Here is a 922746-nt window from a genome sequence, read left to right as displayed (position 1 = left end):
TCGAGGTGATACAGTCCCGCTTGATCGGGTGCCTGCAAGGCAGATATCTGGATGTCGCTGGCGTAGCCGGACAGGCTCGCATGCCAGAGTCGTTCTTCATCGCCCACGCGGATACTCTGCATTGCGTCGATAAAGCCGGAGGCCTTGAGGACAGCGCCACCGCCGCCGATTGCGCCGACGACCGCAATATTGAGCAGGACCGATTCCAGCTGCGCGATGGCCTCGGCGTTGTCGCCGTCTTCCCAGGCACTGATGCCCTGGAAAACACTGCCCATGATCTGCGCTGCGCCCAGCGTAAGCATGAGCGGGTTTAGCACCGGGATGAAGAAGGCGGCTACGTTAAGTATCGTCATGCCCATGTCCAACCAGTGGAGCAGTTGTTTCTCGCGCACGTTGGCGTCGATGTCGGCAGTGGGCACGGCAATGCTGCGCGCATCGCTCTTGAGCCTGGCCACGTGCCTCGCTTCGAGGGTTGACCAGGGTTGGCTGGGCAACGGCGTGAAGACGATATCCAGATGAACCGATCGCCGTGGGACCAGCGCCTGCCCGTCGTGGTCCTCGCTGTTCTCGTACAGTGCCCGCATGAGTTTGACCTTTAGCTGCGATTGCTGGCTCTGAGGGACAAAAGCGAGCAAACGCTTGCGCACCTGCGGGTCGAGCAGTGCCTGCTTGAAGGCAGTGAAACTGTCTGCGATCGATGCATATTCCCTGATCTGGTCTGTTGTCCCGGGGATGTACAGTATGGCCGGGCCGCCCTCGGCACTTCCCGCCCGAGAGATGAACATGACTTCGTGGATCGGTACGCCCAGCAGCAGGATCTGCGAGCATTGCAGTGCTTGGTCGGCGCTGGCGTTGTCAGCACTCAGCGCGTGCGCTGCGGCGGCGTTCTGACTGCTCAGCAGGCCTTTGAGCGAGGCAATGCGTGCCTGCAGTCGAAACTCGTCGCGGCGCGCCTTGATCGCGGCATCGCGGATCTGGCTGGCCTGCGTGCCGTCATAGACACTGCTCAAGTGATCTTGAAACTTCTGGCCCAGATCCAGCGCCCGGCAGTGCCCGATGAAGTCGGCAAGGCTCAGTTCCGGCAGGCCAGTGATCTGCTCTGCGCTGCTCTGCAGCCGGCTCAGGCGCGTGGTGTCTTCAGGCCCTTCAAAGTTGTGCAGGGCGGCTTCAAGCAAACTGCGCAGTTGTGGTTGACCTTTGGCAATCACCGGCAACGGCGTGGTTGGCACGCTCGGCCCACCCGGCGGGACGGTCGGTTGCTCGACCTGCGTGGCTTGATAGACATACTGTGCCTGGTCAACCGAAGTGCTGAGCGCAAGCCGCTCTTGCAGTAGCGGGCGGCAGAAGGTACTGATGCCCTTGAGCGGACTCAGCAACGCTTTCAGCATCTGCTGGCTGCGGTCGCGCTCAGCAACTGCCCGGCGAATGGCATCCTGCTCGATGGGCAGGGCCTTGGCGTACCACGGGTAAGGTACGCCCGTGGAATCCAGATAGTCCTTGCGTGCGCGGGTGAGCACCTGTTTGACATGGTCAGGGTGCAGCTCCTTGCTCCAGGCGGGCAGGCTACGGACGATTTGCGCGTGATGAAACGGGTGGTTGCTCATGGTCGCACTCCTGTCGAATTGGAGCGCCATCGAACCCTACGGCAGATCGGCCCTGGCGGTATATAACGCTGTTCAGGCGCGACATCTGTAGCCGGCTGGCGATCCCGGCAAAGGCGATTATGCTTGAACTTACCTTGCTGCGATCCGAGGCGGTCTGCTTCGTCGTGCTTCGCGCAACCGTGATCCAAGAAAAGCCCAAGGGCCAGGGTGCGGTGCTCGACTGTGTAGTACTCCGGCCTACTCATGCACGACGGAGGCAACCCATGTCGGCGATCAACAGCACATCGACGGGCAGCGCGCCCAAGCACAGCATTACCAAGGAGGAGCGCAAGGTCATCTTTGCGTCGTCCCTGGGCACAGTCTTCGAGTGGTACGACTTCTATCTTTACGGTTCGCTGGCGGCGATCATCGCCAAGCACTTCTTCGCCGGTGTCAACGAAACCACGTCGTTCATCTTCGCGCTGCTGGCCTTTGCTGCAGGCTTTGCCGTGCGCCCGTTTGGCGCAATCGTGTTCGGCCGCCTCGGCGACATGATCGGGCGCAAGCACACGTTCCTGATCACCATTGTGATCATGGGGGTGTCTACCGCAGTGGTCGGGCTGTTGCCCAGTTACGCGACCATCGGTGTAGCAGCCCCGGTCATTCTGATTACCTTGCGGCTGTTGCAAGGCCTTGCGCTGGGCGGTGAGTACGGCGGCGCCGCGACATACGTTGCTGAGCACGCACCCAAGGGCAAGCGGGGTTTCTTTACCGCCTGGATCCAGACCACCGCGACCATGGGCCTGTTTCTCTCGCTGCTGGTGATCCTTGCCTGTCGTACGGCGCTGGGTACCGAGGCGTTCGAAGCATGGGGTTGGCGTATACCGTTTCTGCTGTCGATCGTGCTGCTGGCTGTCTCGGTGTACATCCGCCTGCAGCTCAACGAGTCGCCGGTATTCCTCAAGATGAAGGCTGAAGGCAAGCAGTCCAAAGCACCGCTGACCGAATCGTTCGCCCGCTGGGATAATCTGAAGGTGGTGATCATGTCGCTGCTTGGCGGCACTGCGGGGCAGGCGGTGGTGTGGTACACCGGGCAGTTCTACGCGCTGTTCTTCCTGCTGCAGACCCTGAAGATCGACCCGCAGACGGCCAATCTGCTGATTGCTGGCTCGTTGTTGATCGGCACCCCGTTTTTCATCATCTTCGGTAGCCTGTCCGACCGCATCGGCCGCAAGAAAATCATCATGGCCGGTTGCATCATTGCGGCGTTCACCTACTTTCCGATCTTCAAGGCCCTGACTCAATACGGTAATCCGGACGTGTTTGTCGCCCAGGCGCAGAACCCTGTGGTGGTGATTGCCGATCCTGAGCAGTGTTCGTTCCAGTTCGATCCGGTGGGCAAAGCCAAATTCACCAGCTCTTGCGACGTGGCCAAGAGCTTGCTGGCCAAGCGTGCGATTCCCTACCAGAACCAGCACGCCGAACCTGGCAGCCTGACCCAGATCCAGATTGGCGAGCGGCAGGTGCCCAGTTTTGATGGCAGCAGCCTGGCCAGTGCAGAGTTCAAACTCCGCAATGACGCGTTCACCGCCACTCTCGGCGCAGCCTTGAAAGAAGCCGGCTACCCGGAAAAAGCCGACCCGAACAAGATCAACTATCCCATGGTGCTGTTGCTGCTGACGATTCTGGTGATCTACGTGACCATGGTTTACGGGCCGATTGCCGCCTGGCTGGTCGAGCTGTTCCCGGCGCGCATCCGCTACACCTCGATGTCGCTGCCGTATCACATCGGCAACGGCTGGTTCGGTGGTTTTCTGCCGACCGTGGCGTTCGCCATGGTCGCGGCCACGGGCGATATCTACTATGGGCTGTGGTACCCGATCATCATTGCGCTGATGACGGCGGTGTTGGGGATCCTGTTTCTGCCCGAAACCAAGGATCGGGACATTACCTGACGCCCTGGGACTGCCTGCGGGAGCGGCCTCGGCCGGCTCCCGTCGGGCCTCGGTTCAGGCTATGTCAGCGCGTAACGTGAAGGCGTAAGCGGTGTCGACTGGCGCGCGGTCAATGCGCCGCGCAGCAGATTCTAAGATGAACTCGAACGTGGGCTCATACAGGCCATCGCGCAGCACGGCACCGGCCAGTACCTCAACCTGGTACCAGCCGTTTTCCAGCTCGATGATCGGCCGGTTGCGCATTTGATAGCGCGCCAGTAGATCGCCCATGGTCTTGTTGGTGAAATGCTGCAGGATCCGCCAGGTGAACAGCATCACCGCACGATTTTCCACGCGTAACCAATAACCCTCTCGGCGGTGTTTGAGCTGGCTACCTGGCTGGAGCAGGGCGGCGCTGACTTCATCAAGGCTGAAGATAACGGTATAGGGCAGGTTTTCGATGCCGGCCAGAGGCAGCACCACGCCTTCCAGCACTGCCCGATCCCCGCTGTCAGTGTGGGTAAATTCATAGGCAAGGTCGTCGGGCAGGCCGTTTTCTTCCTTGAAACGGGCGAGCAGCTGGATGTCGCCAAGCAGAAAATAATCAATCTGATCGTTGAGCACTTCGTTGAATTCGTAGCGCATGGGCCATTCCTTGCGTTGACGACGCTGGTGCTCAGTGGCGCTGAGCGATCTGGATCAGGTTGCCGCAGGTGTCATCGAACACGGCGACGGTGACCGCGCCGAGGTCGGTAGGTGGTTTGGTGAAGGCGACACCGGCTGCGCAGAGGCGGGTGTACTCAGCCTGGATATCCTTGACCGCAAATGAGGTGGCGGGGATCTGGTCCTGGCGCATGGCGATCTTGTAGGCTTTTGCCGCCGGGTGGTCGTCAGGCTCGAGGAGCAATTCGACGCCGTTGGGAACGTCAGGCGAGGTCAGGGTCAGCCAGCGATGCCGACCCATGGGTACATCTTCTTTGGGGGCAAAACCCAATACGTAGTGATAGAAAGCCAAAGCCTTGGCCTGATCGTCGACAAGAATACTGGTGACCACAATCTTCATGGGGCACATCCCTCTGTGACGCTATTGTTTTTATTCAAGTAAAGACGCTCGGGTGAACTTCACCAGTGCGTCTTTCAAGTAGAGGCAGCGCAGCTTTGCCGAGTTCCCTGGCGGCTGCACAATAGCGTTGCAGTAGCGTCAGCTGGACTGGGCGACGTGCCCGTCCAGCTCGTCGAGGTTGTCTTCTTCGCCAGGCATGGCGGTGATCACACTGAAGTCGCTGATTTCGATCTCGCCTTCGCCGTAGCCCAGCAGGTGGAACGAGAAGGCCTTGCGTACACTCGGGTTATCGAAATCGAACTCCAGAACCATGGGCTCGTCGGCGGTCGCGACCATTTGTTCCGGCAGGCCGACTTGCACGTCCTGTTCGAACTCCTTGGCCTTGAGCTGCAAGTGCGCGACATGGGCCGGGTCCAATGCGCGAACCTCCAGGCGAATGCGCGTGCGCGAACCTTCGGGCATTTCCAGGTACTGCGCGCCGATGAGGTTGTCTGTCCAGTCATTGTCGGCGTGTTTGCCCAAGGCGATGCGGTTGGTACCGCCAAACTGGTAGCGCAGGTTCAGCGGGCTTTGCAGCAGCGAGCGGTCAAGGGTGGTGGCCAGATCGGCCAATTGCTGGCCGACGTCGTCGCTGCTCGGGCCGAGGTATTTGGCCGTGTCGGCAATGAACCCAGTGCTGGCGTAGTTGCGGCAGCGCTGCTGGAAGTCACACTCGGTATAGGTGCCTTGGCCGTTGTGGTAGCGCAGCATGCCGTTGGTGAACGAGATCATCTCGCGACCGCTATCGTACTCGCGGAACAACGAGCGGCCGCCCAGCGCCGCCGGGATCGGCAATTCGAAGTAATCGAGAATCGACGTGGTCAGGTCGACATGCCCATAGGTGCCGTTCTTTATCTGTGGCAGGCTGGCCTGTTCCGGCGCCAGGGTCAGGTTGAAGCCCCAGGAGGAAGCCAGGCGCACACCGTCGATGCCATGGGATTCATCCGAGGTAATCACGACCAGCGTGTCCTTGAGTACGCCCTCGCGCTCCAGCGTATCGAGAAACGCGCCCAGCGCATCGTCCAGATACGCCACTGCCGCCTGCTTCGGGCTGTCGAAGCGCTGCAGGTAGTCCTCAGGTGCTGAGTAGGGCTGATGAGTGCCTACCGTAAGCAGGTTGAGCATCCACGGCTTGTTCTGTTTGCGCAGTTGGTTCAGGTAGGTGTGAGCGCCTTCGAAAAACGCGCGGTCGTCCTTGCCCCAGGGGAACTCCAGATAGTTGGCGTTGCTGAACCACTCCAGCCCATGCACATCTTCGAAGCCAATGTGCGGCATGACCCGGTCCTTGGCCATGAAGCGCAGTCCGGCGCCCTGCAGAAAATGCGTGCTGAAACCCGCTTGACGCAATTGCGCGGGCAGGCAGGCCTGGTTGCGTTGCTCCTGGGTCAGCAGTTCGACACCCTTGGGGGTGCCGTTGGCGAGCTTGTCATAGTCGCCGCAGAGCATCGCGTATAGCCCGCGGATGGTCTGGTGGGTGTGCAGAACGTAATCCGGAGTGTTCATGCCACGCTCGGCCCAGCGGCTGAGGTTGGGCATCAGCTCCTCGTCAAAACGGCTGTGCAAGGCCTTGCGGTTGGCGCGCACGTAAGCGCCGGGAATCCCCTCTAGGGTGATCACCAGGACGTTGCGGGCGCTGCCAGGGCCATCGAGCAGCCGCGGCGCGTTGAGGTCGGACTGGGTCAGACCGGCGCTTTCCAGCACCGGGACCGGCAGATTGTCGCCAAAGTGCTTGTTCGCCTTGCGCTGCAGATCACCCACGCCTGCCGAAAGCAACTGATGGGGCAGGTTGAATTGACGCCACTGGTCAGCGTCGGACGGTAGCAGGTGCTGGCCAGCCCAGTGCGTGCCAAGCAACAGTACTGGCAGCGCCCAGGCTTTGCGCGGCAATGCCTGCGACACGGCGCCGCGCGTCAGCCAGATGCTCGCCAGCCAGGCCACTACGGCTGCCAGCAACACCCAGGGCAGCCAGGCGTGGGCGAGGGCGCCACCGGTGGAGTTTTCCATGAATTGGGGGTCGAACAGATAATTCAGGTCGGCGCTGGCCGGCAGCCTGCCTACCGCGCTGACCAGCTCCGCCGAGGCCACCAGCAGCGCTGCCCAGGCGATCAATACGGGCATCGCCAGCCACCAGGCGCAGCGGTGCAGAGTCAGCACCAGCAGGCTGCCAATGGCCAGATCGGATAAGTAACCAAATGGGTTGGACCAGCCCAACAAAGCGCGCACGCCCAAGGGCATCAGCAAGACCAGTACGGTCAGCGCCCACAACCGTGCGCGGGGGTGGCCGAGTATAATTTTCACCAAAGCGTCCTTCCTGCCATCAAACAGTCACACAAATCTGTTGGATGATAACAGGCGTAGCTCGGCGAGGCCGGATTGGACAAGGCAAGTAACCAAAACGCGGGTCGCCGAAGCGCCCGCGTGTGCTTGCCGGATCAGAAGTAGTAAGGGAATTTCAAGCTGAAGGAAAAGTCTGGCGAGTCGTCGGTCAGGCCGATCGACAGGTTTGGCACGATGGTCAGGTTGTCGGTCGCAGCCAGGGTCATGCCGATGTTGAAGTTGGCAGCGTTGTAGTCGCTGTTGCTGATCGACTGCCAGTCGCCACCGTCAGGCTTGATCTTGCTCTTGCTGGCAAACTGGTCCGACACCGAGAAGGACATACTCATCTTCTCGTTCAGGGCAAAGGCGATACCGGCACCGATCTGCCACGAGTTGCCCAGTTTGACGTCGCCCGGCACCTTGCTGTTGGCCTGGGCACTGATGTCGCTGAACGAGTCTTCCATGTTGTAGGTGTAAGACAAACTACCGAACAGCACCGCCGGGTCGAAGGTCTTGACCAGCGAGATGCCCGGCGTGATCGCCCATACGCCGTTGCCGGTCGGCAGGCTTTCGGGCACCGACAGGTTGTCGTTGGTAGGGTCGTTGACCAGCTTGATGCCGTAGGGATCCTTGCCGGTCGGGGCTTTGACCCGCAGGGTGAATACCGCGTCCGGCCAATCTTCCGATTCATCGAGGAATTTGTAGGCAACGCCGACGTTGACATCACCTATGGTCGGGTCGCGCGTCACGGTGGCATCCGAGGTGACGGGGCCGGCTCCGCCAGCGCCGCCTGAAGAGTAGGTCGACTCGCGGTACACCACAGGCACGTTTATATCGAACTGCCAGCGCTGATCGAGGTTGTAGCGCGCCGTCAGGTCTAGGGTCCAGTTGTCGGCCTTGATCCGGTCCAGGTTGATGTTGCCGAGGAAGATCGAGTCCAGCGCGAGGAAACCATTGAGGGTCAGTGCGCGGGTGTCGTAGTGGGTGTAGGTGATGCCGGTTTCGACGCTGAACTTGCCGCGGCCAAAGAAGCCGCTGGCCTCGTCATACAGGTTGGAAACGCTCTGCGCCGGCTCCGAGTCGTCCTGCAGAGACTGCCCGTACGAGCTACCGGATGCACCTGGCGCGCCGGCGGCCACGCTCTGGCCACCCTTGACCGATTCGGCAGGGGAACGGGTCAGGCGCTTGGGCGGTGGCGCGGCCGGGGGCGCGGCTTCAACCTGACGCACTCGTTGCTCAAGCACCATCAGCGCATTCTGCTGCGCCTCGTAGCGCTGTTTGAGTTCGATCAGTTCTTGTTTGAGCGCTTCGACCTGAGGGTCGGCAGCGGCGTAAAGCAATGTCGCCGGAGTCAGGCTACTCAGACAAACGATAGCTCTGATCGTGGTCAATCGATGCATGGGTTAGCCGTCCCTTCTGACTACATGTGATGAGACAGAGCGTAGATCAGAATCCTAAAGTGCGAATGCCTTTGAGCTGGTCCAGATTACCGTTCATGGCGCCCGCGCCGGCGACGTTGTCACGCAGCACGACATTGAGCGAGGTGATGTTGCGAACCTGGTTGCCAGCGCCGAGCAACGTGGTGTTTTGCATCAGTCCACCTTGGGCCAGGCGTTGCACTGTACTGCCCTGGTTGTTGCCTGCGGCGATGTTCAGCTGAATACCGGAACCGCTTGAAGAAACGCTCAACGAGCCTGCGCCGTTGGCGCCTACCAACTGCGTGCCGGCCGCTAATACCTGGCCTTGGGGTTCGCTGGCAGGAGCCTGGTTGCCGCGGCTGACATTGATATCGACATCGTTGTAGGCGGTGTTGTGATCGCCAGCGGCACGCACTACCTGAGTGACCCCGGTGGTGCTGTTGAGTCCGTTGCCGCCTGTCACGGTGCCAGTGCCAGGGGCTTGCGTCGAAGCTGTGCCGGTGCCTTTTTCGTCAATCAAGGACACATAGAACTGCGGCTTGATGGTGGATTGCTGGATCTGCATCGACGAGCGTGCGCCGATCACCTCGCCTTTGGCGTTCTCCCAGGTGCTGCTCATGACCAGGCCAAAGCTGACAATGCGCCCCGGCAGCACGTAGCGGCCGCGCAGGTTGGCCAGTTCCTGGTCCTTGAGTTCGATCGGTTGCAGTACCTGGGCATGGCTTGGCAGGCTGGCGGCGAGGCAGGTCAGTGCCAGCCACAGTGGAATCTTCATCGCGTGCTCCCGGAGCTTGCTGCCCCTGTTGTTAGTGTTAGAAGAAGTCGCTCTGGATAAAGCCGAAGTCCATCAACTCGGCGTCTTGCAGCGGGGTGAAGCCGTTGACGCGGCTCTTGGCGGTCAAAGGTTGGGGTGGGTCGAGCAGGGCATTGCTCTTGTCGTAGCCCTGGCCAATGATGGCGAAGATGATGCCGTTCCAGCCCTTGATGAAATCTTCGGTCTTGTAGCGTTTGTGGCCCAGGACCGGGTCGCCGATATAGACGAAGCCCTTGTCGACCTTCTGCATCACTACGAAGTGCTTGTAACCGCGGATATCCATCAGCACCACGACCGGGATACGGATGCTGTTGAGGGTGTCGGTGGTGACGCGGTAGCCGCGAGCGCGCATGCCCAGGCTTTCCACATAGCGCTTCATGTCCAGCATCGAGAAGCCTTGCACGCGGACGATGTCCTGATCGGCGTGGGCAAGCATGCCCTCGATGATCTGTTCTTCGTTGACGTCCAGCCAATAGGCCTGGCGCAGAATGGTTGCCAACGCTGCTGCGCCGCAGCTGAAGTCGGTCTTCTGCTGCACCAGGTCAGCGAACTTGCGCTCGCGAACACTTTGAATGGGTTTGTACACCACCGCACCATTGGGCAGCACGGAAAGTGGCATTTGCGCCGCTTCACTCAGGCTGGCCAGGCAAAGCAAACACGCCAGGGCGATAATGCGCATGATCGGGCCTTCTGCTTCGGGTGAGAAAGGCCCCCTTGGCAGGGGGCCTTCGAGGCAACACTCAGAACGAGGTGTTGGAGATTGCCAGCGAGTTGCTTTGCTGGTTGCCGACACCGGATGCGACGTTGACGCCCAGGTTACCGCTGCCGCCGTTGACCGAACCGCTCAGGGTAGCGGTGTTGGTCACAGGGTTGGCCCAGCCGGTAGGAGTCAGGACCTGGAAGGAAACAGTGTTGCTCAGGTCATACGAGTTGGCTTCGCTGTAGCTTTTGGAAATGTCGTTGGAAGACTCGGAAGCCGCCTCGACTGATTTTTCATAGGCAGAAGCAGAAGCGTTCTCGTAGGAAGACTCGCGGGATTTATCGTAGGAAGAATCGCGCGCTTTGTCGTAGGAGTAGTCACGCGACTTGTCATACGAAGAGCCGAAGGATTTTTCGAACGAAGAATCGTAGCTGGTCTGGTGCGAGGTATCGACCGAAGCGTCCAGCGAGGCGTTGAGCGAGCCGCTGGCGGTTTCGCTGCGGGTGCGTTCACGGTCGCCGTTGGTGAAGGTCACCGAACGCGCTGCGTCGGCTGCGGCGGCAAGCGTTGCGCTCAGCGAAGCCGAGCTGCTGCTGTTGGCGTTGCCGCTGGCCGAGCCATTGACATTGGCATTGTTGGAGCCACTGGCGTTGGCGCTGCCCGAGCCGCTGGCTGACCAGCTGTTCGATCCGCTGGCGCTGGAGCTGTGCGAGCCGCTCGACGCGGCGGCGTTGGAGCCGCTCAGGTTGAGGCTCGACGAGGAACTCCGGTCGTCGGTCGAATTGAAGGTGCCTTCGCGTGACGAGGAGCCGCTGGAGGAGGTGGTGAAGCTCAGCGTTTCGACGGTGTAGCTGCGATCTGCACGGTTGTTGACGGTTAGCCCTGGGCCGTTTTGATCGGCGCGGGCAGTGGCGACCGAGTTACCGATAGGCGAGTTGGTATTGGCGATCGCCATGGTGTTTTTCTGTTGGTTGAGGTCGCCGCCGGCAATGTTGATACCGACGTTGCCGCTGGTGCCAGATGCCGAACCGGACATCACCGCGGAGCTCTGGGTCGACCAGTTGTTGACCTTGTTGTTGTTGCTGTATTGCTTGACGTCGGCAGTTGCGGTGGCGGTGCCGAACACGAAGCTGTTGTCCAGGCTGGAATCAGAAGCAGCGTTGGCGATGGCCGCGGCGTTATCCTGTTGGTTGCCGTTACCGGCCGCAACGTTGACGCCGACGTTGCCGCTGGCGCCGGAGCCGGAGCTGCTCATTTCGGCTTCGTTGATGGTGCCTTCATTGTGAATCGTGTTGCCTGTACTGCTTTGGCGGTCGATTGCATTGGCAGTTGCGCTAATAGGGATGATGGTCGTGCGGGGCTGGTTGTTGTTGCCATTGCCATGCCCGTTGCCACGCCGATCATCAGCTTGTACAGCTACAGCCATGATCGCAGCAATTGCGAAAACCAGAGGCTTGATTGCCATCGAAGGTTTCATGGTGATTCTCCGTACTTATTTTAGGTTAAGTGTTGTTCTTACCTGTTTGGGTCAGTCCACGACCCGGACGCTCAGGGTGTTGGCCGTTCGATTTCCTACCCCGGCGCTCTGATTCAACTGAATGACCCCACGGCTGCCGGTGAATGCCTGGTTACCGGTAGTGACCTGGCGACTGCCAAGGTTCGGGTCAGCTGGATCGGAGTTGTTGAGCAGCGCCACGTTCTGTTGCATGAGGACGCTGTCGTCGATGCTTTGCGGCTGGTCACTGATGCTGATGCGCAGCGCATTGGCTTGCTGGTTGCTGGCGCCGCTGCTCTGGTTTACCCCCAGAACACCGTTGCCGTTGGTAAAGGCGTTGCCTTGAATGCTGGCAGTGGCGTCCATGTTGGCGTCTACCGTGGTGTGCAGGCGCTGGCGGATCTGCGTGGTGGCGCTGGCGCCGTGGCCATTGGCAAGGGCGCGGGCGTTGGCTTGCTGGGAAAAATCACCCGCAGCCTGGTTGACCGCCATGTTGCCCTGGTACTGGGCGCCGGAACTGTCGATGCTGGCGTTGTTGACAATGGGTGACTGGGCGAACGCAGGGGCTGTGAGGAGCGTGGCCAGCATCAGCAATGAGCGCTTCATGTCATTGGCCCCCGCCGATGCTTTTCAGTACGCCGAGGCCTTGCTGCACGTTGGAGTTGACCATGTTGGCGATGCCGCTGCCCGAGCCTGTGGAACGTCCGCCGGCCAGATTCGGCAGTTGGTTCTGGGTGCTGATGTTGCCGCCCAGGTTGGTGGTCTGCTGGGTGATCAGCGAACTGATGCCTGCGCCGCTGCTGATCGAGGCGAAGTCGCCATCGCTGAGCTCGTTGGTTTGCCTGAGAATCTGCGCGGAAGGGTTGGTGTTGACGGTGACTGGGCTCGGGTCGGGGATCAGCGGTGCCCGCACTGCATTGCGCGTCTGCACATCGCGGGTGATGACGATCAGCCCATTGTCGGCCTGGGCCGGCAGCGCCAGGCTTGCCCCCAGTGCGCAACCTGCCAGTAACAGGTGAAAGGTGCCTTTATCGAGTGTCGCCACGGTGGCAATTCCTTCTTCGGATCGCTGGCCCTGATCAGCGTTGCGAAGGAGGAGAGCAGGAGCCGTGCCGCTTTTACTAATTGCTTGGGAATCAGACAGCTACGGCCACATGCTGTTTACGCATCGCAGCAGCTGTTTCAGCACTGACACAGTTTCCCGGGCAAACAAGCGACGCATCGGCTCTGGCCATACCTGAACGGCGTTTGGTCGAAGCTGTATCACCAGCGTGACAGCACCGCTGTTTGCGCCGCAGGGCACGTAAACACAGGGACTTGGACCCAGTTCGGTGTGTCAGCGAGTTAACACTCGGTAGCGCAGGCCGGCGATTTGCCATCAAGCAGGCGCTGGACTGCAGCTAAAACCGCAGCGCTGCGTTGCGGCCAGCTGCCGCCGATGATTTGCACCGGTTGCTGGTGGCGTTGCAGCCAGTCCAGGCTGTCTGCAAAAAAGGCCTGACGCTCGTGCAGGTCCGGCTGGCAACGCTGACCATCGGCGACCCAGTCGGCCCCGGCCGGGTCGAGCAGCAGGTGCAGGTCGTAGCGCCGCGCCAACAGCGCCTGTTCGATATCAGGCGGGCAATCGCCGAACAGAGCCTTGCTCCAGAGCATGTTGCTCAGCAGGTGGGTATCGAGGATCAACAGATCAGGCTGGCGGGCCCGCGCGCTGTCTTCCCAGGCGAGCTGCCCACGGGCAATGGCCGGGATGTCGGCGAAGCATGTATCCCGGCCCTGCTCGTCAATGAAGTGGCGGACGTACTCGCCCACCAGTTCGCCGCCGAAGTGTGCCTGGATTTCGCCACTGAGCCAGCTCTTGCCACTGGACTCCGGACCGCACAGCACCAGTACCTTCATGCCTGCACCAGGGCAGGGTCGCGTCGCCACTCGAACCAGCCACGTACGGCGATCAGCGTGAACAGTGCATACAGCGCGGCAGTCAGGTACAGGCCTTTGTACAGGAACAGGCCGACGAAGATCACGTCCAGTACGATCCACAAAGTCCAGCACTGCAGGCGCTTCTGCGCCATCCACAACTGTGCCACCAGGCTGAAGCCGGTCAGCGCTGCGTCGAGCCAGGGCTGCGCTGCATCGGTCCAGTGCGCCATCGCCGCGCCCAGTGCCAGGCTGGCCAGCAGGCCCAGGCCCAGCCCGGTCAGCATCGGGGTGGTCTGCAGGCGCGAGACCTGGCGGGCGTCTTCGCGCTGGCCAGGGCGAGTCCACTGCCACCAGCCATACAGCTGCAACACGGCGTAGATCAGTTGCAGGAGCATGTCCGAGTACAGTTTCACCTCATAGAAGACCCAGCTGTACAGCACCACCATCACCAGCCCGATCGGCCAGCACCAGGGGTTCTGCTTGACCGTGAGCCATACGGCGATGACGCCGAGGGCGGCGGCGAAGAGTTCCAGGCCGGACATCGGCGATCCTTGGGGCAGGGGAAGGGCGCGATTGTAGCCTGTGGGGCGGGGCAGGTGTAGCTGTCTGCGTAAGGCCGCTGGATCAGTCGACAAGAGCTGATCCAGTGGCTCCCGCGGTCAGACCCGGAACTGGCGCAGCAGTTGTTCCAGTTCTTCGCTCAACTGGCCCAGGGCGAGGCCGGCAGCGCTTGACTGGCGGGCCGCCTCGGCGGTTTCCAGCGACAGCCCGGCAGTGTCGGTGACATTGCGGTTGATCTCCTCGACCACGTGCGATTGCTGCAGGGTGGCACTGGCAATCGAGGCGTTGAGCGCAGTCAGGTTGTTCAGCACCTGGCTGATCGCATCCAGGCTGGAACCGGCTTCGCGGGCCTGTGCGACAGTCTGGCGCGAGGCCTCGCTGGAGGTATCGATAGCTTTCACCGCAGCCTCGGACTGGCCTTGCAGGTGCTCGATCATGGTCTGGATTTCAGCGGTCGACTGCGCCGAACGTTGCGCCAGCAAGCGTACTTCGTCCGCCACGACGGCAAAGCCGCGGCCTTGCTCGCCGGCCCGCGCTGCTTCGATGGCAGCGTTGAGGGCCAGCAGGTTGGTCTGCTCGGCAATCGAGCGGATCACCTCCAGTACACCGCCGATTTTGGTGCTGTGCCCGGCCAGTTGGCGAATCACCTGAACGGCCTCGTCGATGGTCAGCGAAAGGCGGTCGATCTGCGCCAGGCTACCGTGGATCGCCTGCTGGCCATGGCTGACCTGCGCTTGCGCGGCGCGCATTTCGCTGGCGGCCTGTTCGGCGTTCTTGGCCACATCCTGCACGGCATAGGTGACTTCGTTGACTGCGGTGGCCACCTGGTCCATCTGCAGCGATTGCTGGGTGCTGCGCAGTTGCGCTTGCCCGGCGTTGTCGCCGACCTGGCCGGCAGACTGGGCAAGGGCATGGGCGGCACCCTGCAATTGGCCAATCACCCCCTGCAACTTGCCGTTGAAGCGGTTGAAGTGCTCGCCCAGGTAGGTGACTTCATCCTTGCCATGGGTATCCAGGCGCTGGGTCAGGTCGCTTTCGCCGCTGGCAATGGTGCCCATCGCCTGTACGGCCTGCTGCAACGGACGGGCAATGCTGCGCGCGATGAGCATCACCAGCAGCGCCATCAGCAAGGCGATGCCCAGGCCGATCAGGCAGGCATCGCGTACCTGGCGGGCGAACTCGGCTTGCACGTCATCGACATAGACGCCGGAGCCGATGATCCAGCCCCACGGCTTGAACAGCTGGATATAGGAGGTTTTCGCCACCGGCTCGCTGGCGCCGGGCTTGGGCCAGCGATAGTCGATCTGCCCGGCGCCCTGACTGCGAGCCACGGTGACCATCTCGTTGAACAGGGCAAACCCGTCCGGGTCGCGAATGGCCGACAGGTCTTGGCCATCGAGCTTGGGGTTGACCGGGTGCATGATCATCCGCGGGCCGAGGTCGTTGATCCAGAAATAGTCCTGCACGTCGTAACGCAGGCCGCGCACCACTTGCAGCGCCTGTTGCTGCGCGGCGTCACGGCTGAGCGTGCCTGCGGCCTCAAGCCCTTGGTAGTAGGCCAGCACCCCGGCTGCGGTCTGTACCACGTGTTCGGTCTTTTCAGCCTTGGCCCGATACAGGTCACCATGGATCTGGCGCAGCATCACCAGGCCCAGCACCACCAGCATTGCCACTGCCACCAGCAGGATCAGCCACAAGCGACGGCTGATCGACATCGACCTCAAGGTCTTCATAACAGGGCACTCCCGGATTGTTCTTGTTATTCAGGGGCATCCAAGCATGCATGGCCTGCGAACCGTACTCGACCAAAGGCCAAGTGCCTGGCGCGGCATTTCATGGTGGATCCAGGCAAGCCTAAAACAGGCTCGTCTGTTAGCATCTCGGCCGCTCAAGATGAAACCTTTAGGCATCTCGAACTTTTCGACTGGCGTAGCGACCAACAGTCGCTGTAAAACTGCCGGGCCGCGACGCGGCCACTATCAGTAAATCAAGAACAACGGCGCTGCAGTCAGCAGTGCCACAGCGGGGGAACAATGGATTTTTGGAGTGCCTTTCAGGCAATCATCTTAGGCATCGTCGAGGGACTGACCGAGTTTCTGCCGATTTCCAGTACCGGCCACCAGATCATTGTCGCCGATCTGATCGACTTTGGCGGCGAGCGGGCGATGGCCTTCAACATCATCATCCAGCTCGGTGCAATCCTGGCGGTGGTGTGGGAGTTTCGCCGCAAGATCATCGAGGTGGTGCTGGGGCTGCGCAGTGAGCCGAGCGCACGGCACTTTACCGTCAACCTGCTGGTAGCGTTCCTGCCGGCAGTGGTGCTTGGGGTGCTGTTCGCCGACTTCATCCACCATCACCTGTTCAACCCGATCACCGTGGCTGCGGCCCTGGTCGTCGGCGGGGTGATCATGCTCTGGGCCGAGCGCCGCGACCACCGCATCGAAGTCGAGCACGTCGACCAGATGAACTGGACCCACGCCTTGAAAATCGGCCTGGTGCAGTGCCTGGCGATGATTCCCGGCACTTCGCGCTCTGGTTCGACCATCATCGGCGGCCTGCTGTTTGGCCTGTCGCGCAAGGCAGCTACCGAGTTCTCGTTCTTCCTGGCCATGCCAACCATGGTCGGCGCTGCGGTGTACTCCGGTTACAAGTACCGCGACCTGTTCCAGCCCGCCGACTTGCCGGTGTTTGCCATTGGCTTTGTGGTGTCGTTCATCTTCGCCATGATTGCCGTGCGTGGGCTGCTCAAGTTCATCGCCAACCACAGTTATGCGGTGTTTGCCTGGTACCGCATCGTGTTCGGCCTGCTGATCCTGGCGACCTGGCAGTTTGGCCTGATCGACTGGGCAACGGCGCAAGGCTGATATGGCCCGCCCGCAACCGGCAACCTCACGCCCGCGCGGCCACGCCCCGGGCGAGGGCGTGCGCAACCTGCGCTTGAAGCTGCTGGCATTGGCTGGGTTGTGTTTGCTGCCGGGACTCGGCGCCGCGCAGATGGCCTGGAACGGGCAGTCATGGCTGCCCTTGGCGCTGTATCCGAGTGTGAGCCTGATCAGCCTGTTGCTGTATTGGCAGGATAAACAACAGGCTCGCAACCAGGCCTGGCGCACGCCAGAAAAGGTCCTGCATGCCAGCGAGCTGCTGGGCGGCTGGCCCGGAGCGTTGCTGGCGCAGCAGCTTTTCCGGCATAAGACGCGCAAGTTGTCGTTTCAGCTGACGTTCTGGGCCATCGTTGCATTGCACCAGCTGTTCTGGCTGGATCAGGTGCTGCTGGGTGGGCGTTGGCTGGCGCTGCTGCCTATATAAGCGGCAGCGTTGCCGCTCAAAGCAACAAACCCGCTTGCAGCCGTTTTGGCAGTTTGCGCACCACCAGCTGGTGCGAGCGCTGCAGCAAGTCAGCCAGCTCCTCGCGCCCCATCGCATAGGGCGCTGCCACGCTGATCCAGCGGGCACGGGCCAGATAGGGCGCAGGCTTCACCCCCGGACGGTCAACGTAGCCGAGAAACAGCTCATCGGCGACCTTGAACGACAGCCCGGCACCGCCCAGATCAAGCACCGCGAACATCTTGTTGCCGGCCACCGAAAACACCCGGATACCGCCCCATTTGTAATCTTCTCGCGCGCCCGGTAAACCCAGGCAGAAGGCTGCTGCTTGTTCGGGGTTCATGCTTGCGTCAGACATACCGCTCTCCACAGGCCTCAAAGGCTGCTGCCAGGTGATCAATCCACACACGCACCGCTGGCAGCATGCCGCGCCGGTGCGGATAAACTGCCTGCAGCCAAGCGCCAGGCAGCGACCATTCCGGGAGCAGCCTGACCAGCTCGCCACGCTCCAGCTCTTCTTCGCAGTACAGGCTTGGCAGGAGTGTGAAGCCCAACCCGGCGAGCACCGCAGCCTTGCGCAGGATGAAGTCATCAATCGCCAGCCGTGGCTCCAGCGCCAGCTCCTGCTCACGGCCATTGGGCCCGAGCAGGCGGATGTGCACCAGCCGGTCCGCTTCGGTCGCGCCGAGGACCGGCAGCGTCGCCAACTGCGCCGGCTCGGTCAGGCCTTCGGCGAACCCTGGGGCGGCCACCAGATGCATCTGTGCCTGACGCAGACGTCGGGTAGCCAGGGCAGGGTCTTCATCGCCCAGATCGCGTACCCGCATGGCGACGTCGATGCCTTCGCCAATCAGGTCCACGCGCCGATTGAGCAGGACCATGTCGAGCTGCACCAGCGGGTATGCCAGCAGAAAGCGATTGATTACCTCCGGCAGGAACGTGTGAGCCAACGCTACCGGGCACGACACCCGTAGCCGCCCGCGCGGTTCGCTGGTCATGCTTGCGACCGCTTCGTCGGCCATCTGCGCCTCGAGCAGCATGGCCTGGCAGTGCTGCAGGTAACGTTCGCCGATCGCCGTCAGCTTCAGCTGGCGGGTGGTGCGTTGCAGCAGGCGCGTGCCGAGGCGCTCTTCCAGCTCGGCGATGCGCCGCGACAGGCGTGACTTGGGTATCCCCAGCTGGCGCCCGGCGGCGGCAAAGCCACCGGCTTCGACCACCCTGGCGAAATAAAACAGGTCGTTAAGATCTTGCATTCACTTAGCCCATTGTTCTACCGATGGGACAATCTAGTGCATTCTTAGCTACTAATCATCTATTCGATAGCTCTGTAGGATTCTCTCCATCGAGATCGCTCCTATCGCGGTCGCCAATCCTGGAGAGTCCCCATGAAACTGTTGCACATCGATTCGAGCATCCTCGGCGACAATTCCGCTTCCCGCCAGCTCAGCCGCGAAGTGGTCCAGGCCTGGCAGGCTGCCGACGCCAGCATCGAAGTGGTGTACCGCGACCTCGCTGCCGACGCCATCAGCCATTTCTCGGCTGCCACCCTGTTGGCTGCAGGCACCGCTGAAGAAGCGCGTGATGCAGCCCAGGCGTTCGAGGCCAGGCTGAGCCAGGAAACCCTGGACGAATTCCTCGCTGCCGACGCGGTAGTGATCGGTGCGCCGATGTACAACTTCAGCGTGCCGACCCAGCTCAAGGCCTGGATCGATCGCGTTGCGGTAGCCGGCAAGACTTTCCGCTACACCGAGGCCGGCCCAGAAGGCCTGTGCGGCAACAAGAAGGTGATCCTGGTGTCGACTGCTGGCGGCCTGCACGCCGGCCAGGCCACTGGCGCTGGTCATGAAGATTTCCTCAAGGTGTTCCTGGGCTTTATCGGTGTCACCGATCTGGAAATCGTCCGCGCCCACGGCTTGGCTTATGGCCCTGAGCAGCGCACTGCAGCCATCGACGCTGCCCAGGCGCAGATCGCCGGCGAGCTGTTCGCAGCCGCCTGATCACGGTTCAACCAGCTGGAAGCGGGCAGGTGGCGGCGAATTTGGCTGTCATCTGCCCGCAATTGTTGTGTGTTTCATCCAGTTTTCATCTGCCCTGAGCCATAGGGCCTTAAGCTGATGTCATCCGCCCATCTGCGGGGGAGACGCCGGTGACCTACCTCTCACGAACGATTGCCGCGCTGGTAGTGCTCACCAGCCTGATTGGCCATGCGAATGCCGCGCCTTGGGTCGCTGGCCTGCACGCTCTGCAACTCACCGATCCGGTGGATGCGCGGCCCATGCACGCCTTGGCTTTCTATCCTGCCAGTGGCGCGACCCACAGTCTGCGTATCGACGGCTATCAGCTGCGCGCTGCCGAGGAAGCGCCGGTGGCGCTTGGGCATTTTCCGCTGTTGGTCATTTCCCACGGCAATACCGGGAGCCCACTGGCGCTGCATGACCTGGCCACAGGCCTTGCCCGCCAGGGCTTTGTGGTCATCGCCTTGACCCACCCTGGTGACAACGCCCGTGATCCGAGCCGGCTGGGTACCCTGAGCAATCTGTACGGGCGCCCGCTGCAGGTCAGCGCGGCGATCACTGCCGCCCGCGCGGATGCGTTGCTGGGCCCCTATCTGGACGACGGCAAGGTCGGCGTGATCGGCTATTCGGCAGGTGGCGAGACCGCGCTGATCCTGTCCGGTGCGAAGCCTGATCTGGAGCGTCTGCAGCGCTATTGCCAGGAGCGGCCGACCGACGCCGATGCCTGTAAAACCCACGGTGTGCTGATTGCCGACCGCAGTGAGCTGGCGCCCCATGCCGACCCGCGCGTCGGCGCTGTGGTGTTGATGGCGCCGCTTAGCCTGATGTTTGGTAGGCATGCTTTGAGCAACGTCCACCTGCCGGTATTGATGTACAGCGGCGACAACGACCAGTTGCTCGCGCTGGAGCACAACGCCGATGCGCTGGCGCGCAAGTTGCCAGTGACACCCGATTACCGCCTGCTGGCCGGCGCCGGGCATTTCGTATTCATGGCGCCTTGCGATGACGAGCAACATGCACGCATGCCGGTGCTCTGCCAGGACGCTGCCGGTATCGACCGGCGCCAGATCCACCGCTCGTTGCAGCGTGAAACGGCTGATTTCTTTACCCAGGCGCTTGGTGCACCAGAACCGGCAGAACGCTCAGCCGCGTTGATTTCGCCGCGCCAGCAGTAGCGTCAGGCCTACTCCTGATAGCGCCAGCAGGGCGGTTACGCAAAAGATCGAGGCGTAACCTAGATGTACGGCGACCGCGCCCATTACCGGGCCGGCAATGGCCAGCGCCAAATCGAAGAACACCGCATAGGCGCCCAGGCCGGCACCACGGCTGCTCGGTGGCACATGCTTGATCGCTTCGACGCCGAGCGCCGGGTACACCAGTGACAGGCCAAAGCCGGTCAGGCCAGCGCCAAGCAGAGCAAATCCCGGTGAGGGGGCCAGCCACAGCAACGTCAAGCCGACCACTTCGGTCGCCATGCAGGTTATCGCCACCGTATAACCGCCAAAGCGGTTGACCGCGTTGACGAACAGCAAGCGCGAAATGATGAAGCACACACCAAAGGCGCTCAGGCACAGCGCAGCGCCGGTCCAGCCGCGTTCGAGGTAGTACAAGGTGACGAAGGTGGTCAGCGTGCCGTAGCCGATCGACGCCAGCATCAGGCTCGTGCCGCACGGCGCCACGCGCACGAACGCTGACCAGAAGCCAAGGCGCTCGCCACGCACTACCACCACATCGGGTCGTTGACGCAGGGCGAACAGGCCAACCACTGCGAGGATCACCAGCAACGGGCCGAGCACGCTGAAGTTAAGCCCATCCACCAGCAGCACGCCGGCGGGTGCACCTATCGCAATGGCACCATACGAAGCAATGCCGTTCCAGGAGATCACCCGTGCGGTGTGCTCGGCACCGACCTGATTGATGCCCCAGCTCAAGGTCGCTACACCGATCAGGCCTTGCGCCAGCCCAAGCAGCACACGGCCGCCGAGCAGCAGCGCCAGGCTTGCTTGCGGCCAAGCCAATGTCCAGGCCGAGAACAGCGTCAGCACTCCGCAACCGATGATCGCCAACAGCCCGTAGCCAATTGCACGCTTGCCGCCCAGGCTATCCGCCACCCGCCCGGCAAACGGGCGGCTGAGCAGCGTGGTCAGGTATTGCAGGCCAATGGTCACCCCGGCGATTACCGCGCCATAGCCGAGTTGGTCATGCACGTGGCCGGGCAGCACCGCGATCGGCAGGCCGATGCAGAGAAAGGTAATGAAGGTGTAGAAAACGATCGCAAGAATCTGGCGGGTGATGGCAAAGCCTTGATCAGGGGAGGGCACTTGTGCAGTCATGGGCTCGTTCGCTGGCGGGCGGTGGGGCGTGCCCCATCATGGCGGTTGCGCGAGGGAAATGAAAGCAGGCTAACGAATTGCCAGTACTACGGCGTGCATTGGCGTGGCCCTGTAAACGACGACGGGGCAAGCCCGCGCCCACATGACCGAATGCTCGGTTCATATGAGCGCAGGCTTGCCCCGCACTGGGTTCAACCTGTCAGCGACAGATCAGACCACGACGCCCTGGCTACGCAGGTAGTCGTCGTAGGTACCGCTGAAGTCGACTACGCCTTCTGGCGTCAGCTCGAGGATGCGAGTGGCCAGCGACGACACGAACTCACGGTCATGGCTGACGAACAACAGCGTGCCCGGGTAGTTTTCCAGCGCCAGGTTGAGCGCTTCGATCGATTCCATGTCCAGGTGGTTGGTCGGTTCGTCCATCACCAGTACGTTAGGCTTTTGCAGGATCAGCTTGCCGAACAGCATGCGGCCTTGCTCACCCCCGGAGATGACCTTGACCGACTTGAGGATCTCGTCGTTGGAGAACAGCATCCGGCCCAGGGTGCCACGGATCATCTGCTCGCCCTGGGTCCACTGACCCATCCAGTCGAACAGGCTGACGTCATCTTCGAAGTCGTGGGCGTGGTCCTGCGCGTAGTAACCCACCTCGGCGCTGTCGGTCCACTTCACCGCACCTGCGTCTGGCTGCAGTTCACCGACCAGGGTACGCAGCAAGGTGGTCTTGCCGATACCGTTGGGGCCGATGATGGCAACACGTTCGCCGGCTTCGACGGTGAAGCTGAAGTCCTTGAACAGCACCTTGTTGTCGAACGCCTTGGCCATCTTTTCGATGGTCACGGCCTGACGGTGCAGCTTCTTGTTCTGCTCAAAGCGGATGAACGGGCTGACCCGGCTCGATGGCTTGACTTCGGCCAGCTGGATCTTGTCGATCTGCTTGGCCCGCGACGTAGCCTGCTTGGCTTTCGAGGCGTTGGCAGAGAAGCGGCTGACGAAGGTCTGCAGCTCGGCGATCTGGGCTTTCTTCTTGGCGTTGTCCGACAGCAGCTGCTCGCGCGATTGCGTCGCAGCAGTCATGTACTCGTCATAGTTGCCAGGGAACAGGCGCAGCTCACCGTAGTCCAGGTCAGCCATGTGGGTGCAGACGCTATTGAGGAAGTGCCGATCGTGGGAAATGATGATCATGGTGCTGTTACGCGCCGTGAGGACCGTTTCAAGCCAGCGAATGGTGTTGATGTCCAGGTGGTTGGTCGGCTCGTCGAGCAGCAGCACGTCCGGGTCCGAGAACAGCGCCTGGGCCAGCAATACGCGCAGCTTCCAGCCCGGTGCGACTTCGCTCATCGGGCCGTTGTGCTGCTCCAGCGGGATACCCAGGCCAAGCAGCAGCTCACCGGCGCGCGAGTCGGCGGTGTAGCCGTCCATCTCGGCGAACTCGGTTTCCAGTTCGGCGACGGCCATGCCGTCTTCTTCGCTCATTTCCGGCAGCGAGTAGATGCGGTCACGCTCGGCCTTGACCTTGAACAGTTGCTCATGGCCCATGATCACCGTGTCGATCACGGTGAAGTCTTCGTAGGCGAACTGATCCTGGCGCAGTTTGCCCAGGCGGGTGTTCGGCTCGAGCATCACCTGGCCACCGGACGGCTCAAGGTCATCGCCGAGGATCTTCATGAAGGTCGACTTGCCGCAACCGTTGGCGCCGATCAGGCCGTAGCGGTTGCCGTTGTTGAATTTGACCGAAACGTTTTCGAACAGCGGCTTGGCGCCGAATTGCATGGTGATGTTAGCGGTGGAGATCAAAGGGCTTACCTATCAGTCACTTACGGGGCTGGCTTTTCAGCTGATACCGATTTGATACCAATCTTGAGTTTTTCCAGCTCGCTCCAATCGGAGCTTGAGTTGAGCCAACGGGCATACGTCGACAGCAGCATTTGAAAGCTGTGACCCAGCTGTTGGGCAATAAATGCGGGATTGAGGCCGGACATTGCGCACATTGTCGCATAGGTGTGGCGGCAGTTGTATGGGGGGCGACGTCTGATCCCCATTTCATTCAGCACCGGCGCCCACTGTTTGTGTGGATCCGACGTCTGCCTGATGATGGTGTTGGCTTCAGCCAGGGTGAACGGGTCGATTTCTTTCCTCGAGCGCTTTGGCAGCTCAATCAGCGCTGCTGGGTTCTTGGTCAGCAGACCCTCACGGGTTGCGGCATCCAGAATCGTCGCGAGTCTGGTGATCGCGTTGCGCTTCACGTCGGCTGACGTCCAGTCTGTTTCAGCGATGACGCGGCGGAGCAGGGTCCATGTGAAAAGGATGCGGAGGGAGTTGCGGAAGATCTCGATTCCTCTGGGTAGGGATCCATTGGCTTTCCAGCCATTCGTCATATCTCCTTTTGCTGTAGATGATCTGACCGCCGTGCTTGATTCAGACGCCTTCAGGCAAGTCGAGCAAGATGAGTTGTTTCTGAGCCTTTCAGCGTGCCAGTCGTCGAGAGTCACGTTCCACAGCCTTCAAATGGCACTGCGAAGTGGCGCACAATAAGAGGGGCTTCTATGGACGACCCTCGAACATGTCTTCATAACCAAGGACGGTGCTCATGAATTTCAGGTGTCTTTTACCCCTTCTGCTATTGGCCGGCTGTGCTTCACAACCAAATCATCAGGGTGTCAACTGGGGTGAAGGCGCTTGCCCCAAGCCCGATCCAAAAGATATCTCTGCTACCAACCACCTGATTATCCAAGATGGCAAAACCCTGAAGTGTCAAATCCGTCCATACGTATGGAATATGGCTTGCCAAGGAATTGTTGAAGGGAACACTGATGGAGTTGTTTGTCAGGACAAGGGCGGCAACCAGATGATTTTCTTGTTTGATGAGAAGGGAGTGCTGACTACCCACCGCAGTTTGAGAGCCGGATAGAGCGGAGTTGAGCAACGGCGATCATGACTTCACCCAATAGATAGCTTCGATCAGATGCTCTCCGTTGCGCACGGCTTCAATCTTGGTCTTGGCTCCGCCGGCTCCGCTTTCGTACGCGGTGAATATTAGTGTCGCTCGTCGGCTTTTTGAGTAAGTAGCGAACCTTCACGCCGCTTGCCAAGGTCGCTTGATCAGTGGCTACTATTAATTACTTGCGGATGAACTCTCATGGACACTGAAAGGCATGAGCGCCAATATCAGGCGTACCAGGCTCTCAAGGGTCTGAGCGACTTGGCTGCTGACACGATGAAGCAAATAGCCTACGAGCAGATGGAACAGATTGATTGGGAGGAAACGTGCCGCCAGCACCGTGATGCCTTCGCGCGCTGGATTGAATATGCCGATGCACAGATAGGCGGCATGCGCCCGACTGTAACCATCCGGCCCTGAGGCGCGCCAGGCTTTGCACCGGTCGACATCACCCTCCTTGAAGTCAGGCAGGTCAGGGTGCTGGAACATTTCGTATTCGTCGCGACGACCGGCGCTGGCTGGATCAGCTTGATATCTTCAGACATGACGATTCCTTGGCCGCACCTCTAAGGTCATTCGGTGTAATCGGGAGGATTAATGACTTAAGTGGTACTGCAAGGGTCTACCGAATAAGCGTGCCATTCGGCTGGCCTTGGACATCGGTGATTACAGTGACAAAGCTAGACAGGGAGAGGCAATTTCAAGCTTATGAGCTGCTACGCAAGCTGGACATGCAAACCGCTGCGACGATGAGCCAGGTGGCCTACGGGTGCACTACTGGTGCTGGATGGGACTATGTCTGCGCCCAGCATCGGAAGGCGTTCGATGAATGGATGAGTTTCGCCGCAACTCTGGATAAGCCCGGTGTCGATTCGTAAGGCGGTTCCGCTCGTCCGGTGAAGCCCTCGGCCTCTTGAGCCGCAGTTGATTACCGCCTCGCTTTCGCTATCTTGCTTACTACAACCTCATAACTATCTGAGTCGTAGGAGTACGGCATGCGAATCCGCGGCGATATTTTCTGGGGTTGGGCTGACCCCACGCTTCACCACCGAATTCATGATGAGACTCTGGACGATGGAACGTTTATTGATGTCCAGGTACGTCTGTCGCGAACTGGTAGCACTCAGATGTTCATCGGGGTATATGCACCACGCGGTATGGCCATTCATGAGGAGGCCTACGATGCACGTCCTGGTGAGTCGATGAGCAGGGCGCTGGCTTGGGGCGTGGGCCGGGCACGGCGCGTGGCCACTGAAGGTTTGCCTGCCTCGGATGTGCTCTGAAGGCGCTGGCGGGCGCTAGGGCTGTTTGAAACTGGTAATAGATGAGGGGTCTTAGTTACTAGATGTAGGCGCTTTCTCTGACGAAGTAAGCAAGCGCGAGTGCATCTGCGAAGTGAGTACCTCGATTCTCTCACTCATTTGCTTTGTTACTTCCGTGAGGTGTGTATTTTGCTCCAGTAACTGCAGTAGCTGCCGGCTGTGAATCTCTGCGTCCCGCTGCCGTCTTTCATTGGCCATGGCAATTGCCTCTCGGTGTCGTGCGTCTGCTTCAGAGGTCGCTTTGTCGCGGTCGGCTTGGCGAGTTTGAGCCAGAAGAATTAAAGGGGCCGCGTAGGCCGCCTGCAGACTAAACGCTAGATTCAGTAGAATGAAGGGGTAGGGATCGAACGCTGACAGTCCCGATAAGCTGATACCAATCCAGATAAGAACCACGAGTGACTGGGAACCTAGGAACAACGGTGTGCCAAAAAAACGGGCGAAAGCTTCGGCTCTGCGGGCAAATGCATCATTACCAAAGGGGTGGTGCATATGCTCATGGGCGCGATGAAACCTGAGATGGTCGACGTCTTCAGGAGCTTCATGAGGTTTAGACTGATCAGAGGTTAACGGGTCCATCTGCTGGCTCCGTGGTGATTTCTCATGTCCAGTCTAGACTAGCCCCCAGAATTCCCAGTGCGCGCCGCCTTTAGCGAGCAGGCGTTATCGTTGAATAGGGGAAGGCGCTGGCGGGCAGCGGGGGGGCGCGAGAAGCTCAGGTGAGTAAGGAATGGTGAAAATCGATGTCAGCAAGGAATCGGTCAACCTGCGACAGGGGTTAGCCGATGTCCTCTATCGACCCAACGCCGCCTTTCGAACATCTCATGGGTCGCTTGGACATGGAAAGTAAGGCTGCAATCGTTCGGTTTCTCTTTTGACCACGGCGTAGCATTCGCAACTCAGCTCCTCCAGACGAGTCCTGTCCAGGATCTTGATATGTCCCCGACTGTATTCGATGACCCCCAGCCGCTGGAGCTTGCCGGCAGCGTCGGTCACGCCTTCGCGGCGTACACCCAGCATGTTGGCGATCAATTCCTGGGTCATGATCAGTTCATTGCCGGGTAGGCGATCAAGCGACAAGAGCAGCCAGCGGCACAGTTGCTGGTCGATGGCGTGGTGGCGATTGCACACCGCCGTCTGGGCCATTTGCGTGATCAGTGCTTGTGTGTAGCGCAGCATCAGCATCAGCATCTCTTCATGGCGGTTGAACTCGTCCTTGAGTTGCTGGCCGGGCAAGCGATAGGCATGCCCGGCACTTTGCACAACGGCACGACTGGGTGTGCTTTCGCCGCCCATGAAGACTGCCACGCCGATCAAGCCTTCGTTTCCGACCACCGAAATCTCGGCCGAGGCGCCGTTCTCCATCACGTACAACAGTGACACGATGCAATCGGTGGGGAAGTACACATGTCGCAGGGCACCGCCGGATTCATAGAGCACTTTGCCCAGTGGCAGCTCGACCGGTTCGAGATGGGGTAGGAGGCGCTCCAGCGCTGGCCCCGGAAGCGCTGCCAGCAGGTAGTTCTGTTGTGGCCTGGGTACAACGAACATATCAGCCGCCCTTCGAGGGAAAATTTCCTGAGGGGGACAGGTTACTCCAAAGCGCACCAAGCGCGGCAACGCACCGAATCCGCCGCAGCGATCTGCGATGCTAAAGAGAACGTCGCTGTATCTCAGCGCTCAAGATCGGCTTCGACAGTTCTGTCGTGCCCTTGTATTTCTGGCTGATGCGCTTTGACCGGGCATGTCACCAATACCTGATGTTCCTTGCCATCATCCAACAGTTGAAGCGTGTCCTGGCCTAGCAACTCGCCGTCCAGCATGATCGCAAGCGTAGTGGTCGTGCCTGGCCGCACTTCGATATGGTAAGTCGTTGCCCCATAACGGTAGTGCAGCGTGTAACCAGGCCATCCCTGCGCCAGTAGCGGTTCGATGTGCAATGAAGTGCCGACACGCCGCAAGCCGAGCAATGACTCGACGATGAAGCGGTACGTCCAGCCGGCCGACCCGGTGTACCAAGTCCACCCCCCACGGCCCGCATGGGGCGGCGTGCCATAGACGTCGGCAGCCATGACATAGGGCTCGACCTTGTAGGTTTCGATCCGCTTGGCGACTTCATGGCCCGCGGGGTTGATCATGTTGAGCAACCGCCACGCCCTGGCATTGTCGCCAAGCTCGGCGAAGGCCATGCCGGCCCAGACGGCGGCATGGGTGTACTGGCCACCATTTTCCCGTACACCCGGCACATAGCCCTTGATATAGCCGGGCTCAAGCGCGCCCTTGTCGAAAGGTGGATCGAGCAGCAGGACCGCGCCTGTGTCGGGCCGTACCAAGTGCTGCTCGACCGAGGCCATGGCCGTGCGGCGTCGGGTCTGCGAGGCGGCGCCCGACAGTACCGACCAACTTTGCGAGATCGAGTCGATGCGGCATTCGTCATTGTTGGCCGAGCCCAGGACCTGGCCATCGTCAAACCAGGCGCGCCGGTACCATTCGCCGTCCCAGGCATGCTCCTCGAGACTGGCCTGCAGCAGGGCGGCCTGCCGGGAACAATGTTGGGCGAAAACAGGGTCGCCATGCAGTTGGGCAGTGATGGCAAACTGCTGCAGAACGTCGAAGGCGAAGAAGCCCAGCCACACGCTTTCACCGCGGCCCAGCTGGCCGACCCGGTTCATCCCGTCGTTCCAGTCGCCCGTGCCGATCAAGGGCAGGCCGTGGCTGCCGCGCTGCAGGCTGTGTTCGATGGCGCGGACACAGTGTTGGTAGAGGCTTCCCACCAGGTGCGATTTGCCTGGCAGGTCGTAATAGGATTCTTCCCCGGCATTGAGCGGACGGCCCTCAAGGTAACCCACGGGTTCTGCCAGCACGCTGAGGTCGGCGGTGACATTGACATAGTGGCTGGTCGCCAATGCCAGCCACAAGTAATCGTCTGAACAGCCACTGCGCACCCCCCGATCGAGCGGCGGATGCCACCAGTGTTGCACGTCGCCTTCGGCATATTGATGGGCTGCGCACAGCAACAGATGACCACGCACGCTGGCGGGGTCGGCATGGATCATCGCTATGCTGTCTTGCAGTTGATCACGAAAGCCGATGGCCCCGCCGGACTGATAGTAGCCACTGCGGGCCTGGAAGCGACAGGCGATCACTTGGTACATCAGCCAGCCATTGACCATGACATCGATACTCGGGTCGGGAGTCTGGATTTGAATCACGCCCAGTTGCGCACGCCAATGCTCGCGTACCGCCGCCAGTTGCGCGCTGGCCGCCGCCAGGCCGCGGTATTGATGAACCAGGCGCAGGGCTGACGCCTTATCCCTGGCTGCACCGAGCCGGAAGACCACGTCCTGCTCTTCACCGTTGTCGAGGTCGAGGGCAACCTGTATTGCCGCGCAGGGATCCAGGCCGCCACCGGTACGGCCCGACAGCCGCGCGTGCTGCAGTCCCGCTGGTGTCTTGAGACTGCCGTTGCGACCGATGAATTCAGTGCGATCGCCGCTGATGCGAATGTCGCTCGAGTCGGTATCGAGGAACGCCACCCGTTCGCCAAACTCGATCGAATAGGCGTTCCTGGCGAGCAATGCGCCGCTGCTAGGGTCGGCTTCCGTCACCACATGCATCGCCGATTTGCTGCGCAAGTCGCCCAGTACCCACTCGACATAGCAGGTCGTCGACAGGCGTCTGGCGCGGCCTGAGCGATTACGAATCTGCAAGTGCGAGAATTTGATCGAAGCGTCCAGCGCCACATACACCCACAACTCGGTGTGGATTCCGTCTTCGTCGTGCTCGAATACGCTATAGCCAAAGCCGTGCCGGGTCCGGTACGCGCCAGTACCGGGACAAGGCTGCGGCGTCACCGACCAGAAATACCCGGTTTCTTCATCGCGCACATATATCGCCTCGCCGCTGGCGTCGGTGATCGGGTCGTTATGCCAGGGGCTCAGGCGAAATTCGTGAGCGTTTTCCATCCAGGTGTAAGCGCCACCGCTTTCGGATATCACCGTGCCGAAGTGTGGGTTGGCCAGTACGTTGGCCCATGGCGCCGGCGTCGGCCTGCCAGGCTGCAAGGTCATGACGTACTCGCTGCCATCGGCACTGAAGCCGCCATAGGCATTGCCCAGCAGCAGACCTTCGATAGCCGGCAGGGTCGCTTGTGTTGCCTTTGCCTGGTGCTTGAACGTGGGGACGAGCGCCGGGTGTACCGGGACGGCGTGGCGCCGATGAACCTGCTCGGCGATGCCGCCGTTGTCTTCGCTCAGCACCAGGCGTGCAACCGACAGGATCAGCGTACGGTCCTCGTTCGACAACTGCTGTGCCGGACGCACGAAAATGCCCCCGGGATGATCGATCAACGAGGCTTCGCTGCCGGATGTCACTACACCTATGATCAAGTCCTGGAGTTGCTGGCGATAGCCGGCCTGATCTTCGTTCCAGATCACCAGGTCGACCATCAGCCCCTTTTGCCGCCAGTAGGCATGGGCCTTGACCATCTGGTGCACGAGTTCGATGTTCTCGACGGTGGAAATCTGCAGCAGGACGACGGGCAGGTCGCCGGAGATCGCCTGGCCCCACAGGCTCGATTGATTACGTCGATTGGCCATCAAGATGCTGTTTTCCGCGCGCAACGAGGCATTGGCGTAGAGGATCGAAGCAGCCATCTGTTCAAACAGGCGCGCATCATCCTGCGAGACATTGAGTTGGCGCAGCAACACCTGGCTGTGGGTCCAGGCCAGGTCGAAGACCCGATCGGCGAGGTGGCGGTCGCGGTATTTATTGATCAGGTACAGACAGCCGTCACGGCTGTCCGCGACGCCGGTCACCAGGTCAATGGTCGCCGTTTGCCCGGGTTCCAGCGTGATACGGCAGCGGATGGCTACGATCGGATCCAGCACCGAACCTGCGCTGCCGGACAGCTGCTGGACATGGCCATCGAGCGCCGCCGGTGCGCAAGCGTTGCGTCCGCGACCTATAAATCGCGCTCGATCGGTCTCGTAGGAAATGGCGTCGATGTCCACGCCGTGGGCGGCCAGCAGGTGGCACATCCAGGGCACGGCTTCCTCAGTGGAGCGCCGCCTGCGGGTGCAGACGATTGCCTGCAGCGCTGGCACCAGTTCGGTCTGCACGAACAGGTTGCTGAAGGCCGGGTGCATGGCATCACTGACCGCCGGCGCCAGTACCACCTCGGCGTAGGAGGTAATCTCCAGGCTACGGCTTACGCGGCCGCGGTTGGTGATGTGCAGCCGGCGCAGTTCGATATCGTCTTCGGGAGACACGACGATCTCCGTGTGCGTATCGAAGTCGAGCTCGCGAACACGAAACTCGGCCCGGGAGTCGCTGAAAATCGCCTCATGGCTCTCTGGCCGGTGCAGGGTCGGCTGGTGGGCCGAGGACCAGAATACGCCGCTGCTGACATCGCGCAGGTAGCAGAACATGCCCCAGTTGTCGCGGGTCGCGTCTTCATGCCAGCGGGTCACGGCGATGTCGTTGCAACGGCTGTAACCGCCCCCGGCACTGCTGAGCATGACGTGGTAACGGCCGTTGGAGAGCAGCTGCACAGCGGGGCGTTTGCGCCCGGGATCGGCGAATATGCGCAGCCTGGTTTCCTGCGTCTCCGGGTTTTCCCCTGTGGCACGTGCCTGGGTTGCATGCAGGTAGGGCGCGGCGGTTTTCGGTACGCGCTCCTGCAGCAACAACACGGTCGCCTGGAAGGCCGGGATCGACTCGAAACGGCGCTGCATGGGAAGGTCCAACAGCACGCTGGTCAAGGCCAGCAGGCTCATGCCCTGATGGTGCGCCATGAACGAGCGCACGACCGCATAGCGCTGGCCGCGCGGCAGGCGTGCCTCGGTGTAGTCGACCGCTTCGTACAGGCCATAGCGCCCTGCCGAACCCTGGGCCGCCAGGCGTTGAAGGTTGCGACAGGCCGCTTGCGGCTCGACCATCAGCGCCAGGGCGCTGGCGTACGGTGCAATCACGGTGTCCTCGGCCAACCCGCGCATGAGCCCAAGGCCTGGAACGCCGAAGGCCCGGTACTGATAATTGAAGTGGGCGTCGAGGGTGTTATAACCCGACTCGGACACGCCCCAGGGGATGCCCAACTGGTTCCCATGCTCGATCTGCAAGGCGACGGCCGCGCGACAGGTCTGCTCCAGCAGCGTCCCTTCATAGCTAGGCATGATCAAGTTGGGCATCAGGTACTCGAACATCGATCCGGACCAGGAAAGCAGCACCGGCCCCCCACGATTGTTGCTGAGCAGGCGTCCGAGGGTGAACCAGGCCTGTTGCGGCAGCTGGCCCTGGGCGATGGCCACGAAATTGGTCAGGCGTACCTCTGAAGCGAGCAGATCATAATAGCCGTGGTCCAGCCTGCGTTCGTCGGCGTTGTAGCCTATCGAGAACAGGTCACGCTGGGCATCGTAGAGGAAGGTGAAGTCCATGCTGGCCAGTGACGCGCAAAATTCGGCCAGGTGCTCAAGATGAATGATTCGTGCGCGGGCCAGGCGTTGTACCTCCTGAACTTGCGCCTGATCTGCGGGCAGCCACAGGGTGCAATCGAGCTCGGCCATTTGCCGCAGGGTGAGTGCGGGTGGCTTGTCCCGGGCGGGTGCCGACGGTAGCTCGAAGAGTAGTCGTTCTGCCCGCAGATCCGTGCACTGCGCCTGTAATGCCTGTAGCCAGTAATGGGCTTCTTCAGCAGCCCTGGGCGGACTGTCGATTGTTAAAGCAGCCGTTAGATCGAGTAATGGCAGGAGGTTGTCCGGGGTGTCCTGGACCAGCGCCGACTCTACCTTTACGCGCAGTTCAAGCACGGCACGGTCATCGAGGTTTACGCCCTCTAACGCCTGTTGAAGCACATCGAGGGTGTCGCCCAGGCCGCTCAGGGTGCTTCGGTCAAACAGAGGCGTGTCGATCAATCCCAGCAGCCCCGGTCGTAAGGTGAGCAGCATGCCCGCCAGGTTGCCGCTGTCCACGGTGGACAAATACCTAGGCGCCAGCGGCTGCAGGGTCTTGGTGTCGTACCAGTTGTAGAAGTGCCCTTGATGACGCTCTAGGCCGGCCATGGATTCAAGCATTGCAGTGATGCGTTCCAGCAAGCGCCCGCCGCTCAGGTAACCGAAATCGTGGGCCGCCAGGTGCGAGAGCAAGGCCATGCCCATGTTGGTCGGGGAGGTCCGGTGCGCAATGGTCAGCTTGGGTACTTCCTGGACGTTATCCGGCGGCAACCAGTTGTCCTCAGGGCTCACGTAACGATCAAAGAACGCCCAGGTCTGGCGTGACAGCATGCGCAGGAAACGCAGGTCTTGCGCTGACGGACTAAACCCCGCGGGTGTGGTCGGCAGGCTGATCCACCAGGCAATCGCCGGGCTTGCCAACCACACCAGCAGCAAAGGCGCCGCCAGTGCGAGTACGGCGAGGGAGGGGAGCAGGGCCGCGAATAGCAGCAGCGCCAGTGCCGGGGCAATCCACATGCTTTTATACATGTCCGACAGGCCGGTGCCATTGGACCGCTCCACCTCACGGGAAGGTTGCCATTGCAGCAGGCGACGTTTGCTGATCAGCATGCGCCACAATGAGCGGCCAATCGCATCGAAGCTCAACAACGCATCGGACGGCAACCAGACAATCGACAAGAGCGCGCGCATGAAATGCTGGCCCGAGGTCCGTAATGCCGCGCTGAGGTGTTGTCCTAGGGGAATATCGGCCGCTTTCTGCACCAGCGCCAGTACTGACTGCAGCGTGGGTTGGACAAAGACCAGGATGACCACCGCCAATGTCCAGGAGATGGCTTCGCTCGAACCCAACCATCCCCAGACCAGCATGGCCAGGAAGGCGCCTGGCTCCAGGCTGCGGCGCAGGTTGTCGAGAATCTTCCAGCGGGCAAGGTTGCTCAGGGGGTTGGGTGCGAATCCTCCCTCGGGCTTCGGTGCCCACGGCAAGGCCCAGTACAGCACTTGCCAGTCTCCGCGAATCCAGCGGTGTCGGCGCTTGGCATCGGCGCTGTAGCGCGACGGATATTCCTCATACAGTTGTACATCGCTGAGCAACCCGCAGCGGGCGTAGCAGCCTTCGATCAAGTCATGGCTGAGGATGCGGTTATCGGGCAGGCAGCCTTCGAGTGCCTGTTCGAAGGCATCGACGGCATAGATGCCCTTGCCGATGAAGGAGCCGTTGTGGAACAGGTCCTGGTAAACATCGGAGACGGCGCGGGTATAGGGGTCGATACCCGCATCGCTGCCAAACAGGCGGGCGTAGGTCGAACGTGCCGTGCTCGGCAAGCTGATCCCTACGCGTGGCTGGAGGATGGCGTAGCCGCTGACGATCTTACCGCTCTGTAGATCGAATACCGGATGGTTAAGCGGGTGCATCATGGTACCGATGCACTGACGCGCGACATCGCGGGGCAGCAAAGTGTCGGTGTCCAGGGTGATGACGAAGCGTACCGTGCTCAGTGGCGCGACATCACCGACGATCAATGCGAAGCGCTCCTTTCCTTTACCAAGCAGCAACGCGTTGAGCTCCGCGAGCTTGCCGCGCTTGCGTTCATACCCCATCCAGACCCGTTCGGTCGAACTCCAGTGCCTGGGCCGGTGTAGCAGGAAGAACCGGTCGACCTGGCCATCGGCATATTTGTGGTTGAGCGCCTCGATCAGTTGCCGCGCCAGAGCGAGCAGTTCGGCATCCTCGGGCATCACCTCGGCAGGAGCGTCCATGAAGTCACTGAGCAGCGCAAAATGCAGATTGGCATCGCGATTGGCCAGGAATCTCACTTCCAGGCCTTCCACTAGCGCCTCGATGTCGTCGGCGTTGGCAAACATCGTCGGCACCGCCACCAGCGTCCGTGCCTCGGCCGGTATGCCTTTGCTGTAATCTAGGCGCGGCAGAAGCGAGGAGACTACCGTGAGGGTCACCAGCCAGTTGACCAGGCCAATCGCCAGACTGCTGGTCATCAATAGCGCTGGCACGGCGAGCAGGACCAAGCCCCAGGTTGGCGTGCCGCGGTGATAAGCGCTGCTGAGAAACGGCCAGGCTAACAGCAGCGTCAGCAGCAGTGCAGGGCACAGGTAGAACTTCAACGGGGCGCTCTGCAGCAGGCGCTTCCAGCGTTGGTGCAGCGGCACGCTGGCGTGCAGCGCCTGCTCAAGGTGGGGCAAACCGCCAGCCACCAGGTAATAGCCCACATGCCCGTTCACATGGCTCACGAGCTGTGGAGTGCTAGCCAGTTCGATGGCCGCTTGTGCCACCTCGGTTTCAGACTGCACGCAATGCCGGGCGAGGCGTTCGATCACATGGCGGTAACGATCGCGGGTGGCAAAGTCCATGTTCGCGTAGACGCCTGCCGGATCCGTGCACAAGACCTGTTCGACATGGCTGAGCAGCTCGACGAACTCGCGCCAGTCGGTCGCCGTCAGCAACCGCAGGCTGGCGAAGCTGTTGCTGATGGACACCTGGTCACCGGCTTGCTGCTGGGCATCCATCTGCACCAGGCGTTCTACGGTCAGGCCCGACTCGCCTAGCGTTTGTTCTATCCAGGCCATCGGCAATATCAATGCTGCGCTTTGCCCGTGCAGCCTGCGCGCCAGTTCTGCTACGAATGATGGCGTCATCGGCGGTGCTGATCGCGCCATGTCGGCAACGGTCAAGACCACGCTCTTGGCGTCGCGCTCGGCCATTTCGATCAAGCGATCGGCCCAGTCATCGGCAAGGTTACGGTCATCGCGGTTTGCCATGACCCGAGACGCCACGCGCCGCAAGTTCTCAATCAGCGCCAGGCGCAGCATGATCGGGATGGCCCATAGCTCGCCCAGGGTCAGCGGGGTGATGGTCTGATAAGAGGCGATGAAACAATCCAGGCTGGGCGCATCAACCCAGCCATCGCCGTGAGCGATGGTTTCCAGCGCTATGTCGTAAACCCGCGGCAGGCCGGCCGAAGGACCTTCGGCCAGGCGTGGCAGCTCGCGACTATAGCCGTCGGGCAGGTGAGTTCTGGCGGTACGGATGTTTTCTTCGATGAGGTAGAAGTTGTCCAGCAGCCATTCTGCCGCAGGGGTGGCGCGTCGGCTGGACAATTGCACGGTCATGAGCGCTGCGCAGCTGCGTTCCAGCAGCAGTTGATTGTCAGTCAGGCGGCCCAGCAAGGCGTCCTTTCTTGAAAGGCGCCCGAGCACATGTTGGCGGGCCAGTACGATGCCGTGATCTGCCATCTGCTGCGCATTGAACAGGTCGGAACGCAGGATGGGCTCGTATTCGAACTTGTGCCGCGCTGCACTCCACCGAAGCCAGATGGCCGGTGAGCGCCATAGGCTGGACAGGGTGCGAGTCAGGATATTTTGCATGAATTCCTTCGCACGACCCGCGCAGGGCAAGTCGCATGTGGAATGAAGGCGGTTCTACGCCAGGCCAGGTGTGCGGGGCGTTGCGCCGCCGGGTGCAGCGTTCCACTGACGAGTGTGGGGTGTTCATGGGGGGGAGTCTGTTCGCTAGCGAACATAGGCAAGATCGCCGCTACGGGCTGTGTTAGAGGTGCACGATCCAAGAGGCCGCTTTTGGCTGGCTGCTGCTTTTGGCGAGAGACAGCAATCGGCCATTGGCTGTCCTCCACGAAAGGCTAACTAGTAATCATCATCTAAAATACAAAATCTGATAAATATCAGTATATTAGAGCACAAGCCTAAGCCAGCATCTAAAGTCGAAAGATCACGACTCAAGCAACTCCGGAGTATTGAAATTCGACAACCTGGGATCCCCCACAGCACAGTCCAGCCCACAGCACCCCCCACCCCCCACCAGAGCCCGCTGCAAACTCCGTTCCCCCTCCAACCAAGCCCGCCGCAACAACGGCAACACCCGCCGAGGCAAAACCGCAAACATCGGCTGCCAATATCCCCCCTGACGCACCATCGCCGGCAAATCCTGCCCAACCGCAAGCTCAAGCAAATCCTCGATCAAGCGACGGTCAATCAACGGCGCATCACACCCCAACACCACCACCCAGTCATGCCGAGCCACCACCAACCCCGCAATCACCCCAGCCAAGGGCCCCGGATAATCCGCCTCGGCATCAGCCACCAACTGATCAGCATACCCACGGTACAGCTCTTGATTTCGGTTACAGGAAATCACCACATCATCGGTCAACGGCCGCACCACCCGCTGCACATGCGCCACCAACGGCTCCCCACGCCACTCCAGCAACCCTTTATCGCGCCCGCCCATACGCGCCCCCCGGCCACCGGCAAGGATCAATACAGAACAGGCAGGCAATCGCGCAGACATAAAAAAGGGCTCCTGGCAGTCAAGCCAGAAACCCTCCCATGTCACACCCAGCTTGTCCAGTCAGCCGCGCTCGCTTGCCTCAACGCCAGCCTTGCGTCGCCCAGCCAAGCGCATCACTACCACGAAGAACACCGGCACAAACACCACCGCCAGCGTCGCGCTGAGCATGCCGCCAATCACCCCGGTACCGATCGCCTGCTGGCTCGCCGAACTCGCACCGCTGGCAATCGCCAACGGCACCACGCCGAGAATGAACGCCAGCGACGTCATCACGATCGGCCGCAGCCGCAGCCTTGCCGCCTGTACCGCGGCATCAACCGGATCATGGCCCTGATCGACCAGGCTCTTGGCGAACTCGATGATCAGAATGGCGTTCTTCGCCGACAAGCCAATCAAGGTGATCAAACCAACCTTGAAGAACACGTCATTGGGCATGCCGCGCAGCGTTACTGCCAGCACTGCACCGAGCACGCCTAGCGGTACCACCAGCAGCACCGCAGTCGGGATCGACCAGCTCTCGTACAGCGCCGCCAGGCACAGAAACACGATCAGCAGCGACAAGGCCAGCAACAGCGGTGCCTGGCTGCCGGACAAGCGCTCCTGCAGCGACAGCCCCGTCCACTCCAGCGCAGTGCCGGCAGGCAATTGATCGACCAGGCGCTGCATTTCGTCCATGGCGTCACCTGAGCTGTAACCAGGCGCTGGCTCGCCGCTGATGGAAACCGCCGGATAACCGTTATAGCGGGTCAATTGCACCGGCCCGGTGACCCACTTGGCCTGTACGAACGCTGCCAGTGGCACCATCTTGCCGCTGTCATTGCGCACGTGGATCTTCAGCAAGTCCTCGACCTGGCTGCGCTGATCGCCCTCGGCCTGGACCACTACCCGTTGCATGCGGCCCTGGTTGGGGAAGTCGTTGACGTAGCTTGAGCCCACCGCGGTATCCAGCACTGAACCGATATCAGCGAACGAGATGCCCAGCGCGTTGGCCTGACGCCGGTCGATTTCAAGCTGAATCTGCGGGCTTTCCGCCAGCGACGACTCACGCACGTTGACCAGCAGCTTGCTCTTGCCTGCCTCGGCCAGGAGTTGGTCGCGGGCGGCCATCAGTTGCGCATGGCCAAGGCCGCCGCGGTCCTGCAGGCGCAGCTCGAAGCCGGTCGACTCGCCGAGGCCGTCGATGGGCGGCGGCAGCACCGAGAACGCCACGGCGTCCTTGATCTGGCTGAACGCCTGATTGGCCCGGTCCGCGATGGCTTGCGCGCTGTCGGCAGCACCGCGCTCGGACCAGTCCTTGAGCGTGGTGAACGCCAACGCGGCATTCTGCCCGCTGCCTGAGAAGCTGAAGCCAAGAATCAACGTGGTATTCCCAACTCCAGCCTCGCCGCTGTTATGCGCCTCGATCTGCGCCGCCACCTGTTCGGTGCGGGCGCGGCTGGCGCCCGGCGGCAGTTGGATGTCGGTGATGGTGTAGCCCTGGTCTTCGGTCGGCAGAAACGCCGTCGGTAACTGGCTGAAGCCATACCCCAGCACCGCCAGCAACACGCCATACAGCAGCAGATAGCGACCGCTGCGCTTGAGCGCGTGCACTACCCAGCGCTGGTAACCGTCGCTCATGCGCTCGAAACGGCGATTGAACCAGCCAAAGAAGCCCTTGCTGGCGTGCTCGCCACCTTTGGCTACCGGCTTGAGCAGGGTGGCGCACAGGGCAGGGGTCAAGCTCAGGGCAAGGAAGGCCGAGAACAGGATCGACACCGCCATCGACACCGAGAACTGCTGGTAGATCACCCCCACCGAGCCTTGCATGAAGGCCATCGGCAGAAACACCGCGACCAGCACTAGGGTGATGCCGACAATGGCGCCGCTGATCTGGCCCATCGCCTTGCGCGTTGCCTGCTTGGGCGGCAGGCCTTCCTCGGCCATGATCCGCTCGACGTTTTCTACCACCACGATGGCGTCGTCGACCAGGATGCCAATGGCCAGAACCATGCCGAACAAAGTCAGCACGTTGATCGAGAACCCCATCGCCATCATCACGGCAAAGGTCCCCATCAGCGCCACCGGCACCACCAGGGTCGGGATCAGCGTGTAGCGGATGTTCTGCAGGAACAGGAACATCACCGCAAACACCAGCAGCATCGCCTCGAACAGGGTCGTGATGACCTGCTGGATCGAGACCTTGACGAATGGCGAGGTGTCATACGGGATGTCGTACTTGACCCCGGCCGGGAACAGCGGCGCCAGTTGCTCCATCTTCTCGCGAACCAGGGTCGCGGTCTGCATGGCGTTGGCGCCGGGCGACAGCTGCACGGCAAAGGCCGTGGACGGTTTGCCGTTAAGGCGCGTGCCGAACTGGTAGTCCTGCGCGCCGATCTCGACCCGGGCGACATCGCCGACGGTCACGCTGGAGCCGTCCGGGTTGGCCCGCAGGACGATGTCGGCGAATTCCTGCGGCGTGCTCAGTTGGCCCTTGACCACCACGTTGGCAGTGATTTCCTGGGTTGGCGTGCTCGGCAGATCGCCAATGCTGCCGGGTGCCACCTGAGCATTCTGCGCGGCGATGGCCACCGAGACGTCGTTGGGCGTGAGGTTGAAGCCGATCAGCTTGGCCGGGTCGATCCAGATCCGCATGGCCCGTTCCGAGCCGTACAGCTGCGCCTTGCCAACACCCTTGAGGCGGCGGATCTCGTTCATCACGTTGCGCGCAAGGATGTCACTGAGGGCAGTTTCATCGAGGCTGCCGTCCTCGGAGGTGAGGGTGGCCAGCAACAGGAAACCGGTCGAGACTTTTTCGACTTGCAAACCTTGCTGGGTGACCGGCCGCGGCAAGCGCGACTCGACCACCTTGAGGCGGTTCTGCACATCGACCTGAGCCAGGTCCGGCTGAGTCCCCGGCTCGAAGGTGGCGGTGATGGTGGCGCTGCCCAGGCTGCTTTGCGAGTTGAAATAGAGCAGGTTGTCGGCGCCGTTGAGCTCCTGCTCGATCAGGCTGACCACGCTCTCGTCCATGGTTGCAGCGGAAGCACCCGGGTAGACGGCATAGATCTCGATCTGTGGCGGCGCCACGTTGGGATACTGCGCCACCGGCAGCTTGGGAATGCTCAGGGCCCCCGCAAGCAGGATGAACAGCGCTACGACCCAGGCGAAAATCGGCCGGTCAATGAAAAACTGCGGCATGAATCAGGCCCTCACTGGCCGTTGTGCTGGACGATGGGGTTGGCGTCAGCTGTTGGGTCAACCTGCACCTGATCGCCGGCCTTGATGTGTTGCAGGCCTTCGATTACCACGCGGTCGCCAGGCTGCAGGCCTTCATTGACGATCCAGCGATCGCCCTGGGCATTGCCCAGGACCACTTCGCGGGCAACGACCTGGTCCTGCTGATCGACCAGCATGACTTTGGCCACGCCTGCGCTGTCACGCAGGATGGCCCGCTGCGGCACGCTGATGCCCTTGGGTTGTACCGCCTGCTCCAGGCGCACGCGCACGTAGCTGCCGGGCAGCAGGTCGAGGTCCGGGTTGGGGAATTCGCTGCGTAGGGTGATCTGGTTGGTGCTCGGGTCGACACTGATGTCCGAGAACAGCAGCTTGCCCGGCAGCGGATAGGCACTGCCGTCATCCTGAATCAGGGTGGCCTTGGCTTGATCCTCGCCGACCTGGCTTAGCTCACCGGCCCGCAGCGCCCGGCGCAGGGCGGTCAGCTCGCGGGTCGACTGGGTGACGTCGGCGTGGATCGGGTTCAATTGCTGGATCGTCGCCAGCGGCGTGCTTTCGTTCTGGCCGACCAGCGCGCCCTCGGTGACCAGCGCGCGGCCAATGCGCCCGGCAATCGGCGCGGTGACGGTAGCATAACCCAGGCTCAGCCGGGCGCGATCGAGCGCGGCTTTGGCCTGGGCAACTTCGGCGTCAGCTTGCAGCAAGGCGGCGTGCGCATTGTCGTATTCCTGGCGGCTGACGGCCTTGTCGGCCACCAGCTCGCCGTAGCGTTGATCCTGCAGGCGCGCTTGATAGCGGGTCGCCTCGGCGCGGGCCAGGGTGGCGCGGGCGCTGTCGAGGTCTGCCTTGAACGGCGCCGGGTCGATCAGGAACAACACATCACCCTGTTTGACGTCGCTGCCCTCGCGATAAACCCGCTTGAGCACCACGCCAGCCACCCGTGCACGCACTTCGGCGGTGCGCGGGGCAAGGATGCGACCGCTCAGTTCGCTGGTGATCGCCAGCGGCTGGACCTGCACGGTCTCAACCCGCACCTGCGCCGGAGGCGCTTGGTCGTCTGGCTTGGCAGCGCTGTCGCAGCCGGCGAGCAGTACACCGAGCAGCGCCAAAGGCGCCAGATGGCGCAGGGGGAGTGTTGGATAGTTAGACATACGCAGCTTTCCGATAATGACCGGCGCTATGCTAAAGCACCTGGCCACTAATAAGCTGTGAAGCACTGTAGGGCGTATGTGAAAAAGTGTAAGGAAAACGGCTGCGGCTGCGTAGGATCTATATCCTCATTACTTACTTCCCTCAGCCAAGCTACTTATGCCGAACATTCTTCTGGTTGAAGACGACAGCGCGTTGTCCGAACTGATTGCCAGCTACCTGCAGCGCAACGATTTCCACGTCACCGTCATTGCTCGCGGCGATCAGGTGCTGGACGAATGCCGGCGGCAGCGGCCTGATCTGGTCATCCTCGACCTGATGCTGCCCGGCCTGGATGGTTTGCAGGTATGCCGTTTGCTGCGCCAGGAATCACAGTGCCTGCCGATTCTCATGCTGACTGCCCGCGACGATAGCCACGACCAGGTGCTGGGCCTGGAAATGGGCGCTGACGATTATGTCAGCAAGCCCTGCGAGCCGCGGGTGCTGCTGGCCCGAGTACGCACCTTGCTGCGTCGCAGCAGCGTCAATGAACCGCACTTTGAAAGCGATGTGATCCAGGTCGGCGGGTTGCTTATCAATCTGGCCGAGCGCACGGTTAATTGGCGCGGCGAGGCAGTCGAGCTATCCAGCGGTGAGTACAACCTGCTGGTGGTGCTGGCGCGCAACGCCGGTGAAGTGCTCAGCCGCGACCGCATCCTGCAACAGTTGCGGGGCATCGAGTTCAACGGCACCGATCGCTCGGTGGACGTGGCGATCTCCAAGCTGCGGCGCAGGTTCGACGACAACGCCGGCGAAGCGCGCAAAATCAAGACCGTGTGGGGCAAGGGTTACCTGTTCAGCCGCGGCGAATGGGAGTACTGAAGGCACCATGCTGAAGATTCTGGTACGCCTTTACCTGCTGATCATCGTTGCCTACGCCGGCGCGTTGTTGTTGATCCCTGATGCCATCGTCGGTGCTTTCCATGAACGTTTCATGGCCTTCAATCAAGACCAGGCCAGGGGCGTGCAAACCCTGATCGTGCGCCAGTTCCAGCAGGCACCGGCTGAGCAATGGCCGGCTGTCGAGCGTGAAGTGGCGGATATTTTCCGCCCTTTGCAGGTGCAACTGCTGCGCTGGGATCAGGCTGCGCTAACGGCGCCCGAACGCGAGCGCCTGCAGGCAGGCTTGCATGTTGTGCGCCTGGGCGACTGGGGTTACTACCGAACGGCAATGGCGGCGCTGAACAGCGAGTGGCTGGTAAGCCTGCACAGCCCGCCCGATCCGGTCGACATCAACCTGCTGTCCTGGGGCGTGACCGTGCTGATCGGTGCCGCCTTGCTCGGCTGCCTGTTGGGCTGGGTGTGGCCACACTGGCGGGATCTGCAGCGGCTCAAGAAAACCGCGCGGCGTCTCGGCGAAGGGCAACTAACCGCGCGCACGCAGATATCTGCGCGCTCCAACATCGGTGAACTGGCCGGTGTGTTCGACACCATGGCCAGCGACCTGGAGCGGCACGTCAACGAACAACGTGAACTGCTCAATGCCGTCTCGCACGAACTGCGCACGCCGCTGACCCGGCTGGATTTTGGTCTGGTGTTGCTGTTTGACGAAGTGCCGCCAGCCAACCGCAAGCGCTTGCTGGAGCTGGTCGGCCACGTTCGCGAGCTGGATGAGCTGGTCCTTGAGTTGTTGTCCTACAGCCGGCTGCAAACCGCCGGGCAGGCCAACGAACGGGTGGAAGTGTCGCTGCTGGAGCTGGTCGACAGCGTCCTTGGCGGTTTTGCCGAGGAGCTTGATAGCCGTGGTGTTCAGTGGGAAGTCAAAGCTGACGCCAACCTGCCGCGCTTTGTCCTCGACCCGCGCCTGACCGCCCGCGCCGTGCAAAACCTAGTACGCAATGCCATGCGTTATTGCGACGAAAAGCTGCTGCTGCGCCTGCGCCTGGAGGACGGCGCTTGTCTGCTTACGGTTGAGGACGACGGCATCGGCATCCCGCAGGAGGAGCGCGAGCGGATCTTCCAGCCGTTCTATCGGCTGGACCGCAGCCGCGATCGCAATAGCGGCGGCTTTGGCCTGGGCCTGGCGATCAGCCGGCGGGCAATCGAAGGGCAGGGCGGCACACTCACGGTTGCCCAGTCGGCGCTCGGCGGGGCGCAGTTCCGCATACGCTTGCCGGCGGCTTGAACATCGCCGGCAAGCGGCGTACCGTTTGCGGGCCGTTTCTCCCAGGAGTCGTACATGCAAGGCAAGGCCCGCAAGATTGTTCAGGCCATCTGCTACGAAGTCATCGCCGTGGCCTGTGTAGCCCCCGCCCTGGCGCTGATGTTCGATGCCGGCATGGCCCACTCGACGGCGCTGTCGGTGCTTATGTCCGGGGTTGCGATGAGCTGGAACATGGCCTTCAACTGGGCGTTCGAGCGCTGGGAGGCGCGCCAGGCCAAACGCAAGCGCACTGTCCTGCGGCGCATCCTCCACGCACTGGGCTTTGAAGGCGGGCTGGTTGTGTTGTTGCTGCCACTGGTGGCGTACTGGCTGGATATCAGCCTGTGGGCGGCATTGCTCACCAACCTGGCGCTGTTCGCGTTTTTCTTCGTCTACGCGTTCGTGTTCCAGTGGGGCTTCGACAAGGTCTTCGATGTGCCGCTCTCGGCGCAGCAAGCCAAGTGTTGACGGCTTGTAGCGCAACAGGATAAGTTCCTTACCCATGAATACCTTCCCGCAGCGTCGCGCCCTGAACATTATTATTACCGCCATTATCGGATTGGCGGGCTAGCGCGTACGTGCACCTAACCCGCCCTGGAGGCGGGTTTGTTTTCTCTGACTCCTGGGCAATACCGCAACCACCAGGAGTCATCGATGACCAATCTCAACGTCAACCCGCGTCTCACGCCCGCGCAACTGCTGACCGAGCAAGTGCGGCGTATTCTTGCTGCGCCGGTGTATGACCTGGCCATTGAAACTCCACTGCAAGGCGCTGCGGCGCTGTCGGCCAGCCTTGGCAACCAGGTCCTGCTCAAGCGCGAAGACCTGCAACCGACGTTCTCCTTCAAGATCCGCGGCGCCTACACCCGCCTGTCGCGCCTGACCGCAGCCCAGCGCGAGCGCGGTGTGATCACCGCTTCTGCCGGCAACCATGCCCAAGGCGTCGCCCTGGCCGCTGCCCATCTGGGTTTGCAGGCAACTATCGTCATGCCCACCACCACGCCAACCCTGAAGATCGAGGGTGTGCGTTCGCGCGGCGGCAATGTGGTGTTGCATGGCGAAAGCTTCCCCCATGCGCTGGCCCACGCGCTGCGCTTGGCCGACGAGCATGGCGCGACCTTCGTGCCGCCGTTCGACGACCCTGATGTAATCGCCGGGCAAGGCACCGTAGCCATGGAAATCCTCCGCCAGCAGCCGGGCGCGCTTGATGCGATCTTCGTGCCGGTGGGTGGCGGTGGCCTGATCGCCGGCATTGCTGCCTACGTCAAATACCTGCGCCCCGAGATCAAGGTGATCGGCGTCGAACCGCACGATTCCAACTGCCTGCAAGCGGCACTGGCGGCGGGCGAACGGGTGATCCTGCCCCAGGTCGGCACCTTTGCCGATGGTGTGGCGGTTGCGCAGATCGGCGCGCACTGCTTTGAGCTATGCCGGCACTTTGTCGATGAAGTGATCACCGTCAGCAGCGACGAGCTGTGTGCGGCAATCAAGGACATCTATGACGACACCCGCTCGATCACCGAGCCATCCGGCGCGCTGGCCGTGGCCGGGATCAAGAAATACGTCGCCCGCGAGGGCGCAAAAGGGCAAACGCTGGTGGCGATCGACTCCGGCGCCAACGTCAACTTCGACCGCCTGCGCCATGTTGCCGAGCGGGCCGAGCTGGGTGAGCAGCGCGAGGCGATCATTGCCGTGACCATTCCCGAGCAGCCCGGCAGCTTCCGCGCCTTCTGCCAAGCGCTGGGCAAGCGCCAGATCACTGAGTTCAACTACCGCTTTTACCCAGGCAAGGAAGCCCGCTTGTTCGTGGGCGTGCAGACCCACCCGCTGACTGACCCTCGCGAGCAGTTGTTGGCCAGCTTGAGCGGGCAGGGCTATCAAGTACTCGACCTGACCGATAACGAACTGGCCAAGCTGCATGTGCGCCATACCGTCGGCGGGCATGCTGCCCCAGGCAGCAATGAGCGGGTGCTGCGCTTCGAGTTCCCGGAGCGGCCAGGGGCGTTGATGGGCTTCCTCGAGCGCCTGGGCAAACGCTGGAACATCAGTCTGTTCCACTACCGCAACCATGGTGCCGCCGAAGCGCGGGTGTTCGCCGCGCTGGAAGTCCCCGACGAGGAGCTGGCAGGCCTGCCGGCTGCGCTGGATGAGATGGGTTACCGCTACTGGGACGAGACCGATAACCCTGCCTATCGGTTATTCCTCGGCTAGACCGATAGTCGGTCTGCCTGGCGGATTGATCGTTGCTGTGGATCAACACTGTGGGCCGCGATTGGGCAGATCCTCAAGGTAGACAGACCTTGAGGATCCGCCCCCATGAGCAGCACCTTTTTCATCCCCGCCGTGAATATCATGGGCATTGATTGCCTGGACGAAGCGATGACTGCCATCGCTGGCTACGGCCTGCGCAAGGCATTGATCGTCACCGACCAGGGCCTGGCCCGGGCTGGCATTGCCGAGCGCATTGCCGGCCTGCTCGCCATGCGTGATATCGATGCCGTGGTGTTTGACGGCGCGCGGCCCAACCCAACCATTGCCAACGTCGAAGCAGGCCTGGCCGTGTTGCAACGTGAACACTGCGACTGCATCGTCTCGCTGGGCGGCGGGTCGCCCCACGACTGCGCCAAGGGTATCGCCCTGTGCGCTACCAATGGTGGGCGGATCAGTGACTACGAAGGGGTTGACCGCTCGACCAAGCCGCAACTGCCGCTGATTGCGATCAACACCACCGCCGGCACCGCCAGCGAAATGACCCGTTTCTGCATCATCACCGACGAAGCCCGCCATGTGAAAATGGCCATTGTCGACCGCAACGTGACGCCGATCCTCTCGGTCAACGACCCGGCGCTGATGGTTGCCATGCCCAAGGGCCTGACTGCAGCCACCGGCATGGATGCCCTGACTCACGCCATCGAAGCCTACGTTTCCACCGCTGCCACGCCGATTACCGACGCCTGCGCGCTAAAAGCCATCAGCCTGATCAGCGACAACCTGCGCCAGGCCGTCGCCGATGGCAGCGACCTGCAGGCGCGGGAGAACATGGCCTACGCGCAGTTCCTGGCAGGCATGGCCTTCAACAATGCGTCGTTGGGGTTCGTGCATGCCATGGCGCACCAACTCGGCGGCTTGTATGACTTGCCCCATGGCGTGTGCAATGCGGTGCTGCTGCCGCACGTGCAGCGCTTCAACGCCAAGGTCAGCTCGCCGCGTTTGCGCGACGTCGCCAAGGCGATGGGGATCAAGGTGTGTGGGCTGGATGCAGAGCAAGGCGCTGGCGCAGCGATTTCGGCGATCGAGCACCTGGCCGTGGCGGTTGGCATTCCTGCAGGCCTGGCAGAACTCGGCGCGCGTATGCAGGACGTGCCGCTGCTGGCTGAAAATGCGTTGAAGGACGCCTGTGGCGTGACCAACCCGCGCACCGCCAGCCAGGCGGAAATCGAAGCAATCTTCCGCGCGGCGTTCTGAGCTGTTCCAGCGCGGCCTGGCCCCACGCGGGGCCAGGCCGTTTCAGCGCTCGCGCATGAAAAACCCGGCGACAAACTTGCGGAAGGTCTCCAGGCTTTTGAAGTCGGCGTAACGCTTGAAGTGCTCGGTGTCGGGCTCCGGCCCGACCGGCTGTTCCAGCAGTGACACTGACAACACCCGGTCCTGATCCGAGGTCAGCACCAGCTCATCCATCACCTGGCCTCCAATCACCGGCCTGCGCATCAGCACCTTGACCCCTTTGCTGGCCATCCAGTCGATCAGCGACACCAACGCCTTGAGCGGTTCACGTTCTTCGTCGCGGTACACCGGGAACAGATGCGCGCGTGACAGCACCGGCACGCTGGCAACGTGGATCAACTCATAGAAGTTGCTCCCGGCAGTGGCCGGCGAGTACAGCGCCAGGGCCAGCAGCGGACCGCTGGTGCGGTTGCCACCCCAGTACAGATGATGGCCCTGGAAGTCGAAGCCATCCTCACTGCGGGCATTGAACAGCTTGCGCCCCTTGACCTGATCGACGCAGTCGAGGAGCAAGCCATGCCGACGGTGATTGCCGAACACCGTCGCCTCACGCAGGCGTGCTTTGAGCATCATCATGTGCTTCATGTCCAGCCGCGTTTCCAAATAGTTGCTGGCCGGCACGCGCTCGAGCAATGGGTAACGGCTGGCCACGCTGCGCAGCTCGGCGAACTGCGCGGTGAGGTCCTTTTTCAGGTGGCTGGCATAGACGTTGAGGCCGCTGATTTCGATCCAGGTCAGCAGCAGCGACAGCAGGTGCTGTTGTGCCCGGCGTTCGGCAGCCTCGTTGACCGGGCCGGCGGGGCCTTGCTCGCTGGCCTTGCGGAAGTCGCCAATCAAGCCCAGCGGCGTGTCCGGCGCAAGCCACGCGGGCGGCGGCGTGCTCTCCTGGCGGCTCTGTTCAGCCTCGCGCTCATCCTTGCTGAACGGGCAGCCAGGGGTATGTTCGGGGGTGTCCGGATTATTGCGCAGGACCAGCCTGCCAGTATCGCCATTGAGGGCAATGTTAAGCACCGGCAAGGCGTCCTTGCGACAGTCGCAGGCCAGCCACTGGTTGGCGCTGCGCACCTTCATCAGCATCTGGTTGGCCTGCAGCACCGCCGGCCCGCTCAGGCTGCCGGCAGCAAAGCCTGCCAGCAGTTCTTCCTCGGCCAGGGTCAGGCTTCGCACCAGGCTGGCGTTTTTTTCGATGATTCGCATGTGGAGCAGCTCCCAGCTACAAGCCCCAAGCTTCAAGCAAAGCGCGGCTGCTTTCAACTTGAAGCTGGAGGCCGACCCCTTGCAGGCGCTAGAAGATGTAATCGGTGGTCAGGAAGCTCGACTGGCGATTACGGATGATCTCGCTGATCAGCTCCTTGTTGGCCTCCTGGAACTTGGTGGCTACCAAGGTACGGATCGAGAATACCCGCAGTGCGTCGTGCACCGACAAGGTGCCTTCAGCGCTGTTCTTGCGCCCGTTGAAAGGGTAGGTGTCCGGCCCGCGCTGGCACTGCGCATTGAGGTTGATCCGGCCAACCTGATTGGCGAAGGTATCGACCAGGCTGCCAATGGTGGCCGGGTCATTGCCGAACAGGCTGAGCTGTTGACCGTAGTCGGAGTCGAGCACGTACTCGATCACCGTCTCCAGGTCGCGGTACGGCACCACCGGTACAACCGGGCCAAACTGCTCTTCTTGATAGACGCGCATGTCGGCGCTGACCGGGTAGAGCAGGGCAGGGAAGAAGAACGAACCGCGGCTCTGGCCACCACCTTCATTGAGCACCCGTGCACCTTTGCCAGTTGCATCGGCAACCAGGCCGTTGAGGTAGTCGACCTTGCCGTGCTCGGGCAGCGGCGTCAGCGCCACACCCGGGGCCCACGGCATGCCAGGCTTGAGGGCAGCCAGTTTACGCTGGAACTTGTCGAGGAACGCGTCGACCACATCCTCGTGCACGAACAGGATCTTCAACGCGGTGCAACGCTGGCCGTTGAACGACAACGCGCCGGTGACGGCTTCGTCGACTGCATTGTCGAGGTCGACCTGGGGCAGCACGATGCCTGGGTTCTTGGCATCCAGGCCCAACGCTGCGCGCAGGCGGTGCGGGCGCGGGTGGAGTTTTTTCAGGTCGCTGGCGGCCTTGTGCGTACCGATAAAGGCGAACACATCGACCTTGCCGCTGGCCATCAACGCGCTGACGGTTTCTCGCCCGCGGCCGTAGATCACGTTGATCACACCCGGCGGGAAGCTGTCGCGGAACGCTTCCAGCAGCGGCCTGATCAGAAGCACGCCGAACTTGGCCGGTTTGAACACCACGGTGTTGCCCATGATCAACGCCGGGATCAGCGTGGTGAAGGTCTCGTTCAACGGGTAGTTGTAGGGCCCCATGCACAACGCTACGCCCAGCGGCGCGCGCCGGATCTGGCCGAGCGTGCCTTGCTCGAGCTCGAAGCGGCTGGAGCGCCGGTCGAGGTCTTTCAGGGCATTGATGGTATCGACGATGTAATCGCAGGTGCGGTCGAACTCCTTCTCGGAATCCTTGAGGTTCTTGCCGATTTCCCACATCAGCAGCTTGACCACCGCCGTGCGTTGCTCGCGCATCCGGTCAAGGAACGCCTGCACATGCTCGATCCGCTCGGCCACACGCATGGTCGGCCAGGCACCGCGGCCTTTGTCGTAAGCGTGGACTGCAGCGTCCAGCGCCGTCAGTGCAGTGTCGGCGTCCAGCAACGGTGCGCTGCCGAGGATGACTTGCTGCTCTTCATCGCCATGCTTGAGCCAGATCGGGCTGCGCACGGTGGCCAGCGGGCCAGGCCACTGGCGCAGTTCGCCATTGACCAGATAATCGCGTTGTTCCAGCGGCGGCCCGAGGCGCCAGGCCTCGGGGATGTCATCGGCGGTTGGAAACAACGAATCGAGCAGACTGTCCATGAATACTGCACCTCACGATTAGTGTATGGGTGAAACGCTTCAGCTATTCGAGCATGCGCCCGCACGAGGAAAAACACCAGTCTGGCTCAACATTGCCCAACCTGCGCCGATACACAATCAATCGACCTGCGACCGCGCATTCATGATCAGTGCTTTCCTCGACCAAGATCCCTCAGTGCCCGCCGCCAACCCGGTGCGGCGCGGTATCAACCGCCTGTTGCCGGTAGGCTTTGCCTTGATCGGTATTGGTCTGTCAGTTTTGCTGGGCCGCATAGACATGCAGCGCCAGCAGCTCGAGCAGGTGGCGCATGTGGCTACACAATTATCGGGGGTGAGGGTCGCTCTTGAGGCGCAGTTGCGCGCTGCGTTTGGCGAGACCGAGGGCATCGCCCAGCTGATCACGGCCGATGGCGTGATCAGCGCCGAGCACTTTCGCGGCATGGCGCGTGAGGCGCTGGCCTCGGTGCCGTACATGCGCCATGTGGCCCTGGCCCCAGGCGATGTGATCAATGACGTGCACCCACGTGGGGGCAATCTGTCCGTCATTGGCCTGGACTACCATACCCTGCCTGACCAATACGCCATGCTCGAGCTCGCCCGGCAACGGCAACAGCCTGTACTGGCCGGCCCGGTCAAGCTCCACCAGGGCGGTGAAGCGCTGATTTACCGGCGCCCGGTGTTCGTCAACGGCAAGCGTGGGGTCAAATTCTACTGGGGCAATGTCTCTACCGTTGCCGATATCGACCGTTTGCTGCAGGCCGCCGGTATCGGCCCGGAACTGCCGATTGACCTGGCCGTGCGCGGCAGCGACGGTAAAGGTGCCGAAGGCGGCATGATCTGGGGCAATGCCGGGCTGTTCAAGGAGCCGCTGCTGACGCAGACCGTCGAGGTGCCGGGTGGCCGTTGGCAATTGGTCGCCGAACCTCGCGAAGGTTGGCCTGCGCTGGCCTTGTTCACTTCGCCGCTGTTCCTGTTCGCCCTGAGTTTTACCGGCTTGTTCAGCTTGTTCGTTGCTCAGCTCAACCGTAGCCGGCGTCTGCTGCAACGGCGTAACCGCGAGCTGCGCGAGTCGCAGGCGCAGCTTGTGCGGCTGGCCCACTACGACACCATTACCGGGCTGCCCAACCGAGTGCTGTTCCAGCAGCAGTTGGCCGCTGCCATCAATCAAGGCCATGGCCTGGCGGTATTGATGCTGGACATCGACGGCTTCAAGCAGGTCAACGACAGCCTCGGCCACGCGATGGGCGACCTGTTGTTGCAACAGGCTACGGCGCGGTTTCTGCAAGAGCTGAACAAAGGCGATCGGGTTTGCCGCATGGGCGGTGATGAGTTCGTGTTCATGCTGCAGGGCAGCCAGAGCCAGGTCAGCCAGCAGGTGCAGGGGATCCTGCGGGCGTTGCAGCGGCCCTTCGATCTCAACGGCAACGCGGCGCTGGTCACCGGTAGCATCGGCCTGGCCTGGTGCCCGCAGCAGGGCAATGATGTCGACAGCCTGCTGCGTCATGCCGACACCGCGATGTACGTCGCCAAGGAAAACGGCCGCAATGCCTGGCGCCCTTACCATCCGGACATGACTGCACGCCTGCAGCAGCGTCTGGAGATGGAGCGCAACCTGCGCCGCGCCTTGCAGGACAATGAATTCGAGTTGTGGTATCAGCCCAAGATCGATCTGTTCAGCGGCCGGGTAGAAGGCGTCGAAGCGCTGCTGCGCTGGCGTGATCCGGTGCATGGTCTGGTGGCGCCGGGCGAGTTCGTGCCTTTGGCCGAGCAGACCGGTTTGATCATCCCGCTGGGCGAGCGCGTGTTGGAACTGGCCTGCGCGCAGTTGGCCAGCTGGCGCAACACAGACTGCTTGCCAGGACCGCTGGCCATCAACGTTGCGGCGCTGCAGATCGAGCGCAGTGATTACGTCAGCAGCCTGGCCGGCGCTTTGGCCAGTCATGGGCTGCCAGCGCAGTTGCTGGAAGTGGAAATTACCGAAAGCCTGTTGATGGAGAGCCAACAACAGGCCTGCGCCGTGCTCGCGCAACTGCAGGCAATGGGCGTGGCGACTGCAGTCGATGACTTCGGTACCGGCTACTCATCCTTGGCCTATCTGCGCTCGCTGCCCATCGATCACCTGAAGATCGATCGTGCGTTCATCAAGGACCTGCCTGACGATGATGACGCGGTAGCCGTTGCCCGGGCAATTATCGACCTGGGCCATGCCTTGGGTTTCCGGATCACCGGTGAGGGGATCGAAACCCAGGCGCAGTACGACTTCCTGCGCAACGCAGGTTGCGATCAGGGGCAAGGGTATCTGATGGCGCGGCCGATGCCCGCAGCCGCCCTGCAGGCGTGGCTGGCAGCGCGTCAACGCAGCCCAGTCAGTACAACCTGAAAGATAAAATTTGACGCCATAAAAGCATGCGCCATGCTGTCAAAATGCCGCTTGCAAAGGGGCTACCTTGCATCTTTAATTGTTACCAATTATGAGTGCGAAGTCATACAGCTATTGCATTAACTTTCAATAAGTTAGGCGCGTTTTCCTGCGCGTTGATGATGACCCTGCGTTTTGCCTGGATGGCTTTTGCCAAGGACATTGAAGAAGACATGAAAGAGAACCTGCAGGCAGTTGCTCGAAAATTCATCTCTCCCTCAATGCGCTACGAGATGCGGCATGTCTCGAATCGGTTACGTGATGTGCTCAGCCGTGCCTGTGTCTGGCGCTGGGAAGTCAGCCGCTTTCGGCTCAAGCAAGAGAGCCCTTATCAGATCCTCTACATCGGCAGAAAGCAGCAGCGCGAAATGGCCAAGCTGTTGATCGCCGGCAAGGGCCAGGCCGCTGTCGCCGAAACCTACGCGGTGGCGCCGTCAGGTGGCGCCGATCAAACCGTGGTGATCAGCGAAATGCCCACCAGCGGCGCGTTGTCGGTGCCGCATTATCTGAGCGCCGTGGTGCCGCTGGGTCGTCCCCTGGAAGACATCACCGCCCGCTATGACAGCGAACTACGCCGCAGCATTCGCAAGCACCGGCCGCTGTACCAGATGCGCCAGACTCTCGACGATGCTGAGATCGCCATGGCTGACCGTGAGCTGTTGCGTCCGTACGCCACTGCTCGCCAGGGTATTCATGCTGCCCAGTTTGCCACTGAAGAGGTGTTTCGCATTGCCAAGGGTGTTGGCCGCCTGGACCTGATCACGCTGGGCGACGACGTGGTCGCCTGCCATCTTGGCTGCGAAATCACTCGCGGCGGCAAGCGCTACTGGAGCACCCTGCGCTTTGGTTACTGCGAAGCGATATTCAGCGATGCCAAGAAGCTGCGTGAGGTCAATTCCATCACCACCTACATGGCCCTCGAATGGGCGTTGGCCAATGGTTATGACTATTACGACATTGGCCTGTGCCTGGCGCGTCCGGATGATGGTCTGCTCAAGTGGAAGCGACGGCGGGGCGGGGATGTCGATTCGCTGGGTAACCATGCCTATATGTTTGTGCGCTTGCCCAAGACGGGAGCCGCACAGTTTCTCTGGGATACGCCCCTGTTCGCGGTCGAGGGCAACAAATTGACGTTGCACCTGGGGCTGCCCGAAGGGCCCAGTGATGACGAGGTCGCCAGCCGCTACCACGAGATGGTGTTCGGCGGGCTGCACAAGATCTACCTGTACGGCGGTCACGGCCATGGCGAAGGGTTTTTGCAGACCCTGCGCAGCCGCTATGCCAGCTTGCAATCGCCCCCCACGATGGAGCGGGTTGTGTCCACCTAGCGGCCGCTAGTCAGGACGAATTGGCGCACCGCCCCTGTGTTGAACCGACCTGTGTCGAACCCGTCCTGTGGGAGGAGGCTTCATGCCAAGCAATATCTCGAATTTCAGTGGCCAGCCAGCCTCGCGCCAGCACACCTGGACGCTTGCCGCATATCGGAACATTGCCCGGCAAAAGTTGGCGCGGTCAGCTGCCAGATCCCTGCAGAGCCTTGCGGTAAAGAGCTGGGATATCGCCCCGGGTGAGCGCACCATCACGCCACCGGCAATTTACCTGCCTGATCAAATGCAGCGGGTAACCGGCTGGGAGGCGCGTTTTTTCCCCTATGTGCATCCCGGCCCGACCATGGCCGGCGGCATCCAGGTCGAACATGGCCCCACCCGGGGCTATTTGCTCAAGGATGTCTGGCTTATCGATGGCGTTCTGTACAAGGACAACGCCAGCCTATGGCTGTCGGCCAAGCCGCGCACCCTTCCCGGGATCGCGGTGGAGCACGAGATCGAGCGCGCAGCGATCTACTGCACGCAGAATGGCAATTCGTGGTTTGGCACCTGGCTGATGGAAGACTGCGTGACCTATGCGCTGGCATGCGATGAGGGAGTGCCGGTAACGACTGCGCCCTCGGCACGCTTGCCGCTGTTCACTCAGGCGCCGCCCTATGAAGCCTGGTTGGGGATGAACCCGCTGCGCCTGCACACGGCCTTCTTCCGCGAGCTGGTCCTGTTCGATGACCAGAGCCACAACCGCAGCCGGCATGCACGCTATCGCGCCATGGGCGACGAGTTGCTATCCCATGTCAGCCATGCGCCGCATCCGGGTGTGTTCTTGCTGCGCGGCGGCGCTGGCGAGCTGCGCCTGCTGCGCAACGAACTGGCGATTGCCGAGCACCTGCGCACGCAGTATGGCTTTCGCGTCATCGACCCGCTGCGCAACGATGTGCCCACCATTGTGGCGGCGTGCGCGGGTGCCAGGATTGTTGCGGGTGTCGAAGGCAGCCAGCTCGTCCACGGCGTCAACGTATTGCGAGAGGGCGGGACCATCCTGACCCTGCAACCGCCCAACCGTTTTGTCAGTTATTACAAATACTTGGCAGATCGCGATGGGCAACATTTCGCGTTTGTCGTCGGTCAGTCAGAAGGTGACGGCTTTATTATCGATAGGGATGAACTCGACCGAACTCTCGATCTGCTGCCAGCAGGCTAATACCCCGTTGCCTGGCAATTGTGCAAGTGGATGTCTATTTGGCACGTCTTAGATGCTATTGATTACATTGCCTTCTCGTTTATGAAACACTTGCAGAAAATATATATCGCCAAGCGGAATAACCGCGCCGCGTTTGCTAACCAGTTAAACTCTGATTTGCGCCTGCGCAATGGTCCATTGACGCGAAATGTTCGCGTTTCAGCGGTCATTACGCCCCGCTTTTACCGCGAAGATTAGCGAGCATAGGCGCTTTTGGCCGTTGTTAGCTGATTAGGCAAAACAGCATATTTCAGTTGTCGTGTTTTTGACGAAAACAGTGCCCCCCGATTGAGTTTTATTATGGTGTCGGATCATTGACGTAATATCATTGTGCCCATAAGCTCATTTCAACACCCCATGCGATCTGCACCCAACTCATCTGTTTGTCCTCTTTCTGGAGGGGGTTATGCGTTCGACCCTGTTTATCAAATCGATTTTCCTGTTGGTGCTGTTAAGCGGTGCTGCTCGTGCCGCTGATTCATATGTAAGCCAGAACAGCGTCATCCCGCTGACGACAGCGGCATGGTTGTTTGCGTTTGCAGTTGTGGGTTTTGTCGCCGTCGCCAATAGAAGAAAAATCTGATCGGCTTCAAGCGTTTGGCTGGTTTTCAATTGTGTGGTGGGCGCCAGGTCTGATCGATCAAGATAGAGCAGCAGGGTTGGCTAGGAGCGGCTTGTCAATTCTCAAAGCCTAGCTATATTCCAGATGCCAGTGGCGCTAACGCCGGGTGATTGACAGGGCATTGCGGCAACGGTCGTAAAGCAGCGCAGAGCCGCTGCAGCGGTGGCAATGCAGCTTTGCAGTAGAGCGAGAGGTTGTGCGTAGTTCTCATTCAGTGCTCTTTTGACGGCCGCCTGGCCGGAGGGACCCCCATGGTGCGTTTGTTAGGTTCACTGGTCTGCGTACTTGCGGTCTGGTCCGGTACGGTCAGTGCCGATGAAAAGAGTTCGCCTTATCTGCTGAGTCCGGGCGACAAGGTCACTGTTTCGGTGTGGGGCGATAACAGCCTGCGCCAGGAAACCAAAGTGCTGCCCGACGGCAGCATCACTTTCCCGCTGGCAGGCCGGGTTGATGTCGCTGGGTTGGACGTCACCACGGCGGCAAGCCGTGTCGCCCGCCAACTCGAAAAGTACATGCCAGACCCCAACGTCAGCGTCGTGGTAACTGAGGTCAACGGCAACCTGGTCTATGTGCAAGGCAAGGTGATGAAGCCCGGCCCGGTACAGATGTCTGGGCCGACAGCGGTGCTGCAGGCCTTGAGCATGTCCGGCGGCCTGGACAAGTTCGCCGATGAAAGCGCGATCAAGGTGATCCGCCGTGTCGGCAATACCGAGCGGGTCTTGCCGGTGCGTTACAAGGATTTGGTTTCGGGGCGTGATCTGTCCACCAATATCCAACTTCAGGCTGGCGATACGCTGGTCGTCCCTTGAGCGGGCTGGTGAGCGCAAAATCGACCGTGCCGCTGCTTCGCGCAACAGGTGTTGTAACGGCAATCTGCATGTTGCCGTACTCGGCCTCGGTCCACGCTGCCGTCTGGCAGTCTTCGGCAACATTGCCCAGCACTGTCGAATACGACAGCAACCCGCTATTGCTCAGCTCCCAGGAGCAAAGCGTGGTGCGCACCATCATTGCGCCCAATTACAGCCTGGTTGGCAAATACGACCGCGATGAGCTGCGCTTCGGCCTGGGCCTGACGGTGCTGCGCTCATCCGACAAGTCGGTGGTCGATGACCGCGAAGACCCTAATCTGAGTATTGGCTGGCAGCGTGAGACCGAAACCGGTGGTTTTGGCTTGCGTGGCCTGTACAGCGAAAGCTCGACACTTTCCGGCACAGTGCTTGAAACCGGTGTGGTCACCACTGACGGCACCCAGAAGCTGTATTCGCTGATCGGCAACTGGAACCGCGCGCTGACCGAGCGGACCACCCTGGAAAACGAAACCACCTACAACCGGGCCCGCTACGACATCAACACGCTTACCGGCTACGACGAACTGGCCAGCGAACTCACCCTGACCTACGCCTGGAGTGCGCAGACCCAGTTCTTCACCGGCATCACCGCCAGGCGCTACGAGCCTGACGATGACACCACCGCCAGCGCTTCCAACAGCTACGCGCCGGTGGTCGGGGTCAAGTACCAGTTCTCCGAGCGGCTCGAGGGCACCCTGCGCGTAGGCGTCAACCAGGTCTCTGGTGATGGCGGCGGGCGCCGCGGGGAAGGCGGTGCATCGCTGCGCTACAACGGCGAACGGCATGACGCCACGTTGACTGCCGAACGCAGCACGGTGGCCAGTGCCGAGGGCGGCTTTGCCGAAGTCGACGCCGTGCGCGGAAGCTGGAGTTATGCAGTCGATGAGCTGACCCGGGTCGGCGTCGACGCGGCCTGGCAAGACAGCAAGGGCCAGACCCCGAATACCTTGCAGACCTACGGCGTGTGGGCCAGCCGGGAGCTTTCGCAGTTCTGGGACGTGCGCTTGTCCTTGATGCACCGCGAGCGCAAGCAGAACGACCTGGGTGACGCCGTTGGCACCATTGTCGGCCTGACCCTCACTTACCGAATCCCCGACCTCTGACGTTCAGCCTGGTGGCCACTATGAAGTCTGAATACGAGCTGTCCCTCAAGGATTACATCGCCATCATCAAGGACCGTGCGCTGCTGCTCGGGGTCACCATCGTGGTCATTCTGGCCATCAGCGTGGCGATCGCGCTGAGCGTGCCACCGTTGTATCAGTCCACCGGCACCATTCTGGTCGAGTCGCAGCAGATCTCGCCCGAACTGGTTTCGGCCAACAACAGCAGCTTCGCCGATGAGCGCATTGAGGTGATTCGCCAGCGAGTGATGACCCGCGACAATCTGCTGCGGATCATCGACAAGTACCAATTGTTTGCCGACAAGGGCCGCCAGTTCAGCGAGTCGGACAAGATCGATCAGATGCGCAACACGATCGTGGTCAACACCCTCAGCACCTTCGTCAAAGGCCGCGGTGAAACCACTGTAGCCTTCAACGTGTCCTTCGAGCACAAGCGTCCCGAGGTGGCTCAGGAAGTCGCCAACGAGCTGGTCACGCTGTTCCTCAATGAAAACGTCAAGCAGCGCACCGAGCGCGCCACCGAAACCACCGAATTCCTTACCCAGGAGGCAAACAAGCTGGGCGCTGAACTGGCCACCCTGGAAAATCAGCTGGCTGACTTCAAACAGGCGCACGCCAACACCTTGCCCGAGAACCAGGCGTTGCGCATGAGCATGTTGTCCCGCGCCGAGCTTGAATTCCGCGAGATCGATCGTGACTACAAGGCCGCTCAGGAAGAGCTGCGCTACCTTGAAGTCGAGCTGTCTGCCGCCAACGCCGGTGTCACCAGCAAAGCCGATGGCAGCCGCGGCGGTGCAGCTGACTTGCCGCAGGATCTGCCCAGCCTCAAGGCTGAATACGCTCGCCTGCTGACCACGTACACCGAAGCCCACCCCGATGTGATTGCCGTCAGACGCAAGATCGATGCGCTGCAGGCGGCAGGTGGCGGTCCTAAAGCGTCTTCGGGCGTCAGCCTCGAGGTTGCCCGCGCCCGTACCAAAATCGGCGCCGCGCAGCAGCGCATCGCCTCGCTGGTTGAGCAAAAGCGTCAGCTCTCGGCCAAGATCGAAGGCTACGAGGCCGAGATTCTCGAGGCGCCGCAGGTCGAACGCGGCCTGGTCACGTTGATGCGCGACCACGACAACGCCCGCAAGAAGTACGAGGAAATCCGCGCCAAGGAAATGGGCGCAAAAATCACCGAAAGCCTGGAGCAGGAAAACAAGGCCGAGCGCTTCGTTCTGCTCGAGCCGCCGCTGTTGCCGGAAAAACCAGTCAAGCCCAATCGCAAGAAGATCGTCGCCCTCGGCGCGGTACTGGCACCGGCTGGCGGCGCGGCACTGGTGATGCTGATGGAAATGCTCAACCAGCGCGTGCGCGGTGTCGGTGCACTGGAAAGCGTGGTCGGCAAGCGGGTACTGGTTGCGGTGCCGTTCATCGCCACCCAGGCTGAACTGGCCAAACGCAGGCGCTGGCGAGTACTGGCGGTGCTTGCTGCACTGGCACTGGTGGCTATCATGTTACTCATGGTCCACCTGTTCTACATGCCATTGGACCTTCTGCTTTATAAAGCTATGGCTCGGTTTGAATAGGGAAAGCAGCGATGGACAGACGTACGCCGGCTACTGGAAGCAACCTTCATCCTGTAACAGCGAGTGCCGCGCAACCAGCACCGGTGCTGCAGCAGCCCGAGGCTTTGGGCCAGTTCGATTACGTCAACACCACGGTGGTGCCGCTGCGCGCGGAGCATCTGGAGCGGCATCGAATCGTCGCCTACAACAAGAACTCGAACATGAGTTGGGCCTTCGACCTGTTGCGCACGCAAGTGCTGCAAACCATGGAAGAGAACGGCTGGCGGACCTTGGCGATCACTTCGCCAACGCCTGAGGCCGGCAAGACCGTGCTGGCCATAAACCTGGCCATGAGCATCGCCCACCACACCACCAAGACTGCGCTGCTGGTTGATTTCGACCTGCGCCGGCCGCGGGTCGGCAGCAGCCTGGGCTTGCCGATGGGCAAGGCGCTCAACGAATACCTGAACAATCAGGCTGGGCTGGAGGAGGTGCTGGTCAACCCGACCCTGCCGCGCTTTGTCGTGCTGCCGACCCGTGAGCCGGTGCCATTGTCCACCGAGGTGCTGTCCTCGCCCAAGGTGAACAACCTGATCCATGACCTGCGCGAGCGTTACGAGTCACGCATCTGCATCTTCGACCTGCCGCCGTTGCTCAGCTCCGACGATGCAATCACCGTGCTGCCCAAGTTCGACTGCGTGCTGCTGGTGGTCGCCAACGGCAACAACAGCAAAAAGGAAATCGAAGACTGCCTGTACCACCTGGCCACCGCCAACCTGATTGGTGCCGTGCTGAACAAGGCCGAAGCGCAGACTCGCTCTTACTACTGAGTAGTGTTCAACCCTGACCAACCCTTGGTGTTTAGCGCCAGGGGTATTGCTGCTCCCAGTTCCAGGCATGGCCAAGGATGTCATCAAGCAGTGGGTACTGGGTGTGCCAGCCGAGGATCTGTCGAGCTTTACTCGCGTCGGCCACCAGGCTCGGCGGGTCGCCGGCGCGGCGTCCTGCCTCGATGACATTGATTGACCGCCCCGTGACACTGCGAGCGGCAGCTATTACCTGCTCCACGGAAAAGCCCTCGCCATTGCCCAGGTTGAACGCCGTACTGGCGCCACCGGCCTGCAGGTAGTCGATCGCCAAGGCGTGCGCCGAGGCGAGGTCGTTGACATGGATATAGTCGCGGATGCAGGTGCCATCCGAGGTACTGTAGTCGCGGCCAAACACGGTCACTGTCGGGCGCCGACCTGAGGCCGCCTGCAGGATCAACGGGATCAGATGAGTTTCCGGCTCATGACACTCGCCCAGCATGCCATCGGGGTCAGCCCCAGCCGCATTGAAGTAGCGCAGGCACACCGAGCGCAGCCCGTAGGCGCGATCGAAGTCTTCGAGCATCTGCTCGACCATCCATTTGCTGCGTCCATAGGGGTTGATCGGCGCCTTTGGATGGGCCTCGTCGATCGGCACATACTGGGGGTCGCCGTACACTGCGGCGGTCGACGAGAACACCAGCTGCCTGACGTCTGCCTGCATCATCGCCTGGAGCAGGCAGAGCGTCGCGGCGACGTTGTTCTGATAATACTTGCCGGGGTCACTGACCGATTCGCCCACCTGGATGAACGAGGCGAAGTGAAACACCGCATCGAAGCGATGAGAGGCAAACAGCGCATCCAGTGCTGGCCGGTCGGCGATGTCCAGATTGACCCAGACGACCCCACTGTGGGCCGGCATGACGTCGGCGACCACAACTTGATGCCCCGCCAGCAGCAAGTGCTTGACCATATGTGAACCGATGTAGCCTGCGCCGCCGACAACCAGAAACTTCATCCAATTCTCCTGGAATCTGTAGTTGTTCCGTCCACTCCTGGGTGGGTCAAACAGGTGCATCTAAGGCGGGTCGAGCAAACGCGGACTAAAGCTGACTTCTGAGAGGGTAGGTGGCAAAAATGGCTATTTCAAGAACAGCCAATTACTCATGTGCTGGCCATCGAAAGTGATCACATAGCGCCCGTCCTCGTAGCTGACGGGTAACTGCTGCTGTTTGCCGGTATACAGCTTCAAACCAGGCCCAGCCTTGATGCTGACGCGACCTTGCAGCGGCTCGACGTGAAACGGCGTCATGTCATCCGGGCGCGGCACCGCGCGGGTGCCCAGCGAGATCAGCAGCTCGCGTGACTGGCTGAACGGTTTGCCATCCAGGCTTTGCACGGCCACGCTCGCGTATGGCGTTTGCAGGTCGAGACCCAGTTGCGCAAGGCTCATCGAACGCCCGCCCAACCAGCCGGTCGCCGCTTGGGTCAGCGGGGTGTCGATGGTATACACGCCTTGCTGCCAGTTGCGTTTGAGCTCGCCAGTGTCAGAGCTGGACTCGCTGGCATCGGCTGCCAGCAACGATTGGTCCGGGTCCTGCAGCACCTGCGCGTCCGCAGCGATGGGGCTGGGCCGCAGCCAGGGCAGCTCGGGGGAGGCCGGTAGGGCGATCTGCAACTGGCCTTTTTCCATTGCGCTGCGCAGCAGGACCGAGTTGGCCGGGGTGATCAGGCGGTTGAACAGGGTGGCGGGTGAGGGCGCAAAGACGTAGCGGGTCTGCGCGGGCTGCACATCACCGCGCCGGTAGAGCAGGGCGGCGGCGGGCATGGTCGCCATCAGGCCAGGGTCGTTGTAGGCGTTCCAGTTGTCGGCGCGGATCCACTGGGCGATGAAAGCCTGCTGGCTGTAGGCGTACTGCATCATCGCGTCCCAGCCCTGATGGCTGGCGGTGCCGGCAATGTACAACGGCAGCGAGTGACGATCGGGGCTGGGGAACGGCTGGGCGTTCCACTCGGTCACGCTCATCGGCAGGCCGGCAACCTGCGCCGCAGCCAGCCAGTTAACAAGGTTGTCGCTGGTCAGCGGGTTTTTTTCCAGCTGGCCGCTGGCACCGTAGCTGTGGGCATCGATCATATCGCCAGAGGTCAGCGCCGGTAGCGTACTCAGGCCATTGCCGCCCCAACTGCTGGTGGTGACGATTGGCACTTTCACGCCGAGCCCGCGCAGGTGCTCGATCAGGCTGACGTTGAACTGGTGCTCGAGGTCGTTGAGAAACAGCTTCGACGGGCCAGGTTCCCAGGCACGCCAAGTGCGGTCTGCCGGCAAGTCGTAGCGCTGGGCAAAGGTTTTGGCCAGCTCCATGTAGCGCTGACTGTGGCGCGGTACGCCCTTGTCCGGCAGCAGCGCGTTGCCATAGTGCTGGACGATGTCGTTTTCATTGGTCAGCAACAGCGCAGCAATCGCCGGGTCATCCTTGTAGGCCATGCCGGTGTAGGCATTGACATGGGTGACGTACTGCTCGGCAAAGCGCTTCATCGCTTGCTGGATTGAGGCGTTGACGTAGGCATAGCCTTTGAGGTCGATGTAGTTCTTGCCCTTGGCCAGCTCTGCGAAGTCGCTGATCTGGTCGTTGATGGTCAGTACCCGCTCGACGTGCATGTCCAGCCAGATGTAGATGCCTTCGTCCTTCAGGCACTTGATCCACCAGTCGAGCTTGCGCAGCGATTCGGCATTGAGCTGTTGGGTATCGCGCAGTTTGCTGACATCGCCAAAGATATTCGGGCTGACCCAGGGCGAGTCGTGATGGTGCAGGCGGATCAGGTTGAAGCCCAACGCTGACAGGCGCTTGGCCTGTTGCTTGATCTCGTCGTCGGGGGTGTTGTACAGCGCATAGGCAGACAGATTGGTCCCCCAGAAGCGCACAGGGGTGTTGTCGGCAAAGGCCAACTGCTCGCCGTCCGCCTTGACGAAGCCGCGCTTGCCGGCCGGTTTCTCACCGGCATTGAGAAATGACAGGTCGACCGGAGCGGTGCGCCAGTCGAGCTGGTCATCCGGCCAACTGTTCGGGTCGGCCAGGCCAAAACGTTCTTCCGTGGTCTGGCCAATGTCGATATCGCCGCTGACCGTGAGCGTCGCCTTGATCTGCTGGCGACCGGGTACAATCGGGTCCTCATAGAAAAACGCACGTATTTCACTGGGGTCGCCGCGTTCCATGAACACTCTGGCCAAGGCGGGCTGGAAGCGCATCTCGATGCGTCGGCCCTGGGCATCGTTGCCCCATGACCAGCCACTGTTGCCCGGCAGCAACACCGGCTTGCCCATCTCGCCGGCAATCAGCGCCGGGTCGAAGTTGAACACGATGCCGCCGCCCATGATGTCGGTTTTCCTGCTGTGGGCGTCAAGGGTGATGTCCCAGCTCAGGGTCTGTGGCTGCGGCTTGGCGATGCTCGCGGTCAGATCAAAGTCGAGGTCCTTGCTCTTGCCCATCAGGCTGTACGCATAGGGCGCATTGACCTTGAGCGCGGTGTAGAAGCCTGTCCAGCTCCAGTCCGCGCCCCAGAAGTCGAAGCGTGACGCCATGACCGGGCCGCCGCCACGGGTCAGGCTCGGCAGGCCATTACTTTGGTCGACGCTGACTGACCACTCTGCCGTCCACGCCGGCAGCGGCAGCAGCACCAGAGCGAGCAGGGCCGAGGCCCGCATGAGGGTGCGCATACGCAGTAAGGTCATTGTCATTACCTGGATTGAAGGCCGGCGAATGCGCTACCGGCTTCGGCCTGGCGGGCACGGCGCACCATCTGTATGTAAGCCACGCTTACCCCGGCAATCGACCAGTACACGACAGGGATCACGGTAATACTGCTGACGGTGAAGATGATCACCAAAATGCCCAGCAACGTCGCCAACAGGGCGCGGCCGAGCAGGCGACCTTCTTCGTTGCGGTCGGGGAAGGCGCGCAGCGCCTTGCGCAGGCCGAACAGGATGCTGACGAAGAAGCCGACAAACAACGTCAGCCCGACCAGCCCGACCCGCAGGGCCAGGTTGATATAGGTATTGACGATGTCGATGATGCCTTCGCCCTGGATCATCGACTGCATTTCCGGGGTATTGCGGAAGTCGAACGAGCCAAACAGCGGATTGCGCTGGATCACGATCCATGAGTTGTCCAGCAGGCGCTCGCGGTAGGTGATGTTCTCTTTTTCCAGGTTGCCAATGAAAGGCAGCAGGTCGAGCACCTTTTCCCCGCCAGGCATCACGCTCAGCAGCGGCAGTGTCAGCACACCGGCCATGGCCAGCAGGCTCAGGCGCTTGACCGCGTTGCGCCCGGTGGCGATGAATACGCCGACAATGATCACCGCACCGATCCACGGCCCGCGTGACAGCGGCACGATCAGCCCGGCCGCCAGCAGCAATGCGCCGAGCAGGCACTGCAAACGGCTGCGTACATAGCTACTGAGGAACAGGAACAGGCCCATCGCCACGCTGATCACGTAGCCCAGCGCAATCGCCTGGCCGGTGGTAGCACTGGCCCGCAGCGAGCCGCCGCGGCTGAGGTAGCCGGACATGCCCCACTGGGTGCCCATGGCATCGGTCAGCGCATTGTATAGCAGCCAGTGGCGGGAAAACTCGGCCACGGCAATCAACGACAGCAGAAACGCCGCCAGCACGAACGCCAGCAGCGCATCCTTGAAGTCGCTGATCTGCTTCAGGCCGCGGCTGGCAACGTAGTAGGGCAGAAACACATCCGTGTACAGATAGAAGCTCTGGCGCAAGGTATCGGTCAGGGTGGTTTCGCGCAGGTACAGCAGGCCCATCAGAATCAGGCTGGCCGCCAGCAGCTTGTCCGGCAGGGTGCGGCCGAAGGCCAGGGTGTCGCCTTGCCTGCTCAGGGCCAGTGCGGTGGGCAGCAGCAGGCACAGCGACAGCAGGCGGATGTGGTTCATCTCGAACAGGTAATTGACCACGCCGAAGCCGGGTATTTCCACCGACGCCGGCGGGATCAGGAACAGCAGGATGAAAAACAGTGCCAGCACATTGTGTTCACGGCGCCGCACCACATACAGGATCACTGCGGTGGCGGCGGCATATAGCCAGAAGCTGTGGGAAAAAAACGCCAGTAGGGTCAGGCCAAACCAGAGGTTGCGGCGGCGCTTGAAGTCCGCCGGCGGAATGATATCCAGTGCCGGTTTGCGCGCCATCACAAACACCACGCTGGCCACGAACAAAATAACGATCAGTGCACGAAAATGTTCTGGCATTGGCTAGGGCACCTATCCCTGGATTATTGAGACTCGCATCATGGCTAATTGAAACTATAGTGACTTCTAGCCATTCAGTCAGAGATTGAAGTCATGCCGTCGATTGAAGCGTCCGCTGCCGTGAGCCTGCGCTCCAGGGCAATCTGGGCCGGAGCCTGGAACCTGGTGTCGCTGCTGGCTTCACAGGGCATGCGGCTGGGCGGCAACCTGATCATGGCGCGGCTGCTGTTGCCGGAAATGTTCGGTGTGATGGTCATTGCCGGCACGGTTTCGATGCTCCTGCATTTGCTGTCCGACGTCGGTCTGCGGCAAAACATCATCCAGAGCACGCGCGGCGACGATCCGCTGTTTCTCAATACCGCCTGGACCGTGCAGATCGTGCGCGGTTTCGTGCTGTTTGGTCTGACCCTGCTGTTGGCACTGGCCGCCTGGTATGCCCAGCGGGCTGACCTGTGGCCTGCCGAGTCGGCCTACGCTGCCCCCGAGCTGCCGATGGTGCTGGCTGCCACTGGCCTGTCGGCGATCATCTGGGGCTTTCAGTCGACCAAGATAGATGTGGCGGTGCGAACTTTCCAACAGAAACGCGTGGTTTTGATCGAACTGGCGTCGCAGTTCATCGGATTGCTGGCGATGTTGCTGATTGGTTACTTCACCCGTTCGATCTGGTCGTTGGTGCTGGCCGGGTTGATCTCGGCGCTGGCAGGCACCTTGCTTGGCCACCTGGCGATGCATGGCCATGGCAACCGCCTGCAGTGGGACCGCGACGCACTGCAGGAGCTGATCGTGTTCGGCCGCTGGATCCTGTTGTCGTCGATGGTCGGTGTGCTGGCGATGTACGGCGACCGCATGTGGTTCGGCGCGAGCATGACGGTGGCGCAACTGGGGGTGTACTCGATTGCAGTGTTGATTCTGGGCGCGATCCAGACCGGGCTGTTGCGCCTGGGCGGCTCGGTGGCCTTGCCCGCGTTCAGCGAGGCAGTCCGGGAAGGCGACATGGAGCGGCTCAAGCGCCTGTATTACCGGTTCAAGCTGCTGGTCGACCTGGCCATGCTGTTTACCTGCGGCGTACTGCTGACTGCCAGCCCGTTGCTGATCGGCTGGATGTATGACGAGCGCTATGCCGAAGCCGGCCCGATGCTGGCGATTCTGGCGTTGTCGTTCTTCACCCTGCGTTACACCATGTCGCATCAGCTCTGGGTGGCCCTCGGCCTGACCAAGTATCAGGCCATGGACAACATCATCCGGCTGGTTTCGCTGTGGGCCTTGTTACCGCTGTTGCTGGCCCTGGGCGGCGTCGAATACGCGATCTGGGGGGTCGCCCTGCACACCTTGCCGACTTTGATCCTGGTGGTCTGCGTCAACTGCAAGCTGGGCATGTTCAGCCTCAAGCGCGAGCTGGTGGTGCTGCCCATGCTGGCGGTCGGGGCGTTGTTCGGCGTTGCGGTCACGCATTTTTTCGCATGGCTCTGACGCTTGTCGGGCCAGCTACTAAGATGTCAATAATCCACGGGCACAGGTCTTGGAATTATGGGGAAGCTTGAATTTTGCAGTCGGCTGTCCGGTCGTAGAGGCTTTCTTCGGGGTTGTGTGGTGTTGGGGATCGGCGGGGCGATGTTTGGCGTGAGTGCCAGCGCGGTGGCAAAGCCTGCCGAGAAAAAGGCCGGGTTCGTGGTGATAAACGGCTGGGTATTGCCTGCTGACTATTTTCGGGACGGGCCGGCATGATCAAGGACTATCAGGCAGACAAAACGCTGCGCGATGATTACGACGTGTGCATCGTCGGTGCCGGCCCAGCCGGCATCACCCTGGCCCTGCGCCTGGCCGCCGGCGGTTGGCGGGTGGTGCTGCTCGAAGCGGGCGGTCATGAATACACCCCGCAGTCGCAGGCATTCTACAAATGCACCTCGACCGGCCTTGAGCTGTACGCTGAAGAAACCCGTCTGCGCTATCTGGGCGGCACCTCAAACCATTGGGCAGGGCGCTGCCGCCCCTTCACCGCATCGGACTTCTCTGTGGCACCACCCGGCGAAATGCCCGGCTGGCCAATCGCCTATGCGGAAATCGAGCAGTACCTTGCTGCTGCCATGGACATCGTCGATCTGCCCGCAGGCGCCGAATTTCACACCATGAATGCCGGGCTGAAGGGCGGCGAGTTCGAAGCAGACCGGTTTCTGCTCAGCCCGCCCACGCGCTTTGCGCAAAAATACGCAGCAGCGCTCAACGACACCCCTGGCCTGGACGTGTTCATCAACTGCAACTGCGTCGATATCGAATTCGCTCAGGATACTGGCCGCGTCGGGGCTGTACTGGTGTCCGACTACAACGGCCAGCGCGCGCGGTTGCAGGCCAGGCACTTCATCCTCGCCACTGGCGCGATCGAGAACGCCCGGCAGTTGCTCAACAGCGAGTCGCTGCGCGCCGCTGGCGTGGTCAGCAAGGACGGCCCGGTCGGCCGCTGCTTCATGGAGCACCTGAACGTCGATATGGGCACCTTTATCCTCAAGGACGGCGAGGATACTGAGTCGCGCCAGTACTACACCACCGACGCCTTCGTTGCCGAGTACCAGGCAGGCAAGGGCAATGTTTCCACGGCGGTGCTGGCCGATGTACAGACTTACGGCAGAACTGCCGAGGTGAAGCACTTTCTGGAAAACCTCGCCTGTGAAATGGGCGTGGCCAGCAAGGTCGAGTTCATCGCCAAGTTCAGTTGTCCAGGCGACGGCATCATCGGCACCATGATCGAGCAGTTTCCCAACCGGCAAAGCCGTATTTCCTTGCTCGACGAGAAGGATGAGCTGGGCGTGGCCAAGGTCAATGTCAATTGGGTGGTGAGTGCAGACGACCGGCATACCATCAAGTGCATCGGCGCCGAGATGGCCAAGCAGTTCGCCGAAATGGGCCTGGGCTTCGTCAAGCTCAACGATTTTGTCTACGAGAGCAGCGTGCCACTGAAGATGGCCCCGCATGCGCATCACATGGGCACCACGCGCATGGCCGCTTCGCCTGAATTTGGCGTGGTGGATGCTGACTGCAAGGTGTTCGCGACCGACAATCTGTATGTCGCCGGCAGCAGTATTTTTGCCAAGGGCGGCGCCTCCAACCCGACCATGCCGCTGATCCAGTTTGCCCTGCGCCTGGCCGATCACCTCAACGCCAGGCTCCGGGCAGCAAGCGGTGCGGTTGTTTGAACAAGTAGTTGCTTCACTGCGGTTGATAACGGGTTGGGTGCGCAAACGGTCGCAAGGACAAAACGAGACCGCAGACGCCTCAGCAACAGTCCAGGGATTGCTTTATTGGCGAGGCAAGCAGCATGTATGGATGGATACGCAACACAATCACGTCGTTTGTGTACTCGACCGGGCGCGGTGGCGCAGCCTATAAAAAAATCTGCAACCCCAATGCCCGTGACTGGGGCGCGTACATGGCGCGCTGGGGCAAGTTCTATTCGGTCGGTACCAATATCCACATCAACCCAGGCTGCAACATCACCGACCCGGCGCTGTTGCGCCTGGGCAGCAATGTCGGCCTGTCCGACTGCACCCTGATCGGCCACGATGCCGTGGTGGCACTGATCGAGGTGTGCTATGGCAAACAGCTCGATTCGGTGGGCTTCATCGACATCAAGGACAACTGCTTTGTCGGTCACGGTGCCATCGTCATGCCGCGGGTGACCATCGGCCCCGACTCGGTAGTGGCGGCAGGCTCGGTGGTGACCAAAGACGTGCCACCCGGCACGGTGGTGGGTGGTAACCCGGCCAGGTTCATCTGCACCACTGCCGAGATGATCCAGCGCGTCGAGGAACGCTGTAATGCCTACCCCTGGATCGACCTGATCAAGAAGCGCGAGGGCGCCTACGACCCGGCACTGGAACCGATGCTGGCCGAGGTCAGGCGCCAGTACTTCTTTGGAGACAACAACAATGGCTAGCAAGCCGGTCGACGTCATGGTCGTCAACTTCAACACCGGCGCCTTGTTGCAGCCGATGTTCGATGCCCTGCGCCGCGCCGACAGCGAAACCCTGGCCAGCTATCTGGTGGTGGACAACGCCTCGGTCGACAACTCGCTGGAACGCCTGGCCGAGGTCTGTCCCGAGGCGCTGCTGGTCAGCAATCGCGACAACGTCGGTTTTGGCCGCGCCAACAATCAATTGCTCGAGCACCTGCAGGGCCGCTATGCGTTGCTGCTCAATACCGACGCCTTCGTCGCCAGCGACACCCTTGAAAAAACCATCGCCTACATGGACCAGCACCCGGACTGCGGCGTGCTCGGCGTGCGCCTGGAAGGACGCGAGGGCGACCTGCAGCCGTGCTGCCGCTACTTTCCCACGCCCTTGAACGTGTTCATTGCGCGTACCGGCCTCAAACGCCTGTTCCCGGGCGTGAAGATGGTCGATGAAATGAACTGGGACCATGACTCGGTCCGCGAATGTGACTGGCTGCCGGGCTGTTACTACCTGGTACGGCGGGAAGTGCTTGATCAGGTCGGCTTGTTCGATCCGCGTTACTTCCTCTATTACGAGGAAGTCGACCACTGCAAGCGGGTCAAGCAGGCTGGCTGGAAGGTGGTGTTCTATCCGCACACGACGGTGGTGCACATCGGCGGCGAGAGCTCCAAGTCAGTGGCCAAGCTCGAGGCTGCCAGCCGGCAGATCTCGGCTTATCAGATCGAAAGCGAACTGCTCTATTTTCGCAAGCACCACGGCGTCTTGGGGCTGATCCTGCATATGCTGCTGGTGTGCGTGGGCGATCTGGTCCTGGCCCTCAAGGCCTTGCTCAAAGGCCGCGGCTGGCCAGCGATCAAGGCGTGCTGGCAGCACAATGTGGCAACCTGGAAGCTGCTGTTTGCCACCCGCCTGGCCAGCCAACCGACACGCTAGGAGAGCCCATGTTCGACAATATTCGCGCTGACTTGCAGGCCTACGGCGGCGACTGGGGCGCCCAGGGCTTCTGGGTGATGCTGGTCTACCGTTTTGGCCGCTGGCGTTACGGCGTGCGCCCGGCGCTGCTACGCAAGTTGTTTTCGCTGATCTACAAAGTGCTGTTCAAGTTTGTCCAGATCATTACCGGCATCGAGCTGCCTTGCGAAGTCGTGGTCGGGCGCAATTTCGTCATCGATCACTTCGGCGGCATCGTCATCAGTGGCTATGCTCGATTTGGTGACGACTGCCGAATTCGCAACGGCGTGGTGGTTGGCCTGAAGAACGTCAGCGAGCCGATTGCGCCGATCATCGGTAACAACGTCGATATCGGTGCGGGTGCAAAAGTGCTGGGCAACATCCGCATTGGCAACAACGTGGTGATCGGTTGCAACGCTGTGGTGTTGATCGATGTGCCGGATGACGCCCTGGCGGTCGGAGTGCCAGCAACCGTCAAACTGAAAAAACCTGCATTGTTGGCGCAGGATTGATGACAGCAGAGTGAGCAGGTGCGCGCGGTTGCGCTCCGGTTTGGCGAGTGAGGCTCATGGTGACAGGTATCGGCGTAGTGGTGATTGGTCGGAACGAGGGCTTGCGACTGGAGCGTTGCCTGGCCTCGCTTGCAGGGTCAGCGGAGCAGGTGGTGTATGTCGATTCAGGCTCCAGCGACGGTTCGCTGCAACGCGCTGCTGATCATGGTGTGGCAGTGCTGGCGCTGGATCTATCCATACCGTTCACCGCGGCGCGAGCGCGCAACGAAGGTTTCGCCTGCTTGCAGCGGCTGATGCCCGGGATGCGCTACGTGCAGTTCGTTGACGGGGACTGTGAAGTGGCCCGTGGCTGGTTGCCCGCCGCGCAGGCTTTTCTCGATGCCCAGGGCGATGTCGCGGTGGTCTGCGGCCGGCGCCGTGAGCGCTTCCCTGAGCACTCGGTGTACAACCTGCTGTGTGACCTTGAGTGGGACACGCCGATCGGCCAGGCCAAGGCCTGCGGCGGCGATGCGTTGATGCGCGTCGAGGCATTTTTGTCGGTGTCGGGCTTTCGCCCGGAGCTGATTGCCGGCGAAGAGCCGGAGCTGTGCGTACGCCTGCGCAAGCGGGGCTGGAAGATCTGGCGGCTGGACGCGGAAATGACCTTGCATGACGCGGCCATGACCCGTTTCAGCCAGTGGTGGCAGCGCACCTTGCGCGGCGGCTATGCCTTTGCCGAGGGCGCCTGGTTGCATGGCGCGGCGCCCGAGCGGCACTGGCGGCGCGAGTCTCGCCGAGCCTGGCTGTGGGGCCTGCTGATTCCGCTGTTGATCATCCTGCTCAGCCTGGTGCTTGGGCCAGTGTGGTTGCTGCTGCTGTTGATCTATCCACTACAAGCGCTGCGGCTGGCCCGTCGCGGCGCTCGCTCACCGCGCGAGAACTGGCTGCAGGCGGTGTTTCTGGTGCTGGCGAAATTCCCCGAGATGCTCGGCCAGGTCAAGTTTTTGCTGAACAGGTTTGCCGCCGGCAAGTCGGGTTTGATCGAGTACAAGTGAGATGCCGATGATGGTTAGATCGTTAGCGAAAAGCGTGCTCGTGTTGCAACCGGGCTACTCGCTGCGGGCACTGAACAACAAATTCAAGTTGGTACTGGCGATGGCCAGGCAGTGGCCTGAGCTGAGCGCCTTCATGCAGCGCACCTCGTCGGTGCTGGGCAAGCAGCGCATGGCCCGCCTCGGTGTCGACTGTATCGGTGTGGTGCAATGGCCCTACATCAGCAAGTCCTGGAAGGCGCCGCTGCGCTTGAGTGTGCTGGCCTCGCACTATGAGGTGGTCAGCCGCTACCTGCCCACCTTATTGTTGCTGGGGCGCGACGAGTCGCTGCAACTGTGCGACCTGTCGGCCTATTCGCCGGGCTGCAGCCTAGTGCTGGACCGGCCTATCTGGTTCAAACGCGAAGGCGAACTGGTGCTCAACCTGTTCCAGGGGGATCTGCGGGTCGCGTCGCTGGCATTCACCCTGTGCCATATGGACGGCCAGTTGAACCTGGTAATCGGCGCGGTGCAGGGCATCCACAAAGGCATCGACAGCGAACGCTCGCTGGCAATCTATCGCGACCTGACCAAGGACTTCGAAGGCATGCGCCCCAGAAGCTTCCTGATCGAAGCGCTCAAGAGCCTGGCACGCACCATTGGCGTGACGCGGATCTATGCCGTGGCCGACGCCTACCGGCATCACCGGCATGCCTATTTCGGGGCAGACAAACGTGAGGACCTCGCCGCCAACTACGACGTCATCTGGCTTGAGCATGGCGCGGTAGCCTCCGCGCATCAGGACTTCTACAGCCTGCCTGTGGCCGCGGCGCGACGCTCGGCCGACGACATCGCTGCGAAGAAACGGGCCATGTATCGCCGCCGCCACGCGCTGCTGGATCAGGTCTTTGCCAGCATCGAGGCGGCCATTCCCGGCGGGGTTGGCCAGCGTCAGTTGCACAGCCACCGGCAGCGGCTTGGCTCTGCACTGAGGCTGCCTGAAGATGAGCCGGCGATCGGTTCTCGAACCTTCAGCACCAAGGTCGCCAAGTTGATCCGCCTGCTGACCACCGAGCCGCGCGCAGATCAGCGCTTGCGAGCTTACCTGCGCAAGGCGGGTGTCTACCCGACCTTGCGCAAGATCGTTCGCGAGCTGCTCAAGCAAGGGCCGCGGCTGCTCTGGAAGAGCCCGGCGGCGACCCGCACCAAAGTGCCGCTGGCCGCGCCGGCAGTGGCTGCCAGCGAGCTGTTCCCACGGGATGTTCTGCTGCTCAGCGAATTCAGCGCCGACCAGCAGCCGAAACGCCGCCCGGCGCAGTTGCAACGCATGTTTCAAGACCTGGGTCATCACTGCGTTTCGCTTGACTGGCGCGATGCTGGCGCCTGTCAGATTGCTTTGCAAACCTGCTCGGTGGTGATCTTCCACCAGCTACCGGCGGTAGCCGAACTGGCCCCGCTGTTTGCCGAGGCCAAGCGGCTCCAGGTCAACTGTTGGTGGGACAGCGACGAGCTGATCTTCGACCCGTTGGTTTATGGCCAACGCGACGATGTTGTCGGGCATAGCGAAGACACCATCAACCGCCTGCTGGCCGCCGTAAACCAGCATCGCCAGGCCCTGTTGGCCTGCGACCAGGCGCTGGCGGCAAGCCCGCCGCTGGCCACGGCCATGCGCGAGGCAGGGGCGAGACAGGTGTGTCTGGTAGAGACCGCAGAGCAGCTGGGGCAAGTGTTTGCCGCGCCGCCCAGCAAGAGTGGGCGCCGTCTGCTCTCGGCCAACATCTTTTTTGCGCCACGCAGCTTTGGTGGCGCCACGGTCATCGCCGAACAGATGTCGCGGCTGACTGGCGCTACCGGCCGTTGGCAGCAGTTCGTGTTCACGGCCATCCCCGATACCGACGTGCCACGCTATAGCCTGTATCGCTATGAGGCGCAGGGTGCGGCAGTGCTGGGTATGGGCTTGTCGGAACAGATATCCGACCGGGACATGTTCGAGAACCATTCCTCCGTGCCGATCTTCGAGGCCGTACTCAAAAGCGTCGCCCCGGACCTGGTGCACCTGCATTCGATCCAGGGCCTCGGCGCGCAGCTGGCCGATTGCTGCGCACGCGCCGGCATCCCATTCGTGGTGACCTTGCATGACGCCTGGTGGATCTGCGGACGCCAGTTTATGATCAACGATCAGGGCCGTTACTGCGGGCAGACCAGCATTGACCTGGCGGTGTGCGCCACCTGCGTCGACGACGCGGCGCTCAACCAACATCGGCAAAAGCTCCTGGCGGACACGCTCAAGCAAGCCAACCTGTTGCTTGCACCGAGCCGCTTCTGCAAGGACCTGTACGCTGCCAACGGCTTCGATCCGGAGCACATCCAGGTCAACCGCAACGGCATCATGGCGCCGGCGGCCGGCTACCAGAAGCAGCCGGGGCAGACCATTCGCTTTGGCTTTGTCGGCGGTGATTCGACGGTCAAGGGTATCGACGTGATCATCCGCGCCTTCAGCGGCCTGGACCGGTCCGACTACGAGTTGAAGGTGGTCGACAACCTGCTGAACATGGGCTTTCGCTCGTTCAACCGGCACAGCATCAAGATCCCCGGCACGGTGAGCATCATCCCTGGTTACACCCAGGCCACCATGGATGCGTTCTTCTCGGGCATCGATGTGCTGCTGTTCCCCACTCAATGCAAAGAAACCTTCGGCCTGGCAGTACGCGAGGCGCTGGTTCGCGACGTCTGGGTGATCAGTACTCACTCCGGCGGCACGGTCGAGGACATCATCGAGGGGGTCAACGGCACGATCATTCCCTTGAGCGGCGATGAGACCTACCTGCGCCAGGCAATCGTGGCGGTTCTCGATGATCAGCCACGCTTCGCTCGGCACCGCAATCCATTCAAGGACAACATCATTGTCTTCAGCGACCAGGCTAGCGAGTTGCTGGGCTTCTATGACGAGGTGCTCAGCGCGGCCGATGCGGCTGCCCGCGAGCCCTCGGCGTTAGGCAGCTGCCAGTAGCAGGCGCGGTTCATTTAATTACTCAGGGATTGATCGATTGCCTATGCGCATAGCTTATTTCATCAATCAGTACCCGAAGGTCAGCCACAGCTTCATTCGCCGCGAAATCCTCGCGCTGGAGCGCCAGGGCATTGAAGTACAGCGGATCGCCTTACGTGGTTGGGACGGCGAGTTGCAGGACAACGACGATATCACTGAACGGAGCAAGACCCGCTACGTCCTTGAAGACGGCGTCAAAGGGCTGCTCAAGCCATTGCTTGAAGTTCTGCACGCTCAGCCGCGGCGGTTTTTCAGTGCGCTGTGGCTGGCCCTGCGCATGGGCCGACGGGCTGACCGCAGCTGGCCTTATCACCTGATCTACCTGGCCGAGGCGTGCCGCGTGGTGCAGTGGTTGCAGGCTTTCGGCGCCGAGCATGTGCACGCTCACTTCGGCACCAATTCGACCGAGGTGGTGATGCTCGCGAATGCCTTGGGCGGGCCGCACTACAGCTTCACCGTGCACGGCCCGGAGGAATTCGACAAACCGCAGTTTCTGCATATCGGTGAGAAGGTCCGCCGTGCGGCGTTTGTCGCCGCCGTCAGCTCTTACGGCCGCAGCCAGCTGTATCGCTGGGTGGCGCACGCCCATTGGGACAAGGTCAAGGTCGTGCACTGCGGGCTGGAAGCGGCCTTCCATGCAGGCCCGCCGGTGCCGGTTCCGGCAGTGCCGCGGCTGGTGTGTGTCGGCCGCTTGTGCGAGCAGAAGGGCCAGTTGCTATTGCTTGAGGCGGCGCAGAAGTTGGCCGCGCAAGGCACGACGTTCGAGCTGGTGCTGGCCGGCGATGGCGAGATGCGCGCAGAGCTCGAGACCCTGATTGCCCGCTATGGGCTGCAGGGGCAGGTGCGTATTACTGGCTGGATCAGCAGCGGCCAGGTTCGCGAGGAGCTACTCGCCGCTCGCGCCCTGGTCTTGCCCAGCTTTGCCGAAGGCCTGCCAGTGGTGATCATGGAAGCCATGGCCTTGCGCCGCCCGGTGCTGACCACCTATGTGGCGGGCATCCCTGAACTGGTGCGCCCTGGCGAGAATGGCTGGCTGTTCCCAGCAGGGGCGGTACAGGAGCTGGCAGCGGCGATGGCCGACTGCCTTGGGCAACCGGACGAGGTGCTGCAACGTATGGGCGATGCGGCCCATCAGCGGGTGCTGGAGCGCCACGACATCGATACCGAAGCGGCCAAATTGGCCAGCTATTTCAGGGCGGGCGCATGATCACACTGACAAGTTGGTTGCTGGCGCTGTTGGCGGTGTTGATTCTGCTGCCGGTCCTGGTGCTGTTTGCCCAGGTCGTGCTGGCGTGCCTGCCGGCGCGGCCGGTGCCTTCGGCTGCCGGCCCCAGGCCGCGGGTGGCAGTGCTGGTGCCGGCGCACAATGAGTCAGGGGGTATCAGCGCCACCTTGGCCAGCATCCGTCAGCAATTGCTCGACAGTGATCGCCTGCTGGTAGTCGCCGACAATTGTACTGACAGCACCGCAGCACTCGCCCGCGCGGCCGGCGCCGAGGTGGTCGAGCGCGAGCATCAGCACCTGCGGGGCAAGGGCTATGCCCTGGACTATGGCGTGCGCCAGCTGGCCGCGGCGCCGCCGGAGGTGGTGATCATCATCGACGCCGACTGCCTGTTGAGTGCTGGCTCGATTGAAACTCTGGCGCGTTGCAGCCTCGCCACCGGCCGCCCGGTGCAGGCCCTTGACCTGATGTGCGCGCCTGCCGGGGCCGGGCTCAAGGTGCAAGTCGCCGAGTTCGCCTGGCGAGTAAAGAATCTGGTGCGGCCACGCGGCTGGGCCCGGATCGGGCTGCCATGCCAGTTGATGGGCACCGGCATGGCCTTCGCCTGGGCTGATCTGGCGAAGGCCAATCTGGCCACCGGTCACCTGGTCGAAGACCTGAAGCTGGGCCTTGATTTTTGCCGTGACGGCAAGCCGCCGTTGTTTTGCCCGCAGGCCCAGGTCACCAGCCTGTTCCCCACCAGCGACGACGGCCTCAGCAACCAGCGCACCCGCTGGGAACACGGCCATCTAGGCGTGTTGCTGGCAGAAGGGCCGAAGCTGCTGGGCGCCGCTTTGCTGCAACGCAACGGGCCGTTGTTGGCCATGGCGCTGGACCTGCTGGTGCCACCATTGGCCTTGTTGGTATTGGCCCTGATGGCCATCTTCGTCGTCAGTTGGCTGGCCTTCGCACTGCTCGGCGTGGCGTTTGCCGCAGCCATCGCCAGCCTTGCGCTGGTGCTGATGGGAGTAGCAGTGGTGCTGGCCTGGGCGCGCTTCTCACGCGAGCTGATACCGTTCTCGGTGTTGCTCTATGCGCCATTCTACGCAGCGAAAAAAATCCCCCTGTACGTGGGTTTTTTGCTCAAGCGTCAGGTGGAATGGGTGCGTTCGAAGCGGGATGACAGTCAATGAATGAGCGGCCATGGCAACAACGCTGGGACGCTATCCTCGGCAAGCTGCTGGTGGTTGTCGATGGGGCTGCCGAGCAACAGCTGATTGCGACCCTTGCGGCGCCCGACCAGGCAACGGTGCTGGGCTTCGTCAATGCTCATGCGCTGAATCTGGTGGCTGCCAGCGAGGGCTATTGTGCGTCGCTGAGCGCGGCTGACCTGTTGCTGCGCGATGGCGCCGGCATGGGCCTGCTGTATCGCCAATTGGCACTCGAGCCAGGCCTGAACATGAACGGGACCGACCTGATTCCCAAACTGATCGCGGCGTACCGGGGCAAACGGGTTGCGCTGTGGGGCACCGAGGAGCCATTCGTGAGCCAGGCCGGTGCTCGCTGTCAGGCGCAGTTTGCAATCGAGCTGGTCTCGGTCGAGCACGGGTTTGCCAACGCTGAACATTACCTTGAGCTCGCCAGCCAGTATCAGCCGCAGTTGATTGTGCTGGGCATGGGCATGCCCAAACAGGAGGCTATCGCCGCGCAACTGGCTACGGTCACTGGACCATGTCTGATCATCTGCGGCGGCGCCATCCTGGATTTTCTCGGAGGCAAAGTCACCCGCGCGCCGCACTGGGTGCGCCGCTTGAAAGGGGAGTGGGCCTACCGCTTGCTGCGTGAGCCCAGGCGTCTGTTCAAGCGGTATGTGATCGGCAATCCGCTGTTCATGCTGCGTGCTTTGCGCTACCGAAAAGCTGCCGCGAGCGCGGTGCGCACCGCGCCGAAGCGCATCTGAAACGACCTGCTGAGGGTGGTGCCGGACACTGCGAATCTGCCAAAAACCGTCGCCACGATGATTCGCCCCGTCGCCTCTCCGTGGTACTGCTACAGTGATATCAAATGCCCCATAACCCCCCCCCGAAACTACGCCGAATTCAATCGTCGGCGTGCGTGCAGCATTGGCTTGGCAGTGTGTTCAGTCAGTTGGTTGTAATACCAAAGTTGTAAGCAGTGATGTATCGCTGCGCTCACATCTGATGAGGTCTGATGATGGTTTTCGAGCCCCGAAGCAGTCGTTCCTTGCTCCAGCGCAGAAGTGGCGTGAGTAACGCCATTCAGGCTGGGCTTGACGGTATCGCGGTGACTGGCATCGCCTGGTACCTGATCGTTGATCAGTTCGGCTACATCACTTCCGACTACGTGATCATGCTGCTGTTGCTGATCGGTGCGCTGGCAGTGATCTATGACCACTACGGTATCTACCGCAGCAACGTCGGCCTGTCGATCAAGGCGTTTCGCTTGTTCAAGGCGTGGTCGGCGACGTTCTGTTTCTTGATGGTGATGGCGTTTCTGACCAAGCAGAGCGAAACCTACTCACGCTTGCTGGTGGGCAAACTGTTCGTCAGCGGCTATTTCCTGCAGCTGTTCCTGCACTACACAGTGCGCGAAGTGCAGAAGCGCTTCATGGCCAATGCGCTGCGTACCGACAATGCGCTGATCATCGGCACGGGCGATCTTGCCAACTTTCTTTACCTGAAGATCAGCAACAACCCCTGGTTTGGCGAGCGTGTGGTGGGCTGCGTGTGGATCGACAAGCCCGACGAGCAAAGCCGCGTCGCCGGTGACGGCAAACCGCCCGTGTTGGGGCATATCTCCGAGCTCGATGGGCTGGTAGCCAAGCATGCGATCCGCACGGTGTATCTGGTGACGCCGCTTGGCGGCTCGGAGGTCATCAACGACGTCTATCTGAAGCTGCTCGACAAGTGCATTGCGGTCAACTGGGTGCCCGATATCTTCTCGCTGCGGCTGATCAACCACAGCGTGCGGGAAATCGCCGGGATCCCGGTGCTGACTCTGTCGGAAACCCCACTGACCGGCATGAGCCTGTTCCTCAAGAACCTGGAAGACCGCGTGCTGGCCGCGTTGATCTTGCTCTGTGCTTCGCCGGTGCTGCTGCTGATCGCCCTGGCGATCAAGATCGACAGCCCGGGACCGGTGTTCTTCCGCCAGGAACGCATGGGCTGGACCGGCGAATCGTTCCGCATCTGGAAGTTTCGCAGCATGCACATTCACCCGCTGGAAAACGGCGTGGTCAAGCAGGCGCAGAAAAACGACCCGCGGATTACCAAGGTCGGCGCCTTTATCCGGCGTACCAGCCTGGATGAGTTGCCACAGCTGTTCAATGTGCTGACTGGTGAAATGTCGCTGGTTGGCCCACGGCCGCATGCGCTGCATCACGACACGCTGTATTCGCAAGACATCGTCGATTACTTCGCCCGCCACAACATCAAGCCGGGGATGACCGGGCTGGCCCAGGTCCGTGGCTTCAGGGGCGAAACCAAGGACATCGGCCAGATGATCCAGCGGGTCGACTCGGACATCGAATACATCAACAACTGGTCGTTGTGGCTGGACTTCGTGATCCTGGTGCGCACGCTCAATGCGTTCACCGGCAAACAGGCGTACTGAGCCGGCTCACACATCCAATGCCAGCGGGTGGAGCGCGCGAAACGCCTGCGCTTCTTCAACCAGCCAGTCATGCACGGCACGCGCGCCCGGCTGGTTCAAGCCGCCGGGCGGGTAATGCAGCACGTAGCGCTTGTGGTTGGCCAGCGCTACGCCGAACGGCACGATCAGCGCGCCGCGCTCGAGCTCATCATTGAGCAGGGTGCGCCGCGCTATCGCCACGCCAACCCCGGCAATGGCGGCTTCGATGGTCAGGTGATTGCGGTTGAAGGTGTGCCCGCGGCGCACATTCAACTCACCGGCACCAATGCCCTGCAGATAGAACTCCCACTCAGCGTACTCCGAGCTGCCGCGCCAGGCGGTCATGTCGTGCAGCAATGGGTAATGCACCAGGTCAGCCGGCCCGTGCAGCGGCGGCCGGCCACGGAGCAGGGCAGGTGAGCACACCGGGAATATCTGCTCGTCGAGCAGCGGCGTCGACAGCATGCCCGGATAGCTGCCGTCATTGAGGTCGATCGCCAGGTCGAAATCATCCGGGTGCAGGGCCTGGTTGCTGTCTTCGGCCACCAGCCGCAGCTCAAGGTCCGGGTAGCGCTGTTGAAAGCGCGGCAGGCGCGGGGTCAGCCACTTGGCCAGAAATGACGGGATAGAGCGCAGGCGCAAGGTGCCACGAATATCGCCGGCGTCCAGCCGCAGCAACTCCGCTTCGATGCTGCCGTAGGCTTCGGCGACTGTCAGCGCCAGGCGCTGGCCTTCGGCGCAAAGCTCGACACCACGGGCCTTGCGCAGGAACAAACGGTAGCCCAGATGCTCTTCGAGCTGGCGCATCTGTTGGCTGACCGCGCCGGGCGTGATGTGCAGTTCCTCGGCGCAGCGGGTGAACGACAAGTGCCGCGCCGCACAGGAAAACACATGTAGCCAGACATAGAACTGGCCAGTAATTTGCCTTCTCATCGTTTAGTCCTGCTAAAGGCTAGCTTAGAAACTTTCGTTGGTCATCGCCGTGGCGGCGCGGCAGTATCGCCCAACTTGGCAACACCGTTCAATTTTTCCAGAGAGCCGTGCGCAGGTGTTCAAGGCCGCCACGGTCAGGCATTAGCATGGCTATCAGTGTTTTCGACCTTTTCAAGATTGGCATCGGCCCCTCCAGCTCCCACACCGTAGGGCCGATGCGCGCCGCCGCAACCTTCGCCCAGGCGCTGCGCGAGCGCGGGCTACTGGCTCAGGTACAGCGGGTCGAGGTGCGCCTGTATGGTTCGCTGTCCGCCACCGGCGTCGGCCATGCCACTGATCGCGCCTGCCTGCTGGGGTTGATGGGGCAGTGGCCTGACCAGATCGATCCGCACAGTATCGAGCCGCGTATCGCCCAGCTGCTGCAGGAGCGCTGCCTGATGCTCGACGGCCGCCAGCCGGTCGACTTCGATTATGGCCGCGACATGCTCCTGCTGGACGAAAGCCTGGCGTACCACCCCAATGCCATGACGCTCAATGCCGAGGGCGAGCAGGGTTGCCTGTTCAGCCAGACCTATTACTCGGTCGGTGGCGGCTTCATCGTCGAGCAAGCCGAGATCGATGCGCCACAGAGCAGCGCCGAGCAGGTCAAGCTGCCTTACGAGTTTTCCAGCGCTGCCGAACTGCTCAGCCTGTGCAAACAGCACGGCCTCAGCGTCAGCCAACTGATGATGGCCAACGAGCGCGCCTGGCGCAGTGAAGATGACATCCGCGCTGGGCTGCTGAAAATCTGGGCCGCGATGCGCGAGTGCGTGGCCAACGGCATGCGCAATGACGGCATCCTGCCCGGTGGGCTCAACGTCAAGCGCCGTGCCGCGCGGCTGCACCGCAGCCTGCAGGAGGTGGGCAAGCCCAACGTGATCGGCTCGACCTTGAGCGCGATGGAGTGGGTCAATCTGTTTGCCCTGGCGGTCAATGAAGAAAACGCCGCTGGCGGGCGCATGGTCACCGCGCCTACCAACGGCGCCGCCGGCATCATCCCCGCCGTGTTGCATTACTACATGAAGTTCAACCCCAGCGCCTGCGACGATGATGTCGTGGCGTTTCTGCTGGCGGCGGCGGCAGTGGGCATTCTGTGCAAGAAAAACGCGTCTATTTCCGGCGCCGAAGTGGGCTGCCAGGGGGAGGTCGGTTCGGCCTGTTCAATGGCCGCCGCGGGCCTGGCCGAGGTGCTCGGCGCGACCGCACCGCAGCTGGAAAACGCCGCCGAAATTGCCCTTGAGCACAACCTCGGGCTGACCTGCGACCCGGTCGGCGGGCTGGTGCAGATCCCCTGCATCGAGCGCAACGCGATTGCCGCCGTCAAGGCCATCAACGCTGTGCAGATGGCCCTGCGCGGCGACGGCGAGCACTTTATCTCCCTCGACCGGGTGATTCGCACGATGCGCGACACCGGCGCCGACATGCACGCCAACTACAAGGAAACCTCACGCGGCGGCCTCGCCGTTGCGTACGTCGAGTGCTGACCCGTACTCGACGGGGCTGAATGCGCATCTGCCAAGGCAGCGTGCATTCAGCTCCAAGGCACTACCCGCTGTATCAGCGACAAAAATAACTACAAGGCGATATCTGATGACTGATGTACATAGCACCACGACTGTTCGTGCGGATGCGGCCGTTGCGGCTGCGGCGGTGGATGCAACCCGCTGGAACCGCCATGACACCACCTGGGCTCTGGGCCTGTATGGCACGGCGATTGGCGCCGGAACGTTGTTCCTGCCAATCAACGCTGGGGTCGGCGGCTTCTGGCCGTTGATGATCCTCGCGCTGCTGGCGTTGCCGATGACCTTCTATGCACATCGGGCCTTGACCCGCTTTGTCCTGTCCGGTCGCAAGAGCGGCAACGAGGACATCACCGAGGTGGTCGAGGAGCACTTCGGCACCGGCGCCGGCAAGCTGATCACCTTGCTGTACTTTCTGGCGATTTTCCCGATCCTGCTGGTGTACAGCGTTGCCCTGACCAATACCCTGAGCAGTTTTCTCGAGCATCAGTTGCACGTGACGGCGCCGCCGCGTGTACTGCTGTCGTTGCTGCTGATCTGCGGTCTGATGGTGATCGTGCGCTGTGGCCAACAGATGATCGTCAAGGCCATGAGCATCCTGGTCTATCCCTTCGTCGCCTCACTGTTGCTGCTGGCCCTGAGCCTGATCCCGAACTGGAACGGCGCCTTCCTCGCCCAGGCCAGTGAAGGCATCAGCGTCAACAAATTGCTGCTGACGTTGTGGCTGGCGATCCCGGTCATGGTCTTCTCGTTCAACCACTCGCCGATCATCTCGGCCTTTGCCGTCGACCAAAAGCACCGTTATGGCGCCGACGCTGACCGCAAGAGCGGCCGCACGCTGGCAACCGCGCACGTGATGATGGTGCTGACGGTGATGTTCTTCTGCTTCAGTTGCGTGCTGGCGTTGAGCCCGGCCGACCTGGCGGCCGCCAAGGAGCAGAACATCTCGGTGTTGTCGTACCTGGCCAACCACTTCCAGACCCCGGTGATCGCGTTCGTGGCACCGCTGATTGCCCTGGTGGCAATCACCAAGTCGTTCCTCGGCCACTACATCGGCGCTAGCGAGGGCTTCCAGGGCATGATCGTCAAGAGCCTGCGCGGGCGCGGCAAAGCCTGGCCGGCCAAGCGTCTGGAGCGGGTTACCGCGCTGTTCATGGTGCTGACGTGCTGGGCGGTCGCCACCCTCAACCCGAGCATCCTGCGCCTGATCGAAAGCATGGGCGGCCCGGTGATTGCCTGCCTGCTGTTTCTGATGCCGATGTACGCCGTACGCAAGGTGCCGGCGCTGCGCAAGTACTCGGGCAAGCTGTCCAATGTGTTCGTTACCTTGATCGGTTTGATCACCTTGTCGGCGATCTTCTACAGCTTCTTCGCCTGACCCAGCTCAACCCCGCGCCGATTCGGCGCGGGCCTGCATCCGTGGGCTCAGCCCAGTACTTCGCGCAGCCGATGCCAGAGCATGCCCGCTGCCAGCAGCGGCGAGCGCAGGGCCTTGCCGCCCGGGAAGGTCAGGTGCGGCACCGCACTGAAAACATCCAGGCCCTGGCTGTGGCCGACGGCGATGCCTTCGGCCAGCAGCTTGGCAGTCCAGTGCGTCACGTTCAGGCCATGCCCGGAATAGCCCTGGGCATAGTAGACGTTGGGGTATTGGCTCAAGCGGCCCACCTGCGGGAAGCGGTTGGCGGTGATGCCGATCATGCCGCCCCATTGATAGTCGATGCGTACATCGGCCAGTTGCGGGAACACCTTGCGCACCTTGGGCAGCATGTAGGCGGCGATGTCTTTCGGATCGCGGCCCGAATAATGGCAGGCACCGCCAAACAGCAGGCGGTTGTCGGCGGTCAGGCGGTAGTAGTCAAGGCCGACCTTCTGGTCACACAAAGCCATGTTCTGCGGAATCAACGCCTGTGCCACCTGTTCAGGCAGTCGCTCGGTCGCCACCACGTAGCTGCCAGCGGGCAGCACCTTGCCGCTCAGACGCGGCTCGAGTTCGTCCAGGTGCGCGTTGCAGCCAAGCACCAGGCTCTGCGCGCGCACCTTGCCGTGGGCGCAGTGCAGGGTCACGCTCGGGCCATGCTCGATGCGCAGCACCGGGCTTTGTTCAAAGATACGCACGCCCAACTTTGCCGCAGCGCGCGCTTCACCCTGGACCAGGTCGAGCGGGTGCAGATGGCCTGAACCCATGTCGATCAGCCCGCCTGCGTACTGCTCGCTGGCGACCACTTCACCGATGTGTGCCGCATCAAGCAGGCGCGTGGCATGGCGGTAACCGAGCTCGGCCAGTTGTGCTTGCTCGTCCTTGAACGCGGCAAACTGGGCGGGCGTGTTGGCCAGCTCGCAGAAGCCCCAGCGCAGGTCACAGTCGATGGCGTACTGGGTAATGCGCTGGCGCACCAGCTCGACCGAGTCGATCCCGGCCTGTTGCAGATATCGCACGCCGTCCTGGCCGACATAGCGGGCAAAACCGCTGACATCATGGCCGATGCCGCGAATCAGCTGGCCACCGTTGCGCCCGCTCGCGCCCCAGCCGATGCGCCGGGCTTCGAGGAGGATCACCGACAAACCGCGCTCGGCCAGTTCCAGCGCAGTATTGACCCCGGTCAGGCCGCCACCGACCACGCAGACGTCGGCGCTCAGTTGTTCTTGCAGCGCAGGGTAGGGCGCGCTGCTGCGCGCCGTGGCGGCGTAGTACGAGGCAGCGTGTTGGCTCTCTAATGACATGGCACATGCTCGGCTCAGCGGTTGGATTTGATCTTGCTCCAGGAACGGGTCATGACCCGCATGATTTTCGGGCTCGGTGTGCTCGATACATAGAGCTTGTCGAGCACCTCTTGCGGCGGGTAGATCTCGGGATTGTTGACCAGCGCCGGATCCATGTGCGCCTTGGCCGCGAGGTTGGCGTTGGCATAACCGACGGTGGTGCTGACTTTGGCGATTACCTCAGGGTCGAGCAGGTAATTGATGAAGGCCAGGGCCTGTTCAGGGTTGCTGGCGTCCTTGGGAATGGCCAGCAGGTCGAACCACAGATTGCTGCCTTCCTTGGGAATGCTGTAGGCGATTTTTACGTCGTTTTTCGCTTCAACCGCGCGATTGGCCGCCTGAAATACGTCGCCCGAGTAACCGAAAGCGATGCAGACATCGCCATTGGCCAGGTCGGAAACGTACTTGGAGGAGTGGAAGTAGGTAATGTACGGCCGTATTTCCACCAGCTTGGCTTCGGCCTTCTTGTAATCGGCTTCGTTCTCGCTGCGCGGGTTCATGCCCAGGTAGTTGAGCATGGCCGGGAACAGTTCATCCGGCGAGTCCATGAAGGCTACGCCGCATTTTTGCAGTTTCTTCAGGTTTTCTGGCTCGAACAGCACTGCCCACGAATCGATCTTGTCGATGCCCAGCGCCTCCTTGACCTTGTCGACGTTGTAGCCGATGCCATTGGTGCCCCACAGGTACGGCACTGCGTATTTATTGCCGGGGTCGTTCTGCTCCAGCTGCTTGAGCAGCTTGGGGTCGAGGTTGCTGAAGTTCGGCAGCTTGCTGCGGTCCAGCGGCAGGAAGGCGCCGGCCTTGGCCTGGCGGGCCAGGAAGTGGTTGGACGGCACCACCACGTCGTAGCCAGTGCGCCCGGCGAGCAACTTGCCCTCCAGGGTTTCGTTGGAGTCGAACACGTCATAGATCACTTTGATGCCGCTGCTGGCCTGGAAGTCGGCCAGGGTGGTTTCACCTATATAGTCGGTCCAGTTGTACACGCTGACGCTCGGCTGGGCCTGAGCGGCGGCGCCGAACATCAGGGCGAATGCTGCGGGGATCACGGACTGCAAATGACGCATGTCGACACCTCTCTGGTTTTATTCTGGGTCGTGATGTTGCATAAGGCGGGGCGCTCGGCGCCCCGCAGATGATCAGACACTCATCATCAGGAACTCGCGCTCCCACGAACTGATCACCCGTTTGAAGTTCTCGTGCTCGGCGCGCTTCACCGCGACATAACCCTGGACGAACTGCTTGCCCAGGTAGTCCTGGATGATTTCGCATTCCTCCATGTGCTGCAGCGCGTCTTCGATGGTAATCGGCAGGCGCAGGCTGCGTCGCTCATAGGCGCGGCCTTGCACTGCAGCGCTCGGCTCGATCTTGCCAACCATGCCCAGGTAGCCGCAGAGCAAACTCGCAGCAATGGCTAGGTAAGGGTTGGCATCGGCGCCCGGCAGGCGGTTCTCGACGCGCATGGCCTCGGGGCTTGAGGTCGGTACGCGCAGTCCGGCGGTGCGGTTTTCTTCACCCCACTCGACGTTGACCGGGGCCGAGGTGTCCGGCAGGAAGCGGCGGAACGAGTTGACGTTCGGCGCGAACATCGGCAACACCTTGGGGATGTACTTCTGCAGGCCACCGATGTGGTGCAGGAACAGCTCGCTCATGCTGCCGTCGTCATTGGCGAAGATCGGCTTGCCGGTGGCGATATCGACCACGCTCTGGTGCAGGTGCATGGCGCTGCCGGGTTCATCGGTGATCGGCTTGGCCATGAACGTTGCGGCGACGTTGTGCTTGAGCGCGGCCTCACGCATGGTCCGTTTGAACACGGTGATCTGGTCAGCCAGGTCCAGCGCGTCGCCGTGGCGGAAGTTGATCTCCATCTGCGCCGGGCCGTCTTCGTGGATCAGCGTGTCGAGGTCCAGGCACTGGATCTCGCACCAGTCGTAGACGTCCTCGAACAGCGGGTCGAATTCGTTGGCGGCGTCGATCGAGAACGACTGACGGCCGCTTTCAGCGCGCCCGGAGCGGCCCATCGGCACTTGCAGGGGCAAGTCCGGGTCTTCGCAGCGCTTGGTCAGGTAGAACTCCATCTCCGGCGCGACGATTGGCTGCCAGCCCTTGTCGGCGTAGAGCTTGAGGACTTTCTTGAGAACGTTGCGCGGCGACAGCTCGATCGGGTTGCCTTGCTTGTCGAAGGTGTCGTGGATGACGATGGCGGTGGGTTCGATGGCCCACGGGATCTGGTACACCGCCGACGGGTCGGGGCGGCAGATCATGTCGATGTCGGCCGGGTCGAGCAGGTCATAGTAGATGTCGTCGTCGACATAGTCGCCGGTGACGGTCTGCAGCAGCACGCTTTCAGGCAGGCGCATGCCGCGCTCATGGAGGAACTTGGCCGTGGGTGCAATCTTGCCGCGGGCGATGCCGGTCAGGTCACTGATCACGCATTCGACTTCGGTGATGCGGTGTTCTTTCAGCCAGGTGGAAAGCTGATCGAAGGGGGCGTTCATACAGACCTCTTGGTTGGGTTTTGATCGCGCCACGCGAAGGGATCTTCCCAGTCGCTGCGCTGAAGGCTATCTTGGGCGCAGCCCGCAGGGTTGATCTATCCACTTCTTTCGCCAGCAAATGCACCAAAAGAGTGCATATAGGATGCCGCGTGACCAGCGCCAACGGCTTGCAAGTTCAGGCTTTCCAGACCAGTGATGTCAGTGAACAGGTGCGCACAACGCCCGGCTGGCAGCAGCAATACCGGCAAATGTCGCCGGGGTTGTTCAATGGCCAACTGCGCAGCCTGGAGCTTGAGGGCGTCGAGGTCTACGAAGAACGCCTGAACACCCGCGTTGAGCAGTTTTTCAGCGCGCCCAGTGGGTCGTTGACGTTCTGCTTTGATCGCAGCGAGAACAGCCTGTACCTGCTCAATGAAGACAGCCGCAATATCTGGATCACGCCCGAGAACTATCAGGAAGTGGCGGTGGTGTTCAGCCGCGACTTTCTCCAGCGCCATGGGCTGGATGTCGCCCGCCTGGAAGGCTTGTTCATGACCCCGCTGGACTCGGTGCAGAACAACCTGTTCGGCAGCTGGCTGAGCGCGACCCTGACACGGCTGGGCGAGGCTGATAGCCCATTGCAGGGCAGGGCGTTGGGCGAACAGCTGCTCGAGGATTGCCTGTTCATTCTCGACAATGCCAGCCAACGCCTGCAGGGCGATGCTCATGGCCGGCGTAGCGAGGCGCGCGCGGTCATGCGCCGGGTCAGCGACTGGGCCGCCGATTGCCCCGACGAAACGCTCAACCTCGTCGAGCTGGCCGAAGTTGCCGGGGTGTCTGTGCGCCAGTTGCAGCAGATATTCAAGGCCTTCACCGCCATGCCGCCTGCGCACTGGCTGCGCCTGCGCCGCTTGAACGGCGCCCGCCGTGACTTGTTGCGTGGCGCTGGGGCGACCGTGGCCGAGGTGGCCATGCAGTGGTCGTTCTGGCACCTGGGGCGCTTCTCGGAAAGTTACCGGCAACTGTTTGGCGAGCTGCCCAGCGAGACGCTGAAGCGGGCCAGGTAGCCCGGTACAGTTCTGCAGATCAGAGCCATTGCTGGTATCGTGCGCGGCAGTAATGTACCGAGGTCCTGATGTTTTATCTGCCCCTGACCAGCGAACAGGCCGACGGCCTGGCCAGTCAACACGCCAGCGAGTTCTTTGTGCAGGCCAGCCTGCTGGAAAGCGCTGCGGTGCTGTTTATCCAGAATGTGCCGCGCCAGCAGGGTGCGCCTTCGGTCGAAGCGCAGCAGCGGCGCTTTGCCGAGATCGTGCGGATTGCCGATGAGGTCGAAGCGGCGGCGCCTTCGCGCTTCCAGCAGCAGGTCGCCAGCCGTTTTGACGCAGAAGTGTTCGCCATGGGCCTGGGCATGCTCGGCGAGAACGGCATCGGCCTGCTGGCGGCCGAGCAGCCGGTCGATGTTGCCGACCTGCGCGACAGCGAAGGTGGCTGGAGCTTTACCTTTGCCGATGCCTATCGCGAGCAGGTAACGCCGTTGCGACCGGTCAGCTTGCCGTCGTTGCCGAGCAATCTGCGCCTGAGTGACCAGCAGAACCGCTTGCTGCGCGAGTTTCTCTCGGGGGTTGACGAGTCGGTGGCGGTGCAGGGGTTTGCCGGCACCGGCAAGACTTTCCTGATCAACCAGTTCGCCCGTTTGCTCGACCCGCAGCGGACCTTGCTGCTGGCCATGACCGAAGGCCAGCTACGCGCCCTGCAGGCGCGGATCAAGGACGCCTCGGCGTTTACCGCGCGCACTTTTGGCCAGTTGGCCGATGAAATTCTTGACCGCGACCTGACCAGCAACGGCTGGCGCCTGCGCGACGTCTACCGCAGCAAACTGTCGTGGCGCCCGCAGGAGGCGCAAGTCGTACAGTGGCTGGCAGTGCCGGACATCGGCCCGTTGGCGGCGCGCGAAGTGGTCGCCCTGTGCATCAAGGCCGTACGCAGCTTCTGCCGCAGCGCAGACACCGCCATCGAACTGCATCATTTGCCGTGGATGGGCCACGGCTTTTCGCCGTTGGATCAGGAGGTGCTGCTGGAAAAGGCGCGCCTGTACTGGCAACAGCTGATCCGCCCCTCGGCGCGCGAGATTCAGCTGCCGGTGCGCGATTATCACCGGGTCAAGCTGCTGTCGCTGACGCTGGAAGTGATCGACAGCCAGTTCAGCCATGTCATCGTCGATGAAGCCCACGAGCTGTCGGCGCCCATGCTCGCCGTGCTCGACCGCAGCCCGCAGGCAATCATTACCCTGGGCGACGACCTGCAGAACCTCAACGGCCTCAGCCCGCACCACGGCAAGTTCATCCGCCAGCGCTGCATCGATCACTCGCTGCGTGCCGGGCCAGCCATGGAGGGCGTGCTGAACCCGCTGATCCTGGCCCACCCGGCCGCAGTGCAGGCGGCCTTTACCGGCAGCGCCGAGCACTATACCCGGGTCAGTTTCTTCGACACGGTGACGGTGCCCGAGCAACCTACGGCGCTGCTGGTGGATGACGAATGGGGTCTGTTCGGCTGGTTCCAGCGCCTGACCCATCAGGGCGTACCGTTTGTTTTGCTCAAAGGTGCGCGCAAGGAGTTCGAGCTGTTTGTCGAAGACTGCATCGAGTTGTACCGCTACGGCACGCGCCCGCGGCACAACATGCTGTTCCGCTATGCCAGCTGGCAGGCGCTGGAACAGGACAAGGGCGACGACAAGGCCTTTGCTGCTGTGGCCAACCTGCTGCGCAGGGGCTACACGCCGGAAGATTTCGCCAAGGCCAAGAGCCGTTATCGCTGGGACAAGGCGCCCAAGCTGTTCCTGGCCAGGGTGCGCGACGTGAAGAACATGGAGTTCGCCCGGGTCATGGTCTCGCCAGAGCTGATGGTCGCGCCTGCCGCCGCCGGTAACCGCAATGAGCGAGCGCGCATGCTCGCGGGGCTGTACACCGCCTGTTCGCGGGCCAGGCATGAGCTGATTGTGCCGGGTGGCATGCTCGACTGGGTGCAGGACCAGGTGCGCGATAACTAACTGGCAAAAAAAGGGGCAAGCCGCACAAGCGACTTGCCCCTTTTGCTTACGCTGCTGTCAGTTACGATCCAGCCACACCGTCTGCACGTTGCAGAACTCGCGCACACCGAAGTGCGACAGCTCACGGCCAAAGCCGCTCTTCTTCACGCCGCCGAACGCTACCCGCGGGTCAGAAGCGCAGTAGCCGTTGATGAACACCGCACCGGTATCCAGCGCCGAGGTCATCCGCTCAGCCAGCTCGAGGTTGGCGGTGTAGATGGTCGAGGCCAGACCAAACTCGCTGTCGTTGGCCAGTTCCACGGCGTGGTCGGCGTCACGGGCGCTGATGATCGCTGCCACCGGGCCAAACAACTCCTGCTTGAACGCGGTCATTTGCGGGGTAACGCCGGCAAATACGGTCGGCTCGTAGAAGTTGCCGACGCCCTCAGCCTTCTTGCCACCCAGCAGCAGCACCGCGCCTTCAGCCAAGGTTGCCTGCACCTGGCCGTCAAGCTCGTCGCGCAGGTCATAGCGGGCCATCGGGCCGATGTAGGTGTCAGCCTCAAGCGGGTTGCCGACCTTGAGCTGACGCGTGGCTTCGACGAACTTCGCGGTAAACGCCTCGGCGATGCTTTCTTCGACGATCAGGCGCTTGGCTGCTGCACAGACCTGGCCGGTGTTCTGATAGCGGCCGATCACCGCTGCCTTGACTGCTGCATCGAGGTCGGCGTCCGCCAGTACGATGAACGGATCGGAACCGCCCAGTTCCAGTACGCATTTCTTCAGCGCAGCACCGGCTTGAGCACCAATCGCCATGCCGGCGCGGACACTGCCGGTCAGGGTCACGGCGGCAATACGCGGGTCATTGATCGCCCGGGTCACGCCGTCCGGGGTGACGTTGAGCACTTCGAAGATGCCGGCTGGCAGGCCAGCCTGGTTGATCACGTCGAGCAGCAGATAGGCGCTGCCCATGACGTTCGGGGCATGCTTGAGCACATAGGTATTGCCCGCCAGCAGTGCCGGGACCGCGCCGCGCAGCACTTGCCAGAGCGGGAAGTTCCACGGCATCACGGCCAGAATCGGCCCCAACGGGCGGTATTCGATGCGCGCGGTGGCGATTTGCGTAGGCTCGGCAGCCAGCATCGCCGGGCCGTGCTCGGCGTACCATTGGCACAGGCCAACGCACTTGGTCACTTCGCCACGTGCCTGGCTGATCGGCTTGCCGATTTCGCGGCTGATCATCACCGCCAATGCTTCGTGATTGGCCTGCAGAGCATCGGCCAGGGCGTTCAGATACTCGCTGCGCTGCCCCAGTGACACCTGGCGCCATTGGTTGAAGCCAACCTTGGCACGTTGCAGCGCCGCTTCCTGTGCGGCGTCGGTGTCGAACGGATAGTGGCCGATCTGCTCACCGCTGAACGGGTCGACAGAAATGGCGTGGGTCAGGCTGCTGATCTCGCTCATGGCGGAGGTCCTCGTTGTTATAAGTTGACGAAGCTCAGACTAGTGGCGTGCAACCGTATTGAAAACTGAATAATAATGAGCGCAACGTTCACGTTTGGAGAATGACTGTGGATCTGGTGCAACTGGAAATTTTCAAGGCAGTGGCAGAGCACGGCAGCATTAGCGCCGCTGCCCAGCAGATTCACCGCGTGCCGTCGAACCTCACCACGCGGATCAAGCAGCTTGAGGAAGACCTCGGTGTCGAGCTGTTCATCCGCGAGAAAAGCCGCCTGCGCCTGTCACCGGCGGGCTGGAATTTTCTCGAGTACACCCGGCGCATTCTCGACCTGGTCCACGAAGCGCGGCTCACCGTGGCCGGCGAAGATCCGCAGGGCACGTTCGCCCTGGGTTCGCTGGAAAGCACCGCCGCCGTGCGCATCCCGGCCTTGCTGGCCAGTTATAACCAGCGCTTTCCCAAGGTCGATCTGGACCTGTCGACCGGGCCCTCGGGGACCATGCTCGAAGGTGTGCTGTCCGGCCGCCTGGTCGCAGCCTTCGTCGATGGCCCGGTACTGCACCCGACGCTGGAAGGCATGGCCGTGTTCGATGAAGAGATGGTAGTGATTGCGCCACTCAACCATGCCGCAATCAGCCGCGCCCGCGACGTCAACGGCGAGAGCATCTACGCCTTTCGCGCCAACTGCTCGTACCGCCATCATTTCGAGAACTGGTTTGTCCAGGATCAGGCCGTGCCCGGCAAAATCCATGAGATGGAGTCCTATCACGGCATGCTTGCGTGCGTCAGTGCTGGTGCCGGCCTGGCGTTGATGCCGCGCAGCATGCTCGACAGCATGCCGGGCTTGAGCACGGTCAGCGTTTGGCCGTTGTCGGAAGACTTTCGGTACTTGCAGACCTGGCTGGTGTGGCGGCGCGGTACTGTGTCGCGCAGCTTGAGTATGTTTATCAAGCTGCTGGAGGAGCGGCGGGCTGCCTAGGGTCGCTTTCAGCCTTGAGATAGCCGGGGCCGCTGCGCGGCCCTTTCGCGACACAAGGCCGCTCCTACACCGACCGTGCCACGTAAGGACGACGCAGTGCCTGTAGGAGCGGCCTAGTGTCGCGAAAGGGCTGCAAAGCAGCCCCGACGTACTCGAACCACCCGCAGTCGCTCGGCAGCCTACTATTCATCCAGATCCGGCACATCACCCGGCCGGTCGATATCCAGCAACACCCCAGGATCACCCAATTCAATATTGCGCACCGCCTGCGGATTGCCCAGCAGCACGCTGCGGGCGCCTTCATCGCCGGTCAGGGTGCACAACTGCGGCCACCAGGCGCGACCGAACAGCACCGGGTGGCCGGGCTTGCTTTGATACGTCGGGCGGATGATCAGGCGACGGTCCGCCTTGGCCAGCAGCGCGGCGAGGGTGGCGGGCTGGATGAACGGCATGTCACCCAGCATCACCAGCAAGCCCTGAGCATTGGACGCGGTACTGATCTGCGCGACGCTGGTAGCGATGCTGTGGCCAAGTCCAAGCCGGCTGCTGCTCGATTGCAGGATGCGCACGTTATCAGCCAGGCCGACCGGGGCAGGGTCGTCGTCACGCAGCGCCAGCCAGACTTCGCCCAACTGCGCGCACGGCAGTTGCAGGCTGGTCTGCAGCAGGGTCTGGCCGCTGCTCAGCAGGTGCTGGCGTTTGTCACTGCCAAACCGGCGGCTATGGCCGGCGGCGAGTACCAGAGCGGTTACGGTACATGGCATCCTGAGGGTGTCCCGTGGCAAATGAGGAATCGGTCTGGCCGCTAGACTACCTTAACCCCAGCATCACTGGCGCACGCAAGGCGGTACGCCATCACCCGGCAGGCTCGGGTATGATGCCAACCCCTATCGTTGCCAGAGGCCCGCCACCATGACCTTGAACGCTGAACAGATCGGCGAATACCGTGCATTTGCCGAGCAGTTGGCGCAGGCCGCTGCGGCTGCGATCCAGCCGTATTTTCGCGCCAACCTGGCCGTCGAGGACAAGGGCGGGCGCCTGTACGACCCGGTGACCGTGGCCGACAAGGCCGCCGAAGACGCCATGCGCTCGCTGATTCAGGAACGCTATCCAAGCCACGGCATCCTTGGTGAAGAGCAGGGCGTGGCGGTTGGCAGCAGCCCGCTGACCTGGGTGCTTGATCCGATCGATGGCACCCGCGCCTTCATCACCGGGCTGCCGCTGTGGGGCACGTTGATCGCGCTCAACGACGGCACCAAGCCGGTGGTCGGGGTGATGAACCAGCCGTTTACCGGCGAGCGCTTCATCGGTACCCCAGAGGGAGCCTGGCTCGGCAGCACGCCGCTGAAGACCCGTGCCTGCAGCGATTTGGCCTCAGCCACCCTGATGTGCACCACGCCGGACATGTTCGATAGCGAGGCGCGCAAGGCCGCCTTTGAAGCGGTTGCCGGCCAGGCGCGGCTGATGCGCTACGGCGGCGACTGCTACGCCTATTGCATGCTCGCCAGTGGCTTTGTCGATGTGATCGTCGAGGCCAGCCTGCAGCCGTATGACGTGCAGGCGTTGATGCCGATCATCGAAGGGGCGGGCGGGGTGATCACCGCCTGGGATGGCAGCTCGGCGCAGAACGGCGGCTGTGTCGTGGCCTGCGGTGACCCTGCGTTGCATGCGCAAATGATCGAGTTGCTGCGTCACGCCATGTGACCGGCTGAGCCCCTGCAATACCGTTGCGCAGGCCTGGCTGGCCTGCGCAACTGCACTTTTTCGCCATTTCGCGCTCTATGTCTGGTCAGGCAGAGCCGATCCCCGGCCCCGTCGTTGATCAAGACCCCGGTGCCGATGCTTGTCCCCGTACTGCGAACCTGCCCCCGCCTGCTGCTGGCCGGCGCCCTGACCCTGCTGTGCGCGTGCACCGAGCAACAGGGCCGCGATATCGTCAGCCAGTTCAGTGATGGCAAACCCAGCGAGCTGTTCCAGACCAGTGTCGACCGCATGGCCACCCTGGCGATGCGCGACAACCTGCAAAGCCTGTACCTGCTGATGAACAAGCTGTACGCACGCAATCCCAACCAGTGGAAGCAGTCCGGCTACCTTGACGCCGCTACCGCCGAGCGGCAGATCCGCCTGGCCATCGAGCAACGCCAGCCGCTGCCGCAGCTCGGTCAGCGGCGCGATCTGGCAGCCCTCAGCTACGCCCTGAGCCCGGAATTTCGCGGCGATCGGGTCGGCGCCTTCATCTATGCCATCGGCAGTATGCTGATCACCGCCCACGGCGGACGCAGCGAGTTCTACATGACCGATGCGATCGACCCGCTGTTCGTCAACAACGCCGCGCGCAACATCGAAAAAGCCACCTGGATGCTCAGCCAGCGTCAGGACGCCAATGGCGTGCTGTTGCTGTTCTCCAACGAGATTTCCGAAGAGGGCAGCAACCTCAGCTTCGCGGTCGAGTTCGGCAAGATCGTCGCCCGGCTCGACCTGTTGGCGCAGATGCTCGATGAACGCTACCGGCGGATTGGCTTGAACTACGCGCAGAGCTTGTTGCTGATGAACTTCCTGCCGGTGCAATAGGCCGCGCTAGAGCAGTGCCTTGATCGCCTGGCGATAGCGCGGACCGGCCAGACTCATGCTGTTGTTATGGCTGGCACCAGGCACCAGCAGCAGGGTCTTGGGCTGCTGCGCGGCCTCGTATAATTGCTGGCTGAAGCGTGGCGGCACGTAGCGGTCGTTCTGGCCGTGCACCAGCAGTACTGGCATGCCGACCTGGTCGATCTTGTCGATCGAATCGAATTTTTGCGACAGCAGCCAGCGCACTGGCAGGGCGGTATCGGCTACCACTGCCGCAACATCGCCGAGCGAAGTGAAGGTCGATTCCAGGATCAAGCCGCGCGCAGCGCTCGGGCTGCCGTCTTTTTGCGCCTGGCGGCTCAGCTCGGCCGCAAGCTCCACAGCCACCGCGCCGCCGAGCGAGTGGCCGAAGATCAGCCGCTTGTTGCGGTCCGGTTGCAGCTGGGCAAAGCGCTCCCAGGCCACCTGCGCATCTTCATAGACGGTCGCCTCGGACGGCAGGTCGCCGCGGCTCTGGCCGAAACCGCGGTAGTCCACGGCCAGCACCGAGTAACCCATGGCATGCAGTTGCTCGATGCGAAATAGCTGGCCGGTGAGGTTCCAGCGCACGCCGTGCAGGTAGAGGATGGCCGGTGCGTCGGCGCGCTGGGCTGGCCACCACCAGGCATGCAGGCTCTGGTTGGCGGTGAAGCTGCGCGGGCGCAGGTCGAGTTCCTGCACACCTGCGGGCAAGCCACGGAACCAGCTGGCCTGGCCGGGCTCGATGCGAAACACCAGCTCGCGCTCCTTGTGTTGCAGTACGCTGCAGCCGGCCGGCAGGCCGATCAGGAGCACCGCCATGCACAGCCAGCTGAGCCAGCGACGTTTGAGGTGAAGCAAAAGAGAAGAGGGCATGCAGGCGTTTTTAGCAGAAGCGCCGATTGCGGTGTAAGGAAAGTAACCGAGCGGTGTAGTCGGATGATTGCAAGCTGTGTCAGTAAAAAGGGCTATCAACCCTAGGCGAAGACTGATCTAGAGCCTGCGCCTATCCCCTGCGTTCGATAATCGGACAAATGCTGGCCGCAAGAGCGCGCTGTTCGCCCGGCCGTTACTGAGGTCGCATTGCCTGGCAGCCCTTGCATTGCGTAGTGTGTAGCCAAGCCACCGGTTGTCACTTGCCTGCTGTACCCGGCGACCGGCCCGATAGACTGAGCGTGTACGACCGCGACCACTCGCCGTTGAGGCAGTAGGAAGCGGCGACGATAACAAGAATGAGCCGAGTGCCTTGCCTATGGAAAACCGCCTGTTGAGCGAGCGTAGCAGTGTGTTTCACCACGCTGATCCGTATGCCGTCTCCGATTACGTCAACCGGCATGTAGGCCAGCACTGCATCGGCCTGTCGCGCACCACCCATCCGCAAGCCAGCCTCAGCCACCGCAAACTGGCCGAGCTGGACCTGTGCCGCATCAGTTATGGCGGCAGCGTGCGGGTTACTTCGCCAGCGCTTGAAACGATCTACCACCTGCAGGTGTTGCTGCACGGCAATTGCCTGTGGCGCGGGCCACAGCGCGAGCACCACCTGGTGCCGGGCGAATTGCTGTTGATCAACCCGGATGATCCGGTCGACCTGACCTACTCGGAAGACTGCGAAAAATTCATCCTCAAGGTGCCGACCCGGCTGCTCGAATCGATCTGCGACGAGCAGCGTTGGCAGCGGCCCAGCGGTGGCGTGCGGTTTTTGCGCAATCATTACCGGCTGGATGAGCTGGACGGCTTCGTCAACCTGCTGGGTATGGTCTGCCATGAGGCGGAGGTCAGTGACTCGTTGCCGCGGGTGCAGGGCCACTACAGCCAGATCGTCGCCAGCAAGCTGCTGACCTTGATGAGCACCAATGTCCAGCGGGAGAACCTCGGCGCGCCGGGCGCCAGCCTGGAGCGCATCCTCGATTACATCGAACGCAACCTCAAGCTTGAGCTGCCGGCGGAGGCGTTGGCCGAGCAGGCCTGCATGAGCCTGCGCTCGTTGTATGCGCTGTTCGATCGGCATCTGGGCACCACGCCCAAGCAGTATGTACGCCAGCGCAAGCTGCAGCGCCTGCACGAGTGTCTGGCTGACCCGAGCTGCTCGGTGCGCAGTGTAACCGAGCTGGCGATGGATTACGGCTTCATGCACCTGGGCCGCTTTGCCGAGAGCTACCGCCAGCAATTCGCCGAATTGCCTTCGGAAACCTTCAAGCGCCGCATCTGAACCTCCGCTGGCGCCGCCCTGGCGCCACATCCTCAGCCCCCTCCAGCAAGCCTGCAGAAAACGGATAGCACTCTGCACAATCCGGATATTGCCCCCGCCGCGCTCGTCCTAACCTGACCTGGCCTGAACAATAACAATGGAGACCCTGGCCATGTTCCTGGGATTCGACTACCTCAATGCCATGCTCGAGGACGACCGGGAATCGGGCGTCTACCGCTGTAAGCGGGAGATGTTCACCGACCCGCGCCTGTTTGACCTGGAGATGAAACACATCTTCGAAGGTAACTGGATCTACCTGGCCCACGAAAGCCAGATCCCTGAAAAGAACGACTTCCTGTCGCTGACCATGGGCCGCCAGCCGGTGTTCATCGCGCGCAACAAGGACGGCCAGCTGAACGCCTTCCTCAATGCCTGCAGCCACCGCGGGGCGATGCTCTGCCGGCACAAACGCGGTAACCGTGCCAGCTACACCTGCCCGTTCCACGGCTGGACCTTCAATAACAGCGGCAAGCTGCTCAAAGTCAAGGACCCGAGTAATGCCGGTTACCCAGCCAGCTTCAACTGCGACGGCTCGCACGACCTGACCAAGGTGGCGCGCTTCGAGTCGTACCGCGGCTTCCTCTTCGGCAGCCTCAATGCCGATGTGAAACCGCTGCTCGAGCACTTGGGCGAATCGGCCAAGATCATCGACATGATCGTCGACCAGTCGCCCGAGGGCCTGGAAGTGCTGCGTGGCTCCAGCTCCTACATCTACGAAGGCAACTGGAAGCTCACTGCCGAAAACGGCGCCGACGGCTACCACGTGAGCTCGGTGCACTGGAACTACGCCGCTACCCAGAACCAGCGCAAGCAACGCGAAAGCGCTGCCGAGATCAAGACCATGAGCGCCGGTGCCTGGGCCAAACAGGGCGGCGGCTTCTACTCGTTCGACCATGGCCACCTGCTGCTGTGGACGCGCTGGGCCAACCCGGAAGACCGCCCGGCCTACGAGCGCCGCGAGCAACTGGCGGCAGATTTCGGCCAGGCCCGTGCCGACTGGATGATCGAGAACTCGCGCAACCTGTGCCTGTACCCGAACGTGTACCTGATGGACCAGTTCAGCTCGCAGATCCGCATCGCCCGGCCAATTTCGGTGAACAAGACCGAAATCACCATCTACTGCATCGCCCCCAAGGGCGAGAGCAGCGAGGCCCGCGCCAAGCGCATCCGCCAGTACGAAGACTTCTTCAACGTCAGTGGCATGGCCACCCCGGATGACCTCGAAGAGTTCCGCTCGTGCCAGACCGGCTACGGCGGCGGCACTGGCTGGAACGATATGTCGCGCGGCGCCGAGCATTGGGTCGAAGGGGCCGACGAGGCCGCCCGCGAGATCGAGCTCAAGCCATTGCTGTCAGGCGTGCGCACCGAAGATGAAGGCCTGTTCGTGCTGCAGCACAAGTATTGGCAGGAGACCATGCTCAAGGCACTCGAGCAGGAGCCGCAGCTGATCCCAGTGGAGGCCGTGCGATGAGCGCTTTGTACGACACCGTGCGCGACTTCCTCTACCGCGAAGCGCGCTACCTCGACGATGGCCAGTGGGAGCAGTGGCTGGAGCTGTATGCCAGCGATGCGACCTTCTGGATGCCATCCTGGGATGACAACGACCAGCTCACCGAAGACCCGCAAAGCGAGATTTCCCTGATCTGGTACGGCAACCGAGGAGGGCTGGAGGACCGCGTGTTCCGCATCCAGACCGAGCGCTCAAGTGCCACAGTTCCGGATACCCGCACCTCGCACAACCTGAGCAATATCGAGATTGTCGAGCACAGTGGCGAGCAGTGTCAGGTGCGCTTCAACTGGCACACCCTGAGCTTTCGCTACAAGACCACCGACAGTTACTTCGGCAGCAGCTTCTACACCCTGGATCTGCGCGGCGAGCAGCCGCTGATCAAGGCCAAGAAAGTGGTGCTGAAGAACGACTACGTTCGCCAGGTCATCGACATCTACCACATCTGACTTCTGGTCAAGACGAGTACTGACCAGCGTGCCGCAGGGCGCGCTGCGGGCAGGCTCGTCCGCGAGGTGCAACATGAGCTTCCAGATCGCACTCAATTTCGAAGACGGAATCACCCGCTTCATCAATGCCGAAGGCCACGAAACCGTTGCCGATGCGGCCTATCGGCAAGGCATCAACATCCCCCTGGACTGCCGTGACGGCGCCTGCGGCACCTGCAAGTGCAAGGCCGAGGCGGGCAGCTATGCGCTGGGTGAGGACTTCATCGAAGACGCCCTCAGCGCAGAAGAAATCAGCCAGGGTTACGTGCTGACCTGCCAGATGCGCGCGGAATCCGACTGCGTGCTGCGCATCCCGGCATCGTCGCAGCTGTGCAAAGCCGAGCAGGGCAATTTCCAGGCCGAGATCAGCGATGTGCGCCAGCTGTCGGCCAGCACCATTGCCCTGTCGATCAAGGGTGAAGCGCTGAGCAGCCTGGCCTTCTTGCCAGGCCAGTACGTCAACCTGCAGGTGCCGGGCAGCGGTCAGAGCCGCGCGTATTCGTTCAGTTCGTTGCCCAAGGATGGCGAGGTCAGCTTCCTCATCCGCAACGTTCCCGGCGGCCTGATGAGCAGCTTCCTTACCAGTCTGGCCAAGGCCGGCGACAGCATGAGCCTGGCCGGCCCGCTGGGTAGCTTCTACCTGCGCCCGATCCAGCGGCCGTTGTTGCTGCTGGCCGGCGGCACCGGCCTGGCACCGTTCACGGCGATGCTGGAAAAGATCGCCGAAGTCGGCAGCGCGCATCCACTGCACCTGATCTACGGCGTGACCAACGATTTCGACCTGGTCGAGCTCGACCGCCTGCAGGCGCTGGCTGCGCGCATCAACAACTTCACCTACAGCGCCTGCGTGGCCAACCCTGACAGTGAGTACCCGCAAAAGGGCTACGTCACCCAGCACATCGAACCGGCGCACCTGAACAACGGCGATGTCGACGTGTACCTGTGCGGCCCGCCGCCGATGGTCGAGGCGGTCAGCCAGTACATCCGCGAACAAGGCATCACCCCGGCCAACTTCTATTACGAGAAGTTCGCCGCCGCGGCCTGAGTTTCCTTGGGGGCTGGCCGCATCGTGCGGGTGCGGCTGGCCTCTTTTTTATTGCCAATGGCAGCAGCGTCGCCGCGTGCAGACGAAGGCGCCGCTGGGGAGAGCAGAGATGAGCAACAGATTCCAAGGCAAGGTCGCGCTGGTCACCGGCGCGGCCCAAGGCATTGGCCGCGGCGTGTGCTGGCGGCTCAAGGCCGAAGGCGCTCAAGTGGTAGCCGTAGACCGTTCCGAGCTGGTTCATGAACTGGCCGGCGAGGGCACGCTGACGCTGATTGCCGACCTCGAGCAGCACGCCGAGTGCGCCCGGGTCATGGCCAGCGCGGTCGAGCGCTTTGGCCGGATCGACATCCTCGTCAACAACGTCGGCGGGACCATCTGGGCCAAGCCGTTCGAGCACTATGAGCCGGAACAGATCGAGGCCGAAGTACGCCGTTCGCTGTTCCCGACCCTGTGGTGCTGCCATGCAGCGCTGCCGTACATGCTCGAGCGTGGCGCCGGCGCCATCGTCAACGTGTCATCGATTGCCACCCGCAGCATCAACCGCGTGCCCTATGGCGCAGCCAAGGGCGGCGTCAACGCACTCACCGCCTGCCTGGCCTTCGAGACCGCCGAGCGCGGTATTCGGGTCAACGCCACTGCGCCCGGCGGCACCGAAGCGCCACCCCGGCGGGTGCCGCGCAACAGCGATGCGCAGAGCGAGCAGGACAAGGCCTGGTACCAGCAGATCGTTGCCCAGACCTTGGACAGCAGCCTGATGAAGCGCTACGCGAGCATTGACGAACAGGTCAACGCGATCCTCTTTCTCGCCTCCGACGAGGCCTCTTACATCACCGGCGTGACCCTGCCGGTCGGCGGCGGCGACCTCGGCTGACAGTCGCCCAGCCTGCGTTTACCTCTCACAACAAAAACAACAGAGACCGATGCCATGCGAACCCTGGATGTTCACCCGATCATTGATAACGCGCGCTTTTCACCGTTCCACTGGATGGTCATGGCCTGGTGCGGCCTGCTGCTGGTATTCGACGGCTACGACCTGTTCATCTATGGCGTAGTGCTGCCGGTGATCATGAAGGAGTGGGGGCTGACCCCACTGCAAGCCGGCGCGCTGGGCAGCTACGCGCTGTTCGGCATGATGTTCGGTGCGCTGCTGTTCGGTAGCCTGGCGGACCGGATCGGGCGCAAGAAGGGCATCGCCATCTGTTTCGCGTTGTTCTCCGGCGCGACCATCCTCAATGGCTTTGCCAGCAGCCCCAGCGAGTTCGGCATCTACCGTTTCATCGCCGGGCTCGGCTGCGGCGGCTTGATGCCCAATGCCGTGGCGTTGATGAACGAGTACGCACCCAAACGCCTGCGCAGCACGCTGGTGGCGATCATGTTCAGCGGTTACTCGCTGGGCGGCATGCTTTCGGCAGGTGTCGGCATCTTCTTGCTGCCGCGCTTTGGTTGGGAGTCGATGTTCTTTGCCGCAGCGCTGCCGTTGCTGCTGTTGCCGGTGATCCTCTACTACCTGCCCGAGTCGATTGGTTTTCTGGTGCGCCAGGGCCGTAGCGACGAAGCCCGTGCCCTGCTCAAACGGCTTGATCCGGACTGCGACGTGCAGGCCGACGATGTGTTGCAGGCGAGCGAGCGCAAAGGCAAGGGCGCTTCAGTGCTGGAGCTGTTTCGTGACGGCCTGGCAGTGCGCACCCTGGCCCTGTGGCTGGCATTTTTCTGCTGCCTGCTGATGGTCTACGCGCTCAGCTCGTGGCTGCCGAAACTGATGGCCAACGCCGGCTATAGCCTGGGTTCAAGCCTGTCGTTCCTGCTGGCACTGAACTTCGGCGGCATGGCCGGGGCAATTCTCGGCGGCTGGCTGGGTGATCGCTACAACCTGGTCAAGGTCAAGATCGCTTTCTTTGTCGCCGCGGCGCTGTCGATCAGCCTGCTTGGGGTGAACAGCCCGATGCCCGTGCTGTACCTGCTGATCTTCATTGCCGGCGCCACCACCATCGGCACACAAATCCTGCTGTATGCCGGCGCGGCCCAGCTCTATGGCCTGTCGATGCGCTCGACCGGCCTTGGTTGGGCCTCCGGTATCGGCCGCAACGGCGCCATCGTCGGCCCGCTGCTGGGCGGCGCGCTGATGGGCATCAACCTGCCGCTGCAACTCAACTTCATCGCCTTTGCCATCCCCGGCGCGGTTGCCGCGCTGGCCATGGCCGTGCACCTGGCCAGCAGCCGGCGCCACGGCCTGGCCGCGCTGGCGCAGGCGTAACCCTTTGACTGACGCAACTGGAGGCCTTGCATGACAAGCCCGACTATCGACCGGCTGGAGGCGATCATCGTCGACCTGCCGACCATTCGCCCGCACAAGCTGGCGATGCACACCATGCAGCAGCAGACCTTGGTGGTGCTGCGCCTGCGCTGCAGCGACGGCGTCGAAGGCATTGGCGAAGCGACCACCATCGGTGGCCTGGCCTACGGCTACGAGAGCCCGGAAGGGATCAAGGCCAACATCGACGCGCACCTGGCCCCGGCGCTGGTCGGCCTGCCAGCCGACAACATCAATGCCGCCATGCTCAAGCTGGACAAGCTGGCCAAGGGCAACACCTTCGCCAAGTCGGGCATCGAAAGTGCCCTGCTCGACGCGCAGGGCAAACGCCTGGGCCTGGCGGTCAGCGAGCTGCTCGGTGGCCGGGTGCGCGACAGCCTCGAAGTGGCCTGGACCCTCGCCAGTGGCGACACCGCCCGCGACATCGCTGAAGCCGAGCACATGCTGGAGATCCGCCGCCATCGGCTGTTCAAGCTGAAGATCGGCGCCAACCCGCTGGAGCAGGACCTGCGCCATGTGGTGGCAATCAAGCGTGAGCTGGGCGAGCGCGCCAGCGTGCGCGTCGACGTCAATCAGTACTGGGATGAGTCGCAAGCCTTGCGTGCCTGCCAGGTGCTTGGCGACAACGGCATCGACCTGATCGAGCAGCCAATAGCGCGGATCAACCGCAGCGGGCAAGTCCGTCTTAACCAGCGCAGCCCGGCGCCGATCATGGCCGACGAGTCGATCGAAAGCGTGGAAGACGCCTTCAGCCTCGCCGCCGACGGTGCTGCCAGCGTGTTCGCTTTGAAGATCGCCAAAAACGGCGGCCCCCGCGCCGTGCTGCGTACCGCGCAGATCGCCGAAGCCGCCGGCATCGCCCTGTACGGCGGCACCATGCTCGAAGGCGCGGTCGGCACCCTGGCCTCGGCCCACGCCTTTTTGACCCTGCGCCAGCTGACCTGGGGCACCGAGTTGTTCGGGCCGCTGCTGCTGACCGAAGACATCGTCGAGCAGCCGCTGCGCTACAGCGACTTCCAACTGCATGTACCACGCACGCCCGGATTGGGCCTGAACCTGGATGAAACCCGCCTGGCGCGTTTCGCCCGGCGCTGATTGCGACCTTACCCAAGGAGAAACCCATGCTGTTCCACGTGAAGATGACCGTGAACCTGCCCGTTGACATGGACCCGGCCCGGGCCGCCCAGCTCAAGACTGACGAAAAGCAGCTGGCCCAACGCCTGCAACGCGACGGCACCTGGCGTCACCTGTGGCGCATTGCCGGGCACTACGCCAACTACAGCGTGTTCGACGTGCCCAGTGTCGAGGCGCTGCACGACACCCTGATGCAGTTGCCGCTGTTCCCGTATATGGCCATCGAAGTGACCGGCCTGTGCCGGCATCCCTCGTCAGTCCACAGCGACGACCGTTGATCGAGCCTGACTCACCCAAGAACAATTATTAGAGGTAAGCAAACATGACCGTGAAAATTTCCCACACTGACGAACTGACCAAGTTCTTCGAACAAGCCGCAGGGTTTGGTAACGATGAAGGCAGCCCTCGGCTCAAGCGGATCATCCTGCGCGTCCTGCAGGACAGCGCGCGCCTGATCGAGGACCTTGAGATCAGCGAAAACGAGTTCTGGCACGCCGTTGACTACCTCAATCGCCTGGGCGGTCGTGGTGAGGCCGGGTTGCTGGTCGCGGGCCTGGGTATCGAGCACTTCCTCGACCTGTTGCAGGACGCCAAGGACACCGCCGTCGGCCTTGCCGGTGGCACTCCGCGCACCATCGAAGGGCCGTTGTATGTCGCCGGCGCGCCGATTGCCGCGGGCCAGGTGCGCATGGACGATGGCAGCGAGGAGGGCGTAGCCACGGTGATGTTCCTCGAAGGCCAGGTCCTCGATCCGGCTGGCCAGCCTGTACCCGGCGCCACGGTTGACCTGTGGCATGCCAACACCCGTGGCACTTACTCGTTCTTCGACCAAAGCCAGTCCGAATACAACCTGCGTCGGCGCATCGTCACCGATGCCGAGGGCTATTACCGCGCGCGCTCGATCGTGCCATCGGGTTACGGCTGTGACCCGCAAGGCCCAACCCAGGAGTGCCTGGACCTGCTCGGCCGGCATGGCCAACGCCCGGCGCATATCCACTTCTTCATCTCGGCGCCGGGCTATCGGCACCTGACCACGCAGATCAACCTGGCTGGCGACAAGTACCTGTGGGACGACTTCGCCTACGCCACCCGTGACGGCCTGGTCGGCGAAGTGCAGATGCGCGAAGACGGCACGCGGGGCGTGAGCGGGCGCTATGCCGAGCTGCGCTTCGACTTCCAGCTGCAGCGCGCGCCGGACAGCGAGGCCGAGCAACGCAGCGGTCGGCCGCGGGCATTGCAGCAGGCGTAATCGCCCTCACTTGACGTTGCTTGAACAACCCATGCCGGACATCCCGTCCGGCCCCGGTCTGGCCAGAGGTTCCATGAAAGACCTGATCAAGGATTGTTCGTTGTCTGCCATCGTCGCCGGCCTGCTGGCGACGATGATTTCCTACGCCGGCCCGCTGGTGATCATCTTCCATGCTGCCGAGGCTGCGGGCCTGTCCCACGGCCAGTTGTCGTCGTGGGTGTGGGCCGTGTCGATGGGCAGCGCCGTGCTTGGCGCGGTATTGACCCTGCGTTATCGGGTGCCGGTAGTTATCGCTTGGTCGATTCCAGGCTCGGCACTGCTGGTGACTGCGCTGCCGCAGATTGGTCTCGAGCAAGCGGTCGGCGCCTATCTGGTGGCCAATCTAATCTTGCTGTTGATTGGCCTGAGTGGTGCGTTCGACGGCTTGATCGCACGCCTGCCGGGCTCGATTGCGGCAGGCATGCAGGCCGGCATTCTGTTCAGCTTTGGCGTTGAAGTGTTTCGCGCCTTGCCGGTGCAACCGACGCTGGTCGTGGCGATGTTCATCACTTATGTGCTGATGCGGCGCTTGCAGCCCCGCTATGCGGTGGCGGCGGTGTTGGCCGTTGGCGCGTTGATCACAGTGCTCAGCGGCCAGCTGCGCAGTGAGGCGTTGGTCCTGGAGTTTGCTACCGCGCAGTTGATCACCCCGCAATTCAGCCTGTCGGCAGTGTTCAGCCTGGCCTTGCCGCTGGTGCTGGTGGCCCTGACCGGGCAGTTCATGCCGGGTATGGCCGTGCTGCGCAATGCGGGTTACCAGACGCCGGCAAGCCCGTTGATCAGTGCCAGTGCCCTGGGCGGCATGCTGTTGGCGCCGTTCGGCTGCCACGGACTCAACCTCGCCGCCGTCACCGCCAGCCTGTGCACCGGCCGCGAAGCTCACGAAGACCCGCGTCGACGCTACATCGCGGCATTGGCCGGCAGTGGCTTGTATCTGCTGCTGGGCATCGCCGGCGCGACCCTGATGTCGTTGTTTGCCGCTTTTCCTGCTGCATTGATTGCCGCCCTGGCGGGACTCGCCTTGTATGGCGCGATCAGCGAGGCACTGGCCCGCAGCCTGGCCGAACCGAGCGAGCGTGATGCCGGGTTGTTCACCTTTCTGGTGACGGCCTCCGGTGTTGCCTTTCTGGGCTTGTCGGCAGCGTTCTGGGGCTTGCTGTTCGGCCTCTGTGCGCATGCCTTGCTGCGTTTGCGGCGGCCGCAGGCGGGGGATGCCCTGCGCCGTAACCCCTGAAAATCCGTAGTGCAAAACCGTAGTAGCGATCCATTCATAAAAACAAGATCAAGAGAGCTTCGCGATGAAACCTAACGCCTGTGTCGCCCTGGGCATAACCTTGCTCAGCCAACCCCTGCTGGCTGCTGAAAGCAGCTTTTTCGAAGACGCCAAAGCCAGCCTCAGTGCTCGCAACTACTATTTCAGCCGGGATTTCTCTGACATCGTCGGCGCCAACCAGCAGTCCAAGGCCGAGGAGTGGGCCCAGGGCTTCATCCTCGATTTCAAGTCCGGCTACACCCCTGGCCCGATCGGTTTCGGCGTCGATGCACTGGGCTTGCTCGGGATTCGCCTCGATAGCAGTCCGGACCGGGTCAACAGCGGACTGTTGCCAGTGCATGGCGACGGGCGTGCGGCAAGCGATTACAGTCGCCTGGCTGGCACCTTCAAAGCACGCGTATCGCAAACCGAGCTGCGCGTGGGCGAGCTGCAGCCGAATCTGCCGGTGCTGACCTTCAGCGACATTCGCCTGCTGCCACCCACCTATCAGGGCGTCAGCCTCAACTCCGCCGAGATCAACGGGCTGACCGTGCAGGCTGGGCATTTGTCTTCGACGCACCTGCGCAACGAAGGCGGGGATGACAAACTCAACGCCATGCTTGGCCATGTGCCGATGCGCCAGGTCGCGAGTGACGCGTTCAATTACCTGGGCGGTGACTATGTCTTCAACGACAAGCAGACCAGCGCCAGCCTGTGGTATGGCCAGCTCGAAGACATCTACCAGCAGGGCTTTGTCGGCCTCAAGCACAGCAAGCCGTTCGGCGACTGGGTGCTCAGCGCCAACCTGGGTTATTTCACTGCCCGCGAGGACGGCGATGCCTTGCTTGGCCAGATCGACAACCAGGCGTTCTTCTCGTTGCTGACAGCCCGGCATGGCGGACATAGCTTTCACGTCGGCTATCAGGGCATCTATGGCGAAAGCCCGTTTCCACGGGTATTCGCCAATATCACTCCGCTGGGCAATGAGGTGCCCACCTATGAGTTTGCCTACACCGATGAGCGCTCCTATCAAGCGCGCTATGACTACAACTTTGCCGCCATGGGCATCCCTGGCCTGACCGCGACGGTGCGCTACATAACCGGCAACAATGTCGATACCGGCCGCGGCTTCGAGGGCAAGGACCGCGAGCGCGATCTGGATATTGGTTATGCGGTGCAGAGCGGGGTGTTCAAGGGTTTGGGTATTCGTGTCAGAAACGCGGTGGCGCGCTCGAATTATCGCAGCGATATCGACGAAAACCGGCTGATTCTGGCCTACACATGGCAGTTGCTGTGAGACCCGCGCCACTCACAGATGGCTGAGTTGCCAGCCCGCTGCAAACGCTGCGCTACGGCGATAGCGTTTGCACAGTGACCGGCGATGCAGGTAGGTTGCCAACAGACTTTTTGTGGAAACCTGACCTTTGGACTCACTCACTCAAGCGGTGCTCGGCGCAGCGCTGCAAGGCTCGGTGCTAGGCCGTATTCAAGGCCGCCGGGCATTGCTCTACGGCGCCGCCCTGGGCACCTTGCCAGACCTCGATGTGATCATCCGCTATGCCGATCCGGTGTCGCAGATGACTTTCCACCGTGGTTTCTCGCATTCACTGTTCGTGCTCACCGGCCTGGCCCTGTTGTTGGCCTGGTTGGTGACCTGGCTTGGCCATAAGTACTGGCCGGAGCGCTGCTATCGCTGGCCAAGGCTGTTCGCCGCGTTCTGGCTGGTGCTCATCACGCATCCGGTACTCGATGCCTTCACCGTGTATGGCACCCAGTTGTTCTGGCCGTTGCAACTGATCCCGGAAAGTTGGGCGGCGGTGTTCATTATTGATCCGGTCTACACCTTGCCGCTGTTGTTTACTGTGCTGTTCGCGGCGATTCGCGGCATGCAGGGCAGGGCGATTGCGTTGATGACCTGCGCATTGCTGTTCAGTACCGCCTACCTCGGCTTTGGCCTGGGCGCGCGTATGCATGCCGAGCAGCGCTTTGCAGCTGCTCTGGATCAGCAAGGCGTAGCAGTGACCGAAGTGCGTGCCGTGCCTATCGCCTTTAACAGTCTGGTCTGGCGGGTGATGGCGAAAACCGCGGACGGCCATTACTTCGAGGGCGTCAGCAGCGTGTTCGATCGCGAGCCGCCGGAAATGCTGCGTCATTCGCGCAACCTCGAGGCAGCCAAGCGCCTTGGTGATGACCCACTGCACGCGCGTCTGCGCTGGTTCACGGGAGACTGGCTGCGTTACGACGAGGTCGGTGATGCCTTGGTGGTGACCGACCTGCGCATGGGCATTCCCGGCAACTACACGTTCCGCTTCCAGATGGCCAGCCGCGACAGCACTGGCCAGTGGAGCGTCGGCACGCCAACAGCCTGGTCGGGCACATCGGCCAACTCGATGTTCAACCTGGAAGACCTTGGTCTGATCTGGCGCCGCATCATTCATCAACAACCGCCGCTGCCGTTAGCGGCATGGACCGCCAAGTACCTGCAGCCAATGGTGAGCAGCGAGTCCGGGCAATAACCGTGCGCTCGGCCGGGCTGGATTTGGTCAAGTGGACGGCGATGGTGACCATGGTCGCTGACCACCTGCGTTACCTATGGCCAGCTGCCGACGGTTTGTTTGTCATCGGCCGGCTGGCATTTCCGTTGTTCTGCCTGGCGTTGGCAATCAACGTCGGGCGCAGCGACCCGGCTATGTGGCCCAGCCGCAGCGCGGCGCGCTATCTCGGTTGGCTGCTGGTATTTGGCGTGCTGTCCGAAGGCCCGTACCGCTGGCTGGACACCGGTTCGCAGACGCTAAACGTGATCCCGACCCTGACGCTCGGGTTGTTGCTGGCTTGGGCAATACACCATCGACAGGCGCTGGCCTGCCTGCTCGGCTTGAGCGCTGCGCTGACTGCAGCGCTGTTCAGTGATCACCTGATGTACGGCTTGCCTGGCGTCCTGCTCCCCGCCGCGATTCTGATCGCCAGGCGCTACGGCGGCGCCGGCTGGCTGCTGCCATGTGGGTTGGCGGTGGCGGGCAACGTGACCAACAGTTGGTTACGTGCGCATCCGTTGCAACCCATCGCTCTGGTCATCCTGAGCACCGCAGCAATGTCGTTGCCTATAGGCCTGTGGCTGGCGCGTCAGGAACGCTGGCAGGTACCGCGGGTCGGGCGCTGGGGTTATGCGTTCTATCCGCTGCATCTGGCGCTTATCGCCGGCCTGCAACGTCTGGCCGCAGCCCTTGGTATTTAGCGCGAGGGCCGCGTACAACCAATGCCACCCCGACCCCCTACCCAAGTAGCATTCGGCTGAGCCGCAGGCTTGCCTATCCTGCGGCCATGGCTGTATCTCTCTCGGAATTCGACTTATGAGCGAAGGCGTCTTCAGCGCACTGTCGCGGGCTACCTGTGCTACTCAGGCAGCCGGTGAGCTGGCTGATCAACTGCGGCATGCCGAGCTAGGCTTTGTGCTGTTTTTCTGCTCTGCCGAATACGATCTGCCGGTATTGGCGGCTGCGCTACAGGGGCAATTTCCGGCGGTGGGGCTGGCCGGCTGCACCAGCGCCGGCGAACTGACCCCGGAGGGCTATGCGCGCGGTTGTATCACCGCGGTCGGTTTCGACCGGCGCTACTTCTCCATCGCCGCTGGCCTGGTGGAAGCGGTACCCGGTTTCAGCCTGCTCGACGCGCAGGCGCTGGTTGCCCAGCTGGTCGAAGACTGCCGACGCAACAGCCTGGCACCGATCAAGGCGCACAGCTTTGCCTTGACCCTGTTCGACGGCCTGTCCAGCCGGGAAGAGGTGGTGCTGGCTGCCCTGGCAGCGGCGCTGGGCGATATCCCGCAGTTCGGCGGCTCGGCAGGTGATGACAATCACCTCAGCCGCACACATGTGTATTACAACGGTGCCTTCCACAGCGGTGCGGCGGTTTTGTTGCTGGTCAATACCTGGCTGGAGTTCGAGGTGTTCAGCGCCGATCACATTCAGCCGCGCAGCGAGAAACTGGTGGTGACTCGCGCCGACCGTCAGCTGCGCCGGGTCTATGAGCTGAACGCCGAGCCGGCAGCCGCTGAATACGCCCAGTTGATCGGTGTACCCGTGGGTGCGCTCGATCATCGGCTGTTTGCGGCGCACCCACTGGCGCTGCGGATCAACCAGAACCACTACGTGCGGGCCATTCAGCAGGTACATGAGGATGGCAGCCTAAGCTTCTACTGCGCGGTGGAGAACGGCATCGTCCTCACCGCAATGCGCCCCGGTCCGCTGCTGGCCAACCTGCAATCGTTGTTCGAGGGCCTGCGCCAGCGCCTCGGGCCGTTGCTGCTGACCATCGGCTGCGACTGCGTACTGCGCCGCCTCGAGCTGGAGAGCGAGGGCGCTGCTGTGGCCGAGGTCAGCGCGTTGTTGCGCAGCCAGCAGGTGCTGGGCTTCAACACCTATGGGGAGCAGTTCAATGGCATGCATATCAACCAAACCTTCACCGGCGTTGCCATCGGACAGCCGCGCGAGCGCATCGCCGGCTGAGCAGATCAGCCAGCTGCAACGCGACAACCACAAGCTCAAGCGCATCAATGCAGCGTTGATCGAGCGGCTGGAGTCCGGTGCGGCGCGACCGGACGATGCCTTTGCCGCGTTCCAGCATTCGGTGGTGTTGGCCGAGCAGGTGCGCGAGCGCACTGATGCCTTGAACCAGGTATTGGTCGAACTCAAGGCCAGCCACCTGTTGCTCAGCGACGCGCATCAGCGCGCCGAAACTGCCCACCAGCGGCTGGTGGATGCCATCGAGAGTATTTCCGATGCGTTCGTGCTGTTCGATGCCGACCTGCGCGTGGTGCTGTTCAACCGGCGCTTCAAGGCGCTCTGGGCCAACAGCCGATTGCGCGTGGCCAGCGGTATGCAGCTGGTCGAGGTGAAACGGCTGATGCACAACCTGCTGCGCGAAGAACCCCGTGCCAGCAGCGACGAGCAACCGTTGTATCGGCTGCGCAACGAGCGCTGGTTACAGGTCAGCGAACGGCCGACCCGCGATGGTGGCCGGGTGATGCTTTTCACCGACGTCACCCGGGTCAAGCTGCGTGAGAACCACCGCCGCGAGCAGGCCCTGGCGCATAAGTCGTTCCTGCTGCAGCGGGCGGTCGACAACCTGTCGCAGGGCCTGGCCATGGTCAACGCCGAGGGCGTGCTGGAGCTGTGGAACCGACGCTTTCTCGAGGTCAGTGGCCTGGCACCGATTGCCAGCCATCGGCAGTTTGCCGACGTGATTGCCGACAGCGAGCTGGCCTTGCTGACGCCCGCCAGCCGCGACGACCACGACCAGCCGCTGCCGGAGTTGGAGCAGCGTCTGTTCGACGGGCGCATGCTGGAAATTCGTACGCATCCATTGCCCACAGGCGGTTTCGTCAACACCTTCACCGATATCACCGAGCGCTACGCCCATGCCGAAGCGCTGCATCAGGCCTATCAGCACCTGGAACTGCGCGTGCACGAGCGCACCGCCGAACTGACCAGCCTCAATCGCCAACTGCTGGGCGAGATTGACCAGCGCCGCCGTATGGAAGCCAGCCTGCGCGATGCCAAGGCCGATGCCGAGCAGGCCACGCTGTCGAAAACCAAATTTCTCGCCGCAGTCAGCCATGACCTGTTGCAGCCGCTGAATGCCGCCCGGCTGTTTACCAGTGCCTTGCTCGAACAGCCTGGCGCAGGCCCGTTGATCCACAACGTCAGCAACGCCCTGGATGGCGTCGAGAGCCTGCTCGGCACGCTGGTGGATATCTCCAAGCTCGACGCCGGGGTGATCCGCGCCGATGTCGCCAGTTTTGCCCTGAGCGACCTGCTCGACAACCTCGCGGCCGAGCACGCTACCGTAGCCGCCAGCGAAGGCCTGCGTCTTGACTACGTGCCGAGCCGCTTGCGCGTGCGCAGTGACATGCAGCTATTGGCGCGGATCCTGCGCAACCTGCTCAGCAACGCCGTGCGCTACACCCCCAGCGGGCGGATCGTGCTCGGTTGCAGGCGGCGCGGCGACAAGGTGTTGATCGAGGTGTGGGATACCGGCATCGGCATCGCAGCGGACAAGTGCCGCGAAGTGTTCCAGGAGTTCAAGCGCGGCGAGGCGCAGCGGCCGGACCAGGATCGCGGCCTGGGGCTGGGCCTGGCGATTGTCGACAAGATCGCCGGCATCCTCGGGCATCCCATCCAGCTGCGCTCGGTGCCCGGCAAAGGTTCGGTATTCTCGGTCGAAGTCCCATGCTGCCAGCGCCCTGTGAGCAAAGGCTCAGCGTTGCAGCAGGACAGGCCGCAGCTGCAATCGCTGCAGGATGCGCGGATCTGGGTGCTGGATAACGACGGAGCGATCTGCGCCGGCATGCGCAGCTTGCTCGAACAGTGGGGCTGCAAGGTCACCACGGCGGCCAGTGAAGCGGACCTGCAGCGTCAGGTCGCCCTGCCAAGGGCGCGGGTCGACCTGTTGATCGCCGATTATCACCTGGACCATGACCGCACCGGCATCGAGGCGGTAGCGGCGATCAACGCCTGCCGCGACCGGGCCATACCGGTGCTGATGATCACCGCCAATTACAGCAATGAGCTCAAGCAGCAGGTGCGCCTGCTTGGCCACACCCTGATGCACAAACCGGTGCGGCCGATGAAGCTCAAGACCGCGATCAGCCACCTGCTTGGGTCGTCAAGCGGCATGTAGGAGCGGCCTTGTGTCGCGAAAGGCGCGCGCAGCGGGCCCGGCTATTTGCGGTGCTGCATAATCATGGGGCCGCTACGCAGCCCTTTCGCGACACAAGGCCGCTCCTACGGGGGACAGCGGCCAGTTAGCGGCTTTGTTAGCGTGCCAGCCGGCCGCTGACAAAGTGGGCAACATCGTTGAAGCCTGGAGTCGAGGCGTGGCCTGGGGTCACCAGCGCATCGATGAAGGCTTCATCTTCGGCGGTGATCTTCACCTGCAGTGCCCCGGCATAGGTGTCCCACTGCGCTTCGGTGCGCGGCCCGACGATGGCCGAGCTGACCAGCCGATTGTTCAGCACCCAGGCAATCGCGAACTCGACGATACCGACGCCTTTGCCCTCGCAGTAGGCCTGGATCTTGCGCGCGATGGTCAGTGACTCCTGACGCCATTCCACCTCCATGATGCGCTTGTCCTGGCGCCCGGCACGGCTACCGGCGTCAGGCTCGGAACCCGGTGCGTACTTGCCGCTGAGCACGCCCCGCGCCAATGGGCTGAACGGCACCACGCCGAGCCCGTGATAACCCGCAGCGGTCAACTGCTCGGGTTCGGCCTGGCGGTTGACGATGTTGTACAGCGGTTGGCTCACCACCGGCTTGGCCACACCCAGGCGCTCGGCCACGTTGCAGATCTCGGCGATGCGCCAGCCGCGGAAATTGGACACGCCCCAGTAACGGATCTTGCCCTGCTGCAGCAGATCCCCGATGGCCCGCACGGTTTCTTCCAGCGGCACACTATGGTCTTCGCGGTGCAGGTAGTAGATGTCCAGGTAATCGGTGCCCATGCGCGTCAGGCTGGCTTCGATGGCATTGAACAGATGCTTGCGCGACAGCCCGCTGCGGTTGGGCAAGCCGTCCACTGCACCGAATCCCGCTTTGGAGGCAACCACCCAGTCCTGCCGGTTGCGCGCCACCGCCTCGCCAACGATCTGCTCCGAGCGCCCGCCGTTGTAGACGTCGGCGGTATCGACAAAGTTGACGCCCTGATCCCAGGCCTTGTCGATGATCCGCAGCGAATCCTCGGCGCTGGTCTGCTCGCCGAACATCATGCTGCCCAGGGTCAGGGCTGAAACCTGCAGGCCGCTTTGGCCAAGAGGGCGATAGAGCATGGGGAAGGTCCTTGAGTGGGGAGGGGGATGACCTTTTTTACAGGCAAGCGGCGGGGTTTGAAAGGGCAAAACAGCGGGGTTGTTGCCTGATCCTGCCTGTAAATGTGCGCGGCATTGTGTCGCGCAGCGCCAACAGCATTTTCAAATACTCAACATGATGTTTATACGCAGCTGATAGTTAGCGAAATCCCTCACAACGCTATGGGATTTTTTTCCTGCCTGTGCTTATTGCCACGCGCATAACGAGACAGCGATCCTTGATGCAGCCTGGAGACGCAATATCCGCCGGTAACCATGCCGCTGATTCGTAGTGCTGAGGTGCGTAGTGCTTAAAGATCAATCATCTGAAAATCGGCTGTTAGTTACTGTACTGGTACTGATGAGCTTACTTGGGATATTCCCCCTTGATGTGATACTTCCATCATTCCCAGCGTTGTCTTCACAATTTTCGGTGCTAACCCGAGATATCGCCTGGTCCATCAGCCTGTTCGCCGTTGCGGTCGCGCTGTCGCAGTGCTGGATCGGACCGCTATCCGATCGCCTTGGCCGTAAACGCCTGTTGTTAGTCGGACTGATAACGGCGGCCTCAGGTGCCGTGGGCTGTATTTATGCCTGGGACTTTTCGTCTTTCATGGTGTTCCGCTTGGTGCAGGCCGCGGGATGCGGTTGTTTTGTACTCAGCCATGCACTGGTTCAGGACCTTTATAGCGAACATCGGCGCAATTCGATGCGAATTTTGCTGACTACCACCAGTGGTTTGTTTATCTCCCTATCACCGCTGGCAGGCAGTTTTTTGCAACAGTGGCTTGGTTGGCAGGGCAGCTTTCAGGCGTTCGTCGTGCTCGCGGCGTTAGCTGTGTTGCTGTGTAGTCTTTCGCTCACAGACGCTACGCGTCCTGTCGCCCCACGGAGCGGCTATCGCACCTTGTTCAAGGATCGACGCTTCATAAGCTATTCGCTGCTGTCCGCAATGGCATTTGCCTGCCACTTCTCTTTCATTGTCACGTCACCCTTGCTGTTCATGGATCTGCTGGGGATGACCGACTACGCCTTTTCACTGATATTCATTGCTTACGGTGCGGCTTATATCATTGGCGGCGTGGTCGCCAGTGCCTTGAACAAACGCATGGAGGTAAGTGCACAGATCAGACTGGGGCTGCTTTTGATCGGCCTCGCCGGGTTGTCGCTGTTTCTCTGGCTGTACGTGCTGAATCCGACCGTCACCGCAATCATGCTGTCGATGGTGGTCTGCAGTGCCGGTACAACGATTGTGCGCCCGGCCGCGACTACCTGGGCGTTGAGCCTGCACCCTGAGATTGCAGGGACGGCAGCCGCTCTGAATAACACGCTGGTATTTACCGTTGGCGGCTTGTGCAGCGCAGGGGTCGCGTTGGCAGAAGGGGACTTGCTGCGGGCATTAGCGATGGCATTCGTCCTTGCAGCGCTGATCGGGAGTCTGTTGCTGAGACGTCTTCGCAGCCTACCATCGAAGCCTCTCTCGGACTGACACACCTGTTCCATTCCTGCGTCACGTGTGCCGAAACTGCGGCGACTCTTAAGCTCGCCGGCTTACGATCGAGAGTGGATAAAGCCCTCTACGACGGGGATTTCAGTGGTATGTCTGGCGCTGGCACAGCCGTTGCTCCTGTTCTTTACGACACGTTCCCTGGGTGTCGCCAATAACAAGAACGGAGATTCCCCGATGACCCAATCAGGTCCGCACCGCCGGCCCATGCCGGGTGCCTTGATGAGAACCGCAGGTTGCGCCGTCCTGGCGTTGGCTTGCCTGGCCCCGGCGTTTGCCGCCGAGGTCGATGGCAAGCGCATCATCGACGCCGACAAAGAGCCCGGCAACTGGATGAGCCATGGCCGTACCTACGATGAACAGCGCTACAGCCCGCTGAACACCATCAATGACAGCAACGTCAATCAACTGGGCCTGGCCTGGAGCTACAAGCTCGATCTGGACCGCGGCGTCGAGGCCACGCCTATCGTGGTCGACGGCGTGATGTACACCACCGGGCCATTTTCGGTTGTGTATGCCCTGGACGCACGCAACGGCAAGCTGCTGTGGAAGTACGATCCGCAGTCCGATCGCCATCGGGCCGGTGAAGCCTGCTGCGATGCGGTCAACCGTGGCGTAGCCGTGTGGCAGGGCAAGGTCTATGTCGGCGTGCTCGATGGCCGCCTGGAGGCCATCGATGCCAAGACCGGCAAGCGCGTATGGTCGGTCGACACCCGCAGCGACGACAAACGCAGCTACACCATTACCGGCGCGCCGCGTGTGGTCAATGGCAAGGTGGTGATCGGCAACGGCGGCGCCGAGTTTGGCGTGCGTGGCTACGTCACCGCCTATGATGCCGAAACCGGCAAGCAGGCCTGGCGCTTCTTCACCGTGCCTGGCGACCCCAAGCTGCCACCTGAAGACAAGGCGATGGAAATCGCCAGCAAGACCTGGCACGGCGATGCCTTTGTCGAGCAGGGCGGCGGTGGCACGGCGTGGGATTCGTTCGCCTATGACCCAGAACTGAACCTGCTCTATATCGGCGTCGGCAACGGCTCGCTGTGGGATCCGAAATGGCGCAGCCAGGCCAAGGGCGACAACCTGTTCCTGTCGTCGATCGTGGCGGTCAATGCAGATACCGGCGAATACGCCTGGCACTACCAGACCACGCCGGGCGATGCCTGGGACTTCACGGCCACCCAGCACATGATCCTCGCCGAACTGCCGATCAACGGCAAACAGCGCAAGGTATTGATGCAGGCGCCGAAAAATGGCTTCTTCTATGTGCTCGACCGCGCCACCGGCGAGTTGCTCTCGGCGAAGAACCTCGTGCCGGTCAACTGGGCCAAGGGCATCGATATGAAGACTGGCCGGCCAATCGTCGATGATGAGGCAGCTGCGTACTGGAAGGACGGCAAGCGCAAGCTGGTGACCCCGGCATTTTGGGGCGCACATGACTGGCACCCGATGTCCTACAACCCCAACACCGGGCTGGTGTACATCCCGGCGCACATCATGTCGGCCTACTACGAGCACATCCCGGAAGCGCCCAAGCGTCACCCGTTCAAGAGCGTGTACCAGCTCGGCCTGCGCACCGGGATGATGCCCGAAGGCCCGGAAGGCCTGCTGGAAATGGCCAAAACCTGGTCAGGCAAGTTGATCGCCTGGGACCCGGTCAAGCAGGCACCTGCCTGGGAAGTGCCGTATATCACCATCTTCAACGGCGGCACCCTGAGCACGGCGGGCAACCTGGTGTTCGAGGGCAGTGCCGATGGCCGGGTGATCGCCTACGCCGCCGACGATGGCAAAAAGCTCTGGGAATCACCGGCTGCCAGCGGCGTGATGGCTGCGCCGATCACGTATTCGGTAGATGGCGAGCAATACGTGACCTTCATGGCCGGCTGGGGCGGGGCGTTCTCGACCTTTGCCGGGGCCTTGTCGCTGCGCGCCGGCGTTCAGCCGTTCGCCCAGGTGCTGACTTACAAGATCGGCGGCAACGCCACCCTACGTGAGCCACCACCGCCGGCCGACACGCCGAAACCGCCAGCGCTCACTGCTGACGAAAAAACCGTAGCCGCCGGTGCTGCGCTTTACGACGGCAACTGCTCGCAGTGCCATGGCATCCATGCCGTCAGCGGCGGCGTGCTGCCGGACCTGCGCAAGCTCACCGCGGAAAAACACCAGATGTTCCTCGGCATTCTCTATGGCGGGCGCATCCCGGACGGTATGCCTTCGTTCGCCGAAGCGCTCAAGCCTGAGCAGGTCGAACAGGTGCACCAATACCTGATCAAGCGCGCCCACGACCTGCAAAGCGAAGGCAGTGTCTGGCAGCGTTTCAGCGCCAAGCCCGCAGCCGCCACGCCGCTTGCCGACAATACCTCCAAGGAGTGAGATGACGATGCCCGATAATCTGTACCAGAACTATATCGACAACGCTTTTGTAGCCAGCGAACAACTGATCGAGGTGTTCAACCCGGCCAACGGCGAGCTGTTGGGGGCGGTGCCGGAGTCACCCATTGAGCAGGTCGAACGCGCGATTGACGCAGCGCGCCGTGCGCAGAAAGGCTGGGCGGCAAAACCTGCCATCGAGCGCGCCGGTTACTTGCGCCAGATTGCCAGCAAGGTGCGGGCCAATGCCGAGCGCCTGGCGCGCATCATCACCCAGGAGCAGGGCAAGGTGCCGGCGTTGGCCCTGGTGGAGGTCAACTTCACTGCCGACTACCTCGACTACATGGCCGAATGGGCGCGCCGCCTGGAGGGCGAGGTGCTGAGCAGTGATCGCGCCAACGAGCACATCTTCCTGCTGCGCAAACCCCTGGGTGTGGTGGCGGGGGTGCTGCCGTGGAATTTCCCGTTCTTCCTGATTGCGCGCAAGATGGCGCCGGCGCTGCTGACCGGCAACACCATCGTGATCAAACCCAGCGAAGAGACACCGATCAACTGCTACGAGTTTGCCCGGCTGGTGGCCGAAACCGATCTACCGCCAGGGGTGTTCAACGTGGTCGGCGGCAAAGGTGCGAGTGTCGGCCACAGCCTCACCAGCCATGCCGGCATTGACCTGGTCAGCTTCACTGGCAGTGTCGCCACCGGGGCGCGGATCATGGCTGCGGCAGCGCCAAACATCACCAAGCTCAACCTCGAACTGGGCGGCAAGGCGCCCGCTATCGTGCTGGCCGACGCCGACCTGGACCTGGCCGTGCGCGCGATCGTTGCCTCGCGGGTGATCAACACCGGGCAGGTGTGCAACTGCGCCGAGCGAGTGTATGTGCAGCGTGCGGTGGCGGATGCCTTCATCGACAAGGTCGCGCAGACGATGGCCGCCACGCGCTATGGCGACCCGTCGCTGCAGGCTGACCTGGACATGGGCCCATTGATCAATCAGGCCGGGCTGGACAAGGTCGCGCAGATGGTGCGCACGGCAGTCGGGCAAGGCGCTCAGGTGATTACCGGCGGGCAGGTGGCTGATCTTGGTGCGGGCTTCCACTATCAACCGACGGTACTGGCCGGCTGTTCGGCGGAGATGGAGATCATGCGCAAGGAGATCTTCGGCCCGGTCCTGCCGATCCAGATCATTGACGACCTGGATGAAGCGATTGTCTTGGCCAACGACAGCGATTACGGCCTGACCTCGTCGCTATATACCCGCGACCTGAACGCCGCACTCAAAGCCAGCCGCGAAATCGATTTTGGCGAAACCTACATCAACCGCGAGAACTTCGAGGCCATGCAGGGTTTCCACGCCGGAGCGCGCAAGTCTGGGGTGGGCGGGGCGGATGGCAAGCATGGGCTGTATGAGTACACGCGCACGCAAGTGGTGTATATCCAGGGCTGAGTAACATGGGGGGCAGCACTGGCCGGCACGCTCGTGCAGCGGCCAGTGCTGCGCTCAGTCAGCCTGATTCGGCGGCACGATTGCGTGTCGTTTCATCTTGCGGTACAGAGTCGATCGGGAGATTCCCGCCGCGTCTGCTGCCGCGCTGATATTCCAACGCTCGCGCCGCAGTACATCGAGCAAATGCCGGGCTTCGGCATCCTCGACCTGCGCCTCCAGGCGCAGTGGCTGTGCAAGGACCGGCGTCCGCGGCGCACTCGCCAGCAGCTCCTCCGGCAGACAATTCAGGCTTATCACCCCATTCTCCGCCAGCGCGGCTGCGTAGCGCAGCGCGTTCAGCAATTGGCGCACGTTGCCAGGCCAAGGGTGGCCCAGCAGGCAGCGGTGAGCCTCGGCGTCCAGCTGCAGCCCTTGCGCTTCGGGCAGCCGTCGCAGCAGGTGCTCGATCAACTCGGCGCGATCGCTGCGCTGGCGTAGCGCCGGCAGGCTCATGCGCATGCCGCACAAACGGTAAAAGAGGTCTTCACGGAAGCGTTTGTCAGCAATCATGCTGGCCAGATCCTGGTGGGTCGCCGACACCACCTGAATATCCAACGCCACTGGCGCTTCGGCCCCCAGGGGTTGCAGCTCACGCTCGGCCAGCACCCGCAGCAAGCGGGTTTGCAGGTGTGCAGGCATGTCGCCGATCTCATCGAGGAACAGCGTGCCGCCATTGGCCAGTTCCAGCTTGCCCTTCATGCCTTTGCGATTGGCGCCGGTGAAGCTGCCGCTGCGGTAGCCAAACAGCTCGCTTTCAATCAACGACTCGGGGATCGCCGCGCAATTGAGTGCAACGAACGGCCCGGCCTGACGGCGACTGGCCTGGTGCACGGCGCGGGCAAAGGCCTCTTTGCCGGTGCCGGTTTCACCGGTGATGAGGATACAGATGTCCTTGTCCAGCACCTTGCGCAGACGCTGCACGCTTTGCTGCAACTGGCTGTCGCCGCCGGCAAGTTGCTCAAGTGTCGGGTGGCGGGCTGTAGTTGGGGCCGGCGCCACAGGCTTGGCGCGCAGCCCGTAACCGGCCGGCACACGCAAACCGACTTCGATGATCAGCTCGCTGCCAGGCTCGCGCAGTTGGGTGCCGCAAGCGCCGCCACGGGTGAGCATCAGCAGCTCATCGATAGTGGCGGGCAGCAACTGCTCGATGCGCAAGCCCAGCAGGGCGCCAGGCTGGGCCAAGAATGCAGCCCGGTTGGCGCCGATCACCCGGCCGCCTTCATCCAGCGCCAATAGCTGCTCATTGGCCAGATCGGTGATGTCGTCGCGGGGCTTGAGGGCCAGGGTCAGACGGTCGCGGTAACGTTGGCGGAAATGGGTGTTTTCGATCAGCCGCGCGTACAGCGTAACCAGGTGCAGGGTCAGGTGCTGCGCCTGTTTTGGCCCATCGTTGAACAGGCAGGTTGCGTTGAGGCAGCCAAGCAACTGATTCTGCGCATCGAAGATCGGTGACACCGAGCAGCTCAGGCGGGCGTTGGCCGCAAGAAAATGCTCCTGGCGGTGGATGGTCAGCGCCTGTCCCGACGCCAGCGCGGTGCCGATGCCATTGGTGCCAGCAATCGATTCGTCCCAGCGCGCGCCGACAATCAGCCCAGCGCGTGAATAACGGTCGTGATCGGCTGGCAGGCGCGCATCCAGAGTAATGCCGTCGGCATCGCTGAGCAGCACGGCGAAGCCGGCATCGACCACCCTTCGGGCCAGGCCGTTGACGCCTTGCCCGGCGATGCTCAGGTAGGCCTCGTGCTGAGCCTGATGCTGGCGAATCTCGGCGGCGCTGAGGATATTGTCGACATGGCGCAGGCCTGGGTCGAGGTGGTGCTGGTTGATGCTGCGAAACCACGATTCGGCGATCACCGCTTCCGGCGCGAGGCCGCGCTCGGCGAAGTGGCAGTCGATAAACGCAGCCAGTTCCCTGGCGCGGGTGTCGGTGGCAGGCGCGGTCATGGGCGCTCCCCGTGCTGTTATTGTCGTGGGCCGGTTCGAAGTGCCGGTCAGACTGCAACCATAGCGCAAAAGCCTGAGGCAGTGAGCGCCTGCTTGAAATGGAACGCCTGACGGCATTCAAGCTTCTCAACAGAATACAAGCCTGTGAGGGGCAGATCATGGACCAGCAGCAATCTATCGCGCCGCGGCCGGTTGAGCCGCGCCAGCTACGTTTCGCCGGCGACGGCTCGACGCCGAACAGCGTGTTGCCGGTGTTGCTTTATGCGATGCAGTGGCCGCACGGCACGGACCGAGCGGCGGCCTTTGAGGCGCTGTTCGAGGTGCACGGGTGGCCTGCGTTATGGCGAGATGGGGTGTTTCCCTATCACCACTTCCATCCCAACGCCCACGAGGTGCTTGGCGTAGCGCAGGGTGAAGCGCGGCTGACCCTGGGTGGGACCGCCGGGCAGACCTTGAGCGTCAAGGCGGGCGACGTGCTGGTGCTGCCCGCCGGCACTGGCCACCGCTGCGTCACCTGCAGCGATGACTTCCTGGTAGTTGGCGGTTACCCGCGGGGGCAGGAAGATTACGAGGTCGAACGGCCCAGTTCCCGTGGCCACGCGCAGGCGGGGGCGCGGATTGCCAAGGTGGCGTTGCCGGAACTGGACCCGGTGCTGGGCAAGGAGGGCGGGGTTGTCGCGTTGTGGCGGTGAGGTGTTGCCGGGCGCCAGGCCCGGCAACGGTCAGCCGTTTCAATCGGCGCGGGCGCTGCTCAAGGCGCCTGCACGGGTGACGCGCAGGGCCACCAGGCTGCCGATCACGATCAGCCCGGCCAGCGAGTACAGTGCAGCATCGGTGGAACCAGTCTGATCCTTGATGAAGCCCACCAGATACGGGCTGAGGAAGCCCGCCATCTGCCCGACCGAGTTGATGATCGCCAGGCCAGCCACCGCAGTGGCAGCACTGAGCAAGGCAGTCGGCATCGGCCAGAACATCGGCAAACCGGTGAGGGCGCCCATAGTCGCGATCGACAGACCAAGAATGGCAATCGGCGGATGGCCGGCAAAGTTGACCGCGATCAGCAGGCCGATCGCGCCCATCAGCATCGGCACCACAAGGTGCCAGCGGCGCTCGTTGCGCAGGTCAGCCGAACGGCCTACCAGAATCATGAACACGCCGGCCAACAGGTACGGGATCGCGCTCAACCAGCCAATCAGCAGTGGGTTGTCAAAGCCCATGCTCTTGATGATCGACGGCAGCCAGAAGTTGATCGCGTACACGCCGCTCTGGATGCAGAAGTAGATGAAGCCAAAGGTCCAGATCAGCGGATTGGTCAGCACCGACAGCACGCTGTCACCGCTGGTGACCGGCTTGCGTGCTGCATCGGCGGTAAGGTCCGTTTCGATGATCTGCCGCTCGGCCGGGCTGAGCCACGGCGCTTTCTGGTAACCGTCGCTGAGCAGTTTGATCGCCAGTATGCCCAGCACCACCGTCGGCAGGCCCTGGATCAGGAACATCCACTGCCAGCCGGCCAAACCGTGCTGGCCAGCGGCAAAGTGCTGCAGAATCCAGCCCGAGAATGGTCCGCCAAGCAGCCCCGAGACCGGAATCGCCGACATGAACAGGGCCATGATCCGCCCACGTCGATCCGCGGGGAACCAGCGCGAGAGGTACAGCACCACGCCCGGGAAGAAGCCGGCTTCGGCGGCGCCGGTGAGCAGGCGCAGAGCGTAGAACTCGGTCGGCGTGGTGACGAACATCAAGCAGGTCGACAGGCTGCCCCAGGCGATCATCATCAAGGCGATCCAGCGCCGTGGCCCGAAGCGGTTCAGCGCCAGGTTGCTGGGCAGGCCGCAGAGCACGTAGCCGATGAAGAAAATACCGGCTCCGAGGCCATAGACGGTTTCGCTGAACTTCAGTGCATCGAGCATCTGCAGCTTGGCAAAACCAACGTTGACGCGGTCGAGGTAGTTGAACAGGTAGCAGATGAAAATGAATGGAATCAGCCGCAGTGTGATGCGCCGGTACAGCGCATTGCGGGTGCTATCGTGGCTTTGGTCAGGGGCAGAGCTGTGTGCCATGATCGGGATCTCTGTTGTTATGATTGTTACCGCGTCGCCTGTTTCGGCGCTCGCCTGACGAGTCTCGGCGAGCGCAGCGCGGCTGTCTTTGTGCTTATGCACAGGTGTCAGCGCTGGCCGCTGTGCTGCGGCCCAAATCCTATCACTGCAAGGACCGTTGAATGTTCGAACTGGACCATGACCTGGCGCAGGATATCGTCGACCGGGCGATGGCCATCCTGCCGTGCAACGTCAACGTCATGGACAGCCAGGGCCTGATCCTCGGCAGCGGTGAAGCAGAGCGCATCAACACCCGCCATGAAGGTGCCCAGTTGGTATTGGCCAATGGCCGGATCGTCGAGCTCGATAATGACGCGGCCAAGTGCCTCAAGGGCGTGCAGCCCGGCGTCAACCTGCCGCTGATGCTCGATGGCCGCTTGATCGGCGTGCTCGGCCTGACCGGTGATCCGCAGCAATTGCGCACCTACGGCGAGCTGGTGCGGATGACCGCCGAAATGCTCCTGGCCCAGCGTCACCTGCAAGTCGAGCAACAATGGCGACGCCAGCGCTGTGATGACTTGCTGGCATTGTTGCTGGGCAGTAGTGGTGATTCGACGCGTTTGCTCGACGAGGCCCAGCAACTTGGCCTCAAGCCTCAATTGGCACGGGTGCCGTGCCTGTTCGAGCTGGAGTCCGGACCGCCCGCAGAAGCCTTGGCCACCTGGCTGATGAGCCGTTACCCGGATGGCTGGTGCGTCAGCCCGGCCCGTCAGTCGCTGTTGTGGTGTCGGCCGGCAGCGGTCGCGCTGGATGAACAGCGTCTGCTCGAACGGTTGCAGCGCCATGGCTGGCACGTCCAGCGCCTGGCCGTGGGCCCGGCAGCGCAAAGCCTTGAGCAATTGCGACGCGGCTACCGGCGGGTGCGTGATTTGCTTGCCTACGGGCGCGAAGTGCTGCCTGCCGAGCGCTTGCTGAACCTGACCCGCTACCGCTTGCCAGCACTGCTGTGGCGTCACCGCAACGACGACGCGCTGGATGAATTGCTCGAGCCCTTGCTGCGCATTCGTAGCAAGGACGCCAGCGGCCAGTTGCTCAATACCTTGCGCGCCTGGTGCGCCCATGATGGCCAGAGCCAGGCCTGTGCCGATGCCTTGGGCATCCACCGCAACAGCCTGCGCTATCGCCTGGAACGTATCGCCGAGCTGGGCGAAGTCGACCCACAGCGGCTGGACGGCATGTTGACCCTGTATCTGGGCTTGCAGCTGTTGCCCGCCGACTGAGCTGAGTGGCAAAGGCGTTTGCCCAAACAACGGCGCCGGGCTTTTGTGCATCTGACCGAGGCCTGCGGATGACGCAACTGTCAGCATCGCTGCAACAGGATCAGGAGAATCCCCATGAAAATTGTCATCGCCCCCGATTCGTTCAAGGACAGCCTCGACGCTGCTGCCGTCGCCCAGGCCATTGCGCGCGGGGTGGCCGAGGTGTGGACGGAGGCCGAACTGGTTGAGTGTCCGATGGCCGATGGCGGCGAAGGCACGCTGCAGGCGATTGTCGCGGCCAGCCACGGTGAGCTGCGCCGGCAAGCGGTGCGCGGGCCGCTGGGGCAGACGGTCGAGGCCCGTTGGGGCTGGCTCGCCGAGAGCCACACGGCAATCATCGAAATGGCCGAAGCCAGCGGCTTGCAGTTGGTCGCCGGCGAGCAGCGCGACGCCTCTCGCAGCAGCACCTGGGGCACCGGCGAATTGATCGGCGCGGCATTGACCGCGGGGGCCCAACGCATCGTCCTGGCGATTGGCGGCAGTGCCACCAACGACGGCGGCAGCGGCATGCTCCGCGCCCTTGGCTTGCGTTTGCTCGACGCCGATGGCCAGGCGCTGGCCGAAGGCGGCCTGGCCTTGGCGCAACTGGCCCGGATCGACGCCAGTGAGCTTGATCCGCGCCTGGCTGAGGTGCAGGTCGAAGTCGCTGCAGACGTCGACAACCCACTGTGTGGTCCGAATGGCGCCTCGGCGATTTTTGGTCCGCAAAAAGGCGCCAGCCCTGAGCAGGTGACAGCGCTGGATCTCGCCCTTGGCCATTTTGCCGACCATTGCGCGCAACTGCTGGGTAATGACCTCAGGGAGTCGCCCGGTAGCGGCGCTGCCGGCGGCATGGGCTTTGCGGCCAAGGCATTCATGGACGCGCGTTTCCGCGCTGGAGTGGAGGTGGTTGCCGAGCTGGCAGGGCTGGATGCACTGGTGCAGGGCGCCGATCTGGTCATCACTGGCGAAGGCCGCTTTGACGCGCAGACCTTGCGCGGCAAAACGCCCATGGGCGTGGCCAGGGTTGCCAAACGTCATGGTGTGCCGGTGGTGGTGCTGGCCGGCACCCTGGGCGAGGGTTACCAGCAACTGTACGCCCATGGCATCGATGCCGCGTTTGCGCTGGCCAGTGGGCCGATGACCTTGGCTCAGGCGTGCAGCGAAGCGCCGGCACTGCTGCAGGCGCGCGCCAGCGATGTTGCCCGGCTGTGGCAGTGCGCCAAGGCTCAGCGCTGAGTTTCAGCTTCATAGGGCACATCGGCAGGCGTCTGGCTGAGTAGCACAGCAATTGCCAACAGCCCGGCGCCAACGCCTGCCAGCGGCAACCACGCCAGGCCGAGCTGACCGATCAAAAGGCCACCAAGCCCGCCGCCGAGCGCTGTGCCGAGGTTGAACGCAGCAATGTTCAACCCCGAGGCCACGCCGCTGGCGTGCGGCGCCACGCTTTTGGCCAGGTTGAGCAGGCGCAACGTGGACAGTGTGACGATGGCGAAGAACACTGCGCCCAGCACCCCGACCAGGCCGAGCACGGCCCATGGCGACTGCCTGAACACATACAGCAGCATCAGTGTGACCACCAGCATGAGCAGGGCCAGCAACAGGCAGCGGTTTATCGCAAAGCGGTCGCCGGCATATCCGCCAACCAGATTGCCAGCAATCGTGCAGGCGCCAAACAGCAGCATGCCCGCACTCAACAAACGTGGCCCGGCCTGGCTCACCTCCAGCAGGTACGGCGACACGTAACTGAAAAAGCTGAACACCGCGACGCTGACCAGCATGGACACCGCGGCAACGGACAACAACGGCCGCAGTAGCACGGCGCGCAGGCCGCTCAGCCCCGCGCCAGGCTGAGCATCCGCCGCACCGGCCTGAACCGGCATCCAACGCAGCAAGCCGATCAAGCTCAAACAAGCGAGCAGCGCCAGCGCGACAAATATCACCCGCCACGACCAGAAGCTGCCCAGCAGCGTGCCCAGCGGTACCCCGAGTGCCAACGACACCGTCAAACCCATCCATACCACCGACAATGCCCGCCCAGCCTGTGCGGGTGCTACCAGCTTGACTGCGACACTGGCCGCTAGCGCCATGAACACGCCGTGGGCCAGGCCAATCCCAAAGCGCACCAGGTGCAAGGTCAACACCTGCTCGACGCTTGCCAGCAGCAGGCTGCCCACCCCCAGCACTGCTACCGTCAGCAGCATCAGCGAGCGGTCACGCCAGCTCGCCAGCGCCGCAGTCAGCAACGGTGCGCCGATGGCGGCACCCAACGCGTACGCCGCAATCGCCGCGCCCACCGCAGCGACTGAACTGCTCAGATCGCCCGCCATTGCCGAAACCAGACCGGCGACCACGAACTCAGACAAGCCGAAGGCAAAGGTGCACAGCGAAAACACGTATATGGCTAACGGCATGGCGGCATCCGGCTCAAGTGCTGGGCCAAGGCCAACGCCTGTTCGCCATTCAGGCGTGGATCCACCTTGCTCAGATAGCAGCGGTGCAGATCCTCCGGCTGCAGCTGGCCTGGGCCGCCGAGGCACTCGGTCACGGGTTCAGCGGTCAGTTCCAGGTGCAGCCCGCCGAGGACCGAGCCATGCCAGGCATGCACGGCGAAGGCCGACTCTATTTCCGCCAGGATGTCATCGAAGGCGCGGGTCTTGGTGCCGCAGGGCAGGGTGCGGGTATTGCCGTGCATGGGGTCGCACAGCCACAACACCCGCGCGCCAGCGTGCTCTACTGCGTCGATCAGCGGCCCGAGGTGCTGGTCCAGCAGCGCCGCACCCATGCGGTGGATCAGCGTCAGCCGGCCCGGCTGGTTGTGCGGGTTAAGCTGTTCGATCAGCTGCAGCAGTGCGCTGGCCGAGGTTTCGGCGCCGACCTTGACCGCCACCGGGTTGCTCACCCCACGCAGGTATTCGACATGGGCGCCGTCGGGCTGGGCGGTGCGCAGGCCAATCCACGGCAGGTGGGTGGACTGGTTGAACCAGCAGCCATCGTCCTGTTGCCGTGTCAACGCCTGCTCGTATTCCAGCAGCAAGGCTTCGTGGGAGATGAACAGCGCCTGATCGCACGGGCCATCGCTGTCCATGAAACCCTGCAGGGTGCGGATGTCGCGCAAGGTCGCGGCCGAGTGAGCATAGGCTGCAAGCAGGCGCTGCGGATCTGCCCGCCGCGCTGCTGCGCGGAACTCGGCCTGGTTGACGATATCGCCGCGATACACCGGCAGACTCAAGCCATCGCGGGTTTCGATATCACTGGAACGTGGCTTGGCGTATTGCCCGGCCAGGCGGCCGATCTTGATCACTGGCCGCTGTACACCCCGCGTCAGCAGCTGGCTTATCTGCTGCATCAGCTGCAGAAAGCGATTCAGCGCGGCCTGATCGGTCTGGGTGAAGTCTTCGGCGCAATCACCGCCTTGCAAGACAAACGCACGGCCCTGCTGGGCCTGGGCCAGCAAGCCCGTAAGCAGGCTGATCGACTGCCGACTGACCAGCGCGGGGGCCTGGCGCAAGCTCGCCAGCGCCTGCTCGAGGGCAGGTTGGTCGTGATACAGCGGTTGCTGCGCAGCGCTGCGGTCGCGCCAGGAATTGAGGCTCCAGGCCAGTGGGCCGTCGAGCACGTTGGCGGCTTGGGTCAGCATGATCGGTGTCGCTCCCTGAGTGTCGTCGTTCGCCCTGCACCTGCTGCAAGGAGCGGCGATAGTGCGCAGCGACGACAGCTCGAGGGAAATACAATAAAGGTCTCAATCTGATATGCGCAGTTGCCCCAGAGCGTACGGGGACGGGGAGCAGGCGGCAGCCCTTGATATGGGCTAAATCGTTGTATTTCCAAGGCTATTAATACTTGCGACCTATCACCGCCGGTTCGCCAAAAGTATTTTACTCAAGGTCTGCACTCGCCAATTCTCGGCGCAACTTATTCGAGAGGGGCGGGGCGATGTTGGTTCACAAGGAAAACGACCATTCAGTCGTAGCGGCAGCCGAGGGCGAGCTTCGCCAGTTCGGCAGGAATATGCCTTGTCAGAATTTTTACACCGGCAAGTTGCAGGCCGCCTGGGAACGAGCTCGCAACAGCCGCTATTACGCGGACATCGGCCCGTTCAGCAGCGCAGCCTTCGCCCAGTTGCCGGTCACGCCCAAGGCCAGCCTCAAGGCCACTCCGCTGGATTTTTGCACGGTCGGCCTGGGTGATGCAGCGCGCTATTACGCTACTACCGGCACCACCGGCGAACCGACGCCAACTCCACGCCTGAAGCAAGACATCATCTGGAATGCCATCAGCGTCGCCAGCCAATGGCGCGCGGTACTCAGACCAGGCTCCAGGGTCGCCAACCTTATGCCGTCGGATATCGTCCCGGTTGGCGATCTGATTGCCAACGTCTGCGACTACCTGGACGTCTCCCACGTGCGCCTGTATCCGTTTACCACCGGAATCACCGACTGGGAGCGGGTATGCAAGACCTTCGCCACCTACCAGCCAAGCGTGCTGTTCATTGCCCCTGGCGTGCTGGTCCAGCTGACTCGCTACCTTAAACAGCGGGAGATGCTCGACGGCTTCGCCCTGTCGGTGCAGACGATCATGCTGCTGGGCGAGGTCAACACCCAGCCATTCCGCCAGCGCCTGGCGCGCTGGTGGCAGTGCGAGGTATTCGATGCCAGTTACGGCAGTACCGAGACCGGCACCCTGGCGACAGTTGGCGAAGATCAACAGATGCGTCTGGCCTGCACCACCAACTACTTCGAACTGCTGCTGGAGGACGGCCAACTGGTGCCGCTGGCGCAAGGTCTCAGCGGGCGTCTGGTGGTAACGCCGCTGAACCTGTATGCGCGGCCCTTGCTGCGCCTGGATACCGGTGACAGCGTGACCATCAGCGGCGCCTGCGAGGCCGGCCAGCTCAGCCCGAGCCTGCTGATCAATGGCCGCGACAACGATGCCGTGGTAGTCGGCGGCGTGGCGTTGGATATTCGCGCCGTCGAGGAAGTCGTTTACGGCAACTGCGACGCCACGGGCTACATGATCGAAGTCGACCGCGACAAGGACAGCGCCGCGCTGATCCTGGAGCGCGATGTGCTCTGGGACAATGGTCAGGAGGCGGCGATCGAGGCGCGCCTGCAGGCCCATTCGCAAGCTCACATGCGCCTGCGCTGGAGCCGCATCCTGTTCATCAACAACCTGTCGGTGTTGAGCAAGAGCGGCGCTTCGCAAAAGAGCTGGAAAAAGACCAATCTGCGCTTTGTTGGCGGTGCGCAATGAGCGCGGTGTTGCCGAAATTTCCGCAAGGGCAGGGCCTGGCCAATCATCAGGCTGACCTCTGGTGCACCTACGCTGCGATCCGCAGCCTGGCCTGGGTCGAGCGCCTGGGCAGTGCCGATGTGCCGCAGCTGCAGGCGTATATCCAGTCACGGCGCAACCGTGATGGCGGCTATGCCTGGAGCAAGGGTATGCCGTCCGATGCCTGGGCCACGTTCTATTGCACCGAAACCCTCAAGGATCTGGCGGCGCCAGTCAGCGACACAGACGCCACTGCCGCATGGCTGCACACCTTGTTCGATGGCGACGCCTACGCCATGTGCCCGGGCCAGACGGCAGATGCCTGGGCCACGCATTACACATTGCGCACCTTGCTCGAAGTCTGCCACGGCGAGGTCCAGCAGCGTGAACCGCTGTACCGCTGGCTTGAGGGTTTGCAATGCGCCAATGGTGGCCTGAGCTGGTCGGCTGAGTTTGCCGAGCGCGATGTCGCCGATACCCGCGCCTGCTTTTATGGCGTGATGGCCGCCCGCGCACTGCAACGAGCCGGGCTGCCGGCGCCTGCGTGGGACCGCACGCGTTTGATCGCCTGGTTGCAGGCGCAGCAGCTGGCTGACGGCGGCTTTCGCTTCAGCGAGTCGGCCGAGTCGGCGTGCCTGTGGGCAACCTACCGCGCCACTGCAAGCCTGGCAGAGTTGCACGCACTACCACTGGACGCACAGCGTTGCAGCGACTGGATCGTTGCCCGCCGCAGCAGCGCAGGCGGTTTTGTCCGCTGGCAGGGATATGACGGCGAGGACGTCTGGGCGGTGTTCTGCGCGGTGGGCTCACTCAAGGCACTCGGGCAGCCAGTCGCCTGGCTGGCCGATGATGTCGCTGACTATATCGCCAGCCTGGCCACACCGGGTGGCGGTTACACCTACCGCGAAGCGAGCACCGCGGCGGATGTTCTGACCAGCGCCGCCGGGATCCTCGGCGGCAGCCTCGACGGCGGCCAGCGTGCTGCGGCGTTGCGCTGGATCGAAGGCTGCCAGATGCCCAACGAGGCCGGGATCATGTACATGCCCGGGCGCGGTGCCGAGGTGCGCTGCACGGCCTGGGGGCTCGCTGCCGGGGCGTTTGCCGAGCAGCCGCAGGCCCGTCAGGCAATCGGCCAATGGCTGGCCTCGTTGCAAAATCCGGACGGCGGCTTTGGCTTCTGGGAAGGCCGCGGCTCGGACATGGTCTCGACCGCAGCTGCGGTGGCCATCCTGCAGTCGCTGGGAGACAACAGCGGTGTGGCGCTGGATGGCCTGCAGCGGTTTGTCGGCACCTGTCAGCATGAAGACAGCGGGCGGCTGACCTACAGCGCCTATCCGCGGGGCGCGTCATCGCTGCGCGCCGGTTTGCAGGCGCTCAGTTGCCTTGCCTATCTCGGCCACCCCGTGCAGCAGGCTGCGGCAGTGCTGCTGGCGGCGCACAAGGTTCGTCAGGGTGGCTTCGCCAATCACGGTCAACGTATCCCCGACCTGCTCAGCACCTATCAGGCGGTGGCCATGGCGCTGGCATTCGAGCTGCCGGTGGACATCGCTCACCTGCGCTTCTTCCTCGACAAGGTGAGCACCGCGCAAGGCTTTGCCTGGTCGCCGCTGTATCTGGAGGGCAGTGATGCGCTGTCGACCTGCCTGGGCCGTCTGCTGCAGGCATTCGTCGACGGCAGCCGCCGCCATTTGCCCAACCTGCAACTGTCATAAGGACACCAAGCATGCCGACCATTACCGTCGCCTGCGCGCCGCTGCCGCTGATCGAGCGCAAGCGCATTGCACTGGGTTTTACCCGCGTTCTCAAGAGCCTGGGCGCCGACCCCGCGCACTGCATGGTGTTCTTCGCGCCGCTGCCGCTGGACTGCGTGTTCAGCGCCGGTATGCCGTTGCCCAGCCAGGACCGTGACGGCCAGCCGGCGCAGTTTCATGTGCGCATCACACTCTCCAGCGAGCGCGACATGCTCGCGCAGCAGACCCTGGCCGACGGCCTGTATGCGGGGCTGCGCAGCCGCTACAGCACAGCTTTCATCTATCTGCAATTCGACCCGATCGCGCCTGAACAGGTGTTCTACAGCGCGGGCGCGGCATTGATCAACGCAAGCACTCAACAAGGAAGCACCGGCTCGTGAATACCCCCTCCATCGAACTCCAGATCCGCCAGACTCTTGCCCAACTGCTCGGCCCCGAGGTCCTCGGCATCGACAGCCAGGCCAGCTTTCGCGACTTTCTCGGTGAGCGCTTCGACAGCCTGATGGCAGTTGAGGTGATTACTGCCGTCGAGGACCGCTTCAGCATCGAGGTGGACTACCTCAGCGACGATGTGCGCTTCTGGTTCGAGACTCTGGACAAGATGCAGCGCTTCGTTGCGCAGAAGGTCGAAGACCAGCTCACCCTGCAGGCCGCCGAGTGAGTGCTGAGCAGGTGTTCCACACTTCTGGTTCCAGCGGCGCGCCGCGCCAATGGCTGCGCAGCCGCGCGCAAATGGAGCAAGAGGCGCGGCTGATCTATCAGCGCTGGGCGCCGCAGGTCAGCGAGATCATCAGCTTTGCGCCGGTCAGCCACAGCTACGGGCAGATCCTCGGCGAAACCGGTGCGCGCGTACATAGGGCGGCGCTACAGCTGTGCTCGTTCGAACAACAGCAACTGCCAACGCTGGCTGGCCACGGCCAATGCGTGATTCTGGCCATCGCCAGTACCTGGAAGCTGCTGCCAGCACTGCTCAAGCGCCTGGCTGGCCAGCGCCCGCTGTTGATCGTGCACAGTGCATCGATGTTGCCACCCGGTGCACTGGCTGTGATCCAGCAATTCGCCGGTGCGCAGGTGCGTTTCATCGAGGTGCTCGGCTCGACCGAAACCGGCGCGATTGCCGTCCGCGAACTGGATGCCAGTAGCACGCCGGAGCAGCCGTGGAGCTTGCTTGACGACGTTCAGCTACTGACGCCCGCAGGCCAGCCCGCGCCCCTGGAAATTGCCAGCCCACGCATTGCCCGTGAGCAGGGCCAGGCCTGCGCAGCGCCAAGCCACCGTTGTGACGACCTGGTGCAGGTCCTCGACCCGCGCCGGGTGCAGTGGCTGGGACGGGTCAGCAGCCTGATCAAGGTCAATGGCGTTCGCCTCGACCTGGCCCGGCTAGGCGCCGAACTGGGCACGCTGCTGGGCTGCGCAAGCCTGGCCTGTGTGCCGCTACGCGACGGTTTGCGTGGCGAGGCCTACACCATAGTGCTGGGCGATTCGTCAGTCAGCAGCGGGGCTGTGCTGGCTGCGTTTTCTCAGCTCACGCCCGGCACGCCGCGGCCGCTGCATATCCATCACGTCGATCACTTACCGCTGTCTGCCACAGGCAAGCCACAAGCTTGGGCGGCGGCATCAACTGTCAAGGAATACACCGATGTCATACGTTAAAACCGACAATGCTATCGACGCCTACCTGGCCAACTGCGGTCCCGCAGCAGTTGGCCAACAGGTGCCGAATTACCTGGCCCTGACCCTGCGTGAGCGCTATGCGCAACTGCAGGCCAATCCAGCACTGGCCGCCGATTGGGCAGCGCAGTATGAGCAATGGGCGGTGCATGCCGACGGCCACTACCGTTGCCTGGTCAGCACCCGCCCGGCCGAGTCGCCGTGGTTCCGCCTGGGCGTCAAGGACACCGTTGACGTTGCGGGTTTGCCGACCCGACTGGGCCTGCGCAGCTACCGTCACTATCCAGCGCGCAGCGCCGAAGCACTGACCTGGCTGGACCCACGGGTGGCCTTGACCTGCAAGGTGACCACCACCGAACTGAACATCGCCTTTGGTGGCGGTTGCCGCAACCCGCTTTACCCGAGTATCGACCCTTCGGGCTCGAGCACCGGTTCCGCGGTGTCGGTGGCGGCGGGGCTGTGTGATATCTCGCTGGGCACCGATGTGCTCGGCTCGGTCCGCTGGCCTGCGTCGCACTGCGGCATGGTCGGCTTGCGCATGACGCACAAGGCCGGGAATCTGGCCGGCGTATTCCCCCTGTCTCCGCGCATGGACGCCCTTGGCTGGGTCGCCCGCAGCGCCGATGACCTCGACCTGCTGCTACCGATGCTTGGCATCGATGGTCTGCTCGGCGAGCAACTGCCGCTCAAGCAGCAGTACCGGGTCGGTTTCCTCAGCCATGTGCATGAGCCGGGCCTGACCAGCGCGCAGATGCTCGCCATGCTGGCTCAGGCGCGCAGCGCCGTGGTGCAGCTTGAAATGGCCGACAGTGATGTCGACATGCCTGAACTGTGGGCGTGCCGCGGCGACGCCTGGCAACTCTGTGCCCGTGATGCGTGGCTGGCCTCTGCGGCGTGGCAGCAGGTGTTCGACTGCGAGCTGCACTGGTCGACGCAGAGCGCACTGGCCGTCGGAGCCGGGGTCAGCGACGAAGAATACAACGCCATCCAGCAACGTATGGACAGCGTTCGCGCAGGCATCGACAGCTGGTTCGACAACGCCCAGGTGGACGTCGTGGTATTCCCGATGGACCCCAATCGGCCGTTCGACCGGCGTGATCCGCAGCCCGGCGACTCGACCATCCCATCGCCTGCCGACGCCGACTACTCACAGAAAATCAGCTTCACCCCGCTGGCCAGCTTTAGCGGCCTGCCGGCTATCACCGTGCCGATCTGCCTGAGCCCGGATGGCAAAGCAGCGCTGTCGGTGCAGATCATGGGCCGACGCGACAGCGAGCGGCAGTTGCTGGACATTGCCAAGCGCCTGCAAGCGCTGGTCGGGCGGGTGCCGGCCGCTGAGGCTGGTCAATAAGGAGCGGCAACCATGTGTGGAATTACAGGCTGGGTCGACTTCAGTCGCGACCTGGAGCAACACGCGCCGCTGCTGGCGGCAATGACCGACACCCTGGCCCTGCGCGGCCCGGACGCCAGCGGCAGCTGGCGCCACCGGCATGCCTTGCTCGGCCACCGGCGGTTGGCGATCATCGACCTTGCTGGCGGCGTACAACCGATGACTTACCGCTTCGGCAATGGCCAGCAAGTGGCGCTGGTGTATACCGGCGAGGTCTACAACCACAACGAATTGCGCGAGCGGCTGCGTCTGGCCGGGCATCAGTTCCAGACCCGCAGCGACACCGAAGTGGTGCTGCATGCGTACCTGGAGTGGGGCGAGCATTGCAGCGAGCAGCTGTCGGGAATGTTCGCCTTTGCCGTGTTCGACGAGCGGGACGGGCACTTCCTGCTGGTACGCGATCGCCTCGGGGTCAAGCCGCTGTACTACGCCGAACATGGCCAGGGCCTGCTGTTCGGCTCGGAGATCAAGGCGATTCTGGCCCATCCGGATTTCAGCAAACAGCTCGACGTGGTGGGGCTGGTCGATGCCCTGAGCTTGTCGCGGGGCACCTCGCGCACGGCGCTGCGCGGCATTCGCGAGCTGCCACCGGGGCATCGGCTATCGTGGCGGCCGAACGGCCAGATCAAGCTCAAGCGCTATTGGCAGTTACAACGACGTGAGCATCAGGACGACCTGCAAAGCACCATTGAGCGCACCCGCGAACTGTTGGGTAAAGCGCTGGGCGAGCAGCTGTATGCCGACGTACCGGTATGCTCGTTGCTGTCCGGCGGGCTTGACTCGACCATTCTCACAGCGATGGCCCAGCGCACGTTGCAGGCCGAACAGGGCGGTACGGTCAATTCGTTCTCGGTGGATTTTGTCGGCCAGGCCGAGCAGTTCCAGGCCGATGCCTTCCGCCCGGAGCGCGACGAGCCGTATGCCTTGGCCGCCGCCGCGCATATCGGCAGCCAGCACCAGACCATCCTGATCGATAACCGCGAGCTGGTTGCCGATCAGGCCAGGCAGGCGGTGTGCCTGGCCAATGATTCAGCGGCGACCTTTGGCGATGTCGATACCTCTCTGTATCTGCTGTTCAAAGCCATCCGTGGCCACTCGACGGTGGCGATCTCAGGCGAGGCCGCGGACGAGGTATTTGGCGGTTATGCCTGGTGTCGCGATCCGCAGGCCATCGCTGCGGCGCGGATGCCGTGGCTGTCACGGATGCAACTGCTGCAGGCAGAACTGATCAACCCGGACTTCAACCGCCACTGCGATTTTGCCGGCTATCAGGACAGCGCCTATCACCAGGCACTGGATCAAGTGCAGCATCTGCCGGGCGACGACGCTGTCGAGCGGCGCATGCGCGAGATCAGCCACCTGCACCTGCACCACTGGCTGCCGATCCTGCTCGACCGCAAGGACCGCCTGAGCATGGCCGCCAGCCTTGAGGTGCGTGTGCCGTATACCGATCATGAGCTGGTCGAGTACGTGCACAACGTGCCGTGGTCGATAAAAGGTAGAGGAGGCGAGGAAAAGTGGCTGCTCAAACAGGCGACGGCTGATCTACTGCCACCGGCCGTGCTGGCGCGCAAGAAAAGCCCTTATCCGACTTCGGCAAACCTGGCCTACGAGCGCTTTTTGCGCGAGCGCACCCGGCAGCTGCTGGCAACGGCCGACAGCCCGGCGTTCGCGGTCATCGACCGAGCTCAGCTAATCACGCAACTGGATCACGCCGAGGGCTATTTCAACTCGCAGCTGCGCCGTAACAACCTGGAAACAGCACTGGCACTGGATGCCTGGCTGCGCCATAACCAGCTATCGGTGTAGATCGCGCTTGAGGATGCTCTCCTGGGCCGCGAGGTCGAGGAGGGTGTCGCTGAAACACTTCGGTGCGCCAAGGTCCAGCATCGAGATGAAACTGCCCAGCGCCGGCGAAGCGTTCTGGTTGTTCCAGTTCATGTACAGGCCCATGCTGGCGTTGGGCTGATCACCAACGGGCTTGATCGGGCGGAACAGGACCCGATCGCGCAGCGTCGAGTTGGCGATCGATTCCGGCACCAGGGCTACACCGAAGCCACAGGCGACCAAACCGATCAAGGTGTGAATCTGCGACGCTTCCTGCACCACCTTGGGATAGAAGCCTGCCGACTCGCACAGCGCCATCAGCTGGCTGTAGTAGCCATTACCCAATGCCTGCGGGGTGAACACGAAGTCTTCTTCGGCGAATTCGCGCAGGTCGACGTTGGCGTGGCGGGCCTTTTCGTGATGGGCCGGCAAGGCCATCACGATCTGTTCATTGAGAATCAGGCGTGATTCGATGGTATCCGGCGGCAGTGGCAGCTTGCGCATGAAGGCGATGTCGGCTTCGCCGGCCAACAAGGCGGCGGCCTGGGCCGCCGACGGCATTTCACGGATGGTCAGGCGCACGTTCGGGTAGCTTTCGCGAAAGCGTCGAAGCGAGTTCAGCAGCGACTCGTAGTAGGCAATCGAAATGGCCGTGATGGTCAGCTTGCCGCACACGCCCTCGGAGACATTGCGGGCGTACTCGATGCCTTGCTCGAGTTCCTTGAGGGTGCGATAAGCGGTTTCCAGAAATGCCATGCCAGCGGCAGTCAGCTTGACCCCGCGCTTGTTGCGCAGAAACAGGCTGAAGCCGAGTTTGTCCTCGAGGCGGTTGATCGCTTGGCTCAAAGGCGGCTGCGCCATGTGCAGACGAATAGCTGCCTTGTGAAAGTGCAACTCCTCGGCCACGGCGATGAACTGCCTGAGCAAACGGGTCTCGATCATTCTACTTTCCTTCATCGAGGCGAACTGGTGCAGGGGCGTGTGCTCACAGGACTTCTGCAGGCGCGCCATCATAATGTGTGCTTGGGCGGCGCAGAAGCCTGCTCGCCCGGGCTGTTGCTATCTGTATGAGTAACCCGGTGGGGCTCGGTCATCCGCTTGCGGGGTTTCGGTGATATCTATTAGATATCAAGTTTGCATGCTTTTAGTATTAAGTCATTGATTTTTTTATTGTTATTGTCTGTGAATGAGAATCGGGGGGATTCGTCGATGCCATTCACAAATAAAGTCGCGATTATTACCGGTGCAGGCCAGGGGCTTGGCCTGGATTATGCCAAGGCACTGCTGGCTCAGGGCGCACGGGTAGTGATCAGTGACCTGGGCACCGATCGCGCCGGCGAAGGCGAAGATCAGGCACTGGTAACTGAAGCGTTGCAGGCTCTCAAGGCCCAGGGTGGCGAGGTGGTTGCCCACATTGGTCGGCTGGACGATGAGGCGGGTTGCCAGCAATTGATCGAGCTTGCCATCGAGCAGTTCGGCCAGCTCGACATCCTCATTCACAATGCCGGCTGGGTCGGCTATCAGGACATCGAAGACCAGCAGGAGGCATTTCTCGAACGCGCTCTGGGCATCAGCGTGCATGCGCCGGTGTGGTTGGCCAAGCATGCCTGGAAGCACCTCAAGCGCTCGGCGGCGCCGCGAGTCGTACTGACCACCTCTGACCGCGCCATGTACCAGCGCTATGCCCAGCCAGGGCTGGTAGCTTATGCCGCAGGCAAGATGGCCCAGGTCGGGATCATGAATGCGCTGAGCATGGAAGGCCTGGCCCACGGCATCCTGGTCAATGCGATTTCGCCTGTGGCCAAGACCCGCATGTGGGGGGTGAGCCAGCCCAGTGAGGACCTCAAGCCTGAATGGGTGACCCCAGGCCTGCTCTACCTGGCCAGTGAACTGTGCCGCGACACCGGCTACATCCTGCGCGCCAGCAACGGCCAGTTCACCGCTACACGCTTCTGCGAGAACAGCGGCGTCAGCTATCCTCGCGATCTGGCCCGGGTAGAAGCCGCCAGCCTCAGCGAAGTCGCCGAGCGCTGGAGTAGCATCAAGGAATGCCATTACGCGCCAGTCAAAGTCGCCCGTACCCGTGCCGATCTTGGTGAAAGCCCGGTCTGGGATGCGCACAGCGGCGTCCTCTATTTCGTCGATATTTCCGGCGGACGCATCAACCGCCTGACGCCGCAGGGCGATGTCGAACGGGTTTACGAATCCGCTGCGAAAATTGGCGCTCTGGCCCTGACCGACCAAGGCAATCTGATCTTCACCGAGGATGCCAGTGCTGCGCTGCTGGACCTTGGCGAAGGCAAGGTGCGTCAGTATTCGGCGCCCGTGCATCACCGCTCCAGTTACCGCTTCAACGACGGCGCCTGTGATCCACAGGGCCACTTTGTCACCGGCCTGATGGATGAAGGCCCCAGCGGCAAGACCGGCGCACTGTACCGCTTCGATCACGAAATGCATGCCGAAGTGATCCATCGCGAGATGTCCTTGCCCAACGGTTTGGCGTGGTCGCAAGACGGCCAGACACTATTCTTCGTCGATTCGGTGGCACGCTCGATCTACCGTGCTGATTATCTCGCCGGTGGCATGCTGGGCGAGATCAGCCTGTTTGCCGAAACCCCGGCCGAGCTGGGTCGCCCGGATGGCATTGCGCTAGATAAGGAAGGCGGCATCTGGGTGTGCCAGTTCAACGGCAGTTGCCTGCTGCGCTACGACCGCCACGGTCACCTCAGCGACCAGGTGGTAATGCCGGTGCCGCGGCCGACCAGCTGCTGCTTTGGCGGCCCGGAGCTGGACACGCTGTACATCACCACCGCCCGCTTTGGCATGACCCCGGCGCAGCTGCTCGACTATCCGGATGCAGGTGACCTGTACATGATCCGCCCGGAAGTGGCGGGGATTGCCCGCCATCCGTTCAAGGAATGAGCAAGCGCTCCTGCGCCGCGGGCAACACCGCCAGATCGCCAAAGCGCTGCGCTGCATCGATGTAGCGCAGCGCGGATTTGGCGTCCTTCCAGCCGATATAGCTCATCAACGACTTCAACTCCCAGCCATTGGCTGTGGCCCAGGTGGCGAAACCGCGTCGCAGTGAGTGGCCGCTATATAGTGAGGCGGGCACCCCGGCGCGTTCGAGCATGCCACGCAGCACGGCAATCAGGCTGTTGCTGTTGAGTGGCGCCTGGCCCAGGTTGCCCCAGCGATCGAGCTTGCGAAACACCGGGCCATGGGCAATGCCCGCCACTTCCAGCCATTGCAGGTAAGCCGTCACCGGGCACAACGCTTTCAGCGCCGGGGTGCGGTGCTGTACGCCAAGTGCCTCGCGGTCGCCTTTGCTGCGCGGCAGGTACAGGGTAAGGCCGACACCGGCCTGGGCCTGAATATGCTCGACGCGCAGGCGTGCCAGCTCATCGCCGCGCAAGCCACGCCAAAAACCGAGCAGTAGCAAGGCCGCATCCCGGCGCGCACGTAACAAGCCGGGCATGTCATTTCGCTCACGCGCCAGCTGCGCTTCTTGTTCAAAGCGTGCGACGGCGGTCTGCAGATGTTGCAGCAACAGCGGCGCGGCCTGTTTGGCCGGCGCCGGGTGCAAGGTGCGTATGCCGCGCAGGACCTGCCGCACCAAGGGTGCCTTGGTCGGATCGGGAAAGCCCTGGCTGATATGCCATTGGCTCAGGGCCGCCAGGCGTTGGCGCAGCGTACTGACCGCGTGCTGTTCAGCGTGCTCGACCAGGTAGCGGGCGATACTGTCGGCGGTGGCCGGCAGAAAACCGCCCCAGCGCACCTCGAAATGCTCGACGGCGGCCTGGTAACTGCGCCGGGTATTGTCACGCGTGGCGGCGCGGACGTAGCGCTCGATGTCGGTCATGGGGGCAGGATTGTGGTGAACTGAAGCCCACACAATAAACCAGCCGCAGGCTGCTGACCAACGTGGGCGCTGGTCAAGCGGCAGTACAGCCTTAGTGCTCCAGGCAGAGCTGCTCTTCGATGGCCTTGAAGGGCGCATAGTCGTGAAGTTGCGTAGGCGATAACGGCCGACTGAAGTGGTAGCCCTGGGCGATGTCGCAGCCGGCGAGCTTCAGGCAGACCACCTGTTCGCGGGTTTCGACACCCTCGGCAACCACCTCCAGGCCCAGGCGTTTGGCCAGGATGATGGTCGAGGATACGATCGGACTGTCATCGTAGCTGTTGCACAGCGGCGCGATCAGTGCCCGGTCAATCTTCAACTTGCTCAGGGGCAGCGCGTGCAGATGGGCGAAGCCGGCGTAACCACTGCCAAAGTCGTCCAGGCTGATGCCGATACCCGCAGCGCGCAGGCGCTGCAAGTGATCAACCGCAGTGCCTTCCGGATCGAGCACGGTGGTCTCGGTAATCTCCAGTTCCAGGCGCTGCGCGGCGATGCCGAGCTGGTCCAGCTCATTCAACAATCGCTCGCTGAAATCGGCCTGGCGCAGTTGCAGCGCCGAGACGTTGACGGCGATCCGTGTGTGCGGATCGCGTGCGGTCCAGCTGGCCAGTTCCTCACAGGCCATGCGCAGCACCTCCCAACCCAGCGCGACGATGAAGCCACTGCGCTCGGCGAGGCCGATGAAGCGGTCAGGGTAGAGCAGGCCGAATTCTGGGTGATCCCAGCGCACCAGGGCCTCGTAACCCACCACCTGCAGGTTGTCGAGCCGGATCTGCGGCTGGAAATGCAAAACGAACTGACGCTCGGCCAGGGCACTGCCAAACGCCTGCTCAAGGTTGAACGCATGAAGGTCGCTGACATTCAGCGACGGGTCGAAAAAGCGATATTGCGCCCGCCCGGCCTGCTTGGCCGAGTACATGGCGGCGTCGGCGTTGCGGATCAGCGCGTCGATGTCCTGGCCGTCGCGCGGGCAGATGCTGACGCCGACGCTGGGGCTGGTATTGACCTCCTGGCCATCCAGCGCGTAGGTGGCCGAGAGCTTTTCCACCAGAGCGCGCACCCAGTTGTCGAGCTGGTCTTCACTGCGCTCGCCAGCGAGCAGCACAACGAACTCGTCACCGCCGAAGCGCGAAGCCTCATCGCCGTCTTCCAGCATGCGCTGAATGCGCCCGGCGACGGCCTGCAACAGCAGGTCGCCGATGCGGTGGCCGAGCGAGTCGTTGATCGACTTGAAGCGGTCCATGTCAATGAACAGGATCGCCATCAAGCGGCGCTTGCCGCGCTGGCGGGTCAGCGTCTTGCTGGCGACTTCGACGAACTGGCGACGGTTATGCAGGCCGCTGAGGTGATCGGTTGCTGCTGCGTGGCTGCTGCGCCGATGGGCCTCTTCGAGGCGCTCGATCAGTTCCTGGTTGACCTGCTGCGCCTGCTCCAGGGCGCTGAACGCCTCCTGGCGCTTGCTCAGTAAACGCAGGCTCCAGGCCAGGCTGGCGAGGATCATGATGGTCATGCACAGGTTCAGCCAGAACTGGCGGGCGAAGTTCGCTGTGCTCGGTTTGAGGATTTCTTCGTGGCGTTGACTGACGACAACGCTGAAACCACGATCTGCGGCTCGCCGATACAAGCTCTGATAGGTGCCATCCGCGGCGAATTGAGTGAGGCTGCCGGCGTCTGCGCCACTGGCTGGCGGCACCGGTAGCAGCGCCTCACTGGTCACCACCACGCCGCTGCCATCGATACGCAGGCGCTCCTGGCCGTCTTCCTGAAGCAAGCGCATGAAGCCACTGGCGCCCAGATCGATGTGCTGGAACAGCAGGGCGAGGTAGCCGATGTCCAGTTGCACCAACAGTACGCTGTCGATCTGGCGGCCAGGCAGGTTGGACAGGGGCACTAGAAACGGCACGCGTCGCTCCGACGTGTCGCTGGCATTGGGCAGCGCATGCGCCAGAAAGGGTTTGAAGCCGTAGCGCGCGACATGGGTTTTCAGTTGGTCGAGCCACTCACTGGGCAGGCGTTGCGGTTCGTCAGCATCACTGGAAAAGACCCGTGCGCCGTTGCTGTCGTAAAGGCTCATGCGTTTGAGCAGCGGGTCTGCGGCCAGGATCTTCACCAGGCTGAGGCGATCCTGAGCCGGCTTCGTCACGTCTTGCAGCGTGCTGCGACCTACAGCCTGAGCACGATCAACCACCTGGCGCAGGCTCTGTGCGACGACGCTGGCCAGGTTCAGATGTTCGGCGGCCTTGGCCGCAAGCGCCTGTTGGCGCGCAGCATTCTTCTGGGTTGCATGCAGCCCCCAGAGAAAGGCGAGAGTGACTGCGCACAGCATCAGTAGAAGCAGCGGCAGGAGCTTTGCGGAGGAGGGGGTTAGGCGGATCACTGCTGTTCGTTTCCCGGCCTTGAGTAGTCCCCTGAAAATACGACAGTTGAATGACAGCCTTATGACTGGTGGCGTTTTGCTATTCACGGCTGTACGCCCTGCGAAACTGCGATTTCGACTGTTTGTACAGCTCGGCTGCGTCCACTCACTGACCAGCGCAGGTTAAAGGTCCTCACATGCGATAAGCCGTGATTATTGAATGTTAGCAACGGCTTGTTAAAGCCCGTCGCTAGGTAGATAATCGGTACGTAATTACATAGTACGTACCACATTACGAAATCGTAGGAGCAGACATGGCCCGGGGCGGAATAAACAAGGCGGTAGTCCAGCAGGCGCGGCAGGCCTTGATTGCCCGAGGCGAGCGCCCGAGCATTGATGCGGTACGTATCGAAATGGGTAATACCGGCTCCAAGACCACCATTCACCGTTATTTGAAGGAACTTGAGCGCCAGCATCCTGCGGCCACCCAATTGGCGGCCGGTAACCTGAGTGAGCCTTTGGCGCGGCTGGTCGAACAACTGGCGGATCAGTTGCGAGAGGAGGGCGATGCGCGCATCGAAGCAGCTGAAAGCGAGTTCACCGAGCAGCGTGATCAGCTTCAGGCTCAGCTGAGCATCGCCCAGCAGGCACTCGCTGCGGCGCAGCAGCAAATCCAGATTCAGGCCAATGCCCTGCAGGCCGAGTCGGAAAAGCTCGCGTCCACCCAGAGCACGTTGCAAACCGAACAGTTGCGCAGCGCCAGCCTCAATCAGGCGCTCGGCGAGCAGCAGTTACGCCTGGCCGACAAGGATGAACAGATCACTTCGCTCGAGGACAAGCATCGTCACGCCCGCGACGCACTTGAGCACTACCGCACCGCCAGCCGCGAGCAGCGTGAGCAGGAGCAGCGCCGGCACGAGGGGCAGGTACAGCAGTTGCAGGTAGAGCTGCGCCAGTTGCAGCAGAGCTTGATCGTCAGGCAGGAAGAGGCCACTCGCCTGCATCGCGACAACGAGCGGCTGCAGGCCGAGGCTCGCCAGGCCGCCGCTGAACTCAAGGTCATCAATGATCAGTTGGAGCAGCGCGACGCCCAGGTGCAGGGTTTGCGCACGATTCTGGCCCAGGCGCAGGGGGCCAGTGACGAAGTGCGTCGCCAGCTGGAAGGGCAGACGCAGCAACTGGAGCAGAAGCGCGAACTTTGCGCCGAGCAGGCCCGCCAGCTCGATTTCCTAAAGGCAGAGCTGGTCAGCCGCAGCGATGCTCTGGCCAGTTTGCAGCGCGGTGATGTGGGCGCGGATTAAAGTAATAAATCAAACTTTACCGCTGTGCAGGGTTCTTCCATAGACATTCATGGGAGATCTGCGCATGTCCAACGAGAAAAGCCACGAGCACGAGCAACCGAATAAGGGCCCGCACTCTTCAGATGAGGCCACTGAAAATAATGACCTGGGTTTTGATCCGGACTCGCCGGACCTGGACGATCCGCAGGTAGACCCACAGGGCCCAGCAGTTCCGCCGCGCGATATCGAGAAGAAGCACTAAGGCAGGAATTCGAGAAGGGAAGCTCGCGCCTTGGCGGCGCGAGCTGCTCCTGCACCAAGTGCAGGAGCAGACGAGTCGATTAGGCTTTGACCCGTTTGGCGGCTTCGACGCCGGCGCTGGACAGTTTGATCGGATACTGCAGGCTGATCTGATGCTCGGCATCAACCTCAACGCTACCATCATGGATCAAGCCGTCGTCCTGCAGCGTCTTGAGCATGCCGGCCACGACTTTCTCGCCGCGATAGTTATCCAGCACTTCCTTGCCCAGGCCTTGCGGGTGCGCGTGCAAAAGGCGGGTCAGAACTTCGTCACGAAGTGGGTCGTTACTCATAAATACTTAGCCTCGCCAATTCGGGTTACTTGTCGTATTTAGCCTGCAGCTGCTTGGCATGCTCCAGGTGCTTCTCCAGTGCCGGCAGGGTCTCGCCAGCGAAGGCTTTCAGGTCTGGCTTGTCGCCTGAAGCAGCCTCTTTCTTGAACAGTTCGACGGCTTTTTCGTGCGCAGCGACCTGGTTGTTCACATACGACTTGTCGAACGACTCGTCACGCCATTCAAGGATGACTTTCTTGACCTTGTCGGTCATCGCGGCCTCGTCAGGCACGCTGATGTCATGCTTTTTGGCGATGTCGCCGAGCTTCTGATTAGCCTTGGTATGGTCTGCGACCATCTGCTGGGCAAAGGTCTTGATGTCGGCGCTCTGGGTTTTTTCCAGGGCCAGATTGCTGGTCACGACTTCAGCGATGCCAGACTCGGCCGCTGCGTCAACGAAGTCGTCGGAGCTTGCCGCCATTGCATGCAAAGAGGCCATGCCCAGGGCGACGGACAGTCCGATTCGTTTCAGGAACAGATTGTTCATTTCTCACACCTTTGCGTTGGCGCGACGTCAATGTCGCCTAAGGTTGAGCATTGGCATGCAGCAAAGGTTTAATTTTTTTGTTGTCGTTGTGCCGCTGGCGCACTAATGGGAACGATGCGCGGCGAGCAGGGTTCAGACATTCAAAGGTTCAGGCAGGAGTAAACGCATGAGCATTGAACGCAGCATTCCCGAACTGGCGGCCTGGTACGCGCAATATGATGACGTCAGCTACCGGCGCGAGTCGCCCGACGCCTATCACCACGAGTTGATCCGCACGGCTGAAGCCTTGCGCGATGACGGCGGGCTGGACTGGGACGACTGGTTGGCGCTGAAACAACTGGCCGACGAAGCCCATGTCAACGCCCTGCAGGAAGCTGTGCAGGCCCACGTCAACGACCCTGACACATGAAAGCGCTGAAGATCGCCACCTTCAATATCAACGGCATCCGCAGCCGTTTGCCGGCATTGCTCGCCTGGCTTGAGCAGGAGCAGCCGGACATTGCCTGCTTGCAAGAGCTGAAGGCGCCAGATCAGACGTTTCCGTTGCAGGCCATTGAAGCTGCAGGTTACAGCTGCCTGTTTCAGGGCCAGCCGTCGTGGAACGGCGTGGCGATTCTGGCCCGCGGCGCCGAGCCGCTGGAGGTGCGCCGCGGCTTGCCAGGCATGGAGCATGATCCGCAGAGCCGATACCTTGAGGCCGCTGTTCACGGCGTGCTGGTGGCGTGCCTGTATTTGCCCAATGGCAATCCGCAGCCGGGGCCGAAGTTCGATTACAAACTGGAGTGGTTCGAGCGTCTGATCGAACATGCCCAGGGGCTGTTCGACAGCGGCCACCCGACTGTGCTCGCCGGCGACTTCAACGTGGTGCCCACCGACCAGGACATTTATGACCCGCGCTCATGGCGCAAGGATGCCTTGCTCCAGCCCGAATCGCGGGCCTGCTACCAACGCCTGCTGAACCAAGGCTGGACAGATGCGCTGCGGCATCTATACCCCGATGAGCAGGTGTTTACCTTCTGGGATTACTTTCGCAAGCATTGGGAACGCAATGCCGGGCTGCGCATCGACCACCTGTTGCTCAATGCCGAGCTGGCGCCGTACCTGAAAAACGCGGGCGTCGATGCCTGGGTCCGTAATGAGCCCAAGGCCAGTGACCATGCGCCGACCTGGATCGAACTGAGTACGCGCAAACACCGCTGATCTATAGTCAAAGGCCAAGCGAGCGAAAGGGATTTGCATGCCTTTTACCCATAAGCCTGATGAGCACGGCATTTTCGCGGCCAACGGTGAAGGCCGCGCCGCGGCGATGTTTCGCCTGGTACTGGCGTTCATGGCCGTGGCCATGCTGGTATTCGTCGCGACCGAGGCCTGGCGGATCTGGCGGGACTATCGCGCAGCCTTCACCGTTGCTGAAAACTCGGTGGTCAACCTCGCCAGAGCCAGTGCCCAGCACGCCGAGGACTCGATCCGGCAGGTCGATGCGATTACCGCGGCATTGGCTGAACGCCTCGAGGGCGATGGCTTCGCCAACCTCGATCGGCCGCGGCTGCACGCGCTCTTGCGCCAACAAGTACAGATAATGCCGCAGTTGCATGGCCTGTTCGTGTACGGCGCGGATGGCACCTGGCTGGCAACCGATCACACCGTCACAGCGCCGAAGGCCAACAATGCCGACCGCGACTACTTCATCTATCACCGTGAGCATACGGGCCGGCAGATCAGGATCGGCTCGGTGGTCAAGAGCCGCTCTACCGAAGAGTTGATCATCCCCATTTCGCGCCGACTGAACTTTCCCGATGGCAGCTTTGCCGGCGTGCTGTTGGGCACGATCAGGGTCGACTGGTTCGTACGTTACTACGGCGACTTCCAAATCGACCAGAGCGGCGCGCTGGTGCTGGCCAAGCGCGACGGTACGATCCTCGTGCGCAGGCCGTTTGTCGAGCAGGTGCTGGGCAGCAGCCTGGCGGACAGCGAAGTGTTTCGCGACTACCTGCCGTATGCCAACGAGGGCGTGGTCGAGACTGTAGCGGTGGTTGACGGCACACCTAGGCTATATGCCTACCGTGCGCTGACCAGTTACCCGTTGGTGGTGCAGGCCGGCCTGTCGCGCGATGCGATCCTGGCGGCATGGCGCCAGGATGTGATCAAGTCGATCGGCGTCTTGTTGGTGTTGCTGCTCGGGCTTTCGCTGTTCGGTTGGGTGGTGCTGCGTCAGCTACGTGAGCGTATTGTCATCGAGCGCGCCTTGCACCAGGCGCACCAGACGCTCAAGGACCTGGCGCTGACCGACAGTCTGACCGGGCTGGGCAACCGGCGCCGGCTCGATGCCGTATTGGATGTCGAGATCGCCAGGGCGCGGCGGCAAGGCTATCCGGTGGCGCTGGTGATGATGGATCTGGACTTCTTCAAGGCTTATAACGACCGATATGGCCACCTGGCAGGTGACCAATGTTTGCGGCGGGTCGCGGAGGTACTGGGGCAGGCGTTGAAGCGTCCGGCTGATCTCGCTGTGCGTTATGGCGGTGAAGAGTTCACCCTGCTGCTGCCTGACACCGATGGCCACGGGGCCGGCCTGATCGTACAGGAGACGTTGCAGCAGTTGCGCCGGTTGGCTATCGAGCACGCCGGCAGCCCGTTTGGCGTAGTGTCGGCCAGCGCCGGTATCGCGGTGGCTCATCCGGCGCAGCAATCGATCAGTTCACAAGCGCTTGTAGCTGAAGCCGATGCCGCGCTTTACGAAGCCAAGCGCCAGGGCCGGGACCGCTATTGCATGGCCCAGGCGCAGGGCTGATCAGCGTTCAGTCAGCTGCCGACTCGCGAACTTGCCAGCGCACCGCGCTCACGCCTTTTTCCAGACTCACCCGGCTGACCAGACGCTCCAGCTGGGCAGCGGCCTGAGCGTTGCCCAGTAACTGCGCGCGTACTTCCAGGCGTACCGAGTCGGGCAGGTCTTCACTGTGCAGCGACTGCAGGCGCAGCCCTGGGTCGCTCAGGCTGTGCAGCATCAGGCTGCGCACCTGTATCTCATCTTCTCCGCGGCAGACGATGCGCACCTCGAAGCGTTGCTCTACCTCACTGGCCGGCAGTACTTCCTGATGGTCCAGGCGCTGGGCGATATCGCGCAGAAGGATGTTGGCGCACAGCACCACCAGGCTGCCCAGCGTCGCCTCGAGCAACAGACCAACGCTGCACAGCACGCCGATTGCTGCCGTGCACCATAGCGTTGCTGCGGTATTGAGCCCGCGCACGTTGAAGCCGTCGCGCATGATCACACCGCCGCCGAGAAAGCCGATCCCGGACACCACATAGGCCGCAATCCGCGAGGCATCGGTGGCGGCCATACCGGGTACTGCCTGGGTCATAAGGACAAACAGACAGGCGCCAGTACTGACCAGCGCGTTGGTGCGCAGGCCGGTTAGACGTTGGCGCAGTTGGCGTTCTGCACCGATCAGTGCACCGAGTACCAGTGCCACGCTGACGCGCAGCAAGAATATTTTCCAATCCATAGCAAACCTCTTTCTACGGGCAGCATGCCCGTATCAGCGTCGTACCTTGACGACGCGAACGAAAAACAGAATGCGCAGGGCCACCGGACCTTCGCCGTGGGCGAGGGCGGAAAAAGCAAAAGGGAGAACATCGTCCCGAGCGGGACCGATGAACCACCGTCTGGCGTTAACGGCGAGACAGTGGCAAAAGCACTGCCGGACTAGCTCGCCGTGTGGACCTGTCGCAATCGACTGGGGCTACTGTCCAATGCAGGACTCCTGTAAGGGTGCGAAATTGCGCTGCGGACCTTACGCCACACCTCGGCGAGGGTCAATGGCAGAAACATGACAATGGCTTCATAACGACGTTTCTCTGCGTCTGGCGGGCTGAAGCCTACAGCGGGCAATGGTAACCTTGCTGCTTTGCCCACTCACTGCGGATTCTCCCATGCTGTTCAATCTGGCCGTCCTGCTCGGCACCCTGGTGACCATGGAGGGCGTCGGCACGCTCGCGCATAAATACATCATGCATGGCTGGGGCTGGTGGTTGCACCGCTCGCACCATCAGCCGCAGTTGGGCGTGCTGGAAACCAATGATGTCTACCTTGCGGCCCTTGCGTTGATTGCCGCAGCACTGGTAGCGCTGGGCAAGGCCGGGCATGCGCCGCTGCAGTGGGTTGGCGCGGGTGTGGCAGGTTACGGCCTGCTGTATGTAGTGGCCCATGACGGGCTGTTTCACCGGCACTGGCCGCGCCGGCTGCGGCCGGTCAACCGCTACCTGAAACGGCTGCACCGCGCGCATCGGTTGCATCACGCAGTCAAGGGGCGCGAGGGCTGCGTGTCGTTTGGCTTCTTTTATGCGCCGCCCCTGCGCGTGCTCAGGCGTCAATTGCGTGAGCGCAGCAAAACTGCGCTCAAATAACCGTCTCAATCACCGACCGTTTCGCGCCGTCCTTCGCTAATCCCTTCAGCCTGGTGACCACGGCTGACCCACCAGCCAAAGCCCGCGGCGGTAAAGAACATGATCAGGCTGTAGATTGCCGCCGGCACCGCCATGGTGGGGTTGTTCAGCAGTGACGGGCTCAGCGCCAAGGCAATCGCCAGGGTGCCGTTGTGGATGCCGATTTCCATGCCGATCGCTATCGCCTGGCGCTTGGGGATGTTCAGCAAGCGCGGCAGGTAGTAGCCGACACCCAGGCTCAGCAGGTTGAACAGCAACGCCGCCGCACCCACTACCGGCGCCTACTCGAGCACCGTCTGCCAATCCTTGGTCAGCGCGAGAACGATGGTGAAGGCCAGGAACAACGCCGCCACCAATTTCATCGGCTTCTCCATGCGCCCGGCAAAGGTTGGCGCCCAGCGCCGGATCATCATCCCCAGCGCCACCGGCAGCAGGACGATGGCAAACACCTGCATGACCTTGGCAAATTGCAGCGGAATGACCTGATCGGAGGCCATGAACCAGCTCAGCGACAAGTTGACCAGCAGCGGCATGGTCAGGATTGCGATGAGTGAGTTGACCGCGGTGAGGGTGATATTCAGCGCGACATCACCGTGTGCCAGGTGGCTGAACAGGTTGGCGGTAGTACCGCCCGGCGAGGCTGCCAGCAGCATCAAGCCCACCGCCAGTGCCGACTCCAGGCCAAAGCCATTGGCAATCATGAAGCACACTAAAGGCAGCAGCAGGATCTGGCACGCCAGGCCGATGACCACCGGTTTGGGGTACTTGGCTACCCGAGCAAAGTCAGCGAGGGTCAGCGACAGGCCAAGGCCGAGCATGATGATCCCCAAGGCGATCGGCAGCATGGCGGTGAGCAAGGGTGAGGCGGTCATGGCGGCAGTCTCGAACAATGGATTGCGAGCAGTGTAGGTGGGCTTTTGATGAGAGGTAATCGCAATACGCCATGCCTTGGTAAAGTTTTGTTAACGGATCCATGGCAATCAGCCTGCGCTGTGCGATCTGGCCGCGTTGCGGTCGAGCCATCAGCGCAGTAGGATTCGCGCTTTTGCCGAGGATTCGCCCGTCATGCCGTTCCAGCAAGGTCTGCTTGCCACCCCGGTGCCGGTTCATGCCCGTCACCTTTTTTTTACCCTGCACAGCGCACAAGCCCTGCCTGGCGTACTCGATGCGCTGCTCGCCGAAGTCGACGGGCGCAGCCTGATTGCTGGCGTTGGCCTGCCAATGGCGACCGCGCTGGGCCGGGCAATTCCGGGTTTGCAGGCGTTCCCTGAGCTCGATGCAGTGGTACACAACCCAAGCACCCAGCATGCGCTGTGGCTGTGGCTGCGTGGCGAAGAACGTGGTGACCTGTATCTACGCAGCCAGGCACTGATCGCGCAGCTGGCGCCGGCGCTGCAACTGGTCGACAGCATCGACGGCTTCCTGCACCAGGGCGGTCGAGACCTTACCGGTTACGAAGACGGCACTGAAAATCCAAGTGACGACGCTGCGGTCGAAGCTGCCATCGTCGCCGACGCTGAGCCCGGCCTGGCGGGCTCGAGCTACGCAGCGTTCCAGTTGTGGAAGCATGACCTGAGCTACTTCAAATCGCTGCCTCAGACCGAACAGGACGACATAATTGGCCGCCGTCTAGAAGACAACGAAGAGCTCGACGATGCGCCGGAATCGGCTCACGTCAAACGTACCGCCCAGGAAAGCTACGCGCCGGAAGCGTTCATGGTGCGTCGTTCGGTGTCGTGGGCCGACGACCTCGGCGCAGGCCTGGCGTTTGTAGCGCTTGGCCGTTCGTTCGACGCTTTCGATGTCCAGCTGCGGCGCATGAGCGGCCTGGAAGACGGCGTGGTGGATGCCCTCTATCGCTTCAGCCGGCCGTTGACTGGTGGTTATTACTGGTGCCCGCCGATGACTGAACAGGGGCTGGACGTGCGTCTGCTGCTCGGCTGACCCTGGCCAAGCGGCCAAACATCCAGATACAGAATGCACCGACAGCTCGCGCCATCACGGCTAGCCTTGAAAGTTTCCGGCTTATGACAGGGGCTTTTCCATGTATGCGCGTCGTGATGTCCTACGCACTGGTGCAGCATTGGGCTTGCTGGCCAGCAGCCCCTGGTTGCTGGCTGCTCCCGCCGACAGCTTGCTGACCCGCAAGGTGCCCGGCACTGGCGAGGCGCTGCCGGTGATTGGCGCCGGCACCTCTGGCAGCTTCGAAGTGGAAACAGGGAGTGCCGAGTATCAGCGGCTCCAGCAGGTTCTGCAGGCGTTCTTTGCTGGCGGCGGGCGCATCATCGATACCTCGCCCAATTACGGCGGTGCCGATGCCATTCTTGGCCAGTTACTGGAGGAGGGCGGCTGGCATCGCCAGTGCTTCCTTGCCACCAAAATTGCCGCTGACAGCAAGGCCGCTGCCGAGGCGCAGTGGGCGGGCACCTTGCGCAGCCTGCGCACCGATCGGGTCGACCTGCTGCAGATCCACAACCTGCGCGACTGGCAGCGGCAGCTGCCTTATGCCCGTGAACTGAAGGCGCAGGGCAAGACCCGCTATGTCGGCATCACCCATTACCTGTCCAGCAGCCATGAACAGGTCGCGCAGATCGTGCGCAAGGAGCCGCTGGATTTTGTCCAGATCAATTACTCGGTAAATGCGCCCGAGGCCGCTCGCGCATTGTTGCCGTTGTGCCAGGACAAGGGCGTTGCGGTGCTGATCAATCGTGCCTTTGACGATGGCCGCCTGTTTGCCCGGGTCAAGGACATGGCCTTGCCAGACTGGGCGGCACAGGTAGGCGCAAGCAGTTGGGCGCAGCTGTTTCTGAAGTTCGCCATCAGCCACCCGGCCGTGACGGCGGTGATCCCCGCCACCGGCCGCCCCGATCGCCAGATCGACCAGCTCAAAGCCGGCCATGGTCAGTTGCTGAGCGAGGCGCACCAGCGCGCGTTGATCAAACTGTTTGGCTAGGCTCATGAGCCGTTGGCGTGAGCGGCTGGGCAACAGCCTGAACCTGCAACCTGGCGAAGGGCCGGCAGTGGCCGCCGGCCTGGTGATGTTCTTTCTGCTGTTTACCGGCTATTTCATGCTGCGCCCGGTGCGCGAAACCATGGGCATCGCCGGCGGCATCGACAATCTGCAGTGGCTGTTCACCGGCACCTTCATCGCCACGCTGGTCTGCCTGCCGCTGTTCGGCTGGCTGGCATCGCGAGTCAAACGCAAGCGCATTCTGCCGTGGACCTATGCCTTCTTTGTCAGCAACCTGGTGCTGTTTGCGGGGCTGTTTGCCGTTGACCAACAGGCGCTGTGGACGGCCCGTGCGTTCTACATCTGGTTGTCTGTGTTCAATCTGCTGGCGATTTCCCTGGCCTGGAGCGTGCTGGCGGACCTGTTTTCCACAGAGCAGGGCAAGCGCCTGTTCGGTTTGCTTGCTGCCGGAGCCAGCGCTGGGGGGTTGGCTGGGCCAGTGCTGGGAACCTTGCTGGTCGCACCCTTGGGCCACAGCGGATTGCTGTTATTGGCCAGCCTGCTGCTGCTTGGCAGCATCGCCGCGAGCGCTTACCTGCAGCACTGGCGTTCGCAGCATCCTCTAGAGCTGACTGCTGAACTGCCGCCGAACAAGCCGCTGGGTGGCAATCCGTTTGCCGGGGCGACGGCAGTCTTGCGTTCGCCTTATCTGCTGGGCATTGCCCTGTTCGTGGTGCTGCTTGCCAGTGTCAGCACCTTTTTGTACTTCGAACAAGCCCGCATTGTTAGTGAAACCTTCACTGATCGGACTCAGCAGACGCAGGTGTTCGGTCTGATCGACAGCGTGGTGCAGGCGCTGGCGATCCTCACCCAGCTGTTTATCACTGGCAGGCTCGCGCGGCGGTTGGGTGTCGGCGTGCTGCTGGTTGGCGTACCGCTGCTGATGGCCCTGGGCTTTGTCTGGCTGGCCCTGGCGCCGACCTTTGCCGTGTTTGTAGGGGTGATGGTGGTACGCCGTGCTGGCGAGTACGCACTGGTGCGGCCCGGTCGCGAGATGCTTTTTACGGTGCTACCGGCCGAAGCCAAGTACAAGGCCAAGAGCTTTATCGACACGGTGGTCTATCGCGGTGGCGACGCCTTGAGTGGTTGGCTCAAGCGCGGCCTGGACCTCCTCGGCGAGCATCCGCAGCTGGCGATGCTGATCGGCGCAGCTCTTGCTTTGAGCTGGGCCGGGGTGGGCGGCTGGCTAGGGCGTCGGCAACGCCAGCTCGAGCAACCTGCCCAAGCGTTGCGCGCTAAATAACGCCTCATCGGGCTTTTAATGCCATTGGTCCGAACCTTTCGGAAATAAAGCGAATCCGCTGTTATCGCTGCACTCCCAGCTATGTGCGGCTCATCACCGTGCATCCCAGTAGCTACGAGAGGTTACGCACCATGGACAAGAAAGACACCAACAAGACCGGCAGCCAGGGTGGAACGAAAAATCCGGGCAACTTCGCTAATGATCGCGAAAAGGCTTCTGAAGCCGGCCGTAAGGGCGGACAGAAGTCAGGTGGTGGTGAGTCCAGTGATTCCGGCCGCAAGGGCGGACGTTCGTAAGTGAAATGACGCAGCGCCGGTCCCGCCGGCGCTGCGTTGCTGAAGGAGACAGATCATGCGCCCACGGTCTATAGCACCTACCGTTTGCCTGCTCGGCAGCCTGGCAGTACTGACCGGCTGTTTCGACCGCGACGACAGCCACCCAGCCAAAGATGCCGATGAAAGCAAGCCCTCACTGCAGATGCAGCAGCACCAGACACCCGCTCCACAACCCGCGCCGGGGCCAGAGCCCATGCCGCAGGACAACAAAAACCAATAAGTGCACGAGGAATGAGTCATGACGGTGATGACCCGCAAGGCCGCCCCCATGGTTCCGGCCTTGACCACAGAAGACAGCTTCGAACAGCGCTATCAAGCACTCCTGCACGGCCACAGCGTCGACAGCGCGCAATGGCTTGCCCGGCAGCTCAAGCGCGCCGAGCAACTGACGGATGATCTGCCAGCTTCGCCTGCTCAGCTCAGCGACTGGGCGGTGCGCCACAGTGCTCAGGTGGCTGCGGAGTTCGCGACTTACCTGACTCAGCGCCGCGAGGGCGGGCCACGCCGTTATTTTGCCAACCGCGCCCAGGCACTGTGGTACATCCAGCAAGTGGCTCCGACCAAAGCGGTCGATGGTGCCTGGCTGCATGGCTTTTTGCAGCACTGGCAGGACCCACGCTATCACGGCCTTATCCGTACCTTTTTAGAAGAGTTGGGTGATGGTGATCCGCGTTGCAACCACGTCCTGATCTATCAGCGCCTGCTCAGCCGCCTTGGCTGCCTGGAGCTGCTGCCACTTGTCGATGAGCGTTATCTGCAGGGTACCGTTCAACTGGCCCTGGGCGCGCACGGCGATGCCTTCGAGGCGGAGGCTATTGGCTACAACTTGGGCTATGAGCAACCACCGCTGCACCTGTTGATCACTACCTATGAACTGGCAGAACTGGGCATCGACGGCCACTACTTCCAGCTGCACGTCACCATCGACAATGCTGCAACCGGCCATGCGCACAAATCGATTCAGGCACTACTGCAATTGCTGCCGGAAAGCGACGCCGGGGCCTACTACCAACGGGTTCGTCAGGGTTATCGGCTGAACGAGCTCGGTGAATCTGCCACCGCGCTTATCGCCAGTTTCGATCTTGAACAGGAACTGATCAGCTCGCTGGAACGCAAGCGCCTGTTCGGCCAGTTCATGCATTCCGACCATTGCCGCCTGCAGGGCCGCACCATCAATCAGTGGCTGGCTGAACCAGACGGCATGGCCGGCTTCCTCGATGCGCTGCAAGCGCAAAAATGGGTTGTGCGCGGACAGGACCCGGCCGAGAGCCGCTTCTGGCGAGTCATGGACGGCCCCACTGCACCTATGTTTGGCGTGTTCAGTGCCTATGAAAAGCAGCTGTGGTACGACTGGATCAGCGCTGATTGGCAAGGCCCGAGAATCCGCCGCGTTGCCCCCGGAAGCTGGGAGACTGGGCTGCAGCTCGACGCGCCAAGCAGTATGCAGAAGCCTTCGACCGCACCGTTGGAAACGCTCATCGCCCGTATGGCAGGTAACCGGCATGCCTTGCCGGCGGGGTTGGAAGCTACCCGCGCGTACATTCGCGCTACCGGTCTTACCCAGGAGAACGCTCATTGATTGCAGCCAGCGAAGAACAGACTCAGGCTGACGAGGCCTTGTTGCAATTAGGCAAGCACCTGCGTGCTGACGGCTATCGGTTTACCTGCGTCAGCCCAGCGACTCATGCGCGTAACAATGCGCGACCTGAGGCCCAGCGCGCTTGCACACTGCGCGACATCTTTGGCTGGAGCAGGCCATTTGCTGCGGGGCTTTTGTCGGCGGACCAACTGCAGCAGCTGGCCGAAGCCCAGGTATTGGACGAGCACGGCGAGTCGCTGCGCAGCAAGGTGCGCTGGTCGACTCTGGAAGATCTGCTCCTGGTGCATTCTGCCTATCCGACTGAGGCCAGCGATGCAGTATTCTTTGGCCCGGACAGTTACCGATTTGCCCAGGTCATCCACGAGCATCTGCAGCGCTGTGCAACGCCCGTGCAGCATGCTGTAGACATCGGCTGCGGCAGCGGAGTTGGCGCGCTACTGATCGCCAGGGCGGCCCAGCATGCTCAGGTCAGTGCGGTGGACATCAACCCGCTGGCGCTGCGTTACACCACGGTTAATGCCGCCCTGGCAGGGTTAACCAATGTTTCAGTGCAGCGCAGCAATATTCTCGACGGTGTCACTGGCACGTTCGACCTGATCGTCGCCAATCCCCCTTACATGCTCGACACCCAGCAGCGCCAGTATCGCCACGGCGGCGGCTCACTCGGCGCGCAGTTGTCGTTACAGATCATCGAACAAGGCTGTGAGCGCCTCAGCCCCGGGGGCACGCTGCTGCTGTATACCGGAGTGGCCATGATCGAGGGCCGTGACCCATTGCTTGAAGCGGCACGCGCACTTTTGGCCGGGCCACGCTGGAGTTGGGTCTACCGCGAGCTTGATCCGGATGTGTTCGGCGAACAGTTGAGTGAGCCAGGTTATGAGCAGGTCGAGCGGATTGCAGCAGTTGCGTTAAGCGTTACCCGAATCGGATGAGCGTATGTTCAAGCCTTGTACCTTCGGCATCGAAGAAGAGTACCTGCTGGTAGAAACAGCCACCGGCAAGGTGCTGGCTACACCTTCCCCAGTGGTGGGTAATCTCTGCCGCGAAGTCATGGGGCAGTATTTCGCAGAAGAAATGTTCCGCTGCCAGATCGAAGTCGCCTCGCCGGTATTCGATCACGTGCGCCAGGCCCAGCAGTTTTTCGGTGATAGCCGCCAGCGCCTGAACGAGGCGTTGGCCGAGGAGGGCGCTGCCCTCTATTGTGCCGGCAGTCACCCCAGCGCGCAGTGGCAACGCCAGCGTCCGAGGACCACCCCGCGATACTGGCAACTATTCGAAGATTACCAGCACGTGGCGCGGCGTAGTGTGCTCTCGGGACTGCATGTGCATGTCGGGGTGGCACCTGGCTGCGATCGCATTCAGCTGATCAACCAAGTGGTGTACTGGTTGCCGCTGTTCCTGCTGCTGAGCAGTTCTTCACCGCTATGGAGCGGGGAGAACACCGGCTACATGAGCTACCGCAGGGCGATTTGCGGCGAGTGGCCACATATGGGCCTGCCAGAGCCGCTGGCAGACTGGACTGCGTATCAACGCTATCGCGGCTTGCTGCAGCGGACCGGCTCGCTGGCTATCGATGGCGCATTCTGGTGGGCGCTGCGGCCATCCCAGCGCTTTGCCACCGTGGAACTGCGTATCAGTGATGGTTGCCCGCGGCTGGAAGATGCGCTGTGCATTGCGGGGTTGTTTCGCCATCTGGTGGAGTGTTGCGTCATGCCTCATTACGCTCCGGCGCCGGCCAGTCGCGAAACTCACTGGATTGCCCAAGAGAACTACTGGCGGGCCATGCGTTATGGTCGCCATGGGCAGTTCATCGGGCTTGAACAGCAACAGCCGGTATCCGCCTTGGTTTGGCTGGCGCAGCTACGCGGGCAGCACCCGCCTGACTCGGTCGATGCCGAACGGGCATTCATGCAGGCGCAGCGCATTTTGACTGAAGGCACCAGTGCTGATCGGCAGCTGGAATGCCTCGAACATGCGAGATTGGCCGGGCGAGATAAACGCCAGGGGCTGCGCGAGGTGGTTGAAATGGTCGTTGCAGAAGGTCAAGGCGCCTGGCCGGTCAGCAAGCTCAACCTCACTCAGCCCTGAGCCGATCTGGATCAAGCCCGTTCGCCGCGCAACCAGCGTTGGTGGTAATGGCTCAAGCGTGTCAATCCATACAGCGCACCCTGTTGCAGTACCTCCGTGCGAATTCCGAAAAAGCGCTGGGTTCGGGTGAAAACCGCCAGCGGCTCGCCGGCGAAGGCCCAGGCAAAACACAATGTTCCCGGCGCTATACCGTCGGCACTTTCTGGCCCGGCAACTCCGGTGGTGGCGATTGCAACGGTAGCGGTGCTGTCGCGCAGGGCGCCCATCGCCATTTCCCAAGCTACCGCCTCACTGGTCAATCCATAGCGCTCGATGGTGATATCGCTCACCCCCAGCAGGCGCTTTTTCGCTTCGGGCGAATACACCACATAGCCGCTCTCGAGCACCTCGCCGGTGCCCGGGCTTTCGGCCAGTAGTGCAACCATGCGCCCTGCGGTGCACGACTCGGCAGTGGTCAGCAGCAGGTGTTGCTGCTTCAGATAATCGAGTACAGCCTGGACTTGAGCTTGCGGCATGACGGGGCACCTTGAGTGTCTTTTGCGATTGACGCTTGGTCCTGATGATTGGTTCAGAGCGCTCGGGCCAGGCCGTGCGGCATCTCGATCAAACCTTCATCTCGCCATGCAGTCATTCATATTAAGGGCCTGAAGTGGTTCAGGCCGTGGAGGTGGCTGATGAAGTTTTACTGCCTGCTGCGGGGCTGCCAATGGCGGACCCTGATCAATCACCGACAAGCCGGGCTGGAATGTCAATGTTGCGAGCGCTGCGGTGCGCTGCGCTCATTCCAGCCTGGGCAACCCTAGCAATTTCAGGAGCTGACCATGGCCCGGGCAATCTGGAAAGGCGCGATCAGTTTTGGCCTCGTGCACATCCCCGTTTCACTCAATACCGCCGTGCGTACCGAGCGGGTCGATTTTGACTGGCTCGATAAACGCAGCATGGAGCCGGTGGGCTACAAGCGCATCAACAAGGTCACCGGCAAGGAAATCGACAAGGACAACATCGTCAAAGGCGTGGAGTACCAGAAAGGCCAATATGTAGTGATCAGTGAAGACGAGATCCGCAAGGCGCGCCCTGAGGCCACCCAAACGATCGATATCTTCTCGTTTGTCGAGGCCGGCGATATTCCCCTGCAGCACTTTGATACGCCGTACTACCTGAGCCCGGACAAGCGCGGTGGCAAGGTTTATGCGCTGCTGCGCGAAACCCTGGAAAGCACCGGCAAGGTGGCGTTGGCCACGGTGGTCTTGCATACCCGCCAGCACCTGGCGCTGTTGCGCCCGCTGGATGATGCACTGGTGATGATCACTCTGCGCTGGCCAGAGGAAGTGCGTGGCCTCGATACGCTGGAGCTGGACAAGAGCGTAACCGATATCAAGGTCGACAAGCGTGAACTGGACATGGCCAAGCGCCTGGTCGAAGACATGAGCGGGCCGTGGACGCCGGACCAATATCATGATGCGTTCCGGCAGACGATCATGGATCTGGTCGAAGAGAAGGCGAGCAAGGGCAAGATCGCCGTGGTGGAGAAGGCCGAGGGCGGCAAGGGCGAGAAAAGCGCAGATATCATCGACCTTACCGAGTTGCTCAAACGCAGCCTCGGGGGCAAGCCCGGTGCAGCCAAGAAGAAAGCGCCCGAACCTGCCAAGACTACGGAAAAGAAACCCACCAAGCGCACACGCAAAGCCTCCTGAGGGGCATGGGCGAGGGGTACGGTCAGTGACTCATTTCGGCCTGCAGGTTTTTCTTCCAGCCGCGCAGGTTCATCGCGCCCAGGCAGAACTGCAGTGCAATCAACGCCCAGGCCTCGATCGACCAGCCCCAGATCACCCACAACAGATTACTGCTGATAAAGCAGCAGAAACCCATCCGCCGCCGATGGGGTCGGCGTGAACCGATGCACCAGGCGGCAACTACGGTAAGCAGCATGGCCGGCCACTGCAGAAGGTCGATCCAGTCCACCATCACTTGAGCCCCATCTTTTTGCGCATGCCAGCGGTAATTGACTGGCGCGTCTTGGCCATATCGGCCCATGGATCTTCAACCTCAGCCAAACGCTCGTGCAGGTTATTGATCGTCCATTGGTTGGCACCTTTGAGCTCGGTCAGCTCCTCACGCCAGATCGGTACCGACACCGGCAGGCCTTCGCGTGCGCGCAGGCTGTAGGCGCAGGCAGTGGTGGCGCCTTTGCCATTGCGCAGGTAGTCGATAAAGATCCGCCCGACGCGGTTCTTTGGCCCGGACACGGCGCTCAGGCGCTCGGGGAACAGCTTGGCCAGGTAGTTGACCAGGGCATGGCTGAAGTCTTTGACCTCGTCCCATCCGGCGCGGCGGGTCAGCGGCACCACCAAGTGGATGCCCTTGCCGCCGCTGGTCTTGAGAAATACTTTGAGACCCAGCTCATCAAGCAGGGTCAAGGTCAGCTGGGTGGCTTCCAACATGGCTTTCCAAGGCAGCGCAGGATCAGGATCGAGGTCGAGCACGAAGCGGTCAGGCTTGTCGAAATCCTTGTCGGTGGCGTTCCAGGTGTGCAGCTCGAGCGTGTTCATCTGTACCGCGCCAAGCAAGGTCTCAGGCCTGTTGATGACCATGGCCGCCTGGCCAGCCTCGGCCTTGTCGTATCCGAGCACGCCGGGTAGGTGCAGCTGGCCGGCGTTTTTCTGGAAGAACAGTTCGCCTTCCAGCCCATCCGGTGCGCGTACCAGTGCCACTGGGCGGTCCTTGAGTTGCGGCATGAGCCAGTCGGCGACCGCGGCATAGTACTCGGCGACCTGCCGCTTGGTGGCGCCGCTGCTGGCGTCGATCATCCGGTCGGGGTGAGTCAAGCGCAGTTCACCGAGGCTTTCATCATCGCTGGGTTTTTTAGAGGATTTTTTAGCAACGGCGGCTTTTGGCATTGCATGCTCCAGGTCGATGGCCTTGGCCGGTTTGTCGTCACGCAGACCGTGGAAAACCGCATGGCGCACACTGCCGTCGCGGGTGATCTGTGCGTAGGCGATTTCGGCCAGCAGTTTCGGTTTGAGCCAATGCACGCCACGCGCATCTGCGCCCGTTGGAGGTTTGGCGAGCGCCGGCTTGGCGACTTCGAGAGGTTTCAGGCGTGCATGGATGCTGGCCAACGTCGTTGCAGTAAAGCCGGTGCCCACCTTGCCGGCATAGCGCAGCTCACCGCTGGGCTTGTCGTGCAGGGCCAGCAGCAAGGCGCCAAACCCGCTGCGGCTGCCTTTGGGATCGGTATAGCCGACGATCACGAACTCCTGGCGCAGCTGGCACTTGAGCTTGATCCAGTCATTGCTGCGTCGGCCTGAGTAGACGCTGTCGGCTCGCTTGCCGATCAGCCCTTCAAGTTCCAGCTTGCAGGCACTCTGCAGCAGCGATTCGACCGGCTCGTCGAAGTCGGCCGAGTACCTGAGACAGTCCCGCTCATTGTGCTCAAGCAGCTGGCGCAATGCCTCACGGCGATCTTGCAGCGGCACCTGACGCAGGTCTTCGCCACCCAGGAACAGCAGGTCGAACAGGTAATAGGTAATCTGCTCGTCGTTCTGCGTATCGAAGGCATTCTGCAATGCCTGAAAGTCTGCAGCGCCCTGTTCGTTGGTCACCACCATTTCACCATCGAGCCAGGCTTGCTTCAGCTTGAGCGTGCGCAGCGCCTCGACCTGGTGGGGCATCTTCGCGCTCCAGTCGTGGCCATTGCGAGTAAACAGGCGGACATCATCGCCGTCGATCCGGGCGAGGATGCGATAGCCGTCGAACTTGACCTCGTAGCGCCAGTCGCCGGCAGGCGCGGCATCGACAAGAGTGGCCAGCTGAGGCTGCAGTTTTTCAGGTAGCTCGGCTTTGGTTTTGCTGGCGCTGCGCTTGGCAGCAGACGTTGCTTTTTTGGCCGTTTTGGCGGGAGCCTTTGCTGCTTTGCGCGGCACCAGTGTGCGGTCACTGATCACGCTGTCAGGCAGAGCCTCGACGATGCTGTATTCGTCTTCACTACGGGCATCGCCGTCATGCGATTTGACCAGCATCCATTGTTCTTTCTTGCCTACCAGACGAGTACGAAACAGATTCCACACGCCTGAGAGTTTTTCGCCCTGCAGGCGGAAGCGCAGCTTGCCCTTGGCGTAGGCAGCTTGTGCGTCACCTTCGGGCTCCCACACACCACGGTCCCAGACAATCACGTCGCCGGCGCCATAGTGGCCGTCGGGGATATTGCCTTCGAACTCGGCGTAATCCAGCGGATGGTCTTCGACATGCACAGCGAGCCGGCGCACTTTTGGGTCCAGTGAAGGGCCTTTGGGAATTGCCCAGCTCTTCAGGGTGCCGTCCAGTTCCAGGCGGAAATCGTAGTGCAGGTGGCTGGCATCGTGTTTCTGGATGCAGTACTGCAATGCCTGTGGCTTTTTGCTGCGGCGTGACTTTCCGGCGGGTTCGGGGGTGGCGTTGAAATCACGTTTGCGTTGATATTCCTGCAGGGGTTGGCTCATCTCGGGCTCCTGTTCAAATCCCAGGCTCTCTGAAATTGGGAGGCGCCGGCGGCGCAGGGAGTTCCATCTGTGACGGGCGGGGGGATATCAACGGCTGCGAGGGTTTGGTCTGCACCTGATAAACAAATTTGAGTCATCTGCCAGCCGGGGTGGTCGACTTTATGAACCCACCTGATGGAGAGCGCACATGGCTCAGCCTAACGACCCGAAAACCCGCACGCCTGCCGAGATCGACGATATTCAGGATCGGATGGGCAGTGTGCACGAGCTGGACTTCAGCGACCGCGACGATGAGCGCCAGGGCAGGGCCGGCGACGAGCGCTCACTGGCTGAAGTCGAACATGACTTCCCGCCAGAGCGTGTGGCCGAAAGCGGCATGACCGGTGGCGAGGCTCTGACCGAGAGCCTGCACGAAGACAACGTGACCTTGGACGACCTGAGCCCAGACACCTTGTTCGATCAGACCGGCGCTCGCGACCCGCACGAGCCAGGTGATGGTGGAGACCCGGCCGACCAAGTCTTGCGTGAAGTAGACGCCGAGGAAATCGGCGGCGGCTTTGGCCTCGACGAAGCAGAGCTGGCGCGCTCAGCGCCGCTGGATGGCGAGCCATGGACCGACGAGGTCTCACCTGTAGACGATGAAGCATCCAACCGGAGCCGCGAATCATGACCGAACTACGCTGTGCATGCCTTGACTGCGCTTGCACGATCAACGCCAATACCCTCCTGCAAGACGGCAAGGGCTACTGCTGCGAAGCCTGCGCCAGCGGTCACCGCAATGGCGAGCCTTGCCGCATGGGCGACTGCAAATGCGGCGAGACTGCGCAACCGAGTGAGAGCAATGTCGACAACGCCCTTGATGAGACTTTCCCGGCCAGCGATCCCATCTCGCCTTGAGCCGCCCTGAAATCGGCCCCGGTGTGGCTCGAGGCTGCTGCAGGTTGAGCAGCTTCGAGCCAGGCCGGGGCCGACCTGTGTCCGGCAGCCTCTAGTGGGTCTGCCAGATGCCGTTGCTGCGTTCGCAATCCGTGCGCGCCTGGCCCAGGCTTGGCGTGTCGTAGTAGTAAGTGATCACCCGGGCCTCCTTGCCGATCGCTGGCCGCGTGGCGGGTTCATCGCGGCCCATCGACTTGGGATTGGCCAGGGTTTCCTGGGTCAACTGGGCAATACAGCTACCGACACTGCCTTCGGCGCATTTGGCGACTTTGCGCTTGTCGGTGCTGAGCATCTCCTTGCTCTCGTTGCTGCACGACCAGTCGATGGCCTCGGCGGGCATATTGCTATAGCTGTAGCAGGTGTGGCCTTCGACAGGCTTGACTGCCTCGCTGGAGGAGCGGGTCACGACGTCGCAGGCCTCAGCTAGCACGTGACTGCTGGCCAGACATGCACCGAGTAAAAGCAAGGCACGGATACACATGGTTTGTCTCCCGGGCCTTGGCCTTTACGGTCGGCCGCTTTTGTTGACGCTCAGGTTTTGTGCAATTGCGCCTTGTCCTGCTGGCGCAGGGCCTTGGCGCGTTTCTCCAGAATCAGATAAGCGATCACCGCCAGCACCAGCGGTATCAGGTAATACAGGGTGCGATAGCCGAGTAGTCCGGCGACCAGGCTGCCCTGGCTGATCTGGCCTTGCAGCAGGGCCAGGAACACCGTTTCCAGCACTCCGAGCCCGGCCGGGATGTGCGCCACCACGCCCGCGACACAGCTGATCAGCAATACACCGAGAATGGACGGATAGAACAGATCCCCCGGCAGCAGCCAGTAGATCAGCACCGCCATCAGCGCCCAGTTGCTGGCGCCCAAGGCAACCTGACACAGCGCCAGGCGCAGCGAGGGCAGGGTGATCTCGTGCTTGCGGATATGCCAGGTGCGGCGTTTGGCGTAACCGCAGGCCAGCACGTAGCCGACCGATACGGCGATCATCAGCACACCGATGAGCTGCAGCCCGGTGGCGCCCACCGACCAGCTCTCAGGCAGCTTGACCAGGCGCATGGCAAACACGCTGCCGGCCAGCAGCAGGTAGCCCATCCAGTTGGTCAGCAAACCCAAGGTGAGGATGCGCGTGATGGTGGCGTTATCCAGCCCCAGCCGCCCGTACAGGCGGTAGCGCAGAGCAACGCCGCCGACCCAGGTGGTGAAGTTGAGGTTGAACGCATAGCAGACGAAGGCCACCGGCAGCACCTGCCGAGCAGGCAGCTTGTGGCCGGTGTAGGCGCGCCCGAGCAGATCGTAGCTGGCGAACACCAGATAACTGCACAGGGCCAGGCCCAAGCCGACGATCAACGTGCCAGGCTTGTAGGCCAGCAGCGACTGGCGGACTTCATTCCAGTCGAGGTTGCGTGCCAGGTAGTACAGCAATACCGGGATCATCAGCATGAACAGCAGGGTGAACAGGCGCTTGCCCCAAGTGAGCCAGGTTTTCCGTTCCATCAGGTATTGCCCTCACGCAGTTCACCTTGGGTACTGACTTCAGGTTGCAGCGATTTCAGGCGTTGCCGATGGGCTGGCAGCACCCCGGCAATCCGCGGAAAGTATCGGGTCAGGTGGAAGCCAGCAAAAATCAATGGCGCTCGCCACCAGTAGCCACGAATCATCCGCTCAAGGGTGACGGCCTTGCAGTGATTGCCGGCCAGTTGGCTGAGGTGCTCGTACAGTTGCTGGTTAAACGCACGATCCTTGATCAGCAGGTTGGCTTCCAGATTGAACGCAAGGCTCAGCGGGTCGAGGTTGCTCGAGCCGACTGTCGACCATTCGTCATCGACCAGGGCAACCTTGCCGTGCAATGGGCGCTGGCAGTATTCGTGAATCCGCACGTTGTCGCGCAGCAGGTAGTTGTAGAGCAACCGCGACAGCGCGCGCACCCAACGCATGTCTGGTTGCCCTTGCAGAATGAGCGTTACCTCGATGCCACGGCGAGACGCATTGCGTAGCTCGCGCAACAGCCTGTAGCCGGGGAAGAAATACGCATTGGCGATGAGGATGCGCTTGCGCGCACCGCGTATGGCCTGCAGATACTGCTCTTCGATATCGTTGCGGTGCTTGCGGTTGTCACGCTCGACCAGCACCGCGCGCACCGACCCCGCCGGCTCGGTCACCGGCTTGACCCGCTTGGGTTCGGCCAGCACCGGCTTCATCAGCCTGATACTCGAGGCGTGCACCTGGGCGACCACGGGACCGGTGACTTCCACCGCGTAATCCTGCTTGGCCATCGGCCCGAAGTCGCCCAGGTGATCGGCGCTGTAATTGATCCCGCCAATGAACGCCCGCTCAGCGTCGATGACCACGATCTTGCGGTGCAGGCGATGGAACAGGTTGGTGCGCATGCCAGCCACTTTCGGCTGCGGATCGAAGGCGTGGAAGCGCACACCCGCTTCGGTCATCGCTGCGATGAACGCATCGGGCAGCTCGCCGGTGCCGTAGCCGTCAGCCACCAGCTCGACACGCACGCCGCGCTGGGCAGCTTCGATCAGCACCCGCTGCAGCTGCTGGCCAACCTTGTCATCGAAGATGATGAACGTCTCGAGCAGGATTTCCTCCTGCGCTTCGCCCATTGCCTCGAAGACACGGGGGTAAAACTCCTCGCCATTGATCAGCAACTGCACAGTGTTGCCTTCAGTCCAGGATAACGTCATAGGCTGATCTCCGCGGCCAGGGGGGCATGGTCGGACAGATGCGACCATGGGTATTTGGATAGCACCTGCGCCGAGCGTGGCAGGGCATTGCGTAGGTAGATGCGGTCCAGCCGCAGCAGCGGCAGGCGTGCCGGGAAGCTGCGTGCCGGTATGCCGAAGCGGTCGCCAAAGGCCTCGACCAGGTGCTCGCTGAGCACGCTGTCGGCCTTGAGGCGCCAGTCGTTGAAGTCGCCGGCGACGATCACCGGCGCTTTGGCCGGCAAGCTGTCGAGCAATTCCAGCAACAGCTGCACCTGGCGTTGGCGGTGAGCCTCACGCAGGCCCAGATGAACACACACCGCATGCACCTGATCATGGCCAGGCACCTGCAGGCGGCAGTGGAGCAGGCCGCGCTCTTCATTACCGTCAATCGAGACGTCCAGATTTCGGTGCTCGACGATGGGGAATTTGGACAGCAACGCGTTGCCGTGGTCGCCATGGGGATACACCGCATTGCGCCCGTAGGCGAACTGCGACCACATGCTGTCGGCAAGAAACTCGTATTGTGGCGTGGTTGGCCAGGTCGGATGGCGCTCGGCATGTTGCAGATGAGTGCCATGTACTTCTTGCAGAAACACCAGATCGGCGCCGGTGCTGCGTACCGCTTCGCGCAGCTCGGGCAAGATGAAGCGCCGATTGAAGAAGGTAAAACCTTTGTGCACGTTGATCGTCAGGACGTTAAGGCCATGCACGGCAGTAACGCTGCCGACGCTGCAGCGCGCTTCGTGTAGCGGTTGGTTCATAGATCCACCTGCGGTTCGACGCCAGGCTCGGTGACCAGTTCGCCATCGAGCTTGAGCTTGGATAACAGACGCCGTGCGTCATAAGGGGCATGGACTTTCTGGTCGTTGTCGAAGTAGCAGTAGACGTCGCGCTGGGCGCGCTTGCGCGGTGCGCCGGGCACCACCAGACGAGCGTCTTGCGCCTGGCCACCTTGGCTCCAGGCTTCGATGCGCTGGCGCCAACGGCGCAGGGCGCGTGCGGTATAGCCGCTGCTGTACAGCTCGACATCGCCATGCAGGCGCATATAGACAAAATCTGCGGTCACGTCTTCGACATAGGGCCATTTGCCGGCGCTGTCGGCGACAACCAGGGCAATGTTGTGTTTGCGCAGCAGTTTGATGAAGGCGGCGCAGAGGAAGCTCTCGTGACGGATCTCGATGGCGTAACGCAAAGGGACATTACCGCTGATGGCGGTCGCGCCATTGCCGCGCAGGCGTTCGGCGCACTGCTCGGCACAGCGGCAGGCGGCCCGGCGATCGCGCGGGAGCTGCTCGAAGAAAGCCTTGAAGCGTGCTTCATCGAACTTCATCGTGGCCGGGAACTGCCACAGCATCGGACCGAGCTTGGCACCCAGCATCAGTGGACCGGAGGCGAAGAAATTCGCCAGCGGCTCTTCGATATCCTTGAGCCGGCGGGTATGGGTGATATAGCGCGGGGCCTTGACCGAGAAGATGAAGTCGTCTGGTGTTTCATCGCGCCATTGCGCATATCGTGCTGGGGTTTGCAGCGCGTAGAAAGAGCCGTTGATTTCAATGCTGTTGACTGCTCGTGACGCAAACGCGAGTTCATCCTTCTGGCGCAGGCCTTCCGGGTAGAAGTCCTTGCGCCAGGGGCCATAACGCCATCCGGATATGCCGATGCGAATGTCGCTCACGGTGGAGTCCTTGTGCAAAATCGGTCTTTTACTGCGACCTCTGCGTGAGCGTCAGGGTTCAGCGTGGGTTGACCAGTGGGCGCCTTGGTACGCAGCGCCACCAGCAATTTTGAACTTTGCCGCGCTTGACGATTCCACCTTGATATATGCACCGGCATCCAATGCCCGCCACCTCCGGAGGCACGCATGGCCCGTCACATCATTCACTTCACCGGCCCGATCACATCTTCGACCTGCGGTAACCTGATCAATACCTGTTCGCGAGCCCTCAACCAAGGCGCGCAAACACTTCAGTTGAACATCGCCACCATGGGCGGTGACTGCAGTTACGGTTTCACGCTGTACAACTTTCTGCGCTCGTTGCCGGTACTGGTGCATACGCACAACCTCGGCACGGTCGAATCGATGGGCAATATTCTGTTTCTGGCGGGTGAACAGCGCACGGCCTGTCGCATGAGCAAGTTTCTGTTTCACCCGTTCCACTGGACGCTGCACGGCTCAGTCGACCACGCACGTATGTCCGAGTACGCCATGAGCCTTGATTACGACTTGCAGTTCTACGCGCAAATAGTTGCGGAGCGCACGGCTGGCGCTGAGCAACCATTGGATATAGAGCACTATTTGCTGGCCAAACCACGCATCTTGAGTGCTGAGGAGGCAATAGCGGGCGGCCTGATCCACACTATCGATGAGCTGCCGATCAGTATCGACTCGGTTCAATGGAGCGTTCACGCCTGAAATCTTGCAGGGCGGTATTTGGCGCCGCTGGTCAGTCGCAGCGAATGTTGATGGAGCCGATCCCATTTGGGCCGGCTCGTAACTACTAAGCAGCTGCACTTGGAGGCGACAAATATGCGCGCATTGACCTTTCACGGCGCTGGAGATGTCCGGGTTGATACTGTGGCTGACCCTGGCATTCAAGAGAAGGACGACATTCTGCTGCGAGTAACCGCCACTGCCATCTGTGGCTCCGATCTGCACCTGTATCACGGCAGGATACCTGCGCTCGAAGAGGGCGATATTCTCGGCCATGAGTTCATGGGGATTGTTGAAGACGTTGGCAGCGAAGTCACCGCGGTTCAGCGTGGAGATCGTGTTGTCATCCCGTTCGTGATTGCCTGCGGCAGCTGCTTCTTTTGCCAAAATGACCTGTTTGCCGCTTGTGAGACGACCAATACCGGACGCGGGGCGATCCTCAACAAGAAGTTGATCCCTTCCGGTGCGGCGTTGTTTGGCTATAGCCACCTGTATGGCGGCATTCCCGGCGGCCAGGCCGAGTATGTACGGGTGCCGAAGGCCAATGTCGGTCCGTTCAAGGTGCCAGGAACGCTGAGCGATGACAAAGTACTGTTCCTGTCAGACATTCTGCCCACCGCCTGGCAGGCAGTGACCAATGCGGGAGTCGGCCAGGGTTCTTCCCTGGCTATTTATGGGGCAGGTCCGGTAGGACTGCTGAGTGCTGCGTGCGCACGCATGCTTGGGGTCGAGCAGATTTTCATGGTCGACAAGCATGCCTATCGACTTGACTACGCCAAGCGCGCCTACGGCGTGATTCCGATCGATTTTGATCATGACGACGATCCTGCTGACACCATCATTCGCCAGACCGCAGGCATGCGCGGCGTTGACGCGGCCATTGATGCAGTGGGTTTTGAGGCCAAGGGCAGTACTGCTGAATCGGTACTGACGGCGCTGAAGCTTGAAGGGAGCAACGGCAAGGCGCTGCGCCAGTGCATGGCAGCAGTGCGCCGTGGTGGCGTAGTCAGTGTGCCTGGCGTATATGCCGGCTTCATCCATGGCTTCTTGTTCGGTGATGCATTCGACAAAGGCCTGACCTTCAAGATGGGCCAAACCCACGTACAACGTTTCCTGCCTGAACTGCTCGAACATATCGAAGCAGGACGGCTCAATCCCGAAGCAATCATCACCCATCGCCTCAGCCTGGAAGATGCAGTGCGCGGCTATGAGATGTTCGACGAACAGCAAGAACGCTGCCGCAAGGTCGTATTGACCCCAGGTGTTGCCACAGACCCGGTAACCAATGGGCGGCTTGGACCCGCTGCGAGCAGCTGAGAGGAGTAGTAATGACGGAACGCATCATCACATCGGTCACCAGCGAGGATCTTGTTCCGCCGCCGCAGGGGGTAACATTCGAAACCCCCCGCGAGCGGTTGGAGTTCTACCGCCGAGAAATCCAGTTCGAGACCACGATTCTTGCCAACCGCACAGATGCTTATCTGTCGGCACAGTCTTTTCTGGTAATTGCCTATGCGTCCTGCATGGCCAACGGCAATCCCAGCTGGGGCAGGCTTTTTACTCTGGTTGTGCCTGCGTTTTTGGCATTGCTGGGCATCATCAGCTCACTCAACGCCTGGCCTGGAATTCGCGCCTCGTACGGCATCATCGACCACTGGCATTTCAAGCAAAGTCACCTGTTGCACAACGAGCCAAGCATGGGCTTTGCATACGATGATTGGCCGTTGTTCAGCGAGTCTGAGTCAACCCATCGTGGTTACCGCAAATCGCTGATGTTTTCGATCCGGACGCCGTGGTTGTTCCTGATTTTCTGGGTCTTGCTGGGTGGATTCGGCCTGCTGCTGCAGCTCGACCCTGCCGGTGCCTGAACGCATGCGGGGTCGCCGCAAACCGTTTATGTGCTTTGTTCGACAAAATTTTGAATCTTCGTGATCCCGCCGGTTCCACTAGTTGTCATCCATGGAGAAGAGGAGGCCCCCTGCGATGCCTACCCCAGAGCTTTATATCGTCGATTACAAGCTGCACGGTAAAACGCGCAGCTTCATCATCCGGCTGGATCGGATGGATAACGCCGAGGCTTGGCACTGGGCTAGTTGTGACGCCGGTATTGGCATTATTCCCAAGTTTGGTCGTGAAAAGATTCGCAAGGTCAGCAGGCCCATGGCCGAACGATACGGGATCAGTGAAGTGAGCTGGAGGCCATCGGGTGGCAAACCTGCCTCCAGTGCCGGTGCCAACCAGTCGATGCTGCCTACTGCCTGAACAAGCGGTAGCCAGCAGTTACTGTCGGGCTGTCTGAGCAAAGCCGCTCCTGATTGGGAGCGGCTTTGTTTTGTCTGCTGGAAGTCTACGGCCAGGTCAGGCGCCTGATTCAGGATCACTGGCGGGGACGCCAGGGCGCTCGTCCGGGTCAGTCAAGTTAGGGTCAGCATCTGGGTCGTCTGCTTGCCCATCGGGGCGGTCCGGGACCAATTCTGGCCAATCGTCTTCAACGCTGCCGCCACCCATTATCATTTGCTCGCGCATGATCATTCCCTCGGCTGAATAAAAAAGGCCTGCCAGCAGGCAGGCCAAGCACAGGAGTGAGGGGTGATGCCGTTGCACCACCCTCAGTAGTTATGAGCGCTGTGGGCGGGTAGCAGTCGTTTGCAAAGGGCGGTTCCCCGACCAATGGCGGTTACTGCTCCTGACCCTGGCGCAGGCGCATGCTGAGCAGCGCAGCCAGAACCAGCATCGAAGCAATGATCCACAAGCCATTGCGGGTGCTGCCGGTTGCTTGCTCGATCAAGCCCATCACCGAGGGGCCGACAAAGCCCCCGAGCAAACCGCAGGTCGTGACAAATGCCAGGCCGGCAGCCAGCGCATTGCCGCTCAAGCGACTGGAGGGGAAGACGAAGATGATCGACTGCACCACGAACAGCATCAATGCCGTCAGCGAGAACCCGATCAGGCCAATGAACGAGTTGGCTACCGAAGCCAGCAGCAGCCCGGCGGCCATGGTCAGCAGGCCGAAGAACAGCAGCGTGCGGCAACGGTTTGGTGAAGTGGCAAGGCGTGGCAGGGTTGCCGCGCCAATTGCAGCAGCGATCCAAGGCACTGACGTGAGCAGGCCAATCTGCAAGGGCGACAGTGCGCCGTAAGTGCCGATGATCCCGGGCAGGAAGAAGATCACGGTGTAGATAGTGATCTGATGCACAAAGTACACGGCGATCGCCAGCCAGATCTGCTTGTCGCGAAACATCTGCGACAGCTTGCTCTGCTGCGGTGCAGCGGCACGTTCAGCCGCCAGCCGGCGCTCGATGTCCTGCGCATCAGCGGCCGATAACCACGGCGCCGAACTCGGCCCATCGGGCAGCTTTTTCCAGACGACATACGCCAGCGCCACGGCGGGCAAGCCTTCAAGCACGAACAACCACTGCCAACCATGCCAGCCGAGCACGCCGTCCATTTCCAGCAAGGCACCGCCCAGCGGCCCGCTGAGGATGTTTGCCAGGCACACGCCGAGCAGGAAATAGCCCGTGGCGCGGGCGCGTTGCTCGCGGTCGAACCAGTAGGTCAGGTAGAGCATGACGCCGGGAAACAGCCCCGCCTCGGCGACGCCCAGCAGCAGGCGCATGACGTAGAACGAAGTCTCACCCTCGACGAAAGCCATGCCGGCAGACAACAGGCCCCAGGTGATCATGATGCGTGTAATCCAGAAGCGCGCGCCAACCCGTTGCATGATCAGGTTGCTCGGCACCTCGGCCAAGGCGTAGGTCAGGAAGAACAGACCCGCGCCCAGCCCATACGCAGCAGCCGACAAGCCGAGGTCAACGCCCATGCTGGCCTTGGCCAAGGCGATGTTGGTACGGTCGAGAAAACTCATTACATAGACGATGACCAGCAGTGGCATCAGTTTGCGCAAAAGCAGGCTGTTCAGGCGCTGATCAGCCGCAACAGCAGGCGCGGCAGCCGCTGTCGGTTGTGTGAGGATTGTCATTGTTTTTTCCCCGAAAGCTATAAGTAACAGCGCGCCGCGGTGGTGCGTCGCGCTGCGGTAGGTCAATCAACCACGCTGGATGTCCAGCCAGACTGCGCCGTCGGGATATTGGTAACGTTCCAGGGTCTCGGCGTGCATTTCAATGCTGTAGCCCGGGCGCTGCGGCGGCATGTAGCGGCCGCGGCGGATCACCACGGGGTCGATGAAGTGTTCATGCAGATGGTCGACGTACTCCAGCACCCGGTTGTGCAGCGAGGCGGAAACGGCGATGTAGTCGAACAGCGCGATGTTCTGCACATACTCGCACAGGCCGACACCGCCGCCGTGCGGGCACACCGGCACGTCGTACTTGGCAGCCATCAGCAGCACGATCAGCACCTCGTTGAGGCCGCCCAGGCGTGCTGCATCGAGCTGACAGAAGTCCAGCGCGCCGGCCTGGAACATCTGCTTGAACATCACCCGGTTGTGGCAATGCTCGCCGGTGGCGACACCAATCGGCGCGATGCGCTGGCGGATCGTGGCATGGCCAAGAATGTCATCGGGGCTGGTTGGTTCTTCGATCCACAGCGGGGCAAAGGCTGCCAGCCGGCGCATGTTGCTGACAGACTCCTCGACGCCCCAGACCTGGTTCGCGTCCATCATCAAGGTCCGCTCCCAGCCGATCTCGTCACGCAGGATGCTGGCGCGGCGAATGTCTTCTTCTAGGTCGGCGCCGATCTTCTGCTTGATATGGGTCCAGCCGTCCTCGACCGCTTCACGTGCCAGGCGGCGCATCTTCTCTTCGCTGTAGCCGAGCCAGCCGGGCGCGGTGGTGTAGCCGGGGTAACCTTCGCGAAGCATCTGCGCCTCGCGCTGGGCCTTGCCCGGCACCTGGCGGCGGAGCAGGGCGATAGCTTCTTCCGGGGTGAGCACGTCGGTGACGTAGCTAAAGTCCAGGCACGCGACCAGTTGCTCGGGGCTCATGTCGGCCAGCAGCTTCCACACTGGCTTGCCTTCATGTTTGGCCCACAAGTCCCACACGGCGTTGACGATGGCGGCAGTGGCCAGGTGGATGACGCCTTTTTCCGGCCCCAGCCAGCGCAGTTGGCTGTCACCCACGGTGAAGCGGTGCCAGAAACCACCCATGTCTGCGGTGATCTCTTCCAGGGTCTGGCCGACGATCAGCGGCGCCAACGACTGCACGGCAGCGGCGCAGATCTCGTTGCCGCGGCCAATGGTGAAGGTCAAGCCGTGGCCTTCGAGCTCGCCGGCATCGGTGTGCAGCACGACGTAGGCGGCCGAGTAGTCAGGCGCGCTATTCATGGCATCGGAGCCGTCCAGTGACAGCGAAGTCGGGAAGCGAATGTCGCGAACGCTCAGGTGGGTAATGCGTATGCTCATGGCGGTCTCTTGTTCTGGGTTACCTCTGGAGACCTGACTGTAGGTTGCCGAGCGATATAGGCATAATCGCCAATTCCTAACTATGGATATCAGAATTGATATGCCTCAGACCCCAGCAGACACCTCGCAGGCGCCGCGCAGTCTTGGCCCGCTGAAGATCTCCAGCCGTCAGATAACCCTGCTCAACGCCTTGGGCGAGTTCGGCAACCTGCGCCGCGCTGCTGCGGCCATGCACACCACCCAGCCTGCTGCGAGCCTGCTGCTGCAACAGCTCGAGGAGCGCCTTGAAGTGCGCCTGTTCGAGCGCCTGCCGCGTGGCATGCAGCCAACCCTGTACGGCGAGGTGATGATTCGCTACGCGCAAAGTGCGCTGCACGAGTTCGAGCACGCCCAAGCGCAGATCGCCGAGCTTGCGCGTGGCGCCGCCGGGCTGGTGCGGGTCGGCAGCGTAATGGGGCCGGTGCCGGGCTTGCTGACCAAGGCTGTGCTGGCCTACAAGCGCGACCACCCCAAGGTGCGCATTTCGCTTGAAGTGGGTACCAGCGATACCTTGCTGCCGGCGTTGCTGCGTGGTGACTTCGACCTGGTGGTGGGGCGCTTGCCGGATCAGAGCGACAGCCAGGACCTCAATATCGAGTTGTTCGAGGGCGGTGAGCAGATGCGCGTGATCGCCCGCGCTGGCCACCCGATGGCGGCAGCGAGCACATTGCAGCTGGCTGATCTGGTCGCGTTGACGTGGATCCTGCACCCGATCGGCAGCCCGATGCGGCGGCGGGTCGAAAGTGCGCTGCAGGCCGGGGGGATGGTGCAATCGCTGGACATCGTCGAGACTGCGTCGATTCTGGCGACCACCGCCATGCTGGAGGCTTCCGACATGATCGCCGTGGTGCCGAACGATGTCGCCGCGCATTACGCCCAGTACGGGATGGTCGCGATCCTGCCGGTGGAGCTGCCGATCAGCCTGGCCAATCTGGGCCTGCTGACGCTGCGTTCACGGCCGCGCTCGGTGGCACTGGAAACGTTGCTGCAGTACCTGCGAGCCCCACAATAGCCATGTTTGTCTACCTGCCTGAGGCCGTTTTCTGATGCCGTCCGACATCATCCACTCCAGCTTTTGCAACTGGCTGCGCTTCAAGCACTTGGTGCTGATCGACAGCCTGGCCCGTACCCGCAACATGCACGCCACCGCCAACCTGATGAACCTGAGCCAGCCGGCGTTGAGCAAGATGCTGCGCGATCTCGAGGAGCAGTTTGGCTTTGCTCTGTTCGAGCGCCTGCCGCGCAGCATGCCGCCGACCGAGCTTGGCGAATACGTGGTCAAGTACGCCCAGGGCGCATTGGCCGAGTCGCAGCAGTTTGTCGACCAGCTCAACCGCCTGCGCAAGGGCGGCCATGGGTTTATCCGGGTGGGCGGGATTTTTGCCTCGACGCCGCGGGTGCTGCCGCAGGCCATTGCTGCGATCAAAGCACGTAGCCCGTTGCTGTCGATCGAGGTGGTGGAGCATTCCAGTGACCACCTGCTGACGATGCTCGAGCAGAACAAGCTCGACATCATGATCGGCCGTTTCACCGAGGAGCGCTTCAGCCAGGTGTTCGACTTTCAGCCGTTGGAACCTGAACCGTTTGCCTTGGTGGTCAACAGCAGTCACCCGCTCAATCAGCTGGCCAGCACGCCGCTCGAGGCGCTCGCGGACTGGCCGTGGGTGCTGTACCCGCTGGGTACGCCGCTGCGCGGGCGGCTTGAGCAGGCCTTCAAGGTGGCCGGCATTGCCACACCCGCCGATAGCGTTGAGACCATTTCAATGCCGATGTTCCTGCAATTGCTGCAGTCGGCACCGATGATCGCCATGCTGCCGCGCTCGATGGTTGCCGCGCAGCTGAGCAGCGGCCTGTTCAAGGAACTGCAGAGCCCACTACATCTATCGCCGCTGGAGTACGGCGTGATCACCCGTAAGGATCAGCCGCCAACCGGCTCTGCGAGGGAATTCATCGATATCCTGCTGGAGTTTGCCCAGCAGCGGCGCATGGAGGAGGGCAGCAGTAGCGATTTCTAAACGAGGTTCGATTTGACGCATTGATAACCCCCGGTTATCGGCTGATCGGTTCATCTCATTGGGAATTATCGGTAAGGCTTCATACAGTGGTGGCAGATTCGCCCGGCAGCAAACGGGCGACGCCATAACAAGAAGTCAGCCGTACCCTGAGAGGTCCCATGGAACTGATTGCCCGCTGCGCCGACCCTGCGGTCATCCGCCTCAACCCGCTGGACAACGTCCTGATTGCACGCCAGGCGCTGCCTGAAGGCCTTGAGCTGGACGGCGAAGCGATCACCGTGCGCCAACCCATCCCGTCGGGGCACAAAGTCGCTACCGAGCGTTTGGAGCAGGGCCAGCCACTGCGCCGTTACGGCCAGATCATCGGTTTCGCCTCGCAAACCATCGAACCTGGCGATCACGTCCATGTGCACAACGTGCAGATGGGCAACTTCTCCCGCGACTATGCCTTTGGCGTCGATGCACGCAGCCTGGCTGCTACTGAAGCAGTGTTTCAGGGGATTGTGCGCGGCGACGGCCGCGTCGCCACACGCAACTACATTGGCATCCTTACCTCGGTGAATTGCTCGGCAACCGTCGCCCGGGCAGTGGCTGATCATTTCCGCCGCGATATCCACCCCGAGGCGCTGGCCGACTACCCGAATATCGACGGTGTGGTCGCCCTGACCCACGGTGCCGGTTGCGCAGTGGACCCCAGTGGCGAAGCGCTGGGTCTGTTGCGCCGTACCTTGGCAGGCTATGCGATACACCCCAATTTCGCCGCTGTGCTGATCATTGGTCTGGGCTGTGAAACCAACCAGATCGAGAGTCTGCTGGAAACCCAGGGCCTGCAAGCCAGCGAGCAACTGCGCACCTTCACCATCCAGGGCATCGGCGGCACCTCAAAGACCATCGCCGCCGGCATCGAGCAGGTCAAGACGCTGCTGGCCGACGCCAATCGGGTCAAACGTGAGCCAGTCAGTGCGCGGCACCTGGTCGTTGGCCTGCAATGCGGCGGTTCCGATGGTTACTCCGGGATCACCGCCAACCCGGCACTGGGTAATGCCGTTGACCGCCTGGTCGCGGCCGGCGGCACCGCGATCCTGTCGGAAACACCGGAGATCTATGGCGCCGAGCACCTGCTGACGCGCCGAGCGGTGAGCCGTGAGGTCGGCGAGAAGCTGATCGCACGCATTCATTGGTGGGAAGACTACTGCCAGCGCATGAACGCCGAGCTCAACAACAACCCTTCGGCGGGTAACAAAGCAGGAGGGCTGACCACCATTCTGGAGAAATCCCTCGGCGCGGTGGCCAAGGCCGGCTCGAGCAATCTGGTCGACGTCTATCAATACGCCGAGGCGGTGCGCGCTCAAGGCCTGGTGTTCATGGACACCCCAGGTTATGACCCGGTCTCCGCCACCGGCCAGGTCGCCGGCGGCGCCAACCTGATTGCCTTCACCACCGGCCGGGGCTCGGCCTACGGCTGCGCGCCTGCGCCGTCGATCAAGCTGGCCACCAACAACCGGGTGTTCGAGCACCAGGAAGAGGACATGGACGTCAACTGCGGCGGCATCGCCGACGGCTCCACCAGCATCGAAGAACGCGGTGCCTACATCTTTCAACAGATGCTGCGCATCGCCTCGGGTGAGCGCAGCAAGAGCGAACAGCACGGCTACGGTCAGAACGAGTTCGTGCCCTGGCAGATCGGTGCCGTGACCTGACTGCCAGCCCCCTTCATCTTTCGAGGCGACTTTTTATGCACGTTAACGGATTCAACTTCATCGGCGGCCAGCGCAGCGCACTTGGCGACACCCTGGTCTACAGCATCGACGCCCATACCGGCGCGCAGCTAGCGGGCGGCTTTCATCAAGCGACCTTGACCGAGGTCGACAACGCCGTGGCAGCGGCCAGTGCCGCGTTCCCACCGTTTCGCAATTTGCCGGCAGTACGCCGCGCAGAGTTTCTTGAGGCGATCGCCGACGAGCTCGATGCCCTCGGTGAAGACTTCGTCAACCTGACCTGCCAGGAAACCGCGCTGCCCAGCGCGCGAATCCAAGGCGAACGGGGTCGCACCAGCGGCCAGATGCGTCTGTTTGCCAAGGTCCTGCGCCGTGGCGATTTCTATGGCGCTCGTATTGATCAAGCGCTGCCAGCGCGCACGCCGTTGCCACGCCCCGACCTGCGTCAATACCGCATCGGCGTTGGCCCGGTGGCGGTGTTCGGTGCCAGCAACTTCCCGCTGGCGTTCTCCACTGCGGGAGGCGATACCGCTGCGGCATTGGCCGCCGGCTGCCCGGTCGTGTTCAAAGCCCACAGCGGCCATATGGCAACCGCCGAGCGCGTTGCCGAAGCGTTGATCCGCGCTGCCGAGCGCACTGGCATGCCGGCGGGCGTGTTCAACATGATCTTCGGCAGCGGCGTGGGTGAGGCACTGGTCAAACACCCGGGTATCCAGGCGGTGGGCTTTACCGGTTCGCTCAAAGGCGGCCGGGCGTTGTGCGATATGGCGGCAGCGCGACCGCAGCCGATCCCGGTATTTGCCGAGATGTCGAGCATAAACCCGGTGCTGGCACTGCCGAAGGCACTGGCAAATCGCGGTGCCCAGCTAGCCAAGGACCTGACCGCATCGGTGGTACAGGGCTGTGGGCAATTCTGCACCAATCCGGGCTTGGTACTAGGCATTCGCTCGCCGGCCTTCACCGCTTTTATCGAGCAGTTGCGCGGGCACATGGCTGATCAGCCGGCGCAGACCATGCTCAACCCCGGCACCCTGCGCAGCTACGACAAAGGCCTGCAGAGGTTGCTCGCGCACCCTGGTATCGAGCACCTGAGCGGTGCCCGGCAACAGGGCAATCAGGCCCAGCCGCAGCTGTTCGAGGCAGATGTCAGCCTGCTGCTGGAGCAGGACGAGCTGCTGCAGGAAGAGGTGTTTGGTCCGTGCACTGTGGTGGTTCGGGTCGATGATGCCGAGCAACTGCTGCAAGCCGTGAACGCTCTGCACGGTCAGCTGACAGCAACCTTGCTGGCGGATGAGCAAGACCTGGCTGACCACGGCTCGCTGCTTGGCGCGCTGGAAGTGAAAGTGGGCCGAGTGTTGCTCAACGGCTACCCGACCGGCGTCGAAGTCTGCGATGCGATGGTGCATGGCGGCCCGTATCCGGCGACCTCCGATGCCCGTGGCACCTCGGTTGGCACCCTGGCCATCGACCGCTTCCTGCGCCCGGTGTGCTACCAGAACATCCCTGACGCCATGCTGCCGCCGGCCTTGCAGAACGCCAACCCGCTGGGCATTCAGCGCCTGGTGGATGGTCAGCCGAGCTCGGCAGCGCTCAACCAAACCGGGAGCTGAGCGTATGAGCGAAGCCATCCGCTATGAAGTGAACGCGCTCAGCACGTTTGTCGAGCGCCTGTTTGCAAGCGCCGGCGCCGACGCGGAGGTCGCCCAAGTGGTAACCCGAGTGCTGCTCGAAGGCGAGTTGCTCGGCCATCGCACCCATGGCCTGAATCTGGTCAGTCGCTACATTGGCGGCATGTTGAGTGGCCAGGTCAAGGCTCAGGCGGCAGCGCTGGAGCAGATCTCCGACAGCGGTGTTGCCAGCCTGTTCGACGGCAACTATGTACTCGGCCCGTACTGCGTCAGCCGTGCGTTGGACTGTGCGGCCAGCGGGGCCAGCGCGCAGGGCATCGGCATCGCCGTGGTCCTCCGCGCTGCGCATATTGGCTGCCTGGCGGCCTACTTGAAGCCATACACCGACCGTGGCTTGGTCGCGATGGTGTATTCCTCCGATCCGTCGGTAGGGTTGGTCTGTGCCCATGGCGGAGTTGATCCGATCTACACACCGAACCCAATTGCGGCCGGTATCCCCACCGGCGGCGAACCGATCCTGCTGGATGTGAGCATGTCCACCGTGACCATGGCCATGGTCAGCCAATGCCGGGATAACGGCAGCAAGCTGGCGCACCCGGTGCTGATGAGCAACGAAGGCAAGGCGAGTGATGACCCTGCGGACTTCTTCACCCGCCCGCAGGGCAGCATCTTGCCGCTGGGTGGCCAGGCCTTCGGCCACAAGGGCTTCGCTCTGGCGATTCTGGTCGAAGCACTGACCTCGGGCCTGGCCGGCCATGGGCGCAAGGACTGCCCTGATCAATGGGGCGCGTCGGCCACTGCGGTAGTTATTGATCCGCGCTTCTTTGGCGGCCTACAGGCGTTTACTGACGAAACCAGCTTCCTCGGCCAACTGATCCTCGCCAGCCGCCCAGTAGATCCGGAGCGCCCGGTGCGCCTGCCTGGGCAAGCCGGCCTGGCCCTGCGCAGCAAGGCTCTGGCCCAGGGCGTAAGCCTGGCGCCGACTCTGGTCGCAGACCTCAACCAGCTCGCCGCGCAATTGCAAGTGGCCGCGCTTGGTCACTGATAGACAACTACAAGAAAGGTAGAGACATGACAGATCAATCGAACAGCAAGCCTTCGTTGCCGTTGAGCCACAATGCCGCCGTCTGTAACAGTGGCAGCTGGATAGGGCGGGTATGGCTGCCCGAGCAAGGCCCGGCAGTAGTACTGGTGAAGGAGGGCGCAGTGCATGATATCAGCGCCCACGTCGCCACGGTTTCGGCGCTGCTCGAAGTGGCTGACCCGGTGGCTTATCTGCGTTCGCTGCCGTTGGCCGATGCGCTGACCGAGCTGCCGGCGCTGCTTGCCAACAGCGATCCACGCCAACGTGACATCAGCAAACCCTGGCTGCTGGCACCGATCGATCTGCAGGCCGTCAAGGCTGCCGGCGTGACCTTTGCCGCCAGCCTGCTGGAACGCGTGGTCGAGGAGCAAGCCAAGGGCGACCCGGCCAAGGCTGATGCGATCCGCGACACGCTGGCCAGCCGCATCGGTGCCGACCTGTCACAGATCGTCCCAGGTTCAGCCCAGGCCGAGGCGTTGCGCGCCGTGCTGGTGGAGCAGGGCTTGTGGTCGCAGTATCTGGAGGTCGGCATCGGCCCGGATGCCGAAGTCTTCACCAAGGCCCAGCCGTTGTCGGCAGTGGGCCACGGCGCCGACATCGGCATCCATCCCAAATCAAGCTGGAACAACCCGGAACCGGAAGTGGTACTGGCAGTGTCCAGCGACGGCAGCATCAAAGGCGCCATGCTTGGTAACGACGTCAACCTGCGTGACTTCGAAGGGCGCAGTGCCTTGCTGCTGTCCAAAGCCAAGGACAACAACGCCTCGACCTCGCTGGGCCCGCTGCTGCGTCTGTTCGACGAAGGTTTCAGCCTCGACGACGTGCGTAACGCCGAAGTCGACCTGCGGGTTGAAGGGGAGGAGGGCTTCATCCTCTCGGGCCGCAGCTCGATGCAGCAAATCAGCCGCGACCCGCTCGACCTGGTGCAGCAGACCCTCAACGAAAATCACCAGTACCCGGACGGCCTGGTGCTATTTCTCGGTACCCTGTTCGCCCCCAAGCAAGACCGCGACCAACCGGGCAATGGCTTCACTCACAAGCCTGGCGACGTAGTCACCATCAGCAGCGCGCAGCTGGGCGCCTTGAGCAACCGGGTGACCACCAGCGACCAGGCGCCGCAGTGGAGCTTCGGCCTGCGCTCGCTGATTGACAGCCTCAGCCGCCGCGGCCTGCTCGACGCGGCAGTGACCGCGCGGCAACCCTGATCCAACCGTAACCGACCATGGATGAACGCGACAGCAATGACGGATCGCCTAGGCGCTGAACGCGCTGCAACAATAATAATAAAGGCCATGCAATGAACAAACTGAAGAAGTACCAGAGCATCACGGTGGTGTTCCTGCTGTTGATCGGTATCGTCAATTACCTGGACCGCAGTGCGCTGTCGATCGCCAACACCTCGATCCAGAAAGACATGATGATCAGCCCCTCGCAGATGGGCATCCTGCTGTCGGCGTTCTCCATTGCCTACGCATTTGCCCAGCTGCCGATGGGCATGATCATCGACCGCCTGGGCAGCAAGATCGCCCTCGGCGCATCGTTGCTGGCCTGGTCGGTCGCCCAGACCACCTTCGGCCTGGTCAACAGCTTCGCCGGCTTCATGGGCCTGCGCGTGCTGCTGGGGATCGGCGAGGCGCCGATGTTCCCATCGGCAGCCAAGGCGCTGTCGGAATGGTTCGATGCCAACGAACGCGGCACACCTACCGGCATCGTCTGGTCGTCGACCTGCCTCGGGCCTTGCCTGGCACCTCCACTGTTGACGCTGTTGATGGTCAACTACGGCTGGCGCGGCATGTTCATCATCACTGGGTTGCTGGGCGTAGTGCTGGCGGTGTGCTGGCTGACCTTCTACAAAAGCAAGGCGCAGTACCTGGCCGAGCTGGCGGCCGAAGGCAAACCGCTGCCTACCGAGCACGTGGCACCTGCCGCCGCCCCGCAAGCACCCAAGGTGTCGTACTTTGCCGGCTGGCTCGACCTGTTCAAGCATCGCAGCACCTGGGGCGCCGTGCTGGGTTTCATGGGGGTGATCTACATGCTCTGGCTGCACCTGACCTGGCTACCCGGTTACTTTGAGCGCGAGCATGGCCTGGACTTGTACAAGACTGCCTGGGTGGTGTCGTTGGCCTATGGCTTTGGTGCGGTAGGTACCATCGTCGCCGGCCGCTTCTGTGATCGGCTGGTGAAGCGGGGCATGAGCATTCTCGGCAGCCGCAAGTTCAGCGTGATCACCGGCCTGGTGCTGGCAGCGCTGTTTACCTTGCCGCTGTCGTACGTCACCGGGCTTACCGGGTGTGTGATTCTGCTGTGCCTGGCGTTGTTCAGCATCAACATGGCCAGTGCCACGGCGTGGATGATCGTCAACACCATCGTCGACAGCCCGCGGGTGGCCTCGTTTGGTTCGATCCAGAACTTTGGTGGGTATATTGCCGGGTCGGTCGCGCCGATCGTTACGGGCTTTAGCATTCAGTACTCGGGGTCGTTCAATACGGCGTTCATGATCAGCGCGGTGGTGGCGTTGTGTTCGGCGGTGGCGTACTTCCTACTGCTGAAGGCGCCGATTGGTGGGGCGGTGGTCAAGGACGAGGTGTTGCGGGAGGTGACGCAGTGAAAGGCGTGCAGGCCTGGTGAAAGCAACGGACTATTTGGCGCTCATCTGCGAAGGACTTGCCGACAAGGAGTTAGCAGTTACCTTGGTGTCAGAGGTTGAAAACTGTACCTCGAATGCTGAGCGCCTAATGGCGGGATGTGCCGGCCATGGCTATGTCAAATCGTTCGGAGCGTTCCGACTGATGTATCAGATCAAAAATGCAAGCCATACCGTGCCAAGAATGATGAACTGAGCCGGAATGAGGTGGCGAGCGAACAAAGAACCGCCGCTGCTCCAAGCCAGTACGCATTTGGTTATGGTATTCCCTGTGAGCGCCATCATTGCCGGTAGCGTCAGGTCGGCACTGTTCAGCTGGCCTGCAGCAACGAGTGAAGCGATCGAAGCAGTTGCTGCATGCGCATCGCCCAAGCCACTGATAAAGGCAGCAATGCTGAGCCCCTTGTGACCAAGGTGCTCGAGCAGAAATGCCGAGAACAATGCAATGCAGGTAATCGCTAGCGTGATGAGCAGTGCTGTGAACAGGCTGAAAGCACCGCTGCCAGGCTTGGTCGTGGGGCAGACTGGCACAGGGCGCCAAGGCGCCAGCAACAGCACGCCGTAAATGAGCGTGACCAGCATACCTAGACCTATAGATGGCCAGAAAGGGCGCAGCAAGCGCACGTCGACAACGCCAATCACCAAACCAAACTGGACAAGGGTGGCGAGGTTGGACAGCACCGCTGCAGCGGCGAACGCGCGCATGAACGTGTCCTGCCTTCGTGCTTGATGGCCAAGCACGGCAATGGTCGCTGAGCCAGAGGCAAACCCGGATGCGATCGCACTCAGGGCCAGGCCATAGCGTGGCCCCAGCAGGCGCATGGCGATATGCCCTAGCGCACCGACGGCCATCAGTAACACGACCAGCGTGCAGATCACCCGCGGGTTCAGTACCCCGTAGGGGCCAATGAAGCGGTCCGGCGTCAACGGCAGCACAACCAGCGCTACTGTAAGGAGCAACAAGCCATCGCGCAGTTCGCCCTCGCTCAGTTGCTGCAGCACGAAACGATGAAGCTCACGCCGCAGGGCCAGCAGTATGGTGAGTACGATACCGATGGCGGTTGCCAGCTCGGGGTGTTCGACTGTCAGGCCTCCCAACACCAACACCAGCAGCAAGGCGATTGCGCTGGTAATGTCCGAATCTTCGTCGGGTTTTGTGCGGTGGTAAATGGCCAACAGCAGCGCTATGCCCACCAATGCAACGCCGACCAGAACCGGGCCAGCCAGTACATGGCAGACATACCCCATCAGGGCGGTGATTGCGAAGGTTCTCAAACCCGCTGCGGCGGGAGCCTCACTGTTGACCTTCTTGCGCTCCCGTTCAAGGCCAACCAGCATGCCGATGCCCAATGCCACGGCCCCGTGAGCCAAGTTCACCAGGTCGAGCATCAGGCCTTTACCGGGGCGATGGCAAAGCTGGCCGGGGAGCCCAGTTCGAGCGCGATCAGCGCTGGCATGTCGAGGATCTCCACCTGCCGGCCGTGCAGGTTAACGATACCCAGACCGCGTAAGTGAGCGACTGAGCGGCATATGGTTTCCAGGCGCAGCCCGAGGTAGGAGCCGATGTCTTCGCGAGACATGCGCAACATGAAACCGTGGGGTGAATAGCCGCGGCTGACGAAGCGGCGGGAAAGGCTCAGTAAAAAACTGGCAAGCCGCTGCTCGGCAGAGAGGTTGCAGAGCATCAGCACGCGCTCATGCTCGCGGATAATCTCCCTGCTCATCAGGCGGTTCAAGCTCTGTTGCAGCATGGGGAAATTACGCGCCAGGGCTTGCAGGCGATGATAGGGCAACGGGCACACTTCGCTGTCTTCCAGGGCGATGGCATCACAGACATGAAGCTCGGTCGCTACGGCATCCAGCCCCAGTACGTCCCCTGTCATCCAGAAGTTGATGATCACACCCTGGCCTTCGGCGTTGTTCAGGTTCGTCTTGAAGCTGCCTGAGTGCACCGCATACAGGCTACTCAAGGGCACATTAGCGCTGAACAGCGCAGCCCCCTTGCTGACCCGGATACGAGGGCCGATCAGTGTGCCGAAATAACTGTTGCAGTGCATGGGCAAACCCGCGGGCAAACACAAGCCGTTGACCCGGCACTCACTGCACCGGCATGTCAGTGGTTTGAAATGAATGGCCGGTGGTTTGCACTTTGGCGCAGGCTGCCCGAGCAGCTGAAAGTCGGTCAGCCCCGACATTTCATGCCTCCTTCGCAGGTCTGAGAGCGACGGTGGCGATCTTGTTCAGTGAATGAGGCGCGTTGAGGCGGGCGGTCAGCACGCCTACGAACTGCTCGGCTTCTAAGGGTGTGCTGAAACTCACCCGCCACTCGTCCATGTGTACCCAACAGCGATTGCCGTTGGCGCTTTTCTCGACGTAGACGTTCATCGGAACCTCCAGCGCATGCATGAGCAAGGGACTGCCTATCGATAGGGGGCAATGGCGTCCTTGCCGACGGCGTGGCGAGGTTCAGGGCGTGATCGCCACCTTCATTACGCCGTCGCGCTGGTTGGCGAACAATTCGTAGGCGGCTTCGATATCATCGAGCCGGAAACGGTGGGTGACCAAGGGGGAAACGTCTACGCGGCCACTGGCAACCACCGCCATCAACCGGCGCATCCGCTCTTTGCCGCCGGGACACAGTGTGGTCACGATGCGGTAATCGCCAAGGCCGGCAGCGTATGCATCCACAGGGATGCGCAGGTCGGCGCTGTACACGCCCAGGCTGGACAGTGTGCCGCCGGGGCGCAGCACCCGCAGTGCCCATTCGAAGGTGGCCTGGGTGCCCAGCGCTTCGATGGCTACATCTACGCCACGGCCATCGGTCAGCGCCATGATCTGCGCCACCACGTTGCCTTGCTTGAAGTCGACCACGTGTGAAGCACCCATTTCGCGTGCCACGCTGATGCGCGCCGCCACGGTGTCCACGCCGATGATGGTGGTGGCGCCCAGCATTTTGGCGCCGGCGACGGCGCACAGGCCGATCGGGCCCAGGGCGAACACGGCGACGGTATCGCCGATTGTCACGCCCCCGCGTTCTGCACCAGAAAAACCGGTGGACATGATATCGGGGCACATCAGCACGTGTTCGTCGCAGAGACTGTCGGGAATGGGCGAAAGGTTGGCCATTGCGTCCGGCACTCGAACGTATTCAGCTTGGCAACCGTCGATGACATTGCCGAACTTCCAGCCCCCCATGGCCTTGAAACCATGCGCCGTACCGGCGCCGTCTTGGGCGCCACAACCACACAGACAGGCATTGCTGTGGCCGCTTGGGGTGATGGCGCCAGCGATGACGCGTTGCCCTTCGTGGAAGCCGCGAACCTCTGAGCCCAGTTTTTCGATGACACCCACTGGCTCGTGGCCGACGGTCAGCCCTTTGGCCACTGGATACTCGCCACGCAGGATATGCACATCGGTGCCACAGATCGTCGTTGTGCTGATGCGCATCAGCGCATCTAGCGGGCCGATCTCAGGGATGGGCTTGTCTTCCAGCACGATGCGGTTCTTTTCGACATAAATGGCCGCTTTCATGAGTGCCATGGCATGCCTCCGGGGCATCGCTGATTTTTGTTGGCAACTACAGCGTGCGCTAAAAAAGCCGGTAAGTCTTGATCCGAGTCAATTTTGCGTCGAGCGGTGAGGGGTTGGTGAGTGGCGCCTGACTTTTGATAAACATCAAACCGCACAGGTGCTGCTGGCAGATCATCGAGGTACTTATCGAGCCCGTAGAGGTGTGCCATGACCAATCTGCAAAGACTTCTTCTGATCGCATCGCCCTTGATGCGCCGCACGCCGGTCTATGACCGTGCGGCGGCGCTGGCCAAAGCCAAGGGCATGCCATTGCACATCGTCGCCTTTGACTACCTTGAGGGCCTGGTCACTGCCGGCCTGGTCAACGACCAGGCGTTGGCGGTCATGCGGGAGGGCTATGTGCAGCAACACCGTGAATGGCTGGAAACCCAGGCATTGTCGATGCGCCGCAGCGGCGTGACGGTGACCACCGAGGTGGTGTGGGTGCAGCATCCGCTGGACGAGATCCAGGCGCATCTGCGTGAGCAGCCGTTCGCCATGCTGATCAAGGGGCTCGAGCATGAACCGTGGTGGATGCGCGCCATGTTCACCTCGCTCGACGTCCAGTTGTTACGCGACACTCGTATCCCGTTGCACCTGGTTCACAACGCCAGCAATGCTTTGCCGCGCCGGATACTTGCAGCAGTTGATCTGTCGCGCCCAGAGGATCAGTTCGAAGGGTTCAACGACCAGATCATCAGCGAAGCGCTCAAGCTGGCCTTGCAATGCAACGCCCAGATCGAACTGCTGTACGCCTACGATATGGGTTCCATGTACCTGGACGCCGACGACGCCCGGGCACATTCGTTCCTGTTCGATTCGAACCTGTCACGAACACTTCACGAGGCCCAGGCCGATGCCTTCCAGGCATTGGCCGAACGCAACGGGATCCCCGCCGAGCACCGCCACCTGCGGGTGGGGGACCCGACCAAGGTGCTGACGCTGTTCATGGACAACAATGACATCGATGTGCTGGTGATGGGGAGCTACCACCATCATGGAATCGGCTGGTTTATCGGCAGTACGGCCGAGCGGATTCTGCATCGGCTCAGCTGCAGTGTTCTGGTGATCTCGCCCGAGCATTCGCAAGGTTGAAGTGCAAGGCCCGCGAGGGCCTTTTTTTTCAGGCGTGGAGGTCAAGCTCATGGAGAATTTCGCTGACATCGCCGCCCAGGTAGCGTACCGAGAGGCGTCGGTACGGTTCTGACATTGATCAAGTTGGTGCGCAGGTGATGACTTTCTGATCCGCATCAAGCGCTGATGGGTAGGGCGCTCGAAGATCGATGCTACTTGCCATCGCCGCGTGCGGCCGGAGGTTTCCCATGGGTCGGTATCGACAACTGCTGGTGCTGCTCACAGACATAGACCCGCACTCGGCAGTGCACGTGATCCGGGAGCAGGTGGCGGCCCTAGATATCGACGTGGTGGTCCTGGGGGTAGTGCAGACCAAGGGTTTGAGCAAGCTTCTGGGCGACACCACAGAACGTATGGTGAGCGATCCACCGTGCAGCGTACTGTCCGTTCATCCCTGCGTGATCGACACCTGGGAGCCAACGCCATGCAACTGACCTTTTTCGGCGGTACGGGCACGGTGACGGGCAGCAAGTTCCTGCTGACGCGTGATTCGACACGGGTGCTGATCGACTGCGGGCTTTTCCAGGGCTACAAGCAACTGCGCTTGCGTAACTGGGAGCCACTGCCGGCAGTACTGCGGGGGGTGGATGCGGTGGTGCTCACGCATGCGCACCTGGACCACAGCGGGTACCTGCCGGTGCTGGCGCGCGAGGGCTTCAGCGGCCCCGTATATGCCACCCCGGCGACCTGTGCCTTGGCTGAAATTCTGTTGCTCGACAGCGCCCGATTGCAGGAGGAACAAGCCGAGCATGCGAACCGTCATGGCTATTCCAGGCATTCGCCGGCTCGCCCTTTGTACACCGAACTGGATGCCAAACGGGCACTGCGCCTGTTCAGGCCTGTCGCGCTGCACCACCGCACCCAGGTCGCGCCCGGTATCGAACTGTTGCTGCGCAGTGCCGGGCACATTCTCGGCGCGGCGACCGTACAACTGACGGTGGATGGCCAGACGCTGGTGTCATCAGGCGATCTGGGGCGGCCCCACGACCCCCTGATGCGTGCGCCCGAGCTGATCGGTGCGGCCGATGCGCTGCTGGTGGAATCGACCTATGGTGACCGATCGCACCCTGCCCAGCCCCCGGAGCGTTACCTCGCGGATGTGATCAACCAGACCCTGCTGCGCCATGGCATCACGCTGGTACCGTCATTTGCCATTGGCCGTGCGCAACTGTTGATGTACTACCTGTACACGCTCAAGCGCGACGGACTGATACCGGACATACCCGTATACCTCAACAGCCCGATGGCGATGGATGCCACGGCCCTGTACCAGCAGTTCAAAGGTGAGCACCGCTTGACGGCGCTTGAATGTGCGCAGATGTGCAAAGGCACGCACATCATCCGCACGGTCGATGAATCCAGGCGCCTGGATCAGTTGCACGAACCTGCAGTCATCATCGCCGCCAGCGGTATGGCGACGGGGGGGCGGGTGTTGCACCACCTCAAGGCGCTGGCGCCCAATCCGCACAACAGCATCCTGTTCTCTGGCTTTCAGGCGGGCGGTACCCGGGGTGCCGATATTGTGGCCGGGGCGCGCAGCGTGCGCCTGCATGGCGAAGACGTGCCGATTCGGGCGCAGGTGTTTGCCATGGACAACCTCTCGGCGCATGCCGATGCGGACGAAATCATGGAGTGGTTACGCGGTTTCACCCGGCCACCGCAGCAAACCTACGTTATTCATGGCGAACCGCATGCTGCGGACACCTTGCGCCGACGGATAAGCCTTGAGCTCGGCTGGCCGGTGTGCGTGCCCGAGTACCTGGAAACGGTTGCCATAGGCCCTGTGCGCTAGCACGGTACTGGAGGTTTTCATGAACATGCAAGCGAGGGCAAGGCTCAGGGGCTGGGCAGAAAGGCCCGGGGGAGGGGTGACCGCAGCCGATCGGCGGCAGTGCCAGAGGCACCTCGACCTGGTGCCGGAGGCCACCGCCGCGGTATTGCCTCAGGCCAGCGAAAGCCGGTGAATCAGCTGGCTTGGGTCATCCGGATCTCTGGCGCTGGTAAACCCTGCTGCCTGAGCCAGGTCGCGCATCGCTGCATTGGCCGCAGCGTCCATGGAATACATGTGCCGCAGGCCCTGGGCACGTGCGTGGTCGATCAGGTGTTGGAGCAGCAATGTGCCTAAACCGTGACGCTGCCAGCTATCGAGGACGGTGACGGCGCACTCGCATTCTTCACTACCCGATTGGGTCGCGTAACGGGAAATACCGACCTCCTGCAGTTCACCGTCGACATGGGCGAGGGCCAAATAGGCCATGTGCTGGTCGTGGTCAACGACCATCAGTTGATCCAGCATGGCTTCGCCAGGCTCCTTGAGCTGGCACAGGAAGCGGAAGTGGCGCGACTGTGGCGACAGGCGTTCGATAAAGCTCTTCTCGCGCTGGCGGTCTTTGGGCTGCAAAGGCCTGATCAGCACATGGGTGCCGTTGTCGAGCGCTTCGATCCAGTGTTCGCCGGCGGTGGCAGGAAATGACGCTGCGGCGTGAGTGCGGGGTGTTTCGGCGGATTCCATGGCAAGCCTCCTTACTTTGTGGGGTGTACAAAGGAGGTTTAGTTTCAACGCGTCATCTTGTGCGCGCTTGACAGTTGTCAATTACCGGGCTGGTAGGGTCACGCTTCGCTACTTGGTCTTCCAGTACTTCTGCATTTCCAGAAACAGAAAGGAGGCCGTCCAGGTGATCATCACCAGGCCCGTCAGCGCCTGCAGGCCTGTCAGGTATTTGAGGTCGCCACTTGGCACGATATCGCCAAAGCCGATAGTGGTGTAAGTGGTGAATGAGAAGTACACGCAGTCCATGAACGTGCCGTCGAAGTTGCCGCTCAGCGTGCCCCAGCCTTTGGCATTGGCCATCAGGTAATAGGCTAGGGCAAAGCACCAGACTTCCAGTGCGTGGGCCGCCAACGCGCCGAACACCCCGATGACGATGCGAAACCGGCTCCAGAGCTTGAGCCGCGGTAGCCAGTCGTTCAGGCGTAGCAGGCATTCGTAATGAATCACCACCACCAACATCACGACCAGCGCGTTGATCAGCGTGACAGTAAACATTGACGGTTCCCCTGTGGCCCTGGCATCAGTCTGGCCGGTAATGGCCATCGTGTCGGTTCTACGCTTGAACAGCACTGGGTGATTGATAAAGGTCAGTCAGCGGCCGCCGTTATCGCGTTGGCTTCGACCTCCACCGGTCAGTACCCGGACTGCGACCAAGGTCGAATCCGTGACTTCAGATTCCCTTCAGATTGAGCACTGATACTCACCCCATCAAGCCCAAACCGGGGGAGTTTCATGACTCAGTCTCAGTGGAGCAGCCTGCTCCCATTGCCTATCGGCAGCCACGTCGATCATAACGCCCACTTGTCGCTTCATTTGCACAAGGGCCCTGGCCGCGATGAGCTTGAGCACTTCATTCATCAGTGTTTTGCCAACGTGCATCATGCTGATGTGCACCATTACCTGCCAGAACTCCTGGCGCTGCACGACAGCCATGGCCGGCTGATTGCTGCCGCAGGCTTGCGCCTTGCCGACAGCGGGCCGCTGTTTCTCGAACACTATCTGGATGAGCCGCTGGAAGCTGCAGTTTCACGCGTGGCGGGCTCCCCCCTTGGGCGTGAGTGCATGGTCGAAGTGGGCAACCTGGCCTCGCTCAGTGCCGGTAGCGCGCGAATCATGATCATAGCGGTGACCTGGTTTCTGGGCACACGCGGCCTGAAGTGGGTGGCGTTCACCGGCGCGACGACACTGATCAACAGTTTCCAGCGCCTGGGGTTGGTACCGTCGGTACTGGCGTCGGCTGACCCGGCTCGGCTGAATGGGCAGTTGGACCAATGGGGTACCTACTACGCTCAGCATCCGCAAGTCTTTGCCGGCAGCATCGGTCATGGCTTCGATGCCTTGGGCAAGGCCGGGGTGTTCCAGCGCCTGGGGTTGCCTACGGCCTTTCGGGAGACTGGCCATGCCGCATGAACTGGAGCGTTTGCATCAACTGCTGGTGACGTTTGCGCGCGATCACGCTGACGCAATTGCCGTGCAAGGGGCGACCGAGTGCTTCACCTTCAGGCAATTGCTGGCCGAAGTGGGGTTGCGCACCCATAGCTTGCGCGGGCGCTCGTCCGGCCCGCTGGTACTGGCCCTGGATAATGGCCCGCAGCTACTGCTCTGGGACCTGGCGGCGCTGTTTGCCGAGCGTCCTTGTGTAATCGTGCCGTCGTTCTTCAGTGTTGCTCAATTCAGCCATTGCATCGAGCAGAGTGGTGCCTGCCATGTGCTGTGCGACCCGCAATGGCACGGTACGCTCGCCGAGCTGGGGTTCGCTCAGCAGGACGTGTTCTGGGTTCGCGAGGCACAGCTCGCTGCAGCGCTGCCTGCCGGTACCGCCAAGATCACTTACACCTCCGGCAGCACGGGCAAGCCCAAAGGCGTGTGCCTGCCTGTAGAGACCCTGTTGCGTGTCGCCCGGGAATTGGAGGTGGCCAGCCGACCCAGTGAACCCCAGCGTTACCTGGCGGTGCTGCCGCTGGGTGTGCTGCTGGAAAACCTGGGTGTCTACGCCGCCTTGATGGCCGGAGCGAGTGTGCTGCTATACCCCCAGGCGCAACTGGGCATGGGCGGTGCAAGCCAGGTCGATTTCAAGCGTTTGTTGGGGGCCATCGCCCTGAGCGGCGCGCAGAGCCTGATTCTGGTGCCGCAGCTGTTGATGGGGCTGATCGCCGCCATCGAGCGCGGGCTGATGCGGGTGGGGGCGCTACGGTTCGTTGCGGTCGGCGGTGCCCGGGTGGCGCCCAGCTTGCTGGCCCGCGCCGAAGTGATTGGTCTACCGGTGTTCGAGGGCTATGGCTTGTCCGAGTGCGCTTCGGTGGTGGCGTTGAACCGCCCGGGCGCAACCCGCCGCGGCAGTGTCGGCAAACCGCTGCCCCATGTGCAGGTGCGTATCGCCGAGGACGGGGAGGTACTGGTGGCGGGCTCGGTGCTGCTCGGCTATCTGGAGGAACCACCCGTCTGCGATAGCTGGTGGGCCACCGGCGACCTTGGCCATTTCGACGAGGAGGGCTACCTGTACCTCGATGGCCGCAAGAAACACCAGTTCATCACTAGCTTCGGGCGCAACGTCAACCCGGAGTGGGTGGAGGCCGAACTGACCCAGAGCGGCGTGATTGCCCAGGCGTTCGTGCATGGCGAGGCCCTGCCAAAGAACCTGGCATTGCTCTGGCCGCTGGACCCCGCTACCCCTGACACACACATCGACCAGGCCGTGCAGCAGTGCAATACCTTGCTGCCGGACTACGCCAGGGTCCATGCCTGGCGTCGCCTGCCGTGCCCCTTGTCCAGTACCGACGACACACTGACCGCCAATGGCCGCCCGCGCCGCGAGGCCATCCTGCGGCGTTACCACTCCCTGTTATCCGACATCCCGTTGTGAGGTCTGCCATGTCCTTTTTCGATACCCTGCAAATGCAAACCGCCCAGGAGCGTCAGGCCCTGTTTGCCGTACCGGTCATACGCGATGCGCTGGCGGGGCACGTCAGCCTCGACAGCTACGTGGCCTTCCTGACCCAGGCTTATCACCATGTACGCCACACCGTGCCACTGATGATGGCGTGCGGGGCGCGGCTGCCTTCACGTTTGGAATGGCTGCGCGGCGCCGTGTGCGAATACATCGACGAGGAGTATGGCCACGAGCAGTGGGTCCTCAATGACATTAATGCCTGCGGTGGCGACTGGGAGGCGGTGCGTGACGGTCGCCCGGCGCTGCCGATCGAGCTGATGGTCGCCTACCTTTACGACTTGATTGCCCGTGGCAACCCGGTCGGGCTGTTTGGCATGGTCAATGTGCTCGAAGGCACCAGCATTGCCCTGGCCACCCAGGCGGCCGGCACGATCCAGAGCACGCTGGCGTTGCCTGACAGGGCCTTCAGCTACCTCAGCTCCCATGGTGCGCTGGACCAGGACCACATGGTCACCTACCGGCAGTTGATGGACCGCCTTGATGATGCTGACGACCAGCGTGCTGTAATTCATGCGGCCAAAGTGGTTTACCGCCTGTACACCGACATGTTCCACGCGCTGCCGCGTGCGGGCCGGCAAGAGGTGCGTCATGCGCTTGCCTGAGTGTGTAGTGATACTCACCGGCGCCAGCGGAGGCATCGGCCTGGAGCTGGCCGAGCAGCTGTGTGCAGCCGGTGCCCGGGTACTGGCGGTGAGCCGGCAGATGGGCAAGCTCGCCAGTTTGATGAACCGTTATCACGACAGGCTGCTCTGGCAATCAGCCGACCTGCGCAGCCATGGCGGGCGTGAGCAGGTGCTCGCCCGTGCCCGGGAGATGGGCGGGGTCAATGTCCTGATCAATGCCGCAGGCGTGAACCGTTTCGCCCTGTTCGACCAGATCGACGAACAGGCGCTGGACGAGTTGCTGGACATCAACCTCAAAGCCGCCTTGCAACTGACGCGTGTGTGCCTGCCGCTGCTGCGCGCACAACCCAGGGCACTGGTGGTCAACGTCGGATCCACCTACGGCTCGATCGGCTACCCCGGTTATGCCACCTACTGCGCCAGCAAGTTTGCCCTACGCGGCTTCTCAGAGGCGCTGCGCCGCGAGCTGGCGGATACCCAGGTGAATGTCATGTACGCCGCCCCCCGGGCAACCCGTACTGCGATGAACAGCACCGCCGCCACGGCGCTCAACCAGGCGCTGAAGGTCGGCATGGACGACCCGGCAGATGTGGCCCGTGCTGTGCTCAAGGCCGTGCAGTCAGAACGCAGCGAGCTTTACCTGGGTTGGCCAGAAAAGCTCTTTGTACGCATCAACGGCATGTTGCCTGGGGTGGTCGACCGCGCACTGCGCAAGCAATTGCCGGTGATCCGCCGTTACCTTGCTAGCCATTCCAAGGAGTCGATCAAATGAAACGTCTGTTCATCGCTGGCCTGTTGGCGTTTGCACCGCTCACCTGGGCGCTGGACCAGGCTGGCAGCCAACAATTGGCTAACTTGCAGCAGCGCTGGGCGCAGATCCAGTACCAGACGCCTAAAGACAAACGCGCCGAGGCATTCGAGAAACTGGCAGCCGACGCTTCTACGCTGGTCCACCAGCACCAGGGCTCGGCCGAACCCTTGATCTGGGAGGGCATCATCAACAGCAGTTGGGCGGGTGCCACCGGCGGCCTGGGGGCGCTGGGCAAGGTCAAGTCGGCCAAGGCCAGCCTCGAAGAGGCGATGAAACTCGACCCCAATGCTCTACAGGGCTCGGCGTATACCAGCCTGGGCACCTTGTACGACCAGGTGCCGGGCTGGCCCATCGGCTTCGGTGACAGCGACAAGGCAGATACCTTGTTGCGCAAGGCGCTGCAAGTAAACCCCAACGGTATCGACAGCAACTACTTCTGGGCCGATCATCTGTTCCGGCAAAAACGCTACGCTGAAGCCACCGCTGCCCTGGAAAAAGCACGCCAGGCGCCGCCACGGCCAGGCCGCGAACTGGCCGATCAGGGCCGGCGTGGCGATATCGATGCTTTACTCAAGGCCATCAAGGACAAACAGGACTGAACATGCGGCTGCTGCTGGTTGAGGATGATACCGCCCTGGGCGAGGGGATCTGCGACGGGTTACGCCAAGAGGGCTACACCCTCGACTGGCTGCGCGATGGCCTGAGCGGGCTGCATGCCCTGCAACATGAAGTGTTCGACCTGGTGATCCTCGACCTCGGGCTGCCGCGGTTGGGCGGCATCGAGCTGCTGCGACGGGTGAGGGCAGGGGGCAACAGCCTGCCGGTACTGATCCTCACCGCGCGCGATGCGACCGAGGACCGTATCTCTGGCCTGGATGCCGGTGCCGACGACTACCTGGTCAAACCTTTCGACCTCAATGAGCTCAAGGCCCGCCTGCGCGCCTTGCTCAGGCGCAGCGCCGGGCGGGCAAAGGTGCTGATCGAGCACGCTGGTGTAAGCCTGGACCCTGCCACCCAGCAGGTGCACTACAACGGCGTGCCTGTGATACTGACGCCCAAGGAGTATCGCCTGCTGCACGAGTTGCTGGCACAACCGGGCAAGGTGTTCACCCGTGAGCGGTTGACCCAGCTGCTGTATGGCTGGGACGAGGAGCCTGAGAGCAACACGCTGGAGGTGAACATCTATCAGCTGCGCAAGAAACTGTTCAACGGCCTGATCCGCACGGTGCGCGGTATCGGTTATCTGGTCAAGGCCAAGCTGTGAGCTCGTTGCGCCAGCGCACATTGTGGCGGGTGATGGCGCTGATGCTGCTCGGCACCAGCTTGTTGGCGTTGTACAACTATCACGACAGCCGACGCGAGATCAATGAAGTCTACGATGCTCACATGGCTCAGAATGCCCGGCTGTTGCAGGGGGTAATGAACCTGCCGGTGCAGGATGGCAACCGCGAAAAACTGTATCAGGCATTTAACGAGGCGCTGGGCAAGGCCGGGCGCCACCGTGTGGGCCACCCCTATGAGAGCAAGCTGGCTTTTCAGGTGTGGGGGGAGGGAGCACGGTTGCTGGTGCACACCCCCAGTGCGCCGACGCTCGATGCACCGCCTGCGGCGGCGGGCTTCTACGACTTTGCCAGTGGGGGCGAACAGTGGCGCGGCTTTGTATTACCGGTGCCCGAAAAACAGTGGGTAATCTGGGTGGGCGAGCGCGACGATGTGCGTTACGACCTGATCGACCGCATCGTACGCCATACCCTGTTCCCGTTCCTGCTTGGCAGCCTGGGCCTGGCACTGTTGGTCTGGGCGGCCATCGGCTGGGGCTTGCGCCCTTTGCAGAACATGGCCGATGTGATTCGTGGGCGCCATGCCGACTCCCTCGAACCCCTGCAACTGGTGCCGTTGCCGACCGAGCTTGAGCCTATGCAAGCCGCCATCAACCGCCTGCTGGCGCAGATCGATGACCTGCTGCGGCGTGAGCATCGCTTCATTGCCGACGCCGCCCATGAGATGCGCACGCCGCTGGCGATCCTGCGCCTGCATGCGCAGAACGCACAGGCCGCCAGTACCAATGCCGAGCGCCAGAAAGCCCTGGGTTTTCTGATTGGCGGCGTGGACCGGCTGACCCGGGTGGTCAACCAGTTGCTGACCCTCGCCCGGGTCGAGCCGCGCCTTGGTCAGCGCGCCACCACCCGTGTCGACCTGGGCGACGTGGTCACCGATGTGCTGGCGGATCTCACCCCCTGGATACTGGATCGCGGCCTGGAGCCCTCGCTGGATCTCAGCGAAGGTGACCATGGCCTGATGATCGATGCCGGAGCGTTGGGCATCGCCTTGCAGAACCTGGTTTCCAATGCGGTGGAGCATTCACCGCCTGGCGGGCGTATCACGGTATTACTGAAGCGCCTGGCCAATCGCATCGAACTGGTTGTCGAAGATGAAGGCCCAGGTATAGACGAGGCGAATCTTGTGCGGGTATTCGAGCGCTTCTATAGCCGTAATAGTCCCAATGGGGCAGGGCTGGGGTTATCCATCGTGGCCACTATTGTCGAGCGGCTGGGTGGGGAGGTGCGCCTGGAGAACAGGGCCACTGGTGGGCTGGCTGCCATCGTGTCGCTTCCCTTGCAGTGAGCTGGCCGATACTGTCTCAAGGGTCTCTAGAAGGTGCTGCTCAGCAGCCAACCGAACACGCCGCAGCCCAAGACAACCAACCATGCAGGCCACTTCCAGAACATCAGGGCCATCAAGGCGATCAGCGCCCACGCCAAGTCTGCTGGCTTGGCTATGGCGCTCGTCCACACCGGTTGGTACAAGGCAGCCAGCAGAAGCCCGACCACGCCGGCGTTTACCCCGGCAAGCGCTGACTGGCTGCGGGCGCTGCGCCGCAGTGCTTCCCAGAAGGGAACTACCCCGATCACCAACAGGAAGGAGGGGGTGAAAATGGCGAGAATGCCAACGGTCGCGCCCACCCAGCCGGACGGCTGCACGCTCATGGATGCACCCAGGAAGGCTGCAAACGTGAAGAGTGGGCCCGGTATGGCCTGCGCCAGGCCATAACCTGCGAGAAAAGTGTCATTTGCGACCCAGCCATTGGCCACTGTGGCCGACTCAAGCAAGGGTAGAACCACATGCCCGCCGCCGAATACCAGCGAGCCTGCGCTATAAAAGGCGTTGACCATTGCCAATGCTTGCGAGGGCCAGATGCGGGTCAGTAGCGGCAAGCCCACCAACAAGGCAAAGAACAGTGCCAGCGCAGCCAGCCCGGCCTTTCGGCTGACTGAAAACGGCAGCTCTTCTCCTGCCGGGGAACCTGGAGGCTTTAGCAGGATCAAGCCTGTGATGGCCGACCCTGTGATCACGGCTATCTGCCCGATCGCGTTGGGCCACAGTAGCGCGGTACAGGCAGCGAACAGGGCGATGGTTACCCGCGTAACATCGGTGCAAAGGCTACGTGCCATGCCCCACACCGCCTGGGCCACCACGGCGACTGCGACGATTTTCAGGCCGTGCAACAGGCCACTTGGGGCGCCACCTCCCCATGCCCCCAGGCCCTGAGCACACAGCGTCAGCAGGAGGGCCGATGGCAATGTGAACCCTGCCCACGCGGCGACAGCGCCCGTGAACCCTGCCCGTGACAGGCCCAGAGCGATGCCGACCTGGCTGCTGGCGGGGCCGGGAAGCAGTTGGCACACGGCGACCAGCTCGGCATAACTGCGTTCACTGAGCCATTGGCGGCGCGCTACAAATGCTTCACGAAAGTAACCCAGGTGCGCAATGGGGCCACCGAAAGACGTCAGCCCCAGGCGCAAGAACACCAGAAACACCGACCAGGCAGAGTCGCTGGGCTTCACGCCGCAGTGAGTGCGTTCTGACAAGGCAGGCTCCTAGGGTGAGTGATGCTGCAGTTTTTGGTGGGCAACAGCCGGCCTCGAGGCTAGTAGTGGCGAGTAGGCCCAGCGCCGCGCGCGCGCCGCTCGGTTTCGAAGGCACTGAAAATCCTCCGAAAAGCCCTCAGAACCCATACTCATCGTGCAAAGTTTGCTGTTCGCCGCCTACGCTGTCCAGAGTCTTGGTCAGTAGGAGGCACCATGAGCAATTTCCCTATCGTTGCTACCGTCCTATCCATGGTTTTGGGCCTTTCTGTGACACGCCTGCTTCTAGGGGCGCTGACCGTCTTCCGAATCCGTCGCAACGCTGCTCCAGACTGGGTGGCTCTGGTCTGGGCGGTCATGCTCTTCACCACCCAGATGGATTTCTGGTGGGCGGTCAATTCGCTGCCGCAAGTCAGGGCGACCTTCTCGTTCCAGGAGTTTTTGCTGTTGGTGCTGCTGGCACTTGCGCTGTTCGTTTCCTCGGCGCTGATCTTGCCCAGCCGCAGCGAGGACGAGCGCGAAGGGCTTCGCGTGTACTTCGAGCAGGATGGCCGCTACGCGCTGTTATTCTTGTCGGGCTATTACCTGCTTGGGTTCATCGTCAACATTCTGTTGTTCGGCGTTTCGCCCATGGCGCTTTGGGGCGCGTTTGACGTGGTCATGATCGTGTTTCCGCTGTGTGTGTTTGCCGCCAGATCGCGCAAGGCCTATGCGCTGCTGACCGTGGCATTCGCGCCTCTCAATATTGCAGACCTGGTGATATCGCTAGTGACGTGACCGAGGTCTGGCGCTGCGCGGGATTGAAGAGGCATTGGTTAATTCAGCCGCGAAATCGCCGACCCGGTCTTTGCCAGGATGATTGATGGGCCGGCACTGGAGGGGATCCGTCAGTTGCTCACACTCTGCGGCACTGGTGATAAAAGATCGCGTGCCCGCTGGCCTTGGTAGGCGAGGGGAAGGCCGACGGGATCAGTTGGGCGCTTTGAACGTGGGACTCATGGAGCGCTTACGGTCGTTCAATTTGGATGCAGAGCTGAACGCCATGAGCAGGCGGGTAGGGGATGTGTAATCTCCAACCCACACGTGTTCACAACTGACCGGCATCAGGCGAAGATTATCAAAGGCTTCCAGGTTCAGTATCAGCAATATTATTCGAAGGCAATGAACGGAGTGCCGCCGATCAATACCACGTCGCTTACGTCTCGCGTGCTTTCGGGGTTCGGCAGGAATGTTGCTTTGGGAGGTGTATATTCGGACACCGATAGCACTGTGGTTCGCAACGTGCCGTTTTTGGACAGATTCCGGGGCTGAAATGGTTGTTCAACAGCACGTCGACTGTGAAGTCTGAAACCGAGCTAGTTTTGTTGCTTACGCCGCGATTGGTAGATACCCCAATATAACTACACTAAATGACTATTTAGCATAGTTATATGATTTAGCTATTAGAGTGGAGTAGGGCAGACCTAAACTTAAGAGGATTTTCCGGCCTTTATGAGAGCCTGGAAAGCTTCTGCAGTGGCTTGTTCCGCCTCTTTGATTTGGTTGAGAACCGCCATAAGGTGCTGGGAAATTTCTTCTTCTAACGCCGAGTCTGGTAGATCAGCTAGCAGGCTGGACATCTTTTTTAGGCGGTTCACTTGTGAGAATGCATTCGCAAGCCTGTTGTTGACTGTCTCGCTGAAGATGTCAGCTTTATCTAAGAATTGAGATGGTAGATCGATGGTGATTTTCGACGCTTGAGCAGCCAAATATTTTCGGGCGCTTTCATCATTTCGCACGTCCAGTAAGTATGTTTGGTCGCTATCAGAAGGCACCTCATAGCATCTGAATTTTGCGATTTCTATCTGGGTAGCTCCAACCGGTGTTGTCATGATCTGAGCTAGGAGCTTCGCGCTTGCGGCCCGTTCACGTTTTCTTTGAGCCTTGTCAAAGCTCCAGATAATAAGTGCGATGATTGCAGCAGCAGCCGTTGCGACAGCAGCCACAGCGTCCCAGTCGATTTTCCATTCTGTGCAAAGCCACATGCAATTTCTCCGTCAATTGGTGAGGCAACGTTTGTCGGGCGGCATTCAAGCACGCAGTGATCTCAGCATCGCCAAGCTGAAAGCAGGAGGCGCCGTCAGGCTTCAAATCTGACCACCAGAGCCCCCCAACTCCGTATAGGAATGTTCGCATAATGTATATTATGTTAAATCAGGTGCTATGTCAGATATGTTCATAAGTGTCGTTTCCTCTACTATTTGGACACTCGTTGTAACCGTTGCGAATCACGGACACTCCTGCCCCTTAAACCCCCGCAACCCCCAGCCCATAGGGCCTCCAGCCTCTCGGGGTTGCTTCCGAACGCCAGCAAACCTCAGAAATGCGGACACTTCTACCTCTGAGCACCTTCCGCAAACCCTTGAATCCATTGGGCCTCGTCAAAAAACGCTCGTTTGAACCGTTGCTCCGGTTTTCTGCGCTATCAGGACACTCGAGTAATCAACGGGATTTACAGAACCACCCCTGTAAGCGAGTCAATCCAACGCCTCCAGGGTTTTTTGCACCTAATGCGGACACCTTCCTGCGAACACGGCGAACCCCATAATCAGGACACTTTCCGTATTTTCAACGCTCAACGAGCCACAGTTCTCATCTGAAATACACGCACCCTGTGGCCCCTAAAGCCCCGCAGCACCAAGCAGACAAACGCTCAAAGCCACGCGCTCCGGGCCTCACAGGAGTGCCCTCGATGTCGATCCTGGAATTCAGCTCCCTGGAAACCCCCTAGTAGCAAAGCTTTCGCACAGCTGATCCACGAACGACGCTCCGAGCCGTTTTCCTGCGAACGCGACGATAATGCGGACACTTTCCAAAGCCCGCCCTGAGCAACCACCAGGCGGAATCCCCACTTCTGCTGCCTTCGGTGTTATGTGCAGTCAATGCGGACACTTTCCGAAATCGACCTGCACGACAATAATGCGGACACTTTCGTATGAGTAAGCTTTAAATGTGGACACTTTCGGGAGCCAAATGGATATTGGGGTGAGTAAGCGTATTTATACTTATATTGCCACTTCACGCCAGTGACTAAAGAGCCTTAAAGAGGCTTCCTCATCCTACAAACAATATAAAGGAAATTCGCCTAGCTCCTTAGGTCTCGCACCCGAAGGTGGCGCCTGAAGCGAAAATAACAATATTCTTATAAACCGAAATTTATCTGAGCGACAAGGCATTACCAATGCCTAACGCTGCCAGATGCAAATTGCTCATATATGACGCGGCCAGGCAGATCCACAACTCCGAATATCGCTTAATGCGTTTCATGTCATATGTCAAGCAAGCATGATGGTCACTGACGGATGGAGTGGATGGGCGAAAAATTTGCCGAGGTTGCGGCCGGCCAAACTTGGCGCTACTATCCGGCAATTCCCATTAACTATGGCCAGTCGATTGAAGTGAGTGATTGAAGCGGGCGGTGCAGGAGGTGAAAACTTCCTAAAACAGCCAGATTAGGAAGTTTCAATTGCTGACGTCGACCGGCCTTTTACGGTATGTAAGATGACCTGCAATCCCCGGCCCATATTTGAATCTCATAGTGATTTCGTTGATCAAGATTTCACTGTAGGCCGGCCATCGATCGCCAGCGTAGCGCGATTCTTGGAAGGCTTTGCTCCCGAACTCAAAGCCATCCCAGGGTTCCTGGCCATAAGGGGCTATCTGAGGTGTTATGCCGACAACGCGCTCACATACAGCACGTACCGAGGCCACGTTGAGCGGCTATTTCTCTGGGCGCTGATCGTCCGCCAGAAGCCTGTGCACGAGTTGAAACGGCTTGATGCTGAAGCGTATCTTGAGTTTTGCAAGCAACCGCCAGCCGCTTGGGTTGGGCCAATCATTCGTAATAGATTCATTTCAGAAAATGCTTTAAGTAGTGCTGGTCAGCCACCGGGCCTGGAATTAGCGGCCAACCCAAAATGGAAGCCTTTCACACTGCGCGCCCCGAAACAAAATCGCAGCCTAAGTGAAAGTGTTCGAGATAATTCGTCGGCCGACTATCACTCATCAATCGGTAGCATGAGCAATGTATTTAAGATTGCAAACGGCTTTTATGAATATCTAGTGGAAGAAGAAATCGCTAGTTCGAATCCGTTTCGGAAGGTTACTAAGAAGGGGCAGTACAGTTCATCTCAGCTAGAATCCAGCACTTCTCGGGCGTTAACCCCTTTGCAATGGGATTATGTGATCGATACTGCAGAATCCATGGCCGCTGCTGACCCAAGGAAACATGAGCGCACCCTATTTGTGCTCGTTACAATGTTCAGCATGTACTTGCGCATATCGGACATCGTAGGGCGTACCAACTGGCAGCCCACCATGGGGGACTTTCGTCTAGACGCTGATGGAAACTGGTGGTTCCATGTTGTGGGTAAGGGCAACAAGTCCGCAAAAATTGCAGTGCGGGATGAGTATGTAACGAAGTATCTCACAAGGTACCGTACTTTCTTTGGACTGAGTCCATTGCCTACTTATCAGGAGAAAACTCCACTCCTGAAAACGCTGAGCGGTCGCCCAGGCCTCTCGGATCGACAGGTGCGCGCCCTCCTCCAAACCGTTTTTGATCAAGCGCTCGTCAGAATGCGTGAAGAAGGACGTGAGCCTTATGAAATGGACAGCCTGCGCGTAGCATCATCGCACTGGCTACGTCATACCTCGGCGACCTTTGATGCGCCGTTCAGAAACGCGAAGGATCTCCAGTACGACCTGAGGCATTCCAACCTGGCGACTACCCAGAACACTTACTACCACTCACATGATCAAGAGCGAGCGCGGTCGGTCAAGCACTTAGGAACGCGAGACAGAGGCTAAGGGACAAAGTGCTCATGTGAAAGCGCCATGTTGGGTTTCGATGCGGAGGTCGCAGCGTTGGGGTTTGAACCCTTCGACCCGGTGCACATACTGTCTGCGCCGATTTGGAAAGACCGCATGCGTGCAGCTTGGTGCGTAATCGGTGCGGCCGAGAGAACCAAAGCCCTGCAGCTTGATTACAAGAAGCTACATAATTACTGGCCCAATACAGATTTCTGTAGCTCGGACTGGGATGCCGAGGTCGAGCGATGGGTAGCTCAACTGGCTGCGTTCGATGTTAGCTGTGAATTTAATATTTGCTCGGCGGTGGGGAACCCTCCTCGGCCTCAATTGGAGCTCAGGATCTAATAGCTGTCCCCACGGCCCTGGGGCTGACAGGCCTGTAAGCAAGGAACCGGCCGGGAGCAGAATACTTGATTTTCAGACCGGCATCGCAACCGCTGCCTGAACCTACACAGTCACTTTGGTGATCAAAATTGCTGCTCCGTCCTGGACATAATCAAACGTCCAGTCAGCAAGGCCCTCGCATCCATGAGCGAGATAGTCTGGTGGTGTTGCTATTCTTGGATCAGTACCTACTGACAGTGCGGCAAGCCCTGCGCCCTGGGCCGATGGGAGTAAGCCGTTCCACCAGGAGATTCGAATAGCATGATTCTCACAGGCCAGCGAAAGCCGCATCAGCATATCCTCAAGCTTCGCCCCCCTGTTAAAGCCTTCCTGCATGGACTCGCGCACCCACTGACAGGATTGGTCGCTCGACTCATGCCAGGCGAGCACATACGCCCAACCGTTCTGCGTGGGAGCGGTAAAGAAAGTCAGTAAGTCGAGCGCCTCGGCCTCTGGCCCGAGATCCTGAAACTTGCGACCAAGAAAGTCATAATCAGGGAAAAGCAGCCCCGAGGCCTGCACCGAGCAAGGGGAGCTCGACCGAAAAACGATGAATCGAAACTCAGCGAAATTGCCTTGTGAGATCGCCGCATCGTAGATGAGCTTGTGTCGGTGAAGGTGTTGAAAACCAAATGCCTGCCCTTGAGCTGAGTTCACCAGCAATTGGCGGTTTGCCTGGGGTACGTCAGGGTGGTCGATCATCGCTGCTAGAGAGCGTGCGGCGTTTTCTTTGACGAAGTACTCACGACAAATGCTGCGGTACGCATAGAGAGCTATCTGTTCGTGATCGAATGCCAGTGGTCTGTCATCGATTGGTGCGAACAATCTATTGTCGTGGTGCTTGCACATACACGGAAGGTGGACACCTTGTTGATGCCCACTTTCTTCAGTTGAGGCTTACCCCCGGTGGATTTTAACGTGGTGAGATCGGCGGACAGCTGGTAGACATGACCTTGCTCTACGATCAGGTTGAGCTGGCCACCCTTCTGAATTGAGTGCGCGGAGATGATGGCGTCGCAGCGGGCCCCATTTTCGTAGTGAAGGCACCGCCCCCTGTTGCGCTGCTGCGCCATTGCTGTCTGATGCGCCTGAGTGAAGGACATGTCGTTCTCTATTGTGGTATGAACTGGAGTGGCGCTTGTTTCAGAATTGCGATCGCTGCTGAGGCTGTAGCCCTCATTCAAAGGCTTGGCGTGATCGTTCTGCGAATTATGAACCCAACGCATACGACCGCTATCACCTTCTGAAGGCATTGATTGAACAGCTCGACAGCCCAGGCGACGCTCCTCGTCTTCGCCTTTATGACTCATTGATCGAGGCTGCAGGATAAACTTCCTGTTGTGAGCCGTGGCCCACCGCTCGCAGTGCATGGCGGTGGCGTGGCACGATCAAAGGATATCTATTCCTAAACGATCCTTGAGCACCTGCTTTCCATAGGCTTTCCCGAGTTCAAGCATGATGGCCAGGCTTGCTCCTCCGGCTTTCTCAGCCCCAGCCTTGGTGAGGCGCCAGACCTCGTCGTCTCTTATGGTGTCTAGGTACTCATGGCCGCTGATAGTTAGACGCTTGGGTCTCCAGTCGAACCTGCTCATGGAGCTTAGATCTTGGGCTACAAGGAGCCCGGCCTCATCAAGCAGCATCACATGGTATGCGACCACTTCCGCTTTGTGACCTTCGCTAGAAACGTCAATCCAGGAGTGCGGTGATTTGTCACTCGCTTCGACTGCTAGCAAAACTTCTCGAACCAGTTCTTTGTTCAGTCTCATCGTGTTCCCTCTGTACGATCATCCTCATGAGCCGGTCTCGTCGAGCTCAAATGTCCGATAGGTTCGTGATTTCGGCGATATTCAGCCGTGACCAACTACAGCGGTAAGCGGCGGTTGGTCTAGCCTCCAGAGTGATCTCTTTCTGTATTCGCGAAGGGTTAAATTTCACGTCGACGGATTACGTAACAGCTTCCTTAGCGGCCGCTCGAGCAGTCTGAGGGAGTGCTCGGATCCTTCAGGAGGCTGTTTAGGACGGACTGCTCATGTGACCCGGAGTGCGAGTCAAGATAAACCAGATCCTGGCAGACTCCGTGGGCATTAGAAACGCCAAATACGAATTCGCAGCCTGTAGTGACGGCAAGCTCCTGCACAAAGGGGATCAGCCGGTTAGCCTGCGGGATACCATAGCCTTCCAAAGGGAGATTCAACCCTATGTCCCAATCGGGTAGCTCACTCTCCGAATGTCCCTCACCACCTTCGTGTTTCTGGTTCACAAGGAACGCGCCCTGTTTAGCCCACTCGCTAATGAGAGCACGGAAGGCAGCGACGAGCTCGGTCACAACAGCATCGTTCTCATTTCCATCTACGTACAGGTAAAACATCTGTTCGAGTATCCGTGTACTGTCAATGCTCTGATGATAGCGCCAGCAAACGTAAAAGATCAGGAAATGCCCCTTCCATTAACTCTGGTTTCCGTCCGAGAGCTACAGTGCATCACTCGTTGCGGCTTAGGTTTCCCGGGTGTGCGGGAAACTAAGGCTGGGGGATTAAACGCTCATGGAGTACGTGGGTTGGAGCGACATGAAATCTGGTTGCATAGCGCCAGCGCCGTTATCAACCCATCAAGTGATGATCGAGCCATCGATGGCCATGATGGATCTAAATGCTACCCCGTGTGCCTCAAACCCCAGCTTCGGCCACGCCCGTCGATAATCAAGCGAGTCATGATGGTGACCGTGCACGACCATCCTTGCCCCGATTGCCAGAGCTATTTCATCAATCTCTCTGTACCCATATGGGTGGCAGCTGGGAGCTTCGTGACAGACCAGAATATCCGCCTTCTCCATTGCGAGTGCGAAGTAGTCATCCGGGTAGATTGCTGACAGCGCGTGCTGCCTTTTCGTCACGAGTATGTCTGCGTGCTGTGGCCTTAGCGCCAGGTGCTCGAGGAAGTCCCCGTAATTCTGGATGCCGGTATCAGTGCTGCCTGGTAGCCAGACTTGCGACTCAAACGTGCCACCCAGCCCCGCTATACGATGGCCAGCAATCTCCACTACCCTGCCATGTAGGCTGCGATCAGCGAGGCCGCACCCATGGAGGTTATGCCAGTAGGCTGGACGATCGCTATCATGGTTGCCGTGAATGAACCAGATCTCTGTCTGCTCTAGGATCGGGCGCAGGATCATGTCCAGGGGCAAACTGCATTCTAGGTCACCCAGGAAGACCACTGCTTCGGGACGGTGAAGCTTCACCAGTCTGATCACATGATCAAAGCGCCCATGAACATCCCCCAGAAACCAAATCACTCGTTTCCCTCATGCAATCGTAGCCATTAATGATGCCGCACTGGCACAGTGAAGCCGCGCTAATGGAGCGACTCGCCCAAGGCACCGGCTTTATGAAGCTGGTAGTCGATCACAGTCTGATAGAGATGGTCTGCCTCAAGGCGCAGCCGTTCAGTTTCAGCTGGAGGTCGATTGTGAGCCACCGCATCGTTATAGGCTCGAATCGCTTCAAGCGCTTGCCTCAGCAGTGGCTCACCTGCTTCGGCCATACCCAAAAGTGTTCGCTTCAATTCAGACATCTCAGGTATTCCTCCATTGCTACCCGTGCAAGCGCCATCGCTAAAACCTGAAACTGAGGGAGCCACTGAGAGCGACTGATGGTTCAGCCTGAGAGTCACCACGGTGAAATCGACTGGATGATTTCGGTGATTTGCTTCCAGAAGCGAAGCAGCAAATACCCGCTGATGACAACGGCCACTGGGAATGCGATGTAAGCCACAACAGGGCTCACAAATCTGTCGTCGATGCCTAGCACGAGCATCGCTCCGAGACTCAGGATCATGCACGGTAAAAAAATGAACGCGAGTACTGTGAAAGCCACGCTCACCACATACATCAACTCCATGAACGTCCTGAACACCAGGTGTTGCTCCTCAAAATGCGTCATGTGCCGGCGACAAACCCGACCAGCACATCGGTTAACAGGATTTTATATCGACACCTGGCCCTGCGGGGATTCACGAGTTCGATTGAGCATCAGGTAGGATCTCGCAAAAAAACGTACCAGCCCTCCTAGGGGTATGCCCTCTGGCAGTCAGTCTGAGATACCTTCATTCCACCAGGTAGCCCCCACCAGCCAAGTCAGGGAGAGCGACCAGGGGCCACATGACACACCAAGGCGCCAGCTATACCGCGGGAAATCGTGATACAAGGTTTGCTGCCAACCTTACCAGGACACGCTAATCATGAAAGAGCTACGGACAGCCGCTGAAGTCCTTGAGCGCCTCAGCCATAACCAGGATGCGTTGCGCGCCGCCGTCGAAGAGCTCGCCAAGTGGGTTGGTGACCGAGGAGCAAGCAGTGTGGTCGAAAATGTGAATGGTGCACTGACGACCCTCGACGACAACATCGATGCCGTGCGGCAAGGCATCGCGGAACTAGTGGCGGCGAGCGTCAAGCAATAGGTGGGCTCAAAATCTGTGTCTCTGCGCATATGATCGCTACGGCTCGGGCAGTGAGCGGTACCACTCAGCGTAGGGCGTGTTAATAGCTTTGTAGCGGTTGTAGTCCGGACTCCCGTCGCTCCACCACACCGTGCCCCTCTCCCCTAGTGCCCTTTTCGCCTGGTCTACAGCCGCTCGAGCGTTACGCATTTGATCTGCATCATCCGATGCCTTCGCTTCTTTTACTGCTCGTCGCGCCTCCATCAGTACCTGCACCAGGTGCTGACGCTCCTCATCAGATAGCGCGGGATTGCTGCAGCGCCATAGCTGCCCTTTGACTACAAAGTAGCGACCGTCTGGTGTCTTATGGTGCATCAAGCAGATCTCGTGAGCTGATACTTCAAAGACACTACAGGCTACTCGCAAGCTGCACAGGAGTGATTCACGGATCGCTATATGGTGTTAATCGTCAATCAATAAGCGCTTAAAACCACGCCGACTCAATGAGCGAGATGGAGGTGATGAGTCGTCATGAGTCCTTTTGAGTACATTTGTACTCTTTCGCGATTCCGATCTCCAAGCACATGAAAACCTCGATTCATGACTAGGGCAAGCATGCAGGTGAGGCGCTTAGTTCGCGATCACGTATCGCGGTGAAACCAGACGCAGAAACTCCTGAGGGCTGGGCACGGCCTGCGGCACGGCTGTCGTGAACCAAGCCCGACTGCGTCTGGGTCTTGGCCCTCCGGGCTTCCATCCTCGTGCTTGCGCGCTCCGCTTGCCTCATGGCTTCGATTCAGGAATACCCGGGCAGACACCATGCGACGTGTTGCGGCGACGCTTGCTCCATGGGCATCATGAAATTAAACAACAATAAATAATAAAGGCAGCAACCATGAACTCCGCGATCACTACCGTTTTCGCCTTCATCCCGCAGCAGACTGGCGCCTCATACGCTCCGCAATCTAGTGAGAAACTGGACAGCCAAGTGGTATCGATTTTCCAGGCAATTGGCATTTCCTATTCGATCCTGGACAGAATGATTGCCCATGACGCCGGCTGTGCGAATGCAGCTGCAGAGTTCTTCGTTACAACGCTTATGAAGGACGGTTGGTCATGGAACACATCGAACCGGTTAGTGACAGAGACCGACTGGCAGCACCGGATGTATCGAGCATGGAGCGTTTTGAACGCCGAGAACCGCGGGATCGCAGCGGCGCTCGACTATGAGGTGTACCAAAACTATTGGCCAAATCTGGAGTTTTGCGCGGATGGGTTTCAAGGGAAGATGGAGCGTTGGATCGCCGGGGCTTGAAGGAGCCGCACGCTAGATCACTTGCTCAGTTACCTGCGACAAGGCGCTTTGGAGGATACGTGTCCCCTACTCTCTTGAGCGTTCAAGCCTCGGTCGAACAAGCTGATGACCGGGAATTTGCTCGATCCAGGTGATCACCCTTTCGATCACTGCTCGAGCCTGCGTAATGCTAGGAAAAAACTAAGTAATAGCTTAGATATTTAAGCCGACCGCCCAAAAATGCCCAAAAACTAAGGAAAACCTTAGTTTTTGGGGGAGTGTTCCCGTCACTGGCGGTCATACGGATAGGTGTAAACCAAGTTTTTGCACTGTAAACCACGACGGTTAACAGTATTGAAAATCGGTTTACACCCTCTTAGCTACCTTGCAGAGGCAGGGAACAGCGCCCGTTGGGTGAGCAGGAGCAACCCTAGGAGGCTGGAGGCCTTGTCCTTACGATTGTCGATAGCCTCCTCGAGCAGTGCCCGAGTGTCTTCCTGCGTAAGCTTCAGCGTACCGGTGGCCAGGGCGGCGGCAAACTCCAGGGCGGCATCGCCGTAAGTCCGCTCCCACCGGGCAAATACCTTGGCGATGAACTCTTTCATCAGCTTGCTCAGTTCAGGGCTTGCTGAGTAATCAAGCTCCGAAGGGAGGCACGCCCGGAGGAATGACGCTTGAAGGACGTTGTCGTTAAACCGGAGGAAGCACTCCGGTGATAACACCACGGACTCATACCCCGTCGGTTGCAGGCGCAGCTCATGATCTTCGTGCTCCCGAGCGAACTGCAGGACGGCAGCAATCGTAAAGAACACCGTGCTTTGCGGTACGTTTTCACAGTCCTTGCCCACATCGCTTGTGGCATCGAAGAACAGAAAACCGTCGGATAAGGCGAGCGCGTTGCCATCATGTTTTGGCAGGAAGCTGTGCTTGTGCTCCTCAATCAGCTCAGTGGCCTCATCAAGAGCCTGATGACGAACCTTGTCCGCGACTGCAGGCGTGAAGCCGACGTCATCGACCTGCCCGGCAGAGACAACCTTGGTCAACCGATTCCATGCGTTCTCTTTCCCATCATCTCCGATGGGTAAGCACAGCCAGTTAGAGAAGCCATACTCCCGGGGCGTGGGGTTCTTCATCAGGAAAGTCTTGAGGAGCGTCCAGGCTCTCGCGCTCTGTGGAATTCCGATCGGTGCAAGGAACCTGCGTGGCACGGTCGCGTCCATGTAGGCTCGCAGATCACGACTAATCTCCCTCAGAATACCGCCATCACGCGCAACCACTGTCGCGACCAGCACCCCGGAGACAGTTTCAAAGTCGACTTGATCAAGCTCGCTGTAAGGCACGCATCGGATTGACTTGGAAGCTCCCCATTTCTCGCTGAGCATCTCATGGGCCACTTCGCCGAGTTTCTTCGACCCGTCATCGTCGGCGTAGACGATCAGGTTGGTCGCCATAGAGACCGACCAGTCGATCTCAGCGGCCAGCCATTTCCTGAAGGCAGGGTCTGCCAGCAGCAGATCCGGATTGAGCGTCAACAGCTTGCTCGACCTGTTGAATCCATCAATTCCACCCATACCGAAGTACTTGTGGAATTTGGCCAGCCGCTTCGGGTCATGCTTCAAGGATATGGTGATCGACTTGGGTGGCTTGGATTTAGCCGAGAAGTTCTCCCCTATTATCTCAATCAGCGTGCAGCCTTCCTCCGCCTTGACCGGCAGCGGGTAGTCAACGTCGTCCAGGGCGACCAGCACGCCACCGAATCGTCCATCCGCCGTGCGATCGATCAGTGTGGCCACGCATTCACCTGTGAAACCCTGCTCACCCATCTGCTTGGCCATGCCGCCAGATGTGGAGGCTGATACCACACAGAAATACTCACCTGCCGGCGGGTAGATGGTCTTCAGCCGCTCGTAGGAGTGAAAGCTCATGACTTCGGCCTTGCTGTCCAAGCGAGCGAGCGCATTTTTCACGAATGGATAGATGCCCATGGTGTCGATGTAGACCTTGCCAGCCTGGCGCAGCCTGGCACCGTACTCGAGTGCAATTGCATAACCGACCACACACACCTCGGCCTCATCGCTCGCCAGTTCCCTGGTCTGGATGAACACGTTGTTTAGTGTGCCGGAGGGGTGCTTGAAGGAATGCGCGGACGGCGCTGCATGGATGACGTTGTTCTTCTCGATCAGCGTTCTCAAACCATCCCTCAGGAGAGCGCTCGGATCATGACGGTAGACAAGCTCTTTGCCGCCCAGCACATGAGGGTTGAAGCTTGCGCCATTCCATTCCAGGAACACGTATTCATGGACACATACGCGCGCGTTTTTCTCGCCACGCTTCAGGAGGTTGGCCAGGCGGTCTTGCTCATCAGCCCAACCGCTCTTGAACACGGATAACTGGTCAGACGTCCCCAGGATGTAGACGCAGTCTGGTAGATGCCGTTGGGCCTTCAGCGCTTCCTCGATATCAGTGAAAGCATGCTGAACCGAGAGCTCGGAATCGTTGTAGCAGACGACCAACGCTTCATGACTGCCACTGGAGTCGCTGACAGCAGACATCCATTGATAGAAACGCTCCATTACAAGCCCCTCAATGGAATCATGATGGTGACAACAGCCCCTGCAACAGGCGCCAAATCGGTGGTGTCCCAATCCCTGAAATCGTCATCAAGACGGTGCAAATCGTTTTCTTCGAACTGGTTGTAGATGCATAGCCGACCGGAGCGGATACGGATCAATCCGCCCACTTTGCGAAGCTCGTTCAGGATGGCAGGCAGGCCGACGCCCGCAGCGTCCAAAGTCTTGCTGGATTGGCGTGGCTGCAGACATCTGAGCAGGTAGTCTCGCTCTTCCTCGAGCGACATCTCTTGTACTGGCCTACCGCTAAATCTGGGGGCAAATCCCGGGCCTGAGTCAAAGAAGCTGATGTGCAATGCGCGTAGGCTGGTCTTGTCGTTGTCGGTGGTGGATGACTCTCGCTGCCAGTAACGGCGCAAGTCCTCACTGCCGTCGAAGTCTTCAGCGAAAACCTCATCCTCAAGTCGCTTCCAGCCGACCATGACCCCCTCAACATGGGCGAGATACGCTTGGCCCAAATGGTCTGAGGTCGCGTGTTCCTGGGTGTTGGATACAAGCTCAGTACAGAGCAGGCCCAAGCTTTCGAGGAGAGAGTCTGGAACACCGGTGCGCCCGCTCTGCTTGTTGACGAAGTCAATGAGTCTGCGCATTTCAGTTGTCATCTCGGACGCAGGCTTTACTTTTCCTTCAGCGCTAAAAAGCGGTCGCAGGTGGTGAACCTTCGATCCTGCTACACAGATTAGATCGACGACTCGGCCGCTGACGACGTCCTTGTATCTACCGGCGTCCATGGCCTGCATTCTTTCCACCGACTCCTGAAAGACCTCTCGGCGATTGAATGTCTGCTCACCGAGCCGGATACCCTTGGAAAGGCGCAAGGCTGCAATACCTGGCGAACAGTTAGCGAGGTTGCGCTGCAGCGCTTGAGCATCGGCCTGCGGGTTGAAATCCAGGTAGTCGCTCTGCAACTGCTGTCTAGCTAGGGTAACGATCAGTTGCAGGCGTGCGGCATCATGCATAGCACCATGACGCGCGCTGAGCATGTCTGCCGGAATGAGAAACCTCTCACCCGGGCTGTCGCAGATCTTGCGAATGGCCGCTTCGATGTCTTTGAGCGTACGCGTTTTACCGAGTTTGATAGGTTTCAAGCCTGTTTCTCCGATCAAGCGTCCGCTTTGTCCTCAGTGCCAAGAAGCAAGGTTTTGATCTTGGGCTCTGGCTTCCAGTAATTCGGGCCTTTGAGGAACTTCCCGTTCTCGTCGTAGATCGGTTTTCCGTCCGCTCCCAGTTTGCTTTCGTTGCTGTCCATGATGACGTCCAGGACGTCCTCCAGCGGCAACCCGTATTTCAGGGCCTCAGATCGGCAGTAAACAATCACGTCGCCCAGGAGATCGGCAATGGCAACCTTGACATCGATTTCGGCTTCCCCGTTCTCGATCTTCTCGACAATTTCATCGATCTCATGAACTTCAGCCATCAGTGTGGCTTTGAACTTCCTGAGCTTGTCCGCTGGATCGGCCAGAAGCGTGGGAGCGCTATTGATCGGCAGCTTATACATCTGATTCATGGCATGAATGCGGTCTTTGAAAGGCTTACTCATGAGTACTTCCTTCTCGATAAGTCAAAAAATGGCGAGTCCGCCTTGCCTAATGCAAAACCAAAACTACGGGGCTGAGCGTCTCGATGATGGGCCACAGTGAGTTGGGCTAGCCCCTTGTTGAGCACGGACACCGAGCAGGTACTGAGGGTGCGAGGTAAGGCGAGACTGGGTTTCGTGGCGAAACACTTAGTGTGCGGTAACAAGCGCATCGTATCCTCTACTCCATTAGCTCAACGGCCGATCAAGAACCCAAACTGCCAGCAGCACATTTCGCTTAGGGAGTCAGCCCTAATGATCAGGGTACACGGGATAGTCTCCAATCGCCTCTTCCCGAAGGGGCCAATCAGGCAATGATCGGCTACCAGTCACTGGAAGCCAGCACAGATGGTCACATTCACCACTTAGCAGGCCATCGAAGCGGTGGATGCTTGTTTCGCGTGAGCAGCTTCCTTCAATGATCAGGCTACAGCCATCCGTCCTCAGTCATTGACGATGGCCTGGTGGTTGCGATGATTACCTCGTCCTCTGGGGTCACCGTTGCCAGGTACCCCTCAGCTTTCATCGCGCCGACCAACCTCCGATTTGACTCAGTGTTTCTTACCTTGATCTTCTTGACCTTCGCGCTCACGGTTTTGAACTCTTCATCGTCGAGCAAAGCCAGAGCGGCTGCAACGTCCGGCCACTTCATCCCTGGGAGACATTGTGTCAGCATTTCAGAGCGATGCTCCGGGGTGAGGCTTGCGTTGCGAACCAGATGTCGCAGCACAGGCATCAGCGAGTCAGCAAACCTTTCGCCAACCTGGTTGGCCAGTGTAGATACACGGCCGAGCTCAGGAAGCGCTTCGGGTTTGCTTTCAATCCTCTCTAGGCTAAGCCCTGACCACATTTGAATCTTCTGTGTGAGTGGCAACGCTTTGCTTCTGCTCAGCGTGAGCATCGAGTCGAGCTGGAGTGAGCCGATATCGATATCTGCCTTTGCTAGATCCCACCGTTCAGCCAGGTACTGGCCTTCGAGGTGTGGGCAAGTCTTCAGTACGATATCCCTGACATCCGAGCTGTATGGCAGAAATGGTGAGGCGACCAGCATGATCCAGCGACCCGCAGGTAACGCTGCTTTGATCATCGATAGGTCTTGGAGCACGACGCCATCGAGCAATTTCTTGAGCACGTCATTACTGACATCGGTGGAGTTCAGAAGATACTCTTGCAGCGTCCAATCTGCGCTCGATGACTTCCACAGCTTGCCCTTGAGAGACGATGCGTTCCGAGCGATGAAGCCGGTGAATAGCGTTGCAGACTCCGCTCCCTTTTCATCGCCCGAAACGTGGCCGTCTGGTGCGATGATTTTGTCGTAATAAATCCATACGGCCTCTGCTTTGTCCGCCAAACGATCAATCTGAAGTGCTTTTGCCCAAAGGTGCTTCGGGGCGTCAGTGAGTGCCTGTAGGTCACATGTCGTGTGGTCGAAGAGCCTGTCTGCCAGGTCATCATTTGCGTCCAATTCTGCCAGTAGACTCGCCAATGATTCGCTTGACTCATCCAGGACAGCAGACTGATCCAGCAGCGCTGTAGCGAGCTCATCGGCGTGAGATAGCAGATAATAACCGAGTCCGTTGATGCCCAAAGCCTGCAGTCTACGCAGGGACACGATGCCCACATCTGCAGGTTCGGCTTTGGCGTCTTTAGAATCCTGTCCAGCTTCCGACTTTGCGCATATCAAAGATAGCATTGGCAGGTTCACCTTGATGCAGCCCCAGTCGATCAGCATTTCGAGCTCCGCAAGACTCATCACATGGCCAAGTGAGGCAAGCTGGATCGGGTAGTTTCTGAGCCATGCCCAGGCTCCGACATTGCTTTCTAGCCCTGGCATCAGTCGAGAAGCATCTTCCAGGCACTCGATCGTAGGAACCAGATTCGTCGAATCGTCATCGGTCAAGGTTTTGAAGTCGGACTCCGAAAGGTTATCCACGATTGCTTTGACTAGCGTTTGCCGGGCCTCGCTTCCTTCAAGCACACCGCCAGCATCCCCCGTGTCCCTAGCTTCGAAAAGTTTACGGAACAGTTTGGGTTCGAGCCGGTACACAGCATGAATAAATCCAGCCGCTTCTGTTCGGCTCAAAAGTTCGCCGACTGCGATGGCCATTCGTTCGGTGTGTTCGTTTAGGCCGCTCCTCAGTACATGCCTTAGCTGGACGTCTGCTGAGGCAGTTGCGGGCGAGGTTGGTCGGGCACTGAGACAGGCGATCAAATCGACGATGATCCCCCTACCCTCGTCAAGCTCGTCGCTCTTGAGCTTTTCAAGCACGGTATTTGGGCTATCGACATGCGTGGATACCTCGGGCAGCACGCCACGTCTCAGCGACAGGATCAGATCTTTATCACCAGGGGTCAGCGATCCCTGATAGAAGTAGCCTAGGTAGTCGGCGTAGTCGGCATCGAGAAAGCTATGCTGCATTAGATAGCTCACGACGTCCAAGCCGGGAAGATTGTTTCTTACGACGTCTCCATAACCTTTCTTGACCGCGGTCTTGAACGACATCCTGATGACCTGATCCGATTGCCTCTGCACCGCTGCGATTTCGTCCGCGATTGTGCTAAGTCGCCGCTCAAGCAAAGCATGGCGCCGCTCATAGGATGTAGCGGTGAGCAGCTCAGTCATTGAGACATTCCGAGAGGCGTAACTAGTCACCTGCCCATATTGCTGCTCGGCATCCGTTGTTAGGATCGTGGCGTTACTCTTCAGTAAGTCGAATACCTCGTCGGTTACGAATTGCTGCGGCGTGTAACGGGTACCACCGCCTCGGACATGAGTCGCGATTCTGGATTCGGTCAATCGAAGGAGCGTGAACCAAACGTAGGCCCTCAGCTCAGTGACATTGTTGGCCAGTTCGGAGACTCGCTCATCCCGCTCACCTCGCAAGTCATCAAGCCGCTTGGCGAAGGCGCTGTTCTGCTGGGTTTTCCAGGCATCGAGTCCCTTGATGACCCCATAGATCGACCCCCGCCGTTTGACCAGGTCTGCATACGCGCCGGGATGCAGATTTCGAATGGCGACAATCGCAAACAGCTTGTCTGGCTCTAGGCGTAAGCCGCTGGCAAGGATATTTGAGAACATATCGAATTCATTGACGATATTTTTCACCAGCCGGAGGTCATCGATTTAGTAACAGACCGTCTCCACCAGTCGACGGTCGAGGTGTTCGCCCAAGGGTTTCGATTTGAAGGTTCGAAGGTTCAGAAGCTCCATCATCTTTTCTTGGGAGTTTTCCGAGTTGATGACGGGGATCACTGGGACGATGAGGTCAAAAAACTTGGTTTTCTCGCCAACGACGAACATTTCATCGCGCAGCGCGTAAACGAAATAGACAGGTCGTTTCACCTGAGGTGATTGCTTGATGATGAAATTGATTTCCCGCAATCGGGTGAACACGTCATGAATCCCGAATCGGTCGAGATCCTCAATGATCACCACGTCAATGCTGCTTCGCTCAAAGCAGTAAATGATCTCATCGATATTTTTGTGCAGAACGGAGCCATGGTGAGTGGTCTCCAATTTGCCGCCTTTGAGTGTCAAACCATCAATGCTGAACAGCGAAAAGAGCCTCAGGCACGTGTGCAGCAGGTGTATGCAGCCTAACGCTGCGATCCCGACTGCGAGCGAACTCGGGATCCACAGCAACCATTCCAGGAGCCAGGCCGGTTCAATCTTCGGCAGCTTTTCTGCCACAGGAACGTAGAGCCTCAGCGCCGCTAAGATGAGGAGGCCATAGCAGAGTGTTTTCCACCAGATCTTCAGGCCTGAGGCCTGGTCGATCCTTTTAAGTCGGGTTTTGGGCAGTGTCTTTGCAGGGACGGCGTACAGCAGCTGCTGGACGATCGTCTCCTCGATCCGGGCAACGAGATCGGACTCAGCTTTATTTTCCTCGGGTGTAGATACCTGTCCTGCCTTGGCAGAGGACTCGGATGAGCGCGGAGACCCCGAGGCCACGTCGGTATCAGTGACAAGCTCGTACGCCCCAGAGATTTCGGTGTCCTTACCGAATGTGGCCAGCGAAACAAACGCATAGACAAATTCTGGGTGACGGTGGACAAAGGTACGAAGCACGCTGCTCTTCCCTGCCCCGTACTCACCAGTGATCGCAATGTTCCTGACCTGATCGTTCCTCAGGCCGTTTAGTAACTCGCGCTCATATCGCTGGATCTTTCTAGGCTCAATGAGTACAGGGGTAAGCGGCTCGAACAGATTTTCATGAGTAGGCGCGGCCAAGAACGCGTGTGCAGCGTTATAGGCGCTGACGGCCGCGCGTGGGTATCGCTTCAAGGCGGCTAGCTTGCGGCGAGTCTCAATGCTCCAGGCATTATAGGCATCTGATCCCCGGCGAAAGATGGCGGGCAAGCGAATGAACATCCGTGTCTCCAAGCAGGCTGGCGGCTACCAGGCATTCATCTGCCGAAGACTGAATGATCGATCTTGGGTCTGAGCGGGAAGGTGAACTTCCGGGAGCCTAATACGAGGGTTCGAATGATAGCTCACGGCCATCTTTGCCCGCGAACGCTTTATTCACCCGCTAGTAGCTTCGCCCTGCTGTTGACCTGACGTTCAGCAACCTAGATCAGCCGTCGGACGTTTAGCGTTCGAGAGCTTCTCATCCCGAATTCGCGCTATCCGTCCCCGGGAGCTCATTTCACAGGCTTACGACCGCTACTAGGCACTGACGCCTTGAACGGCATTTTCTTCGGCGGCTTGTATTTACACCTGGGATAGGTTGAGCAGGATTGGAACTCTCCGTAAGGCCCTCGTCGCCATATCAGCTCACCAACCTTGCAGCCTGGACAGACAGGCCCCTTGGCCTTGGCGGGAGCTTGCGCAGCGGCTGACCCGGCAGCGGCGCTATCGGGCTTGCGTTCAGCTGCCGCCGGCTGTGTTATGGCCCGTCCGTTATCATCAAAGGGAGCTACGACACCTTCGTCGATCAACTCTTGCAGGAAAGACGAGCGGCGCCCTGCGACTGTGAACATCGCAACGCTGCGCCTTGCCCTTGTGAGTGCGACGTAGAACAGCCGGCGCTCCTCACTGGATGGAAAGGTATCGCCCTGCGGCATAACCAGGGAGAACAGTGGATCATCAACTTTAACGTTTGGAAACCCACGCATCACCATGCCGGGAAGAATCACATAGTCGGCCTCATCACCCTTTGAGGTATGCACCGTCTTGAACCTGAACGCCATACGATCGCCAAAACGTTGCTGCCAATCGTGACTCAGAAATTTGGCATCAAGCTTGTAGCGCCCCAGCACGAAGACGTTCACTTTGCCGCCCCGCCCCAAAGGCACTTTCCCCTCGCAGATCTGCTGGTAGAGACGCTCGACATACTTATCAACCGCTTGGGCTACCTTGTTTCGGTGCCCGACCTCTATAGCCTGGAAGGCCGGCCCGATGGGCGCCGTCACAGAGTTCACGTTCTTCTTGAATTGGGCTGGGTTCTTCGACACAAATCGGCTGGAGACGTCACAAATGGCCTGAGGGCATCTAAATGTCGTTTCTAGCCGAAGAACCTGGCCATGGCCGTACCAGGGTTTGAAACCTGTCATTACGGAAACGTCAGCGCCCGCGAATCGGTTGATCGATTGCCAGTCGTCCCCGACGGCGAATAGAAACAGATTGGGCTGCCGAACGAGGGCCTTGCAAAGCCGCGCCCGGGCACGCGATGCGTCCTGGTACTCATCAGCCATAACCAGGTCATATGGCGACCGGTGTCCGGCCTCCAAATACTCTGCAGCCTTATTGATCATGTCTTCGAAGTCGATTCCGTTCTCTGCGGCCAAGGCTTTGTTCCATTCCTTGACTACCGGGATCAGCAGGTCTACGAACATGTTGAACCGGTACTTGAAAGCGCCGCTGTCCATCTCGGCCAAGCGAGCTTTCAATTCCTGTTCCGTATAGCAATTGCTTTTGAAATGGTTGATGAACGTACGGATCAGTCCAAGCAGGTCGGCATGCTTGATGGGTTCCAGACCATTAAATGGGATCGGCCGATCAGGGTTAGGATCGAGCTCGATGCCCCTGTCGGTGAGCTCTTTCGCCAGATGGGTGAACGCTTCCCCAGTGCGGACTTGGTGAGAAAGCGTTTCGATCAGGCGCGTTCCCTTCTGTTTGTGGAGCTGACGTTTCCAAGCCACCCCATCCAGGTATTTCTTGAACTGCTCGGGGGGCTGGCCCTCTGCGTCCAGAGCAAAATGCTCATGGTAGAGATTTAGACCCGGGTAGAAAAAATCCGGGAAGTACTGACGATGTTCCGCCGTCGCAGTCGGGTGTTCGTACTCACGTTCATACTGGTACTCGACCCCGTTGTAAAAAAGCCAGTTGGCAATGATGCACTCCTCCTGGCTGGCCACCTCCTCGCCTTTTAGGGTGACCAGTTTCCCCTCGCCTGCCGAGTTTGTCGTATCGAACAGCTTGTCATTGCGTGAGAGAGGTAGGTGTCGACCAAACACCAAACGGAAAATATCCCAGCGCGTACGGAATGCTGGAGACTTGTCTTTGAGGTCATCAACAATCAGGGAGAGCTTGGCCAGAGCGAGATGCTCTTTACGAGCCCAGGCGGGTACATGCGGTGTGCTTCCGGTAGCCGAACCGATGATCTTCAGCCCTAGCGAATGGAACGTCATGGCTGCGATCTCGACGCTAGGCTTGCCAAGGCGTTCAAGGGAGGCATTGGCCCGTGCTTGAAGCTCTGCAGCCGCATCCGTGTTGTAAGCTAGCATGACGATAGATTGGGGGCTGACAATCCCCCGCTGCATGGCATAGATGGCCTTGGCCACCATCGTGGAGGTCTTGCCGGAGCCAGCCGATGCGACAACTTGCACGCGGTTGTCAAAGCACACAACTGCCTCCGCCTGCTCGTCAGTTAAAGGCTTGCTTTCTACCTTGTCGAAAAGCTCCCGGCATTCACGAAGCTCTCGCTCTGTGTGCAGCTTGTTGCGCTGCTCCCATGCGCCCGCCCAATCAGACGTCCAGCGTTCAATATCAAGCTCTGCTTGGGCATACCCATTCTTTAGATGAGCCCTCACCTCCGGGGTTTCGAGCAGCTCTCTCAGGGCCGCCACACTCAACTCTAGGGTTGGTTTGCTACCCAGTAATGCTTGCTGATTTTCATGGGTAAACCAGCGGTGCTTTTGATCAGCTGTTGCCAAAGCGTGGTCAACATCTGCGAGCCACCGGGAAAGCTTGGCATAGTAGGAATCGAAGCGTTGGCAGCGGGATCGTTTGACTAGATCATCCACCGCCCGGTGCAGAGCCGGAGCTCGTAGGTTCGAGAGACCACCAAAGCGCACACCCTCGTTTGCAGGCCACACGAGTTCCGACCATAGCAAGCGGCGTTTGATTTCAAAGCTTGCGAGCGTTTCAAGGGCTATGTGGTATTGCCGCTCACCGACAGCCACAACAAGACGATCGCTCTCGACAAGCAGACGCCAGTTGGCTGATCTAGTCAGCAAGCGCCCTAGCCTGGATGGCGTCCATTCCAGAAACATACACGATCCCTACACCCAAATAGACGCCATTCTAGCCCAATACTCAGGGCGTTCGGGGCGACAGCATCTATTCTTCGAGGGGCGCCAGATGCTAAGGGATCCGTTCTAGGTACGCACCGCCGCCTATGATTTGAAGGAGCAAATCGAAATTCCGAAGCCTTACACGCGGTACGGTGCTGTCTGGCTTGATACAAACGCCTAAAGCCGCACTCCTTGTCTGCGTTCAGCAAACTTCCTCTCATAACCCTGGTATCGGGCGCTAGGTACCCAGATTTGATAGAGGCGCCCTCACTCAAGATGCTCAGATGTGAGGGTGAGTTTGCCGGACGCTAACGCTGTTGAGTACAAGAATGGAGCGATGCTGAATGCCGAGTAGTCGGCCATCGCCTTGGGGCCAACCCATCGACGGTAGAACAGCCCGCTTGAGCCTCGGAACGTACCGCTCGGAGGTGGCTGCCGCGCCCCCATCGCCACATTGCGGGATGTAGGGCGCTGCCAAGCCTCACTCACGCAACAAACCCATGCTCTAAGCGCCTGACAAACTCGATAACCGTGTCAGTTTCCTGCCGGGTCGTGATCATGCGGGCAGGAGCTTTGCCGCAAAACGCTTTCACCGGCCGTGACATCCAGTGCAGGGCTGCATCGGCATCGCCGCCATACAAGCGCTTTGCTGCCTCGAGCACTTCCAAATAGCGAACGTGTTGATCAGGAGGCAAAGTGCTCATGGGTAAACTCCGTCTGCGTTCGTTGTGCTGCCAAGCCAGGCTAGCATTTTCTAGCCCGCGGCCAGCTTAGGCAAGCATAGGCCCTATGGCACCGCGGAAAAACGCCTATCAGGTGGCCTCCCGGCTACTAGGTAGACCCTGCAGGTAGGCGATCAGGCACTTCTCTAGCACGACTGAGCAGAAACGGACTGCCCCCGGATGCGTTTCGAGAACCGAACCTTAGCGATTGTTGTTGGGCTCTCCGGGCGCATTGGCAAAACGCCACTGTGGCTATTGGAGTCCTGCAGACGCTGGGCTAGAGTCTCGGAATCCACCACCGCGGCAACCCGCCGTGAGTCGTCACAAGGAAGAGGCTATGCAGATCCAGTACTTGGAGATTGCGAATTTCCGCAAGCTCCTGTCCGTTCGAATCGACCTGGCAAGCACCACCACCCTATTGGTCGGCGCCAACAACAGCGGTAAGTCTTCCGCGATGTTGGCCCTGCGCAAGTTCCTGCTGTCGAAAGCGACCGCGTTCCGACTGCAAGACTTGACCCTGTCCCACCTTGCAACGATTGATGCCACTGGTGCCGACTGGGAGGCTGCTGACGAAACCCTTGAGCCCCCTAAGGCTAACGAGTGGGCGCATTGGTTGCCCACGCTGGATCTGTGGGTGGAAGCTTCGCAAGGGGAGCTGCACCACATTAGAGATCTAATCCCCAATTTCGCCTGGAAAGGCGGCCATGTAGGGATGCGCTTCAGGCTTGAGCCCAAAGACATGGCCAAGCTCTTTACCGATTACCGGAAAGAGCGAGCACGCGTGACAAAGCTGCAGCAAGAGATCGTGAACCAGACCGAGGAAGGGAAAACGGCACCCACCCTGCCCCTCTGGCCGCAAAGTCTTCACGACTACCTGAATCGGCGCCTAGGTACCATGTTCGTCGTTCGCTGGTATCGCCTCGACCCTACTCAGCTTCAGGCGCCAGATCCCAAAACGCGCCATGCCAATCTGCAACCGCTATCTTCGACCGCTACGGCGCTGGATGCCAATCCACTCACTGACCTGATACGCGTTCATGAAATCAACGCCCAGCGTGGCTTCGGAGACAGTGCAGAGGAATCTGTCACTGAGGGCAGAGGGGGCTCGGGGAAAAAACTGACAGAGCAATTACGCGCCTACTACAACCGGCATCTGGATCCAGGTGACAGCCCAGACATATCAGATCTAGAAGCGTTGACAGCTATCCAGGCTGCTCAGACTGCGTTCGATTCTCGGCTCACCTCGAGCTTTGCGCCAGCTCTTTTAGAAGTCGCTGGCTTGGGCTATCCCAACCATTCTGATCCCGCTATTAAAGTGGAGACCCGGTTGTCTCCTACGGATGGTATGAACCACGAAGCAGCGGTGCTGTTCGAGCTGGATTCAGTCGCCGGTGCGCCTGGCGCACCCCCCATGCGGTTGCCCGAAACCTCTAACGGGTTGGGTTACCAGAACCTGATCTCCATGATTTTCCAACTGATGGCGTTCCGGGACGACTGGCTAAAAAAGTACAAGGATTCGGAGGAGCGAACCGACGCAGGGGTCGAGCCAATCCACCTCGTGCTCATTGAGGAGCCTGAAGCCCACCTGCATGTCCAGGTGCAGCAAGCTTTCATCAAGCATGCGTATCACGTCCTGAGTAATGACCCGCTGCTGAAGAAGTATCCGAAGCTCAATACCCAGATGGTCGTCAGCTCTCACTCGAGCCACGTTGCTCATGAGACGGAGTACGCGAATCTACGATACTTCCGGCGGCTGCCGGCAGGAATGGCCGGTGTGCCGGTGCCGGTATCGACCGTCTCCAATCTGAGCACGGTGTTTGGCGACAAGAACCGTCACAAGCAAACGAAAGAGTTCGTAACCCGCTACCTCAGGGCGCAGCATGCTGATCTCTTCTTTGCCGACGCAGTCATCTTGGTCGAAGGTGCGGCGGAAAGAATTATGCTGCCGCATTTCCTGCGCAGCCACTTCCCTTTCCTTGATCGGTGCTACATCACCATTCTGGATATCGGGGGCAGCCATGCGCATCGCCTCAGGCCCCTGGTTGATGCGCTTGGTATTGTGACGCTGGTGATCACGGATCTCGACGCAGGGCACAAGAAATCAGCTGTACCCGTGAAGCGCAAAGCATCACAGGCGACCAATAACCCTACCCTGCGTAACTGGATGACGGCGCAGCAGGTTGGACACGATGTCGACACGCTCCTGGATCTGGATGATGAGCACAAGGCTCAACAGATAGACGACCTGTTTGCGATCCGAATCGCATATCAGACGCCCATCAAGATCCAATTGCCCAGCACTGAGAATGAAGCCGAAGCGCTCCCCAATACCTTCGAGGACAGCCTGGTGTTGAGCAATGTGCAGCACTTTAAACAGAAAAAAGGCAAAGGTCTGACCAAACCCTTTGCGGCGGCGCTGCGTGAGTCGAAGACCGCAGATGATCTTGGCAGAGCATTGTTCGACGCGCTTAGGGAGGGTGACAAAGCGAAGTTCGCCCTCCAGGTTTTGGGTGACCCGGATTTTGCGAAGTTGACGGTTCCAGAATACATCCGAGAAGGGCTCGTCTGGTTAGAGGAAAAGCTCAAGAAGAAGAGCAAGGAGCTGCTGATTGTTCCAACGGCCAGTATCGAGGTGACAGAGCAATGAGCATCGTGACTGAGGTACCTACTGACCCGAAGCGGAACGCGGACGATGTTATTCAGGAGTGCCTTAACCTTGAACATCCACGCAGCTTTTTCCTGTACGCAGGTGCCGGCTCTGGCAAGACTCATTCGCTTGTGATGGCTGTGAAATCGCTCAAGGATCGTGAACGCGAACGCCTGACCTTTGAGGGGCGCCAAATCGCGATCATTACCTACACCAATGCAGCCTGTGAGGAAATCGCTCGCCGCCTCGAGCACGACCCCTTGGTTGAGGTCTCTACAATTCATGCGTTTTCTTGGCGAATGATCAAGGGCTTCAACGACGACATACGTGATTGGCTGCGCATCAAGCTTGCCGAAGATATCGAGGAGCTTGATGACAAACTCAGTCGCGCCCGGGGGGTTAACAAAACCTTTCTGGCGAACCAGGCCAGTCGGGACAGCAAAGCGCGCCGCTTGGCCAACCTGGACGACATAACTGCCTTCACATATAGCCCTACCGGTGATAACCGAAGCAGGCAGTCGTTGAACCATAGTGAGGTCATCCAGATGGCCGCGGCGTTCATTCCCAAGCCGCCGTTGCTTGACGTCATGGCGGATCGGCATCCGGTGCTGCTGATCGATGAAAGCCAAGATACGAATGGCCCTCTGATGGATGCATTTTTACAAGCTCAAGCCGCAGCTCCCAAACGTTTCTGTCTGGGATTGCTGGGCGACACGATGCAGCGGATCTACAACGATGGAAAGGTTGGGCTGGATGATGCGATTCCGCCGGATTGGGCCAAGCCTGAGAAGCGCATGAACCGCCGTTGCCCGACGCGAGTTGTTGAACTGATCAACGTGATCCGCGCCAGCGTAGATGATCATGAGCAGATACCTAAGCCAGGCGCCGCGCAAGGCACTGTGCGTATGTTCTGCACGCGACAGGTTGCAAGTCTGGACTTTAGCTTGGAAGACCAAATCGCAAAGCAGATGGCAAAAGTCACTGGAGATGCGCAGTGGGCAGCTGGCACGAAAGGCCGCAAGACGCTCATCTTGGAGCACAAAATGGCTGGGCGGCGCATGGGATTTGAGGGGGTATTCTCGCCGCTGTATGAGGTTGAGCACCTTGGTACCGGACTGCTGGACGGAACGTTACCCATACTTAAGCTTTTCTTCGAGCAAGTCGGCCCTATCCTTGAAGCTGCGCAAGCAGATGACTTCGCGTTGATGGAGGCGGTGCGTCTACGCTCTCCTCTTCTTGATCCCAAGCACCTGCAGTCGGTATCTGATCAGCTCGACTTGTTGGAGTCGGTTGGTAAAGCTACAGCTACCCTGTGTGAGCTACTCAGGGACAACGATCCGTCGATAGAGGAAGTATCCCAGATTCTTCTACAGACTGGCCTGCTTGAGCTGCCGGAACGTTTCGCGGAAGCCTTGGCTCAGGGCGCAACGACGGACGACGCGCCGGATACTACAGATCATGATGCGCTTGAGGTTCATGCGTATCGGGTTGTGCTAGGTCGCCCCTATTCGGAGATGGCAGCATTTGCGGGTTATGCAAATGGGCTGTCGCCGCTTGACACCCACCAGGGCGTCAAGGGGCTGGAGTTCCCGCGGGTAATGGTCGTGCTGAACGATGATGAAGCACGCGGATTTCTGTTCAGCTATGAAAAGCTGCTAGGCGTAGTACCTGCGTCTGCAAACGACGTGAAAAACCAGCTCGCTGGTAAGGACGATTCTCTCTCTCGAACACGACGACTTCTGTATGTCACCTGCAGCCGCGCTGAGGAAAGCCTGGCAATCGTGGTCTACACCGCTGAGCCAGAGGTTGCCAAGGCGAGCGTCATCAAGGCCGGCTGGTTGAAGGCGGACGAGATCGTGGTGCTTTGAGACGGACTGTAGCGCTGTGAGACTGCTCCGTCAGGCACGACGGAGCATCAGGAGGAAGTAGCTAGTGACACCCTCGTTACGTTTGGTACCACAGTATTACGGCATACCGAATACCAAAGGTAACGGGCTACTATCACCCTCTCTCGTAAGCTGCAGGCCAGACGGTGCGTAGGTGTTGGCTTGATTTTTGCTTTGCTAAGGCATCCCCTCGTAGAGCATTTTTCAATGTTCAACCTCAAAGCTGTTCAGATCAATGCAAGAGTCCGCAGCGCTAGCTGTGGCAATGCATTGCCGTCTGGAGCTATGAGGGCCTACCTTCGTCGAACCTTTTCGCCATCCCAGGTGGAGCTAAGACGAATGCCTGCCTGTGTGGCAGCAAAGCAAAACGGTTTCTGGCAGATAGTCAGGTAAATCCCATCCGCGAGCATCCAGCTCGCGGTGAGGAGTGATCCCGCATCACTCAACCCATTCCTGATAATCCTCCGGTATGCCCCCCAAGGCGCTTACTGCGGAGTTCTGCACTCGGAAGAAACGTGATGAGCAACGATACAGCCTTATTGGTTATCGATTTACAAAAAGAAGACGGCTTTTCTCTTGAGCGCTTTGACCAGGTGGTCGAGAACGCAGCCGCGTTGATAGACACCGCCCGAAATCTCGGAATCCCTCTGTTCTATACCCGCCATGTTAATGAAGCCCTAGGTGATGACCTGATGCTTGGTGAGCCCGTGGACGGTCATGGCCAACCAACTACCTACCTCGACGGCACTTATGCAATTGAGATTCTCAATGCGCTTGCTCCTATCGAGGGCGATGTAGTAATCGATAAGCACCGTTACAGTGCATTTCACGGAACTAGGTTGGCTCAAATGCTTCACCGCAGGGGGATCAAAAATCTCGTTGCAATAGGCGTCTTGACTGATGTCTGTGTAATGACCACTGTTTTCGACGCGTACCAGCACGATTTCAACATAACCATTGTCAACGACGCTTGTACCGCCACCACATTAGCCGCTCATTATTCGGCTTTGTTCATTCTTTCCAACTGGGTCTACGGGCTTGAGATCTTTTCTACGGAGCAGTTGATACGGCGTTTACGTAGTGAGCCAGCGACCTCATTGCTGACTGCTGAGCCTGATCACCTTGCGTTCCAGCCTGAGGCGTTTGTAGAGGCTATACAGCGTCTTGAAAAGAGCCTTGTCAAAGAGATTTGATTGGAGAGTCAAAATGAAAGTAGAAAATAGAAGTATTGATTTCGTTCCCGAAAATGAGCGCTACGGCAAGCCTCGCTCGTTGTTTTTTGTGTGGTTTGGTGCGAATGCCAATATCACGACCGTTGCGGCCGGCGTATTGCCAATCAGTCTAGGGCTTAACCTGTTTTGGAGCGTCGTCTCTATTCTGGTGGGGTCAATGATTGGCGCAATCTTCATGGCTTCGCACTCCGCGCAGGGGCCAAGATTGGGCATTCCTCAAATGATCCAGAGCCGGGCACAATTCGGCGTCTTTGGTGCAATCGTACCACTGCTATTCGTCATGATGATTTATCTCGGTTTCTTTGTCAGTAATACGCTGCTCGCCGCTCAGGCCATCGTAAACGCGAGCCCGTTGAGCAATGAGACCAATATCGCGCTGCTAGGTGCGGTTTGCTTCCTCGTAGCTTTGTTTGGCTACCAACTGATCCATCGCTTCCAAAAGATCCTGTCATTGGTATCGATAGTAGTTTTTGGCATCGCCAGTTACTACGCTCTCACCATGGCAATTGAACCTGGACAGTGGACACTGCAAGGTTTTAGCTGGGTAAGTTTCCTAGCGTCGGTGAGCATTTCAGTGACTTGGCAACTGTCGTACGCCCCCTATGTGGCCGATTACTCTCGCTACTTGCCCACGCAGACATCTAGCCAGCAAGTTTTCTGGTACAGCTACCTCGGAACGGTGATTGGCGGGAGCTGGATGATGATTTTGGGAGCGGTGCTTGCAAAGAGCATGGCTGGCTTTTCGGATAACGTGGGCTTGAATCTGGTTGGCGTACTGGGGGGCGGCACTATTCTCACCTTCGCGTTCGTACTGTACGGTCAAATCGCGATTAACGTTTTCAACCTGTACGGGGCCTTCATGTCGACCGTGACGGTAGTAGAGCCCTACTCAAGATTGAAGGTGACGCCTGGGGTACGCGCCGGCTTCATGCTAGTCATTTGTGCGGCAGCGACAGGACTATGCACTCTCGCCCAAGATGACTTCCTTCAGTTCTTCCTCAACTTCATCTTCTTCATGAGCTATTTCCTCATCCCTTGGACAGCAATCAATCTTGTGGACTACTACGCCCTACGCAACGGCGTCTACCAGATCGCAGATATCTTTGAGCCGAATGGCGTCTATGGGAAGGTGAATTGGATAGCCATCACGGTGTTCCTCACAACCATCATCCTCGAAATACCCTTCATGAGTACCTCGCTTTACGTAGGGCCGGTAGCTCAACAGCTGGAGGGCATTGATCTGGCTTGGGCTGTAGGTCTTATCTTCCCCGCAGTCGCTTATTACTGGCTCATGAAACGCCGTAAGACTCCGATGTCTACACTCGCCAAAATCTAAGAAGCGCTTTAGCGCCCTGAGCATACGACTGGATTGATTGCTCAGGGCGCATTGCCTACCGGGAAAATGAAATCTGCGTCGCCTACCCTCATCGCTTCGCTTTGCTCCTGCAGGTCATTAGTGCCTGGCTCCAGTGAAGCCGCGGAGCAATCCCGCCAAGCTATCCCGCAGGCGTTGCCGCAGGCTTTGCTTTGCTGCTCTGCCAATCCTCTCAAGTCTTTCAATCCTGGCAATCATCCGTGCGATGCCAAGTCGCGCACGTTGTCGACGTCCATTCCTTCTCATAAGCCGGTCTCCAAATGTCCCAATCTGGTTAATCGAAACACTAGTGGTAGATTGGTCACCGTACCATTTGGCGCGCCCGTGGAACCAGCCACGAGTAGAAAGGGTGTTACCCCCCACCCTCAATGACTGTATGTGCATACAGTATTGTTGAAATCTCACGGAAAATGAGAGCCAGCCTGCTCGAGCAGCACCATGGTCAGCTCTCAATCATTCTCATCCGGCCCAATGCCAGGCGTCGCAGGGCCTGTAGCCATTCTTCAGGGATGGGCGTTCAGCTAGAAATTCTCGTCGAAAAGGCCGGTCAGGTGGTCAGTGTGGGGATGAAATAAAAAACTGTATGGATAAACAGTTATCGACAGGTGATTGCCCCAGTCGGCCGCTCAAGCGTTAACAACGTCAGCCTCGCGCTGCGCACCAAATCGCTCAAGCGTCTCCACGGTAGGAGCCGGAAACTGAGCTGCCCTACTCTGCTTTATGCCACCCCTGCTCGAGCGTTCTGCCCACGCCCCTTCCTTCGCTCTCCGAATTGATCAAGCCAGCGTCACAGCGCCGGGGCGTGAGCGTCTAATACCCTACGCAACTGAGATTTCGCCAATCCTAGCGAGCGGCGCCACAGCTGAAGAACTCAACAAACCTACGAGTATCAGCGCAGCCCGAATCCCATCCGCGCGAGCTCACCAAGTAGCTCTTCACGCCCATGCAGGCTCGAAACACTCCGCAGCCTACTAACCACTTGCTCTGACCATCCTGAAGCCTTCATGCCTTCGCGTTGATAGAACACGCCCAGGTGGTCATCGTAGTCCGCGAGAGCGCCCTCCTCACCGGCTGTCGTGTAGGTTTCGTGATGCAGCACGGCTACTTGCGGCAGCCGCGGCTTCACCTTGGCAGGTCGGTCAAGGGATGGGTATCCGACGCACATGCCGAAAACTGGATAAACCTGAGGAGGCAGCGCCAGCTCTTTGGCTACGCCTTCGATGTCGTTACGGATGCCACCGATGTATACGCTTCCAAGCCCCAGCGATTCCAGTGCAACGACGGCGTTTTGCGCCGCCAGTGCTGCATCGATGGTGCCGAGCAGCAAGCTTTCCAGGAAAGGCAGCGCTTCCAGCTCAACCCCCTGTTGCTCCGCGATGCGAGACACTCGGGACAGGTCTGCCAGCCAGACAAGAAAGAGCGGCGCTTGATGGATGTAGGCCTGATTACCGGCCAGGGCGGACAGGCGCTTTTTACGATCGACATTTTGAACGGCGACGACACTCCAGACCTGCAGGTTTGAGGATGTAGACGCAGACTGAGCGGCTGCGATTAAAGTCTCGATGGTACCCTTAGGCAGAGGTCGGTCAGTGAAGGCCCGGACGCTCCGGTGATCAAGGAGCTGCTCGATGATCTCATTGCATTGGGTGAGCGGCGAAATGTCAGGCGTGCCGTAGCGTGCGGTGAGTTTTGAGTGGGCTGTCATGGGCGTCCTCCAAAAAGGCCGAAGGCTATCAAATAGATGTCGGGGTAACACGCCCAGGACGCCAAGTTTCATTTACCATGCGATCTAGTCCGGGCACGGCCAGCCCAAACATCCCAGCCAGGTACCTTTCGTTTGGCAGCAAAACCACTAACCGCCCGCGAGGCTTATCAAGTCCTGCGCGACATCTCCCTTGGGGTTCGTACTATGCGCCGCTTGGGCGCACAGTCTTGGTCTGAGATCTACTGTGGCCAGATGACCATTGAGAGCGATGGCTGGGTGCTCACGTTCTACAACGATTGCGACGCCCTCGATTACTGCGACAGCTGCTACAGCCCTGATGGCCGCGCGTACGTTTTCAATTCGTTGCAGTCATACAGTACAGACCCCGTAGAGCTGTTGAGCACCTAGGAGCATGCGCAGCTAGAAAAGCTGTTGAGTACCTCGTAGCCGGCCCTGAGAGAGATACGCGGGTTTGACTGAGTAGACGGTCGGCTAAGGCCGCTAAGATAATTAGCTCCTCATCGCGGTGATTGCCCATGGACGATTTCGCCAGCCATTTTTCTCAGCAGAGTCATGAGCCCCACGCCGACGACCGCTCACCTTGTGAGCCGTCCTTCGCCTGCGCGGGCTGAGCAACGTATACACGCTAAAGCTGTAGTTCAGATGCTATGAACAACAGCACATCCCTTTACACACCCATTTCCGGACGCGTACGAGCAACGCTTCGCCCCGTACGCTATTGACGTGCCATGTCCCGCACTAGCTGAAAAACTGGTATCGACCCAGCATGATCCAACAGCTCCGGACTGGTGACATCCTGGTACATGCAGGCTCCTTGCGCGACTTGAGCTCGATCGGCGGCGAGGCCAACTGGTGCATGAGTACATTTGTACTCCTGCATGCTTCCAGGGTCAAAATGACCCTTGGTTTCTTAAGCTCGCTTCAATTGCCATCCAGGGGATGACGTTCGACGTAAATGACTCAGCGCTTGACGTCGTTGCTCTATCGGCCTCAAGCGCCACCTTGAATCTGCACATTGAAGGCATTTAACCCAGCACCTATACTCGGCGCACTACATACAGGAGTGTCAAATGTCCAGACTCGCAGAATTCCGTGCCCTCGAGCAGCAATTAGCTGCTCAGCTCGCCGAACTTGAGTCCCTCAAAAACGACGATGGCCTGAAACGCGAAATCGAGTTCGAGAAGAAGCTTCGTAATCTGCTCAACGAGTACGGTTACAGCCTGCGCAATATCGTGGCCATTCTTGACCCACAGGCTGCTAATCGACGTGCACCAGCCGTGGCAGTTGAAAAGAGTAGCCGCAAGCCGCGCCTGCTCAAGGTTTACAAAAACCCTCATTCAGGCGAACGCGTCGAGACCAAGGGTGGTAACCACAAGACCCTAAAAGAGTGGAAAAGCCAGTATGGCTCCGAGGAAGTCGAGAGCTGGTTGGCTCATTAAATCCTCCTGAATCAAAGAAAGGGGCCCTTGCGAGGGCCCCTTTTTTATGGATTTTAGAAAGATAGATGGATGCCCCCCCAAGCGCTGCAGCCATCGTCAATAACCGTACCAAGGCCCTCCCCGCTCTAAGGCCAGCGCACCAACTCCAGCTCCTTAATCCGGATGGCCATGGCCGAGTCCGAGACACCGAATTGCTGGGCCAGTGAAACCAGGTTCTGGTTGTTGAACCGGGAGCACCGCGCCAGCACCAGCTCGCGCTCACCGGAGTCTTTCGACGCGTAAAGCAGCCGATCAGGATTGATGGGATCGAGGTGATACGCGATCACGTCGTTGAAGCGCAATGGCCCCTTGCAGCAGAACATGAACTCGAACCGTTCCCTCACCAGCTTCTGAGGCATGAGGAAGCAGGCCGCAAAGCGATATGCTTGCCGCTCTGCTGGTGCACGTGGCGTTTGCAGTGGGCTGCCATCAAACGCGCGGTCGCGGTGCATGACAGTGTCTTCGTGGAGCACAAGATGGCCGATCTCATGCGCGCCGGTGAAGAACTGGACTTTGTCACCAAACTCGCTAGCCACGGCAATCTTGTGGGGCGGGAGAGATTTCGCGCGCTGCTCACAGTAGCGGTCACGCTATTTCGGATACGTCAGTACGCGGCAGTACATTTGTACCCTGGGCGACAAACAGGTGCCTCCAACTGAAGGCACCTGACGTTGACTAGCTAAGCTACAGCAGCACGGCGCTTGATTAGTTGGTCGCGCCATGTCACCAGCGCCTCTAGATCTTGGCGCAGTTCGGGTTCTTCTGGTATTACGACTGGCATCTCACTGGACTGGCTGTGCTCATAACAGCTGTACTTAGTCATGAAGTCATCGAGCAGCTTGCAGTCTTCGAGCAGAATGCCCTGAATATCTCGGAGGCGGCCATCGGTTTGAATGCCCCGCCGATGCCTCAGCACAACCTTATTGAGTAAATCTTCTTCGATGGTGCGCTCTAGAAGCTTACGGAACTCACTGCAGATGGTCTGTGCCAGCCGCTGATACGCCTCCGCACCATCGGCCTCTCCTGCTTTCTTGGCGACGGCCAGACGATTGAGCAACAGGTTATTGGCTTTCTTGGTGGTTGCATTCCACACCTCCTGATCAGCTGGATGACCCGCAGCACCTCCATACGATTCGATCCGCATTGGTCGGTAATTCTGCTTTTTCCAATCATCGCCGACCTTCTTGGCCAGTTCGTCCAGAACGCCGTACAGAGATAATCTGTGGGTCAAGATGATCACCTGGCGCGTTTTAGCCAGAGCAATCAAGCGGCAGGCGACTGCCCATTCAAAATCGTGATCCAAAGATGAAATAGGGTCATCAAAGATAAACGGCGCTGAACCTGGTCTCTCACAGACGTCAGCGATGAACGCCGCCAGCGAGATGATTCGTCGCTCCCCCTCACTCAAAATACCGTGCGGCTGGGTTTTTGCGTCATGAGCGCCCTTCAGTCGTATTTGGTGAAGGACAACTGCGTTGCGGGTACGGGCCTTTACGAGTTCGACCTGGATACGATGAGCCCCAAGCGCTTTGAGTTCTTGATTGAAACGAGCTACGTAAGCATCGGTGACCACTGCCAGCGTCACCTCCGCTGCTTTCGTGGAGATGGGGCGAGAGTTAGTCAGCGCCTTCCAGCCCTCATACTCGTTGATCCTCCTGAGCCGCTCCACCTCAGCACGAACCGCGGCGGCCTGTTGAGTGATCCACTTGCGTGCTTCCAGCGCAAGTTTCTCCTTCGCGGCATGCGCACGATCAAACTGCACCGCGTCGGCCTCATACTGGGAGGCAATCTCCGACAGCCCTTCACCATATTCAGTCAGCGCCTTGATGTTCGGAGCCTGAGGTGCAACAGGTAGCGCGGGGGCGACAACCTCATGATTGAGGAGAGTTGCACGGGTCTGCGCGGCGCTCTTCCAGAAGCCTTTCAGGAACTCAGGCCACTCCTGTGCGCCCAGCCCAGCCGCTTCGCATTGGGTCGCGATTTCCTGATCGCTAGGTATTCTGGGAAGCGCCTCCAGCGCTTGGGTGTACAGCCCTTCTGCTTGCCTGGCGTCAGCTTCGAGTTTGCCCTGAACGTACTTTTCGAAATCCTCAAGCCTGCGCTGGGCCTGCCCATCCAGGGTCTGCTGGCATAGAGGACAGCGAGCCTGGTCGTGAGTTGCTGGGAAAGGATTCTGAGGATATGGGGTGGACGAGAATGCCCGGGCGGCCTCCCACATAGCTCGCCAAGTGGGAATTCCGACCCCATCCAGTTCCGCCATGTCGACTTTTGCACTCTCAATGGCAGCCTGTCGCTTTTGCGCTGCGATTTGCCTGAGCTCGCGCAGAGACTTAAAACAGGCACCTGCATAGGCCCGCTCAGCATCTGTCAGCGCTGTGATGACCTTTTGCAGCTCAGCTTTAGTCCGTCGCTTCTGCACAGCCAATGCAGCCGGATCCTCAGCCTTCAGCCGTTCTGTGATCGCGAGGAGCTGCTTTTCGTCATCCGCCTTCCACACCAGGGCTTCGTCCAACACAGCCGTGGTCGCCGTCCCAAGACTCTGGTATAGGCGTTTACCTGGCGTACCGTCGTAAATGGCGGGCAATTGCGGTAGCGCGGTGACTAACCTTGACTGCTCTGCGGTCAAGGCATCGCGAACCTGTTCGACAGCGCCAGCTAGCTTTTCAAACAGGCTTACTATGGGCGGGATGTAGGTCGCCGCACTCTCTGCGGTTAGGTAATGGCTAGCCTCATCGCTGTCGAAAATATCTATGTCGCGAAGCGCATCAATCGTAGGGTGACCCACATGCCATTCATGTGACGTTTCCTGACCGTTAAGCTGGGACGTAATGTGGCATTTGCTAGCAGCAGGAGCGGCTTTGAACACGTTGGTTTTCAGCTCACCGGCTCGCGGCTTTCCGGAGAGCTTTTTCAGGATCCTGGTATAGCTGGATTTGCCTGAGCCGTTGTGACCATAGATGACAGAAAGATTCTCAGATCCGAACTCCAAAGGCATGCGAGGAGCCAAATTCTCGATCCCAGATATCTCGCTGATCTTTACCAGTCTAAGGTCACGGTGCTCAGCATTGCCTTGAGTGAGTTCCGTAAAAGCCCTGTGTTTCGAGGCCTTGCACCCATCCGGCGTCTTAATCAGGGCAACCAAAGCTGCGATATCAGCGCCATCCAGCTGCCCTTTTTTTAACAGCCGATCCACGGCTTCTTGCAGCCAATCGTTTTGCTTATGAAGCCACGAGCGAATATCCACCTGCGCCTGCATGCTTGCCCACTCCTAGACAGTTGGTCGTGGCAAAACGCTAGCAAAGGGCCAAGATCCTCGCCAGTTTCTTCCGAACAGGATTTGTGAATACTTGTGTGAGCGTGTAACGGTTTTTGTGCGCCATCAGGGTCTAATTCTGAGCCTCTTGAGATCCCCCGACTGCGTAGAAATGTCCTCCATACGATTGACCCACTACCTTGAGCGACCGACCGTGACGCGCTTCGCACTGCTCGCTCCTGTAAACGGCGAAGCCTTGCGAGTAAATTTTTGTAAAATTTGGCGTGTTGCTTTGTATTCAAAGAATAAGCGCAGCCCAAGGCTGCGAAGAAGGCGATTCCCCCTTAGCCCCTGCGGGGCGATGAAGATGCGAGCCTGGCAACGAGGCCTAATCTGGAAACCGTCAGAGCAAAAACCGAACCGGCAAAACGGTGTGTGAACCTTGCAGATCATCTGCGGCTGAACACCACTCGCTTTTTTCTTGTCCTCAAATATAGAACTCCGTCTCGCGAAAAAAATTTCAAGGGCGCATGCAGGAAAATAGTTGAAATACAGTGAGTATCACTACTTGTCTCGAAGAAATCAGTGGAATCAACTGGCATTGTTGGCCGCTGGACACGAGCGCATCTCCGGCAAAGGGGGGTATCGGGATGTCAGGAATGAGCATCTGCTGTACCCAGAATGATCCCTCAGGTTAGTAGGCGAGTTGAGTGCCTGTGGTAATCTCTGCTGCTCTACGTCGGGTCTTTCCGCTGCAACAGGTGTGCGTGGGCCCTTCCACCTCTCCTTGGCCAGGAGCATCAATGTCGCTCAAAACAGGATTCGCCACTGTGCTGAAAGCCATCCGAACTAGCCGCGGGCTCACGCATAAGAACATTTCGGGTGCTAGCAGCCGAGGCTACATGCTGAAGCTGGAGCATGGGCTTTCAAGCCCAACCGTCGACAAGCTGATAGCCATCAGCGAGGCGATGGGGGTGAGTCCTCTGACACTGTTCACATTGACGCTTAGCGTGGAGAGCGGCCAACCTGTTGATACGCTCGTACAGCAATTCAAAGCGGACGTATCAGACTTGGAAGCCAATGGGGCGCTTAAAGGCTTAGGAATGTCATCACTCTCAGATATCCGTGCGATACGGGCCACCTCTCCCCGCCGGCGGACGGTTGCTTCCCCTTCCTCTCAAGCCGAGCTGTGCTTCGCAGAGTAGGAAATTTTGGACTGCTCTATTGTCAAAGTCCGAGATCAATCGAAAGCAGAGCGTCCCGAAACTCAGCTGGCGCGAGCTCCTCATCCACAAGGCGCTTGAGTACGTGATAGCTAACATGAGACCGAAGTTGCTGCCGGATATGGATGTAACTGCTATCCGTGCGCGGCACATTGGTATTCGGAAGGACGCTCTCAAGTATAGCAAATACCTCTGCTCCGACATCCTGTCTGTACACGCGAGTCAAGCTATCCAGGCCGGGCTTTCGGCGGTAGTTTGATACTGCATCACTCACTATCGACGTTAGACAAGCGCGATAATGCCCAATAGCGCATAGCCAAACCTGCGCCTCCTGTTCAACCTTCAATACCCTGTCCTCGCGGCTTGTCAACAATGCGCAATATTCGATTAAAGCGCACTTGAGCGCCAGCTAAGTCGCCAGGTGCGGCTCAACCACCTCGGAATTCTCGACCATGCATATTCAACTGGATCTGAACCACAATGATCGCGACGCGCTGCTGCCCCACTGCTGGGAGTTTACTCCCAGCAGTGGGGACGCGCGTGAGGACTCCCGCTTGGCTGACGCCTTGGAGGTGCTTGCAGCGGCGCTGGAGGAAGCCGCGGTAGTCGATGACTAACTTAATTGTGTATTCGGCCTCAAGACGGAGGCGCTCCACCTTAGCTTGATCGTAGCGCTTTATGGCCTGCTAATACAAAGAGTCGTCGGGCAAGATCAGTTGCTGTTTATTCGCTGCATGCCCTCTGCCTCACATCGCTCATTCTCTGCAGCTTAGTGCTGCGCCCTTCCCCCATACAAGCTCAGAAACCTAATAGCTGGGCCGGCGGAACCGGCCAAGCTAGCAATCAGATCAGAACAGCACTCCAAACCCAAAATTTGCCACGTTTCAGAACTTGGGGGGGGGCGCTCCGGGCCTATTTTTTGGAGTTTTCATCCAGCCATTTGAGCGCCTCCTCGGTTCTGGCTTTGCTGGCTATGGCTATGGCTATGGCTGCGGTCTCGGACGCGATCTTTGCGAAGCTGGCCGAGTTGCTCAACCATAGGCCAGATGTTGGCGACCCGAGCGCTTGTTTAATAAGTGTCGAGTCACTTTTCTCAAGAATATTCCTAGCAAGCCTACAAAGCTCAGCATTTCTAACCATTGCTAACCTGACGTTCAGATTGGCATCGCTTGCGAGAGCAACCTGTAGTTGATCGGCAAGCCCTGGTCGGCTAGCTAGTTCCTTCTTGAAGTCGACCGATTTTTCAGCCAACTCCTTCAGTATCGAGTTGACATCAACCACACGAGCCATGTCCAAAAACGTGCCGACTTGTCCGTGATTTGACTCAAGCACGAGCGACCGAGCGGTCTCAGTGAGCCGCGGATTATTTGCAAGTGCATCAAGCACTCCATCGTCCCCGTCCTCGGCGAGTGTCATCTGGATACTCTCCGGTAGGTCGGAGTTTCCTGCAACAGACTGTCTCACCAGTTGGTTCTCATCCTCCGCTAGGGCCATCATGGTGTCGTGGCTTAATCCAGCACATTTAGCGAGGTTTATTTTTTGCTTATCCCGGAGTCGGGGAAAAATATTCTCCATTGCGGCATTGCAAAGGCCTGGGTTGGCGACTAGAGCCTCTCCGACTTGGTTGGCGTACTCATAGCTAAGCTTGAGTTGATGCGCCTCGGGCAAACCAATGCACCCCGCGAGAGCCGCACGCACTTTTACATCATCATCAGCGATGAGATATTCAGCCAGCCCAAGGGCATGCGCACTTTTTGCAATTGCGAAACGGATCTCAGCTCCAAAGCTCTTGTCCTTGAGATGGTGCGAGAGAAGATCCAATGGTGCGTTCTGATTTTCACAGGCTAGCTGGAGTAGCTCCGAGTTGAAGTCTGGCGACCCAGCCCGAATGTTGATTCGTATAGACAGAAGGCGCTCAGGGCACCGTGGATTGGCGTAAACCGCCTTCTGAACAGCAATCTGTGGGTCTGTGACCAACTTTTCGAGGAGGTCGGTTGGGCAATCTCTTGATTTGGCCACATCCTCACGTTTGAGCTGGTTAGGGTCGTCCGCCATACGAATCATCTGGGCGACGCTCATGCCTCCCTGATCGGACGCAGGGCGAAGTTTCAGCTTCTCGAATAGCTCCTCATAGCGACCTACCTGCTCCCGGAGCGTCTCACGCAATGACACGGTGGATTGAATTGCGTTGAGCAGAAGCTGCTGATCCAGAGCCTTGTTGTCAATGAATGCGGTCGTGACTGCCTCCCCAACCGCATTCTCAATATCCGCACCGCAGTAATCGCGGCAGGCATCCACTATCACATCCAGATCCAGACCTTCGCTGGTCTGCTTCGCTTTGGCCAAGTGAATTTCAAGGATCGATTTCCGCTCTTCTCCGCTAGGAAAGCCCACATAGAAAATTTCATCGAACCGCCCTTTCCGAAGCAGTTCTGGAGGAAGCGCTGTGATGTCGTTCGCTGTAGCGATGACGAAGACTGCTCCTGACTTTTCTTGCATCCAGGTCAGAAAATAACCCAAGAGCCGCGATGACACCTCAGAGCCTGAATTTCCCATGCCGACGAAGGCTTTCTCTAGCTCATCAACCCAAAGGATGCAGGGGCTGACTGTCTCCGCCATCGACAATGCACGACGCATATTGTGCTCTGACTCGCCCACGTACTTACCGAGAAGCGAGCCTATGTCCAGGCGCAGCAGGGGCATCTGGAACAGGTCAGCTGCAACCTTGGCAGTTAACGACTTGCCGCATCCAGGCATACCGGCGATGAGCACTCCTTTTGGTGGAGTCACTCCGTTCGCGAGTGCTTGATCTAATCGCTGAAGTACCTGGCCACGTTGCTGCAGCCACTCCTTGAGTCGGTGCAGACCTCCAATATCAGAGGCACGCACGTTGGCGTCGACCATCTCCAGGACACCGCTCTTGGCGATGATCTGCTTTTTCTCGGAGAGAATAATGGTGAAGTCGGATTGAGTGATCGACTCACCTGGTCTCACGGCCATTCTGAGCACCTGCCGCACTTCCCGCGCAGTCAGTCCGCTTAGGCCTGACACGATGGCTGCGCTCAAATGATCGGGGACAGAGGCTTCGTTCTCTATGAGGATCTCACTGAGTAATTGGCGGATCGTGCTCCGGTCTGGTAAAGGCAAATTCAGCAATGTGACTTGTGACTCAAGGGAGCTAGGAATCGTGAACGATGCTCCTACCAAGAGCACGGCACATTGTCCGCTATGATGCCGTTCGATGCGATTCAACAGCTGTTTCAGGCGAGCAGCGGCGAGAGTGTTTTGCTCAAGGGCCTGATTCGCGTCCTTAACAACGATTAGGCAGCCATCGAGTTCATCATCATCGAGCAACTCGAGCAGGCACGTCTCGAGGTCTGTTCGCGCTGACCGCAAGTCAGATGCGAGTGGCCGTTTGGTATCAAATTTTACCCAGCCATGTCCCATGTTCCACTCTTGAACACGCGTCATGGATAGTGCCGGAGCTAGCTCTCTGATGAAGGCATCTACCCGCTCTTCCTCGGTGCTGACGAGATAGATTGCCGGGGATCCTGCATGGACATGCTGGCAGAACTGCTGATTCAGAAGGCTCATAATTGTCACCAGAACTTCAATTTGTCTAAGACTTTGTTTGCGACTCGGCTCACGCCTTCGCAGACCGCAGCAGCGGTATCAGCGACTGCCTTGGCCCCCGCTCTGACGATCCGCTTCCCGGCCTCATAGATCGCCTCTCCAGCAGCATTACCTGCAAGGCCGCCAACAATTCCGCCAATCAGCCCCCCTGCGGCGATACCGACAGGGCCGAAGCAAGCACCAAATGCAGCTCCCTCAGCTGCCCCTTTTGTTGCAGTCAGGAGTGAAACTACCCCGCTGGTAGTGACCTGCCCCATTGCGTCTACGGCCTCAGGGCCGCTGAGCTCGCCCTTTGCAAAGCGGTAGAGACACTTGGCATTTTCCAGGCCGAGGTGTGCCATGTTCGCGATTACACCGGCTGGGGTGTTCTTACCAACCTTAAGCCAGCCATTTTTCACTGCGACGACTAGCGCGCCGCTTACAGCAACTTGAACCCCGGCCTGCGTTGCTCCTTTAGCACTGCTGCTCAGGAACTCCTGCAAGTCTTCAGTCAGCGCAGGGTTTTCTTGCCCACTCAGGCCATTCCAGATTCTGCGTCCAAAGATTCGAATCCCTTGTAAGCCAGAAACGAGTCCAGCACTGATCAATGCCTGTTTGCCGATCTGCTTTGCAACAGTCAGCCGGTTAGCATCACTCCATTCGTATTGACTGGCTTCTTGCTCACGCTGAGCGCGCTCTTGCAACTGCTTAGCTTCTTCCTTCGTCAGTGGCCGTGAGCTGACGCCATCGATATTGATGGTTTCGCTGGAGTTATGTACTTCATCTCCATGCCCCTTGGGTACGAGCTTGCGCTGCCCTCGGTAGTCGCCCTTCTCGAACAGAGCTCCAGTGGACTCGGCGTCCTGACCGTACTTGGACTGATAACGGCGAACCAGCTTTCCGTTCTTATCGTAGATCCCAATATCCATCGAGTTCTTGCCCAACCCACCATTCCCGGCTTCAGGCGTTAACACCTTTGCTCGGTATGAGCTTCCTTGGGCAGCAGCGTCGATATTGAAGGTTGAAGCATGGTGTTGCTCAGCAATGAAGCCATCAAGGTTATAGGCCTGGCTGACGCCTCCATCCTTACGAAGGATGGTGCTCAACGCATCATTGGTTGCGTCCGCTAGGGCACGATCAATACAAGCCGCATAGGCTGTCAGCTCTACGTTGCCTTGAGTTGCGGCGCTCTCCTCAAGGCGTCGAGCTAACCAGCTGGATTCGCTGTTACCCTTCTCGAGATGGGTTTGGAGCGAGCCATGGAGCCGATTTGCGACCTCAGTGCTTTCAATGATCTCAAGTGCAATTTCCCGAGCTTCCCCAGGATGATTCCAGCTCAAGACATGTCGCTGAAGCTCTTGAGTCAGCCAATGATTTAAGGGAACGACGTCTTTATGCTTTTCGTAGGACTTGAGAAACGAGGTGACCATGGCCCCCGTTTGCAGAGCGGCTGCGTCATTGGAAAACCCTTCAGCTCCAAGACGGTCTGCTTGAAGCTCTTGTTGCCCCTGATCCTGCAAGGCTTCTAGATCGACGAAATGCTGATTGTGATGGAGGATAGAAAGATCGGTCATTTGTGAGTCCGTTCCCATGATGGCAAATGGCACTATTTTAACATCACATAGACACTATCGACGCACCGGTGTTAATCCGTCATGCGGGCGTCGGAAGCTCTAAGCCTCTTACTCATTTCACGGATTCTTTCATCCGTCGGACGCGTTTGTCACGATGCGGTCGATCGGCTTGGAGGGATTTGGGTAAGGGCGGCTCCCTAAGCTCGGGTGCTCAAACCGCCAGCTCAGTACCCAAGTGGTAGTGCCCTTTTGCTATCATGTGCGTCATTGCTAATGGCGGACAGATGATGGATGGAGCTGTAGCGGAATTTCTGCGGAAGAAGAAAGATGATCTCCCGTCTCTTTACGATTGGACGTTCGATGACCACTTCGCGAGCTCAGAGTTTGGTATCGATTTTTCAGGAAAAAACTCTTTCGAACGCACCCTTGAGCTGAAAGCAGGTCTTCGAGATCTTGTGCTCTCAACCTGCTGCGAAGCTGAGCACGGCCGAGTAGCGACCTATTTCATCAAGGTGTGGGGTGGCATTACGCGCTTTTCGAAGGTCAACGAGACGCTGGAGCTCTTCTCCTCTCACCGGGGCTCGACAACGATGCCGGCTGGGTTTAAGCCGTCCTTCAAGCTCATCAGCAGTTGGTCAAAGTGGGCGTCTATCGTCTGCCCAGATTGGGCATGTATCTATGATGCTCGCGTTGCGTACTCTCTGAACGCCATCAATTACCTCACAGGTGCGAAGCATCCTATTTTCCCGATGCCTGAAGGTCGCAACACGCGGCTGAAGATGCTGGACATCACCACACTGCTGCTGGCAGAGCGGTTGATCCCTGGGGAGAGCAGTGATCCAAAAAGCATGAGAAAAAAGCATTTTGTATCAGAGCAAGATGCATACCTTCTGTACCTTTCCATCGTGCGCAAGGTGAGCAAGGATCTCTGGGGAGATGACAGGCGCATCCATGAGGTAGAGATGCTGCTCTTTGCTTTGGCTGATGGTGAAATCTACCGAGAGGTATTCAACCGCCTCGCAATGAATTGAAATAGATTCTCCAAACGTACCAGAGCAAGGGCAATTGTTAGCAGAATCCCGGATGCTTGCGTGCCCCTTCGAAATCGCAAACGCCCCGTTTTTCTTAAGCAACAAGCAATTGGTCGAATTAACGATGATCACGCGGGTGACTTGAGCGGGTTCGACTCAAGTCAGGGCGAGCTTTGAGGGGGCACGTACTAGCCGACCGCCGTCGATTCAACGTGCCGCTTTCTCCCCTAACGGCGCGCCGCTATTGAATTTTCGGGAGCGGCCCTCCTAGCGCACCTAGCTGATAGTCTGTCACCGCTTGGAACTGTAGCTCGGCAGTCATCCGTAAGCGCTCCAACTCCGCACCCGTGACGCCGCCGGATTGAGCCTCGTGGTACCGCTTCAAGGCCTCGACGGCCTCGGTGTACATCGGATCATCCGGCATCAAGACCTTGCTGAGATCCTTCGGCTTCATTTTCATTTCACTCACGTTGGGATAGGCAGACTGGAGTCGATGACGACAACCTCATGATTTTCGGAGCCAGGATCATCGGCCTCCTCCGGGAACCAGCTCAGAGACTCGAAACCCATGATTTGCCCTTCGCGCACAACGTCTTGGTAACACGCAACAACGTCTTCCAGGGCTGAGCAATCAGACCGTGGGATCAGAACTGGAAGGTCAGGGTCGTACTTACGAAGCTCTGCGATCAAGTCGCCTACGTTCACATTTCGTCCTCGAGTAGCGGCTTTATAGAGGCCGTTGGTTGGGTCTTTCAAAGGTATACGCAAGGAAGTCCTTGTTTTCCAGCCGTGATAGGCTGAATGCGTAGCCTCCTATCGAGATAGCCATCCGACAAGACTGAAGCATGACACTCAAAGCCTCCTTCGCCAGCGTGATTCGTGCACTGCGTAGCAAGCGCAACATCACCCAGAGAGATTTCGCTGACACTACCAGCCGTACCTACCTTTCCAAGCTGGAGCTGGGTAAGTCGAGCATCCCATTGGTCAAGCTCGATCACGTAAGTCGACGCCTGGAGCTCAGTCCTATTCCCCTCCTCACCCTTACGCTCAGTGAGGAAACCGGCAAGCCTTCTTCTGAGCTGATTTCCAAGCTGCAGTTAGAGGTCGCAGATCTGCAGCGGGAAGATGGCTTGCCCGGCCTTCGAGCGATCCCAGAGATGGGCCTCCAAATGCGTCGCTTGCCTTGTAGAGCCAGGAGCGGTCATGAGTCGAACTGTATGCAGGCGGAGCTCGCCTTCATGGATTGACCGTCCGTATCAAGTGTACATAGCGGTAGCCCAAGCATCGCCTTACCGTCATCACAAGATCGGAGTGAGAGCTGATGAACAGTAAAACGGCCATTTTCGATGCGTTCGGCACGGTTGTGCGGATAGGCCACAGAACGAACCCATACCGCCAACTGCTGCGTGAAGGAATCAAGCAGGGCCGGCGCCCTCACCCTGGCGATGCGCATCTCATCATGACGCTGAACCTGGATCTGCGCAGTGTCGCCGAGCATCTGGGCATCCATCCCTCACAGTCACGCACGGACGAGATCGAGACCGCTCTGCACGCAGAGCTCGACTGCATCGAGGCATACCCTGACGCGATCAAAGCAATCGTTACGCTCCAGGAGCGTGATGTTGCAGGTGGGATTTGCAGCAACCTCGCCAAACCCTATGGCGCGGCGGTGAAGCGCCTTTTCCCCAGCATGGATGCCTATGCATTCAGCTTTGAAGTCGGTGCCGCCAAACCCGATCCTCGAATCTACGTAAGCGTCCGGCGAACTCATCTTCCAAACTCCAGCTTTAAGGGCGATGGTGCCGGCGCATTTTTAGACGGACGCGATCCCTATAGCCCTGATTTTCATGCTCGAACGATCCTCTTATCTCAACCCTTCACAGCCTAGGTCGTTCAGGAATGCCTCGAACCTGTCGCACCGTGTTCAGTGTTGCCATCAGCCATGGCATCAATGCCAGCGTCATCTGCAAATGGATCTCGTTCTTTCGAGACCAGCCCGTAGCCGCTTCACTACCAGCATTCCCTTGGCTAAAGCCGCCCTACCAGGCCCCCAGCCCAAACATCGTGTCTCGATAGCAGATACTAGATTCTTAAGCTAGGTTTGTAACCATTGTCGGAATATGTGTACCTTCGAACAGGATTCAGCCTATTGGACAGTTTACGAACGGACGCCTCAACCAATGCGCATGGTGCAAAATTCAGCTTTGGCTTATGCGGTAGTGCTGTGGGTAGTGACGACACTGGTGTGCTTCTCGACTCCTGCCAATGCTGATACGCCACCCGGCAATGCCATATTGCCGAACATACCCTCGACGAAAGCCTCACCGATTGCGCTGACCGACATCCTTGATCGTGCCGACGAAGACCAGCAGCGTGTGGATAGGATAAAGAGGCTGCTTGCTTCGCCGGATCCAGTCGATCACCTGAGTAGCTCGCTCGACAATATCGCTCGTCCTGCTTACGCCAAACAGCACACCGCTCACAGCGTCGTTTTTGGTGAGCTGCCTGTTATGCGAATTGAAAGCTTGGCTCGACATTGGGAGTTCGATGCGCGCCGTCTGGAGCGGTGGGATATGCAAGCGCGCAGAGCCTTTAGCCCTTACTCGGATAACGCTCTGCAATTGGCACAGCGACGCGCTATTTGGTCATCCACCCAAGCTGCGGGACTGTTGGATGGGCTACCGTCAGTGCTTTCCGCTCGCATCAGCAGCATGCTCACACAGATTGATGCCACAGAGGCCGCCCTCGGAGTAGAGCTTTCACGCCAATTTGCACTCATGCAGCAAGCAAGCGAGCTCAAAGCCACTATCGAAGCCGGTAGTAACGAGGTGGCAGTCGCGCTCGATGACCTTGATCGCAGGTTGCTCCGTCTCGATGTGGCACCTCTTTGGCAGGGCATTGGCTCGAGTATGGATCAGGCCTCGACATGGGACGCCATGTGGCGAGGCCTGGAGATAGAAGAGCAGTTTGCTCGCAACTACAACTCGGCAAGCACCCCCAATCAGCTTGCTCTTAAGCTGGTACAGATACTGCTGCTGCCCCTGATCTTGTGGTTGGTCATTCGCAGCCGACGCTCGCAACGTTTCAAAGAAGAGCCGGCAAAGCTGACACGCGCGTTACGGCGCCCTTTTTCAACTTGGCTACTGCTATGCATGCTCGCCGTGCTTGTGCTTGAGCCAGATGCCCCGTTACTGGCTCAGGAAGTTGCGCTATTAGTCGCCCTGGTGCCAGTGCTGCGGTTGCTGCCCAGTGGGGCGCTCCGTGCTCTTGGCGTGTGGCCATATATAGCAATTGCCCTGTACGGCCTGGATCGCTTGGGCATCCTGGCGGCCGACAACGGAGGGATCTACCGGCTTTACCTTCTTGCAGTCAACGGCATCGCACTGGTGCTTACCCTCTGGCTTCTTTGTCGGGCAATACCTGCCCTACACACTCCTGACAGTCGACTACAGGAAGTCATGCGCCCCATCGGTTGGGTGGCTGCGGCCTTACTCACCGTGGCGCTTGTGGCCAACATCGTCGGTAACACCTCATTGGCCGAAACGCTTACAAGTGGCGTGATCGATAGTGGCTATATGGCGTTATTGCTCTATGCAGGCATCGCCGCATGCGCTGGGCTATTCCAAGCGCTGCTAGGCCAGCCGGAACTCGCCAATCGCCATTTCGTTCGTCACCAAGAGACCTCTCTGCAGTCAGGGTTTACTCGCCTGCTAATAGTGGGTGCTGCAATCGGTTGGCTCGTTTACAGCATGGATCGGTTCCGCGTGCTGCGGCCGCTGTATAGCGTAGGTAGCACCGTTATGGAGTTTGGTATCGATGTAGGGGAGGTTTCCCTAAATATCGGTCATTTACTGGTATTCCTGTTATCTGCCTGGCTGGCATTTTGGGCAGCCCGCACCGTAAGACGACTGCTTCGTGCAGAGCTACCAAACCATGCAGGGTTGCCGAGAGGGGTGGGCAATAGCATCGCATCGCTCAGTTACTACGGTGTTCTGCTGCTGGGCTTGTTAGTGGCACTGTCTGCGGCAGGGTTCAAGGTCAGCCAACTGACGCTGATCTTTGGTGCGCTGGGTGTGGGGATTGGGTTCGGGCTCCAGAACGTAGTGAACAATTTTGTGTCTGGATTAGTGCTTATGTTTGAACGCCCAATTCAGCCTGGCGATCTGGTGGATGCAGCAGGAACCTCAGGCACCGTACGCGAGATCGGCTTACGCGCGACCACAATTCGCACATCAGATGGCGCCGATGTGGTTGTGCCTAACGGCCTGCTGCTCAACGGCAACCTTACCAACTGGACTATGTTTGATAAAAGCAGACGTATTGAAATCCCCATAGGCGTCGCCTACGGTTCTGATCCTTCTACGGTAATAGCCGTATTAAGTGCCGTCCTGAGTGACACACCGGAGTTGGCTGAGCGGCCAGCCCCTTCAGTCATGTTGACTGGCTACGGGGATGGCGCCTTGAATTTCACGATAAGCGCATGGACGCACGATATCAGCAGTTGGGTGAAGCTGCGTGGCGAGATAATTGCCCGTGTGCTGGCCGCGCTCCACCGGGCAGGCGTCTCGGTTCCCTCAAAGCAGCTTGATGTGAATTTGCACACTTCGCAGGATGCAGAAACGCTGCTGCCTTAATCTGCATAGGCTGCCGGTGCATCATCGGCAGCTTACTCGATCACTTTGAGAGTCGATCTACGTCCTACCCGCCTGCTTGAGCAAAGCCTCTGACTCACCAGCCAGATAAGACACGAACGATTCAGCGCTCATTGCTTTGGCGAAGAACCAACCTTGAGCGTAGCGGACGTTGTGGGCACGTAAATACGCTGCTTGCTCTGCGGTCTCCACACCCTCCGCGACTATCGCCAAGTCCAGCGTACGCGCAATGTCGATTAAATGGTCGATGAGCGTCGCTGCCGCCTGCGGTTGAGAAATACCGTCGACAAAAGATTTATCGATTTTCAGAATATCCAGCGGTAAGTTTTGGAGGTTCTGCAGGCTTGAATATCCAGTTCCGAAATCGTCCAGTGCCGTCATATAACCCAACGCGCGGGCTTTGCTCATGGTCTCCTTCGCCGGTCTCAAATCCATGAACCCCGTCTCGGTTGCCTCTAGCCAAATCTGGGAAGGGAGGATTCCGGCTTTCGCCCTTATCTCATCTAGGACATTCATGAAGTGTCCGCTGCTCACGTCGGATGCTGCGAGGTTGATGGCGACATGCAGCGAGCGATCTGTCACAAGAACATTTCTCAGGTCGCGTATCACCTGGATCATGACGTGCTCAGTAATGGCCTGGATTAGGCCGCTCTTCTCCGCTAGGGGGATGAATACGTCAGGGGGCACTGTCCCATGACCGGGCTTTACCCACCGTATCAACGCCTCCGCCCCCACGCATCGCCCCTGCTCAAGCTCAATAATAGGCTGATAATGCACCACGAACTCATGCCGCTTCACCGCGCGCTCAAGGGCCGCCACGGGCGATAGACGCCGCTTCGATATTCGCACGATACCGAGCACCGCGAAGCCTGCAAGCAAAGCGCCGAGCGGGAGCATGTAGGCCGAATGCCACAGAAGAATACGCAACAGTTCAGCGCGGGGTATCGCTGCAATCGCTACCCAGGAACCTTGGCGGATGGATGTATAGAGGTAGCCCTCCCTAAGACCTCGGGTCTGGCCCATGTGCGCCAGCGTGACGATGGTTTCGCTTCCTTGGCTGTTGGCACGTATGAGATCGCCGTTAGTCGTAGCTATCGCAAGCCTGACACGATGATCGAACAGCACATCCAACAATTGCTCCGAATCGACAAGCACGTTGAAGGCTGCATATTCCAAAGCCATCAGTGGCTTGGCAGACTCCAACAGGGGTGACACCCCTATCGATATTTTCACACCATCGTCAGTCGTAAAATCCGCAGGCAGTGCGTCGATTTTTTTTCCGATCATCCCCCAAGAGCCACATACGAAAATGTCCTCTTGAACGTAGCCGACTGATTTCACTGAAAGGGTATTGACCGCTACCAGACGCATCTGGTCGATGCTCTCCGGACTGCAAGGCAGCAGGTCGCTGGACGCAACTGACTTCAGAGCAGTTGAAGCTTGAAGGAGTGTCGCCTGGGCACGCTGGGACAATAAACCAGCAATGTCTTCTAGCTGGCGCTCGGTGCTATGGAGCGTCAGCAGCCATCCGACCCCACCCATGACGCCCAATGCCAAGCAAGTGACGAGAACACTCGCAATAATGCCCTGCCAGATCACAGACGACCGCATTGGCCCCGCCTAGGTTATGAAAAAAAGGAAATAGTGCTCAAAATTTAGAACGATATCTTAACGCGACAAAATGAGACTGGCTGCCGCTGGTTTGGCGATCAACCCTCGTTAGGCATAGACGTCAAGAATTGAACCCAGAGGAGGATAATCCTGTTTTCCAATCACTCCCCAAGGGATCAGTCAATGCTGAAGCTGACCTTGTATGGCACAGCCTCACCCCGCCTGGCGGATGCGCGCATCTGAAACACCTGCACCTTGTACTTGCCCGATGCCGGTAGTGCTCCAGTCCAATCTAAGCCAACACCACCGCTACCCAATGCGCTGGACTGTCCCGGTTGATCTCCTGGCGCGAACACATTGAAGTTAGCGTTGCTGTTGCCGGTGATCTGCACAGTCATGCGCTGTCCCGACTTCGCTGCCAACGTGTATTCGACAGTGTCGTAGCCTTTGATGGTGCCATTAACCTGGGCGCTATTGGCTCCTTTCACGAAGCTCACCGGTACGGTGGAGACCCTGTCGGCTGCCCAGCAAACCGATGATGTGAGTGTGAGCGCCATACCGTAAATCATCGCTTTGTTCATGAGCATTCCTTTTAGGTCTATGAGGTTTCGCAGGGGGATGCGTAGCAAAGGCATCAAGGATGGATCAAATAGTCAGCGACCGTGCGGAAAAACCAATACTCTGACGTTAGCGAATTATCATCTTAGCCTATGCGCTATAGGTGACCACGCCACCAACGCATTGTTCGATGACAGACCATTGTTTTGCCCAAAATGGGAGACCAGATTGCTTACGGCGAATCGGCCCCATTGGTACGAGTGCTTTTAAATCGACACGCCCCAAGAATAAAAGGTGGCACGCGACAGTTGGCTATCAGGCCTCTTCAGTAAAATTAGGGAACACAGCTTCGAGCAAAATTCCGCCTGGAGTGCGTAGAAAAATACGCCGCTCGTTAAGGCTTGGGATCTCAGTCGTTCTGTAGGCAACCCCAAGGTGCTCAAGTTTTGCTTTGAACATGTCGTAGTCCCCCATGCGAAAACCGACATGATCAATAAACTCTGCTGCTCGAAGCAGTCCATGGCCACGAGCCTCAATGATGTGAACTAGAGGCAGGCCATCGCTGTACAACCAATGGCCTGCGATGCCGCTGATTTCGGTGGGACGACGGCCATCCTCCAGATCAAAAACTCGCATCATGAAATCGCGAGTCCCTCTGAGGTCATGGGTACGCAGAGTGACGTGATCGATAACCATGATAGGTTCCTCATTGAGTCAATGAAGTAACGATATCGATGATTTACCTCGCGTAGAATCCAGCTAAAAGCGCAATCATATTCAGGGGAATCCGGATAATGCTCCTCGAAAATCTTGAATTGTTTTTGTTGATCGTCGAGAAAGGTGGCTTGTCGGCGGCAGGCCGAGAGGTAGGGCTATCGCCCACCTCTGTTTCGGAACGGCTTGGTGCGTTGGAGAAGCATTACGGGGCGACATTGCTGACCCGCACCACCCGCTCGATCAGCCTGACTGACGAGGGGAGAATGTTGGTGGACGGCGCACGTCGAATGCTTGCAGACGCTGAAGACATCGAGAGCAATATCAAACTGGGGACAGAGCGTATTTCCGGTCTCATAAGGCTGAGCGCACCGGTTGACCTAGGGCGAAATCGTATCGTGCCCATCCTGGATCAGTTTCTCGAAGATAATCCTAACGTCAGCCTGGATCTAAATTTGACTGACGGTTTTCTGGATCTTGCTGGACAAGGCATCGACTTTGCCATTCGCTATGGTGCGCTGTCGGACAGCACGCTGCGTGTTCGAAAACTCAGCGAGGGGCGGCGTGTTGTGTGTGCATCACCAGCCTATCTGAGTGTTCATGGAACGCCGAAACATCCATCTGAACTGGCCCAGCAGCAATGCATCCTGATGCGCTTCGGCGCCAACATCCATCGTGAGTGGCAGTTCCGCGCTGATGGGCGTTCCTTCAAGGTTTTGGTTTCAGGTAGGCGTGTCGCCAACGACGGCGATCAAGTACGCCAGTGGTGTCTGGCAGGTCATGGTATTTGCATCAAGTCGTATATCGATGTGCGCGATGACTTGAAAGCGGGTCGTCTGATTGAGGTGTTGGAGGCCTATTCGTTGCAGGGCGTGGACTTGCAAATTGTCTATCCCTCCGGGCATGCATTGACTCGTCGAGTAAAATTGCTGATGGACGAAATCTCCTTGAAGCTGGCGACTTGAGCTGGCTTCAAGAAGATTTCTGTGTTGATTCACTCAGCGTATGCCTCAGCGCTGCTGAGACCAGGCAGGAAAGTCGGAGTAACCGCGTTCAGTGCCGCCAAACAACTCAGCACCTTCCAGCCCGGCTAATGGATAGCCCTTCTCCAGCCTCAATGGCAGATCCGGATTGGCGACGAATTTGCGACCGAAAGCGACAAAGTCGGCATAGCCCTTACTCAGCACCCAGTCTGCCAACTCCTGGTCGTATTTGCCGGCCACCACAATGGCGTTACGAAAGCGCTCACGCACAGCCTGACGAAACTCCTCAGGAAACTTTGGGGCATCATCCCAGTCCGCCTCGACCAGATGCAGGTAGGCGATGCCTTTCTCCTGCAAATACGTAGCCGCTTCCAGAATTGTCGGCAAAATGTCCGTGCAAGCCATGCCGCGTGCGGTCAGAAATGGAGCAACACGAATCGCAGTGCGGTCGGCACCCACTTCATCGATCACGGCATCCATGACCTCTTTAAGAAAACGCAGGCGGTTTTCCCGCGAGCCGCCGTATTCATCCGTGCGCACGTTAGAGGTGGTGCGCATGAATTGGTCAATCAGGTAACCGTTGGCACCATGCACCTCCACGCCATCGAAACCTGCCGCCATGGCGTTACGCGCAGCTTTGCGAAAGTCGTTGATGACGTCGTGTATTTCGTCACGGCTCAGTGCACGCGGCGTCGGGCATTTGACCATGCTCCCCACACCCGTTGATGGATCTACTTTCCAGATGCTGCCTTCAAACGGGATTGCAGACGGCGCAACGGGTAACTCCCCATTGTGGAAGTCCGGATGCGACATCCGCCCCACGTGCCACAGTTGCAGAAAGATACGACCACCAGCGGCGTGTACCGCATCGGTCACCAAGCGCCAGCCGGCGACCTGTTCGTCGCTGTAAATGCCAGGCGTATAGGAATAGCCCTTGCCCTGCGGGGAGATCTGCGTGGCTTCGGTAACGATAAACGCAGCCGATGCACGCTGTGCGTAGTACACCGCGTTCATGGCGTTAGGGACATCGCCAGGTTGTGTGCTGCGCGAACGCGTCATTGGCGCCATGACCACTCGGTTAGGGGTGTGCAATTTGCCAACGGAACCTGGGGTAAACAATGTGGACATCAGCGTCTCCTCGTAGAGCGTCAGTGAATCTTCTCGGCAAGAATAGCCTGACGAGGATTTCTGATAATCAGCCAGAAACGGGAAACATATTACGGTCGATCCGGACAATCCAAGAGTTAGGTGGCCAACTTTGGCTTCAGATTAAGCAGGCCGCCATACGTGAGGCAACAGTTCATGAACTTTACCCGCGCGTTGTGTCGGTAGACGAGTCAGCACATCCTTTAGGTAAGCATAAGGATCATGCCCGTTGAGCCGCGCCGACTGGATCAAACTCATGATCGCCGCCGCGCGTTTACCGCTGCGCAGTGATCCAGCAAACAACCAGTTTGAGCGTCCAAGTGCCCACGGCCGGATCTGGTTCTCGACCTGGTTGTTGTCAATGGGCACAGCCCCGTCGTCCAGGTAACGCGTCAGCGCTACCCAGCGTTTAAGGCTGTAATCCAGGGCTCGGGCTGTTGCCGATCCGTTGGGCACCAGATCACGCTGGGCCAACATCCAGTCATGCAGCGTTTTGATGATCGGGGCTGCCTTTTCCTGGCGTATTCGCCAACGATCCTCATCGCTCATTTCCCAAGCTTGACGTTCAACTTCGTACAAGCCGCCAATCGAGTACAGCGCTTGTTCAGCCAGCTGGCTTTTGTTCGCCACGTGCAGATCGAAAAACTTGCGACGGGCGTGGGCCATGCAGCCAATTTCGGTGATGCCTTTCTCGAAACCGGCTTTGTAGCCAGCGAAATCGTCGCATACCAGCTTGCCGTTCCACTTCCCAAGGAAGTTGCGCGCATGCTCGCCTGCACGACTGGGACTGAAGTCATAAACCACAGCCTTGAGCGCTGAAAACGGCGTGGTGCTGTAGGCCCAGACGTAAGCGCGGTGAGTTTTCTTCTCGCCGGGCGCGAGCATCTGAACCGGAGTCTCATCGGCGTGGATCACGCCCTGGGCCAACACTTGTTCACGCAGCGCATCGACCAGAGGCTGGAGCTGTACGCCGGTCTGTCCGACCCACTGCGCCAGTGTCGAGCGAGCAATCGCAAACCCGGCCCGAGCAAAAATCTTCTCCTGCCGGTACAGCGGTAAATGGTCGGCGAACTTCGCCACCATCACATGAGCCAACAGGCCTGCGGTCGGGATGCCCTTGTCGATCACTTGGGCCGGTACAGGCGCCTGGATCAGTGTTTCGCACTGGCGGCAGGCCCATTTTCCACGCACATGCTGCTCGACGGTGAACACGCCGGGTGTGTAATCGAGCTTCTCGCTGACGTCTTCGCCAATGCGCTGAAGTTGGCAGCCGCAGACACACTGGGTGTTTTCTGGCTCGTGACGGATCACTGTACGTGGGAACTGCGGTGGCAGCGGCGCACGTTTGGGTTTCTGACGTAGCTCGTCCGGTGCAGGTGGCGGATTGACCGCCTTCAGCTCGGCCTCGATGGCCGCGATATCAGTGTCGAGCAGGTCGTCGAGCAAGCTACCTTGGTCAGGGCTTAGCTGTTCGCTGCGCTTGGCGAACTTGTGTCGTTTGAGGATGGCGATCTCATGAGCGAGTTGCTCGTTGACCGTTTCAAGGCGGTGGATTTTCTGGCCCATCGAGTCGACCTGGGACAGCAACTGCAAGGCCTGTTCGGCCAAGGCACGGAGCTGTTCCTGTGTCATTTGATCGAGATTGAGCGAGGAAGTCATGCCGCTGATTGTGCCAGAGCCAAAAGTCAGCAGCGATAAACCGATGGGCTAATGGCAGGCGTTACAGCACTGTGATCAAGCCGCCTGCACCGACCCGTTGCCATGGCAAGCCCAGTACCAAAGCCTGAAGTTGCTCGTTATCGAGTTCGACCTCCGATCCGTGCCGAATGCCGGGCCAGTGAAACTTGCCTTCATTCAATCGTCGCGCCGCCAGCCAGATACCCACGCCGTCATGCACCAGAACTTTCATCCGATTGGCGCGGCGATTGGCGAACAGATAAGCGCAGTGCGGCTTCGCCGCACCGAACACGGCAATGACCCGGGCTAACGCCGTTTCGGTGCCGGCGCGCATATCCATCGGTTCGGTGGCGAGCCAGATCGCATCGATTCGAATCACCGCAACAGGTCTCGCAGAAAGGAGGCACAGACGGCAGCGCTTTCGGTCGGCCAGTTCACTTTGACGGTGCCACGCGAGTGCTGGATTTCAAAGGAGATGCTCGATGACGGAGCCTGGGAATGCCCTCCGGCCAGCTGCAAAGGTAGCGGAATGAAAGCAGGTTGCCGCTCCATGGCTTTGTTCGTTTGTATCCGAATCCATTTATGGACGAGGTTCGCGTTAAGACTGTGGTGCTGCGCGACGCTGGCAATCGACGCGCCGGGCTGAGCGCACTCTTGGACTACCTGGGCCTTGAAGGATTTGGAATAGGATCGGCGTTGTAGCTGCATGGAAAGACCCTCTTAAAGGCTAGAAATGATGTCCACTTAAATTAGGTGGACACCATCGCCTTTGGCGTCTGGGTCAGGAAGGTGGGTTGGCCGGACGCTTACGAATCTACCAGGCCCTGCTGGAGATGATTAGTACCAGGCCGGGGCAATCTGCCGGAGCATCTGCATCTGGGGTGTGGATGGTAGGCGACTCAATCCGATGTGATCGAGACGGTGCCCGAACAGTTGGGATTGAGGGGCACTACTTAGATCGCTCGCGCACTTCGGCCATCCCGAATCTGGAGCAGTTTGCATAGCTCATACTTGAGCGACTGTTGCCATGATCGCTTCAGTGCTGGGTTTCACCCAACGTACCAGCTGAATGAAGCTGATAGTCAATGACGGTTTGGTAAAGGTGATCAGCTTCTAGCCTCAGTCGCTCGACTTCAGCAGTGGGCCTACCTTCAGCCTGTGCTGCGTGATAGGCACGGATTGCTTGCAGTGTAGCTGCAAAAGCGGCTCCCCCGCCTCTGCCATACCCAAAATTGTACGCTTCATTTGGTCTATCTCAGCGCCTCTCTGGGCCAGATAAGCACACAATTTCGAGTTCATGAGGTTGTCCCCCGCAATATCTAGCGTCCCTGTGCTGATGCGGTAGATTCATCAGACTACTGGATAAGACACAAATTGGCTGATGAGCTCAGCAGTTGATTCTGGAGAGGCAACGAAATCTGAGAGTTCCACATCCCACCATGTCCCCTCGAGTGTCTCTGTGAGTACCGATCGGGAAAGAGCATCACCACTAGGATACTCAGCCTCCCTCCATTGCTCTAGGACATCAGATTGCCCTCCATCAGTTATCCAGTAAGCATAAATTCTGACGTTTGGAGCTATCTCTCCAAGCGTTAGTGGGTCGGGCTGTCCATTTCCCGAGCGATTCGGTTTCAGCACTGTAGGTTCGGTATGAAGATGAAACTCCAATAGAGCAGGCTGTTCACCGTCAGACCTTATGTACAGGAATTTGGCATTCATCAGTGGCAGGTAGTCCCAAGCCCATTTTCGAGATGGACGTGTACCTGAACGTGAAGGGCGCTCGAAATCGATAGGATCCCATAACCAAAACGTGCTGCCGAATTTCGCTGCAATTTCGTCGAAGGACGGTAGAATCCTCTTGTAGAAACCTGCGAGTAGGCGGTGCGATCGCTGCACCTGGTTAACGAGCATATTCACTTGTTCACGATTCATTTCCATCTTCTTTCATCCTCTTCAAGAGCACGTACTAACGGCATCAAGAATTGCCAATCGATTGCTTGCTGTGTCATTTTTCGTGGCCTCACCGCACGCCAGTCCTGAAGTACATCAAAACATGTGCTGAACTGGTCTGCCGGCGAGAGGAGATTAAATAGGTCGCTGAACGGAGCGCAATCGTTGTTCATTCCAAAGAGGCTAAAAGCTTCAAGCCAATCCTGGATGATGCGCGAGTCTCTCACATCTGCCTTTGCTAGAATCAAGGCCAGACCTCTCATCACCTCTCCCCATTCTCTGCAGACAACCTGCAAACCTGCCCCGGCGAACTCATCCTGCAGAGCAGCCGCCAAATCGCTCGAATGGTTTGGATTTCGCCCCAGCGCGAGTAGCACAATTGGCTTCGATTCCTCCTCTTCAAGCAGAAGGGCCTTTACCTCAGCTCGCCACTGAGCTAGCCGTTGGGTACCGGCATGGGGAGGTTTTACCTCCACCAATACCTGAAGTTTGAGGTAGTCGATGAGCACGTCAGGCTCTACAAATCCTCGACGTTTCCCTACTCCTAACTTTGGCCAAAACTCGATAGCTTGAAGAGCCCCCAGGGCGGAGGAAATGTCTGCGCCGAGCAGTAGACTCAAAACCTGGCTGTGTGCGTCATCACTCAAATAGGACAGACGACCGAACAGTACCCCAGTCAGCAGATCTTCTCGCTTTCGGAAAAGCTCACGCCAACTTATTACTCGACCATCAATCTCGACTCGACCTGCCTTACCGTGAAGAACTGCCGTAAGCATCGACGCATCCTTGAACTTCGTGTTGGTTACAGAACTGCAGTCACTGGCCGCAACCGATCATCTGCCCCGCCGGAGTGATGGTGCACACGTTGCCTTCACGGTCTTCTGTGTGAGAACCGCTGCTATCAGTCCAAGACTTGATCGAATAGCTATTGCCCTCGCTATCTGTAGACTCGACAACGTGGCCATTAAGATACGGACGGGTTTCGGTATCCAGGTGATAGGTATTGCCTTGGGTGTCCCAAGATCTTGCATGGACATTGCCATCTGAGTCAGTGTCAACGTCCGAGCAAACCATGTACTCCCCTTCTCCATAGCACTCAGCCTGTGCGGTTGAAACCATGAGCAATGCCATACATGCGATCAGCGCGGAGACTATTTTTCCCATGCCACACCTATACAGCAACAGCGAATCGTTGAGCGTTTAAGGCAACCACCGCAACAAAGCCGGCACTTTTTTTGAAATTCATGTTGTGAACAAAGTTCTTCATCGCGTCTGATGGATCTATCGCCTCGAGGTTTAGGCCATCGACTGTGGCCCGAGAGAACGCAACGCTGAGAATCGGTTGATCCTCCATGTGTCCTGTCGAGCTGTTCAACACGTTATCCGTTGCAGTGACGATTACCAGCTCGTCCGGAAGAATGGCCAGCAGCTCTCGCCCAATACGCAGAGCACAACTGCAGACGTAGTCCTGGTGCAGTTCATTGAAGCGCCCAGCTGGCACGGCTTTGGTTGAGAGCTTGCCGCTCTTGAGCAGAGACTTGATTTCGGAAGGGATGACGTGTGAACCGTGGATGGCCAGCTTCGCTTCCAGAACTCCGCCCTCATGGACGATCATCTGGATAGATGAGCCTAGGTGGGAGATTTCCTCAAAAGACTCGAAAGCCTCAATAGCATCAAGCTTCGCTTGGCGGTCACCATCCAGGATACGCAGACCAATATCGCGCTCCTCAGCCCAATCGTCGTGTGCAATTTTCCACTCGTTAATCTCGGCCTGGAACAGTTTTTCATCTTCCGCAGCGGCGACGCCGATTCTCCCCAAAAGCGCTTCGCGCTGGCGACGCTCAAGCTTGAAAAGCCGTGCCCAGAAGTTAGGGCGATAGGTAGCAGATGCATGAAGTGCGGCTTCCTCGAGAGCTCCGCTCTTCAAGGGTTGCTTGGGTTCTGGCGTTGAGAGGATCTTCTTCCATTGCACCGGCTCAGCGCATTCCTTGTGCATAGAAAGGAGGAGATCAATGTGATTTTCATAGACCTCTACCTCATACGCGGCTTGCTCTAGAGCCTCCATCTTGTCGAACTCTTTTTGCCGCTTCTCGAGTTCACGCTGCCGACGATGAGCGTTGCGCTCAGCCCTTCTGGCTGATGCCTGCAGCGATCTTACAGTCCCTTTCCAACCCATCACGATGCTCCATACCTAATGCATGATGGCACATTAGCATATGCCATCGAGCCGTCGGCACGTTGGGCAGGCGTAAAATTTAGACAATCAAAGGGATCCAAAACACTTGCGAACACCCGATGGGCGCACTATGTTGTGTCTTGCGGAAATGACAAACACCATATGATGTGTATAGTCCTTTCTGCGCGACTCACGATTTACTGAAAACCTCTTGTATCTCACATTGCTGGATGAAGGAGATTCCGTATGACAGATCGTCGCCCTCTCAACCCCAACGTGAACGTTCCAAAGCCTAGCGGTGGTGAACAACCACGGTCTCGCAACAAGGACGGTCAAGTCCGCGATAAACGGAGCGATGCTGGCAAACCGCGCGGCAAATGACGGCCTGCAGGTCAGCAGCGTACGATCTCGCTGCTGACCTGTTCTGGTCGGCAAATTAGCCTTAGTGTGTGCACATAAGCAGCGCAATTCGAAGCACCAGTGCTACACCCTGAATCGAAAAGGGGCGCTGGTGATGCGCCCTATTGAGTATCAGTCTGCGATCCGCTTCATCGCCTTTTCGATACGCTGACGGCCCGCATGGGCAAGCTTACCGATCCCGGCTTCCTTGGCCACCGCGTAAACCAGCCCCTCTCCTACGTGACCATGCTTGGTCATTTCATTTACTAAGGCACCTAGTTCGGGCAAGCAGATTTCAGCGAGTGGGCGAATGGCATCGTCATCACCCGGCCTACGAAAGACAACGTTCATATCCGAGTCGAGATGAGTCGGCCAGAAGAATGTTCCTGCCTGCTCCTCTTCATGAGATCGGAATCGTGCCCGCGCTATTTGATCGACGCGATCACGAATGCGCGAGCCCGTTCTGACCCAACCATGAGCACGCGCGATACGCCGTGCAAGCGCCATATCGAGCACAGGCCCTTCCTCTGCCACCACATGGGCAATCATCTGTTCCAAGGTAGCCGTGTAGCTCGCGTCGAAGAATCTGTCTGGATCAACCGCTTCCACAGCCTCGGATGGGTCTGCTTCCTTGTAAACCAGGTGCTCTACAGGCACATAAGGAATCACGGTATCTTCTGCTGCTTGAGCCGCGGCAGCTCTGGCGTATTTCAACTCTGGCATTGCGCCAGACGGATCATTGGCTCCGGCAGCTGAAGTCGAAGCTACAACAGCAACCTGATCCACAACCTCAATGACTTCAGCCATAGCAGCATCGACTTTTAGGCGCTCAGCCTCATGGGCAGCATCGATGACCGCCTGCTTGGCCCTCGATTCGGCAAGCAGTTCTGTGAGACGTTGATGCACCTTTTCTGCGGTTCCCAGGGCATCAACCCACCAGTCGGTCGACCAGATCCTGACGATCTCCCAGCCAAGTCCACGCAGCACAAACTCACGCAGCTTGTCGCGATCACGCGCAGTCGCACTGCGGTGATAGGTAGCCCCATCGCACTCGACACCGGCTAGGAAGCGCCCTGGAGCATCAGGGTGCACAACCCCCAAGTCTACTCGGAAGGAAGAGACACCAATCTGGGTATGGATCTGCCAACCCTTCTTGGCCAAGGCAGCAGCGACTGCCTCTTCGAATGGGCTATCGAATCCACCCACACTACCGAAATTGGCTTCAGCCAAGGCCTGCGGCCCACGTTCAGCAAACTCGAGGAAATGCTTCAGGTCACGCACCCCGATGGCTTGCGTCCGAGCAAGGTCAATGTGCTCTGGGCGGAGGGTCGAGAACAGCACCAGTTCTTGGCGAGCACGCGTAATTGCAACGTTCAGTCGGCGCTCGCCACCCGGACGGTTCATCGGGCCGAAGTTCATAGACATCACGCCGGCAGCGTCTTTCCCGTAGGTGGTCGAGAAATAGATGATGTCCCGCTCGTCGCCCTGGACACTTTCCAGGTTCTTCACGAACACAGGCTCGAGCTCAGACTCAGCGAAATACGAGTCGAGCGACGGATCCCTCCGGCATGCCTCATCGAGCATGTCCATGATGAGCTTCTGCTGCTCACCGTTGAACGTGACCACTCCCACTGTACGACGGCTCTCACGGAAGGCCGGCGACTGAAGGCGAGCAACAAGGTCAGCAACTAGGGCTCTTGCTTCAATCAGGTTGGTACGTGAGCCGCCCTTGTCGTAGACACCAGCAACTGGACACAGCCTCACAGCCTTATCAGCCGTGAATGGCGAAGGGAACGTCACCAGCTTCGAGCCGTAGTAACGCTGGTTGGAGAACGCGATCAGGCTCTCGTGGCGACTACGGTAGTGCCAGTTCAGATTGCGCATCGGCAGGTTCGCGCTGATGCATTCATCCAGGATGCTTTCGAGATCCGCCTCAACATCTTCGTCATCGGCCGTGGACTCAGCCCGATCGAAAAACGAGGTCGGCGGGAGCTGTTTCGGGTCGCCCACCATAACAACCTGCTTCCCTCGCGCCATCGCACCAATCGCATCCCAGACTGGGATCTGAGAGGCCTCGTCGAAAATGACGAGGTCAAACGGGGTCGAAGCCGGCGGCAGATACTGAGCGATCGAAAGCGGGCTCATCAGCAAGCAAGGTGTTAGCTTCGTCAGCGCTTCGGGTGCTCGAGTCATCAGCTCCCGTAATGGAATGTGCTTAGTCTTCTTGCCCATTTCATGGCGCAGCAGGCCCCACTCAGAAGAGCGACTCACGCTGTCTTGGCTTGGCAGGTCGGCGCACAGCCGCGCCCGGAGCCAGTCCTTAGTCAGCTCGGTAAACTTGTCATCCAGCGCGCGGAAGTCGCGAATGCGTTGTTCGTGCTCGACGCTAACGAACGTCCGAATGACCTCCTCGTTGTCGACAGTGGTATTCAGCCACCAGCGAGCGTAATTCACCTCAAGGACGCGACGGACTTTCCCGGAGGTGATCGCTCCGCTTTCGATGCCTTGAACAATCGGAGCGAGGCCAATGGCGAAGGCCTCATCGCGCACCTTTCTCCAAGAGCACCAAGCCTTGAGTCTCGCCTCAGAAGAAACCACGGTCTCGCAGTTTTTCTTAAGGTCATTCAAAGACAGGTGAGCGGTCTCATCAATACCTGATTCGGTGAAGTGGCCTATCGACGAGAAGTGCGATGAACGTTCCTCCAGCAGCCCAAGCTTTTCACGGAGGGCAGCGCCAGCAAGTGCGATCGCGCCTTCCGGTTCCAGCAGCGCGTTACCATCGCCCAACAGTGTTTGCAGAGGCGCCTTGTAAGCAGCAATCTGCTCCGGGTTCAGCGCGAGATTCGCAACAGCAGTCGCTATCTGCCCTTGGAAGACCACTGCCTGGCGGGCCATCTCAAGCCTGGTCTTCAGGTCACTCCAGACAGGTACTAGGTCTCGCAGGTCAGCCAGGTCGGATAGATCACGCTCAACCGCTGCCCGCTGCTTTAACAGATCAAAGTCGGCTTTCAGCATCGCTCCACAACGGCCCTCTCCCACTTCGGGGTGATCATCAACGAGGCGACCGCGCTCTTCGATATCTCGACGTTCAGACTGGAAACGCAGTGCTGCTGTTAGGTGATCAATATTAGTACCCTGATCGCACCACAGCTGTTGAGTGCTAGAGCCAAGGTCGGACAACGCGGCCATATCGCTATCAAGCCGAGTCAGCGTGCGAAGCCGCCGGAGCTCTTCCTTCAATGCGTCTCCGAGATGGCCCTGCTCGACCAACTGGAAGTCCTCATCGATCCAGGCCGAGTCAGCTTGCTGGCGCCGAATGGCCTCTTGAAGCTTGATCGACGTTGAGAGCTGCTCAGCGTCAGACTTTGAACCTTGCCATACGGCGACGCACTCATGCCCGGGCTCGAGATCATTAATAGCGCGGCGCACGGTGCGGATCTCTGCCCAGGTGGCCAGATCTTTACCGTGATCGGCTTCGCCCGCAGTGGTTTGAGACGGAGCCAACAAACCTGCGATACGACGCTTTCCGAACCAGGATTTTGGCCAGAACGCTTCCTCCGCTTCTTTCCACTCACCCAGCAAAAGATCGATGTCGAGCGACTCAATCGTATCGCCATAGGTCACACTGAGCTGCTGCTTGAGCTCTACTATTTGGCCAAGCAGTGCCACCGCCTGAGCAAGAACATCAGTGACACTCACCGGCCAGGCCGGACTGAGCTCACCGAATATGGTGCGACGTTGCTGCAGCAGTTCAATACCCTGCTTCGTATCCGCCACAACGCGAGAAGGCCAGAGCGGCGAAAGCTTAGCGTTGAGCTCTCGGTGTTGTTCAACCCACGCACAGCCGTTGCTCAGCCGTTGAGAAATGGAGCGGGCATCAGGGCGTAGCGCGAAACGCCAATCCTGTCCTGCTGCCGCGGGCAGTGCCTGGGAAAGCACTGACAGACCCTCTAGTGCACTCGGGGTGTATTCCGAAGCTGGGAGCCCAGCCAGCTCAACGAACCGATCAGCCGCACGCTGCACATCCAGCACAGCAGGCAATACATCACGAGCCGCCTGCACGAACTGTTGCTGCCAATGAGGTGACCATTCCGCTTGGCCAACCGCAGACAACGCATTGCCAGCAAGCTGGCCGTAGCCAACAGCCTGCGCATTCACTTCGAGGCGATCGGCCAACTCCCGTAGCTCGAGCATGGCCTTCTGGTCATGCGTGTCAGGTGACGCCCAACCAACAGGAGCAACAGCTTCATTGCCACCCGAAGTGACGGTGCCAATCGCATCGTAGATGGTGTAACCGTTGCGATGGCGCCGGTGCAGTCGCTCCACGTAAATGTTCAGGCTGTCGCGCAGCGTTGCGAGACGTTGAGCCTCAACTTCCCATGCAGCGGAATCGACCTGCCCTTTCGCCTCCCAAGCGGACTGCAGCTGAGCCAGCACATCGGTTTTCCGAGCCTTGCTTGAGTGCAACTCGAGGCAGAACTCACCCAAGCCAATCTCACGCAGGCGACGGTACACGACATCCAGCGCGGCGATCTTCTCCGAGACGAACAGCACGCGGCGCCCTTGGGCAATCGACTGGGCGATCATGTTGGAAATCGTCTGGCTCTTGCCGGTACCGGGTGGCCCGATGAGCACGAAGTCTTTGCCTTTGGCTGCGGCCATCACTGCAGCCAACTGGGATGAGTCAGACGGCAGTGGGCAGAAAACGTCTGTCGGGCCGTAATCGCGATCCAGCGATTGCGCCTCTGGGAACGGTGTATCCGAAACGAACGAATCGCGTGGGGTATCCAGGAGGTGCTGAACCACTGGGCTCTGCCGCAGGTGCTCGGCGTTCTCGGCCAGATCCTTCCACATGAGGTACTTGGCAAACGAGAACATCGACAGCACGACGTCTTCGCTCAACTCCCAACCTGGGATGTCCTTGATGGCATGGCCAACCTTGTTCCAAATACCGGCGATATCAAGGCCAGAATCGTCCCGAGGCAATTCGTGCTCTAGCGACCCCAAGCCCAATTCGAAATCCTGTCGAAGCATCTCAATCAGGGTGGGGTTGAAGCGCGGCTCATCATCGTGAAGCACCATTGTGAATCCGGAGCGAGCGCTCTTGCGCTCCAGCGTAACCGGTATCAAAACCAATGGCGCCTTGTACTTCTGCCCTGCTCTGTCCTCGCGTGTCCAACTTAGGAAGCCAATGGCCAAGAAGAGCGTATTGGAGCCGCCTTCCTGCAGCGCTGTGCGAGCACCCCGGTACAGTTCGGTGAGTCGAACATCCATCTCGTTGGATGTCAGCGCAACAAAAACCTCTCTGCGCTTGAGGGCATCCTCGGCATGCCGGCGACGAACATCCTCACGCTCACGTTGCTCATACAGAGCGCGCTCCCGCGGATCAGCACCATCCATGAGGTCTGGGCGGGTGAGCAGCTTCAGCGACTGACCACTGGCCAATACGTCCTCGAGGGCTCCTGGATCTGGGGACTCCAGCTTCAGCGCCCGCTTGCCCGTCTTGAAGTTCAAGAGGTTGTTTCGAAGCGAGAGATCCAGGAGTTTGCGCTGCCACCGGCCAAGCCGGTCTGCTGGGTCGAGCTTGGAAAGGTCTTCGACCACTACCTCGTGGATCTCATCAGGGATTCCAGCCCCGTCCTCGACCAGGAGCGTCGGAGAATCCACCGGAACCTCATCAGCAATCCGTGCGATCTGAGCCTCAGCACTTGCGAGCGGCTTGATCCGTTGCAGTCGAGCCCGGCGAATGTCGAGCAGCATTTCAAATTCGCTGTCCGCGTCTTCGGCAATCTGCTTCTCACCTCTCTCGACTGCGTAAGAGAAGGTTGGGACAGGACTCTGCGTACTGAGCGTCGTTTCAAATAGAACCAGTTCCCGCAGCTTCACCCGCTTGCGTACCGCCGTCACATCATCGACAAGGGCAGTAGTGAACTCCTCGGGCTTCATCCACAACCCCGCGAAAGCGTGACCGCGGGTGAACACGATGACTGGGTTCAGCCCGATTTGCTCCAGGGCAGCGCAGAACAGCAGGGTAAGATCCATGCAGGTTGCCAAACCAGTATCGGCAATCTGGCTTGGGCTTCGCACCTTTTGACCTGACTGTTCAAAACTTGCCGGCGGCAATGCATAGTCCAGCTTCATCCGTGCGACGGCGCTCCAGACCGCAGACGCCAGCTGCCAAGCTCGCTTCGCGCCACCCTCGTAACCATCCAGCGATGAGGACAGTTCACTTTGGCGAAGCAACTCAGCCGTCTGCTTCAAGAGTCGTTCAACTGCCGGATCATTCGGCTGCACGAAGGCAGCCGTCATGTCAGGAATATGCCGCAAACCACCCCACTGATTTCGGGGCAGAAGGTCTACGACTTGCTCAAAACGGGACACCTCCTTTCTGCCGCTCTCGGCCTCCTTGTCGTCCGCCTCAAGCACGAAGGTGAAAGTCGACAGCTCAGCTTCGATCAGACGACTAAGCAACGGGCCATCTAGAACCAAATCGAGTCCAGGAATGATCCGGAAGCTGTCCGCAGCGACTTCATCGATCCGCCATACCTTCGGTTTGAAAACCTCGGGTTCGGAGGTCAGAGTCAGCGTCGCATTAACGAAGCGATCTTCGATCTCGTTTGAGATACGAAGCTCTCGAATTACAGGAATGGCGTTTTGGAAGTCCGCAAGGTTCAGCTTCGCCACCAAGGTGGCTAGGATCTTGACTTCTTTAGGCGGGATTTCTTCTTGAGCAGCGAGGGGCTGAACGATATCGTCCATGCGCAACCTTCCTTGTTGTGATGCCCAAGGGAGTGCCGGGATTGACCGGCCGAGAGGGGATCCTCTTGAGCTGATGGCGGGATGATAGCGCTTCCAGTTACAGTCGTAATGAGCCTTTGGTCGCGCCTACACGATCGCTAACCCTTGAAAGGATTCAGCACTCAGCAAAATGGCCATCAGTGTGCCGTATCGCCTACCTGAAGCTGATATCTCGCCTTGCTCAACTCTGCTTCAGCCTGCTGAAGCTCGTTCTTCATACTTGTCCACATCAACACCAGCGTGGCGATCTTCTCGCGTGACGCCGTTAGCTCTTCCCCCATCAGCGCCAGCTCGCTCTCGAGCAACAGGCACTGCTGCTCGAGCAGCTCCTCTCGGGGAAAAAAGGCAAAGCGGTCGTCGGCGGCTTGTTCTGGATTAGTCATAACGGTCGTCGCTGCTAAGAGTACAAATGTTCTCCTGGCCAGCTTAGCGAGGTATACTGTATGTATCAACAGTGCTCACGCAGTCGAAAGCTCCTCTGCCACCCTCCTATCGTTGGCGACTCCATCGGTAACGGGCCAAGGGGGATCGATGCGCTAAGCTCAGGCGGAGTAACCATTCATGTCACTCAAGTCGTCATTTGCCATCGTTCTTCGCGTGCTTCGCAGCAAGCGAAACATCTCACAGCGGGATTTCGGTGATACTAGCCGGACGTTCCTTTCCAGGCTGGAGGGTGCTCGAGCAAGCATCACGTTGGATAAGCTCGAGCAGGTAAGCCGGCGACTGCAATTGAGTCCATTGACCATACTGACCCTTACCTTGAGCGAGCAGAGCGGTAGACCTGCAGCCGATCTCATTGATAGCTTGCGATGCGAAATCGAACACCTGCAAGGTGATAGCGGTGTACCTGGGCTGGAGGTTGCTTTCGATGGTCGCTCACGTTCCAGGCTTCAGCCATCCCTCGTTACGAGGGCGAAGCAAGCCGAGCCCCCTGCCCTGTAGCAGCGCGACAGTTCGTCAGTTCGGTAGATTATTCTGCTGGTTCAGACTAGACGATCAGAGGAATCAGCTCCGAAACCACCCCATGTGCATCCTGTTCGTACCCTTCACACCACCGGTGCGACCAATCTTGAGGAGATCCATCCTCCTCCCATTCAGCCAATGCGAGGGCATTGACGATCTCCATCTCAAATCAGATGGTCTGCCACCCTTCAGCGTCTGACACTAGGTTTGGGATTTGCCAGGCGAATTCAGTCTGAGCCACGAAACGCGACCAGCTCATCAGATCTTGGGGTGCTTCTTGGGCCAGTACCCTAAGCGCCGGAACTGTCAGCACAGGTTTCCTCCAGAGACAACGAAAAGGCTGCTCGGCATTCTGCCAGAGAGCGCTCAGCATGCACGTCGACTTACGAGGGTCGATGCGCTAGCTGAACCGACCTCACCTAGCGAAGTCCAAAACGTCATGCTCGAAATGGACGGAGCCTCGACATTGCTGATCCGATTGACCACCCTCTCATTGGCGATACTGCTGACTGCCTGCACTCAGTACCGCTACATCAACCCTGAGACCTCTGAAGGCCTCGACTGCCTGAAGAAGCTCGATGCAAAGGTGAATGCGTGCGAAACCGATGTCAAAAATCAGCAGGATAATTTCGACTCGCTGCACGAGACACAGTTACGCTCCACGCAGCAGTGCGAGCACTTCAACACTCTCAACATGCCCAATGCATGTCCTCCGCCCCCTAGTCCCACCAAGGTAGCCAATTACTGCCGCTCTGGTTATCGCGAGAAGTTTGTGGAGTGCGGCGGTAGGGTCGAAGAGGTAAAGTAGAAGCGACTATTGATCGCCACCCTGCGCGTGCCCCGTTCTGGGGGCGGCTGTCGTAAACCGCACCCTGCCGTTGGCAGGTTACGGCCCTGCCGGGCTTCCATCCTCACGCCTTTGCCCATCCATGAGCTGCGCGCTCCGCTTGCGGTGACACATCGCAACGATCTTCATTGCGCGATGCCACCCGCTGGATGATGCAGGCTAGCAACGCCTTTTACCCTAGTGTGGCGGCGAATTCTTCGGGCGTTGGGCTCTCTTCCCATTGTGCGACAGTACCCGGCAGCACCAACCATGGCTGCTTCCGGCGTGTCCAAATATGCGCAACCGGTTCGAAACGCTCCGAGCCTTCCAAAACGCCGGCTCGCACCACGCGGATACCGGGCGCTGCCGTGGTCTCGTTGAACAGCCGGGTATGACATACGCCGCAAGCATGCTGGGTGGACGATTGCCCTTGGTGTTCATGCTCAAAGGTCGCCGTTTCGCCCACCACCTGAACAGCTGAAGCCGCGCACAGCACGTGTAGACCAAACGCGCTGCCGCTCCAGCGCTGGCAGTTCAAACAGTGGCAGGCATAAAGTGGCGGCAGTTGCTGCGCTGCGACTTCAATGCTGACTTGCCCACAGCGGCACTGGCCGGTGATTCTCATGCGTTGACTCCTTAGAATGGCGCCTGGAAATGTTCGGGGTGCATGATCCCTGTTCACAGGCTCGGCTAGAAGAGCAAATAAGGAGCAACTGTTGGCTAGGAATGTATGAGCAGTCTTGAATGGGAAAGCCAACGAGTGTTTCTCGCAGTGCTGCGCTCTGGCAGCCTGAGTGGCGCGGCGAAACTGCTTGGCATTGCCCAAGCCACGGCGCGCCGGCGACTCGACCATCTTGAACAATCTCTCGGTGTGAGTCTGTTCACTCGCACACCACTTGGTCTCACGCCGACTGGCGGAGCGCAGCGCCTGATCGAACATGTTGAGGCCATGGATCTTGCCCGTAATGTTCCCATTTGGGGTCATTACGGGAGGCGCTGCTGAAGAGGCCGCTTTCCTCGACGTATGCGCTCGATAAGCAGAAAATAGGCGGGTTATCGACATGCCGGCAACGGCACCGGAGACGTACCCTACCCCATGAATTCCAAGGTTCTTCAGCTCCCGAAAAATCTCCACGGTCGTGACTTTGTAGTCGGAGACATCCACTTCAAAACCACAGATGTTCACCGTGGTCTGCACGCGTTGGGCTTCGACAAAAAGAAGGATCGGCTGATCGCTGTAGGGGATGTCATCGACCGCGGGCCTGGTGTAATGGATGGGCTAAAGCTGCTCGGCGAATCCTGGTTCTTCAGTGTCCAGGGCAACCACGAGCGAATGCTCATTGACGCTTATGAGGCTAATCCCGAGGCTCGCTATTCTGCGCATGGCGCAGGCTGGTGGATGACGATCGCTGATGAGTCAAAGGCGATGATTATCGAGAAGCTTCGGAGTCTTCCGGTCGCGATCGAGGTTGCGTCGAATCGGGGCGTCGTCGGCGTTGTGCACGCAAATGTGCCGGCGGGCATGGCCTGGCCGACCTTCCTGGAGCAACTCGACAATCCCGCGATGGAGGAGATCGCCCTATGGGGGCGAGATCGGATCGTTAAGCACCATCGTGAAGGCGTCCCGGGAGTGTGGCGAGTCTGTACCGGGCATACGTGGATTCCGCGGCCTCTGAGGTTAGGCAACGTGCTGGCGCTAGATGTCACGGGTGGGGCCGACGGTTCGCTGGCCATCTACAGCATCCAGGAAGACAAAATCTTCATTGATGGTGTTGCCACGTCGATCGACCAGGCGGAGACCTTGAGCGAGCAGCTTCAGGAGCTTGAGCGGCGTGCCGGGGCTCTCAAGACTACGGTGAACAGTAACAAGCTGATCGAGACACAGGTAATGGCTGCGGAGCTGGAGTCCGTGGTGAAGCTGGTCAATTCGATGTGGCAAGACGTTCGCGAAGGCGTTGAGGAGCAGCAACGGCTGTTTAACGCACTGCATGGGCTGAGCCTTGCGACTGGTGAGCGTCGGGGCGCCAAGCTCGACGAGCTATGTACCAGGCATGAAAACACTCAGGTCGAAGGGCTTCTTCGACGATTGTTAGGTTAAGCGGGTTTTATGGAATACGTGATGAGCATCAGCCAGGCGCGTCGACGTTTTCGTCGCGTGCTAAAGCTAGCAGAGAAAGGTCATACGTTCATTTTGACCCGGTGTGGTAAGCCGGTATGTCGGTTGGAGCTCGACGAGTAGGCATATAGGGCTTTCCAGGGCGTGCCCGTTGGGTCGGCTTTCGTGAACCAACTCGCCTGCTTCGCATTCGTCTTGGCCCGCTGGGCTTCGATCCTCACGCCTCGCGCGCTCCGCTTGCAGGAGGACGGCCTGGCTAGGACTCAGCCGATCGATTTGGGCAGTAGTTCTCGGACGACGCTCTCCATTATGGACTTGGCTTCTGCCTGCGAAATCCAATGAGCTTTGGAGCCTATAGTCGCCTGCAGATGCGTTAACTGATCACTGCGGGCAATGAAATACCTCATTGAGCAGGCTACAACCTGCTCCGCGAGGTCGTAGGTAAGCTCTTCTTGAGCGTCATCCGAGGCACCTAAAAGGTACTGATGGGATGACAGCGGAAGCACGACATGGATTACCTCATCATCCTTGTCCAAGAATGGTTTGAAAGCTCTTTCCCCTTTGACATGGAACAGCACGATCGCATCTCCAAGCGGAAGGTCGCCTGAATCATAATCTTTGACTGTGTATTTCAAGGATGTCAGGCGTTCCGCCCGAGCAGCCGGGGACACTGATTGGGTCAGAATCCGCAGATGCGTTTGCTTCACCATGTTGGTGATCTGAGAACGAAACGTCGGTAATGCGTTTCCAATTCTGGCAGCATAGGCACTGATCCACGGGCGCAGAACGTCTTGGAGTGTTATGCCTTGGGTGCTGAAAATACACTGCATTTGATCGTACGAGATGTTGAGCTTTTCCAATTCTCCATCGAAGATCTCTGATCCGGGCTTTAAGTGGCCTTCTATCAGTAAGGCTAGCGTTTGAGGGTCTGACAGATACCCTACGAGCTGAGTCGTGCAGTCATCGAAAAGGCTGTCCATGTTCTGTCTAACATGCCTACTACGTACCTCGAAATGCACAAGCATCTCCGCTATCAGGCCGACATCCCCTGCATCTACAGATCCTTCGCGCAGCCGATCAACTAGAGGCGCGTAGAAATGCTGTTCAGCCTCTGTGATTTTGTCATCTAGCTCGGTCTCCGCGTCGATGGCATAGAAATAGCGCTCTAACCCTACATCAGCGATGTTCGCCGGTCGTCGTGGACGACCATGCTCATATACCCAAGAGCGGACAGTCTTGCCGTTCGAGGGTATGCGAAATCCTTTCTGCAAAAAACGCGGTATGAAATGTTGTCGGACGCCGGACACTGCTCACCCCTGCTAGACGTTGTGCCAGCCAACCATAGCGGGCTGTCGCTGTGGTCGCAAACCTTGCCATTGAGCTAACGCTAGGCCTTTGCCTTGCGTTACTGTCCGCCCTGCAGCGCGGATCGCCGAAAACGCGTTTGCATAGCCACTCAACTCCAACCAAGGGCGCTCCATGCTTCACAAGATCAAGGCTGCAAGGCACCAGGCAAAGTTCTCTCGCAACGCATGCGCATGGTTGCTTATAGACGACATTGGTATTGAGGAGTGGCTCGCTGAGCACTTGGCGGATGAACAGGTGTCCTTTCTAGGCCTTTCGCTCATCTGGTTAATCAATGACGCGGAAGAGGCGCTGGCAAAACGCCGATTCACGCCGGGAGAAGACGGCTCATCAACTATTGTGCCGCTTCTTGTCTGCAGTGATGACATGGATTTCGGCTGTACGGTGCTCGTAGCCGAGCAGGTCGTCCAAGGAGGCAGCCTCACTTGGATTCGCTTCGGGTGGAGCCTTTCAGAGGGAATTGAAGTAGGCGCACAAACGCGGTGGATCAGCGGCAGCCAGCCCGTGGAGTTTGCTCTTGAAGACTTCCATTGTGCGCTCGAAGATTTTGCCACAATCCTGACAGACCATCCCTGAGCAGCTAGGGGCGTGCTGCTAGAAACCTAGACCGGAACGCCCTTCATAACGGTAAGAGCTTGCTATATTTGCCAGTATCCAGGGCCAGGTGCAGTGTGAGCTGCATTTCACCTACCTTGATGCGTACGGATTATTGGCCGAGTGATACTCAAAGCTTTGAGTAACCAGCCTAACCTGGATCGGATTCGTTTAGAGACACTGGTTTGCTCAGAGCGACGCATGGCCTCTAGTCGGTCAATTTTCGAGATCATTCTCGCGATGCTTTCCCTTGCGCGCTGCCGACTTCCTGTCCTTTTCATTGGTGCCTCGGGTGGGGGGGGTGGCGTCTCGCGAGCTTCACACTAGCATTTTGGAAAACGGCGCGCCTACACCATCAGACACAGCGATTTGTCCTAGCGCGGATAAACTGTATATAAATACAGTATTCTTTCTCCCTGCCGGTAGATTTCATACTCAGAGCTCGCTGCCGTCTCATAACTGTCCAGAAAAAGCAGCTCAGTTAGCCTGGAAGGCCCATGTTCTGGGGCTTACGAGAAATTATGGGCCTTTGAAGTCATGTCCGGTTCCGTGCCGTTCTACCAGCGCCAGCGATGCAAAAACTGCTCAATCGGTATGCGTTTCTCCGTAGCTGATAGATAGGCTGTATATGCATACAGTTATCTTTGACGTGAACCACCCCTACACGGTCTTCCCTGCGCCTCAGCGCCAGCTTGGTTTTCTGGACACTTATGCGACTTACACAAGCGCTGCTGCTCGATCACTCAGCATCGCGCAATGACCAAACAGGTAGGCTCGGGTAACCTCAAGGTAACGAATTTCCAGGACATCTTAATGCCTCTCACTACCATCGCTAAGCTGTTACAGGAGGCAAGGCACGTTCTCGTTTTCACCGGCGCCGGCGTATCCGCCGAGAGTGGGATCCCAACATTCAGAGATGCATTGACCGGTCTCTGGTCTCGATTCGACCCTGCTCAATTAGCGACGGCCGAAGCGTTCCGTGCGGATCCGCAGCTGTGCTGGGGTTGGTATGAGTGGCGTAGGTTGAAAGTGCTCCAAGCGCAGCCGAATGCAGCTCATCTCGCGATAGCAGAACTCGCTAAGCACGTTCCTAGGCTGACAGTCGTGACCCAGAACGTGGATGACCTGCATGAACGGGCTGGTAGTCAGGACGTAATTCATCTCCACGGTAGCCTTCATTCACCTAGGTGCATTGACTGTGGCAATGCACATCTGACGGCCCTTCCCTCTGATGACTTGCCTGTGGACGGATGCAGACTTGAGCCTCCGCGGTGCACTGGATGTAACGGTTACATCAGACCTGGCGTTGTCTGGTTCGGAGAAATGCTTCCGGAGGCAGCCTGGAGCGCTGGCCTTTCAGCTGCAAGCGACTGTGATCTGTTCTTCTCGGTCGGTACGTCCGGTGTCGTGTATCCAGCCGCGGAGCTGCCCCTACGTGCGTTAGGAGCAGGCGCGAAAGTCATACACGTCAATCCTGCCCGTGTAGAGGTCTGCAGTCAGGAGCTTTGGCTCCAAGGTTCTGCCGCAGACATGATGAAAGCACTCCTAGAGCAAGCTTTTGGGTGATACGTGGTCGAGCCCGCGGCACAGGGTAAGTCTACAGAGACTCTAAGGCTTCAGATGCCCAGGTCATCATCAATTCGCCTCCCCACCAGTTCACGAGGGAGGACGTCAGCGGGCACTAGCTGCAAGAGGCGGTCTGCGAGGTAATCGCTGTAGCACGACAGGATCGTAACTCTATTGGGCAGACCGCTTGGGCCTGGCGCCTCGATGCCCGCCTCCACCTGAGCGCTCTTAACTATCCTGAGAATGTCCTCGCTTAGCCATTGCCGTTCGAGATACTCCTTTTGGCTGCGGGCGGGTCTCGGCCCGAAGGAACGCAGCAGATCAACCACGGTTTCGAGAAGTCCTAGGGGCCCAGGTGTTCCAACGCAGCTTTCCAGAGCACTCCTTATTGGGCCATCGTGAATCGATTACGAAGCATTAGTGGTACAGGATCCTTCTGATGAGGATTTTTCTAGATTGCGAATTCACGCAGCTCAATGCCACAGCAAAACTGATTTCACTGGCGTTGGTAGCAGAAGACGCGCGGAAGTTTTACGTCGAATTGCTCGACACCTGGCACCCCGACGACTGCAGCGCCTTCGTAAAGGAGATCGTTCTCCCTCAGCTGTAGGGTGGTGACCATAGCTGTTCCATTCTCGATGCCTGCGACAGGCTACTAGCGTTTCTGCGCTCATTCGACTGCATGATCACGGTAGTGACTGATGCCCCAGAGTACGACTGGGAGCTGTTCTGCGAGCTCGCGTACAACGAAGGTAAGTGGCCGCAAAACGTGTATCCAGTGCCCACCAACGCGCTCACCCTCGAGCCGCTGAACGACGGATCAGACCTCCCTCATCATGCTTTGCTAGATGCTCGGATCATCGCAGGCATGTTTGCATCGCCCGATCATAGGAGAGTGGCTGAGCGCTCCACTTCGGGTTTGAGGTAGTCAGGCATGTTGTTCGCCACGTACATATCAACCGGTACCCCCAGCATTTCCTCCAGCTTCGATTCAAGATCCAAGATGTCGAAGAGAGAGATCTTCCCTGCCCGCTCAGCCGGTATGGTTACAAGGAGGTCGAGGTCGCTGCCCTCTCTGTCTTCACCGCGGCAAAGGGAGCCGAATATCCGGACGTCCACGAAACCGTAGGACTCGACAGTTTGCTTGATCTCCTTGGTTTTCCCTTGGATGGCGTCGGATGGTTTCATGCAGGGTCACCTTTCGTAGTCTAGGTGCTCAAACGGGGTGTGATCGTCGACGGGTTACCGCAATCTTACTACGGCGTCGCGTGTCTAGTGACGGAGATACCGATAGGGCACCTGTCCAGCGACGCACATCCACCGCTGACTACCCACATACACGAGCCGCTTCTGCTATGTCCGGGCAGACATTGCATCCGCCCGAGCCATGAATGGTGGCGGACGATGTTGACGGCTCTAAGAGCGCGGCTTGCAGGCGCGCCCATTCCGTCCATATTTCGACCTGGCCTGCTTCTGGCTGGCGGTCTCTGACCACCGCGTCGACAAAAGACCGCAACCTGTTTACTGAGATAGCCGCTGCTTACCTGCTGGACAGTTCTCGTTGAGTGAACACAGATTAGATTGAGCGTCTGCCCAAGCGGAAGCTTCACTGCGGATGCGCCTTGCTAAGCATGCTCGCGCTTTGGTAATTTCATCTGCAGGGTTGCCGTGAACCTCCCTGCTGCGTGGGAAATCTCGGTTCTTCGCTTACCACATAACTCCCTGTGGCCGGCTCAGCAAGCAGCATGTTCAGCGAAGTGCGTATGCGCTATCAAGGCCATGACAGTGGAGTCATGCGACTATGTTTACCACCGAATCCATCCTGAGCGCCTTCAAATCAATGGAGGTTGCCGATGTGCCGCAGAATCTTACTCACGCTCAAACCCTAGATTTTAAAGCGAAGCTATTCGGGTTCGCCCATTACTATCATCTCAAAACTGATCTCGAAAAAGCGCCAGCAGACAGGGCCGCTCACATCCATGACGCGCTCATGCGAAAGATTTGTGCTGCTCGGCTTCCACATCCGCAGGCTAGCCATGTCCGAATGGTCGCGCATGATGATGAGGATGTAGGTTTCGATTCTTACTGGATCGGATGGGATAAGCGAGGCGATGAAGTCCGTGAGGCGAGGACTGGGTTTGGTAGGTCTCGGATAGAAGCGTTTCGTGCGCGCAACCCTGAACCGCTCTACCTTCTCGGCGATGCCCAGGAACTGATCGCATGGCTTAAGGGTTGGCACTCAAACGCAGCAGTGCCAGTTGAATTGGCCAAAGAATTTTTTCCGGACATTTTTGATCAGAAGCACCTCGTGGCAGAAAACCCTCCCCTCGAGCTGATCGACGAAAAGGTCAAAGCTGACTTGCTGCGTCGCGGACTGAAACGCTGAGCTCGAGATTGAGTGCGGCAAGGAAGGGGGTGATCCCCTTCCTCTCGCAGATCATCAGCGTCAGATCTGTGTCTGCCCCCGTCTACGAACAGTTCAGCTCCATTTACGAAGCTTGAGTCATCGCTTGCGAGGAACACTGCGGCGTTGGCAATCTCGATGGGCTCTCCGATTCGCCCCAATGGTACCTGCGAAGCCAAGTAGTCGAGCAGGCCTTGCTGTTGTTCTGCATCTGGGCCAGCCAGGTCGACCAGGCCGGGAGTGCGAGTCGCGCCCGGACTGAGGGTGTTGACCCTTACTGCGCGACCCTTGAGATCCAGAATCCAACTACGAGTAAAGGCGCGGACAGCGGCCTTGGATGCTGAGTACACGCTGAACGCTGCAGTACCCGAGCTGCCGGCACTGGAACCGGTGAGGATGATCGAGGCATTCTGCGCCAGCAATGGCAGCGCTTTCTGCACGGTGAACAGCACGCCTTTCACATTACGATGGTATCGTCGTAATGGGACTCGGTGATCTCACCCAAAGGCAGCATGGAACCACCGCCGGCGTTGGCGAACAGCACGTCGAGCCGGCCATGGTTTTGGTTGATGCGGGCGTACAACGCATCGAGCTGTTCAAGCTTCGTGGAGTCGACGGCAATACCGGTGGCGTTTCCGACCAGTTCTACAGCCTTGTCCAATTCAGCTTGGCGGCGGCCGGTGATGTAGACGTGGGCGCCCTCTTCAGCAAAGCGTTTAGCAGTGGCCAGACCGATGCCGGTAGTGCCGCCAGTGACCAGTGCGATTTTGCCTTCAAGTTTTTTGCTCATGATGTTTCTCCCGTTGAGGTTGTGATCTGGTGTGGGAGAAGCGTATCGACCGCAGGCTATTTTCAAAATAGAATCATTTGAAAGTCATCATTGCAGATTTGAAATGGCAAGGATTCCGGATTTTGAAGGACTGGCTATGTTCGCCAAAGTGGCTGAAGAGGGCTCTTACGCGGCGGCCGCCAGGGCCATGGGTGTGTCGGTACCTACGGTGTCCCGGGCCGTTGCACGCTTAGAGGAGCGCCTTGGCGGTCGTCTGTTTAACCGGACATCACGCCAACTCTCTATAACCGATTTTGGCCAGCGCATGGTTGATCAAGCGAGTGCGTTGTATCGCCAGGCTGAGGAAATGGAAAGCGAAGCTCAGGAGCTATCTGTGCAGCCGCGGGGATTGGTGCGTTTAGCCGTACCAATGTCGTTCGGCTTGCGTTGGGTCGCGCCGTTGCTTCCCGAGTTACTGGAGCGTTACCCAGGACTTGAGCTGGATCTACACCTATCGGATTCAACAGTCGACCTGGTAGCTGATGGTTTCGATGCCGCATTGCGGATCGCTGCCCTCCCCGATTCCTCACTGGTTGCCCGGCGGATTTGCTCAGTAACCCAGTACCTGGTAGCAGCACCGTCGTACCTGGATCGGCATGGCCATCCAAGTCATCCGCGTGATCTCGTAGATCATGCGTGCATGAGCTACGCCTATCGAGCGCGAAGTCAGGTATGGCGCTTCACCCATGAGGATGGCAGCGAGCATGATGTATCACCTCGTGGCCCGCTACGCGTTACCAGCGCGGATGCATTGGTCGCGCCCTTGCTGACAGGGGTGGCGATAGCTGAACTTCCGGAATTCATCGCCGCCGAATTCCTAGCCGATGGACGTCTACAGCACATTCTGCCCCAGTGGCACATGACGAAGGGTGGTCTGTATTTCGTAACCCCGTCTGCGCGAACGCGGCCCAGAAAGATTCAGGCTCTTTCCGATTTCTTCGCTGAGCATCTTTCGAAGCCTGCCTGGCAGCAGTAACTGCCGACCTGGCGATCGGTTTTTTGATAGAGTATTCGGTAGGAGTACGTTTGTTCTCCTACGCCAGAAGCTCAACCGCTGCAGTTTTCTGCCCTATTCCGTCGGGCTATCCGGATCGCTTGAAGCCCGCAGTTCCTCGATCTCAGCTTCTGCGCTTGCGAGCTTCTGAACCAATTCCCTTTCCCTCTGCTGTCCCTCGATGGTTTCAGAGCGTGCTTCGCTTGCCTCTCTGGTCTTGATTTCGAGCTGGTGAGCCAGCAGCTCTTTAGCTCCTTCCGCGCGAGCAGTCGCTGCATTGGCGATGCCCAGGTCGCCCCTCAGATGTTCGATTGCATCGCGATGCTGGTTCGCTTCCTTGGCGTGCTGGCGGTTCTCAGCGATCAAGCGTTCGTTGTCACGGATCATGCGGGTGGCTTCCTCCTGCTTAACCATAAGCGTCTGCTGGAGAAGGGTTACCTCTTGTTGTATCTGATAGATCTGAGATTCGTGACGGCTCAGATCCTGATCACGCTGCTCCTTCACCGCTACACGGTAGTGCTCAAGCGCTTCCCTGGCATGCGTGTGCTTCTCCTCCAGAGATTGGATTTGAGCGTCCTTCTCTTGGAGGCGAACCTCAAGGTCGCTGCAGCTCTGGCTGATGCGGGCGTTGCGGGTAATCTCGGTTTGAAGGCTGGATTGAACGGTTTTGAGCTCTTCATCCTGGGTCTGTAGCGCTGACTGGAGCTTGGTGACCTCCAGTTGCCCTTGTTCCAACTGGCTTTGAAGTGTACTGCTCTCAACCTTCATGGCCTTGCGCTCTTGCTCGAATGCAGCTCGCTCATGCGCTAAAGCTTCATTCCCCTCCTCTAGCAAGCGCTCGAGCATCTTGCCCACCAGCGCCGTGAGTTCATCACTTAGGCGCGAAGGGGAAGCAGAAGGCCGAGGGTCATGGGACTCGATTTCCTTCAAATATCGCTGAATTGTTGTCTTTGAGCCGGTATTTCCTAGCTCAATACGAATTGCGTCAATGCTAGGGTTTTGCCCCCTGGACAACAGAGCCTCCCGAGCTTTCCGCACGAGTATCAGGTTAATGCCGCCTCTAGCCATTTCTGCCCCTACGATTTCGTACTGTTTTACGTGTCATGTAATTACATGGCACTTTACCATAAAGTCAGCTAACGAATTTGAGAATTTCTAATAAGACATAATCGAGGTTTATGGCTTGTCAAGCAGATGAGTAGGGGTAAAATGGCCTGGAAGGCGGTACAAATCGCAAAACGAGCCACCGAAGGCTGAAACGGGGAAATGACGTGGTTGACGCGGTCAGCAAGGCAGATAGGTACTTGGAGGCGAGCGTTCGTCAGAACACGTCTAAGAGCTATGCGGCCGCCCTCTCCCACTTCGAAGTCACCTGGGGTGGCTTCCTGCCCACCACCACTGAGTCCGTTGTGCGGTACATCGCTGAGTACGCCGACCAGCTGGCGCTGAGTACCCTGAAGCAACGCCTGGCGGCGCTTGCTAACTGGCATCAAAGCAACGGATTCCCAGACCCCACCAAAGCCCCCAAGGTCAGGCAGTTGCTGAAAGGCATCCGCGCGCTACATCCCGTGCAGCAGAAGCAAGCTGCCCCGCTTGCCTTGTTACATCTCGAAAAGGCGGTAGCCCACCTCGAAGCTGAGGTAGCTCAGGCAAGAGCCGCGGGCAACAAGGCCACTCTGCTGAAGGCGACTCGCGATATCGCTCTGCTCACAATCGGTTTCTGGAGGGGGTTCCGCGGAGACGAACTGGCTAGGCTCACGATCGATAACACTCATGCCGAGCGCTATGTCGGGATCAGGTTTTATCTCGGTTCAAGCAAAGGAGACCGGCAGAACATCGGCCGTGAGTACAAAACACCATCGCTAAGTAAGCTGTGTCCTGTAGAGGCCTACCTGAACTGGATTGAGGTCGCTGGCCTTACCCGCGGTGGTGTATTTCGCGGAATCGATCGCTGGGGAAACATCAGTGACCGGCCGCTTGCTGCTCATAGCCTGATCCCCCTCCTTCGCGACACCTTGGACAGATGCGGCCTTCCGTCACAAATCTACAGTGCCCACTCAATCCGGCGCGGATTTGCCACGTGGGCAGCAAGCTCAGGCTGGGATATCAAGACACTGATGGAGTACGTCGGCTGGAGCGACATGAAGTCGGCGCTCCGTTATGTGGAGCCTGCCCAACAATTCGGCGGTCTTATCAGGAAGTTGGAGGGGTGAGCTTCTGGAAAAAGGCTAGATGCAGGTGGTAGTGAGCGCGTGGCCACCCAAGCAATAGAGGCTTAATGAGCACAGTGTAAACCGACAGACAGGAAGTGAGAAAAGCTCGTGGCGCTTAAGATCTGGTCAGCAGTGTTACCCTCATTTTTGCGGTGGTTCGTGCTTTCCATCGGGGCATTTTTTGTGCAATTCAGAGCCTAGTCGTTCCCATAGTCTGGCTCGTACTCAATCTCTCGCTCATCCTGCTCAAGATACTCTTCATCAAAGTCTGCAGCTTTCATTGCTTCAGTGCCCTCCAAATGCAAGTCACAGGTCGGGCAGTAGAACTCCGCTGGGGTGAAGTGGCGCTCAACGGTCTCATAGCCGTATTCGAGATCCTGCTCAACGACCTCCTCGTGGACACGATCGCCTCCAAGAAAGCCGTTGCATTCACACGCAGGACAGGTGACGTCCCAGTAGTGATCCAACAGGTACCTGAACGATTCTTTGTATGCCCACCACTTGAGGGTCTGTGAAAAGACCCTTAGGGCCTGGATTTCTTTGGCAGTACGTTTTTTCTGCTGCTGTGAAGTCTTTGAGGATTCTTCAGGCTTTTCAAAAGCAGCGCGAGCATTCTCAATGCTGTGTTTGGCCGCCTGTACCTTGATAGTGTGGAATTCCCTGGCCAAGGTCTTAGGGATTTTGGACTCACTGCCCACCCAATCCTCTAGCTCCAGACTCATCGAGGCCAGAATGAGCTGAGCCGTTGACCAGAATTGGCCTTCCCAATCATTGTCCGCCATGCCTGCAAACGCAGCCTGGCCAGAGTGCAACTCAGCATTCCTGCGCGAGGAAATCAGCTCGCATGCTTTCGCATGCGGCGTACCGAATTTCTCCACGGTATGCTTCAGCCGTGCGAACACCACATGAGCACTAATGGTTTTTACCTTGGTATCAGTCTCTACGCCGCAAGCTTCGAGAAGACTGTTCGTGTTGTCCGTCTCAACGACCAAGCAAGGATGAATGCTGGCTAACTGGCCTTTGCCCAGCAGTTCAAGTGCCAACGCAGCCCAAATTTGGTAGACCTCGGAGTCCTTCGCTGCCTTGGCGTGCAATGCTCGCGCAGCATAGAGCCGTGATTTACCCAACAGTGCCTCTGCAGAGATAGCTGGAGGGACATCCTTGAGTGGCTTTTTCACACGGCTTCCAGCATTAGCCATTGTTCATCTTCTCCATGACAGTAACCCTCAGAAGCTTACGCACTGAGCCTTCAACTGAAGCTGTTCGACGATGCAGAAAGCGCCAGTTATCAAGAAGCAAAAAGGCCCCGGCGCGCCAGGTAATCATCTGTTGCCCTTCTGGAATCACACGGTTAACTGAACTCATGATCTGTTGGGCACCAGCATCCATAGGTGTCATGCAACCTGGATCGTATCGATAATAACGATCGAGGCCGGCTCGAGCGGCTGCGTAGAAACACCTCCCACCATTGGTAATCCTGAAGACTGATGATCGAGCTGCTTCTGAATTCAATGGTGCGAAGAAACGGCCATCGCAGATGAGGGTGTCCGCAGCCTGGCTGTCAGCCTCTAGGCAGCCCATAACGATAAATCGTGGCGGCGTACCCCAATGAGCGCCATCGGTGTGCCAAGGGAAAATGTTCAAGCCATAGCATGCGCTGAGGGAGCCGGGCTTGGCAGCTTGCCTACTTTTCGGGACAAGATAGTCAACCAACTGTCCCCGCCTTCTGTTGCCCACGGGATGTCCTAGCCGGTTGCCAATGTCCAGAGCAACTTCTTCCATCACCTTGGCGTCGGGGCCCGGCAGCAGGAACGTGGCCCATCCAGCTGAGGTAAGACTACAGATGGCATCGTCGATAAGCCCCACCACATCATCTCCCTGTGTTGGCACATCTCACCGTACAGCCCTTTTTAGTGTTCGGGAAAGCTCACAAATGCGTCGAGGGGCGCACGGTCGCTGCAGAGAGTATTTTAAATCTCGCTTGCGTCTACGTACCCCAGGCTCATTGCGCAGACGTACTTTCAGCAAAGAAACGCCAGGCTGAGCCCCAACGAGCGGCACAACCCGGCACATTTGGGCATTACTCGATGTCGATGACGATCTTGCCTACTGCCTTACCAGAGCCCTGCAAAATCTGTGCAACTTGGGCTTCCCCTAATCCAAAGCTGTGAGGATGCATCAGTGGTTTAAGCTTACCTTCTTCTGCGAGCCGAGTCGCATGGCGGAGGATCTCACCATGATGCGCTCGCCCTTCCCCGCTCAGCATTGGCAAAAGGACGAATACGCCTGACAGAGTCACGCAGCGTAGTGAGCCTGGGGCCAGATTATGAGAGGCGAAAGCAAAACAACTGGCGACATGGCCGTATGGCTTGGTAGCGACAAGAGAGTCGTCCAGGCTCTGCCCGCCAACGGTGTCGTAAACGATATCGAAACCTTTGCCTTCAGTGAAATCTGCAACGTACTCGTCGACAGATTTGACGCTGTAATCAATCGGCGTAGCGCCAAAACATTCCACGATTTCTTGCTTGACAGACGACGCTGTCGCATACACGTCTGCGCCGTGCGCTACCGCAATTTGGATTGCTACGTGGCCCACACCGCCTGCCCCGCGCTGCACCAAGACTCGCTGGCCAGCGTGGACGCCAGCTCGGTCGACCATGCCTTCCCATGCGGTCAGAAACACCAGTGGAATGGCTGCGGCTTCACGCATGGTGAAATTCTTCGGTTTCAGTGCCAGAAGTGCAGTGTCCACAGCAGCATATTCGGCCAGAGAGCCCTGCAGACCCCGAACCCCTCCAGTTAGACCGTAAACCTCATCGCCCACTTTGAAATCAGTCACATCAGGGCCAGTCTCGACGACGACACCAGCCAAATCTGTGCCCAAGATAGCGGGTAGTTCCGGCATGGCATACGGAGCCAGTCCTTGGCGAATCATGTTGTCGATCGGGTTAACGCCACTGGCTGCAATCCGTACGAGTACCTCGCCGGTCTTTGGAGACGGACGCTCTACGATTTTCTCCACCAATGTCCCGGTGGCGTAGTCCTCTAGCACCATGGCTCGCATCGTGGACTGGCTGTTCATTCTGACCTCCATTTAGGTTGTTTACAGTGTGGAATCTAGGGATTAGGGTGAGCTTGAGCCTTTAGGTCTTTTCTGTCGACTAGGCACTTTTTTGGAACGTAGGCACCAAATGGTAACCATGACAAAACCAACTGTTCGCGATCCAGGGAATCCCCTAGTCGTCTGTGAGCAATGTCCACCACGCAGAATTCACTTTCTGTTGGCCCCCAAATGGTCGTCCATGGTGATTTATGTGCTGAGCTTCGGTTCGTTGCGGACTGGTCAGCTTCAGCGCTCTATGCCTGGGATCTCAAAGAAAATGCTTACCCAGACGCTGCGCGAGCTAGAAAGTGATGGCTTGATCGAGCGGAAGGTGCACCAGGTGGTACCGCCCATGGTCGAGTATTCACTAACTGAAGTAGGGCAAAGATTTGTAGAGCCGCTGATGGCGCTGTATCAGTGGGCGGAAGATCACGCGGAGCTCCTGGATGTCATTGAGAGAAATCGGGCAGCCGCGGGCGGCGACTTGGAGGCCAGTTAAGCGAATATGATTGAGGCGATAGAAATCTACGTCGCCGTAGTCGAGCAAGGTAGCTATACGCGTGCGGCCAAGGCTCTTCAGCTGTACCGTCCAGCGCTTTCAAAGGCGATCCAAAACCTTGAGCAACAACTCAACGTCCAGCTTCTCCATCGCACAACGCGTAGAACTCATGTAACGCCTGAGGGTGAAGAGTTCTACGCTCGCGCCAAATAACTCCTAGCAGACCTATCAGACACAGTTGCCTGGTTCTCCCCTAATCGGCGCCCTCGTGGGAAATTGGGGGTGGACGCTCCGGTAACGCTGACGAAAGCGTTCATCATTCCATCATTACCCAAATTCCGTGATCATTATCCCGAAGAGGGTGTAGATTGCGCTGTTCGCTTAGGCGATCTTGACTCTTCAAGCCTAATCGAGCGTCGTATTGGTACAGTCTGCTGCACCGGCTTACCTTGAGCGGTATGGCGCCCCTACAGACATAGATAACCTTGACGATCATCTCGCGGTGAACTTCTTGATTGATCATCGTCGCCAGATTATGCCTTGGAAATTCCAGATCGATCGCGAGGAAGCCGCGCTTACCCTCAAGAGCAGCATCGTAGTCGGCGACTTGGAGGCATTTTTAAACTGTGGGCTTGCAGGATTGGGAATGCTGGTAGGTCTTCGCCCTACTATCCAGCCCTTCATCGATTCCGGTGAGTTCGTCAAGATTCTGTCCGAGCTGAAAACCATACCGAAGCCCGTATCTGTGCTGATGACCGATCGCCGTTATCTGCCACCAAAGGTACGCGTCTTCATGGGGCGGCTGGGTCGCCTCCTCCCAGCCAGCGTATAACCTACAGTTGCAGACGCATTTGAATTAGCGCCTGCAACCTGAGGCCACTATTATATTTTGGCGGGAAGAACCCCAGTGGCTAGATATTCAAGCATGTCAGGATTGTCCAACACAGCTCTGTAATACAGATGTTGCCAGCTATTGAAGGTGGGATCCTCGTGCAGTGATCGGAATAGCTCTACCGATTCCTCAATGGTCTGATTACCCTTTCTAATCTTGGCCGCATGCTTGAGTATTCGCATACTCTCTCCCTTAAAGAAGCCCGCAAACCTACGTTCAATGGCCAGCTCTCGAATGTGGGCTCGCACTACTGCTCGCTGTTCGTCCGAGAGCCAATCCATTAATTCGATTGAGAACGTCGGTGTATCATAAGGCGGGTGGATGACGATGCGTAAGATTTGTCTTTCTACAAAATCGTCAAAATACGGGTGCAAAAACAGCCTCGACTCCCTGGTCGTGTGAGTTTTCTCAAGCTTCTCTTTTTGACAGCTGTCACACATTGGGAAAAGGTTGACTGGCGTGATGCTGAAATGGGGGTATTTCCCCTTCGGCAGGTAGTGGTCGAGTGTGTTGGGCTTGCCAAATTCCCCACATGCTGGGCAGAGGTTCAGTTCATGGTCATTTAGGTCGTCGAGCACAATGCCCTGAGCGCTTCCAAGTGCTGGATGAGTATAAAGATTCTTAAAGCTCTTCTTCTTTGTAACAGGAATAGCCGCCCACATTGGGACATGTGCCGGAGAGCCATTATTATCAAGGTATACTTGGGTTCGCGCCTTCCACTCCGCTTTAATGCCAGTGAAGTACAGGGCATTTGATCCGCCCTGCCTTTCTCTGACTACATCATCGACAAGCGTGACGCTACAATGCTGCGGCGTTGGCAAGCGCATTACCATTGCTCAGCCTCCATTGAATGAATCTGAATGATTAGTTCTTCATTAATGTGACCCTTCAACGACTTTATTAGCTCATCAGCAGTCATGCTCTCCAATCGCTTGCTGATCCATTGTTCAAATGGCTTGGAAACTGATTTATCCCCGAAGACATACGACGCAATTCGTTGCACGTCGCCACCAAAGGTTTGGAATGGTGGATTCTTAACCACAAGCTTATCTTCAGTGCGTTCCAGGACATGAACGCAGTCGGAGGGCATTTCTCGTACAATCGATACCGAATGGGTTGCGAGAACGGCTCTGGAGTTAAATTTATCCAAGATTTGCTTCAGCATATCAACCAGCTGCACTTCAAGGGAAGGATGCAAGAATAGCTCGGGCTCATCAATTAGAATCAAGCTGTTCCGTTTGATAGCGCCTAGTAAATTAATAACCAAATAGGCAAAGAGACGCTGCCCTGAGCTCAGCGCCAAAACTTTTTCCCCTTTGATGAATGCCAGCCCAAACTCTTTGTCGATGCTTTTAGCTAGGAGATCTGAGTCCCACATTTGGATGGTGCTAGGCGATATTAGTGCAAACTTTGTCTCTCTAGCTCTTGTTGTGATGACCTTGAATGGCTCTTCAACATCGCCATCGCTGACGAGATCATCAGAGTTGATCCGAGGCTTGACCTTGAGAGCTATTTCATCAAAATCGATTGCAGCCTGAAGGACGCGAGTTGCAGTTCTGACCTTCTGGCCCCAGTGCTTAATATGGCGATATCGTTGATCATCTGCCACGCAATCAAGCATCGATCTAACGGTGTCTTTTTTGGGGATTTCTCTGGAAAGAGAAACTGATGAGTTCGAGACTTGTTTTGACTCATTGGCAGGTCGCGATGCAAACCTACCCCTCAGGCCGAAATACTTATAAGCATCTCGATCTCTGACTTTCGACTCCTCCATATCCACGGGAAAAAGTTCGAATGGGCTATATGAAGCGACAATTAGACGACTGATGCTCTCTGGCATGTCGTTGTGACGCCGCCGCTCCTTTCTGCCATCTGCAAGCCAGGCATCAACCATTTGATGCAAAAACTGAGATTTACCTGTGCCGTTCGCTCCAATAAGCACATTGATTTCGCGAGGCAGACCTGTTCTATCTTTGCTAAATTTCAAGCTCAGCAATGACTGATTTTTGAAAACATCCTTAAATTCAAAAGGGATGTCCATTGCAGTGATGGATGACTGGTCTAGCACCTTCCAACCATCGCTGAAAGATTCGATGCTGCCTCGCTCACGCTGCAGTGAATCTTTGAAGCCTACAGATCTTATTAGTTTTTGTATTTCAGTGGAGTCTTTGATATGTACAAGATAGCTCGCATCGCGAAGCAAATCGGCAACCTCAAGTGCTCCGTCTTTAGAGAGCGCCCCTTGCAGCTGTTCATAAAATGCAATCTCACCAGGAATTGATATATAATTTACATGAGGTATCGGGAAGTGTCCATCCCAGTTTTCGCTCAACAGATTATCAAAATAGCGCCTGGTATTTTTGATCCCATCTACGAGAATACGCACAGGTGCTAGTTCAATGCGCTCTCCCCCGATCCTACAGGAAACGATAAATGTGGTTTCATATCCGAAGTCGTTCCAGTCGTTGGAAAGTAGCTCTAGGATATCCTCTGTGCCTGCAGGTAAGGCATTTGTGCGCCGGCTAGGTCGCCCATTGTAAATGACCTTCAAAGCTACTCTCCCTAGTGTTGGTGATTTTTTGCCCTGATGCCCTGCTATAGGCCTTGGCATCCGCTCGCGCGGTACCTTAAGGTAGTGGCTTTTGGATATCAACGCTTGGCCTAGCCTGAACATCTGACAGCCAGGGTTAGCTCAGAAATCGAGGCTTCGGGCCTCTACTCAAGGAGATGCGTTGTGAGGGAGACATTCTCAAGGCGGCACGGCTTCTCGAATACTGAAGAGGCAGAAATCACAGTCAGAGAGGACGCTCCCAGAGAGTTGCGCAGCTTCTTCGTCCAGCTGTGCTATGACTGCGGACTGACACCCTCTACTCTCCGAGGCATGGTGTGCCAGGCGCTAAAACGGCAACCCGATCGCAACAACTGGAGCGACTTCCCCAACGTAGACAACGAGGTTGAAGACCTCCTTCAGGGGTGCAAGTGGTTCAAGGTGTACGACATCATCGAACGTCTGCATGACTACCTTGCAGAGACTCGTTACGACCGGGATGTGTACAACCACTTCGTTACCGAGTTGAACGACTACTTCGTCGAGTTTGGCATCGGATGGAAGCTGGTCGCAGGGCGGCTCGAGACACGGGGCCCTGAATCCTTCGAGGTGATCGTCAAGAATGCAAAGGATGCTGAGCACAATGCCGGTCACTCTACGGCCAGCAAAGAGCTGCATCAGGCTATAGCTGATTTGTCCCGCCGGCCTCAGCCAGATCCTACTGGTGCCATCCAGCATGCGATGGCCTCACTTGAGTGCGTAGCCCGTCAGGTGACTGGTGACGTGAAGGCCAACCTAGGCGATATCCTAAAACGGCACAACACGCTTATCCCTCCGCCGCTCGATCAAGCAGTCGCTCGGGCTTGGGGGTACGCCTCTGAGAATGGTCGTCACCTTAGAGAGGGACGTGAGCCTTCCTACACGGAAGCTGAGCTGATCGTTGGCTTGTGTGCGTCCCTCAGCAACTATCTCATTAAGAAAACACCGAGCGCACCGCAAGGTGAAGATTCGGAATCATTTTTCTAGGTAAACGGACTCAAGGGCGACACATGGCAGTTTCATCAAGTATCCGGAATCAGCTCAGAACGACGCTGCACCATGAGCTTGGGCATTGGCTGGTAGCCCGCCATTTCGGTTTCAAGGCCGGTGAGGTCAGCGTCCGGCTTGAGGATCAGCAGGTTTTGGGGACATCCCTTATCGAACCCTACGCTCCAGTTCCGCTGGCAGACACAAAGCAGGTGCGCAGCCACATTTTCAACCGAATGGTGGTGCTGTGTGCCGGGGTAGTGGCAGACATCCAATCGCGCGGCCCAAGAGTCAGCCAAGCGGTCATAGACAACGTCTTCAACGAAGGTGTGATGGATGAAACAGGATTGAATGACCGGGGAAAGGTGGAAGAGTTGATGTTCATCCTGGTCAGCATTGACCATGAAGCGTCTTCTGATACGGACGTGAATGACAGCCGATCGCAAAAAATTTTCAGCGAGGCTTATGAGCAGGCGGATGAGTTAATTAAAGAATTTTTCCCTAAGCTTGAGTTAATGGCGACGCTCCTCAGGCAAGGCAGAGAAAATGCAATCCGGTTCGAATTCCCTTACGAACGGGTGGTTCGCGCTGAATTAGACGCAATTGCCCAGCTATCTAAATCTCAACAGAATGCCGAGATCTCCCCCTGAATCTTCGCTGGTGTAGTCGACCACCGAACGCCCAGTCGGCAGTTGAGGCCGTCTGGGCGCCGTGAGACGCACCTTGAGCCTAGGCCGCCTGCCGTTTCAGATCCTGGACGTTACCAGAAGCAGCTCGCGGGTAAGCGTGCCTTCCCCGAGAGCTTTACTGAACCGGAGCTCGTCAGGGTTTACACAATTGTTCGCGGGACAGGAAAAGCTGATAGGCCTAGATCTGCCTGTCATGTCTGGGTTGAGACGCACCTAGAAATACTTAAGTACGACCACCCCATCAGCGGCTGCTGTAATTTGATGTCGAAGGCGGTTTAGCGCCCCTACCCTGCCGACTGACCCTACCGAGGATGTAGGCTCTCGTACTCGATCATTTCCAGGAGGAGAGATTCATGGCAATTGACCGCCGAACGCTTCTACAGCTTGGTTCATTGGCAGGCGCTAGCATGATCTTGCCTGCAGTAGCTTCAGAGCCCAAGGCTTCACAAGGAGGTCGGCTTCTTCTGCGGAATGCCACCTTAATTACCATGGATCCTGAGACTGGGGATCTGAACAACGCTGACGTCTTGATTGAACAGGGACGGCCAATCTGCAGGGCATCTGCCGCTCGAGTAAAACTGCCCAGTTCGGCCAATCGGCTGAACACCTGCATGGACTGAAGCAGTTCCATAGCGTCTTCTCACTTCGATTATTTGTTGCCGGTTCGGCTCCGGCTAACAGTCTGATTGTTGCCTATAGAAATAACAATCCTGTGCCGGGCTGAGCATTTATTGAGAGCCCCTGCTTGGGGAGAATGTCGCCATTGGGTAACACTCACTGGAGATAGGCATATGAAAGCATGGCTTCTGAACGATTTCGGACTCGATAATCTGGCGCTCGGCGAAGCAGCCACCCCCCCCCAAGGCAGGCGAATTGCTGGTCAAGGTCGGAGCCGTTTCTCTAAATTATCGCGATAACGCCATCGTCAATGGCTTTTACGAACCTCACTTGGTACCGAAGCCATTGATACCGGTCAGCGATGCCTCGGGCACCGTAGTTGCCGTGGGTGAAGGCGTCAGCCGATTCAAGGTGGGTGACCGTGTCAATTCGCATCTCTACTCGCGCTGGATCGACGGTGAACCTGGGCCTGACGAACCTGCCCACTGCTTCGGCATGCCACTGCCAGGTGGCTTGGCCGAGTTCATGATCATCCATGAACAAAGCGCTGTACGTGCACCGGACAACATGACCGACGAGGAAGCATCAACCCTCCCGATTGCAGCGCTGACCGCATGGTACTCGTTGGTTGACTATGGCCAGATTCAGCCCGGCCAGACGGTGCTGGTGCAAGGCACCGGAGGGGTATCGATTTTTGCCGTGCAGCTGGCAACCGCACTTGGCGCCAAGGTGATCGTAACCTCAAGGAGTGACGCCAATCTGAAGGCGGTGAGAAAGCTCGGCGCCGTGGCTGGGGTGAACTATCGCACCTTCCCGCGCTGGGAAGAGGAAGTTCTGAAACTCACCGACGGCAAAGGCGTCGACTTGCTGCTTGATGTGGCTGGAGGCGAGGGTTTGAACCAGTCCATTCTGGCAACCAAGACCGCCGGCAAGATCGCTCAGATCGGCTTCCTCACCGGTCAGTCCACCTCGCTGAGCCTAATGCCGCTTATCTTCCGCCAGACCACGATTCGTGGCATTGCCGTGGCGCCTCGTTCGTCCTTTGATCGCATGAACGAATTCCTGAGCGTACACGCGATTCGCCCGGTCATCGATCAGACCTACTCGTTCTACGACGCTCACAAAGCCTTCGAACACCTGGCACGAGGCGCCTTTGGCAAAGTAGTTATCAAGGTCTCCTGACTCGTTTGTTCTGACCTCGGATGGCAAGGATCCGAGGCTGGCCGACGGCGCACGGCCAGATCCCTTACTTGCCTGAAATTTTCCTCCGGGAAGGACAGCTTCGGGTTGATAGCGGTCGGTCGTGGATGACCGCTTTCGACCCTACTCGGCTACTCGCAATGGCCAGCTTTGGTTTGTCAGCGATTAATCCCAGGGTAGCGAAATGCTAAAAGTGGTGCCCGCAGCCAGACTGGACTCGAAATCGATAGTCTGGCCATGTCGAGTCACAATCTCTTCCACGATGGAAAGCACCAAACCAAGACTGCCCGAAGCTTGGTGCTTACAGTACATGATGGCATAATGATGCCTCGCTACAAAGATCGCACATGTATTTTCAAAGGATATGAATATGGCTGTATTTAAATATTTCAGGCCCGGCGCCCGTCTGGAGAGCGCCATCCGCTATAATGAATTATACTTCTCCGAAAATCACGAGTTGAACGACCCGAATGATCTTATGGGCGTTTACTATTTCGAAGACGATGTAGAGCTCTGGTCAAAACTTCTGCAACGCCCACAAGCTGACGACGCCTGGAACATGAGCCATCATGTTGATCTTCGGTGCTTAAAGCTAGCTGCCCAACTGGCAGAACTATTCAAGAACGTAAGCTTCAAGTCGACCGAGTCAATATTCGAAATCATAAGAAAAAAAGAGCATGAGCTTGCTAAAATCTTTATCTCCTCCCTTTGGCAAGGAGGTGATAAAGAATCAAATTTTGCATTCAGCCAAGATAGCCCAGCTGAGGCACGCGCAAAAATCTGTATATTAACTTTAACAGCTCTGCTGAGTGGCGGACACAACCACACATTTTATAGCGTTTCATTCTCCAAGCAAGCGCTTGAGCCAAAAATGTGGGCACATTACGCAGACGGATTTAAAGGATGCGCATTGATTTATGACGATCACGAAGAAAAAATTGATCTTCAGGCCCATCCAAACTCAACTCAATGGGCAACGCATAAGCTCCTGCCAGTAACCTACTTGGACTCTGAGAAATCTATCCCTATCCTTAAAAGCGCTACAGATGGCGTTGCAACGAAAATTTTTTCTCTTGTCCAGAAAAACTCTTTCTGGGACTACGAACAAGAATCTAGACTCCTAATTACCAAAACTGATGATCCACGCTATCTGGCCATGAGGGGAAAAGTTCCGGATCTTCCAATGCAAAGGATTTTCCATCACAACTATACAGCAATCAAAGGGGTGATTTTTGGCCCCCGATGCAACGCAGATTATAAAAATAAAATATTATCCGCATTAAGGCACAACAGGTTACATGCCGGGCGTGAAAAATTCTTGGCATTAAATACTGAGCTAACCAGCAGGGGCACAGTTGAGGTTACAGATGGCGCTGACTATCCATGTAATCGTATCACGGATGGGTGGAGCCCGCTAAGCGATATAGAGCTTAAGAATCGTTTAAATGTTCTTAACATCGACCAGTCCTCGAAATGATGCTCACGCTTAGGTAGCAAGCTCGTCATGGCGAATCAGTCAGGCGCGCACTCTTAAGTAAACCGTTAAGCAACCAATGACTGACACGGATGATCGCAACGCTGGGCTAAGTGAGATTTCGTGTAGGCCTAGACAGGTATTTCATGAGGAATAATTTATGGCCATCAATAGACTGCTTCAACTTGAAAACGGAATAGGGCTAAGTAAGGTAGTTGTATGTTCCGGACTAACTGCTCCTGCAATTATCCACCCCATCGTACACGGTGAGCCCGCGCTTACGGCGCAAGCATTTTATTATCTAGACCACCTAGACTCCGTTGCCCAGGTTCGATTTGAGAAAGATCAAGACGTATTATCTGATGATAAAATTGAATTCCTCATTGACAACTACCTCTTCGAATATAGCAAGAGATACCCTGAATCCCGCATGAGCTTTAAGGTTCTAGAGGGTAAGTTCTGGCAGGACGATGCACGCGACCACTATCTACTTGCGGATCGCGGACTGACAAAAGTTCTTGTTGCAGACGTTCTGAATGACGAAGCCGTGCACTCGATTGAAGCCATTGACCCAGGTGACACGGTGGATCTGCAAGATTGGGACATAGGGCGAAACTATATTAAAGATAGTTTGCACCGCCACATAGAAAACGTTACTGGCGTTCTAGAAAAAAAGGTAATGGCAATAATAATGCCGAGCGCCAACCGCGATGGCTACATGGGTAAAATGAGGGTCGTAAAACCTGAATTAAGCCTAATTGACTACGATTCAGCCATGGCGCTTACCGATCTATCTCTTCGTCAAATATCTGAGCAGGCAGAATCGGCTACCTTAGGTTGGCGCGGTGACCACTCTCTTCCAGTGGAACGTATTGTTGCGACAAAATTCCACAACCCCGTCATGTTGTCACACTATTTCTCAGGGCTGCATGAGCTAAATGCACTTAAGAGTTTTGTGGGTTTCTACAATGTACTGGAGTACTATTTCGAGGAAGCCCCTGGCATTCTTGGAAAAGATGCTCGCTCAGAAAAAAACCAGTTAGAATGCGTAGTGGAACTGCTAGTTACAGACCAAGAAGTCAGCGGATTCATTGGAAGCCTTGGCGCTAAAGAAATCGCCCTCATTAAAGCAGACCTACCTACATCTTCAGGCATTAAAATAAATAAGTACGATGATACGACAGGCGCAGGTAAAGACCTAGCTCGTTGGCTTTACGAAATTCGATGCGCAGTAGTACATTCAAAGAAGACTCGTAAACGGCAATTGACCCCCACGTTCGAGCCGTACACCGCTGAATCACAAGCGCTACGATGGGTTGCCCCATTGATACGCTGGCTTGCTGTAAAATGCATCGAAAAGGACAGCGATTTAAATTCTTACTGAGTACCAGCTTAGACTGGATTCATAGCCGCTTAACAGCAACAGCGTAACGCTTTTGAAACCTAAGTGATCGGGTTCACCGCCAGGCCTGTGTAATGGCACTAGTGAACTCGATCAGACTCCGGAAGCGCCCTGCTCCTTTGCGATCCAAGTGATATCCAACGACTCCAAAAGAACGCGGCCCATCCTCGTCACATCGTTTGGAATCACCAATCATCAGCACTTGGGCGGTTTCAGATCCCAAGACCTGGCCGGGAGAGACGCCAAGCATCACGCAAACGCTCCGGTACATTTCCGGATCTGGCTTGAGTACACCTGTTTCAGCGCTGAGCGCATAAGCATCCAGCCCAGGAAGCAGACTCTTGACCGGTGAGCAGTAAGGCCCGGCCAAGTTTGAGCACACCCCGACTTTGATCCCATGCTTTTGGAGACGCTCAATGGCAGGCATAGCGTCCTCAAAGCACTTGATCGACTCAAGCTCACGATCAAGCATGTTCTGAAGCTCGATCAGCTGGGTAGACTTGAGTTTGATTCCAAAAGCAGCCGCGGTGCCCTCGATCCCATGGCCGTGGGTCATGATCCAGCGAATATCGTCAGGTGAAGCGGCGCGGCCCTGCTGGGATCCCAGTCGCAAAAGGCGTCGGTAGGGGTTCTGATGGTTCCGAATCTCAACAAGCGTCCCGAAGGCGTCGAAAATCACCCCATCGACCATTTGGCTCTCGTCAATGATATACATTCGCCCAAGCGATCAGTGGCCCTTTTCGGCTAACGAACCACAATACCATGGCTTGCAAGATCGTTTACTAGGGTTTTGCGGCGAAGCATTCCAGGAATTTTAAAAATACTTCTATATCCGTAAAACAGGCCTACGGGGATAACTAGAAGGCCGAGGCCGTATGTGGCTGTTGCGATGATTAGCCCAGCAGGAACTGCTGCCAAAGTGAACACAATCCCCTTCAGCACACTGGATTTGGCCACGAGCTTCATATGATCGAGATCATACTCAACCTTTCCGTTACTCTTCTCGCATGCTACAAGAACGATTGATTTTTTACCAAGATGCTTGTAGTACCAAACTCTGGGGCTGTCAGTCGACATGGCACCATGTCTTTGCAAGTAGCGCAGCATAACAACTTCTTTGAAATGAAACGTTTTGCCCTCGCCGTCTTCACACCGCACCTGAGTATAAAGGGCATCCAGGTCGCCACTGGCTTGGAGATGATAATTCTTGACAGCGAGTGTCATTTTCTTCAGATCAGACATGCATTTTCCTTAGTGCATTTAATCTTGGGGCCGCCGGCAGCCTGAGGCCGCCTGAACACACGTACACGAACAGCTCACCAGGCGGTGTCAGCGGGACACATAAAATGCGCACCGCCTGATCGGGCAGCTTGAGAACGCGTTCAAAATGGATGGCGAGTCAGCCAAACGCAGATGCTCACCGCGGTTCACTTAGCTCGCTAGCAATCACAAAGTGGTCTTGACCACTTAGGCTACGCATTAGCTTGAAGCCCTCCCTCGACTCGACCAGTACTAATGGAGGGGTGGCAACAGTCATTCCGTTCGAGCTCACGTTTGACTGATCGTTGTAAACGAGCGCCGCGTAGCTCTGCCCTACCCTGGCAGCGTTGATGAGGTAAGCGTCGACCATCACACCCCAGTCGATGCCCTGCGCCTGGATCACCTCTGAAGGAACGTCCTGCTCAAGCGATCCGGGGGCAAAAGCTAGCTCGAGAAAGGACTTCATCACGAATTGGCCATCAGATTTGAATCTCGAAGTAAGGGTCAAACCCGGTATCCTCATTGGGGTAGCCACGAGGGTTAGATATGACCCGGCAGCCGGCCAAGTCCATATCAATGGCTTCATGTGTGTGACCAAATACCCATACGTCCGCCAGCGGCACCAAGCTGTGCCAGTCATTGGTGTAGGCTGCTGTGAGGTGCCCATCATGATTGCTTCTAATCGCAAGCGGAGAGGGAGAATGGTGGGTCACGACAACCGTTTTGCCGCCAAATGGTCTAGCAAGCTCTTGGGTGAGCCAATCCCATGCGATGTGGTTCCGGGTAACCAGGTCGTCCGGTCTCAACCGTCTGTAGTTCAAATCGGCCCTGATGTACTTGAAGTCATTCATGCATTGCCTGGCAGCACTGCTAGCCGCGAGCTGATCCCCTGTGGAGGTGAAGTCAGTCCACGCTGTGGTGCCAAGAACTCTCACGTCACCCAGCATCATGGTTTCGTTTTCCAACACGTGGACATGGCCGGCCGCGGCGTCCTTCATCTTCTCCAGGCTGCGATCGATGTGGCCGTCGTAGTACTCGTGGTTCCCTGCGATGTATGCGACCTCGCAGGCGAAGGTGTCATTGGCCCACTGGACGCCCCTGGCCTTCTTGTTGATATCCCCTGCGAGAATTACCAGATCAACCCCAGCATCGAGGGGCGGCGGGTCGAAACGGTGGATCTCGGCGTGGAGGTCTGAGTAGATTCTGATTCTCAAAACGCTGACCTTGAGGGTTTAGCTATAAATTGACGCAGACTGGTTACAGAGCGCACGCGTGATGGGACTGCCGGCGCAATGGAGCGGAAGCATCCCAGCCCTCTCTTCCTCGATCAGAACAGCGCACCAAGCGCGCCTGACAGTTCATTTCACAGCACTATATTGCATGGAGTCGAACCGCGCAATATGGCTTTATCCTCGGCTTTGGGTATTCCAAATGTCGTTGAGAGAACCGCTGGCCGCCGTCTTGAGGCTGACACGCACCGCCCGGAATCTGTCCCAGGAAGACTTTCATGGCCGGGTCGAGGCGCGTCATATGAACAATATCGAGCGCGCGAAAAGCAGCCCTACCCTGTCCTCGCTCGAAGACATCGCCATTGCATTGGACGTTGATCTTGTAGCGCTCGTGGCCGTGGCCAGCGCTCATGTCCGAAGCCAAACCCCAAAGGAATTTTTGAAAGACTTGGCCGGCGAGATCACCAAGCTTGAGAAGCTAGGCGTCCTGGGCAAGCTCGACGGCGAGTTCACCGACGGCAAGCTTCAATCAGCGCACGGTCGCATTCGATCAGGCGCTGCCAATCGAGCGGCGGTGCTTCAGTGCAAGGCTGAAGGAAGGACGCAGAAAGAGACCGCGCAGCTTCTGGGACTCGCAAAGTCGACAGTGAGCAAGCTGTGGAAGACGCCAGAAGCAGTTTATGTCAATAAGGGCGCTTGACCCCATGCTATGGTGCGGGTCACCTTGTGAACCCCTTATAGGGATTAGCAGGTGAGCACAGCCAAAATACAAGCACGCAAACTGGTGATAGCACATGTCAGAACGCTCGGGCTCAGACGTCAGAGAAGGTGACAACACCGGAGTCGACGGCACTATTGAAGCGACCTACTACACAATCTAACATCCGGACAAGCTGGCTTGAATTAATTACTTGGAAACTATCAAGCTCGCTGAGCATCGAATAATCCCAATCATAAAAAAGATGCGCTATAAGCATACCAGCCTTTGGCCAGTCGAATGTATTAGGTCTAGGATATTTGTATGTTTCAAGAGACAACTGGTATCTATCAATCTCAACTTTCCGCCTCGCCAAAGGTATGTCCCCTGACGCACTCCTGTACAATTTTTTGGCTGCTGTTGGCCGAGCCATTTTTTCCTGAAACGCCAGCTGTGCGAGGTAGTGCAGTTTGCAAGGTGGCAAGCCATAGCTAAAGCTGTACGAAATGATCATACCAGTGGCGCTATCAATCAAGAAACAGACTGGCGTGAGAGCGTAGTTGTTAGCGTGCACCGTACGGATGCGTAAACTAGAAACCCAGTAAAGGGGTACGAGATATTTATACACGCTATTACCCCCACCCTTTCAAAGAAGATACGCCCAACAAATCAGTGCTGTACATCTGTAGTACCGTACGAACGCCCTGCGTCAAGTCAAGTCGTCGCCATAATGAAGATCCCGAGGTGCTCAGATAAAAGTCATGATCTGGCCGAGCATCCGCGGCTTGCTCGTCGGTAATCCACCCCAATAACAGGCCTATCAGGTAAAAAGCCCGAGCGCGGGCGATCGCCGTGACGCGCAATGGCAACTGATGAAACAGGGCAATTCCATTTGTATTATCAAATTCACTACTCGACTGAACCATGAACTTCAGCACTGACGTGTAATTACCCATGATCTCGGCCCTCATTGAAAGGCGAAGAAGCGTCAACAAAAAGTTTTCAGCGTTACGCTGCACTGCCTGATCGTGACAACCTTTCATTAATTTATATGCGCGTTCAACGACCATCCTGCCAAGTAGCTGCACTGCACTATCCTTCTCGAGCCATTTCGTTTCCCGCTCCAGTTCATGACCACGAGCGCTGTCGTACTCGAAAACATCCATCGCAAAATCCACTGAGTCATGCAGATAATTTCCAGCGCTACGCAGTACACAGCCATGCACCTGACAAAACGGCTTCAATAAGTATCGCCAGCTTCTGAGATAAACTGGAAAACCCGTTGCCGTCACCGATTCCTCCATGCAAGTAAGGCAGTAATCTGATCGAAAGCAGATCGGTATGATTTGAGCCTCAGAGGGACGGAACATGGATTCGATCCACTCCATCGAGATTTCGTAGCATTCTGCAAAGGCCCTGACCCCTGGTAGACTGAAGTCAAAATCATAGTCTTTGCCTCTGCCTCCTAGCGCTTCGATGTAGGGTGCGCGTAGCGTTGAGCTTTCCCACGCGTCGGATGGCATTCCCCAAAACGCTCGCACTTCAGGCTCAGGCCGGACTTCACGCACTCTGTACATCCAGGATGAAAGCGTTTCATCAGGATAAGGTTCAGGATAAAGTTTAGAATAAGGGTTAGAAGAAGGCCCCGGGTAGACCTCATGTGTAGAGAAACTGGAGGACATAACTTTCGTACTCATTTAAATCATTCGTCGTGCTGAGCGCCGCCACTGCGCTTTGCTGGTGAAGGAAGCGCTCAACTAGTTTCAGCCTGAGTGACCTATTGACGTCCTGAATGTCTAAGCCAAATTTTGGCTCTGGGACTATAAGGCTTTCTGCAGTAAGGCTGAGCGAGTAATCACAATTCAACCTCCCCCATAGTCGATTCGCGAACTCATGGTATTCTTCATCTGTCAGCCGCTGCCTTAATGTGTAGCGGCGCCAACCAAGCCGCAAGTACCTGTCGAACCTTTTCTGCAGTAGAGCACTGCGCGTTGAAATTACAAACTTGAGATCTCGAATTTCTTCTGAGAGAAGACGAATAACACCGAAAACTGTATCATAGTCATCAATGTCACTCGCCAAGACATCTAGATCATCGACCAAAATCATTTTTTGAGATGAGAGTGACAAAGTCCGTACCAAATTTGGCGCCAGTACCCTTTTTTTGGGATGGTACTTACGCCTGACATGGAATGCATCAGACAAATGATCCAAAAATTCTGATCCGCCAATGTAAACATCACCCTGCAGTAGCTGAGTGCTACTGGGGTGGCGCTGATGCAGCGTTCTGAATAATGTTGTGATGCCGCATCCTGAAACACCATCCAGCAGCATCACGTTTGACTCTGTATTTGTTTCTGTATTTGCCTCTGCATTTGATTGAGGGGGTAGGTTTCTGGGCCAGATGGATTGTTCTAAAGTCTTCATCATGACCAGCTGTTCCGTTGAAAAATACGGGAGGACGAAATCGTCCTCCAATACTTCTCGAGCTAGAGCTTTAGCTTGAGAGGGCGTCATTACGCGCAGTCCTTCTCCATGCTCACGTCGTGCAGGCCCTGCAAACTCGTTCCCAGTTCCATCGCCATGATGGCTTCCACGTCACGGACATGCTTGAGCGTGATGCGTTCGGTACCGTCTGCGATTGCAGCCCAAGCCGATGCCTGCAGAATCTTGACGATGTTGTCGGTGATCCCCAGCGACTTCTCGACAATGGCCAAGCAGAGTTCCTGGTCACGAAAGTCCGTCGGCTTTTTCAGGGGCAGCCGGTGGATATAGCTGAACACGAAATTCCGAACATCTTGGCCATTCGACCAAGTTTCCAAGTCGTGAACTGCATAACGACGAGCGAGTTGCGGATCCTCCCTTAAGAAGCGGGCGGCGTCAGGCACACCAAAGGCGAATACCGAAAGGCCATAAGTGGAACCGGAAAGGTTCTTCAACAGCGACAGGTTGACCTTTCGCTGGAAAGGCGAGAGTGTCAGCGCATCATGCACCTCATCAATGACAATGGCTTTGATGTTCTGGCTTTTGATGAGATGCTGGAGATCCGGACTGATCCTCCGGGACTGGCGGGCTCTACGGCTCGTGTCCAACCCCATTTCGGCAAGTATCAGCTCCTTCAGACCCATGTTGTCCGCGTTTTGGTGCATCGTCACGGTGACAATTCGGTTCACAGAAGTGATATTCCTGCGTCCAAGCTCCTCGATCATGCTCGTCTTTCCGACGCCCCCCTTACCCAAACACAGCAAGCAAGGGGCAACAACCTTCCTTGGCATGGACATGATCATGTCCATCTTTTTGAACAATCGCTCGGCGGAGTGGTGCGGAACGAAAAAATCTTTCAGGCAGGACATAGCCCGATCATGATTGCTCAGTTCAAACAGTTTGTGGCAGCTGTGGTGCACATGAGAAAGATCCATAATTTATCTCCAGATATAATGTATAAGACGTATTGAGGATAAAAAGACACACTGAAGCCTCAGCTGTATCTTTGAGCTGAAGTTTTGGCTGTGTCGATGAGTTAACAGGCTTGTTATTGTAGCGCTTTGTAGCGCCTTGGCAGATGCGTTGCTTAAATACTGATTGATCTTTACTCTGTATCCAACCAACAGCATTTTCTGCGCAAGCAGACCGAATGGTGATAACCACGATCTTAAGCACCCTGCTTGCAGGATGTATAAGTTGGAACAGTAACTATTGTGGTTTCTTTACCTCACTCTTGTTGATTGGATCGGTGATTTGGAGCCTGATGTTGAATTCAGGGACTGGGTTTGGGGTGAGTCTGGGGTGAGTCTTGGCTGGATCTAAGTCTGAGGCGGAGTCTCAGTCATTCATAAGGTCAGGCCAGCTTCAGTAGAGAGTCGGTGGCGCATCAAAGTCGATCTGCTCTGCCGTGCTGCTCCTCGAAAAGCCCTGCCAGGGACGCTCCGCGGCCTTTCGTTCTCCCCCAACAGCTCGAAGTGCCGCACGCCCTTTCCGAACTTTTGAAACTTCGGGTTTAGGAGTTGTGGCGTTTTCGGGCTTTCTGGGGGATGCGATGCTGGCGGGCTTGGCAGTTGCAGCATTGTCAAGGAAGTTATCCAAGTGTTCCGTTTGATCCGTAAACTCCGGTTTGGCTTGCGTATTGACTTGAGACCTGGAATCAAGCGACTCAGTATAATTCCGCTGATCGCGTTTGCCCGCCGCTTTGGCAGCTTGGCGCTTGCTTTGAGCAGTCCGCCGGTACTCTTCTTGGACGATTGCATTGCCCAAAGCAAGAGAAGCGGTCGCATCAGCAGAGTAGGTGCCATCCCGCTCACCCTTCTCCTGCCGCTCAACCCTGTACAGGGCATAGTCGTGGCTACGCCGCATCTGATTTCTGTACTCTGGTACACTTACGTAGGTACCATCTCCTTCAAGATCTACGAATATCTTCGAAAGATCATTTGGGTCGTACTTAACTACCAGTTCTTCTCGCACTTTGTTCTGCAGGCACGGTGCATAGTAGAATCGCCCGTGCATTTCGATCCCACCTGCGCGGATGAGCTTCGGCCTTTCTGGGTAAAGTGCGTACCGAAATCCTTCATGCAAAGACTCGTCGATCTGACGAGGCTGTGAATGCTTCCCAAAATGCTCATCCCATTTTTGGGAGGGAAACATCTTTATGGCCGGATGCTTGCGATCGTTATAAGCATGAATGGCGCAGACGAAGAACTTCCTAAGTGCAGTAATAGAGATGGATGCCCTAGCCACACTGTTCTCATCACCTCGCTGCTGTGTATTGGAATAGGTTGTCCCCCTCAAGAAATGGATATGAGATCGCATCATCGTACCTATCAAGCGCTCGATGTGCCCTCCCTGATGTTTTTTACCGACATCACGGTGTTCAACTCTCACACCGAAACGTTTTAACCTCGCCTTCAGCACCTCTGAGCGAAACTCAGCCGCATTATCCGCGTGTATGACCTCGGGCACGCCGTGCATAGGCCAGACGCTTGCATCCAGCCCAAGACTGGCGAGCATGGCCGTTTTGGGAAGGACGCAGTTCTCGATCAGCATCGCTACCGTTACAGAATTGGGCGGAAGTAAGCTCAGGTAAAACCCGACAATCGCCCTCGTATGTATACAGATAGCAAAGCTAACCCAAGGGCGATCAATCACCGTCCTCTCCTGCTCATCCACGACGATCATGTCGACACGGGTATGGTCGATCTGAACCCATTCAAGCGGGCGGGACGTAACCTTGTATCCGGGGCGAGCCTCGAAGATGTCAGCAGCATCAACCTTCCCTAGCTTCATGTTAGCCAGGAACCGCTTGCCCTTCTTCAAAAGCCGCCGTCGTACAGCATGATAGCTAGGCCGTTTGAGACCACGCTCGTCAGCAAGCATTTGGGCGGTCACCCAAACCCTTTCGATGGTTGCTGCCTTCCCTGCGTAGGTCTTGATGGAGTCAACAATCAACCCCTCAAGTTCTCCCCCAAGCTCGGACGGCGTCGGACGGCGTCCGGGCATGCTGGACGTAACGGCACTTAGATCACCGCCACGTGCCCTCACTCGCCGAATAATCTTATGAAAGCCTGATGGCTTCATACCGATCGCGTTCGCCGCATCAACAGCGCTGATTTGACCGGAAAGATAAAGCTTGATCGTCGGAATCCGGTCGCTAGCAAGATCGAAGCGAGCAATGGTCTTATCCGAACTATCCAGGTTTAGCTTTGAGCTCGATTTTGATTCTGCGTCCAGGGAGGGCGCTTTCGATAGCTCATTCTCTTTTTCAGATGTTTTGTTGCGATTTGTCATTCCGCCTACCATTTGACGAATTGCCGTTGGGTAATGGCATCTGCCCGTTGGTTTTAGGTAGTGGTTATCACTTGCTGGTTTTTAAAGAGCGGCACTGCGAAAGCCGAGCTAGTTTTACTTCCTAGACCGGCAAGGTCAAGTCCCACTCCGGAGAGCATTAAAGTTTAATTAGGCATATATTGACTGACAATTTAGGCTATTTTATTTTACTGTTTTCAACGCCTAAAAAATATTGGAGGCCCGATGGTGTCAGGCTTTGAGGGGTTGAGCTGGCCTCATGAAAAACTTGCCAAATGAGACGAGAGATGGAGTATTATTATATATATTGAGAAAAATCTTATCTGCGGCATCGATATATGCGATTCGCGATCTCGTGAGGTTCGCATCGAAATCACAAATGTTTTTTGTGCAAAATTTTTCCTAGGACTCTATGTTCTTGGCCATCGCGACTAAAAAAGCGTTAGCTAATACGGACACTTTCCGCAGTTTGCGCGGTTAATGCGGACACTTTCAGTTCAAGCGGTCAGTTAAATCGGACACTTTATGTGAAAAATTTGCAAATAATCTGGACACTTCCCGTCAAAAAGTGTCCTGAGTGCAAATTGTAATGCTGGAGGTCTTGAATTTCGGGGCTTGCGGGGAGTGTCCACGATTCGCAAAGGTCACACTCGTGCGTTTTCCAATGCTGATCGCTGCATCACTGCAGCTCAAGAAACTCGGGGCCCCTCAGCCGTATTTGCACGTTATTACGCGTGGCGTCGTCTCATTGGCTTCGCCATACTTCTGCCACGTTCGATGCGCCCTTCAGAAACGCAATCGCTGTGCTTCCATCAGATCTTGCACTAATTGATCATTTTGCTGATGTCTTCCACATGTACCCACTCCGATCTGAATTCAACGGTGAGCATCCTGCCAACCAACCCGGCATACGTCCGCCTGAGTGGACACCGTCCTCGCTAGTTACTTCAGTAAGACCGGGCCTATCCGATAAAAGGCGGCTGAGGGAGCACGCGTCCATGCTGAAGAAATTAGCTTTTCTGCTACGTCGTCGAGATCACTCCAGCCAAGCTAAGGCAAAAATACCCGATCAGCAGGCAAGCAGCAGCAATGCCGGAAACTACGGTGGGTACGAGAAACACCAGCCAAACCCACTGGGTTCGAGAACTGAAGTCTTGGAAAGCTTTCTCGAACTCCACTAGAACGTTGGGATGCGCCCGCTTACCAAGAATGGCCTGGGTCTTTCGCATATGCTTGGCGCCCCAAAACATTTTGACGATCTCCCAGCTGATGAACAGAGTCAGAGAGACTGTGATCGCGAGGCCACAGGCGTTGAACAGCCAGGTTGGGATTTTCCCGGCCAAAGTTGACCAGAATGCAAAATAACCAGCGTATCCAGCCACCATGATCAGATTCGTGTAGGAAGTGGCGTTGCTCATAAGCTTTTCGTTCAGCTGTATGAAAGCGCTGATCTGCTTCTCGACTGCCTGCTCTTGCCTCATCTGCTCCACCTCTTCGACCAAGCCTTCAACCACACGGTGTATATCACGGCTCCATCCATCCAAGTCGCTATTCATCCTCACCTCTCGCTTTCTCCAAAGCTGGAAGGCTAGACCTTCTCTGTACATAGGCGTGCTGCAGTCGATCAACACGGTATATCGCCCCTGTGCTTCTAGACTTCACAGCCTTTGGTCACGAATTAGCCTTGCGCAGCCATGCGCTCTAATTGCTGGATCTCAGGCTCAGACAGCCAGGCGTAATAACCGCTGGGATGGACTTTCAGCGTCAGGCAAAGCCGTCGAATCGAATAGTCGCCCGCGCGCTGCTTGATAAAGGCGTACTTCAGCCGCACTCCTTGGCAAAGTACGCGGCGGCCTTTTTTAATATGTCTCGCTCTTCAGTGACGCGCTTGAGTTCCGCTCGCAGACGACGCAGTTCAGCGTGCTGATCATCATCCTGCTGCCGTTCTTCTTGAGGTTTGCTGTAGCGCTTTATCCAGGCATAGAGGCTATGCGTCGACACGCCAAGACGGGCCGCTACCTCAGCGACAGGCAGCTTCTTTTCGGTCACTTGATTGACTGCTTGGATTTTGAATTCTTCGGGGTAACGCGGGTTGCTCATGGCACCTCCTAATTGGCCTCAGTTTAAGGCAAAGAGGTGTCTACGAAACCCGGGGCGATTCACTCCACGTACACCGAGTTTGCTCACACCGCGTGCTGTGAGCCCTTCCCTACCACCAATTCCCGCGTCAGCCACTCAAGATACCCGGCAATCATCACCTCATCACGCTTGCAGTAAGACCACTTGTGCCTCTTCGCCACCGTTACAAACCCGGCCTGCACAAGAATCTCCAAATGCCGGCTTGCGGTCGGCTGAGCGACACCCAGCGCCTTGGCAATAAGCGTCATGCAAACGCCGAGTTCAGCAGGATCGGCCGACCACTGATCTGCAAAGTGTTCATGAGGCTTCGCAAGCAATCGAAGTATCGTTACCCGAACCTCGCTGCTCATCGCTTTCATCTGTATTGATCTGTCCATGCCGGCATCATATAGTCATTTAGCTAAATAACAATATGAGGTGAACCATGCTGGATCTACCCTACACGTCAATCATCGAAGGCAACGCCGTCAGGTGGGGAAAGATGGGATCAGGCGCGCCCTTGGTAGCCATCCACGGGACCCCTTTTTCCTCCCAGGTCTGGAGGCGCATCGTTCCCCTGCTAGCTGGCCATCGCACCGTGTACTACTTCGATCTGGTCGGGTACGGCCAGTCTGAGATGAGGGCGGATCAAGACGTTTCGCTGGCCGTCCAGAACAATGTGCTCACTGCGCTCTTCAAAGAATGGGGTTTGAACCGGCCAGACGTGCTCGCACATGACTTCGGCGGTGCTACTGCGCTGCGAGCGTACTACCTGAACGGGCTGCGTTACGCGTCTCTTACCCTGTTCGACGCAGTCGCTTTGGCTCCGTGGGGCTCGCCGTTCGTCCAGCATGTCCGCCAACACGAGGCAGCATTTGCTGGAATGCCCGATTACATGCACCGCGCGCTGCTGGCGGCTTACCTGCAAACCTCAGCAGCGACCCCGTTGAGTGAAGAAGCCCTGCGCATCTACAGTGCCCCTTGGGTGGGTGAAGTTGGTCAGCCTGCGTTCTATCGGCAAATCGCACAGATGGATCAATTGTTCACTGACGAGATTCAGCCGCTGTACACAAGACTTGATTGCCCGGTGTCGGTTTTGTGGGGCGCTGAAGACGCCTGGATCCCGTATGCGCAGGGCGAGCGTCTTGCCGAGCTGATCGCCCAGCAGCCCTGTATTCGAGTCGAGAATTGCGGTCATCTCATGCAAGAAGACCGGCCCGAGGCCATTGTGGCGTCGCTGTTGAACCAAATCGGCGCAGGCTGAAAAGTCGCTCCCACTGAATGCCGGCATGCCTGGAAGGCCGCCGAATACGATAAGCATTGTTAGTCCTTTACAGTGTTTCAGTGCGACATTGAGCGTGGTCAGTCATGTGGCAGTAGCTGCCACTGCTCACCCGGTGCGCTTCCTAAAGCGGCATGACACGGCTATCCCGGCGATGCTGAGTACGGTGACAATTCAGGCACCAGACAACACCTGTAACCAGCAGCGCAATTGCTGCAATTTCGTATGGATCAGGAAGCCGATGCGCCCATAGAAAGCCAATAAGCAGCGCCGCCAATGTCTCTATCACGAGCACTTGCCCACTCAGTGCCAAGGGCAGGAGCCGGCTCGCCTGGTTCCAGCACGCGCCGCCCACCACGGAAGACAGAAAAGCTACCCCGCCAGCTACCAGAAGAAAATCAAGCCATTCAGTGTTGCCGTACGTTCCGGCCTGCCACCCCAGCACAGGTAGCGCCAAGAGCAATGATTGAGCGCCCGTCATGACCCCTGTCAGCAGTGCCCAGTCATTGGAGGAAACGCTGGCGACCTGAACCAGACGCCGAGCGTTACTCACCGCGAACCAGCTCCAGGTCACTAACGCGCCCGCCGCGCACAGAATCCCTGCGATGTTGGTGAGGATATCGGTCCGGTCGCCGTTGGTAATTGCATGCCAACTGATGAGCGTTACCCCGCCCACTGCACAGCACAGCGAAGGAACGAGCTTGCGCAGCGGAACGGCATTTTCGTCATGCCGACCTGCCAGTGTGATGAGCACCGGAATCAGCCCGACAATCAGCGATGTTGTAGCTATGCCAACCAACTGCACACCGGTGCCCACCAGCGTGTAGTAGATGAGATTTCCTATCAGGCTGAGCCAGAACAGCGACTTCCAGTCGGCCTTGCTGAGCTTGGCGCACACGCGCTTCCAGCGAGGTGCGAGCAGCGCCCCGGAAATCACGCCATAGCAAAGAAACCTCAGCACGGCGAATTGCAGGCCGCTCAGTCCGGGGGTCAGTTGCGGGCCGAGGAAGATCACCCCCCAGCACACACCCGCACACACCCCGTAGAAGATACCTTTCAGCAATAATCGATCTGCACCCATTTCACCCGCGCTCCAAAACCTGATGAGCGAAGTCTGGAGCAGCTGTTTCGGTGCGTATTGTCGGTAACTACGGAATGCTTTACCCAGGCTGTTGCTGCGCACGACGGTAGGCCGCCGGGGTCGTGGCTTTCAGGCGCTGCATGGTGCGTGTCAGCGATGCCTGGTCGCTGAAGCCCGCACGCAAGGCTATGTCAGCAATGGGCAAGGCAGTTCCACGTAACCATCGCTGCGCTTCCTGCACACGCAACTCGGTCAACCAGGCCTGCGGGCTCATGTTGAACACTTGCCGGAATCGCTGATGCAACTGGCTCACGCTCATGTTGGCAAACCGAGCCATGGCTTCATTGTTCCAATGGGCTCCAGGATTGCTCCGAAGACGACCAATCAACCGCTCCATAGGGTCGGTAAAACAGGTAGCGTCCGGGCTCAGGGAGGACAACAACAAGGGCCCCAGCTGGCACGTGGCGATGGAGAGTTGCGCATGACCTATCAACTCGGCGAACTCGATGAGCCGACGCGTTGCGGGGGGGATTGGCACATAGATGTTTCGAGCCAGGCGCTCGATGTGGAGCGTTTCCAGCGTGGAAGGCGCGCAGTCCAGAACCAAAAAGCGACTATCGATGTCGCAGTGTTGCGAGTGCTCTGAGCCAGGTTCCACAAGTGCCGCCAATGACTGATCAATACATCCGCCGCGACCGTTTACGTCTATGTCCATTCGGCCGCGAATCGGCAGGACCAATTGAGCGTGATCGTGGTGATGGTGAGGGGTGTCCCGCTCATAGCTGCGCACTTCGAGGCTTAAAAACATTACTGCACCTTCCGCTCCGGCAGGTTATCCGACGTGTGTGTTACTGCCCTACTCCACAGCCGTTAACACTGTCAGCGCGAGCGGCCTTGGAACTCACCGGATCATATCCCTTTTGCTCATGGCCTGCTTTCCAGGAGGACAGAAGATTCCTCGCGGTGTGCTAACGGATAGTCCAGGGAGATGCGGAAACAATTGAGCCTCCAGCTAATCAGACGGAGGCCCAACAGTAGTACAGTTTGTGTTTAATGCTGGAGCTCGCAGAAGCTCAAGCAATGCCTCTCGCCTTCAACGGCTAACCGGGACAATTACTAGAGGCTCCTGCCTGCACTCAGCGGCGCAGAACGCGATCCAGCACCAACAGGGCAATCGCGCCAATAGCCATCGCAGTCACTGGCTTTTCTTTGACGAAGGTGGACACGCTGTTCATTGCATCGCCGTAGGCCTGGGTCACTTGACCGCATGCCTGGCGGCCCGCACCTTCTGCCTCGAGGCTGGAATCACCAAACAGTTTCCCGACAGCGCTCTGGGCTTTACCGGCAACTTGTTCTACTACGCCTTCAACCTGTTCACTCTTCATGTTCGTCAAACCTTCGTGTGTCAGTGGGGAGGCTCAGGGTCTGCCTGAGCCGGTAGATAGCTGCACAAGGTTAGGGTGACAGGCGTCATGAATAGTTCAACGTCGATGCGCACCGGTCATATCGCCAAACGACTAGCTACGCCGACACCTGCTCAAGAAAGATCAGCTGCAATGGCTCAGCCAGCAGATCATCAGCGATGCCAGCAAAGTGCTGGAAATACGGCATGGCGAAATGCGCATCGAGCGCGGCCTGATCTGCGAATGCCTCGCGCATGTAGAACGTGCCACGCTCATCACGCAGCTCGAACAATACATAGTCCAGGTTGCCCGGCTCCGCACGGGTCGGTTCGACCAACGACAGCAGTGCATCCTTCAAGGCTTTTCGTTGACCAGGCTTGGCCTTGAGTACGGCAATTGATACCAACGCTTTGGCGGACGCATCCATCATAAGTTCTCCGGAACAATGAGCTTGGGGACCACCGTGGTCCGTGGCGATGATATTCACCTGGCAAGCTCTGCAGAAAAACCCTCGCATTCCGGCAACACTTTCGCTTTAACGGTGAAAATGAAGCCGCAAGGTTTCCGGGTTATCGCGTTCCTCAACGGGAAGGCGTCAAGTTCGGCACGCACGTGCCGATATCCCTCAGAGCGACTGTCCAAGCGCCATCCTGGCCCCTATCAGCGCCCTGCTCTATCTACCAGCTCTGAGGCTGTAGTGAGTATTCACGGCAAGACACGGGCGTTATCCGTTTCGCCAGCTACCAATAACTGCTTGATAAAAGCCTAAGCACCGGGTGATGAATGCGCCGTATATCGTTGGGCCAGTGGCTGCGCGCTGGGGTGGCCGTGGCCGCGTTGACCGTATTCAACACCGTTCCAGCGTTCGCGCTATCAAATGGCTGTACGGCCATCAACAGCTTGTCCGGCTCAGTTTCACTGGCATTTGGTACGAATAAATATCCCGCCTCGGACTTTCTTCCGGGAGATGCGCTGACGCTGACGTTCAGTGACAGCGGGGCGGCGTACCAGGGCAATCCCACCGCTGCTGACAGCCTTAGTCTCGCTCGCTACAGCCTTGCCGGTTTTCAGACCTACAACGCAGCGAACAGCACCACCAATACGCCGCACACGGTCAGCATGACCGTCCCCGCAGGCAGCCTGGAGGCCAATGGTGCAGCCATTCGGGCTACGACCTCCAATGGCCAGATCAGCAACCTGGTGTTCAGCTGCACCAGCCTCAGTGCAGTATCCACGGATGCCACTCTATCCAGCCTAACGCTCTCGACAGGCAGCCTGACGCCAGCTTTCAGCACGGCCACCACCAGCTACACCGCTTCGGTCGCCAACGCTACAAGCACCCTCTCCCTCACACCGACCACCACAGACAACAACAGCACGGTCACAGTGAATGGCACACCGGTAAACTCAGGTAGCGCTTCCCCGCCCATCGGCCTCGCAGTGGGTTCGAACGTCTTCACGCTGCTGATCACGGCTGCAGATGGAGTCACTACCAAGTCTTACACCATCACCGTCGACAGGGCCCAAGCCGCACCGCAGGCCAGTGCGGTTACGGCAGACGTGAGTGCCAACAGCACAAACAACCCGATCAGCCTGGCCATTACCGGCACCGCCAGCTCGGTCGCCGTCGCTACTGCAGCCAGCCATGGCACAGTCACGGCGAGCGGAACCAGCATCAGTTACACGCCTGTCGCGGGCTATTCAGGCAGCGACACCTTCACCTATACCGCGACTAACAGTTCAGGCACCTCTGCGCCGGCGACGGTCACTGTGACCGTCTCGCAACCAACACTGATCATCACTCCGTCTGCCGGTGCATTGCCCGCAGGCCAGGTCGGCAGCAGTTACAGCCAGACCATCAGCAGTGCTGGGGGCACGGCATCCTATGGCTACGCAGCCAGCGGACTGCCAGCGGGGCTGTCGCTGAATACCACTTCCGGCGTGCTTAGCGGGACGCCCACCACTGCCGGCAGCTACACGCCATCGGTCATCGTCACCGATGCCTATGGCGCGACCGCCACCACCAACTACACCCTCTCGATCGTGGCGCAGGGGCCGGTGGCGAGCGCCGTATCGGCAAGCGTTGCCGCCAACAGCACAGGCAACGCGCTCACCCTCAACCTGTCCGGCGGCCCTGCCGACAGCGCGGCGATCGCCAGCCAGCCCCAGCATGGCACCGCCACGGCGTCTGGCCTTGCCCTGCGCTACACGCCTGCAGCGGGCTTCGCCGGGGTCGACAGCTTCAGTTATACCGTCACCAACGCGGCCGGCACTTCTGCGCCGGCGACTGTAACCATTACCGTCACGGCGGTGACGCTTGCACTCAGCCCGGCCAGCGGCCCGCTCCCCGGCGGCACGGTCGCGTCCAGTTACAGCACCTCGCTGCTGGCATCCGGCGGCACTGCGCCTTATCACTATGCCGCGACCGGCTTGCCGAGCGGCTTGACCCTCGACACCAGCAGCGGAGTGATCAGCGGCACACCTACCCTGGCCGGCGCCTATAGCGTTGCAGTCACGGCCACGGATAATGTTGGCAATGCCGGCAGTACCAACTACACGCTGGCCATTGGCACCGCCTTGCCCACGGTCGCGGCGGTATCCGCGGTGGTCGCCGCCAACTCGTCGAACAACCTCATTGCCTTGGGGCTCTCGGGTGGCGCTGCTACCACCGTGACCGTCACATCGTTGCCGTTGCATGGCACGGCGGTCGCCAGTGGCACCAGCATTCGCTACACGCCCCAAGCAGGTTTCTCGGGCAGTGACAGCTTCAGCTACAGTGCCAGCAATTCCAGTGGCACATCGGCTGCTGCCAGCGTTTCCATCACGGTCAGCCCTGCTACCCTGGTGCTGGCTCCGGCAGCCGGCGCGTTGCCCGCTGCCACCTTGGGCAGCGTCTACCGGCAGAATGTGAGTGCCAGCGGCGGCGTCAGCCCCTATCGCTTCAGTGCGGCTGGGCTGCCGGCCGGGCTGACGCTGGACCCGGTATCCGGCAGCCTGTTCGGCACGCCGACTACTACCGGCAGTGGCTCATTTTCGATCAGCGTGACCGATGCCAACGGCACCCAAATGACGGCCAATTACTCGCTGCTCAGCAACGGCGTCACGCCCGAGGCAGCCGATGTCAGTGCGTCGGTTGCGGCCGGCCAGAGTGTCGCCCTGAACCTGACTGCGGGCGCGAGCGGTGGCCCGTTCACCTCTGCAACCCTGCTCGACACACCGTCGCAGGCGTTGGGCAGCGTACGCCTGAAGCAGACCGCCCTTGAATTCACGGCAGCGGCCAGGGCCAGTGGCACCGTCACTTTGCGCTTCACCCTGGCAAACGCCTGGGGTGTCTCGCAGGTTGCAACACTGACCCTGCAGATCAATGCACGGCCTGACCCGGGCAAGGACGCCGAAGTGATCGGCGTGCTCAATGCGCAGACCCAAAGTGCTCAGCAGTTCGCCCGGGCGCAGGTCACCAACTTCACTGACCGTCTTGAGCAACTGCATAGCCCGGACGGGCACCGCAACGCCTTCAATCTGCGCTTCAACCCCACGCAGGCACACCCACGGAACAAGCCAGGCCAGGCGGCCGACAGCGAGCAGACCGATCTCGATATGCTCGCAGCCACACAGATGCTGGCCGACGACCAGCCGCAACTGATGCATGCAGATCCAGCCGACCATGACCCCACTGCGCCTGCCAGCGGCAATGTATCGGTATGGACAGGGGGCTATGTTGATTTCGGCAATACCGAGCGCGGCGGCAGCAAGGTCAGCAGCACCCTGATTGGCGTCAGCAGCGGGATCGACTTTCGCTTGAGCCGTGCGCTGACAGCCGGAGTGGGGGTTGGCTATGGCAGCGACAAGAGTGATATCGGCTCTGCCGGCAGCACTAACCGCGGCAAGTCTTACAGCGTGGCTGCCTATGCCAGTTATCACCCGAGCGCGGTATTTGTCGATGCACTGCTCGGCTACAGCCGCCTGCAATTCGACAGTGAGCGCTTCGTGACTGACTCCGGCGGCTACGCCAAAGGCAGCCGCGACGGCGATCAGCTGTTCGCCTCGCTAAGCTCTGGCTACGAGCTGAAAAGCCAGAACTGGCTGGTATCGCCCTATGGCCGCTTGGATACCTCTACGACCTGGCTGCACGGCTATCAGGAGTCGAATGCAGATGCCAACAACCTCGATTACGCCCAGCAGCGTTTTTCACTGGTGTCGGGCGTGGCTGGCCTGCGTGGGCAGTACGGGATTGCGCTGAGTTGGGCCTACCTGACGTTGCGCTCGCGCCTGGAGTTCAGCCACACCTTCAACTCCGAATCCAGCGCCCGCCTTGGCTATGCCGATGTTGGCAATTCAACCTACACGATCACCACCGAAGGCTTCGGTGACGACACCCTGGCTGCGTCGCTCGGGATGGATCTGCTGTGGGCATCGGGGCTGAGCACCGGGATTGGCTATCAAGGCACGCGGGCACTGGGGCAGCAGTCGCGCTCGGATGCGCTGTCGCTGCGTGCTGCCTATCGCTTTTAACATCCCCCGCGGCCTGGTTGCCCGTCAGCCCTCGGGCAAGCTGACGCCGCAGATGAAATCGCTTGAGCCGATGCGGTGCGAGCCGAACTCCACGACGTAACTGTCGCCGCGGCGTTCGGATTCTATTCTGGCGGTAGTCTGGTCGGCATATACATCGACCAGATGCCACGGATGGCGGTCGCGCAGCACGCCCCAGCCGAGCACCCAGCCTGGTCTGGCAGGGTCCGCCGGCAAGTTTTTCACGAGGCTGCGTATGCTCATCGGCTGCTCCCAGGACGCTTTGTCTCCTTACCCCCGCAGCCGCTCTAGGCGAGCGCGACCGGCTTCGGTAATGGCGTTCTCCCCTTCATCACTGATGCGATAACGACCGGAAGCCATTCTGGCAATCGAAAACCTCACCAGGTCAGTTTTGGCCAACGCTTCGCCAACTTCGTAACTCATGGCGCGCTCCAGGTCGAAAATCCTGATCGCTCCAATCTTATAACGAGCAAAGACGATCAGCGCCTCATCAATCGCCGCTTGGTTTACCGCTTGAACACGTTCCATGCTGACATCCTAGTTCGTGAGTGGCCCGATCCGTGGGCAGACAGACAACGGACCGTGGCAGTTCGTCGAATGCGCAACGCTACTATGTACACGCCAGGTGGGGTACTGGCTTTGCATCCATGCTGGATGATTGGACAGGCCAAGGATTCGCAATCATTGACTCTAATCGGGGCCAGCCCGCGGGTATTACCGCTCCAGCAACTCTTCCCGGAGCCACGCGAGCAGCGCCTGCACTTCAGCCCGATCAGCCGCGCCTTGTGCTGTGTAGACAGAAAGGGCATCAGGCAGAGGAATGGATTCAGCGCACACTTGAATTAAAGCGCCCTCCTCGATCAGTTTTCCCGCACTGTGGCGCCATCCAAGAGCCACGCCGTGCCCCGCTACTGCTGCCTGCAGCATCAGCGGGTAGCTATCAAACATTTTCCCAGGCGTATCTTGCGCTATCGCCCTGCCAAAAGCGCTTAACCAGTCTGACCAGTCAATGAAGTCCTGTGGTGTAGAGCGATAGTGCAAGAGCGTATGCAGGCGGAGCTCTTCAAGGCTCAACAACGTGTCAGCCGCCAGGTAACTGGGGCTGCACACCGGGAACACTTCATCGGCTGCCGTAAAGCACACTGCGTGCGGCCCGCTCGCGCGTCCGGTAGTTTGCAAGGCTACATCGAAGTGGTCAGTGAATTCGCCAAGAGGTCGCGTCGAGGTGATCACCTGAACCTCAAGGTGCGGGTATTGCTCGTGGAACCTGGCAAGACGGGGCATCAACCAGTAAAAGGCTTCGCATAGCTGGCACAGGAAGACCACCCGGTCGTTGCCATGGGTTTGCCGTAGTGCCACGGCCTGATTACTGATGCTTCGCAATGCTGTGCTTACCGCCTCCGCCAGCGCTCGCCCCGCATCCGTCAAGAACACTGCTCGATTGCGGCGGACAAAGAGCTTCACACCCAGATCTTGTTCCAGCGCCCTTATCTGCCGGCTGATGGCGGCCTGAGTGATGTGCAACTCGTCAGCCGCCTTGGAGAAGCTCTCCAACCGTGCGGCCGCCTCGAACGGCAACAAACTGGTCAGCGGAGGTAATGTGTTCCTGAGCATATTCATAATCAGCTGTTATGAATCCAAGCCTGAAAAGTCGTTTTTAACATACTTGCCGCGCGCGCAAAATTGGCTGAACCCTTGATGGATTTCAGTTGATGACAACCTCACCTTCAACGCTTATCGCTGGAGTACTGTTCGCCGTCATGGCGACCCTGGCCTGGGCCCTCAACTTCATAGCGCCTTATGTCACTGGCCCCTACAGCATCTACGACCTGATGGTCATACGCTATTTGATAGCAGGTGCTCTGGGCGTGCTGGGCGTCATGCTGTGCCGCGCCCAAATGCGGTCGTTGCGGTTCTCTCAGCAGGTGCTCGCTGCAGGCCTGGGCGTAATAGGTTATCTAGGCTACGGCAGCTGTATTGCCGCAGGCGTAATTTTCGCCGGCCCGGTACTGGCGGCGGCGTTTGTGGGCCTCGTACCGGTCTTGCTTGCCTTGCTCGGCAATGCCAAAGAAAAGACAGTGCAGTGGCGTCGCCTTGGATTACCACTGCTGTTCATTGTGCTTGGGCTCGTTCTTTCCAATATCAGCAGCGTGGCGCTGCCGCACGCGGATAGCGCCAGTTGGCTGGCGGGCGTTTTCTTCTCCGTCCTGGCAGTAGCACTGTGGTTGACCTTCAGCCTGCTCAATCAACGCGCTATGGGAAAGATCGCCCCTGCCGCCACACGCGCTTGGACGGGTTTGATGATGGCCGGCGCCGGCATAGCTACACTGTGCGTCCTGCCGTTATTACATTCGCTGGGCCTGCTTGAACTGACGAGTGCGAGTTTCGGTTTCACCACTGCGGCACGCTTTTATGCCTGGGGCCTGGTCCTCGCTGTTGTGTCTTCGGTGATTGGCGCCTGGGCCTGGAACGCTGCGACACGGCGGCTACCGATGGTGCTCTCAGGTCAACTGATCTCACTGGAGTCTTTGTTTGCCGCCCTGCTCGGCTTACTCTTCAACGCCAGGCTGCCAACGTTCATAGAGACGTCAGGGCTTATCGCCGTGATCACAGGCGCCGGGTTGGCGGTCCACAGCATTCTCACGCAGGAGCACAGCAATGGATGCACTTACCCGAACGCTCAAAGCGACAATTGAGGCCGCTGATCACGCGATCACCGCCGAAGATTTCGACGAGTTAATGAAGTTTTATGCCGACGACGCAACGCTGGTGGTCAAACCGGGTTTGACGGTCACCGGCAAAGACAGCATCCGCCGCGCATTTGTCGCCATCGCGGAGCATTTCAATCACAGCATTGTTGTCACGCAAGGCGAGATGCAAGTCATTCCGGGGGCGGATGTCGCGCTCGTCGTCATGGAAACCCTGTTGCAGGCTACTGACAAGGCAGGTGACAAAATCGAGATTTCGCGCAAAGCAACTTACGTATTTCGACTCATTGCGGACCAATGGCTATGCGCCGTCGACAACTCCTACGGAACGACACTGCTGGACAACATCGTCGAGCCGTAGGACTCAAGTCAGGGGTGCCGGCAAACTATGTATCAGCCTGCTGCTGGCGCTTCTCCATGCGAATATCGCCTTCAGGCAACTGCTCCACGCAGCGCCAGCCGAGCTTGCGATAAAAACCGCTGGCGCGACTGGCCTTTGCGGTTTCCAGCCATATCGTCTCATGCTGCTGGAAAAGGAAGCACTCTGCGCGTTCCATAAGGCAGCGACCCAGACCCTGCCCCTCGAACTGGGGCAGTACGAATGCTGCGAATACACAAGCATCACCGCTATCAGCCATTGAAAAGCCTGCCGGGACACCGTCGACCTCAGCGATCCAGATACACGGCGTTTCAGCGAGTGCCTGCTCAATGGCTTCGGCGGTGATGCCCATCTCCGTCAGTTGCTCACGCGACAGGTGGTTTTCTCGAACGCTTGTGCGGATATGGAAAATCGCATCGATATCAGCGGTGTTGGCCAGCCTGATTGTTTTCTGCATGACGAGTCTCTTCAGCTACTTTCAAGCGCTGGTACTTCATAGCGCCAGCGGAAGGTCCTTTTACCAGCTGTTGCGCATTAGAGCACTACGTTGACTTCAGTTATGCCAAGCAACGCCGCTTGTTCCAGAACTTCTGCAGGGGTCGCATCGGCGTCAGGCATGACCAGGCTGTTCTCACCATCACCATGGTGCAACATGATCAAGTGCAGCGCGGCCTCATGGGTAGCAAGGTGATCCTGCTTGAGCTCGAACTGGTGAGTGCGGCGCTCGCCGTTGAAGAGGTATTCCAAGGTAAAGGTATGCATGGTCATATTCTCATGTGGTGGACTAGACCCTTATCCTGACCAGGGAGACAGCTTTTTGGTTCGATTGGCTTCTAGCCACGCTCAGGAAAACCAGACCAGCGCGGTCGCTGGCCTGGTTTCACAAAACGAGACCGGGCTTCAGAAATGCCCGCTGCTGTTGACGATCCGCAGCGACAGCGCTTCATAAGGTTCCAGGTTGATCATCAAGCGCCCGTCCTCGCTGAGGTCGCCCTCGACCGTTTCATTGATCATGTCGACCACGGTCCCCGGGGTAAAGCCGGCCAACGTCAGTTCCTCGCTGATGACCTCAGCACTGAAGTTGAGCGCGCTGATCTGGATACCCTTGCCGGCAGGCAGTTCATGCACCATGACCAGCAAGCCAGGGCTGCTGACTTCCGGCACGAGAATCTGCTTGCTGCTTGCGATGCCATAGGCCTGACGCACAGCGAGGATCTTTTTCACCATGCTGGCAAACGAATCGCTGCGTTGCAGCTGGCTGTCCAGGCTGCCGTACAAGTCGCGGGCCTTGGGGATGCCACGTACGGATGCTTGCTCTTCAGGCGCCAGCCCAGCCAGATCATAGCCACCGCGGTGAATCCAGCGCGTGTCGCCATCGAGCATGCGCTCGGCGACAGCCTCGGCCGGCAGTGGCAGTGCGCCAACCATGTCCCAACCCGACAGCGCGAACACGCCGGGTTGCATGGCGTTGTACATCACCAGCAACAGGTGGATCTTCTGGATCTGGGCGATATCGTCCTCGGTGATCAGCTCCAGGTCACGAATCCCCAGCGTGGCAGTGATCAGGCTCGCGGTGGTGCAGGAGATGCCGTTGGTGACGAAACGCAGGTTGTACGGCGCATGCTCGCCAGACAAGCGCTCATGCATCTCTTCACGTATATGCTCGCGCAGGATGCTGCCGGGGATGGTCTGGCCCTTGTACATGAACATGTCATGGGCATGCAGGGTCCAGAAATGCACCAGCTCAGTGGTTAACTCATCATGGTTCTGCAGGGCATGGATCAGCGAGGCAGGGTCAATCTTGAACGCATGCATCTGCTGCAGCATCAGGCGCAGGAACTCGGTATCGCCGGTCAGCAACGCGTGCTGGTAGGCCGGCCGAGTAACGAAGTCGTAGGATAGGTCGGCACCGCCCTTGGACATCTGGGCGATGTCATCCAGGGTCAGGTTCAGTTCCTGGAAGCTGAAACCGCCGGCCTTGCGGATCATCCCACCGAGGATCTGGTTGCCGGTGATCGATAACGGATGGCTCTCGGACCAGGCCGGGCCTTCGGCGCGGGCTTCGACGCCGAGGAAGCCGTTGGCGTCCAGGCGGATACCGCGTGCGCCATGGCAGTCGAGGGCATACAGCGCGTCACCGAGGATCATCTGCTGGGCGGTAAACGATGGGTCGAGCCAGTTCAGCGACGGCTGCCCTTCCTTGAAATAATGCAGATAGACCCAGCGCCGTTCGATACCGTCGACGCCGGTAATCGCTGGTGTTGCACTCCAGTCGGTGTCCTTGACTCCCGGCTCGAAGAAGATCACCCGTTGCAACTGGCCGACAATGTAATGCCGCGCCTTCAACTCGTCGCATACCGCTGGTGACAGGTTGACGGCGTCGCGGCCCGCGGGCACGTCAGGCAGCAGGTGCCAGTCTTCCTGACGAATCTCGACCATGTGATACAAGCCCGGATACAAGCCATAGGCCCGCTCGGCCAGCCTGAAGTCCGCGCCCTTGCCGGTATGTGCGGGGATCAGGTCATCGATGGTCACTGCGTTGTGCGCGGCGGCGATCCTGCTCATGCGCACCAATTCTTCTTCGGTACCGAACAGCGGGTCGACGTCAAAACTGATGCGGTCGAAGTTACCGTCCACGCTTGGCGTGAACTGATCACCGCTGATCCCACCGGCCTGCTTGATCGGACCGGTGTGAATGCCTTGGATGCCAATCTCGGACAACTGCTTCCACAGCGCTTCATGGCCCAGCGCCTGGAGCACCGAAGACCCTTCAGGCGAGACGATCGCGTCGGGGTACACCGTCAACCACACCGAGGATATTTCAATTGCCCGGCGCGGTTGCGACTCGGCATAGGCGTTCATCCACAGCCGCGACTGGCCGCCGTAGAGCTTGGCCCGGTCCTGGGAAATCTTGAGCATGGAACGCGCTTCGAGCCATTTAATGTAGTCGTCCTGATCTGTCATAAGCTCCCCACAAGGCAAAAGTGAATGTACGCAGGCTTTAGGGTATGACGCATGGCAGCAATGAACGTTCGCCTGGAGCGCTTTGCGCGGCGCTGGCGCAATGACACAATGCCGCACCCGTATCCAGAGCTGCGGCCTCACGCCATGAACGCCCCCGACCTTCGCCCCGAGATCACCCAGCACGTCAGGACCGATCGGCTCAAGCAGCTGTTCGTGCAATCGGCGCCGGCGGTGCTGGGCAGCTACCTGGCTGCAGCGATGCTGTGCTGGATGGGCTGGGAGCGCTTTGATCACGAAGCGGTGCTCATCTGGATGAGCGTGCTGACTGCGACCACGCTGCTGCGTACCGAGATGTTCATCACCTACCGCCGCGCCGCGCCCAACCAGCGCTCGCCGCAACAGTGGGAGCGCCGCTACTGGCTGACCTTGGCATTGTCGGCAGGCACCTGGGGCCTCGGCGCGCTTGCGGTGATGCCGGTCGGTGATCTGGTCGGGCAGACGCTGATCATGCTGTTTGCAGTAGGCATGTCGGTCAGCGCGGTGTCGTGTTACTCGTCCTTTCGCAATATGACCCTGGTGTCCGTTGCTCTGGTGCTGCTGCCTTGCACGATCTGGTTGTTACTGCAGCCTTCTGCCTTGCAACAAGGCATAGCCCTGGCGGTGCTGGTGTTCGCCTCGTTTGTCGTCAATGCCACCCGCAGTCTGTCGTCAGCACTGGAGACTGCTTGGCGCCTGAAGCATGAAATGGAACATGCCCACCGGCTGGCCATGATTGCCTCCTGCACAGACGGGCTGACCGGTTTGAACAATCGCCGAGCGTTCTTCGATCATGCCTCGGCCCAGCATGCCTTGTGCGAGCAGCAGAGCGGGCTGGTCGCTGTGCTGATGCTGGACGTCGACTTTTTCAAACAGATCAATGACACCTTCGGCCATGCGGCGGGGGATCGGGTCCTGCAACGCATTGGCACGGTCATCAGTGCCTGCCTGCGCGACGATGACATCGCCGGCAGGCTCGGCGGTGAAGAGTTCGCACTGTTGCTGCCCAACACGCCCCAGGCCGAGGCCGTCGAGATTGCCGAGCGCCTGCGGGCATTGATCGCCCAACTCAACGTGAGCAGCGAGCACGGCGTGACGGCAAGCATCGGCCTGGTCTATGCCACAACTGCCGACAGTGATCTTGATGCGTTACTGGTCTGCGCTGACAAGGCCATGTATCGCGCGAAAGCCAGCGGCCGCAACCGCGTCGAGCTTGTCGAGCACGTTCGCACCACCGCCTGAACGCCCCCGTTTGGGGCAACTTTGGCAAAGCCTGCCAACGCGCACCTGTTTGATGCGCCAAGCCTTCCCGCCGTTGACGTGGATTGAGCGTAAAAGCCGTTGGCGCGTCGTTTTTCTGATGCTAAACAGCGCCCAATCGCAATTTCTGCATCAATTCGAGCCCTAGCCACACTGCCCTGCCCGTTTCGGCACCTTCATTGCAACGCTGATCAGGTATGCGACAACGCTGCTGACGATGCGTAGCAAGGAGTGGGTATGTCCCGGGCTTTTTTCGATGAAATGTATGAGGCAAACGGAAGTTGCCGCTCCCACTACCAGGCTTTTTCGCGCTGGTTGGCCAATACACCGCTGGAATTGCTGGAACAACGTCGACGCGAGGCCGACCTGCTGTTCCACCGCGCTGGCATCACCTTTACCCTCTATGGTGACGCGCAGGACACCGAGCGCCTGATCCCCTTCGACATCATCCCGCGCAGCATCCGCGCCAGCGAATGGCGTATTGTCGAGCGCGGCTGTATTCAGCGGGTGCAGGCGCTGAACCTGTTTCTGCACGACATCTACCACGACCAACGCATTCTCAAGGCCGGCATCATTCCGCCAGAACAGGTATTGGCCAACGAGGGCTATCAGGTCGCAATGCAGGGCTTGAACCTGCACCGTGGGCTCTACGCGCACATCGCCGGGGTCGACCTGGTGCGCGACAGCGATGGCACTTATTACGTGCTCGAAGACAACCTGCGTACCCCAAGCGGCGTCAGCTACATGCTTGAAGACCGCAAGATGATGATGCGCCTGTTCCCCGAGCTGTTCGCCGCGCAGCGCATCGCCCCGATCGACCACTACCCGAACATGCTGCTGGACACACTCAAGAGCGCCAGCCCGCTGGACAACCCGACCGCCGTAGTGCTCACCCCCGGGCGCTTCAACAGTGCCTATTTCGAGCATGCGTTTCTCGCCCGCGAGATGGGCATCGAACTGGTCGAAGGCGCCGACCTGTTCGTGCGTGACGAGCATCTTTATATGCGCACTACCGCCGGGCCGCAGCGGGTCGACGTGATCTACCGACGCCTGGATGACGACTACCTCGACCCGTTGTCTTTCAACCCGGACTCGACCCTTGGCGTGCCCGGCCTGATCTCGGTGTACCGCGCCGGCAATGTGGTGCTGGCCAATGCCGTCGGCACCGGCGTGGCCGACGACAAGTCGATCTACCCCTATGTGGGCGACATGATCCGCTTCTACCTCAGCGAAGAGCCCATCCTCAAGAACGTCCCCACCTGGCAATGCCGCAAGCCTGCCGACTTGTCCCACGTGCTGGCCAACTTGCCCAAACTGGTGGTCAAGGAGACCCAAGGCTCCGGCGGTTACGGCATGTTGGTCGGGCCGGCGGCAACGGCAGCGCAGATCGAGGACTTCCGCGCGCGCATCAAAGCCCGCCCGCATGCCTATATCGCCCAGCCGACCCTGTGCCTGTCGACCTGCCCGACCTTTGTCGAACAAGGCATCGCCCCGCGCCATATCGACCTGCGCCCGTTCGTTTTGTCCGGCAGCGAGACCCGCCTGGTGCCTGGCGGCCTGACCCGCGTGGCGTTGCAGGAAGGCTCGCTGGTGGTGAACTCGTCGCAGGGCGGCGGTACCAAGGACACCTGGGTGGTGGAGGACTGACCGATGCTCTCAAGAACCGCTTCCGATCTGTACTGGATGTCGCGCTACCTGGAGCGCGCCGAAAACCTCGCGCGCATGCTTGAAGTCAGCTACTCGCTGTCGTTGATGCCCCAGGCCGGCCGCTCCGATGGCCACGCTGAACTGGCCATGTCGCTGCTGGCCTCGGGCACCCTTGACGACTACCTGCGCAAGCACACCGAGCTCGACTCCGAGCGCATGCTGCACTTCTTCGCCCTCGATGCGGAAAACCCCAGCAGCATCTATTGCTGCCTGCAGGCAGCGCGGACCAATGCCCACGCCGTGCGCGGGCGTATCACCGCCGACATGTGGGAAAACATCAACGCCACCTGGATCGAGATGCGCAACATCGCCAGCAACGGCCTCGGCCGCTATGGCATCAGCCAGTTCTGCGACTGGGTCAAGGAGCGCTCGCATCTGTTCCGCGGCGCCACCTCCGGCACCATCATGCGCAACGACGCTTACAGCTTCATCCGCCTGGGAACCTTTCTCGAGCGTGCCGACAACACCCTGCGCCTGCTCGATGCGCGCTATGAAATGTTCGGCGAAACCTCCGAAGAAGTCAGCGACGACTCGGCCCGCGGCTATTACCAGTGGAGCGCCCTGCTGCGCGCCCTGACCTCTTATGAGGCGTTCAACGAGATCTACCGTAACGCGCCCAGCGCGCGGCCGGTGTCGGAGCTGTTGTTGTTGCGGGTCGACGTACCGCGCTCGCTGCATTCCTGTATTGACGAGCTGGACCAGATCCTCGCCGGCTTGCCGGGCAACACCGGTCGCGCCGCCCAGCGCATGGCCGCCGAACTCAATGCGCGCCTGCGCTACACCGGCATCGACGAAATCCTCGACGCTGGCCTGCACCTGTGGCTGACCGACTTCATCGGCCGTATCCACCAGTTGGGCCAGAGCGTGCACAATTCCTACCTGGAGGTCGTATGAAACTGTCTATCCGTCACGACACCACCTACAGCTACGCCAGCGATGTCAGCAACAGCATCCAGCTGCTGCGCCTGACCCCGCGCAGCAGCGATCGCCAGCGTATCCTCGACTGGCAGCTGGAGCTGCCGCGCAAGGTCAACAGCCAGATCGATCCCTACGGCAACATCCTGCATGTGCTGACGTTGGACAAACCCCACGGGCACCTGGCCCTGACCGCCAGCGGCCAGGTCGAAATCGACTCCGAATGCGAGCAGGAAGCCGGCGAGCAGTCGCCCCTGCCGTTTCTGCGTTCCAGCCACCTGACCAAGGCCGATGACACGCTCAAGGCCTTTGCCATTCAGCATTGCGGCGCGCACCGTGACCGCGCAGCGCTGACCGCATTGATGCAGGGCCTCGCCGACCAGATGCCGTACAGCCCGGGAACCACCTCGGTAGTCACTACCGCCATCGAAGCCTTCAACGGCGGTGCCGGTGTATGCCAGGACCACACCCACGCCTTTCTCGCCTGCGCCCGCAGTTTGGGCGTTCCGGCGCGCTATGTGTCCGGCTATCTGTGCACCGAGGATGAAACCCACCTGGCCAGCCACGCCTGGGCCGAAGCCTGGATCGATGACGCCTGGTACAGCTTCGATGTGACCAACCGCATCACCCGCCCCGAGCGCCACCTGAAACTGGCAGTCGGCCTCGACTACCTGGATGCCTGCCCGGTCCGCGGTGTACGCCGCGGTGGCGGCACCGAGTCGATGCAGGCCAGCGTTCACGTCCATCGCCAGTAGTAACAAAGCCCCGTCAGGTTCGCCAGGACGGGGCCTCTATTCCCACAGCACAAGGTAACCAGCATGACCTATTGCGTCGCCATGCACGTGGCAGACGGACTGGTGTTCATCTGCGACTCACGCACCAACGCAGGCATCGACCAGATCTCCACTTTTCGCAAGTTGTTCGTCTTCAGCGCGCCAGGTGAACGCCTGATCGTGTTGCAGACCGCAGGCAACCTGGCCACTTCGCAATCGGTGGTCAGCCTGCTCGAACAGCGCAGCCGCGGCAGCGGCACCCACTTGCTGAATGTCACCTCGCTGTACGACGCCACGGTGCTGGTTGCCGATACGCTGCGCGAAGTCATCAGCCGCGACCGCAGCAAGCTGACCGCACAGATCGACCTGAGCTGCACGATCATGGTCGGCGGCCAGATAGCCGGCGCTGAGATGGGCATCTATAACGTCTACGCCCAGGGCAACTTCTTCCAGGCCACCCAGGACACGCCGTTTCTGCAGCTTGGCGAGAGCAAGTACGGCCGGCCGATTCTCGATCGCAACCTGACCTACCACACCCCTTTGGACGAGGCGCTGCGCTGCGGCCTGATTTCGTTCGACTCGACCATCCGCAGCAATCTGTCAGTGGGCATGCCGCTGGATCTGCTGGTGTATGCCAAGGACAGCTTTGCCGCCAAGGCGCCGGTGCGCATCCATCAGGATGACCCGTACTACAGCCATATTCGCCGGCAATGGAGCGACGGTCTGAAGAATCTGCTGGCTGATCTGCAGCCGCCGCCGCGTGAGTTCATGGCCGATTGATCCGGCTCAGGGTTCGACGATGCGCAATAGCCTGGCGTCAGGCCCGTCGGTGAGGACGTAGATTGAACCGTCCGGCGCAACCTTCACATCGCGCATCCGCTCCTTCAGGTCTGCCAGCAGCAGTTGCTGCCCGACCACTTGGCGGCCGTTGCGCAATACTCGACGCACCGCCCGTTCCTTGAGCGCAGGTACCAGCAAATTGCCGCGCCAGTCTGGGAACATCGCGCCGCGATAGACGGCAAGGCCGGCCGGTGCGATCGAGGGTGTCCACTGCACGACTGGATCTTCATAGCCCGCCAGATGACGTAATGGTGTTACCTGCGCAAACGGATAGTCAACTCCGCCGGTAACGATGGGCCAGCCATAGTTGCCGCCCGGCACTATCTGATTGATCTCGTCACCACCGCGGGGGCCGTGTTCGCTGAGCAGCAAATCGCCGGTTGCAGGATCGACCGCGATGCCCTGCGGGTTGCGATGGCCCAGGCTGTAGAGCTCGGCAGCGGTGCCTGCCTGATCGATGAAAGGATTGTCCGCCGGTGGCCGGCCATCGCGGTCGAGCCTGACCACGCTGCCCAGCGAATTGGCCCGGTTTTGCGCCTCTTCGCGGCGCGTGCTGCCATCGCCTAAGGTCAGCACCAGGGTCTCATCGGCGAGAAATGCCAGGCGCCCGCCGTTGTTGCCGGCGCTGGGCTTGAGTGTCGATTTGAATAGCACGCGGACGTCATTCAACGCATTGCCAACCAGTCTGCCCCGCACCAGCTGTGTGCCATTGGCGCCTGCCTTGCCATAACCCATGGTTAGATACAGCAGGCCGTTGTGCTCGAACTGCGGGTCCAGCACGACATCCATCAAACCAGTGACAGCATCTTGCTGGAACAGCGCCGGAAGCCCATCGAGGTTTACCTGTGCAGTTGAGCCGTCGCTGCTGATAGCCAGCAGGCGCCCTGCCATCTCGGTCACCAATGCGCGTCCATCCGGCAGTAGTGCAACCGACCATGGCTGTCTCAAGCCAGTGGCCACTGTCTGGACTTTGTATCTACTCGCATCAATGACGGCAGGCCGCTCGACGCCAGCCGGTGCGCCAATAAAGAACAGGATGGCCGGGATACCAGCCAGCGCAACCGCCAATAGCGCCTTGGCCCGGTCCTGACTGCTTACAACTGCGAGGGTTGGTGAGGTCAGCTGTGCATAGAGCAAACCCGCGACAATCCCCGTCGAAGCCATCAACACCTGGCCGAGCAAGTCTCTGGTGCCGGGGATCGCCGGCATGGGAATGACCGAGCGCATCAGCCAGAACACCGTCCAAAGCCCACACATGCCAGCACCCGCACATAATGCCATGCGTGGCACTGAAACCTTGTTGGCCAGCCAATGCGCCAGCAGCAACGCCGGGGCGAGCGTCGCAACTGCAATAGCCATCATGATCGGCGCGAAGGTCATCAGATCCGTCACGGTCGAGTGCATGCGGATCGATGCCGTGATCGGCGCCCCCAGCCCGATCAACTCACTGAGTATCAGTTGCGTCTGGATGATGCTGGCGAGCAGCGCCGTGACCAAGCTGGCTGCGAGTACACCGAGGATGTGGCGCATGGGTGTCTGCATCGGGTTATTTCCTGCACTAGGGTGGCTGACATCACTTCATATTGGCAAACCAGCAACCAGGCTTTGAACTTCAGCCACAATCTGCTTCGTCGCGTCTTCAACGCTACCCTCATTGCGACACAATACCCAGCCATGCTCGGCAACCGCACGTTCAAACGTTTCGCTCGAAGCGACATGCTCTTGCAGCGTGTGCATCACGGTACTGTTCAGTCCGCGCGAGCGTGCCGCTGCCCTGGCCCATGAAATGTGCGGGGCGGTGACGACGCCAACGTGCAGGTCGGGCACCTGCACGTCACGCTCAAGGTTCAGCTGAAGGATCTGCGCAAACGGCACCAGACGGCGAAAGGCAGCATCGGAGGGATACCAGCGGTCGATCAGGATGATGCTGTCGGCGGGCTGTTTGGGCAGTATCTGCTGTGAGATCCAGGCGCGGCTGTCTGCCAGGCGTTGGCAGATTTGCAACTCCAGGTCTGCACAAGGGGTTCGCGCGACCTGGTTGACCAGGGCCATGGTCTCGCCACGAAACGGATCGCTCTTTTTCTCGCAAAGGCGGACAACCTTGTTGCCCTCCGCGCGCAGAGCCTGAGTCACGGCTTCCAGAAGCGTGGTTTTACCGGTGCCTTTAGGGCCGTCGAAGGCGACGAACAACGGACGATTCACAGGGCCTGCAGTCAGCAAAATCACTACCTTCAATGCGCTCATGGCGAGCCGCATTCTACCCTGCTTAATGGGTGACGGTGGGGGCGCTCTGCGCCCCTTTCGCGACACAAGGCCGCTTCTACAGATGTACGCGCTGGCCTGCCGGATGCGGTCAATCTGTAGGGGCGGCCTTACCGGGGCGCCGGACCGGTCGGAAAGGATTGCGATGCAGCCCCGACGTTCTCGACCCAAACACAAGTTTCAGAAGTGCTGACCGTACACTCAGCCAAGCCGGCTGGCTATCGCCCGCAACGCCAGCAGATACCCTTCAACCCCAAGGCCTGCAATCACACCATTGGCCACTGTCGAGGTAATCGAATGGCGATGCAGTTCATCGCGTCCATGGATGTTGGAAATGTGCACCTCCAGCAACGGCGCCTTGATCAACTTCATGCCATCCAGCACCGGGATGGAGTGGAATGAAAAGCCAGCGGGGTTGATGATCACGGCCACCTCGCGCTCGAAGGCTTCCTGCAACCAGTCAACCATGACCCCTTCATGATTGGTCTGGCGAAACTCACACACTAGGTCCAGTTCGGCCGCCAACTGCTGGCAATCGTGCTTCACCTCGGCCAGTGTCGTCGTGCCATAGATTTCGGGTTCGCGGCGGCCCAGCATGTTCAGGTTGGGGCCGTTGAGGATAAAGACTGAACGATTCATGGTCGGACTCTGCATTTATTTGAGGTACTGGGGTGACGCGTTGGCCTGCACAGTGGCGTCGCCGTCGGCTTGGTCGAGATCGATGCCGCGGGTTTCCGGGCCGATCAGAATCATCGCCAGCGAGACCAGATTGATCGCGGCGCAAATAGCCACCAGCAGCCAGGGTGAATTGCCGGTCTGGCTCATCAGCCACACGGCGAGGATAGGCATCGGCCCGCCGATCAGCAGGTTGGCACCGGTGTAGGCCAGGGCCGAGCCGCTGTAACGCACGTTGGTCGGGAACGCTTCGGCAAAGGCGACGGGCTGGATGCCGCTCTGGAACTGGGTGAAACCGAGGAACAGCCCCATCGCTGCCATGATCACTGCCGGTTGCTGGGTATTGAGCATCGGGAAGTAGACCATCAGGATCGCCAGGGTCATGCAGGAGCCAAACGCCAAGGCCTTCTTGCGCCCCCAACGGTCGCTCAGGTAGCCGCCGGCCAGCGCACCGAAGATGGCGCAGACGTTGGCCACCATCAGTGACATGAAGCCCATGGACTGGCTCATGCCGAGGTTTTTGACCAGATAGCTCAAGCTGAAGATGACGATCAGGTAGAACAGCGCGGCCGGCGAGCAGAAGAACAGCATCAAACGCAGAATGGTCCGCGAGTGCGTCTTCAGCACATCTTTCAACGGGCTGCCTGCATGGGGCGCCTGGGTCTTCTGCAAGGCAACGAAGGCAGGCGTTTCACTGACCTTGAGGCGAATAAAGATCGCCACCACCACCAGCACGAAACTCATCAGGAAGGGTATGCGCCAGCCAAACGACTCGAACTGCTCGGCACTGAGCAACGCGGCCAGGCCAAGCAATGCGCCGTTGGCAAGTATCTGACTGAGTGGCGAGCACAGGCCGAGAAGCCCTGAATAGAACCCGCGCCGATCCGAGCGTGCATGTTCCAGGGCCATCAGCTGCGCGCCAGTCGACTCGCCGCCCAGCGCGAAGCCCTGAATGATCCGCAGGATCACCAACATGATCGGCGCCCAGATCCCCACCTGCGCGTAGGTCGGCAGCAGCCCCATCAGCACCGAGGCCAGGCCCATCAAGCTGACTGTCGCGAGCATCAGGTTGCGCCGGCCGAGTTTGTCACCCAGATAGCCGCAGGTGATCGCGCCCAGTGGCCGCGCCGCCAGTCCTACGCCAAAGGTCGCCAGTGACGCGAGCAGGCCGGAGGTGGGCTCCATGGCCGGGAAGAACAGCTTGGGCAGGACCGTTGCAGCTACCGCGCCATAAAGGGTGAAGTCGAACCACTCCAGCGCGGTACCGATGGTGGCGGCGGTGACCGCCTTTCTGGACATCTGACTGTCTGCAGCAGAGGCATCTGTCGTATTCATGAGTGTCTCAATCATTATTGTTATCGAGCGCCCGTAGCGGACGGTTGTGCATCTGAGTCGACTCTAGGCGCTTTTACCTGCAAGATAATTATCGAAAACCGGATAAATTCATAAGCTAGCCTTATACAGGTCGAATCATGGAGCTACGTCACCTGCGCGCGTTCGTCTGCGCCGCCGAGTTTCAGCACTTCAGCAAGGCTGCCGAGCATTTGCAGGTTGCCCAACCTGCGTTGAGTCAGCTGATCAAGACTCTGGAGAGCGAGCTGGCCGTCACGCTGTTTCGCCGGGCCAATCGCGGCGTCGAACTGACCGCCGCTGGCGCGGCGTTTCTACCGCATGCGCGGGACGCCCTGCATTCCAGTGAGCTGGCCGTGGCCGCCGCCAAGCGCGCTCGGCGCGGAGAGATCGGTGAAATTACCATCGGCTACCACTCGGCATTGCTCGAGGCCAATCTGCCACAGTTGATTCGGCACTATTTCAGCAGCTATCCGGAAGTCAAGGTGACACTGCTCGATGCGCGCATTCAGGCTCAGTTCGACAAACTGCTGGAAGGCACGCTCGACATCGGCTTTGCCCGGATCTTCAAGGACCATTTGCCCGCCCGCCTGCGCACCCACTGCTTCAGTACCTCCAGGCTGGTCCTGCTGATGCCTGACAACCATCCGCTGGCAGATACCTTCAACGGCGATCTGGCGAGCCTGCGCCAGGAGAAGTTCATCTTCCTTGAGGACCCGCTCGGCATCGGCCTGACCTCACACATACTGCAGCTATGCCGGCAGTATCAGTTGCACCCTGCCAACGTCATGCAAGTGCCTTCGTTGATGAGCATTCCTGGCCTGATTGCAGCCGGTATCGGCATCAGCATTCTCCCGCAAACCCTCACTCAACTGAGCATGCCGGGCATCCGTACGCTTGAACTCGAGCAGGCCGACATGCACAGCGAGCTGTCGTTGATCACCCGCGTGGATGAGCGCTCACGGGCAGTCATGCATTTTCTGGAAGAGGCGCAAGGCTGGTTGAGCTGAGCTTTTTCGACGCGGAGTACATCTGTACTCCGCAGGCATTTACAGCATTAGCTGGCCAAGCGATGAACCGCCTCGACGGAGCGTGTTCACATCCATAAACTGCTCAGTTAAACGTTTCAGCGTATTTCAACAAGGATCCCGATGTCAGTTCACCAAGCCCCTCCCCCAACCGCCTCCAAAGCCACCGTGGCGAAAATGGAGGCCGCCATGGCCCTGGGCAGCTTCGCCATCGGCACTGGCGAGTTCGCGATCATGGGCCTGATGCCCGACATTGCCAGCAACCTGCACCTGAGCGAGCCTCAAGTCGGCCACGCGATCAGTGCCTACGCCCTGGGCGTGGTGGTCGGTGCACCAGCGCTGGCGATTCTCGGCGCCAAGCTGCTGCGCAAGCACATGCTGCTGTTGCTGATGGCGCTGTATGCCGCGGGCAACCTGGCGACAGCTTTTGCCCCATCATTCGGCGGCCTGGTGGCGTTCCGCTTTATCAGCGGCCTGCCCCATGGCGCCTATTTTGGTATCGCGGCGGTGGTGGCCTCGAGCATGGTCGCGAGTAACCAGCGGGCCGGGGCGGTGGCGCGAGTGATGCTCGGGCTGACCCTGGCCATGCTGCTGGGCAATCCCGTGGCAACCCTGCTGGGGCAGTACTTTGGCTGGCGGTCGGCATTCTTGCTGGTGGGCGTGATCGCGCTATGCACCATTGCCCTGGTCTGGCGTTACGTGCCGCAGCGTGACGATGAAGCACGCAGCGATCCGCGCAAGGAGTTGCAGGCGTTCCGCTTGCCGCAAGTGTGGATGGCGCTGGGCATTGCCGCCGTGGGCTTTGCCGGGATGTTCTGCGTGTTCAGCTATCTGGCGCCCACCATGCTCGAGGTGACCGGCACTTCGGCACAGATGATCCCCTTTGCCCTGGCGGCATTTGGCGCCGGCGGCATCATCGGCAACATTGCCGGCGGCAAGCTGTTTGATCGGCTGCAGTTCCGTGCGGTAGGCCTGGTGTTGCTCTGGTCGATCGGCGTGCTGCTGTTCTTCACCTACGCCGCCCATGCACTGTGGTCAGTCATGCTCGGCATCGCCTTGGTCGGCAGCATGATCGCCCTGGCAGCGCCGCTGCAGATTCGCTTGATGGACATCGCCCACGAGGCGCCGAGCCTGGCGGCGGCATCCAACCACGCAGCGTTCAACCTGGCCAATGCGCTGGGGCCGTGGCTGGGCGGCATGGCGATTACTGCTGGACTGGGCTGGACCAGCACCGGTTACATCGGCGCGGCGACCGCGTTGGTCGGCCTGGGCCTGTATCTGCTGGCGCGCCGCATGAAGGGCGGCCACTAAGCAGACACGTGGGCGCAACAGTCCTGACTGTTGCGCCCTGCTTCAATCAGGCATACGGCCTTGGCGCAGGCGTGCGGGCATTGAGCAGTGGCCGCGCCAGGCTGATCAGGCCCAGTCCGGCCAGCGCCGCGCCAACCCACAGCGGCGCACGCAGGCCAAAGCCCGCATCGATCGCCTGGCCCCCCGCCCAACTGCCAAAGGCCAAACCAGCGGTGATGACCGAGGTGTGCAGGGTATTGACCAACGCGCCCGGCTCGGCGGCCTTCATCACCCGCGCGACCATCGCTGGGTTGAGCGCCACGCCGGTAAAACCGATCAGGATAAAGCACAGCAAATTCAACCAGCGATGCTCGCCGCCCAGCGCAAAGCCGGCCATGGCCAGCACCAGCAGCGCCAGACCCCAACCCAAGGCGCGGAAGGTGTGCCGCTCGGCGATACGTCCGATGAACAGGTTGCCAAGCACGTTGGCGACGCCGTACAGCGCCAGCAGCGGTGCGACGTAAGCGGGCAATACGCCGACTTCGTTGATCAAGATCGGTGTGATGTAGCTGAATGCGGCAAAGGTCGCACCGATGATCAGCCCGCTGGTGACATAGGCCCCCCACAGGCTGCGGCTTTTCAGGTCGTCCAGTTGCCGACGCAGGCTGGGCTGCTGGCCGGCGACGTCCTGCGGCAGCTGGCGTGCGACCAGCAAAGTGCACAGCAGCGCCAGGGCAACGATCATCCAAGCACTGGCGCGCCAGCCGGCGACCTGCTCGATCACCGTGGTCAGCGGCACGCCGGCCACCGGCGACAGCATCAGCCCCGCCAGCACCACCGCGATCGCCCTGCCCCGCGCGGCCAACGGCACCAGCCCGGCACACAGAGTCATGCACAGGCCGATGCAGGCTGCACTGGCCACACCCATGATCACCCGCGCTGTCAGCAGAATGGTGTAGCTCGGCGCCACGGCGGACACCCCGGCGGCCAATAAATAGACGACCAACAAGGCGATCAACGCCCGTTTGTTACCGATGCCGCGAGAAATCAACAGCACTGTGAGCGGCGGCCCACCGAGGGCCATGCCCAATGCATAGAAGGCAATCAGGTTGCCGACCTGGGCCAGGCTGACGGAGAAGGCATCAGCCAATGCCGGCATCATCCCGGCGACCATGAACTCGGCGGTGACCAGGGTGAAGATGGTCAAACCCAGCAGGTAGACGGTTGCTGGCAGCTTGTACGGGGTAGTCATAACACGCTCAAACAGAAAAACAGAGCGGGCTACCCTAGGCAGATTTGACTCATCGGTCAAACTTTCATGAGCGCAGTCGATAGTCGGCAGGCACCCTCCAGACGCCCTCAAGACGCCCTCAAGACCCTGCGAATGCGCGCAGATAAGGCTCGATATCGACGTCGTCAAGCTGGTCACTGCGCAGAAAACGCTCGCCGTACTCGCGGTACACGCCGCTGCTTAAAAACAGGCGGAACAGCCCTGGGTCGATGTGCTGGTCGCGGGCCATGAAGCCGAGAATCTTGACTGACTCCGACAACGTCTTGGCTGCCTTATAGGGCCGGTCAGCGGCACTCAGAGCCTCGAAGATATCGGCAATCGCCATCACTCGTTCGGCGATGCTCATGTCGTCTTTCTTCAAACCACGCGGGTAGCCGCTGCCGTCCATCTTTTCGTGATGGTTGCCGGCAATCTGCGGTACGCGCTTGAGGTGGCTGGGCAACGGCAAGGTGTTGAGCATGATGATGGTCTGCACGATGTGCTCGTTGATCTTGAAGCGCTCTTCGTCAGTCAGGGTGCCGCGACGGATACTCAGGTTGTGCAGTTCACCATAGTTGTAGGCATGGGTCGGCAGGCGCATGTCGAAGCCCCAGGTATTGCGTGGGTCGTGTTTGTCGACTGGCGGCTTGCGCTCACCCCATGGCACCAGGTGGTCGACACGGTCAGCCAGTAGTTGCTCAGGCGCCGGCAGCAATGCCGAGGCCACTGGTGCAAGGCGTTCTGCCTCGTCACGGGACAAGCCCAGGCGGTTATCGAAGTTGCGCAGCCACGGGCGCGAACCAATGGTACGCAAGCGCTCGATATCGGCATCGGACATGAACTCGCCGCCGATGTTGGCATTGGCGATAAAGGCGAACTCTTCCTGCAACTGCGCCCGGGTATTCTCCAGCGCTACTTGCAGCGCCTGCTGCTCGCCACCCTTAGCCAAGCGCTGCCAATAGAGCAACTCGGCATCGCGCCAGAGCACTTCGAAGCGGGTGCGGATTTCGTGGATGCGGTTGTTCAAGGTCTCCAGCTTGGTCGCCTTGTCGACTACGTACTCTGGGCTGGTAACCTTGCCGCAGTCATGCAGCCACGCCGCGATCCTGAACTCATAGCGCTCCAGCGCGCTCATGTGAAACTGTGCGTAAGGCCCACTGTTTGCGGCGATGACACTGTCCATGAGCATTTGCGCCAGCACCGGCACCCGTTGGCAGTGGCCCCCGGTATAGGGGCTTTTGGCATCGGTGGCATCCGCGAGCAGTTGGATGATGCCATCGAGCAGGCGTTGCTGGGCCTCGATCAACTGGCGTGTCTCTATGGCCACTGCGGCCGCCCCGGACAGCTCCTCGACAAACTGGCGAAATGCCGGTGCAATGCCGCCCGAGTGCAGCTGCGCCGGGCCCAGTTGCAACACCAACAGCCCAAGGCGCTGCCCGCTGCGGTCATTCAGCGCCACGGCCATGGTCGGTGTCTGGCCAGGCATCGCCTGCTCCACTGCGCTATTGAGTTGATGCGGCTCGTGCACGCCAAGCTGCAGGTCAGCGGGATAGCGCTCATCGCGATAGTGTGCAGCCAGGCGTAATACCTCGCTGTCTTCGCCGGCCAGATAGACAGCACCGCTGGTTACGGCAGTCGCCTCCACCAGTTCACCCAGCACCTGGCGAAGCATATCTTCCAGATTGGTTTCCCGGCTCAGGCTGAGCGTGATCGCCTGGAAATTGTGAATGGTGCGCGACATGCCGCCGAGCACCTCGCTCAGTGCGCTGACCTCGCTGATCCGCGACTCGACCCCGACGCGCCGGCTGAAGTCGAAACTGGCCAGAGCCTGTACTTGCTCGGTCAGCGCCTGCAGCGGCTGGCCAATGCGCCGCGCCAGGGCCCAGCCGACCAGCAGCAGGACCCCGATCAGAACAATCGCCCAGCGCGCTTCGGCCATCAGCATCTGCCGCGCGCCGCCCAGTAGCTCAGCCGCGGGTACTGCGATCAGCAGGCGGATGTCGTGCTGGGTGAATGACGAAAGCGGAACCTGCACGCCGTACCAGTCCTGGCCGGCCGCCTGATAGTGGACCGGGTCTGCGCTCTGGTAATTGTTGACGAACAGCCAGCTGAGGCTGTCGACCGCCAGCTCGTCCAGGCGCGACAAACGCAGCGCCGCACCGTCCTGGACCACTACCCGCTGCAGGTCTGGGTAAAACACTACCTCGCCGTCACTGCCCACCACCGCCATCTGCGTGCCGGGGGTCGTGCGCAGGTCAGCAACTTCGCCGCCCAGGTCGTTGACCGAGGCGTCCATGCCCAGCACTGCGTGCCCAGTGATGCTGCGTTGGGCAACCGTCAGGCCGATCTCCTTGGTGGTGAAAAAGACATAGGGCTTGGTCAACTGGGTAGTCGCGCTGGCCAGGCCCTCGACAAACCACGGCCGCGTACGCGGGTCAAAGTGGTAGTCCGGTTTGGCCAGCGTTTGCAGCAGCGTCAGCCCTCTGTCGTAAAAGCGCCACTCACCGAGCATCTGCCCACTGCCGTCCAGGCTGATGCTTTGCAACAGGTACGCGGCACCTGCGGGCGCATGCACGCTCTGGCTGTCGGCCTTGTCGCGCAGTGCCCGTAACAGCACGAACTCGCCATTGGCATAGCCCACATACACCGCGCTGAGCATGCTGTTGGCGTCCAGGCTGGCCGCGAGCAAGGGCAAACGATCAAGCCGTTGCTGCAGCGTGACGGCCTCGGCAAGCGAGTCATGGGCAAGCAGACGGATCGAGCTGAGCACCGGGTTGATCAAGCGCTGCGCCCGCTCGTTGATGGTGCGCGCCAGCTGGCGACTGGTGTCGGCCGACGCAGCCAGCAAGGTGTGCTCAATGCTGCGGTAGCCCTGGTAGGCCAGCACTGCCCCAAGCGTCAGCGTACTGAACATGATTGCCAGGCCAATCAGCACTTGCAGGGAGAAGCCGCGGCGTGAGGTGTTCAAGGGTCTGGACCTTCTTTGGCATTCGTTGTAATCCGCAGCTCGAATGCCCGCCGCGCCTGTTCCAGCTAATCCTAGCCCAACTCTTTACTTACGCATGGCTGGACTATGCTGATTGACGGTTGCCCAGGTGTGCCAAGTAACAGCGCTGTCATGTACTGGACTCGGCTGCGCTCATTACATGAGCAATGCGGGCCACAGGGCAACTCGCACCACCCTGTTTCACACCAATCGCAACGCTGCAGCTGGATAGTGTGAAAGGCCGCGCGACGTGGCGATTCCCCCTCGGCAGTGTGATCTCGTCCGAGATCGGTCCACAAGGAGCAACAACATGAAGTCAAAGTTACTGCTGACCGCGTTGTGCGTGGCAACACTTGCAGTGTCTGGCTGTGCCAGCAAGTACGTCGAGTCCAACCAGTATTCCGGATTCCTCAAGGATTACAGTTTGCTCAAGCAGGAGACTTCACCTTCCGGTGCGCCGGTGATGCGCTGGGTCGATCCGAAGCTCGATGCACGCCGCTACACCAAGGTCTATATCGAACCGAGCCAGCTGTATCCAAAGCCGCAGCCCACGGCCAAGATCCCCGCCAGCACCCTGCAAGGCATCACCCAGTATTACGATCAGGCCCTGCAGCGGGAAATGGCCAAGGTCATGCCGTTGGCCAAGGGACCAGGCCCGGGGGTGTTGATCGTGCGGCCGGCGATTACTGGGGTGAGTGCGAGCACCAAGAGCCTGCAAGCCTATGAAGTGATCCCGATTGCCTTGATCGCAGCCGGCGTGAGCACCGCGACCGGCATCCGTGATCAGGACACCAGCCTCGCCACTGAAGCGGCCTTCATCGACGCGGCCGACAACAAAGTGGTGGCGCAGGTGGTGCGCAAAGGTACAGGCGCCGAACTGGATAACGCCGACCAGGTCATGCAGACCAAGGATGTGAAAGCGGTACTCGATGGCTGGGCCAGAGACATGGCCAAGTCGTTCGAGCAGGTCAAAGACAAATAGTCCAAGGTTACAACCGCAAAAGGGCTGCTCTGGCCGGCAACGTCAGCCAGAGCAGCCCAGCGTGGACTCAAACTACCTGTCGGCGTCCATGCGCTTCAGCCTTGGGGACCTTGCGCTCATGCCCTTGACGCAGGCGCAGGGCAGCCAGCGCGGCGAGCACCAGGATCACCGCGATGATTTTCATCCCGTCCATGGCGTTACCTGTCGTTTGCTCGATCAGGCCCATCACCGACGGGCCGACAAAGCCGCCCAACAGCCCACACGAGTTGACGAAGCCCAGCCCACCGGCCAGTGCAGCGCCTTTGAGGCGTGACGCCGGGTACAGGAAGATGATCGACTGCACCACAAAGAACATCAGCGCCGACAGGCAGAAGCCCAGCAGGCTCAGCACCGGCCCTGCCAGCGAGGCGATACCCAGCCCGGCGGCCATGGTCAGCAACCCGCACACCAGCATCATCCGCGCCCGCTGCGGGGTTGTGGCAAAACGCGGCAGCGCCATGGCACCCACGGCTGCGGCGATCCACGGCAGCGAGGTCAGCAAGCCGATCTGCAGCGTGGTCAACTCGCCGTATTTGCCGATGATCCCCGGCAGGAAGAAGATCACCGTATACACCGTGATCTGATGGCAGAAGTACACCAGGATCGCCAGGAAGATCTGCGGCGTCAGGCACTGCTTGAGCGAATGGCCGCCCTGCCCTGCACCTTCCTCCTGCTCAGCCGCCAGGCCGCGTTCGATCTGCTCGGCTTCAGCCGGGCTCAGCCACGGCGCCTTGCTCGGCCGGTCCGGCAGCTTCGTCCACACGACATAGGCGAAGAACACCGCCGGCAGGCCTTCGAGCATGAACATCCACTGCCAACCACGCCAGCCCCAGACGCCGTCCAGCTGCATCAGCAACGCGCCCAGCGGGCCGCCGATGATATTGGCGAAGCACACACCCAGGAGGAAGTAGCCAATCGCCCGCGCACGTTGCTCGCGGCCGAACCAATAGGTCAGATAGAGCATCACGCCGGGGAACAGCCCCGCCTCGGCCACACCCAGCAGCAGACGCAGGATGTAAAACGAGGTTTCGCCCTGAACAAACGCCATCGCGGCCGAAATCAGGCCCCAGGTCACCATGATGCGGGCGATCCAGAAGCGCGCGCCGACCTTGTGCATGATCAGGTTGCTGGGTACTTCCGACAGCGCATAGGTCAGAAAGAACAAGCCGGCGCCCAGCCCATAGGCCGCCGCCGAAATGCCCAGATCCACATCCAGCTGATGCTTGGCCAAAGCGATGTTGGTGCGGTCGAGAAAGCTCAGGATGTACGCCGCAATCAGCAACGGCATCAGCTTGATGAAGATGACCTTGTTCAGCGTGGCTGAATCACGGGGTGTGGCAGCGCTATCGATGTTTCTTGTAATTGTCATCGCACAAACCTCATGGCTTGAGTAGCCGGTGAATGCTGAAGGTGCCGGCAGCCGGGCCCAACGCCCCGCTGCACAGAATCCGCGAGGTGACGCCGGGGCTAGAAGTCGACCTTGTCCTGGCCTTTGAGGTCGAGCATTTCCCGGGCTTCATCCGGCGTTGCTACGCGCGCGCCGAGCGCTTCGATCACTGTCCGGATGCGTTTGACCTGGTCGGCATTGGATGCGGCCAGTTGGCCCGGGCCGTCCCACAACGAATCCTCCAGGCCAACCCGTACGTGGCTGCCCATTGCCAGGCCCATGGTACCCAGCGGGATCTGATTGCGCCCGGCGCCCAGGATCGACCACTGATAAGCGTCGCCAAACAGCCGATCAGCCGTACGGCGCATGTGCGCAAGGTCTTCCGGGTGGCCACCGATACCGCCGCGCAGGCCAAACACCGACTGGATGAATATCGGTGCCTTGAGCAGGCCGCGCTGGAGGAAATGCGCGGCGGTATACAGGTGGCCGATGTCGTAGCACTCGATTTCGAAGCGGGTGCGGTTCTCGGCACAGGCGTTGAGTATGTGGGCGATGTCGCGGAAGGTATTGCGGAAGATCCGGTCGTCACTTTCTGCCAGGTATGGCCGCTCCCAGTCATGCTTGAACTCGGTGAAGCGCTCGAGCATTTCGTACAGGCCGAAGTTCATCGAGCCCATGTTCAGTGAGGCCAGCTCCGGCTTGAGCTGAGCCACCGGCTGCAGGCGCTCTTCAACGCCCATGGTTGGCGCACCGCCGGTGGTGATGTTGATGACGACGTCGCTCTTGGCCTTGATCTGCGGCAAGAACTGGCGGAACAGGTCGACGTCCTGGCTGGGCCGGCCATCGATCGGGTCACGTGCATGCAGGTGGACGATGGCAGCGCCGGCTTCGGCGGCACCAATGGCGGCATCGGCAATTTGCTGCGGGGTGATCGGCAGATGCGGCGACATCGACGGCGTGTGAATAGCGCCAGTGACCGCGCAGGTAATGATGATCGGGCGTTTTCTGGACATGCGAATTTCTCCATTCTTGTTCTTGGTGAGAAAGTGAATACGTCAGCAGCAGGGCTGCAGCCCCGCCGTTACTGCATGAGGGGTCGAGCCGTTACAGGTACTCGACGTTGCCATCCACGCTGATGGCCTGGCCGGTCACGTTGCGTGCCGCCGGTGAACACAGGAACAGCGCCATGGCAGCGACGTCTTCGGCGGTGACCATGCGCTTGAGCGAGATCTTCTGCAGGTACTCGTCACGCATCGCCGCCTCAGACACGTTCAATTGCTCGGCCCGGGCGCGAATCACGCCGTCCATGCGTGGCCCTTCGACGATGCCCGGGAGCAAGGCGTTGACGCGGATATCGCTCTCGCCCAGCTCGCTGGCCAGAGACTTCATCAGCCCAACGATCGCCCATTTGGTGGCGGCATAAGGCGTACGCCAGGCATAGCCAAGGCGCCCCGCCACCGAGGCGATGTGAATCAGGTGGGCATTCGGCGAGGCTTTGAGCAGCGGCACCGCATGGTGGGCGAAGCGGTATTGCCCGGTCAGGTTGATATCGACGGTGCGCTGCCATTCTTCGTCGGTGACGGCGTCTATGCCCGCCGTCGGCCCGGCGATCCCGGCGTTGTTGATCAGCACATCGAGGCCGCCGAACTGCTCGCGCTGGACCTTGAACACGGCTTCGATCTGCGCTGGGTCGCCGACATCGGCCTTGGTTGCCAGGCTATTCGGGTAGCGATCACGAAACGCCGCGAGGGCCGCTTCGCTGACATCGCAGACATGCACCTTGGCGCCGGCCTCCATGTACGCCGCAGCCAGCACCTCGCCGATGCCGGCGGCGCCGCCAGAGATCAATACGCGCAGGCCGCTATAGGGAATCAGTCGGTTCAGAACGCTCATGCTTTTTTAACTCCTGAAGCAGGCGACCTCGAACGGTCGCTCTTGACGATCAGGCGTGCCAGCGAGTCGGCCGCCTGCATGATGTCGTCGGTGACCGCCGCCCGCGCAGCGGCGCCATCACCGGCCTGCAAGGCTTCGACGATGCGGTTGTGCGCCTCCATCGAGCGTTGCAGGTGAGCCTTGTCCGGCGCGACCAGGGCAAAGCATGGGCCCATGTGCAGCCAGAAGTTCTCCACCGCGGCGACGGTCAACTCGGCGTTGGCCACAGCGTAGATGCGCCGGTGAAAGGCAAAGTTGGTCCACAGATAACGCGCCACATCGACGTTGTCAGCGGCGTGCTGCATCTGTTCGCAGAGTTGGGTGATCTCGGTCAGGTCGCGCTGGGTCAGCAGCACCACGGCTTTCTCGGCCAGCAAGCCTTCCAGCGCTACCCGCGCGTCGCGGATTTCGCGCAGACGCTCCGGCGTCATCATGCGCACCCGCAGGCGGGCTGTTTCAGTGACTTCAAAAGCGTTTTCGGCACTCAGGCGGTTGAGCGCCTCTCGTACGGGCATCGGGCTTGAACCCAAGGCTTCGGCCAGGCCGCGGATGGTCAGCTTCTGGCCGGGCTGAAAGCGGCCGCTCATCAGCGCTTCACGGATCTGGCGGTAGACCTGGTCCTGCAGTGTGTCGCGCGACACCTGGCGCATTACCGGCAGGAGGGTTGGGCGATCAGTCATGGGCAGACTCACATATTGGCGTTGTTATGGCTTCAATATGTGATCACAAATAACATATGTCAATTGGTTTCAGCACGACAGTGAGTTTGGCCCTAGAACGTCGGGGCGCTTTGCGCCCCCAGCAATGCCGGCTAGCGCATTGCCCAAACCTGCGGATTGACCAGATTCTGTGGGCGCTGGTGAGCCAACGCACAGAGCAAGTTGTCTACCGCGCAGCGGGCCATGGCCTGGCGGGTTTCGTGGGTCGCCGAGCCGATGTGCGGCGTCGCCACTACGTTGTCCAGTTGCAGCAAAGGCGAATCCGCCGCCAACGGCTCTTTGACGAACACATCCAGCCCGGCCCCGCGAATGCGCTGCTCACGTAGCGCTTCGATCAGCGCGGTTTCATCCACCACCCGGCCACGGGAAATGTTGATGAGAATGGCCTCGGGTTTCATCAGGCTGAGTTCCCGCGCGCCGATCAAACCCTCGGTCGCGGCACTCAACGGCACCGTCAGGCAGACAAAATCCGATTCCTGCAGCAACCCGTCGAGGCTGCGACAAGCGGCGCCATAAAGGGCCTCGACGGCAGGCTTGGGCTGACGGCTGTGATACACCACGCGCATGCCAAACCCCGCAGCCGCACGCTTGGCCAGTGCTTCACCGATGCGGCCCATACCAACGATGCCCAAGGTCTTGCCGTGCACATCGGTGCCGAAGTGAGCTGGCCCCAGATTGGCATGCCAGTGCCCTGCCCGCACCCAACTGGCAAGTTCGACCACCCTGCGCGCCGTCGCCAGGATCAAGGCAAAGCCAGTATCGGCGGTGGTTTCGGTAAGCACATCGGGGGTATTGGTGAGGACGATGCCGCGTCGGGTCAGGTCAGCGATGTCGTAGTTGTCGACCCCCACCGAGACGCTGGCCACCGCTTCCAGTTGCGGTGCCAGGTCCAGCAGGCTGCTGTCCAGGCGCAGGCTGGCCCCGAGCAGGCCATGGGCGTGGGGCAAGGCATCGCGCAGACGGGCCAGGCCATCCGCCTGCGCGGTGTCGACGAAGATCACTTCGGCCTGCTCGCGCAGGCGGCCGAGCAAATCATCGGACAAGCGCTTGTAGAGGACTATGGTCTTTTTCATGGCAATTCCTTAATGATTCAGTGCCAGGCCGCCAGCGCGACGCTTGGGCTGAGCCTGGGATGTACGCAGTGCGACCGTGAGGGCAACCGCCGTCAGCAGCGCACCGCACATGAACAGGTAAGAGGCGCCTGGCCCGCCGGTGGCGCCATTCAGGTAGCCCACCAGCCACGAGCCACCGAACGAGCCCAGTGCGCCCATGCTGTTGATCAAGGCCATGGCCCCGCCTGCGACGTTGCTCGGCAGAATCTCCGGCACGATCGCGAAAAACGGCCCGTATGGCGCATACATGCAGGCTCCGGCCAGGACCAGCAGGGCGTATGACCACCAGAAGTACTCGCTACCCAGCGCATACGAGCCGTAGAACGCCAGCGCGGCGATCAGCAGCGGTGGCCAGACGAAGCGCTTGCGCTTCTGCAGCCGGTCCGAGGCCCACGACACGCCGACCATGGCCAGCACTGCCGCCAGATACGGCACCGATGACAACCAGCCCGCCGTGACGATATCGACATTGGCGGCCTGCTTGAGGATCGACGGCAGCCACAGTACAAAGCCGTACACGCCGATGCTCCAGCAGAAGTACTGCAACGACAGCACGATGACCTGCGGCGAGCGGAACGCCTCGCGATAATTCTTCACCGGTTTGATGCCCTGCTGCTCAGTCGCCAGCGCCGCTTGCAACTGGTCCTTCTCGTGCTGGCTGAGCCAGCTCACCTGGGCCGGTTTGTCCGCCGCCAGGCGCCACCAGATAAACGCCCAGAGCACCGCCGGCAGGCCTTCGATGATGAACATCCAGCGCCAGTCGTAATGCTTGATCAGATAGCCCGACACCACCGACATCCACAGGATCGTCACCGGGTTGCCGAGCATCAGGAAGGTGTTGGCCCGCGAGCGTTCGGCGCGGGTAAACCAATGGCACAGGTAGATCAGCATCGCCGGCATCACTGCCGCCTCGACCACCCCGAGGAGGAAGCGGATGGCGATCAGAAAGTACACATTGCTGATCATCCCGGTCAGCGTCGCCAGCCCACCCCAGAGGATCAGGCTGACGAAGATCAGCTTCTTGACGCTGCGTTTTTCCGCATAGATCGCCCCGGGCACCTGAAAGAAGAAGTAGCCGAGAAAGAACAACGCACCGAGCAAGGACGACAAGGCCGGGGTGATCTTGAGGTCGTCGGCCATGCCGGAGGCTGCGGCAAAGCCGTAATTGGCGCGATCCAGATAGGCCAGGCTGTAGGTAATGAACACGATCGGGATGATGTACCACCACCGGCGACGCGCGAGGCTGGTCGTTTGCATGAGGTGTGCTCCTGAGCTTGGTTGTTTTTGTTGCACCAGGTGCCGGCTAACCGGCGATCAGCGTTTCAGGCGCAGCTGCGCCGGTTGTACAGTTCCAGTTCACTGCGCAGCGGCAGGCCTTCCATATCCCCGCGCGACTGCACCGCGCGGCTGCCGCACCAATTGCCGCGGGCAACCGCTTCACCCAGTGGGTAGCCTTCCAGCAGGCCACTGAGCACGCCCACTGCAAAGGCATCGCCCGCGCCGACGGTGTCGACTACCTGCGCAACAGCGAATGCCGGCACCCAGCCCTCAGCGTCCGCGCTGCAGAAATAAGCGCCCTCGCCGCCCAGCTTGATCACCACAAGCTCGACGCCTTGCTGCAGATAAAACGCGCCGATGTCAGCTGGGCTTTGTCGACCGGTGAGCAAACGGCCCTCTTCAAGGCCTGGCAGCACCCAGTTGGCTTTGACTGCCAGCGCGTTGACCTCGCGGATCATGCTGGCCTGGTCAGGCCATAACGATGGGCGCAGATTGGGGTCGAACGAGATGCTCCGGCCAGCGCTGCGCATGGCGTCGACCAGGCCATGCGACAACGCCCGGCAGCCGGCCGACAGCGCCAGCGGAATGCCGGTGGCATGCAGATGCTCGGCGCTGGTCAACTGTGCGTTCAGCAACTGCGGCGACATATGACTGGCAGCCGAGTTGCGGCGGAAATATTCGACGGCGGGGTCGCTGCCATCATCGCAGCGGGCCTTGAGCTGAAAGCCGGTGGCATGCTCAGGGTCGACTTGCACCGCCGAGCAATCCAGGCCCTCCTTGAGCAGGCTGTCCAGCACGAAGCGGCCCAACGAGTCATTGCCGACCCGGCTCAGCCAACGCACCTTGAAGCCCAGCCGCGACAAACCGATCGCAACATTGCTGTCGGCACCGGCAATGCGTTTGCCGAACTGGCCGACCTGCGCCAGTTCACCGGTTTGTTCGGCGACGAACATGGCCATGGTCTCGCCAAAGCACAACACGTCATGGTCAGGCATGGCTCACCTCCGCCGTCAGTGCAAGCCGAGCCAGGTTGTTGACCTGGGCGCGGGTTACCGCCAACAGGTCGTCACCGACCAGAGGAAACTCGACCGCGCGCACCACTGCCGGGCTGAACTCGCTGAACATCTGCTCCCAGGCCAGCAGATCGGCTGCGCGTGGCGGCACTGCGACCAGGCGGCCATTGGCCTGGCGCTCGACCGCCTTGCAGTGCACATAGCGCACCCAGCGGCCCAGCTCGTGAGCGGCTTGAACCGCCGACTCACCCTGCCAGCGCCAGTTGCCAATATCGAAAGTCATGCCCAGCGCCAGTGCGATGGATTCACAGCGCAGAAGAAACTGCAGCATCGGTTCGATTCGCCCGCCGTGCGCAGTCTGGTCGTTTTCAACCAGCAGCACTGGGCCATCCGCCGAGAGTTGCGCAGCCAGCGCCGTCAGGTCACAGCGCGGCTGATAGTGACCAAGGGACACCTTGAGTGCCACCGCGCCCACGGCCCTGGCGGTCTGTAGCTTGGCAGGCAACGCCGGGTTCAATTGGCCGTCCTCCAGCCACAGCTCCAGCGGCGAGGAATACAGGCATTCCATACCTGAGGTGCGGATTGCGGCAGACAGCTGCGGGCAGTCCGGCGGGCTGGCGAACAGTTCTTCGCGCAGCTCCACTCGATTGACGCCGGCCGCAGCCAGCATCGGCACGAAACTGGCCTGGCCACGCTGGCGGACCAAGTCGGCGCCGTAGCTGGAAAGGCTGATGGAAACGGGGTTCGAGCGCATTGTTATTGTCCTTATGAAACCGGTTTCATTTCGATGCAACGCAAACGGACGTGACTCCGTTGGTCAAATACGGGGGTTGGTCGATCCGCGAATGATCAGTTCGGCCTTGAGGTCGATGCGCTGCGCAGCAGCGTTACCGCCTCGCAACCGCTCAAGCAGGCAGTTGAAAGCCAACGCGCCGATGCGTTCGGTAGGTTGCGCCAGCGCGGTGATGCCGCTGCCGACCAATGGGTGCCAGTCGAGTTCGTCGAGGGCGATCAGGCCGACATCCTCGAACAATCTGCAGCCGCGCTGGTGCAAGGCGCGAGTGACGGCCAGGGTGGCCACGCCGTTGAAGGTGAAAATCGCTTGCGGGCCATGCCCGCTGGCACCGAGGAAATTGCCCAGACATGCGGGCAAATCAGCCGCACACTCGAGGATCTGCTGGCGCATGCCGGGGCGGCGATTGATCGATGCGGTAAAGGCTTGCACCCGTTCCAGTCGCGAGCTGGTGCCATCCAGCGGCTCGCTGACTGCCAGAATGTCGCGGTAGCCGCGAGCCTGCAGGTGGTCCAGCGCCTGCTCGACTGCGTCGGCGTTATCCAGCCCGACCATGTCGGCATTGAGCTGCGGCACCTGACGGTCGACCAGCACCATGGGGATATCCCGGTGCAACGCCAGCAGCTCGCCCTGGTGGTGGCCGAGGGTGTTCACGATCAGCCCTTCGACGTTGTAGGACTGCAGCACGCGCAGGTGATGGCTCTCTTGCTCGTCATCGCGGTTGGTGTTGCACAGCACCAGGCTGTAGCCGTGCTCGCGACAGGCAGTTTCAACGCCGCGCATCACGGCCACTGAATAGGGGTTGAGAATGTCGGCGACCAGCATGCCGATCAGGCGCGTCTGGCCGCGCTTGAGGCCCCTGGCCATCTGGTTTGGCCGGTAGCCAAGACGCTCGATGACCTCGGCCAGATGCTGCGCAGTAGCATCGGCGAGCAACTGACGGTCGCCACCGATATAACGCGACACGGTCGCCTTGGATACGCCGGCGACCCGTGCAACCTGGCTGATGGTGACCCGCTCACGCGGGCTGGACGGTGTATCGGTCATCTGAGGTCTCTTGTGATTATTGTTTGAGACGGGTTATGAAACCGATTTCAATACATCAAAAGTCGAGATCTAAGTCACCTACCGTTCGTCGGATCTGCTCTGCACATCACGCTACCCTGTCGCCGAACCAGCGCAGGGCAGCGCGCTGCGGTTAGCCCAGATCGTTGATGCACACCACTTTCGGCTGGGTCATATCTTCATAAGCGAAGCGCACCCCTTCCCGACCGAGGCTGCCGTACTTGAAGCCGCCAAAGGGCATGGCATCGAAGCGATAGTCCGACGAATCATTGATCATCACCCCACCCGCTTCGATCTGCCTGGCAAGCTTCAACGCCTTGGCCAGGTCACGGGTGAACACTCCGGCGTGCAGGCTGTATTCCGGAGCGTTGGCCAGCGCCACTGCTTCGTCCAGCTGGTCGAACGGCTCAAGAATCACCACCGGCGCAAACACCTCTTGCTGCCAGATCTGGCTTGCATGACTGACCTGCTCCAGCACCGTTGGCGCGTAACTGGCGCCCTTGCGCTGGTGACCGCAGAGCAGCTGCGCACCCTCGCTGAGCGCCTCGTTGACCAACTGTTCAGTGCGGCGTGCAGCCTGTTCGGTCACCATTGGCCCGACATCGGTTTCACGCAGGGCCGGGTCTCCCAGCAGCAAGGCCTGTGCCTGGGCGACAAAGCGTGCGCGGAACGCTTCATAGATCGGCCGTTGCACCAAGATCCGCTGGGTGCCGATGCAGTTCTGCCCCGCCGCCCAGAACGCCCCGGAGACACACGACTCGACCGTGGGTTCCAGGTCGCAGTCTTCCAACACCAGCACCGGTGCGTTGCCGCCCAGGTCCATCGCCAGCTTTTTCAGGCCAGCACTGCGGGCAATCGACTCGCCGGTAACAAAGCCGCCGGTGAACGACACCATGCGCACCTCGCGCAGTTCGACCAGCGCCTTGCCCAACTCGACACCACCGGTCACGGCAGTGACCACCGAGTCCGGTAAACCCGCCTGCAGCAGGCATTCGACCAGTTTCAGGGCCGACAGCGGCGCCAGTTCGGACGGTTTCAGGATCAACCCATTGCCACCGGCAATCGCTGGCCCGAGCTTGTGTGCGACCAGATTGAGCGGGTCGTTGTACGGTGTGATCGCGACGATTAACCCCAACGGCTCTCGGCTGAACCAGCCCTGGCGCGATTCAGAGCCCTCATAGGCCTCGAACGGCACCACCTCACCGGCATTGCGCCGCGCCTCTTCAGCCGACAGTTTGAGGGTGTTGATGCAGCGTTTGACCTCTTTCTCGGCCTGGCGCAAGGTCTTGCCGGCTTCGGCGACGATCAACTGGGCAAACGCCTGGGCTTGCTCCTGCACCCGCCGCGCCGCCTCCTCCAACACACGTGCGCGCTGATGGCGCGGCATTGCCGCGGCCTGGCGCACACCTTGGCGGGCACGCTCGAGGATGGCCGGCACCGCACTGGCATCCAGGCACGGCACGCTGCCGATCAAGCGGCCGTCATAAGGGCTGAACACATCGATCTGCTGCGCTTCGACCCGTTGCACATTGACCTTGCTGGCTACGCTCATGGCTGCTCTCCGCTTACTGCTGCTGGCTGGTGTGGATGGCGACGATGTCCGAGAGCAAGGCAAAGGCGGTTTCGATCTTGCCTGCACCCGGGCCGGACACCGTGACTGCACCGACCAGCTCAGTGGTGAACGAGACCGCATTGGTTGCCCCGCTGATGCCGGCCAGTGGATGGCTAAGTGGCAACAAACGTGCAGCGACGCTGGCTTGCACCGAGCCATCGGCCTGGCGCTGGGCCGCACCGATCAGCTTCCAGCACTGGCCATTGCGGCTGGCGGTGGCGATGTCTTCAGCGCTGATGTTGCTGATACCCGAGCAGGCCACGTCGCTGATCTGCAGCTTGGCGTTGAGCAGTTCGTTGGCGAGGATCACCACTTTCAAGCGCACGTCATAGCCATCGACGTCGGCGCTTGGGTCAGCTTCGGCGTAGCCCAGTTGCTGCGCCTGGGCGACCGCCGCAGCAAAGCTCAGGCCTTCCTGCATGCGGGTCAGAACATAGTTGGAGGTGCCGTTGAGGATGCCTTCGAAACCTTGCACTTCAGCGCCGGCCAGCGCTTGCCTGGCCAGGCGAATCACCGGCGTACCGCTCATGACCGAGCCTTCGTACTCGAAAGCGACGTTGTTGCGCTGCGCCAGCGCCTTGAGCTCACTGCCGTGCAGGGCAATCGGGCCCTTGTTGGTGGTGACCACATGAATGCCGCTTTCCAGCGCCCAGCGGCAGAAGGTGGTGGCGGGTTCGCCGTCGACAGGGTTGGTGAAAGTCGCCTCCGCGATGATGTCAGCGCCGGATTGCTTGATCACTGTCTCGGTGAAAGCTTCGGAGGTGCCACCGTGCAGCTTGGCAAAGGCGCCTTTCTCGGCTGGCAGGGCCACCAGTTGGGCGGCATCGAGACCGTCGCGGTTGACGATCGAGCCAAGGAAGATATCGCTGACGCCAACGATCTTAAGGCTGAAACCCAAACTTGCCTGCCAGCAGGCATTACGTTCGGCAACCAGTTGCGCCAGGCCACGGTTGACCCCACCAAAACCCACCAATGCAATTTTATATTCAGTCATGTCTGCGTTGCTCTCAGGCGTTGTTTGATGGAGTCAGCCTAAGTGTTCACCGCAGTCAGTTGAATTGGTCAGAATGCTGCATTTGTTGGTCGTTTTGCTCGCCTCAGTGCTCGGCCGAGAGCACGAACGAGGTCACTGTGTTTTCCACCCCGGACATGCCGGCGATCTCTTTCCAGACCATGTGCACACGCTCGGGCGAGGCGGCATTGACCCGCAGCATCAGGTCGAACTCACCGCTGAGCACTTCGCATTGGACCACCTCGGGAATGCCGCGCAAGCCGGCCAGCACATCGGCGCCGCGCATGCGGTCATAGCGGTAGACAAAGATCACCGCGCTGATCAATGACGAGGCCCGCCGCGAGTCGCCGTGGCGGATGGTATAGCCCTGGATCGCGCCATCGCGCTCCAGCCGCTCGATCCGCTGGCGCACCGCGTTACGCGACAGATTGACCTTGGCGCCCAGCTCGGCGTGGCCGATACGCGCATTGGCGGTCAGCTCGGCCAGGATATGTTCGTCCAGTGGATCAAGAATGCGCTTCATGGCCGCGCCTGCGTTGCTTGGCGCAGCGCCTGGATCAAGCTGGCCAGATCGCCCGTTTGCAGGCCTGTGCGCACCTCGTCCGGTTCGGCCAGGGCGGCAACCGGGCCAGGCCACACCCCAAGCTCCGCCAGCAGGCCAGCCGATTTGCTCGGCGCGATTTGCCCGAGGGTGACCATCGGCGCGCCCAGGCTGCGTCGCTGAATCCGCCCAGACAAAGCGCCTACGGCAGTATGTGGATCAACCGCCGCGCCGGTCTCGGCAAACAAGCGCAGGACCTCTTCGCGAATCTGCAGCTCCTCAACAGCATGTGAGTCGAACAGCACCCGCGCCCGTAACCATTGCTGATTGCCGATGCTCAGCTCACCGCACGCCTCGAAGTGCTCCATCAACGCCCTCACCGCATGGCCATCATGGTCGTACAGCTCCCAGATAAACCGCTCGAGGTTTGAGTACAGCGAGAAGTCCATCGCCGGCGACGAGGTGCGGCTGCTTTGCCGGGTCGAGTAGCGGTTGCGCTGGATGAAGTGATGCAGGGCGTCGTTGCTGTTGGTCGAAACGATCACCTGGTTGATCGGCAAGCCCATCTTCTGCGCGATGTAGCCTGCGTAGATTTCGGCAAAGCTCGCCGCGGGTACGCTGAAGGCCACCGGCCGCGTGCCGCCGCCAAGCTGCAGCGCGGCGTGAAAGTAATAGACGATCTGCGCCAGCACCCCGACCCAGTTGGTCGAGTTGAAGCAGATCGGCGTCACCTCAGGCAACGGCCACTGGCGCAGCAGGCGCGACACCAGGGTCTGACAGTCGTCAAAACTGCCCGCTACCGGGATCAGCGCGACCTGTTGCGGGTTTGCCTGGTGCAAGGCCGCCAACTGCGCCGGCGGCACACCCTGCTCGGGGTACAACACGGCCAGTTGAGCGTTGGCGCAGCCAGCAAAGGCCTCGATCGCGGCCAGCCCGGTCTCGCCGTTGGTGGCACCGATCACCAGCGCCCTGCCCTGTTGTTGCGGCAGAAAGTGCGCAACCAGGCGCGCCTGCAACTGCGCAGCAAAGTCCTTGGACGACTGCGTCGGGCCATGGAACAGCTCCAGAATCCATTCGTTATGGCCGATCTGCCTTAACGGCGTGATCGCCCGATGATCGAAGTCGCGGTAGCTGTCACTGAGCAGCGCGCGCAACGCAGCTTCGTCCATTGCTCCGCCCACGTAGGGCGAGACCACCCGCCAGACCAGCTCGTCGAACGGCAGCCACGACCAGCTGCCGATCTGCTCTGGAGTGTATTGCGGCACGGCCTGGGGCACGAACAAGCCGCTATCGTCGGCAAGCCCGGAGAGCACTACCCGGCGAAAATCGGCCAGCCCAGCTGCGCCGCGGGTGCTTACGTAATGCATGGTTACTCCTGATAAGAGCTACGCGATAAGGTCTACAAATGGCGATGGGCCTGTGCCACCAGCCAGGTGGAAAATGCGGCGGCCTCGGCGCTCAGGGTTTCGCCCTGGGCGCGGACCAGATAGAACGATTCGCTGGCTTCGATACGCTGGCTGAACGGCGCGACCAGCGCGCCAGACGCGAGCAGATCCTCGACGATGGATGAGCGCGCCAAGGCCACGCCCTGGCCCAGCTCGGCCATGCGCAAGGTGGAAACCATGGTGTCGAACTGCAAACCGCGCGAGTAATCCACGGCATCGGCACCGACTCGCTTGAGCCAATAGCCCCAGCCCTCTTCATAACCCAGCACATGCAGCAGCGCATGCCGGGCCAGGTCGCGCGGGTGTTGCAGGGGAGCGGCGGCGAGCAGCGCCGGCGAACAGACCGGTTGCAGCACATCCCAGGTCAAGCGCTGCGACACCAGCCCCGGCCAACTGCCGGCACCCCAACGGATCTCCAGGTCATCTTCACCGTCAGGCTCTTTCACCCACAGGTTGCTGATGAAACGGATGTCGATCAGCGGGTGCTCTCGGCAAAAATCCGCCAGCCGCGGTGCCAGCCAGTACTGCAGAAAACTCAAGCTGCCACGCACCTTCACCGGGCGGCGCTGGTTGTGGCCGAAGATCTCGTTGGTGCCCACCGCCAGCCGGCTGATGGCGTCCTGCACCACTGGCAGGTAGGACTGGCCTTCTTCGGTCAGGCCCAGCCCGCGTGGCAGGCGCTTGAACAACGCGACCCCAAGGTGGCTCTCCAGCTGGCGGATCTGCTGGCTGACCGCGCCTTGGGTCAGGCACAGCTCCTCGGCCGCGTGGGTGAAGTTGAGGTAACGCGCCGACACTTCGAACGCCCGCAGCCAATTCAGCGGCGGTAGGGTTTTTTGATTCATCGGCGTAACCTCTTCGGCAATTGACTGCGTGCACTATCGCTTGTGCGGCTCAGGCGGCGCTAGCCGGACGCTGCACGCCAGCCTCGGCGCGCAGGCGCTGCGCACGTTTGTTGCGGGTCACCCAGTAGACGAAGTAGCACCAGGCTATGAACGGCAGGCCGAAGTACAGCGCTACCCGTTGCGCCGGGTCAAAGGCAATGCCGATACAGGCCAGCAGGCAGCAAGCGATCGCGCCCAGGGGTACCCAAGGATAGCCGCGCACGCGAAAGTGCAGGTCTTCGACCCGGCCGCCGTTGGCTACGTAGTGGCGGCGGAAGGCAATCTGGCTGGCGGCAATGCTCATCCATACCACCACCACGGCCAGCCCCGAAATCGACACCAGTGCCAGGTACACGGTATCCGGCGCCAACACACTGCTGAGCAACGAGGCCACGGCCCCGGCCATGCTCAGGATGATCGCGTTGACCGGCGTGCCGCGGCGCGACAGGCGTGCATAGCACTTGGGCATATGGCCCTGATCGCTGAGGGTCCAGAGCATCCGCGAGGCGGCATACAGGCCGGAGTTGGCCGCCGACAGCAGCGCGGTGAGGATCACGAAGTTCATGATATCGGCCGAGTACGGAATGCCGATCAGCTCGAACACCAGCACGAACGGGCTTTCGACCAGGCCGGCCTGTTCGCGCGGCAGCAAGGTGGCGAGCACGAAGATGGTGCCGACGAAGAACAGCGCCAGACGCACGATGGTGGTGCGGATCGCCTTCGGCACACTGGTCTGCGGGTCGGCCGCCTCTCCTGCGGCAATGCCGATCAGCTCGGTCCCGGAGAACGCGAACGACACCGCCAGCAAGGTCATGGCGATCGGCAGGAAGCCGGTGGGGAACAACCCTTCACGGGTAAAGTTGCTCAGCCCCGCGCCCTGCGCATGCTGCACATCGAACAGCCCGCAGATCGCGCCAGCGCCGATGGCGATGAACACCACCACGGTCAGGACCTTGATCAGCGACAGCCAGAATTCGGTTTCGGCAAACAGCCGCACCGACACCACATTGCTGATGAACACCGCCAACGCAAACAGCGCGCTCCAGATCCACACCGGCGTTTCCGGGAACCAGCGCACCATCAGGATGCCGGCTGCGGTGAACTCCGAGCCGATGGCCACCGCCCAGGTCAGCCAGTACAGCCAGGCTACGGTGTAGCCGGTGCCGGGGCCCAGGTAGCGGGTGGCGTAGCTGCTGAACGAGCCGGTTTCCGGCATCTGCACGGCAAGCTCGCCCAGGCAGACCATGACCAGATAGACCATTACCGCGCCAATCATGTAGGCGATCACTGCGCCCAGCGGGCCGGCCTGGTTGACGGTGTAGCCGGAAGTGAGGAACAGGCCGGTGCCGATCACACCGCCCAACGCCAGCATGACGATGTGGCGGGTTTGCATGTCTTTGTTGAACGCAGGGCCGCTGCCGGCCTGTGCGTCATTGTGCTCAGAGTGCATGGTTTTATTCTCATGAAAGTGATGGCGAACCCGTCCCGCCGCGATGACGCCACGGTGAGTTCGGCAGCCAGCAGTTGTTGTTATTGTCGGTTTTCATGAAGCGACCTGGCGACGTTTTTATCGCCAGGCCTTGAGCTCACGCTAGGCGTGCACTGCAGTGCACTGAGGTTGCGTACGCTGTCGCTCGCGCAACACGGTGCAGGCATCACGCAGGTCCGCGAGCAGGTCGGCGGTGTCTTCGATACCGACCGAGATGCGCACCAGGCCTTCGGAAATGCCCAGTGCCTGACGCTCTTCCAGGGTGTTTTCAACATGGCTGGTGGTGCGCGCCGGGCCATAGATGGTTTCGACCGCACCCAGGTTGCCGGCACGGTGGGCGTATTTGAGCAGCGGCAGCAACTGCGCTACATCGCGCATGCCACCTTTGAGCACGAAGCTGACGATCGCGCCAAAGCCACGCATCTGCGCGCGGGCAATGGCATGCCCAGGGTGCTGGGCCAGGCCCGGGTAGTTGACTGCTTCGACCAAAGGCTCGGTGCACAAGTACTCCGCCAGCGCCTGGGCGCTCGCTTGCTGCTGACGCAGGCGCAGGGCCAGCGTCTTGATCCCGCGGATGATCAGGTAGGCCGAGAACGGGTCCAGCGCAGCACCGTTGATTTCGCGGTAGTGGCGCACCTTGCTCATCAGTGCTTCAGCGCCGCAGGCAATACCGCCCAGCACATCGCCGTGGCCGGAGAGGAACTTGGTCGCGCTGTGCACCACCACGTCAACGCCAAGCGCCAGCGGGTTCTGGTTCAACGGCGTGGCGAAGGTATTGTCCGCCACCACCAGCGCCCCTACCCGCTTGGCCGCTGCGACCAGGCGGCGGATGTCCAGCACCTTCAGGGTCGGGTTGGTGGGGGTTTCCAGGTACACCACGTTGCAGCCACGGGCGATCTCTCGCTCGATGGCCTCGGTGTCGTAGGTGTCGCACAGGGTTACCTCAACACCCATTCGCGGCAGGAACTCTTCGAAGATCTTGTTGGTGCCGCCATAGCTGTCGCGGGTCGACACCACCCGTTGGCCACAGGCCAGCAGGCTGTGCAGCACGCCACTGATGGCGGCCATGCCAGAGCTGAAGGCGACTGCGGACTCGGCGGCCTCCAGTGCACACAGCTTGTCTTCAAGCACGGCAACGGTGGGGTTGCTCATGCGGCTGTAGATAAACCCAGGCTGATTGCCCAGCGCCACGTCATACCAGGTATCGATATCGTCGTAGCCATAGGCGGCGCTGGCCACGATCGGTGTCTGGGTAGCGTTGTAAGGGTGGCTGACCTGCTCGCCGCCCCACACTACGCGGGTGCCGGCGCCGACCTTGGCGTCGAGGGTTTTCTTGTTGTTCATAGCCAGTCTCGCATCAAGGGAGCACGTTGGTGCTCCGTTTGGGTATGCGAGGACTATAGGGAAGGCCAGCAGCGCTGAAAAACGATGTAATGCTGGCCTGAGGGCGGTTTATTTTAATGGCTGGAGTGTTTCACAGCTGAAAGCGTTTCATCATCCCGTTCAAACCAATCGACAGGTTGGCCAGTTCCTGGCTGGCTGCGCTGATCTGGTCGGCGCCTTCCGAGGTCTGCAGGGCCAGATCGCGGATGTTCAGCAGGTTGCGATCAACCTCGCGCGCGACTTGCGCCTGCTCTTCGGTGGCGCTGGCCACTACCAGGTTGCGCTCGTGGATGGTCGAGGCGCCGTTGGTGATCTCATCCAGCGCCTCGCCGGCCAACTGCGCCACTTCGAGGGTATGCGCAACCTGCTGACTGTTGCTGAGCATCGAGTCGACCACCCGCGCGGTGCCGGTGCGGATGGCATTGACCATTTCCTCGATCTCCAGCGTCGAGCTTTGGGTACGCGCCGCGAGCGCTCTGACTTCATCGGCTACGACCGCAAAGCCTCGGCCAGCCTCACCGGCCCGTGCGGCTTCGATGGCCGCATTGAGCGCCAGCAGATTGGTTTGCCCGGCAATCGCACCGATCACATCCAGCACCTTGCCCACCTCCTGCGACTGCACCGACAACGCCTCGATCTGCGCCGAGGCCTCCTGCACGTCATGGCGCATCTTGCCAATCGAGCGAATGGCTTCGGCTACCCGCTCGCGCCCGCGCTGGGCCGCTTCTTCGGACTCGCGTGAAATGCTCGAGGTGCTGACGGTGTTGCGCGCCACCTCTTCCACCGCCACGCTCATCTCGGTAACTGCCGTAGCGGCTTGCTGGATCTCGTCGGTTTGCCGGCTGAGGTCAGTGGAGGTCTGCCGAGTGATCGCCGACATCTGTTCACTGGCTGCTGCCAGTTGCTGGGACGAGTCACCGATCAAGCGCAGCGCATCCTTGAGGCTGGCCTGCATGGCCGCCAGTGCACGCATCAACTGGCTGGCTTCATCGTTGCCGCTAGCCACCACCGCCTGCGACAGGTCACCGGCGGCGATGTCCTGGGCCACGGCAATCGCCGCACGTAGCGGGCTGACAATGCTGCGGGTGAGCAGCCAGGCCAGGCTGATTGTCAGGAGCAGTACTAGGCCGACCACGCTCGCAGTCAGCCACAAGGCGCGCTGATAGTCCTCGCGGGCCTCGGCGGTATGTGCGGCGGCCGCCTCGCTGCTGAGCTTGACCAGGCTGTCATACAGCTCTCCGGTGCGGGTGGAGATATCCTGCATGGTGCCGCTGAGCATGCCCTGCATCGGCTCCAGCCGATTCTGATCGGACAAGACCTTGTACTGGTCGAGCAGTACCCGATATTGGCTGATCAATTGCTGCATCTCGGCAAACACCGGCTTGGCCTGCGCCGGCATCACCGCGCTGTAGCCCTGCAGACCCTTGTCCAGCAGGCCTTTGAGCTCCTCCAGGCGCGCCAGGGTGGGCGCCAGTTGTGCAGGCTGACGGGCGATGGCCATGCGCATGGTGATGATACGCAGCCCCAGCATGTGGCTGCGCACTTCGCCAAGGTAGCGCGTGCCGACGTTGGTCACCTGTTCGGTGTACACCACCGCTTCGCGCATGGTGGAGATCTTGTTGATGGAAAACACGCCGAGGATCACCACCAGTGCGGCGATCAGGCTGAAACTCAAGTAAGAGCGAGTGGCAATATTCAAGTGGCGCAAGGACATGGCTAGACTTCCGAATGCGAAGGGTGAGCTGCACTACCCATTACGTTCGGCGCCTTTTAGCCAAAATTGAGCGCTCAAAAGCGGATCATGCTCGATAATCGAACAGTTCCAGCGTGGCGCTCAGCAATCCGCCTGAGTGTCCTCGCCCGGGGCACTGCGCCGCGCTCGGCGGCAGCGCTCAGAGCAATATTTCACCTCATCCCAGCACCGCTCCCAGCGCTTGCGCCAGCTGAACGGCAAGCCGCAGACCGGGCAGACCTTTTGCGGCAGATGGGCTTTTTTCAAAGCGTTTCTCCTGCGTCGAGCCTGGCCAGCAGCGTCTCAGCACGCTGCCAAAGCGCTTCTCGGCGTTGCGGGTCCATCCCGGCCAGGCCGCGATAGACCTGCGCCAGCCGCGGGTTGAGCGCCAGTTGCTGTTCATGGCGCATGAGGAAGTGCCAATACAGCGAGTTGAACGGACAAGCCTGCTCGCCCAGCGACTGCTCGACCTGATAAACGCAGTTGCCACAGTGGTCGGACATCCGCTGGATATAGCGGCCGCTGGCGCAATAGGGTTTGGAGCCCAGGTAGCCGCCGTCGGCATGCATGACCATGCCCAGCGTGTTGGGCAACTCGACCCACTCGAAGGCGTCCAGATATACCGCCAGGTACCACTCGCAGATCTGCGCCGGGGCGATGCCGGCGAGCAAGGCAAAGTTGCCGGTGATCATCAGCCGTTGAATATGGTGTGCGTAGCCCAGCTCGAGGGTCTGCCCGATCGCCTGAGCCATGCAGCGCATGCCGGTGTTACCGGTCCAATAGAACTCGGGCAGCGGACGCTGGTTGCCAAAGGTATTGAGCTCGGCGTACTCCGGCATGCGCAGCCAATAGATGCCATGCACGTACTCGCGCCAGCCGATCAGTTGGCGGATGTAGCCTTCGGCCGCGTTCAGCGGCACGCGGCCCTGGCGGTAAGCGGTTTCGACATCGCTGCACAGCTGGCGCAAATCCAGCAGGCCGATGTTCAGCGCCGCGCTGATGCGTGAATGGAACAGAAACGGCTCACCTTCAGCCATGGCGTCCTGATAATCACCGAAGGCGGCCAGGCCGAAGTCGAGAAAGTGCTGCCAGAGCCCCTGCGCCTGGGCATGATCGACTGGGTAGTCGAAGCCGTCGACCTTGCCGTAGTGGCTGGCAAAGCGCTCGCGCACCAGCGCCACCACCGCTTGGGTGATCGCGTCTTGGCTGAACCGCGCCGGGAACGCCCCGCGCAGAGTGCGTGGCAGGCTCTTGCGGTTGTCGCGGTCAAAGTTCCAGGCGCCGCCCAGCGGGCTGCCATCGTCTTCGAGCAGCAGCCGGCAGCGCTTGCGCATCGACCGATAGAATTGCTCCATCCGCAGCTGCTCGCGGCCTGCCGCCCAGCCGGCGAAGGCCTGGCGCGAGCAGAGAAAGCGCCGGTCAGGGTGCCACACCTGAGCCACCGGGCAACTGCGTAACGCTTGCTCAAGGCGCCACTCGCCGCATTCGGTGAAGTGCACTTCGCTTGCACCAAGCTCGGCCTGCCAGCGTTGGACTTCGCCGGGCAGGCTATGGGTATTGCTGGAAGCATCGAGTTCAACATAAATCACTTGCCAACCATGCTCACGTAAAGCTTTAGCAAAGTGTCGCATCGCACTGAAAATCATGATTATTTTTTGCGGATGATGCGGCACGTAGCTCGCCTCGTCCTGCACTTCAGCCAGCAGCAGGATGTCACGCTGCGGGTCCAGTGCCTGGATCGAACTCAGGTCGAATGACAGCTGGTCACCGAGTATCAGGCCCAGTCGCGGAGTACTTGCGGCTACCACGTCTGCTCCAGTGACAATGGCAGGCGCAATGGCTCGATCTGGCCTTCGCGCTGGCCGCACATCTCATCGTGGACTACATGCTGGACGAGCACACAGCGCATTGCCGGGAAGCCCGCGAGCAAACTGCGCAAGTGCGTCGACGAGCGCAGGTGCATCGGCCTGCCGCCCTCACCGGCCAAAGTCTGCAGGCCTGTTGCGGTACGCACCCTGAGCAGGTAAATGCCGCCCTCCAGGGACAGCAGCTCAAGCTCGTCGACTGAATCCGCATCAGCAAGACTGCGCAACTGCTGCAAGGTGATCGAGGTAGTACGGGTAGCGTCGGTCATGTGGGAGCTCCCTGTGACAAAATGGCGATTCTTGTACAATCCGCAATGCGTGTATAAGTCTATAGCCTAGACGCAAAGATATCAGCAGCCACCGCGCATGGAGCTCTTATGAACAGGTTCAACCCCCGCAAACTGGCGCTGTCGAAATGGACAGCACGCGCGCCGCAAAACCGCGAGAAGCACTTCATCGTCACACAATTGCTGTGTGATGACGAAGGCACGCCGCTGCAAGTCGAGCTGCAGGCGGTGCTGACCGGGCGCAGTGAAGTGTTCGACTGGCAGGAACTGCGCGACTCCACCCGGTGGCTGCTGGGCTGGAAGTGAGCCTGACCGCGAACGGGGCACTTAAGTTCTCATACTTGTACAACAATAAATATTTGTACAAATATTAGCGGTGGTGGCTTAATGGCACCTCCTGTGTGGGCACCGTGCCAACACGCAGATTTTGTCCCCGAGGCCCGCCGCCATGCTCATCCGCGCCAGCACCCACCAGCAGTTGTTGCATGCGGAACACACCCGTCAAGCCGCGCTCGAGGCCGAAGTGGCTGCGCTGCGCAAGACCGTCGCCACGCTTCAGGACGAGCATGGTGTAGCCCAGCAGCACGCCAAGGGACAGGCCAGCTTCATCAACGCCATTGAACGTTCGATGGCCGTCATCGAGTTTGCTCTCGACGGGCGCGTGATCAATGCCAACGCCAACTTCCTCGAGGTCATGGGCTATCGCCTGGATCAGATACGCGGTCAGCATCACCAGATGTTCTGCTCTGCCAGCGAAGCGAAAAGTGACGCCTATCGCGAGTTCTGGGCAGCGCTGAATCGTGGCACGTTCAAGGCAGGCCAATTCCCGCGCCTGGACAGTCGCGGCGCCACGGTCTGGCTGCAGGCTACCTACAACCCGCTGTATGACGAGCACGGCAAGCTCTATGGCGTCGTCAAGTTTGCCAGTGATATCACTTCTGAGATCGAGCAGCGCGAGGCCGAATCGCAAGCTGCACTGGTGGCCTTCGAGACGTCGCAGCACACCGATGAGTGTACCCAGCAGGGTTCTGCAGTGGTGCAACAGACCGTAAACATGGTGCAGAGCATTGCCGACGAGCTCACGCAGATGGGCCAGGCGATCAGTGCGCTGAGTGAGCAGTCCGAGCAGATCGGCACCATTGTCGATGCTATCCGCAGCATCGCCGAGCAGACCAACCTGCTGGCCCTCAACGCGGCAATCGAAGCCGCCCGCGCCGGCGACCAAGGCCGCGGCTTTGCCGTGGTCGCCGATGAGGTGCGCAACCTGGCGCAACGCACCAGCAAGGCCACCGTGGCGATCAGTGAAGTGGTCGGCAAGAACCGCGAACTGGCCCGCCAGGCTGTGGCGAGCATGCAGGCGAGTACGCTGAAGACCGAGCAAGGTGTTGAGCTGGCGCACAAGGCTGGCGCGGTGATCGAGGATATTCAGCACGGTGCGCAGCGGGTGGTTGAAGTGATTGGCCAGTTCGCCCAGCGTCTGGAGCAACGCCAGCAACGCTGATCTTGGGGCCGCCAAGTGATCTCTCATTGCCAAACGAGCGAAACCAGCGGCCTGAATCGTCATGCCTCTTATAGGCAGCGCCTAGCCCTATCTGCTCACTCCAGCGCTCGATCAGGACGCTGTTCATCGTCAGACCATCCCTGTAGTTTGCCCGACAGTTCTCCAGTGAAGTGCCCTCCATGGACCCCAAGACTTTGCGCGATGCGTTCTCCGGCCTGAGTGTGTTCTTTGCCGTCGCGCACGCGCGCAGTTTCACCAAAGCGGCAGCGCGGCTGGGTGTGTCACAGACAGCCGTCAGCCACGCCGTACGCGCCCTGGAAGCCCGCCTGGGCGTCAGCCTGCTGTCACGCAACTCGCGCAACGTGATGGTGACAGAGGCCGGCGAGCAACTGCTGGCTAACGTCGCACCGCAATTCGAGGCCATCGATATGCAGTTGCAGGCGCTGACCGAGTTGAGCAACAGCCCTACCGGCACGATCCGCATCACCGCCTCCGATCACGCCGTGCGGGCGGTGCTGATGACCAAGCTCAAGCTGTTTTTGCCGGCACATCCAGGGATCAAGGTCGAGCTGTCGACCAACAGCGGCTTTGTCGACATTGTTGCCGAACGTTTCGATGCCGGGGTCAGGCTCGGCGAGGCAGTGGCGCAGGATATGATCGCCGTGCGCATCGCTGCGGATGCGCCCTATGCAGTTGTCGCTACCCCGGCTTACCTGCAGCATCACGGTATGGCGCATACGCCAAGCGACCTGTTGCAGCACAACTGCATCAACCTGCGCCTGCCGACGCGGGGCAATTTATGGGCGTGGGAATTTGCAGTCGATGGCCGCGAAGTCAATCTGCGTGTGGACGGGCAACTGATCTTCAACAACACCTCCGACGCCGTGGAAGCCGTCCTGGCCGGGCTTGGCGTCGCCTATCTGCCTGCGGAACTGGTCGAGCAGCATGTGCAGTCCGGGAAGCTGCTGCAGATGCTCGAAGACTTCAGCCCGGTGTGGCCCGGCTTACACCTTTATTACCCCAGCCGACGGCAACCGTCAGGGGCGATGGCCCTGCTGATTGCGGCACTGCGCGTCTAGTCAATTACCCTGCCCGGCTCGCCAAACGTGCTCCAGCCACGCACGCTGCACCGGTATTTATCAACCAAGCTCATAGCTGCATGCAGTTTATGCAGGTTTCTAGTGCCGCCCATCCCGCCTACAGTGTCGTCTCTGCGCCAATTATTAGCGCACACCACTGGATTTCAGGACTGCTGCAATGGCCAGAGAGCACTACAGCCAACTTCAGGCGTTGATCGTTGTTGCCCGCGAGCGCAGCTTCACCCGCGCCGCAGCACAGCTGGCCATGTCGCAATCGATGCTCAGCCACACCATCCGCGACCTGGAAACGCGCCTCGGTGTGCGCCTGCTGACGCGCACAACGCGCAGCGTCTCGGTTACCGAGGCAGGCGAACGCTTGATCGCCGAGGTGGCACCGCGCCTTGAGCTGATCGAAGCACAACTGCACGCGGTCGTCGAACTCGGCGACATGCCCAGCGGCACCGTGCGCATCACCGCCAGCGACCATGCCATCGACAGCTTGCTCTGGCCAAAATTGCAAAGCCTGCTGGCGCGCTACCCGCGCTTGAACCTGGAGCTGCACAGCGATTACGCCTTCTCCGATATCGTCCAGGGCCGGTTTGACTTTGGCGTACGCCTGGGGGACAGCCTGGGCAAGGACATCCGCTCGGTGTGCATCAGCCCGGACATGCGCCTGGCAATCATCGCTGCGCCCGCTTATTTCGCCGAACGGCATATGCCAGAAACCCCGGAGCAACTCAGCCAACACGCCTGCATCAACCTGCGCCTGCCAACCCAGGGCAACCTGTATGCCTGGGAGCTCAAGCACGGTGAGCGCGAAATCAGCGTGCGGGTCGAGGGCCGGCTGGTGTTCAACGGCATCTACCAGGTGCTCAATGCCGCCCTCGACGGCCATGGTCTGGCCTATGTCCCACACGATCTGGCTGCCACCCATCTGGCGGCTGGCCGGGCTGTGCCCGTGCTTGAAACGTGGTGGCGCAGCTTTCCTGGCTACCACTTGTATTACTCGGCGCAGCGCGAGACCTCACGCGCCATGCAGGTCGTGATCGAAACACTGCGCCTGAACTGAATCAAATGAGCAACACCGCCGACCGCTTGAGCAGCCGCCGGCTGCGCCTTGACCACCTTGTGCTAGTTTTTCCGCATGGGGTGCGCAGGGCCTGGGGCATTGGCGGCCTGATAAAAACTAAAGATCCATCCAACCGACTGATTACGGGTGAGCCATGCAGCTTCGAATCAACCAAAAGACCTACGAGGTCGATGCCGACGCGGATACTCCACTGCTGTGGGTAATCCGTGATGACCTGGGCATGACCGGCACCAAATACGGCTGCGGCCTGGCCCAATGCGGCGCCTGTTCAGTGCTGGTCGACGGCAATGTGGTGCGCGCCTGCGTGACGCCGATTGCCGGCGTGGTCGGGCGTGAGATCACCACCATCGAAGCCGTCGAGGCCGACGCTGTCGGCAAGCGCGTGGTCGCTGCCTGGGTCGACAAACAAGTCGCACAGTGCGGCTACTGCCAGTCCGGCCAGGTCATGGCCGCCACTGCCCTGCTCAAGCACACCCCCAAGCCCAGCGATGAGCAGATTTCTGCGGCGATGATCAACCTCTGCCGCTGCGGTACCTACAACGCGATCCATGACGCCGTGCATGCACTGGCCAAGCAGGAGGACGTGGTATGACCAAGCCTGTCGTCTACCCCGCCGATCTGCTCGCGCTCGATCAACCGGTCAACCTGTCGCGCCGGCGCTTTCTCGCCGGCAGCGCCATTGGCGCTCTGGTGCTGGGTTTTGGCCTGCCGCTAGGCACTTCGCGGGTACAAGCCGCTGCTGCGGCAACCCCAGCGCTGGGCACTCAGGTGCCGGCGTTCCTGGAAATCCGCCCGGACAACAGCATCCGCCTGCTCAGCCCGTTCATGGAAGGCGGCCAAGGCACCTTCACGGCGATGGCGCAAATTGTCGGCGAGGAGCTGGATGCCGATCCTGCCACCTTCCTGGTCGAAGCCGCGCCGCCCGGTGAAGCCTACGTAGTGCTGGAAAACGGCATGCGGATTACCGGCGGGAGCATGTCGGTGCGCCTGAGCTACCCGGTCATGCGGCGCCTGGGCGCCCTCGGCCGGGCCATGCTGGTACAGGCCGCCAGCACCAAGCTGGGCGTACCGGTCAGTGAGCTGAGCACCGAGCCGGGTCGGGTCATTCACGCCAGCTCCGGCCGTTCGCTGAGCTACGGTGAGCTGGCCGGCGCGGCCATGGACCTGCCGGTGCCCGATCCGGACAGCATTACCTTGCGCGACCCGAGCCAGTTCCGCTGGATCGGCAAGCCGGTCAAGCGTGTCGACGCCTACGACAAATCCACCGGCAAGGCGGTCTACGCCATCGACCTGAAAGTCGACGGCATGCTCCACGCCGCCGTGCAGCACGCGCCACGCCTGGGCATGACCGTAGCTGGTGTGCGCAACGAGGCGCAGGTCAAGGCCATGAAGGGCGTGCACTCGGTGCATCAGCTGCCGGGCGCAGTGGCAGTGGTTGCCGAGCGCTGGTGGCACGCCAAGCGCGCTGCCGAAGCGCTGCAGGTGCAATGGCAGGAGCCGACTGCGGACTCCAAGGTGCGGCCGATGCCGGCAGACTTCTCCAGCGACGGCTTCCGCGAGCACCTGGCGGCGCAGACCGGGCCGCAGCGCGAAGAAGAGCTTGAAGGCGATTTCAGTAAAGCCCTGGACGGCGCCAAGACCAAGGTCGAGGCCACTTACCACAATCAGTTCGTCAACCACGCGCAGCTGGAGCCACCTTCTGCACTGGCTCGCTACAACGACGATGGCTCGCTCGAAGTCTGGCTGCCGAACCAGGCACCCGACATGTTCCGCGCCGACATCGCCAAGCGCACCGGCCTCGATCTTGCGCAGATCACCCTGCACTCGCCGCTGCTCGGAGGGTTCTTTGGCCGGCATTTCCTTTACGACAGCGCCAACCCCTATCCGCAAGCAATCGCCCTGGCCAAGGCCGTCGGCCGCCCGATCAAATTGATCTGGAGCCGCGAAGAAGAATTTGTCCGCGACGTGCTACGGCCGATGGCGGTGGTCAAGTTCCGTGCCGGGCTGGACGCCAACGGCATGCCGGTGGCAATCGAAGCTGTCAGCGCTACCGAAGGCCCGACCGAAGCAATCGCCGGCAGCCCAGCGGAAAAAGGCGACCCGACGGCACTCGAAGGTTTGTCCGGCAAGTCGTACGCGATCGCCAACCGTCGCGTCGCGCAGATCTACGTCAAGGGCCCGGCAATGCTCGGCTACTGGCGCTCGGTGGGCAACTCGATGAACGACTTCTTCTATGAAGCGTTCCTCGACGAACTGGCCGACAAAGGCGGCCAGGACCCCTATGCGCTGCGCATGCACCTGCTGCAGGGTAACCAGCGCCTGAGCACCCTGCTCAAGGCGGTGGCCGATCTGTCTGGTGGCTGGAAACGGGGCCCGTTCACCGCCGAAGACGGCAGCAAGCGTGCCCGCGGCGTAGCCATGGCCTCACCGTTTGGCTCGCATGCAGCAGTAATCGCTGAAGTCTCGATCGAGAACGGCCAGGTCAAAGTGCATGACATCTGGCAGGCCATCGACCCTGGCAGCATCGTCAACCCAGCCATCGTCGAGGCTCAGGTCAACGGCGCGGTCTCGCTGGGGCTGTCGCAAGCCTTGCTCGAAGAAGCGGTGTATGTCGATGGCAAGCCCCGCGCGCGCAATTACGACCTGTATCCGATTCTGCCAGCGGCGCGCATGGCCAGAGTGCATGTACGCATCGTCGAAAGTGGCGAGAAGATGGGCGGCATCGGCGAACCACCCTTGCCTGCGGTCGCCCCGGCAGTCGCCAATGCGGTAGCGCAGCTGACCGGCCAGCGCATCCGCAGCATGCCACTGTCACGCTATACCTTCAGCTAAGCTGGCCCAGGACGACCTGCACATGACTCGAAAAAGCCTTGCAAGACCCTTGGCCCTGTTGGCCGTGCCGTGCCTGATCGCGGCCGGCCTGCTGGCCTGGTACGTCACCCGCGAACCGGCCTCGCCGTTTACCGCTACAACCCAGAGCAACACCGATCCGGCCTTGGTCCAGCGCGGGGAGTACGTCGCCCGCCTCAGCGACTGCGTGGCCTGCCACAGCCTGCCGGACGCCGCGCCGTTTGCCGGCGGGCTGAAGATGGCGACGCCGCTGGGGGCGATTTACGCCACCAACATCACTCCCGACCCTGATCATGGCATTGGCAAATACAGTCTGGCCGAGTTTGACCAGGCCGTGCGCCACGGCGTTGCGCCCGGCGGGCGCCGGTTGTACCCAGCCATGCCATACCCGTCCTATTCCAAGCTCAGCGACGAAGACGTGCAGGCGCTGTACGCCTTCTTCATGCAGGGCGTGCAAGCAGCCAACCAGCCCAACAAGCCCGGGGAAATCCCCTGGCCGTTGAGCCTGCGCTGGCCAATTGCACTGTGGAACGGCCTGTTCACCGAGGCCGAACCCTACGCCGCCAAGCCTGAGCAGAATGCCCAGTGGAACCGTGGCGCCTACCTGGTGCAGGGCCCCGGCCATTGCGGCAGTTGCCATACCCCACGCGGCATCGCCTTTGATGAAAAAGCCCTGAGCGAGCGCGGCGCTACCTTCGTCTCCGGGGCCTTGCTCGACGGCTGGTACGCGCCGAGCCTGCGCAATGACCACAACACCGGCCTGGGCCGCTGGAGCGAAGCCGACATTGCCCGCTTCCTCAAGACCGGGCGCAACCAGCATGCGGTGGTCTACGGCTCGATGACCGAGGCCTTCAACAACTCGACGCAGTTCATGAGCGATGAAGACCTGGCAGCGATCGCCCACTACCTCAAGTCGTTGCCGGGCGACCCGAAACGCGATGGCCCGCCTTGGCAATATCAAGCCGTATCGGCAGCGCAGCAGCTGGACAAACCTGGTGCGCACACCTACGTCACCGCCTGCGCCAGTTGCCACGGGCTGGATGGCCGCGGCCAGGCTGAATGGATGCCGCCACTGGCCGGAGCGACCTCTGCGCTGGCCGAGCACAACGCCTCGGCCATCAACATCACCCTCAACGGTGCCCAACGGGTGGTTGCCGCCGGCGTACCGGATGCCTACCGCATGCCGTCATTCCGCGAGCAGCTGAGCGATCAGCAAATCGCCGAGGTACTGAGCTTTGTCCGCAGCAGTTGGGGCAACACCGGCACCGCAGTGCCCGCCAAGGACGTGGCCAAGCTGCGCGAGCACACTGACCCGGCCAGCAGCAGCCCGATCATCCTGCAGATGCGTTGAAAGGAACCTCAAGCATGCTGCGATGCTCAGTAAGACAGGAGTGCTCGCTGGGCGATTACCGTCAGCGAGCATGACTGCATAGTGCACAAACAGATCAAGGAACACCGATGGAAAGCATTGACCTGATGGTCCTGCGCACCGCCCGCGACTGGTTGGCGGCTGGCGAGCAGGTGCTGCTGGCGACCGTTGCCCGCACCTGGGGCTCGTCGCCACGCCCGGTCGGCTCGATGATGGCCCTGCGCGAGGACGGCCGGGTGATCGGCAGTGTTTCCGGCGGCTGCATCGAAGATGACCTGGTCCACCGCTACACCCGCGCCTACGGTGGCAGCGGTGTGAGCGACGGTTTGCCGCAGGTGGTGTGCTACGGCGTCAGCGCCGATGAAGCCCACCGCTTTGGCCTGCCCTGCGGCGGCACCCTGGAGTTGGTGCTCGAATTCAACCCGTGCCATCAAGCCCTTGGCCTGCTGCTGGAGCGGCTGGATGCAGGTGGCCTGGCCCGACGCAGCCTGGATCTGGCCAGCGGCACGGCGACGCTGGAACACACGTCGACCCCAGAGCAATTCAGCTTCGACGGCGCGCGCATGGTCAGCACCCTTGGCCCTGGCTACCGGATGTTGCTGATCGGCGCCGGCGCTTTGGCCGAGTATGTGGCTACCATGGCCCAGTTCAATGGTTTCAAGGTCACCGTGTGCGATCCGCGACCGGAACACATGGCGGGCTGGAGTGTTGCCGGTGTCGAGCAGGTGGTGGGCATGCCGGATGACGTGGTGCGGGCGTTCGTGCCGGACCTGCGCACCTGCATTCTGGCCCTGAGCCACGACCCCAAGCTGGATGACCTGGCCCTGCTCGAAGCCCTGCACGGCCCGTCATTCTATATCGGCGCGATCGGCTCGCGGCGCAATAGCCAGCAACGACGTGAGCGGTTGATCGAGCACTTTGGCGAAACCGAGGCGTCACTCAAGCGATTACACGGCCCCATTGGCATCTATATTGGCAGCAAGACCCCAGCCGAGATCGCCGTGAGCGTGATGGCCGAGATTCTCGCGTGCAAAAACAATGTCGAACTGCCGGGCGAGCTGTCGGTCACCGAAGCCAAACGCGCGCAAGAGCTTGAGTTGCTGGCCAGTTGAGCAGCGCTAAAATTGCTGCAGCAGCTTCACCCGCTTGACCGATCTGACGTACAGTTTCGCAAGTAGACCAAGGCCAAGCCCTTCCGATGGACAAGTACGCCCCACGCCAGTGGCTCCCCCACGAAAAGCCGACCATTCCCGGCTCGCCGTCGACCCCGCTGCATCCACCTCTGACTCGCCTCGCCTACGGCGCGGTGGGCCTGCTGGTGGCTATCACCGGCGGCCTGGGCAATGCTCTGGTGACTGCCAACCTGACCTTTTTGCAAGGCGCGCTCGGTGCCACCAGCGCCGAAATGGCCTGGCTGCCGGCGGCGTTCGTGATGACCAACGTGTCGATGAATCTGCTGCTGGTGAAGTTTCGCCAGCAGTTTGGCCTGCGCGCGTTCACCGAAGTGTTCCTGGTGCTGTATGCACTGGTCACCTTCGCCCACTTGTTCGTCAACGACATCAACTCAGCAATCGCCGTGCGCGCAGCCCACGGTATGGTCGGCGCAGCGCTGAGCTCACTGGGCCTGTACTACATGATTCAGGCCTTTCCCGAGCGTTGGCGACTCAAAGCCATGGTGCTCGGCCTGGGTGCCTCGCAGCTGGCGATACCGCTGGCGCGGATCTTCTCCGAAGACCTGCTGCAGATTGCCGAATGGCGCGGTTTGTACATGTTCGAACTGGGCCTGGCGCTGACCGCGCTGGGCTGCGTATTACTGCTGAAGTTGCCGCCCGGCGACCGTTTCAAGACCTTCGAGCCGCTGGATTTTCTCACTTTTGGCCTGATGGCCAGCGGCACCGCGCTGCTCTGCGCCGCGCTGTCGCTGGGGCGCATCGAATGGTGGCTGGACACGCCGTGGATCGGCATGGCGCTGGCGGCCTCGATCGGTTTGATCTGCGCCGGGCTGGCGATCGAGCACAACCGCAGCAACCCGTTGTTGATGACCCGCTGGCTGAGCAGCGCCGCGGTGATCCGCCTGGCACTGTGCGTGATCCTGATCCGCATGGTCACCTCCGAGCAATCGACCGGCGCGGTGGGCTTTCTGCAAACGCTCAACCTGGGCACCGAGCAGCTGCGCAGCCTGTATGGGGTGATGCTGCTGGGCGCCGTGGCCGGGCTGGTCACCAGTGCCCTGACCATCAACCCCAAGCACCTGGTGCTGCCGCTGTTCGGCTCGCTGGCGCTGATGGCTGTCGGCGCCTACATGGACAGCAGCTCGAGCAACCTGACCCGGCCAGCGCAGATGTACCTGAGCCAGTTCATGCTGGCGTTTGGCAGCACCTTCTTCCTCGGCCCATCGATGGCGTTGGGCATCGGCCACGTGCGCGCCAACCCGCGCAACCTGGTCAGCTTTTCGGTGCTGTTCGGGATCTGCAACAACCTCGGCGGCTTGCTTGGCGCGGCCTTGCTCGGCACCTTCCAGACCGTGCGCGAGAAATTCCACTCGAGCAACCTCAGCGAACAGCTGAGCCGCCTCGAACCCCTGGTCAACGCTCGGGTCCAAAGCGGTGGCGGCAGCTATGCTGGAGTCATTGCCGACCCGGCCCTGCGCACTGAAGTCGGCACCCGCTTGTTGGCCAATGCCGCCACCCGCGAAGCCAACGTGCTGGCTTACAACGATGTATTCCTGCTGATCGCCGGGATTGCCATACTGACCATGCTCTGGATTTCGCTGCGCAGCCTGTGGGTCTGGCACACGACCCGCCAGGCGGCCCTTTCCGACTCAACCCGCGGCGCTTCGAATCAATGAATGAAGAAACACCGATCACCTCTACCAACGCCATTGCCGAAACTCCGGAAGGTCAGACCCCGCCCACGCAGCCGAGCAACCCCGGCGGCTCGCGACGAGTGCGGGTATTGTCTGTGCTGACCTTTGCCGGCGTGGCCCTGGCCGGCATCCTGCTGGTGTTGTACGCCTGGCAACTGCCGCCATTTGGCAGCGATATCGAGAGCACCGAAAACGCGCTGGTGCGTGGCCAGGTCACGCTGATCGGCCCGCAGCTGTCCGGCTATGTCGTCGAAGTGCCGGTGCAGGACTTCCAGTACGTCAAGGCCGGCGACCTGCTGGTGCGCCTTGATGACCGCATCTACACCCAGCGCCTGGCCCAGGCCATTGCGCAATTACAGCAACAGCAGGCCGCGCTGGCCAACAACCTGCAGCAGCGCAAGAGCGCCGAGGCGACCATCGTCCAGCGCCAGGCGGCGATCACCGATGCTGCCGCCCAGGCCGACAAGAGCCAGGCTGACCTGCGCCGCAATCAGGCGCTGGTCAGCGACGGTTCGATATCGCGCCGCGAGCTGGATGTCAGCCGCGCCAATCATGCAGCATCAGTGGCAAGCCTGGCCCAGGCCAAGGCCGCGCTGGAGATCGCGCGCCAGGACGTAGAGACGGTGATCGTCAACCGCGCCTCGCTGGAAGCCTCGGTAGAAAACGCCAAGGCCGCGGTCGAGCTGGCCCGCATCGACCTGGACAACACCCGGGTCACCGCACCGCGCGATGGCCAGCTCGGCCAGATCGGCACGCGCCTGGGTGCTTATGTCAATTCAGGTGCGCAGTTGATGCCGCTGGTGCCGGACAACCACTGGATCATCGCCAACATGAAGGAAACCCAGATGGCCAAGGTACGCATTGGCCAGCCGGTGACCTTCAGCGTCGATGCGCTCGATCACTTGAAACTGCGCGGCCACGTGCAGCAGATCTCACCCGCGACCGGCTCGGAGTTCGCCTTGCTGCAAGCCGACAACGCCACCGGCAACTTCGTCAAGATCGCGCAACGGATCCCGGTGCGGATCACCGTCGACCCGGACCAGCCCGACGCCAAGCGTCTGCGCCCGGGGATGTCGGTGGTGGTCGGCATCGATACCCGCGCCGAGCATTCAAGCGACTAGGCTGCGGGTCACAGCCACCAGGCCAGCACCAGCGGCAACCAGACGAACGACAGGATCGTCGAGCACATCACCAGGTTGGCGACCTCTTCAGGTGAGCGCTTGGCGCGCACGGCTAGCAGGTAGTTGAACACTGCCACCGGCATCGACGATTGCAACACCAGGATGGCCTTGGCCATGGTTTCCAGGTCAAGCAGCTCACCCACTGCCCAGCCAACCGCGCCACCCAGAACGATCCGCAGGCCGCCCAGCAGCATGCCCTTGCCGACCTGCTGCAGGCGGATGCTGGCCAGCGACACGCCCAGGGTCAGCAGCATCAACGGGATGGTCATGCCGCCCAGCAGATTGACAGTATTGGCCAGCCACTTGGGCAATTCCCATTGCAGAAAGATGATCGGCATGGCCCCCGCCAGACTGATCACGATCGGGTTGCGCAGCAGCGCCTTGAACGAGCTGGCGCCGCCAGCCACGGCAATGCCCACGGTGAACTGGAAGATCGACAAGGTCAGAAAGAACGCCACCGCCAGCGCCAGGCCATGCTCGCCAAAGGCGTACAGGCTGATTGGCAGGCCCATGTTGCCGGTGTTGGGATACATGAACGCCGGCAACAAGACGCGCCAGTGCAGGCCAGACAAGCGACTGACCAGCAGCCCGACCAAGGCCATGCCAGCCATGCACAGCACGCAGGCCAACGCCATATTGGTAAAGGCCGACTGGTCCAGTTTGGTCCGGCTCAAGGTCGACAGCACCAAGGCTGGGGTGCCGATGTTCATCACCAGCCGGGCGATGAATTCGGTGGGGTAGTCGATACCGCTGCGGGCCCAGCCGTAGCCAATGCCCGCGACGATAAACACCGGTGCCAGAACAGCGAACAACGAAGCCAGCATGCCTTGCCCTCAACGGCGATCAGTGCCGATCGCCTGGAAAATATCCCAGTATGCCCCAGCTGCCCCGCGCCCGGCGTTCTGGCGTTGATAAAAGCGCTAGCAGGCCAGCGTCAATCAGAGCATGCCCATCGCCGCACGCAAGGCCAGCAGATAGGTGTCGACACCAAATCCACAGATCTGCCCGCGCACCACTTCGGCGAATACCGAGTGATGCCGGAACGCCTCGCGGGCATGGATGTTCGACATGTGCACTTCCACTACCGGCACTTCCAGAATCGCCAGCGCATCGCGAATGCCGTAGCTGTAGTGGGTCCAGGCCCCGGCATTGATCAGCACCGCATCGACCCGCTCTTCGTAGGCCTGGTGAATACGCTCGCACATCGCCCCTTCGTAGTTGCTCTGGAAGCTCTCGATGCGCGCGCCGAGTTCCTCACCCAGCGCCTGCAAGGCCTGATCGATGTCTGCCAGCGTGGCCGTGCCGTACTGGCGTGGGTCACGTTTGCCGAACATGTTGTGGTTGATGCCGTGCAGCATCAGGATATTGACGCTCATGGCGCTACTCGAGGGGGATGGTCAGTTGGTTGATCACAGCGCGCGTCTCAGGCCGCACCCCGCGCCACCAGGCAAACGCCTCTGCCGCCTGCTCGACCAGCATACCGACGCCGTCCGCCAGGTTCGGCACGCCCTGCTCGCGGGCCAGCCGCAGGAATGGCGTGAGGCCTTTGCCGTAGGCCAGCTCGTAGGCCAGCTGGGCACCGTTCAATACGTCAGCAGGCACCGGCGGCAGCTCGCCGCTGAGGCTGGCCGAGGTGGCATTGATAACGATATCGAAGGTCTCGCCCTGCAGCTCTTCGTAACGGCTGATGCGCAGCAGCGGGTGGTCGACTTCGTTGCGCAGCGCCACGGCCTTGGACATATCGCGGTTGACGATGACCAGCTCCAACGGGGCTGCCTGCAGAAACGGCAGCAGCGCACCACGCACCGCACCACCGGCGCCGAGCAACAGCACGCGGCGGTTGCGCAGCGGCTGGCCAAGGTTGCTTTCGATGTCGCGCAGCAAGCCGATGCCATCGAAGTTTTCCGCAACGATGCGCCCGTCTTCAAACTTCAGCGCGTTGGCGGCACCGGCCAACTGGGCGCGCTCGCTGCGCCGGTCGGCCAGCTCGAACGCGCGCAGCTTGAACGGCGCGGTGATGTTCATGCCCAACCCGCCCGACTCGCGAAAGCTCAGTACCTGCGCTTCGAAGCCGTCGAGTTGGCCTTCGATGGCGCCGTATTCAAGTACCTGCTCGCTGACCTGGGCAAACAGGCCGTGAATCAGCGGCGACTTGGTGTGATTGATCGGCCGCCCGATCACTGTATAGCGGTCAGTCATGCTGCATCTCCGTGGCTGAACAAGACCCCATCTGCCTGCATCGCAGCGATCTGTTCAGGGCTGAAACCAAGCGCGGCGGCGATTTCGGCGTTGTGCTGGCCGAGGTCCGGGGCGACCTGGTGAATGGTGGTATCGCAGTCCGAAAAGCGGAACGGCAGGTTGGGCAGGCGCAAGGTGCCGTAGCGCGGGTGCTCCTGCTCGATGACCATGTTGCGGGCTTTGATCTGCGGGTCGGCGAGCACCTCGTCGATGCGCTGGACCTTGGCGCTGGGGATGTCGATGCCGTCGAGCAAGGCGAGGATATCCGCCACCTGCCGCGCGCCGACCCACTCGCGCACCACCGCCAGAATGTCCTCGCGATTGGCGTTGCGCCCGTTCAGGCTGTGGAAGCGGCTGTCACTGCCAAAGCCGCTCGGGCCGCCGTTGGCTTCGAGCATGGCGGCGAAGCGCTGCCAGGCGTCGTCCACCTGCGCGGCGATCACCAGGTCACCATCGGCGGCGCGGAACACCCCGTACAGGGTCGACGTCGGCATGTCATGCCCGGTCTGCTCGGGCAGCACAGTGCCGTCGGACAGCGTGTAGCACTGCACGGCGTATTCGTGCATCGACACCAGCGTGTCGTAGAGGGCCATGTCGATATGCTGGCCGCGGCCACTGCTGACCCGGCCCAACAACGCCGCGTTGATTGCAGCTACGGCATGAATGCCGGTGTACATGTCACCCAGCGAAATACGCAGCAACGGCGGCGCCTCGCCGGGTACGCCGACCATCTGCATGATGCCGCTCTTGGCTTCGGCGATCAGGCCGAAGCCTGCGCGGTGCGCATCAGGCCCGGTGTGGCCATAGGCCGAGATCGAGCAATAGACCAGCCGCGGGTTGCGCGCCGACAGCTCGCTGTAGCCCAGACCGAGCTTTTCCAGTGCACCGGGCCGGTAGTTTTCGATGAAGACGTCGGCCGAGTCGGTCAGGCGCTGCATGAAGGCCTTGCCGCGCGGGTCGCGCATATTGACGCTGACGCCCTGCTTGCCCATGTTCAGCTGCAGAAAGTAACCGCTCTGCTGCTCGTCCAGGGTGAAGGCATGCTGGCGGCCCGCGTCACCTGTGCCTGGGCGCTCAACCTTGATCACTTCGGCGCCCAGCGCAGCCAGGCAGCGGCCAACGTAAGGGCCGGCGAGAAAGTGGCTGTAATCAATGACGCGAATGCCCGCGAGTGGTAATGCCTGACTCATGCCTGCGCCCTCCTTGGGACCATCAACCGGTGCTCGCCACGCTGCACCACTTCGCCGTGCTGGTTGATCAGCTCCGACGGCAAGACCACGATGCCCCAGCCTGGGCGGCTCTTGCTTGCGCGCACCGAGCCGACGCGCATGCGCACGTGGAGCACGTCGTTGACCTTGATCGGCAGGAGGAAGTCCCAGGTCCAGCCCAGCGACATGCCGGGCACGAAGCGGTATTCGCATTGGGTCTTGAGGCCGTCGGCAATCGACAGGCCGAACAAGCCATGGGCAACCAGGCAGCCAAAGTGGCTGGCGTTGGCGTAAGCCTCGTCGACATGGACCGGGGTGTGATCACCGGTAAGGTCGGCATAGGCCAGAATGCGCTCACGGGTCACGGTATAGCTTGGGCTGATGCACTCGTCGCCTTCACGGGCATCGTCCCAGAATTTTTCCACTACGTTCATGCTTGCTCCTGTGCACGTGGGTCAATCGCCAATGCCTGGGCTACGCAGCTGACCGGCCGGGCCTGAATCAGCTCGATCGCCAGGCCATCCGGCAGGCGGAACCAGTTGAAGCCTTGCGGCAATGGCGTGACGCCGAAGCGCTGCGCAGCAGCCAGGCTGGCCTCGAGGTCTTCGCACATGATGCCCAGGTGGGCCATGCGCCCTTCCGGGCCGGCAAAATCCGGCTGATGGATGAACTGCAAACCGCCCAGGGTCCAGTACTGCGCAGGCTGCTCGAGGCTGCCCTGGACTTCACGCATGGTCATGCCGCACACCTCGCTGAAAAAGCCGATGTGCCAGTGGATGTCCTTGACGAAGAATGCAACGTGTTCGAGGTAGGCTTTGGCAGTCACTTGAAGTCCCTCTTTTGATAGTCGGCCATGGCGCGTTCGATGCCTTTGATGCAGGCCACCAGGGTCGCGTTGACCGGCGTGGGCACGCCATGGCGCTGGCCCCAGCGCACGACGGAGCCGTTAATGAAGTCGATTTCGGTGATCGAGCCTTTTTCCAGGCTCTGCAGCATCGAGGTGCGAAAACTCGCCGGCAGGCCTTCGGCAGCCAGTTGCCAGGCAGCTTCTGGGCTGGTCAGGCTGAGGCGGATACCGGCCCGCTCGGCGACCGCGATGGCTTCGGCCACCGCTGCCTTGGCCGTGCTCTCGAGCAGCGGTTCGCTGTACAGCTGGCCATAGCTGAGCATGGTGATGCCGCTGAGCGCGCCGGTGGCGACGTTGACCAACAGCTTGTCCCACATGGTGCCGAGGATGTTGTCGCTGACAATGGTGGCCAGCCCGGCGCCGTTGAAGGCGTCGGCAATGGCTTGCACCCGTGGCGTCAACTGGCCGTCGAGCTCGCCGATAAAGGTCTGCTTGCCGGCTACCCCGGCGCGGATCGAGCCGGGCGCCAGCAGCACGCCACCGACGTAGGTCTTGCCGGCCAATACCCGCTCGCGACCGACCGCCTCGGCCAGGATGTCCTCGTGACCCAGGCCGTTCTGCAGTGACAGCACCAGCGTCTGCGGGCCGATCAAGGCAGTGGCGCCGGCAATCGCTTCAGCGGTATGGAACGACTTGACCAGCACCACCACCAGATCGGCCGCGCCGATCTCTTCGGCATCGACGCTGGCGTTGACCCGCACGTGGCGCTCGCCACGCTCATCGTTGACGTGCAGGCCGTGCTGGTTGATCGCAGCGACATGCGCCTGGCCGCGGTTCAACAACCAGGTTTCATGCCCCGCCTCGCTCAAGGCAGCGCCAATGGCGCAACCGAGGGCGCCGGCTCCAAGAATGCAGATTTTCACGTCGCAAGCCTCCTGTGCTTTGCGACTACATTAGGCAGGCGGGCTTATTTGGGCTATACAATGGCCTCAATAGCACTATTGAGAATTACAATAATGACCCCGTTGGATGCCCTGCCAGATCCCAAGCTGCTGCGCCTGCTCGATGTCCTCTACAACTGCCGCAGCGTGACCCGCGCCGCCGAGCAACTGGGCCAGAGCCAGCCGACCATCAGCATCTGGCTGGCACGCCTGCGCGAGCAACTGAACGACCCCTTGTTTGTACGCACCCCCGGCGGCATGGCGCCCACGCCGCGGGCCGACCAGTTGATCGGGCCGTGCCGCGAGGTGCTCGAATCGCTGCGCCGACTGACTGCCTCGGAGCCACAATTCATCGCCGCGACCGCGCAGCGCCGTTTTCGCTTATGCGTCAGCGATGCCAGCCACATCACCTTGCTGCCGCGCATCCTCAATCATCTGCGCTCGCACGCGCCGGGCATCCGCCTGGAAGCGGCACGCATCGACGGCAATACCGAAAGCGCGCTGGAATCAGGCGAGGCCGACCTGGCCATTGGTTTTGTGCCCTGGCTGGGCGGCGGCATGTACCAGCAGGTGTTGTTCGAGCAGGACTGGGTGTGCCTGAGCAACCCCAAGCATGCCACTGACGGGGAGCCCATGAGCATCACCCGCTACCGGACCGAGGGACACGTGCAAGTCAGTGCCGGCACCGGCCAGAAACTGCTCGAGGCGGCTCTGACCCGGGCCGGCATCGAGCGCCGGGTGATGCTTGAGCTGCCCGGTTTTCTCGGGCTGGGCATGGTGGTCGGCTCGACCGACCTGATCGCGACGCTCCCTCGGCATATCGGCCAGACACTGGCCGCCATGCATGGCCTGCAGATGACCGATTGCCCGCTTGCGGTCGACGGCTTCACGGTCAAGCAGCACTGGCACGCACGCTACCACCAGGACAGCGGCAATCGCTGGTTGCGCGAGTTGATTCGGCAGTTGTTTCAGCCGCCACGGCTGGCGGATGGCCACGCCTGACAGCGCGGGCTGCTGCATCAACACGCCGACCGTTGATCCTGCGGCGGATGGTCGCAGGGCCAGCCCCCTTGGCAAATCCAGGATAACGCTTAAAATCGCGCCTCCTTTTCGCCAGTCACCCTGCTACAGGCACCCTCGCTACCGGTCCGCAATGGCCCGGCCCAGCCTGCGCGGCAAAAAGGCACACATCTGCTGATTTCTTCTTGAGGTATGTATGTCTCCGCGTTTGCTGGCCATGGCGCTGGCGCCCCTGCTTGGGCTGTTCATCATGGCCCTGGGCAATGGTTTCATGTCTTCGTTGACCACACTGCAACTGGGTACGGCGGGCGAATCGGCGACGATGATCGGTATCGTCTCTTCGGCCTACTTCATCGGCCTGACCCTGGGCGCCCTGTTCAATGACCGGCTGATCCTGCGCATCGGCCACATCCGTGCCTACAGCAGCTTCGCCGCGCTGATCGCCGCCACCAGCCTGATGCAGGGCCTGTTCTACGACACCACCTGGTGGATGGCCATGCGCCTGATCAACGGCTGGGCTGCCGTCGGCGTGTTTCTGGTGATTGAAAGCTGGTTGCTGATGGCCGGCGACGCGAAGATCCGCGGGCGTCTGCTGGCCCTTTACATGATCGCCTTCTACGGTGCTGGCGTGCTGGCCCAGGCTGCGTTGGGCGAGATCACTGGCCTGGGCGCCAGTGCGCCATACATGGTCGCCGGCATGCTGGCAGCGCTGTCGGTGCTGCCGATCGTGATCCTGCCGCAGGTATCGCCGGTGCTCGATCAGGTCGAGCCGCTCAAACCCCGGCAGCTGCTGGGCGTGGCCCCCACCGGGCTGGTCGGCTGCTTTGGTTCGGGCGTGGCAATCGCTGCGGTGTATACCTTGCTGCCGCTGTACTTGCAGCGCATCGGTCTGGCGGTGGGTGAAGTCGGCACCATGATGGCCTGGGTGATTCTCGGCGCCATGCTGCTGCAGTATCCGGTGGGGCGCTGGTCCGACCGCAAGGACCGCCAGGATGTACTGATCACGCTGGCCGCGCTGTGCACCGTGCTGTCGCTGGTGATCGGCCTGCTGCCGGCCAATTCGGTGCTGTTGCCGGCAATGCTGTTCCTGCTCGGCGGCTGTGTGTTCGCGGTGTACCCGGTGTCGGTCAGCAGCGCTGCCGACCGCGCCCCGGCGGATGCGCTGGTGCCGATGATCCAGGGCCTGCTGCTGATCAACTCGCTGGGCTCGGCAATGGCGCCGCTGGCGATTTCGCCGGTGATGACCTCGTACGGCGAAGTCGGCCTGTTCTGGGCCTTTGCCGTGATCAACCTGGCCATGGTCAGCTTCTTCCTCTGGCGCCGCGGCAAGCGGCCGGCACCGGAGCATCCCGCGCCGTTTGCTGCGAGCACCACGTTCTCGCCGAGTGGCGCCGAACTGCGGGTGACCGAAGAACTGCGCCATGCCGTGCAGGAGCACCCGTCGATGGCTGAAACCCAGGCGCCGGCGCCTGCTGCAGAACACGCCTGACCCGCGCCGGGGGCATGACCGCTCGTCGCCCGACGGGCACCCTGCCCCCGCTGGCGTGGCCGAACACATGACGATCATCCTTACAGGAGATTCACCATGGTTCGCTTCCGCCCGCTTCCGTTAGTTCTTGCCCTGTCGTTGGGCCTTGCTTCTACCGTCAGCATTGCTGCCACAGACATGAACAGCGGCAAGTCCACCACTGAACAGTCCTCTGGCGACCAACCGCGTGGCAGCACCGCCGGTGATGGCAGCAGCGTCAACAGCCCAGGCGGCAGCCCGGATAACGACAGCAGCGATACCGGTACCGACTCCGATGGCGCAGATGGCAAGACCCCTGGGCCAAGCGACTCGAGCAGTGCCGAACAAGACGATCATTGATTGCAGGGGCGCTGTAGGGAAACCTGCAGCGCCGCGCTTCAGTTCAATCAGCGCCAGTGGCGCTGTTCTTCGACTACCTGTTCATGCGCCTGGAACATCAGCGGCAACTGCTCCTTGAGCATGTCCAGCCAGGTCCGCACCTTGGCATCCAGATAGTGCCGGGACGGATAGATCGCATAAATCTCCCGCTGCCGCAGACGATGTGGCGCCAATACCCGGCATAGCCGTCCCTGCTCGATGGCCCTGGTCGCGGAAAAATACGGAATCAAGCCAATCCCCATACCCAGCTCGGTAGCCTGCAACATGGCATCCGCGACGTTGGTCAGGAAGGTCTGCTGCGGTTGAATCACGCAGCTCTCGGCCGCTTGTTCAAACACCCAGTCCTCTTCGAACAATGGGTCGCCCATGCGCATGCACACATGCTGCTGCAGGTCCTCTGGTCGCTCGGGCACGCCGTGACGCGCCAGATAGTCAGGTGAGGCACAAAGGATGCTGTAGATGCCGCCCAGGGGGATGGCAATCAGCTGCGAATCCGGCAAGCCGCGGCCGATGGTGATGACCACGTCGTGGCCCTCATCGAGCGGATCGGGGTTGCGCTGCGACAGGGTCAGCTCCATCACCACTTCCGGGCAGGCCGCCTGATAGGCCGCCACCAGCGGCATCATCAGCAGGCCCAAGCCATGGGTGGAGTGCACCCGCAGCCGCCCGCGCGGGGTAAGGTGCGCGCCGCGCGCTTCGTCCATGGCCTCTTCACTGAGCAACAGGATCTGCCGCGCCCGCTCAAGGAATCGCTCGCCCGCCTCGCTCATGCGCAGGCGCCGGGTGGTGCGATGCAGCAGGCGAGTCTGCAACTGGTTTTCAAGCTCGGCGACGATGCGTGAGACCTGGGCGGCAGAGATGTCGAGGGCATTGGCGGCGCCCGCGAAACTGCCGCAATCGACTACCCGGGTGAAAGTCCGCATGGCATGCAGCATGTCCATGGAAGCGCGCTCCTGAAATTTAATTCGTACATCAAGAGCAGCAATCTATCACGTTGCAGGCCATTTATTGTGAATCGCCAAGCAATGCATCATGGCTCATACGTAAGAGGAGCTCATCATGAAAGCCGTTATCACAATTTTTGCCCTTCTCAGCTCAGTGGCTGCCACCGTTGCCTACGCCGACCAGGGCGATCAACAACCAGTACCCGCAGCGGTTGAGCAATACCACTACGGCATGCCGTTGGACGTTGCCAAGGTGATTTCCATTACCCCGGCAAGCGACATCGAAGACTGCAAGGTGGGCACCGCGCGGATGGCCTATCTGGACCAGCAAGGCCAGCGCCACGACATCAGCTTCCGCGAGATGGGTAACTGCTCGCAGATGTAATCGATCAGGCCCCGGCCAGCAGTTGAGTAATCCACTCGACCTGCTTGCTGAACAGCCGGGCCTTGGCCTGCGGCACCTCTTGCGCATGCTCGAAGTGCGCCAGGGTCTGCTGGCGCTGACGCAGCACGCGGCGCCACTTGCCCAGAAACGCCTCGCTGCGCTGCTCCATCAAGCGCGGGCCAAACAATAGCTGCTGCGGCGTGTAGACCACGTCAGCAGCCGGCACGGCAACGATGATCTCGTAGTCGAAGCGGTTCTCGCGCAGGACCTCTTCATGCTCGATGCGGTAACCGTTGTTCATCAGCCAGGTGCGCAGCTCCTGCTCGCCACCGTTGGGTTGCATGATCAACCGCTCGCTGCCAGCCAGGTGATTCTTGCCGCGCTCGAATATCTCGCACATGGTCTCGCCGCCCATACCGCACAGGCTGACCACATCGATCCGGTCACTCGCCTCGATCGCCGCCAGGCCATCCGCCAGGCGCACGGCGATACGCTGCTCCAGGCCATTTTTACGCACCTTGCGCTGCGCCGAGTGAAACGGCGTCTGCGCCACTTCGCCAGCCACGGCAAACTCAATCGCCCCGCGCAGCATCAACGCCACCGGCAGGTAACCGTGGTCCGAGCCAATATCCGCCAGCCGCGCAGATGCCGGCACGTTCGCCGCGACCCGTTCCAGGCGCTGCGAAAGTGTGTGTTCGTTCAAGCCCTGTTCCTTCTGCATAACCGAGGCTGTGCGCTCGGCCAAATGGCCGCGATTCTGAACGGCAATGCCTACTATTTCAATTTCAATGGCCCAGCGGCGGCTCGACCGGCCCGGCTCGCTCACGTAGGCTTGCGCCTTTCCTCCCGTGCTAGGCATCTATTCCCATGGCAAATGCAGACATTACCTTCATTCCAGACCCAGACCCGGAGTCGATCTCGTCCGACGTGACCGGCTTCGGCAATTTGCTGGTGAGCACGCAGATCCCGACCCGGGCAGACGGCAGCCTGGAGCTGGGCGGGATTGTCGAGCAAAGCGAATGCACTCTGCAGGCGCTGAAAACTGCCCTGGAGCGCGCTGGCAGTTCCATGGACCGTGTGCTGCACTTGACCATCTACCTCACCGACATGGCCGACCGGCCTGCATTCAACGAGGTCTACCAGCGCTTCTTCAGCCAGCCATGGCCGGTCCGGGCCGCCGTTGGCGTGGCCTCACTGGCAGTGGAAGGCATGCGCGTAGAAGTAACCGCAATGGCCGCCAAAGCCTGACGCGATCCCCCTGTAGGAGCGGCCTAGTGTCGCGAAAGGGGCGCGTAGCGGCCCCGGCGATTTTGCGGCGTGGCGCAGATCCTGGGGCCGCTACGCAGCCCTTTCGCGACACTAGGCCGCTCCTACGGAGACCGCGTGAACCGCACATTTATCACCGCTTCAAGCAGCAGGAAGCCCCATGCGTCGCCATTTCACCGTTCTACTGCCAACCCTCGGCCTGTGCAGCCTGGCCCATGCCGAGCCTGCAACCACCTTCAACCTGCTCGAGCCGGTGGTAGTCACGGGCACCTATGCACCCAACCAGAGCTTCGACCTGCCCTACTCCATCGACACCGTGGAGCGCGCGCAGATCGCTGATGGCCAGTTGGGGGTCAATTTGTCCGAGGCGCTCAATCGCGTGCCCGGGCTGGTGGTGCAGAACCGTCAGAACTACGCCCAGGACCTGCAGATATCTTCTCGCGGGTATGGCGCTAGATCGGCATTTGGCATTCGCGGGATCAAGCTGCTCAGCGATGGAATCCCGGCAAGTACGCCCGATGGCCAGGGCCAGGCAGCCTCGCTCAACCTCGATGTGGCCGAGCGCATCGAAGTGCTGCGCGGCCCTGCGTCGGCGATCTACGGCAGCAATGCCGGCGGCGTGATCCAGATGTTCTCCCGCGATGGCGCCGGGGCGCCCAAAGTCGGCGTCGACACCACCTTTGGCAGCGATGGCTTCAACAAGAACCATGTCTACGGCGAGGGTGGCAATGACTATGCCGGGTTCGTCCTCGATGCTTCTCGCTTGGACACCGATGGCTACCGCGACCACAGTGCGGCCCGGCGCGACCAGACCTTTGCCAAGGTGCATGTGCGCCCCGATGAAGACAGCCGCCTGGCATTGATCTTCAGCACTTTGGAGCAGAACGGCACGCAGGACCCGCTGGGGCAGACCTGGCAAGGTTACAAGGCTGATCCGCGCTCAGTGAGCAGCCGCGCCGAAGAATACAACACGCGCAAAAGCATCCATCACCAGCAAATGGGGATGAATTACGAGCGTTACTTCGGTGACGCGACCTTGCAGGTCAATCTGTATGCGGGCAAGCGCAGTGTGATTCAGTATCTGTCGATCCCCCGAGGCACAGCGCCCAACAACCGCGGCGGTGGCGTGGTCGATTTCGACCGGGAGTTCCACGGTGGCACCTTGCGCTGGGTTCAACCGGTCGAAGTCGCCTACGGTGCCCTGACCCTCACCGCCGGCGCCGATTACGACCGCAGCACGGACGACCGCCGCGGCTTCCAGAACTTCAGCGGCGACACGCTGGGCGTCAAAGGTGAACTGCGTCGCGACGAGAAGGACACCGCCACCAGCCTCGACCCTTATCTACAAGCCCACTGGCAACTCGACCGCTGGACCGTGGACGCTGGCCTGCGCCGCAGCAGCATGGAAATGGAGGTCAACGACAAGTACCTGGCCAATGGCGATTCCAGCGGCTCGAAAAAGTATCAACGCACCACGCCGACACTGTCGGTGATGTACGCCTTCACCCCTGAGCTGCACGGCTACGTCAGCGCTGGCAAGGCGTTCGAGACCCCGACGCAGGCCGAGATGGCCTATGCGCCAGGTGCCGTGGAAGGCTTCAACTTCGGCCTCAAACCCGCGACCAGCACCCAGTACGAGATCGGCCTTAAAGCCCGTCCAGACGAGCGCACCCGGATCAACCTGGCGCTGTTCGAGATTCAGACCGAAGACGAAGTGGTGGTATTTGCTTCAAGCAACGGTCGCACCAGTTACCAAAACGCCGGCCAGACACTGCGACGCGGCCTGGAGCTTGGTGTGCAACGGGAGCTGAGCGAACAATGGCAGGCAAACGTCGCCTACACGCTGCTTGATGCAACCTATGACGAATCCGTCAGCCAAGGCAGCAGCACCATCGAGAAAGGCAACAATTTGCCTGGCGTACCGCGCAGCAGTCTATTTGCCGAGCTCGTGTGGAAACCGCATCCAGGGATCAGCATGGGCCTTGAGGGCCAATATCGCAGCAAAGTCTACGTTGAGGACAGCAATCAACAGACCGCTGCGCCGGCCTATACCGTATTCAACTGGCGCACGCGCTTCGAGCAGAACCTTGGCCCATGGACCTTCCATCAACTGCTGCGGTTGGACAACCTGACCGATCGCCAATACGTCGGTTCGGTGATTGTCGGCGATGGAAACCAGCGCTACTACGAAGCAGCCCCCGGCCGTTCCTGGTACGCCGGCGCCGGCATGGAATACCAGTTCTGACCCCTGCCCCGGCTGCAGCAGCCTCGATCCAGGCCGCTGCAGCCGGAGTCAGCCTCAATCAAGCACTCGATCAATAGTCAACGGGAACTCACGCATCCGCTTGCCAGTGGCGTGATACACCGCATTGGCCACCGCCGCCGGCACCCCGACGATACCGATCTCACCGACGCCCTTGGAGCCGAGGGCGTTGACGATCTCGTCCGGTTCGTCCACGAACAGCACGTCGATGTCGGCGAAATCCGCCTGTACCGGAATGTGGTACTCCGCCAGGTTGTGGTTCATGTAGCGGCCTAGTTCATGGTCGATCAAGGTCTCTTCATGCAGCGCCATGCTGACGCCCCAGACCACCCCACCGAGAATCTGGCTGCGGGCCATCTTCGGATTGATCACCCGCCCCGCTGCAATCGCACTGACAACCCGCCCAAGACGCACCGTACCGAGCTCCTCATCGACCCGCACCTCAACGAATACCGCTGAGTGCGTTGCCGTTGCATAGCCGTCACGGCGGGCATCGGGCTCGCACACCACCTTCGCCTCCAGGCCACTGCGCGGCAGTATCTCGCCCAGCGGATAACGGCGGCGACCAACGTGCAGCTCACCCTCACTGATAACCATGTCCTCAGCCGGATGACCGGCCAGCTCCGGATAACAGCTACGCGCCGCCATCAGCAGTTTGCCACGCAGCACTTCACAGGCCTGGCGCACTGCTGAGCCGACCGATGACACCGTAAACGAGCCGCCCTGCAATGGCGCGGTCGGCAGTGCCGAATCGCCCAGCAGGAAGGTCACCTCGCCCGGCGCCATGCCCATGGCGTCAGCCGCAATCTGGGTCATGACGGTATAGGTGCCGGTGCCGATATCGGTGGTCGCGCTGCTCACCACCAACTGGCCGTGGGCATCGAGGCGCGCACGGGCGCTGGCTTTCATCTGCATCGCCTCCCAGACACCACCGGCCATGCCCCAGCCGATCAGTTCGTGGCCTTCGCGCATGCTGCGTGGCTGCGGGTTGCGGGCGGCCCAGCCAAAGCGTTCAGCGCCTTGGCTGTAGCAGTCCAGCAGAGCTTTGCTGGAATACGGTTTGCCTTCGTTGCCGTTGCTCTCGGCAAAGTTCTGCCGGCGCAACTCGACCGGGTCCATGCCCAGTTCCACCGCCAGCTCGTCCATCGCACATTCCAGGCCAATCAAGCCCAGCGCCGCGCCAGGCGCACGCATGTCCAGCGGCGTGTAGACATCCAGCGGCACCAGGCGGTAGTCCATGGCCACGTTGTTACACTGGTAGAGCATGCCGCTCCATTCGACCACGTGCTCGCTGAAGTCTTCGAAGCGCGAGGTCTGGCCGGTAGCGGCGTGATGGATCGCCTGCAGCTTGCCCTGCGCGTCAGCGGCCAGGCGCAACTGCTGCACAGTGCGTGGGCGGTAGCCGAAGGTGAACATTTGCTGGCGCGTCAGGGTGACGCGCACTGAGCGCTGCAGTTGCAGCGCCGCCATCACGGCCAGTGGCAACTGATACTGCGGGCGCAAACCAGAGCCGAACGCGCCGCCGACATAGGCCGCGAATACTCGCAGTTTCTCCTTGGGCAGGCCGAACACGCTGTGCAGATAATCACGGCAATTCTGCGTGCCTTGGGTCTTGTCGTGGACTTCCAGATTGCCGCCTGGGTGGTAGATGACCGTGGACGCGTGCGGCTCCATCGGGTTGTGATGCTCGATCGGGGTGCTGTAAGTAGCATCGACCCGCACCTGTGCAGCGTCATAGGCTTGCTGGAAGTCGCCGCGGGGTTTGGGAAGCTCAGCCGGCGCGGGATGGGCCTGCCCGGCGAGCAGATCGGTCTGATGGGCGTCGGTTTCGTATTCGATGCGCACCAGCGTACCGGCATGCCGGGCCAGTTCGAGGTTGTCGGCGACGACCAGTGCCAGCGGCTGACCGCTGTAGAGCACACGGTCGTTGTATAGCGGGCGAAACGGCGAGCCATCGGCCGAATCAGCGTCTTCGTACTGCTCGTCTTCGCCCGCCAGCTTTGGCCGGTTCTGATGGTGCAGCACCGCCACCACGCCTGGCAGGCGCAATGCTGCCTCGCAGTCGATATGGCGCACACGGCCGCGGGCGATGGTGCTCGAGACCACGCTGCCGTGGAGCAAATCAGGGGTGGGGTATTCGGCAGCGTAACGGGCCTGACCGGTGACCTTGGCCGGGCCGTCGACGCGGTCCATGGGCTGGCCGCTAACGGGTTTCAAGGTATTCATCAGGCAACTCCTGTTGCGGCAGCTTCAGTGAAGGCGCGGACGATGGCCGCGTGGGCCAGCTTGATCTTGAAGGCGTTGTGCGCCAGTGGCTGGGCATCGGCCAGGAGCATGTCCGCCGCAGCGGCGAAGCTCTCGCCGGTGGCAGCGCGGCCCTGCAGCATCTGCTCCACCGCTGGGTTGCGCCAAGGCTTGTGGGCGACGCCGCCAAGCGCCAGCCGGGCGCTGACGATCTTGTCGCCGTCCAGTTCCAGCGCGGCAGCAACCGAGACCAGCGCAAACGCATAGGAGGCCCGATCACGCACCTTGAGGTAGCGGCTGTGCAGGCTGAACTGCGGCGCCGGCAGCTCGATGGCGGTGATCAGTTCATCGTCGGCCAGTTGGTTGTCGCGCTGCGGGCTGTCACCCGGCAGGCGGTGGAAGTCGGCAAAGTCGATCTGGCGCACGCCAGCCTTGCCCTGCACATGTACCCGCGCCTCAAGCGCTGCCAGCGCCACACACATGTCCGAAGGGTGCACCGCAACGCAGCTGTCACTGGCGCCGAGAATCGCATGGATGCGGTTGAGGCCATCACGGGCTGGGCAGCCCGAGCCAGGTTCGCGCTTGTTGCACGGCGTGCCGGCGTCATAGAAGTAGTAGCACCGGGTGCGCTGCAGCAGGTTGCCACCAGTGCTGGCCATGTTACGCAACTGCGGCGAAGCACCAGCCAGGATCGCCTGGCTGAGCAGCGGATAGGCCTGTTCGACGAGGGGATGCCAGGCCAGCTCGGCGTTGCTTACCAGCGCACCGACCAGCAGCCCGCCCGCCTCGGTTTCGCTGACTTGGTCCAGCGGCAGGCCGGTGATGTCGATCAGGTGTTCGGGCTGGTCGAGGTTTTCCTTCATCAGGTCGAGCAGGTTGGTGCCGCCAGCGATAAACCGCGCCTGTGGGCCGGTCAGGGCCAAAGCGGCGTCGATGCTGGTGGGCTTGCTGTACTGGAACGGAGTCATGGCCGCGGCCCTCCATGAATCAACGGCAAGGTCGCTTCCACGGCATCGAGAATATTGCTGTAGGCACCGCAGCGGCACAGGTTGCCACTCATGGCTTCCTTGATTTCGTCACGGCTGCGCACGCGGCCTTCGTTGGCCATGCCCAGCGCCGAGCAGATCTGCCCGGGGGTGCAGTAGCCGCATTGGAAGGCATCATGCTCGATGAAGGCTTGTTGCAGCGGGTGCAGGCTGTCGCCGTCTGCGACCCCTTCGATGGTGGTCAGCTGGTCGCCATCGCACATGATCGCCAGGGTCAGGCAGGCGTTGACCCGGCGGCCATTGCGCAGCACTGTGCAGGCGCCGCACTGGCCGTGGTCGCAGCCTTTCTTGGTACCGGTCAGGTCGAGCTGCTCGCGCAGTAGGTCAAGCAAGGTGGTCCAGGGCTGCACCTGCAGCTGCCGGGGCGTTCCGTTCAAGCTCAGGCTGATGGCCTGGCCGCTAGGGTCGGTCGGGGTGTCGCTCATGGTCGGGGCCTCATCACGGTCGGTCGGGCTATGTTTTCAAGTACGACCGGGTGGCAAGCGCAGGCGTTCAAGCTAATTGACCAGTACCGACTCACCATCGGGCAGCGCGCAGGTGCCGCGTGAGCGTTTCACCGTTACAATGCCCGCCTAAACCGTGACAGCCCGAAAAAATAAAGCCATGTCCTTGCCCAAGAATCACCTGGAACTGCTCAGCCCTGCCCGCGACGTGGCGATTGCCCGCGAAGCCATCCTGCACGGCGCTGACGCCATCTATATCGGCGGCCCGAGCTTCGGCGCGCGGCACAACGCCTGCAACGAAGTCAGCGAGATCGCCGAACTGGTCGAGTTCGCCCGGCGCTACCATGCGCGGGTGTTCACCACCATCAACACCATCCTCCATGACAACGAGCTGGAGCCAGCGCGCAAGCTGATCCATCAGCTGTACGATGCCGGCGTCGATGCGTTGATCGTGCAGGACCTTGGGGTGATGGAGCTGGACATCCCGCCGATCGAGCTGCACGCCAGCACCCAGACCGACATCCGCACCCTGGCTCGGGCGCGTTTCCTCGATCAGGCCGGCTTCTCCCAGCTGGTGCTGGCGCGTGAACTCAACCTGCAAGAGATCCGCGCGATTGCCAGCGAAACCGATGCGGCCATCGAGTTCTTCATCCATGGCGCGCTGTGCGTGGCGTTCTCCGGCCAGTGCAATATCTCCCAGGCGCAGACCGGGCGCAGCGCCAACCGTGGCGACTGCTCGCAGGCCTGCCGCCTGCCGTACACGCTCAAGGATGATCAGGGCCGAGTAGTAGCGTTCGAGAAGCACCTGCTGTCGATGAAAGACAACAACCAGACCGCCAACCTCAGCGATCTGGTCGATGCCGGCGTGCGCTCGTTCAAGATCGAGGGCCGCTACAAGGACATGGGCTATGTGAAGAACATCACTGCCCATTACCGCAAAGAGCTCGATGCGATTCTGGAGAACCGCCCCGAGCTGGCGCGTGCTTCCAGTGGCCGCACCGAACACTTCTTCATGCCCGACCCGGACAAGACCTTCCACCGCGGCAGCACTGACTACTTCGTCAGCGACCGCAAGATCGACATCGGCGCGTTCGACTCGCCCACCTTCACCGGCCTGCCGGTAGGCGTGGTGGAAAAGGTCGGCAAGCGTGACATGCAGGTGGTCACCGAGGTGCCATTGAGCAACGGTGACGGCCTCAACGTGCTGGTCAAGCGCGAAGTGGTGGGTTTCCGCGCCAACATCGCCGAGCTCAAGGGCGAGTTCGAGGAAGACGGTGCACCGCGCTACCGTTACCGGGTCGAGCCCAACGAGATGCCGGATGGCATGTACCGGCTCAAGCCGAACCATCCGCTGTCGCGCAACCTCGATCACAACTGGCAGCAGGCCTTGCAGCGCACCTCCGCGGAGCGCCGGGTCGGCGTGGCCTGGCAGGCGCAACTGAGCGAGCAGCGTCTGCAGCTGACCGCCACCAGTGAAGAAGGCATCAGCGTCAGCGTCGCCCTCGACGGCCCGTTTGGCCCAGCCAACAAGCCGCAACAGGCGCTCGATCAACTGCATGACCTGCTCGGCCAACTGGGCACCACCCAGTACCACGCCAGCGCTATCGAGCTGGATGCACCGCAGGCGTTCTTCATCCCCAACTCGCAGCTCAAGGCCCTGCGCCGTGAGGCCATCGAGGCGCTGACCGCAGCACGGATCGCCGCCCACCCACGCGGTGCACGCAAGGCCGAAAGCAACCCGCCGCCGGTGTATCCGGAATCGCACCTGTCGTTCCTGGCCAACGTCTACAACGAGAAGGCCCGGGCGTTTTATCACCGCCACGGTGTGCAGTTGATCGACGCCGCCTACGAGGCTCACGAAGAGCTGGGCGAAGTGCCGGTGATGATCACCAAGCACTGTTTGCGGTTCTCGTTCAACCTGTGCCCGAAACAGGCCAAAGGCGTGACCGGCGTACGCACCAAGGTTGCACCGATGCAATTGATCCAGGGCGACGAAGTGCTGACTTTGAAGTTCGATTGCAAGCCGTGTGAGATGCATGTTGTCGGCAAGATGCGCTCGCACATCATCGACCTGCCTTCGCCAGGCAGTGGCGGCGTCCAGCAGGTGGTTGGGCATATCAGCCCGGAAGACCTGCTCAAGACGATCATCCGCGCTCCGCACTGATCGGCCTGCCGCAGCGCTTTGTCAGCGCTGCGGCTCGCTGGGCAATCAACCCAACGATTGCAGCCAAAACCTGGTACGTTAGTACGCAAAATATTTCTGTAAACGAGAATTGTTTCCAGATATGATCCCGCGCATCTTCCCCCTGCCAGGATCGTATCGTCCATGCGTCGTGCGTTCGTTTCCCTTTGTCTGCTCAATGTTATCTCCCCTGTGGCTTTGGCTGATGCCGACCCGGCCCAAACGGTCGAGCTGCAAGCCGTCAACATCGATGCCGCCAGCGAGCGCGAACGCGCCGATGGCCCTGTGATCGGCTACCGCGCCACCCGCTCGGCCAGCGCTACCCGCACCGACACCGCCCTGCACGAGACTCCGCAGTCAGTCAGCGTGGTGCCCAAGGACGTGCTCGAAGACACTGGCGCAACCCGCCTGCAGGACGCGCTGGATTACGCCGGCGGCGTGGGCCGGGCCAACAACTTCGGCGGCCAGGGCCTGACCACCGTCACCGTGCGCGGTTTCACCACGGGCGAGTACTATCGCAACGGCTTCCCGATCAACCGCGGCTACCCCAACGCGCCGGACGCCAACACCGTCGAGCGTCTGGAAGTACTGCGCGGCCCGGCCAGCAGCCTGTATGGCCGTGGCGATCCCGGCGGCACCTTCAACGTTGTCAGCAAACAGCCGTTGCCCGAATCCAAGGTGACCTTGGGCAGCCAGTTCGATGACCAGGGCATGCACCGGGCAACGCTCGACGCCACCGGCCCGCTCAGCGAAGACGGCAGCCTGGCCTATCGCCTGAACGTATTGGGCGAAGGCGGCGAGAGCTTCCGCGATGACGTTGACAGCGAACGCTATGACGTCGCCCCGGTACTCAGCTGGCAGGCCAACGACAGCACCAAGATCGTCTTCGAAGGCGATTTCATGCGCAACAACCACCCGCTCGACCGTGGTTTGACCCGCTATGACACCCAGCGCGGCAGCGCCTCGCGTGACACCAACGTCTGGGAGAAAGGCAGCGACAACCTGCTGCACAACGACAACAACATGGCCCAGCTGCGCTTTGAGCATCTGCTCAATGACAATTGGACCCTGGCTGGCGGTATGCAGTGGCTGGATGGGAGTTTGAAAGGGAATGCCGTCGAAGCCAACAGCCTGCAAGCTGATGGCCGTACCCTTGGTCGCAACTTCAACTATCGCAAACTGGAGTGGACCGACCGTGACTACCAGCTCAACCTGACCGGCCACTTCGAAACCGCAGGCTTCGCTCACACGCTGCTGACCGGTGTCGAATACGAAGACTATGATTACAAGTCGATCATCCAGCGCTCCGCCAACGGCTCTGGCGCCTACCCGATCGATATCTACAATCCAGTCCTCGGCCAGCCACGCCCTGCTCTGACCCGCACCACCACGCATGACAAGGAAAATCTCAAGACCTGGTCGGCCTTCGTGCAAGATCAAGTCGCCCTGACCGAGCGTTTCAAGGTGCTGGCTGGTGTGAGGCTCGAGCGATTCGAGCACGAGTACGAAAACTACCTGCCAGGCACCACTGGCTGGGACGCAGCAGACAACGCCGTCACCCCGCGCCTGGGTGCGATCTACGACCTGACCGAAACTGTCGCCGTGTATGCCAACACCGCACGCTCGTTCAAGCCAAACAGCGGCGCGAGCATGCAAGGCAACGGCTTCGACCCTGAAAAGGGCAAATCCTACGAACTGGGCGTCAAGTGGGAGCCACTGGATCGCCAGCTAAGCGTCGACGCGGCGATCTACCACATCGTCAAAGAGAACGTGCTGACCCGCGACCCAGCTGATCCTACCGGCACCTTCAGCGTCGCCGCCGGTGAAGTACGCAGCCGTGGCCTGGATATCAACGTGGCCGGCAACCTGACCCCTGAGTGGCGGGTAATCGGCGGCTACGCTTACGTGGATGCTGAAGTCACCAAGGACAACACCCTGCCTACCGGCACCCGTCTGGCAAACATCCCGCGCAACAGCTTCAGCCTGCTCAACACCTACGAATTCCAGGACGGCCTGGCCAAAGGTTTCGGCATGGGCATGGGCGTCAAATACGTGGATGACCGCCAGGGTCAGACGGCCGCCAGCACCTACACCATGGAGCAATACACCGTGGTCGACCTGCTGAGCTTCTATCAGTTGAACGAGCATGTGCGGCTGAATCTGGATGTGCGCAACGTGTTCAACAAAGGCTATGACGAAGGCGCGTTCAATCGCTACGCCTACCCAGGTGAGCCACGCACTGTGCAGGCCGGGGTTGCCTACACCTTCTGACGTTGATCAACCGCGCCCTGGCAGGCGCGGTGCCAAGCGTGCCTGCCTGCTGGCAATCAGCAGGCAGGCACGCCTTCAAGCAATTACAAACCCTTCTCCCGCGCCTCACGCAGGCGCCGCTCGATTTCTGCGGTCTGCTCATCCAGCTCCTTGATCGAAGTGGGCGTAATCACCTTGTCGATCGTTTCGGTGTCCGGGTCCGGCCGCTCCAGCGGTTTGCCCTCTACGCGCTGGCCTTGCTGGGCCTGCTCGGAGGACAGTGGACGTGGCACCTTGTCGCCGTTGTGTTGCGGGTCGTGGTCGGTCATGACGTGCTCCTTGAGATATCTACCTGTACTTCAGCAGATCGCACGCTGGCGCAAAAGTTTGATTGGGCCAAGGGTGAACGCACATTGGCGAACACTGCACGCAGCAGGCAACCAATCGGTTGCTCGGCAAGAAACACCTGCTCCAGGCACTGCTCGGCAGCCTCAAGGTGGCTGTGCAGGCGATGGCGCGTCTGGGTTTCGCCGCACAAGGCAAACAGTGTCGACTTGCCGGCGTCCTTGCCCAGGTCCTTGCCGGTGTCCGGGTCACAATCGCGCAGATCATCCTGCAGCTGGAACGCCTGGCCCAGCTCGCTGGCAAAGCGCTGCAAAGGCTGCCGCACGCCTTCATGGGCGTGGCCGAGCAGGCAGGCCATGTCCATGATCGCGGCAAACAGCACGCCGGTCTTGAGCTGATTGGTCTCGGTGATCTGCTCGGCACTGCGCACTGTTGCACCGTCACGCAGGTCTTGCAGTTGGCCTTTGACCAGGCCGTGGGCACCGATGGTTTGCGACATGATCGCGATCAGGCGATTGCGCTGCTCCGGCTCGACCGTGTGTAGCGCCGCCACCACGCCAAAGGCGCGCGACAGCAAGGCAATGGCGGCAAGGATGGCCACGTCCTCGCCAAACGCCAGGTGCAGCGTGGGCCGGCCACGGCGCAGCGCGGCGTTGTCCATGCACGGCAAGTCATCGAGCACCAGCGAGGCGGCGTGCACCATCTCGATCGCACAGCCCAGATCCAGCGCTGCCGCTTTACAACCACCTAAGCTCTCGGCAGTCAGCAGCAACAGCAACGGGCGCAGGCGTTTGCCCGGCGCGAGGGCGCTTTCGCGCATGGCGGCGGCGAGCAGATCGCGTTCGTGACCGACCTCTGGCAGCAGCGCACTGAGGCGGCTGTCCAGCTCTGCCCGCAGGCGAGCAAGGTACACAGCGAAGTCGGCGTCAGTGGCCGAGGTTGTACGGGCGATAGTGGTCATCCTGGCCTCTTCGGTGGTGCGGTCTAGGCCGCGAGTTGACGGAACGACTATCAGGGGCCGTTGCCAGAACTGTACTGTTTCCCAGCATAGCTGTACAAAGCTACTAGCGTTGTACAAGGTAAGGCCATGATTTTCACCCAATGATTCACTGGCAGCGGAGCCGGAATGAAAAAAAGCGTGTTGAGCCAGCGCAAGGACGATCATCTTGACATCGTATTGGGCGCAGATAAAACCATCGCGCATGCCGATGCCGGCTGGGCCGCTGTCCGTTTCGAGCACTGCGCCCTGCCTGAACTGTGCCTCGACAGCATCGACCTGAGCAGCTCTTTGCTGGGTATGCCATTACGTGCGCCGCTGCTGATCAGCTCGATGACCGGTGGCGCCGAGCGCGCCACACGCATCAACCGCCATCTGGCCGAGGCTGCGCAGGCGCTGGGGATTGCCATGGGTGTAGGCTCGCAGCGGGTCAGCCTGCGCAGCGCCGACGACCAGGGCCTGACCCGCGAGCTACGCCGGCTGGCCCCTGATATCCCGCTGCTGGCCAACCTTGGCGCGGCGCAACTGCGCGAAGCCGACGGCCTGGATCTGGCCCGGCGCGCCGTCGAAATGCTCGAAGCCAGCGCCTTGATCATCCACCTCAACCCGCTGCAGGAAGCAGTGCAGCCCGAAGGTGACCGCGACTGGCGCGGCGTGCTGGCGCAGATCTCGGCGCTGACTGCAGCGCTGCCTGTGCCGGTGATCATCAAGGAAGTCGGCGCGGGGATCTCGCCAAGCGTGGCCCGCGACCTGCTCGAAGCCGGTGTGCAGGTGATCGACGTGGCCGGCACCGGCGGCACCAGCTGGGCAGCGGTTGAAGCCGAGCGTGCCAGCACCCACGCCGATCGCGCTGTGGCCATGGCTTTCGCGGACTGGGGCATTCCGACTCCGCTGTGTCTGCAGACATTGCGCCGGGCCTTGCCCAGTAGCGTTCTGATTGCCTCCGGCGGTATTCGTGACGGCATCGATGCGGCCAAGGCGATCCGCCTCGGCGCTGATCTGGTCGGTCAGGCAGCCGGCGTGTTGCAGGCTGCCACCGAGTCCACCGAGGCGGTGGTCGAGCACTTCGAGATCATCATTCGTCAGCTGCGGGTCGCGTGCTTCTGCACCGGCTCGCGTGACCTGGCAGCGCTGCGTCGGGCGCGCTTGCTGGCGGCCGGGCTGGACCTGTCATGAGTCACTTTGCGATGGTCGCCCCGCCCTACCCCAGCCATTTCCAGGCCTTGCAGGCGCTGGCCGGGGAGCTGGTCGAGCGCGGCCACCGCGTGAGTTTTTTTCACCAACCTGCCGCGCAGCGCTGGCTCAGCGACCCACGCATCGGCTTTGTCGCGGTAGGCCACGGGCGGCTTGCCAACGACCATCTTGAACAGACCTTGCGCCTGGCCGCCATCCCCAGTGGGCCGATGCATCTGCGCCGTTTGATCGACCAGTTGGCGAGCACCAGCGCGATGCTCTGCGCCTGCCTGCCCGAGGCGCTCGCTGCGCAGCAGGTGGATGCCATGCTGTGTGACCAAATGGAACCGGCCGGGGCGCTGGCGGCGGAATTGGCGGGTATTCCCTGGATATCCATCGCCTGCGCGCTGCCGATCAACCGCGAACCTGGCATACCCTTGCCGGTGATGCCGTTCGACTACGGCCAAAGCCGCTTCAAGCGGCGCCTGTACCGCGGCAGCACCGAGGTCTTCGACTGGTTGATGCAGCCACTGGGGCGCGTGCTGCGCCAGGCCTGCCGCGAACATGGCCTGGTCGAGCGTGAGGGTTTGCATGACTGGCTGTCGCCGCTGGCGCAAATCAGCCAGACCGTGCCCAGCTTTGATTTCCCCCGCCAGGCGTTGCCGGCGCACTTTCATGCAGTCGGGCCGCTGCGGGTGGCGGCGCAGCAGGACGCCGCCGACTGGCCCCTGGACCCGGCGCGGCCACTGGTGTTTGCCAGCCTGGGCACCCTGCAGGGCCATCGCTTCGAGTTGTTCAGCAAGATCAGCCAGGCCTGTCAGGCGCTGGATGTGCAGCTGCTGATCGCCCACTGCGGCGGCCTCGATCACGCTCAGCAAGCGCAGTTGCTGCAACAGGGCGCTACCTTCGTGACCGACTTCGCGCCCCAGCAATGGGCGGTGCGCCGTGCCGACGTGGTCATCAGCCATGGCGGCCTGAACACCGTGCTGGATGCCATTGCCGCAGCCACGCCGCTGTTGGTCATGCCGATTGCATTCGATCAACCGGGCGTGGCGGCGCGGGTTGCCTATCATCGTCTGGGCGTGGCGCTGTCGCGGCGGGCCAGTGTCAGTGCCATCCGCAGCGCCCTCGCCCACCTGCTGCGCGAACCGCTGCCCAGGTTGACAGCGCTGCAACGCGAACTGGCCACGGCCGGTGGCGCGGCCAAGGCAGCGGACATCGTCGAGGCAGCGTTGCGCAGCCACCAACCGGTACTGGCAGAGAACTCACCATGCATTACGACCTGATCCTCGCCGGTGGCGGTCTGGCCAATGGCCTGATCGCCTGGCGCCTGAGCCAACTACGGCCTGAGCTGAAACTGCTGTGCCTGGAGCGTGATGCCAACCTTGGCGGCAACCATACCTGGTCGTTCCATGATGCCGACCTCACGCCCGCCCAGCAGCGTTGGCTGGAGCCGTTGGTGGTCAAGCGCTGGCCGGCCTACCACGTGCACTTTCCGCACTTGTCGCGGCGCCTGGCCAGTGGCTATGCGAGCATCACCAGCGAGCGCTTTGCCGAGGTCATCACCCAGGCCCTGGGGCCGGCCCTGCGTACCGACTGCGAGATCACCTCGCTTGCGCCGGAGCAGGTCACCCTGGCCAGCGGCGAAGTGCTGCAGGCGCGGGTCACCATCGATGGCCGTGGCGCCGAGGCCAGCCCGCACCGGGTGCTTGGCCGCCAGGCGTTTCTCGGCCAGGTGCTGCGGCTTGAGCAGCCCCACGGCTTGCAAGCACCGATCCTGATGGATGCCCGAGTCGCCCAGGGCAACGGTTACCGCTTTGTCTACGTGTTGCCGTTCAGCGCCGATACCCTGCTGATCGAGGACACCCACTACGTTGACCACAGCCCGCCAGTTACAGCGCAGTTGCGCAGCAATATCGACGACTACGTGCTTCAGCACGGCTGGCAGGTCGCCGAGTGCCTGCGCGAAGAGCAAGGCGACTTGCCGATCACCCTGGCAGAAGACTTTCCGGCCTGGTGGGCGCAGCAGCATGGGCAGGTCTCATCAGGGCTGCGCGCCGGGCTGTGCCACTGTACGACCGGCTATTCGCTGCCGGAGGCCGTGCGCCTAGCGGACTGGCTCGCAACGCAGCCGTTCGACAGCAGCGCGCAGCTGCACCGGGCCATGGGCAGCTATCTGGCGCAGCGCTGGCGCGGCCAGGGCTTTTATCGGCTGCTCAATCGCATGCTGTTCCTGGCTGGTAGCGCGCAGCAGCGCTGGCAGGTCATGCAGCGCTTCTACCGCTTGCCGGAAGGCTTGATCGCACGTTTTTATGCAGGCCAAAGCTCTGCGGCTGATCGTCTGCGCATTCTTTCGGGCAAACCGCCAGTCCCCGTCGGCCAGGCGCTACGGGCGGCGTTGCGCCATTCTCCACAGCATTTCAAGGAGCAGTCATGACCCAAGGCAAAACCGCGCTGGTGATTGGTGCCGGCCTCGGCGGCCTGGCATTGGCCATTCGCCTGCAAGCGGCCGGGATTCACACCACGTTGCTGGAGCGTCGCGACTTGCCGGGCGGGCGTGCCTACGTCTACCACGACCAGGGCTTTACCTTTGACGCCGGCCCCACGGTGATCACCGACCCGACCGCGATCGAAGCGCTGTTCGAGCTGGCCGGCAAGCCGATGGCCGACTACGTCGAGCTGCTGCCGGTCGCGCCGTTCTACCGGCTGTGCTGGGAAGACGGCACGCAGTTCGACTACAGCAACGATCAAGCCGAGCTCGAGCAGCAGATCCACGCCATGGAGCCGGCCGATGTCGCCGGCTATCAGAGCTTTTTGAAGTACTCCCGAGCAGTCCTCGAAGAGGGCTATATCAAGCTTGGTGCCGTGCCGTTCCTGACCTTCCGCGACATGCTCCACGCCGGCCCGCAACTGGCCCGCTTGCAGGCCTGGCGCAGTGTCTACAGCATGGTCGGACAGTACATCCGCAACCCGCAGTTGCGCCAGGTGTTCTCCTTCCACGCCCTGCTGGTGGGCGGCAATCCATTCGCCACTTCGGCCATCTACACCTTGATCCACGCCTTGGAGCGTGAGTGGGGCGTGTGGTTTGCCAAAGGCGGCACCGGCGCGCTGGTCGAGGGCATGGCGCGGCTGTTCACCGACCTCGGTGGCACCCTCGAACTGAACGCCGACGTGGTCAGCTTCGATACCCAGGGCGACCGCCTGATCGGTGCGCGCAGCCGCGACGGCCGCCACTGGACGGCTGATGCGATCGCCTCCAACGCCGACGTGGTGCATACCTACGCCGACCTGCTCGGCGCGCACCGGCGCGGCCAGTCCGAAGCACGCCGATTGAAAAGCAAGCGCTTCAGCAACTCGTTGTTCGTTGTGCATTTCGGCCTCAAGCGCCGGCAGCCGCAGCTGCGTCACCATACTGTGTGCTTCGGCCCGCGCTACCGTGAGCTGGTGCAGGAAATCTTCAACGGCCCCAATCTGCCGGAAGACTTCTCGCTGTATCTGCACTCGCCCTGCGCGACCGACCCGGACATGGCGCCGGACGGTTGCTCCAGCCATTACGTGCTTGCGCCAGTGCCGCATTTGGGCAATGCGCCGGTCGACTGGGCGGTCGAAGGCCCACGCTATCAGGAGAAAATCCTCGATTACCTCGAGCGCTATTACATCCCTGGGCTGCGCGAAGACCTGGTCACTTGCCGCAGCTTCACCCCGGTAGATTTTCGTGACGAACTCAACGCCCACCTGGGCTCGGCGTTCTCGCTGGAGCCGGTGTTGACCCAAAGTGCCTGGTTCCGCCCGCATAACCGTGATGCGCAGGTGAGCAACCTCTACCTGGTCGGCGCCGGCACCCACCCAGGCGCTGGCGTGCCGGGCGTGATCGGCTCGGCCAAGGCCACCGCAGGCTTGATGCTCGAGGATCTGCAGCGATGAGTGGCGACGAGCAACTGCTCGCCCACGCCGAACACAGCATCGCCGTCGGCTCGAAAAGCTTCGCTGCAGCCTCGCGCCTGTTCGACCCGGTCACCCGCCGCAGCGCAGTGCTGTTGTACGCCTGGTGCCGCCACTGCGACGACGTGATCGACGGCCAGCAAGCCGGCCATCAGGCTAGCGTGCTGGAGACTGAGGAGGCCCGCCAGCGTTTGGCCGGCCTGTATCAGCAAACCGCAGCTGCCTGCGCCGATCAGCCGGTCACCGACCCCGCCTTTGCTGCACTGCGCGAAGTTGCCCGGCGCCATGGCGTACCGCAGGCAGAGGCGTTCGACCTGCTGGCGGGGTTTGAGCAGGACGTTGCCGGCCAGCGCTACCAGACGCTAGAGCAAACACTGGGTTATTGCTACCACGTGGCCGGCGTGGTCGGCCTGATGATGGCGCGGGTCATGGGCGTACGCGATGACGCCGTGCTCGATCGCGCCTGCGACCTTGGCCTGGCCATGCAACTGACCAATATTGCCCGGGATATCGTTGATGATGCCAAGGTTGGCCGCTGCTATCTGCCGCAAGCCTGGCTGGACGAGTTTTCGGTCACTGCCGAACAGCTTGCCGAACCACGCCACCGCACTGCCGTGGCGCGCATGGGCACACGTCTGGTGCAGCAGGCAGAGCCCTACTATGCCAGCGCCCAGGCCGGTTTGAGTGCCCTGCCCTGGCGTTCAGCCTGGGCTGTGGCAACAGCGGGTTCGGTGTATCGGCGCATCGGCCTGAAGATTCTAGCGGAGGGTGATGCCGCCTGGGACGGGCGCCTGTCGACCAGCAAGGGGGAGAAACTCGCCGCCGTTGCCAGTGGCCTGTGGCAGGCCCTCAGCCGCGGCTGGCGTCGCTATCCGCCACGGGCGCTGCAGCTTTGGCAGCGTCCACTCGCTGCTCGCGCAACGGTCCACCGTGACGCGCACGCAGCTGCGCCTTCAACTGCTCAACCGTAGGCGAGTAGAGAAAACCAAACGACACGCAGCCGTCCTTGCCCTGCACCGCATGGTGCATCAGGTGAGCCTGGTACAGGCGCTTGAGGTAGCCATGGCGCGGCACGATCCGCAGCGGCCAGCGCCGGTGCACCAGGCCGTCATGGGCGATGAAGTAGAGCAGGCCATAGCCGGTCATGCCGGCACCGATCCACTGCAGTGGATACCAGCCGGCAGTGCCCAACGCGATCAGGGTGATGGCCAACCCGGCAAACACTACGGCGTACAGGTCGTTCTTTTCGAACACACCGTGGCGTGGCTCGTGATGCGAGCGGTGCCAGCCCCAGCCAAAGCCATGCATGATGTACTTGTGGGCCAGATAGGCAACGCCTTCCATGGCGGCAAGGGTGATCAGAAACGTCAGCAGACTGGTGAACATGGCGCGGCATCTCCTGGCAATGCCTGTGAGCATACAGCAAATGCCCCAGCGGATTGCAGCGGCATGCCGCCGCGCCAGCCGCCCGCTTACCAGGTCAGCACAGCCCCCAGGGCCAAGGTATCGGTGTCCTCGTTTTGCGCATCGCCGCCATAGCCATCGATCTCGAACTGGTTGTATTCGGCGACCAGTTTCAAGTTGGCATTGATCTCGCGAAACAGGGCAATGCCGCGGGTTTCATAGTCGGCGCCAGTGTTCACTGCACCATTGCCGTCATCCTTGGTCTTGCCATACGACAGCGCCAGGCGGTTTTTGCCGAAGGTGTACGAGCCCTGCACCAGATAACCTTGGCTGTCGACCTCACGCAGGGTCGCCTCGCCAGCATTGTTGGTGAAGAACGGGTTGATGCCCTTGGCGCTGAAGCCCGAGCCTGTCAGCGAGAACGCACCCATCTTGGCTTGTACGCCGTAGCCAAGACCTTTGGAGGTCACCGAGTCGACGTTTCTGTCGGTGTTGTCGGAGGTCTGGTAACTGCCGTTGAGCCAGCTGTAGATCTTCGCGCCGCCCAGATCGAACTGGTAGGTGATCTCGCTCTCGGTGCGCGGATTCTTCTGATAGGCCTTGCCGACCGCGCTGTCGTCGTTGGTGTCGACCGGGTCCATGATCCCCACGGCCACGCGCAGGCCGTCCATTACCGGTGTGCGGTAGGTGATCTGCGAGGTCGGGAAAGGATAGGGATAGCCGCTGCCGATGTTGCCGAACGAGACCCCGCCGCCGTCAACCAGGCCAAGTGTGTCGCTGACCTGGCCGTAGCCAGTGAGCAGTTCATCGAGGAGGATGTTGGAGCGGGCAAACAAACCGAAGTCTTTGCCGATCAACACCTCGCCCCAGTCCGGGTTGGCCACCGTGCCGTAGAACTGGCGGACATCGATGGCGGTGTCGGTGCCGTTGGTTTCACTGTCGTTGATGCTGACCCAGAACGAGGCACGCCCACCCAGCTTGAGATCGTCGATCTGGCGCGTCATGTTGAAACCAAGGGTATTGGGCAGAAAGCCCATTTTCACCCGTGACTGGCGCCGATCATATTGCTCGCCGGCGCGGTCGATATCGCTGTTGACGTAGAAGGCGTTGATGTAGCCGTCGGTGGAAAAGGTGGTCTGGTCCTTGTCGTAGAGCATGATCTCGGCCCCCGCCAACGGGGCCAAGGCCAGGCTGGCAAGGCCGCCAAGCAGCGGCAGGATACGGCGGTGGGAGTTGTTATTGTTGTTGTGCATGACGCGCTCCGCAATCGGTTGGACAGGTGTCCAGGCGATTATCGAAAGCCCACGCACGCGGCCCTACGCTGCCTTGGCGGCGATTGGCCAGTTCCTTGGCCGGTGCCGGGCGGCTTGCGCCTGCAAGCACTACGACCCGCTCCTTGGGGCGCACTCGGCTAAAGTGGCAGTAACTCATTCGCAAGGCGGGGTGCACAAAGCGGGTACATGGCACATTCATGCAGTCAGCTGCTGCAGATATGTCGATTGTGCAGGACATATTTGCATGGCAGGATCTTTTGATCCTCCAGTGCACTCCAGACTTCACTTGGAAAATCAATAACAAAGCAGGGAGATCGCGATGACCGCGCACGCTCGAATTTCATCCACCGATCATGTGCTGGCTGAAGTCCGCAATCAGATTGGCCACCTCACCTTGAATCGCCCGGCCGGGCTCAACGCGCTGACCCTGGACATGGTGCGCAGCCTGCAGCAGGCGCTCGACACCTGGGCAGTCGACCCGCAGGTGCAGGCTGTGGTCCTGCGCGGTGAAGGGCCAAAAGGCTTCTGCGCCGGCGGTGATATCCGCTCGCTGTACGACAGCTTCAAGGCCGGCAGCAGCCTGCATGAAGAGTTCTTCGTCGAGGAGTACGCCCTCGACCTGCGCATCCATCACTACCCCAAACCGACCCTGGTGTTGATGGACGGCTTCACGCTCGGCGGCGGCATGGGCCTGGCACAAGGCGCCGACCTGCGCGTGGTTACCGAGCGCAGCCGGCTGGGCATGCCGGAAACCGCCATCGGTTACTTCCCGGACGTCGGCGGCAGCTACTTCCTGTCCCGCGTGCCGGGCGAACTTGGCACCTACCTGGGCGTCAGCGGCTGCCAGATCCAGGCGGCCGATGCCTTGTATTGCGGCCTGGCCAACTGGTACCTGAGCAGCGACAAGCTTGCTCAGCTCGATCAGGCCCTGGACCAGCTCAGCTTCGGTCAGCATCCGCTCAAGGACCTGCAGGGCGCGCTGGCCCGCCTCGGCACCCAGGTACTGGCCGACGCGCCGCTGGCCAAGCTGCGCCCAGTGATCGACCACTACTTCGCCCAGGCCGACCTTGCCAGCATCATCGAACAACTGCGCACGGTGCGGATCGGCGACAGTCAGGCCTGGGCGCTGGCCACCGCCGATCTGCTGCAAAGCCGCTCGCCGCTGGCCATGGCCGTGACCCTGGAGATGCTCAGGCGCGGGCGCAAACTCGGCCTGGAGGCGTGCTTTGCCATGGAGCTGCACCTGGACCGGCAGTGGTTCGCGCATGGCGACATCATCGAGGGCGTGCGCGCCCTGATCATCGACAAGGACAAGCAGCCACGCTGGAACCCGCCGACCCTGGCAGAACTAGCGCAGGCGCGGGTCGACCAATTCTTCGAAGGGCTGTGAGCCTGGGAGTACGCAGATGCAAGACCTGGAACTGAACGAAGAACAGATCATGATCCGCGACATGGCGCGCGATTTTGCCCGCGGCGAAATCGCCCCGCATGCCCAGGCCTGGGAAAAAGCCGCCTGGATCGACGACGGGGTGGTGCGCAAGATGGGTGAGCTGGGCTTGCTTGGCATGGTCGTGCCGGAGCAGTTTGGCGGCAGTTTCACCGACTACGTGGCCTATGCCCTGGCGGTCGAGGAAATCTCGGCTGGCGACGGCGCGACCGGCGCCTTGATGAGTATTCACAACTCGGTAGGCTGCGGCCCGCTGCTGGCCTACGGTACGCCTGAGCAACAGCAGGCCTGGCTACCTCGGCTGGCCAGTGGCGAGGTCATCGGCTGTTTCTGCCTGACCGAACCTCAGGCCGGCTCAGAGGCGCACAACCTGCGCACCCGCGCCGAGCAAGTGGACGGTGAGTGGGTGCTCAACGGCGCCAAGCAGTTCGTCAGCAACGCCCGTCGCGCCGGGTTGGCGATCGTTTTTGCGGTGACCGATCCGGAGCTCGGCAAAAAAGGCCTGTCGGCGTTTCTGGTGCCGACCGACAATCCTGGTTTCAAGGTTGATCGCAGCGAGCACAAGATGGGTATCCGTGCTTCGGACACCTGCGCCGTGAGCCTGGACAACTGCCGCATCCCGGCCGCCAATATGCTCGGTGAGCGCGGCAAGGGCCTGGCCATTGCCCTGTCCAACCTCGAAGGCGGCCGCATCGGCATCGCCGCCCAGGCGCTGGGGATTGCCCGCGCCGCGTTCGAGGCCGCGCTGGTCTACTCGCGAGATCGCATCCAGTTCGGCAAGCCGATCAACGAGCACCAGAGCATCGCCAACCTGCTGGCCGACATGCAGGTCCAGGTCAACGCCACGCGCTTGTTGATCCTGCACGCCGCGCGTTTGCGCAGTGCGGGCAAGCCATGCCTTTCGGAGGCGTCACAGGCCAAGCTGTTCGCGTCGGAGATGGCCGAACGGGTGTGCTCGATGGCGATTCAGGTGCATGGCGGCTACGGCTACCTGGAAGACTATCCGGTGGAGCGCTATTACCGTGACGCACGCATCACGCAGATCTATGAAGGCTCCAGCGAGATTCAGCGGATGCTGATCGCGCGCGAGCTCAAGCACTATCCGCTGTAGCCCCGGCCCTCCTCCCGGACCTGCCTGAATACAGGCCGCGACAGACCTCCACAGGCGCCGATTGAGGCGCCTGTTTTGTTAATAGCGAAATTTCCTACGCATCTATCAGACCACGTCTGATACAGCGTGCTGTTTCCTTGCCGACATGTCAGGTGTCTGGGCCTGAGCACTTTTTCTCACCCCGGATATCGAGTGGCGCCGCTTATTCAGGGGGCGTTGAAAGCACTAGGAGGAAAGTACATGTATCGGCTAAAGATCGCTGCAGTGATCCTGACAGTAGTAGCGCCCATGGCGAATGCCTGGAGCAACACCGTCGTGAGTGTGACGGTGAAGAATGAGACAACTTCCATTGCCACGTTTACCTACCAATATGCGTTTGGTTCCCTCGACCCTGCTCCGGGACCTATCAGCGAAAAATCTTCAACTCAATTCAAATTGAACAGTGCGTCCTCTTCTGCCTCTGGCCTGCGTTTTACCTATAAATCAGGTCGCAAAGAGTGCAAATTCGAAACATCTCACGTCTCATTACCTCTGGTGAAATGGGACAAAAAGGCAACGTCTGTCGGATCAACCCGGGCCACGTGCGAGGCCAAGACAACCCGCATTAACAGTTCGCCGCCCTATGACTACAGCGTGACTTTCACGATCAAATAGTCGCTCATCAATGCGGGAGGAGTGCACGCCTGTGCAACCCTCCCGGTCAAGGGACTCTACGCATGATAGACACGACATTAAAGGGCGTGCCTCGCCCTGTTTTGGCAACGGCGACATCGCGATCCGCGCCGGTGACTGCCAACGTTGCCAGCAAGCCGGAAGCCGGTAGTGAAGTACAACTGTCTGCTGAAGGCATGGCGCTCAGCGCCAAGGCCACACTCACGCAAAAACAACTGGAAGAAAAATTTCAGCGCGTCTATGGCCCAGACAGTTTCATATTCAAGGTCAACGCCGAGATAAAGCGTTTGGGTAATGCGTCTGTGGCACTAAATGAGATTCCTGCAGAGGCTTCACCCGAACGGCTCAAGCAGAGTCAACAGGCCGCGAAGTACATCGCGGGGGTGGTACGGGGGCAGCGTGACACTGCCAACCCCTTTGCTCATCTCTCGCGCGAAGAGGTTGTCGCCATCCTCGAAGACGAAAGTGGCGCCTATACCAGCGTAGAGCGGTACGCCGCCTGGGAAGCTCGACAGGACATGGACAATGCATGGGTCCAGCAAAACGCACTGTTGCGCGACCACGAGTCTGACGGGCGTCTGGATGTACGTAGAACGCTTGAATTCATAGACAACCTGGGCGAACTCGAACTGATGCGCTACCCGCCAGGGCACCGGGACTCGATCGAAGGACTGCTCAAGCAGTCCCAAACCCCTGGTGGCGACTTCGAACAGCCAAAGATCCCTTCGCTGGTAGACATCCTGAGACAAATGGACGAGTCGCAGAAGGCGCAAGAACCGTCCATTGAGCCACCCGACTGAGCGCTGATGCCCCAGGCCGCCCTGCGGCGCTGGCTCCCTCCCCGCGGCCTGCGCATCACAGCAGTACAGGTCGCGGTTCACTCGGTGACATGCACACTGTCCAGATAAGTACGCACCGCCCACAGCGCCTCCTGGCTGAGAAAGTCGGCCATCTTCGGCATGTACACCCGCCCGTCGCGCACCGCGCCATTGCGCACCCGCTCGACAAACCACTCATCGCCGGCGGCGCCTTCGTCGAGCATGCGCAGGTCCGGTGCGATGCCACCCGACTTCGCCTCCAGGCCATGGCAGGCCGCGCAGTTCTGGTTGTAGGCCGACGCGCCAATGCTCAGTGCCTTGTCGTGATCCTTGCCCTCGCGGTAAGGGTTTTCCGCGCGCCATTCACTGCCCAATGGCGACAGGCCATCGGTATTGACCGCCGATGGCGTTACGTTGCCGTGGGCGAAGCTGCCACCGGCGGCGCACAGGCCAGCCAGCAACAGGGAAAGGTGCCAGGCGCTTTTAGGGGTTGTCATTGTTCTGCCCTCGACTGCTGAAGTTGCACGCTGCGCCTCTCGAACGGAGGCGGCCCGACCATCCTAGAAAGCCAGTGCCAGCGGCCACATGCTGCTTTGGGGGTCGCACCCTTATCCCTTGGTAGTAGCGCTTGCGGCGCAGTGCCAAATCATGTCCGGACTGGGAAGATTTCCCGCAGTGACCGGGACTTTTTCCGTATCTCGATCAGCGGCGGCGTTCCAGGCTAACCAGGCACAACCTCACTGGGAACTCCACCATGACAACAAGAACATCACCCGCCCTGCTTTCGCCTCTTTCTGCCGCCCTGCTCCTGGCCAGCCTGGCCTGCGGCGGCGCTGCCCAGGCCAAGCCGGTTACCTGGGAAGATATCGCCGACGACCACAAGACCACCGGTAACGTGCTGCAATACGGCATGGGCACCAACGCCCAGCGCTGGAGCCCACTGGCGCTGGTCAATGACCAGAACGTATTCAAACTGACCCCGGCCTGGTCGTTTTCTTTCGGTGACGAAAAGCAACGCGGCCAGGAATCCCAGGCGATCATCAACGACGGCGTGATCTACGTCACCGGCTCCTACTCGCGGGTATTTGCCCTTGATGCCAAGACCGGCAAGCGCCTGTGGACCTACAACCACCGCCTGCCGGACGACATTCGCCCCTGCTGTGACGTGGTCAACCGCGGCGCGGCCATCTACGGCGACAAGATCTTCTTCGGCACCCTTGATGCACGGGTGGTGGCGCTGAACAAGGACACCGGCAAGGTGGTCTGGAACAAGAAGTTCGGCGACCACAGCGCCGGCTACACCATGACCGGCGCGCCAACCCTGATCAAAGACCAGAAGAGCGGCAAGGTACTGCTGATTCACGGCAGCTCGGGCGATGAGTTCGGCGTGGTGGGTCAGCTGTATGCACGTGACCCGGACACCGGCGAAGAAGTCTGGATGCGACCGTTTGTCGAAGGCCACATGGGCCGCCTGAACGGCAAGGACAGCACCCCGACCGGCGACGTCAAAGCGCCGTCCTGGCCGGATGATCCAAGCTCGCCAACCGGCAAGGTCGAGGCCTGGAGCCACGGCGGCGGCGCTCCTTGGCAGAGCGCCAGCTTCGATGCCGAAACCAATACCATCATTGTTGGCGCCGGCAACCCTGGCCCGTGGAACACCTGGGCGCGCACCTCCAAGGACGGCAACCCGCACGACTACGACAGCCTGTACACCTCCGGCCAGGTCGGCGTCGACCCCACCACCGGTGAGGTCAAGTGGTTCTACCAGCACACGCCGAACGATGCCTGGGACTTCTCCGGCAACAACGAACTGGTCCTGTTCGATTACAAGGACAAGGACGGCAAGCAGTTCAAAGCCACCGCGCATGCTGACCGCAACGGCTTCTTCTACGTAGTCGACCGCACCAACGGCAAGTTGAAAAACGCCTTCCCGTTCGCCGACAACATCACCTGGGCCAGCCACATCGACCTCAAGACTGGGCGCCCGGTGGAAAACGAAGGGCAGCGTCCGGCCAAGCCTGAACCAGGCCAGACCAAGGGCAAGCCAGTCGAAGTTTCGCCGCCGTTCCTCGGTGGCAAGAACTGGAACCCGATGGCCTACAGCCAGGACACCGGGCTGTTCTACGTGCCGGCCAACCAGTGGAAAGAGGAATACTGGACCGAAGAGGTCAACTACAAGAAGGGCTCGGCGTACCTGGGCATGGGCTTCCGCATCAAACGCATGTATGACGACCACGTCGGCACCCTGCGCGCGATGGACCCAACCACCGGCAAGATGGTCTGGGAGCACAAGGAGCGCCTGCCGCTCTGGGCTGGCGTGCTGGCAACCAAAGGCAACCTGGTGTTCACCGGTACCGGCGACGGTTACTTCAAGGCGTTCAACGCCAAGACCGGCGAGGAGCTGTGGAAATTCCAGACCGGCAGCGGCATCGTCTCGCCGCCGATCACCTGGGACCAGGACGGTGAGCAGTACATCGGCGTAACCGTCGGCTACGGTGGCGCGGTACCGCTGTGGGGTGGCGACATGGCCGAGCTGACCAAACCTGTGGCACAGGGCGGCTCGTTCTGGGTGTTCAAGATCCCGGCCTGGGACAGCAAGACAGCCCAGCGCTGAGTTGCCTGGTTGCGGCCCCAACCAGCGCCTCGTACGCTGGTTGTGGCTGCGGCCAAGCGCCGTGAACGAGGGCCTTGCCCTCCTCTGAGGAGCCACCATGAACTACCTTCCCTTCGCGTTGATTCTGGCGCTCAGCCCGGTTGTTGCAGATGAACTGGGCGATGCCCCACTGACCATCAATGGCTGCGTGATCGCCGCCGAAAGCAAGTGCGCCAACGCCAACCTGCGCGGCGCCGACCTGAGCAATCAGGACCTGCGCAAGATCGACCTGTCTGGCGCCGACCTGCGCGAGGCCAACCTGCGCCATGCCCGGCTGGATCTGGCCAACCTGGAAAAAGCCGACCTGCGCGGCGCCAACCTGACCCGTGCCAGCCTGCAGCAAAGCAACCTGCGCCTGGCGCAACTGCAGAACGCAACACTGGTAGCGGTACAGGCCTGGGGCATGTACGGGCAAGGCGCCAATTTTGAAAATGCCGATTTGTCAGCGGCCTATCTGGAATTCGCACGCCTGTCCGGGGCCAAACTGCACGGCGCCAAGCTGCAGGCGGCTGACCTTGAGATGACCTGGCTGAGCAAAGCCGACTTGAAGGGCGCAAGCCTGGCCGATGCCAATCTGCAGGAAGCCAAGCTTGGCGAAAGCAATCTGGAAAATGCTGATTTGCGCGGCACCCGTCAGCACTATGCGAATTTCCAGGACAGCAACATGGAAGGCTGCCAAGGCTGCCCGCAGACCTGGAAGTAAACCGGCCTGCTCAGGCGACCGCTTTGAGCAACCCTGCCTGCAACGCCAGGTGGACCAGCTCCGCTTGGCTGCTGACGCGCAACTTGCTCTTGAGCAGGGTCAGGTGATTGGACACGGTCTTGCTGCTGATACATAGCTGGCTGGCAATGCTGCGCAACGCCGTGCCCTTGGCCAGCAGCAGGAAAATCTCGGCCTCGCGCGGCGTCAGGCCATGCAGACAGTCGGTCTCAGCCTGCGCGGGCTGACAGGCCAACGCGGTCGCCAAGCCCTGCTCGATATAGGCATGTCCGCTAAGGGCCTTGCGCACCGCCTCGACCAGTACCTCAGGGGTGACCTGCTTGGACAGAAAGCCGCAAGCCCCCGCCGCCAATGCCTGGCGCACCAGGCTCAGTTGCGCATGTTCACTGAGAAACAGCACGCGTAGCTGTGGCAAACGCTGGCGCAGACGGCGGGTGGTTTCCAGGCCACTGATGCCCGGCAGGTCGAAATCCATGATCACCAGCCCCGGCACCTGCGCCTGCACCATGGCCAGCGCCTGCTCGCCATCGCTGGCCTGCAGCAAGGGCATCTGCGGCAACGCCTGGGCCAGGGTCGCGGTAATGCCGGCGCGCAGCAACGGGTGGTCGTCTACCAGCAAAATGGCCATGCCTTGTGCCTCCTGTACAGTGCAGGCCTCCATGCTAGAAGCCCTGCCGCTGCCCAGACCTACTACTTTGGTACTGCTTCGCATGGCGATGGTCGCATTCACAAAGCCTTGCTACCGGCTCTTAATAGCGGCATAACGAGGGCTGCTGCCAAGCGAACTGCCCCTGCGTGCGAGCACACATACAACAATAAGGTGCACAGCCATGTACAAGATTCTTATCGCCGACGATCACCCATTGTTCCGCGAGGCCATGCACAACGTGATTGCCGATGGATTTCCAGGCAGCGAGGTAATGGAAACCGCCGACCTCGACAGCGCTTTGGCGATGACCTGCGAAAACGACGACCTCGACCTGATCCTGCTCGACCTGAACATGCCCGGCATGCACGGTCTGGGCGGTTTGATGAACCTGCGCAACGAGGCGCCGACCATTCCGGTGGTAATCGTCTCGGCCGAGCAGGACAAGCAGGTGGTGCTCCAGGCCATTACCTATGGCGCGGTCGGCTTCATCACCAAGTCCTCGCCGCGGGCGCAGATGACCGACGCCATCGAGCAGATTCTCAACGGCAATGTCTACTTGCCACCGGACATCATCCGCACGCAGAAGCCCGGCACCCGCCGCGCGGTCAGCGAAGCGCAGAGCTTCGCCCCGGAGCTGCTGCAGGCGCTGACCCGCAAGCAACTGCTGGTACTTGAGCGGATGACCAAGGGCGAATCGAACAAGCAGATTGCCTACCACCTGGACATTGCCGAGACCACGGTCAAGGCTCACGTGTCGGCGATCCTGCGCAAGCTGAATGTGCACAACCGGGTGCAGGCGATCCTCAGCGCCGGCGATATCGACTTCACCGCCTACCTGCGGCGCTGAAATAAAAAAGCGCATTCAGCCATTGAATGCGCCGTTGCAGGTGCAGTAAGCTCGGACTCAATCACTGGAGTGCAACATGACCCACAGCCACCACCACACTGCCACCTGCACCGCACGCACTGCGCGCCGGCTGCTGGCTGTCGTGCCTGGTTCGGTCGTCTCCACCGTTTATTTTGGGTATTGGTTTAGCCACTAGGCGCCGCTGATACCCAACGGCGCCCACTCTTCGAGGGGCCGCCGAACATGAGAATACTCAACCCCCGGTCGGCTTCCCGACCGGGGGTTTTGCGTTTCCAGGCCTTTGAAAAACACCAAACATATCGAGGATTTCAACATGAACTACCGCACTTCCTACCGCGCAGCCACCTATACCTGGCGATTTAGCCAATCCCGTTCGGGCCAGCCTGCCGCCTCCGTTCGGTCGATTTCCGGTGGCGATGCCGCACAAGAACCGCATTTGACGATTTGTCGAACACCTCGATAGGGCCGACCACGCGGGCCTGAACCCGCTGTCCGCCCAGGGAAACAGAACTATGCAAGCCGCTACCCTCGCCCTGCCCCTGACCCAACCTGTTGCTGCCAACTCCGCTGTCAGCCAGCGCCTGCCCAGCCCGCACCTGCTCAAGCAGCAAATGCCACTCACGCCTGAACTTGCCCAGCAAGTGGAGCAGCACCGCCAGGCCGTCCGCGCCATTCTCGAAGGCCGCGACTCGCGCCTGCTGGTGATTGTTGGCCCGTGCTCGATTCATGACCCACGCTCAGCGCTGGAATACGCCGACCGCCTCGCTGCACTCAGCCGCAAGGTCGACGACAAGCTGCTGCTGGTGATGCGCGCCTATGTCGAAAAGCCGCGTACTACAGTCGGCTGGAAGGGCCTGGCCTACGACCCGCATCTGGACGGCAGCGACGACATGCACGCCGGTATCGCCCTGTCCCGTGGCTTGATGCTGAGCATGCTCGAACGCGGCTTGCCGATCGCCACCGAATTGCTCCAGCCGATGGCTGCCGGCTACTTCGATGACCTGCTCAGTTGGGCAGCGATTGGTGCACGCACCACCGAGTCGCAGATTCACCGCGAGATGGTAAGCGGTCTGCGGCTGCCGGTGGGGTTCAAGAACGGCACCGACGGCGGTATCACGGTTGCGACCGATGCCATGCGCAGCGCCGCCCATCCGCATCGGCACTTTGGCATGGACGCTCAGGGTCATCCGGCGATCATCGATACGCTGGGCAACGCAGACACCCACCTGGTCCTGCGCGGCGGCCATGATGGGCCTAACTACGATGCGCAGAGCATCGCTCGTGCGCGTCAGAGCCTGGCCAAGGCGGGGCTCGCTGCGCGCATCGTGGTCGACTGCAGCCATGCCAACAGCGGCAAGGACCCAGCTCGGCAGCCAGCCGTGTTCGACGATGTGCTGGCGCAGCGGCTGGCGGGGGATCAATCAGTGGTCGGCATGATGCTTGAAGGGCATCTGTACGATGGCTGCCAGGCCTTGGGCAAAGGCGACCTCGCCTACGGGGTATCGATCACCGACGGATGCCTTGGCTGGGAGGCCAGCGAGCGACTGTTGCAACGCTGCGCCATGCGCCTGCGTCAGTAGTACCCGGCGCGGACACGGCGCGCAGCAGCGGCAGCTGCGGCGCCCTGCAAACTGTGTTGGCTGCCAGCGACAGCAACCATGGCAGACAACCGCGTGTGGTTTGCGCTAGGCTTGCGGACTCATTCAAAAGGAGCATTTCCCATGGCCAAAGCCACCGCCCGCCACATCCTGGTCAGCAGCGAAGACAAGTGCAACGAGCTCAAAGCTCAGATCCAGGGCGGCGCTGATTTCGCTGAAGTCGCCAAGGCCAACTCCAGCTGCCCATCCAGCCGCCAAGGCGGTGATCTGGGTTCGTTTGGCCCAGGCCAGATGGTCAAGGAGTTCGACACCGTGGTCTTCAGCGCGCCGCTGAATGAAGTTCAAGGTCCGGTCAAGACCCAGTTCGGCTACCACCTGCTGGAAGTGACCAGCCGTCAGGACTGATCCAGTCTTGCCTGCCCGTCTCTGCAGTTTCGCTGCGGCGCCGGGCCTGGCTCGCGATGGCGACCGACCTGGCGCATGCCGGGGAGGCGCTATCGCGCGTATTGGGCGCTTTTGTCGTCCGGTGACAATGCTGCTTAGCGGTTGCCTTGTCACCTTCGCCCAGGCGGAGCCCAGGCACGCCCTTACGGTCTATGACGAAGCACCACGCTACCCCGATACCTTCCAGCATTTCGACTACGTCAACCCTGACGCCCCCAAAGGCGGCAGCCTGCGCCGCTCGGCGATGGAGATTGGCCAGTTCGACCATGTCCTGCCCTACATCGACCAAGGCACCGGCGTCAGCGAAGTCGACGGTTGGCTGTATGCGCCACTGGCAGTACGTTCGTTCGACGAGCCCTACACGGTCTACGGCCTGATTGCTCGGCGTATGGAACGCGGGCCGGACGACGCCTGGTTGCGCTTCGAGATCGATCCCCGCGCGACGTTCGCCGACGGCAAACCCGTCCGCGCAGAAGACGTGCGCTTTACCTATGAGCTGTTGTTGAGCAAAGGCAGCCTGAAGTTTCGCACGCAGTTTGCCGAGGTTGCGGCGGTTGTCATAGAGGGCCCGCGCACTGTCCGCTTCGACTTCAAACAACCCCATGGGCGCACCTTGGCGCTGGACTTGGCCACGTTGCCGGTACTGCCGGAGCACGACTGGCAGCAGCGCGACTTCGCCACGGGTGCCGGCTTCGGCAAACCGCTGGGCAGCGGCCCGTACCGCATCGGCAAGATCGACAATGGCCGCAGCATCACCTTCGAGCGCGACCCGAACTGGTGGGCGAAGGACCTGCCGGTCAACCGTGGCCGCTACAATTTCGAACGCATGCGCATCGAGTTCTTTGGCGATACCGAGGTCGCCCGGCAGGTGCTGCGTGGTGGCGGTTTTGACTATAACCGCGAGTTCTCGGCCACCGCCTACACCCTCGGTTACAACGGCGCGCAGCTGGACGACGGTCGTTTGCAGCGCGCCCACCTAGGCCCAGCCAAGCCGCAGGTGGCCCAAGGTTTTGTATTCAACCTCGACCAGCCGATGTTCAAGGATCGCCGCACACGCCAGGCGTTGGCCATGCTCTGGGATTTCGAGTGGAGCAACCGGCAGATGATGCGCGGCATGTACATCCGCCAGCAGAGCATCTTCGCCAACACGCCGCTGGCTGCCCGGGAGTTGCCGGATGCGCAAGAGTTGAAGTTGCTTGAGCCGCTACGCGGTCGCGTGCCGGACGAGGTCTTTACGCGGGTGTTCACCGCGCCGGTGACCGATGCTTCAGGGATCGTCCGCCAGCAACAACTTCAGGCACTGGCACTGCTACAAGCTGCCGGCTGGCGGCCGCTTGGTGACCGCCTGGTCAACGCCGAGGGCCAGCCGTTCGAGTTCACCTTTCTCAACGGCCAGGCAGGGCTTGAGCGCATGCTGCTGCCGTGGAAGCGCAACCTGGCGCAAATCGGCGTCACCTTGAACATTCGCAACGTCGACGCGGCGCAATACGTCAACCGGCTGATGGCGCGCGACTACGACATGATCGTCACCGGCTATCCGGTGACCCTCTCGCCCGGCAGCGAACTGTTCAACTACTTCGGCTCGGCGGCCGCCAACGATCCAGGTTCGAACAACCTGATGGTGCTCAAGGACCCCGCCGTGGATAGCCTGCTGGCTGGGCTGGTGCGGGCCGACAGCCAGGTCAGCATGCGCCGTTACGCGCATGCACTGGACCGGGTGATGCAATGGAATTACTACTGGATCCCCAACTACTACCCGCCCGGCAGCTCCACGGTATGGTGGAACCGCTTTGGCCGGCCCAAGGTCCAGGCCGCCTATGATGAAGGCCTGGATACCTGGTGGGAGATCAGCCCGACCGCACTGACCAATGAGCAGATGGCCGAACGGCTGAAGGCTTCGCCATGACCGCTTATATCCTGCGCCGCTTGCTGCTCATCATCCCAACCCTGCTGGCCATTCTGCTGGTCAACTTCGCCATCGTTCAGGCCGCGCCTGGCGGGCCGGTCGAACAGGCGGTAGCGCGCTTGCAGGGTATCGGCGGTGGCAGTACGCCAGGCGCCGGCAGCGAAGTGGTTCATGCACAGTCCCGGGCCACCCGTGGCCTGGACCCGAAACTGATCGAGGAGATCAAGCGCCAGTACGGCTTCGACAAGACTGCCCCCGAGCGGCTTTGGCTGATGCTGGGTCAGTACGCCCGGCTGGATTTTGGCAACAGTTTCTTTCGCGGGGCAAAGGTTACCGATCTGATCGTGGAGAAGCTGCCGGTGACCTTGTCGCTGGGCTTCTGGGCGACCTTGATCACTTACTTGGTGTCGATCCCCCTGGGCATCCGCAAGGCCGTGCGCCACGGTAGCCGCTTCGATGCCTGGAGCAGCGCGCTGATCGTGATCGGCTACGCCCTGCCCTCATTCTTGTTCGCCTTGCTGTTGATCGTGTTGTTTGCCGGTGGCACCTCGTGGAACTGGTTCCCGGTGCGCGGACTGGTTTCCGAGGACTTCGATCAGTTGAGTGTGCTGGGCAAGGTCGCCGACTACTTCTGGCATCTGGTATTACCTGTAGGCGCCTTGGTGATCGGCGGTTTCGCCACGCTTACCCTGCTGACCAAGAATGCGTTTCTCGAAGAAATCTCTCGTCAATACGTGGTGACTGCTCGCGCCAAAGGCCTGAGCGAGCGGCGGGTGCTCTACGGGCATGTGCTGCGCAATGCCATGCTGCTGGTAGTGGCCGGCATACCCCAGGCGCTGATCACGGTGTTTTTCGCCGGATCCCTGCTGATCGAAGTGATCTTCTCGCTCGATGGCCTGGGCCGCATGAGTTATGAAGCAGCGGTCTCGCGCGATTATCCGGTGGTGTTCGGCACGCTGTTCATCTTCACCCTGGCCGGCCTGCTGATTCGCCTGATCGGTGACCTCTGCTACACCGTACTGGACCCGCGGATCGACTTCGACGGGAGGGCGCACTGATGCTCTCGCCCGTCACCCTGCGCCGCCTGCAACGCTTTCGCCGCAACCGCCGCGGCTGGCTTGCCCTGTGGCTGTTTGCCAGCCTGCTGGTGCTGACCCTGGGCGCCGAGCTGGTCGCCAACGACAAGCCGCTGCTGCTCGGCTACAAGGGCGAGTTGTATGTACCGGCCCTCAAGCGCTACACCGAGCAGCAGTTTGGCGGCCAATTACCGTTCCAGCCCGACTATCGCAGTCAGTATGTGCGTCAGCTGATCGAGGATCAGGGCGGCTGGATGCTGTTTGCGCCGATCCCGTTCAGTGCCGACACCCCCAACTACGATCTGCAGGTACCCACCCCCAGCCCACCCTCCGCGAGCAATTGGCTGGGTACCGATGATCAAGGCCGGGACGTGCTCGCTCGGGTGCTGTACGGCACTCGCGTGTCACTGCTGTTCGCGTTCGCCTTGACCGCCATCAGCGTGCTGATTGGCGTATCTGCCGGCGCTTTGCAGGGCTATTACGGCGGCTGGGTCGATTTGCTTGGCCAGCGCCTGCTGGAAGTCTGGTCCGGCCTGCCGGTGCTGTACCTGTTGATCATTCTCAGCGGTTTCGTCGAGCCGGATTTCTGGTGGTTGCTGGGGATCATGGCGCTGTTTTCCTGGCTGGCGCTGGTCGACGTGGTGCGTGCCGAGTTTCTCCGCGGGCGCAACCTTGAATACGTCAAGGCGGCACGTGCGCTCGGCCTGACCGACATGCAGGTGATGCTGCGCCATGTTCTGCCCAATGCCATGAATGCGACCCTGACCTACGTCCCGTTCATGCTCACCGGGGCGATCACCACCCTGACGGCACTGGACTTCCTCGGTTTCGGCATGCCTGCCGGCAGCGCGTCGCTGGGTGAACTGGTGACCCAGGGCAAGCAACATCTGCAAGCGCCATGGTTGGGCTTTACCGCATTTTTTGCCTTGGCGTTGATCCTGTCGTTGCTGGTGTTCATCGGCGATGCGCTGCGCGAGGCATTCGACCCGCGTGCTTAAGCCCGGCACAACTGTCCGCGCCGCGAATCGATTGAACTCTGGACTGCTCCGCCCTCTCCCACTCTAGAGACTTGTCGATTGTCCTGGAGCCATCATGGAGAAGCCCCTGCAGGCGTGCCTGAGTAAGGAAACTGCTGGCCAGCCGCAACATCAGTTACCGCCACTGCTGCAGGCATTCGCCGAGCGACCGCTACAGGTGAGTGTGGACACTCACCTGCCCGAGCTGATGCACACACTGCAAGCGGCACAGCTCGACCAACTGCCATTGCCCGGCCATGGCCAGACGCTTCAACGTTGGCGGATGCTGGCGCAGATTGGCGGCTGCGATCTGACCCTGGCCAAACTTTACGAAGGCCATACCGATGCCCTGGCGATTTTGGCTGAATGCGGTGCTGCGCGGCTTGCCGGCAATGGCATATGGGCGGTATGGGCTGCAGAGCCACCGGATGCCCGCGCGCTGATCAATTCGCGCAGCGGCGAGCAGGTACGCCTCGCGGGTCGCAAAGCCTGGTGCTCCGGCGCGCTGCAGGTTGACCATGCCCTGATCACTGCCTGGGCCGACGATGACCAGCCGCAACTGGTAGCCATCGATCTGCGCCAGCCTGGCCTGCGGATTGAGCGGGAAAAGTGGCAGGCGGTCGGTATGGCTGCCACAGCCAGCGCCGACATCGTCTTCGACGGAGCTATTGGCGTTGCCGTCGGCAAGCCTGGGCAGTACCTCGCCCGCCCTGGCTTCTGGCAGGGCGGTGGCGGCATTGCCGCTTGTTGGTATGGCGCCGCCGAAGCGCTGGCGGGGTATCTACACCAGCAGCGGCGCAAGCCACGCCCGGACCCCCACGGTGATGCCCATCTCGGCGCCGTTGACGCATCGTTGTGCGCCGCCCGGGCCGCGCTGCACGAGTGCGCCGCCTGGATTGATCAACATCCGCAGGCAGACGCCAGTTTGCCGGTGCGCCGCGTACGCGCCCAGGTCGAGCAGGCAGCAGAGTGCGTCATTCATCATGTGGGCCGCGCCCTTGGTGCGACGCCGTTCTGCCGTGATAGCCACTTCGCCCGGCTCAGCGCCGACTTGCCCGTTTACCTGCGCCAGAGCCACGCCGAGCGGGACCTGGCAACCCTTGGACAACAGCTGGCACAACAGCCAGCAGGAGCCTGGCAGCTATGACCGAAAACTTGATCCAGGCCAGCACCGGCACCGCCTGGGCAGACTGGCAGCACTCTGCGCACCTGGCCCGCAGCAAGTGGATCGACGCTGACACGCTGTGCCCGCCCGGTCGCCGGTTGGTCCTGCTGGCGCCGCACCCAGACGACGAAATCCTCATGGCCGGAGGGCTGCTGGCCGGCTTTCAGGGCCGTGAGGAGGATCTGGTGCTGGTATCGGTAACCGATGGCGAGGGCAGCCATCCGGACTCCGCCCAGTGGAGCGAGCACCGGCTGCGCCAGCAGCGGCCGCTTGAAAGCCGCCACGCCTTGCAGCAGCTGGATCTGGACCTGAACAAGCTGGACTGGCGCCGGTTGAATCTGAAAGACGGTGCCGTGCGCCGCGACGAGGCATTTCTGGTCAACCATCTCAATCAATTGCTCAAGCCGGGTGACCTGCTCATGGCCACCTGGCGCAACGACGGCCACTGCGACCACGAAGCCGTAGGCCGCGCCGCCGCGCAGGCGGCTCAGGCGCGCAGCGCGCAATTGGCTGAGGTGCCGGTATGGGCCTGGCACTGGGCTGAACCGGATGATCCACGCCTACCGTGGTCACGCGCGCACCGCTACCCGCTCGACGACTTGCGCCAAACCCGCAAGCGCAAAGCCATCGGCGCCTATTCAAGCCAACTGGAGGCCGATGACGGCCAGCCGCCGGTGCTGCCGCAACATTTGCTCGACTGCCTGCTGCAACCTTTCGAATTGGTGTTTCTATGAGCGTTGATTCGCAGTATTTCGCCGACCTGTACGCCGGTAATGATGACCCATGGGCATTCCGCAGCCGCTGGTATGAACGGCGCAAGCGCGAGCTTCTGGTCGCCAGCCTGCCGCGCCAGCGCTATGAGCGCGCATTCGAACCTGCCTGCGCCAACGGCGAGCTGAGTGTGCTGCTGGCTGAGCGCTGCGCGGAGCTGGTGTGCCAGGACCTTGATCCGACCGCCGTCGAGTTGGCCCGCCAGCGCACAGCCGATATGGCCCATGTCAGCGTCGAGCGCGGGCGCTTGCCGGGTGACTGGCCAGCTGAGCGTTTCGATCTGATTGTCCTGAGCGAGGTTGGCTACTACCTGGACCCTACCGACTGGTTGCAGGTGCTTGAACAAGCGGTAGCCAGCCTGGACGATGACGGTGGCCTGATCCTTTGCCACTGGCTACACCCGATTGCCGGATGCCCGCAGAACGGCCGCCAAGTGCACGCGATGCTCGCCAGGCATCTACCGTTATACGCCCAGTTTCGCCATGAGGAGGCTGACTTCCTGCTCGAGTACTGGTCATGTCAGCCCCGCGTGGTCGATGTCGACGAGAGGTGCGCATGATTGCCGTGATCATCCCCGCCCATAACGAGGCGCGCCGCCTTGGCCGCTGCCTGAAGTCAGTCAATGCCGCCGCCGCGCTGGCACGCGAGGCCGGGCATCAGGTAGAAGTGCTGGTGGTGCTGGATCGCTGCACCGACAGCAGCGCAGCCATTGCCCGCCGTCATCAGGTGGAGACGCTGAGCGTCAGCGCGGGCAGCGTCGGTGCCGCGCGCCAGGCGGGCGCGGCACTGATGCTGGAGCGCGGCGCGACCTGGCTGGCGTGCACTGACGCCGACAGCCGCGTGCCCGGCCACTGGCTGTTGTCGCAACTGGCCTGCGAAGCGCAGGCAGTCTGCGGCACGGTGCATATCGAGCGCTGGCAGCCGTGGCAGACGGCAGCGCTGCGCAAGTTGTACCTCAGCCGCTATGAAGCTCGTGAGGGCCATCGGCATATTCATGGGGCCAACCTTGGCATCTGTGCCAGAGCCTATACCCTGGCTGGCGGCTTCGCTCCGCTGGCCGCCCATGAAGACGTGCACCTGGTGCGGGCGCTTGAGGCTCAAGGCGCACAGATAGTCTGGACCGCCAGGCACAGCGTAGCCACCAGCAGCCGCCGTGACAGCCGTGCACGCGAGGGTTTTGGCGATTATCTAGCCGGGCTGGAAAGCGTAACTGGCTAGTGCGGGGCAGGCATCTGCAGAGGCGGAAGTGCTACCCTCAAATTCCTCGCCGAGGCGCCCTCCACAAACGCCAGCACTCCAGGAGCTTTGCATGTCTCTACAAGGTAAAACTGCACTGGTCACCGGTTCCACCAGCGGCATCGGCCTGGGTATAGCCAAGGTACTGGCCGGCGCGGGTGCCAATATCGTTCTCAACGGTTTTGGCGATGCAAGCGCTGCCCTTGCCGAAATCAATCAGCACGGCGTGCAAGTCGCCCATCATCCGGCTGACCTCTCTGACATTGCCCAGCTCGAAGAGCTGTTCGCGTTTGCCGAGCGCTTTGGCGGGGTCGATATTCTCGTCAACAATGCCGGTATCCAGCATGTCGCCCAGGTCGAGCAGTTCCCCGCCGAGAGCTGGGACAAGATCATCGCCTTGAACCTCTCCGCAGTGTTCCATGGCACCCGCCTGGTGTTGCCGGGCATGCGTGAGCGCAACTGGGGGCGGATCATCAATATCGCCTCGGTGCATGGCCTGGTGGGCTCGGTCGGCAAATCGGCCTACGTGGCAGCCAAGCACGGGGTGATCGGCCTGACCAAGGTGGTTGGCCTCGAAACCGCCGCCAGCAACGTCACCTGCAATGCCATCTGCCCAGGCTTCGTGCTCACCCCACTGGTGCAAAAGCAGATTGACGATCGCATCGCGGCAGGTGTCGATCCGACGCAGGCAAAGCACGATCTGCTGGCCGAGAAGCAGCCCTCAGGCGCGTTCGTCACCCCTGCGCATCTGGGTGAGCTGGTGGTGTTCCTGTGCAGCGAGGCCGGCAGCCAGGTCCGTGGCGCTGCGTGGAACGTGGATGGCGGCTGGCTCGCCCAGTAACCGTCGAGCGGCCTGCCGTGCGCGCCGCGATCAGGCATAATGGCCGCCTTTTTTTCCCGGTACGCAGGTGTCCCATGAAAGCTCAAGCCCGCCATATTCTGGTCAAGACCGCCGCTGAAGCCGAGCAGCTCAAGCAGCGTATCGCCAAGGGCGAGGCGTTTGACGTGCTGGCCAAGAAGTTTTCAACCTGCCCCTCTGCCAAGCGTGGCGGCGACCTGGGCGAAGTGCGCCCCGGGCAGATGGTTGGCGCGATTGACCAGGTGATCTTCAAGAAAGCCGTGCGCGAAATCCACGGCCCGATCAAATCCAAGTTTGGTTATCACCTGGTCCAGGTGGTCTACCGCGACTGAGATCAGAGGGCGCTGGCGCCGCTAGCGTCGTGCTGCCAACAATCCCAGGCCGGCGCAGCCCAGCAGCGAGGCACTGATCCGGTTGAACAACCGCCGAGGCCGCGGTTGGTTGAACCAGCGCTGCAGATAGGCACCGAGTGCGCCATAGATGGCGATGGCTGCCCATTCCAGCAACAGGAACCACACGCCCAACCAAAGGAACTGCTCGCCTACCGGCGTGGGACTGTCGGTGCTGACGAATTGCGGCAAAAACGCGGTGAACAGCAATATGGCTTTTGGATTGCCCGCCGCCACCCAGAACTCCTGCCGGGCCAGCCGCCAGATCCCGCGAGGCTCGCCGCTTCCTGAAGCAGCCTCACCCACCGGCGCCCGCCACAGCTGCCAGGCGATATAGAACAGGTAGCCCGCCCCGATCAACTTGATGGTCAGAAACAGCCAGGCGCTGGTATGCAGCACCACAGCGAGGCCCATCGCCGCCAGGGCGATCATGCCGCTGAACGCCAGAATTCGGCCGGCCCCGGCCAGGCAAGCAGTATGCAGGCCATAACGGCTGGCATTATGCAGTGACAGCAGGTTGTTCGGTCCAGGCGCCATGTTCAGGGCAAAGCAGGCGGGGACGAATAGCAGCAGGCTCGACATGTCCATTGTTGTTCTCCTCGAATACCTGCGAAGGGTCGCCCCGCTCTGGAACCGGGTCAAGCACAGTCACGCGGCAAATGGCCGACACAGTACCGAGCAGGTAGACTCGCAGGTCTGCACAGCAACTCAGACAGGCCACTGATGCACACCGCAAGCAGCGAAATCTGGCACGACCCGGCGTTGCCCTTCGTCGAGAGCAGACGCGCCTGTCATAGCCGTGCCTGTTACAAGGCACACAGCCATCCGACCTTCTCGATTGGCGCGGTCGATGCTGGTTTCAGCCGCTTCAGCGGTGCCGGTGCAGGCCAGCAACGCTTGAGCCCGGGCGCTCTGGTACTGGTGCCCGCGCAGCGGGTGCATGCGTGCAACCCTGAATCCGGGCAGGCCTGGAGTTATCAGATGGTGCACATCGATGCGCAGTGGCTAAGTCAGTTGCGCGCAGAATCCGGCGTCGTCGCAGGCGACCGTGGCGGACCGGCAAGAATCAGCCGCTGCCCGCAGGCCTATCGACACTTTTGTCAGTTGAACACGCTGCTGTTCTCCGCCGCCGCGCCGCTGCACAAAGAGGCTGCGCTGGTGCAGTTCATGGCCGAGCACGACTTCTCAGCGTATGCGCCCTCTCCGACAGCCCCTGCACCGTCCTTGAGCGGCGCCGCCCTTGTCGACGTTATCGCGGCTATCGACCAGGCCGAGTTGGCCGAGCTCAGTCTGGCCTCTCTCGCAGCCCTAGCCGGGCTTGGGCGTTATCAGCTGATCCGCGCATTCCAGGCGGCCACCGGCCTGACCCCGCACGCCTACCTGCTCAATGCGCGGGTCAATCGGGCACGGCAGTGCCTACGCCAAGGCCTGCCGTTGGCAGAAGTCGCCTATAAACTGGGCTTTGCCGACCAGAGCCATTTTCAGCGGGTATTCAAGGCGCATGCCGGCACAACGCCGGGGCGCTATCGCCTGATGCGCTGACTGCAATATTGTTCAATACGCTGTCCCGGGCGGGCCGCAGAATTGCGCCTCCAATGCCTGAGTAGTGCCGCCCCATGGAGCAATTTCTGATAGTCGCCAGCGCCCACTTCCTCGCGCTGCTGTCACCCGGCCCTGACTTCTTTCTGGTTGCGCGCAGCTCGATCAAAGCCGGCTGGCGGGTAGCCAGCGGCGCCTGCCTGGGTATCGCCCTGGCCAACGGCGTGTTTATCGGTGCAGCGTTTACCGGGGTATCGGTGCTCAAGGACGGCAGTGCACTGTTTATCGCGCTGCAAATCGCAGGCTGCGCCTACTTGCTGTACATCGGCGGACTGTTCCTGCGCCATGCCGGCAAAAGCAGCTTTGGTGAGGTCGAAAGCGAACCCGTGCAGGCCGCGCAAGGCTGGTTGAGGTGCCTGCTGATGGGCTTTGCTTCGGCCATTCTCAACCCGAAAAACGCACTGTTCTACGTAAGCCTGGCAAGCATGCTCGCCAGTACCAGCACCGCGTGGAAACTTGCCTATGCCAGCTGGATGTTCGGTGTGGTGTTGCTGTGGGACCTGCTGGTCGCCTGCGCCATTGGCAACCGCCGCGTGCTTAGCCGCTTCATCCACGCCTTGCCATGGCTGGAACGTGCCTCAGGGGCACTGCTGATTGTGCTCGCCAGCGCCGTGCTCATTCACTTGTGGCGGGGCTGAGCAGGACCAACCGCTGCATATCCAGCAGGCTGAAATGGCCCTTGTTCCAGCCGCCGGTATCCAGGTGCCAGACATTGCCCAGCTGTTTTACCTGCAGCACCGAGGTATGCCCCACCAGTAGCGCTCTCAAGCCCTCTACCGTATGCGTATCGCCCTCGCGCAAACGCCGCCGCGACCATTGGCAGATCTCGCGGACGCGCGGGTCATCCTCGCCCAACAGGCTGGTACGTAACTGTGACCATTCATTGAATGGGCTATCGGCATGCACCAGGCCGATCTGCCCCTCTACGGTGGCCACCTGCAGGGCCAGCGGCAGGGTAACGAAAACACTGGCATAGCGCTGCTGCTCAGCACTGGGCAAATCGAGAAACCAGCCGCCGCCTGCCGCGCGGTACATATCCAGATCCAGCGGGTCGCCGCACAGGTAACTCACCGCCAGCGCTTCGTGGTTGCCCTGCACTGCATGGAACCAAGGCTGCGCCAGCCACTCCAGCGCCTCTTCACTGTGCGGTCCACGATCAACCAGATCGCCGACGCTGAACAGGCGATCAACCTGCGGATCAAACGCCACCTCGTCCAGGCACTGCTGCAAACGCGGAAAATGACCGTGGATATCGCCAACTGCCAAGTCCCTGCCCAGTTCATTGGCGGCTACCTGCTGGAAACGCTGCATTGCAACTACCCCTTTCGCAAACGACGCAAGGCAATCGGTGCTATCAGCCGGTGAAAAGGCGCCACGGGCAACATATACAGACGTCCCAACAGGTTGTGGGTTCGCACCACGGTGCTAACCAGTACCTCACACTGCCCGGGCTGTGCTGACGGTCGACGCAACAAGGCTACATGCACATCCAGATGGCGATCGCTGTCGACCAGCAGCACCTCATCATCAGTATTGGCCAGTAGCGTAAAAATGCCCACCCGCTGCCCTGCTTCATAGCTGCCCGGAGAGCGCTGCGAATTGACTGCGCTGAGCCGGCCCAGATCCTTGAGCCCCACCAGCTGGACCAGCCAATTGCGCAGCACCATCAAATTATCGATCCAGCGCGGCATACCGCGCATCATCTGCAGGTAATGCGCCATCGCCGGCAGCCCATGGTCCACGAGCGTGATCGACTGACAATGACTAAAGCTGGCTTGCTGGGCGCTGGGCCAGATCAGTGAATCAGGTGGAATAGCTGCGTGCTGGCTCATCTCGTCTCCTTCCCTGGATCCCACTGGCGTGGGTAATTGCTCCGATAGTATCCTCGGTGCTTCAGCGGCGTCATCCAGGGATTGGTCATGAAACTGTGTGCAGTACAACTGGCAGCCCTCAAGGGTGACCTGGCTGGCAACCTGCGTCGACACCTGTACTGCATCGAGCAGGCGGCACGTGCCGGCGCGCAATTGGTGGTGTTTCCGGAGTTATCCCTGAGCGGCTACGAGCCCGCCCTCGCCCAAGCGCTGGCGCAAACCGCAGACTCGGTCTGGCTGGAACCGGTGCAAACGCTGTGTGACCAGCTTGGAGTAAGCGTGGCCTTGGGCTTGCCGCTGCAGGCCGCAAGTGGCGTGCAGATCGGTATGCCGATTCTGCGCCCTGCGAAAGCTGCACTGGTGTACGCGAAACAGCGCTTGCATGCCGACGAGATGGAGTTCTTTACTGCAGGGGACAATCCGTTGGTGTTCACTGCAGGTGAGCTGCGGGTCGCTCCGGCGATCTGCTATGAGTCGATGTTTGTTGAGCACGCGATGCAGGCTCGCGAAGACGGCGCAGAGGTATATCTGGTCAGCGTAGCCAAATCAGCCAAAGGCATCCGTGAAGGTTTTGCCCATTATCCCGCCGTTGCCAGCCGGCTGAGCATGCCTGTATTGCTGGCCAACTGCGTGGGCCCGGCGGACAACTTTACTGGCGCCGGCTGCTCGGCAGCCTGGAACAGCCAGGGCCGGCTGCTGGCAGCGCTGGATGAGCACAGCGAAGGCCTGATCATGCTCGACACCACAAGTGCCAGCGCCGCGGTAATTGAGTTGGCCGAGCTGTCTGGCGGCCGTTAAAAATCCAGCACCAGGCTCTGGCGCCCTTCCAGAGCCAGCAAAAACTGCTTGGCCTGCAAGCCGCCGGCAAACCCGGTCAGACTACCCGAGGCGCCAATCACCCGGTGGCACGGCGCGATGATCGACAGGGGATTGCGCCCATTGGCCGCGCCGACTGCGCGCACCGCACTCGGCTTGCCGATCTGTCGGGCAATGTCGCCGTAGCTGCGGGTTTCGCCAAACGGGATGGTCATCAACGCCGCCCACACCTCACGCTGAAACGCGGTGCCGGCAAAGTCCAGCTCAAGCTCGAAGTGGCGCCGCTGACCGGCGAAATATTCACCCAACTGCAGCGCGGTCTGCTGCAGCAGCGGATGCTCGTCATCACGCAGCAGCTCACCCAAACGCACCCGGTTTGCGCGCTCCTGCTCCCACAGTACAGCAGCCAGGCGGTCATCGCGGGCGACCAGGGTGAGCACGCCAACGGGCGACGGCATGAGCGTGAATGAACTGGGCATAAGGCGGACCATGAACAAAGAATCAACAGCTTACTGCAATCGATGCCGAGCTAATCAAATTGAATTGTTGCGCGGGTGTGCCAGTCGATAATCATGAGCAAAGTAATCTGAAGAGGTAACAGCGATGACTATCGAAGCAGAGACACTCACCCAGCTCACCGATGTCCTGGCCCAGCAGGGGCTGACCCGTCTGGTCCAGGTTCGGTTTACACGCACCCCGTACCGGTGCAATCACAAGTGGGTCTGCGAAGTACGCTGACGGCCTTTGCTACCCGCTGGTTTGGAGCGCATAGCTCGCGCTGAGGAGGGTCAGGTCGTGCGAAGGGCGATTGATGAACCCTTGTGGCAACCCTCACGATCTAATCTTCTTCGGCTATTTCGCATATGCCATTCGCCCCGCCTTTGCCGGTATAGGACATACTCGGCGTACCATCAGGGCTGATCGATAACGATACGGTCACACCGCCGCCTTTGGCCTCGAAGTAGTTGTCATTGATCTTCTTCAACTTGGCTTCTTTGCCATTGATGAACAACGGCCCGCCTTCATCGGTGTGAACCTCGAGGTTGCCCGGGCAGGTAGCGTTCACCATCGGGATCTCTGCGTTGGCGACGCCGGCCAGCGATACCAATGCGATGATGCTCAATACTCGTTTCATCGTTTACCTCCAAGCGCGGCCTCACCGCCAGTTCATCAGCAATAGCCCAGTTTGGGCTGAACTGCCAGCGCCGGATCAAGGCGCAGACTTGGCCGGCTTTGACTCCATGTAAGCTTGCACGCACATGGCTTTGGCTTTTTGCACGAAGTCTTCCAGGTCCTTGCGTCGCTCTTGCTCGGTATCGCGCACAGGATAAGCCAACACTTGCCTGGACAGGATGTCGCGCAGGGTATAAGTCGCGGCTGTCGGCGGCCGATACTCATCAGTGCCGTAGTAAGGCGGCTCGTTCGACTGCCGTCCGAGCATGATTGCCCCTGCGTCCATGGCGTAGTCATCGCAATGGCTGATTTCTTCGCGTTGGAAGACGATTTTGTCACCGTCTTTGGTCCAGGCTTGAGCAGACCCGCTCCCCAGCAGACAGGTACAGCTCAACATGGCGGCCAGCAGCTTGTCGTTCATGGTGATCCTTCACACAAAACCAGTAGGTTATCAGTTGCCCAAGCCCGTTTGCAGACGTCTTGGCGTTGTCTGGTAGGAGCTCCGCCGAGCGGACCAGCGCGACATGACGCGCACCCTGCCGTTAGTATGGGTTGCATCGCTAGGTACACCTGAACCCAAACCAACGACGCCAAGCCTTAGCCAGATGATCCAGTCCGACCTCGACCTGTTCGGCCCATCCCCGCAGCGCCTGGCTGCGCAGACGGTCCTGCTTCCAGGTTTTGTACTGCCTCAGGTCGAAACCCTGCTGGACGACCTGCGGCCAATCCTGCGCGCAGCCCCGTTTCGGCACATGCGCACCCCAGGTGGCCAGGCCATGGCCGTCGCGCTCACCAACTGCGGCTCGCTTGGCTGGGTCAGTGACCAGCAAGGCTACCGCTACAGCCCGCACGACCCGCTCACCCAACAGCCCTGGCCAGCCCTGCCTGAGAGCTTCTTGCAGGTCGCCCGTAACGCGGCTGAAACCGCTGGCTTCGATAATTTCACCCCCGATGCCTGCCTGATCAACCACTACCTTGCCGACACCAAGCTGAGCCTGCACCAGGACCACGACGAAAATGACTTCGCCCATCCAATCGTGTCCATCTCGCTAGGGTTGCCGGCGGTGTTTCTGTTCGGCGGGATGCAACGCAAGGACCCGACCCAGCGCATCGCCCTCAATCACGGTGACGTACTGGTATGGGGCGGCGAAGACCGCCTGCGCTTTCACGGGGTAATGCCGGTCAAGCCCGGCACCCACCCACGGATGGGCGCACGCCGGATAAACCTCACCTTGCGCCGGGCGGGTTAACTGGCCCAGTTCAATGTCCAAGGGCAGCAGGAGAGCAATTGCACGTCCCAATCAACGGATCTGGTGTTTGTGCAAGAGTCGATAGAAGGTGGGTCGAGAGATGCCCAGCACCTTGGCGGCGATACTCAGATTGTCCGAATGCCGGTTGAGCACATCGCACAAGGCCTGGCGCTCAGCACGGTGCTTGTAATCCTCCAGCGTCGCCAGCGGCTGCTCCTCGGGGACCAGCACCTGCAAACCCAGATCCTGCGCCTCGATCTGCCGGCCCTCGGCCAACACCAGCCCGCGCCTGACCCGATTGGCCAGCTCGCGCACGTTGCCCGGCCACTCATGCCGGCCCATCGCGGCCAGCGCGCTGTCGCTGAACGAGCGCGGCCTGCGCCCGGTCTCCAGGCTGTAAAACTGGGCAAAATGGCTGGCCAGCATCGACAGATCACCGTGCCGATCGCGCAGCGGCGCAGTGACCACCTGCAGCACGTTGAGCCGGTAATACAGGTCTTCGCGAAACTTGCCGCGCTCGATGGCTTGCTCAAGGTCCACATGGGTAGCAGCCAAAACCCGCACATCAACAGGGATCAGTTGATCGCCGCCAACACGCTCGATGTGCTTTTCCTGCAGAAAACGCAGCAGATTGGCCTGCAGCTCAAGCGGTAGATCGCCAATTTCATCGAGGAACAGGGTCCCACCGTTGGCTGCCTCAATGCGCCCGACTTTACGCTGGTGCGCGCCGGTGAATGCACCCTTCTCGTGGCCAAACAGCTCGGACTGGATCAGATGTTCAGGGATCGCCCCGCAGTTGATCGCGATAAACGGCTTATCGTGCCGCTGCGACTGACGGTGCAGAGTCCGCGCGACAAGCTCCTTGCCGGTACCGCTCTCGCCGCGGATGAGTACTGGCGACTCGGTCGGTGCCAGCTTGCCGAGCAGCTTGCGCAGCTCGCGTATCGGCCGGCTGTCACCCAGCAGTTCATGCTCGGGCTTGTTCACCTGCACTGCGCCCTTGCCACGCAGGCGGGCCATGCCGAAGGCGCGGCCGAGGGTTACCTGCACGCGGGAAACGTCGAACGGCAAGGTATGAAAGTCAAAAAACCACTCGCAGACAAAGTCGCCAACGTTCTGCGCACGCAGTTGCTCGGCATTGAGCACGGCGATCCATTCGGTATTGCTGCGCTTGATCATGTCCTTGACCGCATCAGGCGCCTGCAGGTGCGACGCTTGCAGGCGCAGTACGCCAACATCGCAAGGATGCTCAAGCGCCGCCGCCAGGGTGCAGCTGTGCACGTCCCAACCGGCACCGCGCAGGCCCGGTAACAGACGGTGGCAGTCGTCGCACGGGTCGACGATCAACAGGCGACGTTGCGCTGCAGCTTCGAGCATGACCGTTCCTTGGCGCCAATTGTTGGTTTTTTAAGTAGAAACAATACGTTGCAGCGCCCGAATTAACAGTAGCAACGAACTCCAACTTACCCAGTACCGTTGGTCTGCCGACTGCCCGCCGGCAACTCCGCTACACGCCGACTTTTACAAATTGTTGCCGTCTGAGCCGGGCACCTGCGCGGATTTGAGTATTTGCAAAAAAAAATTCATCAAGGCTGTGACTTCACCCTGCTCAGCGAGCATCAGTATCCATAACCCCGCGCTATTTACCTTGGCACCTTTGATACAGCGCGGACTTACTTTCGCTGTTTGGGACCATAGAGAGACCGAACCATGAATGCCCCGCTCCGTGTCAACGAAGCACTGCTGATTGCCGACCACGCCTTCGAACCCTTCCAGTGCGTTGCCTGGGATGCACCCAACGGTACTGGTGAACTGAGCCTGGCAGTGATCGACCGGACCAACACCCGTATCGGCAGCAAGCAAGTCTCCTCGCGTATTTATTCAGACCCGGCGCAATGGGCCAGCCTGATCGAGGAAGTGCGCGCCGAACTGTGTCAGAAGGGTTATGACTTGCAACCTTGGTCGATGCCCAAGTAAGCATTTGTTGATGCTAAAAGTGCGTGCCTGGCGCGCACTTTTAGCAACTCGCACTGTGCCTTGATGGCAACTCTCTCGTTAGCGCGACATCCTGTCGCAGCCGCCATTCGTGACGTCTGGATATATATCAGCGCAGCTGCTTGAAGTGCTGGATATGCTGATACTCGGCCTGCATTTGCTGCGCTAGCAATCTGCCTTTACCGACCCGCACTGGCGCCAATTCCATGTCGATCAACCAGGTCGTGCAGGGCATCGGCTGCAGCGCGCCCCAGCGTTGCAGGCGACCATCGGTAAACACCAGGCAACGCTGGACCTCCTGCGGATGCCGCTGGTGTCGTGCCTGCAGCCATTGCCGAGCTTGCTCCAAGGCGCTGATCAGCGGCGTGCCGCCACCCGCGCCGAGGGCCTGCAACCAGGGCTGCAGTGCCGCCGAAGCTTTCAGCCCATGCCGCTGCCACTGGGCCGAACGACCACTGGCGGTCAGCAGAGCCAGACGTGCGCGTTGGCGATAGGCTTGATCGAACAGCTCGGCAAGCACGCCCTTGGTCTGGGCAAGCGCCTGATGTCGGCGGGTTGACGCCGAGGCATCGACAATCACCAGCCACAGCTCTGCCGGTTGCCCCTGACGCTGCTGCCAGCACAAATCGCCACGCTGCTTTGGCCGCCCCTTGAGCAGGGTCGCCGGCCAGGCGACACGCCCGGCAGCGGCCTTGCGCGCCTGTCCACGCGCAGCACCGCGCAAGCTGCCTGGCCGGGGCTTGGCATCCGCCGCGGACAAACCTTGCTGACGGATGCTCAGGGCTTTTTTGCCCAGTTTGGTACCTCACGCCGCGGCCCCGCTGCAACCGGTTGGGCTGGCAGTGCAGCACTGTCGCCGCCCTGCCCCGCGCTGGCATTGCTGATGGCTGGCGACTGCGCCGGCGCTGGGCTTGGCGGTTGCTGGGCTGGGGCTTCGCGGCGGCGATGGCGCAAGGCAAACTCGGCTACGGCGGTGACGTCTTCTTCATCGATGTGCTCGCTGCCGCGCCAGGCAGCGTGAGCACGTGCAGCTCGCAGCCAGACCAGATCTGCGCGCAGGCCATCGACCCCGGCAGCAAAACAGCGTTCGGTGATCCAGGCCAGGGCCTGGTCATCCAGCGCAATCTGTTCCAGGCGCACGCGCGCTGCCTGGCAGCGCTCGCGCAGGTCCTGCTGCGCACCGGCCCACTCGGCGCAGAAGCCTTGCGGATCGCTGTCGAAGGCCAAGCGCCGGCGGATGATCTGCTGGCGTGCCTGCGGCTCGGGCAACTCGTCCAGCGACACGTTCAGGCCGAAGCGATCAAGCAGTTGCGGGCGCAGCTCGCCCTCCTCCGGGTTCATCGTGCCGATCAAGACAAACCGCGCCGAATGACGATGGGAGATGCCGTCGCGTTCTATGCGGTTGGTGCCGCTGGCAGCAACGTCCAGCAACAGGTCAACCAGCGGGTCGGGCAGCAGGTTGACTTCGTCGACATACAGCACGCCGCCATCGGCGTGGGCCAGCACTCCAGGGGAAAACTGCGCTTTGCCCTGGCCCAGCGCTGCGTCGAGGTCCAGCGTGCCGACCAGGCGCTCTTCGGTCGCGCCCAGCGGCAAGGTGACAAAGGGTGGCTGCTGCTCGGCGCTGCCGAGCAGGTCTGCCAGGCCACGGGCCAGGGTGCTCTTGGCCATGCCGCGCGGGCCTTCGATCAGCACGCCGCCGATCTTTGGGTCGATTGCGGTCAGGCACAATGCCAGCTTGAGCGCCTCGGCGCCGACCACGGCGGCCAGCGGAAACTGCATCGGTTCAGTCATTTCAGTGGTCTTCCTCACCTTCGAGCAACTGCTCCTCAAGGGCATCACGGTAACTGCCGGGTTCTTCCCAGAGGCCGCGTTGCTGGGCCTCCAGCAAACGCTCGGTCAGGTCGCGCAGGGCCTCGGGGTTGTGCTCGCGCATGAATTCACGGGTCGCCGGGTCAAGCACATAGGCCTCGGCCAGCGCCTGATAATGATGGTCGTCGATCAGGTGCGTGGTGGCGTCGAAGGCGAACAGGTTGTCGACCGTCGCTGCCAGCTCGAACGCGCCTTTGTAGCCGTGGCGCTTGGCGCCGTCGATCCACTTTGGGTTCAGCGCCCGAGCACGGATAACTCGGTTGAGCTCTTCCTTGAGAGTGCGGATGCGTGGTCGGTCGACCTGGCTATGATCGCCGTGGTAACTCGCTACCGCCTCGCCGTGCAAGGTTTCGGCAGCGGCCAGCATGCCGCCCTGGAACTGGTAATAATCGTTGGAGTCGAGCAGGTCGTGCTCGTGGTTGTCCTGATTCTGCAGCACTGCCTGCACCTGGCCCAGCCGCGTGGCAAACTGGGCACGGGCGGGCGTGCCCTCGTCACTGGCACCGTAAGCGTAACTGCCGTAGTTGAGGTAAACCTCCGCCAGGTCCTTGCGGTCCTGCCACAGACGGCCGTCGATGGCGTTCTGCACCCCGGCTCCATAGGCACCGGGCTTGGCGCCGAACACCCGCCAACCAGCTTGGCGCGCAGCCTGCTCGGCTTCGATGCCTGTCTCGATCAGGGCCTGGCGCTCAGCCCGCACGCGGGCCGCCAGCGGGTTGAGGTGATCTGGCTCGTCCAGTGCCGCCACTGCCTGCACGGCGGCGTCGAACAGGCGGATCAGGTTACCGAACGCATCACGGAAGAAGCCTGACACACGCAGGGTGACGTCGACCCGTGGCCGGTCGAGCAAGCTCACCGGCAGGATCTCGAAGTCGTCGACGCGCTGGCTGCCGGTGGCCCACACCGGGCGTACGCCCATCAAGGCCATGGCTTGGGCAATGTCGTCGCCACCGGTACGCATGGTCGCGGTGCCCCAGACCGAAAGGCCGAGTTGGCGTAAATGATCGCCATGGTCCTGCAGGTGCCGCTCAAGAATCAGGTTGGCCGAGGCGAAGCCCAGTCGCCACGCAGTGGTAGTGGGTAAGTTGCGCACATCGACGGTGTAGAAATTGCGCCCAGTCGGCAGCACATCAAGCCGGCCGCGGCTCGGTGCGCCACTGGGGCCTGCCGCGACGAAGCGCCCAGCCAGTGCCGCGAGCAGGCCCTCGAGCTCGGCGCCGCCACAGCTGTCGAGGTTTGGCGCGACAACCGAGAGCAGCTCTTCAAGTACCTGTGCCACGCCCTGCCATTGTTCTTCGGTGGGCAGCTTCAGGTTGCCGGCCAGCGCTTGTTCAATCAACGTCAACGCCAGTTGTTCAAGGCGCTCGCGCGTATCACCGTGGGTGCGCCAGGCCGCGTCGTCCAGTGCCTGCAACATGGCCGGCCGTGGCCCTTGCCAAGGCTGACCGAGGTCGCAGTCGAGCGGATCGAAACCGAGCTCGAAGGCTTTGCCCAGAGCACGAATCAGGCTGGCGTTGCCGCCTTTGCCGTCACCGCGCTCGACCCGCAGCAACGCCAGCAGCGTATCGCTGCGCAGGCGGCCTTGCGGCGATTGGCCGAACACGTGCAAACCATCGCGAATCTGCGACTCTTTCAAGTCGCACAAGTAGGTATCCAGGCGCGGCAGCCACACGGCAGCATCATCCAGCTGACCTTCAAGCTGCAGCTCTCGGTCGATATGGTTGGCCTTGACCAGCGCCAGGATGTCACGCTGCAGCTCCTGCGCACGGCGCGGATCAAGCAGCTGGGCTTCGTAGTATTCGTCGGCGAGCTGTTCGAGGTCGCGCAGCGGGCCGTAACTCTCGGCGCGGGTCAGCGGCGGCATCAGGTGGTCGATGATCACCGCCTGGGTGCGGCGTTTGGCCTGGGCGCCCTCGCCCGGGTCGTTGACGATAAACGGGTAGATGTTCGGCATCGGCCCCAGCAGCGCGTCGGGCCAGCACTGCGCCGACAGACCGACGCCCTTGCCTGGCAACCACTCGAGGTTGCCATGCTTGCCGACATGAATGACGGCGTCCGCTGCATAAGCGTGGCGCAGCCAGAAGTGAAAGGCCAGGTAGCCATGCGGCGGAACCAGATCCGGGTCGTGGTACACCGCACTGTGGTCAACCTGATAACCGCGCGCCGGTTGGATACCGACGAAGGTCTGCCCAAAGCGCAGGCCCGCTACCATCAAGCGGCCGCTGCGGCACATCGGGTCTGTTTCAGGGGCGCCCCAGCGGGCGAGCACGGCCGCCCGGTTTTCTGCCGGCAGCTGAGCGAACGCGGCCTGGTAGTCGGCCAGGCTCAGGCTCTGCGCGCATGGGCGCTGATCGAGGTTGTCGAGGTCGTTGGTCACGCCGCCGAGCAAGTGCTGGATCAGCGCGGTGCCGGTGGCCGGCAGCTCGTCCAGCGGATAACCCGCAGCGCGCATCGCCTCAAGGATGTTCAAGGCCGCCCCCGGCGTGTCCAGGCCGACACCGTTACCAATCCGGCCATCGCGGGTCGGATAGTTGGCGAGGATCAGCGCGACACGCTTTTGCCCATTCGGCAAGCGCGCCAGCGCGACCCAGCGACGGCCCAGCTCGGCGACGAAGTCCATGCGTTCCGGGTGGGCGCGATAGCACACCACATCCGCCTGGCTGCGTTCACTGCGCCAGGCCAGGTCCTTGAAGCTGACCGGCCGGGTGATGATCCGCCCGTCCAGCTCCGGCAACACGATGTGCATGGCCAGATCGCGGCCGCCGAGGCCCTGCTCGCTGGTTTCCCAGCCCAATTGATTGTCCTGCGCGCAGATCGCCTGCAACACCGGTACATCCCGGCGCAGCGGCCGCGCGTTGGGGCGCTCGGGGCTGGACAAGGCAAAGCCAGTGGTGTTGATCACCACCTCGGCCTGGACCTCATCCATCCACGCTTCAACCTGATCGAGACAGGCCCGCTCTTTGAGGCTGGCTACAGCGATCGGCAACGGGTTGAGCCCCGCCATCTGCAGCCGCTGACAGAACACGTCGATGAACGCGGTGTTGGCCGCCTGCAGGTGCGAGCGGTAGAACAGCAGCGGCGCCACCGGCAGCGCAGGATCCCAGTCGGCGTACCAGTCCGGCAACTGCGCACTGGCCTTGGCTGGGTGGTAGACCACGGTACGGGCCAGCGCTTCCGGCTCCTGCCAGGCATAGTCGCGCTGGAACCACAGGTTGCCCACGCAGTTGAACAGATTCAGCGCGTTGGCCTTGCCGCCCTGGCGCAGGTAGTGCCACAGGCGCTCGGCCTGGTCGCTGCTGACCGTGCTCAAACCGGTGAGCTCGGGGTCAGGCCGATCATCGCCCGGGACCATGATCACCTGAACACCGCGCGCCGCCAGCTCGACCAACTGCTCGATGCCGTAGCGCCAGTAGCCAACGCCGCCGTGCAGTGATACCAGGATCAACTTTGCATGGCGCAGCACCTGGTCGACATACAGGTCGACCGAGGCATGGTTTTGCACCTGCATGGGATTGGCCAGGCGCACGCTGGGGTAGTCGCCAGGCAGCTGTTCCGCGGTTTCGGCCAGCAGCGCCAGGTGCGAGTCACCGCTGCACAGAATGACCAGTTCGGCGGCAGTCTGGCCGAGGTCGGCAATACTGTCGTCCGGGACAAAACCACCGGGCTGGGTGCGCAACAGGTGCATGGATCAGGCTTCCAGAGCCTGACGCAGACGGGCTTCGAGCTGAATGGCGTCAAGCTCCTGGCCAATCAGTACCAGGCGCGTGATGCGCGCCTCGTCAGCGCCCCAGGCCCGGTCGAAATGCTTGTCGAAGCGGGTCCCTACGCCCTGGATCAGCAGACGCATCGGCTTGCCCGGGATGGCTGCAAAGCCTTTCACGCGCAGGATGCCAAACTCCACTACCAATTGGTTGAGGGCCGCCAGCAGCAAGCGCTCATCGGCCTCTGGCAAATCCAGCGAGATCGAGTCGAAGGCATCATGGTCGTGATCGTCATGATCATCGTCGTCATGGTGGCTGTCATGATGAGTTCGGCGCCCATCAATGTGCGCTTCCGATTCGGCACCCAGGCCCAGCAGCACATCCAGCGGCAGGCGGCCGCTGCTGGCTTCGATGACCTTGACCGCCGGCGGCAGCTCTTCGGAGACTTCGGCGCGAACCTTGGCCAGGCCTTCGGCGTCGATCAGGTCGGCCTTGTTCAGCACCACCAGGTCAGCGCTGGCCAGCTGGTCGGCAAACAGTTCGTGCAGCGGCGACTCATGATCAAGGTTCGGGTCGAGCTTGCGCTGTGCATCGACCTGGTCTGGGAACGCTGCGAAGGTACCGGCAGCCACTGCCGGGCTGTCGACCACGGTGATCACCGCATCGACCGTGCAGGCGTTGCGGATTTCTGGCCACTGGAAGGCTTGCACCAGCGGTTTGGGCAAGGCCAGGCCGCTGGTTTCGATCAGGATGTGGTCCAGATCGCCGCGACGTGCCACCAGCTCACGCATGACCGGGAAGAACTCTTCCTGCACGGTGCAGCACAGGCAGCCGTTGGCCAGCTCGAAGACACGCCCGTAGGCTTCTTCTTCGGTGCAGCCGATGGTGCATTGTTTGAGGATTTCGCCGTCGATACCGAGCTCGCCGAACTCGTTGACGATCACCGCGATGCGCCTGCCCTGGGCGTTGTCGAGCATGTGCCGCAGCAACGTGGTTTTGCCCGAGCCGAGGAAGCCGGTGACGATGGTGACGGGGAGTTTGGCCAGTGTTTTCATGGATGCGTGTGCCCTTGGCAGAATGGCGCGGGCATGCAGGACGAGCGCCGCAGGCTGTCACAGCCGGGCTTGTTCGCCTCCGGATCACCCCGCCCGGATTAAAGTCGAAATCGTCTCGAGGCAGGTCTCCTGGCTTGCACCGCACCGGCGCCGGGCCGGTTGGATGACGCCTTCCCGCGCAAGGCGCAGTGGCTGTGTCGATCCTGATCAGTGCTTACAGTTGCGGGGGCAGCCGCGGCTTGACCGCGTTCCCGTCTTAGCTCCGGCCACGCCGGAGAACCTCGAAGCAGACAAGGCTACGCACCCCGGCGGCAAGCTGCAAGCGGCTTTAGGGGCTGTCATCTGCCATATATAGGCGGCTGAATGCACGCTGGCGTGCAACTTGTCACTTGCAGCGCGCCGCTGCGGCATGGTTTGCTAGCGCCTTGCGTTCAGGTGCCCCCTATGGGGTGAAACGGGAAACCGGTGCGTCGCTGGCCTCAATGGAGAGCCCGACTACTCCGGTGCTGCCCCCGCAACGGTAAGCGAGCGAAGTGTCTTGACCACTGTGCCAGGATGTAGGGCATGGGAAGGTGACGCTTTTCAAGGAGCCCTGCTCCTCCTCGTGAGCCCGGAGACCGGCCTGCGTAGTCGAATATCAACACCCCGCGGTGGGCGGGCGCTGTCGCATTGCCCTGGGCCATCCATGCCCGGGGCCGGTGCGCTTGCCCCCTGCCTATAACAAGCAGAGGATTGCGTCATGCCCATCACCAGTGCCAAACACAGCATCGCCACCCCCGTCAGCCTCAGTCAACGCCTGGTCATCGCCGTCGGCGCCAGCCTGGTTGGCCTGTGCCTGGTGTACTTCGCCGGTTTCTCGCACATCGAGGCGGTGCACAACGCAGCCCACGATACGCGCCACAGCGCTGCCTTCCCCTGCCACTGAGTAGACTCGCATGATCACGCGCATTGCCCGTACTGCAGGGTTCAGCGGCCTGCTCGCCGCCCTGCTGCTGACCCTGCTGCAAAGCTTCTGGATCAGCCCGTTGATCCTCGAAGCGGAAACCTTCGAGAGCCCAGCGCCGGCTGCCCAGCATGAGCATGGCGACAGCGCCGTTGCTGCCCACGAGCACAGTGCCGAAGCCTGGGCGCCTGAAGACGGCTGGCAGCGCGTGCTGGCCACCACCGGCGGCAACCTGGTGGTTGCAGTCGGCTTTGCCTTGATGCTGGCAGCGCTGTACAGCCTGCGCGAACCCAACCGGGTCGCCACCGGAGCGCTGTGGGGCCTGGCCGGTTTTGCCGTGTTCTGCCTGGCGCCAACGCTGGGCTTGCCGGCCGAGCTGCCGGGCACGGCGGCAGCCGACCTTGGCCAGCGCCAGACCTGGTGGATCGGCACTGCGGCCGCAACTGCGGTCGGCCTGGGCCTGATTGTGTTTGCCCAGCATTGGCTGCTGAAGGTAGTCGGCGTACTGCTGTTGGCGCTGCCACACGTGATCGGCGCGCCGCAGCCGAGCGTGCATGAAAGTCTTGCGCCTGAAGCCCTGGCAACCCAGTTCAAGATCGCCTCGTGGCTGACCAATGCCGCCTTCTGGATTGCCCTGGGCTTGCTCAGTGCGTGGTTGTTCCGCCGCTCGCGGCAGACTTGATGTCTGAGCCGCTACCCGCCGTGTATGTCGGCGTTGGCTGCCGCAAGGGCTGCCCCGCCGACCTGCTTGAAGCGCTGCTGCAACAAAGTCTGGCCAGCCTTGGCTTAACCCTGCATGCAGTGCAGGGCATCGCCAGTATCGAGCTGAAAGTCAGCGAGGCGGGCCTGCATCAACTGGCCGATCGCCTGCAACTGGCGCTGCAGTTTTTTCCCGCAGAGCAGTTGCAGCGTTTTGCCCCACAGCTCAGCCAGCACTCCGCTACAGCCTTCGCCCACAGCGGCTGCTGGGGCGTAGCCGAAAGCACCGCCCTGGCCTTGGCCGCGCGTGCTCACGGCTGCGCGCGGCTGGTGCTCACCCGGCAAACGTTGGCGGGCGCTACCCTCGCCCTCGCCAGTGCTGGATAATCGCCTCCATTTTATTTGCAAGGATTTGCCATGACGGTCTACTTCATCGGCGCCGGCCCGGGCGATCCGGAACTGATCACGGTCAAAGGCCAGCGCCTGATCCGGCAGTGCCCGGTGATCATCTACGCGGGCTCGCTGGTCCCCGCCGCAGTGCTCGAGGGCCACAGCGCCGAAACTGTCATCAACAGCGCCGAACTGCACCTTGAGCAGATCATCGACGCCATGCACAGCGCGCATGCGCTAGGCCACGATGTGGCGCGGGTGCACAGCGGTGACCCGAGCCTGTATGGCGCCATCGGCGAGCAGATCCGTCACTTGCGCGAGTTGGGCATCGACTACCAGATCATCCCTGGGGTAACGGCAACGGCGGCCAGCGCCGCGCTGCTGGGTTGTGAACTGACCCTGCCGGGCATCGCCCAAACGGTGATCCTCACTCGTTACGGCGACAGCTCGCCGATGCCCGCCGGCGAGCAACTCGGCGATCTGGCCCGGCATGGCAGCACCCTGGCGATCCACCTCGGCGTCAAGCACCTGCCACGGATCGTCGCAGAGCTGCTGCCGCATTACGGCGCTGACTGCCCGGTTGCGGTCATCCATCGCGCCACCTGGCCGGATCAGGACTGGGTCAAAGGCACGCTGGCGGACATCGTCGGACTCACCAGTACACGGGATTTTCGGCGAACTGCGCTGATCCTGGTCGGTCACGTACTTGGGGATACACCGTTCGCCGAATCAGCCCTGTATCGCGCCGGCCATGCTCACCTGTATCGCCCCGGCAACGGCTGATTGCCAGCGCCGCCAGCGCGGAGCAGACTCGACCTACCTTGTTGCTATCGGAGCCACGCCCATGCTGGAACTACGCCCCAACTGTGAATGCTGCGCCGTCGAACTGCCCGGCGACAGCCCGGATGCAATGATCTGCTCGTTCGAATGCACGTATTGCCGTAGCTGTGCCGAACAACGTCTGCACGGACGCTGCCCGAACTGCGCTGGTCAGCTGCAAAGCCGGCCGACCCGCGTTGGTAACGCACTGAGCAACAACCCCGCCTCAACTAAGCGCGTCATCAAAGACCACGCGCCCTGCGCCTGATTCCTACCGCCGGCAGGCCGGAAGGCCTTCCGCATCCTGATTGTTACCGTATTTTTTGTAGGAATTTTCCTCAGAATCACCTGGTTTGTTCATCACGCATATACTCGGCATTATCATGGACTGAGAATCGACGTATCTTGCGCGCTGCCTGAGGCTTGCGGATCAACCCTCAGCTACGTTCCTGTGTGATTCAGGCAACGGACCCTCTTCACCACAGGAGCTAGCAATGACAACCGTGATGCTGGTCGATGACCACCCAATCGTTCTGACGGCTGTACGCATGCTGCTTGAGCGCGAACGTTTTCGAGTCATTGGCACCGCCGAAGATGGTAAGGAAGCCGTGGAACTGGCCCGCAAACTCTCACCCCAGGTAGTGATCGTTGACATCGGCCTGCCCGAGCTGGACGGCATGGAGGTGATCAAGCGCCTGCAGCTGCTGGACCCACCACCCAAGATCATGGCCCTGACCGGGCAGCCTGCCGACCTCTACGTCAGGCGTTGCCTGGACGCCGGGATTGGCGCTTTCGTCAACAAGAACGAAGACATCGAGTCGGTGGTATTCGCCCTCAAGGCACTGATCAAGGGCTACTCGACCTTTCCGCAAATGTCGGTCAACAGCAATTCGCTGGAGTCTGAAAACGCCCGACTGGACAGTTTGTCCAACCGTGAAATGGAGGTACTGCGCAGGCTGGCTCGGGGCGAAAACAACAAGGCCATTGGCGAGTCCATGAACCTTAGCGCCAAGACCATCAGCACCTACCGCGGACGCATCATGGAGAAGCTCAAGTCGGAGTCGCTGGTGGAAATGATCGATCTGGCCAAGCGCAACAGCGTCAACTGAAGCTTTACGCCATGACCGGTCTGCGCACACTGCTACTCCTGATCAGCCTTAGCGGCGCATCTGCGGCCGTGCTCGCTGACAGTCAGCCACGGCAGTTGCTGGCACGCTCGAGCAGCGCTGCTGCTCCACTGGACCTTGCCGTCGATGACCGCGAGTGGCTGAACCAGCACAAGGTACTGGTACTCGGCAGCTCGGGGCCGGATTACCTGCCTTTTGAAATCAATATCACCCCAGCCGATCATGAAGGGCTCAATGCTGACTATGCCGGCTTGATCAGCGAGCAGTTGGGCATAGCCGTTCAAGTGCAGCGCTTTGACAGCCGCGAACAGGCCATCAAAGCCTTGCAGGACGGGCAAATCGATCTGCTGGGCAGTTCCAACGCAACCGAAGCCAGCAATGCCGAGCTTACCTTGAGCCAGGCATATGCAGACGACCTGCCGGTGATCGTCGCTCGACAGGACCAGGACAAGGCCGTGCGCCACGGCGATGACCTGGCCGGGCTGCGGCTGGCGATGGTCGACCATTACCTGCCGGCCAGTACGGTCAAGGCCCAGTATCCGCAGGCACAGCTGCAACTTTATCGCTCGACCTTGAGCGGCTTGTCTGCGGTCGCCATGGGCGACGCCGACGTCTACCTGGGCGACGCCATCAGCACCGACTACCTGATCGGCAAGAGCTACCAAGGCCAGGTGCGCATCGACCATTTTTCGGCGCTGCCCGGCGGCTCGTTCGCCTTCGCCACGCGCCGCGACAACTCGCGCCTGCTCAGGTTGCTCAACCAGGCCCTGAGCCGCATCAGCGACAGCGAGCGGCTGAACATTCTGCGGCGCTGGAGCAGCGGCAATACCAGCCTCCTGCTCCAGCGCCTGAACACCCCGCTGACCCCTGCCGAACAACACTGGATCGAACATAACCGCAGCGTCAAGGTGCTGGTCACGCCGTCCCTGGCGCCGCTGACCTTCAACGACGCCGAGCAACGCCCGAGCGGGATCGCCCCCGATCTGCTCAAGCAGATCAGCTTGCGCACCGGGCTGGATTTTCAGATCAGCGAAGTGGATGCCGTCCAGGAAATGGTTGACCAACTGCTGCGGGGCGAGGCGCAAATGATCGGCGCGATCGGTTACGGCAGCGAGCGCGCGGCACGCTTGCGCTTCACTCGCCCCTACCTGGTCAGTCCGCGGGTGCTGGTAACCCGCGCCGGCAACCCCGCCAGCACTCCGGCGGCATTGATCGACAACCGCCGGATCGCAGTAGTACGTGGCTCTCCGCAGGGTGCACTGGTGCAGCGCCAACATCCACAGGCGAAGCTGGTGGAAGTCGATTCACCACTGGGGCTGATGGAAGCGGTGGCCAACGGTGAAGCAGAAGTCGCCTTGAGCAGCCATATCAATGCGCGCTATTACATAGATCATGTGTTCAATCATCGCCTGCGCATTGCCGCCTTGTTTGGCGAGGAACCGGCGATGGCTGCCTTCGCCATGGCTGCCAATCAGCCTGAGCTGCATGCGATTGTAGACAAGGCGCTGCTGAGCATACCGCCCGACGAATTGGATCAACTGGTCAACCGATGGCGCAACACCACCCTGGTCAGTGACAGCCCGTGGCGCAATTATCGCAGCCTGGCCCTGCAGGTGCTGGTTCTCGGCGGCGTGCTGCTGGCCGGTGTCGTGTTCTGGAACACCTATCTGCGCAAGCTGATCCAGCAGCGCACCGAGGCCCAACGGGCGTTGCAGGCGCAACTGCTCCTCAGTCGGGGCCTGCTTGAGCAGCTACGCCAGGCCAAGGACGCTGCCGAGCAGGCCAGTCAGGCTAAAAGCACCTTCCTGGCCACCATGAGCCACGAGATTCGCACGCCAATGAACGCGGTTATCGGCTTGCTGGAGCTGGCCCTGGAAGATGGCGCTCGCAGCGACCCATTGACCTTGCAGACTGCCCACGATTCCGCGATTGGTCTGCTTGAGCTGATTGGCGACATCCTCGACATCTCGCGCATCGAAGCTGGCCACATGACCCTGACACCGGTGCCGACCGATCTGATCGAACTGGTCCGTGCCAGCTTGCGCGTATTTGACGGCAATGCCCGGATCAAACGCCTGCAACTGCGCAGCGAGCTGCCTGAGCAGCCACTCTGGGTGCTGATCGATCCGCTGCGTTTCAAGCAGGTCCTGGCCAATCTTCTGAGCAATGCGATCAAGTTCACCGACCGCGGCGAGATCCTCGTCAGCCTCACCTGCGCGCCGGCCTCGGCAGAGCTGCTGCAACTGACCTTATGCGTGCAAGACAGTGGCGTGGGTATCAACCCCGTCAACCAGGCGCGCCTGTTCAACAGCTTTGCCCAGGTCGACGGCCCACGCGCCCAGCAAGGTGCAGGGCTGGGTCTGGTGATCAGTCGCAGCCTGGCCCAACTGATGGGCGGCACGCTGCAGCTGCAAAGCGTCGAGGGCCTTGGCACGCGCGTCGAGGTCAGACTGGCGCTGCTCAGCGCAACGCCTGCATCGCAGCCGCAGATCAGCGAGGCCACCCAGCAGCAACCCGGCCAACCTCTGCGCATTCTGGTGGTCGACGACTACCCGGCCAACCTGCTGTTGCTCGACAAACAACTGAACAGCCTCGGTCATCAGGTGACGTTGGCTGAAAACGGCCAACTGGCCCTGACCAGCTGGCAAGCGGGCGAGTTCGATCTGGTTATCACCGACTGCAGCATGCCGGTCATGGATGGTCATGAGCTCAGCCGCAGCATTCGTGCGCTGGAACGCGCAAGTGGCCAGCCAGCCTGCACCATCATCGGCGTTACCGCCAACGCGCAGGCCGAGGAGCGCGTCCGCTGCCTGGACAGCGGCATGAACGACTGTCTGTTCAAACCGATCGGGCTGCATACCCTCAAGGCGCACTTGCCGCGCTGCGCATTGAATCTGCCAACTCCGCGCCCAAGCGGATTCGACATCGATCAGTTGCGTAATTTGACCCAAGGTGACGAGCAACTGATCAGACGTCTGCTCGAGCAACTGGCACGCAGTGCCGCCGAAGACCTGGCCGCCCTGCACGCATTGGGAGCAAACCCGCCGAGCGCTGCGCTACGCGACCTTGCGCATCGCATCAAGGGCGGCGCGAAAATGCTCAAGGTGCGCGGGGTCGTACGCGACTGCGAGACACTCGAGCAGGCCTTGGCCTCGGACCAACCCAGCGCAGCCGCCCGGGAGCAATTGCAGGCAAGCCTGCACACCCTGCTAGGTGAACTGCGCGCTGGGCTCAATGCAATTGCAGAGTCGAACTGATCTGACCGATCGCATCGACAACGTGCCGCGAGCCTTGCTGAATCTCCAGAATGACCGTGCCCGCCTCGTTGACCAACTGCACGCCGCGCCCTGTGTGCGACAAGCTCGATTGCATGCTGGCGACCGCAGTCAGTGACAAGTCGTGGTTCTGCCTGACCACATCGACGATCTCCAGGGTGGCCTTGCTGGTGCGTGCAGCCAGATTACGTACTTCATCGGCTACCACAGCAAAACCACGGCCATGCTCACCGGCGCGCGCCGCTTCGATTGCGGCGTTGAGTGCCAGCAGGTTGGTCTGGTCGGCAATGCCGCGAATGGTCAATACAATCTGGCCGATGATCTCCGACTGCTTGCTGACAGCGTCGATGGTCCGCGCAGCGTCGCTCAGCTCCTGAGAGATTTGTTCGATCACCTGCACGGTCTGCTGCACCACCTCGCTGCCTTTACGCGCGCAGGCGTCAGTCTGCACGGAGCTGGCGTGGGCGGCATCGGCGGCGCTTTGCTGAGTGCTGACTTGGGCGGTGATGTCGCTGGCGAACTTGACCACTTTGACCAACCGGCCCTTGTTATCGAAGATCGGGTTGTATGAAGCCTCCAGATAGACAACCTGCCCTTGCTTGTTGATTCGCTCGAAACGGTGCGAATGGTACTCGCCGCGGTTAAGCGACGCCCAGAACTCGCGGTATTCGGCCGACTCACGCTCATGGGCGAGGCAAAACAGCCCATGATGACGGCCCACCACTTCTTCGAGGCGGTAGCCCATGGTTCGCAAGAAGTTGGCATTGGCAGTCAGCACCCGCCCCTGTGGAGTGAATTCGATCACTGCCATGGATCGGCCGATCGCCTGCAGCAGGGCTTCGCTTTCGTGCTCGTCGTGGATTCGCTGAGTGATGTCAGAGGCGACCTTGATCACACTGGTGACGCGCTGTTGCTCATCCAGCACGGGCATGTAACTGGCTTGCAGCCAGACCTCGCGGCCAGCCTTGTCGACGCGCTCGAAGGTACCGCTGATGGCCTCGCCTCTGCCCAGCGCTTGCCACAATTGCTGGTAGGCCGGGCTTTTGGCGTACTCCGGATCGCAGAACAGGCGATGATGCTTGCCCGCGATCTCCTGGGCGCTATAGCCCAATGCCTGGCAGAATTTATCGTTGGCGGCAATGATAGCGCCGTCGGCGGTGAACTCGATCATGGCCATCGAGCGACTGATCGCGGCCAGTCTGGCCTCCATCCCCACCAAGGCCTGATGACAGCGCTGGATTTCGACGATATCGGATTTGCGATGGTAATCGAACATGACGCCGGGCTCCTTGCATGGACGGGGTGCCCTCAGCATAGATCGCCGGCGAAACGGCGCAAGGCCGCTGATATCACCTTGCAATTATCCGCTTCAGGAGCTTTCCCGAACCATCAGCTCAAAGCCCAGATCCTGACGTGTGGCGCTCACCCGCTTGCCATCGAGCATCGCCAGCAGCGCTTGCGCCGCGGCCCGACCAACGGCAGCACGCGGGGTCCGGATCGAGGTCAGCGGCGGCACCATGTGGGCAGAACCTGGCAGGTCGTTGAAGCCGACCATGGCCACTCGTTGCGGCACTGCGATGCCTTGGCGCAGGGCCTGCAGGACTGCGCCCTGCGCAAGGTCATCGTTACAGAAGAACACCCCGTCGACCTCCGGCGCCTGTGCCATCAAGCGGCTGAACAGTTCGCCGCCAAGACCAATTGACGAGGGCTGTGCGGCCAGCAGCTCCAGTTCGGGCGCTTGCAATCCGGCCTCAAGCAGCGCTTGGCGAAAGCCTGCGGCGCGCTGCATTACCCGCGGGTCGAGCTGCGCGGCAATGAACGCCAGCCGCCGTCGACCCCGCTCGATCAAATGGCGGGCGGCAGCGTAGCCTGCCTGCTGCTGAGAGAACCCTACAGACACCGCATCTGCCTGCTCACCCAGCTCCATCATGTGCACACAGGGCACTCGGCTGGCAGCCAGCAAATGGCGCGAACCTTCGGTGCGATCAAAGCCGGTCAACAGCACGCCACAGGGCTGATAGGCGAGGTAGTTGCGGATCAGGTTCTCTTCTTCATCAACGTCGTAGTGATAGTTGCCGATGAGCACTTCGAGACCGCGCGGCCGCATCACTGCGTGGATCGCTTCGAGGGTATCGATGAACAGCTGGTTGGACAGCGATGGGATCAATACCACCACCGAATGGCTGCGCGCCGAGGCCAGCGCGCGGGCTGCCGGGTTGGCGATGTAACCCAGGGTGGCCGCTGCAGCGAGGACCTTTTCGGCCAGTTCAGGGGCAACGGTGGCGACGCCGCGCAACGCCCGCGAGGCCGTGATCGGTGAAACGCCGGAGAGCCTGGCGACTTCTGCCAGGGTGGGACGACCAGTAGTGCGGGAGCCGGTGCGTGACATGGGTGTTGTAATTTTACTACTTGCCAAGGGTGGGGAACGGCCACTAAGGTAGCGCTGTCCCAGGACACAGGCAATGTAATCTTTATCAATTGCCCTGCGTCGAGCGACCATACTGCGTTAGACAAGACCAATAACATCCGGGAGGGTGGCGCCCACACATCGACGTCCATGTCGAGACAGCGCTATCTTACCTGCAGGAGGTACTGATGAACTCTCCCCTGTCCGCGATCGTGGTAATGGGTGTAGCAGGCTGCGGCAAGAGCTGCATCGGCGCTGCCATTGCCGCCCGCAGTGGCGGTCGGCTGATCGAAGGCGATGCTTTCCACCCCGCTGCCAATATCGAAAAAATGAGCGCTGGCGTGCCGCTCGATGATGCCGACCGTGCCGGTTGGCTGGTGCTGCTGGGCCAGGAGCTACAGGCCACGCTCAAGGCCGGCGAACGACCAATCCTGACCTGCTCTGCCTTGAAGCGCCGCTATCGCGATGCATTGCGTGAAGCGGTGCCTGAGCTAGGCTTCGTGTTCCTCGAGCTGACCCCTGCCGAGGCCGAGAAGCGCGTGCTCGCCCGTCCTGGCCACTTCATGCCTGCCAGCCTTATCGAAAGCCAGTTTGCCGCCCTCGAATCCCCTCGCGGCGAGCCACTGACCCTGGCGCTGGACGCTACCCGGCCGGTGGCCGCGCTGGCCGAAAGCGTACATGACTGGTTAAAGCCCTGCGGTGAGCGGGCATTGGCGCGAATCGCCTGAGCGGCGGTTTACCAGCTCACCAAAGACAGCGCTGTCTCGACGTTAAAAAGCACCAGAAGTTCCATAACGCTACGCCTAACAACAAAGACAAAACCGAGGCTCATTAATCATGTTCGGACTGGCTACCGATACGTTCCTGCTACTCGATGCCCTGGTGACCATCATCGGGCTCATCCTGCTGATCACCCACTTCAAGGTGCATCCTTTTGTTGCGCTGACGCTGGCTGCGGGCTTTCTCGGCCTGACCTCGGGCATGCCCGTGGCCAAAGTCATGAAGTCGTTTCAGGACGGCTTTGGCGGCGTGCTTGGCTTTGTCGGCATCGTGCTTGCACTGGGCACCATGCTCGGCAAGCTGATGGCCGACTCCGGCGGCGCTGACCAGATCGCGCAGACTCTGATCCGCGCCTTCGGCAAACAGAAGGTGCACTGGGCCATGATGTTCGCCGCATTTCTGGTGGGCATCCCGCTATTCTTCGAAATCGGCTTTGTGCTGCTGATCCCGCTGGTGTTCATCGTAGCCCGACGCACCGGGGTATCCTTGGTCAAGATCGGTATTCCGCTGCTGGCAGGCCTGTCCGTCGTGCATGGGCTGGTGCCGCCGCATCCAGGCCCGCTGCTGGCGATCGGCATTTTCAATGCCGACATCGGCAAGACCATCTTCTACGGTTTGCTGGTAGCGCTGCCGACGGCAATCATCGCCGGCCCGCTGTACGGCAATTTCATCTCGCGTTACATCCCGGGCAACCCATCACAAGAGCTGATGGACCAGATTGCTCGCGAGTCCGACCAGCGCAACCTGCCAAGCTTCAGCATCACCCTGATCACCGTGCTGTTGCCGGTAGTGCTGATGCTGCTGAAGACGTTTGCTGATGTGGTGCTGCCCGCTGAAAACATCGTGCGCCAGTGGATGGACCTGATCGGCCACCCGATCACCGCCCTGCTCGCGGCGCTGCTGCTGGCGTTCTACACCTTCGGCGCGGCGCGCGGCTTCAACCGTCAGCAGATCATGAAGATGCTTGACCAGAGCCTGGCCCCCACCGCCGCCATCGTGTTGATTGTCGGCGCTGGCGGCGGCTTCAAGCAGATGCTGGTGGACACTGGTGTGGGCAACGTCATCGGCCAGATGGCGGTGCAAGCGCAGATATCGCCAATCATGCTGGCCTGGTTGGTGGCGGCGGTCATCCGGATCGCCACAGGCTCGGCAACGGTAGCGACCATCACCGGCGCTGGTATCGTTGCACCGGTGATCGCGCTGGTGCCCGGGGTCAACCGTGAGCTGCTGGTGCTGGCCACCGGCGCCGGTTCGCTGATTCTGTCCCACGTCAACGACGCCGGTTTCTGGCTGGTCAAGCAGTACTTCAACATGACCGTAGCAGAAACGTTCAAGACCTGGAGCATGATGGAGACCATCCTGTCGGTGGTCGGCATCATCTTCATCATGTTGCTGGCGCAGTTCGTCTGACCGTTGGTCGGGATACTGGCACCTAGCGTGGGGTGTCAGGCTCAAGTGAGATGAGGGCCTTGCCGCGTGATCAACGTCTGTTCCGCGGCAAGGCTGGCACTTTATCCACGCAAAGGAGCTTGCCCATGAAACGCTTCCTGCTGCTTGCCGCCGTGCTCGCAACGCCTTTGGCCATGGCCGCCGGTACTGGCCCGACCTACCCGGACGACCCGCATAACAGCGCGCCCAAGCCTGGCGCGGACAGCACGCTCAACCCTATCGAAACACCCATGCCACGCAACACTGACCCTCGCCTGAACGGCAATGATCCAGACAGCCCTCCTGCGAGCCAGAGCAACGATCACAAGCTACCGGGCATGGGTACTCCCGACGCTCCCGCGGGCACTGGCCAGGGATCTGGCAGCAGTAACCCTCAGCCTTGAAATGACGCTTACCCGACGATGGCTCGCGGCGAATGCTGGCCAGATCGTAGGCAACTGATGACCCTCGCCTGGTAACGCTTGGCCTCAAGCGTTACCCCACCTCCGCCCTCTAGGGCACGTCTGCGCGCTTGAGCTTCCTCACTTAACTCAGCGCTCAACTCCAAGTAGAGCCTTTCCTGCTTATCCGCAGATGGCGCCCGGGGCTTAATCCCGGCACCACCTGAGGACCACCGTCGCGCTTGTTTGCAGCAGTCCGTGACGGGTGTTCAAGGGACTTCGTAGCGAGGTGCCCAATGAAAATCACTTTCCGAATGTGCCACAGGTTGCACTCATCGCTTGCTCAGCCGTGCGTGCTGCTCGCGCTGGGTGCGGTGCTTTACGGCAACGCAGCCCATGCCAGCCTCGAACCCGTGTTGGAGGCACGCATGACTGTCTGCACGGCACACCTGCAAAGCGTGGAAGAGCTGATGATTAGCCGTATTCAGCACATCGAAAACAGTGTCGGCGGTGAGCTCAGGCGCCTGCCTGAGTTGGAGGCCGCACGCGGGCGTCTGCAGCGACAGCTGCAACAGGAACGCCAGCGCTACCAATCCCTACCGTGGCGACCTGAACACGACCAGGCTCTGCGCGGCATCAGTAACGAGATAGCGGCTGTCCAATACTGCATTGCCATCGGCCGCTCGGCCGAGCCCCAGATCGCAGCAGTCAAGTCGCTGTTGGCCTCGTCACGCGAAACCAGGCAGAGCATTACCCACGACGTTGACGATTTCCTGTTTGCCGGCGACGAGTGCGCAGCAAACACGGCCAATCCGCGCAAATGCCAAGCCGATGCCCTTGCCCTGCTTGAGCCGCCTGCTCAAGCCAACCTGATCGCCGGCCGGCGTCTTCTGGAAAAAGCCTGGTCGCCTTTACGCGACCAAGGCGTGCGCTTCCCGACCTCCTGGGAAGTGGACTGCAGCCCCGATAACCCACCAAAAAGGCCATTCCCATGAGCGAAGTCATTCCATTCATCAGCCGCAATGCTCGTATCGATAGCGCTATAAGCAGCCATATCGAAGCGCTGAGCACCGCCACACCGCTGCGCTTACCTGTCGAGCAGACTGCGCTGGTCGCCAACTATGTCGAGAAGATCGAAGGCACCTATGACACCAGTCGGGCCAAGCACGATACCGACCATGCCATCGACCTGCTCTACATCGCCTACAACACCACGCCCCAGGAGCAGGGAGACATCCGCGTCAGGATCGGCTCGATCATGAATGACTTGATCACCGCTCAGCAGGAGAGTGAGCGAAGCATCAAGAGCGCTATTCGCGTCGCCAATAGAATCGGCACTACCTTGCGCAACTGCCTACCCGACTGGCTGGACGTGAAGGAAGGCGGTGACCCGGAGCAAATCAAGGAATTCGTCACCGCTGATTTGCTGGCCATGGCCAACGAAATCACCCAAGCGGCAATTACCGTGCGCGACAGCCTTACCACGATCGCAGACAGATACGATGTCATCATCCGTAACACCGCCGAAGCGACCGCACGCAGCGAAGTCGCGCTAAGCGATACCATTCAGGCAGATAGCAAGCTGCAGAGCGAACTCGTCATCGCTAATGCTCGGCGCGAGATGCTCGAGGGTCTGGTCACCGACTTGCAGCAACAGGTTGCCCGCTATGAAAAGCTGGCGCAAGAATACGGATCACAGGCGAAGACCGCCGAGCAAAAATCGTTCTGGGCGTCGCTTTTGAAGACCGGCGCACAGATGCTGGGGGGGCTGCTGCCCATGATAGCCATGGGAGCTACCGGCGGCGCATCGGCCGTGATTGGCGGCGCCTCGATGGCGGCCGCAGCGGGGCTTGGCCAGCAGAACCAGGCCGATGGCCTGCACAAAGATATCCAGATGAAAAAAGCGCGCTCCGAGCTTCGTGCGGAGCAAACGCTGCTCAACGAGCAGCGTGACAAGTTGAAGTCAAACCTGGATGACTTGAGCAAGCGCAACGCCGACGCCGCTGATCCGGCCAAGGGTACCCTCGATGGCCGTATCAGCGATGTCCAGGCCGACCTTGAAAAGGTAGCCGCACGGCAAGGCGAACTCAGCCAGGAGCTGTCACGACTGGAGGAGGCGCTCAAAGCCATCGGCGAACATGCCGCATCGCTGAGTGATGAGCAACGCAAACAAGCAGGCCATTTGCGCGACATGCAGATGCAGATGCTCGTTAAAGCCGAGGAGTACGAAAATACCCGCCGTGAGCAAGCTTCCGAGCTGGTAAACCTCACTGCCCTGCTTGCCGGCCAGCGGAACGAGAAACAGAACATCGAACTTGCCGTTCGATCGTTGAACCTGAGCGTGAGCGCACTCAAGCGGACCAAAGAGATCGTTGAAGAAATGGCGTTTTTCTTCAAATCATTTTCCGACTTCATGCAGGTCATCCTTGACCAGGCGACGGACCAGGTTTCCAGCTATGAGAGTGCCGGCAATAGCGCACGGCTGCGTGCCAATCGCCTGGCCCAGTTGGTCCGCTCTACCGACGAATTCTTTATCAGCCAGGCAGGACAGTGGCTGGCGGTTGGCGTGGTATCGGACCGATTTGCCCAGACCTTCAAGGATGGCTGGAGCAAACTCAACAAGCTGTCAGGCACGTACATTACTGGCCAGGAGCTGCCAGCGTATCTGGACCAGGCTTCTTTCACCCTGAAAATGATCATCGACGATCGTGAGAAGGCCAGTCATCAGCGCTTGGTCTACCTGGCCAGCTACCGCGACGAATTGAGCGCTTGATCCCGCAGCGCTGATAGCCCGCTGGTAACCAACCCTACTGGTCGGCCCCTCGAGAGCCGACCAGTTGCTGCAGCCATGACTGATGGCGCTTGTGCCTTACGCCCTGACACCAAGCATGCCGCGCTCGACGATAAAGTCGATCACCGCTTGCAGCCCTTCGCCCTTTTTCAGGTTGCTGAACGTCCAGGGCCGCTCTGGACGCATGCGATTGGTATCACGTTCCATGACCTCAAGCGATGCGCCGACATAGGGCGCCAGGTCAGTCTTGTTGATCACCAACAAATCCGACTTGGTAATCCCTGGGCCGCCCTTGCGCGGAATCTTCTCGCCCTCGGCAACATCGATGACGTAAATGGTCAGGTCGGCCAGCTCGGGGCTGAAGGTAGCGCTGAGGTTGTCACCGCCGCTCTCGACGAAGATAACCTCAAGGTTACCGAACTTGCGCGCCAGTGCCTCCACCGCAGCCAGGTTCATAGAGGCGTCTTCGCGGATCGCCGTATGCGGACAGCCGCCGGTCTCCACGCCGACAATCCGCTCGGGCTCCAGGGCGCCGGCTTCGGTAAGAATGCGTTGATCTTCCTTGGTATAGATGTCATTGGTGACCACGGCGATCTGGTAGTGATCACGCATGGCCTTGCACAGGGCCTCGAGCAGCGCAGTCTTGCCGGAGCCGACCGGGCCACCGACACCGATGCGCAGGGGTTGCTGATAGCTTTGCATGTTGGCAGTCCTCAAGAACGGAACAAACGGGTGTATTGGGTTTCGTGACGCGACGAGGCGATGGCCAGCAGCGGCAGGCCGCCGCCCAACTGCTCGTCGTCCAGCTCCAGCGCCATGTCCAGCACCGCCGGCAGTTCGGCGGCCAGGTCGCGCAGTACGGTCTGCGCCGCCTGCTGGCCAAACGGCACCAGCTTGACGCCGGCCATGACCGCGCCTTCCAGCCAGGCAAAGCCGAGCCCCAGCGCCAGCTGGCGTAAAGGAATTGCCCAGTGCACGGCGAGCCATGCCATCGCGCCTAGCTGGGTGAGTTCAAGCTGCGGCCGCCAGGCAAGGTCTTGCCCGAGCTGCCAGCCGTCAAGAATGCGCGCCAGCGCGTAACCCCGCTGGCGCTCTTCAAGGCGCAGCTCGGCGGTCTCGCGATTGGCCAGGAGAAACTGACTCCAGTGCCCGAAAGCCTCGACGTCAGCACGCTCGCACGCGCGGTACAGGCGGGCCAGCAGCGGCCAGTCGAGATAACCGAGGGTGTCGTGCAACTGCTCACGCTGCCAGTTGCAGAAACCTTCGGTGGTGCTTACCCAGCCGGCCTCGACCGCCCACTCCAGCCCTTGCGAGTAGGTGAAGCCACCCACCGGCAAGCCCGGGCTGGCCAGCTGCAGTAAACGCAGCAACGCCAGGTCGCTGCTCATCAGCCGACCAGCATGACAGCGGCCGACGCCAGCAGGCCGCCGCCACAGGCTTTCTGCAGCTTGGCGTGGCGGCGTAGCAGGCAACCGACGGTAAAGCCCGCGGCGAGCAACAAACCGCTGACGGTAACGAACCCGGCACTGAACAGCCAGAAGGCGCTTGGGGTTGCTTCAACGCCATGTGCCCAGCCGTGGAACAGCGCGAACAGCGGCATTGCCAGGGCCAGTAACACTTGCCGGCCAGGTACCAGCAACGCCGCTGCTGCCACCAATAGCGAGCCGACGATCATGCTTTCCATGCCCAGCACCCCACCGAACAGATGGCCAAACACAGCACCGGCAAACATCGCTGCCAGGGTTGCCAGCGGCAACAGCAGGTTGCGCCGGGTCAAGGCCGCCAGCACGCCGGTACCGAGCAACATCAGCAAGTGATCAAGGCCGGTCAACGGATGCAGCAGGCCATCGTGCAGCGGGCTGCTGTCATGACCGGGGTGCGCGAAGGCCGGTACGGCCACCAACAGCAGGGCAAGGGCGAGTGTCTTTTTCATCTGGGTTCCTTATTAATGGGCAGCGGGCATACGCACGAAGGGGTGATCATTGCCGTGGGCATGGCTGTGTGGCGCACTCTGGTAAGCGCCGGCTTCAGGCTCGAACGGTGCCTGCTCGACCGTGACCTGCAAGCCAAGGCCACGGACCATGTCGTCCAGCACATAGTCATGCTGATAACGCAGCAGGCCGGCATCGATCTGCAACGGCACGTGGCGGTTGCCCAGATGATAGGCTGCCCGCGCCAGCAGCAACGGGTCGCTGCAGCGCACGGTCGAGACCGACTCTGCAGCAGCCAGCACGCGCACTAGGTGCACGCCGTCGGCATCGCCGAGTAGCTCGCCGCCACGCAGCAGGTGGCCACGCTCAAGCATCAGGCCGGCATCACGGCCATCGTCCAGAGTCACCCGCAGGCGGCTCTTGATCCGGCTATCGACACTCAGGGTCACCGTGCCGGTAATCGTCTGTTCGGCGCTGTCGGCGGCACTGATGCGCCGGTTGAGAACAATCATGGGTGCTCCTTCAAAACAGAAAATAGCGCTGCGCCAACGGCAGTTCGCTGGCTGGCTCACACACCAGCAGCTCACCGTCGGCACGCACCTGATAGGTTTGTGCATCGACTTCGATCTGCGGTTGCAGCGTGTTCAGGACCATGTCGCGCTTGCGCACCTGGCGGCAGCCCTTGGCCACGCCGATCAGGCTCTGCAGGTTGAGCTGCTCGACCACGCCCTGATCGAGCGCTGCCTGCGACACGAAAGTCATGCGTGTGGCATGGCGAGCGGCGCCCAGTGCGCCGAACATCGGCCGGTAGTGCACAGGCTGCGGCGTTGGAATCGAGCCGTTGATATCGCCCATCGGCGCGGTGACAATCATCCCGCCCTTGATCACCAAGGCCGGTTTGACCGCGAAGAACGCAGGTTTCCAAAGCACCAGGTCAGCCAGCTTGCCGACTTCCAGCGAGCCGACTTCATGGGCGATGCCGTGGGTCACTGCCGGGTTGATGGTGTACTTGGCGATGTAGCGCTTGACCCGGAAGTTGTCACTGTAGTCGCTGTCGGGTGCCAGCGGACCACGGCGCAGCTTCATCTGATGGGCTACTTGCCAGGTGCGAATCACCACTTCGCCAACTCGGCCCATGGCCTGCGAATCGGACGAGGTCATGGCAAATGCGCCCATGTCATGGAGGATGTCCTCGGCGGCAATCGTCTCACGGCGAATGCGCGACTCGGCAAACGCTACGTCTTCGGCAATGCTTGGGTCGAGGTGATGGCAAACCATCAGCATGTCGAGGTGTTCGTCGACGGTATTGACGGTGTACGGCAAGGTCGGGTTGGTCGACGAAGGCAGCACGTTGGCCTGCCCTGCTGCGCGGATGATGTCCGGGGCATGGCCGCCGCCGGCGCCTTCGGTGTGGAAGGTATGAATGGTGCGGTCGCCGATGGCGGCAAGAGTGTCTTCGATACAGCCCGATTCATTGAGTGTGTCGGTGTGGATCGCGACCTGGATGTCCATCTCTTCGGCCACGCTCAGGCAGCAGTCGATCGCAGCCGGAGTCGATCCCCAGTCTTCATGCAGCTTGAGCCCGACTGCGCCAGCAGCGATCTGCTCGCGCAGCGCTTCAGGGCGCGAGGCATTGCCCTTGCCGAGCAGGCCGATATTGATCGGCAGGCTGTCGGCCGCTTGCAGCATGCGCGCCATGTACCAAGGGCCAGGTGTGCAGGTAGTGGCGTTGGTGCCGGTGGCCGGCCCGGTCCCGCCGCCGATAAACGTGGTGACGCCACTGGTGAGGGCCTCTTCGACCTGCTGCGGGCAGATGAAGTGGATATGCGAGTCGATGCCGCCAGCGGTGACGATCTTTCCCTCGGCGGCGATGACCTCGGTGCCAGGGCCGACCGGTACGGTGACGCCAGGCTGCACATCCGGGTTGCCGGCCTTGCCGATCATGGCAATCCGCCCGTGTTTGATGCCGATGTCTGCCTTGACGATGCCCCAGTGGTCGATGATCAGTGCGTTGGTCAGGACCAGGTCCATCGCCTCGGCCGCCAGCATCTGGCCCTGACCCATGCCGTCACGGATGACCTTGCCGCCGCCGAACTTGACCTCTTCACCATAGATGGTGAAGTCTTTCTCGACCTCGACCCACAGCGCCGTGTCCGCCAGGCGTACCCGGTCGCCCACGGTCGGGCCGAACATGTCGGCATAGGCGCGACGCGACAGCCGGCTCATGCGCTGCCCTCCAATGGGCCCATCACCTTGCCCTGAAAACCATATATCTCGCGCTTGCCGGCGTAGGCCACCAACTGCACGGTACGCGCCTGGCCGGGTTCGAAGCGCACCGCGGTGCCGGCCGGGATATCCAGGCGAAAGCCCAAGGTAGGCTCACGCTCGAACACCAGTGCGTCGTTGACTTCATAGAAGTGGTAATGCGAGCCGACCTGTACCGGCCGGTCACCGTGATTGGCAACCTTGACGCTGACCGTTGCCCGGCCCACGTTGAGCTCGATGTCGCCAGCGGCGACTTGGATTTCACCCGGAATCATGCCGGCCTCCTCAGACGATAGGATCATGAACGGTCACCAATTTGGTGCCGTCAGGAAAGGTTGCCTCGACCTGCACGTCATGGATCATTTCCGGTACGCCGGGCATGACCTGATCGCGCCGCAGCACCTCACGGCCAAGGCTCATCAGTTCGGCGACGGTACGGCCATCGCGGGCCCCCTCCATCACCGCGGCGCTGATCAACGCCAGGGCTTCCGGGTAGTTGAGCTTCAGGCCACGGCCCAGGCGGCGCTCGGCCAGCAATGCGGCAGTGAACAGCAGCAGCTTGTCTTTCTCTCTGGGGGTCAGTTCCACGGCGTCTCTCTCAGGTAGCCCAGATGCGCGGCGGGCATGGCGCCAGGCCGAGAACAGCCGGGCGCAGCACATGCCAAAGGCGCTGCAGGGTGTGTTGCAGATGTTGGTTGTCGTGATCGAGCAGGCGGATCACCAGCAGCTCGCCCAGCAGGGTTGCCCCGACCGGGTTGCCAAGGCTGTCGAGCAGCTCGCGGACCTGCTCCAGCAACGCCTGGTCAGCGGGCGCGGCGCAAAAGGTCGCCAGCAGTGGATGCCCGCCGACCTTGTCCAGGCGCCCGCCCTCGATGCGCAGGCGCTCGTGAAGGCCCGGATCACCCGGCAGCTCGACGCGCAGGCGGCTGTCCAGCGCGCCTTGCTCGAAGCGCTCGTTCATTACCGGACGGCCCAGGCATAGCGTTTCCCAGGCGAGCAAACGCGCGCCCGGCTCCAGGGTGAAGCGGCTGTCCAGGCTTGCCCTGGCGCCGGAAAAGAAGATGCTGTCCTGAGGCAACCATTCCAGGGTGCTCCCGGCCTGCAGGTGAAAGTGCTGATGCAAGCGCGCGGTCGGGCCGATGCTGCGGTAGAACTTGCTCGCACCGGGCATGGTCAGCAGCGCGTGGCTGCCGGCTTCCAGCTGGATGTCCAGCTCAAGCCGGTCGCCGGCGACGATGCCGCCTGGCGGGTGCAGGATGTACACGTGGCATGGGCTGCCTTCCGGATAAAACGGTCGTTGCACCAAAAGAGGTCCGAAATGCTTGCGCGCACCAAGGCGGGTCACGCCGTCCCGTTGCACAAAGCGCAGTTGCAGGTAGGCGCTCCACCCGCTGTCGTCGTCTTGCTGCTCGATCTGTTGCGCCAAAGACATCCTGGCCCCCTGAAAATCCCGGCCCTGCGGCCTTGAGCCGATCAGCATGGCGCCGTTGCGCGCCGCGTCTGACCAGTCGATCAATTTTGCTTGGGGGATGCTTTGCAGATTGCGGGCCAACTTTGCCCTGGCGCGAGGCACAAAGCGCTCTGGCAAGAGGCACCGGGGCGCATGCCGCACACTTAGAGGGCGTCGCCCGGCCCCGTTTCAGTGCTGCCAGGTTGGTGCTGGAGGACGCGAAGCGGGTTACAGTAGCGCCTTCAGCTGACCAAGGAAGTCACCATGCAATTAGCCCCTGCCATCCCGATCCTGCGGATCTTCTCGGTCGACAAGGCCAAAGAGTTCTATCTCGATTTTCTCGGGTTCACGCTCGATTGGGAGCACCGGTTCAGCCCGGATCTGCCGCTGTACGCACAAATCCGTCGCGATGGGCTGATCCTGCATCTGTCGGAACACCACGGTGACGCCTCGCCCGGCTCGACCATCTTTGCCCGCATCGACGACCTGCGCGCGCTGGAGCGTGAACTGCAGGACAAACAGTACGGCTATGCCCGCCCCGAGGCCGAAACCGTCGATTGGGGCCTGCAGATGCAGATCTGGGATCCGTTCGGCAACCGCCTGCGCTTCTGCCAGCAGAGCGAAGACTAACGGTTGCCCTCGGCCAGCCGGCCTGGCCGGGTCAGGCTTTACCCATGCCAGGGTATCCGCTAGGCTTGGCCTTCATCCCCTCAAACAGGTATTGGTCCAATGCGCTATTGATGCCGCCGTCACTTCGACGGCCAGCCTTCAGCCCTCAGCTCTCGCCTGGGGATGTCGCGGCATGAGTGGAGTTGTGCATGACCAATACCTCGATCCTGACGCTGGACGGCGTCACCCTGGCCTTGCCCGATGGCAGGCAGCTGTTTGCCCCTATCAGTGAATCCTTCGACCAACGCCGCACCGGCCTGGTCGGTGTCAATGGCGTCGGCAAGAGCCTGCTCGGGCAGATCCTCGCCGGCTCGCTGGCACCCAGCGAGGGTCGCTGCCTGCGCAGCGGCCGGGTGCATTACCTTCATCAACATTTTGTAAGCCAGTGCAGCACAGTTGCAGAGCTGGCGCAGGTGGGTTCGGTCGTTGCTGCGCTGCAGCGCATAGAAGCAGGCAGCGCTGACCCGGCAGATTTCGACGTAGTGGCTGAACGCTGGGATATCCGCGAGCGAGTGCAAGCCCAGCTGGACCGCCATGGGCTCGGCCAGCTTGAGCTGGAGCGCGATGCAGCGAGCTTGAGCGGGGGCCAGGCGATGCGTGTGGCGCTGATCGGCGCGCTGGTTAGCCAGGCCGATTATCTGATCCTTGATGAGCCGAGCAACCACCTCGACGTGGATGCTCGCGAGCAACTGCACCAGATGCTGCTGGGCTGGGTCAAAGGCCTGCTGGTAATCAGCCACGATCGCACCCTGCTTGGGCACATGCAGCGGATTGTCGAGCTGACGCCGCAAGGCCTGCGCAGCTACTCCGGTGACTACCGGCACTATGAGCACGCCAAAGCGCATGAACAGGCGTGTGCCCTGCACACCCTTGATCGCCTCAAGCACGAACGGCGCCGTCAGACGCAGGTGCTGCAACAGCAACGCGAGAGCCTCGAGCGACGGCAAGCCGACGCGGGGCGCCAGGCCAGACAGGCCAATCAAGCAAAAATCCTTATCGGCCGTCAGCAGCAGCGCAGCCAGGCCACTGCCGGTAGACAGCAGCGCGAACACCAGGCAGCCGAGGCCAAGCTGCACGCGCAACTGCGCCAGGCCAACAAGCAGGTAGAACGCAACAGCCCCATCGTCATGCACGCGCCGGACGCTGGCCGCAGCCAAGGCAAATCGGTGCTGAGCGTCAGCGGCTTGCAGTTGCCCCGGGGCAGCCAGGCGCCGCTCGATCTACATCTGCGCAGCGGCGAGCACATGGCTGTGATCGGTGCCAACGGGACCGGCAAATCGACACTGTTGAAGGTGCTGGCGGGCCAGCTCCAGGCCAGCGCAGGTAGCTTTCAGGTATACGGTGAGGTCGCCCTGCTCGACCAACATTACAGCCTGCTGCCCGCCGAACTGAGCGCCCTCGCCTTCCTGCGCCTGGCCAACCCAGGGCTGGCCCACAGCGAGGTGCGGACCCGCCTGGCACAATTGGGCCTGGACGCGGCAAGGGTGGAGATGCCCACTGCCCTGCTCAGCGGTGGCGAACGGCTCAAGGCCGCTCTGGCCGGGCTCCTCTACCGCCAGCGTCCGGTCGACCTGCTGCTGTTGGACGAACCGAGCAATCACCTCGACCTGCCGTCGCTGCTGGCGTTGGAACGGATGCTCGATCAGTTCTGCGGTGGCCTACTGGTGGCCTGCCATGACCAGGCCTTTTTACAACGCCTGCAACTGCACGATTCGCTACGGCTTGGATGAATCTGAGACTGGACGTTTCCGATCTGCGGCGGATGTATTATCGTGGCGTGGTGCGCAAATAACAGCAGCCCGAGTGATCGGGCATCTGCAAGACAATCGAGGGTGTCATGAGTAACGAGAGCATTAACTGGGACAAGCTGGGCTTCGACTACATCAAGACTGACAAGCGCTTCCTGTCCGTGTTCCGCGATGGCGAGTGGGACAAGGGCACCCTGACCGATGACAACGTGCTGCACATCAGCGAAGGCTCGACCGCCCTGCACTACGGCCAGCAGTGTTTTGAAGGCCTCAAGGCCTATCGCTGCAAGGATGGCACCGTCAACCTGTTCCGTCCGGATCAGAACGCCCTGCGTATGCAGCGCAGCTGCGACCGCCTGCTGATGCCGCGGGTGCCGACCGAGCAGTTCATCGAAGCCTGCAAACAGGTAGTCAAGGCCAACGAGCGGTTCGTGCCGCCACACGGCAAGGGCGCTCTGTACCTGCGTCCGTTCGTGATCGGTACCGGTGACAATATCGGCGTGCGTACCGCACCTGAGTTTATTTTCTCGGTATTCGCGATCCCGGTCGGTTCGTACTTCAAGGGCGGCATGACCCCGCACAAGTTCCTGATCTCCGATTTCGACCGCGCCGCGCCGCAGGGCACCGGTGCCGCCAAAGTCGGTGGCAACTACGCGGCAAGCCTGCAGCCGGGCTATGAGGCGAAGAAAGCCGGCTTCGCCGATTGCATCTACCTCGACCCGCTGACCCACTCGAAGATCGAAGAAGTCGGTTCGGCCAACTTCTTTGGCATCACTGCCAACAACGAGTTCGTCACGCCGAAGTCGGCTTCGGTACTGCCGGGCATCACCCGCCTGTCGCTGATGGAGCTGGCCGAATCGCGTCTGGGCCTGAAGGTCATCGAAGGCGACGTACAGATCAACAACCTCGAGCGCTTCGTCGAGGCCGGTGCCTGTGGCACCGCGGCAGTGATCACGCCAATTGGTGGCATCCAGTACAACGACAAGCTGCATGTGTTCCACAGTGAAACCGAAGTCGGCCCGGTCACCACCAAGCTGTACAACGAGCTGACCGGCATCCAGAGCGGCGACGTCGAAGCGCCGGCTGGCTGGATCGTCAAAGTCGCGTAAGCGCTAACGCCATGCCCTTGCGGGGCAAGTCTGCTCTCACTTACCGCGTGCGGTTGGGTGAGAGTGGGCTTGCCCCGTAGTGCTTTTTAGCCAGATGAATTTTTCTTAAATCGCCGTTTGGCTATTCTTTGGCACAATCGAACCTCAATTCGCCGCCCAGGAACCAGCATGCCCCGCGTACTGACCATCGAAGACGACGCCGTCACCGGCCAGGAAATCGTCGCTGAACTGACCAGCCACGGCCTGGATGTAGAGTGGGCAGACAATGGCCGCGAAGGCCTGGCCAAGGCCATTGCCGGTGGCTACGACCTGATCACCGTGGACCGCATGTTGCCCGAAGTCGATGGCCTGACCATCGTCACCACCCTGCGCAGCCTGAAGATTGCCACGCCGATCCTGATGATCAGCGCCCTTTCCGACGTTGACGAACGCGTGCGCGGCTTGCGTGCCGGCGGCGACGATTACCTGACCAAGCCGTTTGCCTCCGACGAAATGGCTGCCAGGGTCGAAGTGCTGCTGCGCCGTAACAGCGTACCGATGACCCAGACCCGCCTGCAGGTGGCGGACCTCGAGCTGGACCTGATCAGCCATGAAGCCCGTCGCGGCGAGCAAACGCTGAACCTGCTGCCCACCGAATACAAGCTGCTCGAATACCTGATGCGCCACGCCGGCCAGGTAATCACCCGGATGATGATTTTCGAGGAGGTGTGGGGCTATCACTTCGACCCAGGCACCAACCTGATCGACGTGCACATCGGCCGCTTGCGCAAGAAGATCGACGCTCCCGGCCAGTGCGCACTGATTCGAACCGTGCGGGGCTCGGGCTATGCCATTGCTGAACCCGTCTAAAGGCTGGAGCTCGTCCACCAGTCGCCTGCTGGCGCTGTACAGCTTTCTCTTCGTGGCCTGGAGCAGCATCCTCATGGGGGTGCTGTATTTCGAGGTTTCTAGCTACCTGAACAAGCTCACCCGTCATTCCATGCTGCAGCGTCAGCATCTGTTTGCGCACATGAGCGGCAAGCAGCTGGACGACGCCCTGATCGCCAGCCAGGCTTTCGAAGAGCGCAGTTTCGACGCCTATGGCCTGTTCGACGCACAGCTCAATCCACTGGGCGGGCGTATCCGCGCCATCCCCAAGGAGCTGCGCCTGGACGGCAAGGTGCATGAGCTCAAGCACTGCCTGGACAGCGCCGACCCGGGCATGATCCACGAAACCTGCGACGCGGTTGCGATCAAGGTGCAGGACGGTCGCTGGCTGGTATTGTTTCGCGACAACGGCTCGTTGTTCGTGGTCACGCGGATCATCCTGGATGCGTTGCTGTGGGGCATCTCCCTGACCCTGATACCAGGCTTTGCCGGTTGGTACCTGCTGCGCAGGCGGCCGCTCAAGCGGATCCGCGCGGTGCAGGCCAGCGCCGAACTGATCGTGGCCGGCGACCTGACCCACCGCCTGCCACTGTCGGCCCGGCGCGATGAGCTGGACATGCTTGCGGCCATCGTCAACGCCATGCTCGACCGCATCGAGCGGCTGATGCATGAAGTCAAAGGCGTCTGCGACAACATTGCCCATGACCTGCGCACGCCCCTGACGCGGCTACGTGCGCAGCTGTATCGGATTCGCCAGCAGAGCGGCGAGGATTCTGCCCAGGCCGAGGCGCTGGATCAGGCCATCGGCGAGACTGACACGTTGATGGCGCGGTTTCGCGGATTGTTGCGCATCAGTGAACTGGAGGACCGCCAGCGCCGCGCCGGCTTCGTCCAGCTTGATCCACAGGCACTGCTGGTCGAGCTGCATGACTTCTACCTGCCGCTGGCCGAGGACCGCACTATCGAGCTGCAACTGGAGCAGCCAGCGCAGTTGTCGGCGCTGCACGGCGATCGCGAGCTGCTGTTCGAGGCGCTGGCCAATCTGGTCGGCAACGCGATCAAATTCACCCCTGAAGGTGGCCAGGTGCGCATTGCTGCCAGTCAGGATGCCAGCGGCGTGCATGTAGCGATCGAAGACAGCGGGCCAGGCATCCCGGAACAGGAACGCACCGCCGTACTCAAGCGTTTCTATCGGAGTGAGGAAGGTCATCGCCACCCTGGCTTCGGCCTCGGGCTGTCGATAGTTGCAGCGATCGTTGACTTGCACGGCTTCACCCTTGAAATTGGTGAAAGCCAATGGGGCGGCGCCAGGCTGGTCCTGCACTGCCCGCTCGCCAGCTGAACACCGGGGCCGCATTGCGCGGCCCCGGCACTGCGGTCAGTCAGCCAGGCGCCAGGTGGTGGCGCCTTTGCTGTCCTCAAGCACCACACCCATCGCCGTGAGCTGATCACGGATACGGTCCGACTCGGCCCAGTTCTTGTCAGTCCGAGCCTGCAGACGCGCCTGAATCAGCGCCTCCACTTCAGCGGCGTCGACCTTGCCCTCGGCGCCGGCCCGCAGGAAGTCATCAGCCTCCAGTTGCAGCACACCGAGCACCTCACCCAACTCGCGCAGGCGCCCAGCCAGGCCAGCGGCAGCCTCGACGTCTGTGTCGCGCAGGCGGTTGATCTCGCGCACCAGATCGAATAGCACGGCGCAGGCTTCGGGGGTGCCGAAGTCATCGTTCATGGCCACACTGAAGCGCTCGACAAATGCCTCACCGCCCGCAGGAGCGACCCGTGGCAGGCCGCGCAGTGCGTGGTAAAAGCGCTCAAGCGCACCTTTGGCGTCGCGCAGGCTGTCTTCCGAGTAGTTGATCGCGCTGCGGTAGTGGCTAGCCACCAACAGGTAGCGGACCACTTCCGGGTGATACTTTTCCAGCACGTCACGGATGGTGAAGAAGTTGTTCAACGACTTCGACATCTTCTCGCCATTGATGCGGATCATGCCGCAGTGCATCCAGGCATTGGCGTACTGCTTGCCAGTGGCCGCTTCGCTTTGCGCGATCTCGTTCTCGTGGTGCGGGAACTCGAGGTCGCTGCCGCCGCCGTGGATGTCGAAGCTCTCGCCCAGGCAGCAGGTGGACATCACCGAGCACTCGATGTGCCAGCCCGGACGGCCCGGGCCCCATGGCGAATCCCAGCTTGGTTCGCCCGGCTTGACGCCCTTCCACAGGACAAAGTCGAGTGGATCCTGCTTGGCCTCGTCAACTTCGATACGGGCGCCGATGCGCAGGTCTTCGATCTTCTTGCGCGACAGCTTGCCGTAACCGACGAACTTGCCCACCCGGTAGTACACATCGCCATTACCCGGTGCGTAGGCATAACCCTTGTCGATCAGGGTCTGGATCATCGCGTGCATGCCAGCGATGTGCTCGGTGGCACGCGGCTCCTGATCCGGCGGCAAGATGTTCAGGCGGCGCTCGTCTTCGTGCATTGCATCGATCATGCGTGCGGTCAGCGCATCGAAGGTCTCGCCGTTTTCATTGGCCCGGTTGATGATCTTGTCATCGATGTCGGTAATGTTGCGCACGTAAGTCAGATCAAAGCCGCTCTTGCGCAGCCAGCGAGTGACCAGGTCGAAGGCCACCATGCTGCGGCCGTGGCCGAGGTGGCAGTAGTCGTACACGGTCATGCCGCAGACATACATGCGCACCTTGTTGCCATCCAGCGGCTTGAAGGCTTCCTTGGTCTTGCTCAGCGTGTTGTAGATGTTAAGCACGGCGATTCCTTAGCTGCCCCAGGAGTCACGCAGGGTGACAGTGCGGTTGAACACCGGGCGGCCCGGCTGGGTGTCTTTCAGGTCGGCGCAGAAGTAACCCTCGCGCTCGAACTGGAAACGGTCTTCAGGCTGGGCGTTGGCCAGCGAAGGTTCCGCACGACAGCCGCTCAGCACCTGCAGCGAATCGGGGTTGATGTTGTCCAGGAAGCTGCCGCCCTCTTCGGTTTTCTCCGGGTTCGGCGAACGGAACAGGCGGTCGTACAGGCGTACTTCGCACTCGACGCTGGCCGCTGCCGGGACCCAGTGAATAACGCCCTTGACTTTGCGCCCCTCAGGGTTCTTGCCAAGGGTGTCCGGATCGTACGAGCAGCGCAGTTCGACGATGTTGCCATCGGCGTCCTTGATCGCTTCGTCGGCACGGATCACGTAGCTGCCGCGCAGACGCACTTCGCCGTTCGGCTCCAGGCGCTTGTAGCCTTTTGGCGGCTCTTCCATGAAATCGTCACGGTCGATGTACAGCTCACGGGCGAAGGGCAACGCGCGCACGCCCATGTCTTCTTTCGGGTGGCGTGGCAGCTCGAGGTTTTCGACCTGGCCTTCCGGATAGTTGGTGATCACTACCTTCAACGGCCGCAGTACACACATGGCGCGCGGCGCGGTGCGGTCGAGGTCATCGCGGATGCTGAACTCGAGCATGTTCATGTCGACCACTCCGTCCGAGCGGTTGGTGCCGATCATGTCGCAGAAGTTGCGGATCGAGGCCGGGGTGTAACCACGACGACGGAAGCCCGACAGGGTCGACATGCGCGGGTCATCCCAACCCTGCACGTGTTTCTCGTCAACCAGCTGCTTGAGCTTGCGCTTGGAGGTGATGGTGTAGTTCAGGTTGAGCCGGCTGAACTCGTACTGACGCGGGTGCGCCGGCACTGGCAGGTTGTCGAGGAACCACTCGTACAACGGGCGATGACCTTCGAACTCCAGGGTGCAGATCGAGTGGGTAATGCCCTCGATCGCGTCCGACTGGCCGTGGGTGAAGTCGTAGTTGGGGTAGATGCACCACTTGTCACCGGTCTGGTGATGGTGGGCATGGCGGATCCGGTAGAGGATCGGGTCACGCAGGTTCATGTTCGGCGAGGCCATGTCGATCTTGGCCCGCAGCACGCGCTCGCCATCAGCGAACTCGCCGGCTTTCATGCGCGCGAACAGGTCGAGGTTTTCTTCGACGCTGCGCTCCCGGAACGGGCTGTTCTTGCCAGGCTCGGTGAGGTTGCCGCGGTACTCCTTGGCTTGCTCCGGAGTCAGGTCGCAGACATAGGCGTTACCCGACTTGATCAGCTCGACCGCCCAGTCGTGCAACTGGTCGAAGTACTGCGAGGCATAGCGCACGGGACCGGTCCAGTTGAAGCCCAGCCACTTGACGTCGCTCTGGATCGCGTCGATGTACTCCTGGTCTTCCTTGGCCGGGTTGGTGTCGTCGAAGCGCAGGTGACAGGCACCGCCGAACTCTTCGGCCAGGCCGAAGTTGACGCAGATCGACTTGGCGTGGCCAATGTGCAGGTAACCGTTGGGCTCCGGCGGGAAGCGGGTGACTATCTGCGTGTGCTTGCCCGAGTCCAGGTCAGCCTGAACGATCGGCCGCAGGAAGTTTGCAGGGACGGCGGGAGCGCCTTTGGCAGCGGCGTTGGGCGCGTTGTCGGCAGTGGGCTTGCTCATAGGATCCTTGAATGCTGGTGTTCAGCCCGGGTAGGCCGATTGAATCAAAGGGCCTATCATAGCCGAAGCAGTCAAGCTGCTGACAGCCGGGCGCCGACAAAGTGGCGCGATTTATCGCAACCCGGGCAAAATGGCGCCGCGCGCGCTGTGTCGCGGCAAGCCAATCCTGCGTCAGCTGATGTACGCGTGCTGCTCGCAGCCAATTTCTGTATGCCTTGAAGAGTGAATTTGAGCATGTCCCAAGTCAAACTGACCACCAACCACGGCGACATCGTCCTGGAACTGAACGCCGAGAAGGCGCCGCTGACCGTCGCAAACTTCCTCGCCTACGTCGAAGCCGGCCACTACAGCAATACCGTTTTCCACCGTGTGATCAAAGGTTTCATGATCCAGGGCGGCGGTTTTGAACCCGGCATGAGCGAGAAGAAAGACAAGCGCCCAAGCATTCAGAACGAAGCCGACAACGGCCTGAAGAACGACAGGTACACCATCGCCATGGCCCGCACCATGGAACCGCACTCGGCCTCGGCGCAGTTCTTCATCAACGCCTCCGACAACGGTTTCCTTAATCACAGCGGCAAGAACACCCAAGGCTGGGGCTACGCGGTATTTGGCGAAGTCATCGAAGGCAAGGACGTGGTCGACAAGATCGAAGCCGTTGCCACCGGCTCCAAAGCCGGCCACCAGGACGTGCCGAAAGAAGACGTGATCATCGAGAAAGCCGAGATCATTGGGTGATTCTGCTGATCTCTGATCTGCACCTGCAAGAAGAACGCCCGGAGATTACCCGGGCGTTTGTTGACCTGCTCGAAGGTCGCGCACGCCACGCCAGAGCGCTGTACATCCTCGGTGACTTTTTCGAGGCATGGATCGGCGATGACGCGATGACCCCGTATCAGCGGTCGATCTGCCAGGCATTGCGTAACTTGAGCGACAGCGGTACCGCTATTTACCTGATGCACGGCAACCGCGATTTTCTCCTCGGCGAGGATTTCTGTGCTGCCGCTGGCTGCACCTTGCTCGCCGATCCCAGTGTGGTCGATCTGGGCGGCGAGCCGGTACTGCTGATGCACGGCGACACGTTGTGCACCCGCGACGTCGGCTACATGAAGCTGCGCCGCTATCTGCGTAGCCCGCTGACGCTGTGGGTGCTGCGCCACCTGCCGCTGTCCATGCGGCTCAAACTGGCACGCAAGCTGCGCAGCGAAAGCAAGACCCAGACCCGCATGAAAAACACCGAGATTGTCGATGTCACGCCCGATGAAGTCCCGCGGGTGATGGCGGCGCACGGCGTGCGCACGCTGGTCCACGGGCACACCCACCGGCCGGCGATCCACAAGTTGCTGGTCGATGGCAGCCCGGCGCGCAGGATTGTTCTGGGCGACTGGGACCGTCGCGGCTGGGCTTTGCAGGTAGATGATCAGGGTTTCCAGCTGGCGCCGTTCGACTTCACCTGAGTCGTCGACGTCGGCTGCTGCACTCACCAAGGCCGCTGTTGCAGATATCTGCGACAGCGGCCTTGTCTATCCCATCGCTTAATCTGCGCTGCTGACCGGCGCAGCCTTGTCGCGCTCACTGATGACCGACCGCCGATACTGCGGGTCAGCCTTGATCTGCGCTTCAGTGAACGCAAGCGGTGCCAGCTGCTTGGCAGCAAACGCACGAGTCTGGTCGGCATGGTGCGCCGAGGCCGCTTCGCTGGACTGCGAAAACGCCAGCAAGCCCTGAGCCTGCGGCCCTTGCTCGGTGAAGCTGACGATTTGCAGGTAACTGGTGCCGCTGACGACCAGACGCTTGCCCTGCCCCACTGGCACACTGTACATGGCGTTGTAGACGCCCAGCTCCTGCGGTCCGCCTGGCACCGGGGTGCCATCCGCCGCCTGTTGGATTTGCCCCCAGCGGCTGTCTGCGCTTATCCCGGATTGGTTTACCTGGTCTTGCGCGGCCAGCGCCGCCTGGTGCAGCAGCTTGCGTACAGCGGCCTGTTCGACGGCCAACCCACGCGGTGTGTGCTCTGGGTCGGCCGGATCATAGGCCACGCGCCAGCTCTGCGGATGCTCGGCCATCGCTTCGGCGATCTGCTCGAAATACAGCAGACCCACGCCAGCATCCAGGTCAGCCTTGCCATTCCAGGCCTTGAGGCCTTGGCACAGCTGGGCAACGTCAGCCCCGCCCCCCTTGCACCAATCAAGCAGCTCCGGCAGCAGCAGGCTGGCCAGATAGACCTCATCATCAAACACCATGCCTTGCAGTTCAGCGACGCCGAGCTTGCCACGGCCCTGCAGCCGCTGCAGGGCGAAGCGGCCGCGCATGCTCAGGGGCTGATCATCGCGACTGACCAGCGGCGAAAAGCCCAGCAACGGCTGCGCCGGATTGCTCATCCGCGCCGGATCATTCGAGTTCTGCACAAAGTCGCGCCGTTCAAGGCTCGGCAACAGTCGCGCCGGAACGATACCTGGCTGCGCCGCCTGTGGGTCGCTTTGCCACTGGCACGTACTGCGCGAGCCATCCAGTACCACCAGCTTGGTGCCGGCTGCCGGGTCGCTGCACTGCGCCAGCGTCTGCTGATCAACATAGGGTACAACCGATTGATTGAGGTACAACGACCGCCCGCCGGCATCGACTGCCAGCGTGTTGACCCAAGGAATCCCTTGCAGCTCAGCAACAGAGCCCCTCAGGGCGTCAAGGCTGTCGGCGCGGTTGATCCGATACCACTGCTGCAGCACTCGGCTGTTGTCCAGATTGGCATCGCGCAGGCTGTAGGCGTAGCGGTTGTCCCAGTCAAGCTTGCCTGGCCACTGCACAACCGGGCCGAACTTCGATGTGTAGACCTGCCGCTCGACCTCGCGCAGTGAGCCATCCTCGCCCTTGACCGTAACCCGCAGGGATTGCCGCGCCAGTGGCAGCGACTTGCCATCGAGCAAATAACGGGTTGCATCCTTGGGGTCCAGCTGCAGCCGGTAGAGCGTGAAGTGCTTGGAGGTATCGACCGTATGCGTCCAGGCCAGATGTTGATTGAAGCCGATGTTGATCAGCGGCAGGCCCGGCAGCGCCGCCCCCATCACATTCAACCGACCTGGAATGGTCAGCTGCATCTGATAAAAACGCATACCGCCCATCCACGGGAAATGCGGATTGGCCAGCAGCAGCCCGCGACCATTGCTGGAGCGCTCCGAGCCCACCGCTACCGCGTTACTGCCACGCTGCATTGCGAAAAGTGCCTGGCGCTCGAGCGCCAGCCTGAAGTCAGCGGCCTGATGCTGCGCAGCGAGCTTGGGCGGTGATGCGCCAACCAGCGCTTCGACGAACTGCCCGGCGCCGCCCTCGGCCAACAAGCGCCGGGTCAGCTTGACCAGATCCAGGCTGGTCAACGGTCGCACCCACTCACCCCCGCCGCACTCCGCCGGCAAGCCTTGCGCCCGCCGCTCGCCAAGCGCGCGATTGAAGCCGCTGGCATAGCCTTCGAGCAGGTTGTGCACCTCCACCGGCTGAGCCTGCAGAAAGGCACTGACTGCAGCGGGCGTGTTGAGCCAGGTGAAGAACAGATCACTGTCGAGGTTGTTGCGCTGCTCAACGGTTTTGCCCTGGCCGCCAAAATAACGCGAGCGTTCGCCGTTGACCGTCAGCACCTCATTGGCCAGCAGGCACAGGTTGTCCTGCGCATAGGCGTAGCCGATACCGTAGCCAAGCCCCCGCTCGTCGCTGGCCAGGATGTGCGGCACGCCAAAGCTGGTGCGGCGGATTTCGGCGCTGGCAGCAGCAGCGCTTTCACGGGGCTGGGCCAGCAGGCCGAATACCGCCAACGCAACAGCCCCGCTCAACTGAGCGGGGCGGCGCAAATATAGCTTCACGGGCGTTCCTTGAGTATCTGAGATCATCCCGTTGAGACGAATAGCTGGACGAAAATTTTACGCATGCAGCCGTGCTGACACGTCTTGAACAGAATCAGCCGTTTATTTTTCCGGCAAAACTGCAGTTTTTCCAATCTCGTTCGTCTTTATCAATGAGGAACCATGATTTCGGGACAGCCCACGAAAAGGAGCATTCACATGTATCAGCCACAACAGGCCCCAGCCAAGCCGAACGGCGCAGCCAATGCCGGCGCTGGGCAACTTGCCGATAGTGAAGAGCGGATTGGCAATGAGCTGATTCGCGAGCTGCTGCGCACATATGGCCTGCGCACCAGCCTGATCCGACTGAAGGTGATCGATGCCTTGCATGCCGCTGATCGTAACGGTCGCAGTGTCGGTGTGCGCGGCATCCATGCGCAGCTTGAACAGCTCGACATCCCGTTGTCGTTTCTGAGCGTGCGCGAAGTGCTCAAGCGACTTTGCGCCGAGGGCGTGATCAGCCTGGGCGGCGACAAGTGCTATAGCCTCAACCCAGAGGCACGCGCCGTACTCGAGTCGGCTCAACTACGCTGAGCCGCCGGCCGGCCAGGATGGCCGGCCGGCTGGATTCAGGGTTTGACCTTGCGCCGCAACAAACCGTTGATCACCACTACGATCACTGCAATGGCAATGGCGCAGTACTGGAACGTCTGCTCGGTGATCGTTCCCTGCTTTTGCAGGTAGGAAAGCCCCAGCATCATGCCCAGTACCACCAGGATGATCAGGATCGAGTATTTCAGGCGCTGAACGTGTGTCATCGGGAGTTCCTTGCGACATCAGAGACATTGGGCTCACATGGAGCCGAGGCAATGATACAACGGCATCAGGCGCAGGCGTGTATTTCCTGCTGAGCCACATCCGCGTCTGCTGAAAGCATAGGGGTTCTACCCAGCCCATAGGTGGCCCCATGCTGAATACTTGTCTACGCATCCTCACTCTCTGGTTTGCCGCAGCGTCGGCCCTGGCCGTCGAGCGGCCAGCGCTGTCCGATGATCACCTGCATCAACTGGGTAGCCAACTCGCCCAAAGTGCCGGCTCAAGCCAGTGGCAACAACTGTGGCAACGCGTGCGCAACGCCGGTTACCTGAACCCCGAGGTTGACCAGCTGCATTTTCTCGTGGAGCAACGCGAGCTTCCCCGCCTCGCCCGGGAAACGCTGGCCCACGCCGACCAGGCAGGTCTGAGCGGACACGCGCAAGCGTTGTACCGAAAAGACTTTGCGCCGACCGTGACAGGACGCATCAACGATCATCCAATGACCGCCCTGTGTTTGCTGGTCGACTACCGAGCACTCCCAGCAAGCATGGTCGACGCGCCCCACGCCTACCTGGCTGGCGTGAGCCTGCTGAGTAGCTATCCCTGTGACTGAGGGCAACCCTACCCATGGCAACTGTTCTGGCAGCGGAACAAGAAGTTTCAAGGCGTACAGGCGGGCCCTGTCGCATAGTCCTACACCCCAATCTCTCGATCCCTGCGTCAAGCGCACCCAGGAACTACACACCTCGGTTCGCTTGACGCCTAGGACTGCCTGCACGGGTCATCGACAATCGAATCACGCCACGGGGCAAAAACCCCCGGCACGCTCTATCCAGTCATGGTCACGCACAGCGCAATCCATTACCCCCACGAGGGAGCCACACATGCAAATGCCAGACTTCAGCCGTATCGATATCGCCTTGCTGCCGCATTCACTACAGTCGCTCATTGAGTGTATCGGCATCGAAAATGCCTACAACCTGACCTGCGCCTATGGTGGGCGCCCCAAGTACATTCCCAAGCATCGCGACCGCACCAAGCTTGCAGAAGTGCTTCCAGCCGCAGCCCTGGACGCGCTGATAAAGCGTTTCGCCGGGGTTGCCCTGGAGATTCCCAAGGCCGACCACTTCCTGCGCCAACTGCGCAACTTGCAGATTCAGCAAGAGAGCGCCGATGGCCTCTCGCGCAGCCTGCTGGCCGACAAGTACGGGTTGAGCCTGCGCCAAATCGGCAACATTCGCCGTCAGGAAACCACGCCCGCTGAGCACCCCTAGTGCTAGCCAAGGAGCTGGATAATGTCTATTGATCCCACACTGGTCGGCTCGGTCATCAACGCCCTGCCCATGGACCGCATGATTTCCGCGCCATTACAGGCGCTGATCCAGGCCCAGATCAGCGCCAGCAAAGCCTACGCAGACTTCCTGATGGGTGTATGCATCCAGAATGGCAAGGCGGTCGCGATCCAGATCGACTATGACGAAACGCTGATCGGCGCAGACGGTGAATACCAGGGCGTAGTGCAAAAGAGCCTGAAAGTGCCGTTGCTGGCCGCCGTCACCCACCCCAACATCGCTATCGAAGAAGGTCGGGTCGAGTTCGAGATCACCATCAGCCAGATGGCTGCACTGAGCACCTCCACCGAGCCCGACGCCAGCCTCACTGGTAGCCTCGGCTGGGGCCCGTTCAAGCTTGAAGTCAAAGGCAGCGTCAGCCAAAAGTCGACTCAGGTACGCAAGACCGATACCCGCGCCCGCTACGCGTTCAACACAACCGTCCGCCGTCAGGATCCGCCGGAGGCGATGATGCGGGTAATCGACTTTTTGACCGAAGCAGCTACCAGGCCGAGCCTTCTGCCTTCGGCAAACGCACGCAACCCTGGCGACATCTCCCAGGACGACACCCTGCCGCCTGTCGAGCAGGCATGACTGCAACGCCCTGCCGTGAATCCAGAGCCCGGCCTTGATGGCGGGCTTGCCGCCTAGAGGAGCGATGAACTTGGATGACACCCCTACCCCGCCCGCGCCCATGCTCTGCAGTGACCTGCGCGACATCACCCGCGGCCTGCAGGAAGCCGCTGCCGCCACCAACAGCTTGATCGCCCAGCAGTACATCACCCTGTTCGATCAGTTTTTCGATCATGACCCCGACGCCCTCGGCGCACCGATGAAAGCCAAAATGGTCGAGGTGGCCATGGATGGTCAGCACATGATCAGGGTGCCGCTGATTACCTTGGTGGCGCCCAAGGGCCTGGCCCTGGAGCGTATGCAGGTAGACCTTTCGGTCCGGGTAAGGAGCACAGAGATAAAAACTGCGCTGGCCGAAGCGGCCGATGCGCATGCGTGCGCTCGCTTCAAGGTCAGCATCGGAGCACAAGCACGCCGCGGCGATGGCCGCGACCCGGACGAAGTGCAGATCCGCATGCAGTTCCAGGCATGCGAGCCGCCTGAGGCGCTCAATCGCCTGATCGAGCAATACACCAACCTCATGGTGCCCACGCCGCGCGGTAACCCGCAGCCACCTGGAGCAGACAGCAGCGAGTATGTCGAAGCGGCCAGCGTACGCTGACCCTCTCGATCAGAAGTCGCGCTTGTAGAAGATATCCAACGAGCTGGCCAAGCCACTGGCCGCCTCCAGATATACCTTCTTGCTCAGCTTGTAACGCAGAGCGATGGTGTTGGCCGGCTCGAATACACCCACCCCATAACGCAGGCTCAGGCGCTCGGTCAGATTGCCACTGGCGACCACGCTGGTGGTGTTGCCCGAGCCTTCGGTATCGAGCTGGAAGTCCTCGATGCCCAGATTGGACGCCATGCTGCCAGTGAGCCCGGCGCTGCCGGCAAGGCCCAGACCCAGGGCTGCTTCGGCAAGCATGTTGTTGTCTTCGCCGGAGCCACCCAGCGGCCGCCCCAGTACCAGATAAGACAATGCCTGCTCCTGGCTCATCGCTGGCTCGGCGAACACCTGGGTGGTCGGCTGCTCAGCGCTGCCACTCAGACGAATACCGGCAATCACATCGTCAACCTGGCGAATCGCTTCGATATCCAGGTAGGGCTGATCGATGGGACCTGCGAACAACAACCGTGCACGGCGGATTGTCAGGCGCTGGCCGTAGGCGCGATACCGGCCATCGGCCAGGCTCAGTTCGCCACGGGTATCCATGTTGTCACCAATGTGCACGTGCCCGCGCAAGTTGGCGGTCAGACCAAAACCATTGAACGACAGTTTGTCCTGGCCGACCTCGACATTGACGTCCATGGCGATGGCCATTGGCGGCGTGCCCTGTTCGGTCTGATTGCCGATAATGACAGTATCGTCGGACACTTTGACCGTGGAGGGTGGCAGCTCACGTACGGTAATTGCACCCTTGGGTACCAATACCTTGCCCTTGACCGCGAGCTGTTCGCCTTCAAGGCTTATGGTCAGGTCAGGGGCTACTTCCAACGTGGCATAAGGCTCGACCGTGACTGGCAGTTGCTGACCCTGCAAGCGCAGTTGCATCGCCAGCGCCTGGTCCCAGGTCAGGTTGCCGCTGAGCTGAGCGCGACCGGCTGTACCGCTGCGCCAGCCGCCTTGCAACTGAACCTGTTCCCCTGCAATCAGCGCCTGCACCGACAGATCCTGCAGGCTGACCGGCAGCTGCGCACCGCTGACTTCGCCGCCAGTGAGGGCCAGAGTGCCATTGACTTGCGGTGCAAGCAAAGAGCCAGACAAGCGGCCGCTGCCGTTGAGCTGCCCGGCAAGGCGCTCGACCATTGGCACGAATGGCCGCGCGATCGCCAGGTCGAGCCCGCTCAGACGAAAGTCGCCAGACAGCGGCTTGTCCTTGCCCAACGGGTCGAGACGGGTTGTCAGCGCGAGCTCGCCAAGGCGCTCGCCGCGGAAGTTCAGCACCGTGTCGATACGGCGCGGATTGAGCGTGCTGTCCAGGCGCAGGACCTGGTACGGGAAATCCAGCCAGCGCTGACCATCACGCACGAGCAGGGTGCCGCCACTGGCATCCACGCGTATCGTGCCTTTGGGTCCGGCGGCAGGAATATCCAGATTGATGTCGGCATTGAGCTGCCCCTGCCAGGCGAAGTCCTTGGGCATCCACTGTGCCAGGCTCTCGATCGGGAACTGCTTGAGGTGGTAACGCAGCCGCGGCTCCGGCGCCAGGCGCTGGTCTTCGCCACACAGACTGGCCTGGCCCGAGCGCCAGCAATGGGCACCGAAATCCAGCTGACCGTTGGCCAAGCGCTGCAAACGGGCCGGCGCCTGCAACTGCCAGTCCTGCCCGCCAGCTTGAATCCGACCACTGGCAAGACGACCACGCCAGTCACCCTTGGCCAGTTGACCGTCGGCAGCCAGGTCGAGCTTGAGCTGCGGACCCGCCAGCGCCAGCGTCACGGCCTGCTGGCGAATATCGCCTTTGCCGGCAATGTTCAGATTGCCAAGCGAAGTCTCGCCCAGGCGAATATTGCCCGCTTTGAGGGTGAGTTGGCCGCGCTGGGCGCTGTCCAGGCGGGCATCGAGATCAAGTCGTTGCACACGGTTTTCTGCCTGAGCCAGTTGTTGCCCCTGCACACTCAAAGTGCCCTGCGGCGCTTGCAGGGTCCCGGCGAGGTCGAGGCGACCTTTGACCTGGCCCTGCAAGCGGGGCCACAGCTGGCCAAGGCGCGGCATATCCAGATCGATCCGGCCGGCCAGGCGCTGCTGCAGGCTACCGCTGCCGTTGATGCGGTTGTCGCCCAACTGGATGGCCAGGGCGCCAAGTGTCCAACTGTCGCCAGCCCCCTCGGCCTCGGCCTTGAGCACTGCTGGTTGACCGCGCAAGCGGCCTTTGAGGTCGAGCAAGGCGCTCAGTTGCAGGCGCTCGTTGTGCAGTTCGCCCTTGCTGCGCAGCGGCCCGGCGAGCGTGCCTGGCAGCTCGGCAAGCCAGTAGGCTGGATCGAGCGCTGAAAGCTGCAGGTCGACGTCCCAACTGATCTTCTCGGCAAAACCGACGATGACGCTGCCGGCAGCTTTGCCCTGCCCTGCGCTGAGCAGTAATTGCGGCAGGCGTACGTGGCTCAAGTCACCCTCGAACGGGCTACTCAAATTGAATGCACCGGCCGGGCCGTCCAGATCACCCTTGAACGAACCTTGATAGTTGCCATCGCGGTACTGTACATCCGCAGTCAACCGTTTGAGCACCACTTGCGGCGCTTCTTCAAGCGGATACAGACGCAGCCACGGGAAGTCCTGCCAATCGACTTTGGCGTCGGCAATCAGCCCCTGCTGCCAGTCGGCAGTGGCTTGCAGCTTGAGCCGTTGGCTGTCGCTGGCGTTCAGGTCCAAAGCATCCAGTCGGGCGCCTTTGGCGTCGACCTTGCCCGCCAACAGCAGACCTATAGGCCCCTGCTCGGCCGGCAGATTGGCCGAGCCGGAGAGCTGGTAGCCCTTGTCCAGATCGCCCACGGCATCCAGCTTGAGTTGCTCGAGCTGCAAGGTATCCGGCAGCGTCGCAACCGGCTTGAAGGCGGCCGACTCAAGCCGCAGTCTGGCTGGCAGGTGCTCCGCCAAAGCCTGCAGTTCACCGGTAAGGCGGGCGCTCAGGTAGCCGGTGCTGGTTGCGTCCAGATTGAGTGTCTTCTGCAGCTCGCCGGTGGCATTCAGCGCCAGTTGCCAGGCCTGCCCCTCTACCGGCGGCAGCTGCACGCTGCCAGTCAGTTGCACTGGCCAGTCGCCCTCGGGCTGCACGTCGCCCTGCACGCTCACATGCAGGTCATCGCGTTGCAACTGCAAGGTATCGATGCGCAGGCCATTGTTGCTCCAGTGCGCCGCAAGCTGCAGGTCACCCAGCAGGTCACTGCCATCCAGGCGCAGTTGGCCAAGTTTCACTTCGCCCAGTTCGATAGCCACTGGCAGGCGCAGCGTCGGCAACTGCAGCGGGTTGCTGTCGGCTACGGTTTCACTGGCGGCAAATGCCATGTCGATGCGCTCAGCCTGCAGGCGCTCGATACACAGGGTGGCCCGTAGCAGGCACAGCGGCGACCAGCTCAACTGCGGTGCCTGCACCTCGACCCGGCTGGCGCCGTCGTCCCAACTCAAGCGACGGGCCTGCCAGTTACTGCCAAGCTGGCCCTGGAAGTCGTCGACCGTCAGACCTGGCACCAGGCCCAGCGCCCAGCGGCTACCGGCTTGCGTGCCCAATAGCAGGCTCAGACTCAGTGCGATCAGCAGCGCAAAGCCCAGCAGACTGATTAATATGTACTTCAAAGCACGCGTCACAGCTCAGGCCCCATCGAGAAGTGCAGGCGGATGCCGCCGTCGTCGTCCAGTGCCTTGGCCAGGTCCAGGCGCAATGGCCCGACCGGCGACACCCAACGTACGCCGACACCGACGCCGGTTTTCAGGCTGGGCAGATCCAGCGAGTTGAACGAGTTGCCTTGATCGACAAAGGTCGCGATACGCCACTTCTCGGCCACCGAATACTGGTATTCGGCGCTACCGGCCACCATGTAGCGGCCACCAATACGGTCGCCGTCGCTGTTTTTCGGAGACAGGGTCTGGTAGTCGTAACCACGCACGCTTTGGTCGCCACCGGCGAAGAAGCGCAACGAGGGCGGAATCTTGCTCTGATAGCTGTTGGTGGCGCTGCCACCGAATTGCAGCCGGCCGAGCAGCCGGTGATTCTGGCCCAGGGTAGTCAGGCCCTTGAGCAGGACGTTGCCGTGTAGCAGGTTGGTGTCAGACATCAGCCCTTCCTTGGCCACCTGCACATCGAACTGCAGACGGTAGCCATTGTGCGGGTCGATGCGGTTGTCACTGCGCAGGTACGAGTAACTTACCCCAGGCATCAGCAGCTTGCTCAAACCGGAGTCATCCCCCAGCTTGTACTCTTCGCGCTGATACTTGAGCGACACCACCCGCTGCCAGCCGCTGGGCAGCTTGCTGTGCCATTCAGGGCCAACGGTGAGCAGCTTGCTGACGGTATCGGTGCCTGCGATCTCTTCATTCTGGTAGCCACCGGCGAAGCGCAGTTTGTCGGTCAGTGGCGGATCCAGCGGTATGTCATACCACAGGCCGACATTCTGCCGCGGCGCCGACAGTTCGGTTTCCCAACCATAGCTGTGACCCTGCGGGTTGACCCAATGGCGTGTCCAGTTGGCCTTGCCGCGCGGGCCAACGTCGGTCGAGAAGCCCAGGCCCAGGCCCATGGTGCGTGGTTTGCGGGTTTCCAGGCTGACGTCGACCGGGATCTGTTCGCCCACCGCAGCGGTGGGCGCCGCATCGACCCGCACGCCTTCGAAATAGCCGCTCGACTGCAGGTCGTTGTTGAGTTCGGCGATGAGCTCGGAATCATAGGGCGTACCGGCCTTGAACGGCACCATGCGCTGCAGCAGGTCCTGGTCCAGCGGCGTGTCGCCGGCAAAGTGCACGGCGCCAAGCTGAAAGCGTGGCCCGCTTTGATACACCAGTTCGATGTCGGCAACGCCGGCCTGCGGATCTACAGCCAGGCGCTGGCTGGTAAAGCGCCCTTTGAAAAAGCCGTAACGCGAAGCCTGATTCTGGATCAGACGCTTGGCGTCTTCATACAGACCATGATTGAGGCGTTCGCCGGGGCGCAGCGCGGCGCTATCGGGCACACGAAAACTCTTCAGCTCGGTGGCCGGGCCCTCGATGCGCACAGTGACATTGCGCAAGCGCACCGGCTCACCGGGGTCAATGCGAATGATCAATTGCGGATGCTGGTCAGGCCCGGTCGGCGCCTTGACCTCGGTGTCGATCTGGGCCTGATAGTAGCCAAGTGCCTGTGCGGCTTTGCGCGCCTGCTCTTCGGCGCCGCGACTGAAACGCAGTAATGCGTCCTCGTCACGGTCTCCCAGGCTGCCAATATAGCCTTCGACATTCGCCTTGAGCGCCTTGTTGGCGGGTTTGACCCGCACCAGCAGTTCGCTCTGGGCCCATACTGTGCTGCTGGCGGCCAGGATGATCAGGCCCCAGGTCAATCTTCCTGAATACGTCATGCTGCGCATGCTACCAGAGCTTGTTGCGCAAGGGAGCCGTCTAGCGCGCAGGTCACCCTGTTACAGACCTGGATGACAACGGATTGGGATGAAAAAACACCCGCTCAGTGACTGGACCTATAGCAATTTCGCCAATCTCCTGATACCCCTGAAGCTTGTAGAACGCCAGATAACGCGCATTGCCGGTATCCAGCACCACGCCATGGCTGCCTGGCTCCTCGGCGCACCAGTCATGAACAGCCTGTAACAATTGTTCAGCGTGCTGCTGACTCCTGAAGTCAGGGTGCACGCCCAGCAGTGGCAGCATATGTACCTGATCTGACGGCAAGCTCCCTACCAACGCTGCCTGATAATCCAGGTAGCGGCGGGTGCAGCGCAGGCCGGTGCCGATGATCATGCGCAAGCGCCACATCCAACTGTCAGCCACGCCAAGGCGCCGCAGCGGCGGCACGATCAGCGCCACCCCGGCCAGACGGTCTTCGACCATCAGGCCCACTGCCGGTAGCTGCAGGTAGAAGTGCTGGCGAACCCATGCCCGAATCATGGCGCGCAGGCGCCGTTCATAGCCAGGGCGCTGCGCCTCGAACAGATAGGCAACGGTCGGCTCTTGCCGATAGACTTCGTACAGCACAGCGCGCACCTCGCGGCGGTAGCCCTTGTCGAGCAAACAGGTGCGAGCGGTTGCGCGGATATCGTCGGGCATTGCAGTTAAACCTTCATGGAGTGAACGTACACCTTGGAGGCGAGGCAGCGCGGGTTGGTTCACCGCTGCGCGCAGGCAGCGCCGCCATGCTGGCGATGAGCGCCGATGTTCGATAGCATCCGCAGTTTTACCGGGGTTGCCTCGCCATGAAGATCGTCTCGTTCAACATCAACGGCCTGCGCGCCCGTCCGCATCAGCTGGCGGCGCTGATCGAGAAGCATCAGCCAGACGTTATCGGCCTGCAGGAAACCAAAGTCAGTGACGAGCAGTTCCCCTTGGCTGACGTGCAAGCCCTGGGCTACCACGTGCATTACCACGGCCAGAAGGGCCACTATGGCGTCGCCTTGCTCTCGCGCCAGGCGCCGCTGGCACTGCACAAAGGTTTTGCCAGTGACGAAGAGGACGCCCAACGGCGCTTCATCTGGGGCACCTTCGCCGACGCCAACGGCACCCCGATCACCATCATGAACGGTTACTTCCCGCAGGGAGAAAGCCGCGACCATCCCACTAAGTTCCCCGCCAAGCAGCGTTTCTACAGCGACCTGCAGGTGCTGCTCGAAGGCCAGTTCGACAATCAGCAGCCGCTGATCGTGATGGGCGACGTCAACATCTCGCCTGAAGATTGCGACATTGGCATCGGCGCTGACAACGCCAAGCGCTGGCTAAAGACTGGCAAATGCAGTTTCCTGCCAGAGGAGCGTGAGTGGATGCAGCGTCTCAAGGACTGGGGCCTGGTCGACAGCTTTCGCTACCTGAACCCGCAGGTCAGCGACCGTTTCAGCTGGTTCGACTACCGCAGCCGCGGCTTTGAAGACCAGCCCAAGCGCGGTCTGCGCATTGATCTGATCATGGCTTCGAGTGGCTTGCTGCCACGACTCAAGGACGCTGGTGTTGACTATGACCTGCGCGGCATGGAAAAACCTTCCGATCACGCGCCGATCTGGCTGGAGCTGGCCTGATAAATCAGCGCTGCGGACGCTGATTAGCGTCCGCAGATAGGCAAAGCTGACGAAATATCGCGTATCTGATAGTCATTCGCCATTATCTCGGTTCTCGGGACCCCCTTGGCAGGGGTAGAATGCGCAAAACCGGGAGCCGTAATGAATCAGGACCGTTTGACCCCCAACCAGGACGATGCCATCACCGACGCTGCGGCGCATTGGTGCATGCGCCTGCATGCCGATGACTGCACGGCGGCCGAGCGCGAGGCATTTGATCTGTGGCTGGCGGCCGACCCGCGGCACTTTGCTGAATACCGCGCGATGCAGGAAATCTGGCAGACCGCTGACCTGTTGCCACGCCGCACGGCTGTCGTCGAGATTGGCGCCCGCCCAATACGCAAGGCGCAGCCACGCCACTGGCGGCCATTCGCTTCGGCTGCAGCCATTGCCCTGCTGGCCCTGCCGCTGGCTGGCTGGGTCGGTTGGGAGCAAGGCTGGCTACCCAATCACTACCAGCATTTCGAAGCTACCGATCAGGTGCGCCAGGTGCAACTGAGCGATGGCAGCCAGGTCGAGCTCAACCTGCACAGCGAACTGCGCTTCTTCAATTACAAAGATCAACGCCAGGTCACGCTTACCCGCGGCGAGGCGTTTTTCAAGGTTACCCACGACACCGCCCACCCGTTCATCGTGCGCGCCGGCAACGGCCAGACGCGGGTAACCGGGACCCAATTCAACGTCTGGAAGTACAACGACGAGGTCAAGGTGACGTTGGTTGAAGGCTCGGTACTGGTCAGCAGCCACGGTGACGATGGCGGCTATCGACTGGGCCCGGGCATGCAAGCCAGTTATCACGCCGGCGATTTCGAGCCGACCCTGGCGCAGAATGATGACGCCGACAACAGCCTGGCCTGGCGCAGTGGCAAGCTGGTGCTGGACAACCTCAGCCTGGCCCAGGCCCTGCCGGTGATCAACCGCTACCTGGAGCGCCCGCTGCTGTTGGCCGATGACAGTACCGGCGCAATCCGCGTCAGCGGCGTGTACAACACCCGCGAAGTCAAGCGCATGGTCGATAACCTGCCCAAGGTGTTGCCGGTCTACCTGACCCGCAGCAAGGACGGCAGCACCGTCCTCAACCGCATCACACCGTTGACCAACAAGGGCTGACGCGGGGCGTCAGAGCACCATCGCCGCAAGCCAGCCAAAGGCCAGCAGTGGCAGGTTGTAATGGAGGAAGGTCGGCACCACGGTGTCCCAGATGTGGTGATGCTGGCCGTCCACATTCAAGCCCGAAGTCGGCCCCAGGGTCGAATCCGATGCTGGCGACCCGGCGTCACCCAATGCACCCGCTGTGCCGACGATGCACACTGTAGCCACTGGATCGAAGCCCAGTTGCACACACAGCGGCACGAAGATCGCGGCTAGAATGGGAACGGTAGAGAACGACGAGCCGATGCCCATAGTCACCAGCAAGCCCACCAGCAACATCAGCAAGGCACCAACGCCCTTACTGTGGTTGATCCACTGCGCAGAGGCCTGGACCAGGCTGTTGACCTCGCCGGTTGCCTTCATCACGTCGGCAAAGCCCGAGGCGGCAATCATGATGAAGCCGATCATGGCCATCATCTTCATGCCTTCGGTAAACAGATCATCAGTGTCTTTCCAGCGCACGATGCCCGACAGCGAAAAGATCAGAAAACCGACCATGGCGCCTATGATCATCGAATCCAGCCACAGCTGAATGATGAACGCTGCTGCGATCGCCAGGCCAGCGACCATCAGCGTCAAGGGGTTGTAGCTGACACTGACCTGCTCGACCTGCTCGATTTTCGCCAGGTCATAGTCGCGTTTCTTGCGGTAGCTGACGAACACTGCCAGGAGCAGCCCGGCGAGCATGCCGGCCGCAGGAATGGCCATCGCCTGGGTAACGTTGACCGCGCTGACGTCGACCCCGGCGCGGCTGACATTGGCCAGCAGGATTTGATTGAGGAAGATGTTGCCAAAGCCAACCGGCAGGAACATGTACGGCGTGATCAGGCCAAAGGTGATCACGCAGGCAATCAGCCGCCGATCGATGCGCAGTCGGGTCAGCACATACAACAGCGGCGGCACCAACAGGGGGATGAAGGCAATGTGAATGGGCAGTATGTTCTGCGACGACACGGCCACCACCAGCATCAGGCCGATCAGCAACCATTTGACCTTGCCACCTTCGCTATGGCCCTGGCGCTCGATCATATTCAAGGCCCGATCTGCCAGCGCGTGAGCCAGGCCCGATTTGGCAATGGCTACGGCAAATGCGCCAAGCAGCGCGTAGGACAACGCGACCGTGGCGCCGCCGCCCAGCCCACCATTGAAGGCCTTCAACGTGCCCTCGATACCCAGGCCGCCGACCAGGCCGCCGGTCAGCGCACCGATGATCAATGCGATCACCACATGCACGCGGGACAGGCTCAATATCAGCATGATGCCGACCGCGGCAATGACTGCATTCATGGTGTGGACTACCTCGTTACGACAGACGGAAAGCATTGGCACCGGCGTCAGGCTGCACACAGGCAGCGGCCGGTCCAGAGGGGTGCAATGCGAAGGGCGCACACTCTGAAGGGCGAGTCGACAGATGTCAAATCGGCCAAGGCCGAATTCAATTGAACGTTTGAATAAAGAAAATCCTGTGGTCGCCGACACAGAGTGCAGACCTAATACAAGGGACTTTCCCAAAATGCCTCTGCGACAACTGTCTATCCAGTGGAAGATCACCCTGCTCGCCGGCTTGTGCCTGGCCGCCATCGTCACGCTACTGGTCGGTCTGTCCCTGTACCGCATGGACCACAGCTCCGATTTGGTAAAGGCCAGCAGCATGAAGATGCTCTCCGACTCAGCTCAAGCCCGCATCGAATCGCAGGGTGAAGTACAGGCGCTGAACATTCGCCGCCAGTTCATGGACGCCTACCAGTACGGCGCAGGTTTTGCTCGGCAGGTGCTGTTCTTGCGCGAGCAGGCGGAAAAACGCTATCTGGACGCCTTTGACCTGCGCGAAGACATGACCGCACAAGTGCGCAGCGCCCTGCTGGCCAACCCTGAGCTGCTAGGCCTGTCGCTGGTGTTCGAGCCTGACGCGCTGGATGGCAAGGACAGCCTGTTCACCAATCAGCACGAGTTGGGCAGCAACGAAACTGGCCGTTTTGCCTTGTATTGGTCGCAACCGCAGGCCGGCAAACTGACCTCAATGGCCTTGCCTGAACTGGACATGGCCAACATCGAAACCGGCCCCAGCGGGCAACCGGCCAACACCTGGTGGGTATGCCCGCGCAGTACCGGCAAGGTCTGCGTGGTCGAGCCGTATTTCTATGCCATCGACGGCCAACAGGTGTTGATGACGAGCATCGTCTTCCCGCTGTCGGTCAAGGGCAAGGTGATTGCCACGCTGTCGGTGGACATCAACCTGAGCAGCTTGCAGGCCATGAGCGAAGAAGCCAGCCGCGGCCTTTATCAAGGCCAGACCACGGTCGGCATCCTCAGCCCGGTCGGCCTGCTCGCAGGCTACAGCGCCGACTCAAGCAAGCTGGCCCAGCGTTTCGACCAGGTCGATACCGCGCAAGGCGCCGAGTTGGTGCGCAAGCTGGCGGACGGCAAATTGCAGATTGTTCACGCTGAACAGCGTTTGAAAGTGCTGGCAGCGTTTCAGCCGATTCCCGGCAGCAAGCCGTGGGGCGTATTGCTCGACGTGCCGCAAAGCGCCCTGACCGGCCCTGCCGAAGCGCTGAAGAACGAGCTCGACGCACTCAATACCAGCGGCACCTTGCTTGAGCTGGGGCTGGGCCTGGGCGCCGCCTTGGCCGGCTTGCTCTTGGTCTGGCTAATGGCGCGAGGCGTCACCCGGCCGATCCTGGGCGTGGCAGCGATGCTCAAGGACATCGCCAGTGGTGAAGGCGACCTGACCCGTCGCCTGCAGTACGACAAGCGTGATGAACTCGGTGAACTGGCTGGTTGGTTCAACCGCTTCCTCGACAAGCTGCAGCCCACCATCGCTGACGTCAAACGCTCGGTGCAGGCCGCCCGCGGTACAGCTGACCAGTCTGCTGCGATTGCCAGCCAGACCAGCGCCGGTATGGAGCAGCAGTACCGCCAGGTCGACCAGGCCGCCACGGCCTCGCATGAGATGAGTGCTACCGCGCAGGACGTCGCGCGCAGCGCAGCGCAAGCTGCTCAGGCCGCCCGCGAAGCTGACCTGGCTACCCGTGAAGGCCTGGCCGTGATCGGCCAGACTACCGACAGCATCGACAGCCTGGCGGCCAACATGAGCAGTGCCATGGCCCAGGTCGAAGGGCTGGCCGGCAACAGCGAAAAAATCGGCTCGGTGCTCGAGGTGATTCGTTCGATCGCCGAACAGACCAACTTGCTCGCCCTAAACGCGGCGATCGAAGCAGCCCGCGCCGGCGAAGCCGGGCGCGGCTTCGCCGTCGTCGCTGATGAAGTGCGCAATCTGGCCCGGCGCACACAGGAATCGGTCGAAGAAACTCGCCAGGTGATCGAGGCGCTGCAAGCTGGCACGCGTGAAGTAGTCGACGCCATGGACAGCAGCCACCGCCAGGCCCAGGGCGGCGTCGAGCAAGTCGGTCAGGCGGTCACTGCGCTGCAACGGATCGGTCAGGCAGTCACGGTGATCACCGACATGAACCTGCAGATTGCATCCGCTGCCGAAGAGCAGAGCGCAGTGGCGGAAGAGATAAACAGTAACGTCGCGACCATTCGCGATGTAACCGAGTCGCTGTCAAGCCAGGCCAACGAGTCGGCGCGGGTCAGCCAGTCGCTCAATCAACTGGCCAACCAGCAGCAAGCATTGATGGACCAGTTCAGAGTCTGACTGCTGCGTCTGGCCCATCACGCAGCCCGGACCATAGCTGATCCGAACCGCTACAGCTCGTCGTGGGCGCGGAAACTGCCGCCGCCGAGCAGGCGGTCGAGCAACGCCAACGCGGCTTCCACGTTCGGCCTACTGCCCATCGGCAGGACGTCGGTCAGAGGCAAGGTCGCGTCTTGATAACCTGTCGCCATCACCAGCAAATGCATCTGGTCGGCATTCAGATAAACATGATGCTGGCGCATGGCGTAGGACTGAATCAGGCTCAGGGCACCCGTCACCAAAGGGGTTGCGCTGGAGGTGCCACCGTAGCTGTTGGTGTAGTCTCGGTCATCCCCTTTTTTGTCCTGTAGGTTGCCGTAGCCCAGTGTGGCGACACTATCACCCCACGCGTTGAGCATTCGATAGCGGTAGCCGTAATTGGAGTACTGATGAGGCTTGCCGTCCCACGACTGGCAGGCCCCTACCAAAATGGTCGAGGCATCGCCATGGTCGTCGAAGTAAGGCCATTGGCCTAGATCGACACCGTGCCCCCGCGTCGTGCCCTTGTCCGCCAGCGACTGATTGCTGCCATTGGCGGCGGCATTGACCACGACCGCGCCGCGCGCGGTCAGCGCCTCGCACACATCCCACCAGTCGCGCTCGTGCAGCGACGGCAAATAGGTGCTGAGTACATGGATGCTGGCGCTTTGCCTGTTGATGGCGACGATGTCGCCTGCGCGTACCTGGCGCAGCAGGTCTGCGGGCGTGCGGGGGTAATTGCGGGGGTCGATGGCCCGATTGTCGTACAGGTATAGCTCACAATCATGGCAGATCCCGTTCATGCCGAACGAATTGGCCTGGGCAAACAGCACGCCCACCGATGCGGTACCGTGGGCCGGGTCGGCGTTGGGTTGGTCGCTGATCACGTGTAGCCGTTCAGTCCCGCGCAGGTCCTCATGTCTGGCGAACAAGCCCGCATCGGAAAAGTGCACGCGGGTGCCCTTGCCGGTCACCTGTTTGCTCCAGACGCTGCGGATGTTCATCCCTTTGTGCGAGGCGGTCGGTGCATCCAGGTAAGTCTGCAGCGCATCGAAGTCCGGCGTCGGTTGCGAATCGTCGTGAGCGTCATCACCCGCTACCACCGCCGCACCCGTGATCAGTGTCGCCACTAGCGCAGCGAGCGCCGCGGCAATGAGGTTGCCGGGTTCCTGCTCGGCGGGCGGGAAGGATAGCGACTCGACGTAGTCCAGCGCCGCCAGGGTTCGTAGTAGCGCGATGAAGGTATCGCTGGACATGCTTGCTGGCTGTGCGAGCAGGTAGTAATCGTGCAGCACTGCAAGCGCGTCGTCGTCATGCTCTTCAGCGCTCAGCACCGGCTGCAGCTGGATGACCTGCTTGAGGTTCGGCCACAGACGGACCAACCTCGAGCGGCTGTCCGGCTCAAGATCGGCAACGAAGGAAGCAAAACCGTCCTTGCCGAACTTGACCAGCAGCGCCGGCAGAGCCTTGTCGGCAGCGCCGTCGGGCAGTCCGCTGAACACGGGCAGCAGTGGGTCGTAAACAGGCCTGGGCCCAGATTCAGGCGGCGCTGCAGAACGTTTGACGCGTAACGAGGCTCCCGTCAGCGGGACCCGATCCAGCATACGCCGTTCGGTTTCTTCGGGTTGGATCTCGATGACCATCGTTGGCCAAGTGATGGTGGCATCAGCATCGGAGGGCAGGTCAAGCTGGATGATCTGCTCGTCGGTCAGGATGATGCTTGCGGTTATCTCGAAGCGGCCGTGCCTCAGATCGGTGCCTAGAATGGCCGGACAGCCATGGTCAACCAGCAGCCCGCTGTCAACCTGGGAGCTTGAGGTGGAGGAGTCCAGTCGCTTGGGCCCTCGCGCGTTGATGACGCGTAGCACGTAGCGAATACGCTTGATCTTGTGCAGGTCTGGACCGATACAGCGCAAGTGAAACTTGCCATCGAAATTGAAGTTTCGGTAGTAGAGGATTTCGATATTGATGCTCATCAGGCGGCTTCCCTTCAAGTGCAGCCGACTCCTTCGCGAGCGGCCGAACAACAATGATTGCGCCGCATCCCGCCGCCTCCCAGCACGAAGCGGTTCCTCTGCAGCCCGCAGTTGAGGTTGCGGCAGCCCAACGCAGCGGCAGCTAGACTGACCTCCAGCACCCACCTGCGAGGCTCGTCATGCGCGCGTCAGCGATCATTTTTGCTTTGTTCATGGCCCTGCTCGCAGGCCCCACCCTTGCCGCCGATGCACCCACCGCCGCGGTCGCCGAAGACAAGGCCGAAGCGCTCGAGAAGAAGGTCGTCAACGACGCACCGCCGCCGAAAAAAAACGAGGCACTGACTTCAGGCGAGGTCATGGCGGTCGATCCCAGTGGCCAGGCGCCGATGGACGACAGCATCACCTGCCTGGCCCGCACCATCTACTGGGAGGCCAAACAGGCCGATGCCAAGGACATGAGCGCAGTCGCCAGCGTGGTGCTCAATCGCCTCGGCCAGGACGGTTTCCCTGACACCATCTGCGGCGTGGTCAAGCAGGGGGTCGAAAGCAAGAGTTGCCAGTTTTCCTGGTGGTGCGACGGGCGCCCTGACCAGGTCGAGGAAAAGGACCGCTACGACATTGCCAAGGAAATTGCCCGCAAGGCGCTCAACCAGCAGCTCAAGGACCCTACCAATGGCGCCCTGTATTTCCACGACCGCTCGGCGCGGCCAGCCTGGGCCAGGGCTTACCGCAAGACTGCCGAGACCAGGCTGTTCCTTTTTTACAAACCTAACCCAGCACTCGCGCGCTGAGCTTTATACCGCGAGGCGGCGCACCCACAGTGGCTGCGCAGGTGGCAACGTCGGCACCGCATCCAGCAGCGCCCGGGTATAGGCATGGCGCGGCTGGCCCAACACCTGAGCGGCGCTACCCTGCTCAACCACCCTGCCTGCTTGCATCACCAGCACATGATCGCTGACCTGCTCGACCACACCCAGATCATGGGAAATGAACAGGCAGGCCAGGTTCAGCTCGGCCTTGAGTTCAGCCAGCAAGGCGAGGATGCGAGCCTGTACCGACACGTCCAACGCCGACACCGGTTCGTCGCAGATCAACAGGCGCGGTTTCATCGCCAGTGCACGGGCAATGGCAATGCGCTGACGCTGGCCTCCGGACAGCTCCAGCGGGCGCCGATCAAGCACGCTGGCAGGCAACTGCACGCGCTCCAGCAACGCCACCGCCTCGGCCCGCTGCAAGGAGCGCGGCACCCCGGCCAGCGCAAGCGCTTCGCTGAGTACGCGCAGTACGCTGTAGCGAGGGTCGAACGAAGCCAGCGGGTCCTGGAACACTACCTGGATGCCCTGCCGCGCCCGCCGCTTCTGCTCGGCGCCGAGCGCCAACCAGTCGCTACCGGCGAACTCGACCCGGCCCTGGTCGGGTTGTTCCAGGCCGAGCAAGATGCGCCCCAGGGTGCTTTTGCCAGAACCGGACTCACCGACCACACCCAGGGTTTGCCCGGCGCGCAGCTGCAACGATACCTCGCTCAACACCTGGCGGACGCTGCCGTCGGGGCCGGCAAAGGATTTGCCCAGCCCGCTTGCAGCAAGCAATACCGGCTGTTCAATGCTGCTCGCACTGGGCTCAACCAACGCCAGCGCAGGCTGCGTTGGGCGCTGCAAGTGGACGGCACGCGCGGCGCTGAGCAGGCGCTGGGTGTAAGGGTCTTGCGGGTCCTGCAGAATCTGTTCGGCACTGCCCTGCTCCACTATATGTCCGCCGTGCATCACCACCACCCAATCGGCCAACCGTGCCACCACTGCCAGATCATGGCTGACCATCAACAAGCTGTTCTGCTCATCGCGCAGTTGTTCAAGCAGGCGCAGAATCTGTGCCTGCACGGTCGCGTCAAGCGCCGTGGTCGGCTCATCAGCGATCAGCAGGCGCGGCCGGCAGGCCATCGCCGAGGCGATCAACGCGCGCTGACGCAGGCCACCCGACAACTGCCACGAATACTGCTGAGCGCGCACCTGCGGCTCAGGCACGCCGACCTCGGCGAGCAACTGCAGCACCCGCAAACGACGTGCCTCCGCGCCCAGGTCAGAGTGCAGCAGCAGTGCCTCTTCGATTTCGCCACCCACCCGCCGCAACGGGTCGAGCGAACCCAGTGCGTCCTGCATGATGAAACCGATCTGCGCGCCGCGCAGGCGTTGATAGTCAGCCTGGTCGAATACACGCAGGTCGCGCCCGGCAAACTCCAGCCGTTGCGCCTGCACCTGCGCGCCGGGGCCCGCCAGGCCGACCAGGCTGCGGGCGGTGACGCTCTTGCCCGAGCCCGACTCGCCAACCAACGCCACGCACTGCCCCGCGCGCACCTGCAGATCGACTCCGTGTACCACCGCTACACCGTTGAAGCTCACTCGCAGGTCGCGGATGTCGACCAGTGCCGACGCCGTATTCAAGCCACTCATAGGCCTTTGCCCTCACTGCGCCGTAGCCAGTCTCGGCCGATGGCGCTGATGGAAATCACAGTCAAGGTAATTGCCAGCGCCGGCCAGGCCATCAGCCAGGGCGCGTTGGCCATGAAATTGCGTGCCACTGCCATACTTGCGCCCCACTCGGGTGCCGGTGGCGGAGCGCCAAAACCGAGAAAACTCAGCGCGGCAGCGGCGGTGATAGCCCCGCCAAGGCCGATGCAGGCGAGGATCAGGACCGGTTGCACCGCATTGGGCAGGACATGGGCAAACACCACAGCCAGCGGCCGCCGACCCAGGGTCAGTGCCGCCTCGACGAAGCTGGCATGGCGGATGCTCATGGTCTGCGCGCGCACCAGCCGGGCATAGCGCGGCACTGCGGCGATGCCGACGGCAATGATCAAGTTGGTCGTGCCCTGACCAAACAGCGTGATCACCACCAGCGCCAGCAGCAGGTCGGGAAATGCCAGCAGCACATCCACCGCGCGCATCAGCAGGTTATCCAGCCAGCGCGGTGCGAGGCCGGCAAGCAATCCTAGCAAGGTGCCCAGGCCCAGCCCGAGCAGGGTTGCGGTGAAACCGATAAGCAGGGATGCACGCGCCCCGTGAATAACACGGCTAAGCACGTCTCGACCATTCTCATCGGTACCCAGCCAGAACTGGCTGCTGGGCGGTTGATAAGCCAGGCGCGCATCAGCCAGCAAAGGATCGGCCGGCGCCAGCCAACCAGGCAGTGCCACCGCCAGCAACAGCAAGCCGATGGTCGCCCAGGCCAGGCACAACCCTGGCCGCGCAGGGCGCCAGCGCGACAGTCGCGCACTGGTTGCCAGCGTCGGCACCTGGGCAGCGGGAATGATCGCGTTCATGCAACCTCCTGGCTCAAGGCGCCGGATTTGGCGTACGCCGATGCACAGCCTGAATCTCGGCCAGCAGTTCGTCATCCAGTTGCAGCTCCAGCGCACCGAGGTTGTCGTGCAACTGCGCCAGGCTGGTCTGGCCAGTAATGGCACTGGCTACGAACGGCTGACGGATGACGAAGGCCAGCGCCAGCTGCGCTGGGCTCAAACCTCGCTTGGCGGCGATCTGCACATAGCTGGCGATGGCGCTGTTGGCTTCACTGCTGTCGTAGCGGTTGAAGGTGCGGTACACCGACGACAGGCGAGCGCCTTCGGGGCGTGCGCCATCGAGGTATTTGCCGGTCAGCGTGCCGAACGCCAGCGGTGAATACGCCAGCAAGCTCACGCCGTCACGGTGGCTGAACTCCGACAAGCCGTTCTCATACAGGCGGTTGAGCAAGCTGTACGGGTTCTGGATGCTGGCAATGCGCGGCAAATCGCGTTGTTCGCTGTGCCGCAGGAACTGCGCCACGCCCCACGGCGTTTCGTTGGAAACGCCGATATGGCGGACCTTGCCGGCTTTGACCTGTTCGTCGAGCACCGCCAGGGTTTCAGCGATTGCAGCGCTGTCCGGGTGGTCATCCACGTAGGGGTATTCACGCGCGCCGAAGAAGTTGGTGGTGCGGTCCGGCCAGTGCAACTGATACAGGTCCAGATAGTCGGTGCGCAGGCGTTTGAGACTGCCATCCAGCGCGGCAACGATATTGCGCCGATCATGGTGCGAGAGGCCGTCACGAATGTGCGTCTGCCCTGCAGGATCACGCGACGGCCCGGCAATCTTGCTTGCCAGCACCAGTTTGTCGCGGTTACCGCTTGCAGCAAGCCAACTGCCGATGAAGCGCTCCGTGGTGGTCCAGGTTTCGGCCCGGGTCGGCGTTGGGTACATCTCGGCGGTATCGATCAGATTGATCCCGGCGGCGACGGCGGCGTCCAGTTGCTGGTGGGCATCCTGCTCGGTGTTCTGGTGGCCCCAGGTCATCGAGCCAAGGCTGAGCAGGCTGACGTTGAGGTCGGTATGGCCCAGGCGGCGATACTGCATGATGTGATCCTTTTCGATAAATGACTGAAGGCGATGGTCTCAGGCCAGCCGCGCGAGGCCCGCGCTGCTGGCCTGGGTGTACTGGTTGACCGCCTTGGGCAAGCCGAGGTGATCGCGCAAGGTGCGGCCCTGGTATTCGCGGCGGAACAAACCACGCTTCTGCAGTAGCGGAACTACCTCTTCGACGAACACCTGCGCGCCTGACGGGAACATGTCCGGCATGATGTTGAAGCCGTCGCCGGCGCCAGCCAGGAACCATTCGGCCAAGGTGTCGGCAACCTGCTCGGGCGTGCCGACGGCCAACCGGTGGCCCACCAGAATCCGCCGCGACAGCTGGCGGATGGTCAGGTTCTCGCGCCGGGCCAGGTTCAGTTGCGCCTCGAGAAACCCATGCGAGCCGCGCTCGAAGTCCGCTACAGCGCCGATTTGCGCCCAGGGCAGCGGCGCGTCCGGGTCCAGTTCGCGGGCATCAATGCCGATCCGCCCGGCCACCTGCTGCAGCAAGCCGTGCTCACCGTGCCAGGCGTTGAGCTGGTCGAAGCGCGCGTGGGCCTCGGCCTCGGTGCTGCCGATTACCGTCGACAGCCCGGGCATGATCTTCAAATGCTGCGGGTCGCGGCCCCAGGCTTGGGCGCGTTGTTTCATCTCGCGATAAAAGGCCAGGCCGTCGGGCAAGGTGGTCTGGGTGGTGAAGATCGCATCGGCGTAACGTGAGCCAAGCGCTTTGCCGCCTTCGGACGAACCGGCCTGGACCAGCACTGGCCGGCCTTGCGGCGAGCGTGGCAGGTTGAGCGGGCCTTTGACCTGGAAGTGCTCGCCTTTGAAGTCCACCGTGTGCACTTTGCTCGGGTCGGCAAAGCGGCCTGTGGCGCGGTCGCCGATGATCGCGTCGTCCTCCCAGCTATCCCACAGCTTGAGGGTTACATCGACGAACTCCTCGGCACGGCCATAGCGGTCGACATGCAGCGGCGCGCCGCTGAGGCCGAAGTTTTGCGCGGCGGCATCGCCAGCGTTGGTGACCACGTTCCAGGCGGCACGGCCGCCGCTGATGTGATCCAGCGAGGCGATGCGCCGGGCCAGGTTGAACGGCTCGTTGTAGGTACTGGAACAGGTGGCGATGACGCCAATATGTTCGGTGGCCGCCGCCACGGCGGTAAGCAGCAGGGTCGGCTCCAGGCGCCCGCCCGGTTGGCTGGCGACATCCGCTGGCAATGCCGGGCCATCGGCGAGAAAGATCGCGTCAAGGCAGCCACGTTCGGAGATGCGCGCGATGTTGCGGTAATAGTCGACGTCGATATAGGCATTCAGCGCAGCCTCGCCCTGACGCCAGGCGCCGGAGTGTGAGCCAAAGCCGAGAATGTTCATGCCCAGGCTCATCTGTTTTGCTTGCGTCATGGGGTTGCTCCTGTTCAGACAGCGCTGGCTTCATCGAAGGTAGGCTGCACGTCACTGGCTGCCGACTGTTTGGCCCGCCAGGCGGCAGCCGGGCTGATGCCGTTGAGGTAGTAGTTGCCCAGCGCCTGCTCGCGATAGATCGCTGGATTGTGCGATGCCAGGGTGCGCGCGTTGCGCCAGTGGCGGTCGAGCCGACGCTGGTTGCTGGTGGCCGAAGCGCCGCCGACTTCGAACAGCAAGCTGGTCGCCTCAAGTACTTGCGGCAAAACGATCTGTTGCGCCTGGAAGGCGTGCACTTCGGCATCGGTGTAGAGCTGCTCCGGCACCGCGCCGAGCTGGCCGGCTGCAGATGCAGCCTGCAGGCTCTGGGCAACCGCGCCAACCTGCGCCTCGGCACTGAAGGCCAGGCTCGACAGGCGCCCGACCACTTGCTGCACCAGTGGGTCGTCAGCCGGTCGCGACTGGCCGGGCAAGCCGAACGCGCGGGTGCGGCCCTGTACAAAGCCCACGGCATCCGCCAGGACAGCCCGGGCGATGCCTGCCAGGGTGGCCAGGTGAACGGCCTGGTAGAACGCCGTCAGGTACGATTCGGCGCGCAGTTCGCGCTTGGCAAAACGACGCAGAATGTGCCGTTCGGGGACGGCAACCTGGTTGAAGCGGGTGGTGCCGCTGCCGGTCAGGCGCTGGCCAAAGCCGTCCCAGTCATCGACCACTTCAACCCCGGCCGCGCGGGTCGGCACCGCCAGGCTGACGAAGTCGTCGCCATGGTTGGCCACGGCTGCAACCCAGTCCGCGTAGAGCGTGCCGGTGCAGTAATACTTTTCGCCATCGAGGCGATAGCCGCCCTCCCCACTGTCGCTCAATTGCACCGTGTTGCTGGTGCTGTCAGTGCGCTCGGCCATGGCCGCACCCCACAGCTCACCGGCGGCAACGCGGGCAAACCAGTACTGCTGCGAATCAGCATCGGCTGCCGACAGGCGACCTTCGACGAAGCCAAAGTGCGCGCGAAAGATCTGCGGCAGATTCGAATCAGCCTGCCCCAGGCGCACCAGCTGGCGCAGCAACTGCGGCAGCGAGGCGCCCAGCCCGCCGTGGACGTGCGGGACCCTGAGCGCGCCAAACCCCGCTGCGCGCAACCAGGCCACTGGCTCATGGGCCAGGGCTCGTTGCTGCTCGCGTTCAACAGCACCGGTAGCGATGCGGGTGTAGATCGGGCCGAACCGCGCGTCCAGTTCGGCATCGGTGATTGCAGTGTTCGATGGGTGACTCATGACGGTTCCTTTCACGGATTCAATGATGGGCAGTGCGCGGGTCAATGGCCTGGGTCAACAGGTCCACCAGCAGATTGACCAGCACGTAGATGGCAGCAGCCAGCAAGGTCACGCCGAGCACCAGCGGCACGTCCTTGTTGGCAGTCGCGTCGAGCATCAAGCGGCCGATGCCCTGGCGGCCGAACAGCAGCTCGAGCACCACCGCCCCGCCGAGCAGGCTGGCGAATACATATCCGGCCAGCGTCACCAACGGCACCAGCGCGTGACGCAAGGCATGGCGCAGGCGCACGCCGGTATCGGACATGCCGCGGGCGCGTGCCTGAGTGATGAAGGGTTGCTCGAGCACCTGTTCCAGTGACTGGCGCAGCACCTGCGCCAGCAGCGCAGCGATGGGCAGACCCAGCGCCAGACTGGGCAGCAGCAGCGACCGCCAGCCGGCCGAGCCGGACGGCGGCAGCAAGTGGAAATAGAAACTGAAGGCCAGCAGCAGCACCGTCCCGATGACGAAATTGGGTACCGCCGAGAGCACCAGCTCGACCCCCGATACCAGCGCCCGCAAGCGCCGTCCGCGGTTGGCGGTGAGCAGCGCCGACGCCAGAGCCAGCACTACCGCCAGCAACGCTGCAGTGCTGGCCAGGGCCAAGGTCGCACCGAGTTGCTCGCCGATCGCCTGCACCACCGGGATACGCAAGCGGTACGACTCGCCAAGATCACCCTGAGCAAGGCGTCCCAGGTAGCTCAGGTACTGCCGCCACAGCGGCTGATCAAGGCCGTACTCGGCGCGCACCTGGGCCAGCAGCTCGGCGCTGGGCATTGCATCCGGGCCGCCGACAATCGCCAGCGCGGTATCACCGCCACTGTGCTGCATGCCCAGAAAAGTCAGGCTGGCCGCCGCCCACAGCACAATCACACCATCGCGCAGGCGGCGCAGTACCGTCGCCACTAACTTCATGGTTGCTCCTTGGCCAGCCACACGCTGGTGAACAGAGGGACATTGTGCGAGCCGTCGAACAGCACGCCGGCGACGGCCTTGCGGTAGGCCAGCAGCATCTGGCTTTCTACCGACGGCACTGCCGGCACGGTCTCGCCGAGCCGTTGCTGGGCCAGCCGATAGAGCTCGCGACGCCGCTGCGGGTCGGTGCTGCGGCGCGCCTCGCCCAGGTATTGGTCCAGTTGCGCATCACGAAAATGGCCAACGTTCTGACCAATCAAACGCGCGCTGGGAATGGCATTGCTGTGGTAGAGGATGTACAGGCCGTCAGCCGTATTGGTGTGCCAGTAGCCGCCACCGATGGCATCGAACTCACCGGCGTAGCGCAGCTGCATGACCCGCGTCAGCGGCAGTACTTCGATGGCCATGGCAAAGCCGATCTTGCGCAAATCGGCTTGTACCGCCACTGCAACGTTGGCCGGAAAAGCCGGGTTGTCATAGGTGAGCAAGGTCGCTTGCAGGCGCTGGCCGTTGCGCATGCGTACGCCATCGGCAGCGCGCTCGGTCCAGCCGGCCGCATCCAGCAGGCGATTGGCTGCGGCCGGGTCGAACGCCAGTGCGTCCTGCGCAACCGGGTCGTAGCCTGGGGTATTCACGGCGAGATAGTCGCCCTTGGCGAGAAATTCGCCAAAGCCCGATATCCATGCCAGGCCGTCGCGGTCGATGGCTTTGGCCATGGCCTGGCGCACCCGCACATCGTCAAACGGCACCCGCTCGACATTGAAGGTGATGCTGCGCGCTGGGTTGCCTTTGCGGATCCGGCTGCGCAGGGTCAATTGCGGGTTGGCGCGGATCGCAGCGGCGTTCTGCGGCGGTGCGTCGAGGGCCATGTCGCTGTCGCCGGCTTCCAGTGCGGTGTAGCGGATCATCGCCTCGGGCACATAGCTCAGTTCGAGCCGATCCAGATAAGCCTCGCCCTGATGTTTGATGGCCGCCGGCGACCAATCATAGCCAGCGCGACGGCTGAACACCGCGCCTTGGTCGCGCACATAGCTGTCGAGCACGAACGGCCCGCTGCCGATCGGCCGGGTCGCGATGCTACGAGGCGCCTCCAGGATCTGCTTCGGCGAAATCATGCCCAGCCATGCCTGCGAGAGCACGTCGAGGAACGGTGCGTAAGGCTCGCGCAGGGTCGCCTCGAAGGTGAACTCGTCGATCACCCGGCCCTTGAGGTAAGGCGCAATATAAGCGGCCGCCAGTGGAGATTTGGTCGCCGGGTCACGCATGTGCTCAAGGTTCAGCCGCACCGTCTCGGCATCGAACCGCGCGCCGTCGCTGAAGGTGACGTCATCGCGCAGGTGAAAGGTATAGGTCAGGCCATCGGCACTGATATCCCAGCCTTTCGCCAACCAGGGCGTCAGCGTGCCGTCTTCGGCCTGATAGACCAGGCAATCGAACAGGATCCGCCCCAACCACTGCATGTTGCCGTGGGACAAGCCGTGGATGTCGAAGCTGCCCGAATCGGTGGCGGCAGACACGCGCAAGGTGCCACCGCGCAGGCCCTCACGCTGCTCGACAAAATCACTCGCCGGGTAGCGCATGATACCGTTGACGGCCGTCACCGCCTCGCCTTTGAGGCTGCTTGCCGTGTGCGGCGGTGCAGGTGGCGAGCAGCCGCCGAACAGCAGCGCGCTGGCCAGCAGCATCGGCGTCAGCACGTGCCTTTGGGCAGCCGCCATCAGAAGCGCACCGCTACGCCGGTGGTGACTGAGAACGCATCACCCGGATAAAAATTGGCAGAGTCGCGACCGTTGGCGTTGTAGGCGGTGTTGGCCGCACTGGCGTAGCGCTGGTCGGTGAGGTTGCGCAGGTCAGCAAACACTTCCCACTTGCGGCTCGGCGCCTGGAAGCCGACCTTGGCCCCCCACAGCAGGTACGACGGCGCCTGCCAGGTGTTGGCGTAATCGATGTAATAGCTGGAGGCTGCGCGCAGGTTGAGCGAGGCGTAGAAACCGCTGGCCTGGCGGTAGGCCAGTTCAGCCTGGTACACCTGGCGCGGCAGGCTTGGCAGTTCGTTGCCGCCGAAGGTGTCGTCGTCGCGGTACTTGAAGTCGTTGAGGGTGTAAGCCTGGCGCAGGTCGAGGGTGTCGCCGCTGGCACCGGTCCAGAGCAGCGCATTGAGGCCGGCTTCGATGCCTTGGTGAATCGTCGGGCTGGCGTTCGAGGTCGCCGTCAGTTGGTCCTGGGTGGCGCTGGCCTGGCGCACCACCACAGTCAGCAGCTCATCCTGCACCCACGAGCGGTACAGGGTCAGGCTGCCATCGAAGATGCCATGACTGCCGCGCACACCGACTTCGAAGGTGGTGGCTTTCTGTGGCCGCACATCATAGAGAAACGGGTTGCCAGTACTGCCCAACTGCCAGGTCACCGGCGGGTCGATGCTGCGGCTGACATTGCCAAACAGCTGGAATTCGGGGTTGATCTGATAGCGCAGGCCGAGCCGCGGCGCCAGGTCATTTTCGACATATTCAACGCGGGTCGGCAGGTTGCTGGGGTTGGCCGTGGTCAGCGTGGTGCCTTCGATCTCGGCCTTGCGGCGGATATTGACGAACGACAAGCCCGAGGACAGCCACAGCGCATCGGTCAATTGCAGCTCGTTGCCGAACGTCAGCACCGTGTCCCGCGAGCCGGTGTAGTTGGTCTCCTGGATTTTCGCGCCGGTACTGCGATTGTGCGACTTGACGTCAGCCAGCGAAGCCCGGGTGTTGCTGAAGATGATGCTGCTGTCGCTGGGCAGGCCGAACAGGCGATCGCCGGTACGGAAATAGCGCAGGGTCAGGTTGATGTCCTTGGAGCGCCAGTCCTGCGGCGTGGGTGAGTAGCGCCAGCCGTTGAGCAAGGGGTAGTTGTTGTATGAAGCGCCGACTTCGAGTTTGTTGCCATCATCGAAGGTGTAGGTGGTCTTGTTGCCGATGAAGGTGGTGCCGTCCTTGCGCCGCCCGGTCGGGGCGCTATTGCTGCGCGGGTCGTGCTTGAGCTGTTGGCGGGTCAGCGTGTTGCCGTTGGTGAGTTGCTCCTCGCGGTATTTGACGAACAGCCGGGTTTCCAGCTTGGGGCTGAACACATGACCGAAGTTGGCCGCCAGGCCGCGGCCTTCGTTGTTGGCCTGGTCCTGGTAGCCGTCGCGCTCGTTGTGCAGCACGTTGATGTAATAGTCGCTGTCGCCGACTACGCCACCGGTGCTCAGCTGTTGCTTGCGGTAACCGTAGCTGCCCACCTCGAAGCGGGCGTAATTACCCGGGTCGGTGCGCCCGGTCTTGCTGACGAAATTGATCGCGCCGCCCAGCGACAGCGCTGCGTACTCAGAGGCGTTGCCGCCGTACAGGACCTCGGTGTGGTCGATGCCCTGCATGTCGAGGAAGTCTTCCTGGGTGCCGCCGGGACCGGTGATCGGCAGGCCGTCGAAAAGAAACTTGGTGCCCAGCACGTAGCCTTGATAGAAGGTATTGAGCCCGGAACCGCGGATCGAAATCTTGTTCGCGGCGGTGCCGCTGGTGCCTTGGGCGAACACCCCCGGCTGCAGGGCGAGGACGTCTTCGGCATTGGCAGCACGGCCCTGCTCGACCTGACGGTTGTCGATCACTGCAGTATTGCCGGCAACCTTCTGCAGGCGCTTCTGATCCTTCTGAGCGCCACTGGCTGCGGCGCCGGTGACGGTAACTGTGCCGAGAGTGGACTCCCCGGCAGCAAATACCGAGGGGCTGAGCAGCGCCATCAGCACTGCCACACTGGCGGCGTTGCCTAGCGGGTGACCGGTAAGTCGAACTTTCGCACGCAATGCTGATACTCCCTTTATATATATCACCGCCGCACCTCGCTGTTTCGAGGGCCACCGTTGAATGGTTGTAAAGTGAGTACTGCAGGTGTCGTGCCAGCTATTAAAGTACCTGTTTACTGGCCTTCAGGCGCCTTGCCTAGTTGTGCTCCAGCACAAACTGTTGCCGCTCTGTTGCTCAGCCAACAGTTGCCCGTATCTTTCCAATAAGCGCTCAAGCACGGCCATCAGAGCAGTTTCGCAAAGACCACATCACTCCTTGATTCGAGTAATTAACATATAACCTTGAGTGTTTGAATGCCGACAGCCGAGCAACAATTAAGGTGCTTTTCACTCACGCATCGAAGACTGAATGACGGCGCGCCCCGCCCCGCAGTGTCTTTCCCAAGCTGGCATAAAACCTGCTCTGCAATTTGTGACAGGCCTGACTATGCCCATAGAACGCCGAGGCAACTAACTAATGAACTTCAAGGATTACCCCAATGCCCGTGCTGCAACCCAATCAACTGCGTGTGGCTGTCCGCCACGCCACCCTGGCCACAGCCCTTAGCGCCACCCTGGCCAGCCCACTGTATGCTGCAGAGACCGAACGGACCCTGGGTACCGTCACCGTCCAAGGGGCAAAGCAGACTGCTGCGCAAGCGGCCAGTAGCCAACTGGCAGAGGTCCCTGGTGGCACCAGCGTGGTCGACAGCGAAGAAGTCGCCAAAGGCCGCACCGGCAACCTGCAGGACACCCTTGGCTATCAGCCGGGGGTATTCGTGCAGTCCACCGGCGGCAACGATGCAGCCAAGATCTCCATTCGAGGCTCGGGCGCAAACACCTCGCCGGGCTACTTTCGGGAAGGCATCAAGTTTCTCTTCGATGGCCTGCCGCTGACCGGTCCGGGCGGTACGCCGTATGAGTTCCTCAACGCCGCAGGGGTCAACTACACCGAGATTTTGCGCGGCGCCAACGCCTTCCAGTATGGTGCCTTGACCCTCGGCGGCGCGGTCAACTTCGTCAATCATAGTGGCTATACCGCGCCCGGCCTGCGTTTGCGTGGCGAGGCCGGCAGCTACGGTTACCAGAAGCAGAGCATCAGTTATGGCGGGGTCGAGGGCGACCTGGATTACTACCTGCAAGCCGACAACTACCGCAACGACGGCTACCGCGACTACAGCCTGTCGCGCAGTTCAGGCATCGTTGCCAATGCCGGCTACCGCTTCAGCCCCAAACTTGAAACGCGGGTATTGCTGCGTTACCGCGACGAATTCCACAATGACCCAAGCGCGACGACCCTCGCCGCGGCCAAGCACAACCCACGCCGGGCCAGTGCGACCGCCGAAAGCAGCGGTGCCGGTGCGCGCCGCCCCGGCAGCATCTGGCTGGGCAGCAAGACCACCTACACCTTCGACGACGATGCCCGGCTGACCGTCGGGTTGTCCTACCACGACTACCGCCACACCAATAACCCGCGCAGCCCGACCAACCCCAGCTATTGGGACTGGCACGACCTCGGTCTGCTGCTCGGCTATGACCGCATCGACACCTTGTTCGGCCATGAAAGCCGCAGCAGCATTGCCTTCACCTCAACCCAACACCTGCGCGGCGGGGTCAATTCGGCCAATGACGACAAGGTCAGCTTGAAGAAAGTCGACTATCAGGATTCGTTCGACCGGGTGATCGCCTTGGGCAATGATCTCAACCTGGTCGATGGCCTGTGGCTGACCAGCGGTGTGTCGTTCGTCAACGTGCGACGCAAGGCCGACATCGACTACGCGGTGAACCCCAACCGCACCGACTTCCCGCAGCATGTCGACTACGACAACTGGAGCGTCGCCCCGCGGGTCGGTTTGCGCTATGAGTTCAGCCCCAACCTGCAGGTATTCACCAACCTCAGCCGCAGTATCGACCCGCCGGCATCCTGGGAATACTCAGGCTCCGGCCCGACCCTGCCGTACATTCGCCCGCTGGTGGAACAGAAAGGCAACACCTTCGAAGTCGGCATCAAAGGCTCGCACGGGATCTTCGACGGCAGCCTGGCGCTGTACCGCTCGTGGATTCATAACGAGTTGCTCAACGTGCAGATCATCCCGGCCAGCAATGGCGCGGCGGCGGTCACCGGCGCATTCAATGCCACGCCGACCATTCACCAGGGCATCGAAGCAGGCCTGAACACCCGCCTGTGGGAAAACCCACAAGGCGATCAGGTGCGCCTGCGCCAGGTTTACACCCTGAACGACTTCTACTACCGCAACGACGATACCTTCGGCGACAACCAGCTACCTGGCATCCCCAAGCATGTCTATCAAGGCGAGTTGCAATACCAGCACCACAGCGGCTGGTACAGCGGCGTCAACGTGCAGTCAGCATCGCGCACGGCAGTGGACTACGCCAACACGCTGTATGCGCCTTCGTACACGATCTGGGGCGCGAAAGTGGGTTACGAGGCGCCCAAGGGCAATTGGAAAGTCTCGCTGGACGTGAAAAACCTGGCCAACAAAGCTTATGTTTCGGCCATTACCCCCGTCTACAACGCGCGCGGGCAGGATTCGGCGTCGTTCTGGCCGGGCGACGGCATCGGCGCCTATGTTGGGCTCGAGCTGCGCTACTGACGGCAAACCGGCGTTGCCCCGCGCAAGCGGAGCAACGCCGACGCCTCAGAGGTTCGAGGCGCGCGGCATCAGCTCATAGGGCAACTTGAAGCCGGGCATGGCCTTGATCCGCTGTTTCCAGGCTTCGATATGAGGGAAATCACTCAGCTGCATGCCGGTATCTTCAGGCATGTACACGTAGCCGGCCAGCGATAGGTCAGCGATGGTCAAGCGCCCGCCGACCATATAGGGCGTGCTGCTCAGGTGCTGGTCGACCACGCAATAGGCCGCTTTTGCCCGATCGCGGAAGAACGTCGTGACTTCGGTTTCACCGGTCTTTTTCAAACCGTAGAGAAAACGCAGGGTCGCGTAATAGCTGGTGAATTTGTGGTTATCGAACAACATCCAGCGCCAGATCTCGCGGCGCTCGTCTTCACTGTGCCAGTCAAACTTGCCCGTCTGCTCGGCCAGGTACTCGAGAATCAGCGCAGACTGGGTCAAAGTTTTGCCGTTGTGTTCAAGCACTGGCACTTCGCCCTGCTGATTGACCTGGCTGCGCCAGTCTTCATCTCGGGTCTGGCCATTGAAGAAGTCGACCGGCACCGCTTGCCAATCGCAACCGGTCAATTCAAGCATCAGCGCAACCTTGTAGGCATTGCCGGATTCACCAAAGCAGTGCAGCGTGTATTCAGACATGGTCGACCTTCAGCTTGGGTTGAATGAGACAGCTCGCCCAGCAGTAGAGCATGGCTCGGGTACGTCGACCACTGCGCGCGCGCAGCCAATTGAACTAGTTTCAGTCATTGCCGCTCTTATTATCATGCAGACATTCCCCTAGGCTTCACCCTTCTGGAGGTTTCGCCATGCGTCGTTTGATTGTTGTTTCTTCGCTGTTGGTTCTGCTGCCTGTTGGCTCGGCAATGGCCCGTGTCGATGGCCGTGATATCGCTACTTCGGCGGGTGTATCCGCTTCCCTGTACTCGACCTTCAAGGATGACAAGCGGATCATCCCGGCGCGTGACGAGCTGTCGGCATTCGTAGCCAGCGGCGGTGCCATCCGTGGCGCTTACGTTGAATCGGCGCTGGAGCAGGCGCGTCAAAGCAACCCTGGCCTGCAGGTCAGTGACGAAGAGCTGGCTCAGGCGATCCTGTCGCAAGACAACTGATCGCTGCTGTATGCGACAAACACTGGACCACGTCTACGCCCCGCGTAACGTGGTCTTTTGCTGTGCGGCTTTGATAATCATCCGTCATTTTCAATAAATCGACGAAACAGTCTCGGCACGCCACGCCTTGGTGCCCTCACTGCCAGCCGCTATGGTTGCTGCACTTCTTCACAACCCAGCGGAACAGCCTCCATGAAAGCCATTGTCTTTACCCAGCACGGCCTGCCGATCAGCGATCCTGCGGCATTGTTCGACACCGAGCTTGAGCAGCCCACCCCTGGGCCCCGCGATCTGCTGGTCGAAGTGCAGGCCATCTCGGTCAACCCGGTCGATACCAAGGTCCGCGCCGGCAGCGGCAGCACCGCGCAGCCGAAAGTACTCGGTTGGGACGCCGTGGGTATCGTCCGGGAGGTCGGCAGCGACGTCAGCTTGTTCCAGCCAGGCGATGAGGTCTTCTACGCCGGCGCCATCGACCGACCCGGCAGCTACAGCCAGTTTCACTTGGTGGATGAGCGCATTGTCGGGCACAAACCGCGCAGCCTCGACGCCGCCAGTGCCGCAGCGCTGCCGCTGACGTCGATCACCGCCTGGGAGCTGTTGTTCGACCGCCTGGGCGTTGCCGAAGGTGGCGGCCAGGGGCAGACCCTGCTGATCGTCGGTGCTGGCGGTGGGGTGGGCTCAATCCTTACCCAACTGGCCCGCAAACTGACCGACCTGACCGTGATCGGCACTGCCTCACGCGCCGAAACCCAGCGATGGGTCAAGGACCTGGGCGCGCATCATGTGGTCGATCACAGCCAGCCGCTGCCCGCACAGATTGCTCAGATCGGCGATGGCCAGGTCGATAAGGTCATCAGCCTGACCCACACCGACCGCCACTTCGCTCAGCTGATCGAAGTCCTGCGTCCACAAGGTCGGCTGGCGCTGATCGACGACCCGGCAACCCTTGACGTCGTGCCGCTCAAGCGCAAATCGTTGTCGCTGCACTGGGAGCTGATGTTCACCCGCTCGCTGTACCAGACCGCCGACATGATCAAGCAGCACCAATTGCTGGATCGAGTTGCGGCACTGGTTGACGAAGGAGTGTTACGCACCACCTTGGGTGAGCACTTCGGTGCGATCAATGCACAGAACCTGCGCCGGGCTCACGCCCTGATCGAGAGCGGCAAGGCCAAGGGCAAGATCGTCCTTGAAGGATTCGACGCCTAGGCTTGCTCAGCCAGCGGCTGTACCTGGATCAATCGCCCAGGGCCTGCAGCCGCTGTAACAGGAATGCGCGCAATTGCTGCACCACCGGCGTCAATGACTGCCGGTGGGCACACACCAGGTGCAACGGCGTCGGCTGCCCCCAGGCCCGCGGGAACAGCTCGACCAGGCGCCCGGCCTCGAGGTCGGCGCGCACATCCAGCTGCGACTTGAACACCACACCCAGCCCCGCCACCGCCCAGCGCCGCACCACATCGGCATCATCACTGGTGCGATCGCCGGCGACCATCACCGCCTTGACGCCGTGCTCGGTATGAAAGCTCCAGCGTTCATGAGTCAGGTCGCCCATCATGTAGCGCAGGCAGTTGTGCTGGGTGAGATCTTCTGGGGTGCGCGGCGCACCATGCCGGGCGATGTAGGCAGGTGCTGCGCAGAGGATGCGCCGGTTGTTCGCCGCCAGCGGCAGCGCCACCAGGCTGGAGTCGGCCAACTGCCCATAACGAATCCCCGCATCCAGTCGGTCACTGAAAAAGTCCGCAACCTGGTCGCTCAGCCTTAGCTGCAGTTCGATCCGTGGGTGCGCCGCCTGAAACTCATCCAGCCACGGCAACAGCAGGTTACGGCCCAGATCGGAAGGCATCGACAGGCGCAGCGCCCCGGCAATTTCCTCGCGCCCGTCAGCCAGTGCCAACTCACCCTCGCTGAGTGCTTCCAGCACCTGACGGGCATGCGGCAGGTAGCGCTGGCCATCGTCGGACAGGCGCAGTTTGCGCGTCGAGCGCACGAACAAACGGATACCCAGGCTGCGCTCCAGGCGCTGCACCGCACCGCTGGCCAAGGCCGGGGAAATATCCAGTTGCCGCGCCGCCGCCGAGAAGCTGCCGGCCTCGACGGTGGTGACGAATACCTGCAGATCGTCCATGCGCACCAGTTTCTTGATCAACCGCCAATCCTCACCTATTCAAGCCAAAGCCTTGCCGTAGAGCGCTGAGGGTCTAGGCTGACAGTTCAAGCCAATAAAAAGAGACCACCAATGCCGATGCCCCGCCCACCCTTTGCCGCCGCCCTCGCCCTGTGCCTGGCCTGCTCCCAGGCCATTGCCGCCGAACCGACCCCACAGGACCTGCTCAAGCAAGCCCAAGCCGAGCAAGCACATTACCTCGACACCCTCAAAAGCCTGGTCTCGGTCGACACCGGTACCGGCACCGAAGCAGGCCTTAGCCAGGTCAGCGCGGAACTGGTCAAGCGCCTCAAGGCGCTAGGTGCCCAGGTTGAAACCCATCCCGCCACACCTTCTGTTGGCGACAACATCGTCGGTACCTTCAAGGGCACCGGCAGCAAAGACTTCATGCTGATGGTCCACTACGACACCGTGTTCGGCCCCGGCACGGTGGCCAAGCGGCCGTTTCGTATCGAAGGCAAACGCGCCTACGGCCCCGGTGTTGCCGATGCCAAAGGCGGCGTGGCGATGATCCTGCACGCGCTCAAGCTGCTGCAGGACCAGCAATTCAAAGGCTACCGGACCCTCACAATACTGTTCAATCCAGATGAAGAAATGGGCTCCGCCGGCTCCAAAAAGATCATCGCCGAGCTGGCCCGCAAGCATGATTACGTATTCTCCTACGAGCCGCCAGACAAGGACGCCGTCACTGTCGCCACCAACGGTATCAACCGCCTCAAACTCGAAGTCAAAGGCCGCTCCTCGCACGCTGGTTCTGCACCTGAAGAAGGCCGCAACGCACTGACTGAATTGTCCCATCAGATCCTCCAGTTGAAGGACCTGGGCGATGCCAACAAAGGCACCACGGTCAACTGGACCCTGGCAAAAGCCGGCGAAAAGGCCAACATCATTCCTGCCCTGGCCACGGCCGAAGCCGACATGCGCTATTCGGACTTGAGCGAAAGCGATCGCGTCGCGGCCGATGCCAAACGCATCGCACAAAAGCAGCTGATCGCCGACACCCAGACCAGCGTCACCCTCGAGAAAGGCCGCCCACCCCTGGCGCGCAATGAAGGCTCAAGCGCCCTGGCCACAACCGCCGGCCAGCTGTATGGCCAGATCGACCGCACGCTTGAGCCGATTGCGATGCGCTTTGGCACCGACGCCGGGTATGCCTACGTGCCGGGCAGCGCGAAGCCTGCAGTGCTGGAAACCATGGGTGTGGTCGGTGCTGGGCTGCATGGCGATGACGAGTACATCGAGCTGGCCAGTGTCGCACCGCGCTTGTACCTGACGGTGGCGATGATCAGGAAGCTGGCGCAGTAAGCCTTGCAGTCGTGAGGGAGCGTGATGAACATTCTCTACGATGAACGCGTCGATGGCCGGCTGCCGGCCATCGACCAGGCCGAGGTGCTGGGGGCGCTGCGCAGCGCCCTGCCCGACCTGGAGATTCTGCACCGCAGCGAGGACCTCAAGCCGTATGAGTGCGATGGCCTCTCGGTCTATCGCACCCTGCCGTTGCTGGTGGTACTGCCAGTGCGGCTGGAGCAGGTGCAGACGCTGCTCAGGATTTGCCACCAGCGCGGGGTGCCGGTGGTTGCGCGCGGCGCAGGCACTGGTTTGTCCGGCGGCGCCTTGCCGTTGAGCAAGGGCATCCTGCTGGTGATGGCGCGCTTCAACCAGATCCTTGAGGTCAACCCGCAGGGGCGTTATGCCAGGGTGCAACCTGGCGTGCGCAACCTGGCCATCTCTCAGGCCGCAGCGCCGTACGGCCTCTACTACGCACCTGATCCGTCGTCGCAGATCGCCTGTTCGATTGGCGGCAACGTGGCTGAAAACGCCGGCGGTGTGCATTGCCTGAAATACGGCCTTACCGTGCACAACCTGCTCAAAGTCGACATCCTCACCATCGAAGGCGAGCACCTGAGTCTGGGCAGTGATGCTCTGGACAGCCCAGGCTTTGACTTGCTGGCGCTGTTTACCGGCTCCGAAGGCATGCTCGGCATTGTCACCGAAGTCACCGTCAAATTGCTGGCCAAGCCGCAGGTGGCGCGGGTGCTGTTGGCCAGCTTCAACAGCGTCGAGGACGCTGGCCGCGCGGTTGCCGAAATCATCGGCGCGGGGGTCATCCCCGCGGGCCTGGAGATGATGGACAACCTCGCTATCCGCGCCGCTGAAGACTTCATCCATGCCGGCTACCCGGTGGACGCAGCGGCGATCCTGCTGTGTGAACTGGATGGCGTCGAAGCCGATGTAACGGCGGACTGCGCGCGGGTGCAGGCCGTGCTGGAGCAGGCTGGGGCGAGCCAGGTGCAACTGGCCTGCGACGAGGCGCAGCGGGTGCGTTTCTGGGCCGGGCGCAAGAACGCCTTCCCTGCCGTGGGGCGGATTTCAGCGGACTACTACTGCATGGACGGCACGATTCCCCGCCGCCAGCTGGCGCGGGTGCTCAGTGCGATCGCTGAGTTGTCCGCCGAATATGGGTTGCGCGTGGCCAATGTGTTTCATGCCGGCGATGGCAATATGCACCCGCTGATCCTGTTTGACGCCAATGTGCCGGGCGAGCTGGAGCGGGCTGAAGCCATCGGCGGCAAGATCCTCGAGCTGTGCGTGGCGGTGGGTGGCAGCATTACCGGCGAGCATGGTGTCGGCCGGGAAAAGATCAATCAGATGTGCGCGCAGTTCAACAGCGACGAAATCACCCTGTTTCACGCGGTCAAGGCAGCGTTTGACTCGCGGGGGCTGCTGAACCCCGGCAAGAACATTCCGACCCTGCAGCGCTGCGCCGAATTTGGCGCCCTGCATGTACACCATGGCCAACTGCCCTTCCCTGACCTGGAGCGTTTCTGATGAGCCTTGCCGGTGATCTGAGCCAGGACCTGCTTGATCAGGTCAAGCAGGCGCTGGCTGCAAATACGCCACTGCGCATCCAGGGTAGCAACAGCAAGGCCATGCTCGGCAACCACGTTGCAGGCGAGCTCATCGACACCCGCGGCCATAGCGGCATCGTCAGCTACGACCCTGCCGAGCTGGTCCTGACCGCGCGCGCCGGGACGCCACTGGCTGAAATCGAAGCCGCATTGGCTGAAGCTGGGCAAATGCTGCCCTGGGAACCGCCGCATCTGGGGCCGGCAGCAACAGTGGGCGGCACGGTTGCGGCGGGGCTTTCCGGCCCACGCAGGCCCTGGGCGGGGGCGGTGCGCGACCATGTTCTCGGCAGCCGCGTCATCACCGGCCACGGCAAGTTGCTGCGGTTCGGCGGCGAAGTGATGAAGAACGTTGCCGGCTACGACCTGTCACGCCTGCTCACCGGCAGCTTCGGCTGCCTTGGGCTGCTCAGCGAAGTCTCGCTCAAAGTGCTGCCGCGACCGCGCCAATGCCTCAGCCTGCGCTTGCATATGCCTGCGCATCTGGCACTAAGTGCACTCGCTGAATGGGGTCAACAGCCGCTGCCGATCAGCGCAGCCTGCCATGACGGCGAGGTACTCTGCCTGCGCCTGGAGGGTGGCGAAGGGTCGGTACAGTCGGCATTTCAGCGCCTCGGCGGCGAGCTGATCGACAGCCGCTTCTGGGACGATCTGCGCGAGCAGCGGCTGGCATTTTTTGCCGATTCGCAGCCGCTCTGGCGCCTGTCGCTGCCAATTGCCTCAGGCCCCACCGGCCTGCCTGGGCGCGAGCTGATCGACTGGAGCGGCGCCCAGCGCTGGCTGAAGTCCACAGCACCCGCTGCGCAGATCCGCAGCCAGGCCGCTGCCCTCGGAGGGCACGCCACGGCCTATTCAGCGGTTGCTGACAGCTTTACCCCATTGCCCGCAGCGCTGCTGCGCTACCACCGAGCACTCAAACAGCAGCTCGACCCCCAGGGCATCTTCAATCCCGGGCGTATGTATGCAGACTTGTGAGGGCAGATCATGCAGACCAATCTGAGCGAAGCAGCCCAAGGCCTGGCCCGCGGCGCAGAAGCCGAGCGCATTCTGCGCTCCTGCGTGCACTGTGGTTTCTGCACCGCCACCTGCCCCACCTACCAACTCCTGGGCGACGAGCTGGATGGGCCACGTGGCCGGATCTACCTGATCAAGCAAGTGCTGGAAGGCGCGCCGGTCACCGCCAGCACCCAACTGCATCTGGACCGCTGCCTGACATGCCGTAACTGCGAAAGTACTTGCCCCTCAGGCGTGCAATACCACGACCTGCTGGACATCGGCCGCGCCGTGGTCGAGGCACAGGTACCCCGCCCGCTCGGTCAACGCCTGCTACGTGGCGCGCTGCGCGCCGTGGTGCCACGGCCAACCCTGTTCCAGGCGCTGACTCGCAGCGGCCAGGTACTGCGCCCGCTGCTACCGGCGGGTCTAAAAACCAAATTGCCTGCAAGCGTGACAGCGCCAGGCCTGCGCCCGGCGCCGCGGCACAACCGTCGCGTGCTCTTGCTTGAAGGCTGCGTACAAGCAGCCTTCTCACCCAACACCAACAGCGCCACCGCACGCGTGCTCGATCGCCTCGGCATCAGTGTCGAGCCAAGCCCGGCGGCGGGCTGCTGCGGTTCGGTGGAGTATCACTTGAACGCCCAAGAGCAGGGTTTGCAACGCGCCCGGAACAACATCGATGCCTGGTGGCCGGCGGTTGAGGCCGGCGCTGAAGCCATTGTGCAGACCGCCAGCGGCTGCGGCGCGTTTATCCATGAGTACGGCCACTTGCTTGCCCACGACCCGCTGTACGCCGGCAAAGCCGCCCGCATCAGCGCCCTCGCCCGTGACCTGGTGGAGGTTGTGCGCGACGAGCCGCTGGAGCAGCTCGGCCTGTGCCGCGAACAACGGCTGGCGTTCCACTGCCCCTGCACGCTGCAACATGCGCTCAAACTCGGCGGTGCGGTGGAAGCCGTGTTGACACGGCTGGGCTTCAGCCTCACCAGCGTGCCGGACGGGCACCTGTGCTGTGGCTCGGCAGGTACCTACTCGCTGACCCAGCCCGAGTTGGCCCGGCAACTACGCGATAATCGCCTGGACGCGCTGGAAAGCGGCAAACCGCAGATCATCGCCACTGCCAATATCGGCTGTCAGACCCATCTCGACGGCGCGGGCCGCACGCCTGTGCGGCACTGGATCGAAATCGTCGAGCAAGCGTTGACCGCGCAGGGCTGATCAACTCGCTTGATCTGTTTTCAAGAGTGGCGCAAAAACGCTCTGAAACGTACCCTGCAGCCGTAATACCAAAGTGCCATGCGTCGGTTTTCGCCACGCGCGTCCACTGTTTTTGCATACCATGCGCACATTGATGCAGTCATACCGTATATCGGAGTTGTCTACCTCAGGAAGAGGCCCGCACGTTCAAGCCATTTCCGCCTCTGGCGAGATGTTGATACCCAGCCATCAAGAGGCACCCGCAATGAACATTTCCAGCACCGGCGAACCCCCTTCCTCTGGGTGCCGCCAATGTCGTGACAGCGAACCGCTGCCGTTTGCCATCAGCATGGCCTTCCAGCCGATCATCGACGCGTCAAGTTCGGCCGTATTCGCCTACGAGTCCTTGGTCCGCGGCACCGATGGCAGCGGTGCCAAGAGCATCCTCGACCAAGTCACTCAGGCCAATCGCTACAAGTTCGACCAGACGTGCCGGGTCAAGGCGGTGGAGTTGGCCGCCAAGCTCGCGCTGCCGACCTACCTGAGCATCAACTTCCTGCCCAACGCGGTGTATCAGCCAGCCGCGTGTATCCGCGCCACGCTCGATGCTGCTCAGCGCTTCAACTTCCCTACCAATCGGATCATCTTCGAATTCACTGAAAACGAAAGCATGGTCGACAAGCAGCACCTGCGCGGCATTGTGCACGAGTACCAGAAGCTTGGCTTCAAGACCGCGATCGATGACTTCGGAGCTGGCTATTCGGGGCTGGGTCTGCTGGCAGAGTTTCAGCCAGACATCATCAAGATCGACATGGAGCTGATCCGCGATATTCACCAGAGCCGCGCACGCTGCGCGATTGTCGACGGCATCGTCGGTATCTGCCGCAAGCTCGATATCACGGTGATCGCCGAAGGTATCGAGCGCGTCGAGGAGTACCTGACACTGCGCAGCCTGGGCGTCAATCTGTTCCAGGGCTATCTGTTTGCCCGCCCTGGCTTCGAGACACTGCCGGACGTGCACTGGCCTGGCCGCGAAACTGTCTGCTAGAGCAGGTATCCTGAGCATTCAGACGCGCTCGGGAACGCTCCATGGAACTGCACATTCGCCTCGAAGGGGGCAAAGGCCTTGCCGATCAGCTCTATCAGCAGCTGCGCGCCGGTATCGACAGCGGCCACCTCGCGGCGGGTAGCCAATTGCCGCCAACGCGCCTGCTGGCCGAGCAATTGGGCGTGTCGCGCAAGACCGTTGCCGAGGCCTATTCGCGCCTGACCTACGACAACTTGCTCAACGCCGTGGTTGGCCGCGGCACATTCATCAGCCAGCGGCGCGCGCCTCAGGCAACCCCTACGGCGGTGGTCGAACTGGCGGCCAGCGCGTCGCTGCAACGCTGGCAGCAACGGGCGACGGTGCTCGCCAGGCCCGGTTTGGACAGCCCGTCGCGCTATGACTTCATCGGTGGCGCTTCGACCAAGGCACAGTTCCCGTTCGACCAATGGCGCAGCTGCATGCAGTACGCCCTGCGCCGCAGCCAGCGCCACCCCGAACGGCAATTCCATGCCCAGGGCCTGGCGGAGCTGCGCGAAGCCATCGCCCATCACATTGCCTACGCCCGCGGCGTGCATTGCAGTGCGGCGGACATCCTGGTCTGCAACGGTGCCCAGCAAGCGCTGGACCTGATCGCCCGGGTGCTGGTCGAGCCGGGCTGTCGAGTGGCCATGGAAGACCCCGGCTATTCACCGGCGCGCCAGCTGTTTCTCGCTTTGGGCGCTCAATTGCAATCGGTGCCGGTGGATGAGCAAGGCCTGTGCGTTGAACAGATCGAGCCTGGCACGCGGCTGATCTATGTGACGCCATCGCATCAATTTCCGCTGGGCATGCCGATGAGCGAAGCACGCCGCCAGGCCTTGCTGGACAAGGCCGCTGAGCTGGGCGCGCTGATCATCGAAGACGACTATGACTGTGAGTTCCGCTATCAGGGACCAACCAGCGATGCCCTGCAGCGACTAGACCGGCACGGCCTGGTGGCGTATGTCGGGACCTTTTCCAAGACCTTGCTGCCGGAATTGCGCCTCGGCTACGCGGTGCTGCCGCCCGCGGTACTGCGCGCCGCCTGCGTGGCCAAGCACCTGAGCGATCTGCACAGCCCGGCCCTGCAACAGTGGGCATTGGCGCGGTTTATCAACGAGGGCTACCTGAGCAAGCACATCCGCCGTTGCCACGAAATATACAGCGCCCGCCGCGGGCGGATCCTGCAGCGTTTGCAGGGGGACCTGGCGCCATGGTTCAGTGCGGTGCCGGCCAATGCTGGCTTCCACATGAGCGCGCTGGCCAGCCCCACTGTCGATGTCGAGTTGCTGATCAAGCTGGTGCGCAAGGTCGAGGTCGGCCTGTATTCGCTGGCGCCGTTCTTCAGCGAGGTGCCCGTACGCCCTGGCCTGCTACTGGGCTTCGGCGCCATCGAGCTACTGGATATCGACCCGGCGCTGGACCGGGTCGCCGATACCCTGCGCCAGATCAGCTGAGCGGCTGCACCTCGGCACCACGTGCTGGCCGGGCCATCGCGCCAGCGTAGCCCTGCGGGACGAACCGAGCGGTGACCAGCAACATGGCCACTACCGTCAGCGTGAGCAAGGTCCATGAGGCCTCAAAGTCGCCGGTGACATCGCGCAGCCAGCCGGTGATGTACGGCACGATGCCGGTAATGATAAAGCCGATACCTTGCACGAAAGCCGCCAGGCTTCCCGCCTCTGCCGGGTTTTTCAGATGTTCCAGAGTCAAGGTCAGGCTCAGGCTGAAACATGAGCCCAGACCAAAACCGATTAAGCCGACCCACAACCCCATCGCGCTGTTGGGTGCCAGCAGCAGCCCGCTGAAGCCGCACAGTTGCACCAGCAACGCCAGCCACAGGCCAGGCCGGCGATCCACCAGATGGCGCAACAGCCATGGCATCCCCAGCGCGCCGATGACCTGGAACACGGTCATCAAACCGACCAGGTCCCCCCCGCCCTGAGCGGTGCCGCCGTGCTCCAGGTGATAGGCCGGCAGCCACGCCACCATGCTCGTGTAACCGCCGTTGATCAGGCCGAAGTACAGTGCGAGCAACCACGCCCGGCGATTGCCGAACCAGTGCCCGCGCGCCGCGCCCGGTGCCTGTGCAGGCGCCTGGCGTGGACGCAACACGCCCCAGGCAAGCATTGCCAGCAGCGCCGGCACTGCCCAGATGCCAAGGCCGACCTGCCAGCGCTGAAAGTACTCGCTGATGTGCGGGCCAAGCACCGCCGCCAGGCCGCCGCCGGTCATCAACGCCGCTGAATAAAGGCCCATGCTGGTTGCCAGCCGCTGCGGGAACCAGCGGTTGACCAACCCCGGCATCATGCCTTGCACTAGCGCCACGCCGATCCCGGCCAGCAAAGCACTGACGATAAGCGCCCAGGCGCTGGCCACCTGCAAACGCCACAGGCATGCCGCAGCGATGGCGCCCAAGCCGAACAGCATGCCGCCATGCTCACTCAGCCAGCGTCGCAGCCAGGGCTGGGTCAAGGGCACCAGGCCCATGCACAGCACCGGCAACGCAGTCAGCAGCGCCGCTTGCTGATAGCCAAGGCCGGTACTGGCGCGCATCGCTTCAAGCAACGGCCCGATACTGGTCAGGATCGGCCGCAGATTAAGCGCCAGGAGCATGATCAGCAGCAGGTTCAATGCACCTCTCATACCTGCTGGGCCTGTTGCCATTGTTGATACAGGCCAGCCTCGCCCTGCGGCTTGAGTGGCCGCAAAGGCAGGCTTTGCTGTTGCGCCGGCTTGGCCATTTCAGCGTATACGGCAGCGGTCGACAGGCCGAAGGCAGCGCCCTCGTCGTTGTCGTAGGCAAACCATGCGCGCTCGATGCCGCACAGGTGCATGGCCGCCAGACACATCGGGCACGGGTGACCGCTGGCGTAGACCTCTGCGCCGTCCAGGCGTGCGGTGCCGAGCACCTGCGACGCCTGGCGGATAGCCTGCATTTCGGCATGGGCAGTTGGGTCCTGGCTGCTGTGGATCTCATTGACGGCACGCGCCACTACCCGACCTTGATAGACCAGCACAGCACCGAACGGACGGCCGCCGGCCTGAATATTCTCTCGGGCCAGATCCAGCGCTTCGCGCATATGGCTTGGGTTGGACATGAATGAATCTCCGGTAAGCGATGCGCTGATTATCCCGACTCCAGGGTCAAGGCTGAAATGAAGAGATTGGATGCCTGTCAGTGGCCACCTGAATAGCGCCATTGGCCTCCTGGCAAAGCCGGGGATTGGCTATCGGGGGCCACGCTGCGCGGCGCTAAGCTTTGCGCAACAGCCCGCCAGCCGGCGGCCTCTAGCACCTACCGGAGCCAAACCATGCACAGTCGCCTTGAATGGGCCAAACACGCGCCCGAAGCCTACAAAGCCATGCTCAGCCTGGAGCAGGCGCTGGCCAACAGTGGCCTGGAAACCTCGCTGCTCGAGCTGATCCGCCTGCGCGCCTCGCAGATCAACGGCTGCGCCTACTGCGTCAACCTGCACAGCAATGATGCGCGCAAGGCCGGCGAAACCGAGGCCCGTTTACAAACCTTGCTGGTCTGGCAGGAAACCCACTACTTCACCCCTCGCGAGCGGGCGGCGCTGGCCTGGGTCGAGAGCCTGACCAAGTTGCCTGAACACGGTGCGCCGCAAGACCAGTATCAAGCGCTGCAGGAGCATTTCGAGCCTGCCGAAGTGGTCAACCTGACGCTGGCAATTGCCACCATCAACGCCTGGAATCGTTTCGGCGTAGGGTTCGCAATGATCCCGGCCTGAGCTGGGGTTACTCGCGTCCGAGCAGCCGCGAGCGGTAGCTACCAGGGCTGTGCCCGGTCCATTTCTTGAACGCGCGGTGAAACGCGCTGGGCTCCTGGAAACCGGTCTGCTCGGCGATTTCAGCAACGCTCAAGAGGCCCTCGCGCAGGCGTTCGAAGGCCATCGCCCGACGTACTTCGTCCTTGATCTGCTGGTATGAGCGCCCTTCGCGCTGCAACTGCCGGCGAAAGCTGCTGGCGCTCAAACCCTGCTGCTCTGCCAGGCCGACCAGCGTCGGCCACTCGCCATAATCGCGGGCCTTGAGGTGGCGATAAACCTTCGCCACCAGGCCGTTCTGATTGCGAAAGCGAATGACCAGTCCTTGCGGCGCAGTGCGCAAAAAAGTCTTCAGGGCGGCCAGGTCCTGCACTACGGGCAGGCGCAGGTCGGCACTGTTGAACTCCACCTCGGTACGGCCACTGCCCAGGCGCAGGTCAGCGCCCCACAGCAGCGTGTCGTCTTCCAGTGGCGGACGTGCAATGGCCAGCTCGGTGCGTTCGATCTGCAACCGGCGCCCGCCCAACCAGCACAGCAGACCGACCACCAGCACCAGATAGGTTTCCTCGGCATACCCCCGGGTCAGTGGATCGGCAATGCTCGACTGCACGCTGATCACTGTGCGCGAGCCACGTACGTTGATCGAGCCACGCAGGTCGCGCAGAAACAGGCCGAAATTGCCCAGGCACTGACGCAGTGCCTTGTCCAGGCTGGGCTCCTGGATCAACCCCCGGCAGATCAAGGCAAAGCTGCCCAGCGGCATGCCATGGCTGTCGAGGCGGAAAAATTCGTCGTCCAGCACCTGAATCAAACTTAACCAGAGCTGGGCAAAGGCCTTGGCCGGCACCCGTGCCTCCGGGTCTTCAAGCAGCTCAGGGAGTATGCCGACGGCGCGCAACTGTGCATCGCGCAACTGCGGCTGATCAGCCAGGGCATGCAGCATGGCCTGGAGAAAATACACCGCGACCGAATCGCTATCGCGCATGGCTGGGGTTCGCTTGTCTATGCTGAGTGGCAAAAAACGCCAGGTTGAATGAGCAGATCCGACATAGGCCGCCAGGCAGGCATTGCCTAGACTCGGGCCATCCACAGATGGCGGCCATTCTCGCAGAGCCTGGCCCCGTCCCGCTACGCCTTCGCAACTGGAGCCCGCCATGAGCAGTACAGAAATCTACGTAGTCAGTGCCGTCCGTTCCGCCATCGGAGGCTTTGGCGGTGCCCTCAAGGACCTGCCGCTGGCCGACCTCGCCACGGCGCTGGCCCGTGCCGCCATCGAGCGCTCCGGCGTGGCTGCCGAGCAGATTGGTCATGTGGTGATGGGCAACGTCATCCCCACCGAAGCCCGCGATGCCTATCTGGGCCGAGTGGCGGCGATGAATGCCGGCATTCCCAAGGAAACCCCGGCCTTCAACGTCAACCGCCTGTGCGGTTCGGGCCTGCAAGCGATCGTCTCGGCCGCGCAAAGCTTGCTGCTGGGCGACACCGATATCGCCCTGGCGGCCGGCGCCGAGTCGATGAGCCGCGCGCCGTACCTGCTGCCACAGGCGCGCTGGGGCGCACGCATGGGGGATCTGCAAGGCATCGATTATCTGGTCGGTGTGCTGCAGGACCCGTTCGAGCATTTCCACATGGGCATCACCGCCGAGAACGTCGCGGCCAAGCACGGCATCACCCGGCAGATGCAGGACGAGCTGGCGCTGACCAGCCAGCAACGCGCCGCCCGGGCGATTGCCGAAGGCCGTTTTGACAGCCAGATCGTGCCGCTGGAACTGAAAACCCGCAAAGGCCCAGTGCAGTTCGCCGTCGACGAGCATGTGCGCGGCGATGTAAGCGCCGAGCAGTTGGCTGCGATGAAGACTGTGTTCAAGAAGGACGGTACGGTCACCGCAGGCAATGCCAGCGGCATCAACGACGGCGCCGCCGGCCTGGTGCTGGCCACCGGTGAAGCGGTACGCCGGCTGGGCCTCAAGCCGCTGGCGCGGTTGGTAGCCTACGCACATGCCGGCGTCGAGCCGGCGCTGATGGGCCTGGGACCGATTCCGGCTACGCAAAAAGCGCTGCAAAAGGCCGGCCTGACGGTCAATGACCTGGATGTGATCGAGTCCAACGAGGCGTTTGCCGCGCAAGCCTGCGCAGTGGCTCGCGCGTTGGACTTCGACCCAGAGAAGGTCAACCCGAACGGCTCGGGCATCTCGCTCGGTCACCCGGTCGGCGCCACCGGTGCAATCATTGCTACCAAAGCCATCCATGAACTGCAGCGGGTGCAAGGCCGTTATGCCCTGGCGACCATGTGCATCGGTGGCGGTCAAGGCATCGCTGTCGTCTTTGAACGCGTATAAGGAGCGGCTTTGTGAGCATTGAACGGATTGCAGTGATTGGCGCCGGGACCATGGGTAACGGCATTGCCCAGGTGTGCGCAGTGGCGGGCTATCAAGTGCTGCTGATCGACGTCAGCGATGCTGCGCTGGAGCGCGGTATGGCGACCTTGAGCAAGAACCTTGAACGCCAGGTCAGCAAGGGCACGCTGGAGGCCGAAAAGGCTGCTGCGGCAAGTGGCCGGATTCGTACCAGCACCGATTATGCAGACCTGCGCGAGGTGCAGTTGTTGATTGAGGCTGCGACCGAAAACCTCGAGTTGAAGCAGCGCATCCTGCAACAGGCCGCGGCCAACGTCAGTAGCGCTTGCCTGATCGCGACCAACACCTCATCGCTGTCGGTAACCCAGCTGGCCGCCAGCATCGAGCACCCCGAGCGTTTTATCGGCGTGCACTTCTTCAACCCGGTGCCAATGATGGCGCTGGTGGAAATCATCCGTGGTTTGCAGACAGACGACAGCACCTACGCCCAAGCCCTGGTGGTGACCGAAAAGCTCGGCAAGACGCCGATCACAGCTGGCAACCGTCCGGGCTTTGTGGTCAACCGGATCCTGCTGCCGATGATCAACGAAGCGATCTTCGTGCGCCAGGAAGGCCTGGCCAGCGCTGAGGACATCGACACCGGCATGCGTCTGGGCTGCAACCAGCCTATCGGCCCGCTGGCGTTGGCCGACCTGATCGGCCTGGACACCGTGCTGGCGATCATGGAGGCATTCGTCGACGGCTTCAACGACAGCAAGTACCGCCCTGCTCCGCTGCTGCGGGAAATGGTCGCGGCCGGTTACCTTGGCCGCAAAAGCGGTCGCGGCTTCTTCACCTACTGAGGAGCGCCTGCCATGTCGGCCAATGCCGCCCTGCGCTGCAGCAATTTTGACGAGCGTCGCGACAAGGCCATGGCACTGTTCGCCGCCAAGGGCTTTGGCCAGGTCAGCATGCGTGAGCTGGCGGCGCATGTTGGCCTGACTGCAGGCTCGTTGTATCACCATTTTCCGAGCAAGCAGGATTTGCTCTATGACCTGATCGAAGAGCTGTACGAGGAGCTGCAGGCGACCCTCGACCAGGGCCGCAAGGCCTTGGCCCGAGGCAAGCCGGCGCTGCCTGCGGTGATCGCAGCGCACTGGCAACTGCACGCCGAGCGCGGCTTGCAGTTTCGCCTGGCCGAACGCGATCTGTGTTGCCTGAGCGATGAACAGCAGGCGCGGCTGGCGCTGGTTCGCCTGCGTTATCAGGCGGGCTTGCTGAAGTTGGTGGCACCACAGACACGCCTCAGTGGTCCGGCGCTGGCGGCCACCGGGCAAGCGCTCGGTACCCTGCTCAATCAACTGCCTGGCTGGCTACAGGGGCGCGGGTTGCCCGAGGATGAGGGCCTGCGCTTGATGCAGAGCCTGCTGCTGGGCGGTATCGAGCGCACCCTCAAAGATGCGGTCATATAGCCGCAACAGAGTCTTATATTCCCAATAAGTCGTTTATTTAGATTTTTTAGTGCGCTTCAATCTAACGAATTCTGTTGGACTGGAGCCGCAACTTGAGCACTTCGCCGCACCCGGGAGCTGATCCCAAACCTTTGCTGTTTGCCCTGTATGAACAAGCCAGTGTCGGCTGTGGCGGTGCGCCGAGCCTGTGGACCCACCCGGCCGACGAACGCCTGGGCATCAACTCGCTGAGCTACTGGTCGAACCTGGCGCGAATCGCCGATCAGGCCAACCTCGACATGCTGTTCTTTGCCGATGTGCTGGGCTTCTACGATGGCTATGGCGGCACAGCCGACGCGGCCCTCAAGTGGGCCGTCGAAGCGCCTGCCAATGATCCGCTGATGATCATCCCGGCGTTGGCTGCAGTGACTGAAAACCTCGCCTTCGGGGTCACCGTCAGCACCAGCTACGAACATCCCTTCACCCATGCCCGGCGCTTCAGCACGCTGGATCACCTGAGCAATGGCCGGGTTGGCTGGAACATCGTCACCTCTTACCTGAACAGTGCCGCGCGCAACTTCGGCCTGGAACAGATGATCAAGCACAATGACCGCTACGAGCGTGCCGAAGAATTCCTCGATGTGGTCTACAAGCTGTGGGAAGGCAGCTGGGCGCAGGACGCGGTGGTCGCCGACAAGTCCCGCCAACTCTATGCCCAGGGTGAACGCGTGCGGCCGATCAACCATGTTGGCGAACACTACCGCGTCGCCGGCCCGCACCTCAGCTCACCGTCGCCGCAACGAACCCCGCTGCTGATCCAGGCCGGCTGGTCCGGGCGCGGGCGCGAGTTTGCCGCCAAGCACGCCGAGCTGATCTTCATCGCCAAGTCCAACCCGCTGGAAATCCGTCAGGGTCTGGATGAAATATGGGCTCAAGCGCAGGCCCGTGGTCGCCAGGCCGACGATGTAAAGTCGCTGACGGTGCTGCGGATCGTCACCGCCAAGACTGAAATCGAGGCGCAGCGCAAATACGAGCAACTGCAGAGCAACTACCACCTGCAAGCGCAACTGGTGAGCTATGCCGGCGACACGGGCATCGACATCAGCCGCTATGCCGACAACGAACCCCTGGCGACCCACACCGAAGGCCTGACCTCGTACATGATGCGCCCTGACGGCAGCGGCAAGCCGCTGACCGCTGGCGATGTCAAACAGCGCTTTGCCAGCGTCACCCGAGGCACCGACCTGATCCTGGTCGGCACGCCTGAGCAGGTAGCGCAGCGCATTGAGGAGCACGCAGCAATCTCCGGCACCAGCGGCTACATGATAAATCCGCTGATCAGCCCGGGCAGCCTGGAAGACTTTGTCGAACTGGTGATCCCGGCCTTGCAGAAACGTGGCCTGTACCGCACCCAGCCACAAAGCGGCACCTTGCGTTCACGCCTGCGCAATGACGGCTCCAGCTACCTGCCGGCTTCGGCCCATGGTGCATCGTTCCGTTTTGCCTGATCAGCAGTAGGAGCATGGTGCGCATAGCTGTAGGATGGCGGCTCGTTGAATCATCTGTGGTCTTTGCAATGAACAAATTGATCCTGCCTGTCGCCATCTTTTTCAGCGTCATCCTTGCCGGCAAGGTGGCCGAGCACTACGCCGTCGAGGGCAGCTGGCGCATCGGCTTGCTGTGCCTGGTGGCTATGGTCGTGCAAATCGTAGTCAGCCGCATCCAGCGCGCCCGCCGCGAGAACGCCGCGTCGTAATGCCATTGGTCAGTGGCAGAGTCGACACCGCGAAGACGCGTGCGCAACGCGCCAACATCTAGCTACCGCCGGCTGAGGCGTGGCTAATCGCCGTCGAGCGCGGCGAACACCGCTGCGCTCAACTGTTGGACTGACCACGGTTTCATCAGAAAACGCTGGTCAGTGCCCAGATCGCTACTCCGAAGGGCATGCCCGGAAGTAACCAGAACAGGCGTGGCGGGCCAGCGCTGGCGCACCATCGCCGCCAATTCCAGCCCTTTGATATCTCCCGGCAAGGAGTGGTCGACAATCACCAACGAGTATTGATCCTGACGCTTGAGCAATGCCATCAGGCCATCCTCGGCGTTGGCGAACGCCGAACATTGCGCCCCCAGTTCGCTGAGGATTGCGCACATCAACTCCTGCAACAGGGGCTCATCCTCGATCACCAGTATCGACTTGCCGGCCAGCACCGCACCTTCGGACGTGAATTTCACTGGGATTCCTCGACCTCGCTGCTCGCTGACGGCTGTTCGAGAGCAGCTGCCGGGCCTGCCCCTGCGAGCCGCCAGCGCACGTTCTCCAACCCGTAGCGTTCAGCCATGGGCCGGCTGACATGTTTTATATTGTGCTGACCGAAGCGCGGGATGAGCGCAATCCCGGCATCACAGCCCGCCCAGTGCCACGCCAAGGCATTGTCCATCCGCTCCAGTCGGATAACGAAGTTGCGCTCGGCGCCGCGAAGTGTGTATTCAACGATGTATAACTTTTGACCCAACATTGTGCAGTCCTCCCCTAAGTATTTAGGACCGCCTGGCAATTCTGAAAATTCACTAATTTACAGTTTCATTTACATTCTCCAGCGTGCGCGGAGCTTTCTTGTACATAATAAATATATTGTACAAGTAATAGGCCCAATTCATTTCATAAGGGCAGCCCTGGCGTTTGATGAACTGCGCCATGCCAGTCGCGGTCAATCCTAGCGAAGACAATCGAAATCGAGGTCATGGATGGAGTCGTTCGAGTTGCAACGCATGCTGCTGGGCGACCTGCCCTGGACGTTTCTGCTGGAAGTCGCCTGCCGTGTACTGGCCGCGTTTCTAGCGGTGTTCTTGTTCCTCAAGTTCAGTGGCCGACGGGGGATCAAACAACTCTCGCGTTTTGAGTTGGTGGTGATTCTGACCTTGGGCTCCGCTGCGGGTGATGTCACTTTTTATGAAGATGTGCCACTACTGCCTGTTGCGCTGGTATTTGTGACACTGCTACTGCTCTATCGGGTAACTATCTACATCATGACGCGTAGTAAAACCTGCGAAGCCTGGATCGATGGTGTACCCATTACCGTAGTGAAAGACGGCATCTATGAAATCCACTCACTGCGCAACTTGAATATCTCGTCCAAAGAATTGTTCATGGAGTTGCGCCAGCAAGGCGTCGAACATCTGGGCCAGGTCAGGCTTGGACTTCTGGAAACGGACGGCGATGTCAGTCTGTACTTCTACACCGCCGAAGAAACCCGGCCCGGCCTGTCGGTTCTGCCTGATGAGCATCGCCCGGAGTACAAGGTACCACCCGGCCCTGGGCTGTACTGCTGTGTAAGCTGCGGCCTGAGCGTATTCCACGACAGCGCCGAACAGCGCTCATGCGCGCGCTGCGGGCATGGCGTGTGGTCACCCGCCCTGACTACCGTGCGCAACCGTTGATGGGCGCGGTGTCGGCCTTGCGTTGGGCGATGAAAATACGCACGCAAAGCCCGCCGCCCTGGCGGTTGCTCAAGAGCAGGCTGCCCTGATGATTTTCTGCGATGCGCTTGGCGATGCTCAGCCCCAGCCCGTAACCGCCGGACTGGCAATTACGCGAGTGATCACCGCGCACGAAGGGCTGAGTGATGACCTGCAGCTGGCTGTCGGCAATGCCCGGGCCGCGGTCGTCGACCTGGATCAGCACGCCCTGCTCGGTCCGTTCCAGTCGCACCTCGACCTGCTGCGCATAACGCAGGGCATTGACCAGTACGTTCTGGATGCAGCGCAGCAACAGCACCTCATTGGCATAGACCGCGCCAGCATGGCCGCTGATGGGCAGGCGCTCTTCAGCACTGCACAGCTCGGCGCAGGCGCTGCGCACCAGCCGGTCGACATCGATGATCTGGCAGGTGTGCTGCTTGGCACTTTCCAGGTAGTCCAGCACCTGGGCGATCATCTGGTCCATCTGCTGGATATTGAGCTTCAGGCGCTGGCTGTCCGGGCTGTCGCCCATGCGCTCTACGCGCAGGCGCATGCGGGTCAAGGGCGTGCGTAAATCGTGGGATACGGCCGCCAGGAAAAAGCTCTGGTCATTGACCATGGCGATAATCCGCTGCTGCATGGCATTGAACGTATGCGCCGCCTGGCGCACCTCTGAAGGCCCTTCTACCCGCAGCGGCGGTTGCTCCAGGCTCTCGCCCAGCGCCCGCGCAGCGTCGCTCATCCTGCGCAGCGGTTGCAGGCACAACCGCACCGCCAGCCAGCACACGGCGAGCACTGCAAGGATGCGCAGGACGTACACCCTGATTACGTAATCGGCTATCAGCGCCCAGGCCGACTCACCACTCCAGCCCTGCAGCTCTTGGCCGCTGACCTGCAGCCAGTGGCCGTCGGCCAAGGCCACGGCAAAGCGCACATGGGCCATGGCCGTCTGCAAACCGAACAGGCTCGGCCAGGTGACCGGCTGCCCTTGCGGGTCGGTGAGCTCGACACTCAGCACCCGCACCCTCTGCTCGCGGCCAAGCTCGTACGCCAGGGCCTGCTCGAGCAACAGACCGGTTCGGCGCAGGCCCTTGTGCCGCTCAGCTGTGCTGGGGGACTGCACGCAGCTGGCCTGATAATGCGCCGGTGCCTGAATGGTCACCACGGGGTCACAGCCGGCCGTGTCCAGCAGCGGCGCAGTGCGGCTGGCGATCAGCCGCACCGGCGCCTCGAGCACTTGGGCAAAGCGCACGTCAAACCAGATGCTGCTCGACAGCAGCTGAATCGCCACCGTGCCGCTGACCATGATCAGCGTCAGCTGGCCAAACAGCGATTTCGGCCAAAGCCGCCGGAGTGATCTGCGCAGGCGGGTGCGCGGATGCTCAGTGCCGCGCATCTGCAGCGCCGAGGCTCAAAAGGTAGCCCTCGTTACGTACAGTCAGTATCTGCACTTCGCCTTGGGGCGCAGCCTTAAGCAGTTGGCGAAGACGGCTGATGCACATGTCGATGGAGCGATCATCTGCGGTGTAATCGCGACCCATCGCACTGCGCGTCAGATGCTCGCGGGTCAGCACCTGGTCGGGCGCAGCGAGCAGTTCGCGCAGGACCCGGAAGTCCGAGCGCGGCAATGTGCAGGCCGTACCATCGGCGGCCGTGAGCAGACGTTTGACAGGATCAAGGCGATAGCCGGCAAAGCGCTGTGGCAGATCCGGCCGTTGCTCGGCTGCAGCGTCGGCGCGCGCTGAACGGCGCAGCACGGCCTTGATCCGGGCGAGCAATTCGCGCGGTTCGAACGGCTTGGCCAGGTAATCGTCGGCGCCTACCTCAAGGCCAATGATGCGGTCGAACGCCGTGCCCTTGGCCGACAGCATGATCACGCTCAAGCCAGGTTTGGCCTGGAGTTGCCGGCACAGGCTCAAGCCATCTTCGCCAGGCAGCATCACGTCGAGCACCACCAGGTCCACCGGTTCCCGTGCCAACTGCTGCCACATCTCGCTGCCACTGGCGGCGGCCAGTACCCGATCGCCGCTTTCGCTCAAGTAATCGCAGAGCAGTTCGCGGATCTCGTCATCGTCATCGACCACCAGAAACGTTCTCGCCGACGCAAGCCGGGCGACCTCCGCACGGTCGATAAAACCTTCATTACATTCCATTACATACCCATACAAGCCGCTGATAGAGCGCGCAGAAGCGATGCATAGAATGCTAGCAAAAATCATCTGCGAATACGATGAATTACCAATTGCACAGCAGGGCATCATGACCAGTCATTCCGCGCATACACCGCTTGCGATCGCAAGCAAACACCCACGTCTGTACTGCCGCCGCTCGCCATTGCCCCTGGCAATCGGCCTGGCCCTGGGCAGCCTCAGCCTGCACGCCAACGCCGAGAGGGTCGTCGAACTGGATGCGGTCAACGTCGATGGCCAGATGCCGGTTGAGAACAGCACCGAACAGTTGGGCTATACCGTCAACAGCACCACCAGCTCCACCGGGCTGAAGCTCAAACCCCGCGAGACGCCGCAGTCAGTCACGACGATCACCCAGGCGCAAATGGCGGATCGACAGATCACCAACATCGAGCAGGCGCTGGATACCACGCCCGGCGTCAGCATGAGCAAAATGGAAGTTGGCGGCCGCACCGAGTACCGCGCGCGTGGTTACCCGATCACCAACTGGAAGGCAGACGGCTTGCAGTTCCCCGGCGGCTCGGACTTCAGCGGCGCAGGCACGGCGCTGAACATGGACATGTATGAACGCATCGATATCGTCCGGGGCGCCAACGGCCTGATGGGCGGCACCGGTGACCCATCGGCCACCGTCAACCTGATTCGCAAGCGTCCAGGCAAGGAATTTGGCGGTAGTGCCTACATCACTTACGGCAGCTGGGACAAACGCCGCTTGGGCGCCGACCTGAACCTGCCGCTGACGGAAGACGGCAGGCTGCGCTCGCGGCTGGTGATGACCCAGCAGGATGCCAACTCGTTCCGCGACAATCAGTCCGAGCGTTCGCGCGCGGCACTGGCCAGCTTCGAGTTCGACTTGAGTGATGCCACCACCCTGGGCGCTGGTTACCAGTACGAATACAGCAAGATTGTTGGCGGTGGCTGGGGCGCGAACATTCCGATCTGGTACGGCGACGGCAGCAAGACCAAGCTGCCGCGCAGCAGTAACCTGGTGCCCAGCTGGAGCTTTGGCGAGTACGAAACGCGCACCACCTTCGGCTCGCTGGAGCATCACTTCGACAACGACTGGAGCCTGAACCTGAAGGCGGCGCAGAGCACCACCGACGCGCTCAACCACCGCGGCCTGGCCAAGGTCAACTCGGTCGGCCGCGGCGTATATGGCGGCTACTGGAACCAGGACGGCAGCGGCGCGGTGCTCAACGGCCTGCACAGCTCGACCGACACGACCCAGCAATCGGCGCAGATCGATGTCAGCGGCCCGTTCGAAATGCTTGGTCGCAGCCATCAAGCCATGCTCGGCTACAGCGACAGCCGCACGGTTGCCTGGTCGCCGCAGTACACCTGCAACATGGTCAGCGCCGACCGCACCAGCGCCAACACCCTCGGCTGCCAGTTCCGCGCCAACAACGGCTTCCCGATCAGCAACTGGCATGATGGCGTGGACGACGATTACGCCATCAATGCCTACAAGACCGGCCTGCACAGCAAGACCACCACCCGCCTGCAGGGCATGTACGCGGCGACACGCCTGAGCATTACCGACCCGCTGTCGGTGATCGTCGGCGCCCGCGTCAGCAATTACAGCAGCACTACCCGCAGTACCGCAGGCGTGCGCAGCAACCAGGAAGAAAACGGCATCGTCACTCCGTACCTGGGAGCAGTCTATGACCTCAACGACAATTACTCGCTGTACGCCAGCTACACCGATATTTTCACCCCGCAGAGCGAAGAAAGCGTCAGCGGCAGCAAGATTGAGCCAATTCGTGGCCAAAGCTATGAAAGCGGCATCAAGGGCGAATGGCTGGGAGGCCTGGTCAACGCCCAGGCGGCGTACTTCCTGACCCGTCAGGAAAACAAGGCCGTCACCGACAGCGACAATCTGACGCCAACCGGCGCCCAGGCCTACAAGGCCGGTTCAGGGGTGGAAACCGACGGTATCGATCTGGAAGTTTCGGGTGCCCTTACTCCGGACTGGAACCTTTATGCCGGCTACACCTATCTGCATTTGCGCAGGCTCGATGCGGACGGTCGCAGCGACCCGTCGCACCTGTTCAAGGCCTCGACCACCTATCGCCTGTCTGGCCCACTCGATCGTTTGACCGTCGGAACCGGCGTTACCGCGCAGACCAACATCCGCGCCAACTCCACCCCCGCTGGCCAGCCCAGCAACGGCGTAAGCCGCGCTGCCACGGACGTCAACTGGTCGGGTTATGCGATCTGGAGTGCGATGGCCAAATACGACATCAATGACGATGTCTCGCTGACGCTCAATGCCAACAACCTGTTCGACAAGCATTACTACACCCGCTACGGGTTCTATGCCGGTGCCATCTATGGTGACCCGCGCAGCCTGTCGTTGACGTTGAAGACGGCTTTTTAGGGATAACCCGCTCAGACGCCTTTGGCCATGTCAGCTCACAGACTTCTCGGGGCGCAAAGTGCAGAGGATTTTCCGCATCGTCGAAAGCGGTACCAACACGCTCAACGTGCTTGGCAATGCGATTGCTCCTCTGGTGATTGCTCGCTGGGAGGGAGAGACGCTCAAGGGGACCGCCACCGAACGCGTTTTTGTGCGGTGACAATCGTTTATCGACTGGCCTTATTCAGCCTTGGATTCGACGTCGACGGCCTCACCGATCGCATAGAAGTGGCCGCCAGCGACATAGTGCAGGCTGCGCAAGGTGGGATCAGCAGTTTCGAAGTGCCAGTGCCCGTCACGAAACACCCGCGTATCGGCCCAGGCCCCTACGACCTCGGCAATGAACAGATCGTAGCGATCCTGGTTGTGCGGCTCGGGGATCAGGCGGCAGGCAAGCCAGGCTGAACAACCCGCAACCAATGGCAGATCGTGGCCGGGCACAGCAAACAGCTCGACCGCGCTGCGCGCAAGTTTGTCCGGCTGCTCGAGCAAGCTACGGTGGCCGACCTGGAAGGTGAGCTCAGCCTGCGCTACGGTCGGAATCTGGATCACGAACTGGCCACTCTGCTCGACCAGCTCACGAGTCTTGGCGATTTTATCCAGCACCACCGTCAACTTGGGCGGCGAGAAGTCCAGCGCACACGCCCAAGCCGCAGCCATCACGTTGTCCACGCCAGCATGGCGAGCAGAGACCAGGACCGTTGGGCCGTGGTTGAGCAGCCTGTAGGCTTTTTCCAGCGCGACTGCTGCAATGTGTTCATTCATGGGTACATGCTCCAGCTGTCCGAGCGCATCGACTGCGCGCCCGGAGCATTGATTCAAGCCTAAGGCTGGCTCTGGAAATGTGCCAGCAGGCTGTCATGGCCAGCTACGATCAATTCGCGGATAGCCTCGACCTGCTGGCCTTGCGAGTCCAGCCCGCGATTATCGAAGCTGGCAGACCATTGGATCACAGTCCTGCTCTCGGTGCAGAGCGCAGATTCAGGGCGCTACATGGGTGTGGTAAATCTTGCTGATCACTTTCCACTCACCTTCGACTTTCAGCAGATTGAAAAATCGGTGAAGCAGAAACCGGAAATATCATTGGTATCGATCCGCGCGCTGGCGGCAGTACCCACAATATCAACATTGACAATCACACCTTGGGCTTCGGGCGAAGGTCGGAAAGATGGTTTGTCGATGGTGTCGAACAACTCCTGAATGGCGCCCCCGACCAACTTGTTGTTGCCATCAAGCCCAAAAATAGTGGCCTGATCGCTTAAGGCCGGCTGCATGATACGGCTGCCCGCTTGCTTGCCGCCTTCGTTGTATTTGTTCAGCACTGCAACGATGGCGCTATATTCAGCGACGAAGTTAGATTTGCTCACGGTTATTCAGTATGAGACGGGTTGAAGGCGCTGAAAAAGTCAGTTCAAGAGGCGTTGGCTGTTTGTCATTGCCACATCAAAAGGCTGTTCCGAATGGGTAACCTTGACCAGCAACGACGCACCTAGCCAAGGCTGATAAATACCTTCAGCCAGGACCGTTGGCGGCGAAGCCGCGCTGATCGAGCCATCCGCCTGGCCTTGCTCGACCATGCTGGTGATTCTCTGCATGCGTCAGTGAATCGACGCGCCCCAGGTATTCGCTGAAGTATTCCTCGAGCAGCGCCTGACCGAACTCCTCCTTGGAGCGGAAGTAGTGGTAGAACGAGCCTTTCGGCACTCCAGCCGTAGCCAGCAGTTCGCTGAGGCCGACCGCGGTGTAACCTTTTTGGATCATCAGCGACCTGGCGACATCGATGATGTGTTGACGCGTGTCTGATTGGGATTCTTCATAGGGCGCAGACGCTACCAAAAATGGCAGTCTTCGTCAGGGCCCACTGCCGCGCCGCCCTACGCAGCTAGGCGACACGTTTGCCGAGCCGCTGCTCCTTGATCAAATGCCGTGCTCGCCCTACCCCCCAGGCCAATGCGTGCGTCATTGATTCTCCAGGACGAGAATCGTAAGCCTCCTCGTGCAGCGACATTCCGCTCGCGGCATAGATCCCGATGAACAACTGCGTCTGGCCAGTGCGTGCCAAGCGCACCTGAACGTCGATCATGACGCCACTCTCGAGCTTTTCGTCATGACCTCGATGGTGCAGCGCGGGGTCGGCCCAACTCCAGAACACATCACCGCGAATTCGCATGGCATCCTCCTGCGACTTTAATCCTATCGTTACCCAACATAGCGCTTCAGGTTGTCGAATCAACTACATCAGTGCAAACAGGGTAACGTTCTGATAAACGGCAAAAAAACTTATACAAAACGAAGAGTTTTGCATAACGCCGGATATCTAATTGATTCACCGTTGCATGCAGTGCAACTCCCGCATAAATATTTCCAACGCCTTGGGACCGATACCGTCGAAGCTGAGCAACTATTGACTCAGCCGAACTGCATCCACTTTGACATTAAGGTCCAAATAGTTAGCCATTGCCCACGACCAGCGCGTGATACGCCGCAAGTGCCACCGACTAACGAATCCGTTTACCAACGAGAAAGCTCGCCAGCAGCCACTTGTACAAGCCGGCATAGTCGTGGCTCAGATCGATGCCCAGGCTTGCGGCGCCGACCTCCATCACCCCTCGCCGCTGACAGCACTTTGAACCGGTCGAATTTGCCATCGTCCAGTTCCGTTGCCTGCCAGGTTCAGCGACACAACAATTGCGGTACAGGGCGCGAATGCCTCAGTCCAGGGCATGCCGCATATCGCACCATGACCATTCGCACTGAACTCCACGAGCAAGCATGGCCTCTCCTGCGTAATCACGCGTGATCCGACCGGGTCTGCATGGCAACTTTCAGCTCAGGGACAGCTCATGGAACATCGACCAACACTTCGAACTGAACGCGCCGGGCCGCCGCTGTCCGCGACAGGTAGCAGTAGCTTCCGCGCACTGGTCAGTGCCAGCAGTACCACCCTCTACCCCATGAGCCCCGACTGGACTCAGATGCATGAGTTGACCGGCCAGGGCTTTCTCGAAGAGACCGCTCAGCCATGCCAGGGCTGGATCGAGAAATACATTCCAGACGCAGACCGCACCCAGGTGTTGGCGGCGGTCGAGCAAGCGATCCGCACCCAATCCGTGTTCGAACTGGAGCATCGAGTGTTACTCGCCGACGGCAGTTTTGGATGGACCCATTCCAGAGCGGTGCCTATCTTTGACCAGTCCGGCGAGCTCATCGAGTGGTTTGGTGCAGCCAGCGACCTGACCGAGCGCCACCGCAGCCAGGCACGGCTCGATGAGAGCGAAGCGGCCTTCGAGCTTCTGGCCAACACCATGCCGCAGCTGGCGTGGGTATGCGATGCACAAGGCAGTGTGGTGTTCGTCAACAACCGCTGGCAGGAATATTTCGGCGCGGCGGTCGATGGTGCGGGTATCGGGCTGATGACGCATGCTGGTGTTCACCCTGAGGACGTTGGCAAAACAGTGCAAGATTTCGCACTGGCCCGGGCGAGCGGGCAGGACTTCACGACCGAACATCGCCTCTGCGGGCAAAACGGCACCTACCGCTGGTTCATGGTCCGCGCTACGCCCTATCGAGAGCCGCATTCAGGGCAGATCCTGCGCTGGTACGGCACTTCCATCGACGTGCATGACCGGCATGACGCAGAAGACCAACTGCGTAACTTCAACGAACAGCTGGAAGTTGAGGTGCAAGCGCGCTCACGCGACCTGCTCGCCGCCGAGGCGCAACTGCGGCAAATGCAGAAGCTTGAAGCCATCGGCCAGCTCACCGGTGGCGTGGCCCATGACTTCAACAACATTCTCACCATCATCCGCAACGCAGCAGAGTTGCTGCGGCGCAATCCCGGCGCGGGCGACAAGCAACACCGTTTCATCGACCTGATCCTGGAAACTGCTGACCGAGCGACCAAACTCACCGGGCAATTGCTGGCCTTCGCCCGCCGCCAGACATTGAAGCCAGAAACCTTTCTGGCGGCGCAGCGCGTGCAGCAAATTGCCGAGATGCTGCGCAGCATGGTCGGGGCGAACATTCGTATCGAGCTGTCACTTCCGGAGCAGGACCACTACGTCAACACCGATCCAAATCAATTCGAGACGGCGCTGGTCAATCTGGTAATCAATGCCCGCGATGCTATGCAGGGCGCGGGCGACATAACGCTGGCAGTGAGTGCCGCACCTGCGCTTTCTTCGCCAGCCAGTGCGCCGACTGTGATCATCAGCGTTACCGACCAAGGGCATGGCATCGATGCGGCCAACCTTGAACGGGTGTTCGAACCCTTCTTCACCACCAAAGCCGTCGGCAAGGGCACTGGCCTGGGGCTGTCCCAGGTGTATGGTTTCGTCAATCAGTCCGGTGGCCAGGTCAGCGTCGAGAGCGAGCTGGGGACGGGCACGACGATGAGGATCGCGCTGCCCGCAGCAACCCCGCCTCCCCCTTCGCAACAAGAGATTGCAGTGCCATTGGCAGTAAACGATGCTCAGGTGCTGCTGGTGGAAGACAACGCACAGGTTGGCGAAATTACCGTCAGCCTGCTCCAGGAACTTGGCTACAAGACCCAGTTGGTGAGCAGCGCAGCAGCCGCTATCGAGCTGCTGCAAGACCTACACCCGCCAGTTGACGTGGTGCTCTCCGACGTAGTGATGCCGGGCATGACCGGGCTGGAACTGGCTGATGTGATCAGCGAGCGCTGGCCGGGACTGCCGGTGGTGCTTGCCAGCGGTTACAGCAGCGCCCTTTCCCAGGGTTCCCAGCGCCACCCTCAGCTACTGAAAAAACCTTACGCGATCGACGACCTGCTCAAGGCCCTGAACCGCGCGTTGCATCGCTGAACGAGACATGCCAGCGCTGTGCGCTGAACTGGTGCGACCTGCCCTCCCGTGCAAATTCTGAGTGCAACGTAAGTGAACAGCGTCCAATAGAGTTACTCGCCAGCGCGAGTCGGGCGGGTGCTGGGCGAGTTATGGCCCGCTGTTTGCTAGTTCACCTGCGCAGTCAACGAAGACTGCACCTAATACGACAAAGGCGCCGTGTAGACCCCGTTTCGACGGAAGGTCTCATGGCGCCTTTTTTGTTTCTGGGCCGCTGCGGCGGGCAGAGATCAAGGGGCGAAGATGACAAGCAAAACTGTACGCAGCGTGTGTCCCTACTGTGGCGTGGGCTGCGGCATCGTCATGCAGGTCGAGCACAACCGCGTGGTCAAGGTCAGCGGCGACAAGGCGCACCCGAGCAACTTCGGCAGGCTCTGTACCAAGGGCACCACCTGTGGCCAGGCCATCGCTGATTCTGGCCGGATGGAAAACGCCTACCTGCGCCAGCAGCGCAATCAGGATCCGGTGCGGATCGCCATGGACACTGCCATCAGCGAGACCGCCCGGCGCCTGCGCGCCATCCTTGAACAGCACGGCCCCGATGCACTGGCGTTCTATGTCTCCGGGCAGATGTCGCTGGAGGCGCAGTATCTGGTCAACAAGCTGGCCAAGGGTTTTGTCCGCACCAGCAACCTGGAGTCCAACTCGCGCCTGTGCATGGCCAGCGCCGGCAGCGGCTACAAGTTATCGCTTGGCGCGGACGGGCCGCCGGGCTCGTATCAGGACTTCGACAAGGCCGAGCTGTTTTTCGTGATCGGCGCCAACATGGCTGACTGCCATCCGATTCTGTTCCTGCGCATGATGGATCGGGTCAAGGCCGGAGCCAGGCTGATCGTCGTCGACCCTCGCCGCACTGCCACGGCAGACAAAGCCGAGTTGTTTTTACAAATCAAGCCCGGCACCGACCTGGCCCTGCTCAACGGCCTGCTGCACCTGCTGGTGAAAAACGGCCACACCGATCCGGCGTTCATCGCGGCGTTCACCGCGGGCTGGGAGGCCATGCCGGCGTTTCTCGAAGACTACCCGCCAGACCAGGTCGCGCGCATCACGGGTATCCCTGAGGCCGACCTTCATCAGGCTGCAGCCTGGATCGGTGAAGCCGGCGAATGGATGAGCTGCTGGACCATGGGTCTCAACCAGAGCACCCACGGCACCTGGAACACCAACGCGCTGTGCAACCTGCATCTGGCCACCGGCGCCATCTGCCGCCCGGGCAGCGGGCCGTTCTCCCTGACCGGGCAACCGAATGCCATGGGGGGGCGCGAGATGGGTTACATGGGCCCCGGCCTGCCCGGCCAACGCTCGGTGCTGGTCGAGGCCGACCGGCAGTTCATCGAAGACCTGTGGGCGATCCCGCGCGGCAGCCTGCGGCAGGACGTAGGCGGCGGCACTGTGGCGATGTTCGAGCAGATGCGCAGCGGCCTGATCAAGGCCTGCTGGATCATCTGCACCAACCCGGTGGCATCGGTGCCCAACCGCCAGCAGGTCATCGACGGCTTGCAACAGGCTGAGCTGGTGATCACTCAGGACGCCTTCCTCGACACCGAGACCAATCGCTACGCCGATATCCTCCTTCCCGGCGCGCTGTGGGCTGAGGCTGAAGGGGTAATGATCAACTCCGAACGCAACCTGACCCTGATGCAGCAAGCCGTGCAGGCACCCGGTGAAACCCTGCCCGACTGGCAGATCATTGCCAGGGTGGCTTGCGAGATGGGTTTTGCCGATGCCTTCAGCTACAGCAGCGCAGCCGAGATATTTGAAGAAATCAAGCGCGCCTGGAACCCCAAGACCGGCTATGACATTCGCGGGGCGACCTACGCCCGTCTACGCGAACAGCCGCTGCAGTGGCCGTGCGCTGTGGACCCTGGCGAGACGCGCAATCCGGTCCGCTACCTCAACGACGGCGTCAGCCAGTCGCTTGCACTGGCAGAAGACGGCAGCCGACCTGCCATCGTCTTCCCGACCGAGCATGGCAAGGGCGTGTTTCTGCCGCGCCCGCATTTGCCACCCGCTGAAATGCCCGACCAACACTTCCCATTGCTGCTCAACACCGGACGCGTGCAGCACCAATGGCACACCCTGACCAAGACCGGCAAGGTGGCCACGCTGAACAAGCTCAATCCTGGGCCGTTTATCGAGATCCACCCGCAGGATGCAGCCATACTTGGCATCAAGGCCAGAGACGCCGTGGAAATACGCTCGCGACGCGGTCGCGCCGTATTGCCAGCGGTGATCACCGAACGGGTCCTGCCGGGTAATTGCTTTGCACCTTTTCACTGGAACGATGTGTTTGGCGACAACCTGGCGATCAATGCCGTGACCAACGACGCTGTCGACCCGATTTCGCTGCAACCCGAATTCAAGTGCTGTGCGATTGCGCTGCAACGGGTCGAGCTGATCGACCACCAATGGCTGGATACGGCGAGCGCTCCCGCAATCACCGCCAGCCCTGCTCACGAAGACCTCGCCATGGGGGCCGAGGAAGACGCTGCCTTGCCAGGCCACGTGACGCTGCTGTGGGCTTCGCAGACCGGCAATGCCGAAGCCCTGGCTGAGCGCTACGCCAAGCGCTTGCGCGACGCAGGGGTCAGCGTGCAGCTGTGTGCGATGGCGGACTTTCCCGCGAGCAAGCTGGCCAGCACGCAGACCCTGGCCTTGATCAGCAGCACCTTTGGTGACGGCGACCCACCCGACAACGGCGAGCGCTTCTGGAGCGCATTGAATGCGCAGCAGATGCAGCTTGAGTCACTGCGCTATGCCGTGCTGGCGCTGGGTGACGCCAGTTATGAGCAGTTCTGTAACCACGGCAAGAGACTCGATCATCGCCTGCAAGCCTTGGGCGCGACCCGCCTGATTGAGCGAGTCGACTGCGATAGCGACTACGAGGTGCAGGCCGAGCACTGGCTGGCGCAGTTGCAGCAGGCACTCGATCTTGCGCCGACAGCGCTGATTGAGGACCCAGCAACCAGCGCGACGCCGAGCAAAGCCAAGCCTTATGCCTCACGCCTGTTGAGCAATGTTCGCTTGAATCAGCCGGGTGCGAGCAAGGATACCCGCTTGTTTTCCTTCGCCCTGGAAGATTCAGGCCTGGCCTATGAGGCGGGAGACGCACTGGGCGTGTGGCCACGCAACTGCCCGGAACTTGTCGGCGAAGTGCTCGAACTGACCGGCCTGGCTGCGGACACGCCGGTCAGCCTCGACAAGCTTGGTGACGTTCCGTTAGGCCAGGCACTGAGCGAACACTTCGAAATCGCCCGCCCCAGCCGCGAAGCGCTGGCATTGATCGCCGAACGCAGCGGTAACCCGGAACTCAAGCAGTTGCTCAGCAGCGAGCGCAAAGCGCAGCTGAATGAGTGGCTGTGGGGCCGCCAGCTGGCAGACGTGCTCCATGCCTACCCGATCGACTGCGGCGCCAGCGAGTTGCTTGGCACACTCAAACGCCTGCAACCGCGCCTGTACTCGATCGCCTCCAGCCCCAAGGCCAATCCCCGTGCAGTCGATCTTACGGTTGCAGCCGTGCGCTACGGCAAGCGCAAGGGCGTGTCTTCGACCTTTCTTGCCGACCGCGCAGAGCACGCCGAGGTGCCGGTTTTCCTCCAGCAATCGAAGCACTTTCGCCCACCGGCCGATGGCTCGCTGCCGATGATCATGATCGGCCCGGGCACTGGCGTGGCGCCATTCCGGGGCTTTTTGCAGGAGCGCCAGGCGCGGGGTGATCCAGGCCGCAACTGGTTGTTCTTCGGCGAGCAGCACGCGGCCAGTGATTTTTATTACCGCGAAGAGCTGCAAGCCATGCAGCGCGATGGCCTGCTCACCCATTTGAGCCTGGCATTTTCCCGCGACCAGGCGCAGAAAATCTATGTTCAGGACCGCATTCTGGAGCAAGGCGCCGAGCTCTGGCGCTGGCTGCAAGAAGGCGCGCAGTTGTATATCTGTGGCGATGCCAGCCGCATGGCCAAGGACGTCGATTATGCCCTGCGCCAGGTTGCGCAATGTCATGGTGGCCTGGAATCCGACGCTGCCGCTGATTACTGGCGCCAGTTGAGCGAGGAAAGACGCTACCTGCGCGATGTCTACTGATTCGCCGGGCCAACGCCTTGCCCCGGCTCGCAAGCGGGCGCAGTGCAGAGCTCAAGAAACCGCGCCGCCACCCGCGACGGCGTGTCGGCATGCGGCATCAGGATCGAGAAGCGCCGGGTCAACGCCTCCGGGGCAACCCGCAGGCGCCGCAGCGCTGCGTCCTCGTGGCGCATCGACATCGACGAGACAAAACCGACGCCCATCCCTGCCCGCACTGCTTCCTTGACCCCTTCCACACCGGCAATCTCCAGGCCCACCCGCATCGCCACCCCGCTGCGAGCAAATGCTCGCTCGACCAACTGGCGTACGCCCGAACCGCTTTCGCGCAGCACCAGTGGATAGGCGCCCAACGCTTGCAGGGTCTGCCCGTGCTCAACTGCGGCAAGCAGGTGTTGGCTGGGCACGATGGCAACAATTTCGTCCTCGCGCCACGGTGTAACCCCTGTGCCTGCCGGCAAGTCGGGGCCGGGCGGACCTTCGATCAGGGCTATATCCAACGATCCCAGGGCGGCGACGATGTCAGCCGTGTTGCCATTGATGGTCGTCACCAGCACTTGGGGGTAGCGCTGGCGAAAATCGGCAATCAGGTACGGCAGCAGATAGCTCGCTGGGGTCGTGCTGGCGCCGATGCGCAAGGTGCCGCGTTCCAGCCCGCGCAGCGCGTCCTTCAGCGCTTTGGCCTGGACGAAGGTATCGCGCAGCCGTTTCGCGTGGCCGAGCAATTGCTCGCCCGCTGCAGTCAGGCGCACGCCACGGCCGGCACGCTGGTAAAGCGGCTCGCCGAATTCTTCTTGCAGCAGCTTCAACTGCCCGGATACGGCAGGCTGCGACAGGTGCAGGGCCAGCGCCGCGTGGCTGATGTTGCCGTGCTCAGCAACGGCAGCGAAAGTTATAAGCTGTTCAGGGGTCATCTGCACAAAGTATCAGCTAGGCGGATATTTTCCATCCTGAATCACGATTTTTTATAAGCTTATAACTGAATTAACGTGGGCCTATCGAAACGCTACCTCGACCGGAGGATGCATGATGGCTACGGCTCCCGCTACACACTCGCATACGCCTACTCACGACACCCGTGGGCGGCTCAACGGTATCTTGTTTGTCGCCCTGTTCGCCCTGGCAGTGACGCAATTGGCAGCACTGCCCGCCTTTGCCCGCCTGGGCATCAGCCCGCTGATTGTCGGCATCCTTGCCGGCGCGTTGTACGGCAACTTGCTGCGCCAAGGCATACCCGCCGGCTGGGCCAGCGGTATCAACTTCAGTGCACGCAATCTGCTACGCATCGCCGTGGCCTTGTTCGGCCTGCGGGTCAGTCTGCAGGAGATCGCCCAAGTCGGCTGGTCAGGCCTGACCGTGTCGCTGGCGATCGTGGTGAGCACCTTGCTGCTCGGCCTGTGGGTCGGCATCAAGCTATTCAAGCTGGACCGCGACACCGCTCTGCTGACCGCCGCCGGCAGCGCCATCTGCGGTGCAGCCGCAGTGCTGGCGTTTGAATCGGCCTTGCGCTCACAGCCGCACAAGAGCGCCATGGCGGTTGGCAGCGTGGTGCTGTTCGGCACGCTGTCGATGCTGCTCTACCCAGTACTGGTCAACAGCGGCTGGCTGGGCCTGGACACGCTCGGCGTTGGCCTGTTTTTCGGCGGCACCCTGCATGAGGTCGCCCAGGTGGTCGGCGCGGCGAGCAACGTCAGCCCTGAAGCCACGCATATCGCCACCATCGTCAAGATGACCCGGGTCATGCTGCTGGTGCCGGTGTTGCTGGTGGTGGGCCTGTGGATCAGCCGTTCGCGCCAGGCTGGTCAGGCGCAGGGCAACGGCAGGATCAACGTGCCGTGGTTTGCCTTCGGCTTCCTCACACTGGTGCTGGTCAACTCGCTGCAGGTGCTGCCCACCAGCGTCGTGAGCGCGGTCAATCAGTTCGATACCTTCGCCTTGACCATGGCCATGACCGCCTTGGGCATGGAGACCAAATTCAGCCAGATTCGCCAGGCCGGCCCAAGGGCGCTGGCAACCGGGGCGATTCTCAATCTGTGGCTGGTATTCGGCGGCCTGGGCATCACCTTGGCCGTGCAACGGCTGTTCGGCTGAGCAGCGAAGGAGGGATTTTCAACAGCCCCCTCGTTGCGGCGCACATTTGTCGGTATGGTGGTGTCCAAGTAGGAGTTTTACATGCACAGGAAAGACTTAGATGCCCCAACGCAATGTAATCAATGCATCCGTCAGCCCCAAAGGCAGCCTCGAAACGCTGTCGCAACGTGAAGTTCAGCAACTGAGCGAAGCCGGTAGCGGCAGCCTTTACACCCTGTTCCGTCAATGCGCCCTGGCGATCCTCAACACCGGCGCCCATGTCGACAACGCCAAGACCATTCTCGAAGCCTACAAGGACTTCGAAGTACGCATCCATCAGCAGGACCGCGGCGTACGCCTCGAACTGCTGAACGCCCCGGCCGATGCCTTCGTCGATGGCGAGATGATCGCCAGCACCCGCGAGATGCTGTTCAGCGCCCTGCGCGACATCGTCTACACCGAGAGCGAACTGGCCAGCCAGCGCATCGACCTGGAAAGCTCCCAGGGCATCACCGATTACGTCTTCCACTTGCTGCGCAACGCGCGCACCTTGCGCCCGGGCGTCGAGCCGAAGATGGTCGTGTGCTGGGGCGGCCACTCGATCAGCAGCGAGGAATACCAGTACACCAAGAAGGTCGGCCACGAGCTGGGCCTGCGCAAGCTGGATATCTGCACCGGCTGCGGCCCGGGCGTAATGAAGGGGCCGATGAAGGGCGCGACCATCGCCCACGCCAAACAGCGTATGCACGGCAGCCGCTATCTCGGCCTGACCGAGCCGGGCATCATCGCCGCCGAGGCGCCGAACCCGATCGTCAACGAGCTGGTGATCCTGCCCGACATCGAGAAGCGCCTGGAAGCCTTCGTCCGGGTTGGTCACGGCATCATCATCTTCCCAGGTGGCGCCGGCACGGCCGAAGAGTTCCTGTACCTGCTCGGCATTCTAATGCACCCGGACAACGAAGGCCTGCCGTTCCCGGTGGTGCTGACCGGGCCGCGCAGCGCCGAAGCTTATCTGCAGCAGTTGCATGCGTTTGTCGGCGCCACCCTGGGTGAAGCGGCGCAAGCGCATTACCAGATCATCATCGATGATCCGGCCGAGGTCGCGCGGCAGATGGTCGAGGGGCTCAAGGCGGTCAAGCAGTTCCGCCGCGAGCGCAACGATGCCTTCCACTTTAACTGGCTGCTGAAGATTGAAGAGAGCTTCCAGCGCCCGTTCGACCCGACCCACGCCAATATGGCCAACCTTGAACTGCGCCGCGATCTGCCGCCGCACGAACTGGCGGCCAACCTGCGCCGAGCGTTTTCCGGGATTGTCGCGGGCAACGTCAAGGACAATGGCATCCGCCTGATCGAGCAACACGGCCCGTATCAGATCCGCGGTGACAGCGCTGTGCTCGACCCGCTGGGACGCTTGCTGCAGGCCTTCGTTGACCAGCACCGGATGAAGCTACCTGGCGGCGCAGCCTATGTGCCGTGCTACCAGGTCGTGACCTGAAAGCGTGATTGAACGAGCTGGCTCGATGGCATTTTCATGCAATCGGGCCAGTACGCCTGCCATCATCAGCCCTGAACAATTCCGCAACACTTAGCTGACATTTCCCACGCCAGGTGGTGAACCTGCTGACAAAAAAACGGTCTTTGGCTGACGGTCAAGTCACCGACCCGTTCATCGGCCCAGTCATCGGGCCTACTTTTGTCCAGTAGCAGCGAAGATCATCATGCCCGATTCCCGCCCCGCCCTGCCCGTCCGTCCTGCCCTGCGTGGCAGCCTGCTCGCTTGCCTGATCGCCCTCGCCGCGCCGGTCCAGGCCGAACAGCCGAGTAGCGATGCGCGTTGGGTCAGTGACAGCCTGAGCACCTATGTGCGCAGCGGCCCGACCAATGGCCACCGCATCGTTGGCAGCCTCAAGGCTGGCGAAAAGGTCAGCCTGGTCGACACCCAGGGCAACTACAGCCAGATCCGCGGCCAGAACGGCGATCTGGTGTGGATCCTCAACAGCGACCTGCAGGCAGTACCGGGTCAGGCCGAACGCCTGCCAGAGCTGGACGGTAAGGTCACGCAACTGTCCGAGCAGCTGAAAACCATCGACGACAGCTGGAAGGCCCGCGTGCAGGGCATGCAGGAGACCCTCGACTCGCGCAAGACGCTGGCTGACGAACTGGAAGTGCGCAACAAAGACCTGACCCAGCAACTCGACCAAGCCCAGTCCGCCCTGCGCGATGCCCAGGCGCAGCTGGGGGACGAGAACAAGCAGGTGATGATGCGCTACATGGTTTACGGCGGCAGCATTGCCGGTGCCGGCCTGCTGTTGGGGCTGATCCTGCCGGCACTGACCCGCGGTCGCAAACGCAACGACCGCTGGTTCTGAGGTTCACAGCGGCTGGTTGGTAATGCCGAACGGTACGTGCACTGACGGCGCAACAGTGCGCGTACTGTTGAGGTGGCCAGACTGGTCATCGAAGAAGATATGCGGCTTGAGCACCTGCAGCACCCGGCGCTTCTCGATACCGCCAAGAAAGAACGCGTCGTTGGCCATCACCCCCCAGCTCTTCAGGGTATTCAGCGCGCGTTCATGGGAAGGCGCATTGCGTGCGGTGACAATCGATACGCGCAGGCGGTTCTCGTAACCGGGATGCGCCAGCTTGTAACGCTCTTCGGCGGCCTGGATGCTGGCAATGCGCACAAAGAACTCCTTCAACGGTCCGGGGTTGTGCGGCTGGGTCACGTTGCTGACCTCATGGGCATGAAAGCCGGTCAGGCCATCGCGCTGCATCACCGTCTCCGATTCGTCCCCTGCCAGCACCCCATCGAAGTCGAACGCAATGCGCAGGCCATCATCGTCCTCGTCATCGTCGAACTGTGAATCGAGCACCTGCCCGGCCGGGTAACCTGCCTTGATCGCCGCATCAACGTGGGCCTTGTCGGCCGACAAGAACAGGGCGATGTTCAGCGCAGGGATGTACTCATAAGGCGAGCGCCCCTGCATGAAGATCGCCCGGGTCATGTTCAGGCCGTAGTGCTCGATGGTCTTCATCACGCGCAGGCCGGTATCCGGATCGTTCTGTGACAGCAAGACCACCTCGACCAGCGGATCCTGCGGGTCATCACACAGGTCATTGAGCGCCAGCAAGCGCTTGATGAACGGGTAGGCAATCCCCCGCGCCAGCGGTACATGCAGATGCTGCTGCTGATATTCGCGGTACTGCGCTTCGCCTTCGCGGCGAAATACCGCGTCTGATTCACTCAGGTCAAACACCGCGCTCGATGCCACGCCGATGACCAGACGATCGTCCACTTCATAAGCCATTGCCGATCCTTGCCCCTTCTACGCCCAGTGAAAGCCTGACGGTGGCGTTGCCCAGGCTGCTTTGCAAGAGATTTCGGCAGCATCGCCAGTTGAAGGTATTTTTCACATTTGCTTCACCCGACCCCAACAGCCCGACACCTAAATTGCCACCATTGAAAACGTCGGGAGCATCGAACGTGCAACAAGCGGTCTTCAAGCAGTACTCCGGTTCAGCCGGTTTGACCCGGCGCCTGCCGCGCATGGCCTCGGTCGTCGGCGTTGTCGCAGCCACTGCCTTGGCCTTCGGTGCGCTCGGTTGGTTTGCGCTGAGCAACCACGTGCCGACTATCAGCAGCGAGCAGCAGATGCGCAGCAGCGGGTTGTCTGCGGCCTGGGCCGAGGGCTCGGTGCTGGTCCTTATCCGCCATGCCGAGCGCTGTGACCGCTCCAGCAACGTCTGCTTGAACGACCCAACAGGTATCACGGTGGCCGGCAGCCAGGCAGCTGGCCGCGTCGGTGAAGGCCTGCAGAGGCTGGGCCTGGCCAACACCGCATTGCTCAGCAGCACGGAGCTGCGCACGCGGCAAACGGCGCAGTTCATCTTCGACAAGCCGCTCGCCACGCAGGAGTGGCTCAATGACTGTGATGGCCACTTCGCCGATGTGGCGCTGAGCCACAAGCAGCCGGGCCAGAATCTGGCCCTCGTTACCCACAGTGGCTGCATCGATCAACTCGAGCGGCAACTGCATGTGCCTGGCGGGCAGCGTTCCAGTGCCTATGCCAGCGCGCTGTTCGTGGCTGTCGACGGCCACGGCAAACCCCACATTCTCGGCCAGACCAACGCCGAGCAATGGCCCAGGTTGATTGCCAAAAGAGGTAGTTGAGCCATGCAGCCGTCACCGCGCACCCGTTTCTATCTGATCAATCTGGGCCTGCCACTGTTGCTGGCGGCGCTGGTCTTTGTGCTGTTCGACCTGACCAGCCTCGATCAGTCGATCAGCAACCTGTTACTTGATCCGGTCAGCGGGCGGTTCCCGTTGCTGCACGATCAGTGGTTCGAGAAGGTCAGCCACAAGTGGCCGCGCATTCTTCCGGACTGGACCGGCGAGGCGGCGATTGTCGGCTTGCTGCTGTCGTTCATCTGGCCACGCCTCACGGCCAACCCCAAGCGCCTGCTGGACGCCATCGGCGCGGCGCCGCTGCTGCGCTTTACCCGCGACCACCGGCAGGACTTGCTGTTCGTGGTCGTCGCATTCGCACTGAGCACGACGGTCATCCACTACCTCAAGAGTCACACCGGGGTGTATTGCCCGGTAGAAACTACGCTTTACGGTGGTACGCACCTGCGCCAGGAGTGGTTCAGCAACTTCAACTGGACCGAGAAGACTGCCGGCGGCCGCTGCTGGCCCGGGGGCCATGCCTCAAGCGGCTTCACCCTGCTGGCGCTGTACTTTGTCGCGCTGCGCCATCAATGGCGCCACGCACGGCTGCTGTTGGTGGGGATTGTCTTGCTAGGTTTGGTCTATGGCACCACCCGGGTACTGCAAGGCTGGCACTTCATGTCACATACGTTCTGGGCCGGGATCTTTGTCTGGTTGACGACCTGGCTGACGGCCCTGTTCTGCTATGGCCGGCCAGCCTTGCAGGGCTTGCCCGCACTGACTCCGACGCCGAGGCTTGCACGTTTGCCCGCTTTGAGCGGTTGGCATAAGACTTCAAGAGTTATCGACACGCGGTTGATGCGCTTCAAACACAAGGGACAGCAATGAGAATTCTGGTTATCGAGGACCACCGCGATATTCACGACAATCTGGTCGAGTTTCTCCAGCTCAGGGGCCACGAGGTCACCGGCGCGCTGGACGGCCTGACCGGCCTGCATCTGGCGGCGTCGAACAACTTTGACGCCATCATCCTCGACATCATGTTGCCAGGCATCGACGGCAATCAGATCTGCCACAGCCTGCGCGAGCATTCGCGCTCGCAGGTGGCGATCGTCATGCTCAGCGCACGCGATGAGCTGAGCGATCGCCTGACCGGGTTCAAGGTCGGTGCCGACGATTACATCGTCAAGCCGTTCGCCATGTCCGAAGTGCTGGCCAGGGTGCAGTCAGTGGTCGCTCGGCGCCAGCAGCGCGCCAGTCGCAAGCTGGTAGTAGCCGACCTGCAGTTCGACCTCGACACCCTCGAGGTGACCCGAGCCGGCACGGTGCTAAAGCTCAAGCCAACCAGCCGCAAACTGCTCGAGGTGCTCATGCAAAAGAGCCCCAACCTGGTCCGTCGCAGCGAGCTGGAAGAAACCATCTGGGGACGTGACGCACCGCAGGGCGACAACCTGCGCAGCAACATCCATATCCTGCGCAGCATCATCGACAAACAATTCGACAGCCCGTTACTGCACACGGTGCATGGGCTGGGGTATCAGCTGTGCGAGAAGTACTGAAAGGGCCGCCCGCAGCATACGCACTCCGTAGGAGCGGCCTTGCCGGGGCGCTCCCACAGACACCATGTGCGCTTCGAATCACTGCCGCAACCCTTGCAACGCCGCCAGCACATAGCCGGTGGCGCGCTCCATCTCACCAACCCTGCAAGCAATCCCCAGTTGCCGCCACAACCCCGGCCGCAGCGGCCGCCGACTCACTCGCGGATCCAGCGCCGCCACCTCGCCCTCCTGCGGCAACAGCGTCGCACCATACCCAGCACCGACCAGGCTCTTGATCGCATCATTGAAATTCAGCTCGATGCGCGGCTCAGGAAACAACCCCGCCGCCCCAAACCACTGCGCAATCACCCGCGACAACTGAGTACTGCTGTCGTTTAGAATCAACGCCCGCTGAGCCAGCCACGCCGGCGTCACCCGCGCAGGTGGGCGCCATTCACTGGGCACATAGGCCATGATCGGATCCCGCCGCCAAGGCGTAATCTGCACGCCTTTGCCAGCCACCTGCGGCAGTGCCACCAGAGCAATATCCAACCGCCCCTCGCGCAGACCCGCCAACGAAGCCTGCGAAGTCAACACCTGCACCTGCACATCAATCCCCGGATGCTCGACCCGCAGCATCTCCAGCGCCTGCGGCAACAGATGGGCGATGGCACCAGTCGACGCGCCCAGCCGCACCCGCCCAGTCAAGCCCTGCACCTGTCGACGCACCTCCTCCAGTGCCAGTTCGGCGTCTGCCAGCAGCTTTCGCGACCGCACCAGCAGCGTCTCGCCGATGGCCGTCGGGCGCACCTGGCCGCGGGTCCGGCTGAGCAGCGGCGCCCCTACCCGCGCCTCCAACTCGGCGACGTGCAGGCTGATGGTCGGCGGCGCCAGGTTGAGCTGGCGGGCAGCTTCAGCGAACGAGCCAAGGTCTGCAATCACCACCAGAGTGCGCAAACGGTCGAGGCTGATTTCACGCATGGGCTGGATGCAAATGGACTGACACGGAAGCGCTCCCTGATTCAGGATTTCTGAACGTGACCATCATGAAATGCAAATTTCCATTCGTCCAGTCGTGAGCGAGCATAGGCCATCTTCCTTATTACACGGACATCGCCCCATGCGTACTCCTCTGGTCTTTATCGACGGCGACCAAGGCACCACTGGCCTGCAGATCCACGCCCGCCTGCACGGGCGCAACGACTTGCGCCTGCTGACCCTTGCCGAAGCCGAGCGCAAGGACCCACAGCGCCGCGCAGAGGCGATCAACAGCGCCGATATCGCCCTGCTGTGCCTGCCGGATGCCGCCGCGATCGAAGCGGTAGCGGCGATCAACAACCCGGCGGTGCGGGTCATCGACGCCAGCTCCGCCCACCGCACTGCACCAGGTTGGGTGTATGGCTTGCCGGAACTGGATGCGCAGCAGCCTGAGCGCATCGCCCAGGCCAAGCGGGTGAGCAACCCTGGCTGCTACCCAACCGGGGCCATTGCCCTGTTGCGGCCACTGATCGAGGCCGGGCTGCTGCCCACCGACTATCCACTGACAGTACATGCGATCTCAGGCTACTCCGGCGGCGGCCGGGCCGCGGTCGAGCGGCATGAACAGCCACGCGCAGAACGCTTGCCTACGCTGCAGCTGTACGGCCTTGATCTGGCCCACAAGCATGTCCCGGAAATACAGCAGCATGCCGGCCTCAGCGCGCGGCCAGTATTTCTCCCAGGCTATGGCGATTACCGCCAGGGCATCGTGCTGAGCATCCCGCTGCAATTGCGGCTGTTGCCTGCTGGGGTGAATGCCGAGCATCTGCAAGCTTGCCTGCAGGAGCATTATCAAAACGCCCGTCACGTCCAGTTGATGCCATTGCACCAGCACGGGCCAGCCGCAGCACTGGACCCAGAGGCGCTCAACGACAGCAATGATCTGCGCCTGGCGCTGTTCGCCAACCCGGAGCACGGCCAGGTTGTGCTCACTGCGGTATTCGACAACCTGGGCAAAGGCGCCTCGGGCGCGGCGGTACAAAACCTTGACCTGATGCTGGCGGCGTTCGCCGAGCACAGCTGAACCGGCAAAACCGGGTAGACTGTCACCCCGCGTTGCCGTTGACGCGGGGTGTTTTTGCCAGCCGGAGCTTTGCCTGCAATGTTCATTCTCAGCCGCCTCGACAGCGTGCCGCCCGAATCCTTCCAGAACCAGATCCGCCAGTTGGTGATCGACCATGTCGGCGAGCTGAGTAGTGTCGCCATCAGCAGTGACAACCCGCTCTACCCGCTCTATCAATACGGTGTCGGCCTTGAGGTGCACCAGTACCTGCAAGCCATGGACGGCACACGTGGGCTGGCCGTGCAGTTGTTGCTCGCGCTGGATGCCGACGCGCCTGATCAACTACTGGGTTTCGCGCTCACTCTGCCCGCTCAGGACGACCCGCAGGCCTGCTCGCTGGCGTTCATGGTGGTGCTGCCCAGCCACCGTCGCCAGGGCATCGCTCGCGCACTGCTGGCTGACCTGCAGTCACGCTACAGCTGTGTCGAACTGAATGCCTTCGCAGGGCTGGTGCCCTGGTTTGAAGAGATGGGCATGCAGGTGGTCGCGGCACGTGGCCCGCAAGTGCTGATGAGCAGCACAGGCCACGCCAGCGGCGCGCTGGTCGGCACTCTGGATATCGCCCCGATCTATGAAACGCTGGAAGTGCGCCAGATCCATGCCTACCTGCTCAAGCAGCAAGGCGAAGACGCCATGATCGACGCCGAACAGCGCCGCGATGAGCATCTTGACGAACTGGCGCTACAGGCCCAGGCCTGCGTCAGGCAGCGCCAAGCGGTGCATTGACCGCCCCACTCAAACCTCGGTCAAAGGGATGTCGCCGGCGCTGCCCTTGCCCTCACGGCGATCGCTCATCCAGTCGTTGAGCTGTTCGCCAAACTGCGCCGGCGCCTTGCGCCCGAAGCGCTGCCCCAGATCAAGGATGCTCTGCTGGGCCAGGGTCTCTTCCATGCGTTTCTGCGCGCTGATCATCACCGCGTGGATTGCGCAGGTGCCCTCGGTCGCCCAGCTCGGCGCCGAGCCCTCGAACAGCACACAGCGCTCGCGGATTTCGCGGCAATCGAAAATCTTCTTCGCCCCGTCAATTGCAGTGGCGATGTCCAACACGCTGATCTCGGCCGCCGGCCGCGCCAGGCGAAACCCGCCGCGCACGCCTTCGGTGGCCGCCACCAGGCCGGCGCGAGCCAGTTTGGTAAAGACCTTGGCCAGGTATTCCTGAGGCACCCCCTGCAGCTCGGCCAGATCACGCACGCTAGCTTCGCGGCTCTCACCCTGCTCATTGAGCAACAGCAGGAGACAATGGATGCCGTATTCAACCCCGGCGCTGTAAAGCGACATATCAATCTCCGACTGGATTAGTCGCAAATGGTACGCCTGTGGCCGCCTGTAGGCAAAGACCGGCTGGTTCGACGCTGATCGCAATCAACAAAACACTTGTGATTTATAACTACGACCAATAGAGTCGTAGTTATTCGAGCGACAACAGGATTGTGCTCGATGGTGTCTCGTCCCTCTCAATCACCCGGAGCAATCCCATGAAAACCGACATCCTGATCATCGGCGCAGGCTTCGCTGGCGTGTGGAGCGCACTCAGCGCTGCGCGCTTGCTCGACCAGGCGCAACGCGGCGAGTTGAGCATCAGCGTTCTCGCCCCTCAGCCGCAGATGCGCATCCGCCCACGCCTTTACGAGGCCCAGGCACATACCCTGCAGGCGCCTCTGACCGCCTTGTTCGATGCGGTTGGGGTGAAGTTCATCGAGGGTCACGCCCGGGAGATCGACCCGGATGGACGCCAGGTCAGCTATGAAGACGGCGCTGGCAACAACCAACGGATCAGCTATCGACGCCTGATCCTCGCCGCCGGCAGCCAAGTGGCGCGCCCGAACATTGCCGGCCTGGCCGAGCACACCTTTGATGTCGACCAACTGGAATCGGCCGTGCGCCTTGAACAGCATCTGCACGCGCTCGCCGCGCTGCCGGGATCCCCTGCGCGCAACACCGTGGTGGTGTGTGGCGGCGGTTTCACCGGCATCGAAACGGCAACCGAAATGCCCGAGCGTTTGCGTGCAATGCTCGGCGCCGACACCCGCTTGCGCGTAGTGGTGGTCGACCGCGGCGCACAGATCGGCGCGGCACTAGGCGCCGGGATCACTCCCTCAATCGTCGCCGCCTGCAAACAAGCCGGCGTGGAATGGTTGCCCGGCACCTCGGTGGTGGCAGTCGACAGTGGCGGCGTCACGCTGGACAACGGCGACTACATCGCCAGCAAGACAGTGATCTGGACCGTCGGCGTGCAGGCCAGCCCATTGACGGCACAAATACCCGGCGAGCGCGACGGCCAGGGTCGGCTGCGGGTAGACGAGCATCTCAAGGTCAAAGGTCAGGAACACATCTATGCCACCGGCGACGTTGCCTGGGCGGCCGTCGATGACCTCGGCAACCATGCCCTGATGACCTGCCAGCACGCCATCCCTATGGGCCGCCATGCGGGCAACAACGCCGCAGCAGATCTGCTCGCGCTAACGCCCGTGGTCTATCGCCAGCCCAAATATGTCACCTGCCTCGACCTCGGCGCGTGGGGCGCGACCTTCAGCGAAGGTTGGGAGCGCGAGCTGAAACTGCAAGGTGAGGAAGGCAAGGCAGTCAAACGGCAAATCAACACGCAATGGATCTACCCGCCAGCCGCAGACAGGGCCACGGCGCTGGCTGCCGCCGACCCCGCGATTGCTATCGTCTGAGCGCAATAAAGCTGACAGTTTCGTCAGAAAATGACGGAACTGTCGTAAGTTGCAGTTACATTGAATGAGTGGTCAATAATAGTGGCACTGTGGCATCATCGAAAAAAACAATCAGCACGATTGAGGAACAACCTCACCCTTTCGCAGCGCATCGAGAGCCCGGCGCCTACCAGGTGACGCGGCTTCGCCGAACCAGCTCTTGACGCCTGCCAGCCATCGTCAAGGAGCTTCCCATGCAATTACGGAATATGAAGATCGGCACTCGCGCCGCCAGTGTGTTTACCCTGCTGGGCGTGCTGGTACTGGTCATGGGCTTACTCTCACTGTACGAAACCCGCCAGATGGACCGCTCCACCGATGAGATCCGCGATACCTGGATCCCGGCCATGGTTGCCTTGAGCGACGTCGGCACCAATCTGGGCCGCGCCCGCGCCATTACCCTGCGCACCGCACTGGAAACACAGGCAAGTGCCCGCCAGAGCAGCATGGCCCTGGTCGACAGCATTAACCAGCAACTGGCCAGCGGTATCAAGGCCTATGAAGCAACCATCGTCGCTGCTGATGATCGCGCCCTGTTCAATACCTTCGCCGCCGCCGAGCGCCAGTATCTGGATCAGCAGAAGCAGGTACTCGGCTTGATAGTGGCTGGCAAGGCTGACGAGGCCAATGCGTTATTGACTGGCGCCATGGCGCAGTCCGCCGATGTGATGATGAAAGCCCTGGGCGCTCTGCTCGTTTACAACAGCAATGGCGCCGAAGCGGCCTCCCAGCGCAGCAGCGACGTGGCCGATGAGGCGTTTTCGGTGATCGTCGTGTCGCTGTTGATCATCCTCGGTGCACTGGTGGCCATCGCGATCCTGCTCACCCGCAGCATCGTCGTGCCCTTGGCTGATGCCGTCGCAGTGGCAGAACGCGTCGCCACCAACGATCTGACCCAGGACATCCGTGTACAAGGCCAGGACGAGCCAGCCCTGCTGCTCGCTGCCCTGGCGCGGATGCAGAGCAGCCTGCGCGACACCCTGCGCAAGATCTCTGCCTCATCCGACCAGTTGGCCTCGGCCTCCGAAGAGCTGCACAGCGTGACCGAAGACACCAGCCGCGGCCTGCATCAGCAAAGTGCCGAAATTGACCAGGCAGCCACTGCGGTCAACCAGATGACTGCCGCCGTCGAAGAAGTCGCGAACAACGCCGTGACCACTGCCGATGCATCCAAAGGCGCCGACCAGAGCACCCGTGACGGTCGCGATCAGGTCAATCAGGCACTCAGCTCGATCCAGCATCTGGTCAACGACGTCAGCGGCACTTCAACTGAAATCGAACAACTGGCCACCAGTGCCAACGAAATCAGCCGCGTGCTGGACGTGATCGGCGCCATCGCCGGGCAGACCAACCTGCTGGCCCTCAATGCGGCAATCGAAGCCGCCCGCGCTGGCGAAGCTGGCCGCGGTTTTGCCGTGGTCGCCGACGAGGTGCGCGCCCTCGCCCACCGCACTCAGGAGTCCACCGCTGAAATCGAACAGATGATTGCCGGTATCCAGAACGGCACCGAACGCGCCGTGACAGCCATGCACAGCAGCCGCAGCCGCGCCAACGGCACCTTGGAAGTGGCCCAGTCAGCCGGCGAAGCGTTGGAGGTAATTGCTGAAGCGATTGCCTCGATCAACCAGCGCAACCTGGTCATCGCCAGCGCCTCCGAAGAACAGGCGCAGGTGGCGCGAGAGGTGGACCGCAACCTGGTCAACATCCGCGATCTGTCGATGCAGACCTCGGCGGGCGCCAACCAGACCAGCGCTGCGGCGCAGGATCTGTCGCGCCTGGCAGTGGACCTGAACGGGATGGTGGCGCAGTTCAAGCTTTGACAGTAAAAGGGGGCTGCCGGGCAGCCCCCGCTGTCTATCAGGGGTTGATGCGTAGCGGCTTGCCAGCCCGCTGGGTCTGGCCACGTGTGGCCAGGCAGTAATACAGCGGGCAGGTCACCAACAAGCCAAACAACCACGACAAATCTGCGCCCTCGACCAGATTCGAGTACGGCCCGACATACAGCGCAGTATTGGCAAACGGCAGCTGCACCAGAATGCCGCAGGCGTAGGCAATGATCGCGTGGTGGTTGAAGCGCCCATAGATGCCGCCATCGGCGCTGAAGATCGAGGCGATGTCGTACACGCCTTTCTTGATCAGGTAGAAATCGATGAGGTTGATCGACGCCCACGGCACCAGCACCAGCAGCAGTGCCAGGATCAACCCGATGAACTGGCCGATGAAGTCAGCCGACGCGTTCAGCGCAACCATCCCACAACCGAGCAGAATCACTGCAGCGAGGATCACCCGCACCTTGATGCTGGGAGTCCACTGCGCCGCGAAGGTCTGAATCGCGGTCACGATCGACAGCACCGCGCCGTACAGATTGAGGGCGTTGTGGCTGATGATATTGAGCAGGAACAGCACCATCAGGATCGGCCCCAACCAGCCAGTGGCTTGTTCCACCGCCGCCATGGCATCAGTGCCTTCCGGCACGCACAGCACCGCAATCGCGCCAAAACTGAAGCACAGGATGGTGCCCAGGGTGGCACCGAAATAGGTCGCCCAGAACGGCTTGGCGATGCCGATTTCGCGCGGCAGATAGCGCGAGTAATCAGAGGTGTAGGGCGAGAAGCTGATCTGCCAGATGGTGCCCAGCGACACAGTGGCGATGAAGCCGGACAAGTTGAAGCTGCCGCGGCTGAAGAAGTCGGCGGGCAGGTCCTGGACGAACATCATGATGAAACCGGCCAGCAGCGCCGAACCCATGACCCAGGTGCCGATGCGGTTGAGGCTATGAATGAAGCGGTAGCCGATCACGCCGATCGCCGTGGCGCTGAGAGCGCCGATCACGATTGCCGTCGGCATCGGTACGCTGGGGGCAATGCCATGGATCGATTTGCCGGCCAGCACGATGTTGGAGATGAAGAAGCCAACATAGATAAGTGCGGTGAAGAACACGATCAGCAGAGCGCCATAGCGGCCGAACTGGCCACGGCTCTGGACCATTTGCGGAATGCCCAATTGCGGCCCCTGCGCCGAGGCCAGGGCAATCACCACCCCGCCGAGCAAGTGCCCTAGAGCGATGGCGATCAACCCCCACAGCAGATTCAGATGAAACACCTGAACCACCATGGCGCCGGTGACGATGGGCAGTGGCGCGATGTTGGTGCTGAACCAGAGGGTGAACAGGTCGCGCGCCTTCCCGTGGCGCTCTGCAGGTGGAACGTAATCGACCGTGTGATTCTCGACAAACTGGTGCTGCGACGACGATTGGGACATAGGAATTCAGCTCGAAAGGGTCGTTTTTATCGTTGTAGGAAACCGCTCATGGCGGCCTCTCAGCTGCGGACCATATTATGGTATTCCAAACTTTTGACAACACTGCGCCTCCCTAAAAATCAGTAACTGATCCGGTTCAGCAACTTTCCAAGCCAATCTAAATTGACGGCAAGACCGCGTATTCAAAGGGTTGGCGCCTTTCATCGTGTTTTTTCCAGATGCGTAATTAGCGCTTGCAAAACGAGTATTACGGTATACCATCAGACACATCAACGATAAAAAGCGGACCACCGCTCCCCTGCGAAGAGGATCACTTCATGATCGACGCAACCGTCTACAAGAACGTCCTGGGCTCCTTCCCGTCCGGCGTTACCGTCATCACCACCCTGGATGACGACGGCCAGATCGTCGGCCTTACCGCCAGCGCGTTTTCCTCGCTGTCGATGGACCCGCCGCTGGTGCTGTTCTGCCCTAATTACAGCTCCGACTCCTACCCTGTCCTGATCGCCAAAAAGCGCTTTGCCATTCACCTGCTCTCCGGCGAGCAGCAGGCCGAGGCTTACGCCTTCGCGAAAAAGGGCAAGGACAAGGCCGCTGGCATCGAGTGGACCTTGAGCGAGCTGGGCAATCCCCTGCTGGCCAACGCCACCGCAATCATCGAGTGCGAACTGTGGCGTGAATATGAAGGTGGCGACCACGCCATCATGGTCGGCAAGGTGCAGAACCTGATCGTGCCTGAGCAAGCGCCACAGCCGATGATCTACTGCCGCGGCAAGATGGCCAGCCTGCCTGCCTTCGCCTGAGCACTGCCTATTCTGTCTACGGATGCCAGGCGCGTCCGTTGTGATCACTGACGCCTGCCCTGCCAGGCGCGACATTCAAGCGTTGAGGAATGCCCCATGAAATTTTCGTTGTTCGTGCACATGGAACGTTGGGATGAACAGGTCAGCCACCGCCAGTTGTTCGAAGACCTCACCGAACTGACCCTGATGGCCGAGGACGGCGGTTTCAGCACCGTGTGGATCGGCGAACACCACGCCATGGAATACACCATTTCGCCCAGCCCGATGCCGCTGCTGGCCTACCTGGCCGCACGCACCGAGAAGATTCGCCTGGGCGCCGGCACCATCATCGCGCCGTTTTGGAACCCGATCCGGGTAGCCGGCGAATGCGCCCTGCTCGACGTGATCAGCAACGGGCGAATGGAAGTGGGCCTGGCGCGCGGCGCCTACCAATTCGAATTCGACCGCATGGCCAATGGCATGCCCGCCACTGAAGGCGGCAAGGCTCTGCGTGAGATGGTCCCGGCGGTCCGCGAATTGTGGAAAGGCGATTACGCCTTCGAAGGCGAGGTGTACAAATTCCCTACTTCGACCAGCGTACCCAAGCCAGTCCAAAGCGGCATGCCGCCGATGTGGATTGCCGCACGTGACCCAGACTCGCACAACTTTGCCGTGAAGAACGGCTGCAACGTGATGGTCACCCCGTTGATGAAGGGTGACGAAGAAGTGCTCGACCTGAAAAACAAATTCCAGGCCGCGCTGGACAACAACCCAGAGGTACCGCGCCCGCAACTGATGGTGCTGCGCCACACCCACGTGCACAGCGCTGCCGAGCCAGATGGCTGGAAGATAGGCGCCAAGGCGATTGCGCGCTTCTACCGCACCTTCGATGCCTGGTTCGGCAACAAGACCGTTCCGGTCAATGGCTTCCTCGAGCCGAGCCCGGAGTCGAAGTTTGCCGAAGTGCCCGCCTTCGAGCTGGACAACATTCGCAAGAACACCATGATCGGCACGCCTGAAGAAATCATTGCGCGCATCAAGTACTACCAGGAGCTCGGCGTCGACGAGTTCAGCTTCTGGTGTGACAACAGCTTGCCGCATGCCGAAAAGAAGAAGTCGCTGGAGCTGTTCATCAAGGAAGTCGTGCCGGCTTTCAACTGAATTCCCATTACCTGAATTCATTGCGGGAACAGCCCGCTCCTGCGGGCTTGATCGCCTGCGAGAGCGGGCATTTTTTTGCCGATCATCTACCCCCCCGCACCTGCATCACTGGATTGCCCGGCCTTTCGTCTTCTCGCCGGAGAAATTTCAATCAAGCTATTGCAGAACAAATATTATGGTATACCATCAGACAACAAGACCAGATACCTTTGACAGGAGCCACCCATGAGTTTCGAAATCCGCAAGATCGTCACCTACTCCGAAGAAACCCGCATCGAAGGCGGCAAGGCCACCGACAAACCGGTGACCATGGTCGGCCTGGCTGTGGTGATCAAGAACCCATGGGCGGGTCGCGGTTTCGTTGATGATCTGAAACCGGAAATCCGTGCCAATTGCTCCGACCTCGGCGCGTTGATGGTCGAGCGTCTGATTGCTGCCATCGGCGGCGCGGACAAGATCGAGGCCTACGGCAAAGCGGCGGTCGTCGGTGCTGATGGCGAGATCGAACACGCTTCGGCGGTGATCCACACCCTGCGCTTTGGCAACCATTACCGCGAAGCGGTGCAAGCCAAGAGCTACCTGAGCTTCACCAACAAGCGTGGCGGCCCAGGCACCTCGATCCAGATCCCGATGATGCAGAAGGATGACGAAGGCCTGCGTTCGCACTACATCACCCTGGAAATGCAGATCGAAGATGCACCACGTGCCGACGAGATCGTGGTGGTACTGGGCGCCGCTGACGGCGGCCGCCTGCACCCGCGCATCGGCAACCGCTACATCGACCTCGAAGAACTGGCAGCCGAAAAAGCTCAATAACAATTAGATCAACGGGCCGGGGCGTGCGCACAGCGCCACGCCTCACGCTCAAGGAGCGCCCTCGATGATTCAGCCTGTTGCTGAACGCACACCCGCCGGCACCAGCTACCTGGTGACTGGCCAAGGCCAGCCTGTGGTACTGATCCACGGCGTCGGCCTGAACAAGGAAATGTGGGGCGGCCAGATCGTCGGCCTCGCCACTGACTACAAGGTCATAGCCTACGACATGCTCGGCCACGGCCAGAGCCAGTTGCCTGCCGCCGATACCCCACTTGAGGGTTACGCCGCGCAACTGGCCGAGCTGCTCGACCATCTGCAGATCGCCCAGGCCACGGTTATCGGCTTCTCGATGGGCGGCTTGGTGGCACGGGCCTTTGCCCTGAATTATCCGCAGCGGTTGACGGCCCTGGTGGTGCTCAACAGCGTGTTCAACCGCTCGCCCGAGCAGAGCGCCGGGGTCATCGCCCGCGCGGCACAAGCGGCCGAACTGGGCCCGGACGCCAACGTCGACGCCGCCCTGGAGCGCTGGTTCAGCCGCGAGTACAAGGCCGCCAACCCGGCTCAGGTCGCCGCGATCAAGCAGATCCTGGCCAGCAATGACCCGCAGGGCTACCACACTACCTATTCGCTGTTCGCCACCCAGGACATGTACCGCGAAAGCGATCTGGGCAGCATTCAGGCACCAACCCTGATCGCCACCGGCGAGCTCGACTCCGGCTCCACTCCGGCCATGACCCGCCAGCTCGCCGCACGCATCCCCGGCGCACATTGCGTGGTCCTCGCCGAACAACGGCATATGATGGCAGTAGAAGCGCCGCGTGAAGTCAATAAGATGCTGCTGGACTTCCTCAGTCAAGCGCGCACCCTCACCGAATCCGCCAAGGGGATAGTTGCATGACCCTCGTTCGTTTCCAGATGTGCATCGATGGCCAATGGTGCGATGCCCAGAACGGCAAGACTTTCGACAGCCTCGACCCGGCCACCGCGCAGGTCTGGGCGCAACTGCCCGACGCCGACGAAGCTGATGTCGAGCAGGCCGTGCAGTCGGCCCAGCGCGCCTTCGACAGCAAGGCCTGGCGCGGCCTCACCGCGACTGCGCGGGGCAAACTGCTGCGCCGGCTTGGCGACCTGATTGCCGAGAATAAAGAACACCTGGCCCAGCTGGAAAGCCGCGACAACGGCAAGCTGATCCGCGAAACCCGCGGCCAGGTCGGTTACCTGCCAGAGTTTTTCCATTACACCGCGGGCCTGGCCGACAAGCTCGAAGGCGGCACCCTGCCGCTGGACAAGCCTGATCTGTTCGCCTACACCGTGCATGAGCCGATGGGCGTAGTGGCCGGCATCATCCCGTGGAACAGCCCGCTGTACCTGACCGCAATCAAGCTGGCACCGGCGCTGGCCGCGGGTAACACTATCGTCCTCAAGCCGTCCGAGCACGCTTCGGCGACCATTCTCGAGCTGGCCCGCCTGGCCCTTGAGGCTGGTTTCCCACCTGGCGTGGTCAACGTAGTCACCGGTTACGGCCCAAGCACTGGCGCTGCCCTCACCCGTCATCCGCTGATCCGCAAGATCGCCTTCACCGGCGGCGCTGCGACTGCCCGCCATGTAGTGCGCAGTAGCGCCGAGAACTTCGCCAAACTGTCGCTGGAACTGGGTGGCAAATCGCCCAACATCATCTTCGCCGACGCCGACCTGGACAGCGCCATCAATGGTGCAGTGGCCGGTATCTATGCGGCCTCTGGGCAGAGCTGCGTGGCCGGCTCGCGGCTGCTGGTGCAGGACGAAATCTACGACGAGTTCGTTGCACGGCTGGTCGAGCGGGCCAAACGCATCCGCATCGGTAACCCGCAGGACGAGCAGAGCGAAATGGGCCCGATGGCCACAGCACAGCAGCTGGCAGTGGTCGAAGGCCTGGTCGCCGCAGCCTGCGCCGAGGGGGCCAAACTGCGCATGGGTGGCAAGCGTGCCGAGGTCGAGGGCGATGGCTGGTTCTACGAGCCGACCCTGTTCGAGTGCGACAGCAACTCGCTGAAGATCATGCAGGAAGAAGTATTCGGCCCGGTCGCGGCGGTCATTCGTTTCAAGACCGAAGAAGAGGCCCTGGCGATCGCCAACGACTCGCAGTTCGGCCTGGCGGCAGGTATCTGGACCCGCGACCTGGGCCGCGCCCACCGGCTGGCCCGTGACGTGCGCTCGGGGATCATCTGGGTGAACACCTACCGTGCAGTCTCGGCCATGGCGCCGATCGGCGGCTTCAAGAACAGCGGCTACGGCCGTGAAAGTGGCATCGATTCGGTGCTGGCCTATACCGAGCTGAAGACCGTGTGGATCAACCTGTCCACCGCGCCCATGCCCGACCCCTTCGTGATGCGCTAAGGAGCACTGCCAAGATGATCGAACCTGGCATCTACAAAGACGTGATGGGCTCGTTTCCCTCGGGCGTCACGGTCGTTACCACGTTGGACGCCGACGGCGGCATCGTCGGCATCACTGCCAGCGCCTTCAGTGCGCTGTCGATCGAGCCGGCGCTGGTGCTGTTCTGCCCCAACTACGCCTCGGACACCTACCCGATCCTGCGAGACAGCAAGCAGTTTGCCATTCACCTGCTGTCGGCCGGGCAGACCGCCGAAGCCTATGCCTTTGCCGGCAAGGGCAAAGACAAGGCCAAGGGCATCGAGTGGCAGCTCAGCGAGCTGGGCAACCCGCTGTTGACCAAGGCCACCGCGATCATCGAGTGCGAGTTGTGGCGCGAATACGACGGCGGCGATCACGCGATCATCGTCGGTGCGGTGAAAAACCTGGTGCTGCCGGCCGAGCCGGTGACGCCGATGGTCTACCATCGTGGCAAGCTCGGCGCCCTGCCATCGCTGGGCTGACCTGAGTGCCACCGCGCTGCCTGGCGCAGCGCTGACTTTTTGGGGGCCGCGGCGAACCTCATCCTTGTTCGCGGCCCCTGTTTTATTGCGGAGCACTGCCATGAGCAACGACAAGTATCAAAAGGGCCTGGAGATCCGCACACAAGTGTTGGGCGAAGAGTACGTCAACCGCTCTCTGCAGAACGCCGATGAGTTCACCAAGCCGCTGCAGGACCTGGTCACCGAGTACTGCTGGGGGCATGTCTGGGGCCGTGATGGTTTGTCGCTCAAAGAGCGCAGCATGATAAACTTGGCAATGATTTCCGCGCTCAATCGGCCCCATGAGCTTAAGCTGCACATCCGCGGCGCCTTGCGTAATGGCCTGAGCCGTGAACAGATTCGCGAGATCCTGCTCCAGGTCGGCATTTATTGCGGCGTGCCGGCGGCGGTAGACAGCTTCCGGCTGGCCCGCGAGGCATTTGCCGAAGCCGACGCGGAGTCAACCCGTTAACAGCGGGCTGTTCGAACCACTGCAAGGAGCGCCCCGGTTCGTGGTGCTTCGCGAGGTTGGCGCAACAGCCTCATAAAGAGCGCACCTGATGAAACGCCAGCCACTCGACGACAGCTTCAAGGTCAACCGCAACCCCGTTACCCTGCGCGAGATCGTGCTCGACAAGCTGCGCAACGCGATCATGAACTTTCACCTGTTACCCGGTGACCGCCTGGTCGAACGCGACTTGTGCGACCGCCTCGGCGTCAGCCGTACTTCGGTCCGCGAAGCGCTACGCCACCTCGAATCCGAAGGCCTGGTCGAATTTGCCGACGCCAAGGGCCCGCGGGTCGCGATCATCACCCTGGAAGATGCCCGTGACATCTACGAGCTGCGCTGTGTACTCGAGGGCCTGATCGTCCAGCTGTTCACCCTCAACGCCAAGGCCAAGGACATCCGCGCCCTCGAGCGCGCGCTCGAAGTCAACCGCGAAGCGCTTGAAGATGGCGAGTTGCAACAGGTGATCGACTCGGTGCAAGGCTTCTACGACGTGCTCCTGGAAGGCTCCGGCAACCATGTCGCGGCAACCCAGTTGCGTCAGTTGCAGGCACGCATCAGCTACCTGCGAGCGACCTCCGTGTCGCAACAGAACCGCCGTGGCGCCAGCAACAAGGAAATGGAAAAGATCGTTGCGGCGATCAAGAGTGGCGACCCGCTGGCCGCACACCAGGCCTCGGTCGATCACGTACGCGCTGCCGCTGCAGTGGCGCTGGACTACCTGCGCCAGAAGCAGGACGACAATACCAAGGTGCGCGAGATCGTTGCGCCCCTGGCCCTGAAGGACCCTCGCATAGGCCGCTGACCATGCCCAACGCCCCGCGCTATTGCCCGTACTGCACTACCGAGCTTGCCCGGGGCGTACCTTCCGGTGATACCCATGAGCGCCTGTACTGCGGCGCTTGTGGCTACATCCATTACATCAACCCGAAAATCATCGCCGGCTGCATCATCGAGCGCGATGGCAAGTACCTGTTGTGCCAGCGCGCGATCCCCCCGCGCCCTGGCACCTGGACGCTACCGGCAGGTTTCATGGAAGCCGGCGAAACCACCGAACAGGCGGCGCTGCGTGAAGTCTGGGAAGAAACCGGCGTACAGGCCGAAATCGTCTCGCCCTACTCGATCTTCAGCGTGGCCAAAATCAGCGAGGTGTATATCGTCTTCCGCGCCATCGCCACCGCTGAAACCGGCGTGTTCGGTGCCGAGACCCTCGCCTACAAGTTTTTCGAGCCTGACCAGATCCCCTGGGACGAGATCTACTACCCGGCCATCCGACAGATTCTCGAGCGTTATATCCTGGAGCGTCAGGCGGGTGTGTACGGGATCTACATGGGCAATGACGACACCGGCAAGGTGCATTTCATTCGCTGACTGCGGTGTTGTCTAGCGACGCCCACGCGCCCTCCCGCATTGCATTTAGGCGGCGGCTGGCCCAAGCTCAGTGCTACCTGACCACCGGACCTGCCAATGCCCAGACACCGCCTGTACCTGATCGCCGTGTTCGCTCTGATCCTGGTATCGGCCACCCTCGGCTACTGCTCGCGTGATGTCGAAATTAGCGTCCCGGCAGTCGCGCCGCACAGTTATGGCAAAGCGCTGCGCCAGGCCCACGACGGCCTGCCAGGAGCTGCGCGGGTGCTCTATCAACAGTTGCAGCGTGACGACCTGACGCCCATCCGGCGCGCAGCACTGTATGCCGAGTTGCCCAACTATCCCTCGCCAAAAGCGCTCGAGCTGGCCGGGCTTGACCTGCAACACGATGACCCGATGGTACGTCGCGCAGCCATCGAGAGTATTCGCCGCCTGTTGCCTGCCGGCCAACGCAGCCTGGCGCTTGGGCCTATGCTTGATGATGACGAGCCAAGTGTGCGCTTCGCGGCAGTAGATGCCCTGCTCGGCCTCGACGCGGACGCCATCGGCTTGTATTTCGGGCCGCTGCAACAAGCCCTCGAAGCCTACCAACGAGCCCTTCTGGCGCAACCGGAAGACAGCGCTGCGCAAGTGCATCTGGCCCGGTTGTACCTGCATGAGGATGATTACGCACATGCCGCTTTGGCCCTGCAGCGCAGTTTGCAGCTGAGCCCGCAAAACCTGGATGCCCTCGCCGTCCAGGTACGCCTGCTCGAACGCCAAGGCTTGCACGACGAGTCTCGCCAGGTTTTGGCCAAAGCGCTGGCGCTGCAGCCAGACTCGGCCTTTCTGCAGCACGATCTCGGTCTGTGGCTCAATCGCCATCAGCAAACTGAATATGCCTTGCTGGCGTTTGCCCGCGCGGTTGAACTGGAGCCGGAAAACACTGATTACCGCTACATGCTGGCGGTCACCTTGCATCAGCTTGAGCAGGTTGAAGCCGCCCAGAAGCAGCTGCAAACCATCCTCGACCGGCAACCTGCCAATCGCAATGCGCGGCTTTTGTTGATCCAGTACTGGAAGGAGACCGGGCAACTGCAGAATGTGCAAGTGCTGCTGGCCGAGCTAGAGCGCCAGAACCCGGACGATCCGATTCTGCAACAAGGCTTGTAGCACCTGGCAACCAATAGCACTCTGTCCGAGGCTTCAGGACTGGGGTTAGAGGCGACGCGGACTGTACAAACTGTTAGCCAAGGCCTGCTCGATCGGGTGATCGCTGTAGCCGGTTATGAACAGGATCTTCTGCTGCGGTTGCAGCCGCCGCATCGCCTGCGCCACCTGGCGACCACTGGATCCGCCAGGCAGGCCAATGTCGGTGATGGAATGGTCACTGTGCCCGCAAGATTGCAGGCCTCACGGGCATTCGATGTCACTGCCCACCACGGTCACAAACTCAGTCAGCTCACGCCACTCGCCCGGCGGTTCGACGCTGGCTGTGGCGTTGATGACGGTATGCAGAAAACCCGCGACGCGTGCCTGCTCGTCTCTGATCGGCGTATAACCCAGGGCGCACCAGACATTGCCGGCCTCGGTGCTAATGCGCATGATCTGCTGGAAGTTGATCCACTGCAACGCCGGATTTGCGAGGCAAGCAGGAGACCTCTGACCCCGCTTTGCTCCGAGCTCCCACAGCGTAGCTGGTGTTTCCCCAAAGCTGAATCGACATAAGCCTACATCTGCGGTGTCGCGCCCTACGTAATCTGATCTGCCAGTTGTCCAAACGCGGACAGCACCAGAGGGAAGGATGTTGCCGATGTCAAAACTCATGCACACAGGGCGTAGTTTGCTGGAGCTGCTGTTAGTCTCGGCGGTCGGGCTGATACCGATCGTTTCCGGGCTGACCGTGATGTACTACCAGCTGGAGCGCAAGTTAGACGAAAACGCGCGCATATCGGCCCATGAGGCTTTGTTCGCGATCGATCGACGCTTGGACAGTCTGTTGCTCACGGCCAGTACCGCCAGCCAGTTCAGCGGCCAGGCGTGTGACAACGTGATCGAACAACTGCGAGCGATGACCGCCAGCGACCCGCGAATCCACTCACTGGAGCTGACCAAAGATGATCTGGCGTACTGCAGCACCTTGCCAACGATCATTCCGCATCACATCGACATCACCGCCGGACGCACGGTCAGGCTGAATTTCGACTCGCCGACAACGCCCAATGGCGTGATGGTCGAATACCGGTTGAGCAACGATGGCCCAGGCATCATTGCGACGAGCTATGGCATTGAGCTGCGCAGAGAACTGCAGGGTTTTCAGGATGGGCTTGTGTTGGTACTGGAGTTCGAGGACGCTTATCTCTGGAGTCAAGGCGATAGCCGCGATCAGCAACAACCTTCACAGAGCGAATTCTTCCGCAGTACGCCGTCGACTCGGCATGACTATCGGGTGAACGTGGGCTATCCAGCGGGGTACACGCTGTCAGAGGCGCGTATGCTGATGGTTCAGGTCTTGCCCTCGCTGACGCTGGTAGGTCTGCTGACTGCCGCCATTACCTACTGGGGCATACTCCGCGCTCGGCGCAAGCGAGAGCGCACCACTGCCTGACCCACAAGCAGGGTGCGCCAGCCGTCATTGCACGTCGAGAACGCCGCGACGCACCTGATCCCGCTCGATCGATTCGAACAAGGCCTTGAAGTTGCCTTCACCGAAACCGTCATCACCCTTGCGCTGGATGAATTCAAAGAACACTGGTCCCAACAAGGTCTCCGAGAAGATCTGCAGAAGCAGGCGCTTGTCACCTGATTCAGCCGCGCCGTCGAGGAGAATGCCGCGCGGGTGCAGCTGGTCCACCGGCTCGCCGTGGCCTGGCAGCCGCTCTTCAAGCATCTCGTAGTAGGTCTGTGGTGGCGGGGTCATGAAGCGCATGCCCAGAGCTTTGAGCGCGTCCCAGGTCTTGAGCAGATCATCGGTAAGGAAGGCGACATGCTGGATGCCCTCGCCATTGAACTGCATCAGGAACTCTTCGATCTGGCCGGCGCCCTTGGACGACTCTTCATTCAGCGGAATACGGATCATGCCATCCGGCGCAGTCATGGCCTTGGAGGTGAGGCCGGTATATTCACCCTTGATGTCGAAATAGCGAATTTCGCGGAAGTTGAACAGCTTCTCGTAGAAGTTGGCCCAATACGACATGCGCCCACGGTAGACGTTGTGGGTCAGATGGTCGATGATCTTCAGCCCCGCACCGACCGGATTGCGCTCGACGCCTTCGATGAACTTGAAGTCGATGTCGTAGATCGAGCTGCCTTCTTCGTGACGGTCGATCAGGTACAGCGGCGCACCACCAATGCCCTTGATGGCGGGCAGTCGCAGCTCCATCGGGCCGGTTTCGATCTCCACCGGCTGCGCGCCCAGCTCGAGTGCACGCGCATAGGCTTCATGGGCGTTGCGCACCTTGAAGGCCATGCCACACACCGACGGACCATGCTCGGCAGCAAAGTACGAGGCAATGCTTTTGGGCTCGTTGTTGAGGATCAGGTTGATGTCGCCCTGGCGGTACAGGTGGACATCTTTGGAGCGGTGCGAAGCGACCTTGGTGAAACCCAGTATCTGAAATACAGGTTCCAGCACGCCCGGCGTCGGCGATGCCAGTTCAATGAACTCAAAGCCCATCAGGCCCATCGGGTTTTCGAAGATATCAGCCATGTTCGTGTCCTCATCTACTGCGTAATAACGATTATTCAGTTGCGTTCGATGGCGGACAGCCGGGGTGGCGAGCAGGGGATGCCACGCACGCTGCGGGCGAGGAAAGTACCAATGATCAATTTGAACCCATGGTGTGGCATAGGGGCACATTCTCGGCGGCTTGGCCCTCAGCATGAGAGGACTTTATTGTTTTATTCGTAATTGGATTCTATAGGGCGTAAATGGGTTTGTCGCGCTTTTAGTTGTCCGCTCAGCCCGACCAGCGGCTATCCTAGGCAGGTCATCGTCACATTCAGGTCCACATGCCCCTTTCAAACAAACATCCCGGCCGCCGCCGTTGGCATGCCCTGCTCCCGTGGCTGGTGGGCCTTCTGCCTGTATTGTGCGGGGCTGGTGTAATGGCTTGGCAAAGCCAGCGTGACATGTATCAGGCCAGCGAGAAAACCAGCCGTCTGGTCGTTGCCCATGTCGAGCACATTCTTGACAGCCTGGCAACGGCAGCCCAGGCCCTGCTGCCACTGGCAGGGCAGCCGTGCGCGCAGCTTGCGGTCGCGCTGCGCAGTGAGGTCACGCGCAATCCTTTTGTGCGCTCAGCCAATCTGGTCAGCGACAGCATCCTCTACTGTACGTCATTGTTTGGCGAGCATCAGGAGGCTGTCAGCCCCATTCATTACACTGACGACCGTCTGTGGCTGATGGATGGCAACTCTGTCACACCAGGGCATGCCTTGCTGGTCTATCGTGCAGGCAACGCACAACGCGCGGCGCTCACCATTGTCGACAGTGACCATCTGCTCACTGCCTTGCGGCTCATTGGCAGCGGTCAGCAACTGTACCTGCGCGTCGGCGGCAATTGGATGGGCCAAGATGGCATAGTTCATCAAGGCACTCCGCCTGCATCGCCCAGCGCCGCAGTAGAGCAGGCCTCGACGCGTTATCCGTTCAGTGTCCATGGCGGTTTTGCCGCAGGCGAGCAGGTCGAACTGATCAGTCAGCAGTACCCTGCGGTGATGGCCCTGTTACTGCTGCTGGGCGTCGCGGCCGCAGGTGTCTGCCGCTGGCAACTGCGCCGTGCATCGTCCCCACGCGCGGAGCTGGATCGGGCGCTACAGGCCAACGAATTCGTACCATACTTCCAACCTGTAGTACGCAAGGGTGATTACCACTGGGCCGGGGCCGAGGTGTTGATGCGCTGGAACCATCCGCGCGAAGGTCTGGTGCGCCCTGACCTGTTCATCCCCTATGCAGAACACAGCGGGCAGATCGTCGCGATGACCCGCGCCCTCATGCTGCACACCGCTCAAAGCCTCGCGCCCTACGCGGCCCTGTTGGAAGACGGCTTTCATATCGGCATCAACATCACTGCCGACCACTGCCAGGATCTGAGCTTGCTGGAAGATTGCCGGACGTTCCTGCAGCACTTTCCTCCTGGGCGAGTTGCCTTGACTCTGGAGCTCACCGAACGCAAGTTGCTTGAGGCCACCCCGGTTGCGCTCGAGCTGTTTGCCAAACTGCATGACATGGGCGTGATGATCGCCCTCGACGACTTTGGCACCGGCCAGTCAAGCCTTAATTACCTGCGTCAGTTCAAGGTCGATTACCTCAAGATCGATCAGAGCTTTGTCGCCATGATCGGCGGTGACGCGCTGTCGCAGCACATCCTCGAGAGCATCATCGAACTGTCGGCCAAGCTGGGCCTGGGCATTGTCGCCGAAGGTGTCGAAACAGCCACGCAGCGCGATTATCTGCAAGGTCACGGCGTGGACTTTCAGCAAGGTTACCTGTTTGCCCGGCCGATGCCGCTGGAGGACTTTCTCCAGGCGTTGGCGGCTCGTCCGCAGTTGCCCAAGGAGGTTCGCCCTGAGATCATGCGCAGCTGACCAAACCGTTCATTCACTGTAATTGAGGCATTCGTGTCAAAAGGAATTGTTACATCGGTCACGGCGTCCTGCTTGTTCGCCGTGATGTACTTCTACAGCTCGCTGCTGGCGCCGCTCGACGGCGAAGAGATTTTTGGCTGGCGGACCCTGCTGACCCTGCCCTGCCTGACCTTTTTCATGCTGCTGAGCAAGGACTGGCAGCGTGTCGCCGAGCTGTTTGCCCGGGTGCGCCGCAGCCCGGCGCTGCTACTGGGCATGCTCGGCACTTCCTGGTTGATGGGTGTGCAGCTGTGGCTGTTCCTCTGGGCACCGTTGCACGGGCGCAGCCTAGAGGTGTCGATGGGCTATTTCCTGTTGCCGCTGGCGATGGTCATGACCGGGCGGCTGGTCTACGGCGAACGGCTTTCACGCCTGCAAAAAGTGGCAGTGGCGTGCGCAGCGCTGGGGGTAGGCCACGAGCTGTACCAGCATGGCAGCTTCGCCTGGGAAACCCTGGTGGTGATGATCGGCTACCCGATCTACTTCGTGCTGCGCAGGCGCTGCCGCACCGATCACCTGGGCGGTCTGTGGTGCGACATGTTCCTGCTGTTGCCGTGGGCGCTGTACTTCGTGTTCCACGGCCCACTGTCGGCCGCCGACCTGCGTGCACACCCCGGGCTTTACGGCTTGATTCCGCTGCTCGGGGCAATCAGCGCCGGTGCACTGATTGCCTATGTACTCGCCAGTCGGCTGTTGCCGTTCGGCCTGTTTGGCCTGCTCAGCTATGTCGAACCGGTGCTGCTGGTCGGCGTCGCCCTGCTGCTGGGCGAAACCATTGGTCGTGACCAGTGGTTGACTTACCTGCCTATCTGGGCGGCAGTACTGGTGCTGGTGCTCGAGGGCATCAAGCACCTGCTCCGTCAACGCCGCCGCTCTGTGTAAGGCGCACCTGGCGCACGCGCCGCTCCTCCACCGCAATCACGGTCATGGTCCAGCCGTTCCAGGCCAGACAATCACCGACCCGCGGCAAGCGGTCCAGCAAGCTCATCACCAGGCCCGCGAGGGTCTGGTAGTCCTCGGTAGCGCGGGCACTGAAGCCGGTCCGCGCCTGCACCTGGCTAAGGTTCAAGGCACCGCTGACCACAAAGCCGTCAGCCTCCTCGACAATGGCCGGGCCTTCGACCTCACTGGCGTCTGGCAACTCACCGGCAATCGACTCAAGAATATCGGTCATGGTCAGCAAACCGGTGAAGTCACCGAATTCGTTGACCACAAAGGCGATATGGGTCGACTGGCCGCGCATCTGTTCCAGCGCATTGAGGATGCTGAAGCTCTCCAGCAGATTCAGGGGCGCCCGCACCATCGCCTCAAGGTCAGGTCTGTTGCCCTCGAGGTACTCCTTGAGCAGCTCCTTCTTGTGCACGAAACCAAGCGGCTCCTCGATACGCCCGTTACGAATCAGCGGTAGGCGCGAGTATGGCGAGTTGGCCAAGGCCAAGGTTATGCTCTCGGCAGGCAGTGCCAGGTCCAGCGCATCGACTTCGGTACGCACCGTCATCACCGTGCGGATCGGCCGTTCGGCAAGGTTCAGCACACCGCTGATCATGACCCGCTCGCGGCGATCGAACAGCACCTGCTCCTGACCACCCTCAACCAGATCGGCAATCTCTTCACCAACTTCGTCCGCTTCTACCCGGCGACCGCCCATCAGGCGCAATACCGCATGCGCAGTGCGCTCACGCAGTGGGCGATGCTGTTGCAGGCTGCGCTTGCGACGAGCCCGGGCGAGCTGGTTGAACAGCTCGATCAGGATCGAGAAACCAATCGCCGCGTACAGGTAGCCTTTCGGGATATGGAAGCCCAGGCCCTCTGCGGTCAGGCTGAAGCCGATCATCATCAAGAAGCCCAGACACAGCATGATCACGGTCGGATGGGCGTTGACGAAGCGGGTCAGCGGCTTGCTGGCAACAATCATGATACCGATCGAGAAGATCACCGCGATCATCATGATCGACAGGTGTTCGACCATACCCACTGCAGTGATCACCGCGTCCAGCGAGAACACCGCATCGAGCACCACGATCTGCGCAACGATCGGCCAGAACGCCGAATGGCGGACGCTGCCGCTGGACTGCGCAACATGCCCTTCCAGTCGTTCGTGCAGTTCCATGGTGGCCTTGAACAGCAGGAACACACCACCAAACAGCATGATCAGGTCACGGCCCGAGAACGTCTTGCCGAAGAGCTCGACCAGCGGCTCGGTCAGGGTGACCATCCACGAGATACTCGCCAGCAGGCCCAGGCGCATGATCAGCGCCAGGCTCAAGCCGATCACCCGCGCGCGGTCGCGCTGATGCGGGGGCAGCTTGTCAGCCAGGATGGCGATGAACACCAGGTTGTCGATACCCAGCACCAGCTCGAGGACGATAAGCGTCAACAGGCCTAGCCAGGCCGTGGGGTCGGCAAGCCATTCCATTAGCGGGTACTCACAAGAGATGTGTTACGGGAGGGGGTGCAAGATGGCCGAGACGACCAGGAACTGGGGGGCTCCGAGAAGGTGTTCATAGATACCTGAATGGGAAATTGGGATGGAGATCCTACAATTACAGTCGTATTTTCTGACAGCGGGAAACTATTACAAAACCTGTAACAGGTGTTTCCGAGGCAAACCGCAGGGGACTTTGGTTCAATACGTAGGCCGGGTGGGCGCGCACCATCAGCGCACCTCAACTCTGGAATCCTGCTCATGAGCCTGTCCTTGTCCATGGCTGCCTTTGCCCTGGCAGCCTCGATTTCACCCGGCCCCGTCAATATCGTAGCCCTGGCCAGCGGCGCCCGCCACGGCCTGCGGGCGAGCCTTGGCCATGTCGCAGGTGCGACGCTGGGTTTCTGTTTGCTACTGCTGCTGTGCGGTTTGGGTGTGCACCAGCTGTTGCTGCGCTGGCCAGCGCTGGGCCAGTTGCTGTTGTGGGGCGGTGTGTTGTTCCTGCTGTACATGGCTTGGCAACTGGCCCGCGACAACGGTGAACTAGCGGCTGAACAACAGCTGCAGGCACCCTCAGCCTGGCAAGGCGCGGCCATGCAGTGGCTGAGCCCGAAGGCGTGGCTGGCGGCTGTTGCCGGCGTGGGCGCCTATACCGGCGGAGATCAGCCACTGCTGTGGCTGTTCAGCGCAATTTACGCGCCGATCTGCTTTGTCTCGATCGCCAGCTGGGCGTGGGCCGGCAGTGTGATCAGCCACTACCTGGACAAGCCGAAGCGCTTGCGCTTGTTCAATCGCCTGCTGGCGGCATTACTCGTGGCCAGCGCTGTGGTGCTGCTGCGCGCCTGAGGCGTTACGGTAGTGCCCGGGGGTTGCCGCCAGGTGCCGCTTGAACGCGCGCTGCAAATGCGCCTGATCAGCAAAGCCTGCGTCCACCGCCACCTCGGCGATGGGCCAGCCCAGGCGCAGTTGGCTGCGCGCATATTGCACGCGCTGGTCCAGCAGATAACCATGCGGGGTCAACCCAAAGCGCTGGCGGAAGGCGCGAATCAGGTAGGCCCGCGACAATCCGGCAGCGGCGCAGATATCGGCGAGGGTCAACGGGTCCTGCCGGTGCGTGCGGATGAACGCTGCGCCAGCGTCCAATTGCGCATGCTCATCATTGGGCGTCGCTACCTCAGGTTGCAGATAGCCGGGCAAGTCCCGAAAAAAAGCTGCCAGCAAGGCTTCGCGCTCGGCCGTCGCTTCATCGAACAAGTCCGCGAACAACTGTAGTACCCGGCTGTACAGCGCTGTGGAATGGCTCAGGGTTGCCTCTGGCAACAGCACGCCTTGCGCACTCAGCCACGGCATATCGACAAACAGCATCAGGTACGACCACGGCTCGCCAGCAACTGGGTTGCAACTGTGCACCACGCTCGGTTTGATCAACACCGTGCTGCCCGCAGTCACCTCATGACTGACCGCTCCGGTCATGTAGCTGCTGCGCCCACCCGTAATCACTCCAAGCGAGAAGCTCTCATGGGAGTGTGCCGCGTAACACACCTGGCGGCCGTCACCCACGCGGCGCGCTTCAACAAAAGGCAATGCCGGATCGCGCCAGAACCGTGAGACCTCGATCATCGCCCCGCCCCCTTACTCGCCGCCCTGCACGACCACCAGCAACTGCGCCTGCTGCGGGCCAATCGAGCGCAGCCGGTGGGGAGTCTGGGCGTTGAAATGCAAGGCATCGCCCTGCCCCAGGAGCACACGCTCGGTCATGAAATCGACCTCAACCTGGCCACTATGGACGAACAGAAACTCCTCGCCCTGGTGCTCTTTGAAGGTCGGATCGCTGAACTCGGTGGGCGGCTGGATCAGAAACGGCAGCAGGCTGCGCTGGCCGACCTGCGAGGTCAGCACGGCATAGCCGGGACCCTCGCCGCTGCCGACCAAGGACTGCCGTTCACCCTGGCGGACCAGGCTGTAGCGCGCCTGATCGCTGGCGTCTTCGGAGAACAGCTCCTCGACGTTGACGTTCAACGCCCGCGCCAATTTCAGCGCGCTGGCGATCGACGGTGTGTTCAGCCCGCGCTCGACTTTGGACAGGTAGCTTTTGGTCATCCCGGCCTTGTCAGCCAGTACCTCAAGCGTGATACCGAGTTTTTTTCTCAGCAATTTCAATCGGATAGACATGAATTTCGGTATTCCCAAGAAACGCTGTTGCTTATGACACTTTGTGTCATATAGGATATCTCGTGTCATTGATTGCGTCATCGAGCTCGGACCACACCACACAGCCGAGCACAGACCGCTGACCTTCATCATTCGCCACAGAGGATAGTCGCCCATGGCCACAACCCTGTCACACAGCAAAGAGCAACTGGTGCGCCAGGCGCTGACCCAGATGCAAAGTTCGCTCGCCGATAATACGTGGACCGTGCGCGAAAAGCTGGCACTGACCTGCCGAATTCTGTTCGACCACGGCCATGACTCCGGCCTGGCTGGGCAAATCAGCGCCCGCGGGCCACAACCCGGTACCTTCTACACCCAGCAATTGGGCTTGGGTTTCGACGAGATCAGTGCGAGCAACCTGCTGCTGGTCAACGAGGACCTGGAAGTGCTCGAAGGACAGGGCATGCCCAACCCGGCCAACCGTTTTCACAGCTGGGTCTATCGCGCCCGTCCAGACGTCAACTGCATCATTCACACGCATCCGACTCACGTCGCAGCGCTGTCGATGCTTGAAGTGCCGCTGCAGGTCTCGCACATGGACCTGTGCCCGCTTTACGAAGACTGCGCCTTTCTCGAAGGCTGGCCAGGTGTCCCGGTGGGCAACGAAGAAGGCGAACTGATCAGCAACGCGCTGGGCGACAAGCGCGCCATTCTGCTCTCGCACCACGGCCAGCTGTCGACCGGTGCCAGCGTCGAGCAAGCCTGCGTCTACGCCCAATTGATCGAACGCGCCGCCCGTCTGCAATTGCTGGCGATGGCTGCCGGCACCATCAAACCGATCACTCCCGCGTTGGGCCGCGAGGCACACGACTGGATCGACCGGCCCAAACGCCACACTGCTGCCTTCAACTATTACGCCCGCCAGTGCCTGCGTAAGCATGAAGACTGCCTGAACTGATCAACCCTGCCTTGTTTGCGGAGCCTTGCACCATGACTACACAATTCCACGGCATCATCGGCTACACCGTTACCCCGTTCAGCCATGCCGGCGAACAGCTTGACCTGCCCGCACTCGGCCAGTGCATCGAGCGTTTGATCGACAGTGGCGTACACGTGATCGCGCCGCTGGGCAGCACCGGTGAAGGCGCCTACCTGAGCGACAGTGAATGGCAACAGGTCGCCGAGTACAGCCTGGCCAGCATTGCCAAGCGCGTGCCGAGCATCGTCAGCGTCTCTGACCTGACCACTACCGGGGCGATCCGCCGTGCCCGTTTTGCCCAGGCACATGGCGCCGATGCGCTGATGGTGTTGCCGACCGCGTACTGGAAGCTCAGCGAGCGCGAGATTGTTCAGCACTACCGCGCCATCGCAGCTTCGGTAGACCTGCCGATCATGCTCTACAACAACCCGGCCACCAGCGGCACCGACATGCCGGTCGAGCTGATCCTGCGCATCGTGCGCGAAATCGACAACGTCACCATGGTCAAGGAAAGCACCGGCGATATTCAGCGGATGCACAAGCTGCATGTACTCGGTGAGGGTCAGGTGCCGTTCTACAACGGCTGCAACCCGTTGGCGCTGGAAGCGTTCGCGGCGGGTGCCAAGGGCTGGTGCACGGCGGCCTGCAACCTGATCCCGGAACTCAATCTGGAGCTGTACCACGCGGTACTGGCGGGTGACCTGGAACAGGCCAAAACGCTGTTCTACCGACAGTTGCCATTGCTTGAGTTCATCCTCAAGGGCGGCTTACCGGCTACCGTCAAGGCCGGCCTGACCCTGACCGGGCTGGATGCGGGTGAACCACGCCGGCCGGTGTTCGCGCTGGATCAACAGAACATCGAAAAACTGCAGGAACTGTTGGCGCAACTGCGCTGAGCGGTTTGAGCGGGTAGCCACACCCTGCACAAGCGCCTGCCTGAACCTCAACAGAGGTCAGCCAGGCGTTGTCGATTCAGCGCACCAGCAAACAGCCAGTCATCAGCACTCTATGCCAACGATCCACTGGGTTTTCGCAGCGTTGCTCTTGTCCAGATCCGGACGACGCGCCACGGGCTGGGTGCAGCCACGTGTTTCGATGTACGGCTGTGCGACAGCTGCCGCCTCGGCGATGGTCAGCGGTTTGCCGTCATCGCGCTGGACGCTGATGAAGTATGGCTGGTTGAACGGGATGATGTAGCTGTCGAGGGTATAACGCGCGCCGTTCGCTTCAAGGTTGGCGTGGTTCTCATCGACCTTGGTCAGTCGGCTGGTGTCGAGGTGGTCATTGCCGGCGCAGCCCGCCAGCCCGGCCAACAGTGCGGCGCCGAGACACAGAGAAATCTTCTTCATTGCAGCTCCTGAGTAAATATGTGCCCGGCTGTGACCGCGTTTAACCGTTTAAGTGCCCGCACCCGCTCACGGCATCACCGGTGGCGTGTACTGCAAGGTCGAGCCGAGTGCCCACAGCAGCACTAGCACCAACGGCGCATGCACCAGCAGCTGCACGAACGAGAAGCCGATCAGGTCCCGCGCCTTGAGCCCAAGCACCCCAAGCAGCGGCAGCATGTAGAACGGGTTGATCAGGTTGGGCAAGGCTTCGGCCGCGTTGTAGATCTGTACCGCCCAGCCGAGGTGATACTGCAGGTCGTTGGCCACCAGCATCACGTACGGCGCTTCGATGATCCACTTGCCGCCACCCGAGGGGATAAAGAAGCCCAGCACCGCCGAGTACACACCCATCAGCAAGGCATAGGTGTCGTGCGTGGCGATCTGCACGAAGAAGGTCGAGATATGGTGAGCCAGAGTCTGCTCATCGATGCCCTTGACCTGAGTCAGCACCGCGGCGATCGAGCCATACAGGGGAAACTGGATCAGCACCCCGGTGGTGGTCGGCACTGCGCGGGTCACGGCATCGAGAAAGCTGCGCGGCCGCCAGTGCAGCAGAGCGCCGAGCATGATGAACAGGAAGTTGTAGGTGTTGAGCCCGGAAATCGCGGTAATCGCCGGTTTGCTGGCGAACTCCTGGTACAGCCAGCCTGCAGCCAATGCCACCAGCAACAAGGTCAGCACCGGGCTGTGTTCCAGCCATTCGCCGGGACGGGTACGCTGCGCCGGCGGCGGCGCGGTGAAGCTGGGGTCGATACCGCATTGCTCGGCAGTACGCGCGCTGCTGGCGCCGGGTGCGGTGGCATAGGCCACGATCAGCGAGACGATCACCAGCGCCGCCAGCAGGACGCCGGACTGCCAGAGGAAGATGGTCTCGGTGAAGGGAATCACGCCGGTAATCGACAGGATCGACGGCGGCAGGCTGGCCGGGTTGGCCTGCAGCTGCGCCGCCGACGACGACAAGCCCAGCGCCCATACCGCGCCCAAGCCAAGGTAGGCCGCTGCGCCTGCAGCGCGATAGTCCATTTTCAGATCGGTGCGGCGGGCCAATGCCCTTACCAGTAAGCCGCCGAACACCAGCGACAGGCCCCAGTTGAGCAACGACGCCACCATCGAGATCAGCGCCACCCAGCAGACTGCAGAACGGCCGTTTTTCGGGATCCGTGCCAGCCGATCGATCAGCCGTGCCGCCGGCGGTGAGCTGGCGACCACATAACCGCCGATGACCACAAAGGCCATCTGCATGGTGAACGGGATCAGGCTCCAGAAACCATCGCCAAAGGCCTTGGCAGTGTCGGTCGGCTTGGCGCCCATGGCCATTGCGGCCACGCACACCAGCACCACCGCCAAGGCGGCAAATACCCACGAGTCGGGGAACCAGCGCTCGGCCCAGTTGGAGCAGCGCAGAGCGAACCGGGCGGAGCGGCTATCCTGAATTTCAGCGGCCACGGTAGTTTTCCTTTTATTGGTCTTGTCAGGGGATTTCAAGGCACACGCAAAAACCTGCAGCAACGGGCCTGCTCGGCAAAGGGGGTCAGCCTTTGCAGAGCAAGCCCACCACTACAGGGGGCTGGGGTAAACCAGTGGCGATCAGAAGGTCATTTCTTGCACATCATCGGCAACGATCAGCTTGCCGGCGGTTTTGGCGATCACTTCTTCTACAGTCACGCCCGGCGCGGTTTCGCGCAGGATGAACGCCCCGTTTTCGATTTCCAGATAGGCCAGGTCGGTCAGCACCTTGCGAATGCAGCCAGCACCGGTCAACGGCAGGCTACAGCGCGACAGCAGCTTGGACTCGCCGTCCTTGGATGCATGGGTCATGGTGACAATGATGTTGTCGGCGCCTGCGACCAGGTCCATGGCGCCGCCCATGCCTTTGACCAGCTTGCCGGGGATCATCCACGAGGCAATGTTGCCTTCCACATCCACTTCAAAGGCGCCGAGTACGGTCAGGTCGACATGGCCGCCGCGGATCATCGCGAACGATTGTGCCGAATCGAAAATCGAGGCGCCGCGGCGGGCGGTGACGGTTTGTTTGCCGGCGTTGATCATGTCGGCATCGATAGTGCTCTCGGTGGGAAACTCGCCCATGCCGAGCAGACCGTTTTCCGATTGCAGCATCACGTCCATGTCGGCGGGGACATAGTTGGCCACCAGGGTCGGGATACCGATGCCGAGGTTGACGTAGAAGCCGTCCTGCAGTTCACGGGCGACGCGTTGGGCCATCTGTTCGCGGGTCAGTGCCATGGTCTGGATCTCTTTGTTGTTCTATGGGCGGCGTTCAGGCCTTGACGGTGCGCTTTTCGATGCGCTTCTCGAAGGTACCGACGATCACACGATCGACGAAGATCCCTGGGGTATGGATCTCGCTTGGCAGCAACACGCCGGGTTCGACGATCTCCTCGACCTCGACCACGGTGATCTTGCCGGCGGTTGCGGCCAGCGGGTTGAAGTTCTGCGCCGTGTTGCGATACACCACGTTGCCGTAGTGGTCGGCCTTCCAGCCTTTGACGATGGCGAAATCGCCGGTGATGGCTTCTTCGAGGATGTACTTGCGGCCATTGAACTCACGCACTTCCTTGCCTTCGGCAACCGGGGTGCCGTAGCCGGTGGCGGTGAAGAACGCCGGTATGCCAGCGCCGCCCGCGCGCATTTTTTCTGCCAGAGTGCCTTGGGGGGTCAGTACCACTTCAAGTTCGCCGCTGAGCAACTGACGCTCGAACTCGGCGTTTTCGCCGACATAGGACGCGATCATCTTGGCGATCTGCCGTTCTTCGAGGAGGATGCCCAGGCCGAACCCATCGACGCCGCAGTTGTTCGAGACCACGGTCAGGCCCTTGACCCCGCTGCGCTTGATCTGGGCGATGAGATTTTCCGGGATGCCGCAGAGGCCGAAGCCGCCGGCCAGTACGGTCATGTTGTCGGTCAGGCCTGCCAGGGCCTCTTCGTAGGTTGCAACGCGCTTGTCCAGTCCGGCCATGCTGATTCGCCTTTATAGTTGTTTGTGCGTGCAGCCATCTTCACCGCTGCCGACTGATTTGTTAATTTTGTTTTAGTCATCGATTGATAATTTTTCTAAAACAAAAGGCCCACCCCCGCATGAACGTCAAGCAGTTGCGTGCCTTTGTCACCGTAGCCAAGTACCTGAGCTTTGCCCAGGCGGGCGAGCATCTGCATGTGTCGCAGCCGGCCTTGAGCCTGACCATCAAGGCGTTGGAGGACAACCTCGGCGGCGCCCTGCTCGCCCGCACCACCCGCAGCGTCAGCCTGACCCCCGAAGGCGAGGTGCTGCTGCCGTTGGCGCGGCGGCTGCTGGCCGACTGGGACGACACCGAAGAGATGCTGCGCCAGCGCTTTACCTTGCAACTGGGGCGGGTCTCGGTGGCGGCGATGCCGGCCTTTGCCGGCAATCTGCTGCCGCAGGCGTTGAAGGTGTTTCGCCAGCGTTATCCGCGGGTCAACGTCACCGTGCATGACGTGATCAATGAACAGGTGCAGGAACTGGTGCGCCATCGCCGCGTCGAACTAGGCATTGGTTTCGAGCCGGACAACCTCGACGGCCTGCGCTTTGTGCCGCTGTACATGGACCGCTTCGTGGCGGTGGTGCCAGCAGACTCACCGCTGGCGCTGCAGCATGAGGTGAGCTGGCAGGCATTGCTGGCCGAAGATTTCATCGCCCTGCAACGACCGTCTGCGGTGCGCCTGCTGCTGGAACAAAACGTCGCCGCCGGCCACGGCAAGTTGACCGTGGCGTTCGAGAGCCATCAGTTGACCACCATCGGCCGCATGGTCGCCAATGGCCTTGGCGTCAGCGCTGTGCCGGCCCTGTGCATCAAGCAGATGCAGGAGCTTGGCGCCCGCTGCGTCGCCTTGGTTGAACCCAGCGTCGAGCGGCGTATTGGCGTTATTTCGCTGAGTGAACACAAGCTTTCAACCGCAGCCGAGGCGCTGCTGGATGTAGTCATTGCCCACACCCCGCCACAGGAGTTGACATGCGCACAGTAGAACTTGCAGACCGCCGCGTTGCCGCCATAGGCCAAGGCACTTGGTACATGGGCGAAGACCCGGCGCGCAAGGCCGCCGAGGTGGCGGCCTTGCAGCAAGGCATCGAGCTTGGCATGAGCCTGATCGACACCGCCGAGATGTATGCCGAAGGAGGCGCCGAGGAAGTGGTCGGCGCCGCCATGGCTGGTCGCCGTGACCAGGTGTTTCTGGTCAGCAAGGTCTACCCGCACAACGCTAGCCAGCGCGGCGTGCCGCAAGCCTGCGAGCGCAGCCTGCGCCGGCTGGGCACCGATTGCATTGACCTGTACCTGCTGCACTGGCGTGGCCAGTATCCGCTGGAAGAAACCGTCGAGGCCTTCGAGCGTTTGCGCGAACAAGGCAAGATTCGCCGCTGGGGTGTTTCCAACTTCGATCTGGACGACATGATCGAGCTTGATAACGCGGACTGTGCAGCGAACCAGGTGCTGTACAACCCGGCCCAACGCGGCATCGAGTTCGACCTGTTGCCCTGGAGCCAGGCGCAGCAGATGCCGATCATGGCCTACTGCCCGCTGGCCCAGGCAGGTCAGCTACTGCAGCATCCGCTGATAGCCGAAATCGCCGAGCGCCACAACGCCACCCCAGCGCAGGTCAGCCTGGCCTGGGTTACCCGCCATGCGGGAGTGATTGCCATCCCCAAGGCCGTCGACCCAAGGCATGTGCAGCTCAATGCCGCGGCAGGCGAGCTGTGCTTGAGCGCTGCCGACCTGCAAGCGATTGATCAGGCCTTTGCCCCGCCTACGCGCAAGCAGCACCTGGCGATGGTCTAGGCGGGCCTCAGTGAAAGTCGCGGCTGCGCACGTCCAGCCCTTGCAATAGCGGGCTGACGTCTTCCAGGCGCCGGGCAATCAAGTGCCTGACGCCCTTCTCGTGTTCCAGTCGGCCACTGACCTTGAGCAACTGGGCGCCAACCAGCGCCCTTCGCTGACGCTCGGCCAGGTCGCGCCAGACCACCACGTTGACCATGCCCGCCTCGTCTTCCAGGGTGACAAATGTCACCCCGCTGGCCGTGCCAGGACGCTGCCGGCCAACCACCAGACCGGTCACAGCAATTGCATCGCCATGCTCGACGCTGTCCAGCTCCGCCGAACTGCGACAACCCAGCGCGCGCAGACGCGGGCGCAACAGACTCAACGGGTGCGGCCCAAGGGTGGTGCCAAGGGTGGCGTAATCGGCTACCAGGTCCTGCGCCAGGGTTGGCCTTGGCAACGCCACGGCCTGCTCGCCTGCGCTGCCGATATCGGCGAACAAGGGCAGTTGCGCCTGCACGGCAGCCACCTGCCAGCGGGCCTGATGACGATCGCTGGCCAACCCGCGCAACGCCCCGGCATCTGCCAGGCGCGCGCGGGCACGGCTGTCGAGTTCGGCGCGCAGGCACAGGTCTTCGACATCGCGCCAAGGTTGTTGCTGCCTGGCCTGTGCCAGGCGCAAGGCATCGGCTTGGGTAAACCCGCGGATCTGGCGCAAGCCCAGGCGGATCGCCAAGGCGCCGCCGGCCAACGGCTCAAGGGTGCAGTCCCAGTCGCTGTAAAAGACGTCCACCGGGCGCACCTCGATCCCTTGGCGCCTGGCGTCCTGGAGCAACTGGTCAGGGCTGTAGAAGCCCATTGGCCAGCTGTTGACCAAGGCACAGGTGAAGATCGCCGGCTCGTGGCACTTGAGCCAGCTGCTGGCGTAACACAACAAGGCAAAGCTGGCAGCGTGCGACTCAGGGAAGCCATAACTGCCAAAGCCCTTGATCTGCTCGAAGATGCGCTCGGCAAAAGCCAGCTCGTAGCCGTTACGCAGCATGCCCTCGAGCAAGCGCACGCGATGCGGTTCAAGGCCGCCGTGCCGCTTCCAGGCGGCCATGCTGCGGCGCAACTGATCGGCTTCGCCAGGGCTGTAGTCGGCGGCAACCATCGCCAACTCCATGACCTGTTCCTGGAACAACGGCACACCCAGCGTGCGTTTGAACACGGCCTCGAGCGCTGGCGACGGATACGTCACCTCTTCCTGCTTTAGCCGCCGGCGCAGATACGGGTGGACCATGTCGCCCTGAATCGGGCCCGGGCGGACGATCGCCACTTCGATTACCAGGTCATAAAACGTCTTGGGTTTGAGCCGCGGCAGCATGGCCATCTGCGCGCGTGATTCGATCTGAAACACACCGATGGTCTCGGCGCGGCTGATCATGGCGTAGGTCGCAGGGTCTTCGCTGGGAATGGTAGCCAGGGTCAAATGGCGCCCACGGTGCTGCGCGAGCAGATCGAAACAACGGCGAAGCGCGCTGAGCATCCCCAGCGCCAGCACGTCGACCTTGAGCAGGCCGACCATATCGAGGTCGTCCTTGTCCCACTGGATCACCGTGCGCTCGGCCATCGCCGCGTTTTCCACCGGCACCAGCTGGTCCAGCGGTTGCTCGGAAATGACAAAGCCCCCAGGGTGCTGCGACAGGTGCCGGGGGAAACCGATCAGGTCGCCGGCCAGCACCAGAATCCGCCGCAACGACGGGCTTTGCGCCTCGAAGCCCGCCTCGGCCAGGCGCTGCGCATCGGGGATGCGATCCGTCCAGCGGCCGCAGCACTTGGCCAGCGCATCGACCTGATCGGCCGGCAGCCCGAGCACCCGCGCCACATCGCGCACCGCGCCAGCCGCGTGATAGGTACTGACCACGGCGGTCAGTGCCGCACGGTGGCGACCATAGCGGCGGAACACGTACTGAATGACCTCTTCGCGGCGGTTGTGCTCGAAGTCCACATCAATGTCGGGTGGCTCGTTGCGCTCGCGTGAGAGAAACCGTTCGAACAGCAGATGATGCTGCATCGGATCAAGCTCGGTGATGCCGAGCACAAAACACACCACCGAGTTGGCCGCCGAACCGCGGCCCTGACAGAGAATGCCTTGCTTGCGGGCGAAATCGACGATGTCGTGCACGGTGAGAAAGTAGCTCTCGTAGTGCAGCTCTTCGATCAGCGCCAGCTCCTTGTCGAGGACCTGGCGCACCTCGGCACTGGCGCCGTCCGGCCAACGCCGGGGCAGGCCCTGTTCACACAGGTGGCGCAGCCAACTGGCCGGGGTTTGCCCTGGCGGCACTACTTCGCGTGGGTACTGGTATTTCAGTTCACTCAGGTCGAAGTGACAGCGCTCGGCGATCAACTGGCTTTGTTCGAGCAAGTCTGCAGGGTACAGCTCGTTGAGCTGAGCCAGGCTGCGCAGGTGGCGTTCGCCGTTGGCGAACAGGTAACGCCCGGCGCTGGTAATCGTGCAGTGATGGCGCACGGCGGTCATGCAATCCTGCAGGGCGCGCCGTCCACGGCTGTGCATGTGCACATCACCACAGGCCACAGCGCGAATGTCTAACTGGGTAGCCAGCGTGCGCAAACGAGCCAGGCGCGTAGTGTCGTCAGCGCCACGGTGCAGGTGCACGGCCAGGTACAGCCGTTCGCCAAACAGCTCACGCAGCCACTGAACGGCGTTCGCGTCGTCAGCCTCATCCGGTATCCATAGCGCCAGCAAGCCCTCGCAATTGGCCTCAAGGTCCGCAGCAAACAACTGATACTCGCCTTTGCCCGCCCGCCGCCGGGCGCGGGTGATCAAGCCACACAGGCTCTGATAGCCGCGCAGATTCTCGACCAGCAAAACCAGTTTCGGCCCGTCCTGCAAGCGTACTTCGCTGCCGACGATCAGCCGCAGTTGGTGCGCTTTGGCGGCTTGCCAGCCGCGTACGATACCGGCCAGGGTGCACTCATCGGTGATCGCCAGCGCCGTATAGCCTTGCTCGCGGGCACGTTTGAACAACTCGTCGGCACTGGAAGCGCCACGCTGGAAGCTGAAGTTCGACAGGCAATGCAGCTCGGCATAGCCGCCGGCGCTCATGCGAACCACCCCTGCAACCACAGCGGACCAGGCTCGGCGAGGTCTTGATAGGCCCAGCCGCGCAAGCCTTCACGGGTTTCGATGCGGTAGTAGTCACGGCGCACATCGCCGCCATCCCACCAGCCCGATTCGATCCGTTCGGCTCGCCCCAACAGCTGCACATCGGCCTCGCTCAAGCGCAAAGGGGCCGCCAACAACCAACCCGGGCGGCTATCTACAGCAGCCTGCAGCGGCCCGGACGCACCTTGGCTGGCAAGTTGCCAAGCGCACTCGGGGCGATGATCGGCTTCGGCACGCAGGCCCTGCACCGCTTCATCACCCAGCCGCGCGCGCAGCCGTTCGCGCAGTTGCTCCCACGGCTGCGCCTGTTGCGCGCGCGGGTCGAACAGCGCTTGATGCTGCGGCACAAAGGCCGGCAGGTCTGCTGCCAGCAAACGCAGGTTGCGCACCGGCGCAGTGATGCGCAGCGGCTCGAGGCGCCCGCGGGCCAGCTCGAACAGCAGGGTCGCATCACGTTCGGCGGCCAACAACCCGACCTTGAGCACGGTGTCCGGGCCCTCAACATGCTCAAGGTGCAGCTCGAAGCGCTGCACGCCACAGTCGCGCCCGGCCAGAAATGCCGCCAGGTCGCTGATCATCCGCCGCAACGGGAACAGCAAGGCCTGATGCGATTCAACGTCGAAGTTGAGCTCTAGACGCGTCTCGAAGCGGTCCGGCGGCAGGTAGAACTCAAGACCCAGACTGCGCAGCCCCAGCAGTTGATCCAGATGCAGCTGCACCCCGGCGGTAAAGCGCCGGGCCAGCGCATCACGCGGCAGGCCAAGCACCTCACCGAGCTGACGCAGGCCCATCCGCATAAAGGCCTCGCTGGCCTCGGTGGGCAGCCCGACCTTGTTGATCGGCAGCTTGGCCAGGGCCGCGCGGGTGTCGTCGGCATCGCTCAGGGCAAGGCCGTCATGACAGTTGGCAAGCATGCGAGCAGCCACCGGGTTGCTCGCCAGCACAATGCGTTGGCGCAGCCCCAGAGCATCCAGCTCTTCGCGCAGGCGCGCCTGGAGCACAGGCCATGGCCCGAACAACTGCAGGCTGGAACCGACCTCGAGCAGCAAGGCCCGCGGATAATGCAGGCTGACCTGCGCGCTGTAGCGGTAGGCCCAGGCAGCCAGCAACTGCTGAACCTGCTCGACCTGGGCCGGGTCGGCTTCAACGCAGGTGAAACCATCGGCCAATGCGCGGGCGGCCGTCAGCGTCTGCCCAGCGCACAAGCCGAGCCTGGCAGCAGCCGGGTTGACTGCTTGCAGCACCCGGCGCTGAGTCGGCCCGCCGATCAATACCAGCGGCGTATCCGGGTCATCGCGTTCACGCAGGACGCTGTCCAGCGTCAGCTGCGGCAATAAAATGCAGGCCCACAACATGCTGCATCAACCCTGCCCGCGACTGGCAATGGGCACAGCAGGCGGCATGCCGCCGCGGCACTTGAGCACCCGCCATTGTGCGGGCCGGGTATCAACAGCAATACGCAGCGCCGCCGGTGACGGGTTGTGCGCCGCGTGCTGCGGGCGGCAGGCAAACGCCAGCGCCTGGCCGGTTTCGGCAGCCACCTGCAAGCGGCGCAAGGCGCGATCATCGGCCCGTTCAGGCCAGCACAGCACCGCTGCACAACTGCCCGAGCGCAAGCACTGCTCGGCAGCCCACAAGGCATCGGTAGGCGCAGCCTCGACCTGGATCAGCCAGCGCAGATCAACCCCGGCTGCCTGCCACGCCGGCGCAAAAGGGATAAACGGCGGTGCAATCAGCACCACCCGCCCGGACTCTGCGGTGAGCCGGGCCAGGCTCGGCCATAACAATTGCAATTCACCACAGCCTGGACTGGCCAACAGCAGCTCACTCAGCGCAGCGGCAGGCCAACCGCCGTCGGGCAGGCGCTCATCGAGCTGGGCATGGCCGGTTGGCTGCAGGCCGAGCGGGCGCGCCTGGGTTTGCCGGCCACGCCAAATTCGGCGCTGGTCGAGCAGGCCGTCCAGATCGACCACGGCGCCCATTAGTCGCGCCTCAGCAGGCCGCAGAAGACCCCTTCGATACAGAAGTCGCGCTCAGGGCCAACCTCGATCGGCGCATAGGCCGGGTTGCGCGGCAGCAAACGAAAGCCGCCGGGGATGCGCTGCAGACGCTTGATAGTGACCTCGCCATCCAGCCGGGCGACCACGATCTGGCCGTCGTCGGCTTCGCCTTGCTGGCGGATGCCGACCAGGTCACCGTCAAATATGCCGTCGTCGATCATCGACTCGCCGCGCACCTTGAGCAGGTAGTCGGGCGTGCGCCGGAACAGGCTTGGGTCGAGCAGCAACTGCTCGTGGATATCCAGGTCAGGCCCGATCGGCGCACCAGCAGCGACTTGGCCGAGTACCGGCAGTTCAAGGATTTCTGGCCGGCGCAAAGGCTCGGCCAGGCGGATACCGCGGGCCTGATTGGGCGTGACGTCGATATAGCCGCCCTGACACAGCGCACTGATGTGCTTGCGGGCAACGCTACGCGAGGCAAAACCAAAGCGCTCGGCGATATCGGCGAGGCTCGGAGGCTGGCTGTGATCGGTAATGCGCTCGCGGATAAAAGCCAGAATCGCGCGGCGTTTGGGGGTCATATTGTCCATGGAGCACATTTGTACTCTTTTCTGCTAAAACTGAACAGCCCCCTTCGTCGTGCGCATTGGTTATGATCCCCTGCTCGATGTACAAGCTTATGGATAACCGATGCTGACCGCCCTGCTGTTTGACCTCGATGGCACCCTGACCGATACCGACACACTGCACCTGCAAGCCTTCCGCCAACTGCTGCACGAGCAGGACGGCCGCGAGCTGACCCAGGCGCAGTTCGATGAACAGATCAGCGGTCAGGCCAACGGTGAGCTATTCGCCAGGCTGTTCCCAGATCAGAGCCCGGCGCAGCGCCAGGCACTGGCGGAGCGCAAGGAAGCGCTGTTTCGCGAGCTCGCCCCTGAACTGCAACCGTTGCCTGGGTTACTGCGTTTGCTCGATTACGCCCAGGCAGAGGCCATCGGCATGTGTGTGGTGACCAATGCGCCGCGCTTGAATGCCGAACACATGCTTGGCGCAATGGGCCTGACCCAGCGTTTCACGCAGGTGCTGGTAGCCGACGAACTGGCGCGGGCCAAGCCCGATCCGCTGCCCTACCTGACCGGCCTGGAGCGGCTGCAGGCGAATGCCGAGCATGCGCTGGCGTTTGAAGACTCACTGCCCGGCGTAACCGCTGCCAGCGCTGCCGGGATCTTCACCGTGGCCATAGCCACCACCCAGACGGCCGAACGCTTGCAGCAAGCCGGCGCGCAACTGGTTATCGATGATTTCAACGACCCGCGCTTGTGGCACCTGATCGAACAGATGCGCGGCTGACAGCAACCGCTACAGGCTGACGCCAAGTACTTCACGCAGCGACTCGCTGCGCTGATCGTCAGCGTCGCTGACCAACGCGAAGTTGTAGGCGCCATGCGACCAGTAGCGCGCTTCCAGCTGGCCATCGGTGCGTTGACCGGTCGGCATCTTGGCAAAGTGCTCGCCGGGCAGGCGCATGAACAGGCTGACCCGCTCGCCCTGCTTGTCTTCGAACACCACCAGCGCCGCCGGCCCTTGCTCGTTGCTCAGCAGGCGCGCACCCACTGGCTGAAAGCCCAAGCCGGCCAGGTCAGGCAATTGGCCGACCCGATTGAAATGGCTGCCCAGCCAGGCGCGCAGCTGGCCAGGGTCGCTGGCCTGAATATCCAATGTGCTGCTGCCGACAAACAACCGATGGGCCTGCAGCGCATCGGCCATGGGCAATTCGGTGGAGGCCATGCTCATTTGCCGCGCCTGCCAGCCGCCCATGCCGCCGACACCCAGGCTCAACAACAACGCCGCCGCCGTCGCCAGCCGGCGCACACGCCGTTGACGCAGGCGCCGCTGCAGCTGGCCAAGCTCCAGCTGCGGGCCAGGGGCCAGTTCGCCAAAACCGGCCAGGGCTGCACGCAGGCGCCGGGCGTCGTTGCGCCAGGCCTCGATACGCGCAGCCTCCTGCGGATTGGCGGCCAGCCACGCGTGGACTTCAGCGCGGCGCACAGGGTCGAGGCGCTCGTCGATATAGGCGTGCAACTCGTGCTCGGTGGGGGTCAGGCGTGTCATTTCAATCTCCGCAGGGCCGGGGACGCTGGGCTGCCCTCGGTCAGTTGGCGCAATGCTGCACGGGCCCGCGACAAACGCGACATCACCGTGCCGATAGGGATAGCCAAGGCCTCGGCGGCCTCCTTGTAACTCAAGCCCTCGACGCTGACCAGCAACAGCAGCGCGCGCTGCTCGGCCGACAACTGGGCAAATGCCTGCAAGTCGGCCTGGGCGAAGATGATGTCTTCGGTATTGTCGCCGATCGGCTCGCTGATCTCCTGGCCGCCGCTGAACCAGGCCAGCCAGCGCCGGTGCAGCCGGTCGCGGCGCTTGCTGTCGAGAAACAGCCGATAGAGGATGCTGAACAGCCACGCCCGCAGCGCCTCGGCCTCGCGCTGCTGGCCACTACGGCTCAAGGCGCGTTCGATGGTGGCCTGGACCAGGTCGTCGGCACTGCCCGGCTCGCGCGTCAGCCACACGGCAAAGCGGCGCAGGCGCTGCAGCAGTTCGCGCCATTGCGAGTCGTCGAGATCGTGCATGCTGTGATTCCGGCCCATGGGCAGTCAGTGTAAGGGGCAGACGCAGCGCCACGAAATTTATTCCCGGGCGGCTGGAATAAGTTGCGCCGCGCCCCGTCGTACTCGCATCTTCACTGACCCGGATGTTGCCTATGAACACTCCCGTGCACGGCCCCGCCAAGCTTTGGCGGCTGACGGCCATTGCCGCCGGCCTGCTCGTCGCCGGCTGCGCGTTTGCCTACACCGCTGGCTGGATCGGCGGCCCCAAACTCAGCCCGCAACGCATCATCGACACCTTCGAAGCCCAGGCCGGGCACCACCCCGGGTATCGCAAGAACCACGCCAAAGGCCTTTGCGTCACCGGCTACTTCGAGAGCAGCGGGCTGGCCGCGCCGTTGTCCAGCGCGCGAGTCTTCGAGCAGGCGCGGGTGCCAGTGATCGGCCGCTTCGCCATTGGCGGCGCCAACCCGGCCACGCCTGACACCGGTGTGCCCGTGCGAAGCATGGCGTTGCAATTTGCCACCGACGACGGCCAGCTCTGGCGCACCGGCATGAACAACCCGCCGGTACTGGCAATCGGCACCCCAGAGGCGTTCTACCAACAGGTGCTGGCCATGACCCCGGATCCTGCCACCGGCAAGCCGGACCCGGCGCGTATGCAGGCGTTTTTTGCCGAGCACCCGGAAAGTGCGGCGTTTCGCCAATGGGCGGCCTCATACAAGCCCAGCGACAGCTTTGCCAGCACCCAATACCACAGCATCAACGCCTTCCGCCTGATCGACCGCCAGGGCAAAGAGCAGCCGGTGCGCTGGCAGGTCGAGCCGCAAACACCCTATAGCGCCCTCCCCGCACAGGTCAGCGACACGCTGTTCTTGCAGCACGACCTCGCCCAACGGCTGAGCCAGGGCCCACTGCGCTGGACCTTGCGCCTGGTCCTGGCCGAGCCGGGCGACCCGCTGGAAGACCCGTCCAAACCGTGGCCGGCGCAACGGCGCAGCATCGATGCCGGCACGCTGGTGATCAATGCCGTCGATGCCCCCGAGCAAGGCGCCTGCCGTGACCTCAACTTCGACCCGCTGATTCTGCCGAGCGGCATTCAGGCCACTGCCGATCCGATCCTGGCAGCACGCTCGGCGGCCTACTCGGAGTCCTTCAATCGGCGTAGCCGCGAGTCTCTCAACACTGGAGTACGGCCATGAAACCTGCTGCCTTTCACCCCTTCGCGCGGTTGCTGCACTGGCTGATGGCGGTGCTGATCCTGGCCATGCTGTTTATCGGCGTGGGCATGGTCAGCGACCTGTCGACCCGCCATCCGTTGCTGGTGGAACTGCACAAGGCAACCGGCCTGTTGCTGTTGCTGCTGGTGCTGGTACGCATCGCTGTACGCCTGACAGTTCCCCATCCACCGCTGCCGGCAGACCTGCCCGCACTACAGCGGCTAGCCGCCAAGGCCTCGCACATTGCCCTGTATGGCCTGATGCTGAGCATGCCGCTGCTGGGCTGGGCGATGCTCTCGGCCGGTGGTTATCCACGCCCCTTGCAGTTGCCGGCCATTGCCCCGCACGACCTGCAGCTGTATGCGCTGCTGCGAGGCGCACACAGCTGGGCTGGCTATCTGCTGTTTGCCACGGTGCTGGTGCATCTGGGTGCGGCATTGATGCACGCCTGGGTCCGCCGCGATGCTGTGTTCAAAAGCATGTGGCCGGGGCCGCTGCGCGACGGCAAATAAGCTGCAGCAGGCGCTGGCCGTGACTCAAGCCACCACGACCAGCGCCGTTTAGATGCGCAGCGCGTTGCTGACAAGAGTGTGTTTTAATGCGTCGCTTATTATTTTTTACACCACTCATCAGTACAGACAAGGCGGCTAATGGACACGGGGACACGACTCAAACTGGTGCGTGAACGCAACGGCCTCTCGCAACGAGAACTGGCTCGCCGCAGCGGCCTGACCAATTCGACCATCTCGCAGATCGAGCAAAACCGCGTCAGCCCCTCTGTCAGTTCCTTGAAAAAGCTGCTTGAAGGCATCCCCATGTCCCTGGCGGAGTTCTTCAGTTTCGATACCCCGGTGCGCGAAGAGCGCTTTGTCTTCCGCGGCGGCGACCAGCCCGACCTGGGCCGCAACGGCCTGCGCATGCTGCTGGTCGGTGCCAGCGTCGAAGGCCGGCAGATGCGTATGCTGCGTGAGTTGTATGCGCCTGGCGCCGATTCCGGCGAGCCGATCGTGCATGCCGAAGGCGAAGAATGCGGCCTGGTTACCCGCGGCACCATTGAGCTGTGGGTAGACGGCCAGGTCAGCGTGCTCAATGCCGGCGATGGTTACTACATTCCCACTACCCTGGCCCACAGCTTCAAGAACATCGGCCAGGACGAGGCTGAGATCATCAGCGCCAACACCCCGGCCAACTTCTGATCGACAGCATGCGCGCGCCCAGCAGCCGTGAGGTATACCAATGCCTGCGTGATGTTGCGATGGGGGTGGAGCCGTTGCAGGTCTGTGCGCGCCCGCGCCCAGACCTGATCGAAGTCAGCAGCGCCGGCTGGCAACTGAGTTTGATCATCGATCCCGAAGGCCTCGCCCACTGCGCCAGCTGCTGCAACCCGCAAGGTGTCAGCAGCAACGGTGACAGCTGGCAGCGCTACGGCACCAACCCGGTCGAGCTGCTAAGCATCTGGGAGCGCCGACAGATTGAGCTACTGCTAGGCCTGGATAGCTAGCGCAAGGCCTGTTCGACAAAGTCCAACCGGTCCTGACCAAAGAACATCTGCCCCTCGACAAAACAGGTCGGCGCGCCAAATACGCCGCGCGTAACTGCTTCCTCGGTTGCCGCTTTCAATGCCTGTTTGACCTCGACTTGCGCTGCCAGCTCGGCGAACTGCTGTGGATCGAAACCGCCAGCAGCCAACGTCTGCTCCAACACCTGCGCATCGCCCAGTGCGCGTTGCTCTGCCCAAAGTGCGTTGAACAGCAACGCAAGCAAGGCCTCAAAGCGCTCAGGTGCCTGCAATTGCATGCCCGTCACCCCGCGCATCAACCCCAGGGTATTGAGCGGAAAGCCAGCTGGCAGCCCGAATGCCACGCCATAGCGCTGCGCGAACCGCTGCAGGTCGAGCATCATGTAGCGGCCCTTGGCCGGGACCATGATTGGCGATGCGTTGCCGGTCGCCTGGAACACGCCCCCCAACAGCATCGGCCGATAGACCAGCTGCACAGCATGGCGCGCACATAGCTCGGGCAGTTGCGTCCAGGCCAGATAACTGGCTGGGCTGCCGAGGTCGAAGAAAAACTCCACGGATTTACTCATCGCTCGATCCTTTGAAGGGCAGTTTTACCAGCGTTCGATCCACGGCCGCAGGTCCAGCTCGAAGGTCCAGGCATCGCGGGGCTGGGCATGCAAAAACCAGTAACTGTCGGCAATGTGCGCAGGGTCGAGGATGCCGTCCTGGTCTTTTTGCGCATACCGTTCAGGGAAGTTGTCGCGAATGAACGCGGTGTCAATGGCCCCATCGACCACTACATGGGCAACATGGATATTACGCGGCCCCAGCTCCCGCGCCATGCTCTGCGCCAGCGCCCGCAGGCCATGCTTGGCGGTGGCGAACGCGGCAAACCCCGCCGCACCACGGGTGCCGGCGGTGGCGCCGGTGAAGATGATGCTGCCGCGCTCGCGAGTGACCATGCGCCTGGCCACTGCCTGAGCGGTCAGAAAACCAGCAAAGCAAGCCATCTCCCAGATCTTGTAGAACTTGCGCGGGGTTTCATCGAGGATGCTGCACGGCACATTGGCGCCGATATTGAACACGAAAGCTTCGATCGCGCCGATATCGCGCTCGATGGTTTCGATCAGGCTGGCGACGTCCTCCTCGCTGCGCGCATCGGAGCCAAAGCCATGCGCCCGGCCACCCTCGGCATTGATCTCGTCCAGCAACGGCTGCAGCTTGGCCGCGTCGCGACGGGTCACACAGGCGATATAACCCTCGCGGGCAAAGCGCTTGGCAATGGCCCCGCCGGTCGCATCGCCGGCACCAATCACCAGCACCACCTTGTCTTGTTCCGCCACGGCCACCTCCATTGGTGAACGATCATTTAGTAAACGAACGCTATGTTATGATCCGACCACCGTCAAGCCCGGGCGCGGAGATCATCTGGATGCGCTACTCCACTGAACACAAACTGCAGACCCGCGAAAAACTCATCGCCAGCAGTGGCGCACTGGCCAAGCGCGGCGGCTTCGCCAGCACCGGCGTGGCTGATTTGATGAAAGCTATTGGCCTCACCGGCGGCGCGTTCTACAACCACTTCCCGTGCAAGGACGACCTGTTCAGCGAGATCGTTCGCCGTGAGCTGAGTAACAGCCCCCTCGCCCGCCTGGCCGCGCGCGGCGCCGAACGCCATCATCTGGCCCGCTGCCTGGAGCAGTACCTGAGCCTGGCCCATCTGCATAACGCCGAACAAGGCTGCCCACTGCCGCCACTGGCGGTGGAGATCGCCCGCGCCGACCAAACCGTACGCCAGGAGGCAGAGCACTGGTTGGTCGTACTGCATGCAGCCTGGAGCGAGACCCTGGATGATCCTGAACTGGCCTGGGCCTTGATCAGCCAATGTGTCGGCGCGGTGGTGGTCGGGCGCATGCTGGCCAGCGAAACCGTGCAAAGCGAACTGCTGCAGGCCAGCCGCAGCCTGGTCGCCAAGGTGCTCGCTTGAGGCCTGCCCTGCTGCTGTGGCTCAGCCTGACCCTGGCCCTGGCCCGACCTGCAGCTGCCGCAGACACCTGCCCGGCGGGCCAGTATCAAGTGTGCTTGATGGGTTGTTTCTGCACCCCCTTCGACCCCGGCCAGGCTGGGCAGATCCTGCAGGATGTCGAACACATGGCCTCAAGCGGCCTGGTCTTCGCCCTGCAACAAGCTCAGGCCGACGCCACTGCACTCGGCACCGAGCCGATCCCGCTACATATCCGCGTTCAGTTAGACGCCTGGTACGACTTTGCCGTGCTCGACGCCGTGCGCTACCGGGTCGGTGACCAACAGCAGGTCAGCGCCGCCAATGCCCTGCTGCAAAACCCCGATGTGAACGCGGTGACCTTGATCGACACGGTGATCTTCCGCCATGCCAGCGATGCCGAGAACAATGTCGCGCTGTGGGCCCATGAGCTCAAGCATGTACAGCAGTATCAAGAGCTGGGCGTCAGCGAGTTCGCCCGGCGCTACACGCGCAACTACAACGAGCTGGAAGCCCCGGCCTACGCGATCGAGGCCGAGGTGGCGGCTGCCTTGCGTAAAAAACAGTCTGGGCAGGCGCACTGATTGCATCAGCCCCTTACCGCCTGAAAGGGCTCCGGGCCAGCGCCGCTACCAGTCGTAGCTCAGGCTGGCAATCACGTTGCGCCGGTTGCCGTAAAGCACCGAGTCTTCGTAAAAGCCCGGCTGGAAGTAGTGCTTGTCGAACAGGTTGCTGGCCGTAACCGACACCCTCATACCGTCCAGCCCGTTACCCGCCAGGTCGTAACGCAAGGTGAAGTCGGTCAGCAGGTAATGGGGCGTCTTCGCGGTGTGCTGCACGTTATATGACGAGCCAACATAGCGCTGTCCAAGCCCCATACCTACGCCTTTGAGCGCACCGTCTGCGATCGTGTAGTCGAGCCAGAGGCTGGCGGTATTGCGCGCAGTCGCCCGCGGCGCGTTGCCCTCGAACCTGTTGTCCTGGGTGATCTCGGCATCCAGGTAAGCGTAGGACGCCAGCACGTTCAGCTCATGGCTGAGGCTGGCCTTGCCTTCCAGCTCGATGCCACGTGAACGCACTTCGCCGCTCTGCACCGAGAAACCGGGATTGACCGGATCGGTGGTGGAGACATTCGTCTGCACCAGATCAAACGCCGAAACGGTGATGAAAGCGTCATAACCGGGCGGCTGGTACTTAACGCCAACCTCGTACTGGCGGCCTTCAGTCGGCTCGAACAGCGTGCCGTCACGGTAGGCTTCCGGGTTGGGCTGAAACGAAGTGCTGTAGCTGGCATAGGGTGCGATGCCATTGTCGAACAGGTAGGCAAGGCCCACGCGGCCGGTGAATTTGCGGTCACGCTGCACGGTATCAACCTGCTCTGTACCGAAGTACAAGCCCTCCTCCCAGGCGGTGGACCAATCCTGACGGCCACCCAGGGTCAGCGCCCAGCGGTCGAGCTTGATCTGATCCTGCAGGTACAGCCCGACCTGTTGCAAACGGGTGTCGGTAGAGCGCTGCAAAGGGTCGTACCAGATGGCCCCACCACCGTAGACCGGGCGATACAGATCGATCATCTCGACCTCAGGATCGGGGTCGCCGTTACGGCGCGTTTCGCGTGCCTTGTAGTGCGAATAATCCAGACCGGCCAGCAACATGTGCTGCAACGGACCCGTGTCGACCAGCCCCTGCAGATGATTGTCAATGAGGAAGGTATCGCTGTTTTTGGGCCGCAGTTGCAAACCGATGTCCTGGGTACGGCCGTCGGCGTTGAGTACCACATCAGGACCACTGGACAGGTAACCAACATTGGAATGCATGTAGCGCAGGTTTTGCTGCAGCTTCCAGCCATTGTCGAACTGATGCTCGTACTGCACGCCGATGACCGTGTTTTCGCTGTGGTAATAGCTGCCCTTCCAGCCCAGGTCGGTGTCTGAATCAATATGGCCATAGGGGCTTTTGCGCACGGTACCAATCAACGGAAAACTCTGCTCCGAGCCACCCGTACGGCTCTTGCTGTAACTGCCAAGCAGCGTCAGCGTATTGGCATCGTCGGGTTTCCAGGTGAGGGACGGCGCTACATAAGTGCGGTCATCAGGGGCGTGCCTGACCTGGGTGTCGCTCTCGCGCTGTAGCAGGACCAGCCGACCGAACAGGGTGCCGTCGTTATCGAGCTGATCACCGACATCAAGACCCAGCTGGCGCCGGTCGAAGCTGCCGTACTGCACTTCGAGATGACGAATCGGCGTTTCCTGCGGGCGTTTACTGGTCATGTTGACCACCCCACCCGGCGCCATCTGCCCGAACAGCACCGAAGCGGGACCTTTGACCACATCGACTCGCTCCAGGCCAAAGGTTTCAAAGTTGGTGTCGTACTGGTTGAAGCCGGTGCGCAGGCCATCCTGATACAGACCGAACAGGTTGAAGGCACGAAAACCGCGCAGGAAGATATCCGGGGCGCCTTGCCCGCCTGCGTAGTCCAACGCGCGAATCCCGGGGGTATAGGCCACAGCGGCATTGAAATCCTGTACACCACGCTGGTCCATTTCATCGCGGGTAATCACCGAAATGCTTTGCGGGATTTCATTGATTGGCGTGTCGGTCTTGGTGCCGACCGTGGTGCGTTTGGCCACATAACCCGGCACTGGTCCGTCGCCAATGGTGCTGCTGAAGCGGGTGTCGACGACCTGCGTGGCGTCGAGTTCCAGCGCTGCGTCCGTTTGGAGGATCGGCGCCAGTACGTACACGCCGTTGCCGTGATCAACCGCCCGCAAACCGCTACCGGCCAGTACGCGTAAAAAGCCCGCCTGCAGCGCAAATTCACCTTGCAGGCCGGCACTCTGGCGTCCCTCTACCAGCGCCGGTTCGATGGCGAGATTGATGCCCGAACGTGCGGCAAAGCTCGACAGCACCTGGCCCAGCGGCCCTGGCGAGATGGTGTAGTGCAGGTTGCTGGCGGCAAACAACGAGGGACTGGCGCTAAGGCTCACAGCCAGAGCTGTGACCTGCACGGCGCAGGCAATTGGTGAGCAACGAAATGACAAAGGCATGCAGACTCCGAATCGAAAAGATCTGTGTGCCTGGAGGACACGCGAGCGCTGGCAAAGCGGACAGGCGCTGCAGACTTTTTTTCAGACGGTTCGCGCCTGCAAACTCACCCAATACCGCGTGCGATACACCACCTGCACTGGCAGCGCCCGGGACACTGCGCTGAGGATCAGGTCGGTGTCGCGCAACAGGAACGCGCCGCTGATCAGCAATTGCCCGACCTGTGCATCGCATCGCACCCAGCCGGCTCGGTAGCGGTTCAGTTCTTCGACGAAAAGGTTGAGGGGCATCCGCTCGACGCGCAGCACACCGCTGGCCCACTCGCCAGCGCCGGTAAGCAATGGCGCTGGGCTCGACACCTGACGGCGGTCGAAATGGGCGCTCTGCCCAGCGCTCAGGTGTAAGTCGCTGCCGCCCTGCACAGGCTGAATGGCGACGGCGCCGGCGAACACGCTGACCTGGCTGTCGTTGCCCTCCTGACGCACGCTGAAGCGCGTGCCCAGTGCACGGATGATGCCTTGCTCGGTCTGCACCGATAGCGGTCGGCTCAGGCTGTCCGGGTGGGTGATAACGAGGATCTCCCCGCCACGCAAGCGCAGCAGCCGCTGGCTGGCATCGAAAACGATGTCCACGCCAGTTTGGGTATTGAGGGCCAGGCGCGTACCGTCGATCAGGGTCAGCTCGCGTTGCTCGCCAATCGCTGTACGTTCATCGGCCAGCCAATCGGTCTGCCGCCAGGCCACCAGCGCAGCAGGAGCGGTGGTCATCAGCACCATCAGCGCCTTGAGGCCAGCACGACGGCTGAGCCCATCGGCTCGTTCCAGGGTGGGTAACGCGACGCCCTCGGGAACGCCTTGCCACTGCTCACTTACCCGCTGCGCCAACTGCCAGGCGCGCGCGTGGTCCGGGTGCTGATCGCGCCAGCGCTCGAATCGGAGTTGTAGTGCAGGACTATGCTCGGCGCCGTTCAAGCGTATGTACCAGCGCGCGGCCTCGCGAACGATGTGTCGCTCCAACGGCCGTTCGCTCACCGCTCATCGGCCATGGCGAGCAGCATGCAATGCTCCATCGCCTGGGTCAGATAACGCCGCACGCTGCGCACCGTTACCCCCAGTGCCATGGCAATTTGCGCATGGCTGTGGCCTTCGAGCTGCGACAGCAGAAACGCCCGGCGCACCACCGAAGGCAGGCCGTGCAGCAGCGAATCTATCAGTTGCAGGGCTTCCTGGATCAGATACTGCTCTTCGGCCGACGCAGCCCACTGCTCAGGCATCTGTTGCAGGGTATGCAACCAGGCTTGCTCAACCGAGCGGCGACGGTACAGGTTGAGCATCAAACGGCGCGCAACAGTGGCCAGGTAAGCACGCGGCTGGCGCAGGTCGGATGCGCGGGGCGCAACTGCGGGGCGAAACAACCGCAGGAAGGTGTCCTGAGTAAGGTCGGCGGCATCGCTACGACAGCCCATCCGCTGCCACAGCCAGCGCTTGAGCCAGGCGTGGTGCTCGACATACAGGCCGTGGATGTCGCCATGGGCGGATAAGTCGCGGGAAGAAGCCGAGCCCATAACGCTGGAGTCCTGTGAGCGATGCAATCGCATTTGAGAATTGATCGCACTATACCGGGACGGCCTTGACAGGGCAATTACCCTGCTATGACCCAGGGTTACTGCATCGCTACAGAGTCTGAAACCTTTTGATGATCAAGAAAACTCGCGATCCGCGGTGCTGCCGCTGCCGGATCTTCCTGCATGAAACAATGCCCTCCCGCCACCGCCTGGCTGCTCACCTGCGGATTGAGCGCAGCCAGCCGCTGCACCGACGCCACTACAAACGGGTACGTCTGCTCACCATAGAGAATGCACGTAGGCGTGCTGATCCTGGCCAGATTCGACCACAACCGCTGCGGCGACGAACTGAAAATATCGACCTCACGCGCAGGCCGGCATTTGAGCACCACCCCCTCGCCGCAATCACCGATCGCATGCTCGACATAGGCCCGCAGCGCAGAGTCGTGCCAGCCTTTGAAAATCCCCCTGCCCTGCAACGCAGCGAAAGCCGCCTCGCGGTCAGGCCAGTGGCTGCGCCGGGTGGCCGCCTTGCGCGCCAGGCCATGACTGCGGTGCAGGGCAAACAGCCGGGCAGCGCCCATGGTGACGAGCATGCGCTGGCTGAAGATAACCGGGTCGAGCAGCACGGCGCGCTCGAACAATTGCGGATAATTAGCCACGATCAGCCCAGTCAGCACGCCACCAAAGCTGTGCCCCAGCGCGTAGCATGGCACCGCGCCGTACTCGCCTCGGCCAGCCTCGAAGGCTTCGACCGCCAACTCAGCCGAGCGGTTCCAGCCGCGAAACACCCCACCATGGTCACTGTCGCCGTGGCCCTGCACATCGCTCAGCCACAGGTCGAAGTGATCACCCAGGCGCATCAGCAGGGGTTGATAGGTCAGGCTGCAAAAGCCATTGCCATGCAGAAAGTGTAACAACGGCTTGCCGCTGGCCGGCGTGCGCCAGCCGCGCAGGGTAAAGCCTTCGGAGCAGTCGTGAGACCAGGGGATCAATTGCATCGCTTGGCTGTACTCGCCGGTTCAGGAAAACGCCGATTGTACAAACAGCAGCGGGTAAAGCGATATCACCAGCAGCACGGCCATCAGGACATTGAACAGCATTAGCCAGCGCGGATTCTGCAGCAGGTTGCGCAAGGCACTGCCGAACATTACCCAGATCCCAACGCTAGGCAGGTTGACCAGGGCGAATACGGCAGCAATCACGATCACGTTGACCACGTAGCCTTGCGCTGGGGTGTAGGTGGTAATGGCGCCAACAGCCATGACCCAGGCTTTCGGGTTGACCCACTGAAACGCCGCAGCGCCGAGAAAGGTCATCGGTTTGGCCGTGCTTTTGCCGTTGGCGGAGATCGGCCCGGAGGTAGCGATCTTGTACGCCAGGTACAGCAGATAGGCAGCGCCGACATAGCGCAATACCGTGTACAGCACAGGCCAGGCCTTGAACACTTCACCCAGACCAAAGCCCACTCCCAGCACCATCAGCATGAAGCCGATACTGACCCCCAGCGCGTGGGGAATGGTCCGCAGCGCGCCGAAGTTGACCCCTGAGGCCAGCAACATGGTGTTGTTGGGCCCCGGAGTGATGGAGGATACGAAGGCGAACAGTACGAACGCCATCAGCAGGTCGAAGGAGGCAAACATGAGCAAGTGTCCCGAGCGGGTAGATGTTGTGCGCCCACAGTAGCCCAGCGCCCTCGCCCGCCCACCTATACAGTTAGCCTCAAATAAGCAGATACACATTTTGTACTGCTGCGGGATAGATCACGGTCGCCGCCACACTGCCGGCGCAATTTGCACCTGCCTGGGCAGCAAGCGGTTGTCGAAAAACAACTGTGCCGTGCGCTGCTGCGCGGCGATGATTTCGTCACTGACAGCAAGCACTGGCGACGCCGGACGATGGCTGAAACTGCGCCGCACGACCTCTTCGGGCATGCCCATGAAGTCCGCCAATGTGCGGATACTGCCGGCCTCGTCACTGCGGGTCAGCGCCTCGGCCTGGCTTATCTGCTCAAGCAACTGGCCGACGAATTCGGGGTTGGCTTCGACATAGCCCCGCGCGCCGAGCATGAACGGGCCGATCAGGCCCAAGCCCTGCCCGTCCGCCAGTACCCGCGCCTTGCCTTCGACGTCGATAGCCGAATAGAACGGGTCCCAGATCGCCCAGGCATCGACACTGCCGCGCTCGAACGCCGCGCGGGCATCGGCCGGGGCCAGGTACACCGGTTGCACGTCGCGGATGCTCAAGCCGGCCTTGGCCAGGCTGCGCAACAGCAGGTTGTGCGCGCTGGAGCCTTTCTGCAGGGCGATGCGCTTGCCCTTGAGCTCGGCAACGCTGGCCAGCGTGCTGGCTTTGGGCACCAGGATCACTTCGGCTTGCGGTTTGGCCGGCTCGGCGCCGATGTAGAGCAGATCGGCACCGGCCGCCTGGGCGAAGATCGGTGGGATATCGCCGGTCGAGCCGATATCCAGGCTGCCGATGTTGAGCGCCTCGAGCATCTGCGGCCCGGCCGGAAACTCGATCCATTGCACCTTGGTATTGGCAAAGCGCTGCTCGAGCAAACCGTGCTGTTTGGCCAGCACCAGGCTGATCGAGCCCTTCTGGTAGCCGATGCGCAAACTGGCCGGATCTGCCGCTTGCACAGTCCCCGCGAGGGCCAACAGCAGTGCTGCGGCCAGGCGAACAATAGTCATGGCTTACTCCTTCCAGTCGGTCGAGGGTTTTTCCCAGAGGTTGATCCCGCCTTCCACGGCGAACTGGTCGATCTCGGCCAGCTCCTCGGCGCTGAACGCGAGGTTGTCCAGAGCCGCGACGTTCTCGATGATCTGCTCGGGCCGGCTGGCGCCGATCAGGGCCGAACTCACGCGTGGATCGCGCAGGGTCCAGGCCAGTGCCAGTTGCGCCAGGCTCTGGCCACGCCGGTGGGCGATCTCGTTGAGCGCCTGGGCGCGAGCGATATTGGCTTCGGACAAATGCTCGGCGCGCAGCGAGCTGCCGCCGGCACGGTTGACCCGCGCATCAGTCGGCACGCCCTGCAGATACTTGTCGGTGAGCAGCCCCTGGGCCAGCGCAGTGAACACGATGACCCCGGCGCCGACCTCTGCGGTGGTGTCGAGCAGGTCCTGTTCGATCCAGCGGTTGAACAGATTGTACGAGGGCTGATGGATCAGCAGCGGCACATTCAGCGCTTGCAGCAATGCTGCGATCTCGCGGGTTTTGCCCGCCGAATAGGACGAGATACCGATGTACAGCGCCTTGCCCTGGCGGACGATATCGGCCAGGGCAATCGCGGTTTCTTCCAGCGGCGTGTCGGCGTCGAAACGATGCGAATAGAAGATATCGACGTAGTCCAGACCCAGCCGCGTCAGGCTCTGATCGAGGCTGGAGATCAGGTACTTACGCGAGCTGCCGCCCTGCCCGTAGGGCCCAGGCCACATGTCCCAGCCAGCCTTGCTGGAGATGATCAGCTCATCGCGATGGGCGCGCAGGTCTTCGCGCAGCAAGCGGCCAAAGTTGCTTTCGGCGCTGCCGTACGGCGGGCCGTAGTTGTTGGCCAGGTCGAAGTGATTGATGCCAGCATCGAACGCCGCGCGCAGCAGCGCGCGCTGGGTGTCGATCGGCGTGGCATCGCCAAAGTTGTGCCACAGGCCCAGTGACAACGCCGGCAGGACCAGACCAGTGCGGCCGACGCGGCGGTACGGCATGCGCGCATAGCGCTCGGGGTGGGCGGTGTAGCTCATGGTTGACCTCGTTTGGCAAAGAAGGGATTGGCCGGCACTTGCAGGCCCAGATGCTCACGCAGGGTGCGCCCCTGGTATTCACGGCGGAACAGCCCACGGCGCTGCAGCTCGGGCACGACCCAGCGGGCGACGTCTTCCAGGCCCTGCGGCAAGTGCGGCACCAGCACGTTGAAACCGTCGGCGGCGGCGCCTTCGAACCAGGCCTGCAGCTCGTCGGCGATCTGCGTCGGCGTGCCGATCAGGCTGTAGTGGCCGCGGCCACCGGCGATGCGCTGGCCAAGCTGGGCCAGGGTCAGCTGTTCGCTGCCGGCCAGCTCGGTGAGCAACTGCTGGCGGCTTCGCTGGCCGTCCTCAGTCGGTGGCAGCTCCGGCAACGGGCCGTCCAGCGGGTAGCCGGACAGGTCGAAGTTACCGAGCATGCGCCCGAGCAAGGCCACGCCTACCCGTGGGTCGACCAGCGCCTGAAACTGCTCGGCCTTGTCCTGCGCCTCGGCCTCGCTCTGCCCCACCACGATGAACACGCCGGGCATGATCTTCAGCGCATCCGGCTCGCGCCCGTAGCGCGCCAAGCGGCCCTTGAGGTCGGCATAGAACGCTTGCGCCCGGGCCAGTGAAGGCTGCGCGGTAAACACCACTTCGGCAGTTTCGGCCGCCAGCTCGCGTCCGGCCTCGGACGAGCCGGCCTGCACCAGCACCGGCCTGCCCTGGGGCGTGCGAGCGACATTGAGCGGGCCTTTGACGCGAAAGTGCTCGCCAACATGTTCAAGGGCACGCACGCCATCGGCGTGATGGAACACGCCACTGGCCTTGTCGCGGACAAACGCATCATCCGCCCAGCTGTCCCACAGCCCCTGCACCACCTGCTGAAACTCGCGAGCGCGGGCATAGCGTTCGCCATGCGGGATATGCGCGCTGCGGCCAAAATTGCCAGCCTCGGCGGCGGCATCCGAGGTTACCAGGTTCCAGCCTGCGCGGCCGGCGGACAAGTGATCGAGCGAGGCGAACTTGCGCGCCACATGGTACGGCTCGTTGTAGCTGGTGGTAGCCGTGGCGATCAGGCCGATGCGCTCGGTCACTGCGCTGAGTGCTGACAGCAATGTCAGTGGCTCGAAGTACACCGAGCGTGCGCTGTGGCTGGCTAGGGCATCACTCGGCGCGGCCACGCTGTCGGCGACGAACAGTGCGTCGAAGCAGGCCGCCTCGGCAGCCTGAGCTACGCGCCGGTAGATGGCGAAGTCCAGCGGATCAGCCGGCACGTCTGGATGACGCCAGGCGGCGACGTGGTGCCCGGTGGCCATGATGAAGGCGCCGAGGCTGAGTTGACGGGGTGCTGTACTCATCGGAGTTACTCGCTGATCGGTGTAAAGAGGCGGCCACAGGACTGGCCGCTCGGTTAGAAGTCCTTGCGCAGTTGCACGCCGAAGTAGCGGCCGTCATCGCGCGGCACCGAGCGATAGATATAGTCGCCGCCGCTGGAGAGCATCTGTGCGTAAGACTTGTCGCCAAGGTTCTTGCCCAGCAGTGCGACCCGCCAGCCCTCGTTGTAATCGGCCAGGGCAACACTGGCGTTCCAGATGCCGTAGGCACCCTGTACGGTGTCGGGGTTCTGGTCGAGGCTGAACTGCACCGAGTCCTGCCAGCTGTAGTCACTGGCCAACTCGATATCCAGGCCGTTGTCCAGCGGGATCACATAGTCGGCGCGCAGGTAGGTCTTCCAGTCCGGGGTGAACGGAAGGCGGCCGCCGTCGATGTCGCAGCTGGCAGCCGCGCCCGCTGGGCAGTTGAAGTGGTCGACGCGAGCTTTGGTGTAGGCCGCTGCGGCAGACAGTTTCAGCTGCGAGGTGACCTGGAAGCTGGCATCCAGCTCGACGCCCTGGGTCTTGACCTTGCCGGCGTTGACCAGGCGGGTGACCACCTGGTTGGCCACGGTGTCGAAGAAGTTGGCCTGGTAGTCGTCGTAGTCGGTATGGAACAGCGCCAGGTTGGCCACCAGGCGGTTGTCCAGCGCAGTGCTCTTGAGGCCGATCTCGTAAGCGTCGGAGGTTTCTGGCTTGAGTGCACCGGTATCGCGCGGCTGCATGTTGAAGAACACGTTGTAGGCCGGCCCCTTGTAACCACGTGAATAGGTCACGTAGCCGGTCAGGTTGTCGTTGAAGTCATATTGCAGGCCAGTGCGGCCGCTCCAGCCGTCTTCATCGACCGAGCCCTGACTGGCAGTCGAGGGCTGGATGCCGGTCACCGAGGTCGGCGAGGTGGACACCCGACGGTGATCGTATTCGAGGTCATCGTGGGTCCAGCGCAGGCCGAAGATGGCCCGCAAATCATCGGTGAAGTTGAAGGTGTTTTCACCGAACAGGGCAACGCTGTCATTGGTCGTCGAATAGTCGGCGCGGCCACTGTTGGCTACGCCGCCGTTGACCGAAAGCCGCTGGTAGGTTTCCCGCGAGGTGCCATGCATGTAGAACGCGCCCAGTACGTACTCGTTGAACTGGCCCTTGGGCGAGGTCAGGCGAAACTCCTGGCTGTACTGGTCGTAGTCGACAGTGCCTTTGTCATGGGAGGCGGTCAGCGGCAACAGCGCACGGCGGTCACCGTCCTGATACTGGGTGTTGTCCCAACCGCGCCAGGCGCTGATCGAGGTCAGGGTGTAATCCCCCAGTTGCCAGTCAAGCTGGGCCGAGAAGCCCTGGTTTTCGTCCTCGACGTGGGTCTTGAAATCACTGCTGATGTCGCGGTTGTGTGCGCTCGGCCGGACCGCGCCCAGCTGGTTGCGAAAGGCCGTGCTGGCCTGGGTGACGACGCCACTGGGCAAGGTGTCCTCACCCTTCATGTAGTCGCCGATCAGGGTCAGGCGCAGCTCATCGCTGGGTTCGAATTCAAGCTTGCCGCGCAGGCCTTTGCGCTCATAGCCATTTACATCATGGCCGTTGGCGAGATTCTCCACGTTGCCGTCATAGTCGCCCCACAGCGTGCTCAACGAACCTTTGAGCTGCTCGTTCAAGCGGCCACCGAGGCCAAAGCGCAGGCGGTTTTCGTCGCCACCGCCAAAGTGCGAATAGTCGACATAGCCTTGGGTCTGCTCGGGGATAGCTTTGCTGACCACGTTGAGCACGCCCGCGGAGGCGTTTTTGCCGAACAGCGTGCCCTGCGGGCCGCGCAGCACTTCGATGCGTTCCAGATCAAGCAGATCGAGGGTGGATTGGCCTGGTCGGCCAAACACCACGCCGTCGACCACAGTAGCTACGGTCGGCTCGACGCCTGGTGAGGTCGAGATAGTGCCGACGCCACGGATGAACAGCGAGGTGTCCTTGTTCGACGCACCCGCACGGTAGTTGAGGGTAGGCACCTGCTGGACGATGCTGGCGACGCTGTTGCGGTTATCGCGTTCGAGCTGCTCGCCCTGCACCACCGAGACCGCAACCGGCACTTCCTGCAGGCTGGCCTCGCGGCGTGTAGCGGTCACGGTGACGGCGCTCAGCGCAGTGGCCTGCGGGTTCTGCTGGTCGTTATCAGCAGCCTGTGCCGACTGACCGATGGCAGCCAGCAACACGGCTGTGGCGAGAGGCGAACGTACGGGGAAACGGCTGGCGCGCGCAACGGCGCCTCGGATCTGATGTGTGTGCATGATGCTTACTGCCCTGAAAGACCAGACTGAATTGAAGTGCTGTCGATGTCTGGTCTCGCTCGTGCGAGTGGCAGTCGGTGGCCAACAGCAGCGCTGTGTTAGCGCTAACATGGACCGAGTATCCAAGCCCGCCGCTTAGCAGGTCAAATACTTAAAAAAACTTTTGTTATTCCATAAAGCTATTTGCGTAGCATGCCTGGGTTAGCGCTAACATCGGCGCTCATTCATTCGAGATGCCCCTGTGAGCCAGCTCAAGGACACCCCTCGTAAGCGCCGCGGCGCGGGCCGCGTCACCCTCGCCCAAGTGGCGCGCGAGGCCGGCGTGTCATCGATCAGCGTGTCTCGCTACTTCAATCAACCCGAGCAGGTTTCGCCGCCCCTGCGTGAGCGCATCAAAGTCGTGGTCGAAGCCTTGGGCTATGTGCCCAATCTGGTGGCCGGCGGGCTGGCTTCGGCACGCGGGCGTATCGTCGGTATGGTCATCCCAAACATCTCCGGGCCAATCTTTGCCCAGACCATCCAGGCCTTCAGCGACACCCTGAGCAAGCACGGTTATCAGTTGCTGCTGGCGTCGAGCTATTTCAGCGAAGAACAGGAAGAAAGCGCAGTGCGCGCGTTTCTCGGTTGGTCGCCGGCGGCACTGGTGGTCACCAGCCAGTTTCACAGCCCGGCCACCGAGAAGATGCTGGCAGAGGCCGATGTACCGGTCGTGGAAATCTGGGACTACTGCCCCGAGCGGGAGCCACTGCAGGTAGGTTTTCTGCACTTCGAGGTCGGCGTGCAGGCCTGCCGCTATCTGCTCGACAAGGGCCACCGGCGCATCGCCTTCGTGCAGAACAGCGCGGCCGGCGACTTCAGTGCGCTGCAACGGCGCGATGGTTATGCGCAAACCTTGCGCGATGCCGGGCTGGAGCCGTGGTTCTTCGTGCCGACGGCGGACAGCGCTCCGTTCGAGGCGGGCAAGCAGGCGATGCAGGCCTTGATCCGCCGCGAGCCGCGCCCGGATGCGATCATCTTTGCCAACGACAACCTGGCCGCCGGCGCCGTGCTCGCCGGCCAGCGCGCCGGCCTGAAGCTGCCCGAAGAGATGGCCATAATGGGCTTTGGTGACTACGCCTTCGCTGACATGCTGCTGCCAAGCCTGACCACCCTGCGCCCGCCCTCGCGGGAGATCGGCGAGATCGCCGCGCTGCGCGTGCTGCAGCACCTGGGAGCAATCGCCGTGAATGGCGATGTGCAGCGGCTGAACCTGTTGCACTGCGAGCTGATCGCGCGCGAAAGTGCCTGACATCCCGCATAAAGCGCTCGCAATCAGCCCTGCCAACGGGCAACCTTGTGCTCCCTGCAAACGGATCGACCTAGCAATGGCTAAATGGCTGGAAGGCGGCGGATTGATGGCCGAACGCATCCGCGCCCACGATTGGGCGGAAACTGCGCTCGGGCCTATGGAAAGCTGGCCCGACGTGCTCAAGACCACCCTGTCGCTGTGCCTTAACTCACGCTTCGCTCAGGCCGTGCTATGGGGCGAGCAGATGCTCACTCTGCACAACGATGCCTTCAGCGATATCTTGGGCGGCAAGCCACTGGCCTTGGGCATTCCTTTCAGCGAAGTCTGGCAGGAGGCGTGGAGCGACATCGGAGTACTTGTCGAGCGAGCCCTTGCCGGCGAAGCGGTGTTCATCGATAACTTTCCATTGCTGATTGATCGCCAGCGCGGTACCGAACGCGCTTACTTCACGTTCTGCTACAGCCCGATCCGCGACCACAATGGCGAATTGGTCGGCATGCTCGATACGGTCACTGAGACCACCGCGACAGTGATCGCCAATCAGCGCCTGAATTTTCTCGACGGTCTGAGCCGTACCCTGGCCGACGCCACCGAGCCTGACCTGATCATGGCCACCACCACCCGTCTACTGGTCGGACATCTCGGCCTGTCCAGCTGTGCCTATGCCGTCATGGACGCAGATCAGGACGGTTTCACCATTTGCGGCGATGCCGTCGCGACCGGCTCACCACGGTTGGTGGGCCACTATCGGCTGGCCGATTTCGGCAGCCTGGCGGTCAGCCAGCTGCGCGCCGGTCGGGCGCTGGTGATCGACGACAACCTCAGCCAACTGCTGCCACATGAGGCCGCGACGTTCCAGGCCATTGGCATCACTGCGACCATCTGCATGCCGCTGATCAAGGACGGTCGGCTGACCGCACTGATGGCCATCCATGACCGCCAACCGCGCCACTGGACGGCTTACGAGCAGGGGCTCATCAGCGAAGTCACCGAGCGCTGCTGGGCGCATATCCAGCGGGTCCAGGCCGTTGCCGAGGTGCGCGCCAGCGCCGCCGCCCTCGAAGCACTCAATGCCAGCCTGGAACAGCGTGTCGAAGAGCGCACCGAGCAATTGCTGCAAACCGAAGCAGTCCTGCGCCAGTCGCAAAAGCTCGAAGCGATCGGCCAGCTGACCGGAGGCGTGGCGCACGATTTCAATAATCTACTGACCATCATTCGCTCGTCGCTGCACTTCCTGCAACGTCCCGACCTGGAAGACAGCCGCCGCCAGCGCTATCTGCAAACCATGATCGAGACGGTTGAGCGTGGCTCGAAACTGACCGGCCAGCTGCTCGCCTTTGCCCGGCGCCAAGCGCTCAGCCCACAGATATTCGAGGTTGGCCAACGCCTGCAAGCCATGGCCGACATGCTCGATACCGCCACTGGTGCGCGGGTCAAGGTGGTACTGGAACTGCCGCAGACGCCGTGTTTTGTCCATGCGGACCCAGGCCAGCTGGAAACCGCAGTGCTTAACCTGATGATCAATGGCCGCGACGCGTTGAATGGAGTAGGCAGGCTGGTACTGCAACTGGTTGCCAACCAGCGCATGCCCGCGCAACCGGGTGATCATCTGCAGGCGGGGGCGTTTGCCGCGATTTCGGTGATCGACAATGGCACGGGTATTGCGCCAGAGCTGCTGGAGCGGATTTTTGACCCCTTCTTCACCACCAAGCCGGCCGGTGAAGGCACCGGCCTGGGCTTATCGCAGGTATTTGGCTTCGCCAAGCAGTCAGGCGGCGATGTGCAGGTAATCAGCCAGCCTGGCCAGGGCACCACGTTTACCCTGTACTTGCCTCAGGAGGCTCCGTCAGTGGGCTGTTGAGCGCGAGCAACTGGGCCAGACTCTCAGCCAGTTCGGCCCGGCGAAACGGCTTGCGCAGAACAGCAAAACCATTGAGTTCACGCGGGGTCAGGTTGGCATAACCGGTAATGATCAGCACCGGCAATTGCGGTTGCTGCTGGCGCAGTTGCTGAGCGAACCTGGCGCCGGTCTCATCGACCATGATCTGGTCAGTCACCAGCACATCCATCGCCAGCCCCTCTGCCAGCATTCGCCGCGCCTGCGCGGGGCTGGCGGCTTCGGTTACCCGGTAGCCAAGGTCACGCAATTGCAGGGCCGTTGCGTTGCGCACGATGTCCTCATCGTCAACCAGCAAGACCTGCATTTGCCCTGGTGCCATGATGGCGTCGCCAACTTCGGCAAGCGGCTCACAGACCTGGCCGCGACTGACTGGCAGCCACAATGTCGCCCGAGTGCCCTGCCCCGGCTGCGAATCGATGGCAAAGCCACCGCCTGACTGAGCTGCCAGGCCCTGCACCATGGGCAGGCCAAGGCCGGAGCCTTTGCCGACCTGTTTGGTTGAATAGAACGGCTCAAAGCAACGCTCCAGCACTTCTTCACTCATGCCGCAGCCGCTGTCACGCACCTGCAGCCAGACCTGGCGGCCGTGCACGCTTTCCGGCCAATCCGGGTCATCTTCACCAACCCCGGCGGCCAGATACACACGCCCGCCATTGGCCATGGCGTCGCGTGCGTTGACCACCAGGTTGAGCAAAGCAAGCTCAAGCTGATGGGGATCGACCAGCACATTGGGCAGCTGTGGATCGATCTGCACCACGACCTCAATGGTCGGCCCCAGCGAGCGCGCCATCAACTCGTGCATGTCATTGACCAGTGTTGCCAGGCACACGGCTTGCGGCTTAAGTGTCTGCCGGCGAGCAAAGCTGAGCAGGCGCCCGACCAGAATTCGCGCACGTTCAGCGGCCTGCAGCGCACCATCGATCAAGCGCACTGAACGCTGAGCATCCTCTGGCCGTCGACGGATCAGCTCCAGGGAGGCAATGATCGGGGTGAGCATGTTGTTGAAATCGTGGGCGATACCGCCGGTGAGCTGGCCAATCATCTCCATCTTGCCAGTTTCATGCAGCTGCCGATTGGCTTCCTCGCGTTCGGCCAGCATTGCCGACACACGCTCTTCGAGGGACTCATTAAGCGCCAGCAGCTCGGCAAAAGTTGCCTCAAGGTGCGCACTGCTGGCGCGCAACGCCCGCTCGGAGCGGGCGTGGGTGATTGCCTGCCAGACCCGCTTGGCGGTGTCTTCAAGCAGCAGGCACTGGTCCTCGTCGACAAAATGCGGCGCGGCAAACTCGACGCCGAGGATGGCATCAATGCTGCTGCCGCGCAGTACCGGCACATACACGCTGGCGGCATCTGCACCCTGCACGGCGAACCCGCGACCGAGCTGTTCGGTCAGTCGCACTGGACTCTCGCCGCAGGTCAGATCACCAACCCTGGAAATCGCACCATTTACCCAATCGCGGGCGATGCGCATCTGCTGATCATCTCCTTGCGATTCGGCTAGAAAAACCCGCACGGCGCCCAGTTGCTGGCCTACGCGTTCGATGGCATAGGCTTCTATCTGTTCCGGCTCGGTCAATTCCGGAAGCGCCTGACCCAGTTCGAGGAGAAAGCTCTGCCGCCGTTCGAACTGCACCTTTTGCGTGGTTTCAGAGACGACGCACAATACACCGCCAACGCTGCCGTCGATTTCGCGAACGGCAGAGTAGGACACGTCGAAATAAGCCGTCTCGCCGTGGGCGCTACGCTCCAGGTAAAACGGTCGGTCCTTGGCTGAAAAAGTTTGCCCAGTGTTGCGCACGCCGCTCAGCAGCGGTTCTAGGTCATCCCACAGCTCGGTCCAGTTTTCCTGTGCAGGTCGCCCTAGCGCGCGCGGGTGCTTGTTGCCAATTGTGGTCGAGTAAGCATCGTTATACAGCGCCACGTATTCAGGACCCCAGAACAGCACGATCTGCGCTTGAGCCGGCAAAATGGTTGCCATCAGCGTCTTCAGACTGAGAGACCACTGTTGCGGCGCACCCAGCGGAGAGCCTGACCAGTCCATGGTCTGGATCTGGCTGCCAATGCTGCCACCCCCCAGCAGAAAAGGCAGTTTTGCCTGGTCTGGATGATTATTCTGACCTGACTTCATCGTGTGCTGACCGTGAATTGCCCAATAGTGTTGTCCTCTATCTGCTGAATAGGAAATCAAACCGGCGCAGACGTTCCGTGGCATTTTGTACCAGGTCGGACAAACGGCCGTCAGTAGCCATCACCAGGCTGGTGCAGGGCGTCACAGCGCGCCCCATTGCCTTGCACAGACTCTCCACGCATGGCCCTTTACTCGCGTGCCTGCGGGCATTTGCCAGGCCGGCACGAAGCTTGCTCGCCAAGACCTTTCAGGCCGAGTTCAGCCTTAGGTTTTTTAACGTTCATGAGTACATATTTACTAATTTCTCGTTCGCCAACCAGCCGCCATCATCCCTCCAACAAGAACACGTCGCCCATTGCCGGCGCGTACCCGGGGATCTCCCGACGCCCCTCCTTGCCTTGGAGTCAGTCATGACCAGTGCAGCCAATTCGGCCCCTCTGATAGAAAAACATACAATCGGCTACGTACCGCCGCAGGATCGCCACGGAAAGGTCAGGGATCTGTTCACCCTCTGGTTCGGTGGCAATATCGCGCCGCTGCCGATCGTCACCGGCGCGCTCGGCGTGCAGCTGTTTCACCTGAACCTGGTGTGGGGCATCGTCGCCATTCTGGTTGGCCACTTGCTCGGCGGCGTGCTGATGGCGCTGCACTCGGCGCAGGGGCCACAGATGGGCATCCCGCAGATGATTCAGAGCCGCGCCCAGTTCGGCTCGCTCGGCGCCCTGCTGGTGGTGGTGATTGCCGGGGTCATGTACATCGGCTTCTTCGCATCCAATATCGTTCTTGCCGGCAAGTCACTGCACGGTGTCGCGGAGTCGATTCCGGTATCGGTCGGCATCGTGGTCGGGGCGCTGGGATCGGGCATCATCGGCATCATCGGTTACCGCTTCATCCATGTGCTCAACCGTATCGGCACCTGGGTATTGGGCATCGGTATTGTGTTCGGCTTTGGCTATATCTTCAGCCATGTGCAAAGCGACGACTTCCTCACCCGCGGCGGCTTCAACCTGGCTGGCTGGCTGGCCACGGTCTCGCTCGCCGCGCTGTGGCAGATCGCCTTTGCGCCGTATGTGTCCGACTATTCGCGCTACCTGCCCGCCGACGTCAAAGTCTCCTCGACGTTCTGGACCACCTACCTCGGTTCGGCGCTCGGCTCCAGCCTGTCGTTCGTGTTCGGCGCCGTGGCCGTGCTGGCGATCCCGGCCGGGATGGACACCATGGACGCGGTGAAGATGGCCACCGGCGCCATCGGCCCGCTGATGCTGGTGCTGTTCCTGCTCAGTGTGATCAGCCATAACGCGCTCAACTTGTACGGCGCGGTGCTGTCGATCATCACCCTGATCCAGACCTTCGCCTGGCGCTGGATCCCCACCGCCAAGAGCCGTGCGGTGCTGTCGCTGATCGTGCTTGCGGCGTGTTGCGTGGTGGCAGTGTTTGCTTCAGCAGACTTTATCGGCCACTTCGTCGACATGGTGCTGGTGCTGTTGGTGGTACTGGTGCCGTGGACCGCGATCAACCTGATCGACTTCTATGTGATCCACAAGGGCGACTACGACATCGAGTCGATCTTCAAGGTCGATGGCGGGATCTACGGCCGCTACAACCCGCAGGCGCTGCTGGCCTATGCCGTAGGCATCATCGTGCAGATCCCGTTCATGAACACCCCGCTGTACGTCGGCCCGGTGTCCGAGCACATCAACGGCGCCGACCTGTCGTGGCTGGTGGGGCTGCTGATCACCTCGCCGCTGTACTGGTGGCTGGCCAGCCGCGATAGCGCTTACCGTCGGCGCCAGACCGGCGCCAAACTGGCCGCAACTGCCTGAGCCAAGGCCATCACCGGCTGGCCTCGCGCCGGCCCGGTTTGGCTACAGCCGCTCGCGCAGAAACTCGACAAAGGCCTGCACCGGCCGAGCGATTTGGCGGTGCTGCGGATACACCGCCGACAGCTGTAGCGGCGGCGGTGTCCAGGCCTCGAGCAGCTTGACCAGACGCCCATCGGCCAGCGCCTGCTCGACGATGAAGGCCGGCAAGTAGGTCACCCCCATCCCGGCAATCGCCGCATCTCTCAATAGCTCGCCATTGTTGGCCCGCATGCGCCCACTGACGGCGATCGCCTGCAGTGTCTTGCCCTGCCCCTTGAACTGCCACTGCACCTGGCGTGAATGACCATAGGGCAGGCAATCATGCTCGCGCAGCGCTTCGGGTTCGAGCGGTGTGCCGCGCGCGGCTAGGTAGCCCGGGCTGGCACAATACACCCGCTCGATACTTGCAATACGCCGCGCAACCAGGCTTGAGTCCTCTAACGTGCCAATCCGCAGCGCCAGATCGTAGCCCTCACCGATCAGGTCCACAGCGCGGTCGCTCAGGTCGATCTCGACGATCAACTGCGCATGCAGTTGCAGAAACTCGGTGAGCAAACTGCCCAGATGGCTGATGGCAAACGACAGCGGCGCGCTCAAGCGCAGGGTCCCGCGCAGAGCCTGGGTCTGGCCGCTGATGTCCTGCTCGGCCTGCTGCATCTCGCCGAGCAGGCGCACGGCAGAATCGAAGTACTGCTGGCCCAGTGGGGTGGCGTCGAGGCGCCGGGTCGAACGGTTGAGCAAGCGCACGCCGAGGCGTTCTTCAAGCTGCATCAGGCGCCGGCTGACCGACTGCTTGGACATGCCCAGCAGGTCGGCTGCCGCGGTGAAACTACCGGCCTGCATCACCTGGGTGAAAATGCGCATGTCTTCGTATGGGTTCATCGGGTTGCTCTTGGTGACGGTCGAGCGCTTTATAGCGGCTTTTGTCTGCCTGGGCATCTATTGGTTTATTGGTTGATCGAAAAGCCTCGAGATCATTGAACTGAATCAGTCGGTTGATGATAGATCCAGATAAAGCCCACCTCGCTGTATTGGCGCAGGATTGTCAGCCTGAACCTGACAGTTAATCTCTGAGAAGCTAGTTTTTCATGATACTGAGTGACAGTAAGATTCATCCATCAACAGCCCAAAGCCTTCCCGGCGCAGGCTCACAGGAGAATCACCATGCTCACACTTCGCAAAGCACAAGACCGCGGCCTGGGCTTTCATGGCTGGCTGAAATCGTTTCACACCTTCTCCTTCGGCAGCTATCGCGACCCTGAAGAGCAAGGTTTCTCCGACCTGCTGGTGATCAACGACGACCGTGTCTCGCCCGGCCAGGGCTTCGGTCAGCATCCGCACCGGGACATGGAGATTTTTTCCTACGTGCTGGAAGGCGCGCTGGAACATAAGGACACGCTCGGCACCGGCTCGGTGATCCGCCCCGGTGACGTGCAGCTGATGAGTGCCGGCCACGGTGTAGCCCATAGCGAGTTCAACCACAGCCATGACGAGTCGGTGCATTTTCTGCAGATCTGGATCGTGCCGCAGGTCAAAGGCGCCGAGCCGCGCTATCAGCAGCAGCACTTCAGCGCTGCTGACAAACGTGGCCGCTTGCGCCTGATCATCTCACCGAATGGTGCACAGGGCTCGCTGCAGGTGCGCCAGGATGCCAAGGTCTATGCCGGGCTGTTCAACGGTGATGAGCGTGCCACCTTGAAGCTGCCGGACAACCGTCATGCCTATGTGCATGTTGCCCGCGGCAGCATCGAGCTGAACGGCCAGCTGCTCAGCGAAGGTGACGGCGTGCGGCTACGCCAGGAGCAGGTGCTGAGCCTGGCCAACGGCCACGACGCCGAAGTGCTGGTATTCGACCTGCGCCCGAACGAGCTGCCTGGGATGGCATGAGCAGAGGGGCCATCAGTGCTGGCCCCTCACCTGCTTCACGCAGTGCTCAACCCTCGACCCCCTCAACAATGATTACCTCAGCCTTGGCCACCCCTTGTCGGTGGCTACAGGCGTCTTGATATTCCGCCGAGCGATAGCAGGCCAGTGCCTGCTCATAAGAATCGAACTCGATGACCACACTGCGCTGCGGTGTCGACCTGCCTTCCAACGCTTCACTGCGCCCGCCCCGGGCGAGGAACTTGCCGCCGTACGCCTTGAACGCTGCCGGCGCGCGCTGGGTGTACTGTTGGTACTGCTCGAGGTCGCTGATATCGACGTGGGCGATCCAGTAAGCCTTCATCGGCTGCTCTCCAGTTTTTCAGATTGTTGTGTATGATGGTATACCACAATAATCGACAAACTACAGCGAGCGTGCAGCATGGCTTTCAACAGCATCGAAGAACTTCTCGAGGATTATCGGCAAGGCAAGATGGTCCTGCTGGTGGACGACGAAGACCGTGAAAACGAAGGCGATCTGCTGATCGCGGCTGAACGCTGCGACGCCCAGGCGATCAACTTCATGGCGCGCCAGGCACGCGGGCTGATTTGCCTGACGCTTACCGACGAGCACTGCCAGCGGCTGGGCTTGGAGCAGATGGTGCCGAGCAACGGCAGCGTGTTCAGCACCGCTTTCACCGTTTCCATCGAAGCCGCCAGCGGCGTCACCACCGGTATCTCCGCCGCTGATCGCGCGCGCACGGTAGCGGCTGCGATGGCGGCCGATGCTCGCCCCGAGGACCTGGTCCAGCCGGGGCATATCTTCCCCCTGCGCGCCCGCGAAGGCGGCGTGCTGACCAGGGCCGGGCATACCGAAGCCGGCTGCGACCTGGCACGCCTGGCCGGGTTCAGCCCGGCCTCGGTCATCGTCGAAGTGCTCAATGACGACGGCACCATGGCCCGCCGCCCCGACCTGGAAGTGTTCGCCGCCGAGCATGGCATCAAGATCGGCACCATCGCCGACCTCATCCACTATCGCCTGAGCACCGAGCAGACCATCAAGCGCATCGGTGAGCGCGAACTGCCCACCGTGCACGGCACCTTCCGTCTGGTGACCTATGAAGACCGGATCGAAGGTGGCGTGCACATGGCCATGGTCATGGGCGATATCCGCCGCGAACAGCCCACCCTGGTACGTGTGCACGTAATCGACCCGCTGCGCGACCTGGTCGGCGCCGAGTACGCCGGTCCCGCCAACTGGACCTTGTGGGCCGCCCTGCAACGGGTCGCTGAAGAAGGCTCCGGGGTAGTGGTTGTGCTGGCCAATCACGAGTCTTCGCAAGCGCTGCTGGAGCGTGTGCCACACCTGACCCAGCCCGTGCGGCCCTATCAGCGAGGCCAGTCCAAGGTCTATTCGGAGGTCGGCACCGGCGCGCAGATTCTGCAGGACCTGGGCGTCGGCAAACTGCGCCATCTGGGGCCGCCGCTCAAGTACGCGGGTTTGGCTGGGTATGAGCTTGAAGTGGTGCAAAGCATCCCGTTCGAGCCCGCTGTGCTTTGAGCAATCGCTGACCGCCGGTACACGCATGCCTCTTGCGAAAAGCTTGGAATACCATAATATGATATCCCGTAGACCTTAAAATCCTGGCCGGCTCCTACACTCAAAACCGGCCGCACCACATCGTTGAAATTGCTGCTCCCGAACATATTGGCGGGTGACAGAACCCGCCTCGAATAACAAAAGTAACGAGGGCGTAACCATGCTGTTGAGCAAACGTGTAAGCGCAGTGCTGTCCGCCAGCCTGCTGACCCTGGCCTGTCAGGCCACCCAGGCCGCCGACAGCCTCAACTTCGTCAGCTGGGGCGGTACGACCCAGGACGCGCAGAAGCAGGCGTGGGCCGAGCCGTTCTCCAAAGAGAGCAACATCAAGGTGGTGCAGGACGGCCCGACCGACTACGGCAAGCTCAAGGCCATGGTCGAGAGTGGCAACGTGCAGTGGGATGTGGTGGACGTCGAAGCCGACTTTGCCCTTCGCGCCGCAGCAGAAGGCCTGCTCGAGCCGCTGGATTTCAACACCGTCAAACGCGACCGGATCGACCCGCGGTTCGTCTCCGACCACGGCGTCGGCTCGTTCTTCTTCTCGTTTGTGCTCGGTTACAACGAAGGCAAGCTTGGTAGCAACAAGCCGGCCGAGTGGTCGGCGCTGTTCGACACCAAAACCTTCCCCGGCAAGCGCGCCCTGTACAAGTGGCCAAGCCCCGGCGTGCTGGAACTGGCCCTGCTGGCCGATGGTGTAGCCGCCGACAAACTGTACCCGCTGGACCTGGACCGCGCCTTCAAGAAACTCGACACCATCAAGAAAGACATCGTCTGGTGGGGCGGCGGCGCCCAGTCGCAGCAACTGCTGGCGTCTGGTGAAGTGTCGCTGGGGCAGTTCTGGAACGGCCGCGTGTATGCCTTGCAACAAGACGGCGCACCAGTCGGTGTGAGCTGGAAGCAGAACCTGGTCATGGCTGATTTTCTGGTCATTCCCAAAGGCGCCAAGAACAAGGACGCGGCGATGAAGTTCCTGGCCAACGCCAGCAGCGCCAAGGGCCAGGCCGAGTTCGCCAATCTCACCGCCTACGCCCCGGTCAACCTCGACAGCGTCAGCCAGCTCAAACCTGAACTGGCGCCGAACCTGCCCACCGCCTACGCCCAGGATCAGGTCACGCTGGACTTCGCCTACTGGGCGAAAAACGGCCAGGCCATCGCTGCGCGCTGGAATGAGTGGTTGGTCAAATGAAAGTCGCCATCAACGCCCTGCACAACGCGCAAGGTGCCCCCAGCGGCACCGGCGCCCCCGGCACGGCCACCCGCCGCAGCGGGATGGGTCAACGCTGGCGCGGTAGCCGTAACCTGCTGCCCGCGCTGGTGTTCCTAGGCCTGTTCTTCTTTGCGCCACTGATCGGCCTGCTCCTGCGCGGCGTGCTCGAACCGGTGCCGGGGCTGGGCAACTACGAGCAGCTGTTCGCCAACTCGGCCTATGCACGGGTGCTGTTCAACACCTTCTCGGTGGCCGGCCTGGTGACCTTGATCAGCGTGCTGCTGGGCTTTCCGCTGGCCTGGGCGATCACCTTGGTACCGAAGGGCTGGGGCCGTTGGCTGCTGAACATCGTGCTGCTGTCGATGTGGACCAGCCTGCTGGCACGGACTTACTCGTGGCTGGTGCTGCTGCAGGCCTCCGGAGTAATCAACAAGGCGTTGATGGCGATGGGCATCATCGATGCGCCGCTGGAAATGGTGCACAACCTGACCGGCGTGGTGATCGGCATGAGCTACATCATGATCCCGTTCATCGTGCTGCCGTTGCAGGCAACCATGCACGCCATCGACCCGATGGTGCTGCAGGCAGGCTCCATCTGTGGCGCCAGCCCGTGGACCAATTTCTGGAAGGTGTTCCTGCCGCTGTGCCGCTCAGGGTTGTTCTCCGGGGCCTTGATGGTGTTCGTCATGTCGCTCGGTTACTACGTCACCCCGGCCCTGCTCGGTGGTGCGCAGAACATGATGCTGCCCGAGTTCATCGTCCAGCAGGTGCAGTCGTTCCTCAATTGGGGCCTGGCCAGCGCTGCCGCCGCACTGTTGGTGTTGATCACCCTGGTGCTTTTCTACCTGTACCTGAAGCTGCAGCCGGAATCCCCGGTCGGCAATGCGAGGTAAGCCGCGATGCTCCTGACTCCAAATGCAATGGGCCGCCCGCTGCGGTTTGGCCTGTATGCCACCACCGGTGTGATTGCCGCGTTTCTGCTGCTGCCGATCCTGTTCATCGTGCTGCTGTCATTCGGCTCCTCGCAATGGCTGGTATTTCCACCGCCAGGCTGGACCCTGAAGTGGTACGGCCAGTTCTTCTCCAACCCGGAGTGGATGGACGCCGCTCTGGCCAGCCTCAAGGTTGCCGTGCTCACCACCGTGTGCGCAGTAGCACTGGGCTTACCGACCGCCTTCGCCCTGGTGCGCGGGCGCTTCCCCGGGCGGGAAATGCTCTACGGCCTGTTTACCCTGCCGATGATCGTGCCGCTGGTGATCATCGCCGTGGCGGTCTACGCGCTGTTTCTCAAGCTTGGCTACACCGGGACGCTGTTCGCCTTTGTCGTCAGCCATGTGATCGTCGCCCTGCCCTTCACCATCATCTCGATCATCAACTCGCTGAAGCTGTTCGACCAGTCGATCGAAGACGCTGCGGTGATCTGCGGCGCCTCGCGCTTGCAGGCGATCTTCAAGGTGACCTTCCCGGCAATTCGCCCGGGGATGATCGCCGGCGGCCTGTTCGCGTTTCTGGTGTCGTGGGACGAGGTGGTGCTCAGTGTGATGATGGCCAGCCCCAACCTGCAGACCCTGCCGGTGAAAATGTGGACCACCCTGCGCCAGGACCTGACCCCGGTGATCGCCGTCGCTTCGACGTTGCTGATCGGCCTGTCGCTCCTGGTCATGCTCATCGCCGCCGCCCTGCGCCGGCGCAATCCAGTCAGCGCCTGAGTGCCCGGAGACAATAACAATGAGTGCAGTGATGAAAGACAACGCGCCGAACAAGACCCTTGTCAGCCTGCGTAATCTGAACAAGCATTACGGCGATTTCGCCGCCGTCGACAACATCAACCTGGATATTCAGAACGGCGAATTCCTGACCTTCCTCGGCTCCAGCGGTTCGGGCAAGTCGACCACCTTGTCGATGCTGGCCGGGTTCGAGACACCGAGCAGCGGCGAGATCCTGGTCGACGAGCAATCGCTGGTCAATGTGCCGCCGCACAAGCGCGACATTGGCATGGTGTTCCAGCGCTACTCGCTGTTCCCGCACCTGTCGGTGCGCGATAACATTGCCTTCCCGCTGGCGATCCGCAAGCTCAGCGCCAGCGAGATCAGCAAGCGCGTCGACGCCATGCTCAAGCTGGTGCAGCTCGAGCAGTTCGCCCACCGCCGCCCGGCGCAGCTCTCCGGCGGCCAGCAGCAGCGCGTGGCGATTGCTCGCGCGCTGGTCTACGAGCCCCGCATCCTGCTGATGGACGAGCCGCTCGGCGCACTGGACAAAAAGCTGCGCGAAGACCTGCAGGACGAACTGCGCCAGCTGCACCGTCGCCTCGGTATCACCATCGTCTACGTGACCCACGATCAGGAAGAAGCCATGCGCCTGTCACAGCGCATCGCCATCTTCAGCCACGGCAAGATCGTCGGCCTGGGCAGTGGTTATGACCTCTACCAGAACCCGCCGAATGCCTTTGTGGCGTCGTTCCTGGGCAACTCGAACTTCTTCCGGATCAAGGCCAGCAGCAACGGCGCCGGCAGTTTCGAAGGGCAGCCATTGGCGATTCGCCTGACCCCAGGACTGGTCGCCGGGCAGGACGCGCTGATCATGGTGCGGCCGGAAAAAGCCCTGGCCCTGAGCGCCGAACAGGCAGCGCGGGAGCCCTTGCCGGCAGGCTGGAACGAAGTCAGTGCCAAGGTCAGCGAAGTGTTGTTCCTCGGTGAAAGCCAGACCTGCCATGTGGTCAGCGCAGGCGGCACCGAGATGACGGTCAAGGCCTTGTCGGCAGCCGGTATGCCGATGCAGCCGGGCGACACGGTCAAGGTGCGCTGGGCGGTGGCCGATGCCTGCATCTACACCGAGTGGGCCGAGAGCGACCTGAGCAAGGCCGCCGGCGCGCACTGATCGACCAATGAACGGGGCTGGTGTGCGGCCCCGTTCAATCAGTTGGCTAAACGCCGGAACACCAGACCCGAGAGCACACACAGCAGCGCCGACAGCAGCATCACTGCAGCGATATCTTCGACAGACGTCTCGACCCGGCCATCAGCCGCGGCCAGGATCCCCAGCATCACCCCAGCCAGACTTACCGACATGGCCATGGTCAACTGCACCGACATCGCCGACAGCGAGCTGGCCGCCGCCGAGCGTTCGCCTGGCACATCCTGATAGCTCGCTGCACCCAGGGTGGAAAACTGCAACGAGCGCACCAGGCCTGCGGCAAACAGCACCACCGCCATCAACCACACTGCCGTATCGCGGTCGAACGCTGCGCACAAGGCGATGCCCACGCCGCTGAGCAGTGCGTTGCAGCTGAGTACCCGGCGGTAGCCGTAACGGCGTACCAGCGGCACTGCCAGCAACTTCATCAACAACGCGCCGACGCCGCCGCTGACCATCAACCACCCCGCCGCCAGTGGGCTCATGCCCAGGCTGTTTTGCAGCAACAGCACCAGCAGAAACGGCTGTGCCGCCGAGCCCAGCCGGAACAGCCCCCCGCCCGCCTGGGCAACACCAAAGCTGCGCAGGCGCAACAGGCTCAAGTCGACCAGTGGGCTGGCATGGCGGCGGGCATGCAGCCAATAGCCGAGGGCAAACAGCCCGCCGGCGGCGATCAGCGCGAGGGCCCATGGCCGCGGCAGCTGGCCAAGGCCTAGCGACTCCAGGCCAGCCACCAGCAGCGCCAACGCGCCGCCGCTGAGCAGCAGGCCGCGATAGTCCAGTGGCGGTACACTGCGCGCCGGGAAGTCCGGCACATGTTTGAGAATCAACCAGCAGCCAAGCAGGCAGATCGGCAGGTTGACCAGAAAGATCCAGTGCCACGACAGCACCGTCACCAACAAACCGCCCAGCAGCGGCCCCAGCAACGGCCCGACCAAGGCCGGCAACGCCAGCCACGACATCGACTGCAGCAACTGATCGCGGCTCGACCAGCGCAGGATGATCACCTGCCCCACCGGCGTCATCAGCGCTGCGGCAGCACCTTGCAGCATGCGCCCGAGGCACAGTTGCCAGAGCGTGTCAGCCAGCGCACAGGTAAGCGAGGCGCCGGTAAACAAGCCCATCGCCAGCAGCATTACCTGCCGTGGGCGAAAACGCTCGGCCGCCCAGCCGCTGATCGGCACGCACAGCGCCAGGGCCAGCATGTACAGCGAGACCACCAGGTTCATACGCAGCCCCGGCTCGCCAAAATCGGCGGCCATGCTCGGCAGCGCGGTCATCACCGCCGTGCTGTCGAGCAGTTCCATGAACAGCGCAGCGCCGATGATCACCGGCACCTTGGGGCTTTGCAGATGGCCGACCAAAGCCGCCGGCTGAGCCGTCAAAACAGCCCCGAGACGGGTGGCCGGGTGCCCTTGAGCTGCCAGGCGCCGACTACCGCCGCCTTCCAGTGGCGCGGGTTGTGGTTGGCCACCGTGCGCGCATTGCGCCAGTGCCGGTCGAGGTTGTGCTGACGGCCAGTGGTCGAGGCACCGCCGACATCGAACAGGGTTTCGCCGGCTTTCAGCGCCAATTCGGCTGCCAGGTACTGCGCTTGGGCGACTTCCAGTGCAGCCTGCTCGACGGCACTTTCATCCAGCTGCGCGGCCCAGGCGCGATCGATACTGGCGGCGGCCTTGAGCACCAGTGCCTCGGCACCGAAAGCCCTGGCGGCAATATCGCCCACCGACAATTGCACGTACGGGTCATCGACCGACTGGCTGGCGCTGCTGTGCTTGATGGGCCGTGCATGCTCACGGGCAAACTGGCCCGCGTCGTTCAGGGCATTGCGGGCGATACCAGCCAGCACGGTGCCGAGAAACAGCTGCAGGAACGGCGTGACGATGGTGCGTTTGCCCTCCTCCACGGTGCGCGTGCGGATGTCGCTGGCCTCGACCCGCACGTTGTGCAGGTGGGTGGTGCCGCTGGCGGTCAGGCGCTGGCCCATGGCATCGAAGTCGTCGACCAGCTCCAGTCCTTCGCGGTCACGCGGCAGGATGAACGACACCGGCTGCTCGTCCTCGTCCAACGCCACCGCGCTGACGTAGTCGGCAAACAGCGCCCCGGTGCTATAGAACTTGCTGCCGTTGGCGCGGAAGTGATCGCCCTCGCGCACCAAACGCGCGGCAATGGCGCCATTGGCACCGCCCAGCTCCCAGCCGGCATTGCCGATCACCGCACCTTGCAGGTACACGGCAAACCAGCGCACGCGCTCCTGTTCGGCACCCTCGGCGCTGGCCGCAAGCAGGCCTTCGACAAAGGCGAAGCCCGGGCGCAGCGCCTGGGCGACGTTGGAGTCGGCGGCAGCCACCTGCAGTAGCAACTCGATCACATCACTGACGCTGCCACCAGGGCCGCCGTACTGCTGCGGGATACGCACGGTGTACAGGCCGGCTGCGGCCAGCTCGGCGATGGCCGCATAGGGTAGCCGGCGTTCGCGCTCACGCTCGGCAGCGCCGGCGGCAATCGCCGGCAGCAAGGCGCTGACACGGGCCTTCAGCGCGGCGACGGTATTGGCTGGGGCTTGGGCAGGCAAACGTTGAAAGGTAGTCATGGGGCAGTCCTTAGATGGCAATTTTCCACAGTCTTGCTTCGTCGAACAGGTCGAAGGCCTCATGCTCGAGGTCGAGCGGCGGTACGACCAATTCAGTGCCCGCGCCGGGCAGGCGCGGTACTGAGCCAAGCAGACGCTGGGTGTATTTATGGGCCGGCTGCCGGAACAGCTGCTCGACCGGTGCATGCTCGACGACCTGGCCGTGACGCATCACCAGCACGTCGTCGCTGACATGGCGGATCACCCCCAGGTCGTGGGAGATAAACAGGTAGGCCAGGCCCAGTTCGTCCTGCAGATCAGCGAGCAGATCCAGCACCTGCGCCTGTACCGAGACGTCCAGCGCCGACACCGGCTCGTCGCAGATGATCAGCTTCGGCTCGCTTGCGATGGCGCGGGCGATCGCCACGCGCTGACGCTGGCCGCCCGACAGCTGCAAAGGACGGCGCTGGGCCAGGTCCGCGGCAAGGCGCACCTGATTGAGCAGCACGGCAATCCGCGCCGGCCGTGCTGGCGCCTCGACGCCGGCGACCTGCAAGGCATCATCCAAAATCTGCGCAACCGTCCAGCGCGGGTCGAACGAACCGAGCGGGTCTTGATAGATCACGCTGATTTCGCGGCGCAGCGGCCGCCGGCTGGCCTCGGCGATGGCATCGTCGGGCAGGTTCCAGGGTTTGCCGCGATAGAGCACCTGGCCCTGGTCTGGCGTCAGCAGGCCCAGCGCCAGGCGCGCCACGGTGGTTTTGCCCGAGCCGGACTCACCAACGATGCCTAGCGTGCGGCCGGCGTGCAGGGTGAAGCTGACACCCTGCACCACTTGCCGCGCCAGCCCGTCCGGGCCGGTGTAGCGCTTGCCCAGGTCACGGCCTTCGAGCAGGACCTCGCCCAGGCCACGGTTGACCAGCCTGGGCGTGCTGGCCACGTGTTGCGGCGACAGCCGGGTGCCCCGCGGATGCTCGGCTGGCACCGCCGCCAGCAACGCCTTGGTGTAGGCATGTCGAGGCTCGCGCAGCACCTGCTGCATCGGCCCCTGCTCGACCACTTCGCCATGGCGCAGCACCAGCACCTCGTCAGCCAACTGGGCAACCACGGCCAGATCGTGACTGATGATCAGCAGCGACGCACCGCGCGCCTTGATCTGCTGAAACACCTGCAGAATCTGCGCCTGCACCGTGGCATCCAGCGCGGTGGTTGGCTCGTCGGCGATCACCAGCGCCGGCTGCATGGCCAGCGCGCTGGCGATCAGGGCGCGCTGACGCAAGCCTCCCGACAGCTGTCCGGGGCGCTGGCGGGCGCGTAGTGCAGGGTCCGGCACGCCGACCAGCTCAAGCAGTTCATGCACCCGCGCCGCACGCTGCTGGCGGTCGCCGTAGCCATGGGTCTGCAACACTTCAAGGATCTCTTTGCCGACCGGTCGCAACGGGTCGAGCGAGACCAGCGCATCCTGCAAGACAAAGCCGATGTCTTTGCCGCGCACCTGCCGCCACTGACGCTCGCTAAGATCAAGCAGGTCGTGGTCGGCAAAGCGCAATTGACGCGCCGACACCTCGGCGCCCGTGCCAGTCAGGCCGACCAGGCTCCGGGCGCTGACGCTCTTGCCCGAGCCGGACTCGCCGACCAAGGCCACGCAACGCCCGGGCGCCAGGGTAAAGCTCAGGTCGCGGACCACACTCTGGCCGGCGAACGACACCGTCAGGCCGTCGACGATCAAGGTCTTGTCACTCATGCTTGGCGGCCCTCCAGGCGTTGTTGAATGAAGCGCCCCGTGACCGTCGTGGCCAGGGTGGTAAGAACGATGAACAGCCCAGGGAAGAACGTCAGCCACCAGGCGCTGGCGATGAAGTCGCGGCCCATCGACAGCATGGTCCCCCACTCCGGTGCCGGCGGCCGGGCGCCTAGGCCTAGAAAACTCAGCGCCGAGGCCCAGACAATGGCCTGGCCGACGCCCATGGTCATGGTCACCACCAGTGGGCGCATGGCGTTGGGCAGCAGTTGGCGCAGCACAATCCGCGAGGTGGGATGGCCGAGCGCGCGCGCCGCTTCGATGTAGCCGGCATTGCGCACCGCCAGCACCTGGCCGCGCACCATGCGCGCGTAACCGGGCGCCCCTCCCAGGCCGGTGGCAACGATCAGCGTGCCGACGCCGCTGCCGAACACCGCCACGAACAGCAACGCCAGGATCAAGCTGGGGAAGGCAAACAGCACCTCCAGCAGCCAGCCGACAGCGCGGTCGACCCGCGCACCACCGAGGCCGCCAAACAGGCCCAGGCTGATTGCGATGGTCATCGACAACGCCGTGGCGGCGACGCCGATCAGCAGGCTCTGGCGGGCGCCGTGAATGATCCGCGCAAAGATGTCGCGTCCGGATTGATCAGTGCCCAGCCAGTGCGCCCAGCTCGGCGCCTGGAACGCATCGCGCGGCACGATTGCCAGTGGGTCGACGTGGGTAAATAGCTGGGGAAACAGCGCAGCCAGCAGTAACGCGGCCAGAAACAGCAGGGCCAGGCTTGCGCCGACTGGCGGCAGGTTGATCCGGCGCTGACGGCGCAGCGGCGCCTGCACACGCTCAAGTATCAGGTCGCTCATGGCGTGGCCTCCTGTTGGCGGGGGTCGATCCACTGGTAGAGCAGGTCCACCAGAATGTTGGCCAGCACATAGCCCGCGGCAACTACCAGGCTGATGCCGATCACCAGCGGCATGTCCTGGGCCTGCACCGCCTGATACAGCTGGCGGCCGATGCCCTTGCGGGAAAAGATCACTTCGCACACCACCGCGCCGCTGATAAGCGCGCCAATGGCCCAACCCGACAGTGAAACCCCGGGCAACAAGGCGTGGCGCAAGGCATGCCGGAAGCGCACGGCCAGGTCACTCAAGCCACGGCTGCGGGCGGTGAGAATGAACGGTTGTTCCAGGGTCAGCTCGAGCGACTCGCGGGTCACCTGGGCAATGAAACCCGCCAGCGGAATGGCCAGAGAAAATGCCGGCAATACCAAACTGGCCAGGCTGTCGCTGCCCGCCGGCGGGAACCAGCGCAGGCCAAAGGCAAATACCGCCAGCAGCACCACGCCAAGCCAGAAGTGCGGCAAGGCGGCGCTGAGGGTTTCCGCCAGCGAGGCCAGCCCGCCGATCAGACGACCGCGCCCGGCGGTGATCACCGTCAGCATCAACACCAGCACCCAGGCCAACAACAACGCGGCGATGGTCAGCTCAAGCGTCGCACCGCCCTGCTCGGCCAGCACCCGCGTCACCGGCAGGTGCTGCGAGTAGGACAGGCCAAGGTCGCCTTGCAGCAGGCGGCCCAGGTACAGCAGGTATTGCACGGCCAGCGGTTTATCCAGACCGAACTCGATGCGCGTGGCTTCGATGGTTTCCGGACTGGGGTTGCCGCTGGGACCACCGAGAATCGCCAGCACCGGATCGCCCGGCATCAGACGCAAGGCAAAAAACGTAAGCGTCGCCACGGCCCACAGCACCAGCAAACCGCCACCGAGGCGGATTACGGCGCGGCGGCCGAGTGCGGCCAGGCGCTCGCGGCGCGGGTCGGCTATTGCCAGTTCAGTTGCACTGCTCATTTGATCACCCAGGCGTCATACAGGTAAGTGACCGCCAACGACGGCTCCAGGCGCACGCCTCGGGCGGTCTTGTAGATGCCCAGGCGGGTGCTTTGCGGATAGGTGGTGAGCTGCAGGTATTGCCCGGCGGCTTGCGCCTGGGCCTGCTGATACAGCGCGCGGCGCTGCTCCGGCTGCTGCGTGGCCAGGGCCTGATCAAGCAGGCTGTCGAAGCCGGGATCGGCGTAGCCTGAGGAATTCTGGTGGTAGCCACCGACCCCGGCCGGCTGGACGAAGGCCGAGCTGAAGATGATCCGCAGCACGTCCGGGGTGTTGGTGTTCCAGTAACCAATGCGGATGTCGTAGTCCCAGGCGGCCTGCCGGGCCGTGACCTGCACATCGCTCATCTGCTCCAGCACCAGCTCTATCCCGGCCTCGCGGGTGGTGGCCTGGACCTGCTCCCACAAGGTCAGCTCCGACGGCGGTGTGCGTGCTCCGATCAACACCGTTGCGCGCAGGCGCTTGCCGTCTTTGCTGCGGTAGCCCTCGGCATCGCGGCTGGTCCAGCCAGCGTCATCGAGCAGTTTGCCGGCGCGGGCCGGCTGGTAGTCCTGGCTGTGCTCGAAATCGGCACTGTAAAACGGCGTGGCCATGCTCAGCGGGCCGCCGGCGCGGGGGAATTCACCGAAATAAACGCTCTTCAGCGCGCCCTCGATATCGGCGCTGCGCACAAAGGCTTCGCGCACGCGGATGTCATCGAACGGGGCGCGACGCAGGTTGAAAGTGCCGTTGGTGGGGTTACCCGGGCGTTGGGCGACGATCAGCTCGACATCCGGGTTGCGCCGTGCGGCCTCGTGGGATTCGGGCGGCAGGGTTTCGATCACATCGACTTCGCCTGCCTGCAGCGAGGCAAAGCGTACCGACGGCTCCTGGATGAACTTCCACACGATCCGTTCCAGGTAAGCCGGGCCTTGGTGCTGGGCGGTTGGCGGCGCCCAGTTGTAGTCCGGGTTGCGCACCAGCTCGACCTGGTTCTGCCGGTCCCAGCGGGCCACCTTGAACGGCCCGCTGCCGACCGGGCTTTCGCAGTTGACGTCACGGCTGCGCTTGAGCGCGGTAGGCGACTGAATACCGAGAAAGCCCTGCGCCAGCACTTCGAGAAACGCTGCATAGGGCGTTGCCAGGTGGACCACAGCGGTGTACTCGTCGATCACATCGGTGCCACGATACTGGCGGATATAGCCACCGGCGGTACTCGACTGGGTCTTGGGGTTGGCCATGTGATCGAGGTTGGCCTTGACCGACTCGGCATTGAACGGCGTGCCATCGGTAAAGCGCACATCGCGGCGTAGCTGGAAGGTGTAGCTGAGGCCATCCGCGGCGACCTGCCAGTGCGTGGCCAGCCACGGGCCGATGCGCCCTTGGCTGTCCATCGACACCAGCGAGTCGAGGTATTGCTGAGCAACGAATACCTGCGGCATGTCCCCGGCGACGTGCGGGTCAAGGCAGGTTGGTTCGCGGTCGGTGGCGTACACCAGTGTGCCGCCGTGGACCGGCTGATCGCCATGGGCGTTGACCTGCTCGGTGCGTTCGCAGCCGACCAGCATCAATGCTGCACTGAGCAAGGTCAGGGGGAGGATGGAGTTATTCAAGGATGCTCCTGCACGGGCCCAAGGGGTGTGCAAGGCCTATTGCAGGACTTGTGCCTGGTTTCAACTCCCTGATTTTGCTGGGTTTGACCTTATTGGCAGTGAATGGCGACGGGCAAACTGTTGCACTGCTGTTGGCCTGCGGACAGTAACGGCCAGCGCTCTGCTGAGAATGCAAATAATTCCCAGCAAGTACCGCACTTTTTTCAGCAAGAAAGGTCTACTCCCTCTTTTGCCGATAATGTTCGACAATCGGCCGTTCAATTGCACCGCACGACGCAGGGCCAAAAGCCAGATGCTTGTGTAGGATGAGCAGCGCCGAGTCTCGCGCTGCCAGATAGGGAGATACACATGCGCGTCCTGTCATCCGTTGCCTGTCTTACCGTGCTGACGCTGGGCCTGGGTGTGTCTTGTGGCGCCCAGGCGTTCACCAGCGAGGAAGGGCAACTGATCGCGTCGATCAACGCCTACCGCAGCCAGCCGCAGAGCTGCGCCGGCGAAGGTTCGCTGGAGCTGCCGCCGTTGAGCAGCGATACCCGCCTGGCGCTGTCGCCGGAAGGCACCCGCGACCTGCAGCAGGCAATGTCCCGCGCGGCTTACCCGATGGTCAACGTGCAGGCGATCAGCCTGTCCGGGCCGCGCGATGCGCCGGCGGCGATGAAGGCCATCGCCGAAAGCTTCTGCCAGGTGGTGCTCGACCCGCAGTTCGTCGATATAGGCGTCAGCCAGGAAGGCCGCGACTGGCGCATCGTGCTGGCTCGGCCGCTGCTCAGTGGTCGCCTCGGTGACTGGCAGGCCGAAGGCCAGAAGCTGCTGCAGGAGATCAATGCAGCGCGCCAGCTGCCCCGCCAATGCGGTGGCCAGCCGTTCGCCGCCGCCGCGCCGCTCAGCTGGAACGCCACCTTGGCCGGCGTTGCTGCCGACCATACCCGGGCGATGGCCAATCAGAACTTCTTCGATCACATCGACCGTGATGGCCGCACTCCGGGTGACCGCGCCGAACTGGCCGGCTACTCCTATCGGCTGGTCGGCGAAAACATCGCGGCCGGGCTGGACACTCCGCGCAAGGTCATCGATGGCTGGCTGGCCAGCCCAGGCCATTGCGCAACCCTGATGAACCCGGATTTCAGCGAACTGGGCGCGGCCTACGCCGTGGACCCCAAGAGCGATGCCGGGATCTACTGGACCGGCTTGTTTGGTGCGCCGCAATGATCGCCTGAGCTGAGTCCGCTCGCTCTGCAGTCATTGAATCGGCGCCTTCAACCGCGCCGGCTACGCAGCACGAATATGCCCAGCGCCAGCAGTGGCAATGTGGCGCCCACCAGCGCTACGCCATGCCAGCCGAGCTGCTCATACAGTGGGCTGGCCAGTGCCGAGCCCGCTGCGCCGCCGACGAAGATGCTGGTCATGTACAGCGCATTCAATCGGCCGCGGCTGGCAGGGTCCAGCGCATACACTTCGCGCTGACCAATCACCATGTTCATCTGTACGGCGAAATCCAGCAGTACTCCGCTCAGCGCCAGGCCGATCACGGTGAACCCTGGGGCGCTCAGGCCCAGCAACAGCGCCAGCGGCGCCAGAACCAGCGCCAGCAGAGACCCGCGGCGGGCATACCCGGCATCGGCCAGCCGCCCGGCCAATGGCGCAGCGATCGCGCCGACTGCTCCGACCAGGGCAAACAACGCGATCTGGCTCTGCGACAGGCCATGCTCCCCGCTCAATGCCATCGGCACCGCCGTCCAGTACAGGCTGAACGCGGCGAACATCAACGCCTGATACAGCGAGCGCTGACGCAGTACCGGGTAGCGGCGCAACAGCCCTGCCAAAGAGGCCATCAGTTGCGCATAGCTGGCTTTGTGCTCAGGCACCCGCCGCGGCAAGGTCAGCGCCAGCAACAGGATGATCGCCAGCATGATCCCGGCGGCGCCGACAAAAACTGTGCGCCAGCCGAAGTGGTCAGCAACCACGCTCGCCAGTGGCCGTGCCAGCAGTATCCCCAGCAACAGGCCACCCATGATATTGCCGACCACGCGCCCACGCTGTTGCTCAGGGGCAAGGTGCGCTGCCAGAGGAATGAGCATCTGCACCGACACCGAGCTGAAGCCGATCAACAAGGCATAGCCAAGAAACAAGCCACCCTGGCCATTGCTGCTGGTGCCCGCCAGGACGAGGCTGATGCAAGCCAGCACTGCGGTAGCAACCATCAGCCGGCGGTTTTCCACCAGGTCTGCCAGAGGCACCAGTAACAGCAGACCGAGCGCGTAGCCGAGCTGGGTCAGCGACACGATCAGGCTGGCGTGCTCGGCTGACAGGCCAAGGTCTGGCGCAATCAGGCCGACAATCGGCTGGGCGTAGTAGATATTGGCGACGATCGCGCCACAGCAAAACGCCAACAGGGTTACCAGGGCCCGACTCAGGCCTGCGGTGGAGGGCTGGCTGGCAGCGATGGATGGGCTCATGTGCAGGTGCCTCGGTGGATGATCAGGGAAGATGCTGTGCACGTTACCCAGCGGTGCATTTCAAGAGAATCCAGCGGCTGCGCAAGGGGTCTTTGCGCGTAGCGCAACGCCCTGCCCTCACTCGCCCAGCAGTGCCTCGCAAAAGCCGACAAACGCCTGTACCCGGCGTGAGCCGCGGTGGTTGGGCAGGTACAGGGCATTGATCGCGTTGCTGGCGGAGCCGGGGCTGATCTGCCAATCAGGCAACAGCCGCAGCAAACGCCCGGCGGCGACGTCTTCGCGCACCAGCCAGTCGGCCAGCAAGGCAATGCCGGCGCCACTCAGTGCAGCTTCGCGCAGCACATCGGCGTTACTGCTGCGCAGCGGCCCGCTGATATCCAGCTCCAGCGTCTGCTCGTCACGTGACAGGCGCCACGGCCGTGCGGACTGCCCATAGCGAAAACGCAGGCAGGCGTGTTCATTGAGTCCTCGTGGATGCTCCAGCGGCGCGTGCCCGGCGAGGTACGCGGGGCTTGCCACCAGCCAGCGCTGAAAGCGTCCGAGCGGACGGCAGATCAGTTCGTCGCTGGGCGCGGCCTCGCCCAGGCGAATACTCACATCGTAGCGGCCCTCGAGCAGGTCATCGAAGCGATCACTCAGGTCGATGTCCAGCTCAAGCCCCGGATGCGCGGCGAGAAAGCGCCCCAGATGCGGCGCTATCACCCGCCGGCCGAACTCGACGGGCAGGCACAAACGCAGCACCCCGACGGGCTCCTCGCCACGGTCGCCGACATTGGCATCGGCCTCGGCCAATGCCTCGAGCACCTCGCGGCAGCGCTGGTAGTAACTGGCGCCCGCCTCGGTCAGGCTGACTTGCCGGGTGGAGCGGTTGAGCAAGGCGGCGCCCAGTTCAGCCTCCAGGGCATCGACCAGGCGCGTCACTGAAGAGGTGGCGACCCCAAGGTTACGCGCTGCAGCCGAAAAGCCGCGCGCGTCGACGGTTGCCATGAAGGCCTTGATTGCCAGCAGCTTGTCCATCGCAGTTGATGTCCGCCAAATCGGCCAACCTTGCTCCAAATGGAGCCTGGGTGCAATCACGGCCAGCCTTACCTGACCAGTCCGCCAGCTTGACCGCAGCGGGCAGACGCAAAAATCTACCTCGACAAAGCCAGATCAAGCTTTTTCGCGAAATTTTCACATTATTGATTTGGCCGTTTTTAAGCTGAAGTTGGCGACTTGATCTAAGCTTTTCGAGGCATCTTGGCAAGCTCAGCCCTGCGACAATAGGCCTCAAGGGCAAATGTACCAACTTGTTAATTAGCTTGCTAAGGGCTTAAACTCCGCGTATTCCACCTGCGAGATCCTTGGCATGAACGACTCACCGCGCGCCTCAGGCGCCTCGAAAATCATTCTGGTTGGCCTGGGCGTGATCATCGCCCTGCTCGGCCTGCTGCTGGCTGCCGGCGGCATCAAGCTGGCCGGTCTGGGCGGCTCCTGGTACTTCCTGATCGGCGGCCTGGCCATGGCCATCGCCGGTATCCTCATCGCCCGCCGCAAGGTCGCCGGCGCCTGGCTGTATGCCGCGTTCCTGCTCGGCACCGCGCTGTGGGCAGTGCTCGACACCGGCCTGGTGTTCTGGCCGCTGTTCTCGCGCCTGTTCATGTTTGCCGTGATCGGCACCGTAGTCGCGCTGGTGTACCCGCTGCTGGCCCGCGCCAACGGCACCGCCACTGGCCGCGGCGCCTACGCCGTCGCTGGCGTCATAGCGGTAGCAGTCGTGGTCGCGGCCGGCAACATGTTCGTCGCCCACCCAAGCGTTGCCCCAACTGGCAAAGGTCCGGGGTTGACCGCCGTCGAACCTGCGCAAGCGCAGAAAGACTGGGCTCACTACGGCAATACCGAAGGTGGCAGCCGCTTCGCCGCCCTCGACCAGATCAACCGTGGCAACGTCGACAAGCTGCAGGTCGCCTGGACCTACCACACCGGTGATGTCGCCCTCAGCGACGGCAACGGTGCCGAAGACCAGCTGACCCCATTGCAGGTCGGCAACAAGGTGTTCATCTGCACCCCGCACAACAACCTGATCGCACTCGACGCCGACACCGGCAAGGAGCTGTGGAAAAACACCATCAACGCCCAGTCGAAAGTCTGGCAGCGTTGCCGTGGCATGGCCTACTTCGACGCTAGCGCGCCGCTGGCCCAGCCCTCCCAGCCGAACAGCTCGCCGGTCGTTGCAGCCACGGTTGCCCCTGGCGCCAACTGCCAGCGCCGCCTGCTGACCAACACCATCGACGGTCGCTTGATTGCAGTCGACGCGGATACCGGCGAGTTCTGCCAAGGCTTTGGCAACAACGGCCAGGTCAACCTGATGGCGGGCCTGGGTGATGTCCCGGATTCGTACTATCAGCTGTCCTCGGCACCGCTGATGGCCGGCACCACCGTGGTGGTTGGCGGGCGTGTTGCCGACAACGTCCAGACCGACATGCCAGGTGGCGTGATCCGTGGTTTTGACGTGATCACCGGGCAAATGCGCTGGGCCTTCGACCCAGGCAACCCTGAAGACCGTAACGCCCCGACTGACGGCAGCACCTACGTGCGCAGCACGCCGAACAGCTGGGCGCCGATGTCCTACGACCCGGCAATGAACACCGTGTTCCTGCCGATGGGTTCGTCGTCCACCGACATCTATGGTGTAGAACGCAGCAAGCTCGACCACACCTACGGCGCATCGGTACTGGCGCTGGACGCTACCACCGGTAACGAGAAGTGGGTCTACCAGACCGTCCACAACGACCTGTGGGACTTCGACCTGCCGATGCAGCCGAGCCTGATCGACTTCACCAAGGACGACGGCCAGACCGTCCCTGCGGTGGTGATCGGCACCAAGGCCGGGCAGATCTACGTGCTCGACCGTGCCACTGGCAAACCGCTGACCCAGGTCGACGAAGTGCCGGTCAAGCCAGGCAACATCCCCAACGAACCGTACTCGCCGACCCAACCGAAGTCAGTCGGCATGCCGCAGATCGGCGCGCAGACCCTGACCGAATCGGACATGTGGGGCGCAACCCCATATGACCAACTGCTGTGCCGCATCGACTTCAAGAAGATGCGCTACGACGGCCTCTATACCGCGCCAGGCACCGACCTGTCGCTGAGCTTCCCGGGCTCGCTGGGCGGCATGAACTGGGGCAGCATCTCCACCGATCCGGTGCATGGCTTCATCTTCGTCAACGACATGCGCCTGGGGCTGTGGGTCCAGATGATCCCGTCGCAGAACCAGGGCAAAGCCGCCGGTGGTGGCGAAGCGCTGAACACCGGCATGGGCGCGGTACCGCTGAAAGGCACGCCGTACGCGGTGAACAAGAACCGCTTCCTGTCGATTGCCGGCATCCCTTGCCAGGCGCCACCATTCGGCACCCTGACCGCGATCGACATGAAGACCCGCCAGGTCGCCTGGCAAGTGCCGGTCGGCACCGTTGAAGACACCGGCCCGCTCGGCATCCGCATGCACCTGCCGATCAAGGTTGGCCTGCCGACGCTGGGTGGCACCTTGTCGACCCAAGGCGGCCTGGTGTTCATCGCCGGCACCCAGGACTTCTACCTGCGTGCTTTCAACAGCGGCAACGGTGAAGAGGTCTGGAAAGCCCGCCTGCCCGTCGGTAGCCAGGGTGGCCCGATGACCTACGTCTCGCCCAAGACCGGCAAGCAATACGTGGTCGTCACCGCTGGCGGTGCCCGCCAGTCGACCGACCGTGGCGATTATGTAATGGCCTACGCCTTGCCATAACGCGCGTCACTCCCGTGCGGCATGAGGCCGCTCCTGCATACCCTTTGCAGGAGCGGCCTCATGCTTTCAGCGGCGCTATTTATCACCACCTCGCGATTCCCAGGAAAGCTGCGCAATGTCCTCCGTGTTCCGTTTTACCCCTACCCGCATCACCGCCAGCCTGCTGCTGGTACTGGCCAGCAACGGCGCCATGGCCGAAGCCGATCTGCTCCAGCGCAGCACCCTCAGTGGTGACTGGGGCGGTTTGCGCCATCAACTTGAAGACGATGGCGTCAAGTTCAGCGCCGACTACAGCGGCGAGACTGCCTACAACGCCGATGGCGGCCTGCACCGCTCGGCGCGCTATTCGCAGAACATCAAGCTGGGCGTGCAGTTCGACTTGTCCCGCTTGTATGGGGTGGATAACGCCGGCAAGGTCCAACTGAGCATCAACGACCGCCGCGGCCACAGCGCCTCGGAGGAACTGGTAGGCAACCGCCTGCCGATCCAGGAAAACTTCGGCGGCCTGTACACACGCCTGACCGAGCTCAGCTACGAACGCAACTTCACTCCGGCGCTGAACATCAAGCTCGGCTACATGGCCATGGGCAACGACCTCGGCGGCCTCGACAGCGGCATCCTGTGCAACTTCATGAACGCCGGCTTCTGCGGCCATCCGCTGAACATGTCCGGCGGCAGTGGCTGGACCAACTACCCCAATGCGCGGCTCGGTGCGCGGGTCAAATATGACCTTTCGCCAGCCTGGCAAGTGCGCGTGGCGGCGTTCAACGTTGACCCTGAAAGCAACGGCAATTCCAGCCGTGCCTGGAAGCTGGGCCCCAAGCACACCACAGGCACGGTGGTGCCGGTAGAGCTGGTGTACAAACTGCGAGGCGAACTGCCGGGTGAGTACAAGCTGGGTTACTACTACGACAGCTCCAACGTCAAACGCATTGGCAGTGATGACGAAGTGGCTGGCCGAGGTGGGCACTACCTGTTGATTGATCAGGCGGTATGGAATGACCCCGCCCTGGCCGGCCGTAGCCTGCATGCGTTTGGTCAATACTCGGCGTCGAGCAAGGCGGCATCGCCGTTTACCAAGTGGTATGGCACGGGCGTGGTGCTGTACCAGCCGTTTGCAGGCCGCCCGCGGGACACCTTGTCGTTGGGCTATGGCCGAGCAGTGCCGAATCCACGTAGTCGGGATGTGCTGGAGGATGCCGCTGCTGGCAGTGATCGCGAGTTCCCGAATATCGACAGTGCTGAGCAGTTGATCGAGCTGAGCTATGGATATCAGGCCACGCCCTGGCTGAATCTGCGACCGGACGTGCAGTACATCATCGAGCCTGGAGCGTTTTCCGGGACTGATATCGATAATGCGCTGGTGGTGGGATTGCAGGTCAAGGCCAGCTTCTGATTGGGGCTGGCTTGGTGAGCTGCATGGGGTTTGCGGTTGTTGGCTTATCCTTTCCTGGTGTTGGCCAATGCTGCCCCTTTCGCCTTTACGGGCCGTCCCTTTCAAGGTCTCTGCATTTTTCTGAATTTTTCTCTGCTTTGAGATTGCTGGGCCCGCTGCGCGGCCCTTCGCGGGCAAGCCCGCTCCCACAGAGTTCGCGATACTTTCAGGTCAGCATTAATCCCTTAAGTCCGTCGCCCCGGCAACCTCTATCAATACTGACCAAGCCACTCTCAGGCAACGCGGACCCTGTGGGAGCGGGCTTGCCCGCGAAGGGCTGCAAGGCAGCCCCGCTGTTGATGTGCGCCAGCGCAGCGAGGCGTGCTTTTGATCTTGATCTTGATCCTTCAGCGATTCAGAGGCAATACCGGAGCAAGGGAACCCCTAGCAGCGCAGAGCTAGCCGATGTCGCCACGCCCGCACATCACTATTTATGCAGGTTATACAGGCCGACCACACATAGCACAATCAAAGCTGCGCCATACATCATTGCGTTCGCTATAAAAACCCGTCGCCTCAGTGTTCTTGGAAAACTATCCAATTCCTGCTCGTCAAGCTCACCTCGCTTTAGATGAATTCCCGGCATGGCGAGAATTCCGCTAATAGTGCCAAACAATAGCCAGCGAGAAAAATCTCTGGTTACCCCACGCCCGCTTCTGCATCTCGAGCCATACACTACTCTGCAAAGCGCCTAGCATGCGTTCAAGGTCGCGCCCCCAAGCTATGAAATGCCCATAAACATACCGATAACCATTATCGCGAGAGGGCCTAGCACTACTACCATTTGCCACACTGTCGACCAGGATCTGGGGTCAGGAATCAAGGCGTAGTCCATTCGTACATGACCTCTCCAAAAGTCTCGCCGGCTCCACTCCCAGCCGCCCCCCACGACGGAGCCGCCCACTGCCAAGGCGATGCCACAAGCGAGCCGCCCATAGACGCCAAAGCTACATATATACGGAGCTGACTGGCTGGCGCCTGCCAACAGCCGCCACCTGCAGTAAGCCGGAACATTCAATACTGCTCTATCTTGATTATTGCAACGACGATCAGTATCCAGAGGCATCCAACAATAGTCAGCCACAAAGACGTCAGCATCCTTTTTTTCAATCCGACCGGAAACGCCCGCAGTTCCTCAATGCTTAGTAACCCTCTTCGAATGTGCGGACCTGGCAGAAGCAACAAACCGCACATATTGCAAACAAGCATCCAGCGCGAGCGCACACTTGAAACGCCCATGTAATTCTTTTGCTGCTCAAGCCACGGACTACTTTTGATAGCAGACAGCGCTATGAAGAAGTCTCGACTGTATGCAATATAAAAGCTTAACGCCAAGCCTGATAGAACAATCATTGTAGGGCACACCAATATAACTATGCGAAACATCGGCGGCCAACTGCTGAACTCAATCATAATATTGCTCATAAAGTGACTCGCCTACTACTTCTCCAACCATTTCACCTAGCATGCCGCCGGCCAATGAGCCAGCACCTACGAGCACCAAGCCACATATAGGGGCGCCTAACCATGGACTGGCTGGCGCCTGTCAGCAGGCCTGCAATTTCAGCCTGATGCTCCATCATGAATTCGGCTTCGTCGTAGTCGAGCAGCGCCAACGAGTCACGGGCCTGCTGTGCGGCGGCCATCAGTTGAGCTTCTTCGCGGGTGCAGGCGTCGCCGATGTCGGGGTTACCGATGACGAAAATCTCTCCGGCCTTGAAGCCGTCCTTGAAGGTCGGGTTGAGTATCTGCAGGCGCGAGATCGGCAAGGTACTGTCCTGCTCGGCCAAGTGCAGCAGCGCCTGCGGGAAGGACATGTTGCGCTGGACAACATGAAAGCCCGGCTCATTGATATACGGCCGGCTATCTACGAAGTGCACAGGCTGACCAAAGCTCTGCGCGCCTGGGCCGACCACGCGCGAAGACCTTGTCTCCCGCCAGGGTGGGACAATCAGGTGGCGCTACAACTCGGTTGGTACCGGGCGGGCAAGCGCACTGTACCCGTTGCCGTATCATCGCCATCGACAGCTTGACCTTTACCGTCAATTATCACGCGCATCTGCAAACGCCCTGTGCTTGTTGAGCCAGGGAAACTAGCAGCTTCTGACCGGTATTTTTCCCCGCCAAAAGCGAACAGGATGCGTCCTACAGCAGCGAGAGGAATGCCTTACGTTTGAACGCACTATCTAACGGTTTACAGAGCTGACACACGGCCTCGGGCCGTCAAACAGTGAGCCACCGGTACAGCAGAAGCGCACAGCACGGCCCACCACCAGACGGATATGCCAAGGCAAGCTGGCGCCACTCAAAGCAGCGCAATCATCAGCCCCGCAAATAATCCACCAACCGCAACAACATCGCATCACATCCCAGCAACTGCGCCACACTGACAAACTCATCCGGCCGATGCCCCTGCTCCATGCTCCCTGGCCCACATACCACCGTCGCTATCCCCGCCTGATCAAACAACCCTCCCTCAGTCCCAAACGCCACCGTGCCAAACTCACTCGACCCACTGAGCAACGCCACCAACCGCGCAGCCTCGCTATCAGCCGCCGTAGCCAACCCAGGATACGCACTCAAAGGCCACAGCCGAATATCACTCGCGGCACTCACCGCCCGCATCCGCGGCAGCAACTCGGCCTCGGCGTAGGCCTGCAACTGATCCGCCACAGCCTCTGCAGCAAACCCCGGCAACGCCCGCACTTCAAAGTCGAACTCACATTCCTCAGGCACGATATTCAATGCCCGGCCACCTTTGATGACCCCCGTCTGCACCGTCGAAAACGGCGGATCGAAACGCGCATCCTGATCCTCGGCCAACGCCTGCCCAATCTCGCCCAACTTGCCGATCATCCGCGCCGCATACTCGATGGCATTCACCCCGTAAGGTGCATAGGCCGAATGACAGGCCGCGCCATGCACCTGGCAACGCATCGCCAGCTTGCCCTTATGGCCAAGCACCGGTTTCAGCTCGGTCGGCTCACCAATCAGGCACAAACGCGGTTTGTGCGGCCGCTGGGCCAAGGCGTCGAGCATCGAGCGCACGCCCAGGCAGCCGACTTCCTCGTCATAGGAAAACGCCAGATGCACCGGCGTGTGCAGCGGCTGCGCGAGAAACGCCGGGACCGCCGCCAGTACCGAGGCGATAAACCCCTTCATGTCCGCCGTGCCGCGACCATACAAGCGGCCATCGCGTTCGGTCATGACAAACGGGTCGACGCTCCACGCCTGGCCATCGACCGGCACTACGTCGGTATGCCCCGACAGCACCACGCCGCCGCGATCGGTCGGGCCGATGCTGGCGAACAGATTGGCCTTGGTGCCCTCGGCGTTGAAAAACAGCTCACTCGCTACCCCCAGCTCAGCCAGGTAATCACGAATGAAGCCGATCAGTTGCAGGTTCGAATCACGGCTGACCGTGGCAAAGCCGATCAGCCGCCGCAACAGCTGCTGGCTGCTCAGCTCATTCATCGCCCGCCACTCCGTAACTCGGTGCACGGGTCGGATCGAGTGCGCGGGTCACGTAGTCGTTCATCTGCGGCCGGTAGGCTTGCCAGAGACCATCGAGCTGGCCAATTGGGTCGTGCTCGGCCCAGTCCACACGCAGATCAACCAGCGGCCAGGTCAGCTCACCGGCAATCTTCAACGCCGCCGAATGGATCGGCCCGGCCTCGCCACCTGCCGCGACAGCCGCGTGCATGGCGGCCAGCAAGCGATCCGCCAGGTGCCCACCGGCCTGCTCGAAGGCGTCGACCATGGCCTGGATCACCTGCTGCGAAGCGAGCAGATTGCCCGCCGCCGCGCACTGCTCACCGGCCACGGCATTGTGTACGCCCAAGGCCTGCTTGCCAGAGAACAGCGCGACCTGGCCATGACTGTCGATCACCGTGACCTGGCGGTATTCACTCCAGCCGTTGGCCGTCAATACCTGGTCCAGTGCGGCGGGGGGGAGCTGGCCTTGCTCCAGCGCATCAAGAATCTGCGGGCCAAGGGCAGGCAGGGTGATGTTCTGGCTGGCAACTGCACCGACCCCAGCGCGCACCCATGGGCAGCGGGCGCCTACCGCGATGCTGGAAGAACTGATGGCGATACCAAGCTGGCCGGTTTCGGCGCAGCGGCCAATGATGGAAAAGGTCATGGTGCAGCTCCTGTATCAGGCGAAAACCAGGCGGAAGACAACTGCCCGCCACTCAATACCGAGCATTCTGGACAGCCCGCCCAGCCCACGAAACGACCTTTTTTGTTGCCCCTGCACAGGAAAAAACTCACGGCCAACAAAATCACCCTGACAGCACTGCCAAACCGCGCTGCAGCCCTTGCTGCACCTGGCCTTCGCCAATTTATCGGCAAGCCCCAGCTAAATAGTATTTTCGCCGCTATTGAGCAGTCCCTAGTCTGGCCCCAGGCAAAGGCGGTCTCCCACCGACCTGATCAAATCGCCTTCCAAGAAGGGCTCGAACATGACATTGAACAACATCGAAATCGACACGCTGATCGTCGGCGCCGGCCAGGCCGGGGTCGCCATGAGCGAACACCTGAGCAAACTCGGCGTGCCGCATCTGGTGCTGGAGCGCAACCGCATTGCCGAGGCCTGGCGCAGCGGCCGCTGGGACTCGCTGGTAGCCAACGGCCCGGTCTGGCACGACCGTTTCCCCGGCCTGGAATTCGACCTGGACGCCGACGCTTTCGCCGGCAAGGAGCAGGTGGCCGATTACTTCGAGCGCTATGTACGTAAATTCAATCTGCCGGTACGCACTGGCGTTGAAGTGAAGAAGGTCATACGCAATGCCGACCGCCCAGGCTTTGTCATCGAGACCAACCAGGGCACCATCCGCGCCAACCGCGTAGTGGCTGCCACCGGCCCGTTCCAGCGCCCGGTCATCCCCGCCATTGCCCCGCAGGACCCACGCCTGCAGCAGATCCACTCTGCCGCCTACTTCAACCCTGAGCAGCTCCCTGAAGGCGCGGTACTGGTAGTAGGCGCGGGCTCTTCCGGCGTACAGATCGCCGAAGAGCTGATGCGTGCCGGGCGCAAGGTGTACCTCTCGGTCGGCGCCCACGACCGCCCGCCGCGCGCCTACCGCAACCGCGACTTCTGCTGGTGGCTGGGGGTACTGGGCGAATGGGATGCAGAAATCGCCAAACCTGGCCGTGAGCACGTGACCATCGCCGTCAGCGGCGCCCGTGGCGGACACACGGTGGACTTCCGCGCCCTCGCCCACCAAGGCATGACCCTGGTCGGCCTGACCGATTCATTCGACAACGGTGTCGCCACCTTCCAGAACAACCTGGCCGACAACATTCGCCGTGGCGACGAAAACTACCTGGCCCTGCTCGACGCCGCCGATGCCTACATCGAGCGCAACGGCCTGGACCTGCCGGAAGAACCCGAAGCCCGCAAACGCCTGCCCGACCCAGCCTGCATCAGCGAACCGATCCTGCAGCTGGACCTGATCGCGGCCGGCGTCACCAGCGTCATCTGGGCCACCGGCTACGGCGTCGACTTCAGCTGGCTGCAGGTCAATGCATTCGACAGCAACGGCAAGCCAGTACATCAACGCGGCGTGTCGCAGGAGCCTGGAGTGTACTTCCTCGGCCTGCCGTGGCTGTCGCGGCGCGGCTCGTCGTTCATCTGGGGGGTGTGGCACGACGCCAAGCACGTCGCCGGTCATATCGCCACGCAACGCACTTACCTGGCCTACCGCGACCGTCATCAGCGCGACGCCGATGCCGCCGCCCAACCTCACAACGTCAGCACCCTCGGAGCCCACTGATGCCTACTCATACCCGCGTACGGATGTTCAACACCAAGGTCACCTACCCTAACCAGTCGCTCGACAATGACCTGTGCCAGGCGGTGCGCGCCGGCAACACCGTGTATGTGCGCGGCCAGGTCGGTACCGACTTCGAAGGCCGCCTGGTCGGGCTGGGCGACCCGCGTGCCCAGGCCGAGCAGGCCATGAAGAACGTCAAGCAGCTGCTTGAAGAAGCCGGCTCGGACATGTCGCACATCGTCAAGACCACCACCTACATCACCGATCCGCGCTTCCGCGAGCCGGTGTATCAGGAGGTCGGCAAATGGCTCAAGGGCGTGTTCCCGATTTCCACCGGGCTGGTGGTCGCCGGGTTGGCGCAGGCTGAGTGGCTGATGGAGATCGATGTGATTGCGGTGGTGCCGGACTGAGCGGCATAGCTGAAGTTGCTGGGGCTGCGTTGCAGCCCCACACCCTAAAGGCTGGCCAACTGCTCACGGCAAAACTCGACAAACAACTGCGCCGGCTTGGTCAACTGCACCCGTTTCAAGTGCGCTGCGGCTAACCCGGACAGCTCGACTGGCTCGGCAATGTCGACCGTGACCAGCCGCTGGCCATCGTAGGTGCACTCGGAATGCGGCCGAGTCACCAGCAGCGAAAAACCAAACCCCTGCCCGACCATCCCCCGCACCATCTCGATCGACGGCGAGCTGAATACGATATTCGGCGTCAGCCCCAACTCATTGAACAGGCTAACGAAGTAGGTCCTGCTCGGCGCGACGTCGAGCAGGATCATCGGTTCTGGGCACAAATCGCGTAACGACACCTGCGCCTGACCCGCAAAGCGGTGCTTCTCCGGCAACAACACGTATGGTTTCTGGGGTGCCATCAACGGCTCGGCCTCGATGGTGCCATCCAGGTCATGGTCGTAGAGAAACGCCAGGTCAAAGGTGCCAGCAGTCAGCCCCTGGATCAGCTCCTGCTGTTCACCGTCGCGCAGGCGAATGTCGACCCCCGGATAACGCTCGCGAAACCCAGCGATCAAACGCGGCAGATACAGCGGTGCCACCGTTTCAAAACAACCGATGTCGATCTGCCCAGCCACCGTGTCGTTGTCGGCCAGTGCGTTCTGCTCGAACTCGTGGGCCATCTGCAGCAGCGACTTGGTCTTGGCGTAGAAACGCTTGCCGCTGGGCGTCAGCGACACGCCCTGGGCGTGATGGCGGATAAATAGCTGCACGCCAAAACTCTCTTCCAGGTTCTTGATCGCGGTAGAGATCGACGGCTGGGCGATATACAACTGGCGCGAAGCCTCGGCAACGCTGCCGGCCTCCACCGTGGTGACGAAATACTTCAACTGACGCAAGGTATAGGAAGCCACAGGCACCTCTGGGGCGCCGTCGGCGGCGCGCTCTGATTTATCCCTGCTACCTTACCTCAGCCCCTTGCTGCAGCGCCGCTGGCCGGGCAAGCATTTGCCTAAGGCCTGACGTTATTTTGCCTATCCGCGCCTCAGCGCGGCATGCTGGCCATGCGCAGTATCGATGGCGGCAGTGGGTTTATCATTCTGGATGATAATAACCTTCGGCCCATTCGATTCGTTCCCCACCCGCGCGCCGCGCAGAATCCGCCCCACTATCCATATACATTGGCGGATTTCTCCATGGAACAATCACTCAAACCCTTGCGTTATCCCCTCGCTGCCCTGGCAGTGCTGGTGATCAGCGCCTGCGGCCGTACTCCAGACGCCGTGCAGGCTCCGACCGCGCCGAAGGTCACCGTGGCCAAGGTGATCGAGCAACCGATCAACGAGTGGGACGAGTTCACCGGGCGCCTCGAAGCGCCAGAAACCGTCGAAGTCCGCCCACGGGTATCGGGCCAGATCGATCAGGTGGCCTTCACCGAAGGCGCCCAGGTGAAAAAGGGCGACCTGTTGTTCCAGATCGACCCGCGCCCGTTCCAGGCCGAAGTCCGCCGCCTCGAAGCACAACTGCAACAAGCCCGCGCTAGCGCCCAGCGCAGCGAAAACGAAGCCCGCCGCGGCGAGCGTCTGCGTGACAGCAACGCCATCTCCGCCGAGCTGGCCGAGTCGCGCAGCAGCGCCGCCGCCGAAGCCCGCGCCGGGGTTGCCGCGATCCAGGCACAACTGGATCTGGCCCGCCTCAACCTGAGCTTTACCCGGGTCACCGCGCCGATCAGCGGCCGGGTCAGCCGCGCCGAGTTCACCGCCGGCAACATCGTCAGCGCCGATGTCACCCCGCTGACCTCGGTGGTGTCCACCGACAAGGTTTATGCCTATTTCGACGCCGACGAGCGCGTGTACCTCAAGTACACCCAGCTGGCGCGTGAAGGCCAACGTGGCCAGAGCACTCCGGTGTACCTGGGCCTGACCAATGAAACCGGCAACCCGCACCTGGGCCAGATGAACTTCGTCGACAACCAGGTCAATCCGCGCACCGGCACCATCCGCGGCCGCGCCGTGTTCGACAACACTGACGGCCAGTTCACCCCGGGCCTGTACGCCCGCCTGAAGCTGGTCGGCAGCGCCAAGTACGACGCAGTGCTGATCAACGACGAAGCGGTCGGCACCGACCTTGGCAAGAAGTTCGTGCTGGTCATGGATCAGGACAACAAGGCTGCCTACCGCGCCGTTGAACTGGGCCCCAAGCTTGAAGGCCTGCGCATCGTCCGCAGCGGCTTGAACAAGGACGAGCGCATCGTCGTCAAGGGCCTGCAGCGGGTGCGCCCAGGCTCGCAGGTGACTCCAGAAGAGAGCGCCATGGCCAGTGAGCAGACCCTGACCAACCTCGCCCAGCAGCGTCAGGCGCTGGAAGCCAGCAACCCGGCGCCGCGCGTGGCCGGCCCCAGTGTGAAAGTCGCCAGTGCCCAGGCACCGCGCGGTTAAGGGACGACACCGATGAGCTTCTCCAAATTCTTTATTACCCGGCCGATCTTCGCCGCCGTGCTGTCGCTGATCCTGCTGATCGCGGGCTCGATTGCGCTGTTCCAACTGCCGATCAGCGAATACCCCGAAGTGGTCCCGCCTACGGTCGTGGTACGCGCCAACTTCCCCGGGGCCAACCCCAAGGTCATCGGCGACACCGTTGCCGCGCCACTGGAACAGGCCATTACCGGTGTCGAGAACATGCTCTACATGTCCTCGCAGTCGACCGCCGACGGCAAGCTGACCCTGACCATCACCTTCGCCCTGGGCACTGACCTGGACAACGCCCAGGTACAGGTGCAGAACCGCGTCACCCGGACCCAGCCCAAGCTGCCCGAAGAAGTCACGCGCATTGGTATCACCGTCGACAAGGCTTCGCCCGACCTGACCATGGTCGTGCACTTGACCTCGCCGGATCAGCGCTACGACATGCTCTACCTGTCCAATTACGCCATCCTCAACATCAAGGATGAGCTGGCCCGCCTGGGCGGCGTCGGTGACGTGCAGCTGTTCGGCATGGGCGACTACTCGCTGCGGGTCTGGCTCGATCCGAACAAGACTGCCTCGCGCAACCTGACCGCCACCGATGTGGTCACGGCGATTCGCGAGCAGAACCGTCAGGTCGCTGCCGGCCAGCTCGGTGCACCACCTGCGCCAGGTTCGACCAGCTTCCAGCTGTCGGTCAACACCCAGGGCCGCCTGGTCAGTGAGGAAGAGTTCGAGAACATCATCGTCCGCGCCGGTGCCGATGGTGAAATCACCCGCCTCAAGGACATTGCCCGGGTCGAACTCGGCTCCAGCCAATACGCCCTGCGCTCGCTGCTGAACAACCAGCCAGCGGTGGCGATCCCGATCTTCCAGCGCCCTGGCTCCAACGCCATCGAAATCTCCGACGAAGTCCGGGCGAAGATGACCGAGCTGAAAAAGGACTTCCCCGAAGGGATGGACTTCAGCATCGTCTATGACCCGACCGTGTTCGTCCGTGGCTCGATCGAAGCCGTCGTGCACACGCTGTTCGAAGCTTTGATTCTGGTCGTGCTGGTGGTGATTCTGTTCCTGCAGACCTGGCGTGCCTCGATCATTCCGCTGCTGGCCGTGCCGGTCTCGCTGATCGGCACCTTTGCCGTGATGCATCTGTTCGGCTTCTCGCTCAACGCCCTGTCGCTGTTCGGCCTGGTGCTGGCGATCGGCATCGTGGTCGACGACGCCATCGTGGTGGTGGAAAACGTCGAACGTAATATCGGCCTGGGCCTGAAACCACTCGAAGCCACGCAAAAGGCCATGAGTGAAGTGACCGGGCCGATCATCGCTACGGCGCTGGTGCTGTGCGCGGTGTTTATCCCGGCAGCGTTCATCTCCGGGCTGACCGGGCAGTTCTACAAGCAGTTCGCCCTGACCATCGCTATTTCGACAGTGATCTCGGCCTTCAACTCGCTGACCCTGTCGCCAGCACTGGCGGCGGTATTGCTGCAAGAACACGGCGCGCCCAAGGACCGCTTCTCGCGTGCCCTGGACCGAATTTTCGGGCGCTGGTTGTTCAACCCGTTCAACCGCTTCTTCGAGCGTGCCAGCCTGCGTTACGTGGCCGGCGTGGGCCGGGTCATCCGCTCCAGCGGCATCGCCCTGTTCGTCTATGCCGGGCTGATGGCGCTGACCTACCTGGGCTTTGCCTCGACCCCGACCGGCTTCGTCCCGGCGCAGGACAAACAGTATCTGGTCGCCTTCGCCCAACTGCCCGACGCGGCCAGCCTCGACCGCACCGAAGCCGTCATCAAGCGCATGAGCGAGATTGCCCTGAAGCAGCCCGGTGTGGCCGACTCGGTAGCCTTCCCAGGCCTGTCGATCAACGGTTTCACCAACAGCCCCAACAGCGGCATTGTCTTCACTCCGCTCAAGCCGTTTGAAGAGCGTACCGACCCGAGCCAGTCGGCGGCGGCCATCGCGGCTGCGTTGAACGCGCAGTTTGCTGATATTCAGGATGCCTACATCGCGATCTTCCCACCGCCGCCGGTACAGGGCCTGGGCACCATTGGCGGCTTCCGCCTGCAGATCGAAGACCGCGGCAACCTCGGCTACGAAGCGCTGTACGAAGAAACCCAGAACATCATTGCCAAGAGCCACAACGTACCCGAGCTGGCAGGGCTGTTCACCAGCTATCAGGTCAACGTGCCGCAGGTCGATGCCGATATCGACCGGGAAAAGGCCAAGACCCACGGCGTGGCGATCAACGATATCTTTGACACCCTGCAGGTCTACCTGGGCTCGCTGTACACCAACGACTTCAACCGCTTTGGCCGCACCTATCAGGTCAACGTTCAGGCTGAACAGCAGTTCCGCCTCGACGCCGAGCAGATCGGTCAGCTGAAAGTGCGTAACAATCTGGGCGAGATGATCCCGCTGGCGACCTTCCTCAAGGTCAGCGACACCTCGGGGCCAGACCGGGTGATGCACTACAACGGCTACATCACCGCAGAAATCAACGGTGGCGCCGCCCCAGGCTACAGCTCCGGCCAGGCCGAGGCGGCTATGGAAAGACTGCTCAAGGCCGAGTTGCCCAACGGCATGACTTACGAGTGGACCGACCTCACCTACCAGCAGATCCTGTCTGGCAACACCGCACTGCTGGTGTTCCCGCTCTGCGTACTGCTGGCGTTCCTGGTGCTGGCGGCGCAGTACGAAAGCTGGAGCCTGCCGCTGGCGGTGATCCTGATCGTACCGATGACGCTGCTGTCGGCGATTACCGGGGTGATCATGTCGGGCGGTGACAACAACATCTTCACCCAGATCGGCCTGATCGTGCTGGTGGGCCTGGCGTGCAAGAACGCCATCCTCATCGTGGAGTTCGCCAAGGACAAGCAAGCCGAAGGGCTCAATCCCCTGGCCGCAGTATTGGAAGCCTGCCGCCTGCGTCTGCGGCCGATCCTGATGACTTCGATTGCCTTCATCATGGGCGTGGTGCCGCTGGTGTTCTCGTCCGGCGCCGGTGCCGAGATGCGCCATGCGATGGGTGTGGCAGTGTTCTCGGGGATGATCGGGGTGACCGTGTTCGGCCTGTTCCTGACCCCGGTGTTCTTCGTCCTGATCCGCCGTTATGTCGAGCGTCGCGAAGCCCGCAAGGCCGCGCAAGCCAAGCCGCTGGAGAACCACGCATGAACCTCCTCAAACCACTGACCCCGAGCCTGTTGGCGCTGGCCCTGGCGGCCTGCGCGGTGGGCCCGGACTACCAGACGCCGAACACCGAGCCGGCGCAGCTGGGCAACCAGTTGCAGGTCAAGGCCTTCGACCGTAGCCGCTTTGAAAGCGTGTGGTGGCAGCAGTTCGACGACCCGACCCTGAATCAGCTGGTGCAGGCTTCGCTGCAAGGCAACCGCGACCTGCGCGTGGCCTTCGCCCGGCTCAAGGCGGCGCGCTCGATCCGGGAGGATGTCGACAACGACAACCTGCCTGTGGTGAGCAGCCGTGCCAGCAGTGAGCTGGGCAAAGGCCAGATCCCGGGCCAGACCGAGCGCCGAGTCAACAGCGAACGCTATGACCTGGGCCTGGACATGGCCTGGGAGCTGGACCTGTTCGGCCGCATTCAGCGCCAACTGGAAGCCAGCGAAGCGCAAGAGGCCGCCGCCGCGGCCGACCTGCAGCAGTTGCAGGTGAGCATGATCGCCGAGCTGGTCGATGCCTATGGCCAGCTGCGTGGCGCGCAGTTGCGCGAAAAAATCGCCTTGGCCAACCTCAAGACCCAGCAGGACTCGCGCAGCATTACCGAGACCCTGCGCGATGCCGGCGTCGGCAACGAGCTCGACGTGGTTCGCGCCGATGCCCGCCTGGCGGCAGTCGAGGCCACCGTGCCGCAACTACAGGCACAGCAGGTGCGCGCACAAAACCGCATCGCCACTCTGCTCGGCCAGCGCCCGGATCAGCTCAGCGTTGATCTGTCGCCTAAACAGCTGCCGGCAATCGCCAAAGCACTGCCGATCGGCGACCCCGCTGAACTGCTGCGTCGGCGCCCGGATGTTCGCAGCGCGGAGCGCCAGTTGGCAGCGGCGACCGCCAACGTTGGGGTAGCGACCGCCGACCTGTTCCCGCGGGTAAGCCTGAGTGGCTTCCTTGGCTTCACCGCCGCGCGTGGCTCGCAGATCGGCTCGTCCGCAGCCAATGCCTGGGGGCTTGGCCCAAGTATCACCTGGGCAGCGTTCGACCTGGGCAGCGTACGTGCGCGCATCCGTGGCGCCAAGGCTGACGCCGAAGGCGCACTGGCTACCTACGAACAGCAGGTGCTGCTGGCGCTGGAAGAGTCAGCCAATGCAATCAGTGATTACGGCAAGACCCAACAGCGTTTGCAGGCCTTGATGCGCCAGAGCGATGCCAGCCGCAAGGCCGCCGACCTGGCTTCGATCCGCTATCGCGAAGGCACCGTGGATTATCTGGTACTGCTGGATGCCGAGCGCGAGCGGCTCAGCGCGGAAGATGCCCAGGCCCAGGGCGAAGTCGAGTTGTATCGCGGCATCGTCGCGATCTACAAGGCTTTGGGTGGCGGCTGGCAGCCTGAGACGGTAGCCAGCCTGCGATGACGCTGGGGGGCGCTATGCACCCCTTTCCGACCGGTCCGGCGCCCCGGCAAGGCCGCTCCTACAGGGACCGCGCATCAACGGCTTACGCGGTCACTGTAGGAGCGGCCTTGTGTCGCGAAAGGCCAGCGCAGCTGGCCCCGACGTACTCAAGCTAAGCGCAAGTATCTGAAAAGCGGATGGCCTAGCAACAGCTCCTTTGGTTGGCTCCTCCCCCAACCGTTTGCCCCGCAGGCCTGGCCCGCGGGGCTTTTTTTGCCCGGTATAGAGCAGGACCTGCCTCAACCAACCAGATGCAGATAATGCATATGCCGCTCGAAGTGATCGAGAATGTCGCCGATCACCTCATCCTTGGACCAGCCCATCACGTCATGGTCCTGGCCGCCTTCACGCAGGTGCACCTCGGCGCGGAAGTACTTGCGCTCCTCGCCCGGCGGCGCATCGCTGGCGGTGACAAAGCTTGGCGTGGCATACGCCTGCGGCCTGATCTCGTAGACGAAGGTGCCCTCGCTCGGGCCGACCTTGAGCATCACGCTGCCCTCGCTACCTTGCTCGACGCTGCAGTCATAACCCTGCCTGCGCCACTCATCAGCCACCGCCTCACATGCTGGCAAGCCAACGTCGGCGATAAACCGCGCGACGTGGGCACGCCGCGGGAACATCGCCAGGGTGCGCAGGCGCCGTTGCCAGTTACCGGCAGCACGCGAGGCTGTTGGCGAAATCGCCAGTGCCTGATAGCGCAGATCACGTTTGGTAGCGTCCAGCTTGAGCGCCTTGAGCAGCCCGCGGGTACTGAACAGCAGCGCCAGGGTGAACGGCAATGCACTGGCGATGGTTGCCGTCTGCAACGCCTTGAGGCCGTCGGCCAGCAACAGCGCAATCGCCACCAGGCCCATGCTCGCCGCCCAGAACACGCGCTGGCGCAACGGGGTGTTCTCCTGCCCACCAGACGCCAGCATGTCCACTACCATCGCCCCGGTATCCGCCGAGGTGACGAAGAACACCACCACCATGATCACCGCCAGGGTGCTGATCACGCTGGCGAACGGGAAGTGCTCAAGGAAGGCAAACAGTGCCAGCGAGGTGTCCTTGTCGACCGCCATGGCCAGGTCAGTCAGGCCCTCGTCGAGGATCATGTGGATTGCGGTGTTGCCGAACACGGTCATCCACAGCAGGGTGAACGCGGTCGGTACCAGCAGCACGCCGGTGACGAACTCACGAATGGTCCGGCCACGGGAAATCCGCGCAATGAACAGGCCGACAAAGGGCGACCAGGCCAGCCACCAGCCCCAGTAGAACAAGGTCCAGCCGCCGATCCAGTCGGTTGGCTGGTAGGCGTACAGGTTGAGTGTGCGGCTGACGATCTCGCTCAAGTAACCGCCAGTGTTTTGCACGAAGGTCTGCAGGATCAATACGGTCGGCCCCAGCAGCATGACCATCAGCAACAGCAGCACCGCCAAACCCAGGTTCAGCTCGGACAGGCGGCGGATGCCTTTGTCCAGGCCAGACATCACCGACAAGGTGGCGAGGAAGGTGGTGCCGATGATCAAGGCGATCTGCACCCCGGTCGACACCGGCACACCGAACAGCGCATTGAGCCCGGTATTGATCTGCGCCACGCCAAAGCCCAGCGAAGTGGCAACGCCGAACACCGTACCGATGATGGCGAAGATGTCCACGGCATGCCCCAGCGGGCCGTAAATGCGTTCACCGATCAGCGGGTACAGCGCCGAGCGCAAGGTCAACGGCAAGCCCTGGCGATAGCTGAAATAGGCCAGGATCAGCGCGACGATGGCATAGATTGCCCAGGCGTGCAGGCCCCAATGGAAGAAGGTGATGCGCATCGCCTCCCCCGCCGCCTGGACCGTGCCGCCGTCACCAATGGGCGGCTTGAGAAAGTGCATGACCGGCTCGGCAACGCCGAAGAACATCAGGCCGATGCCCATGCCGGCCGAGAACAGCATGGCAAACCAGGTGGTGCTGCTGTAGTCGGGGGTGCTGTGGTCAGGCCCGAGTTTGATGTCGCCATAGCGGCTGATGCCGAGGAACACCACGGTGCCGAGGATGATTGCCACGGCCAGGATGTAGAACCAGCTGACGTTGCCGATGATCCAGCCCTGGATGTGCGCAAACAGGCTTTGCGCATGGGCCTGGAACACGCTCGCGTAGAGCACGATCAGCAACAGCAGGACAGAAGAAATCCAGAATACAGGGGGATTGATAGTAGCTTTTGGTGTTTTGTCAGGCGGTGTCGACATCAGGCAGTTGGCTCCAGCGTGGCGCATCGTGCGCACTTTTTCTCAGGTCAAGCGTAGACCGTGCATGTTTCGTCCGACAATGTCTGTCGGAAAACGATCAATACTCAGGGCAAATAGGGCCAATAAATGCCGCCCTGCAACAATGCTTTTCCCCGCTGCAAGCCTGCTTCCCCCCAATCCTTCTTGTACACTCGCGCCACTAGCCCCCACCTGTATACGTTTGGTGACAGCATGATCGAGGTAACCGAGGTTTCCATTGCCGAGCTGCGCGCCGCGCTCGAAGCTGGCCGCACCACAGCGGTCGAACTGGTCAAGGCCTACCTGGCACGCATCGATGCCTATGACACGGCCGACAGCGCCAGCGCGCTGAATGCGGTCGTGGTGCGCAACCCAGAGGCGATCGCCGAAGCCCAGGCGTCCGATGCTCGCCGTGCTCGTGGTGAAAGCCGCGGCCCGCTGGAAGGCATCCCCTACACCGCCAAGGACAGCTACCTGGTCAAAGGCATGACCGCCGCCTCCGGCAGCCCGGCATTTGCCAAGCTGGTGGCGCAACGGGACGCCTTCACCATCGAGCGACTGCGCGCCGCCGGTGCGGTCTGCCTGGGCAAGACCAACATGCCGCCGATGGCCAACGGTGGCATGCAGCGCGGTGTGTATGGCCGCGCCGAGAGCCCGTATAACGCCGCCTACCTGACCGCACCGTTTGCCTCCGGCTCGTCCAACGGTGCCGGCACCGCCACCGCCGCGAGCTTCTGCGCATTTGGCCTGGCTGAAGAAACCTGGTCCAGTGGCCGCGGCCCGGCCTCGAACAACGGCCTGTGCGCCTACACGCCATCGCGCGGGGTGATCTCGGTGCGCGGCAACTGGCCGCTGACACCTACCATGGATGTGGTGGTGCCGTTTGCGCGGACCATGCACGACCTGCTGGAAATCCTCGACGTGGTGGTGGCCGACGATGCCGACACCCGTGGCGATCTGTGGCGCCTGCAGCCGTGGGTGCCAATTCCCAAGGCATCGGCGGTACGCCCGGCGTCCTATCTTGATCTAGCGCAGGATGCCAACTCGCTGCAGGGCAAGCGCTTCGGCGTGCCACGCATGTACATCAATGCCGACGAACTCGCCGGCACCTCGGAAAAACCCGGCATCGGTGGCCCGACCGGCCAGCGTATCCACACTCGCCCAAGCGTCATCGCGCTGTGGCAGCAGGCGCGCCAGGCGCTGGAAGCCGCCGGCGCCGAAGTGATCGAGGTGGACTTCCCGCTGGTGTCCAACTGCGAAGGCGATCGCCCGGGCGCGCCGACCGTCTACAACCGTGGCATCGTCAGCAAGGAGTTTCTCCACGACGAGCTGTGGGAGTTGTCCGGCTGGGCCTTTGACGACTTCCTGCGCGCCAACAACGACCCCAAGCTCAACTGCCTGGCCGATGTCGACGGGCCGCAGATCTTCCCGCACGACCCGGGCACCCTGCCTAACCGTGAAGACGACCTCGCGGCCGGCATGGACGAATACGTCAACATGGCCAAGCGCGGCCTCAAGAGCTGGGATCAGATCGACACCGTTGCCGATGGCCTGCGCGGCCTGGAGCAGACGCGCAAGCTCGACCTGGAAGACTGGATGGACCAGCTTGGCTTGCACGCCGTGCTGTTCCCGACGGTGGCCGATGTTGGCCCCGCCGATGCCGACGTCAATCCAGCCTCGGCCGACATTGCCTGGAGCAACGGCGTCTGGGTTGCCAACGGTAACCTCGCGATCCGCCACCTGGGCGTGCCGACCGTAACCGTGCCGATGGGTGTGATGGCCGATATCGGTATGCCGGTCGGGCTGACGTTTGCCGGCCGTGCCTACGATGACTCGGCCCTGCTGAGCTTCGCCTGCGCCTTCGAGTCGACCGGCTCGCGCCGCATCGTGCCGCCGCGCACTCCGGCACTGGGCTGAACCACGCGCTGCCGATTGACGCCCTCGCGATAATTCAACAGAATGTTAAAAATTGACATTTTGTTGAATTATCCATGCCCGCTGCACACATTCTTCGTGAACGCCAGATCGTCCTCTCCACGCTGAAAGCCGCCATCGCGGCAATCGGCAGCGTTGCCGGGCGCAATATGGAAATCCTCCTGCACGACCTCGACCAGCCCGAGCAATCGGTGGTCGCCATCGCCAATGGCCTGCTGTCCGGGCGCGTGGTCGGCAGCCCGATCCTTGCCGCGCCGGAGCAGGACCAAGGCTTCAAGGCCCTGATGCAGGCGGCCAACCAGCCTGGCTGCGAGCCGGTGATCCTGCCCGACTACCCCACCGTGATCAAAGGCCGCACCCTGCGCAGCGCCACGGCGATCCTGCGCGACAGCGAAGGGCAGCCGTTCGCCAGCCTGTGCATCAACGTCGACAACAGTGGGCTGGATGCCGCCCTCGCCTTTCTCACCCAGCTGCAGCCACTGACTGCCGCGCCACCTGCAGTGGCGGTGGTTGAGGACGCGGCCGACATGGCGCTGCTGATGACCCAGATCATCGACAGCGCCCTGGCTTCATCTGGTCAGGGCCGGCTCACCAAGCAGGCCAAGGTCGAGGCCGTGCGCCTGATGCAGGAGCGCGGCCTGTTCATCGTCAAGGGTGGGGTCGAGAAGGCCGCAGCCGCGCTCGGCGTGACCCGCTACACCGTTTACAACTATCTGGAGCAGCTGCGTGGCGAGCCCACTGCAGCGCCCCGCCAGCCATAATCCAGCGGAGATCAGCATGCCTTTGCACATCCACACCCCCTTGATCGAATCGCGGCCGATGTCGCTCGCCGCTGGCCGTTCGATCTGGCTCAAGCTCGACGCCCTGCAGCCGTGCGGCTCGTTCAAGCTGCGCGGGGTTGGCCACGCCTGTGAGCAACACCATGCTCGCGGTGCGCGTCACTTTGTATCGTCGTCGGGCGGCAACGCCGGGCTGGCGGTGGCCTATGCCGGGCGCAGCCTGGGCGTGCCGGTGACCGTGGTCGTCCCCGAGACCACCAGCGAGCGGGCCAGGGAGCTGCTGCGCCTGGAGGACGCCAAGGTCATCGTCCACGGCGGCTCCTGGCAGGAAGCCAACCAGCTGGCGCAAACCCTGGTCGGCGCCAATGATGCCTTCATTCATCCATTCGATGACCCGCTACTGTGGACGGGCCACGCCAGCCTGATCGACGAAGTCGCCGCTGCCGACTGCAAGCCCGATGCGCTGATCTTGTCGGTCGGTGGTGGCGGCTTGCTCAGCGGTGTAGTCGAAGGCCTCAAGCGCAATGGCTGGGACGATGTGCCGGTGCTGGCGGTGGAAACCACAGGCGCGGCGTCATTTCACGCTGCAGTCGAGGCTGGTCACACGGTCGAGCTGCCGGCACTTAGCTCCATCGCCACCTCCTTGGGCGCCAAGCGGGTAGCGGAGCAAGCGCTGGAATGCGCGCGCAGCCATCCGGTTGAAAGCCATTTGGTCACGGACCGCGAGGCGCTGCGGGCTTGTGAGCGCTTCCTTGCCGATCACCGTCTGCTGGTCGAGCCGGCCTGCGGCGCGGCCTTGGCGCTGGCCTATAAAGCCGAAGCGCTGGGCAACTACTGCAAGGTGCTGGTGGTGGTGTGCGGCGGGGCTACGGCGACGCTTGAGCAGATTCAGCTGTGGTTGGCTGCGCAATAGCTCATTCCAAGCGCGTAAAAAAGCCCGTGACGAGCACGGGCCAAGAGCACCACCGCAGAAAACGTCAGTTACTGGCCATCAATGATCCATCTCGTCCTTGGTGACCTTGCCGCTGTACGGGTCAACATGGAAGTCGTACTTCATGCCATCAGCCTTGACGCCCTCGCCTTCCCAATGGCCGTCGTCGGCCTCGATCTTGGTGATCTGGGTGTAGCCGGCGGCCTTGAGGCTGGCTTCGGCCTGATCCTTGGTAACTTTCCAGTCGGCGCCAGGCTGGTCAGCCCAGGCTGCGCTTGCGCCCAATGCACCTACCAGAGCGAGACCTGTGAACAGTCGAGTCATCGATTTCATCGTTAACGTCCTTTTTGCATGAAGGTATTTGCTGCGACCGGTCGAGTACGGCGAAGGTTCACTCCTTGTGCAAGGCGTCTTCACGGTGCATTGCCAGGTGCCCGGTCTTGGCACTTTTGACCTCGTATTGCGGCTCATCCTTCGAGCAATGGCGCTGCCTGCCCATGAACTCGACATCGTGCAGATGCACCTTGGTCACCGTGCCATGGATGACTCCGGCCTCGGAATTCCAGCGCACCGTGTCGCCCACTTTGTATTTTGTGCTCATCGGTTGATGCCTCCTCACGACCGTCATATCTGTCTGTTTTACTAGGCCTCAGCTGCGGGAAATAATTCCTCGCCGTTCGCCCAATGGCGACAACAGGCGCAGGGCGACACACAACTCTGACGAAATGCGTCTACGACCCTTTCGATATGCGGCCAGTGAAGGCACAATGCGTGTCCTTTTTTTGGCCGGCCTGGCCGGGGGCCTTAAATGATCAAGACGCCGTACTACCTCATCGACAAACAGAAGCTGCTGGGCAACCTCGAGAAGATTGCCTACGTGCGCGAACACTCCGGCGCCAAGGCGCTGCTGGCACTCAAGTGCTTTGCCACCTGGTCGGTATTCGACCTGATGCAGCAATACATGGACGGCACCACTTCGTCCTCGCTCTACGAGCTCAAACTGGGCCGGGAGAAGTTCGTCGGCGAAACCCACGCCTACAGCGTGGCCTGGGCCGATGACGAAATCGAAGACATGCTCGCCAACTGCGACAAGATCATCTTCAACTCGATCGGCCAGCTGCAGCGCTTTGCCGAACAGTCCGAAGGCAAGGTCCGCGGCCTGCGCGTCAACCCGCAGGTGAGCAGCTCCGATTACCTGCTGGCCGACCCGGCGCGCCCATTCAGCCGCCTCGGCGAGTGGGACCCGGAGAAGATCGAGCAAGTCATCGGCCAGATCTCTGGGTTCATGTTCCACAACAACTGCGAGAACGGCGACTTCAGCTTGTTCGACAAGATGCTTGCGCACATCGAAGAGCGCTTTGGCCATCTGCTGCACAAGGTCGAGTGGGTCAGCCTCGGTGGCGGTATCCACTTCACCGGTGCCGACTATGCGCTGGACGAGTTCTGCGCGCGCCTCAAGGGCTTCTCCGAGAAGTACGGCGTGCAGGTGTACCTGGAGCCGGGCGAAGCCGCCATCACCCAGAGCGCCTCGCTGGAAGTGACCGTGCTCGACACCCTGTACAACGGCAAGAACCTGGCCGTGGTCGACAGCTCGATCGAAGCGCACATGCTCGACCTGCTGATCTACCGCCTCGACGCCAAGATGGCCCCCAACGATGGCGCGCACAGCTACATGGTGTGCGGCAAGTCGTGCCTGGCCGGTGACATTTTCGGCGAGTACCAATTCGATCGTCCGCTGGCCATTGGTGATCGCCTGTCGTTCATCGATGCGGCCGGTTACACCATGGTCAAGAAAAACTGGTTCAACGGTTTGAAAATGCCGTCCATTGTGGTCAAGCAACTCGACGGCAGCGTCGAAGTGGTCCGCGAGTTCGGTTTTGAAGACTACGTTTCCAGCCTGTCGTAAGTCAGGCCTTCAGTAAGGAGCAAGGGATAAATTGAAGAAGAACGTTCTTATCATTGGTGCAGGAGGTGTCGCCAAGGTGGTGGCCCACAAGTGCGCGCAGCATAACGACGAACTCGGTCGTATTGCCATTGCGTCGCGGAACATCTCCAAATGCCAGGCCATCATCGACAGCGTCAAGGCCAAGGGCAGCCTCAAGGTTCCCGCCGATATCCAGGCCTTCTCGCTCAATGCACTCGATATCGAGGCGACCAAGGCACTGATCCGCGAGACCGAATCGCAGATCGTGATCAACGTCGGCTCTGCATTCCTCAACATGTCGGTGCTGCGTGCCTGCATCGATACCGGCGTTGCCTATCTGGACACCGCCATCCACGAAGAGCCGGGCAAGATCTGCGAGACCCCGCCGTGGTACGGCAACTACGAGTGGAAACACCTCGAAGAATGCCAGGACAAGAACATCACAGCCATTCTCGGCGTCGGTTTCGACCCGGGTGTGGTCAACAGCTATGCCGCACTGGCACAGCAGCAATACTTCGACCAGATTGACTCGATCGACATTCTCGACGTCAACGCTGGCTCGCATGGCAAGTACTTCGCCACCAACTTCGACCCGGAAATCAACTTCCGCGAGTTCACCGGGCAAGTGTGGAGCTGGCAGAACAGCCAGTGGACCAGCAATACCATGTTCGAGGTCAAGCGCACCGACGACCTGCCGGTGGTCGGTTCGCAGAACCTGTACCTGACCGGTCACGACGAAGTGCACTCGCTGTCGAAAAACCTCGGCGTGCCCAACGTGCGCTTCTGGATGAGCTTCGGCGAGCACTACATCAACGTCTTCACCGTGCTGAAAAACCTTGGCCTGCTCTCCGAGCAACCGGTCAAGACCGCTGAAGGCCTTGAAGTGGTGCCGTTGAAAGTGGTCAAGGCAGTGCTGCCTGACCCGTCCTCGCTGGCGCCTGGCTACACCGGCAAGACCTGCATCGGTGACCTGGTCAAGGGCAGCAAGAACGGCCAGCCGCGCGAAGTGTTCATCTACAACGTGGCTGATCACGAAGAAGCCTACGCCGAGACCGACAGCCAGGGCATCTCCTACACCGCAGGCGTGCCGCCAGTGGCGGCGGCGTTGCTGGTTGCTCGCGGCGAATGGGACGTCAAGCGCATGGCCAACGTCGAGGAGCTGCCAGCCGAGCCGTTCCTCAAGGCGCTGGACGTGATGGGCCTGCCGACCCGTATCAAGGATGAACACGGCGATCGTCCCTGGGACGCTGAAGCCTAAGCAGTAACACGAAGGGGCGCCATGATGGCGCCCCTTCTGCATTGCGGGTTGTGCTGATCAGGGCTTGAGGTCAGGGTCAGTGGTCTGATGGTCCTGGCTGACCGGGTCGATATCATCCGGGTTGGCCGGGTCCTGGCGCTTGTCGATGGCCGGTGGCGGGGTCAGCTGGAGAATCTCGCTGGTGTAGGCCCACTCCTCCTCGACCCGCTCGGGACTGTCGTTCAGATGCGTGCCGTACGATGGGATGATCTGCTTGATCTTGTCCTGCCACGGCGCGCTCGCGAGTTTGTCCTTGAACACCTTGTTGAGCAGATCGAGCATGATCGGCGGCGCAGTCGAAGCGCCCGGCGATGCACCGAGCAGCCCGGCGATACTGCCATCCTTGGACGCGACCACTTCAGTGCCGAGCTTGAGCACCCCGCCCTGGTTTTCGTCTTTCTTGATGATCTGCACGCGCTGACCGGCCTGCCACAGGCGCCAGTCTTCTTTCTTCGCCTCGGGGAAGTAAGTCTGTAACGCTTCGAAGCGGTCGTCATCGGACTGCAGTACCTGGCCAACCAGGTACTGCACCAGGTCGAATTCACGCACGCCAACACGCACCATCGGCCAGGTGTTGTGCAGGCTCATGCTGGCCATAAGATCGAACAGCGAGCCCTGCTTGAGGAACTTGGTCGAGAAGGTCGCGAACGGGCCGAACAGGATCATCCGCTTGCCATCCAGCACACGGGTATCAAGATGCGGCACCGACATGGGCGGCGCACCGGTTGCCGCGATGCCGTAGGCCTTGGCCATGTGGCGCTCGGCGATAGCTGGATTGTCGGTCACCAGGAACGAGCCACCCACGGGGAAGCCTGCGTAATCCTTGGCCTCTTCGATGCCGGACTTCTGCAGCAGCGGCAGCGCTGCGCCGCCAGCACCGATGAACAGGAACTTGGCATCGGTGGCCGACTTGCTGCCATCCTTGAGGTTCTTGTACTCGACGTGCCAGGAGCCATCGTCGTTGCGGCTGATGTCCTGCACTTCGCTGGAGAGCTTGAGGCTGAAGTTTTCGCGTGACTGCAAATACCCTACGTACTGGCGGGTAATTTCACCAAAGTTGACGTCGGTGCCGAGCGGCGTCCAGGTCGCCGCCAGCTTCTGATTGGGGTCGCGCCCTTCCATCATCAACGGCACCCATCTTTTGATCTGGGCAGGGTCTTCGGAATACTGCATCCCTCTGAATAGCGGGCTGGCCTGGAGCGCGTCGTAGCGTTTTTTCAGGAAGCGAATGTTGTCATCGCCCCAGACGAAACTCATGTGCGGCGTTGAATTGATGAACGAGCGTGGGTTTTTCAACACGCCGTTCTTGACCTGCCAGGCGAGGAACTGGCGAGTGATCTGGAACGACTCGTTGATCTCCACCGCCTTGGTGATGTCGATCTTGCCGTCTTTCTCGGGGGTGTAATTGAGTTCGGCCAGCGCAGAGTGCCCAGTGCCGGCGTTGTTCCAGCCGTTGGAGCTTTCTTCGGCGACCTTGTCCAGGCGCTCGACCATCTCCATCGACCAGCTCGGCTCCAGTTCGTTGAGCCAGATCGCCAGGGTCGAACTCATGATCCCGCCGCCAACCAGCAAGACGTCCACCCGCTTGGTTTCGGCAGCCTGGGCATTGGCCAGCCCACAACTGAGGGTGAAACCTGCGAGCAGCAGTTTCGAGGTGTTCGTGATCGTCATGTGGTTCTCCAGCGAGGCCAGACGCGCCTCTGTCTGTAGGTGAATGAATGACCCAGCCTTATCAGTGTTAGCCCAGGTTGGGTGCTGCCTCCACTCAGGGGTGTCTGGTTTCGAGGCGAGCCAGGCGGGATCAGTTCAACCGAGTGTCCGGGGTCGTCTCTGGCCGGTTTAATCTGAACGCGCCGGGACAGAGCCAGTCCCAACCTTCATCCACGTATCAATGAAGGAGAAACCGATGGCCATCACCGTAAGTGACTTTCTCGTCGAGCGTTTGCGCCAGTGGGGTGTCACGCGCATCTTTGGCTACCCCGGCGACGGCATCAACGGCGTGTTCGGCGCCCTGCGTCGGGCCGGCTCGATCGAATTCGTGCAGTGCCGCCACGAAGAAATGGCCGCGTTCATGGCCAGCGCACATGCCAAGTTCACCGGCGAGCTGGGAGTGTGCATCGCCACCTCCGGGCCCGGCGCCTCGCACCTGCTGACCGGTCTGTATGACGCACGCATGGACCATATGCCGGTCCTGGCCATTGTCGGCCAACAGGCGCGCACGGCGTTGGGCGGGCACTACCAGCAGGAGTTGGACCTGGTGTCGATGTTCAAGGACGTCGCCGGCGCCTTTGTTCAGCAGGCCGCCGCGCCGTCGCAGGTGCGACACCTGGTCGACCGCGCCGTGCGCACCGCCATCGGCGAGCGCAAGGTCACTGCATTGATCCTGCCCAACGACTTGCAGGAGCTGGCTTATGAAGAACCAGCCCGGGTCCATGGCACGCTGCATTCGGGTATCGGCTTCAGCAAGCCCAAAGTAGTTCCGTACGATGCCGATCTGCAGCGCGCAGCCGATGCGCTCAATGCTGGCAAGAAAGTTGCGATTCTGGTCGGTGCCGGCGCCTTGCAGGCGGGTGAGCAGGTGCAGGCAGTTGCCGAAAAACTCGGTGCAGGTGTTGCCAAAGCCCTGCTCGGTAAAGCGGTCCTGCCTGACGACCTGCCCTGGGTCACTGGCTGCATCGGCCTGCTCGGCACCGAACCAAGCTTCAAGCTGATGGAGGAATGCGACACTTTGCTGATGATCGGCTCGGGCTTCCCCTACGCCGAGTTCCTGCCCAAGGAGGGCCAGGCTCGGGGCGTGCAGATCGACCTTGCCCCAGACATGCTTAGCCTGCGCTACCCGATGGAAGTGAATCTGATCGGTGATGCCGCCGACACCCTCGCAGCCCTGCTGCCACTGCTGGAAGAAAAAACCCAACGCAGTTGGCAGCACAAGGTCGAAGGCTGGCGCAAGGATTGGGACAAGAAGCTGGCCAAGCGAGCGCTGACCTCTGCCGACCCGATCAACCCGCAGCGAGTGGTGCACGAATTGTCGCCACGCCTCCCCGACAACGCCATCATCACCAGCGATTCCGGCTCGTGTGCCAACTGGTTTGCCCGCGACCTGCAGATCCGTAAGGGCATGCAGTGCTCGCTCTCCGGCGGGCTGGCGTCCATGGGCGCAGCGGTGCCCTATGCGATTGCCGCCAAGTTCGCCCATCCGGAGCGCAGCGTTGTCGCGCTGGTAGGTGACGGCGCGATGCAGATGAGCAACATGGCCGAGTTGATCACCGTGGCCAAGTATTGGCAGCAATGGGGCAATGGCCGCTGGATCTGCGCGGTGTTCAACAACCAGGACCTCAACCAGGTGACCTGGGAGCAACGGGTGATGGAGGGCGACCCGAAGTTCGCCGCCAGCCAGGACATCCCTGATGTGCCCTATCACCTGTTCGCCATTTCGATCGGCTTGAAGGGCATTTATGTAGGCCGCGAAGAAGACGTCGCGCCCGCCTGGGAAGAAGCCCTGGCCAGTGATGTGCCGGTGGTGATCGATTTCCGCACCGACCCGGATGTGCCACCGCTGCCGCCTCATATGACCCTTGAGCAGGCGAAGAAATTTGCCTCGGCATTGCTCCAGGGCGATCCCAATCAGGCCGGGATCATCAAGCAGACTGCCAAGCAATTGCTCAGCGGCGTACTGCCTAAACGCGATTGATGCCTATGCCCTGAAGCCGCTGCGGCGCATTTGCCGCAATGGTTTCAGGGCCATTTGGCAATTGCCGACGGCCAACACTTGCAACCAGACCGATCTACAAATACTGTATGAATATTCAGTACATCGAGATCGACTAATGGAGCTCATCGCCAAGCTCGGCATCCTTGCCGACGCCGCCAAGTACGACGCCTCGTGCGCCAGCAGCGGCGCGCCCAAGCGCAGCTCGCGCGGCCGCGACGGGCTTGGTGCGACCAATGGCATGGGCATCTGTCACAGCTACACGCCGGATGGCCGCTGCGTCTCGCTGCTCAAGGTGCTGCTGACCAACTTCTGCCTGTACGACTGCCAATACTGCGTCAACCGCCGTACCAGCAACGTGCCGCGGGCGCGCTTCACCCCTGAAGAGGTGGTGCGGCTGACCCTGGATTTCTACCGGCGCAACTGCATCAGCGGGCTGTTTCTCAGTTCCGGCATCATTCGCTCGGCCGACTACACCATGGAGCAGTTGATCGAAGTTGCCCGGCTGCTGCGTGAAGAGCACGAGTTTCGCGGCTACATCCACCTCAAGACCATCCCTGACGCTGACCCGCTGCTGATCGAGCAAGCCGGTCGCCTGGCGGATCGGCTGAGCGTGAATGTCGAACTGCCCACCGATGAAAGCCTCAAGCGCCTGGCCCCGGAAAAACAGGGCCACACCATCCGCCAGGCCATGGGTACTATCCAGCGCGGTCAACAGGCCGTAGCTGGCGAGCCGCGGGCGCCGCGTTTTGCCCCCGCAGGGCAAAGTACCCAGGTCATTGTCGGCGCTGATGACACCGATGACCGGACCCTGCTTGGCAATTCCGAATCGTTGTATCAGGGGTTTGGCCTCAAGCGCGTGTATTACTCGGCCTTCAGCCCGATCCCCGACAGCCCTGGCAGCGTGCCGCTGGCCGCCCCGCCATTGCTGCGCGAGCACCGTCTGTACCAGGCTGACTTCCTCATGCGCGGTTACGGCTACAAGGCTGGCGAGCTGCTCAGCCAGGCTGGCAACCTGGACCTGGATATCGACCCCAAGCTAGCTTGGGCGCTGTCCAATCGCGAGGTGTTCCCGCTGGACCTCAACCGCGCCGAGCCCGCCTTGCTCGCGCGGATTCCCGGCATTGGCCTGCGCAGCGTCGAACGCTTGGTAGCTCTACGCCGGGAGCGGCGCATACGTTATGACGACCTGATCCAGCTGCGCTGCGTACTAGACAAGGCGCGGCCTTTCATTGTCACCAGCGACTATCGCCCGGCGCAGGCCGATTTGCGCAGCGGCCTGCTGCGAGCGCGCCTGCGCGAACCGCAAGCGCCAGTGCAGATGGGCCTGTGGGGATGATCGCGCTCGACTGCGACCAGCAATTCAGCCTCTGGCGCGAACAGGCGCGCGCGCTGCTCGGGCATGGCATCGATCCCGCCGACGTCACCTGGGCGCAAGGGCCGATGGACGATCTGCTGGCAGTGCCGGCGCCCCTGCCAGAGGGCCCGGGGCCGTTTCGGGCAAAGGTGCCAGCGGCGTTGCTGGCGCAGCTGGAACAGGCCTCGCGCTACTGCGGCGAGCAGCGCTGGAACCTGTTGTATGAAGTGCTCTGGCGGGTCGCCCATGGCGATCGTACCGCCATGCTCCCCGGCGACCGCCTCGGCAGCGAGCTGCACCGGCGGATCAAGCAGGTCAGCCGCGAAGCCCATCACTTGCATGCGTTTGTGCGCTTCGTGCCGCTGCCGGCAGCACTGGCTGCGCAGCTGCAACTGGACCTGGTCGCCTATCATCAGCCGGCCCACGACATTCTTGAAAGCGCCAGCGGCCACTTTGCCGAGCGCCTCGGCCGCCAGCGCTGGTTGATCGCCACCGACCGCGACGGCATTCGCTTCGACGGCCATACACTGGACTACCGGCGCCACTGCCCCGAGCCCTGGCGGCAATGGGCGCAGCACGCCGACGACCCCGGTGCGGATCTGTGGCGCACCTACTACCGGCACATCTTCAATCCGGCCCGGCTCAACCCCGATGCAATGCGCATGCACATGCCGGGCAGGTTCTGGCGGCACTTGCCCGAGGGCATGCTGATCCCGCAACTGATGGGCCAGGCCCGACAAGGCAAGCAGCGCGATGGCCAGGCGCTGGAAGTTGCTCAGCAGGCCGGCAAACGTATCGGCAAAGGCAAAGACTGAAACGGTCGCGGCACCCACTGCATCTACTGATCAGCCAAATGTGAAAAATTCATTGGATTTTTTGCAGCCCTTGGCTATTGCTGCGCGGAAAATCCTGACAAACTAATTGTTAATGTTTCTCATAAGCATAAACATTTACTAAAAAGACCGTCAGGAACCGCAACCCATGTCGCGCCTTATCCCGCAACGTCGTTTCAGCCCGTCGCTTACTCTCTTGGCTTCCGCCATCTGCATGGCCAGCATGGCCCATGCCGTAGCCGAAGAAGCCGTCAAGCCCAAGGATGGGGCGCAATCGACTGTCATGGAATTAGGCGCAACCGAAGTCAGCTCGGACCGGCTGGGCAGCAGCACCGAAGGCTCCCGCTCCTACACCACAGGCGCCATGGCCACGGCGACCAAACTGCCGCTGACCATGCGCGAGACGCCACAGGCAGTCACGGTGATTACCCGCCAGCGCATGGACGACCAGGCGATGACCAGCATCAATGACGTGGTCAAGGCCACGCCGGGGCTGTTCCTCAACTTCTCCAGTGGCCCTGGCCGGCAGACCTATACCGCGCGTGGCTTCGACATCGACAACATCATGTACGACGGGATCCCCAGCGGTTACTCGGGCTGGACGGCCGGGGTGCAGCCAAACCTGGCGATGTTCGACCGGGTGAAGTAGTACGCGGCGCCACAGGTTTGGTGACCGGCGCGGGCAATCCGTCGGCGGCGATCAACATGGTACGCAAGCGGCCCTTGGCCGAACAGAAAGTCACCCTGACCGGCGCTGCCGGCAGCTGGGACGACTACCGCGGCGAGGTCGATGCCTCCAGCCCGCTGAACGACAGCGGCACTCTGCGCGGCCGAGTGGTCACCTCCTACCGCGACGCCAACAGCTTTGTCGACGATGCCGAAGAAAGCCACGGCCTGTTCTACGCGGTGACCGAAGCGGACCTCAGCGAGGACACCACGCTGACCGTAGGCCTGTCGCACCAGAAGGACAAGACCAACTACTTCTGGGGCTCTTCGATGGTTGGCCTCGATGGCCACCACCTCGACCTGCCGCGCTCGTACAACCCGAGCACCGACTGGGAGAACAAGGACCAGGAAATCAACACGGTGTTTGCCGAACTGCGCCAGCGCCTGGCCAATGACTGGAAGCTGCAGGTCAATGCCAATTATGCCGAGCAGAATGCGCTGTTCTCGGGCTCGTATCAGTCGCGTTGGACCGGCACTACGCTGGGTCGAACGGTTTATCAGTCCAAGCACGATGAAAACCAGGCAGGCGTGGATGTGTTCGTCAGCGGCCCGTTCCAGGCGCTGGGGCGCAGCCATGAACTGGTGGTCGGCACCAGCCGCCGCATCTACGACAAGACCAACCACAACTACAGCCCATACGACCCCAACTGGCCCATCAACGCCGGCAAACCGAACTTCCTGCATACCACCAACGACCGCTCCGTCACGACTCAAGACGGCCTGTACATGACCACCCGCCTAAGCCTGGCCGACCCGCTCAAGCTGATCCTCGGCGGCCGGCTGGACTGGTATGACTACGATGACAAGGATGGCCAGGGCGATTACAAGGTCACCCGCAACGTGACCCGCTATGCCGGCCTGATCTACGAGCTCAATGACAATCACTCGGTGTATGTCAGCTACAGCGATATCTTCCAGCCACAGACCGAGCGCGGCTCAAGCAATTCGCCGGTGCGTCCGATTGAAGGCAAGAACTACGAGGTAGGCATCAAGGGCGAGTACTTCAACGGTGCCCTGAACGCCAGCCTGGCGGTATTCCGCGTCGACCAGGAAAACCGTGCGGTGGAAGTGCTCGACCGTACTGTCTGTTCGTCGACTCAGCTTACCTGCTACGAAGCCTCTGGCGAGATCCGCAGCCAAGGTATCGACATGGAGCTGCAAGGCGCACTCACCGACAACTGGCAGATCGGCGGCGGTTACACCTATGCTCGCACCCATACCACCAAGAATGCCGCGCAGCCGGCGCTGGTCAACAAGCAGTTCGACACGGACACCCCTGAGCATCAGTTCAAGATCAGCACGACCTACCGTTTCCAGGGCCCTCTGGAAAAACTGCGAGTCGGCGGCAGCGTCAACTGGCAGAGCCGGATGTACAACGACATCGCATTGGTCGACGGTGGCAACTACCGTCTTGAACAAGGTGCCTATGCAGTCACCGACGTGATGGCCGGCTATCAGGTCAACCGCAACCTCGACCTGCAGCTCAATGCCAACAACATCTTTGATCGCAAGTACTACTCGGCGATCTCGCAATCCTGGCAATACGGCGGCGATGTCTATGGCGCGCCGCGCAACATGATGCTGACCGCCAAGTACAGCTTCTAAGCGAAGACGTGCAAGGGCCACACGCCAGATTCAACCTGGCGCGTGGCCCCTGCCTGCATCAGGCGACGCGGTGTTCGTCTTTGATCAGTTTTTTCTGCGCCTGCATGGCGTCGCCCAGTTGCTCAAGAGTTGCCTTGTCGAGCAGCTCCTTGGCGCGCGGGAACATATCCGACTCCTCCTCTTCGATGTGATGCTCGAGCAGTTCCTTGAGCACCTTCATCCGCCCTGAAAACTCCAGGGTATCGGGTGGCGTCTTGAGCAAGTCAGGCAATACCAGCGCATCCACCGTGCGGTGCTCCTCCTTGGCCTCGTGGTACATCTTGACGTCGTCCTTGTCGCCGGCCTGGGTCAGCGCAGGGTAGAAGATCTCTTCTTCGATGGTGGTATGCGCCTGCAGCTCCAGCTCGATCCGCGCCAGCAGCTCGGTGCGCTTTTTCAACGCCCGTTCAGTGGTGTTGGACAGCTCTTCGAGCAGCTTTTTCACCGTCTTGTGGTCTTGTTCCAGCAGTTCGATAGCGTTCATTCAGCACCTCATCAGTACCCGGTTGGAATCACGGCGTCGCGTAGGATTGAGTTGCTCGTGTTCGTCCAGGTTCCATACGTTTGCCAGGCGGCAAACGCTGCTGAAAAAAAATCTCGGCATGGATGATAGGTTTTCTCATTCCCATTCGACTTACTCAGCGAAGGGCAGATAAGCCCGCCTGCCACCCACAACGAGATTTCACGCCATGACCGCCCCTTTCCCGGTTGGCCGCCTCAGCGCCAGCCTTCGCAGCGCCCTGCTCCTCTCCACCCTGCTTGGGCTGGGCCTGGCCATGCCCGCCAAGGCTGCCGACAGCAGAGAGCACGATTACCACATCCAGGCCGGCGACCTGGGCACTGCGCTGACCCGTTTCGCTGCAGAAAGCGGCGTGGTGCTGTCGTTCGACCCAGCGCTGACGCGGGGTCTGGCTACGGCTGGCCTGGATGGCAGTTTTGCTTCCGATCAAGGCCTGCAACGACTGTTGCTCAATTCCGGCCTGCAAGCGGTGCGCGAGGGCGACGGTCGTTACTCGCTGCAACCGATCGCACAGGACGGCGCGGCCCTGGAGCTGGGCGCCACCGAAGTGATTTCCAATCAGTTGGGTACCGTCAGCGAAGGCACCGGCTCGTACACCCCAGGCTCGATCGCCACCGCCACCCGGCTGGTACTGACCCCGCGCCAGACGCCACAGTCGATCACCGTGGTCACCCGTCAGCACATGGATGACTTCGGCCTCAACAGCGTCGACGACGTCATGCGTCACACCCCGGGCATTACCGTTTCAGCCTTCGACAGCGAGCGCAGCAACTACTACGCGCGCGGCTTTTCGATCAACAACTTCCAGTACGACGGCATCCCCTCGACCGCGCGCAACGTCGGCTATTCAGCCGGCAACACCCTCAGTGACATGGCCATCTACGACCGCGTCGAGGTGCTCAAGGGCGCGACTGGTTTGCTCACCGGCGCAGGCTCGCTGGGTGCGACCATCAACTTGGTACGCAAAAAGCCTACGGCCGACTTCCAGGGCCACGCGACGCTGGGCGCAGGCTCGTGGGACAACTACCGCAGCGAGCTGGACGTCAGCGGCCCGCTCAACGACAGCGGCAACGTGCGTGGGCGAGCGGTAGCGGCCTATCAGGACAAGCACTCGTTCATGGACCGCTACTCGCGCAAGACCCCGGTGTACTACGGCATCCTTGAGTTCGACCTGTCGCCAGACACCCTGCTCACCGTCGGCGGCGACTATCAGGACAGCCTGCCCAAGGCCTCGTCGTGGTCAGGCAGTTTCCCCCTGCTCAACGCCCAAGGCCAGCACAACAACATCTCGCGCTCGTTCAACAATGCGGCTGACTGGAGCAGCTGGGAGCAGTACACCCGCACCGTGTTCGCCATGCTCGAGCACAACTTCGACAACGGCTGGGTGAGCAAACTGCAGGTCGATCACAAGATCAATGGTTACCACGCGGTGATGGGCACCATTCAGGGCACCACGCCGAATGCCGACGGCACCTCGGCGATCGTCCCCGGCAAGTTCACCGGCGAGACTGTCAGCGACTCGGCCGACCTGTATGCCTCCGGCCCGTTCAGCCTGTTTGGGCGTGAACACCAACTGGTGGTCGGCGGCTCCATCGCCCACTCCAACTGGGATGGCAAAGGCTACTGGAACTACACCCTGCGCGAGCCCAACGTAGTCGACTTCAACAACTGGCACGGCAACATTGCCGAACCGGACTGGGGCAGGCCTTCGCAGCGTACCGACGATACCGTGCGCCAGACCGGCGCCTACTTCACCACCCGGCTCAACATCACTGACGACCTGAAAGTGCTGCTCGGCGGTCGGGTGGTCAACTACACCATCAGTGGCCTCGACCCGACCTACAAGGAAAGCGGCCGCTTCGTGCCCTACGTCGGCGCCATCTACGACCTCAACGACACCTACTCGGTGTACGCCAGCTACACCGATATCTTCATGCCGCAGGAAGCCTTCAATCGTGATCGCGACAACAAGATGCTCGAGCCGGACGAAGGCCAGAACTACGAGATTGGTCTGAAAGCCGAGTTTCTCGATGGCCGCCTGAACGCCAGCGCCGCTTACTTCGAGGTGCATGAGGACAACCGCTCGATTTCCGATGACGAATACAACGATCGCGTGCCCACGCCAGACAACTATGCCTTCAAGGGCACTCAGGCAGTCACCAAAGGCTACGAGATCGAAGCGTCCGGCGAGCTTGCGCCGGGTTGGCAGGTCCAGGCCGGCTACACCCACAAGATCGTGCGTGATGACAACAACCTGAAGATCTCCACCTTCGAACCTGAAGATCAGGTCACCCTGTACACCAGCTACAAGCTGACCGGTGCACTCGACAAGCTGACTATCGGCGGCGGCGCGCGCTGGCAGAGCGTGGCTTGGCAGGACATCTACAACACGCCGCAGGCGCGCTACGAGGAGTTTTCGCAAAAGGCCTACTGGCTGGTCGATGCCATGGCCCGCTACCAGTTCACCAAGCAGCTGTCCGCGACCGTCAATGCCAACAACCTGTTCGACAAGACTTACTACACCAACCTCGGCTTCTACAAAGCCGGCGCCTACGGCGAACCGCGCAACTACATGCTGACCACTCGCTGGGACTTCTGACCGCGCCCCGAGGACGTGGCGCCCGCAACGGGCGCCCTGGTGCGGCAGGCTGCCGTCGGTCGCCCAATCATGAGCCTCCTTGCACGCTTGCATGATGCAGACTAATAGTTAATGCATCTGCCTGGGGAGGCACTCGACATGCAGCCGCGCTTTGTTGTGGTTCCGGCTATGCCAAAAGAAAAACCGTGCCCGCAGCACGGTATTCGTCTTTTTACAGGGGCGGCCTGCAGCGGCTTCAACCTGTATGACAACGTCGAAAAGCTGCGATTGCAACTGACCTTCAATCAGCGAGCTGAGGCTGAAGCGGAGTGCTCGCGGCTTAACGTGAGTGCGCCTGGCTGAAACGTTCAGGGCTTGCCAGGCAACGTTCCGGGCTCGTTCTGACTGCGCCAACGCTGCAGGTTGTGCATGACCCACTGCGCGGGCAACGGCCCGGCGGCCACCTCTTGCATGCTCGCCGCCAGCCGCTGGCGCAGCTCGGCCACGTTGCATGGTGCATTGTGCGACACGGCCAGGTACAAACCCTCGGCAGATACCGGCGGCTCAAGCATCTGCAGCTTGTGCTCCACACCCAGCGTGCGCGCCAGTGCCATGCCGGGATAGCGTTCGAACAGCACGTAGTCGTTGCGTTTGTGCAGCAGCTTCTCGAACGCCTGGTGGGCGCTGGGCACGGCTTCCAGGTTGAGATTGGCGCTGGCGAAGTCATCAAACGCCTGGCCGTGGCTGTTGTTGACCAGGGTGCCGCCACTGCGTCCTTTCAGGTCGTCCCATTTGACGTAGGCAAAGCCGTCATCACGACGGACCCAGACCATACTGGCGGTGGTCAGAAAGGCCGGCTTGATGAAGTCCATGGTCTGTTCGCGCGTTTGCGTGATGAACAGACCGGCAAGCAGGTCGATACGGCCGTTGCGTACCTGCTCTTGCGCCCGCGACCACGGCCCGCTGTAGACCACGGCGATGTCGATGCCCAGTTGCCTGGCCACATGCTGGAGCAAGTCGACATTGGCGCCGATCAGCAGTGCCGGGTTGTCCGGGTCGCGCCACAGGTACGGTGGATATTCCGGATTACCGGTAGCGGTCAGGTGCCGACAGTCGTCCGCTGCCATCGCAGCCATCGGCAGCAGCAGAATCAGCGACAACAGGCAACATCGCCAGCGACAGCGACAGCGACAGCGACAGCGACAGCGACAGCGACAGCGTTCGAGCATTGGCGACCCTCGGCAAGGATGACGGTGCGTCTGCCCAAGCAATCCCGGCAGACTGACGACGCCCCGTCAGTCTGGCCCAGAATTGCCCGGGCGCCAATGCGCGCGTGGCGGGTTTGCATGCCGCAAGTCAATCGTTGGCAACAATCCCGTCAATAGGTGGCTCGGCCGCCACTGAGGTCGAACACGAAGCCGGTGGTGAAGCTGCACTCTGGGCCGGCGATCCAGGTGACCATGTTGGCGATTTCTTCGGCCTTGAGGAACCGCCCCATGGGGATCTTGGCCTTGCTCGCGTCGATGTGCTCTTGGGTCATCTCGGCCATCAGTGGCGTCTCGACCATGGCAGGTGCCACACAGTTGAGCAGCACCCCGTCCTGCGCCAGCTCCTTGGCTGCAGCCTTGGTGAAGGCGATCACACCAGCCTTGGCCGCCGAATAGCCGGAAATGTACTGCACGCCATCCTTGCCGGCCATCGAGGCGATATTGACGATGCGGCCGTAGCCGCGTTCGCGCATATGCGGGATGACCGTGCGGCAGCAATAAAACACGCCGTTCAAGTCAATCGCGATGACCTTGTCCCAGGCTTCTACCGGATACTCCCAGGACGGCAGCACCGGCCCGTTGATGCCGGCGTTGTTGACCAGAATATCGACCCGGCCCAGGTTCTCGATCAGTTCGGCAAAGGCCGCCTCGACCGAAGCCAGCGAGGCGACATCGACGGCCTGGTACATTGCGGGCTCGAAGCCAGCGGCAGTGCTGTCCCAGCTATCCACCGCCAGATCCCAGATGACGATACGGGCGCCTTCGGCATGCAGCCGGCGGGCAATGGCCAGGCCGATGCCGCGCATGCCACCGGTCACAATCGCGGTTTGTCCTTCGAGGTGCAGGCTCACGGTGTTGCTCCTTGGTTGAGATTACAGGCGGTGATGGCCGCGGCTCAGGCAAAGCCGAACAGCCGGCGTGGGGTGTCCCACATGATCTCGCGGCGCAGTTGCGGGTCTGGCATCAGCCGCTCGGCAAGCTTGAGCAGCGGGCCGTAGTCGATCCGCGAGTGCTGACGAATGAACGGCCAGTCCGAGCCCCACACGCAGGCGTTTGGGCCGAATGCCTCGATCAAGGCCTGCACATAGGCATGGCTCTGGGCGTGCAAGGCATCGGCCGCGGCAAACTTCTGCATACCCGACAGCTTGACGCTGGCGCGCCCGGAATGCGCCAGCTTGAGCAACGCCTGAAAGCCCGGTTGCCCTACCCCGGCCGCCGCGTTCGGCCGGCCACAGTGATCAATCAGCAGGCGCACCGGGCTACGTTCGAGCAGCCCGTGCAGCTCCAGCAACTGGTCATCACACACCTGAATCTGGGCAAACATGCCCAACTCGGCCAGCTTGGCCAGACGTGCTTCGGCACCATCCATGGTTTGCAGGCCGTACAGCGCCGGGTTGAAGGCAACCCCAACTACGCCCTGGGCGTGCAGCGCAGCCAAGGCGTCGAGGCTGATAGCGTTGTCGACCACCGCAATGCCCTTGAAACGGCCCTGACCAGCTGCCAATGCCGCCAGCAGACAACGGTTGTCGGTGTGGTAGCCACTGTTGGGGCCGACCAGTAAGGCATTGCATACGCCGTAGGCAGCCATGACCTCCTCCCACTGCGTCAGCGTGGCCACTTCCTGGCCGGAGGGCGCATACGGCGCATCGGGGTGATAGGGGTAAGCTACTGGATCAAACAAATGGTTATGGCAGTCGATCTTTGGCTCGTCGAAAATACTCATGCGTTTCTCTCTCCAGACGCCGCAGCGCGGGCCGGCAAATCTTGGTATTGTCGCCACCGACATGGCGCCAGGCAGGAGCTAACGATACTGCGCAGCCGCCACCAGCGCTCATACCTGGATGAGCAAGACCATAACCAAAGGTAATGATTATGCCCTCAGACCGACCGAGCGCAGATCACATGCTGTTCAAGCTGCGGCACATGGAAGTATTCCGCGCGGTGATGCTGACCGGCTCGATCAGCGCCGCGGCCAAGCTGCTCTATGTCTCGCAACCAGCGGTGAGCAAGCTCATGGGCTACATCGAAGGGCGCCTGGGTTACCGCTTGTTCGAACGGATCAACAATCGCCTGGTACCGACCGGCGAGGCGCAGGTCCTCTATCGTGAAGTCGAGCGGGTGTACCAAGCTGCGTTGGTAGTCAACGACTGTGCGCTGGCACTGGCCAGCGGTGCCCAGCGCACCTTGCGCCTGTGCTGCAGTGCCTCGCTGTCGACCGTGGTCATCCCGGCAGCGCTGGCCCAGCTCAAGCGCGAGGTGCCGGCGCTGAATATCGAATGGCAGACCACGCTCATGGTCGAGATGGCCAATCAGATCCTGTCGAAAAAGGTCGACCTGGCCATCGCCGCCCTGCCGCTGCCGCACGACCACCTGCACTCGGTGCCCTACATGCGCGGGCGCATGGTTGCGCTGATGCCGTTCGACCACCCGTTGGCGCATCACCCATCCCTGTCATTGCAACAACTGCAGGGCTATCCCCTGCTGCTGTTCCGCCCGGACATGGCATTCGGTCAATTGCTCGGCGAGGCCTTCAGCCGCTGCGGCGTGCAGCTTGATTCGCTGTTGTCGTTCACCAATGCAGTGGAGGCCGTGGCACTGGTCAAGCAAGGCATGGGTATGACCATCATCGACGAGTTCGTGGCCCAGGACAGCGGCCTCAAAACTGTGCCGCTAAGTGATGAGATCAGCTTCGATATCAGCTTTGTCTACTCGCGCTTCGAGCCACCAGCCCAGGCCACGCTGCAGTTGATGCGTATCTTGCAGGCGCAGGCAATGCAGCTGGGCCGGGCGATCGAACCAGTCGAACCGGCGCTCACCTGAGCTACGGGCGATAGCGCATCGCCTCGACAAAGGCGGTAAATGCTGGCGAGGGCTGGCGCCGATTCGGGTAATAAAGGTGAAAGCCCTGAAAGTACGGGCACCAGTCCGCCAGCACTTCCTGCAAGCGCCCCTCAGCGATCAGTGGCGCCGCCAGGGCGTACGGCACGTAGCCAAGGCCGATACCGTCAACCGCGCTGTTGAGCACGTGCATGATGCTGTTGACCACCAACTGGCCCTCGCCCTTCACGGTAAAGGCCTGGCCATCCTTCTCGAACTCCCACGCATAGATCGATCCAGCAGGGCGGTGGCGGATATTCAGGCAGCGGTGCTCAGTGAGCTGGTGTGGCGTCTGCGGTATGCCGTGAGCGGCGAAATACTCGGGTGAAGCAACCACCGCAAGGCGCCAGTCCGGGCTGATGCGCACGGCGATCATGTCCTTGCTGATCGACTCGCCCATTCTGATCCCGGCGTCGAAACGCTGCTCGACCACGTTGGTGAAGCCGTAGTCCACCATCAGCTCCAGGGTGATATCCGGGTAGGTCTGCAGAAAGGCCTTCAGCTTGGGCCGGATGTAGAGATCGATGGCGTCATCGGTGCAGGTGATGCGCAGGGTCCCGGCAGGCTTGTCGCGCAGCTCGCCGAGCGCCTCGACCTGCTCGGCAATCTGCTCGAACAGCGGCGCCAGCGACTGCAGCAAGCGCTGCCCGGCCTCGGTGGGCGCGACATTGCGGGTAGTCCTGGCCAGCAACCGTACGCCCAGGCGCTGCTCCAACGCACGCATCGCATGGCTCAACGCCGACGGCGTGACGCCCAGCTGGGCCGCTGCCTTGGTAAAACTCTGTTCCTGGGCGACAGCGATGAACGCTTGCAGGTCGTTGATCTTGGCGTGCTTCATTGCTGAGATTTTCTCACAACCACATTCAGATTCCCTCTACTAATCAGCAGACGCTCTATCAGTCAAGATTTAAACCACGACACGTCAGCTGCATTGTCCTTCAAAAACGGAATCCATTATGTCCAGCCCAACCATCGAGGCCTCGCCGGGTATGCACCGCAACGACGGCCAGGGCAGTGCGCCCGCTTACTGGAGCGGCATCTTTGCCATGACCCTGTGCGTGTTCGCGCTGATTGCCTCCGAGTTCATGCCGGTAAGCCTGCTTACGCCAATCGCTCGCGACCTGAGCGTCAGCGAAGGGCTGGCCGGCTACGGCATTGCCATCTCCGGCGCATTCGCCGTGCTGACCAGCCTGACCATCGCCAGGCTGGCCGGCTCGCTCGACCGCAAGGCCCTGCTGCTGTTATTGACCGCACTGATGTGCGTATCTGGGCTGATTGTCGGCTCGGCCAGCAATTACAGCGTCTACATGCTCGGCCGTGCCCTGATCGGCGTGGTCATCGGCGGCTTCTGGTCGATGTCTGCGGCGGTTGCCATGCGCCTGGTGCCCAAGGCCAGCGTGCCCAGGGCGCTGGTCATCTTCAATAGCGGCAATGCGCTGGCCACTGTCATTGCCGCGCCATTAGGCAGCTATCTTGGTGGTGTCATCGGCTGGCGCGGCGCATTCTATTGCCTGGTGCCGGTGGCATTGCTCGCGCTGGTCTGGCAATGGTTGAGCCTGCCGTCGACGCCGACGCATGAGCGAGCTGGCCCGTCGGGCAGCGTCCTGGCGCTATTGAAAAGGCCTATCGTGATACTGGGCTTGCTCGCTGTCGGCGTGTTCTTCATGGGCCAGTTCATGCTGTTCACCTACGTGCGGCCCTTTCTGGAAAGCGTCAGCCGGGTAAATGTGACCACCTTGTCGATGATCCTGCTTGGCCTGGGCGTCTCGGGCTTTATCGGCACAGTGCTGATCGGCGCCTTCCTCAAGCGCAACCTGTACCGGCCATTGATCGTCATCCCGTTGTTGATGGCCGTCATCGGCGTAGGCCTGGTCATGTTCGGCACTTCGGTACCCGCCGTGTTCGCCCTGCTCGCCCTGTGGGGCCTGTTTGCCACCGCTGCACCGGTGGGCTGGTGGGCTTGGCTGGCCGAGTCGCTGCCCAATGATGCAGAAGCCGGCGGCGGGCTGATGGTGGCGGTAATCCAGTTGTCCATCGCACTCGGCTCGACCGCAGGCGGGGTACTCTTCGACAGCAGTGGCTATCGGCTGACATTCTTTGCCAGCGCCGCACTGCTGGTCCTGTCAGCGCTGCTGACCCTGCGCGCCGCTCGGGCCAGCGGCTGAATCGAACACAGATCGGCTTGAACCTCTGGCGTGCTGGCCTGCTCAGAAAACCATTACTTGAGGAGAACATCATGACCCAGACAGCATTGGTAGTCGGCGCCAGCGGCATCGTCGGCAGCGCCATCACCCAGCTTTTGCTCGACAATCACTGGCAGGTGGCAGCGCTCTCGCGTACGCCAACGGCGGCGCCGGGGATCATCCCGGTGGCCGCAGACCTGCAAGACCCTGCCTCGCTGCAGGCGGCGCTGGCCGACCTCAAGCCTACCCACGTATTCATCACCACCTGGTCGCGCCAGGCCAGCGAAGCGGAAAACATCCGCGTCAATGGCGCCATGGTGCGCAATGTGCTCGCAGCGCTGCGCCCGGCAGGCAGCGTCAAACACGTCGCTCTGGTCACCGGCTTGAAACACTACCTTGGCCCCTTCGAGGCCTATGGCAAGGGCAGCCTGCCGCAGACGCCGTTTCGTGAGGAACAAGGCCGGCTGGATGTCGAGAACTTCTACTACGCCCAGGAAGACGAACTGTTTGCCGCTGCCGAGCGCGATGGTTTCACCTGGAGCGTCCACCGCCCACACACCGTCACCGGCGTGGCCGTCGGCAATGCGATGAACATGGCAACCACCCTCGCCGTATACGCCAGCATCTGCAAGCAAAGCGGCCGCCCGTTCGTGTTCCCCGGCTCGCGCGTGCAGTGGCAGAGCCTGACCGACATGACTGACGCCCGCCAGCTCGCGCAGCAGCAACTATGGGCGGCGACTACCCCTGAAGCCGCCAATCAGGCGTTCAACATCACCAATGGCGATGTGTTTCGCTGGCAGTGGATGTGGGGCCGGATCGCCAATTACTTCGGCCTCACACCCGCGCCCTTCCCCGAGTCGCCGGCGCCGCTGGAGGCGCAGATGGCCGATGACCAGGCGCTGTGGAGCCAGATCGTCGCCGAGCATGGCCTCAAAGAAGCCGACATCAGCCGCCTGGTCTCGCCCTGGCACACCGATGCCGACCTCGGCCGGCCGATCGAAGTCGTGACCGACATGAGCAAGAGTCGGCTGCTGGGCTTCAGTGCCTATCAAGCAAGTGATCGGGCGTTTTTCGAGGTGTTTGATCAATTGCGAGAGGCACGTTTGATTCCCTGAGGTTTACGCTTCAGTCGCTCTGTGCGCCGGCCAGCCGGCGCACACGCGCGAGCCGAAATCGCGATATCATGCCGGCGTCCACTCGCAGGTAGAAAGCACATGAACCGCCAGAAAAAACTGCAACAGCTGTTCAAGGCCAAGGCGCAAAAAGCCAACGCCAAACTCGCCCCGAAAAAACCCAAGTACATCTGCAAGGCTGACCGTCTGAAAGCCGCTGCCGAAGCAGCTGAGGCCGCCGTATCCAGCCCTGAATAAAGCGGCCAGACAGCTCTCGCGACCGGTATGCATCACTCAGCTGGTGCATTGAAGGCCTGCGACGATAGCGACATTGACATCCGTCGAGAAATGTTTTGTAACAGACTCGGTAGCTTGCTATGCTTCTCGCTACCCGTGATGTCCAAATCAGGCCTAATGACGCCCTCGAGAGGGTCGTTCATTCAAGCCACGCGACTGCCAGGCTTCATACAAGAGCAGCGCCCAATTCAGTCTCCCCACACTTCGTAGAGCCGTTTTTGCTGTAGCGCCTGACCAGGCACACTGGAAGATAGCGCTATCTCATCTGAGACTATCGCGGCTCCTACAGGTAACGGATTACCGGATACATCTCGGGTTCCTCGTGAATAGTCATAGGTGAACCCGCATGCTGATTGCCACGCAAACATCGCGAAGAAAGTTTCTGCTGTCCTCGCTGATCGCCTTGCCCGCCATGGGCATCGCCCTCAACGGCCTGAGCGCCGCTGCCGCCGCCGAGCTCGCCGCGCCGAGCCTGGACAGCTACACGCCGATCTTTTTCACTGCAGCCGAATGGACCTTCATCCTGGCTGCCTGCGACCGCTTGATCCCTGCTGATGGCCGTGGCCCAGGTGCGCTGGAGACCAACGTGCCGATCTTCATCGACCAGCAACTGGCCGGTGACCTGGGTAGCGAGGTGTACCTTGAGGGCCCGTTCGACGTCAACGCGCCGGCCACCCTCGGCTACCAGCTGCCATTCACTCCGCAGCAGATCTACCGCCAGGGCATCGCCGCGCTCGAAGGCTGGTGCCAGGCCAAATACGGCCAGCACTTCGCCCTGCTGTCCCTGAGCGATCGCGAGCAGTTGCTCAAGCAGATGCAGAACGGCCAGGTCGACTTTGCCGCCCACGGCGAGCCTGTGCTCAAGGCCAAGCTGCTGTTCAGCGAACTGCTCAACATCACCCGCCAGGGCTGGCTTGCCGACCCGATCTACGGCGGCAACAAAGGCATGAAGGCGTGGATTGCGATCGGCTTCCCCGGCGCGCGTGCCAGCTACCTGGAATGGGTAGCCCAGCACAACGTCCCCTACCCGCTCGGCCCGGTCAGCCTGACCGGCCAGCGCGGTTGAACCCTTCGCCAAGCGACAGAGCATTCAAGGTTACCTATGCCAAACATTACCAATGACGAAGTCGATGTAGTCGTGGTCGGCCTCGGTTGGGCCGGCTCGCTGATGAGCATCGAGCTCGCCCAGGCCGGACTCAAGGTGCGCGCCCTGGAACGTGGCGAAGACCGCAGCAATGCCGACTTCACCTACCCCAAGCCCGCCGACCAGTACGCTTACGGCGTGCGCAACAAGATCATGGTCACGCCCAAGGACGGCGCCCTCACCGTGCGCCACAACATGCAGAGCACCGCTCTGCCGACTCGCCAGTGGGGCGCATTCGTGCCCGGCACCGGCGTCGGCGGCTCGGGCCTGCACTGGACCGGCGTGCTGATCCGGCCAACGCCGACCGACATCAAGCTCAAGACCTACGCCGACCAGGCCTACAAACCCGGCGTGCTGGGTGAAGGTATGCAGATCCAGGACTACCCGTTCACCTGGGAAGAAATCGAGCCGTACCTGGATAAATTCGACAAGATCTGCGGCCTGTCGGGCAATACCGGCAACCTGCAGGGGCGCATCGTCGAAGGCGGCGACCCGTTCGAAGGGCCACGCTCGAGCCCCTTCCCGCTGCCGGCGCTGGAAGACACGCTGAACAACACGATGTTCGCCGAAGCCGCGCGCAAGCTGGGTTATCACCCGTTCCCCAACCCTTCGGCCAACGTTTCGCGAGCCTGGAAAAACCCCTACGGCAACCAGATCGCGCCGTGTAACTACTGCGGTTATTGCAGCAAGTACCCGTGCCTGAACTACTCCAAGGCCTCGCCGCAAACCGCGGTGATGGACGCTCTCAAGCGCATGGACAACTTCGATTACCGCACCAACGCCAACGTCCTGCGGGTTGAGCTGCACGCCGACGGCAAGACTGCCAAGGGCGTTACCTATGCCGATGGCCAGGGCAACGAAGTGTTCCAGCCGGCCAAGATCGTCGTGCTGGCGGGCTTCCAGTTCGTCAACGTGCGCCTGATGCTGCTGTCGGGCATCGGCCAGCCGTACAGCCCGCTGACCGGCAAGGGCACCATCGGCCGCAACTATGCCTTCCTCAGCGTTGGCGGCAGCACCCTGTTCTTCAAGGACAAGACCTTCAACCCGTTCGCCACTGCCGGCGCCACCGGGCAGATGTTCAACGACATCTCGCCAGGCAACTTCGACGGCCCGGCACTGGGCGTGATCGGCGGCGCCAAGATCCACAGCTCGCAGGCCACCGGCACGCCGATCGGCACCGCCCTGCCCGCCGGCACCCCTGAGTGGGGCCAGGGCTGGAAAGAAGGCATGCAGGACTGGTACGGCCATTCGATGAAGGTCAGTATCTCTACCGGCTGCATGTCCTATCGCGAGCACTACCTGGACCTCGACCCGACCTACAAGGACCCGTGGGGCCAGCCGCTGTTGCGGATCACCTTCGACTGGAAGCCCAACGAGCTGAAACTGCAGCAGCACCTGCGTGGCATCGTTGGCGACATCACCAAGGAGCTCAACCCCGACAGCGTCAGCGAAAGCTACCTGGACATGGATTCGCACTGGGACATCACCAAGTACGTCTCCACCCACAACGTCGGCGGCGCGATCATGGGCGACTCGCCCGAGACTAGCGCGCTCAACCGCTATCTGCAGAGCTGGGACGTGCACAACGTATTCGTCCCCGGCGGCAACGCCTTCCCGCAGAACTTCCAGGCCAACCCGACCGCGCTGATCGGCGCGCTGACCCTGTTCGCCGCCCAGGCGATCAAGGACCAGTACCTGAAAAACCCTGGCCCGCTGGTGCAGGCATGAGGAGCGCTTCGATGAAATCGACCCTGATCCGTCTGCTCCTGCTCGCGGCCCTGCTGGCATTGCTGGCCTGGGCCGTGAGCCTGTGGCTGAACCGCTCCGGCGACGCCAGCGCGCAGATGCCACAGCCGATCACCGAACAGTTGATCGACAAGGGCGCCTACCTGGCCCGGGTCGCCGACTGCGTGGCCTGCCACACCAGCCACGATGGCGGCAAGGCGTTCGCCGGGGGCCTGGGCATTGCCTCGCCAATCGGCACCATCTACTCCACCAACATCACCCCCGACCACAAGACCGGTATCGGCGCCTGGAGCTACGGTGAGTTCGAACGGGCCATGCGCCGCGGTATCGGCCATGACGGCAGCGCGCTGTATCCGGCGATGCCCTACCCGTCCTATGCCAAGGTCAGCGATGCCGACCTGCAGGCGCTGTATGCCTACTTCATGAAGGGTGTGGCGCCGGTGGAACAGGCCAACAAAGCCAATGGCATTGCCTGGCCGCTGTCGATCCGTTGGCCGCTGGCGTACTGGCGCGCGCTGTTCTCGCCTACGCCCGAAGCGGCTGCGGCCGACGCCGTGAGCATCGACGATGCCCAACTACAGCGCGGCGCCTACCTGGTTCAGGGCCTTGGCCACTGTGGCTCATGCCACACGCCACGGGCACTGACCATGCAGGAGCAAGGGCTGGACGAGCGCACTGGCAGCTATCTCAGCGGCGCTGAGCTCAATGGCTGGGCGGTACCGGCGCTGCGCGGCATGCCGCACTGGAGCGAGCAGCAGATCGTTGACTACCTGGGCACCGGGCGCAACAGCATCGCCGCTGTGGCGGGCGAGATGAAGGATGTGGTCGCCAACAGTACCTCGCACATGAGCGACGAAGACCTGCTGGCGATGGCCGCCTACCTCAAATCGCTGGAGGCCACCGGTAAAGGTGAGTATCAGCACGCCCCGCAGCGCAGCCAGGCCACCATCGCCAAACTGACGGCGGCCAAGGACCTGGATCTGGGTCAGCGGCTGTACCTGGACAACTGTGGCGCGTGTCACTTTGTCACCGGCCAGGGCGCCGAGCAGGTATTCCCGCGGCTTGACGGTGCTTCGGTGGTCAATGCCGAGAACCCGTCGGCGCTGATCCAGGTAATCCTCGCGGGTGCCATGACGCCGTCCACCGAACGTGCCCCTTCGGTGCTGCCGATGCCCGGCTTTGCCGAGCGCATGGACGATGCTGAAGTGGCCGCGCTGGCGAGCTTCCTGCGCCATGGCTGGTCGAACCAGGCCTCGAAGGTGACTGCGGCACAGGTCCGTGAAGTACGCGCCGCGCTCCAGCATCACTGAGGTGCCATAGCGCAATTGTCGCGGGCCGTCCTGGCCCGCGATAGCCGCTTGCTCAGGTCTGCAAACCCTCATACCACTGCGCATAGGGTGTATTCCGGACCTTGTGCCGATTGAAGTCGGCACTGCCATCGTCCCACCACACCGGGCCGCGTTCGCCCAAGGCTACCTTGGCCGCCTGCACGCCTGCTCTAGCCTCGCGCAACGCCTCTGCATCCACACGGCCCTTGGCCGCTTTCACAGCACGTCGAGCAGTCATCAGCTCATTCACCAAGCGTTGCCGCTCTGGCTCGGCCAGGCTGGGATTGGAGCAGCGCCAGAGCATCCCATCGATGACGAGATAACGACCATCAGGTGTGGTTGGCGCGGCCATCAGTCGGCCTCTTCTGGCTCGACCGGATCGATATCTTCCTCTTCCTCAACCACCTCGGTGTGGCCATGGTTGGCAGGCTTTTGCGGGTCGTTGACGAACGGCACGCCGCTGGGCCCCTGTTCTTCCAAACCTTCCGTTGCTGGGTTCATCGTCAGTACCTCTCCAGTGATCAATGCGTACCGTTAGAGACCCGCGCGCCGGCCAACGTTCAACCCTGGCGCACGAACAGGCGCCGGTCGCGAGCCCAGACAATGGCCTCGCTGCGGCTGTGCACATCGAGCTTGGAGTACACCGTCGCTACGTGGTTACGCACGGTGTTGGGCGCCAGCTTGAGCCGCGCGGCGATTTCCTTGTCAGCCAGGCCTTCGCAGATCAGGCCCAGCACTTCGCGCTCGCGCGCGGTCAGGTCGGTCACTGACGCCGGCGGGAACTGGCGGGTGTTGAGGTTCTTGGCGTTGGCCAGTTTTTCGATCAGGGTCTGGCTGAACCAGGACGCATCGTGCATCACCGTCTCAATGGCTTCCACCAGCTCAAGCTCGGAGCGTTTGCGCTCGGTGATGTCCATCACCACCAGCAGGTAGCACGGCGAGTCCTGCAGGCTGACGGTGTCGGCGGCGAGCACGCAGTCGATGATCTCCCCGCCCTTCTTGCGCAACTTCAAGTCCAGGCCCTCGATGCGTCCGGACTTTTCCAGCAGGTCGAACAGCTGAGTGCTCACCTCGCGGCCTTCGACCACATCCAGCTCATCAACGGTACGGCCGATCAGCTCCTGCGCGGTGTAGCCCAGGGTCGCCAGGAACGCCTCGTTGGCGTCCACCACCTGCTGGCGGTCAGCACTGCACACCAGGGTCGGCACCGGGTTCAGGCGAAACGCCTTGGCGAAGCGCTCTTCACTCTGGCGCAACGCGGTTTCGGCCTTGCGCCGTGGCTCAAGGTCGGTAAAGGAAAACAGCATGCAGTCTTCTTCATGCATGTCCAGTGGCTGGCCGGCAACGATCACCAGCTTGCTGCCGCCTTCAGGCAGGCGCAATTCCGCCTGCATCTGCGGAATGGTGCCGCCGCTGGTCAAGCGTTCGATGGCAAGGTCCTTGCGCTCGGCGTTTTCCAGCACGTCGACCTCGTACACCGAGCGGCCGATGACGTTCTCTCGGGTGTGCCCGGTCATCTCCAGAAAGCCCTGGTTGACCTTGATGAAACGCAGGTCGCTCAAGCGGCAGATCACCGCCGGTGCCGGGTTGGCGTTGAAAGTTTTCTCGAAGCGTTGCTCGGCACTGGCCCACTGGGTGGCATCGGCGATGATCAGCACCAGTGACTCCGGGCCGCCCTTGCTGTCTTCCAGGACCATGCTGCGGATGCGCTGCACGCGCATGCGCTCTTCTTCATCGCCTATCCGCAGCACCTCGACCAGCACATCGCTGAACACGTCACCGGCCGCGACCCGGCTGATCGGGTATTGCTCGGGCTCCAGCGGGTGGTTGTTGCGATAGCGCAAGGCAAACCGCTCGCGGTACTCCTCTGCGTTGGCGCCCAGCTCGCTGATCTCGCTGACACCGTGCATCTGCAGGGCAGCTTCGTTGGCCCAGAGGATGGTCTGATCGACCTCGACCAGGATCACCCCATCGGATAACCCGGAGATGATCTGCTGCAACTGGCGGCGGTTGGTTTCTCGGGCAAGCACAGCGTCGCTCATGGGTCGATCTCCAGTGGGTCAAGGCGCACCCGGGTTAGAAGCACGCCGTGGCAAAAGGTGCCCGCCCAGCTTAGTGCATCGCCTGCCCGTGCAGATTAGTGCGAATGCACCAGATCGGGGGGTGCAGATGCGTCATTACAGGCCCTGGACGCCTGGGCAAACTCAAATCACGGTCCACCCACGGGTGACTGAACTGGAATCTGCCTTGCTGAGGATGCATAGATGACTGACATGACTGACGCGTACGCAACCACTACCGCAGTGCCTGCCCAGCCATTGCGGGTATCGTGGAGCTCGGTGTTCGCCGGTGGTGCAATTGCCCTGGTGACTTATCTGCTGTTGAGCGTGCTCGGTACCGCGATCGGTGCTGGCGCGGTTGATCCGCTCGAAGCCGGCAACCCGCTGCGCGGATTCGGCACCGGTGCCGGTATCTGGTTGTTCGCCAGCACCCTGCTTGCAGTAGCTGCTGGTGCGTGGGTGGCAGGCCGCACTGCCCCCACTCGCGGCGGCCTGCATGGCCTGTTGAGCTGGACCATCACCACCCTGCTCACCACCTGGCTGCTGGCCTCGCTGGCCACCGGTGTGGTCGGCACCGCCGGCAATATCGCGGGCAAAGGCTTGTCGCTGGCCGCTGATGGCGTAGCCGCAGCAGCGCCGGGGGTTGGCCAGAGCATCAAGCAGCAGCTCGACAAGAACGGTATCAGCCTGGACTGGGACAGCCTCAAGGCTGAGCTGGACAAAACCCTGCAACAGTCCGGCAAAGCAGGCCTGGCGCCGAATAATGTTGACCAAAGCGCTGCCCAGGTGAGCGCCGAGACCGAACAGGCTGCGACCACCGTCGCCAATGACCCGACTCAAGCCATGGAGCAACTGCAGCAGTGGTTCGACCGCATCAAGCAGGCTGGCGACCCAGCGCTGAGCGCCGCTGACAAGGATGCACTGGTCAACATCGTGGCTGCTCGGACCGGCAAGAGCCGCGAAGAAGCCCAGCAGGTCGTCGACAACTACGCCCGTGCTTACCAGCAGGCTGCAGAGAAAGTCGAAGCCCTCAAGCAACAGGCTGAGCAGCAAGCCCGCGAAGCAGCTGACGTAGCCGCCAAGAACCTGTCCAAAGCAGCCTGGGGCACCTTGATCACCCTGCTTATCAGCGGCGCACTGAGCTTTGCTATCGGTCGCTTTGCGCTGACCAGCCGTAACCGCCAGATCGCAACGCTGCGCTGATTAGTTGATGGCGCTGATTAGTTGATGGCAATGAAAGCGAAGAAGATGAAACCGAATTTATTTTCGCCAGGAGGTGCAACTGTTGAAAGCGGCAAGCGGTCATTAAAGATGTCGACGACACACACATACTATTGAGCTAGGAGAACGTCCATGAGCGGTACTTCTGACAAAATCAAAGGCATGGCCAACGAAGCTGTTGGTAAAGTAAAACAAGCCGTTGGCAAGGCCACCGACAACACTGAACTGGAAGTCAAAGGCAAGGTTCAGGAGAAGAAAGGTGAAGCTCAGCAAGTGGTAGGCGATGTGAAGAACACAGTGGACAAACACTGATAGTGTCGCCAACGTAACCCAGAACGGTCGTCCTCGGACGGCCGTTTTTTGCGTTTCCGAGGTAGTCGATGAAACTGATTCCCGCGCTCGCTGCCCCTGCCAGTGCACTGATCTGCGGCGCCAGCCAAGGCATTGGCCTGGCTCTGTGTCAAAGCCTGCTCGCCCACCCTGACGTCGAGCGGGTATACGCAGTAGCGCGGCACGCCAGTACCAGCGCTGAGCTGGAAGCATTGGCCCAGGACCATGGCCAACGCCTGCTGCGGTTTGACTGCGATGCCCGCGATGAGCAAGCGCTGGAACAGTTGGCGCGCGAAGTTGGCGCGAGCTGCCAACACTTGCACCTGGTGATCAGCACTCTGGGTATTCTTCAGCAGGACGGCGCCCGCGCCGAAAAGAGCCTGGCGCAACTCGACCTCAGCGGCCTGCAAGCCACTTTCGCGACCAATGCCTTTGCTCCAGTGCTGCTGCTCAAGCACTTGCTGCCACTGCTGCGCAGGCAACCGACAACCTTCGTTGCGCTGTCGGCACGGGTCGGTTCGATCGACGACAACCAGCTTGGCGGCTGGTACAGCTATCGCGCCAGCAAAGCCGCTCTTAATCAATTGCTGCGCACCGCCAGCATCGAACTGCGCCGAGTCAACCCGGCATCCACCGTATTGCTGGTGCACCCTGGCACCACTGACACACAGCTGTCCCGGCCCTTTCAGGCCAATGTACCCGCCGAGCAGCTATTCACCACTGCGTTTGCCGCCAAGTGCATCCTCGAGCTGGCACGCCAGCATGGGCCCGAGCAGAGCGGTAGTTTCTGGGCCTGGGATGGCAAGCCGATCAGTTGGTAAGTCACAAACGGCGCCAACCGATAGACAGTTCATCGGGAACTGCCCGCCACTCCTCATCCTCGAGTTCACGCAGCCGATAACCTCCATGAGCCCTTTCGAGCAGCGCAATCCATGTCCAACAGGTCTTCCAATGCTGTCAGCCCTTCCAGCGTACGGTTGGCCAGTGCGCCACTTTTCAAATTCGTTGCGCTGCTCGCTGGCGTGTTTTTGCTCGCCGCCATTTCGCTGGTCTATCTGGCGCAGGATCTCGACCGCACTGAGCAGGAAAAAAATGCCTTCTACGTGCGCAAGGCGGTGCAGTCGCTGGAAAAATCCTTGGCCGTAACGGTTCAGGATTATGCCTTCTGGGGCGATGCGTACCGCCATTTGCACGCCGAGGTCGACACCGACTGGGCCTACATCAATCAGAATATCGGCCCGACGCTGTACGACGACTTCGGCTTTCAGGGGCTGTTCGTGGTCGATGACCAGAACCGCACGGTGTATTCGGTAATCGATGGCAAACAGCGCAGTGAAGAAGCCAGCGACTGGCTGCGTCAGCCCATTGCCGGCATCGCCGACGCGGCCCGGGCCGGTGCCGAGGCGCAAACCTCCGTTACCCGCTATATCAACGTTGCCGGTGCGCCCGCAGTGATTGCCGCAGCGGCCATCACCCCAGGCACCGATCCCACCGTCACGCCAGACAACCGAGCACACTCGGTGCTGATCTTTGTCGATGTGTTGGACCCGAAAAAACTGGCTGCCCTGGGTACCGACTTCGGTGTAGCTCAGCTGCGTGTAGCAAGCCATGGCCAGCATTCCGTTGATAGCGTAGTAACGCTGGCCGATGACGGCGGCACCCTGCAATGGACCCCAGCTCAGCCGGGTTGGCGCCTGCTGGCCGGTGGCCTGCCGCTGATCGGCCTGGCCGCTTTGCTGGTGGCGCTGATGACCTGGGTGATCCTGCGCCGTACCACCGCCGCCGCCCAGGCGCTGGACGCCAGCTTTGCCTCGTTGCAACACAGCCAGGCTGCCCTGGCCACCAGCGAAGCGCGCTTTCGCGATGTTGCCGAAGCCAGCTCCGACTGGATCTGGGAGGTCGACGCGGCCCTGCGCTTCACTTACCTGTCGGAGCGCTTTCAGTGCGTGACTGGACTGTCCAGCGACACTTGGCTGGGCGCCCACATCGACGATCTGCTGACCACCGAAATGGGTCTGCTATCGCAGTGGCTGAGCATTCCCAACCGCCGCCCCGAGATCAGCGTGCAATGCCGCTACTTGGATGCCCGCGGGCAAGCACGGATCACCCGCCTGTCAGCACGCACCTTGCCCGACGGCGGCGTGCGCGGCACCGCTACCGATGTCACCGAAGAAGTCGAAGCGCGCCGGCGCATCGAGTTCCTGTCTCAGCACGATGCCCTGACTGGCCTGCCCAACCGCACCCGCCTGCAGGCCTTCCTCGACGGCAAACTGAAGGCCCAGCCCACTGTCGAGCAGCCGCTGGTGATGCTCTGCCTGGACCTGGACCGCTTCAAGCCGGTGAACGACCTGCTCGGCCATGCCGCCGGTGATCGGGTACTCAATGAAGTGTCCAGCCGCCTGGCCGATTGCGTACGGCATGCCGACCTGGTAGCGCGGGTGGGCGGCGACGAATTCGTCCTGATCGTGACCGATGTCAGTTCTCAGGAAGAGGTCGAAACCCTGTGCCGGCGGCTGATCGCCTCCATCGAAATGCCGATCGCGATCGAAGACCAGGAGGTGTTCATCAGTGCTAGCATCGGCATTGCCATGGCCCCGCACGATGCCTGCGAGGCGACCGCACTGCTGCGCTATGCCGACATCGCCCTGTATGAAGCCAAGAGCGGCGGGCGCAACACCTGGCGCTTCTATGCCGGCGACATGAACGCGCGGATCATCGAGCGCAGACGCCTGGAAAGCGACCTGCGCCAGGCGATCAAGAACGGCGAGCTGGAGCTGCACTTCCAGCCCCGCTACCGCATCGCCGACGGCCAGATGGTCGGCGCCGAAGCCCTGGTGCGCTGGCAGCATCCGCTGCGCGGACAGATCGCACCGGATGTGTTCGTGCCGATTGCCGAAGAGTCCGGGTTGATCCTGGCGTTGAGCAACTGGGTGCTCGAACAGGCCTGCCGCAATGCCGCCAACTGGCCCGCGCAGCTGTTTGTATCGGTCAACCTGTCGCCATCCGAATTCAAACGCGGCAACCTGATCGAGCGGATCCAGCATGTGCTGAGCGCCAGCAACATCGCCCCTGCTCGGCTTGAGCTGGAAATCACCGAAGGGGTCATGCTCGACGATGCTGCGGGTGCGCTAGAGATCATGCGCACGCTTAAACGCTTGGGCGTGCGCATCGCCCTTGATGATTTTGGAACGGGTTATTCGTCGTTGAGCTACCTGCGCGCGTTTCCGTTCGATGGCTTGAAGATCGACCGAAGCTTTCTTAGTCGGTTGGACCAGAGCGACAACAACGAAAGTGATCAGGCGATCATTCAGGCCATCGTTGGCTTGGGCCGGGCGTTGTCTCTCACGGTTACCGCTGAAGGCGTGGAAACTACGGATCACCTGAAACTGCTGCAGGCGGTGGCGTGTGATGAAGGTCAAGGGTATTACTTGAGTCGGCCGTTGGGCAGTGATGCGTTCAGGGCTTTGTCTGCGATTGCCGGTGGGGTGGATGCTTGAGGTTGGCTCGCAGCGCCTCCCAGCTGTTTCTGGGCTCATGGCCGGAATCGTTGAACGTCTGCGCCAGCCAAGCCTCTGAAATAAACGCACCTACACATCCAGCTCTGGAGGACAGCCTCACATGAAGATTCTGATGGTCCTGACATCCCACGACCAACTCGGCGACACCGGCAAGAAAACCGGCTTCTGGCTGGAAGAGTTCGCCGCCCCTTATTACACCTTCATCGACGCCCAGGCCGAGGTCACCCTCGCCTCGCCCAAAGGCGGCCAGCCGCCACTGGACCCGAAAAGCGATGAACCCGACGCACAAACCGAAGCCACCCGCCGCTTCGCCGCTGACAGCAAAGCGCAAGCGCTACTCGCCGACACCCTGCCGCTGGGCGAGATCGACCCGTACGACTTCGATGCAGTGTTCTACCCAGGCGGCCACGGCCCACTGTGGGACCTGGCCGAAGACCTCGACTCGAAAACCCTGATCGAGGCCTTCTACGCCTCGAACAAACCGGTAGCCGCCGTGTGCCATGCCCCAGGCGTGCTGAAAAACGTCAACGCAGCTGATGGCAGCCCGGTCGTCCAGGGCAAGCGCGTGACCGGCTTCACCAACTCCGAGGAAGAAGCCGTCGGCCTGACCAAGGTGGTGCCGTTTCTGGTCGAAGACATGCTCAAGGCCAAAGGCGGCAACTACTCCAAAGCCGCCGACTGGGCCAGTTACGTGGTCGAGGACGGCAACCTGATCACCGGCCAGAACCCGGCATCGTCGGAAGCGACGGCAGAGGCGCTGCTGGCGCGACTGCGCCAGGAACAGGCTGACTGAGCCAAACGTTCGCCGCTATCGCTCAGGCGCTGGCGGCGAACTACCCTCAGCTACAAGGTCATGATCGGCCGCAACAACGCCTGGCCCTCGTACAACGCCGACAAATAGCGTTCGCGCATCTGCTCGGTGGTCATTCGCGAGGCATGGGTGGTGATGGTCAGGACCGCCTGCAACCGCCCTTCCCGATCGATCAGCGGCACGCTCAGCACGCGCATCCCCACCTCGTATTCCTGATCCAGCAACACATACCCGCGCTCGCGTGCCAGGTTGATCTGGGCGCGCACCTCTGTCTCGTCGATCAAGGTATACGGGGTAATCGCCCGCAGCGGGTTACGCGCAAAATAGCCCGCCAGCGCTTCTTCATCGAGGCTCGCCAGCCATAGCCGACCGCTGCCGGTGCAGTACATCGGCACCCGCGAGCCTGGACGGATCGACAGCGACGCGATGTGGCTGTAGCGGCTGCGTACGATATGCACGATGTCGTCGCCATCACGCACCCCGACCGAAACATGCTCCTGAGTGGTTCGCGCGACCTGCTCGACGATCGGCCGCAGCATGCGCGGCAAAACCGCCGAATCGACGTAGGCCTGGCCGATGCGTAGGGCTTTGGCAGTCAGCCAGTAATAGCGGCCATCGGTTTGCGCATAGTCGTCATGCACCAGGGTCAGCAGGAAGCGCCGGGCGGCGCTATGGGTCATGTCGGCGAGCCGCGCCGCCTCGGGCACGCTCAGGCGCGGGTGGTCCTGGGAAAACAACTGCATCAGCGCCAGGCCTTTTTGCAGCCCGACGATCAGATCGCGCGAGTGGATAGTGGGCTGCTTCATGGCGCCTGCGCTCATTAAAGGGATGAGTGCGATTATCGCATCGACAGCGCGATTATCAACCGATCTAGCGTTCACCTTGATTGTTGCTGCAAGCCGCAGCTCGCACTATCGGCTCACAACAAAGCCAACCAGCGAGTGCTGCATATGATCAAGGGATCGACCCAACTGGTCGCCATCGTCGGCTCACCTATTGCCCAGGTGAAGTCACCGGAAAACTTCAATCGCTGGTTCGCCGAGCAAGGTCAGGACACCGCCATGCTCGCCATCGACCTGCAGCACACGGCCCTTGATGGCTTTGTGACGATGCTGCGCGGCTGGCACAACCTGCGCGGATGCGTGGTCACCGTGCCCTACAAGCAGCAGCTGGCCAGCCGCCTGGACGGCCTCAGCGAACGCTCCCAGGCGCTGGGCACGGTCAATGTGATTCGCCGTGAAGCCGATGGCCGTTTACTCGGCGACATCGTCGATGGCGAGGGCTTTCTCAATGCCGCGCGCAAGCAGGGCTTCGATCCGCGCGATAAAAACGCACTGGTGATCGGCACTGGTGGCGTTGGCAGCGCCATCGCCTATTCGCTGTGCCAGGCCGGACTGATCCGGTTGGCCATCAGCGACCTCGACGGCCAGCGTGTCGAAGCGCTGGCTGAGCTGCTGCGCACCTCCTTCCCGCATATCGCCATCAGCGCCAGCCCCGCCTCGCTGGCCGAATTCGATCTGGTGGTCAACGCCTCGCCGGTGGGCATGGGCGCTACTGGCGACGGGCCGATGCCACTGCCGGTCGCGCTGATGCAGACCCTGCGCGACAGCACCCTGGTCGCCGACGTAGTCACGGCGCCGGCGCTCACGCCGTTCCTGTCGTTTGCCCGGGGCATGGGCTGCGCCATCCAGACCGGCCCGGAGATGGCGCTGGCGCAGTTGGGCAATCTCGGCAATTTCATGGGCGTGACTCCGCTGGATATCTGACCCGCAGGGTCAATCAGGTGACAGACATGAACAACAAAAATTATGACCTGATCGTGCTCGGCAGCGGCGCTGCCGGTTTCGCCGCTGCGGTAAGTGCCAGCAGCCTTGGCTTGAACGTGCTGCTGGTGGAAAAAGCCGACCGTTTTGGCGGCACTTCGGCGATTTCCGGCGGTGCGGTCTGGCTACATGACACCGACCAGGCGCGCGCCGCCGGGCTGCAGTTGCCGGCCGAGCAAATGCGCCTGTATCTGCAGCAGGTCATCGGCGCCAACTATCAGCCCGAACTGGTCGACGCCTTTATCGAACATGGCCGTGAGGCGCTGCGTTTTCTGCAACAGAACAGCGAACTCAAATACAGCCTGCGGCCGTTGTCGCCAGATTATTACCCGGACCTGCCCGGCGCGACCCAGAGCGGGCGCGCGCTGGAGATCGACGAGTACGACGGGCGCCGCCTGGGCGCGCAGTTCAGGCACCTGAAACAACCACCGGACGGCATGCTGCTGTTTGGCGGGATGATGGTCAATCGGGTCGACATCCAGCATTTTCTCAGCTGCAAGCGCTCGCTGCGTTCGCTCGGCCATTGCCTGAAACTGCTTGCGCGTTATGGCCTGGATCGTCTCAGTCACCCGCGCGGCACCCGCCTGACGGTCGGTAATGCGTTGATCGCGCGGCTGGCCACCACGGCATTTGCCAATGGTGTCGAGCTCTGGCTCGAGGCTTCGGCGCAGGCGTTGATCGTCGAGGATGGTGTGGTCAGCGGCGTGCGCATCCACTGGCGCGGCGAGGAACACGCCGTGCGCGCCCGGGGCGGGGTGCTGCTGGCCATGGGCGGCTTTGCTGCTGGCGAACACGCCGGGCAGTGGCGCCCGGCCAGTGCTGCGCCGCACTTGAGCATGTCGCCGCCAGCCAATGTCGGCGATGGCCAGCGCCTGGCGGCATCGGTGCAGGCAGCGCTGGGCGAGCAACTGGCAGCCAACTTCTTCTGGGCGCCGGTCTCGCGCCTGCGCAAGGCCGACGGCAGCGAGGAGCGCTTTCCCCACCTGGTCACCGACCGCGCCAAGCCGGGGGTGATTGCGGTCAATCAGGACGGCCAGCGCTTCGTCAACGAAGCCGACTCCTATCACAGTTTTGTCGAGGCGATGTTTGCCAACGGCGGAGCCAACGCGCCCTGCTGGCTGGTCTGTGACGGCGAGGCGCTGAACACCTACGGCCTGGGCCTGGCGCGACCGCGGCCGGTCGACAACAGCGCATTGATCGCAGCCGGCTACTTGCTGCGGGCCGATAGCCTGGCCGAGTTGGCCGCGCGGCTGGCGATCGACCCCAGCAAATTGGCGCAGACCGTACAGCGCTTCAATAACGACGCAGCGGCAGGCGTCGACCGCCAGTTCGGCAAGGGCAGCAATGCCTACAACCGCTATATGGGCGACCCGTTGCACACGCCCAACCCCTGCCTGAGGCCGCTGAACAAGCCGCCCTACTACGCCATTCGCCTGCACACCGGCGACCTCGGTTCGGCACGCGGGCTGGTCACCAACGGCCAGGCCAATGTGCTCAACGCACAGGGCGAACCGATCGCCGGGCTGTATGCCGCCGGCAACGAAATGAACTCGATCATGGCCGGTACCTATCCAGGGCCGGGCATCACCCTCGGCCCTGCCCTGACCTTTGCCTATCTGGCTGCCAAAGACATCGCCGGGCGCCTGAATGGCGCCACTGCAACCACCTCAACCCACTCAACACAGCCCTCTGGAGAGCAGCATGTTCTATGAACTACGCACCTACACCCTGAAACCGACCAAGCTGGCTGACTGGCTGGCGTTGTACAAAAGCGCTGCGCTGGAAGTACAGCAAGAGCACCTGGGCAATCTGGTCGGCTTTTTCACCACCGAAATTGGCGAGGTCAACCAGGTGGTACACCTGTGGGCCTACACCAGCCTGGATGAGCGCACCGCCCGCCGCGCAGCAATGGCGGCCGACCCGCGCTGGCTGGAGTTCGCCCGCCAGAACAAAGCGCTCGATGCGGTAGTCACGCTGGAGTCGCGCCTGCTGCGCCCGACCGATTTCTCGCCGCTGCAATAACCGCGCAGGTCCCTAAGGCTCGCGCCCGCTCGGGCGCAGCCGCTTCTTCAAGCCATTACAACGGAGGCTGCCTTGAGCGCTTTGCCGTCGAACACTGCTGCCCTGTCGGCCAGTCAAACCCTGCAATGCGATGTGCTGGTGGTCGGCTCCGGCGCCGCGGGCCTTGCTGCAGCCGTCACCGCTGCCGAGCTGGGGCTGGAGGTCATCGTGGTCGAGAAGGAGCCGGTTTTCGGCGGCACCAGCGCCTGGTCCGGGGGCTGGTTGTGGGTCCCTGGCAATCCGTTGGCGGGCGCTGATGGCGGGGCCGCCGATATCGAGCAGGCGCGGCTCTACCTGTGCAACGAATTGCATTGTGATCAGCTCGATACGCGCCTGGAGGCGTACTTGCGCCACGGCCCGGAGATGGTCGGTTTCTTCCAGCAGCACACCGAAGTGAAATTTTTCTGCGGCAGCACGATGCCTGATTTTCACGCCAGCGCGGGCCATGCCAAAGGCGGCCGCTCGGTCTGCGCCGAGCCCTATGACGGCCGCGAGCTGGGGCCGTGGATCAACAAGCTGCGGCGCCCACTCGACCTGATCAGTCCGGCCGGCATGGGCATTGCCGGCGGCGCTGACCTGAATCATCTGCTCAATGCCAGACACCGCTGGCGCTCACTGCGCTACGCCGGCATGCGCGTATTGCGCCATGCCCGAGACATGCTTTGGCATGGCCGCGGCATGCACCTGGTCAACGGCAATGCGCTGGTCGCACGCCTGCTGAAGAGCGCCCTCCAACGCGATGTGCAGCTACTTGCCGAAACCCCTGTCCGCGCATTGCTCAGCGACGGCCAGCGCGTGCTCGGAGCGACGGTTGAGCAAGGCGGGCGACGTGTCCAGGTACACGCCAGGCGCGGAGTAGTGCTGGCATGCGGCGGCTTCCCCCACGATCGCCACCGCAGCGCCCAGTTGCTCGCTCACTGTGCCGACGGCAGCGAGCACTTGAGCGCTGCACCCAAGGGCAACAGCGGTGATGGCCTGCGCCTGGGTGAAGGCGTCGGTGCGCAGGTGAGCGCCGACATGGCCCATGGCGCTGCCTGGGCACCGGTGTCGCGGGTGCCGCGTGCCGATGGCGGCTTCAGCGGCTTCGCCCACCTTATGGAACGGGCCAAGCCGGGCTTTATCGCGGTGCGGCAAAATGGCCAACGCTTCGTCAATGAGGCCGACTCCTACCACGATTTCATGTGCGCGCTGTTTGCCGCCACCGCGTCGAATGAAAGTCCGGTGGCCTGGCTGATCTGCGACCACCGCGCGCAGCGCCGCTATGGCCTCGGCTGGTCAAAGCCATGGCCGTTTCCGACCACCCCCTACGTGCGCCAAGGCTACCTGCACAAGGCGCCCACATTGGCGGCACTGGCCGGCCAGTGCGGGATCGATGGCGAGCAATTGCAAGCGACCGTGGCCCGCTTCAACCAGCATGCAGAACAGGGCCGCGACCCGCTGTTTCAACGTGGCGAATCAGCCTACAACCGAGCCCAGGGTGAACCCTTGCACGGCCCCAACCCGTCATTGGGCAGTGTCCGGCAGGGCCCGTTCTACGCGGTCAAGCTGGTGCCGGGCAGCCTTGGCACATTCACCGGGCTGGTCACCGATGCCCAGGCCCGCGTGCTCGACCAACAGCAAACGCCGATCCCTGGGCTGTTCGCGGTGGGCAATGACATGAACAGCATCATGCGCGGCTATTACCCCAGCGGCGGCATCACCCTCGGCCCCGGTATGACCTTTGGCTACCTGGCAGCGCGGATGCTGGCGGGCCAGAACCTTGGATAAACATGGCTGCAAGCCAGCACCCCTGCATGGCCAAAGGGTGTTTGGCTGTAGGCATAAGCCTGCCCTGATGCAGGCAAGATAGACAGGTTTCGTGCGTATAATGCGCGCCCCAATCTGATAAGCCTGACTGATAAGCCTGACCATGAAAAAACTGCTGTATGTCCTCGGGCTGAGCCTCGCGGTCATTTACCCCGCCTTCGCCACACCACCTGCCACCTTCACCGAAGCCAAAGTCGTCGCCAAACAGAAGATCTATCTGGACCAGGCCAGCAGCGCCATGGGCGAGCTGTACTGTGGCTGCAAATGGACCTGGGTCGGCAAGTCCGGCGGCCGCATCGACCCGGCGTCGTGCGGCTACCAGACCCGCAAGCAACAAAGCCGCGCCGAGCGTACCGAATGGGAGCACATTGTCCCGGCCTGGACCTTCGGCCACCAGCGCCAGTGCTGGAAGAACGGCGGCCGCGAAAACTGCGCCAACGACGATCCGGTGTTCAAGGCGATGGAAGCCGACCTGTTCAACCTCTACCCGGCCGTGGGTGAAGTGAATGGCGACCGCAGCAACTTCAATTACGGCATGGCCGCAAGCGTCGGCCCGCAATATGGCCAGTGCCAGACCCGCGTCGACTTCAACCAGCGCGCCGCCGAGCCGCGTGACGAGGTCAAAGGCCTGGTGGCACGCACCACCTTCTACATGTTCGATCGCTACAACCTGAACATGTCGCGGCAACAGCAACAGCTGCTGATGGCCTGGGACAAACAGCACCCGGTGACGGCCTGGGAGAAGGAACGCGACCGGCGCATCAGCGCCGTCATGGGCCATTCCAACCCGTTCGTGACCGGCGCCCGCAGCTGGACGCCGGGCTACAAGCCGGTGGCCGATGGCGTGGTCAGCAGTGTTCCGACGAAAGCAGCGCGCCCTGCTCCACAACCGTCACTGGCCAGTGCCAACACCGGCACAATCATCGGTAACCGCAACAGCCACGTCTATCACCTGCCCAGCGGCTGCCCGAGCTACAGCCAGGTCGCCAGCAAGAACCAGGTGACGTTCGACTCCGAAGCCCAGGCGCAGGCTGCCGGGTACCGCAAGGCAGGCAACTGCAAATAGCCGCTGGCTACTGCGCCAGGTGGTCCATGGCAATCTCCAGCCGGGGGTCATGGCGATACCCGGTCTGCCCTGCCGCTGGCGCGTCCTGCGTCGCTGAGGTGAGCCGCGAGTGTGAGCGATAGGCCAACGGGCTCACGCCGAGCTGGCGCTGGAAGCTACGGCGCATGCGCTCTTCATTGCCGAAGCCGCTGGTTTCGGCAATCCGCTTGATCGGCTCCTGGCTGGTCTCGAGCAAGCGGCAGGCAGCCTCGAGGCGCAAGGTCTCGACCGTCTGTGCCGGGGTGCCGCCGGTGGCTGCGGTGTAGGCGCGGGCAAAATGGCGCGGGCTCATACCGAACTTCTCGGCCAGGCGCTCGACGCGCAGATCACTGCCGAGGTTCTCGGCAATCCAGCCATGCAGGCGCACCAGGCGCTGATCACGGTCGCTACGCAGGGCATCGCTCTGCGCCTTGAGCGGTGCGCTGAGCTGGGCCTGCTCGGCCGAGCGGCGCAGAAACAGCGTGAAGTAGCGGGCCAGGGCCAGCGCAGCATGGGGGCCGAGGTCCTCCTCGACCAACGCCAGCCCTAGATCGATCCCGGCACTGGCGCCACCACAGGTCCACAGCGCGCCGTCGTGCAGGTAAAGCCCGTCGTGCTCGACGGTCAATGCCGGGTAACTGCGCTGCAGGCTCTCGGCAAACTGCCAGTGGGTGACCACCCGCCGCCCGTCGAGCAGGCCGGCAGCGGCCAAGGCAAACGCGCCGCTGCCAATCGAGCAGACGCGCCGCGCACTCGGCGCACGCCGTTGCAACCACGCAATCACCTCGGCGTCACGCTCCAGCGCGGCCACCCCCGGCCCGCCAATCACGATCAGCGTGTCCAGCACTGCCTCGGCCTCGACCTCCTGCAAAGAGCGGGTCATGACCCCAATACCGGAGATCGTCTCGACCTCGCCCCCTGCGGGCGAGGCCAACACCACCCGATACGGCGGGTTACTTGCCAACTCGCCAGCAAGTACCCGTGGCGCGGCGGCGAACACCTCCAACGGCCCGGCGGCGTTGAGCAGCAGTGCGCCGGGGAAGGCCAGCACCAGTACCGTTCGCGGCGCCGTCATGGCAGAAAACGAGGGGTGTTTGACATGGTGGGGACGAGGCCGCGTGGACATACTGAGGGCACTTTCCAATTCAAGAGCCCAGACGATGCCGACAAAATCGTTGCCTGCCAAGTACCTTGCGCGTCCCTTGGCACAGCTGTTGTTGACCAGCCTGCTGTTCGCCGCCCTGCCCGCTCAGGCAGCGTCGGTGGCCGAACTGGAGGTGGGTGACCAGAGCGGCTTGACCCAGGCCCTGCTGGCGGCAGCGGGTGAGGATCAAGGGCTGCCTTATCGCCTCGACTGGCATCCTTTTGCGGCCGGCACTGCATTGCTGGAAGCCCTGAACGCTGCGGCAGTCGATGTCGGCGTAGTCGGCAATGCTCCGCCCGTCTTCGCCCAGGCCGGCGGCTTCGATGTGCGGGTGGTAGCCGCTGCCGAAGGCGCGCAGAACAACAACGCCCTGCTGGTTCAGGGCAACTCGTCGATTAGCCAGGTAGCCGAGCTCAAGGGCAAACGGATTGCCGTGGCCAAGGGCACCAGCGGTCACTATCTGCTGCTGGCAGCGCTTGCCCAGGCCGGGTTGCGCAGCAGCGACGTCGAGCTGATCTACGCCAGCCCGGTCGATGCGCAAAACGCCTTCGCCAGCGGCAAGCTGGATGCCTGGGCGGTGTGGTATCCATTTGTCGGCCAGGCCACCTCGCGCGGTGCGCGCAAGCTGCTCGACGGCAGCCAATGGCCAGAAACCGGCCTCAACTTCACCGTCGCCAGCCTCGCGGCGCTGCAAGACCCGGTCAAGGCCGAGCTGCTTGGCGACTTCATCCAGCGCCTGGCGCGCGCGCAGGACTGGGCCACCGCGCATCCCGACGCCTGGGCCGCGCAACTGGCCACAGTCACCCGCCTGCCGTTGCCCTTGCTGCAGGAGATGCTCGCCAGCCAGCAGCTGCACTACGTGGCGCTGGACCCACGGGTGACCGACCTGCAGCAACGTCTGGCTGACCGCTTTGCCGAGGCGCGCTTGCTGCCCCGCCCGATCAAGGTCGCCGAGGCCTTCGACGACCGCTACAACCCGCTGTTGCCCCACCGCCCCTGACCTGAATCCCGCGCAGCATGCCGCACTCGTCGGCAGGGCTGCGCTCATCTGGAGAAAAGCCATGCACGCACTCGACCGCACTACCTTGCGTCGCCATGCCACCGGCCTGATCGGCATCGACGCCGAACGTTCGGCTGGCGGCTACACCCTGTTTGCGCCGCAGACCGCCGACGGCAACGTGTACCTGATCAACCTGCGCGGTGAGCAGGTACACCACTGGAAACTGCCGCAGCGACCCGGCCGCGATGCGGTGATCCTGGCCAATGGCAACCTGGGCTACAACGGCAACCACCCAGACTCGGCTGAGCTGTTCGGCGGCTGGTCGGTCTGGCATGGCGGTGCCTTCAGCGAGGTTACGCCGGACGGCGAGGTGGTCTGGGAGTACACCGACCTGGCGCACCACCACGATGCCCAATGGCTGGCCAACGGCAACCTGCTCTACACCACCGCCGAGCCACTGCCGGCAGCGTTTGCGCAGCGCATCCAGGGCGGTATCCCCGGCAGCGAGGCCGCAGGCGGGGTGATCTACGGCGATGTGGTCAAGGAGGTCGACCGCAGCGGCACGCTGGTCTGGCAATGGCGCAGTTGGGAGCACCTGGCGCCGGAAGACTACCCGCTGCACGCTTGCTTTGAGCGCTATCACTGGCCGATGACCAACGCAGTTACTCCGGGCCGCGACGGCAAGGTCATTCTCAGCCTGCGCAGCGTGTCGGCGGTGATTGCCGTGGACAAGGCCAGCGACCGCGTGCTCTGGCGCCTGGGTCACGATGTGGTAGCCCAGCAGCACTGCCCAAGTGAACTTGAGGACGGGCGCATCCTGATCTTCGACAACGGCATCTCGCGGCCACACGTGTCGATGCCGCATTCGCGGGTCATCGAAGTCGACCCGCAGACCCAGCGCATTGAATGGCAATACGCCGACAGCCCAGGCTATGCCTTCTTCACCCCGTTCATGGGCGGCGCCCAACGCCTGCATAACGGCAATACCTTGATCACCGAAGCTAACTTCGGCCGGCTGTTCGAGGTAACCCGCGCCGGCGAAGTGGTATGGGAATACATCAATCCGCACTTTGCCGCGTACCCGGACGCAGCCTCGCGTGCGTACCTGCCCGGTGAAAACAACGCGATCTTCCGCGCCCATCGCTATCAGGCCGCTGATATCCCCTGGCTGCGCGACTGAGCCAATACCCCCCAACCCTTGCGATCACGCTTACGCAAACCACGCGCAGCGAGAGGTGCCTCATCACTGGAGTTACCGATGAACCTGCGTTTTTCTCATCAGCGCCGCGCGTGCCTCTGGCCCCGGGTTATCCCCGGCCTGTTCGCGCTGGCGTGCAGCCCAAGCCATGCCGCAGAGCCGCTCGCAGCCTCGGCGCACGCCGACGACACGAGCCTGCAAACCGTTACCGTCAATGCCCGGCGCCGCGAGGAAGATGCGCAAAGCGTGCCCTCAGCGATGTCGGTGTTGTCAGCGCAGACCCTGCAGAACCAACGGTTGTACCGGCTGCAAGACCTGCAACAAGCCATGCCCAGCGTCAACGTCGCGTTCATGCATGCCCGTCAGTCGAGCCTGTCGATTCGCGGCCTGGGCAACAATCCGGCGAGCGACGGCCTCGAGGGCAGCGCCGGCATCTACCTCGACAACGTCTATCTCGGCCGACCAGGCATGGCCGTGTTCGACCTGCTCGACATCGAGCAGCTGGAGCTGCTGCGCGGCCCGCAAGGCACTTTGTTTGGCAAGAACACCACCGCCGGAGTGCTCAATATCAGCACTCGGCGGCCGACCTTCAGCCCCGAGGGCAGCGTCGCCACATCGATCGGCGAAGGCGGCTATCAGCAGACACACGCCAGCCTCGGCGGGCCATTGAGCAGCACCTTGGCAGGGCGCCTTTCGGCCTACCGCAGCGTAGAAAATGGCTACGTCGATAATCAGTTCAATGGTGAAACCCTGGGTGGCGGCACCCGCCAGGGCCTACGTGGGCAATTGCTGTTCGAACCCAACGACAGCTTCAACCTGCGCTGGATCGCCGACTACAACGAAGAAGACTCCAGCGCAGGCACGCGCTCGTTGTTCAGCACCGGGCCGACCATCAACGGCGTCAACCGCTATCAGCAGCGCGCAGCAGCCGTGGGCGCAACGTTGGCCGAGGGCCGTCGGGTCAATCTGGATGCCGAACAGAACGTGCGCGTATTTCAGGGCGGCAGCTCGCTGGAAGCCAACTGGACCCTGGCGGGTGATTACACCCTGACCTCGATCACCGCCTGGCGCTGGTGGGATTTCACCCCGCGCAACGATGACGAGCTGAACGTACCGGTGATGCGCAATGTCGGCCAGTCGGCGCGCGACCGCCAGTATTCGCAGGAGCTGCGCCTGGCCTCGCCGCGCGGGGAGGTGTTCGACTATGTAGCCGGGGCTTACTACATGCGCCAGGAAATGCGCAATGAAGTGTTCACCGACTACGGCCCGCTCGCCGACACCTGGAACGGCACGCCTCAAGGCGCCTTGAACGATGTCTCCAGCCTGGGTAAGGGACGCATCGATACCGACAGCTTTGCCTTGTTCGCCCAGGGCACCTGGCACCTGACGCCGCGTCTGGACCTGAGCGCCGGTCTGCGCGGCACTTATGAGGTCAAGCAGGCGCGGGTCAACCGTTTTGCGCCCAGCGGCGGCGCATCGGTGACGGGTGCTGCTGCCAACGTGCGCGCGGCGCGGCTGGGTGCTTACGACTCGGGCGACCTTGGCCTGTACAGTTTCAGCCCCTCGGCGCTGGTCAGCCTCGCCTACCACTTCAATGATCAGGTGATGGGATACGCGTCGTTGTCCCACGGCGAGAAGTCCGGCGGGGTCAACCTCAGCGTGGCCAGCGCGCCGGTGGCCGGCGCCGACTCGCTGTTGATTGGCAGCGAACGCGCCAACGATGCCGAGCTTGGTCTCAAGAGCAGCCTGTTCGATCAGCGCCTGCTGCTCAATGCCAACCTGTTCTGGACTGAGGTGCATGGCTACCAGACCAACGCCTACGATGATGCCAACCTCACCAGCTACCTGACCAACGCCGGGGCGGTGCGCAGCCGCGGGCTGGAGCTTGAGTCGACGTTGCTGCCGATCCGCGGTCTGACCTTGAACCTCAACGGCTCGTGGAACGACGTGCGCTATCGCGACTACGTCGACGCGCCCTGCCCGGCTGAGGTCGCCTTGCAACCGGGCGCACCGGCCTCCTGTGATCTGAGCGGGCACGCGGTGGTCGGCGCCTCGAAGTGGATCTTCAATGCCAACGGCGCCTATGAATGGCAGGCCGGGATGTTGCGGCCTTACGTCAATGCCAGCTATGCATTCCGCTCGCACGCGGTCGGCACGGTGGATGACTCGCGCTTTGCGCAGTTGCCCAGTTATGCGGTGGTCAATCTTTCGGCGGGCGTGCGCGGCGACCTCGGCGACGGCCAGTGGGACCTGTCACTGTGGCTGCGCAATGCCGGCAACAAGACCTACTACAGCACCTTGTGGAACTCACCGAACGGTGCCTACACCGGGGTGTTGGGAACACCCCGCACGCTTGGCGTCACTGGCCGCTACGACTTCTGAGCAACCGTCGCCACCTGCAGCGGGATACGCACGTTGAAGGTGGTGCCTTTGCCCGCAGTCGTCTCGACCTCGATGGTGATCGAGCATTTCACGCTGGTGTGATGCATCGCATCACAATAGACCATACCCACCGGGTACGACGCCAACAGCGCCTATCTTGATGCGTAGCGGTCCCTGTAGGAGCGGCCTAGTGTCGCGAAAGGCTCGCGCAGCGGGCCCGACATTTTGCGGTGCTGCACAAATCATGGGCCCGCTGCGCGAGCCTTTCGCGACACAAGGCCGCTCCTACACGTGCGTGTCAGCGCGGCTGCCACCGGTCGGCCTAGTATTAGTCTGCTTGCCATGTACCCACAATATGACTAATGATTTGGCATTGCCATCGGAGGCACCAGCATGCGCGCACGTTTCGTCGTGGTTTCGGCTTTACCGATCAAGGAATATCACTACCGCAGAGCGGTAGGATTTTGTACCGCGCCGTCGTGCAACGGCTTTGACTTGTATGACACTGTCGCCAAGTTGCGTTTGACCCCCACCTACGCCAAGCGCGCAGATGCCCAGGCGGAATGCGTCAGGCGTAACGAAACCGCCTGCGCTTGAGCCATTCAGGCCATCAGGGCAGGCAGCGCACGGGCCATCAAGGCTGAAGCGCTGGGGTTGAGTTGGGTCTTTTTAAGCGCAACGCGCTTGACCCATTTGCAGGCGACAATCTCGTTGCCGGGTGCGGGTTTGGCACCCTCGAACAGTTGCGTGGTAAAGATGTGATGGAGCACGCTGCCCTCTTCCAGGGTGCATAACTCCAGCAGTGCTTCGCAGTCGAGCCCAGTCTCCTCGCTCATCTCCCTTGCAGCCGCCTGAACCGGTAGCTCGCCCTGCTCGATCGCGCCGCCAGGAAAATTCCATTTGCCTCCCGACTTGCGCACCAACAGCACATTGCCTTCACGCAGGCAAATGACCGTGGCGCGGGCGCGAAGCTTAGCGGAGCCTGGCACAGGCCCCTCCAGCTTGGAGCAAATCGGTGAATGAAGCGGCTGAATCAATCATGGCAAAAACCCATCATGTAGATGGCCTATTGAGTCAGTTGTAGCTCAATTGGTTCGGCTCGTATGACTCAGCACCATCATCTGCTCTGCGCAGCATGCAGACCTGCGACGTAACCGAAGGTCATGGCCGGCCCGAGGTTGATCCCGCCTGACGGATACATGCCGCCCATGATGCTGGCCATATCGCTGCCCACTGCATACAGACCTGCAATAGCCACGCCTGCGCTGTTCAGCACCTGCGCGTTGCCGTTGGTTTTCAACCCGGCAAAGGTGCCGAAGCTGCCAGGGCGGACCTTGACCGCATAGAACGGGCCATGCTCGATCGGTGCCACGCACGGGTTGCCCTTTGTCACCAGCGGGTCACCCTGCTTGCGGTTATAGGCACTAAGCCCACGGCCAAACTCCGGATCCTCACCCTTGCGGGCATGTTCATTGAAGCTGCGCACGGTTTCGAGCAAGCCTGCCGGGTCGATCCCGCAGGCTTTCGCCAGCCCCTCGAGGGTGGCGCAGCGTTGCAGATAGCCGCTGCGCACCGACGGCCCAACCGGCAGTGGGAACGGCCGCGAATGGCCAAGACCGAAGCGGCGCTGGAAGCGATGATCGCAAATCAGCCAGGACGCAACCTCCTCACCTGCTGGCGCGGCAGCCACCATGGCTGCGGTGTAGTCGTAGTAACCGTCAGCCTCATTGACGAAGCGCTTGCCGTTGGACAGCACGCCGATCAATCCGGGCTTGGCCCGGTCGATGATATGCGGGAAGTGGCCACTGCTGCCGTCCGCATGGCGCACCAGCGACACCGGCGCCCAGGCTGCCGCTGAAGCAACGTCGAGTTCGAGCACGCCACCCACCGCCTCGCCCAGCGAAATACCATCGCCGCTGCACTGAACCGGCGGCAGGGCCAGGTGATCTTCAGGGGCCGAGGTGCGCGGGAACAGCGCTTGCCGGCGCTGCAGATCGTTGGGGAAGCCACCGGCAGCCAGCACCACCCCGCACCGCGCATGAATCTCGGTGGGCCCAGCAGGCGTCTCGACCAGCGCGCCGATCACTCTGCCCTGCTCCTGCAGCAAGCGCTGCGCCGGCGCCGACTCGATAAGCGTCACGCCCAGGTCTTCGGCTGACTTGGCCAGCCGGCCCACCAGTGCCACGCCATTGACCAGGTGCATGGCCCGGCCATGCACGGCCAGGTCGCGCAGGTGCCGGAGCATACGCTTGCTGACGTGCAGCAGTGACTTGAACGAGCGGGTCATGCTGAGGAAAGCCGACAGGTCAGCACCGGCCATGATCGGCATGCCCATGAACGAGGTCTCGCGCATGGTCGTGCGCATGCGCTTGATCAGCGGGCCCATGGCGCGCGCGTCATACGGGGCGGCGATCACCTGATGCCCCTGCGTCGCCGCGCCCGGCAAGTGCCCGTGAATATCCGGGATGCCATTGCCATCGGCCCATTGCAGCGCAGTGTTCTCTTCAAAAAACGCGACCATCTTCGGCGCATTGTCGAGAAACGCATCTACCCGCTCGGCGTTGTAGCGGTCGCCGAGCTGGTGTTTGAGGTAAGTGCGTGGATGTTGCGGGTCCTCATGGATACCGGCGCGTTTGGCCAGCGGATTGCCCGGCACCCACAACCAGCCACCGGACCACGCCGTAGCGCCGCCAAAGGATGAGTGTTTCTCTACAACAATGACCTTCAGCCCCTGCGCCGCAGCAGTGACTGCCGCCGCCAGCCCGGAGGCTCCCGAACCAATCACCAGCAGGTCGCAGTCCAGACGTCGCATGCTCATGCCTGGCCCCCCGGAGTGAGGCTTAGAGCGGTCAGGCCTGGGCTCATCAAGGCTGGCGAGCCTGGTATCAACTGCTGGATCTCTGCGACCGCGGCGATCAGCGCCGGCGCGATCTGGTGCAGCCGGGCCTCGCCAAGGCGAAAGACCGGCCCGGCAACGCTGACCACGCCGATCACCTCGTGGGTGACCGGATGATGCAATGCCACTGCGATGGCCGACATCCAGTCGGCAAAGGTCTGTACAGCCAGCGCGTATCCTTGCTCGCGCGCGGCCTGAATATTGGTCAGCAGCGCTTCCACCGTCTGTGGTGCGTTCGGACCATAATTTTGCACTTGCCCCAGACCCTGCCTGAGAATCAGGGCCAGGGCCTGCTTGTCGGTCATGCTCGCCAACCACGCATAGCCACTGGCTGAACAGGACAGCCTGGCCTCCATGCCCATGTCCGGGTCATAGCGCAGCCCGGAACGTGCGCCTTGCGCACGGGCAACCCAGGTCAGGCGCTGCTCGTCCACCACCGACAGCCGCACCAGCTCGCCGACCTCGGCCGCAAGCCGGTTGAGCACCGGTTGCACAGCATCGATCGTGCCGTCGGCGGCCAGGTGAGTAAACGCCAGCGCCTGCAGTTTGGAGGTCAGCACATAAGTGCCGCGCTCGTGCTCCTGCCGGGCATAGCCGGTGTCGCACAAAGTGCTCAGCAGCCTGTGGGTGGCGCTGCGGGGGATCTGCAGTTGCTCGGAAATGTCCGTCAGCGAGCTGCCCTCGGCGCTGCTGGCGAGCAGTTCCAGCACCGCAAGCCCGCGATCGAAGAGGCCTGCGTAGGGTGGTTCTGCGGTGCTTGCGACGTTGCTCATCAAGGTCTCCTGGTCCCGGGCTACATAAGTCAGCCCAAATGGGTTTTCTATGGCTGGAAAACTATTCCAGCAATGCAGGAGGGTCAATCAAAGGACAGCGTTAGGCGGATTAATAAGGGCGATTATCGAACGAAAGCGCCGCTTGGGCGCGCTTTTCAGGTAGTCCTCAGGGAAGAATTTGATTACAACTGGAACTCGATTCTAACCGGCGCACACCAGACCAGCGCCGCTACACAATTAGAGAGCCAAGCATGAGCGACCAGATATTCTCCCTTGCTGCCCTGACCGTACTTGAGCTGTCCCCGCCCGATATGGTCGAGGTTGCAGCGCGCGCCGGCTATAGCCATGTGGGCCTGCGCCTGGAGCCTGCAACCCCTGAAGAGCAGCACTTCCCGCTGGTAGCCGATGCGCAGTTACGGCGCCAGACCCTTCAGCGCCTGCGCGACACCGGGACCAAGGTGCTGGATATCGAGATCCTGCGGCTCAAGCCAGACACCCAGGTGCAGACGTTTCTGCCCGTGCTGGAGGCTGGCGCCGAATTTGAAGCAAGCGACCTGCTGATTGCCGGCAACGATCCGGACCCAGTGCGCACGGCAGACAATTTCGCCGCGCTGTGCGAGCTGGCCCTACCCTTCGGTATCCATGTCAATCTGGAGTTCATGCCCTGGACCGATGTGCGCAACCTGGCCGAGGCCTGGCACATCGTCGAGCAGGCTGGACGCAGCAACGGCGCGGTGTTGGTCGATGCCTTCCACTTCGATCGCTCAGGCTCGTCGCTGCAAGCACTCGCTGCCGCCAGCGCAACTGCGCCGCAGCGTCTGCGCTACGCCCAGCTGTGCGACGTGGTGGGCCCACGGCCTGCGGAGATGGCCGAGATCCTGCGCCAGGCTCGCCAGGAACGACGCTTCCCAGGGGATGGCGATTGTGACCTGCACGGTTTGCTCAGGGCACTGCCGAGCGGTATCCCGCTGAGCCTGGAGATCCCCACCCGGCAACTGATGGAGCAAGGCGTCAGTGCCTATGACCGCGCCAGACTGGCATTGGACAAGGCACGCGAGGTGCTCGCCAGCCTGCGCTGAAATTGACGCCAAGCCTGGGCTGCCGGCGGTCAACGCTTACTACGAGCGGTTGAGCACGCGGGAAGGTTTTCGCTCGCATGGGCGTAACGGCACACCGTGATCCTGCCCTGCACTCACTGCGCGGATGGTACCGCAGCCCGCGCGTGGTGCAGCAGGTTGGTCAGGTGCAGGCGCATGGCTGCACGCGCTACGTCGGCGTCCTTGCGGGCAATCGCAGCGTAGATCTGCTCACGTTCGCGCACTTGCAGCGTGCGCAACTCGCTCTCTACCGCCCGCGCTGGCGGCGCAGCACTCATCAAGGTGCTGCCGACATGGTTCATGGCATCGATGAAGAAGCTGTTGCCGGTGCACAGGGCGATCTGCAAGTCGAATTCAAAGTCGATACGGGTGCTCTGTGCACCTAGCTGCTGCAGGTCATTGGCTTCGTCCAGGGCGGCGCGAATCGTCGCCAACTGACGAGGACTCGCGCACTGGGCGGCGATCGCAGCAGCCTCCACTTCAAGGCTCAAGCGCAGTTCGATGATCGCTACGATATCGTAAGCACTGCCCTGCTGTGGCTTGCTCTCGTGAAACTGGGCAGGTCGCATACTGTCGACGACAAAAGTGCCGATGCCGCGGCGAGTTTCTACCAGGCCCTCGGCCTGCAACCGCGACATCGCTTCGCGGACCACCGTGCGGCTGACTTTGCGCTGTTCGGTGAACGCCTGTTCGGTGGGCAGTTTGCTACCCGGCGGCAGCTCGCCGGCGAGGATCTGCCGGGAAAGGTCAAGTACCAGTTGCTGGGCCAGGCTCACGCGTCGGTCAGGGGCAGCAGGGGCCATTGCTTGGATCCATTGAAATCAGACGATGGCAGCATTATACCCGCTGCTTTGCCGTGGAAACCCTTTATAATGGCGATTGTTCACACGCGAGCAGAACAATGCCGGATCAAACTTCAACCGCCCCGCAAAAGCCACGCCGCCTAGCCGAGTCGCTGGTCGAACGCTTCGCTCAGCGCATGCGCGACGGCACCCTCAAACGTGGCGACAAATTGCCCACCGAAGCCTCCATCATGGCCAGCGAAGGCGTCAGCCGTTCGGTGGTGCGCGAAGCCTTGTCGCGGATGCAGGCGGCCGGTCTGGTCGATACCCAGCACGGTGTCGGCACTTTTGTCCTCGACATGCCGGCGCCCGAAGGTTTCAACGTCGGGCCCGCCACCATCGTCCTGTTGACCGATGTGCTCGATCTTCTCGAGTTCCGCCTGAGCCTTGAAGTGCAAGCCGCCGGCATGGCTGCCGAGCGCGCGTCGGCGCAAGCGCTGGAGGAGTTGCAGCAGGCGTTGCAGGCGTTGCTGCAGGGGCCGGAGAAGTCAGGCAGCACCACCAATGCCGATTTTCAGTTCCACCTGAAAATCGCCAAGGCGGCAGGCAACCATTACCTGATCGACATCATGAAACACCTGGGCACCAAGATGATCCCGCGCACCCGGATGAACTCCGCTTACACCGGGCAGAGCAACCGCAGCACCTACCTGGCCGGGATCAACGCCGAACATCAGCAGATCTTCGACGCGATTGCCAGCCGCCAGGTGGATGCCGCGCGCGCGGCGATGTTCCTGCACCTGAGCAACAGCCGCATGCGCCTGCGCGAGGCGCAGCAGGTTCAGGCGTTCTACAGCGAGTAAGCAGATATCGGATCAGGGCTGCGCCGGCGCGGGCTCGACATCCTGAAACGCCAGCCCGTCGCTGTCTTTGACCTGCCACGGGTTGGTGCCGCCGGTTTCACTAAAGCGGATGGTGTCAAAACGTGAGTCCTTCAAACCATCGATTCTGGCCAGCGCGGGACCACTGAAGCGGACCCGTTCGAAGCTCAAGCCCTGGTGATAGGCACCATGCTGGCTGTCGCCCTTGACCTCGATTGCCGCCAGTTGCGCGTTTTCGACAGTGACATCACTGACCCGCACATCCCGGAACTGCCCGGCGATGGTCGAGCGCTGGTAGTCGAGCTTGGCGTTTGGGTCGTGGTAATCAAGGGTGAAGATGAACGCCTGCTTGACCGTGTTGCGTATCGCCGAATCGCGGAAGGTGACATTGCGCGCGCCGCCGCCCATGAAGTTGGTGCTCTTCATGCGCAGCCCGGCGTCGGTGCCATCGGAGACATTGTCCTCGGCGAGGATGTTCTCGATCCAGGCGCCGGTGTGACTGCCGGCGACGACCATGCCATGGCCCTGGCGGAAGAAGTTGTTGAAGATCCAGGCATCCTGCTGGGCCTTCTGCTTGACTGCTTCGGCACCCGTGCCGGCCGCGAAGTTGACGCAGTCATCGCCGGTATCGAAGAAGTTGTTGAACACCATCGCCCCACGGCTGTTGGCGAACTCGATGCCGTCGCCGTTGTTGGCGTCGTAGGTCTTGTGCGTGGTGTTGGCCAGCACCACGTTCTCGGTTTCCAGGTTCATGATGCCGTGGTAAGCCGGGTTGAGCACGGTGAAGCCGCCATAAAAGACGTTTTTCACATCACGCAGGGTGATCAGCGACGAGCGCATCTGGCCGTAGGCGTCCTTGACGTTCATGCCTTCGGCCACGGCGCGCTCGACCTGAGCCTTGGCCAGCAGCCCGTCGAGCATATAGCGGGTATTGTCACTGGCCAGGTACACCGGTAACGGCTGGCCGCGCTCATCGATGGCGTCGGCCTTGCGCTTCCAGCCGTTGCCGTCGATGGTGCCCTTGCCGACGATACGGATGTTTTCAAAGGCCTGGTGCTGGCGCGGATCACGTGGCAAGGCATTGATCAACGAGGCCGGGCGCACCGTGGTCGAATACGGGTACTGGATGTAACCCTCACGCGGGTAGTCTTCGGCGCGCTCGGAGCCGAGCAAGGTCGCGCCTTCGGCGATCTCCAGGGTCATGTTGCTCTTCAGGTACAGGGCGCCGCTCTTGTAGGTGCCCTTGGGCAGCAGCACCTTGCAGCCGACCGTGCAAGCATCGATGGCGCGCTGGATAGCGGCGGTATCAAGGCTGCTGCCATCGCCTTTGGCACCGTGTTTCTTCACATCGAACAACGCCGGCACGGCGGTGGTACGTTGCACAACCACCGGGCTGTCGCCTGACTCCTTGCCGTCGCGCCCCACTGATCGCACGCTGAAGCGGTATTCGGTATCGGGTTTGAGACCGTTGGCGGTAAAGCTGTGGATGGCGATGCGGTGGTGGAAGTTGCGCGTGTCCTGCTGGTAGAAGCGGTCGATGTAGGGCTTGGCGGGCGACACCTGGTCGTTGTTGGCGTTGCTGCTGCCGAGCAACTGACCATTGGCGTAGACGTGGTAGTCGCTGATGTCGGCATGACCGGCGGGTTTTTCCCAGACCAGAATGATCTGCTGATCGTCGTAGGCCAGAGTCGGCACCTGGACCTTGCTCGGCGCTTCCAGCGCCCATAGCGGCAGGCTGCAGCCCAGGCTCAGTGCGGCGAGGACCGCTTGCGCCAAGGGCTGTTTGCGGACAACGGCAATGCGTACGTACGGCATGTTTTTATCTTCCTTGTTTTTTCGTATTCAAGATTTTTGGGGCTGCTTCGCAGCCCTTCGCGGGTGAACCCGCTCCTACAGGGTTCACCGCAGTCCTTGTGGGAGCGGGTTCACCCGCGAAGGGCCGCAAGGCGGCCCCAGAGATTTCAGGCAACTGCAGGGCGGGCTGACTCAGCACTGAAATCGCGGCTGGCCTGGACCAGCATGCGGGTGTACTCATGGCTGGCGAGGTCCTGGCTCAGGGCCTGGCTGTCGAGGCGCTCGACGATGCGCCCTTGTTGCATCACCGCGACCTTGTCGCACAGGTGGCTGACCACACCGAGGTCGTGGGTGACCATCAGGTAGGTGAGTTTCTCGCGCTGGCGCAGGTCGGCCAGCAAGTTGAGAATCTCGGCCTGCACCGAGACGTCCAGCGCCGAGGTCGGCTCATCCAGCAACAGTACCCGCGGCTGCAGAATCAGCGCGCGGGCAATCGCCACGCGCTGGCGCTGGCCACCCGATAACTGATGCGGGTAGCGATAGCGAAAGCTGTCGTTGAGGCCGACCTTGAGCAGGATGTCGTTGATGCGATCATCACGCTCGCCGATGCCATGAATGGTCAGCGGTTCGCGCAGCGCGGTATCGATGGTGTGGCGCGGGTGCAGCGAACCGTACGGGTCCTGGAACACCATCTGGACCTTGCGAAAGTGATCCTTGGGGATCTTCTGCTGCAAGGGCACACCGGCAATGCTCAGCGCCCCGCTCCAGTGTCGGTACTGCCCGGCCAGGCAGCGCAGCACGGTGGTCTTGCCGGAGCCGGACTCGCCGACCAGGCCGAACGACTGGCCGTCCTCGACGGTCAGGTTGACGTCATGCAGCACCTGGTTGACGGCAGCGCCGACGCCAAAGCTGAGGTTCAATGCGTGTGCTTGGATCATGGACATGGGCAGTTACCTCAGCAGGTGAGCCAGAGCGGGTCGCGTTGCAGTACCGGCAAGCGCGGGCGACGGTTGTCCATGCTCGGCAAGGCTGCCAGCAGGCCACGGGTATAAGGGTGTTCGGCGTACTGCAGGTCACACGCGGCAAGTGACTCGACCACCCGCCCGGCGTACATCACCAGCACCCGATCGCAGTAGTTGCGCACTAGGTTGAGGTCGTGGCTGACGAAAATCAGGCCCATCTGCTGCTCGACCACCAACTCTTCAAGCACGCTGAGCACCTGCTGGCGTACCGAGACGTCCAGCGCCGAGGTCGGCTCGTCGGCGATGATCACTTCCGGGTTGGTGATCACCATCATGGCGATCATGATGCGCTGGCCCATGCCGCCGCTGACTTCGTGCGGGTACAGGTTGTAGACGCGCTTGGGGTCACGGATATGCACTTTTTCGAGCATCAGCATGACCCGCTCACGGGCCTCGCTGCGGCTGGCCTTGTGGTGCGCCAGGTAGGCTTCGGCGATCTGCTCGCCGACCTTGACCACCGGATTGAGCGAGTATTTGGGGTCTTGCATGATCATCGAAATGCGCTGACCACGGATCTTCTGCATGGCCTTTTCACTGGCGCTGAGCAGGTCGACATCGCCGAACTGCAGGGCCTTGGCGGTGATCTGGGTGCTGCCTGGGTGCAGCTTGAGCAGGCTGCGGCCAACGGTGGACTTGCCCGAGCCAGACTCACCAACAATCGCCAGCTTCTCGCGGCCCAGGGTGAACGACACATCGCGCACCGCGTGCATTTCTTTCTTGCCATTGACGAAGCGCACATTGAGCGAATCGACATTGAGTTTGAGCGTCGACATAAAGCCTCCAGTTACTCGCTACGCGGGTCGAGAATGTCCCGCAGGCCATCGCCCAACAGGTTGAACGCCAGGCTCACCAGCATGATCGCGGCGCCCGGCACGGCTACCAGCCACCAGCACTCGAGCATGTAGCGGCGCCCGGTCGAAATCATCGCGCCCCACTCCGGCAGCGGCGCCTGCGCGCCGAGGCCGAGAAAGCCCAGCGCTGCGGCGGTGAGGATGATCCCGGCCATGTTCATGGTCAGGCGGATGATCACCGACGACATGCACATCGGCACGATGTGCCGGAGGATGATCCGCGTCGATGACGCGCCCTGTAGCTCGACGGCAACAACAAAGTCAGCCTTGCGCAGCGACAGGGTTTCAGCCCGTGCCAGACGCGCGATTGGCGGCCACGACGTCAGGGCGATCGCCACCACCGCATGCTCCAGGCCAGGGCCGAGGGCCGCAATGAACGCCAGCGCCAGAACCAGGCTGGGGAACGAGATGAAGATGTCGGTGATGCGCATGAACACCGTATCGACGATGCCGCCGAAGTAGCCGGAGACGGTGCCGATGAACAACCCGATCGGGCCGACGATGATGGTCACCAGGGCAATGATGTAGAGGGTGATCCGGGCGCCATAGACCAGCCGGCTGAAGATGTCGCGGCCGTACTCGTCAGTGCCGAACCAGTGCGCCGCACCCGGTGCCTGCAAGGCATTGGCAAGGTTTTGCACGACCGGGTCGTGGGTGGCGATCCACGGTGCGAACGCAGCCACTACGACCAGCAGCAGCGCGACCATCAGGCCAGCCAGGGTCATCGGGTTGCGCAGCAGGTGGCGCAGCACGCGCAGGCTGCTTTTGTAGAGGGCGTCGAGGCTGGACGCCGGGGTGTTGTCGGCCTGCCGTTTGGCAGCGGTTTCAGTGGTAGAGATGTTGGCTATCATCGGCATGCTCTCTCGGTGCAATCATGGCCCGGCAGGACGCCCGCAGGCGTCCCGGCGGGGTTCAGCGTTGCTTGTAGACGCCCAGGTAACGGGTCGCCTCGGCGTCGTCGCCGGTGAAGCCCTTGACGTCGGCCGCACTGACCGCGGTGTCGGTCATCTGCGAGATCATCATGATCGGCCCGACCTGCTTGTCGTACAGGGTCTGCGCCTGGTGGTAGAGCTTGAGGCGCTGGTCGGCGTCGCGCTCGACCCCGGCTCGATCGATCAGCTCGTTGAGCTGCTGGTTGAAGAACGATGCGCGCCAGCCTTGGAAGTTAGGCAGGCCGGCGGCGTCACTGTTGTCGGGGTTGTAGACGAAGGTGCGCAGGCTGAAGTACGGGTGCGGGTAACGCTCGGCACCGCGTGCGACGATCATCTCGAAGTTGCGCGCGCGCATGGCGCCGTACACCTGGTTGCCGGTGCCGGTGACGATGGTGGCCTTGATCCCGCCCTCGGCCAGGGTCGCCTGCATACGTGCGGCAATGTCGATGAACGGCGGCTCGGACAAGGTCCGAATGGTCGTATTGAACCCGTTCGGGTAGCCCGCTTCGGCGAGCAGCGCCTTGGCCTTGGCGACGTTCATGGTGTAGCCAGGGTCAGGCAGGCGGGCAGCCAGGCCCAGTTGCATCGGTTGCTGGTTGAGGGTGCCGTAGTGCGGCATGACCTGCTGGTCGATGCCCTGGTAGTCGATCAGGTTGCGTACCGCTTCGCGCACTTGCTGCTTGGCGAACTCGGGCTGTTTCATGCTCATCGCCACGTAGTACATGGTGCCGCGCTGCAGCGCCTGGACCTGCAACGCGTCCGAGCGCTCGATTGCCTTGATATCCGGCGCAGCCATGCCGTAGGCCAGGTCGAGGTCGCCGCGCTCGAGCATCAGGCGCAGCGACTGCGATTCGGTCATGTGCCGCACCAGCACGCGCTTCATCTTCGCCGGCCCGGCCCAGTAACCGTCGAAGCGGGTCATCACCAGGCTGTCATTGGCGCTCCATTTGCTCAATGTGAACGGGCCGCTGCCGGCTTCGTTGGTGACCAGCCAGGCAGCACCGAGGTCGCCGTTTTTCTCGTGTTGCAGGGCCTGCTTGCGGTCTACGACGACCGCGCTGGGCGAAATCGCCAGCGAGTCGATCACCAGCAAAGGATCGGTCGGCTGCGGCAGATCGATCACCAGCGTGTGCGCGTCGGTGGCGCGGATAGACGCCTGAATGTTGTCGAGGTTGTAGCCGTAGGCCTTCCAGGTGGTGGCCAGGCCGAAGTTGAGCTTCATCACCCGATACAGCGACCAGGCCACGTCTTCAGCGGTCAGCGGGTTACCGGAGTGGAACTTGACGTCGCTGCGCAGCTTGAAGGTGATCTGCTTGCCGTCTTCACTCACCGTCCAGCTTTCAGCCAATTGCGGCACGTGCCGCTCGGGGTTGCCGTTGTCGCGCTTGACCAGGGTGTCGTAGAGGTTGGCGTTGATCCCGGAAGCGTCCAGGCCAGGCGCGTTGGCCGGGTCGATGGAGAACAGGTTGACCATGCTCATGCCGACGATCAACTGGTCGGCGGGGGTTTTTGCCTGGGCTGCCAGCATCGGGCTCAGCGCCAGGATCGCGCCGAACAGGCTGTTGCGCAGGGTCGCAAATACAATATTCATGGGGCATCCTTTTTTATAGTTATGGGTTCGCGCTTGCCGCGCAGGCTTAGCGGGTCCTTGGATCGAACACCTTGTACAGCGCGTCGCTGATCAGGTTGAGGGCAACGAAGATCAAGCCGATCACCAGCACACAGCCCATCACCGCGTTCATGTCGCCGAGCATCAGGCTGCTGGTCAGGTACTGGCCGAAGCCCGGCCAGGCAAACACCGTCTCGATCAGCACCGCGCCTTCGAGCAATGAGCCGTAGGCCAGTGCGACCACGGTCAGCAACTGCACGAGGATGTTGCGAAAGGCATGGCCCCAGACCACCTGACGGCGCGACAGGCCCTTGACCCGGGCGGTGATGATGTACTCCTGAGACAGCTGCTCGAGCATGAAGCTGCGGGTCATGCGGCTGATATAGGCCACCGAGTTGAGGCCAAGGATCAGCGCCGGCAGGACGATATGCCGCAGCGCGCTGGTGAAGGCTTCCCAGTCGCGGGCCAGGGCGGTGTCGATCAGCAGCAGGCCGGTGACGTCCGGCACCATGCCATCGTAGGCAAGATCGATCCGCCCTGCCCCGCCAGCCCAGCCGAGCCAGGCGTAGAACACCAGCAGGCCCATCATGCCGACCCAGAAGATCGGCGTGGAGTAACCGAACAGAGTGATTACCCGCGCCAGGTGATCGCCCATACGCCCCTGATTGCTGGCAGCGACAACGCCCAGTGGCAGGCCGATGAGGATGCCGAACAGGATCGCCAGGGTGGCCAGTTCGATGGTCGCCGGGAACACCCGTTTGATGTCTTCCAGCACCGGGTGACCGGTCAGCAGGGCGTTGCCGAAATCACCGTGCAGGAGGTCGTTGAGGTACATGCCGAACTGGGTCCAGATCGGCTGATCCAGACCCATCGCCCGATAGACCTGGTCATAGGTGGAGCTGTCGGCGTCTGGACCGACCACGGCCAGCACCGGGTCCAGCGGCATTACCCGACCAATGAAGAAGGTCAGCGCCAGCAAACCGAGCAGGGTCACCAGCACCGTACTCGCCCGGCGGGCAGTACCGGACGCGCGCGCGCCCAGCACAGAGGCAGTCGAAACAAACATAACAGGCTCCTGAAAAAGCGTTTACCAATCACCGGCCGGCCTGGGCAGTGCGCCCCGGCTCGACTCAACGCGACTTGTAGACGTCCTTGTAACGGGTGGTGGCCGCGGTATGGCCCTGGTAATCCTGAACATCGTGGTACAGCACCACGGTGTCGGTCATTTGCGACACGGGCAGGATCGCCCCCACCTGCTCGTCGAGGGTGGCCTGGATCTGCTGGTACTGGGCCTGTTGCCGGGATTTGTCGGGTTCGACTTCGGCTTGCTCGATCAGGCCGTTCAACTCAGGGCTGTAGAACGACGTACGCCAGCCCTGGAAATTGCTCAGTTTGGCTTCGTCGCGGTTGTCCGGGTTGTACACCAGGGTGCGCAGGCTTGAATGCGGATGGCGCTCGGCCCCGCCGCCGCCACGCCCGACCAGGATGTCGAAGCTGCGCTCGCGCATGGCGCCGTAGATCTGGTTACCGGTGCCGGTGACGATGGTTGCCTGGATGCCGGCCTGGGCCAGGGTCGCTTGCAGGCTGGAGGCAATGTTGATGAACGGCGGCTCGGTGAGGACACGAATGGTGGTCTTGAAGCCGTTCGGGTAACCGGCGTCAGCCAACAGCTGTTTCGCCTCGGCGACGTTCAAGGTGTAGCCCGGATCATCCAGCCGCGCCGGCAAGCCGAGCGGCAGCGGGCGCTGGTTGAGCTGGCCATAGTGCGGCATGACCGTCTGGTTGATGCCCTGATAGTCGATCAACGAGCGCACTGCCTTGCGTACACGGGCATCGTCATAGGGTTTGTTCTTGACGCTCAGTGCCACGTAGTAAAGGGTGCCGCGCTGGACGGTCTGGGTGCGAACCTTGTCGGACTTTTCCAGTGCTTCGATATCCGGTGCTGACATGCCCTTGGCCAGATCCAGATCACCGCGCTCGACCATCAGGCGCAGCGACTGCGATTCGGTCATGTTGCGCATGACGATGCGCTTGAGCTTGGCCGGGCCACCCCAGTAACCGTCGAAGCGGGTCATCAGGATCACATCGTTGGCGCGCCAGTCGTTGAGAATGAACGGGCCGCTGCCGGCCGCATGAGTGGTCAGCCAGGCGCCGCCCATGTCATTGCCTTTCTGGTGCTGCTGGACCACTTTGCGGTCGAGGATGAAGGCGCTGGGCGAAGTGGCCAGGGTGTTGAGCACCAGCATCGGGTCGGTCGGGCGTGGCAGTTCGAGGACGAAGGTATGCTCGTCGCTGGCGCGCAGGTACTGCTCGGCGTTGCCGGCATTGAAACCATAGGCCTTCCAGGTCGAAGCCAGGGCCAGATTGAGCTTGAGCACGCGCTGCAGCGACCAGGCGACGTCTTCGGCGCTGAGGGCGTTGCCGGACTGGAATTTGACGTCCTTGCGCAGGTTGAAGGTAAGGGTCTTGCGGTCTGCGCTGACCTGCCAGCTTTCGGCCAGGGCCGGCAGCAGCTGGTCGGGTTGTTTGACATCCTGCACCAGCAGCATGTCGTACAGGTTGGCATTGACCTCGGAAACATCCAGCCCGGTCGCCGCAGCGGGGTCGAGCGAGAGCAGGTTGATCATGCTCATGCCGACGATCAACTGATCGGCCGGGGTCTTGGCGAATGCTGCAGGGACTGAGGTGAGTGCCAGCGACGCGGCAAACACCCCTGCCCAGAATGTGGGAAGTACGCTCATGTGAGATAGCCTTTTTATAGTTATTGGACTCTCGGGCGGCACGCGATGGCGCGCGCCGCCATGCACGAATCAGAAGCTGTGCAGCGTATTGGTCTCGACGTAGTCGAAGTCGATCTCCTCACCCAGGCCCGGCAGGTCAGACAGGTGCACGAAGCCGTCCTGGTCCATCGGGTCGACCAGGCGCTTGAGGTAGGCCGGGACGTCGTCGTACTCGAGGAACGGGTGCAGCAGGCCGCGCTCGTACCAGCTGCAGTTCTTGATGGCGCCGACCACCGCCAGGTTGGCCGCGCCGTTGCCGTGGATCTCGCAGTCCATGCCAAACGCTTCGGCCATGTGCGCAACCTTCAGGCACGGTGCGATCCCGCCGACACCGGCAACCCCGGCGCGGAGAATGTCACAGACATCGTTCTTGACCCAGCTGGCGCGGCTCAGGTGCTTGCCGCCCAGGCTTTCCGGGCCAAGGATAGGGATGTCCAGCTGGCCCGCCAGCCAGGCATAGGACTCGGCCGAGTCTTCCATCATTGGCTCTTCGAACCAGGCGAAGTCGAGCTTCTCCAGCGCGCGGCCAACGGTCAGCGCTTCGGTCCGGCTGTACCAGTGGTAGCCATCGATCATCAACGCGATGTCCGGGCCAACCGCCTCACGTACCGCCGCGCAGGCCTTGATATCCATGCTCACGCTCGGCGCGAACGACACCGGCGGCATCCAGGTGTGCAGCTTGATTGCCTTGTAGCCACGCTTGACCAGGGTTTCGGCGAAGCGGCCGTACTCTTCCGGGGTCGACAGCCCACCTTCGAGCTCATCGCCACACATGGTTGAACCGTACGCCGGAACCTTGTCGCGAAAGCCACCGATCAGCTTGTGCACCGGCAGGTTCAGCTTGCGCCCGGCCCAGTCCCACAGCGCCTGTTCAACCAGCGCCAGCGCGCGGTCGGTCAACTGGCTGGCACTGCCGCGCTGCCAGTGTGCCAGGTCGTGCCAGATCTTTTCGCGGTCGAAGGCGTTGGCGCCGACCAGCACTTTGCGCACGAAGCCATCCAGCACGTACGGGCGAATCAGCTCGGGCGCACCCAGTGCAAAACCCTCGTTGCCGCATTCGGTCTTGATTCGCAGCAAGGCCATTTTAGCCTGGGTGACATCGCCCGGATGGGCATGGCCGGCGCTGTCTACGGCGCGTCGGGTGGGGTAGGAAAATACCTGGACGTTTACTGCAGTGATGATCATGGACGTCTGAGCCTTCTTATTGGAATTGTGGCGGAAAGGTCACGCTCTGGGGATGATCCTACGTCATCATACAACAATTGAAAAGCACCGCTTTGAAACTTTATAAACCGCGCAAAACCTCCCTTCTCTATACGCCATCAGCGACCTGTCACCCCGCCACTAACCTCTACAAACCTTGATATAGGTGGCCTAAGTCATGTCATCAGACAACATTTCAATAAAAAATAGACAACCCTAAAGTTGTACGATAACTTATTTGAAACATTTGCCACGGAGGGCATCCCCCACCCCGCACTCATCCTCACTGCCCGACCTCATAACGACCTCAACAAAAACAAAAAAAGAAGATCGCATGAACACCACACTCCGCACGCTTATCGCTGTCAGCACGCTTGGCCTGTCGCTCCACGCCCACGCAGATTCGGCCAGCATCAACTACCGGCACGGCTTTACCGAAGACGACAGCATTCACTCCGACCGGATCAAGCTGAACTACCGGATGGACAGTGGCCTGGGTTTTGGCGCCGAGATCAAATACAAGACTGCCGGCGACCGCGAAGACGTCGCCTACGACAACATGGTCAACAACGGCCATGAATTCACCGTCGACTACAACCACAAGCTCAGTGCCAAATCGACGCTGACCCCGGCCTTCCAGATGGACAGCTCGAAAGACGCCACCACCTACAAGTTCGGCCTCAAGTACAGCTACAAGATCAGCGACACCTGGTACGTCGCCAGCCGCGTACGCCACGACGCGCGCAGCCTCGACCGTGATCAGATCGATCACAGCAAAGAGCACCGCGCCAAGGACAACCAGAACACCACGCGCCTGGAAGGCTGGCTCGGCTACACCCCCAAAGGGCCGTGGGCGTTCGAGTATCAGTACATCCACTTCAGTACCGATTACATCCGCTACGACAACAAGAAGAGCGACTACGAGCAGAACCTGATCATCAAGTACAAGCTCAACAAACAGTGGGCGCCATTCATGGAGATCGGCGACATCAAGGTCAATTCCTACACCGATGACCGCCAGGCGCGCTGGCGCCTGGGCATCCAGTACAACTTCATGTAAGGCCTCGCTGGCGGGCGGCCACAAGGCCTGCCCGCTGCTACCGAGCACCGCCGAACCTGCACCTCCAACTACAGGCACCCGCCATGACTGCACCCTCCTCCACCTCGACCAAACCCTTCAACCGCCTGCTGCTGACCGGCGCTGCCGGCGGCCTCGGGCAGATCCTGCGCGATGCCTTGCAGGCGCACGCGAATGTCGTGCGAGTATCCGATATCAGTGAGATGGCGCCCGCTGCCGGCGACCATGAAGAAGTGGTCAGCTGCAATCTGGCCGACAAAGCCGGCGTGCATGCGCTGGCCGATCAGGTGGATGCCATCGTCCACCTGGGCGGTATATCCACAGAGCGCAGGTTCGAAGATATTCTCGACGCGAACATTCGCGGCACCTTTCATATCTATGAAGCGGCGCGCCTGCACGGTATCAAACGGGTGGTGTTCGCCAGCTCCAATCACGTCACCGGGTTTTACCCGCAGGATGTCCAGCTCGATGCTCATTCGCCGCGCCGACCGGACTGCTACTACGGGCTGTCGAAAGCCTACGGCGAAGACCTGGCGACGTTTTATTTCCACCGCTACGGCATTCAGACCGTGAGTTTGCGCATAGGCTCGTCATTCCCGGAACCGCGTAACCTGCGCATGCTCTCGACCTGGCTGAGCTACGCCGACCTGGCCCACCTGGTCGAACGCGCGCTGCTCGCAGAGGACGTCGGCCACACCGTGGTGTATGGCGTGTCTGCCAACCGTGACCTGTGGTGGAACAACCGCTACGCCGCGCACCTGGGCTTTGCGCCGCAGGACAGCTCCGAGCAGTTTAGGGGCAAGCTGGAGCAACTGCCCCAAGCCGCGGCGGACGAGCGCAGTGCCCTGCTGCAAGGCGGCGCCTTTACCAGCGCTGGCCCATTCGATTGAGCCCGGTCAGGTCGCAGCGGATCAGCCATGCAACCCGGCAAGTACCTCGGCCCGCGTGGTGACTTGGCGAAAGTGGTGCTGCCACAGCTCGATGCCGAGTTTGCCGGAACGGTCCAGCGACGAGCCGATGGTGAGGTCGGTGACCAGCGTCGGCGACAGGCCGGCATCGAACAGGGCAAAGCCTGCGGCGAGCACGCAGGTTTCAGTTTGCAGACCACACACCAGCACACGTTCGACGTCCATCTGCTTGAGATAGTCGAGCATCGCTGCAGTGGGCCCGTAGCCGTGCTTGATAAACACCTGATCGACCTCCACCAGGCATTCATCCTGCGCTGCAGGGTGCCAGCCGAGCTGGCGCTCGAAGGGCGTCACCTGCTCGTCATGCAACTCGACCGAGGCAATGGTGGGGATGCGCGCAGAAAACGCCCGCACACCATCAACCAGCCATTCCGGCGGGCTGAAGGTGGCCTGAACATCGACAACAAGCAAAACCTGACGCATAGGTTGTTCCGAATACCTGCAGAAGCCGGGCATTATATCGACGGATCGGCATGCCGGGTGTTTCCCGCCGGGATTGCCTCTGTTCTTTAGCTGCGGCGCACGACAAAGCGCTGCAGCATGCGCTGCTCGCCCGCGCGTCAGGAGACCCGAATGCACCACCCCACAACCGCCCATGGCGCAGTCGCGCAGGGCCCGCACGCGCTCTATCGCAGGGTTACCTGGCGGCTTATCCCGTTTCTGTGCCTGTGCTACCTGGCGGCCTACCTGGACCGCATCAACGTCGGCTTCGCCAAGTTGCAGATGCTGACTGACCTGCAGTTCAGCAGCGCCGCGTATGGCCTGGGCGCGGGCTTGTTCTTCGTCGGCTATATCCTCTTCGAGGTACCCAGCAACCTGATCCTGCAACGGGTCGGCGCCAAGCTGTGGATCGCCCGCATCATGATCACCTGGGGCCTGCTGTCGGCCTGCACGCTGCTGGTAACCACCACCACTCAGTTCTACCTGGTGAGGTTTCTGCTCGGCGTGGCCGAAGCGGGCTTTCTGCCGGGCGTGCTGTTCTACCTGACCCAGTGGTACCCAAGCTACCGGCGCGGGCGAATCATTGCCCTGTTCATGATTGGCCTGCCGCTGTCGAGCGTGATCGGCGGGCCGTTGTCTGGCTGGATCATGAGCAGCTTCGACCAGTTGCACGGCCTGCGCGGCTGGCAGTGGCTGTTCTTGCTGGAGGCGATCCCCAGTGTGCTGCTGGGCGTTGCGACCTTGTGGATTCTGCCCAACAGCTTCCAGCAGGCACGCTGGTTGTCTGATGACGACAAGGCGCAGCTGGCTGCCGACCTCGCGGCAGACGATGCCGAAGACACAGGCAGCAAGCAGCGCTTTCGCGATGGCTTCTTCAACCTCAAGGTGTGGATGCTCGGCGGCATCGACTTCTCGATTTTGCTCAGCGCCTATGCCATGGGCTTCTGGATGCCGACCTTCATCCGCGACGCGGGGGTCAGCGATACCTTCCACATTGGCCTGCTCACGGCCATTCCGAGCCTGGCAGCGCTGATCGGCATGCTGCTGATCGGCGCCAGTTCCGACCGCTATCGCGAACGCCGCTGGCACATCATCGTGCCCTTCATTGTCGGCGCGATTGCCATGGCCAGCAGCACCTTGTTCAGCCATGACCTGCTGATGACGGTACTGCTGTTTGCCATCGCTTCAGCAGCGATCATCGGTGCAGTGCCGGTGTTCTTCAGCCTGCCGGCGACCTTTCTCAAGGGCACTGCGGCGGCCACTGCCTTCGCCCTCGCCTGCTCGCTGGCGAACATTGCCGGGCTGGTCAGCAACTCGCTGATGGGAGTGATGACCGACCTGACCGGCAACGCCCATGCCGCGCTGTGGGCATTTGCCGTCTGCCTGCTGCTCAGTTGCCTGCTGGTGATCGCTCTGCCGGCCAGGCTGGTCAACCGTTGATAGCCGCCGTAGCGGCGCGGCGTCATCCCATCGCCAGTTGGGTGGCGATGACCGCGCAAAAGCCCAGCAGGCATACCAGCGCAACCGCATAGCAGATCGTTCGCCACGGCTGCACGCCGGCCAGATAGGTCAGTGTTGTGGAACGCCAACAGGCTTAAGCGCAGGTGGCCCTGATAACAAGAGATCGCAAGCATCTTGAGAAACAGCAGCACAACACACAGCGCATACACCTGCAGGGCGTCATTCATGCTGGACGCTCACTGCTAACGCCTCGGATGGCCAAATACAGCAGCGGCCCCAGCGAGACGAACACCGCGGTCAGCAGCAAGTAAGGCAGCAGAGCAATCCATGTTCCACGACGGCGACAGTTATCGCTGACCATCCAGCAGCAGCCCAGCCCTGCCATCAGATACAGGTCGATGACGACCTGAGCTGTATCAGGGCGCGCCATCAGTTCCAGGCCAAACGCGACGAGCGACTGCTCGGCATTCAGCAGAGTCCAGCCGGTATACGCCGCAAACGGCACCAGCAAGGTCAGGGCAAGCAAACGCAGGGTCATCAGCCACTCCTTGGGTAGGGTTCGCCGGCAGAGTAGTGATAGTGTTGCGCCCTCTCAATGACCTGACAGGTCATGGACACAAGGCACCAAGGACGGTCAGAGTCGACGTATGAGCCAACCAATTTTCCATCGCCAGCAACCGGCCCCGAGCGCCTCGGCCGGTCAGCAGGTCCGCCAGTTGCGTCAGCAGGCGCGCCTCAGCCAGCTCGAACTGGCGCTGCTGGCCGGGGTTTCGCAGCGTCACTTAAGCTGCGTCGAAACTGGCCGTGCCAAAGCCAGCCCGAGCACTCTGCATGCCCTGCTCTCGGCGCTGGCCGCACCGCTGGAGCAGTGCAACCAGGTGTTCGTCGCCGCCGGCTACGCCCCGCGCTACGCCACATCGCCGCTGGATGCGCCGGAGCTGAAGATGGTCCACGAAGCTATCGAACATATTCTGCACGCGAACAACCCGGCGCCGGCCATCGTCATCGCCAGCAACTGGGATGTCACCGCGGCCAATGCCAGTGCCGGCTTGCTGTTTGCCATGGCCGGCATCGCGCCCGAGGCAACTGCACGGCTGAATTTGCTCGACACACTGCTGCGCCCCGGCGGGTTGGGTGATCGGCTGGCCAATGCCGACGAGATTCGCGCGGTCGCCTGGCAGCGTGCGTCGCGGGAGGCCGTGGCTAGTCCCGAGCTCGCGCAGTTACTACGCGAGCTGCCGGCTCCCGCTGCTCAACTGCACGCGCCCGCAGCCATGCCGGTGTTGCTGACGCGGGTGAATACAGCGGAGGGTGAGCTGAGGTTTCTGTCAACCTTCACCACCTTTGGCATGCCGCTGGACATCACCGTGGAGTCGATGCGGATCGAGCATCTGATTCCGGCAGATGCGCAGACCCGGCAGCGGATGATGGCGGCGTATGAGCACTGGCTCGCTGGTTAACCTGTCGAGCCGCCAGCAGCAGCGCTGAGCAGCAAGCCGCGAAGCTGCTGCATGGCGGGCGTTTCCTGGCTGGCCTGGCGTGTAACCAACTCATACGGGTCACTCACCGACTGGATCGCCAGCGGCAGAATGCAGATGCGGTGATGCTGCAGACACTGCTGGGCCACATCGATAGACACCAGCGCGACGAATTCAGGCTGGTTCTGCAACAGCGACAAGGTCGCCAGAATCGACGTGGTTTCCACCAGGTGCAGCGGGAAGCGCAGGCCGGCATCGTGGAATTCACGTTCCAGTTGCACGCGCATGGGCATGTTCGCCCGGTAGACAATCCAGCGGTTCTCGGCCAGCTGCTCCAGGCTCAAGGTCGCGGCGTCCTTGAGCGGATGATCGACGCTGGCGATCACTGCAAGTGTCTCGTGCTGGACGAACTCACTGGCGAACAAATGCGGTGAGCTGCTGACAGAGGTTCGGCACACAGCCATGTCCAGGCGGCCACTCTCAATCTGGCTGAGCAGAAACTGGCTGGTGCCCTCGACGATCTCGAAGGACATTTCCGGCTGGATCGCCGTGAGTTCTGATACCGCCTTCATCAGCAGCGGCACGGCGCCCATGATCGCACCCACCGCAAGCCTGCCGCCGACTCCACGCAAAATCGCATCGAGGTCATGCCGCAGGTTGGACAGGTCGGCCTGGATCACCCGAGCGGATCTGATCGCACAGTGGCCGGCAGCGGTCGGCTCCAGGCCACGGTTGGTACGTCTGAACAGCAGCGTACCAAAGGTCGTCTCGATCTCCTGCAACGCTTTGCTCGCACCGGGTTGAGTAAGCCCGACGCTGTCGGCCGCGCCGAGCAGCGAGCGGTGCGCATCCAGCTCGATCAACAGGCGCAAATGCCTGGCGTGCAGCCGGGACATGATCGAGTTCAGCGATGGCGTCATTGGCTATGACTCCTGGTTATAGCTGTATGGATTGTTCTCAGTACCACAGCCGTCAGGGGATTTCTATACTGGCCCCGCACGATGACGCACCCGGTGCGCCAGCAAGGCCCTGAGATTGGCCAAAAACAAAGAGGCCAAAAGGCTCCAGGAGAGCGCATGTCCCTGATCAACTACATCACTCAAATCCAGTTCGAGGTCGGCGCGATTGCGCTGCTGCCGGCGGAATGCCAGCGCATTGGTATAACCCGACCTTTGATCGTGACCGACCGCGGCGTACGCGCCGCCGGGCTGGTCGACCGCGCGCTTGACGCCTTCGAAGGCGCTGACATGGCCTTGCCGATCTACGACGCCACGCCACCCAACCCAAACGAGAGCGCAGTCCGCGAAGCAGTCGCCATGTTCCGCGAATGTAACTGCGACGGCATCATCGCCATTGGTGGCGGCTCGGCCATCGACCTGGCCAAAGGCGCGGCCGTCTGCGCCCGCCATGAGGGCCCACTGAAGCGCTTTGCCGTGATCGAAGGCGGCCTTGCCCACATCACCGCCGCCACTGCGCCAGTGATTGCAGTACCGACCACTGCCGGCACGGGCAGCGAAGTCGGTCGCGGCGCCATCCTGATCCTCGATGACGGTCGCAAAGTCGGCGTGATCTCACCGCATGTAGTCCCTAAGTCAGCCATCTGCGACCCTGCGCTGACCGTAGGTTTGCCCGCCGCAATGACCGCTGCCACCGGCATGGACGCTATTGCGCACTGCCTTGAGACGTTCATGGCGCCTGCGTTCAACCCGCCGGCTGACGGCATTGCCCTGGACGGGCTATGGCGCGCCTGGCGCTTCATCACCGCTGCCACCGCCGACCCGCACAACCTCGAAGCGCGGACCAACATGATGAGCGCGTCACTGCAGGGCGCCCTGGCATTCCAGAAAGGCCTGGGCTGTGTGCATAGCCTGAGCCACGCGCTGGGCGGCATCAATCCGCGCCTGCACCACGGCACGCTCAACGCGATCTTCTTGCCGGCGGTGATTGCCTTCAATCGTCAGGCGGCGACGATGACCGCTGAACAGAAGACGCTGCGCATTGCCCAGGCCATGGGCCTGGCTGACGACAGCCAGATCGAAACGGCCCTGCGTGACATGACCCGTGCCCTGGGCTTGCCGACAGGCCTGCGTGAACTGGGCGTCAGCGAAGCGATGTTCCCAGGCATCATCCAGGGTGCCCTGGCCGACCATAGCCACCGCACCAATCCCCGTGAAGCCAGTGCCGAGGACTACCGCTGGATGCTCGAGGCGTCCATGTAAGCCCAAGCCAACAGCTAATCCCAATAACAATAAAAGTGAACAGCCATGACCAGTAAATATGCGCAAGCCGAGCTTGACCGCACTGCGGATACGGTAGCCAGCCGAAACCCGTTCAAGAAATACCAGTTCATCACTGTCAGCCTGCTGCTGGTGATCGGCATCATCAACTATGTCGACCGCAGCGCTCTGTCGATTGCCAACACCTCGATCCAGCGCGACATGGCCATCACGCCTTCGCAGATGGGCATTCTGCTGTCGGCGTTTTCCCTGGCTTATGCCTTCTCGCAACTGCCGCTGGGGGTGATCATCGATCGCCTGGGCAGCAAACTCTCGCTCGGCGCCGCCCTGTTGGGCTGGTCGGTGGCGCAGACCGCCTCGGGCCTGATCAACAGCTTCTCGGCCTTCATCGGCTTGCGCATCGCGCTGGGGATCGGCGAAGCGCCGATGTTCCCCTCGGCGGCCAAGGCCCTGGCGGAATGGTTCGAGGCAGAAAAACGCGGGACGCCCACCGGCATCGTGCTGTCCTCGACCTGCATCGGCCCGTGCATCGCCCCGCCGCTGCTGACCCTGCTGATGATCAACTGGGGCTGGCGCGGGATGTTCATCGCTACCGGCGTGTTCGGCATCGTCATCGCGCTGTGCTGGTTCGCCTTCTACAAGAGCAAGGAGCGTTACCTGGCCGAATTGCCTGCCGAAGAACGCGAGCGCCTGCTGGCGTCGCAGACTCAGCAACAGGCCAACGTGGCACCAAAGCCAAGTTTGAAATCCCAGCTCAGCGCCTGGGCTGAACTGTTCCGCCACAAGAGCACCTGGGGCGCAGTGCTGGGCTTCATGGGCGTGATCTACATGCTTTGGCTGCACCTGACCTGGCTGCCCGGCTACTTCGAGCGTGAGCACGGTCTGGGCCTGTATCAGACCGCCTGGGTGGTGTCACTGGCTTACGTGTTCGGCGCCTTGGGCACCATCGTCGCCGGCCGGCTCTGCGACCGCCTGGTGAAAAAAGGCGGCACGGTGCTGGGCAGTCGCAAACGGGTGGTGATCAGCGCGTTGCTGGCTGCAGCGGCGTTCACCGTGCCCCTGGCCTTTGGCAGCGGCATTGTGCTCAGCCTGGCCCTGCTCTGCTGCGCCTTGTTCAGCATCAACATGGCCAGCTCCACCGCCTGGATGATCGCCAACACCATCGTCGACAGCCGCCAAGTCGCGTCATTCGGCTCCATTCAGAACTTCGGCGGCTACCTGGCAGGATCGGTGGCACCGATCGTCACCGGCTTCAGCATTCAGCAATCGGGCTCGTTCGCCTCGGCATTCCTCATCAGCGCCGTCGTCGCAGCGGTTGCCGCCATGGCTTACCTGTTGCTGTTGAAGCAGCCGATTTCTTCTGACAAGTAACTGGTTTACGGAGTAGAGCAATGCCACTTACCGGCGAACAAATAATCGGGCATCAACTGATTCGTGGCCAAGGCCGTGAACTGCTGGCGATCAACCCCGCGACTGAAGAGGCCATCCCCGCCCCTGTGTTCAACTGCGCCAGCGCCAACTTGGTCAAACAGGCGTGCGAGCTTGCCGACCAGGCGTTTGACAGCTTGCGTTCGACCAGCCCGGAACGGCGCGCGCAGTTTCTCGAAGCGATTGCCGACGGTATCGTCGGCCTGGGCGCAACGCTGCTCGAGCGCGCCCATAGCGAAACCGGGCTGCCTCTGGCCCGCCTGGAAGGTGAGCGCGGGCGTACCGTGGGCCAACTGCGGCTGTTTGCCTCGGTGCTGCGCCAAGGCCGCTGGCAGCAGGCGACCTTCGACTCTGCCCTGCCCGACCGAGCGCCACTGCCGCGCCCGGACCTGCGTATGTGCAAGGTGGCGCTGGGGCCTGTGGTGGTGTTCGGCGCCAGCAATTTCCCGCTGGCGTTCTCGGTCGCGGGCGGCGACACGGCCTCGGCACTGGCCGCAGGCTGCCCGGTGATCGTCAAGGCGCACCGAGCACACCTGGGCACCAGTGAGCTGGTCGGGCGCGTGATCCAACAGGCTGTACAGCAGCTGGAGCTGCCCGAAGGCACTTTCTCGCTGGTGGTGGGTGACGGCAATGACGTTGGCCAACAACTGGTCGCCCACCCGGCCGTCAAGGCCGTTGGCTTCACCGGCTCGCGCAGCGGTGGCCTGGCCTTGCTACGGGCAGCCGCAGCGCGTGCCGAGCCGATCCCGGTGTACGCCGAGATGAGCAGCGTCAACCCGGTGTTCCTGCTGCCAGGCGCACTGGCAGCGCGAGCCGAGACAATAGCCGCAGGCTTTGCCGACGCGCTGGCGCTGGGCGCCGGCCAGTTCTGCACCAACCCAGGCATCCTGCTGGCCGTTGCAGGGCCTGAGCTGGAAACGTTCGTTGCCCGTGCCGGTGCCTGCCTGGCTGACAAGGCCAGCCAGACGATGCTCACAACGGGCATTCACCAGGCATACCTGACCGGCCTGCAACGGATCGCTGCGCAGCCCGACACAGCACTGGTCGCCGCTGGCCAGCCGCCTTCTGCCGCGACGCAAGCGCAGGGTCATTTGTACCGCACGACCTTCGCCAATGTCGCGGCCAACCCGCAGCTGCTGGAAGAGGTGTTCGGCCCTGCGGCAATCGTCATCAGTTGCCAGAGCGTGGACCAGATGCTGGCCTTCGCCAGGTCGCTTGAAGGTCAGCTGACGGCAACTTTGCAGTTGACGGAGCAGGACCTGGAGGTTGCGCGCAGCCTGGTTCAGACGCTGGAGAAGAAAGCCGGCCGGCTGCTGGTCAACGGCTTCCCTACCGGCGTCGAAGTCTGCGATGCGGTGGTCCATGGCGGCCCCTTCCCGGCCACCTCCGACAGCCGCAGCACGTCGGTCGGCTCGACCGCCATCGAGCGCTTCCTGCGACCGGTGTGTTATCAGAACCTGCCGGATGCCTTGCTGCCTGACGCGCTCAAGCAAGACAATCCACTGCAGATCTGGCGCCAGCTTGACGGGGTAACCACAGCGCCGCTTGGCTGAATGAGCTTCGCCAGTAGCCAGCGAGTACGCTGCCCTGGTTACTGGCATCCGCCTGTCAAATACTCACCAGCTCGGTCACCGGCAGTCGATTGGAAGTCTTCAGCTCACGCAGGGAAATATTGGATCTGATACTGGAAACGCCCGGCAGGGTCCTCAGCACTTTTTCAACAAACCGGCTGTAGCTGTCGAGATCTCTGGCCACTACCTGCAACAAAAAGTCGGCCTCCCCCGTGGTGTTGTGACAGCTCAGCACCTGCGGCGCCGATTCGATGATCCGTTCGAATTTTGCAGTCGCTTCCTCACTGTGGTCCGTGCAGGAAATCTGCACGAAAGCCATCACCCCAAGGCCCAGCTTCTTTCTATTGAGCACTGCCTGGTAGCCTTCGATGACCCCACACTGCTCCAGGCGCTTTTGCTTTCGCCAACAGGAGGCTTCGCTCAAGGACAACAGCTCGGCAAGCTTGACGTTGGACAGCCTGCCGTCGCGTTGCAGTCTGTCTGATATCGCAACATCTACCTTATCCAGGCGTTCGTTCATGAAAGGACTCTTCAAAAGAAATGACTTTAAGCGAAGTTAATTTCAGCCAACCCTCAAAGTCAATTGCACTCTGAAAGGCAATTTCAGCTTGATTGCGGATAATTGACCGCACCCCAAGCGCTGAACCAGATTGTGCTGCCATGCACACGGAGGTCGTTGCCATGAAAGCTGTAGTGTACGAAGCCTTTAACCAGCCACCGCGCCTGATGAGCGTCGCCGACCCAACCCCGGAGCGTCACGGCGTGGTCATCGAGGTCAAGGGCACCGGCGTATGCCGCAGCGACTGGCATGGCTGGAAAGGCCATGATCCCGACATTCAGTTGCCACACGTGCCAGGGCATGAACTAGCCGGAGTCATTGCCGAGGTCGGCAGCCACGTCAGCCGGTGGAAAGTCGGTGACCGCGTTACCGTACCGTTCGTGGGGGGTTGCGGGGCATGCCCGGAATGCAACAGCGGCAATCAGCAGGTCTGCCACAGCCAGTTCCAACCTGGCTTCACCCACTGGGGCTCGTTCGCCGAATACGTAGGCATCCACCACGCGGATCTGAACCTGGTCGCGCTACCCGAATCGATGGACTATGCCACTGCTGCGAGCCTGGGCTGTCGCTTCGTCACCTCATTTCGCGCGGTAGTTGATCAAGGCAAGGTCAGCGCGGGCCAATGGGTCGCCGTGCACGGCTGCGGTGGGGTTGGCCTGTCCGCGGTGATGATCGCCAACGCCCTGGGCGCGAATGTGGTTGCAGTCGATATCGCCGATGACAAACTGGCGCTGGCACGCACGCTGGGCGCCGTTGCCACGATTAACGCCACTCAGGTGGCGGACGTTGCCGAAGCGGTGATGGAGATTACCAAAGGCGGTGCGCATGTATCGCTGGACGCGCTGGGCCATCCGACTACCTGCTTCAACTCGATCAATAACCTGCGCCGTCGCGGCAGGCACGTCCAGGTGGGCCTGATGCTCGCCGACCACGCCAGCCCGGCCGTGCCGATGGGCAAGGTGATTGCGCACGAACTGGAAATCTGCGGCAGCCATGGCATGCAGGCGCACCGCTACGATGCCATGCTCGAGATGATCCACAGCGGCAAGCTGGCCCCGGATAAGCTGGTGGGCAAGACCATCAGCCTTGAGCAGTCGATTGATGCACTGGTGAACATGGCCCGGTTCGAGACGGCAGGCGTGACGGTGGTCACGCAGTTTTGAGGTGGTGGTGAACCTTGCCTACTGAGGCCGCTGCGTAACTGCCTCAGCGGGCGACCAGCCCCCACCTAACGCTCGCTATGCCGCAATTTCATCAGAACCAGAGCACCGGGCTGGATCCGTTCGATGCAGTCTGGTTCAGGATTGGGGGGCAGCCACGCAGTGTGGAGATAACTACCTGACGATGTGAGCGTGGGAATTTGGGGCTGCTTTGCAGCCCTTTCGCGACACAAGGCCGCTCCTACAGGGGACCGCGTCAGCAGGTATTGCGCGGTCCCTGTAGGAGCGGCCTTGTGTCGCGATAGGGTCGCGCAGCGGCCCCCTTACCCGCGACTAGACCCACCCAGCACAACTGGCTACGCTGCTGCTTCGCTCCCTTGGAGAAGCACATGACCGAAACCCATCGCGGCAGTTGCCTCTGCGGCGCCGTCAGCTACCAGCTACTCACGCCGCCAAAAGCCGTCAGCCACTGTCATTGCAGTCAATGCCGCAAAGGCCACGGCGCCGCATTCGCGTCGTACGCCAGCGTGCCACGCGACGCGCTACGCATCCTCAGTGGCGAGTCGAGCATCAGGGCCTATGCATCATCAGCCACAGTAAAACGTGAGTTCTGCAGCGAGTGCGGATCAACGCTGTTCTGGTCGCGCTCAACGGGTGAGTTCGCTGACTGGGTTTCGATTGCACTGGGCACGCTCGACACACCGTTGCTGCCAGCCAAACAGAAACACGTTCATCTCGAGTCAGCAGCACCTTGGTACACCCCCAACCCAAGCCGGGGCATAGGATGACTTCTGTGATTCGACCGGCAACCGTGGCGGACGCAGCAGCAATCAGCGCGGTCGTGATTGGCGCATTGCGTGTGTCCAACGCCAGGGACTACTCAGCAGACATCATTGAACAGGTGCAACGCAGTTTTTCACCCGCAGCGGTCGAGCAACTGATTGCCTTGCGTGAGGTGTATGTCGCAACTCTGCAAGATCAGGTAGTAGCTACGGCGGCCTGGATGGCGGTGTGGTGCGCAGTGTATTTGTGAGTCCTGATTATCAGCGCCGCGGGGTTGGGCAGCAATTGATGCGCAAACTTGAGGCAGTGGCGCAGGCCAGAGGCCTCGGCGTGTTGAGCGTGCCCTCGTCGATTACTGCTCAGGCATTTTATCGGCGCTTGGGCTTCAGCGAGGTTCGCGACGAATTTCACGGTGCCGAGCGCACGATCATCATGCAAAAGACATTGCGATAGAAGCAGAAGCGGCCCAACTTCACGAGCGCACCGCGAATCCTTAGTCGAAACTCGCCAAAAACGCCTGAGTATCTTGATCAGAAAGCAAGCAAACCACCCGGCAACCCCGCGGTGCATCCGCCACCAACTGCTGCATCTTGCGCCGCGCCGACTGCCTGGTTTGCCACATGAAGCGGAAAAACTCAGGCAGATTGCCCAGCAACTCTGGGCAATCTGCCGGCAGGTCAGGCCGGGTCCGACCGCGATTGAGCAACGTCCTCAGCAACACTCGCCAGAACCGTAGCGGAGTCGATCGGTCAATCCAGATCAACAGGTCGGCGCGCGCCAGCCGATTTTCCCAGGTCGCCGAATGCCCTCCTTCAAAGATCCACCGCTCACCCGCCTCGACCTCGCCGCACAGTCGGGTCTTCTCATCCCGGCTGCGCTCAACCCAGCCGGGCTGCCAGTGAATGGTGTCGATGTGCACGACCGGCAAACCAGTGCGTTCACCCAGCTGCCGCGCCAGGGTACTTTTGCCCGAACCCGGCTGGCCAACAATCATCACCCGTTGCATCGAAGCTCCTTTTCGCTGTGCGTGCTAAATCGAGGGGGCGCGATTGTAAGGGGGTGACCGGCACTGTCAATGCTGATCTGCCAGTTTCAGCCAAGGCCAACGCTGGCGATAACTTGCTGCCTTATCGTTGAACAAACCAGCCAGCGGGTTGAGTGGGTTGAGCCTGAGGACGTTGTGCTGCAAATCATCCAGCCCGTAGGTGCTGTACAGCTCGCCGGTATATACATCAACGCCGACGCAGGTCGAGGCGATCAGGTAGCGGTCTATGCCGTCGGTAGCCTTGCGAAGCTGCGGGTAGTCAGCACCGAATCTGGTTTTGTACCAAAGGTGAATACGGGCTTGATTGCGCACTTCGACGTTGACACCAAGGTGCGCGCAGGCCTCGTGCACACGCTGAATCACGCGATCCTCTGCTTCCCAGGAAAGATCGCTATCGAAGTAGGCAATGTCGTAGTCCTTGATGCCCCATTCGGCGTTCTGACCTGCCTGGTGATTCCAGAAGGTCTGGAACAGACACCCAGCCACCAGCATGCAGTCCGGGAGCTGCAACGTCGGCAGCAGCGTCAACAGTTGCTGGTTGATCGCATTGGTCTGGATGATCGTCAACAGGTGCTGGTTTGTCACTTGATTCATAGTCGCCGTCCATATTGGCGTAAGTCGATGCGCTCGCTCAATTCTACCGCTCCCAGAGCACGCCACGGCAAGCGTGAATACCCGACGCCGGCAGCCGCTCTGTTCAGCACCTTTCATCGATACCACTGATGATTACTATCGAACCGCACGCCTGCCCGCTTGCCGCAGGCGACTTCTATAATGCCCGCCAATCCGCCCTCTCCCGCCTGCTCAAGGCGACCTCATCCTTGGAACCAAGCACCATGCCAAGCGCCAGCCAGGCCCCTAGCGGCCTCCCTGAACACAATCAACAAAGCGTCGCACAGCAGTGGCTGGCGATCCTCTCGGTCGCTGTGGGCGCATTTGCCCTGGTTACCAGCGAGTTTCTGCCAGTGGGCGTGCTCAACGACGTCGCCCGCGACTTGGGCATCAGCGCCGGCCACGCCGGGCTGATGGTCACCGTGCCGGGCATCATGGCGGCCCTCGCTGCCCCGCTGCTGTCAGTCGGCATCGGCACTATGGACCGCCGTTACCTGCTGATCGGCCTGACCCTGATCATGATCATCGCCAACGCAGTGGTGGCTTACGCCAGCGACTTCAGCCTGCTGCTGTTCGGCCGCGTGCTGCTGGGTATCAGTATCGGTGGCTTTTGGGCCACCGCGATTGCCCTGAGTGGCCGCCTCGCGCCCAAGGGTGTCGGCGTGGCACAGGCGACCTCGATCATCATGGTCGGCGTAACCCTGGCCACCGTGCTCGGCGTGCCGGTCGGTACCTGGCTGAGCGGACTGATGGGCTGGCGCATGACCTTCTTGGTGACCGCACTGGTGGGCATTCCGGTGCTGCTGGCGCAGGTGCTTTTGCTACCGCGGCTCAATCCAGAAAAGGCTATCCGCGTCAGTGACCTGCCGGCGTTGTTCATCAATCCGCAGGCGCGGATTGGCCTGATTGCCGTGTTGCTGATTGGCCTGGCGCACTTTGCGGCATACACCTACGTGGCGCCGTTCTTCAAACAGAATGCCGGCTTCGACGGGCCGACCATTGGCTCGCTGCTGTTGCTGTACGGCGTGGCCGGTGTGCTGGGCAATATCTTCGCCGGCTTTGCCGCCAACCGCAGCGTGCGTCATACCCTGATGCTGGTGGCTGTAATGATCGGTATCAGCACTGCACTGTTCCCCCACTTCGCCACCGGCATGACCGGCGCGGCCATCTTGATTGCGCTGTGGGGCTTCGCCTTCGGTGCGTTCCCGGCCTGCGCCAGCATCTGGATGTTCATCGTTGCACCCAAGGACGTCGAACGCGGCATGCCGCTGTTCGTGGCGATGTTCCAGGTGATCATTGCGCTAGGCTCGTTCTTTGGTGGGCAGATCGTCGATCAGCTGGGTACGGCAGCGTTGCTCAGCCTGGCAACTGCTTTGGTCGCCTGCGGCTTCATGACGGTGCTGGTGCTGGGCCGCAAGGTCAGCAACCACCTGGCGGCACAGCCCTGCTAGATTTGAAAGCCGAAGTACTCGCTGCTCGGTGGGTTTGTAACTTGCGTTACGCCTCACTACCGTGCTCACTGAGCAACCAGCCGGCCTGATCACCGGCACTCTCATGGAGTGAAACCGAATATGCCTTCGTTCGAGCAAATGATCGAAAGCAACCGCGATGCCTGGAACGCCTCTGCCGATGCGCATCGCAACGGTGCCACCTGGCAGAGCTTGTTGACGGAGGTTGCCCATGCACAGTTCTCCTGCCTGGACCCGACACTCACGGCGCTGCTCAAGCAAGTAGACCTTCGCGGCAAACAGGTACTGCAGTTGGGCTGCAACAATGGCCGCGAAGCGCTCTCGCTGTATGCGCTAGGCGCCGAGCATGTGGTCGGCGTCGATCAGTCCGCCGCATTCCTGCAGCAAGCCCATGAACTCGCCGCAAGGTCGCCCCACGCTGTCGAGTTCATCGAGGCCGACATCCACCAGCTACCAGCCTCGATGAACGGGCGCTTCGATCTGGTGCTGATCACCATCGGCGTGCTCAACTGGATGCCCGATCTATCCGCGTTCTTCCGCCACGCTGCCAGCACGCTGAAGCCGGGCGGGACGCTGGCAATTTACGAAACTCACCCGTTCCTGGAAATGCTCGAACCTGAGTCCAACGACCCCTGGCGCATCAGCGGCAGCTACTTCCAGACCGAGCCTGTGGTTGAGGATAAGGCCATTGTTTATGAGGGCCAGGGTGAGGCGAATGGGGTGACGTCGTATTGGCACATCCACCGCATGAGCGACATCGTCACCGCTGTGCTGCAAGCGTCGCTGCAACTGCAGGCGTTCACCGAATACCCGCACTCGAACCGCGAAGAGCTCTATGACGTTTATGAGAGCAACGAGCTGCAGGTGCCGATGTGTTACACCTTGCTGGCAGTGAAATAGCTGCAACCGCAAGCAGGAACAAGCGCACGCTGATTGCGACAAAAAGCAATGGGCAACCGATAAACGCTCTAAAAAAGCGAAATTCAGGCAGAATAAATCCCCCGAAAGAAACATGTTGCAATAAACCACCACCAGCCAACGGTATAATCAGATCCGGTCAAACGGAGCGATCCATGCAAACGCTGGGAAGGGATTATCAACACGGCGAGCACGTTGCCCATCACTGCCACGGCGAAGACCAGCTGATCTACGCCGCCAGCGGCATCATGCGTGTCAGCAGTGACGGCGGTAACTACGTCATCCCCGGCGGGCATGCCCTGTGGGTACCGGCCGGGGTCGACCACGCGATCGCCATGCAAGGCCAGGTGCGCATGCGCACGCTGCTGCTTGAAGCGCACATCGACCGCTGTCAGGTGATCGTCGTTTCCGGATTGCTGCGCGAATTGATCCTGGCCGCGTCACGCCTGCCCGACCGGCAGGACGGCGAGCACATCCGCGCCCTGATCAAACACGAACTGGCCAACGCGGCCCACCTCGATGCCTTCGTAGCGATGCCGCAGCATGCGCGGCTGCGAGCGTGGTGCGAGCGCTTTCTCGACGACCCGGCCCAAGACCTCACCCTGGAGCAATGCGGCACGCAGCTCAACCTCAGTGCCCGCAGCGTGGCGCGGTTGTTTCAGCGGGAAGTGGGCATGTCCTATGGCGAATGGCGGACTCGCGCGCGGGTCATGCTCAGCCAGCAGAAGCTCGCCGAGGGCAAGCCGATCCTGACGGTGGCGCTGGAGCACGGTTACGAAAGCGCCAGCGCCTTTGCGGCCATGTTCAAGCGCACGCTCGGTCAGGCGCCGAGCGATTGGCAGTTGCGCCTGCTGGGCAGCAGCGACTAGCCAGCAGGTTGTCCCGTTTGCACGCATGGTTGGCGCGCTTGCGGCAGCGGCGCAGCGGGCGCGCTGAGTAACCTCGCATCACAGCCCCTGATGCGACATTTGTGATGCCTTTACGCCAATCCTCCCCCCGCCCTACCCGGCTTGCCTTGGCCATGCTCTGTGCGCTGACTGCCTGCGCCCGGCAACCTGTGCCCGCGCCGCCCCCCTTGCAGATTCATGCCCTGGCCAGCGTGCCCATCGGTACCAGCAGGCAGGCCCTGCCCGAGGACTGGTGGCGGCTGTTCAATGATCCGCAGCTTGACCGCTGGGTACAGCGCGCCCTGGCGCGCAATCAGGACCTGGCCCAGGCCGAAGCCAACGTACAGGCGATGCTGGCGGGCATTGCCGAGTTCGACGCCCAACGCTGGCCCGCCACTGCACTTGGCCTGGCAGCCACATACGGTAAAACTGCCGATGATCAGACCCTGGCCAAAGCCACCGACAGCCACGCCTCGGCGCAGTGGCAACTCAATCCGGGCATCGAGCTGGCCTATCAGGTCGATATCTGGGGGCAGGTACGCGCTGCCATCGAGCGCGCCGCGGTGCAGGCCGACGCCAGCGCCGCAGCACTGGACCTGGTGCGCCTGAATGTCGTCACTCAAACCAGCCGTGCCTACGTCCATCACTGCACCTTCAGCGCCCGTCTGAACCAGGCCAGGCAATCCCTGCGCAGCCTTGCGCGCAGCGTGCAACTCAGCCAACGCCAGCAGCAAGCGGGCATCGCCACCGAGCTGGACCGCGAGCGCCTGCTCGCACTGCGAGAGCAGCTGCGCGCCGAATTACCGTTGCTCGAAGCGCACCGGCAGATGGCCCTGTACGAGCTGAACATGCTCAGCGGCCAGGCTGCGCCGGCAGAGGCCATAACCTGCGACAGCCCGCCCACGCTGGCGGCTGCGCTGCCGCTCGGCGATGGCTGGCAGTTGCTCGAACGCCGCCCGGATGTGCGCCAGGCCGAGCGTGAGCTGCGCGCCGCCGGGCTGGACGTCGAGATCGTCACCGCCGACCTCTACCCCAAGGTCAGCTTTGGCGCTTCGCTGACGGCTGCCGACCAACACCTCGGTCACCTCGGCGACAGCCGCGCTGTGATGTTCGGCATCGGCCCGCTGATCACCTGGCAGTTCCCCAACGTGCGCGCCAACCGCGCCCGAGTGCGCAAGGCCGAAGCCTTGCAGCAGGCCCAACGGGCTCATTATCAAGGCGTCGCGCTGGCCGCATTGAAGGATGTGCGCCAGGCCCTCGCTCGCTTCGACGGTGAGCGGCGAAGCCTGCTGGCCGTCACCGCTGCGCTGGAGCACGGTCAACGTGCGCATGCACTGGCCGACTTCAATTACCGCGCCGGCGCCCTCGACGGCCTGGCGTTGCTCGACAGCGAACGCGAGCTGATACGCCTGCGCGCTCGCCAGGTCGACGCCCAAGGTCGTCTCGCCCAGGCCCAGATCAACCTGTTGCGCGCCCTCGGCGGCCGCTGGCAGGCACCCATCAGTAAAACCGGAACCCAACCATGAACAGTGCCGTACAACCCACCGTGCCCAACGCTGCCGAGCAGCGCAGTAAAACCACAACCCGGCGGCGCCTGGCGCTGACGCTAGCGCTCGCCGTGACCGTGGTCGCGCTGGTGGCGCTGGCCAGTTATTGGTGGACCACAGGCCGCTATCTGCAGAGCACCGATGACGCCTACATCAAGGCTGACTGGGTGGCGCTGAGTTCGCGCGTGGCGGGCAATGTGGCGGCCGTTGAAGTCGAAGACGACCAACCGGTCAAGGCCGGAGACGTGCTGGTGCGCCTGCACGATCGCGACTACAGCGCCCGCCTTGATCAGGCAAAAGCCGGTGTTGCCCAGGCGCAGGCGGCACTGCTCGCAGCCGCTGCCAGCCAGCAACTGGCGGCCGAGCGGATCACCCTGCAACGCCAGGCCATCCTCCAGGCGCAGGCCGCCCTGCGCAGCGCCAAGGCCGAAGCACGCCGCAGCCAGCTCGATGTCCAGCGTTATCGCGAACTGGTGCGTGACCACGCCGCCACCGCGCAACGGCTGGAAACCGCCACCAGCCAGGCCAGCCAGGCGCAAGCGGGCGAGCAAGTCGCCCAGGCCGCGCTGCAGCAACAGCAAGCGCAACTGAACATGGCCAAACTGCGCGCCGCGCAGGTCGATGCCGAACTCCAGCAGTGCCAAGCGACCCTTTCCCGCGCGCAAGCCCAACAACGGCTGGCCGAACAGGATCAACAAGACACCGTGATTCGCGCCCCGATCGCCGGGGTGGTCGGCCAACGCCGAGTTCGTGCCGGGCAATATGTAGTGCCAGGCCAGCCGCTGCTGGCAGTGGTGCCGTTGCAGCAGGCCTACGTCGTGGCCAACTACAAGGAAACCCAGCTGGAGCACATGCGCCCCGGCCAGCCGGTACGTATCGCGGTCGACAGCTTTTCCGACCACGACCTGCAAGGGCATGTAGCGAGCTTGTCGCCGTCCTCCGGCAATGTCTTCGCGCTGCTGCCGTCCGATAACGCTACCGGCAACTTCACCAAGATCGTGCAGCGCTTCCCGGTACGCATCCTGCTCGATCAACCGTTGCCGGATCTGCCGATCCTGCCCGGCATGTCGGTTGCGACACGGGTCGACACGCGCCCGGGGGCAAGCACCGATGAGCACTGAGCAACCGGTATCGTTGCGTGCCTGGGTGGCAGTGATGGCGGGGCTGTTCGGCTGCTTCATGGCCGGCATGAACGTACACGTCACCAGCGCGGCGCTGCCCGAGATCCGGGGTTCACTGGGGGCCAGCTTTGAAGAAGGCTCATGGATATCCACGGCCTATCTGGTCGCAGAAATCGTGATGATCCCGCTGACCGCCTGGCTGGTCGAAGTGTTCTCCCTGCGCCGAGTGATGTGGACCGGTTCGTTTATCTTTCTGCTCGCCTCGGTAGCCTGCTCGGCGGCACCCAATCTGGAGACGATGATTTTCATCCGGATCATTCAGGGCGCGGCTGGCGCGGTGCTGATTCCGCTGTCGTTCCAGCTGATTATCACCGAGCTACCGGCGCGCAAGATGGCCATGGGCATGGCCCTGTTCAGCCTGGCCAACAGCGTCGCCCAAGCCGCCGGCCCGTCGCTGGGCGGCTGGCTCACCGACGCCTTTTCGTGGCGCTGGATCTTCTACCTGCAACTGGTGCCGGGTATTGCCTTGCTGCTCGCCATCGCCTGGTCGATCGAAGCCAAGCCGATGCAGCTGGCGCGCCTGCGCCAAGGCGACTGGCTGGGCATCGCCGCCATGGTCATCGGCCTGGGCGGGCTGCAGATCGTGCTGGAAGAAGGCGGCCGCCTCGACTGGTTCAGCTCGCCGTTGATCGCCGGCCTCAGCCTGATTGCCGCCGTTGCGCTGGTGCTGTTCGTGGCGACCCAGCTGTTTGGCTCACGTGCCTTCATCAATCTGCGCCTGCTCGGCCACTACAACTTCGGCGTGGCCAGCGCGGCGATGTTCATCTTTGGCGCGGCTACCTTTGGCCTGGTCTTTCTGGTGCCCAACTATCTGTCGCAGCTGCAGGGTTTCAGCGCCCATCAGGTCGGCGTGGCGCTGATTGCCTACGGCGTGGTGCAACTGCTGCTGGCGCCACTGATGCCCCGCCTGATGGGCTGGACCAGTGCCAAGTTCATGGTCGCCAGCGGCTTTTTGATCATGGCACTGGGCTGCTGGTTGGGCGCGTGGCTGAGCGCCGATGCCGGCAACAACGTGATCATTCCCTCGACCGTGGTGCGCGGCATTGGTCAGCCGTTCATCATGGTGGCGTTGTCGGTGCTGGCCGTCGCTGGCCTGGACAAGCGCCAGGCCGGCTCAGCCTCGGCGGTGTTTTCCATGCTGCGCAACCTCGGCGGGGCCATCGGTACGGCGGGGTTGACGCAGATCGTCGCCAGCCGCGAACGGCTGCATAGCGAGCGCTTGCATGAGCACGTCACGCTGTTCTCGCCCGCCCTGCAGGAGCGTATCGGCCAACCGATGCAGAGCTGGCTGCTGCAGCAGCAACAGCTGCTCGAAGGGCTGGCCGGGACGATCCGCCGCGAGGCCTACCTGATGGCCTACAGCGATGCATTCTATGTGTCGTGCCTGGCGCTTACCGCCTGCGCAGTCGCGGCCCTGCTGCTGCGCTCGGAACGGGCAAAGGAATCTACAGCCCCGTAGCCAAGGCATCACTCAGCTTGCGCGCTTGCGCCCGCATTGCCTGGCAGAAACGATCGACCGCCGCCGAGCCGGGGCGGTGGTCTGGGCGAACCAACATCACTTTGTAGGGTACGCAGACACTCAGCCTGCGTATCGACAGGCCACTGCGCGCAGCGTCCAGGCCACTTAGCGGATTGATGACTGCCACGCCCAGCCCTTGCCTGACCATCGCGCATACCGAGGCGGCATTGGTCGTCTCGATGACGGTGCGCCGGTTGACGCCTGCCGCGCTGAAATGCTGATCCAGCTGCTGGCGATAGGTATCCAGGCTGGAGAGGTTGATGAAATCAACCTGGTGAAAGTCACTGAGCTCAAGCTGGCGCTTGTCGAGCAACGGGTGCTGATCCGGCAATAGGCAGACCATGCTTGCGCTGAACAACAACTCAGCGACGGTCCCGTGTGGCGTTTGCTCGACCTCGGTGAGCCCAAGGTCATGCTGTTGTGCAATCAGAGACTCTTCCAGCAGTGGCGACTCTTGCGCTTCGATCCGCACGCTCACGCCGGGGTAGTGTTGATGAAAGCTTTGGCACACCTCTGGCAGTAACGTCTGCGAAAACAGTGGCAGGCAAGTGATCGCCAACCTGCCCTGCTCAAAATTGCGAATGGCCTGGGCGCAGCGATCGATACGCTCCAGAGCGATGTACGACCGCTCCACTTCCTCCAGCAGCAGCAACGCCTGCGCCGTCGGCTTCAAGCGTCCTGCTTCGCGGTCAAACAGGCTCAACCCCACCAGTTGTTCGAACCTCGCCAGTTCACGGCTGACGGTAGGTTGCGAGGTGAACAGCAGGCGTGCAGCCCCGGTCACGCTGCCGGCTGACATGATGGCCCGAAAGATCTCGATATGACGAAATGTAAGCTTCACAGCGGCACCGACGCAGCAGAATTGCCATATCAGATATGAATTGCTGACACATAAAAAGCTATTTTTATAAATACGTCGCTTACCGCAACCTTGGGCCCCTCCCGTACAAGGATTACCCCATGCCTGAATCCACCCCCTTCCACTTGCTGGCCAGCGCAGTTCGCCGCCATGGCTCGCCGTTGTGGGCCTACGACGCAAACACCATCAACGCCAGGATCGACCAGTTGCAAGGCTTCGATCTGGTTCGCTATGCGCAGAAAGCCAACCCGAATCTGCATATCCTGCGCCTGATGCGCGCGCGAGGCCTGGCCCTGGATGCGGTATCACTGGGCGAAATCGAACGGGCCCTGGCTGCAGGCGCCACGCTCGATCGGCAGCCAGCAGAGCTGGTACTGACCAGCGATGTGCTGGATCGCGCGACGCTGGCGCGGGTGGTCGAAGCGGGCATCGAGGTCAATGCGGGCTCAATCGACATGCTCCGACAGCTGGGCGAATGCTCCCCCGGGCACCGGGTGTGGCTGCGGATCAACCCGGGCTTCGGCCACGGCCACAGCCGCAAGACCAACACCGGCGGCGAAAACAGCAAGCATGGCATCTGGCACGAGCAACTTGGCGAGGCCCTCGACTGCATCCGCGCTCACGGCCTGCACCTGGTGGGCGTGCACATGCACATCGGCTCAGGTGTGGATTATGCGCACCTGGAGCAGGTCGCCCAGGCGATGGTCAAGTTGGTCGGCCGGCTGAACATGGATATCGAGGCGTTCTCGATCGGCGGCGGGTTATCGGTACCCCACCGGGACGGCGACACTCCGGTCGACATCCAGCGCTATGCCCGGACCTGGGCAGCGGCGAAAAGCCAGATCGAAACAATGCTTGGCCATGGCGTGCGCATGGAGATCGAGCCGGGGCGGTTCTTGCTTGCCGAGTCGGGCTACCTGGTGACCGAGGTGCGTGCGGTCAAGCAGATGGGCGGCAACCGCTTCATCATGGTCGACGCCGGCTTCAACGATTTGCTGCGCCCGGCGCTGTATGGCAGTTATCACCGGATGACAGTGTTTGATGCCAACGGCAATCCAGTCGAGCGGCCATTGCAACTGACTCAGGTGGCTGGCCCGCTGTGCGAGTCGGGCGATGTTTTCACCCAGGACGAGCACGGGCTGGCGGCGCAGTTGTTGCCCCAGGCCTGTGTCGGCGACCTGCTGGTGATCCACGACGCAGGGGCCTACGGCGCCTCCATGTCGTCGAACTACAACAGTCGGCCGTTGTTGCCCGAAGTGCTGATCGAGGATGGCGATATTCGTCTGATCAGGCGCCGACAAACCATTCAGGCGCTATTGGACCTGGAACTGTAAGAACCACGCTGATCGACTCGGGCCGGGCCGATCAGCGACATTTCACCAGCGCCAAGCGACACGCTTGTCCCGCCCTGAAAATAAAACTTGCCCCACTGCATCCAACCCGCCACCCACCGCGTATATCAAGCACGGACAGACCTTCCTGGCCGATACTTCCTGCAAGGATCACCACCATGAAACGCACTGCATTGAAAACGCAGCTGGTCGCCAGCCTGCTGACGCTCGCCTTCGCCGGTAATTTCACCATCAGTACCGCGCAAGCGGCGAGCATGAACCAGGACAGCGTCATGGTGGGCGGCCAGAGCATGTTGCCGAGCAAGGACATCATCGACAACGCGGTGAACTCTGCAGATCACACTACGTTGGTCGCCGCAGTGAAAGCGGCCGGGCTGGTCGACACCCTCAAAGGCAAAGGCCCGTTCACCGTATTCGCGCCGGTCAACTCAGCCTTCGCGGCATTGCCCGCGGGCACTGTCGACACGCTGCTGAAACCGGAAAACAAGGCCAGCTTGAGCAAACTGCTCACCTATCACGTCGTTGCCGGCAAGCTCGACATGGCTGCCCTTGCCGCCAAGATCAAGGCGGGCGGCGGCAAAGCCGAACTGACCACCGTGGCGGGCGGCAAGTTGTGGGCGATGATGAACGGGCCGCACAACATCACCCTCAAGGATGAAAAGGGTGACGTGGCCGACATCACCACCTACGACGTGTACCAGTCCAACGGCGTGATCCAGGTAATCGACAAGGTCCTGATGCCTAAAGGCTGAGCCCTGCCGCCGCGCCCATCGGACGGGGTGCGGCGGTATTGGCCAGGCGCCGCTCAGTGAATGGCCCGTCCCCATTTCCTACACTATTCTCTGACTGCAATCGAAGCCTCGCATCACTCAACCGATTGCCTGGAGAACAGCTATCTCAATCGCCGAAAGTGACCAGTTGGCGCAGCTCCTGGCATCCACTGCGCTGGGCGACCGACGCGCCTTCGAAACGCTCTATCGCAGTGTAAGCCCGCGCTTGCACGGGATTGCCCTGCGTTTCATGGGGCGCGGCGATCTGGCTGAAGATGTGCTGCAGGAGAGTTTCGTGCGCATCTGGCATAACGCCTCCCGCTACCAGGTGCACATTTCCGCGCCAATGACCTGGATGATCAACATCACTCGCAATCAGGCCGTGGATCACCTGCGCAAGCAACGTGAACGCTCGCTGAGCGATGTCGAAGCGCAGCTGCTGGAGGATCAAGGTCCTTCCGCGCATGAGCAATTGAGCACTGCCCGCGAGGCTAGCGCGCTGAACCGCTGCCTGGACACGCTTGAAGGCATGCAACGCCAGTCGATCGCCGTCGCGTATTTCCAGGGTTTGTCCTGTGCCGAACTCGCCGTCCACCTCAAGGCTCCATTGGGCTCGGTCAAGTCGTGGATCCGCCGTGGTATGGAGCGCCTGCGCAGGTGCCTTGAATCATGAACTATCAAACCCCTGCCCTGCGCCGTGCCTTGGCTGGCGACTACGCCGTCGGTTTGATGCCGGCGCTGGCGCAGCGGCGCTTTGAACGGCTGTTGCTTGAAGACAAGGCGCTGCGTGCAGAGCTTGCCCAGTGGCAAACCTGCCTGGCCAGCATGACCGAGACTATCCCAGAGTCGCCCGTTGCGGAGCATGTCTGGCAGCGGATCAGGGCACACATCGAACCGCAGCCGGTCACTGAACCGGCTAAACGCGGGTGGTGGAACGGGCTGCGTATCGGCGTGGTGGCTTGTGCGCTGGCGGTGGCCGTGGTGTTTGGCGTGATCCACAACCTCGACGACAGCCGCTACCGCGCCACCCTGCGCAGTGACACTGCGCAGGCTGTGTTCCGGATTGACGCTGGTGCAGACCAGTTGCACATCGAAGCGCTGGCACTGACTGCAATTACCCCGGCGCACAGCCTGCAACTCTGGGCGATCGCCGCGGGCAGCAAGCCGGTCTCGCTCGGGGTGATCGCCGCGACTGGCCGCAGCACGCTCAAGCTTGATCAGGCCCAGAGCCGATTGCTCGGCAAGGCCGTGGTGTTGGCGATCAGCCTTGAACCCAAAGGCGGCTCGCCGACCGGTCAACCGACCGGGCCGGTACTGTACAAAGGTGCGCTGGCGGATCTGTAGACCAGACCCGCCACTGGCCCGGCAGGGGCTTCAGAGCTCTCGGCGAACGATCTCTGCACCCGCACTCAGCGCGCTCAGCTTGCCCTGGGCAACCTGCCGGGGCAACGGCGCCATGCCACAGTTGGTGCACGGGTACAGCTTGTCGGCATCGACGAACTGCAGCGCTTTGCGCAAGGTGTTGGCCACCTCCTCGGGCGTTTCGATGGTGTGGTTCGCGACATCGATCGCGCCGACCATTACCTTCTTGCCACGGATCAGCTCGATCAGGTCCATTGGCACATGGGAGTTGTGGCATTCGAGCGAGATGATGTCGATGCTGGACTTCTGCAGTTTCGGAAACGCCTCTTCGTACTGACGCCATTCCGAGCCGAGGGTCTTCTTCCAGTCGGTGTTGGCCTTGATGCCGTAGCCGTAGCAGATATGCACCGCGGTTTCGCACTTCAGGCCTTCGACTGCCCGCTCCAGGGCAGCAACGCCCCAGTCGTTGACTTCGTCGAAGAACACGTTGAAGGCCGGTTCGTCGAACTGAATGATGTCGACGCCGGCCGCTTCCAGTTCCCTGGCTTCCTGATTGAGGATCTTGGCAAATTCCCACGCCAGCTTTTCACGACTTTTGTAATGGCTGTCGTAGAGCGTATCGATCATGGTCATGGGGCCCGGCAGTGCCCACTTGATCGGCTGATCGGTCAGCTGGCGCAGGTACCTGGCGTCTTCGACAAACACCGGTCTTGTCCGCGCAACAGCGCCTGCGACGGTTGGCACGCTGGCATCGTAACGGTCACGGATCCTGACAGTTTCGCGCTTTTCGAAATCAACCCCGCTCAAATGCTCGATGAACGTGGTGACGAAATGCTGACGGGTTTGCTCACCGTCACTGACGATATCGATGCCCGCCTGTTGCTGCGCTTGCAACGACAGACGCAGAGCATCCTGTTTACCCTCAGTCAGTTCATCGCCTTGCAGCTTCCAGGGCGACCAGAGTGTTTCGGGCTGGGCCAGCCAGGAGGGTTTCGGCAGGCTGCCGGCAGTCGAAGTGGGTAGCAGTTTTTTCACGGTAGATAACCTTGCTTTGTTAACGGCTCAAACCGCGTAGTTGGCGGCCCACTGTTCGAGAACAGCGCGGTGAGGTTTGATGAAGTGTTCGGCGACGAACTGGCCCTGCTCTTGCGCCAGCCGGCTGCGCTCTTCGCGGTCATAGACGATGCGCGTCAATGAATAATCTTCATGTTGCAGGCTTGGCCGGTACGACTTGCCCGCTGCGGAATTGGCGTTGTAGATCTCGGGACGATAGATCTTCTGGAAGGTGTCCATCGTGCTGATGGTGCTGACCAGCTCAAGCGTTGTGTAATCGGCCAGCAGATCACCCGAGAAATAAAACGCCAGCGGCGCAACGCTGTTGGGCGGCATAAAGTAACGCACCTTCAAGCCCATCTGTTTGAAGTATTCATCGGTCAGCGAGTAATCATCCTGGCGATACTCGATACCCAGCACCGGGTGGTGATTGTCGGTGCGCTGATACGTCCTGCTGGTGGAAACGCTCAGGCAGATAACCGGGGGCTTGGCGAAGTGCTCGCGGTAGGCGCTGGAGGTGACGAAGTGCTGGAACAGCTTGCCGTGCAGCTCGCCGAAGTTTTCCGGAACGGCAAACTCGGACGCGCCTTTGTTGTGCTGCGACAACAGCACACTGAAGTCGTAATCGCGCACATAGGAGGAGAAGTTGTTGCCCACCATGCCCTGGGTACGCTCGCCGGTGACGCGATCCACTACGGTCGCTTTCAATATCTCGATCAACGGCAGGCCGCGCGCGCTGTCAGGTGCACCGAGGTCCATTTCAACCGAGATGATGTCCAGTTCGACGCTGTAGCGATCCGCTGTCGGGTTGTCCCAATGGGCCAAGGCATTGAAGCGGTTGTCGATCATCTGCAGGGTATTGCGCAAGTTCTCCCGGCGGTTGCTGCCGCGCGCCAGATTGGCGAAGTTGGTGGTAATGCGGGTCTTTTCGCAGGGTTGATAGTTTTCGTCGAAACGAAGACTTTTCAGGGTAAAGGCAAACTGGTTATTCATCGCAACCTGACATCCTGTTGAGCGAGATGAAACCCGAAACCCGAACGCACATTTCCAGCAGTGGGCAACTCGGGCTTCAGTTTTATCGCGTAACTAAGTAGGACGTAGTCTAGGTTGCTGGTTGTGTGCAAACTAATGAAACGATTTCACAGCATCATTAGGCATATTCATGCAGGTATCCAGAGGTCCTTGGATCATGCTCTAAGCAGCAAACCGCGCAGCAGCAACTCCAATGCCGCGCTGGCCCGCTCCAGCCTACGGGAGGCTTGGTCGCCCTCCGCGATCCAGAACGCCGCTTCCGACAGACTGCCATAGATCAAGGATGCCAACGCTTCCGAGTCCGCCTCGGCCACTACGCCTTGCGCCATCAGTTCATCGATCAACCCCGTCATCGACTCGACACAGTGGCGCTGCGCCTCGGCCGAGGCAGGGCCCAGCACCGCTCGGGCATCACGCAGCAACAGGCGCTGGATTTCCGGCTCGAGGGCCATCTGCAGATAGGCCTGGCAGCGACCGCTGAAGCCTTCCCAGGGGTTCTCAGCGGAATCAGAAATGGCCTGCAGCCGTGCGTCCACCTCGCTGTCGACCTGCTCGACTACCGCCGCCAGCAGCCCTTTCTTGTCACCAAAGTGGTGATATAGCGCGCCGCGGGTAAAGCCCGCCTGGGCGGTCAGGTCATCCATTGAAGTGTCGGCATAGCCACGCTCGGTGAACACCTTGCGCGCGGTGGCGAGCAAGGCTGCGCGGGTTTCTTCCATCTCGACACGGGTGCGACGAACCATCTGCGTTCTCCTGGCTACGGCCTGAATGATGATTTACATACGCATCGTATGAATATACGATCGCTTTCATACACAGCGTATGTATTTTCCCTGCATGGGCAATGCACATGCAAGTCGGCATTTCAGGAGATCCCCATGGCCCCCACCTATCGAGCACTGTTCACCGCACCTGGCAGCACTGCTTTTACCGCCGCAGGCCTGCTGGCGCGGCTACCTCTGCCAATGACCGGTATCGGCATCATCACCCTGTTATCCCAGCTCTACGGCAGTTATGCCCTGGCAGGGCTGGTCTCGGCGACCTTTGTGCTGACCTACGCCCTGCTCTCGCCGCAGCTGTCGCGGCTGGTTGATCTGCATGGGCAACGCCGCGTGCTGCCGGTCGCGACCGCGATCAGCGTGGTGGGCCTGTTGATGCTGGCCGCCAGCGCCAGGTGGCAGGCGCCAGTCTGGTGTTTGTTCATCGCAGCTCTGCTCGCCGGATTCATGCCAAGCATGTCGGCGATGGTGCGGGCCCGCTGGACCGCCCTTTATCGCGGCCAGCCCTGCCTGCAAACGGCGTATTCGCTGGAAACGGTCTTTGACGAAGTGACGTTCATCCTCGGCCCACCGCTTGCAGTCGGCTTGTCTGTGGCGGTGTTTCCAGAAGCTGCGCTGTTGCTGAGCGCAAGCGTGTTGGCGCTTGGCGTGACTGCGCTGCTGCTTCAACGTGCCACCGAGCCAGGCGTTGCTGCTGCCGATAATCTGGCTACACCATCATGCTCGGTCATCCGCCTGGGCAGCGTGCGTCTGCTGACGCTGTTGATGGTGTGCATGGGCATCATTGTCGGCACCGTCGATATCGCCAGCGTGGCATTCGCCGAGCAGCTTCAGCGCCCGGCAGCTGCGAGCGTGGTCCTGGCCGCATATGCGCTCGGCTCTTGCGCGTCCGGCTTGCTGTTTGGCGTTTTGCAGACGAACGTTGCGCTGCATCGACAGCTGCTCATCGGTGCAGCCGCTACAGCCGTAACTACGCTGCCGCTGATGCTTGCGGGCAGCATCCCTGCCCTGGCTGCCGCAGTACTGGTGGCGGGCCTGTGCTTCGCACCCACCATGATTGTGGCGATGACCCTGATCGAGCGGTTGGTCCCTGAACAGCAAGTGACCGAGGGCATGACCTGGCTGCTGGCTGGGCTGAATGTTGGCGTGGCTATGGGCGCAGCGGGTGCCGGGCGAATCGTTGACGGCGCGGGTGTCCACGCTGGATTTGCCTTGGCCCTGGGGGCCGCCTGTGCAGTGCTGCTGGTGGCACTGCAGGCATCGCGAAAGCTGCACAGCCAGCAAACGGCTGCGCTGATGACTGAGTGAACGGTTCGCGCCACCTAACTGGCGCGCCTTGATAACAGACCGTTGGATGGTTGGGGGCTGCCGCGCAGCCCCCATGTCGAAATCCGGATCACTCCAACAGCGCTAGCAACCGCCCCGCCAGCTCAGCCGCATCCTGCTGATAATTTTTACCCCAGCGCACCGACCAGTCTCCAGGTCGCCCCTGCTCATCCCACTCGGCCAATGCCAGCGCATTGACGATCTCAAGTTCAAACCACAGCGCCTGCCAGGCATCGCTGTCCTTGACCAGCGCAGCGTCCTGCCAGAGAAACTCCGTGGCCGCGACGAACGCCGACCAGGCATAAATATCCTGCGCCGCGCGACCACCTAGCGCTAGCCAATAGGCCCGATCCATCAACGCAGTCTCCTTGATCAAAAGCTCGCCTTCACCGACGCCATGAAGTTGCGCGGCTCACCGTAGTAGTTGCCGAACGCCTCGGTGCCGATGGTTGCATAGTAACGCTTGTCGAACAGGTTATTGGCGTTCAGTGCCAGCGACCAGGTGTCATCGATGCGGTAACCGATCCGTCCATTCCAGACCACGTAACCTGCCTGGGTGATTTTCTCGCCGCTGGCAGGCGACAGGCGGAAATTGTCACTTTGCGCATTCACCCCTGCCCCAACCGTGAAGCGCTCGAGCGCCCCGCCCAAGGCATATTCACCCCACATCCGCAGTACATGCCGCGGCACATAGCTGTTGAACGCTGCGCCGTTGAGGCTGGCGTCGATGTCGTCGAGGGTCTTGGTCTGGGTGTAGGTATAGCCCGCCATCAGTTGCAGGCGCTCGATGACTTCGCCGCTGATTTCAGCCTCGAAACCCTGCGCACGAACCTTACCGGCGTTGACATAGCAATAGCCGTCGGAAGACGGGCATGACGAAAAGTAATCCGTCTGCGCCTGGTCCTTTTGGAGGGTGCGGAACAGGTTGAACGCGCTGTTGAGGCGACCGTCGAACCAGGCGCCCTTGATCCCCAACTCGTAACTCTGGCCTACCAACGGTTTGAGCGCCGATCCGGCTTCATCGCGGTAATTGCCTTGCGGGGTGAAGATATCCGAGTAGCTGGCGTAGGCCGTCAGGTTGTCATTGAGGTCCAGCAGTACGCCGGCAAACGGGGTCACCTGGCCGGTCTCGCGGCTGCGCGAATGCTGTGGGGCAACGCCGTTGAGGAACTCCGAATCGGTCTCTGAGCTGTACCAACTGACCCGTCCACCGACCACCAGCGTCAGCGGATCGGCCAGTTTCAGGCGCAGCGTCGAGTACACGCCTTTCTGTTTGGTAACCGATTTGACCGGGCCACCGCGCGACGCATTGTCGATGAAGTAGCTGTCATCCGGCTCAGGGATATTCTTGTCAGGGTTGAATACATTCTGTCGTTGCGGCAGAAACGCGACCGAATAGAAGTCGTCCTTGTCGGCGCGGCTCGCATTGGCGCCGAACACCAACTCGTGCTGCCGGCCAAACGCTGCGAACTTGCCATCGACATAGGCATCCAGACCATAGCCGACCTGGTCGTAGTCATACATGCTGCCGAGCATACCGGTGGTGTCGACGCCGGGGGTAACAGCGCCGGAGGCGAAAGCGTATTTGATATCCTGGGTGTTTGTTGAATGGACGCTGGCGACCTTGAGCTGCCAGTCATCATTGAACTGGTGCTTGAGGTCACTGAATACGGTAGTGCGTTGGCTGCGCCAGGTATTCCACGAAGGGTCCAGGCAGGTCGAGCGGCTCAGCTTTAGGTCACTGCGATCGCGATAGCGCGGCAAGCCACCCCAGCATGGATTGGCGTCGACGTCTTCATAGGCGACACCGAGGCCCAGGGTAGTGTCAGGGCCGAGATCGAAATCGAGTGCGCCGTAATAGACCTGATCCTTGCGGCTGGCGTCATCGGTGAAGTAGTGCCGGCTCTGCTGCGCGATCACCGCCCTGCCGCGAAGCGTGCCGGACGCATTCAGCGGGCCGCCCGTGTCGACCTGTCCACGGTAATTGTCCCAACTGCCGCCCGACAGGGTGACATCGGTGTGGGCAGCAGCCAGGCCACGCTTGCGCACAAAGTTGACGCCACCGGCGGTGCCGCCCGCGCCTTTCATCATGCCGGCGGCGCCGCGCAGGACTTCGACCCGGTCGTAATAGGCCATGTCACTGCTAAAGCTGTCGGCCTGCACGTACAGGTTGCCCATGTCCAGCGGCACGCCGTCGTACTGGTACTGGCCCGACATGCGGAAACCGCGAGAGTAGAAGTATTTTCCACCCATGGTCGAGTCATACACGGTGATGCCCGGAGTCTTTTCCATGACTTGGTCGATGGTGTTGAGATTCTGGTCATCGAGCAGCTTGCGGGTCATCACCGTGACCGACTGCGGTGTTTCCTTGAGCGAGTGCTCACCCTTGCCGATCGTGACCGCGCCGGTAGTATACGAGCCGCTGTTCTCGGTAGTGGCGCCAAGCACCTGGCCGTTGATGGTGGTGGCGCCCAGCTCCATTGCCGAACCAGTAGCGGGCGCAGCACGCAGCACATAGGTGCCGTCAGCCTGCGCTTCGGCCTGCAGGCCGCTGCCGGCAAGAATCCGCGCAAAACCTTCGCCAATGCTGAACTGCCCATTGAGCCCTGGCGACTGCAGCCCGGCTGTTTGGCGGCCATCAAAAGAGATCGCAGCACCCGCTGCGCTGGCGAAGCGGCCGAGTACCTCGGTCAGGCTGTCCGGGCCAATCGCGAACGCCCGCGCCGCGCCTTGCTCCTGCGCCGGAGCGGCGACTGTTGCCGTCGACCATACACTGGCCATGCTTGCGGCCAACAAACCAGCCCTGACTGCGGTCGCCAGACGACCCCGCTTGTGCATTGCAGACATGCCTACCCTCCCCCTGAACATTGCTCAATAAAACGTATTGGGGGATGAGCCGAACGGCGTCGGTAAAAAGTGCACATGCCTGCGAATTTTTTTCAATGGGACACGGCCGCTGCCGAGACATGCACCCAGTAGCGGCTGAAGCGCGTGACCCGCAGCGACAGGCCACTTTCCAGTGCGGTAAGGGCAAGGTCGGTGTCATCGACCGGGAACGCTCCGGAGACCTTCATCCGGGCAATCTGCGGATCGCAACGCAGCACGCCGCGGCGATAACGCGACAGATCCGCCAACAGCTCAGCCAACGGCCGCTCCACGGCAATGATGCTGCCCTGCTGCCAGGCGCCCACGGAGGCATCACTGCGCTGCACAGCCCCCGACGAGCGTTTATTGAAGTCCAGCCGCTGCCCCGCTTCGACCCGAATGGCTGCGCCAGCGCTGGCCGTGCGGACCTCTACCGCCTTCTCGATTACGGCGACCTCGGCGTTCTGCTCGTGAGTGCGAACGATGAAGCGCGTGCCCAGCGCCAGTACCTCGCCGTGACGGGTGTGGATTTTGAACGGCCGCTGCGCAGCGTCAGGGGCCGTGCTGATCAAAATCTCGCCCTGCAGCAAATCAAGCAGACGCTGGCTGCCGTCGTACCTCACGTTGACTGCCGAATCGGTGTTCAGCCACAGGCTGCTGCCATCCGCCAACTGAAACTGGCGACGCTCACCAACCGTGGTCCGAAAATCGGCAAACAGCTGCTGCGGCGTATCACTGCGCCAGCTCAGCCAACCCAGTGACGCAGCAGGCACCAGGATCATGACGCTGCGCAGCACCTGTCGGCGCGAGCGTTCGAGGCCACGCAATGCCGGTGCCGCCACCGCACCTGGCACGCTGGCCATCTGCTCGGCAACGGCAGTCATACGCTGCCAGGCCTGCAGGTGAACAGGATCGGCCACCAGCCAGGCGTTCCAGGCCGCCCGCTCGGCGTCGGTAGCGACCCCTGATTGCAGCGCTGCGTACCAGCGCGCTGCGGCGCTGATCGCTTGCCGTTCAGCGAGGGTCAGGCTCATGCCAGCTGCATCTGGATCTGCATCAAGCAGCAGTGCTCCATGGCCTTGGCCATATGCTTGTTGACGCTGCGCAGGCTGATACCCAACTGCGCGGCGATCTGCGGGTAACTCAGGCCGTCGAACTGCGACAGGATCAGCACCTGTTTGACCTTGGGCCCCAGGCCTTGCAGCAAGCGGTCGATCTCGACCAACGCCTGCAGCATGATCGCCTGCTCTTCCGGAGACGGCTGCAGCGCTTCAGGCATGGCGGCCAGTGCCTGCAGGTAGGACTGTTCGAGCGAACGGCGCCGAAACAGGTCGATCAGCAAACCGTTGGCGATCCTCGACAAGTACGGCCGCGGCTCGCGGATCTCCAGGGCGCTGCGCGCCTTGAGCACGCGCACGAAGGTGTCCTGGGTCAGATCGGCGGCATCGAAAGCATTGCCCAGGCGCTGGCGCAACCAGCGATTGAGCCAGCCGTGATGCTCGCAGTACAGGTCATTGACGGCGGTGTGCAGGGACGCATCATTGGCGGACATGGCAATAGAACGTTTCGCGAGTGGTAATGACTCTTATTGTCGTGCGGTGGCCAGTAGCTTTGCAATAGCCAACCGATTCGCACCTGTTGCGCATCGCCCCGAGCCGTATATATGATAAGCATTATCGTTTGCGACACTTCCCATCGGCGCCTGCAGATCATGCTCCCATCCCCCCAACCTGCCCTGTGCAACGTGGCTGTGCTCTACCGTCAGCAACACAGCTGGTTGACGGGCTGGCTGCGGCAACGCCTGAGTTGCTCGCACAACGCAGCGGATCTGGCCCAGGACACCTTCATGCGCCTGCTGGCCAAAGAGCAGCTGCCAGCGCTGCACGCACCGCGGACCTTTCTCGCCAAGGTGGCGCAGAGCGTGCTGTGCAACCATTACCGCCGGCAGAAAATCGAACGCGCCTATCTCGAAGCGCTGGCGGCAATGCCCGAGCCGGTTGCGCCAAGCCTGGAAACCCAGGCAATCCTGCTCGAAACCTTGATCGCCCTCGACGCCATGCTCGAAAGCCTGGAGCGGCCGGTGCGCGAGGCGTTTCTGCTGTCGCAGGTCGATGGCCTCGGCCACGCCGAGATTGCCGACCGGCTCAAGCTGTCGGTAACTACCATCAAGCGCTACATCATCAAAGCCAGCGCGCGGTGCATCGTCCTCGATGACAGCCTGGACCTGCCGTGACCAGCGGCACCGCGCCAATTGCTGCAGAAGTGGCCGAGCAGGCCATGCACTGGCATTTCGAGTTGCAGGAACCTGAGGTCAGCCCGGCCACCCTCGCCGCGTGGATGGCCTGGAGGCAGGCGCAGCCGATGCATGAACATGCCTGGCAACGCGCCGAAGCATTCGCCCAGCGCATGGGCGACCTGCGTAATCCGGGCCAGCGCCGTCTGGCCCAGGCGGCGCTGCGCCCAGGCTCGTCGCGGCGCGCGGTGCTCAAGCAACTGAGTGTGTTGATGGCCGCCGGCGCCAGTGCCTGGTACATGAAGGACACGGCCCTGGTGCAAGACTTCAGCGCTGATTATCACAGCCGGGTCGGCGAACAACGGCGCATCAGCCTGGCCGATGACACTGAGCTGCAATTGAACACTGACACGGCGGTCAACGTCGCCATCGAACAGAACCAGCGGCGGCTGCAACTGCTGCGCGGCGAGCTGTTGATCACCCGTAGCAGCGCCGGCGCCGGGCACTTGCTGTCGGTACACACCGCTCAGGGCCGGCTTGAGGCGCAACTGGGGCAGTTCAGCGTCAGGCAACGCGCAGGCGTTACTCAGATCAGCGTCTACCGCGGCACGCTGGTGCTCAGCCCTGCCCTGCTGGCACACCCGCCGATCACCCTGCAAGCCGGCGAGCGGGCCAGTTTTGCCGAAACCGGCCTAGTCAGCCGGCAACCTGAACCGCTCGCCGCCCCAGCCTGGAGCCAGGGCATGCTGGTCGCTCAAAACCAGCCACTGGCAGAATTCATCGCTGAACTGAGCCGTTACCGCCGCGGCCATCTGGCCTGTGATCCCGCTTTGGCCAGGCTACGTGTATCCGGCACCTTCCCGCTGGCCGACACCGACAAGGTCATCCTCGCCGTGGCCAACACCCTGCAGCTTGAGGTCGAGCATTTCACCCGATACTGGGTGACATTGAAGCCACGCATCGCCTGACGCAAAAAATTCTGCGCAAGGGTGGTCCCTTTTTGATTCTCGCGAGACTTAACCCCCAGACAATCCATTCAATCGGGGAACAACGCGTGAATCTCAAGCATAAACTGGCCGGCGCCGTGGTCCAGGCCATCACCTGCATGACCGCCACCGCACCGCTGCTGATGCTGCCCACCTGGGCCAGCGCCGCCGAGCAGGCCCAGGCCGACTTCGACATCCCGGCCGGCCCGCTCGCGCCAGCCCTGAGCCGCTTTGGCCAGGCCGCCCATATTCTGCTGAGCTACCCCAGCACCCTCACCGACGGGCGCAGCACCGCCGGCCTGCACGGCAACTTCGACGTTGACCAGGGCCTGGCCATGCTGCTTGCCGGCAGTGGCCTGGAGGCCAGCCGCAGTGCCAACGGCAACTACACCCTGCAAGCCAGCAGCAGCGGCGCGATGGAGCTGAACGCGGTATCCATCTCCGGCAAAGCCCCCGGCTCGACCACCGAAGGCACCGGCCTCTACACCACCTATTCGTCAAGCAGCTCGACCCGCCTCAACCTGACCCCGCAGGAAACCCCGCAGTCGCTCACCGTGATGACCCGCCAGCGCCTCGATGACCAGCGCCTGACCAACCTCACCGATGCCCTCGAGGCCACCCCCGGCATCATCGTCGTGCGCGACGGCCTCGGCGCCGAGAGCGACTCGTACTGGTCACGCGGCTTTGCCATCCAGAACTACGAGGTCGACGGCGTGCCCACCAACACTCGTCTGGACAACTACTCGCAGAGCATGGCGATGTACGACCGCGTCGAAATCGTCCGCGGCGCCACCGGTTTGATCAGCGGCATGGGCAACCCGTCGGCGACCATCAACCTGATCCGCAAGCGCCCGACAGCCGATGCGCAGGCCAGCATCACCGGCGAGGCCGGCACCTGGGACCGCTACGGCACAGGCTTCGACGTTTCGGGGCCGCTGACCGACGCGGGCAACATCCGCGGCCGCTTCGTCGCCGACTACAAGACCGAGAAGGCCTGGATCGACCGCTACTCTTCGCAGTCGCAGCTGATCTACGGCATCACCGAGTTCGACCTGACTGAAGACACCCTGCTGACCCTGGGCTTCAGCTACCTGCGCAGCGACGTCGACTCGCCGCTGCGCTCGGGCCTGCCGTCGCGCTTCAGCACCGGCCAGCGCACCAGCCTCAAGCGCTCGCTCAACGCCGCCCCGGACTGGTCCTACAACGACCACGAGCAAACCAGCTTCTTCACCTCCATTGAACAGCAACTGGGCAACGGCTGGAGCGGCAAGATCGAGCTGACCCACGCCGAAAATAAGTTCGATGAAGTGTTCAACTTCGCCATGGGCGACTTGAATACCGACGGCAGCGGCCTATCGCAACTGCCCGTGCGCTTCTCCGGTACGCCACGCCAGGACAACCTCGATGTCTACGCCACCGGGCCCTTCAGCCTGTTCGGCCGCGAGCACGAGCTGATCACCGGTATGACCTTGTCCCAGTACAAGGAAAGCGTGCCCGGCTGGGGCGGTTGGGGCTATGACTATGCCGGCTCGCCTGCCGGCGCGATCGACAACCTGTTCGACTGGGACGGCAACTCGGCCAAGCCCAACTTCACTGAAAGCGGCAAGTCGTCGATCGATGAAGACCAGTACGCGGCCTACCTGACCTCGCGCTTCAGCGTCAGCGAAGACCTCAGCCTGATCCTCGGCAGCCGCCTGATCGACTGGCAGCGCGACACCTCGGAGCGCCCTTACGGCGGCGCCGAGACCGAGGTCAAGCGCAAAGAGAGCGGCGTGTTCATCCCGTATGCCGGGGTGGTCTACGACCTTGATCAGACCTGGTCGCTGTATGCCAGCTACACCAAGATCTTCAACCCGCAAGCGTCGTGGGTGACCGACGAAGGCAACAACCCGCTCGACCCGATGGAAGGCGTCGGCTACGAGATCGGCATCAAAGGCTCGCACCTCGACGGCAAGCTCAACTCAAGCCTTGCGCTGTTCAAGCTGGAGCAGGACAACCTTGCCATCTGGCAGCACGACAACGTCTACAGTGCCGAGCAGGACACCACCTCCAAAGGCATCGAGCTGGAACTGAACGGCGAACTGGCCGAAGGCTGGCAGGCGTCCGCCGGCTATGCCTATTCGGTGACCACCGATGCCGATGACCAGCGCATCAATACCAACCTGCCGCGCAACAGCGTGAAGACCTTCACCAGCTACCGGCTGCACGGGCCGCTGAACAAACTGACGATTGGCGGCGGGGTGAACTGGCAGAGCAAGGTTGGCGCTGACTTGCACACCTTCAGCCAGAGCAGCTATGCGGTTACCAACCTGATGGCTCGCTACGACATCAGCCGCAACCTCAGTGCTGCGCTAAACATCAATAACGTGTTCGATCGCGAGTATTACAGCCAGTCCGGGTTGTATAGCGTGTACGGCGCGCCGCGCAATCTGATGACCAGTTTCAAGTACAGCTTCTGAGGTTGGCCTGGGGACTCAACCCCCACCTACTGCCCTACTCGAATGCGACCAGGGTCATCAGGTATGCTGGAACGCGCCCGCGAGCTGAACGAACCCGCGGGCCAATACCCGGTCCAACCCCTCCCAGCCACTCGCCAAGAAGACCGATCGACCATGCACCTCGACCTTATCCAGAGCCTGAGCCTGGCCGGCAAGCCAGACGTCGCCAACGACGACCGTATTGGCAGCGCAGACCTGCACGCGTGGGTGATCGATGGCGCCACCGACCTCGGCCCGCCTGGCCTGCTCGGCCAACGCGGCGGCGCAGCATGGCTGGCGGCGGCCGCGCAGCGGGCTTTTGCGGGTGCTGAAGGTAACTTGGAGCAGGTGTGTGAATCGGTTTTCGAGCACGTTGCCCGTGACTACGAACGCCAGCGTCAGCGCCTTCCGCTCGCGACCTGGGAACTGCCCCGCGCCTCGTTCGCGGCGGTAGCGCTCGAAGGCGATCAGTTGAGCTGCAGCTTTCTCGGCGACTGCGCAGTGCTGCACCGCAGTGCGCAAGGCATTGCCTTCCTCACCCCCGCGCCAGACCGCCAGGCTGAAAGCGCCGAAGCCGCAGCCCTGGGCCCGGGCACTGGCGCCCATGGCGTACGCACACCGGCCATCATCGCTGACCGCAGGCTGGCGCGGGAGCGGCCCAAGGCAGTCCTCAGCGTAGATGCCCAGGCCGCCCGCGCTGCCCTGCGCTACACCCGCACGCCAGTGGCAGCGGGCGACGACCTGGTCCTGATGAGCGACGGTTTCAGCGCGTTGCTGGACAGCTACGCGGCCTTCACTCCCGCTGACTTCATCGCCCATCTGCTGCACCACGGCCTGGCGGATCTGGCACTGCAGCTACGTCGGATCGAAAAGGAAGATGCTGCCTGCCTGCGTTACCCCCGATTCAAAGCCAGTGACGATGCCTCCGCCATCTGGCTCCGAGTAAGCTGAAGCCCCCAACGGCAATGCTTGGGAAACGCCCTACAAACGCTTAGGAAGGATCGGCCCTCTTGGCTCTTCCCAGGCTAAATCGATGCGCCGCATGATCCTTCCTCACACCAAGGCGATGTTTCCGAGGGAGAAATCAGGTTTGTCGGACTATCAAAACAAGCTGCGCCACTTGAGCGCTGAACAGGTCGAAAAGCTCTACCAGGAATACCTCGGTGGCGCCAAAAACGCCGCTCTGATTCAGCGCTATAACCTCGACCTTGCACCCAACTGTCTGATCAAGAGCTTTCCGCCGATCGCGTCGCCGGACGTGACCTGCCCTTACTGCGCCGTGCCGATGTATGAGCGACGCAGGGGCAAGACGGCGACCAGCTGGAATCTTGATCCAGCCTTCTGCAAGGGCTGCGATCATCGTCACTACCCGCCTGGCCGGACCCGCCTGCTGCGTTATTGCACCTGCGCGCCCTGCAAGGCATCACGGATGGCCCAGCAAAAGCAACAAACCCTGGAGCGTCGTCAGCGGATTCGAACACAGTGGTCGCTGGATGATATCCCCGGCGTGCCGCTCGCCTCGCTGGACTTCACCAGCAAAGTGCAACTGCTGGCCTTGCTCATGACCCATGCAGACCAGGCCAACCAGCGCCTGGCGCCCTTGGCCGAGTTGCGCGGCGATGCCCGCCTCACACCCACGCAGGACATGGACAGCGCGTTGTTGCAGACGCTGCGCGAGCGCAAAGTGCTGGTGATCGATCCAGGTTCAGCCTTGGATGCCTTCAGCACCGGCTCGGCACTGGTACCGCGGCTGGACAAAGTGTGCTGGATCGTCAATGTCTACCTGACCGGCCCGGAGCGGGCGAGCCTGACGCAACTGCAGCAGGCGTTGCTCGATGACTTGTCACAGGGGCCGCTGGCGGCCTGGCATGGCGAGATCGTCGAAGTACTCCACCGCTTGGCTGTGGAAGAGGTATATGCCTACATCCTCAGCCGAGCGGCCGATCACGGCCTGCCGTTCGATGCGTGGAAAAAATCCCGTGAGGTGGCCGCGCAGCTCCTGTTACACCTGCCCATACGCAGTATCTGGTCGCTGACCAATACGGCCATTCGCGGCGCGCTGGCGTTTGCCGCGCAGTGTCAGGTAAACAAACACATCGCCTCCAATACCATCCCCGGGCGGATGCTCGCGCTTGGCCAGCGTGCGGTCGACGAGCGCTGGCCGTTTCGTTGGCCCGGCTACGAGGTGAAGGCACCGCGGTCAGGCTTCAGCCAAGTCCTGCATGGCGTGGTACTGAAACTGGATGACCATGGCCTGGAACAGACCTTGTTTGCCTACATCAGCCAATTGCCCACGCCTGGCGGCGCAGCGGCCGCGTCCGCAGGCGGCACCAGGCTGCACTGCGTAAGCTGCGGTTCAGCGGCTGTGCATGCGCAAGCCAACCAGATTGAAACTGTAGTCAACTGCAAAGACTGCATGGCTCGCACGGTAATCATCAACGCGCAGTGACAGCTTTTCGTCGAGACCGCCCATAACCCGCTCCATCGCAGTCAATTAGTTGGCAGCTGTGCTCAATCGGCCACCGGAGTGCCCAGGGTCAAATCAACCAGACTAATGCTGTTGCGCCCTGCCCGCTTGGTTTCATAAAGCGCTTTGTCACCCTGCTCGATCAACGCTGTGAGACTACTGGGCGGCTGATCGAACAAGCTGGCACCAATGCTCAAGGTTACCGCCGCAGGTGTTGCATAAGAGCCTGAGGTCAGTAGCTGGAACTGCTCGCGCAGGCTGTCGCCCAGCTGGTTGACCCGTTCACGACTGGTGTTGCCAAGCAAGATGATGAACTCGTCGCCGCCCAACCGGGCAGCCAGCGCATGGGCAGGCACCAACCCGCGAATCATCTCGCTCAGCGCCACCAGCAGGCGATCGCCGGCAGCGTGGCCGAACAGGTCATTGACCATCTTGAAGTTGTCGATATCGATGATCAACAGCGCCCCCGGGCGCACGGAGCTGACCTGACCCAGCAGGCGCGGCGCCCGCACCTCCAGAGCACGCCGGTTGTACATTGCGGTCAGCGGGTCGCGCGCGGCCAGGCGGGCGATCTGCTGTTCGCGGCGATAGCGCTCGGTGCCGGTCATCGACAATGCGATCAGCATGATCGCCATCGCCCCTTCAACCAGCGAAATCTGGATGATCTCGCCACGGAACGCCGCCAGGTCAATCAACGTGCCGGGCATCAATGGCGGGATCATCTTGGCCAGGTAGAACAGCCCGTGCAGCAGTAGCACAAAGCGCAACTGCACCGCACCCACGCTCAGCGACAGCCCATGCGGGCGCAGCAGCGAGCTGGCTTTGAGCGTCGTGACCGCCACCAGCAGCGAGTTGGCCAACAGCATCAGCTTTGACCATTCAGGCCCGTCTGGCAGCAGCAACAGTGCCGTCCAGATGACAAAAATCGAATACCAGCCCCGTGACAGGCGAGTTTCGGTGAAGCGCGCCACCCCCAGCAGGAACAAAAAGTGCGCCGTAACCAGCAGGCCATTGGCGAACCAGATGCCGATCAACAGCATTCCCTGCAAACGCATCAACGACAGTACGCAGCCGACGGTAATGGTGGCGAAGCCTGCGCTCCAATACAGCAATGAAGATTCACGCACGGTGCGCCACTCGACCGCCAGGTACAGCGCCGCAGCGGCGGCAAGGGCTATCGAGATGGTCAACATCGTTGGGGGGTCGAGCGCCATGGATTGACGGGCCTGTATGCAGAAGTGATGAAATGGCACGGTGTAAACCGCTCTGCGCGACCCTGCGCGGTATGCCTAGCGCACGATTTCCGTCGTGGCGATTTGTTCATGCATCATCCGCACCAAAACGCAATTGTCCAGTGGTCTGCTCAATAAAAACCCTTGTACTTCATGGCACTGGTCATCCAGCTCCTTGAGCGGTCATGGTCTGCAACGCGCCCTCGATGTCGTTGAGCATGACGTTCTCGGTGATCGCAACTGACGACCGGGGCTCTGGGCGGCGCTTCACTGCCCGGTCAGAAAGCTCACCAACAGCCGTCCATGCGAGCTGAGGCCTTCCCAGCTGCGAAAGCACACCCTGAGCTCCAGCGTGGCCCAGCGCTCCTGCAGTGGCAGCCAGCGCACGTCCAACTCCTGCTCGGCGCGCACGGCAGCGGTCTGCGGCACGATGGCAATGCCGGCGTGTTGCGCGACCAACTGCGCTATCGCCTCGAAGCTGGGCGCCCTGACCCGCACCTTCAGTGGCATGGCCAGGTTCATCGCCAGCTCCTCGACAAAGCGTTGCATGGCGCGTTCGGCCGGCAGGCAGACAAAAGCAAAATCCAGCGCGTCGACCAGCCGCAACGGGCCGCGCTCGGCCAGCGCATGCTCGGCGGGCACCAGCAGCACAAGCCGTTCGGTACGAAACGGCAGCGACACCACACCGTCATTGACCAGGTTGCCGTCATACACGCCGATTTCGCACTCGCCGGCCAGCACCACGCGCAGTACATCGATGCTTTTGTGCTCGACCAACTGCAGATCGACCTGCGGGTAGTCCGCCAGGAACGGCCCCAGCACCGCCGGCAGCAAGGTGCTGTTGGTCACCGTCGACGCGGCCAGATGCAGGGTGATTCGGCGTTGCCCGGCCAGTTCGTGCAGAGTCGCCTGCAGCTTGCTTGCCTCGCCGAGCACACCACGGGCAGCTTCCAGCACCAGCCGCCCGGAGGGCGTCAGTTGCATACCGTCGGCGCGGCGGTTGAACAAGGTCAAACCGCTGCGTTGCTCGAACAGACGCAGGCGGTTGCTGGCAGCCGAGACGGCTACCGGAAAGGTAGCCGCGGCTTTACTCAGGCTTCCGCTGCTGGCGATCGCCGCGATCAGGCGCAGATCAGCAAGGTCGAAGTGCATCAGGTCTTCTCCAAAAACGAAAGCCTTGTTCGCTAAATAGCGATTCTACAGTGCGCCGCGTTATGCGCAGAATAAACCTTACCAATTGTTTCCGGATTCGCCATGTCTTGCTTACACGCCATGCTCAAACGCCAGATCGACAACGGCAGCCTGTTTGCAGTGCTCGCGGCACTGGGCTTCAGCTTCAAGGCGATCTTCGTCAAACTCGCCTACGCCGCAGCTGCGGTAGATGCAATCACCCTGCTGGCGATGCGCATGGCGTTGGCCCTGCCGCTGTTTGTCTGGTTGCTGTGGCTCAGCCAACGCCAGGGTGGCGAACGGTTGACGGTGGCCGATGGGCTGCGGGTGGCAGTGTTGGGGCTGCTTGGGTACTACCTGGCCAGCTGGTTCGACTTTTATGGCTTGCAGTACATCAGCGCGGGGCTTGAGCGGCTGATCCTGTTCACCTACCCCACCTTGGTACTGCTTATCCAGGCCGTCGCCCTGCGTGAACGGCCCACCTTGCGCACGATGGCGGCGATGGGGCTTTGCTATCTCGGCCTGGGCATCGCATTCGTGCACGATGTCAGCAGTGCCAGCGCAGGCCAGCAGATCATTGTCGGCTCGTTGTGGGTGTTCGCCAGCGCGGTCACTTACGCGATGTATTACTGCGGCACCGGCATGCTGCTCAAGCGCATGGGCTCTATGCGCCTGGCCGGGTTGTGCGGCACGGCTTCAAGTTTGATGGTGCTGGCCCACTACCTGCTGGTGGCGGATGTAAGCCAGCTGGCGCAGTTGCCGGCTGCGGTGTGGGCCAATGCCGGACTGATGGCAGTATTCTCCACGGTGCTGCCGATCTACTGGCTGGCCCTGGCGATTCAGCGCCTGGGGCCTACCCAGACGGCGGCTGTCGGCAACCTCGGCCCGGTACTGACGGTGCTGGCGTCGTGGGCGATTCTCAGTGAGCAGATTTCACTGTATCAAGTGGCGGGCATGGCACTGGTGCTGTTGGGAGTCACCCGGTTGAAGCCGCCGGCGAAGAAATCCGCCGAGGCTCAGGCCGAGGCACCCGCCAGGTAATTTGCGGCGATGACAAGCTGCTGCGCGTGCAGGTCTTCGAGCAGCGCCAAGCCCTGCGCCTGAACCTGCTCGTCGCCCAGCGCCTGCAAGCGCTGCCGTCCGCTGCCGCTGAGCCCGGCCAGTAACTGGTAGGCCATTGGGGTGAGTCGGGCGAAACGCACCTGCAGGTGCTGATCGCGATAAACCAGCAACAAGGTTGGCGATGCAGGTGGCGCTGAAGGCTGATAGCCGGGGCCGATCCGATCGACCGGCCAGCGGTACGCCAGGATCCGCGCCAGGCACGACAGTGTTGGCTCGCCCTCCAGCAGATCGGCTGTATCCAGCTGGGTGAAGGCCTCATCAGCGCTCAGGAAAAGCTGCGCTTCGATCCATTCGTAATGGGCCAGTTCCAGTTGCCACGGGGCGTCCAGATCAGCCTCGTGCAGGTACTCGATGAATGCCCCGCCGACCTCGGTAAACAGCGGCGTCTGGCTACGGTAAGCGGCATAGAAATCACGCACTCTCGCGTGCCAGACCAGCTCGCCCAGGGTTGCTCGCATGACCGGGAAACTGGCTGCCAGCAGCCCTTCGATGCTGTTGTAGAACAGCTCGCGATAGACCCGCAGGCGCCGAGCCTCGATATCGGCCGGCGGCGGGTTGCGCACGGGGTCGCGCACGTAGTTGGCCATCTGCAATTGCTGCTGATGCAGGTTCATGCTGCACGCCTCCCGCGGGCTTGTTGCGCCATTGCAATGCGCGCCGTTTCGGCCAGAAGCTCGGCCAATGGCGGGTAGTTGAAATCGCGTTCAAGAACCGTCGGCTGCACGCCAAAGCGCTCGCAGGCCACTGCGTACAGGTCCCAGACGTGCTCTTTCACCGGCGCGCCGTGAGTGTCGACCTTGAGGTCGGGGGCTTCGTCATAGTGACCCGCCACGTGCATGGCAGTGACCCGCTCGCGGGGCAAACCGCGAAGAAAGTCGACGGGGTCATAGCGATGATTGCAGGCATTGACGTAGACATTGTTGATATCCAGCAGCAGATCGCAGTCAGCCTCGTCCAGTACCGCGCGGATAAACGCCAGTTCGCTCATGGCCTGGTAAGGCGCGGCGTAGTAGCTGATGTTTTCGACCGCAATTCGCCTGCCCAACTGGTCCTGAGCCTGACGAATGCGCGCGGCGACGTGGCGCACGGCTTCATCAGTGAAGGGTATCGGTAACAGGTCGTAGAGGTGACCGTCATCGCTGCAATAGCTGAGATGTTCGCTATAGTGCCGGACCTCAAAGCGATCCAGAAACTGCCGGGTGCTGGTCAGCAGGGTCCGGTCCAGCGGTGCGATGCCGCCGAGTGACAGCGATAGCCCATGGCAACTGATGGCAAAGCGTTCAGCCAGCTGGGCCAGGCTGCGGCCATGGCTGCCACCGACACCGATCCAGTTTTCCGGGGCGCACTCGAGAAAGTCTACCGCCCCCTGGGGCATGGTCAGCAATTCGGGTAACAGGCCGCGACGGAGGCCTAGGCCGGTGCGCAGATGCGGGTTGTTCATGCTTGGTACTCCGGGCAAGTGCCGCAGGCCTGATCCATACCGAGGATCGAGGCCTGCGGACGTTGGCGGTCAGGACTTGGCTTTGCCTGCCTGTTTCTCGCTGGCACCGCATTTGCCCTCACCGCACTTGCCTTCGGCTTTGCCGGCTTTGGCCTCACCGCCGCATTTGCCTTCGGTTTTGCCAGCCTTCTCACTGCCGCCGCACTTGCCTTCGCCGCATTTGCCTTCCGCGTCGGTCTTGGCGGCGGCCAGTTGATAACCCTGGCTCATCGGTTCGACGGCAAAGGCGCTATTGCCCAGCAACAGGCTGCCGACGACAGCAGCGCCAAGCAGGCCAAGGGTGTTTTTCGACTGTTTCATGGTGGTGCTCCACTTGCGGTTGGTAGTGGAGCCATTGAGCCGCAGTGGTGTGTCGGTGATGTATCGGCACTGCGGTGCTTTTGTATGGGAGTGGGTCAGGAATAGGTGTGGATACAGAGTGATACACGCGGGCGGGTGGACCGCTACGCAATCCTTTCCGGCCGGCTGGCGTCCGGTGAGACAGCTTGGTACCGCGTGTATACCTTTATTTGCGCTCAATCCTCCAGCGGCTTGGGTGGCGCCGCTGGCTTGGCCGGCTTGGCAGGCTTGACGTTCTTGGCCTCCTTACCCTTGGGCTCCGGAGCAGCTGCCGCAACCGGTGCCGCAACCGCAGCAGCCTTCTCGCTGGCAGGCAACTCGTCCACCGCCTTGAAGATCACCTGCGGATCAAGCTTGTCGCCGCTGTCGTCATCCTTCAACACATGAAACTCGCCATCCTTGCCCACCAGAATGACCTTGGTGCCTTTGCTCGCACCCAGTTTCAGTTCACGAATCAGGGCCATGGTGGTCTGCTGCTCAAGGTTATTCCCTTCGCGCGTACCCGCTAGGCCAGCAACGCTGTAGAGCACCAGCTGACGCTCTTCAAAGGCCTTTTTGGTCGCCGATTCATTCAGTGCCTCGTTAAGGCCACGCAAGGTCGGGTCAGCTGGGCTGGGGGCAATCACCACCAACGGCCTGGCCTTGCCCAGCTCCTTGGCCAACGGCGCATCGCTGTCGGCGGCAAGCAAAGGGCCAGCTACGGCTAGCAACGTGGCGAGGGTCAATGACCGGACAAGCATGCACATCTCCTTATTCTCTCGATGAAACAAAGACTACAGATCGGGGAGAAAGATCCTGTCGGCGAGCCTAAACCAAGTCATCCAACACCTGCTTGGCTCAAGCGTAACTGCCGATTTCCAATACCTTCGCAGATCAGGACGACAGCACCTACGGAAAATGCCTACGCCTCGTTTGAGCATAGCCGATTGCCGCCAGGCGATTAATTTTTCCCCGTGGCCACACGTCCTTCCCCTCATAGCGTGTGGCTTGAGCCACGCCCGGTTACCACCCTGATCCGAGATGGCAATGAACATACGATTGCGCAACAAGGCGCTGTACCTGGGCCTGCCCCTGCTGCTGGCGCTGGGTGGCGGCGGCTACCTGGCCTGGGACCACTGGAGCAACCGCGGCTACCCCGCCGAGGTGACCCAGCAGGCGGACGCGCTGCATGAATACATGCTCACCTTTGACAGCCATATCAGCCTGCCGCTGGACTACGCCAGCGCCGGCAACGAGTTCGATAAAGACGGCGCGGGCCAGTTCGATCTGGTCAAGCTCAACCGTGGTCGGCTGTCCGGTGCCGCGCTGAACCTGTTTGGCTGGCCAGAGATGTGGAACGGCGACAATGCGCCGCACAAGCCAACCGCCGCCTTTGTCGATGAAGCGCGCCACCAGCAGGAAGTGCGCTACCGGATCATCACCGGCCTGGTCCGCGACTTTCCCAATCAGGTCGCCATCGCCTACAGCCCCGACGACTTCCGCCGTCTGCACGGCGAAGGCAAGTTCGTGATCTTTCTGAGCATGCTCAATGCCTACCCACTGGGTAATGATATCGATCTGCTCGACACCTGGGCTGCGCGCGGCATGCGCATGTTCGGCTTCAGCTATATCGGCAACAATGCCTGGGCCGACTCATCGCGGCCGATGCCGTTTTTCAACGACACCCCAAATGCCCTCGGTGGCCTGTCGGCAATTGGCAAGCAGGCCGTGCAGCGGCTCAATGACCTGGGCGTGATCATCGATGTGTCGCAGATGTCGACACTAGCGCTGGAGCAGGTCGCCCAGCTCAGCCGCGCACCGCTGGTAGCGTCGCATTCAGCGCCGCGGGCGTTGGTGGACATCCCGCGCAACCTCAGCGACCGCGAGCTGCAGCTGATCAAGGACAGTGGCGGTGTGGTCCAGGTGGTAGCGTTCTCGCAATACCTCAAACCGCTGACCCAGGGCACCCGCGACAAACTCAACGCGCTGCGCCAGCGCTTCGACCTGCCGCCCCTGCAAGACCTGGCCATGGCCCTGATGCCAGGCGACCCGATCATTGCCGGCTGGCCCGAGCAGCGCTTCGGCGAGTACGCAGGCGCGCTGTACGGCATTCTCGAAGACGAGCCCAAGGCCACGTTGCAGGATTTTGTCGCGGCCATCGACTACACGGTGGCCAAGGTCGGCATCGATCACGTCGGCATCAGCTCGGACTTCAATGAAGGCGGCGGTGTGCAAGGCTGGGACAACGTCGGCGAGGTCCGCAACGTCACAGCCGAGCTGATCGCCCGCGGTTACTCAGAGGCCGATATCGCCAAGCTCTGGGGCGGCAACTTCATGCGCGTCTGGGCGCAGGTGCAAAAAGCGGCGCAACCGGTCGCCAGCCTGCAATCGGCCAGCTCTGTCGTGGAGGCACAGCCATGAACCCGCGGCGGACCTTTCTCAAGCAGGCCGGGGTGCTCGCCGCCACGTTGCCGCTGGGCCAATACGCGCTGGCCACGGCTGCTGAAAATCCTGCGACCAGCGCCAGCGGCGACAAATGGCGTGACCTGCAGCAGCTGTTCGAGCAGGACCCTAGCTACCTGCACCTGTCCAACTTCCTGGTCACCTCGCAGCCGCGCCCAGTCCGCGAGGCAATCGCCCGCTACCGCGCACAGATCGACCGCAATCCGGCCCTGGCAATGGACTGGGACCTGCAGGAAACCTGGAAGCGCGAGGGCCAGGTCCGCCGCGCCGCCGCTGAATACCTGAAGGTGAGCCCGGCCCAGATCGCCCTCACCGGCAGCACCACCGAAGGCCTGGCGATGGTCTACGGCGGCATTCATGTACGCCCGGATCAAGAGATCCTGACCACCGTGCACGAGCACTATTCAGCCGAAACCAGCCTCGACCTGCGCACCCGCAAGCAAGGCACCCAGGTGCGCCGCATCACCCTGTTCAAAGACCCGGCGCTGGTCAGCGAAGACGAAATTCTCGGCAATATCCGCCAGGCCATCCGCCCGCAGACACGCGTGCTGGGCATGACCTGGGTACAGTCGGGCAGCGGCGTCAAACTGCCGGTTGCGCGTATCGGCGCGCTGGTGCGCGAGGCCAACCGCGACCGCGCCGAACAGGACCGCATCCTGTATGTGATCGACGGCGTGCATGGCCTTGGCGTGGAAGACCTCGACGTGCCGAGCATGGACTGCGACTTCTTCATCGCCGGCACTCATAAATGGTTGTTCGGCCCACGTGGCACCGGCATCGTCTGCGCCCGCAGCGCCAAGGTCGAACACCTGACGCCAATGGTGCCAACCTTCTCCGAAGACACCGACTTTGCCACCACCTTTACCCCCGGTGGCTACCACGCATTCGAGCACCGCTGGGCGCTGGATGAAGCCTTCAAGTTGCACCTGCAATTGGGCAAGGCCGACATCCAGGCGCGAATCTATCAACTAAACAGCAACCTCAAGCAGCAACTGTCGACGGTGCGAGGGGTCGAGCTGGTAACCCCCCGCAGCCCGACGCTTTCCGCCGGTTTCTGCTTCTTCCGGGTCAAGGATCGCGACTGCGACGAGGTCGCCGCCTACCTGCAGAAAAACAAAGCCATGGTCGATGCGGTGTACCGCGATGTCGGCCCGGTGATCCGCACCGCGCCGGGCCTGCTCAACGACGAAGACCAGCTCGAGCGCTTTGTCGCCCTGCTGCGCAAAACGGTGTAACCCATGTATTCGCCAACGAGAATTGCCATGTCCCAGCCCACCTCGCGCCCTACCCTCGCCCGCCTGCACGGACTGACCCTGGCGCTCGCCGCCGGCATGCTGCTCAGCAGCGGCGCCCAGGCCGCAGCGCCCGGCACGGTGATCCGTGACTGCAAGGACTGCCCAGAGCTGGTGGTACTGCCCGCAGGCAGCTTCAGCATGGGCACCCCCGAGGGTGAAGTCGGCCGCCAGCCCGATGAAGGCCCGCAGCATGAGGTGACCTTCAAGCGCCCTATCGCCATCAGCCGCTTCCAGGTACTCAAAGGCGAGTGGGATGTGTACCTGCGCGACAGCGGCTACCGCATGCCCAGCGGTGATGACCGCGAAGGCCGCCAGTGCATCGCCGGCATCCCGCGCTACAAGTACGAAGCGCGCAACCCGGCGGTGTGCCTGGACTTCAACGAAGCCCAGGCGTACATCCAATGGCTGTCGAAAAAGACCGGCAAGCAGTACTTCATGCCCAGCGAAGCGCTGCGTGAATACGCCGCCCGCGGCGGCAGCAAAGGCCCGTTCCCGTTCCCGCTGGACCCGGACAAGGAATACAGCATCGCCCTCAATGCCAACACCTACGGCCCAGCAGACGGCTTTGCCAATATCGCCCCGGCCGGCAGTTTCAAGCCCAACGCCTTTGGCGTCTATGACATGCACGGCAACGTTTCCGAATTCACCCCTGACTGCTACCGCGACAGCTATGAAGGCGCACCCAACGACGGCAGCGCCTGGACTGAGCCTGGCTGCAAGGTGCTGTCGATGCGCGGCAACGACTGGATCGAGCCGCCGATCTTCTCCCGCTCCGGCAACCGCAACGCCACCATCCCGTCCGACCGCGGCGACTGGCTGAGCTTTCGCGTTGCCCGCGAACTGTGACCGCCACCCCACCCGTGCCCCGAGGGAGCCCTGCCATGCCCGCACTACTGTTCAGCCTGACCTTGCCTGATGGCCGCCGCGCCAGCACTCACGGCGACACCGCCGAGGGCGTGCTGCAGGTCGGCGACCTGCCCGCGCTCAGCTACCGTTTCGACGGCGAGCGCGTGCTGATCGACAGCCCGCTGCCCGCGCACTACCCCGCCACCGCCTTGCTGGCAGTGATCGGCAGCCACTTTGCCTACCGCAAAAAATCCGCCGTGCTCAACATCAACCTCAAAGCCCCGCAGGCATTCGCCGTTGCGGCAATCCGCCAGGGCGTGTTCGACACGCAGCTGCCCAGTGTAGATGGCAGCCTCGAACTGCAATGCCGACGCGCCACCTTCTGGCAGAACCCGCTGGCATGGCTGACCGCACCGGCCAGTGTGCACACGGCCCCGCATTACTGTTTCAGCGGCGAAAAACGCCACCCTCAGCGCCCCCCTATCCCTGCCGGCGAAGTCTATCGGCGCCACCTGCCGGGCCTGAACAGCACTTTCAGCCTGCGCACCATCGACCCCGACCGCGACCTCGAAGCCTTCAACCGCTGGATGAACCTGGAACAGGTGGCGTACTTCTGGGAGCAGACCGGCAGCCTCGAAGAGCACGCCGCCTACCTGCGCGAGATGCTCGACGACCCGCGCGTGCATCCGCTGATCGGCTGCTTCGACGATGAGCCGTTCGCCTACTTCGAGGTGTACTGGTGCAAGGAAGACCGCATCGCGCCGTTCTATGACGTGGCCGACTACGACCGCGGCTGGCATGTGGTGGTCGGTGAGAGCAAGCACCAGGGGGTGGGCAAGCTCAAGGCCTGGTTCAACTCGCTGATGCATTACATGTACCTGGATGACCCGCGTACTCAGCGCATTCTTGGCGAGCCGCGCATCGATCACACGCGCCAGATCGAATTTCTCAAGTCGCAGGGCTTCGGCCACTTGAAAGACATCCAGTTCGTGCACAAGAAGGCCGCCTTGCTGCGTCTTGAGCGCGAATACTTCTTCGAACGCAGCCTCTGATCTGCGTCGTTAAAGGGTTTGGCCTGCCATCAGGCTGAACCCGCTAAGCAACCGGCTGCCCGCCACCTTCCCCGTTGAATCCCCCGCCTCTGCTCAGGGCAAGCGCCCGCCTGACCGTCCTTCTCCCGCCGTTGCCCTGCACCAAATTCCCCTGCGCAGTTGTCGTAAGTCGTCAAAAGGATTGCGCATGGACGCTCTCAGAACAGGCGGCGTGAACAGGAAATGGATAATCGGCAGGCCTCCAGTGCGCACTGACGTCGGACTGTTTGCAGCGTTACCGAGAAAACAAGAACAAAGACCTGCAAAATTTCAAGGTGGGTAGTTAATTTATGGCAATGGAAAACAACGCTGAAACCCTCGCACTCGGCGTGACCGACCCCTCCAAAACAGAAGAAGCGCGGCAAGATCGGCATCTAGAAGGCAAGATCGACTGGATCGTGTTCGGCATTACCAGCATCACCGCAATCGCCTTCATCCTCTGGGGCTTCCTCAGCCAGCTGACTCTTGCCGCCAGCGCGTCAGCGGCGCAATCCTGGGTCATCATCAATTTCGGCTGGTTCTTCGTGCTGACCTCTACGCTGTTCGTGATTTTCGTGCTCTGGCTGGCGGCGAGCCGGTACGGCAGGATCCCACTCGGGCGTGACGGCGAGGTGCCCGAGTTTCGCACAGTGTCGTGGGTCGCGATGATGTTCAGTGCCGGCATGGGCATCGGCCTGATGTTTTTCGGCGTCGCTGAGCCGCTGTCTCACTACATGACGCCACCTCCCGGCTCAGCGGCCCCCCAGTCCAACGAAGCGATGCAGGTGGCGATGGCTACCACCCTGTTCCACTGGACGCTGCACCCGTGGGCGATGTACGCGATTGTAGGCCTGGCGATTGCTTACGGTACGTTTCGGCGTGGCCGCTCGCAGCTGGTTTCGAATGCATTTCGTCCCCTGATCGGCAAGCATGCCAACGGGCCGCTGGGGCGGGTAATCGACATGATGGCCATTTTTGCCACCTTGTTTGGCTCTGCCGCTTCACTGGGGCTTGGGGCGCTGCAGATCGCCGGCGGCCTGGAATACAACGGCTGGATCGAACACCCTGGCAAAATCTTCTACCTCGCCATCGTGACGGTGCTGACCATCGCCTTCGTTGCCTCTGCGGTGTCCGGGATTGGCAAAGGCATCAAGTGGCTGTCCAACGTCAACATGATCCTGGCCCTTGCCTTGGCCGTGTTCGTATTCCTGGTCGGCCCGACGTTATTGATGTTGAACCTGCTGCCGACCTCTATCGGTGTCTACATCAAGTTGCTACCGGAAATGATGGCGCGTACCAGCGCCAGTGGCGGCCCGCAGATGGACAGCTGGCTGGCCAGCTGGACCGTGTTCTACTGGGCATGGTGGATTTCCTGGACGCCTTTTGTCGGCATGTTCATCGCCCGCATCAGTCGCGGCCGGACCATCCGCCAGTTCGTCAGCGGCGTGCTGCTGGTGCCAAGCCTGGTCAGCCTGATCTGGTTCACCTTGTTCGGCGGTGCCAGCATCGATGCAGTGCGCGAGGGCAGCCTGCTGCTGGTGGACGGCGTGGTCAACAGCAACACCGCGCTTTACCAGCTTCTGGACGGATACCCGCTGGCAAGCCTGACGTCGGTGTTGGTCATGGTGCTGGTGGCGATTTTCTTCGTGTCCGGGGCGGACGCTGCTTCGCTGGTGATGGGCACGCTGTCGGAGCGCGGGACGACGACACCGTCGCGGTCCACGGTGATTTTCTGGGGCGGCCTGACCGGCACCGTTGCGGCGATCATGCTCGCAATTGGCGACCCGGCGAATCCCGGCGCGGCCCTTACCGGTCTGCAGAACCTGACTATCGTCGTGGCCCTGCCCTTTGTGATCGTGATGGTATTGCTGTGCGTGGCGCTGTATCGCGATCTGCGCAGGGATCCGATGATGCTGCGTCACGTGCGTGCCAGCGAACTGATCGAAAAGGCAGTGCTGTACGGCGCGGTCAAGCATGGCGAGGAGTTTTACATCGTCGTCCAGGAAACCAAGTCTGCACCTAAGCACGCGAGTGAAAAACAGCACGTAACCGAGTCGTAACGGCTATCTGAATTGGCTTCAACCTGAGCTGCTCTGCGAGTGGTGGACATTTCTGTCCACCATTTGCGCGAGCAGCTCACCCTCACCTCTCTCCTCGCTAAATCCCCCTCCTCCCGCTTCGTCCTCTCTGCAGGGATACGCCAGCCTTGCGCGCACGGCTATCTGTCTTTTTCTCGCCGTTCGACTCAGGAGTTTCCATGATCAGCCCTCCACGCAGCCGCAGCGCCTTCGCCGACCTGCTGCGCCTGCTCAAGCCGTTCTGGCCCCTCGTGACTGTGTCCATCGTGCTGGGCATGGTCGGTGGCTTGTCGATTACTGTGTTGCTGGCCACCATCAACAACGCCCTCAACAGCGAGGCTGGCTTGACCGGCAACGTCGTCGCCGCCTTCGCCGGCCTGTGTCTGCTGGCGCTGTGCTGCTCGATCCTGTCGGACATGAGCAGCAACCGCGTCGGCCAGTACATTATCCGCCGCCTGCGCCTGGAGCTTGGCGAAAAGGTCCTCAGCGCACCGATTGCGCAGATCGAGCGCTACCGCAGCCACCGCCTGATCCCGGTGCTCACTCACGACATCGACACCATCAGCGACTTCGCTTTCGTGTTTGCCCCGCTGGCCATCTCGCTGACCGTCACCCTCGGCTGCCTGGGCTATCTGGCCATGCTGTCGTGGCCGATGTTCCTGATGATGCTGGTGGCCATTGCCATCGGCTGCACCGCGCAGTTCGTCGCCCAGAACAAAGGCCTGAAAGGCTTTCTCGAAGCACGTGATGAAGAAGACAACCTGCAAAAGCACTACCGCGCGATTGCCGATGGCGCCAAGGAACTGCGCATTCACCGCCCGCGCCGCCAGCGCATGTTCACCCAGCGCATCCGTGAAAGCGCTTCGCTGATCTGCCGCAAGCAGATCGAGTCGGTGAACATCTTCATCGTCGCCAAGACCTTTGGCTCGATGCTGTTCTTCGTGGTGATCGGCCTGGCGCTGGCCATGCAAGCCTACTGGCCCGACAGCAACAAGGCGGTGATGAGTGGCTTTGTGTTGGTGCTGCTGTACATGAAAGGCCCGCTCGAGCAGTTGATTGCCAACCTGCCGATCGTCAGCCGCGCGCAAATTGCCTTCCGGCGCATTGCCGAGCTGTCCGAGACGTTCTCCTCGCCGGAGCCACATCTGCTGCTCGACGCCCCGGCCAAGCCCGCGCAAGCGGTGCACGAGCTGGAACTGCGCGACGTGCGCTATGCCTTCCCGGTAGTTGACGGCGCTACGCCGTTTGCCCTCGGGCCGGTCAACCTGAAGATCCGCCAGGGCGACATTGTCTTCATCGTTGGCGAAAACGGCTGCGGCAAGACCACCCTGATCAAACTGCTGCTGGGCCTGTATGAGCCGCAGCAAGGGGAAATACGCCTGAACGGCCAGGCGGTAACGGCACAAAACCGCGATGACTATCGCCAGTTGTTCACCACCATCTTCGCCGACTACTACCTGTTCGACGACCTGGTCCAGGGCGACGGCGACCTGCCGGCAGACGCTGCCCGTTACCTGGAACGCCTGGAAATTGCCCACAAGGTCAGCATCCGCGACGGCGCCTTCACTACCACCGACCTCTCCACCGGCCAGCGCAAGCGCCTGGCGCTGGTCAATGCCTGGATCGAAGAGCGGCCGGTGCTGGTATTCGACGAATGGGCCGCTGACCAGGACCCGACCTTCCGCCGCATCTTCTACACCGAGCTGCTGCCCGACCTGAAACGGCTGGGCAAGACCATCATTGTCATCTCCCACGACGACCGTTATTTCGATGTGGCCGACCAGCTGGTACGGATGGATTCGGGCAAGGTCCGCAGCGATCTGGAGCCGGCCTGAAAAAACTTTTCCGGTTTTCAGCGGGTCATGCGTTCCATTGTAAGTTGAGACGCAATCGCATTAACACTTACGCCATATATAAGAGCCGACACAATGCCAGCACCACACCGCCTCACCCCACTAGGAAAAGCACTGCTTCTGCGCCATGCCTTGCGCCCATCGTTGAGCATGAGCGCTCTTGGCCTGGCCCTGGCCCTGCCCTACGCAACGGTTGCTCAGGCGCAGGACCTGGCTTTCGACATTCCGGCGCAGCCGCTGAGTAGCGCGCTGCTCAGCTTCGGCAAGCAGACCGACATGCAGATCCTGTTCAGCCAGGACACCGTGCAAGGCCGCCGCAGCGCAGCAGTAGCCGGTCGCCTGTCGCCTGAGCAAGCACTGGCGCGACTGCTGCAGGGCACTGGCGTCAGCTACAGCGTGCAGGGCAACGTCGTCACCCTTGGCGCTCCGCGGGCGGCGGATGATTCGGCCATGCAGTTGGGTGCAACGAACATTTCCGGGGCGGCGTTGGGGATCACCACCGAAGGAACAGGTTCGTACACCACCGGTGAAACCGCAGCGGCTACGCGCTTGCCTCTGAGCCTGCGCAAGACGCCGCAGTCGGTCAGTGTGGTGACCCGCCAGCAGATGGATGATCAGAACCTGCAAAGTGTTTCCGATGTGCTCAAGCAGACGCCGGGGATTACCGTAAACCAGGAGAGTTCGGAGGCGTACAGCTTTTACTCGCGGGGCTTTCAGCTGGAGAACTACCAGTTCGATGGCGTGCCGAGCTTGTCATCTGATGGTGGCTCGTTGCGGGATAACTACAGTATTGGCAACAGCCTGATCTACGACCGTGTAGAGGTGCTCAAAGGCGCCACCGGCCTGGTTAACGGCACTGGATATCCCTCTGGTGTGGTCAACCTGGTGCGTAAGCGCCCTACAGACAAGTTCCAAGGGCAAATCGGCGCTGGGGCCGGCTCGTGGGACAAGTACACGGCTGATATCGACTTGTCAGGGCCGCTGAGTGACAGCGGCAATGTTAGGGGACGAATGGTCGCTGGCACGCAGAAGCAACACAGCTACGTAAATTATCTGAGTGGTGAGCAAAACACCTTCTACGGTGTGCTCGAAGCTGACCTGAATGACAGCACCATGGTCACCGTCGGCTATGACGTGCAGAAGAACTACGACAACGGCAGCACCACTGGCGCGCTGCCAGCCTTCTTCATGGACGGTCGCACAGTCAAGTTTTCCCGCGACGAGAACGCTGCAGACCGCTGGACCTGGCGAAATCAGGAAACCCAGCGTGCGTTCGCGGAGCTGTCGCATACCTTTGATAACGACTGGGTTTTCAAAAGCGTCCTGAGCGGTCGGCAATATCGCTCACGTGAGCTGATGTCTGGTATCAGCAGCGAACCGATCCAGGCAGATGGCAGCATCTCCCACGGCTTCATCGGTGGCAATATTGGTAGCGATGGCAGCATCTACCCAATCGGTACTGCGTCCAAGTTCAACACCACCAGCAAGGAAGAAAGTCTGGATCTGTTTGCGCGAGGGCCCTTCACCCTGGGTGGTCGCGTCCATGAAGCCGTGGTGGGCTATAGCATTGCGCGCACCAAAGCGACCTCGAAGCGTGATGATGGTGTGACCAATCCCGTTATCGACGACGTGTTCCAATGGGACGGTTACGGCGATTATCCAACCAATTTTGAATGGTGGTCGACCTTCGATATCGAAGCGCGTCAGCGCATCGCCTTCGCTGCAACCATTTTCAAACCAACTGACGAGTTCCAGCTCATTCTCGGTGCGCGCGTGGTCGATTACTCCTGGGAGATCGATACCATCAACGCCATCGGACGCAAACTTCCGGCCGATGACACCATCTCTGGCGAAGTCGTACCGTATGCCGGCATCACCTACGATATCGATCAGTACCATACCGTTTACTTCAGCTACACCGATGTCTTCAAACCACAGCCCTACAATCTGGATGCCACGGGCAAGCCACTTGATCCTCTCACCGGGCAAAGCTACGAAGTGGGTATCAAAGGCGCTTACTTCAATGATCGCCTGAACGCCAGCCTGGCGTTGTTCGAACTCAAGCAGGATAACTTCGCCATCCTTGCCGGCACCAACCCGTTGACGGGTGGTGATGCCTATCGCGCGGTGCAGGGCGTGAAGACCCGCGGCGTAGAGTTGGAGCTCTCGGGTGAGGTTGCGCAGGGCCTGAATGTGATGGGCGGCTATACCTTCGTCGAGTCCCATGATGGTGATAAGGATCGCGTAGCGACCAACCAGCCGCAGCATATGTTCAAGGTGGCTACCAACTACCGCCTGCCGGGCGATTGGAACAAAGTCACAGTAGGCGGTAATGTTTACTGGCAGAGCTCCACGTACTTCCAGCCGGGCAACTGGTACAGCACCAACGACCCTACTGCCAAGTTCGAGCAGAAACCTTACACGTTGGTCGGCTTGGTGGCGGGATATGACTTCACCGAGGACTTCAAGGGCACTGTTAACGTCAATAATTTGTTTGACAAACATTACTACAGTGGGATCGGTAACTACGACACTGTGTACTGGGGTGCGCCGCGCAACGTGATGTTCAATGTGAAATACAGCTTCTGATCTGACCTTCGGTCACCCAAACTCAAAGCCCACAGCCGGAAATCCGGCCGGGGGCTTTTTGTTGCCATGCGTTTTTGCTTGCACCCCTCGGCGAGCAGACGAGTGCCTAGAGCCACCTCTACCACCCCTCAACGGATCCAGCCATCGATTCAATGCATCAATGCATTTTATATTGCATTGATGCATTGACGCATATAGAGTGACTCCACCTGCATTGATAGCAGCTCCGGAGCAAAACTGCTCCGCCTTTAAATACCGCGAGGAGTAACACTCTATGACGACAATGAATCTCCCAGCAACCTTTGTGGGTGCACAGCCTTCCGCTGGTAATGATCCTTTTGGCATCGGCTTCAATGTACAGTCTTACCACTTCGGGTCCAGCGCCGCGGCGTCCACACACATGGCCTATGCGAAATATGAACTTGAAGATGCAAACAGAGGGTTGGCGAAGGAAATCGGCCGTATCGAGGGGGAAGTAAAAGCAACCTTTGCCGAGGCTTCCAAAGGACTCGACACCTACCTGATCAATCAACTTACCGCCGTAGATGCCACAACATCAAATGCAATCAGTAATGCTGCAAAAATGGAAGTACTTATCACCGGCTTTGGAAAAGAACGAGCAATTGCAGTAGAAAAAGCTAACGCTTTTTTTGGCAGCAATCCTCTTACGATTTCGATGAAGATCAAGCAAAGCAAACTCAGCGTAAGGGGAAACCCAGATGGCTACATGTCCATGGCATTGCGTATCCAGACGGAATACGGCTTGTCCTACGCGGAAGCGCACAAGGTTCTTTGGCTAGACGCCGCAATCGAATCCATGAATAAGCGTCTTGCTCAAGAACGTGTCAAAGCGCAGCAGCAACGCGAGGCGCAAGCCAAACGGCTAGCCGAGGAGAAAGCCAAGGCTGAGGCTGAAGCCGACCACATGGCAGCGGTCAAATTCGTTGTCGACTTTTATGGCGAAGTAACAGACAAATTCGGCAATCAACTGGCCTCGCAAGCCCGGGAACTGGAACAGGCTCCTCAGGGTAAACGCATCCGGTCCGCAGCTCAGGCGATCAAGGCATTCGACCAATACCGGGAAGGCATTCAAAAGAAGTTCGGCGTCGCAGATAGGGCTGCAATCGCCACTGCGCTGAAGGCCATGGATAAGAAACAAATGTCGGAGAACCTTGCACGCTTTGCCAAAGGTTTTGGCGTTACTGCCCTAGTCATGGATTTACAGGTCTTACATACCGCTGCAGTCGAAGGCTTCGAGACCAATAACTGGAATTCTTTTTTCCTGGCAACCGAAACTTTCGTGGCAGGGAAGCTCGCAGGAATACTGTTAGCAGCCGCCTTTAGTATGACTATCGGTATGCCGGCAGGGGCTGCTGGAATCCTAGCCTTCGCCGTGCTAATGGCTGTAGTCAGCGCTGCAATCGATGACAACCAAATGAAGAAATTCAACGATTTTGTTTTGTCTCTCAAACCTTAATCTAACAAGCTGACTTATTGAGTCAGCTTTTTCTCGCGCTCGCGTAGAGAAAATACAGCCCGCCAACTGGCAGCGCTACGACCAAACAAAAAACGTGATAGAGCATAATAAATCCGTTATTTCTGAGGGTTTCGACACCAAAGCATCTATGCCACAGGCTATAGGTACGCGTAACATGCGCAAGCTGCTCGAAACACTTAGTAGCATACGGAAACAATAAGCAACTGGCGACTACCAGCGAGGTATAGACGACATTATTACCTAAGGGATACGCATCACGCCAATACCAGTTGATCAAAAACACGCCGCTATAGAGCAGCCCACGTTTGCATTGCCGAAGATAATATTGACTGTCCATTTTTGGTCTATTCTGACGTGCTTCAAAAAAGGCCGCGACCCCTCTTTCACGGCCTATCTACCTGAGCAATTTTCACCTGCATGATACCGCTTAGCGCAGATGCATGCAAAATGCATATACCCATGTGAGTCTCCCTCATTCAGCTACTCTACGCAAAGCCAAGCGGCTGGGTCGCAACGACTTCAGGCAGCGCAAGTGAGCTTCTGCTAACGGGTGCCGCCCATAGTCATCGCAAAAAAAGAGGCACCTTTCGGTGCCCCTTTTTCCACCCTTCACGACAAGCCATCACGCCGCCAACGGTCGTTTGCCCAACACCTCCCCCAGATTGCGATCAACTCGCCCATCCACCAACTGCCACAGCACCTGCATCAATTGCTCGTTCAGCAGACCCACCGCATCCTCAGCGAATGCATCGAGTCGGTAGTCAAAGCGCAGCTGCAATTGGCCTTTCAGCTCCACATACAGCGTTAGCGGGGTATTGGCCTGTTCGACACTGTTCATGGCCTGCAAGCGCAAGCCGCGGCTATCGCCGCTCGCTTGTGCGGCGCTGACCGGATAGTTCTCGAAGACAATCAAGGTATCCGCCAGAGCACCGCCCAGACCCGCCCAACCTTCGATCTCAGCCGGTGCGTTATAGCCATGCTCGCGCACTTGCAGGTTGCGCGCCTGCAAATCCTGCAGCCAGTCGCCCAGCCCTTGTAGACGATCTATTTCGGCCACCAGTGGCACATCGTTGATATACAGGCCCAGCTGCCGCTCGATATCGCGCAAGTGCGGCGGTCGTCCAGACAAGGTCACGCCGCAGGTGACTGTCGATTCACCCGTGTGATGGTGCAGCAGCAACAACCAGGCGGCCTGCATCAGCGTGTTGACGGTGATTTTCTGCCGGCGGGCAAAACTGGCAACCTGCTCGGTCTGCAGTGCGTCAAAGCGGTAGGCCAACTCGCCATGCCCTCCTCCCGCTGCCGCAGTGCGACCGATCGCGCAGCGCTGCAGCAAGGTCGGCGTGTGCAACGAGGCCAGTTGGCCTTGCCAGAAGTGCTGATCGGCAGAACGGTCACGGCTTTGCAGCCAGGCAATGTAATCGCGATAGCCACCACCACTGCGCACCAGCGCCTGCCCGGTGTAGGCAGCCAGGACATCGTTGAACAACTGAAAACCACTCCAGCCATCCAGCAGAATATGGTGATTGGTACACAGCAGCCGATAACGCGCGCCACCGCGGTGAATCAACACCAACCGCAACAGCGGCTCAGCATCCAGTTCAAACCCACGCAGGCGCTCATCATTGGCCAACTGTTCAAGCTGAGCAGTGCTCAGTTCGCAACCATCCACCTGCCGCAACGGCAACCGCACCTGGCGATGCACCACCTGCACCGGAGCAGTCAACGGCGCCGCCCAGGCAAATCGGGTACGCAGGATCGGATGATGATCCATCGCCGCCTGCCAGGCCTGGCGCAGCCGCTCCGGGTCGACGCCATCGAGGTCCATGCACATCTGGTTGACGAAGTCGCCCGCCACCGCGTCGTGCAGCTCATGTTGCAACAGGTACTGTTGCATCGGCGCCAGCGGATAGATGTCTTCGATGGCCGCAGGCGCGACGCCAAGTGCGTCCAGCTGGGGCTGCGCAAGCCCGGCCAAAGGGAAGTCGGATGGGGTGACGCCGGCGTGGCGCTCGTCGCAGCAATGTTCGATCAGCTCGGCCAGCGCCTGCACATAGGCATCCGCCAACGCCTGCATCGGCGCAGGGTCGAACATCGCCTGGCTGAAACTCCAGTCCAGGCGTAGACGGCCGTCATACACCTTGCCACTGATCGACAGCCAATTGCCCAGCGGCGCCTCAGCGCTGGAATCGCTGCCATGGGCTTCGCTGGCCGGGCTGAACAAGGCATCATCCTGGCTGAAGCTGCCGTCGAACTGGCCGAGGTAGTTGAAGGTGATGCGCGGTACCGGCAGCGCAGCCAGTTGCCGACGGGTGTCCGCCGAACCGAGGTAACGCAGCACGCCGTAGCCCAAGCCTTTGTCGGGGATGGCGCGCAGTTGTTCTTTGATGGCTTTTATAGAGCTTGCAGGATCGTGAGCCGGTGTCAGCTTCAGCGGAAACACCGAGGTGAACCAGCCGACTGTGCGGCTGAGGTCGATGTCGTCAAACAGCGCCTCGCGGCCATGGCCTTCGAGCTGGATCAAGGTCGAGCCGGCGCCGGTCCACTGGCCCACCACCTGGGCGAGCGCGGTGAGCAGCAGGTCATTGACCTGCGTCCGATAGGCTGCCGGCGCTGCCTGCAACAGGCGACGGGTCTGTTCGGTGTCGAGCTGGGCGTGCACGCTGGCGGCATCGAGGCCGCTGGCGATCGCGTTGGCTGCAACACCGGGCAGACCGGTAACCGCGCCGCTGAGCTGGCTGCACCAGTAATCCAGTTCGGCCGGCGCGTCGGCGCGCTGCGCATGAGTCTGCAAGCGCTCGGCCCAGCGTTGATAGGCGCTGGATTTTGCCGGTAGTTGCACTGGCTGGTTTTGCAGCGCTTGCTGATAGGCCTGTTGCAGGTCTTCGAACAGCACCCGCCAGGACACGCCGTCGACCACCAGGTGATGCACCACCAGCAACAAGCGCTGGCTGCCATCAGCCAAGGTCGCCAGCACTGCTCGCAACAACGGCCCGGCAGCCAGATCAAAACTGCGCTGGGCAGCTTCGCAGCGTGCTTGCAGTTCAGCGGTATCGGCCACCTCGACCTGCCACAGCAGGCTCTGAGCAACGTCTACGTCACGGTAGTGCGCCTGCCAGCCATCGGCTTGCTCGACAAACGCCAGGCGCAACGCATCGTGGTGTGCGACCAAGGCCTGCAGCGCCTGCTCCAGCGTGGCGGCCTGCAATGGCTCACGGCCTTTGAGCAGTACCGACTGGTTCCAGTGATGCCGGCTCGGGATCGGCTCCTCGAAGAACCACTGCTGCACCGGCAGCAGTACCTGCGCACCGGTTACCGGGCCTTGGTCGATCTGCTCGCCCTCACCCACGTCAGCGACGGCAGCCAGGGCCTGAATGGTTTGCTGCTCGAACAGGTCTTTGGGCGTAAAGCGAATCGACGCCTGCCGCGCACGGCCAACCAGCTGCAGCGAGATGATCGAGTCGCCACCGAGTTCGAAGAAGTTGTCGGTGACGCCAACCTGCTCGACCTTGAGCACCTCCTGCCACAACGCAGCCAGCGTGCTTTCGACGTCATTGCGCGGTGCCACGTAGCTGCGCGCAGCGTGGTCAACCGTCGGCAGCGGCAAGGCCTTGCGGTCGAGCTTGCCATTGGGTGTCAGCGGCAGTTGCTCGAGCAGCAGCCAATGCGCGGGCAGCATGTAATCGGGCAACGCGGCCTTGAGTTCGGCCTTGATCGGCTCGAGCAAGGCTGCATCGGTATGCGCCTGGCGTTGGCCAGCGGCGGCCACCAGATAAGCCACCAGCCTGCGCCCTTGTGCAGTTTCCTGCGCCAGCACCACGGCTTCGCTGATGGCGGCAAAGCCCATCAGGCGCGCTTCGATCTCGCCTAGTTCGATACGGAAGCCACGAATCTTGACCTGGTTGTCGATGCGGCCGAGGTACTCGAATACCCCCGCCTCGTCCTGGCGTACCACATCGCCGGTGCGGTACAACCGTGCACCGGCTTCGCCGCAAGGATCGGGCACGAAGCGCTCGGCACTTTGTCCAGGGCGGTTGAGGTAGCCGCGAGCAAGCCCGGTGCCGCCGATGTACAACTCACCCGCCACACCGACCGGCAACAGGTTGAGGTCGGCGTCGAGCACGTACGCGCTGCGCTCGCCCACGCAACTGCCAATCGGTGCATAGGCCGCGCTGCAGACGTCATTCAAATCAGTGCGCCAGACCATCGGCGTGACCACGGTTTCGGTCGGCCCGTAGCCGTTGATCATCATCTCCGGCTTGAGCACCTGCTGCACCAGCTCGAAGCTGGCCTGCGGCATGGCATCGCCACCAAAGCTGTACAGGCGCATCGGCGGTGGATTGCCGACCCGCTGCACGTGCTCGGCAAGCTGGTGCAGATAGGCCGGCGGGAAGCCGGCCATGGTCGCGCCGTACTCGCGCAGCGCCTCGCAGGTCTGCTCCGGGGTCCACAGGCTGTCGTCGCGCAAGAGGATGCTGCTGCCATGCAGCAAGCCGGTCAGCCAGCGTTCATGAGCGCCGTCGAAGGCGAACGAGAGGAAGTGCAGCTCGCAATCGGCCGGCGTCATGCGATAGGCCTCGCCGGTGCTGCGGCAGTGCATCGCCAGCGGCCCGTGGGCGACAGCGACGCCTTTGGGGCGGCCGGTGGAGCCTGAGGTGTAGATGATGTAGGCCAGGCTTTCGGGCGCAACCTCGACGGCAGGTGCGCTGCTCGCGTGCTGGCTGAGGTCAAGGCTGTTCAGCTCAAGCACCGCCAGCCCCGGCGGGATCGGCAGTTGCGCGCGCTGTGGCGCCTCGGTCAGCAGCAGGCTGATGGCGGAATCTTCCATCAAGTACGCCAGACGCTCGCGTGGATAGCTGAGGTCCAGCGGCACGTAGGCGCCACCGGCCTTGAGCACGGCGAGCAGGGCCACCAGCAAGCCGTCACTGCGCGGCAACGCCACGCCCACCCGCAGCTCCTGGCCGACGCCGCGGGCGAGCAGCTCATGGGCCAGGCGGTTGGCACGCCGGTCGAGCTCGCCATAGCTGAAACGCCGGCCATTGAAGATCAGTGCCTGACGCTCTGGCCAGGCGCCGGCCATGGCGCCGATACCCAGGTGTACCGGCGGTTCGGCGAAGCATGGCCAGTCGTGGCACAGCGCAGCGCGCTCCGCTTCGGTCAGCAGTTCGATGCTGGCCAAGGGGCGCTCGGCGTCGACCATGAAGGCGGCCAACAGCTGCAACAGATGGCCATTGAGACGCTCGATGGCGGCGTGGGTAAACGCTGCGCGGTCGTAGCCGTAGCTGATACTCAGGCGGCGTTCGGCTGCAACTGCCACGGCCAGCGGATAGTTGGTCCGTTCGCGGCTGGCGACGTCGCCAAAGCGCACGCTGCTCTCGGCTTGTTGGCCCAGTGCCTCGGCCACCGGATAGTTGTCGAACACCAGCAGGCTGTCGAACAGTGCCTCGCCGCCGGTGCCGGCCCAGCGCTGGATATCGTTAAGCGGCGTGTGCTCGAACTCACGCAGGGCGAGGTTTTCGGCCTGGACGCTGTGCAGCCAGTCGCCGACGCGCTGGCCTGCCTGTGGGGTGGCAATGACCGGCAAGGTGTTGATGAACAGCCCGACCTGTTGCTCGATCCCCGGCAGCTCTGCCGGCCGCCCGGCCACCGTGGCGCCAAAGGCCACGCTGGCTTGGCCGGTATAGCGCTGCAACAGCAGCAGCCAGGCCGCTTGCACCAGGGTGTTGACGGTGACTTTCTGTTGCCGGGCAAACGCCTGCAGGTGCTGGCTGTTGGCTTCGTCCCAGTCATGGTGAAACTCGCCATGGCCACTCGCACCCGTGCCCCGGGCGAGGCTACCGGCCAACCGGGTAGGCTCGTCCAGGGCCGTCAGGCGCTGGCGCCAGAAGCTTTCGCAGGCGGCGCCGTCCTGGCGCTGCAGCCAGCCGATGTAGTCGCGATAACGACCAGGCTGACGAGCCGGCTGCAGGCCGTGATAGCGCTGCATCACTTCGCTCATCAGCTGCGAACTGCTCCAGCCGTCCATCAGGATGTGATGGTTGGTGTAGATCAGGTGCTGCTTGTCGCCGCCCAGCTCCAGCAGGAGCAGACGCAGCAATGGCGCCTGATCAAAGCGCGAACAGGCCTGCCGCTCGGCAGCGGCCAATGCCTCCAGATCCACGCCTTGGCCATCGAGCACCTGCAACGGCAGCTCGACCTGACGATGGACAATCTGCACCGGCTCACTCAGCTCGCCCTGCCAGTGGAAGGACGTGCGCAGGATGTCGTGGGCTGTAATTGCATCCGCCCACGCCTTGCCGAAACGCTCGGCGTCGAGGCCTTGCACCGGCACTTGCAGCTGATTGACGTAGTCGTCCGAGGCTTGCTGGTAGAGGGTGTGAAAGAGCATGCCCTGCTGCATCGGCGCCAGTGGATAGAGGTCGGCGATGGCCCGCGGTGCTACCGGCAAGGCGTCCAGTTGGGTTTGCTCGAGCGCAGCCAGCGGGAAGTCGGACGGCGTTACTCCGCCGCTTGCCAGCTGGCAGCAGTGCTCGATCAGCGCCAGCAGGGTCGCCTGATAGTCGTCGGCCAGCCGCTGCACCGTGGCATCGTCGAACACCTCGCTGCTGAAGCTCCAGCTCAGCGCCAACTCGCCGCCGTAGACCTGGCTGTTGAGGGTCAGCCAATTGCCCAGCGGGGCACGGCTGTCGCGCTCGTCCCCGGCGTTTTCCGCTGCCGGCGCAAACAGCGAATGCTCGTCGAAGCTCTGGTCGAACTGGCCCAGGTAGTTGAAGGTGATCGCCGGTTTCGGCACTGCCGCCAACGCGGCGCGGCAGGCATCGTCACCGAGATGACGCAGCACACCGAAGCCCAGACCATTGCCCGGCACCTGGCGCAGTTGCTCCTTGATTGCCTTGATCGAACTGGCGATATCGTCGGCTGGGGCCAGACGCACGGGGTACAGGCTGGTGAACCAGCCAACCGTGCGTGACAGGTCGATTTCAGGGAACAGCTCTTCGCGGCCGTGCCCTTCCAACTGCACCAGCACCTCAGGGCGACCGGTCCAGCGGCATACCACTTCGGCCAGGGCCAGCAACAGCAGGTCGTTGATCTGCGTGCGGTAGGCTCTTGCAGCGTCATGCAGCAGGCGGGTGGTGGCCTCGCGTGGCAGGCGGGTGTTGATAGCGCGGCCATGGCAGGCCAGGTTGGCGCCGTGTGGGCGGTCCAGTGGCAGGCTGGCATCAGCGTCACGCAAGCGTTGCCAGTAGGCCAGTTCAGCCTCGGTCAGCGGGCCGCGGGCATGCTCGCGCAGGCGCAGGGCCCAGCTCTGGAACGCGCTGGTCTTGGCCGGCAGACGCGCCAGCGTGCCCTGTTGCAGATCCCGGTACAGCTGCTGCAAGTCTTCCAGCAACACCCGCCAGGACACGCCATCGACCACCAGGTGGTGGATCACCAGCAATAGCCGCTGGCTGCCATCGGCAAGGTCCATCAGCACCGCGCGCAGCACCGGGCCGTTGCTCAGATCCAGACTGGCTTGTGCACGCTGGCCCAGATCGCGCACAGCGGCTTCGTCGGCCACGGCTTCGTGCCACAGGCAAGCCTCGATGCTGTCGACGTGGCTGGCCTGCCATTGCCCGGCAACCTGCTGATAGCGCAGGCGCAAAGCGTCATGGTGCTGTTGCAGGGTGCTCAGTGCCTGGGCCAGCAGTGCCACTTGCAGCGGGCTGCGTGGCGTCAACAGCACGGACTGGTTCCAGTGCTGCAACTGCGGGATGTCGCTGGCGAAAAACACCTGCTGGATCGGCGTCAGCGGCATCTCGCCGCGCACTGGGCCCTGGTCGATTTGCAGCACTTGGATACAGCTGGCAACGGCTGCCAGCTCAAGGATGGTCTGGCAGCGGAAGACGTCTTTGGAGGCGATATGAATGCCCGCCTGACGCGCCCTGCCGACCATCTGGATGGCGATGATCGAGTCACCGCCAAGTTCGAAGAAGTTGTCGCTGATGCCCACCCGCTCGACACCAAGCAGCGCTTGCCAGATTTCTACCAGTTGACCTTGGACGTCGTTGGCGGCGGCGCGATAGTCGGCCTGGCTGCTGACGTCGGGTTGCGGCAGTGCCTTGTGATCCAGCTTGCCGTTGGCGGTCAGCGGCAGCGTCGGCAACAGCAGCAGATGGCTCGGCACCTGATGCGCTGCCAACTGCTCGCCCAGCCACTGACGGATCCCGGGCAGATCGGCCTCGGCGGCGACCAGATAAGCCACCAGCTGTTTGCCGGTCGGGCCGTCCTGAGCAACCACGGCGCATTCACGCACCTGTGGGTGGCTCTGCAGGCAGGCCTGCACCTCGCCAGGTTCGACCCGGTAGCCGCGAATCTTGACCTGATGATCGACCCGGCCAATAAACTCCAGCAGGCCATCGGCGCGGTAGCACGCCTGGTCACCGGTGCGGTACAGCCGCGCGCCATCGGCGCTGAACGGGTTGGGCACGAAGCGCTCGGCGGTCATGCCCGGGCGCACGTGATAGCCGCGGGCGACGCCGGCACCGCCCAGGTACAGCTCACCGGCACAGTTCACCGGCAACGCGCCAGCATCACTGTCGAGCACATAGGCGCGCAGATTGGCCAGCGGCCGCCCCAGCGGCAGGCGTGTAGCGTGCGCCCAGTCGCCATCGAGGCTTTGGGTGATGGCGCCGACCGTGGTCTCGGTCGGGCCGTAATGATTGACCACGCGGCAGGCCGGGGCCAGCTGCTGGATGCGCTGCAACAGGCTTGGCGGGCAGGCTTCGCCGCCCAGCACCAGGCACTGCCGGGGGATGACTGCGGCGTTATCTTCGCCAAGCAGCGCCGCCAGGTGCGACGGCACGATCTTCAGCACATCGATCTGTTCGTTGTGCAGATAAGCACCCAGGGCGCTGCCATCGACCGCCATGTCGTTGTCGATCAGGTGCAAGGCCTGGCCGTGGCACAGCGCGCCAAACAGCACGGTATGACCAAGGTCAGCGGCCATGGTCGAGACCAGCGCCATGCTCCGCGCCTGAGTGATCGGCAGGCGTTCGCCGATGGCTGCAACGTAGTTGGCCAGCGCGCCGTGGCTGACGGTGACGCCCTTGGCGCGACCGGTGGAGCCGGAAGTAAAGATGACATAGGCCAATTGCTGCGGGTCGCTGATCGGCGCCAGCGCCCAGCCTGCGCCGGACAACGCCTGGGTCGGGTCGGGCAGCAGTTGCTGGTGGACGCCGGTCAGCTCGGCAAAGCGCTCAGCCAGCGGCGCCTGCACCAGCAGGTGCTCGAGGGCGCTGTCGGCGATCATCTGGTTGAGACGTTGCTGCGGGTACTCGGGCGCCAGCGGCACATAGGCGCCGCCGGCCTTAAGCACCGCCAGCAGGCCGACGACCATCTCCAGCGAACGCTCGGCAGCGATACCGACCAGTACATCGGCGCCCACGCCCTGCTCGCGCAAGCGCCCGGCCAAGGCTTCGGCCTGGCCGTCGAGCTGGGCATAGCTGAGGCGCCGTGCGCCTTGCACCACAGCAATGGCCTCAGGTGTGGTTTGCGCATGGGCACTGATCCGCGCTGGTACATCGAGGGCGCGCTGCTGCAACGGGCCGCCTTCGGCCCATTGCGCTAATTGCTGTTGTTCTGCAGGGCTGTACAGCGCTAGGTCGCCAATCGCCTGCTGCGGATCGCGCAGTGCATCAGCGAGCAGATTGCGCCAGTGCTCGGCTAGGCGGGCAATGGTGCTGGCGTCGAACAGATCAGTGGCGTACACCAAGGCTGCATACAAGCGGCCATCGGCTTCGCGGGTGCTCAGGGTCAGGTCGAAGCGCACCGCTTCATGCCCGCTGCCCTGCACCTCGACGGTCAGGCCCGGCAATTCCAGGCGGCCGGCGTCGGCTGCGTCGACCAGATGGTTGTAGAGCACTTGAAACAGCGGGCTACTGTCCAGATTGCGCTCGGGTTGCAGGGCATCGACCAGTTGTTCGAACGGCGTGTCCTGATGCGCCTGGGCCTCGAGGACCCGGCTCTTGACCTGGGCCAACAGCGCGGCAAAAGTCTGCTGGGGCGTGATATCAGCCTGTAGCACCTGCGTGTTGACGAAAAAGCCGATCAACCCCTCGACTTCAGCGCGAGTACGGTTGGCCACGGGCGTGCCGACGCGGACTTGAGCGGCGCCACTGTAACGGTGCAGTACGGCCTGGAAGCTGGCCAGCAGCAGCATGAACAGCGTGCTGCCGGTCGCCGCCGACATAGCGCGCAGGCGCGCGCCAAGGGCTGCATCGAATTCGATTTCATGGCGCGCACCGCGGTTGCTGCGGCTGGCCGTGCGTGGCCGGTCCAGTGGCAAAGCCAGCTGCACGTGCTCGCTACCGAGTCGCTCGCGCCAGTAGGCCAGCTGCCGCTCGCCCTCACCGGCCTCCAGCCACAGCCGCTGCCAGTGGGCGTAGTCGGCGTAGTGTACGGCCAGAGGCGGCAGCGCAGCGCGCTGGCCCTGCAAGGCCTGGCGATAACCTTCGCTGACTTCATCAACCAGGATCGGCAACGACCAGGCATCGCAGACAATATGGTGGCTGCAGAACAACAGCACATGCTGCTCGGCAGCGAGCTTGATCAGCGTTGCCCGCAGCAGCAAGTCACGCTCCAGATCAAAGGGCTGCTCGGCCAGCGCCGTCATCTGTTCGGCCAATAGCGCTTCGGCGCCCTCACCCGCGGCACTCAGGTCGAGCCGGGTCAGGGCAAACCGACGCTGCGGGTGGATCACCTGCAACACCTGCTGCTCGTGCCAGCGGAAGCTGGTGCGCAGCACTTCGTGCCGCTCGATCAACTGCCCGATCGCCTGCTCCAGCGCGGCGCTGTTCAGCTGTCCACGCAAGCGCAGCTGCGCGGGTTGATTATAGGCGCTGGACTGCGGGTCCAGTTGCCATACCAACCACAGCCGCTGTTGCGCATACGAGGCCGGCAACTCGCTGATGCCCGCCTCGCGCGGCGGAATCGGCAGAATATCCAGCGACAGCCCCTGGGCGATCATCTTCGCCTGCAGGGCGCTGCGTTCCGCTGGGCTGAAGCCGGCAAAGCGTTTGGCCAGGGCCAACATCCGATCGGGTAGCTGACTCATTGCTGCTCAGCCTCGGCGAACAGGGCTTCGAGGGCATCGAGCTTGTCTTCGTTGACTTCGTTATCGCGGTGCAGCTCGACCTGCTGGGCCAGCAACTCGACGGTTTCACCTTCGAAAAATGCGCGCAGCGGCAGGTTGATATTGAGCTCGCTGTGTACCCGCGAGCGAATCCGCGTGGCCAGCAACGAATGCCCGCCGAGGGCGAAGAAGTTGTCGTGGATACCGACTTGCGGCAGCTCCAGCGCCTCCTGCCAGATGCGCGCCAGCGTCTGTTCCAGCTCATTGCGCGGTGCGACGTAGGCCTGACCGCGTTGCTCGCGGGCACTCAGCGCGTTGCGGTCTAGCTTGCCGTTGGGGGTCAACGGCATGCGCTCGAGCGCGTTGATGAAGGCGGGCACCATATGCTCGGGCAATTGCTCGCGCAGCAGCTCCAGCAGCGCCGCTTCACTGGCCTCGGCGGGCGCGTCGGCGTGCAATACCACATAGGCGGCCAACTGCTTGCCGGCTGCGGTATCACGGGCAACCACCGCCGCTTCGCGGACACGGCTGTCAGCGCCGAGACGCGCTTCGATCTCGCCCAGCTCAATACGGAAGCCGCGAATCTTCAGCTGGAAATCGAGGCGTCCAACGTAGTCGAGCACGCCGTCCGGGCGGCAGGCTACGCGGTCGCCGGTGCGGTACAGGCGCGCCCCGGGTACTGCCCCGTGCGGGTCCGGCAAGAAGCGGCTGGCGGTCAGGCTCGGCCTTGCCAGGTAGCCGCGGGCCAGGCCGGCGCCGGCGATATACAGCTCACCCGGGCGACCGAAGCCGACCAGTTCGCCCTCCTCGTCGAGCACCTGCAAGCGGGTGCCGGCAATCGCCGTGCCGATCGCCACGCGCTCGGCCAGCACGGGCTCGGCAACTGCCTGGGCAGTGCACCAGACGGCGCTCTCGGACGGCCCGTACTCGTTAACCAAGAGTGTCTGCGGCAAGCGTTGCTGGTGGCGTTCGCTGAGCTCGACCGGGCAGGCCTCGCCGGCCACGATCACGCAGGCCAGGCCGGCGTCAGTTGGCAGTGCTTCGAGGATCTGCGCATAGAACGATGGCAGCGCGAGGAAGTGCGAAATTTGCTGGTCGGCAACCTGCTGGGCGATCTGCAACGGGTCTTTGTGTGCCTGCTCGGCCGGCAGGCACAAGCTGCCGCCTTGAGCGAGGGTCCAGAAAATGCCGGCCACAGAGCTGTCGAACGAGAACGACGACAGCATCAGGAAGCGTTGGATCGGTTCGCGGTAGAACTGCAAGCGCGCCTGGGTCGAGGCACAGGCGTTGGCATGGCTGATCATCACGCCTTTGGGCAGGCCGGTAGAGCCGGAGGTGTAGATCACATAGGCCAGATCGTCGCTGTGATTGCTGGCCGGCAGCGGGCTGGCGTCGCCCTCCTCCAGCGTCTGCGCGGTCACTTCCAGCTGCACGGTTGCAGCGGGCAGCGTCAGTGCTTCAGGCAGCGCCTGCAAGCGCACCAGGCAGCGGACGCCAGCGTCTTCAAGCATGAAGCTCAGCCGTTCGTGCGGATAGGACGGATCCAGCGGCAGATACGCGCCGCCAGCTTTGAGAATGGCCAGCAGGGTCACCACGATTTCCACTGAGCGGCCGCCGTAGACGCCCACCAGGGCATCACGGCCGACACCTTCGGCTTGCAGGCGCCGCGCCAGGCGGTTGGCCTGGCGGTCGAGTTCGGCGTAGCTCAGCTGGCGGCCTTCGACCTGCAAGGCGATGTGCTGCGGATGCAGCGCGGCGCGGCGTTCAAACAGTTGGTGCAGCAGTTGCGCCTGCGGGCCCTGCAGGCTGGCACTGTGGTCCAGCGACGCCAGCACCTGCCGCGACTGGCCGGCATCGAGCGTGGCGATGTCGCTGACGGGGTGCTCAGGCGCGGCCGCAGCCCCGGCGATGAACACAGCAAACTGGGCCAGCCAGGCATCCAGCAAGCCCGGTGCGAGCAGGCCGACCGGGGCCAGTAGTTGCAGAATCAGTTGCTGACCGCAGCGGCGCGCCTGCAGGTGGAGTTTTTCGGCTTGAGCGGGATCTTGCACCAGCACCAGATCGTGCTCAGTCACCAGCTCGATGTCAGCGCCAAGCAGCAACGGGCCGGGATGGTCCAGATTGCTCTCGAACAGTTCCACTTCATTGAAGCATTCAAGCCAGGAGCGGCTCTGCGCCAACTGCTGGGCAAAGCCCTGCAGGTGCTCGCGCACAGACTGCTGCGCCGGCACCTCTGCGGCAACCGGTAGACGCCGAGCGAAGTGGCCCAAGGTGGCGAGCAATTGTTCGTTGCGACCATCCACCAGCAGGCTCAGCAAAACTCGTTGCTCGCCCAGCAGGCCGCCCAGAAAACCTGCCCATAGCCCGCCAAGCGCTGCCTGCGCCGGCAGCCCAAGCTGCGCCGCCAGGCCTGCCACGGTCGCCAATGGCAACTCCAGAAGGCTCGACTCCCGCTCGCCGCCCAGGCCAACCCGACGCTCGAATGGCAGCTGCGGGGCATGAGTAAATTGCGCCAGCAGACCGCGCCAATGGGCCAGGCCCTCTTGGCCCAGTTGCTGCTCGGCAAGCTCCTCCTGCCAAGCGGCGTAGTCGGCATATTGCAAGGCATCGAATTCAGGCAATGTCTGGCCCTGGCCAAGCGCCGCCAGTTCATCAGCCAACAGGCGCAGGCTGGTCCGGTCAAGGCTGGCCAGCGGCGCGGCGAGCAGCACTTGCTCAGCCCAACGCACTGCCACCAGCGGCGTCTCTGCCAACGCTGCGCGAGCCAGCTCGCGGGCTTGCTCAAGGTCAGCCGCGTGCATCAGGCGTACCTCGGCCTGCGCGCTGATCGCCTGGGCGGGCAACTGCAGGCCAGGCACCTGGGTGTAGCGAGTGCGCAGAATTTCGTGGCGCTCGGCCAGTTGCAGCAGCGCGGCGTGCCACTGCGCGTCGTCACCGACAACGCTGGCAGGCAGCTGCAGGGTGGCCAGCAGCGGGCGCCCGGCATTGCGTTCGGCGCGCAGCAGTGCGGCTTGCTGGGCGGAGGTCTGGAAGATTTCTGCTGGAGTGCTGTACGTCATGCTGATGTCCTTAACCAATGGCCACGTCGGTGCTTTTCAGCGGGATTGCCATTGCGGTGAGAATTTTGCGCGGGCCGCTGTAACCGTTGCGGGCATGGATGGTGAAGATGTTGTCCAGCACCACCACGTCGCCCTGCTGCCACGGGAACTCGACCATCACCTCGCGGTACAGCTGCTGCAGGTGGCGGATGTAGTCTTCGGGGATCGGCGAGCCGTCACCGAAGTAGGTGTTTTGCGGCAGGTCCTGCGGTTCGAATTCGGCCAGCAGGCTGTCGCGAATGCTCTCGGGCAGGGTCAGCGCGTTGAAGAAGGTGGCGTGGTTGAACCACACCGTTTCGCCCGTACGCGGGTGGCGCACCACCGCGGGGCCTTGTTGGCGGGTGCGCAAGCGATTGCCGGGCTTCCACTCAGGTGCGATACCAATCCTGGCGCAGTAAGCCTCGACTTCGGCGCGGTCTTCGGTCTGGAACACTGTTTGCCAGGGCAGGCCCATGCCGTCGCCGTAATTGCGCACGTAGAGCACGCGCTTGCGGATGAATTCATCGCGCACCTGCGGGTCGATGCGTTCGAGCAGCAGCCGGGTATCACCGAACGGCGTCTCGCCGCCTGTGGCCGAAGGCTGGTCGCAATAGAAGTACAGGTGCAGCGGAAACACCGGCGAATAGGAGTGCTCGTTGTGCGGGAAAATCTTCTCTGCCGACGGGTAGTCGGTGGAGCTGTAGACGTTGAGCTTCTTGGTGATCTGGGTGCGCGGCGAGGCGCGGAACAGGTACTCCAGCGCGCCGCCGGAAATCGCATCGACGCACTGGTTGAAGGCGTGGATATCCGGCACGTTGAAGCCACGAAACAGCAGGGTCGCATGCTGGTCGAGCTTGCTTTCGATCAGGGCGCGGTTCTGCCCGGCCCACTCGATCAGGTTGACCCCGGGCATGCTTGGCGTGCACACCAGCGGCAGCGGGCGGTCGGCGAACATCGGGCTGAAGGTGACCAGGCTGGACTGGTCCAGGCTGAGGCTCTTGCGCCGCCCCTTGCCCAGCGCCGGTATCACTTGCGACTCGAAATTCGACATTGCACCTCTCCCATTCGTGTATCAGGTGGCGCCCCCTGGCGCGCACCTGCCTGACTGTCCTTGCCGCCGTTACTCGACCGCCACCCGGCCTGGGCGACGGCGCTGGATCGGCTGTTGCTGCAATTGCGCCTGGCGCTCGGCCAGGGCCTGTTGCTCGGCCGCCTGTTGCACCTGTGCTGCACCTTCAAGCAACTGCGCCAAGGCCGCCTGTGGGTCGCCAAGCATGTGCTCGAACACCCCTTGCAACTGGCCAAACAGGCAGGCCATGTCGGCACTGGCGTAGAGCCCGGCATCGCACTTGAGCCCCAGGTATATGCCGGCGGGCGCGTTGACGAACTCGGCGATCAGGTCCAGCTCGGCGGCGGCTTTACCGGCCGGCAATGGCTGGATCTCGAGGCCGTCGATCGACAGCGGCACATCGCTGCTGTCCTGATAGATGAACTTGATCGCAAACAGCGGTGAACGCCCTGCCCTGCGCGGAACTCGCAGGGCTTCCACCAAGCGCTCGAACGGCAGGTCCTGGTGGTCGGCAGCGCCGATCACGGTGCTGCGCGCCGCCTCCAGCAACTGGCTGACGCTGGCCTGTGGTTCGACCGTCAATTGCAGTACCAACTGGTTAACGAAGAACCCCACCAGATCTTCAACCCCGGCGTGGTTGCGGTTGGCCACATCGGTACCCAGGCGCACCCGGCTGCTGGCGCTGCGCTGGGCCACTACCACGCTGAAGCCGGCCAGCAGGAGCATGTACAAGGTCACCCCCCGCGCCGTGGCGAATTCGCGCAGGGCCTCGCTCAGGGCCGGGCTGAAGTGGAACTCGTGCACCTCGCAATAGGCGGCATTGGCCGAAGCTGCCTGGCGTGCAGGCGATGCCGGCAGGCTGGTCAAGCGGTGGTCATCGCCCAACTGGGCGCGCCAGTAGGCCAGCTGCCGCTCGAGTTCACCGGCCGCCAGCCACTCGCGCTGCCAGACGGCGAAGTCGACGTATTGCAGGCGTGGCTCCGGCAACGCCGATGGGCTGCCGCTGCGGGCCGCTTGGTACAGGCTGACGAACTCCGCCGGCAGCAGACCAAACGACCAGTGGTCGGCGACGATATGGTGCAGGGTTATCAGCAGCACATGGCGCTGCTCGCTCAGACGCAGCAGGCGCACGCGCATCGGCGAGCCGTCGACCAGGTCGAACGGCTGGCGGGCTTCGCTCTGCAGGTGCTGCTCGAGCGCAGCCTGCCCTTCGGCTGAGCCACGCAGATCAGTGAAGGCAAATTCCGGCGCCAGCTGCTGATGCACTTGCTGCCAATGCTCGCCATCGGCTTCGAAATAGGTGGTGCGCAGCACTGCATGGCGCTGTACGAGCATGTCGAAGGCCTGGCGCACCGCGCGCGGGTCCAGCGTGCCGGTCAGCTCGAGCGCGCGGGCAATGTTGTACATCGAGCTGTGCGGCTCGAGTTGCCAGAGGAACCACAGCCGCTGCTGGGCAAACGACTGCAGCTGCGGCTGGCGCTCATCGACCCGGCGCAGCACCGGCATGCTCGCAGCGCGCTCGCTGTGTTCGATGCTGGCGACAAAGTCTTGCAGGGTGGCCGCCTCGAACAGGCTGCGCAGGGCCAGCTGTACGCCCAGCTCCTGACGCACCCGGCTGATCACCTGCGTGGCCAGCAGCGAGTGGCCGCCGAGGGCAAAGAAGTTATCGCCGAGGCCGACCTGCGCCACGTCCAGCACCGACTGCCAGATGGCGGCAACACGGCGCTGCAGATCGGTCTGCGGCAGCGCCTGACTGTGGCTGACGGCCTGCGGCGCGGGCAGCGCCTTGCGGTCGAGCTTGCCGTTGGGGTTGAGCGGCAGGCGCGCCAGCAGGATCAGCTGGTTGGGCTGCATGTAGTCCGGCAAATCGGCTTTCAACGCGGCTTGAATAACACCGCGCAGGTCATCCTGCGCTGGCACGGCCAGCGCCTCCAGGTCATCGACTGGCACCACATAGGCCACCAGTTGCAGGCCATGGCGGGCTGGCAGCGCTACGACCACTGCCTCGCGCACGGCGGGCTGAGCCGCGAGGCGCGCTTCGATTTCGCCAAGCTCGATGCGAAAACCACGGATCTTCACCTGGTGGTCGATGCGGCCGACGTACTCGATAGCACCTGCCGGGTTGTAGCGCACTAGGTCGCCGCTGCGGTACAGCCGCGCGCCGGGCTCGCTGGCAAACGGGTCGGGCAAGAAGCGCTCGGCGGTGAGCGCCGGGCGGTCGAAATAGCACTGTGCAAGGCTCGCCGCAGCGCCAATCCACAGCTCTCCGGTTGCGCCGGCCGGCAGCAGCTCGGCGCCAGCATCAAGAATGCGCAAACTGCGCCCGGCAATCGCCTGGCCAATGGGGACACCATATACGGCACTGGCGTCGGCCAACTGGCAGTCATGCACGCTGGACACCACCGTCGCCTCGGTCGGGCCGTAGGTATTGACCAGGCGCACCGCGCCCAGCCCGGCAGCATGCCACAGGCGCAAGCCCTCGACCGACATCGCCTCGCCGCCGACGTGCACCTGGCGCAACCGCCCCAGGCTGCGGCCTTCGCTGGCACACAGCTTGGCCAACAGATGCCAGTAGGCAGCGGGCAAGTCGGCCAGGGTCACGCCCTGCTCGACCAGCACCTCGGCCAACTGCTCGACCGACCACGGCTGGTCATCGCGCATGATCAGCGCCGCGCCGACGCTCAAGGGTGGGTAGCACTGCTCGACAAAGCCGTCGAAGCTGAACGTGGCGAACTGCAGGACGCGGTCGCTGGCGGCAAGCCGGGAATAGTCAGCGGCGCTTTCGCAGAACTCGCGCAGGGCCGCATGGGCAATCGCCACGCCCTTGGGTTTGCCGGTGGAGCCTGAGGTGTAGATGACGTAAGCGAGGTCCTCAGGACAAGCGCGGTTCGCCGGCTCCAGCGTTGATGCGTTGGCCAGCTGATCGCCCAGCGCGTCGAGTTGCAGCCGCGTCAAGCCAGCCGGCAGTGCCAGATGAGCAAGCAGCTCACCCTCACTGAGCAACAGGTCGAGACGGCTGTCTTCGACCATGAACAGCAAGCGCTCGTCCGGGTAGCTGGGGTCGAGCGGCACATAGGCGGCGCCACTTTTGAGCACTGCCAGCAGGCTGACGATCAACTGCGGGGTACGCCGCAGTGCCAAGCCGACGCGTTGGCCGGGGCCGACGCCGGATTCGATCAGGCAATGGGCAAGGCGGTTGGCCTGTTGGTTGAGGCTGGCATAGTCAAGGCTTGCTGCCGAGGTCCACACCGCCAATGCTCCAGGCGTGCTGGCGGCCTGAGCAGCGATACGCTGATGCACCAGCGCTTGATCACGCAGCGCCATGCAGCTGTCGCCCTGGCGTTGCAGCAGGTTGTGCTGGCCGGTGTGATCAAGCAGGGTCAGGTTGCCGAGCACGCCTTGCGGGGCGGCGACAAACTGCTCAAGCAGGTGGCGCAATTGGCTGCACAACCCGGCTACTTGCTCGCTGCTGAACCGCGCCAGATCGTAGCTGAAGTCCAGGCGCAGGGTCGCGCCCAGTTCGATGCCGAGGGTCAGCGGATAGCTGGTCTGCTCGTGGTTGCTCAGGTTGCGCATGCGCAACCCGCTGCTGTCAGCCTGGCTCAAGGCCTCGGCCACCGGGAAGTTTTCGAATACCAGCAGGCTGTCGAACAGCGCGTTGCCCTGCTGCCCAGCCCAGGCCTGGATCTCGTACAGCGGCACATGCTCAAACTCGCGCAGCGCCAGGTTGTGCGACTGCAAGGCCTGCAGCCACTGCGCCACACTGTGCTGCGGGTGCGGCTGGCAGACGATCGGCAAGGTATTGATGAACAGCCCAAGCTGCGCGTCGATGCCCGGCAACTCGGCCGGGCGGCCAGCCACGGTGGCGCCGAAGGCTACGCACGCTTGCCCACTGTAACGCTGCAACAACACCGCCCAGGCGCCTTGCAGCAAGGTGTTGAGGGTGACTTTATGGGCGCGGGCGAACGCCTTCAGCGCCTCGGTCTGCACGGGCTCGAGCTCGGCCAGCAGCTGCCCGTAGCCGCTGCCGTGCGCCGGTCGGCGCAGGCTTTCGGCGAGCAGGGTCGGCTGCTCCAGCGCTGCCAGGTCGACTTGCCAGTAGGCCTTGGCAGCTTCAGCAGAGCGCCCCTGCAACCAGGCCAGATAGTCGCGGTAACGCCCTGGTGCAGCGCTCGGCTGTACGCCTGCATAACGGCCGAGCACCTCAGCCAGCAGGCTGGCGTTGCTCCAGCCGTCGAGCAGAATGTGGTGGCTGGTGTAGATCAGGTGCCAGTCGCCGCTACCGGTCGGCACCAGGCTCAGGCGCAGCAATGGCGCGCGAGCCAGATCGAAGCCCAGCGCGCGCTCGGCGGCGGCCAACTGGTCAAGGTCATGTTCACCCGCTTCGAGCAACGTCAGCGGCAGTTGCAGCTGGCGATGGACCAACTGATGCGCGTGCTCAAGGCCCTGCCAATGGATGCTGCTGCGCAGGATCGGGTGATGATCCAGCGCAGCTTGCCAGGCCTGACGGAAGCGCTCGACGTCGAGGCCGGCGATGTCCAGGCGCATCTGGTTGACGTAAGCGCCGTCTGCCGGCTGGTACAGGCTGTGAAAGAGCATGCCTTGCTGCATCGGCGCCAGCGGGTACAGGTCTTCGACCTGATCGGCGCTGGCCGGCAACTGATCGAGCTGCGCCTGGCTGATGCTGGCGAGCGGGAAGTCCGAGGGCGTCACCTGCCCGGCCGGCACTTGCAGGCAGTGGGCAATCAGCGCGTGCAGCTCCTGCAGATAACCGTCGGCCAGTTGCTGGATGCTGGCATCGTCATACATGGCGCTGCTGTAGCCCCACTGCAAGGCCAGCTCCCCGGCATACACCTGGCCCTCAACGGTCAGCCAGTTGGCCAGCGGCGCTTGAGGGTCCTGCGCCTGGCCGCTGCGTTCGCTGGCCGGGGCGAACAGCGCCGCCTGGTCGAATTGGCCATCGAATTGGCCCAGGTAGTTGAAGGTCACCCGCGGCGCTGGCAGCGCGGCCAGTTGGGCGCCGACGGCAGGCTCGGCGAGGTAACGCAGCAGGCCATAACCGAGACCCTTGCCGGGCACCCGGCGCAACTGCTCCTTGACCGCCTTGATCGAACCCGGCCAGTCGGCCGTGGCTTGCAGGCGTACCGGGAACAGGCTGGTGAACCAGCCGACGCTGCGGGTCAGGTCGAGGTCATCGCCAAGGTCTTCGCGGCCATGGCCTTCGAGCTGGATCAGGCAGCCTGGTTGCGCCGTCCAGCGTTGCAGCAGACGCGCCAGAGCGGTCAGCAGCAGGTCGTTGACCTGGGTGCGGTAAGCCGCCGGAGCGACTTGCAAGAGTTGCCGGGTGGCTTCTCGCGACAGGCGCGCTTCGACCTTGCGCTGCAGTTGATTGGTCAGGGCGCCGTGGGGGCGGTCGCACGGTAGTTCGGCGATGTCTTGATGCTGGGCAAGCCAGTACGGCAGCTGATCGAGCACAGCCGGTACGTGCTGCTGCAGGCGCGCGGCCCAGGCTTGATAGCTGCTGGTCTTAGCCGGCAGACTGGCTGGTTGGCCGGCGGCCAATTGCTGATAAGCCAGTTGCAGGTCTTCGAGGAGCACCCGCCAGGACACTCCATCGACCACCAGGTGGTGAATGACCAGCAGCAAGCGTTGCTCGCCATCAGGCAGCTCTACCAACAGCGCACGAAGCAGTGGCCCTGTCTGCAGATCGAGGCTGCACTGCACCCCATCGCAGAGTGCTGCCAGTTGGGCGGTGTCGGTTACCTGCGCGGATTCCAGCACTCGAGCGCTGCTGACCGGCGCATACGCCTGCTGCCAGCCTTGCGTCTGCGCGGTGTAACGCAGGCGCAGGGCATCGTGCTGGGCCAGCAACAGTTGCAAGGCTTGCTCAAGCACTTCGGCTTGCACCGGTTCACGCGGGCTCAATAGCAGCGACTGGTTCCAGTGACTGCGCTGCGGCATGTCCAGCGCGAAGAACGCGTGCTGGATCGGCGTCAGCTGTACGTCGCCGGTTGCCGGCCCCTGCTCTTGCTGGGCCTCGCTGTCGCGCACCGCGACCTGGGCCAGGCTACGCACCGTCTGATGCTGGAACAGGTCACGCGGCTTGAGCCGCACGCCGGCCTGACGCGCGCGACTGACCACCTGAATGGAGACGATGGAGTCGCCGCCAAGCTCGAAGAAATTGTCTTCCAGACCTACCTGGGCTACGCCGAGCACGTCCTGCCAGATCCCGGCCAGCAGCCGTTGCAGTTCGTCCTGCGGGGCCACGTAGGTTTGCTGCGGCGCCGCCTCCGGCAGTGGCAAGGCTTTGCGGTCGAGCTTGCCGTTGCCAGTCACGGGCAGCTGGTCCAATGCCAGCCAGTAGGTCGGCACCATGTACTCGGGCAGGCATTCGAGCAGCGCATTCTTGAGCTGGGCCTGCCAGCCCTCCTGTGGCTCCTGAGCAAGTACCAGATACGCCACCAGGTGTTTGCCTTCCTGCACCAGCACGACCGCCTCATCGACCTGCGGCTGCTGCATCAGGCGCGTCTCGATCTCGCCCAGCTCGATGCGCAGGCCACGCAGTTTGACCTGATGGTCGAAGCGGCCCAGATATTCGATCACCCCGTCGCGGCGCTGGCGGACCCGGTCACCGGTGCGATACAGCCGCTCCCCGGCAACGAACGGACAGGCGACGAAGCGCTCGGCGGTCAGCCCGGGGCGGCGATGATAGCTGCGCGCCAGGCCGATCCCGCCCAGGTACAGCTCGCCGGCAACACCTGCCGGCACCGGTTGCAGTTGGGCATCCAGCACCAGAGTGCGCAGGTTGGCAATCGGCTGACCAATCGGCACGGCCAACGCGCCTTCGTCGATGCAGGTCCAGTGCGTGACATCGATGGCCGCTTCAGTCGGCCCGTAGAGGTTGTACAGCGCAGCCTGCGGCAAGCGGGCAAAAACCTGCTGCTGCGCTTCCAGCGGCAGTGCCTCGCCGCTGCAGACAATGCGCTGCAGGCTCTGGCAGGCCTCAACGCCATGTTCATGGATAAATGCCTGCAGCATCGAAGGCACGAAATGCAGGGTGGTCACGCCGTTGTCGACGATGGTTTCGATCAGCCGCTCGGGGTCGCGATGCGCACCGGGTGCAGCGACCACCAGGCAAGCGCCGGTCAGCAGCGGCCAGAAGAACTCCCACACCGACACGTCGAAACTGAACGGGGTTTTCTGCAGGACCACATCGCTGCTGGTCAGTGCATAGGCCTGCTGCATCCAGCACAGCCGGTTGACCAGCGCCGCATGGCTGTTGCCCGCGCCTTTGGGTTTGCCGGTGGAGCCTGAGGTGTAGATCACGTAGGCCAGGTGCTGGGGCAAGGTCTGCGACAGCGGTGCTTGCTCGGAGTAGCCATCGAGCCAGCCTTGCGGCTGATCCAGATCGATCGTCTGCAGGCCGGCCTGCCCTTCAAGCAAAGGCCGCAACGCACGCTGAGTCAGCAACAGGCGCACGGCACTGTCGTCGATCATGTAATGCAGGCGTTCCTGCGGGTATTCCGGGTCAAGCGGCACGTAGGCACCGCCGGCCTTGTGGATGGCCAGCAGGGCCACGACCATTTCCAGCGAACGCTCCAGGCATACGCCGACCAGCACATCCGGGCCAACTCCGCGCTCACGCAGCAGGTTGGCCAGCTGGTTGGCGCGGCGTTCGAGGGCCGCGTAGCTCAGGGTCTGTTCAGCGAAACGCACGGCCGGCGCATCGGGCGTGCGCTGCACCTGCTCGCCGATCAGGCTGTGCAGGCACTGATCCAGCGGATAGGCCTGGGCGGTCTGGTTCCAGCCGCTGATCAGGGTGTCGTGTTCTTCATCTGCCAGCAGCGCCAGCTCGCCAACGCGCTGATTTGGGTCGGCCACCAGCGCTGCCAACAGGCCGGTGAAGTGTTTGGCCATGCGTGCAATAGTGGCGGCGTCGAACAGTTCATCCGCATACGTAAGGGCGCCGCGCAGTTGCCCGCCCTGCTCATAGGTATCCAGAGTCAGGTCGAACTGAGTGGTGCGGCTCTGCCACTGCACCGCACTCAGGCTCAGGCCCGAGGCCGTTTGCAGGCTGGCCATGTCGGCTACGTGCGGCTGGTGGTTGTACATCACCTGAAACAGCGGCGTGTGGCTCAGGCTGCGCTCCAGCTGCAGCGCTTCGACCAACTGTTCGAAAGGCAGATCCTGATGCGCCTGGGCCCCGAGCACGCGCTCCTTGACCGCTTGCAGCAAGCTGGCGAATGGCTGCAGGGCGTCGACTTGAGTGCGCAGCACCAGGGTATTGACGAAGAAGCCGATCAGGCCTTCGATCTCGCTGCGGTTGCGGTTGGCGATCGGTACGCCGACACGCAGGTCGGTTTGCCCGGTGTAGCGCAGCAGCAGCACGTTGAAGGCGCCGAGCAGCAGCATGAACAAGGTCACGTTGTGCTGGCGGGCCAGTTCGAGCAGGCCGTCAGCCAACGCTGTGTCGATGGCGAATTCCAGGCGCCGGCCGCGCTGGCTTGGCAGCGCCGGGCGTGGATGATCGGTGGGCAGTTCAAGCGGATCGTGCTCGTTGCCGAGCGCATCCTGCCAGTAGCTTAGCTGACGCGCCTGCTCACCCGCCTCGAGCCAGCGTCGTTGCCACAGGGCATAGTCGGCGTACTGTACCGGCAACGGCGCCAGCGCAGGATTCTTGCCCAGCGCGAAAGCGTCGTAGCAACGAGTGAATTCTTCGATCAACACGTTCATCGACCAGCCATCGGAGACGATGTGGTGCAGGGTCAGCAGCAACACGTGCTCGTCGCTGGCCAGACGCAGCAGGCTGACCCGCAGCAGTGGGCCTTGCTCAAGGTCGAAGGGCTGCACCGCCTGGGATTCGGCTGCCTCTCGTACCGCCTGCTCGCGCGCATCAATAGCCAGCGCCGAAAAGTCCTGATGAACGATGTGCAGCGGCTGCTCGGCGGGCACCTGCTGCACGCTGTCGTCATCACGGCGCCGGAATACAGTGCGCAGGGTCTGATGCCGCTCGATCAGGCTGGCGAAGGCGCGCTCCAGCGCGTTGATGTCCAGCGCCCCTTTGAGCCGCACTGCACCGGGCAGGTTATAGGCGCCGCTGTGCGGGTCCAGTTGCCACAACACCCACATGCGCCGCTGGGCATAGGACAACGCCTGGCGATCCTCGGCGGGCACGTCGGCCGGGATCGGAAACTGGGCAAAATCCACCCCTTCGCGGGCCAATGCAGCGAGAAACAGCTGACGTTTCTCCACCGGCAGGCCAATAAAGCGACGAGCGAGTTTCAGGGCGTCTTCAGCATTCATTGTGTGGGCATCCGAATCTATAGGCGTGGGGCGGTGGCGAACCATCCCTATAGAACGAATGCAACGAGGAAAAATTAGCGCCCGTGCGGGCTCAGAACAGCATCAGCTGGCGACCGGTCAGGGCGTTGAAATCGTCACCGACAAACGGCAGGATCGCGTCCGCCACCGGTTGCAGCTGGCGGCTCAGGTAATGCTCGTAGTCGATCGGCGACTGCAGGTTTTCCAGCGGTTCGGGGCCTGCTGTGGTGATCACATAGCTGATCCAGCCGCCGCGCTGGTACTGCTTGGGACGGCCCAGCCGCGCATTGAAGTCATCGGCCAGACGCGCCGCGCGCACGTGCGGCGGCACGTTGCGCTGGTAATCGGCCAGCGGCCGGCGCAGACGCTTGCGGTAGATCAGCAGTTCGTCCTGCGCGCCAGCGAGGGTGCGCTGTACGTAATCGCGTAGATAGTCACGATAAGGTTGGTTGCGAAAGATCCGCTCATACAGCCCTTGCTGAAACTGCCGGGCCAGTGGCGACCAGTCGGTGCGCACCGACTCCAGGCCCTTGTAGATCATCTGCAGCTCGCCATCGGCGCCCTGCACCAGGCCTGCGTAGCGCTTCTTGCTGCCCTCCTCGGCGCCGCGGATGGTCGGCATCAGAAAACGCTGGTAATGGGTTTCGTATTGCAGCTCCAGTGCACAGTCGAGGTTCAGGCTCTGACGCAGGTGCTCGCGCCACCACTGGTTGACCTTGGCCACCAGCGCCTTGCCGATGCTCGCCGCCGCCTGCTCGTCGTGGGCGTGCTTGAGCCAGACGAAGGTCGAGTCGGTGTCACCGTAAATGACGTCGTAACCCTCGGCCTCGATCAGGGCGCGGGTCTGGCGCATGATTTCGTGGCCACGCAGGGTGATCGACGAGGCCAGGCGCGTGTCGAAGAAGCGGCAACCGTTGGAGCCGAGCACGCCGTAAAAGGCGTTCATGATGATCTTCAAGGCTTGCGAGAGTGCCGCGTTACCGTCGCGCTTGGCCGCTTCCCGGCCTTGCCAGACGCGCTCGACGATGGCTGGCAGGCAATGCCGGGTGCGGGAAAAACGTGCGCCGCGAAAACCCTCGACCGAGTGCTCGTCATCGGACTGGCTCAGCCCTTCGACCAACCCGACCGGGTCGATCAGAAAGGTGCGGATAATCGACGGGTACAGGCTCTTGTAGTCGAGCACCAGCACCGAGTCATACAGGCCGGGGCGCGAGTCCATGACAAAGCCCCCAGGGCTGGCAGTGTCCGGCTGGCTGCCCATGTTTGGCGCGACAAACCCCATCCGGTGCATGTGCGGAATGTACAAATGGCAGAACGCCGCGACCGAGCCACCGCTGCGGTCCACCGGCAGACCGGTGACGCTGGCGCGTTCCAGGAGGAATTCGAGCAGGCGGGTATGGGCGAAAATCCGCGTGACCAGCTCGCAGTCCTTGAGGTTGTACCGGGCCAGGGCCGGCTTGTCCTCGGCGAACATGCGGTTGATTTCGTCCATGCGCTGGTACGGCGTATCGATCGCCTTGCCTTCGCCGAGCAGGGTCTGGGCGACGTTCTCCAGGCTGAATGAAGGGAAGCTCCAGGTCGCCGAACGCAGCGCCTCGATGCCGTCGATCAACAAGCGGCCCGGCGCCTCGACGAACACATGGTTGCGCTCGGGGTGTGCGCGCAGGGTCAGTGGTGCGCCGTTACGGCCAAGCAGCAGCGGCACCTGCAAGCGCGCGGCGTGCTCGTGCAGCAAGCGCAGATCGAACTGCAGCACGTTCCAGCCGATGATCGCATCTGGGTCGTGGCTGGCCATCCATTGATTGAGGCAGTGCAGCAGTTGCGCGCGGTCGGCGCAGTAGTGCAGACCGAAGTCGACGATGCTGTGGTCGCCATTGGCCGGCCCGAGCATGTACACCTGACGCTGGCCGCAGCCCTCGATGGCAATGCTGTACAACTCGCCACGCTCGGTGGTTTCGATGTCCAGCGAGGCCAGGCGCAACGGCGGGCGGTAATCGGGGTGCGGCTTGAGCTGACCGTTGCAGAGCACGCCGTGGGCATCCGGCTGGCCGCTGAAGAGCACCGGCGCGGTAATGAAGCGCTCCATCAGGTAGCGTTCCGGTGGACGGATATCCGCCTCGTATACATCGATACCAGCGCTGCGCAGACGGTGCTCAAGCTGGATCAGCTGGCGATGTTGGCGGCAGTACAGGCCCAGCACCGGGCGTTGCTCGAAGTCGCGCAAGCGCAGTGGTTTGAGCTCAGCACCCTGCTCGCCCTTGAGCACTGCGCGGGCGTGGGCGGCGAACCGCTCGGGGATGAACGCCACCGATTCCTGCGGCGCCAGACGCAGCTGGCGCGGGCCCTGATCGGTCGCCAGCCAGAACTCCACGCAGGTGCCTTCGGGCGTATCGTGCCAATGTCGGGTGAGGACAAAGCCCTGCTGCAACTCCACTGCGATGACCTCTGTGATACGGCGTGCTGAGCAGGGATTCTACCCTGTTGCGTCAGCCGTAGAGGTAGTTGATCTCCTTGGATACCAGCGGCGGCACCTGGGCCAGCAGAAAATCGCGCAGCCGCAGCATCTGCCGAGCCTTGGGGCTGGCCTTGAGCCAGGTCATGTAATAGCCGTCGCCGGTTGCCACGGCGTGCTTGAACGGCATTACCAGGCGCCCGGCAGCGACGTCGGCGCTGGCCAGCACCAGGTCCACTACCGAGATGCCCAGGCCTTGCTGGGCGGCGGAAATACCTTGATCAAGGGTGTCGAACACCTGCCCCTGGTCGATGCTGATGTGCAATGCGTCCATCCGCGCCAGCCAGCGCCGCCAGTCACGCCTGTCGGTCGAGGGGTGCAGGAAGTCGCACTGACTGAGTATGGCCAGATCCGGGTTGGGGTCTTGCAGGTAATCGGGGTGGCAGACCGGAATCAGCCACTCGTCGAACAGCTTGAAGCCCTCGACGTCGGCAGGGAAACGACCGTTGGCCAGAAGAATCGCGCAGTCGTACGGTTCTGAATAAAAATCGACGCTATCGATGTCCATCCACACGCTCGACAGCTGCACGCTGCAGCTGTTTTCCACCTTCTTGAAGCCATCCAGCGCGCGCAATAGCCAACGTACGGTGAGCGTCGACGGTGCTTTCAGGCGCAAGCCATAGCGATCCTGACGCAGCAAGGCGCAGGCGTTTTCGATGATCTTGAAGCCGACCTTGAGCTCCTGCGCCAGCAGGCGGCCATGTTCGGTCAGGCGCAGCTTGGGCCCGCGTCGTTCGAACAGGCTGCAGCCAAACATCGACTCAAGGGTCTTGATGTGATGACTGACGGCGCCCTGGGTCAGGGCCAGCTCTTCGGCTGCACGAGTGAATGAGCCGTAGCGCGAAGCCACTTCAAAAGCGCGCAGGGCATGCAGTGCTTGAATCCGTTCTGACATCTATGGCCGTCCGCAGCATGAGTGAGACTAATAGTAGGTCATAAATCCAGGCGTTTTACAACGCTGGGCGCATCTCAGAAAATGCCTGTAAACCATAAATACATAGAGCTAATCAGCCTTAGCTAGGCAGAAATGATCATTAGAACGTCTGGGGAAACCATGTTTACGGGATATGGAAACTGCTATCGCCTGGATGCGCTAGAGCTGGCCGCCGAACATGTCCAGAATACGAGTCACTGGACCTTCAAAACCATAGAACACTTTCGCGCAATTCTCGCCAATCCTGAATTTCCTTGTTTGTTTGGCCGCAAGGCGGTCGGTGCCAAGACGTGTCACATTGTCTTCGCCCGTGCTGAGCACATGGCTGATGACATGGCCAAGGGCTTGACCGACTACGTGCGCACCATCGAACCGATACCTCGCAAGCAACGCATCGGCACCCCGCTGCTGGTGTTCATCGAAACCGCCCCTGGCGGCAGCCTCGACGAGCAGCAGGCGCTGGCCTGGAAAGTGCTGCAAGGCGTGCATGCCCGCGACCCGCAGCCCTGGCCTCAGGACGTGCCGGGCGACCCGCACGATAATCAATGGTCGTTCTGCTTCGCCGGCATGCCGCTGTTCATCAACATGAACTTCCCGGCGCACCGGCTGATGAAGAGCCGCAACCTGGGCGACAGCATGGTCTTCGTGATCAACCCCCGCGAGAGCTTCGAAGAAGTCGCGAGTGCCCAGACCGAGAGCGGTCAGCGCATTCGCGCGCGGATTCGTGAACGGGTCAGCCACTACAACGACGGTGTCGTGCCTGACTCGCTGGGGTACTTCGGCGAAGACGACAATTTTGAATGGAAGCAGTACCAGTTGCAGGAGCAGGGGTCGCTGAACCCGTCGCGCTGCCCTTTCCATGCCCACAAGGCACCCGACACACTGATCGAGAACTGAAATCGTGAATACCGCCCTGACTGCCACCTATGCCCTGACCGTGCTGCTGCTGATCGCCACCCCCGGCCCAGTCGTCGCCCTGATCGTCAACACTGCTGCAGCGTCCGGCTCACGCAAGGCGCTGTTCACGGCCATCGGTACCAACTGGGCATCACTGGTCCTGATCGGCGCTGCGGCCTGGATCATCATGACCAGCGCCGCCATCGACAAGGCCTGGCTCAACGGCATGAGCCTGCTCGGTTGCCTATTCATCGGCTACATCGCCGTTGCGACTCTGCGCGAGGCACTGCAACCGCCTACGGCTACAGCGGCAGCCGTGGCAGAAACGCCGCAACCGGCCCGCGGCGGCTTGCTGCAGGGGTTCATGGTGGGCATTTCCAACCCCAAGGACATCATCTTCTTCATCTCGTTCTTCCCGCAGTTCATCCAGATCACCGAGTCGTTCGGCAAGAGCATGGTGGTGCTGTCGCTGCTGTGGATCGCCATCGATTTCGCCGTACTCAGTCTGTATATCTTCGCCATCGGCAGGATCGCTTCGCAGCGCAGCAGCCGCATGATCAGCCTTGCCTCCGGCGTAGCGCTGCTGCTGATTGCAGCGGTCGGCCTACTTTACAACCTGAAGGAACTGACGGCCTGAGCCGCACACGCCTGCTGACCGAGTGAGGAGGTTTGATGAGCCTGATCGACAGCGCCACGGACGGCCAACTGCTTCCCTTGCAACTGGACTACCAGCGCTTTATGCAGCTGGGCAGCCGGCGTTTGCCGCAAACCCTGTACATGCACGAACGGGGTTATCGCTCGGATACCATCAATACCGATGCATTGGGCTTGCGCTATAGCCACTGGGCGGGCAAGCGCTACTCGCCCGCCGAACGTGGCAGTACGGCGCGAGTCAACTTGCTGGTGGGCGGCTCGACCGCTTTTGGCATAGGCGCGAGCGGTGATGACGCTACGGTTGCCTCGCACCTGTCGGCGCTCACCGGTGAGGTCTGGCTGAGCCTGGCTGGCTGCGGGCTGAGCGCTACGCAAGAGCTGCTGCTGTTCCTTACACACCAGCATCGGCTGGGCAAGATCGGCCATGTGGTGATCCTCAGCGGGCTCAACACGTTGGCCCAGGAGGCCCTCAGCGAGTTGCTGGCCACGGGTTCCGACCCGCGTCAGGCATATCTGAACAGCTTCAATGAGACCTTGCAGGCACCGCCCTGCAAAGACGTCGAGTCGCTCTGGCAACGCTTGCGCCAGGCGCTGGTGCCACGCCGCGAGCAGCCTGCCTTGAGCTGGTCGCTGCCGCCTGCGGACAAGCGCCTGATGCGCGCTGCCGACTGTATTGGGCGCACCTTGCGCCAGTGGGACCGCTTGCTGGCCGACAGCCATGCCACCCTCACCTTCATCTTGCAGCCGCTGCTGCCCTGGTGCCGCGAAACGGTGCCCGCGGCTGAGCAGGCCAGGCTTGATGCTTTGCAGCAGCAGCCGGTACCGTTCGATCAGTTGCTGGCGGGCGTTTTCGATGCCGAACGGCACTCGGCATTCTTTCGCCGGATCAAGAACCAAGCCGATTCTGTCGCCTGTTATGACATGAATTGCATGCTCGACAGCTCACCGGTATTCGCCCAGTCACTGTTCGTAGATCGCTTGCATTTCAATGACTTGGGGAACAATACCTTGGCCAAGGTGATCACTGCCAAGCTGGGCCTGGCGCAGGATAAACAACGCCTGCGCAAGGTGACGCCGATCAAGCTCGTCTGATAAACGCGGCGATGGTCTATCGGCATGGGCCTCGGGATGGCTAGAATAGCTGGTCATCGCTGTGATTTACCGAGGCATATGCGCATCTGCAAAGAACATCGAAGCTCCAACGCTGCCAACAGCGGCACGCCACGTTCAATCGTCACGCGTGCTGTCCTGTTCTCGCCCCTGCTCATCGCCCTGGCTGCGCCCATGGCAGACGCGCTTGAGAGCCAGATCGACCCGCACGCTGATCTGCTCTACCGGCAGGCCTTGCCGCTGCTCGAGCAAGCCGACAGCGTGAGCGACAGTCCCTCGCCGCTACGCTCGGTTGCCGACAGCGACCCCGAGCTGAGCCGCCAAGGCCAGGCGCTGGCGCAGACCCTGCCGACCGCGGTGGCGTTGCTGAAAAAGTCGGTGGCGCTGGGGCATCCGGTGGCGCAATACCGGCTGGCGCTGTATTACATGACCTACCTGCCTGCCGCGCAGATTCCCGACGCCGCCTGCCCCTTGCTCGAGGCCAGCCTGCAGCAGGGCTTTGCCCCGCCCGCGCCGGCCATTTCGACCTGGTGCCCACCGTACAACGCCAGCCCGGCGTATCGCGACGCGATGGAAGCCATCCCCAACATGGCCACGTTGTACGCGCAGTACTACCCGCAACCCGCTGTGCGCCTGGCCTGTAACCGCAGCCAGCCACAAGGGTTGCAGATGCAATGGGGGCGGCAGCGCGATTATCAGGCCGAGGTCTACCGGTTGCTGGGTGATCTGGACCCGCAGCATCGGCAGACACTGCTGCAGAAGGCAGTAGAGATCAACGGCTGCGCCGCTGCGCAGCAACGCCTGACCAGCAATCGCTGAAGCACAGGCTGGCCGTAGACGAGCAAGATCGTTCAAGCCAGCCTTGACCTGTTCTGCCATGCTGCGCTGCCTTGTTGTTTGCAGCCGTCATCATGCCCAGCAGTCAGCCAATCACTCGCCACGCCTTTCTCCACGGTGCCATTGCCAGCCTGCCGCTGTCGCTGGCGGTTGCTCCCTGGGGCCTGCTGGCAGGCTCGATGGCCATCGAGGCGAACCTCAGCCCATGGCAAGGCCAAGGCCTGTCGGCGATCGTGTTTGCCGGTGCAGCGCAGTTGGTGGCGATCGGGATGCTCAAGGGTGGCGCCAGCCTGCTGTCGATCCTGCTCACGACCTTGCTGCTGACCTCCCAACATTTGCTCTACGGGCTGTCGATGCGTCCGCTGCTGTCGGGCCAGCCATTGCGCTGGCGGCTGGGCCTGGGTTTCCTGCTCACCGATGAATTTTTTGCGCTGACCAGCCACTACGACCAACAGCAGTTCAACCGCTGGTATGCCTTGGGCGTTGGCCTGACCTTCTACGTGGCGTGGAACCTGTTTACCTTGGCCGGCATTGTGCTCGGCCAGAACATCCCGCACCTGGACCAACTGGGCCTGGATTTCTCCATCGTCGCCACCTTCGTTGCCCTGATAGCGCCCACCGTGCGCAACGTGCCGGCATTGGTGTGCGTGCTGGTATCGCTGTTCAGCTCGGTGCTGTTCACCTACTGGCACTGGGAGACCGCATTGATTGCAGCAGGGTTGCTGGGCATGGGTGCAGGCTTTGTCTGTCAAAAACTGGCTGGAGCACGGGCATGATCTGGTTGTTGATCCTGGGCATGGGCCTGCTGGTATTTCTCAACCGCTACGCGTTTCTCGAACCGCGTTTACCGCTGCGCCTGAGCTCCAACGCACGGCAGTTTCTCGGTTTTGCCGTACCCGGCATGCTCACAGCCATCTGCGGGCCAATCATCTTTCTGCCTGAGCACCAGCTTGACCTGAGCCTGACCAATCCGTACCTGCTCGGTTCGGTGGTGGCTGTGGCGCTGGTGCTGTTGACCCGCAGTGTGCTGCTGAGCATGCTGGTAAGCATGTTGATCTTCTTCCTGCTGCGCAGCTGGCTGGCATGAGCACACCCCTGCGTGAACAAACCCACCTCTGGCAGGCGCCGGCACTTGGCGACGTCGAGATGCTGCACGCGCGTTATGTGCAGCAACGGTTTGCCCCGCATGTGCATGAAGGCTATGTGTTCACCGTGATCGAATCGGGCGCGCAGCGCTTCTGGCACCGTGGCAGCGAGCACCTGGCGCCGGTGGGCAGCATGGTCCTGATCAACCCCGACGAACTGCACACCGGCGCTACTGCGCACGAGACCGGCTGGCGTTATCGGGGCTTTTATCCCGAGCAGGCACGGGTTACGGGCGTGCTCGACGAGCTGAAACTGAGCGGCCAGGGCATGCCGTACTTTCAGCAGAGCGTGATCAATGATCCCGCCCTGGCGGCGGCGTTCAGTCAGTTGCACCAGCTCTCGGAAGCCGGGGCTAGCGCCTTGCAACAGCAGACTGCCTGGCGCCAAGCGGTGCTGGCCCTGGCCCAGCGGCACGGCCAGTGCAGCGCGCCACGCGATCCAGGCCGTGAGCCGCTGGCTGTCGCCCGCGCTCGTGAGCTGCTGGAAAGCCAGCTCGCCAACCCGCCTTCGTTGGAAGCGTTGGCGGCGGCGGTTAACTTGTCTGCGTTTCACTTTGCCCGGGTATTCTGCCGAGCCACCGGCCTGCCCCCGCACAGCTGGCTCAAGCAACGGCGCCTGGCCCGCGCGCGGGAGCTGCTCAAGGGTGGCATGGCCGCTGCCGATGCCGCGTTCGCCCTGGGCTTTGCCGATCAAAGCCATCTCAACCGCCAGTTCAAGCAGGCCTACGGCGTCACCCCTGGCGCCTACCGCAGCGCCTGCCTGAGCCGCTGAGGCGCCCGGCAAATTCTGCCAGCGCTGCTACACTTCAAGCGCTGAACGGAGGAACCTGCCATGTCTGCAAAAGAGCTCAACACCCTGCTGACGTTGATGAATCAGCGCCAAACCCACTTGACCAGCGCGTGCAAGGAAATTGCCGCTTGGATCGACCGGCAGGGTGATGTGCCCGCAGCCGGCAAGATCCGCGACAGCTTGCGGGCACTGGAGGCTGAAGAAGCACAGGTGCGCAAAACGCTGACCTCGCTGAAGACCGACCGCCCGCTGCCACGTTTTCGCGGTTGATTCTCGGCAAAAAAAAGCCGCTCTTCAGGGAGCGGCTTTCTTTACTGAGCGAATAGCTCCGGCAGCTGTCAGTGCTGATGCGCGTGCTCGTGGCCACCAGTGTTGCCATCGGCTGTCAGGCCACGCACGGGCGCCTGGACCTGCAAGGTCTGCTTGGCGCCCTTGGCGTCTTCGATGGTCAGCGTCAGCGGCACTTGGGTGCCTTCCTTGACCTGCTGATGCAAGCCCATCAGCATCACATGGTAGCCGTTCGGATCCAGGCTCACGGCTTTGCCGGCAGGCAGCTCGATCGACTTGACCTGGCGCATGCCCATGACGTCACCGTTCATGGTCATCTCATGCACTTGCACGTCCTTGGCTACTGGCGAAGCGACCCCGACCAATTTGCTGTCGGTGGTGGCAGTCAGCACCATGAACGCGCCGGTAGCGTGCTGCTGCGGCACGGTTGCCCGCACCCAGGCATCGCTGACGCTGGTCTCGGCCAGGGCCGGCAGCGCCATGCCCATCAGTGCCAGAGCGGCCAGGCCGCGCTTGATCGGTTGCAGCGAAATTGCCATTTAGCAGATCTCCATCAGGGTAAGCAGGTCTTCTGTGCATTCCTTGGCATTCAGGGAATGCCCCAGGCTCAGGCGCAGTGTGCTGCGCGAATCGTAGACGTAGCTGGTGGACGAATGGGAGATGGTGTACGTGTCGTCGGTGGGGACCTTTTCGTAGAACACCTTGAACTCCCGCGCAACCGCGGCGATCTCTTCCGGCGTACCGGTCAGGGCCGTGAACGATGGGTCGAATGCCTTGACATAGGCGTCAAGCACTTCGGGCGTATCACGTTCAGGGTCGAGGGTGATGAATACCACCTGCAAGAAGCCAGCATCGCGGCCCATCAGCTTCTTGATCTGGGCGGCACGCGCCAGCGCAGTCGGGCACACGGCCGGGCACTGGGTGAAGCCGAAGAAGATCATCGGCATGGTGCCGTAGAAGCTCGACAAGGTCCGCACGTTGCCTTGGCTATCGGTCAGGCGGAACGAACGGCCGAGGATTTCGTTGCTCATGTTCTTGCCGTACTTGAAATCAAGGCCGCGCGCCGGGTTGCAACCGGCCAACAGGCCAAGCCCGAGTACGCCCATGCCGGCGACAACGGCACGCCGGCTCAACAGATCAGTCATGGAACCATCCTTTACAGGGAAGGTGCCAGCCCCTGGGCAGGGCCGGTCAAAAAGCCGCGGCATTCTGGCATGACCTCTGTTGGCTATCTACCCAACAAAGCCGGTGATCGGCCTGCAGCCCTTGTAATACGCGGCTGCGACCTGTTGTCGCGGGGGTTGAATCAGTAACAGATTGTTGCTAGAAGCGCGACCCGGGCGTTGCTGCCCGGGTCTGCTTGCGCACCACTACCGCTATCAGTAGTAGGCGTTTTCTTTCTGGGTGTGGTCGGTCACATCGCGCACGCCCTTGAGCTCAGGAATGCGTTCGAGCAAGGTGCGCTCAATGCCGTCCTTGAGGGTCACGTCGGCCTGGCCGCAGCCTTGGCAACCACCACCGAACTGCAGGACGGCAATGCCGTCGTCAACTACGTCGATCAGGCTCACTGCGCCACCGTGGCTGGCCAGCCCTGGATTGATCTCGGTTTGCAGGTAGTAGTTGATGCGCTCGTTGATCGGGCTGTCTTCGTTGACCATCGGCACTTTGGCGTTTGGCGCCTTGATGGTCAGCTGGCCGCCCATACGGTCGGTGGCGTAGTCGACCAGCGCGTCATCCAGAAACGGTTCGCTGACGGCGTCGATGTAGGCCGTGAAGCTTTTCAAGCCGAGGGCAGTGTCCTCTGGCTTCTCTTCGCCCGGCTTGCAGTAGGCAATGCACGTCTCTGCGTACTGGGTGCCTGGCTGGGTAATGAATACGCGGATGCCGATACCCGGGGTGTTCTGCTTGGAGAGCAGATCGGCCAGGTAATCATGGGCGGCGTCGGTAATGGTTATAGCGCTCATGGAAGTTCCTCACAGACTTGCTGGCAAGTGTACGCCAACCCAGGCCCCGAACAAAGTCCTAGCATTTGACTCGGGATAGCTCCCAGGCTGGCTGCTGCGCCGAACGTGCGTCGATCCAGGCCTTCATCCGTTGATACAGGCCGCGTTCCAGCCATTGGTAGCTCAGCCACGACATTAGTCCAATGGACGGCACGCAGAAGGCGAAGACCAGATAAGGGTTGAGTGCAAAGCGCTCGCTGACGAACCAGCCAGCATGCAGCACCAGCACATGGATCAGATATACCGAGTAGGAGCAGTCACCGAGCATCTTGAGCAGCTGGTTGCCACGGAAATACGGCTCAAGCGAGATGAACGCCAGCACCACCAGCGCGCTCGGCAGGCCCCAGTGCAGCAGGCGCAGCGACGCATCCAGCCGGTATAGGGCAAACCCGGCCAGCGCCAGCAATGCCAACGGCAGCCACAAGCCCTCGCGGATCAGACCTCGGCGGTAGAGCACGCCCAGGCCGATCCCTAACAGAAATTCGTAGATGATGCCGTTGTTGTAGAAGTGGCTGACCACCCCCAGCCGCCCCAGAACTTCGCTGACCAGCAACAGCGCGGCCGTTACCAGCAGCAGGTGCAGACGCCGACGTACCATGAAGGCGAGGCCGAACAGCAGATAGAAGAACATCTCGAAATTCAGTGTCCAGCCCACATTGAGCGTTGGATACATGCCGTAGCCGCCGGGGTTTTCTGCCGGGATGAACAGCAACGACAGCAGCAAATGCTGCCAGTCGAACACCTGATGCGGCATCCAGCGGCTGGCGCCGAACAGCAGCAGGGCCATCAGAGCGGTGTAAAACCAGTAGGCGGGTATGATGCGCAACGCGCGGTTGAGCAGAAACTGACTGGGGACGATGTCCTTGTCACGGGTCGACAGGTAGATCACCAATCCGCTGATCACAAAAAAGATATCCACCCCAACTGCGCCGCGCTCGGCGAGCAGGGCGCCAACGGGGCCGCTGGCGTGGAAGTCGAAGAATATCTGCATGAAATGGTGGCAAACCACCACCCAGGCGGCGAACGCCCGAAGTGCCTGAAGCGAGTACAACATGCAATGCCCTGTGGTCCTGGTGCATTCAAGCCTGGGGTTCGGCGCAGACGCGCCACCGAGAGCGGCGAGCCGAACCACAGACCACTTGCTATTGGGACCACGACATCGATGAAAAGATCAGCCCTCCTGCCGGGCGGTCAACTCACAGGTTTTCATAGCGGTTCATGTCCAGCACCCCCGCTTCCAGCGGATCGGTCTCCTGGATAAAGGTATTCAGATCATGGAAGTACTGCCAGAACTGCGGGTGACTGCGGCGCACGCCCCAACGCATGACGATGCGCTCGAACTTGGCCGGATCGTCGCGCGCAGCTTCCATGTCTTCGACCCACTCCGGGACATCGCTGGCCGGGATGTTGAAGATGAAATTGGGGTAGCTGCTGAGCACGCCCGGCACCAGGGTCAGGGTGTCCAGACCCGGCTGATAGCGCGATTCCTCACCCAGCAGGAACGCCACGTTGCTGTGCGCACGGTTGCGCAGCAGGCTGTAGACCTGGCGTTGCCCACCCTGCCCTTCGATACGCAGCATGCTCGCTTCGGGCAGCTGATTGATTACCTTCAGGCCTGCGGCAGGACGTGATACCAAGCGGCTGAGGCTCTGCTCGACATCGCGAAACTCGGCGCTCATCTGCGGCCGCGAGCAGTACGCGCCCTGGCAGCGGTTGATCGGGTCGGGCGTGACATTGAGGCTCTTGGTGCGCTGCAGCAATTGCAGACCGAAGTCGCGCTTGGGGTCACGTTCGTCGAGCTTGAAAGCGCTTGCAGTATCGGTGTCGATGTCTTCGTAATCCAGCCACATCTTGACCTTGCCGGTGGTCTGGTACCAATCGCTGAGGATCGCGCCGCGCTGGTCAGCGGGCATCAACCGCAGGAAATTGACCTCGGCGCCGTTACGGATCAGGTCGAAGTAGAGCCGGGTCTGCAACTGGTGCGAGACGTTGCCGAACACATCGAAGTTGACCGCCAGTTGGTAATAGGTGCGCTCAAGCAGCGGGTAGTCGAACAGCCAGCTAGTCAGTGGCACGTCGCCGATCAAGCCTTTGCTCACCGAGGCGCTGTCGAAGTGGCGGAAGATGCTCAGCAGCGCGTTGTCATTACCGGCCCACAAGGTCGACCAGCTCGGCGCGGGGGCCTCAGCATAGGCTTCGCGGCGCAGCTTTTCGTATTCGTTACGCTTGTCGCGGTAGGAATGCCAGAGGCTGATCACGCTGCCAACGTCGTCGATCTGGCCGGGCATGGCCAACAACGGCGTCGCCTCACCGCGATAACGTGCGTCGGTGATGTACAGGTCATGTGCAGGCTCCTGGAACAATGCCCAGAAGTTGTCGCGAATCACATCGGTGGCAATCTGCCCACGGCAGACCGGCCCGCGGATGAACGTGCGCACGAAGTACTCGGCGTTATCCAGCATGAACTGGTAGCGCGCCACCGCCGGGATCGCTTCGAAGGTCTCGAACGGGTTGGCCCGGTGCCTTGGGCCATAGCCTGGCAATGAGGTGGCATGCCAGTCACCACTATAGAACAGCTGCTTGACCCGTTTGAGCTTCTGCGGCCCGAGCGGGTAGCTGATGTGCGTTTTGTGAACGATCACGCCTTGCACCGGGACCAACCGGTAATAGAAGTCAGTACCGGGCGGGTCGTTGGGTCGGCGAGTGGCGATGATGTCGGCCGGCTGACCGCTGGGCGTGCGCGAACGCACCCACTGGAAGAAATGCCCAGGCTGGCCACCCACGAAGTCGATATGGGCAAGAAACAGATGTTCGTACAGCCAGCGACCGATCAACGCCTCGGATGAGCCTGGGCGGTTTAGCAACGCTTCCCACTCGGCGATCTGGCTGGCTTCCGCAGCGCTCGGCTGTAGCGCCTGGGCATCGACCGGCGCACCGGCTGCCAGCCAGCGCTGCAGGGTCTGGTATTCCTGATCGGTCAGGCCGGTGACGGCCAGGGGCATACCTTCGCCAGGATGAACACCGGCGTAGGCATCGAATTCATGGGGCAACGGGCACATATTGTTGCGATTGAGGCCCAGCACAATGCTCTCGGGCAGTTTGGCGTTGGGCGTCAGCGGCGTCTTGTGGCCCAACTCGAGCATGCGCGCCATCAGCGCCGCCTGACTGCCCTGGCCGTCGAGCACCGAATAGAAGCCCTGCTTGCGCCAGGCCTGCTCGCTATGGGCGTCATAGAACAAACGCGTGGTCGGCACCGCCTGGCTGCGGTCGCCTTGATACACCGGCACCTTGGAGGCGCCGCGCTGGGCGCCGTCGGCACTGCCCAGGTTGAGCTGGCAGGCAGCGTCGTTGCAGGCGTGGCAGGCCACACACTTGTTGGTAAAGATCGGCTGAATGTCCCGGGTGTAGGAGATTGCCGGGCTCGATTGCGGGGCCTGCCCCAGCGCCATGCTGCTGACCGACAGGGCCAGCGTGCCAGCTAGGGCAAGTAAACAGCGGTGAATCATGTGCCGAATGTCCTGGTTTCGAATAAAGCCATCACGGTGTATCTAACGGGCCGGCGGGATGCGTAAACATGAGAGAAATTCATGCAAAAGCCCTACGCACCTAAAAACCGCGCAGCTTTGCTATCATTCCGCACCTTCTGTTTTTCGCCCGACCAGGTAGTCCTATGTCCGACCGTAGCGCTCGTCTCCAAGCACTCCAGCACGCACTCAAGGAGCGCATACTGATCCTCGACGGAGGCATGGGCACTATGATCCAAAGCTATCGTCTCGAGGAACACGACTATCGTGGCACGCGCTTTGCCGATTGGCCAAGTGACATCAAGGGCAATAACGATCTTTTGCTGCTGACCCAGCCCGATATCATTGCCGCGATCGAGAAAGCCTACCTCGACGCTGGCGCCGATATCCTCGAAACCAACACGTTCAACGCCACGCAGATTTCCCAGGCCGACTACGGCATGGAAGCGCTGGCCTATGAGATGAACCTGGAAGGCGCGCGTATTGCCCGCCAGGTGGCCGACGCAAAAACCCTGGAGACGCCAGACAAGCCGCGCTTCGTCGCCGGCGTGCTCGGCCCGACCAGCCGCACCTGCTCGATTTCGCCCGACGTCAACGACCCGGGCTATCGCAACGTCACCTTCGACGAGCTGGTAGAAAACTACATCGAGTCGACCCGCGGGCTGATTGCCGGGGGCGCCGACCTGATCCTGATCGAAACCATTTTCGACACCCTCAACGCCAAGGCGGCCATCTTCGCCGTGCAGCAGGTGTTCGAAGACGACGGCATCGAGCTGCCGATCATGATCTCCGGGACCATCACCGACGCCTCCGGGCGGACCTTGTCCGGGCAGACCACCGAAGCCTTCTGGAACTCGGTGCGTCACGCCAAGCCCATTTCGGTCGGCCTCAACTGCGCCCTCGGCGCCAAAGACCTGCGCCCGTACCTGGAAGAGCTGTCGACCAAAGCCGACACCCACGTTTCTGCGCACCCCAACGCCGGCTTGCCGAATGCCTTTGGCGAATACGACGAAACCCCGGCAGAAATGGCCGAAGTGGTCGAAGAATTTGCCGCCAGCGGCTTTCTCAATATCATCGGCGGTTGCTGCGGCACCACCCCAGGGCACATTCAGGCGATTGCCGAGGCCGTGGCCAAGTACCCGCCGCGGGTCATCCCGGAGATCGCCAAGGCCTGCCGCCTGTCGGGCCTGGAACCATTCACCATCGACCGCCAGTCGTTGTTCGTCAACGTCGGCGAGCGCACCAACATTACCGGTTCGGCCAAGTTCGCCCGGCTGATCCGCGAAGAGAACTACACCGAGGCGCTGGAAGTCGCCCTGCAGCAGGTTGAAGCCGGCGCGCAGGTGATCGACATCAACATGGACGAAGGGATGCTCGACTCCCAGGCTGCCATGGTCCGCTTCCTCAACCTGATTGCCGGTGAACCGGACATCTCGCGCGTGCCGATCATGATCGACTCGTCCAAGTGGGAAGTGATCGAAGCCGGCCTCAAGTGCATCCAGGGCAAGGGCATCGTCAACTCGATCTCGATGAAAGAAGGTGTAGATGCCTTCAAACATCACGCCCGCCTCTGCAAGCGCTATGGCGCAGCGGTAGTGGTAATGGCCTTCGACGAACTGGGCCAGGCCGACACAGCGGCGCGCAAGCGCGAAATCTGCCAGCGCAGCTACGACATTCTGGTCAACGAAGTGGGCTTCCCAGCTGAAGACATCATCTTCGACCCGAACATCTTCGCCGTTGCCACCGGCATCGAAGAGCACAACAACTATGCCGTCGACTTCATCGAGGCCTGTGCCTTCATTCGCGATCATCTGCCCCACGCACTGACCAGTGGCGGCGTCTCCAACGTATCGTTCTCGTTCCGTGGCAACAACCCGGTGCGTGAGGCGATTCACTCGGTGTTCCTCTACCACGCGATCCAGAATGGCCTGACCATGGGTATCGTCAACGCCGGCCAGCTGGAGATCTACGACGAGATCCCGCCTGCGCTGCGTGAGAAGGTCGAGGACGTGGTGCTCAACCGCACCCCCGAAGGCACCGACGCGTTGCTGGCGATTGCCGACGACTACAAGGGCGGCGGCGCCACCAAAGAGGTCGAGAACGAAGAGTGGCGCTCGCTGCCGGTCGGCAAGCGCCTCGAACACGCACTGGTCAAAGGCATCACTGCGTTCATCGTCGAAGACACCGAAGAATGCCGGCAGCTGGCGACGCGCCCGATCGAGGTTATCGAAGGGCCGCTGATGAGCGGCATGAACGTGGTCGGCGACCTGTTCGGCGCGGGCAAGATGTTCCTGCCACAGGTGGTCAAGTCGGCCCGCGTCATGAAGCAGGCGGTGGCCCACCTGATCCCGTTCATCGAAGCGGAAAAAGGCGACAAGCCCGAAGCCAAGGGCAAGATTCTGATGGCCACGGTCAAGGGCGACGTGCACGACATCGGCAAGAACATCGTCGGCGTGGTGCTCGGTTGCAACGGCTATGACATCGTCGACATGGGTGTGATGGTCCCGGCCGAGAAAATCCTGCAGACCGCCCGCGAGCAGAAGTGCGACATCATTGGCCTGTCCGGGCTGATCACGCCGTCGCTGGACGAAATGGTCCACGTCGCCCGCGAAATGCAGCGCCAGGACTTCCACCTGCCGTTGATGATCGGTGGCGCGACCACCTCCAAGGCGCACACCGCAGTGAAGATCGAGCCCAAGTACTCCAACGACGCGGTGATCTACGTGACCGACGCCTCGCGTGCGGTCGGCGTGGCCACCCAGTTGCTGTCCAAGGAGCTCAAGCCGGAGTTCGTCGAGCGCACTCGACTGGACTACATCGAAGTCCGTGAACGCACCGCCAACCGCAGTGCCCGCACCGAACGCCTCAGCTACGCCCAGGCGATTGCTGCCAAGCCCAAATACGACTGGGCCGAGTACACCCCGGCAGTGCCCTCCTTCACCGGCGTCAAGGTGCTGGAAGACATCGACCTGCGGACCCTGGCCGAGTACATCGACTGGACCCCGTTCTTCATCTCCTGGGACCTGGCCGGCAAGTTCCCGCGCATCCTCACCGACGAAGTGGTCGGCGAAGCGGCTACCGCGCTGTATCAGGATGCCCGCGAGATGCTCGACAAACTGATCGACGAGAAGCTGATCAGCGCGCGTGCGGTGTTCGGCTTCTGGCCGGCCAACCAGGTCGCCGACGACGACATCGAAGTGTACGGCGCCGATGGCCAACCGCTGGCCAAACTGCACCACCTGCGCCAGCAGACGATCAAGCCCGACGGCAAGCCCAACCTGTCGCTGGCCGACTTTGTCGCACCGAAGGACAGCGGCGTCAGCGACTATATCGGCGGCTTCATCACTACCGCCGGCATCGGCGCCGAGGAAGTGGCCAAGGCTTATCAGGACAAGGGCGACGACTACAGCTCGATCATGGTCAAGGCGCTCGCCGACCGCCTCGCCGAGGCCTGCGCCGAGTGGCTGCACGAGCAGGTGCGCAAGGACTATTGGGGTTATGCCCGTGATGAGCACTTGGACAACGATGCGCTGATCAAGGAGCAGTACAGCGGTATCCGCCCTGCCCCGGGCTACCCAGCTTGCCCAGACCACACCGAGAAGGAAACCCTGTTCCGCCTGCTCGACGGCACGGCCATTGGCGAGACCGGCCAGAGTGGTGTGTTCCTTACCGAGCACTTCGCGATGTTCCCGGCGGCAGCGGTCAGCGGTTGGTACTTTGCCCACCCCAAGGCGCAGTACTTTGCCGTGGGCAAGATCGACAAGGACCAGGTCGAGCGCTACAGCGAGCGCAAAGGCCAGGCGCTGAATGTCACCGAGCGCTGGTTGGCACCTAATCTGGGTTACGACAACTAAAGCGTGCCAGGGGCTGCTGCGCGGCCCCTGCCTGCTGAAGGTCTACACTGTGCACTGATCGCCTGCGCTACCTACAGGAGGCCAGCATGGACGACCCCAGCCAAGGCAAACCGCCGACCTTCTGGCAGATGCTGCACAGCGTGCTTGCCGCTGCCCTGGGCGTGCAGAGCGGCAAGAACCGCGCTCGCGACTTCACTCATGGCAAGGCCAGCCATTTCATCGCCCTGGGCGTGCTGTTCACGCTGGTATTCGTACTGGTGCTGATTGGCCTGGTGCAACTGGCCATGCACCTGACCGCCCGTTGAAAGGCAAGCCGCCCGTGGCGGTGCCTGCCACGGGCGGTTCAGGTTGCAATCACGGTCGACAGCAGTGATGCGCTACTGATGGCTGACCCAGTACACCGCAGTGACGACGACCAGCACGATCAGACACAGGATCGCCCAGGCATCGACACTGCTGTCGCTTTTGCGCAGCTTGGTGGAGTTACCCATTGCATTGCCTCTTGTAGTGGTTATGGGAATGCACATACACCACCAGCAGTTAAGTCGAGCAATGCCCTTGATTCAAGCAGGGTCTTTCAATAGTCGACCGGTGACGTTAGAAACGGGTAACGATAATCGGCTGGTCGCCCTTCGGCGCTTAAACGGTGGAAGTCCAGACCATAATCGTCGCCCTCCTGCAAAGCCAGCCAGCGCCGCGCCTTGGCCTGATCGATTGACTGCAGCACCGGCAAGCTGTATTCGCCGCCACCGTCGCGATTGATGGCGATGCCCTGGGCGTGGTCATGCAGCATGACCATGGCCCAGCCGCCGACAGTGAAATGGCCGCCCATCAATACGCTGAGGCGCCCGTCGATACGCGCGCGCAGCGCTTCAGGCGAGCTGTTGACCGCACCGAACAGCACATCCACGCCAGGTTTGCGCCCCGCCGCCTCGAACGCCTGCATCGCTCCAAAAGCCATTTCGTCATTGGCCGACCACACCAACTGCGCTTGCGGATAGCGCTCGAGCAGCAGCTGCGCTTGCTCGAACGCGCGCTCGCGGTTCCAGCCGCCGTATACCACCTGGCACAAGCGCACCTGCGGGTGATCGGCCAAGGCCCGGCGCATGCCCTGCTCGCGGAGTTGCGAGGCCGGGGTGGTCTTGACGCCGGCAAATGCCAGCAGGTCGATCAGCTCGTCCGATGGCGGCAACTTCGCGACCATCTCGCGCAGCATCTGGTAACCGGCCTGCTCATCGTTACTGGTCAGCGTGCCCAGCACTGGCGGGTATTTGTCCGGTTGTGCCCGGACGCTCTCGAGCTGGTTATCGGTCAGGCCGTTGTTGACCAGGAACAGCTGCACGCCGCTGTCGCGGGACAGGCGAATGATCTCTGGAGCGACATACAGCTCGTTGACCAGCACCAGATAGTCGGGGCGCTGCGGCCCGCTCAAGATAGCCCGCGCCTGGCTCAACACCAGATCGGCGCGGCGCTCACTGTATTCCACCCGCAGCTGCATGCCGAGATCGTCAGCCGCGGCCTGCATGAAGCGCGTGTATCCCACCCAGAAGTTCTCGTTGGCATGACCCGGGTTGAGAAACACCACGGACGCCGCCTGCGCACCGGCCGATAACGGCAGAAACAGGCACAGACTCTGGCACAGCGCTTTGAACATGGGTGCATCTCTGTGGAGCAAAGCGCGGATTATACCCAGCGCAGACGCCTGGAATAAATGCCAGTCAGTCTCACTTAGTCCGTTTAGTTCTTTTCATATGCAAAAACATCACTTTAGCGCATAAATGCAACCTGATATCGTTCCCCGGCTCCGAACCGGAGTGCGCGGCCGTGCGCGCGATTAGCTGCATGCAGCCTGAGACAGGACTTTTATGTACGTATACGACGAGTACGATCAGCGGATCATCGAGGACCGCGTCAAGCAGTTCCGTGATCAGACCCGCCGCTATCTGGCCGGTGAACTGAGCGAAGAAGAATTCCGCCCTCTGCGCCTGCAGAACGGCCTGTATGTCCAACGTTTCGCCCCGATGTTGCGGGTGGCCGTGCCTTACGGCCAACTCAACTCGACGCAAGTGCGTGTGCTGGCGAAGATCGCCCGCGACTACGACAAGGGCTATGCGCACATCAGCACCCGGCAGAACGTCCAGTACAACTGGCCGGCGCTGGAAGACATCCCGGACATCCTTGCCGAGCTGGCCACCGTGCAGATGCACGCGATCCAGACCAGCGGCAACTGCCTGCGCAACACCACCACCGACCAGTTTGCCGGCGTCGCCGCCGACGAGCTGATCGATCCGCGCCCATGGTGCGAGATCATCCGTCAGTGGACCACCTTCCACCCCGAATTCGCCTACCTGCCGCGCAAGTTCAAGATTGCCGTGAACGGCTCGAAGGACGACCGCGCGGCCATCGAAGTGCACGATATCGGCCTGGAGCCGGTGCACAACGAAGCCGGCGAACTGGGCTTCCGCGTGTTGGTCGGCGGCGGCCTGGGGCGTACCCCGGTGGTCGGCTCGTTCATCAACGAGTTCCTGCCGTGGCAGGACCTGATCAGCTACCTCGACGCGATCCTGCGCGTGTACAACCGTTACGGTCGTCGTGACAACAAGTACAAGGCGCGGATCAAGATCCTGGTCAAGGCCCTGACCCCGCAAGTGTTCGCGGAAAAGGTCGAAGCCGAAATGGCCCACCTGCGCGGTGGCAACACGACCCTGACCGAAGCCGAGATCGAGCGCGTTTCGCGCCACTTCGTCGACCCGGCCTACCAGGCGCTGGACAACGTCGACTACGCCGAGCTCGACCAGGAGTTCCCAGGCTTCGCCCGCTGGCGTTCGCGCAACACCCGTGCGCACAAGCGCCCAGGCTATGTGGCCGTGACCCTGTCGCTGAAGCCGACCGGGGTTGCCCCGGGCGACCTCACCGACAAGCAGCTGGATGCCGTTGCAGATCTGGCCGAGCGCTACAGCTTCGGTTTCCTGCGGACCTCGCACGAGCAGAACATCATCCTTGCCGATGTCGAGCAGCGTCAGCTGCACACACTCTGGCAAGAGCTGCGCGAAAGCGGCTTCGCCACGCCGAACATCGGCCTGCTGACCGACATCATCTGCTGCCCGGGTGGTGACTACTGCTCGCTGGCGAACGCCAAGTCGATCCCGATTGCCGAGTCGATCCAGCGTCGCTTCGACGACCTCGACTACCTGTTCGACATCGGTGAGCTGGACCTGAACATCTCTGGTTGCATGAACGCCTGCGGTCACCACCACGTCGGCCACATCGGCATCCTTGGTGTCGACAAGAAGGGCGAGGAGTTCTACCAGGTCTCGCTGGGTGGCAACGCCGCCCGTGACGCGAGCCTGGGCAAGATCCTCGGCCCATCGTTCGCTCAGGACCAGATGGCCGATGTGATCGAGAAGCTGATCGACGTCTACGTTGAACAACGTACCGAAGAAGAGCGCTTCATCGACACCTACCAACGTATTGGCATCGACCCCTTCAAGGAGCGCGTCTATGCAGCGAATCATTAAGAACAACCAGCTGGTCGACGAAACCTGGCACTTGCTGCCCAAGGATGCCTCGTTCGACGAACTGACCAACTGCGACGACTACATCGTGCCGCTGCAACTCTGGCGTGATCACGCCCATGCGCTCAAGGCCCGCGATGGCGGCCTTGGCGTATGGCTGGACAGCGACGAAGAAGCTGAAGAAATCGGTGACGACGTTGCGCATTTCCAGGTAATTGCCCTGAACTTCCCGGCCTTCACCGACGGGCGCAACTACTCCAATGCGCGCCTGCTGCGTGATCGCTATCAGTTCAAGGGTGAGCTGCGCGCAATCGGCGATGTCCTGCGTGACCAGCTGTTCTACCTGGCGCGCTGCGGCTTCGATGCATTTGCCATTCGCGCTGACAAAGACCCCGTCGATGCCCTGGAAGGCTTGAAAGATTTTTCGGTGACCTACCAGGCCGCGACCGACGAACCGCTGCCGCTGTTCCGCCGCCGCTGATCGTCTGTGCTTGAGCAATCAGCCCGCCCTTTGGCGGGCTGATTTGTTTCTGGCTGGCGCAGCCCCGCCAATACCTACATGAACGCTAAGGTTTTGCCTGACCGTGCCGATACCTTGGGTTAGACCCTAGATCTGCACGGAAGCCGACCATGAATGCGATAACTGCTGCGCAGCGCCTAACCCCAATCTACAACGCTCCGCCGCCTGTTCAAGTGCAGGCGGTTGCCCAAGCCAGCCAACCCCTGACCTCGCCAAGCACTTCGGTCAGCCTCGGCCAGGCGGTGGACGCTACCCCCGACCCGACCTACACCGCCAACGGTACGCTGGCCAACGGTACTCTGGCTGGCCCGCAGGTGCGCCACGTCTGGGAGCGGGAAGGATCGGACAAGCTCAGCATTGCCCTGATGAACAGCATCCAGTCGTCGTCCAATGGTGGCCGCTTCCAGAACATCGGCGCCGCGCTGCTGGAGCAATTGGCAGGCAATGGCGGCAAGGCCGTTTCGCAGTCCATCATGACCATCGCCAGCGGCGAGCAGCCCAATGAGGCTGCCCTGCAATTGCAGCTGGCCAACCTGCGCTCGCACCCCACCAATGGGGTGACATTCAGCCTGACCACGGCCTCCGGAGCGACCGTCAACCTCTCCCTGGCGAGCAGCGCACAAGGCCTGGCCGTGAGCGCCGAGGTGCTTGGCGGTGAACTGAACGACGAAGAACTCCAAGGCCTGGCGGCAATGGCCGACGACTTCCAATCGGCGCTCGACGGCCTGACCCAGGTGCCGCCGCGCTTGCAGCTCGGTAACCTGGTCAAGTTTGACACGACGCTGTTCAGCGGCCTGCAACTGAACGCCAAGCTCGACGTCAACGGCGAACCACAGACCTTTGACCTCAGCGTCAACGAGCAGTCGCGCAACCTGACACTGGACGGCCCCTCCGGGCGCGTACAGATGAACCTCGACACGCCGGACGCTGCCAAACTGGGCAGTAGCAGCCAGCGCCAGGCCGCCATCAGCAATTACCTGAGCCAGTTCGACGCCGCGCAAAAGCGCGGTAAAGGCGATGAGAACCTGATGAACCTGTTCAAGGACGCCTTCACCCAGCTCAACGCCGTCGATGACGGCAAGCAGGCGGTGACCGAGCGTGGCTCGTTGCAGAGCGCCAGCGACCGCGCCCTGCTCAGCGGCCTGGCCGACTTCAATGCCTCGATCAGCCAGACCTCGCAGCAGAGCAACCCGATGCGCCTGGAAGAATCCGACCGCTTCGATTACCGCGCGTCGCAATCGACCAGCATTACAGGTGGCGGCCAGCTGACCCGCTCGGTGCAGCAGGATCAGCAGAGCGCACTGAAAGCGGGTTACCACCTGGGCCTCAACCCGCTGACCAACATGCAGCTAGGGCTGGACCGCGAATCGCAGAACTACCGCTATCACGAGATCAACGACCAGGCCAGCAGCAGCACGCGCCTGGCCTTCGACAAAGGCCGCCTGGTCGAAGCCAGCGCCTCGCAATCCGCCAGCCAGAGCGAGCGGGTGCGTACTTATGTGAATGGCGACCTGACCGATGACGTGACCACGCCAAGCTCGAGCAGCCGCAGCCAGAGCCTGCTGACGGTACTGGACGACAGCTTCCGCCAGGAGCGCATCGCACGCGAGCAGAGCGGCATCTCGATCCTTGATGATGCACTGCAGTCGCTGCGCAGCCGCTGGCAGCTGCAAGGGTCGACTGCGGCCATCGGCGGCTAACGCCTGACCGCGCTCGAGCAGACGCCCGCAATGGGCTGATGCTCGAGCGCGGCTCCCCATTGCAACATTTCGATGCAGACCCCTCGCCCACCTTGACTGCCAACTCTGTATAATTCGCCGCCTGGCGTGTGCTGCGTGCGCCCGGGAGCTATCCCGAATACGGAGAACATTCATTTGTTTTCCGAGAGTCCATCCATGTTGCACGCAGCCTTGCTATTCCTTTGGCGTATGCCGTTCCCGCGTTTTTTGCCGGGTACGTGCTCGCTGCATCCCCTTCCCTTCTTCTCGCCTATTGTTGCAGTGGCCCATTCGGTGCCAGCGCTTTGCCATGGCCGTCGTTCGGCCAATGCCTGCAGCATCCAGGGCGAATCCATGAACGAGGACCTCGCATGACCGTTTCTCTGAACAACGCCCAGCGGCGCCCATTGCTGCAGCGCCTGCTCGCCAGCGAAGCCGCAGGCGGCGTGGTGCTGATGCTTGCCGCAGTAGTGGCCATCATCATCGCCAACAGCCCATGGGCCGCAGCCTATCAACACCTGCTGCACCTGCCCCTCGGCCCCACCTTCACAGAAAAGCTCGGGCCGATGACCGTGCACCTGTGGATCAACGACGGCCTGATGGCGATCTTCTTCCTGATGGTTGGCCTGGAGATCAAGCGCGAGATGGTCGACGGCCGCCTGGCCACCTGGGAGCAACGCCGCCTGCCAGCGCTGCCAGCGCTGATGGGCATGGCAGTGCCAGCGCTGATCTACCTCAAGGTGTCCGCTGTAGAGCCCGGCCTGGCCGGTGGCTGGGCAATCCCCGCCGCCACCGACATCGCCTTTGCCGTCGGCGCCCTGGCGCTGCTCGGCAAGCACGCACCGCTGTCGCTGAAAGTGATGCTGGTATCGGTGGCGATCATCGACGACATGGGCGCAGTAGCGATCATTGCGCTGTTCTATACCTCCTCGATCAACCTCATCGCCCTCGCCGGCGCCGGCGCTATCGTCGCCCTGCTGCTGGGCCTGAACCGCCTGCGCGTGGTCAGCCTGTGGCCATACATGATCGGCGTCGCCGCCCTGTGGTACTTCACCCTGTTGTCTGGCGTGCACGCGACCATCGCTGGCGTGGTCGGCGCACTGCTGATCCCCTACACCGCCGGCGATGCCAAGAGCCCGCTGCTGACGCTGGAGCATGCCATTGCGCCGTGGGTAGGTTTCCTGATCGTACCCGCGTTCGGCTTTGCCAATGCCGGCGTGGCGTTTACCCATTTGAGCTGGAGCGACGTGTTTGCGCCGTTGCCGCTGGCGATTGCCCTTGGGCTGCTGCTGGGCAAGCAGGTTGGGGTGTTTGCCGGGGTGTTGCTGGCAGTCAAGACTGGCCTGGCTTCGAAGCCGCAGGGGGCCAGCTGGTTGCAGATTTACGGGGTGGCCATGCTCTGTGGGATTGGTTTCACCATGAGCCTGTTTATCGGTGAGTTGGCGTTTCCGGGGCAGGCTGAGCTGATTGATAAAGCCAAGATCGGGATTTTGCTGGGGTCGCTACTGTCGGCGGTGATTGCTTGTTTGATATTGCGCTTTGCGCCTAAGACGGTGAAGTGAAGGGGAACGGCGCCGGGTCAGCGGCGCCGTTCAGCCGCGGCTGTCATGGCCAGCAACCCTCTTAGCCATACAGGTGGATAAGGCCAGCGCCGATCAGCACAAAGGTAATGCCCGAGACCTGCAGAGCTGTGAGGCGCTCGCTGTGAAAGATGTAGCCGAGCACGGATGCGATACCGCCGGACAGAGTACTGATTACCGTAACGATCGAAACTGAGCCGCTCATTGCGCCCAAGGAAAAGGCGGCAAAGCCGCTCAAATTACACAGGCTCGCGGCGCAGAGGGTTCCATAGGCCTTGAGCTGAATAGCGCTCTGCCGTGACAACATCGGGATCACTTCTCGCCACAGCACGGCCACGCCAATGATATAGATAAGCCACAGCATATTGATTGGGCCGAGTGCGGGAAGTGCATAGGTGCCTTGCAACCATAAGCTCGTGCCGTAACAGAGGGCAGCCGCAAGCGCATAGATGATGGATGCCCTCCCCTGTCGCACTGGAGTGTGATTGCGGGCGGTTGGCCTGCGGCTTACCAAGAGCACCCCGCAGACACAAATAAAGACACCTGTGAATTGCCAGTTGGTCAACGTCTCACCCGCTACCCATGCGATCAGAGTAGTGACAACTCCATAGCTTGTGACCAGCGGCGCGACCAAGGCGGTTTTGCCTATTGCGAACGCATTTGCCAACGCGAGAGCGCCTGCCACTGCACAAACGGCTGCGAGCAGGCCAAGCATGATGGCTAACAGTGGCGCATCGATCAGGCGAATCAGGTGTCGACTCGACATCAGCAACATCAGGCTCATCACGATCAAGCCAATGAGCTGCCCGAAAAAAACAGATCGCCTGACACCGAACAGCCGCGCATTGATACCCACCAGAAAATCGGTCACGCCCCAGAAAACCGCAGCCAACAGGCCCATTGTTACATCCATATCAGTGCTCTCTTTCTTATTGTTATGGACCCCGACTGCGTCACTTGCCGGGTTGTCCCAGCTCTAAAACGCGCTACTCCTGCCTTCCTCCAACACGCTCGCCTGGAGTAGATTCGAAGACTGTTGTAATAACCCGCGGGGCAGCTTGAAGCCCTTGAACGGCTGCTGGGTAATCGGGTTGAAGGCCTTCTCGGAATTCAGTCGGTAGCGCATCACCCCCTCCCCTGTTGTGAAGCTCAAGTCGACACTGGTAGCAGTGCGACCGTTGAGCGCGCCTCGGCTGAGCAGGCGGAACATCGACCATGGGCCGCGGTACTCCAGGCGGCTGCTGTTGCCATTGAGCCTAAGCAACGTCAGGTTGCTGCGCACCTGCTGGCCAAGCGTATTGGGCCAGACAACACCTGTAATCTGGCTCGGGCCATGGGTGTAGGAAATCAGCTGACCGTCGAGGTCCAGCAGACTGGTGCGTTGGTTGGCGCTGAGCCCAAGCGGCTCGATGCTGAATTGCACACTGAGGTTGCCGCGCTGATCAAAGAAGGTGTCGCGGATGCGCTCTGCCGCTTGCAACTGAGCGATCACATCAGGGCGGATCAGCGACTCGCCGTATTGGTCGGACTGCAAAGCCTCGATGTTGTCTTTCAGGAAGAGTGTCAGGTACTGATCCTGAAACTGCTGCAAGCGCCCCTTCGGTCCAAAGAAGGCCTCAAAATCATCCAGCGAGGCATCGACTGCGGCCGCGGCAAACGGATAGCGACCGGCCAACCGCTGCTGGAAAAAGCTGTAAACGTCGGCGTCCCATCGCCGCTCCAGTTCACGCAGCGCTTCGATGTTGAGCACGCGAGCGGTCTGGTCTGCAACCTTTTTGACCTGCTGATTGAGCGGCTCTGGCAAGCCGCTGGCAACGCGTTGCAACGTGCCAATCGGTTCGTGCCCGGTCATCGAGAAGCGCTGCAGTACCGCATTCAGTGCGGCCCGGCCACGATCGGGGCTGTCGTGGACCAGTCTGGCGTAATCGTGCACGGCAGTGATCGCGGTCAGGGTTTCATCGTAGTAGCTAGGCTTCTCGCCCTTCACTTCCAGCATGGAATTAAGGCCGGCAAAAGCACGGCGGATGCTCACGGCCTGCGGCGACTCAGGCATGCTCGCTGCAGGCTGGACACCATTGGGCTGGTCCTGCCCGGTACTCACCACCGGCAACGAACTCAGCGTGGTATTTTCCGACACCGTTTCCAGCAACCGCTGCATAGGCGCAGCAGGACCGGTCAGTTGCTCCAGTACCGTCACAGCATGCTTCAGGTCCTGGAAGTCAGTGATAGCAACAGCGTTCAGGGCCTGCCGCCAGCTATTGACGTAATCGGCGCTGTAGAGGCTACGAACGCGCTCGGTCAAGGCTTTACGGTCGGCGTCCGAGTAGTCGAGTTGATCGCGCTCTCCTAGTACCCACTGGTCAATCATGGCTATGTCGGTGATCTTCTCGCTGTGAGGCTCAAAAAAGCTTTTGTAGCCTTCAGCCGTGAGCAGCTTTGCCAGCAGCAAGCTCTGATAATCAGGTTTGCCTGCAGTGCTTGACTGGTAAACCACGTCAAACGCAGGCCCGACCTGATTGCGCAGGTCAAGGTTGCCGTGCAGCTGCTCCTGCGCCTGCTGCTTGAGCGCGTTGTACACCCGTTGCGGGAGCGGCAATTCGCGCAGGGTTCGCTGAATCTCGCTGACCCGCAGACGATACTGCGGCAGATCGGTATCGGCGTATGCCATGGCGTAATGCAGATGGCGCATCAGATTACGCTGAACCTGGCCTTGCCCAGGAAAGGCCGCCTGCCACTGCAGGGCCATCCATTCCTCTACCCACTCCGGGCGGCGATTGCTACGGTCCTCGATCATGCGATAAACCCGCAGCGCAGCCATCTGCTGCTCGCTGCCGGCAGGCGCAGCGTCCATGGCCTTGATGACGCCAGCCGCCAGCGATGGCAGAAAGCGTCTGGACAGCAGACTCAGGTACGCTTCGTCTACCCTCGGCCCGATTGCGCGCCCCTGATAAAGGCCCAGATCTGCCACACCAGGCCATGCTCCGCGATAGTCACCGAACACAGCTACTGCATCGCGGATCTGGTCCAACGGACCTAGCAGGTTACGCCCGGTGGGGTCGATATGCTGGTCGACCTCGTGAAGGCTGTATTCCTGACTCTTTGCCAGGACAGCAGCGGCTTTCAGTTGGTTGACGTCGAAGTAGCGTTGCCAGCTGGCGGTCGCGACTGCCAGCGCCAGAATGCCTACACCAGAGCCGAGCCACAGCAACTGGCGCTTGTTGCGGATTACCTTGGCATTGTCGCCAGCGAGGCCTGCCTCCTTGTAGATGACCCGTTCGAACAGTTGCTGGATGAAGTAAACCACTGGCTGACCATGCGGCTTGCCTTCACGCAGCACCTGTTTGATTACGTAAGGCTGGGCCGCCTCGCGAACGAACGCATTGGTGATCTGCCCCTGCTGCAGTACTGACGACCAGTACACACCGCGCACCAAGGCCGGGGTGGTGAAGCGATCACTCGCCAGGACTTCATTGAGAAAACTCAAACTGACGGGACGCAGACCGATGAATTGGGCATGCAGCGACATGAGGCGCTCCCGCTGGGACGGGCATGCCAATAGCCGCAGCTGCTCGAGTACTTGTTCGTAGAGCAGAGCGGTCAGTTTGTCGTAGTGGTTGGCGAACTCATTCAACCAGGCATCGAAGTCGCTGACGGCGTCCAGCCTGAAGGTGAAACCCAGTATCTGCTCGCGTCCCTTTACAGGCATGCGCGCGAAAAACTGGTCGAAGCCATCGAGCAAGTCGAGTTTACTCATCACCACATACACCGGCAGGCGCGAACCTAGCTGAGTACTAACGTCGTACAGCCGGGTGCGCAAGGTGTTGGCTAGCTCGATGCGTTGCTCTGGCGAAGCATGCAGCAGGGCTGGCAGATCCACTACCAGTAAAAGGCCATTGAGAGCCCGGCGGCTTCGATTGCGGACCAGCCAGTCGAGCAGATGATTCCACAGCTTCGCCTGGCTGCCGGCAGGTATTGCAGCATTGGAATCGGACGATGTATCGCCTGATTCAGTCTTCGCCATTGCCTGGGTGATCAAAGCCCCGGGCGGATCGATGATCACGGCGTCATCGCTGATCCACCAGCCGATTGGATAAGCGAGAGTGTCCAGCGAATGCCCTCGGGTCTGAGCCTGATCGATCCGGGTAAGCGCGAAGCGCTGATTGGAACGCTCGATGAAACTGCTCTTGCCGGCATCCGCCACCCCCACGGCCATGTACCACGGCAGCCGATACAAAGCTCGACGCCCGCCAGCATTGCCGAGGTAGTGTTCAAGGCTGCGCTGCAACGCTCGATCCTGTGCCTGCACCAGCGGCAAGCAAGGGTCTGCTTCAGCAGCCAGTTCATGCGTGCGCTGCGCTTGCAGCCGAGCGAACCCTGCCCGCAGCACCAGCGCCCACGCCAACAGCGGGACCAGTGCAAGTAGTAGGCTGGCCAGGCTGCGTTGCGTCACACTCGCCAGCGGTTGCTGGCCATGCCAGCTCCAGTGCGGGCCGAGCCACCAGATGGCGATCAGCACGAGCACGCCGCCAAGCCCCAACAGGATCGGCAAGGCCAGGCCGACTCGTCTTGCCAACGGCACGCCCCAACGTTTGAAAACAGTCCAGAGTTGTTTCATGAGGCTCCTAGTCCTTGTTCTGTTTGAGCAGCGCCGAGGCTGCTGCTACCTGCTGCAGCCGGTTGAACACCTCTGGCTCCCAGGCAGCGGCGTTGGTTTGCTGCATGGTCAGCACCACGCTTGCGCACAGGTCCTGAGCCAACCAAGAGAGGCCTTTGGTGGCGAGCAGGTCGGCGGCAATAGCGGTGGTATGGCAACGCTCACGCGGCGAGCGATAGTCTGTTTGCAACGCCTGCAGCTGCAGCAGCACCGGCTCCACCCCTGCCACTTCCAGCTGGCTGACCAACTCGGCGCGCAGGCTGCTGAATTCTTGCGAAGCCGATGTCTGCTCTGTCGGACCGTGGCCACCTTTGAGCCACGCCAGGCACTGCTCGTCGATAAAGGCCGTGCCGTCGCTGAAGCACAGCGACTGCAACGCTGGCAAGCGCAAAACAAAGCGTGCGGTACTGCTGCGAATGGCTTCGGCGACCTCACCCATTGCCAGCCGACCGGCGATGGAAGCCGCAAGGAAACTTCCGCGAATCCAGTAGGGTGAAGCCGCTACGCTCTTCTCCACCCGCAGCAGCAGCGCGGGGTCAACCGCAGTGCCAGCGATCGCTTCTTCGTAGCTGATGGCGATGTCAGCCGGGACCACCATCAGCTCGGTGCGCTGATCCTGCCTTGCAATGGGTGCCAGCTGGATGTGTGCCCACAGGCCAAAGCGCCGTAGCTGAAAGCCGGTGGGGTCATAGATGTCCTGCTGATTGATGAATTCGGCCATGCTCAGCACGGCGCGGCGGGTCTCGCGCTCATTGCCAAGAGAGATGCCCGGCTTGGCCGGCAAGAAGGCTTCGGCCAATGGCGCTGCCTCCCTTGGTGATGGCGCTGGGCTGACCTGCGTCGGCTCGCCGGTACCGCTGGCAAAGTCCACCTGCTTGAGTAGCAAGCGCTGCAGATCATCGACCGCAGCCGCCTCAAGCTGCGCTGACTTGACCTGTTGCTGCAAGCTGGTGAGCGCTCGCTGCGCGGCCGCTGCATTGGCCGGGGTATAGGTAAATCGATCCAACTGCGAAATCGCATCGGTGAGTCGTTTGATGATCAAAGCCACCGACTTGCGTTTACCCAGGAAGCCCTTAGGCCCGGGCTTGGGGTGCGCGGTTTCCCAGTAGCGCTCTAGCATCCCCGCAAGCAACTCCAGGGTGAATCCCCAGCGCTCCCAACAGGCGCTGCGTAGCCAAACGACGCTCAGATGACCAACGATGCGCAGATGTTTGCACTGTTGGCTCAAGTACTGGCGCGACGCTTCCTCGATGTAGCACCAGTCGATCGAAGACTCCTGCATGCCGCCCAGTTTGACCATTTCTTGGTCAATCGCCTGATAAGTCTCGTCCTCCACGTCGAACAGACCTGCCGGAGCTGCGGGGTCGATCGGCGCAAGCAGCCGCGCAATTTCTTCCGCCGAGACTGGCGCTACCAACGACATGCTCTGCGCGCCTCCTCGATCAATGGATCCAAGCCCTGGGCATCGAAGCTCAGGCCATTGAGGTCTGCATGTTCGCTGACAACATGGATGCGCTTAGCCCCGATGATCTGCTTGATCTGCTCGATAGCCGGCAAGCCACGGCCGGCATCCAGCACCTGGCCGTTTTCCATCACCTGCCAGGCTGTGGGAACGGTCGATCCGCGCTCGCCTTGCAGCTGGATCCTGACCCATCGGGCGTCAATAGACCGCGAGCTGATCAACTGCAGTCTTGAGATGTTCTGCACACAGCTGATTGCCAAGTAGGGCCGCGGTTCGCCTTCGGCGATTGCCGGAGCCGAGATTACCAGCCGCTTGCGCGCGGGCCCGCCATCATCATGGACTCGAAGGCGGAAGGTCAGGTCATCACCCGCCCGCTCGGCTTCGTTGGTCATGACGCTCTGCACGCTGGGGGAATCCTGCTCGGGTACCGACCAGTCCTGGCTGGCAACCGGCGCCGGAGTTCCGGCAGCCTGGTCAAAGCAGGCCAGACGCTCCAGGTTGGACGTAATACTCGGGCAATCACGTACAGAGTCGGCCAATACCTCGCCTGCACTTACCAGCAGTGAAAAGACAATGCCAGACGCACTCCGAATTAACACCGAATTGAACTCCATTCAATAGGACGCACGCCCAATAGAGCGTAGAAATTTTCTTGGATAACCAGCATAGCGCCAGAATCCATATGTGAGGATCGCTGAGGGAAAGAACACTAATCCAGTGAGAACAAAACATACAGGCAAATATTTCCTTACACTTTTACGCTCGACCAAAAAGCCAGGTTGCGCGCAAGGTTTTAATAAGCCGGCAGTCACTCACCGGATAACTAAACAGAAATATTACATTTATGTAGGATGCTTCCTACACGAATAATAAAGTTAACCATCCAGATGAGAAATCTCCTACAAACATAACAGGAAGTTACGCATTTCTATGGCAAAAAATAACGGTTCCGTAGCGCCAAAAGAGCGTATCAACATCAAATATGTGCCCGCCACCGGCGGCGAGCAGGCCGAAATAGAGCTGCCGCATAAAATGCTGGTTCTGGGCGACTTTGGCCTGGACGACAACCGCACCGTCGAAGACCGCCAGGTCATGGGCATCGACAAGCACACCTTCAATCATGTGCTAAGGGATGCCGATGTCAGCCTGTGCCTGTCGGTGCCGTCGATGCTCAGCGCCGCCACCGATACCGAGTTGGCGGTGCACCTGCAGTTCAATTCGATCAACGACTTCGGGCCTGACCAGGTCGCCCGCAAAGTGCCGGAGCTGAACAAGCTGCTGGAACTACGTGAAGCGTTAGTTGCACTTAAAGGCCCACTGGGCAATGTCCCGGCGTTCCGCAAACAACTGCAGCAACTGCTGACCGACCCGCAGGCGCGCAAGCAACTTGCACAAGAGCTGAACCTGGTGCTCGACGCGCCCAAACAAGACCAATAAGACGGAGCCCGACGATGCCAAACAAGACCGACACAGCCATTGCCGCCGAACTCACCACTGAATCCCTGGGCACCGCCACATTACTCGATCAGATCATGGCCGAAACAATGCTGGCGCCAACCCAGGAAGGCTATCAAGTCGCCAAACAAGGGGTTGCGGCCTTTATTGCAGACATCCTCAAAAGCAATGAGCCAGATCAACTAATCAACAAGCACAGGGTTGATCAAATGATCGCCGAAGTTGACCGCGTGCTGAGCAAGCAGATGGATGCGATTCTGCACCAGCCTGAGTTTCAGCAACTGGAGTCCGCCTGGCGTGGCCTGAAGCTTCTGGTCGACCGTACCGACTTTCGCGAGAACATCAAGCTTGAAGTCCTGCACGTCAGCAAGGACGACTTGCTCGATGACTTCGAGAATGCCGCCGATATTACCTGCAGCGGTATCTACAAACATGTTTACACCGCCGGTTACGGCCAATTCGGCGGCGAGCCGGTGGCAGCCATGCTAGGCAACTACAGCTTCGGCCCCTCCTCACCGGACATAAAGCTGCTGAGCTATATGGCATCGGTCGGTGCAATGTCGCACGCGCCGTTCCTGACGGCACCCGCCCCCGAGTTTTTCAACCTGAGCAGCTTTGAAGACCTGCCCAATCTGAAAGAGGTGAAAGACATTTTCGCCGGCCCACGCCATGCCAAGTGGCGCGCGTTCCGTGACAGTGAAGACTCCCGCCATACCGCGCTGGTTGGGCCGCGCTTCATGCTCAGATCCGCTTACCACCACCTGGAGCAACCGACCGACAGCTTCAACTATGACGAGAGCATCGACGGCCGCCACGACAACTACCTGTGGGGCAACTCGGCATTCCTGTTGGCCAGCTGCATCAACGACAGCTTTGCCCGCTACCGCTGGTGCCCGAACATCATCGGCCCACAGTCGGGTGGCGCGGTCGATGACCTGCCGGTGCATCTGTATGAGTCGCTTGGCCAGTTGCAGGCGAAGATACCCACCGAAGTGCTGATCTCCGATCGCAAGGAATTCGAGCTGGCGGAAGAAGGCTTCATCGCCCTGACCATGCGCAAGGACAGCGACAACGCCGCGTTCTTCTCAGCCAATTCGGTGCAAAAACCAAAAACCTTCGCCAAGACCCCTGAGGGCCTGCAGGCGCAGACAAACTACAAGCTCGGCACGCAACTGCCGTACCTGTTCATCGTCAACCGCCTGGCGCACTACATCAAGGTCCTGCAGCGCGAGCAGATCGGCAGCTGGAAGGAGCGCAGCGACCTCGAGAACCAACTCAACAAGTGGATCAAGCAGTACGTTGCCGATCAGGAAAACCCCTCGGCTGATGTTCGCAGCCGCCGGCCACTGCGCGCCGCAGCGATTGTAGTCTCCGACGTCGCCGGTGATCCGGGCTGGTATCAAGTCTCGGTGGCCGTGCGTCCGCACTTCAAATACATGGGCGCGAACTTCGAGATCTCGCTGGTTGGCCGGCTCGACACGCAGTGACCGGGTTGTTTGATCGGCTGGGAGTGAAGGCCACAGCCAACGTCCAGTCGTCTCGGCGTGAAGCGCGTGGGCGCAAGTTCGAGGTGATCAAGCAACACCTCGAAACCCTGCTCAATTGCCGTGAGGGCTGCTCGCAAAGCAGCCCTGAACTGGGCCTGCGCGACTTCAACGGCCATGACTTGAGCCGCGGTGACTTGCTACAGCAGATCAGCGCCGACATCCGCCACACCATTGACCGTTTCGAACCACGGATCGCAGTGCATGCGCTGCAGGCCGTGCCCGATGCACATGCCCCGCTGGAGCTGCACTTTCATCTGGATTGCCAGGTGCAGGTCAACAACCACGCGGAACAACTGCAGATCGAGTTGCTGGTGAGCGGGCACAGCCGTTACACCCGAGTGAAGTGACCATGTCGTTAAAAGACCGTTTCAGCGAAGAGCTGCGCTACCTGCGCGAACTCGGCACCGATTTCGCCCGAGACAACCCGCAGCTCAGCCGATTCCTCGGCAAGGACAGCAGTGACCCGGATGTCGAGCGCCTGCTGGAAGGCTTCGCCTTTCTGACCGCCAAGCTGCGGCTCAAGCTCGAAGACGACATGCCGGAACTGACCCACCCGATGCTGCAGCTGTTGTGGCCTAACTACCTGCGGCCATTACCCAGCGCCACCATTGTGCAATTTACCCCGCAGCCGCAATCGCTGACCCAGCCACAAAGGGTAGCCAAGGGTGCGAGGCTTTTTTCCAGAGAGGTAGATGGGGTCGCCTGCGAATTTCGCACCTGCGCCGAGGTACAACTACACCCCTTCGCCATCAACGACGTCGACGCGACCCAGACCCTGGACAACACCAGCGTGCGTATCGACCTGCAGACACTGGTTGATCGCCCGCTGAACACGCTCGACTGCGAACGCCTGGACTTTCATCTGAGCGGCGAGGATCGCTGCGCGCAGACCCTGTACCTGTGGTTGGCGCAGTACCTCAAACATATCAGCGTGAGCATCGATGGCGAAGTGCGCCGCCTGCCGGCCAGCAGCATCGTGTTCCCTGGTTTCAGCCCTGATGAAGCGCTGCTGCCCTATCCGCAAAATGTGTTCGACGGCTATCGCATCCTGCAGGAGTACTTCGTCTTCCCGCAGCGCTTCCACTTTTTCAGCCTGACGGGGCTCGCCAAGCTCTGGCCTGGCCACAGCAGCAAACGTGTACGGCTGGAGTTTCACTTCACCCGCCAGCTGCCCAGCTCGATCCGCGTGGGCAAAGACGACTTCGGCCTGTTCTGCACCCCTGCAGTCAACCTGTTCAAGCACAGCGCCGAGCCTATCGACTTGTCGGGGCGCGACGCCCAGGTAGAACTGCAACCCAATGGCAATCGCGCCGACGCCTACGAGATTTTCAGCGTCGACCGGGTCGTCAGCACGCGCACCACGGGCGAAGATACGCCGGGTGAGACGCTGCGCACGTTCCGGCCCTTCGAATCATTTGCCCACGAGATCGAGCACGTGCAGGGGCGCACGGCGCTCTATTACCACTGCGAAATCGAGAACTCGCTACGCGGCAATGGCGTGATTCAGCGCATCGCTTTTGTCCGCGGGGATGCCACCGCCTACATCGAACAACTCGAAACCGCTTCGATCGATCTGACCTGCACCAATCGCGACCTGCCGCTGGCACTGGGGATCGGCGACATCGATGTGATCACCGAGATCACGCCTCCGCTGGCCAGCTACCGCAACATCTGCCGTCCTACCCGCCCCTATCGACCGGTGCTGGACGGCGACCTGCAATGGGCATTGATCTCCAACCTCTCGCTCAACTACCTGTCGTTGCTGTCAGCCGAGCCGCTCAAGGCAGTCATCGGCGCCTACGACTTTGCCGCCTTGCATGACATCCAGCAAGCGCGCGCCACGCGCAAGCGCCTGGACGGTATCTGCGATGTGCAGACGGCGCCGCTGGACTGGCTGATCAAAGGCCAGCCGATCCGCGGGCTGCGCACACAGCTCAAGCTGAACCAGGACGCCTTCTCCTGCGAGGGCGACCTGTACTTGTTCGGCTGCGTGCTATCTCAGTTTTTTGCCCTGTACGCCAGCATCAACTCCTTCCACCAGTTGGAAGTGATCAATACCACCAACAATGAGCACTACACATGGCCACTGCTGACCGGCAGACAACCGCTGATCTAGCCGACGCTTTGCTCGCCGAGGCGCACCAGTACAACTTTTTCCAGTTGCTGGAGCGTTTGCATGGTCTGCACGGCGACGACCTCGAACCGCGCTGGCCAGACGAAGCGACACGGCTGCGGGTGAGGCTTGGCTGCGACCCGCGGCTGACCTTTCCCGTGTCGGACGTATTCAAGGCAGAGCGTATTGCCGATCAGGCCGAGCGCTACCGTGTCTGTACCACCTTCATGGGCCTGCACGGCACCGACTCGCCACTGCCGACCTATTACCTCGAGCAGATTGCCTACGACCACGCTCACGACATCGGCGTGCGCCCGGCCTTCTTCGACTTTTTCAATCATTACCTGCTCAGCCTGCTGCATCGTATCTGGCGTAAGTACCGCTATTACATTCGCTTCCAGGCGGGCGCCACTGACGGCTTTTCGCAGTATGTGTTCGCCCTGATTGGCCTGGACAACAAGCAGTTGCGTGGCGATACCGAGCTGCCGTGGAGTCGCCTGCTCAGCTTTGCCGGCGTTATCGCCAGCCGCAGCCGTGCGCCCGGGACCGTGGCCGGCATCATTGCCCACTGCTTTGACTTGAGCAGCGTGCAGATCCGTGAATTCGAGAGCCGGTCAGTGCCTACCGCTATCAGGCAGACGGTCAGCCTTGGCCGCTCCAATGGTTGCCTGGGCAGTAACTTCATGGTCGGTAACCGTACCCGCACCCGCAGCAGCAAGTTCACCATCCTCATCAGCGACCTCGACCAGGCCCAGCTGCGCCAGTTGCTGCCAAGTGGAGTCAATTTCGGTCGCCTGCGCGCCTTGATCGACTTTCTCCTGCGCGACGGCCTGGCCTACGACCTTGAGCTGCGGCTGGAACAGCACGCGCTGTCGCCGTTCTGCCTACACCGCAGCCAGGGTGCGCACCTGGGCTGGACCAGTTTCGTCGATGACAAGCATGGCAAAAGCAGCCCAGTGGTCCGCATCAGGGGGCGCGCATGAACACCCTGGACCTGGTAATCGGCAATATCGACCGGCTCGAACACGGCGTAATCGCCCGCCATCGATTCGATCGTAACGGCGGCAGCATCGGCAGCGGACCAGCCGACTGGCTGCTATGGGACCGCGCACAGCGTATCCGGCCGCTGCACTGCGAAATTCGCTGGATCGAGGGCAGCTTCTGCGCCGTCGACCTGTGCAACCAGACCTACCTCAATGACACCCCGCGAAGCCTCGGCGAGCGCTCACCCGTGCGCCTGCAACAAGGCGACCGGCTGCACATCGGCAGCTATCGCGTTCATGTGCATTGTCAGCAGCACTCAGCCGACGAGCAGTCCCTGGAGGAGCTGTTCGCACCTGGCCAGCAACTGCTCGACGCCCTGATCGCCGACGCTCCGGCGGACCCTTGGCAGATCGAAGTTTCAACGCAACAAGGCACCGTCGATATCTGCACAGCGTTCGACCGGCCGCTCGGCCATGACCCTCTGGCCGCGCTAGACGCGTTGCTGGATACACCGCTAGCACACGCCGACGCGTTGCAGCGCCTTATCGGCGGGGAGCAAGCATGAAACGCCAGTTCCCAATGACCACTCTGTTGCTGGCACTGCTTGGCCTGGCCGGATGTACCTCATTGAGCAGAATGAGCCAGGTAGCGCTGGATCACTCATTGCCGATCGGACCGCCTGAGGATCATCCCACTCAGGTCGCCTTCAGCATCAACGCCAGCCCTACCCTCAACGGCAACCCCAACAGCGCACCCACTTACGCCGAGCAGGAAAGCGCGCTGCCACCAAGCCCCTATGCCATCAGCCTGACCGCGCAGGATCCGCAGGCGCTGATGGAAAAGGTCGGCAGCTTGTTCGACTACCTTCAGCAGCAATATCCGCAAGCGCCAAGCGAGCAAAGCCAGAGTGGCAGCCTGGCCTTTGCGGCTGACGACGACAGCACTCTCGGCAGCTATGACGACCCGGCAGTAGTGCTGACCTTGCCCAGTGCCACCGAGGTAGCGGCTGAACCAATTGCCACGCCTATTGCGATCAAGATTCTGCAGCTGCGCGATGACTCGCTGCTGCGCAACAGCGTGTATCAGCTGCTGGATGAAGACCCGGCCAAGGTGCTGCGCAGCACCTATATACGCGATGACGACTACGTGCTCGCGCCAGGGCAGTTCAAGTTCATACCTTTCGAACCGATTCACGCCGACACCCGCTTCATCGCCGTCATCGGCGACTACCGCGAGCAGAACGACGCGACCTGGGGGCAGGTACTTCGCATCACCCCACGGGGTCGTCAGGTCGTGCTCTCGGTGCTGCTCAATGACACGCAGATCGTGCTCAAGGAGGAAGACTGATGAGTCTCTCCTGCATCTGCGCCGTGCCTTTTAACTTCTCGATCCGGAGCGCCCATGAGCTCACGTAATCCCGTTCTCTGGCCCGAAGGGCTGTTCGTCAAACCGCAGCACTTCCAGCAGGCAGCGCGCGCCAGCGAGGCTGCGTTTCATCAGCGCCTGAGCAGCCTGAACCCCGGTTTTTTCGGCTTCAGCGAACTGCAGCTCAACGATGAATACCTGAGCCTGGGCAAGGTGGCCATCACCCGAGCCCGCGGCATCATGCCGGACGGGACGGTGTTCGATATCCCCGCAGACCTGCCACCGCCGCCACCGCTGGAAATCGACGACGACGCATCGCAAAACGGCGAGATCTACCTGTGCATGCCGCTGCGCACCGAAGGTGGCCGCGAAGTGAGCTGGCCCGACAATGCGGCCAACTTTCGGTACACCGCGCACGCCGAGGAAATTAAAGACACTCACACCGCAGATGGTGATCTGGTCCAGGTCGAGCTAGCAGTGCCCAATCTGCAGATCAAGCGCAACAGCGAAGACCGCAACGGCTATAGCCGCCTGGCCTTGGCGCGGATTCTCGAGAAAAGCCCGAACGGCGCATTGAAACTGGACGAGAACTTCTATCCGACCAGCGTTTCGGTACGCGCGGTGCCGGCACTGCAACGGTATCTAGACGAGATCAGCAACACCCTGCGTGAGCGCGCCCGCAATCTCGCGGCACGGATCGGCGCAGGTGGCCAGTCGGGTATCGCCGACATTCGCGATTTCAATCTGCTGCAAGCCATGAACCGCTGGTGGCCGTGCTTCCAGCATCTGTCACGCCAGCAGCATGTCCACCCCGAGCAGCTCTACCTGAGCATGAGCCAGGCCTGTGGCGAGCTGGTGACCTTTACCGATGAAAGCAGGCTGCCGCAAGACTACCCAGCGTATCAGCACAGCGCCCTGCGCCCATCGTTCAAACTGCTGGAAGACACCCTGCGTCGGGTTCTGAGCACGGTGCTGCAACCCCGCGCCATCTCCCTGCCGCTGCATGCCCATGACTACGGTGTGCTGACGACAACCCTGGATGATCGGCGCCTGATCGACCAGGCCGAGTTCATTCTGGCGGTCCGCGCCAGCCTGCCGCCAGAAACCCTGCGCCAGCAGTTCATCCAGAAAGCCAAGGTCACTTCGCTGGAAGCACTCAACGACCTGGTGCCGCTGCAACTGCCGGGTATCCCGCTGCTGCCGCTGCCGGTGGCCCCTCGCGACCTGCCCTTCCATGCCGGTTTCTGCTACTTCGAACTGGACCGGCGTAACGCAGCGTGGGCAACCATGCAGGAAAGCAACGGCTTTGGTTTTCACATAGCCGGTGAGTTCCCGGGCCTGGAGATGCAATTCTGGGCGATCAGGAGCGAATGAGATGACCTTTGGCAAAGCGAAGCTCGGTACAGCACCTGATGCTGTACACACCAACCCAGTGCCTGCAGAACAGCCTGACACTGCCGCTGTCAGCAAGCATTACGCAGCCGATCCAGCATTTCAGCTGCGTGGAGGCCACGCCAATCCCATGGTCGACGCAGCGATGCCGCTGCTGGGCCTGGTGATGCGTCTGCGCAGTGTGGACCAGATGGACAACATCGATGAAGTCCACACCCAGGTGCAGACGCAAGTCAGCAACATCCTCGAGGAGATGCGCCAGCACGCCTACGAGCCCGCCCATCTGCTGGCCTACTCCTACGCGCTGTGCCTGCACCTGGACGAAGCCGTGATGAGCCGGTCGTGGGGCAAGAAGTGCCGCTGGAGCCATGAGCCCCTGCTGAGCATCTTCCACCACGAGACCTGGGGCGGCGAGAAGTTCTTCACCGTGCTGTCGCGGATGATGCAGGAACCCAAGCGCTACCAACACGTGCTCGAGTTCATGTACCTGTGCCTGTGCCTTGGCCTCAAGGGCAAGTACGCCATCGCGCCCAAGGGCGACGACGCCCTGCAGGCGCTGATCAACAAACTCTACAGCGCCATCCGCGAACTGCGCGGGCCTGTGCCTAAGCAGCTTTGCCAGCCGCTGAGCAACGTTGCCCCACGCAATTACCGCATGAACCGGCAATGGCCATGGTGGAGCCCGCTACTGCTGTGCTCGACCGTGATGGCTGCGGTTTATGGGCTGTACAGCTACCGCTTGCACGTGATCACCAACGAGGTGCTCAGCTCGCTCGGCGGGATCCTGCAGCAATAGCCCACGCCAATCGAACTCAACCGACTCAACCCGTTTAGCGAAGCCTCGGTTTCGTTAGCAAGCCCATCGCTTCCGATGGCCACGTCCCCTCAGGAAGACGTGTTTTATCCACATGGATGCAGGAGATTCTGCCATGCCAACACCCGCTTACATCAAGATCGAAGGCCTAACCCAAGGCAACATCACCGCCGGTGCCTTTACCTCCGACTCGGTCGGCAATGTCTACGTCGAGGGCCACGAAGACGAAATCCTGGTACAGGAAATCAAGCACCAGGTGACCGTGCCGACTGACCCGCAAAGCGGCCAGCCATCCGGCCAGCGTGTGCACAAACCCTTCATGTTCACCAGCTCGCTGAACAAGGCCACGCCACTGATGTATCAGGCACTGGCCAGCGGCGAGATGCTGCCCACCGTCGAAGTCAACTGGTACCGCACCTCGGTCGAGGGCAAGCAGGAGCACTTCTTCACCACCAAGCTCGAGGACGCGACGATCGTCAACATCAACACCGTCATGCCTCACGCCCAAGACAAGGAGAACGCCGACTTCACCCAGCTGATCGAGGTGTCGATGGCGTACCGCAAGATCACCTGGACCCATACCACTGCCGGCACCGAAGGTGCCGACGACTGGCGCAAGCCGATCGTCTGACCTAGCTGCATTGCCCCAGGCCAGCGTGCCTGGCCTGGGGCATCACCCTCTCGGAAGGCAGACAAGGACTTCATATGGCTAGCCAATCTGATCTGCGCTACAGCTTCCAGCCACTGCTCGCGGGTGGCGCCAGCTTCGAAGTGGTCTCGTTCACCCTCGACGAAGCCTTGAGCACGCCCTTCGCGTTGCACCTGGAACTGATCAGCTTCAGTCATGACGTAGACTTCGGCAAATTGCTCGACAAACCCGTATTGTTCACCGTCTGGCGCGGCGAGCAGCCGGTGCGCTACGTACACGGATTGGTCAGCAGCTTCAGCCAGGGCGAAAGTGGCTTTCACCGGACCCGCTATCGGGCCTTGGTCGAACCGCAACTGGCCCGCGCGCGGTTACGCTCGAACTGGCGCATCTTCCAGCAAAAAACCGTGCAGCAAATTCTGCAGCTGATGCTCCAGCGCCAAGGCATCACCCAGTTCGACATCGGCGCCAGCTTTGATCATCAGGTGCGTGAATTCTGTGTTCAGGCCGGCGAGAGCGACCTTGATTTCATCGCTCGCCTGGCCGCAGAAGAAGGCTTCGTCTACAGCTTCGAACACAGCGCCAAGCAGCACAAACTGCTGCTCACCGACCGCCTGTTATCGCTTGGTTTGATCAGCCGTGGTGCGATCAAGCACGAAGACGCTGACGCTTGCTATACCGCGCCGGAACCGCTCGCTGCCGACACTGTGCTGTACCAACCCAGCGGCGGCGGCGACCAGGCGATACCGTGCCTGCGCCGGTTCAGCTATAGCGAACAAGTACGCACTGCACGCCAGGTGCAGCGTGATTACACCTTCACCAATCCGGCCTATCGCCAGCAGCACGCTGCAGCCAGCAAGGCCGCGCATCAGTCCAGCGACTACGAGTGCTTCGACTACCCCGGCCGCTACAAGCGCGATGTGGCTGGCAAGCCCTTCACGCAAACCCGCATGACGGGCCTGCGCCACGACGCCTGCCTGGCAGAGGTCAACGGCGACGATGTGCGCCTACAGCCGGGCCTGTGCTTCAAACTGATCGAACACGAACGCGAGGACCTCAACGTGCACTGGCGGGTGATCAGCATTCACCACGAGGGCAAGCAGTTCACCAGCCTGCAGGAAGAAGCCGCCGAAGCCGAGCACGGCACTCACTACCAACAGAGCGCGGTGCTGGTCCCAGGCATGAGTGAGTGGCGACCCAAACCCCTGCAGCGGCCCCGCGTCGACGGCCCGCACATGGCTACCGTGGTTGGCCCGCCGGGCGAAGAGATCTATTGCGATGAATGGGGCCGGGTCAAGGTCAGCTTCCCTTGGGACCGAGAAAGCCGCGACAACGAGTTCAGCTCCTGCTGGGTGCGTGTGTCGCAGGGCTGGGCCGGTGGCAGCTGGGGCTCTATAGCCATCCCGCGGATCGGCCAGGACGTGATCATCCAATACGTCAACGGTGACCCTGACCAGCCGATGATCACTGGCCGCACCTACTGCGGCAACCAACTGCCGCCCTATGACCTGCCACAACACAAGACGCGCATGACCATCAAGAGTCAGACCCACAAAGGGCCGGGCTTCAACGAGCTGCGTTTCGAGGACGAACTGGGCCGGCAGGAGGTATTCATTCATGCCGAGAAAGACCAGAACAACATCGTCAAGCACGACGAAACCACCTTTGTTGGCAACGACCGTGAAGAGCAGGTCGAGCATGACGAGACCATCAGTATCGGCCACGACCGCCGCGAAACCGTAGGCAACGATGAACAGGTCTCGATCGGCCAGGACGCGTTCGTCACCATCGGCCGCAACCAGACGATCAAGATTGGCAAAGACCGTGTCGAGTCCATCGGCAACCACCGCCATGATCAGATTACCGCCAACCATCACGCCCGTATTGGCGGCAACCAGGAGGTGCAGGTCGAAGGTCATGCAGAACTGTTGGCGAAAGCGGAGATTCGCCGTCGCACCGCTGTGTATGACCTGCAGGCAGCTGATGCCGTGGTGATCAAGGGCCCGGGCGGATCGATCCGCATCGACAACAACGGCATCACTCTGGACACGCCGACTATCCGCATCAACGGACAACTGCTGAAAACGCCACAAGGCGCAGGCAGCTCGTTTTCGATCGCCAGCGCGCCTGTCAGCGGCGAACCTCTGGCTAACAGCTGCGGACGCCAACCTGACGGCAGCTGTTCGCTGCCCGAATGCAGGTGTCTGGGGGGCAGAAGCTCATGACTGTCTTCCCCTCCCGATACGTAGCCGAAGGGCCGCCGACCAGCGAGCACTTTCGCTACCTGCTGCTGATGACCAACACACTCGAGGACCTGGCTTATCGCCCGGCTGCTCAGGATTCCCGGTTTCTACCCGCCTACGCCCCGTCGGTGCTGGAGCTGATCGACGAGGTGACCAACCGCCCACCGCATACCTGGATATGGAAGCGCACGGCGCTGGACGATGAGCACGAGTTCGGGCCGCTACTGGTCGATATTTCCCAGGCGCCTGAGTTGCTGGACCACGCAGTTGCCGAATGGATGCCGGTCGACGCGGCCATCGCGATCGACTCAGACCTGCCCCTCGTCGAACTTGCTGACCACTTCAGCAGCATGATCCAGTTCGGCATTCGCGGCGCGGAAATCAACAACCACTCGCTTGATCCCAACCACCTCGACGCCTGGCTGGATGCATTGGCGCCAGATAACCGCGAGGCCTGGCTAGGGCCCATGTCGCGCCTGGGCTGGCGGATCAATTGGGGCCCTGCCTTCGAATGGCGCCAGCTTGAACGCAGCCCGACAGTTGCGCGGCTCAGAGTCGAGCCGATGTTGATGCTGCAGCAGGATGAAGTGCACAAGCTGGCGTGGGGCCTGCACGACTATTTTGTCCTCAGCCTCGCCCACAAGATCATCGCCATGCCGCAGTACACCACACGCAGCCTCAGTGAAATAAGGCCGTGGATCGAGGCGCTGCTGCCGCAACTCAGAGACCTCAATTTCGCCAATGAAACGGTGGCAGGCCAGTTCGTCCTGCTTGTGGCTGCGCATATGTGGCTGATGAGCAATCAACAGGCAACCGCTATTTACACCAACCTCGAAGAGTCGCCCGAAGCCCGCCTTCGGCAGATGCAGGCGCTGGTCCTGAACAAGGAGCCCCACCATGACTGACCCCGCTGTCACCCGTGCGTCCTCAGGCCCTACCTGCAGCGGCCGCGTGCCCATCCTGCCGGTGCGTTACGCCATCGTCCCGCGACCCGCCGATGCCCCGGCCTGTCGCTATGCAGAATCCGGTTTCAACCTCGAACAAGGCTTTACCCCGCTGCAGCACTCCGCCTACACCCTGCGTGCTCTGCGCCCGGGCTATGTGTATGTGTTCATGAAGGGGACGAAAAGCGAAAAGCTGGTCATCCACGAATACGACGGCGAGGGCCACTATCAGGAACTGCGCTATCGCGGCCTCGATTGCTACCACCGCCGTAACCGCTATATGGGCAGCCGTACCTTGGGCTGGGTTTGGGCCGACACCAGTGCCGAAGCCGGCAAGGAAGTGTGGATCGCCTACAGCCCGCACCTGTGGACCAACGCCATGACCGCCCGCATCTGCCAATCTGCGCCCCTGCGCCAGCGGCATATGCGTTTGCTGGACACTGCTGAACTGGGCGCCGGCAGCAAACAGCCCTCGACCCAGCCGCACGTATTGCCTGTCAGCGCGCTGAAGGAATGGGTAGAAGACTTCAAGCCCGAAGACCGGCGCATGTCGTTGACCTGGAGCAGCCACCCGATAAAGGAAACCCTGCCGATGGGAACCCTCGGCGCGATGCTCCGCCAGTATCCATATACGCAGCCAAAGATCCCGGCGGTGGTTGCGCTCAATGACGCGGAGGGCATGGCCCTTGACCTGAGCCTGTCGGTTTCGGCCTATCAGCACCAAATGCGCGACCTGATCCCGTCCGAGGAACTGTACCCCCGTGAGCCTGATCCCAATTCCGAGCAGGCCTGCGTGCCCAAGTGCTTTCGGTTGGATACCGAGCGCCTGAGCCCGCAAAGCCGCGACTTCCACCACCGCAATCTGGTGGCCATGCTGCTCGACAAGACACTGGTCAGCCTGTATCCGGCCAAACCCCGGCGCTCTATAGAAGCAGCGGCGCGCGCGCTGAGCATGCCAGGCGGCCGCGCTGCCCTTACACCCGCCGAAGCACGTTATCGCGCGCTGACCCACAAGTTCTATTCGGAGCACGGCGCTCGGCTCGGCTTGCGGATTGATACGGACAAGTACCATAAATTTCTGGCGGAGCGCGATGAGCTGGAAAAGCGTATCACCGTGCTGCGCAAACAAGCCCTGCAAGCCAGTGACGACCACGATATCTGGCTCGGCACAGCTGAAAACCAGCACATTGAAGACCCCACCAGCCTCGCCGCAGCACTGGCCAGTTACGACCGCGATAACCTCACCTCCTCCCGCGGCCTGGAGATGTCGCTCGCCTTGCTGATCCACCCCATGGGCCAACCCGCGCTCGGCACGGAGGACGAGGATCGGCGCTTCAAGCGATTGGAACAGTGGCTCGACCAACATGACAGCCCGCTGTATGTGGCGCTGGCGCCGTTTAATCCGTTCAAGGACAAGGCTGATTCTGTCGGGAGCCTGTTAGGCGGCAGTGACAATGTAATCCAAGGACTGGCAGGGCGTTTCCCTGCGATGGCCAGCATTACTGACCTGACCGCACAGTCGGTCATGACCACAGTACTCAAGCGCATGGACGGCAAGACCCGCTGGGACGCCAGTAATAACCTTCGGAAACAGGTACTCCTGGCGGCGTCCGAAGCCAACGCTGAGAAGGCGTTGGGACTGCTAGCAGCCCGGTATCAAATTACCGACCAGCTTCTTAAGGAAAGTCAATTCAGCCAAGAGGTAGACCGCTACCTCAAGAGCGGAATGGCACAGGTTGAAGAAATTAAGAAGTTGCGCATCACTGGCAACCGTACAGTGACCCTAGAGATGACGTTGGAAAGCAGAGTAAAGCCAAAAGTCTCCGGGATAATTTTAAGTAGTGTCAGCAGCGGTTTGAATCCCGCCATGCTCTGGCTCAATATTATTAGCCTAAAAGCCGCCCATAATAACCTGGAAAATGGATACACCCCGGAGTCTACTACGGGCTTTGCCGCATCTATTTTTGGCGTAATCGGCGCGACAGCTGCGACATTGGTAAGCAGCCGATCAGCCCATAGAATTGCCACGTTAAAACTTAGCCCAACGACACCGGGATTGTCATTCGGGAATTCTCTAATTCGCTTCCTAGCCAGCAATTTATTCGCCAGAGTCTCGGGATACCCGACGATAATCATGAGCTTCACGTCGGACTATCAGAAGTTTTTAAGACAACGAAAAAATGGCGACTCTAATGCCGCCAACTATACGATAGCAGGTGCTGCTGTCAGCGTAGCAGGCTCTATCCTAATGTTAGAGGGGAGTTTAGCCATAATGGGGCCTACAGCGTTTGTTCCGTTCTTCGGCTGGGCCGCCGCTTCCGTTGCTCTTGTTGGGGGAGCTGTGTTGCTGGGTGGCCTGTATTTCTATTCTAAAGCTCATGAGCGTCTCCACACCCCGGTAGAGCTGTGGGCAGCAAGAAGCATCTTCGGCAATCGACTGAACGACGGAGAGTTTCGGAAAGACGTGACTCTTGACTTCGAAAAAAAGCTGCCCAATTTCGCCACATTGGGAGATGAGATAAAATCATGGCACATCACATCCTACACCCCAATATTATTATCCTCCCGCGAGTCCAAACTTCTCGACCTAGGGCACATGGACAGTAAATTGTCCGCTGTTTCTCGATGGACACCCCACAACTGGGCAATGATCGACAATACCGGGCTCACAGGAGGCACTCAGACCATCGAGTTTACGGTACTACTTCGGGATTTCATGCTGGGCGTGAGCAAATGGCAAGCCCACCTCACTGTTCCACACTCCCAGAACCAAACCAAATCACTCACGGTGACTCCGGAGGCCCACTTAACAAACGAAGGACTAATCCTGCACTTTAAAACGCCTAACAATAACTACAGAACTGCCAACCTAGAAGTTATCTACCAGCCAAATATCGGACTAGACGAACAAGCCGAATCATCAATCACCTTCACTCTAGAGGCATGACCAATGGCGACTCACTGGATATTTAATCCGAAAATACAATCCCCACACCCGCCTACAATAAACCGCCAAGCATTAGAGGTTAGCGACGAACTTTTAACCCTAAGAAACCCTTGGGTCACAGACTCAGTATTCATGGCAAAAATGTATCTAGCACTTACAATATTTCTTGCAGCAATGATATATTCAGACAGCTTGAGCAGTGAGTTTCGCGACTTGGTGTTTACGGACCCAACCTCCATTGCACTATACATACTATGCCCACTTATTCTTACGCCATTCCTCGCCTATAGAATATATTACATACGAAACCTGTCGGCCATTTATCTCAATCGAAACACAAAGAAAATTTATTACAAGCGCATCAATACACTAATCATCTACGATTGGAACAATATCGGCGCAGGAGTATTCAAACGCACCGAGTTTGGTGGTGCATCATTTACAACCAGTTATGCACTGGCATTCGCTGAGCGTCGAGAAGACGGTAGCTTCAACCAAAAAGATGCTCTTTGGATCGACAGCAACGAACCCACTGAACCAGACGAGAAATACGTGGCTCAAGTGTGGGAGTATTTGCGTCATTTCATGAATCATGGCCCAGACAAACTACCTCCATTTGGCGAACCCAACTGGCTGTATAGACCTCTGCATGAGATTTGCCTGACCCCGGCTCAAGCGTGGCAGCACTATGCTCCATGGCGTACCGGTGAGCCAGGTGAGATGCAAGGGAAGAAAACATGGCTGCTTCCAATATGGGCCGTGCTTTTCCCCTACAACCTTTCACTAGCCATATGCTGGTACGTGATGTGTCGAGTTTTCAATATCCGCACAGCACCACCTCCCGCAGAGGCGTTTGAAAAAGCACCTATCAAAGCATCTAAGAGAGCGCGCAAATGAAACCAATTGTACTTGTCGGCCATCGACATAGCTGTCCTATCCACGGCGAAGGCACTGCGACAACAGGCTCAGATGCTAATGTGGCCGATGGCCGCCCGGTAGCACGTGTCGGGGACAAGATAAGCTGCGGCGCTGTAATCGAAACCGGCGCTGACTGCACGATAATTGATGGCCAACCGGCCGCACGAGAGGGAGATACGACTAGCCATGGCGGAGCTGTAGTTGAGGGTGATTCAGGCTGACTGATCTAGTAAAGATGAAAGCTCTTATGGAAATTGTCAGTGACAAATCCCGAACTACGCCACGACACAGATGACGCGCATCTAATAGATCGAGTAAAAACTGGTGAGCACGCTAACAAAAATAGAGGAACTTGAAAATGGCTACGCTCTGGTTGTTCAACGCAAAGACCAGTTCTGGGCATGCGCCAAAAATACACAGCCAGGTTTCCGGCATGAATGATAAATTGCTGATTCTGCGTAACCCTTGGGTCGCTGACTCGGTCTTCATGGCCAAGCTATACACAGCAATGATGGTCGCAACGGCTGTCTTTGTTTACCCATGGACTTTCGATACCGACAATTCTTTCGAGGGAGCGTACGTACTTTTGGCGATGTATGTGATTACCCCATTTATCTTTGCGCCTTTTCTGGCTTATCGAATTTTGTATATCAAGAAGCTTTCCAATTTCTACCTGAATCGCTCGACAAAAATGATCTACTACCAGCGCTTTAGTAAACTCTTTACTTTCAACTGGCGCGAAGTGCACGGCGGGCTATTCAGGCGTGTCGAGTTCGGAGGATCTGGATCCGGTGCTTGGTATGCCCTAGCATTTGCCCCTGCCCGCGCCGACGGCAGCCTCCACCAAAAAGACTGCCTATGGATCGACAGTAACGAACCGACCGAGCCGGACATCAAGCACGTCGCCGAAGCCTGGGAATACCTCCGCCACTTCATGGACCACGGCCCAGACAAGCTCCCCCCATGCGACGAACCCAACTGGCTCTACCGCCCACTGCACGACATCTGCCTTACCCCTCTCCAAGCCTGGCATCACTACGCCCCCTGGCGCACTGGCGAGCCTGGCGAAATGCAGGGCAAGAAAAACTGGATGCTACCCTTCTGGGCGGTGCTGTTCCCATACAACCTGTCACTTGCTATCTGTTGGTACATCGTCTGCCGCCTGTTCAACGTCAGAGCTGCAGCGCCGCCTGCTGAAGCCTTTGAAGAGGCACCCGCACGCGAACCGTCGCGCAAGAAAAAACTATACGGTCGTCGCCGCACACGACTCCCGAGAGAGTAGTTTGCCCACGGCCTCTGCACGCAAAACCACACCGCAATAGCTGCCGAGGCCATCCACAACCCACCACTATTCACCCACCCTGAATACAAATTGCCGCCCAAGCCCCAACGCCCTATCCTGATCCCGCCCTACCCCTCGCTCGTCAGCAGCTACTGAAACCCGCCCCACCGCTCCCGAGGCCCACATGCAGATCGACGAAGAGCTCACCCTGAAGAAGCTCGAAATATTCCTCGCCTTCATGCACAGCGGTAACCTGGCCCGTGCAGCCAGCGCGCTGGACACAAGCAGTGTCAGCGTGCACCGGGCCATCCATTCCCTGGAAAACGCCCTGCGCTGCCCGCTGTTCAAGCACGAGGGCCGCACATTGACGCCGCTGGAGAGCGCCTACGTGCTTGAAGAGAAGGCCCGCAAGCTGATCCAGGACACCACCGAGATGGTCCGCGCCACACGCGAGGCGGCGGGCTTTTCGTCGGAGCGGTTCAAGCTAGGCGCGCTGTATTCGCTGACGGTGAAAACCGTGCCGCTGCTGGTAATGGGCTTGAAGCTGCGCCGCAGCGAGCTGAACATCGACCTGACCTTGGGCTCGAACGTGGACTTGATGTACCGCCTGAAAAACTTCGAGCTGGACGCGATTCTGGTCTCGCTGGATGAGAGCACCTGCGATGCGGCGTGCGAGCAGTTACCGCTGTTCTCGGACGATATCTTCCTGGCGGTGCCGACCGATTCGCCATTTGCTCAGGAGCAGGAGGTCGACCTGGCGGATCTGGCCAATTCGACCTTCATCACCCTGACCCAGGGCTTTGCCACTCACCGCGATGGCGAGCGGGTATTCGAGCAGGCGGGGTTCAAGCCGAATGTGGCAATGCAGGTGAATGACATTTTCACCCTGCTGAGCATGGTCAGTTCCGGGGTGGGTTATGCGCTGTTGCCGGGGCGGATTTCGGCGGTGTACGAGAACCGGATTCGGCTGATCCCGCTGCAGGCGCGTTACCGTCATCAGCAGCATATCGGCGCGGTGTTCTTGAAGACTCGCGAGCGCGACCCGAACCTGCTCGCCTTGGTTGCCGAATGCCGGATGTACAGCCGCCAACGCGAAGGCTGAAACGCAAACGCCCCGGCGTTCGGGGCCGGGGCGCTTGTCAAAGGTACTATCAGCCGACCAGGCCGCGTACGCAGAAGTACAGGATCGATGGCCCCATCAAACAGCCAAGACCGGTATGGAAGGTTGCGGTCAATGCGCCGTATGGCACCAACCTGCGGTCGGTTGCCGCGAGGCCTGCGGTAACGCCGCTGACGGTACCGGCAAGGCCGCCGAAGACCATCGCCGAGCGTGGGTTGTCCAGCGCCAGCCAGCGCGCCGAGACGGGGGTGAAGACCATCACCAGAATAGCTTTGATCAGGCCGGTGGCGATCGACAGCGCCATCACTTCGGAACTGGCGCCCAGCGCGGCACCAGTGACCGGACCGACGATGTAGGTGACGGCGCCAGCTCCGATGGTGGTGATACTCACCGCATCGCGGTAGCCGAAACTCCAGGCGACTGCCGCACCGACCACGAACGGCAGCACTGTACCCAACAGCAGTGCGATTGCGCCGATCATGCCGGCCTTACGTGCTTCGGTGGCCTGCACTTCAAAGGCGGTGGCGACGATGGCGAAGTCGCGCAGCATGGCGCCGCCCATCAAGCCGATGCCGGAGAACAGGGTCAGGTCGGCCAGGCCTTTTTGCCCGCCGGTGAGGGTGCCGCCGACCCAGGCCAGCACCAGGCCGATGACGATGGCAATCGCCGAGCCGTGCACGCGGCCAAAGGTCAGACGCTTGGAGAGGATTACCGAGATCCACATCACTGCGCCGACTACGGCGAAGGCAGTGATCAGGCTATTGTGTTCAAGTGCTTTGAGGATGACTTCCATATCAGCGACCTCCGACCGGTGCGACTGCGCTGGAGGTTTCAACGACCTCCTTTTCCAGCGGTTCTCCGCGGTGGGTGCGGCTGATCAGGGCGATGGTGGCGCCACACAGCAGGACCGAGCCGATCGCTGCCAGCAGCGCGACCGGGCCGCCATGCAAGGCGGTGACGACGTTTTGCTGCGCAGCCATGGCCACCACGATGGGGATGTACATCGCGCCCCAGAAGCCCACGCCCAGCTCGCACTCTTTGCTCATGCCGCCGTTACGCTGCATGTACAGGCGGGCGAAGATCAGCAGGATCATGGCAATGCCGACCCCGCCGACGTTGGATTTGACCCCGAGCAGAACGCCAAGGAAGTCGCCGAGGATGACACCGGCAAGCGTGCAGATGGCCAGCAAGGCCACACCGTAAATGATCATTGTTGTTTTCCTCACGTTGAATCGAAGTTGTTTTGTTGTTGTTCTTCGAAATGCGGGCAGTCAGTCGCTGGCGTTCACCTCCCGCCGCAACAGGGCATCCAGGGTGTCGGCGCGGGCGCCTTGGCAGGCGATCACCGTACCGGAGTTGAATACACGCCGCGCCAGGCCGCTGAGGACGGTGCCGGGGGGCAGTTCGATCAGCAGCCGTACACCGCGCTCGTAGGCGTTGCACAGCGTGCCGTACCAGTCGACGGTGCGGCACATGTTCAGCGCCAGGTCGCGGCGCAGGGCTTCTGGGTCATGCAGTTGGCGAGCGCTGGTACTGCTCAGGTAACCCAGTTGCGGGCGTTTGAGCGGCACCTCGGCGAATGCAGCCGCCAGTTCGGCGGCAGGCGCATCGAGCAGCGCACAGTGGGACGGCACGCTCATCGCCAGCCGCTTGCACGCGCCGGCACCCAGCGCCAGGGCCTGGCGGGCAAGCGCGGCCATGGCCGTATCGCTGCCGGCGATCACGAACTGGTTGTCGGCATTGATGTTGGCCAGGTACAGCGGCTGCGCCGAGTCTTGAAGCAGTCGTTCGACAGTGCCTTGATCAAGCCCGATGATCGCGGTCATGCCGTAGCCCTCGGGATAAGCCTGTTGCATCAGTTCGCCGCGCAACGCCACTAGCCGCAGGGCATCGGCGAAGGTCAAAGCCCCGGCTATGACTGCAGCTGGGTAAGCGCCGATCGACAGACCGGCAACGTAGTCCGGCGCCGGGCTGCGCTCCAGCAACCAGCGCGCATGGGCGACACCGGCCACCAGCAGACACAGTTGCACCGCACGGGTAGACGCCAGCGACTGCGCCGTGTCGAGCTGCAACACCGGCTGCTGCAGCACGTCGCTGGCCTCCTCCACGCAGGCACGCACCACGGCCGCATCCGGCAGTTGCTGGAGCATGCCGGGCCGTTGCGCGCCTTGGCCGGGGAAGGCAAACAAGCTGCTCATGCCGACAGTTCCCATGCTGACCACGGGTCGCTGACCAGGCATGCACCGTGGCGGCTTTTGAGCAGCACCCGTTTTGAAGCGCCGGCCCATTCAGCCAACGCGACGGCGCCGAAGGGTGTTTCCAGCTGCAGGTCGATACGGCACGGTGCAGCGCACAACGCCTGATACAGCGCTTTCGCATCGACGCGAGTCAAGGCTGCGGGCGTGCGCAAAACCAGGTCCAGATCGCTGCCGTGGTGCAGCACAGCGATCCCCGTCGCCAACTGATAGCCCACCCCTCCGGTCGGCCCCCAAGACAGGCCGAGGCTGTCCATAAACGGCGTAACAGCGTGCAGTGCCTGCAGCGCAGCCAGCTCTGCCCTGCCCTCGCCGCGCAGCTGTTCAGGGCTGCAACGGCGCTTGATCGAGGCGACGGGCATTTCAGCCGCCAGACGCTCGCCGCGCTGACTGCCACGCACGCCGACCGCCACGCGCCCCGCACCGGCTACGGCGCGGCGCACCACCACCGGCTGACCGGCCAGCAGCATCTGCCGCGCCCACGCGGGGGCGTCTGCAGGCAAATGGTCCGGGGCCATGCCCCACAGCAGGTCGTGTGCGTTCATGCTTTCACCATTGCTCGCGCAGCAGTTGCCGAACCTGGGCAGACATCGCCCGGTTGGGCGCGCCCAGTCGCCCGCGCAGATCAGTACTGCTGCCGATGTCGTCCACAGCGCTTTCCAGCACCGCGCGCACCTTGCCGATATCGGCGGCAGTCGGCTGCTCGACCGCGTCCACCTTGACCCGCTCCCAGAGCAGGCCGAGCGAGGCATAGCTGGCGATGTCGTAGGCCATGGGCGGCACTTTTGCAGCCAGAGCCTCCAGCTCCTCGACACTGCGCAAGGTAATCCGCGCAGCTGCCGCCTTGCCCATGGCATGCACCATCACCCCTTGATCATCCAGCGCGATCAAGCGCTGCGCCTGATAGCCGTGGGCGAGAAACGCCCCGGACATGGCCTTGCCCACCAGCAGTCCAATCAGTGCATGCCCTGCCAGGCGCGCCCGGGCATAAGCATCTACCGCGCCAGCCAGCGCTTGATGGATCCCCAGCGCCTCTTCACGGCGACCGTAGGCCTGGCTGGGCACATCGACCACGGCGACCAACACCCGCGGCGTGCCGCCCTGGTCAGCCTGAATCGCCTCATCGACAGCTTTGGCCAGGCCCCAGCCTTCGAGCAGGCCGACCTCGCCATCGCGAGCCCTTGGGAAGGGGTTTTGCGCGTCGGGCACAACCGCGATGAAGCGTGCAGGACGGTTGCCCAACTCGCCGTCGATGACTTTTACCGAGGCGGGATAGCCTGGCAGCTCGCTGCCCTGGGCCAGTGCCCGAATCCACTCAAGACCACGGCTCATTGCAGTTCTCCTTGATACAGCGCTCGCGTCAGCGCAGCGTCGACCTGCGCACAGTCAGTGCCCAGCGTGGCCAACAGCGCGAGGAAGTCAGCGTGGCGACGGCTGCGCGGCAACGCCGGTTCGCCTGCAGCGAGTTGTGCTACCAGCGCCTCACGTACCTGGGCCAGATCATCCGCCACATAGGCGTCGGCCAGGCCGCAGGCGTGGCGTTGCTCGCCGCCGGTCAGGCTCCAGATGAACGGCCGGTCGCGCGAGTCGTATTCCTCGATGCCGGCTTCCTGCTCGATGACCTGCGGCCCATTCAGGCCCAGGCGTGCTTCGCGGGTGACGATCAACCGGCTGCATAGCCCAGCGGCAATCGACATGCCGCCAAAGCAACCGACTGAACCTGCGATCAGGCCGATCACGGGCTGGTACTGGCGCAGCTCGACTATCGCGGCCTGGATCTCGGCGATCGCGGCCAGGCCGAGGTTGGCTTCCTGCAAGCGCACGCCACCGGTTTCCAGCAGCAGCACAGCGGCGGTGGGTATGCCGTTACGGTTGTCTTCGACCGCCAGCTCCAGCGCCCCGGCGATCTTGGCGCCGCCGACCTCGCCCATGCTGCCGCCCTGGAATACGCCTTCGATGGCGGCCACCAGCAACGGCTGGCCATTGAGGCTGCCCTTGGCGATGATCACGCCATCGTCAGCCTGGGGCACGATGCCTTGCTGGGGTAGCCACGGCGACATCATCCGGTCAAACGGCCCAAGCAATTCGCGAAAGCTGCCGGCATCGAGCAAGGCGCGGGCGCGCTCGCGGGCGCTGAGTTCAACAAAGCTGCAGGCCTGCAGTAAACGGTCGATGTCAGTCATGGTTGATCTCCTCGAAGCCTTGTTCCAGCCTCAGCCGTACTACGCCAGGCGTGGCGCCGAAGTCGTGGATGTCGATGTTCATGGCGGGCAGGCTGTGCTCGGCGAACAGGCGCTGAAAAAGCTGCTCCCAGCGCGGCGCACTGCCGTTTACCGAGGTCACTACGTTGATGTTCAGTACACCGCTGGTGCCAGGTTCGAGCAGCACTTCGAGATCGCCTGAGCCGACACAGCCGACCAAGGCTCGGTTGGTTGCCGGCGCGCCGGCCGGAAATCTGAAAGACAAGGTTTCCATGCTCAAAGGCTCCCGAAGTTATCAAGCAGCAGGCAGGCCGCCAGCAGGTCAGCGGCGCCGCCCGGTGAGGCGTTCAGCGCCAGCAGGCGCGTATCCAGTTGGCGCAGCGCACGGCGCCCGGCCAGGGTTGCGCTGCCGCCAGCATCCAGTACGCCACGGGCACCTTGGTGCATGGCCCGCAGGCCGTCGAGGCCGGCGCGCCAGAGCACGCAGGTGTCGTGGAGCTGACTCATGATCGCCAGCAACGCGTCCAGCCGCGCGTTCTGCTCGCCACTGCCAGCAGCGCGGCTTTTGGCCAACTGCGGCAAGCCGTAGGCGAGTACCGTCGGGAAGCCCAACTGCGCCTCTTCGCGGGCACCACGCACGCCGAAGCGGCGCTGTACCTGCAGGCCATGACTGTCGTGCTGACGCGGCGCATAGCGGTCGTCGATCAGGGCGATGCGCCCTGCCCGTGCGGCAATCGATGCGGCATCGTTGTTGATTGGATCAAGGGCACGGGCAGCGACCAGCAAGCCCAGTGCCCAGATGGCGCCACGGTGAGTATTGATGCCGGCAGTAGTGACGCGCATGGCTGTCTCGCCTTCCCGGCCAATGCGGCCGAGGGCTTCGCGCAATGGCTGGCCGACCTCTCCGTGGAGCATGGCGGCCTCGGCCATCTCCTTGAAGCATGGCCACAGCGACAGCGCCGAAGCGTGCATCAGGCCAAGGTGCAAATCACTGTGGGCGCCGCTACCACGGCGGTCGACCAGGGCCGGTTTGGGCGACAGATCGGCTTCGTCGATCAGCGCTTCAACCGCCAGGTCGGCCAACTGGTGCGACAACGGCAGTGGTGCGTGGATCTGAATGGATGCAGTCATCACCAGCTCCTGAAGCGTGCGGGCGGGTTGTACAGGCCGCCGGACCAGTCGACCAGCTCGGCGATGCTCTTGGCGGCGAGCAACGCACGGGAGGCCTGATTGCGATGGATGCCAAGGTCTTCGGGCAAGGCGATCAGCCCTTCGCGGCGCATGCGTGCGGTGTCTTTAGGGTCGTGGCGCAAGCCGATGCTGGTCACGCCGGCAACCGCCGCGATCATCGCCTGGCGCTCTTCGAGCGTGCGCGCCTTGTACAGATAGGCAATGCCTTCTTCGGTGAGCAGGTGGGTCACGTCGTCGCCGTAAATCATCACCGGCGCCAGCGGCATGCCGACCTTCCTGGCTACCTCGACCGCATCGAGGGTATCGACGAAGGTGGGTTTGCCGCCCTCCTGGAAGGTCTCGACCATCTGCACTACCAGCTTGCGACCGCGTTCGAGCATAGTCACCGGGGTGGTCATGTCGAGCCAGGCCGGCGTTGCATGGCGCCGACCGCGGGGGTCGTGGCCCATGTTCGGCGCGCCGCCAAAGCCGGCCAGGCGGCCACGGGTGACGGTCGAGGAATGACCGTCGCCGTCAACCTGCAGGGTGGCGCCGATAAACAGGTCGACTGCGTACTGCCCGGCCAACTGGCACATCATGCGGTTGGAGCGCATCGAGCCATCGCGGCCGGTGAAGAACACGTCCGGGCGCTGGGAGATGTAGTCCTCCATGCCCAGTTCGGTACCGAAACAATGCACGCTCTGTACCCAGCCGGTTTCGATCGCGGGGATCAATGTCGGGTGCGGGTTCAGTGTCCAGTTGCGGCAGATCTTGCCCTTCAGGCCCAGTGACTCGCCGTAGGTCGGCAGGATCAGCTCGATGGCCGCGGTGTTGAAACCGATGCCATGATTGAGCGACTGCACGTTGTGTTTTTCGTAGATGCCGCGGATCGCCAGCATCGCCATCAGCACGTGCACCGGCTTGATGTGGCGTGGGTCGCGGGTGAACAGCGGTTCGATATAGAACGGCTTGTCCGCGACCACCACGAAGTCGACCCAGGACGCCGGGATATCCACCCGCGGCAGGTCGCGCACGTCGTCAACCAACTGATTGACCTGAACGATGACGATGCCATCGCTGAACGCCGTAGGCTCGACCAGCGCCGGAGTGTCTTCGGTGCTGGCGCCGGTGTAGATATTGCCCTCACGGTCTGCCATGAAGCCGGCAACCAGGGCAACGTTGGGGATCAGGTCGACCAGCAGGCGCGAGTACAGTTCGATGTAGGTGTGAATGGCGCCGACTTCGAGCAGGCCGTCTTCCAGCAACTGGCCGATGCGCAGACTCTGCGGCCCAGCGAAGGAGAAGTCGAGCTTGCGGGCGATGCCGCGCTCGAACAGATCAAGGTGCTCGGCACGGCTGACACTGGGCATGATCATGTGCAGGTCATGCAGGCGAGCGGAGTCGGCCTTGGCCAGCGAGCGCGAGAGAAAATCTGCCTGCTTCTGGTTATTGCCTTCGAGTACCACCCGGTCACCAGGGGCGATCAGGCGCTCAAGGGCTTCGACGATCCGCTCGCTGGGCAACACCACGCCATCGGCAAGGTCTCGCACCTGCTCAAGGCGGCGCTGCTTTTCGCTGCGCCGCCGCGACCATTGCGGTGGGGGGGAGGTTCTTGTTGTCATTCTGCAACTCCACGGGTGCGCTTTCGTGGAGTCATTTAAGGCTGGCAGTTCAGGCCGATCAATCAACGCCCGGGGCTGATCATTACTCTCAGGTTAATGATTACTTAATTTAGAAAGCGCTAATAGCTGAGGGCTGATTTTCGTTACACGTTGATGCGGACAGTGCGCTTCAATCCAAGGGCGTTGCCCCATTCCTTTCAATCTTTTGCCGAGTGAACTCCGATGCAAACACCGCGATTTGTCCTCTCAGCCTTGACCGTCGCCTTCGCCATGCTAGTGGCTGGAACCGCACCCGCTGCCAGCCCAGTCAGCGAGCCGCCCGCCATGACCAAGCCTGCGCATCAGGCATTGACTGTGGATGTGTTCAACCCAGGAGAAGCGGCAATCTTTGCCGTGTCATCGGTGCTGGTCGAAGGCAAGCAGGACGCAATCCTGATCGACGCTCAGTTCTCCGCGCAGGAGGCCGCCAAACTGGCAGCCCGGATCAAGGCCTCCGGCAAGCATTTGACGACCATCTACATCAGCCATGGCGACCCTGACTATTACTTCGGGCTGGACACTTTGGTGCGCGCATTCCCTCAGGCAAAAGTTGTCGCCACCGCGCAGACCGTTGCCCATATCAACGCCAGCAAAGACGCGAAACTGAAAATCTGGGCTCCCGAGCTTGGCGCCAATGCGCCGCGGCAGATCGTGGTGCCGCAGCCCCTCAGCGGCGATACCCTGATGCTGGAAGGTCAGCCATTGAAGATCATCGGCCTCGATGGCCCAACGCCAGAGCGCACCTTTGTCTGGATTCCTTCGATCAAGACGGTGGTTGGCGGCATTCCGGTGCAATGGGGTGAGCATGTGTGGATGGCTGATACGCAGAGCGCCGCCTCCCATGAGCACTGGCTGGCGACGCTGGAGCAGATCAAGGCACTGGCACCGGCCACGGTGATACCAGGCCATTTCAACGGGACATTCCCTAAGGGCCTGCAAGCTGTTCAGTTCACCGCTGACTACATTCGCGCGTTTGACAAAGAGACTGCTAAGGCTGACAACTCCGCTGAGCTGATTGCGGCGATGAAAAAGCGCTATCCGGATTTGGCCGGGGACAGCTCGTTGGAGCTGAGTGCCAAGGTGGCCAAGGGCGAGATGCAGTGGGAGTGATCCGACTCGGCAACCGAGCCGTCGACTTTGCCGTCAGCGGCTTCAGTGCTGATCATTTCAGGAAGCAGCCCTATCATTTTTGCCAGTTGTGAACCTGTCTTGCCCAACATCAATCAAAAAACTACAGCCCTCCTGCCAGCGTTCATTGCGCTGCATTCTCATGTGTTCGGCGCGGAGCGCTCTCGATCTTGGCGTCCCAGTACCCCCTGTCATCGACATAACTACCGCACGCGCCGGTGACAACGCGGGCTGAATGAGCGTTTTGCGCTCATTGGTGCGTTATGAAAGATACTCTATTCCCGGACACTTCCGTTGATACCCTCATAGCAGATCGCTTACCAGACTGGCTGACCGCGGCTACCGCCGATCAACGTTCTGTTCTGCATCAGGCACTGATCGCGCAACAGCGTGCCCGCGAACAGCTGACGCGTCTTTTCGCCCAGATAGAACCCCTGGACAGCTTCGCCAGCACATCGCTGGACGCAGCGCTGCAAAAGCTCGTGCAGCGCCCAGTGGATGTCCACACGGCCAAGCTCCGCCGGGTGGTACACGTGCGTTACCCATCAGGTGTCAGCACAGTTCCCGATCGTGTGGTCCCCACAACCTCGGAGCAAAGTCTGCTGGCCTGCGCCCTGCACAACTTCGAGCGCCGGGAAACCTCCGAGTCGGCCTGGTTGCCAGAGTCCAGGCTGCAAGATGCAGACGGTACGCTGATCGCGCTGCGACCTCGTGCATTTGCCGGCCTGTGCCGTTCTCTGGATGTGGGCGCGCTTTATCAGCAACATCTCAAGCAGGTGCTGTTTGCAGACGATAGCCGCCGGCGCAGCGTCAACGCCATGCTCGAAGAAGCATGGCGCACGAACCTGCTGGCGGCTGCGCAACTGGCGCGCCTCAAAGGCGAGGTTGAGGGGGTGCTGCTTGATGAGATGCTGAACGCTGTATCGGCTCCAGCCGAAAGCGCGGCAGGTACGTTCAGCGAGCTTCGACTGCTGGGGCGGGTGATCACTGGTGTGACGGTGTTCCAGCCGCGCTCGGGTGCAACAACCACTGCGCCGCAGAGCCTGATGGTGTGGATCCCTGACGATCCGCATGGGGCCCTGAACGTCTATGGGTCATGGTCGCAAGTGTTCAACACCTTGGGTAGCCGTCTGCGCGATCCAGCCTATCGAACGTTCTTCCAACGGTTCATCAAAAAGCATGACCGGATGCACGTCAGCCAGCAATTGAAGGGTTTGCTGGGCCAAGGCGCTGCCCAGCAGCCGATGCAACTGGACGGGCGCCAGCAGCTTATTACCGGTTCGTTGGCCGAGCACCTGCGTCAGGTGCAGATCGATAAGGTACTGCAGGACGCTCAAGCCTTGGCAGTCCCCAACAGCGCTGTCGATAGCCAGGAACGCGACCGGCGCATGCATTTCTTCAAAGGACTCGGCGTGGACATGCTTGGGCTGGCCGCTTTCTTCGTACCAGAGCTTGGCTTGCCATTGCTTGCGCTGGCTGCGCACCAGGTAACAAACAACGTATTCGAGGGTTACCAGGAGTGGGAGCTGGGCGATCGTGAGGCAGCGCTTAGCCACCTGATGTCTGTAGCCCAAAACGTTGCGATGATCGGATTAGGGGCGGCCGCCGGAGCCGCAACAGGCGGCATACTGGCTCGAGAAGCTGCCGTTGATGAGCTGGCACCCGTGCTCACGCCCACAGGTGAGCAGCGCCTGGCACGAGCTGACCTGCCGGGCTACTCGATGGCAGGCACCAGCCTGATGTCGGGCCAGCGAGGTGTTCTGCGGGGCAAGCCACACGTGTCGATCGCGCAGCAGGCTTACCGTTTGGGACAAAGTGAGGAGCGCCCAACCGTGGTGCACCCCGATCGTGCTCAAGCGGCAGCAATAGCCCTGGAGGAAAACGAGGCTGGTGGCGTGCACCACGCCTTGGAGCGACCCCATGACTGGCAAGATGCGGGAATGCTGATGAGGAGGCTCGGTTCGAACCTTGGTTTGGCCAGGCATGACTTGGCCAGCTCGCTGCTGCGCAGTGTAGGCATGGATGAAGCGTGCCTGCGGCGCCTGCATCTGGAAAACGCCCCTGCCCCTGCCCGGCTCTGTGACGCACTGCAACGGTACGTAGCCCACGAGTCGTTCCCACGCCTGCGCGGGCAAGCATTCGAGGCATACTGGCAGGAGACGCAGCCGGTTCCGAGCGACCCAGCACAGCCCTTGCACCGCGCCTTTCCTGGCCTGACGATCCGCTCGGGCAGAGCGTTGGTCGCAGCCGCAAGCGATAGCGATCTCACCCAGTTGCTGGAGCAACAGAGGGTGCCACTGGCGCTGGCCGAAAAGGCTCGCTGGGAACTGCGCGACGCACGCCTGGATCGCGCTTGCGCAGGCTTCGAGCAGCCAGTTGCTGTGACGCCTGACACAGAGCAGCTGGCCCTGGGCTTGCTTCACGCCGCATGGCCCTGGCAATCGACGGTGCGAGTGGAGGTGCGCGACACACAGCTCAACGGTGATGTCGCGGCCAGCATTGGCGCTGAACAGCCCACGCAGACCCACTCTCTGATCCGCACCGTACGAGGCTACCTTGCTACCGACAAGGCAGGTTTCGCCAAGCCCGGTTCCTTGGCTGGCGACGATCTGTTCAAGGCCCTGCTGCATGTGCTGGACACGCAGCAACGGGTGGCGCTGGGCGAAGCCTCAGCATCGCCGGTGAAGCTGGCCAGCACCCTTGCAGATCTAGCCTTCGCAGACCGCAACGAGGCGGCACGGCTGCTGGGCATGGCGCCGATCGGCACGCCCCGACCTCCAACGCGTCTGGGTGATGGACGCATTGGCTATGTACTCAGCGGTCGCCCGGAAGGCTCACGACGCGCGCTGCTTCGCGGTTATCAGCAAATCTTCCCGACGTTGACCGACATGGAGATAGAGTTCTACCTGGAGCGCGTTCGCTTGCAGGGTGAGCAACCGTGGGACCACTTGCACAGCCTGCAGCAGCACCTGATTGGACTGGGCGAGAGCCTGGGCGCGTGGCGCCGGGAGGCCACTGTTGCGCCCCTGCCCGAGCGCCGCCGCCTGATCGCTCGACGCATTCGCCAGTGCTGGCGGCGCAAGCGGCCTGACGCGGACGGCGAGTACCGTCTGGTGATAGATAGCGAGCGTATCGATAGTCTGCCGGTGCTGCCGGCGCAGGTGACTTTTGACCATGTCACGCACTTGATTCTGCGCCGCGCGCATTTGACGCACATCACCGAGGGGTTTTTGCAACGGTTCGCCAACCTGCGCACCCTGGACCTCAGTGACAATCTGCTAGGCGGCATTCCAGATGGCCTGCAGGCACTGACCCAGCTCAGCGAGCTGCGCCTGACGCGCAATCAGATCGTGATCGACGATGCAGGCCTGGCCAGGCTCAGTGCATTGTCCAGACTGCGGGTGCTGGACCTGTCGCATAATCCGATCGGGCAGCTGCCGCCATTGGGCAGTCTGCTCAACCTCCAGCGCCTGCATTTGCGCCACTGCGGCCTGAGCGAATTGCCTGTAGAGGTGTACATGCACCCTGCGCTTGAAGACATCGATCTGCGCGACAATCACATACAGGACATGAGCCCGACCCTTGCTCGGTCGCACCGCCGACTGGCCGGGTTGAGCCTGCATGACAACCCGTTACCCGAGCCGACCCAGACCGCCTTGCGCAGCACCCTGGGCGAGGCCGGTGCGGGAGCATTGCCTACGCGACGTCATGGGCCTGGCGGACAGGAGTCGCTCGAGCGATGGCTGGCCGACTTCAGCGTTGAGGAACGTGCCATCCGCTCCGAACAGTGGCTGGCCCTGACGCAACAACCGGGTTGCGATGATCTCATGCGGTTTCTCAACGACCTCGGCCGATCCAGTGATTATGACCTTCAGGGCATCGATTTGCGCAGGCGCATCTGGGCGCTGGTTGAGGTGTGCGTGGAGAATACACAAGTGCGGGAGGCGATTTTTCAGCAAGCAGCGGGCCCGCGGACCTGCGCAGACCAGATGCTGTTGATGCTCAGTTTGTTCGAGGTGCGCGCCTTGGTCGCCACCCGCACGGCCGGGCTGGGCAGCGCAGAGATGAGCCCGGCACTGGTGCAGCTGGGCCGCGAGCTGTACCGGCTTGACGAGGTAGATCGCGTCGCGGCGCAGCACATAAGGGAGCTAAGAACCAGCAACCCCTACGGTCTGATCGATGAAGTGGAAATACACCTGGCGTATCGCGCCGGTCTGGTGCGCCCGCTGGGGCTGCCGGCCCAGGCGCGCTACATGTATCACCGGATATTCTCCGACGTGAACGACGCTCGCCTGCGTGACGCCGCCCGGACCATCCTGCAGGCAGAGACCAACGCCCGTATCGCAGATTCGATGGCGCAGCATGGCTTTTGGATCGATTTTCTGCGTGAGACCTTTGCGGAACAATACGAGGCGCTGAACCGACCCTACCATGACCGCCTCGAAACGCTGCTGGTGCCCGAGGAAGGCGCCAACGAGCAGCAAGTCATTGAAGCGGTGGGCATGCTGGCTGATGAACGCAGCGCAGCCGAGCGCGAGCTGACGCTGACTTTGACGCTGGGATTGCTTACCGAGCACCCCTGGGGGGGCGTCTTGTAGAGTGTCTGGGTAGCCAGGAGTGAGCTGCAGTGAGAATACTCCAAGCAGGCGACCGGAGTAGCGACGTCGCCTTTTGGCTCGGGCACACCACGGGGATCCAGGTCTCCCGCTCCAGCGACCGGGAGTGCGGGCTTCATGGGCTGATTCCTGGAGCAAAAAGTCTGGCGGCCCATGGATCGGCGTGGTTTGGCCTGGAACGAAAAAAGACGCCGAAGCGTCTTTTTTCAAGGCCTTGCAGAAATTACCTTCCTTCTGCAGACCGATATTTGGAGCGGGAAACGAGACTCGAACTCGCGACCCCGACCTTGGCAAGGTCGTGCTCTACCAACTGAGCTATTCCCGCTTGGTGATGGCGCTATTCTAGCGATCTGCCAAACGCCGTCAAGCCCTTGATTCAAAAAAGTTTTATTTCGGCTCTGAACCTTCACGCAGATGCGGCCAGGCGGCGACCAGGTAATTGATCATGGAGATCAACGTCAGCGCTGCAGCTACCAGCAGCAGACCATAGCCCAGCACAACCCAGAAGCCAAAGACCGGCGGGTTGGCCAGCAAGATCACCAGGGACAGCATCTGCGCCGCAGTCTTCCACTTGCCCAGATTGGACACGGCAACATGTGCCCTCGCCCCCAACTCGGCCATCCACTCACGCAGCGCCGAAACAACGATCTCGCGGCCAATGATCACCGCCGCAGGCAAGGTCAGCCAGAAGTTCGCGTGTACCTGTACCAGCAGCACCAGAGCAACCGCGACCATCAGCTTGTCTGCGACCGGGTCGAGGAAGGCACCGAGCGCAGTGCTCTGCTGCAGACGACGGGCCAGATAGCCGTCCAGCCAGTCGGTGGCAGCGGCGATGGCAAACACCGTACTGGCAGCCATGTAGCTCCAGTGATAGGGCACATAGAACAGCAGAATGAAGATCGGGATGAGCAGGACGCGTAGAACGGTGAGCAGATTTGGAATATTCATCGGTACGACTGGCTGCGAGTTGAACTGGGCATTCTACTCGCTATGCAGGCTGGCATAAATCGACTCGGCAAGCTTTTTACTGATTCCGGGTGCTTTGGCTATCTCGTCGATACTGGCGCGATTGAGCTCCTGCAGTCCGCCGAAATGTTTCAGCAGCTCGCGGCGGCGCTTCGGGCCAACCCCGGCGACGTCTTCCAGGCTGGAGGTGCGTCGGGCCTTGCCGCGCCGGGCACGGTGGCCGGTGATAGCAAAACGGTGCGCTTCGTCGCGGATCTGCTGGATCAAGTGCAGCGCGGCAGAGTCGCCCTTGAGGGTGAACTCGTGGGCTACGTCGTTGAGGTAGAGGGTCTCGAAGCCGGCCTTGCGGGTCACGCCCTTGGCTACGCCGAGCAAGGTCAGGTCGCTGATGCCCAGTTCCTGCATGACGTCGCGGGCCATGTTCAACTGACCTTTACCGCCGTCGACCAGCAACACATCGGGCAATTTGCCCTCGCCGGCCTGGATCCGGCCATAGCGGCGCATCAGTGCCTGGTGCATGGCGGCATAGTCGTCACCGCCGGTAATGCCTTCGATGTTAAAACGGCGATAGTCGGACTTGATCGGGCCTTCCGGGCCGAACACCACGCAACTGGCTACAGTGGCCTCACCGCTGGAATGGCTGATGTCGTAGCACTCAAGGCGCTGCGGTACTTCATCAAGGCCCAGCACGCTGGCCAGGGCTTCAAAGCGTGCGGCCATGTGTTGCCGGTTGGCCAGCCGGGCGTTCAACGCCTGCTCGGCATTGGTCACGGCCAGTTGTTGCCAACGGGCACGGGTGCCACGCACGCGATGGGTAATAGCTAACTCGCGCCCGCGCAAGGTCTGCACGGCTTCGCTGATAGCGGCGAAGTCTTCGTGGACGACGTTGACGATCAACTCGCCGGGCATCTCGCGTTCGGCATTGCCCAAGTAATACTGGGCGAGGAAGGCCGCCATGACCTCGCTGACCTCCTCTTCTATGCCCACCTGCGGGAAAAAGTTCTTGCTGCCGAGCACCCGCCCGCCGCGCACGCTGATCAGGTGCACACAGGCGCCGCCCGGGTTGATGAAGGCCGCCACCACGTCGACCTCACCGGAGCCACCCTCCATGTACTGCTGGTCCTGCACCCGGCGCAACAAGGCGATCTGATCGCGCAGCTGGGCTGCCTTCTCGAAATTCAAGGTCATCGCCGCCTGTTCCATCTCGGCATTGAGCTCATTGCCCAACTGCTGGCTGCGGCCTTCGAGGAACATCACCGAGTGACGCACGTCCTCGGCATATTCCTCTGGGCTGACCAAGTCCACGCAGGGGCCTTTGCAGCGCTTGATCTGATATTGCAGGCACGGCCGGGTCCGGTTCGCGTAATAGCTGTCTTCGCACTGGCGGACCATGAAGCCCTTCTGCAACAGGCTCAGGCTTTCGCGGATGGCACCAGCACTTGGGTACGGGCCGAAATAACGACCCTTGGCCTTCTTCGCCCCGCGATGAATACCCAGGCGTGGGAACTGGCCGTCAGACAGGAATACATATGGGTAAGACTTATCGTCGCGCAACAGGATGTTGTACGGCGGCCGCCACTCCTTGATCAGGTTCTGCTCGAGCAGCAGTGCCTCGGTCTCATTGGCGGTGATGGTGGTTTCGACCTGGGCGATGCGCCCCACCAGGGCGGCAGTCTTGGGCGCCAGCCCGGTCTTGCGGAAATAGCTGGCCAGACGCTTCTTGAGGTTCTTGGCCTTGCCCACATAGAGCAGCCGCGCCTCGGCGTCGAACATACGGTACACACCCGGCCGACCACTGCAGGTCGCCAGGAATGCGCTGGCATCAAAAATTGGGGACATGGAAACTCAGAGGCTTGCGTCGACCATACCGTGGCGTACGGCCAGTAACGTCAATTCGACATCGCTGGTGACCGAAAGTTTTTCGAAGATTCGATAGCGGTAAGTATTGACGGTCTTGGGGGACAGACACAACTTATCGGAGATGATCTGCACTTTCTGGCAGCCGACGATCATCAAAGCGATCTGGATTTCTCGCTCGGACAGCGAGTCGAACGGCGAGCCCTGCGGCTGGAATGACTTCAGCGCCAGCTGCTGGGCGATCTGCGGGCTGATATAGCGCTGGCCGGCAAATGCCAGGCGAATGGCCTGGACCATTTCATCCAGCGCCGCGCCCTTGGTCAAATAGCCAGCGGCGCCGGCCTGCAGCAGACGCGTCGGGAACGGGTCTTCCTCACACACGGTGACTGCCACCACCTTGGTGTCCGGATGGCTACGCAGCAGCTTGCGGGTCGCTTCGAGGCCGCCGATGCCAGGCATCTTGACGTCCATGAGGACAACATCGGGTTTCAGCTCACGGGCCAGCTTGAGGGCTGTCTCACCGGAATCCGCCTCACCCACCACCTGCAAGCCGTCGATATCGGCAAGCATGCGGGTGATGCCGGTACGCACCAGATCGTGATCATCGACCACTAGGACCCTAATCAAGCAGACACCTCGTCAGTGGGGCGATTGGATCCCGCCACCATAACAAAAAATTACAAGGTCGACCTAGCCCTTCGCATCACGATTCCAGGCCTTTTGCTCGATCTGAACTGACTATCTGGTCAGGCTTTAGCTGGCGTCACCCAGCAAGCGCTCGGCGAGGTACCACAGCGCAGCCTGATCACTGGCGGACAGGCTGCGAAACGTACCCAGCAAGCGGGTCTCGTCTTCACTTACATTGGTTATGGGCGGTGGCGTGCGGACACCACCGAGCACGTATCTGGCGTCAACGCCGCAAGCGACCACCGCGGCAAGGTAGTCAACACGCGGTGTGCGCTCGCCACTCTCGTATTTGCCCTGAGCATTGGGCTCGACGCCCCCGATCTCACCAAATCTGCGCTGGGTAAGTGCCAGACGTTCACGCTCTTCGCGCAGCCTAGGTCCGATTCCTTTCATGAGATGCCTCCTGTGCAGTAAAGGGCGATCGAGCACTTCCAGCACCCGAGGTGTAACCAAGTGCAACTATGCCTAGCACAGCCGCTCGACGCAAGTTGGCACCCGACGCAGCCAGCAAGATGAAAATAATACATCAACGACAGTTTACCGACGCCATTTTGTTGCCAATCAAGCAGCATCGGATTTTTGACGCCGAACTTACATCAAACTTTAAGTCGTTGTTTTAAAACGGTTTTTAAACTTTAACAAGCGACGATTAAAGTATTTTCACAAAGCCGCAGATCAACGCTTGCGGTTCTAACAGCAACCCCTTTAGGATGAAAAAAGACCAAAAAAAACAGCCTGTATTGCCACTTCCTCGCGGCTTGTTTCTGCGCGTCTGCCTAATTGAAAACTTCTTGAACTGAGCATCTCGGCCGGCCTTGCCGTGTCCTGGGAGAGGGATCTATGAACATCAGCATCTTTGGCCTTGGCTATGTGGGCGCAGTCTGCGCGGGCTGCTTGTCGGCGCGCGGTCATCATGTGTTGGGAGTGGACGTCTCCCAGGCGAAAATCGATCTGATCAACCAGGGCAAGTCGCCAATCGTTGAGCCAGGCCTCGAGCAACTGCTGCAAGACGGCGTCAACCAGGACCGCCTGCGCGGTACTACCGACGTGCAGGCCGCGGTACTCGCCACCGACCTGTCGCTTCTGTGCGTCGGTACGCCGAGCAAGAAGAACGGCGACCTCGACCTGGTCTATATGGAAGCCGTGTGCCGTGAAATCGGCACAGTCCTGCGCGACAAGCAAAGCCGCCACACAGTCGTGGTGCGCAGCACCGTGCTGCCGGGCACCGTCAAGAATGTGGTCATTCCGATCCTTGAGCAGTACTCGGGCAAGAAGGCCGGCACCGATTTCGGCGTTGCCGTCAACCCTGAGTTCCTGCGTGAAAGCACCGCGATCAAGGACTACGACTTCCCGGCCATGACCGTGATCGGCGAGCTCGACACCCAGTCGGGCGACTTGCTGGCTTCGTTGTACCAGGGTCTGGATGCGCCGGTGATCCGCAAGTCGGTGGAAGTCGCCGAGCTGATCAAGTACACCTGCAACGTCTGGCACGCGACCAAGGTCAGCTTCGCCAACGAAATCGGCAACATCGCCAAAGCCTCCGGCGTCGATGGCCGCGAAGTGATGGACGTGGTCTGCCAGGACTACAAGCTCAACCTGTCGCGCTATTACCTGCGCCCAGGCTTTGCGTTCGGCGGCTCGTGCCTGCCCAAGGACGTGCGCGCCCTCACCTACCGCGCCGGCCAGCTGGATGTCGAGCACCCCCTGCTCGCCTCGCTGATGGCCAGCAACCGCAATCAGGTCGATATCGCCTTTGACCTGGTCGAGCGCACCGGCAAACGCAAAGTCGCCCTGCTCGGCCTGGCGTTCAAGGCCGGCAGCGATGACCTGCGCGAAAGCCCGCTGGTAACCCTGGCCGAGAAATTGATCGGCAAGGGCTACGACCTGCGCATCTTCGACGCCAACGTCGAGTACGCACGGGTGTTCGGTGCCAACCGCGACTACATCGAGTCGGTCATCCCGCATGTGTCTTCGTTACTGCAGAACGACCTTGAGCAAGTGATCGCCGAAGCCGATGTGATCGTCCTGGGCAACAACGACGAGCGCTTTGCCAGTGCCCTGCAGAACAACGAGGGCAAACAGGTCATCGACCTGGTCGGGTTCATGGACGGCGTCAGCGACGAGCAACGCCAAGGCATCTGCTGGTAATCGATGCAGGTCGCACCCCGGCAGTTCGCCTTGGGTGCGGCCGCAGACAGGAGCACACGCTACATGGAACGAACGCAACAGCGACCTTTCGAGGCCCCAGGTTACCTGCGCGCGGCCGCCAGCTTCTGCGCCTGGGCGTGCCTGGCCGGGCTGATCGCGCTGGCGTCGGAGATGATCGCCCCGGCTTATCTGGACCCGAGCCATCATCTGTTCATCTTTGTTATCGGCACGCTCGGGATGTGGCGCTATGGCAATGCCATCGTGCACTACCTGCGCGGCATGTATTTTCTGCATTGGCGGTTCCCACGCATGCGCCGCGAAGTCGAGCGCCTGGGTGATGCGGCACTGCCTTCGCACATGTTCATGGTGGTGACCAGCTTCCGTATCCCGACCTCGACCACCTTCAAGGTCTACCAGTCGGTGTTTCAGGAAGTGCAGCGGCTGAATGTGCCGTGCACGGTGATTGCTTCGATCGTGGAAAAGGGCGACGAGAATTTCATCAAGGACATCATGCGCAATGAAGTGCGCGACCGCGACGACATCAAGCTGGTGATCGTCCGCGCCCGCGGCACCGGCAAACGTGATGGCCTGGCCCACGCCTTCCGCGCACTGTCGCGGCAGATGCCGATGGAGGATGCGGTGGTCGGCGTGGTCGATGGCGACACCATGATGCTGCCCGGCTGTGTCGAGCGCGCCGTGAAGATGTTTGCCGTGCTGCCCGACGTCGGCGGCCTGACTACCAACGAGTTCTGCGAAGTCGAGGGTAGCCGCCTGATGCGCCAGTGGCACTCGATGCGCTTTGTCCAGCGGCACATCAACATGTGCTCGATGGCCCTGTCGCACCGGGTACTGACCCTGACCGGGCGGCTGTCGTTCTTCCGCGCCAGCGTGATGATCGACCCGGAGTTCATTCGCGACGTCGAAGCAGACTTTCTTCAGCACTGGCGCCTGGGCCGTTTCCAGTTCCTGACCGGCGACGACAAATCCAGCTGGCTGAGCCTGATGCGCGCCGGCTGGGACACCTTCTATGTACCCGACAGCCACACCCTGACCGTCGAGCACCCGCCCAGCGACAGCTTCTGGATCGCCACCCGGCAATTGATGTTCCGCTGGTACGGCAACTCGCTGCGGCAGAACTTCCGCGCCACCGCCCTGCTCGGCCGCGCGCGTCTGGGGTTGTTCACCCTGTACGTGCTGTGGGACCAACGGGTGTCGATGTGGACCTGCCTGATGGGCCTGACCGCCTCGGTGGTGGCTGGCTTGGTGTTCGGCATCCAGTACCTGCTGGTGTACCTGTTCTGGGTATTGATCTCACGCACTCTGGTGACCGTGCTGTTCGTGTTCGCCAAGCACCCGGTCAGCCCGATGTATCCGTTTGTCCTTTATTACAACCAGATCGTTGGCTCGGTAATGAAGGTCTACGCGATGTTCCATATGGACCAGCAAAGCTGGACCCGGCAGAAAACCACCCTGGCTACCGGCAGTGTCGATTTTGACACCTCGCTAAACCGCTGGTCCTCGAAGGCGATGTTGTTCTCCTCCATCGCCATCTTCTTCGGGGTCATCACCGTACTTCTTGAACTCACGCAACGTTAAAGGAAAGGCGCCTGCACATGAGCATGACCAACAGTCCCGCGGCCCCGGGCAAGACATCGGCCAACATCGTTCATGAAGCGGTTGACGAGCGCCAGTACGTACGCACCCGCATCAACGCCCGCGTGCGCCTTGCCAGCGGTGGTCAGACCGTCATCGAAACCACCCTGCAGGACATCTCGCTGGGCGGTATCGGCCTGCTGCATGAAGGCCCGCTGACCATCGGCGCGCTGTATGACGCATCGATCCAGCTGCGCCTGAACCAGGTCGACCTGTCGATCGATGGCAAGGTCAAGATCGTCTCCCAGCGTGGCAACGAAGTCGGCGCGCAATTCGTCGACCTCGACGCGCAGAAGCGCGACATCCTGCGCTACATCATCACCGCCTACATGTCCGGCGAGATCGCCGACATCAATGGCCTGTTCAACGTGATGCAGCGGGAAAACTACATCAAGGAACGCAAACACAAGTACGCTTCGCCGCGTTCTGCCGGTGCTCGCCTCAAGGCCATGACCGGCACCTTGCTGTACAGCGCTGCTGGTCTGGCTGCCCTGGCATTCGTTGGCTACAAGAGCTACATGCTGTTCTTCCGCATCCCGGCCCTGCAGGCCCAGGTTGCGACCAACGCGCAGATCATCAGCATGCCCGACAACGGCTATGTGAAGTTCCTGCTGCCGGCCGGCACCACCGAAGTCAAAGCGGGTCAGCCACTGGCCAGCATCTCTACTCAGTTGGCCACCAGCTTCACCAGCCCGGCTGACATGAAGGCGGTTGCCGACCTCTCGCCAGGCGACCTGCAAACCCTGCTCGGCCGCGCCACCATCGAGACCGTGATCAACAGCCCATGCGACTGCCAGGTGTACTTCCCAAGCCAGCCACTGGATGGCTATGGCTATAAAGAAGCGCCGCTGATGCATCTGCTGCCGAAAGACCAAGGCCTGTTCGTACGCGCCAACGTGCCGTTCGACAAGCTGGCCGACGTCAGCCGCATTCGCTCGGTGGACATGCAGGTGTTTGGCCTGGATGAACACTTCAGCGGCAAGGTGGTCGATGCACGGGTTGACGAGGTTAACCGCAACCTGTCCCTGACCATTGCCCCAGACAGCCCGTTGCCGGCCACGGCCTACCAGAAGGCAGTGTCGGTAGACCTGTTCCTGGGCCTGCCATTTACCGGCCAGAACTGAGTTCATCGAGAGAGCTGACGTCATGACCCTGAAGACGCCTTCGCGCCTGCTGCTGGCCAGCATCGCCCTCGCCTGTGCCAGCGCCGCCAGCGCTGGACAGAGCCTGGAGCAGATCCGCTACGCCTTGTACAAGGACCCGAGCGCCGACGTCACTGCCGACCTGCGCGAGCTGGCCGGCCGCGGTGACCTGGCCAGTGCCCTGCTGCTGGGCGACGTACTGGCCGGGCGGCCGGATGGCAAACCGCAAGAATCGGTGGCGCTGTATCACCAGGCCTTTGCCGATGGCCGCGGGTTGATCCCGGCGCTGGCTTCGCTGGCACGCTTGATCGAGCGCCAGCCAAGCCTGCGCCAGCCACAACAGCCGTGGATGAAACAGGCACTGGAGCGCTACCCGAGCCGGCTCGACCCGCGCAACGCCAGCACTACGCTTGAGGTGTTTCTGGTCTACCCGGAGCTGGTCGACGTGCCGCAGGCCACCGAGCTGCTCGGCCTGTACGAACAGTCGTGCCTGCTCAACTGCCGGCCGCAGCTGTACAAGGCGGTGCTGGCTGAACGCAAGGGCGATCGCGCCGGCGCCGAGCGCTGGTACCGCGAGGCTGCGCGTTTCGATGTGCGTGCGGTCAACCGTTACTACGCGTTTCTCGGCGAACAACAGGATCCGGCCTTCCGCGCCTTCGCCACCGAGCTTGAGCCGCAGCGCAGCCAGCTGCCGGTAGAAGTCGTGCACGCGATTGCCTCGCTGCTGGACAACATCACCAGCGTGCAACGCGCCGAGCAGGACGCCGACCGCTACGAGCGCGAAGAGGCCAACCCGGCCGCTGCCAAGCTACCGCCAACGCCTGAGCAACTGGCCCGCGACAAGGCTCAGGCCGAGGCGCTGGCGGCGTCGATTGCGCAGGTTCAGCGCTGGCGCGATGACGCCGTCGAGCGCGGGTTTGTGCCGGCGATGGTGTCCAAGGCCAACTACATGATCTCCAACCCGACCGAGCACAACGCCGATGAAACCCAGGCGATGATCGATCTGGTGCAAAAGCGAGACCCGGTCCGCGGCAAAGCCCTGCAGGCGTCGTTCTATATGGTCAACAACTGGCTGACGCTGGACCCGGACAAGGCCCTGGCCCTGATCGAAGAGCTGCGCGCCAGCGGTTACCCAAGCGCCGGCCTGTTGCTGGCCGAGTACTACAGCAAGGGCGTGGCTGATCAGCCCGATCAGGAAAAGGCCATGGCGTTGTTCCAGGCCGAGGCCAACAAGGGTTCATCGGCTGCCTGGTACCGCATGGCCAGCCTGCACACCTTTGGCCGTGCCCTGTGCCATGACCGGGTCAAGGCCTACACCTACGCGCGGATTGCCCTGGACATGGGTGAGCGCAGCGCGCGCAGCCTGGTCCGACGCCTGGAAAGAACCTTGCCCAAGGATGATATCGAGCGTGCCCTGGCCGCACGCAACGACCTGTTGAAGGAGGCCACCCTGTGAAAGCGCATTCCCCCCTGTTCGGCGCCCTGCTTGCCCTGGCCCCAATGTCGGCAGCGTTCGCTGCTGAAGAAGTCACCGGCCCCGAGGCTGACAGCAACGAACCCGTGCGGGTTGCCGCTGCTGATGGCAGCGAGCCGGTGATCACCTCCGAGTTCTTCAACAAGCTCACCGTGCAAACCGGCTACGGCCCGGAAGACTCCCAGGTCGGCAGCGACCGCGAGATGTTCTACAGCTTGCGCTACGAGCCGTCGTTCGCCTGGTATTCGCCGGAGAAGCGCTGGGCCAAATGGATGGTCTATGGGCGCCTGTGGTTGAACTATGACTCCAGCCAGTCGAGCAACCTGACCAACGAAGGCACTACCACCAACGCCCGCGAACAGCCTGAAGGCTGGTACGCCGAGATGCGCGAGTTGTACGTCAAACGTAACTTGATCGGTGATGATCCACGTTTTTCGGCATCGTTCGGTCGCCAGCGATTCTTTGATACCTACGGCATCTGGTGGGACGACAGCCTTGAGTCGCTGCGCTTCAACTACAAAGACACCTTCTCCGACGCCTTCGTCGCGGTCGGGCAGAAGTTCCACAACTACAACACCGACGTCAACTCGCTGCCGGACAGCGAATCGCGCACCACCTATGTGATGAGCGAGTACGCCTACCGCTGGACCCAGAACAACCGCGCCGGCGTGCGCCTTATGTACGAAAACGACCACAGCGGACATGACGCAGACGATCGCTACGACTTCACTGGCGTGCGCTACGGCCTGTTCTTCAATGGCGACAACCTGCCCTCGCCGCTGGTCAGCGACTACCATCTGGAACTCGCCGCGCTCAACGGCAAGATGGACAACACCGACGGCAACGGCGTCACCAGCACCGGCAACACCAGCAAAGGCTGGGCCGCGCTGGGTGAAGTGGGCAAGCGCTTCGACGACCTGCCGTGGACGCCACGGGTGGCACTGCGCGGCGGCCTGACCGACAAGCCGAGCGATGAAAACGACGGCTTCCGCTTGAACTCGATTCAGTCGGACCGGATCACCCGCACAGGATCCTACAGCACCCGCCTGACCAGCTCGTTCGTCGCCCTCGACCTGCGCAACCTGAGCTACTACGGCATCGCCCTGGAAACCCGGCCGACGCCACGCACCGCGCTCGATATGCGGGTCACTCAGCTGAACCTGCGTGATGCCGATGGCACCTTGCCGATCCGCATGAACGGTGACCAGCGCTCCCAGCGTAACCGCGAGATCACTCAGGGCACGCAGGGCAGTGGCCGGAACGTCGGGCAAATGCTCGACGTCAACTACTACTGGAAGATGTTCCCGGTCGCCCTCGATGGCAAGCACCTCGATATCAACGCCCTGGTCAGCGCCAGCTACCTCAATGCCGGTAGCGCGCTGGAAACCGGCGATGACTATCAGCTGAGCCTCGGCGTAGTTGTCAGCTACTAAGGACGGACCTTGCCATGATCTTCGCCTCCAATGTGTTCCTGTTCCTGTATCTGCCGCTGTTCCTGGCCGTGTACTTCCTGGCCAGGCCGCAGTGGCGCTCGACCGTGATCGTTGCCGCCAGCTACATCTTCTATGCCTGGTGGCGGCCGGACTTCCTGCTGCTGTTCGTCGCGATCACCTACTGGAACTACTGGTTCGGCCTGCGCATCAAGGATCGCCTGGATGCCGGCGACAAACGCTGGGCGCTGCGCCTGCTGTGGATCGGCGTGATCGGCAACCTGTCGACCCTGGGTTACTTCAAATATGCCAACTTCGGCGCTGAAGTGCTGGCGGTGCTGCTGGCGCCACTGGGTATCAACACCTGGACGCTGGAGAACATCTTCCTGCCGCTGGGCATCTCGTTCTATGTGTTCCACGCACTGAGCTACATCGTCGACATCTACCGCAAGGACGCCACGCCAACCAACCGCTTCATCGACTTTGCCGCCTTTGTGGCGCTGTTCCCGCACCTGGTGGCCGGGCCGATCTTGCGTTACAGCCAATTGGCGCCGCAGTTGCGCGAGCGTACCCACTCTTGGGAACTGTTCTCGCTCGGTGTATGTCGGTTCATGCTCGGCTTCATCATGAAAGTGTTGATTGCCGACCGCCTTGCGCCGATCAACATGCTCTTCGTCGGTGAAGGCACGCTGCAGTTCAGCGATGCCTGGTTTGGCTTAGTGGTGTCGACCCTGCAGCTGTACTTCGACTTCGCCGGTTACAGCCACATGGCGCTGGGCCTGGCGTTGATGATGGGCTTCCGCTTCCCGGAGAACTTCAACCAGCCGTACGTAGCGCAGAGCGTGACCGAGTTCTGGGCGCGCTGGCACATGACCCTGGCGCATTTTTTGCGCGACTACGTGTACATGCCTTTGGTGCGCAAACGCGTCACCGGCGCCCTGCCCGCGTTGGTCTGGACCATGCTGCTGTCGGGCCTGTGGCACGGCGCGAGTTTCGCCTTCATCTTCTGGGGGCTGTTCTTCGGCTTCGCCATGGTCATCGAGCGCAAGTTCCACCTGGCGACCAAGATCAACACGCCGTACAAGCTCGGCCGCAACCTGCGCACCGCGCTGCTGATCGTGCTGAGCATGCCGCTGTTCTTCACCATGGACCTGCGCCACAGCCTGGACATCTACCAGGCGCTGTTTGGTTTCAACGGCTTCGGCTCGCTGGAGCTGTACGTGCTGGGTGCCTCGAAGATGGCCATGGCGTTTGTCTTGGTGGCGGTGGTGTGGCTGCTGCTGGCCGGGATCAACAACGTGCGTTTCTACGCCGGCAACAAGGACGGCTACTTCATGCGCCATGTAGGCGCACTGCATAGCGTGCTGCTGTGGGGCGGCTTCGTGCTGGCACTGAGCAGCCTGGCGGCGAATTCGTTCTCGCCTTTCCTGTATTTCCAGTTCTAGGAGACTGCCATGTACCCCGTGATGAATTCGGCCAGCAAGGCCAATGGCATTCTCTTCGTGCTGGTGCTGGCGGCGATGTTCGTCTATTCGCTGCCGCCGGTGTTCAGCTTTGCCCGCACCCAGACCGACACCTGGAACCTGTTTGTCGATGGCAAGCTGCTGCGCAAGTTCGAGCAGGTCTACGACAAGCGCTTCTTCCTGCGTGAGCCTTCGGTGGAGCTGTGGGCCGATGCCCAGTTCAAGCTGTTTGGTGAAGGCACCAAAGGCGTGGTCCTGGGCAAGCAGGGCTGGCTCTACACCAACCAGGAATACCGCGTCCCGAACGACCTGCAGGCCAACCTCAACACCCAGCTGGAGCAGATCGCCAAGATCAAGACGCAGCTGGCCGAGCACGGCAAGCAGCTGGTGATCCTGCCGCTGCCGATGAAGCTGGATGTGTATGCCGAGCATGCACAGCACCGCTTCGATCCACGCGTAGTCAGCCTGTACGACGATTTTGTCGGCGAACTGCAAGCGCGTCAGCTCGACGTGGTGCCGCTGCGCGGGGCGTTCCTCAGCAAACTGAACGGCCCGGAGTTGTTCCTCAAGTCCGATACCCACTGGAGCCCGGACGGTGCCCGCCTGGCCGCCTTCGAGCTGGCCCGGCAACGCCCGCAACTGGTCGGCGATCAGGCTTACGTATCGCACAAGGCCGGCGAGAAAAGCGTCAAGGGCGACCTGATGAACTACATCCAGTTCGACCACAACCGCCTCGCGCCGCAGTTCGGCCCGAACCAGATCGACCTGTACGAGACGCTCAAGGCCGAGCAGAGCAGCGACGATTTGTTTGCCGAGCAGGAGCAGAGCCTGCTGCTGGTTGGCACCAGCTACAGCAAGATCGATGACTGGAACTTTGTCGGCTTCCTCAAGGAAGCGCTCAACCGTGACCTGATCTCGATTGCCGTCGAGGCCCGTGGTCCGTTCGAGTCGATGAGCCAGTTTCTCGCCAGCGATCAGTTGAGCAACCCACAGATCGACACCGTAGTCTGGGAATTCCCCCTGCGCACTTTGCTGGCCCATCGCCCGGGCTCGCTCAGCCGTAGCGCCCAGCCGCAGCATTTTTGAAGAATCAAAGGAGTAACTGATGAAACTCACCCACCTGTTTACCGCAATCGCCCTCGCCTTCGGCAGCCACCTGGCGGTCGCCGCCGAAGGCAACGCCGACCTGTACGATGCCGTCGCCCCGGCCGATTCGGCGTTTGTCCGCGTGCTCAACCTGTCGCAGAGCAACATCGACGTCAGCCTCAGCGGCAAGGTCAATCCGCAGAAAGTCGCCGCCGGCCAGCTCAGCGGGTACCGCTTCATCCCCGCCGGCACGCACAAGATCGCCGTCGGCGGCAAGGCCATCGAACCCCAGCTCAAGGCCAATGCCGCCAGCACCGTGGTCTACGACGGCAAGCAGCTCAAGTTGATCGCTGACAAATACGTCAACGAGCCGAAAAAAGCCCAGATCGCCTTCTACAACCTCAGCGACAAGCAAGCTGCGCTGAAGACCGTCGACGGCAAGCACGTGATCGTCGACCCGCTGAGCAACGGCCAGACCGGCAGCCGCATGGTCAACGAAATCAAGATTGGTTTCGCCGCCTACGAGGCCGAGCAGAAGGTCGCCAGCTTCGATGAGCTGTTCCTGAAGAAGGGCCGTTCGTACAGCTACGTGCTGCTGCCCGACAATCGCAGCATGAGCATGGCCAACAGCATCGACCCGACCGAGTAATTTCGCTGCAAGGATGAAATGGCAATGAAGATCCTCAAACCCCTGGGCCTCGGCGCCGCCCTCGCCCTGCTCAGCCAGACCGGCCACGCCGCCACGCCTGCGCAAGGCGCCAAGCCCGGCTGCGAAAACCTGCAGTGCATGGTCTGCCCGGCCTTGAGCGATCCTCAGCAGTATGCCGAGGGGCGCATGAAGCTGATGCGCGAGATCGTCCCTGGTCAGGAGCGCTGGCTGTTCCGCTCGGCGGTCGATCTGACCAACGAGTTCGGCATTCCGGCGCCGATGCGCCCTGAATTTGCCCGCCTGATGAAAACCTTCAATCAGCAGGGCATTCAGGTCGCCATGGCGATCCAGCCGACCCGTGGCCTGATGCACCGCGACCGGTTGATTGGCGAGCATCCTTACGGCTTTGACTACGCCCGCGCCAGCGCCAACCTGGCGGCTTACCTTGGCCAGCTCAAGCAAGGTGGCGCGGTGGTCGCGCCGATGATGCAGCTGGTCCAGCAGCCGCCCAAGGGCGAGTACTTCTTCCGCCGCGACCACCACTGGACACCGGTCGGCGCCGAGGCGACCGCGCGCTTGATGGCAGACGAGATCCGCCGTCAGCCGTTCTACGCCGGCCTGACCAAGAAGCAGTACCGCACCGAGCCTGGCGTGATGGTGCCCAAAGACGGCACCCTCAACCTGGCCATGAGTGCGATCTGCGGCAACAACTACGGTTTCCAGTATGTACGCGGCTACCAGACCATCCCGGTCGAGGCCAGCGCCGAAGCGCTGTTCGACGAGGCGCCGGACCCGGAAGTGATTCTGGTCGGTGACAGTAACGCGGCAGCGCGGGAAGACGAGAGCAAGCAGTTCAACTTCGACGGCTACCTCAAGCAGTACCTCAGCGTCGACGTGCTCAACTACGCCCTGCCCGGCGTTGGCGAGGACGGCTCGCTGCTGGAGTACCTGCTCTCCGATGACTACAAGGCCGACGCGCCGCCGAAGCTGATCGTCTGGGAACTGCCGGCCAACTACCGGCTCGACTCGCCGTTGATGTATCGCCAACTGATCCCGGCGGTCAAAGGCGGTTGCGAAGCGTCCCGCGAAGTGCTTGGCAACAAGCTGCAGCGCTCGCCGCTGAAGGTCGGCGAACGAATCGAGCTGTTGTCCAACGCCGGCAGTGACCGCCAGGCGCTGAGCGGGTCGAACGGCTTTCTGGATATCCGCCTGAGCGACAAGAACGTCAAGGACTTCTACGTCATCGTCTATTACGACAACGGTGCTCGCGACAAGGTCTGGTTCCGCCGTGAAGCTGCAGTCACCGGTGGCCAGTACTACCTTGAGCTGAGCAAAGATCCGGCCTACGCCGGCGCCAACCTGCTGTCGGTGTTCCTTGAGCCGACCAAGGCTAGCGCTGCGCCTACCGATGTGGAAACCCGTCTATGCCTGTAAACCTGCAACGCGCGACGGCCAGCACTGGCCGCGCGCACGCGCGTCAACTGAGCCTGCTGGCTCTGGCCCTGGCCCTGCTCGCGCCTCAGGTGCAGGCGGCTCAGTCGATCTGGCCTGCGCGCAATACTCCGCAGGCAGCGATGATCGCCGACTACCGTACCCTTGAGTGCAGCAAGGCGCCGCCGCCGCCCTACACCGGCAGCCTGCGCCTGCAAAGCAAATACGACCAGAGCGACGCGAGCAAGTCGACCTTGCGCAGCAGCCCGGATGCCGACAGCGAACGGATCGGCAAGCAGGTCAAGGAGTTCATCGGCGGCCTGATCTATGCCAGCAAACGCTTCCAGCGGGCGAAGAAACCGCAGGAGGCCAACATGGCCCTGGCCTGCCAGGACCAGTGGCTGGAACAGTGGGCCAGCGCCGGCGCGCTGCTCACCGAGGACGCCAGCAGCACCGGCATGGCGGCACGCAAATGGGCGCTGGCATCAATGGCCGGCGCGGTATTGCTGACCCAGTCGGCCAGCGATGGCAAGTTGCAGCTGACGCCGGTGCAGAAAGACTGGTTCACTCGCCTGGGCGAGCGCGTCATCGCTGAGTACGACCCACGCCGCAGCGCCCGCGGGGTGTACTTCAACAATCACGACTACTGGGCAGCCTGGGCAGTCGCGGCCACCGGCATGCTGGTCGGTCGTGACGATTTCATCCAGTGGGCCGACGGCAACCTGCGCCGCGGACTGGCCCAGGCGGTACGCAACAGCGACGGTAGCTACGCCTATCTGCCGCTGGAAGTCGCACGGGCCAAATTGGCGGCCAGCTACAGCCAGTACGCGCTGGTGCCACTGGTGCTGCTGGCCGAATCGGCCCGCGTCAACGGCCTGCCGTGGACGGCCGAAGACCAGCATACGCTTGATCTGCTGGCCAACTTCGCCGCTCGCAGCGTGCTCGATCCGGACGACCTGCCAGAACTCAAGGGCAAGTCGCAGGCGGACGTAGCGCCGTACAAGCTGGCCTGGCTGATCCCGTACCTGCAACGCAACCCGGGCAATAGCCTGGCGCGCAAGCTGTACGACAGCGAAGACGGCGAGGTAGACAACTACAGTCAGCTCGGCGGCCCGATCCAGCCTGCTTATTCCCATTTGCGTTGAACAAGGACGTGCCCATGGCCCCCTTCGCCCGTTTTTCCCTGACCTGCCTCGCCGCCCTGCTGCTGGCCGGTACTGCCCAGGCTGGCACGCAGACCTTGCCCATCAAGCAGACGGTCGACGTGCTGCCAGCCGAGCAATATCAGCAACACTTGCAGCAGCTGCGCCAGCAGGTCCGCCTGGCGGTAACCTTTGCCCAGGCCGAACGCGCACGCCCGGCGGGCCGCGCCAGTGTCAGCCTGCAACCGATGTTCTCGGCCCAGGCCGGCAGCTGGCCGTTCGAGCCGTTCGTCAATAATGGGCTGTTCCGGGCCATTGCTGGCTATCAGGCGCATCACCCGCAAGTGGTGACCCTGCGCGGCGGCAGCATCACCCTTGCTCAGTTGCACGATGCCTTGAACGACTCTCGCATTCTCAAGCGCTACAAGGACGGTTACCTGCTCAGCTATCCGCTGATGATCGGCGCCGATGCCGGTCTGGTCCTCGAAGGCACCAGCCTGTATCTGTCGAGCTACTCCGGTACCGCGCTGATCAACCAGGGCTGGCTGGGGCTGAACAAGTCCAACCTGGAGAGCATGGCCGGTGACAAGGCGGGCAATACCGACCGCGCCTGGCGTCCGTTCGTGATCGCCTGGGCCGGCAGCCACACCCAGGTGGTTGGCTCGACCTTGAAGCGTCTGGGCTATAACGCCAACCTGTCGCGTGGCCTGACCACGGCGATCAGCACCCAGCAGCCGGCCAGCAGCCGCCCGGCGACGGTGGTGATCCGCGACAGCCAGTTCAGTGAGATGTCCAGTGCGGTCGAGCTGCAGCGCAGCCAGGCAACCATCGAGGGCAGCCGCTTCGAGCAGTCCCAGCAATATGCAATCGATGTCCGTGACAGCCAGGTCAGCGTGCGTGACAACCAGCTGCGCGGCATCGACAACAACAGCGGCGTACGTCTGCGTGGACAAACCCGCGCGCTGGTGGAAAACAACCTGATCCTCGGCGCGGGCAAGGCTGCCATCGAAGTCAGCGAGCAACAAGGCGCGGTGTTGCTGGCCGGCAACCGCATCGGCGACAGCCGTGGCAATGGCATCCAGCTGCGCAGCCTGGCGCCAACCCCGGCAGCGCCACTGGTGATCGACAACAACTTGCTCGGCAGCAGTGTCGGCAGCGCCATCGACGCCAGCGAAGTCGGCGCACTGGCGCTGCTTGGCAACCACATCACCAATACCCCCGAGTACGCGGTGAGCCTGCGCAACGCCACGCCCATGGCCGGCCCGCTGCTGCTCAGCGGCAACCGTCTGGGCCAGGTCGGCAAGGCCATCCTGCGGGTAGAAGGCATGCGCCAGGTCGAGTTGGGTGGTAACAGCTTCGACGGTAAGCCACTGCTGCAGAACCTGTTGATCGGCGACCTGTTGCCGCTGCAGGGCACCCTGCTCGAGTCGACCGTGCGCCAGGGCAATACCGTGCGCGTCAGCCAGCGTTGAGGATCAGGCGACTGCGCGCTGCATGCGCACGAAGCAGTCGTCTTCGCCCATCTCGAGGAAACCCTGGCGCAGGTACAACTGCCGCGCCGGGTTGATCTTGAACACCATCAGCCGCAGCAAGCCCAGCTTGCGCTGCGCGGCCATCGCAGCCAGCGTTTGCAGGGCCCAGGTGCCAACGCCGCGGTTGCGCTGCTCGGGCACCAGGTGCAGTTCGCGGATGAACAGCGCCTGGCGATCCTGACTCAAGCTGCAAAAGCCCAGCACAGTCTCGCCTTCCATGACAAGCCACTGTTCGCGCCAGCCCCAGGCCTGGTCGAAGGCTTCTTCGATCCAGCGCAGGCCGAATGCCTGATAGTACGGCAGCATGGCCTGGCGGGTGAGATCCCGCGCAAAGCTGCGGTAGCTGTCGCTGGCGCGGATCAATTCAAAGGCCATCGAACACCGCCGCGGCACGGGCCTGTCCATCGCCTGCAAGCTGTTCAAGGATCCATTTGCCGGCCATCATCGCTCGCTCCTGTAGCACTCAGTGCGCTCAGCTCGGAATTGTCAAACCGCGCTGTACCGCTGGCCGAGCGAGGAAGTTGCCCAGCACCCGCTGCACGTCCTTGAACTGCTCGAACTGCACCAGTTCGCGTGCGTTGTAGCGGTCGACCAGGTTGCGCACCCAGGGAAAGATGGCAATGTCGGCGATACTGTAGTCGTCGACCATCCAGTCCCGGCCGTGCAGATGCCGATCAAGCACCCCGAGCAGCCGCCGCGATTCATTGACGTAGCGATCACGTGGGCGCTTGTCTTCGAAATCCTTGCCGGCGAAGAAATGGAAAAAGCCTACCTGGCCGAACATCGGCCCGATGCCGCCCATCTGGAACATCAGCCACTGCAGGGTCTGGTAGCGCTGGGCCGGGCTGACGCTGAGCAATTGCCCGCTCTTCTCGGCCAGGTACTGCAGAATCGTGCCTGACTCGAACAGCGCCAGCGGCTGGCCGTCCGGCCCGTTGGGGTCGAGGATGGCCGGGATCTTGTTGTTGGCACTGAGCGAGATGAATTCGGGGCTCAGTTGCTCTTCATGTTCGAAGCTGACCTTGTGCGCTTCATAGGCCAGGCCAATCTCTTCGAGCATGATCGACACCTTGACCCCATTTGGCGTTGGCAGCGAATACAGCTGCAGGCGCTCGGGATGCGCGGCTGGCCATTTGCGGGTGATAGGGAATGCGCTCAGATCGGTCATGGTCGCTAGCCTTTGTGCGTAGGAATGACACTGTAGGGCACAAAGGCCAGCACTGACTATCTCCCGTTGCAGGAGATCGGCTGCATCAGGACGCGGCCGGCGACTGCGCCTGTTAACGCGGTCGCGAACAGCCAGGCCGGCGGCGTATGCCACTGGCTGGCAGTCTTGCAGCGCTGTATGAATCGAGGGGCCGCTGCGCGGCCCTATCGCGACACAAGGCCGCTCCTACAGGGGCCGCGTTGTGTCGGCGATCAAGGGGCTAATCCAAAACGCTCAATCACCCGAAACCAGAATCGAGGAACGCCCCGGCCCACCCCGCCGCCGCGTAACCGCAACCAGCAAGATAAACGCCGTAACCCCAGCAGTCATCAACGTCTCATACCGATAAGCATCACTGAGCAGCATATACCCCAGCACCATCACAATCGTCCCGATCACCAACCAGGTCAGCCACGGGAACAGCCACATTTTCAGTTCCAGCACAGTCGCCAGCCGATCCGCCCGCCCACGCATGCGCAATTGTGAAATCGCAATCACCAGATACACGAGCAAAGCAATCGCCCCGGTTGTGGACAGCAGGAAGCCAAACACCTTCCCCGGGAACACGTAGTTGACCAGACACCCGACAAAGCCCGCCAAGGTCGACAACAGCACCGCTACCGTCGGCACGCCATTACCCGACACACGCCGCACCATAGCAGGCGCCTCCCCCCGCGAAGCCAGCGAGTAGAGCATCCGTGAAGCCGTATACAACCCGGAGTTCATGCAACTGGTAACCGCCACCAGCACCACCAGGTCGACCACCAGTTTCGCCCCCGGCACATTCAGCACCTCAAGCGCCCGCTGGAACGACCCCACCGCCTTCAACGCAGGATCGTTCCACGCCACCAGTGACACCACCAGGAAGATCGACGCGAGATAGAAGATGCCGATGCGGTACACCACTAGGTTGGTTGCCCGGCGAATCTTGTCTTTTGGATTGGCCGTCTCATCCGCTGCAATGGTCACGATCTCGGCGCCAAAGAACGAGAAGATGGTGATCAGCACCCCACCCAGCACCGTGCCGAAGCCGTTCGGCATAAACCCGCCGTTCGCCCACAGCTGGCTCACACCGCGTGTCTCGGCCAATGGCCAGAAACCCAGCACCGCCATCGTGCAAACAACGATGAATGCCACAATGGCGATCACCTTGATCAAGGCGAACCAATACTCGAACTCACCAAAGTTCTTCACGCTGATCAGGTTGGTGCACGACAACACCAACATGATCAGAAATGCAAACAACCATGACGGCACGTCAGGGAAATACGCATGCAGGATGTCTGCCCCGGCAATCGCCTCGACCGGAATGATCAGCACCCAGAACCACCAGTACAGCCAGCCGATGGTAAAGCCAGCCCAAGGCCCGATCGCCTCACTGGCATAGGTCGAGAACGAGCCGCTGTTGGGGTTGGCGATGGCCATCTCACCGAGCATGCGCATCACCAGCAGCACCAGCAAGCCGGTCATGGCGTAGGAGATCAGAATCGCCGGCCCGGCCGTGGCGATTGCGTTGGATGAGCCGATGAACAACCCCGCGCCGATGATCCCGGCGATCGAAATCATCGACACCTGACGCGAGGTCAGACCATGTTGCAAGGACCGCTGTTTCTTGTTTTTTAGCGAAGCCATGGAAAACCCTCGAGTGGGTCGGCCGCCGCTCGGGCGGCTGAACTTGGAGCAGAATTCGTACAATGCAAACGTGCATCTAGTTGTTGTTCTGTACGTACCGAGGCAGGCCTTTTGGTTATCCAGACCTACCCGGCCGCGATCATTGATCCACGTCAGTATTGATCTTTGGTGGAGCCCCAACAAACGACCTTTTTGCAGCACATGATTCCGCAAGGGAATGAACTCATGCCGAGATGACCTGACCGATCGGCCAAAAAATAAAAACCATCAACCACCTTGAGCCGGCGGTTTACGCAACGGTGCAAGTCACCGCTGAAAATTCAGGAATCAGGGGAATGACCGCAATCGAATTATTCGTTTGTGCGTGGGCGATCAAAGCGCTTGGATAGTCAGCAAAATCGAACAAGGTACGCGTGCCCCCATGAATCAGGAAAGTATCAGCCAGTCCATTTCCATCGTTCACCCCATCACACTTTCCCATGGCCTCAATGCGCATGTCTGGGATACCGACGGTAACGGCTATATCGACTTCGTCGGCGGCATCGGCGTGCTCAACCTGGGCCACTGCAACCCGGCAGTAGTTGCAGCGATTCAACAGCAGGCCGGTCGCTTGACCCACTATGCGTTCAACGCTGCCGCCCACGGCCCGTACCTGCAACTGATGGAGCAACTGAGCAGCTTTGTGCCGCTCAGCTACCCCATGGCCGGAATGCTTACCAACAGCGGCGCGGAAGCTGCCGAGAACGCCCTGAAAGTCGCCCGCGGCGCCACCGGCAAGCGCGCGATCATTGCCTTCGACGGCGCCTTCCACGGCCGCACGCTGGCCACGCTCAACCTCAATGGCAAGGTCGCACCATACAAGCAGCGGGTCGGCGATTTGCCGGGCCCGGTCTATCACCTGCCCTACCCCAGCAATGACACCGATGTCAGCTGTGAACAGGCGCTCAAGGCCCTGGACCGGCTGTTCAGCGTCGAACTGGCAGTGGAGGACGTGGCTGCTTTCATTCTTGAACCGGTGCAGGGCGAAGGTGGCTTCCTCGCGCTTGATCCGACGTTCGCCCAAGCCCTGCGGCGCTTCTGCGATGAGCACGGGATTCTGTTGATCATCGACGAGATCCAATCCGGCTTCGGCCGTACCGGGCAGCGTTTTGCCTTCCCGCGACTGGGGATCGAACCCGACCTGCTGCTGCTGGCAAAAAGTATGGCCGGCGGTATGCCGCTGGGCGCAGTAGTGGGTCGCCGGGAGTTGCTCGCAGCGTTGCCCAAGGGTGGCCTGGGCGGCACCTATTCAGGCAACCCGATTGCCTGCGCAGCGGCGTTGGCCAGCCTGGCGCAGATGACCGATGCCAATCTGGCGACCTGGGGCGAACGCCATGAGCAAGCCATCGTCGGCCGCTATCAACGCTGGAAGGCATCAGGGCTGTACCCGTCACTGGGTCGTTTGACCGGGGTCGGCGCCATGCGTGGCATCGAACTGGTCAATGCCGACGGCACGCCAGCCCCGGCGCAGCTGGCCAAACTGCTGCAAGCGGCGCGCAGCAAGGGGTTGCTGCTGATGCCCAGCGGCAAGGCGCGCCATATCATTCGCCTGCTGGCACCACTGACCATCGAGGCAGAGGTGCTCGAAGCAGGCCTGGATATCTTCGAGCAGTGCCTGGCCGAGCTGGGTTGAGGCTTACAGGCCGAGCTCTTGCGGGGTGAGCATGTCGGACTCGAAGGCGATCCAGCCGCCTTCGAGTTCGGCGTGACCATTGACGATCGGGCCGTAATAAACCAGGCCGTTCTCCAGCGTCACACAGATGTGCGTGGCAGGTTTTTCCGGGGCCGCCAGTGCAGCGACGAAATGCACCTTCTTCAAGGTCTCGGTCACAGCCTCGATGCCAACCCGCATGTTGACGTTCTCCGATGCTTCAGTGTCGCCCCCGCGGTCTTCGCTGCTGACGGTGATGGTGGCGATGTACGGAAACTTGTTCAAGCGACTTGCCTCATGGGTTGGGATCGGCGCGCGGGCACCGGGGGCGCATAGGTTACGGCAGCACGCGGCGCCGCGCGAGTGGCAGACGACCGGATGTGTGCGGGCGCCAGCGCGCATGGCCGAAAAAGCGCCGATCTGTTAGGGTGCCCGCCGATGCACGCCACACCACACGAGGACACCGCGTGAGCGCTGAACAACCGATGACCGCCGACCTGTTCGAGGTCGACAAACGCCTTTCCCTCAAGCCCGTCGTGGACTTCAACAGCTACCTGCGCAACGCCTTCGGCGACGGCGCCTGCAGCTGCTACCGCTGCGTCGAAGGCGCAGGCGACGAGAGCAACTACAGCCACCGCCACACCTTCGAGCTGGAAGGCCGCACGCTCAACCGGCGCTTCGCCAACACGGCGGGCAGTGATGTGCTGCAGTACCTGAAGAAGGCCTGGCTGTCGTACACCAAGACCGACATGCAATTGCTCGGCGAGCTCGACCTGGATACCGTCAAAGGTTTCACCGACCCGGCCTTGCATCAACGGCTGCTGGCACTGCTACCGGCCAGCGGCCTGGCGCGCGAAGTCGACGGCAAGTGGCAGTTGCAGGCTCAGGCCGACTGACACCGTTCCTCGCATAGCCGGCCATTGGGCTAGCAGGCGGCGTGCCGTCTGCTACCGTGGGAATACCCCTCCCGCGCATTCACCTCAGGTGACTGACCATGGCCCGCACGACCCCCATCGAGCTGTACCGCAATATCGGCATTGTCGCCCATGTCGACGCCGGCAAGACCACCACTACCGAACGCATCCTGTTCTACACCGGCGTCAACCACAAGATGGGCGAGGTGCATGACGGCGCGGCGACCATGGACTGGATGGCGCAGGAACAAGAGCGCGGCATCACCATCACCTCAGCCGCCACTACCGCCTTCTGGCAGGGCTCGACCAAGCAGTTCGCCGACAAGTTTCGCTTCAATATCATCGACACCCCCGGCCACGTTGACTTCACCATCGAAGTTGAGCGCTCGTTGCGTGTGCTCGACGGTGCGGTCGTGGTGTTCAGTGCGGCCGACGGGGTCGAGCCACAGTCCGAGACGGTCTGGCGCCAGGCCAACAAGTACCATGTGCCGCGCCTGGCCTACATCAACAAGATGGACCGCCAGGGTGCGGACTTCTTGCGCGTGGTCAAGCAGATCGACAAACGCCTGGGCCACCACCCCGTGCCGATTCAGCTGGCGATCGGCAGCGAAGAAAACTTCATCGGCCAGATCGATCTGCTGAAGATGAAAGCCATCTACTGGAATGACGCCGACAATGGCGCCAGCTACCGCGAAGAGGACATCCCCGCCGAGTTGCAGGCACTCGCCGACGAGTGGCGTGCGCACTTGGTCGAGGCGGCCGCCGAGGCCAACGACCAGTTCATGGAGCTGTATCTGGACGGCCAGGAGCTGAGCAACGAGCAGATCAAGGCCGGCCTGCGTCAGCGCACCATCGCCAATGAAATCGTGCCGACCGTACTCGGCTCGTCATTCAAGAATAAGGGCGTGCCGTTGATGCTCGACGCGGTCATCGACTACCTGCCCGCCCCCAGCGAAATACCGGCCATCAAAGGCACCGACCCGGACCACGACGACCGGCCGCTGGAGCGCCACGCCGACGATAATGAGCCGTTTTCGGCGCTGGCGTTCAAGATCGCCACAGATCCGTTCGTAGGCACGCTGACCTTCGCGCGGGTCTACTCCGGCATCCTCAGTTCGGGCGATGCCGTGCTCAACTCGGTCAAAGGCAAAAAGGAACGGGTCGGCCGTATGGTGCAGATGCACGCCAACCAGCGCGCCGAGATCAAGAACGTCTGCGCCGGCGACATCGCCGCGCTGATCGGCATGAAGGACGTCACCACCGGCGATACCTTGTGCGACCTGAACAAGCCGATCATCCTTGAGCGCATGGACTTCCCCGACCCAGTGATTTCGGTGGCGGTCGAGCCGAAAACCAAGGCCGATCAAGAGAAAATGGGCATTGCCTTGAGCAAGCTGGCCCAGGAAGACCCGTCGTTTCGGGTCAAGACCGACGAAGAAACCGCACAGACGATCATTTCCGGCATGGGCGAGCTGCACCTGGACATCATTGTCGACCGCATGCGTCGCGAGTTTGGCGTCGAGGCCAACATCGGCAAGCCGCAGGTCGCCTACCGCGAGAAGATCCGCAACACCTGCGAAATCGAAGGCAAGTTCGTCCGTCAATCCGGTGGCCGCGGCCAATACGGCCACTGCTGGATCCGCTTTGCGCCAGGCGAGGAAGGTAAAGAGGGCCTGGAGTTCATCAACGAGGTGGTCGGCGGGGTCATACCGCGCGAGTACATCCCGGCCATCCAGAAGGGCATCGAAGAGCAGATGCACAATGGCGTGTTGGCCGGCTATCCGCTGATCGGCCTCAAGGCGGCAGTATTCGACGGCTCCTACCACGATGTCGACTCCAACGAGATGGCCTTCAAGATCGCGGCGTCGATGGCCACCAAGCAACTATCACAGAAAGGCGGCGCGGTATTGCTGGAGCCGGTGATGAAGGTTGAAGTGGTCACCCCCGATGAATATCAGGGCGACATCATCGGCGACCTGAGCAGGCGCCGCGGCATGATCCAGGAAGGGGAAGAGACGCCGGCCGGCAAGGTGATCCGCGCCGAGGTGCCGTTGGGTGAGATGTTTGGCTACTCGACGCAGATGCGCTCGATGACTCAGGGCCGGGCCAGCTACACCATGGAGTTCACCAAGTACGGTGAGGCGCCGGCCACTATCGCCGAGGCGATCATCAAGAAGAACACCGGCAACTAGGCCAGCGGGTTGTTATGCCTGAGCCGCGCATCCACGCCGGCCCAGGCATGATCGATCAGTGCTGGGCCCCTGCCCGCTTGAGCAGCTTCTTGCAGCGCTCGGACAGGTGCACAACACGCAGATGCTTGCCGGCCTTGCTGTAACGCTCGCGCAAGGTTTGCAACGCCGCCACCGCCGAGTAGTCGACAAAGCTCAGGTGCTTGCAATCCAGCGTCACCCCATCAGGGTCCTGCGTGGGCTCGAACTGGTTGAGGAACGCCGCCGTGGAAGCAAAAAACAGCGTGCCGTGTACCTGATAGTGCTTGTTGCCATCACTATCGACATGGCTGTCGGCGTACAGCTCGCGGGCATGCTGCCAGGCGAAGTTGATCGCCGCAAGGATGATCCCGAACAGCACCGCCATGGCCAGGTCGGTGAATACCGTGACCACGGTCACGGCAATGATCGCCAGCACATCACTGACGGGTACCTTGTGCAACACCCGCAGTGAGGCCCAGGCGAAGGTCTGCTGGGCCACCACGAACATCACCCCGACCAGTGCCGCCAGCGGTATCCGCTCGATCAGTGGTGACAGGAACAACACGAACAGCAGGATCATGCCGCCAGCCACTACCCCCGACAGCCGCCCACGGCCATTGGAGCTGAGGTTGATCATGGTCTGCCCGATCATCGCGCAGCCACCCATGCCACCGCACATGCCCGAGACCATGTTGGCCGCGCCCAGGGCCACACATTCACGGTCTGGAAAGCCACGGCTCTCGGTGATTTCGTCGGTGAGGTTAAGGGTCAGCAGGGTTTCCAGCAGGCCGACCATGGCCATCAGCAGCGCATAGGGGGCAATGATTTTCAGCGTGTCAAGCGTCCATGGCACCTGCGGCCAAGCCAACTGCGGCAGGCCGCCGGCGATATGCGCCATCTCACCCAGGGTCCTTGTCGGCAGATCAAGCAGATACACCAGCAGGCCGACGCCGAGGATGGCCACCAGCGCCGGCGGCACGCTGCGGGTCAGGCGCGGCAAAACATAGACCACCAGCATGGTCAACGCTACCAGGCCAATCATCAGGTACAGCGGGGTGCCACTGAGCCACTGCTCGCCACTTTTGAAATGCTCGAGCTGGGCCATGGCGATGACGATGGCCAGGCCATTGACGAAGCCAAGCATCACCGGGTACGGCACCAGCCTTACGAGCTTGCCCAAGCGCAGCACGCCAAACACGATCATCAGCAACCCGCCCAGCAGCACCGTTGCCAGCAGGTATTGCGCGCCGTGCTGTACCACCAGCGCGACGATCACTACCGCCATCGAGCCGGCCGCGCCGGAGATCATCCCCGGCCGGCCGCCGAACAGCGCTGTCAGGGTGCAGATGATGAAGGCGCCGTACAAACCCATCAGCGGGTTGAGATGGGCGACCAAGGCAAAGGCGATGCACTCGGGTACCAGGGCGAAGGAAGTAGTCAGGCCGGCGAGAAGATCGGCGCGTAGTCGGGCGGGTTTCATGGGCTTCCTGAGATCAGTCAATCTGTGCAGGCGCTGGCATCTGGGCGTGCAGCGAGCGGGGGCGCGATGTTACGTAATTTGTCCGGGGGCAACCACCTGTGCGTGGCGACTGAGCGCATTTGACTCAGGTTGTGATCCTCATCCGGCATAACCGTGACAAATTTGCCATCATGTCTGTTCAACCTGCGGAGAACTCCAACATGCTGCTACGCCCCCTGCTCGCTTCACTGCTGCTGGCTACCAGCCTTGGCGCCCAGGCCGCCACCGAAGTGCTGCCCTTGCAGCACCGCAGCAGTGCCGAGCTGCTGCCCACCGCGCAGGCCTTTATTGGCAAGGAAGGCAGCGTCAGCGCCTTCGAGAACAAGCTGATCGTCAACGCCAGCCCCGAACGCATTGGCGACTTGCGCGCGCTGCTGCAGCAACTCGACAGCAAAGCCAAGCGCTTGCTGATCAGCGTCGACAACAATGACAGCAACTTTCAGGACAACCGTGGCAATGCTCGGGTGATTCGCTACGGCACCAGCAACCGGGAGGGCGGCCTGCAGCAGATCCAGGCCAGTGACGGCCAGCCGGCGCTGATCCAGGTTGGCCAGAGCGTGCCGATCACCAGCAGCAGCACCGACGGCTACGGCCGCGTGCAGAGCAACACTGAATATCGCAATGTGACCCAGGGTTTCTATGTCACACCCAGCGTCAGCGGCGACACGGTGCGGCTGGCAATCAGCAGCAATAATGATCGAATGAGCAGCGAACGTCCCGATGTAGTGAAAGTGCAGAGCACCGACACAACCGTAACCGGCAGGCTTGGCGAGTGGATTACTTTGGCCGGGTACAACCAGCAGAGCCAGGCTGAACGGAGTGCGTCAAGCCACAGTTACAGCACGCAACGCGGAGAAAACCTGACTTTGCGTGTCAGAGTCGACCTTCTCGACTGAACCCAGGCAATTCGAGGCTTCGACCAAAGGCCTTGAAACTGACTGTGGAGTCGCATTAGACCAAAGATGTAGTAGACCCAGAAAAGCACTACAAAACATTTGACAGGCACTTTTTGACAAGGGCATGATGGCCTCGCTCCCGCTAATCAGAGGCCCTGGCAAGGGTCTTCGAGGCGCGCTCCGGCTACCCCTGGAGGCGTCTCGTGTCTACACGGCCCACAAGGCGGTTCGACCGGATTGCGACTGCAACGAGAAGTTGTCCCGAGGGACGGAAGCGCATCACCGCAGTCACCAGGCAAATCCTGTCGCGCCACAGCAAGGCATCCACGAGCCGACCTGTCGCCGCACCTTGCCCGAGCTGCGCCCTCCTTCCCCTTCGAGCCTTGGCGTTCGCCGTCGTACCTCCTTCGAACAGGACAGCCGTCAGGCGCTCTGATCCGCGACTTTTGAGCATCAGCACCACAACTACCCCAAGAATGATGCGACGAGGTTTTAATCACATGGCACTGACACGCGAACAGCAAATTGCAGCCCTCGAGAAAGACTGGGCCGAGAACCCGCGCTGGAAAGGCGTGACCCGTACCTACTCCGCCGCCGATGTCGTTCGTCTGCGTGGCTCGCTGCAACCGGAGCACACCCTGGCCCAGGTTGGCGCAGAGAAACTCTGGAAGCTGGTCACCCAAGGTGCCCACCCGTCCTTCCGTCCGGACAAGGACTTCGTCAACTGCATGGGAGCGCTCACCGGCGGCCAGGCAGTGCAACAGGTCAAAGCCGGCATCCAGGCTATTTACCTGTCCGGCTGGCAGGTTGCCGCCGACAACAACTCGGCAGAGTCGATGTACCCCGATCAGTCGCTGTACCCGGTTGACTCGGTGCCGACCGTGGTCAAGCGCATCAACAACTCGTTCCGCCGTGCCGACCAGATCCAGTGGAAAGCGGGCAAGAACCCGGGCGACGAAGGCTATGTCGACTACTTCGCGCCGATCGTGGCCGACGCCGAAGCCGGTTTCGGCGGCGTGCTCAACGCCTACGAGCTGATGAAGAACATGATCGAAGCGGGCGCCGCAGGCGTGCACTTCGAAGACCAGCTGGCCTCGGTGAAAAAATGCGGCCACATGGGCGGCAAGGTACTGGTACCGACCCAGGAAGCTGTACAGAAGCTGGTGGCTGCGCGCCTGGCTGCTGACGTTGCGGGCGTACCGACCATTATCCTGGCCCGTACCGACGCCAACGCCGCCGACCTGCTGACCAGCGATTGCGACCCGTACGACCAGCCGTTCGTGCTCGGCGAGCGCACCCGTGAAGGTTTCTATAAAGTACGCGCTGGCCTCGATCAGGCAATTTCGCGTGGCCTGGCCTACGCGCCGTATGCCGACCTGATCTGGTGCGAAACCGCCAAGCCAGACCTGGACGAAGCCCGCCGATTTGCCGAGGCGATCAAGAAGGAATACCCGGACCAGCTGCTGTCGTACAACTGCTCGCCGTCGTTCAACTGGAAGAAGAACCTCGACGACGCAACCATCGCCAAATTCCAGCGCGAGCTGTCGGCCATGGGTTACAAGCACCAGTTCATCACCCTGGCCGGCATCCACAACATGTGGCACGGCATGTTCAACCTGGCGCATGACTATGCGCGCAATGACATGACCGCCTACGTGAAGCTGCAAGAGCAGGAATTCGCCGATGCCAGCAAGGGCTATACCTTTGTTGCGCACCAGCAGGAAGTCGGCACTGGCTACTTTGACGACATGACCACCGTAATCCAGGGTGGCGCTTCGTCGGTGACAGCGCTGACCGGCTCGACCGAGGAAGAGCAGTTCCATTGAGGTAGCGGTTGGTTGATGGAATGAGCAGGCCCAGGCTCCCGGTGAGGGAGCCTGGGTTTTTTTATGACTAGCGAGAAAGGGCCGACCAGCCGCCAGGCAGCGTATGAGCAAAAAACCTGATCAGGTCTATGCTCCCAGAAGCGATCAACCCGCCCCAGTACTCACCAGACCATTGATCCAGAGCGGGGCAAACCGTTTAAAAAGCTGCTAGAACGAGAGCCCTTCGCATTTGCAACAAAAAAGCAACGCCAGCAACTTTGCAAGCATCAGACCAAGTAAAATGAACCGCACCACTCCAAACGATATTAATTATCATTACGCAACTTGCATTCCGTTACATGATGCAGGAAACATAATTAACAAAACCAGCCGCAATGCCCGAAAATCAAGGCTTTCAGCCAGTTACAATCGGTTTTTGTAGTTAAACCGAAGAATTAATTTGCCATAGAAATTTTACTTGCTCTTGGTTTACCCATAAAATCAGCGCGATTGATTCAGCTGCGACATTTGGTCACTGCACCCGCGACACCGCGTCGCCGCGTTACTTATTTCAGACTGCAGAGCTGGGTCTCTGTATAAGGATTTCTAGCATGTCGGATTCAGCAGGACTCATCGCCCACAACTGGGGCTTTGCCATCTTCCTTCTGGGTGTCGTCGGCCTGTGCGCCTTCATGCTCGGCCTGTCCGCCCTGCTCGGCAGCAAAGCCTGGGGCCGCGCCAAGAACGAACCCTTTGAATCCGGCATGCTGCCTACCGGCGGGGCGCGCATGCGCCTGTCGGCAAAATTCTATCTGGTCGCGATGCTCTTCGTGATCTTCGATATCGAAGCCCTCTTTCTCTTTGCATGGTCTGTGTCCGTCCGCGAAAGCGGCTGGACCGGATTCGTCGAAGCACTCGTTTTCATAGCAATTCTGTTGGCAGGTCTTGTCTACCTATGGCGCGTCGGGGCCCTCGATTGGGCTCCCGAAGGTCGTCGCAAGCGGCAAGCGAAGCTGAAACAATGAGGCTTTGGCATGCAATACAATCTCACCAGAATCGATCCGGATGCACCCAACGAGCAATATCCGGTCGGTGAGCGGGAAACCGTTACCGATCAATTGCTCGAAGACCAGGTCCACAAGAACATCTACATGGGGAAACTCGAAGATGTGCTTCGTGGTGCGGTCAACTGGGGTCGCAAGAACTCCCTGTGGCCGTATAACTTCGGCCTGTCCTGCTGCTACGTGGAAATGACCACGGCGTTCACGGCACCCCACGACATCGCCCGCTTCGGCGCCGAAGTCATCCGGGCCTCGCCGCGTCAGGCCGACTTCATGGTCATCGCCGGTACCTGCTTCATCAAGATGGCGCCGATCATTCAGCGCCTGTACGAGCAGATGCTCGAACCAAAATGGGTCATTTCCATGGGTTCGTGCGCCAACTCCGGTGGCATGTACGACATCTACTCGGTCGTTCAGGGGGTCGACAAGTTCCTCCCCGTGGATGTCTACGTACCCGGCTGCCCGCCACGCCCCGAGGCGTTCCTGCAAGGCTTGATGCTGCTGCAGGAATCGATCGGGCAAGAACGACGTCCGCTCTCCTGGGTAGTAGGCGATCAAGGCATTTACCGTGCCGAGATGCCTGCCCAGAAAGACCTGCGTCGTGAACAGCGTATTCAGGTCACCAACCTGCGCAGCCCCGACGAAGTCTGATCCAGCGACCTGCCGCCCGCTCCCCCTGGAGCCGGCGGCCTGGCTTCATTCTCTACGTTGACCGAAAGCGACCGAGACCATGACAGCGGACACCGCTATTTATATTCCGCCTTACAAGGCTGACGACCAAGATGTGGTCGTCGAACTGAACAACCGCTTTGGCGCCGACGCCTTCGTCGCCCAGGAGACCCGTACTGGCATGCCGGTGCTGTGGGTCAAGCGCGCCCAACTCAAGGAAGTGCTGGCGTTTCTGCGCAACGTGGCCAAGCCGTACAGCATGCTGTTCGACCTGCACGGTGTCGACGAGCGCCTGCGCACTCATCGCCGCGGCCTGCCTGCAGCTGACTTCAGCGTGTTCTACCACCTGCTTTCGGTAGAACGTAACAGCGACGTGATGATCAAGGTCTCGCTCAGCGAAGGCGACCTCAACCTGCCTTCGGTGACCGGTATCTGGCCAAATGCCAACTGGTACGAGCGTGAAGTCTGGGACATGTTCGGCATCGACTTTGCCGGCCACCCGCACCTGACCCGTATCCTGATGCCGCCGACCTGGGAAGGTCACCCGTTGCGCAAGGACTTCCCGGCGCGCGCCACCGAATTCGATCCGTTCAGCCTGACCCTGGCCAAGCAGCAGCTTGAAGAAGAGTCGGCGCGTTTCAACCCGGAAGCCTGGGGCATGAAGCGTCAGGGCGCCAACGAGGACTACATGTTCCTCAACCTGGGCCCCAACCACCCGTCTGCGCACGGTGCCTTCCGGATCGTCATGCAGCTGGACGGTGAAGAGATCGTCGACTGCGTGCCGGACATCGGTTACCACCACCGTGGCGCCGAGAAGATGGCCGAGCGTCAGTCCTGGCACAGCTTCATCCCCTACACCGACCGTATCGACTACCTCGGTGGGGTGATGAACAACCTGCCGTACGTGCTCGCGGTCGAGAAGCTGGCGGGGATCCAGGTGCCGCAGAAGGTCGACGTGATCCGCATCATGCTCGCCGAGTTCTTCCGCATCACCAGCCACCTGCTGTTCCTGGGAACCTACATCCAGGACGTCGGCGCCATGACCCCGGTGTTCTTCACCTTTACCGACCGCCAGCGCGCCTACACCGTGATCGAAGCGATTACCGGTTTCCGCCTGCACCCGGCCTGGTACCGCATCGGTGGCGTCGCCCACGACCTGCCACGCGGCTGGGAGAAACTGGTCAAGGACTTCGTCGACTGGCTGCCCAAGCGCCTCGATGAGTACAACAAGGCCGCCTTGCAGAACAGCATCCTCAAGGGCCGGACCATCGGCGTTGCCGCCTACAACACCAAAGAAGCCCTGGAATGGGGCGTCACCGGTGCCGGCCTGCGTTCCACTGGCCTGGACTTCGACCTGCGTAAAGCGCGGCCATACTCCGGCTACGAGAACTTTGAGTTCGAAGTGCCGCTGGCCAACAACGGCGATGCCTACGACCGCTGCATGGTCCGCGTCGAAGAGATGCGCCAAAGTATCCGCATCATCGACCAGTGCATGCGCAACATGCCGGAAGGCCCGTACAAGGCGGATCACCCGCTGACCACGCCGCCGCCGAAAGAGCGCACCCTGCAGCACATCGAGACCTTGATCACGCACTTCCTGCAAGTCTCGTGGGGCCCGGTCATGCCGGCCAACGAGTCGTTCCAGATGATCGAAGCGACCAAGGGCATCAACAGTTACTACCTGACGAGCGACGGCGGCACCATGAGCTATCGCACCCGGATTCGTACGCCGAGCTACCCGCACCTGCAGCAGATCCCTTCGGTGATCAAAGGCAGCATGGTCGCGGACATGATCGCGTACCTGGGCAGTATCGACTTCGTTATGGCTGACGTGGACCGCTAAGCATGAATAACACGCTTATCCAAACCGACCGTTTCGCCCTGAGCGAAACCGAGCGCTCGGCCATCGAGCACGAAAAGCACCACTACGAGGACCCGCGTGCGGCGTCCATCGAAGCCCTGAAGATTGTCCAGAAGCAACGCGGCTGGGTCCCGGACGGCGCCATCTATGCGATTGGCGAGCTGCTTGGCATCCCTGCCAGCGACGTCGAGGGTGTGGCCACCTTCTACAGCCAGATCTTCCGTCAGCCAGTCGGCCGGCACATCATCCGTGTCTGCGACAGCATGGTCTGCTACATCGGCGGCCACGAGTCGGTGGTCAGCCAGATTCAGAGCGAGCTGGGCATCGGCCTCGGCCAGACCACTGCAGACGGGCGTTTCACCCTGCTGCCGGTGTGCTGCCTGGGCAACTGCGACAAGGCCCCGGCGCTGATGATCGACGATGACACCTTTGGCGACGTGCAGCCTGCTGGCGTGACCAAACTGCTGGAGGGTTACGTATGACCATCACTTCCTTCGGCCCGGCCAACCGCATTGCGCGCGCCGCCGAGACTCACCCGCTGACCTGGCGCCTGCGTGACGACGGCGAGCCGATCTGGCTCGACGAGTACCAGGCCAAGGACGGCTACGCCGCTGCCCGCAAGGCACTGGCGCAGATGTCCCAGGACGACATCGTTCAGACCGTCAAGGACGCCGGCCTCAAGGGTCGTGGTGGCGCCGGCTTCCCCACTGGGGTGAAGTGGGGCCTGATGCCCAAAGACGAATCCATGAACATCCGCTACCTCCTGTGCAACGCGGATGAAATGGAGCCCAACACCTGGAAAGACCGCATGCTGATGGAGCAACAGCCCCATCTGCTGGTGGAGGGCATGCTGATCAGCGCCCGCGCCCTCAAGGCCTACCGCGGTTACATCTTCCTGCGTGGCGAATACACCACCGCCGCGAAAAACCTCAACCGTGCTATCGACGAAGCCAAGGCCGCTGGCCTGCTGGGCAAGAACATTCTCGGCAGCGGTTTTGACTTCGAGCTGTTCGTTCACACCGGTGCCGGGCGTTACATCTGCGGTGAAGAAACCGCGCTGATCAACTCGCTCGAAGGCCGCCGCGCCAACCCGCGCTCCAAGCCGCCCTTCCCTGCCGCCGTTGGCGTATGGGGCAAGCCGACCTGCGTGAACAACGTCGAGACCCTGTGCAACGTGCCAGCCATCGTTGGCAATGGCGTTGACTGGTACAAGTCGCTGGCCCGCGAAGGCAGCGAAGACCACGGCACCAAGCTGATGGGCTTCTCCGGCAAGGTGAAAAACCCAGGCCTGTGGGAACTGCCCTTCGGCGTGACCGCCCGTGAGCTGTTCGAAGACTACGCCGGCGGCATGCGCGATGGCTTCAAGCTCAAGTGCTGGCAACCAGGCGGCGCCGGTACCGGCTTCCTGTTGCCTGAGCACCTCGACGCGCAGATGTACGCCGGCGGCATCGCCAAGGTTGGCACCCGGATGGGTACCGGCCTGGCCATGGCAGTCGACGACAGCGTCAGCATGGTGTCGCTGCTGCGCAACATGGAAGAGTTCTTTGCCCGTGAGTCGTGCGGCTGGTGCACACCGTGCCGTGATGGTTTGCCGTGGAGCGTGAAGATGCTGCGTGCGCTGGAGAACGGCCAGGGCAAGGCAGAAGACATCGAGACGCTGCTCGGCCTGGTCAACTTCCTCGGCCCTGGTCGTACCTTCTGTGCCCACGCACCGGGTGCCGTCGAGCCGCTGGGCAGCGCCATCAAATACTTCCGCTCCGAGTTCGAGGCCGGTGTCGCTGCTACCAGCGAGCACACCCTGCGCCCGGATTTGGCCAAGCCGATCCAGGTCGAACCGACTGTGGCCGGCGCGTAACACATTTGCATGCGGGTGGTCCGTGCCACCCGCCAGCCTCGCAGGCGCGCACGGTATTGACCGATGCGAGCCGCAGGCACACAGATTTCCATTAGCCACGCCCGCTCACGCGGGCCAACGAAGAACTTTGAACCATGGCCACTATCCACGTAGACGGCAAAGCGCTCGAAGTCAACGGTGCAGACAACCTCTTACAGGCCTGTCTGTCGCTCGGCCTCGACATCCCTTATTTCTGCTGGCACCCGGCGCTTGGTAGCGTCGGTGCCTGCCGCCAGTGTGCGGTCAAGCAGTACACCGACGAAAACGACACCCGTGGTCGTATCGTCATGTCCTGCATGACTCCTGCCAGCGATGGCACCTGGATTTCCATCGAAGACGACGAGTCGAAGGCGTTTCGCGCCAGCGTCGTCGAATGGCTGATGACTAACCACCCGCACGACTGCCCGGTCTGCGAAGAAGGCGGTCACTGCCACCTGCAAGACATGACGGTAATGACCGGCCACAACGAGCGCCGTTACCGCTTCACCAAGCGTACCCACCAGAACCAGGACCTCGGCCCGTTCGTCGCACACGAGATGAACCGCTGCATCGCCTGCTACCGCTGCGTGCGCTTCTACAAGGACTACGCCGGCGGCACCGACCTGGGTGTTTACGGCGCCCATGACAACGTCTACTTCGGTCGGGTTGAAGATGGCGTGCTCGAGAGCGAGTTCTCCGGCAACCTCACCGAGGTCTGCCCGACCGGTGTGTTCACCGACAAGACCCACTCCGAGCGTTACAACCGTAAGTGGGACATGCAGTTTGCCCCAAGCATCTGCCATGGCTGCTCAAGCGGTTGCAACATCAGCCCGGGTGAGCGCTACGGCGAACTGCGTCGTATCGAAAACCGCTTCAACGGTTCGGTCAACCAGTACTTCCTGTGCGACCGTGGCCGCTTCGGTTACGGCTACGTCAACCGCAAGGACCGTCCGCGCCAGCCGCTGCTGGCCGATGGCAACAAACTGAGCGTCGATGCTGCGCTGGACAAGGCTGCCGACCTGCTGCGCGGCCGCACCATCGTTGGTATCGGTTCGCCACGGGCCAGCCTTGAAAGCAACTACGGCCTGCGCGAGCTGGTCGGTGCCGAGTACTTCTACTCCGGTATGGAAGCTGCCGAGCTCAAGCGCGTGCGCCTGGTGCTGGACGTGCTCAACAACAGCCCGCTGCCGGTGCCGACCCTGCGCGACATCGAAGACCACGATGCGGTGTTCGTACTCGGTGAAGACCTGACCCAAACCGCAGCGCGCGTCGCCCTGTCGGTTCGCCAGGCCACCAAAGGCAAGGCCGAGGCCATGGCCGACGCGATGCGCGTACAGCCGTGGCTCGACGCCGCAGTGAAAAACATCGGTCAGCACGCGCTGTACCCGCTGTTTATCGCAAGCCTTGCTGAAACCAAGCTCGATGACGTCGCTGAAGAGTGCGTGCACGCCGCCCCCGCCGACCTGGCGCGCCTGGGCTTCGCCGTTGCCCATGCAATCGATCCAAGTGCTCCAGCGGTAATCGGTCTGGACGACGAGGCCAAGGCCCTGGCCCAGCGTATCGCCGATGCATTGGTCGCTGCCCAGCGTCCGCTGGTGGTGTCGGGTGTTTCCCTGGCCGAACCTGCATTGATCGAAGCCGCCGCCAACATCGCCAAAGCGCTCAAGCTGCGCGAGAAGAATGGTTCGCTGAGCCTGGTGGTGCCTGAGGCCAACAGCCTCGGCCTGGCCATGCTCGGTGGTGATTCGGTGGACGCTGCGCTGGATGCGGTCATCAGCGGCAAGGCTGACGCTATTGTCGTGGTCGAAAACGATCTGTACGCCCGTGTTCCGGCGGCCAAGGTCGACGCTGCTCTGGCTGCGGCCAAGGTGGTCATCGTTGCCGACCACTCCAAGACTGCCACCAGCGAGCGCGCTCACCTGGTCCTGCCGGCGGCATCGTTTGCCGAAGGCGACGGTACCCTGGTCAGCCAGGAAGGCCGCGCCCAGCGCTTCTTCCAGGTGTTCGATCCGACCTACATGGACAGCAGCATCCAGATCCACGAAGGCTGGCGCTGGATGCACGCCCTGCGCGCGACCCTGCTCAACAAGCCGGTCGACTGGACTCAGTTGGACCACGTCACCAGCGCCTGCGCTGCCGCCACGCCGCAACTGGCCGCGATCGTCAACGCCGCGCCTAGTGCTGCGTTCCGCATCAAGGGCCTGAAGCTTGCCCGTGAGCCGCTGCGCTACTCCGGCCGTACGGCCATGCGCGCCAACATCAGCGTGCACGAGCCGCGTACTCCGCAAGACAAGGACACCGCGTTCGCCTTCTCCATGGAAGGCTACTCGGGTTCGGTCGAACCGCGCCAACAAGTGCCGTTCGCCTGGTCGCCGGGCTGGAACTCGCCGCAAGCCTGGAACAAGTTTCAGGATGAGGTCGGCGGCCATCTGCGTGCAGGTGACCCAGGCGTGCGCCTGATCGAGTCGCAGGGTGACCGTCTGAACTGGTTCAGCGCGATCCCGGCAGCCTTCAGCCCGGCCCGTGGTACCTGGACAGCGGTGCCGTTGTTCCACCTGTTCGGCAGCGAAGAAACCTCCTCGCGCGCTGCACCGGTGCAAGAGCGCATCCAGCCGGCCTATGTGGCCTTGGCCAAGTCCGAAGCAGACCGCCTCGGCGTCAACGAAGGCACGCTGCTCAGCCTGACCGTCGCTGGCGTCTCGCTGCGCCTGCCGCTGCGTATCAATGAACAGCTGGGCGCAGGCCTGGTCGCGTTGCCGAAAGGCCTGGCCGGGATTCCACCGGCCATCTTCGGTGCATCCGTCGAAGGCCTGCAGGAGGCAGCACAATGACCTGGTTAACCCCCGAAGTGATCGACGCGATCATCGCCGTGGTCAAGGCCGTTGTGGTCTTGCTCGCGGTAGTGGTCTGCGGCGCGCTGCTCAGCTTTGTCGAGCGGCGCCTGCTGGGCTGGTGGCAGGACCGTTACGGTCCGAACCGGGTTGGCCCGTTCGGCATGTTCCAGATCGCAGCCGACATGCTGAAGATGTTCTTCAAGGAAGACTGGAACCCGCCGTTCGTTGATCGGGTGATCTTCACCCTGGCACCCGTAGTGGCCATGAGCGCACTGCTGATTGCCTTCTCGATCATCCCGATCACCCCAAGCTGGGGTGTTGCCGACCTGAACATCGGCCTGCTGTTCTTCTTCGCCATGGCCGGTTTGTCGGTCTATGCGGTGTTGTTCGCAGGCTGGTCGTCGAACAACAAGTACGCCCTGCTCGGTGCCCTGCGGGCCTCGGCGCAGACCGTGTCGTATGAAGTGTTCCTGGGCCTGGCGCTGATGGGCGTGGTCGTGCAGGTTGGCTCGTTCAACATGCGCGACATCGTCGAATATCAAGCGCAGAACCTGTGGTTCATCATTCCGCAGTTCTTTGGCTTCTGCACCTTCTTCATCGCTGGCGTGGCGGTGACTCACCGTCACCCCTTCGACCAGCCAGAAGCGGAGCAGGAACTGGCCGACGGTTACCACATTGAATATGCCGGCATGAAGTGGGGCATGTTCTTCGTCGGTGAGTACATCGGCATCATCCTCATCTCGGCGCTGCTGGTAACGCTGTTCTTCGGTGGCTGGCATGGCCCGTTCGGCATCCTGCCGCAGGTGCCGTTCCTCTGGTTCGCCCTGAAGACCGCGTTCTTCATCATGCTGTTCATCCTGCTCCGTGCGTCGATCCCGCGTCCGCGCTACGACCAGGTGATGGATTTCAGCTGGAAGTTCTGCCTGCCGCTGACCCTGATCAATTTGCTGGTGACCGCTGCGATCGTGCTTTACAACACGCCAGCCGTCGCGGCCCAGTGAGGATTTGACCCATGTTCAAGTATATCGGCGACATCGTTAAGGGCACCGGCACGCAGCTGCGCAGCCTGGCCATGGTGTTCTCCCACGGGTTCCGCAAGCGCGACACCCTGCAATACCCAGAAGAAGCTGTGTACCTGCCGCCGCGCTATCGCGGCCGCATCGTCCTCACCCGCGACCCCGATGGTGAGGAGCGTTGCGTAGCCTGCAACCTCTGCGCGGTGGCCTGCCCGGTCGGCTGCATTTCGTTGCAGAAGGCCGAGACCGAGGACGGTCGCTGGTACCCGGAGTTCTTCCGCATCAACTTCTCGCGCTGCATCTTCTGCGGCCTGTGCGAAGAAGCCTGCCCGACCACCGCAATCCAGCTGACTCCGGATTTCGAAATGGCCGAGTTCAAGCGTCAGGACCTGGTGTACGAGAAAGAAGATCTGCTGATCTCCGGCCCCGGCAAATACCCTGACTACAACTTCTACCGTGTTGCGGGCATGGCAATCGCTGGCAAGCCGAAAGGCGCTGCACAGAACGAAGCCGAGCCGATCAACGTGAAGAGCTTGCTCCCATAAGGACAGAAAGATGGAATTCGCTTTCTACTTTGCATCCGGGATTGCCGTGGTTTCCACCCTGCGGGTGGTTACCGGCACCAACCCCGTACACGCCCTGCTCTACCTGATCATTTCGCTGATTTCCGTGGCGATGATCTTCTTCTCGCTGGGTGCACCGTTTGCCGGTGCCCTGGAAGTGATCGCCTACGCCGGCGCCATCATGGTGCTGTTCGTGTTCGTGGTGATGATGCTCAACCTGGGGCCGGCTTCAGTCGCCCAGGAGCGCGGCTGGCTGACCCCAGGGATCTGGGCCGGGCCGGTGCTGCTGGGCGCCTTGCTGCTGGCTGAATTGCTCTATGTGCTGTTCGTTGCGCCAAGCGGCGCGGGCATCAGCGGCACCACCGTGGACGCCAAGACCGTCGGCATCAGCCTGTTCGGTCCGTATCTGCTGGTGGTCGAACTGGCTTCGATGCTGCTGCTTGCTGCGGCCGTCACCGCCTTCCATTTGGGCCGCAACGAGGCGAAGGAGTAAATCATGGGTGCTATCCCGATGGAACACGGCCTGGCAGTCGCCGGCATTCTGTTCTGCCTTGGTCTGGTTGGCCTGATGGTCCGCCGCAACATTCTCTTCGTGCTCATGAGCCTGGAAGTCATGATGAACGCTTGTGCGCTGGCGTTTATCGTCGCCGGCGCGCGTTGGGTACAACCCGACGGCCAGGTCATGTTCATTCTGGTGATCAGCCTGGCAGCCGCCGAGGCCAGCATTGGCCTGGCGATCCTGCTGCAGCTGTATCGCCGCTTCCACACTCTCGACATCGATGCTGCCAGTGAGATGCGCGGATGAACCTTCTCTTCCTGACTTTCGTCTTCCCGTTGCTGGGCTTCCTGCTGCTGTCGTTCTCGCGCGGGCGGTTCTCGGAGAACCTCTCGGCGCTGATCGGCGTTGGCTCGATCGGCCTTTCGGCTGCTGTCTCGGCCTATGTCATCTGGCAATTCAACGTTGCCCCGCCTGAGGGCGGCGCCTACAGCCAACTGCTCTGGCAGTGGATGTCGGTGGATGGCTTTGCGCCGAGCTTCACCCTCTACCTGGACGGCCTGTCGGTGACCATGCTTGGCGTGGTCACCGGTGTCGGCTTCCTGATCCACCTGTTCGCCTCCTGGTACATGCGTGGCGAAGCCGGCTACTCGCGCTTCTTCTCGTACACCAACCTGTTCATCGCCAGCATGCTGTTCCTGATCCTGGGCGATAACCTGCTGTTCATCTACTTCGGCTGGGAAGGCGTGGGCCTGTGCTCGTACCTGTTGATCGGTTTCTATTACAGCAACCGCAACAACGGTAACGCCGCCCTCAAGGCCTTTGTCGTGACCCGTATCGGCGACGTGTTCATGGCCATCGGCATGTTCATTCTGTTCGCCCAGCTGGGTACCTTGAATGTGCAGGAACTGCTGGTGCTGGCACCGCAGAAGTTCCAGGCTGGTGATACCTGGATGGTACTGGCAACGCTGATGTTGCTCGGCGGTGCGGTTGGTAAATCGGCGCAGCTGCCGTTGCAGACCTGGTTGGCTGACGCCATGGCTGGCCCGACGCCGGTTTCGGCACTGATCCACGCCGCGACCATGGTCACGGCTGGCGTCTACCTGATCGCGCGTACCCACGGCTTGTTCGCCCTGGCGCCGGATATCCTCCACCTGGTCGGTATCGTTGGCGGTGTGACCCTGGTACTGGCCGGCTTTGCCGCGCTGGTGCAGACCGACATCAAGCGCATCCTCGCCTACTCGACCATGAGCCAGATCGGCTACATGTTCCTGGCCCTGGGCGTTGGTGCCTGGGAAGGCGCGATCTTCCACCTGATGACTCACGCCTTCTTCAAGGCGTTGCTGTTCCTTGCCTCCGGTGCGGTGATCGTTGCCTGCCACCACGAGCAGAACATCTTCAAGATGGGCGGTCTGTGGAAGAAACTGCCACTGGCCTACGCCAGCTTCGTGGTCGGTGGTGCGGCGCTGGCTGCCCTGCCGATCCTGACCGCAGGCTTCTACTCCAAGGACGAGATCCTCTGGGAAGCGTTCGCCAGCGGCAACAGCGGCCTGCTCTACGCTGGCCTGCTCGGCGCGTTCATGACCTCGCTGTACACCTTCCGCCTGATCTTCATTGCCTTCCATGGCGAAGCCAAGACCGAAGCTCATGCTGGCCATGGAATTTCCCACTGGCTGCCACTGGGCACGCTGATCGTGCTGTCGACCTTTGTCGGTGCCTGGATCCATCCACCACTGGCGGGTGTGCTGCCGCAGAGCGTCGGCCATGCCGGTGGCGAAGCCAAGCACAGCCTGGAAATCGCCTCGGGCGCCATTGCCATCGCCGGTATCCTGCTGGCGGCCATGCTGTTCCTGGGCAAGCGTCGCCTGGTCACGGCCATCGCCAACAGCGGCATCGGTCGCCTGCTCACGGCCTGGTGGTTCGCCGCCTGGGGCTTTGACTGGATCTACGACAAGCTGTTCGTCAAACCTTACCTGCTGATCTGCCACTTGCTGCGCAAGGACCCGGTAGATCGCGGCATCGGCCTGATTCCTCGGCTGGCACGTGGCGGTCATGTCGCCATGAGCAAGACCGAGACCGGCCAGCTGCGCTGGTACACCGCTTCGATCGCCGTAGGTGCAGTACTCGTACTCGGCGCCGTGCTGGTGGCTGCGGTATGACTTTCACACTTGCGAACCTTGCGACTTTGCCAAAGGAAACGAACCCGTCATGATTTTGCCTTGGCTGATCCTGATTCCCTTCATCGGCGGCTTCCTGTGCTGGCTGGGTGAGCGCTTCGGCTCTACCCTGCCGCGCTGGATTGCACTGCTGACCATGTCCCTGTTGCTCGGTATCGGCCTCTGGCTGTGGGCCAACGGTGACTACACCCTGGCCCCTGCTCCGGGCGCCGAACCTGCCTGGGCCTTCGAATACAAAGTCGAATGGATCAAGCGCTTCGGCATCAGCATCCACCTGGCGCTGGATGGCCTGTCGCTGCTGATGATCCTGCTCACCGGCCTGCTCGGTGTGCTTTCGGTGCTGTGCTCGTGGAAAGAGATCCAGCGCCACGTCGGCTTCTTCCACCTCAACCTGATGTGGATTCTGGGCGGCGTGGTCGGTGTGTTCCTGGCACTGGACCTGTTCCTGTTCTTCTTCTTCTGGGAAATGATGCTGGTGCCGATGTACTTCCTCATCGCGCTCTGGGGTCACAGCTCGGCGGATGGCAAGAAGACCCGGATCTACGCGGCGACCAAGTTCTTCATCTTCACCCAGGCCAGTGGTCTGATCATGCTGGTGGCGATTCTCGCCCTGGTACTGGTCAACTACGGCAACACTGGCGTCATCACCTTCAACTACAGCGACCTGCTCAAGGCCGACCTGCCGGCCGGTACCGAGTACCTGCTGATGCTGGGCTTCTTCATTGCCTTCGCGGTGAAGCTGCCGGTAGTGCCGTTCCACTCGTGGTTGCCTGATGCTCACGCCCAGGCGCCGACTGCCGGTTCCGTCGACCTCGCCGGTATCCTGCTGAAAACCGCTGCCTATGGCCTGCTGCGCTTTGCTCTGCCGCTGTTCCCGAACGCGTCGGCCGAGTTTGCCCCGATCGCCATGACCCTGGGCTTGATCGGTATCTTCTACGGGGCCTTCCTGGCCTTCGCGCAGACCGACATCAAGCGCTTGATCGCCTTCTCCAGCGTCTCGCACATGGGCTTCGTGCTGATCGGTATCTACTCCGGCAGCCAGCAAGCCCTGCAAGGCGCGGTGATCCAGATGCTGGCACACGGTGTTTCGGCTGCCGCGCTGTTCATCCTCAGCGGCCAGTTGTACGAGCGCCTGCATACCCGTGACATGCGTGAAATGGGCGGTCTGTGGCACCGTATCGCCTACTTGCCGGCCATCAGCCTGTTCTTTGCAGCTGCTTCGCTGGGCTTGCCGGGCACCGGCAACTTCGTCGGCGAGTTCCTGATCCTGATCGGCAGCTTCGCCCACGTGCCGTGGTTCACCGTGATTGCCACCACTGGCCTGGTGTTCGGTTCGGTCTACTCGCTAATCATGATCCACCGCGCCTACTTCGGCCCAAGCAAGTCCGAGACTGTGCTTGCTGGCATGGACGGCCGCGAGTTGATCATGGTGCTGGGCCTGGCCGTGTTGCTGATCGTGCTCGGCGTCTACCCGCAGCCGTTCCTCGACACCTCTGCCGCCACCATGAGTGGCGTGCAGCAGTGGCTCGGTTCCGCATTCACTCAACTCGCTTCGGCACGGTAAGAGCGCTATGGAATTCACCACTCAACACTTCATTGCATTGGCGCCGATGCTGATCACCACCCTCACCACGGTTGTGGTGATGCTGGCGATCGCCTGGAAGCGCAACCACTCGCAGACCTTCCTGCTGTCGACCATCGGTCTCAACGCTGCACTGCTGTCGATCCTGCCAGCACTGAAAGTCGCGCCGCTGGCGATCACCCCGTTGATCACCATCGACAAGTTCGCCTGCCTGTACATGGCGATCATGCTGGTCGCTACCCTGGCCTGCGTAACCCTGGCCCATGCTTATCTGGGCGAAGGTTCCAAAGGCTACCCGGGTAACCGCGAAGAGCTCTACCTGCTGCTGCTCATGTCGGCACTGGGCGGCCTGGTACTGGTCAGCGCCAACCACCTGGCGGGCCTGTTCATCGGTCTGGAGCTGCTCTCGGTGCCGGTCTACGGGCTGGTGGCGTACGCGTTCTTCAACAAGCGATCGCTGGAAGCCGGTATCAAGTACATGGTGCTGTCGGCTGCAGGTTCGGCGTTCCTGCTGTTCGGTATGGCGCTGCTGTATGCCGATGCAGGCACCCTAAGCTTCGACGGTATCGCCAAGGCGCTGGCCAGCACCAACATGCCAAGCCTGCTGGCTCAGATGGGCCTGGGCATGATGCTGGTCGGTCTGGCCTTCAAGCTGTCGCTGGTACCGTTCCACCTGTGGACCCCGGACGTCTACGAAGGCGCCCCGGCGCCGGTCGCAGCGTTCCTGGCCACCGCCAGCAAGGTTGCCGTGTTCGCGGTGCTGATGCGTCTGTACATGATCTCGCCTGCTGCCAGCAGCGGTGTACTGAGCACCGTGCTGGCGGTAATCGCCGTAGCTTCGATCCTGATCGGTAACCTGTTGGCGCTGACCCAGAGCAACCTCAAGCGTCTGCTCGGTTACTCGTCCATCGCCCACTTCGGCTACCTGTTGATCGCCTTGATCGCCAGCAAAGGCCTGGCCATGGAAGCCATGGGTGTTTACCTGGTCACCTATGTGATCACCAGCCTTGGCGCGTTTGGCGTGATCACGCTGATGTCGTCGCCATACGCCGGCCGTGACGCCGACGCCCTGTACGAGTACCGCGGCCTGTTCTGGCGTCGTCCGTACCTGACTGCGGTGATGACCGTGATGATGCTGTCGCTGGCGGGTATACCGCTGACCGCAGGCTTCATCGGCAAGTTCTACATCATCGCCACTGGCGTCGAGTCGCAACTGTGGTGGTTGGTCGGTGCACTGGTGATTGGTAGCGCCATCGGCGTTTACTACTACCTGCGCGTCATGGTCACCCTGTACCTGGTCGAGCCGAACCTGCGTCGCCACGACGCGCCGCTGAAGTGGGAGCAGCAGACCGGTGGCGTGATGCTGCTGGCAATTGCCCTGCTCGCCTTTGTCCTCGGTGTATACCCGCAGCCGCTGCTGGAGATGGTCCAGCAGGCCGGCCTGCAACTGATCGGCTGATCATCCGGCAAGATAAAACACCCCGCATCTGCGGGGTGTTTTTTTATGGGCAACAGGCTCACTTCGATCAGATCGACGTACGCGCGCCCTGCCTGGGTTCAGGCTCGGGTTTCCTTGGCGGGTCAGGGTTACGAGCAGCGTGGCGCAGCTCGCGGTTGGCGCTGGGCAACTGGACATCCGGATTGGGCATGCCACTGGGCGACAGTTCGTGGGTCATTTCGAACTCGGCACGCACAGACCAGCCACAGGCTTCATTGATGCACTGCAGGTAAGCGACCCTGAGAAACACATGCCGCCCTTCGCTGGTGCGGATGCGCATCCGGCTGCTGCAATGCGGGCACACCAGTTTGTAACTACTCACAGCGCCCTCCTCCAATCAGGTGGGTCTGTCGTAGGGAACAACGTGTCGGCAGCAAGAACACCTGAAAACCGGCAGTCTGTAAGTCGCTCCGACAACAGCTGGGCAAGTTGTTCCCGCGCGCTATCAGAATATTCATCACTATCATAATTACGTACCATGCGGTGCGGGTAAGGATCCATCCAGATTATTCATATTGAGTACATCCGTGCCATCGATCTTATCAGAACTTATCAGGGATATTCATAATGAGTAATACCTCTCTAGTTTCGGTGTTGCACCGGTTAAAGGAGTTAACCGGCACCAGCAGTGATTCCGCACTTGCAAAAGAGCTGGGCGTCAGTCCGCAGACCCTGAGCAGCTGGAAGGTGCGCGAGAGCATTCCCTACGCGTTTTGCATAGAAGCTGCCAACCGCCACAGCGTGTCACTGGACTGGTTGCTGCTTGGCATTGGCAGCCCGGCACGGACAGCCCAGGCAGGGCCAGCAAACGCGGCGCAAGAGCTGCTTGATCTGGTGCAGGGGCTGGCGCCTGCCGACCTGCAAGCCTTGCGTATTCAAATCGTGGACCGACTGCGCCTGCAGGAACTGGAGCGGCGCCTCGAGCAACTGAGCGCCGCTGTGCATTCGGCCTGACAATCACGATCCACGGCGCCAGCGCTGGACGATTTCCTTGAGATCAGCGTTCTCCAGCCAGAGCATCACCTTGACACTGATCGGAATCACGACCACCGCAGCGACAAAAGCCGCAACGCCTGTGGAGACGAAAGGCACCAGTGACAACAGCAGGGGCATGAATAGGTAGCCCACGCCCGCTGACAGCAACAGGGTAAGCAGGCGTTGTTGCAGGCTCAACTTGCGCCTCGTCCTTATCGTCACCCAGGCCTTGCCCTTCGACGAACTAACTAGCCAGGCGCCGAGTATCGCGCCAGCCAGGGCCTGGCCGTCGAAATTGGCCAGGTCACCCTCAATCTGCGCCCAATTACGCAGCATTTCCTGGGCAAGCTCATTCATGGGCAGCTCCCTGCAAGGCTGACCGGCCACCCAAGGCGCGCAACGTACAGTGCTCGACCAGACGCTGATAGCAGCTGCACAGGCGGCGACCGTGCACATGTCGGCAAAGGTCGGTGAGTTGCGTGTAGCCCAGTGCACGTAAACGCCGGCGCCAGCTGGCGAACTCCCCTGCGGCGATCGCCAAGGCCTGTTGACCGGCAAGTTGCAGATGGGTATCGCTGATGTACGCGGGTATCGCCAAGCGTTGGCGCAAACTCGACAGCTCGATGCGCGGCCAGAACCGGTCGTGGCGCGCCAGATAGTACAAAGGCGGGGCTGGGTCAGGCGATTGAAGCTCGGCGTCCATGGTCGTGCCTCCTCATTATTCTTGCAGCATGCCGTAGCGGATGGCCTTGATCACCGCCATTACCCGAGTGGTCACGGCGAACTTGCTGAGAATGTTGCCGACATGAAAATTTACGGTGACCTCCTTGCAGCCAATGATCTGGCCGATTTCCCATGAGGTCTTGCCATAGGCGCACCACAACAGTACTTCCCGCTCGCGCGGCGTCAGGTAAATGGGCGGGTTATTGCCCGGAGCATCAATCGGTGGGGTGACGGCGTTCATGGCTGGTTCTCCGCAGTTTCGAATCCGGCCCTCAGAGCAGAGGGGTAAGACACCACCTTACGAACTCGCGGATCGATCGCTCCAGTACCGGCAGTTGTAAAGCGATCGCCTACAACAACGTTCTAACTTCATACACTTGCCCGCTTAAGAATCGGACGTGCTTCGAGCGACATCTCGTACGTCTGACCTCCTTTGCCCTGTAAGCCCCTGCCATTGGAGTCGTTCGATGCGTTGTGTTCCACCCTCTCGCGCCTTAGGCCTGCTGATCAGTACGGCCAGCTGCCCGGTGCTGGCCAGCGCTCCCGTAGAACTGGATCAACTGCTGATCAATGATCAGCCGCAAAGCCAGTTGGAGGCGGCCGACGAGCGTCTGCGACACGTCCCGGGCGCTACCAATCTGGTAGACATGCAGCAGGTGGCACAAGGGCGGTTGGCCAGCAACCAGGACGTACTTGCCTATCAACCGGGTGTGTTTGCCCAGTCGGCGGGTAATGAGGGCATCAAACTGTCGATCCGCGGCTCGGGTATCAACCGTGCGCCGGGTGCGCACGGCTCAGGGGTCTACACGATGTTCGACGGTTTGCCGCTGACTGGCCCCGGCGGCACGCCTTACGAGCTGCTCGAGCCGCTGTGGCTGAGCCGCGCAGAGGTGCTGCGGGGCGCTAACGGTTTTGATCAGGGCGCGCTCACGCTCGGTGGCGCGATCAACTACGTGACCCACACCGGTTACGATGCCGATCGCCTGCAGGTGCGCTATGAGGCCGGCAGCCGCGGCTACGCCCATCGCCAGATCAGTTCCGGCCAGGTACTGGGCAAGCTCGATTACTACGTGGCCCTGACCGACTCGGAATACGACGGTTACCAGGAGCACAGCAGTGGCAGCGCCAAGGGCTTTGCTGCCAACGTTGGCTATCGCTTCAACCCGAATCTGGAAACGCGCTTCTACCTGCGCTACCGGGAAACCGAGAACGAACTGGCCGGGCGCCTGACCAAGGAGCAGATCAAGCACGACCCACGGGCCGCCAACGCCGCCTACCTGGCCCGTGACGACAGCCGCCCGCAGCCGGGCAGCACCTGGGTGGCCAACAAGACTACCTTCTACCTTGAGGACGATGCCCGCGTTGAAGCTGGGTTGGTCTACCACGATTTCCCGATGGACCTGCGCGAAGGGCCAATGCGCCTGAAGGTGGCCTACACCGATGTCAGCGGCACCCTGAACTACCTGCGCCGCGACACGTTGCTGGGCCACGAGAGCAAGACCACCGTGGGTTGGCGTACCACCAAGCACCTGCCTAACAACGGTGCGTCGCAGTTTGCCCGCACCAATGGCGATAATTTCGGCGCCCGCAGCCGCGACTTCAGTTATCAGGGTTCGGATACCGTGTTGCACGTCGGTAATGAACTGGAGCTGATCCCAGACCTGTGGCTGACCACCGGCCTGGCCATGATCTACACCCGCCGTGAGAGCGACGTCAGCTATCCCGCCAGTGGCGGCAAGGTCAGCCAGCACGATTGGGACTACGCCCCGCGGATCGGCCTGCGCTACGACTGGCAGCCAAACTTGCAGCTGTACGGCAACCTCAGCCGTTCGGTCGAACCGCCGCACCCGTGGTCGCTGATCTGGAGTTCTACGGTTGCGACCCAGCCAATCAAGATGCAAAACCAGACGGCGACCACGCTCGAGCTTGGCGCGCGAGGCGACTCGGCCGTCGGCCGCTGGGATCTGGCCTGGTATTACGCTCAGGTTCGCCACGAGCTGCTGGCGGTTGAACTCGTACAAGGCTTGCCTGCCAAGGAGTTCAATGCCAGCGCAACGGTGCATGAAGGGGTCGAAGCCAGCCTGGACAGCACCCTCTGGGAACAATCAGGCAGCGGCAAGCTGAGCCTGCGCCAAGCCTATACCTTCAGCGATTTTCACTACCGCGATGACCAGCGCTTTGGCGACAACCGCCTGCCTGGCCTGCCCGTGCACTACTACCAGGCCGAGCTGCGCTATGACTGGCCGAGCGGCTTCCATGTCGGCGTCAATACACAGATGGCGTCCAAGGTGCAGGTCGACTATGCCAACAGCAACCACGCCGATGCCTATGCCCAGTTCGGTGCGCGACTGGGTTGGGACTCACCGCAACAAGACTGGCAAACCTGGCTCGACCTGCGCAACCTGACCAACAAGCGTTACAGCGCCAGCGTCACCCCGGGCTATGACGATCAAGGCAGCGATCAACCCCGGGCGACGCCCGGGGAAGGATTCGGCGTGTATGCAGGTGTGTCCTACAGCTTGAAATAAGGCAGATTCAGGGCAACTGCACTTGCGGCTTGGTTTCGGTAAAGATGGTCCAGCTGGAAATGAACAACGCAGCGATCAACGGCCCGATCACGAAGCCGTTGAGGCCGAATACCGCCAGGCCGCCCAGGGTCGATACCAGGATCAGGTAGTCGGGCATGCGTGTGTCGCGCCCGACCAGGATCGGCCGCAACACGTTGTCGACCATACCGATCACCAACACACCAAAGGCCGTCAGCACCACACCCTGCCAGGTTGCCCCGGTCAGAATGAAGTAGGCCGCAACCGGTGCCCAGACGATCCCCGCGCCAACTGCTGGCAGCAACGACAGAAACGCCATCAGCACTGCCCAGATCAACGCACTGGGGATATCCAGAATCCAGAAGATCACCCCGCCCAGCGCACCCTGAGTGATCGCCACCAGCAGGTTGCCCTTGACCGTGGCGCGCACCACACGGTTGAACTTCAGTTGCAGGCGGCGCTTTTGATCCTCGGGCAGCGGTACCGCCAGGCGCACTTTGCGCGCCAACTCCGGCCCTTCACGCAAGAAGAAGAACAGGATGTAGAGCATGATGCCGAAGCTGACGAGGAAATCGAACGTGCCTTGGCCAAAGCTGAACGCCTGACTGGCCAGGATCTGGCTAGCTTGCCCGGCCCACTTGCTGATCTTGTCGCGCAAGCCATCGAGGTTACCCATGCCCATCTGGTCAAGGCCGTGCTGCGCGAACGCTGGAAGCATGTTCTTGCCTTGCTCAACGTAACCGGCGATGTCCAATTGGCCGCTCTCGATGCGTTGATACAGCGAGGCGCCCTCCTGTACCAACAGTGCACTGGTGAAGATCACCGGCAAGATGGCGATCAGCAGACAGATCAGCAACGAGACACCGGCGGCGAGGTTGCGCCGGCGGTTGAAACGGATCAACAGGTTGCGCTGCAAAGGGGCAAACAGGATGCCCAGAATCACCGCCCAGAATATCGCGCCGTAATACGGCAGCATGATCCAGACGAAGGCAATGGTGACGGCGGTCAGCAGCACGGCCAGTGCCCTGTTCTGTAGTGCGGTTTGGTTCATGAGTATTCCTCGGGGATTCAGACCTTTAGTGCAGCAGAGATCTGAAAAAGTGCCCTGCGAGGGTTGATCCAGATCAATGCGCCTGAATTGGCCAGCCACTACCATCCGCGCCCTTTGCTCCGGTGCGCCCATGACCTCTCTCGCCAAGCCTGAATTGCTCGCCCCTGCCGGCACGCTGAAAAGCATGCGCTACGCCTTTGCCTACGGCGCCGACGCGGTGTATGCCGGCCAGCCGCGCTACAGCCTGCGGGTGCGCAACAACGAATTCGACCATGCCAACCTGGCCTTGGGCATCAACGAAGCGCACGCCTTGGGCAAGCAGTTCTACGTGGTGGTCAACATCGCCCCGCACAACGCCAAGCTGAAGACCTTCCTCAAGGACCTTGCTCCGGTGATCGCGATGGCGCCCGATGCGTTGATCATGTCTGACCCGGGCCTGATCATGCTGGTGCGCGAGCACTTCCCACAGATGCCGGTGCACCTGTCGGTGCAGGCCAACACGGTCAACTGGGCGAGCGTGCGCTTCTGGCAGCAGCTTGGCCTGAGCCGAATCATCCTCTCGCGCGAGTTGTCGCTGGAAGAGATTGAGGAGATCCGCCAGCAGGTACCCGCTATGCAGCTGGAGGTGTTTGTCCACGGCGCCCTGTGCATGGCCTACTCAGGACGCTGCCTGCTGTCGGGCTACCTGAACAAGCGCGACGCCAATCAGGGCAGCTGCACCAATGCCTGCCGCTGGAAGTATCAGGCCACTGCAGCGGTGGAGAACGTCAGCGGCGACATCGTCCATGAAGTGCAACCGACTCTTGGCCTGGGCGCCCCGACCGAGCAGGTGTTCCTGCTTGAAGAGGCCAATCGGCCCGGTGAAGCGCTGCCGGCGTTCGAGGACGAACACGGCACCTACATCATGAACGCCAAGGACCTGCGCGCCGTACAACACGTCGAGCGGCTGACGCGCATGGGTGTGCATTCGCTGAAAATCGAAGGCCGGACCAAATCGCATTTCTACTGCGCTCGCGCGGTGCAGTCCTACCGCCAGGCCATCGACGATGCCCTGCAGGGGCGGCCGTTTGATCGCAGCCTGATGGACAACCTTGAATCGCTGGCCCAGCGTGGCTACACCGAAGGCTTCCTGCGCCGCCATGTGCACGATGAATACCAGAACTACCAGCGCGGCAATTCGGTGTCCGAGCGACAGCAGTTCGTCGGTGAGCTGACCGGTGTGCGGGTCGAGGGCCTGGCCGAGGTCAAGGTCAAGAACCGTTTTGCCCTTGGCGATCAGCTGGAGCTGATGACACCCCGCGGCAACTACCATTTCGAACTGAGCCGCCTGCACGATCGGCAGCAGCGCGAGATCGAGGTAGCGCCTGGCGACGGCCACGTGGTGTATCTGCCTATCCCTGAGCAGGTGCCACTTGAGTACGCGTTGCTGATGCGTGATCTGGACGGTGATGCGCCTGCCAGCTGACAGCGCTGTAATGACTGCGTCAGCTTGCTGTCAGGTGAATTGCGCCATGCTGGCCGTTTTTGACCTGCCTGCAGCAGGCTGATGCCGGTTGCGTTAAGCTGCCGCCGAGCCTGCCGCCTGCAGGCGGCCGCCCCTTGCCGAGGAATTTGACCATGCTGCGTACTCGCCTGATTGCTCTGGGCCTGCTGGCCTTCACTGGCCTTGCTCAGGCTGCCGAGACCATCGACGTTTACCGTGACCCCAACTGTGGCTGCTGCAAGCAGTGGATCAGCCACCTGCGCGATAACGGTTTTACCGTCAATGACCACGTCGAGCCGAACATGAGCGCCGTGAAACAACGCCTCGGCGTAGCGCCGCGGCTGGCCTCCTGTCATACCGGTGTCATCGATGGCAAGTTCGTCGAGGGCCATGTGCCGGCCGAACAAGTGCGCCTGCTCGCCACACGCAACGACCTCAAGGGCGTGGCAGTACCCGGCATGCCGATGGGTTCGCCAGGGATGGAGATGGGCGATCACAAAGATTCATATCAGGTGATCGGCGTGACCCATGAGGGTAACGACGAGGTGGTGGCCAGCTACTGAGCCGCGGCCGATGATGAGCCTTGTGGCGTTGTTCCTCAGCGCCTTCGGCGCCGCCACTCTGCTGCCGTTGCAGTCCGAAGCGGTGCTGGTCGGGTTGCTGCTGCGCGAGCAGCATGCCTGGTTGACCCTGCTGCTGGTCGCGACCCTGGGCAATGTGCTGGGCTCGGTGGTCAACTGGCTGCTCGGCCGGGCGGTGGAACGGCTCCGTGAGCACCGCTGGTTCCCGTTCAGTGGCGCCCAACTGGAGCGTGCCCAGCAACGCTACCAACGCTGGGGCCAGTGGTCGCTGTTGCTTAGCTGGATGCCGGTGATCGGCGATCCTCTGACGCTGATTGCCGGCATCATGCGCGAGCCATTCTGGCGTTTTCTGCTGCTGGTGACAGTCGCCAAGTGTGGGCGTTACCTGGTGGTAGTGCTGATTACCCTGGGCTGGGTTAACGGCCAGTAACACCTTTGCCGCTTGTTGCGCGTGTCGGGCTGCTACAGTCGCTTTTTTCCTACATGGTCCTACACGGAGTGCCCCCATGCTGCGCGCAACCGCCCTGGCCCTCGCCTGCCTAATCGGCAGCCCGGCGTTCGCTGCCGAGTCGCCCACCTATGGGCAGCAACTCGAAGGCTTCGACTACCCCTACCCGCTCCAGCATTACGACTTCACCTCGCAAGACCAGGCCTTGCAAATGGGCTATATGGATGTCCCTGCCCAAGGCAAGGCCAACGGTCACAGCGTGGTGCTGATGCACGGCAAGAACTTCTGCGGCGCAACCTGGGAAAGCAGCATCGACGCCCTCAGCAAAGCCGGCTACCGGGTTATCGTGCCGGACCAAATCGGCTTCTGCACGTCGAGCAAGCCTGCCTATTACCAATACAGCTTCCAGCAGCTGGCGAGCAACACTCACGCCCTGCTCGAGCAGTTGGGGGTCGAGCAGGCGATCATTCTCGGCCACTCCACTGGCGGCATGCTTGCCACCCGCTATGCGCTGATGTACCCGCAGCAGGTCGAGCGCCTGGCGATGGTCAATCCAATCGGCCTGGAAGACTGGAAAGCCCTAGGCGTGCCTTACCGAACGGTCGATCAGTGGTATCAACGTGAGCTCAAGCTGGACGCCGAGGGCGTGCGCAACTACGAGCGCAAGACCTACTACGCCGGCCGCTGGAAGCCCGAATACGAGCGCTGGGTGCAGATGCTGGTTGGCTTGAATCAGGGTCCTGGGCATGAGCGCGTGGCATGGAACTCGGCGTTGATCTACGACATGATCTTTACCCAGCCGGTTTATCACGAGTTCCAGAACCTGAAGATGCCGACCTTGCTGCTGATTGGCGATCAGGACACTACCGCGATTGGCAGCGACATTGCCCCGGCTGAGGTCAAGGCGAAGCTGGGCAACTACAAGGCGCTGGGACCGCAGGCGGCCAAGCTGATCCCCCAGGGCGAGTTGATCGTCTTTGAGGGGATGGGCCACGCGCCGCAAATCGAAGAACCGCGGCGCTTCCACAAGACCTTGATCGACTGGCTGCAGAAATGAACCAGCTCTGAGCCGACCGTTAGCCGAAGCGTTGCAACTGCATTTCCCGTAACCGGCTCAAGGTGCGCTGATACGGGAATGCCAGGTAGCCCTTTGTGTAGAGCGCATCCAACGGCACTTGGGCCTCAAGGTAGAGGGCAACGCGGCGGTCATAGCACTCGTCGACCAAAGCGATGAAGCGGCGCACGCTATCGTCTTTGGCTGACAACGTCGGCAGCTGGCGATCGCCGGCTGCTACTCGCTCGGCAGCATCTTCGGTGCCCCGTGCAATGCGCCCGGCGCGCTGCTCGCCGCCTAGCGCAGGGATAGCATCGATGAGGATCGCCGGAAACCGGTCACACAAGGCCATGAATTCGATGGCCGACAACGGTTGCTCGCACAGATCGCTGAAGTGACACCAGATGGCCTGGTCACTGCGGCGCACCACGCGGATTTGTCGCGAACCTAATTGCAGCGGCTCGGCACAACCAGCGTCGCCGGCACTCAAATGCTCGAACAGGGTGCCGAAGGTACTGGTCGCATTGTCTGCTACACACCAGTAACGCTGACGCGCGAGGCCTGGGTGCAGCCGGTGATCCTGTTCGCCGACGACCGGCAGGATCTGCATATGCCGCTGCATCGCCTCAATGGCGGGCAGGAAGCGGTCACGATTGAAGCCGTCCAGGTACAGCTCAGTCGGCGGTTGATTGGAGGTGGCGACGATCACCACACCGTGCTCGAACAGCTCGCTGAACAACCGGCCAAGGATGATCGCGTCGCCGATGTCGTTGACGAACAGCTCATCGAAGCACAGCACGCGAATTTGCCCGGCCAGCTCACTGGCCAGTGCTCGCAGCGGATCAGCGGTGCCGTTGAGCTGGAACAGCCGTTGATGCACCCAGGCCATGAAGTGATGAAAGTGCTGGCGCCTTGCAGGTACTTGCAGGCAGCGATGGAACTGGTCCATCAGCCAGGTCTTGCCGCGACCGACCGGCCCCCATAGGTAGACGCCCGGGCCGGCCTGGTCAGTCTGCAAGGATTCGAAACACCGCTGAAGGGCGGCTACGGCATTGGCCTGCGCAGGATCGGCAACGAAGCCGTCCTGCTGCAAAGCCTGCTGATAGAGCGTTTGCGGATCGATAGCCATGTGCCAGTGAGCGTTTGGGAAAACGCCATGGTACCTGTTATCGCGATTACTGGTCGTTGCTCAAGCCAACTTTCAGCAGCGCGCCGTCTTTGGCGTCGGTCAATACATACAGGTAGCCGTCAGGCCCTACGCGCACATCACGAATTCGCGCCTTCAGTTCGCCCAGCAGCCGCTCTTCGTGCACCACCTTATCGCCCTTGAGCTGCAGGCGGATCAGCTCTTGAGTGGCCAGTGCACCGATGAACAGGTTGTGGTCCCAGGCCTTGAACGTAGGACGGTCGTAGAACGCCATGCCGCTGATGCCTGGTGACTTCTCCCACACGTGATGGGGATCGACCATGCCGTCAACGTGCTTGCCCTTGGCCTCTGGAATCGGCAACAGCGAGTAGTTGATGCCATGGGTAGCAATCGGCCAACCGTAGTTCTTGCCAGCCTGGGGAATGTTGATCTCGTCACCACCGCGCGGCCCGTGCTCATTGGTCCAGAGCTCGCCGCTCCACGGATTGAGCGCTGCGCCCTGCTGATTGCGATGGCCAAACGACCAGATCTCGGGGCGAACGTCTGATTTGCCAACGAAGGGATTGTCTTTGGGTACTTCACCATCGGGGAGGATGCGCACGACCTTGCCTTGGAGCTTGTCCAGGTCCTGCGCGGTGGCGCGTTGGTTGTTCTCGCCCAGTGCGATGAACAAATAGCCGTTCCGGTCGAACACCAGCCGCGAGCCGAAATGGTTGCCTTCAGACAGTTTCGGCATCTGCCGGAATATCACGGTGAAATTGTCGAGACGCGCGCGGTCGGCCGAGAGCTGGCCGCGGCCAACCGCAGTACCGGCCTTGTCATCGTCGCCTTCTTCGGCGAACGACAGGTAGACCGTGCGGTCCTTGTCGAAGTCTGGCGACAGCACTACATCGAGCAGGCCGCCCTGCCCTTGCGCCCAGACCTTGGGGACGCCGCTCAGGGGTGGCCCGACCTTGCCTTCAGCGGTCACCAGACGCAGGTTGCCAGGGCGTTCGGTGACCAGCATGTCCTTACCGCCTGGAAGAAACGCCAGGCCCCAAGGATTACGCAGGCCATTGGCTACTGTGCTGACGGTGATCTCACCCTCTTCACTGGGAAATTGCTGCTCGGAGGCGGCGTGGGCAAATACGGGCAGCAACGCTGCAACGGTCAAGCTGGTCAACCAGGATCGTGGAGTCATGCGGGGTTCCTTGCAGAAAAGCTCACGGCGCGCGTTGGCTGTCACGCGGCGGGCGACTGGGTTCGAGGCGTGGGGTCTGTTGTTGGCGGCGCAAGTTGTCACCGTTGCCGATACCGCGATTGTCCAGCGTCGGTGGACGTGGCATGGGCTGGGTAGAGGGCCCGCGCACGGGTGGGGTATCAGGCGCACTGCCCTGCCGACTATTGGGGTTGGCGCGCTGAATCGGGCTGTTGTAGGGGTTGTTGTTGGCCGCCAGCGCACTGGTATCAGCGAATGCGGCGCTGCCAGGTAACGCCAGCAACAAACCAAGGCCAAGGACTGGCCAGACAGATTTCATGTGCCACCTCCAAAAACGAAAAAGCCACGCTCAGGCGTTGGATAGCCTAGGGCGTGGCAGGTTCGTATTAAAAGTGCGAATTCGTGTGCAGATGCTTCGTGACGTGTCTAGCGGCTGAGGGCCGCCAACGACAGCAGCACCTGATCAGCGATTGGCGTTGGCGGCGGCCATCATTTTATTGACCTCGCTACGGACCATGATCGCAAAATCCTGAGGCGTCATCGCATCTAGCTCGGCGCGGACCCACTCGGCCCATTTGCCCTTGCGACGAGACTTCTCGGAAATCAAGCGACCGGCTTCAGCCTTGACCTTGCCAAGGTTGCTCTGCCAATACTCGAACAGTCGCGCTTTCTCCGCTTCGATCTGCGCCCGTTCTTCAAAGCTTCTGTTGGCCAGATTGAAACTCATGAAAATCTACCCTGCTGCATGAAATTTGCCGGCTATCTTACACTGATGCGGCAATCGGCCGGAACGTCTGCGCAACTTTCCCGCCGCGCAGGTATCCATTGTTCTAACCATCACCAAACGAGGAGCTGTTCATGGCCCGGAAAACCACCCAAATCGATACCGATCAGATCAAGGACCAGGTCTTCAGCGAGCTGCAGTCGTTAATTGAAGAGTCCGAGCGTCTACTCGAGCAAAGTGCATCGCTGATTGGCGAAGAGGCCGATACCCTGCGCGCCCAGATCAGCCAGAAGCTGAGCCAGGCTCGTCAGGCTGCCACCTCGGTACGCGACCGTGCGCAGCCGGTGGTCGAAGCCACTCAAGATTATATCGGTGGCCACCCGTGGCAGACCGTTGCGGTGTCTGCAGGCTTCGGTCTGGTAGTCGGCTTGCTGCTGGGCCGTCGTTCGTAATACGGGCGAGATCGCTGGCTCAGCCGCTGATCAAGCGGCCAGAGCCAGCGGTATACCACTGTGAAAGCGCAATTCCTGATCTGTTGAACAGATCAACTCTGCTTCAGCCTCGCGCACCTTCTCCACTACGCGCGCGATGTCGGCCTGATCGCCATACTGATTGGCAAGTTTCAGATAGCCGAGAAAATGCCGCGCTTCGCTGTTCAGCAAGCCGTGGTAAAACGTCCCTAACTCTTCATCCAGGTGCGGTACAAGTGCGGCAAAGCGCTCGCAGCTGCGCGCTTCGATAAAAGCACCCACCACCAGGGTATCGACCAACTTGACCGGCTCGTGGGAGCGAACCAGCTTGCGCAAGCTGGACGCATAGCGCCCTGCCGGAACCGGCCGCAGCGGTACGCCCCGGCGTTTCATCAGGCGCAGTACCTGCTCGTGGTGAACCAGCTCCTCACGTGCAAGGCGCGACATCATGTTGATCAGGTCGAGGTGCGCGTTGTACTTGGCAATCAAGCTCAAAGCTGTGCTGGCAGCCTTGAATTCACAGTTTTTGTGATCGATCAGCAGCGTCTCCTGATCGGCCAGTGCTGCTTCGATCCAGGCATCAGGGGTGCGACAACCGAGAAAGGCTTCGACTTCGGGAATCAGGGACATAATTTCACGGCAACTGAACAGCGGCAGGGTCGGCGATTATACCGAGGGCAGCGGCGATCGCCAGCGACTATGCTTGATATACGTCAAACGGCAACCGTGAGCGCGCCGTCTATAGTCAGGCATCGGCCACCCATTTTAGGAGTCCATGCTCATGCAACAGGTCAGAAGCATTCTGGTTGTACTCGATCCAGACCACGCCCACAGCCGGGCGCTGACCCGGGCCAAGCTGATTGCCGGGGTGACGGGCGCCCGTATGCATCTGCTGATGTGCGACAAAAAGCACGACCATCAGGCACTGCTGAGCGTGTTGGCGGGCCAACTGCAGGAAGACGGCTACGACAATATTAGCTTTGAGCAAAGCAGGCACGATGTTGTACATGAGGCCATCATCCAGGCCCAGCAAGCCGAGGGTTGCGACCTGGTAATCAAGGAGCATCGTCCGGATAACCCCCTGAAGAAAGCATTACTCACCCCTAGCGACTGGAAGCTACTGCGTCAGTGCCCTTGCGCGGTACTGATGGTCAAGAGCGAGCAACCCTGGACCGGTGGGGTGATTCTGGCAGCGGTCGACGTGGGCAATCATGATGAGGAACACCGCCTATTGCATGCGAGCATTATCGATCACGGTTTTGGCATCGCCAGCCTGGCCAAGGGCGAACTGCACGTGATCAGTGCCCACCCCTCCCCCATGCTCTCCGCAGCTGATCCGGTGTACCAGAACCGGGACAGTATCGAACAACGCTATCGCGAGGCGTGCAGCGCGTTTCAAGCTGAGTTCGATATCACTGATGATCGCCTACACATTGCTGAAGGTCCGGCAGATGTGCTGATTCCTTACACCGAGGATAAATACAAGGCCGTGGTAACGGTGATCGGCACCGTTGCCCGTACGGGTATCTCCGGCGCGTTGATTGGCAACACTGCTGAAGTGGTGCTGGATAAGCTTGAAGGTGATGTATTGGTACTGAAGACCGAGCAGGTGATTGCGCATCTTGCTGAGTTGGCTCGGGGCTGAAGCTGCCTTGATTGGGGCCGCTATGCAGCCCCTAATTCCCAGATCCGGAAAAGACAAAACCCCTACCTGCTCGCGCAGATAGGGGTTTTGCGAAATGAATCTTGACGATGACCTACTCTCACATGGGGAGACCCCACACTACCATCGGCGATGCAT

791 protein-coding genes, 1 tRNA gene, 28 pseudogenes and 2 riboswitches (1 of these 822 only partly in view) are annotated in these 922746 nt (G+C 61.4%); of the genes and pseudogenes, 446 read left to right on the top strand and 374 right to left on the bottom strand.

The genetic code is table 11. The features are described from left to right. Positions 1-1604: the start of an NEL-type E3 ubiquitin ligase domain-containing protein gene (locus AC58X1_RS04100; RefSeq protein WP_497428395.1), read on the bottom strand. It extends 3274 nt beyond the left edge of the window; 1604 of the gene's 4878 nt are visible here — the first part of the coding sequence; the start codon lies at positions 1602-1604; its stop codon lies beyond the left edge, outside the window. Between the two features lie 263 nt (positions 1605-1867). On the opposite strand from AC58X1_RS04100, the gene AC58X1_RS04095 reads away from it, so the two are divergent. Continuing rightward, positions 1868-3538 (top strand): MFS transporter, encoded by a 1671-nt coding sequence (locus tag AC58X1_RS04095; RefSeq protein ID WP_497428394.1) that lies wholly within the window; start codon positions 1868-1870, stop codon positions 3536-3538. A gap of 54 nt (positions 3539-3592) precedes the next feature. Here the strand turns inward: AC58X1_RS04095 and AC58X1_RS04090 are convergent, their stop codons facing one another. The 13 genes and pseudogenes from AC58X1_RS04090 to AC58X1_RS04030 all read right to left on the bottom strand — a co-directional run. Further along, positions 3593-4162, bottom strand: a complete 570-nt coding sequence (locus tag AC58X1_RS04090) for a hypothetical protein (RefSeq protein ID WP_188036056.1) — start codon at positions 4160-4162, stop codon at positions 3593-3595. Between the two features lie 31 nt (positions 4163-4193). Continuing rightward, a complete protein-coding gene (locus tag AC58X1_RS04085; RefSeq protein ID WP_101319692.1) occupies positions 4194-4580 on the bottom strand; it encodes a VOC family protein in 387 nt (128 codons plus the stop codon). 138 nt (positions 4581-4718) lie between these two features. Continuing rightward, positions 4719-6917, bottom strand: coding sequence for an LTA synthase family protein (locus AC58X1_RS04080; RefSeq protein WP_497428393.1), 2199 nt, complete (start codon positions 6915-6917; stop codon positions 4719-4721). A 134-nt stretch (positions 6918-7051) separates the two neighbouring features. Next, positions 7052-8335 (bottom strand): fibril amyloid transporter FapF, encoded by a 1284-nt coding sequence (gene fapF, locus AC58X1_RS04075; protein WP_103437478.1) that lies wholly within the window; start codon positions 8333-8335, stop codon positions 7052-7054. A 46-nt stretch (positions 8336-8381) separates the two neighbouring features. Continuing rightward, entirely contained in the window at positions 8382-9128 is a 747-nt protein-coding gene (fapE, locus tag AC58X1_RS04070; RefSeq protein ID WP_101319688.1) for a fibril amyloid subunit FapE, read from the bottom strand. Between the two features lie 37 nt (positions 9129-9165). Next, on the bottom strand, positions 9166-9846 hold the full coding sequence (fapD, locus tag AC58X1_RS04065; RefSeq protein ID WP_150569157.1) for a fibril amyloid maturation endopeptidase FapD: 681 nt from the start codon (positions 9844-9846) through the stop codon (positions 9166-9168). A gap of 61 nt (positions 9847-9907) precedes the next feature. Beyond that, on the bottom strand, positions 9908-11344 hold the full coding sequence (gene fapC / locus AC58X1_RS04060) for an amyloid-like fimbrin subunit FapC (RefSeq protein ID WP_101319684.1): 1437 nt from the start codon (positions 11342-11344) through the stop codon (positions 9908-9910). 51 nt (positions 11345-11395) lie between these two features. Continuing rightward, positions 11396-11968 carry a fibril amyloid subunit FapB gene (gene fapB / locus AC58X1_RS04055; protein ID WP_150569159.1) on the bottom strand — a complete coding sequence of 191 codons (573 nt, stop codon included), beginning with the start codon at positions 11966-11968 and terminating at the stop codon, positions 11396-11398. Between the two features lies 1 nt (position 11969). After that, on the bottom strand, positions 11970-12407 hold the full coding sequence (gene fapA / locus AC58X1_RS04050; protein WP_101319680.1) for a functional amyloid chaperone FapA: 438 nt from the start codon (positions 12405-12407) through the stop codon (positions 11970-11972). A 299-nt stretch (positions 12408-12706) separates the two neighbouring features. Continuing rightward, on the bottom strand, positions 12707-13258 hold the full coding sequence (locus AC58X1_RS04045; RefSeq protein WP_101319678.1) for an AAA family ATPase: 552 nt from the start codon (positions 13256-13258) through the stop codon (positions 12707-12709). Then, positions 13255-13821, bottom strand: coding sequence for a nicotinamide riboside transporter PnuC (gene pnuC, locus AC58X1_RS04040; RefSeq protein ID WP_181108451.1), 567 nt, complete (start codon positions 13819-13821; stop codon positions 13255-13257). Before pnuC ends, AC58X1_RS04045 begins: the two co-directional genes overlap by 4 nt. 117 nt (positions 13822-13938) lie before the next feature. Beyond that, positions 13939-14673 (bottom strand): methyl-accepting chemotaxis protein, encoded by a 735-nt coding sequence (locus tag AC58X1_RS04035; protein ID WP_371411612.1) that lies wholly within the window; start codon positions 14671-14673, stop codon positions 13939-13941. A gap of 138 nt (positions 14674-14811) precedes the next feature. Next, positions 14812-15483: pseudogene (locus AC58X1_RS04030) on the bottom strand (cache domain-containing protein); the annotation flags it as partial. Positions 15484-15873: 390 nt separating this feature from the next. Between AC58X1_RS04030 and AC58X1_RS04025 the strand changes: the two are divergent. Further along, positions 15874-16704, top strand: a complete 831-nt coding sequence (locus AC58X1_RS04025) for an undecaprenyl-diphosphate phosphatase (protein WP_188036052.1) — start codon at positions 15874-15876, stop codon at positions 16702-16704. 1 nt (position 16705) lies between these two features. Then, on the top strand, positions 16706-17146 hold the full coding sequence (locus AC58X1_RS04020) for a DUF1294 domain-containing protein (RefSeq protein WP_497428392.1): 441 nt from the start codon (positions 16706-16708) through the stop codon (positions 17144-17146). Between the two features lie 16 nt (positions 17147-17162). Here the strand turns inward: AC58X1_RS04020 and AC58X1_RS04015 are convergent, their stop codons facing one another. Together AC58X1_RS04015 and AC58X1_RS04010 are read right to left on the bottom strand one after the other, a co-directional pair. Continuing rightward, complete coding sequence (locus AC58X1_RS04015) at positions 17163-17507, bottom strand: MmcQ/YjbR family DNA-binding protein (protein WP_497428766.1); 345 nt, start codon at positions 17505-17507, stop codon at positions 17163-17165. A 7-nt stretch (positions 17508-17514) separates the two neighbouring features. Next, a complete protein-coding gene (locus tag AC58X1_RS04010; RefSeq protein WP_101319665.1) occupies positions 17515-18417 on the bottom strand; it encodes a LysR substrate-binding domain-containing protein in 903 nt (300 codons plus the stop codon). A gap of 132 nt (positions 18418-18549) precedes the next feature. On the opposite strand from AC58X1_RS04010, the gene AC58X1_RS04005 reads away from it, so the two are divergent. Both AC58X1_RS04005 and AC58X1_RS04000 read left to right on the top strand, forming a co-directional pair. Continuing rightward, positions 18550-19161 carry an FMN-dependent NADH-azoreductase gene (locus AC58X1_RS04005; protein WP_150569164.1) on the top strand — a complete coding sequence of 204 codons (612 nt, stop codon included), beginning with the start codon at positions 18550-18552 and terminating at the stop codon, positions 19159-19161. A gap of 149 nt (positions 19162-19310) precedes the next feature. After that, positions 19311-20354: an alpha/beta hydrolase family protein gene (locus AC58X1_RS04000; protein ID WP_497428391.1), complete on the top strand. Its 1044-nt coding sequence runs from the start codon at positions 19311-19313 to the stop codon at positions 20352-20354. On the opposite strand, the gene AC58X1_RS03995 is transcribed toward AC58X1_RS04000, so the two are convergent. The 3 genes from AC58X1_RS03995 to AC58X1_RS03985 form a co-directional block, all read right to left on the bottom strand. Continuing rightward, complete coding sequence (locus AC58X1_RS03995; protein WP_497428390.1) at positions 20322-21512, bottom strand: MFS transporter; 1191 nt, start codon at positions 21510-21512, stop codon at positions 20322-20324. The genes AC58X1_RS04000 and AC58X1_RS03995 overlap by 33 nt on opposite strands. A gap of 210 nt (positions 21513-21722) precedes the next feature. Beyond that, positions 21723-23309: an ABC-F family ATPase gene (locus AC58X1_RS03990; RefSeq protein ID WP_497428389.1), complete on the bottom strand. Its 1587-nt coding sequence runs from the start codon at positions 23307-23309 to the stop codon at positions 21723-21725. 20 nt (positions 23310-23329) lie between these two features. Beyond that, on the bottom strand, positions 23330-24004 hold the full coding sequence (locus tag AC58X1_RS03985) for a site-specific integrase (RefSeq protein WP_497428388.1): 675 nt from the start codon (positions 24002-24004) through the stop codon (positions 23330-23332). A gap of 98 nt (positions 24005-24102) precedes the next feature. On the opposite strand from AC58X1_RS03985, the gene AC58X1_RS03980 reads away from it, so the two are divergent. Beyond that, a complete protein-coding gene (locus AC58X1_RS03980) occupies positions 24103-24423 on the top strand; it encodes a hypothetical protein (RefSeq protein WP_497428387.1) in 321 nt (106 codons plus the stop codon). A 204-nt stretch (positions 24424-24627) separates the two neighbouring features. On the opposite strand, the gene AC58X1_RS03975 is transcribed toward AC58X1_RS03980, so the two are convergent. Then, positions 24628-24942: a hypothetical protein gene (locus tag AC58X1_RS03975; RefSeq protein ID WP_497428791.1), complete on the bottom strand. Its 315-nt coding sequence runs from the start codon at positions 24940-24942 to the stop codon at positions 24628-24630. 506 nt (positions 24943-25448) lie between these two features. Between AC58X1_RS03975 and AC58X1_RS03970 the strand changes: the two genes are divergently transcribed. Continuing rightward, on the top strand, positions 25449-25736 hold the full coding sequence (locus AC58X1_RS03970; RefSeq protein ID WP_150571701.1) for a hypothetical protein: 288 nt from the start codon (positions 25449-25451) through the stop codon (positions 25734-25736). 51 nt (positions 25737-25787) lie between these two features. On the opposite strand, the gene AC58X1_RS03965 is transcribed toward AC58X1_RS03970, so the two are convergent. The 6 genes from AC58X1_RS03965 to AC58X1_RS03940 form a co-directional block, all read right to left on the bottom strand. Beyond that, on the bottom strand, positions 25788-26351 hold the full coding sequence (locus AC58X1_RS03965; RefSeq protein WP_497428386.1) for a DUF1003 domain-containing protein: 564 nt from the start codon (positions 26349-26351) through the stop codon (positions 25788-25790). 243 nt (positions 26352-26594) lie between these two features. After that, on the bottom strand, positions 26595-27323 hold the full coding sequence (locus AC58X1_RS03960; RefSeq protein WP_188036370.1) for a Crp/Fnr family transcriptional regulator: 729 nt from the start codon (positions 27321-27323) through the stop codon (positions 26595-26597). Between the two features lie 122 nt (positions 27324-27445). Beyond that, a complete protein-coding gene (locus AC58X1_RS03955; RefSeq protein WP_497428385.1) occupies positions 27446-36103 on the bottom strand; it encodes a glycoside hydrolase family 94 protein in 8658 nt (2885 codons plus the stop codon). 361 nt (positions 36104-36464) lie between these two features. Further along, positions 36465-37043 (bottom strand): molybdenum cofactor guanylyltransferase MobA, encoded by a 579-nt coding sequence (mobA, locus tag AC58X1_RS03950; protein WP_497428384.1) that lies wholly within the window; start codon positions 37041-37043, stop codon positions 36465-36467. A 60-nt stretch (positions 37044-37103) separates the two neighbouring features. Beyond that, on the bottom strand, positions 37104-40220 hold the full coding sequence (locus AC58X1_RS03945; protein WP_497428383.1) for a multidrug efflux RND transporter permease subunit: 3117 nt from the start codon (positions 40218-40220) through the stop codon (positions 37104-37106). 11 nt (positions 40221-40231) lie between these two features. Further along, positions 40232-41407 (bottom strand): efflux RND transporter periplasmic adaptor subunit, encoded by a 1176-nt coding sequence (locus AC58X1_RS03940; RefSeq protein WP_101319621.1) that lies wholly within the window; start codon positions 41405-41407, stop codon positions 40232-40234. A gap of 157 nt (positions 41408-41564) precedes the next feature. On the opposite strand from AC58X1_RS03940, the gene AC58X1_RS03935 reads away from it, so the two are divergent. From AC58X1_RS03935 to yiaY, 5 genes are all read left to right on the top strand, one after another. Beyond that, the gene (locus tag AC58X1_RS03935) at positions 41565-42266 is read left to right on the top strand and encodes a response regulator (protein WP_497428382.1); all 702 of its coding nucleotides are present in this window, start codon (positions 41565-41567) and stop codon (positions 42264-42266) included. A 7-nt stretch (positions 42267-42273) separates the two neighbouring features. Further along, complete coding sequence (locus tag AC58X1_RS03930; protein WP_401180195.1) at positions 42274-43569, top strand: ATP-binding protein; 1296 nt, start codon at positions 42274-42276, stop codon at positions 43567-43569. Positions 43570-43623: 54 nt separating this feature from the next. Continuing rightward, positions 43624-44055: a PACE efflux transporter gene (locus tag AC58X1_RS03925; protein WP_103437398.1), complete on the top strand. Its 432-nt coding sequence runs from the start codon at positions 43624-43626 to the stop codon at positions 44053-44055. Between the two features lie 186 nt (positions 44056-44241). Then, positions 44242-45798, top strand: coding sequence for a threonine ammonia-lyase, biosynthetic (gene ilvA / locus AC58X1_RS03920; protein WP_401180199.1), 1557 nt, complete (start codon positions 44242-44244; stop codon positions 45796-45798). Between the two features lie 105 nt (positions 45799-45903). Continuing rightward, the gene (yiaY, locus tag AC58X1_RS03915) at positions 45904-47052 is read left to right on the top strand and encodes an L-threonine dehydrogenase (RefSeq protein ID WP_150571694.1); all 1149 of its coding nucleotides are present in this window, start codon (positions 45904-45906) and stop codon (positions 47050-47052) included. Positions 47053-47094: 42 nt separating this feature from the next. Here yiaY and AC58X1_RS03910 read toward each other — a convergent pair whose 3' ends face one another. Both AC58X1_RS03910 and AC58X1_RS03905 read right to left on the bottom strand, forming a co-directional pair. Next, the gene (locus tag AC58X1_RS03910; protein WP_497428381.1) at positions 47095-48288 is read right to left on the bottom strand and encodes a DUF8534 domain-containing protein; all 1194 of its coding nucleotides are present in this window, start codon (positions 48286-48288) and stop codon (positions 47095-47097) included. Positions 48289-48376: 88 nt separating this feature from the next. Further along, positions 48377-49996, bottom strand: a complete 1620-nt coding sequence (locus AC58X1_RS03905) for an NADP-dependent glyceraldehyde-3-phosphate dehydrogenase (RefSeq protein ID WP_259073529.1) — start codon at positions 49994-49996, stop codon at positions 48377-48379. A 175-nt stretch (positions 49997-50171) separates the two neighbouring features. On the opposite strand from AC58X1_RS03905, the gene AC58X1_RS03900 reads away from it, so the two are divergent. The 8 genes from AC58X1_RS03900 (at position 50172) to AC58X1_RS03865 (ending at position 59951) form a co-directional block, all read left to right on the top strand. Continuing rightward, a complete protein-coding gene (locus tag AC58X1_RS03900; protein WP_409035075.1) occupies positions 50172-52376 on the top strand; it encodes a putative bifunctional diguanylate cyclase/phosphodiesterase in 2205 nt (734 codons plus the stop codon). A 212-nt stretch (positions 52377-52588) separates the two neighbouring features. Further along, positions 52589-53743: a GNAT family N-acetyltransferase gene (locus AC58X1_RS03895; RefSeq protein ID WP_259074222.1), complete on the top strand. Its 1155-nt coding sequence runs from the start codon at positions 52589-52591 to the stop codon at positions 53741-53743. A gap of 82 nt (positions 53744-53825) precedes the next feature. Continuing rightward, positions 53826-54944, top strand: coding sequence for a glycosyltransferase family 61 protein (locus AC58X1_RS03890; RefSeq protein ID WP_497428380.1), 1119 nt, complete (start codon positions 53826-53828; stop codon positions 54942-54944). Between the two features lie 445 nt (positions 54945-55389). Continuing rightward, the gene (eppA, locus tag AC58X1_RS03885; RefSeq protein WP_178080767.1) at positions 55390-55566 is read left to right on the top strand and encodes an EPS-associated small membrane protein EppA; all 177 of its coding nucleotides are present in this window, start codon (positions 55390-55392) and stop codon (positions 55564-55566) included. 290 nt (positions 55567-55856) lie between these two features. Next, a complete protein-coding gene (locus tag AC58X1_RS03880) occupies positions 55857-56414 on the top strand; it encodes a polysaccharide biosynthesis/export family protein (protein WP_101319602.1) in 558 nt (185 codons plus the stop codon). A 26-nt stretch (positions 56415-56440) separates the two neighbouring features. After that, the gene (locus AC58X1_RS03875; RefSeq protein WP_101319599.1) at positions 56441-57556 is read left to right on the top strand and encodes a hypothetical protein; all 1116 of its coding nucleotides are present in this window, start codon (positions 56441-56443) and stop codon (positions 57554-57556) included. A gap of 20 nt (positions 57557-57576) precedes the next feature. After that, positions 57577-59142, top strand: a complete 1566-nt coding sequence (locus tag AC58X1_RS03870) for a GumC family protein (RefSeq protein WP_101319597.1) — start codon at positions 57577-57579, stop codon at positions 59140-59142. 11 nt (positions 59143-59153) lie between these two features. Continuing rightward, complete coding sequence (locus AC58X1_RS03865; protein ID WP_101319595.1) at positions 59154-59951, top strand: CpsD/CapB family tyrosine-protein kinase; 798 nt, start codon at positions 59154-59156, stop codon at positions 59949-59951. 31 nt (positions 59952-59982) lie between these two features. Here the strand turns inward: AC58X1_RS03865 and galE are convergent, their stop codons facing one another. From galE to AC58X1_RS03850, 3 genes are all read right to left on the bottom strand, one after another. Further along, positions 59983-60945, bottom strand: a complete 963-nt coding sequence (gene galE / locus AC58X1_RS03860) for a UDP-glucose 4-epimerase GalE (protein WP_497428379.1) — start codon at positions 60943-60945, stop codon at positions 59983-59985. 123 nt (positions 60946-61068) lie between these two features. Continuing rightward, positions 61069-63657: a cellulase family glycosylhydrolase gene (locus AC58X1_RS03855; RefSeq protein ID WP_497428378.1), complete on the bottom strand. Its 2589-nt coding sequence runs from the start codon at positions 63655-63657 to the stop codon at positions 61069-61071. Between the two features lie 5 nt (positions 63658-63662). Further along, positions 63663-65186 (bottom strand): O-antigen ligase family protein, encoded by a 1524-nt coding sequence (locus AC58X1_RS03850; protein ID WP_497428377.1) that lies wholly within the window; start codon positions 65184-65186, stop codon positions 63663-63665. Between the two features lie 93 nt (positions 65187-65279). Here AC58X1_RS03850 and AC58X1_RS03845 point away from each other — a divergent pair, with 93 nt between their 5' ends. The 12 genes and pseudogenes from AC58X1_RS03845 to AC58X1_RS03790 all read left to right on the top strand — a co-directional run bounded on the left by AC58X1_RS03845 (position 65280) and on the right by AC58X1_RS03790 (position 79486). After that, entirely contained in the window at positions 65280-66656 is a 1377-nt protein-coding gene (locus AC58X1_RS03845) for an oligosaccharide flippase family protein (RefSeq protein ID WP_497428376.1), read from the top strand. A 251-nt stretch (positions 66657-66907) separates the two neighbouring features. Beyond that, complete coding sequence (locus AC58X1_RS03840) at positions 66908-68374, top strand: FAD-dependent oxidoreductase (RefSeq protein WP_150571685.1); 1467 nt, start codon at positions 66908-66910, stop codon at positions 68372-68374. Positions 68375-68496: 122 nt separating this feature from the next. Further along, complete coding sequence (locus AC58X1_RS03835) at positions 68497-69114, top strand: acyltransferase (protein ID WP_101319580.1); 618 nt, start codon at positions 68497-68499, stop codon at positions 69112-69114. Beyond that, entirely contained in the window at positions 69107-70063 is a 957-nt protein-coding gene (locus AC58X1_RS03830) for a glycosyltransferase family 2 protein (RefSeq protein WP_101319578.1), read from the top strand. The genes AC58X1_RS03835 and AC58X1_RS03830 overlap by 8 nt, the downstream gene beginning before the upstream one ends. An 8-nt stretch (positions 70064-70071) precedes the next feature. After that, positions 70072-70593 carry a serine O-acetyltransferase gene (locus AC58X1_RS03825; RefSeq protein ID WP_150571683.1) on the top strand — a complete coding sequence of 174 codons (522 nt, stop codon included), beginning with the start codon at positions 70072-70074 and terminating at the stop codon, positions 70591-70593. A 56-nt stretch (positions 70594-70649) separates the two neighbouring features. After that, positions 70650-71627 carry a glycosyltransferase gene (locus AC58X1_RS03820; RefSeq protein WP_101319574.1) on the top strand — a complete coding sequence of 326 codons (978 nt, stop codon included), beginning with the start codon at positions 70650-70652 and terminating at the stop codon, positions 71625-71627. Positions 71628-71634: 7 nt separating this feature from the next. Then, a pseudogene (locus AC58X1_RS03815) lies at positions 71635-72537 on the top strand (DUF535 family protein); the annotation flags it as partial. A gap of 393 nt (positions 72538-72930) precedes the next feature. Beyond that, a complete protein-coding gene (locus AC58X1_RS03810; protein ID WP_497428765.1) occupies positions 72931-74613 on the top strand; it encodes a glycosyltransferase family 4 protein in 1683 nt (560 codons plus the stop codon). A 43-nt stretch (positions 74614-74656) separates the two neighbouring features. Beyond that, on the top strand, positions 74657-75859 hold the full coding sequence (locus AC58X1_RS03805) for a glycosyltransferase family 4 protein (RefSeq protein WP_497428375.1): 1203 nt from the start codon (positions 74657-74659) through the stop codon (positions 75857-75859). Beyond that, positions 75856-77046: a glycosyltransferase family 2 protein gene (locus tag AC58X1_RS03800; RefSeq protein WP_497428374.1), complete on the top strand. Its 1191-nt coding sequence runs from the start codon at positions 75856-75858 to the stop codon at positions 77044-77046. The genes AC58X1_RS03805 and AC58X1_RS03800 overlap by 4 nt, the downstream gene beginning before the upstream one ends. Beyond that, entirely contained in the window at positions 77043-77813 is a 771-nt protein-coding gene (locus tag AC58X1_RS03795; protein WP_497428373.1) for a WecB/TagA/CpsF family glycosyltransferase, read from the top strand. Before AC58X1_RS03800 ends, AC58X1_RS03795 begins: the two co-directional genes overlap by 4 nt. Positions 77814-78067: 254 nt before the next feature. Continuing rightward, the gene (locus AC58X1_RS03790; protein ID WP_103438780.1) at positions 78068-79486 is read left to right on the top strand and encodes an undecaprenyl-phosphate glucose phosphotransferase; all 1419 of its coding nucleotides are present in this window, start codon (positions 78068-78070) and stop codon (positions 79484-79486) included. 6 nt (positions 79487-79492) lie between these two features. Here the strand turns inward: AC58X1_RS03790 and AC58X1_RS03785 are convergent, their stop codons facing one another. Beyond that, on the bottom strand, positions 79493-80437 hold the full coding sequence (locus tag AC58X1_RS03785) for a LysR substrate-binding domain-containing protein (RefSeq protein ID WP_101319567.1): 945 nt from the start codon (positions 80435-80437) through the stop codon (positions 79493-79495). Positions 80438-80583: 146 nt separating this feature from the next. On the opposite strand from AC58X1_RS03785, the gene AC58X1_RS03780 reads away from it, so the two are divergent. Together AC58X1_RS03780 and AC58X1_RS03775 are read left to right on the top strand one after the other, a co-directional pair. Next, positions 80584-81960, top strand: coding sequence for an L-serine ammonia-lyase (locus tag AC58X1_RS03780; RefSeq protein ID WP_150571677.1), 1377 nt, complete (start codon positions 80584-80586; stop codon positions 81958-81960). A 106-nt stretch (positions 81961-82066) separates the two neighbouring features. Continuing rightward, complete coding sequence (locus tag AC58X1_RS03775; RefSeq protein WP_103437375.1) at positions 82067-83374, top strand: serine/threonine transporter; 1308 nt, start codon at positions 82067-82069, stop codon at positions 83372-83374. Between the two features lie 47 nt (positions 83375-83421). Here AC58X1_RS03775 and AC58X1_RS03770 read toward each other — a convergent pair whose 3' ends face one another. From AC58X1_RS03770 to AC58X1_RS03760, 3 genes are all read right to left on the bottom strand, one after another. Beyond that, positions 83422-84717 carry an NAD(P)/FAD-dependent oxidoreductase gene (locus AC58X1_RS03770; protein ID WP_497428372.1) on the bottom strand — a complete coding sequence of 432 codons (1296 nt, stop codon included), beginning with the start codon at positions 84715-84717 and terminating at the stop codon, positions 83422-83424. Positions 84718-84731: 14 nt separating this feature from the next. Next, positions 84732-85820, bottom strand: a complete 1089-nt coding sequence (locus tag AC58X1_RS03765) for a polyamine ABC transporter substrate-binding protein (RefSeq protein ID WP_497428371.1) — start codon at positions 85818-85820, stop codon at positions 84732-84734. A gap of 72 nt (positions 85821-85892) precedes the next feature. After that, on the bottom strand, positions 85893-87251 hold the full coding sequence (locus AC58X1_RS03760) for a glutamine synthetase family protein (RefSeq protein ID WP_101319556.1): 1359 nt from the start codon (positions 87249-87251) through the stop codon (positions 85893-85895). Between the two features lie 149 nt (positions 87252-87400). Between AC58X1_RS03760 and AC58X1_RS03755 the strand changes: the two genes are divergently transcribed. Together AC58X1_RS03755 and AC58X1_RS03750 are read left to right on the top strand one after the other, a co-directional pair. Then, the gene (locus AC58X1_RS03755; protein WP_497428370.1) at positions 87401-88297 is read left to right on the top strand and encodes a helix-turn-helix domain-containing protein; all 897 of its coding nucleotides are present in this window, start codon (positions 87401-87403) and stop codon (positions 88295-88297) included. 68 nt (positions 88298-88365) lie between these two features. Then, positions 88366-90279: an AAA family ATPase gene (locus tag AC58X1_RS03750; protein WP_150571673.1), complete on the top strand. Its 1914-nt coding sequence runs from the start codon at positions 88366-88368 to the stop codon at positions 90277-90279. A 57-nt stretch (positions 90280-90336) separates the two neighbouring features. Here the strand turns inward: AC58X1_RS03750 and AC58X1_RS03745 are convergent, their stop codons facing one another. Then, on the bottom strand, positions 90337-91722 hold the full coding sequence (locus tag AC58X1_RS03745; protein ID WP_150569218.1) for an aldehyde dehydrogenase family protein: 1386 nt from the start codon (positions 91720-91722) through the stop codon (positions 90337-90339). A 107-nt stretch (positions 91723-91829) separates the two neighbouring features. Between AC58X1_RS03745 and ptrR the strand changes: the two genes are divergently transcribed. Beyond that, complete coding sequence (gene ptrR / locus AC58X1_RS03740; protein ID WP_101323028.1) at positions 91830-92696, top strand: putrescine utilization regulator PtrR; 867 nt, start codon at positions 91830-91832, stop codon at positions 92694-92696. Positions 92697-92878: 182 nt separating this feature from the next. Here ptrR and AC58X1_RS03735 read toward each other — a convergent pair whose 3' ends face one another. After that, positions 92879-93460, bottom strand: a complete 582-nt coding sequence (locus tag AC58X1_RS03735) for a nucleotidyltransferase family protein (protein WP_497428369.1) — start codon at positions 93458-93460, stop codon at positions 92879-92881. 148 nt (positions 93461-93608) lie between these two features. Here AC58X1_RS03735 and hisN point away from each other — a divergent pair, with 148 nt between their 5' ends. Further along, positions 93609-94400 carry a histidinol-phosphatase gene (gene hisN / locus AC58X1_RS03730; RefSeq protein ID WP_101319544.1) on the top strand — a complete coding sequence of 264 codons (792 nt, stop codon included), beginning with the start codon at positions 93609-93611 and terminating at the stop codon, positions 94398-94400. Positions 94401-94535: 135 nt separating this feature from the next. Then, positions 94536-95267, top strand: a complete 732-nt coding sequence (locus tag AC58X1_RS03725; protein WP_101323027.1) for a hypothetical protein — start codon at positions 94536-94538, stop codon at positions 95265-95267. A 6-nt stretch (positions 95268-95273) separates the two neighbouring features. Here the strand turns inward: AC58X1_RS03725 and AC58X1_RS03720 are convergent, their stop codons facing one another. Continuing rightward, positions 95274-96158, bottom strand: a complete 885-nt coding sequence (locus tag AC58X1_RS03720; RefSeq protein WP_101319542.1) for an alpha/beta hydrolase — start codon at positions 96156-96158, stop codon at positions 95274-95276. Positions 96159-96534: 376 nt separating this feature from the next. Between AC58X1_RS03720 and AC58X1_RS03715 the strand changes: the two genes are divergently transcribed. The 15 genes from AC58X1_RS03715 (at position 96535) to AC58X1_RS03645 (ending at position 113233) form a co-directional block, all read left to right on the top strand. Beyond that, positions 96535-97491 carry an AraC family transcriptional regulator gene (locus AC58X1_RS03715; RefSeq protein WP_497428368.1) on the top strand — a complete coding sequence of 319 codons (957 nt, stop codon included), beginning with the start codon at positions 96535-96537 and terminating at the stop codon, positions 97489-97491. A gap of 151 nt (positions 97492-97642) precedes the next feature. Then, on the top strand, positions 97643-99001 hold the full coding sequence (gene benA, locus AC58X1_RS03710) for a benzoate 1,2-dioxygenase large subunit (RefSeq protein ID WP_101323026.1): 1359 nt from the start codon (positions 97643-97645) through the stop codon (positions 98999-99001). Continuing rightward, positions 98998-99486 carry a benzoate 1,2-dioxygenase small subunit gene (gene benB, locus AC58X1_RS03705; protein ID WP_103437364.1) on the top strand — a complete coding sequence of 163 codons (489 nt, stop codon included), beginning with the start codon at positions 98998-99000 and terminating at the stop codon, positions 99484-99486. Before benA ends, benB begins: the two co-directional genes overlap by 4 nt. A 73-nt stretch (positions 99487-99559) precedes the next feature. Then, positions 99560-100570 carry a benzoate 1,2-dioxygenase electron transfer component BenC gene (benC, locus tag AC58X1_RS03700; RefSeq protein ID WP_497428367.1) on the top strand — a complete coding sequence of 337 codons (1011 nt, stop codon included), beginning with the start codon at positions 99560-99562 and terminating at the stop codon, positions 100568-100570. 109 nt (positions 100571-100679) lie between these two features. Beyond that, a complete protein-coding gene (locus tag AC58X1_RS03695; protein ID WP_101319534.1) occupies positions 100680-101441 on the top strand; it encodes a 1,6-dihydroxycyclohexa-2,4-diene-1-carboxylate dehydrogenase in 762 nt (253 codons plus the stop codon). Between the two features lie 54 nt (positions 101442-101495). Next, positions 101496-102824, top strand: coding sequence for an MFS transporter (locus tag AC58X1_RS03690; RefSeq protein WP_101319531.1), 1329 nt, complete (start codon positions 101496-101498; stop codon positions 102822-102824). A 30-nt stretch (positions 102825-102854) separates the two neighbouring features. After that, positions 102855-103976, top strand: coding sequence for a muconate cycloisomerase family protein (locus AC58X1_RS03685; protein ID WP_186698013.1), 1122 nt, complete (start codon positions 102855-102857; stop codon positions 103974-103976). 26 nt (positions 103977-104002) lie between these two features. Then, entirely contained in the window at positions 104003-104293 is a 291-nt protein-coding gene (catC, locus tag AC58X1_RS03680; protein ID WP_259073574.1) for a muconolactone Delta-isomerase, read from the top strand. A gap of 44 nt (positions 104294-104337) precedes the next feature. Continuing rightward, positions 104338-105264, top strand: coding sequence for a catechol 1,2-dioxygenase (gene catA, locus AC58X1_RS03675; protein ID WP_497428366.1), 927 nt, complete (start codon positions 104338-104340; stop codon positions 105262-105264). A 73-nt stretch (positions 105265-105337) separates the two neighbouring features. Continuing rightward, positions 105338-106537, top strand: coding sequence for a benzoate/H(+) symporter BenE family transporter (locus AC58X1_RS03670; RefSeq protein WP_150569225.1), 1200 nt, complete (start codon positions 105338-105340; stop codon positions 106535-106537). A 64-nt stretch (positions 106538-106601) separates the two neighbouring features. Continuing rightward, positions 106602-107852 carry an OprD family porin gene (locus AC58X1_RS03665; RefSeq protein WP_497428365.1) on the top strand — a complete coding sequence of 417 codons (1251 nt, stop codon included), beginning with the start codon at positions 106602-106604 and terminating at the stop codon, positions 107850-107852. Positions 107853-107979: 127 nt separating this feature from the next. Continuing rightward, positions 107980-109071 carry a metal-dependent hydrolase gene (locus AC58X1_RS03660; RefSeq protein WP_497428364.1) on the top strand — a complete coding sequence of 364 codons (1092 nt, stop codon included), beginning with the start codon at positions 107980-107982 and terminating at the stop codon, positions 109069-109071. After that, positions 109020-109790, top strand: coding sequence for a TraX family protein (locus AC58X1_RS03655; protein ID WP_224785485.1), 771 nt, complete (start codon positions 109020-109022; stop codon positions 109788-109790). Before AC58X1_RS03660 ends, AC58X1_RS03655 begins: the two co-directional genes overlap by 52 nt. Before the next feature lie 115 nt (positions 109791-109905). Continuing rightward, the gene (gene nosP, locus AC58X1_RS03650) at positions 109906-111060 is read left to right on the top strand and encodes a nitric oxide-sensing protein NosP (protein WP_497428363.1); all 1155 of its coding nucleotides are present in this window, start codon (positions 109906-109908) and stop codon (positions 111058-111060) included. Beyond that, entirely contained in the window at positions 110990-113233 is a 2244-nt protein-coding gene (locus tag AC58X1_RS03645) for a PAS domain-containing hybrid sensor histidine kinase/response regulator (protein WP_497428362.1), read from the top strand. The genes nosP and AC58X1_RS03645 overlap by 71 nt, the downstream gene beginning before the upstream one ends. Before the next feature lie 136 nt (positions 113234-113369). On the opposite strand, the gene AC58X1_RS03640 is transcribed toward AC58X1_RS03645, so the two are convergent. After that, the gene (locus AC58X1_RS03640) at positions 113370-114377 is read right to left on the bottom strand and encodes an aldo/keto reductase (protein ID WP_181087953.1); all 1008 of its coding nucleotides are present in this window, start codon (positions 114375-114377) and stop codon (positions 113370-113372) included. Positions 114378-114756: 379 nt separating this feature from the next. On the opposite strand from AC58X1_RS03640, the gene AC58X1_RS03635 reads away from it, so the two are divergent. The 3 genes from AC58X1_RS03635 to aldA all read left to right on the top strand — a co-directional run bounded on the left by AC58X1_RS03635 (position 114757) and on the right by aldA (position 119713). After that, positions 114757-115884, top strand: coding sequence for an MFS transporter (locus tag AC58X1_RS03635; protein ID WP_497428764.1), 1128 nt, complete (start codon positions 114757-114759; stop codon positions 115882-115884). Between the two features lie 195 nt (positions 115885-116079). Further along, positions 116080-118272 carry a PQQ-dependent dehydrogenase, methanol/ethanol family gene (locus tag AC58X1_RS03630; protein ID WP_497428361.1) on the top strand — a complete coding sequence of 731 codons (2193 nt, stop codon included), beginning with the start codon at positions 116080-116082 and terminating at the stop codon, positions 118270-118272. A gap of 7 nt (positions 118273-118279) precedes the next feature. Further along, entirely contained in the window at positions 118280-119713 is a 1434-nt protein-coding gene (gene aldA / locus AC58X1_RS03625) for an aldehyde dehydrogenase (protein WP_497428360.1), read from the top strand. Positions 119714-119767: 54 nt separating this feature from the next. Here aldA and AC58X1_RS03620 read toward each other — a convergent pair whose 3' ends face one another. Next, the gene (locus AC58X1_RS03620) at positions 119768-121696 is read right to left on the bottom strand and encodes a sigma-54-dependent Fis family transcriptional regulator (protein ID WP_497428359.1); all 1929 of its coding nucleotides are present in this window, start codon (positions 121694-121696) and stop codon (positions 119768-119770) included. Between the two features lie 158 nt (positions 121697-121854). Here AC58X1_RS03620 and AC58X1_RS03615 point away from each other — a divergent pair, with 158 nt between their 5' ends. Next, positions 121855-122388, top strand: a complete 534-nt coding sequence (locus tag AC58X1_RS03615; protein WP_497428358.1) for a cupin domain-containing protein — start codon at positions 121855-121857, stop codon at positions 122386-122388. A 39-nt stretch (positions 122389-122427) separates the two neighbouring features. Here AC58X1_RS03615 and AC58X1_RS03610 read toward each other — a convergent pair whose 3' ends face one another. After that, positions 122428-123756 (bottom strand): MFS transporter, encoded by a 1329-nt coding sequence (locus AC58X1_RS03610; RefSeq protein WP_497428357.1) that lies wholly within the window; start codon positions 123754-123756, stop codon positions 122428-122430. Positions 123757-123917: 161 nt separating this feature from the next. On the opposite strand from AC58X1_RS03610, the gene AC58X1_RS03605 reads away from it, so the two are divergent. Both AC58X1_RS03605 and AC58X1_RS03600 read left to right on the top strand, forming a co-directional pair. Further along, positions 123918-125015, top strand: coding sequence for a sugar diacid recognition domain-containing protein (locus AC58X1_RS03605; RefSeq protein WP_188035948.1), 1098 nt, complete (start codon positions 123918-123920; stop codon positions 125013-125015). Positions 125016-125129: 114 nt separating this feature from the next. Continuing rightward, positions 125130-126272 carry a glycerate kinase gene (locus tag AC58X1_RS03600; protein ID WP_497428356.1) on the top strand — a complete coding sequence of 381 codons (1143 nt, stop codon included), beginning with the start codon at positions 125130-125132 and terminating at the stop codon, positions 126270-126272. On the opposite strand, the gene AC58X1_RS03595 is transcribed toward AC58X1_RS03600, so the two are convergent. Together AC58X1_RS03595 and AC58X1_RS03590 are read right to left on the bottom strand one after the other, a co-directional pair. After that, positions 126263-127447: an MFS transporter gene (locus tag AC58X1_RS03595; RefSeq protein ID WP_188035946.1), complete on the bottom strand. Its 1185-nt coding sequence runs from the start codon at positions 127445-127447 to the stop codon at positions 126263-126265. The two genes, AC58X1_RS03600 and AC58X1_RS03595, sit on opposite strands and share 10 nt — an antisense overlap. Beyond that, positions 127438-128673 carry a 3-deoxy-7-phosphoheptulonate synthase gene (locus AC58X1_RS03590; RefSeq protein WP_497428355.1) on the bottom strand — a complete coding sequence of 412 codons (1236 nt, stop codon included), beginning with the start codon at positions 128671-128673 and terminating at the stop codon, positions 127438-127440. Before AC58X1_RS03590 ends, AC58X1_RS03595 begins: the two co-directional genes overlap by 10 nt. A gap of 371 nt (positions 128674-129044) precedes the next feature. On the opposite strand from AC58X1_RS03590, the gene AC58X1_RS03585 reads away from it, so the two are divergent. From AC58X1_RS03585 to asnB, 7 genes are read left to right on the top strand one after another with little or no spacing between them, the layout of a single operon-like run. Then, positions 129045-130286 (top strand): phenylacetate--CoA ligase family protein, encoded by a 1242-nt coding sequence (locus tag AC58X1_RS03585; protein WP_258197440.1) that lies wholly within the window; start codon positions 129045-129047, stop codon positions 130284-130286. Continuing rightward, a complete protein-coding gene (locus AC58X1_RS03580) occupies positions 130283-132016 on the top strand; it encodes a prenyltransferase/squalene oxidase repeat-containing protein (RefSeq protein WP_497428354.1) in 1734 nt (577 codons plus the stop codon). The genes AC58X1_RS03585 and AC58X1_RS03580 overlap by 4 nt, the downstream gene beginning before the upstream one ends. A gap of 11 nt (positions 132017-132027) precedes the next feature. Then, positions 132028-132435 (top strand): hypothetical protein, encoded by a 408-nt coding sequence (locus AC58X1_RS03575; RefSeq protein WP_150569239.1) that lies wholly within the window; start codon positions 132028-132030, stop codon positions 132433-132435. Continuing rightward, positions 132432-132716 carry an acyl carrier protein gene (locus tag AC58X1_RS03570; RefSeq protein WP_103437340.1) on the top strand — a complete coding sequence of 95 codons (285 nt, stop codon included), beginning with the start codon at positions 132432-132434 and terminating at the stop codon, positions 132714-132716. The genes AC58X1_RS03575 and AC58X1_RS03570 overlap by 4 nt, the downstream gene beginning before the upstream one ends. Further along, positions 132713-133708 carry a class I adenylate-forming enzyme family protein gene (locus AC58X1_RS03565; protein WP_497428353.1) on the top strand — a complete coding sequence of 332 codons (996 nt, stop codon included), beginning with the start codon at positions 132713-132715 and terminating at the stop codon, positions 133706-133708. Before AC58X1_RS03570 ends, AC58X1_RS03565 begins: the two co-directional genes overlap by 4 nt. Next, entirely contained in the window at positions 133695-135077 is a 1383-nt protein-coding gene (locus AC58X1_RS03560) for an amidase family protein (RefSeq protein ID WP_497428352.1), read from the top strand. Before AC58X1_RS03565 ends, AC58X1_RS03560 begins: the two co-directional genes overlap by 14 nt. 12 nt (positions 135078-135089) lie before the next feature. After that, entirely contained in the window at positions 135090-136925 is a 1836-nt protein-coding gene (gene asnB, locus AC58X1_RS03555; RefSeq protein ID WP_497428351.1) for an asparagine synthase (glutamine-hydrolyzing), read from the top strand. Here the strand turns inward: asnB and AC58X1_RS03550 are convergent. Next, positions 136914-137618, bottom strand: coding sequence for a LysR family substrate-binding domain-containing protein (locus AC58X1_RS03550; protein WP_497428763.1), 705 nt, complete (start codon positions 137616-137618; stop codon positions 136914-136916). The two genes, asnB and AC58X1_RS03550, sit on opposite strands and share 12 nt — an antisense overlap. Here AC58X1_RS03550 and AC58X1_RS03545 point away from each other — a divergent pair. After that, positions 137592-137711: pseudogene (locus AC58X1_RS03545) on the top strand (hypothetical protein); the annotation flags it as partial. The gene AC58X1_RS03550 and the pseudogene AC58X1_RS03545 sit on opposite strands and share 27 nt — an antisense overlap. Here the strand turns inward: AC58X1_RS03545 and AC58X1_RS03540 are convergent. Further along, positions 137712-137885 (bottom strand): annotated as a pseudogene (locus tag AC58X1_RS03540) (LysR family transcriptional regulator); the annotation flags it as partial. Positions 137886-138152: 267 nt separating this feature from the next. On the opposite strand from AC58X1_RS03540, the pseudogene AC58X1_RS03535 reads away from it, so the two are divergent. Together AC58X1_RS03535 and AC58X1_RS03530 are read left to right on the top strand one after the other, a co-directional pair. Then, positions 138153-138761, top strand: a pseudogene (locus AC58X1_RS03535) (SDR family NAD(P)-dependent oxidoreductase); the annotation flags it as partial. A 51-nt stretch (positions 138762-138812) separates the two neighbouring features. After that, complete coding sequence (locus AC58X1_RS03530; protein ID WP_224785489.1) at positions 138813-139865, top strand: SMP-30/gluconolactonase/LRE family protein; 1053 nt, start codon at positions 138813-138815, stop codon at positions 139863-139865. Here the strand turns inward: AC58X1_RS03530 and AC58X1_RS03525 are convergent. Both AC58X1_RS03525 and AC58X1_RS03520 read right to left on the bottom strand, forming a co-directional pair. Beyond that, positions 139855-140805 carry a site-specific integrase gene (locus AC58X1_RS03525; RefSeq protein ID WP_157831744.1) on the bottom strand — a complete coding sequence of 317 codons (951 nt, stop codon included), beginning with the start codon at positions 140803-140805 and terminating at the stop codon, positions 139855-139857. The two genes, AC58X1_RS03530 and AC58X1_RS03525, sit on opposite strands and share 11 nt — an antisense overlap. A 91-nt stretch (positions 140806-140896) precedes the next feature. After that, positions 140897-143221 (bottom strand): putative bifunctional diguanylate cyclase/phosphodiesterase, encoded by a 2325-nt coding sequence (locus AC58X1_RS03520; RefSeq protein WP_497428350.1) that lies wholly within the window; start codon positions 143219-143221, stop codon positions 140897-140899. 293 nt (positions 143222-143514) lie between these two features. Between AC58X1_RS03520 and AC58X1_RS03515 the strand changes: the two genes are divergently transcribed. Continuing rightward, the gene (locus AC58X1_RS03515) at positions 143515-144501 is read left to right on the top strand and encodes a DNA-binding protein (protein WP_259073615.1); all 987 of its coding nucleotides are present in this window, start codon (positions 143515-143517) and stop codon (positions 144499-144501) included. A gap of 64 nt (positions 144502-144565) precedes the next feature. Continuing rightward, on the top strand, positions 144566-144742 hold the full coding sequence (locus AC58X1_RS03510; RefSeq protein WP_178080766.1) for a DUF6021 family protein: 177 nt from the start codon (positions 144566-144568) through the stop codon (positions 144740-144742). 79 nt (positions 144743-144821) lie between these two features. Here AC58X1_RS03510 and AC58X1_RS03505 read toward each other — a convergent pair whose 3' ends face one another. Together AC58X1_RS03505 and AC58X1_RS03500 are read right to left on the bottom strand one after the other, a co-directional pair. Beyond that, a complete protein-coding gene (locus AC58X1_RS03505) occupies positions 144822-145073 on the bottom strand; it encodes a hypothetical protein (protein WP_497428349.1) in 252 nt (83 codons plus the stop codon). A 25-nt stretch (positions 145074-145098) separates the two neighbouring features. Further along, the gene (locus AC58X1_RS03500; protein WP_101319468.1) at positions 145099-145599 is read right to left on the bottom strand and encodes a DUF4142 domain-containing protein; all 501 of its coding nucleotides are present in this window, start codon (positions 145597-145599) and stop codon (positions 145099-145101) included. A gap of 166 nt (positions 145600-145765) precedes the next feature. Here AC58X1_RS03500 and AC58X1_RS03495 point away from each other — a divergent pair, with 166 nt between their 5' ends. The 3 genes from AC58X1_RS03495 to AC58X1_RS03485 are packed head-to-tail and all read left to right on the top strand — an operon-like array spanning position 145766 to position 148390. After that, complete coding sequence (locus AC58X1_RS03495; protein ID WP_101319466.1) at positions 145766-146008, top strand: hypothetical protein; 243 nt, start codon at positions 145766-145768, stop codon at positions 146006-146008. Continuing rightward, the gene (gene xth / locus AC58X1_RS03490) at positions 146005-146799 is read left to right on the top strand and encodes an exodeoxyribonuclease III (protein ID WP_497428348.1); all 795 of its coding nucleotides are present in this window, start codon (positions 146005-146007) and stop codon (positions 146797-146799) included. Before AC58X1_RS03495 ends, xth begins: the two co-directional genes overlap by 4 nt. Before the next feature lie 37 nt (positions 146800-146836). Then, on the top strand, positions 146837-148390 hold the full coding sequence (locus AC58X1_RS03485; protein WP_497428347.1) for a sensor domain-containing diguanylate cyclase: 1554 nt from the start codon (positions 146837-146839) through the stop codon (positions 148388-148390). Positions 148391-148397: 7 nt separating this feature from the next. Here AC58X1_RS03485 and AC58X1_RS03480 read toward each other — a convergent pair whose 3' ends face one another. Continuing rightward, on the bottom strand, positions 148398-149105 hold the full coding sequence (locus AC58X1_RS03480; RefSeq protein ID WP_101319459.1) for an MgtC/SapB family protein: 708 nt from the start codon (positions 149103-149105) through the stop codon (positions 148398-148400). A gap of 427 nt (positions 149106-149532) precedes the next feature. Here AC58X1_RS03480 and AC58X1_RS03475 point away from each other — a divergent pair, with 427 nt between their 5' ends. Beyond that, complete coding sequence (locus AC58X1_RS03475; protein ID WP_150569249.1) at positions 149533-150006, top strand: sterol desaturase family protein; 474 nt, start codon at positions 149533-149535, stop codon at positions 150004-150006. A gap of 5 nt (positions 150007-150011) precedes the next feature. On the opposite strand, the pseudogene AC58X1_RS03470 reads toward AC58X1_RS03475, so the two are convergent. Then, positions 150012-150917 (bottom strand): annotated as a pseudogene (locus AC58X1_RS03470) (bile acid:sodium symporter family protein). Between the two features lie 193 nt (positions 150918-151110). On the opposite strand from AC58X1_RS03470, the gene AC58X1_RS03465 reads away from it, so the two are divergent. The 8 genes and pseudogenes from AC58X1_RS03465 to AC58X1_RS03430 all read left to right on the top strand — a co-directional run bounded on the left by AC58X1_RS03465 (position 151111) and on the right by AC58X1_RS03430 (position 158321). Then, positions 151111-151989 (top strand): Dyp-type peroxidase, encoded by an 879-nt coding sequence (locus AC58X1_RS03465; RefSeq protein WP_497428346.1) that lies wholly within the window; start codon positions 151111-151113, stop codon positions 151987-151989. 100 nt (positions 151990-152089) lie between these two features. Beyond that, the gene (locus AC58X1_RS03460) at positions 152090-152998 is read left to right on the top strand and encodes an aldo/keto reductase (RefSeq protein ID WP_150571640.1); all 909 of its coding nucleotides are present in this window, start codon (positions 152090-152092) and stop codon (positions 152996-152998) included. A 4-nt stretch (positions 152999-153002) separates the two neighbouring features. Next, on the top strand, positions 153003-154298 hold the full coding sequence (locus tag AC58X1_RS03455; protein ID WP_497428345.1) for an NTP/NDP exchange transporter: 1296 nt from the start codon (positions 153003-153005) through the stop codon (positions 154296-154298). Between the two features lie 176 nt (positions 154299-154474). Further along, a pseudogene (locus AC58X1_RS03450) lies at positions 154475-154594 on the top strand (KGG domain-containing protein); the annotation flags it as partial. A 55-nt stretch (positions 154595-154649) separates the two neighbouring features. Next, positions 154650-154853: a hypothetical protein gene (locus AC58X1_RS03445; RefSeq protein ID WP_101319445.1), complete on the top strand. Its 204-nt coding sequence runs from the start codon at positions 154650-154652 to the stop codon at positions 154851-154853. Between the two features lie 18 nt (positions 154854-154871). Then, on the top strand, positions 154872-156212 hold the full coding sequence (locus AC58X1_RS03440; RefSeq protein ID WP_497428344.1) for an iron-containing redox enzyme family protein: 1341 nt from the start codon (positions 154872-154874) through the stop codon (positions 156210-156212). Next, positions 156212-157165: a methyltransferase gene (locus tag AC58X1_RS03435; protein WP_497428762.1), complete on the top strand. Its 954-nt coding sequence runs from the start codon at positions 156212-156214 to the stop codon at positions 157163-157165. Before AC58X1_RS03440 ends, AC58X1_RS03435 begins: the two co-directional genes overlap by 1 nt. Positions 157166-157169: 4 nt before the next feature. Continuing rightward, positions 157170-158321 carry a carboxylate-amine ligase gene (locus AC58X1_RS03430; RefSeq protein ID WP_497428343.1) on the top strand — a complete coding sequence of 384 codons (1152 nt, stop codon included), beginning with the start codon at positions 157170-157172 and terminating at the stop codon, positions 158319-158321. An 11-nt stretch (positions 158322-158332) separates the two neighbouring features. Here the strand turns inward: AC58X1_RS03430 and AC58X1_RS03425 are convergent, their stop codons facing one another. Then, positions 158333-158836, bottom strand: a complete 504-nt coding sequence (locus AC58X1_RS03425; RefSeq protein ID WP_101319439.1) for a CinA family protein — start codon at positions 158834-158836, stop codon at positions 158333-158335. Positions 158837-158995: 159 nt separating this feature from the next. Here AC58X1_RS03425 and AC58X1_RS03420 point away from each other — a divergent pair, with 159 nt between their 5' ends. Continuing rightward, positions 158996-159124 carry a PSPA7_2676 family Cys-rich small protein gene (locus AC58X1_RS03420; protein ID WP_308812229.1) on the top strand — a complete coding sequence of 43 codons (129 nt, stop codon included), beginning with the start codon at positions 158996-158998 and terminating at the stop codon, positions 159122-159124. A gap of 18 nt (positions 159125-159142) precedes the next feature. Further along, a complete protein-coding gene (gene ku, locus AC58X1_RS03415) occupies positions 159143-160015 on the top strand; it encodes a non-homologous end joining protein Ku (protein WP_150569254.1) in 873 nt (290 codons plus the stop codon). A gap of 22 nt (positions 160016-160037) precedes the next feature. Here the strand turns inward: ku and AC58X1_RS03410 are convergent, their stop codons facing one another. Together AC58X1_RS03410 and ligD are read right to left on the bottom strand one after the other, a co-directional pair. Next, entirely contained in the window at positions 160038-160286 is a 249-nt protein-coding gene (locus tag AC58X1_RS03410) for a hypothetical protein (protein ID WP_497428342.1), read from the bottom strand. After that, entirely contained in the window at positions 160286-162799 is a 2514-nt protein-coding gene (ligD, locus tag AC58X1_RS03405; RefSeq protein WP_497428341.1) for a DNA ligase D, read from the bottom strand. Before ligD ends, AC58X1_RS03410 begins: the two co-directional genes overlap by 1 nt. A 187-nt stretch (positions 162800-162986) precedes the next feature. On the opposite strand from ligD, the gene AC58X1_RS03400 reads away from it, so the two are divergent. Next, entirely contained in the window at positions 162987-163469 is a 483-nt protein-coding gene (locus AC58X1_RS03400; protein ID WP_101319431.1) for a phosphotransferase system, HPr-related protein, read from the top strand. Beyond that, positions 163466-163696 carry a metallothionein gene (locus AC58X1_RS03395; protein WP_497428340.1) on the top strand — a complete coding sequence of 77 codons (231 nt, stop codon included), beginning with the start codon at positions 163466-163468 and terminating at the stop codon, positions 163694-163696. The genes AC58X1_RS03400 and AC58X1_RS03395 overlap by 4 nt, the downstream gene beginning before the upstream one ends. A 91-nt stretch (positions 163697-163787) precedes the next feature. On the opposite strand, the gene AC58X1_RS03390 is transcribed toward AC58X1_RS03395, so the two are convergent. Genes AC58X1_RS03390 through AC58X1_RS03370 form a run of 5 tightly spaced genes read right to left on the bottom strand, consistent with a single transcriptional unit; the run spans position 163788 to position 168124 of the window. Then, positions 163788-164216, bottom strand: coding sequence for a hypothetical protein (locus AC58X1_RS03390; RefSeq protein ID WP_150569257.1), 429 nt, complete (start codon positions 164214-164216; stop codon positions 163788-163790). A gap of 50 nt (positions 164217-164266) precedes the next feature. After that, positions 164267-165226: a lysylphosphatidylglycerol synthase domain-containing protein gene (locus AC58X1_RS03385; protein WP_497428339.1), complete on the bottom strand. Its 960-nt coding sequence runs from the start codon at positions 165224-165226 to the stop codon at positions 164267-164269. Further along, a complete protein-coding gene (clsB, locus tag AC58X1_RS03380) occupies positions 165226-166428 on the bottom strand; it encodes a cardiolipin synthase ClsB (RefSeq protein ID WP_150571632.1) in 1203 nt (400 codons plus the stop codon). Before clsB ends, AC58X1_RS03385 begins: the two co-directional genes overlap by 1 nt. Further along, the gene (locus AC58X1_RS03375; protein ID WP_150571631.1) at positions 166425-167210 is read right to left on the bottom strand and encodes an endonuclease/exonuclease/phosphatase family protein; all 786 of its coding nucleotides are present in this window, start codon (positions 167208-167210) and stop codon (positions 166425-166427) included. Before AC58X1_RS03375 ends, clsB begins: the two co-directional genes overlap by 4 nt. Then, the gene (locus AC58X1_RS03370; protein WP_497428338.1) at positions 167207-168124 is read right to left on the bottom strand and encodes a DUF72 domain-containing protein; all 918 of its coding nucleotides are present in this window, start codon (positions 168122-168124) and stop codon (positions 167207-167209) included. Before AC58X1_RS03370 ends, AC58X1_RS03375 begins: the two co-directional genes overlap by 4 nt. 186 nt (positions 168125-168310) lie before the next feature. On the opposite strand from AC58X1_RS03370, the gene AC58X1_RS03365 reads away from it, so the two are divergent. The 4 genes from AC58X1_RS03365 to AC58X1_RS03350 all read left to right on the top strand — a co-directional run bounded on the left by AC58X1_RS03365 (position 168311) and on the right by AC58X1_RS03350 (position 171142). Further along, the gene (locus AC58X1_RS03365; RefSeq protein WP_101319416.1) at positions 168311-168862 is read left to right on the top strand and encodes an ATP-dependent Clp protease proteolytic subunit; all 552 of its coding nucleotides are present in this window, start codon (positions 168311-168313) and stop codon (positions 168860-168862) included. Positions 168863-168976: 114 nt separating this feature from the next. Then, positions 168977-170197: a zinc-dependent alcohol dehydrogenase gene (locus tag AC58X1_RS03360; RefSeq protein ID WP_101319414.1), complete on the top strand. Its 1221-nt coding sequence runs from the start codon at positions 168977-168979 to the stop codon at positions 170195-170197. A gap of 11 nt (positions 170198-170208) precedes the next feature. Beyond that, on the top strand, positions 170209-170748 hold the full coding sequence (locus AC58X1_RS03355; RefSeq protein ID WP_101319412.1) for a hypothetical protein: 540 nt from the start codon (positions 170209-170211) through the stop codon (positions 170746-170748). Between the two features lie 115 nt (positions 170749-170863). Then, a complete protein-coding gene (locus tag AC58X1_RS03350) occupies positions 170864-171142 on the top strand; it encodes a DUF6555 family protein (protein WP_101319410.1) in 279 nt (92 codons plus the stop codon). Positions 171143-171557: 415 nt separating this feature from the next. On the opposite strand, the gene AC58X1_RS03345 is transcribed toward AC58X1_RS03350, so the two are convergent. Together AC58X1_RS03345 and AC58X1_RS03340 are read right to left on the bottom strand one after the other, a co-directional pair. Beyond that, positions 171558-172859 carry an MFS transporter gene (locus AC58X1_RS03345; protein WP_188035926.1) on the bottom strand — a complete coding sequence of 434 codons (1302 nt, stop codon included), beginning with the start codon at positions 172857-172859 and terminating at the stop codon, positions 171558-171560. Positions 172860-172925: 66 nt separating this feature from the next. After that, the gene (locus tag AC58X1_RS03340) at positions 172926-174239 is read right to left on the bottom strand and encodes an L-fuconate dehydratase (RefSeq protein WP_150569265.1); all 1314 of its coding nucleotides are present in this window, start codon (positions 174237-174239) and stop codon (positions 172926-172928) included. Positions 174240-174339: 100 nt separating this feature from the next. On the opposite strand from AC58X1_RS03340, the gene AC58X1_RS03335 reads away from it, so the two are divergent. From AC58X1_RS03335 to AC58X1_RS03305, 7 genes are all read left to right on the top strand, one after another. Beyond that, positions 174340-175290, top strand: coding sequence for a LysR family transcriptional regulator (locus AC58X1_RS03335; protein ID WP_103437304.1), 951 nt, complete (start codon positions 174340-174342; stop codon positions 175288-175290). 34 nt (positions 175291-175324) lie between these two features. Beyond that, positions 175325-176293 carry a LysR family transcriptional regulator gene (locus tag AC58X1_RS03330; RefSeq protein ID WP_101319402.1) on the top strand — a complete coding sequence of 323 codons (969 nt, stop codon included), beginning with the start codon at positions 175325-175327 and terminating at the stop codon, positions 176291-176293. A 158-nt stretch (positions 176294-176451) separates the two neighbouring features. Beyond that, complete coding sequence (locus AC58X1_RS03325) at positions 176452-177993, top strand: UxaA family hydrolase (RefSeq protein WP_497428337.1); 1542 nt, start codon at positions 176452-176454, stop codon at positions 177991-177993. Between the two features lie 35 nt (positions 177994-178028). Further along, positions 178029-179621 (top strand): aldehyde dehydrogenase (NADP(+)), encoded by a 1593-nt coding sequence (locus AC58X1_RS03320; RefSeq protein ID WP_497428336.1) that lies wholly within the window; start codon positions 178029-178031, stop codon positions 179619-179621. 4 nt (positions 179622-179625) lie between these two features. Continuing rightward, complete coding sequence (locus tag AC58X1_RS03315; RefSeq protein WP_497428335.1) at positions 179626-180684, top strand: Ldh family oxidoreductase; 1059 nt, start codon at positions 179626-179628, stop codon at positions 180682-180684. Between the two features lie 26 nt (positions 180685-180710). After that, positions 180711-181928, top strand: coding sequence for a fumarylacetoacetate hydrolase family protein (locus tag AC58X1_RS03310; protein WP_497428334.1), 1218 nt, complete (start codon positions 180711-180713; stop codon positions 181926-181928). Between the two features lie 92 nt (positions 181929-182020). Next, the gene (locus AC58X1_RS03305; RefSeq protein WP_101319391.1) at positions 182021-183331 is read left to right on the top strand and encodes an MFS transporter; all 1311 of its coding nucleotides are present in this window, start codon (positions 182021-182023) and stop codon (positions 183329-183331) included. Positions 183332-183517: 186 nt separating this feature from the next. On the opposite strand, the gene AC58X1_RS03300 is transcribed toward AC58X1_RS03305, so the two are convergent. From AC58X1_RS03300 to AC58X1_RS03285, 4 genes are all read right to left on the bottom strand, one after another. Then, entirely contained in the window at positions 183518-184756 is a 1239-nt protein-coding gene (locus AC58X1_RS03300; protein ID WP_497428333.1) for an MgtC/SapB family protein, read from the bottom strand. Continuing rightward, positions 184756-185562 (bottom strand): helix-turn-helix domain-containing protein, encoded by an 807-nt coding sequence (locus AC58X1_RS03295; RefSeq protein WP_497428332.1) that lies wholly within the window; start codon positions 185560-185562, stop codon positions 184756-184758. Before AC58X1_RS03295 ends, AC58X1_RS03300 begins: the two co-directional genes overlap by 1 nt. Position 185563: 1 nt before the next feature. Beyond that, positions 185564-185752 (bottom strand): hypothetical protein, encoded by a 189-nt coding sequence (locus AC58X1_RS03290; RefSeq protein WP_497428331.1) that lies wholly within the window; start codon positions 185750-185752, stop codon positions 185564-185566. 81 nt (positions 185753-185833) lie between these two features. After that, positions 185834-186907: an NAD(P)-dependent alcohol dehydrogenase gene (locus AC58X1_RS03285; protein ID WP_150569271.1), complete on the bottom strand. Its 1074-nt coding sequence runs from the start codon at positions 186905-186907 to the stop codon at positions 185834-185836. A gap of 198 nt (positions 186908-187105) precedes the next feature. Between AC58X1_RS03285 and AC58X1_RS03280 the strand changes: the two genes are divergently transcribed. From AC58X1_RS03280 to AC58X1_RS03270, 3 genes and pseudogenes are all read left to right on the top strand, one after another. Next, the gene (locus AC58X1_RS03280; RefSeq protein WP_497428330.1) at positions 187106-188032 is read left to right on the top strand and encodes a universal stress protein; all 927 of its coding nucleotides are present in this window, start codon (positions 187106-187108) and stop codon (positions 188030-188032) included. 284 nt (positions 188033-188316) lie between these two features. Further along, a pseudogene (locus AC58X1_RS03275) lies at positions 188317-188505 on the top strand (universal stress protein); the annotation flags it as partial. Then, positions 188496-189863, top strand: coding sequence for an MBL fold metallo-hydrolase RNA specificity domain-containing protein (locus AC58X1_RS03270; protein ID WP_497428329.1), 1368 nt, complete (start codon positions 188496-188498; stop codon positions 189861-189863). The pseudogene AC58X1_RS03275 and the gene AC58X1_RS03270, both read left to right, overlap by 10 nt. 150 nt (positions 189864-190013) lie before the next feature. Here AC58X1_RS03270 and AC58X1_RS03265 read toward each other — a convergent pair whose 3' ends face one another. Further along, a complete protein-coding gene (locus tag AC58X1_RS03265; RefSeq protein WP_188035915.1) occupies positions 190014-190583 on the bottom strand; it encodes a GNAT family N-acetyltransferase in 570 nt (189 codons plus the stop codon). A gap of 108 nt (positions 190584-190691) precedes the next feature. Beyond that, the gene (locus tag AC58X1_RS03260; RefSeq protein ID WP_101319375.1) at positions 190692-191117 is read right to left on the bottom strand and encodes a potassium channel family protein; all 426 of its coding nucleotides are present in this window, start codon (positions 191115-191117) and stop codon (positions 190692-190694) included. A 237-nt stretch (positions 191118-191354) separates the two neighbouring features. On the opposite strand from AC58X1_RS03260, the gene AC58X1_RS03255 reads away from it, so the two are divergent. Genes AC58X1_RS03255 through AC58X1_RS03225 form a run of 7 tightly spaced genes read left to right on the top strand, consistent with a single transcriptional unit; the run spans position 191355 to position 197631 of the window. Then, entirely contained in the window at positions 191355-192032 is a 678-nt protein-coding gene (locus AC58X1_RS03255) for a thermostable hemolysin (RefSeq protein ID WP_497428328.1), read from the top strand. Continuing rightward, the gene (locus AC58X1_RS03250) at positions 192022-193485 is read left to right on the top strand and encodes an AMP-binding protein (protein WP_497428327.1); all 1464 of its coding nucleotides are present in this window, start codon (positions 192022-192024) and stop codon (positions 193483-193485) included. The genes AC58X1_RS03255 and AC58X1_RS03250 overlap by 11 nt, the downstream gene beginning before the upstream one ends. Before the next feature lie 8 nt (positions 193486-193493). After that, complete coding sequence (locus AC58X1_RS03245) at positions 193494-194174, top strand: iron-containing redox enzyme family protein (RefSeq protein ID WP_101319370.1); 681 nt, start codon at positions 193494-193496, stop codon at positions 194172-194174. Further along, positions 194161-194967 carry an SDR family oxidoreductase gene (locus AC58X1_RS03240; RefSeq protein ID WP_101319368.1) on the top strand — a complete coding sequence of 269 codons (807 nt, stop codon included), beginning with the start codon at positions 194161-194163 and terminating at the stop codon, positions 194965-194967. The genes AC58X1_RS03245 and AC58X1_RS03240 overlap by 14 nt, the downstream gene beginning before the upstream one ends. Beyond that, the gene (locus AC58X1_RS03235) at positions 194964-195605 is read left to right on the top strand and encodes a hypothetical protein (protein WP_497428326.1); all 642 of its coding nucleotides are present in this window, start codon (positions 194964-194966) and stop codon (positions 195603-195605) included. The genes AC58X1_RS03240 and AC58X1_RS03235 overlap by 4 nt, the downstream gene beginning before the upstream one ends. A gap of 2 nt (positions 195606-195607) precedes the next feature. Beyond that, entirely contained in the window at positions 195608-196270 is a 663-nt protein-coding gene (locus AC58X1_RS03230) for a response regulator (RefSeq protein WP_497428325.1), read from the top strand. Continuing rightward, the gene (locus AC58X1_RS03225) at positions 196267-197631 is read left to right on the top strand and encodes a sensor histidine kinase (RefSeq protein WP_497428324.1); all 1365 of its coding nucleotides are present in this window, start codon (positions 196267-196269) and stop codon (positions 197629-197631) included. The genes AC58X1_RS03230 and AC58X1_RS03225 overlap by 4 nt, the downstream gene beginning before the upstream one ends. A 26-nt stretch (positions 197632-197657) precedes the next feature. Here the strand turns inward: AC58X1_RS03225 and chrA are convergent, their stop codons facing one another. Next, positions 197658-198875 (bottom strand): chromate efflux transporter, encoded by a 1218-nt coding sequence (chrA, locus tag AC58X1_RS03220; RefSeq protein ID WP_497428323.1) that lies wholly within the window; start codon positions 198873-198875, stop codon positions 197658-197660. Between the two features lie 213 nt (positions 198876-199088). Here chrA and AC58X1_RS03215 point away from each other — a divergent pair, with 213 nt between their 5' ends. Both AC58X1_RS03215 and AC58X1_RS03210 read left to right on the top strand, forming a co-directional pair. Then, the gene (locus AC58X1_RS03215; RefSeq protein ID WP_101319358.1) at positions 199089-199649 is read left to right on the top strand and encodes a hypothetical protein; all 561 of its coding nucleotides are present in this window, start codon (positions 199089-199091) and stop codon (positions 199647-199649) included. A 521-nt stretch (positions 199650-200170) separates the two neighbouring features. Then, positions 200171-200272, top strand: coding sequence for a hypothetical protein (locus tag AC58X1_RS03210; protein ID WP_401181086.1), 102 nt, complete (start codon positions 200171-200173; stop codon positions 200270-200272). A gap of 69 nt (positions 200273-200341) precedes the next feature. Here AC58X1_RS03210 and AC58X1_RS03205 read toward each other — a convergent pair whose 3' ends face one another. Further along, complete coding sequence (locus tag AC58X1_RS03205) at positions 200342-200896, bottom strand: hypothetical protein (RefSeq protein ID WP_497428322.1); 555 nt, start codon at positions 200894-200896, stop codon at positions 200342-200344. Positions 200897-202412: 1516 nt separating this feature from the next. Here AC58X1_RS03205 and AC58X1_RS03200 point away from each other — a divergent pair. Further along, positions 202413-203720, top strand: a complete 1308-nt coding sequence (locus AC58X1_RS03200) for a tyrosine-type recombinase/integrase (RefSeq protein ID WP_497428321.1) — start codon at positions 202413-202415, stop codon at positions 203718-203720. A 450-nt stretch (positions 203721-204170) separates the two neighbouring features. Here the strand turns inward: AC58X1_RS03200 and AC58X1_RS03195 are convergent, their stop codons facing one another. The 6 genes from AC58X1_RS03195 to AC58X1_RS03170 form a co-directional block, all read right to left on the bottom strand. Further along, positions 204171-204932 (bottom strand): hypothetical protein, encoded by a 762-nt coding sequence (locus tag AC58X1_RS03195; protein WP_497428320.1) that lies wholly within the window; start codon positions 204930-204932, stop codon positions 204171-204173. Next, positions 204881-205417, bottom strand: a complete 537-nt coding sequence (locus AC58X1_RS03190; protein WP_497428319.1) for a hypothetical protein — start codon at positions 205415-205417, stop codon at positions 204881-204883. The genes AC58X1_RS03195 and AC58X1_RS03190 overlap by 52 nt, the downstream gene beginning before the upstream one ends. A 78-nt stretch (positions 205418-205495) precedes the next feature. Next, positions 205496-205873 (bottom strand): DUF2513 domain-containing protein, encoded by a 378-nt coding sequence (locus AC58X1_RS03185; RefSeq protein ID WP_497428318.1) that lies wholly within the window; start codon positions 205871-205873, stop codon positions 205496-205498. 842 nt (positions 205874-206715) lie between these two features. Continuing rightward, on the bottom strand, positions 206716-207399 hold the full coding sequence (locus AC58X1_RS03180; RefSeq protein ID WP_497428317.1) for a metallophosphoesterase family protein: 684 nt from the start codon (positions 207397-207399) through the stop codon (positions 206716-206718). Between the two features lie 59 nt (positions 207400-207458). After that, complete coding sequence (locus tag AC58X1_RS03175) at positions 207459-207677, bottom strand: hypothetical protein (protein ID WP_411563135.1); 219 nt, start codon at positions 207675-207677, stop codon at positions 207459-207461. A gap of 95 nt (positions 207678-207772) precedes the next feature. Next, positions 207773-208003 (bottom strand): hypothetical protein, encoded by a 231-nt coding sequence (locus AC58X1_RS03170; RefSeq protein ID WP_497428316.1) that lies wholly within the window; start codon positions 208001-208003, stop codon positions 207773-207775. A 340-nt stretch (positions 208004-208343) separates the two neighbouring features. On the opposite strand from AC58X1_RS03170, the gene AC58X1_RS03165 reads away from it, so the two are divergent. After that, complete coding sequence (locus tag AC58X1_RS03165) at positions 208344-208562, top strand: hypothetical protein (RefSeq protein WP_105641280.1); 219 nt, start codon at positions 208344-208346, stop codon at positions 208560-208562. 36 nt (positions 208563-208598) lie between these two features. On the opposite strand, the gene AC58X1_RS03160 is transcribed toward AC58X1_RS03165, so the two are convergent. Then, positions 208599-208916: a hypothetical protein gene (locus AC58X1_RS03160; RefSeq protein WP_411563137.1), complete on the bottom strand. Its 318-nt coding sequence runs from the start codon at positions 208914-208916 to the stop codon at positions 208599-208601. Between the two features lie 520 nt (positions 208917-209436). Here AC58X1_RS03160 and AC58X1_RS03155 point away from each other — a divergent pair. Next, positions 209437-209856 (top strand): hypothetical protein, encoded by a 420-nt coding sequence (locus tag AC58X1_RS03155; RefSeq protein ID WP_497428315.1) that lies wholly within the window; start codon positions 209437-209439, stop codon positions 209854-209856. Positions 209857-210215: 359 nt separating this feature from the next. Here the strand turns inward: AC58X1_RS03155 and AC58X1_RS03150 are convergent, their stop codons facing one another. The 6 genes and pseudogenes from AC58X1_RS03150 to AC58X1_RS03125 form a co-directional block, all read right to left on the bottom strand. Further along, positions 210216-212408, bottom strand: a complete 2193-nt coding sequence (locus AC58X1_RS03150; RefSeq protein WP_497428314.1) for a hypothetical protein — start codon at positions 212406-212408, stop codon at positions 210216-210218. Further along, the gene (locus tag AC58X1_RS03145; protein WP_497428313.1) at positions 212408-213571 is read right to left on the bottom strand and encodes a hypothetical protein; all 1164 of its coding nucleotides are present in this window, start codon (positions 213569-213571) and stop codon (positions 212408-212410) included. The genes AC58X1_RS03150 and AC58X1_RS03145 overlap by 1 nt, the downstream gene beginning before the upstream one ends. Continuing rightward, positions 213568-214005, bottom strand: a complete 438-nt coding sequence (locus AC58X1_RS03140; RefSeq protein ID WP_411563141.1) for a pyrophosphatase — start codon at positions 214003-214005, stop codon at positions 213568-213570. Before AC58X1_RS03140 ends, AC58X1_RS03145 begins: the two co-directional genes overlap by 4 nt. Before the next feature lie 463 nt (positions 214006-214468). After that, positions 214469-218413 (bottom strand): annotated as a pseudogene (locus AC58X1_RS03135) (YobI family P-loop NTPase). 272 nt (positions 218414-218685) lie between these two features. Beyond that, positions 218686-221538 (bottom strand): UvrD-helicase domain-containing protein, encoded by a 2853-nt coding sequence (locus tag AC58X1_RS03130; protein ID WP_497428312.1) that lies wholly within the window; start codon positions 221536-221538, stop codon positions 218686-218688. Positions 221539-222044: 506 nt separating this feature from the next. Then, positions 222045-222263, bottom strand: a complete 219-nt coding sequence (locus AC58X1_RS03125) for an antitoxin Xre/MbcA/ParS toxin-binding domain-containing protein (RefSeq protein WP_497428311.1) — start codon at positions 222261-222263, stop codon at positions 222045-222047. A gap of 355 nt (positions 222264-222618) precedes the next feature. Here AC58X1_RS03125 and AC58X1_RS03120 point away from each other — a divergent pair, with 355 nt between their 5' ends. The 4 genes from AC58X1_RS03120 to AC58X1_RS03105 all read left to right on the top strand — a co-directional run bounded on the left by AC58X1_RS03120 (position 222619) and on the right by AC58X1_RS03105 (position 229382). After that, positions 222619-224928, top strand: a complete 2310-nt coding sequence (locus AC58X1_RS03120) for an AAA family ATPase (RefSeq protein ID WP_497428310.1) — start codon at positions 222619-222621, stop codon at positions 224926-224928. Then, the gene (locus AC58X1_RS03115) at positions 224925-226796 is read left to right on the top strand and encodes a UvrD-helicase domain-containing protein (RefSeq protein WP_497428309.1); all 1872 of its coding nucleotides are present in this window, start codon (positions 224925-224927) and stop codon (positions 226794-226796) included. Before AC58X1_RS03120 ends, AC58X1_RS03115 begins: the two co-directional genes overlap by 4 nt. 536 nt (positions 226797-227332) lie before the next feature. Continuing rightward, entirely contained in the window at positions 227333-228007 is a 675-nt protein-coding gene (locus AC58X1_RS03110; protein ID WP_497428308.1) for a cysteine hydrolase family protein, read from the top strand. A 13-nt stretch (positions 228008-228020) separates the two neighbouring features. Next, positions 228021-229382 carry a purine-cytosine permease family protein gene (locus AC58X1_RS03105; protein ID WP_497428307.1) on the top strand — a complete coding sequence of 454 codons (1362 nt, stop codon included), beginning with the start codon at positions 228021-228023 and terminating at the stop codon, positions 229380-229382. Positions 229383-230310: 928 nt separating this feature from the next. Here the strand turns inward: AC58X1_RS03105 and AC58X1_RS03100 are convergent. Further along, a complete protein-coding gene (locus AC58X1_RS03100; RefSeq protein WP_497428306.1) occupies positions 230311-231126 on the bottom strand; it encodes an NADPH-dependent oxidoreductase in 816 nt (271 codons plus the stop codon). A 132-nt stretch (positions 231127-231258) separates the two neighbouring features. On the opposite strand from AC58X1_RS03100, the gene AC58X1_RS03095 reads away from it, so the two are divergent. Together AC58X1_RS03095 and AC58X1_RS03090 are read left to right on the top strand one after the other, a co-directional pair. Then, positions 231259-231534: a DUF7693 family protein gene (locus AC58X1_RS03095; RefSeq protein WP_497428305.1), complete on the top strand. Its 276-nt coding sequence runs from the start codon at positions 231259-231261 to the stop codon at positions 231532-231534. A 683-nt stretch (positions 231535-232217) separates the two neighbouring features. Beyond that, positions 232218-232586, top strand: a complete 369-nt coding sequence (locus AC58X1_RS03090) for a histone-like nucleoid-structuring protein, MvaT/MvaU family (RefSeq protein WP_497428304.1) — start codon at positions 232218-232220, stop codon at positions 232584-232586. 125 nt (positions 232587-232711) lie between these two features. Here the strand turns inward: AC58X1_RS03090 and AC58X1_RS03085 are convergent, their stop codons facing one another. Beyond that, the gene (locus tag AC58X1_RS03085; RefSeq protein ID WP_497428303.1) at positions 232712-233161 is read right to left on the bottom strand and encodes an ImmA/IrrE family metallo-endopeptidase; all 450 of its coding nucleotides are present in this window, start codon (positions 233159-233161) and stop codon (positions 232712-232714) included. A gap of 143 nt (positions 233162-233304) precedes the next feature. After that, on the bottom strand, positions 233305-235881 hold the full coding sequence (locus tag AC58X1_RS03080) for an AAA family ATPase (protein WP_497428302.1): 2577 nt from the start codon (positions 235879-235881) through the stop codon (positions 233305-233307). A gap of 800 nt (positions 235882-236681) precedes the next feature. On the opposite strand from AC58X1_RS03080, the gene AC58X1_RS03075 reads away from it, so the two are divergent. Together AC58X1_RS03075 and AC58X1_RS03070 are read left to right on the top strand one after the other, a co-directional pair. Continuing rightward, positions 236682-237083, top strand: a complete 402-nt coding sequence (locus AC58X1_RS03075) for a helix-turn-helix domain-containing protein (RefSeq protein WP_497428301.1) — start codon at positions 236682-236684, stop codon at positions 237081-237083. Between the two features lie 470 nt (positions 237084-237553). After that, positions 237554-237718 (top strand): hypothetical protein, encoded by a 165-nt coding sequence (locus AC58X1_RS03070; RefSeq protein WP_497428300.1) that lies wholly within the window; start codon positions 237554-237556, stop codon positions 237716-237718. 295 nt (positions 237719-238013) lie between these two features. Here the strand turns inward: AC58X1_RS03070 and AC58X1_RS03065 are convergent, their stop codons facing one another. Beyond that, complete coding sequence (locus AC58X1_RS03065) at positions 238014-240695, bottom strand: AAA family ATPase (RefSeq protein WP_497428299.1); 2682 nt, start codon at positions 240693-240695, stop codon at positions 238014-238016. A 5-nt stretch (positions 240696-240700) separates the two neighbouring features. Further along, positions 240701-242287 (bottom strand): hypothetical protein, encoded by a 1587-nt coding sequence (locus AC58X1_RS03060; RefSeq protein WP_497428298.1) that lies wholly within the window; start codon positions 242285-242287, stop codon positions 240701-240703. A gap of 284 nt (positions 242288-242571) precedes the next feature. Here AC58X1_RS03060 and AC58X1_RS03055 point away from each other — a divergent pair, with 284 nt between their 5' ends. Next, positions 242572-243318 (top strand): hypothetical protein, encoded by a 747-nt coding sequence (locus AC58X1_RS03055; protein ID WP_497428297.1) that lies wholly within the window; start codon positions 242572-242574, stop codon positions 243316-243318. Between the two features lie 241 nt (positions 243319-243559). Here the strand turns inward: AC58X1_RS03055 and AC58X1_RS03050 are convergent, their stop codons facing one another. Further along, positions 243560-243778 (bottom strand): hypothetical protein, encoded by a 219-nt coding sequence (locus tag AC58X1_RS03050; RefSeq protein ID WP_497428296.1) that lies wholly within the window; start codon positions 243776-243778, stop codon positions 243560-243562. Between the two features lie 385 nt (positions 243779-244163). Between AC58X1_RS03050 and AC58X1_RS03045 the strand changes: the two genes are divergently transcribed. The 3 genes from AC58X1_RS03045 to AC58X1_RS03035 all read left to right on the top strand — a co-directional run bounded on the left by AC58X1_RS03045 (position 244164) and on the right by AC58X1_RS03035 (position 247952). Then, the gene (locus AC58X1_RS03045; RefSeq protein WP_497428295.1) at positions 244164-244565 is read left to right on the top strand and encodes a helix-turn-helix domain-containing protein; all 402 of its coding nucleotides are present in this window, start codon (positions 244164-244166) and stop codon (positions 244563-244565) included. Between the two features lie 74 nt (positions 244566-244639). Further along, entirely contained in the window at positions 244640-245206 is a 567-nt protein-coding gene (locus tag AC58X1_RS03040) for an HAD family hydrolase (RefSeq protein WP_497428294.1), read from the top strand. A gap of 292 nt (positions 245207-245498) precedes the next feature. Further along, positions 245499-247952: a mechanosensitive ion channel domain-containing protein gene (locus AC58X1_RS03035; RefSeq protein ID WP_497428293.1), complete on the top strand. Its 2454-nt coding sequence runs from the start codon at positions 245499-245501 to the stop codon at positions 247950-247952. Between the two features lie 57 nt (positions 247953-248009). On the opposite strand, the gene AC58X1_RS03030 is transcribed toward AC58X1_RS03035, so the two are convergent. The 3 genes from AC58X1_RS03030 to AC58X1_RS03020 form a co-directional block, all read right to left on the bottom strand. Then, a complete protein-coding gene (locus AC58X1_RS03030) occupies positions 248010-249581 on the bottom strand; it encodes an EAL domain-containing protein (protein ID WP_497428292.1) in 1572 nt (523 codons plus the stop codon). 176 nt (positions 249582-249757) lie between these two features. Further along, positions 249758-250162: a hypothetical protein gene (locus AC58X1_RS03025; RefSeq protein ID WP_497428291.1), complete on the bottom strand. Its 405-nt coding sequence runs from the start codon at positions 250160-250162 to the stop codon at positions 249758-249760. Positions 250163-250454: 292 nt separating this feature from the next. Next, the gene (locus tag AC58X1_RS03020; protein WP_497428290.1) at positions 250455-250835 is read right to left on the bottom strand and encodes a VOC family protein; all 381 of its coding nucleotides are present in this window, start codon (positions 250833-250835) and stop codon (positions 250455-250457) included. 98 nt (positions 250836-250933) lie between these two features. On the opposite strand from AC58X1_RS03020, the gene AC58X1_RS03015 reads away from it, so the two are divergent. Then, positions 250934-251818, top strand: coding sequence for a LysR family transcriptional regulator (locus tag AC58X1_RS03015; RefSeq protein WP_497428289.1), 885 nt, complete (start codon positions 250934-250936; stop codon positions 251816-251818). A 45-nt stretch (positions 251819-251863) separates the two neighbouring features. Here the strand turns inward: AC58X1_RS03015 and AC58X1_RS03010 are convergent, their stop codons facing one another. The 10 genes from AC58X1_RS03010 to AC58X1_RS02965 form a co-directional block, all read right to left on the bottom strand. Further along, positions 251864-252964 (bottom strand): alkene reductase, encoded by a 1101-nt coding sequence (locus tag AC58X1_RS03010; protein WP_497428288.1) that lies wholly within the window; start codon positions 252962-252964, stop codon positions 251864-251866. 141 nt (positions 252965-253105) lie between these two features. Beyond that, entirely contained in the window at positions 253106-254590 is a 1485-nt protein-coding gene (gene tnpC / locus AC58X1_RS03005) for an IS66 family transposase (RefSeq protein WP_497428761.1), read from the bottom strand. A gap of 112 nt (positions 254591-254702) precedes the next feature. Further along, entirely contained in the window at positions 254703-255038 is a 336-nt protein-coding gene (gene tnpB / locus AC58X1_RS03000) for an IS66 family insertion sequence element accessory protein TnpB (protein WP_076384763.1), read from the bottom strand. Continuing rightward, the gene (gene tnpA, locus AC58X1_RS02995) at positions 255035-255367 is read right to left on the bottom strand and encodes an IS66-like element accessory protein TnpA (protein ID WP_497428287.1); all 333 of its coding nucleotides are present in this window, start codon (positions 255365-255367) and stop codon (positions 255035-255037) included. The genes tnpB and tnpA overlap by 4 nt, the downstream gene beginning before the upstream one ends. A gap of 642 nt (positions 255368-256009) precedes the next feature. Beyond that, positions 256010-256597 carry a PM0109 family protein gene (locus AC58X1_RS02990; RefSeq protein WP_497428286.1) on the bottom strand — a complete coding sequence of 196 codons (588 nt, stop codon included), beginning with the start codon at positions 256595-256597 and terminating at the stop codon, positions 256010-256012. Next, on the bottom strand, positions 256588-257385 hold the full coding sequence (locus AC58X1_RS02985) for a hypothetical protein (protein ID WP_497428285.1): 798 nt from the start codon (positions 257383-257385) through the stop codon (positions 256588-256590). Before AC58X1_RS02985 ends, AC58X1_RS02990 begins: the two co-directional genes overlap by 10 nt. A gap of 40 nt (positions 257386-257425) precedes the next feature. After that, on the bottom strand, positions 257426-257773 hold the full coding sequence (locus AC58X1_RS02980) for a hypothetical protein (RefSeq protein WP_497428284.1): 348 nt from the start codon (positions 257771-257773) through the stop codon (positions 257426-257428). Positions 257774-257780: 7 nt separating this feature from the next. After that, on the bottom strand, positions 257781-258785 hold the full coding sequence (locus AC58X1_RS02975; protein ID WP_497428283.1) for a hypothetical protein: 1005 nt from the start codon (positions 258783-258785) through the stop codon (positions 257781-257783). A gap of 531 nt (positions 258786-259316) precedes the next feature. Next, positions 259317-265943, bottom strand: coding sequence for a DUF3320 domain-containing protein (locus tag AC58X1_RS02970; RefSeq protein ID WP_497428282.1), 6627 nt, complete (start codon positions 265941-265943; stop codon positions 259317-259319). A gap of 176 nt (positions 265944-266119) precedes the next feature. After that, on the bottom strand, positions 266120-266365 hold the full coding sequence (locus tag AC58X1_RS02965; RefSeq protein WP_497428281.1) for a hypothetical protein: 246 nt from the start codon (positions 266363-266365) through the stop codon (positions 266120-266122). A gap of 1019 nt (positions 266366-267384) precedes the next feature. On the opposite strand from AC58X1_RS02965, the gene AC58X1_RS02960 reads away from it, so the two are divergent. Next, entirely contained in the window at positions 267385-267753 is a 369-nt protein-coding gene (locus AC58X1_RS02960) for a hypothetical protein (RefSeq protein ID WP_404601620.1), read from the top strand. Between the two features lie 211 nt (positions 267754-267964). On the opposite strand, the gene AC58X1_RS02955 is transcribed toward AC58X1_RS02960, so the two are convergent. Further along, entirely contained in the window at positions 267965-268396 is a 432-nt protein-coding gene (locus AC58X1_RS02955) for a GFA family protein (RefSeq protein ID WP_404601621.1), read from the bottom strand. Positions 268397-268477: 81 nt separating this feature from the next. Between AC58X1_RS02955 and AC58X1_RS02950 the strand changes: the two are divergent. The 3 genes and pseudogenes from AC58X1_RS02950 to AC58X1_RS02940 all read left to right on the top strand — a co-directional run. Next, positions 268478-268732, top strand: a pseudogene (locus AC58X1_RS02950) (LysR family transcriptional regulator); the annotation flags it as partial. Positions 268733-268867: 135 nt separating this feature from the next. Next, positions 268868-269869 carry a metallophosphoesterase gene (locus tag AC58X1_RS02945; RefSeq protein WP_497428280.1) on the top strand — a complete coding sequence of 334 codons (1002 nt, stop codon included), beginning with the start codon at positions 268868-268870 and terminating at the stop codon, positions 269867-269869. 9 nt (positions 269870-269878) lie between these two features. Then, positions 269879-270010: a type II toxin-antitoxin system Phd/YefM family antitoxin gene (locus AC58X1_RS02940; protein WP_119713699.1), complete on the top strand. Its 132-nt coding sequence runs from the start codon at positions 269879-269881 to the stop codon at positions 270008-270010. Positions 270011-270150: 140 nt separating this feature from the next. Here AC58X1_RS02940 and AC58X1_RS02935 read toward each other — a convergent pair whose 3' ends face one another. After that, entirely contained in the window at positions 270151-271194 is a 1044-nt protein-coding gene (locus AC58X1_RS02935) for a DUF4238 domain-containing protein (protein ID WP_497428279.1), read from the bottom strand. Between the two features lie 172 nt (positions 271195-271366). Between AC58X1_RS02935 and AC58X1_RS02930 the strand changes: the two genes are divergently transcribed. After that, positions 271367-271828, top strand: a complete 462-nt coding sequence (locus AC58X1_RS02930) for a hypothetical protein (protein WP_404601624.1) — start codon at positions 271367-271369, stop codon at positions 271826-271828. Between the two features lie 831 nt (positions 271829-272659). Continuing rightward, positions 272660-273412, top strand: coding sequence for an SIR2 family NAD-dependent protein deacylase (locus tag AC58X1_RS02925; protein ID WP_404601736.1), 753 nt, complete (start codon positions 272660-272662; stop codon positions 273410-273412). Between the two features lie 885 nt (positions 273413-274297). On the opposite strand, the gene AC58X1_RS02920 is transcribed toward AC58X1_RS02925, so the two are convergent. Continuing rightward, on the bottom strand, positions 274298-274600 hold the full coding sequence (locus AC58X1_RS02920; protein ID WP_404601626.1) for a nucleotidyltransferase family protein: 303 nt from the start codon (positions 274598-274600) through the stop codon (positions 274298-274300). Positions 274601-275213: 613 nt separating this feature from the next. Between AC58X1_RS02920 and AC58X1_RS02915 the strand changes: the two genes are divergently transcribed. Continuing rightward, complete coding sequence (locus AC58X1_RS02915) at positions 275214-275798, top strand: hypothetical protein (protein WP_404601627.1); 585 nt, start codon at positions 275214-275216, stop codon at positions 275796-275798. A 71-nt stretch (positions 275799-275869) separates the two neighbouring features. Here AC58X1_RS02915 and AC58X1_RS02910 read toward each other — a convergent pair. Further along, positions 275870-276606 (bottom strand): annotated as a pseudogene (locus AC58X1_RS02910) (SDR family NAD(P)-dependent oxidoreductase); the annotation flags it as partial. Positions 276607-276709: 103 nt separating this feature from the next. Here AC58X1_RS02910 and AC58X1_RS02905 point away from each other — a divergent pair. Then, a complete protein-coding gene (locus AC58X1_RS02905; protein ID WP_497428760.1) occupies positions 276710-277621 on the top strand; it encodes a LysR family transcriptional regulator in 912 nt (303 codons plus the stop codon). A gap of 93 nt (positions 277622-277714) precedes the next feature. Here AC58X1_RS02905 and AC58X1_RS02900 read toward each other — a convergent pair whose 3' ends face one another. Next, positions 277715-278707: a DNA-binding protein gene (locus AC58X1_RS02900; RefSeq protein WP_404601628.1), complete on the bottom strand. Its 993-nt coding sequence runs from the start codon at positions 278705-278707 to the stop codon at positions 277715-277717. 203 nt (positions 278708-278910) lie between these two features. Here AC58X1_RS02900 and AC58X1_RS02895 point away from each other — a divergent pair, with 203 nt between their 5' ends. Next, entirely contained in the window at positions 278911-279852 is a 942-nt protein-coding gene (locus AC58X1_RS02895) for a tyrosine-type recombinase/integrase (RefSeq protein ID WP_497428278.1), read from the top strand. Between the two features lie 197 nt (positions 279853-280049). Here AC58X1_RS02895 and AC58X1_RS02890 read toward each other — a convergent pair whose 3' ends face one another. From AC58X1_RS02890 to AC58X1_RS02880, 3 genes are all read right to left on the bottom strand, one after another. Beyond that, positions 280050-281030, bottom strand: a complete 981-nt coding sequence (locus AC58X1_RS02890) for a hypothetical protein (RefSeq protein ID WP_497428277.1) — start codon at positions 281028-281030, stop codon at positions 280050-280052. A gap of 13 nt (positions 281031-281043) precedes the next feature. Then, positions 281044-281718 (bottom strand): TauD/TfdA family dioxygenase, encoded by a 675-nt coding sequence (locus tag AC58X1_RS02885; RefSeq protein WP_497428276.1) that lies wholly within the window; start codon positions 281716-281718, stop codon positions 281044-281046. Between the two features lie 214 nt (positions 281719-281932). Then, a complete protein-coding gene (locus tag AC58X1_RS02880) occupies positions 281933-282934 on the bottom strand; it encodes a zinc-dependent alcohol dehydrogenase family protein (protein ID WP_497428275.1) in 1002 nt (333 codons plus the stop codon). Between the two features lie 109 nt (positions 282935-283043). Between AC58X1_RS02880 and AC58X1_RS02875 the strand changes: the two genes are divergently transcribed. The 3 genes from AC58X1_RS02875 (at position 283044) to AC58X1_RS02865 (ending at position 284286) form a co-directional block, all read left to right on the top strand. Continuing rightward, positions 283044-283454, top strand: a complete 411-nt coding sequence (locus AC58X1_RS02875) for a winged helix-turn-helix transcriptional regulator (protein WP_497428274.1) — start codon at positions 283044-283046, stop codon at positions 283452-283454. A gap of 6 nt (positions 283455-283460) precedes the next feature. Then, on the top strand, positions 283461-283667 hold the full coding sequence (locus AC58X1_RS02870) for a LysR family transcriptional regulator (protein WP_497428273.1): 207 nt from the start codon (positions 283461-283463) through the stop codon (positions 283665-283667). Between the two features lie 208 nt (positions 283668-283875). Continuing rightward, positions 283876-284286 carry a LysR substrate-binding domain-containing protein gene (locus AC58X1_RS02865; protein WP_497428272.1) on the top strand — a complete coding sequence of 137 codons (411 nt, stop codon included), beginning with the start codon at positions 283876-283878 and terminating at the stop codon, positions 284284-284286. A 50-nt stretch (positions 284287-284336) separates the two neighbouring features. Here the strand turns inward: AC58X1_RS02865 and AC58X1_RS02860 are convergent, their stop codons facing one another. Beyond that, positions 284337-285179 carry a hypothetical protein gene (locus AC58X1_RS02860; protein ID WP_497428271.1) on the bottom strand — a complete coding sequence of 281 codons (843 nt, stop codon included), beginning with the start codon at positions 285177-285179 and terminating at the stop codon, positions 284337-284339. Next, positions 285173-286897 carry an AAA family ATPase gene (locus AC58X1_RS02855; protein ID WP_497428270.1) on the bottom strand — a complete coding sequence of 575 codons (1725 nt, stop codon included), beginning with the start codon at positions 286895-286897 and terminating at the stop codon, positions 285173-285175. The genes AC58X1_RS02860 and AC58X1_RS02855 overlap by 7 nt, the downstream gene beginning before the upstream one ends. A gap of 183 nt (positions 286898-287080) precedes the next feature. On the opposite strand from AC58X1_RS02855, the gene AC58X1_RS02850 reads away from it, so the two are divergent. Together AC58X1_RS02850 and AC58X1_RS02845 are read left to right on the top strand one after the other, a co-directional pair. After that, entirely contained in the window at positions 287081-287920 is an 840-nt protein-coding gene (locus AC58X1_RS02850; RefSeq protein WP_497428269.1) for an AbiJ-NTD4 domain-containing protein, read from the top strand. A 23-nt stretch (positions 287921-287943) separates the two neighbouring features. After that, positions 287944-288570, top strand: coding sequence for a hypothetical protein (locus AC58X1_RS02845; RefSeq protein ID WP_497428268.1), 627 nt, complete (start codon positions 287944-287946; stop codon positions 288568-288570). A gap of 577 nt (positions 288571-289147) precedes the next feature. Here AC58X1_RS02845 and AC58X1_RS02840 read toward each other — a convergent pair. Then, positions 289148-289240: pseudogene (locus AC58X1_RS02840) on the bottom strand (LysR family transcriptional regulator); the annotation flags it as partial. A 160-nt stretch (positions 289241-289400) separates the two neighbouring features. Between AC58X1_RS02840 and AC58X1_RS02835 the strand changes: the two are divergent. Further along, positions 289401-290409 (top strand): annotated as a pseudogene (locus tag AC58X1_RS02835) (zinc-dependent alcohol dehydrogenase family protein). A gap of 183 nt (positions 290410-290592) precedes the next feature. On the opposite strand, the gene AC58X1_RS02830 reads toward AC58X1_RS02835, so the two are convergent. Further along, positions 290593-290739 (bottom strand): ATP-binding protein, encoded by a 147-nt coding sequence (locus AC58X1_RS02830; RefSeq protein ID WP_497428267.1) that lies wholly within the window; start codon positions 290737-290739, stop codon positions 290593-290595. Positions 290740-290797: 58 nt separating this feature from the next. Here AC58X1_RS02830 and AC58X1_RS02825 point away from each other — a divergent pair, with 58 nt between their 5' ends. Both AC58X1_RS02825 and AC58X1_RS02820 read left to right on the top strand, forming a co-directional pair. After that, positions 290798-291904, top strand: coding sequence for a DUF2971 domain-containing protein (locus AC58X1_RS02825; protein ID WP_497428266.1), 1107 nt, complete (start codon positions 290798-290800; stop codon positions 291902-291904). Between the two features lie 157 nt (positions 291905-292061). Continuing rightward, positions 292062-293285: a hypothetical protein gene (locus AC58X1_RS02820; protein WP_497428265.1), complete on the top strand. Its 1224-nt coding sequence runs from the start codon at positions 292062-292064 to the stop codon at positions 293283-293285. A gap of 73 nt (positions 293286-293358) precedes the next feature. Here the strand turns inward: AC58X1_RS02820 and AC58X1_RS02815 are convergent, their stop codons facing one another. The 4 genes from AC58X1_RS02815 to AC58X1_RS02800 all read right to left on the bottom strand — a co-directional run bounded on the left by AC58X1_RS02815 (position 293359) and on the right by AC58X1_RS02800 (position 295777). Next, positions 293359-294018, bottom strand: a complete 660-nt coding sequence (locus tag AC58X1_RS02815; RefSeq protein WP_497428264.1) for an HAD family hydrolase — start codon at positions 294016-294018, stop codon at positions 293359-293361. Between the two features lie 29 nt (positions 294019-294047). Beyond that, complete coding sequence (locus tag AC58X1_RS02810; RefSeq protein ID WP_411561647.1) at positions 294048-294545, bottom strand: hypothetical protein; 498 nt, start codon at positions 294543-294545, stop codon at positions 294048-294050. Between the two features lie 175 nt (positions 294546-294720). Continuing rightward, entirely contained in the window at positions 294721-295029 is a 309-nt protein-coding gene (locus tag AC58X1_RS02805; protein WP_497428263.1) for a hypothetical protein, read from the bottom strand. Between the two features lie 13 nt (positions 295030-295042). Then, complete coding sequence (locus tag AC58X1_RS02800; RefSeq protein ID WP_497428262.1) at positions 295043-295777, bottom strand: metallophosphoesterase; 735 nt, start codon at positions 295775-295777, stop codon at positions 295043-295045. A 316-nt stretch (positions 295778-296093) separates the two neighbouring features. Here AC58X1_RS02800 and AC58X1_RS02795 point away from each other — a divergent pair, with 316 nt between their 5' ends. Further along, positions 296094-296492: a helix-turn-helix domain-containing protein gene (locus tag AC58X1_RS02795; RefSeq protein WP_497428261.1), complete on the top strand. Its 399-nt coding sequence runs from the start codon at positions 296094-296096 to the stop codon at positions 296490-296492. Positions 296493-296604: 112 nt separating this feature from the next. On the opposite strand, the gene AC58X1_RS02790 is transcribed toward AC58X1_RS02795, so the two are convergent. The 8 genes and pseudogenes from AC58X1_RS02790 to AC58X1_RS02755 all read right to left on the bottom strand — a co-directional run bounded on the left by AC58X1_RS02790 (position 296605) and on the right by AC58X1_RS02755 (position 304783). Then, a complete protein-coding gene (locus tag AC58X1_RS02790) occupies positions 296605-297003 on the bottom strand; it encodes a hypothetical protein (RefSeq protein WP_497428260.1) in 399 nt (132 codons plus the stop codon). A gap of 118 nt (positions 297004-297121) precedes the next feature. Continuing rightward, positions 297122-298171, bottom strand: coding sequence for a TniQ family protein (locus AC58X1_RS02785; protein ID WP_497428259.1), 1050 nt, complete (start codon positions 298169-298171; stop codon positions 297122-297124). Next, the gene (locus AC58X1_RS02780) at positions 298146-299006 is read right to left on the bottom strand and encodes a hypothetical protein (RefSeq protein WP_497428258.1); all 861 of its coding nucleotides are present in this window, start codon (positions 299004-299006) and stop codon (positions 298146-298148) included. The genes AC58X1_RS02785 and AC58X1_RS02780 overlap by 26 nt, the downstream gene beginning before the upstream one ends. Then, a complete protein-coding gene (locus AC58X1_RS02775) occupies positions 299006-299908 on the bottom strand; it encodes a TniB family NTP-binding protein (RefSeq protein ID WP_497428257.1) in 903 nt (300 codons plus the stop codon). Before AC58X1_RS02775 ends, AC58X1_RS02780 begins: the two co-directional genes overlap by 1 nt. A gap of 430 nt (positions 299909-300338) precedes the next feature. After that, a complete protein-coding gene (locus AC58X1_RS02770; protein WP_497428256.1) occupies positions 300339-302267 on the bottom strand; it encodes a transposase in 1929 nt (642 codons plus the stop codon). Positions 302268-303307: 1040 nt separating this feature from the next. After that, positions 303308-303841 (bottom strand): hypothetical protein, encoded by a 534-nt coding sequence (locus AC58X1_RS02765; RefSeq protein WP_497428255.1) that lies wholly within the window; start codon positions 303839-303841, stop codon positions 303308-303310. Between the two features lie 158 nt (positions 303842-303999). Then, positions 304000-304385, bottom strand: a pseudogene (locus tag AC58X1_RS02760) (transposase); the annotation flags it as partial. Positions 304386-304468: 83 nt separating this feature from the next. Beyond that, complete coding sequence (locus AC58X1_RS02755) at positions 304469-304783, bottom strand: ArsR/SmtB family transcription factor (protein WP_497428254.1); 315 nt, start codon at positions 304781-304783, stop codon at positions 304469-304471. Positions 304784-304848: 65 nt separating this feature from the next. Here AC58X1_RS02755 and AC58X1_RS02750 point away from each other — a divergent pair, with 65 nt between their 5' ends. After that, positions 304849-305667: an alpha/beta fold hydrolase gene (locus AC58X1_RS02750; RefSeq protein ID WP_497428253.1), complete on the top strand. Its 819-nt coding sequence runs from the start codon at positions 304849-304851 to the stop codon at positions 305665-305667. 142 nt (positions 305668-305809) lie between these two features. Here AC58X1_RS02750 and AC58X1_RS02745 read toward each other — a convergent pair whose 3' ends face one another. The 4 genes from AC58X1_RS02745 to AC58X1_RS02730 all read right to left on the bottom strand — a co-directional run bounded on the left by AC58X1_RS02745 (position 305810) and on the right by AC58X1_RS02730 (position 308596). Beyond that, complete coding sequence (locus AC58X1_RS02745) at positions 305810-306766, bottom strand: DMT family transporter (RefSeq protein ID WP_497428759.1); 957 nt, start codon at positions 306764-306766, stop codon at positions 305810-305812. A 79-nt stretch (positions 306767-306845) separates the two neighbouring features. Continuing rightward, a complete protein-coding gene (locus tag AC58X1_RS02740; protein WP_401180408.1) occupies positions 306846-307574 on the bottom strand; it encodes a helix-turn-helix transcriptional regulator in 729 nt (242 codons plus the stop codon). Positions 307575-307902: 328 nt separating this feature from the next. Beyond that, a complete protein-coding gene (locus tag AC58X1_RS02735; RefSeq protein WP_101319281.1) occupies positions 307903-308151 on the bottom strand; it encodes a CsbD family protein in 249 nt (82 codons plus the stop codon). A 136-nt stretch (positions 308152-308287) separates the two neighbouring features. Next, positions 308288-308596, bottom strand: a complete 309-nt coding sequence (locus AC58X1_RS02730; protein ID WP_188036364.1) for a putative quinol monooxygenase — start codon at positions 308594-308596, stop codon at positions 308288-308290. Between the two features lie 356 nt (positions 308597-308952). Between AC58X1_RS02730 and AC58X1_RS02725 the strand changes: the two genes are divergently transcribed. Continuing rightward, the gene (locus AC58X1_RS02725) at positions 308953-312681 is read left to right on the top strand and encodes an autotransporter domain-containing protein (protein ID WP_497428252.1); all 3729 of its coding nucleotides are present in this window, start codon (positions 308953-308955) and stop codon (positions 312679-312681) included. A gap of 24 nt (positions 312682-312705) precedes the next feature. On the opposite strand, the gene AC58X1_RS02720 is transcribed toward AC58X1_RS02725, so the two are convergent. From AC58X1_RS02720 to AC58X1_RS02710, 3 genes are all read right to left on the bottom strand, one after another. Further along, positions 312706-312942, bottom strand: a complete 237-nt coding sequence (locus AC58X1_RS02720) for a hypothetical protein (RefSeq protein ID WP_497428251.1) — start codon at positions 312940-312942, stop codon at positions 312706-312708. A gap of 27 nt (positions 312943-312969) precedes the next feature. Continuing rightward, positions 312970-313227 carry a hypothetical protein gene (locus tag AC58X1_RS02715; RefSeq protein ID WP_181106362.1) on the bottom strand — a complete coding sequence of 86 codons (258 nt, stop codon included), beginning with the start codon at positions 313225-313227 and terminating at the stop codon, positions 312970-312972. Positions 313228-313413: 186 nt separating this feature from the next. Then, a complete protein-coding gene (locus tag AC58X1_RS02710) occupies positions 313414-314319 on the bottom strand; it encodes a LysR substrate-binding domain-containing protein (protein ID WP_497428250.1) in 906 nt (301 codons plus the stop codon). A 92-nt stretch (positions 314320-314411) separates the two neighbouring features. Between AC58X1_RS02710 and AC58X1_RS02705 the strand changes: the two genes are divergently transcribed. Next, on the top strand, positions 314412-315395 hold the full coding sequence (locus tag AC58X1_RS02705; protein ID WP_497428249.1) for a DMT family transporter: 984 nt from the start codon (positions 314412-314414) through the stop codon (positions 315393-315395). After that, complete coding sequence (locus tag AC58X1_RS02700) at positions 315358-315768, top strand: YybH family protein (protein ID WP_150571600.1); 411 nt, start codon at positions 315358-315360, stop codon at positions 315766-315768. Before AC58X1_RS02705 ends, AC58X1_RS02700 begins: the two co-directional genes overlap by 38 nt. A 25-nt stretch (positions 315769-315793) precedes the next feature. Here the strand turns inward: AC58X1_RS02700 and AC58X1_RS02695 are convergent, their stop codons facing one another. The 3 genes from AC58X1_RS02695 to treS all read right to left on the bottom strand — a co-directional run bounded on the left by AC58X1_RS02695 (position 315794) and on the right by treS (position 318750). After that, positions 315794-316243, bottom strand: a complete 450-nt coding sequence (locus AC58X1_RS02695) for a GNAT family N-acetyltransferase (protein WP_497428248.1) — start codon at positions 316241-316243, stop codon at positions 315794-315796. 77 nt (positions 316244-316320) lie between these two features. After that, positions 316321-316548 (bottom strand): hypothetical protein, encoded by a 228-nt coding sequence (locus AC58X1_RS02690; RefSeq protein ID WP_150571598.1) that lies wholly within the window; start codon positions 316546-316548, stop codon positions 316321-316323. A gap of 138 nt (positions 316549-316686) precedes the next feature. After that, positions 316687-318750, bottom strand: a complete 2064-nt coding sequence (gene treS / locus AC58X1_RS02685) for a maltose alpha-D-glucosyltransferase (RefSeq protein ID WP_101319267.1) — start codon at positions 318748-318750, stop codon at positions 316687-316689. A 231-nt stretch (positions 318751-318981) separates the two neighbouring features. On the opposite strand from treS, the gene AC58X1_RS02680 reads away from it, so the two are divergent. The 5 genes from AC58X1_RS02680 (at position 318982) to AC58X1_RS02660 (ending at position 324221) form a co-directional block, all read left to right on the top strand. Beyond that, complete coding sequence (locus AC58X1_RS02680; protein WP_224786377.1) at positions 318982-320028, top strand: GGDEF domain-containing protein; 1047 nt, start codon at positions 318982-318984, stop codon at positions 320026-320028. A 255-nt stretch (positions 320029-320283) separates the two neighbouring features. Next, complete coding sequence (locus tag AC58X1_RS02675; RefSeq protein ID WP_497428247.1) at positions 320284-321693, top strand: circularly permuted type 2 ATP-grasp protein; 1410 nt, start codon at positions 320284-320286, stop codon at positions 321691-321693. A gap of 3 nt (positions 321694-321696) precedes the next feature. Next, the gene (locus tag AC58X1_RS02670; RefSeq protein WP_101319263.1) at positions 321697-322647 is read left to right on the top strand and encodes an alpha-E domain-containing protein; all 951 of its coding nucleotides are present in this window, start codon (positions 321697-321699) and stop codon (positions 322645-322647) included. Next, positions 322644-323423: a transglutaminase family protein gene (locus AC58X1_RS02665; protein ID WP_259073842.1), complete on the top strand. Its 780-nt coding sequence runs from the start codon at positions 322644-322646 to the stop codon at positions 323421-323423. Before AC58X1_RS02670 ends, AC58X1_RS02665 begins: the two co-directional genes overlap by 4 nt. Before the next feature lie 63 nt (positions 323424-323486). Then, positions 323487-324221: a proteasome-type protease gene (locus AC58X1_RS02660; protein ID WP_101319260.1), complete on the top strand. Its 735-nt coding sequence runs from the start codon at positions 323487-323489 to the stop codon at positions 324219-324221. Between the two features lie 6 nt (positions 324222-324227). Here AC58X1_RS02660 and AC58X1_RS02655 read toward each other — a convergent pair whose 3' ends face one another. The 4 genes from AC58X1_RS02655 to AC58X1_RS02640 all read right to left on the bottom strand — a co-directional run bounded on the left by AC58X1_RS02655 (position 324228) and on the right by AC58X1_RS02640 (position 328553). Next, positions 324228-325778 carry a PQQ-dependent sugar dehydrogenase gene (locus AC58X1_RS02655; RefSeq protein ID WP_497428246.1) on the bottom strand — a complete coding sequence of 517 codons (1551 nt, stop codon included), beginning with the start codon at positions 325776-325778 and terminating at the stop codon, positions 324228-324230. Between the two features lie 81 nt (positions 325779-325859). Further along, positions 325860-326483: a dTMP kinase gene (locus AC58X1_RS02650; RefSeq protein WP_497428758.1), complete on the bottom strand. Its 624-nt coding sequence runs from the start codon at positions 326481-326483 to the stop codon at positions 325860-325862. Positions 326484-326744: 261 nt separating this feature from the next. Continuing rightward, positions 326745-327182, bottom strand: a complete 438-nt coding sequence (locus tag AC58X1_RS02645) for a type II 3-dehydroquinate dehydratase (protein ID WP_220633586.1) — start codon at positions 327180-327182, stop codon at positions 326745-326747. Between the two features lie 15 nt (positions 327183-327197). Then, a complete protein-coding gene (locus AC58X1_RS02640) occupies positions 327198-328553 on the bottom strand; it encodes an MFS transporter (RefSeq protein WP_220633585.1) in 1356 nt (451 codons plus the stop codon). Positions 328554-328690: 137 nt separating this feature from the next. On the opposite strand from AC58X1_RS02640, the gene AC58X1_RS02635 reads away from it, so the two are divergent. After that, the gene (locus tag AC58X1_RS02635) at positions 328691-329578 is read left to right on the top strand and encodes a LysR family transcriptional regulator (RefSeq protein WP_101319251.1); all 888 of its coding nucleotides are present in this window, start codon (positions 328691-328693) and stop codon (positions 329576-329578) included. A 141-nt stretch (positions 329579-329719) separates the two neighbouring features. Then, on the top strand, positions 329720-330907 hold the full coding sequence (locus AC58X1_RS02630; protein WP_178080764.1) for an MFS transporter: 1188 nt from the start codon (positions 329720-329722) through the stop codon (positions 330905-330907). Positions 330908-330953: 46 nt separating this feature from the next. Here the strand turns inward: AC58X1_RS02630 and AC58X1_RS02625 are convergent, their stop codons facing one another. Beyond that, on the bottom strand, positions 330954-332138 hold the full coding sequence (locus AC58X1_RS02625; RefSeq protein ID WP_101319247.1) for an MFS transporter: 1185 nt from the start codon (positions 332136-332138) through the stop codon (positions 330954-330956). Between the two features lie 118 nt (positions 332139-332256). Beyond that, complete coding sequence (locus AC58X1_RS02620) at positions 332257-335124, bottom strand: HD domain-containing phosphohydrolase (RefSeq protein ID WP_497428245.1); 2868 nt, start codon at positions 335122-335124, stop codon at positions 332257-332259. A gap of 328 nt (positions 335125-335452) precedes the next feature. Between AC58X1_RS02620 and AC58X1_RS02615 the strand changes: the two genes are divergently transcribed. Continuing rightward, positions 335453-336124, top strand: a complete 672-nt coding sequence (locus tag AC58X1_RS02615; RefSeq protein WP_497428244.1) for a DUF3313 domain-containing protein — start codon at positions 335453-335455, stop codon at positions 336122-336124. A gap of 67 nt (positions 336125-336191) precedes the next feature. Here AC58X1_RS02615 and AC58X1_RS02610 read toward each other — a convergent pair whose 3' ends face one another. The 20 genes from AC58X1_RS02610 to AC58X1_RS02515 form a co-directional block, all read right to left on the bottom strand. Continuing rightward, complete coding sequence (locus tag AC58X1_RS02610) at positions 336192-337532, bottom strand: MFS transporter (RefSeq protein ID WP_101319243.1); 1341 nt, start codon at positions 337530-337532, stop codon at positions 336192-336194. 98 nt (positions 337533-337630) lie between these two features. Further along, positions 337631-338563: a 3,5-dioxohexanoate:acetyl-CoA acetone transferase gene (gene kce / locus AC58X1_RS02605; RefSeq protein WP_101319241.1), complete on the bottom strand. Its 933-nt coding sequence runs from the start codon at positions 338561-338563 to the stop codon at positions 337631-337633. Positions 338564-338654: 91 nt separating this feature from the next. After that, entirely contained in the window at positions 338655-339443 is a 789-nt protein-coding gene (locus tag AC58X1_RS02600; RefSeq protein ID WP_497428243.1) for an SDR family oxidoreductase, read from the bottom strand. Continuing rightward, on the bottom strand, positions 339440-340162 hold the full coding sequence (locus AC58X1_RS02595) for a GntR family transcriptional regulator (RefSeq protein WP_207074078.1): 723 nt from the start codon (positions 340160-340162) through the stop codon (positions 339440-339442). The genes AC58X1_RS02600 and AC58X1_RS02595 overlap by 4 nt, the downstream gene beginning before the upstream one ends. 131 nt (positions 340163-340293) lie before the next feature. Continuing rightward, complete coding sequence (locus AC58X1_RS02590) at positions 340294-341274, bottom strand: 2-hydroxyacid dehydrogenase (protein ID WP_497428242.1); 981 nt, start codon at positions 341272-341274, stop codon at positions 340294-340296. Positions 341275-341283: 9 nt separating this feature from the next. Beyond that, positions 341284-342570 carry an MFS transporter gene (locus tag AC58X1_RS02585; RefSeq protein ID WP_497428241.1) on the bottom strand — a complete coding sequence of 429 codons (1287 nt, stop codon included), beginning with the start codon at positions 342568-342570 and terminating at the stop codon, positions 341284-341286. Between the two features lie 65 nt (positions 342571-342635). Next, positions 342636-343586 (bottom strand): sugar kinase, encoded by a 951-nt coding sequence (locus AC58X1_RS02580; protein ID WP_497428240.1) that lies wholly within the window; start codon positions 343584-343586, stop codon positions 342636-342638. Further along, positions 343579-344358 (bottom strand): sugar phosphate isomerase/epimerase family protein, encoded by a 780-nt coding sequence (locus AC58X1_RS02575; RefSeq protein ID WP_497428239.1) that lies wholly within the window; start codon positions 344356-344358, stop codon positions 343579-343581. The genes AC58X1_RS02580 and AC58X1_RS02575 overlap by 8 nt, the downstream gene beginning before the upstream one ends. A gap of 63 nt (positions 344359-344421) precedes the next feature. Beyond that, a complete protein-coding gene (locus AC58X1_RS02570; RefSeq protein WP_497428238.1) occupies positions 344422-345444 on the bottom strand; it encodes a LacI family DNA-binding transcriptional regulator in 1023 nt (340 codons plus the stop codon). Between the two features lie 151 nt (positions 345445-345595). Continuing rightward, the gene (locus AC58X1_RS02565; RefSeq protein ID WP_497428237.1) at positions 345596-347014 is read right to left on the bottom strand and encodes an aldehyde dehydrogenase family protein; all 1419 of its coding nucleotides are present in this window, start codon (positions 347012-347014) and stop codon (positions 345596-345598) included. Positions 347015-347027: 13 nt separating this feature from the next. Then, positions 347028-348068 (bottom strand): homoserine dehydrogenase, encoded by a 1041-nt coding sequence (locus AC58X1_RS02560; protein ID WP_497428236.1) that lies wholly within the window; start codon positions 348066-348068, stop codon positions 347028-347030. 103 nt (positions 348069-348171) lie between these two features. Further along, a complete protein-coding gene (locus AC58X1_RS02555) occupies positions 348172-348609 on the bottom strand; it encodes an Lrp/AsnC family transcriptional regulator (protein WP_401180467.1) in 438 nt (145 codons plus the stop codon). Continuing rightward, entirely contained in the window at positions 348606-349994 is a 1389-nt protein-coding gene (gene thrC / locus AC58X1_RS02550; RefSeq protein ID WP_497428235.1) for a threonine synthase, read from the bottom strand. Before thrC ends, AC58X1_RS02555 begins: the two co-directional genes overlap by 4 nt. A 32-nt stretch (positions 349995-350026) precedes the next feature. Then, positions 350027-350917, bottom strand: a complete 891-nt coding sequence (locus AC58X1_RS02545) for a LysR substrate-binding domain-containing protein (protein WP_101319216.1) — start codon at positions 350915-350917, stop codon at positions 350027-350029. A gap of 49 nt (positions 350918-350966) precedes the next feature. Beyond that, the gene (locus AC58X1_RS02540) at positions 350967-352406 is read right to left on the bottom strand and encodes an amino acid permease (RefSeq protein WP_101319213.1); all 1440 of its coding nucleotides are present in this window, start codon (positions 352404-352406) and stop codon (positions 350967-350969) included. A 141-nt stretch (positions 352407-352547) separates the two neighbouring features. After that, positions 352548-353789: a cystathionine gamma-synthase family protein gene (locus AC58X1_RS02535; protein ID WP_150569312.1), complete on the bottom strand. Its 1242-nt coding sequence runs from the start codon at positions 353787-353789 to the stop codon at positions 352548-352550. Positions 353790-353919: 130 nt separating this feature from the next. Continuing rightward, positions 353920-355542, bottom strand: coding sequence for a methyl-accepting chemotaxis protein (locus tag AC58X1_RS02530; RefSeq protein ID WP_497428234.1), 1623 nt, complete (start codon positions 355540-355542; stop codon positions 353920-353922). 120 nt (positions 355543-355662) lie between these two features. Further along, on the bottom strand, positions 355663-355827 hold the full coding sequence (locus AC58X1_RS02525; protein WP_150572617.1) for a DUF2256 domain-containing protein: 165 nt from the start codon (positions 355825-355827) through the stop codon (positions 355663-355665). Continuing rightward, positions 355824-357368: a cryptochrome/photolyase family protein gene (locus AC58X1_RS02520; RefSeq protein WP_497428233.1), complete on the bottom strand. Its 1545-nt coding sequence runs from the start codon at positions 357366-357368 to the stop codon at positions 355824-355826. The genes AC58X1_RS02525 and AC58X1_RS02520 overlap by 4 nt, the downstream gene beginning before the upstream one ends. After that, positions 357362-357667, bottom strand: coding sequence for a DUF6482 family protein (locus AC58X1_RS02515; RefSeq protein WP_101323011.1), 306 nt, complete (start codon positions 357665-357667; stop codon positions 357362-357364). Before AC58X1_RS02515 ends, AC58X1_RS02520 begins: the two co-directional genes overlap by 7 nt. Positions 357668-357802: 135 nt before the next feature. Between AC58X1_RS02515 and AC58X1_RS02510 the strand changes: the two genes are divergently transcribed. From AC58X1_RS02510 to AC58X1_RS02460, 11 genes and pseudogenes are all read left to right on the top strand, one after another. After that, complete coding sequence (locus AC58X1_RS02510) at positions 357803-358018, top strand: TIGR02450 family Trp-rich protein (RefSeq protein ID WP_101319202.1); 216 nt, start codon at positions 357803-357805, stop codon at positions 358016-358018. Positions 358019-358160: 142 nt separating this feature from the next. Beyond that, positions 358161-358661, top strand: a pseudogene (locus tag AC58X1_RS02505) (PAS domain-containing protein); the annotation flags it as partial. A gap of 30 nt (positions 358662-358691) precedes the next feature. Further along, positions 358692-359213 (top strand): methyl-accepting chemotaxis protein, encoded by a 522-nt coding sequence (locus AC58X1_RS02500; protein ID WP_224785536.1) that lies wholly within the window; start codon positions 358692-358694, stop codon positions 359211-359213. Positions 359214-359392: 179 nt separating this feature from the next. Further along, a complete protein-coding gene (locus AC58X1_RS02495) occupies positions 359393-360292 on the top strand; it encodes a LysR family transcriptional regulator (protein WP_497428232.1) in 900 nt (299 codons plus the stop codon). A 178-nt stretch (positions 360293-360470) separates the two neighbouring features. Further along, positions 360471-361361, top strand: coding sequence for a LysR family transcriptional regulator (locus AC58X1_RS02490; protein WP_150569318.1), 891 nt, complete (start codon positions 360471-360473; stop codon positions 361359-361361). A gap of 154 nt (positions 361362-361515) precedes the next feature. Next, on the top strand, positions 361516-361974 hold the full coding sequence (locus AC58X1_RS02485; RefSeq protein ID WP_497428231.1) for a (2Fe-2S)-binding protein: 459 nt from the start codon (positions 361516-361518) through the stop codon (positions 361972-361974). Continuing rightward, positions 361971-364214 carry a xanthine dehydrogenase family protein molybdopterin-binding subunit gene (locus tag AC58X1_RS02480; RefSeq protein WP_497428230.1) on the top strand — a complete coding sequence of 748 codons (2244 nt, stop codon included), beginning with the start codon at positions 361971-361973 and terminating at the stop codon, positions 364212-364214. Before AC58X1_RS02485 ends, AC58X1_RS02480 begins: the two co-directional genes overlap by 4 nt. 22 nt (positions 364215-364236) lie before the next feature. Continuing rightward, positions 364237-365583: a c-type cytochrome gene (locus AC58X1_RS02475; protein ID WP_150569321.1), complete on the top strand. Its 1347-nt coding sequence runs from the start codon at positions 364237-364239 to the stop codon at positions 365581-365583. Positions 365584-365690: 107 nt separating this feature from the next. Further along, positions 365691-366713 (top strand): XdhC family protein, encoded by a 1023-nt coding sequence (locus AC58X1_RS02470; RefSeq protein WP_259073892.1) that lies wholly within the window; start codon positions 365691-365693, stop codon positions 366711-366713. Between the two features lie 86 nt (positions 366714-366799). Further along, entirely contained in the window at positions 366800-368449 is a 1650-nt protein-coding gene (locus AC58X1_RS02465; protein WP_150569323.1) for an MFS transporter, read from the top strand. Then, positions 368446-369588, top strand: a complete 1143-nt coding sequence (locus AC58X1_RS02460; protein WP_497428229.1) for an HlyD family secretion protein — start codon at positions 368446-368448, stop codon at positions 369586-369588. Before AC58X1_RS02465 ends, AC58X1_RS02460 begins: the two co-directional genes overlap by 4 nt. Before the next feature lie 8 nt (positions 369589-369596). Here the strand turns inward: AC58X1_RS02460 and AC58X1_RS02455 are convergent, their stop codons facing one another. The 7 genes from AC58X1_RS02455 to AC58X1_RS02425 all read right to left on the bottom strand — a co-directional run bounded on the left by AC58X1_RS02455 (position 369597) and on the right by AC58X1_RS02425 (position 374864). After that, positions 369597-370472 carry an AEC family transporter gene (locus tag AC58X1_RS02455; protein WP_101319181.1) on the bottom strand — a complete coding sequence of 292 codons (876 nt, stop codon included), beginning with the start codon at positions 370470-370472 and terminating at the stop codon, positions 369597-369599. Between the two features lie 114 nt (positions 370473-370586). Next, positions 370587-371024 (bottom strand): type II 3-dehydroquinate dehydratase, encoded by a 438-nt coding sequence (gene aroQ / locus AC58X1_RS02450; RefSeq protein WP_101319179.1) that lies wholly within the window; start codon positions 371022-371024, stop codon positions 370587-370589. 4 nt (positions 371025-371028) lie between these two features. Then, a complete protein-coding gene (gene aroE, locus AC58X1_RS02445; RefSeq protein WP_497428228.1) occupies positions 371029-371847 on the bottom strand; it encodes a shikimate dehydrogenase in 819 nt (272 codons plus the stop codon). Beyond that, positions 371844-373076 carry a CaiB/BaiF CoA transferase family protein gene (locus tag AC58X1_RS02440; RefSeq protein ID WP_497428227.1) on the bottom strand — a complete coding sequence of 411 codons (1233 nt, stop codon included), beginning with the start codon at positions 373074-373076 and terminating at the stop codon, positions 371844-371846. The genes aroE and AC58X1_RS02440 overlap by 4 nt, the downstream gene beginning before the upstream one ends. Further along, positions 373073-373528, bottom strand: a complete 456-nt coding sequence (locus AC58X1_RS02435; protein WP_150569326.1) for a MaoC family dehydratase — start codon at positions 373526-373528, stop codon at positions 373073-373075. The genes AC58X1_RS02440 and AC58X1_RS02435 overlap by 4 nt, the downstream gene beginning before the upstream one ends. After that, a complete protein-coding gene (locus tag AC58X1_RS02430; protein ID WP_101319171.1) occupies positions 373525-373920 on the bottom strand; it encodes a VOC family protein in 396 nt (131 codons plus the stop codon). The genes AC58X1_RS02435 and AC58X1_RS02430 overlap by 4 nt, the downstream gene beginning before the upstream one ends. Continuing rightward, positions 373917-374864 carry a ketopantoate reductase family protein gene (locus AC58X1_RS02425; protein WP_497428226.1) on the bottom strand — a complete coding sequence of 316 codons (948 nt, stop codon included), beginning with the start codon at positions 374862-374864 and terminating at the stop codon, positions 373917-373919. The genes AC58X1_RS02430 and AC58X1_RS02425 overlap by 4 nt, the downstream gene beginning before the upstream one ends. Before the next feature lie 93 nt (positions 374865-374957). On the opposite strand from AC58X1_RS02425, the gene AC58X1_RS02420 reads away from it, so the two are divergent. The 3 genes from AC58X1_RS02420 (at position 374958) to AC58X1_RS02410 (ending at position 377769) form a co-directional block, all read left to right on the top strand. Beyond that, a complete protein-coding gene (locus tag AC58X1_RS02420) occupies positions 374958-375884 on the top strand; it encodes a LysR family transcriptional regulator (RefSeq protein WP_497428225.1) in 927 nt (308 codons plus the stop codon). A gap of 214 nt (positions 375885-376098) precedes the next feature. Next, the gene (locus AC58X1_RS02415) at positions 376099-377391 is read left to right on the top strand and encodes an MFS transporter (RefSeq protein WP_101319166.1); all 1293 of its coding nucleotides are present in this window, start codon (positions 376099-376101) and stop codon (positions 377389-377391) included. Between the two features lie 96 nt (positions 377392-377487). After that, positions 377488-377769 (top strand): hypothetical protein, encoded by a 282-nt coding sequence (locus AC58X1_RS02410; RefSeq protein ID WP_150569329.1) that lies wholly within the window; start codon positions 377488-377490, stop codon positions 377767-377769. Between the two features lie 47 nt (positions 377770-377816). Here AC58X1_RS02410 and AC58X1_RS02405 read toward each other — a convergent pair whose 3' ends face one another. Next, complete coding sequence (locus AC58X1_RS02405; protein WP_101319162.1) at positions 377817-378749, bottom strand: LysR family transcriptional regulator; 933 nt, start codon at positions 378747-378749, stop codon at positions 377817-377819. 118 nt (positions 378750-378867) lie between these two features. Here AC58X1_RS02405 and AC58X1_RS02400 point away from each other — a divergent pair, with 118 nt between their 5' ends. Then, positions 378868-379137: a DUF2790 domain-containing protein gene (locus AC58X1_RS02400; protein ID WP_497428224.1), complete on the top strand. Its 270-nt coding sequence runs from the start codon at positions 378868-378870 to the stop codon at positions 379135-379137. Positions 379138-379141: 4 nt separating this feature from the next. Here the strand turns inward: AC58X1_RS02400 and AC58X1_RS02395 are convergent, their stop codons facing one another. Then, on the bottom strand, positions 379142-379840 hold the full coding sequence (locus AC58X1_RS02395) for a tRNA (adenine(22)-N(1))-methyltransferase (RefSeq protein WP_101323010.1): 699 nt from the start codon (positions 379838-379840) through the stop codon (positions 379142-379144). A 164-nt stretch (positions 379841-380004) separates the two neighbouring features. On the opposite strand from AC58X1_RS02395, the gene AC58X1_RS02390 reads away from it, so the two are divergent. Together AC58X1_RS02390 and AC58X1_RS02385 are read left to right on the top strand one after the other, a co-directional pair. Continuing rightward, the gene (locus tag AC58X1_RS02390) at positions 380005-380385 is read left to right on the top strand and encodes a RidA family protein (RefSeq protein ID WP_497428223.1); all 381 of its coding nucleotides are present in this window, start codon (positions 380005-380007) and stop codon (positions 380383-380385) included. 178 nt (positions 380386-380563) lie between these two features. Then, positions 380564-382648: a TonB-dependent receptor domain-containing protein gene (locus AC58X1_RS02385; protein WP_497428222.1), complete on the top strand. Its 2085-nt coding sequence runs from the start codon at positions 380564-380566 to the stop codon at positions 382646-382648. Positions 382649-382702: 54 nt separating this feature from the next. Here AC58X1_RS02385 and AC58X1_RS02380 read toward each other — a convergent pair whose 3' ends face one another. Genes AC58X1_RS02380 through AC58X1_RS02370 form a run of 3 tightly spaced genes read right to left on the bottom strand, consistent with a single transcriptional unit; the run spans position 382703 to position 386381 of the window. After that, positions 382703-384892: a xanthine dehydrogenase family protein molybdopterin-binding subunit gene (locus AC58X1_RS02380; protein WP_497428221.1), complete on the bottom strand. Its 2190-nt coding sequence runs from the start codon at positions 384890-384892 to the stop codon at positions 382703-382705. After that, positions 384892-385878 (bottom strand): FAD binding domain-containing protein, encoded by a 987-nt coding sequence (locus AC58X1_RS02375; protein WP_497428220.1) that lies wholly within the window; start codon positions 385876-385878, stop codon positions 384892-384894. Before AC58X1_RS02375 ends, AC58X1_RS02380 begins: the two co-directional genes overlap by 1 nt. Beyond that, positions 385875-386381, bottom strand: coding sequence for a (2Fe-2S)-binding protein (locus AC58X1_RS02370; protein ID WP_497428219.1), 507 nt, complete (start codon positions 386379-386381; stop codon positions 385875-385877). The genes AC58X1_RS02375 and AC58X1_RS02370 overlap by 4 nt, the downstream gene beginning before the upstream one ends. A 178-nt stretch (positions 386382-386559) precedes the next feature. Here AC58X1_RS02370 and AC58X1_RS02365 point away from each other — a divergent pair, with 178 nt between their 5' ends. Together AC58X1_RS02365 and AC58X1_RS02360 are read left to right on the top strand one after the other, a co-directional pair. Further along, positions 386560-388563, top strand: a complete 2004-nt coding sequence (locus tag AC58X1_RS02365; RefSeq protein WP_150569337.1) for a peptidase U32 family protein — start codon at positions 386560-386562, stop codon at positions 388561-388563. A 162-nt stretch (positions 388564-388725) separates the two neighbouring features. Beyond that, complete coding sequence (locus AC58X1_RS02360; RefSeq protein WP_101319146.1) at positions 388726-390852, top strand: TonB-dependent siderophore receptor; 2127 nt, start codon at positions 388726-388728, stop codon at positions 390850-390852. 83 nt (positions 390853-390935) lie between these two features. Here the strand turns inward: AC58X1_RS02360 and AC58X1_RS02355 are convergent, their stop codons facing one another. Further along, a complete protein-coding gene (locus AC58X1_RS02355; RefSeq protein ID WP_150569338.1) occupies positions 390936-391160 on the bottom strand; it encodes a hypothetical protein in 225 nt (74 codons plus the stop codon). Beyond that, complete coding sequence (locus tag AC58X1_RS02350; RefSeq protein ID WP_150569339.1) at positions 391157-392137, bottom strand: polyprenyl synthetase family protein; 981 nt, start codon at positions 392135-392137, stop codon at positions 391157-391159. The genes AC58X1_RS02355 and AC58X1_RS02350 overlap by 4 nt, the downstream gene beginning before the upstream one ends. 165 nt (positions 392138-392302) lie before the next feature. Here AC58X1_RS02350 and fni point away from each other — a divergent pair, with 165 nt between their 5' ends. The 5 genes and pseudogenes from fni to AC58X1_RS02325 all read left to right on the top strand — a co-directional run. After that, on the top strand, positions 392303-393349 hold the full coding sequence (gene fni, locus AC58X1_RS02345) for a type 2 isopentenyl-diphosphate Delta-isomerase (RefSeq protein WP_150569340.1): 1047 nt from the start codon (positions 392303-392305) through the stop codon (positions 393347-393349). Further along, a complete protein-coding gene (locus AC58X1_RS02340; RefSeq protein ID WP_150569341.1) occupies positions 393346-394632 on the top strand; it encodes a glycosyltransferase in 1287 nt (428 codons plus the stop codon). Before fni ends, AC58X1_RS02340 begins: the two co-directional genes overlap by 4 nt. Then, complete coding sequence (gene crtY / locus AC58X1_RS02335) at positions 394617-395783, top strand: lycopene beta-cyclase CrtY (protein WP_497428218.1); 1167 nt, start codon at positions 394617-394619, stop codon at positions 395781-395783. The genes AC58X1_RS02340 and crtY overlap by 16 nt, the downstream gene beginning before the upstream one ends. Then, a complete protein-coding gene (locus AC58X1_RS02330) occupies positions 395780-397270 on the top strand; it encodes a phytoene desaturase (RefSeq protein ID WP_101319134.1) in 1491 nt (496 codons plus the stop codon). The genes crtY and AC58X1_RS02330 overlap by 4 nt, the downstream gene beginning before the upstream one ends. Continuing rightward, positions 397267-398193 (top strand): annotated as a pseudogene (locus AC58X1_RS02325) (phytoene/squalene synthase family protein); the annotation flags it as partial. The gene AC58X1_RS02330 and the pseudogene AC58X1_RS02325, both read left to right, overlap by 4 nt. Here the strand turns inward: AC58X1_RS02325 and AC58X1_RS02320 are convergent. Then, positions 398138-398674: a sterol desaturase family protein gene (locus AC58X1_RS02320; protein ID WP_101319132.1), complete on the bottom strand. Its 537-nt coding sequence runs from the start codon at positions 398672-398674 to the stop codon at positions 398138-398140. The pseudogene AC58X1_RS02325 and the gene AC58X1_RS02320 overlap by 56 nt on opposite strands. 86 nt (positions 398675-398760) lie before the next feature. After that, positions 398761-399945, bottom strand: a complete 1185-nt coding sequence (locus AC58X1_RS02315; protein ID WP_497428217.1) for a porin — start codon at positions 399943-399945, stop codon at positions 398761-398763. Between the two features lie 340 nt (positions 399946-400285). Here AC58X1_RS02315 and AC58X1_RS02310 point away from each other — a divergent pair, with 340 nt between their 5' ends. The 4 genes from AC58X1_RS02310 to AC58X1_RS02295 all read left to right on the top strand — a co-directional run bounded on the left by AC58X1_RS02310 (position 400286) and on the right by AC58X1_RS02295 (position 403996). Next, the gene (locus tag AC58X1_RS02310; RefSeq protein ID WP_497428216.1) at positions 400286-401356 is read left to right on the top strand and encodes an enoyl-CoA hydratase/isomerase family protein; all 1071 of its coding nucleotides are present in this window, start codon (positions 400286-400288) and stop codon (positions 401354-401356) included. Between the two features lie 16 nt (positions 401357-401372). Then, complete coding sequence (locus AC58X1_RS02305) at positions 401373-402524, top strand: acyl-CoA dehydrogenase family protein (RefSeq protein WP_103437224.1); 1152 nt, start codon at positions 401373-401375, stop codon at positions 402522-402524. Positions 402525-402716: 192 nt separating this feature from the next. Beyond that, on the top strand, positions 402717-403178 hold the full coding sequence (locus AC58X1_RS02300; RefSeq protein WP_188035863.1) for a hypothetical protein: 462 nt from the start codon (positions 402717-402719) through the stop codon (positions 403176-403178). A 62-nt stretch (positions 403179-403240) separates the two neighbouring features. Then, on the top strand, positions 403241-403996 hold the full coding sequence (locus AC58X1_RS02295; protein WP_220633550.1) for a hypothetical protein: 756 nt from the start codon (positions 403241-403243) through the stop codon (positions 403994-403996). Positions 403997-404073: 77 nt separating this feature from the next. Here the strand turns inward: AC58X1_RS02295 and pedF are convergent, their stop codons facing one another. After that, entirely contained in the window at positions 404074-404511 is a 438-nt protein-coding gene (gene pedF, locus AC58X1_RS02290) for a cytochrome c-550 PedF (RefSeq protein ID WP_497428215.1), read from the bottom strand. A gap of 257 nt (positions 404512-404768) precedes the next feature. Here pedF and exaA point away from each other — a divergent pair, with 257 nt between their 5' ends. Then, complete coding sequence (gene exaA / locus AC58X1_RS02285; protein ID WP_150572646.1) at positions 404769-406628, top strand: quinoprotein ethanol dehydrogenase; 1860 nt, start codon at positions 404769-404771, stop codon at positions 406626-406628. A gap of 97 nt (positions 406629-406725) precedes the next feature. Further along, entirely contained in the window at positions 406726-407370 is a 645-nt protein-coding gene (locus tag AC58X1_RS02280; RefSeq protein ID WP_497428214.1) for a pentapeptide repeat-containing protein, read from the top strand. A gap of 10 nt (positions 407371-407380) precedes the next feature. Here the strand turns inward: AC58X1_RS02280 and AC58X1_RS02275 are convergent, their stop codons facing one another. Then, a complete protein-coding gene (locus tag AC58X1_RS02275) occupies positions 407381-408016 on the bottom strand; it encodes a response regulator (protein ID WP_150569348.1) in 636 nt (211 codons plus the stop codon). A gap of 202 nt (positions 408017-408218) precedes the next feature. Between AC58X1_RS02275 and AC58X1_RS02270 the strand changes: the two genes are divergently transcribed. The 12 genes from AC58X1_RS02270 (at position 408219) to AC58X1_RS02215 (ending at position 419308) form a co-directional block, all read left to right on the top strand. Next, on the top strand, positions 408219-408884 hold the full coding sequence (locus AC58X1_RS02270) for a response regulator transcription factor (protein WP_101319114.1): 666 nt from the start codon (positions 408219-408221) through the stop codon (positions 408882-408884). 533 nt (positions 408885-409417) lie between these two features. Then, positions 409418-410485: a 3-deoxy-7-phosphoheptulonate synthase gene (locus AC58X1_RS02265; protein WP_447734332.1), complete on the top strand. Its 1068-nt coding sequence runs from the start codon at positions 409418-409420 to the stop codon at positions 410483-410485. 141 nt (positions 410486-410626) lie between these two features. Continuing rightward, complete coding sequence (locus AC58X1_RS02260; protein ID WP_101319110.1) at positions 410627-410908, top strand: peptidylprolyl isomerase; 282 nt, start codon at positions 410627-410629, stop codon at positions 410906-410908. 127 nt (positions 410909-411035) lie between these two features. Next, positions 411036-412853 (top strand): extracellular solute-binding protein, encoded by a 1818-nt coding sequence (locus AC58X1_RS02255; protein WP_497428213.1) that lies wholly within the window; start codon positions 411036-411038, stop codon positions 412851-412853. Continuing rightward, positions 412850-413911, top strand: a complete 1062-nt coding sequence (locus AC58X1_RS02250; RefSeq protein ID WP_497428212.1) for a microcin C ABC transporter permease YejB — start codon at positions 412850-412852, stop codon at positions 413909-413911. The genes AC58X1_RS02255 and AC58X1_RS02250 overlap by 4 nt, the downstream gene beginning before the upstream one ends. Continuing rightward, entirely contained in the window at positions 413911-414927 is a 1017-nt protein-coding gene (locus tag AC58X1_RS02245) for an ABC transporter permease (protein ID WP_497428211.1), read from the top strand. Before AC58X1_RS02250 ends, AC58X1_RS02245 begins: the two co-directional genes overlap by 1 nt. 94 nt (positions 414928-415021) lie before the next feature. Next, complete coding sequence (locus tag AC58X1_RS02240) at positions 415022-416092, top strand: acyl-CoA dehydrogenase family protein (RefSeq protein ID WP_497428210.1); 1071 nt, start codon at positions 415022-415024, stop codon at positions 416090-416092. Further along, positions 416089-416844: a PIG-L deacetylase family protein gene (locus tag AC58X1_RS02235; protein ID WP_497428209.1), complete on the top strand. Its 756-nt coding sequence runs from the start codon at positions 416089-416091 to the stop codon at positions 416842-416844. Before AC58X1_RS02240 ends, AC58X1_RS02235 begins: the two co-directional genes overlap by 4 nt. Further along, entirely contained in the window at positions 416841-417440 is a 600-nt protein-coding gene (locus tag AC58X1_RS02230; RefSeq protein WP_101319100.1) for a class I SAM-dependent methyltransferase, read from the top strand. Before AC58X1_RS02235 ends, AC58X1_RS02230 begins: the two co-directional genes overlap by 4 nt. Next, a complete protein-coding gene (locus tag AC58X1_RS02225) occupies positions 417437-418099 on the top strand; it encodes a glycosyltransferase family 2 protein (RefSeq protein WP_150569353.1) in 663 nt (220 codons plus the stop codon). Before AC58X1_RS02230 ends, AC58X1_RS02225 begins: the two co-directional genes overlap by 4 nt. A 91-nt stretch (positions 418100-418190) precedes the next feature. Then, complete coding sequence (hbdH, locus tag AC58X1_RS02220) at positions 418191-418958, top strand: 3-hydroxybutyrate dehydrogenase (protein ID WP_497428208.1); 768 nt, start codon at positions 418191-418193, stop codon at positions 418956-418958. A gap of 74 nt (positions 418959-419032) precedes the next feature. After that, positions 419033-419308, top strand: coding sequence for a peptidylprolyl isomerase (locus tag AC58X1_RS02215; RefSeq protein WP_101319093.1), 276 nt, complete (start codon positions 419033-419035; stop codon positions 419306-419308). Positions 419309-419329: 21 nt separating this feature from the next. Here the strand turns inward: AC58X1_RS02215 and AC58X1_RS02210 are convergent, their stop codons facing one another. Next, entirely contained in the window at positions 419330-419953 is a 624-nt protein-coding gene (locus AC58X1_RS02210) for a LysE family translocator (RefSeq protein ID WP_150571965.1), read from the bottom strand. A gap of 135 nt (positions 419954-420088) precedes the next feature. On the opposite strand from AC58X1_RS02210, the gene AC58X1_RS02205 reads away from it, so the two are divergent. Together AC58X1_RS02205 and AC58X1_RS02200 are read left to right on the top strand one after the other, a co-directional pair. Further along, the gene (locus AC58X1_RS02205; protein WP_497428207.1) at positions 420089-420907 is read left to right on the top strand and encodes an AraC family transcriptional regulator; all 819 of its coding nucleotides are present in this window, start codon (positions 420089-420091) and stop codon (positions 420905-420907) included. Between the two features lie 74 nt (positions 420908-420981). Further along, on the top strand, positions 420982-421602 hold the full coding sequence (locus AC58X1_RS02200; RefSeq protein WP_497428206.1) for a LysE family translocator: 621 nt from the start codon (positions 420982-420984) through the stop codon (positions 421600-421602). On the opposite strand, the gene AC58X1_RS02195 is transcribed toward AC58X1_RS02200, so the two are convergent. Both AC58X1_RS02195 and AC58X1_RS02190 read right to left on the bottom strand, forming a co-directional pair. After that, the gene (locus AC58X1_RS02195; RefSeq protein ID WP_150571962.1) at positions 421580-422275 is read right to left on the bottom strand and encodes a metallophosphoesterase; all 696 of its coding nucleotides are present in this window, start codon (positions 422273-422275) and stop codon (positions 421580-421582) included. The genes AC58X1_RS02200 and AC58X1_RS02195 overlap by 23 nt on opposite strands. 5 nt (positions 422276-422280) lie before the next feature. Beyond that, positions 422281-422796, bottom strand: a complete 516-nt coding sequence (locus AC58X1_RS02190) for a DUF2867 domain-containing protein (RefSeq protein WP_150571961.1) — start codon at positions 422794-422796, stop codon at positions 422281-422283. Between the two features lie 87 nt (positions 422797-422883). On the opposite strand from AC58X1_RS02190, the gene AC58X1_RS02185 reads away from it, so the two are divergent. Further along, positions 422884-423633 (top strand): carbon-nitrogen hydrolase family protein, encoded by a 750-nt coding sequence (locus AC58X1_RS02185; protein ID WP_497428205.1) that lies wholly within the window; start codon positions 422884-422886, stop codon positions 423631-423633. Here the strand turns inward: AC58X1_RS02185 and AC58X1_RS02180 are convergent. Beyond that, positions 423630-424130, bottom strand: coding sequence for a methylated-DNA--[protein]-cysteine S-methyltransferase (locus AC58X1_RS02180; protein WP_497428204.1), 501 nt, complete (start codon positions 424128-424130; stop codon positions 423630-423632). The two genes, AC58X1_RS02185 and AC58X1_RS02180, sit on opposite strands and share 4 nt — an antisense overlap. A 124-nt stretch (positions 424131-424254) precedes the next feature. On the opposite strand from AC58X1_RS02180, the gene AC58X1_RS02175 reads away from it, so the two are divergent. Further along, on the top strand, positions 424255-424389 hold the full coding sequence (locus AC58X1_RS02175; RefSeq protein WP_256585737.1) for a hypothetical protein: 135 nt from the start codon (positions 424255-424257) through the stop codon (positions 424387-424389). 100 nt (positions 424390-424489) lie between these two features. Here AC58X1_RS02175 and AC58X1_RS02170 read toward each other — a convergent pair whose 3' ends face one another. After that, positions 424490-424786, bottom strand: a complete 297-nt coding sequence (locus AC58X1_RS02170) for a hypothetical protein (protein ID WP_220633539.1) — start codon at positions 424784-424786, stop codon at positions 424490-424492. 75 nt (positions 424787-424861) lie between these two features. Continuing rightward, complete coding sequence (locus AC58X1_RS02165; RefSeq protein ID WP_497428203.1) at positions 424862-425245, bottom strand: hypothetical protein; 384 nt, start codon at positions 425243-425245, stop codon at positions 424862-424864. A gap of 184 nt (positions 425246-425429) precedes the next feature. Between AC58X1_RS02165 and alkB the strand changes: the two genes are divergently transcribed. Beyond that, positions 425430-426074, top strand: a complete 645-nt coding sequence (alkB, locus tag AC58X1_RS02160; protein ID WP_101319076.1) for a DNA oxidative demethylase AlkB — start codon at positions 425430-425432, stop codon at positions 426072-426074. A gap of 51 nt (positions 426075-426125) precedes the next feature. Here the strand turns inward: alkB and AC58X1_RS02155 are convergent, their stop codons facing one another. Continuing rightward, positions 426126-427451 carry a sigma-54 dependent transcriptional regulator gene (locus AC58X1_RS02155; protein WP_188035849.1) on the bottom strand — a complete coding sequence of 442 codons (1326 nt, stop codon included), beginning with the start codon at positions 427449-427451 and terminating at the stop codon, positions 426126-426128. 333 nt (positions 427452-427784) lie between these two features. On the opposite strand from AC58X1_RS02155, the gene AC58X1_RS02150 reads away from it, so the two are divergent. After that, complete coding sequence (locus AC58X1_RS02150) at positions 427785-428051, top strand: hypothetical protein (RefSeq protein WP_101319072.1); 267 nt, start codon at positions 427785-427787, stop codon at positions 428049-428051. 127 nt (positions 428052-428178) lie between these two features. Here the strand turns inward: AC58X1_RS02150 and AC58X1_RS02145 are convergent, their stop codons facing one another. The 4 genes from AC58X1_RS02145 to cobW are packed head-to-tail and all read right to left on the bottom strand — an operon-like array spanning position 428179 to position 434697. After that, positions 428179-428793 (bottom strand): vWA domain-containing protein, encoded by a 615-nt coding sequence (locus AC58X1_RS02145; RefSeq protein WP_497428202.1) that lies wholly within the window; start codon positions 428791-428793, stop codon positions 428179-428181. Between the two features lie 53 nt (positions 428794-428846). Further along, positions 428847-429863 (bottom strand): magnesium chelatase ATPase subunit I, encoded by a 1017-nt coding sequence (locus AC58X1_RS02140; protein WP_497428201.1) that lies wholly within the window; start codon positions 429861-429863, stop codon positions 428847-428849. Between the two features lies 1 nt (position 429864). After that, the gene (gene cobN / locus AC58X1_RS02135) at positions 429865-433626 is read right to left on the bottom strand and encodes a cobaltochelatase subunit CobN (RefSeq protein ID WP_497428200.1); all 3762 of its coding nucleotides are present in this window, start codon (positions 433624-433626) and stop codon (positions 429865-429867) included. A 3-nt stretch (positions 433627-433629) separates the two neighbouring features. After that, on the bottom strand, positions 433630-434697 hold the full coding sequence (cobW, locus tag AC58X1_RS02130; RefSeq protein ID WP_188035845.1) for a cobalamin biosynthesis protein CobW: 1068 nt from the start codon (positions 434695-434697) through the stop codon (positions 433630-433632). 102 nt (positions 434698-434799) lie between these two features. Further along, a riboswitch (cobalamin riboswitch) is annotated at positions 434800-434996 on the bottom strand. A 117-nt stretch (positions 434997-435113) separates the two neighbouring features. Next, positions 435114-435337: riboswitch (cobalamin riboswitch) on the top strand. Positions 435338-435436: 99 nt separating this feature from the next. On the opposite strand from cobW, the gene AC58X1_RS02125 reads away from it, so the two are divergent. The 7 genes from AC58X1_RS02125 (at position 435437) to AC58X1_RS02095 (ending at position 441932) form a co-directional block, all read left to right on the top strand. Further along, positions 435437-435622, top strand: coding sequence for a CbtB domain-containing protein (locus AC58X1_RS02125; protein ID WP_101319064.1), 186 nt, complete (start codon positions 435437-435439; stop codon positions 435620-435622). A gap of 10 nt (positions 435623-435632) precedes the next feature. Then, a complete protein-coding gene (locus tag AC58X1_RS02120; protein WP_150569371.1) occupies positions 435633-436322 on the top strand; it encodes a CbtA family protein in 690 nt (229 codons plus the stop codon). Next, positions 436322-436726: a cobalamin biosynthesis protein gene (locus tag AC58X1_RS02115; RefSeq protein ID WP_181107154.1), complete on the top strand. Its 405-nt coding sequence runs from the start codon at positions 436322-436324 to the stop codon at positions 436724-436726. The genes AC58X1_RS02120 and AC58X1_RS02115 overlap by 1 nt, the downstream gene beginning before the upstream one ends. A gap of 30 nt (positions 436727-436756) precedes the next feature. Next, positions 436757-437512 carry a precorrin-4 C(11)-methyltransferase gene (gene cobM, locus AC58X1_RS02110; protein ID WP_497428199.1) on the top strand — a complete coding sequence of 252 codons (756 nt, stop codon included), beginning with the start codon at positions 436757-436759 and terminating at the stop codon, positions 437510-437512. 61 nt (positions 437513-437573) lie between these two features. Further along, on the top strand, positions 437574-437816 hold the full coding sequence (locus AC58X1_RS02105) for a DUF1272 domain-containing protein (protein WP_150571954.1): 243 nt from the start codon (positions 437574-437576) through the stop codon (positions 437814-437816). A gap of 226 nt (positions 437817-438042) precedes the next feature. Then, positions 438043-438657, top strand: coding sequence for a response regulator transcription factor (locus tag AC58X1_RS02100; protein WP_150569375.1), 615 nt, complete (start codon positions 438043-438045; stop codon positions 438655-438657). 11 nt (positions 438658-438668) lie between these two features. Continuing rightward, positions 438669-441932, top strand: a complete 3264-nt coding sequence (locus AC58X1_RS02095; protein ID WP_497428198.1) for a transporter substrate-binding domain-containing protein — start codon at positions 438669-438671, stop codon at positions 441930-441932. Here AC58X1_RS02095 and AC58X1_RS02090 read toward each other — a convergent pair. From AC58X1_RS02090 to gntR, 3 genes and pseudogenes are all read right to left on the bottom strand, one after another. Next, a pseudogene (locus AC58X1_RS02090) lies at positions 441907-442335 on the bottom strand (methyl-accepting chemotaxis protein); the annotation flags it as partial. The gene AC58X1_RS02095 and the pseudogene AC58X1_RS02090 sit on opposite strands and share 26 nt — an antisense overlap. Positions 442336-442443: 108 nt before the next feature. Beyond that, a pseudogene (locus AC58X1_RS02085) lies at positions 442444-443160 on the bottom strand (PAS domain-containing protein); the annotation flags it as partial. A gap of 159 nt (positions 443161-443319) precedes the next feature. Then, the gene (gene gntR / locus AC58X1_RS02080; protein WP_181107158.1) at positions 443320-444339 is read right to left on the bottom strand and encodes an HTH-type transcriptional regulator GntR; all 1020 of its coding nucleotides are present in this window, start codon (positions 444337-444339) and stop codon (positions 443320-443322) included. Positions 444340-444545: 206 nt separating this feature from the next. On the opposite strand from gntR, the gene AC58X1_RS02075 reads away from it, so the two are divergent. From AC58X1_RS02075 to AC58X1_RS02055, 5 genes are all read left to right on the top strand, one after another. Continuing rightward, the gene (locus AC58X1_RS02075; RefSeq protein WP_150569379.1) at positions 444546-445085 is read left to right on the top strand and encodes a gluconokinase; all 540 of its coding nucleotides are present in this window, start codon (positions 444546-444548) and stop codon (positions 445083-445085) included. A gap of 109 nt (positions 445086-445194) precedes the next feature. After that, positions 445195-446547 (top strand): GntP family permease, encoded by a 1353-nt coding sequence (locus AC58X1_RS02070; protein WP_103437193.1) that lies wholly within the window; start codon positions 445195-445197, stop codon positions 446545-446547. A 125-nt stretch (positions 446548-446672) separates the two neighbouring features. Continuing rightward, positions 446673-446969, top strand: coding sequence for a hypothetical protein (locus AC58X1_RS02065; RefSeq protein WP_497428197.1), 297 nt, complete (start codon positions 446673-446675; stop codon positions 446967-446969). A 425-nt stretch (positions 446970-447394) separates the two neighbouring features. Beyond that, positions 447395-447961 (top strand): hypothetical protein, encoded by a 567-nt coding sequence (locus AC58X1_RS02060; RefSeq protein ID WP_497428196.1) that lies wholly within the window; start codon positions 447395-447397, stop codon positions 447959-447961. Further along, positions 447958-449739, top strand: a complete 1782-nt coding sequence (locus tag AC58X1_RS02055) for a hypothetical protein (RefSeq protein WP_497428195.1) — start codon at positions 447958-447960, stop codon at positions 449737-449739. The genes AC58X1_RS02060 and AC58X1_RS02055 overlap by 4 nt, the downstream gene beginning before the upstream one ends. A 96-nt stretch (positions 449740-449835) precedes the next feature. Here the strand turns inward: AC58X1_RS02055 and ureG are convergent, their stop codons facing one another. The 8 genes from ureG to AC58X1_RS02015 are packed head-to-tail and all read right to left on the bottom strand — an operon-like array spanning position 449836 to position 455385. Further along, positions 449836-450459, bottom strand: a complete 624-nt coding sequence (gene ureG, locus AC58X1_RS02050; RefSeq protein WP_101319033.1) for an urease accessory protein UreG — start codon at positions 450457-450459, stop codon at positions 449836-449838. Positions 450460-450470: 11 nt separating this feature from the next. After that, a complete protein-coding gene (locus AC58X1_RS02045; RefSeq protein WP_150569382.1) occupies positions 450471-451145 on the bottom strand; it encodes an urease accessory protein UreF in 675 nt (224 codons plus the stop codon). Continuing rightward, positions 451145-451690: a HupE/UreJ family protein gene (locus AC58X1_RS02040; protein ID WP_101319029.1), complete on the bottom strand. Its 546-nt coding sequence runs from the start codon at positions 451688-451690 to the stop codon at positions 451145-451147. The genes AC58X1_RS02045 and AC58X1_RS02040 overlap by 1 nt, the downstream gene beginning before the upstream one ends. A 12-nt stretch (positions 451691-451702) precedes the next feature. Beyond that, positions 451703-452200: an urease accessory protein UreE gene (ureE, locus tag AC58X1_RS02035; protein ID WP_150571947.1), complete on the bottom strand. Its 498-nt coding sequence runs from the start codon at positions 452198-452200 to the stop codon at positions 451703-451705. Positions 452201-452210: 10 nt separating this feature from the next. Beyond that, the gene (gene ureC, locus AC58X1_RS02030) at positions 452211-453914 is read right to left on the bottom strand and encodes an urease subunit alpha (protein ID WP_150569384.1); all 1704 of its coding nucleotides are present in this window, start codon (positions 453912-453914) and stop codon (positions 452211-452213) included. Then, entirely contained in the window at positions 453911-454228 is a 318-nt protein-coding gene (locus AC58X1_RS02025; RefSeq protein ID WP_101319023.1) for an urease subunit beta, read from the bottom strand. The genes ureC and AC58X1_RS02025 overlap by 4 nt, the downstream gene beginning before the upstream one ends. Positions 454229-454238: 10 nt before the next feature. Further along, positions 454239-454541: an urease subunit gamma gene (locus AC58X1_RS02020; RefSeq protein WP_101319021.1), complete on the bottom strand. Its 303-nt coding sequence runs from the start codon at positions 454539-454541 to the stop codon at positions 454239-454241. Positions 454542-454551: 10 nt separating this feature from the next. Continuing rightward, positions 454552-455385, bottom strand: coding sequence for an urease accessory protein UreD (locus AC58X1_RS02015; protein ID WP_181107165.1), 834 nt, complete (start codon positions 455383-455385; stop codon positions 454552-454554). Positions 455386-455667: 282 nt separating this feature from the next. Here AC58X1_RS02015 and AC58X1_RS02010 point away from each other — a divergent pair, with 282 nt between their 5' ends. The 5 genes from AC58X1_RS02010 to AC58X1_RS01990 all read left to right on the top strand — a co-directional run bounded on the left by AC58X1_RS02010 (position 455668) and on the right by AC58X1_RS01990 (position 461138). After that, entirely contained in the window at positions 455668-456033 is a 366-nt protein-coding gene (locus AC58X1_RS02010; RefSeq protein WP_101319019.1) for a glyoxalase superfamily protein, read from the top strand. A 188-nt stretch (positions 456034-456221) separates the two neighbouring features. Then, positions 456222-457802: an ABC-F family ATP-binding cassette domain-containing protein gene (locus AC58X1_RS02005; RefSeq protein WP_181087815.1), complete on the top strand. Its 1581-nt coding sequence runs from the start codon at positions 456222-456224 to the stop codon at positions 457800-457802. Between the two features lie 107 nt (positions 457803-457909). After that, the gene (locus AC58X1_RS02000; protein ID WP_497428194.1) at positions 457910-458929 is read left to right on the top strand and encodes a branched-chain amino acid aminotransferase; all 1020 of its coding nucleotides are present in this window, start codon (positions 457910-457912) and stop codon (positions 458927-458929) included. A 168-nt stretch (positions 458930-459097) separates the two neighbouring features. Beyond that, on the top strand, positions 459098-459778 hold the full coding sequence (locus AC58X1_RS01995) for a response regulator transcription factor (protein WP_101319013.1): 681 nt from the start codon (positions 459098-459100) through the stop codon (positions 459776-459778). After that, positions 459756-461138 (top strand): sensor histidine kinase, encoded by a 1383-nt coding sequence (locus tag AC58X1_RS01990; RefSeq protein ID WP_181087814.1) that lies wholly within the window; start codon positions 459756-459758, stop codon positions 461136-461138. The genes AC58X1_RS01995 and AC58X1_RS01990 overlap by 23 nt, the downstream gene beginning before the upstream one ends. A 36-nt stretch (positions 461139-461174) precedes the next feature. On the opposite strand, the gene cysS is transcribed toward AC58X1_RS01990, so the two are convergent. Together cysS and AC58X1_RS01980 are read right to left on the bottom strand one after the other, a co-directional pair. Next, the gene (gene cysS / locus AC58X1_RS01985) at positions 461175-462557 is read right to left on the bottom strand and encodes a cysteine--tRNA ligase (protein ID WP_150571941.1); all 1383 of its coding nucleotides are present in this window, start codon (positions 462555-462557) and stop codon (positions 461175-461177) included. Positions 462558-462566: 9 nt separating this feature from the next. Beyond that, a complete protein-coding gene (locus AC58X1_RS01980) occupies positions 462567-464270 on the bottom strand; it encodes a glutamine--tRNA ligase/YqeY domain fusion protein (RefSeq protein WP_101319007.1) in 1704 nt (567 codons plus the stop codon). A gap of 234 nt (positions 464271-464504) precedes the next feature. Between AC58X1_RS01980 and AC58X1_RS01975 the strand changes: the two genes are divergently transcribed. Together AC58X1_RS01975 and AC58X1_RS01970 are read left to right on the top strand one after the other, a co-directional pair. Beyond that, positions 464505-465008, top strand: a complete 504-nt coding sequence (locus AC58X1_RS01975; RefSeq protein ID WP_101319005.1) for a peptidylprolyl isomerase — start codon at positions 464505-464507, stop codon at positions 465006-465008. After that, positions 465005-465727: a UDP-2,3-diacylglucosamine diphosphatase gene (locus tag AC58X1_RS01970; protein ID WP_101319003.1), complete on the top strand. Its 723-nt coding sequence runs from the start codon at positions 465005-465007 to the stop codon at positions 465725-465727. The genes AC58X1_RS01975 and AC58X1_RS01970 overlap by 4 nt, the downstream gene beginning before the upstream one ends. A gap of 78 nt (positions 465728-465805) precedes the next feature. On the opposite strand, the gene pvdQ is transcribed toward AC58X1_RS01970, so the two are convergent. After that, positions 465806-468091: a bifunctional acylase PvdQ gene (gene pvdQ, locus AC58X1_RS01965; RefSeq protein WP_497428757.1), complete on the bottom strand. Its 2286-nt coding sequence runs from the start codon at positions 468089-468091 to the stop codon at positions 465806-465808. A 228-nt stretch (positions 468092-468319) separates the two neighbouring features. Between pvdQ and AC58X1_RS01960 the strand changes: the two genes are divergently transcribed. Then, positions 468320-468694, top strand: a complete 375-nt coding sequence (locus AC58X1_RS01960; RefSeq protein WP_150569392.1) for a fe2+ zn2+ uptake regulation protein — start codon at positions 468320-468322, stop codon at positions 468692-468694. Positions 468695-468729: 35 nt separating this feature from the next. Here the strand turns inward: AC58X1_RS01960 and AC58X1_RS01955 are convergent, their stop codons facing one another. Next, on the bottom strand, positions 468730-468918 hold the full coding sequence (locus AC58X1_RS01955; RefSeq protein WP_101318997.1) for a hypothetical protein: 189 nt from the start codon (positions 468916-468918) through the stop codon (positions 468730-468732). A gap of 149 nt (positions 468919-469067) precedes the next feature. On the opposite strand from AC58X1_RS01955, the gene AC58X1_RS01950 reads away from it, so the two are divergent. The 4 genes from AC58X1_RS01950 (at position 469068) to AC58X1_RS01935 (ending at position 471481) form a co-directional block, all read left to right on the top strand. After that, on the top strand, positions 469068-469529 hold the full coding sequence (locus AC58X1_RS01950) for a hypothetical protein (protein ID WP_224786358.1): 462 nt from the start codon (positions 469068-469070) through the stop codon (positions 469527-469529). Between the two features lie 271 nt (positions 469530-469800). Then, the gene (locus tag AC58X1_RS01945; protein WP_101318993.1) at positions 469801-470190 is read left to right on the top strand and encodes a Mor transcription activator family protein; all 390 of its coding nucleotides are present in this window, start codon (positions 469801-469803) and stop codon (positions 470188-470190) included. A 21-nt stretch (positions 470191-470211) separates the two neighbouring features. Continuing rightward, entirely contained in the window at positions 470212-470841 is a 630-nt protein-coding gene (locus tag AC58X1_RS01940; protein WP_150569393.1) for a DUF2589 domain-containing protein, read from the top strand. Positions 470842-470941: 100 nt separating this feature from the next. Continuing rightward, positions 470942-471481 carry a DUF2589 domain-containing protein gene (locus AC58X1_RS01935; protein WP_497428756.1) on the top strand — a complete coding sequence of 180 codons (540 nt, stop codon included), beginning with the start codon at positions 470942-470944 and terminating at the stop codon, positions 471479-471481. A 9-nt stretch (positions 471482-471490) separates the two neighbouring features. Here AC58X1_RS01935 and AC58X1_RS01930 read toward each other — a convergent pair whose 3' ends face one another. The 3 genes from AC58X1_RS01930 to AC58X1_RS01920 are packed head-to-tail and all read right to left on the bottom strand — an operon-like array spanning position 471491 to position 477607. Then, the gene (locus tag AC58X1_RS01930; protein WP_497428193.1) at positions 471491-475165 is read right to left on the bottom strand and encodes a translocation/assembly module TamB domain-containing protein; all 3675 of its coding nucleotides are present in this window, start codon (positions 475163-475165) and stop codon (positions 471491-471493) included. Beyond that, positions 475162-476904 (bottom strand): autotransporter assembly complex protein TamA, encoded by a 1743-nt coding sequence (locus tag AC58X1_RS01925; RefSeq protein WP_181087805.1) that lies wholly within the window; start codon positions 476902-476904, stop codon positions 475162-475164. The genes AC58X1_RS01930 and AC58X1_RS01925 overlap by 4 nt, the downstream gene beginning before the upstream one ends. Positions 476905-476956: 52 nt before the next feature. Beyond that, a complete protein-coding gene (locus AC58X1_RS01920; RefSeq protein WP_497428192.1) occupies positions 476957-477607 on the bottom strand; it encodes a GNAT family N-acetyltransferase in 651 nt (216 codons plus the stop codon). Positions 477608-477753: 146 nt separating this feature from the next. Here AC58X1_RS01920 and xthA point away from each other — a divergent pair, with 146 nt between their 5' ends. After that, positions 477754-478566, top strand: coding sequence for an exodeoxyribonuclease III (gene xthA / locus AC58X1_RS01915; protein WP_150569397.1), 813 nt, complete (start codon positions 477754-477756; stop codon positions 478564-478566). 141 nt (positions 478567-478707) lie between these two features. Then, positions 478708-479715, top strand: coding sequence for a FecR family protein (locus tag AC58X1_RS01910; protein WP_497428191.1), 1008 nt, complete (start codon positions 478708-478710; stop codon positions 479713-479715). A gap of 9 nt (positions 479716-479724) precedes the next feature. Here the strand turns inward: AC58X1_RS01910 and AC58X1_RS01905 are convergent, their stop codons facing one another. Beyond that, a complete protein-coding gene (locus AC58X1_RS01905) occupies positions 479725-481044 on the bottom strand; it encodes a Na+/H+ antiporter family protein (protein ID WP_101318979.1) in 1320 nt (439 codons plus the stop codon). Between the two features lie 124 nt (positions 481045-481168). Between AC58X1_RS01905 and AC58X1_RS01900 the strand changes: the two are divergent. Together AC58X1_RS01900 and AC58X1_RS01895 are read left to right on the top strand one after the other, a co-directional pair. After that, positions 481169-482557 (top strand): annotated as a pseudogene (locus AC58X1_RS01900) (methyl-accepting chemotaxis protein); the annotation flags it as partial. A 102-nt stretch (positions 482558-482659) separates the two neighbouring features. Then, complete coding sequence (locus tag AC58X1_RS01895) at positions 482660-483415, top strand: methyl-accepting chemotaxis protein (protein WP_371411609.1); 756 nt, start codon at positions 482660-482662, stop codon at positions 483413-483415. Between the two features lie 50 nt (positions 483416-483465). Here AC58X1_RS01895 and AC58X1_RS01890 read toward each other — a convergent pair whose 3' ends face one another. Then, positions 483466-485409, bottom strand: a complete 1944-nt coding sequence (locus AC58X1_RS01890) for a S8 family serine peptidase (RefSeq protein ID WP_497428190.1) — start codon at positions 485407-485409, stop codon at positions 483466-483468. Between the two features lie 179 nt (positions 485410-485588). Between AC58X1_RS01890 and AC58X1_RS01885 the strand changes: the two genes are divergently transcribed. Beyond that, complete coding sequence (locus AC58X1_RS01885; RefSeq protein ID WP_101318973.1) at positions 485589-486200, top strand: cell wall hydrolase; 612 nt, start codon at positions 485589-485591, stop codon at positions 486198-486200. A 3-nt stretch (positions 486201-486203) separates the two neighbouring features. On the opposite strand, the gene AC58X1_RS01880 is transcribed toward AC58X1_RS01885, so the two are convergent. From AC58X1_RS01880 to AC58X1_RS01845, 8 genes are read right to left on the bottom strand one after another with little or no spacing between them, the layout of a single operon-like run. Next, the gene (locus AC58X1_RS01880; protein WP_497428189.1) at positions 486204-487856 is read right to left on the bottom strand and encodes a dipeptide ABC transporter ATP-binding protein; all 1653 of its coding nucleotides are present in this window, start codon (positions 487854-487856) and stop codon (positions 486204-486206) included. Further along, a complete protein-coding gene (locus AC58X1_RS01875; RefSeq protein WP_150569403.1) occupies positions 487853-488725 on the bottom strand; it encodes an ABC transporter permease in 873 nt (290 codons plus the stop codon). Before AC58X1_RS01875 ends, AC58X1_RS01880 begins: the two co-directional genes overlap by 4 nt. 13 nt (positions 488726-488738) lie before the next feature. After that, positions 488739-489794, bottom strand: a complete 1056-nt coding sequence (locus AC58X1_RS01870; RefSeq protein ID WP_497428188.1) for an NADP(H)-dependent aldo-keto reductase — start codon at positions 489792-489794, stop codon at positions 488739-488741. Positions 489795-489833: 39 nt separating this feature from the next. Next, on the bottom strand, positions 489834-491189 hold the full coding sequence (locus AC58X1_RS01865; RefSeq protein WP_150571931.1) for an LLM class flavin-dependent oxidoreductase: 1356 nt from the start codon (positions 491187-491189) through the stop codon (positions 489834-489836). A gap of 14 nt (positions 491190-491203) precedes the next feature. Further along, positions 491204-492460 (bottom strand): acyl-CoA dehydrogenase family protein, encoded by a 1257-nt coding sequence (locus AC58X1_RS01860; protein ID WP_497428187.1) that lies wholly within the window; start codon positions 492458-492460, stop codon positions 491204-491206. Positions 492461-492479: 19 nt separating this feature from the next. Further along, on the bottom strand, positions 492480-493412 hold the full coding sequence (locus AC58X1_RS01855) for an ABC transporter permease (RefSeq protein WP_150571929.1): 933 nt from the start codon (positions 493410-493412) through the stop codon (positions 492480-492482). Beyond that, the gene (locus tag AC58X1_RS01850) at positions 493409-495130 is read right to left on the bottom strand and encodes an ABC transporter substrate-binding protein (protein ID WP_497428186.1); all 1722 of its coding nucleotides are present in this window, start codon (positions 495128-495130) and stop codon (positions 493409-493411) included. Before AC58X1_RS01850 ends, AC58X1_RS01855 begins: the two co-directional genes overlap by 4 nt. Continuing rightward, complete coding sequence (locus AC58X1_RS01845) at positions 495130-497229, bottom strand: TonB-dependent receptor family protein (protein WP_497428185.1); 2100 nt, start codon at positions 497227-497229, stop codon at positions 495130-495132. The genes AC58X1_RS01850 and AC58X1_RS01845 overlap by 1 nt, the downstream gene beginning before the upstream one ends. 479 nt (positions 497230-497708) lie before the next feature. Between AC58X1_RS01845 and AC58X1_RS01840 the strand changes: the two genes are divergently transcribed. After that, positions 497709-499823, top strand: a complete 2115-nt coding sequence (locus AC58X1_RS01840; protein WP_101318959.1) for a TonB-dependent receptor family protein — start codon at positions 497709-497711, stop codon at positions 499821-499823. Between the two features lie 45 nt (positions 499824-499868). Here AC58X1_RS01840 and AC58X1_RS01835 read toward each other — a convergent pair whose 3' ends face one another. Continuing rightward, on the bottom strand, positions 499869-500498 hold the full coding sequence (locus tag AC58X1_RS01835) for a glutathione S-transferase family protein (RefSeq protein WP_497428184.1): 630 nt from the start codon (positions 500496-500498) through the stop codon (positions 499869-499871). A gap of 167 nt (positions 500499-500665) precedes the next feature. Between AC58X1_RS01835 and AC58X1_RS01830 the strand changes: the two genes are divergently transcribed. Further along, positions 500666-500968: a DUF2388 domain-containing protein gene (locus AC58X1_RS01830; RefSeq protein ID WP_101318955.1), complete on the top strand. Its 303-nt coding sequence runs from the start codon at positions 500666-500668 to the stop codon at positions 500966-500968. Between the two features lie 192 nt (positions 500969-501160). Then, positions 501161-502177 (top strand): zinc-binding alcohol dehydrogenase family protein, encoded by a 1017-nt coding sequence (locus tag AC58X1_RS01825; RefSeq protein WP_497428183.1) that lies wholly within the window; start codon positions 501161-501163, stop codon positions 502175-502177. A gap of 28 nt (positions 502178-502205) precedes the next feature. On the opposite strand, the gene AC58X1_RS01820 is transcribed toward AC58X1_RS01825, so the two are convergent. Next, the gene (locus AC58X1_RS01820) at positions 502206-503105 is read right to left on the bottom strand and encodes a LysR family transcriptional regulator (protein ID WP_150569629.1); all 900 of its coding nucleotides are present in this window, start codon (positions 503103-503105) and stop codon (positions 502206-502208) included. A 102-nt stretch (positions 503106-503207) separates the two neighbouring features. Between AC58X1_RS01820 and AC58X1_RS01815 the strand changes: the two genes are divergently transcribed. The 6 genes from AC58X1_RS01815 (at position 503208) to pdxR (ending at position 510754) form a co-directional block, all read left to right on the top strand. Beyond that, positions 503208-504440 (top strand): M20/M25/M40 family metallo-hydrolase, encoded by a 1233-nt coding sequence (locus AC58X1_RS01815; protein WP_497428182.1) that lies wholly within the window; start codon positions 503208-503210, stop codon positions 504438-504440. A 24-nt stretch (positions 504441-504464) separates the two neighbouring features. Then, a complete protein-coding gene (gene glcD, locus AC58X1_RS01810) occupies positions 504465-505964 on the top strand; it encodes a glycolate oxidase subunit GlcD (protein ID WP_150569411.1) in 1500 nt (499 codons plus the stop codon). Beyond that, entirely contained in the window at positions 505964-507016 is a 1053-nt protein-coding gene (glcE, locus tag AC58X1_RS01805; RefSeq protein WP_497428181.1) for a glycolate oxidase subunit GlcE, read from the top strand. Before glcD ends, glcE begins: the two co-directional genes overlap by 1 nt. A 9-nt stretch (positions 507017-507025) precedes the next feature. Further along, positions 507026-508252: a glycolate oxidase subunit GlcF gene (gene glcF / locus AC58X1_RS01800; RefSeq protein ID WP_150569413.1), complete on the top strand. Its 1227-nt coding sequence runs from the start codon at positions 507026-507028 to the stop codon at positions 508250-508252. A gap of 244 nt (positions 508253-508496) precedes the next feature. Further along, positions 508497-509279: an EAL domain-containing protein gene (locus AC58X1_RS01795; protein ID WP_497428180.1), complete on the top strand. Its 783-nt coding sequence runs from the start codon at positions 508497-508499 to the stop codon at positions 509277-509279. A 41-nt stretch (positions 509280-509320) separates the two neighbouring features. Further along, positions 509321-510754, top strand: coding sequence for a MocR-like pyridoxine biosynthesis transcription factor PdxR (gene pdxR, locus AC58X1_RS01790; RefSeq protein ID WP_101318943.1), 1434 nt, complete (start codon positions 509321-509323; stop codon positions 510752-510754). Here the strand turns inward: pdxR and AC58X1_RS01785 are convergent. Then, positions 510747-511943: a CynX/NimT family MFS transporter gene (locus AC58X1_RS01785; protein WP_259073994.1), complete on the bottom strand. Its 1197-nt coding sequence runs from the start codon at positions 511941-511943 to the stop codon at positions 510747-510749. The genes pdxR and AC58X1_RS01785 overlap by 8 nt on opposite strands. Further along, the gene (locus AC58X1_RS01780; protein ID WP_150569416.1) at positions 511940-512398 is read right to left on the bottom strand and encodes a nucleoside deaminase; all 459 of its coding nucleotides are present in this window, start codon (positions 512396-512398) and stop codon (positions 511940-511942) included. The genes AC58X1_RS01785 and AC58X1_RS01780 overlap by 4 nt, the downstream gene beginning before the upstream one ends. A 213-nt stretch (positions 512399-512611) precedes the next feature. Here AC58X1_RS01780 and AC58X1_RS01775 point away from each other — a divergent pair, with 213 nt between their 5' ends. After that, positions 512612-513049, top strand: coding sequence for a carboxymuconolactone decarboxylase family protein (locus AC58X1_RS01775; protein ID WP_103437148.1), 438 nt, complete (start codon positions 512612-512614; stop codon positions 513047-513049). Between the two features lie 7 nt (positions 513050-513056). Here AC58X1_RS01775 and AC58X1_RS01770 read toward each other — a convergent pair whose 3' ends face one another. Then, the gene (locus AC58X1_RS01770) at positions 513057-514070 is read right to left on the bottom strand and encodes an AraC family transcriptional regulator (RefSeq protein ID WP_497428179.1); all 1014 of its coding nucleotides are present in this window, start codon (positions 514068-514070) and stop codon (positions 513057-513059) included. Positions 514071-514239: 169 nt separating this feature from the next. On the opposite strand from AC58X1_RS01770, the gene AC58X1_RS01765 reads away from it, so the two are divergent. From AC58X1_RS01765 to AC58X1_RS01745, 5 genes are all read left to right on the top strand, one after another. After that, entirely contained in the window at positions 514240-515424 is a 1185-nt protein-coding gene (locus tag AC58X1_RS01765; protein WP_181107195.1) for an acetyl-CoA C-acyltransferase family protein, read from the top strand. A gap of 11 nt (positions 515425-515435) precedes the next feature. Beyond that, the gene (locus tag AC58X1_RS01760; RefSeq protein WP_150569419.1) at positions 515436-516284 is read left to right on the top strand and encodes a 3-hydroxybutyryl-CoA dehydrogenase; all 849 of its coding nucleotides are present in this window, start codon (positions 515436-515438) and stop codon (positions 516282-516284) included. Between the two features lie 12 nt (positions 516285-516296). Further along, positions 516297-516893, top strand: a complete 597-nt coding sequence (locus tag AC58X1_RS01755) for a TetR/AcrR family transcriptional regulator (protein WP_150569420.1) — start codon at positions 516297-516299, stop codon at positions 516891-516893. 92 nt (positions 516894-516985) lie between these two features. Beyond that, entirely contained in the window at positions 516986-518380 is a 1395-nt protein-coding gene (locus AC58X1_RS01750) for an LLM class flavin-dependent oxidoreductase (RefSeq protein ID WP_101318925.1), read from the top strand. Positions 518381-518448: 68 nt separating this feature from the next. Further along, positions 518449-518628 (top strand): hypothetical protein, encoded by a 180-nt coding sequence (locus AC58X1_RS01745; protein WP_181087779.1) that lies wholly within the window; start codon positions 518449-518451, stop codon positions 518626-518628. A gap of 83 nt (positions 518629-518711) precedes the next feature. Here AC58X1_RS01745 and AC58X1_RS01740 read toward each other — a convergent pair whose 3' ends face one another. Both AC58X1_RS01740 and AC58X1_RS01735 read right to left on the bottom strand, forming a co-directional pair. Next, positions 518712-519104, bottom strand: coding sequence for a response regulator (locus AC58X1_RS01740; RefSeq protein WP_497428178.1), 393 nt, complete (start codon positions 519102-519104; stop codon positions 518712-518714). Then, complete coding sequence (locus tag AC58X1_RS01735) at positions 519101-519388, bottom strand: DUF6555 family protein (protein WP_181087776.1); 288 nt, start codon at positions 519386-519388, stop codon at positions 519101-519103. Before AC58X1_RS01735 ends, AC58X1_RS01740 begins: the two co-directional genes overlap by 4 nt. Before the next feature lie 229 nt (positions 519389-519617). Here AC58X1_RS01735 and AC58X1_RS01730 point away from each other — a divergent pair, with 229 nt between their 5' ends. Further along, positions 519618-520310, top strand: a complete 693-nt coding sequence (locus AC58X1_RS01730) for a DUF421 domain-containing protein (RefSeq protein ID WP_101318917.1) — start codon at positions 519618-519620, stop codon at positions 520308-520310. Here AC58X1_RS01730 and AC58X1_RS01725 read toward each other — a convergent pair. Next, a complete protein-coding gene (locus AC58X1_RS01725) occupies positions 520291-521727 on the bottom strand; it encodes an ATP-binding protein (RefSeq protein WP_497428177.1) in 1437 nt (478 codons plus the stop codon). The two genes, AC58X1_RS01730 and AC58X1_RS01725, sit on opposite strands and share 20 nt — an antisense overlap. Further along, the gene (locus tag AC58X1_RS01720; protein ID WP_101318913.1) at positions 521714-522484 is read right to left on the bottom strand and encodes a response regulator; all 771 of its coding nucleotides are present in this window, start codon (positions 522482-522484) and stop codon (positions 521714-521716) included. Before AC58X1_RS01720 ends, AC58X1_RS01725 begins: the two co-directional genes overlap by 14 nt. Before the next feature lie 106 nt (positions 522485-522590). On the opposite strand from AC58X1_RS01720, the gene AC58X1_RS01715 reads away from it, so the two are divergent. Together AC58X1_RS01715 and AC58X1_RS01710 are read left to right on the top strand one after the other, a co-directional pair. Beyond that, positions 522591-524897, top strand: coding sequence for a TonB-dependent siderophore receptor (locus tag AC58X1_RS01715; RefSeq protein ID WP_497428176.1), 2307 nt, complete (start codon positions 522591-522593; stop codon positions 524895-524897). A 67-nt stretch (positions 524898-524964) separates the two neighbouring features. Continuing rightward, a pseudogene (locus AC58X1_RS01710) lies at positions 524965-525096 on the top strand (cation:dicarboxylate symporter family transporter); the annotation flags it as partial. Between the two features lie 20 nt (positions 525097-525116). Here AC58X1_RS01710 and AC58X1_RS01705 read toward each other — a convergent pair. The 6 genes and pseudogenes from AC58X1_RS01705 to AC58X1_RS01680 all read right to left on the bottom strand — a co-directional run bounded on the left by AC58X1_RS01705 (position 525117) and on the right by AC58X1_RS01680 (position 527584). Next, positions 525117-525701 (bottom strand): flavin reductase family protein, encoded by a 585-nt coding sequence (locus AC58X1_RS01705; protein ID WP_181107206.1) that lies wholly within the window; start codon positions 525699-525701, stop codon positions 525117-525119. A 59-nt stretch (positions 525702-525760) separates the two neighbouring features. Further along, positions 525761-525889 carry a hypothetical protein gene (locus AC58X1_RS01700; RefSeq protein ID WP_497428175.1) on the bottom strand — a complete coding sequence of 43 codons (129 nt, stop codon included), beginning with the start codon at positions 525887-525889 and terminating at the stop codon, positions 525761-525763. Between the two features lie 28 nt (positions 525890-525917). Further along, positions 525918-526303, bottom strand: a pseudogene (locus AC58X1_RS01695) (nuclear transport factor 2 family protein). A 39-nt stretch (positions 526304-526342) separates the two neighbouring features. After that, positions 526343-526697 (bottom strand): annotated as a pseudogene (locus AC58X1_RS01690) (TetR/AcrR family transcriptional regulator). 121 nt (positions 526698-526818) lie between these two features. Continuing rightward, the gene (locus tag AC58X1_RS01685) at positions 526819-527106 is read right to left on the bottom strand and encodes a hypothetical protein (RefSeq protein ID WP_101318908.1); all 288 of its coding nucleotides are present in this window, start codon (positions 527104-527106) and stop codon (positions 526819-526821) included. 328 nt (positions 527107-527434) lie between these two features. Continuing rightward, entirely contained in the window at positions 527435-527584 is a 150-nt protein-coding gene (locus AC58X1_RS01680) for a hypothetical protein (RefSeq protein ID WP_497428174.1), read from the bottom strand. A 195-nt stretch (positions 527585-527779) separates the two neighbouring features. Here AC58X1_RS01680 and AC58X1_RS01675 point away from each other — a divergent pair, with 195 nt between their 5' ends. Together AC58X1_RS01675 and AC58X1_RS01670 are read left to right on the top strand one after the other, a co-directional pair. Continuing rightward, positions 527780-529759 carry a hybrid sensor histidine kinase/response regulator gene (locus AC58X1_RS01675; protein ID WP_497428173.1) on the top strand — a complete coding sequence of 660 codons (1980 nt, stop codon included), beginning with the start codon at positions 527780-527782 and terminating at the stop codon, positions 529757-529759. A gap of 282 nt (positions 529760-530041) precedes the next feature. After that, a complete protein-coding gene (locus AC58X1_RS01670) occupies positions 530042-533878 on the top strand; it encodes a bifunctional nitrate reductase/sulfite reductase flavoprotein subunit alpha (protein ID WP_497428172.1) in 3837 nt (1278 codons plus the stop codon). Here AC58X1_RS01670 and AC58X1_RS01665 read toward each other — a convergent pair. Then, complete coding sequence (locus AC58X1_RS01665) at positions 533872-534789, bottom strand: LysR substrate-binding domain-containing protein (protein ID WP_497428171.1); 918 nt, start codon at positions 534787-534789, stop codon at positions 533872-533874. The genes AC58X1_RS01670 and AC58X1_RS01665 overlap by 7 nt on opposite strands. 115 nt (positions 534790-534904) lie before the next feature. Between AC58X1_RS01665 and AC58X1_RS01660 the strand changes: the two genes are divergently transcribed. The 3 genes from AC58X1_RS01660 (at position 534905) to AC58X1_RS01650 (ending at position 538314) form a co-directional block, all read left to right on the top strand. Then, complete coding sequence (locus AC58X1_RS01660; RefSeq protein WP_497428755.1) at positions 534905-535966, top strand: YeiH family protein; 1062 nt, start codon at positions 534905-534907, stop codon at positions 535964-535966. 100 nt (positions 535967-536066) lie between these two features. Then, entirely contained in the window at positions 536067-537440 is a 1374-nt protein-coding gene (gene ppnN, locus AC58X1_RS01655; RefSeq protein WP_314873647.1) for a nucleotide 5'-monophosphate nucleosidase PpnN, read from the top strand. Between the two features lie 223 nt (positions 537441-537663). Next, positions 537664-538314: a TIGR04211 family SH3 domain-containing protein gene (locus AC58X1_RS01650; protein WP_103437129.1), complete on the top strand. Its 651-nt coding sequence runs from the start codon at positions 537664-537666 to the stop codon at positions 538312-538314. 3 nt (positions 538315-538317) lie between these two features. On the opposite strand, the gene AC58X1_RS01645 is transcribed toward AC58X1_RS01650, so the two are convergent. After that, positions 538318-539253 carry a 5'-nucleotidase gene (locus AC58X1_RS01645; RefSeq protein ID WP_150569433.1) on the bottom strand — a complete coding sequence of 312 codons (936 nt, stop codon included), beginning with the start codon at positions 539251-539253 and terminating at the stop codon, positions 538318-538320. A 239-nt stretch (positions 539254-539492) separates the two neighbouring features. Between AC58X1_RS01645 and pmrG the strand changes: the two genes are divergently transcribed. Genes pmrG through AC58X1_RS01630 form a run of 3 tightly spaced genes read left to right on the top strand, consistent with a single transcriptional unit; the run spans position 539493 to position 541672 of the window. Beyond that, entirely contained in the window at positions 539493-540116 is a 624-nt protein-coding gene (gene pmrG, locus AC58X1_RS01640; RefSeq protein ID WP_409520153.1) for a lipopolysaccharide core heptose(II)-phosphate phosphatase PmrG, read from the top strand. A gap of 3 nt (positions 540117-540119) precedes the next feature. Next, positions 540120-541001, top strand: a complete 882-nt coding sequence (locus AC58X1_RS01635) for a phosphatase PAP2 family protein (RefSeq protein WP_312388050.1) — start codon at positions 540120-540122, stop codon at positions 540999-541001. Beyond that, entirely contained in the window at positions 540998-541672 is a 675-nt protein-coding gene (locus tag AC58X1_RS01630; RefSeq protein WP_101318893.1) for a response regulator transcription factor, read from the top strand. The genes AC58X1_RS01635 and AC58X1_RS01630 overlap by 4 nt, the downstream gene beginning before the upstream one ends. Before the next feature lie 78 nt (positions 541673-541750). Here AC58X1_RS01630 and AC58X1_RS01625 read toward each other — a convergent pair whose 3' ends face one another. Then, entirely contained in the window at positions 541751-542632 is an 882-nt protein-coding gene (locus AC58X1_RS01625; RefSeq protein ID WP_150571906.1) for a LysR family transcriptional regulator, read from the bottom strand. Between the two features lie 139 nt (positions 542633-542771). On the opposite strand from AC58X1_RS01625, the gene argC reads away from it, so the two are divergent. Beyond that, positions 542772-543713 carry an N-acetyl-gamma-glutamyl-phosphate reductase gene (argC, locus tag AC58X1_RS01620; protein WP_150569436.1) on the top strand — a complete coding sequence of 314 codons (942 nt, stop codon included), beginning with the start codon at positions 542772-542774 and terminating at the stop codon, positions 543711-543713. 78 nt (positions 543714-543791) lie between these two features. Continuing rightward, positions 543792-544478, top strand: coding sequence for a GNAT family N-acetyltransferase (locus AC58X1_RS01615; RefSeq protein WP_497428170.1), 687 nt, complete (start codon positions 543792-543794; stop codon positions 544476-544478). A 9-nt stretch (positions 544479-544487) separates the two neighbouring features. Here AC58X1_RS01615 and AC58X1_RS01610 read toward each other — a convergent pair whose 3' ends face one another. Beyond that, a complete protein-coding gene (locus AC58X1_RS01610; RefSeq protein ID WP_220633491.1) occupies positions 544488-545030 on the bottom strand; it encodes an RrF2 family transcriptional regulator in 543 nt (180 codons plus the stop codon). 197 nt (positions 545031-545227) lie between these two features. Between AC58X1_RS01610 and AC58X1_RS01605 the strand changes: the two genes are divergently transcribed. Beyond that, on the top strand, positions 545228-546430 hold the full coding sequence (locus tag AC58X1_RS01605; RefSeq protein ID WP_401180673.1) for an NAD(P)/FAD-dependent oxidoreductase: 1203 nt from the start codon (positions 545228-545230) through the stop codon (positions 546428-546430). Positions 546431-546663: 233 nt separating this feature from the next. After that, a complete protein-coding gene (locus AC58X1_RS01600; RefSeq protein ID WP_150571901.1) occupies positions 546664-548289 on the top strand; it encodes a methyl-accepting chemotaxis protein in 1626 nt (541 codons plus the stop codon). A 37-nt stretch (positions 548290-548326) separates the two neighbouring features. Here AC58X1_RS01600 and AC58X1_RS01595 read toward each other — a convergent pair whose 3' ends face one another. After that, positions 548327-549730 carry a purine-cytosine permease family protein gene (locus AC58X1_RS01595; protein ID WP_101318879.1) on the bottom strand — a complete coding sequence of 468 codons (1404 nt, stop codon included), beginning with the start codon at positions 549728-549730 and terminating at the stop codon, positions 548327-548329. A 317-nt stretch (positions 549731-550047) separates the two neighbouring features. On the opposite strand from AC58X1_RS01595, the gene AC58X1_RS01590 reads away from it, so the two are divergent. The 10 genes from AC58X1_RS01590 to AC58X1_RS01545 all read left to right on the top strand — a co-directional run bounded on the left by AC58X1_RS01590 (position 550048) and on the right by AC58X1_RS01545 (position 558414). Beyond that, complete coding sequence (locus AC58X1_RS01590; RefSeq protein WP_101318877.1) at positions 550048-550533, top strand: flavin reductase family protein; 486 nt, start codon at positions 550048-550050, stop codon at positions 550531-550533. A 96-nt stretch (positions 550534-550629) separates the two neighbouring features. Then, the gene (locus AC58X1_RS01585) at positions 550630-551673 is read left to right on the top strand and encodes an LLM class flavin-dependent oxidoreductase (protein WP_103437119.1); all 1044 of its coding nucleotides are present in this window, start codon (positions 550630-550632) and stop codon (positions 551671-551673) included. A 225-nt stretch (positions 551674-551898) separates the two neighbouring features. After that, positions 551899-552489: an amino acid synthesis family protein gene (locus tag AC58X1_RS01580; protein ID WP_101318873.1), complete on the top strand. Its 591-nt coding sequence runs from the start codon at positions 551899-551901 to the stop codon at positions 552487-552489. Positions 552490-552553: 64 nt separating this feature from the next. Then, complete coding sequence (locus AC58X1_RS01575) at positions 552554-553387, top strand: alpha/beta fold hydrolase (protein ID WP_101318871.1); 834 nt, start codon at positions 552554-552556, stop codon at positions 553385-553387. Beyond that, on the top strand, positions 553384-554865 hold the full coding sequence (locus AC58X1_RS01570; RefSeq protein WP_101318869.1) for an aldehyde dehydrogenase: 1482 nt from the start codon (positions 553384-553386) through the stop codon (positions 554863-554865). The genes AC58X1_RS01575 and AC58X1_RS01570 overlap by 4 nt, the downstream gene beginning before the upstream one ends. A 14-nt stretch (positions 554866-554879) precedes the next feature. After that, positions 554880-555365 carry a flavin reductase family protein gene (locus AC58X1_RS01565; protein WP_103437117.1) on the top strand — a complete coding sequence of 162 codons (486 nt, stop codon included), beginning with the start codon at positions 554880-554882 and terminating at the stop codon, positions 555363-555365. A gap of 100 nt (positions 555366-555465) precedes the next feature. Beyond that, positions 555466-555855, top strand: a complete 390-nt coding sequence (locus AC58X1_RS01560) for a carboxymuconolactone decarboxylase family protein (protein ID WP_101318865.1) — start codon at positions 555466-555468, stop codon at positions 555853-555855. Between the two features lie 88 nt (positions 555856-555943). After that, positions 555944-556696 (top strand): GntR family transcriptional regulator, encoded by a 753-nt coding sequence (locus AC58X1_RS01555; RefSeq protein WP_101318863.1) that lies wholly within the window; start codon positions 555944-555946, stop codon positions 556694-556696. Positions 556697-556698: 2 nt separating this feature from the next. Then, positions 556699-557262, top strand: coding sequence for an NUDIX hydrolase (locus tag AC58X1_RS01550; protein ID WP_101318861.1), 564 nt, complete (start codon positions 556699-556701; stop codon positions 557260-557262). 96 nt (positions 557263-557358) lie between these two features. Beyond that, entirely contained in the window at positions 557359-558414 is a 1056-nt protein-coding gene (locus tag AC58X1_RS01545) for a HEAT repeat domain-containing protein (protein ID WP_497428169.1), read from the top strand. A gap of 78 nt (positions 558415-558492) precedes the next feature. Here the strand turns inward: AC58X1_RS01545 and AC58X1_RS01540 are convergent. After that, positions 558493-558639 (bottom strand): annotated as a pseudogene (locus AC58X1_RS01540) (response regulator); the annotation flags it as partial. A 15-nt stretch (positions 558640-558654) separates the two neighbouring features. After that, a complete protein-coding gene (locus AC58X1_RS01535; protein ID WP_150569441.1) occupies positions 558655-558846 on the bottom strand; it encodes a hypothetical protein in 192 nt (63 codons plus the stop codon). A 208-nt stretch (positions 558847-559054) separates the two neighbouring features. Here AC58X1_RS01535 and AC58X1_RS01530 point away from each other — a divergent pair, with 208 nt between their 5' ends. Further along, positions 559055-559849 carry a CSS-motif domain-containing protein gene (locus tag AC58X1_RS01530; protein ID WP_188035807.1) on the top strand — a complete coding sequence of 265 codons (795 nt, stop codon included), beginning with the start codon at positions 559055-559057 and terminating at the stop codon, positions 559847-559849. A 24-nt stretch (positions 559850-559873) separates the two neighbouring features. On the opposite strand, the gene hppD is transcribed toward AC58X1_RS01530, so the two are convergent. Then, positions 559874-560950 (bottom strand): 4-hydroxyphenylpyruvate dioxygenase, encoded by a 1077-nt coding sequence (hppD, locus tag AC58X1_RS01525; RefSeq protein ID WP_497428168.1) that lies wholly within the window; start codon positions 560948-560950, stop codon positions 559874-559876. Positions 560951-561252: 302 nt separating this feature from the next. Between hppD and AC58X1_RS01520 the strand changes: the two genes are divergently transcribed. Next, entirely contained in the window at positions 561253-562830 is a 1578-nt protein-coding gene (locus tag AC58X1_RS01520) for an EAL domain-containing protein (protein ID WP_497428167.1), read from the top strand. 33 nt (positions 562831-562863) lie between these two features. Continuing rightward, on the top strand, positions 562864-563751 hold the full coding sequence (rarD, locus tag AC58X1_RS01515; RefSeq protein ID WP_101318851.1) for an EamA family transporter RarD: 888 nt from the start codon (positions 562864-562866) through the stop codon (positions 563749-563751). On the opposite strand, the gene AC58X1_RS01510 is transcribed toward rarD, so the two are convergent. Continuing rightward, complete coding sequence (locus AC58X1_RS01510; RefSeq protein ID WP_101318849.1) at positions 563714-565285, bottom strand: TerC family protein; 1572 nt, start codon at positions 565283-565285, stop codon at positions 563714-563716. The genes rarD and AC58X1_RS01510 overlap by 38 nt on opposite strands. 270 nt (positions 565286-565555) lie before the next feature. Between AC58X1_RS01510 and AC58X1_RS01505 the strand changes: the two genes are divergently transcribed. Beyond that, positions 565556-566140, top strand: a complete 585-nt coding sequence (locus AC58X1_RS01505) for a LysE family translocator (RefSeq protein WP_220633484.1) — start codon at positions 565556-565558, stop codon at positions 566138-566140. Here the strand turns inward: AC58X1_RS01505 and AC58X1_RS01500 are convergent. Both AC58X1_RS01500 and AC58X1_RS01495 read right to left on the bottom strand, forming a co-directional pair. After that, entirely contained in the window at positions 566102-566914 is an 813-nt protein-coding gene (locus tag AC58X1_RS01500) for an AraC family transcriptional regulator (protein WP_497428166.1), read from the bottom strand. The two genes, AC58X1_RS01505 and AC58X1_RS01500, sit on opposite strands and share 39 nt — an antisense overlap. 12 nt (positions 566915-566926) lie before the next feature. Then, on the bottom strand, positions 566927-567466 hold the full coding sequence (locus tag AC58X1_RS01495) for a helix-turn-helix domain-containing protein (RefSeq protein WP_150569446.1): 540 nt from the start codon (positions 567464-567466) through the stop codon (positions 566927-566929). Between the two features lie 154 nt (positions 567467-567620). On the opposite strand from AC58X1_RS01495, the gene AC58X1_RS01490 reads away from it, so the two are divergent. Together AC58X1_RS01490 and AC58X1_RS01485 are read left to right on the top strand one after the other, a co-directional pair. Next, on the top strand, positions 567621-568403 hold the full coding sequence (locus tag AC58X1_RS01490) for an aldolase (RefSeq protein ID WP_150569447.1): 783 nt from the start codon (positions 567621-567623) through the stop codon (positions 568401-568403). Between the two features lie 32 nt (positions 568404-568435). Beyond that, positions 568436-569320, top strand: a complete 885-nt coding sequence (locus tag AC58X1_RS01485) for a dihydrodipicolinate synthase family protein (protein ID WP_150569448.1) — start codon at positions 568436-568438, stop codon at positions 569318-569320. Between the two features lie 102 nt (positions 569321-569422). Here the strand turns inward: AC58X1_RS01485 and AC58X1_RS01480 are convergent, their stop codons facing one another. The 4 genes from AC58X1_RS01480 to AC58X1_RS01465 all read right to left on the bottom strand — a co-directional run bounded on the left by AC58X1_RS01480 (position 569423) and on the right by AC58X1_RS01465 (position 572789). Continuing rightward, the gene (locus tag AC58X1_RS01480) at positions 569423-569773 is read right to left on the bottom strand and encodes a hypothetical protein (protein ID WP_150569449.1); all 351 of its coding nucleotides are present in this window, start codon (positions 569771-569773) and stop codon (positions 569423-569425) included. A 66-nt stretch (positions 569774-569839) separates the two neighbouring features. Next, the gene (locus tag AC58X1_RS01475) at positions 569840-571258 is read right to left on the bottom strand and encodes a short-chain fatty acid transporter (protein WP_101318841.1); all 1419 of its coding nucleotides are present in this window, start codon (positions 571256-571258) and stop codon (positions 569840-569842) included. Between the two features lie 141 nt (positions 571259-571399). After that, positions 571400-572056 (bottom strand): CoA transferase subunit B, encoded by a 657-nt coding sequence (locus AC58X1_RS01470; RefSeq protein WP_101318839.1) that lies wholly within the window; start codon positions 572054-572056, stop codon positions 571400-571402. Positions 572057-572090: 34 nt separating this feature from the next. Next, on the bottom strand, positions 572091-572789 hold the full coding sequence (locus AC58X1_RS01465) for a CoA transferase subunit A (RefSeq protein ID WP_101318837.1): 699 nt from the start codon (positions 572787-572789) through the stop codon (positions 572091-572093). Between the two features lie 119 nt (positions 572790-572908). Here AC58X1_RS01465 and AC58X1_RS01460 point away from each other — a divergent pair, with 119 nt between their 5' ends. Both AC58X1_RS01460 and AC58X1_RS01455 read left to right on the top strand, forming a co-directional pair. Continuing rightward, positions 572909-573814 carry a LysR family transcriptional regulator gene (locus AC58X1_RS01460; RefSeq protein WP_101318835.1) on the top strand — a complete coding sequence of 302 codons (906 nt, stop codon included), beginning with the start codon at positions 572909-572911 and terminating at the stop codon, positions 573812-573814. Continuing rightward, positions 573802-574623 (top strand): aldo/keto reductase, encoded by an 822-nt coding sequence (locus AC58X1_RS01455; protein WP_497428165.1) that lies wholly within the window; start codon positions 573802-573804, stop codon positions 574621-574623. The genes AC58X1_RS01460 and AC58X1_RS01455 overlap by 13 nt, the downstream gene beginning before the upstream one ends. Before the next feature lie 7 nt (positions 574624-574630). On the opposite strand, the gene AC58X1_RS01450 is transcribed toward AC58X1_RS01455, so the two are convergent. Genes AC58X1_RS01450 through lexA form a run of 4 tightly spaced genes read right to left on the bottom strand, consistent with a single transcriptional unit; the run spans position 574631 to position 580361 of the window. Next, positions 574631-577711 (bottom strand): error-prone DNA polymerase, encoded by a 3081-nt coding sequence (locus AC58X1_RS01450; RefSeq protein ID WP_497428164.1) that lies wholly within the window; start codon positions 577709-577711, stop codon positions 574631-574633. After that, a complete protein-coding gene (locus tag AC58X1_RS01445) occupies positions 577708-579126 on the bottom strand; it encodes a Y-family DNA polymerase (RefSeq protein ID WP_497428163.1) in 1419 nt (472 codons plus the stop codon). Before AC58X1_RS01445 ends, AC58X1_RS01450 begins: the two co-directional genes overlap by 4 nt. Before the next feature lie 6 nt (positions 579127-579132). Continuing rightward, complete coding sequence (gene imuA, locus AC58X1_RS01440; protein ID WP_150571889.1) at positions 579133-579753, bottom strand: translesion DNA synthesis-associated protein ImuA; 621 nt, start codon at positions 579751-579753, stop codon at positions 579133-579135. Further along, positions 579753-580361 carry a transcriptional repressor LexA gene (gene lexA / locus AC58X1_RS01435; protein WP_101322998.1) on the bottom strand — a complete coding sequence of 203 codons (609 nt, stop codon included), beginning with the start codon at positions 580359-580361 and terminating at the stop codon, positions 579753-579755. The genes imuA and lexA overlap by 1 nt, the downstream gene beginning before the upstream one ends. A 100-nt stretch (positions 580362-580461) precedes the next feature. Between lexA and AC58X1_RS01430 the strand changes: the two genes are divergently transcribed. Continuing rightward, complete coding sequence (locus tag AC58X1_RS01430; RefSeq protein ID WP_150569454.1) at positions 580462-581121, top strand: HAD family hydrolase; 660 nt, start codon at positions 580462-580464, stop codon at positions 581119-581121. Between the two features lie 9 nt (positions 581122-581130). On the opposite strand, the gene AC58X1_RS01425 is transcribed toward AC58X1_RS01430, so the two are convergent. Both AC58X1_RS01425 and AC58X1_RS01420 read right to left on the bottom strand, forming a co-directional pair. Beyond that, positions 581131-581883 carry an anti-sigma factor family protein gene (locus AC58X1_RS01425; protein WP_497428162.1) on the bottom strand — a complete coding sequence of 251 codons (753 nt, stop codon included), beginning with the start codon at positions 581881-581883 and terminating at the stop codon, positions 581131-581133. Continuing rightward, the gene (locus AC58X1_RS01420; RefSeq protein WP_150569456.1) at positions 581880-582401 is read right to left on the bottom strand and encodes a sigma-70 family RNA polymerase sigma factor; all 522 of its coding nucleotides are present in this window, start codon (positions 582399-582401) and stop codon (positions 581880-581882) included. Before AC58X1_RS01420 ends, AC58X1_RS01425 begins: the two co-directional genes overlap by 4 nt. 125 nt (positions 582402-582526) lie before the next feature. On the opposite strand from AC58X1_RS01420, the gene AC58X1_RS01415 reads away from it, so the two are divergent. The 4 genes from AC58X1_RS01415 to AC58X1_RS01400 all read left to right on the top strand — a co-directional run bounded on the left by AC58X1_RS01415 (position 582527) and on the right by AC58X1_RS01400 (position 585098). After that, a complete protein-coding gene (locus AC58X1_RS01415; RefSeq protein ID WP_101322997.1) occupies positions 582527-583579 on the top strand; it encodes a catalase family peroxidase in 1053 nt (350 codons plus the stop codon). Continuing rightward, positions 583576-584109, top strand: coding sequence for a cytochrome b (locus AC58X1_RS01410; protein WP_101318820.1), 534 nt, complete (start codon positions 583576-583578; stop codon positions 584107-584109). The genes AC58X1_RS01415 and AC58X1_RS01410 overlap by 4 nt, the downstream gene beginning before the upstream one ends. A 138-nt stretch (positions 584110-584247) precedes the next feature. Beyond that, positions 584248-584793, top strand: coding sequence for a cupin domain-containing protein (locus AC58X1_RS01405; RefSeq protein ID WP_101318818.1), 546 nt, complete (start codon positions 584248-584250; stop codon positions 584791-584793). Between the two features lie 8 nt (positions 584794-584801). Next, on the top strand, positions 584802-585098 hold the full coding sequence (locus AC58X1_RS01400) for a DUF7693 family protein (RefSeq protein WP_178080760.1): 297 nt from the start codon (positions 584802-584804) through the stop codon (positions 585096-585098). Here the strand turns inward: AC58X1_RS01400 and AC58X1_RS01395 are convergent. Further along, positions 585095-585685, bottom strand: a complete 591-nt coding sequence (locus tag AC58X1_RS01395) for a 2-hydroxychromene-2-carboxylate isomerase (protein ID WP_497428161.1) — start codon at positions 585683-585685, stop codon at positions 585095-585097. The genes AC58X1_RS01400 and AC58X1_RS01395 overlap by 4 nt on opposite strands. Before the next feature lie 24 nt (positions 585686-585709). Next, on the bottom strand, positions 585710-586441 hold the full coding sequence (locus tag AC58X1_RS01390; RefSeq protein WP_188035796.1) for an SDR family oxidoreductase: 732 nt from the start codon (positions 586439-586441) through the stop codon (positions 585710-585712). Between the two features lie 89 nt (positions 586442-586530). Between AC58X1_RS01390 and AC58X1_RS01385 the strand changes: the two genes are divergently transcribed. After that, a complete protein-coding gene (locus AC58X1_RS01385) occupies positions 586531-587085 on the top strand; it encodes a TetR/AcrR family transcriptional regulator (protein WP_150569460.1) in 555 nt (184 codons plus the stop codon). Then, complete coding sequence (locus AC58X1_RS01380; protein WP_409035081.1) at positions 587082-587684, top strand: eCIS core domain-containing protein; 603 nt, start codon at positions 587082-587084, stop codon at positions 587682-587684. Before AC58X1_RS01385 ends, AC58X1_RS01380 begins: the two co-directional genes overlap by 4 nt. A 45-nt stretch (positions 587685-587729) precedes the next feature. Here AC58X1_RS01380 and AC58X1_RS01375 read toward each other — a convergent pair whose 3' ends face one another. From AC58X1_RS01375 to AC58X1_RS01335, 9 genes are all read right to left on the bottom strand, one after another. Continuing rightward, positions 587730-590147 carry a TonB-dependent siderophore receptor gene (locus tag AC58X1_RS01375; RefSeq protein WP_497428160.1) on the bottom strand — a complete coding sequence of 806 codons (2418 nt, stop codon included), beginning with the start codon at positions 590145-590147 and terminating at the stop codon, positions 587730-587732. Positions 590148-590228: 81 nt separating this feature from the next. Then, a complete protein-coding gene (locus AC58X1_RS01370) occupies positions 590229-591161 on the bottom strand; it encodes a FecR domain-containing protein (RefSeq protein ID WP_497428159.1) in 933 nt (310 codons plus the stop codon). An 11-nt stretch (positions 591162-591172) separates the two neighbouring features. Further along, positions 591173-591709, bottom strand: coding sequence for a sigma-70 family RNA polymerase sigma factor (locus tag AC58X1_RS01365; RefSeq protein WP_101318804.1), 537 nt, complete (start codon positions 591707-591709; stop codon positions 591173-591175). A gap of 98 nt (positions 591710-591807) precedes the next feature. Further along, a complete protein-coding gene (locus AC58X1_RS01360) occupies positions 591808-592710 on the bottom strand; it encodes an alpha/beta fold hydrolase (protein WP_497428158.1) in 903 nt (300 codons plus the stop codon). 21 nt (positions 592711-592731) lie between these two features. Continuing rightward, complete coding sequence (locus tag AC58X1_RS01355) at positions 592732-593352, bottom strand: LysE family translocator (RefSeq protein WP_103437089.1); 621 nt, start codon at positions 593350-593352, stop codon at positions 592732-592734. Between the two features lie 120 nt (positions 593353-593472). Beyond that, positions 593473-594402, bottom strand: a complete 930-nt coding sequence (locus AC58X1_RS01350) for an aliphatic sulfonate ABC transporter substrate-binding protein (RefSeq protein WP_150571880.1) — start codon at positions 594400-594402, stop codon at positions 593473-593475. Positions 594403-594405: 3 nt separating this feature from the next. After that, positions 594406-595449 carry an L-glyceraldehyde 3-phosphate reductase gene (mgrA, locus tag AC58X1_RS01345; RefSeq protein ID WP_497428157.1) on the bottom strand — a complete coding sequence of 348 codons (1044 nt, stop codon included), beginning with the start codon at positions 595447-595449 and terminating at the stop codon, positions 594406-594408. Next, a complete protein-coding gene (locus AC58X1_RS01340; protein WP_220633465.1) occupies positions 595446-596789 on the bottom strand; it encodes an LLM class flavin-dependent oxidoreductase in 1344 nt (447 codons plus the stop codon). Before AC58X1_RS01340 ends, mgrA begins: the two co-directional genes overlap by 4 nt. 53 nt (positions 596790-596842) lie before the next feature. Next, complete coding sequence (locus tag AC58X1_RS01335; protein ID WP_497428156.1) at positions 596843-599074, bottom strand: TonB-dependent receptor; 2232 nt, start codon at positions 599072-599074, stop codon at positions 596843-596845. A gap of 241 nt (positions 599075-599315) precedes the next feature. On the opposite strand from AC58X1_RS01335, the gene AC58X1_RS01330 reads away from it, so the two are divergent. Then, positions 599316-600362, top strand: coding sequence for a LacI family DNA-binding transcriptional regulator (locus AC58X1_RS01330; RefSeq protein ID WP_497428155.1), 1047 nt, complete (start codon positions 599316-599318; stop codon positions 600360-600362). Positions 600363-600438: 76 nt separating this feature from the next. Continuing rightward, entirely contained in the window at positions 600439-602223 is a 1785-nt protein-coding gene (locus tag AC58X1_RS01325) for an ATP-binding protein (protein ID WP_497428154.1), read from the top strand. Here AC58X1_RS01325 and AC58X1_RS01320 read toward each other — a convergent pair. Next, positions 602180-604390, bottom strand: coding sequence for an ATP-binding protein (locus AC58X1_RS01320; RefSeq protein WP_497428153.1), 2211 nt, complete (start codon positions 604388-604390; stop codon positions 602180-602182). The two genes, AC58X1_RS01325 and AC58X1_RS01320, sit on opposite strands and share 44 nt — an antisense overlap. Positions 604391-604800: 410 nt before the next feature. Here AC58X1_RS01320 and AC58X1_RS01315 point away from each other — a divergent pair, with 410 nt between their 5' ends. Next, entirely contained in the window at positions 604801-606213 is a 1413-nt protein-coding gene (locus AC58X1_RS01315) for a purine-cytosine permease family protein (RefSeq protein ID WP_497428152.1), read from the top strand. Between the two features lie 42 nt (positions 606214-606255). Here the strand turns inward: AC58X1_RS01315 and AC58X1_RS01310 are convergent, their stop codons facing one another. After that, positions 606256-607134 (bottom strand): LysR family transcriptional regulator, encoded by an 879-nt coding sequence (locus tag AC58X1_RS01310; protein WP_181087727.1) that lies wholly within the window; start codon positions 607132-607134, stop codon positions 606256-606258. A gap of 282 nt (positions 607135-607416) precedes the next feature. Between AC58X1_RS01310 and AC58X1_RS01305 the strand changes: the two genes are divergently transcribed. Continuing rightward, complete coding sequence (locus tag AC58X1_RS01305) at positions 607417-608139, top strand: pirin family protein (protein WP_150571872.1); 723 nt, start codon at positions 607417-607419, stop codon at positions 608137-608139. A 46-nt stretch (positions 608140-608185) separates the two neighbouring features. Here the strand turns inward: AC58X1_RS01305 and AC58X1_RS01300 are convergent, their stop codons facing one another. Continuing rightward, positions 608186-608479 (bottom strand): DUF1330 domain-containing protein, encoded by a 294-nt coding sequence (locus tag AC58X1_RS01300; RefSeq protein ID WP_150571871.1) that lies wholly within the window; start codon positions 608477-608479, stop codon positions 608186-608188. A gap of 78 nt (positions 608480-608557) precedes the next feature. Between AC58X1_RS01300 and ribBA the strand changes: the two genes are divergently transcribed. The 5 genes from ribBA (at position 608558) to AC58X1_RS01275 (ending at position 613799) form a co-directional block, all read left to right on the top strand. Further along, the gene (gene ribBA, locus AC58X1_RS01295) at positions 608558-609676 is read left to right on the top strand and encodes a bifunctional 3,4-dihydroxy-2-butanone-4-phosphate synthase/GTP cyclohydrolase II (protein ID WP_150569476.1); all 1119 of its coding nucleotides are present in this window, start codon (positions 608558-608560) and stop codon (positions 609674-609676) included. A 199-nt stretch (positions 609677-609875) separates the two neighbouring features. Continuing rightward, complete coding sequence (locus AC58X1_RS01290) at positions 609876-610901, top strand: ABC transporter substrate-binding protein (protein WP_101318773.1); 1026 nt, start codon at positions 609876-609878, stop codon at positions 610899-610901. Continuing rightward, entirely contained in the window at positions 610898-611815 is a 918-nt protein-coding gene (locus tag AC58X1_RS01285; RefSeq protein WP_101318771.1) for an ABC transporter permease, read from the top strand. The genes AC58X1_RS01290 and AC58X1_RS01285 overlap by 4 nt, the downstream gene beginning before the upstream one ends. Before the next feature lie 6 nt (positions 611816-611821). Further along, positions 611822-612631: an ABC transporter permease gene (locus AC58X1_RS01280; protein ID WP_103437076.1), complete on the top strand. Its 810-nt coding sequence runs from the start codon at positions 611822-611824 to the stop codon at positions 612629-612631. Positions 612632-612650: 19 nt separating this feature from the next. After that, positions 612651-613799, top strand: a complete 1149-nt coding sequence (locus AC58X1_RS01275; protein ID WP_101318767.1) for an ABC transporter ATP-binding protein — start codon at positions 612651-612653, stop codon at positions 613797-613799. Between the two features lie 38 nt (positions 613800-613837). Here the strand turns inward: AC58X1_RS01275 and AC58X1_RS01270 are convergent, their stop codons facing one another. The 6 genes from AC58X1_RS01270 to AC58X1_RS01245 are packed head-to-tail and all read right to left on the bottom strand — an operon-like array spanning position 613838 to position 621583. Beyond that, positions 613838-615220: an MFS transporter gene (locus AC58X1_RS01270; RefSeq protein WP_101318765.1), complete on the bottom strand. Its 1383-nt coding sequence runs from the start codon at positions 615218-615220 to the stop codon at positions 613838-613840. Continuing rightward, on the bottom strand, positions 615217-616428 hold the full coding sequence (locus AC58X1_RS01265; RefSeq protein WP_101318763.1) for an acyl-CoA dehydrogenase family protein: 1212 nt from the start codon (positions 616426-616428) through the stop codon (positions 615217-615219). The genes AC58X1_RS01270 and AC58X1_RS01265 overlap by 4 nt, the downstream gene beginning before the upstream one ends. Positions 616429-616438: 10 nt before the next feature. Further along, on the bottom strand, positions 616439-618151 hold the full coding sequence (locus AC58X1_RS01260; protein WP_497428151.1) for a dipeptide ABC transporter ATP-binding protein: 1713 nt from the start codon (positions 618149-618151) through the stop codon (positions 616439-616441). Next, positions 618148-619011, bottom strand: coding sequence for an ABC transporter permease (locus AC58X1_RS01255; RefSeq protein ID WP_497428150.1), 864 nt, complete (start codon positions 619009-619011; stop codon positions 618148-618150). The genes AC58X1_RS01260 and AC58X1_RS01255 overlap by 4 nt, the downstream gene beginning before the upstream one ends. Then, the gene (locus AC58X1_RS01250) at positions 619008-619997 is read right to left on the bottom strand and encodes an ABC transporter permease (RefSeq protein ID WP_497428149.1); all 990 of its coding nucleotides are present in this window, start codon (positions 619995-619997) and stop codon (positions 619008-619010) included. Before AC58X1_RS01250 ends, AC58X1_RS01255 begins: the two co-directional genes overlap by 4 nt. Continuing rightward, on the bottom strand, positions 619994-621583 hold the full coding sequence (locus AC58X1_RS01245) for an ABC transporter substrate-binding protein (RefSeq protein ID WP_497428754.1): 1590 nt from the start codon (positions 621581-621583) through the stop codon (positions 619994-619996). The genes AC58X1_RS01250 and AC58X1_RS01245 overlap by 4 nt, the downstream gene beginning before the upstream one ends. Before the next feature lie 393 nt (positions 621584-621976). Here AC58X1_RS01245 and AC58X1_RS01240 point away from each other — a divergent pair, with 393 nt between their 5' ends. Continuing rightward, entirely contained in the window at positions 621977-622837 is an 861-nt protein-coding gene (locus tag AC58X1_RS01240) for a CAP domain-containing protein (protein ID WP_101318755.1), read from the top strand. Positions 622838-622884: 47 nt separating this feature from the next. On the opposite strand, the gene AC58X1_RS01235 is transcribed toward AC58X1_RS01240, so the two are convergent. Together AC58X1_RS01235 and AC58X1_RS01230 are read right to left on the bottom strand one after the other, a co-directional pair. Next, positions 622885-624084 (bottom strand): MFS transporter, encoded by a 1200-nt coding sequence (locus AC58X1_RS01235; RefSeq protein ID WP_101318753.1) that lies wholly within the window; start codon positions 624082-624084, stop codon positions 622885-622887. Between the two features lie 117 nt (positions 624085-624201). Next, a complete protein-coding gene (locus tag AC58X1_RS01230) occupies positions 624202-625101 on the bottom strand; it encodes a LysR family transcriptional regulator (protein WP_497428148.1) in 900 nt (299 codons plus the stop codon). A gap of 331 nt (positions 625102-625432) precedes the next feature. Here AC58X1_RS01230 and AC58X1_RS01225 point away from each other — a divergent pair, with 331 nt between their 5' ends. Both AC58X1_RS01225 and AC58X1_RS01220 read left to right on the top strand, forming a co-directional pair. Next, on the top strand, positions 625433-627850 hold the full coding sequence (locus AC58X1_RS01225) for a glucose/quinate/shikimate family membrane-bound PQQ-dependent dehydrogenase (protein WP_497428147.1): 2418 nt from the start codon (positions 625433-625435) through the stop codon (positions 627848-627850). A gap of 115 nt (positions 627851-627965) precedes the next feature. Then, positions 627966-629246 carry a carbohydrate porin gene (locus AC58X1_RS01220; RefSeq protein WP_150569485.1) on the top strand — a complete coding sequence of 427 codons (1281 nt, stop codon included), beginning with the start codon at positions 627966-627968 and terminating at the stop codon, positions 629244-629246. A 1053-nt stretch (positions 629247-630299) separates the two neighbouring features. Here AC58X1_RS01220 and AC58X1_RS01215 read toward each other — a convergent pair. The 4 genes and pseudogenes from AC58X1_RS01215 to AC58X1_RS01200 all read right to left on the bottom strand — a co-directional run bounded on the left by AC58X1_RS01215 (position 630300) and on the right by AC58X1_RS01200 (position 633426). Beyond that, positions 630300-630710, bottom strand: a complete 411-nt coding sequence (locus AC58X1_RS01215; protein WP_497428146.1) for a hypothetical protein — start codon at positions 630708-630710, stop codon at positions 630300-630302. Positions 630711-630811: 101 nt separating this feature from the next. Then, a pseudogene (locus AC58X1_RS01210) lies at positions 630812-631307 on the bottom strand (PAAR domain-containing protein); the annotation flags it as partial. A gap of 300 nt (positions 631308-631607) precedes the next feature. Further along, positions 631608-632759 carry an acetylornithine deacetylase gene (gene argE / locus AC58X1_RS01205; RefSeq protein WP_497428145.1) on the bottom strand — a complete coding sequence of 384 codons (1152 nt, stop codon included), beginning with the start codon at positions 632757-632759 and terminating at the stop codon, positions 631608-631610. Continuing rightward, positions 632752-633426, bottom strand: a complete 675-nt coding sequence (locus tag AC58X1_RS01200; RefSeq protein WP_497428144.1) for a DUF1028 domain-containing protein — start codon at positions 633424-633426, stop codon at positions 632752-632754. The genes argE and AC58X1_RS01200 overlap by 8 nt, the downstream gene beginning before the upstream one ends. Positions 633427-633748: 322 nt before the next feature. Here AC58X1_RS01200 and AC58X1_RS01195 point away from each other — a divergent pair, with 322 nt between their 5' ends. Continuing rightward, complete coding sequence (locus tag AC58X1_RS01195; protein WP_497428143.1) at positions 633749-635062, top strand: flavin-containing monooxygenase; 1314 nt, start codon at positions 633749-633751, stop codon at positions 635060-635062. Further along, the gene (locus tag AC58X1_RS01190) at positions 635062-635472 is read left to right on the top strand and encodes a RidA family protein (protein WP_101318737.1); all 411 of its coding nucleotides are present in this window, start codon (positions 635062-635064) and stop codon (positions 635470-635472) included. Before AC58X1_RS01195 ends, AC58X1_RS01190 begins: the two co-directional genes overlap by 1 nt. Positions 635473-635516: 44 nt before the next feature. Here AC58X1_RS01190 and AC58X1_RS01185 read toward each other — a convergent pair whose 3' ends face one another. Further along, on the bottom strand, positions 635517-636422 hold the full coding sequence (locus AC58X1_RS01185; RefSeq protein WP_101318735.1) for a LysR family transcriptional regulator: 906 nt from the start codon (positions 636420-636422) through the stop codon (positions 635517-635519). A 282-nt stretch (positions 636423-636704) separates the two neighbouring features. Here AC58X1_RS01185 and mexE point away from each other — a divergent pair, with 282 nt between their 5' ends. Genes mexE through AC58X1_RS01170 form a run of 3 tightly spaced genes read left to right on the top strand, consistent with a single transcriptional unit; the run spans position 636705 to position 642550 of the window. Beyond that, positions 636705-637946, top strand: a complete 1242-nt coding sequence (mexE, locus tag AC58X1_RS01180) for a multidrug efflux RND transporter periplasmic adaptor subunit MexE (RefSeq protein WP_101318733.1) — start codon at positions 636705-636707, stop codon at positions 637944-637946. A gap of 12 nt (positions 637947-637958) precedes the next feature. Beyond that, positions 637959-641138: an efflux RND transporter permease subunit gene (locus AC58X1_RS01175; RefSeq protein WP_497428142.1), complete on the top strand. Its 3180-nt coding sequence runs from the start codon at positions 637959-637961 to the stop codon at positions 641136-641138. Next, a complete protein-coding gene (locus tag AC58X1_RS01170) occupies positions 641135-642550 on the top strand; it encodes an efflux transporter outer membrane subunit (protein WP_497428141.1) in 1416 nt (471 codons plus the stop codon). The genes AC58X1_RS01175 and AC58X1_RS01170 overlap by 4 nt, the downstream gene beginning before the upstream one ends. A gap of 278 nt (positions 642551-642828) precedes the next feature. On the opposite strand, the gene AC58X1_RS01165 is transcribed toward AC58X1_RS01170, so the two are convergent. Continuing rightward, positions 642829-644805, bottom strand: a complete 1977-nt coding sequence (locus AC58X1_RS01165; RefSeq protein ID WP_101318727.1) for a BCCT family transporter — start codon at positions 644803-644805, stop codon at positions 642829-642831. A 231-nt stretch (positions 644806-645036) separates the two neighbouring features. On the opposite strand from AC58X1_RS01165, the gene AC58X1_RS01160 reads away from it, so the two are divergent. From AC58X1_RS01160 to AC58X1_RS01150, 3 genes are all read left to right on the top strand, one after another. Continuing rightward, the gene (locus tag AC58X1_RS01160) at positions 645037-646740 is read left to right on the top strand and encodes an amidase (RefSeq protein ID WP_259074066.1); all 1704 of its coding nucleotides are present in this window, start codon (positions 645037-645039) and stop codon (positions 646738-646740) included. A 74-nt stretch (positions 646741-646814) separates the two neighbouring features. Continuing rightward, on the top strand, positions 646815-647519 hold the full coding sequence (locus tag AC58X1_RS01155) for a helix-turn-helix transcriptional regulator (RefSeq protein ID WP_497428140.1): 705 nt from the start codon (positions 646815-646817) through the stop codon (positions 647517-647519). Positions 647520-647535: 16 nt separating this feature from the next. Further along, positions 647536-648450: a pyridoxal-phosphate dependent enzyme gene (locus tag AC58X1_RS01150; protein WP_497428139.1), complete on the top strand. Its 915-nt coding sequence runs from the start codon at positions 647536-647538 to the stop codon at positions 648448-648450. A gap of 78 nt (positions 648451-648528) precedes the next feature. On the opposite strand, the gene AC58X1_RS01145 is transcribed toward AC58X1_RS01150, so the two are convergent. Further along, positions 648529-648801, bottom strand: coding sequence for a PepSY domain-containing protein (locus AC58X1_RS01145; protein WP_101318720.1), 273 nt, complete (start codon positions 648799-648801; stop codon positions 648529-648531). Positions 648802-648859: 58 nt separating this feature from the next. After that, positions 648860-649069, bottom strand: a complete 210-nt coding sequence (locus tag AC58X1_RS01140) for a hypervirulence associated TUDOR domain-containing protein (RefSeq protein ID WP_150569495.1) — start codon at positions 649067-649069, stop codon at positions 648860-648862. 207 nt (positions 649070-649276) lie between these two features. On the opposite strand from AC58X1_RS01140, the gene AC58X1_RS01135 reads away from it, so the two are divergent. Beyond that, the gene (locus AC58X1_RS01135; protein ID WP_101318716.1) at positions 649277-650374 is read left to right on the top strand and encodes a carboxynorspermidine decarboxylase; all 1098 of its coding nucleotides are present in this window, start codon (positions 649277-649279) and stop codon (positions 650372-650374) included. Positions 650375-650405: 31 nt separating this feature from the next. Continuing rightward, on the top strand, positions 650406-651650 hold the full coding sequence (locus AC58X1_RS01130) for a saccharopine dehydrogenase family protein (RefSeq protein ID WP_101318714.1): 1245 nt from the start codon (positions 650406-650408) through the stop codon (positions 651648-651650). 57 nt (positions 651651-651707) lie between these two features. On the opposite strand, the gene mqo is transcribed toward AC58X1_RS01130, so the two are convergent. Beyond that, positions 651708-653360 (bottom strand): malate dehydrogenase (quinone), encoded by a 1653-nt coding sequence (gene mqo, locus AC58X1_RS01125; RefSeq protein ID WP_497428138.1) that lies wholly within the window; start codon positions 653358-653360, stop codon positions 651708-651710. A 235-nt stretch (positions 653361-653595) separates the two neighbouring features. On the opposite strand from mqo, the gene AC58X1_RS01120 reads away from it, so the two are divergent. The 4 genes and pseudogenes from AC58X1_RS01120 to AC58X1_RS01105 all read left to right on the top strand — a co-directional run bounded on the left by AC58X1_RS01120 (position 653596) and on the right by AC58X1_RS01105 (position 659919). Beyond that, complete coding sequence (locus AC58X1_RS01120; RefSeq protein WP_497428137.1) at positions 653596-655380, top strand: thiamine pyrophosphate-requiring protein; 1785 nt, start codon at positions 653596-653598, stop codon at positions 655378-655380. Positions 655381-655516: 136 nt separating this feature from the next. Further along, positions 655517-656737, top strand: a complete 1221-nt coding sequence (locus AC58X1_RS01115) for a putative DNA modification/repair radical SAM protein (protein ID WP_101318708.1) — start codon at positions 655517-655519, stop codon at positions 656735-656737. Then, complete coding sequence (locus AC58X1_RS01110; RefSeq protein WP_150572918.1) at positions 656728-657570, top strand: TIGR03915 family putative DNA repair protein; 843 nt, start codon at positions 656728-656730, stop codon at positions 657568-657570. Before AC58X1_RS01115 ends, AC58X1_RS01110 begins: the two co-directional genes overlap by 10 nt. Before the next feature lie 166 nt (positions 657571-657736). Next, positions 657737-659919 (top strand): annotated as a pseudogene (locus AC58X1_RS01105) (TonB-dependent siderophore receptor). Between the two features lie 58 nt (positions 659920-659977). On the opposite strand, the gene AC58X1_RS01100 reads toward AC58X1_RS01105, so the two are convergent. After that, positions 659978-660442 carry a PA2171 family ribosome-binding persister protein gene (locus AC58X1_RS01100; RefSeq protein ID WP_101318702.1) on the bottom strand — a complete coding sequence of 155 codons (465 nt, stop codon included), beginning with the start codon at positions 660440-660442 and terminating at the stop codon, positions 659978-659980. Between the two features lie 205 nt (positions 660443-660647). Between AC58X1_RS01100 and AC58X1_RS01095 the strand changes: the two genes are divergently transcribed. Together AC58X1_RS01095 and AC58X1_RS01090 are read left to right on the top strand one after the other, a co-directional pair. Beyond that, a complete protein-coding gene (locus AC58X1_RS01095) occupies positions 660648-663077 on the top strand; it encodes a TonB-dependent siderophore receptor (protein ID WP_497428136.1) in 2430 nt (809 codons plus the stop codon). 138 nt (positions 663078-663215) lie between these two features. After that, positions 663216-663419: a hypothetical protein gene (locus AC58X1_RS01090; protein ID WP_150569503.1), complete on the top strand. Its 204-nt coding sequence runs from the start codon at positions 663216-663218 to the stop codon at positions 663417-663419. Between the two features lie 5 nt (positions 663420-663424). Here the strand turns inward: AC58X1_RS01090 and AC58X1_RS01085 are convergent, their stop codons facing one another. The 3 genes from AC58X1_RS01085 to AC58X1_RS01075 form a co-directional block, all read right to left on the bottom strand. Further along, positions 663425-664192: a substrate-binding periplasmic protein gene (locus AC58X1_RS01085; RefSeq protein WP_497428753.1), complete on the bottom strand. Its 768-nt coding sequence runs from the start codon at positions 664190-664192 to the stop codon at positions 663425-663427. A gap of 242 nt (positions 664193-664434) precedes the next feature. Beyond that, a complete protein-coding gene (locus tag AC58X1_RS01080) occupies positions 664435-665175 on the bottom strand; it encodes an SDR family NAD(P)-dependent oxidoreductase (RefSeq protein ID WP_497428135.1) in 741 nt (246 codons plus the stop codon). A gap of 44 nt (positions 665176-665219) precedes the next feature. Continuing rightward, positions 665220-666047, bottom strand: a complete 828-nt coding sequence (locus tag AC58X1_RS01075) for an amidohydrolase family protein (RefSeq protein ID WP_497428134.1) — start codon at positions 666045-666047, stop codon at positions 665220-665222. 143 nt (positions 666048-666190) lie between these two features. Here AC58X1_RS01075 and AC58X1_RS01070 point away from each other — a divergent pair, with 143 nt between their 5' ends. Further along, entirely contained in the window at positions 666191-667144 is a 954-nt protein-coding gene (locus AC58X1_RS01070) for a LysR family transcriptional regulator (RefSeq protein WP_150569507.1), read from the top strand. Between the two features lies 1 nt (position 667145). Here AC58X1_RS01070 and AC58X1_RS01065 read toward each other — a convergent pair whose 3' ends face one another. Further along, entirely contained in the window at positions 667146-668039 is an 894-nt protein-coding gene (locus AC58X1_RS01065; protein ID WP_150572925.1) for a LysR family transcriptional regulator, read from the bottom strand. Between the two features lie 151 nt (positions 668040-668190). Here AC58X1_RS01065 and AC58X1_RS01060 point away from each other — a divergent pair, with 151 nt between their 5' ends. The 6 genes from AC58X1_RS01060 to AC58X1_RS01035 all read left to right on the top strand — a co-directional run bounded on the left by AC58X1_RS01060 (position 668191) and on the right by AC58X1_RS01035 (position 674993). After that, on the top strand, positions 668191-669366 hold the full coding sequence (locus AC58X1_RS01060) for an MFS transporter (RefSeq protein ID WP_497428752.1): 1176 nt from the start codon (positions 668191-668193) through the stop codon (positions 669364-669366). Between the two features lie 71 nt (positions 669367-669437). Then, on the top strand, positions 669438-670499 hold the full coding sequence (locus AC58X1_RS01055) for an SDR family oxidoreductase (RefSeq protein ID WP_150572926.1): 1062 nt from the start codon (positions 669438-669440) through the stop codon (positions 670497-670499). A gap of 99 nt (positions 670500-670598) precedes the next feature. Continuing rightward, positions 670599-670754, top strand: a complete 156-nt coding sequence (locus AC58X1_RS01050; RefSeq protein WP_101318684.1) for a DUF2986 domain-containing protein — start codon at positions 670599-670601, stop codon at positions 670752-670754. A gap of 385 nt (positions 670755-671139) precedes the next feature. Further along, positions 671140-671859, top strand: a complete 720-nt coding sequence (locus AC58X1_RS01045; RefSeq protein ID WP_497428133.1) for a gluconate 2-dehydrogenase subunit 3 family protein — start codon at positions 671140-671142, stop codon at positions 671857-671859. Between the two features lie 36 nt (positions 671860-671895). After that, positions 671896-673665, top strand: a complete 1770-nt coding sequence (locus AC58X1_RS01040) for a GMC family oxidoreductase (RefSeq protein ID WP_101318680.1) — start codon at positions 671896-671898, stop codon at positions 673663-673665. A gap of 116 nt (positions 673666-673781) precedes the next feature. Next, positions 673782-674993: a c-type cytochrome gene (locus AC58X1_RS01035; RefSeq protein WP_497428751.1), complete on the top strand. Its 1212-nt coding sequence runs from the start codon at positions 673782-673784 to the stop codon at positions 674991-674993. Positions 674994-675045: 52 nt separating this feature from the next. Here AC58X1_RS01035 and AC58X1_RS01030 read toward each other — a convergent pair whose 3' ends face one another. The 3 genes from AC58X1_RS01030 to AC58X1_RS01020 are packed head-to-tail and all read right to left on the bottom strand — an operon-like array spanning position 675046 to position 677053. Further along, positions 675046-675363 carry a hypothetical protein gene (locus AC58X1_RS01030; protein ID WP_220633441.1) on the bottom strand — a complete coding sequence of 106 codons (318 nt, stop codon included), beginning with the start codon at positions 675361-675363 and terminating at the stop codon, positions 675046-675048. Continuing rightward, positions 675363-675512 (bottom strand): hypothetical protein, encoded by a 150-nt coding sequence (locus tag AC58X1_RS01025; RefSeq protein ID WP_178080759.1) that lies wholly within the window; start codon positions 675510-675512, stop codon positions 675363-675365. The genes AC58X1_RS01030 and AC58X1_RS01025 overlap by 1 nt, the downstream gene beginning before the upstream one ends. A gap of 59 nt (positions 675513-675571) precedes the next feature. Next, entirely contained in the window at positions 675572-677053 is a 1482-nt protein-coding gene (locus tag AC58X1_RS01020) for a helix-turn-helix transcriptional regulator (RefSeq protein ID WP_497428132.1), read from the bottom strand. Between the two features lie 231 nt (positions 677054-677284). On the opposite strand from AC58X1_RS01020, the gene AC58X1_RS01015 reads away from it, so the two are divergent. The 5 genes from AC58X1_RS01015 to AC58X1_RS00995 all read left to right on the top strand — a co-directional run bounded on the left by AC58X1_RS01015 (position 677285) and on the right by AC58X1_RS00995 (position 682933). Next, positions 677285-678274, top strand: coding sequence for a hypothetical protein (locus AC58X1_RS01015; protein ID WP_150569636.1), 990 nt, complete (start codon positions 677285-677287; stop codon positions 678272-678274). Positions 678275-678424: 150 nt separating this feature from the next. Beyond that, entirely contained in the window at positions 678425-678604 is a 180-nt protein-coding gene (locus tag AC58X1_RS01010; protein WP_101318671.1) for a CsbD family protein, read from the top strand. A 68-nt stretch (positions 678605-678672) separates the two neighbouring features. Continuing rightward, complete coding sequence (locus AC58X1_RS01005) at positions 678673-679443, top strand: SDR family NAD(P)-dependent oxidoreductase (RefSeq protein ID WP_497428131.1); 771 nt, start codon at positions 678673-678675, stop codon at positions 679441-679443. Between the two features lie 111 nt (positions 679444-679554). Next, positions 679555-682119: a bifunctional diguanylate cyclase/phosphodiesterase gene (locus tag AC58X1_RS01000; RefSeq protein ID WP_497428130.1), complete on the top strand. Its 2565-nt coding sequence runs from the start codon at positions 679555-679557 to the stop codon at positions 682117-682119. 121 nt (positions 682120-682240) lie between these two features. After that, positions 682241-682933, top strand: a complete 693-nt coding sequence (locus tag AC58X1_RS00995) for a type 1 glutamine amidotransferase domain-containing protein (RefSeq protein ID WP_103437031.1) — start codon at positions 682241-682243, stop codon at positions 682931-682933. Between the two features lie 50 nt (positions 682934-682983). Here the strand turns inward: AC58X1_RS00995 and AC58X1_RS00990 are convergent, their stop codons facing one another. Then, the gene (locus AC58X1_RS00990; protein WP_101318663.1) at positions 682984-683757 is read right to left on the bottom strand and encodes an IclR family transcriptional regulator domain-containing protein; all 774 of its coding nucleotides are present in this window, start codon (positions 683755-683757) and stop codon (positions 682984-682986) included. Positions 683758-683901: 144 nt separating this feature from the next. Between AC58X1_RS00990 and AC58X1_RS00985 the strand changes: the two genes are divergently transcribed. The 5 genes from AC58X1_RS00985 (at position 683902) to AC58X1_RS00965 (ending at position 689707) form a co-directional block, all read left to right on the top strand. After that, on the top strand, positions 683902-684717 hold the full coding sequence (locus AC58X1_RS00985) for a shikimate dehydrogenase family protein (protein ID WP_497428129.1): 816 nt from the start codon (positions 683902-683904) through the stop codon (positions 684715-684717). A 26-nt stretch (positions 684718-684743) separates the two neighbouring features. Further along, positions 684744-686486 carry an FAD-dependent oxidoreductase gene (locus tag AC58X1_RS00980; protein WP_497428128.1) on the top strand — a complete coding sequence of 581 codons (1743 nt, stop codon included), beginning with the start codon at positions 684744-684746 and terminating at the stop codon, positions 686484-686486. After that, complete coding sequence (locus AC58X1_RS00975; protein ID WP_150569518.1) at positions 686476-686796, top strand: NIPSNAP family protein; 321 nt, start codon at positions 686476-686478, stop codon at positions 686794-686796. Before AC58X1_RS00980 ends, AC58X1_RS00975 begins: the two co-directional genes overlap by 11 nt. A 72-nt stretch (positions 686797-686868) precedes the next feature. Continuing rightward, complete coding sequence (locus tag AC58X1_RS00970; protein WP_497428127.1) at positions 686869-688602, top strand: FAD-dependent oxidoreductase; 1734 nt, start codon at positions 686869-686871, stop codon at positions 688600-688602. Positions 688603-688744: 142 nt separating this feature from the next. Next, positions 688745-689707 (top strand): endonuclease, encoded by a 963-nt coding sequence (locus AC58X1_RS00965; protein ID WP_101318655.1) that lies wholly within the window; start codon positions 688745-688747, stop codon positions 689705-689707. A gap of 7 nt (positions 689708-689714) precedes the next feature. Here AC58X1_RS00965 and AC58X1_RS00960 read toward each other — a convergent pair whose 3' ends face one another. Then, entirely contained in the window at positions 689715-690800 is a 1086-nt protein-coding gene (locus AC58X1_RS00960; protein WP_497428126.1) for a GlxA family transcriptional regulator, read from the bottom strand. Between the two features lie 85 nt (positions 690801-690885). On the opposite strand from AC58X1_RS00960, the gene AC58X1_RS00955 reads away from it, so the two are divergent. The 4 genes from AC58X1_RS00955 to AC58X1_RS00940 all read left to right on the top strand — a co-directional run bounded on the left by AC58X1_RS00955 (position 690886) and on the right by AC58X1_RS00940 (position 696046). After that, entirely contained in the window at positions 690886-691869 is a 984-nt protein-coding gene (locus tag AC58X1_RS00955; RefSeq protein ID WP_497428125.1) for an aliphatic sulfonate ABC transporter substrate-binding protein, read from the top strand. Positions 691870-691930: 61 nt separating this feature from the next. Next, the gene (locus tag AC58X1_RS00950; protein ID WP_497428124.1) at positions 691931-693049 is read left to right on the top strand and encodes an aryl-sulfate sulfotransferase; all 1119 of its coding nucleotides are present in this window, start codon (positions 691931-691933) and stop codon (positions 693047-693049) included. Positions 693050-693127: 78 nt separating this feature from the next. Next, positions 693128-695449, top strand: a complete 2322-nt coding sequence (locus tag AC58X1_RS00945) for a TonB-dependent receptor (RefSeq protein WP_497428123.1) — start codon at positions 693128-693130, stop codon at positions 695447-695449. A gap of 393 nt (positions 695450-695842) precedes the next feature. Beyond that, on the top strand, positions 695843-696046 hold the full coding sequence (locus AC58X1_RS00940; RefSeq protein WP_150572963.1) for a hypothetical protein: 204 nt from the start codon (positions 695843-695845) through the stop codon (positions 696044-696046). 5 nt (positions 696047-696051) lie between these two features. On the opposite strand, the gene AC58X1_RS00935 is transcribed toward AC58X1_RS00940, so the two are convergent. The 3 genes from AC58X1_RS00935 to AC58X1_RS00925 form a co-directional block, all read right to left on the bottom strand. Further along, a complete protein-coding gene (locus AC58X1_RS00935) occupies positions 696052-696438 on the bottom strand; it encodes an NUDIX hydrolase (RefSeq protein ID WP_101318643.1) in 387 nt (128 codons plus the stop codon). A gap of 128 nt (positions 696439-696566) precedes the next feature. Next, entirely contained in the window at positions 696567-698267 is a 1701-nt protein-coding gene (locus tag AC58X1_RS00930) for an FAD-dependent oxidoreductase (protein ID WP_497428122.1), read from the bottom strand. Continuing rightward, positions 698264-699118: an IclR family transcriptional regulator gene (locus AC58X1_RS00925; protein WP_181108392.1), complete on the bottom strand. Its 855-nt coding sequence runs from the start codon at positions 699116-699118 to the stop codon at positions 698264-698266. Before AC58X1_RS00925 ends, AC58X1_RS00930 begins: the two co-directional genes overlap by 4 nt. Before the next feature lie 251 nt (positions 699119-699369). Between AC58X1_RS00925 and AC58X1_RS00920 the strand changes: the two genes are divergently transcribed. Then, complete coding sequence (locus tag AC58X1_RS00920) at positions 699370-700197, top strand: sugar phosphate isomerase/epimerase family protein (RefSeq protein WP_497428121.1); 828 nt, start codon at positions 699370-699372, stop codon at positions 700195-700197. A 13-nt stretch (positions 700198-700210) separates the two neighbouring features. Then, positions 700211-700297, top strand: a pseudogene (locus tag AC58X1_RS00915) (glutathione S-transferase); the annotation flags it as partial. Between the two features lie 13 nt (positions 700298-700310). On the opposite strand, the gene AC58X1_RS00910 reads toward AC58X1_RS00915, so the two are convergent. After that, a complete protein-coding gene (locus AC58X1_RS00910; RefSeq protein ID WP_497428120.1) occupies positions 700311-701018 on the bottom strand; it encodes a FadR/GntR family transcriptional regulator in 708 nt (235 codons plus the stop codon). Between the two features lie 98 nt (positions 701019-701116). Here AC58X1_RS00910 and AC58X1_RS00905 point away from each other — a divergent pair, with 98 nt between their 5' ends. Then, positions 701117-701860: a FadR/GntR family transcriptional regulator gene (locus AC58X1_RS00905; protein ID WP_101318634.1), complete on the top strand. Its 744-nt coding sequence runs from the start codon at positions 701117-701119 to the stop codon at positions 701858-701860. Between the two features lie 12 nt (positions 701861-701872). Here AC58X1_RS00905 and AC58X1_RS00900 read toward each other — a convergent pair whose 3' ends face one another. The 8 genes from AC58X1_RS00900 to AC58X1_RS00865 form a co-directional block, all read right to left on the bottom strand. Further along, positions 701873-703693, bottom strand: coding sequence for a glycosyl hydrolase family 28 protein (locus AC58X1_RS00900; protein WP_497428119.1), 1821 nt, complete (start codon positions 703691-703693; stop codon positions 701873-701875). Positions 703694-703839: 146 nt separating this feature from the next. Then, positions 703840-704616, bottom strand: a complete 777-nt coding sequence (locus AC58X1_RS00895) for an ABC transporter ATP-binding protein (RefSeq protein ID WP_101318630.1) — start codon at positions 704614-704616, stop codon at positions 703840-703842. Between the two features lie 11 nt (positions 704617-704627). Beyond that, positions 704628-705467: an ABC transporter ATP-binding protein gene (locus AC58X1_RS00890; RefSeq protein ID WP_101318628.1), complete on the bottom strand. Its 840-nt coding sequence runs from the start codon at positions 705465-705467 to the stop codon at positions 704628-704630. Between the two features lie 11 nt (positions 705468-705478). Further along, a complete protein-coding gene (locus AC58X1_RS00885) occupies positions 705479-706396 on the bottom strand; it encodes an ABC transporter permease (protein ID WP_150572994.1) in 918 nt (305 codons plus the stop codon). A gap of 61 nt (positions 706397-706457) precedes the next feature. Continuing rightward, positions 706458-708068, bottom strand: a complete 1611-nt coding sequence (locus AC58X1_RS00880; protein ID WP_259074104.1) for an ABC transporter substrate-binding protein — start codon at positions 708066-708068, stop codon at positions 706458-706460. A gap of 46 nt (positions 708069-708114) precedes the next feature. Next, positions 708115-709152: an ABC transporter permease gene (locus AC58X1_RS00875; protein ID WP_101318624.1), complete on the bottom strand. Its 1038-nt coding sequence runs from the start codon at positions 709150-709152 to the stop codon at positions 708115-708117. Positions 709153-709216: 64 nt separating this feature from the next. Continuing rightward, positions 709217-710827 carry an ABC transporter substrate-binding protein gene (locus AC58X1_RS00870; protein ID WP_497428118.1) on the bottom strand — a complete coding sequence of 537 codons (1611 nt, stop codon included), beginning with the start codon at positions 710825-710827 and terminating at the stop codon, positions 709217-709219. Between the two features lie 69 nt (positions 710828-710896). Further along, the gene (locus tag AC58X1_RS00865; RefSeq protein ID WP_101318620.1) at positions 710897-712051 is read right to left on the bottom strand and encodes a mandelate racemase family protein; all 1155 of its coding nucleotides are present in this window, start codon (positions 712049-712051) and stop codon (positions 710897-710899) included. A gap of 352 nt (positions 712052-712403) precedes the next feature. On the opposite strand from AC58X1_RS00865, the gene AC58X1_RS00860 reads away from it, so the two are divergent. Continuing rightward, positions 712404-713129 (top strand): oligogalacturonate-specific porin KdgM family protein, encoded by a 726-nt coding sequence (locus tag AC58X1_RS00860; protein WP_497428117.1) that lies wholly within the window; start codon positions 712404-712406, stop codon positions 713127-713129. An 83-nt stretch (positions 713130-713212) separates the two neighbouring features. Beyond that, the gene (locus AC58X1_RS00855) at positions 713213-714037 is read left to right on the top strand and encodes an NAD-dependent epimerase/dehydratase family protein (RefSeq protein WP_150572971.1); all 825 of its coding nucleotides are present in this window, start codon (positions 713213-713215) and stop codon (positions 714035-714037) included. Positions 714038-714058: 21 nt separating this feature from the next. On the opposite strand, the gene AC58X1_RS00850 is transcribed toward AC58X1_RS00855, so the two are convergent. After that, positions 714059-714538, bottom strand: a complete 480-nt coding sequence (locus tag AC58X1_RS00850; protein ID WP_371918899.1) for an isochorismatase family protein — start codon at positions 714536-714538, stop codon at positions 714059-714061. Positions 714539-714688: 150 nt separating this feature from the next. Between AC58X1_RS00850 and AC58X1_RS00845 the strand changes: the two genes are divergently transcribed. Next, a complete protein-coding gene (locus tag AC58X1_RS00845) occupies positions 714689-715996 on the top strand; it encodes an MFS transporter (RefSeq protein WP_188035751.1) in 1308 nt (435 codons plus the stop codon). Between the two features lie 22 nt (positions 715997-716018). Here the strand turns inward: AC58X1_RS00845 and AC58X1_RS00840 are convergent. Together AC58X1_RS00840 and AC58X1_RS00835 are read right to left on the bottom strand one after the other, a co-directional pair. Further along, positions 716019-716244 (bottom strand): annotated as a pseudogene (locus AC58X1_RS00840) (hypothetical protein). After that, entirely contained in the window at positions 716241-716555 is a 315-nt protein-coding gene (locus AC58X1_RS00835; protein WP_259074107.1) for a DUF2834 domain-containing protein, read from the bottom strand. The pseudogene AC58X1_RS00840 and the gene AC58X1_RS00835 overlap by 4 nt, the downstream one beginning before the upstream one ends. Positions 716556-716664: 109 nt before the next feature. On the opposite strand from AC58X1_RS00835, the gene AC58X1_RS00830 reads away from it, so the two are divergent. Beyond that, positions 716665-717477 carry a helix-turn-helix domain-containing protein gene (locus AC58X1_RS00830; RefSeq protein ID WP_497428116.1) on the top strand — a complete coding sequence of 271 codons (813 nt, stop codon included), beginning with the start codon at positions 716665-716667 and terminating at the stop codon, positions 717475-717477. Here the strand turns inward: AC58X1_RS00830 and AC58X1_RS00825 are convergent. Then, positions 717474-718415 (bottom strand): LysR family transcriptional regulator, encoded by a 942-nt coding sequence (locus tag AC58X1_RS00825; protein WP_181108379.1) that lies wholly within the window; start codon positions 718413-718415, stop codon positions 717474-717476. The two genes, AC58X1_RS00830 and AC58X1_RS00825, sit on opposite strands and share 4 nt — an antisense overlap. A 156-nt stretch (positions 718416-718571) precedes the next feature. Here AC58X1_RS00825 and gbd point away from each other — a divergent pair, with 156 nt between their 5' ends. Genes gbd through AC58X1_RS00810 form a run of 3 tightly spaced genes read left to right on the top strand, consistent with a single transcriptional unit; the run spans position 718572 to position 722713 of the window. Further along, positions 718572-719714: a 4-hydroxybutyrate dehydrogenase gene (gbd, locus tag AC58X1_RS00820; protein WP_497428115.1), complete on the top strand. Its 1143-nt coding sequence runs from the start codon at positions 718572-718574 to the stop codon at positions 719712-719714. Positions 719715-719759: 45 nt separating this feature from the next. Further along, entirely contained in the window at positions 719760-721103 is a 1344-nt protein-coding gene (locus tag AC58X1_RS00815; protein ID WP_101318603.1) for an MFS transporter, read from the top strand. Between the two features lie 20 nt (positions 721104-721123). Next, complete coding sequence (locus tag AC58X1_RS00810) at positions 721124-722713, top strand: aldehyde dehydrogenase (NADP(+)) (RefSeq protein WP_497428114.1); 1590 nt, start codon at positions 721124-721126, stop codon at positions 722711-722713. A gap of 55 nt (positions 722714-722768) precedes the next feature. Here the strand turns inward: AC58X1_RS00810 and AC58X1_RS00805 are convergent, their stop codons facing one another. Continuing rightward, positions 722769-723251, bottom strand: a complete 483-nt coding sequence (locus AC58X1_RS00805) for an Lrp/AsnC family transcriptional regulator (RefSeq protein WP_447734711.1) — start codon at positions 723249-723251, stop codon at positions 722769-722771. A 161-nt stretch (positions 723252-723412) separates the two neighbouring features. Between AC58X1_RS00805 and AC58X1_RS00800 the strand changes: the two genes are divergently transcribed. The 3 genes and pseudogenes from AC58X1_RS00800 to AC58X1_RS00790 all read left to right on the top strand — a co-directional run bounded on the left by AC58X1_RS00800 (position 723413) and on the right by AC58X1_RS00790 (position 725686). Next, positions 723413-724453, top strand: a complete 1041-nt coding sequence (locus AC58X1_RS00800; protein WP_497428113.1) for a zinc-dependent alcohol dehydrogenase family protein — start codon at positions 723413-723415, stop codon at positions 724451-724453. A gap of 386 nt (positions 724454-724839) precedes the next feature. Beyond that, the gene (locus AC58X1_RS00795; protein WP_497428112.1) at positions 724840-725238 is read left to right on the top strand and encodes a GFA family protein; all 399 of its coding nucleotides are present in this window, start codon (positions 724840-724842) and stop codon (positions 725236-725238) included. Continuing rightward, positions 725235-725686: pseudogene (locus AC58X1_RS00790) on the top strand (GNAT family N-acetyltransferase). The gene AC58X1_RS00795 and the pseudogene AC58X1_RS00790 overlap by 4 nt, the downstream one beginning before the upstream one ends. A gap of 40 nt (positions 725687-725726) precedes the next feature. Here AC58X1_RS00790 and AC58X1_RS00785 read toward each other — a convergent pair. Both AC58X1_RS00785 and AC58X1_RS00780 read right to left on the bottom strand, forming a co-directional pair. Then, positions 725727-726239, bottom strand: coding sequence for an AAA family ATPase (locus tag AC58X1_RS00785; RefSeq protein WP_497428111.1), 513 nt, complete (start codon positions 726237-726239; stop codon positions 725727-725729). Positions 726240-726305: 66 nt separating this feature from the next. Then, on the bottom strand, positions 726306-726872 hold the full coding sequence (locus tag AC58X1_RS00780) for a nucleotidyltransferase family protein (RefSeq protein ID WP_150572980.1): 567 nt from the start codon (positions 726870-726872) through the stop codon (positions 726306-726308). A gap of 242 nt (positions 726873-727114) precedes the next feature. Here AC58X1_RS00780 and AC58X1_RS00775 point away from each other — a divergent pair, with 242 nt between their 5' ends. The 6 genes from AC58X1_RS00775 (at position 727115) to AC58X1_RS00750 (ending at position 734351) form a co-directional block, all read left to right on the top strand. Further along, positions 727115-728341, top strand: coding sequence for an MFS transporter (locus AC58X1_RS00775; protein WP_181108430.1), 1227 nt, complete (start codon positions 727115-727117; stop codon positions 728339-728341). A gap of 120 nt (positions 728342-728461) precedes the next feature. Next, a complete protein-coding gene (locus AC58X1_RS00770; RefSeq protein ID WP_497428110.1) occupies positions 728462-729259 on the top strand; it encodes a class I SAM-dependent methyltransferase in 798 nt (265 codons plus the stop codon). 173 nt (positions 729260-729432) lie between these two features. Then, positions 729433-730146 carry an AraC family transcriptional regulator gene (locus AC58X1_RS00765; protein ID WP_150569541.1) on the top strand — a complete coding sequence of 238 codons (714 nt, stop codon included), beginning with the start codon at positions 729433-729435 and terminating at the stop codon, positions 730144-730146. Between the two features lie 104 nt (positions 730147-730250). Next, positions 730251-731690 (top strand): efflux transporter outer membrane subunit, encoded by a 1440-nt coding sequence (locus tag AC58X1_RS00760; RefSeq protein WP_497428109.1) that lies wholly within the window; start codon positions 730251-730253, stop codon positions 731688-731690. Beyond that, a complete protein-coding gene (locus tag AC58X1_RS00755; protein ID WP_497428108.1) occupies positions 731687-732832 on the top strand; it encodes an HlyD family secretion protein in 1146 nt (381 codons plus the stop codon). Before AC58X1_RS00760 ends, AC58X1_RS00755 begins: the two co-directional genes overlap by 4 nt. Beyond that, positions 732822-734351: an MDR family MFS transporter gene (locus AC58X1_RS00750; protein WP_497428107.1), complete on the top strand. Its 1530-nt coding sequence runs from the start codon at positions 732822-732824 to the stop codon at positions 734349-734351. Before AC58X1_RS00755 ends, AC58X1_RS00750 begins: the two co-directional genes overlap by 11 nt. Here AC58X1_RS00750 and AC58X1_RS00745 read toward each other — a convergent pair. Next, positions 734338-735252: a LysR family transcriptional regulator gene (locus tag AC58X1_RS00745; RefSeq protein ID WP_497428106.1), complete on the bottom strand. Its 915-nt coding sequence runs from the start codon at positions 735250-735252 to the stop codon at positions 734338-734340. The genes AC58X1_RS00750 and AC58X1_RS00745 overlap by 14 nt on opposite strands. 119 nt (positions 735253-735371) lie before the next feature. Here AC58X1_RS00745 and lysA point away from each other — a divergent pair, with 119 nt between their 5' ends. From lysA to AC58X1_RS00725, 4 genes are all read left to right on the top strand, one after another. Further along, a complete protein-coding gene (lysA, locus tag AC58X1_RS00740; RefSeq protein WP_497428105.1) occupies positions 735372-736604 on the top strand; it encodes a diaminopimelate decarboxylase in 1233 nt (410 codons plus the stop codon). A 176-nt stretch (positions 736605-736780) separates the two neighbouring features. Then, on the top strand, positions 736781-737374 hold the full coding sequence (locus AC58X1_RS00735) for a fasciclin domain-containing protein (RefSeq protein ID WP_181108367.1): 594 nt from the start codon (positions 736781-736783) through the stop codon (positions 737372-737374). A gap of 94 nt (positions 737375-737468) precedes the next feature. Then, a complete protein-coding gene (locus AC58X1_RS00730) occupies positions 737469-738065 on the top strand; it encodes a sigma-70 family RNA polymerase sigma factor (protein WP_497428750.1) in 597 nt (198 codons plus the stop codon). Next, on the top strand, positions 738062-738736 hold the full coding sequence (locus AC58X1_RS00725) for an anti-sigma factor (protein ID WP_497428104.1): 675 nt from the start codon (positions 738062-738064) through the stop codon (positions 738734-738736). The genes AC58X1_RS00730 and AC58X1_RS00725 overlap by 4 nt, the downstream gene beginning before the upstream one ends. A 30-nt stretch (positions 738737-738766) precedes the next feature. Here AC58X1_RS00725 and AC58X1_RS00720 read toward each other — a convergent pair whose 3' ends face one another. From AC58X1_RS00720 to AC58X1_RS00710, 3 genes are all read right to left on the bottom strand, one after another. Next, the gene (locus tag AC58X1_RS00720) at positions 738767-739789 is read right to left on the bottom strand and encodes a methionine synthase (RefSeq protein WP_312390402.1); all 1023 of its coding nucleotides are present in this window, start codon (positions 739787-739789) and stop codon (positions 738767-738769) included. A gap of 27 nt (positions 739790-739816) precedes the next feature. Continuing rightward, positions 739817-740800: a DUF1852 domain-containing protein gene (locus AC58X1_RS00715; protein WP_497428103.1), complete on the bottom strand. Its 984-nt coding sequence runs from the start codon at positions 740798-740800 to the stop codon at positions 739817-739819. A gap of 194 nt (positions 740801-740994) precedes the next feature. Next, the gene (locus tag AC58X1_RS00710) at positions 740995-741582 is read right to left on the bottom strand and encodes a TetR/AcrR family transcriptional regulator (RefSeq protein WP_101318549.1); all 588 of its coding nucleotides are present in this window, start codon (positions 741580-741582) and stop codon (positions 740995-740997) included. 135 nt (positions 741583-741717) lie between these two features. Here AC58X1_RS00710 and AC58X1_RS00705 point away from each other — a divergent pair, with 135 nt between their 5' ends. After that, the gene (locus tag AC58X1_RS00705) at positions 741718-742926 is read left to right on the top strand and encodes an MFS transporter (RefSeq protein WP_497428102.1); all 1209 of its coding nucleotides are present in this window, start codon (positions 741718-741720) and stop codon (positions 742924-742926) included. An 88-nt stretch (positions 742927-743014) separates the two neighbouring features. Here AC58X1_RS00705 and AC58X1_RS00700 read toward each other — a convergent pair whose 3' ends face one another. From AC58X1_RS00700 to AC58X1_RS00685, 4 genes are all read right to left on the bottom strand, one after another. Continuing rightward, the gene (locus AC58X1_RS00700) at positions 743015-743302 is read right to left on the bottom strand and encodes a hypothetical protein (RefSeq protein ID WP_497428749.1); all 288 of its coding nucleotides are present in this window, start codon (positions 743300-743302) and stop codon (positions 743015-743017) included. A gap of 14 nt (positions 743303-743316) precedes the next feature. Next, positions 743317-745791 carry a TonB-dependent siderophore receptor gene (locus tag AC58X1_RS00695; RefSeq protein ID WP_497428101.1) on the bottom strand — a complete coding sequence of 825 codons (2475 nt, stop codon included), beginning with the start codon at positions 745789-745791 and terminating at the stop codon, positions 743317-743319. A 92-nt stretch (positions 745792-745883) separates the two neighbouring features. Continuing rightward, positions 745884-746843, bottom strand: coding sequence for a FecR domain-containing protein (locus AC58X1_RS00690; protein WP_497428100.1), 960 nt, complete (start codon positions 746841-746843; stop codon positions 745884-745886). Beyond that, positions 746840-747361, bottom strand: a complete 522-nt coding sequence (locus tag AC58X1_RS00685) for a sigma-70 family RNA polymerase sigma factor (protein WP_150572992.1) — start codon at positions 747359-747361, stop codon at positions 746840-746842. The genes AC58X1_RS00690 and AC58X1_RS00685 overlap by 4 nt, the downstream gene beginning before the upstream one ends. A 159-nt stretch (positions 747362-747520) precedes the next feature. On the opposite strand from AC58X1_RS00685, the gene AC58X1_RS00680 reads away from it, so the two are divergent. The 5 genes from AC58X1_RS00680 (at position 747521) to AC58X1_RS00660 (ending at position 753954) form a co-directional block, all read left to right on the top strand. Beyond that, the gene (locus AC58X1_RS00680; protein ID WP_497428099.1) at positions 747521-748042 is read left to right on the top strand and encodes a sigma-70 family RNA polymerase sigma factor; all 522 of its coding nucleotides are present in this window, start codon (positions 747521-747523) and stop codon (positions 748040-748042) included. Continuing rightward, positions 748039-749010 carry a FecR domain-containing protein gene (locus AC58X1_RS00675; protein ID WP_497428098.1) on the top strand — a complete coding sequence of 324 codons (972 nt, stop codon included), beginning with the start codon at positions 748039-748041 and terminating at the stop codon, positions 749008-749010. Before AC58X1_RS00680 ends, AC58X1_RS00675 begins: the two co-directional genes overlap by 4 nt. Positions 749011-749147: 137 nt before the next feature. Next, on the top strand, positions 749148-751487 hold the full coding sequence (locus AC58X1_RS00670) for a TonB-dependent siderophore receptor (RefSeq protein ID WP_497428748.1): 2340 nt from the start codon (positions 749148-749150) through the stop codon (positions 751485-751487). A gap of 153 nt (positions 751488-751640) precedes the next feature. Beyond that, positions 751641-752456: a protein phosphatase 2C domain-containing protein gene (locus AC58X1_RS00665; RefSeq protein WP_150569559.1), complete on the top strand. Its 816-nt coding sequence runs from the start codon at positions 751641-751643 to the stop codon at positions 752454-752456. Between the two features lie 139 nt (positions 752457-752595). Continuing rightward, the gene (locus AC58X1_RS00660) at positions 752596-753954 is read left to right on the top strand and encodes a hypothetical protein (RefSeq protein ID WP_447734751.1); all 1359 of its coding nucleotides are present in this window, start codon (positions 752596-752598) and stop codon (positions 753952-753954) included. 62 nt (positions 753955-754016) lie between these two features. Here AC58X1_RS00660 and AC58X1_RS00655 read toward each other — a convergent pair whose 3' ends face one another. Both AC58X1_RS00655 and AC58X1_RS00650 read right to left on the bottom strand, forming a co-directional pair. Then, complete coding sequence (locus AC58X1_RS00655; protein WP_447734754.1) at positions 754017-755186, bottom strand: GGDEF domain-containing protein; 1170 nt, start codon at positions 755184-755186, stop codon at positions 754017-754019. A 285-nt stretch (positions 755187-755471) separates the two neighbouring features. Beyond that, the gene (locus tag AC58X1_RS00650; protein WP_312389399.1) at positions 755472-756356 is read right to left on the bottom strand and encodes a LysR substrate-binding domain-containing protein; all 885 of its coding nucleotides are present in this window, start codon (positions 756354-756356) and stop codon (positions 755472-755474) included. Positions 756357-756458: 102 nt separating this feature from the next. Here AC58X1_RS00650 and AC58X1_RS00645 point away from each other — a divergent pair, with 102 nt between their 5' ends. Beyond that, complete coding sequence (locus AC58X1_RS00645) at positions 756459-757415, top strand: DMT family transporter (RefSeq protein WP_497428097.1); 957 nt, start codon at positions 756459-756461, stop codon at positions 757413-757415. Here the strand turns inward: AC58X1_RS00645 and AC58X1_RS00640 are convergent. The 4 genes from AC58X1_RS00640 to AC58X1_RS00625 all read right to left on the bottom strand — a co-directional run bounded on the left by AC58X1_RS00640 (position 757391) and on the right by AC58X1_RS00625 (position 760076). Beyond that, a complete protein-coding gene (locus AC58X1_RS00640; RefSeq protein WP_259074139.1) occupies positions 757391-758110 on the bottom strand; it encodes an HvfC family RiPP maturation protein in 720 nt (239 codons plus the stop codon). The two genes, AC58X1_RS00645 and AC58X1_RS00640, sit on opposite strands and share 25 nt — an antisense overlap. Continuing rightward, positions 758107-758937 (bottom strand): HvfB family MNIO-type RiPP peptide maturase, encoded by an 831-nt coding sequence (locus AC58X1_RS00635; RefSeq protein WP_259074140.1) that lies wholly within the window; start codon positions 758935-758937, stop codon positions 758107-758109. Before AC58X1_RS00635 ends, AC58X1_RS00640 begins: the two co-directional genes overlap by 4 nt. Positions 758938-759006: 69 nt before the next feature. Then, positions 759007-759297: an HvfA family oxazolone/thioamide-modified RiPP metallophore gene (locus AC58X1_RS00630; protein WP_497428096.1), complete on the bottom strand. Its 291-nt coding sequence runs from the start codon at positions 759295-759297 to the stop codon at positions 759007-759009. A 215-nt stretch (positions 759298-759512) separates the two neighbouring features. Further along, on the bottom strand, positions 759513-760076 hold the full coding sequence (locus tag AC58X1_RS00625) for a DUF4174 domain-containing protein (protein WP_497428095.1): 564 nt from the start codon (positions 760074-760076) through the stop codon (positions 759513-759515). A 286-nt stretch (positions 760077-760362) separates the two neighbouring features. Here AC58X1_RS00625 and pvdM point away from each other — a divergent pair, with 286 nt between their 5' ends. The 8 genes from pvdM (at position 760363) to AC58X1_RS00585 (ending at position 772986) form a co-directional block, all read left to right on the top strand. Beyond that, on the top strand, positions 760363-761736 hold the full coding sequence (gene pvdM / locus AC58X1_RS00620; protein ID WP_497428094.1) for a pyoverdine-tailoring dipeptidase-like protein PvdM: 1374 nt from the start codon (positions 760363-760365) through the stop codon (positions 761734-761736). Continuing rightward, positions 761733-763013, top strand: coding sequence for a pyoverdine-tailoring periplasmic protein PvdN (pvdN, locus tag AC58X1_RS00615; RefSeq protein ID WP_497428093.1), 1281 nt, complete (start codon positions 761733-761735; stop codon positions 763011-763013). The genes pvdM and pvdN overlap by 4 nt, the downstream gene beginning before the upstream one ends. A 96-nt stretch (positions 763014-763109) precedes the next feature. Then, the gene (locus tag AC58X1_RS00610) at positions 763110-763919 is read left to right on the top strand and encodes a formylglycine-generating enzyme family protein (RefSeq protein WP_224786383.1); all 810 of its coding nucleotides are present in this window, start codon (positions 763110-763112) and stop codon (positions 763917-763919) included. Positions 763920-763954: 35 nt separating this feature from the next. Then, entirely contained in the window at positions 763955-764971 is a 1017-nt protein-coding gene (locus tag AC58X1_RS00605) for a GNAT family N-acetyltransferase (protein WP_497428092.1), read from the top strand. A gap of 329 nt (positions 764972-765300) precedes the next feature. Beyond that, the gene (locus tag AC58X1_RS00600; protein ID WP_101318518.1) at positions 765301-767049 is read left to right on the top strand and encodes a BCCT family transporter; all 1749 of its coding nucleotides are present in this window, start codon (positions 765301-765303) and stop codon (positions 767047-767049) included. 197 nt (positions 767050-767246) lie between these two features. Then, positions 767247-768902 (top strand): cyclic peptide export ABC transporter, encoded by a 1656-nt coding sequence (locus AC58X1_RS00595; RefSeq protein ID WP_181108735.1) that lies wholly within the window; start codon positions 767247-767249, stop codon positions 768900-768902. A 93-nt stretch (positions 768903-768995) separates the two neighbouring features. Continuing rightward, on the top strand, positions 768996-771509 hold the full coding sequence (locus AC58X1_RS00590; RefSeq protein ID WP_497428091.1) for a TonB-dependent siderophore receptor: 2514 nt from the start codon (positions 768996-768998) through the stop codon (positions 771507-771509). 274 nt (positions 771510-771783) lie between these two features. Beyond that, positions 771784-772986, top strand: coding sequence for a colicin-like pore-forming protein (locus AC58X1_RS00585; protein WP_497428090.1), 1203 nt, complete (start codon positions 771784-771786; stop codon positions 772984-772986). Between the two features lie 22 nt (positions 772987-773008). On the opposite strand, the gene AC58X1_RS00580 is transcribed toward AC58X1_RS00585, so the two are convergent. The 7 genes from AC58X1_RS00580 to AC58X1_RS00550 form a co-directional block, all read right to left on the bottom strand. Continuing rightward, on the bottom strand, positions 773009-773344 hold the full coding sequence (locus tag AC58X1_RS00580; RefSeq protein ID WP_497428089.1) for a colicin E1 family microcin immunity protein: 336 nt from the start codon (positions 773342-773344) through the stop codon (positions 773009-773011). 285 nt (positions 773345-773629) lie between these two features. Next, entirely contained in the window at positions 773630-784099 is a 10470-nt protein-coding gene (locus AC58X1_RS00575) for an amino acid adenylation domain-containing protein (RefSeq protein ID WP_497428088.1), read from the bottom strand. Beyond that, on the bottom strand, positions 784096-787176 hold the full coding sequence (locus AC58X1_RS00570) for a non-ribosomal peptide synthetase (protein WP_497428087.1): 3081 nt from the start codon (positions 787174-787176) through the stop codon (positions 784096-784098). Before AC58X1_RS00570 ends, AC58X1_RS00575 begins: the two co-directional genes overlap by 4 nt. Positions 787177-787186: 10 nt before the next feature. Beyond that, positions 787187-788245, bottom strand: coding sequence for a TauD/TfdA family dioxygenase (locus tag AC58X1_RS00565; RefSeq protein ID WP_401180966.1), 1059 nt, complete (start codon positions 788243-788245; stop codon positions 787187-787189). A gap of 69 nt (positions 788246-788314) precedes the next feature. After that, complete coding sequence (locus tag AC58X1_RS00560) at positions 788315-797566, bottom strand: amino acid adenylation domain-containing protein (RefSeq protein ID WP_497428086.1); 9252 nt, start codon at positions 797564-797566, stop codon at positions 788315-788317. Between the two features lie 91 nt (positions 797567-797657). Beyond that, a complete protein-coding gene (locus tag AC58X1_RS00555) occupies positions 797658-800018 on the bottom strand; it encodes a DNA polymerase II (protein WP_497428085.1) in 2361 nt (786 codons plus the stop codon). A gap of 52 nt (positions 800019-800070) precedes the next feature. Beyond that, positions 800071-800991, bottom strand: coding sequence for a LysR substrate-binding domain-containing protein (locus AC58X1_RS00550; protein WP_101318503.1), 921 nt, complete (start codon positions 800989-800991; stop codon positions 800071-800073). 159 nt (positions 800992-801150) lie between these two features. Between AC58X1_RS00550 and AC58X1_RS00545 the strand changes: the two genes are divergently transcribed. The 8 genes from AC58X1_RS00545 (at position 801151) to AC58X1_RS00510 (ending at position 806733) form a co-directional block, all read left to right on the top strand. After that, positions 801151-801927 carry a YqcI/YcgG family protein gene (locus tag AC58X1_RS00545; RefSeq protein ID WP_150573473.1) on the top strand — a complete coding sequence of 259 codons (777 nt, stop codon included), beginning with the start codon at positions 801151-801153 and terminating at the stop codon, positions 801925-801927. 4 nt (positions 801928-801931) lie between these two features. Continuing rightward, complete coding sequence (locus AC58X1_RS00540) at positions 801932-802564, top strand: LysE family translocator (protein WP_103436955.1); 633 nt, start codon at positions 801932-801934, stop codon at positions 802562-802564. A 35-nt stretch (positions 802565-802599) separates the two neighbouring features. Then, a complete protein-coding gene (locus tag AC58X1_RS00535; protein ID WP_150573475.1) occupies positions 802600-803673 on the top strand; it encodes a hypothetical protein in 1074 nt (357 codons plus the stop codon). A 192-nt stretch (positions 803674-803865) separates the two neighbouring features. After that, positions 803866-804510, top strand: a complete 645-nt coding sequence (locus AC58X1_RS00530) for a hypothetical protein (protein WP_101322984.1) — start codon at positions 803866-803868, stop codon at positions 804508-804510. Positions 804511-804602: 92 nt separating this feature from the next. Continuing rightward, on the top strand, positions 804603-805304 hold the full coding sequence (locus AC58X1_RS00525) for an AzlC family ABC transporter permease (RefSeq protein WP_101322983.1): 702 nt from the start codon (positions 804603-804605) through the stop codon (positions 805302-805304). Then, complete coding sequence (locus AC58X1_RS00520; RefSeq protein ID WP_101318495.1) at positions 805301-805615, top strand: AzlD domain-containing protein; 315 nt, start codon at positions 805301-805303, stop codon at positions 805613-805615. Before AC58X1_RS00525 ends, AC58X1_RS00520 begins: the two co-directional genes overlap by 4 nt. Continuing rightward, the gene (locus AC58X1_RS00515; RefSeq protein ID WP_497428084.1) at positions 805612-806445 is read left to right on the top strand and encodes an AraC family transcriptional regulator; all 834 of its coding nucleotides are present in this window, start codon (positions 805612-805614) and stop codon (positions 806443-806445) included. The genes AC58X1_RS00520 and AC58X1_RS00515 overlap by 4 nt, the downstream gene beginning before the upstream one ends. A gap of 60 nt (positions 806446-806505) precedes the next feature. Beyond that, a complete protein-coding gene (locus AC58X1_RS00510; protein ID WP_101318491.1) occupies positions 806506-806733 on the top strand; it encodes a hypothetical protein in 228 nt (75 codons plus the stop codon). Positions 806734-806801: 68 nt separating this feature from the next. Here the strand turns inward: AC58X1_RS00510 and AC58X1_RS00505 are convergent, their stop codons facing one another. The 5 genes from AC58X1_RS00505 to AC58X1_RS00485 form a co-directional block, all read right to left on the bottom strand. Then, positions 806802-807284, bottom strand: a complete 483-nt coding sequence (locus tag AC58X1_RS00505; protein ID WP_150573283.1) for a copper chaperone PCu(A)C — start codon at positions 807282-807284, stop codon at positions 806802-806804. Positions 807285-807290: 6 nt separating this feature from the next. Next, the gene (locus AC58X1_RS00500; protein ID WP_447734796.1) at positions 807291-807896 is read right to left on the bottom strand and encodes an SCO family protein; all 606 of its coding nucleotides are present in this window, start codon (positions 807894-807896) and stop codon (positions 807291-807293) included. A gap of 234 nt (positions 807897-808130) precedes the next feature. Then, a complete protein-coding gene (gene nfuA / locus AC58X1_RS00495) occupies positions 808131-808715 on the bottom strand; it encodes a Fe-S biogenesis protein NfuA (RefSeq protein WP_101318487.1) in 585 nt (194 codons plus the stop codon). A 58-nt stretch (positions 808716-808773) separates the two neighbouring features. Beyond that, on the bottom strand, positions 808774-809808 hold the full coding sequence (locus AC58X1_RS00490; protein WP_150573260.1) for an acyltransferase family protein: 1035 nt from the start codon (positions 809806-809808) through the stop codon (positions 808774-808776). 142 nt (positions 809809-809950) lie between these two features. Beyond that, on the bottom strand, positions 809951-812260 hold the full coding sequence (locus tag AC58X1_RS00485) for a fatty acid cis/trans isomerase (RefSeq protein ID WP_181089356.1): 2310 nt from the start codon (positions 812258-812260) through the stop codon (positions 809951-809953). 164 nt (positions 812261-812424) lie between these two features. Here AC58X1_RS00485 and metH point away from each other — a divergent pair, with 164 nt between their 5' ends. Then, on the top strand, positions 812425-816132 hold the full coding sequence (gene metH, locus AC58X1_RS00480; RefSeq protein ID WP_150569582.1) for a methionine synthase: 3708 nt from the start codon (positions 812425-812427) through the stop codon (positions 816130-816132). An 86-nt stretch (positions 816133-816218) separates the two neighbouring features. Further along, a complete protein-coding gene (locus AC58X1_RS00475) occupies positions 816219-816437 on the top strand; it encodes a DUF2970 domain-containing protein (RefSeq protein ID WP_101318479.1) in 219 nt (72 codons plus the stop codon). 272 nt (positions 816438-816709) lie between these two features. On the opposite strand, the gene AC58X1_RS00470 is transcribed toward AC58X1_RS00475, so the two are convergent. After that, on the bottom strand, positions 816710-817786 hold the full coding sequence (locus AC58X1_RS00470) for an ABC transporter substrate-binding protein (protein ID WP_497428083.1): 1077 nt from the start codon (positions 817784-817786) through the stop codon (positions 816710-816712). A gap of 211 nt (positions 817787-817997) precedes the next feature. Between AC58X1_RS00470 and AC58X1_RS00465 the strand changes: the two genes are divergently transcribed. The 4 genes from AC58X1_RS00465 to nhaA all read left to right on the top strand — a co-directional run bounded on the left by AC58X1_RS00465 (position 817998) and on the right by nhaA (position 823447). Continuing rightward, entirely contained in the window at positions 817998-819650 is a 1653-nt protein-coding gene (locus tag AC58X1_RS00465) for a nitrite/sulfite reductase (RefSeq protein WP_101318475.1), read from the top strand. Next, entirely contained in the window at positions 819634-820128 is a 495-nt protein-coding gene (locus AC58X1_RS00460; RefSeq protein WP_101318473.1) for a DUF934 domain-containing protein, read from the top strand. The genes AC58X1_RS00465 and AC58X1_RS00460 overlap by 17 nt, the downstream gene beginning before the upstream one ends. A gap of 149 nt (positions 820129-820277) precedes the next feature. Next, the gene (locus AC58X1_RS00455) at positions 820278-821867 is read left to right on the top strand and encodes a hypothetical protein (RefSeq protein WP_101318471.1); all 1590 of its coding nucleotides are present in this window, start codon (positions 820278-820280) and stop codon (positions 821865-821867) included. A gap of 389 nt (positions 821868-822256) precedes the next feature. Beyond that, positions 822257-823447, top strand: a complete 1191-nt coding sequence (gene nhaA / locus AC58X1_RS00450) for a Na+/H+ antiporter NhaA (RefSeq protein ID WP_497428082.1) — start codon at positions 822257-822259, stop codon at positions 823445-823447. Between the two features lie 61 nt (positions 823448-823508). Here nhaA and AC58X1_RS00445 read toward each other — a convergent pair whose 3' ends face one another. The 4 genes from AC58X1_RS00445 to vasI form a co-directional block, all read right to left on the bottom strand. After that, the gene (locus AC58X1_RS00445) at positions 823509-824378 is read right to left on the bottom strand and encodes a DMT family transporter (protein ID WP_497428081.1); all 870 of its coding nucleotides are present in this window, start codon (positions 824376-824378) and stop codon (positions 823509-823511) included. Positions 824379-824441: 63 nt separating this feature from the next. After that, positions 824442-828080, bottom strand: coding sequence for a type VI secretion system membrane subunit TssM (gene tssM, locus AC58X1_RS00440; RefSeq protein WP_497428080.1), 3639 nt, complete (start codon positions 828078-828080; stop codon positions 824442-824444). A 7-nt stretch (positions 828081-828087) separates the two neighbouring features. Continuing rightward, on the bottom strand, positions 828088-829542 hold the full coding sequence (gene tssA / locus AC58X1_RS00435; protein WP_497428079.1) for a type VI secretion system protein TssA: 1455 nt from the start codon (positions 829540-829542) through the stop codon (positions 828088-828090). Further along, on the bottom strand, positions 829530-830120 hold the full coding sequence (vasI, locus tag AC58X1_RS00430) for a type VI secretion system-associated protein VasI (protein ID WP_497428078.1): 591 nt from the start codon (positions 830118-830120) through the stop codon (positions 829530-829532). The genes tssA and vasI overlap by 13 nt, the downstream gene beginning before the upstream one ends. Before the next feature lie 391 nt (positions 830121-830511). Here vasI and tssB point away from each other — a divergent pair, with 391 nt between their 5' ends. The 17 genes from tssB (at position 830512) to AC58X1_RS00345 (ending at position 849333) form a co-directional block, all read left to right on the top strand. Continuing rightward, complete coding sequence (tssB, locus tag AC58X1_RS00425) at positions 830512-831018, top strand: type VI secretion system contractile sheath small subunit (protein WP_150569589.1); 507 nt, start codon at positions 830512-830514, stop codon at positions 831016-831018. Between the two features lie 14 nt (positions 831019-831032). Continuing rightward, positions 831033-832523: a type VI secretion system contractile sheath large subunit gene (tssC, locus tag AC58X1_RS00420; RefSeq protein ID WP_150573270.1), complete on the top strand. Its 1491-nt coding sequence runs from the start codon at positions 831033-831035 to the stop codon at positions 832521-832523. Continuing rightward, positions 832520-832930 (top strand): type VI secretion system baseplate subunit TssE, encoded by a 411-nt coding sequence (gene tssE, locus AC58X1_RS00415; protein WP_150573271.1) that lies wholly within the window; start codon positions 832520-832522, stop codon positions 832928-832930. The genes tssC and tssE overlap by 4 nt, the downstream gene beginning before the upstream one ends. 2 nt (positions 832931-832932) lie before the next feature. Then, positions 832933-834699, top strand: a complete 1767-nt coding sequence (gene tssF / locus AC58X1_RS00410; RefSeq protein ID WP_497428077.1) for a type VI secretion system baseplate subunit TssF — start codon at positions 832933-832935, stop codon at positions 834697-834699. After that, positions 834663-835679, top strand: a complete 1017-nt coding sequence (gene tssG, locus AC58X1_RS00405) for a type VI secretion system baseplate subunit TssG (RefSeq protein WP_150569593.1) — start codon at positions 834663-834665, stop codon at positions 835677-835679. Before tssF ends, tssG begins: the two co-directional genes overlap by 37 nt. Next, entirely contained in the window at positions 835676-836245 is a 570-nt protein-coding gene (locus AC58X1_RS00400; protein ID WP_497428076.1) for an FHA domain-containing protein, read from the top strand. The genes tssG and AC58X1_RS00400 overlap by 4 nt, the downstream gene beginning before the upstream one ends. Continuing rightward, entirely contained in the window at positions 836242-837027 is a 786-nt protein-coding gene (gene tssJ / locus AC58X1_RS00395) for a type VI secretion system lipoprotein TssJ (protein WP_150569595.1), read from the top strand. The genes AC58X1_RS00400 and tssJ overlap by 4 nt, the downstream gene beginning before the upstream one ends. A 54-nt stretch (positions 837028-837081) precedes the next feature. Further along, positions 837082-838419, top strand: a complete 1338-nt coding sequence (gene tssK / locus AC58X1_RS00390; RefSeq protein ID WP_497428075.1) for a type VI secretion system baseplate subunit TssK — start codon at positions 837082-837084, stop codon at positions 838417-838419. A gap of 1 nt (position 838420) precedes the next feature. After that, positions 838421-839233 carry a type IVB secretion system protein IcmH/DotU gene (gene icmH, locus AC58X1_RS00385; RefSeq protein WP_497428074.1) on the top strand — a complete coding sequence of 271 codons (813 nt, stop codon included), beginning with the start codon at positions 838421-838423 and terminating at the stop codon, positions 839231-839233. A gap of 133 nt (positions 839234-839366) precedes the next feature. Beyond that, entirely contained in the window at positions 839367-839882 is a 516-nt protein-coding gene (locus AC58X1_RS00380) for an Hcp family type VI secretion system effector (RefSeq protein ID WP_497428073.1), read from the top strand. 74 nt (positions 839883-839956) lie between these two features. Further along, entirely contained in the window at positions 839957-842122 is a 2166-nt protein-coding gene (locus AC58X1_RS00375) for a type VI secretion system Vgr family protein (RefSeq protein WP_497428072.1), read from the top strand. After that, the gene (locus tag AC58X1_RS00370; protein ID WP_497428071.1) at positions 842119-843045 is read left to right on the top strand and encodes a DUF4123 domain-containing protein; all 927 of its coding nucleotides are present in this window, start codon (positions 842119-842121) and stop codon (positions 843043-843045) included. Before AC58X1_RS00375 ends, AC58X1_RS00370 begins: the two co-directional genes overlap by 4 nt. After that, complete coding sequence (locus AC58X1_RS00365) at positions 843038-846031, top strand: T6SS effector BTH_I2691 family protein (protein WP_497428070.1); 2994 nt, start codon at positions 843038-843040, stop codon at positions 846029-846031. Before AC58X1_RS00370 ends, AC58X1_RS00365 begins: the two co-directional genes overlap by 8 nt. Before the next feature lie 3 nt (positions 846032-846034). Next, the gene (locus AC58X1_RS00360; RefSeq protein ID WP_497428069.1) at positions 846035-846928 is read left to right on the top strand and encodes a DUF6708 domain-containing protein; all 894 of its coding nucleotides are present in this window, start codon (positions 846035-846037) and stop codon (positions 846926-846928) included. After that, entirely contained in the window at positions 846925-847170 is a 246-nt protein-coding gene (locus AC58X1_RS00355) for a PAAR domain-containing protein (RefSeq protein WP_497428068.1), read from the top strand. Before AC58X1_RS00360 ends, AC58X1_RS00355 begins: the two co-directional genes overlap by 4 nt. A gap of 137 nt (positions 847171-847307) precedes the next feature. Beyond that, positions 847308-848231 carry a hypothetical protein gene (locus tag AC58X1_RS00350; protein ID WP_497428067.1) on the top strand — a complete coding sequence of 308 codons (924 nt, stop codon included), beginning with the start codon at positions 847308-847310 and terminating at the stop codon, positions 848229-848231. Positions 848232-848415: 184 nt separating this feature from the next. Further along, the gene (locus tag AC58X1_RS00345) at positions 848416-849333 is read left to right on the top strand and encodes a LysR family transcriptional regulator (protein WP_101318467.1); all 918 of its coding nucleotides are present in this window, start codon (positions 848416-848418) and stop codon (positions 849331-849333) included. 49 nt (positions 849334-849382) lie between these two features. Here AC58X1_RS00345 and madM read toward each other — a convergent pair whose 3' ends face one another. Genes madM through mdcA form a run of 9 tightly spaced genes read right to left on the bottom strand, consistent with a single transcriptional unit; the run spans position 849383 to position 856599 of the window. Continuing rightward, complete coding sequence (gene madM, locus AC58X1_RS00340; RefSeq protein ID WP_101318465.1) at positions 849383-850144, bottom strand: malonate transporter subunit MadM; 762 nt, start codon at positions 850142-850144, stop codon at positions 849383-849385. A gap of 1 nt (position 850145) precedes the next feature. After that, positions 850146-850562 carry a malonate transporter subunit MadL gene (gene madL / locus AC58X1_RS00335; protein WP_101318463.1) on the bottom strand — a complete coding sequence of 139 codons (417 nt, stop codon included), beginning with the start codon at positions 850560-850562 and terminating at the stop codon, positions 850146-850148. 60 nt (positions 850563-850622) lie between these two features. Next, the gene (mdcH, locus tag AC58X1_RS00330; protein WP_150569603.1) at positions 850623-851549 is read right to left on the bottom strand and encodes a malonate decarboxylase subunit epsilon; all 927 of its coding nucleotides are present in this window, start codon (positions 851547-851549) and stop codon (positions 850623-850625) included. After that, positions 851546-852151 carry a malonate decarboxylase holo-ACP synthase gene (locus AC58X1_RS00325; protein WP_497428066.1) on the bottom strand — a complete coding sequence of 202 codons (606 nt, stop codon included), beginning with the start codon at positions 852149-852151 and terminating at the stop codon, positions 851546-851548. Before AC58X1_RS00325 ends, mdcH begins: the two co-directional genes overlap by 4 nt. Before the next feature lie 4 nt (positions 852152-852155). Then, on the bottom strand, positions 852156-852938 hold the full coding sequence (gene mdcE / locus AC58X1_RS00320) for a biotin-independent malonate decarboxylase subunit gamma (RefSeq protein ID WP_150571286.1): 783 nt from the start codon (positions 852936-852938) through the stop codon (positions 852156-852158). Next, positions 852935-853789 carry a biotin-independent malonate decarboxylase subunit beta gene (locus AC58X1_RS00315; protein WP_150571287.1) on the bottom strand — a complete coding sequence of 285 codons (855 nt, stop codon included), beginning with the start codon at positions 853787-853789 and terminating at the stop codon, positions 852935-852937. Before AC58X1_RS00315 ends, mdcE begins: the two co-directional genes overlap by 4 nt. Continuing rightward, positions 853782-854081, bottom strand: a complete 300-nt coding sequence (locus AC58X1_RS00310) for a malonate decarboxylase subunit delta (RefSeq protein WP_101318453.1) — start codon at positions 854079-854081, stop codon at positions 853782-853784. Before AC58X1_RS00310 ends, AC58X1_RS00315 begins: the two co-directional genes overlap by 8 nt. Before the next feature lie 2 nt (positions 854082-854083). After that, positions 854084-854938 carry a triphosphoribosyl-dephospho-CoA synthase gene (locus tag AC58X1_RS00305; RefSeq protein ID WP_447734857.1) on the bottom strand — a complete coding sequence of 285 codons (855 nt, stop codon included), beginning with the start codon at positions 854936-854938 and terminating at the stop codon, positions 854084-854086. Beyond that, positions 854938-856599 (bottom strand): malonate decarboxylase subunit alpha, encoded by a 1662-nt coding sequence (mdcA, locus tag AC58X1_RS00300; protein ID WP_497428065.1) that lies wholly within the window; start codon positions 856597-856599, stop codon positions 854938-854940. The genes AC58X1_RS00305 and mdcA overlap by 1 nt, the downstream gene beginning before the upstream one ends. Before the next feature lie 324 nt (positions 856600-856923). On the opposite strand from mdcA, the gene AC58X1_RS00295 reads away from it, so the two are divergent. Together AC58X1_RS00295 and AC58X1_RS00290 are read left to right on the top strand one after the other, a co-directional pair. After that, entirely contained in the window at positions 856924-857748 is an 825-nt protein-coding gene (locus AC58X1_RS00295; protein WP_224785545.1) for an MBL fold metallo-hydrolase, read from the top strand. 281 nt (positions 857749-858029) lie between these two features. Continuing rightward, positions 858030-862364, top strand: coding sequence for an NEL-type E3 ubiquitin ligase domain-containing protein (locus tag AC58X1_RS00290; protein WP_497428064.1), 4335 nt, complete (start codon positions 858030-858032; stop codon positions 862362-862364). Between the two features lie 267 nt (positions 862365-862631). Here the strand turns inward: AC58X1_RS00290 and AC58X1_RS00285 are convergent. From AC58X1_RS00285 to AC58X1_RS00265, 5 genes are all read right to left on the bottom strand, one after another. Then, positions 862632-862707: transfer RNA gene (locus AC58X1_RS00285), tRNA-Gly, on the bottom strand. A 62-nt stretch (positions 862708-862769) separates the two neighbouring features. Beyond that, positions 862770-863330, bottom strand: coding sequence for a CDP-diacylglycerol--glycerol-3-phosphate 3-phosphatidyltransferase (gene pgsA / locus AC58X1_RS00280; RefSeq protein ID WP_101318441.1), 561 nt, complete (start codon positions 863328-863330; stop codon positions 862770-862772). Positions 863331-863363: 33 nt separating this feature from the next. Beyond that, positions 863364-865187 carry an excinuclease ABC subunit UvrC gene (uvrC, locus tag AC58X1_RS00275; protein WP_101318439.1) on the bottom strand — a complete coding sequence of 608 codons (1824 nt, stop codon included), beginning with the start codon at positions 865185-865187 and terminating at the stop codon, positions 863364-863366. Positions 865188-865193: 6 nt separating this feature from the next. Then, the gene (gacA, locus tag AC58X1_RS00270) at positions 865194-865832 is read right to left on the bottom strand and encodes a response regulator transcription factor GacA (RefSeq protein WP_101318436.1); all 639 of its coding nucleotides are present in this window, start codon (positions 865830-865832) and stop codon (positions 865194-865196) included. A gap of 126 nt (positions 865833-865958) precedes the next feature. Continuing rightward, positions 865959-866285 carry a helix-turn-helix domain-containing protein gene (locus AC58X1_RS00265; RefSeq protein WP_497428063.1) on the bottom strand — a complete coding sequence of 109 codons (327 nt, stop codon included), beginning with the start codon at positions 866283-866285 and terminating at the stop codon, positions 865959-865961. A 447-nt stretch (positions 866286-866732) separates the two neighbouring features. Between AC58X1_RS00265 and AC58X1_RS00260 the strand changes: the two genes are divergently transcribed. From AC58X1_RS00260 to AC58X1_RS00210, 11 genes are all read left to right on the top strand, one after another. Beyond that, complete coding sequence (locus AC58X1_RS00260) at positions 866733-868040, top strand: nucleotide sugar dehydrogenase (protein WP_497428062.1); 1308 nt, start codon at positions 866733-866735, stop codon at positions 868038-868040. Positions 868041-868103: 63 nt separating this feature from the next. After that, entirely contained in the window at positions 868104-869636 is a 1533-nt protein-coding gene (locus AC58X1_RS00255; RefSeq protein ID WP_178080758.1) for a glycosyltransferase, read from the top strand. A gap of 17 nt (positions 869637-869653) precedes the next feature. Continuing rightward, entirely contained in the window at positions 869654-870817 is a 1164-nt protein-coding gene (locus AC58X1_RS00250) for a PilZ domain-containing protein (protein WP_497428061.1), read from the top strand. A gap of 22 nt (positions 870818-870839) precedes the next feature. Further along, positions 870840-872291, top strand: coding sequence for an SEL1-like repeat protein (locus AC58X1_RS00245; RefSeq protein ID WP_150572849.1), 1452 nt, complete (start codon positions 870840-870842; stop codon positions 872289-872291). Next, positions 872288-873742 (top strand): alginate export family protein, encoded by a 1455-nt coding sequence (locus tag AC58X1_RS00240; protein ID WP_150571295.1) that lies wholly within the window; start codon positions 872288-872290, stop codon positions 873740-873742. The genes AC58X1_RS00245 and AC58X1_RS00240 overlap by 4 nt, the downstream gene beginning before the upstream one ends. A gap of 14 nt (positions 873743-873756) precedes the next feature. Then, complete coding sequence (locus tag AC58X1_RS00235) at positions 873757-875184, top strand: MBOAT family O-acyltransferase (protein WP_101318422.1); 1428 nt, start codon at positions 873757-873759, stop codon at positions 875182-875184. Between the two features lie 9 nt (positions 875185-875193). After that, positions 875194-876288 carry an alginate O-acetyltransferase gene (locus tag AC58X1_RS00230; protein WP_103436842.1) on the top strand — a complete coding sequence of 365 codons (1095 nt, stop codon included), beginning with the start codon at positions 875194-875196 and terminating at the stop codon, positions 876286-876288. Between the two features lie 19 nt (positions 876289-876307). Continuing rightward, positions 876308-876937 (top strand): alginate O-acetyltransferase AlgF, encoded by a 630-nt coding sequence (locus AC58X1_RS00225; RefSeq protein ID WP_101318418.1) that lies wholly within the window; start codon positions 876308-876310, stop codon positions 876935-876937. 24 nt (positions 876938-876961) lie between these two features. Beyond that, positions 876962-878371 carry an alginate O-acetyltransferase AlgX-related protein gene (locus AC58X1_RS00220; protein WP_101318416.1) on the top strand — a complete coding sequence of 470 codons (1410 nt, stop codon included), beginning with the start codon at positions 876962-876964 and terminating at the stop codon, positions 878369-878371. Continuing rightward, positions 878362-879513, top strand: coding sequence for a polysaccharide lyase (locus tag AC58X1_RS00215; RefSeq protein WP_150571297.1), 1152 nt, complete (start codon positions 878362-878364; stop codon positions 879511-879513). Before AC58X1_RS00220 ends, AC58X1_RS00215 begins: the two co-directional genes overlap by 10 nt. A 14-nt stretch (positions 879514-879527) precedes the next feature. Next, complete coding sequence (locus AC58X1_RS00210) at positions 879528-880982, top strand: right-handed parallel beta-helix repeat-containing protein (RefSeq protein ID WP_220633377.1); 1455 nt, start codon at positions 879528-879530, stop codon at positions 880980-880982. Positions 880983-880985: 3 nt separating this feature from the next. Here AC58X1_RS00210 and AC58X1_RS00205 read toward each other — a convergent pair whose 3' ends face one another. The 3 genes from AC58X1_RS00205 to AC58X1_RS00195 form a co-directional block, all read right to left on the bottom strand. Continuing rightward, on the bottom strand, positions 880986-881417 hold the full coding sequence (locus AC58X1_RS00205; protein ID WP_101318410.1) for a GNAT family N-acetyltransferase: 432 nt from the start codon (positions 881415-881417) through the stop codon (positions 880986-880988). Positions 881418-881514: 97 nt separating this feature from the next. Then, the gene (locus AC58X1_RS00200) at positions 881515-882210 is read right to left on the bottom strand and encodes a glutathione S-transferase N-terminal domain-containing protein (RefSeq protein ID WP_497428060.1); all 696 of its coding nucleotides are present in this window, start codon (positions 882208-882210) and stop codon (positions 881515-881517) included. Positions 882211-882483: 273 nt separating this feature from the next. Beyond that, the gene (locus tag AC58X1_RS00195; protein WP_497428747.1) at positions 882484-883881 is read right to left on the bottom strand and encodes an amino acid permease; all 1398 of its coding nucleotides are present in this window, start codon (positions 883879-883881) and stop codon (positions 882484-882486) included. Between the two features lie 421 nt (positions 883882-884302). On the opposite strand from AC58X1_RS00195, the gene AC58X1_RS00190 reads away from it, so the two are divergent. Then, positions 884303-885553 (top strand): 2-aminoadipate transaminase, encoded by a 1251-nt coding sequence (locus AC58X1_RS00190; RefSeq protein WP_101318404.1) that lies wholly within the window; start codon positions 884303-884305, stop codon positions 885551-885553. Between the two features lie 3 nt (positions 885554-885556). Here the strand turns inward: AC58X1_RS00190 and AC58X1_RS00185 are convergent, their stop codons facing one another. After that, positions 885557-885856 (bottom strand): hypothetical protein, encoded by a 300-nt coding sequence (locus AC58X1_RS00185; RefSeq protein ID WP_101318402.1) that lies wholly within the window; start codon positions 885854-885856, stop codon positions 885557-885559. 182 nt (positions 885857-886038) lie between these two features. On the opposite strand from AC58X1_RS00185, the gene AC58X1_RS00180 reads away from it, so the two are divergent. Continuing rightward, the gene (locus AC58X1_RS00180) at positions 886039-886467 is read left to right on the top strand and encodes a hypothetical protein (protein ID WP_101318400.1); all 429 of its coding nucleotides are present in this window, start codon (positions 886039-886041) and stop codon (positions 886465-886467) included. A 98-nt stretch (positions 886468-886565) separates the two neighbouring features. Continuing rightward, complete coding sequence (gene fusA / locus AC58X1_RS00175; RefSeq protein WP_101318398.1) at positions 886566-888677, top strand: elongation factor G; 2112 nt, start codon at positions 886566-886568, stop codon at positions 888675-888677. A gap of 55 nt (positions 888678-888732) precedes the next feature. On the opposite strand, the gene AC58X1_RS00170 is transcribed toward fusA, so the two are convergent. Beyond that, positions 888733-890175, bottom strand: coding sequence for a SulP family inorganic anion transporter (locus AC58X1_RS00170; RefSeq protein ID WP_497428059.1), 1443 nt, complete (start codon positions 890173-890175; stop codon positions 888733-888735). A 200-nt stretch (positions 890176-890375) separates the two neighbouring features. Between AC58X1_RS00170 and AC58X1_RS00165 the strand changes: the two genes are divergently transcribed. From AC58X1_RS00165 to nuoN, 15 genes are all read left to right on the top strand, one after another. Then, a complete protein-coding gene (locus AC58X1_RS00165; protein ID WP_497428058.1) occupies positions 890376-891110 on the top strand; it encodes a secretin GspD/PilQ domain-containing protein in 735 nt (244 codons plus the stop codon). Between the two features lie 500 nt (positions 891111-891610). Continuing rightward, on the top strand, positions 891611-892936 hold the full coding sequence (gene aceA / locus AC58X1_RS00160) for an isocitrate lyase (RefSeq protein WP_101318394.1): 1326 nt from the start codon (positions 891611-891613) through the stop codon (positions 892934-892936). Between the two features lie 590 nt (positions 892937-893526). After that, entirely contained in the window at positions 893527-893940 is a 414-nt protein-coding gene (locus AC58X1_RS00155; RefSeq protein ID WP_101318392.1) for an NADH-quinone oxidoreductase subunit A, read from the top strand. Between the two features lie 9 nt (positions 893941-893949). Beyond that, positions 893950-894627, top strand: coding sequence for an NADH-quinone oxidoreductase subunit B (locus AC58X1_RS00150; RefSeq protein ID WP_101318390.1), 678 nt, complete (start codon positions 893950-893952; stop codon positions 894625-894627). Between the two features lie 79 nt (positions 894628-894706). Then, positions 894707-896488: an NADH-quinone oxidoreductase subunit C/D gene (nuoC, locus tag AC58X1_RS00145; RefSeq protein ID WP_101318388.1), complete on the top strand. Its 1782-nt coding sequence runs from the start codon at positions 894707-894709 to the stop codon at positions 896486-896488. A 2-nt stretch (positions 896489-896490) separates the two neighbouring features. Continuing rightward, positions 896491-896988, top strand: a complete 498-nt coding sequence (nuoE, locus tag AC58X1_RS00140) for an NADH-quinone oxidoreductase subunit NuoE (protein WP_101318386.1) — start codon at positions 896491-896493, stop codon at positions 896986-896988. Then, positions 896985-898361, top strand: coding sequence for an NADH-quinone oxidoreductase subunit NuoF (nuoF, locus tag AC58X1_RS00135; protein WP_101318384.1), 1377 nt, complete (start codon positions 896985-896987; stop codon positions 898359-898361). Before nuoE ends, nuoF begins: the two co-directional genes overlap by 4 nt. Before the next feature lie 134 nt (positions 898362-898495). Then, positions 898496-901210, top strand: a complete 2715-nt coding sequence (nuoG, locus tag AC58X1_RS00130; protein ID WP_181089390.1) for an NADH-quinone oxidoreductase subunit NuoG — start codon at positions 898496-898498, stop codon at positions 901208-901210. Next, on the top strand, positions 901207-902214 hold the full coding sequence (gene nuoH / locus AC58X1_RS00125; protein ID WP_465884859.1) for an NADH-quinone oxidoreductase subunit NuoH: 1008 nt from the start codon (positions 901207-901209) through the stop codon (positions 902212-902214). The genes nuoG and nuoH overlap by 4 nt, the downstream gene beginning before the upstream one ends. Positions 902215-902225: 11 nt before the next feature. Beyond that, positions 902226-902774 (top strand): NADH-quinone oxidoreductase subunit NuoI, encoded by a 549-nt coding sequence (gene nuoI / locus AC58X1_RS00120; RefSeq protein ID WP_101318379.1) that lies wholly within the window; start codon positions 902226-902228, stop codon positions 902772-902774. 10 nt (positions 902775-902784) lie between these two features. Beyond that, complete coding sequence (gene nuoJ / locus AC58X1_RS00115) at positions 902785-903285, top strand: NADH-quinone oxidoreductase subunit J (protein WP_101318377.1); 501 nt, start codon at positions 902785-902787, stop codon at positions 903283-903285. Between the two features lie 3 nt (positions 903286-903288). Next, entirely contained in the window at positions 903289-903597 is a 309-nt protein-coding gene (gene nuoK / locus AC58X1_RS00110; RefSeq protein WP_103436825.1) for an NADH-quinone oxidoreductase subunit NuoK, read from the top strand. Next, entirely contained in the window at positions 903594-905447 is a 1854-nt protein-coding gene (nuoL, locus tag AC58X1_RS00105) for an NADH-quinone oxidoreductase subunit L (protein WP_101318373.1), read from the top strand. Before nuoK ends, nuoL begins: the two co-directional genes overlap by 4 nt. A 49-nt stretch (positions 905448-905496) precedes the next feature. Continuing rightward, on the top strand, positions 905497-907029 hold the full coding sequence (nuoM, locus tag AC58X1_RS00100) for an NADH-quinone oxidoreductase subunit M (protein ID WP_101318371.1): 1533 nt from the start codon (positions 905497-905499) through the stop codon (positions 907027-907029). A gap of 7 nt (positions 907030-907036) precedes the next feature. Beyond that, entirely contained in the window at positions 907037-908506 is a 1470-nt protein-coding gene (gene nuoN / locus AC58X1_RS00095) for an NADH-quinone oxidoreductase subunit NuoN (RefSeq protein WP_101318369.1), read from the top strand. 67 nt (positions 908507-908573) lie between these two features. Here the strand turns inward: nuoN and AC58X1_RS00090 are convergent, their stop codons facing one another. Beyond that, complete coding sequence (locus AC58X1_RS00090; protein WP_224785544.1) at positions 908574-908867, bottom strand: Ogr/Delta-like zinc finger protein; 294 nt, start codon at positions 908865-908867, stop codon at positions 908574-908576. 245 nt (positions 908868-909112) lie between these two features. Between AC58X1_RS00090 and AC58X1_RS00085 the strand changes: the two genes are divergently transcribed. Then, a complete protein-coding gene (locus tag AC58X1_RS00085) occupies positions 909113-909499 on the top strand; it encodes a helix-turn-helix domain-containing protein (RefSeq protein WP_150571304.1) in 387 nt (128 codons plus the stop codon). A 3-nt stretch (positions 909500-909502) separates the two neighbouring features. Here the strand turns inward: AC58X1_RS00085 and AC58X1_RS00080 are convergent, their stop codons facing one another. From AC58X1_RS00080 to AC58X1_RS00070, 3 genes are read right to left on the bottom strand one after another with little or no spacing between them, the layout of a single operon-like run. Beyond that, positions 909503-909877: a hypothetical protein gene (locus AC58X1_RS00080; RefSeq protein WP_224785543.1), complete on the bottom strand. Its 375-nt coding sequence runs from the start codon at positions 909875-909877 to the stop codon at positions 909503-909505. Beyond that, the gene (locus AC58X1_RS00075) at positions 909870-910223 is read right to left on the bottom strand and encodes a head completion/stabilization protein (RefSeq protein WP_101318365.1); all 354 of its coding nucleotides are present in this window, start codon (positions 910221-910223) and stop codon (positions 909870-909872) included. The genes AC58X1_RS00080 and AC58X1_RS00075 overlap by 8 nt, the downstream gene beginning before the upstream one ends. Before the next feature lie 15 nt (positions 910224-910238). Next, on the bottom strand, positions 910239-910484 hold the full coding sequence (locus tag AC58X1_RS00070; RefSeq protein ID WP_101318363.1) for a helix-turn-helix domain-containing protein: 246 nt from the start codon (positions 910482-910484) through the stop codon (positions 910239-910241). A gap of 226 nt (positions 910485-910710) precedes the next feature. Between AC58X1_RS00070 and AC58X1_RS00065 the strand changes: the two genes are divergently transcribed. Beyond that, the gene (locus AC58X1_RS00065) at positions 910711-912771 is read left to right on the top strand and encodes a TonB-dependent receptor family protein (RefSeq protein WP_312390196.1); all 2061 of its coding nucleotides are present in this window, start codon (positions 910711-910713) and stop codon (positions 912769-912771) included. Positions 912772-912778: 7 nt separating this feature from the next. Here AC58X1_RS00065 and AC58X1_RS00060 read toward each other — a convergent pair whose 3' ends face one another. Next, entirely contained in the window at positions 912779-913840 is a 1062-nt protein-coding gene (locus tag AC58X1_RS00060) for an AI-2E family transporter (RefSeq protein WP_150571306.1), read from the bottom strand. A 130-nt stretch (positions 913841-913970) separates the two neighbouring features. Between AC58X1_RS00060 and trhP the strand changes: the two genes are divergently transcribed. From trhP to AC58X1_RS00040, 4 genes are all read left to right on the top strand, one after another. Beyond that, the gene (trhP, locus tag AC58X1_RS00055) at positions 913971-915305 is read left to right on the top strand and encodes a prephenate-dependent tRNA uridine(34) hydroxylase TrhP (RefSeq protein WP_497428057.1); all 1335 of its coding nucleotides are present in this window, start codon (positions 913971-913973) and stop codon (positions 915303-915305) included. 152 nt (positions 915306-915457) lie between these two features. Next, the gene (locus tag AC58X1_RS00050; protein WP_181089398.1) at positions 915458-915886 is read left to right on the top strand and encodes a DUF411 domain-containing protein; all 429 of its coding nucleotides are present in this window, start codon (positions 915458-915460) and stop codon (positions 915884-915886) included. A 10-nt stretch (positions 915887-915896) separates the two neighbouring features. After that, a complete protein-coding gene (locus tag AC58X1_RS00045) occupies positions 915897-916334 on the top strand; it encodes a YqaA family protein (RefSeq protein ID WP_150571309.1) in 438 nt (145 codons plus the stop codon). A gap of 76 nt (positions 916335-916410) precedes the next feature. Further along, positions 916411-917409, top strand: a complete 999-nt coding sequence (locus tag AC58X1_RS00040) for an alpha/beta fold hydrolase (RefSeq protein ID WP_150571310.1) — start codon at positions 916411-916413, stop codon at positions 917407-917409. Between the two features lie 19 nt (positions 917410-917428). On the opposite strand, the gene zapE is transcribed toward AC58X1_RS00040, so the two are convergent. The 4 genes from zapE to AC58X1_RS00020 all read right to left on the bottom strand — a co-directional run bounded on the left by zapE (position 917429) and on the right by AC58X1_RS00020 (position 920478). Continuing rightward, positions 917429-918535, bottom strand: a complete 1107-nt coding sequence (zapE, locus tag AC58X1_RS00035; protein WP_497428056.1) for a cell division protein ZapE — start codon at positions 918533-918535, stop codon at positions 917429-917431. A 46-nt stretch (positions 918536-918581) separates the two neighbouring features. Next, positions 918582-919733, bottom strand: coding sequence for a PQQ-dependent sugar dehydrogenase (locus tag AC58X1_RS00030; RefSeq protein WP_150572836.1), 1152 nt, complete (start codon positions 919731-919733; stop codon positions 918582-918584). Positions 919734-919755: 22 nt separating this feature from the next. Further along, complete coding sequence (locus AC58X1_RS00025; protein WP_181089402.1) at positions 919756-920070, bottom strand: hypothetical protein; 315 nt, start codon at positions 920068-920070, stop codon at positions 919756-919758. 144 nt (positions 920071-920214) lie between these two features. Further along, the gene (locus tag AC58X1_RS00020) at positions 920215-920478 is read right to left on the bottom strand and encodes a hypothetical protein (protein ID WP_101318342.1); all 264 of its coding nucleotides are present in this window, start codon (positions 920476-920478) and stop codon (positions 920215-920217) included. Positions 920479-920609: 131 nt separating this feature from the next. On the opposite strand from AC58X1_RS00020, the gene AC58X1_RS00015 reads away from it, so the two are divergent. Continuing rightward, a complete protein-coding gene (locus AC58X1_RS00015) occupies positions 920610-920927 on the top strand; it encodes an ElaB/YgaM/YqjD family protein (protein ID WP_101318340.1) in 318 nt (105 codons plus the stop codon). Between the two features lie 30 nt (positions 920928-920957). On the opposite strand, the gene AC58X1_RS00010 is transcribed toward AC58X1_RS00015, so the two are convergent. Further along, positions 920958-921575: a MiaE family protein gene (locus tag AC58X1_RS00010; RefSeq protein WP_101318338.1), complete on the bottom strand. Its 618-nt coding sequence runs from the start codon at positions 921573-921575 to the stop codon at positions 920958-920960. A gap of 151 nt (positions 921576-921726) precedes the next feature. On the opposite strand from AC58X1_RS00010, the gene AC58X1_RS00005 reads away from it, so the two are divergent. Then, positions 921727-922590 (top strand): universal stress protein, encoded by an 864-nt coding sequence (locus AC58X1_RS00005; protein ID WP_101318336.1) that lies wholly within the window; start codon positions 921727-921729, stop codon positions 922588-922590. The last annotated feature ends 156 nt before the right edge of the window (positions 922591-922746 follow it).

The organism is Pseudomonas sp. PGPR N4, assembly GCF_059693665.1.
Note: the sequence above shows the minus strand (reverse complement) of the source record. Positions and strands in the feature narration are given on the sequence as shown.

Coding starts and splice junctions, on each gene's coding strand:
- AC58X1_RS03795 (WP_497428373.1), top strand. CDS start 77,043: ATGAATGAGCGGCCATGGCAACAACGCTGGGACGCTATCCTCGGCAAG.
- AC58X1_RS02465 (WP_150569323.1), top strand. CDS start 366,800: ATGGACAAGTACGCCCCACGCCAGTGGCTCCCCCACGAAAAGCCGACC.
- AC58X1_RS02965 (WP_497428281.1), bottom strand. CDS start 266,365: ATGACTAATCCAGAACAAGCCGCCGACGACCGCTTTGCCTTTTTTCCC.
- tssF (WP_497428077.1), top strand. CDS start 832,933: ATGTCGTTAAAAGACCGTTTCAGCGAAGAGCTGCGCTACCTGCGCGAA.
- fni (WP_150569340.1), top strand. CDS start 392,303: ATGAAAAAAAGCGTGTTGAGCCAGCGCAAGGACGATCATCTTGACATC.
- AC58X1_RS01455 (WP_497428165.1), top strand. CDS start 573,802: ATGCGCACAGTAGAACTTGCAGACCGCCGCGTTGCCGCCATAGGCCAA.
- AC58X1_RS03010 (WP_497428288.1), bottom strand. CDS start 252,964: ATGTCCACATTGTTTACCCCAGGTTCCGTTGGCAAATTGCACACCCCT.
- aldA (WP_497428360.1), top strand. CDS start 118,280: ATGCCCGATAATCTGTACCAGAACTATATCGACAACGCTTTTGTAGCC.
- AC58X1_RS02175 (WP_256585737.1), top strand. CDS start 424,255: ATGACTATCGAAGCAGAGACACTCACCCAGCTCACCGATGTCCTGGCC.
- AC58X1_RS01420 (WP_150569456.1), bottom strand. CDS start 582,401: ATGCACGATCTCGACGACTCGCAATGGCGCGAACTGCTGCAGCGCCTG.
- AC58X1_RS00880 (WP_259074104.1), bottom strand. CDS start 708,068: ATGAATATTGTATTTGCGACCCTGCGCAACAGCCTGTTCGGCGCGATC.
- AC58X1_RS04020 (WP_497428392.1), top strand. CDS start 16,706: ATGGCCCGCCCGCAACCGGCAACCTCACGCCCGCGCGGCCACGCCCCG.
- AC58X1_RS01925 (WP_181087805.1), bottom strand. CDS start 476,904: ATGACGTATTCAGGAAGATTGACCTGGGGCCTGATCATCCTGGCCGCC.
- catA (WP_497428366.1), top strand. CDS start 104,338: ATGACCGTGAAAATTTCCCACACTGACGAACTGACCAAGTTCTTCGAA.
- AC58X1_RS02580 (WP_497428240.1), bottom strand. CDS start 343,586: ATGCCTGACCATGACGTGTTGTGCTTTGGCGAGACCATGGCCATGTTC.
- AC58X1_RS02625 (WP_101319247.1), bottom strand. CDS start 332,138: ATGACTACCCCGTACAAGCTGCCAGCAACCGTCTACCTGCTGGGTTTG.
- AC58X1_RS02590 (WP_497428242.1), bottom strand. CDS start 341,274: ATGAAAAAGACCATAGTCCTCTACAAGCGCTTGTCCGATGATTTGCTC.
- AC58X1_RS03150 (WP_497428314.1), bottom strand. CDS start 212,408: ATGGAGCGTTTCTATCAATGGATGTCTGCTGTCAGCGACTCCAGTGGC.
- pmrG (WP_409520153.1), top strand. CDS start 539,493: ATGGCCTCGGTCGTCGGCGTTGTCGCAGCCACTGCCTTGGCCTTCGGT.
- AC58X1_RS02310 (WP_497428216.1), top strand. CDS start 400,286: ATGACCGCGCACGCTCGAATTTCATCCACCGATCATGTGCTGGCTGAA.
- AC58X1_RS00890 (WP_101318628.1), bottom strand. CDS start 705,467: ATGTCGACGCTCAAACTCAATGTCGATTCGCTCAATGTGCGCTTCGTC.
- AC58X1_RS01170 (WP_497428141.1), top strand. CDS start 641,135: ATGAACCTCCTCAAACCACTGACCCCGAGCCTGTTGGCGCTGGCCCTG.
- AC58X1_RS00015 (WP_101318340.1), top strand. CDS start 920,610: ATGGCCCGGAAAACCACCCAAATCGATACCGATCAGATCAAGGACCAG.
- AC58X1_RS00895 (WP_101318630.1), bottom strand. CDS start 704,616: ATGTCCATGATCCAAGCACACGCATTGAACCTCAGCTTTGGCGTCGGC.
- AC58X1_RS01505 (WP_220633484.1), top strand. CDS start 565,556: ATGAGCCTGTCCTTGTCCATGGCTGCCTTTGCCCTGGCAGCCTCGATT.
- AC58X1_RS02165 (WP_497428203.1), bottom strand. CDS start 425,245: ATGAACGACAAGCTGCTGGCCGCCATGTTGAGCTGTACCTGTCTGCTG.
- cobN (WP_497428200.1), bottom strand. CDS start 433,626: ATGCACCTGTTGCGCACCCAGCCCGGTGGTTTTGTCCCGGACGACAGT.
- AC58X1_RS02265 (WP_447734332.1), top strand. CDS start 409,418: ATGCAAGCCGCTACCCTCGCCCTGCCCCTGACCCAACCTGTTGCTGCC.
- AC58X1_RS02125 (WP_101319064.1), top strand. CDS start 435,437: ATGCCCATCACCAGTGCCAAACACAGCATCGCCACCCCCGTCAGCCTC.
- AC58X1_RS03125 (WP_497428311.1), bottom strand. CDS start 222,263: ATGAGCACTTTGCCTCCTGATCAACACGTTCGCTATTTGGAAGTGCTC.
- AC58X1_RS03075 (WP_497428301.1), top strand. CDS start 236,682: ATGTCGCTCAAAACAGGATTCGCCACTGTGCTGAAAGCCATCCGAACT.
- AC58X1_RS00070 (WP_101318363.1), bottom strand. CDS start 910,484: ATGAACGCCGTCACCCCACCGATTGATGCTCCGGGCAATAACCCGCCC.
- nuoH (WP_465884859.1), top strand. CDS start 901,207: ATGACCTGGTTAACCCCCGAAGTGATCGACGCGATCATCGCCGTGGTC.
- AC58X1_RS01520 (WP_497428167.1), top strand. CDS start 561,253: ATGCCCCTTTCAAACAAACATCCCGGCCGCCGCCGTTGGCATGCCCTG.
- AC58X1_RS03330 (WP_101319402.1), top strand. CDS start 175,325: ATGCCGTCCGACATCATCCACTCCAGCTTTTGCAACTGGCTGCGCTTC.
- AC58X1_RS02355 (WP_150569338.1), bottom strand. CDS start 391,160: ATGACCGACCACGACCCGCAACACAACGGCGACAAGGTGCCACGTCCA.
- AC58X1_RS03305 (WP_101319391.1), top strand. CDS start 182,021: ATGAACAAACTGAAGAAGTACCAGAGCATCACGGTGGTGTTCCTGCTG.
- AC58X1_RS03455 (WP_497428345.1), top strand. CDS start 153,003: ATGAGCCGTTGGCGTGAGCGGCTGGGCAACAGCCTGAACCTGCAACCT.
- madM (WP_101318465.1), bottom strand. CDS start 850,144: ATGGAAGTCATCCTCAAAGCACTTGAACACAATAGCCTGATCACTGCC.
- AC58X1_RS03080 (WP_497428302.1), bottom strand. CDS start 235,881: ATGCAGGCGCAGGTGGATATTCGCTCGTGGCTTCATAAGCAAAACGAT.
- AC58X1_RS02750 (WP_497428253.1), top strand. CDS start 304,849: ATGCTGGATCTACCCTACACGTCAATCATCGAAGGCAACGCCGTCAGG.
- AC58X1_RS03265 (WP_188035915.1), bottom strand. CDS start 190,583: ATGGAATCCGCCGAAACACCCCGCACTCACGCCGCAGCGTCATTTCCT.
- asnB (WP_497428351.1), top strand. CDS start 135,090: ATGTGTGGAATTACAGGCTGGGTCGACTTCAGTCGCGACCTGGAGCAA.
- AC58X1_RS01885 (WP_101318973.1), top strand. CDS start 485,589: ATGCGCGCGTCAGCGATCATTTTTGCTTTGTTCATGGCCCTGCTCGCA.
- AC58X1_RS03720 (WP_101319542.1), bottom strand. CDS start 96,158: ATGCCCTCTTCTCTTTTGCTTCACCTCAAACGTCGCTGGCTCAGCTGG.
- AC58X1_RS00530 (WP_101322984.1), top strand. CDS start 803,866: ATGGCAGACGCGCTTGAGAGCCAGATCGACCCGCACGCTGATCTGCTC.
- clsB (WP_150571632.1), bottom strand. CDS start 166,428: ATGACGTTATCCTGGACTGAAGGCAACACTGTGCAGTTGCTGATCAAT.
- AC58X1_RS00085 (WP_150571304.1), top strand. CDS start 909,113: ATGAGTAATACCTCTCTAGTTTCGGTGTTGCACCGGTTAAAGGAGTTA.
- pvdM (WP_497428094.1), top strand. CDS start 760,363: ATGAACATACGATTGCGCAACAAGGCGCTGTACCTGGGCCTGCCCCTG.
- AC58X1_RS01715 (WP_497428176.1), top strand. CDS start 522,591: ATGACCAGTCATTCCGCGCATACACCGCTTGCGATCGCAAGCAAACAC.
- AC58X1_RS00170 (WP_497428059.1), bottom strand. CDS start 890,175: ATGAAACCCGCCCGACTACGCGCCGATCTTCTCGCCGGCCTGACTACT.
- AC58X1_RS01570 (WP_101318869.1), top strand. CDS start 553,384: ATGACCCTCGTTCGTTTCCAGATGTGCATCGATGGCCAATGGTGCGAT.
- AC58X1_RS01120 (WP_497428137.1), top strand. CDS start 653,596: ATGGCCATCACCGTAAGTGACTTTCTCGTCGAGCGTTTGCGCCAGTGG.
- AC58X1_RS02555 (WP_401180467.1), bottom strand. CDS start 348,609: ATGAAGCGCATTCTTGATCCACTGGACGAACATATCCTGGCCGAGCTG.
- AC58X1_RS01165 (WP_101318727.1), bottom strand. CDS start 644,805: ATGTCGACACCGCCTGACAAAACACCAAAAGCTACTATCAATCCCCCT.
- AC58X1_RS01425 (WP_497428162.1), bottom strand. CDS start 581,883: ATGACACGCCTGACCCCCACCGAGCACGAGTTGCACGCCTATATCGAC.
- AC58X1_RS00220 (WP_101318416.1), top strand. CDS start 876,962: ATGAAGATCCTCAAACCCCTGGGCCTCGGCGCCGCCCTCGCCCTGCTC.
- AC58X1_RS03100 (WP_497428306.1), bottom strand. CDS start 231,126: ATGACAGCCCACTCAAAACTCACCGCACGCTACGGCACGCCTGACATT.
- AC58X1_RS03155 (WP_497428315.1), top strand. CDS start 209,437: ATGAACTCCGCGATCACTACCGTTTTCGCCTTCATCCCGCAGCAGACT.
- madL (WP_101318463.1), bottom strand. CDS start 850,562: ATGATCATTTACGGTGTGGCCTTGCTGGCCATCTGCACGCTTGCCGGT.
- AC58X1_RS02065 (WP_497428197.1), top strand. CDS start 446,673: ATGAAACGCTTCCTGCTGCTTGCCGCCGTGCTCGCAACGCCTTTGGCC.
- AC58X1_RS00355 (WP_497428068.1), top strand. CDS start 846,925: ATGAAACCAATTGTACTTGTCGGCCATCGACATAGCTGTCCTATCCAC.
- nuoK (WP_103436825.1), top strand. CDS start 903,289: ATGGGTGCTATCCCGATGGAACACGGCCTGGCAGTCGCCGGCATTCTG.
- AC58X1_RS00735 (WP_181108367.1), top strand. CDS start 736,781: ATGAAACGCACTGCATTGAAAACGCAGCTGGTCGCCAGCCTGCTGACG.
- ribBA (WP_150569476.1), top strand. CDS start 608,558: ATGGCTTTCAACAGCATCGAAGAACTTCTCGAGGATTATCGGCAAGGC.
- AC58X1_RS03105 (WP_497428307.1), top strand. CDS start 228,021: ATGAAAGTAGAAAATAGAAGTATTGATTTCGTTCCCGAAAATGAGCGC.
- AC58X1_RS03045 (WP_497428295.1), top strand. CDS start 244,164: ATGACACTCAAAGCCTCCTTCGCCAGCGTGATTCGTGCACTGCGTAGC.
- AC58X1_RS01290 (WP_101318773.1), top strand. CDS start 609,876: ATGCTGTTGAGCAAACGTGTAAGCGCAGTGCTGTCCGCCAGCCTGCTG.
- AC58X1_RS02190 (WP_150571961.1), bottom strand. CDS start 422,796: ATGAGCCAGCACGCAGCTATTCCACCTGATTCACTGATCTGGCCCAGC.
- AC58X1_RS02705 (WP_497428249.1), top strand. CDS start 314,412: ATGACAACCTCACCTTCAACGCTTATCGCTGGAGTACTGTTCGCCGTC.
- AC58X1_RS02045 (WP_150569382.1), bottom strand. CDS start 451,145: ATGAGCAGCGACCTGGCGTTGCTGCGTTTACTGCAGCTGGCCAGCCCG.
- AC58X1_RS01150 (WP_497428139.1), top strand. CDS start 647,536: ATGCCTTTGCACATCCACACCCCCTTGATCGAATCGCGGCCGATGTCG.
- AC58X1_RS00760 (WP_497428109.1), top strand. CDS start 730,251: ATGCCTTTACGCCAATCCTCCCCCCGCCCTACCCGGCTTGCCTTGGCC.
- AC58X1_RS00565 (WP_401180966.1), bottom strand. CDS start 788,245: ATGTCGAATTTCGAGTCGCAAGTGATACCGGCGCTGGGCAAGGGGCGG.
- AC58X1_RS01625 (WP_150571906.1), bottom strand. CDS start 542,632: ATGCGTGAAATCAGCCTCGACCGTTTGCGCACTCTGGTGGTGATTGCA.
- AC58X1_RS01230 (WP_497428148.1), bottom strand. CDS start 625,101: ATGGACAAGCTGCTGGCAATCAAGGCCTTCATGGCAACCGTCGACGCG.
- AC58X1_RS02770 (WP_497428256.1), bottom strand. CDS start 302,267: ATGACAAATCGCAACAAAACATCTGAAAAAGAGAATGAGCTATCGAAA.
- pvdN (WP_497428093.1), top strand. CDS start 761,733: ATGAACCCGCGGCGGACCTTTCTCAAGCAGGCCGGGGTGCTCGCCGCC.
- AC58X1_RS00755 (WP_497428108.1), top strand. CDS start 731,687: ATGAACAGTGCCGTACAACCCACCGTGCCCAACGCTGCCGAGCAGCGC.
- AC58X1_RS02530 (WP_497428234.1), bottom strand. CDS start 355,542: ATGTCCTTGCGCCACTTGAATATTGCCACTCGCTCTTACTTGAGTTTC.
- AC58X1_RS02810 (WP_411561647.1), bottom strand. CDS start 294,545: ATGTCTGATCTGAAGAAAATGACACTCGCTGTCAAGAATTATCATCTC.
- AC58X1_RS00860 (WP_497428117.1), top strand. CDS start 712,404: ATGAACACCACACTCCGCACGCTTATCGCTGTCAGCACGCTTGGCCTG.
- AC58X1_RS00695 (WP_497428101.1), bottom strand. CDS start 745,791: ATGTCTGCAATGCACAAGCGGGGTCGTCTGGCGACCGCAGTCAGGGCT.
- AC58X1_RS00230 (WP_103436842.1), top strand. CDS start 875,194: ATGTACCCCGTGATGAATTCGGCCAGCAAGGCCAATGGCATTCTCTTC.
- fapD (WP_150569157.1), bottom strand. CDS start 9,846: ATGCGCATTATCGCCCTGGCGTGTTTGCTTTGCCTGGCCAGCCTGAGT.
- AC58X1_RS03635 (WP_497428764.1), top strand. CDS start 114,757: ATGAGCTTACTTGGGATATTCCCCCTTGATGTGATACTTCCATCATTC.
- AC58X1_RS03090 (WP_497428304.1), top strand. CDS start 232,218: ATGTCCAGACTCGCAGAATTCCGTGCCCTCGAGCAGCAATTAGCTGCT.
- AC58X1_RS03955 (WP_497428385.1), bottom strand. CDS start 36,103: ATGCAAAATATCCTGACTCGCACCCTGTCCAGCCTATGGCGCTCACCG.
- AC58X1_RS01340 (WP_220633465.1), bottom strand. CDS start 596,789: ATGAGTACAGCACCCCGTCAACTCAGCCTCGGCGCCTTCATCATGGCC.
- AC58X1_RS01535 (WP_150569441.1), bottom strand. CDS start 558,846: ATGCGCATTAGCACCGAGGCCGGCAATGTCTGGTGCGCCCTGGGTTAT.
- mdcA (WP_497428065.1), bottom strand. CDS start 856,599: ATGACAACAAGAACCTCCCCCCCACCGCAATGGTCGCGGCGGCGCAGC.
- AC58X1_RS02410 (WP_150569329.1), top strand. CDS start 377,488: ATGGTTCGCTTCCGCCCGCTTCCGTTAGTTCTTGCCCTGTCGTTGGGC.
- AC58X1_RS01990 (WP_181087814.1), top strand. CDS start 459,756: ATGCCATTGCTGAACCCGTCTAAAGGCTGGAGCTCGTCCACCAGTCGC.
- AC58X1_RS00940 (WP_150572963.1), top strand. CDS start 695,843: ATGCGCGCACGTTTCGTCGTGGTTTCGGCTTTACCGATCAAGGAATAT.
- AC58X1_RS03175 (WP_411563135.1), bottom strand. CDS start 207,677: ATGTCTGAATTGAAGCGAACACTTTTGGGTATGGCCGAAGCAGGTGAG.
- AC58X1_RS00705 (WP_497428102.1), top strand. CDS start 741,718: ATGGCCCCCACCTATCGAGCACTGTTCACCGCACCTGGCAGCACTGCT.
- AC58X1_RS03315 (WP_497428335.1), top strand. CDS start 179,626: ATGAGCGAAGCCATCCGCTATGAAGTGAACGCGCTCAGCACGTTTGTC.
- mqo (WP_497428138.1), bottom strand. CDS start 653,360: ATGACGATCACGAACACCTCGAAACTGCTGCTCGCAGGTTTCACCCTC.
- AC58X1_RS00465 (WP_101318475.1), top strand. CDS start 817,998: ATGTACGTATACGACGAGTACGATCAGCGGATCATCGAGGACCGCGTC.
- AC58X1_RS02260 (WP_101319110.1), top strand. CDS start 410,627: ATGGCCAAAGCCACCGCCCGCCACATCCTGGTCAGCAGCGAAGACAAG.
- AC58X1_RS01765 (WP_181107195.1), top strand. CDS start 514,240: ATGAGCAGTACAGAAATCTACGTAGTCAGTGCCGTCCGTTCCGCCATC.
- AC58X1_RS01770 (WP_497428179.1), bottom strand. CDS start 514,070: ATGCGCGATAGCGATTCGGTCGCGGTGTATTTTCTCCAGGCCATGCTG.
- AC58X1_RS02370 (WP_497428219.1), bottom strand. CDS start 386,381: ATGAGCGACACCCCGACCGACCCTAGCGGCCAGGCCATCAGCCTGAGC.
- AC58X1_RS03590 (WP_497428355.1), bottom strand. CDS start 128,673: ATGCTGACCCAAGCCGCCAACGTGCTCGACGGCCCACTGGCCTGGAGC.
- AC58X1_RS03670 (WP_150569225.1), top strand. CDS start 105,338: ATGAAAGACCTGATCAAGGATTGTTCGTTGTCTGCCATCGTCGCCGGC.
- AC58X1_RS01470 (WP_101318839.1), bottom strand. CDS start 572,056: ATGGCACTGACCCGCGAACAGATGGCCCAACGCGTCGCCCGTGAACTG.
- AC58X1_RS03495 (WP_101319466.1), top strand. CDS start 145,766: ATGAGCATTGAACGCAGCATTCCCGAACTGGCGGCCTGGTACGCGCAA.
- mobA (WP_497428384.1), bottom strand. CDS start 37,043: ATGTCTGCGCGATTGCCTGCCTGTTCTGTATTGATCCTTGCCGGTGGC.
- AC58X1_RS01480 (WP_150569449.1), bottom strand. CDS start 569,773: ATGAAGAAGATTTCTCTGTGTCTCGGCGCCGCACTGTTGGCCGGGCTG.
- AC58X1_RS02540 (WP_101319213.1), bottom strand. CDS start 352,406: ATGCACTCTGAGCACAATGACGCACAGGCCGGCAGCGGCCCTGCGTTC.
- AC58X1_RS00040 (WP_150571310.1), top strand. CDS start 916,411: ATGCTGCGCGCAACCGCCCTGGCCCTCGCCTGCCTAATCGGCAGCCCG.
- tssA (WP_497428079.1), bottom strand. CDS start 829,542: ATGTCGTTGGTAGCGCCAGTCTCGGCGGAAGAAATTGCGCGGCTGCTT.
- AC58X1_RS03035 (WP_497428293.1), top strand. CDS start 245,499: ATGCGCATGGTGCAAAATTCAGCTTTGGCTTATGCGGTAGTGCTGTGG.
- AC58X1_RS04015 (WP_497428766.1), bottom strand. CDS start 17,507: ATGAACCCCGAACAAGCAGCAGCCTTCTGCCTGGGTTTACCGGGCGCG.
- AC58X1_RS02785 (WP_497428259.1), bottom strand. CDS start 298,171: ATGTCCTCCAGTTTCTCTACACATGAGGTCTACCCGGGGCCTTCTTCT.
- AC58X1_RS03840 (WP_150571685.1), top strand. CDS start 66,908: ATGATCAAGGACTATCAGGCAGACAAAACGCTGCGCGATGATTACGAC.
- AC58X1_RS03585 (WP_258197440.1), top strand. CDS start 129,045: ATGCCTTGTCAGAATTTTTACACCGGCAAGTTGCAGGCCGCCTGGGAA.
- AC58X1_RS02660 (WP_101319260.1), top strand. CDS start 323,487: ATGACCTATTGCGTCGCCATGCACGTGGCAGACGGACTGGTGTTCATC.
- AC58X1_RS00920 (WP_497428121.1), top strand. CDS start 699,370: ATGAGCGACCAGATATTCTCCCTTGCTGCCCTGACCGTACTTGAGCTG.
- AC58X1_RS01830 (WP_101318955.1), top strand. CDS start 500,666: ATGCGTCGTTTGATTGTTGTTTCTTCGCTGTTGGTTCTGCTGCCTGTT.
- nuoE (WP_101318386.1), top strand. CDS start 896,491: ATGAATAACACGCTTATCCAAACCGACCGTTTCGCCCTGAGCGAAACC.
- AC58X1_RS01085 (WP_497428753.1), bottom strand. CDS start 664,192: ATGGCTGCGATGGCAGCGGACGACTGTCGGCACCTGACCGCTACCGGT.
- AC58X1_RS03355 (WP_101319412.1), top strand. CDS start 170,209: ATGACGGAACGCATCATCACATCGGTCACCAGCGAGGATCTTGTTCCG.
- AC58X1_RS04090 (WP_188036056.1), bottom strand. CDS start 4,162: ATGCGCTACGAATTCAACGAAGTGCTCAACGATCAGATTGATTATTTT.
- AC58X1_RS01305 (WP_150571872.1), top strand. CDS start 607,417: ATGCTCACACTTCGCAAAGCACAAGACCGCGGCCTGGGCTTTCATGGC.
- AC58X1_RS03290 (WP_497428331.1), bottom strand. CDS start 185,752: ATGAACGTCTACGTCGAGAAAAGCGCCAACGGCAATCGCTGTTGGGTA.
- AC58X1_RS02870 (WP_497428273.1), top strand. CDS start 283,461: ATGATTGAGGCGATAGAAATCTACGTCGCCGTAGTCGAGCAAGGTAGC.
- AC58X1_RS01645 (WP_150569433.1), bottom strand. CDS start 539,253: ATGGCTTATGAAGTGGACGATCGTCTGGTCATCGGCGTGGCATCGAGC.
- AC58X1_RS02490 (WP_150569318.1), top strand. CDS start 360,471: ATGGCCAGAGAGCACTACAGCCAACTTCAGGCGTTGATCGTTGTTGCC.
- AC58X1_RS01135 (WP_101318716.1), top strand. CDS start 649,277: ATGATCAAGACGCCGTACTACCTCATCGACAAACAGAAGCTGCTGGGC.
- AC58X1_RS00250 (WP_497428061.1), top strand. CDS start 869,654: ATGAGCATGACCAACAGTCCCGCGGCCCCGGGCAAGACATCGGCCAAC.
- AC58X1_RS03790 (WP_103438780.1), top strand. CDS start 78,068: ATGGTTTTCGAGCCCCGAAGCAGTCGTTCCTTGCTCCAGCGCAGAAGT.
- AC58X1_RS01050 (WP_101318684.1), top strand. CDS start 670,599: ATGAACCGCCAGAAAAAACTGCAACAGCTGTTCAAGGCCAAGGCGCAA.
- AC58X1_RS01940 (WP_150569393.1), top strand. CDS start 470,212: ATGTCTATTGATCCCACACTGGTCGGCTCGGTCATCAACGCCCTGCCC.
- AC58X1_RS00485 (WP_181089356.1), bottom strand. CDS start 812,260: ATGATTCACCGCTGTTTACTTGCCCTAGCTGGCACGCTGGCCCTGTCG.
- AC58X1_RS01755 (WP_150569420.1), top strand. CDS start 516,297: ATGTCGGCCAATGCCGCCCTGCGCTGCAGCAATTTTGACGAGCGTCGC.
- AC58X1_RS03025 (WP_497428291.1), bottom strand. CDS start 250,162: ATGAACAAAGCGATGATTTACGGTATGGCGCTCACACTCACATCATCG.
- AC58X1_RS03445 (WP_101319445.1), top strand. CDS start 154,650: ATGCGCCCACGGTCTATAGCACCTACCGTTTGCCTGCTCGGCAGCCTG.
- AC58X1_RS00635 (WP_259074140.1), bottom strand. CDS start 758,937: ATGAACAACCCGCATCTGCGCACCGGCCTAGGCCTCCGTCGCGGCCTG.
- AC58X1_RS00350 (WP_497428067.1), top strand. CDS start 847,308: ATGGCTACGCTCTGGTTGTTCAACGCAAAGACCAGTTCTGGGCATGCG.
- AC58X1_RS00400 (WP_497428076.1), top strand. CDS start 835,676: ATGAACACCCTGGACCTGGTAATCGGCAATATCGACCGGCTCGAACAC.
- AC58X1_RS00290 (WP_497428064.1), top strand. CDS start 858,030: ATGAAAGATACTCTATTCCCGGACACTTCCGTTGATACCCTCATAGCA.
- AC58X1_RS01255 (WP_497428150.1), bottom strand. CDS start 619,011: ATGAGCGACCTGATACTTGAGCGTGTGCAGGCGCCGCTGCGCCGTCAG.
- AC58X1_RS00975 (WP_150569518.1), top strand. CDS start 686,476: ATGTTCTATGAACTACGCACCTACACCCTGAAACCGACCAAGCTGGCT.
- mdcH (WP_150569603.1), bottom strand. CDS start 851,549: ATGAGCAGCTTGTTTGCCTTCCCCGGCCAAGGCGCGCAACGGCCCGGC.
- AC58X1_RS02945 (WP_497428280.1), top strand. CDS start 268,868: ATGAATTCCAAGGTTCTTCAGCTCCCGAAAAATCTCCACGGTCGTGAC.
- AC58X1_RS00490 (WP_150573260.1), bottom strand. CDS start 809,808: ATGTTGTACTCGCTTCAGGCACTTCGGGCGTTCGCCGCCTGGGTGGTG.
- AC58X1_RS03830 (WP_101319578.1), top strand. CDS start 69,107: ATGGCTAGCAAGCCGGTCGACGTCATGGTCGTCAACTTCAACACCGGC.
- AC58X1_RS02640 (WP_220633585.1), bottom strand. CDS start 328,553: ATGAATACGACAGATGCCTCTGCTGCAGACAGTCAGATGTCCAGAAAG.
- ligD (WP_497428341.1), bottom strand. CDS start 162,799: ATGAGCCAACCCCTGCAGGAATATCAACGCAAACGTGATTTCAACGCC.
- ureC (WP_150569384.1), bottom strand. CDS start 453,914: ATGAGCCGGCTGTCGCGTCGCGCCTATGCCGACATGTTCGGCCCGACC.
- AC58X1_RS02495 (WP_497428232.1), top strand. CDS start 359,393: ATGGACCCCAAGACTTTGCGCGATGCGTTCTCCGGCCTGAGTGTGTTC.
- AC58X1_RS03255 (WP_497428328.1), top strand. CDS start 191,355: ATGACTCAGTCTCAGTGGAGCAGCCTGCTCCCATTGCCTATCGGCAGC.
- AC58X1_RS03960 (WP_188036370.1), bottom strand. CDS start 27,323: ATGTTCGTTGTACCCAGGCCACAACAGAACTACCTGCTGGCAGCGCTT.
- AC58X1_RS01840 (WP_101318959.1), top strand. CDS start 497,709: ATGCCCGTGCTGCAACCCAATCAACTGCGTGTGGCTGTCCGCCACGCC.
- AC58X1_RS00645 (WP_497428097.1), top strand. CDS start 756,459: ATGTCTTGCTTACACGCCATGCTCAAACGCCAGATCGACAACGGCAGC.
- AC58X1_RS02955 (WP_404601621.1), bottom strand. CDS start 268,396: ATGAGAATCACCGGCCAGTGCCGCTGTGGGCAAGTCAGCATTGAAGTC.
- AC58X1_RS01350 (WP_150571880.1), bottom strand. CDS start 594,402: ATGACTATTGTTCGCCTGGCCGCAGCACTGCTGTTGGCCCTCGCGGGG.
- benB (WP_103437364.1), top strand. CDS start 98,998: ATGAGCGCTTTGTACGACACCGTGCGCGACTTCCTCTACCGCGAAGCG.
- AC58X1_RS02240 (WP_497428210.1), top strand. CDS start 415,022: ATGGAGAAGCCCCTGCAGGCGTGCCTGAGTAAGGAAACTGCTGGCCAG.
- AC58X1_RS03965 (WP_497428386.1), bottom strand. CDS start 26,351: ATGGACCCGTTAACCTCTGATCAGTCTAAACCTCATGAAGCTCCTGAA.
- AC58X1_RS02170 (WP_220633539.1), bottom strand. CDS start 424,786: ATGAAACGAGTATTGAGCATCATCGCATTGGTATCGCTGGCCGGCGTC.
- AC58X1_RS00925 (WP_181108392.1), bottom strand. CDS start 699,118: ATGAGCAACGTCGCAAGCACCGCAGAACCACCCTACGCAGGCCTCTTC.
- AC58X1_RS03765 (WP_497428371.1), bottom strand. CDS start 85,820: ATGCGTCATTTGCAGTCCGTGATCCCCGCAGCATTCGCCCTGATGTTC.
- AC58X1_RS01605 (WP_401180673.1), top strand. CDS start 545,228: ATGAAAACCGACATCCTGATCATCGGCGCAGGCTTCGCTGGCGTGTGG.
- AC58X1_RS03270 (WP_497428329.1), top strand. CDS start 188,496: ATGCAACTGACCTTTTTCGGCGGTACGGGCACGGTGACGGGCAGCAAG.
- fusA (WP_101318398.1), top strand. CDS start 886,566: ATGGCCCGCACGACCCCCATCGAGCTGTACCGCAATATCGGCATTGTC.
- fapF (WP_103437478.1), bottom strand. CDS start 8,335: ATGCATCGATTGACCACGATCAGAGCTATCGTTTGTCTGAGTAGCCTG.
- AC58X1_RS02180 (WP_497428204.1), bottom strand. CDS start 424,130: ATGCCCAGTTCATTCACGCTCATGCCGTCGCCCGTTGGCGTGCTCACC.
- alkB (WP_101319076.1), top strand. CDS start 425,430: ATGATCCAGTCCGACCTCGACCTGTTCGGCCCATCCCCGCAGCGCCTG.
- AC58X1_RS04095 (WP_497428394.1), top strand. CDS start 1,868: ATGTCGGCGATCAACAGCACATCGACGGGCAGCGCGCCCAAGCACAGC.
- AC58X1_RS03340 (WP_150569265.1), bottom strand. CDS start 174,239: ATGAGCATACGCATTACCCACCTGAGCGTTCGCGACATTCGCTTCCCG.
- AC58X1_RS00165 (WP_497428058.1), top strand. CDS start 890,376: ATGCTGCTACGCCCCCTGCTCGCTTCACTGCTGCTGGCTACCAGCCTT.
- AC58X1_RS02830 (WP_497428267.1), bottom strand. CDS start 290,739: ATGTACTGTAAGCACCAAGCTTCGGGCAGTCTTGGTTTGGTGCTTTCC.
- AC58X1_RS01865 (WP_150571931.1), bottom strand. CDS start 491,189: ATGACGCAAGCAAAACAGATGAGCCTGGGCATGAACATTCTCGGCTTT.
- AC58X1_RS02380 (WP_497428221.1), bottom strand. CDS start 384,892: ATGAATACCTTGAAACCCGTTAGCGGCCAGCCCATGGACCGCGTCGAC.
- ilvA (WP_401180199.1), top strand. CDS start 44,242: ATGACCAATCTCAACGTCAACCCGCGTCTCACGCCCGCGCAACTGCTG.
- AC58X1_RS02205 (WP_497428207.1), top strand. CDS start 420,089: ATGCACACCGCAAGCAGCGAAATCTGGCACGACCCGGCGTTGCCCTTC.
- AC58X1_RS02375 (WP_497428220.1), bottom strand. CDS start 385,878: ATGACTCCGTTCCAGTACAGCAAGCCCACCAGCATCGACGCCGCTTTG.
- AC58X1_RS00605 (WP_497428092.1), top strand. CDS start 763,955: ATGCCCGCACTACTGTTCAGCCTGACCTTGCCTGATGGCCGCCGCGCC.
- AC58X1_RS01445 (WP_497428163.1), bottom strand. CDS start 579,126: ATGTTGTGGGCCTGCATTTTATTGCCGCAGCTGACGCTGGACAGCGTC.
- AC58X1_RS00590 (WP_497428091.1), top strand. CDS start 768,996: ATGCCAGCACCACACCGCCTCACCCCACTAGGAAAAGCACTGCTTCTG.
- trhP (WP_497428057.1), top strand. CDS start 913,971: ATGACCTCTCTCGCCAAGCCTGAATTGCTCGCCCCTGCCGGCACGCTG.
- AC58X1_RS00680 (WP_497428099.1), top strand. CDS start 747,521: ATGCTCCCATCCCCCCAACCTGCCCTGTGCAACGTGGCTGTGCTCTAC.
- AC58X1_RS01070 (WP_150569507.1), top strand. CDS start 666,191: ATGATTATGCCCTCAGACCGACCGAGCGCAGATCACATGCTGTTCAAG.
- crtY (WP_497428218.1), top strand. CDS start 394,617: ATGCATTACGACCTGATCCTCGCCGGTGGCGGTCTGGCCAATGGCCTG.
- AC58X1_RS02710 (WP_497428250.1), bottom strand. CDS start 314,319: ATGAATATGCTCAGGAACACATTACCTCCGCTGACCAGTTTGTTGCCG.
- AC58X1_RS02280 (WP_497428214.1), top strand. CDS start 406,726: ATGAACTACCTTCCCTTCGCGTTGATTCTGGCGCTCAGCCCGGTTGTT.
- AC58X1_RS00905 (WP_101318634.1), top strand. CDS start 701,117: ATGCCGGATCAAACTTCAACCGCCCCGCAAAAGCCACGCCGCCTAGCC.
- AC58X1_RS00985 (WP_497428129.1), top strand. CDS start 683,902: ATGATCAAGGGATCGACCCAACTGGTCGCCATCGTCGGCTCACCTATT.
- AC58X1_RS00610 (WP_224786383.1), top strand. CDS start 763,110: ATGCTGCTCAGCAGCGGCGCCCAGGCCGCAGCGCCCGGCACGGTGATC.
- AC58X1_RS03160 (WP_411563137.1), bottom strand. CDS start 208,916: ATGCACCATAAGACACCAGACGGTCGCTACTTTGTAGTCAAAGGGCAG.
- AC58X1_RS00875 (WP_101318624.1), bottom strand. CDS start 709,152: ATGTTTGTTTCGACTGCCTCTGTGCTGGGCGCGCGCGCGTCCGGTACT.
- tssB (WP_150569589.1), top strand. CDS start 830,512: ATGGCAAAAAATAACGGTTCCGTAGCGCCAAAAGAGCGTATCAACATC.
- AC58X1_RS00835 (WP_259074107.1), bottom strand. CDS start 716,555: ATGACCCTGCGTTTGCTTGCCCTGACCTTGCTGGTGCCGTTTGCGGCG.
- AC58X1_RS01190 (WP_101318737.1), top strand. CDS start 635,062: ATGCCTACTCATACCCGCGTACGGATGTTCAACACCAAGGTCACCTAC.
- AC58X1_RS03230 (WP_497428325.1), top strand. CDS start 195,608: ATGCGGCTGCTGCTGGTTGAGGATGATACCGCCCTGGGCGAGGGGATC.
- AC58X1_RS03835 (WP_101319580.1), top strand. CDS start 68,497: ATGTATGGATGGATACGCAACACAATCACGTCGTTTGTGTACTCGACC.
- AC58X1_RS00570 (WP_497428087.1), bottom strand. CDS start 787,176: ATGACGTACAGCACTCCAGCAGAAATCTTCCAGACCTCCGCCCAGCAA.
- AC58X1_RS01065 (WP_150572925.1), bottom strand. CDS start 668,039: ATGAAGCACGCCAAGATCAACGACCTGCAAGCGTTCATCGCTGTCGCC.
- AC58X1_RS03200 (WP_497428321.1), top strand. CDS start 202,413: ATGACCTGCAATCCCCGGCCCATATTTGAATCTCATAGTGATTTCGTT.
- tssK (WP_497428075.1), top strand. CDS start 837,082: ATGAGCTCACGTAATCCCGTTCTCTGGCCCGAAGGGCTGTTCGTCAAA.
- thrC (WP_497428235.1), bottom strand. CDS start 349,994: ATGCATTACGTAAGCACCCGCGGCGCAGCTGGGCTGGCCGATTTTCGC.
- AC58X1_RS00685 (WP_150572992.1), bottom strand. CDS start 747,361: ATGTCCGCCAATGATGCGTCCCTGCACACCGCCGTCAATGACCTGTAC.
- AC58X1_RS00865 (WP_101318620.1), bottom strand. CDS start 712,051: ATGATCATCACTGCAGTAAACGTCCAGGTATTTTCCTACCCCACCCGA.
- AC58X1_RS02990 (WP_497428286.1), bottom strand. CDS start 256,597: ATGGAAATGAATCGTGAACAAGTGAATATGCTCGTTAACCAGGTGCAG.
- AC58X1_RS02200 (WP_497428206.1), top strand. CDS start 420,982: ATGGAGCAATTTCTGATAGTCGCCAGCGCCCACTTCCTCGCGCTGCTG.
- AC58X1_RS01745 (WP_181087779.1), top strand. CDS start 518,449: ATGAACAAATTGATCCTGCCTGTCGCCATCTTTTTCAGCGTCATCCTT.
- AC58X1_RS00910 (WP_497428120.1), bottom strand. CDS start 701,018: ATGGCCCCTGCTGCCCCTGACCGACGCGTGAGCCTGGCCCAGCAACTG.
- AC58X1_RS03140 (WP_411563141.1), bottom strand. CDS start 214,005: ATGAGTAAGCCTTTCAAAGACCGCATTCATGCCATGAATCAGATGTAT.
- AC58X1_RS00770 (WP_497428110.1), top strand. CDS start 728,462: ATGCCTTCGTTCGAGCAAATGATCGAAAGCAACCGCGATGCCTGGAAC.
- AC58X1_RS03770 (WP_497428372.1), bottom strand. CDS start 84,717: ATGTCATTAGAGAGCCAACACGCTGCCTCGTACTACGCCGCCACGGCG.
- AC58X1_RS02690 (WP_150571598.1), bottom strand. CDS start 316,548: ATGCATACCTTTACCTTGGAATACCTCTTCAACGGCGAGCGCCGCACT.
- AC58X1_RS01905 (WP_101318979.1), bottom strand. CDS start 481,044: ATGAATGCAGTCATTGCCGCGGTCGGCATCATGCTGATATTGAGCCTG.
- AC58X1_RS03205 (WP_497428322.1), bottom strand. CDS start 200,896: ATGTGGCTTTGCACAGAATGGAAAATCGACTGGGACGCTGTGGCTGCT.
- AC58X1_RS03510 (WP_178080766.1), top strand. CDS start 144,566: ATGTCCAACGAGAAAAGCCACGAGCACGAGCAACCGAATAAGGGCCCG.
- AC58X1_RS03620 (WP_497428359.1), bottom strand. CDS start 121,696: ATGACCGCGCCTGCCACCGACACCCGCGCCAGGGAACTGGCTGCGTTT.
- AC58X1_RS02975 (WP_497428283.1), bottom strand. CDS start 258,785: ATGGGTTGGAAAGGGACTGTAAGATCGCTGCAGGCATCAGCCAGAAGG.
- AC58X1_RS01910 (WP_497428191.1), top strand. CDS start 478,708: ATGAATCAGGACCGTTTGACCCCCAACCAGGACGATGCCATCACCGAC.
- treS (WP_101319267.1), bottom strand. CDS start 318,750: ATGACAGATCAGGACGACTACATTAAATGGCTCGAAGCGCGTTCCATG.
- AC58X1_RS01685 (WP_101318908.1), bottom strand. CDS start 527,106: ATGCGAATTCGCGGTGATGTGTTCTGGAGTTGGGCCGACCCCGCGCTG.
- pdxR (WP_101318943.1), top strand. CDS start 509,321: ATGGAACTGCACATTCGCCTCGAAGGGGGCAAAGGCCTTGCCGATCAG.
- AC58X1_RS00585 (WP_497428090.1), top strand. CDS start 771,784: ATGACGACAATGAATCTCCCAGCAACCTTTGTGGGTGCACAGCCTTCC.
- AC58X1_RS00445 (WP_497428081.1), bottom strand. CDS start 824,378: ATGGATGTAACAATGGGCCTGTTGGCTGCGGTTTTCTGGGGCGTGACC.
- AC58X1_RS03725 (WP_101323027.1), top strand. CDS start 94,536: ATGCTTGTCCCCGTACTGCGAACCTGCCCCCGCCTGCTGCTGGCCGGC.
- AC58X1_RS01140 (WP_150569495.1), bottom strand. CDS start 649,069: ATGAGCACAAAATACAAAGTGGGCGACACGGTGCGCTGGAATTCCGAG.
- hisN (WP_101319544.1), top strand. CDS start 93,609: ATGACCTTGAACGCTGAACAGATCGGCGAATACCGTGCATTTGCCGAG.
- AC58X1_RS00990 (WP_101318663.1), bottom strand. CDS start 683,757: ATGAAGCAGCCCACTATCCACTCGCGCGATCTGATCGTCGGGCTGCAA.
- AC58X1_RS02615 (WP_497428244.1), top strand. CDS start 335,453: ATGAAGTCAAAGTTACTGCTGACCGCGTTGTGCGTGGCAACACTTGCA.
- AC58X1_RS02415 (WP_101319166.1), top strand. CDS start 376,099: ATGTCTCCGCGTTTGCTGGCCATGGCGCTGGCGCCCCTGCTTGGGCTG.
- AC58X1_RS00190 (WP_101318404.1), top strand. CDS start 884,303: ATGAATCAGGAAAGTATCAGCCAGTCCATTTCCATCGTTCACCCCATC.
- AC58X1_RS01675 (WP_497428173.1), top strand. CDS start 527,780: ATGGAACATCGACCAACACTTCGAACTGAACGCGCCGGGCCGCCGCTG.
- AC58X1_RS03515 (WP_259073615.1), top strand. CDS start 143,515: ATGGCCCGGGGCGGAATAAACAAGGCGGTAGTCCAGCAGGCGCGGCAG.
- AC58X1_RS00375 (WP_497428072.1), top strand. CDS start 839,957: ATGGCTAGCCAATCTGATCTGCGCTACAGCTTCCAGCCACTGCTCGCG.
- AC58X1_RS02745 (WP_497428759.1), bottom strand. CDS start 306,766: ATGGGTGCAGATCGATTATTGCTGAAAGGTATCTTCTACGGGGTGTGT.
- AC58X1_RS01555 (WP_101318863.1), top strand. CDS start 555,944: ATGAAACGCCAGCCACTCGACGACAGCTTCAAGGTCAACCGCAACCCC.
- AC58X1_RS02940 (WP_119713699.1), top strand. CDS start 269,879: ATGGAATACGTGATGAGCATCAGCCAGGCGCGTCGACGTTTTCGTCGC.
- AC58X1_RS02765 (WP_497428255.1), bottom strand. CDS start 303,841: ATGAATAGCGACTTGGATGGATGGAGCCGTGATATACACCGTGTGGTT.
- AC58X1_RS00580 (WP_497428089.1), bottom strand. CDS start 773,344: ATGGACAGTCAATATTATCTTCGGCAATGCAAACGTGGGCTGCTCTAT.
- AC58X1_RS00075 (WP_101318365.1), bottom strand. CDS start 910,223: ATGGACGCCGAGCTTCAATCGCCTGACCCAGCCCCGCCTTTGTACTAT.
- AC58X1_RS03240 (WP_101319368.1), top strand. CDS start 194,161: ATGCGCTTGCCTGAGTGTGTAGTGATACTCACCGGCGCCAGCGGAGGC.
- AC58X1_RS02385 (WP_497428222.1), top strand. CDS start 380,564: ATGCGTCGCCATTTCACCGTTCTACTGCCAACCCTCGGCCTGTGCAGC.
- AC58X1_RS01815 (WP_497428182.1), top strand. CDS start 503,208: ATGCCGATGCCCCGCCCACCCTTTGCCGCCGCCCTCGCCCTGTGCCTG.
- nuoL (WP_101318373.1), top strand. CDS start 903,594: ATGAACCTTCTCTTCCTGACTTTCGTCTTCCCGTTGCTGGGCTTCCTG.
- AC58X1_RS02330 (WP_101319134.1), top strand. CDS start 395,780: ATGACCCAAGGCAAAACCGCGCTGGTGATTGGTGCCGGCCTCGGCGGC.
- AC58X1_RS00265 (WP_497428063.1), bottom strand. CDS start 866,285: ATGAAAGGAATCGGACCTAGGCTGCGCGAAGAGCGTGAACGTCTGGCA.
- tssC (WP_150573270.1), top strand. CDS start 831,033: ATGCCAAACAAGACCGACACAGCCATTGCCGCCGAACTCACCACTGAA.
- glcE (WP_497428181.1), top strand. CDS start 505,964: ATGAGCCTTGCCGGTGATCTGAGCCAGGACCTGCTTGATCAGGTCAAG.
- ureE (WP_150571947.1), bottom strand. CDS start 452,200: ATGATTGTTCTCAACCGGCGCATCAGTGCCGCCGACAGCGCCGAACAG.
- AC58X1_RS04045 (WP_101319678.1), bottom strand. CDS start 13,258: ATGAAGGTACTGGTGCTGTGCGGTCCGGAGTCCAGTGGCAAGAGCTGG.
- AC58X1_RS03020 (WP_497428290.1), bottom strand. CDS start 250,835: ATGGTTATCGATCACGTCACTCTGCGTACCCATGACCTCAGAGGGACT.
- AC58X1_RS02635 (WP_101319251.1), top strand. CDS start 328,691: ATGGAGCTACGTCACCTGCGCGCGTTCGTCTGCGCCGCCGAGTTTCAG.
- AC58X1_RS03820 (WP_101319574.1), top strand. CDS start 70,650: ATGGTGACAGGTATCGGCGTAGTGGTGATTGGTCGGAACGAGGGCTTG.
- gbd (WP_497428115.1), top strand. CDS start 718,572: ATGTCCCTGATCAACTACATCACTCAAATCCAGTTCGAGGTCGGCGCG.
- nuoC (WP_101318388.1), top strand. CDS start 894,707: ATGACAGCGGACACCGCTATTTATATTCCGCCTTACAAGGCTGACGAC.
- AC58X1_RS01935 (WP_497428756.1), top strand. CDS start 470,942: ATGCTCTGCAGTGACCTGCGCGACATCACCCGCGGCCTGCAGGAAGCC.
- AC58X1_RS01615 (WP_497428170.1), top strand. CDS start 543,792: ATGTTCATTCTCAGCCGCCTCGACAGCGTGCCGCCCGAATCCTTCCAG.
- AC58X1_RS03185 (WP_497428318.1), bottom strand. CDS start 205,873: ATGAGACTGAACAAAGAACTGGTTCGAGAAGTTTTGCTAGCAGTCGAA.
- AC58X1_RS02075 (WP_150569379.1), top strand. CDS start 444,546: ATGAACTCTCCCCTGTCCGCGATCGTGGTAATGGGTGTAGCAGGCTGC.
- AC58X1_RS04085 (WP_101319692.1), bottom strand. CDS start 4,580: ATGAAGATTGTGGTCACCAGTATTCTTGTCGACGATCAGGCCAAGGCT.
- AC58X1_RS00930 (WP_497428122.1), bottom strand. CDS start 698,267: ATGAGCATGCGACGTCTGGACTGCGACCTGCTGGTGATTGGTTCGGGA.
- AC58X1_RS03655 (WP_224785485.1), top strand. CDS start 109,020: ATGGACCGCCAAGTACCTGCAGCCAATGGTGAGCAGCGAGTCCGGGCA.
- AC58X1_RS01650 (WP_103437129.1), top strand. CDS start 537,664: ATGCCCGATTCCCGCCCCGCCCTGCCCGTCCGTCCTGCCCTGCGTGGC.
- exaA (WP_150572646.1), top strand. CDS start 404,769: ATGACAACAAGAACATCACCCGCCCTGCTTTCGCCTCTTTCTGCCGCC.
- AC58X1_RS00710 (WP_101318549.1), bottom strand. CDS start 741,582: ATGGTTCGTCGCACCCGTGTCGAGATGGAAGAAACCCGCGCAGCCTTG.
- AC58X1_RS03780 (WP_150571677.1), top strand. CDS start 80,584: ATGGCTATCAGTGTTTTCGACCTTTTCAAGATTGGCATCGGCCCCTCC.
- AC58X1_RS02960 (WP_404601620.1), top strand. CDS start 267,385: ATGCTCGAAATGGACGGAGCCTCGACATTGCTGATCCGATTGACCACC.
- AC58X1_RS03285 (WP_150569271.1), bottom strand. CDS start 186,907: ATGGCACTCATGAAAGCGGCCATTTATGTCGAAAAGAACCGCATCGTG.
- AC58X1_RS00765 (WP_150569541.1), top strand. CDS start 729,433: ATGCAAACGCTGGGAAGGGATTATCAACACGGCGAGCACGTTGCCCAT.
- AC58X1_RS00510 (WP_101318491.1), top strand. CDS start 806,506: ATGTCTGCAAAAGAGCTCAACACCCTGCTGACGTTGATGAATCAGCGC.
- AC58X1_RS00345 (WP_101318467.1), top strand. CDS start 848,416: ATGCAGATCGACGAAGAGCTCACCCTGAAGAAGCTCGAAATATTCCTC.
- AC58X1_RS02905 (WP_497428760.1), top strand. CDS start 276,710: ATGGCAAGGATTCCGGATTTTGAAGGACTGGCTATGTTCGCCAAAGTG.
- AC58X1_RS00855 (WP_150572971.1), top strand. CDS start 713,213: ATGACTGCACCCTCCTCCACCTCGACCAAACCCTTCAACCGCCTGCTG.
- lexA (WP_101322998.1), bottom strand. CDS start 580,361: ATGGACAATATGACCCCCAAACGCCGCGCGATTCTGGCTTTTATCCGC.
- AC58X1_RS01880 (WP_497428189.1), bottom strand. CDS start 487,856: ATGAGTGGCTTGAATACGGCGTCGGCACTGGTCGACATCCGCGACCTG.
- eppA (WP_178080767.1), top strand. CDS start 55,390: ATGCGTTCGACCCTGTTTATCAAATCGATTTTCCTGTTGGTGCTGTTA.
- AC58X1_RS02255 (WP_497428213.1), top strand. CDS start 411,036: ATGCTGCTTAGCGGTTGCCTTGTCACCTTCGCCCAGGCGGAGCCCAGG.
- AC58X1_RS01355 (WP_103437089.1), bottom strand. CDS start 593,352: ATGTTTGCCTCCTTCGACCTGCTGATGGCGTTCGTACTGTTCGCCTTC.
- AC58X1_RS01600 (WP_150571901.1), top strand. CDS start 546,664: ATGCAATTACGGAATATGAAGATCGGCACTCGCGCCGCCAGTGTGTTT.
- AC58X1_RS00215 (WP_150571297.1), top strand. CDS start 878,362: ATGCCTGTAAACCTGCAACGCGCGACGGCCAGCACTGGCCGCGCGCAC.
- metH (WP_150569582.1), top strand. CDS start 812,425: ATGTCCGACCGTAGCGCTCGTCTCCAAGCACTCCAGCACGCACTCAAG.
- mexE (WP_101318733.1), top strand. CDS start 636,705: ATGGAACAATCACTCAAACCCTTGCGTTATCCCCTCGCTGCCCTGGCA.
- AC58X1_RS03925 (WP_103437398.1), top strand. CDS start 43,624: ATGCAAGGCAAGGCCCGCAAGATTGTTCAGGCCATCTGCTACGAAGTC.
- AC58X1_RS03845 (WP_497428376.1), top strand. CDS start 65,280: ATGCCGTCGATTGAAGCGTCCGCTGCCGTGAGCCTGCGCTCCAGGGCA.
- AC58X1_RS00575 (WP_497428088.1), bottom strand. CDS start 784,099: ATGAGTCAGCTACCCGATCGGATGTTGGCCCTGGCCAAACGCTTTGCC.
- AC58X1_RS01215 (WP_497428146.1), bottom strand. CDS start 630,710: ATGAGCAATATTATGATTGAGTTCAGCAGTTGGCCGCCGATGTTTCGC.
- AC58X1_RS01010 (WP_101318671.1), top strand. CDS start 678,425: ATGAGCGGTACTTCTGACAAAATCAAAGGCATGGCCAACGAAGCTGTT.
- AC58X1_RS00870 (WP_497428118.1), bottom strand. CDS start 710,827: ATGAGCGTACTTCCCACATTCTGGGCAGGGGTGTTTGCCGCGTCGCTG.
- AC58X1_RS01335 (WP_497428156.1), bottom strand. CDS start 599,074: ATGCACACACATCAGATCCGAGGCGCCGTTGCGCGCGCCAGCCGTTTC.
- mgrA (WP_497428157.1), bottom strand. CDS start 595,449: ATGAGCTACACCGCCCACCCCGAGCGCTATGCGCGCATGCCGTACCGC.
- AC58X1_RS01895 (WP_371411609.1), top strand. CDS start 482,660: ATGGAGCAGCAGTACCGCCAGGTCGACCAGGCCGCCACGGCCTCGCAT.
- AC58X1_RS01035 (WP_497428751.1), top strand. CDS start 673,782: ATGCCACAGCCGATCACCGAACAGTTGATCGACAAGGGCGCCTACCTG.
- AC58X1_RS01590 (WP_101318877.1), top strand. CDS start 550,048: ATGATCGACGCAACCGTCTACAAGAACGTCCTGGGCTCCTTCCCGTCC.
- mdcE (WP_150571286.1), bottom strand. CDS start 852,938: ATGAGCCGTGGTCTTGAGTGGATTCGGGCACTGGCCCAGGGCAGCGAG.
- AC58X1_RS00690 (WP_497428100.1), bottom strand. CDS start 746,843: ATGAGCCTGACCCTCGCTGAACGGCAAGCGATCAGCGCCGCAGCGCGC.
- AC58X1_RS00515 (WP_497428084.1), top strand. CDS start 805,612: ATGAGCACACCCCTGCGTGAACAAACCCACCTCTGGCAGGCGCCGGCA.
- AC58X1_RS03215 (WP_101319358.1), top strand. CDS start 199,089: ATGAGCAATTTCCCTATCGTTGCTACCGTCCTATCCATGGTTTTGGGC.
- AC58X1_RS00500 (WP_447734796.1), bottom strand. CDS start 807,896: ATGACTGATCTGTTGAGCCGGCGTGCCGTTGTCGCCGGCATGGGCGTA.
- AC58X1_RS00005 (WP_101318336.1), top strand. CDS start 921,727: ATGCAACAGGTCAGAAGCATTCTGGTTGTACTCGATCCAGACCACGCC.
- glcD (WP_150569411.1), top strand. CDS start 504,465: ATGAACATTCTCTACGATGAACGCGTCGATGGCCGGCTGCCGGCCATC.
- AC58X1_RS01265 (WP_101318763.1), bottom strand. CDS start 616,428: ATGACTACCTTTCAACGTTTGCCTGCCCAAGCCCCAGCCAATACCGTC.
- AC58X1_RS00060 (WP_150571306.1), bottom strand. CDS start 913,840: ATGAACCAAACCGCACTACAGAACAGGGCACTGGCCGTGCTGCTGACC.
- nfuA (WP_101318487.1), bottom strand. CDS start 808,715: ATGAGCGCTATAACCATTACCGACGCCGCCCATGATTACCTGGCCGAT.
- AC58X1_RS03110 (WP_497428308.1), top strand. CDS start 227,333: ATGAGCAACGATACAGCCTTATTGGTTATCGATTTACAAAAAGAAGAC.
- AC58X1_RS03810 (WP_497428765.1), top strand. CDS start 72,931: ATGTTTCAAGACCTGGGTCATCACTGCGTTTCGCTTGACTGGCGCGAT.
- AC58X1_RS00245 (WP_150572849.1), top strand. CDS start 870,840: ATGACCCTGAAGACGCCTTCGCGCCTGCTGCTGGCCAGCATCGCCCTC.
- fapC (WP_101319684.1), bottom strand. CDS start 11,344: ATGAAACCTTCGATGGCAATCAAGCCTCTGGTTTTCGCAATTGCTGCG.
- AC58X1_RS02610 (WP_101319243.1), bottom strand. CDS start 337,532: ATGACAATTACAAGAAACATCGATAGCGCTGCCACACCCCGTGATTCA.
- AC58X1_RS02295 (WP_220633550.1), top strand. CDS start 403,241: ATGATAGACACGACATTAAAGGGCGTGCCTCGCCCTGTTTTGGCAACG.
- AC58X1_RS02115 (WP_181107154.1), top strand. CDS start 436,322: ATGTCTGAGCCGCTACCCGCCGTGTATGTCGGCGTTGGCTGCCGCAAG.
- tssG (WP_150569593.1), top strand. CDS start 834,663: ATGGCCACTGCTGACCGGCAGACAACCGCTGATCTAGCCGACGCTTTG.
- AC58X1_RS02040 (WP_101319029.1), bottom strand. CDS start 451,690: ATGAAAAAGACACTCGCCCTTGCCCTGCTGTTGGTGGCCGTACCGGCC.
- AC58X1_RS01545 (WP_497428169.1), top strand. CDS start 557,359: ATGCCCAGACACCGCCTGTACCTGATCGCCGTGTTCGCTCTGATCCTG.
- AC58X1_RS00525 (WP_101322983.1), top strand. CDS start 804,603: ATGCCCAGCAGTCAGCCAATCACTCGCCACGCCTTTCTCCACGGTGCC.
- AC58X1_RS03935 (WP_497428382.1), top strand. CDS start 41,565: ATGCCGAACATTCTTCTGGTTGAAGACGACAGCGCGTTGTCCGAACTG.
- AC58X1_RS00520 (WP_101318495.1), top strand. CDS start 805,301: ATGATCTGGTTGTTGATCCTGGGCATGGGCCTGCTGGTATTTCTCAAC.
- AC58X1_RS01495 (WP_150569446.1), bottom strand. CDS start 567,466: ATGTCTATCCGATTGAAATTGCTGAGAAAAAAACTCGGTATCACGCTT.
- AC58X1_RS01045 (WP_497428133.1), top strand. CDS start 671,140: ATGCTGATTGCCACGCAAACATCGCGAAGAAAGTTTCTGCTGTCCTCG.
- AC58X1_RS03600 (WP_497428356.1), top strand. CDS start 125,130: ATGAAAATTGTCATCGCCCCCGATTCGTTCAAGGACAGCCTCGACGCT.
- AC58X1_RS02510 (WP_101319202.1), top strand. CDS start 357,803: ATGAACAGGTTCAACCCCCGCAAACTGGCGCTGTCGAAATGGACAGCA.
- AC58X1_RS02140 (WP_497428201.1), bottom strand. CDS start 429,863: ATGACTGAACCGATGCAGTTTCCGCTGGCCGCCGTGGTCGGCGCCGAG.
- AC58X1_RS02120 (WP_150569371.1), top strand. CDS start 435,633: ATGATCACGCGCATTGCCCGTACTGCAGGGTTCAGCGGCCTGCTCGCC.
- cobW (WP_188035845.1), bottom strand. CDS start 434,697: ATGAAAACACTGGCCAAACTCCCCGTCACCATCGTCACCGGCTTCCTC.
- AC58X1_RS00955 (WP_497428125.1), top strand. CDS start 690,886: ATGCCGACAAAATCGTTGCCTGCCAAGTACCTTGCGCGTCCCTTGGCA.
- AC58X1_RS00810 (WP_497428114.1), top strand. CDS start 721,124: ATGCCACTTACCGGCGAACAAATAATCGGGCATCAACTGATTCGTGGC.
- argE (WP_497428145.1), bottom strand. CDS start 632,759: ATGAATGAGCTGAGCAGCCAGCAGCTGTTGCGGCGGCTGATCGGCTTT.
- AC58X1_RS00885 (WP_150572994.1), bottom strand. CDS start 706,396: ATGATAGCCAACATCTCTACCACTGAAACCGCTGCCAAACGGCAGGCC.
- nuoJ (WP_101318377.1), top strand. CDS start 902,785: ATGGAATTCGCTTTCTACTTTGCATCCGGGATTGCCGTGGTTTCCACC.
- AC58X1_RS01785 (WP_259073994.1), bottom strand. CDS start 511,943: ATGAGAGGTGCATTGAACCTGCTGCTGATCATGCTCCTGGCGCTTAAT.
- AC58X1_RS03745 (WP_150569218.1), bottom strand. CDS start 91,722: ATGAGCGAGATCAGCAGCCTGACCCACGCCATTTCTGTCGACCCGTTC.
- AC58X1_RS01730 (WP_101318917.1), top strand. CDS start 519,618: ATGGAGTCGTTCGAGTTGCAACGCATGCTGCTGGGCGACCTGCCCTGG.
- uvrC (WP_101318439.1), bottom strand. CDS start 865,187: ATGTCCCCAATTTTTGATGCCAGCGCATTCCTGGCGACCTGCAGTGGT.
- AC58X1_RS00715 (WP_497428103.1), bottom strand. CDS start 740,800: ATGAATAACCAGTTTGCCTTTACCCTGAAAAGTCTTCGTTTCGACGAA.
- AC58X1_RS00815 (WP_101318603.1), top strand. CDS start 719,760: ATGACCAGTAAATATGCGCAAGCCGAGCTTGACCGCACTGCGGATACG.
- AC58X1_RS01260 (WP_497428151.1), bottom strand. CDS start 618,151: ATGAGTGACAAGACCTTGATCGTCGACGGCCTGACGGTGTCGTTCGCC.
- AC58X1_RS01195 (WP_497428143.1), top strand. CDS start 633,749: ATGACATTGAACAACATCGAAATCGACACGCTGATCGTCGGCGCCGGC.
- AC58X1_RS04010 (WP_101319665.1), bottom strand. CDS start 18,417: ATGCAAGATCTTAACGACCTGTTTTATTTCGCCAGGGTGGTCGAAGCC.
- AC58X1_RS03480 (WP_101319459.1), bottom strand. CDS start 149,105: ATGGATTGGAAAATATTCTTGCTGCGCGTCAGCGTGGCACTGGTACTC.
- AC58X1_RS00210 (WP_220633377.1), top strand. CDS start 879,528: ATGGCCCCCTTCGCCCGTTTTTCCCTGACCTGCCTCGCCGCCCTGCTG.
- pnuC (WP_181108451.1), bottom strand. CDS start 13,821: ATGTCCGGCCTGGAACTCTTCGCCGCCGCCCTCGGCGTCATCGCCGTA.
- AC58X1_RS00655 (WP_447734754.1), bottom strand. CDS start 755,186: ATGGCGCTCGACCCCCCAACGATGTTGACCATCTCGATAGCCCTTGCC.
- AC58X1_RS03460 (WP_150571640.1), top strand. CDS start 152,090: ATGTATGCGCGTCGTGATGTCCTACGCACTGGTGCAGCATTGGGCTTG.
- aroE (WP_497428228.1), bottom strand. CDS start 371,847: ATGACTGACCGCTATACAGTGATCGGGCGGCCGATCAATCACACCAAG.
- AC58X1_RS03300 (WP_497428333.1), bottom strand. CDS start 184,756: ATGCTCGACCTGGTGAACTTGGCTCACGGGGCCGTGGCATTGGGCATC.
- AC58X1_RS03910 (WP_497428381.1), bottom strand. CDS start 48,288: ATGCGAATCATCGAAAAAAACGCCAGCCTGGTGCGAAGCCTGACCCTG.
- AC58X1_RS01565 (WP_103437117.1), top strand. CDS start 554,880: ATGATCGAACCTGGCATCTACAAAGACGTGATGGGCTCGTTTCCCTCG.
- nhaA (WP_497428082.1), top strand. CDS start 822,257: ATGACCGTTTCTCTGAACAACGCCCAGCGGCGCCCATTGCTGCAGCGC.
- AC58X1_RS02005 (WP_181087815.1), top strand. CDS start 456,222: ATGACCAATACCTCGATCCTGACGCTGGACGGCGTCACCCTGGCCTTG.
- AC58X1_RS00155 (WP_101318392.1), top strand. CDS start 893,527: ATGTCGGATTCAGCAGGACTCATCGCCCACAACTGGGGCTTTGCCATC.
- AC58X1_RS03630 (WP_497428361.1), top strand. CDS start 116,080: ATGACCCAATCAGGTCCGCACCGCCGGCCCATGCCGGGTGCCTTGATG.
- AC58X1_RS01030 (WP_220633441.1), bottom strand. CDS start 675,363: ATGGCCGCGCCAACCACACCTGATGGTCGTTATCTCGTCATCGATGGG.
- AC58X1_RS03400 (WP_101319431.1), top strand. CDS start 162,987: ATGGCTCAGCCTAACGACCCGAAAACCCGCACGCCTGCCGAGATCGAC.
- AC58X1_RS03980 (WP_497428387.1), top strand. CDS start 24,103: ATGAATTTCAGGTGTCTTTTACCCCTTCTGCTATTGGCCGGCTGTGCT.
- AC58X1_RS02390 (WP_497428223.1), top strand. CDS start 380,005: ATGGCAAATGCAGACATTACCTTCATTCCAGACCCAGACCCGGAGTCG.
- AC58X1_RS02230 (WP_101319100.1), top strand. CDS start 416,841: ATGAGCGTTGATTCGCAGTATTTCGCCGACCTGTACGCCGGTAATGAT.
- aceA (WP_101318394.1), top strand. CDS start 891,611: ATGGCACTGACACGCGAACAGCAAATTGCAGCCCTCGAGAAAGACTGG.
- AC58X1_RS03945 (WP_497428383.1), bottom strand. CDS start 40,220: ATGCCGCAGTTTTTCATTGACCGGCCGATTTTCGCCTGGGTCGTAGCG.
- AC58X1_RS01500 (WP_497428166.1), bottom strand. CDS start 566,914: ATGATCGAGGTCTCACGGTTCTGGCGCGATCCGGCATTGCCTTTTGTT.
- AC58X1_RS03615 (WP_497428358.1), top strand. CDS start 121,855: ATGGACCAGCAGCAATCTATCGCGCCGCGGCCGGTTGAGCCGCGCCAG.
- AC58X1_RS01400 (WP_178080760.1), top strand. CDS start 584,802: ATGCGCGCGCCCAGCAGCCGTGAGGTATACCAATGCCTGCGTGATGTT.
- AC58X1_RS01775 (WP_103437148.1), top strand. CDS start 512,612: ATGCACAGTCGCCTTGAATGGGCCAAACACGCGCCCGAAGCCTACAAA.
- AC58X1_RS02025 (WP_101319023.1), bottom strand. CDS start 454,228: ATGATTCCGGGTGAAATCCAAGTCGCCGCTGGCGACATCGAGCTCAAC.
- hppD (WP_497428168.1), bottom strand. CDS start 560,950: ATGGCTGATATCTTCGAAAACCCGATGGGCCTGATGGGCTTTGAGTTC.
- AC58X1_RS00460 (WP_101318473.1), top strand. CDS start 819,634: ATGCAGCGAATCATTAAGAACAACCAGCTGGTCGACGAAACCTGGCAC.
- AC58X1_RS00550 (WP_101318503.1), bottom strand. CDS start 800,991: ATGTCAGAACGGATTCAAGCACTGCATGCCCTGCGCGCTTTTGAAGTG.
- glcF (WP_150569413.1), top strand. CDS start 507,026: ATGCAGACCAATCTGAGCGAAGCAGCCCAAGGCCTGGCCCGCGGCGCA.
- AC58X1_RS02575 (WP_497428239.1), bottom strand. CDS start 344,358: ATGCGCTCGAACCCCGTTTCCATCAGCCTTTCCAGCTACGGCGCCGAC.
- AC58X1_RS03685 (WP_186698013.1), top strand. CDS start 102,855: ATGACAAGCCCGACTATCGACCGGCTGGAGGCGATCATCGTCGACCTG.
- AC58X1_RS01240 (WP_101318755.1), top strand. CDS start 621,977: ATGCGCGTCCTGTCATCCGTTGCCTGTCTTACCGTGCTGACGCTGGGC.
- AC58X1_RS03165 (WP_105641280.1), top strand. CDS start 208,344: ATGAAAGAGCTACGGACAGCCGCTGAAGTCCTTGAGCGCCTCAGCCAT.
- AC58X1_RS00750 (WP_497428107.1), top strand. CDS start 732,822: ATGAGCACTGAGCAACCGGTATCGTTGCGTGCCTGGGTGGCAGTGATG.
- AC58X1_RS03500 (WP_101319468.1), bottom strand. CDS start 145,599: ATGAACAATCTGTTCCTGAAACGAATCGGACTGTCCGTCGCCCTGGGC.
- AC58X1_RS02435 (WP_150569326.1), bottom strand. CDS start 373,528: ATGAACGTAGTGGAAAAATTCTGGGACGATGCCCGTGAAGGCGACGAG.
- AC58X1_RS00360 (WP_497428069.1), top strand. CDS start 846,035: ATGGCGACTCACTGGATATTTAATCCGAAAATACAATCCCCACACCCG.
- AC58X1_RS03170 (WP_497428316.1), bottom strand. CDS start 208,003: ATGGAGTTGATGTATGTGGTGAGCGTGGCTTTCACAGTACTCGCGTTC.
- AC58X1_RS01575 (WP_101318871.1), top strand. CDS start 552,554: ATGATTCAGCCTGTTGCTGAACGCACACCCGCCGGCACCAGCTACCTG.
- AC58X1_RS02485 (WP_497428231.1), top strand. CDS start 361,516: ATGCAGCTTCGAATCAACCAAAAGACCTACGAGGTCGATGCCGACGCG.
- nuoN (WP_101318369.1), top strand. CDS start 907,037: ATGGAATTCACCACTCAACACTTCATTGCATTGGCGCCGATGCTGATC.
- nosP (WP_497428363.1), top strand. CDS start 109,906: ATGAGCGAAGGCGTCTTCAGCGCACTGTCGCGGGCTACCTGTGCTACT.
- AC58X1_RS02015 (WP_181107165.1), bottom strand. CDS start 455,385: ATGTCTTTGGCGCAACAGATCGAGCAGCAAGACGACGACAGCGGGTGG.
- AC58X1_RS00845 (WP_188035751.1), top strand. CDS start 714,689: ATGCACCACCCCACAACCGCCCATGGCGCAGTCGCGCAGGGCCCGCAC.
- AC58X1_RS02215 (WP_101319093.1), top strand. CDS start 419,033: ATGAAAGCTCAAGCCCGCCATATTCTGGTCAAGACCGCCGCTGAAGCC.
- AC58X1_RS00650 (WP_312389399.1), bottom strand. CDS start 756,356: ATGCACTTCGACCTTGCTGATCTGCGCCTGATCGCGGCGATCGCCAGC.
- AC58X1_RS01960 (WP_150569392.1), top strand. CDS start 468,320: ATGTATCAGCCACAACAGGCCCCAGCCAAGCCGAACGGCGCAGCCAAT.
- AC58X1_RS03395 (WP_497428340.1), top strand. CDS start 163,466: ATGACCGAACTACGCTGTGCATGCCTTGACTGCGCTTGCACGATCAAC.
- AC58X1_RS02790 (WP_497428260.1), bottom strand. CDS start 297,003: ATGATCATTTCGTACAGCTTTAGCTATGGCTTGCCACCTTGCAAACTG.
- AC58X1_RS03895 (WP_259074222.1), top strand. CDS start 52,589: ATGAAAGAGAACCTGCAGGCAGTTGCTCGAAAATTCATCTCTCCCTCA.
- AC58X1_RS01155 (WP_497428140.1), top strand. CDS start 646,815: ATGCCCGCTGCACACATTCTTCGTGAACGCCAGATCGTCCTCTCCACG.
- AC58X1_RS02000 (WP_497428194.1), top strand. CDS start 457,910: ATGAGTAACGAGAGCATTAACTGGGACAAGCTGGGCTTCGACTACATC.
- AC58X1_RS02720 (WP_497428251.1), bottom strand. CDS start 312,942: ATGAGCATACGCAGCCTCGTGAAAAACTTGCCGGCGGACCCTGCCAGA.
- fapB (WP_150569159.1), bottom strand. CDS start 11,968: ATGAAGCGCTCATTGCTGATGCTGGCCACGCTCCTCACAGCCCCTGCG.
- AC58X1_RS00775 (WP_181108430.1), top strand. CDS start 727,115: ATGCCAAGCGCCAGCCAGGCCCCTAGCGGCCTCCCTGAACACAATCAA.
- AC58X1_RS01670 (WP_497428172.1), top strand. CDS start 530,042: ATGACAAGCAAAACTGTACGCAGCGTGTGTCCCTACTGTGGCGTGGGC.
- AC58X1_RS03430 (WP_497428343.1), top strand. CDS start 157,170: ATGTTCAAGCCTTGTACCTTCGGCATCGAAGAAGAGTACCTGCTGGTA.
- AC58X1_RS01000 (WP_497428130.1), top strand. CDS start 679,555: ATGTCCAACAGGTCTTCCAATGCTGTCAGCCCTTCCAGCGTACGGTTG.
- AC58X1_RS03715 (WP_497428368.1), top strand. CDS start 96,535: ATGGAAAACCGCCTGTTGAGCGAGCGTAGCAGTGTGTTTCACCACGCT.
- AC58X1_RS02210 (WP_150571965.1), bottom strand. CDS start 419,953: ATGGACATGTCGAGCCTGCTGCTATTCGTCCCCGCCTGCTTTGCCCTG.
- AC58X1_RS00150 (WP_101318390.1), top strand. CDS start 893,950: ATGCAATACAATCTCACCAGAATCGATCCGGATGCACCCAACGAGCAA.
- AC58X1_RS03425 (WP_101319439.1), bottom strand. CDS start 158,836: ATGCCGCAAGCTCAAGTCCAGGCTGTACTCGATTATCTGAAGCAGCAA.
- AC58X1_RS03250 (WP_497428327.1), top strand. CDS start 192,022: ATGCCGCATGAACTGGAGCGTTTGCATCAACTGCTGGTGACGTTTGCG.
- AC58X1_RS00370 (WP_497428071.1), top strand. CDS start 842,119: ATGACTGTCTTCCCCTCCCGATACGTAGCCGAAGGGCCGCCGACCAGC.
- AC58X1_RS01060 (WP_497428752.1), top strand. CDS start 668,191: ATGCACCGCAACGACGGCCAGGGCAGTGCGCCCGCTTACTGGAGCGGC.
- AC58X1_RS01585 (WP_103437119.1), top strand. CDS start 550,630: ATGAAATTTTCGTTGTTCGTGCACATGGAACGTTGGGATGAACAGGTC.
- AC58X1_RS02600 (WP_497428243.1), bottom strand. CDS start 339,443: ATGAGCGTTCTGAACCGACTGATTCCCTATAGCGGCCTGCGCGTATTG.
- AC58X1_RS03785 (WP_101319567.1), bottom strand. CDS start 80,437: ATGAGAAGGCAAATTACTGGCCAGTTCTATGTCTGGCTACATGTGTTT.
- AC58X1_RS01300 (WP_150571871.1), bottom strand. CDS start 608,479: ATGAAGGCTTACTGGATCGCCCACGTCGATATCAGCGACCTCGAGCAG.
- AC58X1_RS00595 (WP_181108735.1), top strand. CDS start 767,247: ATGATCAGCCCTCCACGCAGCCGCAGCGCCTTCGCCGACCTGCTGCGC.
- AC58X1_RS03605 (WP_188035948.1), top strand. CDS start 123,918: ATGTTCGAACTGGACCATGACCTGGCGCAGGATATCGTCGACCGGGCG.
- AC58X1_RS03130 (WP_497428312.1), bottom strand. CDS start 221,538: ATGTTTCTGGAATGGACGCCATCCAGGCTAGGGCGCTTGCTGACTAGA.
- AC58X1_RS01725 (WP_497428177.1), bottom strand. CDS start 521,727: ATGCGCGGCACTGAGCATCCGCGCACCCGCCTGCGCAGATCACTCCGG.
- AC58X1_RS02275 (WP_150569348.1), bottom strand. CDS start 408,016: ATGGCCATTTTGCTGGTAGACGACCACCCGTTGCTGCGCGCCGGCATT.
- galE (WP_497428379.1), bottom strand. CDS start 60,945: ATGAAGTTTCTGGTTGTCGGCGGCGCAGGCTACATCGGTTCACATATG.
- AC58X1_RS02535 (WP_150569312.1), bottom strand. CDS start 353,789: ATGAACAACAAGAAAACCCTCGACGCCAAGGTCGGCGCCGGCACCCGC.
- AC58X1_RS02665 (WP_259073842.1), top strand. CDS start 322,644: ATGAAACTGTCTATCCGTCACGACACCACCTACAGCTACGCCAGCGAT.
- AC58X1_RS03580 (WP_497428354.1), top strand. CDS start 130,283: ATGAGCGCGGTGTTGCCGAAATTTCCGCAAGGGCAGGGCCTGGCCAAT.
- AC58X1_RS03890 (WP_497428380.1), top strand. CDS start 53,826: ATGCCAAGCAATATCTCGAATTTCAGTGGCCAGCCAGCCTCGCGCCAG.
- AC58X1_RS03905 (WP_259073529.1), bottom strand. CDS start 49,996: ATGGACAGTCTGCTCGATTCGTTGTTTCCAACCGCCGATGACATCCCC.
- AC58X1_RS01465 (WP_101318837.1), bottom strand. CDS start 572,789: ATGGCCGGACTGGACAAGCGCGTTGCAACCTACGAAGAGGCCCTGGCA.
- AC58X1_RS00225 (WP_101318418.1), top strand. CDS start 876,308: ATGAAACTCACCCACCTGTTTACCGCAATCGCCCTCGCCTTCGGCAGC.
- AC58X1_RS01920 (WP_497428192.1), bottom strand. CDS start 477,607: ATGCCCGACGATATCCGCGCAACCGCTCGCACCTGTTTGCTCGACAAG.
- AC58X1_RS02820 (WP_497428265.1), top strand. CDS start 292,062: ATGGCCATCAATAGACTGCTTCAACTTGAAAACGGAATAGGGCTAAGT.
- AC58X1_RS03295 (WP_497428332.1), bottom strand. CDS start 185,562: ATGTCGGGGCTGACCGACTTTCAGCTGCTCGGGCAGCCTGCGCCAAAG.
- AC58X1_RS00080 (WP_224785543.1), bottom strand. CDS start 909,877: ATGAATGAGCTTGCCCAGGAAATGCTGCGTAATTGGGCGCAGATTGAG.
- AC58X1_RS01890 (WP_497428190.1), bottom strand. CDS start 485,409: ATGAGCATCAATATCGAAATCCTCTACTACCGAAACTTCAATTTCGAT.
- AC58X1_RS03595 (WP_188035946.1), bottom strand. CDS start 127,447: ATGCCGTTAGCCATATACGTGTTTTCGCTGTGCACCTTTGCCTTCGGC.
- AC58X1_RS01955 (WP_101318997.1), bottom strand. CDS start 468,918: ATGACACACGTTCAGCGCCTGAAATACTCGATCCTGATCATCCTGGTG.
- AC58X1_RS03360 (WP_101319414.1), top strand. CDS start 168,977: ATGCGCGCATTGACCTTTCACGGCGCTGGAGATGTCCGGGTTGATACT.
- AC58X1_RS02545 (WP_101319216.1), bottom strand. CDS start 350,917: ATGAATCAAAAAACCCTACCGCCGCTGAATTGGCTGCGGGCGTTCGAA.
- AC58X1_RS01550 (WP_101318861.1), top strand. CDS start 556,699: ATGCCCAACGCCCCGCGCTATTGCCCGTACTGCACTACCGAGCTTGCC.
- AC58X1_RS01855 (WP_150571929.1), bottom strand. CDS start 493,412: ATGAAGTTAGTGGCGACGGTACTGCGCCGCCTGCGCGATGGTGTGATT.
- AC58X1_RS02225 (WP_150569353.1), top strand. CDS start 417,437: ATGATTGCCGTGATCATCCCCGCCCATAACGAGGCGCGCCGCCTTGGC.
- AC58X1_RS01220 (WP_150569485.1), top strand. CDS start 627,966: ATGTCCTCCGTGTTCCGTTTTACCCCTACCCGCATCACCGCCAGCCTG.
- AC58X1_RS00455 (WP_101318471.1), top strand. CDS start 820,278: ATGAATGCGATAACTGCTGCGCAGCGCCTAACCCCAATCTACAACGCT.
- AC58X1_RS03345 (WP_188035926.1), bottom strand. CDS start 172,859: ATGACAATCCTCACACAACCGACAGCGGCTGCCGCGCCTGCTGTTGCG.
- AC58X1_RS00065 (WP_312390196.1), top strand. CDS start 910,711: ATGCGTTGTGTTCCACCCTCTCGCGCCTTAGGCCTGCTGATCAGTACG.
- AC58X1_RS02825 (WP_497428266.1), top strand. CDS start 290,798: ATGGCTGTATTTAAATATTTCAGGCCCGGCGCCCGTCTGGAGAGCGCC.
- AC58X1_RS00315 (WP_150571287.1), bottom strand. CDS start 853,789: ATGACTGACATCGACCGTTTACTGCAGGCCTGCAGCTTTGTTGAACTC.
- AC58X1_RS03120 (WP_497428310.1), top strand. CDS start 222,619: ATGCAGATCCAGTACTTGGAGATTGCGAATTTCCGCAAGCTCCTGTCC.
- AC58X1_RS03050 (WP_497428296.1), bottom strand. CDS start 243,778: ATGAAAATGAAGCCGAAGGATCTCAGCAAGGTCTTGATGCCGGATGAT.
- AC58X1_RS02630 (WP_178080764.1), top strand. CDS start 329,720: ATGTCAGTTCACCAAGCCCCTCCCCCAACCGCCTCCAAAGCCACCGTG.
- AC58X1_RS01395 (WP_497428161.1), bottom strand. CDS start 585,685: ATGAGTAAATCCGTGGAGTTTTTCTTCGACCTCGGCAGCCCAGCCAGT.
- AC58X1_RS01510 (WP_101318849.1), bottom strand. CDS start 565,285: ATGGAATGGCTTGCCGACCCCACGGCCTGGCTAGGCCTGTTGACGCTT.
- AC58X1_RS02010 (WP_101319019.1), top strand. CDS start 455,668: ATGCAATTAGCCCCTGCCATCCCGATCCTGCGGATCTTCTCGGTCGAC.
- AC58X1_RS01385 (WP_150569460.1), top strand. CDS start 586,531: ATGCGCTACTCCACTGAACACAAACTGCAGACCCGCGAAAAACTCATC.
- AC58X1_RS02730 (WP_188036364.1), bottom strand. CDS start 308,596: ATGGATGCGTCCGCCAAAGCGTTGGTATCAATTGCCGTACTCAAGGCC.
- nuoM (WP_101318371.1), top strand. CDS start 905,497: ATGATTTTGCCTTGGCTGATCCTGATTCCCTTCATCGGCGGCTTCCTG.
- AC58X1_RS00025 (WP_181089402.1), bottom strand. CDS start 920,070: ATGAAATCTGTCTGGCCAGTCCTTGGCCTTGGTTTGTTGCTGGCGTTA.
- AC58X1_RS02340 (WP_150569341.1), top strand. CDS start 393,346: ATGAGTCACTTTGCGATGGTCGCCCCGCCCTACCCCAGCCATTTCCAG.
- AC58X1_RS00305 (WP_447734857.1), bottom strand. CDS start 854,938: ATGACTGCATCCATTCAGATCCACGCACCACTGCCGTTGTCGCACCAG.
- AC58X1_RS00325 (WP_497428066.1), bottom strand. CDS start 852,151: ATGAACGCACACGACCTGCTGTGGGGCATGGCCCCGGACCATTTGCCT.
- tssJ (WP_150569595.1), top strand. CDS start 836,242: ATGAAACGCCAGTTCCCAATGACCACTCTGTTGCTGGCACTGCTTGGC.
- AC58X1_RS01280 (WP_103437076.1), top strand. CDS start 611,822: ATGCTCCTGACTCCAAATGCAATGGGCCGCCCGCTGCGGTTTGGCCTG.
- AC58X1_RS02695 (WP_497428248.1), bottom strand. CDS start 316,243: ATGCAGAAAACAATCAGGCTGGCCAACACCGCTGATATCGATGCGATT.
- AC58X1_RS00725 (WP_497428104.1), top strand. CDS start 738,062: ATGAACTATCAAACCCCTGCCCTGCGCCGTGCCTTGGCTGGCGACTAC.
- AC58X1_RS03760 (WP_101319556.1), bottom strand. CDS start 87,251: ATGAACGCCCCCTTCGATCAGCTTTCCACCTGGCTGAAAGAACACCGC.
- AC58X1_RS03385 (WP_497428339.1), bottom strand. CDS start 165,226: ATGGAACGGAAAACCTGGCTCACTTGGGGCAAGCGCCTGTTCACCCTG.
- AC58X1_RS03115 (WP_497428309.1), top strand. CDS start 224,925: ATGAGCATCGTGACTGAGGTACCTACTGACCCGAAGCGGAACGCGGAC.
- AC58X1_RS01450 (WP_497428164.1), bottom strand. CDS start 577,711: ATGAGCGCCGGCGGCTATGCCGAGCTGCATTGCCTGTCGAACTTCAGC.
- AC58X1_RS03805 (WP_497428375.1), top strand. CDS start 74,657: ATGCGCATAGCTTATTTCATCAATCAGTACCCGAAGGTCAGCCACAGC.
- AC58X1_RS02930 (WP_404601624.1), top strand. CDS start 271,367: ATGCTTCACAAGATCAAGGCTGCAAGGCACCAGGCAAAGTTCTCTCGC.
- AC58X1_RS00560 (WP_497428086.1), bottom strand. CDS start 797,566: ATGAATGCTGAAGACGCCCTGAAACTCGCTCGTCGCTTTATTGGCCTG.
- AC58X1_RS03525 (WP_157831744.1), bottom strand. CDS start 140,805: ATGACCGACATCGAGCGCTACGTCCGCGCCGCCACGCGTGACAATACC.
- AC58X1_RS00630 (WP_497428096.1), bottom strand. CDS start 759,297: ATGAAACAGTCGAAAAACACCCTTGGCCTGCTTGGCGCTGCTGTCGTC.
- AC58X1_RS03970 (WP_150571701.1), top strand. CDS start 25,449: ATGCGAATCCGCGGCGATATTTTCTGGGGTTGGGCTGACCCCACGCTT.
- AC58X1_RS02970 (WP_497428282.1), bottom strand. CDS start 265,943: ATGGACGATATCGTTCAGCCCCTCGCTGCTCAAGAAGAAATCCCGCCT.
- AC58X1_RS00950 (WP_497428124.1), top strand. CDS start 691,931: ATGCACGCACTCGACCGCACTACCTTGCGTCGCCATGCCACCGGCCTG.
- AC58X1_RS01005 (WP_497428131.1), top strand. CDS start 678,673: ATGAAACTGATTCCCGCGCTCGCTGCCCCTGCCAGTGCACTGATCTGC.
- nuoG (WP_181089390.1), top strand. CDS start 898,496: ATGGCCACTATCCACGTAGACGGCAAAGCGCTCGAAGTCAACGGTGCA.
- argC (WP_150569436.1), top strand. CDS start 542,772: ATGCGTACTCCTCTGGTCTTTATCGACGGCGACCAAGGCACCACTGGC.
- AC58X1_RS03940 (WP_101319621.1), bottom strand. CDS start 41,407: ATGTCTAACTATCCAACACTCCCCCTGCGCCATCTGGCGCCTTTGGCG.
- AC58X1_RS03235 (WP_497428326.1), top strand. CDS start 194,964: ATGAAACGTCTGTTCATCGCTGGCCTGTTGGCGTTTGCACCGCTCACC.
- AC58X1_RS02860 (WP_497428271.1), bottom strand. CDS start 285,179: ATGGTAATGCGCTTGCCAACGCCGCAGCATTGTAGCGTCACGCTTGTC.
- AC58X1_RS01160 (WP_259074066.1), top strand. CDS start 645,037: ATGATCGAGGTAACCGAGGTTTCCATTGCCGAGCTGCGCGCCGCGCTC.
- AC58X1_RS02480 (WP_497428230.1), top strand. CDS start 361,971: ATGACCAAGCCTGTCGTCTACCCCGCCGATCTGCTCGCGCTCGATCAA.
- AC58X1_RS01275 (WP_101318767.1), top strand. CDS start 612,651: ATGAGTGCAGTGATGAAAGACAACGCGCCGAACAAGACCCTTGTCAGC.
- AC58X1_RS01595 (WP_101318879.1), bottom strand. CDS start 549,730: ATGTCCCAATCGTCGTCGCAGCACCAGTTTGTCGAGAATCACACGGTC.
- AC58X1_RS02980 (WP_497428284.1), bottom strand. CDS start 257,773: ATGGGAAAAATAGTCTCCGCGCTGATCGCATGTATGGCATTGCTCATG.
- AC58X1_RS00310 (WP_101318453.1), bottom strand. CDS start 854,081: ATGGAAACCTTGTCTTTCAGATTTCCGGCCGGCGCGCCGGCAACCAAC.
- AC58X1_RS02475 (WP_150569321.1), top strand. CDS start 364,237: ATGACTCGAAAAAGCCTTGCAAGACCCTTGGCCCTGTTGGCCGTGCCG.
- AC58X1_RS00030 (WP_150572836.1), bottom strand. CDS start 919,733: ATGACTCCACGATCCTGGTTGACCAGCTTGACCGTTGCAGCGTTGCTG.
- AC58X1_RS00475 (WP_101318479.1), top strand. CDS start 816,219: ATGGACGACCCCAGCCAAGGCAAACCGCCGACCTTCTGGCAGATGCTG.
- AC58X1_RS02315 (WP_497428217.1), bottom strand. CDS start 399,945: ATGCACAACAACAATAACAACTCCCACCGCCGTATCCTGCCGCTGCTT.
- AC58X1_RS01245 (WP_497428754.1), bottom strand. CDS start 621,583: ATGCTGGTCGGCTGCGAACGCACCGAGCAGGTCAACGCCCATGGCGAT.
- AC58X1_RS02735 (WP_101319281.1), bottom strand. CDS start 308,151: ATGAAGAGTGAACAGGTTGAAGGCGTAGTAGAACAAGTTGCCGGTAAA.
- AC58X1_RS00665 (WP_150569559.1), top strand. CDS start 751,641: ATGCACCTCGACCTTATCCAGAGCCTGAGCCTGGCCGGCAAGCCAGAC.
- AC58X1_RS01285 (WP_101318771.1), top strand. CDS start 610,898: ATGAAAGTCGCCATCAACGCCCTGCACAACGCGCAAGGTGCCCCCAGC.
- kce (WP_101319241.1), bottom strand. CDS start 338,563: ATGTCCAGAAAACGCCCGATCATCATTACCTGCGCGGTCACTGGCGCT.
- AC58X1_RS02915 (WP_404601627.1), top strand. CDS start 275,214: ATGTTTACCACCGAATCCATCCTGAGCGCCTTCAAATCAATGGAGGTT.
- AC58X1_RS02985 (WP_497428285.1), bottom strand. CDS start 257,385: ATGCTTACGGCAGTTCTTCACGGTAAGGCAGGTCGAGTCGAGATTGAT.
- AC58X1_RS00640 (WP_259074139.1), bottom strand. CDS start 758,110: ATGAACCTGCATCAGCAGCAATTGCAGATGGCCAACTACGTGCGCGAC.
- AC58X1_RS01610 (WP_220633491.1), bottom strand. CDS start 545,030: ATGTCGCTTTACAGCGCCGGGGTTGAATACGGCATCCATTGTCTCCTG.
- AC58X1_RS00600 (WP_101318518.1), top strand. CDS start 765,301: ATGGCAATGGAAAACAACGCTGAAACCCTCGCACTCGGCGTGACCGAC.
- AC58X1_RS02250 (WP_497428212.1), top strand. CDS start 412,850: ATGACCGCTTATATCCTGCGCCGCTTGCTGCTCATCATCCCAACCCTG.
- AC58X1_RS02725 (WP_497428252.1), top strand. CDS start 308,953: ATGCGCCGTATATCGTTGGGCCAGTGGCTGCGCGCTGGGGTGGCCGTG.
- AC58X1_RS02320 (WP_101319132.1), bottom strand. CDS start 398,674: ATGTTCACCAGTCTGCTGACGTTTCTGATCACCCTTGCCGCCATGGAA.
- AC58X1_RS01250 (WP_497428149.1), bottom strand. CDS start 619,997: ATGAGCAGTGCAACTGAACTGGCAATAGCCGACCCGCGCCGCGAGCGC.
- AC58X1_RS01795 (WP_497428180.1), top strand. CDS start 508,497: ATGAACATTTCCAGCACCGGCGAACCCCCTTCCTCTGGGTGCCGCCAA.
- AC58X1_RS02150 (WP_101319072.1), top strand. CDS start 427,785: ATGAATGCCCCGCTCCGTGTCAACGAAGCACTGCTGATTGCCGACCAC.
- AC58X1_RS01320 (WP_497428153.1), bottom strand. CDS start 604,390: ATGAAGTCAGGTCAGAATAATCATCCAGACCAGGCAAAACTGCCTTTT.
- AC58X1_RS00965 (WP_101318655.1), top strand. CDS start 688,745: ATGAAAAAACTGCTGTATGTCCTCGGGCTGAGCCTCGCGGTCATTTAC.
- AC58X1_RS01015 (WP_150569636.1), top strand. CDS start 677,285: ATGACTGACGCGTACGCAACCACTACCGCAGTGCCTGCCCAGCCATTG.
- zapE (WP_497428056.1), bottom strand. CDS start 918,535: ATGGCTATCGATCCGCAAACGCTCTATCAGCAGGCTTTGCAGCAGGAC.
- pedF (WP_497428215.1), bottom strand. CDS start 404,511: ATGACAACCCCTAAAAGCGCCTGGCACCTTTCCCTGTTGCTGGCTGGC.
- AC58X1_RS01075 (WP_497428134.1), bottom strand. CDS start 666,047: ATGAGTATTTTCGACGAGCCAAAGATCGACTGCCATAACCATTTGTTT.
- AC58X1_RS02740 (WP_401180408.1), bottom strand. CDS start 307,574: ATGTTTTTAAGCCTCGAAGTGCGCAGCTATGAGCGGGACACCCCTCAC.
- nuoI (WP_101318379.1), top strand. CDS start 902,226: ATGTTCAAGTATATCGGCGACATCGTTAAGGGCACCGGCACGCAGCTG.
- AC58X1_RS02440 (WP_497428227.1), bottom strand. CDS start 373,076: ATGAGTCAGGCATTACCACTCGCGGGCATTCGCGTCATTGATTACAGC.
- AC58X1_RS00255 (WP_178080758.1), top strand. CDS start 868,104: ATGGAACGAACGCAACAGCGACCTTTCGAGGCCCCAGGTTACCTGCGC.
- AC58X1_RS03800 (WP_497428374.1), top strand. CDS start 75,856: ATGATCACACTGACAAGTTGGTTGCTGGCGCTGTTGGCGGTGTTGATT.
- AC58X1_RS01490 (WP_150569447.1), top strand. CDS start 567,621: ATGGCCACAACCCTGTCACACAGCAAAGAGCAACTGGTGCGCCAGGCG.
- AC58X1_RS01025 (WP_178080759.1), bottom strand. CDS start 675,512: ATGAACCCAGCAACGGAAGGTTTGGAAGAACAGGGGCCCAGCGGCGTG.
- AC58X1_RS01055 (WP_150572926.1), top strand. CDS start 669,438: ATGACCCAGACAGCATTGGTAGTCGGCGCCAGCGGCATCGTCGGCAGC.
- AC58X1_RS03465 (WP_497428346.1), top strand. CDS start 151,111: ATGCCGTTCCAGCAAGGTCTGCTTGCCACCCCGGTGCCGGTTCATGCC.
- AC58X1_RS03975 (WP_497428791.1), bottom strand. CDS start 24,942: ATGTTCCAGCACCCTGACCTGCCTGACTTCAAGGAGGGTGATGTCGAC.
- AC58X1_RS00800 (WP_497428113.1), top strand. CDS start 723,413: ATGAAAGCTGTAGTGTACGAAGCCTTTAACCAGCCACCGCGCCTGATG.
- AC58X1_RS03665 (WP_497428365.1), top strand. CDS start 106,602: ATGAAACCTAACGCCTGTGTCGCCCTGGGCATAACCTTGCTCAGCCAA.
- AC58X1_RS02420 (WP_497428225.1), top strand. CDS start 374,958: ATGACCCCGTTGGATGCCCTGCCAGATCCCAAGCTGCTGCGCCTGCTC.
- AC58X1_RS04035 (WP_371411612.1), bottom strand. CDS start 14,673: ATGGACCAGGTGGCCACCGCAGTCAACGAAGTCACCTATGCCGTGCAG.
- AC58X1_RS03750 (WP_150571673.1), top strand. CDS start 88,366: ATGTTTTATCTGCCCCTGACCAGCGAACAGGCCGACGGCCTGGCCAGT.
- AC58X1_RS01870 (WP_497428188.1), bottom strand. CDS start 489,794: ATGCAGTATCGCCGCCTGGGCCATACCGACCTCAACGTCAGCCTGCTC.
- AC58X1_RS01735 (WP_181087776.1), bottom strand. CDS start 519,388: ATGTTGGGTCAAAAGTTATACATCGTTGAATACACACTTCGCGGCGCC.
- AC58X1_RS01430 (WP_150569454.1), top strand. CDS start 580,462: ATGCTGACCGCCCTGCTGTTTGACCTCGATGGCACCCTGACCGATACC.
- AC58X1_RS02845 (WP_497428268.1), top strand. CDS start 287,944: ATGGCAGTTTCATCAAGTATCCGGAATCAGCTCAGAACGACGCTGCAC.
- cobM (WP_497428199.1), top strand. CDS start 436,757: ATGACGGTCTACTTCATCGGCGCCGGCCCGGGCGATCCGGAACTGATC.
- AC58X1_RS03410 (WP_497428342.1), bottom strand. CDS start 160,286: ATGGTGGACTGGATCGACCTTCTGCAGTGGCCGGCCATGCTGCTTACC.
- AC58X1_RS03365 (WP_101319416.1), top strand. CDS start 168,311: ATGGCCCGTCACATCATTCACTTCACCGGCCCGATCACATCTTCGACC.
- AC58X1_RS01665 (WP_497428171.1), bottom strand. CDS start 534,789: ATGACCCCTGAACAGCTTATAACTTTCGCTGCCGTTGCTGAGCACGGC.
- AC58X1_RS01835 (WP_497428184.1), bottom strand. CDS start 500,498: ATGTCTGAATACACGCTGCACTGCTTTGGTGAATCCGGCAATGCCTAC.
- AC58X1_RS00825 (WP_181108379.1), bottom strand. CDS start 718,415: ATGACGCCATCGCTGAACTCGATCATGTCCCGGCTGCACGCCAGGCAT.
- AC58X1_RS00830 (WP_497428116.1), top strand. CDS start 716,665: ATGAGCCAACCAATTTTCCATCGCCAGCAACCGGCCCCGAGCGCCTCG.
- AC58X1_RS01100 (WP_101318702.1), bottom strand. CDS start 660,442: ATGAACGCTATCGAACTGCTGGAACAAGACCACAAGACGGTGAAAAAG.
- AC58X1_RS03420 (WP_308812229.1), top strand. CDS start 158,996: ATGAAGTTTTACTGCCTGCTGCGGGGCTGCCAATGGCGGACCCTGATC.
- imuA (WP_150571889.1), bottom strand. CDS start 579,753: ATGGGCGCCGTGGTCGATCTGGACGGCCTGCTCGACCAGCGCCGAATT.
- AC58X1_RS02060 (WP_497428196.1), top strand. CDS start 447,395: ATGACTGTCTGCACGGCACACCTGCAAAGCGTGGAAGAGCTGATGATT.
- AC58X1_RS03350 (WP_101319410.1), top strand. CDS start 170,864: ATGCCTACCCCAGAGCTTTATATCGTCGATTACAAGCTGCACGGTAAA.
- AC58X1_RS02570 (WP_497428238.1), bottom strand. CDS start 345,444: ATGACCGATACACCGTCCAGCCCGCGTGAGCGGGTCACCATCAGCCAG.
- AC58X1_RS01720 (WP_101318913.1), bottom strand. CDS start 522,484: ATGGAATGTAATGAAGGTTTTATCGACCGTGCGGAGGTCGCCCGGCTT.
- AC58X1_RS03645 (WP_497428362.1), top strand. CDS start 110,990: ATGGCATGCATATCAACCAAACCTTCACCGGCGTTGCCATCGGACAGC.
- AC58X1_RS01235 (WP_101318753.1), bottom strand. CDS start 624,084: ATGAGCCCATCCATCGCTGCCAGCCAGCCCTCCACCGCAGGCCTGAGT.
- AC58X1_RS01095 (WP_497428136.1), top strand. CDS start 660,648: ATGACCGCCCCTTTCCCGGTTGGCCGCCTCAGCGCCAGCCTTCGCAGC.
- AC58X1_RS00805 (WP_447734711.1), bottom strand. CDS start 723,251: ATGAACGAACGCCTGGATAAGGTAGATGTTGCGATATCAGACAGACTG.
- catC (WP_259073574.1), top strand. CDS start 104,003: ATGCTGTTCCACGTGAAGATGACCGTGAACCTGCCCGTTGACATGGAC.
- AC58X1_RS02400 (WP_497428224.1), top strand. CDS start 378,868: ATGAAAGCCGTTATCACAATTTTTGCCCTTCTCAGCTCAGTGGCTGCC.
- AC58X1_RS00365 (WP_497428070.1), top strand. CDS start 843,038: ATGACTGACCCCGCTGTCACCCGTGCGTCCTCAGGCCCTACCTGCAGC.
- AC58X1_RS02815 (WP_497428264.1), bottom strand. CDS start 294,018: ATGTATATCATTGACGAGAGCCAAATGGTCGATGGGGTGATTTTCGAC.
- AC58X1_RS01630 (WP_101318893.1), top strand. CDS start 540,998: ATGAGAATTCTGGTTATCGAGGACCACCGCGATATTCACGACAATCTG.
- AC58X1_RS03850 (WP_497428377.1), bottom strand. CDS start 65,186: ATGCCAGAACATTTTCGTGCACTGATCGTTATTTTGTTCGTGGCCAGC.
- AC58X1_RS03310 (WP_497428334.1), top strand. CDS start 180,711: ATGACAGATCAATCGAACAGCAAGCCTTCGTTGCCGTTGAGCCACAAT.
- AC58X1_RS01115 (WP_101318708.1), top strand. CDS start 655,517: ATGGAGCTCATCGCCAAGCTCGGCATCCTTGCCGACGCCGCCAAGTAC.
- AC58X1_RS03735 (WP_497428369.1), bottom strand. CDS start 93,460: ATGCCATGTACCGTAACCGCTCTGGTACTCGCCGCCGGCCATAGCCGC.
- AC58X1_RS00960 (WP_497428126.1), bottom strand. CDS start 690,800: ATGACGGCGCCGCGAACGGTACTGGTGCTGGCCTTCCCCGGCGCACTG.
- AC58X1_RS03390 (WP_150569257.1), bottom strand. CDS start 164,216: ATGTGTATCCGTGCCTTGCTTTTACTCGGTGCATGTCTGGCCAGCAGT.
- AC58X1_RS01875 (WP_150569403.1), bottom strand. CDS start 488,725: ATGAACGCGATCATTCCCGCTGCCCAGGTGCCGACGCTGGCAACCAGT.
- AC58X1_RS00380 (WP_497428073.1), top strand. CDS start 839,367: ATGCCAACACCCGCTTACATCAAGATCGAAGGCCTAACCCAAGGCAAC.
- AC58X1_RS03825 (WP_150571683.1), top strand. CDS start 70,072: ATGTTCGACAATATTCGCGCTGACTTGCAGGCCTACGGCGGCGACTGG.
- AC58X1_RS01225 (WP_497428147.1), top strand. CDS start 625,433: ATGAACGACTCACCGCGCGCCTCAGGCGCCTCGAAAATCATTCTGGTT.
- ureG (WP_101319033.1), bottom strand. CDS start 450,459: ATGCAAAGCTATCAGCAACCCCTGCGCATCGGTGTCGGTGGCCCGGTC.
- AC58X1_RS03325 (WP_497428337.1), top strand. CDS start 176,452: ATGGAACTGATTGCCCGCTGCGCCGACCCTGCGGTCATCCGCCTCAAC.
- fapE (WP_101319688.1), bottom strand. CDS start 9,128: ATGAAGATTCCACTGTGGCTGGCACTGACCTGCCTCGCCGCCAGCCTG.
- AC58X1_RS03475 (WP_150569249.1), top strand. CDS start 149,533: ATGCTGTTCAATCTGGCCGTCCTGCTCGGCACCCTGGTGACCATGGAG.
- AC58X1_RS03575 (WP_150569239.1), top strand. CDS start 132,028: ATGCCGACCATTACCGTCGCCTGCGCGCCGCTGCCGCTGATCGAGCGC.
- AC58X1_RS03015 (WP_497428289.1), top strand. CDS start 250,934: ATGCTCCTCGAAAATCTTGAATTGTTTTTGTTGATCGTCGAGAAAGGT.
- AC58X1_RS01850 (WP_497428186.1), bottom strand. CDS start 495,130: ATGGCGGCTGCCCAAAGGCACGTGCTGACGCCGATGCTGCTGGCCAGC.
- AC58X1_RS03485 (WP_497428347.1), top strand. CDS start 146,837: ATGCCTTTTACCCATAAGCCTGATGAGCACGGCATTTTCGCGGCCAAC.
- AC58X1_RS03030 (WP_497428292.1), bottom strand. CDS start 249,581: ATGCGGTCGTCTGTGATCTGGCAGGGCATTATTGCGAGTGTTCTCGTC.
- AC58X1_RS01315 (WP_497428152.1), top strand. CDS start 604,801: ATGACCAGTGCAGCCAATTCGGCCCCTCTGATAGAAAAACATACAATC.
- AC58X1_RS01580 (WP_101318873.1), top strand. CDS start 551,899: ATGAGTTTCGAAATCCGCAAGATCGTCACCTACTCCGAAGAAACCCGC.
- AC58X1_RS02070 (WP_103437193.1), top strand. CDS start 445,195: ATGTTCGGACTGGCTACCGATACGTTCCTGCTACTCGATGCCCTGGTG.
- AC58X1_RS00195 (WP_497428747.1), bottom strand. CDS start 883,881: ATGGCTTCGCTAAAAAACAAGAAACAGCGGTCCTTGCAACATGGTCTG.
- AC58X1_RS01560 (WP_101318865.1), top strand. CDS start 555,466: ATGAGCAACGACAAGTATCAAAAGGGCCTGGAGATCCGCACACAAGTG.
- AC58X1_RS02805 (WP_497428263.1), bottom strand. CDS start 295,029: ATGAAGTCCTTTCTCGAGCTAGCTTTTGCCCCCGGATCGCTTGAGCAG.
- AC58X1_RS03995 (WP_497428390.1), bottom strand. CDS start 21,512: ATGACTGCACAAGTGCCCTCCCCTGATCAAGGCTTTGCCATCACCCGC.
- AC58X1_RS01460 (WP_101318835.1), top strand. CDS start 572,909: ATGAACGTCAAGCAGTTGCGTGCCTTTGTCACCGTAGCCAAGTACCTG.
- AC58X1_RS03060 (WP_497428298.1), bottom strand. CDS start 242,287: ATGACCGATCTTTCTATCCTCCATCACAATCAGCATTTCGTCGATCTA.
- AC58X1_RS03335 (WP_103437304.1), top strand. CDS start 174,340: ATGCCTCAGACCCCAGCAGACACCTCGCAGGCGCCGCGCAGTCTTGGC.
- AC58X1_RS02365 (WP_150569337.1), top strand. CDS start 386,560: ATGTCCTTGCCCAAGAATCACCTGGAACTGCTCAGCCCTGCCCGCGAC.
- AC58X1_RS02350 (WP_150569339.1), bottom strand. CDS start 392,137: ATGACCACTATCGCCCGTACAACCTCGGCCACTGACGCCGACTTCGCT.
- AC58X1_RS03260 (WP_101319375.1), bottom strand. CDS start 191,117: ATGTTTACTGTCACGCTGATCAACGCGCTGGTCGTGATGTTGGTGGTG.
- AC58X1_RS00670 (WP_497428748.1), top strand. CDS start 749,148: ATGACCGCCACCGCACCGCTGCTGATGCTGCCCACCTGGGCCAGCGCC.
- AC58X1_RS01360 (WP_497428158.1), bottom strand. CDS start 592,710: ATGCAATTGATCCCCTGGTCTCACGACTGCTCCGAAGGCTTTACCCTG.
- AC58X1_RS03855 (WP_497428378.1), bottom strand. CDS start 63,657: ATGACCTTACTGCGTATGCGCACCCTCATGCGGGCCTCGGCCCTGCTC.
- AC58X1_RS02775 (WP_497428257.1), bottom strand. CDS start 299,908: ATGGATCTTTCTCATGTGCACCACAGCTGCCACAAACTGTTTGAACTG.
- AC58X1_RS03245 (WP_101319370.1), top strand. CDS start 193,494: ATGTCCTTTTTCGATACCCTGCAAATGCAAACCGCCCAGGAGCGTCAG.
- AC58X1_RS02455 (WP_101319181.1), bottom strand. CDS start 370,472: ATGCTGGCTTCGTTGTTCGCTGTTCTGGCACCGGTGTTTATCGTCGCG.
- AC58X1_RS00020 (WP_101318342.1), bottom strand. CDS start 920,478: ATGAGTTTCAATCTGGCCAACAGAAGCTTTGAAGAACGGGCGCAGATC.
- AC58X1_RS02105 (WP_150571954.1), top strand. CDS start 437,574: ATGCTGGAACTACGCCCCAACTGTGAATGCTGCGCCGTCGAACTGCCC.
- AC58X1_RS01145 (WP_101318720.1), bottom strand. CDS start 648,801: ATGAAATCGATGACTCGACTGTTCACAGGTCTCGCTCTGGTAGGTGCA.
- AC58X1_RS01975 (WP_101319005.1), top strand. CDS start 464,505: ATGTCCCAAGTCAAACTGACCACCAACCACGGCGACATCGTCCTGGAA.
- benC (WP_497428367.1), top strand. CDS start 99,560: ATGAGCTTCCAGATCGCACTCAATTTCGAAGACGGAATCACCCGCTTC.
- AC58X1_RS03375 (WP_150571631.1), bottom strand. CDS start 167,210: ATGAACCAACCGCTACACGAAGCGCGCTGCAGCGTCGGCAGCGTTACT.
- lysA (WP_497428105.1), top strand. CDS start 735,372: ATGCCTGAATCCACCCCCTTCCACTTGCTGGCCAGCGCAGTTCGCCGC.
- AC58X1_RS04025 (WP_188036052.1), top strand. CDS start 15,874: ATGGATTTTTGGAGTGCCTTTCAGGCAATCATCTTAGGCATCGTCGAG.
- AC58X1_RS01660 (WP_497428755.1), top strand. CDS start 534,905: ATGGCTACGGCTCCCGCTACACACTCGCATACGCCTACTCACGACACC.
- AC58X1_RS02560 (WP_497428236.1), bottom strand. CDS start 348,068: ATGACTGAATATAAAATTGCATTGGTGGGTTTTGGTGGGGTCAACCGT.
- AC58X1_RS01780 (WP_150569416.1), bottom strand. CDS start 512,398: ATGTCCAACCCAAGCCATATGCGCGAAGCGCTGGATCTGGCCCGAGAG.
- AC58X1_RS03690 (WP_101319531.1), top strand. CDS start 101,496: ATGCGAACCCTGGATGTTCACCCGATCATTGATAACGCGCGCTTTTCA.
- AC58X1_RS00470 (WP_497428083.1), bottom strand. CDS start 817,786: ATGTTCAAAGCGCTGTGCCAGAGTCTGTGCCTGTTTCTGCCGTTATCG.
- AC58X1_RS02155 (WP_188035849.1), bottom strand. CDS start 427,451: ATGCTCGAAGCTGCAGCGCAACGTCGCCTGTTGATCGTCGACCCGTGC.
- AC58X1_RS00260 (WP_497428062.1), top strand. CDS start 866,733: ATGAACATCAGCATCTTTGGCCTTGGCTATGTGGGCGCAGTCTGCGCG.
- AC58X1_RS01635 (WP_312388050.1), top strand. CDS start 540,120: ATGCAGCCGTCACCGCGCACCCGTTTCTATCTGATCAATCTGGGCCTG.
- AC58X1_RS03695 (WP_101319534.1), top strand. CDS start 100,680: ATGAGCAACAGATTCCAAGGCAAGGTCGCGCTGGTCACCGGCGCGGCC.
- AC58X1_RS03505 (WP_497428349.1), bottom strand. CDS start 145,073: ATGAGTAACGACCCACTTCGTGACGAAGTTCTGACCCGCCTTTTGCAC.
- AC58X1_RS00545 (WP_150573473.1), top strand. CDS start 801,151: ATGTTTACGGGATATGGAAACTGCTATCGCCTGGATGCGCTAGAGCTG.
- AC58X1_RS01980 (WP_101319007.1), bottom strand. CDS start 464,270: ATGAGCAAGCCCACTGCCGACAACGCGCCCAACGCCGCTGCCAAAGGC.
- AC58X1_RS01040 (WP_101318680.1), top strand. CDS start 671,896: ATGCCAAACATTACCAATGACGAAGTCGATGTAGTCGTGGTCGGCCTC.
- AC58X1_RS01325 (WP_497428154.1), top strand. CDS start 600,439: ATGGCTAAATGGCTGGAAGGCGGCGGATTGATGGCCGAACGCATCCGC.
- AC58X1_RS01680 (WP_497428174.1), bottom strand. CDS start 527,584: ATGGCAAATTCGACCGGTTCAAAGTGCTGTCAGCGGCGAGGGGTGATG.
- AC58X1_RS01200 (WP_497428144.1), bottom strand. CDS start 633,426: ATGACCTTTTCCATCATTGGCCGCTGCGCCGAAACCGGCCAGCTTGGT.
- benA (WP_101323026.1), top strand. CDS start 97,643: ATGTTCCTGGGATTCGACTACCTCAATGCCATGCTCGAGGACGACCGG.
- AC58X1_RS01375 (WP_497428160.1), bottom strand. CDS start 590,147: ATGCCTTTGTCATTTCGTTGCTCACCAATTGCCTGCGCCGTGCAGGTC.
- AC58X1_RS02755 (WP_497428254.1), bottom strand. CDS start 304,783: ATGAAAGCGATGAGCAGCGAGGTTCGGGTAACGATACTTCGATTGCTT.
- AC58X1_RS00785 (WP_497428111.1), bottom strand. CDS start 726,239: ATGCAACGGGTGATGATTGTTGGCCAGCCGGGTTCGGGCAAAAGTACC.
- gntR (WP_181107158.1), bottom strand. CDS start 444,339: ATGTCACGCACCGGCTCCCGCACTACTGGTCGTCCCACCCTGGCAGAA.
- AC58X1_RS01175 (WP_497428142.1), top strand. CDS start 637,959: ATGAGCTTCTCCAAATTCTTTATTACCCGGCCGATCTTCGCCGCCGTG.
- AC58X1_RS01995 (WP_101319013.1), top strand. CDS start 459,098: ATGCCCCGCGTACTGACCATCGAAGACGACGCCGTCACCGGCCAGGAA.
- AC58X1_RS02795 (WP_497428261.1), top strand. CDS start 296,094: ATGAACAATATCGAGCGCGCGAAAAGCAGCCCTACCCTGTCCTCGCTC.
- AC58X1_RS03440 (WP_497428344.1), top strand. CDS start 154,872: ATGACGGTGATGACCCGCAAGGCCGCCCCCATGGTTCCGGCCTTGACC.
- AC58X1_RS03870 (WP_101319597.1), top strand. CDS start 57,577: ATGAAGTCTGAATACGAGCTGTCCCTCAAGGATTACATCGCCATCATC.
- AC58X1_RS03640 (WP_181087953.1), bottom strand. CDS start 114,377: ATGCTCTATCGCCCTCTTGGCCAAAGCGGCCTGCAGGTTTCAGCCCTG.
- AC58X1_RS03320 (WP_497428336.1), top strand. CDS start 178,029: ATGCACGTTAACGGATTCAACTTCATCGGCGGCCAGCGCAGCGCACTT.
- nuoF (WP_101318384.1), top strand. CDS start 896,985: ATGACCATCACTTCCTTCGGCCCGGCCAACCGCATTGCGCGCGCCGCC.
- xth (WP_497428348.1), top strand. CDS start 146,005: ATGAAAGCGCTGAAGATCGCCACCTTCAATATCAACGGCATCCGCAGC.
- AC58X1_RS01090 (WP_150569503.1), top strand. CDS start 663,216: ATGCAGCCGCGCTTTGTTGTGGTTCCGGCTATGCCAAAAGAAAAACCG.
- xthA (WP_150569397.1), top strand. CDS start 477,754: ATGAAGATCGTCTCGTTCAACATCAACGGCCTGCGCGCCCGTCCGCAT.
- AC58X1_RS00295 (WP_224785545.1), top strand. CDS start 856,924: ATGACCAAGCCTGCGCATCAGGCATTGACTGTGGATGTGTTCAACCCA.
- AC58X1_RS03610 (WP_497428357.1), bottom strand. CDS start 123,756: ATGGCACACAGCTCTGCCCCTGACCAAAGCCACGATAGCACCCGCAAT.
- AC58X1_RS02095 (WP_497428198.1), top strand. CDS start 438,669: ATGACCGGTCTGCGCACACTGCTACTCCTGATCAGCCTTAGCGGCGCA.
- AC58X1_RS01530 (WP_188035807.1), top strand. CDS start 559,055: ATGTCAAAACTCATGCACACAGGGCGTAGTTTGCTGGAGCTGCTGTTA.
- AC58X1_RS02470 (WP_259073892.1), top strand. CDS start 365,691: ATGGAAAGCATTGACCTGATGGTCCTGCGCACCGCCCGCGACTGGTTG.
- AC58X1_RS02100 (WP_150569375.1), top strand. CDS start 438,043: ATGACAACCGTGATGCTGGTCGATGACCACCCAATCGTTCTGACGGCT.
- AC58X1_RS00900 (WP_497428119.1), bottom strand. CDS start 703,693: ATGCCGTACGTACGCATTGCCGTTGTCCGCAAACAGCCCTTGGCGCAA.
- AC58X1_RS02360 (WP_101319146.1), top strand. CDS start 388,726: ATGCGTCGTGCGTTCGTTTCCCTTTGTCTGCTCAATGTTATCTCCCCT.
- AC58X1_RS02585 (WP_497428241.1), bottom strand. CDS start 342,570: ATGCAAACGACCAGCCTCGCGCGTCGCCGGTGGTGGTACATCATCCCG.
- AC58X1_RS02880 (WP_497428275.1), bottom strand. CDS start 282,934: ATGAACAGCCAGTCCACGATGCGAGCCATGGTGCTAGAGGACTACGCC.
- AC58X1_RS01020 (WP_497428132.1), bottom strand. CDS start 677,053: ATGAGCGACGCTGTGCTTGCCCGAGAAACCAACCGCCGCCAGTTGCAG.
- AC58X1_RS00045 (WP_150571309.1), top strand. CDS start 915,897: ATGATGAGCCTTGTGGCGTTGTTCCTCAGCGCCTTCGGCGCCGCCACT.
- AC58X1_RS02055 (WP_497428195.1), top strand. CDS start 447,958: ATGAGCGAAGTCATTCCATTCATCAGCCGCAATGCTCGTATCGATAGC.
- AC58X1_RS02675 (WP_497428247.1), top strand. CDS start 320,284: ATGTCCCGGGCTTTTTTCGATGAAATGTATGAGGCAAACGGAAGTTGC.
- AC58X1_RS03190 (WP_497428319.1), bottom strand. CDS start 205,417: ATGAGTCATAAAGGCGAAGACGAGGAGCGTCGCCTGGGCTGTCGAGCT.
- AC58X1_RS01860 (WP_497428187.1), bottom strand. CDS start 492,460: ATGAGTCACCCATCGAACACTGCAATCACCGATGCCGAACTGGACGCG.
- AC58X1_RS02185 (WP_497428205.1), top strand. CDS start 422,884: ATGAAACTGTGTGCAGTACAACTGGCAGCCCTCAAGGGTGACCTGGCT.
- AC58X1_RS02405 (WP_101319162.1), bottom strand. CDS start 378,749: ATGGACATGCTGCATGCCATGCGGACTTTCACCCGGGTAGTCGATTGC.
- pgsA (WP_101318441.1), bottom strand. CDS start 863,330: ATGAATATTCCAAATCTGCTCACCGTTCTACGCGTCCTGCTCATCCCG.
- AC58X1_RS00535 (WP_150573475.1), top strand. CDS start 802,600: ATGAGCCTGATCGACAGCGCCACGGACGGCCAACTGCTTCCCTTGCAA.
- AC58X1_RS00050 (WP_181089398.1), top strand. CDS start 915,458: ATGCTGCGTACTCGCCTGATTGCTCTGGGCCTGCTGGCCTTCACTGGC.
- AC58X1_RS03070 (WP_497428300.1), top strand. CDS start 237,554: ATGCATATTCAACTGGATCTGAACCACAATGATCGCGACGCGCTGCTG.
- hbdH (WP_497428208.1), top strand. CDS start 418,191: ATGTCTCTACAAGGTAAAACTGCACTGGTCACCGGTTCCACCAGCGGC.
- AC58X1_RS02670 (WP_101319263.1), top strand. CDS start 321,697: ATGCTCTCAAGAACCGCTTCCGATCTGTACTGGATGTCGCGCTACCTG.
- AC58X1_RS02270 (WP_101319114.1), top strand. CDS start 408,219: ATGTACAAGATTCTTATCGCCGACGATCACCCATTGTTCCGCGAGGCC.
- AC58X1_RS01410 (WP_101318820.1), top strand. CDS start 583,576: ATGAAACCTGCTGCCTTTCACCCCTTCGCGCGGTTGCTGCACTGGCTG.
- AC58X1_RS02715 (WP_181106362.1), bottom strand. CDS start 313,227: ATGGAACGTGTTCAAGCGGTAAACCAAGCGGCGATTGATGAGGCGCTG.
- AC58X1_RS01825 (WP_497428183.1), top strand. CDS start 501,161: ATGAAAGCCATTGTCTTTACCCAGCACGGCCTGCCGATCAGCGATCCT.
- AC58X1_RS03775 (WP_103437375.1), top strand. CDS start 82,067: ATGACTGATGTACATAGCACCACGACTGTTCGTGCGGATGCGGCCGTT.
- AC58X1_RS02920 (WP_404601626.1), bottom strand. CDS start 274,600: ATGAAACCATCCGACGCCATCCAAGGGAAAACCAAGGAGATCAAGCAA.
- tnpA (WP_497428287.1), bottom strand. CDS start 255,367: ATGCAGCTACAACGCCGATCCTATTCCAAATCCTTCAAGGCCCAGGTA.
- AC58X1_RS02645 (WP_220633586.1), bottom strand. CDS start 327,182: ATGAATCGTTCAGTCTTTATCCTCAACGGCCCCAACCTGAACATGCTG.
- AC58X1_RS01945 (WP_101318993.1), top strand. CDS start 469,801: ATGCAAATGCCAGACTTCAGCCGTATCGATATCGCCTTGCTGCCGCAT.
- AC58X1_RS03560 (WP_497428352.1), top strand. CDS start 133,695: ATGTCATACGTTAAAACCGACAATGCTATCGACGCCTACCTGGCCAAC.
- AC58X1_RS03280 (WP_497428330.1), top strand. CDS start 187,106: ATGACCAATCTGCAAAGACTTCTTCTGATCGCATCGCCCTTGATGCGC.
- AC58X1_RS04005 (WP_150569164.1), top strand. CDS start 18,550: ATGAAACTGTTGCACATCGATTCGAGCATCCTCGGCGACAATTCCGCT.
- AC58X1_RS02235 (WP_497428209.1), top strand. CDS start 416,089: ATGACCGAAAACTTGATCCAGGCCAGCACCGGCACCGCCTGGGCAGAC.
- aroQ (WP_101319179.1), bottom strand. CDS start 371,024: ATGAGCGTCAATATCCTGATGCTGCACGGCATCAACCACAACATGTTC.
- AC58X1_RS02595 (WP_207074078.1), bottom strand. CDS start 340,162: ATGACTGATCGCCCAACCCTCCTGCCGGTAATGCGCCAGGTGTCGCGC.
- AC58X1_RS01405 (WP_101318818.1), top strand. CDS start 584,248: ATGGACACGGGGACACGACTCAAACTGGTGCGTGAACGCAACGGCCTC.
- AC58X1_RS03065 (WP_497428299.1), bottom strand. CDS start 240,695: ATGAGCCTTCTGAATCAGCAGTTCTGCCAGCATGTCCATGCAGGATCC.
- AC58X1_RS00945 (WP_497428123.1), top strand. CDS start 693,128: ATGAACCTGCGTTTTTCTCATCAGCGCCGCGCGTGCCTCTGGCCCCGG.
- AC58X1_RS01365 (WP_101318804.1), bottom strand. CDS start 591,709: ATGGGCTCGGCTTCTTCCCGCGACTTATCCGCCCATGGCGACATCCAC.
- AC58X1_RS00850 (WP_371918899.1), bottom strand. CDS start 714,538: ATGCGTCAGGTTTTGCTTGTTGTCGATGTTCAGGCCACCTTCAGCCCG.
- AC58X1_RS02195 (WP_150571962.1), bottom strand. CDS start 422,275: ATGCAGCGTTTCCAGCAGGTAGCCGCCAATGAACTGGGCAGGGACTTG.
- AC58X1_RS02460 (WP_497428229.1), top strand. CDS start 368,446: ATGAATGAAGAAACACCGATCACCTCTACCAACGCCATTGCCGAAACT.
- AC58X1_RS00235 (WP_101318422.1), top strand. CDS start 873,757: ATGATCTTCGCCTCCAATGTGTTCCTGTTCCTGTATCTGCCGCTGTTC.
- ku (WP_150569254.1), top strand. CDS start 159,143: ATGGCCCGGGCAATCTGGAAAGGCGCGATCAGTTTTGGCCTCGTGCAC.
- AC58X1_RS02565 (WP_497428237.1), bottom strand. CDS start 347,014: ATGAGCGTAGCCAGCAAGGTCAATGTGCAACGGGTCGAAGCGCAGCAG.
- AC58X1_RS02245 (WP_497428211.1), top strand. CDS start 413,911: ATGCTCTCGCCCGTCACCCTGCGCCGCCTGCAACGCTTTCGCCGCAAC.
- AC58X1_RS03930 (WP_401180195.1), top strand. CDS start 42,274: ATGCTGAAGATTCTGGTACGCCTTTACCTGCTGATCATCGTTGCCTAC.
- AC58X1_RS03865 (WP_101319595.1), top strand. CDS start 59,154: ATGGACAGACGTACGCCGGCTACTGGAAGCAACCTTCATCCTGTAACA.
- AC58X1_RS00010 (WP_101318338.1), bottom strand. CDS start 921,575: ATGTCCCTGATTCCCGAAGTCGAAGCCTTTCTCGGTTGTCGCACCCCT.
- AC58X1_RS02875 (WP_497428274.1), top strand. CDS start 283,044: ATGGTAACCATGACAAAACCAACTGTTCGCGATCCAGGGAATCCCCTA.
- AC58X1_RS00780 (WP_150572980.1), bottom strand. CDS start 726,872: ATGAATCAAGTGACAAACCAGCACCTGTTGACGATCATCCAGACCAAT.
- AC58X1_RS02780 (WP_497428258.1), bottom strand. CDS start 299,006: ATGACGCCCTCTCAAGCTAAAGCTCTAGCTCGAGAAGTATTGGAGGAC.
- AC58X1_RS00980 (WP_497428128.1), top strand. CDS start 684,744: ATGAACAACAAAAATTATGACCTGATCGTGCTCGGCAGCGGCGCTGCC.
- AC58X1_RS00205 (WP_101318410.1), bottom strand. CDS start 881,417: ATGGCCTTTGAATTGATCCGCGCCAGCGACAGCTACCGCAGCTTTGCG.
- AC58X1_RS02700 (WP_150571600.1), top strand. CDS start 315,358: ATGGATGCACTTACCCGAACGCTCAAAGCGACAATTGAGGCCGCTGAT.
- AC58X1_RS03880 (WP_101319602.1), top strand. CDS start 55,857: ATGGTGCGTTTGTTAGGTTCACTGGTCTGCGTACTTGCGGTCTGGTCC.
- yiaY (WP_150571694.1), top strand. CDS start 45,904: ATGAGCAGCACCTTTTTCATCCCCGCCGTGAATATCATGGGCATTGAT.
- AC58X1_RS00995 (WP_103437031.1), top strand. CDS start 682,241: ATGAAGATTCTGATGGTCCTGACATCCCACGACCAACTCGGCGACACC.
- AC58X1_RS00625 (WP_497428095.1), bottom strand. CDS start 760,076: ATGCTTGTCCGGTCATTGACCCTCGCCACGTTGCTAGCCGTAGCTGGC.
- AC58X1_RS02305 (WP_103437224.1), top strand. CDS start 401,373: ATGCAAGACCTGGAACTGAACGAAGAACAGATCATGATCCGCGACATG.
- AC58X1_RS01485 (WP_150569448.1), top strand. CDS start 568,436: ATGACTACACAATTCCACGGCATCATCGGCTACACCGTTACCCCGTTC.
- icmH (WP_497428074.1), top strand. CDS start 838,421: ATGACCTTTGGCAAAGCGAAGCTCGGTACAGCACCTGATGCTGTACAC.
- AC58X1_RS00795 (WP_497428112.1), top strand. CDS start 724,840: ATGACCGAAACCCATCGCGGCAGTTGCCTCTGCGGCGCCGTCAGCTAC.
- AC58X1_RS03055 (WP_497428297.1), top strand. CDS start 242,572: ATGATGGATGGAGCTGTAGCGGAATTTCTGCGGAAGAAGAAAGATGAT.
- AC58X1_RS00200 (WP_497428060.1), bottom strand. CDS start 882,210: ATGACCGATCTGAGCGCATTCCCTATCACCCGCAAATGGCCAGCCGCG.
- AC58X1_RS03040 (WP_497428294.1), top strand. CDS start 244,640: ATGAACAGTAAAACGGCCATTTTCGATGCGTTCGGCACGGTTGTGCGG.
- AC58X1_RS01950 (WP_224786358.1), top strand. CDS start 469,068: ATGCTGAATACTTGTCTACGCATCCTCACTCTCTGGTTTGCCGCAGCG.
- ppnN (WP_314873647.1), top strand. CDS start 536,067: ATGCCCCAACGCAATGTAATCAATGCATCCGTCAGCCCCAAAGGCAGC.
- tssM (WP_497428080.1), bottom strand. CDS start 828,080: ATGAAACAACTCTGGACTGTTTTCAAACGTTGGGGCGTGCCGTTGGCA.
- AC58X1_RS02925 (WP_404601736.1), top strand. CDS start 272,660: ATGCCTCTCACTACCATCGCTAAGCTGTTACAGGAGGCAAGGCACGTT.
- AC58X1_RS01310 (WP_181087727.1), bottom strand. CDS start 607,134: ATGAACCCATACGAAGACATGCGCATTTTCACCCAGGTGATGCAGGCC.
- AC58X1_RS02900 (WP_404601628.1), bottom strand. CDS start 278,707: ATGGCTAGAGGCGGCATTAACCTGATACTCGTGCGGAAAGCTCGGGAG.
- AC58X1_RS01705 (WP_181107206.1), bottom strand. CDS start 525,701: ATGAATGAACACATTGCAGCAGTCGCGCTGGAAAAAGCCTACAGGCTG.